The 917,545-nt window shown below is 69.0% G+C and carries 838 protein-coding genes, 7 tRNA genes, 1 other RNA gene, 11 pseudogenes and 3 riboswitches (1 of these 860 only partly in view); of the genes and pseudogenes, 511 read left to right on the top strand and 346 right to left on the bottom strand.

What is annotated here, in order from left to right; genetic code table 11:
- On the bottom strand, positions 1–593 hold the 5' portion of the coding sequence (locus tag ABLG96_RS14810; protein ID WP_353648126.1) for an aminoglycoside phosphotransferase family protein. Its footprint begins 235 nt before the window's first position; 593 of the gene's 828 nt are visible here — the first part of the coding sequence; it begins with the start codon at positions 591–593; its stop codon lies beyond the left edge, outside the window.
- Positions 594–693: 100 nt separating this feature from the next.
- Between ABLG96_RS14810 and ABLG96_RS14805 the strand changes: the two genes are divergently transcribed.
- From ABLG96_RS14805 to ABLG96_RS14790, 4 genes are all read left to right on the top strand, one after another.
- A complete protein-coding gene (locus tag ABLG96_RS14805) occupies positions 694–1,635 on the top strand; it encodes an alpha/beta hydrolase (RefSeq protein ID WP_353648125.1) in 942 nt (313 codons plus the stop codon).
- 72 nt (positions 1,636–1,707) lie between these two features.
- A tRNA-Pro gene (locus ABLG96_RS14800) sits at positions 1,708–1,781 on the top strand.
- Positions 1,782–2,053: 272 nt separating this feature from the next.
- On the top strand, positions 2,054–2,395 hold the full coding sequence (locus ABLG96_RS14795) for a DUF2200 domain-containing protein (RefSeq protein ID WP_353648124.1): 342 nt from the start codon (positions 2,054–2,056) through the stop codon (positions 2,393–2,395).
- A gap of 312 nt (positions 2,396–2,707) precedes the next feature.
- The gene (locus ABLG96_RS14790) at positions 2,708–3,082 is read left to right on the top strand and encodes a PLD nuclease N-terminal domain-containing protein (RefSeq protein ID WP_353648123.1); all 375 of its coding nucleotides are present in this window, start codon (positions 2,708–2,710) and stop codon (positions 3,080–3,082) included.
- 164 nt (positions 3,083–3,246) lie between these two features.
- Here the strand turns inward: ABLG96_RS14790 and ABLG96_RS14785 are convergent, their stop codons facing one another.
- The 3 genes from ABLG96_RS14785 to ABLG96_RS14775 form a co-directional block, all read right to left on the bottom strand.
- Positions 3,247–4,347: an alcohol dehydrogenase catalytic domain-containing protein gene (locus ABLG96_RS14785; RefSeq protein WP_353648122.1), complete on the bottom strand. Its 1,101-nt coding sequence runs from the start codon at positions 4,345–4,347 to the stop codon at positions 3,247–3,249.
- A gap of 80 nt (positions 4,348–4,427) precedes the next feature.
- A complete protein-coding gene (gene crcB / locus ABLG96_RS14780; RefSeq protein ID WP_353648121.1) occupies positions 4,428–4,805 on the bottom strand; it encodes a fluoride efflux transporter CrcB in 378 nt (125 codons plus the stop codon).
- A complete protein-coding gene (locus tag ABLG96_RS14775) occupies positions 4,802–5,320 on the bottom strand; it encodes a CrcB family protein (RefSeq protein WP_353648120.1) in 519 nt (172 codons plus the stop codon). The genes crcB and ABLG96_RS14775 overlap by 4 nt, the downstream gene beginning before the upstream one ends.
- A 203-nt stretch (positions 5,321–5,523) precedes the next feature.
- On the opposite strand from ABLG96_RS14775, the gene ABLG96_RS14770 reads away from it, so the two are divergent.
- Entirely contained in the window at positions 5,524–6,264 is a 741-nt protein-coding gene (locus ABLG96_RS14770) for a VIT family protein (protein WP_353648119.1), read from the top strand.
- A gap of 175 nt (positions 6,265–6,439) precedes the next feature.
- Here the strand turns inward: ABLG96_RS14770 and ABLG96_RS14765 are convergent, their stop codons facing one another.
- Positions 6,440–7,318: an SDR family NAD(P)-dependent oxidoreductase gene (locus tag ABLG96_RS14765; protein ID WP_353648118.1), complete on the bottom strand. Its 879-nt coding sequence runs from the start codon at positions 7,316–7,318 to the stop codon at positions 6,440–6,442.
- A 110-nt stretch (positions 7,319–7,428) separates the two neighbouring features.
- On the opposite strand from ABLG96_RS14765, the gene ABLG96_RS14760 reads away from it, so the two are divergent.
- Genes ABLG96_RS14760 through ABLG96_RS14750 form a run of 3 tightly spaced genes read left to right on the top strand, consistent with a single transcriptional unit; the run spans position 7,429 to position 10,775 of the window.
- Complete coding sequence (locus ABLG96_RS14760) at positions 7,429–7,818, top strand: metalloregulator ArsR/SmtB family transcription factor (RefSeq protein ID WP_353648117.1); 390 nt, start codon at positions 7,429–7,431, stop codon at positions 7,816–7,818.
- Positions 7,815–9,524: a SulP family inorganic anion transporter gene (locus tag ABLG96_RS14755; protein WP_353648116.1), complete on the top strand. Its 1,710-nt coding sequence runs from the start codon at positions 7,815–7,817 to the stop codon at positions 9,522–9,524. The genes ABLG96_RS14760 and ABLG96_RS14755 overlap by 4 nt, the downstream gene beginning before the upstream one ends.
- A gap of 51 nt (positions 9,525–9,575) precedes the next feature.
- Complete coding sequence (locus tag ABLG96_RS14750; protein ID WP_353648115.1) at positions 9,576–10,775, top strand: acyl-CoA dehydrogenase family protein; 1,200 nt, start codon at positions 9,576–9,578, stop codon at positions 10,773–10,775.
- Between the two features lie 38 nt (positions 10,776–10,813).
- Here ABLG96_RS14750 and ABLG96_RS14745 read toward each other — a convergent pair whose 3' ends face one another.
- The 4 genes from ABLG96_RS14745 to ald form a co-directional block, all read right to left on the bottom strand.
- Positions 10,814–11,308 carry a GNAT family N-acetyltransferase gene (locus ABLG96_RS14745; RefSeq protein WP_353648114.1) on the bottom strand — a complete coding sequence of 165 codons (495 nt, stop codon included), beginning with the start codon at positions 11,306–11,308 and terminating at the stop codon, positions 10,814–10,816.
- A gap of 30 nt (positions 11,309–11,338) precedes the next feature.
- The gene (gene ligD / locus ABLG96_RS14740) at positions 11,339–12,322 is read right to left on the bottom strand and encodes a non-homologous end-joining DNA ligase (protein ID WP_353648113.1); all 984 of its coding nucleotides are present in this window, start codon (positions 12,320–12,322) and stop codon (positions 11,339–11,341) included.
- A 97-nt stretch (positions 12,323–12,419) separates the two neighbouring features.
- Complete coding sequence (gene dinB / locus ABLG96_RS14735; RefSeq protein WP_353648112.1) at positions 12,420–13,628, bottom strand: DNA polymerase IV; 1,209 nt, start codon at positions 13,626–13,628, stop codon at positions 12,420–12,422.
- 108 nt (positions 13,629–13,736) lie between these two features.
- The gene (gene ald, locus ABLG96_RS14730; protein ID WP_353648111.1) at positions 13,737–14,876 is read right to left on the bottom strand and encodes an alanine dehydrogenase; all 1,140 of its coding nucleotides are present in this window, start codon (positions 14,874–14,876) and stop codon (positions 13,737–13,739) included.
- Between the two features lie 239 nt (positions 14,877–15,115).
- Between ald and ABLG96_RS14725 the strand changes: the two genes are divergently transcribed.
- On the top strand, positions 15,116–15,589 hold the full coding sequence (locus ABLG96_RS14725) for an Lrp/AsnC family transcriptional regulator (RefSeq protein ID WP_353651522.1): 474 nt from the start codon (positions 15,116–15,118) through the stop codon (positions 15,587–15,589).
- A gap of 283 nt (positions 15,590–15,872) precedes the next feature.
- Here ABLG96_RS14725 and ABLG96_RS14720 read toward each other — a convergent pair whose 3' ends face one another.
- Together ABLG96_RS14720 and ABLG96_RS14715 are read right to left on the bottom strand one after the other, a co-directional pair.
- The gene (locus tag ABLG96_RS14720; protein WP_353648110.1) at positions 15,873–17,264 is read right to left on the bottom strand and encodes a UTP--glucose-1-phosphate uridylyltransferase; all 1,392 of its coding nucleotides are present in this window, start codon (positions 17,262–17,264) and stop codon (positions 15,873–15,875) included.
- 127 nt (positions 17,265–17,391) lie between these two features.
- Positions 17,392–18,456, bottom strand: a complete 1,065-nt coding sequence (locus ABLG96_RS14715) for an anthranilate synthase component I family protein (RefSeq protein WP_353648109.1) — start codon at positions 18,454–18,456, stop codon at positions 17,392–17,394.
- 111 nt (positions 18,457–18,567) lie between these two features.
- Here ABLG96_RS14715 and ABLG96_RS14710 point away from each other — a divergent pair, with 111 nt between their 5' ends.
- From ABLG96_RS14710 to gcvH, 5 genes are all read left to right on the top strand, one after another.
- Positions 18,568–19,284, top strand: coding sequence for a CDP-alcohol phosphatidyltransferase family protein (locus ABLG96_RS14710; RefSeq protein ID WP_353648108.1), 717 nt, complete (start codon positions 18,568–18,570; stop codon positions 19,282–19,284).
- A complete protein-coding gene (locus ABLG96_RS14705) occupies positions 19,277–20,314 on the top strand; it encodes a DUF881 domain-containing protein (RefSeq protein WP_353648107.1) in 1,038 nt (345 codons plus the stop codon). Before ABLG96_RS14710 ends, ABLG96_RS14705 begins: the two co-directional genes overlap by 8 nt.
- On the top strand, positions 20,311–20,715 hold the full coding sequence (locus tag ABLG96_RS14700) for a small basic family protein (RefSeq protein ID WP_353648106.1): 405 nt from the start codon (positions 20,311–20,313) through the stop codon (positions 20,713–20,715). Before ABLG96_RS14705 ends, ABLG96_RS14700 begins: the two co-directional genes overlap by 4 nt.
- A gap of 92 nt (positions 20,716–20,807) precedes the next feature.
- Positions 20,808–21,473: a DUF881 domain-containing protein gene (locus tag ABLG96_RS14695; protein WP_353648105.1), complete on the top strand. Its 666-nt coding sequence runs from the start codon at positions 20,808–20,810 to the stop codon at positions 21,471–21,473.
- A 106-nt stretch (positions 21,474–21,579) separates the two neighbouring features.
- Positions 21,580–21,963: a glycine cleavage system protein GcvH gene (gcvH, locus tag ABLG96_RS14690; protein WP_353648104.1), complete on the top strand. Its 384-nt coding sequence runs from the start codon at positions 21,580–21,582 to the stop codon at positions 21,961–21,963.
- Between the two features lie 91 nt (positions 21,964–22,054).
- On the opposite strand, the gene ABLG96_RS14685 is transcribed toward gcvH, so the two are convergent.
- The gene (locus ABLG96_RS14685; protein ID WP_353651521.1) at positions 22,055–22,909 is read right to left on the bottom strand and encodes an LLM class F420-dependent oxidoreductase; all 855 of its coding nucleotides are present in this window, start codon (positions 22,907–22,909) and stop codon (positions 22,055–22,057) included.
- Between the two features lie 297 nt (positions 22,910–23,206).
- Between ABLG96_RS14685 and ABLG96_RS14680 the strand changes: the two genes are divergently transcribed.
- From ABLG96_RS14680 to ABLG96_RS14655, 6 genes are all read left to right on the top strand, one after another.
- The gene (locus ABLG96_RS14680; protein WP_353648103.1) at positions 23,207–23,692 is read left to right on the top strand and encodes an FHA domain-containing protein; all 486 of its coding nucleotides are present in this window, start codon (positions 23,207–23,209) and stop codon (positions 23,690–23,692) included.
- 10 nt (positions 23,693–23,702) lie between these two features.
- Complete coding sequence (locus ABLG96_RS14675) at positions 23,703–24,428, top strand: MerR family transcriptional regulator (protein ID WP_353648102.1); 726 nt, start codon at positions 23,703–23,705, stop codon at positions 24,426–24,428.
- 93 nt (positions 24,429–24,521) lie between these two features.
- Positions 24,522–25,055, top strand: a complete 534-nt coding sequence (locus ABLG96_RS14670; protein ID WP_353648101.1) for a bifunctional nuclease family protein — start codon at positions 24,522–24,524, stop codon at positions 25,053–25,055.
- Between the two features lie 301 nt (positions 25,056–25,356).
- Complete coding sequence (locus ABLG96_RS14665) at positions 25,357–25,908, top strand: MerR family transcriptional regulator (RefSeq protein WP_353648100.1); 552 nt, start codon at positions 25,357–25,359, stop codon at positions 25,906–25,908.
- A gap of 217 nt (positions 25,909–26,125) precedes the next feature.
- Positions 26,126–26,590, top strand: a complete 465-nt coding sequence (locus tag ABLG96_RS14660) for a MarR family transcriptional regulator (protein WP_353648099.1) — start codon at positions 26,126–26,128, stop codon at positions 26,588–26,590.
- Positions 26,587–27,957, top strand: coding sequence for an MFS transporter (locus ABLG96_RS14655; protein ID WP_353648098.1), 1,371 nt, complete (start codon positions 26,587–26,589; stop codon positions 27,955–27,957). Before ABLG96_RS14660 ends, ABLG96_RS14655 begins: the two co-directional genes overlap by 4 nt.
- A gap of 6 nt (positions 27,958–27,963) precedes the next feature.
- On the opposite strand, the gene ABLG96_RS14650 is transcribed toward ABLG96_RS14655, so the two are convergent.
- A complete protein-coding gene (locus ABLG96_RS14650; protein ID WP_353648097.1) occupies positions 27,964–28,368 on the bottom strand; it encodes a DUF2568 domain-containing protein in 405 nt (134 codons plus the stop codon).
- Between the two features lie 78 nt (positions 28,369–28,446).
- Positions 28,447–29,454 (bottom strand): adenosine deaminase, encoded by a 1,008-nt coding sequence (locus ABLG96_RS14645; protein ID WP_353651520.1) that lies wholly within the window; start codon positions 29,452–29,454, stop codon positions 28,447–28,449.
- A gap of 277 nt (positions 29,455–29,731) precedes the next feature.
- Between ABLG96_RS14645 and ABLG96_RS14640 the strand changes: the two genes are divergently transcribed.
- Both ABLG96_RS14640 and ABLG96_RS14635 read left to right on the top strand, forming a co-directional pair.
- Complete coding sequence (locus ABLG96_RS14640) at positions 29,732–30,994, top strand: aminotransferase class I/II-fold pyridoxal phosphate-dependent enzyme (RefSeq protein ID WP_353648096.1); 1,263 nt, start codon at positions 29,732–29,734, stop codon at positions 30,992–30,994.
- A 143-nt stretch (positions 30,995–31,137) separates the two neighbouring features.
- Positions 31,138–31,953, top strand: coding sequence for a DUF1206 domain-containing protein (locus ABLG96_RS14635; protein WP_353648095.1), 816 nt, complete (start codon positions 31,138–31,140; stop codon positions 31,951–31,953).
- Between the two features lie 13 nt (positions 31,954–31,966).
- Here the strand turns inward: ABLG96_RS14635 and ABLG96_RS14630 are convergent, their stop codons facing one another.
- Positions 31,967–32,374: an SRPBCC family protein gene (locus ABLG96_RS14630; RefSeq protein WP_353648094.1), complete on the bottom strand. Its 408-nt coding sequence runs from the start codon at positions 32,372–32,374 to the stop codon at positions 31,967–31,969.
- A gap of 229 nt (positions 32,375–32,603) precedes the next feature.
- Positions 32,604–32,709: riboswitch (glycine riboswitch) on the top strand.
- Between the two features lie 188 nt (positions 32,710–32,897).
- Here ABLG96_RS14630 and gcvP point away from each other — a divergent pair.
- Positions 32,898–35,846, top strand: a complete 2,949-nt coding sequence (gene gcvP, locus ABLG96_RS14625; protein WP_353648093.1) for an aminomethyl-transferring glycine dehydrogenase — start codon at positions 32,898–32,900, stop codon at positions 35,844–35,846.
- A gap of 239 nt (positions 35,847–36,085) precedes the next feature.
- On the opposite strand, the gene ABLG96_RS14620 is transcribed toward gcvP, so the two are convergent.
- Both ABLG96_RS14620 and ABLG96_RS14615 read right to left on the bottom strand, forming a co-directional pair.
- A complete protein-coding gene (locus ABLG96_RS14620) occupies positions 36,086–36,796 on the bottom strand; it encodes a hypothetical protein (RefSeq protein WP_353648092.1) in 711 nt (236 codons plus the stop codon).
- Positions 36,793–37,602 (bottom strand): hypothetical protein, encoded by an 810-nt coding sequence (locus tag ABLG96_RS14615; protein WP_353648091.1) that lies wholly within the window; start codon positions 37,600–37,602, stop codon positions 36,793–36,795. The genes ABLG96_RS14620 and ABLG96_RS14615 overlap by 4 nt, the downstream gene beginning before the upstream one ends.
- A gap of 159 nt (positions 37,603–37,761) precedes the next feature.
- Here ABLG96_RS14615 and ABLG96_RS14610 point away from each other — a divergent pair, with 159 nt between their 5' ends.
- Entirely contained in the window at positions 37,762–39,147 is a 1,386-nt protein-coding gene (locus tag ABLG96_RS14610) for a hypothetical protein (protein WP_353648090.1), read from the top strand.
- Between the two features lie 9 nt (positions 39,148–39,156).
- On the opposite strand, the gene ABLG96_RS14605 is transcribed toward ABLG96_RS14610, so the two are convergent.
- A complete protein-coding gene (locus tag ABLG96_RS14605) occupies positions 39,157–39,876 on the bottom strand; it encodes an alpha/beta hydrolase (protein ID WP_353648089.1) in 720 nt (239 codons plus the stop codon).
- A 136-nt stretch (positions 39,877–40,012) separates the two neighbouring features.
- Between ABLG96_RS14605 and ABLG96_RS14600 the strand changes: the two genes are divergently transcribed.
- The 3 genes from ABLG96_RS14600 to ABLG96_RS14590 all read left to right on the top strand — a co-directional run bounded on the left by ABLG96_RS14600 (position 40,013) and on the right by ABLG96_RS14590 (position 43,133).
- Positions 40,013–41,134: an LLM class flavin-dependent oxidoreductase gene (locus tag ABLG96_RS14600; protein WP_353648088.1), complete on the top strand. Its 1,122-nt coding sequence runs from the start codon at positions 40,013–40,015 to the stop codon at positions 41,132–41,134.
- A complete protein-coding gene (locus ABLG96_RS14595; RefSeq protein WP_353648087.1) occupies positions 41,134–41,769 on the top strand; it encodes a CE1759 family FMN reductase in 636 nt (211 codons plus the stop codon). Before ABLG96_RS14600 ends, ABLG96_RS14595 begins: the two co-directional genes overlap by 1 nt.
- Positions 41,770–41,843: 74 nt before the next feature.
- Positions 41,844–43,133 (top strand): GNAT family N-acetyltransferase, encoded by a 1,290-nt coding sequence (locus ABLG96_RS14590; protein WP_353648086.1) that lies wholly within the window; start codon positions 41,844–41,846, stop codon positions 43,131–43,133.
- 88 nt (positions 43,134–43,221) lie between these two features.
- On the opposite strand, the gene ABLG96_RS14585 is transcribed toward ABLG96_RS14590, so the two are convergent.
- A complete protein-coding gene (locus ABLG96_RS14585; protein ID WP_353648085.1) occupies positions 43,222–45,186 on the bottom strand; it encodes a VWA domain-containing protein in 1,965 nt (654 codons plus the stop codon).
- 281 nt (positions 45,187–45,467) lie between these two features.
- On the opposite strand from ABLG96_RS14585, the gene ABLG96_RS14580 reads away from it, so the two are divergent.
- The 6 genes from ABLG96_RS14580 to rny all read left to right on the top strand — a co-directional run bounded on the left by ABLG96_RS14580 (position 45,468) and on the right by rny (position 53,846).
- Positions 45,468–46,286, top strand: coding sequence for a PspA/IM30 family protein (locus tag ABLG96_RS14580; protein WP_353648084.1), 819 nt, complete (start codon positions 45,468–45,470; stop codon positions 46,284–46,286).
- A 147-nt stretch (positions 46,287–46,433) separates the two neighbouring features.
- Complete coding sequence (locus ABLG96_RS14575; protein WP_353648083.1) at positions 46,434–49,028, top strand: Hsp70 family protein; 2,595 nt, start codon at positions 46,434–46,436, stop codon at positions 49,026–49,028.
- Between the two features lie 219 nt (positions 49,029–49,247).
- A complete protein-coding gene (locus ABLG96_RS14570) occupies positions 49,248–49,454 on the top strand; it encodes a DUF3046 domain-containing protein (protein ID WP_353648082.1) in 207 nt (68 codons plus the stop codon).
- 394 nt (positions 49,455–49,848) lie between these two features.
- Positions 49,849–50,886, top strand: coding sequence for a recombinase RecA (gene recA / locus ABLG96_RS14565; RefSeq protein ID WP_353648081.1), 1,038 nt, complete (start codon positions 49,849–49,851; stop codon positions 50,884–50,886).
- A gap of 83 nt (positions 50,887–50,969) precedes the next feature.
- Positions 50,970–51,557 carry a regulatory protein RecX gene (locus tag ABLG96_RS14560; RefSeq protein ID WP_353648080.1) on the top strand — a complete coding sequence of 196 codons (588 nt, stop codon included), beginning with the start codon at positions 50,970–50,972 and terminating at the stop codon, positions 51,555–51,557.
- Between the two features lie 414 nt (positions 51,558–51,971).
- Positions 51,972–53,846 carry a ribonuclease Y gene (gene rny / locus ABLG96_RS14555; RefSeq protein ID WP_353648079.1) on the top strand — a complete coding sequence of 625 codons (1,875 nt, stop codon included), beginning with the start codon at positions 51,972–51,974 and terminating at the stop codon, positions 53,844–53,846.
- 81 nt (positions 53,847–53,927) lie between these two features.
- Here the strand turns inward: rny and ABLG96_RS14550 are convergent, their stop codons facing one another.
- From ABLG96_RS14550 to ABLG96_RS14535, 4 genes are all read right to left on the bottom strand, one after another.
- Complete coding sequence (locus ABLG96_RS14550) at positions 53,928–54,824, bottom strand: amino acid ABC transporter permease (protein ID WP_353648078.1); 897 nt, start codon at positions 54,822–54,824, stop codon at positions 53,928–53,930.
- A complete protein-coding gene (locus ABLG96_RS14545) occupies positions 54,824–55,504 on the bottom strand; it encodes an amino acid ABC transporter permease (RefSeq protein WP_353648077.1) in 681 nt (226 codons plus the stop codon). Before ABLG96_RS14545 ends, ABLG96_RS14550 begins: the two co-directional genes overlap by 1 nt.
- A 91-nt stretch (positions 55,505–55,595) precedes the next feature.
- Positions 55,596–56,447, bottom strand: coding sequence for a glutamate ABC transporter substrate-binding protein (locus ABLG96_RS14540; protein WP_353648076.1), 852 nt, complete (start codon positions 56,445–56,447; stop codon positions 55,596–55,598).
- A gap of 115 nt (positions 56,448–56,562) precedes the next feature.
- Positions 56,563–57,291, bottom strand: coding sequence for an amino acid ABC transporter ATP-binding protein (locus tag ABLG96_RS14535; protein WP_353651519.1), 729 nt, complete (start codon positions 57,289–57,291; stop codon positions 56,563–56,565).
- A 360-nt stretch (positions 57,292–57,651) separates the two neighbouring features.
- Here ABLG96_RS14535 and miaB point away from each other — a divergent pair, with 360 nt between their 5' ends.
- Together miaB and ABLG96_RS14525 are read left to right on the top strand one after the other, a co-directional pair.
- Positions 57,652–59,181, top strand: coding sequence for a tRNA (N6-isopentenyl adenosine(37)-C2)-methylthiotransferase MiaB (gene miaB, locus ABLG96_RS14530; RefSeq protein WP_353651518.1), 1,530 nt, complete (start codon positions 57,652–57,654; stop codon positions 59,179–59,181).
- Positions 59,174–59,683: a GNAT family N-acetyltransferase gene (locus ABLG96_RS14525; protein WP_353648075.1), complete on the top strand. Its 510-nt coding sequence runs from the start codon at positions 59,174–59,176 to the stop codon at positions 59,681–59,683. The genes miaB and ABLG96_RS14525 overlap by 8 nt, the downstream gene beginning before the upstream one ends.
- Positions 59,684–59,701: 18 nt before the next feature.
- On the opposite strand, the gene ABLG96_RS14520 is transcribed toward ABLG96_RS14525, so the two are convergent.
- The gene (locus tag ABLG96_RS14520) at positions 59,702–61,030 is read right to left on the bottom strand and encodes a DUF349 domain-containing protein (RefSeq protein WP_353651517.1); all 1,329 of its coding nucleotides are present in this window, start codon (positions 61,028–61,030) and stop codon (positions 59,702–59,704) included.
- 670 nt (positions 61,031–61,700) lie between these two features.
- Here ABLG96_RS14520 and ABLG96_RS14515 point away from each other — a divergent pair.
- Genes ABLG96_RS14515 through dapF form a run of 3 tightly spaced genes read left to right on the top strand, consistent with a single transcriptional unit; the run spans position 61,701 to position 64,145 of the window.
- Positions 61,701–62,420, top strand: a complete 720-nt coding sequence (locus ABLG96_RS14515) for a hypothetical protein (RefSeq protein WP_353648074.1) — start codon at positions 61,701–61,703, stop codon at positions 62,418–62,420.
- Positions 62,417–63,319 (top strand): tRNA (adenosine(37)-N6)-dimethylallyltransferase MiaA, encoded by a 903-nt coding sequence (miaA, locus tag ABLG96_RS14510; protein WP_353648073.1) that lies wholly within the window; start codon positions 62,417–62,419, stop codon positions 63,317–63,319. Before ABLG96_RS14515 ends, miaA begins: the two co-directional genes overlap by 4 nt.
- 13 nt (positions 63,320–63,332) lie before the next feature.
- Positions 63,333–64,145, top strand: a complete 813-nt coding sequence (gene dapF, locus ABLG96_RS14505; RefSeq protein WP_353648072.1) for a diaminopimelate epimerase — start codon at positions 63,333–63,335, stop codon at positions 64,143–64,145.
- Here dapF and ABLG96_RS14500 read toward each other — a convergent pair.
- Positions 64,138–65,412 (bottom strand): MFS transporter, encoded by a 1,275-nt coding sequence (locus ABLG96_RS14500; RefSeq protein WP_353648071.1) that lies wholly within the window; start codon positions 65,410–65,412, stop codon positions 64,138–64,140. The genes dapF and ABLG96_RS14500 overlap by 8 nt on opposite strands.
- Positions 65,413–65,521: 109 nt before the next feature.
- Between ABLG96_RS14500 and ABLG96_RS14495 the strand changes: the two genes are divergently transcribed.
- The 4 genes from ABLG96_RS14495 to ABLG96_RS14480 all read left to right on the top strand — a co-directional run bounded on the left by ABLG96_RS14495 (position 65,522) and on the right by ABLG96_RS14480 (position 69,189).
- On the top strand, positions 65,522–66,052 hold the full coding sequence (locus ABLG96_RS14495; protein WP_353648070.1) for a winged helix-turn-helix domain-containing protein: 531 nt from the start codon (positions 65,522–65,524) through the stop codon (positions 66,050–66,052).
- A 94-nt stretch (positions 66,053–66,146) separates the two neighbouring features.
- Positions 66,147–67,676, top strand: coding sequence for a GTPase HflX (hflX, locus tag ABLG96_RS14490; protein WP_353648069.1), 1,530 nt, complete (start codon positions 66,147–66,149; stop codon positions 67,674–67,676).
- Positions 67,677–67,900: 224 nt separating this feature from the next.
- Positions 67,901–68,320, top strand: coding sequence for a Sec-independent protein translocase subunit TatA (gene tatA, locus ABLG96_RS14485; RefSeq protein ID WP_353648068.1), 420 nt, complete (start codon positions 67,901–67,903; stop codon positions 68,318–68,320).
- A 104-nt stretch (positions 68,321–68,424) separates the two neighbouring features.
- On the top strand, positions 68,425–69,189 hold the full coding sequence (locus ABLG96_RS14480) for a deoxyribonuclease IV (RefSeq protein WP_353648067.1): 765 nt from the start codon (positions 68,425–68,427) through the stop codon (positions 69,187–69,189).
- A 130-nt stretch (positions 69,190–69,319) separates the two neighbouring features.
- Here the strand turns inward: ABLG96_RS14480 and lexA are convergent, their stop codons facing one another.
- The gene (gene lexA, locus ABLG96_RS14475) at positions 69,320–70,186 is read right to left on the bottom strand and encodes a transcriptional repressor LexA (RefSeq protein ID WP_353648066.1); all 867 of its coding nucleotides are present in this window, start codon (positions 70,184–70,186) and stop codon (positions 69,320–69,322) included.
- Between the two features lie 480 nt (positions 70,187–70,666).
- On the opposite strand from lexA, the gene ABLG96_RS14470 reads away from it, so the two are divergent.
- From ABLG96_RS14470 to ABLG96_RS14460, 3 genes are all read left to right on the top strand, one after another.
- Entirely contained in the window at positions 70,667–71,158 is a 492-nt protein-coding gene (locus ABLG96_RS14470; RefSeq protein ID WP_353648065.1) for a hypothetical protein, read from the top strand.
- A 331-nt stretch (positions 71,159–71,489) separates the two neighbouring features.
- Positions 71,490–71,999 carry a transcriptional regulator NrdR gene (gene nrdR, locus ABLG96_RS14465; RefSeq protein WP_353648064.1) on the top strand — a complete coding sequence of 170 codons (510 nt, stop codon included), beginning with the start codon at positions 71,490–71,492 and terminating at the stop codon, positions 71,997–71,999.
- Between the two features lie 76 nt (positions 72,000–72,075).
- Positions 72,076–75,027: a vitamin B12-dependent ribonucleotide reductase gene (locus ABLG96_RS14460; protein ID WP_353648063.1), complete on the top strand. Its 2,952-nt coding sequence runs from the start codon at positions 72,076–72,078 to the stop codon at positions 75,025–75,027.
- Between the two features lie 369 nt (positions 75,028–75,396).
- On the opposite strand, the gene ABLG96_RS14455 is transcribed toward ABLG96_RS14460, so the two are convergent.
- Positions 75,397–76,191 carry a class III extradiol ring-cleavage dioxygenase gene (locus ABLG96_RS14455; RefSeq protein WP_353648062.1) on the bottom strand — a complete coding sequence of 265 codons (795 nt, stop codon included), beginning with the start codon at positions 76,189–76,191 and terminating at the stop codon, positions 75,397–75,399.
- A 235-nt stretch (positions 76,192–76,426) separates the two neighbouring features.
- On the opposite strand from ABLG96_RS14455, the gene ABLG96_RS14450 reads away from it, so the two are divergent.
- From ABLG96_RS14450 to mnhG, 6 genes are read left to right on the top strand one after another with little or no spacing between them, the layout of a single operon-like run.
- Positions 76,427–79,297 (top strand): Na+/H+ antiporter subunit A, encoded by a 2,871-nt coding sequence (locus ABLG96_RS14450; protein ID WP_353648061.1) that lies wholly within the window; start codon positions 76,427–76,429, stop codon positions 79,295–79,297.
- Positions 79,294–79,656, top strand: a complete 363-nt coding sequence (locus ABLG96_RS14445) for an NADH-quinone oxidoreductase subunit K (RefSeq protein ID WP_353648060.1) — start codon at positions 79,294–79,296, stop codon at positions 79,654–79,656. Before ABLG96_RS14450 ends, ABLG96_RS14445 begins: the two co-directional genes overlap by 4 nt.
- Entirely contained in the window at positions 79,653–81,320 is a 1,668-nt protein-coding gene (locus ABLG96_RS14440) for a Na+/H+ antiporter subunit D (protein ID WP_353648059.1), read from the top strand. Before ABLG96_RS14445 ends, ABLG96_RS14440 begins: the two co-directional genes overlap by 4 nt.
- Positions 81,317–82,012 (top strand): Na+/H+ antiporter subunit E, encoded by a 696-nt coding sequence (locus ABLG96_RS14435; protein ID WP_353648058.1) that lies wholly within the window; start codon positions 81,317–81,319, stop codon positions 82,010–82,012. The genes ABLG96_RS14440 and ABLG96_RS14435 overlap by 4 nt, the downstream gene beginning before the upstream one ends.
- A complete protein-coding gene (locus ABLG96_RS14430; RefSeq protein ID WP_353648057.1) occupies positions 82,009–82,362 on the top strand; it encodes a monovalent cation/H+ antiporter complex subunit F in 354 nt (117 codons plus the stop codon). The genes ABLG96_RS14435 and ABLG96_RS14430 overlap by 4 nt, the downstream gene beginning before the upstream one ends.
- The gene (gene mnhG / locus ABLG96_RS14425) at positions 82,359–82,700 is read left to right on the top strand and encodes a monovalent cation/H(+) antiporter subunit G (protein WP_353648056.1); all 342 of its coding nucleotides are present in this window, start codon (positions 82,359–82,361) and stop codon (positions 82,698–82,700) included. The genes ABLG96_RS14430 and mnhG overlap by 4 nt, the downstream gene beginning before the upstream one ends.
- A 48-nt stretch (positions 82,701–82,748) precedes the next feature.
- Here mnhG and ABLG96_RS14420 read toward each other — a convergent pair whose 3' ends face one another.
- Complete coding sequence (locus ABLG96_RS14420) at positions 82,749–83,327, bottom strand: GNAT family N-acetyltransferase (RefSeq protein ID WP_353648055.1); 579 nt, start codon at positions 83,325–83,327, stop codon at positions 82,749–82,751.
- A gap of 9 nt (positions 83,328–83,336) precedes the next feature.
- Here ABLG96_RS14420 and ABLG96_RS14415 point away from each other — a divergent pair, with 9 nt between their 5' ends.
- The 4 genes from ABLG96_RS14415 to ABLG96_RS14400 all read left to right on the top strand — a co-directional run bounded on the left by ABLG96_RS14415 (position 83,337) and on the right by ABLG96_RS14400 (position 86,052).
- Entirely contained in the window at positions 83,337–83,525 is a 189-nt protein-coding gene (locus ABLG96_RS14415; RefSeq protein ID WP_353648054.1) for a hypothetical protein, read from the top strand.
- Positions 83,526–83,538: 13 nt separating this feature from the next.
- Entirely contained in the window at positions 83,539–84,084 is a 546-nt protein-coding gene (locus tag ABLG96_RS14410; protein ID WP_353648053.1) for an SAV_6107 family HEPN domain-containing protein, read from the top strand.
- A 136-nt stretch (positions 84,085–84,220) separates the two neighbouring features.
- Positions 84,221–85,498, top strand: a complete 1,278-nt coding sequence (gene dinB, locus ABLG96_RS14405; protein ID WP_353648052.1) for a DNA polymerase IV — start codon at positions 84,221–84,223, stop codon at positions 85,496–85,498.
- 176 nt (positions 85,499–85,674) lie between these two features.
- Positions 85,675–86,052 (top strand): DUF3040 domain-containing protein, encoded by a 378-nt coding sequence (locus ABLG96_RS14400; protein WP_353648051.1) that lies wholly within the window; start codon positions 85,675–85,677, stop codon positions 86,050–86,052.
- Between the two features lie 231 nt (positions 86,053–86,283).
- Here ABLG96_RS14400 and ABLG96_RS14395 read toward each other — a convergent pair whose 3' ends face one another.
- From ABLG96_RS14395 to ABLG96_RS14385, 3 genes are read right to left on the bottom strand one after another with little or no spacing between them, the layout of a single operon-like run.
- Positions 86,284–88,653, bottom strand: coding sequence for a DUF3488 and transglutaminase-like domain-containing protein (locus ABLG96_RS14395; RefSeq protein ID WP_353648050.1), 2,370 nt, complete (start codon positions 88,651–88,653; stop codon positions 86,284–86,286).
- Entirely contained in the window at positions 88,650–90,008 is a 1,359-nt protein-coding gene (locus ABLG96_RS14390) for a DUF58 domain-containing protein (protein WP_353648049.1), read from the bottom strand. The genes ABLG96_RS14395 and ABLG96_RS14390 overlap by 4 nt, the downstream gene beginning before the upstream one ends.
- A gap of 49 nt (positions 90,009–90,057) precedes the next feature.
- Positions 90,058–91,125 carry a MoxR family ATPase gene (locus tag ABLG96_RS14385; RefSeq protein ID WP_353648048.1) on the bottom strand — a complete coding sequence of 356 codons (1,068 nt, stop codon included), beginning with the start codon at positions 91,123–91,125 and terminating at the stop codon, positions 90,058–90,060.
- 647 nt (positions 91,126–91,772) lie between these two features.
- On the opposite strand from ABLG96_RS14385, the gene mraZ reads away from it, so the two are divergent.
- The 8 genes from mraZ to murD all read left to right on the top strand — a co-directional run bounded on the left by mraZ (position 91,773) and on the right by murD (position 102,180).
- Complete coding sequence (gene mraZ, locus ABLG96_RS14380) at positions 91,773–92,207, top strand: division/cell wall cluster transcriptional repressor MraZ (protein ID WP_353648047.1); 435 nt, start codon at positions 91,773–91,775, stop codon at positions 92,205–92,207.
- 249 nt (positions 92,208–92,456) lie between these two features.
- Positions 92,457–93,509, top strand: coding sequence for a 16S rRNA (cytosine(1402)-N(4))-methyltransferase RsmH (gene rsmH, locus ABLG96_RS14375; protein ID WP_353648046.1), 1,053 nt, complete (start codon positions 92,457–92,459; stop codon positions 93,507–93,509).
- On the top strand, positions 93,506–94,087 hold the full coding sequence (locus ABLG96_RS14370) for a hypothetical protein (RefSeq protein ID WP_353648045.1): 582 nt from the start codon (positions 93,506–93,508) through the stop codon (positions 94,085–94,087). The genes rsmH and ABLG96_RS14370 overlap by 4 nt, the downstream gene beginning before the upstream one ends.
- The gene (locus tag ABLG96_RS14365; protein ID WP_353648044.1) at positions 94,084–96,477 is read left to right on the top strand and encodes a penicillin-binding transpeptidase domain-containing protein; all 2,394 of its coding nucleotides are present in this window, start codon (positions 94,084–94,086) and stop codon (positions 96,475–96,477) included. The genes ABLG96_RS14370 and ABLG96_RS14365 overlap by 4 nt, the downstream gene beginning before the upstream one ends.
- 11 nt (positions 96,478–96,488) lie before the next feature.
- Positions 96,489–98,072 carry a UDP-N-acetylmuramoyl-L-alanyl-D-glutamate--2,6-diaminopimelate ligase gene (locus ABLG96_RS14360; RefSeq protein ID WP_353648043.1) on the top strand — a complete coding sequence of 528 codons (1,584 nt, stop codon included), beginning with the start codon at positions 96,489–96,491 and terminating at the stop codon, positions 98,070–98,072.
- Between the two features lie 5 nt (positions 98,073–98,077).
- Positions 98,078–99,532, top strand: coding sequence for a UDP-N-acetylmuramoyl-tripeptide--D-alanyl-D-alanine ligase (murF, locus tag ABLG96_RS14355; RefSeq protein ID WP_353648042.1), 1,455 nt, complete (start codon positions 98,078–98,080; stop codon positions 99,530–99,532).
- On the top strand, positions 99,529–100,623 hold the full coding sequence (gene mraY, locus ABLG96_RS14350) for a phospho-N-acetylmuramoyl-pentapeptide-transferase (protein WP_353648041.1): 1,095 nt from the start codon (positions 99,529–99,531) through the stop codon (positions 100,621–100,623). The genes murF and mraY overlap by 4 nt, the downstream gene beginning before the upstream one ends.
- 3 nt (positions 100,624–100,626) lie before the next feature.
- Positions 100,627–102,180, top strand: a complete 1,554-nt coding sequence (gene murD / locus ABLG96_RS14345; protein ID WP_353648040.1) for a UDP-N-acetylmuramoyl-L-alanine--D-glutamate ligase — start codon at positions 100,627–100,629, stop codon at positions 102,178–102,180.
- Positions 102,181–102,286: 106 nt separating this feature from the next.
- Here the strand turns inward: murD and ABLG96_RS14340 are convergent, their stop codons facing one another.
- Positions 102,287–102,418 (bottom strand): hypothetical protein, encoded by a 132-nt coding sequence (locus tag ABLG96_RS14340; RefSeq protein WP_353648039.1) that lies wholly within the window; start codon positions 102,416–102,418, stop codon positions 102,287–102,289.
- Here ABLG96_RS14340 and ftsW point away from each other — a divergent pair.
- From ftsW to ileS, 10 genes are all read left to right on the top strand, one after another.
- On the top strand, positions 102,417–103,577 hold the full coding sequence (ftsW, locus tag ABLG96_RS14335; RefSeq protein ID WP_353648038.1) for a putative lipid II flippase FtsW: 1,161 nt from the start codon (positions 102,417–102,419) through the stop codon (positions 103,575–103,577). The genes ABLG96_RS14340 and ftsW overlap by 2 nt on opposite strands.
- Positions 103,574–104,767: a UDP-N-acetylglucosamine--N-acetylmuramyl-(pentapeptide) pyrophosphoryl-undecaprenol N-acetylglucosamine transferase gene (locus tag ABLG96_RS14330; RefSeq protein ID WP_353648037.1), complete on the top strand. Its 1,194-nt coding sequence runs from the start codon at positions 103,574–103,576 to the stop codon at positions 104,765–104,767. Before ftsW ends, ABLG96_RS14330 begins: the two co-directional genes overlap by 4 nt.
- Entirely contained in the window at positions 104,767–106,242 is a 1,476-nt protein-coding gene (murC, locus tag ABLG96_RS14325; protein WP_353651516.1) for a UDP-N-acetylmuramate--L-alanine ligase, read from the top strand. Before ABLG96_RS14330 ends, murC begins: the two co-directional genes overlap by 1 nt.
- The gene (locus tag ABLG96_RS14320) at positions 106,235–106,948 is read left to right on the top strand and encodes an FtsQ-type POTRA domain-containing protein (protein WP_353648036.1); all 714 of its coding nucleotides are present in this window, start codon (positions 106,235–106,237) and stop codon (positions 106,946–106,948) included. The genes murC and ABLG96_RS14320 overlap by 8 nt, the downstream gene beginning before the upstream one ends.
- A gap of 319 nt (positions 106,949–107,267) precedes the next feature.
- Positions 107,268–108,521: a cell division protein FtsZ gene (gene ftsZ, locus ABLG96_RS14315; protein ID WP_353648035.1), complete on the top strand. Its 1,254-nt coding sequence runs from the start codon at positions 107,268–107,270 to the stop codon at positions 108,519–108,521.
- 41 nt (positions 108,522–108,562) lie between these two features.
- Positions 108,563–109,255, top strand: coding sequence for a peptidoglycan editing factor PgeF (pgeF, locus tag ABLG96_RS14310; protein ID WP_353651515.1), 693 nt, complete (start codon positions 108,563–108,565; stop codon positions 109,253–109,255).
- A 178-nt stretch (positions 109,256–109,433) separates the two neighbouring features.
- Positions 109,434–110,246: a cell division protein SepF gene (locus ABLG96_RS14305; RefSeq protein WP_353648034.1), complete on the top strand. Its 813-nt coding sequence runs from the start codon at positions 109,434–109,436 to the stop codon at positions 110,244–110,246.
- A 71-nt stretch (positions 110,247–110,317) separates the two neighbouring features.
- Positions 110,318–110,620, top strand: coding sequence for a YggT family protein (locus ABLG96_RS14300; protein WP_353648033.1), 303 nt, complete (start codon positions 110,318–110,320; stop codon positions 110,618–110,620).
- Positions 110,621–110,766: 146 nt separating this feature from the next.
- A complete protein-coding gene (locus tag ABLG96_RS14295) occupies positions 110,767–111,600 on the top strand; it encodes a DivIVA domain-containing protein (protein ID WP_353648032.1) in 834 nt (277 codons plus the stop codon).
- Positions 111,601–112,003: 403 nt separating this feature from the next.
- Positions 112,004–115,408, top strand: coding sequence for an isoleucine--tRNA ligase (ileS, locus tag ABLG96_RS14290; protein ID WP_353651514.1), 3,405 nt, complete (start codon positions 112,004–112,006; stop codon positions 115,406–115,408).
- On the opposite strand, the gene ABLG96_RS14285 is transcribed toward ileS, so the two are convergent.
- Together ABLG96_RS14285 and ABLG96_RS14280 are read right to left on the bottom strand one after the other, a co-directional pair.
- Positions 115,373–116,197: a Sir2 family NAD-dependent protein deacetylase gene (locus tag ABLG96_RS14285; protein WP_353648031.1), complete on the bottom strand. Its 825-nt coding sequence runs from the start codon at positions 116,195–116,197 to the stop codon at positions 115,373–115,375. The genes ileS and ABLG96_RS14285 overlap by 36 nt on opposite strands.
- 23 nt (positions 116,198–116,220) lie before the next feature.
- Complete coding sequence (locus ABLG96_RS14280; protein WP_353648030.1) at positions 116,221–116,913, bottom strand: iron dependent repressor, metal binding and dimerization domain protein; 693 nt, start codon at positions 116,911–116,913, stop codon at positions 116,221–116,223.
- A 196-nt stretch (positions 116,914–117,109) separates the two neighbouring features.
- Between ABLG96_RS14280 and ABLG96_RS14275 the strand changes: the two genes are divergently transcribed.
- The 3 genes from ABLG96_RS14275 to ABLG96_RS14265 are packed head-to-tail and all read left to right on the top strand — an operon-like array spanning position 117,110 to position 121,906.
- Positions 117,110–117,976, top strand: coding sequence for a sulfurtransferase (locus ABLG96_RS14275; RefSeq protein ID WP_353648029.1), 867 nt, complete (start codon positions 117,110–117,112; stop codon positions 117,974–117,976).
- Positions 117,977–118,029: 53 nt separating this feature from the next.
- The gene (locus ABLG96_RS14270) at positions 118,030–119,217 is read left to right on the top strand and encodes an acetoin utilization protein AcuC (RefSeq protein ID WP_353648028.1); all 1,188 of its coding nucleotides are present in this window, start codon (positions 118,030–118,032) and stop codon (positions 119,215–119,217) included.
- Between the two features lies 1 nt (position 119,218).
- Positions 119,219–121,906: a GNAT family N-acetyltransferase gene (locus tag ABLG96_RS14265; protein ID WP_353648027.1), complete on the top strand. Its 2,688-nt coding sequence runs from the start codon at positions 119,219–119,221 to the stop codon at positions 121,904–121,906.
- Positions 121,907–122,107: 201 nt separating this feature from the next.
- Here ABLG96_RS14265 and ABLG96_RS14260 read toward each other — a convergent pair whose 3' ends face one another.
- From ABLG96_RS14260 to ABLG96_RS14245, 4 genes are all read right to left on the bottom strand, one after another.
- Complete coding sequence (locus ABLG96_RS14260; RefSeq protein ID WP_353648026.1) at positions 122,108–123,082, bottom strand: sigma-70 family RNA polymerase sigma factor; 975 nt, start codon at positions 123,080–123,082, stop codon at positions 122,108–122,110.
- A gap of 534 nt (positions 123,083–123,616) precedes the next feature.
- Positions 123,617–124,045 carry a D-aminoacyl-tRNA deacylase gene (gene dtd / locus ABLG96_RS14255; protein ID WP_353648025.1) on the bottom strand — a complete coding sequence of 143 codons (429 nt, stop codon included), beginning with the start codon at positions 124,043–124,045 and terminating at the stop codon, positions 123,617–123,619.
- Between the two features lies 1 nt (position 124,046).
- Positions 124,047–125,588 carry a methyltransferase gene (locus ABLG96_RS14250; RefSeq protein WP_353648024.1) on the bottom strand — a complete coding sequence of 514 codons (1,542 nt, stop codon included), beginning with the start codon at positions 125,586–125,588 and terminating at the stop codon, positions 124,047–124,049.
- A 9-nt stretch (positions 125,589–125,597) separates the two neighbouring features.
- Positions 125,598–126,170 carry a dihydrofolate reductase family protein gene (locus ABLG96_RS14245; RefSeq protein ID WP_353648023.1) on the bottom strand — a complete coding sequence of 191 codons (573 nt, stop codon included), beginning with the start codon at positions 126,168–126,170 and terminating at the stop codon, positions 125,598–125,600.
- Between the two features lie 206 nt (positions 126,171–126,376).
- On the opposite strand from ABLG96_RS14245, the gene ABLG96_RS14240 reads away from it, so the two are divergent.
- Positions 126,377–126,955, top strand: coding sequence for an HhH-GPD-type base excision DNA repair protein (locus ABLG96_RS14240; RefSeq protein WP_353648022.1), 579 nt, complete (start codon positions 126,377–126,379; stop codon positions 126,953–126,955).
- 46 nt (positions 126,956–127,001) lie between these two features.
- On the opposite strand, the gene ABLG96_RS14235 is transcribed toward ABLG96_RS14240, so the two are convergent.
- From ABLG96_RS14235 to ABLG96_RS14220, 4 genes are all read right to left on the bottom strand, one after another.
- On the bottom strand, positions 127,002–127,373 hold the full coding sequence (locus tag ABLG96_RS14235; protein WP_353648021.1) for a DUF3099 domain-containing protein: 372 nt from the start codon (positions 127,371–127,373) through the stop codon (positions 127,002–127,004).
- Between the two features lie 118 nt (positions 127,374–127,491).
- Positions 127,492–127,944 carry a DnaJ family domain-containing protein gene (locus tag ABLG96_RS14230; RefSeq protein WP_353648020.1) on the bottom strand — a complete coding sequence of 151 codons (453 nt, stop codon included), beginning with the start codon at positions 127,942–127,944 and terminating at the stop codon, positions 127,492–127,494.
- 22 nt (positions 127,945–127,966) lie between these two features.
- Positions 127,967–128,821 carry a PfkB family carbohydrate kinase gene (locus ABLG96_RS14225; protein WP_353648019.1) on the bottom strand — a complete coding sequence of 285 codons (855 nt, stop codon included), beginning with the start codon at positions 128,819–128,821 and terminating at the stop codon, positions 127,967–127,969.
- Between the two features lie 32 nt (positions 128,822–128,853).
- Positions 128,854–129,819, bottom strand: coding sequence for a pseudouridine-5'-phosphate glycosidase (locus ABLG96_RS14220; RefSeq protein ID WP_353648018.1), 966 nt, complete (start codon positions 129,817–129,819; stop codon positions 128,854–128,856).
- A 132-nt stretch (positions 129,820–129,951) separates the two neighbouring features.
- Between ABLG96_RS14220 and ABLG96_RS14215 the strand changes: the two genes are divergently transcribed.
- Positions 129,952–130,182: a DUF3039 domain-containing protein gene (locus ABLG96_RS14215; RefSeq protein ID WP_353648017.1), complete on the top strand. Its 231-nt coding sequence runs from the start codon at positions 129,952–129,954 to the stop codon at positions 130,180–130,182.
- On the opposite strand, the gene ABLG96_RS14210 is transcribed toward ABLG96_RS14215, so the two are convergent.
- Positions 130,152–131,549, bottom strand: coding sequence for a YihY/virulence factor BrkB family protein (locus ABLG96_RS14210; RefSeq protein WP_353648016.1), 1,398 nt, complete (start codon positions 131,547–131,549; stop codon positions 130,152–130,154). The two genes, ABLG96_RS14215 and ABLG96_RS14210, sit on opposite strands and share 31 nt — an antisense overlap.
- Positions 131,550–131,738: 189 nt before the next feature.
- Here ABLG96_RS14210 and ABLG96_RS14205 point away from each other — a divergent pair, with 189 nt between their 5' ends.
- Positions 131,739–133,595 (top strand): DEAD/DEAH box helicase family protein, encoded by a 1,857-nt coding sequence (locus ABLG96_RS14205; RefSeq protein ID WP_353648015.1) that lies wholly within the window; start codon positions 131,739–131,741, stop codon positions 133,593–133,595.
- A 31-nt stretch (positions 133,596–133,626) separates the two neighbouring features.
- Here ABLG96_RS14205 and ABLG96_RS14200 read toward each other — a convergent pair whose 3' ends face one another.
- Both ABLG96_RS14200 and ABLG96_RS14195 read right to left on the bottom strand, forming a co-directional pair.
- Positions 133,627–134,112 (bottom strand): hypothetical protein, encoded by a 486-nt coding sequence (locus ABLG96_RS14200; RefSeq protein WP_353648014.1) that lies wholly within the window; start codon positions 134,110–134,112, stop codon positions 133,627–133,629.
- Positions 134,113–134,264: 152 nt separating this feature from the next.
- Entirely contained in the window at positions 134,265–134,456 is a 192-nt protein-coding gene (locus ABLG96_RS14195; protein WP_353648013.1) for a hypothetical protein, read from the bottom strand.
- 392 nt (positions 134,457–134,848) lie between these two features.
- Here ABLG96_RS14195 and ABLG96_RS14190 point away from each other — a divergent pair, with 392 nt between their 5' ends.
- The 5 genes from ABLG96_RS14190 to ABLG96_RS14170 all read left to right on the top strand — a co-directional run bounded on the left by ABLG96_RS14190 (position 134,849) and on the right by ABLG96_RS14170 (position 139,877).
- The gene (locus tag ABLG96_RS14190) at positions 134,849–135,196 is read left to right on the top strand and encodes a BlaI/MecI/CopY family transcriptional regulator (protein ID WP_353648012.1); all 348 of its coding nucleotides are present in this window, start codon (positions 134,849–134,851) and stop codon (positions 135,194–135,196) included.
- An 84-nt stretch (positions 135,197–135,280) separates the two neighbouring features.
- Positions 135,281–136,249, top strand: coding sequence for a M56 family metallopeptidase (locus ABLG96_RS14185; protein ID WP_353648011.1), 969 nt, complete (start codon positions 135,281–135,283; stop codon positions 136,247–136,249).
- An 18-nt stretch (positions 136,250–136,267) separates the two neighbouring features.
- A riboswitch (cobalamin riboswitch) is annotated at positions 136,268–136,476 on the top strand.
- A 103-nt stretch (positions 136,477–136,579) separates the two neighbouring features.
- Positions 136,580–137,983, top strand: coding sequence for an ABC transporter substrate-binding protein (locus ABLG96_RS14180; RefSeq protein ID WP_353648010.1), 1,404 nt, complete (start codon positions 136,580–136,582; stop codon positions 137,981–137,983).
- Between the two features lie 8 nt (positions 137,984–137,991).
- Complete coding sequence (locus tag ABLG96_RS14175; protein ID WP_353648009.1) at positions 137,992–139,089, top strand: iron ABC transporter permease; 1,098 nt, start codon at positions 137,992–137,994, stop codon at positions 139,087–139,089.
- Positions 139,086–139,877, top strand: a complete 792-nt coding sequence (locus ABLG96_RS14170) for an ABC transporter ATP-binding protein (RefSeq protein WP_353648008.1) — start codon at positions 139,086–139,088, stop codon at positions 139,875–139,877. Before ABLG96_RS14175 ends, ABLG96_RS14170 begins: the two co-directional genes overlap by 4 nt.
- Here ABLG96_RS14170 and ABLG96_RS14165 read toward each other — a convergent pair.
- The gene (locus ABLG96_RS14165) at positions 139,868–141,256 is read right to left on the bottom strand and encodes a TerD family protein (RefSeq protein ID WP_353648007.1); all 1,389 of its coding nucleotides are present in this window, start codon (positions 141,254–141,256) and stop codon (positions 139,868–139,870) included. The two genes, ABLG96_RS14170 and ABLG96_RS14165, sit on opposite strands and share 10 nt — an antisense overlap.
- Positions 141,257–141,509: 253 nt before the next feature.
- Here ABLG96_RS14165 and ABLG96_RS14160 point away from each other — a divergent pair, with 253 nt between their 5' ends.
- Positions 141,510–142,364, top strand: coding sequence for a MerR family transcriptional regulator (locus tag ABLG96_RS14160; protein WP_353651513.1), 855 nt, complete (start codon positions 141,510–141,512; stop codon positions 142,362–142,364).
- Between the two features lie 9 nt (positions 142,365–142,373).
- Positions 142,374–144,140, top strand: coding sequence for a DUF222 domain-containing protein (locus tag ABLG96_RS14155; protein WP_353648006.1), 1,767 nt, complete (start codon positions 142,374–142,376; stop codon positions 144,138–144,140).
- A 197-nt stretch (positions 144,141–144,337) separates the two neighbouring features.
- Here ABLG96_RS14155 and ABLG96_RS14150 read toward each other — a convergent pair.
- The 3 genes and pseudogenes from ABLG96_RS14150 to ABLG96_RS14140 form a co-directional block, all read right to left on the bottom strand.
- Positions 144,338–144,993, bottom strand: a pseudogene (locus ABLG96_RS14150) (response regulator transcription factor).
- Positions 144,990–145,478, bottom strand: coding sequence for a hypothetical protein (locus ABLG96_RS14145; RefSeq protein WP_353648005.1), 489 nt, complete (start codon positions 145,476–145,478; stop codon positions 144,990–144,992). Before ABLG96_RS14145 ends, ABLG96_RS14150 begins: the two are co-directional and overlap by 4 nt.
- Positions 145,366–145,605 (bottom strand): histidine kinase, encoded by a 240-nt coding sequence (locus tag ABLG96_RS14140; protein WP_353651512.1) that lies wholly within the window; start codon positions 145,603–145,605, stop codon positions 145,366–145,368. The genes ABLG96_RS14145 and ABLG96_RS14140 overlap by 113 nt, the downstream gene beginning before the upstream one ends.
- A gap of 210 nt (positions 145,606–145,815) precedes the next feature.
- Here ABLG96_RS14140 and ABLG96_RS14135 point away from each other — a divergent pair, with 210 nt between their 5' ends.
- Positions 145,816–146,103, top strand: coding sequence for a hypothetical protein (locus tag ABLG96_RS14135; protein WP_353648004.1), 288 nt, complete (start codon positions 145,816–145,818; stop codon positions 146,101–146,103).
- Here ABLG96_RS14135 and ABLG96_RS14130 read toward each other — a convergent pair.
- Together ABLG96_RS14130 and ABLG96_RS14125 are read right to left on the bottom strand one after the other, a co-directional pair.
- Positions 146,068–146,601 carry an AAA family ATPase gene (locus ABLG96_RS14130; protein ID WP_353648003.1) on the bottom strand — a complete coding sequence of 178 codons (534 nt, stop codon included), beginning with the start codon at positions 146,599–146,601 and terminating at the stop codon, positions 146,068–146,070. The genes ABLG96_RS14135 and ABLG96_RS14130 overlap by 36 nt on opposite strands.
- Before the next feature lie 34 nt (positions 146,602–146,635).
- Positions 146,636–147,619, bottom strand: coding sequence for an LLM class F420-dependent oxidoreductase (locus ABLG96_RS14125; RefSeq protein WP_353648002.1), 984 nt, complete (start codon positions 147,617–147,619; stop codon positions 146,636–146,638).
- Positions 147,620–147,719: 100 nt separating this feature from the next.
- On the opposite strand from ABLG96_RS14125, the gene ABLG96_RS14120 reads away from it, so the two are divergent.
- Complete coding sequence (locus ABLG96_RS14120; protein ID WP_353648001.1) at positions 147,720–148,715, top strand: NAD-dependent epimerase/dehydratase family protein; 996 nt, start codon at positions 147,720–147,722, stop codon at positions 148,713–148,715.
- A 61-nt stretch (positions 148,716–148,776) separates the two neighbouring features.
- Positions 148,777–150,977 (top strand): annotated as a pseudogene (locus ABLG96_RS14115) (DUF6351 family protein).
- On the opposite strand, the gene ABLG96_RS14110 reads toward ABLG96_RS14115, so the two are convergent.
- Entirely contained in the window at positions 150,967–151,533 is a 567-nt protein-coding gene (locus ABLG96_RS14110; RefSeq protein ID WP_353648000.1) for a DUF998 domain-containing protein, read from the bottom strand. The pseudogene ABLG96_RS14115 and the gene ABLG96_RS14110 overlap by 11 nt on opposite strands.
- A complete protein-coding gene (arfB, locus tag ABLG96_RS14105; protein WP_353647999.1) occupies positions 151,526–151,954 on the bottom strand; it encodes an alternative ribosome rescue aminoacyl-tRNA hydrolase ArfB in 429 nt (142 codons plus the stop codon). Before arfB ends, ABLG96_RS14110 begins: the two co-directional genes overlap by 8 nt.
- Positions 151,955–152,101: 147 nt before the next feature.
- Between arfB and ABLG96_RS14100 the strand changes: the two genes are divergently transcribed.
- On the top strand, positions 152,102–152,371 hold the full coding sequence (locus ABLG96_RS14100) for a hypothetical protein (protein WP_353647998.1): 270 nt from the start codon (positions 152,102–152,104) through the stop codon (positions 152,369–152,371).
- 29 nt (positions 152,372–152,400) lie between these two features.
- Here the strand turns inward: ABLG96_RS14100 and ABLG96_RS14095 are convergent, their stop codons facing one another.
- The 6 genes from ABLG96_RS14095 to cei all read right to left on the bottom strand — a co-directional run bounded on the left by ABLG96_RS14095 (position 152,401) and on the right by cei (position 158,360).
- Positions 152,401–153,384: a hypothetical protein gene (locus ABLG96_RS14095; RefSeq protein WP_353647997.1), complete on the bottom strand. Its 984-nt coding sequence runs from the start codon at positions 153,382–153,384 to the stop codon at positions 152,401–152,403.
- The gene (locus ABLG96_RS14090; RefSeq protein WP_353647996.1) at positions 153,381–154,766 is read right to left on the bottom strand and encodes a hypothetical protein; all 1,386 of its coding nucleotides are present in this window, start codon (positions 154,764–154,766) and stop codon (positions 153,381–153,383) included. Before ABLG96_RS14090 ends, ABLG96_RS14095 begins: the two co-directional genes overlap by 4 nt.
- A gap of 10 nt (positions 154,767–154,776) precedes the next feature.
- Positions 154,777–155,076: a DUF6403 family protein gene (locus ABLG96_RS14085; protein WP_353647995.1), complete on the bottom strand. Its 300-nt coding sequence runs from the start codon at positions 155,074–155,076 to the stop codon at positions 154,777–154,779.
- An 88-nt stretch (positions 155,077–155,164) separates the two neighbouring features.
- Positions 155,165–156,556, bottom strand: a complete 1,392-nt coding sequence (locus tag ABLG96_RS14080) for an RNA polymerase sigma factor (RefSeq protein ID WP_353647994.1) — start codon at positions 156,554–156,556, stop codon at positions 155,165–155,167.
- 201 nt (positions 156,557–156,757) lie between these two features.
- Entirely contained in the window at positions 156,758–157,522 is a 765-nt protein-coding gene (gene ppgK, locus ABLG96_RS14075) for a polyphosphate--glucose phosphotransferase (RefSeq protein ID WP_353647993.1), read from the bottom strand.
- Between the two features lie 67 nt (positions 157,523–157,589).
- Entirely contained in the window at positions 157,590–158,360 is a 771-nt protein-coding gene (cei, locus tag ABLG96_RS14070) for an envelope integrity protein Cei (RefSeq protein WP_353647992.1), read from the bottom strand.
- A gap of 228 nt (positions 158,361–158,588) precedes the next feature.
- Between cei and ABLG96_RS14065 the strand changes: the two genes are divergently transcribed.
- From ABLG96_RS14065 to ABLG96_RS14055, 3 genes are all read left to right on the top strand, one after another.
- Positions 158,589–158,888: a DUF4193 domain-containing protein gene (locus ABLG96_RS14065; RefSeq protein ID WP_353647991.1), complete on the top strand. Its 300-nt coding sequence runs from the start codon at positions 158,589–158,591 to the stop codon at positions 158,886–158,888.
- Positions 158,889–158,968: 80 nt separating this feature from the next.
- The gene (locus tag ABLG96_RS14060; protein ID WP_353647990.1) at positions 158,969–159,349 is read left to right on the top strand and encodes an OB-fold nucleic acid binding domain-containing protein; all 381 of its coding nucleotides are present in this window, start codon (positions 158,969–158,971) and stop codon (positions 159,347–159,349) included.
- Positions 159,346–160,227, top strand: a complete 882-nt coding sequence (locus ABLG96_RS14055; RefSeq protein WP_353647989.1) for a DUF3159 domain-containing protein — start codon at positions 159,346–159,348, stop codon at positions 160,225–160,227. The genes ABLG96_RS14060 and ABLG96_RS14055 overlap by 4 nt, the downstream gene beginning before the upstream one ends.
- A gap of 56 nt (positions 160,228–160,283) precedes the next feature.
- Here ABLG96_RS14055 and ABLG96_RS14050 read toward each other — a convergent pair whose 3' ends face one another.
- From ABLG96_RS14050 to ABLG96_RS14035, 4 genes are all read right to left on the bottom strand, one after another.
- The gene (locus ABLG96_RS14050) at positions 160,284–160,850 is read right to left on the bottom strand and encodes a dihydrofolate reductase family protein (protein ID WP_353647988.1); all 567 of its coding nucleotides are present in this window, start codon (positions 160,848–160,850) and stop codon (positions 160,284–160,286) included.
- Positions 160,851–160,941: 91 nt separating this feature from the next.
- Positions 160,942–161,937, bottom strand: coding sequence for a sigma-70 family RNA polymerase sigma factor (locus ABLG96_RS14045; protein ID WP_353651511.1), 996 nt, complete (start codon positions 161,935–161,937; stop codon positions 160,942–160,944).
- Complete coding sequence (locus ABLG96_RS14040) at positions 161,934–162,587, bottom strand: TrkA family potassium uptake protein (protein WP_353647987.1); 654 nt, start codon at positions 162,585–162,587, stop codon at positions 161,934–161,936. The genes ABLG96_RS14045 and ABLG96_RS14040 overlap by 4 nt, the downstream gene beginning before the upstream one ends.
- Entirely contained in the window at positions 162,587–163,252 is a 666-nt protein-coding gene (locus ABLG96_RS14035; protein WP_353647986.1) for a TrkA family potassium uptake protein, read from the bottom strand. The genes ABLG96_RS14040 and ABLG96_RS14035 overlap by 1 nt, the downstream gene beginning before the upstream one ends.
- Positions 163,253–163,380: 128 nt before the next feature.
- Here ABLG96_RS14035 and ABLG96_RS14030 point away from each other — a divergent pair, with 128 nt between their 5' ends.
- Both ABLG96_RS14030 and ABLG96_RS14025 read left to right on the top strand, forming a co-directional pair.
- Positions 163,381–165,369: an APC family permease gene (locus ABLG96_RS14030; RefSeq protein ID WP_353647985.1), complete on the top strand. Its 1,989-nt coding sequence runs from the start codon at positions 163,381–163,383 to the stop codon at positions 165,367–165,369.
- A 32-nt stretch (positions 165,370–165,401) separates the two neighbouring features.
- The gene (locus tag ABLG96_RS14025; RefSeq protein WP_353651510.1) at positions 165,402–166,670 is read left to right on the top strand and encodes a TRAM domain-containing protein; all 1,269 of its coding nucleotides are present in this window, start codon (positions 165,402–165,404) and stop codon (positions 166,668–166,670) included.
- 147 nt (positions 166,671–166,817) lie between these two features.
- Here ABLG96_RS14025 and ABLG96_RS14020 read toward each other — a convergent pair whose 3' ends face one another.
- On the bottom strand, positions 166,818–167,582 hold the full coding sequence (locus ABLG96_RS14020; protein ID WP_353647984.1) for a glycerophosphodiester phosphodiesterase family protein: 765 nt from the start codon (positions 167,580–167,582) through the stop codon (positions 166,818–166,820).
- Positions 167,583–167,668: 86 nt separating this feature from the next.
- Between ABLG96_RS14020 and dxs the strand changes: the two genes are divergently transcribed.
- The gene (gene dxs / locus ABLG96_RS14015) at positions 167,669–169,627 is read left to right on the top strand and encodes a 1-deoxy-D-xylulose-5-phosphate synthase (RefSeq protein WP_353647983.1); all 1,959 of its coding nucleotides are present in this window, start codon (positions 167,669–167,671) and stop codon (positions 169,625–169,627) included.
- A 10-nt stretch (positions 169,628–169,637) separates the two neighbouring features.
- Here the strand turns inward: dxs and ABLG96_RS14010 are convergent, their stop codons facing one another.
- From ABLG96_RS14010 to rocD, 11 genes are all read right to left on the bottom strand, one after another.
- Positions 169,638–170,045, bottom strand: a complete 408-nt coding sequence (locus tag ABLG96_RS14010) for a hypothetical protein (protein ID WP_353647982.1) — start codon at positions 170,043–170,045, stop codon at positions 169,638–169,640.
- A 51-nt stretch (positions 170,046–170,096) separates the two neighbouring features.
- The gene (locus tag ABLG96_RS14005; protein WP_353647981.1) at positions 170,097–170,681 is read right to left on the bottom strand and encodes an ester cyclase; all 585 of its coding nucleotides are present in this window, start codon (positions 170,679–170,681) and stop codon (positions 170,097–170,099) included.
- Positions 170,682–170,907: 226 nt separating this feature from the next.
- Complete coding sequence (locus ABLG96_RS14000; RefSeq protein WP_353647980.1) at positions 170,908–173,010, bottom strand: 3-hydroxyacyl-CoA dehydrogenase NAD-binding domain-containing protein; 2,103 nt, start codon at positions 173,008–173,010, stop codon at positions 170,908–170,910.
- A complete protein-coding gene (locus tag ABLG96_RS13995) occupies positions 173,007–174,269 on the bottom strand; it encodes a thiolase family protein (RefSeq protein ID WP_353647979.1) in 1,263 nt (420 codons plus the stop codon). Before ABLG96_RS13995 ends, ABLG96_RS14000 begins: the two co-directional genes overlap by 4 nt.
- A 99-nt stretch (positions 174,270–174,368) precedes the next feature.
- Positions 174,369–175,574, bottom strand: coding sequence for a ribonuclease D (locus ABLG96_RS13990; RefSeq protein WP_353651509.1), 1,206 nt, complete (start codon positions 175,572–175,574; stop codon positions 174,369–174,371).
- Between the two features lie 62 nt (positions 175,575–175,636).
- The gene (locus ABLG96_RS13985) at positions 175,637–176,317 is read right to left on the bottom strand and encodes a response regulator transcription factor (protein ID WP_353647978.1); all 681 of its coding nucleotides are present in this window, start codon (positions 176,315–176,317) and stop codon (positions 175,637–175,639) included.
- A 180-nt stretch (positions 176,318–176,497) separates the two neighbouring features.
- Entirely contained in the window at positions 176,498–177,064 is a 567-nt protein-coding gene (locus tag ABLG96_RS13980) for a DUF3000 domain-containing protein (RefSeq protein WP_353647977.1), read from the bottom strand.
- 90 nt (positions 177,065–177,154) lie between these two features.
- Positions 177,155–177,598, bottom strand: a complete 444-nt coding sequence (msrB, locus tag ABLG96_RS13975; RefSeq protein ID WP_353647976.1) for a peptide-methionine (R)-S-oxide reductase MsrB — start codon at positions 177,596–177,598, stop codon at positions 177,155–177,157.
- A gap of 88 nt (positions 177,599–177,686) precedes the next feature.
- A complete protein-coding gene (locus tag ABLG96_RS13970) occupies positions 177,687–179,264 on the bottom strand; it encodes an alpha/beta hydrolase (protein WP_353647975.1) in 1,578 nt (525 codons plus the stop codon).
- The gene (locus tag ABLG96_RS13965) at positions 179,261–180,061 is read right to left on the bottom strand and encodes a dihydrofolate reductase family protein (protein WP_353647974.1); all 801 of its coding nucleotides are present in this window, start codon (positions 180,059–180,061) and stop codon (positions 179,261–179,263) included. Before ABLG96_RS13965 ends, ABLG96_RS13970 begins: the two co-directional genes overlap by 4 nt.
- 84 nt (positions 180,062–180,145) lie before the next feature.
- Positions 180,146–181,336 (bottom strand): ornithine--oxo-acid transaminase, encoded by a 1,191-nt coding sequence (gene rocD / locus ABLG96_RS13960; RefSeq protein ID WP_353651508.1) that lies wholly within the window; start codon positions 181,334–181,336, stop codon positions 180,146–180,148.
- Between the two features lie 286 nt (positions 181,337–181,622).
- Here rocD and ABLG96_RS13955 point away from each other — a divergent pair, with 286 nt between their 5' ends.
- The 4 genes from ABLG96_RS13955 to ABLG96_RS13940 are packed head-to-tail and all read left to right on the top strand — an operon-like array spanning position 181,623 to position 184,202.
- A complete protein-coding gene (locus tag ABLG96_RS13955) occupies positions 181,623–182,645 on the top strand; it encodes a PPK2 family polyphosphate kinase (protein WP_353647973.1) in 1,023 nt (340 codons plus the stop codon).
- Entirely contained in the window at positions 182,638–183,321 is a 684-nt protein-coding gene (gene cofC, locus ABLG96_RS13950) for a 2-phospho-L-lactate guanylyltransferase (RefSeq protein WP_353647972.1), read from the top strand. Before ABLG96_RS13955 ends, cofC begins: the two co-directional genes overlap by 8 nt.
- 10 nt (positions 183,322–183,331) lie before the next feature.
- Positions 183,332–183,850 carry a hypothetical protein gene (locus tag ABLG96_RS13945; protein ID WP_353647971.1) on the top strand — a complete coding sequence of 173 codons (519 nt, stop codon included), beginning with the start codon at positions 183,332–183,334 and terminating at the stop codon, positions 183,848–183,850.
- Positions 183,851–183,854: 4 nt separating this feature from the next.
- On the top strand, positions 183,855–184,202 hold the full coding sequence (locus tag ABLG96_RS13940; RefSeq protein WP_353647970.1) for a DUF3817 domain-containing protein: 348 nt from the start codon (positions 183,855–183,857) through the stop codon (positions 184,200–184,202).
- Positions 184,203–184,732: 530 nt separating this feature from the next.
- On the opposite strand, the gene ABLG96_RS13935 is transcribed toward ABLG96_RS13940, so the two are convergent.
- The 5 genes from ABLG96_RS13935 to ABLG96_RS13915 form a co-directional block, all read right to left on the bottom strand.
- A complete protein-coding gene (locus ABLG96_RS13935) occupies positions 184,733–185,377 on the bottom strand; it encodes an ion channel (protein WP_353647969.1) in 645 nt (214 codons plus the stop codon).
- Between the two features lie 34 nt (positions 185,378–185,411).
- Positions 185,412–185,897 (bottom strand): hypothetical protein, encoded by a 486-nt coding sequence (locus ABLG96_RS13930; RefSeq protein ID WP_353647968.1) that lies wholly within the window; start codon positions 185,895–185,897, stop codon positions 185,412–185,414.
- Between the two features lie 518 nt (positions 185,898–186,415).
- Positions 186,416–186,859, bottom strand: a complete 444-nt coding sequence (locus ABLG96_RS13925; RefSeq protein ID WP_353647967.1) for a hypothetical protein — start codon at positions 186,857–186,859, stop codon at positions 186,416–186,418.
- Positions 186,844–187,230 (bottom strand): hypothetical protein, encoded by a 387-nt coding sequence (locus tag ABLG96_RS13920; protein WP_353647966.1) that lies wholly within the window; start codon positions 187,228–187,230, stop codon positions 186,844–186,846. Before ABLG96_RS13920 ends, ABLG96_RS13925 begins: the two co-directional genes overlap by 16 nt.
- A 115-nt stretch (positions 187,231–187,345) precedes the next feature.
- Positions 187,346–187,819, bottom strand: coding sequence for a hypothetical protein (locus ABLG96_RS13915; protein WP_353647965.1), 474 nt, complete (start codon positions 187,817–187,819; stop codon positions 187,346–187,348).
- 291 nt (positions 187,820–188,110) lie between these two features.
- Between ABLG96_RS13915 and ABLG96_RS13910 the strand changes: the two genes are divergently transcribed.
- From ABLG96_RS13910 to ABLG96_RS13845, 14 genes are all read left to right on the top strand, one after another.
- Complete coding sequence (locus tag ABLG96_RS13910; protein WP_353647964.1) at positions 188,111–189,253, top strand: site-specific integrase; 1,143 nt, start codon at positions 188,111–188,113, stop codon at positions 189,251–189,253.
- Between the two features lie 178 nt (positions 189,254–189,431).
- Complete coding sequence (locus ABLG96_RS13905; protein WP_353647963.1) at positions 189,432–189,632, top strand: helix-turn-helix domain-containing protein; 201 nt, start codon at positions 189,432–189,434, stop codon at positions 189,630–189,632.
- A gap of 97 nt (positions 189,633–189,729) precedes the next feature.
- The gene (locus ABLG96_RS13900) at positions 189,730–189,951 is read left to right on the top strand and encodes a hypothetical protein (RefSeq protein ID WP_353647962.1); all 222 of its coding nucleotides are present in this window, start codon (positions 189,730–189,732) and stop codon (positions 189,949–189,951) included.
- Positions 189,948–190,439, top strand: a complete 492-nt coding sequence (locus ABLG96_RS13895; protein ID WP_353647961.1) for a DnaB-like helicase N-terminal domain-containing protein — start codon at positions 189,948–189,950, stop codon at positions 190,437–190,439. Before ABLG96_RS13900 ends, ABLG96_RS13895 begins: the two co-directional genes overlap by 4 nt.
- Positions 190,432–191,892 carry a DUF3631 domain-containing protein gene (locus ABLG96_RS13890; protein WP_353647960.1) on the top strand — a complete coding sequence of 487 codons (1,461 nt, stop codon included), beginning with the start codon at positions 190,432–190,434 and terminating at the stop codon, positions 191,890–191,892. The genes ABLG96_RS13895 and ABLG96_RS13890 overlap by 8 nt, the downstream gene beginning before the upstream one ends.
- The gene (locus tag ABLG96_RS13885) at positions 191,853–192,182 is read left to right on the top strand and encodes a WhiB family transcriptional regulator (RefSeq protein WP_353647959.1); all 330 of its coding nucleotides are present in this window, start codon (positions 191,853–191,855) and stop codon (positions 192,180–192,182) included. The genes ABLG96_RS13890 and ABLG96_RS13885 overlap by 40 nt, the downstream gene beginning before the upstream one ends.
- On the top strand, positions 192,179–192,487 hold the full coding sequence (locus tag ABLG96_RS13880; RefSeq protein ID WP_353647958.1) for a hypothetical protein: 309 nt from the start codon (positions 192,179–192,181) through the stop codon (positions 192,485–192,487). Before ABLG96_RS13885 ends, ABLG96_RS13880 begins: the two co-directional genes overlap by 4 nt.
- Before the next feature lie 324 nt (positions 192,488–192,811).
- Positions 192,812–192,997: a hypothetical protein gene (locus ABLG96_RS13875; RefSeq protein ID WP_353647957.1), complete on the top strand. Its 186-nt coding sequence runs from the start codon at positions 192,812–192,814 to the stop codon at positions 192,995–192,997.
- Positions 192,994–193,767 carry a hypothetical protein gene (locus ABLG96_RS13870; protein WP_353647956.1) on the top strand — a complete coding sequence of 258 codons (774 nt, stop codon included), beginning with the start codon at positions 192,994–192,996 and terminating at the stop codon, positions 193,765–193,767. Before ABLG96_RS13875 ends, ABLG96_RS13870 begins: the two co-directional genes overlap by 4 nt.
- Before the next feature lie 147 nt (positions 193,768–193,914).
- Positions 193,915–194,265, top strand: a complete 351-nt coding sequence (locus ABLG96_RS13865; protein WP_353647955.1) for a terminase — start codon at positions 193,915–193,917, stop codon at positions 194,263–194,265.
- A complete protein-coding gene (locus tag ABLG96_RS13860) occupies positions 194,262–194,480 on the top strand; it encodes a hypothetical protein (protein ID WP_353647954.1) in 219 nt (72 codons plus the stop codon). The genes ABLG96_RS13865 and ABLG96_RS13860 overlap by 4 nt, the downstream gene beginning before the upstream one ends.
- An 89-nt stretch (positions 194,481–194,569) precedes the next feature.
- Positions 194,570–195,229 carry a DUF433 domain-containing protein gene (locus ABLG96_RS13855; RefSeq protein ID WP_353647953.1) on the top strand — a complete coding sequence of 220 codons (660 nt, stop codon included), beginning with the start codon at positions 194,570–194,572 and terminating at the stop codon, positions 195,227–195,229.
- Between the two features lie 4 nt (positions 195,230–195,233).
- Entirely contained in the window at positions 195,234–195,653 is a 420-nt protein-coding gene (locus ABLG96_RS13850) for a hypothetical protein (RefSeq protein ID WP_353647952.1), read from the top strand.
- 72 nt (positions 195,654–195,725) lie between these two features.
- Positions 195,726–196,217 carry a hypothetical protein gene (locus ABLG96_RS13845; RefSeq protein WP_353647951.1) on the top strand — a complete coding sequence of 164 codons (492 nt, stop codon included), beginning with the start codon at positions 195,726–195,728 and terminating at the stop codon, positions 196,215–196,217.
- Between the two features lie 285 nt (positions 196,218–196,502).
- Here ABLG96_RS13845 and ABLG96_RS13840 read toward each other — a convergent pair whose 3' ends face one another.
- The 3 genes from ABLG96_RS13840 to ABLG96_RS13830 form a co-directional block, all read right to left on the bottom strand.
- Positions 196,503–197,021: a DUF4352 domain-containing protein gene (locus ABLG96_RS13840; RefSeq protein ID WP_353647950.1), complete on the bottom strand. Its 519-nt coding sequence runs from the start codon at positions 197,019–197,021 to the stop codon at positions 196,503–196,505.
- 136 nt (positions 197,022–197,157) lie between these two features.
- Positions 197,158–197,637, bottom strand: coding sequence for a hypothetical protein (locus ABLG96_RS13835; RefSeq protein ID WP_353647949.1), 480 nt, complete (start codon positions 197,635–197,637; stop codon positions 197,158–197,160).
- Between the two features lie 88 nt (positions 197,638–197,725).
- Positions 197,726–197,800, bottom strand: a tRNA-Val gene (locus ABLG96_RS13830).
- 286 nt (positions 197,801–198,086) lie between these two features.
- Here ABLG96_RS13830 and ABLG96_RS13825 point away from each other — a divergent pair.
- The 8 genes from ABLG96_RS13825 (at position 198,087) to ABLG96_RS13790 (ending at position 201,885) form a co-directional block, all read left to right on the top strand.
- A complete protein-coding gene (locus tag ABLG96_RS13825) occupies positions 198,087–198,524 on the top strand; it encodes an SsgA family sporulation/cell division regulator (RefSeq protein ID WP_353647948.1) in 438 nt (145 codons plus the stop codon).
- A gap of 142 nt (positions 198,525–198,666) precedes the next feature.
- Positions 198,667–198,739, top strand: a tRNA-Gly gene (locus tag ABLG96_RS13820).
- 36 nt (positions 198,740–198,775) lie between these two features.
- Positions 198,776–198,846, top strand: a tRNA-Cys gene (locus ABLG96_RS13815).
- Between the two features lie 28 nt (positions 198,847–198,874).
- Positions 198,875–198,949: transfer RNA gene (locus ABLG96_RS13810), tRNA-Val, on the top strand.
- Positions 198,950–199,051: 102 nt separating this feature from the next.
- Positions 199,052–199,654, top strand: a complete 603-nt coding sequence (locus tag ABLG96_RS13805) for an ImmA/IrrE family metallo-endopeptidase (RefSeq protein ID WP_353647947.1) — start codon at positions 199,052–199,054, stop codon at positions 199,652–199,654.
- Positions 199,651–200,301: a DUF6782 family putative metallopeptidase gene (locus tag ABLG96_RS13800; RefSeq protein WP_353647946.1), complete on the top strand. Its 651-nt coding sequence runs from the start codon at positions 199,651–199,653 to the stop codon at positions 200,299–200,301. The genes ABLG96_RS13805 and ABLG96_RS13800 overlap by 4 nt, the downstream gene beginning before the upstream one ends.
- A gap of 112 nt (positions 200,302–200,413) precedes the next feature.
- Positions 200,414–201,283: a hypothetical protein gene (locus tag ABLG96_RS13795; RefSeq protein ID WP_353647945.1), complete on the top strand. Its 870-nt coding sequence runs from the start codon at positions 200,414–200,416 to the stop codon at positions 201,281–201,283.
- A 116-nt stretch (positions 201,284–201,399) separates the two neighbouring features.
- Positions 201,400–201,885: a hypothetical protein gene (locus ABLG96_RS13790; protein WP_353647944.1), complete on the top strand. Its 486-nt coding sequence runs from the start codon at positions 201,400–201,402 to the stop codon at positions 201,883–201,885.
- Between the two features lie 194 nt (positions 201,886–202,079).
- Here the strand turns inward: ABLG96_RS13790 and ABLG96_RS13785 are convergent, their stop codons facing one another.
- The 8 genes from ABLG96_RS13785 to ABLG96_RS13750 all read right to left on the bottom strand — a co-directional run bounded on the left by ABLG96_RS13785 (position 202,080) and on the right by ABLG96_RS13750 (position 209,859).
- Positions 202,080–202,574: a hypothetical protein gene (locus tag ABLG96_RS13785; protein WP_353647943.1), complete on the bottom strand. Its 495-nt coding sequence runs from the start codon at positions 202,572–202,574 to the stop codon at positions 202,080–202,082.
- Between the two features lie 320 nt (positions 202,575–202,894).
- Complete coding sequence (locus ABLG96_RS13780; RefSeq protein ID WP_353647942.1) at positions 202,895–204,472, bottom strand: CHAP domain-containing protein; 1,578 nt, start codon at positions 204,470–204,472, stop codon at positions 202,895–202,897.
- On the bottom strand, positions 204,472–205,362 hold the full coding sequence (locus ABLG96_RS13775) for a hypothetical protein (RefSeq protein WP_353647941.1): 891 nt from the start codon (positions 205,360–205,362) through the stop codon (positions 204,472–204,474). The genes ABLG96_RS13780 and ABLG96_RS13775 overlap by 1 nt, the downstream gene beginning before the upstream one ends.
- Before the next feature lie 232 nt (positions 205,363–205,594).
- Complete coding sequence (locus ABLG96_RS13770; RefSeq protein WP_353647940.1) at positions 205,595–207,073, bottom strand: DUF3631 domain-containing protein; 1,479 nt, start codon at positions 207,071–207,073, stop codon at positions 205,595–205,597.
- Positions 207,066–207,557 (bottom strand): DnaB-like helicase N-terminal domain-containing protein, encoded by a 492-nt coding sequence (locus ABLG96_RS13765; protein WP_353647939.1) that lies wholly within the window; start codon positions 207,555–207,557, stop codon positions 207,066–207,068. Before ABLG96_RS13765 ends, ABLG96_RS13770 begins: the two co-directional genes overlap by 8 nt.
- A 297-nt stretch (positions 207,558–207,854) precedes the next feature.
- On the bottom strand, positions 207,855–208,064 hold the full coding sequence (locus ABLG96_RS13760) for an excisionase family DNA-binding protein (RefSeq protein WP_353647938.1): 210 nt from the start codon (positions 208,062–208,064) through the stop codon (positions 207,855–207,857).
- Positions 208,065–208,159: 95 nt separating this feature from the next.
- Positions 208,160–208,672, bottom strand: coding sequence for a hypothetical protein (locus ABLG96_RS13755; RefSeq protein WP_353647937.1), 513 nt, complete (start codon positions 208,670–208,672; stop codon positions 208,160–208,162).
- Positions 208,669–209,859: a site-specific integrase gene (locus ABLG96_RS13750; RefSeq protein WP_353647936.1), complete on the bottom strand. Its 1,191-nt coding sequence runs from the start codon at positions 209,857–209,859 to the stop codon at positions 208,669–208,671. The genes ABLG96_RS13755 and ABLG96_RS13750 overlap by 4 nt, the downstream gene beginning before the upstream one ends.
- A 472-nt stretch (positions 209,860–210,331) precedes the next feature.
- Here ABLG96_RS13750 and ABLG96_RS13745 point away from each other — a divergent pair, with 472 nt between their 5' ends.
- Positions 210,332–216,544 (top strand): alpha-2-macroglobulin family protein, encoded by a 6,213-nt coding sequence (locus ABLG96_RS13745; protein WP_353647935.1) that lies wholly within the window; start codon positions 210,332–210,334, stop codon positions 216,542–216,544.
- 41 nt (positions 216,545–216,585) lie between these two features.
- Positions 216,586–217,326 (top strand): hypothetical protein, encoded by a 741-nt coding sequence (locus ABLG96_RS13740; RefSeq protein ID WP_353647934.1) that lies wholly within the window; start codon positions 216,586–216,588, stop codon positions 217,324–217,326.
- Between the two features lie 5 nt (positions 217,327–217,331).
- Here the strand turns inward: ABLG96_RS13740 and ABLG96_RS13735 are convergent, their stop codons facing one another.
- Positions 217,332–218,234, bottom strand: a complete 903-nt coding sequence (locus ABLG96_RS13735; RefSeq protein WP_353647933.1) for an acyltransferase domain-containing protein — start codon at positions 218,232–218,234, stop codon at positions 217,332–217,334.
- Between the two features lie 67 nt (positions 218,235–218,301).
- Between ABLG96_RS13735 and ABLG96_RS13730 the strand changes: the two genes are divergently transcribed.
- The 7 genes from ABLG96_RS13730 (at position 218,302) to ABLG96_RS13700 (ending at position 225,598) form a co-directional block, all read left to right on the top strand.
- Positions 218,302–219,000, top strand: a complete 699-nt coding sequence (locus ABLG96_RS13730) for a class I SAM-dependent methyltransferase (protein ID WP_353647932.1) — start codon at positions 218,302–218,304, stop codon at positions 218,998–219,000.
- Between the two features lie 104 nt (positions 219,001–219,104).
- Positions 219,105–221,159, top strand: a complete 2,055-nt coding sequence (thrS, locus tag ABLG96_RS13725) for a threonine--tRNA ligase (protein WP_353651507.1) — start codon at positions 219,105–219,107, stop codon at positions 221,157–221,159.
- Positions 221,160–221,338: 179 nt separating this feature from the next.
- Entirely contained in the window at positions 221,339–221,788 is a 450-nt protein-coding gene (locus ABLG96_RS13720; RefSeq protein ID WP_353651506.1) for an HIT domain-containing protein, read from the top strand.
- 108 nt (positions 221,789–221,896) lie between these two features.
- Complete coding sequence (gene pgsA / locus ABLG96_RS13715) at positions 221,897–222,529, top strand: phosphatidylinositol phosphate synthase (RefSeq protein ID WP_353647931.1); 633 nt, start codon at positions 221,897–221,899, stop codon at positions 222,527–222,529.
- Entirely contained in the window at positions 222,529–223,470 is a 942-nt protein-coding gene (locus ABLG96_RS13710) for a phosphatidylinositol mannoside acyltransferase (protein WP_353647930.1), read from the top strand. Before pgsA (ABLG96_RS13715) ends, ABLG96_RS13710 begins: the two co-directional genes overlap by 1 nt.
- Positions 223,467–224,597 (top strand): glycosyltransferase family 4 protein, encoded by a 1,131-nt coding sequence (locus tag ABLG96_RS13705; RefSeq protein WP_353647929.1) that lies wholly within the window; start codon positions 223,467–223,469, stop codon positions 224,595–224,597. The genes ABLG96_RS13710 and ABLG96_RS13705 overlap by 4 nt, the downstream gene beginning before the upstream one ends.
- Positions 224,597–225,598 (top strand): NUDIX domain-containing protein, encoded by a 1,002-nt coding sequence (locus ABLG96_RS13700; protein WP_353647928.1) that lies wholly within the window; start codon positions 224,597–224,599, stop codon positions 225,596–225,598. Before ABLG96_RS13705 ends, ABLG96_RS13700 begins: the two co-directional genes overlap by 1 nt.
- On the opposite strand, the gene ABLG96_RS13695 is transcribed toward ABLG96_RS13700, so the two are convergent.
- Entirely contained in the window at positions 225,591–226,082 is a 492-nt protein-coding gene (locus ABLG96_RS13695; RefSeq protein WP_353647927.1) for a pentapeptide repeat-containing protein, read from the bottom strand. The genes ABLG96_RS13700 and ABLG96_RS13695 overlap by 8 nt on opposite strands.
- Here ABLG96_RS13695 and ABLG96_RS13690 point away from each other — a divergent pair.
- Both ABLG96_RS13690 and ABLG96_RS13685 read left to right on the top strand, forming a co-directional pair.
- A complete protein-coding gene (locus ABLG96_RS13690; protein ID WP_353647926.1) occupies positions 225,999–227,081 on the top strand; it encodes a DUF3048 domain-containing protein in 1,083 nt (360 codons plus the stop codon). The genes ABLG96_RS13695 and ABLG96_RS13690 overlap by 84 nt on opposite strands.
- A gap of 90 nt (positions 227,082–227,171) precedes the next feature.
- Complete coding sequence (locus ABLG96_RS13685; RefSeq protein ID WP_353647925.1) at positions 227,172–228,290, top strand: DUF3048 domain-containing protein; 1,119 nt, start codon at positions 227,172–227,174, stop codon at positions 228,288–228,290.
- Positions 228,291–228,321: 31 nt separating this feature from the next.
- Here the strand turns inward: ABLG96_RS13685 and ABLG96_RS13680 are convergent, their stop codons facing one another.
- On the bottom strand, positions 228,322–229,827 hold the full coding sequence (locus ABLG96_RS13680) for a PLP-dependent aminotransferase family protein (RefSeq protein WP_353647924.1): 1,506 nt from the start codon (positions 229,825–229,827) through the stop codon (positions 228,322–228,324).
- A gap of 61 nt (positions 229,828–229,888) precedes the next feature.
- Here ABLG96_RS13680 and ABLG96_RS13675 point away from each other — a divergent pair, with 61 nt between their 5' ends.
- The 10 genes from ABLG96_RS13675 to ABLG96_RS13630 all read left to right on the top strand — a co-directional run bounded on the left by ABLG96_RS13675 (position 229,889) and on the right by ABLG96_RS13630 (position 241,711).
- On the top strand, positions 229,889–230,665 hold the full coding sequence (locus ABLG96_RS13675; protein WP_353647923.1) for a hypothetical protein: 777 nt from the start codon (positions 229,889–229,891) through the stop codon (positions 230,663–230,665).
- 173 nt (positions 230,666–230,838) lie between these two features.
- Complete coding sequence (locus ABLG96_RS13670) at positions 230,839–231,594, top strand: YebC/PmpR family DNA-binding transcriptional regulator (RefSeq protein WP_353647922.1); 756 nt, start codon at positions 230,839–230,841, stop codon at positions 231,592–231,594.
- Positions 231,595–232,060: 466 nt separating this feature from the next.
- Positions 232,061–232,651 carry a crossover junction endodeoxyribonuclease RuvC gene (gene ruvC / locus ABLG96_RS13665; protein ID WP_353651505.1) on the top strand — a complete coding sequence of 197 codons (591 nt, stop codon included), beginning with the start codon at positions 232,061–232,063 and terminating at the stop codon, positions 232,649–232,651.
- On the top strand, positions 232,648–233,259 hold the full coding sequence (gene ruvA / locus ABLG96_RS13660) for a Holliday junction branch migration protein RuvA (RefSeq protein ID WP_353647921.1): 612 nt from the start codon (positions 232,648–232,650) through the stop codon (positions 233,257–233,259). Before ruvC ends, ruvA begins: the two co-directional genes overlap by 4 nt.
- Positions 233,256–234,395, top strand: coding sequence for a Holliday junction branch migration DNA helicase RuvB (gene ruvB / locus ABLG96_RS13655; RefSeq protein ID WP_353647920.1), 1,140 nt, complete (start codon positions 233,256–233,258; stop codon positions 234,393–234,395). The genes ruvA and ruvB overlap by 4 nt, the downstream gene beginning before the upstream one ends.
- A 31-nt stretch (positions 234,396–234,426) precedes the next feature.
- Positions 234,427–235,320, top strand: coding sequence for a hypothetical protein (locus ABLG96_RS13650; protein WP_353647919.1), 894 nt, complete (start codon positions 234,427–234,429; stop codon positions 235,318–235,320).
- 102 nt (positions 235,321–235,422) lie between these two features.
- Positions 235,423–235,770, top strand: coding sequence for a preprotein translocase subunit YajC (yajC, locus tag ABLG96_RS13645; RefSeq protein ID WP_353647918.1), 348 nt, complete (start codon positions 235,423–235,425; stop codon positions 235,768–235,770).
- Between the two features lie 101 nt (positions 235,771–235,871).
- A complete protein-coding gene (gene secD, locus ABLG96_RS13640) occupies positions 235,872–237,893 on the top strand; it encodes a protein translocase subunit SecD (protein WP_353647917.1) in 2,022 nt (673 codons plus the stop codon).
- A 1-nt stretch (position 237,894) separates the two neighbouring features.
- On the top strand, positions 237,895–239,256 hold the full coding sequence (gene secF / locus ABLG96_RS13635; protein WP_353647916.1) for a protein translocase subunit SecF: 1,362 nt from the start codon (positions 237,895–237,897) through the stop codon (positions 239,254–239,256).
- Positions 239,257–239,437: 181 nt separating this feature from the next.
- Positions 239,438–241,711 (top strand): bifunctional (p)ppGpp synthetase/guanosine-3',5'-bis(diphosphate) 3'-pyrophosphohydrolase, encoded by a 2,274-nt coding sequence (locus ABLG96_RS13630; RefSeq protein ID WP_353651504.1) that lies wholly within the window; start codon positions 239,438–239,440, stop codon positions 241,709–241,711.
- Between the two features lie 210 nt (positions 241,712–241,921).
- On the opposite strand, the gene ABLG96_RS13625 is transcribed toward ABLG96_RS13630, so the two are convergent.
- Complete coding sequence (locus ABLG96_RS13625; protein WP_353647915.1) at positions 241,922–242,968, bottom strand: peptidylprolyl isomerase; 1,047 nt, start codon at positions 242,966–242,968, stop codon at positions 241,922–241,924.
- Positions 242,969–243,161: 193 nt separating this feature from the next.
- Between ABLG96_RS13625 and ABLG96_RS13620 the strand changes: the two genes are divergently transcribed.
- From ABLG96_RS13620 to ABLG96_RS13585, 8 genes are all read left to right on the top strand, one after another.
- Complete coding sequence (locus tag ABLG96_RS13620) at positions 243,162–243,833, top strand: MBL fold metallo-hydrolase (RefSeq protein ID WP_353647914.1); 672 nt, start codon at positions 243,162–243,164, stop codon at positions 243,831–243,833.
- Positions 243,834–243,855: 22 nt separating this feature from the next.
- Complete coding sequence (gene hisS, locus ABLG96_RS13615) at positions 243,856–245,190, top strand: histidine--tRNA ligase (RefSeq protein ID WP_353647913.1); 1,335 nt, start codon at positions 243,856–243,858, stop codon at positions 245,188–245,190.
- Positions 245,187–245,330: a hypothetical protein gene (locus ABLG96_RS13610; RefSeq protein WP_353647912.1), complete on the top strand. Its 144-nt coding sequence runs from the start codon at positions 245,187–245,189 to the stop codon at positions 245,328–245,330. Before hisS ends, ABLG96_RS13610 begins: the two co-directional genes overlap by 4 nt.
- 124 nt (positions 245,331–245,454) lie before the next feature.
- Complete coding sequence (locus tag ABLG96_RS13605) at positions 245,455–246,645, top strand: Rv2578c family radical SAM protein (protein ID WP_353647911.1); 1,191 nt, start codon at positions 245,455–245,457, stop codon at positions 246,643–246,645.
- A 109-nt stretch (positions 246,646–246,754) separates the two neighbouring features.
- The gene (locus ABLG96_RS13600; RefSeq protein ID WP_353647910.1) at positions 246,755–248,035 is read left to right on the top strand and encodes a sugar ABC transporter substrate-binding protein; all 1,281 of its coding nucleotides are present in this window, start codon (positions 246,755–246,757) and stop codon (positions 248,033–248,035) included.
- Positions 248,036–248,045: 10 nt separating this feature from the next.
- On the top strand, positions 248,046–248,954 hold the full coding sequence (locus ABLG96_RS13595) for a sugar ABC transporter permease (RefSeq protein ID WP_353647909.1): 909 nt from the start codon (positions 248,046–248,048) through the stop codon (positions 248,952–248,954).
- A 2-nt stretch (positions 248,955–248,956) separates the two neighbouring features.
- A complete protein-coding gene (locus tag ABLG96_RS13590; protein ID WP_353651503.1) occupies positions 248,957–249,865 on the top strand; it encodes a carbohydrate ABC transporter permease in 909 nt (302 codons plus the stop codon).
- Positions 249,862–251,340, top strand: a complete 1,479-nt coding sequence (locus ABLG96_RS13585; protein WP_353647908.1) for a glycoside hydrolase family 3 N-terminal domain-containing protein — start codon at positions 249,862–249,864, stop codon at positions 251,338–251,340. The genes ABLG96_RS13590 and ABLG96_RS13585 overlap by 4 nt, the downstream gene beginning before the upstream one ends.
- Before the next feature lie 142 nt (positions 251,341–251,482).
- On the opposite strand, the gene ABLG96_RS13580 is transcribed toward ABLG96_RS13585, so the two are convergent.
- Complete coding sequence (locus ABLG96_RS13580; protein WP_353647907.1) at positions 251,483–253,276, bottom strand: DEAD/DEAH box helicase; 1,794 nt, start codon at positions 253,274–253,276, stop codon at positions 251,483–251,485.
- Positions 253,277–253,558: 282 nt separating this feature from the next.
- On the opposite strand from ABLG96_RS13580, the gene ABLG96_RS13575 reads away from it, so the two are divergent.
- On the top strand, positions 253,559–254,083 hold the full coding sequence (locus ABLG96_RS13575; protein WP_353647906.1) for a carbonic anhydrase: 525 nt from the start codon (positions 253,559–253,561) through the stop codon (positions 254,081–254,083).
- 202 nt (positions 254,084–254,285) lie between these two features.
- Here ABLG96_RS13575 and ABLG96_RS13570 read toward each other — a convergent pair whose 3' ends face one another.
- Entirely contained in the window at positions 254,286–254,891 is a 606-nt protein-coding gene (locus ABLG96_RS13570; protein ID WP_353647905.1) for an N-acetyltransferase, read from the bottom strand.
- 136 nt (positions 254,892–255,027) lie between these two features.
- Here ABLG96_RS13570 and aspS point away from each other — a divergent pair, with 136 nt between their 5' ends.
- From aspS to ABLG96_RS13555, 3 genes are all read left to right on the top strand, one after another.
- Complete coding sequence (gene aspS, locus ABLG96_RS13565; protein ID WP_353647904.1) at positions 255,028–256,827, top strand: aspartate--tRNA ligase; 1,800 nt, start codon at positions 255,028–255,030, stop codon at positions 256,825–256,827.
- A gap of 108 nt (positions 256,828–256,935) precedes the next feature.
- Positions 256,936–257,385: a hypothetical protein gene (locus ABLG96_RS13560; RefSeq protein ID WP_353647903.1), complete on the top strand. Its 450-nt coding sequence runs from the start codon at positions 256,936–256,938 to the stop codon at positions 257,383–257,385.
- Between the two features lie 136 nt (positions 257,386–257,521).
- Positions 257,522–257,962 carry a hypothetical protein gene (locus tag ABLG96_RS13555; protein ID WP_353647902.1) on the top strand — a complete coding sequence of 147 codons (441 nt, stop codon included), beginning with the start codon at positions 257,522–257,524 and terminating at the stop codon, positions 257,960–257,962.
- Between the two features lie 24 nt (positions 257,963–257,986).
- Here ABLG96_RS13555 and ABLG96_RS13550 read toward each other — a convergent pair whose 3' ends face one another.
- The gene (locus tag ABLG96_RS13550) at positions 257,987–258,889 is read right to left on the bottom strand and encodes a LysR family transcriptional regulator (RefSeq protein WP_353647901.1); all 903 of its coding nucleotides are present in this window, start codon (positions 258,887–258,889) and stop codon (positions 257,987–257,989) included.
- Positions 258,890–258,909: 20 nt separating this feature from the next.
- Between ABLG96_RS13550 and mmsB the strand changes: the two genes are divergently transcribed.
- From mmsB to ABLG96_RS13535, 3 genes are all read left to right on the top strand, one after another.
- Entirely contained in the window at positions 258,910–259,950 is a 1,041-nt protein-coding gene (mmsB, locus tag ABLG96_RS13545; protein ID WP_353647900.1) for a 3-hydroxyisobutyrate dehydrogenase, read from the top strand.
- A gap of 85 nt (positions 259,951–260,035) precedes the next feature.
- The gene (locus tag ABLG96_RS13540) at positions 260,036–261,508 is read left to right on the top strand and encodes an MFS transporter (RefSeq protein ID WP_353647899.1); all 1,473 of its coding nucleotides are present in this window, start codon (positions 260,036–260,038) and stop codon (positions 261,506–261,508) included.
- A 170-nt stretch (positions 261,509–261,678) separates the two neighbouring features.
- On the top strand, positions 261,679–263,127 hold the full coding sequence (locus ABLG96_RS13535; protein WP_353651502.1) for an aldehyde dehydrogenase family protein: 1,449 nt from the start codon (positions 261,679–261,681) through the stop codon (positions 263,125–263,127).
- A gap of 88 nt (positions 263,128–263,215) precedes the next feature.
- On the opposite strand, the gene ABLG96_RS13530 is transcribed toward ABLG96_RS13535, so the two are convergent.
- Positions 263,216–263,377, bottom strand: a complete 162-nt coding sequence (locus tag ABLG96_RS13530) for a hypothetical protein (protein ID WP_353647898.1) — start codon at positions 263,375–263,377, stop codon at positions 263,216–263,218.
- A 54-nt stretch (positions 263,378–263,431) separates the two neighbouring features.
- On the opposite strand from ABLG96_RS13530, the gene ABLG96_RS13525 reads away from it, so the two are divergent.
- The 4 genes from ABLG96_RS13525 to ABLG96_RS13510 all read left to right on the top strand — a co-directional run bounded on the left by ABLG96_RS13525 (position 263,432) and on the right by ABLG96_RS13510 (position 267,857).
- Positions 263,432–264,826, top strand: coding sequence for a replication-associated recombination protein A (locus ABLG96_RS13525; protein WP_353647897.1), 1,395 nt, complete (start codon positions 263,432–263,434; stop codon positions 264,824–264,826).
- Between the two features lie 96 nt (positions 264,827–264,922).
- The gene (locus ABLG96_RS13520; RefSeq protein ID WP_353647896.1) at positions 264,923–265,921 is read left to right on the top strand and encodes a quinone oxidoreductase; all 999 of its coding nucleotides are present in this window, start codon (positions 264,923–264,925) and stop codon (positions 265,919–265,921) included.
- Positions 265,922–266,007: 86 nt separating this feature from the next.
- Entirely contained in the window at positions 266,008–266,631 is a 624-nt protein-coding gene (locus ABLG96_RS13515) for a winged helix-turn-helix domain-containing protein (RefSeq protein WP_353647895.1), read from the top strand.
- Entirely contained in the window at positions 266,631–267,857 is a 1,227-nt protein-coding gene (locus ABLG96_RS13510; RefSeq protein WP_353647894.1) for an MFS transporter, read from the top strand. The genes ABLG96_RS13515 and ABLG96_RS13510 overlap by 1 nt, the downstream gene beginning before the upstream one ends.
- A 162-nt stretch (positions 267,858–268,019) precedes the next feature.
- Here the strand turns inward: ABLG96_RS13510 and ABLG96_RS13505 are convergent, their stop codons facing one another.
- Positions 268,020–269,693, bottom strand: a complete 1,674-nt coding sequence (locus ABLG96_RS13505; protein WP_353647893.1) for a glycoside hydrolase family 13 protein — start codon at positions 269,691–269,693, stop codon at positions 268,020–268,022.
- 616 nt (positions 269,694–270,309) lie between these two features.
- On the opposite strand from ABLG96_RS13505, the gene ABLG96_RS13500 reads away from it, so the two are divergent.
- The gene (locus tag ABLG96_RS13500; RefSeq protein ID WP_353647892.1) at positions 270,310–271,569 is read left to right on the top strand and encodes a D-arabinono-1,4-lactone oxidase; all 1,260 of its coding nucleotides are present in this window, start codon (positions 270,310–270,312) and stop codon (positions 271,567–271,569) included.
- Positions 271,570–271,604: 35 nt separating this feature from the next.
- Here the strand turns inward: ABLG96_RS13500 and ABLG96_RS13495 are convergent, their stop codons facing one another.
- From ABLG96_RS13495 to ABLG96_RS13485, 3 genes are all read right to left on the bottom strand, one after another.
- Positions 271,605–274,640: an FAD-binding and (Fe-S)-binding domain-containing protein gene (locus ABLG96_RS13495; RefSeq protein WP_353647891.1), complete on the bottom strand. Its 3,036-nt coding sequence runs from the start codon at positions 274,638–274,640 to the stop codon at positions 271,605–271,607.
- The gene (locus tag ABLG96_RS13490; RefSeq protein ID WP_353647890.1) at positions 274,637–275,167 is read right to left on the bottom strand and encodes a DUF2231 domain-containing protein; all 531 of its coding nucleotides are present in this window, start codon (positions 275,165–275,167) and stop codon (positions 274,637–274,639) included. The genes ABLG96_RS13495 and ABLG96_RS13490 overlap by 4 nt, the downstream gene beginning before the upstream one ends.
- Positions 275,168–275,290: 123 nt before the next feature.
- Positions 275,291–277,066, bottom strand: a complete 1,776-nt coding sequence (locus ABLG96_RS13485; RefSeq protein ID WP_353647889.1) for a bifunctional 3'-5' exonuclease/DNA polymerase — start codon at positions 277,064–277,066, stop codon at positions 275,291–275,293.
- A gap of 122 nt (positions 277,067–277,188) precedes the next feature.
- On the opposite strand from ABLG96_RS13485, the gene ABLG96_RS13480 reads away from it, so the two are divergent.
- The 8 genes from ABLG96_RS13480 to ABLG96_RS13445 all read left to right on the top strand — a co-directional run bounded on the left by ABLG96_RS13480 (position 277,189) and on the right by ABLG96_RS13445 (position 284,827).
- Positions 277,189–277,518, top strand: a complete 330-nt coding sequence (locus ABLG96_RS13480; protein ID WP_353647888.1) for a hypothetical protein — start codon at positions 277,189–277,191, stop codon at positions 277,516–277,518.
- Between the two features lie 125 nt (positions 277,519–277,643).
- A complete protein-coding gene (locus tag ABLG96_RS13475) occupies positions 277,644–278,021 on the top strand; it encodes a hypothetical protein (RefSeq protein ID WP_353647887.1) in 378 nt (125 codons plus the stop codon).
- 109 nt (positions 278,022–278,130) lie between these two features.
- Positions 278,131–280,785 carry an alanine--tRNA ligase gene (gene alaS, locus ABLG96_RS13470; RefSeq protein WP_353647886.1) on the top strand — a complete coding sequence of 885 codons (2,655 nt, stop codon included), beginning with the start codon at positions 278,131–278,133 and terminating at the stop codon, positions 280,783–280,785.
- 8 nt (positions 280,786–280,793) lie between these two features.
- On the top strand, positions 280,794–281,228 hold the full coding sequence (gene ruvX, locus ABLG96_RS13465; protein WP_353647885.1) for a Holliday junction resolvase RuvX: 435 nt from the start codon (positions 280,794–280,796) through the stop codon (positions 281,226–281,228).
- Positions 281,225–282,694: an endolytic transglycosylase MltG gene (mltG, locus tag ABLG96_RS13460; protein WP_353647884.1), complete on the top strand. Its 1,470-nt coding sequence runs from the start codon at positions 281,225–281,227 to the stop codon at positions 282,692–282,694. Before ruvX ends, mltG begins: the two co-directional genes overlap by 4 nt.
- Before the next feature lie 19 nt (positions 282,695–282,713).
- The gene (locus ABLG96_RS13455; RefSeq protein ID WP_353651501.1) at positions 282,714–283,562 is read left to right on the top strand and encodes a shikimate dehydrogenase; all 849 of its coding nucleotides are present in this window, start codon (positions 282,714–282,716) and stop codon (positions 283,560–283,562) included.
- 30 nt (positions 283,563–283,592) lie between these two features.
- Positions 283,593–284,249, top strand: coding sequence for an A24 family peptidase (locus tag ABLG96_RS13450; RefSeq protein WP_353647883.1), 657 nt, complete (start codon positions 283,593–283,595; stop codon positions 284,247–284,249).
- A complete protein-coding gene (locus ABLG96_RS13445; RefSeq protein WP_353647882.1) occupies positions 284,246–284,827 on the top strand; it encodes a hypothetical protein in 582 nt (193 codons plus the stop codon). The genes ABLG96_RS13450 and ABLG96_RS13445 overlap by 4 nt, the downstream gene beginning before the upstream one ends.
- Positions 284,828–284,853: 26 nt before the next feature.
- Here ABLG96_RS13445 and ABLG96_RS13440 read toward each other — a convergent pair whose 3' ends face one another.
- Genes ABLG96_RS13440 through ABLG96_RS13430 form a run of 3 tightly spaced genes read right to left on the bottom strand, consistent with a single transcriptional unit; the run spans position 284,854 to position 287,545 of the window.
- The gene (locus ABLG96_RS13440; RefSeq protein ID WP_353647881.1) at positions 284,854–285,993 is read right to left on the bottom strand and encodes a glycoside hydrolase family 76 protein; all 1,140 of its coding nucleotides are present in this window, start codon (positions 285,991–285,993) and stop codon (positions 284,854–284,856) included.
- A complete protein-coding gene (locus ABLG96_RS13435; RefSeq protein ID WP_353647880.1) occupies positions 285,990–287,015 on the bottom strand; it encodes an SURF1 family cytochrome oxidase biogenesis protein in 1,026 nt (341 codons plus the stop codon). Before ABLG96_RS13435 ends, ABLG96_RS13440 begins: the two co-directional genes overlap by 4 nt.
- Positions 287,012–287,545: a low molecular weight protein-tyrosine-phosphatase gene (locus ABLG96_RS13430; RefSeq protein ID WP_353647879.1), complete on the bottom strand. Its 534-nt coding sequence runs from the start codon at positions 287,543–287,545 to the stop codon at positions 287,012–287,014. The genes ABLG96_RS13435 and ABLG96_RS13430 overlap by 4 nt, the downstream gene beginning before the upstream one ends.
- Positions 287,546–287,673: 128 nt before the next feature.
- On the opposite strand from ABLG96_RS13430, the gene ABLG96_RS13425 reads away from it, so the two are divergent.
- A complete protein-coding gene (locus ABLG96_RS13425; RefSeq protein WP_353647878.1) occupies positions 287,674–288,399 on the top strand; it encodes a C4-type zinc ribbon domain-containing protein in 726 nt (241 codons plus the stop codon).
- On the top strand, positions 288,396–289,577 hold the full coding sequence (locus ABLG96_RS13420; protein WP_353647877.1) for a bifunctional RNase H/acid phosphatase: 1,182 nt from the start codon (positions 288,396–288,398) through the stop codon (positions 289,575–289,577). Before ABLG96_RS13425 ends, ABLG96_RS13420 begins: the two co-directional genes overlap by 4 nt.
- A 206-nt stretch (positions 289,578–289,783) precedes the next feature.
- On the opposite strand, the gene rnpB is transcribed toward ABLG96_RS13420, so the two are convergent.
- An RNA gene (gene rnpB / locus ABLG96_RS13415) (RNase P RNA component class A) lies at positions 289,784–290,203 on the bottom strand.
- Positions 290,204–290,527: 324 nt separating this feature from the next.
- Here rnpB and ABLG96_RS13410 point away from each other — a divergent pair.
- The 4 genes from ABLG96_RS13410 (at position 290,528) to ABLG96_RS13395 (ending at position 294,917) form a co-directional block, all read left to right on the top strand.
- On the top strand, positions 290,528–291,988 hold the full coding sequence (locus tag ABLG96_RS13410; protein WP_353647876.1) for an RNB domain-containing ribonuclease: 1,461 nt from the start codon (positions 290,528–290,530) through the stop codon (positions 291,986–291,988).
- A 36-nt stretch (positions 291,989–292,024) separates the two neighbouring features.
- Positions 292,025–292,231, top strand: a complete 207-nt coding sequence (locus ABLG96_RS13405) for a hypothetical protein (RefSeq protein ID WP_353647875.1) — start codon at positions 292,025–292,027, stop codon at positions 292,229–292,231.
- The gene (locus ABLG96_RS13400) at positions 292,218–293,192 is read left to right on the top strand and encodes an EamA family transporter (RefSeq protein WP_353647874.1); all 975 of its coding nucleotides are present in this window, start codon (positions 292,218–292,220) and stop codon (positions 293,190–293,192) included. Before ABLG96_RS13405 ends, ABLG96_RS13400 begins: the two co-directional genes overlap by 14 nt.
- 72 nt (positions 293,193–293,264) lie before the next feature.
- Positions 293,265–294,917 carry an alpha/beta hydrolase gene (locus ABLG96_RS13395; RefSeq protein WP_353651500.1) on the top strand — a complete coding sequence of 551 codons (1,653 nt, stop codon included), beginning with the start codon at positions 293,265–293,267 and terminating at the stop codon, positions 294,915–294,917.
- 20 nt (positions 294,918–294,937) lie between these two features.
- Here ABLG96_RS13395 and ABLG96_RS13390 read toward each other — a convergent pair whose 3' ends face one another.
- From ABLG96_RS13390 to ABLG96_RS13375, 4 genes are all read right to left on the bottom strand, one after another.
- Entirely contained in the window at positions 294,938–296,200 is a 1,263-nt protein-coding gene (locus ABLG96_RS13390) for a hypothetical protein (RefSeq protein WP_353647873.1), read from the bottom strand.
- An 81-nt stretch (positions 296,201–296,281) separates the two neighbouring features.
- Complete coding sequence (locus ABLG96_RS13385; protein WP_353647872.1) at positions 296,282–296,653, bottom strand: hypothetical protein; 372 nt, start codon at positions 296,651–296,653, stop codon at positions 296,282–296,284.
- Between the two features lie 370 nt (positions 296,654–297,023).
- The gene (locus ABLG96_RS13380) at positions 297,024–298,193 is read right to left on the bottom strand and encodes a hypothetical protein (RefSeq protein ID WP_353647871.1); all 1,170 of its coding nucleotides are present in this window, start codon (positions 298,191–298,193) and stop codon (positions 297,024–297,026) included.
- A 9-nt stretch (positions 298,194–298,202) separates the two neighbouring features.
- Positions 298,203–298,805: a TetR/AcrR family transcriptional regulator gene (locus ABLG96_RS13375; RefSeq protein WP_353647870.1), complete on the bottom strand. Its 603-nt coding sequence runs from the start codon at positions 298,803–298,805 to the stop codon at positions 298,203–298,205.
- Between the two features lie 101 nt (positions 298,806–298,906).
- Here ABLG96_RS13375 and ABLG96_RS13370 point away from each other — a divergent pair, with 101 nt between their 5' ends.
- Positions 298,907–299,398: a DUF4188 domain-containing protein gene (locus tag ABLG96_RS13370; RefSeq protein ID WP_353647869.1), complete on the top strand. Its 492-nt coding sequence runs from the start codon at positions 298,907–298,909 to the stop codon at positions 299,396–299,398.
- A gap of 57 nt (positions 299,399–299,455) precedes the next feature.
- A complete protein-coding gene (gene glnA, locus ABLG96_RS13365) occupies positions 299,456–300,796 on the top strand; it encodes a type I glutamate--ammonia ligase (RefSeq protein WP_353647868.1) in 1,341 nt (446 codons plus the stop codon).
- A 73-nt stretch (positions 300,797–300,869) separates the two neighbouring features.
- Here glnA and ABLG96_RS13360 read toward each other — a convergent pair whose 3' ends face one another.
- Positions 300,870–302,084, bottom strand: a complete 1,215-nt coding sequence (locus ABLG96_RS13360) for a citrate synthase (protein WP_353647867.1) — start codon at positions 302,082–302,084, stop codon at positions 300,870–300,872.
- An 84-nt stretch (positions 302,085–302,168) separates the two neighbouring features.
- Between ABLG96_RS13360 and ABLG96_RS13355 the strand changes: the two genes are divergently transcribed.
- The 3 genes from ABLG96_RS13355 (at position 302,169) to gltX (ending at position 306,362) form a co-directional block, all read left to right on the top strand.
- On the top strand, positions 302,169–303,386 hold the full coding sequence (locus ABLG96_RS13355; RefSeq protein ID WP_353647866.1) for a citrate/2-methylcitrate synthase: 1,218 nt from the start codon (positions 302,169–302,171) through the stop codon (positions 303,384–303,386).
- A 72-nt stretch (positions 303,387–303,458) separates the two neighbouring features.
- Positions 303,459–304,559 (top strand): NADH:flavin oxidoreductase/NADH oxidase, encoded by a 1,101-nt coding sequence (locus ABLG96_RS13350; protein WP_353647865.1) that lies wholly within the window; start codon positions 303,459–303,461, stop codon positions 304,557–304,559.
- 291 nt (positions 304,560–304,850) lie between these two features.
- The gene (gene gltX / locus ABLG96_RS13345) at positions 304,851–306,362 is read left to right on the top strand and encodes a glutamate--tRNA ligase (protein ID WP_353647864.1); all 1,512 of its coding nucleotides are present in this window, start codon (positions 304,851–304,853) and stop codon (positions 306,360–306,362) included.
- A 108-nt stretch (positions 306,363–306,470) separates the two neighbouring features.
- On the opposite strand, the gene ABLG96_RS13340 is transcribed toward gltX, so the two are convergent.
- The 5 genes from ABLG96_RS13340 to ABLG96_RS13320 are packed head-to-tail and all read right to left on the bottom strand — an operon-like array spanning position 306,471 to position 310,134.
- Positions 306,471–307,076, bottom strand: coding sequence for a response regulator transcription factor (locus ABLG96_RS13340; RefSeq protein WP_353647863.1), 606 nt, complete (start codon positions 307,074–307,076; stop codon positions 306,471–306,473).
- Positions 307,073–308,197: a histidine kinase gene (locus ABLG96_RS13335; protein WP_353647862.1), complete on the bottom strand. Its 1,125-nt coding sequence runs from the start codon at positions 308,195–308,197 to the stop codon at positions 307,073–307,075. The genes ABLG96_RS13340 and ABLG96_RS13335 overlap by 4 nt, the downstream gene beginning before the upstream one ends.
- A gap of 25 nt (positions 308,198–308,222) precedes the next feature.
- Positions 308,223–308,993 (bottom strand): ABC transporter permease, encoded by a 771-nt coding sequence (locus ABLG96_RS13330; RefSeq protein WP_353647861.1) that lies wholly within the window; start codon positions 308,991–308,993, stop codon positions 308,223–308,225.
- Entirely contained in the window at positions 308,990–309,910 is a 921-nt protein-coding gene (locus tag ABLG96_RS13325) for an ABC transporter ATP-binding protein (RefSeq protein ID WP_353647860.1), read from the bottom strand. Before ABLG96_RS13325 ends, ABLG96_RS13330 begins: the two co-directional genes overlap by 4 nt.
- A complete protein-coding gene (locus ABLG96_RS13320; RefSeq protein WP_353647859.1) occupies positions 309,907–310,134 on the bottom strand; it encodes a hypothetical protein in 228 nt (75 codons plus the stop codon). The genes ABLG96_RS13325 and ABLG96_RS13320 overlap by 4 nt, the downstream gene beginning before the upstream one ends.
- Before the next feature lie 470 nt (positions 310,135–310,604).
- Here ABLG96_RS13320 and ABLG96_RS13315 point away from each other — a divergent pair, with 470 nt between their 5' ends.
- A complete protein-coding gene (locus ABLG96_RS13315; protein ID WP_353651499.1) occupies positions 310,605–312,053 on the top strand; it encodes an amidase in 1,449 nt (482 codons plus the stop codon).
- A gap of 93 nt (positions 312,054–312,146) precedes the next feature.
- Here the strand turns inward: ABLG96_RS13315 and ABLG96_RS13310 are convergent, their stop codons facing one another.
- A complete protein-coding gene (locus ABLG96_RS13310; RefSeq protein ID WP_353647858.1) occupies positions 312,147–312,788 on the bottom strand; it encodes a TetR/AcrR family transcriptional regulator in 642 nt (213 codons plus the stop codon).
- The gene (locus tag ABLG96_RS13305) at positions 312,785–313,456 is read right to left on the bottom strand and encodes a DUF3043 domain-containing protein (protein WP_353647857.1); all 672 of its coding nucleotides are present in this window, start codon (positions 313,454–313,456) and stop codon (positions 312,785–312,787) included. The genes ABLG96_RS13310 and ABLG96_RS13305 overlap by 4 nt, the downstream gene beginning before the upstream one ends.
- Positions 313,457–313,914: 458 nt before the next feature.
- On the opposite strand from ABLG96_RS13305, the gene ABLG96_RS13300 reads away from it, so the two are divergent.
- On the top strand, positions 313,915–314,295 hold the full coding sequence (locus ABLG96_RS13300; protein WP_353647856.1) for an iron-sulfur cluster assembly accessory protein: 381 nt from the start codon (positions 313,915–313,917) through the stop codon (positions 314,293–314,295).
- A 145-nt stretch (positions 314,296–314,440) separates the two neighbouring features.
- Here the strand turns inward: ABLG96_RS13300 and ABLG96_RS13295 are convergent, their stop codons facing one another.
- Positions 314,441–315,970, bottom strand: a complete 1,530-nt coding sequence (locus ABLG96_RS13295; protein WP_353647855.1) for a hypothetical protein — start codon at positions 315,968–315,970, stop codon at positions 314,441–314,443.
- A gap of 192 nt (positions 315,971–316,162) precedes the next feature.
- On the opposite strand from ABLG96_RS13295, the gene ABLG96_RS13290 reads away from it, so the two are divergent.
- Positions 316,163–317,122, top strand: coding sequence for a carbohydrate kinase family protein (locus ABLG96_RS13290; protein WP_353651498.1), 960 nt, complete (start codon positions 316,163–316,165; stop codon positions 317,120–317,122).
- A gap of 106 nt (positions 317,123–317,228) precedes the next feature.
- On the opposite strand, the gene asnB is transcribed toward ABLG96_RS13290, so the two are convergent.
- On the bottom strand, positions 317,229–319,163 hold the full coding sequence (asnB, locus tag ABLG96_RS13285) for an asparagine synthase (glutamine-hydrolyzing) (protein ID WP_353647854.1): 1,935 nt from the start codon (positions 319,161–319,163) through the stop codon (positions 317,229–317,231).
- Between the two features lie 324 nt (positions 319,164–319,487).
- Between asnB and ABLG96_RS13280 the strand changes: the two genes are divergently transcribed.
- Together ABLG96_RS13280 and ABLG96_RS13275 are read left to right on the top strand one after the other, a co-directional pair.
- The gene (locus tag ABLG96_RS13280; RefSeq protein ID WP_353647853.1) at positions 319,488–320,480 is read left to right on the top strand and encodes a cytochrome c oxidase subunit II; all 993 of its coding nucleotides are present in this window, start codon (positions 319,488–319,490) and stop codon (positions 320,478–320,480) included.
- Between the two features lie 98 nt (positions 320,481–320,578).
- Entirely contained in the window at positions 320,579–320,980 is a 402-nt protein-coding gene (locus ABLG96_RS13275) for a cytochrome c oxidase subunit 4 (protein ID WP_353651497.1), read from the top strand.
- Positions 320,981–321,090: 110 nt separating this feature from the next.
- Here the strand turns inward: ABLG96_RS13275 and ABLG96_RS13270 are convergent, their stop codons facing one another.
- The 5 genes from ABLG96_RS13270 to ABLG96_RS13250 form a co-directional block, all read right to left on the bottom strand.
- Entirely contained in the window at positions 321,091–322,272 is a 1,182-nt protein-coding gene (locus ABLG96_RS13270; RefSeq protein WP_353647852.1) for an SGNH/GDSL hydrolase family protein, read from the bottom strand.
- Between the two features lie 185 nt (positions 322,273–322,457).
- Positions 322,458–324,128: a cytochrome bc complex cytochrome b subunit gene (locus ABLG96_RS13265; RefSeq protein ID WP_353647851.1), complete on the bottom strand. Its 1,671-nt coding sequence runs from the start codon at positions 324,126–324,128 to the stop codon at positions 322,458–322,460.
- A complete protein-coding gene (locus ABLG96_RS13260; protein WP_353647850.1) occupies positions 324,125–325,240 on the bottom strand; it encodes a Rieske 2Fe-2S domain-containing protein in 1,116 nt (371 codons plus the stop codon). The genes ABLG96_RS13265 and ABLG96_RS13260 overlap by 4 nt, the downstream gene beginning before the upstream one ends.
- On the bottom strand, positions 325,237–325,992 hold the full coding sequence (locus ABLG96_RS13255; protein ID WP_353651496.1) for a cytochrome c: 756 nt from the start codon (positions 325,990–325,992) through the stop codon (positions 325,237–325,239). Before ABLG96_RS13255 ends, ABLG96_RS13260 begins: the two co-directional genes overlap by 4 nt.
- Positions 325,993–326,285: 293 nt before the next feature.
- Positions 326,286–326,861, bottom strand: a complete 576-nt coding sequence (locus ABLG96_RS13250; RefSeq protein ID WP_353651495.1) for a heme-copper oxidase subunit III — start codon at positions 326,859–326,861, stop codon at positions 326,286–326,288.
- A gap of 156 nt (positions 326,862–327,017) precedes the next feature.
- On the opposite strand from ABLG96_RS13250, the gene ABLG96_RS13245 reads away from it, so the two are divergent.
- The 3 genes from ABLG96_RS13245 (at position 327,018) to trpD (ending at position 328,852) form a co-directional block, all read left to right on the top strand.
- On the top strand, positions 327,018–327,179 hold the full coding sequence (locus tag ABLG96_RS13245) for a hypothetical protein (RefSeq protein ID WP_353647849.1): 162 nt from the start codon (positions 327,018–327,020) through the stop codon (positions 327,177–327,179).
- Positions 327,180–327,326: 147 nt separating this feature from the next.
- A complete protein-coding gene (locus tag ABLG96_RS13240) occupies positions 327,327–327,758 on the top strand; it encodes a hypothetical protein (protein WP_353647848.1) in 432 nt (143 codons plus the stop codon).
- A gap of 14 nt (positions 327,759–327,772) precedes the next feature.
- Positions 327,773–328,852, top strand: coding sequence for an anthranilate phosphoribosyltransferase (gene trpD, locus ABLG96_RS13235; protein WP_353651494.1), 1,080 nt, complete (start codon positions 327,773–327,775; stop codon positions 328,850–328,852).
- Between the two features lie 21 nt (positions 328,853–328,873).
- On the opposite strand, the gene ABLG96_RS13230 is transcribed toward trpD, so the two are convergent.
- Positions 328,874–329,155, bottom strand: coding sequence for an Lrp/AsnC ligand binding domain-containing protein (locus ABLG96_RS13230; protein ID WP_353647847.1), 282 nt, complete (start codon positions 329,153–329,155; stop codon positions 328,874–328,876).
- Between the two features lie 59 nt (positions 329,156–329,214).
- Positions 329,215–330,108 (bottom strand): SDR family oxidoreductase, encoded by an 894-nt coding sequence (locus tag ABLG96_RS13225; protein WP_353647846.1) that lies wholly within the window; start codon positions 330,106–330,108, stop codon positions 329,215–329,217.
- A gap of 132 nt (positions 330,109–330,240) precedes the next feature.
- On the opposite strand from ABLG96_RS13225, the gene ABLG96_RS13220 reads away from it, so the two are divergent.
- Positions 330,241–330,864: a TetR family transcriptional regulator gene (locus tag ABLG96_RS13220; RefSeq protein ID WP_353647845.1), complete on the top strand. Its 624-nt coding sequence runs from the start codon at positions 330,241–330,243 to the stop codon at positions 330,862–330,864.
- A gap of 29 nt (positions 330,865–330,893) precedes the next feature.
- Here ABLG96_RS13220 and ABLG96_RS13215 read toward each other — a convergent pair whose 3' ends face one another.
- Complete coding sequence (locus ABLG96_RS13215; RefSeq protein ID WP_353647844.1) at positions 330,894–332,693, bottom strand: DEDD exonuclease domain-containing protein; 1,800 nt, start codon at positions 332,691–332,693, stop codon at positions 330,894–330,896.
- Between the two features lie 132 nt (positions 332,694–332,825).
- On the opposite strand from ABLG96_RS13215, the gene ABLG96_RS13210 reads away from it, so the two are divergent.
- The 5 genes from ABLG96_RS13210 to ABLG96_RS13190 all read left to right on the top strand — a co-directional run bounded on the left by ABLG96_RS13210 (position 332,826) and on the right by ABLG96_RS13190 (position 339,110).
- On the top strand, positions 332,826–334,283 hold the full coding sequence (locus ABLG96_RS13210; RefSeq protein WP_353647843.1) for an NYN domain-containing protein: 1,458 nt from the start codon (positions 332,826–332,828) through the stop codon (positions 334,281–334,283).
- 116 nt (positions 334,284–334,399) lie between these two features.
- Positions 334,400–334,606: a hypothetical protein gene (locus tag ABLG96_RS13205; RefSeq protein ID WP_353647842.1), complete on the top strand. Its 207-nt coding sequence runs from the start codon at positions 334,400–334,402 to the stop codon at positions 334,604–334,606.
- A gap of 172 nt (positions 334,607–334,778) precedes the next feature.
- Positions 334,779–334,934: riboswitch (cyclic di-AMP (ydaO/yuaA leader) on the top strand.
- 12 nt (positions 334,935–334,946) lie between these two features.
- On the top strand, positions 334,947–336,533 hold the full coding sequence (locus ABLG96_RS13200; RefSeq protein ID WP_353647841.1) for a C40 family peptidase: 1,587 nt from the start codon (positions 334,947–334,949) through the stop codon (positions 336,531–336,533).
- Between the two features lie 32 nt (positions 336,534–336,565).
- The gene (locus ABLG96_RS13195) at positions 336,566–337,684 is read left to right on the top strand and encodes a glycosyltransferase family 4 protein (protein WP_353647840.1); all 1,119 of its coding nucleotides are present in this window, start codon (positions 336,566–336,568) and stop codon (positions 337,682–337,684) included.
- Positions 337,685–337,826: 142 nt separating this feature from the next.
- Positions 337,827–339,110: a C40 family peptidase gene (locus tag ABLG96_RS13190; RefSeq protein WP_353647839.1), complete on the top strand. Its 1,284-nt coding sequence runs from the start codon at positions 337,827–337,829 to the stop codon at positions 339,108–339,110.
- Between the two features lie 96 nt (positions 339,111–339,206).
- Here ABLG96_RS13190 and ABLG96_RS13185 read toward each other — a convergent pair whose 3' ends face one another.
- On the bottom strand, positions 339,207–339,701 hold the full coding sequence (locus tag ABLG96_RS13185; RefSeq protein WP_353647838.1) for a hypothetical protein: 495 nt from the start codon (positions 339,699–339,701) through the stop codon (positions 339,207–339,209).
- Positions 339,702–339,758: 57 nt separating this feature from the next.
- Here ABLG96_RS13185 and ABLG96_RS13180 point away from each other — a divergent pair, with 57 nt between their 5' ends.
- The 5 genes from ABLG96_RS13180 to ABLG96_RS13160 all read left to right on the top strand — a co-directional run bounded on the left by ABLG96_RS13180 (position 339,759) and on the right by ABLG96_RS13160 (position 343,596).
- On the top strand, positions 339,759–340,568 hold the full coding sequence (locus ABLG96_RS13180) for a metallophosphoesterase (protein WP_353647837.1): 810 nt from the start codon (positions 339,759–339,761) through the stop codon (positions 340,566–340,568).
- Between the two features lie 83 nt (positions 340,569–340,651).
- The gene (locus tag ABLG96_RS13175) at positions 340,652–341,107 is read left to right on the top strand and encodes an SRPBCC family protein (RefSeq protein WP_353647836.1); all 456 of its coding nucleotides are present in this window, start codon (positions 340,652–340,654) and stop codon (positions 341,105–341,107) included.
- On the top strand, positions 341,104–342,117 hold the full coding sequence (locus ABLG96_RS13170) for a hypothetical protein (protein WP_353647835.1): 1,014 nt from the start codon (positions 341,104–341,106) through the stop codon (positions 342,115–342,117). Before ABLG96_RS13175 ends, ABLG96_RS13170 begins: the two co-directional genes overlap by 4 nt.
- Positions 342,110–342,652, top strand: a complete 543-nt coding sequence (locus tag ABLG96_RS13165) for a hypothetical protein (protein WP_353647834.1) — start codon at positions 342,110–342,112, stop codon at positions 342,650–342,652. The genes ABLG96_RS13170 and ABLG96_RS13165 overlap by 8 nt, the downstream gene beginning before the upstream one ends.
- On the top strand, positions 342,649–343,596 hold the full coding sequence (locus ABLG96_RS13160; RefSeq protein WP_353647833.1) for an ROK family protein: 948 nt from the start codon (positions 342,649–342,651) through the stop codon (positions 343,594–343,596). The genes ABLG96_RS13165 and ABLG96_RS13160 overlap by 4 nt, the downstream gene beginning before the upstream one ends.
- A 41-nt stretch (positions 343,597–343,637) precedes the next feature.
- On the opposite strand, the gene ABLG96_RS13155 is transcribed toward ABLG96_RS13160, so the two are convergent.
- Positions 343,638–344,243, bottom strand: coding sequence for a hypothetical protein (locus ABLG96_RS13155; RefSeq protein ID WP_353647832.1), 606 nt, complete (start codon positions 344,241–344,243; stop codon positions 343,638–343,640).
- Positions 344,240–344,974 (bottom strand): alpha/beta fold hydrolase, encoded by a 735-nt coding sequence (locus ABLG96_RS13150; RefSeq protein WP_353651493.1) that lies wholly within the window; start codon positions 344,972–344,974, stop codon positions 344,240–344,242. The genes ABLG96_RS13155 and ABLG96_RS13150 overlap by 4 nt, the downstream gene beginning before the upstream one ends.
- 199 nt (positions 344,975–345,173) lie before the next feature.
- On the opposite strand from ABLG96_RS13150, the gene ABLG96_RS13145 reads away from it, so the two are divergent.
- From ABLG96_RS13145 to ABLG96_RS13135, 3 genes are read left to right on the top strand one after another with little or no spacing between them, the layout of a single operon-like run.
- Complete coding sequence (locus tag ABLG96_RS13145) at positions 345,174–345,926, top strand: lysophospholipid acyltransferase family protein (RefSeq protein ID WP_353647831.1); 753 nt, start codon at positions 345,174–345,176, stop codon at positions 345,924–345,926.
- Positions 345,927–345,936: 10 nt separating this feature from the next.
- Positions 345,937–346,545: a polyadenylate-specific 3'-exoribonuclease AS gene (locus ABLG96_RS13140; RefSeq protein ID WP_353647830.1), complete on the top strand. Its 609-nt coding sequence runs from the start codon at positions 345,937–345,939 to the stop codon at positions 346,543–346,545.
- A 4-nt stretch (positions 346,546–346,549) separates the two neighbouring features.
- A complete protein-coding gene (locus ABLG96_RS13135; RefSeq protein ID WP_353647829.1) occupies positions 346,550–347,938 on the top strand; it encodes a class II 3-deoxy-7-phosphoheptulonate synthase in 1,389 nt (462 codons plus the stop codon).
- Between the two features lie 50 nt (positions 347,939–347,988).
- Here the strand turns inward: ABLG96_RS13135 and pknB are convergent, their stop codons facing one another.
- Positions 347,989–350,280, bottom strand: a complete 2,292-nt coding sequence (gene pknB, locus ABLG96_RS13130) for a Stk1 family PASTA domain-containing Ser/Thr kinase (protein ID WP_353647828.1) — start codon at positions 350,278–350,280, stop codon at positions 347,989–347,991.
- 118 nt (positions 350,281–350,398) lie between these two features.
- On the opposite strand from pknB, the gene ABLG96_RS13125 reads away from it, so the two are divergent.
- On the top strand, positions 350,399–350,755 hold the full coding sequence (locus tag ABLG96_RS13125) for an Rv2175c family DNA-binding protein (protein ID WP_353647827.1): 357 nt from the start codon (positions 350,399–350,401) through the stop codon (positions 350,753–350,755).
- Positions 350,756–350,995: 240 nt separating this feature from the next.
- On the opposite strand, the gene ABLG96_RS13120 is transcribed toward ABLG96_RS13125, so the two are convergent.
- From ABLG96_RS13120 to ABLG96_RS13110, 3 genes are read right to left on the bottom strand one after another with little or no spacing between them, the layout of a single operon-like run.
- On the bottom strand, positions 350,996–352,096 hold the full coding sequence (locus ABLG96_RS13120; RefSeq protein WP_353647826.1) for a polyprenyl synthetase family protein: 1,101 nt from the start codon (positions 352,094–352,096) through the stop codon (positions 350,996–350,998).
- A complete protein-coding gene (locus tag ABLG96_RS13115) occupies positions 352,093–352,461 on the bottom strand; it encodes a VOC family protein (protein ID WP_353647825.1) in 369 nt (122 codons plus the stop codon). The genes ABLG96_RS13120 and ABLG96_RS13115 overlap by 4 nt, the downstream gene beginning before the upstream one ends.
- Positions 352,458–353,099, bottom strand: coding sequence for a DinB family protein (locus ABLG96_RS13110; RefSeq protein ID WP_353647824.1), 642 nt, complete (start codon positions 353,097–353,099; stop codon positions 352,458–352,460). The genes ABLG96_RS13115 and ABLG96_RS13110 overlap by 4 nt, the downstream gene beginning before the upstream one ends.
- Before the next feature lie 94 nt (positions 353,100–353,193).
- Between ABLG96_RS13110 and metF the strand changes: the two genes are divergently transcribed.
- The gene (gene metF / locus ABLG96_RS13105; RefSeq protein WP_353647823.1) at positions 353,194–354,075 is read left to right on the top strand and encodes a methylenetetrahydrofolate reductase [NAD(P)H]; all 882 of its coding nucleotides are present in this window, start codon (positions 353,194–353,196) and stop codon (positions 354,073–354,075) included.
- Positions 354,076–354,174: 99 nt separating this feature from the next.
- On the opposite strand, the gene ABLG96_RS13100 is transcribed toward metF, so the two are convergent.
- Positions 354,175–355,104, bottom strand: a complete 930-nt coding sequence (locus ABLG96_RS13100; protein ID WP_353647822.1) for a GntR family transcriptional regulator — start codon at positions 355,102–355,104, stop codon at positions 354,175–354,177.
- 147 nt (positions 355,105–355,251) lie between these two features.
- Here ABLG96_RS13100 and ABLG96_RS13095 point away from each other — a divergent pair, with 147 nt between their 5' ends.
- From ABLG96_RS13095 to ABLG96_RS13080, 4 genes are all read left to right on the top strand, one after another.
- A complete protein-coding gene (locus tag ABLG96_RS13095) occupies positions 355,252–356,664 on the top strand; it encodes an FAD-dependent monooxygenase (protein ID WP_353647821.1) in 1,413 nt (470 codons plus the stop codon).
- A gap of 91 nt (positions 356,665–356,755) precedes the next feature.
- The gene (locus ABLG96_RS13090; RefSeq protein ID WP_353647820.1) at positions 356,756–358,336 is read left to right on the top strand and encodes a potassium/proton antiporter; all 1,581 of its coding nucleotides are present in this window, start codon (positions 356,756–356,758) and stop codon (positions 358,334–358,336) included.
- A gap of 12 nt (positions 358,337–358,348) precedes the next feature.
- Positions 358,349–359,110, top strand: a complete 762-nt coding sequence (gene lspA / locus ABLG96_RS13085; RefSeq protein ID WP_353647819.1) for a signal peptidase II — start codon at positions 358,349–358,351, stop codon at positions 359,108–359,110.
- On the top strand, positions 359,103–360,029 hold the full coding sequence (locus ABLG96_RS13080) for an RluA family pseudouridine synthase (protein WP_353647818.1): 927 nt from the start codon (positions 359,103–359,105) through the stop codon (positions 360,027–360,029). The genes lspA and ABLG96_RS13080 overlap by 8 nt, the downstream gene beginning before the upstream one ends.
- A gap of 82 nt (positions 360,030–360,111) precedes the next feature.
- Here ABLG96_RS13080 and ABLG96_RS13075 read toward each other — a convergent pair whose 3' ends face one another.
- Positions 360,112–360,924, bottom strand: a complete 813-nt coding sequence (locus ABLG96_RS13075; protein ID WP_353647817.1) for a hypothetical protein — start codon at positions 360,922–360,924, stop codon at positions 360,112–360,114.
- Between the two features lie 258 nt (positions 360,925–361,182).
- On the opposite strand from ABLG96_RS13075, the gene dnaE reads away from it, so the two are divergent.
- Both dnaE and ABLG96_RS13065 read left to right on the top strand, forming a co-directional pair.
- Positions 361,183–364,710, top strand: coding sequence for a DNA polymerase III subunit alpha (gene dnaE, locus ABLG96_RS13070; RefSeq protein ID WP_353647816.1), 3,528 nt, complete (start codon positions 361,183–361,185; stop codon positions 364,708–364,710).
- A gap of 2 nt (positions 364,711–364,712) precedes the next feature.
- Entirely contained in the window at positions 364,713–365,606 is an 894-nt protein-coding gene (locus ABLG96_RS13065) for a DUF2567 domain-containing protein (protein WP_353651492.1), read from the top strand.
- Here the strand turns inward: ABLG96_RS13065 and ABLG96_RS13060 are convergent.
- A complete protein-coding gene (locus ABLG96_RS13060) occupies positions 365,554–366,246 on the bottom strand; it encodes an NUDIX domain-containing protein (RefSeq protein ID WP_353647815.1) in 693 nt (230 codons plus the stop codon). The genes ABLG96_RS13065 and ABLG96_RS13060 overlap by 53 nt on opposite strands.
- A gap of 108 nt (positions 366,247–366,354) precedes the next feature.
- On the opposite strand from ABLG96_RS13060, the gene nadA reads away from it, so the two are divergent.
- The 14 genes from nadA to ABLG96_RS12990 all read left to right on the top strand — a co-directional run bounded on the left by nadA (position 366,355) and on the right by ABLG96_RS12990 (position 383,180).
- Entirely contained in the window at positions 366,355–367,350 is a 996-nt protein-coding gene (gene nadA, locus ABLG96_RS13055; RefSeq protein ID WP_353647814.1) for a quinolinate synthase NadA, read from the top strand.
- Between the two features lie 5 nt (positions 367,351–367,355).
- Positions 367,356–368,942, top strand: a complete 1,587-nt coding sequence (locus ABLG96_RS13050) for an L-aspartate oxidase (protein WP_353651491.1) — start codon at positions 367,356–367,358, stop codon at positions 368,940–368,942.
- Complete coding sequence (nadC, locus tag ABLG96_RS13045; protein WP_353647813.1) at positions 368,939–369,847, top strand: carboxylating nicotinate-nucleotide diphosphorylase; 909 nt, start codon at positions 368,939–368,941, stop codon at positions 369,845–369,847. Before ABLG96_RS13050 ends, nadC begins: the two co-directional genes overlap by 4 nt.
- A gap of 129 nt (positions 369,848–369,976) precedes the next feature.
- Positions 369,977–370,591, top strand: a complete 615-nt coding sequence (locus ABLG96_RS13040) for a GNAT family protein (RefSeq protein WP_353647812.1) — start codon at positions 369,977–369,979, stop codon at positions 370,589–370,591.
- Positions 370,592–370,825: 234 nt separating this feature from the next.
- Complete coding sequence (gene hisD / locus ABLG96_RS13035) at positions 370,826–372,136, top strand: histidinol dehydrogenase (RefSeq protein ID WP_353647811.1); 1,311 nt, start codon at positions 370,826–370,828, stop codon at positions 372,134–372,136.
- Positions 372,136–373,335 (top strand): histidinol-phosphate transaminase, encoded by a 1,200-nt coding sequence (locus ABLG96_RS13030; protein WP_353647810.1) that lies wholly within the window; start codon positions 372,136–372,138, stop codon positions 373,333–373,335. Before hisD ends, ABLG96_RS13030 begins: the two co-directional genes overlap by 1 nt.
- Before the next feature lie 325 nt (positions 373,336–373,660).
- Entirely contained in the window at positions 373,661–374,260 is a 600-nt protein-coding gene (gene hisB, locus ABLG96_RS13025) for an imidazoleglycerol-phosphate dehydratase HisB (RefSeq protein ID WP_353647809.1), read from the top strand.
- On the top strand, positions 374,257–374,892 hold the full coding sequence (hisH, locus tag ABLG96_RS13020) for an imidazole glycerol phosphate synthase subunit HisH (protein WP_353647808.1): 636 nt from the start codon (positions 374,257–374,259) through the stop codon (positions 374,890–374,892). Before hisB ends, hisH begins: the two co-directional genes overlap by 4 nt.
- A 10-nt stretch (positions 374,893–374,902) precedes the next feature.
- A complete protein-coding gene (locus ABLG96_RS13015; protein ID WP_353647807.1) occupies positions 374,903–375,892 on the top strand; it encodes a hypothetical protein in 990 nt (329 codons plus the stop codon).
- A 283-nt stretch (positions 375,893–376,175) separates the two neighbouring features.
- The gene (locus ABLG96_RS13010; protein ID WP_353647806.1) at positions 376,176–378,020 is read left to right on the top strand and encodes a glycoside hydrolase family 3 N-terminal domain-containing protein; all 1,845 of its coding nucleotides are present in this window, start codon (positions 376,176–376,178) and stop codon (positions 378,018–378,020) included.
- 430 nt (positions 378,021–378,450) lie between these two features.
- Entirely contained in the window at positions 378,451–378,936 is a 486-nt protein-coding gene (locus tag ABLG96_RS13005; RefSeq protein WP_353647805.1) for a hypothetical protein, read from the top strand.
- Between the two features lie 253 nt (positions 378,937–379,189).
- The gene (locus tag ABLG96_RS13000; protein WP_353647804.1) at positions 379,190–380,617 is read left to right on the top strand and encodes a ferredoxin reductase family protein; all 1,428 of its coding nucleotides are present in this window, start codon (positions 379,190–379,192) and stop codon (positions 380,615–380,617) included.
- A gap of 69 nt (positions 380,618–380,686) precedes the next feature.
- Entirely contained in the window at positions 380,687–382,036 is a 1,350-nt protein-coding gene (locus ABLG96_RS12995) for an FAD:protein FMN transferase (RefSeq protein ID WP_353647803.1), read from the top strand.
- Between the two features lie 262 nt (positions 382,037–382,298).
- On the top strand, positions 382,299–383,180 hold the full coding sequence (locus ABLG96_RS12990) for a DUF1295 domain-containing protein (RefSeq protein ID WP_353647802.1): 882 nt from the start codon (positions 382,299–382,301) through the stop codon (positions 383,178–383,180).
- 61 nt (positions 383,181–383,241) lie between these two features.
- Here ABLG96_RS12990 and ABLG96_RS12985 read toward each other — a convergent pair whose 3' ends face one another.
- From ABLG96_RS12985 to ABLG96_RS12975, 3 genes are all read right to left on the bottom strand, one after another.
- Positions 383,242–384,234, bottom strand: coding sequence for an LLM class flavin-dependent oxidoreductase (locus ABLG96_RS12985; protein ID WP_353647801.1), 993 nt, complete (start codon positions 384,232–384,234; stop codon positions 383,242–383,244).
- 59 nt (positions 384,235–384,293) lie between these two features.
- Positions 384,294–385,823, bottom strand: coding sequence for a long-chain fatty acid--CoA ligase (locus ABLG96_RS12980; RefSeq protein ID WP_353647800.1), 1,530 nt, complete (start codon positions 385,821–385,823; stop codon positions 384,294–384,296).
- Positions 385,824–385,975: 152 nt separating this feature from the next.
- Positions 385,976–386,770, bottom strand: coding sequence for an SDR family oxidoreductase (locus ABLG96_RS12975; RefSeq protein ID WP_353647799.1), 795 nt, complete (start codon positions 386,768–386,770; stop codon positions 385,976–385,978).
- 153 nt (positions 386,771–386,923) lie between these two features.
- On the opposite strand from ABLG96_RS12975, the gene ABLG96_RS12970 reads away from it, so the two are divergent.
- From ABLG96_RS12970 to ABLG96_RS12960, 3 genes are all read left to right on the top strand, one after another.
- Complete coding sequence (locus ABLG96_RS12970) at positions 386,924–387,574, top strand: TetR/AcrR family transcriptional regulator (protein WP_353647798.1); 651 nt, start codon at positions 386,924–386,926, stop codon at positions 387,572–387,574.
- Positions 387,575–387,718: 144 nt separating this feature from the next.
- Positions 387,719–389,458 carry a DNA polymerase Y family protein gene (locus ABLG96_RS12965; protein ID WP_353647797.1) on the top strand — a complete coding sequence of 580 codons (1,740 nt, stop codon included), beginning with the start codon at positions 387,719–387,721 and terminating at the stop codon, positions 389,456–389,458.
- Complete coding sequence (locus ABLG96_RS12960; protein ID WP_353647796.1) at positions 389,458–393,042, top strand: error-prone DNA polymerase; 3,585 nt, start codon at positions 389,458–389,460, stop codon at positions 393,040–393,042. The genes ABLG96_RS12965 and ABLG96_RS12960 overlap by 1 nt, the downstream gene beginning before the upstream one ends.
- An 8-nt stretch (positions 393,043–393,050) precedes the next feature.
- On the opposite strand, the gene ABLG96_RS12955 is transcribed toward ABLG96_RS12960, so the two are convergent.
- On the bottom strand, positions 393,051–393,278 hold the full coding sequence (locus tag ABLG96_RS12955) for a hypothetical protein (protein ID WP_353647795.1): 228 nt from the start codon (positions 393,276–393,278) through the stop codon (positions 393,051–393,053).
- A 201-nt stretch (positions 393,279–393,479) separates the two neighbouring features.
- Here ABLG96_RS12955 and ABLG96_RS12950 point away from each other — a divergent pair, with 201 nt between their 5' ends.
- The 4 genes from ABLG96_RS12950 (at position 393,480) to ABLG96_RS12935 (ending at position 398,836) form a co-directional block, all read left to right on the top strand.
- Positions 393,480–394,310 (top strand): exodeoxyribonuclease III, encoded by an 831-nt coding sequence (locus ABLG96_RS12950; protein WP_353651490.1) that lies wholly within the window; start codon positions 393,480–393,482, stop codon positions 394,308–394,310.
- Positions 394,307–395,029 (top strand): type 1 glutamine amidotransferase, encoded by a 723-nt coding sequence (locus ABLG96_RS12945; RefSeq protein ID WP_353647794.1) that lies wholly within the window; start codon positions 394,307–394,309, stop codon positions 395,027–395,029. Before ABLG96_RS12950 ends, ABLG96_RS12945 begins: the two co-directional genes overlap by 4 nt.
- Positions 395,026–398,178, top strand: coding sequence for a bifunctional [glutamine synthetase] adenylyltransferase/[glutamine synthetase]-adenylyl-L-tyrosine phosphorylase (locus ABLG96_RS12940; RefSeq protein ID WP_353647793.1), 3,153 nt, complete (start codon positions 395,026–395,028; stop codon positions 398,176–398,178). The genes ABLG96_RS12945 and ABLG96_RS12940 overlap by 4 nt, the downstream gene beginning before the upstream one ends.
- A 355-nt stretch (positions 398,179–398,533) precedes the next feature.
- Positions 398,534–398,836 carry a hypothetical protein gene (locus tag ABLG96_RS12935; protein ID WP_353647792.1) on the top strand — a complete coding sequence of 101 codons (303 nt, stop codon included), beginning with the start codon at positions 398,534–398,536 and terminating at the stop codon, positions 398,834–398,836.
- A 158-nt stretch (positions 398,837–398,994) separates the two neighbouring features.
- Here the strand turns inward: ABLG96_RS12935 and ABLG96_RS12930 are convergent, their stop codons facing one another.
- Together ABLG96_RS12930 and ABLG96_RS12925 are read right to left on the bottom strand one after the other, a co-directional pair.
- Positions 398,995–400,194 (bottom strand): MFS transporter, encoded by a 1,200-nt coding sequence (locus ABLG96_RS12930; RefSeq protein WP_353647791.1) that lies wholly within the window; start codon positions 400,192–400,194, stop codon positions 398,995–398,997.
- Positions 400,195–400,491: 297 nt separating this feature from the next.
- Positions 400,492–401,090, bottom strand: a pseudogene (locus tag ABLG96_RS12925) (recombinase family protein).
- 380 nt (positions 401,091–401,470) lie between these two features.
- Between ABLG96_RS12925 and ABLG96_RS12920 the strand changes: the two are divergent.
- Positions 401,471–402,160: a phosphatase PAP2 family protein gene (locus ABLG96_RS12920; protein ID WP_353647790.1), complete on the top strand. Its 690-nt coding sequence runs from the start codon at positions 401,471–401,473 to the stop codon at positions 402,158–402,160.
- A gap of 289 nt (positions 402,161–402,449) precedes the next feature.
- Here ABLG96_RS12920 and ABLG96_RS12915 read toward each other — a convergent pair whose 3' ends face one another.
- On the bottom strand, positions 402,450–402,824 hold the full coding sequence (locus ABLG96_RS12915) for a helix-turn-helix domain-containing protein (protein ID WP_353647789.1): 375 nt from the start codon (positions 402,822–402,824) through the stop codon (positions 402,450–402,452).
- A gap of 133 nt (positions 402,825–402,957) precedes the next feature.
- Here ABLG96_RS12915 and ABLG96_RS12910 point away from each other — a divergent pair, with 133 nt between their 5' ends.
- Positions 402,958–403,251: a DUF1330 domain-containing protein gene (locus ABLG96_RS12910; RefSeq protein ID WP_353647788.1), complete on the top strand. Its 294-nt coding sequence runs from the start codon at positions 402,958–402,960 to the stop codon at positions 403,249–403,251.
- Positions 403,252–403,263: 12 nt separating this feature from the next.
- Positions 403,264–403,431, top strand: a pseudogene (locus tag ABLG96_RS12905) (integrase core domain-containing protein); the annotation flags it as partial.
- A 577-nt stretch (positions 403,432–404,008) separates the two neighbouring features.
- On the opposite strand, the gene ABLG96_RS12900 reads toward ABLG96_RS12905, so the two are convergent.
- From ABLG96_RS12900 to ABLG96_RS12885, 4 genes are all read right to left on the bottom strand, one after another.
- Positions 404,009–404,242 (bottom strand): ANTAR domain-containing protein, encoded by a 234-nt coding sequence (locus tag ABLG96_RS12900; RefSeq protein ID WP_353647787.1) that lies wholly within the window; start codon positions 404,240–404,242, stop codon positions 404,009–404,011.
- 184 nt (positions 404,243–404,426) lie between these two features.
- On the bottom strand, positions 404,427–405,299 hold the full coding sequence (locus ABLG96_RS12895) for a sulfite exporter TauE/SafE family protein (protein ID WP_353647786.1): 873 nt from the start codon (positions 405,297–405,299) through the stop codon (positions 404,427–404,429).
- A complete protein-coding gene (locus ABLG96_RS12890) occupies positions 405,296–405,643 on the bottom strand; it encodes a rhodanese-like domain-containing protein (RefSeq protein WP_353647785.1) in 348 nt (115 codons plus the stop codon). Before ABLG96_RS12890 ends, ABLG96_RS12895 begins: the two co-directional genes overlap by 4 nt.
- Positions 405,640–406,434, bottom strand: a complete 795-nt coding sequence (locus ABLG96_RS12885; protein WP_353647784.1) for a GntR family transcriptional regulator — start codon at positions 406,432–406,434, stop codon at positions 405,640–405,642. Before ABLG96_RS12885 ends, ABLG96_RS12890 begins: the two co-directional genes overlap by 4 nt.
- A gap of 142 nt (positions 406,435–406,576) precedes the next feature.
- Between ABLG96_RS12885 and ABLG96_RS12880 the strand changes: the two genes are divergently transcribed.
- A complete protein-coding gene (locus tag ABLG96_RS12880; RefSeq protein WP_353651489.1) occupies positions 406,577–408,001 on the top strand; it encodes an MBL fold metallo-hydrolase in 1,425 nt (474 codons plus the stop codon).
- Positions 408,002–408,583: 582 nt separating this feature from the next.
- Positions 408,584–408,780, top strand: a pseudogene (locus ABLG96_RS12875) (aldo/keto reductase); the annotation flags it as partial.
- A 496-nt stretch (positions 408,781–409,276) separates the two neighbouring features.
- On the opposite strand, the gene ABLG96_RS12870 reads toward ABLG96_RS12875, so the two are convergent.
- From ABLG96_RS12870 to ABLG96_RS12855, 4 genes are all read right to left on the bottom strand, one after another.
- Positions 409,277–409,459 carry a hypothetical protein gene (locus ABLG96_RS12870; protein ID WP_353647783.1) on the bottom strand — a complete coding sequence of 61 codons (183 nt, stop codon included), beginning with the start codon at positions 409,457–409,459 and terminating at the stop codon, positions 409,277–409,279.
- 34 nt (positions 409,460–409,493) lie between these two features.
- Positions 409,494–409,967: a hypothetical protein gene (locus tag ABLG96_RS12865; protein WP_353647782.1), complete on the bottom strand. Its 474-nt coding sequence runs from the start codon at positions 409,965–409,967 to the stop codon at positions 409,494–409,496.
- The gene (locus tag ABLG96_RS12860) at positions 409,967–412,486 is read right to left on the bottom strand and encodes a molybdopterin oxidoreductase family protein (RefSeq protein ID WP_353647781.1); all 2,520 of its coding nucleotides are present in this window, start codon (positions 412,484–412,486) and stop codon (positions 409,967–409,969) included. Before ABLG96_RS12860 ends, ABLG96_RS12865 begins: the two co-directional genes overlap by 1 nt.
- Before the next feature lie 61 nt (positions 412,487–412,547).
- Positions 412,548–413,609, bottom strand: a complete 1,062-nt coding sequence (locus tag ABLG96_RS12855; protein ID WP_353647780.1) for a sodium:calcium antiporter — start codon at positions 413,607–413,609, stop codon at positions 412,548–412,550.
- A gap of 166 nt (positions 413,610–413,775) precedes the next feature.
- On the opposite strand from ABLG96_RS12855, the gene ABLG96_RS12850 reads away from it, so the two are divergent.
- The 8 genes from ABLG96_RS12850 to ABLG96_RS12815 all read left to right on the top strand — a co-directional run bounded on the left by ABLG96_RS12850 (position 413,776) and on the right by ABLG96_RS12815 (position 423,983).
- The gene (locus tag ABLG96_RS12850) at positions 413,776–414,225 is read left to right on the top strand and encodes a MarR family transcriptional regulator (protein WP_353647779.1); all 450 of its coding nucleotides are present in this window, start codon (positions 413,776–413,778) and stop codon (positions 414,223–414,225) included.
- Between the two features lie 250 nt (positions 414,226–414,475).
- Positions 414,476–415,954 (top strand): signal recognition particle-docking protein FtsY, encoded by a 1,479-nt coding sequence (ftsY, locus tag ABLG96_RS12845; protein ID WP_353647778.1) that lies wholly within the window; start codon positions 414,476–414,478, stop codon positions 415,952–415,954.
- 233 nt (positions 415,955–416,187) lie between these two features.
- Positions 416,188–417,621: an ammonium transporter gene (locus ABLG96_RS12840; RefSeq protein ID WP_353647777.1), complete on the top strand. Its 1,434-nt coding sequence runs from the start codon at positions 416,188–416,190 to the stop codon at positions 417,619–417,621.
- Positions 417,618–417,956: a P-II family nitrogen regulator gene (locus ABLG96_RS12835; RefSeq protein WP_353647776.1), complete on the top strand. Its 339-nt coding sequence runs from the start codon at positions 417,618–417,620 to the stop codon at positions 417,954–417,956. The genes ABLG96_RS12840 and ABLG96_RS12835 overlap by 4 nt, the downstream gene beginning before the upstream one ends.
- A gap of 61 nt (positions 417,957–418,017) precedes the next feature.
- The gene (locus tag ABLG96_RS12830; protein ID WP_353647775.1) at positions 418,018–420,351 is read left to right on the top strand and encodes a [protein-PII] uridylyltransferase; all 2,334 of its coding nucleotides are present in this window, start codon (positions 418,018–418,020) and stop codon (positions 420,349–420,351) included.
- 10 nt (positions 420,352–420,361) lie between these two features.
- Positions 420,362–421,939 carry a signal recognition particle protein gene (ffh, locus tag ABLG96_RS12825; RefSeq protein ID WP_353647774.1) on the top strand — a complete coding sequence of 526 codons (1,578 nt, stop codon included), beginning with the start codon at positions 420,362–420,364 and terminating at the stop codon, positions 421,937–421,939.
- 428 nt (positions 421,940–422,367) lie between these two features.
- Positions 422,368–423,465 carry an amidohydrolase family protein gene (locus ABLG96_RS12820; protein ID WP_353647773.1) on the top strand — a complete coding sequence of 366 codons (1,098 nt, stop codon included), beginning with the start codon at positions 422,368–422,370 and terminating at the stop codon, positions 423,463–423,465.
- A gap of 32 nt (positions 423,466–423,497) precedes the next feature.
- Positions 423,498–423,983: a VanZ family protein gene (locus ABLG96_RS12815; protein ID WP_353647772.1), complete on the top strand. Its 486-nt coding sequence runs from the start codon at positions 423,498–423,500 to the stop codon at positions 423,981–423,983.
- Here the strand turns inward: ABLG96_RS12815 and ABLG96_RS12810 are convergent.
- Positions 423,889–424,305 carry a GNAT family N-acetyltransferase gene (locus tag ABLG96_RS12810; RefSeq protein ID WP_353647771.1) on the bottom strand — a complete coding sequence of 139 codons (417 nt, stop codon included), beginning with the start codon at positions 424,303–424,305 and terminating at the stop codon, positions 423,889–423,891. The two genes, ABLG96_RS12815 and ABLG96_RS12810, sit on opposite strands and share 95 nt — an antisense overlap.
- Before the next feature lie 218 nt (positions 424,306–424,523).
- On the opposite strand from ABLG96_RS12810, the gene rpsP reads away from it, so the two are divergent.
- The 11 genes and pseudogenes from rpsP (at position 424,524) to ABLG96_RS12755 (ending at position 432,371) form a co-directional block, all read left to right on the top strand.
- A complete protein-coding gene (gene rpsP, locus ABLG96_RS12805) occupies positions 424,524–425,096 on the top strand; it encodes a 30S ribosomal protein S16 (RefSeq protein WP_353647770.1) in 573 nt (190 codons plus the stop codon).
- Positions 425,093–425,359 (top strand): RNA-binding protein, encoded by a 267-nt coding sequence (locus tag ABLG96_RS12800; RefSeq protein WP_353647769.1) that lies wholly within the window; start codon positions 425,093–425,095, stop codon positions 425,357–425,359. Before rpsP ends, ABLG96_RS12800 begins: the two co-directional genes overlap by 4 nt.
- Positions 425,360–425,363: 4 nt before the next feature.
- Positions 425,364–425,903, top strand: a complete 540-nt coding sequence (rimM, locus tag ABLG96_RS12795; RefSeq protein ID WP_353647768.1) for a ribosome maturation factor RimM — start codon at positions 425,364–425,366, stop codon at positions 425,901–425,903.
- Between the two features lie 11 nt (positions 425,904–425,914).
- Positions 425,915–426,724, top strand: a pseudogene (gene trmD / locus ABLG96_RS12790) (tRNA (guanosine(37)-N1)-methyltransferase TrmD); the annotation flags it as partial.
- Positions 426,725–426,880: 156 nt separating this feature from the next.
- A complete protein-coding gene (locus ABLG96_RS12785; protein ID WP_353647767.1) occupies positions 426,881–427,402 on the top strand; it encodes a MarR family transcriptional regulator in 522 nt (173 codons plus the stop codon).
- Positions 427,403–427,446: 44 nt separating this feature from the next.
- On the top strand, positions 427,447–428,703 hold the full coding sequence (locus ABLG96_RS12780) for an MFS transporter (protein ID WP_353647766.1): 1,257 nt from the start codon (positions 427,447–427,449) through the stop codon (positions 428,701–428,703).
- Between the two features lie 263 nt (positions 428,704–428,966).
- Entirely contained in the window at positions 428,967–429,446 is a 480-nt protein-coding gene (locus ABLG96_RS12775; protein WP_353647765.1) for an ATP-grasp domain-containing protein, read from the top strand.
- A 185-nt stretch (positions 429,447–429,631) separates the two neighbouring features.
- On the top strand, positions 429,632–429,985 hold the full coding sequence (gene rplS, locus ABLG96_RS12770; protein WP_353647764.1) for a 50S ribosomal protein L19: 354 nt from the start codon (positions 429,632–429,634) through the stop codon (positions 429,983–429,985).
- Between the two features lie 52 nt (positions 429,986–430,037).
- Positions 430,038–431,168, top strand: coding sequence for a signal peptidase I (gene lepB / locus ABLG96_RS12765; RefSeq protein WP_353647763.1), 1,131 nt, complete (start codon positions 430,038–430,040; stop codon positions 431,166–431,168).
- Positions 431,137–432,060, top strand: coding sequence for a ribonuclease HII (locus tag ABLG96_RS12760; protein WP_353647762.1), 924 nt, complete (start codon positions 431,137–431,139; stop codon positions 432,058–432,060). Before lepB ends, ABLG96_RS12760 begins: the two co-directional genes overlap by 32 nt.
- On the top strand, positions 432,057–432,371 hold the full coding sequence (locus ABLG96_RS12755; RefSeq protein ID WP_353647761.1) for a DUF2469 domain-containing protein: 315 nt from the start codon (positions 432,057–432,059) through the stop codon (positions 432,369–432,371). Before ABLG96_RS12760 ends, ABLG96_RS12755 begins: the two co-directional genes overlap by 4 nt.
- A 22-nt stretch (positions 432,372–432,393) precedes the next feature.
- On the opposite strand, the gene ABLG96_RS12750 is transcribed toward ABLG96_RS12755, so the two are convergent.
- The 7 genes from ABLG96_RS12750 to ABLG96_RS12720 form a co-directional block, all read right to left on the bottom strand.
- On the bottom strand, positions 432,394–433,896 hold the full coding sequence (locus ABLG96_RS12750) for an aldehyde dehydrogenase family protein (RefSeq protein WP_353647760.1): 1,503 nt from the start codon (positions 433,894–433,896) through the stop codon (positions 432,394–432,396).
- Between the two features lie 58 nt (positions 433,897–433,954).
- Entirely contained in the window at positions 433,955–434,956 is a 1,002-nt protein-coding gene (locus tag ABLG96_RS12745; protein ID WP_353647759.1) for a proline racemase family protein, read from the bottom strand.
- A gap of 63 nt (positions 434,957–435,019) precedes the next feature.
- On the bottom strand, positions 435,020–435,931 hold the full coding sequence (locus ABLG96_RS12740; RefSeq protein WP_353647758.1) for a dihydrodipicolinate synthase family protein: 912 nt from the start codon (positions 435,929–435,931) through the stop codon (positions 435,020–435,022).
- Between the two features lie 50 nt (positions 435,932–435,981).
- Positions 435,982–437,505: an NAD(P)/FAD-dependent oxidoreductase gene (locus tag ABLG96_RS12735; RefSeq protein WP_353647757.1), complete on the bottom strand. Its 1,524-nt coding sequence runs from the start codon at positions 437,503–437,505 to the stop codon at positions 435,982–435,984.
- A complete protein-coding gene (locus tag ABLG96_RS12730; protein ID WP_353647756.1) occupies positions 437,502–437,843 on the bottom strand; it encodes a (2Fe-2S)-binding protein in 342 nt (113 codons plus the stop codon). The genes ABLG96_RS12735 and ABLG96_RS12730 overlap by 4 nt, the downstream gene beginning before the upstream one ends.
- Positions 437,840–439,024: an FAD-dependent oxidoreductase gene (locus ABLG96_RS12725; RefSeq protein ID WP_353647755.1), complete on the bottom strand. Its 1,185-nt coding sequence runs from the start codon at positions 439,022–439,024 to the stop codon at positions 437,840–437,842. The genes ABLG96_RS12730 and ABLG96_RS12725 overlap by 4 nt, the downstream gene beginning before the upstream one ends.
- Before the next feature lie 102 nt (positions 439,025–439,126).
- The gene (locus ABLG96_RS12720; protein ID WP_353647754.1) at positions 439,127–439,801 is read right to left on the bottom strand and encodes a GntR family transcriptional regulator; all 675 of its coding nucleotides are present in this window, start codon (positions 439,799–439,801) and stop codon (positions 439,127–439,129) included.
- 85 nt (positions 439,802–439,886) lie between these two features.
- On the opposite strand from ABLG96_RS12720, the gene ABLG96_RS12715 reads away from it, so the two are divergent.
- The 6 genes from ABLG96_RS12715 to ABLG96_RS12690 all read left to right on the top strand — a co-directional run bounded on the left by ABLG96_RS12715 (position 439,887) and on the right by ABLG96_RS12690 (position 447,337).
- Positions 439,887–441,152, top strand: a complete 1,266-nt coding sequence (locus ABLG96_RS12715) for an MFS transporter (RefSeq protein WP_353647753.1) — start codon at positions 439,887–439,889, stop codon at positions 441,150–441,152.
- Between the two features lie 342 nt (positions 441,153–441,494).
- Positions 441,495–441,941, top strand: coding sequence for a YraN family protein (locus ABLG96_RS12710; protein WP_353647752.1), 447 nt, complete (start codon positions 441,495–441,497; stop codon positions 441,939–441,941).
- Positions 441,941–443,455 (top strand): YifB family Mg chelatase-like AAA ATPase, encoded by a 1,515-nt coding sequence (locus tag ABLG96_RS12705; RefSeq protein WP_353647751.1) that lies wholly within the window; start codon positions 441,941–441,943, stop codon positions 443,453–443,455. The genes ABLG96_RS12710 and ABLG96_RS12705 overlap by 1 nt, the downstream gene beginning before the upstream one ends.
- On the top strand, positions 443,452–444,630 hold the full coding sequence (gene dprA / locus ABLG96_RS12700; protein WP_353647750.1) for a DNA-processing protein DprA: 1,179 nt from the start codon (positions 443,452–443,454) through the stop codon (positions 444,628–444,630). The genes ABLG96_RS12705 and dprA overlap by 4 nt, the downstream gene beginning before the upstream one ends.
- A 170-nt stretch (positions 444,631–444,800) precedes the next feature.
- Positions 444,801–445,835 carry a tyrosine recombinase XerC gene (locus ABLG96_RS12695; RefSeq protein WP_353647749.1) on the top strand — a complete coding sequence of 345 codons (1,035 nt, stop codon included), beginning with the start codon at positions 444,801–444,803 and terminating at the stop codon, positions 445,833–445,835.
- A 122-nt stretch (positions 445,836–445,957) separates the two neighbouring features.
- Positions 445,958–447,337 carry an Ig-like domain repeat protein gene (locus tag ABLG96_RS12690; protein WP_353647748.1) on the top strand — a complete coding sequence of 460 codons (1,380 nt, stop codon included), beginning with the start codon at positions 445,958–445,960 and terminating at the stop codon, positions 447,335–447,337.
- A 63-nt stretch (positions 447,338–447,400) separates the two neighbouring features.
- Here the strand turns inward: ABLG96_RS12690 and ABLG96_RS12685 are convergent, their stop codons facing one another.
- Positions 447,401–447,973, bottom strand: a complete 573-nt coding sequence (locus ABLG96_RS12685) for a M23 family metallopeptidase (RefSeq protein WP_353647747.1) — start codon at positions 447,971–447,973, stop codon at positions 447,401–447,403.
- Between the two features lie 402 nt (positions 447,974–448,375).
- Between ABLG96_RS12685 and rpsB the strand changes: the two genes are divergently transcribed.
- The 7 genes from rpsB (at position 448,376) to ABLG96_RS12650 (ending at position 455,317) form a co-directional block, all read left to right on the top strand.
- Entirely contained in the window at positions 448,376–449,371 is a 996-nt protein-coding gene (rpsB, locus tag ABLG96_RS12680; protein ID WP_353647746.1) for a 30S ribosomal protein S2, read from the top strand.
- Between the two features lie 118 nt (positions 449,372–449,489).
- Positions 449,490–450,314: a translation elongation factor Ts gene (gene tsf, locus ABLG96_RS12675; protein ID WP_353647745.1), complete on the top strand. Its 825-nt coding sequence runs from the start codon at positions 449,490–449,492 to the stop codon at positions 450,312–450,314.
- A 119-nt stretch (positions 450,315–450,433) separates the two neighbouring features.
- Positions 450,434–451,228: a UMP kinase gene (gene pyrH / locus ABLG96_RS12670; protein ID WP_353647744.1), complete on the top strand. Its 795-nt coding sequence runs from the start codon at positions 450,434–450,436 to the stop codon at positions 451,226–451,228.
- A gap of 63 nt (positions 451,229–451,291) precedes the next feature.
- Positions 451,292–451,858 (top strand): ribosome recycling factor, encoded by a 567-nt coding sequence (gene frr, locus ABLG96_RS12665; RefSeq protein ID WP_353647743.1) that lies wholly within the window; start codon positions 451,292–451,294, stop codon positions 451,856–451,858.
- A gap of 57 nt (positions 451,859–451,915) precedes the next feature.
- The gene (locus ABLG96_RS12660; RefSeq protein WP_353647742.1) at positions 451,916–452,794 is read left to right on the top strand and encodes a phosphatidate cytidylyltransferase; all 879 of its coding nucleotides are present in this window, start codon (positions 451,916–451,918) and stop codon (positions 452,792–452,794) included.
- Between the two features lie 109 nt (positions 452,795–452,903).
- A complete protein-coding gene (locus ABLG96_RS12655; protein WP_353647741.1) occupies positions 452,904–453,752 on the top strand; it encodes an ABC transporter ATP-binding protein in 849 nt (282 codons plus the stop codon).
- Positions 453,728–455,317: a hypothetical protein gene (locus ABLG96_RS12650; protein ID WP_353647740.1), complete on the top strand. Its 1,590-nt coding sequence runs from the start codon at positions 453,728–453,730 to the stop codon at positions 455,315–455,317. Before ABLG96_RS12655 ends, ABLG96_RS12650 begins: the two co-directional genes overlap by 25 nt.
- Before the next feature lie 14 nt (positions 455,318–455,331).
- On the opposite strand, the gene ABLG96_RS12645 is transcribed toward ABLG96_RS12650, so the two are convergent.
- Positions 455,332–456,624, bottom strand: coding sequence for a hypothetical protein (locus tag ABLG96_RS12645; protein ID WP_353647739.1), 1,293 nt, complete (start codon positions 456,622–456,624; stop codon positions 455,332–455,334).
- On the bottom strand, positions 456,617–457,165 hold the full coding sequence (gene mce / locus ABLG96_RS12640; protein ID WP_353647738.1) for a methylmalonyl-CoA epimerase: 549 nt from the start codon (positions 457,163–457,165) through the stop codon (positions 456,617–456,619). Before mce ends, ABLG96_RS12645 begins: the two co-directional genes overlap by 8 nt.
- Before the next feature lie 82 nt (positions 457,166–457,247).
- Here mce and ABLG96_RS12635 point away from each other — a divergent pair, with 82 nt between their 5' ends.
- The 4 genes and pseudogenes from ABLG96_RS12635 to ABLG96_RS12620 all read left to right on the top strand — a co-directional run.
- Positions 457,248–458,441 carry an acetyl-CoA C-acetyltransferase gene (locus ABLG96_RS12635; RefSeq protein WP_353647737.1) on the top strand — a complete coding sequence of 398 codons (1,194 nt, stop codon included), beginning with the start codon at positions 457,248–457,250 and terminating at the stop codon, positions 458,439–458,441.
- A 53-nt stretch (positions 458,442–458,494) separates the two neighbouring features.
- Positions 458,495–459,394 (top strand): ABC transporter ATP-binding protein, encoded by a 900-nt coding sequence (locus ABLG96_RS12630; RefSeq protein WP_353647736.1) that lies wholly within the window; start codon positions 458,495–458,497, stop codon positions 459,392–459,394.
- Positions 459,391–460,455: an ABC transporter permease gene (locus tag ABLG96_RS12625; protein WP_353647735.1), complete on the top strand. Its 1,065-nt coding sequence runs from the start codon at positions 459,391–459,393 to the stop codon at positions 460,453–460,455. Before ABLG96_RS12630 ends, ABLG96_RS12625 begins: the two co-directional genes overlap by 4 nt.
- 394 nt (positions 460,456–460,849) lie before the next feature.
- Positions 460,850–461,161: pseudogene (locus tag ABLG96_RS12620) on the top strand (pyridoxamine 5'-phosphate oxidase family protein); the annotation flags it as partial.
- A 61-nt stretch (positions 461,162–461,222) separates the two neighbouring features.
- Here ABLG96_RS12620 and ABLG96_RS12615 read toward each other — a convergent pair.
- Together ABLG96_RS12615 and ABLG96_RS12610 are read right to left on the bottom strand one after the other, a co-directional pair.
- Positions 461,223–462,053 carry a class I SAM-dependent methyltransferase gene (locus ABLG96_RS12615; RefSeq protein WP_353647734.1) on the bottom strand — a complete coding sequence of 277 codons (831 nt, stop codon included), beginning with the start codon at positions 462,051–462,053 and terminating at the stop codon, positions 461,223–461,225.
- 80 nt (positions 462,054–462,133) lie between these two features.
- Complete coding sequence (locus ABLG96_RS12610; RefSeq protein ID WP_353647733.1) at positions 462,134–463,240, bottom strand: DUF3533 domain-containing protein; 1,107 nt, start codon at positions 463,238–463,240, stop codon at positions 462,134–462,136.
- Between the two features lie 110 nt (positions 463,241–463,350).
- Here ABLG96_RS12610 and ABLG96_RS12605 point away from each other — a divergent pair, with 110 nt between their 5' ends.
- The gene (locus ABLG96_RS12605; RefSeq protein ID WP_353647732.1) at positions 463,351–463,953 is read left to right on the top strand and encodes a TetR/AcrR family transcriptional regulator; all 603 of its coding nucleotides are present in this window, start codon (positions 463,351–463,353) and stop codon (positions 463,951–463,953) included.
- Between the two features lie 42 nt (positions 463,954–463,995).
- Here the strand turns inward: ABLG96_RS12605 and ABLG96_RS12600 are convergent, their stop codons facing one another.
- Both ABLG96_RS12600 and ABLG96_RS12595 read right to left on the bottom strand, forming a co-directional pair.
- Positions 463,996–464,520, bottom strand: coding sequence for a MarR family transcriptional regulator (locus ABLG96_RS12600; protein ID WP_353647731.1), 525 nt, complete (start codon positions 464,518–464,520; stop codon positions 463,996–463,998).
- A gap of 99 nt (positions 464,521–464,619) precedes the next feature.
- On the bottom strand, positions 464,620–465,876 hold the full coding sequence (locus ABLG96_RS12595) for an MFS transporter (protein WP_353647730.1): 1,257 nt from the start codon (positions 465,874–465,876) through the stop codon (positions 464,620–464,622).
- A gap of 74 nt (positions 465,877–465,950) precedes the next feature.
- Here ABLG96_RS12595 and ABLG96_RS12590 point away from each other — a divergent pair, with 74 nt between their 5' ends.
- Both ABLG96_RS12590 and ABLG96_RS12585 read left to right on the top strand, forming a co-directional pair.
- Positions 465,951–466,640 carry a response regulator transcription factor gene (locus ABLG96_RS12590; RefSeq protein ID WP_353647729.1) on the top strand — a complete coding sequence of 230 codons (690 nt, stop codon included), beginning with the start codon at positions 465,951–465,953 and terminating at the stop codon, positions 466,638–466,640.
- The gene (locus tag ABLG96_RS12585) at positions 466,637–468,025 is read left to right on the top strand and encodes a HAMP domain-containing sensor histidine kinase (RefSeq protein WP_353647728.1); all 1,389 of its coding nucleotides are present in this window, start codon (positions 466,637–466,639) and stop codon (positions 468,023–468,025) included. The genes ABLG96_RS12590 and ABLG96_RS12585 overlap by 4 nt, the downstream gene beginning before the upstream one ends.
- Positions 468,026–468,029: 4 nt before the next feature.
- On the opposite strand, the gene ABLG96_RS12580 is transcribed toward ABLG96_RS12585, so the two are convergent.
- Together ABLG96_RS12580 and ABLG96_RS12575 are read right to left on the bottom strand one after the other, a co-directional pair.
- A complete protein-coding gene (locus ABLG96_RS12580) occupies positions 468,030–469,337 on the bottom strand; it encodes a DUF1501 domain-containing protein (RefSeq protein WP_353647727.1) in 1,308 nt (435 codons plus the stop codon).
- Between the two features lie 46 nt (positions 469,338–469,383).
- Positions 469,384–470,703 (bottom strand): DUF1800 family protein, encoded by a 1,320-nt coding sequence (locus tag ABLG96_RS12575; RefSeq protein WP_353647726.1) that lies wholly within the window; start codon positions 470,701–470,703, stop codon positions 469,384–469,386.
- 156 nt (positions 470,704–470,859) lie between these two features.
- Here ABLG96_RS12575 and ABLG96_RS12570 point away from each other — a divergent pair, with 156 nt between their 5' ends.
- Positions 470,860–471,840 carry a tetratricopeptide repeat protein gene (locus ABLG96_RS12570; protein ID WP_353647725.1) on the top strand — a complete coding sequence of 327 codons (981 nt, stop codon included), beginning with the start codon at positions 470,860–470,862 and terminating at the stop codon, positions 471,838–471,840.
- Positions 471,841–471,886: 46 nt separating this feature from the next.
- On the opposite strand, the gene ABLG96_RS12565 is transcribed toward ABLG96_RS12570, so the two are convergent.
- The 5 genes from ABLG96_RS12565 to ABLG96_RS12545 all read right to left on the bottom strand — a co-directional run bounded on the left by ABLG96_RS12565 (position 471,887) and on the right by ABLG96_RS12545 (position 480,951).
- Complete coding sequence (locus ABLG96_RS12565; RefSeq protein WP_353647724.1) at positions 471,887–473,122, bottom strand: neutral zinc metallopeptidase; 1,236 nt, start codon at positions 473,120–473,122, stop codon at positions 471,887–471,889.
- A gap of 246 nt (positions 473,123–473,368) precedes the next feature.
- Positions 473,369–475,528 carry a 1,4-alpha-glucan branching protein GlgB gene (gene glgB, locus ABLG96_RS12560; RefSeq protein ID WP_353651488.1) on the bottom strand — a complete coding sequence of 720 codons (2,160 nt, stop codon included), beginning with the start codon at positions 475,526–475,528 and terminating at the stop codon, positions 473,369–473,371.
- 110 nt (positions 475,529–475,638) lie between these two features.
- The gene (locus ABLG96_RS12555) at positions 475,639–477,087 is read right to left on the bottom strand and encodes a hypothetical protein (protein ID WP_353647723.1); all 1,449 of its coding nucleotides are present in this window, start codon (positions 477,085–477,087) and stop codon (positions 475,639–475,641) included.
- Positions 477,059–478,852: a maltose alpha-D-glucosyltransferase gene (gene treS / locus ABLG96_RS12550; protein ID WP_353647722.1), complete on the bottom strand. Its 1,794-nt coding sequence runs from the start codon at positions 478,850–478,852 to the stop codon at positions 477,059–477,061. Before treS ends, ABLG96_RS12555 begins: the two co-directional genes overlap by 29 nt.
- Before the next feature lie 107 nt (positions 478,853–478,959).
- Positions 478,960–480,951 (bottom strand): alpha-1,4-glucan--maltose-1-phosphate maltosyltransferase, encoded by a 1,992-nt coding sequence (locus ABLG96_RS12545; RefSeq protein WP_353647721.1) that lies wholly within the window; start codon positions 480,949–480,951, stop codon positions 478,960–478,962.
- An 84-nt stretch (positions 480,952–481,035) separates the two neighbouring features.
- Here ABLG96_RS12545 and kynU point away from each other — a divergent pair, with 84 nt between their 5' ends.
- Both kynU and glgP read left to right on the top strand, forming a co-directional pair.
- Complete coding sequence (kynU, locus tag ABLG96_RS12540; protein WP_353647720.1) at positions 481,036–482,268, top strand: kynureninase; 1,233 nt, start codon at positions 481,036–481,038, stop codon at positions 482,266–482,268.
- A 169-nt stretch (positions 482,269–482,437) separates the two neighbouring features.
- Positions 482,438–485,005, top strand: coding sequence for an alpha-glucan family phosphorylase (gene glgP / locus ABLG96_RS12535; RefSeq protein WP_353647719.1), 2,568 nt, complete (start codon positions 482,438–482,440; stop codon positions 485,003–485,005).
- 279 nt (positions 485,006–485,284) lie between these two features.
- Here glgP and ABLG96_RS12530 read toward each other — a convergent pair whose 3' ends face one another.
- Positions 485,285–486,730 (bottom strand): GuaB1 family IMP dehydrogenase-related protein, encoded by a 1,446-nt coding sequence (locus tag ABLG96_RS12530; protein WP_353651487.1) that lies wholly within the window; start codon positions 486,728–486,730, stop codon positions 485,285–485,287.
- Between the two features lie 93 nt (positions 486,731–486,823).
- The gene (gene glgX, locus ABLG96_RS12525) at positions 486,824–488,983 is read right to left on the bottom strand and encodes a glycogen debranching protein GlgX (protein ID WP_353647718.1); all 2,160 of its coding nucleotides are present in this window, start codon (positions 488,981–488,983) and stop codon (positions 486,824–486,826) included.
- 159 nt (positions 488,984–489,142) lie between these two features.
- On the opposite strand from glgX (ABLG96_RS12525), the gene ABLG96_RS12520 reads away from it, so the two are divergent.
- The 5 genes from ABLG96_RS12520 (at position 489,143) to ABLG96_RS12500 (ending at position 494,554) form a co-directional block, all read left to right on the top strand.
- The gene (locus ABLG96_RS12520) at positions 489,143–489,964 is read left to right on the top strand and encodes an ABC transporter ATP-binding protein (RefSeq protein WP_353647717.1); all 822 of its coding nucleotides are present in this window, start codon (positions 489,143–489,145) and stop codon (positions 489,962–489,964) included.
- A gap of 8 nt (positions 489,965–489,972) precedes the next feature.
- Positions 489,973–491,181: a class I SAM-dependent methyltransferase gene (locus ABLG96_RS12515; RefSeq protein WP_353647716.1), complete on the top strand. Its 1,209-nt coding sequence runs from the start codon at positions 489,973–489,975 to the stop codon at positions 491,179–491,181.
- A gap of 27 nt (positions 491,182–491,208) precedes the next feature.
- Complete coding sequence (locus tag ABLG96_RS12510) at positions 491,209–492,699, top strand: amidohydrolase family protein (protein ID WP_353647715.1); 1,491 nt, start codon at positions 491,209–491,211, stop codon at positions 492,697–492,699.
- Positions 492,700–492,771: 72 nt separating this feature from the next.
- The gene (priA, locus tag ABLG96_RS12505) at positions 492,772–493,545 is read left to right on the top strand and encodes a bifunctional 1-(5-phosphoribosyl)-5-((5-phosphoribosylamino)methylideneamino)imidazole-4-carboxamide isomerase/phosphoribosylanthranilate isomerase PriA (protein WP_353647714.1); all 774 of its coding nucleotides are present in this window, start codon (positions 492,772–492,774) and stop codon (positions 493,543–493,545) included.
- Positions 493,546–493,585: 40 nt separating this feature from the next.
- Positions 493,586–494,554 (top strand): squalene cyclase, encoded by a 969-nt coding sequence (locus tag ABLG96_RS12500; RefSeq protein WP_353647713.1) that lies wholly within the window; start codon positions 493,586–493,588, stop codon positions 494,552–494,554.
- Positions 494,555–494,562: 8 nt separating this feature from the next.
- Here ABLG96_RS12500 and purU read toward each other — a convergent pair whose 3' ends face one another.
- Both purU and ABLG96_RS12490 read right to left on the bottom strand, forming a co-directional pair.
- On the bottom strand, positions 494,563–495,456 hold the full coding sequence (gene purU, locus ABLG96_RS12495) for a formyltetrahydrofolate deformylase (RefSeq protein WP_353647712.1): 894 nt from the start codon (positions 495,454–495,456) through the stop codon (positions 494,563–494,565).
- A 130-nt stretch (positions 495,457–495,586) separates the two neighbouring features.
- Positions 495,587–496,801, bottom strand: a complete 1,215-nt coding sequence (locus ABLG96_RS12490; protein ID WP_353647711.1) for a hypothetical protein — start codon at positions 496,799–496,801, stop codon at positions 495,587–495,589.
- Positions 496,802–497,014: 213 nt separating this feature from the next.
- Between ABLG96_RS12490 and hisF the strand changes: the two genes are divergently transcribed.
- Positions 497,015–497,815, top strand: coding sequence for an imidazole glycerol phosphate synthase subunit HisF (gene hisF, locus ABLG96_RS12485; protein ID WP_353647710.1), 801 nt, complete (start codon positions 497,015–497,017; stop codon positions 497,813–497,815).
- A 29-nt stretch (positions 497,816–497,844) separates the two neighbouring features.
- A complete protein-coding gene (hisI, locus tag ABLG96_RS12480) occupies positions 497,845–498,195 on the top strand; it encodes a phosphoribosyl-AMP cyclohydrolase (RefSeq protein WP_353647709.1) in 351 nt (116 codons plus the stop codon).
- 19 nt (positions 498,196–498,214) lie between these two features.
- Here the strand turns inward: hisI and ABLG96_RS12475 are convergent, their stop codons facing one another.
- The gene (locus ABLG96_RS12475) at positions 498,215–499,111 is read right to left on the bottom strand and encodes a LysR family transcriptional regulator (RefSeq protein ID WP_353647708.1); all 897 of its coding nucleotides are present in this window, start codon (positions 499,109–499,111) and stop codon (positions 498,215–498,217) included.
- Between the two features lie 91 nt (positions 499,112–499,202).
- Here ABLG96_RS12475 and ABLG96_RS12470 point away from each other — a divergent pair, with 91 nt between their 5' ends.
- Positions 499,203–500,168, top strand: coding sequence for a DMT family transporter (locus ABLG96_RS12470; RefSeq protein WP_353647707.1), 966 nt, complete (start codon positions 499,203–499,205; stop codon positions 500,166–500,168).
- 109 nt (positions 500,169–500,277) lie between these two features.
- Here ABLG96_RS12470 and ABLG96_RS12465 read toward each other — a convergent pair whose 3' ends face one another.
- The 3 genes from ABLG96_RS12465 to ABLG96_RS12455 all read right to left on the bottom strand — a co-directional run bounded on the left by ABLG96_RS12465 (position 500,278) and on the right by ABLG96_RS12455 (position 501,552).
- Complete coding sequence (locus ABLG96_RS12465; RefSeq protein ID WP_353647706.1) at positions 500,278–500,463, bottom strand: integrase core domain-containing protein; 186 nt, start codon at positions 500,461–500,463, stop codon at positions 500,278–500,280.
- Positions 500,464–500,566: 103 nt separating this feature from the next.
- The gene (locus ABLG96_RS12460; RefSeq protein WP_353647705.1) at positions 500,567–501,238 is read right to left on the bottom strand and encodes a DDE-type integrase/transposase/recombinase; all 672 of its coding nucleotides are present in this window, start codon (positions 501,236–501,238) and stop codon (positions 500,567–500,569) included.
- A gap of 2 nt (positions 501,239–501,240) precedes the next feature.
- Complete coding sequence (locus ABLG96_RS12455) at positions 501,241–501,552, bottom strand: transposase (RefSeq protein ID WP_353647704.1); 312 nt, start codon at positions 501,550–501,552, stop codon at positions 501,241–501,243.
- Positions 501,553–501,786: 234 nt separating this feature from the next.
- Between ABLG96_RS12455 and ABLG96_RS12450 the strand changes: the two genes are divergently transcribed.
- Genes ABLG96_RS12450 through ABLG96_RS12440 form a run of 3 tightly spaced genes read left to right on the top strand, consistent with a single transcriptional unit; the run spans position 501,787 to position 505,258 of the window.
- On the top strand, positions 501,787–503,505 hold the full coding sequence (locus ABLG96_RS12450; protein ID WP_353647703.1) for a PHP domain-containing protein: 1,719 nt from the start codon (positions 501,787–501,789) through the stop codon (positions 503,503–503,505).
- On the top strand, positions 503,502–504,173 hold the full coding sequence (locus ABLG96_RS12445) for a hypothetical protein (protein ID WP_353647702.1): 672 nt from the start codon (positions 503,502–503,504) through the stop codon (positions 504,171–504,173). The genes ABLG96_RS12450 and ABLG96_RS12445 overlap by 4 nt, the downstream gene beginning before the upstream one ends.
- Positions 504,174–504,205: 32 nt before the next feature.
- Positions 504,206–505,258, top strand: coding sequence for a metallophosphoesterase (locus ABLG96_RS12440; protein ID WP_353647701.1), 1,053 nt, complete (start codon positions 504,206–504,208; stop codon positions 505,256–505,258).
- Positions 505,259–505,522: 264 nt separating this feature from the next.
- Here the strand turns inward: ABLG96_RS12440 and ABLG96_RS12435 are convergent, their stop codons facing one another.
- The 10 genes and pseudogenes from ABLG96_RS12435 to ABLG96_RS12390 all read right to left on the bottom strand — a co-directional run bounded on the left by ABLG96_RS12435 (position 505,523) and on the right by ABLG96_RS12390 (position 513,141).
- Positions 505,523–506,362, bottom strand: a complete 840-nt coding sequence (locus ABLG96_RS12435) for a zinc permease (protein WP_353647700.1) — start codon at positions 506,360–506,362, stop codon at positions 505,523–505,525.
- Between the two features lie 116 nt (positions 506,363–506,478).
- A complete protein-coding gene (locus ABLG96_RS12430) occupies positions 506,479–507,192 on the bottom strand; it encodes a hypothetical protein (RefSeq protein WP_353647699.1) in 714 nt (237 codons plus the stop codon).
- Between the two features lie 15 nt (positions 507,193–507,207).
- Positions 507,208–507,663: a DUF1232 domain-containing protein gene (locus tag ABLG96_RS12425; RefSeq protein WP_353647698.1), complete on the bottom strand. Its 456-nt coding sequence runs from the start codon at positions 507,661–507,663 to the stop codon at positions 507,208–507,210.
- Positions 507,664–507,752: 89 nt separating this feature from the next.
- A complete protein-coding gene (locus ABLG96_RS12420; RefSeq protein ID WP_353647697.1) occupies positions 507,753–508,316 on the bottom strand; it encodes a Chromate resistance protein ChrB in 564 nt (187 codons plus the stop codon).
- A gap of 1,157 nt (positions 508,317–509,473) precedes the next feature.
- Positions 509,474–510,410, bottom strand: a pseudogene (locus tag ABLG96_RS12415) (transposase).
- Between the two features lie 180 nt (positions 510,411–510,590).
- Entirely contained in the window at positions 510,591–510,998 is a 408-nt protein-coding gene (locus tag ABLG96_RS12410) for a DMT family transporter (protein WP_353651486.1), read from the bottom strand.
- Between the two features lie 120 nt (positions 510,999–511,118).
- Entirely contained in the window at positions 511,119–511,364 is a 246-nt protein-coding gene (locus tag ABLG96_RS12405; protein WP_353647696.1) for a hypothetical protein, read from the bottom strand.
- Between the two features lie 153 nt (positions 511,365–511,517).
- On the bottom strand, positions 511,518–511,856 hold the full coding sequence (locus ABLG96_RS12400) for a hypothetical protein (RefSeq protein WP_353647695.1): 339 nt from the start codon (positions 511,854–511,856) through the stop codon (positions 511,518–511,520).
- Positions 511,857–511,861: 5 nt separating this feature from the next.
- Positions 511,862–512,479: a hypothetical protein gene (locus ABLG96_RS12395; RefSeq protein ID WP_353647694.1), complete on the bottom strand. Its 618-nt coding sequence runs from the start codon at positions 512,477–512,479 to the stop codon at positions 511,862–511,864.
- A 32-nt stretch (positions 512,480–512,511) separates the two neighbouring features.
- Positions 512,512–513,141 carry a trimeric intracellular cation channel family protein gene (locus tag ABLG96_RS12390; RefSeq protein WP_353647693.1) on the bottom strand — a complete coding sequence of 210 codons (630 nt, stop codon included), beginning with the start codon at positions 513,139–513,141 and terminating at the stop codon, positions 512,512–512,514.
- A 179-nt stretch (positions 513,142–513,320) separates the two neighbouring features.
- Between ABLG96_RS12390 and ABLG96_RS12385 the strand changes: the two genes are divergently transcribed.
- Positions 513,321–514,604, top strand: coding sequence for a cytochrome P450 (locus tag ABLG96_RS12385; protein WP_353651485.1), 1,284 nt, complete (start codon positions 513,321–513,323; stop codon positions 514,602–514,604).
- 38 nt (positions 514,605–514,642) lie between these two features.
- The gene (locus ABLG96_RS12380; RefSeq protein WP_353647692.1) at positions 514,643–515,113 is read left to right on the top strand and encodes a MaoC family dehydratase; all 471 of its coding nucleotides are present in this window, start codon (positions 514,643–514,645) and stop codon (positions 515,111–515,113) included.
- A gap of 217 nt (positions 515,114–515,330) precedes the next feature.
- Here the strand turns inward: ABLG96_RS12380 and ABLG96_RS12375 are convergent.
- The 3 genes from ABLG96_RS12375 to ABLG96_RS12365 all read right to left on the bottom strand — a co-directional run bounded on the left by ABLG96_RS12375 (position 515,331) and on the right by ABLG96_RS12365 (position 517,179).
- Positions 515,331–515,403 (bottom strand) — tRNA-Arg (locus ABLG96_RS12375).
- A gap of 64 nt (positions 515,404–515,467) precedes the next feature.
- Positions 515,468–516,214 carry a DUF305 domain-containing protein gene (locus tag ABLG96_RS12370; protein WP_353647691.1) on the bottom strand — a complete coding sequence of 249 codons (747 nt, stop codon included), beginning with the start codon at positions 516,212–516,214 and terminating at the stop codon, positions 515,468–515,470.
- On the bottom strand, positions 516,211–517,179 hold the full coding sequence (locus ABLG96_RS12365) for a DUF3105 domain-containing protein (RefSeq protein WP_353647690.1): 969 nt from the start codon (positions 517,177–517,179) through the stop codon (positions 516,211–516,213). Before ABLG96_RS12365 ends, ABLG96_RS12370 begins: the two co-directional genes overlap by 4 nt.
- Before the next feature lie 383 nt (positions 517,180–517,562).
- Between ABLG96_RS12365 and lysA the strand changes: the two genes are divergently transcribed.
- The 11 genes from lysA (at position 517,563) to ABLG96_RS12310 (ending at position 530,481) form a co-directional block, all read left to right on the top strand.
- Entirely contained in the window at positions 517,563–518,972 is a 1,410-nt protein-coding gene (gene lysA, locus ABLG96_RS12360; protein ID WP_353647689.1) for a diaminopimelate decarboxylase, read from the top strand.
- On the top strand, positions 518,969–519,190 hold the full coding sequence (locus ABLG96_RS12355; RefSeq protein ID WP_353647688.1) for a hypothetical protein: 222 nt from the start codon (positions 518,969–518,971) through the stop codon (positions 519,188–519,190). The genes lysA and ABLG96_RS12355 overlap by 4 nt, the downstream gene beginning before the upstream one ends.
- A 5-nt stretch (positions 519,191–519,195) precedes the next feature.
- Positions 519,196–520,512, top strand: a complete 1,317-nt coding sequence (locus tag ABLG96_RS12350) for a homoserine dehydrogenase (protein ID WP_353647687.1) — start codon at positions 519,196–519,198, stop codon at positions 520,510–520,512.
- The gene (thrC, locus tag ABLG96_RS12345; protein ID WP_353647686.1) at positions 520,509–521,603 is read left to right on the top strand and encodes a threonine synthase; all 1,095 of its coding nucleotides are present in this window, start codon (positions 520,509–520,511) and stop codon (positions 521,601–521,603) included. The genes ABLG96_RS12350 and thrC overlap by 4 nt, the downstream gene beginning before the upstream one ends.
- On the top strand, positions 521,600–522,565 hold the full coding sequence (thrB, locus tag ABLG96_RS12340; protein ID WP_353647685.1) for a homoserine kinase: 966 nt from the start codon (positions 521,600–521,602) through the stop codon (positions 522,563–522,565). Before thrC ends, thrB begins: the two co-directional genes overlap by 4 nt.
- Positions 522,566–523,035: 470 nt before the next feature.
- The gene (gene rho / locus ABLG96_RS12335; RefSeq protein ID WP_353651484.1) at positions 523,036–525,321 is read left to right on the top strand and encodes a transcription termination factor Rho; all 2,286 of its coding nucleotides are present in this window, start codon (positions 523,036–523,038) and stop codon (positions 525,319–525,321) included.
- Positions 525,318–525,785, top strand: coding sequence for a PPOX class F420-dependent oxidoreductase (locus ABLG96_RS12330; protein ID WP_353647684.1), 468 nt, complete (start codon positions 525,318–525,320; stop codon positions 525,783–525,785). The genes rho and ABLG96_RS12330 overlap by 4 nt, the downstream gene beginning before the upstream one ends.
- Positions 525,786–525,991: 206 nt before the next feature.
- On the top strand, positions 525,992–526,204 hold the full coding sequence (gene rpmE, locus ABLG96_RS12325) for a 50S ribosomal protein L31 (protein WP_353647683.1): 213 nt from the start codon (positions 525,992–525,994) through the stop codon (positions 526,202–526,204).
- Positions 526,205–526,317: 113 nt separating this feature from the next.
- Positions 526,318–527,424, top strand: coding sequence for a peptide chain release factor 1 (gene prfA, locus ABLG96_RS12320; protein WP_353647682.1), 1,107 nt, complete (start codon positions 526,318–526,320; stop codon positions 527,422–527,424).
- Positions 527,421–528,314, top strand: coding sequence for a peptide chain release factor N(5)-glutamine methyltransferase (gene prmC, locus ABLG96_RS12315; RefSeq protein ID WP_353647681.1), 894 nt, complete (start codon positions 527,421–527,423; stop codon positions 528,312–528,314). The genes prfA and prmC overlap by 4 nt, the downstream gene beginning before the upstream one ends.
- A gap of 823 nt (positions 528,315–529,137) precedes the next feature.
- Positions 529,138–530,481 (top strand): DUF222 domain-containing protein, encoded by a 1,344-nt coding sequence (locus tag ABLG96_RS12310; RefSeq protein ID WP_353647680.1) that lies wholly within the window; start codon positions 529,138–529,140, stop codon positions 530,479–530,481.
- An 89-nt stretch (positions 530,482–530,570) separates the two neighbouring features.
- Here ABLG96_RS12310 and ABLG96_RS12305 read toward each other — a convergent pair whose 3' ends face one another.
- Both ABLG96_RS12305 and ABLG96_RS12300 read right to left on the bottom strand, forming a co-directional pair.
- The gene (locus ABLG96_RS12305) at positions 530,571–531,890 is read right to left on the bottom strand and encodes a serine hydrolase (RefSeq protein ID WP_353647679.1); all 1,320 of its coding nucleotides are present in this window, start codon (positions 531,888–531,890) and stop codon (positions 530,571–530,573) included.
- A 13-nt stretch (positions 531,891–531,903) separates the two neighbouring features.
- Positions 531,904–533,250, bottom strand: a complete 1,347-nt coding sequence (locus ABLG96_RS12300; protein WP_353647678.1) for a DUF1343 domain-containing protein — start codon at positions 533,248–533,250, stop codon at positions 531,904–531,906.
- Positions 533,251–533,438: 188 nt separating this feature from the next.
- On the opposite strand from ABLG96_RS12300, the gene ABLG96_RS12295 reads away from it, so the two are divergent.
- Positions 533,439–534,086, top strand: a complete 648-nt coding sequence (locus ABLG96_RS12295) for an L-threonylcarbamoyladenylate synthase (protein WP_353647677.1) — start codon at positions 533,439–533,441, stop codon at positions 534,084–534,086.
- Here the strand turns inward: ABLG96_RS12295 and ABLG96_RS12290 are convergent.
- A complete protein-coding gene (locus ABLG96_RS12290; RefSeq protein ID WP_353647676.1) occupies positions 533,995–534,525 on the bottom strand; it encodes a hypothetical protein in 531 nt (176 codons plus the stop codon). The genes ABLG96_RS12295 and ABLG96_RS12290 overlap by 92 nt on opposite strands.
- Positions 534,522–535,100: a hypothetical protein gene (locus ABLG96_RS12285; protein ID WP_353647675.1), complete on the bottom strand. Its 579-nt coding sequence runs from the start codon at positions 535,098–535,100 to the stop codon at positions 534,522–534,524. Before ABLG96_RS12285 ends, ABLG96_RS12290 begins: the two co-directional genes overlap by 4 nt.
- A gap of 444 nt (positions 535,101–535,544) precedes the next feature.
- On the opposite strand from ABLG96_RS12285, the gene ABLG96_RS12280 reads away from it, so the two are divergent.
- The 16 genes from ABLG96_RS12280 (at position 535,545) to ABLG96_RS12205 (ending at position 548,859) form a co-directional block, all read left to right on the top strand.
- Positions 535,545–536,714, top strand: coding sequence for an MraY family glycosyltransferase (locus ABLG96_RS12280; protein ID WP_353647674.1), 1,170 nt, complete (start codon positions 535,545–535,547; stop codon positions 536,712–536,714).
- Positions 536,711–537,238, top strand: a complete 528-nt coding sequence (locus tag ABLG96_RS12275; protein ID WP_353647673.1) for a hypothetical protein — start codon at positions 536,711–536,713, stop codon at positions 537,236–537,238. Before ABLG96_RS12280 ends, ABLG96_RS12275 begins: the two co-directional genes overlap by 4 nt.
- Positions 537,239–537,354: 116 nt before the next feature.
- Positions 537,355–537,666, top strand: coding sequence for an AtpZ/AtpI family protein (locus tag ABLG96_RS12270; protein ID WP_353647672.1), 312 nt, complete (start codon positions 537,355–537,357; stop codon positions 537,664–537,666).
- Between the two features lie 32 nt (positions 537,667–537,698).
- Positions 537,699–538,487, top strand: coding sequence for a F0F1 ATP synthase subunit A (atpB, locus tag ABLG96_RS12265; protein WP_353647671.1), 789 nt, complete (start codon positions 537,699–537,701; stop codon positions 538,485–538,487).
- Positions 538,488–538,604: 117 nt separating this feature from the next.
- On the top strand, positions 538,605–538,853 hold the full coding sequence (gene atpE, locus ABLG96_RS12260; RefSeq protein WP_353647670.1) for an ATP synthase F0 subunit C: 249 nt from the start codon (positions 538,605–538,607) through the stop codon (positions 538,851–538,853).
- Between the two features lie 46 nt (positions 538,854–538,899).
- On the top strand, positions 538,900–539,490 hold the full coding sequence (locus ABLG96_RS12255; RefSeq protein ID WP_353647669.1) for a F0F1 ATP synthase subunit B: 591 nt from the start codon (positions 538,900–538,902) through the stop codon (positions 539,488–539,490).
- Complete coding sequence (locus ABLG96_RS12250; protein ID WP_353647668.1) at positions 539,490–540,308, top strand: F0F1 ATP synthase subunit delta; 819 nt, start codon at positions 539,490–539,492, stop codon at positions 540,306–540,308. Before ABLG96_RS12255 ends, ABLG96_RS12250 begins: the two co-directional genes overlap by 1 nt.
- Before the next feature lie 112 nt (positions 540,309–540,420).
- Positions 540,421–542,073 carry a F0F1 ATP synthase subunit alpha gene (gene atpA, locus ABLG96_RS12245; protein WP_353647667.1) on the top strand — a complete coding sequence of 551 codons (1,653 nt, stop codon included), beginning with the start codon at positions 540,421–540,423 and terminating at the stop codon, positions 542,071–542,073.
- A gap of 44 nt (positions 542,074–542,117) precedes the next feature.
- A complete protein-coding gene (locus ABLG96_RS12240; RefSeq protein ID WP_353647666.1) occupies positions 542,118–543,062 on the top strand; it encodes a F0F1 ATP synthase subunit gamma in 945 nt (314 codons plus the stop codon).
- 3 nt (positions 543,063–543,065) lie between these two features.
- Positions 543,066–544,511, top strand: a complete 1,446-nt coding sequence (gene atpD / locus ABLG96_RS12235) for a F0F1 ATP synthase subunit beta (RefSeq protein WP_353647665.1) — start codon at positions 543,066–543,068, stop codon at positions 544,509–544,511.
- A 203-nt stretch (positions 544,512–544,714) separates the two neighbouring features.
- Positions 544,715–545,107, top strand: a complete 393-nt coding sequence (locus ABLG96_RS12230; protein WP_353647664.1) for a F0F1 ATP synthase subunit epsilon — start codon at positions 544,715–544,717, stop codon at positions 545,105–545,107.
- A gap of 45 nt (positions 545,108–545,152) precedes the next feature.
- Positions 545,153–545,596 carry a DUF2550 domain-containing protein gene (locus ABLG96_RS12225; RefSeq protein WP_353647663.1) on the top strand — a complete coding sequence of 148 codons (444 nt, stop codon included), beginning with the start codon at positions 545,153–545,155 and terminating at the stop codon, positions 545,594–545,596.
- A 143-nt stretch (positions 545,597–545,739) separates the two neighbouring features.
- Entirely contained in the window at positions 545,740–546,249 is a 510-nt protein-coding gene (locus ABLG96_RS12220; RefSeq protein WP_353647662.1) for a hypothetical protein, read from the top strand.
- A 20-nt stretch (positions 546,250–546,269) separates the two neighbouring features.
- Complete coding sequence (locus ABLG96_RS12215) at positions 546,270–546,968, top strand: ATP-binding cassette domain-containing protein (protein WP_353647661.1); 699 nt, start codon at positions 546,270–546,272, stop codon at positions 546,966–546,968.
- Entirely contained in the window at positions 546,965–548,194 is a 1,230-nt protein-coding gene (locus ABLG96_RS12210; RefSeq protein WP_353647660.1) for a hypothetical protein, read from the top strand. Before ABLG96_RS12215 ends, ABLG96_RS12210 begins: the two co-directional genes overlap by 4 nt.
- 17 nt (positions 548,195–548,211) lie before the next feature.
- Complete coding sequence (locus ABLG96_RS12205) at positions 548,212–548,859, top strand: hypothetical protein (RefSeq protein ID WP_353647659.1); 648 nt, start codon at positions 548,212–548,214, stop codon at positions 548,857–548,859.
- A 43-nt stretch (positions 548,860–548,902) separates the two neighbouring features.
- On the opposite strand, the gene ABLG96_RS12200 is transcribed toward ABLG96_RS12205, so the two are convergent.
- Positions 548,903–549,475 (bottom strand): cob(I)yrinic acid a,c-diamide adenosyltransferase, encoded by a 573-nt coding sequence (locus tag ABLG96_RS12200; RefSeq protein WP_353647658.1) that lies wholly within the window; start codon positions 549,473–549,475, stop codon positions 548,903–548,905.
- Between the two features lie 108 nt (positions 549,476–549,583).
- Here ABLG96_RS12200 and murA point away from each other — a divergent pair, with 108 nt between their 5' ends.
- From murA to ABLG96_RS12175, 5 genes are all read left to right on the top strand, one after another.
- Positions 549,584–550,840, top strand: a complete 1,257-nt coding sequence (murA, locus tag ABLG96_RS12195) for a UDP-N-acetylglucosamine 1-carboxyvinyltransferase (protein WP_353647657.1) — start codon at positions 549,584–549,586, stop codon at positions 550,838–550,840.
- A 236-nt stretch (positions 550,841–551,076) separates the two neighbouring features.
- Positions 551,077–551,829, top strand: a complete 753-nt coding sequence (locus ABLG96_RS12190) for an enoyl-CoA hydratase-related protein (protein WP_353651483.1) — start codon at positions 551,077–551,079, stop codon at positions 551,827–551,829.
- A gap of 61 nt (positions 551,830–551,890) precedes the next feature.
- Positions 551,891–552,550 (top strand): endonuclease NucS, encoded by a 660-nt coding sequence (nucS, locus tag ABLG96_RS12185; protein WP_353647656.1) that lies wholly within the window; start codon positions 551,891–551,893, stop codon positions 552,548–552,550.
- 214 nt (positions 552,551–552,764) lie between these two features.
- A complete protein-coding gene (locus ABLG96_RS12180) occupies positions 552,765–552,989 on the top strand; it encodes a DUF3107 domain-containing protein (RefSeq protein WP_353647655.1) in 225 nt (74 codons plus the stop codon).
- Between the two features lie 107 nt (positions 552,990–553,096).
- Positions 553,097–553,681: an antibiotic biosynthesis monooxygenase gene (locus ABLG96_RS12175; protein WP_353647654.1), complete on the top strand. Its 585-nt coding sequence runs from the start codon at positions 553,097–553,099 to the stop codon at positions 553,679–553,681.
- Positions 553,682–553,711: 30 nt separating this feature from the next.
- On the opposite strand, the gene ABLG96_RS12170 is transcribed toward ABLG96_RS12175, so the two are convergent.
- The 4 genes from ABLG96_RS12170 to ABLG96_RS12155 all read right to left on the bottom strand — a co-directional run bounded on the left by ABLG96_RS12170 (position 553,712) and on the right by ABLG96_RS12155 (position 557,048).
- Positions 553,712–554,320 carry a TetR/AcrR family transcriptional regulator gene (locus ABLG96_RS12170; RefSeq protein WP_353647653.1) on the bottom strand — a complete coding sequence of 203 codons (609 nt, stop codon included), beginning with the start codon at positions 554,318–554,320 and terminating at the stop codon, positions 553,712–553,714.
- Positions 554,321–554,399: 79 nt separating this feature from the next.
- On the bottom strand, positions 554,400–555,071 hold the full coding sequence (locus tag ABLG96_RS12165; protein ID WP_353647652.1) for a hypothetical protein: 672 nt from the start codon (positions 555,069–555,071) through the stop codon (positions 554,400–554,402).
- A gap of 61 nt (positions 555,072–555,132) precedes the next feature.
- Positions 555,133–556,743 (bottom strand): alpha/beta hydrolase, encoded by a 1,611-nt coding sequence (locus ABLG96_RS12160; RefSeq protein ID WP_353647651.1) that lies wholly within the window; start codon positions 556,741–556,743, stop codon positions 555,133–555,135.
- The gene (locus tag ABLG96_RS12155; protein ID WP_353647650.1) at positions 556,740–557,048 is read right to left on the bottom strand and encodes a hypothetical protein; all 309 of its coding nucleotides are present in this window, start codon (positions 557,046–557,048) and stop codon (positions 556,740–556,742) included. Before ABLG96_RS12155 ends, ABLG96_RS12160 begins: the two co-directional genes overlap by 4 nt.
- Before the next feature lie 133 nt (positions 557,049–557,181).
- Between ABLG96_RS12155 and ABLG96_RS12150 the strand changes: the two genes are divergently transcribed.
- From ABLG96_RS12150 to ABLG96_RS12135, 4 genes are all read left to right on the top strand, one after another.
- Positions 557,182–558,342, top strand: a complete 1,161-nt coding sequence (locus ABLG96_RS12150) for an alpha/beta hydrolase (RefSeq protein WP_353647649.1) — start codon at positions 557,182–557,184, stop codon at positions 558,340–558,342.
- On the top strand, positions 558,339–559,751 hold the full coding sequence (locus ABLG96_RS12145; RefSeq protein WP_353647648.1) for a DUF3152 domain-containing protein: 1,413 nt from the start codon (positions 558,339–558,341) through the stop codon (positions 559,749–559,751). The genes ABLG96_RS12150 and ABLG96_RS12145 overlap by 4 nt, the downstream gene beginning before the upstream one ends.
- Before the next feature lie 130 nt (positions 559,752–559,881).
- Positions 559,882–561,030, top strand: coding sequence for a ThiF family adenylyltransferase (locus ABLG96_RS12140; RefSeq protein ID WP_353647647.1), 1,149 nt, complete (start codon positions 559,882–559,884; stop codon positions 561,028–561,030).
- A gap of 159 nt (positions 561,031–561,189) precedes the next feature.
- A complete protein-coding gene (locus tag ABLG96_RS12135) occupies positions 561,190–561,999 on the top strand; it encodes a TIGR02569 family protein (RefSeq protein WP_353647646.1) in 810 nt (269 codons plus the stop codon).
- A gap of 23 nt (positions 562,000–562,022) precedes the next feature.
- Here ABLG96_RS12135 and ABLG96_RS12130 read toward each other — a convergent pair whose 3' ends face one another.
- Positions 562,023–562,997, bottom strand: a complete 975-nt coding sequence (locus ABLG96_RS12130) for a DUF4192 domain-containing protein (RefSeq protein ID WP_353647645.1) — start codon at positions 562,995–562,997, stop codon at positions 562,023–562,025.
- Between the two features lie 330 nt (positions 562,998–563,327).
- On the bottom strand, positions 563,328–563,621 hold the full coding sequence (locus ABLG96_RS12125; protein WP_353651482.1) for an MGMT family protein: 294 nt from the start codon (positions 563,619–563,621) through the stop codon (positions 563,328–563,330).
- 109 nt (positions 563,622–563,730) lie between these two features.
- Here ABLG96_RS12125 and ABLG96_RS12120 point away from each other — a divergent pair, with 109 nt between their 5' ends.
- The 5 genes from ABLG96_RS12120 to ABLG96_RS12100 are packed head-to-tail and all read left to right on the top strand — an operon-like array spanning position 563,731 to position 572,500.
- Positions 563,731–567,111 carry an ATP-dependent DNA helicase gene (locus ABLG96_RS12120; protein ID WP_353647644.1) on the top strand — a complete coding sequence of 1,127 codons (3,381 nt, stop codon included), beginning with the start codon at positions 563,731–563,733 and terminating at the stop codon, positions 567,109–567,111.
- The gene (locus ABLG96_RS12115; RefSeq protein WP_353647643.1) at positions 567,108–570,404 is read left to right on the top strand and encodes an ATP-dependent DNA helicase; all 3,297 of its coding nucleotides are present in this window, start codon (positions 567,108–567,110) and stop codon (positions 570,402–570,404) included. Before ABLG96_RS12120 ends, ABLG96_RS12115 begins: the two co-directional genes overlap by 4 nt.
- A 59-nt stretch (positions 570,405–570,463) precedes the next feature.
- Positions 570,464–571,276, top strand: a complete 813-nt coding sequence (folP, locus tag ABLG96_RS12110; RefSeq protein ID WP_353651481.1) for a dihydropteroate synthase — start codon at positions 570,464–570,466, stop codon at positions 571,274–571,276.
- Positions 571,277–571,334: 58 nt separating this feature from the next.
- The gene (locus ABLG96_RS12105) at positions 571,335–571,934 is read left to right on the top strand and encodes a DivIVA domain-containing protein (protein WP_353647642.1); all 600 of its coding nucleotides are present in this window, start codon (positions 571,335–571,337) and stop codon (positions 571,932–571,934) included.
- Positions 571,931–572,500 carry a DNA-3-methyladenine glycosylase I gene (locus tag ABLG96_RS12100; protein ID WP_353647641.1) on the top strand — a complete coding sequence of 190 codons (570 nt, stop codon included), beginning with the start codon at positions 571,931–571,933 and terminating at the stop codon, positions 572,498–572,500. Before ABLG96_RS12105 ends, ABLG96_RS12100 begins: the two co-directional genes overlap by 4 nt.
- 28 nt (positions 572,501–572,528) lie before the next feature.
- On the opposite strand, the gene ABLG96_RS12095 is transcribed toward ABLG96_RS12100, so the two are convergent.
- The 3 genes from ABLG96_RS12095 to ABLG96_RS12085 all read right to left on the bottom strand — a co-directional run bounded on the left by ABLG96_RS12095 (position 572,529) and on the right by ABLG96_RS12085 (position 573,991).
- Positions 572,529–572,780: a hypothetical protein gene (locus ABLG96_RS12095; protein ID WP_353647640.1), complete on the bottom strand. Its 252-nt coding sequence runs from the start codon at positions 572,778–572,780 to the stop codon at positions 572,529–572,531.
- The gene (locus ABLG96_RS12090) at positions 572,773–573,042 is read right to left on the bottom strand and encodes a DUF6191 domain-containing protein (protein WP_353647639.1); all 270 of its coding nucleotides are present in this window, start codon (positions 573,040–573,042) and stop codon (positions 572,773–572,775) included. Before ABLG96_RS12090 ends, ABLG96_RS12095 begins: the two co-directional genes overlap by 8 nt.
- A gap of 67 nt (positions 573,043–573,109) precedes the next feature.
- Complete coding sequence (locus ABLG96_RS12085; RefSeq protein ID WP_353647638.1) at positions 573,110–573,991, bottom strand: enoyl-CoA hydratase-related protein; 882 nt, start codon at positions 573,989–573,991, stop codon at positions 573,110–573,112.
- A 154-nt stretch (positions 573,992–574,145) separates the two neighbouring features.
- Between ABLG96_RS12085 and ABLG96_RS12080 the strand changes: the two genes are divergently transcribed.
- On the top strand, positions 574,146–574,316 hold the full coding sequence (locus tag ABLG96_RS12080) for a DUF3117 domain-containing protein (protein ID WP_353647637.1): 171 nt from the start codon (positions 574,146–574,148) through the stop codon (positions 574,314–574,316).
- Between the two features lie 134 nt (positions 574,317–574,450).
- Here ABLG96_RS12080 and glgA read toward each other — a convergent pair whose 3' ends face one another.
- Entirely contained in the window at positions 574,451–575,602 is a 1,152-nt protein-coding gene (glgA, locus tag ABLG96_RS12075) for a glycogen synthase (protein WP_353647636.1), read from the bottom strand.
- A 60-nt stretch (positions 575,603–575,662) separates the two neighbouring features.
- Here glgA and glgC point away from each other — a divergent pair, with 60 nt between their 5' ends.
- Positions 575,663–576,898, top strand: a complete 1,236-nt coding sequence (gene glgC, locus ABLG96_RS12070; protein ID WP_353647635.1) for a glucose-1-phosphate adenylyltransferase — start codon at positions 575,663–575,665, stop codon at positions 576,896–576,898.
- Between the two features lie 101 nt (positions 576,899–576,999).
- Here glgC and ABLG96_RS12065 read toward each other — a convergent pair whose 3' ends face one another.
- The 3 genes from ABLG96_RS12065 to ABLG96_RS12055 are packed head-to-tail and all read right to left on the bottom strand — an operon-like array spanning position 577,000 to position 579,187.
- The gene (locus ABLG96_RS12065; protein ID WP_353647634.1) at positions 577,000–577,665 is read right to left on the bottom strand and encodes an HAD-IA family hydrolase; all 666 of its coding nucleotides are present in this window, start codon (positions 577,663–577,665) and stop codon (positions 577,000–577,002) included.
- Positions 577,662–578,501: a D-alanyl-D-alanine carboxypeptidase family protein gene (locus tag ABLG96_RS12060; protein ID WP_353647633.1), complete on the bottom strand. Its 840-nt coding sequence runs from the start codon at positions 578,499–578,501 to the stop codon at positions 577,662–577,664. The genes ABLG96_RS12065 and ABLG96_RS12060 overlap by 4 nt, the downstream gene beginning before the upstream one ends.
- 59 nt (positions 578,502–578,560) lie before the next feature.
- Entirely contained in the window at positions 578,561–579,187 is a 627-nt protein-coding gene (locus ABLG96_RS12055) for an O-methyltransferase (RefSeq protein WP_353647632.1), read from the bottom strand.
- 71 nt (positions 579,188–579,258) lie between these two features.
- On the opposite strand from ABLG96_RS12055, the gene sigE reads away from it, so the two are divergent.
- The 4 genes from sigE to ABLG96_RS12035 all read left to right on the top strand — a co-directional run bounded on the left by sigE (position 579,259) and on the right by ABLG96_RS12035 (position 582,817).
- Positions 579,259–579,852: an RNA polymerase sigma factor SigE gene (gene sigE / locus ABLG96_RS12050; RefSeq protein WP_353647631.1), complete on the top strand. Its 594-nt coding sequence runs from the start codon at positions 579,259–579,261 to the stop codon at positions 579,850–579,852.
- Positions 579,849–580,166, top strand: coding sequence for a zf-HC2 domain-containing protein (locus tag ABLG96_RS12045; RefSeq protein WP_353647630.1), 318 nt, complete (start codon positions 579,849–579,851; stop codon positions 580,164–580,166). Before sigE ends, ABLG96_RS12045 begins: the two co-directional genes overlap by 4 nt.
- 213 nt (positions 580,167–580,379) lie before the next feature.
- Positions 580,380–581,846: a trypsin-like peptidase domain-containing protein gene (locus tag ABLG96_RS12040; RefSeq protein ID WP_353647629.1), complete on the top strand. Its 1,467-nt coding sequence runs from the start codon at positions 580,380–580,382 to the stop codon at positions 581,844–581,846.
- Between the two features lie 68 nt (positions 581,847–581,914).
- On the top strand, positions 581,915–582,817 hold the full coding sequence (locus tag ABLG96_RS12035; RefSeq protein WP_353651480.1) for a hypothetical protein: 903 nt from the start codon (positions 581,915–581,917) through the stop codon (positions 582,815–582,817).
- A gap of 50 nt (positions 582,818–582,867) precedes the next feature.
- Here the strand turns inward: ABLG96_RS12035 and ABLG96_RS12030 are convergent, their stop codons facing one another.
- On the bottom strand, positions 582,868–584,022 hold the full coding sequence (locus ABLG96_RS12030) for an Mrp/NBP35 family ATP-binding protein (protein WP_353647628.1): 1,155 nt from the start codon (positions 584,020–584,022) through the stop codon (positions 582,868–582,870).
- Between the two features lie 206 nt (positions 584,023–584,228).
- On the opposite strand from ABLG96_RS12030, the gene ABLG96_RS12025 reads away from it, so the two are divergent.
- Positions 584,229–584,786, top strand: a complete 558-nt coding sequence (locus tag ABLG96_RS12025) for a general stress protein (protein WP_353647627.1) — start codon at positions 584,229–584,231, stop codon at positions 584,784–584,786.
- Between the two features lie 24 nt (positions 584,787–584,810).
- On the opposite strand, the gene ABLG96_RS12020 is transcribed toward ABLG96_RS12025, so the two are convergent.
- Positions 584,811–585,890 (bottom strand): magnesium and cobalt transport protein CorA, encoded by a 1,080-nt coding sequence (locus ABLG96_RS12020; protein ID WP_353647626.1) that lies wholly within the window; start codon positions 585,888–585,890, stop codon positions 584,811–584,813.
- A gap of 161 nt (positions 585,891–586,051) precedes the next feature.
- Between ABLG96_RS12020 and ABLG96_RS12015 the strand changes: the two genes are divergently transcribed.
- Together ABLG96_RS12015 and ABLG96_RS12010 are read left to right on the top strand one after the other, a co-directional pair.
- Positions 586,052–586,909 (top strand): PHP domain-containing protein, encoded by an 858-nt coding sequence (locus ABLG96_RS12015; protein ID WP_353647625.1) that lies wholly within the window; start codon positions 586,052–586,054, stop codon positions 586,907–586,909.
- Positions 586,906–587,391, top strand: coding sequence for a hypothetical protein (locus ABLG96_RS12010; RefSeq protein ID WP_353647624.1), 486 nt, complete (start codon positions 586,906–586,908; stop codon positions 587,389–587,391). The genes ABLG96_RS12015 and ABLG96_RS12010 overlap by 4 nt, the downstream gene beginning before the upstream one ends.
- Positions 587,392–588,001: 610 nt before the next feature.
- Here the strand turns inward: ABLG96_RS12010 and ABLG96_RS12005 are convergent.
- The 5 genes from ABLG96_RS12005 to ABLG96_RS11985 form a co-directional block, all read right to left on the bottom strand.
- Entirely contained in the window at positions 588,002–588,691 is a 690-nt protein-coding gene (locus ABLG96_RS12005) for a trypsin-like serine protease (protein WP_353651479.1), read from the bottom strand.
- Between the two features lie 127 nt (positions 588,692–588,818).
- A complete protein-coding gene (locus tag ABLG96_RS12000; RefSeq protein ID WP_353647623.1) occupies positions 588,819–589,391 on the bottom strand; it encodes a hypothetical protein in 573 nt (190 codons plus the stop codon).
- On the bottom strand, positions 589,388–590,365 hold the full coding sequence (locus tag ABLG96_RS11995) for a hypothetical protein (RefSeq protein WP_353647622.1): 978 nt from the start codon (positions 590,363–590,365) through the stop codon (positions 589,388–589,390). The genes ABLG96_RS12000 and ABLG96_RS11995 overlap by 4 nt, the downstream gene beginning before the upstream one ends.
- A gap of 764 nt (positions 590,366–591,129) precedes the next feature.
- Positions 591,130–592,218 (bottom strand): IS630 family transposase, encoded by a 1,089-nt coding sequence (locus tag ABLG96_RS11990; RefSeq protein WP_353647450.1) that lies wholly within the window; start codon positions 592,216–592,218, stop codon positions 591,130–591,132.
- A 50-nt stretch (positions 592,219–592,268) separates the two neighbouring features.
- Positions 592,269–593,522, bottom strand: a complete 1,254-nt coding sequence (locus ABLG96_RS11985; protein WP_353651478.1) for an IS701 family transposase — start codon at positions 593,520–593,522, stop codon at positions 592,269–592,271.
- Positions 593,523–593,717: 195 nt separating this feature from the next.
- Between ABLG96_RS11985 and ABLG96_RS11980 the strand changes: the two genes are divergently transcribed.
- Positions 593,718–593,912 (top strand): hypothetical protein, encoded by a 195-nt coding sequence (locus ABLG96_RS11980; protein ID WP_353647621.1) that lies wholly within the window; start codon positions 593,718–593,720, stop codon positions 593,910–593,912.
- 156 nt (positions 593,913–594,068) lie between these two features.
- On the opposite strand, the gene ABLG96_RS11975 is transcribed toward ABLG96_RS11980, so the two are convergent.
- From ABLG96_RS11975 to ABLG96_RS11945, 7 genes are all read right to left on the bottom strand, one after another.
- Entirely contained in the window at positions 594,069–594,428 is a 360-nt protein-coding gene (locus ABLG96_RS11975) for a hypothetical protein (RefSeq protein ID WP_353647620.1), read from the bottom strand.
- Between the two features lie 112 nt (positions 594,429–594,540).
- Positions 594,541–594,672 (bottom strand): hypothetical protein, encoded by a 132-nt coding sequence (locus ABLG96_RS11970; protein ID WP_353647619.1) that lies wholly within the window; start codon positions 594,670–594,672, stop codon positions 594,541–594,543.
- A gap of 80 nt (positions 594,673–594,752) precedes the next feature.
- Complete coding sequence (locus ABLG96_RS11965) at positions 594,753–596,096, bottom strand: DUF222 domain-containing protein (protein WP_353647618.1); 1,344 nt, start codon at positions 596,094–596,096, stop codon at positions 594,753–594,755.
- A gap of 597 nt (positions 596,097–596,693) precedes the next feature.
- Positions 596,694–597,536, bottom strand: a complete 843-nt coding sequence (locus ABLG96_RS11960; protein WP_353647617.1) for an enoyl-CoA hydratase-related protein — start codon at positions 597,534–597,536, stop codon at positions 596,694–596,696.
- Positions 597,518–598,435 carry an alpha/beta fold hydrolase gene (locus tag ABLG96_RS11955; protein ID WP_353647616.1) on the bottom strand — a complete coding sequence of 306 codons (918 nt, stop codon included), beginning with the start codon at positions 598,433–598,435 and terminating at the stop codon, positions 597,518–597,520. Before ABLG96_RS11955 ends, ABLG96_RS11960 begins: the two co-directional genes overlap by 19 nt.
- Complete coding sequence (locus tag ABLG96_RS11950; RefSeq protein WP_353647615.1) at positions 598,432–599,826, bottom strand: hypothetical protein; 1,395 nt, start codon at positions 599,824–599,826, stop codon at positions 598,432–598,434. The genes ABLG96_RS11955 and ABLG96_RS11950 overlap by 4 nt, the downstream gene beginning before the upstream one ends.
- Positions 599,827–599,885: 59 nt before the next feature.
- Positions 599,886–601,649: a DEAD/DEAH box helicase gene (locus ABLG96_RS11945; protein WP_353647614.1), complete on the bottom strand. Its 1,764-nt coding sequence runs from the start codon at positions 601,647–601,649 to the stop codon at positions 599,886–599,888.
- Between the two features lie 383 nt (positions 601,650–602,032).
- Here ABLG96_RS11945 and ABLG96_RS11940 point away from each other — a divergent pair, with 383 nt between their 5' ends.
- Positions 602,033–602,761 carry a ferritin-like fold-containing protein gene (locus ABLG96_RS11940; RefSeq protein WP_353647613.1) on the top strand — a complete coding sequence of 243 codons (729 nt, stop codon included), beginning with the start codon at positions 602,033–602,035 and terminating at the stop codon, positions 602,759–602,761.
- 30 nt (positions 602,762–602,791) lie between these two features.
- Here the strand turns inward: ABLG96_RS11940 and ABLG96_RS11935 are convergent, their stop codons facing one another.
- Positions 602,792–603,937 carry a glycerate kinase gene (locus ABLG96_RS11935; protein WP_353647612.1) on the bottom strand — a complete coding sequence of 382 codons (1,146 nt, stop codon included), beginning with the start codon at positions 603,935–603,937 and terminating at the stop codon, positions 602,792–602,794.
- A complete protein-coding gene (locus ABLG96_RS11930; protein WP_353647611.1) occupies positions 603,934–604,623 on the bottom strand; it encodes an MOSC domain-containing protein in 690 nt (229 codons plus the stop codon). The genes ABLG96_RS11935 and ABLG96_RS11930 overlap by 4 nt, the downstream gene beginning before the upstream one ends.
- A 298-nt stretch (positions 604,624–604,921) precedes the next feature.
- Here ABLG96_RS11930 and ABLG96_RS11925 point away from each other — a divergent pair, with 298 nt between their 5' ends.
- Genes ABLG96_RS11925 through ABLG96_RS11915 form a run of 3 tightly spaced genes read left to right on the top strand, consistent with a single transcriptional unit; the run spans position 604,922 to position 607,698 of the window.
- A complete protein-coding gene (locus tag ABLG96_RS11925) occupies positions 604,922–605,818 on the top strand; it encodes a hypothetical protein (RefSeq protein WP_353647610.1) in 897 nt (298 codons plus the stop codon).
- The gene (locus ABLG96_RS11920) at positions 605,796–606,788 is read left to right on the top strand and encodes a hypothetical protein (protein WP_353647609.1); all 993 of its coding nucleotides are present in this window, start codon (positions 605,796–605,798) and stop codon (positions 606,786–606,788) included. Before ABLG96_RS11925 ends, ABLG96_RS11920 begins: the two co-directional genes overlap by 23 nt.
- Before the next feature lie 16 nt (positions 606,789–606,804).
- On the top strand, positions 606,805–607,698 hold the full coding sequence (locus tag ABLG96_RS11915; RefSeq protein WP_353647608.1) for a hypothetical protein: 894 nt from the start codon (positions 606,805–606,807) through the stop codon (positions 607,696–607,698).
- A 40-nt stretch (positions 607,699–607,738) separates the two neighbouring features.
- Here the strand turns inward: ABLG96_RS11915 and ABLG96_RS11910 are convergent, their stop codons facing one another.
- Positions 607,739–608,692, bottom strand: a complete 954-nt coding sequence (locus ABLG96_RS11910) for a DNA-3-methyladenine glycosylase 2 family protein (protein ID WP_353647607.1) — start codon at positions 608,690–608,692, stop codon at positions 607,739–607,741.
- A 140-nt stretch (positions 608,693–608,832) separates the two neighbouring features.
- On the opposite strand from ABLG96_RS11910, the gene ABLG96_RS11905 reads away from it, so the two are divergent.
- The 5 genes from ABLG96_RS11905 (at position 608,833) to ABLG96_RS11885 (ending at position 613,946) form a co-directional block, all read left to right on the top strand.
- Complete coding sequence (locus ABLG96_RS11905) at positions 608,833–609,042, top strand: hypothetical protein (protein WP_353647606.1); 210 nt, start codon at positions 608,833–608,835, stop codon at positions 609,040–609,042.
- Between the two features lie 76 nt (positions 609,043–609,118).
- Positions 609,119–610,228, top strand: coding sequence for a 23S rRNA (adenine(2503)-C(2))-methyltransferase RlmN (gene rlmN / locus ABLG96_RS11900; RefSeq protein ID WP_353647605.1), 1,110 nt, complete (start codon positions 609,119–609,121; stop codon positions 610,226–610,228).
- A gap of 94 nt (positions 610,229–610,322) precedes the next feature.
- The gene (locus ABLG96_RS11895; RefSeq protein WP_353647604.1) at positions 610,323–611,789 is read left to right on the top strand and encodes a TerD family protein; all 1,467 of its coding nucleotides are present in this window, start codon (positions 610,323–610,325) and stop codon (positions 611,787–611,789) included.
- Positions 611,790–611,870: 81 nt separating this feature from the next.
- The gene (locus ABLG96_RS11890) at positions 611,871–613,298 is read left to right on the top strand and encodes a hypothetical protein (protein WP_353647603.1); all 1,428 of its coding nucleotides are present in this window, start codon (positions 611,871–611,873) and stop codon (positions 613,296–613,298) included.
- 294 nt (positions 613,299–613,592) lie between these two features.
- A complete protein-coding gene (locus ABLG96_RS11885) occupies positions 613,593–613,946 on the top strand; it encodes a cupin domain-containing protein (RefSeq protein WP_353647602.1) in 354 nt (117 codons plus the stop codon).
- Here the strand turns inward: ABLG96_RS11885 and ABLG96_RS11880 are convergent, their stop codons facing one another.
- The 3 genes from ABLG96_RS11880 to ABLG96_RS11870 are packed head-to-tail and all read right to left on the bottom strand — an operon-like array spanning position 613,947 to position 616,033.
- Positions 613,947–614,837, bottom strand: a complete 891-nt coding sequence (locus ABLG96_RS11880; RefSeq protein ID WP_353647601.1) for a phosphotransferase — start codon at positions 614,835–614,837, stop codon at positions 613,947–613,949.
- A 22-nt stretch (positions 614,838–614,859) separates the two neighbouring features.
- On the bottom strand, positions 614,860–615,684 hold the full coding sequence (locus ABLG96_RS11875) for a class I SAM-dependent methyltransferase (RefSeq protein WP_353647600.1): 825 nt from the start codon (positions 615,682–615,684) through the stop codon (positions 614,860–614,862).
- A gap of 28 nt (positions 615,685–615,712) precedes the next feature.
- On the bottom strand, positions 615,713–616,033 hold the full coding sequence (locus tag ABLG96_RS11870) for a DUF2631 domain-containing protein (protein WP_353647599.1): 321 nt from the start codon (positions 616,031–616,033) through the stop codon (positions 615,713–615,715).
- A 153-nt stretch (positions 616,034–616,186) separates the two neighbouring features.
- On the opposite strand from ABLG96_RS11870, the gene dxr reads away from it, so the two are divergent.
- From dxr to ABLG96_RS11845, 5 genes are all read left to right on the top strand, one after another.
- Positions 616,187–617,296: a 1-deoxy-D-xylulose-5-phosphate reductoisomerase gene (gene dxr, locus ABLG96_RS11865; RefSeq protein ID WP_353647598.1), complete on the top strand. Its 1,110-nt coding sequence runs from the start codon at positions 616,187–616,189 to the stop codon at positions 617,294–617,296.
- On the top strand, positions 617,290–618,606 hold the full coding sequence (locus ABLG96_RS11860) for a site-2 protease family protein (RefSeq protein WP_353647597.1): 1,317 nt from the start codon (positions 617,290–617,292) through the stop codon (positions 618,604–618,606). Before dxr ends, ABLG96_RS11860 begins: the two co-directional genes overlap by 7 nt.
- A gap of 115 nt (positions 618,607–618,721) precedes the next feature.
- Complete coding sequence (ispG, locus tag ABLG96_RS11855; protein ID WP_353647596.1) at positions 618,722–619,930, top strand: flavodoxin-dependent (E)-4-hydroxy-3-methylbut-2-enyl-diphosphate synthase; 1,209 nt, start codon at positions 618,722–618,724, stop codon at positions 619,928–619,930.
- 7 nt (positions 619,931–619,937) lie between these two features.
- A complete protein-coding gene (locus ABLG96_RS11850; RefSeq protein ID WP_353647595.1) occupies positions 619,938–620,786 on the top strand; it encodes a GNAT family N-acetyltransferase in 849 nt (282 codons plus the stop codon).
- 373 nt (positions 620,787–621,159) lie between these two features.
- A complete protein-coding gene (locus tag ABLG96_RS11845) occupies positions 621,160–621,846 on the top strand; it encodes a helix-turn-helix domain-containing protein (RefSeq protein WP_353647594.1) in 687 nt (228 codons plus the stop codon).
- A 140-nt stretch (positions 621,847–621,986) separates the two neighbouring features.
- On the opposite strand, the gene ABLG96_RS11840 is transcribed toward ABLG96_RS11845, so the two are convergent.
- The 9 genes from ABLG96_RS11840 to ABLG96_RS11800 all read right to left on the bottom strand — a co-directional run bounded on the left by ABLG96_RS11840 (position 621,987) and on the right by ABLG96_RS11800 (position 633,164).
- Positions 621,987–622,823, bottom strand: a complete 837-nt coding sequence (locus ABLG96_RS11840) for a CoA ester lyase (RefSeq protein WP_353647593.1) — start codon at positions 622,821–622,823, stop codon at positions 621,987–621,989.
- Complete coding sequence (locus ABLG96_RS11835; RefSeq protein WP_353647592.1) at positions 622,820–624,088, bottom strand: CoA transferase; 1,269 nt, start codon at positions 624,086–624,088, stop codon at positions 622,820–622,822. Before ABLG96_RS11835 ends, ABLG96_RS11840 begins: the two co-directional genes overlap by 4 nt.
- A complete protein-coding gene (locus ABLG96_RS11830; RefSeq protein ID WP_353651477.1) occupies positions 624,089–626,338 on the bottom strand; it encodes an SUMF1/EgtB/PvdO family nonheme iron enzyme in 2,250 nt (749 codons plus the stop codon). It abuts the gene before it with no gap.
- Complete coding sequence (locus tag ABLG96_RS11825) at positions 626,335–627,363, bottom strand: LacI family DNA-binding transcriptional regulator (protein ID WP_353647591.1); 1,029 nt, start codon at positions 627,361–627,363, stop codon at positions 626,335–626,337. Before ABLG96_RS11825 ends, ABLG96_RS11830 begins: the two co-directional genes overlap by 4 nt.
- Positions 627,360–628,748, bottom strand: coding sequence for an ADP-ribosylglycohydrolase family protein (locus ABLG96_RS11820; RefSeq protein ID WP_353647590.1), 1,389 nt, complete (start codon positions 628,746–628,748; stop codon positions 627,360–627,362). The genes ABLG96_RS11825 and ABLG96_RS11820 overlap by 4 nt, the downstream gene beginning before the upstream one ends.
- A 17-nt stretch (positions 628,749–628,765) precedes the next feature.
- Complete coding sequence (locus tag ABLG96_RS11815; protein WP_353647589.1) at positions 628,766–629,938, bottom strand: ADP-ribosylglycohydrolase family protein; 1,173 nt, start codon at positions 629,936–629,938, stop codon at positions 628,766–628,768.
- A gap of 72 nt (positions 629,939–630,010) precedes the next feature.
- The gene (locus ABLG96_RS11810; protein WP_353647588.1) at positions 630,011–631,336 is read right to left on the bottom strand and encodes a sugar ABC transporter substrate-binding protein; all 1,326 of its coding nucleotides are present in this window, start codon (positions 631,334–631,336) and stop codon (positions 630,011–630,013) included.
- A gap of 56 nt (positions 631,337–631,392) precedes the next feature.
- Entirely contained in the window at positions 631,393–632,226 is an 834-nt protein-coding gene (locus ABLG96_RS11805; RefSeq protein ID WP_353647587.1) for a carbohydrate ABC transporter permease, read from the bottom strand.
- Positions 632,226–633,164 carry a sugar ABC transporter permease gene (locus ABLG96_RS11800; protein WP_353647586.1) on the bottom strand — a complete coding sequence of 313 codons (939 nt, stop codon included), beginning with the start codon at positions 633,162–633,164 and terminating at the stop codon, positions 632,226–632,228. The genes ABLG96_RS11805 and ABLG96_RS11800 overlap by 1 nt, the downstream gene beginning before the upstream one ends.
- Positions 633,165–633,303: 139 nt before the next feature.
- Here ABLG96_RS11800 and ABLG96_RS11795 point away from each other — a divergent pair, with 139 nt between their 5' ends.
- From ABLG96_RS11795 to ABLG96_RS11770, 6 genes are all read left to right on the top strand, one after another.
- The gene (locus ABLG96_RS11795) at positions 633,304–633,981 is read left to right on the top strand and encodes a VOC family protein (RefSeq protein ID WP_353647585.1); all 678 of its coding nucleotides are present in this window, start codon (positions 633,304–633,306) and stop codon (positions 633,979–633,981) included.
- Positions 633,982–634,091: 110 nt separating this feature from the next.
- Positions 634,092–635,975: a penicillin-binding transpeptidase domain-containing protein gene (locus ABLG96_RS11790; RefSeq protein WP_353647584.1), complete on the top strand. Its 1,884-nt coding sequence runs from the start codon at positions 634,092–634,094 to the stop codon at positions 635,973–635,975.
- A gap of 43 nt (positions 635,976–636,018) precedes the next feature.
- On the top strand, positions 636,019–636,882 hold the full coding sequence (gene map / locus ABLG96_RS11785; RefSeq protein WP_353647583.1) for a type I methionyl aminopeptidase: 864 nt from the start codon (positions 636,019–636,021) through the stop codon (positions 636,880–636,882).
- Positions 636,883–637,281: 399 nt separating this feature from the next.
- On the top strand, positions 637,282–637,419 hold the full coding sequence (locus ABLG96_RS11780; protein ID WP_353647582.1) for a hypothetical protein: 138 nt from the start codon (positions 637,282–637,284) through the stop codon (positions 637,417–637,419).
- A 105-nt stretch (positions 637,420–637,524) separates the two neighbouring features.
- Positions 637,525–639,198 (top strand): HAD family acid phosphatase, encoded by a 1,674-nt coding sequence (locus tag ABLG96_RS11775; RefSeq protein ID WP_353647581.1) that lies wholly within the window; start codon positions 637,525–637,527, stop codon positions 639,196–639,198.
- Positions 639,199–639,366: 168 nt separating this feature from the next.
- Positions 639,367–641,772, top strand: a complete 2,406-nt coding sequence (locus ABLG96_RS11770) for an FdhF/YdeP family oxidoreductase (protein WP_353647580.1) — start codon at positions 639,367–639,369, stop codon at positions 641,770–641,772.
- Between the two features lie 537 nt (positions 641,773–642,309).
- On the opposite strand, the gene ABLG96_RS11765 is transcribed toward ABLG96_RS11770, so the two are convergent.
- From ABLG96_RS11765 to ABLG96_RS11745, 5 genes are all read right to left on the bottom strand, one after another.
- A complete protein-coding gene (locus ABLG96_RS11765) occupies positions 642,310–643,701 on the bottom strand; it encodes a mycothione reductase (RefSeq protein ID WP_353647579.1) in 1,392 nt (463 codons plus the stop codon).
- A gap of 78 nt (positions 643,702–643,779) precedes the next feature.
- Complete coding sequence (locus tag ABLG96_RS11760) at positions 643,780–644,325, bottom strand: YbhB/YbcL family Raf kinase inhibitor-like protein (RefSeq protein ID WP_353647578.1); 546 nt, start codon at positions 644,323–644,325, stop codon at positions 643,780–643,782.
- A 98-nt stretch (positions 644,326–644,423) separates the two neighbouring features.
- Complete coding sequence (locus ABLG96_RS11755) at positions 644,424–645,221, bottom strand: methyltransferase domain-containing protein (RefSeq protein ID WP_353647577.1); 798 nt, start codon at positions 645,219–645,221, stop codon at positions 644,424–644,426.
- Between the two features lie 244 nt (positions 645,222–645,465).
- On the bottom strand, positions 645,466–646,557 hold the full coding sequence (locus tag ABLG96_RS11750; protein ID WP_353647576.1) for an RIO1 family regulatory kinase/ATPase: 1,092 nt from the start codon (positions 646,555–646,557) through the stop codon (positions 645,466–645,468).
- A gap of 334 nt (positions 646,558–646,891) precedes the next feature.
- Positions 646,892–647,629 (bottom strand): peroxide stress protein YaaA, encoded by a 738-nt coding sequence (locus tag ABLG96_RS11745; RefSeq protein ID WP_353647575.1) that lies wholly within the window; start codon positions 647,627–647,629, stop codon positions 646,892–646,894.
- A gap of 115 nt (positions 647,630–647,744) precedes the next feature.
- On the opposite strand from ABLG96_RS11745, the gene ABLG96_RS11740 reads away from it, so the two are divergent.
- Both ABLG96_RS11740 and ABLG96_RS11735 read left to right on the top strand, forming a co-directional pair.
- Positions 647,745–648,776, top strand: coding sequence for a GNAT family N-acetyltransferase (locus ABLG96_RS11740; protein ID WP_353647574.1), 1,032 nt, complete (start codon positions 647,745–647,747; stop codon positions 648,774–648,776).
- Between the two features lie 66 nt (positions 648,777–648,842).
- Positions 648,843–650,639 carry a proline--tRNA ligase gene (locus ABLG96_RS11735; RefSeq protein WP_353647573.1) on the top strand — a complete coding sequence of 599 codons (1,797 nt, stop codon included), beginning with the start codon at positions 648,843–648,845 and terminating at the stop codon, positions 650,637–650,639.
- Positions 650,640–650,675: 36 nt separating this feature from the next.
- Here ABLG96_RS11735 and ABLG96_RS11730 read toward each other — a convergent pair whose 3' ends face one another.
- Both ABLG96_RS11730 and ABLG96_RS11725 read right to left on the bottom strand, forming a co-directional pair.
- Positions 650,676–651,161: a DUF4439 domain-containing protein gene (locus tag ABLG96_RS11730; protein ID WP_353647572.1), complete on the bottom strand. Its 486-nt coding sequence runs from the start codon at positions 651,159–651,161 to the stop codon at positions 650,676–650,678.
- Positions 651,158–651,763 (bottom strand): hypothetical protein, encoded by a 606-nt coding sequence (locus ABLG96_RS11725; protein WP_353647571.1) that lies wholly within the window; start codon positions 651,761–651,763, stop codon positions 651,158–651,160. Before ABLG96_RS11725 ends, ABLG96_RS11730 begins: the two co-directional genes overlap by 4 nt.
- Positions 651,764–651,894: 131 nt before the next feature.
- Here ABLG96_RS11725 and rimP point away from each other — a divergent pair, with 131 nt between their 5' ends.
- The 6 genes from rimP to ABLG96_RS11695 all read left to right on the top strand — a co-directional run bounded on the left by rimP (position 651,895) and on the right by ABLG96_RS11695 (position 659,151).
- Positions 651,895–652,656 carry a ribosome maturation factor RimP gene (rimP, locus tag ABLG96_RS11720; RefSeq protein WP_353651476.1) on the top strand — a complete coding sequence of 254 codons (762 nt, stop codon included), beginning with the start codon at positions 651,895–651,897 and terminating at the stop codon, positions 652,654–652,656.
- 7 nt (positions 652,657–652,663) lie between these two features.
- The gene (gene nusA / locus ABLG96_RS11715) at positions 652,664–653,701 is read left to right on the top strand and encodes a transcription termination factor NusA (RefSeq protein WP_353647570.1); all 1,038 of its coding nucleotides are present in this window, start codon (positions 652,664–652,666) and stop codon (positions 653,699–653,701) included.
- 16 nt (positions 653,702–653,717) lie between these two features.
- Positions 653,718–654,050, top strand: coding sequence for a YlxR family protein (locus ABLG96_RS11710; protein ID WP_353647569.1), 333 nt, complete (start codon positions 653,718–653,720; stop codon positions 654,048–654,050).
- Between the two features lie 96 nt (positions 654,051–654,146).
- Positions 654,147–657,050: a translation initiation factor IF-2 gene (gene infB, locus ABLG96_RS11705; protein ID WP_353647568.1), complete on the top strand. Its 2,904-nt coding sequence runs from the start codon at positions 654,147–654,149 to the stop codon at positions 657,048–657,050.
- 162 nt (positions 657,051–657,212) lie between these two features.
- On the top strand, positions 657,213–657,833 hold the full coding sequence (gene rbfA / locus ABLG96_RS11700; RefSeq protein WP_353647567.1) for a 30S ribosome-binding factor RbfA: 621 nt from the start codon (positions 657,213–657,215) through the stop codon (positions 657,831–657,833).
- A gap of 238 nt (positions 657,834–658,071) precedes the next feature.
- Positions 658,072–659,151, top strand: a complete 1,080-nt coding sequence (locus tag ABLG96_RS11695) for a DHH family phosphoesterase (protein ID WP_353647566.1) — start codon at positions 658,072–658,074, stop codon at positions 659,149–659,151.
- Positions 659,152–659,299: 148 nt separating this feature from the next.
- Here the strand turns inward: ABLG96_RS11695 and ABLG96_RS11690 are convergent, their stop codons facing one another.
- Complete coding sequence (locus tag ABLG96_RS11690; RefSeq protein ID WP_353647565.1) at positions 659,300–660,406, bottom strand: carbohydrate kinase family protein; 1,107 nt, start codon at positions 660,404–660,406, stop codon at positions 659,300–659,302.
- Between the two features lie 114 nt (positions 660,407–660,520).
- Between ABLG96_RS11690 and ABLG96_RS11685 the strand changes: the two genes are divergently transcribed.
- The 11 genes from ABLG96_RS11685 to dapB all read left to right on the top strand — a co-directional run bounded on the left by ABLG96_RS11685 (position 660,521) and on the right by dapB (position 673,679).
- Positions 660,521–661,384, top strand: coding sequence for an aldolase (locus tag ABLG96_RS11685; RefSeq protein ID WP_353647564.1), 864 nt, complete (start codon positions 660,521–660,523; stop codon positions 661,382–661,384).
- The gene (locus ABLG96_RS11680) at positions 661,381–662,526 is read left to right on the top strand and encodes a Gfo/Idh/MocA family oxidoreductase (protein WP_353647563.1); all 1,146 of its coding nucleotides are present in this window, start codon (positions 661,381–661,383) and stop codon (positions 662,524–662,526) included. Before ABLG96_RS11685 ends, ABLG96_RS11680 begins: the two co-directional genes overlap by 4 nt.
- A 268-nt stretch (positions 662,527–662,794) precedes the next feature.
- Positions 662,795–663,793: a LacI family DNA-binding transcriptional regulator gene (locus tag ABLG96_RS11675; RefSeq protein WP_353647562.1), complete on the top strand. Its 999-nt coding sequence runs from the start codon at positions 662,795–662,797 to the stop codon at positions 663,791–663,793.
- Between the two features lie 13 nt (positions 663,794–663,806).
- Positions 663,807–665,342 (top strand): MFS transporter, encoded by a 1,536-nt coding sequence (locus tag ABLG96_RS11670; protein WP_353647561.1) that lies wholly within the window; start codon positions 663,807–663,809, stop codon positions 665,340–665,342.
- Complete coding sequence (gene truB / locus ABLG96_RS11665; protein WP_353647560.1) at positions 665,339–666,307, top strand: tRNA pseudouridine(55) synthase TruB; 969 nt, start codon at positions 665,339–665,341, stop codon at positions 666,305–666,307. The genes ABLG96_RS11670 and truB overlap by 4 nt, the downstream gene beginning before the upstream one ends.
- A gap of 53 nt (positions 666,308–666,360) precedes the next feature.
- A complete protein-coding gene (locus tag ABLG96_RS11660) occupies positions 666,361–667,323 on the top strand; it encodes a bifunctional riboflavin kinase/FAD synthetase (RefSeq protein ID WP_353647559.1) in 963 nt (320 codons plus the stop codon).
- Between the two features lie 115 nt (positions 667,324–667,438).
- Positions 667,439–668,476 (top strand): GH25 family lysozyme, encoded by a 1,038-nt coding sequence (locus ABLG96_RS11655; protein ID WP_353647558.1) that lies wholly within the window; start codon positions 667,439–667,441, stop codon positions 668,474–668,476.
- Between the two features lie 199 nt (positions 668,477–668,675).
- Positions 668,676–668,945, top strand: coding sequence for a 30S ribosomal protein S15 (rpsO, locus tag ABLG96_RS11650; protein WP_353647557.1), 270 nt, complete (start codon positions 668,676–668,678; stop codon positions 668,943–668,945).
- Between the two features lie 321 nt (positions 668,946–669,266).
- On the top strand, positions 669,267–671,486 hold the full coding sequence (locus ABLG96_RS11645; protein ID WP_353647556.1) for a polyribonucleotide nucleotidyltransferase: 2,220 nt from the start codon (positions 669,267–669,269) through the stop codon (positions 671,484–671,486).
- Between the two features lie 40 nt (positions 671,487–671,526).
- On the top strand, positions 671,527–672,915 hold the full coding sequence (locus ABLG96_RS11640) for a pitrilysin family protein (RefSeq protein WP_353647555.1): 1,389 nt from the start codon (positions 671,527–671,529) through the stop codon (positions 672,913–672,915).
- Positions 672,912–673,679: a 4-hydroxy-tetrahydrodipicolinate reductase gene (gene dapB / locus ABLG96_RS11635; protein WP_353647554.1), complete on the top strand. Its 768-nt coding sequence runs from the start codon at positions 672,912–672,914 to the stop codon at positions 673,677–673,679. Before ABLG96_RS11640 ends, dapB begins: the two co-directional genes overlap by 4 nt.
- 437 nt (positions 673,680–674,116) lie before the next feature.
- Here the strand turns inward: dapB and ABLG96_RS11630 are convergent, their stop codons facing one another.
- A complete protein-coding gene (locus tag ABLG96_RS11630) occupies positions 674,117–675,295 on the bottom strand; it encodes a glycosyltransferase (protein WP_353647553.1) in 1,179 nt (392 codons plus the stop codon).
- A gap of 163 nt (positions 675,296–675,458) precedes the next feature.
- A complete protein-coding gene (locus ABLG96_RS11625) occupies positions 675,459–676,700 on the bottom strand; it encodes a DUF480 domain-containing protein (RefSeq protein ID WP_353647552.1) in 1,242 nt (413 codons plus the stop codon).
- A gap of 85 nt (positions 676,701–676,785) precedes the next feature.
- Here ABLG96_RS11625 and ABLG96_RS11620 point away from each other — a divergent pair, with 85 nt between their 5' ends.
- Positions 676,786–677,004 carry a hypothetical protein gene (locus ABLG96_RS11620; RefSeq protein ID WP_353647551.1) on the top strand — a complete coding sequence of 73 codons (219 nt, stop codon included), beginning with the start codon at positions 676,786–676,788 and terminating at the stop codon, positions 677,002–677,004.
- The gene (locus tag ABLG96_RS11615) at positions 677,001–677,471 is read left to right on the top strand and encodes an NUDIX domain-containing protein (RefSeq protein WP_353647550.1); all 471 of its coding nucleotides are present in this window, start codon (positions 677,001–677,003) and stop codon (positions 677,469–677,471) included. Before ABLG96_RS11620 ends, ABLG96_RS11615 begins: the two co-directional genes overlap by 4 nt.
- 82 nt (positions 677,472–677,553) lie before the next feature.
- Here ABLG96_RS11615 and ABLG96_RS11610 read toward each other — a convergent pair whose 3' ends face one another.
- Positions 677,554–678,342, bottom strand: coding sequence for a DeoR/GlpR family DNA-binding transcription regulator (locus ABLG96_RS11610; RefSeq protein ID WP_353647549.1), 789 nt, complete (start codon positions 678,340–678,342; stop codon positions 677,554–677,556).
- Between the two features lie 288 nt (positions 678,343–678,630).
- On the opposite strand from ABLG96_RS11610, the gene ABLG96_RS11605 reads away from it, so the two are divergent.
- The 3 genes from ABLG96_RS11605 to ABLG96_RS11595 are packed head-to-tail and all read left to right on the top strand — an operon-like array spanning position 678,631 to position 682,516.
- Complete coding sequence (locus ABLG96_RS11605) at positions 678,631–679,803, top strand: M20 family metallopeptidase (RefSeq protein ID WP_353651475.1); 1,173 nt, start codon at positions 678,631–678,633, stop codon at positions 679,801–679,803.
- Between the two features lie 56 nt (positions 679,804–679,859).
- On the top strand, positions 679,860–681,110 hold the full coding sequence (locus tag ABLG96_RS11600) for a crosslink repair DNA glycosylase YcaQ family protein (protein WP_353647548.1): 1,251 nt from the start codon (positions 679,860–679,862) through the stop codon (positions 681,108–681,110).
- Entirely contained in the window at positions 681,107–682,516 is a 1,410-nt protein-coding gene (locus ABLG96_RS11595) for a gamma-glutamyltransferase (protein ID WP_353647547.1), read from the top strand. The genes ABLG96_RS11600 and ABLG96_RS11595 overlap by 4 nt, the downstream gene beginning before the upstream one ends.
- Positions 682,517–682,593: 77 nt before the next feature.
- Here ABLG96_RS11595 and ABLG96_RS11590 read toward each other — a convergent pair whose 3' ends face one another.
- From ABLG96_RS11590 to ABLG96_RS11580, 3 genes are all read right to left on the bottom strand, one after another.
- The gene (locus tag ABLG96_RS11590; RefSeq protein ID WP_353647546.1) at positions 682,594–683,679 is read right to left on the bottom strand and encodes a class I SAM-dependent methyltransferase; all 1,086 of its coding nucleotides are present in this window, start codon (positions 683,677–683,679) and stop codon (positions 682,594–682,596) included.
- A 25-nt stretch (positions 683,680–683,704) separates the two neighbouring features.
- Complete coding sequence (locus tag ABLG96_RS11585; RefSeq protein WP_353647545.1) at positions 683,705–684,616, bottom strand: DUF4097 family beta strand repeat-containing protein; 912 nt, start codon at positions 684,614–684,616, stop codon at positions 683,705–683,707.
- Between the two features lie 117 nt (positions 684,617–684,733).
- Entirely contained in the window at positions 684,734–685,264 is a 531-nt protein-coding gene (locus ABLG96_RS11580; RefSeq protein WP_353647544.1) for a toxin-antitoxin system HicB family antitoxin, read from the bottom strand.
- A 178-nt stretch (positions 685,265–685,442) separates the two neighbouring features.
- Here ABLG96_RS11580 and thyX point away from each other — a divergent pair, with 178 nt between their 5' ends.
- From thyX to ABLG96_RS11565, 3 genes are all read left to right on the top strand, one after another.
- On the top strand, positions 685,443–686,201 hold the full coding sequence (gene thyX, locus ABLG96_RS11575) for an FAD-dependent thymidylate synthase (protein WP_353647543.1): 759 nt from the start codon (positions 685,443–685,445) through the stop codon (positions 686,199–686,201).
- Between the two features lie 136 nt (positions 686,202–686,337).
- A complete protein-coding gene (locus ABLG96_RS11570; protein ID WP_353647542.1) occupies positions 686,338–686,697 on the top strand; it encodes a DUF485 domain-containing protein in 360 nt (119 codons plus the stop codon).
- The gene (locus ABLG96_RS11565; RefSeq protein ID WP_353647541.1) at positions 686,694–688,370 is read left to right on the top strand and encodes a cation acetate symporter; all 1,677 of its coding nucleotides are present in this window, start codon (positions 686,694–686,696) and stop codon (positions 688,368–688,370) included. The genes ABLG96_RS11570 and ABLG96_RS11565 overlap by 4 nt, the downstream gene beginning before the upstream one ends.
- A gap of 43 nt (positions 688,371–688,413) precedes the next feature.
- Here ABLG96_RS11565 and ABLG96_RS11560 read toward each other — a convergent pair whose 3' ends face one another.
- Positions 688,414–689,118 carry a type 1 glutamine amidotransferase gene (locus ABLG96_RS11560; protein ID WP_353647540.1) on the bottom strand — a complete coding sequence of 235 codons (705 nt, stop codon included), beginning with the start codon at positions 689,116–689,118 and terminating at the stop codon, positions 688,414–688,416.
- 296 nt (positions 689,119–689,414) lie between these two features.
- Between ABLG96_RS11560 and ABLG96_RS11555 the strand changes: the two genes are divergently transcribed.
- Positions 689,415–690,038: a TIGR03085 family metal-binding protein gene (locus ABLG96_RS11555; RefSeq protein WP_353647539.1), complete on the top strand. Its 624-nt coding sequence runs from the start codon at positions 689,415–689,417 to the stop codon at positions 690,036–690,038.
- 97 nt (positions 690,039–690,135) lie between these two features.
- On the opposite strand, the gene ABLG96_RS11550 is transcribed toward ABLG96_RS11555, so the two are convergent.
- Complete coding sequence (locus ABLG96_RS11550; protein WP_353647538.1) at positions 690,136–691,047, bottom strand: aminoglycoside phosphotransferase family protein; 912 nt, start codon at positions 691,045–691,047, stop codon at positions 690,136–690,138.
- Positions 691,044–692,243 (bottom strand): M20 family metallopeptidase, encoded by a 1,200-nt coding sequence (locus ABLG96_RS11545; protein WP_353647537.1) that lies wholly within the window; start codon positions 692,241–692,243, stop codon positions 691,044–691,046. Before ABLG96_RS11545 ends, ABLG96_RS11550 begins: the two co-directional genes overlap by 4 nt.
- Before the next feature lie 83 nt (positions 692,244–692,326).
- Between ABLG96_RS11545 and dapA the strand changes: the two genes are divergently transcribed.
- From dapA to ABLG96_RS11530, 3 genes are read left to right on the top strand one after another with little or no spacing between them, the layout of a single operon-like run.
- Positions 692,327–693,271 (top strand): 4-hydroxy-tetrahydrodipicolinate synthase, encoded by a 945-nt coding sequence (gene dapA / locus ABLG96_RS11540; protein ID WP_353647536.1) that lies wholly within the window; start codon positions 692,327–692,329, stop codon positions 693,269–693,271.
- Complete coding sequence (locus tag ABLG96_RS11535; protein WP_353647535.1) at positions 693,271–694,959, top strand: ribonuclease J; 1,689 nt, start codon at positions 693,271–693,273, stop codon at positions 694,957–694,959. Before dapA ends, ABLG96_RS11535 begins: the two co-directional genes overlap by 1 nt.
- The gene (locus tag ABLG96_RS11530; protein WP_353647534.1) at positions 694,952–695,302 is read left to right on the top strand and encodes a DUF952 domain-containing protein; all 351 of its coding nucleotides are present in this window, start codon (positions 694,952–694,954) and stop codon (positions 695,300–695,302) included. The genes ABLG96_RS11535 and ABLG96_RS11530 overlap by 8 nt, the downstream gene beginning before the upstream one ends.
- 15 nt (positions 695,303–695,317) lie before the next feature.
- On the opposite strand, the gene ABLG96_RS11525 is transcribed toward ABLG96_RS11530, so the two are convergent.
- Positions 695,318–695,737, bottom strand: coding sequence for a DUF2695 domain-containing protein (locus tag ABLG96_RS11525; RefSeq protein WP_353647533.1), 420 nt, complete (start codon positions 695,735–695,737; stop codon positions 695,318–695,320).
- Positions 695,738–696,051: 314 nt separating this feature from the next.
- Here ABLG96_RS11525 and ABLG96_RS11520 point away from each other — a divergent pair, with 314 nt between their 5' ends.
- On the top strand, positions 696,052–696,600 hold the full coding sequence (locus tag ABLG96_RS11520) for a pyridoxamine 5'-phosphate oxidase family protein (RefSeq protein WP_353647532.1): 549 nt from the start codon (positions 696,052–696,054) through the stop codon (positions 696,598–696,600).
- A gap of 60 nt (positions 696,601–696,660) precedes the next feature.
- Here the strand turns inward: ABLG96_RS11520 and ABLG96_RS11515 are convergent, their stop codons facing one another.
- Complete coding sequence (locus ABLG96_RS11515; protein WP_353647531.1) at positions 696,661–697,164, bottom strand: hypothetical protein; 504 nt, start codon at positions 697,162–697,164, stop codon at positions 696,661–696,663.
- 170 nt (positions 697,165–697,334) lie between these two features.
- Between ABLG96_RS11515 and ABLG96_RS11510 the strand changes: the two genes are divergently transcribed.
- From ABLG96_RS11510 to ABLG96_RS11500, 3 genes are all read left to right on the top strand, one after another.
- Positions 697,335–700,013: a DNA translocase FtsK gene (locus tag ABLG96_RS11510; RefSeq protein ID WP_353647530.1), complete on the top strand. Its 2,679-nt coding sequence runs from the start codon at positions 697,335–697,337 to the stop codon at positions 700,011–700,013.
- A 109-nt stretch (positions 700,014–700,122) separates the two neighbouring features.
- Positions 700,123–700,746 (top strand): LysE family translocator, encoded by a 624-nt coding sequence (locus tag ABLG96_RS11505; RefSeq protein ID WP_353647529.1) that lies wholly within the window; start codon positions 700,123–700,125, stop codon positions 700,744–700,746.
- A 177-nt stretch (positions 700,747–700,923) separates the two neighbouring features.
- Positions 700,924–701,655, top strand: a complete 732-nt coding sequence (locus ABLG96_RS11500; RefSeq protein ID WP_353647528.1) for a class I SAM-dependent methyltransferase — start codon at positions 700,924–700,926, stop codon at positions 701,653–701,655.
- A gap of 24 nt (positions 701,656–701,679) precedes the next feature.
- On the opposite strand, the gene ABLG96_RS11495 is transcribed toward ABLG96_RS11500, so the two are convergent.
- The gene (locus ABLG96_RS11495; protein WP_353647527.1) at positions 701,680–702,258 is read right to left on the bottom strand and encodes a TIGR03086 family metal-binding protein; all 579 of its coding nucleotides are present in this window, start codon (positions 702,256–702,258) and stop codon (positions 701,680–701,682) included.
- Positions 702,259–702,413: 155 nt separating this feature from the next.
- On the opposite strand from ABLG96_RS11495, the gene ABLG96_RS11490 reads away from it, so the two are divergent.
- Positions 702,414–703,103 carry a helix-turn-helix domain-containing protein gene (locus ABLG96_RS11490; protein WP_353647526.1) on the top strand — a complete coding sequence of 230 codons (690 nt, stop codon included), beginning with the start codon at positions 702,414–702,416 and terminating at the stop codon, positions 703,101–703,103.
- A 15-nt stretch (positions 703,104–703,118) separates the two neighbouring features.
- On the opposite strand, the gene ABLG96_RS11485 is transcribed toward ABLG96_RS11490, so the two are convergent.
- The 4 genes from ABLG96_RS11485 to ABLG96_RS11470 form a co-directional block, all read right to left on the bottom strand.
- Positions 703,119–703,712, bottom strand: a complete 594-nt coding sequence (locus ABLG96_RS11485; protein WP_353647525.1) for an N-acetyltransferase — start codon at positions 703,710–703,712, stop codon at positions 703,119–703,121.
- Between the two features lie 145 nt (positions 703,713–703,857).
- Positions 703,858–704,844 (bottom strand): malate dehydrogenase, encoded by a 987-nt coding sequence (locus ABLG96_RS11480; protein ID WP_353647524.1) that lies wholly within the window; start codon positions 704,842–704,844, stop codon positions 703,858–703,860.
- 145 nt (positions 704,845–704,989) lie between these two features.
- Complete coding sequence (locus ABLG96_RS11475) at positions 704,990–705,895, bottom strand: hypothetical protein (RefSeq protein WP_353647523.1); 906 nt, start codon at positions 705,893–705,895, stop codon at positions 704,990–704,992.
- Between the two features lie 79 nt (positions 705,896–705,974).
- Complete coding sequence (locus ABLG96_RS11470) at positions 705,975–707,372, bottom strand: ATP-binding protein (protein ID WP_353647522.1); 1,398 nt, start codon at positions 707,370–707,372, stop codon at positions 705,975–705,977.
- 143 nt (positions 707,373–707,515) lie between these two features.
- Between ABLG96_RS11470 and lysX the strand changes: the two genes are divergently transcribed.
- Genes lysX through ABLG96_RS11445 form a run of 5 tightly spaced genes read left to right on the top strand, consistent with a single transcriptional unit; the run spans position 707,516 to position 713,642 of the window.
- On the top strand, positions 707,516–710,899 hold the full coding sequence (lysX, locus tag ABLG96_RS11465) for a bifunctional lysylphosphatidylglycerol synthetase/lysine--tRNA ligase LysX (RefSeq protein ID WP_353647521.1): 3,384 nt from the start codon (positions 707,516–707,518) through the stop codon (positions 710,897–710,899).
- On the top strand, positions 710,899–711,576 hold the full coding sequence (locus ABLG96_RS11460) for a response regulator transcription factor (RefSeq protein WP_353647520.1): 678 nt from the start codon (positions 710,899–710,901) through the stop codon (positions 711,574–711,576). The genes lysX and ABLG96_RS11460 overlap by 1 nt, the downstream gene beginning before the upstream one ends.
- Before the next feature lie 16 nt (positions 711,577–711,592).
- Positions 711,593–712,708: an alpha/beta hydrolase-fold protein gene (locus ABLG96_RS11455; protein WP_353647519.1), complete on the top strand. Its 1,116-nt coding sequence runs from the start codon at positions 711,593–711,595 to the stop codon at positions 712,706–712,708.
- Positions 712,635–713,267 (top strand): SGNH/GDSL hydrolase family protein, encoded by a 633-nt coding sequence (locus ABLG96_RS11450; RefSeq protein WP_353647518.1) that lies wholly within the window; start codon positions 712,635–712,637, stop codon positions 713,265–713,267. The genes ABLG96_RS11455 and ABLG96_RS11450 overlap by 74 nt, the downstream gene beginning before the upstream one ends.
- A gap of 33 nt (positions 713,268–713,300) precedes the next feature.
- Entirely contained in the window at positions 713,301–713,642 is a 342-nt protein-coding gene (locus tag ABLG96_RS11445; protein WP_353647517.1) for an SGNH/GDSL hydrolase family protein, read from the top strand.
- A gap of 27 nt (positions 713,643–713,669) precedes the next feature.
- On the opposite strand, the gene pgl is transcribed toward ABLG96_RS11445, so the two are convergent.
- Genes pgl through tkt form a run of 6 tightly spaced genes read right to left on the bottom strand, consistent with a single transcriptional unit; the run spans position 713,670 to position 722,085 of the window.
- Complete coding sequence (gene pgl, locus ABLG96_RS11440) at positions 713,670–714,395, bottom strand: 6-phosphogluconolactonase (RefSeq protein WP_353647516.1); 726 nt, start codon at positions 714,393–714,395, stop codon at positions 713,670–713,672.
- Positions 714,392–715,525 (bottom strand): glucose-6-phosphate dehydrogenase assembly protein OpcA, encoded by a 1,134-nt coding sequence (locus ABLG96_RS11435; protein WP_353647515.1) that lies wholly within the window; start codon positions 715,523–715,525, stop codon positions 714,392–714,394. Before ABLG96_RS11435 ends, pgl begins: the two co-directional genes overlap by 4 nt.
- Positions 715,522–717,060, bottom strand: a complete 1,539-nt coding sequence (zwf, locus tag ABLG96_RS11430) for a glucose-6-phosphate dehydrogenase (protein ID WP_353647514.1) — start codon at positions 717,058–717,060, stop codon at positions 715,522–715,524. The genes ABLG96_RS11435 and zwf overlap by 4 nt, the downstream gene beginning before the upstream one ends.
- Positions 717,057–718,706 (bottom strand): glucose-6-phosphate isomerase, encoded by a 1,650-nt coding sequence (locus ABLG96_RS11425; protein WP_353651474.1) that lies wholly within the window; start codon positions 718,704–718,706, stop codon positions 717,057–717,059. Before ABLG96_RS11425 ends, zwf begins: the two co-directional genes overlap by 4 nt.
- Positions 718,707–718,738: 32 nt before the next feature.
- Positions 718,739–719,914, bottom strand: a complete 1,176-nt coding sequence (tal, locus tag ABLG96_RS11420) for a transaldolase (protein WP_353647513.1) — start codon at positions 719,912–719,914, stop codon at positions 718,739–718,741.
- Between the two features lie 5 nt (positions 719,915–719,919).
- On the bottom strand, positions 719,920–722,085 hold the full coding sequence (gene tkt / locus ABLG96_RS11415) for a transketolase (protein ID WP_353651473.1): 2,166 nt from the start codon (positions 722,083–722,085) through the stop codon (positions 719,920–719,922).
- A 747-nt stretch (positions 722,086–722,832) separates the two neighbouring features.
- On the opposite strand from tkt, the gene ABLG96_RS11410 reads away from it, so the two are divergent.
- Genes ABLG96_RS11410 through ABLG96_RS11400 form a run of 3 tightly spaced genes read left to right on the top strand, consistent with a single transcriptional unit; the run spans position 722,833 to position 724,868 of the window.
- A complete protein-coding gene (locus tag ABLG96_RS11410) occupies positions 722,833–723,759 on the top strand; it encodes a heme o synthase (protein WP_353651472.1) in 927 nt (308 codons plus the stop codon).
- Positions 723,756–724,097 carry a hypothetical protein gene (locus ABLG96_RS11405; protein WP_353647512.1) on the top strand — a complete coding sequence of 114 codons (342 nt, stop codon included), beginning with the start codon at positions 723,756–723,758 and terminating at the stop codon, positions 724,095–724,097. The genes ABLG96_RS11410 and ABLG96_RS11405 overlap by 4 nt, the downstream gene beginning before the upstream one ends.
- A gap of 3 nt (positions 724,098–724,100) precedes the next feature.
- Positions 724,101–724,868 (top strand): ABC transporter permease, encoded by a 768-nt coding sequence (locus ABLG96_RS11400; protein WP_353647511.1) that lies wholly within the window; start codon positions 724,101–724,103, stop codon positions 724,866–724,868.
- 363 nt (positions 724,869–725,231) lie between these two features.
- Here ABLG96_RS11400 and ABLG96_RS11395 read toward each other — a convergent pair whose 3' ends face one another.
- Genes ABLG96_RS11395 through mptB form a run of 4 tightly spaced genes read right to left on the bottom strand, consistent with a single transcriptional unit; the run spans position 725,232 to position 729,615 of the window.
- Positions 725,232–726,218, bottom strand: a complete 987-nt coding sequence (locus tag ABLG96_RS11395; RefSeq protein WP_353647510.1) for a COX15/CtaA family protein — start codon at positions 726,216–726,218, stop codon at positions 725,232–725,234.
- Positions 726,219–726,225: 7 nt separating this feature from the next.
- Positions 726,226–727,035 (bottom strand): ABC transporter permease, encoded by an 810-nt coding sequence (locus ABLG96_RS11390; protein ID WP_353647509.1) that lies wholly within the window; start codon positions 727,033–727,035, stop codon positions 726,226–726,228.
- Positions 727,032–727,997, bottom strand: coding sequence for an ABC transporter ATP-binding protein (locus tag ABLG96_RS11385; RefSeq protein WP_353647508.1), 966 nt, complete (start codon positions 727,995–727,997; stop codon positions 727,032–727,034). Before ABLG96_RS11385 ends, ABLG96_RS11390 begins: the two co-directional genes overlap by 4 nt.
- 28 nt (positions 727,998–728,025) lie before the next feature.
- Positions 728,026–729,615: a polyprenol phosphomannose-dependent alpha 1,6 mannosyltransferase MptB gene (mptB, locus tag ABLG96_RS11380; RefSeq protein WP_353647507.1), complete on the bottom strand. Its 1,590-nt coding sequence runs from the start codon at positions 729,613–729,615 to the stop codon at positions 728,026–728,028.
- Positions 729,616–729,717: 102 nt separating this feature from the next.
- Between mptB and ABLG96_RS11375 the strand changes: the two genes are divergently transcribed.
- The 8 genes from ABLG96_RS11375 (at position 729,718) to ABLG96_RS11340 (ending at position 737,661) form a co-directional block, all read left to right on the top strand.
- Positions 729,718–730,527, top strand: coding sequence for a metalloregulator ArsR/SmtB family transcription factor (locus ABLG96_RS11375; RefSeq protein WP_353647506.1), 810 nt, complete (start codon positions 729,718–729,720; stop codon positions 730,525–730,527).
- Complete coding sequence (gene sufB, locus ABLG96_RS11370; RefSeq protein ID WP_353647505.1) at positions 730,524–732,020, top strand: Fe-S cluster assembly protein SufB; 1,497 nt, start codon at positions 730,524–730,526, stop codon at positions 732,018–732,020. Before ABLG96_RS11375 ends, sufB begins: the two co-directional genes overlap by 4 nt.
- 441 nt (positions 732,021–732,461) lie before the next feature.
- Positions 732,462–733,643 (top strand): Fe-S cluster assembly protein SufD, encoded by a 1,182-nt coding sequence (gene sufD / locus ABLG96_RS11365; RefSeq protein ID WP_353647504.1) that lies wholly within the window; start codon positions 732,462–732,464, stop codon positions 733,641–733,643.
- Positions 733,644–733,727: 84 nt separating this feature from the next.
- Positions 733,728–734,486 carry a Fe-S cluster assembly ATPase SufC gene (gene sufC / locus ABLG96_RS11360; RefSeq protein WP_353647503.1) on the top strand — a complete coding sequence of 253 codons (759 nt, stop codon included), beginning with the start codon at positions 733,728–733,730 and terminating at the stop codon, positions 734,484–734,486.
- Positions 734,487–734,529: 43 nt separating this feature from the next.
- On the top strand, positions 734,530–735,840 hold the full coding sequence (locus ABLG96_RS11355; RefSeq protein ID WP_353647502.1) for a cysteine desulfurase: 1,311 nt from the start codon (positions 734,530–734,532) through the stop codon (positions 735,838–735,840).
- A gap of 5 nt (positions 735,841–735,845) precedes the next feature.
- Positions 735,846–736,349, top strand: coding sequence for a Fe-S cluster assembly sulfur transfer protein SufU (gene sufU / locus ABLG96_RS11350; protein ID WP_353647501.1), 504 nt, complete (start codon positions 735,846–735,848; stop codon positions 736,347–736,349).
- Complete coding sequence (locus ABLG96_RS11345) at positions 736,349–736,861, top strand: metal-sulfur cluster assembly factor (RefSeq protein WP_353647500.1); 513 nt, start codon at positions 736,349–736,351, stop codon at positions 736,859–736,861. Before sufU ends, ABLG96_RS11345 begins: the two co-directional genes overlap by 1 nt.
- A gap of 107 nt (positions 736,862–736,968) precedes the next feature.
- Positions 736,969–737,661 carry an SDR family NAD(P)-dependent oxidoreductase gene (locus ABLG96_RS11340; RefSeq protein WP_353647499.1) on the top strand — a complete coding sequence of 231 codons (693 nt, stop codon included), beginning with the start codon at positions 736,969–736,971 and terminating at the stop codon, positions 737,659–737,661.
- A 173-nt stretch (positions 737,662–737,834) separates the two neighbouring features.
- On the opposite strand, the gene ABLG96_RS11335 is transcribed toward ABLG96_RS11340, so the two are convergent.
- The gene (locus tag ABLG96_RS11335; RefSeq protein WP_353647498.1) at positions 737,835–738,902 is read right to left on the bottom strand and encodes a hypothetical protein; all 1,068 of its coding nucleotides are present in this window, start codon (positions 738,900–738,902) and stop codon (positions 737,835–737,837) included.
- A gap of 622 nt (positions 738,903–739,524) precedes the next feature.
- On the opposite strand from ABLG96_RS11335, the gene dgt reads away from it, so the two are divergent.
- The 4 genes from dgt (at position 739,525) to ABLG96_RS11315 (ending at position 746,740) form a co-directional block, all read left to right on the top strand.
- Positions 739,525–741,084 (top strand): dGTP triphosphohydrolase, encoded by a 1,560-nt coding sequence (gene dgt / locus ABLG96_RS11330; protein ID WP_353647497.1) that lies wholly within the window; start codon positions 739,525–739,527, stop codon positions 741,082–741,084.
- Positions 741,085–741,097: 13 nt separating this feature from the next.
- Complete coding sequence (locus ABLG96_RS11325; protein ID WP_353647496.1) at positions 741,098–741,757, top strand: acVLRF1 family peptidyl-tRNA hydrolase; 660 nt, start codon at positions 741,098–741,100, stop codon at positions 741,755–741,757.
- Between the two features lie 322 nt (positions 741,758–742,079).
- Positions 742,080–744,986, top strand: a complete 2,907-nt coding sequence (locus tag ABLG96_RS11320; protein ID WP_353647495.1) for an AAA family ATPase — start codon at positions 742,080–742,082, stop codon at positions 744,984–744,986.
- 116 nt (positions 744,987–745,102) lie between these two features.
- Positions 745,103–746,740, top strand: a complete 1,638-nt coding sequence (locus ABLG96_RS11315; protein WP_353647494.1) for an ABC-F family ATP-binding cassette domain-containing protein — start codon at positions 745,103–745,105, stop codon at positions 746,738–746,740.
- 12 nt (positions 746,741–746,752) lie between these two features.
- Here ABLG96_RS11315 and ABLG96_RS11310 read toward each other — a convergent pair whose 3' ends face one another.
- Entirely contained in the window at positions 746,753–748,078 is a 1,326-nt protein-coding gene (locus tag ABLG96_RS11310) for a 6-phospho-beta-glucosidase (RefSeq protein WP_353647493.1), read from the bottom strand.
- Positions 748,079–748,133: 55 nt separating this feature from the next.
- Here ABLG96_RS11310 and ABLG96_RS11305 point away from each other — a divergent pair, with 55 nt between their 5' ends.
- The 4 genes from ABLG96_RS11305 to ABLG96_RS11290 all read left to right on the top strand — a co-directional run bounded on the left by ABLG96_RS11305 (position 748,134) and on the right by ABLG96_RS11290 (position 752,808).
- A complete protein-coding gene (locus ABLG96_RS11305) occupies positions 748,134–749,237 on the top strand; it encodes a PfkB family carbohydrate kinase (RefSeq protein ID WP_353647492.1) in 1,104 nt (367 codons plus the stop codon).
- A gap of 277 nt (positions 749,238–749,514) precedes the next feature.
- Entirely contained in the window at positions 749,515–750,915 is a 1,401-nt protein-coding gene (locus tag ABLG96_RS11300; protein ID WP_353647491.1) for a sugar ABC transporter substrate-binding protein, read from the top strand.
- 22 nt (positions 750,916–750,937) lie between these two features.
- Positions 750,938–751,894 carry a sugar ABC transporter permease gene (locus ABLG96_RS11295; protein ID WP_353647490.1) on the top strand — a complete coding sequence of 319 codons (957 nt, stop codon included), beginning with the start codon at positions 750,938–750,940 and terminating at the stop codon, positions 751,892–751,894.
- Complete coding sequence (locus ABLG96_RS11290; RefSeq protein ID WP_353647489.1) at positions 751,891–752,808, top strand: carbohydrate ABC transporter permease; 918 nt, start codon at positions 751,891–751,893, stop codon at positions 752,806–752,808. Before ABLG96_RS11295 ends, ABLG96_RS11290 begins: the two co-directional genes overlap by 4 nt.
- Positions 752,809–752,842: 34 nt before the next feature.
- Here ABLG96_RS11290 and ABLG96_RS11285 read toward each other — a convergent pair whose 3' ends face one another.
- From ABLG96_RS11285 to ABLG96_RS11270, 4 genes are all read right to left on the bottom strand, one after another.
- Positions 752,843–753,424 (bottom strand): helix-turn-helix domain-containing protein, encoded by a 582-nt coding sequence (locus ABLG96_RS11285; RefSeq protein ID WP_353647488.1) that lies wholly within the window; start codon positions 753,422–753,424, stop codon positions 752,843–752,845.
- A 4-nt stretch (positions 753,425–753,428) separates the two neighbouring features.
- Entirely contained in the window at positions 753,429–756,305 is a 2,877-nt protein-coding gene (locus tag ABLG96_RS11280) for an aconitate hydratase (RefSeq protein ID WP_353647487.1), read from the bottom strand.
- 221 nt (positions 756,306–756,526) lie between these two features.
- Positions 756,527–758,053: a hypothetical protein gene (locus ABLG96_RS11275; protein ID WP_353647486.1), complete on the bottom strand. Its 1,527-nt coding sequence runs from the start codon at positions 758,051–758,053 to the stop codon at positions 756,527–756,529.
- A 151-nt stretch (positions 758,054–758,204) separates the two neighbouring features.
- A complete protein-coding gene (locus ABLG96_RS11270; RefSeq protein WP_353647485.1) occupies positions 758,205–758,729 on the bottom strand; it encodes a hypothetical protein in 525 nt (174 codons plus the stop codon).
- Between the two features lie 379 nt (positions 758,730–759,108).
- On the opposite strand from ABLG96_RS11270, the gene ABLG96_RS11265 reads away from it, so the two are divergent.
- The 6 genes from ABLG96_RS11265 (at position 759,109) to fabI (ending at position 766,760) form a co-directional block, all read left to right on the top strand.
- Positions 759,109–761,742 carry an NlpC/P60 family protein gene (locus ABLG96_RS11265; protein ID WP_353647484.1) on the top strand — a complete coding sequence of 878 codons (2,634 nt, stop codon included), beginning with the start codon at positions 759,109–759,111 and terminating at the stop codon, positions 761,740–761,742.
- Positions 761,743–761,950: 208 nt separating this feature from the next.
- Positions 761,951–763,018 carry a MoxR family ATPase gene (locus ABLG96_RS11260; RefSeq protein WP_353647483.1) on the top strand — a complete coding sequence of 356 codons (1,068 nt, stop codon included), beginning with the start codon at positions 761,951–761,953 and terminating at the stop codon, positions 763,016–763,018.
- Positions 763,018–764,007 carry a DUF58 domain-containing protein gene (locus tag ABLG96_RS11255; protein ID WP_353647482.1) on the top strand — a complete coding sequence of 330 codons (990 nt, stop codon included), beginning with the start codon at positions 763,018–763,020 and terminating at the stop codon, positions 764,005–764,007. The genes ABLG96_RS11260 and ABLG96_RS11255 overlap by 1 nt, the downstream gene beginning before the upstream one ends.
- Complete coding sequence (locus ABLG96_RS11250) at positions 764,004–764,957, top strand: VWA domain-containing protein (RefSeq protein WP_353647481.1); 954 nt, start codon at positions 764,004–764,006, stop codon at positions 764,955–764,957. The genes ABLG96_RS11255 and ABLG96_RS11250 overlap by 4 nt, the downstream gene beginning before the upstream one ends.
- A gap of 68 nt (positions 764,958–765,025) precedes the next feature.
- Positions 765,026–765,760 (top strand): beta-ketoacyl-ACP reductase, encoded by a 735-nt coding sequence (locus tag ABLG96_RS11245; protein WP_353647480.1) that lies wholly within the window; start codon positions 765,026–765,028, stop codon positions 765,758–765,760.
- A 133-nt stretch (positions 765,761–765,893) separates the two neighbouring features.
- Entirely contained in the window at positions 765,894–766,760 is an 867-nt protein-coding gene (gene fabI, locus ABLG96_RS11240) for an enoyl-ACP reductase FabI (RefSeq protein ID WP_353647479.1), read from the top strand.
- 13 nt (positions 766,761–766,773) lie between these two features.
- On the opposite strand, the gene ABLG96_RS11235 is transcribed toward fabI, so the two are convergent.
- Positions 766,774–767,580 (bottom strand): hypothetical protein, encoded by an 807-nt coding sequence (locus ABLG96_RS11235; protein WP_353647478.1) that lies wholly within the window; start codon positions 767,578–767,580, stop codon positions 766,774–766,776.
- A gap of 213 nt (positions 767,581–767,793) precedes the next feature.
- Here ABLG96_RS11235 and ABLG96_RS11230 point away from each other — a divergent pair, with 213 nt between their 5' ends.
- The 4 genes from ABLG96_RS11230 (at position 767,794) to ligD (ABLG96_RS11215) (ending at position 771,873) form a co-directional block, all read left to right on the top strand.
- A complete protein-coding gene (locus tag ABLG96_RS11230; RefSeq protein WP_353651471.1) occupies positions 767,794–768,609 on the top strand; it encodes a DUF3097 family protein in 816 nt (271 codons plus the stop codon).
- A 184-nt stretch (positions 768,610–768,793) separates the two neighbouring features.
- Positions 768,794–769,228 carry an NfeD family protein gene (locus ABLG96_RS11225; protein ID WP_353647477.1) on the top strand — a complete coding sequence of 145 codons (435 nt, stop codon included), beginning with the start codon at positions 768,794–768,796 and terminating at the stop codon, positions 769,226–769,228.
- Positions 769,229–769,384: 156 nt separating this feature from the next.
- The gene (locus ABLG96_RS11220) at positions 769,385–770,770 is read left to right on the top strand and encodes an SPFH domain-containing protein (protein ID WP_353647476.1); all 1,386 of its coding nucleotides are present in this window, start codon (positions 769,385–769,387) and stop codon (positions 770,768–770,770) included.
- 20 nt (positions 770,771–770,790) lie between these two features.
- Complete coding sequence (gene ligD, locus ABLG96_RS11215) at positions 770,791–771,873, top strand: non-homologous end-joining DNA ligase (protein WP_353647475.1); 1,083 nt, start codon at positions 770,791–770,793, stop codon at positions 771,871–771,873.
- 142 nt (positions 771,874–772,015) lie between these two features.
- Here ligD (ABLG96_RS11215) and ABLG96_RS11210 read toward each other — a convergent pair whose 3' ends face one another.
- The 4 genes from ABLG96_RS11210 to ABLG96_RS11195 all read right to left on the bottom strand — a co-directional run bounded on the left by ABLG96_RS11210 (position 772,016) and on the right by ABLG96_RS11195 (position 775,172).
- Positions 772,016–772,273, bottom strand: a complete 258-nt coding sequence (locus ABLG96_RS11210) for a hypothetical protein (RefSeq protein WP_353647474.1) — start codon at positions 772,271–772,273, stop codon at positions 772,016–772,018.
- A gap of 14 nt (positions 772,274–772,287) precedes the next feature.
- Entirely contained in the window at positions 772,288–772,518 is a 231-nt protein-coding gene (locus ABLG96_RS11205; protein WP_353647473.1) for a hypothetical protein, read from the bottom strand.
- A gap of 780 nt (positions 772,519–773,298) precedes the next feature.
- Positions 773,299–774,114, bottom strand: coding sequence for a hypothetical protein (locus tag ABLG96_RS11200; protein ID WP_353647472.1), 816 nt, complete (start codon positions 774,112–774,114; stop codon positions 773,299–773,301).
- Entirely contained in the window at positions 774,111–775,172 is a 1,062-nt protein-coding gene (locus tag ABLG96_RS11195; RefSeq protein ID WP_353647471.1) for an ATP-dependent DNA ligase, read from the bottom strand. Before ABLG96_RS11195 ends, ABLG96_RS11200 begins: the two co-directional genes overlap by 4 nt.
- Before the next feature lie 175 nt (positions 775,173–775,347).
- On the opposite strand from ABLG96_RS11195, the gene ABLG96_RS11190 reads away from it, so the two are divergent.
- From ABLG96_RS11190 to ABLG96_RS11150, 9 genes are all read left to right on the top strand, one after another.
- The gene (locus ABLG96_RS11190) at positions 775,348–776,907 is read left to right on the top strand and encodes an ABC transporter substrate-binding protein (RefSeq protein ID WP_353647470.1); all 1,560 of its coding nucleotides are present in this window, start codon (positions 775,348–775,350) and stop codon (positions 776,905–776,907) included.
- 7 nt (positions 776,908–776,914) lie between these two features.
- Positions 776,915–777,859, top strand: a complete 945-nt coding sequence (locus tag ABLG96_RS11185; protein WP_353647469.1) for an ABC transporter permease — start codon at positions 776,915–776,917, stop codon at positions 777,857–777,859.
- Positions 777,856–778,740, top strand: a complete 885-nt coding sequence (locus ABLG96_RS11180; RefSeq protein WP_353647468.1) for an ABC transporter permease — start codon at positions 777,856–777,858, stop codon at positions 778,738–778,740. Before ABLG96_RS11185 ends, ABLG96_RS11180 begins: the two co-directional genes overlap by 4 nt.
- A complete protein-coding gene (locus ABLG96_RS11175) occupies positions 778,737–779,552 on the top strand; it encodes an ABC transporter ATP-binding protein (protein ID WP_353647467.1) in 816 nt (271 codons plus the stop codon). The genes ABLG96_RS11180 and ABLG96_RS11175 overlap by 4 nt, the downstream gene beginning before the upstream one ends.
- 122 nt (positions 779,553–779,674) lie before the next feature.
- The gene (locus ABLG96_RS11170; RefSeq protein WP_353647466.1) at positions 779,675–780,475 is read left to right on the top strand and encodes an ABC transporter ATP-binding protein; all 801 of its coding nucleotides are present in this window, start codon (positions 779,675–779,677) and stop codon (positions 780,473–780,475) included.
- Entirely contained in the window at positions 780,472–781,680 is a 1,209-nt protein-coding gene (locus tag ABLG96_RS11165) for a M20 family metallopeptidase (RefSeq protein WP_353647465.1), read from the top strand. Before ABLG96_RS11170 ends, ABLG96_RS11165 begins: the two co-directional genes overlap by 4 nt.
- A complete protein-coding gene (locus ABLG96_RS11160; RefSeq protein ID WP_353647464.1) occupies positions 781,677–782,762 on the top strand; it encodes a P1 family peptidase in 1,086 nt (361 codons plus the stop codon). The genes ABLG96_RS11165 and ABLG96_RS11160 overlap by 4 nt, the downstream gene beginning before the upstream one ends.
- Positions 782,763–782,813: 51 nt before the next feature.
- On the top strand, positions 782,814–784,298 hold the full coding sequence (locus tag ABLG96_RS11155; protein ID WP_353647463.1) for an aldehyde dehydrogenase family protein: 1,485 nt from the start codon (positions 782,814–782,816) through the stop codon (positions 784,296–784,298).
- On the top strand, positions 784,295–785,104 hold the full coding sequence (locus ABLG96_RS11150; RefSeq protein ID WP_353647462.1) for an SDR family oxidoreductase: 810 nt from the start codon (positions 784,295–784,297) through the stop codon (positions 785,102–785,104). The genes ABLG96_RS11155 and ABLG96_RS11150 overlap by 4 nt, the downstream gene beginning before the upstream one ends.
- Before the next feature lie 253 nt (positions 785,105–785,357).
- On the opposite strand, the gene ABLG96_RS11145 is transcribed toward ABLG96_RS11150, so the two are convergent.
- Positions 785,358–786,752, bottom strand: coding sequence for an aspartate aminotransferase family protein (locus ABLG96_RS11145; protein ID WP_353647461.1), 1,395 nt, complete (start codon positions 786,750–786,752; stop codon positions 785,358–785,360).
- A gap of 188 nt (positions 786,753–786,940) precedes the next feature.
- Between ABLG96_RS11145 and ABLG96_RS11140 the strand changes: the two genes are divergently transcribed.
- The gene (locus tag ABLG96_RS11140; RefSeq protein ID WP_353647460.1) at positions 786,941–787,831 is read left to right on the top strand and encodes a DUF6676 family protein; all 891 of its coding nucleotides are present in this window, start codon (positions 786,941–786,943) and stop codon (positions 787,829–787,831) included.
- A gap of 61 nt (positions 787,832–787,892) precedes the next feature.
- On the opposite strand, the gene ABLG96_RS11135 is transcribed toward ABLG96_RS11140, so the two are convergent.
- Entirely contained in the window at positions 787,893–788,558 is a 666-nt protein-coding gene (locus tag ABLG96_RS11135; protein ID WP_353647459.1) for a DUF6636 domain-containing protein, read from the bottom strand.
- A gap of 98 nt (positions 788,559–788,656) precedes the next feature.
- Between ABLG96_RS11135 and ABLG96_RS11130 the strand changes: the two genes are divergently transcribed.
- From ABLG96_RS11130 to ABLG96_RS11115, 4 genes are all read left to right on the top strand, one after another.
- Positions 788,657–789,361, top strand: a complete 705-nt coding sequence (locus tag ABLG96_RS11130; RefSeq protein WP_353647458.1) for a DUF998 domain-containing protein — start codon at positions 788,657–788,659, stop codon at positions 789,359–789,361.
- Positions 789,362–789,590: 229 nt separating this feature from the next.
- Positions 789,591–790,940: an NAD(P)/FAD-dependent oxidoreductase gene (locus tag ABLG96_RS11125; protein WP_353647457.1), complete on the top strand. Its 1,350-nt coding sequence runs from the start codon at positions 789,591–789,593 to the stop codon at positions 790,938–790,940.
- 10 nt (positions 790,941–790,950) lie between these two features.
- On the top strand, positions 790,951–791,472 hold the full coding sequence (locus ABLG96_RS11120; protein ID WP_353647456.1) for a MarR family winged helix-turn-helix transcriptional regulator: 522 nt from the start codon (positions 790,951–790,953) through the stop codon (positions 791,470–791,472).
- 5 nt (positions 791,473–791,477) lie between these two features.
- Positions 791,478–792,029, top strand: a complete 552-nt coding sequence (locus ABLG96_RS11115) for a hypothetical protein (protein ID WP_353647455.1) — start codon at positions 791,478–791,480, stop codon at positions 792,027–792,029.
- A gap of 115 nt (positions 792,030–792,144) precedes the next feature.
- Here the strand turns inward: ABLG96_RS11115 and ABLG96_RS11110 are convergent, their stop codons facing one another.
- A complete protein-coding gene (locus ABLG96_RS11110; RefSeq protein ID WP_353651470.1) occupies positions 792,145–793,311 on the bottom strand; it encodes an endonuclease/exonuclease/phosphatase family protein in 1,167 nt (388 codons plus the stop codon).
- Positions 793,312–793,616: 305 nt separating this feature from the next.
- Between ABLG96_RS11110 and ABLG96_RS11105 the strand changes: the two genes are divergently transcribed.
- Together ABLG96_RS11105 and ABLG96_RS11100 are read left to right on the top strand one after the other, a co-directional pair.
- Complete coding sequence (locus ABLG96_RS11105) at positions 793,617–794,060, top strand: DUF5709 domain-containing protein (RefSeq protein WP_353647454.1); 444 nt, start codon at positions 793,617–793,619, stop codon at positions 794,058–794,060.
- 13 nt (positions 794,061–794,073) lie between these two features.
- Positions 794,074–795,006: an acetamidase/formamidase family protein gene (locus ABLG96_RS11100; RefSeq protein ID WP_353647453.1), complete on the top strand. Its 933-nt coding sequence runs from the start codon at positions 794,074–794,076 to the stop codon at positions 795,004–795,006.
- 18 nt (positions 795,007–795,024) lie between these two features.
- On the opposite strand, the gene ABLG96_RS11095 is transcribed toward ABLG96_RS11100, so the two are convergent.
- Positions 795,025–795,405 carry a Rid family hydrolase gene (locus ABLG96_RS11095; RefSeq protein WP_353647452.1) on the bottom strand — a complete coding sequence of 127 codons (381 nt, stop codon included), beginning with the start codon at positions 795,403–795,405 and terminating at the stop codon, positions 795,025–795,027.
- Between the two features lie 144 nt (positions 795,406–795,549).
- On the opposite strand from ABLG96_RS11095, the gene ABLG96_RS11090 reads away from it, so the two are divergent.
- From ABLG96_RS11090 to ABLG96_RS11065, 6 genes and pseudogenes are all read left to right on the top strand, one after another.
- Positions 795,550–796,062, top strand: a complete 513-nt coding sequence (locus tag ABLG96_RS11090) for a DinB family protein (protein WP_353651469.1) — start codon at positions 795,550–795,552, stop codon at positions 796,060–796,062.
- 106 nt (positions 796,063–796,168) lie between these two features.
- Positions 796,169–796,251, top strand: a tRNA-Leu gene (locus tag ABLG96_RS11085).
- Positions 796,252–796,568: 317 nt separating this feature from the next.
- Positions 796,569–796,955, top strand: coding sequence for a helix-turn-helix domain-containing protein (locus ABLG96_RS11080; protein WP_353647451.1), 387 nt, complete (start codon positions 796,569–796,571; stop codon positions 796,953–796,955).
- Between the two features lie 75 nt (positions 796,956–797,030).
- Positions 797,031–798,119 (top strand): IS630 family transposase, encoded by a 1,089-nt coding sequence (locus ABLG96_RS11075; RefSeq protein WP_353647450.1) that lies wholly within the window; start codon positions 797,031–797,033, stop codon positions 798,117–798,119.
- An 8-nt stretch (positions 798,120–798,127) separates the two neighbouring features.
- Positions 798,128–799,159, top strand: a complete 1,032-nt coding sequence (locus ABLG96_RS11070; protein WP_353647449.1) for a PIN domain-containing protein — start codon at positions 798,128–798,130, stop codon at positions 799,157–799,159.
- A gap of 209 nt (positions 799,160–799,368) precedes the next feature.
- Positions 799,369–799,641: pseudogene (locus ABLG96_RS11065) on the top strand (ISL3 family transposase); the annotation flags it as partial.
- Between the two features lie 142 nt (positions 799,642–799,783).
- On the opposite strand, the pseudogene ABLG96_RS11060 reads toward ABLG96_RS11065, so the two are convergent.
- Positions 799,784–800,999: pseudogene (locus ABLG96_RS11060) on the bottom strand (IS3 family transposase).
- On the opposite strand from ABLG96_RS11060, the pseudogene ABLG96_RS11055 reads away from it, so the two are divergent.
- Positions 800,962–801,714: pseudogene (locus ABLG96_RS11055) on the top strand (cation-translocating P-type ATPase); the annotation flags it as partial. The pseudogenes ABLG96_RS11060 and ABLG96_RS11055 sit on opposite strands and share 38 nt — an antisense overlap.
- A 366-nt stretch (positions 801,715–802,080) precedes the next feature.
- Here the strand turns inward: ABLG96_RS11055 and ABLG96_RS11050 are convergent.
- The 3 genes from ABLG96_RS11050 to ABLG96_RS11040 form a co-directional block, all read right to left on the bottom strand.
- Positions 802,081–802,770: an FAD:protein FMN transferase gene (locus ABLG96_RS11050; RefSeq protein ID WP_353647448.1), complete on the bottom strand. Its 690-nt coding sequence runs from the start codon at positions 802,768–802,770 to the stop codon at positions 802,081–802,083.
- Positions 802,771–802,868: 98 nt separating this feature from the next.
- Positions 802,869–803,480: an FMN-binding protein gene (locus ABLG96_RS11045; protein ID WP_353647447.1), complete on the bottom strand. Its 612-nt coding sequence runs from the start codon at positions 803,478–803,480 to the stop codon at positions 802,869–802,871.
- A gap of 19 nt (positions 803,481–803,499) precedes the next feature.
- Positions 803,500–804,984 carry a ferredoxin reductase family protein gene (locus ABLG96_RS11040; protein WP_353647446.1) on the bottom strand — a complete coding sequence of 495 codons (1,485 nt, stop codon included), beginning with the start codon at positions 804,982–804,984 and terminating at the stop codon, positions 803,500–803,502.
- Between the two features lie 139 nt (positions 804,985–805,123).
- Here ABLG96_RS11040 and ABLG96_RS11035 point away from each other — a divergent pair, with 139 nt between their 5' ends.
- Positions 805,124–805,543, top strand: coding sequence for a hypothetical protein (locus ABLG96_RS11035; RefSeq protein ID WP_353647445.1), 420 nt, complete (start codon positions 805,124–805,126; stop codon positions 805,541–805,543).
- Between the two features lie 27 nt (positions 805,544–805,570).
- Here the strand turns inward: ABLG96_RS11035 and ABLG96_RS11030 are convergent, their stop codons facing one another.
- The 4 genes from ABLG96_RS11030 to ABLG96_RS11015 all read right to left on the bottom strand — a co-directional run bounded on the left by ABLG96_RS11030 (position 805,571) and on the right by ABLG96_RS11015 (position 811,089).
- Positions 805,571–806,989 (bottom strand): HAMP domain-containing sensor histidine kinase, encoded by a 1,419-nt coding sequence (locus ABLG96_RS11030; protein WP_353647444.1) that lies wholly within the window; start codon positions 806,987–806,989, stop codon positions 805,571–805,573.
- Entirely contained in the window at positions 806,986–807,681 is a 696-nt protein-coding gene (locus ABLG96_RS11025) for a response regulator transcription factor (protein ID WP_353647443.1), read from the bottom strand. The genes ABLG96_RS11030 and ABLG96_RS11025 overlap by 4 nt, the downstream gene beginning before the upstream one ends.
- Positions 807,682–808,821: 1,140 nt before the next feature.
- Complete coding sequence (locus ABLG96_RS11020; RefSeq protein WP_353647442.1) at positions 808,822–809,877, bottom strand: YbhN family protein; 1,056 nt, start codon at positions 809,875–809,877, stop codon at positions 808,822–808,824.
- Positions 809,878–810,030: 153 nt separating this feature from the next.
- Complete coding sequence (locus ABLG96_RS11015; protein WP_353647441.1) at positions 810,031–811,089, bottom strand: ABC transporter permease; 1,059 nt, start codon at positions 811,087–811,089, stop codon at positions 810,031–810,033.
- Positions 811,090–811,124: 35 nt separating this feature from the next.
- Between ABLG96_RS11015 and ABLG96_RS11010 the strand changes: the two genes are divergently transcribed.
- Complete coding sequence (locus ABLG96_RS11010) at positions 811,125–811,622, top strand: MarR family transcriptional regulator (protein WP_353647440.1); 498 nt, start codon at positions 811,125–811,127, stop codon at positions 811,620–811,622.
- Between the two features lie 106 nt (positions 811,623–811,728).
- On the opposite strand, the gene ABLG96_RS11005 is transcribed toward ABLG96_RS11010, so the two are convergent.
- From ABLG96_RS11005 to ABLG96_RS10995, 3 genes are read right to left on the bottom strand one after another with little or no spacing between them, the layout of a single operon-like run.
- Positions 811,729–812,580: a fumarylacetoacetate hydrolase family protein gene (locus ABLG96_RS11005; RefSeq protein WP_353647439.1), complete on the bottom strand. Its 852-nt coding sequence runs from the start codon at positions 812,578–812,580 to the stop codon at positions 811,729–811,731.
- Positions 812,581–812,589: 9 nt separating this feature from the next.
- Positions 812,590–812,931, bottom strand: coding sequence for a cupin domain-containing protein (locus tag ABLG96_RS11000; RefSeq protein WP_353647438.1), 342 nt, complete (start codon positions 812,929–812,931; stop codon positions 812,590–812,592).
- Complete coding sequence (locus ABLG96_RS10995) at positions 812,928–814,688, bottom strand: bifunctional 3-(3-hydroxy-phenyl)propionate/3-hydroxycinnamic acid hydroxylase (RefSeq protein ID WP_353647437.1); 1,761 nt, start codon at positions 814,686–814,688, stop codon at positions 812,928–812,930. Before ABLG96_RS10995 ends, ABLG96_RS11000 begins: the two co-directional genes overlap by 4 nt.
- On the opposite strand from ABLG96_RS10995, the gene ABLG96_RS10990 reads away from it, so the two are divergent.
- Positions 814,641–815,834, top strand: a complete 1,194-nt coding sequence (locus ABLG96_RS10990; RefSeq protein ID WP_353647436.1) for a flavin reductase family protein — start codon at positions 814,641–814,643, stop codon at positions 815,832–815,834. The genes ABLG96_RS10995 and ABLG96_RS10990 overlap by 48 nt on opposite strands.
- Positions 815,774–816,148 carry a DUF2316 family protein gene (locus ABLG96_RS10985; RefSeq protein WP_353647435.1) on the top strand — a complete coding sequence of 125 codons (375 nt, stop codon included), beginning with the start codon at positions 815,774–815,776 and terminating at the stop codon, positions 816,146–816,148. Before ABLG96_RS10990 ends, ABLG96_RS10985 begins: the two co-directional genes overlap by 61 nt.
- Positions 816,149–816,259: 111 nt before the next feature.
- Here the strand turns inward: ABLG96_RS10985 and ABLG96_RS10980 are convergent, their stop codons facing one another.
- The 7 genes from ABLG96_RS10980 to ABLG96_RS10950 all read right to left on the bottom strand — a co-directional run bounded on the left by ABLG96_RS10980 (position 816,260) and on the right by ABLG96_RS10950 (position 825,006).
- Positions 816,260–817,192, bottom strand: a complete 933-nt coding sequence (locus ABLG96_RS10980; RefSeq protein ID WP_353647434.1) for an SDR family NAD(P)-dependent oxidoreductase — start codon at positions 817,190–817,192, stop codon at positions 816,260–816,262.
- Positions 817,193–817,240: 48 nt separating this feature from the next.
- A complete protein-coding gene (locus tag ABLG96_RS10975) occupies positions 817,241–817,807 on the bottom strand; it encodes a TetR/AcrR family transcriptional regulator (RefSeq protein WP_353647433.1) in 567 nt (188 codons plus the stop codon).
- Between the two features lie 27 nt (positions 817,808–817,834).
- A complete protein-coding gene (locus tag ABLG96_RS10970; RefSeq protein WP_353647432.1) occupies positions 817,835–819,301 on the bottom strand; it encodes an MFS transporter in 1,467 nt (488 codons plus the stop codon).
- A 289-nt stretch (positions 819,302–819,590) separates the two neighbouring features.
- The gene (locus tag ABLG96_RS10965) at positions 819,591–820,133 is read right to left on the bottom strand and encodes a nuclear transport factor 2 family protein (protein WP_353647431.1); all 543 of its coding nucleotides are present in this window, start codon (positions 820,131–820,133) and stop codon (positions 819,591–819,593) included.
- A 51-nt stretch (positions 820,134–820,184) separates the two neighbouring features.
- The gene (locus ABLG96_RS10960) at positions 820,185–821,549 is read right to left on the bottom strand and encodes an acyl-CoA dehydrogenase family protein (protein ID WP_353647430.1); all 1,365 of its coding nucleotides are present in this window, start codon (positions 821,547–821,549) and stop codon (positions 820,185–820,187) included.
- Positions 821,546–823,942, bottom strand: a complete 2,397-nt coding sequence (locus ABLG96_RS10955) for a CocE/NonD family hydrolase (protein WP_353647429.1) — start codon at positions 823,940–823,942, stop codon at positions 821,546–821,548. Before ABLG96_RS10955 ends, ABLG96_RS10960 begins: the two co-directional genes overlap by 4 nt.
- Positions 823,939–825,006: a zinc-binding dehydrogenase gene (locus ABLG96_RS10950; protein ID WP_353647428.1), complete on the bottom strand. Its 1,068-nt coding sequence runs from the start codon at positions 825,004–825,006 to the stop codon at positions 823,939–823,941. The genes ABLG96_RS10955 and ABLG96_RS10950 overlap by 4 nt, the downstream gene beginning before the upstream one ends.
- 184 nt (positions 825,007–825,190) lie before the next feature.
- On the opposite strand from ABLG96_RS10950, the gene ABLG96_RS10945 reads away from it, so the two are divergent.
- Positions 825,191–826,348, top strand: a complete 1,158-nt coding sequence (locus tag ABLG96_RS10945; protein WP_353647427.1) for a DUF3500 domain-containing protein — start codon at positions 825,191–825,193, stop codon at positions 826,346–826,348.
- 87 nt (positions 826,349–826,435) lie between these two features.
- Positions 826,436–827,131 (top strand): FCD domain-containing protein, encoded by a 696-nt coding sequence (locus ABLG96_RS10940; protein ID WP_353647426.1) that lies wholly within the window; start codon positions 826,436–826,438, stop codon positions 827,129–827,131.
- Between the two features lie 107 nt (positions 827,132–827,238).
- On the opposite strand, the gene ABLG96_RS10935 is transcribed toward ABLG96_RS10940, so the two are convergent.
- Genes ABLG96_RS10935 through ABLG96_RS10905 form a run of 7 tightly spaced genes read right to left on the bottom strand, consistent with a single transcriptional unit; the run spans position 827,239 to position 835,582 of the window.
- Positions 827,239–827,985: an SDR family NAD(P)-dependent oxidoreductase gene (locus tag ABLG96_RS10935; RefSeq protein WP_353647425.1), complete on the bottom strand. Its 747-nt coding sequence runs from the start codon at positions 827,983–827,985 to the stop codon at positions 827,239–827,241.
- Positions 827,982–828,884, bottom strand: a complete 903-nt coding sequence (locus tag ABLG96_RS10930; RefSeq protein WP_353647424.1) for an NmrA family NAD(P)-binding protein — start codon at positions 828,882–828,884, stop codon at positions 827,982–827,984. Before ABLG96_RS10930 ends, ABLG96_RS10935 begins: the two co-directional genes overlap by 4 nt.
- Positions 828,881–829,753, bottom strand: a complete 873-nt coding sequence (locus ABLG96_RS10925) for a fumarylacetoacetate hydrolase family protein (RefSeq protein WP_353647423.1) — start codon at positions 829,751–829,753, stop codon at positions 828,881–828,883. The genes ABLG96_RS10930 and ABLG96_RS10925 overlap by 4 nt, the downstream gene beginning before the upstream one ends.
- Before the next feature lie 37 nt (positions 829,754–829,790).
- The gene (locus ABLG96_RS10920; protein ID WP_353647422.1) at positions 829,791–831,416 is read right to left on the bottom strand and encodes an FAD-dependent monooxygenase; all 1,626 of its coding nucleotides are present in this window, start codon (positions 831,414–831,416) and stop codon (positions 829,791–829,793) included.
- 7 nt (positions 831,417–831,423) lie between these two features.
- A complete protein-coding gene (locus ABLG96_RS10915) occupies positions 831,424–832,518 on the bottom strand; it encodes an amidohydrolase family protein (RefSeq protein WP_353647421.1) in 1,095 nt (364 codons plus the stop codon).
- 5 nt (positions 832,519–832,523) lie between these two features.
- Complete coding sequence (locus tag ABLG96_RS10910) at positions 832,524–833,135, bottom strand: VOC family protein (protein ID WP_353647420.1); 612 nt, start codon at positions 833,133–833,135, stop codon at positions 832,524–832,526.
- Between the two features lie 20 nt (positions 833,136–833,155).
- Positions 833,156–835,582 (bottom strand): pyruvate dehydrogenase, encoded by a 2,427-nt coding sequence (locus ABLG96_RS10905; RefSeq protein ID WP_353647419.1) that lies wholly within the window; start codon positions 835,580–835,582, stop codon positions 833,156–833,158.
- A gap of 104 nt (positions 835,583–835,686) precedes the next feature.
- Between ABLG96_RS10905 and ABLG96_RS10900 the strand changes: the two genes are divergently transcribed.
- The 3 genes from ABLG96_RS10900 (at position 835,687) to ABLG96_RS10890 (ending at position 837,870) form a co-directional block, all read left to right on the top strand.
- A complete protein-coding gene (locus tag ABLG96_RS10900) occupies positions 835,687–836,370 on the top strand; it encodes a GntR family transcriptional regulator (protein WP_353647418.1) in 684 nt (227 codons plus the stop codon).
- A gap of 114 nt (positions 836,371–836,484) precedes the next feature.
- Positions 836,485–836,952, top strand: a complete 468-nt coding sequence (locus ABLG96_RS10895; protein ID WP_353647417.1) for a hypothetical protein — start codon at positions 836,485–836,487, stop codon at positions 836,950–836,952.
- Between the two features lie 12 nt (positions 836,953–836,964).
- Entirely contained in the window at positions 836,965–837,870 is a 906-nt protein-coding gene (locus ABLG96_RS10890) for an alpha/beta fold hydrolase (protein ID WP_353647416.1), read from the top strand.
- A 385-nt stretch (positions 837,871–838,255) separates the two neighbouring features.
- On the opposite strand, the gene ABLG96_RS10885 is transcribed toward ABLG96_RS10890, so the two are convergent.
- Positions 838,256–839,995 carry a CocE/NonD family hydrolase gene (locus ABLG96_RS10885; protein WP_353647415.1) on the bottom strand — a complete coding sequence of 580 codons (1,740 nt, stop codon included), beginning with the start codon at positions 839,993–839,995 and terminating at the stop codon, positions 838,256–838,258.
- 117 nt (positions 839,996–840,112) lie between these two features.
- Here ABLG96_RS10885 and ABLG96_RS10880 point away from each other — a divergent pair, with 117 nt between their 5' ends.
- Complete coding sequence (locus tag ABLG96_RS10880; RefSeq protein WP_353651339.1) at positions 840,113–840,838, top strand: TetR family transcriptional regulator; 726 nt, start codon at positions 840,113–840,115, stop codon at positions 840,836–840,838.
- Between the two features lie 89 nt (positions 840,839–840,927).
- On the opposite strand, the gene ABLG96_RS10875 is transcribed toward ABLG96_RS10880, so the two are convergent.
- Both ABLG96_RS10875 and ABLG96_RS10870 read right to left on the bottom strand, forming a co-directional pair.
- Positions 840,928–841,635, bottom strand: coding sequence for a hypothetical protein (locus tag ABLG96_RS10875; protein WP_353651338.1), 708 nt, complete (start codon positions 841,633–841,635; stop codon positions 840,928–840,930).
- Positions 841,632–842,873 carry a hypothetical protein gene (locus ABLG96_RS10870; RefSeq protein ID WP_353651337.1) on the bottom strand — a complete coding sequence of 414 codons (1,242 nt, stop codon included), beginning with the start codon at positions 842,871–842,873 and terminating at the stop codon, positions 841,632–841,634. The genes ABLG96_RS10875 and ABLG96_RS10870 overlap by 4 nt, the downstream gene beginning before the upstream one ends.
- A 252-nt stretch (positions 842,874–843,125) precedes the next feature.
- Between ABLG96_RS10870 and ABLG96_RS10865 the strand changes: the two genes are divergently transcribed.
- The 4 genes from ABLG96_RS10865 (at position 843,126) to ABLG96_RS10850 (ending at position 845,133) form a co-directional block, all read left to right on the top strand.
- A complete protein-coding gene (locus tag ABLG96_RS10865; protein ID WP_353651336.1) occupies positions 843,126–843,737 on the top strand; it encodes a hypothetical protein in 612 nt (203 codons plus the stop codon).
- 40 nt (positions 843,738–843,777) lie between these two features.
- A complete protein-coding gene (locus ABLG96_RS10860; protein ID WP_353651335.1) occupies positions 843,778–843,945 on the top strand; it encodes a hypothetical protein in 168 nt (55 codons plus the stop codon).
- Between the two features lie 148 nt (positions 843,946–844,093).
- Positions 844,094–844,459, top strand: a complete 366-nt coding sequence (locus ABLG96_RS10855; protein ID WP_353651334.1) for a hypothetical protein — start codon at positions 844,094–844,096, stop codon at positions 844,457–844,459.
- Positions 844,460–844,677: 218 nt separating this feature from the next.
- The gene (locus tag ABLG96_RS10850) at positions 844,678–845,133 is read left to right on the top strand and encodes a hypothetical protein (protein ID WP_353651333.1); all 456 of its coding nucleotides are present in this window, start codon (positions 844,678–844,680) and stop codon (positions 845,131–845,133) included.
- A 23-nt stretch (positions 845,134–845,156) separates the two neighbouring features.
- Here the strand turns inward: ABLG96_RS10850 and ABLG96_RS10845 are convergent, their stop codons facing one another.
- The gene (locus ABLG96_RS10845; protein ID WP_353651332.1) at positions 845,157–845,660 is read right to left on the bottom strand and encodes a universal stress protein; all 504 of its coding nucleotides are present in this window, start codon (positions 845,658–845,660) and stop codon (positions 845,157–845,159) included.
- A gap of 251 nt (positions 845,661–845,911) precedes the next feature.
- Between ABLG96_RS10845 and ABLG96_RS10840 the strand changes: the two genes are divergently transcribed.
- Complete coding sequence (locus ABLG96_RS10840) at positions 845,912–846,223, top strand: hypothetical protein (protein ID WP_353651331.1); 312 nt, start codon at positions 845,912–845,914, stop codon at positions 846,221–846,223.
- Between the two features lie 5 nt (positions 846,224–846,228).
- Here ABLG96_RS10840 and ABLG96_RS10835 read toward each other — a convergent pair whose 3' ends face one another.
- Positions 846,229–847,242, bottom strand: a complete 1,014-nt coding sequence (locus tag ABLG96_RS10835; RefSeq protein WP_353651330.1) for a nitroreductase — start codon at positions 847,240–847,242, stop codon at positions 846,229–846,231.
- 237 nt (positions 847,243–847,479) lie between these two features.
- Here ABLG96_RS10835 and ABLG96_RS10830 point away from each other — a divergent pair, with 237 nt between their 5' ends.
- The gene (locus ABLG96_RS10830) at positions 847,480–848,412 is read left to right on the top strand and encodes a universal stress protein (protein WP_353651329.1); all 933 of its coding nucleotides are present in this window, start codon (positions 847,480–847,482) and stop codon (positions 848,410–848,412) included.
- 188 nt (positions 848,413–848,600) lie between these two features.
- Here the strand turns inward: ABLG96_RS10830 and ABLG96_RS10825 are convergent, their stop codons facing one another.
- Positions 848,601–849,578 (bottom strand): nitroreductase, encoded by a 978-nt coding sequence (locus ABLG96_RS10825; RefSeq protein ID WP_353651328.1) that lies wholly within the window; start codon positions 849,576–849,578, stop codon positions 848,601–848,603.
- Between the two features lie 242 nt (positions 849,579–849,820).
- On the opposite strand from ABLG96_RS10825, the gene ABLG96_RS10820 reads away from it, so the two are divergent.
- Positions 849,821–851,347, top strand: a complete 1,527-nt coding sequence (locus ABLG96_RS10820) for a GAF domain-containing protein (RefSeq protein WP_353651327.1) — start codon at positions 849,821–849,823, stop codon at positions 851,345–851,347.
- A 67-nt stretch (positions 851,348–851,414) separates the two neighbouring features.
- Here ABLG96_RS10820 and ABLG96_RS10815 read toward each other — a convergent pair whose 3' ends face one another.
- Both ABLG96_RS10815 and ABLG96_RS10810 read right to left on the bottom strand, forming a co-directional pair.
- Entirely contained in the window at positions 851,415–852,056 is a 642-nt protein-coding gene (locus ABLG96_RS10815) for a response regulator transcription factor (RefSeq protein WP_353651326.1), read from the bottom strand.
- Between the two features lie 92 nt (positions 852,057–852,148).
- Positions 852,149–852,817 (bottom strand): BON domain-containing protein, encoded by a 669-nt coding sequence (locus ABLG96_RS10810; RefSeq protein WP_353651325.1) that lies wholly within the window; start codon positions 852,815–852,817, stop codon positions 852,149–852,151.
- 165 nt (positions 852,818–852,982) lie between these two features.
- Here ABLG96_RS10810 and ABLG96_RS10805 point away from each other — a divergent pair, with 165 nt between their 5' ends.
- The 4 genes from ABLG96_RS10805 to ABLG96_RS10790 are packed head-to-tail and all read left to right on the top strand — an operon-like array spanning position 852,983 to position 859,200.
- Positions 852,983–853,195: a hypothetical protein gene (locus ABLG96_RS10805; RefSeq protein ID WP_353651324.1), complete on the top strand. Its 213-nt coding sequence runs from the start codon at positions 852,983–852,985 to the stop codon at positions 853,193–853,195.
- Positions 853,196–853,211: 16 nt separating this feature from the next.
- Positions 853,212–854,120 carry a universal stress protein gene (locus tag ABLG96_RS10800; RefSeq protein WP_353651323.1) on the top strand — a complete coding sequence of 303 codons (909 nt, stop codon included), beginning with the start codon at positions 853,212–853,214 and terminating at the stop codon, positions 854,118–854,120.
- Positions 854,117–856,789: a cation-transporting P-type ATPase gene (locus ABLG96_RS10795; protein WP_353651322.1), complete on the top strand. Its 2,673-nt coding sequence runs from the start codon at positions 854,117–854,119 to the stop codon at positions 856,787–856,789. Before ABLG96_RS10800 ends, ABLG96_RS10795 begins: the two co-directional genes overlap by 4 nt.
- Positions 856,786–859,200 (top strand): phosphoketolase family protein, encoded by a 2,415-nt coding sequence (locus ABLG96_RS10790; protein WP_353651321.1) that lies wholly within the window; start codon positions 856,786–856,788, stop codon positions 859,198–859,200. Before ABLG96_RS10795 ends, ABLG96_RS10790 begins: the two co-directional genes overlap by 4 nt.
- A gap of 19 nt (positions 859,201–859,219) precedes the next feature.
- Here the strand turns inward: ABLG96_RS10790 and ABLG96_RS10785 are convergent, their stop codons facing one another.
- Positions 859,220–859,735 (bottom strand): universal stress protein, encoded by a 516-nt coding sequence (locus tag ABLG96_RS10785; protein WP_353651320.1) that lies wholly within the window; start codon positions 859,733–859,735, stop codon positions 859,220–859,222.
- A complete protein-coding gene (locus ABLG96_RS10780; protein WP_353651319.1) occupies positions 859,732–860,556 on the bottom strand; it encodes a hypothetical protein in 825 nt (274 codons plus the stop codon). Before ABLG96_RS10780 ends, ABLG96_RS10785 begins: the two co-directional genes overlap by 4 nt.
- Before the next feature lie 290 nt (positions 860,557–860,846).
- On the opposite strand from ABLG96_RS10780, the gene ABLG96_RS10775 reads away from it, so the two are divergent.
- The 4 genes from ABLG96_RS10775 to ABLG96_RS10760 all read left to right on the top strand — a co-directional run bounded on the left by ABLG96_RS10775 (position 860,847) and on the right by ABLG96_RS10760 (position 864,415).
- Positions 860,847–861,497, top strand: a complete 651-nt coding sequence (locus ABLG96_RS10775; RefSeq protein ID WP_353651318.1) for a response regulator transcription factor — start codon at positions 860,847–860,849, stop codon at positions 861,495–861,497.
- 11 nt (positions 861,498–861,508) lie between these two features.
- Positions 861,509–863,170 (top strand): GAF domain-containing protein, encoded by a 1,662-nt coding sequence (locus tag ABLG96_RS10770; RefSeq protein WP_353651317.1) that lies wholly within the window; start codon positions 861,509–861,511, stop codon positions 863,168–863,170.
- Between the two features lie 136 nt (positions 863,171–863,306).
- Entirely contained in the window at positions 863,307–863,927 is a 621-nt protein-coding gene (locus ABLG96_RS10765; protein ID WP_353651316.1) for a CBS domain-containing protein, read from the top strand.
- Between the two features lie 89 nt (positions 863,928–864,016).
- A complete protein-coding gene (locus ABLG96_RS10760) occupies positions 864,017–864,415 on the top strand; it encodes a DUF1003 domain-containing protein (protein ID WP_353651468.1) in 399 nt (132 codons plus the stop codon).
- Positions 864,416–864,518: 103 nt separating this feature from the next.
- On the opposite strand, the gene ABLG96_RS10755 is transcribed toward ABLG96_RS10760, so the two are convergent.
- Positions 864,519–864,809 (bottom strand): hypothetical protein, encoded by a 291-nt coding sequence (locus tag ABLG96_RS10755; RefSeq protein ID WP_353651315.1) that lies wholly within the window; start codon positions 864,807–864,809, stop codon positions 864,519–864,521.
- A 196-nt stretch (positions 864,810–865,005) separates the two neighbouring features.
- Between ABLG96_RS10755 and ABLG96_RS10750 the strand changes: the two genes are divergently transcribed.
- Positions 865,006–865,290 carry a muconolactone Delta-isomerase family protein gene (locus ABLG96_RS10750; protein WP_353651314.1) on the top strand — a complete coding sequence of 95 codons (285 nt, stop codon included), beginning with the start codon at positions 865,006–865,008 and terminating at the stop codon, positions 865,288–865,290.
- Between the two features lie 8 nt (positions 865,291–865,298).
- Here the strand turns inward: ABLG96_RS10750 and ABLG96_RS10745 are convergent, their stop codons facing one another.
- Entirely contained in the window at positions 865,299–866,282 is a 984-nt protein-coding gene (locus ABLG96_RS10745; RefSeq protein WP_353651313.1) for a zinc-binding dehydrogenase, read from the bottom strand.
- Positions 866,283–866,371: 89 nt separating this feature from the next.
- Here ABLG96_RS10745 and ABLG96_RS10740 point away from each other — a divergent pair, with 89 nt between their 5' ends.
- Together ABLG96_RS10740 and ABLG96_RS10735 are read left to right on the top strand one after the other, a co-directional pair.
- Positions 866,372–866,689 (top strand): helix-turn-helix domain-containing protein, encoded by a 318-nt coding sequence (locus tag ABLG96_RS10740; RefSeq protein ID WP_353651312.1) that lies wholly within the window; start codon positions 866,372–866,374, stop codon positions 866,687–866,689.
- A 65-nt stretch (positions 866,690–866,754) separates the two neighbouring features.
- Positions 866,755–867,693, top strand: coding sequence for a TIGR03621 family F420-dependent LLM class oxidoreductase (locus tag ABLG96_RS10735; protein WP_353651311.1), 939 nt, complete (start codon positions 866,755–866,757; stop codon positions 867,691–867,693).
- An 85-nt stretch (positions 867,694–867,778) separates the two neighbouring features.
- Here the strand turns inward: ABLG96_RS10735 and ABLG96_RS10730 are convergent, their stop codons facing one another.
- On the bottom strand, positions 867,779–869,023 hold the full coding sequence (locus tag ABLG96_RS10730; protein ID WP_353651310.1) for an MFS transporter: 1,245 nt from the start codon (positions 869,021–869,023) through the stop codon (positions 867,779–867,781).
- Positions 869,024–869,332: 309 nt separating this feature from the next.
- Here ABLG96_RS10730 and ABLG96_RS10725 point away from each other — a divergent pair, with 309 nt between their 5' ends.
- Entirely contained in the window at positions 869,333–869,686 is a 354-nt protein-coding gene (locus tag ABLG96_RS10725; protein WP_353651309.1) for a TraR/DksA C4-type zinc finger protein, read from the top strand.
- A gap of 61 nt (positions 869,687–869,747) precedes the next feature.
- Positions 869,748–870,005 (top strand): hypothetical protein, encoded by a 258-nt coding sequence (locus tag ABLG96_RS10720; protein WP_353651308.1) that lies wholly within the window; start codon positions 869,748–869,750, stop codon positions 870,003–870,005.
- Positions 870,006–870,281: 276 nt separating this feature from the next.
- Here ABLG96_RS10720 and ABLG96_RS10715 read toward each other — a convergent pair whose 3' ends face one another.
- Positions 870,282–870,983: a hypothetical protein gene (locus ABLG96_RS10715; RefSeq protein ID WP_353651307.1), complete on the bottom strand. Its 702-nt coding sequence runs from the start codon at positions 870,981–870,983 to the stop codon at positions 870,282–870,284.
- A 222-nt stretch (positions 870,984–871,205) separates the two neighbouring features.
- Positions 871,206–873,350, bottom strand: a complete 2,145-nt coding sequence (gene helR, locus ABLG96_RS10710) for an RNA polymerase recycling motor ATPase HelR (RefSeq protein WP_353651306.1) — start codon at positions 873,348–873,350, stop codon at positions 871,206–871,208.
- A 111-nt stretch (positions 873,351–873,461) separates the two neighbouring features.
- On the opposite strand from helR, the gene ABLG96_RS10705 reads away from it, so the two are divergent.
- The 3 genes from ABLG96_RS10705 to ABLG96_RS10695 all read left to right on the top strand — a co-directional run bounded on the left by ABLG96_RS10705 (position 873,462) and on the right by ABLG96_RS10695 (position 876,264).
- Positions 873,462–874,163 carry an ATP-dependent endonuclease gene (locus ABLG96_RS10705; RefSeq protein WP_353651305.1) on the top strand — a complete coding sequence of 234 codons (702 nt, stop codon included), beginning with the start codon at positions 873,462–873,464 and terminating at the stop codon, positions 874,161–874,163.
- A 242-nt stretch (positions 874,164–874,405) separates the two neighbouring features.
- Complete coding sequence (locus ABLG96_RS10700) at positions 874,406–874,876, top strand: OsmC family protein (RefSeq protein WP_353651304.1); 471 nt, start codon at positions 874,406–874,408, stop codon at positions 874,874–874,876.
- Positions 874,877–874,956: 80 nt separating this feature from the next.
- Positions 874,957–876,264 (top strand): M20/M25/M40 family metallo-hydrolase, encoded by a 1,308-nt coding sequence (locus tag ABLG96_RS10695; protein WP_353651303.1) that lies wholly within the window; start codon positions 874,957–874,959, stop codon positions 876,262–876,264.
- 271 nt (positions 876,265–876,535) lie between these two features.
- On the opposite strand, the gene ABLG96_RS10690 is transcribed toward ABLG96_RS10695, so the two are convergent.
- The 3 genes from ABLG96_RS10690 to ABLG96_RS10680 are packed head-to-tail and all read right to left on the bottom strand — an operon-like array spanning position 876,536 to position 879,755.
- Positions 876,536–876,763 carry a DUF5703 family protein gene (locus ABLG96_RS10690; protein ID WP_353651302.1) on the bottom strand — a complete coding sequence of 76 codons (228 nt, stop codon included), beginning with the start codon at positions 876,761–876,763 and terminating at the stop codon, positions 876,536–876,538.
- Positions 876,764–876,820: 57 nt separating this feature from the next.
- Positions 876,821–878,740: an AAA family ATPase gene (locus ABLG96_RS10685; protein WP_353651301.1), complete on the bottom strand. Its 1,920-nt coding sequence runs from the start codon at positions 878,738–878,740 to the stop codon at positions 876,821–876,823.
- 13 nt (positions 878,741–878,753) lie between these two features.
- Positions 878,754–879,755, bottom strand: a complete 1,002-nt coding sequence (locus ABLG96_RS10680; RefSeq protein WP_353651300.1) for an aldo/keto reductase — start codon at positions 879,753–879,755, stop codon at positions 878,754–878,756.
- Between the two features lie 113 nt (positions 879,756–879,868).
- Here ABLG96_RS10680 and ABLG96_RS10675 point away from each other — a divergent pair, with 113 nt between their 5' ends.
- From ABLG96_RS10675 to mshC, 5 genes are all read left to right on the top strand, one after another.
- Positions 879,869–880,732 carry an MSMEG_4193 family putative phosphomutase gene (locus ABLG96_RS10675; protein ID WP_353651299.1) on the top strand — a complete coding sequence of 288 codons (864 nt, stop codon included), beginning with the start codon at positions 879,869–879,871 and terminating at the stop codon, positions 880,730–880,732.
- A complete protein-coding gene (locus ABLG96_RS10670) occupies positions 880,729–881,292 on the top strand; it encodes a DUF3090 domain-containing protein (protein WP_353651298.1) in 564 nt (187 codons plus the stop codon). Before ABLG96_RS10675 ends, ABLG96_RS10670 begins: the two co-directional genes overlap by 4 nt.
- Positions 881,293–881,354: 62 nt before the next feature.
- The gene (locus ABLG96_RS10665) at positions 881,355–882,245 is read left to right on the top strand and encodes an SCO1664 family protein (protein WP_353651467.1); all 891 of its coding nucleotides are present in this window, start codon (positions 881,355–881,357) and stop codon (positions 882,243–882,245) included.
- Entirely contained in the window at positions 882,230–882,967 is a 738-nt protein-coding gene (locus tag ABLG96_RS10660; protein ID WP_353651297.1) for a hypothetical protein, read from the top strand. Before ABLG96_RS10665 ends, ABLG96_RS10660 begins: the two co-directional genes overlap by 16 nt.
- A 16-nt stretch (positions 882,968–882,983) precedes the next feature.
- Complete coding sequence (gene mshC / locus ABLG96_RS10655) at positions 882,984–884,222, top strand: cysteine--1-D-myo-inosityl 2-amino-2-deoxy-alpha-D-glucopyranoside ligase (protein WP_353651296.1); 1,239 nt, start codon at positions 882,984–882,986, stop codon at positions 884,220–884,222.
- Between the two features lie 355 nt (positions 884,223–884,577).
- Here the strand turns inward: mshC and ABLG96_RS10650 are convergent, their stop codons facing one another.
- Positions 884,578–885,447, bottom strand: a complete 870-nt coding sequence (locus ABLG96_RS10650) for a PAC2 family protein (protein WP_353651295.1) — start codon at positions 885,445–885,447, stop codon at positions 884,578–884,580.
- 100 nt (positions 885,448–885,547) lie between these two features.
- The gene (gene metH, locus ABLG96_RS10645; protein WP_353651294.1) at positions 885,548–889,378 is read right to left on the bottom strand and encodes a methionine synthase; all 3,831 of its coding nucleotides are present in this window, start codon (positions 889,376–889,378) and stop codon (positions 885,548–885,550) included.
- A 205-nt stretch (positions 889,379–889,583) separates the two neighbouring features.
- On the opposite strand from metH, the gene ABLG96_RS10640 reads away from it, so the two are divergent.
- Positions 889,584–890,246, top strand: coding sequence for an HAD family phosphatase (locus ABLG96_RS10640; protein WP_353651293.1), 663 nt, complete (start codon positions 889,584–889,586; stop codon positions 890,244–890,246).
- A gap of 30 nt (positions 890,247–890,276) precedes the next feature.
- Here ABLG96_RS10640 and treZ read toward each other — a convergent pair whose 3' ends face one another.
- From treZ to glgX (ABLG96_RS10625), 3 genes are read right to left on the bottom strand one after another with little or no spacing between them, the layout of a single operon-like run.
- A complete protein-coding gene (gene treZ / locus ABLG96_RS10635) occupies positions 890,277–892,109 on the bottom strand; it encodes a malto-oligosyltrehalose trehalohydrolase (RefSeq protein ID WP_353651292.1) in 1,833 nt (610 codons plus the stop codon).
- Positions 892,102–894,459 carry a malto-oligosyltrehalose synthase gene (gene treY / locus ABLG96_RS10630; protein ID WP_353651291.1) on the bottom strand — a complete coding sequence of 786 codons (2,358 nt, stop codon included), beginning with the start codon at positions 894,457–894,459 and terminating at the stop codon, positions 892,102–892,104. The genes treZ and treY overlap by 8 nt, the downstream gene beginning before the upstream one ends.
- A 54-nt stretch (positions 894,460–894,513) precedes the next feature.
- Positions 894,514–896,898: a glycogen debranching protein GlgX gene (gene glgX, locus ABLG96_RS10625; protein WP_353651290.1), complete on the bottom strand. Its 2,385-nt coding sequence runs from the start codon at positions 896,896–896,898 to the stop codon at positions 894,514–894,516.
- Between the two features lie 227 nt (positions 896,899–897,125).
- Between glgX (ABLG96_RS10625) and uvrC the strand changes: the two genes are divergently transcribed.
- The 8 genes from uvrC to secG all read left to right on the top strand — a co-directional run bounded on the left by uvrC (position 897,126) and on the right by secG (position 906,008).
- Positions 897,126–899,198: an excinuclease ABC subunit UvrC gene (uvrC, locus tag ABLG96_RS10620; RefSeq protein WP_353651289.1), complete on the top strand. Its 2,073-nt coding sequence runs from the start codon at positions 897,126–897,128 to the stop codon at positions 899,196–899,198.
- A 122-nt stretch (positions 899,199–899,320) separates the two neighbouring features.
- Positions 899,321–900,196, top strand: coding sequence for an RNase adapter RapZ (rapZ, locus tag ABLG96_RS10615; RefSeq protein ID WP_353651466.1), 876 nt, complete (start codon positions 899,321–899,323; stop codon positions 900,194–900,196).
- Positions 900,193–901,269: a uridine diphosphate-N-acetylglucosamine-binding protein YvcK gene (gene yvcK, locus ABLG96_RS10610; protein WP_353651288.1), complete on the top strand. Its 1,077-nt coding sequence runs from the start codon at positions 900,193–900,195 to the stop codon at positions 901,267–901,269. The genes rapZ and yvcK overlap by 4 nt, the downstream gene beginning before the upstream one ends.
- Complete coding sequence (whiA, locus tag ABLG96_RS10605) at positions 901,260–902,285, top strand: DNA-binding protein WhiA (protein WP_353651287.1); 1,026 nt, start codon at positions 901,260–901,262, stop codon at positions 902,283–902,285. Before yvcK ends, whiA begins: the two co-directional genes overlap by 10 nt.
- Before the next feature lie 197 nt (positions 902,286–902,482).
- Positions 902,483–903,490 carry a type I glyceraldehyde-3-phosphate dehydrogenase gene (gene gap / locus ABLG96_RS10600; RefSeq protein ID WP_353651286.1) on the top strand — a complete coding sequence of 336 codons (1,008 nt, stop codon included), beginning with the start codon at positions 902,483–902,485 and terminating at the stop codon, positions 903,488–903,490.
- Positions 903,491–903,629: 139 nt separating this feature from the next.
- The gene (locus ABLG96_RS10595) at positions 903,630–904,829 is read left to right on the top strand and encodes a phosphoglycerate kinase (protein ID WP_353651285.1); all 1,200 of its coding nucleotides are present in this window, start codon (positions 903,630–903,632) and stop codon (positions 904,827–904,829) included.
- Positions 904,826–905,644, top strand: a complete 819-nt coding sequence (tpiA, locus tag ABLG96_RS10590; protein WP_353651284.1) for a triose-phosphate isomerase — start codon at positions 904,826–904,828, stop codon at positions 905,642–905,644. The genes ABLG96_RS10595 and tpiA overlap by 4 nt, the downstream gene beginning before the upstream one ends.
- A gap of 127 nt (positions 905,645–905,771) precedes the next feature.
- On the top strand, positions 905,772–906,008 hold the full coding sequence (gene secG / locus ABLG96_RS10585; protein ID WP_353651465.1) for a preprotein translocase subunit SecG: 237 nt from the start codon (positions 905,772–905,774) through the stop codon (positions 906,006–906,008).
- Positions 906,009–906,284: 276 nt separating this feature from the next.
- Here the strand turns inward: secG and ABLG96_RS10580 are convergent, their stop codons facing one another.
- Positions 906,285–906,803: an amino-acid N-acetyltransferase gene (locus ABLG96_RS10580; protein ID WP_353651283.1), complete on the bottom strand. Its 519-nt coding sequence runs from the start codon at positions 906,801–906,803 to the stop codon at positions 906,285–906,287.
- Between the two features lie 110 nt (positions 906,804–906,913).
- On the opposite strand from ABLG96_RS10580, the gene rimO reads away from it, so the two are divergent.
- From rimO to ABLG96_RS10555, 5 genes are all read left to right on the top strand, one after another.
- Positions 906,914–908,383 carry a 30S ribosomal protein S12 methylthiotransferase RimO gene (gene rimO / locus ABLG96_RS10575; RefSeq protein WP_353651282.1) on the top strand — a complete coding sequence of 490 codons (1,470 nt, stop codon included), beginning with the start codon at positions 906,914–906,916 and terminating at the stop codon, positions 908,381–908,383.
- Positions 908,384–908,489: 106 nt separating this feature from the next.
- The gene (gene pgsA / locus ABLG96_RS10570; RefSeq protein ID WP_353651464.1) at positions 908,490–909,050 is read left to right on the top strand and encodes a CDP-diacylglycerol--glycerol-3-phosphate 3-phosphatidyltransferase; all 561 of its coding nucleotides are present in this window, start codon (positions 908,490–908,492) and stop codon (positions 909,048–909,050) included.
- A gap of 2 nt (positions 909,051–909,052) precedes the next feature.
- A complete protein-coding gene (locus ABLG96_RS10565; protein ID WP_353651281.1) occupies positions 909,053–909,580 on the top strand; it encodes a CinA family protein in 528 nt (175 codons plus the stop codon).
- Between the two features lie 177 nt (positions 909,581–909,757).
- On the top strand, positions 909,758–910,183 hold the full coding sequence (locus tag ABLG96_RS10560) for a helix-turn-helix transcriptional regulator (RefSeq protein ID WP_353651280.1): 426 nt from the start codon (positions 909,758–909,760) through the stop codon (positions 910,181–910,183).
- An 80-nt stretch (positions 910,184–910,263) separates the two neighbouring features.
- Positions 910,264–911,472 carry a M20 family metallopeptidase gene (locus tag ABLG96_RS10555; RefSeq protein ID WP_353651279.1) on the top strand — a complete coding sequence of 403 codons (1,209 nt, stop codon included), beginning with the start codon at positions 910,264–910,266 and terminating at the stop codon, positions 911,470–911,472.
- A gap of 90 nt (positions 911,473–911,562) precedes the next feature.
- Here the strand turns inward: ABLG96_RS10555 and ABLG96_RS10550 are convergent, their stop codons facing one another.
- The 4 genes from ABLG96_RS10550 to ABLG96_RS10535 form a co-directional block, all read right to left on the bottom strand.
- On the bottom strand, positions 911,563–912,357 hold the full coding sequence (locus ABLG96_RS10550) for a thymidylate synthase (RefSeq protein ID WP_353651278.1): 795 nt from the start codon (positions 912,355–912,357) through the stop codon (positions 911,563–911,565).
- A 219-nt stretch (positions 912,358–912,576) separates the two neighbouring features.
- Complete coding sequence (gene serA / locus ABLG96_RS10545; RefSeq protein WP_353651277.1) at positions 912,577–913,779, bottom strand: phosphoglycerate dehydrogenase; 1,203 nt, start codon at positions 913,777–913,779, stop codon at positions 912,577–912,579.
- Between the two features lie 72 nt (positions 913,780–913,851).
- Complete coding sequence (locus ABLG96_RS10540; RefSeq protein WP_353651276.1) at positions 913,852–914,715, bottom strand: hypothetical protein; 864 nt, start codon at positions 914,713–914,715, stop codon at positions 913,852–913,854.
- A gap of 4 nt (positions 914,716–914,719) precedes the next feature.
- Positions 914,720–916,633 (bottom strand): alpha-amylase family protein, encoded by a 1,914-nt coding sequence (locus tag ABLG96_RS10535; RefSeq protein WP_353651275.1) that lies wholly within the window; start codon positions 916,631–916,633, stop codon positions 914,720–914,722.
- Between the two features lie 184 nt (positions 916,634–916,817).
- Here ABLG96_RS10535 and ABLG96_RS10530 point away from each other — a divergent pair, with 184 nt between their 5' ends.
- Positions 916,818–917,495 carry an AAA family ATPase gene (locus tag ABLG96_RS10530; protein ID WP_353651274.1) on the top strand — a complete coding sequence of 226 codons (678 nt, stop codon included), beginning with the start codon at positions 916,818–916,820 and terminating at the stop codon, positions 917,493–917,495.
- Positions 917,496–917,545 lie beyond the last annotated feature (50 nt).

Here is a 917,545-nt window from a genome sequence, read left to right as displayed (position 1 = left end):
TCGAAGGCTCGCGGGCCGATGACGCCTTTCGGATCGATGAACAACCACCCGCGGGGTGAGGCGAGCAGGTTCTCGGCATGCACGTCACCGTGCAGCAGGACGGGTTCTTCGTTGCGCTGCAACAACTCCTGCGCGAAGCGGCGGGCCTGTGCGAATCGGTCGTCGCGATCGTCAAGCAGGCTACGCAGATGATCTCGGAGCGGCACGAACCCTCCGCTCGCCGGTGCCGGGAGGGTGTGCAGCACCCGTACCGCCGCGGTCAACGTCGCGGTACGGACGGCGTCGTCGGGCTCGGACACCCGGAGGGTTGCTCCGGCTCGCTCCATGATCGTCGCGTCAGCGTCCCGATACAGCACGCGCACCGAACCCCGTCCGTCCCAGTGGCCCAGCGCCTCGATGCCCCGCAGTTCCTCCGGCGCAGCGGTCACCTTGAGCATCGCGGGAGCTCCCCGCCAGGTCACCGGGCAGAGCAGGCAGGCGGCGGTGCGGAACGGCTCACCGTCCAGTCGGGCACCGGTCTGCTCCAGGAGAGCCGGCACTCGCCGGAGCGAGGGGGGCCGGAGGGCGGAGGATCCGGATGCGGGCGTCGGCACCCGACCAGGGTAGGAGCACCGGGTGGCACGATGGGACGAACCGGACTTGCGGTCAGTGGCGATGATGACGCCCTGACCCTCCCGAGAACAGGAGCAGACGATGACGTTGACACTCGATCCGGAGGTGGGCGCTGCGCTCCAGGCGCTGGTGGCGCAGGCAGGGGAGCCCGTACCTCTCGCGGTGGGCGACGTCGCCGGGCGCAGGGAGGCGATGGGCCAGCTGTTCTCGGTACTGGGAACTCTGGTACCGCCGGCGCCGGAGGTGACGGTCGAGTCGACGTCGTTGCAGGTCGACGGGGCCGAGCTGGAACTGCGGATGTACCGACCGGCGCAGCCGTCGGGCTCCGCTGCGCTGTACGTCCACGGCGGCGGCATGATCGGTGGTTCGGTGGAGATCTACGACCCGTTCCTGCGCTCGTACGTGCAGGCCTCCGGGGTCCCGCTGGTCGCGGTCGAGTATCGCCTGGCGCCCGAGTTCCCGCATCCGACGCCGGTCGAGGACTGCTTCGCCGCGCTGCGGTGGTTGGTCGATCACGCTGCAGACCTGGGCGCGGACCCGGAACGCATCGGGGTCATCGGCGACTCGGCCGGTGGTGGCCTGTCCGCCGGGCTCGCGCTGCTGGCCAGGGATCGCGGTGTACCGGTGGCGCGGCAGATCCTCATCCATCCGATGCTGGACGACCGCAACACCTCCCCGGATCCGGCGATCGCGCCGTTCGCGGTCTGGACCTACGACGACAACATCACCGGGTGGGGGAGCCTGCTCGGCGACGCCGCCGGTGGGGACGACGTCCCGCCTTCGGCCGCTCCTGCCAGAGCCGGATCGCTGAAGGGCCTGGCCCCGGCCTATGTCGAGGTCGGCCAGCTCGACATCTTCGCCGAGGAGGACGTCACCTATGCCCGTCGACTGATGGCTGCCGGCGTGGCCACGGAGCTGCACGTCCACCCGGGCTGTCCGCACGGGTTCGAGGTCTTCGCCCCGGACTCCGCGGTGGCGCGCCGTGCTGTCGCCGACCGGATCCGACAGCTGCAACTGCTCTGACCAACGGTCGTCGGCGGGTGCCGGAGCGGTCGCCGGGCTGCGGTAGCCTTGTCAGGCTGCCTCGTGCAGTGGCGGGCTGTGGCGCAGCTTGGTAGCGCACCTGACTGGGGGTCAGGGGGTCGCAGGTTCAAATCCTGTCAGCCCGACCGTATCGAGATGGCCAGGTCAGAGTGGTGAACACTCCGACCTGGCCTTTCTCGTGCCCTGGTGCGGGAGCCGCTGCCGCGACTTCGTCGCTGGTGACAAGGGCTGTTGCTGGCTTCGAGGACGCCCTTCCGGCCAGCAACAAGCCGGTTCACCAGCGAAAGTCCGCTTTCCGCCGCGTGGCTGCGGGCACTGGCGGAGGCGGTCCGTCGTAGCGCCTTTCGCCAGGCGTGACAACCTTCTGCTGAGATCTCGCCCGTATTAGATTCTGCGGATGAGCCGCATCTTCACCACCAGCGTTGCGTCGGTGTACCCGCACTACGTGAACAAGGCAGAGCGCAAGGGCCGCACCCGCGCCGAAGTGGACGAGATCTTCCGTTGGCTCACCGGGTTCGACGAGCCGACCTTGCAACGGCATCTCGACGAGAAGACCACGTTCGAGGAGTTCTTCGCCGCAGCGCAGCTGCACCCGAACGTCTCGCTCATCACCGGAACGGTGTGCGGCATCCGGGTGGAGAACGTGGAGGATCCGCTGATGCAGAAGATCCGCTACCTGGACAAGCTGGTGGACGAGCTGGCGAAGGGCAAGTCGATGGAGAAGATCCTGCGGACTTGAGCTCGGACGCTCGCAGGCGGTGACGGGAACGGGGTCTCGTCTCCTGCGTCGCTCGACCGCCGTGACCGGGACGCGCAGGGTGCGGTTGCGATGTCTGCGTCGCTCGACCGGCGCAACCGGCATGCGCAGGGTGGGATCTCCTGCGTCGCTCGACCCCCGCGACCGTCACGCGCATCGGGGCTCGACCCCTTCATCACGCGAGGGCCACCTCCACGGAAATCACCCGATCCGGGCACCGTCTGCTCTGGCGCCGAACCGGCGGGTCCTGCATGATCGCTGCAAGGTCTGTCCGACCGGCACGGGGGAGAACACATGCTGTACGTAGGTGGGGTCGTCGGGTTCGCGCTGCTGGCGCTGTGGGTCTTCTGCCTGGTGGACGTCATCCTCACGCCCGAGGGGGAGTGCCGCAATCTTCCGAAGCTGGCATGGTTGCTGATCGTGCTGATCCTGCCGGACATCGGCTCGATCATCTGGCTCATCGCCGGTCGGCCGCGCAGCACCCGGCCGCGCTTCAGCGGGCACTACGCAGGTGCGCGACCCAGCGGTTTCCCCGAGTACGAGCGACCCGGTCGAGCCACCGCGTCCACCCCGGAGGCCGATGCCGAGTTCCTCGCCCAGTGCCGTGCACGGGCGGAGGAGCAGCGCGCCGCCGCACGCCGACGGGACGCGGAGCCGGGCGCGGACTGAGCAGGCGGATTCGACGGCATCTCGGCTGCTGTGTCGCTCGATCGGCGTGGGTGGGATCTCGACTGCTGCGTCGCTCGATCGGCGTGGGTGGGTTCTTGGCTGCTGTGTCGCTCGATCGGCGTGGGTGGGTTCTTGGCTGCTGCGTCGCTCGATGCGCGTCGAGGTCAGAAGGTGATGAGCTGGCGCAGTTCGGTGCCGGCGGCCAGGGCGTCCATCGCCCCGTTCAGATCCTCCAGGCGGATCCGTGAGGACACCAGCCGCTCGAGGGGCAACTTCCCGTCCCGCCAGAGATCGACGTAGGTCGGGATGTCGCGCTCGGGAACGGCTGATCCGAGATAGCTTCCGATCACGGTGCGCGCCTCGGCTGTCAGAGTGAGCGGTGAGATCGTCGAGACAGCTTGCGGTGCAGGTAATCCGACCGTCACCGTGGTCCCGCCAGGTGCGGTGACCGCGAAGGCCGTCTCGAAGGCACGCGCTGAGCCCGCCGCTTCGATCACGACCGGTATTCGCAGGCCTTGCTCGACCGCGTCGATCGGTGAGATCGCCTGCGCTGCTCCCAGATCACGGGCCAGCGCGAGCTTGTCGGCCACCATGTCCACGCCGATCACCGGGTGTCCGAGTGCCTGCGCCACCAACAGCGCGGCCATCCCCACCCCACCCAGGCCCACCACCGCGACCGTCGCACCGGGAGCGGGTCTGCCGGCGTTGATGACGGCGCCGCCACCGGTGAGAACGGCGCAGCCCAGCAAGGCCGCGATCTCGGCCGGGACGTCCGTGGGGACACCGACCACGGACGTCCGACTGACCACTGCATGACTGGCGAAGCCGCTGACTCCGAGATGGTGGAAAACGTCGGAGCCGTTGCGGTGCAGTCGCATCCCGCCGCCGACCAAGGAACCCGCTCCGTTGGCAGCGGCGCCGACCTCACACGGCAGGCGGCCGTCCGTCGCGCACCCTGCACACGAACCGCAGCGCGGCAAAAACGTCATCACCACCCGGTCGCCGACCTGCAGATCGTCGATGCCGTCACCGATCTGCTCGACGATGCCGGCCGCCTCGTGACCCAGCAGCATCGGCGTCGGCCGCACCCGGTTGCCGTCCACGACGCTGAGATCGGAGTGACACACGCCCGCGGCCTCGATGCGCACCAGCAGCTCACCCTGTCCTGGCGCGTCGAGCTCCAACGTGCTGACGGTGAACGGCCGGCTCTGCGCGAAAGGCGCCTCCGCGCCGGACGTCTCGAGCACTGCACCGGTGATCTGCATCCGCCTGTGACCTCCTCGTCGGGGCGAGCGCGCGCCGCTGTCCCTGCTGTCGACGATAGCCGCGCCGCGGAGACCTGCGCTCACCACGACGAGCCGAGGGCAAACCCGCCCCAGGCGAGCAGCACCGCGAGCACCAGCATCCCGATCCCGTTCAGCGCCGCGGCGGTTCGGCGGCCCGCGTGCAGCAGCCGCACCGTCTCGAATGCTGCGGTGGAGAAGGTGGTGTAGCCACCGAGCAGGCCGGTGCCGAGAATCGCCCGCCAGTCGGCCGACACCAGCGCAGCGGTGGCGAGACCGGTGAGCAACCCCAGTAGCAGCGAACCGGACAGATTGATCATCGTTGTGCCCCAGGGCATCCGGGAGCCGAACCGCTTCCGTACCGTCGCATCCACGCAGAACCGGGCGGCTGCGCCGAGGCCTCCGGCGACGCAGATCCCGGCGAACACTGCGGCGGTCATGAAGAGCTCCCGGCGACGCGACGCCGGATGATGCGGCGTCCCAGCACGATGCCGAGAGCGGCAGCCGTCAGCCCCAGCACCAGCGTGCCGACGGTGTAGGCCCCGGCGGCGACGAAGCGCCCGGTGTCTCCCAGCAGGACGGTGTCCGTCGCCAGGGCGCTGTAAGTGGTGAACCCGCCGAGTACCCCGGTCCCGGCGAACAGTCGGAGGTCCCGTCGTCGGCCGGAGTCCTCGCCGCGTCCGGACAGGAACTCCAGCAGCAGGCCCAGCACGAAGGCGCCGACCACGTTGATCACCCCGGTGGTGACCGAGACCCCGGAGACGGGCGGAAAGGTCAGCGACAGGGCCTCCCGCAGACCAGTCCCCAGTGCGCCGCCGACCGCCACCAGCAGGAGGAAGCGCGGACGAGGATGGACGGCCCCGGAAGGCCCGCTGGTGGTGTCGGACACCTCGAGATCGCTGTCGACGCCGAGCTCGGGATCGCGATCGGCGTGTGGGTCGTGCGGTGCAGACATGCGGTGGTGCTCCCATCTCCGGGCAGTACTGAACCAGGGGACAGGGACTGTTGTCGACCGCGCGGATCGAAGTTTCTTGCCAGGAGGCGAGCCCCACCACCGTGTCGCGGCGGGCAGCACCGCGTCGGTACCAGCGTGTCACAGCTGTCCCGGAAGGGTGCTGCTCGGCGTCCCCGGTCTCCCGATGGTGGTGTACTGCAGGCATGACCGACCGACCCGACGCCCCGACCGATACGGCGGTCCATCCGGGTGAGCCCCATCGCGAGGGCATCGCGCAACGGCTCAACTGGTTGCGGGCCGGGGTGCTGGGTGCCAACGACGGGATCGTCTCGGTGGCGGCGATCGTGGTGGGCGTCGCGGGGGCTACGACGCAGACCGGCCCCATCGTCACCGCCGGGATGGCCGGGCTGGTGGGCGGCGCGATCTCGATGGCGTTGGGGGAGTACGTCTCGGTCAGCAGCCAGCGTGACAGCGAGCACGCCTTGATCGAGAAGGAGCGCCGGGAGCTCGCCGAGATGCCGGAGCAGGAGTTCGATGAGCTGGTCGGGCTGTACCGACAGAAGGGGCTGTCGGAGGGCACCGCGCACCGGGTCGCCACCGAGCTCACCGCCCACGACGCACTGGCTGCTCATCTCGAGGTCGAACTGCATCTGGACGAGAGTGACGTCGTGAGCCCGTGGGCGGCGGCCGGCGCCTCTGCGCTCGCCTTCACCGTCGGCGCGATCCTGCCGATGGTCGCGATCCTGGTGCCGCCCGCCGGTGCCCGCGTGACCGTGACCTTCGTCGCCGTGCTCTTCGCGCTCGCGATCACCGGCTACCTGTCTGCCTGGATCGGCGGCAGCTCACGCTGGCGCGCGATGGCCAGGGTCGTGCTGGGCGGCGCACTCGCGTTGGCAGCGACCTACCTGGTCGGTTCCTGGCTCGGGGCCTCAGGGATCGCCTGACCGACGTTGATCGAGCGATGGAGGAACGAACCGAACGAGATTCCGTCCGGTCCGCCATCGGTCCTGAATCCGTCGGGTCTCGACTCCTTCGTCGCTCGACCTCCGACCCCACGGTGATCGAGCAAGAGAGGAACGAACGCGTCGAGATCCCGGCAGGATCGATCACCGGAGTGCGTCAGCCGAACAGCATCTTCGCGCTGCGGTCCCACAGACCGCGGGCGAGCGTTGCATCCTTCGCCTGCTTGCTGAGCGAGCCAGGCTTGCGACGGGCGTAATAGGTGCCGGGAGTGAAGTCGACACCGGGCGTTCCCTGGGCGAGCCAGATGATCTGGTCGGCGCCCTGCTCGGTCGTCACCAGCAGCCGATCGAACGGCGGCCGGTAGAACAGCCGCGTCAGGGCCTTGCCCTCGCGGGCGAACTGGCTCGCGACGACGCCGGGATGGATGCTCACCGCGGTGAGACCCGGGCGACCGGCGGGCAACTCGCTGCCGCCCGTCCCGAGCCGACGCTGCAGCTCGACCGTCGTCAGGATGTTCGCCAACTTCGCCGAGCCGTAGGCGCGCATGGCCTTGTACCGATGGGTGGACTCCAGATCGTCCAGTTCGATCTTCCCGAAGCGGTGGGCGGCGCTCGCCGTGGCGATGACGGTCGCCGAACTCTCGGTGAGCCGGTCGGCCAGCAGCGTCGTCAGCAGGAACGGCGCCAGATGATTGACCTGGAAGGTCTTCTCGTGGCCGTCCTTCGTCTCGCTGCGGTCACCCATCACCCCGCCGGCATTGTTGGCGAGCACGTCGATCTGCGGGTACCGCTCGAGCAGCTGATCGGCGAGAGTGCGGACCTGCGCGAGGTCGGCGAAATCGGCCAGCAGGTGGTCGGCGCCGATCTCCGCGGCGACCTTCGCGGTCTTCTCCGGCGAGCGGCCGACGACCACCACGCGATGGCCGAACGCGCTCAGCGCTCTGGCCGCAGCAGCGCCGATCCCGTCGCTGGCGCCGGTGATGACGATCGTCCTGCGGGTCGGGTCGGTCGCGGCGAGCTCTGCAGGGTTTCCCATGTGTTCGACGGTACGCAGGTGCCTTGCTCCACCCGCGCCGTCACCGACCGTCCTACCAGCGTGACATGATGAATCTATCAATTCACTAAATCATCAATTCAGGAGTGGCGATGGCCGATCTGAGTGCCGACAGCGAATTCCGGCCGCTGTACGAGGTCAAGGCAGATCTGTTCAAGGGGCTGGCGCACCCGTTGCGGATCCGGATCCTCGAACTGCTGTCGGCGGCGGACGAGGTTCCGGTGAGCACCCTGTTGGCCGAGACGGGGCTGGAGGCCTCTCACCTGTCCCAGCAGCTGGCGGTCCTGCGGCGTCACCGGTTGGTGCTCTCGGAACGCCGGGCGAGCCAGGTTTTCTGTCGGCTGGCGTACCCGCAGGTGGCCGACCTGCTGCGGATCGCTCGTGAATTGCTGGGCCAGATCGTTGCCGGGAGCGGGGACCAGCTGCGCGTTGTCCGAGCCCTCCCGCCCGTCGGTGCGGCATTCCCCGAGCACGACCGATGAGGGTCGCAGGAGCGCTCCGAGGACTGTTGACGTTGGCGCCCTCGCGTGCGGACTACCGAGCGGTGCCGACATCCTGGCGGCCCGACCTGATGGCTGGTCTCACCGTGGGTGTGATCGCGCTGCCCCTGGCGCTCGCTTTCGGCATCAGCTCCGGAGCGGGTCCACAGGCGGGGCTGGTGACGGCGATCGTGGCCGGCATCGTCGCAGCGGTCTTCGGCGGCTCGGCGGTGCAGGTGTCCGGCCCGACCGGTGCCATGGTCGTCGTGCTGGCGCCCGTCGTCGCCGCCCACGGAGTCGGATCGGTCGCAGTGCTCAGCGTGATGGCGGGGATCCTGGTCGTGGTCGCGGGATTCCTCCGGCTGGGCAGGGTGATCGCCTACATCCCGTGGCCGGTGATCGAGGGCTTCACTCTCGGTATCGCCGTCGTCATTGCGCTGCAACAGATTCCGGCTGCCGTCGCGGCGCATGGCGCTGCGACCAATGCTGCGGTCGCGGCCGTCCAGGCCATCGCATCCGCAGACCCGGTATCGGCGATGTGGGCACTGGCGACTGCTGCTGCGGTGGCGCTGGTGATGGAGGTGGGTCGCCGGTTCACCCCCCGGCTCCCGTCGTCCGTCGTGGCCATCGGCGTCGTGACGCTGGTCGCGATGCTGGTGTCGGCTCCGTTGGCGACCATCGGTGGGCTCCCGGCCGGTCTCCCCGTGCCGGCGTTGCCGCATGCGTCGCTGCAGATGGTGTTCTCGCTGCTCGGTCCGGCGTGCACGGTGGCGATTCTGGCGGCCATCGAGTCGCTGCTGTCGGGACGGGTGGCGGCATCGATGGCGGACAACGGGCCCTTCGATGCCGACCGGGAGCTGGTCGGCCAGGGGCTGGCATCCGTGGCCGCCGGAATCTTCGGGGGGATGCCGGCCACCGGTGCGATCGCCCGGACGGCAGTGAACGTCCGCAGCGGCGCGCGTTCGCGGCTGGCGGCGGTGGTCCATGCACTGGTGCTCCTGGTGTTGGTGCTCTTCGCAGGGTCGCTCGTCGCGCACATCCCGCTGGCGGCACTCGCCGGAGTGCTGGTGGTCACTGCGGCCCGGATGATCACCGGGCCGACGTTGCGCGCCGTCCTGGGCGCCGGGTCGAGCACCTGGATGCCCTTCGCCGTCACCGCGATCGTCACCGTTTCCTTCGACCTGATCGATGCGGTCGCGATCGGGGTGGTGGTGGCCGTCGTCCTGGTGCTGCGCACCCTGGCCCGCACGAACGTCGCCCATCGCGAGGAGCTCCCCGACCACGTCCCGGGTGATGAGCGGATCGCATTGTTCCGCATCGACGGATCCCTGTTCTTCGGCGCCGGCGAGCGGATCTCCGCCAGCGTGGGAGCGGCTGACGACGTACAGGTGGTGATCCTGCGGCTGTCGCAGCTGCAACTGTTCGACGCGACCGGAGCCCGGCAGCTCGCCGAGCTGGTCCGGCAGCTGGAGCGGCGCGGCATCACCGTCATCCTCAAGGGCATTCGCCCGGAGCATCATCGGCTGGCGGTCAGTCTCGGAGTGGTCTCGTCGTTGCGCCACGAGGCGCACCTGACCACGGACCTCGGGGCAGCGATCGCCCATGCCCGGTCGCACGTGCGCCGGGCAGCCGCGGAGGCAGTCGGGGGTGTGGCGGCGCTGACGCGATCAACCTTACTGATCAGTAACTCGCCCACGGCAACCGGCTGATCGGCGTGCATAGTGGAGAGACCAGCACCTCCCGGACCAGGAGATCGGACGATGATGACCGGCACCCAGACAAGCTCCGCCGAACGCCTGCCGAGCGACTTCTATTGCTTCCAGGACATGCTCACCGACACCGAGCAGCAGCAGGTGCTCAAGATCCGGGAGTTCTTCGAGTCCCAGGTGGCGCCGATCGTCGACGAGTACTGGTTGGCCTCGGACTTCCCGCACCAGTTGATCCCCGGACTCGCCGAGCTGGGCGTCTTCGGATCCGCACTCCCCGAAACCCGTCGGTTCGAGACCAGCGCCGTCGCCCGCGGCTGGATCGCGCTGGAGATGGCCAGGGTCGACGCCGGCTGCGCGACCTTCGTCGGCGTCCAGAACGGGCTGTCGATGGGGTCGATCGACGTCGGCGGCTCCCGGGAGCAGAAGCAGCGTTGGCTCCCCGCGATGGCCAAGGGCGAGCTGCTGGGCGCATTCGGACTCACCGAGCCGTACTCCGGTTCGGACTCGGCCAAGGGACTGCGGACCGTCGCCCGCCGCGACTCAGGTGGCTGGGTCCTGGACGGCGCGAAACGCTGGATCGGCAACGCCACGTTCTCCGACTTCGTCATCATCTTCGCCAAGAGCACCGAGGACGGTGAGGTGAAGGGTTTCGTCGTGCCGACGGATGCGGAAGGCTTCACCGCCACCAAGATCGAGAACAAGATCGCGCTGCGGACGGTGCAGAACGCCGACATCACCCTCACCGGTGTCCGGGTCCCCGAGGAGAACCGGCTTGCCGGCATCGAGAGCTTCCGCGACGTTGCGACCGTGCTGCGGCTGACCCGCTGCGACGTCGCCTGGCAGGCCATCGGGATCTCGGTGGGTGCCTACGAGGCAGCAGTGACGTATGCCAAGGAACGTGAACAGTTCGGCAAGCCGATCGGTGCCCATCAGCTGGTGCAGGACCTGTTGGCCAGGTGCCTGGCCAACATCACGGCGAGCATCGCGCTCTGTGTCCGGGCTTCGACGCTGCTGGACGAAGGACGGCAGCGGGACGAGCACTCGGCGCTGGCGAAGTCGTTCGCCACCTCCCGGATGCGGGAGACCGTCGGGTGGGCCCGGGAAGTACTGGGCGGCAACGGCATCGTGCTGGACAAGGGCGTCGCCCGGTTCTTCGCCGATGCCGAGGCGATCTACTCCTACGAGGGCACCCGCGAGATGAACTCGCTGATCGTCGGACGCTCGATCACCGGGTTCAACGCCTTCGTCTGAGCCTGTCCCGTCGAGCGGGGCCCTGCTGAGCGGACTCGTCAGCGCAGCCGGAGCTTCATCCCGACGTGGCTGGCCTCGAAGCCGAGCCGCTCGTAGAAGCGGTGCGCGTCCGCGCGACTGCGGTCGGTGGTGAGCTGCACAAGGGCCGCGCCGTCCGTACGTGCGCGGTCGATGGCCCACTGCAGGTACCGGCCGCCCAGGCCCTGACCGCGGGTGGTCTCCGAGACGCGGACCGCCTCGATGATCACCCTGGTCGAACCCAGCCGGGACAGACCGGGAACGGTGGTCAGCTGCATCGTCCCGATCACACTGCCGTGCTGCACCAGCACGGTCAGCAGCTGACGGGGGTCGCCGGCGATGTCGTCGAACGCCGCGAGGTAGCGCGGGTCGCCCGGGTCCTGCTCTCGGCCGGCCCCCAGCTGGTCGGCCCTCAGCAGTTCGACGATGCGCGGAACGTCCTGCGCTGCAGCACGTTCGACGCGCACGCCGCTGCCGAGGTCGGCGAGCAGTTCACGGCCCGTTCCATCGATCATCGGACCAGCGAATCACACCGGGGTCAGACCTCAGGGCGCGGGGGCCTCGGCATCCAGATCGACCGGCGGTTCGGCGCCGTCCCTCTCGTCCCGGTCGGCCCACTCGATCAGCGCGCTCAGGTCGAAGACCGCCTCGTCGATGCCGGCGTGCAGGTCACCGAGTTCCGCGAAGCGTTGCGGCACAGTCCGAATGGTGAAATCGCGCGGGTCGGCATCGTCGATCTCGTCCCACCGGATGGGGGTGGACACCCGGGCATCCGGAACGCCGCGAACCGAGTAGGCGGCGGCGATCGTGTGGTCGCGGGCGTTCTGGTTGTAGTCGACGAACAGCGCCGCCGGATCCCGGTCCTTGCGCCACCAGGTGGTGGTCACGTCGTCCGGGGCTCGTCGCTCCACCTCGCGGGCGAACGCCAGTGCGGCACGGCGGACCTCCTGGTGCCCGAACTCGGGGTGGATCCGGACGTAGATGTGCATCCCGGAACCGCCGCTGGTCTTGGGGAACCCGACGGCCCCGAGTTCGTCGAGCACGTCGCGGGCGACGTGCGTCACTCGCCGCACCTGCGCGTAGCTGGACTCCGGGCCGGGATCGAGATCGATCCGCCACTCGTCCGGCTTCTCGACGTCCGCACGCCGGGAGTTCCAGGGGTGGAACTCGACCGTCGACATCTGCGCGCACCACAGCACATCGGCGACCTTGGTGACGCAGACCTCGTCCGCAGTTCGCTTGTACCGGGGGAAGAAGACCTGCACGGTTTCCAACCACGGCGGTGCTCCGTGCGGAATGCGCTTCTGGTGCACCTTGTCTCCGGCCAGGCCGGTCGGGAAGCGGTGCAGCATGCACGGGCGATCGCGCAGGGCGTTGACGATGCCGGGGCCGACGGCGAGGTAGTACTCGACCAGCTCGCGCTTGGTGGCGCCGATATCCGGGAAATAGATCCGATCCGGGTTGCTGATGCGCACAGCCAAGCCGTCGGACTCGAGCTCGATCGCCGGGGAGCTGCCGGAAGTGGCCACGGGCGCCACCGTAGCCGGTGCCGCGTCGGACGAACCAGCAATGGAGAGGATCGACGCCGCTGGGTGCGCCCGACCGGTCGCCGGTCCCCCTCGGCCATCAGTCCGGCAGGGTCGGCATCGAGTAGCCGGTGTTGCGGCCGACGAGTACTCCGCGCCGGACGGCATCGGTGCCGAACTTGCTCCGGATCGCGTCGACGGCGGAGTCGATGGCCGGGCCGGGGATGTCGTCGAAGGGCAGGGTCGGCTGGTCGTCGTCCTCGATGTTGGTGACGGCGATCCCCACCAACGTGATGCCTCGATCGACGATCAGCGGGCGCGCCGCAGAGATCAGGCCGCGGACTGCAGCCAGGATCTCGTCGGTGGAATCGGTTGCGCTGCTCAGCGTCCTGGACCGGGTGGCCCGATCGAAGTCGGCGAACCGCAGGCGCAGCACCACTGTTCGCCCCGCCCGCTCCGCCTTGCGCATCCGGCCGGTGACGCGTTCCACCAGGGCGATCAAGGTCGCGTCGATCTCGGCGACGGTGTGCACGCCGCGACCCAGGGCCCGCTGGGCGCCGATGGAGCGCCGGCGCCTGCCGACCGTCACCCGGCGCGGGTCGCGCAGATTCGCCAGGTCCAGCAGATGGCGCCCGCCGTGGGGACCGAGCAGTGACGTCAGGGTCGGAAGGTCGGTGACCGCGAGTTGGGCGACGGTGTCGATGCCGACGGCATGCAGTTTGGTGGACGTCACCTTCCCGACACCCCAGAGGCGTTCCACCGGGAGCGGGTGCAGGAAGGCGCGTTCGCCCTCGACGGGAACCACGAGCAGGCCGTCGGGTTTCGCTGCGGCCGAGGCGACCTTGGCCAGGAACTTGGTCCGTGCGATCCCGACCGTGATCGGCAGACCGACTTCGTCCGCCACCCGACGGCGCAGCCGCTCGGCGATCCACGGGGCCGAGCCCACGCTGCGACGCAGTCCGCGGACGTCCAGGAAGGCTTCGTCGATGGAGATGCCCTCGACCAGCGGGGTGGTGTCGCGGAAGATCTCGAACACCTTGCGGCTCGCCTCGGAGTACGCGGCGAACCGGCCGGGGACGACGATCAGACCGGGGCACATCGCCCGCGCCTGGGCGCCCCCCATCGGGGTGCGGATGCCGAATGCCTTGGCCTCGTAGCTGGCAGCGACGATGATGCCGCCGCCGACCGCAACGGGCCGGCCGCGCAGCTTCACATCGTCGCGCTGTTCGACGGAGGAGAAGAACGAGTCGAGGTCGGCATGCAGGATCCCGGGGGGCTCCTCGAAACCTTCGGTGGGAGATCGCGACACGAACACATGTTCGCATCCGGCGCCGACAGCGGGGAAGAGGTCGGCGTGGTGCGCAACGGCCCCGAACCTCGCAGGAGGTCCGGGGCCGCTGGGGAGGGCGGATGAGCGTCAGGCGGTCAGTGCCTCCGCCGGACTCACGGCCGCGATGCCGTGCGCCTCGCCGACGGCGAGGTTGGTCAGGGTGCCCCGGTGCGAGTGCAGCCCGGCGGCCAGCGCCGCGTCCGCGGTGCTCGCGGCCCGCCAGCCGTGGCTCGCCACGGCGGTGACGTACGGCAGGGTGGCATTGGTGAGCGCGAACGTCGACGTCCGGGCCACCGCTCCCGGCATGTTCGCAACGCAGTAGAAGACCGAGTTGTGCACGGTGAAGGTCGGCTCCGCGTGGGTGGTCGGTCGGGTGTCCTCGAAGCAGCCGCCCTGGTCGACCGCGATGTCCACCAGCACCGATCCCGGCTTCATCTGCGAGACCAGCTCGTTGGACACCAGCTTCGGAGCCTTGGCGCCGGGCACCAGGACGGCGCCGATCACCAGGTCGGCGGTGCGCAGTTCCTCGGCGATCGAGAACGCGGTCGAGGCGAGGGTCCGCACGGCTCCACCGAACTGGACGTCGAGGCGTCGCAACGTCGGGATCGAGAGGTCCAGGATGCTCACCTCGGCACGCATACCGAGTGCGATCTCCGCTGCGTGCATCCCCGAGACGCCGCCGCCGAGGACGACGACCTTGGAGTTGGTGACGCCGGGGACACCGCCGAGCAGCACACCGCGACCGCCCTCGTTGCGCATCAGGTGGTAGGCGCCGACCTGGGGGGCCAGGCGACCGGCGATCTCGCTCATCGGCGCGAGCAGCGGCAGCGAGCGATCGGGCAGCTGCACGGTCTCGTAGGCGATGGAGGTCGTTCCGGACGACAACAGCACATCGGTCAGCGGGCGGTCGGCCGCCAGGTGCAGGTAGGTGAACAGGGTCAGATCGTCGCGCAGCCGGTGGTACTCGGCGGCGATCGGCTCCTTGACCTTGATCACCAGTTCGGCGTCGGCCCAGACCTGATCGGCTGCGCGCTCTGCATCGCCCCCACCGTCAACGATCGTCGCGCCCGCGGCTGCGTATTCCTCGTCGGTGATGAGGGAACCCATCCCGGCCCCGGCCTGCACCGAGACCGCATGGCCGGCGGCGACGAGGTGGTGGGCACCCGCGGGGGTCAGCGCGACCCGGTACTCGTGGTTCTTGATCTCGCTGGGGACGCCGATGCGCATGGGACTTCCTCGGATCTCGACGGTGACTGGCAGTCGCTCGGCTGCAGTGGGCCCGCAGATCGACTGAATCGTCGGAGCGGTTCACGAGCGGCCGATGATCAAAGTATGAATATGACGCCGATCGACCGCCAGCTGAACAGCCGAAGATTCGCTAGAATCGCTCTGTGTCAGTGGAAAGTTCGAAATCACACCGCGGCGGCGCGGGTCGATCGAAGGATGTTCGGGCGGGCGCAGCGCACCTGGCCGATCGCCCGGATGTGCGCTCGGATGACGTCGACCGGGACATCCTGCGGGTGCTCGCCGCGGACGGCCGGATCGCCAACAATGCGCTCGCGGAACGTGTCGGGATAGCAGCCTCGACCTGCCTCGCACGGGTGCGCGCGCTCCGCGAGAGCGGGGCGATCCGCGGGATCCATGCCGATGTCGATCCGGCGGCGCTGGGGCTCCCGCTGCAGGCGATGATCGCGGTGCGGGTGCAGTCGGGCTCGCGCAGCCACATGATGGCCTTCGCCGACCACATCCGGCGACGGCCGGAGGTGCGCAACGTCTACTTCCTGGCCGGCGCCGACGACTTCCTGGTGCACGTGACCGCCGCCGACAGCGCTGCGCTGCGGGAGTTCGTGGTGGACGCACTCTCCGCGCGTCCCGAGGTGGCGCTCACCGAGACCAACTTGATCTTCGAGCACCTCCGCGGCGCGGGGTTGCCGGGATGAGCCTGCTGAGTTGTCCCGCGGGTCGGGAGCTGGTGGGAACAGTGACCAGGAAATGGACGCCGATCGCCATTTCCGCAGGAGCACCTGCCGAAACGCTCGTCGAAGGCCACTTCCTCGTCAGGCGTGCTGTGGACGAGGTGTGCGGGTGCCGGAAGCGGTGCCGGCTGAGGATTCTGCAGAAGCGTCTGCGGGTTTGCTCGGGCGGCCGTTCTGCGTCATTGGGCGGTCCGGCGAGTGCTGTCCGGTCATCGCGCACCGGCCCCCGTCCGTGCCGCGCCGTGAGCTAGTCGCCCAGGACTGTCCCGTCGGGCACGGTGCCGGGAGAGTCGCGCTCGGCGAGCACGGCATCGCCGCGGGCAGTGACCTCGGCGCCGAAGGTCCAGTCGCCGCGGACGGTCAGCGAGCGCGCGTGCCGGAGCGACGGCGGACCGGCGGGGAAGCGCTGCTCGAAGCCCTTGACCAGCTTGAAGAATCGGCTGTCCAGGTCGACCAGTGGATCGTCGGCGCCGGCAGGCAGGTCGGACACCAGCCGACCACGCTCGTCGAGGCGGTAGACGTCCGAACGCACGAGCAGCAGGTCGTTCGTCGTCTTCACCGGCAGGAACCGGCTGCGCGGGACCTGCAGGGCGACGGCGCCGTCGAACACCTCGACCGCGGCGCCCATCGCCGACTCGATCTGGATCACCGGCGTGGACGAGGAATCGCTGGGGTCGACCGTCTTCGCATTCCGGATCAGCGGCAGACCCAGCACGCCGTCGCGTTCGGTCAGCGTGTCGGCGAGCACCCGCAGGTCGAACCAGAGGTTGTTGGTGTGGAAGTAGCGATGCCGGGTTATGTCGTCGGCGAGGGCGACCTCCTCCTTCGGGGTCTGTGCGGTCTCGCGGAGCACCAGCCGGCCGTCCGCCTTGCGCACCACCAGGTATCCGCCCTTGACGTCGGCGGCGGTACGGGTGCAGACCTCGGCAGCGTACGGCGCCCCTGATGCGGCGAACCAGCCGGCGATCCGCGGATCCGGTGCTGCGCCGAGGTTGTCCGAGTTCGACACGGATGCGTACCGGAAACCCTTGTCCAACAACGCTTCCAGGATGCCGGAGGTGCTCAGTGCTGTGTACAGGTCGCCGTGCCCGGGCGGGCACCACTGCATCGACGGATCCGCCGGCCACTGCGCCGGCGTGAGATCGTCCGCCCGCAGCTTGGGCTCGCGGTTCTGCAGGAAGTCGGCCGGCAGACCGTCGATCGCGAGCTCCGGGTACCCGGCCAACGTCCGCAGGGTGTCGTCGCGGGTGCGGAAGGAGTTCATGAACACCAGTGGCAGGGCGACGTCGTGCGTCTGCCGCAGGTGCAGCACCTGCCGGACGATGACGTCCAGGAAGCTCAGCGCGCCCCGGACCGGGAGCAACGACTTCGCCTGCTCCATCCCCATCGACGTCCCGATGCCGCCGTTGAGCTTGATGATCGCGGTCTGTGCGAGCGCTGAGCGCTGCTCGTCGTCGCCGATCTGCACGTCCGCCAGCGCGGTGACGTCCTGCAGCGGGTCGATGTCGGCCTCGTGCACCATCCCGGTCGCACCGGACTCCAGATCCCGGTAGAACCGGGAGAACACCGCGATGGCCTGGGGCGGCAGCCCGTCGGCGGCCATCAGTTCCTGGGCCTGACGCAGTCCCTCGTCGCTCATGGCGGCAAGGGTAGGGGACGCGGTGGGTACCCGCCGACACCACCCGACCGGATCCCGGGGGACCGGTCCGGCCACGTCCCGCCCTCACACCGCGCACCCGAGCCCGCGAGGGCTCGGGGAGCAGTGCTCAGCCGCTGGCCAGTCCGATGAGCCGCGCGGCCTTGAGTTCAGTCTCGGCCCATTCGGCCTGCGGATCGGAGGCCCAGGTGATCCCGGCGCCCGTGCCGAAGGCGATCGTCCCGGCAGACCGGATGAAGGTGCGGATACCGACCGCCAGGGCTGCCGTACCGCGGTCGGCGTCGACGAAACCGAAACACCCGCAGTAGGGACCGCGCGGGGTGGGTTCCAGCCTGCTGATCACCTGGAGAGCACTGATCTTGGGTGCCCCCGACACTGATCCCGGCGGGAACGTCGCCCGCAGGAGATCGCCCCAGCCGAGCCCGGGGCGCAGGCGGGCAGCGACGGTGGACACCAGGTGGGCCAGGCCCGGATGCTCCTCCCGGGCGAGCAGGGAGGTGACCCGTACCGATCCGGCGACCGCGACCCGGGAAAGGTCGTTGCGCACCAGGTCGCAGATCATCACGTTCTCCGGGAAGTCCTTGTCGGCGAACGGTTCTCCCGGCGCCGCCGTGCCCTTGACCGGCGCCGAGACCAGCCGATCACCGTCGCGCCGCAGGAACAACTCCGGCGACGCGCTCACCACCCAGTCGGCGCCCAGGTCGAGCATCCCCGACCACGGCGCCGGGTTGCTCCGCAGCAGGCGCGCGCTCAGCCCGGCAGGGTCCGCCCCGGTGTCGTCGGCGGACAGGATCCGGCAGAGGTTGACCTGATAGACGTCGCCGGCTGCGATCGCCTCCCGGATGAGCTGCACGCCGGTGCGGTACTGCTGCGCCGAGAGGGACGAGCGCCAGGCCGTCCGGTCCGGTCCGAGCCAGCCCGGTGGAGCGGTGGTCGGGTGGTGCATCGTGCTGACCCGTTCGAACCGGTAGCCGGTGAGTCGTCCTTCGAACGTCCCGACCACGGCCCACCAACCGCTGCCGTCCAGCACCTCGGGTCGGACCTGCAGGTCGACGACCTCGACGAGACCCTCGGCTGCGAGTGGCCCGAAGACGGCTCGTGCAGGGCGGGAGCCACCGACCCGGAGCGCGGGGGAGTGAGCCACCGGAAGGGGCCTGGTACCGGTTCCGCGCATGGGAGGAATGTACGGCGCGGGCTCTAGACTCACCCCGGGTGACGAGGTCGTGCTCGTCCCGGAAGTGCGATGCGGCGCGTGAGATGCGTGGGCAGGGAGCGGGGAATCGTCATGACCGAACCGGGGGCGGTCGGCGGGGTCGGGACAGGCGCCGCAACGGGGACCTCCGAGCAGGACGCCTCGGACCGGATCTGGACGATCCCCAACGCGCTGTCGATCCTCAGGCTCCTGGGCGTGCCGTTGTTCCTGTGGCTGCTGCTCGGACCGCAGGAGGACGGCTGGGCGCTCGTCGTGCTCGTGGTCAGCGCGTTCACCGACTGGGCAGACGGCAAGCTCGCCCGGCTGCTGGGCCAGTACTCCAAGCTCGGCGAGTTGCTGGATCCGGCCGCCGACCGGCTGTACATCTTCGCGACGCTGATCGCCTTCGTCATCCGCGGGATCATCCCCTGGTGGGCCGCTGCCCTGCTGATCGCGCGTGACGTCGTCCTCGGTCTCGCGATCCCCGTGCTCCGCCGACACGGTTACCCGCCGCTGCCGGTGCACTACCTGGGCAAGGCGGCCACCTTCTGCCTGCTGTATGCCTTCCCGCTCCTGTTGCTGGCGCAGGGCGAGGCACTGATCCAGCGGATCGCTGAGCCGTTCGGGCTGGCCTTCACCGTCTGGGGCATGGGCTTGTACCTCTGGGCCGGTGCGCTGTACCTGCGGCAGGTGATCTGGGTGATCCGAAGGACGCCGGTGCGGCTGTCGTGGGGGCAGGCGCTGCGACCTGATTCCTCGATGGTCTCGACCGCGCCGGTGGGCAAGCCTGCCCGGAGCGCCGGTGGCTGACCACCGCCCGCAGGAACCCCGGGAGCCGCGGGAACCCGGGGGGCCGCGGGAGCCGCAGGAGCCGCAGGAGCTGCCGGAGCCGTTGGAGCTGCCGGAGTCCGACGCGGTCCCCCGACAGACCAGGGCGCCGAGCGGTTCCAGCACCGACACCTCACCGCGGGAGTTCGGTCTGGCCTGGCTGCAGGGCATGGCCAACGATGCGCTCGACCCCGGTTATGCGGCTGCTGCCCGACGCCGCTCGCCGACGACCCCGGGCTCGGGAGCGCGGCGACACGCACCGTCCACCGCGGTGCGGCTGGCCGTCGCGATGCTGGTGGCCGGACTGTCCGTCGGCATCGCCGTGGGGTGGCGACATTTCACGGCCCCCGCCGATGCGAAGGCCCGCTCGGCCGTCCTGCAGGACGTTCGGGTCGCGCAGTCCCGGCAGGACGTGTTGGCGGCCAGGGCCGAGGAACTCGATGCGCAGATCCGCGGGCAGCAGATGCTCGCCGGTGCGGGCGGTCCGCTCCGTTCGGTCACCGCGCTCCGTGACGACGCCGCGCTCACCGCCGTCACCGGTCCTGGGGTGCAGTTGACGGTCGACCAGGCCGACAGCACCACGCCGATCCTCGACCGTGACCTGCAGTTCCTGGTCAATGGGCTCTGGGAGGCCGGTGCCGAGGCGGTCTCGGTCGGCGGGGTGAGACTGCGTTCCACCTCGGCGATCCGGCAGGCGGGTGGCGCGATCCTGGTCGACAACCGGCCGGTCTTCTGGCCGATCACCATCGACGCGATCGGCGACCCGGAGGCCGTCCAGGTGGCGCTGGTGTCGACCGCCGGTTACGGCCGGATGCTCTCGCTCAAGTCCAACTACGGCGCCGGGTTCACCGTGGCCACCGTCGGGTCCCTGACGTTGCCGGGGGGCGGTACCGCCGAGCTGCGCTACGCGGACGTGCCCACCAGCACCTCCACCAGTACCTCCACCAGCGCGTCCACCGCCGATCGGTCCACCGACGTGCCGACCGAGAACGAACCGGAGCCCACGCGATGACCGAACCGAAAGCACCGCTGGACACCGACAGCGCGGCACACCCCGCAGCGGGACGATGGTCGGCGATCGTCTTCGCGGTCGTCGCGTTGCTGGCCGGCGCCGTCATCGGTCTGCTGGCGTCGCCGTCGGTGCCCGACTGGCTCGCCCCGTACCTGCCGATCGCCGTCGTTGCCGCGCTGGACGCGCTGTTCGGCGCGCTGCGCGCCTTCCTGCAGCGGGTGTTCGACTCCCGGGTGTTCGTGGTGTCGTTCATCGGGAACGTCCTGGTGGCAGCGCTGATCGTCTTCCTCGGTGATCAGTTGGGTGTCGGCTCGCAGCTGTCGACGGCGGTCGTCGTCGTGCTCGGCATCCGGATCTTCGCCAACGTCGCCGCGATCCGCCGTCAGGTCTTCCACGCATGAGGGGCCGGCGGGACGCAGCGCGGGACGGGCCGTCGACGGCCGGTACGGCGGCAGCCCACACGTCTCACGGCACGCCCCGCCGCAGGCGTTCCGTGACAGCGGTCGTCGCCTTCGTCCTCGTCGCGCTGCTGGGTTTCGGTTTCGTCACCCAGCTGCGCAGTACCGCCGCCGGCGACAATCTCGAAGCCCTGCGCTCCGACGATCTGGTGCAGATCCTCGATGGCCTGCAGCAGCGCGAGGACGATCTGAATGCCGAGATCCGCACCCAGGAGGTGACCCTGCAGGGACTGCTCGCCGGCGGGGCGAGCTCCGGGGAGGCACTGGCCGAAGCGCGGAAGCAGGCCTCGGAGCTGGAGATCATCAACGGCGTCGCGCCCGCCACCGGGCCTGGCATCACCCTGCGGATCGGCGATCCGGCCCGTGCGGTGAGCCCGGAGTTCCTGCTCGACACCGTCCAGGAGCTCCGCAACGCCGGCGCCGAGGCGATCCAGATCGGCTCGGTGCGGATCGGTGTCGACTCCGCGTTCGTCGGGGCTGCGGCCTCCCTGCAGATCGACGGCAAGCCCATCAACCGACCGATCAGCGTGAAGGCCATCGGCGAGCCGGCCACGCTGGCCGCGGCCATGTCGATTCCCGGCGGAGTGGTCGACTCCGTCCGCCGGGTCGGTGCGACCATCGACGTCGGCCAATCCCGGTCGATCAGCATCACCGCCTTGCGGACGCCGCGAGCCCCGATCTACGCTCGCCCGGCTGGATGACCCCGGTGATGTCCGGGCGGGCGACCCGACCGTCAGCGCCGATACCGTCGCTGCGCCGGGCCGGTCCGAGTTCGTTCCCCGATCCGTTGATGAGGAAGGCACGTCTGTGATCCCTGAGGACCTGCAGTACAGCTCCGACCACGAGTGGGTCCGCACCACGTCCGGCGACGCCGTCCGGATCGGCATCACCGACTTCGCGCAGGGAGCGCTGGGCGACATCGTGTACGTCCAGTTGCCCGACCTGGGCAGCACCTTCAGCGCAGGCGACACCATCGGCGAAGTCGAATCGACCAAGTCGGTGTCCGATCTCTTCGCGCCCGTCGGCGGCACGATCGTGACGCGCAACGAGGCACTCGATGCGGCCCCCGAGACGGTCAACTCCGATCCCTACGGTGACGGCTGGATGGTGGAGATCCAGCTCGACGATCCGGCCGAACTGGAGAGCCTGATGGACGCAGACGCGTACGGCAACCAGGTCGGCGGCGAGTAGGGCCGCACAGCCCGCGCTGCCCGCACCCGTTCACGGCGAATGCGAGTGGCACCGGGTCCCATCGCGCGGAACCCGGTGCGGCGCAGAGCATTCAGCGCTGGTTGACCGCGTCCCGCCAGGCCACCAGATCGCGGACCTTGCCGTAGTCGAGCTCCTCGTCGAGGGCCACCGTGAACAGCCGGGTGCCCACGTCGTAGAGCTCCTGGGCGTTTCCGGGGTAATCGCTGACGACCTCGGGCGCACGTCCCGGGGTGAACGCGACCCCGGCGCTGCGCTCGATCTCCCGGGGGTCGCGGCCGATCTCCGCGCAGCGCTCGTCGAGCACTGCGTGCTTGTGCGCGATCACCTCCGGCTCGCCGAAGCCGTGCCAGATGTCGGCATGGCGGGCCACGATGCGCAGCGTCTTCTGCTCGCCGCCGCCGCCGATCAGCACCGGGATGTCGCGCACCGGTGCAGGGTTCAGTGCGGCCCACCGCTGTTCGATCAGGGGCAGGTCGCGTGCCAGCGCGTCCAGCCGGCCGCCCGCGGTCCCGAACTCGTAGCCGTACTCGGTGTAGTCGCGCTCGAACCAGCCGGAGCCGATGCCCAGGATGAACCGGCCCTCCGACAGGTGATCGATGGTGCGGGCCATGTCCGCCAGCAACTGGGGATTGCGGTAGCTGTTGCACGCCACCAGCGGTCCGAGTTCGACCCGCTCCGTGGCCTCCGCCCAGGCGGCCAACAGGGTGAAGCATTCGTAGTGCAGGCCGTCCGGTTCGCCCGAGAGTGGGAAGAAGTGGTCCCAGTTGAAGATGATGTCGACGCCGACGTCCTCCAGATCGGCGCAGGCCTGCCGCATGTTGGCGATCGAACGGTGTTGCGGCTGGATCTGGACGCCGACCCGGGCCGGTCGGTCGGGGGAGGTGCCGACCGGGTGCGTGTCGGCGGAGGCGGCAGGGGTATCGATCGGGGAAGGGGTCCGGGATGTGCTCACGATGCTGAATGTAGCGCCGCCGGGTCAGCCGGTCCCGGTGAACACCGACCGTCGCCCACCCGTGACATGAGATCCACCGGGCGCGGTAACCTCGACCGCACGGTCTGCGTGGGTCCGGCTGCCTCGCCGGGGCGCGTCCCGCGCGGGTCCTGCAGTACGGTCAGTACCTCGGGGCCGGCGATCGCCGCCCGTATCTTGCGGGGTGGGTTCGCCATCCCTGGTCCGCGGCTCGTCCGGGTCGCGGTCGCCAGCGCTGAAGGGAGCGACGGTATGTCACACGTCGACAACACGCCGCCCGGGTCCTCGGGGTCCCCGCAGGGATCGGCCGGCTCCGACGCTGCCACCACCTCGATCTTCAAGGCCGTCACGGTCGGCGATCCCGAGCGTCCCGGCGAGCAGACCCTGACCGGTCTGGACGCCCTGCGGCCGGGCACCGCGCTGCTGGTCGTCAAGCGTGGTCCGAACGCCGGGTCGCGCTTCCAGCTCGACGTCCCGTTGGTGACGGCGGGTCGTCATCCCGAGAGCGAGATCTTCCTCGACGACGTGACCGTGTCGCGTCGGCACGCCGAGTTCCGACGGGTCGACGGCGGTTTCGAGGTCAGCGACACCGGCTCGTTGAACGGCACCTACGTGAACCGTGAACCGATCGAGAGCTCTCTGCTGGTCAACGGCGACGAGGTGCAGATCGGCAAGTTCCGGTTGGTCTTCCTGACTGCCGACGCGGCCGCGGCCGGCGGCGCCGCGGCCCAGCAGTGACCGCAACTCGATGACCGCAGCGGGCCTCCCCGCCGGGCAGTCGTGGAGCATCGGCGCCGTACTGGCCCGCTTGAAGCCGGACTTCCCGGAAGTGACGATCTCCAAGATCCGATTCCTCGAGACCGAAGGTCTCATCACCCCGGAGCGCACTCCGGCCGGGTATCGACAGTTCAGCCCGGCCGACATCGAACGGCTGCGGTTCGTGCTCACCGCCCAGCGCGATCACTACCTGCCGCTCAAGGTGATCAAGGATCAGCTGGATGCCCGCTCCCGTGGCCTGGAGCCGGCCACCCCGTCGCCGCGCCTTCCCCGATCGTTGGGGATCGCGATCGGTCCGGACACGACCGAAGTCGGTGTCGACACCCACCTGCGGATGACGAGGGTCGAACTCCTCGCGGCATCCGGGCTGACCACCGAGCAGCTGCGTGACGTCGAGTCGTTCGGACTGGTCTCGATCGGCGCAGGTGGTTGGTACGGGGCGGAGGCCGCGCAGATCGCCGCTGCCGCCGCCGAACTGTTCGCAGCCGGGCTCGAAGCCCGTCATCTCCGCCCGCTGCGGACGGCCGCCGACCGGGAGGCAGCGATGATCTCGCAGATGGTCTCCGCGCAGGCGCGGCAGAAGGATCCCGACGCGCGGGAGCGGGCCGAGGCCATGGCAGCCCAGTTGGCCGGCACCGTGTTGCGGCTGCATGCGACGTTGGTCCGGGCGGGGTTGCGGCGCGACCTCAGTGGCTGAATGCCACCTCCGGCCGGCCCCGATCGGCAACGGTCTCGCGTGTACCGTCATGGGAAGAATCGAACACCCGGATCGGCACCCTCGGGAGGGAACATGATCGAGATGCGGGTCGTCGGCGTCCGCGTCGAAATCCCTTCCCGGCAGCCGATCCTGGTGCTCAGCGAGAAGGATGGACCCCGGAGCCTGCCCATCGCGATCGGCAGCTCGGAGGCCACGGCCATCGCCATGCACCTGCAGGGCATGCGTCCGCCCCGGCCGCTCACCCACGATCTGCTCGGGCAGGTGATCCTCGCGCTCGGGCGGGCGCTGCAGGAGGTGCGGGTCGTCGACTTCCGGGACGGCACCTTCTACGGGGAGCTCGCATTCGACGACGGCACGGCGGTCTCCGCGCGGCCCTCGGATGCCGTGGCGCTCGCGGTGCGGTTGGACTGCCCGGTGTTGGTCTCGGAGGAACTGCTCGACGAGGCCGGCATCGTGTTGGAGGACGAGGATCCGGACGACGAGGGCACCGAGGTCATCTTCGAGGCCGACGCGGAGCCGGGCGTCGACCCGGACGAGGAAGTACAGGCCTTCCGCGAGTTCCTGGACTCCGTCTCACCCGAGGACTTCGGACCCGAGCAATCCTGAGCCGGCGTCGCCGGCGCGACGGCGACCCTAAGCCTCAAGTCAAGGTCGAGGACACGCCGGTCGGATCGTTGACCCGGGGCAGCCACCGGCCTACCGTCGAGACAAGTCACACGCGTGTGATCACCAGCGTGTCATTCATCGGCGCCGGTCGTCGGTGACAGTCGTCGACTGTCAGGCGTCTGAGTGCCAGTCCCGTCCAGTGCGAGTCCCGTTCAGTGCGAGTCCCGATCAGTGCCAGTCCATTCAGTCCCGGTACGCCAGAGGTGCCGCGGAGTCCGAAGTGCCGCAGAGAGGCAGCGCGATGCGCGAGAGTCAGCAGGGTGCGCTGTTCCCGAACGATGCAGTTCCGGACGAGTACACCGGGTACCGCGGGGCCACCGCCTGGCAAGCCGCGGGGATCACCTACCGCCAGCTGGACTACTGGGCGCGGACTTCTCTGGTGGTGCCCACCATTCGCAGCGCGTCCGGCTCCGGGTCGCAGCGGCTCTACTCCTTCAAGGACATCCTGGTTCTCAAGGTGGTCAAACGGCTGCTCGACACCGGTGTCTCGCTCCAGAACATCCGGGTGGCGGTCGAGCACCTGCGCAAGCGCGGCGTCGAAGACCTCGCAGGAGTCACCCTCTTCTCCGACGGCACCACCGTGTACGAGTGCACCTCGCCCGAAGAGATCGTCGATCTGCTGCAGGGCGGGCAGGGCGTCTTCGGGATCGCTGTCGGCGGTTCGATGCGCGAGATCACCGGCACACTTGCCGAGTTCCCGGCCGAGCGACTCGACGGCGACACCGTCGTGGCGGCCGAGCAGCGAGGCTCGGACGAGCTCGCCGCCCGCAGGCAGGCCCGTAGCGCCGGCTGATCCAACACCGCTCCTCGAACGTCCGCGCCCTGGCGCCGACGTCTCCATCGACACCACCGCTGGGCCCCGGCCCGGCGGTGGTGTCATGTCTGAGGTGTGTCGTCTCCATGGAGGCCGACGGTCGTACCCGGCGGGTCGGCAGCTTGCGCCGGACGGAGACCGGGTGGAACAGCGATTAAAAGTTCGTTAGGCGCACTAACGAGTTAGCATGAAAGCCATGAGCACATCCCGCACCGTCCCGTCGCGTGCCACCGAACTGACCAGATCGGATGACGATGTCGCCCGCATCCGGCGGGCCGTGCTGGTGCTGGCACGGCGGTTGCGTCAGCAGGCGTCCGGCGACACGCTGTCGGCCACCGAGATGAGCGTGCTGGGGCGGATCCTGCGGGGCGAGGCGAACACCCCGGGGCGATTGGCGAAGGCGGAGCACGTGCAGCCCCCGTCCATGACCAAGGTGCTGGAGCGCATCGAGCAGCTCGGCTTCATCGGCCGCCGCCCGCATCCGGACGACGGCCGTCAGCAACTGTTGAGCATCACCGCGCAGGGGACCGAGTTCATCGAACGGACCCGCGAGCAGCGCACCCGGTGGCTGTCCGAACACATCGACGCGTTGTCCGCGGCCGAGCGCACGGCGCTCGGCCGCGCAGTCGACGCCCTGGAGAAGCTGGCGGACCTGCCGTGAGCACGCCCTCTCGACCCGCTGACACCGCGCCCACCGCGGCCCTGGAGCCCGCTGTCGAGGCGGTCCCCGGCGATCATCCCGCGGCTGCGCCCACGCCCGAAGTCGCCAGGATCACGCTGTTCGCCTCCCTCCGGGTGCGCAACTACCGGCTGTACTTCCTCGGCGGATTGATCTCGAACAACGGCACCTGGATGCAGCGGATCGCCCAGGACTGGCTGGTCTTCTCGCTCACCGGTTCGTCCTTCGCGGTCGGTATCACCACGGCGCTGCAGTTCGGTCCCATGCTGTTCCTCGGCCTGTTCGGTGGGTTGCTCGCGGACCGTTTCCCACAGCGTCGGCTGCTGCTGATCTCCCAGTGCATCCTCGCGGCCCTGGCAACCACGCTGGCGGTGCTCACGCTGACCGGGTCGATCACGGTGGGCGCCATCTACCTGATCGCCCTCGGGCTGGGGCTGGCGACGGTGATCGACAATCCGGCCCGGCAGAGCTTCGTCGGCGTCATGGTCCCGGCCTCGCTGATGCGCAACGCGGTCTCGCTGAACACCGGCAACTTCCAGCTCGCGCGGCTCACCGGCCCGGCGATCGCCGGCCTGCTGATCGCCTGGATCGGGCCGGGCTGGGCGTTCGCGTTCAACGCGGTGTCGTTCCTCGCCGTCATCACCGGGTTGCTCATGATGCGCACGTCGGAGCTGCAGGCATCGCCCCGCGCCGCTCGTGGCAAGGGTCAGCTGCGGGAGGCGCTCCGCTACGTCAAGGACCGCCCGCACCTGGTCTGGACGATCGCGCTGGTCTTCTTCATCGGGACGTTCGGGTTCAATTTCGCGATCATCCTCACGGCCTACGTCGGCAACGTCTTCCACGGCGGCGCCGGTCTGTACGGCTTTCTCAACTCCGTGATGGCCCTGGGTTCGTTGGGCGGGGCGCTGCTGGCCGCCCGTCGCTCGACGGCAACCCTGCGGCTGCTGTTCGCCATCGCTGCCGTCTTCGCCGGGATGCTGGTCCTGCTGGGCCTGACCCCGTGGTTGCCGCTGTTCTGCGTGCTGCTGGCGCTCACCGGGATGGCCGGGGTCAGCTTCAACAGCCTGGGCAACTCGTCGGTGCAGCTGGCGACCGATCCGATGCTCCGCGGCCGGGTGATGAGCCTCTACTTCCTGGTGCTGATGGGATCGACCCCGATCGGATCGCTGATCGTCGGCTGGATCACCGAGCACTGGGGCGCGCCGATCGCGCTGATCATCTCCGGCTCGGTCTGTCTGCTGGCCAGCATCGGGTGTGCGGCCCTCGCCGCCCGTCAGGCCGGCCTGACGGTGAGCGTCGACCCGCGTCCTGGGCATCGCCACCTGGTGGTCGAGCCGCGCGCCGCCTGAGACTTCTCAGTCCAGCAGTGCTTGGGCAGCCACGGTGACGGCAATGCCGCCGACGCCCAGGATGAGGGCCCAGGTCGTCGAACCGGTGAGCCACGCAGCTGCCGCGGCGAGCAGGATCAGCCCGCACCCCAGGACGAGGCGCCCCGCCAGACCCAGCCGGTGGTCCGCATCCGGCGACATCCACCTGGACCACACGGCGACCAGGGCGACGACGGCGATCACCACACCGATCCAGCCCCCGACCGGGCCGACGATCCTGCTGCCGAGCCGGTGACCGACGACGCCCCAGGTGATCCCCAGTGCGATCTCGACAGCGAAGGCACCCGTGCCGGCGATCCAATCGAGCGGGGTCTCGAGTGCGCCGGAGTTCCGGCGAGCGGCGGCGGACGTGGCTGCAGCAGAGGGGGTCATGGATCAAGTGTGAGCAGTGCTCTCGGAAAATGCAAGAGCATTGCTCTCGTTCGTCTGACGGCGAGCGACGAGACCGTTTCAGATGGCCGGTCGCTCCCCGAGCGCGGCTGCTGTGTACGCATCGATCTCCGCGAGGAGCGTGCGCTTTCCGGGGACGTCCAGGAAGGACGCGTCCACGGCGTTCTTCGCCAGTGCGGCAATCCCACGCTCGTCCAGGTCGAGCAGCGCGGCAGCGATCCCGTACTCGCGACTCAACGTGGTGCCGAACATCGGCGGATCGTCGGAGTTGATGGTGACCGTGACGCCGGCGTCGACGAACGCGCGCAGCGGGTGCTCCGCGTAGGAGGCGACGGCGCGGGTGGCGATGTTGGACGTCGGACACACCTCGAGCGGGATGCCATGGGCCACCAGGTGTTCCAGCAGCGCCGGATCCTGCGCGGCGGACGTGCCGTGCCCGATGCGCTCGGCCCGGAGGTACTCCAGCGCATCCCAGATGGTCCGTGGCCCGGTTGTCTCACCGGCGTGCGGAACGGAGTGCAGACCTGCGGCGCGGGCCCGCTCGAAAGCCGGTGCAAACAGGGGGCGGGTGGTACCGATCTCCGGGCCACCCAGGCCGAACGCGACCAGCGCTGCCGGCCCCCGTTCGACGGCGATGGCGGCGGTCGCCACGGCTGCGTTCTCGCCGATCTCGCCCGGGATGTCGAAGATCCAGCGCAGCACGATGCCGAAGTCGCGTTCGGCGCTCACCCTGGCGTCCTCGATCGCCTCCAGGTAGCCCTCGATCGGTACCCCGGCCAGCACCGAGGTGTACGGCGTGCAGGTCAACTCGGCATAGCGGATCTGTTGTGCCGCCATGTCCCTGGCCACCTCGTAGGTGAGCAGTCGGACGTCCTCGGGGGTGCGGATCAGATCCACCGTCGCCAGGTAGAGATCGATGAAGTGGGCGAAATCGGTGAACGTGTAGAACTGCGCCAGCGCCGCAGGATCGGACGGAATCCGGCCGCCCGGATGTCGGGCCGCCAGATCCGCGACGATCCGGGGCGATGCCGAGCCCACGTGGTGGACGTGCAACTCGGCCTTCGGCATCCCGTCGATGAACGTCTGCAGCGCCGGGTCGGGGTGCGGCACCACCGGGCCGGGGGTGGGGTCCGTGGAGGCGGATCTGATCGGGCTGTCCATGGAGGACATTCTGCTGCACCATCGGCGACGCGCGCGGGGAGGTGGTGCCCGGTGGAGTGCCGGTGCGGCGGCTCGGCAACAATGGGATCCGGCTGCGGCACGGACTGCCGCCTGCCTGCCCGCCGCCGGGATCCGGCCGACGGAGGGCACCCGCACCTCCGCCGACCAGAACAGGTGAGCCGTCGTGGCCCTCTCCAGTCTCGCGCCCGAAGACCTGGCTGCGTTCGCGGCCGAACAGCGCGTCGCCTACGACGCCCTCGTGGCGAGGGGCCTGAAGCTGGATCTCACGCGAGGCAAGCCGTCGTCCGCGCAGCTCGATCTGTCGGACGCCCTACTCGCGCTGCCTGCGGGACACCAGGCGGCGGACGGCACCGACGTGCGGAACTACGGCGGGCTGTCCGGCCTGCCCGAACTGCGCGCGATCTTCGCCGAGCTGCTCGGGGTCCGCGTCGAGCAGCTGGTGGCCGGCGGCAACTCGAGCTTGACGATGATGGCCGATGTGCTGCAGTACTGCCTGCTGCACGGCGCCGTCGACTCGCAGACACCCTGGGCCGCAGGAGATGTCACCTTCATCTGTCCGGTACCGGGTTACGACAGGCACTTCGCCCTGTTGGCGGAGTACGGGATCACCATGGTCACCGTGCCGATGCACGATGACGGGCCGGACGTGCCGGCGATCCGTGAGCTGGTGAAGGATCCGGCCGTCAAGGGCATGTGGCTCGTGCCGACCCATGCAAACCCCAGCGGCGCTGTCTGCTCGCAGGAGGTGGCCGCCGAGCTGGTCGCGATGCAGACCGCCGCGCCCGACTTCAAGATTTTCTGGGACAACGCTTATGCATTCCACAACCTGACCGACGAGGAGACCAAGAGCGCGGACATCCTGTCGCTTGCGGAGGCTTCAGGGAACCCGCACCGGCCGGTCCTGTTCGCCTCCACCTCGAAGATCACCTATGCGGGTGCCGGGGTGGCCTTCCTCGGTGGATCCACCGCGACGATCGACTGGTACACCGGTCATCTCGGCAAGCGTGCCATCGGCCCGGACAAGGTGAACCACCTGCGACACGCGCAGTTCTTCGTCGATGCCGAAGGAGTGCGGAGCCACATGCGCAAGCACCGCCAGATCATCGCGCCGAAGTTCGCCGCGGTCGACGCTGCGTTGCGCTCGCGGCTGGGCGGGCACGATGTCGCCGTGTGGAACACCCCGAGCGGCGGCTACTTCGTCAACCTCGACGTGCTCGACGGGACCGCCGCCCGGGTAGTGCAGCTGGCGAAGGAGGCCGGCATCGCGTTGACGCCGGCCGGCTCGTCGTTCCCGCACGGCGACGACCCACGGGACCGCAACATCCGGCTCGCCCCGACGATGCCCCCGCTGAACGAGGTCGAGGTGGCCATGGACGGCGTTGCCACCTGCGTGTTGCTGGCGGCCTGTGAGAAGCTCGGCGCCTGACCTGCCCGGTCCCATCGCCCTACGGTGCCGGGTTTCGCACCCGGTGTGCGGGCGCGGGGGCACGATTTCGCGATTGGTACTGCCCAGTCCGGGGAACTGCTCCGGCGTCGGGCCCATCGGCCCGACCGGTCTCAGGAGGACGGATGACGCAAGCAGCGCGACAGGCCGGTGCGTCGGCAGACAAGGCCGCGCATTCCGATGCGGCCAGGGTGGGCGTGACGATCGGGTTGATCGCCTTCGGGCTGATCCACCTGACGGTCGGCTGGATCGCGCTGCAGGTCGCCTGGGGCGGCGCGAGCGGTCAGCAGGCCGACCAGCAGGGCGCCCTCCAGCAGCTGGCCTCCACCCCGTTGGGGACGCCCCTGCTGTGGGTGCTCGGGATCGGTCTGTTCGCGCTGGTGCTGTGGCAGGGCTTCGCGGCGATCCGCGGCCACACCGGGCTCGAGGGCCGTAAGCGCGTGGTGAAACGGATCTCCTCCGGTGCGCGCGCAGTGGTGTACGCAACACTCGGGGTGGCGGCGATCCGAACTGCCGTCGGGTCCGGCTCAAAGGGTTCCGGCTCGAAGGAGGAGGGGATCACCGCGAAATTGCTGTCGGTGCCTCTGGGCCGGGTGTTGGTGATCGTGGTGGGTGCCGTGGTGATCGGCGTCGGCGTCAACCAGATCGTCAAGGGGGTCAAGGAGAAGTTCCTGCGAGACCTCGTGGGTGATCCCGGGACCCTCGGACGCCAGCTCGGCCGGATCGGGTACATCGCCAAGGGTGTCGCGCTGGGGATCGTGGGCGGACTGTTCCTGTATGCAGCGCTCACCTACGACCCCAAGAAGGCCGGCGGGCTGGACGATGCGCTCAGCACCGTCGCCGCAGCTCCGGTCGGGCCCTACCTGCTGACGATCCTGGCCCTCGGCTTCGTCGCGTTCGGCATCTTCTGCTTCTTCTGGGCGCGACGCCCGAAGGTCTGAACGGCGGCGGGGGTCAGCCCCCGAGTAGATTCGCCAGCCGCTCGAGGTCTGCGGCAACGATCAAGCAGTCGCGTTCGAATTCCGCGTCGGTCAACTGGATCTGCCGAACGGTGAAGATGATCTCAGCGCCGTCCGGATGCTCGACCACCCGCATCGGGTTGAGGACGGACGGTCCGTTCGGCAGCGTGACGGTGTGATCCAGCACCCCCAGTGCGTTTGTTTCCACGAACTGCACGGTGACGGTGCCCATCGGCGATTCGACCCTCAGCAGGTCGCCGTCCCGGCGCACTTCGCTCTGCGCCAGACCTGCGGCCCAGCGGGGCAGGTTGTCCGGGTCTGCAGCATAGGAGTACACGTGCGCCGGTGTCGCGCGGATGACGGTGCTCACGTGCCGGCTGCGGATCACGAGGTGGTCGGCCATGCGCGGACCCTAGGTGATGGCGTCGGAGCGCGCGAGTGTCGATGCCGGCGACCGCCAGGTCCGCGATGGTGGGGTCGAAGCGACCGTCAGGTCCGCGATGGTGGGGTGGAAGCGACCGTCAGGTCCGCGATGGTGGGGTGGAAGCGACCGTCAGGTCCGCGATGGTGGGGTGGAAGCGACCGTCACGTCCGCGATGATGGGGTGGAAGCGGTAGTATCGGTCACGTCGCAGACCCCTCGCGGGAGAGCCGCCGACCTGCAGTGATGCAGCGGTGGCGCCGAAGGAGCAAGTGCCTCCCCGCCAATCTCTCAGGCCACCACGACCGCGAGGACGAGACACCTCTGGAAAGCAGCTGTGGCTTCGGCCGCCGCTCGCCGACGGGGCAAACCGGGGCTGGGAAGAGCCAGCGCGGTGAAGCTCTCAGGTACCGATGACAGAGGGGGAGGGCGAGCTCGGGCCTACTCCGCGCGCGTTGTTCAGGTTCTCGAGCTGCCGACCCACGCGCCGGCGGGAAGCGACCGTCATGCCGGAGTCCTCCGCACCGAACACTGTCTCCCGATCGTCCGACCTGATCGCCGAGGTCGGGCACTTCCCGGTCGGCGAGCACGCTCCGATCGACCCGACCTCGTTCGCCGACCGGCACATCGGGCCGGACCCGCGAGGGCTCCGGACGATCCTGGACCTGCTGGACACCGAGTCGCTGGAGACGCTGGCGACAGCGGCGATCCCGGCCGCGATCCGGATGGATGACGAGCTGGCCCTGCCGCCGGCGGCTTCCGAGGCAGCGACGCTGGCCGAGCTGCGGGCGCTGGCCGACAAGAACACGGTGCGGGTCCAGATGATCGGGATGGGGTACCACGACACCTTGACGCCGGGCGTCATCCAGCGGAACGTGCTCGAGAACCCCGCCTGGTACACCGCCTACACGCCCTACCAGCCGGAGATCAGCCAGGGCCGACTCGAGGCGCTGCTGAACTTCCAGACCGCGGTCGCCGACCTGACCGGTCTCGACATCGCCAACGCCTCGATGCTGGACGAGGCCACCGCAGCCGCCGAGGCGATGACGCTCATCAAGCGCACCGCCCGATCCAAGAGCACGAAGTTCGTCATCGATGCCGACACGCTGCCGCAGACGATCGCCGTCATCCGCACCCGTGCGGAACCGCTGGGCATCACGATCGAGGTCGCCGATCTGGGTGACGGTCTTCCGGTCGGTGACTTCTTCGGTCTGTTGCTGAGCTACCCGGGTGCCTCCGGAGCGATCCGCGACCACGCCGAGCTGATCAACACCGCGCACGAACGGGAGGCGAAGGTCGTAGTCGCCACCGATCTGCTCGCCCTGACACTGTTCCGTCCGCCGGGCGAGATCGGCGCCGACGTGGCGGTCGGTTCGTCCCAACGTTTCGGCGTGCCGCTGGGGTTCGGCGGTCCGCATGCCGGGTTCATGGCCGTCCGCTCCGACGTGCAGCGTCAGCTGCCCGGCCGGCTGGTCGGCGTCAGCCACGACGTGCATTCGAACCCCGCCTACCGGCTGGCACTGCAGACCCGTGAGCAGCACATCCGCCGCGAGAAGGCCACCAGCAACATCTGCACCGCGCAGGTGCTGCTCGCCGTGATGGCGTCGATGTACGCGGTCTACCACGGGCCCGAAGGTCTCAAGGCGATCGCGACGACGATCCACGACAAGACCGCGATGTTGTCCGGCAGGCTGGAAGCGGCCGGCGCGACGGTCGAGCACCGGTCGTACTTCGACACCCTGCGGCTGCAGGTTCCAAGCCGGGCGGCCGAGATCGTCGCTGCGGCAAGGGATCGTGGGATCAACCTCTGGCGCGACGGCGACGATGTCGTCCAGGTGTCGGTGTCGGAGGCGACCACCGACGCGGATCTCGACGCGGTGGTCGTTGCCTTCGGGGGCCAGTCGTCCGCGCCGTTCACCTCGTCCCTGACTCTCCAGCCGGACGGCATCGCGCGGACCAGCGACTTCCTGACCCACCCCGTCTTCCACGCGCACCGCAGCGAAACCGCGATGCTGCGCTACCTGCGTCGGCTCTCGGACTCCGACCTGGCGCTGGACCGATCGATGATCCCGCTGGGCAGCTGCACCATGAAGCTCAACGCGACCACCGAGATGCAGGCCGTCACCTGGCCGGAGTTCGCCGGGTTGCACCCGTTCGCGCCGATCGAGGATGCAGCCGGGATGCTCGAGTTGATCGCCCAGCTGGAGGCCTGGCTGGTCGAGATCACCGGCTACGCACGGGTTTCGCTGCAGCCGAACGCCGGTTCACAGGGCGAGCTCGCCGGACTGCTGGCGATCCGCGCGTACCACCGCAGCCGGGGGGACGAGCACCGCACGGTCTGCCTGATCCCCGCGTCCGCGCACGGCACGAACGCCGCGTCTGCGGTGATGGCCGGGATGAAGGTCGTCGTCGTCGGCACCGACACCGCGGGCAACGTCGACCTGGACGACCTGCGGGCGAAGGTCGCCGTGCACGCGGAGAACCTCGCCGCGATCATGATCACCTACCCCTCCACGCACGGCGTCTACGAGGACACCATCACCGAACTGGCAGCGGTGGTGCACGCGGCCGGCGGTCAGGTGTACGTCGACGGTGCCAACCTGAACGCGCTGGTCGGCATCGCTCGGCCGGGAGTCTTCGGCGGCGACGTCTCACACCTCAACCTGCACAAGACGTTCTGCATCCCGCACGGTGGCGGCGGCCCCGGGGTGGGTCCGGTCGCGGTCGCCGAGCACCTGGCGCCGTTCGTGCCGACGCACCCGCTGGCCGATCTCGGGGCGACCTCGCCGGAGGACGGTGGGGTCGGTCCGATCTCGGCCGCTCCGTGGGGGAGTGCGTCGATCCTGCCGATCAGCTGGGCCTACATCCGGATGATGGGGGCGCCGGGCCTGCGGCGGGCGACGCTGACGGCGGTGGCGTCCGCCAACTACATCGCCCGCCGGCTGGACGAGCACTACCCGGTGCTCTACACCGGCAAGGGTGGCTTCGTGGCCCACGAGTGCATCCTGGACCTGCGGCCGATGACCGCGGCGACCGGCGTGACGGTCGATGATGTCGCAAAGCGGTTGGCGGACTATGGATTCCATGCGCCGACGATGTCGTTCCCGGTGGCCGGCACGCTGATGGTGGAGCCGACCGAGTCGGAGGACCTGTTGGAGATCGACCGGTTCTGCGACGCGATGGTGGCCATCAAGGGCGAGGTCGACCGGGTGGCAGCGGGGGAGTGGCCGGCGGACGACAACCCGCTGCGCAACGCCCCGCACACCGCAGCCGTGCTGGCGGCGCAGGACTGGACGCATCCGTACACCCGCTCCGAGGCGGTGTTCCCGGCCGGCGTCGAAGCGGCGCACAAGTACTTCCCGCCGGTGGGCCGCATCGACGGGGCGTACGGCGACCGCAACCTGATCTGCTCCTGCCCCAGTCCGGAGGCGTACGCGGAGGCCGACAGCGAGTGAGAATCGAGCGACCGTAGCGAGGGACGAGCGCAGGTCGGGAGGATCGGAGCGAGCGCCGGAGGCCGACCCGTCAGCACCGAGGCCGACAGCGAGTGAGAATCGAGCGACCGTAGCGAGGGACGAGCGCAGGTCGGGAGGATCGGAGCGAGCGCCGGAGGCCGACCCGTCAGCACGGAGGCCGACAGCGAGTGAGAATCGAGCGACCGTAGCGAGGGACGCGGGCCGCGTGGCGTCGCAGCTCAGCGGTGGTCGATCACCGGAGGAGCGATCCGGGCCGAGGCGGATCCCGGTCGCCAGCGAACCTGCAGCGTCAGCGGATCGCCGTCACCGAGGGCGGCCGGCCGATCGTCTGCCGACACCTGCCAGCCGTCGGCAGTACGGCGACCGCACGGCTCCGTGAGCGGTGCATACGTCACGCAGCGCACCTCGTCGATGGTGCCGGAGGTGCGGCTGAGCTCCACTGCGCCGGGCCCGATCGGCTGGACGTAGGTGATGGCGGTCCGTCCGTCGAGGGTGGTGGCCGCGGTCCGCGTCCAGGTGATCTGAGCACGGTGATCGCCGGCGGGCGCGTCCTCGACCCGGTTTGCGACCGCCAGTGCATGCTCGTTCCGCTCCGGTTCGAGGTCGGTCGGAGTCCCGTCGACGACCGCGACGACGGGACCGGATCCGGGCCGCAGGATGCCGGGCAGATCGTCGGCGCTGTCGTCGGGAAGGCGCACGCCGTCCGGGACGGAGCCGCCCAGCGACAGGTCGAAGGCCCGCACCAGGACCTGGTCGAACGTCTCGGCGATCTGGTAGCCACCGCGGTCGTCGATCGTGACGACCGCGTGGTGGATGCGGTTGCCGTAGGGATTGGGCTGGGCGATGACATCGGTTGCCGGAGTGAGGCCACCGCCGACCAGGGCGGCGGCGAGCAGGGCTGCGGCAACGCCACCGGATCGACGCATCATGAGCGAGCCTCGAACTGCGGGTCGACCGGAGTGGCTGTGACTCCGGGAGGGTCCGGGAGGAAGAAGTAGCCGTTCGCGCCCGCGAAGGTCGTGCTGCCGTTGTCCAGGTCGGACATCCGGAACACCGTCCCATCCGGACTGGTCGAGCAGGACGTCTCGGCGCTGCCCCGGTCCTCGTCCCCGCAGCTGAGCGCGGCGCCGCCGGTGGCGGTGAACCGGGCGATGTCGCCGGTTCCGCGAGAGGAGTACCAGCCCCCGCCGACGACCCCCTGCGGGGCGATCAGCGTGCGGCGCCCGTTCGTCGTCGTCAGCAGTCCGTCCAGGGTGTAAGTCAACTGGATCCGGTGCCTCCCAGCAGCGAAGGCGCGGTCGGTGGCCGCGACGATCTGCCAGCTCTCGTTCGAGTCGATGATCGCGGCAGGGAGTTGCTGCAGGTCACCGGCCGCGGTGAGGTCTCGGGCGGCGACCTCACCGACCGTCGGCGCGAGGAAGTACCAGCCGTCGGGATCTTCGGAGGCCGCGATGCGCAGCTTCTTCTTCACGTACACCGCCACGGTGCCCGTCACCCCGGGCCCGGCGTCCACGATGGCATTCTGGACCACCGACAGGGTTCCGTCCGGCCGCGCGGTGAACGCCACATCCACTTCCTGGGCCTGGTACTGGAAATCGACAGCCACCGGGGCGGACTTCGTCTCTGCAGCCGCCGACCCGGTGACCGGGCGGACAGGATCACCTGCGGTGCAGGCGGCGGTGAGCAGCAGGATCGCTGTCACGGCGACGACGGAGCGCTGGGCCGACAGGATCATGGGCGTCGGACGGGAACTCGTCGTCGTCGGTTCCCCACCGGGCGCGCGAGGTGCGGGCAGGCCCGCGGGCGTCGAGCGCGCCCCTTCAGGCGGCGAAAAGGAACCGACGAGGGATGATGCGCATCGGAGCGGACAGTGCCGTCCGATCCAGGAGCTCAGATGACCGTCCAGCCCGTGTCCCATCCACCAGCACCCGGTTCGGCGTTGCCGAGCGCGTTCGGCCGTCCGGATCCCGCGACGTCTCGCTGGGCCGGGGTGACCACCGTGCTCATCGGGGCGCTGCTGTTGCAGTTCGCGCGGGTCTTCCAGATCGGCAACGCGAGCGTGCAGAGCAACTGGGACTCGAGGCTGGCGATCATCATTCCTGCCCTCGCCCTCCCCGCCGCTCTGGTGTGGTGGACACGGTCGCCGGCGGTTGCGCAACGCCTCCTGCCGGTCGTCGTTGGCATCGCGCTGGTACCCGGAGCCGCGCTGTCGTTGCTGCCCGCCCTGGTCGGTGTCACCCCGGATGTCGTCGTCACGGCGCTGGTGATGGTCAGCTCGGCCGCGATGTGGACAACGAGCGCGCTGGTGCTCATCTGCGCGGCGTCACTCGCACGGAGCGGGAGGATCCTCGCCGCGAGCCTCGCCTGTTCTGTGTTGGTGCTGGCAAACCTGTTGCTGCCCACGGTCTTCGGCTCGATCGTCGCCCGGGGCCCAGCCACCTGGATCTTCGCCGTGCTGGTGCTGGTCGCCGCGGTCGTGCTGGTCATCGGCGGGTTGTCCGTGATCCGCTCGGCCGAAGGGCCGGTGCTGGCGGCTGTGGCGTTGACGACGGTGCTCGGCGCGCTGGCCATGGTCGTTCCCAGCGTGCTGACCTATTTTCTGTCGACGTCCGGCGGCCCGCGGCCCGCGCTCGGTGGGACTGCTGCCATCGGTGCCGTGCTCGTGGTGGTGACGATCGCGGGCGCGTTGCTGCTCGGCCGCGCCGCGCTGCTGTTGGTGCTGGGCGCCGGTCTGCTGCTGGGCTGTCTGTACGGATTGACGTCCTCGGTGGGTGCCGGACTCGGCCGCGACTGGTGGTTGCCGCTGCTGGTGGTCCTCGTCCTGGCGCTCGCCGCCGGCCTCTCGATGACCCGTCCTGCCCGTGAGGTCGGGATGTCGGCGATCGCCCTCGTCGTCATCGTGCTGGCGGCCACGTTCGGAGTGGTCGAGTTCGGGCACCTCGACGAAGGTCTGGAGATCTTCCTGACGGTGGCCGGCCTGATCGGCGGCGCTGTCGCGGGCGGCGCGATCATCGGCGCCGTCGTACCGCGCCTCGTCCGCTCGGACGACCTCGTGCCGGTGCTGCTGCTCACGCTGGCGCTCGGCGCCGGGGCATCGAGGTTGTTCGCCTGGGTCTTCGTCTCGACCGAGACCGACCGGAATCATTCGCTGCTGTGGATCGGCGGGGTGCTGCTCGTCTCGTTGCTGTTCACCGCCCTCTGGCCACGGTCCGGCCGGGTCGGTGACGCCCCGCGCCCGGGACCCGACGCCGAGGTGGACCCAGGGGTCGGCGTGCGCTGACCGGCGCGGTCAGCTGGACGGATGCGCGAGCTCGTGGAGCATCGCGGCCAGCTCCACCGGCTTGGTGAACATCGGCCAGTGGCCGGAGTCGATGTCCACGAAGCGAACATCACGCGCGGCGGCCAGCTCCGGCACGTCGCCGGCAGCGATCCACTCCTTCGCCTCTGCCGGACCGAACTCGGGGCAGATCAAGGTGACGGGCACCGCCGAGCGCCGTTCGTCGGTCAGGGTGACGACCCCGCTCGCCACTCCCTCCGGCACCGGGATCGCTGAGTCAGCCATCTTCGCGCGGAGCTCGGTCGACAGATCGGCCGAATCCGGCCCGGCGAACGGCTCCCACCCCGGGAATGCCATCGCGCCATCGGTGATGGCGAAGAATTCGGCGTACTTCTCGCCGTCGGCGGACGGGAAGCCGCCGATCAACGCCACCCCACTGACGTCGTCCGGGCGACGATCCGCAGCCATCCAGGCCAGCGTGCAGGCGGCCGAATGACCGACCACGAGTGGCCGCTGGGCCGCATCGACGGCCTGAAGGACCGAGTCGAGCTGATCCTGCAGAGTGGCTCCGGTGACGCCGTCGCCCTGGCCGGGCAGGGTCACCGGGACCGGACGGTCGCCCAACCCGCGCAGCGCAGCGGCCACCTCGTCCCAAGCGGTGACGTCCAGCCACAACCCACCCAGCAGGACGATGTCGCGGCCCGCCGATGAACGCATCTGATCAGGTGTCATGTGCTGGACCGTAGACCGGCACCAGGACGATGTGCTTCCTGGAAGCCCGGTGCCGACGAGTCGACGGCGGCGGGGAATGAATCACCACTCCATCCGTTGAACCAGTTACTTGACGTATCAACTAACGGAGGCTGACATGCAGTTCGGAATCTTCACCGTCGGCGACGTCACTCCGGATCCCACCACGGGTCGTGCGCCGACCGAGAACGAGCGCATCAAGGCAATGGTGCGGATCGCGCTGAAGGCAGAGGAGGTCGGGCTCGAGGTCTTCGCCACCGGTGAGCACCACAACCCGCCCTTCGTGCCGTCGTCCCCGACCACGCTGCTCGGCCACATCGCAGCGCTGACCGAAAAGCTGATCCTGTCCACGTCCACGACCCTGATCACCACGAACGACCCGGTGAAGATCGCCGAGGACTTCGCGATGCTCCAGCACCTGGCCGACGGGCGAGTGGATCTCATGCTGGGTCGCGGCAACACCGGCCCGGTGTACCCGTGGTTCGGCCGGGACGCCCGGAACGGGATACCGCTGACGGTGGAGAACTATCAGCTGCTGCGCCGGTTGTGGACCGAGGACGTCGTGAGCTGGCAGGGAAAGTTCCGGACCCCGCTGCAGTCGTTCACCGCCACCCCTCGACCGCTGGACGGGGTCGCACCCTTCGTCTGGCACGGGTCGATCCGCAGCCCGGAGATCGCCGAGTTGGCGGCGTTCTACGGCGACGGTTTCTTCTCCAACCACATCTTCTGGCCCGCTTCGCACACCCGGCAGATGGTCCGGCTGTACCGGGAGCGCTTCGAGTTCCACGGTCACGGCGCGGCCGACCAGGCGATCGTCGGACTCGGCGGCCAGGTGTTCCTGGGCAAGAACTCGCAGGACGCGGTACGGCAGTTCCGGCCGTACTTCGACAACGCCCCGGTGTACGGGGGCGGGCCCAGCCTGGAGGACTTCACCCGGCAGACTCCGCTGACCGTCGGCAGCCCGCAGCAGGTCATCGAGCGGACGCTCGGCTTCCGCGAGTACGTCGGGGACTATCAGCGTCAGCTGTTCCTGATGGACCACGCAGGGCTGCCGCTGAAGACTGTGCTGGAGCAGCTGGACCTGCTCGGCGAGCAGGTGATCCCGGTGCTGCGCAAGGAGTTCGCGGCTCTGAAGCCCGCGCACGTCCCGGACGCTCCGACCCACGCCACCTTGGTCGCTGCTCGCGATGCGGCTGCCCGGCAGACCGGCGTCGCTGTCGCAGCGGACGGGCGATCCTGATGCGCATCGTCGTCGTCGAGGCCGGTCTCGGAACCCCGTCCTCCACCCGGTTGCTGGCCGATCGTCTGACCGCTGCGACCGCCGAGATGCTCGCCGGTCAGGACCTCGAGTTCAGCACGATCGCGCTGCGCGAACTCGCTCATCCGTTGGCAGACAACCTGCTCACCGGATTCCCGTCGGGCCCACTGGTCCCGGCGATCGAGGCGGTGGCCGCGGCTGACGCCCTGATCGTCGTCACACCGGTGTTCGCCGCTTCCTACTCCGGGCTGTTCAAGATGTTCTTCGACGTACTGGAACCCGGGGCGTTGCGGGGGACGCCGGTGCTGCTGGCCGCGACCGCCGGGACGGCCCGGCACAGCCTGGTGCTCGAACACGCGGTCCGGCCGCTGCTGTCCTACCTCGGCGCACTGACCGTGCCGACCGCGGTGTTCGCCGCGACCGAGGACTGGGGCGCCGCCGGTGTCGGGGCCCTCGACGAGCGGATCGCCCGGGCTGCAACGGATCTCAGCGGGCTGCTCCTTGCCGGCTCGACGCGCGGTGCGGGACCGGACGCCGAGGCCGCGGTGGTGAAGGAGAACTCGTTCGGAGCGCCGGCGACGTTCATCGACGAACTCCTGAGGTCCGCGCGCACCTGAACGCCGGCCGGTGGCGCACCGGGCCCAGCCCAACTCGTTTGTCCGGCGCCACACGCCTGCGGTCCAATGGGGGCATGCCCGCAGCGAAGAAGCCGACCCGTCCGTCCGCCCGTTCCGCCCCCGCAGCGCCCCACCTGCTGGAACCGAAGCTGACCCGGGTCACCGCGCGTAGCCACCGGGCGTTCCACGAGGCGATCGCCCGCGGCTTCCAGGAGCCGATCCGGCCCGAGGTCACCGAGCTGGACAAGAAGCTCGCCGAACATGATCGCTTCTTCGGTTTCACCGTCGACGGTCGCTGGATCGCCACCTGCGGGTCGTTCACCAGGACGCTGACCGTGCCCGGCGGTGCAGCAATTCCCGTCGCTGCCGTCACCAACGTCACCGTCCAGGGCCCCTTCCATCGTCGTGGCCTGCTCCGCCGGATGATGCAGCACCAGCTGGAGGACGTTGCAGCGCGCGGGGAATCGCTGTCCGTGCTGTGGGCATCAGAGGCCTCGATCTACGGCCGGTTCGGCTATGCACCCGCCGCGTCGCGCAGCAAGCTGTCCGGCACCAGCGCCCGTCTGCAGTTCCTGCCGGGGGTCAGTCCGGCCGGGTCGGTGGACGAGGTCGACCAGCAGACCTTCCTCGACGCGGCAGTACCGCTGCACGCTGCGTGGCGCTCGAACCGTCCCGGCAACCTCGATCGCCCGGGGTCGTGGTGGGACCACGCGCTCTTCGACGCCGAGTTCCACCGGGATGGTGCCGGTGAGCTGCGCCATCTGCTGCACTTCGACCAGGCCGGCGACGTCGACGGCTACGCGACCTATCGGTTCAAGGGCGACTGGTCGGCCACCGGACCGGACGGCGAGATCAGGATCGGTGAGCTGGCTGCGGGGGATACGCAGGCCTACGCCGGTCTCTGGCGCTATCTGCTCGACGTCGACCTGGCGCGCTCCTTCACGCTGAACGGCGCACCGGTCGATGCGCCACTGCGCCACCTGGTGACCGATGCGCGTGCCATCCGGACGGAGATCTCGGACAACCTGTATCTGCGCGTCGTCGACGTCGCTGCTGCGCTCGCCGCCAGGACCTACCGCACCGACTTCGACGTGGTGCTGCAGGTGTCCGATCCGTTGCTGGCCGGCAACAACGGCCGGTTCCGGGTGCGCGGGGGACCCGCCGGCGCGACCGTCACCCGCGCCCGGGGTGCCGCCGATCTGGAGCTGGGAATCCTGGAGCTCGGCGCGGTCTACCTCGGCGGGGTCAGCCTCGAGCTGCTGCACCGCAGTGGTCGGATCCGGGAGCACACACCGGGATCAGCCTCGGCGACCTCTCTGGCGTTCGGCTCGGATCTCGCCCCGTTCTGCCCCGACCACTTCTGATCCGACCACTTCTGATCCGACCACTGCAAGTGGCGGAGCTTGTCCGGCGGGCGGGCCGACCGACCGGCTGCGCCTGCCGGTGTGGGGATCAGGTACCGCTCATCACCGACAGCAGGGTCGCGGGCAGGCTGGACGTCGACACGACGTCGTAGTAGGTGCCGTTGCCCGCCGCGGCCAGCGCCACCAGTGCCGAGTCGGGTGCGTTCTCGCCGACGCCGACGACATCGAGGCTGAGCGATGGGTTGGCGGCCATCACGTCGCGGATCGCCTGCACCACCGCGGCGCGCGATGTACTCGGCGTCTGATCGGGGCCGTCGGTGATGAGCACCACCCGCTGCGGGGAGCCAGGCGTAGCGGCGGTCGAGACCTGTTGCAGGACAACTGGAACCGCAGCGTAGTACCGGCGCTCGCCGGAGGAGGAGAGTGCTCCGACGGCGGCGTCCAGGGCGGGTGACCTGGCCGCGAGCGGTGCGAGCCGGACATACCCGGACGGTTGATCCGACGACGTCGACCACAGCCCGAACCGGGACGTCCCGGTGGTGGCGACGGCTCCGGTCAGGGCCTGCTGCAGCCATGCGGTCCTGGTCAGACCGGACACCTCGGTTCCCCAGGTCGCCGAGGTGTCGGCCAGGAACGTGACTCCCGGTCCGGTCGCCGGGACCGGGGTACTGGACGGCGGGGTACTTGACGGCTGGGTACTGGACGGCTGGGTACTTGACGGCGGAGTGCTGGACGGTTGTGTGCTGGACCCCGAGGTCCTCGTGGTGGGCGAGGTGACCGGGGTGGTCGACGGCCGCGGGGTTCCGGACGGCCCGCTGCTCGACGGCCCGCTGCTCGAAGGGCTCGAGGCCGACCCGCTGGTCGTGCTCGGGACCGGCGGAATGGTCGGGCCTGCGGTGCCGGAGTTCGCGGGCGGTCTTCCGGTCGTGGAGGGGCTGGGCGAGCCGTCACCCGGCAGACCGAGCGTGCCGGCCCAGGCGTCCTCCTGGCCGGACTCGGTGCCGGGCAGCACGGTGACCGTCGTGTCCGCATCGATCCCCGGGGCGGTGGAGGTGGTGAGGCCGGGCACCCGCATCCGGGCAGCGGTGAACATCTGCCTCCCGGCGGTGTCCCTGGCGAAGGAGTGGAAGCGGGTGGCGGCGTCACGCTGGATGTCGTCCAGCCCGTCCATCGTCAGGCTGATGACGTAGACCTCGTCACCGACCACCGGTCCGGACGGGTAGACGGCGGTCAGGGGACTGGCGGCCGAGCTGTTGTAGGCGGCCAGGTCGGCCTCGGTCACCGGCACTGCCAGCCGCTCGGCCCCGTCGCCGCCGTCGGTCAGCAGCTGCAACGCATCTCCCGTGCTCGCCAGGTCGGTCGACTGCCGATCGGTCATCGACCGCACCGTGGTGGTGGCGGCACCGATCTCGGAGACCGACGGCAGCGCACCGTCCACGGCGAACATCGAGCTCAGGGCGTAGGAACTGGCGCGGTTGTCCCGCGGATCCGGGGCGAGCAGATGCTGCCGGGAGGTTCCGCCGCCGGTCGCGAACAGGGTGGCGAACTGCTGCCAGGACCGCTTGCCGGTCAGCCCGCCCGGCGCATCGGTGCGCATCGCCAGCACCACGGGTGAGGTGGCCAGCGGCTCGGTGTCCCGGCCGGCTGTGATGGCCGGATCCGAATTCTCCAACGCTGCCAGCTGGGAGGCGTCATCGGTGATCCAGACCGCCGGCGGCGGGTCGGTGCGGCCCTGCCAGCCGTCCGCCAGCATGCCGGCAGCGTCACCCGAGGCGGCGGTGACCACCTGCGACGTGACGCAGGTACTCCGCGCGGAGGGTGCGGTGGCGTTGAAGGCATCGCTGAGGGCCCGGGCCGCCGGTGACGAGCCGGAGGATGCCAGCACGGTCAGAGAGGCGGAACCCGTGCACGCCTGGGGGGTCTTGTCGTTGTCGTTCTTCAGCACGAAGACGTACATCACCGCGACCGCGACCAGCAGGACGACGACGCCGGCGGCCACCAGCGGCCAACTCGCGATCCCGCGCCGTCGACGCACATCCGCGTGCCGCCCCATCGAGATCCTCCTGATCGCACCGGTCCTCGCGCGGACCCTGGTCGGCACCCGCCACCGCGCTCGGCCCAACTCTATCCAGGGTCATCCGACAGGGTTCGCTCCGGGATTTCCCCGGACCTGCCTGCGCGGCGGCGTGGAAGAATGGGAAGCTGTCGGAAGAACCTGACACCATGGGGCCGGGACGTCATCCCGCCTGGTGCGACTGAGTCGCCCGGGCGGGCAGGATCCGTTCCCCACACCACTGACATCGCGTCGCAAGTGACGAGAGGACCGGACCTGAGATGGCCAATTCGTTCGTGAAGGCCTGGAAGTACCTGATGGCACTGTTCTCGTCCAAGGTCGATGAATATGCGGACCCGAAGGTCCAGATCCAGCAGGCCATCGAGGACGCCCAGCGTCAACACGCTGCGCTCAGTCAGCAGGCGGCCGCGGTGATCGGCAACCAGCGTCAACTGGAGATGAAGCTCACCCGCAAGATGGGCGACGTCGAGCGCATGCAGGCCTCCGCCCGCCAGGCCCTGGTGCTGGCCGACGAAGCTCGTGCCAAGGGAGATGCCCCCAAGGCCTCCGAGTACGAGCAGACCGCCACCGCCTTCGCCACCCAGCTGGTGGCCGGCGAGAGCGAGATGGAAGACCTCAAGCGCATGCACGACCAGGCCCTGCAGGCGGCCGGCCAGGCGAAGAAGGCCGTCGAGAACAACGCGATGGCCCTGCAGACCAAGCTCGCGGAACGGACGAAGCTGCTCTCGCAGCTCGACCAGGCCAAGATGCAGGAGCAGATCTCCAGCTCGATGCAGAGCATGCAGTCGATCGGCGTGCCCGGCAACACCCCGTCGCTCGACGAGGTCCGCGACAAGATCGAGCGCCGGTACGCCAACGCGTTGGGTTCGGCGGAGCTGACGCAGAACTCGGTCGAGGGTCGGATGCTCGAGGTGCAGAAGTCCACCCTCGACATGGCAGGCGCCTCGCGCCTGGAGCAGTTGCGCCAGCAGCTGCACCCTGAGCTCGCCGCCCAGCAGCCCCGGGCGATCGACCAGTCCGCCGGCGCAGCCGGGCCGGATGTCACCAAGACCCAGCAGCAGCCCAACCAGCAGAGCTGAGCGGGAAGCACCGCGCACGCGGCACGAATCCATGGCCGGATTCGTGCCGTTGTGCGTTGCTGGGGTGTGCGCGGTGCTCCGATCCCGGTCGGGGACCAGCGGAACGAACGCTACGGCGGCGGGCACGAGGGGTGGTGAGGTGATCCGATGACGGGGCCAGGTCAGGTGATGCTCGGCATCGATTTCGGCACCTCGAACACGGTCGCTGCGATCGCCCAACCGAACCGCGCACCGCGGGTGCTGTCGATCGACGGTGCCGGGTGGATGCCGTCCGCGGTCTTCCTGGACGAAGCCGGCCAGCTGGTCGTCGGGCGGGATGCCGAACGGCGGGCCCGCCTTTCTCCAGAGCGCTTCGAGCCCAATCCGAAGCGTCGGGTCGACGACGGCGAGGTGATGCTCGGCGACACCGTGATGCCCGTGGTCGCGGTGATCGCAGCCGTCCTGCGCCGGGTCGGCGAGGAAGCACGTCGACAGAACGCCGGCCGGACGGCAGACGTCGTCATTCTGACGCATCCGGCCGACTGGGGTTCGGTCCGTCGCAACATCCTGCAGTCCGCTGCCCGACAGGCCGATCTGGGGCCCGAGCTGACGCTGATCCCGGAACCCGTCGCCGCTGCCGTCCATTTCGCCGGCTGGCAGCACGCAGCACCCCGGTCTCCGCAGGGCACCGCGCTGGCGGTCTACGACCTCGGGGGTGGGACGGTCGATTGCGCCGTCGTCACGGTGCAGGACGGTATCCATCGGGTCGCTGCGGCTGAGGGGCTCGCCGACGTCGGCGGTGTGGACTTCGACCAGGCGCTCCTGGACCAGTTGGGGCGCAGCGCGTCCGCGGCCGACCCGATGCGGTGGCGTGCGCTGCTCGTCCCCAGGACCCCGGCCGACCGGCGGGCGGCCCGAGCGCTGCACGAGGACGTCAGGACCGCGAAGGAGTCGCTGTCCCGCTACCCGCAGACGGAGGTGCCGCTGCCACCGCCGCTGGCGGATGCATTGTTGTCCCGCACCGAGTTCGAAGGCCTGATCCGCCCGATGGTGGTCAGGACCGTCGAGGTGCTCGCCCGCACCATCGAACGGTCCGGCTTCCGGGCGCAGGATCTGAGCGGCATCTACCTCGTCGGCGGATCGAGCCGGATCCCGTTGGTGGGTCAACAGATCGCCGAACGGATCGGCGTCGTGCCCACCACCCTCGACCAGCCGGAGACCGCGGTCGCTGTGGGTGCTGCCGGCTGGCCGGAGGTGCACCGTCGGCACGCTCCGCCCACCGCCGCCAACGGTCCGATGTCCGGAGCCTCCGCCGGTGGTCCGATCGCGGCAGGGCAGACGCCGTTCACGCCGCCCGCCCGTCCGCCGGTTGCTCCTGGCGGCTCCCAGGGACCGTTCGGTCCCGCGTCGGGGGTGCCGCCACGATCGAGCACCGACAGCGGATGGGCGGCGCGACCCGGGCTGCCCCCTGCTCGGCGACGCTCCCGACTCCCGATGCTGCTGACCGCGGCGGCCGTGGTGCTCGCCCTGGCAGCGACCGCGCTGATCATCGTGCTGACCAACCGGTCGACCGGCGCCGCCCAGGGTGGTCCGAGCACCGGCCAGGTGGGGAGTTCGACGGGTTCCGCCGGCTCGGTGTCCAGCGGTCCGTCCTCCGGCAACCAGTCCTCCGGATCGTCCTCCGGTGTGGTGGATCCGGCCACCTGTTCAGCGGACAAGGACGACCGTGGGTTGACCGCGTGCCTGCGCAGTTTCGGTGGCGGGTTGCTGACCGACGCCGTGTGCACCACCGACCCGAAGAAGCTCGATGTCACCGAGGAGGACGTGAACAACTTCGGCGTGCTCAGCATCGCCTGGTCGGCCTGTTTCAGCTCCGACGAGAAGTACCTCAGCCTGTTGTTCCACACCACGAACGCCACCGCTCGGGACACCTTGTGGTCGGCACTCGGGCCGGCCTCGTTCACCCCGAAGACCTGCGGCACCTATCTCGGCGGCACGTCGCGGGGGTGGTACATGGCCGGCCCCTCGAAGTCCGACGAAGTCCCGACCATCCTGTGGGAGGACACCGGCCTGCCGCTGATCGGTCTGGTGCGGCCGCCGGGGGAGACGTCTGCGGTCACCCTGGATGCGCTGGTCGGCGACTTCACCGCCCGTACCGGCTTCAGCGTCGACGTGCAGGACTGCAGCAAGATCGCCCCCGAGGCGGACGGCACGGCCGGCTCGACAGCGTCGCAGTCGACCAGCCAGGCCTCGTCCGCGAGCGCCATCAGTGGCAGCGGGTGCCCGGCGACCCCGTTGGACGACAACCACATGTCCCCCTGCGTCCGCGCCGTGTCCGGTGCCGCCGTGGCGAACAAGTCGCTGTGCTTCACCTCCGGCGACCAGCTCGAGCAGTTGGAGGCGGCGGGCGCCGGGCAGACGGTCTCGTCCGCAGCGTGCTCGTTCTCCCCGGACGGTCTGGTGCTGGTCGCCGTCTACCTGCAGTTCAAGGACGTCTCGGGACGGGACGCCGTGTTCGAGTCGCTGGCGGCCGGCGACACCCGTTCCGACTGGTCGCAGGGCGGGCGCACCGGGGAGTCCGCTGCCGGGATGATCGACGACGACACCTCGCGACTGATCTGGACCCTGGGCGACACCCCCGTGCTGGTGATGAGCACCGCGGAGGTGCAGCAGGGCGGGTCCCCGGGTCAGGGATCGACCGTCGGGGCACTGCAGACGGCCCACGAGGCCTACTGGAAGTCCGTCCTGCTGCCACAGGGCTGAGCTGCGGCCCTGGCCGGGAGGCGCGGGGCCGGCCGGGAGCGGGGTGGGTTGCCGCGGGTGGTGGGACCCGGGTCAGCGGCGGCCGCGCCACTGCCGGATCAGCAGGGCGAGCGCCACCAGGAGGCCGACCAGGATGACGGCCTGCCCGAACCACGAGTCGAGCCCGAGCGCATCCATGCGGGCCAGTCTGCCCGAGGGGGCCGGGTAACATCGCTGCCGATGCGCATCACCGAGTTCCGAGCCCTGATGGTCGCCCACTTCGGCGACCTGCGCGCCCCCTCCGTGGCTCGTGACCACGTCTTCTCGGCGCTGGGTGGACGCACCGCCGACGAGGCGCTCGAGGCGGGTGTCCCGCCCCGGCAGATCTGGAACGAGATGTGCCGCGAGTTCGACGTGCCGCACCGCATCCGCTTCGGTCTGGACTGACCCGCAACTGCACGGGCAGGTCGGATCGAGCCCGTGGTCGCCGTTGTCCGCGCGACACGCCGCGCGCCGATCTGTGATCGAACACCTGTACGGCTTACAGTGGTGTCGAGCGTCGAACCGAACTCGCCCCGGTGAACGTCGGGACAGGCCGGTCAGAGGCTCGAAGTTGTCCACAGACCCGTAATCCATCCACAGCATCAGCACTCGTCAACGCCACTGTCGGTGGTCGTCCCTAGCGTCATCGACATCAAGGACCAACCGGCGGCGCACTGCTCCGCCGGGACGTCTCCGGAGGTTCTCCGGGGGGCCTCGACGAGTGGGGACGAACCCGTCCCACCCGGACACGACTGTGCCGCCGACGAGCGCGGCACACACAGAAAGGCATTGGTGGGTCATGACCGCTCCGGACCGCGAGAAGGCACTCGGTATCGCCCTCGCCCAGATCGAGAAGCAGTTCGGCAAGGGATCGGTGATGCGTCTGGGTGACGAGGGCCGCGCTCCGATCGAGGTCATCCCGACCGGATCCATCGCGCTCGACGTCGCGCTGGGGATCGGCGGACTCCCGCGCGGCCGGATCGTGGAGATCTACGGCCCTGAGTCTTCGGGCAAGACGACGCTCACCCTGCATGCGGTGGCGAGCGTCCAGGCCGCCGGCGGTATCGCCGCCTTCATCGACGCGGAGCACGCGCTCGACCCCGAGTACGCCAAGGCGCTCGGCGTCGACACCGACGCACTGCTGGTCTCCCAGCCCGACACCGGTGAGCAGGCCCTGGAGATCGCGGACATGCTGATCCGCTCCGGTGCCATCGATCTGGTGGTCATCGACTCGGTCGCAGCGCTCGTACCGCGCGCCGAGATCGAGGGCGAGATGGGCGACAGTCACGTCGGACTCCAGGCCCGCCTGATGTCACAGGCCCTGCGGAAGATCGCCGGTGCGCTGTCCAACACCAACACGACGATGATCTTCATCAACCAGCTGCGCGAGAAGATCGGCGTCATGTTCGGCTCGCCCGAGACGACGACCGGCGGCAAGGCGCTGAAGTTCTACGCCTCCGTGCGGTTGGACATCCGCCGGATCGAGGCACTGAAGGACGGCACCGACGTGGTCGGCAACCGGACCAGGGTGAAGGTCGTCAAGAACAAGGTCGCGCCGCCCTTCAAGCAGGCCGAGTTCGACATCATCTACGGATCGGGCATCTCCCGCGAGGGCTCGCTGATCGACGTGGGCGTCGATCAGGGCTTCGTCCGCAAGGCCGGCGCTTGGTACACCTACGAGGGCGAGCAGCTCGGCCAGGGCAAGGAGAACGCCAGGACCTTCCTCAAGGAGAACCCGGACATCTCCGACGAGCTCGACAAGCGCATCAAGGAGAAGCTGGGCGTCGGTGCCAGGCTGGACGACGAGAGTCCGGTGCCGGCCCCGGTCGATTTCTGATCATCACCTGATCGATCACCGCTCGTGATACGGCCCGCCTCCCTGCTCAGGGAGGCGGGCCGACCCGATGGGCAGGAGACACCATGACGAACGACGACCCCCGTGCCGAGGCCCTGATCGCGCTTGCCGCGAGCATCGCGGCGATGGGGCAGGCAGCGGAGCCGACCACCGCCACCGTCGTACCACCGGGCGCCGACGCGGCGAAGGCGCGGGACATCGTCCTGCGACAACTGGCGATGATGCCGCGGCCCCGGGCGGTGCTGGCGGGGAAGCTGAAAGCCAAGGAGATTCCGGACGACGTCGCCGAGGCTGTGCTGGATCGCTACACCGAGTTGGGTCTGATCGACGATCAGGCCTACGCCGAGCTCTACGTGACTGCCAAACATCGCGACCGCGGTCTTGGTCGCTACGGGCTCGAGGCCGAGCTCCGCAGGCAGGGTGTTGCCGAGGACGATCTCCGCGGCGCAGTGACCACCATCGACGAGGATGCCGAGCGTCGCCGTGCGACGGAGTTGATCGGCAAGCGGCTCGCCTCGGCGCTGGCTGCCGGACCGGAGGCGGCTCGTCGCAGACTGCTCGGCCAACTCTCGCGACGCGGGTACTCATCGGCCCTCGCCGTCTCTGTGGTCGACGAGGCACTGGCGGCGGCCGCGCAGCGTGGGTCCGCCTGATCCGGTCCGCTCCTGATCGGCCGTGCACCCGATGCCCGGTTGCTCGGTGCCCGGTTGCTCTGTACGACCCCGTGAGTGCGGGTGGGAGGTGGCGGCCGGTCGCCTTGACCGGCTGGGGGGCGATCCCTATCGTCGTGGTCACAGGAGTGTTACAAAACGGAACTGTGCACCGGCCTCGGGGCCGGAGCCGCGGAGTTCCGCAGTTGATATCAAGGGCCGTGTCGGCCGCATCCGTTGAGTAGTCGAGTAGTCGAGAGCCCTGTTCGTCCGTGGGTCTGCTCTGCCGTACCGATCGTGAGGTCGGGCGTCAGCGTCCCCGCCTTTCGTCCACCCGGTTGGTGTCGGGCACTCCTGTCAGTAGTCCGAGTCTCCGCACGTCGATGCGGGAACCGGACCGACGTCAGGAGCGACGACATGGATCAGGTTCTGCTGGCCGTTCTGGCCGTTGCTGTCGTCGTACTCGTGGTGGTGCTCCTGCGGCGAAAACCAGCGCCGGCGCAGCCGGGCCTTCGTCCCGACGAGCTGCAGGAAGTCGTCCGTCGCGCGCTGGCTGAGCTGCCAGCCACGCCGTCCGCCGCAGCGGCCGGTGCCCCCGTCCTGCCGGAGGAGACCGGCGGCCCGGACAACGGGGCGCGGGTCACGGAGCTCGAGCGTGCAGTGGCCCAGGCTCGCGCCGAACGGGACCAGGTGAGTAGCCGGATCGAGCAGACCACGGGTGAGCTCGCCGAGCACCGGTCCCAGGTCGAGCAGGCCCGCCGCGAGGGCGAGCGCGCTGCCACCGAACGGGACGGGCTCCGCGCGACGGTGGCGGAGTTGCGGGCCGACCGCGGTCTGGCGCACGACAGGTGGCAGCAGGAGGCCGCCGGGCCGTTGGCCGCGCGACAGGCAGAGCTGGAGGCCGGCCGGGACCGACTGACCGCTGTGCAGTCCGCGCTCGCCGACGACCAGCGCAGGGTCGCCGCCGATCGTGAGCGACTGCGGGCCGACGAGGCCGAACTCGAGCGCTCGCGGGTCGCGCTGCGGGAATCGCTCGCGTCGACGCGCCAACAGGCCGAGGAAGCCGCCGCCGAACGCGGCAGGTACTCCGAGCTCCGTCGTCAGCTGGACGGCCGGGTCGTGGAGCTGGACGAACGCGCGAGCCTTGTCGAGGCCGAACTGTCCAGGGTGGCCGCGCTGACTCCGGAGAACGCAAGAGCGGAAGTGATGGCGCGTCAGGAGGAGCTGTCGCGACGCGATGCGGCGCTGCTCGTCCGCTCGATCGAGGCCGAGGCCGAGGCCACGGCGAAACAACGTGCCAGGGCGATCGTGGCCGATGCGATCCAGCGGGTGGCCTCCGACCAGACCGCCCAGACTGTGGTGTCGGTGCTGCACCTCCCGTCCGATGAGGTGAAGGGCCGGATCATCGGCCGTGAGGGCCGCAACATCCGCGCCTTCGAGACGATCACCGGCGTGAACGTGATCATCGACGACACCCCCGAGGCAGTGCTGCTGTCATGCTTCGATCCGGTCCGGCGTGAGGTGGGTCGGGTGACCCTGGAGATGCTTGTCGAGGACGGGCGGATCCATCCGCACCGGATCGAGGAGTCCTACCTGCGGGCGGTGGACGAGGTCGAGGCGCTCTGCGCCCGAGCGGCCGACGATGCGCTGCTCGACGTCGGCATCTCGAAGCTGCACCCGGAGCTGCGAACCCTGGTGGGGCGGCTGAAGTACCGCACCAGCTACGGGCAGAACGTGTTGGGTCACCTGGTCGAGACCGCTCACATCGCCCGGGGGATGGCAGTCGAACTGGGCGTCGACCCGAAGGTCGTCACCCGCGGTGCGTTCCTGCACGACATCGGCAAGGCGCTGACCCACGAGGCCCAGGGCTCGCACGCGATCGTCGGGGCCGAGCTGGCCCGCAAGTACGGCGAGAGCGACGACGTCGCCCACTGCATCGAGGCGCACCACGACGAGGTGGCTCCGGCGACCGTCGAGGCAGTCCTCACGCAGGCGGCCGACTCCTGTTCCGGTGGGCGTCCGGGGGCGCGCCGCGAGTCGCTCGAGTCGTACGTCCAGCGGCTGGAGCGGATCGAGTCCATCGCGTCGGCCAAGAAGGGCGTCGAGAAGGTCTTCGCCATGCAGGCCGGCCGGGAGCTGCGGGTGATGGTCAAGCCCGAGATCGTCGACGACCTGGAGGCACACGTGCTGGCGCGCGAGGTGGCCAAGCAGATCGAGGAGGAGCTGACCTATCCCGGCCAGGTCCGGGTGACGGTGATCCGTGAGTCGCGGGCAACCGAGGTCGCCCGCTGAGAGCAGCGCATCCTTCGGGCAGACGCCAGGCGCGCCATGGACGACTGTCCGGTGCCCAGCTTGGACGCTGCGGACCCCGCCTCAGACGGCGCTCGCCGACTGGACAACGATGTTGGACCCGCCCAGCCCCCCGGCTGCCTGGGTGATGTCGATCTTCGGTCCTCGGCGCTTGCGGTTCATGAACTTGTCCAGGAAGCCGGCCAGCGACGTCAGGATGAAGTTGACCAGCACGAAGATCAGCGCAAGCCCGACGTAGGTGGCGACCGGGTTGCCGTACTGCGTCGTCATCTGACGGCCGGCGGCCAGCAGCTCCGGGTACAGGATGATCGAGCCGAGAGCGGTGTCCTTGACGATCACCACCAGCTGGCTGACGGTCGCCGGGAGCATCGCGGTGAAGCCCTGGGGCAGCAGGATCAGCCGCATCATCTGACCCTTGCGCAGGCCGATGGCCTTCGAAGCCTCGGTCTGGCCGTTGGGCAGCGACAGGATCCCGGCGCGGAACACCTCGGCCAGCACCGAACCGTTGTAGAGCACCAGCCCGGTGACCACCGCGAACAGCGGTCGCTGGTCGGGGGTGCCGAGATCGATGTCGACGTACAGCTGCTTGAAGAAGATCATCATGACGAGCACGGGGATCGACCGGAACAGTTCGACGACCCAGGCGGCCGGCAGGCGCACCCACACGTGGTCGGAGAGTCGTCCCAGCGCGAGTACCGCACCCAGGACCAGAGACCCGATGAGGGCGTAGAAAGCGGCTTCCAAGGTGGCGGCCAGGCCGGGCAGCAGGTAGGTCGTCCAGACTCCTGCCGTCAGGAACGGGTTCCACTTGTCGCCGTCGAGCTGGTCGGTCCCGGCCAGGATGTCGATGGCCCACCACAGGGTGCCGGCGACGAGGATCGCGAAGATGATGGTCAGGACGAGGTTGCGTGCCTTGGCGCGCGGACCGGGGGCGTCGTACAGGACGGAGGCGGCGGACATCAGCGCTTCACCGAGACTTTCTTCGCGACCCGACCGAGGATCAGTCCGACCGGCAGGGTGAGGACGATGAATCCGAGGCCGATGACGGCGGCGGTGGCGAACAGCGCAGCCTCGGTCTCGAGGATCTGAGCCATCAGGTACGAGGCCTCGGCGACCCCGATCGCGGAGGCGATCGTGGTGTTCTTGGTGAGTGCGATGAGCACGCTCGCGAGCGGCCCGATCACCGCTCGGAAAGCCTGCGGGAGCACGATGATGCGCATGTTCTGCAGGAAGGTGAGCCCGATGGCGCGGGCCGCTTCCGCTTGACCGGGCGGCACCGTGTTGATGCCGGACCGGATGGCTTCGCAGACGAAGGTCGCGGTGTAAAGGATGAAGCCGACGACCGCCAGCCGGAAGGAGTTGTCGTCGATGTAGGTGGGGGAGTCACGCGAGGACAGATTCATGCCCAACGTGTCGGCCAGCACGACCGACATCGCAAGGATGATCAGGGTGAGCGGGATGTTGCGGACGATGTTGACGTACGCGGTGCCGAAACCTCGCATCAGCGGGACGGGAGAGACCCGCATCGCTGCCAGGATCGTTCCCCACAGGAGCGCCCCGATCGCCGACCAGAAGGTGAGCTGGACCGTCATCCAGAAGGCGCCGAGTACGTCGTACTCGGACACGAAATCGAAGTTCATCCCGCTCCCCGGTGGAGGTGGTGGTGGTCGGACCGATCGCTGCCGGGCGATCCTGGGCGGATCGCCCGGCAGCGGAGTCAGCGAACTGGGGTCACTTCTCGGAGATGGCCGGCGGCTCGGGGACGGCGTAGCCGGACTTGCCGACCGCCTCTTCCAGGGCCTTCTTCCAGGAACCGTCCGTCTGCATCTTGGTGATAGCGGCGTTCACCGCGTCGCGGGTCTTGGTGTCGTCCTTCCAGAGGCCGACACCGTACTTCTCGTCGGAGAAGCCCTTGCCGACGACCTTGAACGCGCCGGCGTTCTGCTCGGCGAAGCCGGCCAGGATGATGTCATCGGTGGTCACCGCATCCACCGCGCCGGTCTTGAGCGCGTTGACGCAGTCCGAGTAGCCGCCGTACTCCTTCAGCTGCACCTGCTTCGAGTAGTCGGTCTGGATCTTCAGGGCGGACGTCGAACCCTTGACCGAACAGAGGATCTTGCCGTCCATCGCATCCGGCCCGGTGATGTCGGCGGCGTCGGACTTCACCAGGAGGTCCTGGTGGGCGACGAAGTACGGACCGGCGAAGGAGACTTCGGCCTTGCGCTTGTCCGTGATGGAGTACGTCGCGAAGATCAGGTCGACTTCCTTGTTCTTGAGCGCCGTCTCGCGGGAGGCTGACGGGGTCTCCTTGAAGGTGATGGCCGACTCCTCGACGCCGAGCTCCTTGGCAACGTACTTCGCCACCGAGACGTCGAAGCCGGAGTAGGTGTTGTCCGGGTTGCGCAGACCCAGACCAGGCTGGTCGAACTTGATGCCGATGGTGAGCTTCTTGTCCGAGGCGATCTTGTCGATCACGGACGAGGCGCCGGCAGCGGGTGCCGCAGGGTCGGAGCTGCCGCAGGCGGAGAGCGCCAGTGCGACAACCGCGGTGAGGCCGACGAGGCCTGGGATGCGGTTCTTCATGGATGATTCCTTCCGTCATTCCTGATGGGATGGCGGTACCGGGTCGGTCCCGGTCCGAGACATCTGGGCCACCCGAACGAGGCTGCTGTGCGGGCGACGGTCGTACGGGTTCCGTTCAGTGGGTGAGGATCTTGCCGAGGAAGTCCTTGGCGCGACCCGACTTCGGGGCCGTGAAGAACTCGTCGGGAACCGAGTCCTCGACGATCTCGCCGTCGGCCATGAAGAGCACCCGGTCGGCGGCGCGGCGGGCGAAGCCCATCTCGTGCGTGACGACGAGCATCGTCATCCCCTCCTTGGCCAGCGACGTCATGACGTCGAGGACCTCCTGCACCATCTCCGGATCGAGCGCGGAGGTGGGCTCGTCGAAGAGCATCACCTTGGGCTGCATGGCCAGTGCGCGTGCGATCGCAACCCGCTGTTGCTGACCGCCGGAGAGCTGGGCGGGCAGCTTGTTCGCCTGCTCGGAGATCCCGACGCGCTGCAACAGCGACATCGCCAGCTCCCTGGCCTTGCCCTTGTCCAACTTGCGGACCTTGATCGGACCGAGCATGACGTTCTCGAGGATCGTCTTGTGGGCAAAGAGGTTGAACGACTGGAACACCATGCCGACCTCGGAGCGCAGCTGCGCCAACGCCTTGCCCTCGGCCGGCAGTTCCGCGCCGTCGATCTCGATCCGTCCCGAGTCGATCGGCTCCAACCGGTTGATGGTCCGGCACAACGTCGACTTACCCGATCCGGACGGACCCAGCACCACGACGACCTGCCCGGCAGGCACCGTCAGCTCGATCGTCTTGAGCACGTGGAGATCACCGAAGTGCTTCTCGACCGCGTACATCCCGACCATCGGTGTACCGGTCGATCCCGCGGCGGTGTCCTTGCTCAGCTCGGTCAACACGGGCCCTTTCGTCCTGCGCGAATGTCCCCGCAGTTTCCGCGGTTGAGCAACACTTTCACACGGAACGCTCACTGTCCGCAGTTGAGTACCGATCGGTTACCTGATCTTTATGCGGTCCGGAGCCGGAATCCGCGCCGCCGACCTGCTTCGATTGCCTCGGGACAGCACTCTTCGGCGGGCCTGGCGAGGGCGTCCGACGTGGTGTCCGGTCGACGGCCGGATCGAGCGTGCTCGCCGCGTGCCGGTGTTCGGGCGCACCCCCGCGCCGGACGTACGCTGATCGTCGTGAGTGTGCTCGACAACCCCCTGATCGCCGCGCCCGTCGCGGGTGCGGCTGCCGCCGCGCTCCGTCCGGACGGCCTCCCACGCACCTACCAGGTGCGGACCTACGGCTGTCAGATGAACGTGCACGACTCCGAGCGGCTCGCTGGGCTGCTGGAGGCGGCGGGCTACGTCGCCGCGACCGGGGTCGGTACGGCGGACGTGGTGGTGTTCAACACCTGCGCGGTCCGCGAGAACGCCGACAACAAGCTCTACGGAAACCTCGGCCAGCTGGCGCCGGCGAAGGCCGACAACCCCGACATGCAGATCGCGGTCGGTGGTTGCCTCGCGCAGAAGGACCGCACCGAGATCGTCCGACGCGCGCCCTGGGTCGACGTCGTGTTCGGCACCCACAACGTCGGATCGTTGCCGACGCTGCTGGAGCGCGCCCGGCACAACGCGGTCGCGCAGGTCGAGATCCTCGAGCAGCTCGAGGTGTTCCCGTCCTCGCTGCCGGCCAAGCGCGATTCGACGTACGCCGGCTGGGTGTCGATCTCGGTGGGCTGCAACAACACCTGCACTTTCTGCATCGTCCCGTCGCTGCGCGGCAAGGAATCGGATCGGCGTCCTGGTGACGTGCTGGCAGAGGTGCAGATGCTGGCCGCCGAAGGTGTGCTGGAGGTGACGCTGCTCGGGCAGAACGTCAACTCCTACGGCGTCGAGTTCGGCGACCGGCAGGCGTTCGGCAAGCTGCTGCGGGCCTGCGGCGAGATCGACGGTCTGGAGCGGGTCCGGTTCACCTCGCCACATCCCAAGGACTTCACCACCGACGTGATCGAGGCGATGGCGCAGACACCCAACGTCTGCCACCAGCTGCACATGCCGTTGCAGTCCGGGTCCGACCGCATCCTGAAGCACATGCGCCGCTCCTACCGCACGGCCAAGTACGCAGGGATCCTCGCGGACGTGCGGGCGATGATGCCGGACGCGGCGATCACCACCGACATCATCGTCGGGTTCCCCGGGGAGACGGAGGACGACTTCCAGCAGACCCTCGACGTGGTCCGGGACGCCCGGTTCTCCGCCGCGTTCACCTTCCAGTACTCGCCGCGACCCGGCACGCCCGCAGCCACGCTTCCGGACCAGGTCCCGCCGGAGGTGGTCAAGGACCGGTACCAGCGGCTGACCGCCGTGGTCGAGGAGTCTGCTTGGGCCGGGAATCGCGAGATCATCGGACGCCAGGTCGAGCTGCTCGTCGCCGCCGGTGAAGGACGCAAGGACACCGCCACTGCGCGGATGTCCGGCCGAGCTCGCGACGGACGGCTGGTGCACTTCACGCCCACCGGCCCACGTATCGACCGGCAGATCCGTCCGGGGGACGTCGTCACCTCGGTGGTGACCGCTGCGGCGCCGCACCACCTGATCGCCGACGGCGACCTGCTGACCCATCGCCGCACCCGGGCCGGCGACAAGTCCGAGGCGGGGGAGCGACCCACCACCCCAGGGGTGGGACTGGGCATGCCGGGGTTGGGTCGTCCGCAGTCACCGCCCCAGCCGACCGCCCACGGCTGTGGCTGAGCTCCAGCCGGGCCCGGAATCCGTTGCGGCGGTGGACATCCGGGTCGACGACCCGCGCCGACCTGACGTGCTGGACCTACTCACCGAGCACCTGCAGGACATGTTCGCCACCTCCCCGGCGGAGAGCGTGCACGCACTGGACCCTGATGCCCTCGTCCATCCCGCGATCACGTTCCTGTCCGCGCGCAGGAACGGCGAGTTGCTCGGGATCGGAGCCCTCAAGCAACTCTCGGCGGAGCTCGCTGAGATCAAGTCGATGCGCACTCGGGCGGCCGCTCGCGGGTCAGGGGTCGCACAGGACGTCGTGCGACGGTTGCTGGCGACAGCGAGGGAGGCCGGCATCTGCCGGGTGAGCCTGGAGACCGGCACCCAGGACTACTTCGCCCCCGCCCGCAGGCTGTACGAACGACTCGGGTTCACCCCGTGCGGGCCGTTCGGGGAATACGCCGACGACCCGCACAGCGCGTTCCTGACGATCGAGCTGACGCCCGACCGGCCCTGAGCGGACCGGTCGACGCGCTCAGCTCTCCGCGGCGTTCTCGGCGGTGGCGAGCCACTGCTCCCACTGCGCGGCCTGCGCCTCGGCCTCCTTGGCCTTGCGCTCGTTGCCGGCAGCGCGGGCCTTCCCCGCCTGGCCGCGGTACTGCTCGACCCGGTCACGGAACTGGGCGACCCGAGCCAAGGTCTCCGGATCCGTCCGTCGCCAGTGCGCGTCCTCCGCGGCCTTCACCCTGTCTTCGATGGCGCGCAACTTGCCGTCGAGTTCCCGGATCCGTTCGCGCGGCACCTTGCCGGCCGCCTCCCAACGTTCCTGGATCGAGCGCAGCTTTGCTTTCGCAGCGTCCAGATCGGCCACCGGATCGATCGGGGTGGCTTCCTGCAGGAGCTGTTCCTTGATCGCCGCGTTGCCCTCGAACTCGGCGTCGCGCTCGGAGAAGACCTGGTTGCGACGCGCGAAGAATGCTTCCTGGGCGGCACGGAACCGTCCCCAGAGGGCATCCTCCACCTCACGCGGAGCACGGCCGGCGGCCTTCCAGTCGTCCATCAGGTCGCGGTAGGCCGCAGCGGTGTCACCCCACTCGGTGGAGCTGGAGAGCTCCTCGGCACGCTTGATCAGCGTCTCCTTGACGGACTTCGCCGCGCCACGCTGCTTGTCCAGCTCGGCGAAGTGTGCACCCCGGTGACGCGAGAAGGTGTCCCGCGCCTTGGCGAACCGCTTCCACAGGGTGTCGTCGGTCTTGCGGTCGATGCCGGTGATCTTCCGCCAGTCGTCGACGATCGTCTTGAACCGATCGCCTGCCGTCTTCCACTGGGTGGAGGTGGCAAGTTCCTCGGCCTCGACGCAGAGGGCCTCCTTGGCGGCGATCGAGCGGGTACGCGCTTCGGCCCTCGCCTGCGAGGCTCCGGCGACCGCCTGCTCGGCAGCCCCGATCACGACCTCGAGGCGGGCGGCGGCGGAGTCCAGATCGCCGACCGCGGCGAGCTCGCCGACCTGTTCGCGGAGCTGCAGCGCCTGCTGGCGGGTGGCCTTGGCGTCGCCGGAGCCGGAGGCGAGCCGGGCCTCGAGCACGGCGATCTCGGTGGAGAAGTCATCGAAGCGGCGGGCGTAGTGGGCCAGGCCGGCCTCGGCGTCACCCGCTTGCCAGATACCCACCTGACGCTCGGCGTCCGCAGTCCGCACGAAAACCACTCCCTGGTCGTCGATGCGGCCCCACTCGTGCGGGTCGGTCGGGGTGATGAGGGGTTCGACCACGGCAGCAGCGGAGGGCCGGCCACCGGGTGCACCCGGTCGCCCCGGACGGGACGGCTTGCCCGAGCGGGGGCGTCCTCCCGGGGACCCCGGCTTCACGGAGGGGCGGTCCGCCGGCGCCGGGGTCGGCGTCTCTGCGGGTTCGGCGGCCGCAGGCTCGGGTGCCGGCTCGGTCTCTGCGGGTTCGGGTGCCGCCTCGGGTGCCGCCTCGGGTGCCGCCTCGGTTGTTGCGGGCGCGGGAGGGGTGGCCGGCTCCGTGGCTGCGGGCTCGGGTGCGGGCTCGGTTGCTGCGGGCTCGGGTTCGGCTGCCGCAGGCTCGGGCTCGGCCGGAGTGGCGGGTTCGGCTGCCGCAGGCTCGGGCTCGGCCGGAGTTGCGGGTTCGGCTGCCGCAGGCGCGGGCTCGTCCGAGGGGGCTGCGGCTGCCGCCGGGACCGCGTCGACGGCGTCGACCGGTTCGACCTGGGCGTCCGCAGCACTCACGTGGGTGTCAGCAGATCCGGACTCGGACGAGGTGGCGTCGACCGTCGGTTCTGCGGACGGCGATCCGCTCGCCGAGTCCGGAGTGGGTTCTGCTGCGTCGGGGGTGGCGGTCGGTTCGGTCATGACGGTGATGCCCTCCTGCGTCGTGGGGGACTGGAGTCCCCGGGCACCTCGAGCGCCCCGGTCGTGTGCGGTCGACCAGGTCGACGGCAGGACCAGTCTGCCTGGTGACGTCCTGGGTGGCGAGTGCGGCCCTGTCCGGCACCGGTCCGGCGGTTAGGCTGCGCGCGTGATCACGGCCGTCCTCTTCGTCCCGGCCGCGCCGTGGCTGATCCCGTCGGTGGCCCCGTTGTTGCTGGCCGAGCAGAGCGCGCTGCGTCGATCCGTCGGCGCGCTGATCGACACCACGCACGTGTCGCGCTGGTCGGCGTTGGGGGTGAGCGCTACCGGTCGGTCGCGGTGGGACCGGGTCCTGCCCATGGACCTGGGCACCGATCCGTACCGCGGGGGGGCTTGTGTTGCCGGCTTCCCGGGCTGCCACTTCGTCGCCCGGGCCCTGCTGGGAGTGGTCCCGCTCGACGCCGGAGCGCTCGCACCGTCGGCTCCCGGCGACCTCCCGGGTGACGCGGATTCTGCCGACCGCGCATCGGTGACCGACGGACTTGCCGAGCTGGACAGGGACGATGACGGGAGCGCACTGCTCGTCGCGGCGGACGGATCCACGGCCCACGGCGAGCCAGCACCCGGCGGTCCCGACGAGCGCGCAGCTGGTTACGACGCGGCCCTGCACGCGGCGTTGACCGGTGGACCGGCCGCGACCCGGCAGTGGCTCGGATCCACAGCCGGGTCCCCCCAGCTCGCGGCCGACCTGGGGGCGACCCTGCCGACCGTGCTGCCCGCGGTACTGACCGCGCTTGCCGGATCCACAGGCGGCTGGGACGTCTCCGCCCATGACCTCGTCATGCCCTACGGCGTCGGCCACCACATCCTGCGATGGGGACGCCGATGAGCCGGCTGGTCGTCGTCGCCGGACCCACCGGAACCGGCAAGTCCGATCTCGCTGTAGAGCTGGCGCTGCGGCTGGACGGCGAGGTCGTCAACGCCGACTCGATGCAGCTCTACCGGGGAATGGACATCGGCACCGCCAAGCTCCCGCCCGACCAGCGTCGGGGGGTTCCGCACCACCTGCTGGACGTGCTGGACGTGACCGAGCGGGCGAGCGTCGCGGCCTACCAGCGGGAGGCCAGGGCGGTCATCGAGCAGCTGATCGCCGCGGGCCGTACACCCGTGCTGGTCGGCGGATCGGGGCTGTACATCCAGTCGGTGATCGACGAGATCGCCTTCCCCGGGACGGATCCGCAACTGCGCGAGCACTATCTGCAGCGACTGGAAGCCGAGGGTCCAGAGACCTTGCACGCCGAGCTCGATCGAGTGGATCCTGTTGCCGCACAGCACATCCTGTCCTCGAACGGCCGCCGCATCGTCCGTGCGCTCGAGGTCGTCGCGCTCACCGGGGCGCCGTTCAGCGCGACCATGCCGGTTTCCGGTGCCGCCCGCTACGGTGCCGTGCTGCTCACCCTCGATCTGGAGCCGGACACCCTGGACGAGCGGCTGGCGCTCCGGGTGCACCGGATGATGGACGACGGCTTCTCGGGCGAGGTGGAGCAACTGCTCGGTGCCGGCCTGCGGGAGGGTGTCACCGCGTCCAGGGCGCTGGGCTACGCACCGTTGATCGAGGCCCTGGACGGGCTCTGCTCGCTGGAGGACGCCGTGCAGCGGACGATCTCCGCCACCCGTCGGTTCGTCCGCCGGCAGCGTTCCTGGTTCCGTCGGGACGGTCGCCGGATCGACCTGGACGGCGCCCGCCCCGACCTGGCGGTGGCCGCGGTGGCCGCGGTGACCGGCTGACTAGTCTGGCGGTGTGAGCTCCCCGACCGGTCCCCCCGGACTTCCTTTCGTGAAGGGACACGGCACCGAGAACGATTTCGTGCTGATCCCGGACCGCGATGATCGCATCGCACTGACCGCTGAGCTGGCCGCGCTGCTCTGCGAACGCCGCACCGGCCCCGGTGGTGACGGCGTCATCCGCGTCGTCGGTCGCGCTGACGGGCGGTTCTTCATGGACTACCGCAACGCCGACGGATCGCTCGCAGAGATGTGCGGCAACGGCGCCCGGGTGTTCGCCCGGTTCCTGGTCGATTCCGGGTGGGCCGTCCCGGGACGGATCGACTTCGAGACCCGCGGTGGCGCGCGTTCGGCAGAGCTGGGAGCCGACGGCGATGTCAGCATCGGGATGGGGCCGGTGAGCATCGGGATGTCCTCGAGTGTGACCGTGGCCGGGGTCGAGATCGTCGGCACGGCAGTGGATGTCGGCAATCCGCACCTGGTCTGCTGGGTCGAGGATCCGGCGCTGCTGGACCTGTCGGTGCAGCCGGATTTCAACCGGCAGGCGTTCCCGGAGGGCGTGAACATCGAGTTCATCGCCAGGGTCGGTCCGGACGCGGCGTCGATGCGGGTGTACGAGCGCGGTTCCGGGGAGACCCGGTCCTGCGGAACGGGTACGGTCGCGGCCGCCGCGGTGGCGTTGGCGGCCGACGGTCGCAGTGCGGGATCTGTGGAGGTGACGGTTCCCGGCGGTCGAGTGGTCGTCGAGATCGTCGACGGGGCAGCAGTTCTCACCGGACCGGCGGTGCTGTCCTACAGCGGGACGATCAACCCGGCGATCCTCAGCTGAGCTGCTGCACCGCCACCGGGTCCTCCTCGTAGGACGGCAGGATGCGGATGTTCCACAGCGGGGAGATGAGCACCGGCAGCAGCGACAGCACACCGGCGATGGCCGACACCCACAGCGTCGGCAATGTGCCGAACTGATGCCCCAGGATGCCGCCGATCAACGACCCGATGGGCATCCCGCCCCAGACCAGGAAGCGAGCAGAAGCGTTCATCCGACCCAGCAGCGGCGGCGGGCACAGACGCTGCCGAAAGCTGACGGTGGCGATGTTGTAGGCAACAACCCCGACGCCGGCGATGAACAGGCCGACCACCAGCGTCGGGATCGGCGGCAGCACGGAGGCGAGCACCCAGGAGAACTGGGCGCCGACGAAGACGACTGCGGTGACGATGATGGTGAGCCCCTCGCCGATGGCCTTCGCGAGGCGGGTGGTGATCAGCGCCCCGCACAACCCGCCCACCGCCATCGCTGCTTCGATGAAACCGATGGTCACCGCGGACAGGTGCAGGATCTGCACCATGTAGTAGATCGTCAGGACGTTTCCGATGGAACCGGCCAGATTGCCGATCGCCGTGCAGGCGATCAACCTGCGCAGCAGGCGATGTCCGACGACGAACTTGAGTCCCTCGGCGATCTCGGTGACCAGCCGACGGCGGTGTTCCCTGGCCGGGGGAGTCTCGCGATGCCCGATCGCGCGCAGTGCCAGCGCCGAGAGCAGGTAGCCGACCGCGTTGATCGCGATCGACACGATCGGTCCGGCGACCTTGATGAGGAAGCCGCCGAACGCGGGACCAACGGCCTGCGAAACCGATTGCGAGGCTTGGAGTTTTGCGTTGCCCTCGACCACCTGGTCGCGGTGCACGAGGGTGGGCAGGTAGCTCTGGTACGACACGTCGAAGAAGACCTGCAGCATGCCGGTCGCGGTGGCGACTGCCGCCACCTGTGCGAAGGTCAGCCACCCCGCCCACCAGGCAATGGGCAGTGTCACCAGCAACAGGAACCGGCCGACGTCGGCCAGGATCATGACGGAGCGCTTGTTCCACCGATCGATGATCGCTCCGGACGGCAGCCCGACCACCAGGAACCCCAGGGTGGTCAGGGTACCGAGCAGGCCCATCTGGAACTCGGTCGCGCCGAGCGCGGTCACGGCCAGGTACGGGATCGCGAAACCGCCGAGCGCTGCGCCCAGTTGGCTCGCGGTGTCGCCGATCCACAGCCGTCTGAAATCTGCGTGGTGCCACAGGTTCCGGGTGGCCGGGGGTGTCGTCACCGGGTCAGCCTGAGCGACTGATTGGGAAAAGTCAATCACTGATGATCCGCGGTCCGCGGTGCGGCCACGGGTCGGTGGCGCCGGGAGAGGGATCTTCTACGCTGGCCCCATGTCCCTCGACGATTCCGGGAACGTTCGTCCGGTCGCGACCGAGGCCGAGCGACGGGCCCTGTCGAGTGTCGTGCGGCTCCGGATCCTGCGGATGTGCCGCTACTCCGAACTCACCAATCGGCAGATCGCCGATCGGCTCGGTCGCAATCCCGCGACCGTGCTGCATCACGTCCGGACGCTGGTCGACACCGGTTTCCTGGTGGTCGGCGACCCGCGACGGGGGGCGCGAGGGTCGCGCGAGTTGCCCTACCGCGCCACCGGTCGATCGTGGGCGCTCGACTTCGGCCCCCAGCCGGGAATCCCGCCCGAACGCCACAACGTGATGCTCAGGACCTTCATGGACGAGGTGGCCGGCGTTCCGGAATCCGCGGTCGAGTGCACGCGGTTGGGCCTGCAGCTGAGCCCGGAGCGGCTGGCTGAACTGCGGGAGAGATTGCAGCAGACGTTCGACGAGTTCGCCGCGGACCAGATGGCGACCGACCAACCGCGGATCTCGATGTTCCTGGCGGTGCACCCGGAGGTCAACTGATGCCCGCGTTCGGCCGGCGCGTACCCGGCTGTTCGTTCGCCCCGGGCAAAAGGGGCTGCCGAGTGTCGGGGTTGCGTGGCACGCTGGTGGACACATGACGAACTCACAACGCCCGAACTCGCAACGCCTGCCCCGCCCTGTTGCGACCGCTGCCGACGAGGCTGCCCTCGCCCACCTCGCGGAGTCACAGGTCGACCTCCGGCCGCAGGACGCCGAGCCCCGCTTCAGCGAGCGCGCGAGCTTCGAGGCTGACCCCACCCGCGGCGAGTCGGATCTCAGCGATCGCAGCGCCCTGCGGCGAGTGGTCGGCCTGTCCACCCAGCTCACCGACATCACCGAGGTCGAGTACCGCGACCTCCAGCTCGAGCAGGTGGTGCTGGTCGGGGTCTGGACCGAGGGGACCGCTGCGGACGCCGATGCCTCGATGGCCGAGCTGTCCCGGCTGGCGGAGACCGCGGGGTCGGTGATCCTCGACGCGATGATGCAGCGCCGCAAGAACCCCGATGCTGCGACCTACATCGGCTCCGGCAAGGTCGCCGAACTGGCGGACGTGGTGCGCGCCACCGGCGCGGACACCGTGGTCTGCGACGGTGAGCTCTCGCCCGGTCAACTCCGAAACCTGGAGGAGAAGCTCAAGGTCAAGGTCATCGACCGGACCGCCCTGATCCTGGACATCTTCGCCCAGCACGCCCGATCCAAGGAGGGCAAGGCGCAGGTCGAGCTCGCCCAGCTCAACTACTTCCTGCCCCGGCTGCGAGGCTGGGGTGAGTCGCTGTCCCGGCAGCAGGGCGGCCGGGTCGCTGCCGGTGCCGGTATGGGTTCCCGCGGCCCCGGTGAGACGAAGCTCGAACTGGACCGCCGGCGCATCCACAAGCGGATCTCACAGCTGCGCCACGACCTGACCGCGATGCGGAAGGTGCGGGACACCAAGCGCTCCCAGCGGCGGGCGAATCATGTCCCCGCCGTCTCGATCGCCGGATACACCAACGCCGGGAAGTCCTCGCTGCTCAACCGGCTGACCCAGGCCGGGGTGTTGGTCGACGACTCGCTGTTCGCCACGCTCGATCCGACGACCCGCAGGACCACCACAGAGGACGGCCGGGTCTACACCCTCACCGACACCGTCGGGTTCGTCCGGCACCTGCCCCATCAGCTCGTCGAATCGTTCAGATCGACGCTCGAGGAGATCGCCGACGCCGATCTCGTGCTGCACGTCATCGACGGTTCCGACCCCTCGCCGGAGGCCCAGTTCGCGGCCGTGCGGGAGGTGCTGGCGGAGATCGACGCCTCCGAGGTCCCCGAGTTGGTGGTCGTCAACAAGATCGACCGGGCGGATCACGACACCGTCGTCCGGCTCCGACACCTGCTCCCGGGAGCAGCGTTCGTCTCCGCGCGGACCGGCGAGGGCATCGCGGAACTGCGCGATCGGATCGCCGGGGCGCTGCCGGATCCCGCGGTGACCATCGAGGTGCTGGTGCCCTACACCGAGGGCGCTCTCGTCGCTCGGGTGCATGCGGAGGGCACCGTGCTCCAGGAAGAGCACACCGAACACGGAACCCGTCTGGTGGCCAAGGTGTCGCCGGAGCTTGCCGGACAGCTCACCCAGCACATCGCGGTCGGCTGACAGTTCAGCGCCCGGGGCGCTCCGGCGTGGGTGCGTCCCACGCACCGGCCGCCGGTGCGCAATCGAGGACAGCGGGTAGGCTGGGTCACAGCGGATGAGCACTGCGTGATCGTCCGCCGAGTTGCATCGTTGCCCGGAAGTTCCCGGTCCCGGCCAATCGGCTGGAGGGTCGGTCGCGAACCACCGGCGACATCGAAGAAGTCGTTGACGAGGAGGAAATCGATATGGGCGGTCTCAGCTGGTGGCACTGGCTGATCATCATCGCAGCGTTCATCCTGATCTTCGGGGCCCGCAAGCTGCCTGATGCCGCCCGCGGTGTCGGTCGCTCCTTGCGGATCCTGAAGTCCGAGGTGAACGCGATGCACGAGGATGACGAGAAGCGCGAGAAGAAGCCGTCGGAGACAGATGCCTCGGCGTCAGAACCGACTCCGACCGCGCAGCTCGAACCCGCTGCCCCTGTGCACCAGGTCGCGGTCCAGTCGGTTCCCGCACAGTCCGTTCCGGTGCAGGCGGTTCCGGTCCAGCCGGTGCCCGTCCAGCCGGTGCCCGTCCAGCCCATTCCGGCACAGGCGGCTCCCGCTGCCGTTCCGGTACCCCGGGCAGCCGAGCAGTTCAGCGATCCGACCCGGCCGACCGGTTCCTGAGTCTCTTCTCCGCACTCGCCCGTCCCCTCCCAGGGGCGGGCGAGTCGCGTTTCTACGGTCGGTCCGGCTGGCCCGCTGTCGGCGGTGCTCGGTAGCGTCGGGTCATGCAGCCCATCGGAGCCCATGTGGCCGACGACGACCCCATCGCCAGGACCACCGCGATCGGCGGCGACGCCGTCCAGTTCTTCCTCACCGACCCGCAGGCGTGGTTGGCTCCGCCGGTCCGCGACGACGCCGCACAGCTGGTGGCTGCCGGCGAGAGCACCCGGATCTTCATCCACGCGCCCTACCGGATCAACGTCGCGACCACCAACAACCGCATCAGGGTGCCCAGCCGCAAGCTGCTGTCCCAGCACGCAGCGGCTGCGGCGGCCATCGGTGCGAACGGTCTGATCGTGCACGGCGGGCACGTCGGTGACGGCGACGACGCCGCGAAGGGATTCGAGAACTGGCGCAAGCTGTTCGAGAGGGAGAGCTTCCCGGTGCCGATCCTGATCGAGAACACCGCCGGCGGCGAGAACGCCATGGCGCGGTCGCTCGAGGCGATCAAGCAGTTGTGGGACGCGGTCGGCGAGTTCGGGGCCGGTCTCTGTCTGGACACCTGCCATGCCCACGCCGCCGGTCTCCCGCTGGAGAACGTCGTCGACGAACTGATGGCGATCACCGGCCGAATCGATCTGGTGCACGCCAACGGATCTCGGGACGAGTTCGGTTCCGCTCGGGACCGGCACGCCAACTTCTCGGAGTCCCTGCTGGATCCTGCGCTCGTGGTGGCCGTGGTCAAGGGATCGGGGGCGCCGGCCATCGTCGAGACCCATCCCGACGGACAGGCGGACGACATCGCCGTGATCCGCGCGGGCCTGGCCTGACGGGCACGGGCAGGTCGGGCACGGTCCGGTGGGGCACGGTCCGGTGGGGCACCGACCGGCGGCGCACGACGAAGCCCTGACCTCCGATCGGAGGTCAGGGCTTCGTCGGAACCGTTGCCGGGTGTAGGGGTCAGAGCTTGCGGAGCACGGCCGCGACCCGGCCGAGGATGGTCGCCTCGTCGCCGGGAATCGGGTCGAAGGCAGGGTTGTGCGGCATCAGCCAGACGTGCCCGTCCTTGCGACGCAGCGACTTGACGGTGGCCTCACCGTCGATCATCGCTGCGACGATCTCACCGTTCTCCGCCGTTTGCTGTTGATGCACGACGACCCAGTCGCCGTCGGCGATGGCAGCGTCGATCATCGATTCCCCCACCACCCGCAGCAGGAACAGATCACCTTCGCCGACGAGCTCACGCGGGAGCGGGAAGATGTCCTCGATGGCCTGCTCGGCCAGGATCGGACCGCCCGCGGCGATCCTGCCGACCACCGGGACGTACGTCGGGGTGGGACGAGCCGACAGACCGTTCTCCGTCATCTCCGGATCGACCGGCTCCCGCTCCTCCGCCGTCCGGACATCGACCGCGCGAGGCTTGTTCGGATCGCGTCGGAGCAGGCCGCGGCGCTCCAGCGCAGTCAGCTGGTGGGCCACCGACGACGGTGACTTCAGGCCGACCAGCTCGCCGATCTCGCGCACACTCGGCGGATACCCGCGGCGGGCCACGGAGTCCCTGATCACCTTGAGGACCTTCTGCTGACGCATGGTCAGGGGGCGCAGTGGTCGCTCGACGACCTGGTCGGCGACCGTGCCCTCCGGCACGTCGTCCGTCGGGACGGGGCCGGAGCCATCGGCCGACATCTCGGGGAACTGGTGGACGGTGGCCGAGCGCTCGGTGGCGTCGTCCGCACCGTCCGAGCCGCGGCCGGTACCTGTGCCCGGCACACCGCGTGCGCTGTCGTTCCTGCCACTGCCATTGCCACCGCTGGTGCTTGTGGGCACGGGAGCCTCCCTGGTCGGTCCGTCGAGGTCTGAGCCTAGGCAAGAACGGGTCACGATTCAAACATGCGTTCGATCGACACGCCGAAAACTCTTCCGTCGTCCGGATTCGCCGTGTAGAACTTCGGTCAGGTGTTCGATGGAACACGCGTTCGACTCTGCGATTCGTGGGCCGGTGGATCGAGCCCGTCAGTCCGAGTCTGTCGCGTGAGTTCTCACAGGTCAGCTGGTCGGCCCGAGTCGCCCAGCTGCGGGAGGTCCGGTCGCTCGAGGCATCAGTGCAGGTCAGGGCCGATGTCGGTGCTGTTCGGCAAGCTCCTGATCAGGAAGTGGCCCGGGAACACGCATCCGGTCGTCACTGTTGGAAGCAGTGGAAGCGAACGTGTGTCCCACTGCGGACGTGCGACGAGAGTCCTCATGGGCAGGGCATTCGTGGGATGGCAGTCCCGGATCGGCCGGGGCCCAGCGAACAGAGGTGACGAGATGAGCACAGCAATCCTGGATCGTCCGCAGGGGCGCTCCGACGAGGGCACTCCGTCGGTGTTCACCCCCGTCCGACCGGACGCTCCGGTGCGGCGGCAGGCTGTCAGCCGTCCCGCCACCCGTCCGTCTTCGGTCACCCTGCCTGCACCGCGCCCCGCGGTCGGATGTGCCGGCACCGTGGGCGGCAGCACCTTGGAGCGCGGCTACCGGATGGGCCGATGGGCCCGACTCGCGGTCACCCTGAGCGTGCTGGCCGGCGCCCTCATCCTGATCTTCGGCGGGCAACCGAATGGCGCCGGGGGCGCTGTCGAGGTCGTGACGACCCCGGGCCAGACGGTGTGGTCGATCGCTCGTGACGCGGTCGGGCCCGACGCCTCACCAGCAGCGGTCGGCGACGTCGTGGACCGGATCCGTGCCGGCAATGCACTCGACGGCACCGGTGCGGACGCGGCTCTCCCCGGCGGCCTGGTGCTGCAGGTTCCCACCGGCTGAGTACCTCGACCACGCCTGCTTGGTCCGGGCGATCCACCCGTCGACACGCCGCTCCCGTCTTGCTTCGTCGCTGGAGTCTGCATAGGCTGTTGACCACAACATCTAGTGGTAACACGGGTGCAAGTTGTCCACAGGTGGGGTAGTCGCACTCTGATGCATCCACCGGTTGTCCACACGGTTGTCGGCCCGTCACGCGGGCGGGTATCGGTTGTCCACCTGCTGTCCACTGCCATTCGGTGGACCTGTGGACATCGATGTGGACAACGCGCCACGGCAGCGGTGGCCGATCGGACCATCGCTCGGAATCAGCACGGACGGGGAGGTGACGCGGGTGCGGTGCCCATTCTGTCGTCACTCAGATTCGCGGGTGATCGACTCCCGGGAGGTCGACGACGGTCAGGCCATCCGTCGGCGTCGATCCTGTCAGGCGTGCTCGCGCCGTTTCACGACCGTCGAGGAATCTGTGCTCGCTGTGGTCAAGCGCAGCGGCGTCACCGAGCCGTTCAGTCGGTCCAAGGTTGTCGACGGTGTGCGGCGGGCGTGTCAGGGTCGTCCTGTCGACGAGGACGCACTCGCCCTGCTGGCGCAGCAGGTCGAGGACGCGGTCCGCGCGATCGGTCTGCCGGAGGTTCCGAGTCAGGACGTGGGCCTGGCGATCCTCGGTCCGCTACGTGATCTCGACGAAGTTGCCTACCTGCGATTCGCCTCCGTCTACCGGGCCTTCACGTCGGCCGACGATTTCATCGCCGAGATCGCCCGCCTCCAGCATGACCGACCTGACGACGCGACCGGTCCGACCGCGGAACCTGCCTCGATCGCCACCGGCCCGCCGGACCGTTGACCGTCTGTCGCCACCGATCGTCCTCCATCTCCTGCCCGGCCGCCACGAGTCGTAGCACCATCGAAGGGATCCACCCATGACCGAGACCGTCCATTCCAGCAGCGGCTCCAGCAACGGCTCCAGCGCCGGCGGCGCGTCGGACGGTGAGCGGAGCGTGCTCGCGTTCGAGCGCATCTTCACCACTGCCGGGACGCACCCCTACGACGAGGTCGACTGGGAGCGGCGCGACGTGGTGATGACCAACTGGCGCGACGGCACCGTCAACTTCGAGCAGCGCGGGGTCGAGTTCCCGGATTTCTGGTCGGTGAATGCGACCAACATCGTCACCAGCAAGTACTTCCGCGGCGCCGTCGGGTCCGACACCCGCGAGCGCAGCCTGCGCGACATCATCGATCGGGTGGTCACGAAGTACACCGATGCGGGTCGCGACAACGGCTACTTCGCCTCCGACGACGACGCCGTGATCTTCGATCACGAGCTCACCTGGATGCTGCTGCACCAGGTCTTCTCGTTCAACTCGCCGGTCTGGTTCAACGTCGGAACTTCGTCGCCGCAACAGGTCTCGGCGTGTTTCATCCTCGCCGTCGACGACACCATGGACTCGATCCTGAACTGGTACCGCGAGGAAGGCCTGATCTTCAAGGGCGGGTCGGGCGCCGGTCTCAACCTGTCGCGCATCCGGTCGTCCAAGGAGCTGCTGTCCTCCGGCGGGACCGCCTCCGGTCCGGTCTCGTTCATGCGGGGCGCCGATGCCTCCGCCGGCACCATCAAGTCCGGCGGCGCGACCCGGCGTGCGGCCAAGATGGTGGTGCTGGATGTCGACCACCCGGACATCGTCGAGTTCGTCGAGACGAAGGCCAAGGAGGAGAACAAGATCCGCGCCCTGCGGGACGCCGGCTTCGACATGGATCTCGGCGGCCAGGACATCGTCTCGGTCCAGTACCAGAATGCCAACAACTCCGTCCGGGTATCCGATGAGTTCATGCGCGCGGTCGAGGCCGGCACCCCGTTCGCACTGCGCGGGCGCATGCACGGTGAGGTCGTCGACACCGTCGACGCCCGCGAGCTGTTCACCAAGATCAACGAGGCCGCCTGGTCCTGCGCGGATCCGGGCATCCAGTACGACGACATCATCAATGACTGGCACACCTGCCCGGAGTCGGGACGGATCAACGCCAGCAACCCGTGTTCGGAGTACATGCACCTGGACAACTCCTCGTGCAATCTCGCGTCGCTCAACCTGATGAAGTTCCTGGCCGACGACGGCACCTTCCGGGCCGACACGTTCGCGAAGGCCGTCGAGCTGGTCTTCACCGCGATGGACATCTCGATCTGCTTCGCCGATTTCCCGACCGAACCGATCGCCGAGACGACCCGGAACTTCCGTCAGCTGGGCATCGGATACGCGAATCTCGGTGCCCTGCTGATGGCCACCGCCCACGCCTACGACTCCGAGGGTGGTCGCACCCTCGCGGCCGCCATCACCTCCCTGATGCAGGCGACCGCCTACAAGCGGTCGGCCGAGCTGGCGGCAGTGGTGGGTCCGTACCGCGGCTACGCCCGCAACGCCGACGCCCACAAGCGGGTCATCCGCAAGCACGCTGCCGCAGGCGATCAGGTCCGTACCGTCGGCACCGACGATGCCGCGGTCCTCAAGCTCGCCGGTCGTGCGTGGGAGCAGACGGTCTCGCTCGGAGAGCAGCACGGCTACCGCAATGCGCAGGCCTCGGTGCTGGCGCCCACCGGCACGATCGGCCTGATGATGGACTGCGACACCACCGGTGTCGAGCCCGACCTGGCGCTGGTGAAGTTCAAGAAGCTCGTCGGCGGTGGCTCGATGAAGATCGTCAACCAGACCGTGCCGCGGGCCCTGCAGACGCTCGGCTACCAGCAGGAGCAGATCGAGGCGATCGTCGAGTTCATCTCGGAGAACGGCCATGTCGTCGACGCGCCGGGACTCAAGCACGAGCACTACTCGATCTTCGACTGCGCCATGGGTGAGCGCACCATCGCGCCGATGGGCCACGTCCGGATGATGGCGGCCATCCAGCCGTTCATCTCGGGGGCGATCTCCAAGACGGTCAACATGTCGGAGAACGCCACCGTCGCCGACGTCGCGGAGATCTACACCCAGGGCTGGAAGCTCGGCCTGAAGGCGCTGGCGATCTACCGCGACAACTGCAAGGTCGGCCAACCGCTGTCTGCCTCGAAGAAGAACGACGACCGGAGCACGAACAAGACGGTGGCGGCCGTCGTTGCCGAGCCGCACACTCCGGTGCGTCGTCGGCTCCCGAAGAAGCGGCCGTCGCAAACGGTCTCGTTCACCGTCGGCGGCGCGGAGGGCTATCTGACCACCGGCTCCTACCCGGACGACGGCCTCGGCGAGATCTTCGTGAAGCTCGGCAAGCAGGGATCCACGTTGGCCGGTGTGATGGACGCCTTCTCGATCGCGGTGTCGGTGGGTCTGCAGTACGGCATTCCCCTGGAGAGCTACGTCAGCAAGTTCACCAACCTCCGGTTCGAACCGGCCGGCATGACCGACGACCCGGACATCCGGCTGTCGACCTCGGTCATGGACTACCTGTTCCGCCGGATCGCGCTGGACTACCTGACCCTGGAGAAGCGTGCCGAGCTGGGTATCTTCTCGGCCTCGGAGCGGAGCGCCCAGGTGGCCGGCAAGGACATCTCGGCGCAGGACGTGTCGGTCGACGACGATCTGGTCGGTGGTGATCTTCGCGGCGCCGACCTGCAGGCCGGGGTCGATGCAACTCCTGCGGTGACGACGGCCGCGGAGAAGGCAGCCAACGCGGCGGGGACCGCCGACCCGGCCACCGACGACGTCCAGGCTGCCCGGACGGTGGCGAAGGCCGCCGCGCCGACCAGGGCGGGATCGTCAACGGAGCTGCTGGAGATGGTGACGGGTCGGCACTCCGATGCGCCGCTGTGCTTCACCTGCGGCACCAAGATGCGCCCGTCAGGCGCCTGCTACGTCTGCGAGGGCTGCGGCTCCACCAGCGGCTGCAGCTGACCGCAGCTGTTTTTTGACCGCCCGTCCCCGCGAGGGGGCGGGCGGTTCTACGTGTGCCGGCTACGGCCCCTGTTGCCGCTGGTGTCAGGTGCTGTTGCTGGCTTCAGGGGTGGAAACAGTGCCAGCGACAACACCTTTCGCCAGCGGAGTGGTCGGCGGTGCGCCGGGGCCGGGAACGGCTGCTCACGCTGCGGTCCGTTGCTCACGATCGAACATGAGCGTCCGCGCCGAACGTGAGCGGCTGTGTGCCCAACCGGCGTGGGGCACCGGGCTCTGGTTGTCGCTGGTGTTACGTGTTGTTGCTGGCTTGAAGGGTGGAAACAACGCCAGCGACAACACTTTTCGCCAGCGGTGGGGCAAGCACGGCGTTCAGCCGAGCTGCCAGGACCGCTTGGACAAGCCGTACCAGAATCCCTCGATGATGCTGCGGCTCACCGGTTTTCCGATGGCGTGCGCAGCGCCCAGCGCCACGAACAGCGGCGCGAAGTGCTCGGTGCGCGGATGCGCCAGCCGGGGCGCGGGCGCCCTCGACGCGAAGTCGAGAACGGCGTCGACGTCGTCGGCCGCCATCACCTCCTGCACCCAGGCGTCGAACTCCGTCGACCAGCCGGGCGCCGCACCGTTACGACCGGAGACCTCCTGCAGCGCCGAGAGGTTGTGGGTGGTGAAGCCCGACCCGACGATCAGCGTTCCCGACTCGCGCAGAGGCGCGAGCTTGCGCCCGAGCTCGAACAACGCCACCGGATCCAGCGTGGGCATCGACAGCTGCAGGACGGGGATGTCGGCCTCGGGGAACATCTCCACCAGCGGGACGTACGCGCCGTGGTCGAGCCCGCGGGACTCGTCCCGCTGTACCTTGCCGGCGCCCAACAGGGCGGCCACGTCGTCGGCGAGCTCGGGCGCGCCCGGGGCGTCGTAGGTGACGTCGTAGTACTTGTCCGGAAAGCCCCAGAAGTCGTACAGCAGCGGAGCGCCGGTGGTCGAGGAGACCGTCAAAGGGGCGTCCTCCCAGTGTGCCGACACCACCAACACCGACTCGGGACGTGACAACTGCGCCGACCAGGCCGCGAGCTCCGCAGACCACACCTGGTCGTCGGGGAGCGGGGGAGCGCCGTGCGAGAGGTACAGCACCGGCATGGGTCCTGGGGTGTTGACGGAGGTCATGCAGGCAGTCTCCCACAGAAAGATGAGCGTTCAATTAAACCGACGCCCGAAGATCGCGAAGCAGCACCGGAAGCAATCCCGGAGTGATGCCAGATTCGTGCCGGAGGTCGTCCTCCACCGGTAGCTGCGTCCACCCGGACCGATAAACTGGCCGTATCAACCCATTCGCCGAACTCCCGGGAGATGACGTGCACCCTGTCGCCGACTCCCTGCAGAGGCGGCGGATGGTGCGCGCGTGACGCTCGAATCGGTGACGCTCGAATCCTTCGCCGTCCCGATCGTGCTCGCGCACGTCCTCGTCGCCATGGTGGCTCCGGCCACCGCTCGGCGCTACGACCGGTCCGCGCTGATCGGCCTGGCTGTCCTGCCGGCGCTGACCACCGTCTGGGCCGCTGCCCTGCTGCCCGGCACCCTGGACGGCGCCGTTCGATCGGTGCATCTGACCTGGATCCCGCAGCTGTCGCTCGCGATCGACCTGCGCTTCGATGCGCTGTCGGTCGTCATGGTCGCCGTCATCTCGTTGCTCGGCACCCTGGTGCTGCTGTACTCCGCCCGCTACTTCCCGATCGGGGACGACGGTCGGGCGAAGTACGCGGGATCGCTGATCGCCTTCGCCGGCGCGATGATCGTGCTGGTCCTGGCCGACAACCTGCTGCTGCTGGTGATCGCGTGGGAGCTCACAGGGGTCTTGAGCTACCTGCTCATCGCGCACCGGGTCGGCAACCGTCCGGCCCGGGTGGCTGCCACCCAGGCCTTGATCACCACCACCGGCGGCGGCCTGGTGATGCTGATCGGCACCGTCATGATGGGCGAGCACGCGGGTACCTACTCGATCTCGGCCATCATCACCGCGCCACCGACCGGACCGGGCGTCACCGCAGCGCTGGTGCTGATCCTGGTGGGCGGCATCAGCAAATCGGCGATCGTGCCGTTCCAGTTCTGGCTGCCCGGCGCGATGGCGGCCCCGACACCGGCCAGCGCGTACCTGCACGCGGCCACCATGGTGAAGGCCGGCATCTACCTGTTCGCCCGGTTCGCGCCCGGCTTCGCCGACAACCCCGCGTGGAAACCGGTGCTGATCGGCCTCGGCGGCGCGACGATGATCTTCGGCGCCGTCGCGGCCCTGCGGCAGCGGGACCTCAAGCTGTTGCTGGCGTTCGGGACGGTCAGCCAACTCGGCCTGCTCACCCTGCTCATGGGTGCGGGCAATGCCGACGCGCTGCTCGCCGGCCTGGCGATGCTGGTGGCCCACGCCACCTTCAAGGGCGCGCTGTTCTTCGTGGTCGGCATCATCGACACCCAGGCCGGCACCCGGAAGCTGACCGAGCTGTCCGGCGTCGGGCGACGGATGCCGGCACTGGCGGTCGCCGCGTTCCTGGCCGCCGGATCGATGGCCGGCATCCCACCGATGATCGGCTTCGTCGCCAAGGAGGCCGGCTATGCCGGGCTGCTGGAAGGCGGTGGGTGGGGGCTGGTGGCAGCCGTCGTCATGACTGCGGGCTCGGCGCTGACCGTCGCCTACACCGGCCGGTTCCTCTGGGGAGCGTTCAGCACCAAGCCAGGGGTCGAGCCCAGCACGCCGGAGCGGCCACCCGTCCTGATGACGGCACCCACCTGGTTCCTGGTGGGGCTCGGGTTCCTGCTGGGTGCGCTGCCGATGCTCTGGGAGCCGGTCGTCGCGTCGTACGCCAGCACGTCGGGAGAAGTCCACGAGAACGCGCTTGCGCTCTGGCACGGCTTCACCCCAGCGCTCGGCCTGTCGGTGCTCGGCATCGCGATCGGCGCCGGGATCTACCTGCTGCAACGCAGCACCGACGTCCGCAGCGGTCTGGCGGAGCCGCTGTGGCAGCCCGGCATCGCCTACCGCGCCGCGATCCGCGGCGTTGAGCACGCTGCCGCGCGGACGACCGCCACCACCCAGCGCGGCTCGGTCCCGATCTCGCTCGGTTCGGTACTGGTGGTGCTGGTCATCTTCCCGGGGACCCTGCTGCTGCGCTCCGGCGCACAGATCAGCCCGATCGAGCCGTTGGCGCCCGCACAGCTGGTGTTGGCGCTCGTCGTGCTGACGTTGATCCCGGCGGTGCTGCGGGCCAAGCGGGCGGTCGTCGCGATGATGGTGGTCGGCGGCATCGGCTACGCGATGTCGGTGCTGTTCATCCTGCGCGGGGCCCCCGACCTGGCGCTCACCCAGATGCTGATGGAGTCGGTGTCGCTGGTGATCGCGCTGCTGGTGCTGACCAGGATGCCGCCCGGCTCCGCCAACGAGGAGTCCACCCGCGGGACCCGCGGCAAACGCGTCTCGCTGGTGATCGCCGTCGGTGTCGGCGTCGTGATGGCCACGCTCGCGCTGGTGATCCCCGGGATCCGCACCGCCACCCCGGTGTCGACGGGGCTTGAGGGTCCGGCCGTCAGCTTCGGCGGCGGTCAGAATCTGGTGAACGTCATCCTGGTGGACGTCCGCGGCTGGGACACCTTCGGCGAACTGTCCGTGCTGGTCGCCGCTGCGACCGGGGTCGCCAGCCTGATCTTCCAGTCCAGGCGCACCGGCTCCGCACCGAGGCGTCCGCGCCGTGGTCAGGACAGCGTCCTGCCGACCAACTGGTCGCCCGGTGCCGGGACCTCCGGCCGCTCTCTGCTGCTGGAGGTCGCCACCCGGCTGATCTTCCCGATCATCGTGATGTTCTCCGTGTACGTGCTGTTCGTCGGTCACAACCTGCCCGGCGGTGGGTTCGCGGCCGGGATGATCGTCGGCCTCGCACTCACCCTGAGATACATCGCCGGCGGGCCCTATGAACTCGGCGAGGCCGCTCCGGTGGATGCCGGGCGACTGCTGGGCGTCGGCATGGTGATCGTCTGCATCTCGGCCGTCGGCGGAATGCTGGGCGGCGGCGCGGCACTGGAGTCGCACATCTGGAAGTGGGACTGGCCGGTGCTCGGGGAGTTCAAGATCGTCACCTCGTCGTTCTTCGACATCGGGGTGTACCTGGTCGTCATCGGCCTGGTGCTGGACGTGCTGCACTCGCTGGGCGCGGAACTCGACCGGCAGGCGCTGGCCGCGCCGCCCCGCAGGCGTCGGGTCCGGGCAGATGCGAGGGGGCCGAGATGACCGCCAACGTCGTCTTCGCCGGGCTGATCGGGGTGCTGTTCGCCTCCGGCGTCTACCTGATGCTGTCGCGGAACCTGATCCGGGTGCTGCTGGGCTTCCTGCTCATCGGGCACGGCGCGAACCTGCTGCTGTTGTCCGCCGGCCGCAGTGGATCGGCGCCGATCGTGGGGGAGGACGGCGTCAGCGCCGACCCGATCCCGCAAGCCCTGGTGCTCACGTCGATCGTCATCACCTTCGCGATCAGCTGCTTCCTGCTCGCGATGATCTACCGGAACTACCAGCTCACCCGCAAGAACGAGGTCCCGGACGATCCGGACGACATCGCCGTCGACGAGATGAGTGGAGGTGGTGACGAATGACAGCCGCGACCCTGCTGCCGTTGTCGGTGATGATGCCGCTGCTCGGAGCCGCTCTCGCCCTGCTCACCAGCAGGCGACCCAAGGCCCAGCGGGCGGTCGCCGTCGGATCGCTGTCGATCCAGTTCGTCTTCGAGATCCTGATGCTGATCCAGGTCGATGCGCACGGGCCGCTGGTGATGCACATCGGCGGCTGGGACTCACCCGTCGGGATCACCCTGGTCGCCGACCGGTTGTCGGCGCTGATGCTGGTCGTCTCGACGCTCGTCACGCTCGCGGTGCTGGTCTATGCGATCGCCCAAGGACATTCGGACGGCGAATCCCGGGAAGCGCCGGTGTCGGTGTTCCACCCGGCGTTCCTGATCATGGCCGCAGGGGTCTCGAACGCCTTCGTGGCCGGTGACCTGTTCAACCTCTACGTCAGCTTCGAGATCCTGCTCACCGCAAGCTATGTGCTCCTGACGCTGGGCAGCACGCTGGAGCGGATCCGTTCCGGTGCACCGTATGTGGTGATCTCGATCGTCTCCTCGATCATCTTCCTGTCGGGCATCGGGATGATCTACGCCGCCACCGGAACGCTGAACATGGCCGACCTGGCCGGCCGGCTGCAGGCACTGCCGGCGACGCTGATGGTCGTGCTGCAGTCGTTGCTGCTCATCGCGTTCGGGGTGAAGGCGGCGATCTGGCCGATGTCCGCCTGGCTGCCGGACTCCTATCCGACGGCATCCGCTCCGGTGACTGCGGTCTTCGCGGGCCTGCTGACGAAGGTCGGTATCTACGCGATCATCCGCACCCAGACATTGTTGTTCCCCGGCGGATTCCAGACGTTGCTGATGATCATCGGACTGGCGACGATGGTGATCGGCATCCTGGGTGCGATCGCGCAGAACGAGATCAAACGCCTGCTGTCCTTCACCCTGGTCAGCCACATCGGCTATCTGGTGTTCGGCGTCGCCATCGGCACCCAGGCCGGCCTGGCGGCGACCGTGTTCTACGTCGCGCACCACATCCTCGTGCAGACCGCGCTGTTCCTGGCGACCGGGCTGGTGGAACACATCACCGGGACGACCAGGATCGACCGGCTGGGCGGCCTGGCGAAGACCGCGCCGGCGTTGGCGGTGCTGTTCTTCATCCCGGCGATGAATCTCGGTGGGGTGCCGCCGTTCTCCGGCTTCCTCGGGAAGGTCGGGCTGTTCGAGGCGGGGATCGCGACGGGCAGCGTGACCGCGATCGTGGTGGTCGCCGGCGGTGCGCTCACCAGCCTGCTGACGCTGCTGGCGATCGTGCGGGTCTGGGGTCGGGCGTTCTGGCGCCCCCGCCCGGAGGTCGAGGACGGTGACCCGCGGCCGGAGCACCGGGTCGGCGGTACGCCGCAGGGTCGTCAGGGACGCGAGGGTGGCCGCGGCCGGGCGCACCGGGACGCCCCGGCAACCGGCGCCGCGCCCGACGACGACCGGCAGCCCGCGCGGGTCCGTCAGGGCATCTCGACCGGCGCGGATCTGCGGTCGATGCCGGTCGGCATGGTCGGCGCCACGCTCGTGGTGGTTGCTGCCGGGCTGGCGTTGATGATCTTCGGTGGCGTGTTCTACGGCTACGCCGACCGGACGGCCGACGACCTGACGGGCAACGTCGCCTACATCAGCGCGGTGCTGGGGTCGGGTAGATGAGCCCGCGCAGCCAGGGCGGCGGGGGCAGGGCCGGCCGCCGCCACCAGCGGAACCGTCCCCTGCAGCACCACCAGCCCCGCAAGCCCGCGCTCGCTGACGAGCACGAGAAGATGCGCATCCCCTCCGGTCGCGGCGGCTGGCGTGCCTACCTCATCACGGTCCTCCTGCTGATGCTGCTGTGGATCATGCTGTGGGGTTCGCTGCAGCCCTCGCTGCTGCTGGTCGGACTGACCTCTGCGGTGCTGGTGTTGTGGCTGTTCCCGTTGCCGCACACGGCTTTCGAGTTCGGTCTGCACCCGGTGGCGACCGTGTGGTTGGTGCTGCGGTTCCTGTACGACGTCATGGTGTCCAGTGTCGGGGTGGCCTGGATCGCGATCCGTCCGCGGCAGCCGCAGAGCATCGTCATCAGGGTGGTGTTGGCCGGCACGACCGACCTGCTGCAGCACCTCACCGCACTGGCGGTGTCGCTGGTCCCCGGCAGTCTGATCATCGAGGCGGACACCGGCGGGAGTCGGGACGACGGCGAACGCAGCCTGCTGATCCATGTCCTGGATGCGCACGACGACTCCGAGCGGGAAGTGACCGGCCGGGTGCTGGCCCAGGAACGACGCATCACCATGGCGTTCGGCAACCGGGAGGTCCGGCAGCACTACCGGGAACTCACGGGTGCGACGTCAGGTGCGACGGGATGACGGTCATGACGGTGACGGCGATCGTGGCCGGAGCCCTGTTCGCGATCGGCGCTGTGACGGCAACGGTCCGGCTGCGGCGCGGTCCCGGGGCGCTCGACCGCGCGGCGGCGCTGGACGTCCTGCTGGCCATCACGGTGGGTGTGATCATGCTGGCCGCCGCGCTGTCGCGCAGTTCGGTGACGCTGGTGGTCGGTGTGGTCGTCGCGCTGCTCGGATTCCTCGGGACGGCCAGCCTGGCGCGGTTGCTGCCCCGCGAGGCGACCCGGGGCCGTACACCGCCGCCGGACGCAGCCGCGACGGCACCGACAGCCGACGATCCGGCAACCGACGTGGAACGGGAGGGCCGATGATGACCGTCGACCTGCTCTCCGCGATCGCGCTGATCGCCGGCGCGCTGCTGTCGGCGCTGGCCGGGATCGCCGTCCTGCGGTTCCCGGACACCGAGTCGCGGGTGCACGCGGCGACCAAGCCGCAGGTACTGGGGATCATGCTGCTGATGCTCGGGGTCGGCCTGCGACTGGGGACCTGGGCGGTGATCGGGCAACTGGTGCTGATCGTCGTGCTGCAGCTGTTCACCGCACCGGTGTCAGCGCACCTGGTGGTCCGGGAGGCCTATCGGGACACGGTCAGACACACCGGCGAACCGGATCGGACCACCGAGCCCGTCGAGGACGACCCGCGCTCCTGAGTCACCGCTCGCGTCTCGAGCGGGCAGGGTGCCGCGCGCCGACCCGGATCAGACCGGCAGGACCAGCCCGAGGATCCCGAAGGGCCGACCGTCACCGGTGAACCGGTAGCTGCGCAACACGTCCTGGAAACCCAGCCGGCGGTACAACCGCCAGGCCCGGTTGTCGCCCTCCGGCGTCGACAGCAGCACCTGGGGCTCGGTCCGCGAGGCGAGGAAGGCGCGGAGGGTCCGCTCGCCGAGCCCCTGGCCCTGGTGGTCCGGGCGGACGTGCAACTCCGTGAGCTCGGCATAGTCGGCCAACCACGCCTCGGCCGGGGTGCCGCGCACACCCCTGGCCACCTCGGTGTTCCACCACTGTCCGCGGCGACCCGAGTAGCCGTAGGCGAAGGCCACCGGATGCCCGCAGCGGTCGAAGACGGCCACACAGCTGAACCCGGCGCGCAGCGCGTGCTGTTCCCAGAGCTGACGGCGCGCGGAAGCCTGCTCGGCGGGGTATCCCATGGCCGCGGAGTAGATCCCGATGAACTCGTCCACCAGCGCCAGGAAGCCCTCGGCGTCGACCGGGCACAGCGAGAGTCCCTGGTTGGCGCTCACCGTCCGGGCATGACTGTCGGAGTGGTGGGACACCATCACTCCATGACATCACGTTTCGCCGTTCCCGACCTGCCGAGCAGGGCTGACGCGTCGCGGACGACGCAGGCCGCGGAGCCGGACGGAACCCTGGACGGGGCAGTGATGCGGGCGTACTGTATCGAACAGGTGTTCGACAACGACGCCGCCAGGTTGACGCATCGCACGACGTTCCGGGGTGCGGGTGCACGGTGAGTGGAGGAACTGCATGGTGACCAGATCGTCGTCCCGAGCCGAGAGCTCGACGCAGAACCGAGGGCCCGGTCGCGGTCGACGGACGGCGAGCAGGCCGAGTCCGTCCGGTCCCGCCGGAGGTCCGGTCGGTCAGGCTGCTGCCCGCGAACTGATTGCCGACGCAGGTCGGGGGCTCGGGTCCGCCATCCGGGCCACCGGCACCGCCGACCGCTACGCCGCGGCGCACCTGGCCGGTCTGCGTGCCGCCGCAGCTCTGCTGGCGGTACGTGCGAGCCCCTCGTCCGGTCGCACTGCCGCAAGCGCCTCGAACGCAGCACGTGTCCGGCCCAGCCGGGCAGGTGGCCGCGGCAACGTGTGGGATCTGCTCGAGCGGGTCGCGCCGGAGCTCGCCGAGTGGGCCGCGTTCTACCGGGCGGGGATCGGCAAGCGCCAGTTGGCGGAAGCCGGGATCGGCCGGGCGATCGGGGTGCGGGAGACCGACGATCTGATCCGGCAGACCGGCGAGTTCATCGATCTGGTCGAATCGTTGATCAGCGCGCGCCAGGATCGCTCGGGCTGAGCGGCACTAGGCTGGCGGTCCGGGGCGACGACGGCGCCCCGCTCCCGGTGGGAGCGGTTCGCGTGGCGCGCAGGAGTGGATGCTGCTGATGGGGACGAGCACGTCTCGCCGTCGGACGACGGAGGATCCCGAGTCGGTGGATGACTCGGCCTGCACGATTCTGCACGTCGACATGGACGCCTTCTTCGCCCTGGTCGAGCTGCGTCGTCACCCGGAACTGCGCGGTCGTCCGATGATGGTTGCCGGGACAGGTCCGCGCAGCGTCGTCCTGTCCGCCACCTACGCGGCGCGCGCCACCGGGGTGCGCTCCGGGATACCGACCGGACGAGCGCGTGCGCTCTGCCCCGGGATCGTCGTGGTGCCCCCGGAGCACGGCCTCTACAGCGAGGTCTCCGACCAGGTGATGTCGATGTTCCGCGACGTGACACCGCTGGTCGAACCGCTCTCGGTCGACGAGGCGTTCCTGGACGTGTCCGGGGCGGGTCGGGGCCAGGGACGTCCGGTGCAGATCGCGATCCGACTGCGTCAGCGGATCGCCGACGAGCTGGGGCTCGTCGCCACTGTGGGCGCCGCCGCCACCAAGTTCGTCGCCAAGCTCTCCTCCGGTCTGGCCAAACCCGACGGGCTGCTGGTGGTCCCCCCTGGCGAGGTGGAGCAGCTGCTCCGGCCGCTCCCGGTCCGGGCGCTGTGGGGAGTGGGGCCGGCCCAGGAGAAGGCGTTGCTCGCCCTCGGTCTGACCACCGTCGGCGACATCGCCGCGACCTCCCGATCGTGGCTGGTCAAGCAGATCGGCCAGGCTGCCGGTAGCAAGCTGCACGATTTGGCGAACGGGATCGACGGACGATCGGTGACCACGGACGTGGCCGAGGCATCCATCGGCGCCGAGACGACCTTCGCTGTGGACACGGCGGACCGGCGGATCCTGGACCGTGAGCTGTTGGCGCTCGCAGACCGCACCGCGCGCAGAGCCAGAGCGGGTGGCGTCCGGGGGCGGACGGTGGCCCTCAAGGTCCGCTACGACGACTTCAGCACCGTCTTCCGATCGGTCACCCTCGCCGAGCCGCTCGATCTGAGTCGCGACATCCACGCCGCCGTTGTCGGCCTGCTCGACACGCTGGGCGCCACTCGCCCCGTCCGACTGGTGGGCGTCCGGCTCGAGGGGCTGGTGCTGCCGGGCGAGGCATCGGCGCAACTCGCGTTCGACGTCGATCCGATGGCGTCCCTGATCGATGCAGACTGGCGCAGGGCGGAGACGACGGTCGACGAGGTGGCCGCCCGGTTCGGGTCCGCGGCGATCCGTCCGGCGAGCCTGTTGGCGGTGTCTGCACCCCGGCACGATCGGACCAGAGCCCCCCGAGTGATGCCGGGAGAGTCCCCTGATGGGCAGATTCGCCATAACGGGTTGGCAGAGTAGGTAGTGGACGGGCTCGGTTGCTCGTACTGTGGACAGCAGGTCCCGCTCCACCTGGCAGCCGAGTACCGGCCGGGTGGATCAGCATCCGATTTCAGCACGGAAGAACCCGCACCAATTCATCATCTTGACGGGGCCACGACCTCCCGGCCGTGACACCCGACGCCCGAGGAGGGACCATGCCGCTCTCCGAGCACGAGCAGCACATGTTCGACCAGATCGAACGCGCGCTCTACGACGACGACCCGAAGTTCGCCACGTCGGTCGACGTCACGCGGATCCGTCGTCGTCGGCCGATCGCTGCTGCTGCGGTGTTCGTCGTCGGGTTGGTCTGCCTGGTCGTCGGCGTCATCACCACCCAGAGTGTGCTCACCCTCGGCGTGATCGTCTCGGTGATCGGCTTCCTGGCCATGGTCGCCGGCGCCGGTCTGTTCGTCTTCGGAATTCCTGGCCGCGGCAAGAACGCCACCGTCACCCCGGCGAAGCCCAAGCCCGCCGGCACCGTCTCGTCGAAGCTGGAAGAGCGCCTGCGTCGTAGGTTCGACGAGCAGGAGTAGGTCCCGGGCGGGCATCTCCCAGCTCCGCCGCGTTGATGTTCTGAATGCGTCGGACCTTCCTTCTTCTTCGCCCGCTCGCGTTTCCCAGGTGGTCGAGCAAACGAAGTGCGTCGAGACCCCGTCAGGTCAACGCAGGGACCTCGCCAGATCACCGGGACTCCGGGATCTCGACGCGTTCGTTCCTCTCTTGCTCGATCACCTCAGAAGTCGCGGGACCGGCACAGAGTCGGCTCAGACCCGGGGCCGCAGGCTTCTCGGAAGCCAACGCTCGGCGGCTCGGAGCGGGATCGCCTGGGTCAGTCCGGCGCGGACGGCTTGGATCGCTGGGGCCAGATCCTCCTGCGGTGGTGCCGCGACCGCCACCGAGGAGTGCCCGTCGGCATACCACTGCTGCTCGGCAGCGATCACCAGCGAGCGGAGCTGGGTCCGGCCGGCCTGGTTCAGTCCGCCCACCTTCGCAACCCGGTTGGCGGTCGTCCGAGTGGATTCGGTCGGGATCAAGGCCACCCGGTGGTCGAGCATCAGATCCTCGATCTCCGCCCAGGCCGCAGTCGCGGCGCCCGGTCCGCCGCTGCTCGCCACCTGCACCCTGTTGCGCCGCCGTTGACCGCGGACCAGGCCGGGGACCATCGCGAGCACCACCAGCAGCGCGACCAGTCCGAGGCCCCACCACACCCAGCGCGGGACCGCGGCCAGACCGGTCGGCGTCGCGGGTTCGGCGACCTGGGCCGCGGTCGTGCTCGAGCTGTCGGTGCCGCCGTCGTCGGGATTAAGACCCGGCTGCTGGTCGCCGCGACCGGTGGTGTCCACGCTCGTCTCCGTGGACGGGCCGACCGTCTCGGACGCCGAACTCGTATCGCCGGTGCCGTCGCCGGAACCGGTGCCGCCTTCGGTGAAGCCGTTCTCGCGACCGGTCCCACCGGTCAGCGGAGTGGGATCGAACCGCACCCACCCGTGTTCGTCGAAGCGGACCTCCACCCAGGCGTGCGCGTCGTTGGTGGTGATGACCCGCGTCCCGTCGTTCTTCAGCTCACCCTGGGTGAAACCGACAGCGACCCGCGACGGAATCCCGACGGTGCGCAGCATCGCCGCCATCGCCGATGCGTACTGCTCGCAGTACCCCTGCTTGTTCTCCAGGAAGTCGGCGAGCTGGTTGCCGCTGCTGCCGGGGGGAACCTGCAACGAGTAGGTGAAACCGTTGGCGGGATTCGTGAAGTACTTCAGCAGAGCATCGGCCTTGGCGAACGGCGTCTGCTGGCCGGCCACCACGTTGGCCGCGGTGTTCCGAACCGAATCGGGGATGCCGGTGGTGTCAAGGAGCTCTGCGGTCGGCGTCACCGTGTCGGTGCGCAGGTCTGCGGCGGTCGGCATCTCGAAGGAGGTGAGCAAGCGGTAGGACTTCGGGTTCTGCTCCTGCTCGCGGTAGACCGTCGAGAGCGAGCGGTCGTACTGCCAATCGGGACCGAGGCCCTGGATCGCCTGGGTACCGGCGAACATCGGCAACCACTTGTCGGCCCAGCGCAGCGACTCGACCGTCACCTCAACGGGGGCGCCACCCGGGGTCGTCGCGCTGATCCCGCTGAGTGGGTCGCCGTCGTCGGTGAGTGCGCCGAAGCTGAATCCCGCGTCCTGACCGGAGCGCCACACCTGCAGCGCCACCACCCGCAGGTAGTCGTCGACGGGCTGGTCGCGGACCAACAGCAGCTCGACGGGTTCGCCGCGCTTCAGGTCGCCGCGCAGCGACGTGAACGGGCTCAATCCGATCTGGCCGCCGCTCACACCGTTTCGGGGCAGGTGTCCCTCGGTCCCGACAGCCGTGACCGAGTCGCCGCCGAACACCCCAGCTCCGGCACCCACACCCGCGACGAGCACGCCGGACACGACGAGTCCGACCGAGGCTCGCCCGAGTCGCCGGGTGAGCAGGGAGCCGGTACTGGCCAGCAGCGCGGCATACAGCAGGGCCGGTGCGACGAACGTCCACCACGGCAGCGACTGGGTGGAGATCGACGCCGGCACCGAGTACAGGCACAGCAGGGGGAGTGCGACCAGCGCCGGGGCCTTCGCCTCGGCCACCAGGAAGTCGACGATGAGGGCAGTCGTGCCCAGCGCGAGCGCCGCCAGGAAGGTGAGCGCGGGCGTCGTCGGTGCGGGCGGGACGGTGGCCAGGATCTGCGCCCAGGCGTCGCGCAGCAGGTCCCCCGCATCGCGGAAGGCCGCGGCGGTGGGGATCAGACCACCGATCCCCGACGAGGTGAACAGGCTCGTCAGCACGACCAGGAAGCCGGCGAACTGGACCAGCACGGTGATCGGGGCGGGGGAGCGCAGCAGGCGACAGCCGACACCGAGCAGCCACACGATGCCGACCACTTCGACGATCGGCAGGACCCAGGTCGGTTTCTCGAGCACCGAGCTCAGTGCAGCGGAGCCGGCGAGCAGCGCGAGGACGGCCAACAGACTGGGAACCAGCGAGACGCGGTCGTCGATCGGGGCTCGCACCTGACGGGGCGGTCCGGCGGCGGGCACCACCCCAGCGGGTGCGGCCGGGGGTCCGGGCGGCCCGGCGACGGCCGGCGGGACCGGTGGATCGGACAGCAGGGTCATCGGGATCTCACCTGCTCCTGGTACTGACGGGCCCGGCCGGCAGCCGGATCGACCTGACCGGCCTGCTCGACGTCCTCACTGCCGACGGTACAGACACGTCGCCAGGCGGTTGCCAGATCGTCACCCCGTCGGATGGACACGGTGCGCCAGCCGGCTGCCTGCAGCGCGCTGCGGGCAGCGGTGACGGGCATCCCCGTCGCCTCGCCGGGCTGCGCCCAGTCGGCGGTCTCGATCAGCAGCGCGACGCCCTGGATGCCCCGCGGACGGCCCGCGACGAGCGCGCTGATGGTCGCCAGGTCGAGGGCACCGAGGATGGCGATGACCATCCCTGCGGACCCGACCGGCGGGAAACCCAGCGTGCGGACGTCGTCTGCCTCGAGCTCGGCAAGTCCGCTGAGCACGCTGTCGGTGATGTCGTGACCGTGCACGATGGTGCTCTGGTGACCGGCCAGCCGGACCTCGTGATCGGTGTTCAACAGGTGCAGGCTGACCGAGGCGGCGAGCACCACCGCGAGCTCGAGGCTGGAGTCCGCGTCGGCCCCGCGGTGCACGCCGGCGCGATGGTCCAGCAGGACGACGGCGCCACCGTGGGAGACGGGTTCGTCCAGTCGGACCATCAGCTCGTCGTGTCGGGCGGAGGCTCGCCAGTGGATCGTGCGGATGTCGTCGCCGCTGCGGTAGTTGCGGACCCCGACGTCCGGATCTCCGCCGGTGGTACCGGTGGCCGCCCGACCGGAGGACGCCGAGCGGTTGCCGGCGCCGAGCGGAAGACCGGTGAGCCGGACGACCTGGGGGACGACCAGCACATCGGAGGTGCCTGGCAGGTCGGTCGCGTCCTCCCAGAGCCCGAACACGTCGTGGGTGAGCGCCAGTGCCGGTCCCACCTGGAAGCGACCTCGGCGGGCGGCCGAGACCGGGTAGGTCATCCGGTAGCCGTGTCCACTGCGCAGACCGGGGACGAGGCGCCTGACCCCGCGGGTGAGACCGGGGATCGCCGGTTCCACGAACTCGAACGCCCTGGCCCTGCTGGACCCAGCGTTGGCGACCGAGACAGCGACCTGGCCGGTGATGCCCGGGGTGAGGCGGTCGGGGTGTACCTGGTGGGTGACCTCGAGCTTCGGACGGCGGGTGGCGGTCACCGCGATCGCCAGCAACGGGATGATGATCGCGAAGATCCCGACCCGCAGCAGGTCCCGCTCGTCGAGCAGGAATGCGCACACGGCGGCAGCCACCCCGCCGGCCAACAGACACCGGCCGCGGGTGGTGAGACCGCGCACCGGGCCGCCGTCGCGCACAGCAGTCCTCCCACCAATGTTCCCGCCGGCCCGCTTGCCCTTGCTGCTTTCGGTGCCCATCACGGGCTGCCCGTGGAGCTGCCGGCTCCGGCCGCGCGGGGGTGTTCCGTCATCCCCCAGCGCCTCTCGGCACCCGGACCCGGCCCAGCAGGTCGGTGATGATCCCCTCGGCGGAGCGATGGGCTGCGTGCGCCTCGACGGTCAGCAGCAGCCGGTGCGCCAGTACGGCGGGGGCAAGACGCTGGATGTCGTCCGGAACGACGAACGGGCGACCGTCCAGCGCTGCTGCGGCCTTCGACGCCCGCGCCAGGTGCAGGATCGCCCGCGGGGAGGCGCCGAGCCGCACATCGGGCGTGCGACGGGTCGCGCCGACCAGCTCGACCAGGTAGTTGCGGAGCTCCGGGGCGATGTGGATCCGGTTGACGCCGTCGATCATCCGGCTCACGGTCTCGACATCCACCACCGGGGACAGCGATCCCAGCGGGTCGACGACGTCCCGGTCGCCGAGCATCGCCACCTCCGAGGCCGCATCGGGGTAACCGATCGAGGTCCTGGCCAGGAAGCGGTCGCGCTGCGCCTCCGGCAGCGGATAGGTGCCCTCCATCTCCACCGGGTTCTGGGTGGCCAGCACCAGGAACGGGCGGGACAGCGGATAGGTCGTGCCATCGACACTGACCTGCCGCTCCTCCATCGATTCGAGCAGGGCCGACTGGGTCTTCGGTGAGGCCCGGTTGATCTCGTCGGCGACGACGATGTTGGCGAACACCGGACCCGGCCGGAACTCGAAGGCACTGCTGGCGCGGTCGTAGATGCTCACCCCCGTGACGTCGGAGGGCATCAGGTCGGGGGTGAACTGCACGCGGCTGACGCTGCCGCCCACCGACTTGGCCAGGGCCTTGGCGAGGCTGGTCTTCCCGGTACCGGGCACGTCCTCGATGAGCAGATGGCCCTCCGTCAGCAACGAAATGGTCGCCAGGCGCAGCACCTCCGGCTTGCCGAGCAGGACCTTCGCCATCGAGGCGGCGATGCGGCGACCGAGGTCGGCGATGGTCACCGGATCCAGCGGGCCGCCTGCGGCTCCCGTTGCGGCCGAGGAGTGCGGTGCCCCGTTGATCGGTCCGCCGGCGGGATCGCCGACCGTCCGCTGTTGGGCATCGGTCGTCGAGTGCTGAGCCACAGGCGTCCTTCCGGTCGCTGGGCGCCCCGACAGCCGGTGCAGTCGGAGGTGACGCCCACGGTTCCTCGGCGACCCGAGTCGACGACGACGATGCGAGACCGGCGCGCGGACGGGTTTTCCGAGGTTGTGGTCAGTTTGCCAAAAGATCACCGGGATGGGCCGATCTTGTCCGACTGCCGCCCGAAAGGACGCACCGCGGAGGACCCGCGCCGGCTCCGGGCCAGACGACCGGATCTGCCTCCTCGGCGTTCCCACCCCGCCCACTTGCGGTCCGCACCCCGCCACGCCCGTCGTCCCAACCCCGCCCGCCCGCTTCCCCACTCCGCCCCACCGCGAGCCGCCCGAGCAGCGTGCCGGCCGCGCGATCCGTGCCGTCCCGCGCGCGGCAGCGCCCGGCTGTGGGTGAACCGGTCTGCTGACCGCCGGATTCATGCCGCCGATGGGCCGCTGTCGACTCCCACCACCCACTTCCTGCCACTGCCGTGACCTGGGTAAACAGTCGCTCCTTCACTCGAACGCTGGAATGTTCGGCGACATCTCGGCAGTTGGTGGCAGAAAGTGGGGGGCTGTGGCACAGTGAGGGTCGAAAAGGGCTGCGGGGTTGCAACACAGCCGGACATGGTGGAGGTGGAGGAGGTGAGCAGCTCATGGCGACAGCGGGCTTCTTCGGTACCTACACCCCCCGCATGGACGACAAGGGCCGCGTCACCCTGCCTGCCCGGTACCGCGACCAGTTCGCTGGGGGCGTGATGTTGGTGAAGGGTCAGGACCACTGCGTCTACGTGCTCACCCGTGACGGGTTCGAGCAGTTCGCTGCCGACGCCATCAAGGCCGACGTCACCGACGAGCGGGCTCGTGGGTTCCAGCGCTACATGCTCGCCAACACCGACGAGCAGACACCCGACGGTCAGGGGCGGGTCTCCGTCCCGGTCCGGATGCGGCAGTACGCGCAGCTGTCCAAGGACGTCGTGATCGTCGGCGCCGGGCTGCGGATGGAGATCTGGGACGCCGCGGAGTGGGAGCGGTACGAGGCCCGCCAGGAGGCGGCCTACGCCAGTCCCGAACGGGGGACCCTGCTGTGACCTGAGCATCCATGGGCAGCAGACGGAACGCACCTGCGACCCGGCCTGCACCCGTCGATCGGTTCCTGACGCGACTTCCCCCGCGCCAGGCACCGCATCCGGCGGGTGGGGACCAGGCGGCAGGTTCACCCGGATCGGCGCCCCCACCCCGCAGCACTCCTCCCGACGATCGACCGGAGCCCGCACCCGCCGGTGCCGCGCTCCACCAGACACATCAGCAACCCGGCCAGCGCAGCGAGAGGGGGATCGATGAACGACCAGTCCGGTGACCTCCCCGACCGTGCCGCAGACACAGCCGCGGACACAGCCGCGGACACCGCCGCACCACCGCGCGAACTCGACGACATCCACACCCCGATCCTCATCGACCGCATCGCGGAGCTGCTGGCGCCGGCACTGGGTGCGCCGGACGCCGTGTACGTCGATGCGACGCTCGGCATGGCAGGGCATGCACTACGGATGCTCACGGACCACCCGCAGCTGCGGTTGATCGGCGTCGACCGGGATCCCCAGGCCCTCCAGATCGCCGGCGCGCGCATCCACGCCGCCGGTTTCGCCGACCGGGCGCACCTCGTCCACGCCGTCAACGACGAGCTCTCGGCCGTCATCGCCGATCTGGCGCTGCGGTCGGACGGCACCGTGAACGCCGTGCTGTTCGATCTCGGGGTCTCCTCGCTCCAGCTGGATCGCACCGAGCGAGGGTTCGCCTACTCGGTCGACGCGCCGCTGGACATGCGGATGGATCCGACGGCTCCGCTGACCGCGGCCGAGGTCGTCAACACCTACTCGGTCTCCGAACTCGTGCGGATCCTGCGTCAGTACGGCGAGGAGAAGTTCGCGCCGCGGATCGCCTCGGCGATCGACCGCCGGCGGACGGCGGCTCCGCTGGCCAGCAGCGCCGAGCTCGTCGAGTTGATCCGCAGCAGCATTCCCGCGGCCGCCCGCCGCACCGGAGGGCATCCCGGCAAGCGCACCTTCCAGGCACTGCGGATCGAGGTGAACGACGAGCTCGGGACGGTGCGCAGGGCGGTGCCGGCGGCGATGGACGCACTGGCCGTCGACGGCCGGATCGTCGTGATGAGTTTCCACTCCCTCGAGGACCGAATCGTCAAGCAGGAGTTCGTGGCCCGGAGTACCTCCACCACACCGCTCGACCTGCCGATGGACCTGCCGGGACACGACCCGGAGTTCCGACTCGTGACCCGTGGGATGCAGGCACCGTCCGCCGCCGAGATCGTCCAGAATCCCCGCGCCAATTCGGCCAAACTACGTGCAGCACAACGCATCCGGAGCGCAGCATGACCCAGACACCGATTCGTCGCAGCCGTCGTGCTCCGGTCGCCGGGCGCGCGTCCGCGGCGCGGACGATCTCCGCAGGGGCGCGCAGCACCGCCGGCTCGCGCAGCGCCACCCGGTCTCCCGTGGCCGGCTCGCGCGTCGCCGACCGCACGGGAGCGGTCACCACCACCGCCGCCGACCGGGCGTACGAGCGTCGGCGCAGACGCACCGGGCGGATCGCGCACGACCGGGTCGATCACGGTGGGCGCACCATTCGCGGGTCGCTGTCGAAGGTTCCGTTCATCGCCCTGATCATTCTCGTCCTCGCTGTCGGAGCGGTCGGCGTGCTGGTGCTGAACACCCGGACATCGGAGACCGGCGTGCAGATCGGCCGGAGCCAGGATCTGGCCGATCGGTACCAGCTCGACATCGAAACGCTGCAGCGCGAGGTCGCCTCGCTCGACTCGACGCCGAACCTCGCTGACCGGGCCAAGGCCCTCGGTCTGGTCCCGGCGAGCAACAGTGCGATCATCGACTGCAACCGCACGCCGTGCGTCGTCATCAAGCCGTCGGGCTCGGCTGCTCCGGCCGGCAACGGATGACGCCGCCACCGAACCCGAGCCGCGGCGACCGGTCCACCGGCGGCAATCCGCCGAGCGATCCGCGTCGGCGGGCCGCCACCCCGTCCGGCCGTCCGGCCGTGCCGCGCCGCACCGAGCCGCGCCGCACCGAGCCGCGCCGCACCGAGCCGCGCCGCACCGAGCCGCGCCGCACCGAGCCGCGCCCCACCGAACCACGCGCCGACCGAGCTCGCGCCACCCAGCGGTCCACCGGAGGCACCTCGGACCGCGCCCCTCGCGCCGACGAGCGGCGCACGCCGAGACGCACCGCCGCCCCGACGACCCCCCTCGAGCGCCCACGGGCTGCCCGTGACCGCGGGGTCGGCCGTCCGCACGCGGACCGCGCCGCCACCCCCGAGCGCACCGTCCGCACCCCGCGCCCCGCCGCAGCACCGGAGTCCACCGGCCGGCGGCGTCCGACCGAGCGGGGTGCCCGTCCCGACGGCCAGCGGGTCGTCAGCCGACCGGTCAGGGCGCGGGCCAAGACCCGGTCGGTGCGCGGGCGTCGGGTCAACAAGCGCGCGGCCCGGATCAACCAGAAGGTGCGCGGCCGGGTGGCCCTGACGCTGATGCTGTCGCTGCTCGCTGCCGCGATGGTCAAGCTGGTCTTCGTCCAGGTGGTCAATGCCGACAGCTACGCGGCCATCGGCGCCGACCAGCGTCAGCGCACCATCGAGCTGCCCGCCCAGCGGGGTCGGATCACCGACGCCACCGGGACCCCGTTCGCGTTCAGTGTCGAGGGGCGCCGGTTGGCGATCCGGCCGACGGTCTTCTCCGACGACATCCAGCGCGGTCAGGTGGCCGACAAGATCATGGCCGGCCTGAAGGGCACCCAGGCGGACGGCACGATCACTCGCGAGCAGTTGCTGGCGAAGATGAAGTCCGGCAAGACGTACCTCTACGTCGCGGACAAGCTGACGCCCGCGCAGGCCGACGTGATCATGGCCTCCGTCTACGACATCCTCACCGACAAGAACAAGCGCCTGAAGCTGACGGTGAAGCAGAAGGACAAGGTGATCAACGCCGTCTCCACCGAGTCGCAGTCGATCCGCGAGTACCCCTCGCAGAGCATCGGCGACGCCATCGTCGGCACCCTGGGCTGGGACGGCCACGGGCTGTCCGGGGTCGAGAACCGCTTCGACTCGCTGCTGGCCGGCACGGCGGGTTCCCGGACGTTCGACATCCAACCCTCCGGCACCCCGATCCCCGGCACGGTGACGTCCGAGACCCCCGCGACCGACGGCTCGTCGATCCAGCTGTCGATCAACGCCTCGGGGCAGTACGTGATCCAGCAGCTGCTCTGCGACACCGTCACCCAGACCGGTGCGCAGGGCGGGGACATCGTCGTCACCGACGCGAAGACCAACAAACTGTTCGCGATGGCCAGCTGCAAGGCTCGCAAGACGCCGACCGAGTCCGGCAACGGCGCGATCACCAACCGGATCGAGCCCGGTTCGGTGAACAAGGTTGTCACCTTCGCCGCCGCGCTGGAGGCGGGCAAGATCAACGAGAAGATGGTGCTGCCGGTCGGCTACGACATCACCTTCGACGGCGGCACCACGGTGCGCGATGCCTGGGTGCACCCGCTGCTGGACATGAAGGTCCAGGGCATCCTGGCCAAGTCGAGCAACGTCGGCACCCTGATGATCGCCCAGCAGGTCGGGAAGCAGGCGTTCTACGACATGGAGCGCAAGTTCGGTATCGGCGTCAAGACCGGTGTCGAGCTCAACAACGAGGACTCGGGATTCCTGCCGCCCTACGATCCGGACCCCGCGAAGTCCGAATGGAGTGCCGGCTCGTTCGCGAACCTGCCGATCGGCCAGGGCTTGTCGATGACAATGGTGCAGCTGGCCACCATGTACCAGGCGATCGCCAACGACGGGGTGCTGGTCAAACCCTCGATCATCCAATCGACGACCTCGCCCGACGGCAAGGTCGAGCAGAGCTCCCGCGGCGCCGGGGTGCGGGTGATGAGCGCGAAGACCGCGCGCACCCTGCAGAAGTGGTTGACCGCCACCATGCAGGACGGCGAGGGCGCCGAGAACCACGGCACCGCCCCGTTCGCCGCGATCAACGGCTACCAGGTCGCCGGGAAGACCGGCACCGCCCAGCAGGTCGTCGACGGTGTCTACTCCAAGACGGAGTTCACCACCACGTTCGCCGGCTTCCTGCCGGCCGACAAACCGCAATACGTGATCACCCTCTCGTTGGATCGCCCGACCAAGGGTGACCGCGAGGGCGGCACCAACGCTGCACCGCTGTTCCACGACGTCGGCAGCTATCTGACGGACGCGATGGACGTCCCGCCGTCGACCACCAAGGCTCCCGACTACACGCCCTTCTTCACCGTTCCGGCGGGGGAGAACGGGTAGCGTTGCCGGACGTGTCCCTCTCGCCGCTGCGCCCCACGAGCGTCGTCGGCGTCCCGTTGAGCGCTCTCGCCGGGCTGCTGCCGGAGTCCGTTGAGCGGCCCCCGACGGACTTCGGATCGGCTGCAGCAGTGCAGGTCACCGGGGCCTCGTTGCGGGGCCACGAGGTCCGACCCGGCGATCTGTTCGGTGCGCTCCCGGGCGCTCGCACGCACGGCGCCCAGTTCGCGGCCGACGCAGCCGCGGCCGGAGCGGTCGCGGTGCTCACCGACCCGGTCGGTGCTTCCCTGATTGCCGACCACGGTGTCGCGCTGCCGGTGCTCGTCACCGCAGATCCCCGGAGCGCTCTCGGGCCGGTGTCCGCCGCGATCTACGGCTACCCGTCCACCCGGCTCAGGATGATCGGGGTCACCGGGACGTCGGGCAAGACGACCACCTGCTTCCTGATCGAGGCGGCGCTGGCTGCCCAGGGACTGCGGACCGGGCTGATCGGCACCGTGATGACGCGGATCGGCGGCGGGGCCGGTGATCCCGACGCGCCCGCGGACGAGGTGATCCCCAGCGCGTTCACCACCCCGGAGGCGCCGGACCTGCAGGCGCTGCTGGCGGTGATGGTCGAACGTGGGGTGCAGGCGGTGACGATGGAGGTCTCCTCCCATGCGCTGGCCCTCGGCCGGGTGGGCGGGACCCGGTTCGCGGTCGGCGCGTTCACCAACCTGAGCCAGGACCACCTCGACTTCCATCCCGACATGGACGACTACTTCGCGGCCAAGGCCAAGCTGTTCGACGGGCGAAGTGATGCTGCGGTCGTGGTCATCGACGACGAATGGGGCACCCGGCTGGCGCAGGAGAACCCGGGAGCGCTCACCGTGTCGACCCGGCCGGACGTATCCGCGAGTTGGCGGGCAGCCGTCGTCGGCAGCGATCCCACCGGGCGCCAGCACCTGCGACTCACCGGCCCTGCCGGCCAGCAGATCCGCTGCGATCTGGCCATCCCGGGGTCCTACAACGTGGCGAACGCGCTCACCGCGATCGCCTGCATCGACGCCGCCGGGCTGGATCCGGAGCTCGCCGCCAGGGCGCTGGAAGGGGTCCAGGTCCCCGGCCGGATGCAACGCATCGACGTCGGCCAGCAGTTCCTGGCCGTCATCGACTACGCCCACAAACCGGCGGCGATCGCCGCCGTGCTGGACGCCGTCCGGGGATCGGTCCCGGGCCGGGTGATCGCGGTGATCGGGGCCGGCGGCGACCGGGACAGCGGCAAACGAGCCCTGATGGGCGCGGCCGCCGTCGCGCGGGCCGACCTGGTGATCGTCACCGACGACAACCCCCGCTCCGAGGACCCCGGCACCATCCGGGCAGCGGTCCTGCGCGGTGCACGCGGCGAAGATCGCGACATCGAGGTCCGGGAGATCGGTGATCGACGGGCCGCGATCGGAACCGCTGTCGCCGCCGCGCGTCCTGGAGACGCCGTGGTGATCGCGGGCAAGGGGCACGAGACGGGGCAGGAGATCCACGGCGTGAAGCATCCGTTCTCGGACGAGGCCGAGCTCACTGCTGCGCTGCGCCGACTGCCGCTGCCCGGCGGTGCGCAGTGATCGCGATGACGCTCGACGAGATCGCCGTGGCGGTTCACGGCCGGCTGGTCCCGCCCGCTGCTGACGCCGGGGACGCCGCTGCGGCACCCGAGGTCGGCGCCGTCGTCGTGTCGTCCGCGGTCGTCACCGATTCCCGGCAGGCGACACCGGGCAGTCTCTACGTGGCCAGGATCGGCGAGCACGCCGACGGCCACGACTTCGCCGCAGCAGCCGCCGAGCGCGGAGCCGTTGCCACCCTGGGGCTCCGGCCGGTGGGGGTGCACCCGACCGTCGTCGTCACCGACGTCCAGGACGCGTTCGCTGCGCTCGGCGCCGAGGTGCTCCGTCGCTGCCAGGGACTGTCGATCATCGGCATCACCGGCTCCTCCGGCAAGACCACCACCAAGGACCTGTTGGCCCAGGTGCTGCGGACCGCGGGCGAGACGATCGCCCCTGTCGGCTCGCTCAACTCCGAGGTCGGCGTCCCGCTGACGGCCTGCCGGGTCACGGGATCGACCCGGTTCCTGGTCGCGGAGATGGGCGCCTCGGGGGTCGGGCACATCCGTTACCTGACGACGATCGCGCCGCCGAGCATCGGTGTGGTGCTCAACGTCGGCAGCGCGCACCTCGGCCCGTTCGGCTCGGTGGAGGCCATCGCGACCACCAAATCCGAACTGGTGCAGGCACTTCCGGCGAACGGCGTCGCGGTGCTCAACGCCGACGACGAGCTGGTCGCTGCGATGGCAGCAGCCACCCCGGCCCACGTCGTGTCGGTCGGGCGCGGCGAGCGGGCCGATCTGCGGGCGACGGACGTCAGCATCGACGCGCGCGGCTGTGCCGGGTTCCGGGTGCGCGGCCGGGTGCGCACCCCCGTCGGTGACGAACAGCTGGACGCGGTCATCGACCGACTCGCCGCCCCCGGAGAGCACCAGATCGGCAACGTGCTCGCTGTCATCGCGGCGGCGGCCGCCGCTGGGGTGCCGGTCCTGGCGGCAGTGGGCGCCGTCGCCTCGGCCACGGTGCTGAGCCGCTGGCGGATGGAGGTCCACGACCTGCCGGACGGGATCACCCTGGTCAACGATGCCTACAACGCCAACCCCGAGTCGATGCGCGCGGCCCTGCGCGCGCTCGCGGCGATGCGCTCGGGCCGCCGGACCGTCGCGGTACTCGGCGCGATGCGGGAACTCGGTCCGGATTCGGATCGGCTGCATGCCGCGGTCGGCGCTCAGGCAGCGGAACTCGGTCTGGACATGGTGATCGCGGTGGGCGAGGCGGCGCCGATCGCCGACGGGGTGAGCGGCCCGGGGACCCAGGTGCGGCTGGTTCCCGACCCGGACTCGGCCGAGCAACTCCTGGCGGAGATACTCACTCCGGGCGATGTGGTGCTGTTCAAGTCGAGCCGCGACTCCGGCCTGCGCCATCTGGGCGACCGGGTCGCCCGCGCGCACGGCGCCGAGATCCAGGAAGGAGCCACCGCATGAAGAACATCCTGATCGCTGCGGTGGTGGGGCTGGTCGTCGCGATCCTGCTCACGCCGTACCTGATCAAGGTCTTCTCCCGGCCGGGCTTCGGTCAGGAGATCCGCGAGGACGGGCCGCAGTCGCACCAGACCAAGCGCGGGACGCCGACCATGGGCGGCGTCGCGATCCTGGTGGCGATGTGGGTCGGCTACCTGGTGACGATCCTGCTCGACGTCATGAGCGGCGGCCGTGCCGGCCCGACGGCGTCGGCATGGCTGCTGCTGTTCCTGACCACCGGCATGGGGCTCGTCGGGTTCCTCGACGACTTCATCAAGATCCGTCGCAAGCGGAACCTCGGGCTCAACAAGCGGGCCAAGCTGGCCGGTCAGACGGTCATCGCGGTGGCGTTCGCGGTCGGCGCGCTGCTGTTCGGCGGGTCCCGCGGTACGCCCGCGTCGATCCGGTTGTCCTACACCCACGATCTGGCGTTCATCTCCTTCGGCGCCATCGGTTTCGTCGTCGTCGCGTTCCTGCTGATCTCCGCGTGGTCCAACGCCGTCAACCTGACCGACGGTCTGGACGGGCTGGCTGCCGGTTCGTCGGTGATGGTGCTCGGCAGCTACGTGTTCATCAGCTTCTTCCAGTTCCGCAACAGCTGTTTCAACGACCTGCTGTCCACAGCAGCGCGCGCAGGTTGCTACTCCGTCCGAGATCCGTTGGACATCGGCGTCGTTGCCGCAGCGGCCCTCGGCGGCTGCATCGGCTTCCTGTGGTGGAACGCGCACCCGGCCCGGATCTTCATGGGGGACACCGGTTCGCTGGCCCTCGGCGGCCTGATCGCCGGGCTGTCGATCCTCACCAAGACCGAACTGCTGTTGGTGGTGATCGCCGGGCTGTTCGTGATCGAGATGCTGTCGGTGGTGATTCAGGTGGCGGTCTTCAAGGTCCGCAAGGTGCGGGTGTTCCGGATGGCACCGTTCCACCACCACTTCGAGCTGTCCGGGTGGGCGGAAACCACGGTGCTGGTGCGGTTCTGGTTGCTGGCCGCAATTGCGGCGGCGATCGGTCTCGGACTCTTCTACGCCGACTGGCTCTCGCTGACCGGCGGCTGAGTGATGTCCGACGCCGGCGTGTCCGATGCTGCCGGACCTGGAGCGGCGGCCCCCGCCGGCCTGACCGCGCTGCCCGGACCCGGCGACCTGGTCGTCGCCGCCGGCGCCGGGATCACCGGCCTGCCGGTGATCCGGTTCCTCGCCGCCCGCCGCTGCACCGTGCTCGTCACCTCCGACCGTCCGCCGCCGGCGGCGCTCGCGGAGATCGAGGGCGACGTCAGCTTCGCCGGCGATCTGACCGCACCGCCGCACGGCACGTCGCTGGTGGTGATGAGCGCCGGCATCGCGCCGCACCGACCGCTGCCCGCGGCTGCTACCGCTGCCGGGGTTCCGGTGGTCGGCGAGGTGGAGCTCGCCTGGCTCGTCGACCAGCAGGATCCCCGGGGCGCGCGGCCATGGCTGGCCGTCACCGGGACCAACGGCAAGACCAGCACCGTCGAGATGCTCGCAGCGATCCTGCGCGCGGCGGGGTTGCAGGCCACCGCCTGCGGCAATGTGGGGTGGCCGCTGTTGGAGGCGGTGCTCGCCGACGGACCCGCCGGCTCGGACCGGCCGCGGCAGGACGTCATCGCCGTCGAACTGTCCAGCTTCCAACTGCACTACGGCCCGAGCATCCGCCCCCGGGCCGGCGTGGTGCTCAACCTCGCCGAGGACCACCTCGAGTGGCACGGCGACCTCACCTCCTATGCGGCGGCCAAGGCGGTCGCGCTGACCGGCGAGATCGCGGTGGCCGTCGTCGACGACGCCGGCGCCGCCGCGCTGCTCGCGGCAGCACCAGCGGGCCGCCGCATCCCGGTCACCGCAGGGGATCCAGGTGCGTCCGGAGTGGGGGTACGCAGCACCCTCGGCACGGCCGAGGTCGTCGACACCGCCCTCGGTGGTGGCACGTTGTTCCGGGTCGCCGACCTCGGCGCGTCCGGTCCGCACCAGCTGACCAACGCGATGGCCGCAGCCACCCTGGCCCGCGCGGTGCGGGTGCCCGCGGCGCCGATCGCGGCCGCCCTGGCGGCCTACCGACCGGGCGCCCACCGGGCCCAGTGGGTCTTCGAGCTGGACGGCGTCCGGTTCCTGGACGACTCCAAGGCCACCAACCCGCACGCCGCCGCCGCGTCGTTGTCGGCGCTCGATGCGGTGGTGTGGATCGCCGGCGGACAGCTCAAGGGAGCGTCCGTCGACGATCTGGTGCAGGCGGTCCGGGAGCGGCTCGTCGGTGTCGTCCTGCTCGGGGTGGACGCGGAGGTCATCGAGCAGGCGCTGCGCCGACACGCGCCGGATGTCCCGCGGATCGTCGTCTCCAGAACCGACGATGGAGCGATGGGTGAGGTGCTGGATGCTGCGTGGGCAATGGCCCGACCCGCCGGCGGCGCACCCGCTGCGGCCGTGACGGTCGCTCTCGCCCCGGCCGCCGCCTCGCTCGACATGTTCACCTCGTACGGGGCCAGGGGCGATGCCTTCACCGCGGCCGTCCGCGCGCTCGCCGATCGGCCGTCGCGGTCCGGAGCTGGTGAGCTCGGTCCCGTCCAGGGTGGTTCCACCCTCCCCGGGACGCAGTCGTGACAGCACTGTCCCCGCGCGACTCGAAGACCGCACCGCACTCGAGGACCGCACCACACTCGAGGACCGCACCGCATTCGGGGACCGCACCGCATCCCGGGTCTACGCCTCAGTCCGCAACCAGGGCCGGGTCCACGACAAGGCCGCTGCCGAGCAGGTCGTCGCCGAGCGCCGGGACGTCCGGCCGGGCCCGTCTGCGCGGGGCCTTCTCCCGCGGGCGGTCGTGGATGGATCGCCCCATGACGTCACTGCACCTGGTGATCGCGATCTTCCTGCTGCTACTGGCGATCGGGTTGACCATGGTGTTGTCCGCATCGTCGGCAATGGCACTCAAGCCCACGTCCACGACGACTGCGTTCGCCGACTTCCAGAAGCAGTCGATCTTTGCCGCGATCGGCCTGGTGGCCTTCTACTTCGTCGCCAAGCTGCCGGTGAAGGTGATCAGGGCGTGGTCGACGGCCATGGTGATGACGTCGCTCGTCATGCTGGTCGCAGTGCTGGTCCCGGGGATCGGGCTGAACATCAACGGCGCGCAGAGCTGGATCGGGATCAGCAAGGGGCTGAGTTTCCAGCCGTCCGAGGTCGCGAAGCTGTCGCTGCTGCTCTGGTCTGCTCACGTGTTCGCGGCCCGCCGCTCCACTCTCGGCAACTTCAAGCAGCTCTTCTTCCCGGTGATCCCGGTGACGCTCCTGATGGGCGGGCTGATCGTGCTGCAGCCCGATGTCGGCACGCTGGTGACAATGGCGATCGTGATCGCCGCGGTGCTCTGGTTCGCCGGCGCGCAGCTGCGCTGGTTCATCTCCGCCGCAGTGCTCGGCCTCGGCGGTCTCGCGTACCTGTCGTTCAGCGCCGAGTACCGACTCAACCGCATCAGAGCCCTCATCGACCCGACCGAATACCCGAAGATCTCCTACCAACTGCTGCAGGGGCTGTACGGGATGGGCCGCGGTAGCTGGTTCGGCGTCGGGCTGGGGGAGTCCCGGGCGAAATGGTCGTGGCTGCCGTACGCCAACTCCGACTTCATCTTCGCCGTCATCGGCGAGGAGCTGGGCCTGATCGGCGCCGGCCTGGTGATCGCGCTGTTCGCCCTGCTCGCCTACACCGGCATGCGGATCGTGCGGCGCAGCGTCGACCCGTTCTCCAAGATCGCTGCCGGCGCCTGCACGGTCTGGCTGGTCGGCCAGGCCAGCATCAACATCGGCTACGTCGTCGGTGCGTTGCCGACCACCGGGCTGACGCTGCCGATGATCTCCTCCGGCGGCACATCGCTGCTGGTGACGATGGCGGTGTTCGGGCTGCTGGCCAACTTCGCACGCAACGAACCCGCGGCGGCTGCGGCGCTCCGCGAGAACGGGCCGGGCCGGATGGCCCGCTGGCTCGGCTGGGGGACGCGGCAGTGACCGGCGCCGGAGCGCCTGCTGCCGAGCGTCCGCTGTCGGTGCTGATCGCCGGTGGCGGTACCGCCGGACACATCGAACCAGCCCTCGCCGTCGCCGATGCGATCCGGGCAGCCGCTCCGCGGACAGCGGTCGTGGCGTTGGGTACGGCCAGGGGACTGGAGACAACGCTCGTCCCGCAGCGCGGCTACCCGCTGGAACTCATCCGCCCCGTGCCGTTGCCGCGCAAGCCGTCCAAGGATCTGCTGACGCTGCCGGTCCGGATGCGTGCCGCCGTCCGCGAGGTCCGCGCCGTGCTTCGTCAGCACGATGTCGACGTGGTCGTCGGGTTCGGCGGATACGTTGCACTGCCCGCCTACCTGGCCGCCCGCGGGCGGGTCCCGGTGGTGATCCACGAGGCCAACGCGCGCGCCGGCTTGGCCAACAAGGTCGGCGCCCGGTGGGCCGGAGCGGTGTTCGCCGCGGTCGCCGGATCCGGGCTGGCGCACGCGGAAGTGGTCGGCATCCCCGTCCGACAGTCGGTCGCGCACCTGGACAGGGCGGGTCTGCGGGCGCAGGCCCGCGCCTTCTTCGGGCTCGATGAGGACGCGCCGACGCTGCTGGTCTCCGGTGGGTCGCAGGGCGCCGTCCGGATCAACGAGGCGGTCAGCGCTGCTGCCGCCGATCTCGCCGCCGCCGGGATCGGCGTCCTGCACGCCTACGGCCGCAAGAACGAGATCGCCGTCCACGGCGCACCCGTGCCCGGTGCGCCGGCCTATGTCGGGGTGCCCTACCTCGAGCGGATGGACCTCGCCTTCGCCGCCGCCGACCTGGTGGTCGGTCGATCCGGGGCGATGACGGTCGCCGAGACCGGTGCCGTCGGGTTGCCGGCGATCTACGTCCCGCTCCCGCACGGCAACGGTGAGCAGAGCCTCAATGCCCGCGGCCAGCTCGATGCCGGCTCCGCGCTCGTCGTCCCGGACGCCGAGTTCGACGCAGACCTGGTGCGCCGCACCGTCATCCCGTTGCTCGCCGTGTCCGGTGCGGCCGTCGACGCGGCCGGGACGCTGCGCTTCGCGGCCATGCGTGCTGCCGCCCAACAGCTCGGCGCTGCCGACGTGGGCGCGCTGCTGGCCGACCGCATCCTGCAGATCGCCGCCGACGGCCGAGCGGGCCGGGCAGACCGATCGGCACGCAGGAGAGGACCCCGATGATGCCCCCCGAACCCGCACCGACGACCGCCGCCGGCGTGGTGCTCGCCCGCATCCATCTGGTCGGGGTCGGTGGTGCGGGAATGAGTGCGATCGCCCGGATCCTCGCCGACCGGGGACTGGACGTCTCCGGATCGGACGTGAAGGACTCCGCGGTGCTCGCGGCGTTGTCGGTACGGGGGGTGCGTACCGTCGTCGGTCATCGCCCGGAGAACCTCGACCTGTTCGGCGAGCAGGGCCCCACCGCAGTGGTGGTGTCGACCGCGATCCGGCCGGACAACCCGGAGCTCGTCGCCGCCCGGGACCGCGGCATCGCGGTCGTCAGGCGCGCAGATGCGTTGGCCGCGTTGATGATCGGACGGCGCAGCATCTGCATCGCCGGGACCCACGGCAAGACGTCCACCACCTCGATGTTGACGGTGGCGCTCCAGCACGCCGGGGTCGACCCGTCGTTCGCGATCGGCGGCGAGCTCAACGAGTCGGGATCCGGCGCGCACCACGGCAGCGGCGATCTGTTCATCGCGGAGGCGGACGAATCCGATTCCTCGTTCCTGGCCTTCGCGCCGCAGGGCGCGATCATCACCAACCTGGAGCCCGACCACCTCGACCACCACGGCAGCGCGGAGGCCTATGCGGCCGTCTTCGACGCCTTCGTCCGGCGGATCGTCCCCGGCGGTTTCCTGATCGTCTGCCTCGACGACGCAGGCGTGCGGGCACTGCTGGATCGCCTGCAGCGCAACCCCTCAGGGGTGCCGGAGGGGCTGCGGGTGATTGGCTACGGAACCGCGGCCGACGCCCCGATCCGGATCACCGCCTTCGGGGCCGACGGGCCGTTCTCCCGCGCCGAACTCGTGCTGCCGGACGGCACGTCCGCCGCGATCGAGCTCGCCGTCCCCGGCGAGCACATGCTGCGCAACGCCACAGCGGCGTTCACCGCCGGAGTGTTGGCCGGGGTCTCTCCCGCGACGATGGTCGAGGGGCTGGCGAGCTACACCGGCGTCCGTCGGCGCTTCCAGTTCAAGGGCAGGGCCGCCGGCGTGACTGTCTACGACGACTATGCGCACCACCCGACCGAGGTACGGGCCCAGCTCGAGGCCGCCCGCACCGTCGTCCCGGTCGGCGGCGGTCGATTGGTCGTGGTGTTCCAACCGCACCTGTACTCCCGCACGGCGACCTTCGCCCCCGAGTTCGCCGCCGCGTTGTCGCTGGCCGACGTGGTCGTGGTGCTCGACGTCTACGGCGCCAGGGAGGATCCGCAGCCGGGGGTCACCGGCGCGCTGATCGCCGATGCCGTGTCCGCACCCGAGGTGATCTTCGAGCCCAGCCTGGCCAGGGCGGCCGACGTGGTGGCTGGGCTCGTCCGCGTCGATGACGTGGTGGTCACGATGGGCGCCGGCGACGTGACGATGCTCGGACCGGAGATCCTCGACCGGCTGGATGCCGGACCTGATCCGGACGGGGCGTTGGGTCATGCGTGAGGCCCACCCCCGCGCGCCGCGTCCCAGACCGGACCACGCTCCCCGGCGGTGGCCCCTGCTGCTGGCCGTCGGACTCGTCGTCGCGCTCGCCGGATCCGCCGTCTACGTCGTCTACTTCACCTCGGTGCTGGCGCTGCGCACGGTGTCCGTCGTCGGCGCCGAACAGTCGGTCGAACAGCAGGTCCGCGCGCAGCTCGCCCCGCAGGTCGGGGCGCCGCTGGCCGAGGTCGACACCGCGGAGCTGCAGCAGGCGCTGGCCGGTATCCCGGACATCGCGGCGACCACGGTCGACCGGAGCTGGCCCAACGGTCTGCGGGTGACCGTCCGGCAGCGGGTCGCCGTCGCGGTGACGAAGGCCAACGACGCCTGGTGGTCGCTGGATGCGAGCGGGGTCCCGTTCGCGCCGACGAAGGTGAAGCCGGCCAAGCTGATGCAGATCGAGCTGGCCACCCCCGGTGCGCAGGATCCGTCGACGACCGCGGCGCTGTCGGTGGTGGATTCCCTGCCGGCCTCGGTCTCCGCCCTGGTCTCCTCGGTCCGGGCCGCCAGCCCGTACCGGATCGAGTTGTTGCTCGCGGACAAGCGGACGGTGATCTGGGGCGACTCGTCGGCGGGGGAGCAGAAGGCCAAGGTGCTGCCGGTGATGCTGCGGCAGCCGGGATCCGTCTTCGACCTGTCCGACCCGACCATGGTGTCGGTCAAGTAGTACGACCGTGGCCCTCGGCTTCCGGCAGGCAGCAGCTCGACCGGACCCGTCCCGAACTTGGACGTCGAAGGGCGACACGCGCAGTCTCCTGCCGCATCGAGGGGTGCGCTCCGCCTACCGTTGCGGGAGCACCACTTGACATAACTATAACGCTGTGGTTGAGGTCGAGAGTTGAGACTCGCGGGAGCGGGTCGACCTTCTCGGGCGGTCGCGGGGAAGCGGTACGCCCCCTCACCCGGCGGGACCAGGCTGCACCCGCAGTACGACACCAGCACACGGCGCGACCGGCAGCGTCCGCGTTCACGAGGGAAGGCACCCCATGACACCTCCGCACAACTACCTCGCGGTGATCAAGGTCGTCGGTATCGGCGGCGGCGGCGTCAACGCCGTGAACCGGATGATCGAGGTCGGCCTGCGCGGCGTCGAGTTCATCGCGATCAACACCGATGCGCAGGCGCTGCTGATGAGCGACGCCGACGTCAAGCTCGACGTCGGCCGGGAGAACACCAGAGGCCTCGGTGCCGGTGCCAACCCCGACGTGGGCGCCAAGGCTGCCGAGGACCACCGCGCCGAGATCGAGGAGGTCCTCAAGGGCGCCGACATGGTCTTCGTGACGGCGGGCGAGGGCGGCGGCACCGGCACCGGTGGTGCTCCGGTCGTCGCCTCGATCGCCCGGAGCCTCGGCGCGCTCACCATCGGTGTCGTCACCCGCCCGTTCACCTTCGAGGGCCGCCGCCGCGGCGGTCAGGCGGAGGACGGGATCAACGCGCTCCGCGCCGAGTGCGACACCCTCATCGTCATCCCCAACGACCGGCTGCTGCAGCTCGGCGACCAGGGTGTGACGTTGATGGACGCGTTCCGCTCGGCCGACGAGGTGCTGCTGAACGGCGTCCAGGGCATCACCGATCTGATCACCACTCCTGGCCTGATCAACGTCGACTTCGCGGACGTCAAGAGCGTGATGGCCGGCGCCGGTACTGCATTGATGGGCATCGGGTCCGCCCGCGGCGAGGGCCGAGCCGTCGAGGCGGCCCAGAAGGCGATCAACTCACCGCTGCTGGAGGCCTCGATGGACGGCGCCCTCGGCGTGCTGCTGTCGATCGCCGGCGGCAGTGACCTCGGCCTGTTCGAGATCAACGAGGCTGCGACCCTGGTCCAGGAGGCAGCCCACGAGGATGCCAACATCATCTTCGGCACCGTCATCGACGACTCCCTCGGCGACGAGGTGCGGGTGACGGTGATCGCGGCCGGCTTCGACTCGACGCCGACCAACCCCGGTCTGCCGGTCGGTGGTCAGCGGTCCGCCGGTGCGCCGATCGCAGGGGCGGCCGCCGGTGCCGTTCGCCGCGACCAGCCCGCCCAGCAGGCGCCCTACCAGCAGTCCGGGCACCAGCCGGCGCCCTACCAGCAGTCCGGGCACCAGCAGGCCCCGCAGCAGCGCTCCGGTGACCAGCAGGGCCCGTCCGCGCAGCCCTACACCCCGCCGACCCCGCCCCAGGCACCCCCGCACCGCTCCGCCGTGCCGCTGGTCGACGATGACGACGTGGACGTGCCCCCCTTCATGAAGCGGTGACGAGTTCGTCCGCTCCACCGGCAGGTGCGGTCCATCGGGTGATGACCGGCCGGGCCGGAGGTGTCTCCGCCGCCCCGTACGACAGCTGCAATCTCGGCGGCGCCGTCGGCGACGATCCGGAAGCCGTGCGCCGCAACAGATCACGGATCGCGGGGCGGATCGGCGCAGATCCGTCCGACCTGCAGTGGATGGGCCAGACGCACTCCAGCACGGTGGCCAGGGTGGGTCACGTCGAACAGCTGGACGCCACCGACGGAGTGGTGACCACCACCCCCGGCCTGGTGCTGGCGGTCCTGGTGGCCGACTGTGTGCCGGTGCTGGCGGCCGATCCCGCCGCCGGTGTCATCGGTGCGGCACATGCGGGCCGGGTGGGGGCTGCGGACGGCATCGTCCCGATCCTGGTGCAGCGGATGCTCGACGCCGGTGCGCGGCTCGACGGGATCGACCTGCTGCTCGGGCCCGCGATCTGCGGGAGCTGCTACGAGGTACCGTCCGCCCTGCAGGCCGAGGTGGAGCATGTCCTGCCCGGATCGGCGTGCGAGACCTCCTGGGGGACACCGGGTCTGGACCTACGGGCGGGTCTGCGCCGCCAGGCTCTGGAAGCGGGCGTGGCCGCGGTCGCCGTCGACGAGCGGTGCACGATGACCGACGACGAGCTCTTCTCGCACCGCCGAGCCCAGCGGTCGGGTACCACCACCGGCCGCCAGGCCGGTCTGATCTGGCTCGAGAACTGAGCGGGCGAGCGCGACGTGCCGGCTGGAAGTCGCACCAGCCCCAGGGTTCTCGCGTGTCGCAACACGGTCGGGTGCGACCACCCGATTAGCGTTTGTTCCATGCGATGTGCGGACCGCCGCGCACCGCATCAGCCCGGGCGCCACCTGCCTCGGGACTCCGGCACACGAAGGGACCGACATGGGCACGTTGCGAAAGATGGGGGCGTTCCTCGGCCTGGTCCCGGACGAATCCGATCGGTACGCAGCCCGCGGTGAGCAGGCCGACCACTACGCCGTCGACGAGCAGGACGGCGACCACCACCCGCGGTACGACGGCGACGATGCCGATTATCCTGTCGACGGCGGCGACCGGGCCGGATACGCCACGGATGACTACCAGCGGGATGACTACGCGGCGGACGCCTCCATCAGCACCGGCGTCGACGCCTACGGCGACTACGCGGCCGACACCCACCACAGCGAGGCCGGGGACCACGGCCGTCGCGAACTCGAATACGCGGGCCGCTACGCCGATTCCCCTGCGGACAACACTGCCGACCACCCCGCTTCCGATCATGCAGGCTCCTCGCCGTACACCGGCGCCGACCGGAGCCGGCCGGCCGAGCCGCGGGCCCACTCCGCGCTCGGTGGACGACGGTCGAAGTCCGGTCGCGGCGCGGGTCGGCAGAGCGAGGACGTCGATTACAGCACCCAGGGCGCGCTCGCAGTGCAGCCGCTGCCCGCCGAGGTCGCCGCGGTCGATCCGGCCAGCGCCAAGCCGTCCACCGTCAGCCTGACCGGCTTCGCCGACGCCCGGGAGGTCGGTGAGCTGTACCGCACGGGTCAGGCCGTCATCCTCGACATGACCGAGCTGACTGATGCCGAGGCGCGCCGGATGGTCGACTTCGCCGCCGGCCTGGCGTTCGCCGTCCGTGGCTCGATCGACAAGGTCACCACCAAGGTCTTCATGCTGCACCAGCCGGACGGCGACACCGATCGCTCCGGCCGCTGAGACCGCCCGCCGCCAGTGACGAGAGTGACCGTCTTGGCGCGTCCGGAACCTGATCGGGTAGAAGTGGTCTGGTGAACACCCTCTGGCAGGTCCTGTACCTGGTGCTGTGGGCCGTCCGCTGGCTGATCATCGCCCGGCTGATCGTCGATTTCGTCAGGATCTTCGCCCGCCGGTGGCGGCCGGCCGGGGTCGGCGCCATGGCTGTAGAGGTCATCTACACCACGACGGATCCGCCCATCAGAGCGCTCCGACGTGTGCTGCCGACCGTGCGGATCGGGGGAGTAGGGTTCGACCTCAGCGTTATCGTTCTGCTCATCCTTCTTGTCATACTGATGAGCGTGGTCGGTCGATTCGCCTGGACCACGCTGCTCTGACAGTTGGACCCGAGCGGTACCGAGCACTTGTACTTGCACGACAGGCAGGGCCACCGCTACGGCGGGGGAGCAGTGTCCGGTGCCGAACCGCATCGGGCTGGGAGTCGACCGCGATCCTGAGTGGTTGCGATCTGTGAGGAGTGAGAATGCGGCTGACGCCCGCCGACGTGCACAACGTCGCCTTCAAGAAGCCGTCCATCGGCAAGCGTGGCTACGACGAGGACGAGGTCGATGCCTTCCTGGACCTGGTCGAGGCGGAGCTGAGCCGACTGATCGAGGAGAACAACGAACTGACCCTGCGGCTGTCGGCCACTGAGTCGGGGCAGGCGTCCGCGCCGGTCGCTCCCGAACAGCAGGTGCCCGAGCAGCCGGTCGAGCAGCAGTCGGCGGTCGTCGAGCCGGCACCGCAGCCTGTGATGGCGAAGCCGGAGCCCGTGGTTGAGCAGGTTCCGCAGCCGGAGCCGACCCCCGTTCCCGTCCAGCAGGCACCTGCCCAGAAGGCGCCGGGTACCGCGGATCATCACGTACATGCTGCTCGGCTGCTCGGCCTCGCCGAGGAGACCGCGCAGCGCCTGACCGACGAAGCTGCCGAAGAGGCGGAGCAGGTCCGGTCGTCGGCGAAGGCCGAGTCGGAGGCGCTGCTCAGCGACGCGAAGAACCGGTCCGAGCAGACGCTCAGCGATGCCAAGAACCGGTCCGAGAAGACCGTCGCCGACGCGAATGCTGCGGCCGAGGCCGCTACCCGGGACAGTCAGCTCAAGGCGGAGGCGATGGACCGTGAGGCCCAGCGCAAGTACGGCGAGGTGATGACGCAGCTCACCGAGCAGCGCACCGCCCTGGAGAAGAAGATCGACGATCTGCGGACGTACGAGCGTGAGTACCGCAGCCGCCTCAAGGGGTGGATCACCGAGCAGCTCTCCCAGCTGGACGAGGGCAACAACGCTGCCGCTGCGCCGCAGGACGAGCCGGCCCGTAAGTAACAGCGGCCGCACACGAGAGTCACCGGGAAGGACCGGGAGCTGATGCTCCCGGTCCTTCCTGCTTGCCGCGGAGCGATACGATGGTGGGCATGTAGTCCCAGGCATACCTGGCGATGACCCGGCCATCACCGGCGAGCCATCCGGAAGAACGGCAGCTCGGTGCTCACCAGACGCGCTGCTCACTAGAACCGGACGGGTCCGGCCCGACACAGCCGGACGGGGTTTCCGGGCATCGAGCCAGGACAACCCCGGAACGAGCGGTCGTCGGATCCGGTACCACCGGGTCCGGTGGCAAGCGGGGTGGTACCGCGGGACGGTGGACGTCGACCAGACGGACACCGACTCGTCCCTGCACGATCTGGCACCCGTCCAGATCAACGAGCAGACGACGAGGAGCACCGCGATGCAGCACGACCGCTACCCCCTGGCCGGCTTCGACGGTGTACCGGCGGCCGGCGTCAGCGCCCAGCCGAAGTTCCCCGCGATCGAAGAGTCCGTGCTGCGATTCTGGGCAGCCGACGGCACGTTCCAGGCTTCGATCGATGCTCGGGACGGCGGCGAGGACGGCGCCAACGAGTTTGTCTTCTACGACGGGCCACCGTTCGCCAACGGCCTGCCGCACTACGGTCACCTGCTCACCGGGTACGTCAAGGATGTAGTCCCGCGCTACCGCACGATGCGCGGGAGCAAGGTCGAGCGGCGCTTCGGCTGGGACACCCACGGGCTGCCGGCCGAGCTGGAGGCCATGCGACTGAACGGCATCAAGACCACCGACGAGATCCTCGAGCTGGGGATCGAGAAGTTCAACGAGGCCTGCCGCGAGTCGGTGATGAAGTACACCGGCGACTGGCGGGAGTACGTCACCCGCCAGGCCCGCTGGGTCGATTTCGACAACGACTACCGCACCATGAATCCCGACTACATGGAGTCGGTGATCTGGGCGTTCAAGAGCTTGCACGACAAGGGCCTGGTCTACGAGGGCTTCCGGGTGCTGCCCTACTGCTGGAACGACGAGACACCGCTGTCCAACCACGAGCTCCGGATGGACGACGAGGTCTACCGGATGCGGCAGGATCCCGCCGTCACCGTCGGTCTGGAGATCGCCGCAGATCCCGGGCTCGGAGACGACGATCCGCTGGTAGGCGTCCGCGCACTGGTCTGGACCACCACGCCGTGGACCCTGCCGTCCAACCTGGCGATCATGGTCGGTGCGGACATCGAGTATGTCGTGGTCGAGGCAGCGATCCCCGGCAGCGATGCGACTGCCAGGTACTTGCTCGCACAGACCCGGCTGGCCGCGTACGCCCGTGAGCTCGGCGAGGAGCCGGTCGTCATCTCCCGCTGGACCGGCGCCGAGCTGGTCGGACGGCACTACCTGCCGCCGTTCGCCTACTACCTCGACCACGAGAACGCCTTCCGGATCGTCGCGGCCGAGTTCGTCACCACCACCGACGGCACCGGCCTGGTGCACACCGCAGGGGCGTTCGGCGAGGACGACAAGGTGGTCACCGATCGGGAGGGCATCGAGCCGGTGATGCCGGTCGGCAAGGACGGCCGTTTCACCGCGCCGGTCGTCGAGTACGAGGGCATGCTGGTGTTCGACGCGAACCCGCAAATCATCGACGCCCTGAAGTCCAACACCCGGGGGGCTCCGCCCCCCGGGATCCCCCCGAACCAGGTCGAGGTCGCTGCGCTCCCCGGATCTGATGCTCCGAACGACCCAGCTCGCTCCGCTCGCGGGTCGTCGGTGACACCGGGAACCGTGCTGCTGCGCCAGGAGACCTACGACCACAGCTATCCGCACTGTTGGCGGTGCCGCGAACCCCTGATCTACAAGGGGGTCTCGTCCTGGTTCGTGAAGGTGACGGCGATCAAGGAGCGGATGCTCGCACTCAACGAGCAGATCAACTGGGTGCCGGCGCACATCAAGGACGGCCAGTTCGGCAAGTGGCTGGAGAACGCGCGCGACTGGTCGATCACCCGGAATCGCTTCTGGGGCAGCCCTGTTCCGGTGTGGAAGAGCGACGACCCTGCGTACCCGCGGCTCGACGTCTACGGGTCCTTCGCCGAACTGGAGCGCGATTTCGGTGCGGTGCCGCAGGATCGAGACGGCAACCCCGATCTGCACCGGCCGTTCGTCGACGACCTGACGCGCCCCAACCCGGACGACCCGACGGGTCGCTCGACGATGCGTCGGGTGGCCGATGTGCTCGACGTCTGGTTCGACTCCGGGTCGATGAGCTACGCCCAGGTGCACTACCCGTTCGAGAGCGGTGACTGGTTCGAGAACCATTTCCCGGCCGATTTCATCGTCGAGTACATCGGTCAGACCCGCGGCTGGTTCTACACCCTTCACATCCTGGCCAGCGCGCTGTTCGACCGGCCGGCCTTCTCCACCTGCATCAGCCACGGGATCGTGTTGGGCAACGACGGGCTGAAGATGTCGAAGTCCCTGAACAACTATCCGGATGTGCGGGAGGTGTTCGACCGGGACGGCGCCGATGCGATGCGGTGGTTCCTGATGAGCAGCCCCATCCTGCGCGGCGGCAACCTCGTCGTCACCGAGGAGGGTATCCGCGAGGGTGTCCGGCAGGCACAGCTGCCGCTCTGGAACGCCTGGTACTTCCTGTCGTTGTACGCCGCTGCGGCCGGGCGGGTCGGACAGTGGCGCACCGATTCGACCGACGTGCTGGACAGGTATCTGTTGGCCAAGACGGGCGACCTGTCCCGCGAGGTCGAGTCGCTGCTGGACAGCTACGACATCGCCGGGGCATGCGCGGCCATCCGGTCGTATCTCGAGGCGCTCACCAACTGGTACGTCCGGCGCTCCCGCCAACGGTTCTGGGACGGGAACGCAGATGCCGTCGACACGTTGCACACCGTGCTCGAGGTGGTGTCCCGGATCGCCGCGCCACTGCTGCCGCTGACCACGGAGGCGATCTGGCGTGGGCTCACCGGGGGCCGCAGCGTGCACCTCGCCGACTGGCCGGCCGCGGATCTGCTGCCGAGCGATCCCGCACTGGTCGCCGCGATGGACCAGGTCCGCACCGTCTGCTCGGTGGCATCGTCGGTCCGCAAGGCCGAGAAGCTACGGGTCAGGCAGCCGCTGCAGTCGCTGACCGTTGCGGTCGCGGATCCTGCTGCCCTGCGACCGTTCCGGGCCCTCATCGCGGAGGAGGTCAACGTCCGGGAGGTCGAGTTGACGGAACTGGTCGAAGGCGATTCCCGTGTACAGCGCCGGCTCGCCGTCAATGCCCGGGCCGCGGGACCACGGCTCGGCAAGGACGTGCAGCGGGCGATCAAGGGGTCTAAGTCGGGCGACTGGTCGCTCGGTGACGACGGCACCGTCACCGCCGGTGGGCTGCCGCTGCAGGAGGGCGAGTACGTCCTGGAGTTGGTGGCAGGCGACCAGCTGGCCGAGGGTGCGGCACTCGCCGTGCTGCCGGGCGGCGGTTTCGTCTCCATCGACACCAGGCTCACTGATGCATTGCGTGCCGACGGTGCGGTGGCCGATCTGCTGCGGCTGGTCCAGCAGTCCCGCAAGGATGCCGGTCTGCAGGTCTCCGACCGGATCGCGCTCACGCTGGAGATCGACGATGACTTCTGGCCGGAGGTAGAACTCCGGATCGAGACCATCAGGGCCGAAACCCTGGCGCTGCAAGTGGTTCGCGGTGCGGTACCGGGCGGTGTGACGGGCGTGATCGGTGATGAGAGCAGGGCAGTCGGAGTACACGTCGAGTTGCTGGACGCCGTGGACCTCTCCGATTCGGTCTCAGTGGTCCCCGCGCATGCAGGCGAGATCGACTAACTCACTGAGGGTCTCGGAGGCCCCGGTTGCGAGCAGCAGCGATGCGAACTCGTCACCGCGGGTCGCTCCGCGGTTGACGATCGCCACCGGGCGCCCGGCCCGGCCCGTCCGCCGGACGAAGCGCAGACCCGACTGCACGGTCAGCGACGAACCGACAACCAGCAGACCCGGTGCGGCATCGACCATCTCGTAGCAGCGGGCCACCAGGGGAGCAGCGACGTTCTCCCCGAAGAACACCACGTCGGGTTTCAGGACGCCGCCGCAGCGTGCGCAGTCCACGACGGTGAAGCCGGAGGTGTCCGCCAGGTCGACGTCGCCGTCCGGACGTTCCTGCAGCGCTTCCGGCGGCAGATCGTCGCCGAATCCAGGGTTGGCCGCGGTCAGCCTGCGCTCCAGCACAGCTCGGGCGGTGACCTGCCCGCAGTCCAGGCAGAGCACCCGGTCGAGCCGGCCGTGCAGGTCGATCACGGCGGCGCCGGCGGCGGAGTCCAGCCCGTCGACGTTCTGGGTGATGATCCCGGCGACGGCTCCGCGGTGCTGCAGGGCGGCCAGCGCCCGGTGTCCCGCATTCGGGACGGCGTCCCGCATGCGCTGCCAGCCCAGATGGCTCCGTGCCCAGTACCGTTGCCGCGCAACCGTTCCGGAGCGGAACTCGGTGATCGTCATCGGCAGCCGGACCGGCGCGTGGGGTCCTCGGTAGTCGGGTATACCCGAATCGGTGCTCAGCCCCGCACCGGTGAGCACGACCGGCGGACCACCCAGCGCATGCAGGAACGACAGCAGACGCACGGCCGCCGCCGCGGGTGTGCCCGTCAGCTCGCCACCGGACGGACGTGGACGCCGTGCGCGACGAACGGGCTCAGTTCGGTGCTCTGCCCGCCGACTGTCGCGGTCACGATGTCGCCGGTCAGGACAAGCTCGACGACAGCTCCGGGAACGATCCCGCCGGCCTGCAACCGGGTCATCGCCTCCTGCTGGTCCTGCACCACCTCGCTGATCCGGCAGACCTCGAAGGTGCCGCCACCGATCGAGGCGCGCTCGGCGTCGACGAGCGCCCGGTGGAACTCGGTGACCGCATCGGCCGGTGCCTGCAGATTGCCGGCGCGGGGGATCGGATTGCCGTACGGATCGAGCGTCGGATGGCCGAGCAGCTCCACCAACCGCTCCTCGACCTGATGGCTCATCACGTGTTCCCAGCGGCAGGCCTCGATGTGCACGTCTCGCCAGGGCAGGCCAATGACGTCCAGCAGCAGGCGTTCGGCCAGCCGGTGCTTGCGCATCACGTCCGTCGCCCGGCGGCGGCCGGACTCTGTCAGCTCCAGGTGACGGTCGTTCTCGAGCACCAGCAACCCGTCGCGCTGCATCCGGGCGACGGTCTGCGACACGGTAGGTCCGCTCTGCCCCAGCCGCTCGGCGATCCGGGCACGCAGCGGCAGCACCCCCTCCTCCTCGAGCTCGAAGACGGTCTTGAGATACATCTCGGTGGTGTCGATGAGGTCGTTCACCCTCGGTCGTGTCCCTTCGTCGTCGAAGTTCGATCCTACCGACCTGCCGCGATCCCGCTGCGGGGCCCCGCGGAGCCGAACCGCAGGCGTCCGAACGGGTGGGAATGCCGCCGGCTGCGCTCCGGCCGCCGGGTTCGCAGCGAAAACCCGCATCCCAGCTGATGCGCCGGAGCCGGTGGCGGTGAACAATGCCGGGATGACCGGTGTGACGGGGCAGGGCTCACTCATCTCAGCAGCGGGGCTCGCGGACGAGTTGGACGGCGAACGTCCCCCCGTGCTGCTCGACGTCCGTTGGACGCCGGCCGGCGCCTCGCGCAGAGACTTCCTGACCGCCCACCTGCCCGGCGCGGTGTTCCTCGATCTGGACACCGACCTGTCCGGACCGCCTTCGCGCCCGGCGGCGGCCGGTCGTCACCCGTTGCCGGAACCGGCTGCCCTGGAGAAGGTCTGGCGGGCAGCGGGGATCTCCGGAGGCACTCCGGTGGTGGTGTACGACGCCGGCAGTTCCTCGATCGCCGCCCGGGCCTGGTGGCTGCTGCGCTGGTCCGGCCACCTGGACGTGCGGGTCCTCGACGGCGGCCTGGGCGCGTGGCAGCGAGCGGGACTACCCACTCGGTCCGGGCCGGCGGAGCTGTCGGAACCCGGCTGGATGTCGGTCCGTCCCGGCGCGATGCCGGTGGCCGACATCGACACCGTCGCCAGTGCTGTCGACGGCCGGGTCACCGTGCTGGATGCCCGCACACCCGAGCGTTTCAGGGGCGAGGTGGAACCGCTCGACCCGATCGCAGGGCACATCCCCGGCGCCACGAACCTGCCGCTCACCGAGCTGCTGGACGCCGACGGTTCGTTCCTTCCCAGCGAGGAGATCCGGCGCCGGTTCGACGCGGTGTCGTCCGACAGACCCCTCATCGCCTCGTGCGGGTCCGGGGTCACCGCCTGCCATCTGGTGCTTGCGGCCGCACTGATCGAGAGCGACGTGGCGCTGTATCCGGGTTCGTTCTCCGGCTGGATCGGCGCGGGCAATCCCGTCGAGGTCGGCGATCCAGCGTCACTCCCCGGCTGAACGGCCGGCGATCGGCAGCGCTGCGCCGACCGCTGCCCCCTTAGGCTGACGGCATGAGTGCGCCGATGCTGATCTGGGACGACAGGATGCTCGGCTACGACCTCGGCGGACGACATCCGATGCATCCGCTGCGGTGGGAGCTCACCTGGTCGCTGGCCGGACAACTCGGCGTGCTCGACGGATTGCCGCTGACCGCACCGGAACCCGCCGGCGACGCGGACCTCACCACCGTGCACCTGCCGGCGTACCTCGACGCGGTGAAGGAGGCATCCGTCATCGGCGGGCCCCAGCGCGCCGTCGGCCACGGTCTCGGCAGTGACGACAACCCGGTGTTCGCTGACATGCACGCCTCGGCCGCGCTGATCGCCGGCGGGTCGATCACCGCTGCCAGGGCGATCGCCGCCGGCGAGGTCCGCCGGGCGGCGAACATCGCCGGCGGTCTGCACCACGCGATGGCCGGTCATGCCGCCGGATTCTGCGTCTACAACGATGCGGCGCTGGCGATCCGCGCGCTGCTGGACTCCGGGGTGCAGCGCGTCGCGTACGTGGACATCGACGTGCACCACGGTGACGGTGTGCAGGAGGTCTTCTACGACGACCCGCGGGTGCTCACCGTCTCCCTGCACGAATCACCGCTCGCGTTGTGGCCGGGGACCGGGTGGCCGCACGAGACCGGGCACGGCGGCGGTGTCGGCTCGGCGGTCAACATCCCGCTGCCGCCCGGCACCTCGGATGCGTTGTGGCTCAGGGCGTTCCATGCCGTCGTGCCGTCGGTGTTGCGTGCTCACCGACCGGACGTGTTGGTCACCCAGCACGGTGCGGACGGGCACGCCGACGATCCGCTGGCCGATCTGAACCTCACGGTGGACGGGCAACGGGCCGCGGCGTTGGCACTGCGTGACCTCGCCGAGGAGCTGACGGGGGGACGTTGGCTCGCTCTCGGTGGCGGCGGCTACTCGCTGGTCAAGGTCGTTCCCCGGACCTGGACCCACCTGCTGGCGATCGTCGGCGACCGCGACCTCGATCCGGCGATGCCGATCCCGCCGGCCTGGACGGAGCAGGCCAGGCTGGCGCGGCCGGACATCGCACCACCGACCTCGATGTCCGACCGGGACGGTGTGGGAGTCCGCTTCGAGCGGTGGAGCGGAATCCGGGAGGTCGGGATCGATCGCACCATCGACGACGTCCGCCGCGCGGTGTTCCCGCTGCACGGTCTCGATCCCTTCGATCCCCGAGACTGACATGACCGCCGAGCCGGATCCGGAGCGTGCGCCCTACCCCCACGAGTGGGAGGCGGACGTGGTGCTGTCCGACGGGGGAGTCGTGCACCTGCGACCGGCGCGCCCAGCGGACCGGGAAGCGTTGCGGGCCATGCATTCCAGGATGTCGCCCCGCAGCCTGTACCTGCGGTACTTCACCGCGGTCGGCGAGGTGCCCGACACGCTGCTCGACATCGTCACCGAGGTCGACCACCGGACCTCGGTGGCGCTGCTGGCCGAGCTCGGAGGTGACGTGATCGCCGCCGGCACCTACCACCTGGATCCGGTCCGCGACGCGGCCGAGGTGGCCTTCGCGGTCGAGGACGCGCACCAGGGGCGGGGACTCGGCTCGATCCTGCTGGAGCACCTGGCGGCCGCTGCCCAGGAGCGCGGGATCCCTCGGTTCACCGCCGAGGTGCTCAGCGAGAACCGTTCGATGGTGCGGGTGTTCCTGGACGCCGGCTACCAGGTGACCCGCGAGTTCTCCTCCGGCATCGTCGATCTCGAGTTCGACATCGCGCCGACCGACGCCTCCAGGGCAGTGGCGTTGTCGAGGGAGCAGCGGGCCGAGTCCCGTTCGATCGCCCGGTTGGTCGCCCCCCGCTCGATCGCGGTGATCGGTGCCTCGAACGATCCGACGAAGCTCGGTCACGCAGTGCTGAGCAACCTGCTCGCCGGATCGTTCGTCGGTCCGGTCTATCCGGTGAACCCCGATTCGCTGTCGGTGCAGAGCATCCGGGCCTACCGGACCGTCACCGACATTCCCGATCCGGTGGATGTGGCGGTCGTCGCCGTCCCGGCAGCCACGGTCGCCGAGGTGATCGAGGGCTGCAGGGCCAAGGGCGTGCACGGACTGATGATCGTCACCGCCGGGTTCGCCGATGCCGGCCTCACCCCTGATGACGCGGGGGGTGCTGCCGGGGCCGAGGCACAGCGCCGGATGGTCGCCGTCGCCAGGGCCAACGGCATGCGGGTGCTCGGACCGAACTGCCTCGGCATGGTGAACACCGCGCCGGGGGTGACGATGAACGCGACCCTGGCGCCGGTGGGCCCGCCGCCGGGTCGGGTCGGGTTCTTCTGCCAGTCGGGGGCCCTGGGGATCGCGGTGCTGGCCGATGCGGCGGCCCGCGGCCTGGGACTGTCCACGTTCGTCTCCGCCGGGAACCGCGCCGACGTCTCCGGCAATGACCTGCTGCAGTTCTGGCAGGGCGACCAGCGCACGGAGGTGGTGCTGCTCTACCTGGAGTCCTTCGGCAACCCACGCAAGTTCGCCCGGCTGGCCAGGACGCTGGCCCGCAGCAAGCCGGTGATCGCCGTCAAGTCCGGGCGGCACGCGGTGCTCTCCCCGGGGTTGCGAGCCTCCTCCACCGCGTTGTCCGACACGGCCGTCGCGACGGTGTTCGCCCAGTCGGGGGTGATCCGTACCGACACCCTGGCGCAGGCCTTCGACGTCGCGCAGTTGCTGGCGACCCAACCGCTGCCGCGATCCCAGGCGGTCGCGGTGATCGGCAACTCGACCGCACTCGGGGTGTTGGCCGTCGATGCCTGTCTGGAGGCATCGCTGACCGTCGCCGGCGACGGGCCGGTGGACCTCGGCGTCAACGTCACGCCGCAGGAACTGGCGCATGCGGTGCAGGCAGCCATCGACGACCCGACGGTCGGATCGGTGGTGGTGGTCTACGTCCCGCCGGTCGCCACCCCCGGTCTGCAGCATGCCGACGCGCTCCGCGAGGTCTCGATCCGCTCCGAGATCCCGGTGATCTCCACCTTCCTGGCGGTCGAAGGTCTGGTGGAACGGCTGACGGTGCCGACGGCTGACGGCGGTGCCGGCCGGGGCTCCGTGCCGTCGTTCCGGACCCCGGAGCGAGCGGTCACCGCGCTGGCGCTGGCGGCGCGCTACGCGGTGTGGCGGGCCCGGCCGACCGGGGTCGAGATGCGACCCACCGATGCCGACCCGGCGGCGGCACGGACGCATCTCGAGACCCTGATCGGATCGCAGCCGCGCGTCCTGGACGATGCCGAGCTCGCGACCCTGCTGTCCCACTACGGGATCCGCATCACCGATTTCGAGGTCGCCGGGACCGCGGAGAGCGCCGTGGCCGCTGCCGACCGGCTCGGATTCCCGGTGACGCTCAAGACGTTCGCCCGGGAGGATCGTGAGGATCTGCAGGGCAGCGGAGTGCGTACCTCGCTCACCACACCGGACCAGGTCGTTGCGGCTTACGGCGTGCTGCGCAGTCTGGCCGGACCGACGGTGTACGTCCAACAGCAGGCGAGGGTCGGGGCCGGAGCGGTGTCGACGGTGTTCGGGATCACCGCCGACCCGTCGTTCGGCGCGCTGGTGTCGTTCGGGATCGGTGGCCTGGCAACGGATCTGCTGGACGACCGGGGCTATCGGGCCGTCCCGCTCACCGACCAGGACGCGGCCGACCTGCTGCTGGAGCCACGGGCGGCGCCGCTGCTGGATGGCTATCGCGGACGGGTGAGCGTCGAGAAGCAACCGTTGCAGGACATTGCTCTCGCCCTGTCGGCGATCGCCGACGACGTTCCGGAGATCGTCGAGCTGCAGCTTCGGGTGCTCGCCGGTGCGGGGGGGGTTGCGGTGCTCGGCGCGAGCGGGACGATCGGTCCGCCGCCGGCCCGCCCCGATCTCCGCCGTCGGATGCGCTGAGAGCCGGGGCTGGCGACCGTCAGTACCGCGAAGGTGGGGCGGTGACGACCGTCAGTACCGCGAAGGTGGGACGGTGGCGACCGTCAGTACCGCGAAGGTGGGGCGGAGACGACCGTCAGTACCGCGAAGGTGATGGGGCGGTGACGCGGAAAGGCCGGGTCCGTCAAGAAAACGGACCCGGCCCCCCTGGTGTGAGGTGTGTCAGCTCGCGTACGAGCGCAGCACCTCGGAACGATCCCCGACCCGCAGCTTGGCCATCGACTCGCGCTCGATCTGCCGGACCCGCTCACGCGAGATCCCGAAGACCCGACCGATCTCGTCGAGGGTGTGCGGGCGTCCGTCGGCGAGGCCGTAGCGCATCCGCACCACGGTCCGCTCGCGCTCGTCGAGGGTGTCGAGCACCCGCTCGATGTCGGAGTGCATGAACCCGGCGACGACGACGGCTTCGGCCGAGGTCGACTCGGAGTCCTCGATGAAGTCACCCAGCGGGGCTTCCTCGTCGGCACCGACCGGCATGTCCAGCGAGACCGGGTCACGTGCATGGTCCATCAGGTCGTTGATCTTCTCGACCGGGATGCCGGACTCCTCGGCGAGCTCCTCGAGCGTCGCGTCCCGCCCGTACTGCTGGTGCAGCTCGCGCTTGAGCCGGGAGAGCTTGTTGACCTGCTCGACGAGGTGCACGGGCAGCCGGATCGTGCGGCCCTGATCCGCCATCCCGCGGGAGATCGCCTGTCGGATCCACCACGTGGCGTAGGTGGAGAACTTGAAACCCTTGGTGTAGTCGAACTTCTCGACCGCACGGATCAGCCCGAGGTTGCCCTCCTGGATGAGGTCGAGCAGTGGCATACCGCGACCGGTGTAGCGCTTGGCCAGCGAGACGACGAGCCGCAGATTGGCCACCAGCAGGTGCTGCCGAGCCCGTTCGCCCTGCCGCACGATGGTGCGCAGGTCGCCCTTGGACTTGGCGCCCAGCCGCGGATGGATCTTCAGCTTGTGCTGCGCGTAGAGGCCGGCCTCGATCGACTTGGCCAGCACGACTTCGTCCTCGGCGCTGAGCAGCGCGGTCTTGCCGATGCCGTTCAGGTAGACGCGGACCAGGTCCGCTGCCGGGCTCTGGGCGTCCAGGTCCTCGGAGATGTCGACGTTCTCGAGCGCTTCCGCGAACGATGTGGTCATCTCGTCCCCCTCCTTCTCTGCTGCTGCTGTGGTTGCCGACGGTGCGGCAACGGGGTCCGTATCGGATTCCGCCGGAGTGTCCGCGATGGGCTTGGTGACCACCCTCGGGGTGGCGCCCGCGGTGGAGGGTCGTGACCGCTGAGCTGTCCTGACCATCTGGGTCCTCCTGCTGTTCATCCGTGTAGTTGACAACGCTTCTCGACGGTGATTCGTTCCCGGGCCGATGGCGGATGACCTGCGGCCGCCACCCGTCCGGGTGGATCTCCACTCTCATGGACGCGACGAGTGGCGATCAGGTTGTCCTGCTGTGGTACCCGGTCCTGGTGTTTTCACTCGGTGCCTCCACCCGAGGGTGGTGGTCCTTGTTGATCATCAGAACCCGGCAGCCGGTACACCTCCTGTGCCGCCCATGAGAACGGCATGGGAATGGCGGGCCGCCAGCCGGCGATACCGGACGAAGCCGACGTTCGCGCAGGTGGGAGCGCTCGGGCGGGGAAACACGAGGCGTGCGTCACGTCGCGTGCCGGGAACGCCTCAGTCGACGTCCATGACCACGGTGAACGGCCCGTCGTTGGTGCTCGAGACGGCCATGTCCGCCCCGAAGACCCCGCAGGCGACCTCGGTTCCCGCGGCCCGCAGGTCGTCGACCACCGCGTCGATCAGCGGCCCGGCTACGTCCCCGGGAGCCGCCCTGGTCCAGCTCGGCCGCCGCCCCCGTTCGGTGCTGCCGTACAGGGTGAACTGGCTGACCACCAGGATCCCGGCGCCGGTGTCAGCGCAGGACAGCTCGCCGGCCAGGATGCGCAGCCCGCGCAGTTTCGCGGCCATCCGGGCGGAGATCGCCGGGGTGTCCGTGTGGGTGACTCCGACCAGGGCCAGCAGACCGGGTCCGGTCAGGGCGCCGACGACGACGCCGTCGACCACGACGGAGGCCTCGCGGACCCGGGAGACGACGGCGCGCACCTCAGGGTTCCACCGGCAGCAGGATGCCGCGCTCGACGGCGACCGCGATGCTCGGCAGCACCGCCGCGGTCAGCGCCTGCTCGTCGACGTCGTGGGCGGTAGCGAGGATCTCGATGACGAGCCGCAGGGGTGCGAGCCCGGTACAGCCCGCCAGCAGTGCGCGACCCCAGTCGTCCACCTGCAGCGTGGCGCCGGGACCCTGGCTGCGCACCAGCATCCGCAGTACCGGGACGAAACCCTCGTCGCCGGGCAGCGACCGCTCGTGCAGCACCACGGCGGGATCGAGCCGGAACGCGGTCGCCAGCAACTGTTCCTGCGAGGTGCGGTTCAGCCAACGGCGTCGGGTGAGGAACGCCTCCGCCTCGATGCCGGTGACCTCCTCGCCGACGCCGGTGATCTCGTCGAGCACCACGTCGACCGGGCCGTCGTCGCCCGAGTCCTTGCGGCGCAGGGTGATCGAGCCCATTCCGATTCCGACGACACGCTGCTCGGCGAACCAGTCGAGCCAGCTGTTCCCGCGCACTGCGGTGGCGTGCGCGTCCTCGCCGGCGTCCTGCAACCACAGCGAGACGTACTCGGTGGGGTCCGCGAGCTCGCGCTGCACCACCCACGCATCCAGCCCGGAACCTACGAGCCAGCCGGAAACCCTGTCCCGCCAGTCGGTTCCGTCGAGCACCATCCAGTTCGCCAGCAGCTGCATGACGCCACCGGGGCGCAGGTGTGCTGCCGCGCCGCGCACCAGTTCGGCGCAGATCGCATCGCCGACCATCCCGGAGTCGCGGTAGATGTACTGCTGCTCACCGGATCCGATGACGAACGGCGGGTTGGAGACGATCAGGTCGAACTGCTCGCCGGCAACGGGTTCGAACAGACTGCCCTGTCGGAGGTCCCACTCCATGCCGTTGATCCGCGCGGTGGCTGCGGCCAGCGCGAGGGCCCGCGGGTTGGTGTCGGTGGCGACGATCGCCGTCGAGTGGTGGTCCAGGTGCAGCGCCTGGATTCCGCAACCGGTGCCGATGTCGAGCACCCGCTCGACGGGTCGGCGGATGATCGCCCGCGCCAGGGACAGCGAAGCCTGCCCGATCCCCAGCACGTGCTCGTGACGCACCGGACCTTCTCGGGTGTCGGAGTCCGGATCCGAGATCACCAGATACCCCTGATGATCGGTCCTGGTGCTCGAGTCGTCCGAGTGCGGTCGGATGTCCAGCGCGGCCCGTACCCCCGCGCCGTCCTGCTCCAGCACACCCGCGGCCGACGCCCGCTCGATCCCGGTACGGGGGAGGGCGGATGCGGCATCCGAGATGGATTCGGTCGTCCCCAACAGGAACAGCCGCACCAGCACCGCGAGCGGCGAGTCGGCTGCGGTGGCGACGCGCAGAGCCGGCCAGAACTCGCCGCGACCCAGCGCCCGTTCCGCCGGCCCGCCCAGCAGGTCGGGGACCCCGGTCGCGTCGAACCCCGCCGCCCGCAGGTCGTCTCCGAGTGCATCCACGACGACCAGGTCGGTCAGCGGGAGAGCGGCGTGCTGGCTGGTCTCGGGCATCCGCCCAGGCTAGTTGTCTGTCGGGTGGAACTGCGGTCGGTAGCGGACGTTCACCGCTGCGGTCGGATCGTCCCCGTTGACGAGATGGAGCTGCACGGCCTGGCAGCCTTCCATGTCATACAGACGGACACCGCTACCGAGCAGGACCGGAGCGATGTGCAGGTCGATCTCGTCGATCAGATTCTTCGCGAGCAGTTGACGGCCGATGGTCGGCGAGAAGACCTCGACATTCTTACCACCGGCGGCCTCGAGCGCGATCTGGACGGCTTCCTCCACCGAACAGCTCAGCAGTGTGATGTCTTCGGCAGGGCGCGCGTCCTCAGGGTGATGGGTGAGAACGAAGATCGGCCCCTGCCAGGCGCCGCCGTACGGTCGGAGGTCACCGATCGCGCTGTCGAAGCCGTCGCGACCTGCGAGCACAGCACCAGTCGTATCGATGTACTCCTTGATCAGGCCATCCCGCACCGTGAACCCGGTAAGCCATCGCATGTCGTGCAGGGGACCGGCCACGAACCCGTCCAGCGACATCGTGAAATGCCACAGAACCTTCGCAGCTGCGGTCTGGGGATCGGTGTCCCTCATCGAACCTCCTCGTCCTGGTTGCGATCTGCAACTGGTCCGAGGCTAGCTGTACCGGTTGCACTGCGCAAGCAGTCCGGAGGGCCCTGTGCCACGCGGCTTCGGGTCCTGCGGAGGGCCGTGGGCCGGCGGTCGATCGTGGGTCGGGTGGAGCGTCGCGCCCGCGCACCGAGGCTGCTGGGGGGCCGCGGACGTGGGACGCTGTGGAGATGACTGTTGCATCGCTCCGGCTGACCGGCCATCCAGACGCCGACGAACTGCTCACCCGTGACCCCAATGCGTTGCTGCTGGGAATGGTGTTGGACCAGCAGATCCCGATGGAGAAGGCATTCTTCGGACCGTGGGCGATCGCCGAGCGGATGGGCGGCTCGCTGGACATCGCGGAGATCGCGGCGGCGCACCCGGACACCTTCTCCAAACTCTTCGCCGTTCCGCCTGCGGTGCACCGGTTCCCCGGCTCCATGGCCTGGCGGGTCCAGGCAGTGTGCAGGGTGCTCGTCGAGCAGTACGGCGGCAACGCGGCGAACATCTGGGACGGCGTCGAGGACGGCGCAGAGCTGCGCCGCCGGGTCGCGGCGATCCCCGGCTTCGGCGATCAGAAGTCGGCGATCTTCGTGGCACTGTTGGGCAAGCAGTACGACGTGACGCCGCGCGGATGGCGGGAAGCGGCCGGCAGGTACGGCGAGGACGGCAGCCGCCTCTCGGTGGCGGACGTGGTCGACGAGGAGTCGCTCGTCCTGGTGCGGGCTGCCAAGAAGGCCGCGAAGGCCGCCGCTGCCGCGAAGTGACTCCAGCGGACCGGTACCGGCTGCACCCGTACCCGACCGCGCTCGCTCAGGACCGGTGGTGCTCGCCGGCGGGGCTCTCGTCCGCAGCCTGATCGACTACCTGATCGACGACATGATCGATCACCAGCGGGGTCCGCGACGGCAGGGCACGCTCGTGGTTGATGGTGCCCCGCGGGACCATCCGCGTCTTGCGGGCGGGCCGGTCGTTGGCGATGAGGACAGCGATCCAGGGCAACGGGATCGAGGCGGCGATGAAGATCAGTGCCAGCCAGGGGATTCGGTACACCAGCACGGCGGCGATGAGGAACGGAATCCGCAGGCCCATCATGATCAGGTAGCGGCGCCGGCGGAGTCGGAACTGCTCGTCGTAGGACATCTCGGCCTGGGTGATGACGGCCGGTCGATCGTGGTTCGGCACCCTTGCGACGCTACTCCTGCGCCGGGATGCGCTTGTCGTACCTTGACTGCGATGTCCGATTCCGCGCATCGACCCCCTGTGACAGTCCTCTCGCAGGTCAGACGGTTTGACACGGCGCTCAACCGCGTCGCCACCAGCGGCGGCGAGCCGGTGGTTCCGGTGCGGGTGGCAGCTGGGCGGTCCGTTCGGCTGCCAGCCGGGCTCGATCCGCGGTCCACGCGGCGACCACCTCCTCGACATCCAGCAACCGCATCGCCAGCGGAGGCTGCCCGGTGGGGACGAAGATCTCGGCGCTGATGCGCTTGTTGAGGTCCCTGACCAACTCGCGGACCTTGTCCTCGGAGCGGACGGTGAGGACCCTCGCCGGGAGGTCGTGCGCCTCCTTGCGCAGCTGCAGCGACCGCGGCAGGAACGAACCCCCGGCATCCTCCGCCTCGGCGAACCGCCTGAGGAAGTCGTCCTCGCCCGTGCGGTTCGGCAGCGGCTTGCCCTGTCCGCCGAGATTGTCGAAGGCACCGGCTTCCGCGGCTTCCCTGATCGCGGCATCGACGGGGCGCTCGTGCTGGGCCATCGGCCCACCGTAGCCCGACTTCTCAGCGCTGCGGCCGCGCTCCCAGCCGCCCCGCGGCGGCGGTACCGGCGTGCACGCCCGCGGTCAGCGCGGCGATCGGAGCCGCGCCGGTCAGCCAGGCGCCGAGCAGTCCGGCGTTGAACGCGTCCCCGGCCCCGGTGGAGTCGGTCTCGTGCTCGCCGGGCACCGGGACCGTCAACCGTTCGTCGGCGGAGTACCAGCTCGCTCCGTGCCGCCCATGGGTGACCACGACGATGCCGACACTGCGCAGTGCTGCGTCGACCCCGCCGAGGGCGGCGATCTCGCTCTCGTTGGGCAGCAGCACGTCGACACCGTCGACCCAGTCGAGGAAGGTGTCCGCGCCCGCGGCAGAGATGTGTTGTGCTGCTTGAGGATCCACCGAGGTCGTCCAGCCCTGGGAACGGGCAGCGGCCAGGGCTGCCAGAGCGGCCGGTCGCGAGCTGTCGTCCAGGATCACGTAACCGGACAGGTGCAGGTGCCCGCGGGCCCCGGTGTCCAGGGTCGGCAACTGCACGTCATCGGGGGAGAAGGCCTTGTTGGCCCCGCGGTCGGCGAGCATGGTCCGGTCACCGTCCTGGCCCACCAGCACGACGACGCAGCAGGTGGCCAGCTGCGGGTCGATGGCGAACAGACACTGCACGCCTGCCTCGGTGAGCTCGGCGGCAGCCGAGCGACCTGCTTCGTCGTCGCCCACCCTGGCGATCAGCGATACGTCGAGGTCCTGCCCCGCAAGCCAGGCCGCGGTGTTGCCGCCGGCACCACCGGGGCTGACCCGCACCCCGGCCCTGGTGTCCTGGCCGAACACCACTGGTCCGGCCAGCTTCGCCAGCACGTCGAGGCCGACGTCCCCGACCACGCACACGTGCGGACGTGGGCCCGCCGGCGCGCTCACGGGGCGGCCGGCTCGGGAACGGCCGGATCGGGGTTGGCCGGATCCGCGCGCAGGGCCGCCAGGGCGACGGCCAACTCGCCGGCCAGGGTGGCGTTGGACAACACCAGTTCGACGTTCACCCGGAGGCTCTCGCCGTGCGTGCGGGTGTGGAAGTGTTCCAGGAGTGCTGGGGTGATGTCCTTGCCGGTGATGTGCCGCTCGGCGAGCAGTTGCAGGCCGGAGGCGAGGGTCTCGTCGTGCAGCGCCGGATCGAGCTGATCGGCGACCGACACCGGGTTGGCCAGCACCACGCCGGCCTGTTCGCCGAGCTGCCGACGCGCCTCGATGATCGCCGCCACCTCGTGCGCCGACTCCACCCGCCACGGCACGCCCAGCCCGGAGTCCGCGAGGTAGAAGCCGGGGAAGGCGTCGGTGCGGTAACCGAGCACCGGCACCGACAAGGTTTCCAGGTGCTCGAGGGTGGCGGCGACATCCAGGATCGACTTGACCCCTGCGCAGACCACCGCGACCGGTGTCCGGCCGATCACGCCCAGATCGGCGGAGATGTCGAAGCTGTCCGCGGCGCCGCGGTGCACGCCGCCGAGGCCGCCGGTGGCGAAGACCGCGATGCCGGCCCGGTGGGCCAGTGCCGCGGTGGAGGCGACGGTGGTGGCCCCGTCCACCCCGGAGGCGAGGGCGGGGCCGACGTCCCGGATCGAGAGCTTGGCGATCTGGTCGGAGCTGCAGAGCAGGTCGAGGTCCGCCGGCTCCAAGCCGATCCGCACCGACCCGCGCAGCACGGCGATCGTCGCCGGAACGGCCCCGGCGTCCCGGACGGTCCGCTCGATGGTGTCGGCGATCGTCCTGTTGTCGCCACGTGGCAAGCCGTGGGCCAGGATGGTGGATTCGAGGGCGACGACCGGCCGGCCGGCGGAGAGGGCGGCGTGTACTTCCGGGCTGATGGTCAACACGCCGTTGATCATCCGTGATGCACCGTCGACGCCGAGCGTCAGGGTCGACCGGATTCCGCGCAGTATCCTCTTCGGTAGTGAACCGCCACCCGCTCCGCTCGAGCGCGGTGCAGCCGTGAGACCGCACGTCGCCTGGAGGACTGGATGAGCACCACCGAGCTGTTGCCGCAGCCGACCGAGACCACCACCGACGACACGCCGGAGATGTTCCACTACGTCCGCAAGGCGAAGATCGCCGAGTCTGCGGTGCTGGGGAACTTCGTGGTTGCGCTGTGCGGCGAGACCTTTCCGGTGACCAAGTCGGCCAAGCCCGGATCCCCGGTGTGTCCTGACTGCGAGAAGATCTACAAGTCGCTGCGGCCCGGCAAGGGCTGATTCCGGCTGCTGGAGACCGGCCCCGGTTCGGCGCTCCAGGCGTGTTCGGCCCCGGTGCCGGGCGCGGGGGAATCCACGGCACTGTCCGCGCCGGCAGCGCCGTCGGCCCCGGCCGCCTCTCGGTGTGCGCGCTCCTTGGCCTCGAACTTCTCGGCGCCCAGCCGCCGCCACGCACGTAGCTGCCGCTTCGACCGCTTCGGCGGGTAGTACTCGAGCGTCGCGTTGTTGAACTGGGCGCCGATGATGATCGACATCGCCAGGAAGTAGTAGAAGAGCAGGAACACGATCGGGGTGGCCAGCGCGCCGTAGCTGAGGCCGTGGCCGGTCACGTAGCTGACGTAGATCCGCAGGCCGTGGCTGCCGATCAGGAAGAACACTGTGGCCAGTACGGCCCCGGGAATGCCGCGCTTCCAGGGATGACGGTGCTTCGGGGCGACTTTGTAGAGCGTCGTCAGCAGCACGATGCACAGGATGCCGACCACCGGGAAGTAGGCGATGTCGACGATCGTCGAGACGGTGTCGCGCCAGTCCGGTGGGAACAGGTTGACCAGGGTGGTGGGTCCGATCGCCGCGAGCGGCAGCAGGAAGATCCCGCAGACCAGCGCGACCAGATACAGGCCGAGCGCGAAGAACCGCTCGACGACGGGGTGCCGGACCTCGTGCTGGCCGTAGGCGATGGTGATCGCCTCGACGAACGCCGAGATGGCCGACGAGCCTGCCCAGAGGCTGATGACGAAGCCGACGGAGACCACGTCGGCCTGCCCCTGGGTCAGCAGGTTGTGCACGCTCGGCGCCAGCAGATCGGTGACGATGCCGGAGGAGAAGATCGTGTTGAGGAAGGTGATGACCTGTGCCTCGACCTGCTGGATGGTGTCCGGGCCGTACCAGCCGGCGACGAAACCGACCATGCCGAGCAGGGCCAGCAGTAACGGAGCCGTCGACAGTGCGCACCAGAACGCCGCCTGCGAACTCCAGCCGAACAGCGAGTCGTTCCAGGTCTTGGACGCCGCCCGCTTGAGGATCCTGCGCCAGCGGTGGGAGGCCTTCTCGCCGGGGACCACCGGGATCGGCCCGGTGTTCGCCCGGTGCCAGGTGAGGATCGTGCCGTGGTCGGCGGATTCCTGCGGCACCGTCGCGGAATCGGGTTCCGGCGTGGGGGTCGGCTGCGGGGACTGCTGAGCAGTGTCGGGCTTGTCGAGGGCCACCGTCCGGGGGATCGCGATCGTCGGGTTCTCTGCAGGTGAGCCGACCGATGCGCCGGCGCCGGGGACCGAGGACACCCGCACCGGGTCGCCGGCGGCAGCGGCGGCAGCGGCGGCAGCGGCGTCGGGGGCTCCGGAGCCGGGGACAGGGACGTGCGGGGTCACCCCGCAAGGATGCCAAGGATCCCGGGGATCGTGCGGCAACTTCGCCCGGCCGTGAGCGAGTTGTGAGATTCACCGTGCCCGATCCGGCGGCAATCCGGGCGGTGCCGTCGGACCGCGTGGGTAATCTTCTCGGGGCTGGCGGCTGCTGGACGGCAGATTCGTGGACTGGGTGGGAAGTGGTGGTGCGAGGTGCCGATCGGAGCTCCGATCTCCGCCCACTCGTCCCGTTCCCCCCATCCCTCCCTGGCCGCCCACCCTGCTGGTTCCGCCCACCCGCCCTCGCCCGCCCACCCGGCCCGTCCCGCGCACGAAGCCCGGCTCCGTGCCTGGCAGCGCGATGCGCTGGCCGCCTACGAGGAATCCAGCTCGACGGACTTCCTCGTGACCGCCACCCCGGGCGCCGGCAAGACGACGTTCGCGTTGGCGTTGGCGATGCGGCTGCTGGCCGCCAGGGTTGTCGACCGGATCATCGTGGTGTGTCCGACCGATCACCTGCGGACCCAGTGGGCGGACGCTGCCGCCGGGTTCGGCCTCCGGCTGGAGCCCACCCTCACCAATGCCCAGGGCCAGGTCCCGGACGGGGCGCACGGCTACGTCACGACCTACGCGCAGGTGGCCGGAAAACCTGCGGTGCACCGCGCGCGATCGCACAAGCTGCGCTCGCTGGTGATCATGGACGAGGTCCACCACGCCGGTGACGGACTGTCGTGGGGGGACGCGATCGCCGAGGCGTTCGACGACGTGAATCGTCGGCTGAGCCTGACCGGAACGCCGTTCCGCACCAGGGCCGAGGAACGGATCCCGTTCGTGCAGTACGAGGTCGACGGTGAGCTGCTGCGCTCCCGGGCCGATTACACCTACGGCTACCGCCAGGCGCTGGCCGACCGGGTGGTGCGGCCGGTCGTCTTCGCGGCGTACACCGGAGTCTCCCGGTGGCGCAACAGCGCCGGTGAGGTGATCGCCGCCTCGCTCACCGATGCCGGCACGAAATCGGTGGAGACCGCCGCCTGGCGGACCGCGCTCGACCCGCAGGGCGGGTGGGTGCCGCACGTCATCGCCGCGATGGACGAGCGCATCACCCATCTGCGGGAGGCCGGTATCCCCGACGCGGCCGGCATCGTCCTCGCCAGCGACCAGGACGACGCCAGGGCGTACGCGGACGTCGTCCGGTCGATCACCGGGAAGGCGCCGGTGCTGATCCTGTCCGACGACCCGAAGGCCTCGAGGAAGATCGAACGGTTCCGGGAGTCGACGGACCGGATCGCGGTCTGCGTGCGGATGATCTCCGAGGGTGTCGACATCCCCCGGGCGGCCTGCCTGGCGTGGATGACGAGCTACCGCACCCCGCTGTTCTTCGCCCAGGCCGTCGGGCGCGTGGTCCGGGCCAGGAATCCGCAGGAGGCCGCGACAGTCTTCCTGCCGGCAGTGCGTCCGCTGCTGGCGCTCGCTGCGGAACTCGAGGAGGACCGCAACTACGTCATGCAGCCGCCGCCGAAAGCCGACGACGGTGAGGGTGAGCTGCTGGACCCGCTCGATCTGGAGATCCAGCTCGGCGACGAAGCCGACTCCGTCCCGGACCGTGAGGCGCTCGACTCCGAGGCGAGTTTCGCGCATGTGCTGCACTCCGGTCAGGCCGTCACCGCCGAACCGCTCGAGCTCACCGACGACGACGAGGACTTCCTGGGATTGCCGGGATTGTTGTCGCCCGAACAGATGGCCTCGCTGCTGGCCCACCGGGATGCCGGCCTGCGCAAGCGGGTGGACGACGTCGCCCGGCAGCGCGACCTGTTCTCGAGCAACGAGCAGGACGAGCAGGACGAGGAGCAGGTGGCAGGGGGACTCGTCGCCTCCGCCGCGGGGTGGCGGGCCGCGGCGGGGCTCCGCAAGGAGGTGCACCAACTGGTGTCCAGGGTGTCTGCGCGCACCGGATCCCCGCATGCCGCGGTCCATGCCCAGCTGCGGCGGGCGGTACCGGGTCCGCCCTCGGCATCGGCCGATGTCGACGTGTTGAGCCGTCGCCGCGATCATCTGCTCGGCCAGATCTGATCGGCGGTGCTGCGGTGCGGCGGCGCTGCGGTCAGTCGCTGCGGGACAGCGCGCGGATCGCCCCGATGAGGATCAGCGGACCGGCGGCGGCCGCCACGAACCAGCCGGGTCCGAGCTGGTCGAACAGGGCGCCGAAGCCACCGGCCGACCGTTGGTTCTCCTGCGACCACCAGAGCACGGCTCCGATCACCGCGAGACCGAGCATCAACGAGATGGCACCCAGCGGTTGGTGGGTGATCGGCAGCAGGGTGGACAGGCCGAGCAGGATGCAGGCGCCGCCGGCCACCGCGATGCCCAGCACGCCGTAGGCGGACACCGTCTGCCCGGTGTCGCCGCCGGCACCGGAGGACAGGCCGAGGGTGACGTACGTCCAGCCGGACATCGACGAGCCGATCTCGCGCCGCGTCATCCATGGCAGCAGCACGCTGATCAGGCCGGCTCCGCCGCCGAGCACCAGCATCATCGCGGCGAGGAAGTCGGGCCGCACTGTCACCCGGCGCGCAGTGAGCAGCGTCATGGCGCGACTTCCACTCCGAGGGTCGCGGTGGGGGTGCGGTGCGCTGTCACCCCGTCATCATCGCAAATCTGCGCCCGGTACGACGAAGGGCGACCCACGACGTACGTGGATCGCCCTGCGCCGGACGGGGGATGTTCGGTCGAACCAGGACGTCAGTTCGCCCGGGAGTCGTGCATCTGGGCGTCGAGCTCGGTGAGCTTGGCCGAGTACTCCTGGGCGTGGTGGCCGCAGAAGAGCAGCTCGCCACCCGAGTTCAGGACGGCGCGGACAGCGGCGGCCGCTCCGCAGCGATCACAACGATCGGTGGCGGAGAGAGCTGTCGCGGCGGTGAGGGTTGCGGTCATGACGTCCTCCCATCATCCGTGGCCACCACACTGGTGGTCACGCACTTCGTGGTCACTACATCTCGCGGTGACTGCTTCGGTTCCGCGGCGGTCTCGGACACTTCCGTGCCGACCGTTCCGCCTCACCATTCGGTCCTGCTGATCCCACAGTGCCCGAGATCTGGTCCTGCGACGCACTGCGCGCCGGAGTGTTCCCGATCCGTGATCCAACAGCTGCAGGCTCGACTGGTCCTGGTAGAGCTTCGATACCGAGTGGTGACCCGATTGCTCCATCCTGCCAGGTGCAACCACGTCGACCCCTGGATGCGCCCCGTCTTCGCGCTGGGCGAACACGCGATCCGACTCTGTTCTACGGTTGGTAGAATCTCCAGGAGTCGGACGAAAGGTGGACCATGACGCGACGCGGTGAACTCGAGCGTGCGGTGATCGACGTGCTCTGGGACGCCCGCGGCGATGTCACCGCTCGTGCGGTTGCCGACGCACTCGCCGATCGTGGTCTGGCGCTCACGACCGTGTTGACCGTGTTGACCCGGCTCGAGGACAAGGGTCTGGTGACGAGGTCCCGCGACGGTCGCGCCCACACCTACCGCGCCACAGCCACCCGCGCCGAGCACTCGGCCCAGCTGATGCACCAGGTCCTCCAAGACGCAGGTGATCGCCAGGATGCGCTGGTGCATTTCGTCGGGACGGTCTCCGATACCGACCTGGCGGCGTTGCGCCGCGCGCTCGACGAGCGCTGAACCGGCCGGGTCGGTGGTTGCGCCGGCGGGATCCGTCGGGCTCGTCGGGCATTCATCTCCTCGACCGCAGGTGAAGATGAGCGGATGAGTTCGCTGCCCGCACCCGTTCTCGCGACCGCGCTTGCGGTTGCGGGCGTGGCGGCGGCGGCTCCGGGCAGCATCCTGCTCGCCCGGGCACGCTGGGTGAGTCGGGCGCCGACGGCGGCGCTGCTGCTGTGGCAGGCGGTGTGTCTGTGTGCTGGTCTGTCGCTCACCGGTGCCGCGCTGGTGATGGCAACCGAACCGCTGGGCCGGCAGCTGCCACCAGCGTTCGCCACCGGGGTGCGGAACCTGTTGACAGGTAACGGTTTTCGCGGTCTGGACGGCGCGCGCATCGTGTTGTTCGTGATGGCTGTGGCGTTCGCCGGCCACCTGCTGACGGTGCTGCTCGTGACGATCGTGCGCGCGCAACGCCGACGCCGACAGCATCGCGCGGTGCTGGATCTGATTTCCGGTCCGAGTGGCGCGCAGGACGCCGCGGTCAGGGTGCTGGACGAGCAGGCACCGCTGGCCTGGACCGTGCCGGGGCGGCGCAGTCGGCTGGTGCTCACTGCCGGACTGATGGATCTGCTCACGGATCGGCAGCTGCTGGCCGTGCTCGCGCACGAGCGAGCCCACCTGAGCGTGCGGCACGACCTGCTGCTGGTTCCGTTCCAGGCCTGGGCGACGGCCCTGCCGGTGCCGGGAATGCGTGCTGCCAGGGTCGCTGTGCGTGCGTTGGTGGAGATGCAGGCCGACGACCTGGCGGCCAGGACCGTCGGTCCGCAGACCGTGGCGTCGGCCATCGCCGCCGTGGTGCTGGCCGATTCCGGCGACCCGACGAAGAACGTCCAGCTCGGCGATCCGGGGTCGAGTGCCGCCTGGACGGCCGGTGCCGACTCGACCGTCGCGGCGCGGGTGCGTCGACTGCAACCCCCGCACCCACTGCCGCGATGGGGATCGCTGCTCGTCGTCGTCGCAGCACTCCTGCTGCTCGCCGTCCCCACCATCGCGCTGTTCGTCGGGTGGCGCTGACGCCGATCACCGCGGCGGTAGGGTGAGCGTGCTGGAGGTCCGCCACGTGTGGCGGGACAACAGGGAACCCGGTGCGAATCCGGGACTGCCCCGCAGCGGTGACCGGGAACGAACCCGTCTCAGAAGCACTGGGCTGCACGGCCTGGGAAGCGACGGCAGTAGGACAGCGACGGCATGTCGTCGCCCGCCCGGGAGTCCGAAGACCTGCCTTCGGTGCGGTGCCACCGGCACCGCTCGTTCGGGGTCGCGAGGGACGACCGTGGGCGTCCGGTCGTGTGCCCGCGCCTGCTGGATCCGAACCCCCGGAGCGCAGCCCCAGGAGTCCTACCCGTGACCAGCAGCCCCCTCGACCGCGCCCATCCACCGACCCCGTCCCGCCGCCGCCGGCGCCTCGTCGTGCCCGGCCTCGCGCTGGTGTCCGCGGCGCTGGTGCTCGCCGGGTGCAGCAGTTCCCCAGCCGCTCCCAGCAGCAGCGCAGCCTCGAGTGCCGTCTCGTCCGCACCGAGCAGCAGCGCGGCCTCGAGTGCCGTCTCGTCGAGCGCGGTCTCGTCCGCACCGAGCAGCAGCGCAGCTTCGAGCCCGGTTTCGTCGAGCCCGTCTTCGTCGAGCACCAGCCCATCCAGCAACGGCTCGGCAGTGCCGGGTCTCGATGCGAAGGGCTGCATCGAGCACTACGACGCAGCGACCGACTACTTCCCCACCAAGCTCAGCATCGAGTACTCCAGCGCCCTGCAGATCAGCTACCGCAAGTCGTTCCAGGTACTGACCGTCACGCCGCCCGGTGGCACGGCCGAGACGTATGTCCTGGTGCGCTGCGGGGCTCCGAAGCCCGCGCTGAGCGGCGATCTCGCCGACGCGCAGCTCGTCACCACCCCGGTGACGAAGCTCTACTCTGCCTCCACCACCCACCTGCCCAGCCTCGTCGCACTCGACAGGCTGAACACCGTCGGCGGCGTTTCGTCGGCAGCATTCGTGTCCGAACCCGCTGTGCTGCAGTACTTCTCGAAGAACAAGCCGGTGGAGTTCGCGCCCACCGGAACCATCGACGCCGAGACCGTCATCACCGGCAAGCCGCAGGTGCTGATCGGTGGCGGCTTCGCCGACGCGGCCGACGGCAAGCTGGAGGGGGCCGGCATCCCGGTCCTGCAGGACCTGGATGCGCAGGAGTTGACCCCGCTGGGCCAGGCAGAGTGGATCAAGTTCTTCGGCGCACTGACCGGCACCGAATCCGCTGCCACTGCCGAGTTCGACGCCATCGCCGCCGAGTACCAACGGCTGGTCGCGCTGACGAAGTCCGCGGACAAGGTGCTCGTCGTTCCGAACCAGCCCTACCAGGGTGAGTGGTACGTGCCGGGCGGCAAGTCCAACAAGCAGCAGCTGTTGGCCGACGCGGGCGCCCGCACCGCCAACTCCCAGGACGGGGTCACCGGCAGCGTCAAGACGTCTTTCGAGAAGGTCTTCGCGACCTCCGCGAAGGCGCCGGTGTGGATCGCCTCGACCACGTGGACCAGCGAGAGCGATGCGCTGAAGGAGGATCCCCGGTTCGCCCGGTTCGCGGCCTTCAGCACCCACCAGGTGTGGAACCCGATCAAGGGCGTGACCGCTGCCGGTGGCAATCCCTACTACGAGCTCGGCGGGCTGCGCGTCGACCTCGCGCTGGCGGACCTGATCGCGATCGTGCACCCGGATCTGCTGCCGGAGCACACCTTCACCTTCTACCAGCGGCTGAGCTGACTCCTGTCATGACGACCGTCGGCGCGGTGGACGGGGAGCCGCGCGAGCTGAGCGTGCTGGCCGTCCACCGACGCCGCCGGACGGTGATCGCATTCGCCGCGGTGACCGTCCTGCTGGTACTGGTGCTGGGGACGGCGCTGGTGGTCGGTTCTGAGACGGTACCGGTGCGGGACGTCCTGCGATGGTTGACCGGATCGCTGCCTGCTGACGACCCGGCGCGGGGCTTGATCGAGCAGTTCCACCTGCCGCGTGCCCTCACCGGGGTGCTGGCGGGGGCCGGGCTCGCGGTGGTCGGCCTCGTCATGCAGACGTTGTTCGCCAACCCGCTGGCCGACCCGTACATCTTGGGTGTCTCCTCGGGAGCCGGCCTCGGAGTGGCGGTGTCGGTGCTCGGCACCGGAAATGCCGCGGTCGCCTTCGTCTCCACATTCGGCGTGTTCGGGCGCTGGGGGACTACCGCCGCCGCGATGACCGGCGCTCTGGTGGTGATGGGTGTCGTGCTGCTCGCCGGCCGATGGATCTCCTCGGTGGTCTCGCTGCTCGTCATCGGAGTGATGATCGGCGCTGCCGTCGGCGCGGCGGTCTCATTGCTGCTGGCCTTCGCGGATCCGGTGCGGCTGCAGAAGTACGTGCTGTGGTCGCTGGGTTCGCTGGACGGCACGTATCTGGGTGACCTGGTGGTGCTCGGTCCCGTCGTGGGGATCGGGTTGGTGCTGGCGGTGCTGTTGTCCCCGTCGCTGAACGCACTGGTGCTCGGGGAGCGCTACGCCAGGACCATGGGCGTGCGGGTCCGCGGGGTTCGGGTGGTGGCGATCGTGGCGACCTCGGTGATCTGCGGCGGGGTCACGGCGTTCTGCGGTCCGATCGCCTTCCTGGGTCTCGCGGTCCCGCATCTGGCGAGAATGCTGCTGCGACAGGCGGATCACCGGATCATGGTGCCCTTCTGTGCGCTGCTCGGTGCGGTCGTCTGCGTGCTCTGCGGGGTCATCGCCGCGCTGCCGGGTACGGCGGGCACGATCCCGTTGAACGTCGTCACCGCGGTGCTCGGGGCGCCGGTGGTCATCGCTCTGCTGATCCGGAACCGCACCCTCGGGGCCGGCGGATGAGCGGCGCGGGACTGGTCCTGCAGGAGCTGGTAATCGGCTACCGGCGGGTTCCGCTGCTGCCGCCGATCACCACGACAGCGCATCCGGGCAGGGTGACGGTGCTGTTGGGGCCCAACGGTTCCGGCAAGTCGACCCTGCTGCGGACGATTGCCGCTCTGCAACCGGCACTGGGTGGATCGGCAACCCTGGACGGTGCCCCGCTGGCCGCGATGGGCCCGCGTGCCAGGGCCCGTTCGCTGGCGGTGGTGCTGACCGACAGGTTCGACCCAGGACTGCTCCGCGGCGGCGAGGTGGTGGCGCTGGGTCGTCGGCCGTACACCGGTGCGGCCGGCATCCTGCGCGCGGAGGACCGCGCGGCCGTCGAGCGCGCACTGTCGGCGCTGCACGCGGAGTCGCTCGCCGACGTTCCGCTGGCGGAGATGAGCGACGGTCAACGACAGCGCATCCTGATCGCCAGGGCGCTGGCCCAGGATCCGGCATTGCTGGTGCTCGACGAGCCCAGCGCGTTCCTGGACGCGCCTGGCCGGATCGAGCTGTTGGCCGTGCTCCGTAGGATCGCCGAGGACCGCTCGATCCCTGTCCTGGTGTCCACCCACGACGTCGAGGCAGCGCTGCGGGCCGGTCAGGACGGGTGGGTCATCGACGGCCGGGTGCTCCGGACCGGAACGGTGGATGCGTTGCGGCAGAACGTGATCGGCCCGGCCTTCGCCACCGGGGTGGTGGAGTTCGACAGCGAGGTGGGGATCTTCCGACTGCGCCGGCCACACTCGTCACAGCCTCACTTGTAGAGGTTCGTCGCTCCGGTGTCCATCTGGACGGAGAGGTCGGGGCCGATCGTCGGACGCCGCTCGGATCCGGGCGCCGAGTACAGCTCCAGCGAGTCGATCACCACGCCGCTGTCGGTGATCAGGATGATCCCGGGCACGCAGCTGTAGATCTGGTCGTTCGCGTCGGCGTTGGTGGCGTCGACCTGCACCGTCGTCCCGCGGCCGTTGTCCAGAGACATCGACACCTGATAGCGGCGGAAGGAGCCGGTACCGTTGGACTGCGCCGAGTAGGCCACCGGCACGATCGCGGCGATCTGGGCATGCGGACGGATCTCGATGCGCTCCACCGCCATCGGTGCCGGCTCGCCGGAAGCGGCGGCCTTCCCGCCGCCGAACCATGAGCTCTTCTTGCGGCCGCCGGCCGGGCCGGACCTACCTACGTCACCCAGGTGCCGGACCGATCCGTCGGCGGAAGCCAGGCTGAACTTCGGGTCGTCGCTGGTGCCGAACGCCGAGACCGCCTCGGTCCGGCCGTCGCGGTAGCGGATGAGGGCGAAGACGTCGTAGTCGGTGGCCGGTGGCCAGGTGATCGAGGCGACGATCAGCTCCGACGAGTCGATCTCGACGCGCTGACCCTTGGTCAGGTTGATCGCGCCGTTCCGCTTGCCCAGGTCGACCCGTTGCTGCCCACCTCCGGGAGCAGGGGTTACGGGGGCCGGCTGCGACGGGGGTGGGAACGACACCGGCGGCGGTGCGTCGATGGCCGGTCCGGTCGGCGGCGGCAGCTGCGCGGAGGGGGGCGGGAAGTTCACTGCGGTGCCGGGTGCGGGGGGCGGCGGCATCGGGGGAGCGACGGGCATTGGCGGGGCTGCTGGGACTGCTGCCGGTGGGGGTGCTGCGGCGGCGCTGTCGTCCAGGGTGACGCCGTGTTCGGTGACCAGGGCGGACAGGCCACCCGACCAGCCGGCGGAGACGTTGCGGACCTTCCAGCCGCCGTCCCTGCGATACAGCTCGACCAGCACCGCTGCCCGCTCGTCGCTGAGGCCGCTGGCGGCGGCGGAGACCGGTTCGGTGTCACCGACCGTCACCGCGAGGCCGGCGACCGAGGCCAGCGAACCGGGAGCGGCGTCGTCCATGGCGACCGCAACCGCGAGCACCGACACATCCTGTGGGACCGCGGTCAGGTCGATGGTGGCGCGATCGCCGGCGGTGAGCTCGACGGCCCCCTCTCGGGACCGGGTCGCCCCCCAGAACACCAGATCGTCGTCGCTGCGGACCTTGCGCGCGTCGGTCAGCTGCAGGACCAGCAGGTCGACCGTCCCGCGTTGGGCGCCGATGACCACGATGTCCGGTCGCAACGCGGTGAGTGGACGGTTGGCACCCTTGTCGAGTTGGCTCATGCGTTCATTGTTCCTGACGCACCGCCGCGGGCCCGGCGCTCGACCGGCCTGTCGCCATCCGGCGGGAAGTCGCTCGACCTGCTCAACGCCTCGTGGGAACGGATGTCCGCCAGCTTCGACACGAGCGTCTCGGTGACGGCGTCGAAGCCCGCACCGCCGAGCACCAGTCGGGTCGGCGGGTGCTGCTCGGCCAGTACCTGGAGGACGGCCTCGACCCCGGGACGGGGGTCACCCGGCTGGCTCGCAGACGTAACTGAGCATCGGGGAGCTCTCGACCGTGACGCATCTGTCGGTGAAGATGCTGCGTCGCTATCACTCCGGTGGTCTGCTGGTGCCGGCCGAGATCAATCCTTGGAACGGCTACCGGTACTACACCGCGGACCAGATCGGTCCGGCCCAGACGATCCGTCGATTGCGCGAGTTGGACATGCCGGTCCGTGAGATCGCTGATCTGATCGGTGATCTCGACGAAAGCCGGCGGCAGCCGCTGCTGACCGCCCACCTCGAGCGACTCGAGCAGCGGCTGGAACAGACCCGCGAGGCGGTGCGCGCACTCCGTCGGCTGATCGATCCGGGCGGCGATCCGTTGGACGTCGAGCTCCGCCGGGTGGATGAGCTGATGGTTGCCTCGATCACCGCGGAACTGCCCCGGGACGCGCTGCTGGACTGGTACGCCGGCGCGATGACGGATCTCGATGCTGTGCTGGCCGGCGCCGGGGTGGCGCCCGCCGGACCACCGGGGGCGTTGATCGACCACGGGATCTCAGGAGTCGAGACCGGCAGTGGCCCTCGATGGTCGAACGACGAAGGAGTCGAGACCCCGACACCACGACGGTCGAGCCAAGAGCACGGTGGTCGAGCGACGCAGCAGACGAGACCCCGGATGCGTCCGAAATCTGTTGCAGCAGAGCTCATCCGATCGAGGGCCCTACCGACAGCTGGTCCACCGGGCGTCGAAGTGGTGACCGAACGCGTTGAGCCGCAGTACATTCGGACGGATCGACAGAAGACTCCCAGTCGGTTGCTCCAGCGGAGTATCGACCCACTGGTCCGATCGTGGAACAGCTTCATCCATACAGTTCTAGCTACCGGACTCGAACGCTTGTAGCATTGGTTCATGGGATGGGGACACGCAAACGGGGACGTCGACGCGGCGCGCGCCGCCCTCGAATCCAGGCCGATCCAGATCGATCTCTGCCAACTCGGCACCCTCACCCAACGCTGCCGGAACCTCGCCAAGCGTGACGTCGACGCCGACTGGCTCCGACGCCTGTCCACTGTCACAGAACCGCTCCCCCTGCTGGACTCCGGCACCGATGCAGGCCTCGGTGACTCCCTGCTCGCCGCGGCAGCCGCGCCCCGCATCACCCGGGACGTCCCCGTCCCCGACCCCGTGACGTCACCCGCCGCCGCCCAGGGCCTCGCGGAACTGGTGGTGCAACTGGACCGGGTCACTGCCTGGGCCGAGGCGCATCGAGCAGCCGCGATGGCAGCCCTCGGCCGACCCGGCGTCGCCGCGCCGATCGGGAACCTCCTCGACGCCGTCACCAACGGCGGATCCGATGGACCCATGGGTGTCGACAGCGCTGACGCGCTGCTCGGCAGCGACTTCGAAGCTTCCCACTGGCAGGACGTGTCCGTCAGCGGCGACCCGGCATGGGATGACGCCGCTTCGAATCAGGCACAAAGGATCGCGGCGGCCGAGGTCGGAGCCCGCCTCGCCTGGACCCCTGCCACCGCGCAAGCCCGGATGCTGGAATCCACCGATGTGGTCGACGCGTTGCCGCTGGCACATCGATTGTGGGCACAGGGCCGGCTCGACCGGGCCCGGGTGATGGCACTGGCCGACCGCACCCGCGACCTGAATCCTGCTGCCCGGGCACTCGTGGAAGAACAACTCCTCGCCGACGGCGGTGTGTTGCTGCGGTCGAAAACTGTTGCCCGGGTGCGGGTACTCGTCGACCGGTGCGCTGCAGCGCTGGACCCTGACGCGATCCGCCGCCGGCAGGAACGCGCCCGCCACGACCGCGACGTGTACCTCTCCTCACGCGAGGACGGGATGAGTCGCTTCTGCGCCGACGTCCCCACACCGGTAGCTGTCCTGGCCAGATCTGTCCTCGACCACGTCGCCCAGGGCTTGCCCTCCGATCGCACCATCGGTCAACGCCGCGCCGACGTGTTCGCCGACCTGTTCACCAGTCTGGCCGCCCACGGACACGTCGACCTCCGCGGAACTACCGAACCATCTGGGCCGCCTCAACCCGCTGCTGCAGAACCACTCCCCGAGGTCCTGCCACCCGACTGGGAGAGCGTCGATTCCGGGGTCACCGTCATCATTGACGCCGCCACCCTCACCGACATCGACCTGAACAAGGTGCCCGCCATCGAAGGCGCTCTCCTCGGGTCCCACCCCGCCCTCCCGGCCGATCTTGTCCAGGCACTGGCCCTGTCAGCGAAGCGCGCCCGCATCGCCATCCGCGGCGCCCCAGACCAACACAGCAGCTGCCGCTACGGCTGCGCATCCACTTCAACGAATCTGACCGTCGGCGCCGACATCCACCGCCCCACCGCGAAACTCGTCGAACAGGTCGTGCTCCGCGACCGAGTGTGTCGATTCCCCGGCTGCCGCCACCCCGCCCGCCACAGCGACCTCGACCACCGCAGGCCTTTCGCCGAAGGTGGACCCACCACCGCCGAGAACCTCGACGCCCTGTGCCGCTTCCACCACCGACTCAAGACCTTCACCCGCTGGCGCGCCATCCGCGAAACCGGCAACCGCATGACTTGGACCACCCCCCTCGGCGCCACCATCACCGACGACCCCGAACTCACACGACTCGCGCCATCCCCGCACGCACCGGATGACGACCCGCCACCGTTCTGAGTACCCGGGAACCTGACAGGATCTCGACTCCTGCGTCGCGCGATCAGCGAAAGTTGTTGCTCGGGAGCGGGATCTCCGCTCGCTCGTACCTCACCCGTTTGGCCACCGAAGACTCATCCGCGGCCGCGGCCGGGGACCTTGCCACGTCAGGGACCTCGCTGCTCCGGCGACGCTCGATCACCTAAGATCTTGCGACTTCAAGGTGCGACGTCGAGCGAGCGAGCCGCCAACGCCGTCTGTACCCGGGAGGTCAGTCCCAGCTTCGCGAGAATGTTGGACACGTGCGTCTTGACCGTCGGCAGCGCGACCACCAGTTGCTCGGCGATCTGTGCATTCGACAGGCCGGAACCCAAGGCGCGCAGCACCTCCCGCTCCCGCTGGGTCAGGGTGTCCAGAGTCGCGGACACCGGCCGCGGGCCGTCAGCAGCGGGGCCGGGCTCGTCCGGGAGAGCGTCGAGCACCCGACGGGTGACAGCGACGTCCAGCACCGCATCGCCACCCGCGGCTGCCCGGATCCCGGTGAGGATCTGGCCGCGGATGCTGTTTTGAGCAGGAATCCAGAGGCACCGGCCCGCAGCGCTCCGAACACGGCTGCGTCGTCGTCGTGGGTGGTGAGCACCAGTAACGCGGCGAGCTCGTTGTGGACGATCGCGCGCGTGGCAGCAATGCCGTCCGTGCCCGGCATCCGAACATCCATCAGCACCACGTCCGGCCGCAGGGTCCGGCTCTGCCGGATCGCGTCGGCCCCGTCGATCGCGGAGCCGACCACCTCGACGTCCTGCGCGCTGCCGACGAGCAGCTGCAGACCTGCCCGGACGGCCTCGTGGTGGTCGGCGATCAGCACCCGGATCATGCGCTTCCCTCCAGCGGCAGCACGCAGTCGACACTCCACCGGCCGTCATCGACGCCCGCGCTGAACCGACCACCCGCTGCGGTGACCCGGCCGAGCAGGTTCGACAGGCCGTGGCCGGTGCCGACGGTGGCCGCCGCGGAACGGTCGGTGGGCGCCGAGCGGTCGAGCAGGGCGCTCCGTACCCGGATCGTCGGCTGCTCCTGGGTGGCGGTGATCCGCAGGTCCGTCGGCAGTTCGGCGCCGTGGCGGGACGCGTTGGTGAGGGCCTCCGCCACCACCCGGTACGCCACCTGGTCTATCAGCGCAGGAAGTCGGGGCAGCGGATCGGGCTGCAGCACCACCACCAACTCGGCACCGCCGGCCCGGAACCGATCAAGGAGTTGGTCCAGTTCTGCGTGCAGGGTCACCGGAAGTGGGTCGAGCATCCGACCGTCGACAGCGTCCGGAGCGCGGTCGACCGCTGTTAAGCGGTACTCGATCGGCATCCGCTCCGGTGAGCGCTGAGGTCTGCAGCGCGATCGACGACAGGTGGCCGGCGATCACGTCGTGCAGTTCGCGGGCGGTGGCGGCGCGCTCCCGGGTCAGCCGCGCGGCGTGCTCGAGCTCGACCAGGTGTTGTCGGTTGCCGACCCGTTCCCGCTCCCAGGCGGCGCAGGCTCAGCAACTGGCTGCTGCTGGCGGTGCCACTGGTCGACGTGGTGCTGCTCGCACTGGTCGCGATCGATCTGGGCCGCGGAACGGTCGCGGCGAACGTCCATAGCCTCGCCGGGATGTATCTAGGAATCAGCGTCGCGTTCGGACACCGGATGGTGCAGTGGGCGGATGTCCCGGGTCGCCCACCGGTTCGCCGGCGGCCCGGCGCCGACTCCGAAAGCACGGGCGGGCGCCGGGAGGGCGTCCTATGAGTGGCGCACATTCGGCCTGGCGCTGATCGCCGCCGCGATCGCGACCGTCACACTCCTGGGCCTTCGCTTCCTGGTGGCAGCCCCGGATGCGGGTGCGGCGCTCACCCAGCGGGTGCCGATGATCGGGGTGGTGGTGGCGATCTGGTTCGTCAGCGGTCCGCTGTGGTGGTCAGGTCGATCTGCCGCAGATCGAGTGAGGAGCTGATCGGGCGGCGACCTGCTCGGCCGACCGGTCGGTGGTGTCGATCAGCTCGGTGACGGCGCCCAGCCAGCTACGGGCCGCGTCGTAGTCGGCTCGGCGATCACGGCGCCAGCCGGCTGCGCCTGGTTCGTGGAGATCCGCATCGATCCGGCGTCGATGCTCCGGCTCCCGGACGTCCAGGGTGAAGGCACGCACAGGCACCTGAGCGGCAGCGAGTGCCTCCGCGATCTCCGTCCAGTACCGCTGCACGAGCACCGTCTGCGGGACCAACAGATCGGCCTTCAGCTCCTCGTGCAGCGCCACCAGCGCGGCAGCGGTCAGGATGCGCCAGGCGCGCCAGTCCTGGAAATCGCCGACCGGGATCCGTTGCGTCAGAACAGGTTGTAGCAGATACCCGATCTGCTCGGGGTCGAACAGGACCAGGGCGGGATCGGACGCCAGTAGGAGTCGGGCGACCGTCGTCTTACCGGCCCCGAACGGCCCGTTCAGCCAAACGATCATCCGACCGAGCGTAGGCCGCCCAGGTTCGCAACGCTCAGCGCACCAGGGGCGCCAGCGCCTCGCCCGCCTGCTCGACAGCACCGGGCAGATGACCGGTACGGACCAGGTTGATGATGATCCCGTCGACCCCGGTGTCCAGCACCCGATGCTGGAGCTTCTCGGCGACCTCTTCACCCGTTCCGTAGAAGATCCGGTCGGTGGCCGCGGCGAACGCGTCGTCGTCCATGGTGTCCGGATCGGCGCCGCTGGACCGTAGGTGGTCCCTGACCAGCGCGTCCGCCTGCTCGTGGGTGTCGGCGATCATCCCGAACGCCAGGAACGAGGTCTCCAGGGTGGCCGGATCCCGGTCGACCTCCGTGCAGCGCTGCTTGACGGCGTCCAGCTTGCGGGGCAGTTCGGAGGCGTCGCAGATGATGTTGAGATGGTCGGCGAACCGTGCGGCCAGACCGAAGGTCTTCTTCTCGCCGCTACCGCCCAGCATGATCGGCAGGCTGTCCCGCACCCGCGGGTTGTTCAGCGTGCCGTGTGCGGAGTACCACTTCCCGTCTAGCTCCGGGTGCCGGCCCCGCAGCATCGGCTCGATGATCTGCAGGCTCTCGTCGAGGCGCTCGAACCGGTCGGTGAAGGTGCCGAACTCGTAGCCCATCTGCTGGTGCTCCAGCTCGTACCAGCCGGCGCCGATGGCCAGCACCGCGCGTCCGTTGCTGATCACGTCCAGCGTGCTGGCGGTCTTGGCCAGCATGGCCGGATTCCGGTAGGTGTTGCCGGTGACCAACGTGGACAGCTGGATGCTCTTCGTGGAGGCGGCCAGCGCTCCGAGCGTCGTGTACGCCTCCATCATCGGTTCCTCGGGCGCGCCGATCCCGGGGAGTTGGTAGAAGTGGTCCATCAGCAGCACGGTGTCGAAGCCGCCCGCCTCGGCCTCGCGCGCTTGTGCGACAACGGTCGGGAAGATCGCGGCGGTATCGCCGCCGGGGTAGCTGAAGTTCGGGATCTGGTAGCCGAGTCGGATGCTCATGTCCTCGACGCTAGGGGTGTGAGTGCACTCGAAGTCAAGGCCGGATCCGCTCACGGCGGAGAGGCTTGCCCTGCCTGCTCCGCTGCGGTGGAGTGGGGCGATGAGCACAGTTCTCGTCCTGGGTGGGACCGCCTGGCTGTCGGCCGAAGTGGCCCGGCAGGCGGTGGCCGCCGGTCATGACGTCACCTGCCTCGCGCGGGGCAGCGGCTCGTTCCCGGCGGGTGTCAGCGAGCTCCGCGCTGATCGCACCGCGCCGGATGCATACGGCGGGGTCCGCGGCGGCGCCTTCGACCTGATCGTCGATGTGGCCCAGCAGCCCGGCCAGGTCCGTTCGGCGCTGGCCTCGCTCGGCAGCATCGGTGCGCACTGGGTCTTCGTGTCCACCGGCTCGGTGTACGCGGACAGCGACCATCTGAGCGGCGATGAGAGTGACCCGCTGCTGGCCGCGGCCGAGGACGACATCGTCACCGACGAGCAGTACGGCGCGGGAAAGGTGGCCTGCGAGAACGCCTTCGCCGACGTCGACGTTCCGGTGAGCATCCTGCGGGCGGGTCTCATCGGCGGACCGGGGGACGGTTCCGACCGGCTCGGATACTGGCCGGCGGCCTTCGCGCGGGCGGTGCGCCCCGGCGGCGTCGACCTGCCCGTGCTGGTCCCCGATGTCACCGAGCAGCCGGTGCAGGTCGTCGACGTCCGGGACATCGCAGCGTTCTCGTTGACCGCCGGGCTGGCGAGGGCTGCCGGCGTCTTCGACGTCACCGGCATCCCCAGCACTCTCGGCGAGATGGTCGAGCTGTCCCGGAGCGCCGCCGGTCATCGCGGAGAGGTCGTCACCGTCGGGGTCGAGAAGTTGGTCGAGGCCGGCGTCCAGTACTGGGCGCGGCCGGGGTCGCTGCCGCTCTGGCTGCCGCCGGGACATGCGCTGGCCACGATGCGGCCGTCGGCGGCAGCTGCCGCGGCCGGATTCACCCGGCGACCGCTGATCGACACCATCCGCGACACGCTGGCCGACGAGCGCGAGCGGGGGGTGGACCGGGACCGTCGTTCCGGCCTCAGCCGGGTACGGGAGGACGAGTTGCTCGCCGCATTCGGGTGATCAGGTCCTGACCAGGGTCGCTCGGCGGGCGGCTGTCGGGGTCCTGTGTTGTCATCGGGACATGGAGACACCGTTGTCGCGCCGGGCCCCCGTTCACCGCACTCGTGGCTGGCGGCTGGGAGTGCTGGGAGTACTCGGCGTGGTGCTGGCCGTACCGACCGCAGCCTCGGCCGGAGCATCGATGGCCGCCTCCCACGACCGCCCGCTCGAGCTCTCGGTGCTGTCGTCGCCCCGTGCCGATCGGGTGTCCGACGGCAACGCACTGCTCGCCCTCGACGGTGCAGGCGATCGCCGGCCGACGGTCCGCATCGGCTCCAGCGACGTCAGCGCGGGCTTCCAACGGCAGGGGTCCCGCTGGATCGGCGTCGTCGATTCCCTGGAGGTCGGCCAGAACCTCGTCACCGCAGCGGTTCCCGGCTCCCACCGACAGGCCGCGCGACTCGAGATCACCAACTTCCCGCGGACCGGACCGATGTTCTCCGGGCCCCAGGAACAACCGTTCGTGTGTCGCACCCAGAGCTTCACCACGCTCGCCGGGACCACCTTGGGGGCACCGCTGGACGCCTCCTGCACACTGCAGACCAAGGTCGAGTACGTCTACCGCTCGAATGCCGATCGCACGCTGAAACCGTTGTCCGACAGGCATTCCCGTCCCACCGACCTCGCCACCACGACCACCTCCACCGGTCGGATCGTGCCGTACGTCGTGCGGGTCGAGACCGGTGTGATCAACCGGTCGATCTACGAGTTCGCCGTGCTGGACGACGGATCGCGCTCCGTCGATGTGTTCACCGGCCCGAGCGGGTGGAACGGGCGGATGCTCTACACCTTCGGCGGCGGCTGCCCCGGCGGGTGGTACACCCAGGGCGCCTCGACCGGCGGTGTCGCCGACGACTGGATGCTGGGCCAGGGCTACGCCGTCGTCTCCAGCACGCTGAACGTCTTCGGCAACAACTGTCAGCCGGTGACGGCAGCCGAGACCATGGCGATGACCAAGGAACACGTCGTCGAGACGATCGGTGTGCCTCGGTCCACGATCGGGATCGGCTGCTCGGGCGGCTCGTACCAGGTGTTTGCCATCGCCGACAATTATCCGGGTCTGCTCGACGGCATCCTGGCCGGCTGCGTGTTCCCCGAGGTCGATTTCGCCACCCTGCACACCATCACCGACGCCGGTTGCTGCAGGTCTACTTCGCCGCTCATCCGGAATGGGCCGATGCCCAGCGGCGCGCGGTGAGCGGGTTCGGGCGGGCCGGGACGATCACGAACCTCGGTGAGGGCGGCCGTCGGATCGACCCCCGGGTGTACTGCCCGACCGAACTGCCGGTGGCGCAGCGCTACGACCCCGTCAGCAACCCGGCCGGTGCCCGGTGCGATGTGTACAGCCACCAGCGAGGCATCTTCGGCTCCGTGCCCGGCTCGAACGGGAGACTTCCGCTGCGGCCCTTGGAGAACGTCGGGATCCAGTACGGTCTCGACGCGCTGAACCGTGGGCAGATCACCGCCGCCGAGTTCGTGGCACTCAACGCAGGGATCGGTGGCTTCGACCGGGACGGAGGCGTCGTCGCACAGCGAACCGTCGCCGACCGCTCGGCGATCGACACGTCCTACCGCACCGGTCAGCTGGTCAACGGCCGGCGGCTGGGGAGCGTGCCGATCATCGAGCTGCGCGAGTACACCGACGACCTGCCGAACGGTGACATCCACCTGCGCTTCCACTCGTTCTCGTTCCGGCAGCGACTGGTGGACGCGAACGGCGACGCCGGCAACCACGTCATGTGGACCCAACCGCGAGGCGCGGGCGGGTTCGGAACGGTCAACCCGCAGTTCCGGGCCGCGATCACCGAGTTGGACTCCTGGGCCGGCCGCATCGACCGGATCGATCCGACAGGCGGCACCGCACTGCCGTCGCACCGCCTGGTGGTGGCCACGAAGGCGCGCTCCGTCGCCGATGCCTGCTGGACGGCGGACGGCCGGAAGATCGCCGAGCGTCAGGTGCCCGGCATCGACAACACCCGGTGCAACACGCTCTACCCGGTCTGGCCTTCGCCCCGGATGGTGGCCGGCGGCCCCCTGGCCAACGACGTCATCGCCTGCACGACGAAACGGCTGGATCCGCGCGACTACCGGGTGGTGCGTTTCACCGCCGGACAGTGGCGCACCCTGCAACAGACGTTCCCGCAGGGGGTCTGCGACTGGCAACGACCCGGTGTCGGTCAGACCGGCGCGGTACCGACGGCCTGGCCGGTCTTCATCGGCTGACGGTGCCGGAGTCGGGGGTGCGCGCCGCCCGGATGACCAGGACGCACACCACCGGCCAGCACGCCTCCGTCCAGGCGACTGCCCGCTCGGTCGCTCCGAGCCAGGTGCCGCCCAGCTGCAGGGCGAACCAGCCCAGCAGCGCAGCGGTCACGGCACTGACTGCAGCCGCCGTCCAACCGGTGGGCAGGCGGGACGCGACCGGCCACAGCGCCAGCGCGACGAAGGCGATGCCGGCCGCCGGGACGTGCAGCGGATGAGGCTGCGGGGAGGCGGCCACGAGCACCGTTGCGGCTCCGCCGAGGGCAAGCAGCCACCGTCCGCTCGTGCGTGCCCCGGTCAGGCCGATGGCCGTCAGCAGGTAGGAGATCCCGACCAGAGAGAGCGCCGTGGTCATGATCCAGCGGTCCGAGGCGCCCTGGGCTGCGAGGGCGCTGATCGAGTCGCGGGCCCTGCTGTAGCCGTCGGGTTGGACGGCCGCAGCCCATTCGCCGCCGCCGATCAGGGCCACCGGTGCCGTTGCCGCAGCGGCTACCCGCCAGGACCGCGGCTCAGCCATCAGAGACATCACCCCGGCCGCGCTTGACCTGCCCGCGGCGTTTCTTCGCCGCGATCCGGCGTTCCTGGGAGCCGCGAGTTGGCCGGGTCGGGCGGCGGGCCCGCGGCGGCGGAGCTGCCGCCGTCCGGAGCGCGCTCACCAGACGACGCCGGGCCGCATCACGGTTGGACAGCTGGGCCCGGTGCTCACTGGCAGCAATCGTGAGCACGCCGTCCACGAGTCGGCCGGCCATCCTGGCCAGCACCCGATCCCTGAGGTCCGCCGGCACCGAGGACGACCCGGCAAGGTCGAAGGAGAGCTCGACCCGGGAGTCCGCGGTGTTCACGCCCTGCCCGCCCGGCCCTGAACTGCGGGAAAACCGTTCGCGCAGCTCGCCGGCGGGAATCACCCACCGAGGAAGCACGATCAGATCCTGGGCCATGACGTCGAGTCTGCCCGCAGGTGGCCCCGGCCGTCGCTGGTGTTACGTGCTGTTGCTGGCTCGAAGGACGCGCTCCTCGCCAGCAGTTGCCCGTTTCGTCAGCGAGAAACTGGAACCGGCGAACGCGCTGCCACGTAGCCTCGACCGATGACGATGCCCGGGCACCTCCCCGCTGGGTTGGCGCCGGGGATGCGGGTCGTCATCCGGTACCTGGTGAGCCCCGGTGGCTCGGCGACCGATGCGCTGGGTGTGTTGCTCAGTCGCGACGAACATCGCTGCGCCGTCGAGACGCGTCGCGGCCCGGTGACGATCGACCTGAGCGCCATCGTCGCTGCGAAGCAGGTGCCGCCGCCGCCGGAGCGCAGGCGCGCACCTCGGCCGGGCACTGCAGACGGGTCGAGCACCGGCGGTGTGTGACGAGCGCGGTGCAGGTGCAGGTGCTGCGGTCAACGCACCGCAGCACTGACGTCGTCCAGCAGAGCATCGGCGTCGCGGAGGACGCGATCCAGTTGGTCCCGGTGATCGTCACCGGTCAGCCGATCGAGCTCGGCGATGCGACCGGTGATCCCCAGGTACTCCTGGAAGAGCTCGTCGCGATTCGCCGGCTCCGCGCCCGGACGGGAGTCCAACCGGAGCAGCGCGTGGGCGATGGCCGTCATGGCCGTGGAGAGCACGGCGCGATGGTCGGAGTCCACCTGATCGGTCGCCGCGGTCGCGCCGAGCGATCGACCAGCTCGGCGGGCGGCCCACCAGATCCCGAGGGCGCCGAGCACCACGGCAGCCAGGGCAGCGCCGGCCAACACGTAGCGGGGCAGCGACGGCCGAAAGGTACGGGCATCACCCGGGATCCGGTCGAAGGCGACCAGCAGGTCGTAGTTGACCACGATGGTCCTCACCGCATCGAGCGGACGGCCCGGGAATGCGCCGACCCCGGTGCTGACGCGCTCCTCGATGACCGCGGCGCGGCCGAGGTCGTCGTCCTGATCGAACAGGTACTGGCAGCCGTAGGTGGCCCAGTCGTCCGCCTCCGCTGTCAGGATGACCACCACGGTGCCCTCGGCGGCCGCGTCGAGATCGCGGCAGGCGTCGCGGGCGCCCGGGGTGGCGTTCGCCGCGCGTACGACGATGACGAGTCGACGGTCGCCGATCACCTGCCGTGCGGCGGCATCGTCCAGTCCGACCGCCGGATCCGACCAGATCGAAGCCGACCGCACGGTGTGGGCGACCGGACTGTCGAAAACCCCACCGGTGACCAGGGCCCAGCCACTGACCGCCAGCAGCGCGACGACGATCCCGATCACCCAGCGGCGCACCGACGGCTCGGGACGGGCGACGGTTGCGTACGGGTCGCCGGTTGCCGAGGCCGCCCGGCGGCGCAGTCGCAGCGCGGCCGCGGATGTGCCGCGCCGACGATCCTTGCGCGCGTTCACCGCGCCCACTCCCGGACGTACTCCGTGGGCCGGTAGTCCTTGCGGCCCAACAGTTCGGCGACCGTGTCCAGTTCGGCGGACGCCGCGTCCAACTGTGTGCGCACCTCCGCCTGCAGCCCGCGTTCCGTGATTGCGGAGCCTGCCGCACGCAACGCCGCCGCGGCCCGGGCGAGTGGTGCGTCAGCGCGGCGGTCTGCGAGGCCGGAGGTTTCGATGAGCAGGCTGGACAGACCCGCCAGGCGGGCGCGGCCGGCGGGCGGGATGAGGAACAGCGGCCGGCGGCGCAGCTGCCGGACCGAGAGCACCAGGAACCCGGCTGCGCAGCCGGCAAAGACGATCGGCAGCGCCGGCAGCGTGACCGACAACGGATCGAAGGACGGCGCCGGCAGCGCACGGCCGAAGATGCCCGACAGGCGCAATTCGGCGATGCGGGCCAGGAAGGTCCGCAGCACCCCCTGCGTCGGGAGCACCCGCTCGGCCAGCACGGTCCGGTACTGGCCGTAGTAGGACGCCGAGGCGATCTCGGCGAACTGGTCGGCGTCCGGGCCGCGGTAGTCGACCCACAGACCGGTCAACGTCACCACCGGCCGATCCGGGAACGCCGCCGACAGAGCGGTCGCCCAGTCCACGAGTGGTGCGCCAGGCGTCGATCGCGGGAAGGTGGCAATGATCGGTCGGCTGTCCGGGAACGCCGTGCCGGCCGTGGCCGGGACCTCCGTGACCCCAGCCGCCGGATCCAGATGGACACCGCTCGAGCGCACGGCGGCCAGCACCGGGGCGAGCTCCGCCGCCGTCGGTGCACGGACGGCGGCGGCCTGCGGATCGGCCGGCGTGGGAGCGTCGCGGAGCGCGGCGACCAACGCGAGCAGCGGCCCGGTGATGTCGCCCTGGGCGAACTGGCGCTGCCAGCCGGGCAGATCGTCGGCCAGTGAGGAGTAGCCGCCGCCTTTGACCGCGGTGCCCTCGATCCGGATGACCTCGTGCACCCCGGTTGCGTCCTCGTCGAACGGGTCGAGCTCGTACAGCATTCGGCTCTGGTCGGAGGTCAGCCCGATGGGCGCCACCAGGATGCGGATGTCGTCGTTGCCGATGGCCGCACGTACCTGCTTCTCGTCGAACCAGGCGGAGGCGCCGGGGAGACGCACCCTGCTGTGCCGTCGCAGCTGGTTCGTGAGTTCTTCGGGGGACGGCAGGGAGACGGTCGGGGTCTCGGTGGGGGTCAGTCGGCTGGACGCGGCGTTCAGCTCGTAGCGGGCGTCCGAGGAACGACCCTGGACGGCCACGAACACCACTGCCGCAACGACGGCCAGGACCGCCAGCAGCCAGCGGACGACCTCCGGTCGCTCCGGGCGTAGCCTCGCCGACCGAGAGCCGGAGCTCATCCGGTGACGCTCATCGCTGTGTCCCGGCGCGGTAGCGACGGTCTGCTTCGCCGGCGAGCTCCAGCACGGTCGTCGCGGCCGAAACCCCGCCGTGATGGGTGATGAGTTCCTCGGCGCGCGCCAGCAGCGCGTCGGTGTCCGGCTGTGGTCCCGCTGCATCCCGGGAGATCTGGGCGGTCTCGACCGCGGTAAGGGCCTGCGTCCAGCGCACCCGCGATCGCAGCTCCGTGCGTCGCCTGGTGAGCACCCAGCCGGTGGTCAGTCCGGCGCTGAGCAACACCACGACGCCACCCAGCCAGAACCACCACATCGGATCCCCCAGGTCGCTCCGTGCCTCGGGTCGGACGTGCCCCCGACCGGATACGGGTCGGGGGCACGGACGGTCGTCGGGGTGGTGTCTACTCGAGGTAGTCGCGCAGGACCTGCGACCGCGACGGGTGGCGCAGCTTGCTCATCGTCTTGGACTCGATCTGCCGGATCCGCTCGCGGGTCACGCCGTAGACCTGCCCGATCTCGTCGAGCGTCCGCGGCTGGCCGTCGGTGAGCCCGAAGCGCAGCCGGACGACACCCGCCTCCCGCTCGGACAGGGTCTGCAGCACCGACTGGAGCTGGTCCTGCAGGAGGGTGAAGGAGACCGCGTCGACCGCGACGACAGCCTCCGAGTCCTCGATGAAGTCGCCGAGCTGGCTGTCGCCCTCGTCGCCGATCGTCTGGTCGAGGCTGATCGGCTCCCGGGCGTACTGCTGGATCTCCAGCACCTTGTCCGGCGTGATGTCCATCTCCTTGGCGAGCTCCTCGGGCGTGGGCTCGCGGCCCAGGTCCTGCAGCAGTTCGCGCTGGATACGGCCGAGCTTGTTGATGACCTCGACCATGTGCACCGGGATCCGGATGGTGCGCGCCTGGTCGGCCATCGCGCGGGTGATTGCCTGACGGATCCACCAGGTGGCGTACGTGGAGAACTTGTAGCCCTTGGTGTAGTCGAACTTCTCGACCGCGCGGATCAGGCCGAGGTTGCCCTCCTGGATGAGGTCCAAGAACGCCATGCCGCGGCCCGTGTACCGCTTGGCCAGTGAGACGACGAGGCGCAGGTTGGCTTCCAGCAGGTGGTTCTTGGCCCGATCGCCGTCGCGGCGGACCCAGCGCAGGTCCCGCTCGAGCTGGGCGTCGATGCCCTTGCTGGAGTCCTTGGCCCGCTTCATCATCTCGACGGAGTAGAGCCCGGCCTCGATGCGTTTGGCCAGGTCGACCTCTTCCTCGGCGTTGAGGAGTGCGACCTTGCCGATCTGCTTGAGATAGGCGCGGACCGAGTCGGCGGAGGCGGTGAGCTCGGCATCCTTGCGGGCCTGCTTGAGCGCCTCGGACTCCTCCTCCTCCTCGTCCTCGTCCCAGGTGTACTCGCCCGAGGCGGGCTCGGCTTTGACCACGGGCTTCCCGGCGGCGTCGACGGTGGGGGTGCTCTCGCCGTCGATGTCCGCCTCCTCACCCTCGGCCAGGGCTGCGGCCTCGGGGCCGGCTGCGCCGTCGGCGGGCGCATCGGTCGCGGTCTTGGTGGCCGCCTTGCTCTTCGCCGTGGTCTTGCGCGGGGTCGCCGGCTTCTTCGCTGCTGTGCGCTTGGGGGCGGTCTTGGGGGGTGCGACGGCGGACTCCGCCGTGGCTGCCACGTCGGTGGCCGTCGTGCCGTCCGGGACAGCCTTCAGCGCGGGGTCGGCCGCAGCCTTGGTCGTCCGCTTACGGCCCGTGCCGGTCGTTGCTCCGGATGCGGTTGAGGAAGTACTCGCTGCGCCAGCCACTGGTGACCTTTCACATCCTGATGTTCTGGTTCGATTTCCGACCTGATCCGACGCACGCCACGGTCGGGATCCATGCGGATCCTCGAGGACTGGGAGTGGGCCGGGAGTCGGCGACTCATTCATTGTAGCCGCGGTCAGTGCGTTGTGGTAACGCTCGTCCGTCGTCGACCGCGGGGGTTGTAGCCGCGGGCAGACCTCGGGTCAGGACTTCTCGATGCCCTCGACCGCAGCGAGGGCCGCGCCGGCGATGCCGGCGTTGTTGAGCATCTGGGCGACCACCAGTTCGGTCTTCAGGTGCAGTCGCGGTACCCACTTGTCGGCCTTCTTGGAGACGCCACCGCCCACGATGAACAACTCGGGAGACAGCAGGGCCTCGAGCTTCTGCAGGTACTCGTCGGCCCGCTCGGCCCACTGCTCCCACGACAGGCCCTTGCGGTCCTTGGCGGAGGCTGCGGCGCGGTGCTCGGCGTCCTCCCCGTGCACCTCGATGTGACCCAGCTCGGCATTCGGGATCAGGACACCGTCGTGGACCAGCGCGGTACCGATGCCGGTCCCGAAGGTCACCATCACGACCAGTCCGTCGCGTCCGCGGCCGGCACCGAAGCGGGCCTCCGCCAGACCGGCGGCGTCGGCGTCGTTCAGCACGGTCACGGCGCCGGGCATCACCGGGGTGGTGAGGTCGACCAGGGACTCACCGACCCAGCCGGGGTCGACGTTGGCGGCGGTGAGCACGGTGCCGTGCTTGACGACACCCGGGAACGTGATGCCCACCGGGCCGCGGTAGTCGAAGTGTGCGGCCACCTGACCGGCGGTCTTCGTCACGGCCTTCGGGGTCGCCGGCTGCGGGGTGTCGATGCGGAAGCGATCTCCGATCAGCTCACCGGTGGCGAGGGAGACGATGCCGCCCTTGATGCCGGTGCCGCCGATGTCGATGCCGAAGGCGCGATCAGGTGCGGCAGGAGACATGGTTCCTCTGTTCTGTGGTCAGGGGTCGGCGGTCAGCAGGACTGGAGACGGTCAGCAGGACTAGAGACTAGGACGGGCACACCGCGGAGGGCAGCGGCGGGATGGACAGCGCCGACCGCGACAGCTGCACGGTGCGGCCGTCGAACACCGGTGGGGGAGCTGCCGCGTCGCCGATCGCCGCGAGCTGGGCCTTCACTGCATCCGGCGTCGAGTCGAAGGTGTAGAGATCGCCGATGGCCACATCCACCGACTCGTCGACCCGGTTGTCGACGACCAGCTGGGCGCACGGCATGAGCATCAGCGCGGTCCTGGCCGAGGCCACTCCCGCGTTGCCGTACCGGATCTCGCCCACGCAGCGCAGGTCGTTGGCCGGGTACAGCGGGTCGTTGGTCACCTCGCCGATCTGGTCGAAGCCCAACGTGCGGAGCTCGTCGGACAGCGTCTTCGCCAGGCCGTGCTGCTGCGAGGCGTTGAGGACGTTGAGGGTGAACGCGTCGGGAGCCGCCGGTCGGACCTGCGCCAGGGTGTTCTTGTCGGTGAACGCGCCCAGCGAGGTGGTGGTGGTCCTGGGCGCTGCGCTGGAGCGCGACGCGCTGCTGCGGGCGGAGGAGCCAGACCCGCCGGAGGGCGGGCGGCCGGTCGCGGCGCTCGAGCGGGCGGACTGGGAGGTGCTGACCGGCGCGGCGCCCGGTGTGTTGCATCCGGTGCCGAGGGACGGTTCGGGCTTCAGCGCCTGGAACCAGATGTACCCACCGCCGAGGAACAGCACCCCGAGCACCGTCAGGATCGGCCAGCGTCGACGGCGACGATAGCGGTCGGCTGTCGGGTCGGTCGTCACGCTGACAGGGTAGAGGTTGTCCGGCCGGGAACACGCAGAGCAACGTCGGGCAGCGTGTTGACGCCCCGGTATTCCCCCCGAGCGCTGCATCGGCTATGGTGCTGCCGCCCGAGCAGATGAGTGCGTCGCGGGTCACTCGGCGGTGCGGGCACAAAAGTGGCTGCCTGCGCGTTGGCACCGGCGACGACGACCCAGGAACGCAGACGAGATGGAAGTGGGTAAGGACCGATGGCAACCGATTACGACGCACCGCGTCGCAACGAGTCGGACGAGGTCGGTGAGGATTCGCTCGAGGAGCTGAAGGCCCGACGCAACGAGGCTCAGTCCTCTGTGGTGGACGTGGACGAAGGTGATACCGCCGAGTCGTTCGAACTGCCCGGCGCCGATCTCTCGGGTGAAGAACTCACCGTGAAAGTGATTCCGAAGCAGGCTGACGAGTTCACCTGCTCGGTGTGTTTCCTGGTGCAGCATCGCAGCCGCCTGTCGTCCGAGAAGGGCGGCCGGATGGTCTGCGTCGACTGCGCCTGAGCAGTACGTGAAGGTGGTTCGGGCGCGAGCTCGTTCCGTCCGGACCACCGGAGCGGTCGATCTGGATTACCGTGGGAGGCGTGAGCACAGTGACGACGAAGATGGGTTCCTGGTTCAAGCGCCTGACCACGGACCCCGACGAGGCCGAGGCCGAGACGTTGAGCTCGGAAGTGGCGGCGAACCCGGAAGCTTGTGCTGCCGGCTCCTGTCGTCAGGGCGAGAAGGTCGCCCTGCTGGGTCGGCTGCGGTGCGTCGACCTTCGACCGGCTGATGCCCTGCAGTCGTTGACCGCCGAGTTGTACGACGGCACCGATGCCGTCCAACTCATCTGGGTCGGCCGACGCTCGATCCGTGGCGTCGAGCCCGGCCGCACGATCAAGGTGCGTGGCCGGATCGGCTTCCGCGGCGGCGAGAAGGTCATGTACAACCCCGAGTACGAGCTCCTCCCTTCCAGTCAGTGAGCGCACCCGACGGTCCCGGCCCGGCCGAGGCCCGCACGGACAGGTTGTCCGCTGTTCCGCCGCAGGCCGATCCCCAGCACATCGCTGAACCGGCCGGTGCCACCGCAGCGGCGGCCGGCCCACCGGCGGAAGCCGACAGCGCCGCGCGCATGCCGTCCGCCTGGGAACAGATGGGCGGCATCGGCGGGATGATCGACTCCGCCGTGCCGGTGATCGCGTTCGTCATCATCAACGCGATCGCCGGACTGACCCCGGCCATCATCGGTGCCCTGGCGGCCGGTGTGCTCATCGCCGTCATCCGATTGATCCGGCACGAACCGATCAGTCAAGCCGTCGGCGGACTGTTCGGCGTCGGGATCGCCGCCTTCATCGCCGGCCGGTCCGGGGAGGCAAAGGGTTTCTTCGCCTTCGGCATCTGGATGTTCGTCGTGTACGGCGTCGTGCTGTTGATCTCGATCCTCATCCGGTGGCCGCTGATCGGCGTCATCTGGGAGAACCTGAACGGCCGCGGCAACGCATGGCGGCAGGACCGGAAGATGGTGCGGCGCTACGACTGTGCGACCGCGCTGTGGGTGCTGGTGTGCGTTGCGCGATTCGTCGTGCAGCGCTGGCTGTACGACTCCGACCAGGTCGGCTGGCTCGCGTTCACCCGGATCGCGATGGGCTACCCGCTGTTCGTCCTGGTGATCATCGGGACCGTGCTGATCGTGACCGCCGGCTCCGGCAAGACCCTCCGCCAGCAATGGGACGAGGTCAAGCACAAGCGCGCGACCCAGCCGAAGAGCGCGCCGCTCACCTTCAAGGAGCGCTATCGGATCGCCGCCGAGCAGCAGGAACGCAAGGCGGCCGCCAAGCAGGCGGAGCAGGGCACCGACTGAACCGGGTCCCAGGACCGAGCACCTGCTGGGAGCTCGATCCCGGGACGCGCTGGTGGTCAGGCGGCCGCGCGCAGACCGTAGGTGAGGACCGCGTTGCCCATCGGGGTGATCTGGTGCTCCAGCAGCTGCAGGCGGGTGGTCGGCACCGACTCGTCGAACAGCCTGCGCCCGGCTCCGGCCGCGACCGGGTGCACCGTCAGCGTGAGGGCGTCGATCACCCCGCCGACGAACAACGAACGCGTGGTGGTGATCCCGCCGACGACCGAGATCCGGCCGGTTTCGCCGTTGGACTTGAGCGCGGTGACGTACTCGATCGGATTGCCGGTGACCAGCGTGGAGTTCCAGCCCAGCCCGCCGTCGGCAGCGCGGTCGGCGAGGGTCGTGGCGATCACGTGTTTGCGGACCGGGTTGATGAACGCCCCGAAGTCGTCGTTCTGGTCTGGCCAGTAGCCCGACCACTGGCGCCAGAGTTCGGCGCCGATCACGATGTCGGTGACGTCGGCGATCCCGCTGTTCATCAGCGCGCCTTCTTCGGCACCGAAGGCATCGAACTGCCACAGGTTCGGGTCCTCGACGACGCCGTTGATGCTGGCGAACAGGTGGGCGTTGACGGTGCGGCTCATGGTGTGTCCTCTCGTGGCGGGCGATGCTGTCAAGGAGGTTGACGACGCGGATCGGCGGAACTGATCGGTGCCGGCCGGGGAGGGTCCCACTTCATTCGCGGCCGAGCTCCGGAGGCAACCCGAACTGGGCGAAGGCGGTGGTGTCCATGAAGTGGGTGATCGCGCTGATCGCACCATCACGCACGTCGAGAACATGGATGGCGAACGGCGCCCAGCGGTCGGCGGCCACCGCGTGGTACACCGCCATCGCCGGACGGCCGTTCGCCCGGGTGATGAGACAGCGTGACCCCTCGCAGATCCGGCCGGGACCGTCCCACCAGGCGCGGATCGCATCGGTGCCGTGCATCCACAGCAGGTACGGCGGCATCGAGAACTCCGCGTCCTGGGTGAGCAGTGCAATGAGCGCGTCGATGTCGTAGCGCTCGAAGGCCGCCAGGTAGGAGCTGAGCAGGCGGAGATCGGCCTCCTCTGTCGGCGTCGGCAGCGCCCGCGTCCGGTCGGCAGCAGCGCACGAGGCCCGCGACCTGGCCAGCGCCGAGTTCACCGACGCCACGCTGAGCCGGAGCAGCTCGGCGCACTCGGCGGCCGACCAGTCGAGCACGTCCCGCAGGATCAGCACTGCGCGCTGCTTCGGCGGCAGCGTCTGCAGGGCGGCGATGAAGGCGAGCCGCACCGAATCGCGCTGCTCCGCGACGGCGGCCGGGTCTGCGGGGATCGGCAGTCGGTGGTCGGCGAACGGCGAGATCCAGGTGCTCTCCGGCAGCGTTCGTAGGGTCGTCGGGTCGTCCGGCGCCTGACCGGCCGCCGTCAGATCCACCGGCAGCGCGCGGCGCTGCGGGGCCTTGACCAGATCCAGGCAGATGTTCGTGGCGATCCGGTACACCCAGGTGCGCAGGGACGATCGGCCCTGGAAGCTGTCGGCCCGCTGCCAGGCGCGCAGCATCGTCTCCTGGACGGCGTCCTCGGCCTCCGACCACGAACCGAGGAAGCGGTAGCAGAAGCCGACGAGCTCGGTGCGGAACTCCTCGGCCAGCGACTGCTGTGTCGTCTGTGTCATGTCTTCCTCCGCCGGGGCCGGGGATGTCAGCTGACGGCGCGGCGGACCAGGTCCTCGACCTCGGGGGAGGCCACGAACAGCAGCTCGTCACCCGGCTCGATCGGCTCGTCGGGGGACGGCACGATGACGCGCCCGCCGCGCAGGATCGTCACCAAGGCAGCGTCGCGGGGGAGGTTGAGGTCGCGGACCGGTCGTCCGGCCATGGTGGTGTGCGGCGGCAGCGTGACCTCGACCAGGTTGGCCTGCCCCTGGCGGAGGGTGAACAGCCGCACCAGGTCGCCGACCGTCACCGCTTCCTCGACGAGGGCGGCCAGGATGCGTGGCGTCGAGACGGCGACGTCAACCCCCCAGGCGTCGGTGAACAGCCATTCGTTGCGGGGGTCGTTGACCCTGCCGACGACGCGGTTGACGGCGAACTCGGTCTTGGCCAGCAGCGACAGCACCAGGTTGACCTTGTCGTCGCCGGTGCAGGCGATCACCACGTCGCAGGTCTGCAGGCCGGCGTCCTCCAGGGAGGACACCTCGCAGGCGTCGGCGAGCACCCATTCGGCGTTCGGGATGCGCTCCGGCTTCATCGCCTCGGGGCTGCGGTCGATCAGCATCACCTGGTGGCCGTTCTCGACCAGTTCCGCCCCGATGGATCGACCCACGGATCCGGCCCCTGCGATGGCAACACGCATCAGTGCTCCTCCTCCGGTGAAGCAGCAGCGGCAGCGGCGATCGTCTTGATTCCGCCGGCGACGGCTCCCGCGTACACCAGGTCGCCTTCCTGGACGATGGTGTCCGCGGTGGGCAGCAGACAACTCCCGTACCGGATGACGAACGCCACCCGCACGGTGCAGAGCTCCTCGAGCTCCTGCAGCGGACGGCCCGCCCAGGCCTGGTGGTAGGGCAGGTTGATGATGGTTCCGGTGCCGGACGGGTCACGCCATTCCGAGATCAGCCCGTCGGGCAGGATCGCCCGCAGCAACCGGTCCGTCGTCCAGGGAACGGTGGCGACGGTGGGGATGCCGAGTCGCTCGTAGACCTGAGCACGTTTCGGGTCGTAGATGCGGGCCACCACGTTGTCGACACCGAACTGCTCGCGGGCGACCCTGGCGGCGATGATGTTCGAGTTGTCTCCGGAGGACACTGCGGCGAAGGCGTGCGCCTCGCGGATCCTGGCGCGCATCAGGGTGTCGCGATCAAAGCCCATCCCGAGCACCTGCTGGCCGGAGAAATCGACCCCGAGCCGGCGGAACGCCGTCTCGTCCCGGTCGATGACTGCCACGGAGTGACCGGCCCGGTGGAGTGCCTTGGCAAGAGCCGAGCCGACCCGGCCGCAACCCATGATGACGATGTGCACCCGTGCACCCTAGCGTTACCGGTTGCGGGGGTGCTGGTGACCTGAGGCAGCAGCGGACCGTGTACCGGCGCCTGCGGTGTCCGATCGTCACCGGGTGTGCGTATCCTTCCGCCGGTGGGAGGTGAGCGGTGTCCAAGATGACCTATGTGGCCAAGCGGCTGCTCGTCGGTCGACCGTTCCGGAGCGACAAGCTCGGGAACACGCTGCTCCCGAAGCGGATCGCGCTGCCGGTGTTCGCCTCCGACGCGATGTCGAGCGTTGCCTACGCGCCCCAGGAAGTGTTCGCCACGCTGGCCGTCGCCGGCGTCGGCGCGTACGTGTTCGCGCCCTGGCTGGCGATCTTGGTGTGCGTTGTCATGCTCGTGGTCGTCGCGTCCTACCGGCAGAACGTGCACGCCTATCCCAGCGGTGGCGGCGACTACGAGGTCGCCACCACCAACCTCGGTCCGACGGCCGGCCTGCTGGTCGCCAGTGCACTGTCGGTCGACTACATCCTGACCGTCGCCGTCTCGACGGCGTCCGGGGTGGCCAACATCGGCTCAGCGGTGAAGGTCGTCGGCGACCACCCGGTGCTGTTCTCCATCATCATCATCGCCCTGGTGGCGACCGCGAACCTGCGTGGTGTGCGGGAATCAGGCCTGGCCTTCGCCATTCCGGTGTACCTGTTCGTGGTCTCGATGGTGGTGATGATCGGTACCGGGATCGGCCGGTACGTCTTCGGCAGCGAGATGCGGGCGGAGACCGCCGATTTCCAGATCCCGGTCACGCACTCACTGTCGGGGCTGGCGCTGATCTTCCTGCTGATGCGGTCCTTCTCCTCCGGTTCGGCAGCGCTCACCGGGGTCGAGGCGATCTCCAACGGGGTGCCGGCGTTCAAGAAGCCGAAGTCCAAGAACGCCGCCACCACGCTGGCCCTGATGGGGCTGATCGCCGTCACCATGTTCGGTGGGCTGGTGTTCCTGGCCATGGTGACCAACGTGCACATCGTCGAGCAGGGCGGCCTGCTGATCGGCGCACCCGAGGGGTACTACCAGAAGACGCTGATCGCCCAGGTCGCGCAGACCGTGTTCTCCGGCTTCCCGATCGCCTTCTACGTCGTCTCCATCGCGACCGGCCTGATCCTGATCCTGGCCTGCAACACCGCGTTCAACGGGTTCCCGGTGCTCGCCTCGATCCTCGCGCAGGACAGTTACCTGCCCCGCCAGCTGCGGACCCGCGGCGATCGGCTCGCGTTCTCCAACGGCATCGTCTTCCTGGCGGTGATCGCACTGATCCTGGTGATCGCGTTCCAGGCCAACGTGACTGCGCTGATCCAGCTCTACATCGTCGGGGTGTTCGTCTCCTTCACCCTCTCGCAGGCCGGGATGATCAAGCACTGGAACCGCGAGCTCGCCAAGACCACGGACGAGAAGCGCCGCCGCCAGATGCGCCGGAGCCAGACGATCAATGCGATCGGTCTGACGTTCACCTCCGTGGTGCTGGTGATCGTGCTGGTGACGAAGTTCCTGGCCGGGGCGTGGATCGCGATCCTGGCCATGGGCATCCTGTTCGCCACCATGAAGGCCATCCGGCGGCACTACGACCGGGTGTCGCGGGAGTTGGCTGCCGACGAGGACGACATGGTGCTGCCCAGCCGGATCCACGGCATCGTACTGGTCTCCAAGCTGCACCTGCCCACGATGCGGGCGCTGGCCTATGCCAGGGCGATCCGGGCCGACACCCTCGAAGCGGTGATGGTCAACGTCGATCCGGAGGAGACCGCGAAGGTCGCCAGGGAGTGGGAGGACCGCCAGATCCCGGTCTCGCTCAAGGTGATCGACTCGCCGTTCCGCGAGATCACCAAGCCGATCATCGACTACGTACGCCGGGTCCGGAAGGACTCTCCGCGTGACCTGATCACCGTGTTCATCCCCGAGTACGTGGTCGGGCACTGGTGGGAACAGTTGCTGCACAACCAGTCCGCCTTGCGCCTCAAGACCCGACTGCTGTTCACCCCGGGCATCATGGTGACCAGCGTGCCGTGGCAGATGAGCTCGACCGAGGCCGTGCAGCGGCGGATGCGCGACGTCCCGATGGAGGTGCCGTTGCACCAGACGGGACGCAAGGACCTCGGGTGAGCGCAGCAGGCCCGTCGTCGGAGACCGTCACGGTGCCTCCCGATCCCGAGCACCCGCGGGTCGGTGACGAGATCCTGTTGGAGATCGGCCCGGTCGCGCACGGCGGTCACTGCGTCGCCCGCTGGGCTGGACGGGTCGTCTTCGTCCGTCATGCGCTCCCCGGCGAGCAGGCGCTCGTCCGGCTGACCGACACCCGCCACGACGGCTTCCTCCGGGCGGATGCCATCCGCATCGACCGGGCCGACGAGGCGCGGATCACCCCGCGCTGTTTCCACTTCGGGCCGGGCGGCTGCGGCGGCTGCGACTTCCAGCACGCGACGCTGCAGCGACAGCGTGAGTTGAAGGCGGCCGTGGTGGCCGAACAGCTGCGGCGGCTCGCCGGGATGGACGTGCCGGTCACCGTGGAGGAACTGCCCGGCACCGGCGACGGGTTCGGCTGGCGGACCCGGGTGCGATGGGGGCTGGACGCGGCCGGACGGATCGGGCCGCGGGCGACCCGGTCGCACGATGTCGTGGCGGTGAGCAGCGCGGCACCGTGCGAGATCGCCGCACCTGGGCTCTCGGAAACTGCTGCGGCACTGGGGGTTCCACCGGAGGTGGCGCTCGAGCGCGCCCAGGGGGCCACCCGCGGTCGCGACCGCGGCGGGGTGAAGCTGCCGGAGGTGAACCTGGTCGCGACCGGCACGGCTCCACTGGTGCTGTGGAAGCACGACGACGTGCCGACGATCAGCGAACACGCTGCGGGACGTGACTTCCGGGTGCGCGGTGACGGTTTCTGGCAGGTCCACCCCGCTGCTGCCGACACCCTTGCCGGCGCCGTCGACGACGCGGTGGACGGGTTCCTGGCGCCCGGTGGGGTTGCCTGGGATCTGTACGGGGGAGTTGGCCTGTTCGGCGCCGTGCTCGCCGACCGGGTGGGGCCGAGCGGGACAGTGGTGACGGTGGAGAACGATGCGCCGGCGACGGCTCTGGCGACCGAGAACCTGGACGGGCTCGCCCGGATCGTCGGTGTCACCGACAGGGTCGAGCAGCTGCTGGAGGACGCTGACGGCCCGCTGGGTGGGACGGTGGACGTGATCGTCCTGGATCCACCGCGGTCCGGGGCCGGCCGGGTGGTCTGCGCGGCGATGACAACCCGCGCCCCCGCGGCGATCGTCTACGTAGCCTGCGACCCGGCAGCACTGGCCAGGGACACCGCGATCCTGGCCGAGCACGGGTACTCACTCGACACCCTGCGCGCCTTCGACTGCTTTCCGCAGACCCACCACGTCGAGTGCGTGGCGCGGTTCCTGCCGGCCTGATCGCGGTCGAGCGACGATCAGCGGGAATCTCAGGTGGTCCCCTTCGACTCCTTCGTCGCTCAGGACAGGGAGCAAGCGGGGACGGGCGCGACGGGACCGGTCATGGATGGAGCGGTACCTCGTCTCCCTCGGTCCTCGGTCGCTCGATCACCGTTCGCGGGTCCATTCCAGCAGCGCCATCGGCTCGTTCGACATGATCGCGTCGACCCCGATGGCGGCGAGGGCGTCCCAGTCCGAGCGCTCGTCCGCGGTCCAGACGGCGACCGTCATCCCCGCGGCGTGCAGGGCGGCGACCTCCGCGGACGGATCTGGCCGGGCCAGCAGCAGCCGGTGGTGCGGGTGATAGCTCACTGCTCCCAGCGCGCGACATGCGGCGACGGGATCCTCGTCCCACTCGGCTGTGAGCAGGCCGAGCGGTCGGCCCGGCTGGATCTGCTGGACCGCCGCCAGCGCCTCGCGCTCGAACGACTGCACGAACACCCGGTCGTCCACCCCGGCGGCGCGCACCACGTCGAGGGTGGCGACGAGCTGCTCGGGCGTGTGCGGTCCCTTGATCTCCAGGAACACCCGGTGGTCGGCCGGCATCGCCTGCAGGAACTCCTGCAGCTCGGGAATTCTGGCACCCGCGAAGTCGGCACCGAACCAGGCCCCCGCGTCCAGCGCGCGCAGATCCAGTGCCCGGAAGTCACGCACGGTGCCGGTGCCGTCGGTGGTGCGATCCACATCGTCGTCATGGATCAGCACCGGCACGTCGTCGACGCTCGGCTGGGTGTCGGTCTCGGTCCACGGCACCCCGGCGTCCCAGGCGATCCGGAAGGCCTCCATGGTGTTCTCCGGTGCTGCCCGGGACGCGCCTCGGTGGGAGGCGGCAGCGGGTCGGGAGGTGGCACGCGGCAGCGGCGATGCGGTCATGAATCCCACTCTAGGAGGGCGGTTCGGGCCACGTCGGCGCAGTACCGCGCGGGTACAGTCGAGTGCGCTGACCGACAGGAGCATCCGTGACGTTGATCGACCGCATCACCTCGCCCGCCGCACTGCGTTCGCTGCGCCCCGAGCAGGTCGAGGAGCTGGCCGGCGAGATCCGGACCTTCCTGGTGGAGAAGGTGTCCCGTAGTGGCGGACACCTGGGCCCGAACCTCGGCGTCGTGGAGCTGACGCTCGCGCTGCACCGGACCTTCGACTCGCCGGCCGACCCGATCGTCTTCGACACCGGGCACCAGAGCTACGTGCACAAGATCATCACCGGTCGCGCCGATCGTTTCGATTCGTTGCGCACCCGTGGCGGGCTGTCCGGGTACCCCAGCCGCGCCGAGTCCGCGCACGACTGGGTGGAGAACTCGCACGCCTCGACGGCGATCAGCTACGCAGACGGACTGGCCAAGGCCTTCGCGGCCAAGGGTGAGACGGGCCGCACTCCCGTCGCGGTGATCGGCGACGGGGCGATGACCGGTGGGATGGCCTGGGAGGCGCTCAACAACGTCGCTGCCGGGAAGAACCGCCCGGTGGTCATCGTGTTCAACGACAACGGTCGCTCCTATGCCCCGACGGCCGGTGGGATGGCGGAACGTCTCGCCGACCTGCGGCTCAAGCCCGGGTACGAACGGATGCTCGACCAGGTCAGGCGGACGCTGCCGAAGGCACCGGTGATCGGCGGCCCGATGTACGACGTGCTGCACGCGCTGAAGTCCGCGGTGCGCGACTGGTTCATTCCGCAGACCCTGTTCGCGGATCTCGGCATCAAGTACCTCGGGCCGGTGGACGGTCACGACACCCAGGCGCTGGAGCGCGCACTCCGTCGCGCGCGGAACTTCCGCGGCCCGGTGCTGGTGCACTGCATCACCAACAAGGGGCAGGGCTACGGACCGGCGATCGCCGACACCGCCGAGCTGATGCACGGCCCGCCGGCCTTCGATCCGATCACCGGTAAGCCGCTGTCGCCACCGTCGCTCAGCCTGGGCGGGGTCGTCGGCCGCGAGCTGGTGAAGCACGGCGCCGTCCGCGACGACGTGTGCGTCATCACCGCGGCGATGAGCGGTCCGCTGGCGCTCGATGCGTTCGCCGCCGCCCACCCGGACCGCTTCTTCGACGTCGGCATTGCTGAGCAGCATGCGATGACCTCGGCGGCCGGGCTCGCGCTGGGCGGGATGCACCCGGTGGTCGCTGTGTACTCGACCTTCCTCAACCGCGCCTTCGACCAACTGCTGATGGACTGCGCGCTGCACGAACTCCCGGTGACGGTCGTGCTCGACCGGTCCGGGGTGACCCAGGAGGACGGGCCCAGCCACCACGGCATGTGGGACCTTTCGCTCGCCGGCATCGTGCCCGGCCTGCAGGTGGCCGCGCCGCGCGACGAACCATCGCTCGTCGAGCAGCTCACCGAGGCGTTGGACGTTTCCGACGGTCCGACGCTGCTGCGGTATCCCAAGGGATCCGTCCCGGAGCCGCTGCCGGCGCTGCGCCGGATCGACGGCGGTATCGATGTGCTGGCCGAGCTGGCTCCCGCGTCCTCGGACGGTGCCGTGGGCGCCGGCGGCCGGGCGTCCGTCACCGGGGGACCGGCCGCCGACGTGCTGATCGTGGCGATCGGCGCGCTCGCGCCCGCTGCGGTCGAGGCCGCAGGACGGTTGGCGGACCACGGGATCTCGACGACGGTGATCGACCCGCGCTGGGTGCTGCCGGTGTCCTCGGAACTGGTGGAGCTCGCCGGCGGGTTCCCGTTGGTGGTGACCGTCGAGGACGGCGGTCGTTCCGGTGGCGTCGGATCCGCTGTCCGGGACGCGCTGCCGGTCGGCGCGGACGTGCTGGTGATCGCCCTGCCGCAGGAGTTCCTCGAGCCAGGTTCTCGCGGAGACCTGTTGCAGGACAGGGGATTGACCGGTCAGGCCATCGCGCGGGAGATCGCCGCGCAGGTCTCCAGAACGCAGGACATCACCTCGGAGACCTCGCTGCAGGGCTGAGCGTCACCGCTCAACCCTGCGCCCGGGTGAGGGCCTCGAGGTCGGCAATCCGGACGAGTCCGTCGCACCGCGCGGCCATCGCCGGGTCCACCGAGATCAGTGCGTCGGCCTGCAGCCGCGCGACCGCCAGGTACTCGGCGTCCTGCAGGCTGTCCCACTGCTGTTCGCGGGCGAGCTTCCAGGCAGTCCGCCTCGAGACCCGGTCGCCGAGCAGCCGCATCTTCAGCTCGGTCAGCCGCTCGTGGGCGGCGAGTGCGTCGGCCTCGGTGCGCTCGCCGCTGCGGACGGCCGTCAGCAGCAGGGCGAGAGCCTGCGAGCGGATGCCCTGCGGGGCGACGAGCCGGTGGTCGGGATGGATCGCGAGCTCGTGGTCGACCACGTGCAACAGCGTGGGTGAATCGATGACGTAACGGGTCATGGCAGCACGGTACTCAGGCGAGCACGTGCCCAGCCGACCTCGCGATCCTCGTCAGCCGCCGGTGACGCCGAGTTGGGTGACCAGGCCGAGGGTGTCGGCATTGAGCCAGTACTCGACGATCCGTCCGGCGTGGTCGACGCGGACGATGTCGGTTCCCTCGAACGAGATGTCGGTGCCGACCGCTGCGGTGGCGCCGGGGAATCCGCCTGCGTAGGTGCCGGTGGCGATCCAGCGGACGACGATCCGGTCGCCGTCGATGATCGGACCGACCTGGACCCGGAAGTGCAGATCCGGGAGCGGACCGCGGATCTGACGGATGAGTCCCACCAACCCGGACGGACCGGTGACGGCGCTGCCGTCGCCACCGTCCAGCAGTGCGGCGTGCATCCCGAAGTCCGGGGCGATGAACCGGTCGACATGCCGGTAGTCCCCGTTCCACAGCCGCACCCAGTCGAGGGTGAGCCGCTCGTGCTGACGGCGGGTGGCGGCGTCGGCAGTGGTGACAGCGGCATCGGGAACGGCGGCCGCGGCCGCGGCCACAGCGGGCGACACGTTCGTGGTACTGCCGGCAGCAGTGCCGGCGAGCGCTGATCCGCCGAGGACGACGGCGAGGATTCCGGGGATGAAGCGATTCATGACGACTCCTGTGAGTGATGGCCAGTAGCAATAGTGAAAGGCTATAACTTCACGATAGCTGCTGTCAACAAGGAGGGTATTCATGACGGGCACCCCGGAGTGGGCGTGGACGTCCTCGTCGACGTGCTCGGCTACATCCACGGCTGACCGCGTCCGGAACGCGAACCGGCCCGGTCGTGAACTCACGACCGGGCCGGTTTCGTTGTGACGCTGCGGGTTCGATGCCTCAACTCGGGAGCGTCGACACCCCGGCCGGCTGGAAGCGCTTGCCGGTGACGCGCTCGGAGATGCCCTCGCGGTCGAGGTAGGGGGTGATCCCGCCGAGCCAGAACGGCCATCCGGCGCCGGTCAGCATCGCCAGGTCGATGTCGGCGGCATCGGCCACCACACCCTCGTCCAGCATCAACCGGGCTTCGGTCGCGAGCGCTGCGAGCGCGCGTTCACGCACCTGCTCGAGGGTCGACGGGTTGTCGCCCATCGTCCAGAGTTTCGCCACCTCCGGATCCAGGCTCTGGCTGCCGTCGGCGTTCCAGGCCACCAGCGCGCGGACCTGGTGCTGCACGGTGCGGCGCAGGTTCTCCGAGACCGGAAACCGATCCGGCCAGGAGCCGTTCAGCGTCTCCTGCACGTGCAGCGCGACGGCCGGTCCGACCAGCTGCAGCAGCACGATCGGCGTCATCGGCAGGCCCAGCGGATCCAGTGCCTTGTCGGCGATCTCGGGTGGGGTGCCCTCGTCGATGGCCGCGAGGATCTCGCCCATGAAGCGCAGCAGCAACCGGTTGACGACGAAGCCGGTGGCATCGGACGTCAGGATCGGGCCCTTCTTCAGCTTCTTCGCCAGCCCGAAAGCGGTGGCCAGGGTGCGGTCGTCGGTGTGATCTGCCTTGACGATCTCCAACAGGGGCATCACCGCGACCGGGTTGAAGAAGTGGAAGCCCAGCACCCGCTCGGGGTGCTGCAGCTCGGCCGCCATCGCCGAGACCGACAAGGAGGAGGTGTTGGTGGCGATCACGCATTCCGGCGAGACGTGCTGCTCCAGCTCGGCAAAGACCTTCTTCTTGACGTCCAGTTCCTCGAACACGGCCTCGATGACGAAGTCGGCATTGGCGAAGATGGAGTAGTCCAGCGACCCGGTCACCAGCGCGGTCAGCCGGTTGGCCTCGTCGGGCGGGATCCGGCCCTTGTCGGCCAACTTCGCGATTTCGCCGTGGACCGCAGCGACACCCTTCTCGAGGCGTTCGGCGTCGATCTCGGTCAACGCGACCGGGACCTTGAGCTGCCGGGCGAACAGCAGCGCCAGCTGCCCGGCCATCAGACCGGCACCGACGATCCCGATCTTGCCGATCTTCCCGGCGAGCGCCGGATCGGGTGCGCCCACCGGCTTGCGGGCCCGCTTCTGGTTGAGGTTGAAGGAGTACAACCCGGCCCGGAACTGCTGGGAGGTGATGAGGTCGGCGAGCGCGTCGTCCTCCGCGGCGAATCCTTGCGCGAGATCAGCGGTCCGCGACAGCTCGATCAGGTCGAGGGCGCGGTAGGGAGCAGTGGTGGCGCCTTTGGTCCGCAGATCGGCGATCTGCCGGCCGCGGGCCACCGCGTCGGTGTAGTCCGATTCGCCGTACTCGTTGCGCTGCACCGAGATCGAGCCGTCCAGGACGCCCGCCATCCAGGCCAACGACTGTTCCAGGTAGTCGGCAGCATTGAGCACGACGTCGACGACACCGAGCGACGCTGCGTCCTTCGGCTTCAGCATGCGGTTCTGGTTCAGCGCGTTCTCGATGATGATCGTGACGGCGTTCTCGGGTCCGACCAGCTTCGGCAGGAGTTGGGTGCCGCCCCAGCCGGGCAGGATCCCCAGGAAGCACTCCGGCAGCGCCATCATCGCCGCGTTGGACGCGAGCGTCCGGTAGTGACAGCTCAGGGCCAGCTCCACCCCGCCGCCGAGCGCCGCACCGTTGACGAACGCGAACGTGGGGATCTGCGAGTCGTGCAGCCGCTTGTACACCCGGTGTCCGAGCTGGCCGATGGCCTTGGCGTCGTCGCGACTGGCGATCGCGCCGATCCCGGACAGGTCGGCCCCTGCCAGGAAGACGAACGGCTTGCCGGTGACCGCGATGGCCGCCGGCTCGGCGGCGAACGCCTCGTCGAGCGCGGCGTCGAGGTTGTACAGACCGGCCGGGCCGAACGTGGTCGGCCGGGTGTGGTCCTTGCCGTTGTCGAGGGTGATCAGCGCGACCTGACCGTCGATTCCCGGCACGGTGAACAGCCGGGTGGTGGCGGTGGTGACGACCTCGCCCGGGATCTCCAGACGGTGCGTGGTGGGGGCGCTCACTGCGCTGCTCCTTCGCTGGCGACGGTGCTGGCGGTGCCGCTCCGGGAGTCGGTGAAGTGCGGGTTCTCCCAGATGATGCAGCCGCCCATGCCCAGCCCGACGCACATCGTGGTGAGGCCGTAGCGGACCTCCGGGTGCTGTTCGAACTCCCGGGCCAGCTGCAGCATCAGCCGGACACCTGAGGAGGCGAGCGGGTGTCCGACGGCGATGGCGCCGCCGTAGGGGTTGACCCGCGGATCGTCGTCAGCGATGCCGAAGTGCTCGGTGAAGGTGAGCACCTGGACGGCGAACGCCTCGTTGACCTCGAACAGGCCGATGTCGTCGATGCTCAGCCCGGCCTTGGCCAGCGCCTTCTCGGTCGACGGAATGGGACCCTCTCCCATCGTCTCGGGAGCGACCCCTGCGAAGGCGAAGGAGACCATCCGCATCCGGACCGGCAGGCCCAGTTCCGTTGCGGCCGCCGAGGAGGCGAGCAGGCATCCGGTAGCGCCGTCGGTGAGCGGCGAGGCGTTGCCGGCCGTCACCCGGCCGTGCGGACGGAACGGCGTCTTGAGGTTCGCCATGCCGTCGAGGCTGGATCCGGGTCGAGGCGGTTCGTCGGTTGTCGCAAGTCCCCACGAGTCACTCGAGCGGGTGGCGACGGGGACGAGGTCGGGGGCGATGTTGCCGTCGGCCAATGCCTTCGCGTACTTCTCCTGCGAGGCGACGGCATAGGCGTCGGCCCGGTCCTTGGTGATGCTCGGGTACTTGTCGTGCAGGTTCTCGGCAGTGTTGCCCATGTTCAGGGCCTGCGGATCGACCAGCCGGTCGGCGACGAATCGCGGATTGGGATCCACGCCGGCGCCGATCGGGTGGTGGCCCATGTGCTCGACGCCGCCGGCGATCGCCACGTCGTAGGCACCGACGGCGATCCCGGAGGCCATCGTGGTGACGGCCGTCATCGCGCCCGCACACATCCGGTCGATGGCGAAGCCGGGTACCGACTGGGGGAGCCCTGCCAGGATCGCTGCGGTGCGGCCGATGGTGGGTCCCTGGTCGCCGGTCTGCGAGACCGCGGCCACCGCGACCTCGTCGACCCGGTCGGCGGGGAGCTGCGGCGTGCGCCGCATCAGCTCCCTGATCACCTTGACCATCAGATCATCGCCGCGGGTCTGCGCGTACTGACCCTTGTCCCCGGCTCGACCGAACGGGGTGCGCACCCCCTCGACGAACACGACGTCGTGCAATGAACCGGTCCGGTCCTGCGCTGATACCGCCACGCCAGCCTCCCTGCTGTTCGGTGGAGCGCCCCAGCTCACCCGATCGGGCGGCGTAGCGCGTCGAGACCGATGCTACCCGCGAGTAACTTGTTCGGGGGATCAGGCTGTGGTCGAAGTCTCCGCGTCGGCCAGAGCGGCGATCACCCTCGGCACGGTCAGCTCCACCTGCCACGGACGAGCCCCGGCGGCGGTGAGCTGCCCGGCCAGGGTGCTCTCGTCGTGCGCTGCGTCCGGGCCCCACAGCGCACCGCGGAGCAGGGCAGGGGACAGCAGGTTCTCCACCGGCGTCGAGACCTCCTCGGACAGCTCGGCCAGGGCCGAGCGTGCTGCGGAGAGCCTGCGGTGGGCCTCCGGATCCTTGGTGGCCCACCGGGAAGCGGGAGGTGGACCGTCCTGACGCAGCGAGACCGGCGGCAGCTCAGCGGCCGGCAACCGCCGGGCCCGGCTGAGAGCGTCGAACCAGATGTTCGCCTGCCGCCGTTGCATCCGGCCGCGGAACACCGGTCGGCCCACCAGGTCGTTGAGCGTTGTCGGCTGGTTGACCGCTACATCGACGATCGCGGTGTCCGGCAACACCCGGTGGGGTGCCAGATCCCGCTCGCGGGCGATCCGGTCGCGGGTCGTCCACAGCTCGCTGACGATGGCCAGCACCCGACGGTCCTTGATCTTGTGGATGCCCGACGTCCGGCGCCAGGGATCGACGCGTGGGGGAGTCGGGACGGCTGCGCCTGCGGCGAGAGCGGCGAACTCCTGCCGGGCCCATTCCCACTTGCCCTGCTCCTCGAGCAGGGTGGTGAGTACTGCTTGGAGTTCGATCAGTACCTCGACGTCGAGTGCTGCATAGATGAGCCACGCCTGGGGGAGAGGGCGCACCGACCAGTCGTCCGCTCCGTGGCCCTTGCTCAGCGACAATCCGAGCTGGCTCTCGACCAGTGGCCCGAGTCCGACCCGCGGGAGCCCGGCCAGGCGTCCGGCGAGCTCGGTGTCGAAGAGGGATCCGGGCAGCAGGTTCTCCTCTGCCAGGCACGGCAGGTCCTGGCTGGCAGCGTGCAGGACCCACTCGAACCGGGCGAGCGGGGCGGTGAGCACCGACAGATCGCCCAGCGCGATGGGATCCAGCAGAACGGTGCCGACATCCTCCCGCCGGAGCTGGATCAGCTGAGCCCGCTGGGAGTACCGGAAACCCGAGGCCCGCTCGGTGTCGAGGGCGATGCTGCCCGTTCCGGCGGACAGGGCCGCAGCCAATCCGTCGAGCGCTGCCCGATCGGTGAGCGGGCCACGGAATCCGGTGCGCGGAGCGAGCAGGGGAAGCGCACCCTCATCGACGGATGCATCGTCCCCCGACGGTACAACGGTCGAACCAGCGCTCAGGAGATGACTCCGGCGCGGAGGGCCAGCGCGACCATGTGGGCGCGATCACCGGTTCCGAGCTTCCGTCCGATCCTGGCGAGATGGCTCTTGACCGTGAGTGCGGACAGCGAGAGCTGCTCGCCGATCCACTTGTTCGAACGGCCGTCCGCCACGAGATTCAGCACCTCGACCTCGCGGGCGGACAGGTCGTTGATGGTGGAGGGAACGTGAGCGGGCGGGGGGCCGGATCGACGACCGAGCAGGATGCCGTGAGCACCCGCACCCACGGCGTCGATGACGGCGCCGATCTCGCCCTGCGGCGACAGCGCGATGACCCGGGTCCAGCCGTCCGCGCGAGCGGCCGCGATCAGCGGAGCAGTGGAGGAGCCGAAGGCCAGGCTGACGAGCAGCAGATCACCGCCGCGGCCGTCCGACACCCGGCGCGTCAGTTCGGTCTCGTCGGTCGCCTCGTCGACGGTGTCGGCGCCCGAGGCGGTGAGCGCGTTCTGCAGGGCGTGTCGGCTCTCGGGATCGGGGTCGGCGACGAGAACCCTGACGGTGGACATGGAAGGGATCGATTCCGCCGCGCCGACACGCGGCCGCGGAAGGCGTAGGCCGGTGGCCGGATCGGCCTCCGTGCGTGCGGCGCCCTCGGGCTGACCGGCGCTTCCCCAGGGCAGCATCGTGGTGGTTTCCACCGGTACTCCTTCGACGGCGAGGAGGCGCTGACGCGCTCTCCCGCGAGTTGGTAGTTCTCGGCCCAAACTGACTATCGGTGAAAAACTGACCATCGATACCACGTATACGAACCAGTTTCACTGATCTGGCGGTGCCAGGTCAAGGAGCGGCACCAATCCACGCCTTGATGGGTGACAGATTCAGTAGTCATTCGAGCGGTCGTTCACCCGTAAGGGGGAAACACCCTCCGGAGGGAGACCAGCCGCGGCCGCGAGCAGGGCCAGATAGGCGTCGAGGTGATGGGTGAGGTTCGCGTCCCGAGGGGTCCAGGAAGCCCGGATCTCGAGATCGTCGGCGTTCTCCGGCCCGGTGATGTCTCCGAATCGGGTGGATCGGGTGGCCGTGACGGTGCCACCCAGCGCGGTGTGGGGGGCATCCTGCAACGCGTCCACCAGCCAGCTCCAGGCCACCTCCGGCAGTAGCGGGTCGCCCGCCATCGCACCGTCCAGGATGCAGGTCGCGAAGACCACGATCCGCAACGTCCCGTCCCAGGCCTCGACGCCCTCCGGGTCGTGCAGGAGCACGAGCCGGCCCGAACCCCACTCGTCGTCCCCGACAGTGACGGTCGCGGACAGCGCGAAGGAGTGTGGCGCAAGTCGGGCCGGCGCCGGCAGGGATTCGAGCAGGATCTCGCGCCGGGTCGTCACCGCGCGCAGCGACTCGACTGCGGTGGTGAACTCGGAGGTGGTGGTCGCCGTGACGCTCATGGTGGGAGGGTACGACCGCGGTCCGACAGCCCTCCCCGTGGCGCGCCGTCGCTGCGGCCGTGACGTCGGTGACGACGTCGCCGCCTGGGGTCAGCCGGTCGGGGTGTCACCGGTCGGCTCGAGGGTCATCGCCACCGAGTTGATGCAGTAGCGCTGGTCGGTCGGGGTGCCATAGCCCTCGCCCTCGAAGACGTGTCCGAGGTGGGAGTCGCAGTGCGCGCACCGCACCTCGATGCGCGTCATGCCCATCGTGCGGTCCTTGATCAGCACCACGTGGTCGTCCGAGCTGGGCGCATAGAAGCTCGGCCACCCGCAGTGCGAGTGGAACTTCGTCTGCGAACGGAACAGCTCGTTCCCGCACGCCCGGCAGTGGTACACACCGACGGTCTCGGTGTCCGTGTACTCACCCGTGAACGCCCGTTCGGTGCCTGACTCCCGCAGTACCTGGTACGCGGCGGGATCGAGGAGCTCGCGCCACTCGGCATCGCTGCGGGTGCTGGCCTGGGGGTCGGGCGTTGTGGTGCTCTCCGTCATGGATTCCATGGTACGCGCGACCTGCTCGGGGGCACCGCCGTCGGACCGCACCGCCCTCCGGACGGCACCGCGCTCCCACCGCACCGGGCTACGGCGGGCAGAGCCGTCCGTCGGCGGGAGCGGTACCCGTGGTGAGGTAGGCGATCGCCAGCTTCCGGACACAGCTGCTGCCGGTCACCGCTCCGTGCTGACCCGCCTGCCACGACACCAGGATCGCCGAGCTGAGCTGATCTGCGATCGCCTGTGCCCCTGCGTAGGGGCTGACCGGGTCCGCGGTCGAACCGGTGACCAGCACGGGAGGCGCTCCGGTTCCGCTGAGTCGGCCGAGCGCCGCCGTCGCCGCCGGCCACGCCGAACACAACCCGAGCTGACCGGCGACAAACGGGCCGAACAACGGAGCAGTGCGGACTGCGGCCGCCGCGCCACTGCGCATGTCGTCCGCGGTCAGCCGGATGGAGGAGTCGTTGCACGTGTACTCCAGCCGAGCCTGGGCCAGGTCGCCGGTGTCCTCCCGGGACACCGACGCTGTGACCAGGGCCTCCACCTTCGCCAGCTCGCCCTGCTGGGCTGCGCGGAGAGCATCGATCAGCGCAGGCCACTCAGACGGTGTACCGAGCGTCGTGGTCAGCGCGAGCAGCACGCTGCCACCGGTCAGGAAGAACTCGTCGCCGGTGTCCCCGGTATCGCCGAGCTCGTCGACCACGCGTTCGACGGCGGTCCTCGGATCGTCGCCCAGGGGGCAGCCCCCCGCGGCGGCGGCGCAGTCGGCGGCGAAGGCGTCCAGTGCCGCCTCCAGCGCGTCTGCCCGGGCCCCGATCTGTTCCGCAGCGGTGGCGGTGGCATCGGACGGCGAGTCAAGGACGGCGGCCCGCACCCGGCCGGGATACCGGTCGACGTAGACGGCCCCGACGGTCGCCCCCCAGCCCTGCCCGAACAGCGTGACGGTGTCGACGCCCATGGCGTCACGGATCGCATCGAGGTCGTCCGCGACATCGGTCGTGGTGACGTCGGTGATCAGGTTCTGCGCGGTGTCGGCGCAGTCGAAGACGGCGTCCTTGGAGATGCTCGCCACCAGGTCGGACGATGTCCGGTCGGCGACGCTCTGCGGGGGAGCCAGCAAGTTCGCGATGGTGCGGTCCTCGAGGCACTGCAGCTCGTCCCACGGCCGGCCGGTGCCGCGGACGTCCAGGGTGACGATCGAGTACTGCGCCAGCAGCGCAGGGTCCAGGCCGGCGGCCACCCGCGCCACGTCGTCGCGACCGTTCTCGCCGGGTTCGCCGAGCAGCACCAGCAACGGGGGAGCGTCCTGCGGGGTCGAAGCCGTGCGTACCCGCGAGATCGCCACCGTCACGGTGTCCGAGTTGCGTACCGACCGATCGATCGGCACCTGTACCTCGGCGCACTGCAGTTCCCAGCTCTGCCCGGCGGACGGCGGTTCCACCGAGGAGGGGCAGTCCTGCCAGTCCACCGGGTCCGCCTGCTGACCGGCGCCGCCGGGACCGGAGGGGCGTGTCGAAGGGGCGGTCGTTGCGGCGGTGACCGGCGCCGCAACCGAACCGGCGACCGCCAGACCCGGCCGACGGGACGGACCCACCGAGCACGCGGAGAGGACCGTCAGAGCGGCCACCGCGAGGGCCGCCGAGGTCCTGGCTGCGCCGACCCTCATCGGCTGCGCCGGTACCGGGGGAACAGGTGCCCACCATCGGCGAACAGCGACACCAACGACCAGCGGGACTCCTCCCGGAGCGCCATCCCCCCGAGCAGCGGCACCGGATCGCCCGAGCCGAGCAGTGTCGGAGAGATGGTGAGGCTGAGCTCGTCGAGCAGCGCCCGGCTCTCGAGTCGACCGAGCAGGGTCGGCCCGCCCTCGCACAGCACCCGCCGGACGCCGCGCTCCGCCAACTGGGCCAGGCCCACCCCCAGGTCGAGGTCCGACCCGGTGCGGATCACCTCGACGCCCTCGGGGTGCTCGACGTCATCGGGAGTCAGCACCAGCGGGGGAACCTCGCTCTCGACGATGGCCTTCAGCCCTGTGGGTAGCCCGCGCGAGGCGACGATCACCCAGCGGGGCAGGCCGCTGCGTCCCCAGCGCTCGCGGCGGGCGAGCCGCCGCGGGAAGCTCTTCGTGCCCGGGTAGCCCTCTGAGATGACGGTGCCGGCACCCACCAGGATGACGTCGGCGAGATCACGTTGGATGCCGATCAGCCGCTGGTCGACGGGGGAGCCGAGGCCACCGGAGGTGCCCCGAAGCGTCGTGCCGCCGTCCAGTGAGGCCACCATGTTGGCCCGCACGGTGATCCGGTCGGAGTCCGTCGGCCAGGCCAGCGCTGCCGCGACGAGGTCCTCGGCTGCGGGATCGACCTGCCGGCTGCTCAGATCCACGGCCGTGCCGGCCACCGCCGCACGGGCGGTCCCGGACGCGGGATCGGGCGCGGATCCGGGATCGGTCAGGAGCAGCAGCACCCGGCCATTGCATCACGACCGCCGACGGGGCGACGGTGAACGGCGGTGGCTGCGCCCGACGATGACGGCGAAGGAGGGGGTCGTTCAGCCGCCGATGACGTCGGCCAGGTGCCCGACCGCGAGGTCGATCTCGTCCGCGGTGATCACCAACGGCGGCGCGAAGCGCAGCGTCGACTCGTGGGTCTCCTTGATCAGCACGCCGCGCGCCATCATGGCCTGGGACACCGAGCGTCCCGAGGGTCCGCCGGGGGCGAGTTGGACGCCTGCCCACAGCCCTCGTCCGCGGACCTCGGCCACCCCGCGACCGACCAGTTCACCCAGTCGGGCATGCAGGTGCTCGCCGAGTTCTGTTGCGCGCCTTTGCATCTCGCCGGTGGCCAGCAGCTTGACAACGGCCCGGCCGACGGCGCAGGCGAGGGGGTTGCCGCCGAAGGTCGACCCGTGGGTGCCCGGCTTCAGGACCCCGAGCACGTCGCGTCGGCCGACCACAGCGGAGACCGGCAGGATGCCGCCACCGAGAGCCTTGCCGAGGGTGTACAGGTCGGCGCGGACACCCTCGTGGTCCAGCGCCAGCAGCTTCCCGGTCCGCCCGAGCCCCGACTGGATCTCGTCGGCGATCAGCAGCACGTCGTGGGCATCACACAGTTCCCGGACCCTGGCCAGGTACCCGGCGGGCGGGACGACGACCCCGGCCTCACCCTGGATGGGTTCCAACAGGATGGCGGCGGTGTCCGGCGTGATCGCGGCTTCGAGAGCCTCCGCGTCGCCGTACTTCACCGAGTCGAAGCCCGGCGTGTACGGGCCGTAGTCCGCGGTGGCGACCGGGTCGTCGGAGAAGGAGACGATCGAGATGGTCCGACCGTGGAAGTTGCCACCGGCGGTGATGATCCTGGCGCGGTTCTCGGCGATCCCCTTGACCTGGTATGCCCACTTGCGCGCCACCTTCAGAGCCGACTCGACGGCCTCGGCGCCGGAGTTCATCGGCAGCACCATCTCGGTGCCGGTCAGGGCGGCGAGTTCCTGGCAGAACGCGCCGAGCTGGTCGTGGTGGAACGCCCGGGAGGTGAGAGTGACCCGGCCGAGCTGGGCGGTGGCAGCGGCGATCAGATCGGGATGGCTGTGGCCGAAGTTGAGCGCGGAGTAGCCGGCCAGCATGTCGAGGTAGCGACGCCCGTCGACGTCCGTCACCCAGGCGCCGGACGCCTCCGCGATGACCACCGGTAGCGGGTGGTAGTTGTGGGCACACCACGTCTCGTCGAGCTCCAGCAGTTCCAACGCGCGGGCGCTGGGAAGGTGTTCGGTCGGACGTTCGGTGGTGCTCACACGTACCTCTTTCTGTTGATCGACGCTCACGGTCCCCGGGAGGGCGGCGCCGATCGATGGTCGACGCATCGAGCCTAGTGACCGGGCGGCGCAGCAAACAGCAGGCGCCGAGGCCCTGATGGGCACAGTTCATTGCAGAACTGCCGGAGACAGCCCGCATTCGTTGTGCCGACTACGACCCCGACGATCGAACCTGTCCGTACTGGTCGGAGGGCGGATTTCGTGCCACAGTCACTGGATGGCAGGCAAGAAGCAGGACGCGAAGACATCCGGTACCCGGAACACCGGCTCGGCGAAGTCCGGTGCGGCGAAGTCGGGCCCGAAGAAGGACCGGGCTGCCAAGGCCATGGCGGTGGGCGCACAGCCGTCGGTCGAGGAGCTGCCGCCGAACGCAGTCGAGTTGGCTGCGGACGGGACCGGCAAGGAGCACTCGGTCGCCTCGGTCCTGCGGGCGCCGTCCGGAATCCGGTCGCTGGCGGAGGTGTCCACCCTGCCCGCTCCCGTCGGGCCGAAGAACAAGAAGGACGCCGCAGAGGCGATGCAGGAGCTGGCCGGCCCGCTCGCCGAGCTGCAGGAGAAGCTCTTCGCGCAGAGCACGGTCGGCGGCCGTCGATCGGTGCTGGTGCTGCTGCAGGGGATGGACACCGCAGGCAAGGACGGCGTCATCCGGCACGTCGTGGGTCAGCTCAATCCAGGTGAGATCCGGATCTCGTCGTTCAAGAAGCCGACTGCCGAGCAGCTGGCGCACGATTTCCTCTGGCGGATCGAGAGCGCCGTGCCGCAGGCCGGTCAGATCGGCGTGTTCAACCGCTCCCAGTACGAGGACGTCCTGGTGGTCCGCGTCCACGACCTGGTGCCGAAGGCGCAGTGGTCGCAGCGGTTCAGCCAGATCAACGCGTTCGAGCGGCGGCTGGCCAGGGCGGGGGTGACGCTGATCAAGTGCTTCCTCCATGTGTCCAAGGAGGTCCAGCGGGAGCGACTGCTCGCGCGGCTGGATGATGAGACCAAGTTCTGGAAGTTCAACCCGGTCGACATCGACGAGCGGGGCTACTGGGACGACTACCAGGCCGCCTATGTCGACGCGCTGCGTCGGTGCTCGACCGTCGCCGCACCGTGGTTCATCATCCCGGCGGACAAGAAGTGGTACCGGAACTGGGCGGTGGCGGCGCTGTTGCACGAAACGCTGGTCGGTCTCGACCCGACGTATCCGGACGCGAACTACGACATCGACGTCCAGCGGCAGCGGCTCGCCGATGAGTGATCGGACCCCGCGGCAGGGCGCTGCCAGTCGCTCGTGGTCGGTGGTGATCCCGATCAAGGCACCCGACCGCGGGAAGTCGCGGATCGCCGTCGATCCGGCGGCCCGGGCGGAGATCGCTGCTGCGCTGGCGTTCGACACGGTGTCCGCAGTGGCCGCTGCGCGGCGGGTGGACCGGGTAATCATCGTCACCGACGGAGCCGAGACGCTGGGCTGGATCGACGAGCTGCCGCGGGGGCGCGCGAAGGTGCGGGTGGTCCCGTCGTCGGCGACCTCGCTGAACGGCTCCATCCGCGACGGACTCGCCGAGGTCCGGGGCGCGGCTGCTGTGCTGCCGGGGGACCTTCCCGGATTGCGAGCCGAACAGTTGGACGAGGTGCTGGAACACCTGTCGGCGCCGGTGAGTGTGGTGCCGGATGCCGACGGGGTCGGCACCACCCTGCTCGCAGCCCTGCGGGCTGCCGATCTCGACCCGGAGTACGGGCCCGACTCGTTCCGCCGACACCTGGCCGGCGGAGCGCGGGAGATCGTGCTGCCGGTGGATCACTGGCTGCGCAGGGACGTGGACACCGTTGACGACCTGGCGGGAATCCACACGGGGCGGACCGCGGTCAGTGCGGCGGCCCTCAGCAGCAGGAACGCTGTGCGCTGCGGCGGTGGGACGGCCGCGCGGTGCTAGTTTCGCTGATGTGGGAACTGGCTCGATCTCCAAGGTGAAATGGCTGCCCGGCCACCTGCTCGTCGTGGTGGCCGTGCTGGTCTGCCTGCGACTGGGCTGGTGGCAGTGGGACCGCACCCGGGAGGCCGAGGGAACCCTGCAGAACTTCGCCTACGCCATCCTCTGGCCGGCGTTCGGAGCGTCCTTCATCTACATGTGGTGGCGATTCCTGTCGCTGGAGGCGAGTCGCGAGGCCGAGGACGACCGCGAGCTGGACGAGGACCTGGCGCTGATGTCGGAGCAGGAAGCAGCCGACCGCGCTGATCGTGCGGAACTCTTGGCACTGCAGGCGTCTGCTGCGCCGGACGCAGCTCCGCAGCTCACGAACGCCCACGAGTCGGACGTGACCGAACCCACCGACGACGCCGACCGGGAAGATTGGTTCGTCGGTACGGTCGAGGAAGCTGATGAGGACTCCGATCCGGAGCTGGCCGCCTACAACCGGGCACTGGCCGCCCTCGCCGAGGAGGACCGCAGACGTGCAGGCTGACCGCGTGGCCGGATCGACGGGGAACGCCGTCGCCACCCTTCCCCCGAAGACCGCAGCTGCCTTGCAGCGTTACCGGATCTCCGCGTTCGTGGTAGGCGTCGGGTTGCTGATCCTGGTCGCCACGATGATCCTGAAGTACGGCTTCGACATCGGTGGCCCCACGATGATCTGGGGCCCGATCCACGGGGTGCTGTACATCGCCTACGTGCTGCTGGCCTTCGACCTGAGCTACCGCGAACGCTGGAGCATCAAAGGTCTGCTCGGCGTGCTGGTCGCCGGCGTCATCCCCGTCCTGAGCTTCGTCGTCGAGCGCCGCGTGCACCGCAAGGTGCTGGCGCGCGAGCGGCTCTGAGCTCTCCGGATCGCCGGCCCACCCGGCGGGACGAACGACAGAACCCCCGATCCGCAGACGGATCGGGGGTTCTTCGTGTGTGAGTGCACCCTGCACTCGTCGAGCCGCGGCAACAGCGCATCGCCCTGGCCCGGATGTTTGCCGCGCTGCGAGTCCCCACCGGAGGCGACGGCCGGCTGCAGTCCCGCCCGATCCGAGGCGTGTACGCGCTGAGGTCGGCCCAGTGAGACGCCGCGATCCGCTCGCCGGTAGGGATGCCCTGCCGGCCTCGCTGAGCGCCTACGAGCCCGATCCGCGGTCACTGTCGGCAGAGGCGTAGGAGGACGGTTACAGGACCTTCCTGGCAGCCCGTCAACGGTGGGCGGATCACCGCAGGATAGACGTCGATGACCTGCCTGACTGGCGGATCGGGGACGCCCCGTTCGACGGCAGCGACATCTGAGCCGACCCCCTGGCGGGGTGTCCCATCGGAGGCGCCTGACAGTCATCGAGATAGGTCGCTCTCACACACAGAACGATGACGCCAAGGGTCACTGCTCGTTCGGTGCTGACTGGTCCTGCTGCACGTTCGCGATCAGCCACGCTGCGATCGAGGCTGTGACGACCCCGACCACTGCCAGGCCGACGAGCATCAGGCCGACCGCCACGAACCTGCCCTCGGTGGTCACCGGGTAGCGGTCGCCGTAGCCGACCGTTGTCACGGTCGTCGTAGCCCACCACAGGGCGTCCCCGAAGGATCGGATGTTCGCCTCCGGGTCGAACTGCTCGACGTCGAGTATCGCCAGCGCGCCGAGGAATACCGCACCGACCGCAGTGCCTGCGACGTAGGTCGTCACCCGTCCGATCAGGGAACGTGATGCCGAGCGGTTCAGTACGCGGGCGAACGCGAGGACTCTCAGCAATCGCAGCGGACGCAGCACGATCAGCACGATCAGCGCGACGTCGTACCAGTGGCTCAGGGCGTATCTGCCGCGTTGCTCTGCGAGGTAGAGCCTGACCAGGAAGTCGACCAGGAACACCGCCCAGACGGCCCACGAGATCAGTTCGAGGAAGTCCAGCAGACCACCGTTCAGCCGCGGATCGAGCACCTGCCAGGCGTAAGCGACCAGGAACGCTAGCGCGAGCAGCAGCAAGGGGATCTCGGATCGCTGCTCCCAGCGTTCGATCTTGGTCACCGACGGACCCTCGGAGACAGCGCAACGCCTGAGGTCATGATCCGCACGACCTGGCCTCCGGGTACCCCGGCGAGGAGGTCGTCACCGACGAGGCCGCCGGGAAGTACGACCACTCAGCGGTCACCGAGTCGACCGTCTTACCAGAGGTCGAGCCGACCCCGAACGGCTCGTTGAAGAACGTCAGCACCACGTCGTTGTCGAGCTTCACGACGGTGTACTTCCCCTCGGCTGCCGTCAGATCCCAGACGGCCACGACGTCGGCGTCCGACCTGCGGTCCGGGGACAGCCACTTCTGGGCGATCGCAGGGGCGTCCTCTGAGACAGTGCAGTTCGCCGACCGCGGGCCGGCTGGGTCGTCCTTCTTGTTCGCTGTCGTGATGGCCCCGATGATGACGAGCACGACCACGACCGCCCCTCCGACAGGGAGCCACCGTCGGCGCGCGTTAACGGGTTTGCTGGCCGGGCTCAAGGCCGGCTTCGGGCTAGCTGCAGGTTTCTGATCGGCGGGGTCGGTCGTCATGGGTTCGTCCTTCGGTGCAGGCGACCGGATCGGTTCGGGAATGTTGGTGAAGTGCCGCTGCGGGTGGAACGGATTCCGAGGTCGCTGCCACTGCGGATTCTCGTCGGTCACGCGATCAGTTCTCCCCTTGAAGTACACGGCGGACTCTGTTCCCGACGTCAAGCCCGTCCGGTGATCATCGCGCAGGGTCGCGGGCACCGCAGCACTATCACCCAGCACGCCGGAGCCGTTCGGCTGATCCGTGCTCGGACCCGACGGCGGCGGTGCGGCCCTGCTGCCATGCGACGTCGTACTGGGTCACTGGTAGACGAGATCATGCCGGACAGGACGCGCCTCGACCTTTTCAGCGCCGCCGACTGCGACGTGCTGCCGGTCGGGGGCAGATGCACTCGGCTGACCCGTCAGGGCGAGCATCGCCAGGGCGAGCTGGCCGGTCGCTCGACGACGTTCATCTGCTGTCCACAGGCCCGAGCGCCGACGTAGTGGGCGAACGTACGCCGAGCTCAATCAGCAGGAACTCAGGCGAGCGCGTAAGCGCGCTCACTGCGTACGGTGAACTCCTGCGGAACCGTGTCAGCGACACCGGCAGCAGACCATGACTCGTCGAGCTGAGCAGACTCCAGTTGCTCGAACCATGCTCGAACAGAGGTTCCGAGCGGCATGGAGTGCACGCGCCTCCCACTTGCAACAACGACGCGTTCCTCGGTTCGGACCATTGCTTGGAGGTGGAGGAGTCCTGCGTCATCACGCACGACGAAGACGACGTTCGTGCCTGCACGCTCCGATCGCCTGAACACGTCGTAGACGAGTTCGTCCATGTCAGCGGCCACCAACGCGATCGAACCCTGATCGTCTACGTGCCCTGCCTCGCGAAACTCGCGGAGGATCGCGCGAAACTCGGGATTGAGCTGCTCGCGTGCGACCAAGGCGGTGAGCTCGCGAACTTTCATCTTCGTCCCCATCGCTCAACCTCCTCGTTCACGTTGGTGTACAGAGCCTGACTCTCATAATAGGCCCACATCAGTTCCTCGTGAGAGTTGATCGGTCCACCCGAGCTGACTCGAGGTTGCGGTGACCGCTTCGTCCATCGGTGCATGTGCTTGTTGCTGTGCGCTACGCAGAAGCGCGCGACGTCGTGGAACGTCTGCTCGTACCCCGCTAGCTGGAGAAGCACGCCGAAATCGACAAGGTCTCCGTCGATGAAGAGCATGCGCTGGATCCACAGCTCGCCGTTCGGGCCGTACAGCTTGTCGGGCGGATCCTCGATCCGCTCGCCCTCTTCCGGCCACCGGTAGCTGCCACGGTCGAGTTGTAAGTGCAGATCGTCTCTCACCCAGTCCACCTCAGCGCAGCCTTGTCACGTCTCATCGTTGAACGCCCAAGAATGGCATGGTGCGGGCAATACAACCGTCACGCGCACGCGCCGAACGCCCTCCCATCGCCTGGATTTAGACCAGCGCAGCTCGCAGCAGTCGTGCTGCCTCGACGAGATCGGCACCGATCTGCGCCGCCTGGTCCGCGGTCGGGTAGTCCGCGACCTCGTGATCTGCCGGCCATGCGATAGTCGCTGGCTCGTCCGGGGTCTGCGAGATTTCGACACCCATCGAGCCGATTCGGCGGAGGTGGATCACGCCGCCCTCGTCGTCGATCTTGTCGCCACCGCACCATGAAGGGCACGCAACCGTCGGCTGCGACCAGGGCGCCAGCGGGCCGGGACAGACCAGCTCGAACCGATGACCGTCGACGACATGGATGACCAGCCGCGGAGCGTGCGTCCGGCCGATCCACACGGTGTGCGTCGATAGGTCCTCGACCCTGACCGCGTACTCGGTGCTGGTGTCGGGATGGAACACCCGGATCTCGTCGCCGATCCGCAGGTCGTCGAACTTGACCGAGAAGGGCATGGACTCTGCTGCGGACATTGGTGCGCTCCCTCTGGAAGGGGCCACGAGATGTCAGCGACTCGGTTGCACTGTGGTTGCACCTGAGTCCAGATTCAGCGTTTTCGCTGATCAAACATGGTGGGCGATACTGGGATCGAACCTGTATCGCTCACCACCGGGTGATACTGGGATCACCCCTGGTGGCAGTGCTGTGACCTGCTGTGATTCGAGACAGTAGCGCCCGAGCGTGTCGGACACAAGTGGACACCGCCGGACTGATCTAGACTCTCTAACGATGCACAGACGATGCATCGCCACCGGGAGACGACCATGCCGCCACGCTCACGCCGTGGGTTCGGACAGATCACCAAGATGCGCTCCGGCCGATATCAGGCCCGGTACATCGGCCCCGACACCGCGCTGCACACCGCCGGTAAGACGTTCGACGCGAAGATCGACGCCGAGGGCTGGTTGTCCTCAGAGCGCCGGCTGATCACGGACGACACCTGGACGCCTCCGAAGACGCGGGGGCAGTACACCAAGCTCCGCACGTTCGGTTCGTTCGCCGAGGACTGGCTGTTGGCGCGGACCCTAAAGCCCCGGACCCGCGACCATTACCGGCGACTTCTCGATCGCGTCATCTTGCCGACCTTCGCCGAGATCCCGATCAAGCACATCACCCCTGACACAGTTCGCACCTGGCACACCCGGCTCGGTGACGACACCCCGACGCTGCGGGCTCACTCCTACTCGCTTCTACGGGCCGTTCTGCATGATGCCGTAGCTGACGAGATCATCACCGTGAACCCGTGCCACATCCGCGGCGCCGGCAACGCGAAGCGGAAACACAAGATCAAGCCCGCGACACTGCCCGAGCTGACCGAACTGGTGGCCGCGATGCCCGAGCGGCACAAGGTGATGACTCTGCTCGCCGCCTGGTGCGGACTCCGGTTCGGCGAGCTGGCCGCGCTGCGCCGATCCGATCTCGACCTGGCCAACGGAGTGATCCACATCCGGCGCGGTGTCGTCCGCGCCGCGGGAGAAACGATCGAGGGACCGCCGAAGACTGATGCCGGTATCCGCGACGTCGTGATCCCACCGCACCTGATCCCCGCCATCCGAGAGCACCTGGCAGCCAACGTGAACGGGCGCCAAGGGCTGCTGTTCCCTGCCGCTGACGGGGTCGGATTCCTGCAACCGTCGAGCCTGTATGGCAAGGCACCGAGCAAGCGACACCCGGCGGGCTGGGGCTTCTACGGCGCCCGCGCCGCGGCTGGTCGTCCCGATCTGCGATGGCACGATCTCAGGCACACCGGCGCTGTCCTGGCAGCCTCTACGGGCGCCACCCTCGCCGAGCTGATGTCGCGGCTCGGACACTCCACCGCCGGGGCTGCGATGCGCTACCAGCACGCCGCCCAGGACCGGGACCGTGTCATCGCTGGGCTGCTGTCCGAGCTCGCGACCCGCCCATGAAGTGAGCGCACGTCCACTCTGGATGCGTTGTGGCGTAGTATGTCCCACTAGCTGGTGATGCTCGCAGCAATCAGCGGATCGAAGCACCGACAGGTGGGTAAAAAAGGGCGCGAGCGTGAGGGTAACCCCTTGAGCTCGATACCTCCGAGTTCGTCGAAGCGACGAGCCGGAGGTATCCGTGTCTTCACACCCTTTTCTATCCTTGCCAGATGCTGCACTGCAGCTCGGTTGCAACCCAAAGACGATCAGGCGCTACATCGCGAGCGGCCGCCTGACGGGGTATCGAGTTGGCCCTCGACTGCTTCGCGTAGATCCGCTGGAACTCCAGAAGCTGTTGCGGCCGATCCCCACCGCCGGCGGTGGTCAGGGTGCCAGCTGACATCAGAAACCGCCCGGCAGTGCAACCGGGCGGCTCCGACAACAGTGATCAGCAGGGCAGCGGATCTAGTTCGAGTGTAGGTGCCGAAGCTGTTGCCGTGGAGCGCATTAGCCGCTCGCTCGCTCTGGTCGTCTGGACGCACAACGGCTCTCGATCGCTGACCCGGACCTTCCAGACCACCCGCGCGGCCGAACGCGCCGTGGATCGCGCCCACGAACGTGGTGACGTGGTCTCGGTCGTGCTGGTCCGCCTGACCCCGCTGGTGGCTGCCGCCGATCCGTCGCAGCTCCAACTGCTCACCGATGACGGTGCAGCGTGACGGCCGCGGTGGTGGACCACGTCCTGGAGAACGAGCACATGGTGATCGGTGCTTTGTTGCAGGCCGCTCCCGGGCTCCAGTTGGCTGCGCTGGACGAGCTGACGAACGAAGACTTCACCGACCTGCGTTGTCGGTTCGCTCTGACAACCGCCCGTCGAATGCTTGCCGAGAACGTCCCGGTGGATCAGGTGACGTTGCACGCGTTCGTGGTGCGGCACGCTCTGCTGTCCGATGGTCGCCTGCGGGGCTCATTGGCCTTGTGGCTGGCCGACAGGACATCTGCAGTACCGGTGGTGAGCCACCTTCCCTGGTACGTCCTGGGCGTCACTGAGCAGTCGTCTCGCCGAGCGATCGCCGAGGCTGCCGAACGTGTACGCGAGGTGGCCGTGCTCGGTGCGGTCGCCGACGTGTCCACCGTGATCGGAGTCGAGATGACGGCCATCGCCGCGGCGCTCGGTCGGCTGCGTGGGGTGAGCGCGCATGCCTGACTACGACAAGGCTTTCACCGCGGCAGCGCCGGCCCGAGATGATCGCGGCGACGTACTACTAGAGCAGATCAGAGAGTGGCTCGCGCGGTTCATCATCACGGTGTCCGACGCGGACCACGATCTCCTCGCGCTCTGGGCAGTGCACACATGGGTGGCCGAGGAGACGTACACGACGCCGCGGCTGCAGCTCGACTCACCGATGCCCGGTTCCGGGAAGACGACGACGTTGGAGCACCTGCGCCGGCTGTGCAAGCACCCCGTGCAGATGGCCGCGATCTCGTCATCAGCTCTGCTGGCGCGGCTGCTGGAGAACGGTGTCCGCACCCTGCTGATCGACGAGGCCGACCGCACCCTGTCGAAGGACAACCCGCTCACCGGGGACGTCCTGGCCATCCTGAACTCCGGTTACAAGCGCGGCGCATCCCGGCCCGTTCTGGTGCCGGTCAAGGGTGGCGGCTGGGAAGCGCAGGAGATGCCGACCTACGCGCCGGTGGCGATCGCCGGGAACAACCCCGACCTGCCCGACGACACCCGTTCTCGGATCGTCCGGGTGCTGCTGCTGCCCGACCTCGACGGCAACGCCGAGGACTCGGACTGGGAGCTGATCGAGGACCAGGCGACCGCGCTGGCCGCGGCGATCGAGCAGTGGGCCGACGAGATCCGCACGGACCTAGCGACGTGTCGGCCCGCACTGCCCACCGGGATCACCGGGCGGTTCCGGGAGAAATGGTCACCGCTGCGCCGGGTCGCCGAGTTGGCCGGCGGCCGGTGGCCGGCAGCGGTGGATCGGATGGCTGTGCACGACCGCGACCAGTGGGACCAGGACAAGGAGGACGGCATGATCCGCGAGAAGCCCGCAGTGCTGCTACTCAAGCACCTGGCCGACGTCTGGCCCGCCGGTGAGACGTTCGCCCCGACAGCGGATCTGCTCGCCCGCCTGGAGCACACCCACCCCGCAGCGTGGGGATCGGACGGCCCGTTCGGGAAGGCGATCACCGCGCAACGGATGGGCAGGATGCTGGTGTCCTCGTACAAGGTGAACTCCAGCCGGCAGGACGCCACCGGACCCCGCGGGTACACCCTGGGATCTCTGGTGCCGGTCTGGAGCCGGATGCAGATCCGACCCCCAGAAGTAACCGGCACAACTGGCTCAAGCGGCCCAACCGGCTCAGCAACCAAGCCGGTTCAGCCGGTTGAGCCGGAACTGCCGGTTAGATCCGCCACCCCAGTCGAACCGGCAACCAGGATCGACAGCGCCATCTGCACGGTGTGCGAGCAGCCCGCCGGCTTCGCCCTGATCGGTTCTGCTCGTGGTCCCGCCTGCCGAAAGTGTCTGCCCGGCATCCGGGCTGGGACAACCTGTTTCGACTGTGGCAATCCGCGGGAAGTGCTGACGGACGGTCGGTGCAACCCATGCCACGGTCGGGCGATCCGAGGCGAGACCGTCGCATGAGCGCGATCCTCGGAATCCGCGCCGACGCGCTCCCAGCATGGCGGGCGCTGCACGACGCCATCGCCGACGCGGACAGGCCGACACCCTGCCGTTCTGAGCCGGACACCTGGTCCGACCCGGCCACCACCGAACTGGCCGATTACGCCGCGACGCTCTGCGGACGGTGCCCTGCCGTCGAGCAGTGCCGCATCTTCGCGGATCTCAACCGAGAGCCCGCCGGAGTGTGGGCAGGCGCACTCCGAGCGCCCCGACGCGGACGCCCGCCAACTACCCGAAGGGAAGCATCATGACCGATCTACAAGGCCCGACGTTCCCGACCCCGCACACGTTCGACGACGAGCGCGGTGACCGGATCGACCTCACTGGCGACGGTGTGCTCGACGCCGGACGCCGAGTGATTGAGGGGCATTGGCACGTTGTCCAGCACGACGCCACCGGCGATTGGGTCAATGTGCCCGCCCGCGCCGTGCAGGTCGACAGCGCCGGGCCGGCTGTCGAGCTCGGACCGTTCTCGCTGAGCACTGACGATGCCCGCCTGCTCGCCGAGTCGCTGCGGCTGCTCGCCGACCTGGCCGACGCCGGGATGGGCCGATGAGACGCCCGACCACCTGGCCGCGCCACCGATCCAAGGAACGCAACCGTCGATCCCTGCTCACCGCCCAGGCACGACAGCGCCGCCGCTTGGCCCGCCGCACTGCCCGCAAGGGTGGCGACCGATGACCAGAGCACCAGCCCGTCCCAACCCTGACCTGTCAGCGCACTCCATCGACTGCACAAACAACCGGTTCGTCTGGCAGGCCGCACTCCGATCCGACCTACCCCGCCGCGGCTACTGCCCGAGCTGCGGCGCAACCGCGATCACTGACCGCACCCCACCACCGCTCGGCAGCAAGCCGAGCGGCACAACGAGAGGAACACCATGACCGACCACGACGACACCACCGACGACGCCGAGGCGACCGCGATCGCACGCAGGTTGTTCGCCCGCGACGAACCGTTGTTCGCCACGCTCACCGTGCCCACGGCTGAGGCGCCGGACCCCGACGACAACCCTGCACCGACCGGCCTGTTCGCCACCACCACCACCGAGGAGACAGCATCATGACCGCACCGTTCGCACCCCGCGTCCGCACCATCCTGACCACCATCGAGGCGACGGGCGCTGAGCTGCCCGCCAGCCTGACCGCAGCCGCCGAGCTGCACACCCGCGTCACGACAGCAGCCGGCCAACTCCGAGGCCAAGGCTCGGAGATGCCGACGACCGTCCTCGCCGCACTGGACGCAGGCCGCAACCCGTTCGAAGATCCCGCGGTGCAGCACGCCGCAGTCGCCTACCAGTTCGCCCAGATCAACGGTGCCGATCAGGTCGAGGCCCTGGCGGTCGAGCGGTTCACCGAGGCGCTGCAGCAGCACGCCACCGAGGTCGTGGCCGCACTGCAGGTGGTCGTCGACACCGCTGCCGCTGCGATCACCCTCGCCGCCAAGACACTCGGAGGCACCGACCCCGCGGACCCGAACGCAGTGCTCCGACTGGGAGGCAAGGCGGCCGAGGCATGGGGACGACACCAGTCAGCAGCCACGCAGCTCGACGCGGTCAACACCGCGCGCGGTGTCATGGCACAGGCATTGCGCTGGTCCGAGCCCAGGCGCAACGTCCTGGCCCTGCGGTGGGCTGCACTCACCGCTGCCCAGATCGAGGACCACGGCACCGCTGAACCGCAGGCACTCGTCCGGGCAGGCATCACCCTGGCCCTGGCAGATGGGGCTGAGGTGCAGCGCAGGCTCCGAGCGATCGACGCCGAGCACCAGGTGCTGCGCGCCGCCGAGGAACAGCGTGGACGCAATCAGTACCGCGCGTTCCCTGTCAGCATCTGACCGATCCCGCCGGGTGCCGCTCGGCTCATCGTCGAGCGGCACCCCCACCCGGAGTACCCGGTCGGCAACCCCCAGAGCACCGGCGGAGATAGGCCCAATCTCTCTCCGAAGCCGAAGCGATCCGCCCTCAACCATCAGGAGAACCCCGTGACAGGCACCTCACCACCCCGTCCGCCGGCCGATCTGGCCCGATCCGGTAAGGATCTGTGGCGCGCGCTGACGGACGATTACGAGCTGGCCGCCCAGGAGATGGCTCTGCTGACCGAGGCTTGCCGCACCCTCGACTCTTGCGACGCCCTACAGGTGCAGCTCACCACCGACGGGCTGATGTCGGAGTCGTCCCAGGGCGTCCGAGTGCACCCTGCGCTCGTCGAGCTAAGGCAGCAGCGCATCGCCCTGGCCCGCATGTTCGCTGCGCTGCGAGTCCCGACCGGTGACGACGGCCGGCTGCAGTCCCGGCCGACGCGTGGCGTCTACTCCCTGCGGCCGGCGCAGTGAAGCGCCGCGACCACCACACCGGATCGAGCGCCCTGCCCGAGAACCTGCAGGCTTACACACCGGACCCGCTGAGCCTGTCCGCCGCAGCTTGGGAAGCGGGCTACGCCGCGTTCCTGACCGATCGGCAACGGTGGGCTGACGCGCGCGGTCTCGACGTCGACGATCTCCCGGACTACCGCGTCGGAGATGCGCCGTTCGATAGGTCTGCGCTATGAACGGGCCGCGCCGATCCCAGAGACTGACGGTGGCACCGTCTACCGTTGGAACGGTGACCCGCGACCGACCTCCCGCTAGTGCGTACGAGGTGCCGCTGTACACCTTGAGCGAGGCCGCGCGAATCGTCGACACCACTCCGTCGACCGTTCACCGATGGGCTCGGGGGTACACGTACCGGACACCAGTCGGACAGGTCGTTACTGCGGTTGAGCCGCTGATTACCACCACCGGGACTGGCAGGCTTCCCGTCGTCCCATTCACTGGTCTTGCCGAGACCTACGTGCTGAACGCGTTTCGTCGGTCGGGGGTGCCTATGCAGCGGATCCGTCCCGCACTGCAGGAGCTCTCCGTTGAAATGGGGATCGCAGCGGCGCTAGCCAGCGAGCGTCTCAAGACAGACGGCAGTGAGCTGCTCTACCACTACGGGGTTGAGAACCCTGACAGCCCGATGGGACAGCTCGTCGTCATCCGCAATCGACAAGCAGTGTTTGTCGAGGTGGTCGAGCAGTATCTGCAGACGATCACGTATGAGCAGGGCTGGGTCCGATCGATCGCGCTGCCTCAGTACCGAGGTGTCGAGGTCACGGTCACCCCAGACATCAACTGGGGTCAACCGACCGTCGCCCAAACGGGTGTCCGAGTCGCGGACATCCTCAGCCGAGTCCAAGCCGGCGAGGACGTCGGATCAGTAGCCCGTGACTTCGACCTGACAAAGCTCGCGGTTCAGAACCTCGTCAAAGCGGCCTGACACGGTGGATGGTGCACTTGGTCCGCGGTTTTTCATTGACCGCAGCATGGGTGCCCACGATATCCCGGATGGACTACGTCGCGCGGGCTGGGACTTGGTGACCATGCGCGAGAGGTACGGCGAACACGCCGGACAACGGCTAGCTGACCCTCCGTGGATCGCCGATGCCACTAGGCAAGGCGAGCTGATCATCACGAAGGACCACAGGGTTGCGAAACGGGAGGCCGAGGCCCGCACGATCTACATGCACGACGCTCGTGTGTTCGCTTTTCCTCATGGAAACTTCACCGGGCTGCAGATGTTGAACTCACTCATCGACGCCCAGGTAGCGATCTTCCGATGGGGTCACAGAGTGCCCGGACCCTTCGTAGCGACCATCAGACCTGGCGGCAAAGTCGATCGAGTCCGCCTCGTCTACCCCTGAGAGTGTGTGCGGGAACGTGATAGATTGACCCGCTGACGTGCACCAGCGGGGGTTGTGGTTGGGTCATCGACCATGGAGTTCTGGTTGTGGTTCCTCGGCATCGTTGTGGCGGCAGTCTCCTACCTGTCGAAGACTTTGCTTGCTGACCCACGGCTTGAGTTTCGAGCAGTCGTTGGTCGGATCGACGCCGACCTGATCTTCTACTCGAACCTCATCACCGCGACTCCAGCGGATGTCCGCGACAAGGACAAGTTGACCGAAGCGAGCGCCGCGCTTCGGAGACACGCATCTGATCTAACTGCAGCTCACAACCGGCTCTCCTGGGTCAAGAACAAACGACGGAAACAGGTGGCGCATGCAACGAGTTCGCTCATTGGGCTATCGAACATCACCGGAAAGGGCGACGACGTTCACTACCTCCAATTCATGGACCAAGTGGTCGTTGACCTAGAGCTATGGAGGCAGCACGGTGAGTTGATGGTCAAGGGAAAGCCCAGCGTCGAGTCAAGTGCTCTCCCGAGCACTAGCACAGCGCAAGTCGCTCCGAGGTCCGACGGAGTGTAGAGCTGATCGCTTAATGCCTCGGGCGCCGTCTGTGGGCCCCGGGTCTGGAACAGATGCAGCTGGCAGTCCCGTCGGCGATCATCCCCAGCGCCCGGTCGACGATCACCTCAGCGGAGTCCTGCGATTGCCCTCTAGATGCCCGACCGATCGCCGCCGCCCAGCAGACGCCCGTGTGATCCGCCGGCGCCAGCGTCACATAGGTACCCTCGTTGATGCCGAACTGGGGCAGGCGGTTGGCATCCATGTGCCGAACCTAGGGCGGGACACCGACGTCCTGGGCGACGATCAGGCTGGCGGGTTCGGCGCCTTCCACGACACCAGGACCGCATCGCGCACCGAGAGCAGCTCCACTTCCCATCCGAGAGTCGGATCCACATCCCACGCCACCAGTCCGCGCATCTTCCGCCCCGGCGTCACAGTTCCACTGTCAAGGCTGGGTCTGAACGAACCAAGCTCAGCGCCGAAGTCGCCAGCACTCCGCCCCTCCTCATCCCGCGCGCTGAGATACAACGGGTTCACGCTGACGGATCCGGTGAGCCCCTCCACCGTCACGTCCGCGACCAGGTAGCTACCGTTCTTCGCTGCGCTCCCCACGCCCGAGGTGTCCCCGCTGGACTTTTTCCACGCGAAGCTGTGCACCGTGATCGCAGCTGTGCCCTGGCCGGAGGAGTAGGTGGTTGCCTGTCCCACGACGCCCACAGTGGGGCCACTGGGGACGACCGCAACGGGCGTGTTGGAGGAGCTGGCGCCGCAGCCGGCGACCAGCAGCCCCGCGGCCAGGACTGCGCCGATGTACTTCCTCATCGTTCGTTCCCCATCGTCGGAGCCTAGTCACCGCTTGTCTAAGGCGCCGACCGACGCCACCGGACACAGCGCCAGGGCAAGCGAGAGCCCCCGCACGGGGGGTTGGCGGGGGCTCTCGGGTGGAACGGTACTGGGCCTAGCCGAGCGAAGCACCACCACGGAGTAGACGCGCGGCCTCGACGAGATCGGCACCGATCTGCGCCGCCTGGTCCGCGGTCGGGTAGTCCGCGACCTCGTGATCTGCCGGCCATGCGATAGTCGCTGGCTCGTCCGGGGTCTGCGAGATTTCGACACCCACCGAGCCGATCCGACGGAGGTGGATCACGCCGCCCTCGTCGTCGATCTGATCGCCTCCGCACCACGACGGGCAGGCGACGGTTGGCTGTGACCACGGCGCAGGCGGGGCGGGACGGACCAGCTCGAATCGATGACCGTCGGTCGAATGAACGACGAGCCGCCTCGAGTGTGTCCGGCCGATCCACAGGGTGTGCGTCGACTTGTCCTCGATCCGGCCTGCGTACTCGGTGCCGGTGTCGGGATGGAACCCGCGGATCTCGTCGCCGATGCGCAGATCCTCGAACGTGATGCTGACGGGGGTGAGTGGTGCGGTGGTCATGGCGCTCCCTCTGGTGGGGGTCACGCACGGCCAAGCGATGCATATGCGATGCATCTCCGGTGCTGGCCAACGTTTCCGCTGGTCAGGGTGGTGGGCGATACTGGGATCGAACCAGTGACCTCTTCGGTGTGAACGAAGCGCTCTCCCGCTGAGCTAAACGCCCGGGACGGCCTGCCGATCGACTGGATCGGCGTGCACGGCAACTTTACCTGATGGGTGGGACTGCTGAGTCCCGGTGACAGGTCACCCTCGGGGGCAAACCGGGTCACCCCTTTGGTCGTAGGCCTGACGACTCCGGCAATCACGCACCGTGCTGGAACTCGACTCGCCGAGCTGAACGGGTGATCTTGACATGCATCGCGTGACGAATCCCCACTGTTCTCGTCCCTTGCCACGAAGGCCTAGTAAGGCCGAGGTTCGGGCGGATCGGCGATTCCCTGGAGGGATGCATGTCGGGTTCACAGGTGGGTCAGACCAGCACGGCGATGGAGACGACCATGGCACTGCTGGTCGAGGGTGACCGACCGTTGGTGCGCGCTCGGTTCGAGTACCGCACAAACGAGCCGTTCGGTGTCCACATGACGCTGAGCCTCGAAGACGGGTCGGCCGTCGAGTGGGTCATCGCTCGCGAGCTGATCATGCAGGGTGTCCACATCCCCGCGGGTCTGGCCGACGTGCAGTTGTACCCGATCTCGGACGCCATCGTCATCGAGCTCGATTCGCCGGACGGCGGCGCGGTGCTGTTGGCCGACCCCGCCGCGATGTACGAGTTCGCGGTCGAGATCCAGCAGTTGGTCCCGCTGGGCTCCGAGGACGAGTTCTTCTGCCTGGACGACGCACTCGCCGAGATCTGCCAGGTCGAGCTCCCGCGTTCCTCGCAGTCGTAGGTCGGGCCGCGCAGGCCACCTCCGGGCCACCCGATGTCGGCTTCGCTGATCCACCGCGGTTGCGCTGGACGAGCCGGTTTGGAACACCGAACAAGCCTCCGCTAGAGTTGCGGAGCATCGCAGGGTCAAACCCGCGAGGCGTGCGGACGTGGCGCAGTTGGTAGCGCATCACCTTGCCAAGGTGAGGGTCGCGGGTTCGAATCCCGTCGTCCGCTCGATGATTCCCTCAGCACGAGTTGGGGTCTCAACTCGGTGGGATGGCCGAGAGGATAGGCAACGGCCTGCAAAGCCGTGTACACGGGTTCGAATCCCGTTCCCACCTCGACGGTCCGCTCGCCGGATCAGTTCCCGGGTGATTAGCTCAGCGGGAGAGCGCTTCCCTGACACGGAAGAGGTCACTGGTTCAATCCCAGTATCGCCCACCAATGTTTGCGCAGGTCAGAGTGCGTATCTGACGGGGTCACCATCCGGCCGTGTCAGATACGTGTCAGATCAGGGTCCGAATCGGCCCGAATCGAGGCGTCCCGATGACCCTCACTGTCGTCCCCACCCAGTCCGTTCCGCCGGCGGTCGACGCCTGGACTGCACCCGCCGACCACAAACCCAGCTACGGCCCGTGGACTCCCTTTCTCCGCCAGAAGTGGACGGAGCTCAGCGCGTGGTGCGATCGCAACGACGTCACGGTCACCTTGGGGGTCTGGGCCAACGGATGGTTCGGCGCCTACAACGACTTGACACCAGAGATCCGGCTCCACGAGACGCTCTCGCCACGGCAGCTGGTATCGACCTTCGCTCACGAGTGCATTCACGCAGCCCGCAGGGCCTACGGCTTCGGCTGGCAGCATCAGGAGGACCAGGCCGACGAAGGCGCAGTTGCTCTCCTGGTCGATCCGGTGAGGTTCGCTCAGGCTGAGGAACGGCATCAAGACTTGACCGATGTCGATTCGTACGGTGTTTCGATTCGTGACCGGCTGGTCGGGCGAGACCTCGAGGTGTCGGTGCTTCTGCTCCCCGCGGCCCGCAGGATGTGGGCGAGCACGGTATTCGAATGTCTCGACCACCTGTCGGCGTCGACCAACTCCGAGCTGGACCACAGCCGTTGGCTGCACGAGCGAGGGGTTGAGCGATGACGATCCTCGAGGGCTGGGCTCCACCGATCGGTCACACCCAGACGAACGGTCGCTGGACACGGTTCCTCACCGGCAAGTACGACGAGCTCGAGCAGTGGGCCTGCCGGCACCAGGTCACGACCAGGTTCGAGGAACTCGAGGACGGCCGCTTCGGCGACTACGACCCGGAGATCAGAGAGATCCGTCTTGATCCGCGACTCACCGCCCGGCAGTTGGTCAGCACCCTTGCCCACGAGTGTGCCCATGCGGCCCTGGGTGCGTTCGGTGAAGCCTGGCAGCACCAGGAGCAGCGAGCGGATGAGGAGGCCACGGTCATGCTGGTCGATCCGCTGGCGTTCGCGGCGGCGATGGACAGGCACCGCGACGCTATGGAGGAGTCGCCGTGGGGTGGTCCGAAGCGTGACTACCTGATCGCTGCAGACCTGGACGTGATGGTGTGGGTTGCCAGGTCGGCGCAACAGCTGTGGTCGTCGTCGGTGGGGGACAGGCTGGACAGGCTCACCAGGTGGACAGTGCTGGACTCAGAGCACCGCCGGTGGGTCGAAGCGTGCGGCTTGGCTGAGGACCGGGAGCAGGCCGATGCGTTGCTCGAAGCGACGTACCGCAGGGCTGTTGCGGTGCAGTCGTGGTCCGAGTTGGACGACTGATGCCCCACCGATGTTGCCGCGCCTATGGGTTGCCGGCTTCGTTGTTCCCGTCCGCCAGGTTGTCGGGGTGGGCGATGATCGGCGGATACGTTCACGAAGGGGGTTGGGTCGCATGAGGCGAGTCGTCCGGTTGCTGCCGTTAGTGCTGCTGATGGTGACGGGTTGCACGTCGGGTGGTGGTCAGTCGGCGTCGCGGTTGCAGACTGCTGCTGCCGATACCAGGAGCTATCTGGGGACCGAGGTGGTGGGTCCGAACGATGGATCGTCGGTCACGGTATTCGACTATCGGAGTCCCACGGACAACGAAGCCACCGGCCAGGTCGTGGCCGGCATCGACGTAGAGGTCTGCGTCGGTCAGTTGCCGGAGGGCACCTCGCAGGTGACTTGGGCGCCGTGGTCGCTGGTCGGCGAGGACAACGCGCGGTACAGCACCCTGGCTCCCGATGGTGGCGGCGATATGGGTCAGCAGTTCCCGCAGGTGGCCCGGGTCGCTTCCGGTGACTGTGTCCGGGGCTGGATCACCTTCGACGTGCCGCCCGATGCGACGGTCAGCACCGTCCGGTACATCCTCGGGGAGGATGCCGGGAACTTCTCAGCGTCGTTCCGTCCGCTGCCCGCTCCAGCACCGGGGCAGACGCGGCCAGAGGGCTGCGTGCTGATCTCGGATCCGAACGACGAGTCAGCCTCGTCGATCTGGTTGAGGACGCCACAGGACATACAGATCCAGGTTCGAGCGTTCCACCCGGATCCCGACGATCACGGCACCTACTACGTAGCTCGCACGACGGCTGGTGCTGTGCTGATCTGGTTCTGGTTCGACAGGGACTACTTCGAGCGGTTGAACGGCGCCACCGCGAAGAACCTTCCGCAGCCTGCTGACGCAGAGACGTTCGCGGTCGCTCAGGACTTCATGGACGAGGGTAAGGCGTACCGGCCCAGCATCAACGCGGCCTACGAAACTGCGAAACAGTGCGTCTCGTGACTACAACCACGGTTGTCGGCACCGTGGTTAACCGACCAATGATCGGCGCGGCGGGTGACTCTGTGCGAAACTGCGCGTAATTTCGGCCTTGCACCCCCAACGCCTCGGAGGCAGCTGTGAATGAGCCAAGTAGCGACGAATCGATCATCATCCTGGACGAGCATGTCGGAGACGCGGCGGGAATACACCGCGGGTCGATCTCCTTCACATTCCAGATAATTGACGAAATCGGCGTGAAGACCGCTGACGGAATGGAAGGTTTCAACGCTGCCGGTGAACCGGGCATGTACACGACGTCCGCTGGTCAAGCTGCCTACCGCCTGCTCTCGTCGCGTCTCTACGCCGAAGCGCCCGGCACCGAGGGGCTGATCAAGATGTTCACGAGCAACGGTCAGCCGATGACATACGAACCAGATACGAAGGTTTTCCGGGCGATGCCGGTGATGTCGATGCCCTCATCCGAGCTGGCCAAGGAAGTAGGCGAGTCGGCGGCATTCCAAATCGGTCGCCAACTGGACATCGAGCGGATTCTGCAGTTCTATCCCGAGCTGGTCCGCAAGCATCAGCTGGGCGAGTCGCCGATCACAGAGTCGCCCAGCTGATGCTTCTCAGGCTTCCGGCATCCTGATGGGCAAGATGCGGGGGCGATTTGATCCCCCGCGGTCAACTGCTTCGGCGAAAGCGCCGGATGAAACACCACATTGATCCCGGCTCCGTCCCCGGTGATCTCCGTCTTCGCGGGGGCGTCCAGCCTTGACGGGGGCGTGCAGGCGGGACCCGTCCATTGTAAAGCGCTCTACAACGGCGGCTTGATCGGCAGCGTCCGGGCGTCCACAGCCACTGTGAGCCGGTTCGGGTCAGGGTTGAGCGCCTGGTCGAACACCACCGTCACACCACCGTCCCAGCCCGTGACGTCCGTCTTCGTCGGGGCGTCCAAGCCGAGCAGCTTCCTGCGTGACTCCACGATCCGCAGCAGCCGGTCGATCGCCTTCAGCTGCAACTCCGGTTCGCCGGCCTCGGCAGCACCGGCCCGGATGTCGTTCGCTGCACGCAGCATCGCGTCCAGGCGGTCCAGTTCGAAGTCGCGGAGCGCCTCAGCCGGCTCGGCCAAAATCGCCTTCCGGCCGGTCTCCACCGCCCTGTACGCGGAGCCACGGTCGGCGTACCCAGCACGCTGGGCGATCTGCTCGTAGGAGTGCCCCTCGAGGCGGAGACGGACAGCGAGGGCCTGTTTCTGGGTCGCGGCGATGGTGCGGGGCGTGGCCTTCTGCTGCGGGTTCCTGCCAGCCATCACCGGCCGCCTTCCGGGTTGGCGCGCCACCAGGCCGATGCCGCGGAAGATGTCGTTGTCCCCGGTCCACGCTCGGTACTCGGAGCAGCGTCGGCGGCCCTGACGGATCCACTCGGGCGGGAGGTCACCGGGCCGGTCCGGTGGCTGCTGGCGCGAGGTGCTCGTCGATCTCTCGTTCAGTGACACCGAGGAGAACGGCGAGGTCCGCGGATGGGATGCGGTCAGCGAGATCCTGTGCCATCACAGCCTCTTCGTGTCGCGGTCATGGTCGTAGGTGCCGACAATGCAGGGAACGGCGACGGGCACGCTGATATCGAGGATCATGGTCCTTCAGCTCCTGCATCCGGCTTGGCGCTGCCCGTGCCGTTCGTGAGGTAGGCGCCGATCTGGCCTGTGGGCAGCTCCGGTGCCGGATCCACGATGCGGCCGCACGTCACCTTCACCTTGTCCGACGCGAGCGGGTTGACCTGCACGGTGTCGACGGCCCAGATCCCGGCCGCGCCAGGCAGAACCGTCGTGAACAGGACGATGTGACCCGGCCGGATGAGACCGCGGTCATCGGAGATCAGCTCGAAGTCGAGGGTGTCAGCGTTGGAGTCGTCGAGGCTCACCTCATACGACGGCATCCCTGCCAAACCGGGGGAGTACCCCGACCACGACAGCCACGACAGTTCCCACTGCATCTCTGCCTGCGCTGCCAGCCAGGTGGGCTGCCCGTAGTAGATGGTGTTCTCGTGCTCGAAGATCACCGCGCCCTGGGCTTTCGCCAACAGCTGCATGGCTTCCCACGTGGTCTGGCCCGGGTTGCGGATCCACACGACCTGCTCGGTTTCCCCGCCGATGTGCTGCACAACCGCTCGCGCGCCCACACTCCTGGCCATCTGCTCGACCCAGGCGTTCGGTCTCACGGCCCCGAAGCTCACCGCGCCAGTGTGCTTCCAACTGGTGAGTTCCCTGATCGCAGCGGAGATCGCAGTGACGGTGATCAACGGTCCGCCGGCGCCGGGCCCACGGTTCACGGTCGTCACCTGCATCGCCTGGTCCGCATAGTCCAACGCCACCGCGGTGCCGTAATCCCGGTGTTCCGGGGTGAGGTCGAAGATCCCCGCCCGGGTGATCACCGCATCTGGGGTGTCCTGGATCTGCATCTTCAGCGAGCACCGCTCCGTCGACGACAACGTCAATGTTACTTTCGTGACCCGCTCCGACACGTCCGTCGGCAGGTGGGTGCCCGAGATTCGCACCGCGGTCAGGGCGCCCTTCAAGCTCAACGCCGGGGTGTTCCGTCGCGGGATCAAGGGTTTCGCAGCGGTCGACGTGTAGGTGGGTAGCAGGGGGTTCTCCACCGGGGTGTCAGAACCCGCGTACCCGCCTACGCCAGCTGGATCTCCGTCGTACTGGATGCGGCCGTACCCGACGAACGACCCGTCTGTGGTGGGTTCCCGATGTTTGCGCACCACGTACTTCGAATCGGACGTTGGGCTAGAGCGATCCCAAGTGTTGCCCTCGATCGTCAGGTAGTAGCCGGCCCCGACCTGCAGCACCAGACCGACGTGGGTGACGGTCCGGCCAGGATCAGCGTTGGGAGACAGGAAGAACACCAGGTCGCCGGCTCGGATCCCATCCCGCGACCCTGTCCAAGCGCCCCGACCCATGAACCACGACCGCCAGGTCTCGGTGGAAGCGAAGCCTTTGGGGTTGTCCTTGTCGACGTACGGGTTCGACGCGCCCGGTGTCTTCTGCGCAGCCTGATCACCGCACCACGACAGGAACATCGCACACCAGTCACCCGCCGGGATACCGAACCAGTAGCCGTACTTCGTGGTGCCGTCGTCGGCTTCCTGCCTGCCGATCTGCGAGACCGCAACCTCAGCTACCGCCTGGAATGTGGTGGCCATCAGACCACCAACCGCACACGGGAACCGCCACCGAACGTGGTCGACACGTCAGGTGCGAGCTGAACCGGCGGCAGCACCAGACGCATGCCAGGAACGAGCGATGTAATCGCTCTACGTGGCACTGAATCCGCATCCGGATCGAACCCGCCGAACTGTGGCCCCGCCGGGCTAAGCGGGATCGGGCTGGTGGATCCGTCAGGGTTCAGAATCGTGGTCGTCGCTGTGTTGTCCAGCAATGCCGCGTTATCCACCGCGGATGCCTTGATGACTTCCTTGTTCAGGTCAGCGATCTCAGTCCACCGGTCTGGGTCGCCGAGCTCGTATTCGGCGATCGACCGGAGAGATTCACCGGAGCGGACGATGTGGATACGAGCAGTGGAGCCGCCGCGGGTCGTGGCGATCTCCTCGAGGTCGCGCATCGTGCGGATCGTGACCGGACGGCCGATCTTCACCCTGGCCTGCGCAGCCTGCTGCAACTCCCAAGTCAGCTCCACGATCTTGGGGCGCTGGTGTTCGTTCAACTCCTGCACCGTCACCGACAGGGACGTGATGTTGAACCAGCCGCGCACCATCGGGTTCATCCCGACGATCCGCACCTTCCGCCCGGACTGGGCGAGGCGTTGCAGGTTCGTCACCGCCCGCTCCACATTCACCCCAGGCGCTTCGACGATGTTGTGGGTGAACGACTCTGTGACCAACGTCAGAGAGTCCTGCACCAGCAGCGGTTTCCGGCCCGGTCGGGCAACCTGCGTGAAGACGGGTGCGAACCCGCCCGTCTTGATCGACGTGGGGGTGAACACCAGCGAGTACGCATTCCCCAGGTCGGACACGAGGTGTGCGACCTGAGAGCCGAGGCGGCGCGCGCGGAGTGCCTGCGATTCGGTGACCATCAGAGTTTGACCGTCCTTCGATCGCGGGTGTGCTCCACGAGCAGCGAGGGCTGTGCGCCGACGGTTCGGCGCCCTATCTCAATGACACCAGCGGGCCAGGCTGTCAGGTGGGACGACCAGCACCGCCCAACGGTTGGGGTCAGTGCCGATGGTGTGGTCTCGGATGTGGTCTTAGCAGCTTCGGACTGGTCGCCGGCCGCGAGAATCACCGACTCGGGAAGATGGAACTGGCTCATGCTGCATCTCCCCGCATCGCTTTGCCGTGACAGGGATTGCAGCGACCGTCCCTCACTACTTCCCGCGGGTGGCCGCAGTCCTGGCAGGTGGTGCCGGCGCGGACCCCTGGCAGGCACCTTCGGCAGGCAGGGCCGCGCACGGATCCGATCAGCGCCATCCCTGACGGCTGGTGGCAGAGCGGGCAGGTGATTGCGTCGATGTATGTCGGTGCCGGTTCGAGTACCGGTTCGAGTACCGGTTGGGTGGGGGGTACCCCTGGAACCGGCGGAAGCGGCGCAACCGGCGGAACCGGCGCGAGCTCGGTGCCGGTTGCGCCAGTTGCGCCAGATGGGCCGGTTACTTCTGGGGGGCGGATCTGCATCCGGCTCCAGACCGGCGCCAGCGATCCGAACATGTACCCGCGTGGCCCGTCCTTAGACTCACGGGAGGAGTTGACCTTGTAGGAGGACACCAGCATCCGACCCATCCGCTGAGCGGTGATCGGCTTACCGAACGGACCGTCGGCACCCCACGCTGCAGGGTGGGCGTGCTCGAGGCGGACCAGGAGATCGACTGTGGGCACGAACGTCTCACCGTTCGACCACACGTCAGCAAGGTGCTTCAGCAGTAGCACAGCGGGCTTTTCCCGGATCATCCCGTCCTCCTTGTCCTGGTCCCACTGGTCACGGTCGTGAACAGCCATCCGATCGACGGAAGCCGGCCACCGACCACCGGCCAGTTCGGCCACCCGGCGCAGCGGTGACCACTTCTCCCGGAACCGGCCGACGATCCCCGCTGGGAGGGCAGGCCGGCACGTCGCCAGATCGGCGCGGATACTGTCGGCCCACTCCTCTACCGCGATCGCAAGCTCGATCGCCTGGTCCTCGATCAACTCCCAGTCGGAGTCCTCGGCATTGCCGTCGAGGTCGGGCAGCAGCAGCACTCGAACGATCCGCGAACGGGTGTCGTCGGGCAGGTCGGGGTTGTTCCCCGCGATCGCCACCGGCGCGTAGGTCGGCATCTCCTGGGCCTCCCAGCCGCCCTTTACGGGCACCAGCACCGGCCGCGACGCACCGCGCTTGTAGCCGGAGTTGAGGATCGCCAGGACATCCCCGGTCAGGGGGTTGTCCTTCGACAGGGTGCGGTCGGCCTCGTCGATCAGCAGAGTGCGGACACCGTTCTCGAGCAGCCGTGCGAGCAGAGCGGACGACGAGATCGCAGCCATCTGCACCGGGTGCTTGCATAGCCGGCGCAGGTGCTCCAGCGTCGTCGTCTTCCCGGAGCCGGGCATCGGTGAGTCGAGCTGCAGCCGCGGCGTCGTGTATGTCTCCTCAGCAACCCAGGTGTGCACAGCCCACAGCGCGAGCAGATCGTGGTCCGCGTCAGACACCGTGACGATGAACCGGGCGAGCCAGTCACGAACTTGCTGCAGCAGAACAGCACCGGGGAGATCGGCGGGGCGTTGTTCGGTGAATGCCTCGTCGTACTCAGACATTGGTGCTCACCGCCTGCAGTCGCTCAGAGAGGGCAGCGAGCGTGCTGATCTCGTCGGCGATGATTGTGGCAACGGATGCGGTGGCCGCCTCTGTGACGGCAGACAGACGTGCACCACTCTCGCCGATCTCGCGACGGACGGAGTTCTCAGCTACCTGCAGGACGTACCAGGGAAGCGAGGCCGGTGTCGGTACCTGCGAGCAGCGATCGGCCAGCCAGACGGCCAGCGACCCTCTCAGAGCGCCGTCCGTCAGCAACCCGTGGCGTTCGACGAACGCGGGCAATGTTACGAGATCAACCGGGACGCTCTCGGCAACCATCCGCCGGATCGTCTTCACCGCGAACTGGCAGCGACGATCCTGGAAGTCGTTGTCGGACAGAGTCATCAGTGCGTTGCGTCGAAGCCCGTCGGCGGCGAGTACCAGGGCGCCCACGGTGGCGTCCTCGGCTGCGAGGCTGAGGTCAGGGGCCGTCGGCGCGGTCACTGTGCACCACCCTGATCGTCGAGCTGGTGGAGCTGGCGCCCATCGACCGGTAGCAGTTTGACCAGGACGAGATCAGCCGTGTCCCCTCGGTCCTTGGCGCGCTGAACGGTTCGGGCCGCGGCGGGCAGGTTGAAGTACAGGTGACGACGCACCGTCTTCCCTCGAACGAGCACGGCGTAGGAGTGCCGGAACGCCTCCAGTGCAGCCGGATCCGCGGATACACTGGGGATCGACTCGCTCGCCGGCTGGTCGCTTGGAGCCGTCTCACCTGTCCGGGTGGGGCGGCTTCTCTTTGCGTCAGGCTGCACTGTTGCCACCCCCGGCGGGAGCGAACAGGGCGTTGACCTGAGCAGCGTCGAGGCGGATGGACTTCCCGCCGCCGGCCATTCGGTGTGCGGTCAGCTTGCCTTGAGCAATCCACCTGCGGATCGTCATGGGGTGCACGAGATGCAGCTCGGCTGCCTGACTGATGGTGTACCACTTGGGTTGTGGCGTGGTTGTCGCCATGGGGATCCTGCTTTCGGGCACGATGAATACCGTGTCCGAGGCTGCCCGGGGTCGAGCGAACGTCGACCAGAAACGACGCTAGGGCTTACGTGCGCTTAATGATGTGCGACACGCCCGGGGCCGCTCGGGTGGAACCAGCCCCCGACCTGTCTCGGATCCATGGCGGCGTTCAGTTGCTGCAGGGTCACGGCAGATCGACGATCCGCAATCCGCAATCGGTGGTTCTGGGTGACGTACTGCAGCAGGGCGACGAGCCCGGGATCCGTTGAGCTTTGGGTGAAGTCAACGGCAACGAACGTGTACGGGCAGACGTCGCAGGTGATCCGCGTGCGAATGCGCAGGAGGTGGTTAGACGGATCCTCCTCCCATCCCGGTACTTCCTCGACTGGCGTCTCACCTTTAGGCCCAGCAAGTAGTTGCGTCTGGACCGTGCCGGGTGAGTAATCAGGAACGAAAGTTCCACCGGAGCCGGGCGCCTCGAGATCGCGCGTAAAGGTTGCGACATCGCGGGGTTCGTGCCCGTCCGGGTTCAGGATTTCTCTGTCGTTCTTCAGGATTAGCACCGGGGGAACGCACGACACGTCGATTGTCTCGAGGGTGCTGGTCATGCTGATCCGGCCACGGTCGCGGACATCCGGGCGGCGATCTCCGCATCCCGACCCGACGCGGCGTGCTGATACCGCATCGCCGCACCCGGGGTCGAGTGACCCAGGCGGGACATCACGTCAGCCAGGGTCGCGCCGGAGTGCACCGACAGGACAGCACCGGTGTGCCGCAGATCATGCCACCGCAAGGCCGGCTTGCCGATCGCAGCGCGCGCCGCGTAGAAACCCCACCCAGCCTTGACCGAGTGCTCGCCGGTGGTCGCGTCGACCGTAACGACCGGCGCCTTGCCGTAGAGCACCGACGGCCGCAGGGTCCGGCCCGACGTGCCGGGGAAGAGCAGGCCATCCCGACCGGTGACGAACGATCCGAGGTGCTCGCGGACGGCTGCCTCGAGGTGCGGGGGGATCGCGACGTCGCGGATCCCGGCATCCGACTTCGGGGAACCGACGACGGTCGCGCCCTTTACCTGGACGGCGCCGCGGCGCACCTTGATCGTCATGTTGGTGACGTCGATGTCGGAGCGGCGAAGCTCGACGAGCTCACCGAAGCGCAGACCGCACCATGCGGCGAACAGGGTCATCAGCTGCAGACGCGCGGGCATCGCGGCGGCCAGGGCGTCGACCTGCTCGGCCGTCAGCAGCTCGACCTTGTGGACACGCTTGGAGTTGCCGGCGCCGCGGATGTGGCACGGGTTGCTCGTCAGGAGTTCGTCGGCCACCGCGTCCTTCAGGATCGCGCGGAGCAGCGAGTAGGCGTGGGCCCGCTGCGTCGGTGCTTCAGCGCCGATCGCGGTGTGCCAGGCACGGACCTGCTCGGGGGTGATCGACCGGACGCGCACCGAGGTGAACGTCGGCAGAATGATGCGGGTCAGCAGGGACTGGTAGTGCTCGCGGGTGCGGGGCTTCAGCGTGCGAGCCGACAGCCACCCCTCGGCGTAGGCACCGAACAGAACGACCGTCTCGCGTGCCTGGACGCGAGCAGCGGGGGAGATCCACTCTCCACCGGAGATCATCCGGGCTTCGCCGGCCAACCAACCTTCGGCGTCCATCTTCGCGACGAACGTGTGCGGGGCGTTGTGCCAGGCCGCGTCCGGGCCGGTGTAGCGCGCACGGTACTTGCCGGACGGCAGCAGCGAGATGCTGCCGAAGCCACGCTTCGCGGGCTTCTTCACCTTCCGGCTGGTCATCATGTTCTCCCGTGTCAGTCAGTTCGTGTCAGATACGTGTCACATCAGTGCTTCCTGATGTATACCTGAGTGTACTCCTGTGACGGTCGGAGCACCAGCCAGGTTCCGGCAAAGTTGCAGGTCACAGCCACGAACGGCGAGGTCAGGATGCAGATGGTCAGGACGAGTCACCAACCAGGTCGATACAGGTTCAATCCCAGTATCGCCCACCACCACCAGAGCTCCCGCCCGTCCACCAGGACCGGCGGGAGTTCTGCGTTCCGGGCCCGCCGAACAACCACCCCGAGCGATGGCCCTGCTCTGCAGAACGGTTCCAGTGCTGCGCCACCGCCCCGGCGGGTGGCGAACCACTGGAACTGTTCTGCAGCCGCCGAGCTCAGCGCTCGCAGAACTTTCTCAGCCAGCCTGCAACCGATGCCGAAGGTGACGACGTCCAGCAGCCGACAGCCGCGCATTGCTCCCGGAGGCCAGGCACATGGACAGCAGCAGAATTTCCCGTCGGCTCCGAGTCTTCGGGACCACCGCTGGTGCTCTCACAGCGCTCACCACCCTGGTCGTGGGCATCGCCGTCACCTCGAGCTCCAGCTCGGTCAGCGACCCGGTGGCCGGCACCCAGCAGCAGCAACCGGGGTCGCACCAGGGTGCGCTTGCGACGGACGGCACGCCGCCGACGCAGCCGCGAACGGTCGAACAGATCGGACTCGCCCTGCGCGACGGGCGCGCTACGAGACCCGCTGGGCAGACGAAGGTCGCCTCGGGCACCCCGCTGGACGCGGCGCAGGTGGACGCGATCGTCGATCGACTCCCGCCGCTGGTCGGCCGCGCCGCGTTGCAGGAACAGTTCCGGTGGCCGGTGCAGAGCCTCACAACCCCGGAGCGCGGCACGACCGTCGCGCCTGAGCTCCCGCCGGGCGGCGATCCGGCGGAGCCGCCGAGCCCGAAGGGGCCGCTGCAGGTCCTCCGGATGCAACCGCAGGGTGCGGTCGCAGTCGCCCCGTTCATCAGCATCACCTTCGACCAGCCCATGGTGCCGATCGCCACCGTCACCGACCAGGCGCAGCAGAACATCCCGGCGACCATCAGCCCTCAGGTCAAGGGGACGTGGCGCTGGATCGGTACGTCGACGCTGCGCTTCGCCGCCACCGAGAGCGTCGACCGGCTGCCGATGGCGACGAAGTTCACCGTGACCGTCCCCGCCGGGACGAAGTCGATCACCGGGAACGCCCTGGCGCAGACGGCGACCGCGACCTTCACCACTCCCGCTCCGACCGTCCGGTCCTTCACCCCGCAGGGCAAGGGCCTCGACCTCTCTCCGGTGTTCGTCGCGGTGTTCGACCAGCGGGTCGACGCGGCCGCCGTGCTGGCGAAGTTCACCCTGACCGCCGACGGAGCCGCCCGCCCCGTCCGCGGCGCCGGGGCAGCCGAGATCGCCGCCGATCCCGCTGCGGCCAAGGCCGTCGCCGCCGCACCACGCGGACAGAGCGTCGCGTTCATGGCCGCCGCACCGCTGCCGACCGACGCCGCTGTCACCGCCACCTTCGGTGCGGGCACCCCGTCCGCAGAAGGTCCGATCGTCTCGAGCAAGCCGGCGACCTTCACCGGGCGCACCTACGCGGCGATGACGATGACCAAGGGCATCTGCAGCGACAGACAGTGCGAGGCGTCCTCCCCCCTGGTGCTCGAGTTCAGCAACCCGATCGACACCGCTGCCTTCGACCCGGCCACCGTGCACGTCACCCCCGAAGTACCGGGCGGCGCGAGCATCTCCGCCTCCGACAACCTGATCGTCGTCCAGGGATCGACCCTGCCCGCGGTCGAGTACACGGTGACGGTCGACGCCGGCCTGCTCGACACCCACGGCCAGCAGCTCGCGCAGGCTGCGATCACCAAGGCCAGGATGACCGCCGCCGGACGGCGGCTGGACCCGTTCCCGCAGCCGCTGCTCACCGTCGATCCACTGGCGAAATCTTCGACGATCACCGTGAACACGGTGAACCGGGAGGAGTTCCGGGAGCGGGTGTTCCGGGTCAGCACCGCTGACTTCGCGGCGTTCCGGTCGCTGTACCGATCGACGGCGGAGCGTCAGATCTGGAACGGGGTCGGAGCGATTCCGTCCTGGCCGGTGCTGCAGGACCGGGTGGTCCGTCCTACCCAGGACGCGAACAGGCTGATCAGCACCCCGCTCGACCTGACCGACGCCCTGGGCGGTGACGGTGCCACCGGCAACGTCGTGGTGCTGATCGAACCGACCGGTCAGGAAGCGTTGGGCAACGATTCGCAGTGGCAGAACCGCCCGACGATGGCCTGGGTGCAGCGGACCGGGTTGGCGCTGGACGCGATCAGCGATCGCAGCGTGCTGCGCGCGTGGGTGACGTCGTTCGAGGACGGCCGTCCGCTCGGGGACGTCACCGTCGGCCCGCTGGGCGCCGACGGAGCTCCGGTGTCGGGCGGGTCGGTGCAGACCGACGCCAACGGCATCGCGGCCATCGCGCTGACCGCCAACCCGGCGACCGCGTTGATCGCGCGCCGGGGCGATCAGACAGCGTTGCTGGCGGGCAACCTGTACGACGGGTCCTGGCGGACCGGAGAGCTGCACGACCAGCTCGTCTGGTTCGTCAATGATGACCGGCAGACCTACCGACCAGGCGAGTCGATCTCGGTGAAGGGTTGGATCCGCCACCAGGCGGACGACGTCAGCACCGCCCTGAGCCTGCCCACCGGATCGGTGAAGTACACCATCACCGACGGGCACGGGGTGTCGCTGCGGACCGGCACGGTGAAGCTGTCGAAGCTGGGCGGCTTCGACTTCGCGGTGGCGATCCCGGCCGGCGCGAACCTTGGTGATGCCTCGGTCATGCTGCACCTGAGCGGTGCATCGCAGTACGAGAACGACGCGTACCACCAGTTCCGGATCGCCGACTTCACCACCCCGACGTTCCAGGTCGACGCCCACGCGATCAGCTCTGCCCCGCACGTGCTCGGTGAGCCAGTCGACATCGACGCCGACGCCACCTACTACGCCGGCGGCGGCGTGGGGGACGCACCGGTGCAGTGGCAGGTCCGCACCGCGACAGCCAGCTATGCGCCGCCCGGATGGTCCGGCTACACCTTCGGTCGGTGGCAGCCCTGGTGGCAGACGGACGCTGCGGGTGCACTGAGCATCGGCTCCAACGGTTACGGCTCCTCCTACGGCTCCTCCTACGGTTCCGACTACGGCTCGGGTCCCTACTACCCCGGTGACTACTGCTGCGGTCCGAACCCGGCCGACGACCAGAAGGTGGAGAAGCACGCAGGCACCACCGACGCCGACGGGGCGAACCATCTCCAGGTGAGCGTGGGCGATCTGGAGAAGGAACTCGGCAAGGACTCCGTCGGGATGCCGGTCACGGTCACCGCGCAGGCACAGGTGACCGACGTCGACCGGACCGCGATCGCCGGTACCACCGACCTGCTGATCCACCCGGCGTCCTACTACGTCGGGCTGGCCGGCGACGACACCTTCGTCAAGCAGGGCCAGGATCTGGTGATCAGGACGATCACCACCGACATCGACGGCACTCCGACCGCCGGTCGGCCGGTACGGGTGACGGCGGCGCTCGTCACCACGACCTGGGCCGGCGGCAAGAGCACCGAGACGGAAGGGACCGCGCAGACCTGCACGCTCACCTCGACGACCGACGCCGCGAACTGCACCTTCCGGCCGGCGACACCCGGGACGTACCGGATCACCGCGACCGTCACGGACGACAAGGGCCGCAGCAGCCGCACCGTGCTCACCCGCTGGGTCGCCGGATCGAGCGGCGCCGAAGCCGGCACCGTTCAGGAGCAGACGCTCACCGTCGTCCCGAAGGCCGACACCTACCGACCCGGCCAGACCGCCGAGCTGTTGGTGCAGTCGCCCATCCCGGCCGGCAGCGGCCTGGCGACGGTGGTGCACAACGGGATCGTCTCCACCACCCGGTTCACGGTGGTCGACGGATCCGCTGTCGTGCAGCTCCCGGTCACCGAGGGCTGGATCCCCGGGGTCGCCGTGTCGATCGAGGTGGTGGGGACCACCACCGATGCAGCAGGTGCACGGCAGACCGCCTACGCCACAGGCGAAGTGGCGCTGAAGGTGTCCACCGTCTCACGCGAGTTGAAGGTCATCGCGACCCCCCGCTCGAAGATGGTCGCACCGGGTGGTTCGACGAAGATCGATGTCGGCATCACCGACGGTTCCGGCGGTCCTGCAGCGGGCGCCGAGTTCGAGCTCGTCGTGGTGGACGAGGCGGTGCTGGCCGTCGGCGGGGCGGTGCGCCCCGATCCGATGGACATCTTCTACGGGCTGCGCGGATCCTGGCTCGACACGCAGTACAGCCGATCAGGGGTGCTGCTGTCGGAGCGGGAAGGCCAGAAATCGCCCTCGTCCGCGGCGGCCGGATCTGCCGCCCCGGCCTCCTCCGCCGCGGAGTCGGGTTCGATGGCGTCATCGGCCACGTTGGACAGCGCTGCCGGCGCCGTGCCGGCTGGGAGGGCTCTCTCCGCCGGAAAGATGGCGCCGAACATCGGCGAGCGCACCGACTTCGCACCGCTGGCCGTGTTCGTGCCGTCCGCCACCACCGACGCCGCCGGGCACGCAACAGTGGACGTGACGCTGCCGGACAACCTCACCCGGTATCGGGTGCTGGTGTTCGCGGTGGCCGGCGCTGAGAAGTTCGGTTCCGCGGAATCGACCATCACCGCGGGTCTTCCGCTCACCGTGCGCTCCGCCGGGCCGACGTTCCTGAACTTCGGCGACCGCTTCGAGTTCCCGATGCTCGTGCAGAACCGCACCGCCGAGGCGATCGTCGCCGACGTGGTGTTGCAGGGCTCGAACCTGACGGTCGCGGGCACCGGCGGTCGACGGGTGTCGATCCCGGCGAACAGTCGCGTCGAGGTCCGGATCCCGGTGGCCGCCGAGCAGGCGGGCACAGCCAGGGTCCGGATGGCCGTGGTGGACAGCGCGAACCCGACGGCCGGTTCCGCCGATGCGGTCGCGATCGACGTCCCGGTCTATACGCCGGCGACCAGTGAGTCGGTAGCCACCTACGGCCAGCTCGACAGCGGAGGTGTGGTGCGGCAACCGGTCTCGAAGCCCACCGACGTCTTCAGCCAGTTCGGCAGCCTGCAGATCAGCACCTCGTCCACGGCGCTGGCCGAGCTCACCGATGCGGTGCTGTCGATCCTGGACTACGAGTACGAGAGCTCAGATGCGCTGGCCGGACGGATCATCGCGATCGGCTCCCTGGGTGACGTGCTGAAGGCGTTCTCGGCACCCGGGCTGCCGTCACCCGAGCAGTTGCGTGCGCGGGTCGAGGCCGACCTGGAGGACCTCGTCGCGATGCAGAACACCGACGGCGGTTTTCCCTACTGGAAGAAGGGCGAGCCGAACGATGCCTTCAACTCCATCCAGGCCACCCAGGCGATGGTGGTTGCGAAGAATCACGGCTATTCCGTGCCCGCGGCGGGATTGCGCCGTTCGCTGGAGTTCCTGAAGGCGATCGAGCGTCACTACCCGCCCCGTGCCTCCCAGGCCACGAAGGATGCTCTGCAGTCCTTCGCGCTGGCCGTGCGCGCGCTGGCCGGTGATCGGGACAGCAGCGACGCCGAAGCGCTGTTCGCCGCGCGCGGCCCGGCACTGTCGATGGATGCGGTCGCCTGGCTGCTGCCGGTCGTCAGCAGCGCAGAGGTCAAGGCAGAGCTGGCGCGCCGCATCCAGAACGCGGCGGTCGATGATGCCGGCGCGGTCACCATCACCACCCGGGTGGTCTCGGACGCCTGGACGACTCTGCAGTCGGACACCCGCACCGACGGGCTGGTGCTGGATGCTCTGCTCACGGTCGATCCGGACAGCGATCTGATCCCGAAGATCGTCAAGGGGCTGATGGGCAACCGGATCGCTGGGCGATGGTCTGGGATGCAGGAGAACTCCGTCATCCTGTTGGCGCTGCGGCACTACTACGACACCTTCGAATCGGCGACCCCCGACTTCATCGCGCGGATCTGGGTCGGCGGTCGGTTCGCCGGCGAGCACGCCTACGCCGGACGGACCACGGACCGCGTCTCGGTCGACGTGCCGACGGCCCAGGTACTCACTGCGAGCGGAGCGGACGTCACCCTGCAGAACGAGGGCACCGGTCGGCTCTACTACCGGATCGGGATCACCACGGCGCCGAAGAACCTGACTGCGACCCCGCTCGATCGCGGGTTCGTCGTCTCCCGCAGCTACCGGGCGGTGGACGATCCGGCGGACGTCCGACGCGACGCACAAGGCGTGTGGCACATCAAGGCAGGGGCCAGGGTCGAGGTCAGGCTGGAGTTGGTGTCGCGGAGCGCCCGCCCGCACGTCGCGTTGATCGACCCGCTGCCGGCCGGCCTGCAGTCCCTCAACCCGGCGCTGGCGACGACCGCGAAGGATCTGGATCCGAAGAAGGCCGCCGACGCAGCGCCGACGAGCTGGTACGGCACCTGGTACGACCACCAGAACCTGCGGGACGATCGCGCCGAGGCGTTCGCACAGTGGTTGCAGGGCGGCGTCTACTCCTACAGCTACCTCACGCTCGCCAAGGTGCCGGGGACCTTCACCGCCCCGCCGGCCAGGGCCGAGCAGGTCTACGCCCCGGAGACATTCGGTCGATCGGGCAGCGACACGGTGGTGGTCGAGGGCTGAGGGAGACGGTCTGCCTTCGTGCATTTCCCTAGGATCATCGGATGCACCGCGAGCCGCTGATCGACACGAGGTTCGATGTCCGGCGGGATTCCGGGAGCCGTGATCCCGACAGCCACAGTGCCACGCTGCGCCGGTACCATCGCCTGCTGTGGGGCAAGCCGCTGCCGGACGGCCGGACCTTCGAATTGGATGCTCGGCTCCGCCACCGCTCGGACCACGGTGATTTCTCGCTGGCCAGTGACGCCATCACACACACCTACCGGAGCTGGACCCGCCCTTCTCGGCTTGTTGATGTCGTCAATCAGATCCCCGCCCATGAGCTGACCGAGTTCTACGACCTCGGGTGCACGGTTGGGGCCTACATCGTGTTCCCATTCCCGGTCCGCATCAACGATCGGTGGCAAATGTCGATCAACCAAGCGCGAGGCATCCACCCCCAGATCAGGGACCGGTTCGACATCACACTCGAGTGCATCCGACTCTGGTATTCGAACAAGCACAGTCCGTTCGCCCACCGCCTCGACCCATATGCGTTCTTCTTCGGCCTTTTTCCGACCTTCCGTGGCTATGTGACCCACTTCCTGCTCGATGACCTCGTCACTCCCGATTACACCGGCGTGCGATTCCATGTGCCCTTCGAGGGCTTTTCCTCGGACCCACTGCCGGTGCGCAGCGTCGAGGAGTACCGGAAGTACATGCAGAGGTCGAGCGAATTCGTCCGAGCGCGCAACATCAGGATCAATCGGTACTCGTTGGCGCTCGAGCGAGCGATCCGAGGTTGAACTCGTCACCAGGGGAACCAGCCGGCCCCGATGTGCCAGTGACCACCGTCCTGCAGGACGTCCAACACAGTCCGCTCCAGGGAGGTGCTGCGTGGTTGTTCGTCCAGCGGCAGGTCGGGCCGGACGAAACCGAAGTTCAACGGAGCCCGATCATCGACCCGCGGGCTACCCATCGGGGTGAATCGGTGCTGGAACGCGGCGATGTTGGAGTGCGGGAGCCGCTCGTCGAGCTGCGGGTCCAGCAACCACGACCAGCAGACGGCTGCGGTGATCCGGTCGGCGGGGAAGTGCTGGGCGAAGAAGCCGTGCGCCCGGGCGATCGCGGCGTCGCAGGCGGCCGGGCTCATCGGGCCGAGGAAGCGCGGGATGTGGACGGACAGCACCACGTCTTCCGGGGTGACCTTCCCACCGGCAGCGCCGACCTCCGCGGCGGCGGTCCCGGCCGTCAACCGTTGGAACTGCAACCGGCCGACTTGGTGGAGCTGCCCGGTGATGTGCAGGCCGAACCACTGCTGCTCGTCGAACCCGAGCGTGCCGTGGCGACCGCGATGGACGGCCAGGTGACGGCCGAGATCGGCCACCGTCGCCGCAGTGATCAGCGGATCGACTCGCCGCAGCGCCTCCAGCCGGCGCAGCCGGGGGAGCAACCCGGCGAACAGCACCACGAAGTCCAGACCGGCGGCCGGGCCGGACGGGTACTCCGGCATCCCGGCGGTTCCGCCGGCGAGCCCGTCCAGCACGGCGGCGCAGGCTCGCAGGTGCTCCCGCCGCGGCTCGGTCAATCCTGCCGCGTGCCGCAGCACGTCGTCGATCCACCCGTGCGGGACCCCCAGCTCCACGAGTCGCTGCGCGAACACGTCCGGCACGAGTGGCGCAAGCAGATCGTCCGGGGTCGTGGTGTGGGTCATCCGATGAGTCTGGCAGGGGGTTCCGCTGAGCCCGGGGGAGACACCGGGGCATGCGACGATCAGGTCCATGACCTCCTCACCTCCTGACTGGGATCTCCGGAGTGCCGAACTCGCCGGGGCCGCTATCGGTGACGGCCGTCCCACCGCCTGGTTCGACGAGCTCTACGCGGAGGGCGCCGCCGGCGTCATCGGCGTGCCGTGGGATCGACCGGCGCCGCTCCCACCGGTCGTCGAGCACCTGCGTCGGCGGCCGCCGACCGAGGGCTCGACAGCGATCGTCGTCGGCTGCGGGTTGGGCGTGGACGCCGAGTTCATGCAGGAACTCGGCGCCGGGACCCAGTTGGAGGTGACCGGCTTCGACATCTCGGCAACGGCGATCGAACTAGCCAGGACCCGCCACCCGGACTCTCGGGTCGACTACCGGGTCGGCGATCTGCTCGACCTGCCGCCGCACTGGCTCTCGGCGTTCGATCTGGTCCTCGAGGTGATCAACGTGCAGGCGCTCCCGCTGGAGCTGCGCGCGAGCGCGGCGGCCGCCGTCGCCTCGCTGGTCGCACCGGGAGGTCGACTGGTCGTGGTGGATAACGTACGTGAAGACGGAGCTGCGCTGTCGCAGGGACCGCCGTGGGGATTCACCACCGCAGATATCGAGCTGTTCGCGGTGGGCGGACTGCGCATCGAGAGCTCGGCGCAGCACCCGATGGCCACCCACGGTCCGGCCGCCCTCCGGTCTCGCTGGCTGGTCGAGTTCTCTCGCCCGCGCTGATCAGGACACAGCGCGAACCCGGGGCGGCGCGCGGATAGGCTGGTCACGCCCTCGGGTGGCGTCCCGGCTGCCCAGTGATCGACCCCAGGAGTCCCATCGTGTCCGTGTCAGCAGCCCCTTCCGTCTCGAAGCTCGAGCGGGTGAAGGTCGCGGCCGGGACGACAGCTTCGCAGGCGGTCGGTGATGCGGGCCTCCCGCGGTCGGGTCCGGACGCGATCGTCGTCGTCCGAGACCCGGACGGCACGCTGCGGGATCTGGCGTGGAGCCCGGACGCCGACGTCGAGGTGGAGCCGGTCGCGGCCTCCACCGAGGACGGCAGGAGCGTCATCCGGCACTCCGCCGCGCACGTGCTGGCGCAGGCCGTCCAGCAGCAGTTCCCCGACGCCAAGCTCGGCATCGGCCCGCCGATCCGGGATGGTTTCTACTACGACTTCGACGTCGAGAAACCCTTCACCCCAGATGATCTCGCCGAGCTCGAGAAGCGGATGAAGAAGATCATCAAGTCCGGCCAGAAGTTCTCCCGCCGCCGGCTCGCCTCCCGCGAGGAGGCCAGGCTGGAGTTGGGAGGTGAGCCGTACAAACTCGAGCTGATCGAACTCAAGGGCGACGAGGTCGGCGCCCCCGAAGAGGTCACAGGAGCGGGCTCGGATCTTGTCCCGGAGCTCTCGGCCGACGGCGAGCTGACCGTCTACGACAACCTGCACGCGCACACCGGTGAGCGGGTCTGGGGCGATCTGTGCCGCGGTCCGCACGTCCCCAACACCAAGTACATCCCGTCGTTCGCGCTGTCCCGCAGCTCCGCCGCATACTGGCGCGGGAACCAGGACAACGCTGCGCTGCAACGGATCTACGGCACCGCCTGGGAGTCGCAGGAGGCGCAGGACGCCTATCTGGAGCGACTGGCCGAGGCCGAGCGGCGCGACCACCGCAAGCTCGGTACCGAGCTCGATCTGTTCTCCTTCCCGGACGAGATCGGCTCAGGGCTCGTCGTCTTCCATCCCCGCGGCGGCATCATCAAGCGCGAGATGGAGGACTACGTCCGGCGCCGGCACATCGAGGAGGGCTTCTCGTACGTCAGCTCACCGCACATCAGCAAGGGCGCGCTGTTCGTCGAGTCCGGCCACCTGCCGTACTACGAGGACACCATGTTCCCGGCGATGGAGCTGGAGAACTCGAAGTACTACCTCAAAGCAATGAACTGCCCGATGCACAACTTGATCTTCCGGTCGCGGCAACGCTCCTACCGGGAACTTCCGTTGCGGTTCTTCGAGTTCGGCACCGTCTACCGCTACGAGAAGTCCGGGGTGGTGCACGGGCTGACCCGCGTCCGCGGGTTGACCCAGGACGACTCGCACTCCTACGTCGTTCCCGAGCAGGCTCCTGAGGAGATCCGTCACCTGCTGAAGTTCGTGCTGTCGCTGCTGCGTGACTTCGGGCTGGACGACTACTACCTGGAGCTCTCGACCCGCGGCGACGGTCCGAAGTTCATCGGCTCCGAGCAGGAGTGGGACGAGGCCACCCAGATCCTCGAGCAGGTGGCGCGGGAGACCGGGCTCGACCTCGTTCCCGACCCGGGTGGGGCCGCCTTCTACGGTCCGAAGATCTCCGTGCAGGCTCGGGACGCGATCGGCCGCACCTGGCAGATGTCGACCATCCAGTACGACTTCAACCAGCCCGCCCGGTTCGGTCTCGAGTTCGTCGCTGCCGACGGCACCCGTCAGCAACCGGTGATGATCCACTCCGCCAAGTTCGGGTCCATCGAGCGGTTCTTCGGGGTGCTGACCGAGCACTACGCAGGCGCGTTCCCCGCCTGGCTGGCGCCGGTCCAGGTGGTCGGCATCCCGGTCGCGGAACAGTTCGGCGTGCACCTCGACGCCGTTGCAGACACCCTGCGCGGCAACGGGATCCGGGTCGAGGTCGACCACTCCGACGACCGCATGCAGAAGAAGATCCGCACCCACACCACCCAGAAAGTGCCCTTCCAGCTGCTGGCCGGCGCCGCCGACGTCGAGGCGGACGCGGTCTCCTTCCGATTCCGCGACGGCACCCAGATCAACACCGTGCCGGTGGCGGACGCGGTGCGCACCATCACCGCGTGGGTGGCCGGCCACGAGAACCGGGAGCCGACCGCTGCCCTGTTCGCGGAGCTGTCGGGGTGATCACGCCGCAGGGCGGCCAGGACGCTGCCGGACCCGGAGGCAGTGCCGGACCCGCAGCCAGTGCCGGCCCCCGCGAGAGTGCCGGACCCGCAGCCAGTGCCGGCCCCCGCGAGAGTGCCGCCCGCCAGGACGGGGTCGGCGAGCCCGACGGGTTCGCCCGGCTCTGGACGCCGCACCGGCTGGCCTACGTCAGCTCCGGTGAGAACCAGCAGCGGGGATGCCCGTTCTGCCGTATCCCCACCCTCGAGGACCGGCAGGGCCTGGTCGTCGCCCGGGGCGAGCTCAACTTCGTGGTGCTCAACCTGTATCCCTACAACCCCGGGCACCTGATGGTGGTGCCGTACCGGCACATCGCCGACTACAGCGACCTGACCGATGCGGAGTTGACGGAGTTCTCCGCGCTCACCCGGCGGGCACTGTCGGTGATCCGGTCGGTGTCCAACCCCCACGGCTTCAACATCGGCATCAACGCCGGCGCCGCCGCCGGCGCCGGGATCGCGCCACACCTGCACCAGCACGTGGTGCCCCGATGGTCCGGGGATGCCAACTTCATGCCGGTGGTCGCCCAGACCAAGGTTCTCCCGGAACTCCTGCCGACCACGCGCGACCGATTGGCCGAAGCCTGGTGAGAGGGCAGTTATCGTGAGTGGTCGCTCCCACCGCCAGACGCGGGCGATCGTCCGGCGCGAACTCCGGACGTCCACCGCACACCACGCCCGACAGCTGAACGGATCCGCATGCTGAACACCTTTGCGCGATCGGCCGTCTCGAAAGTGGTCGATCCCATCGGTCGGGCGTTCCTGCGAGCCGGACTGAGCCCCGACCTGGTGACCGTCATCGGCACCGTCGGCGTGGTCGCCGGAGCCGTGCTGCTGTTCGGTTTCGGTCAGCTGTTCATCGGCACCGTCGTGATCACCGCATTCGTACTGTTCGACCTGGTCGACGGCGCGATGGCCAGGGCTCGCGGGTACGGCACGTCGTTCGGGGTCGTGCTCGACGCGACCTGCGATCGGATCGCCGACGGTGCGATGTTCGGGGCGATCGCCTTCTACTGCTTCACCCTGATCGATGACCGCGCGACCGGCATCGCCGCGCTGATCTGTCTGGTCGCGGCGCAGGTGATCAGCTACGTCAAGGCCAGGGCCGATTCGGTCGACCTGCTGATCGGTGGGGCGCTGGCAGAGCGGGCCGAGCGCAACCTGCTGGCCCTGTTCGGCACCGGCCTGTCCGGTCTCGGGGTGCCGCACGCCCTGCCGATCCTGCTGTGGGTACTGGCGGTGGCGAGCGTGATCACGGTGCTGCAGCGGCTGCTGCAGGTACGCGCGGTGTACCGCCGGTCGCAGGCGGACTCCGCGGGTCCTGCCATCTGATGCAGCGGTCAGACCTGATCGGTCGCGGGACGGAACTCGGCTGGCACGCTGCGCAGCGACTCCCCGAGCCGGTCGCCGACGCCCTGTTCCGTGCCGCCGCGGACCGGATGCTCCACCGGGCCGGGCCGTCGATCCGACAGCTCGCCCGCAACCTCGGGCGGGTGCTCGCCTTCCGCGCACCGCTGGACCGGGACGAGTTCGACCGCCTGCTGCGGGATGCGGTGCGCTCCTACGCCCGGTACTGGAAGGAGACGGTGCGGCTCGCGGCCATGGACGTCGAGGCGGTGACCGATGCGGCGATCGCCGGCGCCGAAGGCCTGCACCACATCAGTGCGGCTCTCGACACGGGCCGCGGTGTTGTGCTGGCCCTCCCGCACACCGGGAACTGGGACGTGTCCGGCCTGATCGGCACCCGGATGTTCGGGGGTCTCACCACCGTCGCGGAGCGGGTGAAGCCGGAGTCGCTGTTCCGCCGGTTCCTCGAGCACCGCAGCAGCATCGGCATGGAGGTGCTGCCGCTGACCGGCGGCGACGTTCCCGTCACCACCGTCCTGACGCAGCGTCTCAGGGCGGGTCGCCTGGTCTGTCTGCCTGCGGATCGGGACCTCTCCGGCAGCGGCATCGAGGTCGACTTCTTCGGCGGCCGAGCCACGATGCCGCCGGGCCCCGCCATGTTGGCCGCCCGCACCGGCGCCGACCTGTGCACCGCGGAGGTCAACTTCGGTCCGCCCGGCACTCGCGGCACGTGGCGCAACGTGGTGTCACCGCCGATCCCGCTGCACGGGACCCGGCTGCGGCAGACGGTCACCGACGCGACCCAACAGATCGCGCACGCCTTCGAGCGGGACATCGCGCGGGTTCCGGCGGACTGGCACATGATGCAACCGTTGTGGCTCGACGATCCGGCGCACCGGGGAAGACGGGGGACGGGTACCGCATGAAGATCGGACTGGTCTGCCCGTACTCGCTGGACATCCCCGGCGGGGTACAGGCACATGTCTCCGACCTCGCGCGGGTGCTGATCGGGCTCGGACACGATGTCTCGGTGCTGGCCCCCGGGGACGAGGACGCCGAGCACCCCGACTACGTCGTGCCGGCCGGTCGCAGCGTGGGGATCCCCTACAACGGGTCGGTCGCCCGGCTGGCTTTCGGGCCGGTCTCCTACGCCAAGGTGCGGCGGTGGATCCGCGCGGGCAACTTCGACGTCCTGCACGTCCACGAGCCGGTCGCACCGAGCCTGTCGCTGCTGGCGACGATGGTGGCCGACGGTCCGCTGGTGGCGACGTTCCACACCTCCAACCCGCGATCCCGCATGCTGTCGGCATTCGGTCCGGTGCTGCAGCCGTTCCTGGAGAAGATCACCGGGCGGATCGCGGTCAGCGAACTGGCCAGGCAGGTCCAGGTGGAACACCTCGGCGGCGACGCCGTGATCATCCCCAATGGCGTCGACGTCGAGTTCTTCGCCTCGGCAGCGCCGCTGCAGTCGTATCCGCGGCAGGGCGGCACCCTCGGCTTCGTCGGCCGGTTCGACGAGCCCCGCAAGGGCATGACGATCCTGCTGGAGGCGATGCGCGGCCTGCTGCCCGATCATCCCGACCTGCAGCTGCTGGTGGCGGGATCGGGCGACGAGGACGATCTGATGGCCGATGCCGGGGGGGCGTTGGCGCAGCGGATCGTGCTGCTCGGCCGGGTGTCCGACGAGGACAAGGCACGGATGTTGCGTTCGGTGGACGTCTATTGCGCGCCGAACACCGGCGGCGAGAGCTTCGGGATCATCCTCACCGAGGCGATGAGCGCCGGAACTGCCGTCGTGGCCAGCGATCTGGAAGCCTTCGACGCCGTCCTGGGCCGCGGGAGCGCCGGGGTGCTGACGCCCGTGGGGGACGCCGCCGCCCTCGGCGCCGCCATCCGCGGGTTGCTGGCGGATCCCGCCCATCGGGCCGAGCTGAGCTCCAGGGGCAGCGCCGTGGTGGCCGCGTACGACTGGGCGACGGTGGCACGCACCGTCATCAAGGTGTACGAGACCGTCATCGCCGCCGATCCGCGGCACGTGGTGGAGGCGGAGTAGTGAACACCACAGTCTTCATCATCCTGGTCGTGGTGCTGCTGGTCGCCTCGCTCCGACTGTGGCTCACGGCAAACAGGTTGCACCGCTTGCACATCCGTACCGAGGCTGCCTGGATTGCGCTCGAAGGGGCGTTGGAACGCAGGGGCGTGAGTGCGCGTGCGCTGGCCCTGGCCGGCGGGATGGGCCCCGAACAGGCAGCGCTGCTGCGCGGGCTGGCCCGGCGGGTGGAGCACACCGCGCGTGGCCAGCGGGCGCACGCCGAGGACGAGTTGTCCCGAGCGCTGGAGCGGCTTCCACGGAGTCTGTCGCCCGAGCTGCTGGTCGAACTGGCCGACGCCCAGGAGCGCGTCGAGCTCGCCCGCAGCTTCTACAACGACGCGGTTCGCGACACGAAGGCGTTGCACGAGAACAGGTTCACCCGGTTCTTCCGACTGGCGGGAAGCGCCGCCCTGCCGCAGTACTTCGAGATGTCGGCGCCCCAGATCCCCACCGCAGAGATCCCGACGGGCGCCACCGCCAGACGGTCCGGCCGGGTGTTGATGGTGGACGAGAACAGGGCGATCCTGCTGATGCGAGGGCACGATCCGTACCGGCCGCAGGACGGGAGCTGGTGGTTCACGCCGGGAGGCGGAGCCGAGCCGGGGGAGTCGTTGGCCACCTGCGCGGTCCGCGAGCTGCGCGAGGAGACCGGTCTGGTGATCCATCCCGGTCAGCTCACCGGACCGATCTGGCACCGGCGCGTGCGATTCTCCTTCCTGGGCCAGGTGATGGACTCCGAGGAGCACTTCTTCGTGCTGCGGGTGGTCAACGCCGAGGTGCCACTGGTGCGGACGGGATGGACCACCGAAGAGGTCGAGCTGATCGACGAGTTCCGCTGGTGGAGCCGGGACGAGCTGCTCGCGACCGACGAGCTGGTGTACCCGGAGGAGCTGGCCGTCCGGTTCGGCGAGCTCCTCGCCGCCAACCACGGCGCCGTGCTGCGTCCGCTGCCCGTCAGCTGACCGCCCCCGCCGAGGTCGCCCGACGGGAGTGTGGTCCGCAGGAGCTCGCCGGAAGTCGCCTACGGTGTGACGGGTGAACCTCCACCGCAGAGCCCGTTCGGGCAGCGCAGTCCGTCTCGCCGTTGCTGTGTCCGCGGCGCTGATGATCAGCAGCTGCACCAGTACCCCGGCGGCAACGCCCGAGTCGTCGCCGGCGGCGGTCTCGGCCTCGGTCTCGGTCTCCCCGGCCACGGCCGACCCGCAGGCTTCCGCGCGGGCTTCCGCGCGGGCAGCCGCTGCGGCGCAGGTCCGCGAGGCGCAGGTCCGCGAGGCGCAGGTCCGCGAGGCGCAGGTCCGCGAGGCGAAGGTCCGCGAGGCGAAGGTCCGCGAGGCGAAGGTCCGCGAGGCGCAGGCGCAGCGGGTGGCGCAGGAGAAGACCAACAGGGCGCAGACGGCTGCGAGGGCCGCAGCCCAGGCCAGGGCGGTCGCCGCAGCGAAAGCGCACGCCAGGGCGGTCGCCCACGAGAAGGCCGTCGCGCACCAGAAGGCGGTGACACGGGAGAAGGCCGCCAGGGCCGCCAAGATCCGGGCGGAGAAGGCGGCCAGGGCGCGCGCAGCCGTCCGGGACCGGATCGATCCGTTGACCGGTGGGGCGCCTTCCTCATCGCCGGTGATCGCCGTCAAGCTCGACAACACCAGCAAGGGTCGCCCGCAGTGGGGCATCGACCGGGCCGACAACGTCTACGTCGAGCAGGTCGAGGGGGGCCTCACCAGGATCATCGCGATCTTCCACAGCTCGCTGCCCACCCAGGTGGGGCCGGTGCGCAGCGTGCGCACCACCGACGCCCAGCTGCTGCCGGCCTACGGACGTCCGCTGCTGGTGTTCTCCGGTGGCGCCGGCGGACCGTTGATCCGACTCGCGGCGACCCGGGTCCAGGACGCATCCTCGCTCGGCGGGACCAGCCGTACCGGTGAGCGCTCGGCGCCGTACAACCTGGTGGCGAACCTCGCCCAGATCGGGCAGGCCTGGACGGCGGCCCACGGGCCCGACTTCCCCATCCAGACGCCCGGTTGGCACTTCCAGGACAACGACCCGACGATCCGCAGCCGGGCGCAGGTCAGCCGGATCGGGGTGCAGATGGGTGTCGGGCGTACCGACTTCCAGTGGCAGGACAACGCCTGGCGGGTGATGCCGGCCGGGACGCCCGGAACGGCAGCCGACGGCACCCCGCTGCGGGCGGACAACGTGCTGGTGATGCGCGTCACCGATGTTCCTGACGGCACCATCGACTCGGTCGGATCGCCGTCGCTGCTGAGCCAGACCGTCGGTCACGGCTCCGTCGAGCTGTTCCGCAACGGACGTGTGATCAAGGGCACGTGGTCCCGCGCCGAGCCGAACCATTCGCTCGTGCTCCGCGACGAGAACCGCAAGCTCATCACGTTCTCGACGGGCAAGACCTGGATCATGTTGGTGCCGCAGGACGGGTCCGTGACCACCGGCTGAACCCAGGGAGGCGCCGGTCGTGCCCCGGGTGAGCACGGCCCGCGGTGCGCCGTCCCCACGCGCCGGGACGCGTCCTCTAGCGTGGTCGGGGTGACTGCACGCCTCCGCCGCCAGATCGTCCCTACTTGTGCCGCCGCTCTGCTGACGCTGGCCGCCTGTGGTTCCGGCGACCAGGCCGCGCCGACCGTCAGCGTCGCGCCCAGCTCTTCGTCGTCACCGGCGAGCAGCTCGGCACTGTCGACGACCCCGCCGCCCAGCACCACCACCCGGGCGTCGGTCGCCGTCACCAGGACGACGAAGCCGCCGTCTCCCACCACCACCAAGCCGCGGCCCGCCGCTACCGATGTGCTGACCGGACTGAAGGTCTCTTCCGGCCCGATGATCGCCGTGAAGATCGACAACACCAAGGCCGGTCTGCCGCACTTCGGGGTCTCGCACGCCGACATCGTCTACGTCGAGCAGGTCGAGGGTGGGTTGACCCGGTTGATTGTGCTGTTCCGCTCGAAGCTGCCCGACGAGGTCGGTCCCGTGCGCAGCGTGCGCTCGACCGACGCGGAACTGCTGTCGATGTACGGCTCGCCGGGGCTCGCGTTCTCGGGCGGGGCGGGTGGACCGCTGGAGCGGTTGGCAGCCACCAAGATCGTGGACCTGTCCCCGGATGCCGCCGGGGACGCCTACTGGCGATCCGACAAGGCAAGCGGCACCTACAACATGCACGTCAACCTGGCGAAGCTCGCTGCAGATTCGACTCAGGTCACGGCTCCGAAGACGCCCGGTTTCCAGTTCGCCGCCAGGGATCCGCGGCTCGCGGCCGCGAAGGCCGCGTCCCGGATCAACGTCACGATGATCTCGGGTGAGACCGGTTTCAGCTGGACCGACGGTCGCTACGTGGTCTCCCGCAAGGGCGAGCCGTACGCCGACTACGACGGCGCAAAGGTGTTGGCGGACAACGTGTTGGTGCAGAACGTGGTCGACGAGCCGGACGGTACCGTCGACTCCGTCGGATCGCCGTCCTATCTCTCCCACACCGTGGGCTCCGGCACCTTCACGTTGTTCCGCAGTGGCAAGCAGATCGCCGGCAGCTGGAAGCGCGCCGCGGCGGACCAGCCGACCAGCTACCTCGACAAGAGCGGCAAGGCCGTCTTCTTCGCGCCGGGCAGGACATGGGTCGTGCTGGCGCCGCAGAGCGCGTCCGTCACCACTGCGTAACCGCGGCCTCGGGCCGCCGCCGGGGGACTGCTCAGACGACCCGGTCGCCGGAGGCCGGTGACCGGTGGCCCACCGATGCCTCGTGATCGACGAGCGCCAGGCGCCGCACGGCCTCGACGAGCAGCTCCGCAGGAGCGGTGACGGGCATCCGCAGGTGGTTCTCCATCGTGCCGTCCGCCCCGAACCGGGTGCCCGGGACGATCCGCACCCCCACCTGCAGCGCTCTGCGCGCCAGCTCACCCGCGTACGGGCCGGGGAGGGTGATCCAGAGCGTGACGCCGCCCACCGGCCGGGCGACCGACCAGTGCGGCAGGTGTTCCGCCAGTGCCGCGAGCGCTGCCGCCCGGGAGCGATCGAGTCGAGCGTTCTGGACGGCCACCGCACCGGCAGGATCCGCCAGCAGATGGGTGGCGACGAGCTGCTCCAGCACCGGGCCGGCCATGTCCGTCAGCGCTCTGGCAGCGGCCAGGCGATCGACGATGCCCGGTGCCGTCCGCACCCAGCCGACCCGCAGGCCACCCCAGAAGGGTTTCGACACCGAACCGATGGCGAGCACCCGGTCGGCGGCCCCGAACCCCGCCATCGAGGACGGGAACCCGGGCCCGACGAGTGATCGGAACGACTCGTCGACCACCACCGGGCAGCCGGCGCGGCCCAGCAGGTCGACGATCTCGGACCTGTCCTGCTCCGACATCACGGCGCCCGTCGGGTTCTGCAGGTCGGGGATCAGATAGGCGAGCCGAGGAGCGGAGCTGCGCAGGATCGCCGCCAACAGCTCCAGATCCCAGGGGTGCTCGTCGCCCACCACGAGCGGCAGGGTTGCCGGGATCCGGTGGCCGGCGCGAACGGCGTCGAGTGCTGTCGGGTAGGTCGGCCCCTCGACGAGCACCCGGTCGCCCGGCAGGGTCAGCTCCTGCAGTGCCAGGCTGAGTCCGTGCTGCGCGCCCGAGGTGATGAGGATCTGATCGGGTGAGGTCGGTACCCCTTCGTCCGTGTACTGCTGGGCGATCCGTTCCCGGAGCTGGGGGAGGCCGTAGGGGTGGTACCCGTCGGCGGCGAGGTAGCCGTCCAGGTCCGCCAGGGCCGCCGCCGCGGCTCGACGGAGGTGGTCCTCGGGGGCGGGCAGGCTGGCCACACCGAGGTCGATCGGCGCGACACCGGCCGATGTCATGGTCGAGGCGATCAGCGACTGTGCGTACTCCATGCCGAAGGCAGGGGACGCTCCCACCGGAACGCCGGGGACGATCAATCGCGACGGGGCCCCCTGTCGGCTGTGCAACCACCCCTGCTCGCGCAGCAACGCATAACCGGCGGCCACGGTGGTGCGTGAGATCGTCAGGGCCGCAGCGAGTTCGCGTTCGCTCGGCAGTGCGGAGCCGGAGGCGATCCGGCCGTCGAGCGCGGCCTCCCGGATCTGGACGGCCAGCTGTCGGTAGGCCACGCCTGCTCGCTCGTCCTTCCGCGGATCCTCGACGAGGCGCCGGACCAGGGCGGCAGCCGACAGCCGGGGCGTCCGGATTGATGGGGTGGGCATCATCAGGCCAGTGTCCTGCAACTGGCCCTGGAACACCAGGCCACTGATGGGTCAGACTGCATGGGTGGACCAGACCAGTCAGCCCGCCGCCCCGAGTTCCCCGACGCAGGCGCACCCGAGTGCCGCTGATCCGGTGGCCGGCCGGGGGCGCCGGACGCCGTTGTCGCTGCTGCAGCCGATACCGGCAGATCGTCGCCCGCGACGCTTCGCCCAGCTGATCGTCGGCCTGGTGCTCTACGGCTCGACGATGGCGCTGATGGTCCGGTCGGTGCTCGGGCTCGACCCGTGGGACGTCTTCCACTTCGGCATCGCTCTGCACGTCCCGCTGTCCTTGGGCACGGTCATCGTGATCGCCTCGGTGCTGGTGCTCCTGCTGTGGATCCCGCTCAGACAGCGGCCAGGCATCGGCACGATCGCCAACGCCCTGATCATCGGCGTCACCACCGATGCCGTCCTGTCGCTGGTCCCGCCGACCTCGTCACTGTGGCTGCGGATCCCCTACCTGGTGATCGGCATCGTCGGCAACGCCCTCGCCGGTGCGCTCTACATCGGAGCCGGCCTGGGGCCCGGACCGCGGGACGGTCTGATGACGGGCATCGTCGCCCGCGGGATCGGCTCGATCCGGCTGGTGCGCACCAGTATCGAGGTCACGGTTCTGGTGATCGGCTGGGTGCTCGGCGGGACCGTCGGGCTCGGCACGGTGCTGTACGCGGTCGGTATCGGGCCGCTGCTGCACGTCCTGCTGCCGGTGTTCCGGCTGCGGGCGCCGGGTGAGGCACCGGCGGTCCCGGCGCCGCCCGCGCCCCGGCCCCGCAGGCGCCGGCGGAACCGCTCCAGCTGACCGACCGCAGATTCCGGGTGATCAGCAGGCGAAAGCTGCCGACGGCCCGCGGGACCCCGTCCGACGGTGCTCGGTCGCCGTCGCCCATTCTGCCGAGACTCGGGGCCGGCCCGGCGGCCGGTTCCTGTGGTGCTGGTCGTGCTTGCGGCGCTCGAACCGTAGGATCGGTTGCCATGAGCGGGCATTCCAAGTGGGCGACGACCAAGCACAAGAAAGCGGCGATCGACGCCAAGCGTGGCAAGTTGTTCGCCAAGCTGATCAAGAACATCGAGGTGGCCGCCCGGACCGGTGGCGGCGACGTCGTCGGTAACCCGACGCTGTTCGACGCGGTCCAGAAGGCCAAGAAGGCCTCCGTGCCCAGCGACAACATCGATCGCGCGCTCAAGCGCGGCAGCGGGGCCGAGGCGGGCGGGGTCGACTACACGTCGATCATGTACGAGGCGTACGGGCCCAGCGGAGTCGCGTTGATGATCGAGTGCCTGACCGACAACCGCAACCGGGCCGCCACCGACGTGCGGGTCGCCGTCACCCGCAACGGCGGCAACATGGCCGACCCCGGGAGCGTCGCCTACATGTTCGGCCGCAAGGGGGTCGTCATCGTGCCGAAGGCCGACGGTCTCACCGAGGACGACCTGCTGCTGGCCGTGCTCGACGCGGGCGCCGAGGAGGTCAGCGATCTCGGCGAAGCCTTCGAAGTCGTTTCCGAGCCCGGCGACATGATCGCCGTGCGTACCGCGATCGTCGACGCCGGCCACGACTACGACGCCGCCGACCAGAGCTTCATCGGGTCGGTCCCGGTTGCACTGGATGCGGAGGGCGCTCGGAAGGTGCTCAAGCTCATCGACGCGATCGAGGATCTCGACGACGTCCAGAACGTCTACTCCAACGCCGACATCTCCGACGAGGTCATGGAAGCAGTCGACGCCTGACGGCTTTCTCGGGTCCGCCATCCACAGGTCGTCTCGGGCAGAGGCAATTGCTTGCGCCGAGACTCCGTCTCACTTCGATCGCCTGGTCGCCGATCTCCGCTGGTCGGGCAAGCGAGGAACGAGCGCGTCGAGAGCTCGTCGGGTCACGGCCGGTCGGGCTGGTGACGGGATCTCGACTCACTGCGTTCGCTCGATCACCGATTGTTCCGCTGGTCGAGCAAGCGAGGAACGAGCGCGTCGAGACCTCGTCATGTCACGACCGGTCGGATGACGACGGGATCTCGACTCACTCCGTTCGCTCGATCACCGATTGTTCCGCTGGTCGAGCAAGCGAGGAACGAGCGCGTCGAGACCTCGTCATGTCACGAGCGGTCGCGTGCCCGGCGTGGCGGTCGACCGGGGCGGGACGGGCGTGGCATAGATTCAATCCGTACACGTGTTCGGATCGGCTCTGGAGGGCGTCATCATGCGGGTGCTGGGCGTCGATCCCGGTCTGACCCGCTGCGGGGTCGGGATCGTCGAGCACACACCCGGGTCGCAGCGGTTGCGGATGGTGCACGTGGGTGTGGTCCGCACGCCGTCGACCGATGATGTCGCGGTGCGTCTGCTCGCCGTCTCCGATGCGGTCGAAGCGCTGCTCGACGAGTTCCGTCCGGACAGGGTGGCCCTGGAGCGGATGTTCAACCGGCACAACGTGTCCACGATCATGGGCACCGCGCAGGCCGCCGGCGTGGTGGCTGCGGCCGGCGCGCGGCGCGGGCTGCCCGTCGCCTGGCACACCCCCACCGAGGTCAAGGCGGCGGTCTCCGGGAACGGTGCCGCCGACAAGGCCCAGGTGACGAGCATGGTCACCCGCCTGCTGCGATTGACCGAGGCGCCCAAGCCTGCCGATGCCGCGGATGCGTTGGCGCTGGCCATCTGTCACCTGTGGCGCGCGCCGATGAAGGAGGCTCTGGACCGCGCGGCTCTCGCCGCTCGGGCCGGCGCCGGTTCCACGCTCGGATCGGCCGCCCGCCGAGCGCGATCTCCGCTGACCCCCGGCACGGCCCGCCGATGATCGCCTCTCTCCGTGGTGTCGTCGAGTCGGTGGCGCTGGACCACGTCGTCCTGGACATCGGTGGCGTCGGGTACTCCGTACGCGCCACCCCGGCCACCCTAGCCACCCTGCGGCGGGGTGAGAAGGCAAGGCTCGCAACGACTCTCGTGGTCCGTGAGGACTCGATGACGGTGTTCGGCTTCGTCTCGGACGATGCTCGCGACCTGTTCGAGCTCGTCCAGTCGGTGAGCGGCGTCGGACCGAAGATCGCGCTGGCGTTGCTCGCCGTGCTGGATCCCGACGATCTGCGGCGTGCACTGTCCACCGGCGACACTGCTGCCCTGACTCGGGCCCCCGGGATCGGCAAGAAGGGCGCCGAGCGGCTCGTGCTGGAGCTGAAGGACAGGGTCGGTGCGATGCCGCGTCCCGGCGCCGGTCTTCCCGCCGGGGTCCCGGCTGGCTGGCGCGATCAGCTCGTCGATGCCCTGGGCGGCCTGGGCTTCCCGGCGAAGCAGGCGCTCGACGTCGTGGAGACCGTGGCCGCGGACGGGGATGATCCGGCGGTCGTCACCGGGGACGTCCAGGTGTTGTTGCGGCGTGCTCTGTCGCTGTTGGCGCGCAGTCGATGACCGCCCCGCCTCCCGACCGGATTCCGCGCCGGAGCCTGGACGACAGCGACGTGCACGACAGCGACTTCCACGACGGCGACGTCCACGACAGCGACCTCGACGGCGGGGAACTGGTCGATCCGGCCGTCAACGTCAGGGAGATCGACGTCGATGCGTCGCTGCGGCCACGCTCCCTGCAGGAGTTCGTCGGGCAGGTGCGGGTTCGCGAGCAACTCGAGCTGGTGCTGACCGGAGCCAAACTCCGGGGTACGGCGCCTGATCATGTGCTGCTGGCCGGGCCGCCCGGGCTTGGCAAGACGTCGCTCGCGATGATCATCGCGAGCGAGTTGGGGGCGTCCCTGCGGATCACCTCCGGTCCCGCGTTGGAACGGGCCGGCGATCTCGCCGCGATGCTGTCCAACCTGGTCGATGGCGACGTGCTGTTCATCGACGAGATCCACCGGATGGCCCGCCCTGCTGAGGAGATGCTGTACCTGGCGATGGAGGACTACCGGGTCGACATCGTCGTCGGCAAGGGCCCGGGCGCCACCTCCATCCCGCTGGACATCGCACCGTTCACCCTGGTCGGGGCCACCACCCGGTCCGGACAGCTGACGTCCCCGCTCCGCGACCGCTTCGGCTTCACCGCGCACATGGAGTTCTACTCACCGGCCGAGCTCACCACCGTGCTGCTGCGCAGCGCGCGGATCCTCGGCATCGCGCTGCCGACCGACGGAGCCACCGAGATCGCCCGTCGCTCCCGCGGCACACCCCGGATCGCCAACCGACTGCTGCGGCGGGTCCGGGACTTCGCCCAGGTGCGTGCGGACGGCATCGTCAACCGCGACATCGCCCGTGAGGCGCTGACGGTCTACGACGTGGACGATCTGGGCCTCGATCGCCTCGACCGCGCGGTGCTCGGCGCGTTGTGCCGCTCCTTCGGCGGCGGGCCGGTCGGGCTCAAGACCCTGGCTGTCGCGGTGGGGGAGGAACCGACCACCGTCGAGGAGGTCTGCGAGCCGTTCCTGGTGCGGCTGGGCATGCTGGCGCGCACCTCCAGCGGCCGGGTCGCCACGCCCGCTGCCTGGGAACATCTCGGGTTGAGCCCCGGTGCACCCGCCGCTCGTGGTGCGATGCAGTTGTTCGACGAGCACTAGCCCCGTCGGCCACGACGGGGGAGGGCAGCGGATGAAGGACGGATGCGCGCGTCGCAGGAACCCCGCCGCTCGAGCCACCAGGATGTGGGGCTGGGTGCTGGTGGGGTCGGTGCTGGCCGGCTGCAGCTCCACAGTGGCCGGACGATCGGTCGAGTCCGGGTCGAGCACTGTGCGGCCCAGCTCGGACACCCCGTCTTCGGGAGCCCCCACCGGTTCGTCCACCCAGACCGAGTACGACCTGGAGCTCACGATCGTCCCGACCGAGGGCGCTGGGGCCACCACCCGGGCGCCCGGTACGCGGACTTCGACTGTGCCGGACACCGACTTCGTCTCTGCGGTGTCGATGGTCCTGGGCGGCGTCGAGGGGTTCCCGGCATCCGCGCTCGAGGCCCAGGACGTTGCTGTCGGCACCGTCGACCGCTCGACGCGGCTCTGGCTGAAGGTGCCGGGAGCGACGGACGCACAGATCGCACTCGCACGCCGCGCTGTGGTCGGCGCCTGGGCCTTCCAGCTCCGCGTGGTGATCAGCGCTGCTGTCGCTCCCGCCGGCTGCTCCGCGCTGGAGTACACACCGAAATCGGATCGGGTGTGCGATCCGCAGAGCCAGGAGGTCCTCGTGCTCGGGACGGCGCTGCCCGTCCTGCCGAGCTCCGCGTCCTACGAGCTGCAGGGAGCGGTGCCGACAGCGACGATGACGTTCACCGGTGCGGCCGAGGAGACGATCGCCAACTACACCGCCGCGCATGTGGGTGATCGACTGGCCGTGATCGACGGCCGCGGACTGATCACCGCGCCGACGATCCAGAGCGCGATCACCGGCGGCACGATCCAGATCGCCGGCAACTACACGCCGGCGCAAGCCCGCTCCCTGGTGGGGAAACTGCACCTCGCAGCGGCCGGAGTGACGATCAGCAGCGGCTCCTGAGCGCGTTCAGGGTGAGCGGGACCACTCGATTCCGGTACGCTCGACGTTGACCTGCGCATACGCTGCCGGCCACCCAGAGGAGATCGAAAGCTCATGCAAAACATGCTTCTTCCCATTCTGATGTTCGCAGCTCTCGGCGCCATGATGTATTTCGGCATGCGCAAGCAGAAGCGTCAGGTGGCTGAGGTGCAGAAGATGCAGACCCAGCTGGTTCCCGGTACCCGGGTGATGACCACCTCGGGCCTCTACGCAGAGATCACCGCCGTCGCCGACGACACCATCGAGCTCGAGCTCGCCCCCGGTTTCCGCACCACCTGGGTGAAGGCCGCGGTCCGCGAGGTCGTCGTTCCGAGCACCACGGACGATGCCGACCTGGCCGCACTGACGCAGCCCGTCGACGAGACCTCTTCGGAGATCAGCCTCGACAAGCGTCGCGGCGACATCAGCTAACCTGCTCCACGCTTTCCGGGTGAGCTTCCTCGCCCGATCATCGGCGAGGACACCCCGGGACCACCGGTGTGTCCTGCGCCCGGAACAAGATGAGGCACGTCGTGGCGAGTACGCAGTCCGGGAAGTTCCGGCCATGGACCTTGATCTGGTCGTACGTGGGTCTGGTGGTCCTGCTGTACGGCCTGGTCTTCCTGACCCCCGGGCAGAACACCATGAAGCTCGGCATCGACCTGCAGGGCGGCACCCGGGTGACGCTGCAGGCGAAGACCGCCGACGGCACGGCGCCGACCCGTGAGTCGATGCAGCAGGCCCGCACGATCATGGAGACCCGCGTCAACGGATCCGGCGTGGTCGGTGCGCAGGTGCAGCTCGACGGCGCCAGCCAGCTCGTCGTCACGGTGCCCGGCCAGAAGGATCTCGCAGCTCTCACCCGCGCCGCGAAGCTCAACATCAGGCCCGTCGAGGGCAGTCCGGTCCCCATCGGACTGGGTACCGACCCGTCCGCCTCCGAGAGCTCGACTGCTCCGAGTTCCTCTGGCAGCAGCGGGTCTTCGTCAGCGACCTCCTCGGCGACCGAGGAACCGGCCATCGGCGACACCATCACCGAGAGCAGCCCCCCGGCACCGTCCGCTTCCGCCGGAATCGGAAACAACCCGAGTGAGCAGAGCAGCGCCGGGTCGTCCGCTCCTGCCTCCGAGAACAGCAACGGGGTGCGTGGCCGCGTCGCCGCCGTCACCACGCCGAGCGCGTCGTCCGCCGACGCGGGAACCACCGGGCGGATGACCACCCAGGGTGCTCCGTCGGAGGGCTCTGCAACAGCCTCGACCACCGCTGTTTCGACCACGGCTGCCCCTACCACAGCTCCTTCGACGACCGCAGCAGGTTCGGGCAGCAGCGCCCCCAGCACCAGCGGAGCGTCGGGCAGCGGTTCGTCCGCAGCGGGTTCGTCGGCACCCGGTTCTTCGGGTGCCGCCACCGGTCCGCAGTGGCCGGCCGGCAGTGACCCCAACATTCCGATCCAGCCGTCGGGCACCGATGCCGCAGCCTCCACCGCCTGGCTCACCGCGGCTCAGTCGGCCATCCAGACCGGGACGATCACCTGCGGTGATGTGTTGAAGTACCAGGGCCTGGACAACCCCGACAAGCCCGTGCTGGCCTGTGACCCGGAGAACATCAATCTGTACGTTCTCGACAAGACGCTGATCCCCGGCGACCAGGTCGCCAGCGCCTCAGCGGGCCTCGACTCGGGCGGCTCGGGCTGGGTCATCAACATCGGGTTCAACTCCACCGGGTTCAATACCTGGGCCGCCTACACCACGGCCAACGTCGGCAAGGTCACGTCCTTCACGCTTGACGGTCAGGTGCTGTCGGCCTCCACGATCCGAGAGCCGATCACCACCCCCACCACCCAGGTGTCCGGCGGTTTCACCCAGGACACGGCCACCTCGCTCGCCAACTCGCTCAAGTTCGGCTCGCTGCCGCTGCAGTTCATCCTGGACAAGTCCGACGAGGTCAGTGCCGAGGTCGGCTCCGAGTCGCTGCAGGCGGGCCTGATCGCCGGCGGTATCGGACTGCTGCTCGTCATCCTGTACTGCCTCCTCTACTACCGACTCCTCGGTCTGATCACCGTGCTCTCGCTCGTCCTGTCCGGTGTGCTGGTCTACGCCGTGATGGTGCTGCTCGGGCGCTGGATGGACCTCTCGCTGGACATGGCAGGCGTCGCCGGTCTGATCATCGCGATCGGCATCACCGCCGACTCCTTCGTCGTCTACTTCGAGAGACTCAAGGACGAGGTGCGGGAGGGCCGGACCTTCAGATCTGCGGTACCGCGCGGCTGGGAACGGGCCAAACGCACCATCCTGTCCGCCGACGCCGTGACGTTCCTGTCCGCGGTCATCCTGTACGTGCTGGCCGTCGGTGAGGTGAAGGGCTTCGCGTTCACCCTGGGCCTCTCGACCATCCTCGACCTCGTCGTCGTGTTCCTGGTGACGCATCCGCTGATCGCTCTTGCTGCCGGTTCCAAGGTGTTCACCTCGCCGAAGCTGTCCGGTCTGGGCGCAGTCGCCGAGGCCGGTGCGCGGCACCGCACAGCCACCTCCCGCCTGACCCCGAAGGAGGCGTGAGATGAGCAGTCCCATGTCCGGCAGCGGTTCCACGTCCAGCACCGATTTCGCGACCGGCAGCGAGGCCTCGACCAGTTCGACAGCGAACAGAGCGTCGAGAGCCACCGCGAAAGGCCACTCCGTCGGTACGGAGAACGAGAGTTTCATCAGCCGGTTGTCCACCGGCACCGGCGCGTTCGACGTGCTCAAGCGCAGCCGCGCCTACTACGGCGTCGGCATCGCGCTGGTGATCATCTCGGCGCTGCTGATCGGCATCAAGGGCTTCAACCTGGGCATCGACTTCGCCGGTGGCACGAAGCTCACCTTCTCGACCGCGCAGGCCGGCTCGATCCCGGAGTCGGACATCGCCAGGGTCGTCGAGGACGCGGTTCCGGGATCGGCCCCGGCCGTCCAGTCGGTCGGCTCCACCGGCATCCAGGTGACCACGGGCGTGTTGTCGCCCGAGCAGTCCAAGGCTGCCGGTGACGCGCTCACGAAGGCGTTCAACCTCACCACCCCCGATGGTGCCCCCAGTGCCGTCGCCAGCTCCGCGGTCTCGGGCACCTGGGGCGCCGAGGTCTCGCAGCAGGCGATCATCTCGGTGATCGTCTTCCTGATCGCCGTCGCCCTGTTCATCTGGATCCGGTACGAGAAACGCGCCGCCGTCGCGGGCGTGGTGTCCACCATCCAGGTCATGATCATCACCGCCGGCATCTATGCGTTGGTCGGCTTCGAGATGAGCCCGGCCACCGTGATCGGTCTGCTGACCATTCTCGGCTTCTCGCTGTACGACACCGTGGTGGTGTTCGACAAGGTGCAGGAGAACACGGCGGGGTTGACGTCGCTCACCCGCCGCACCTACGCCGAGGCGGCGAACCTCGCGGTCAACCAGACGCTCATGCGGTCGATCAACACCTCGCTGATCGCGCTGCTGCCCGTCGCTGGTCTGCTCTATGCGGGTGTGGTGCTGCAGGTCTCCGGGACGCTGCGGGACCTCGCCCTGGTCCAGCTGGTCGGGATGATCGTCGGCGCCTACTCGTCGCTGTTCGTCGCGGTACCGCTGGCCGTCGACCTCCGGGTGCGCACCCCCTCGCTGCGCGCCCACACCAAGCGGGTGCTCTCCAAGCGCGCATCCGAGGGTCTGCTGGTCGATCCGGTGGGGGACCCGGTCGGCTACACCACACCGACGCTCTCGAAGAGCATGAAGGCGCCCGTGAAGTCCGCCGGTGCTCTCAAGCCGCGCAGCACAGCGACCACGGCCACCCTCGTCGAGGACGCCCCCACGCCGTCGCTGACGAAGCCCCGGGCAGCGACCAGCCGACCGGCCCCCGGTAGGCGTCCGGCGGGCAAGGCCGCCAAGCCGTCGGGCAAGCGCTCCCGCTGAGCCGTCCCCGGCAGGGCTGTCCCCGCTGAGTGCCGTCCTACCCGGCGGTAGGCTTGACCTCCCGGGCCTGCTGACCCGGAAGTACCGCAGCAACGGGTGAGGAGGTGCGGCCGTGGGCACGTCCGACACCGAACCGACGGTGGTCGACACCTCCGTCGCCGAGCCGGAGGCCGACGCCGATCTGGCGCTGACGCCGGCCGCAGCCCCGTCGGCCACCCGCAGGGTGCGCGCCCGGTTGGCCCGGCGGATGAGCGGTCAGCGGCAGAACACCTCCGGTCGGACCGCCGTCCTGGAGCCGCTCATCTCGGTGCACCGGACGCTGCACCCCAAGGTCGACGTCAAGACGTTGCAGCATGCCTACGAGGTGGCCGAGCAGGCGCACCGCGGTCAGTTCCGCAAGTCCGGTGATCCCTACATCACCCACCCGCTGGCGGTGGCGACGATCCTGGCCGACCTCGGGATGGACACCACGACGCTGGTCGCCGCGCTCCTGCACGACACCGTCGAGGACACCCCGTACACGTTGGAGAATGCCGAGGCGGAGTTCGGCAGCGAGGTGGCGCACCTGGTCGACGGCGTCACCAAGCTGGACAAGGTCAGCTTCGGCGACGCCACCGAGGCCGAGACGATCCGCAAGATGATCATCGCGATGGCCAAGGACCCGCGGGTGCTGGTGATCAAGCTCGCCGACCGACTGCACAACATGCGCACGATGCGCTTCCTACCGCCGGAGAAGCAGGCCCGCAAGGCCAGAGAGACGCTGGAAGTCCTTGCGCCGCTGGCACATCGACTGGGCATGTCCACCATCAAGTGGGAGCTCGAGGATCTGGCGTTCGCGATCCTGCACTCCAAGCGGTACGACGAGATCGTCCGGCTGGTCGCCGATCGGGCCCCCTCACGCGATGAGTACCTCGCGGAGGTCAAGGAACAGATCGACGCCGAGCTGACCGCCGCCAAGATCAACGCCGAGGTGGTCGGTCGCGGCAAGCACTACTACTCGATCTACCAGAAGATGCAGGTCCGCGGACGTGAGTTCGATGAGATCCACGACCTGGTGGCCGTCCGGATCCTGGTCTCGTCGGTGCGCGAGTGCTACGCGGCGATGGGCGTCGTGCACGCCATGTGGGCGCCGATGCCGGGCCGGTTCAAGGACTACATCGCCCAACCCCGGTTCAGCGTCTACCAGTCGTTGCACACCACCGTCATCGGCCCGCAGGGAAAACCGCTCGAGGTGCAGTTCCGGACCCGTGACATGCACCAGACGGCCGAGTTCGGCATCGCTGCGCACTGGCGGTACAAGGAGACCAAGGGCACCCACGTCGGCGCGGGGACGAGCGTCGACGAGATGGCCTGGATGCGGCAGTTGCTCGACTGGCAGCGGGAAGCCGGCGACCCCGGTGAGTTCCTGGAGAACCTGCGGTTCGAGATGGCCTCCAGCGAGATCTTCGTCTTCACCCCGAAGGGTGCCGTGCACAACCTGCCGGCCGGGTCGACCCCCGTCGACTTCGCCTACTCGGTGCACACCGAGGTCGGCAACCGCTGCATCGGGGCCAAGGTGGACGGCCGGTTGGTGCCCCTCGAACGGCACTTGGCCAGCGGTCAGATCGTCGAGATCTTCACGTCCAAGGCGCAGGGCGCCGGGCCCAGTCGCGACTGGTTGGGTTTCGTCACCTCATCGCGGGCGAAGACCAAGATCCGGCAGTACTTCGCCAAGGAACGGCGCGAGGAGGCCATCGAGTCCGGCAAGGACGCGATCGCCAAAGCTGTTCGGCGAGAAGGGCTTCCGCTGCAGCGACTCATCTCGCACCAGATCATGGCGGACGCGGCGCACGATCTCGGATTCCGCGACATCGCTGCGCTGTACGCCGCGGTGGGGGAGAACCACGTCTCGGCGAAGACGGTGGTCGCCAGGGTGGTCGCCGGTCACGGCGGCGACGAGGCTGCCGGTGAGCAGATCGCCGAGAAGACCACCCCTGCGGTCGTCCGGCGTCGCTCCACCCAGGGCAGTTCCGGCGTCCTGGTACAGGGCGATGCCGATCTCCAGGTCAAGCTCGCGCGGTGTTGCACCCCGGTGCCGGGCGACGAGATCCTCGGGTTCGTCACGAAGGGCGGTGCGATCTCGGTGCACCGCACCGACTGCACCAACGCCGATGCGCTGCGCGCCGATCAGGCCCGGAACGTTCCGGTCAGCTGGGACCCGTCGACCGCGTCGGTGTTCCTGGTCACCATCCAGGTGGAGGCCCTGGACCGGCACCGGCTGCTGTCCGACATCACCAAGATGCTCGCCGACGAGAAGGTCAACATCCTGTCGGCGAACCTGTCGATGTCGAAGGACCGGATGGCGATCAGCCGGTTCTCCTTCGAGATGGCCGACCCGAAGCATCTCGGGCACCTGCTGCGCGTCGTCCGCGCGGTCGACGGCGTCTACGACGTCTACCGGGTCACCAGCGCCTGACGGGTTCCCGCCCCACCCCGGTTCGCGGACGTGACGGTCGCTTCCCGCCAGTGTTCGCGGACGTGACGGTCGCTTCCCGCCAGTGTTCGCGGACGTGACGGTCGCTTCCCGCCAGTGTTCGCGGACGTGACGGTCGCTTCCCACCCCCGGTTCGCGGACGTGACGGTCGCTTCCGCGCCGGGCGCAGACGAACGGCCGGCGCCGAGGACATCAGTTCGTGGTGGTCTGGCCCGCGCTCGACGACTCTCCGGTCGAGACCGCGCCCGAGGACTCGGCGCCGGTGGTGGATGCCGCACCCGAGGTGGCTGATCCGTCGGAGCCCGACGTCGATGCCGATCCCGAGGGGACGGCACCGGTGGAGTCGTTCGCGCCACTGTTGGGGTCCGCCGAAGACGGCGTGCTCCAGACGGTGCTGGCGGTGACAGCGGCCTCGGGAACCTTGATCGACTCGATCTTGGCCTCCGCGTTCGGCGCACCGTCCTGGCGATCGTCGTTCACGCCCTTGGTCGTGATCGCGTCCACCACCTTCATCCCAGCGGTCGACACGGTGCCGATCACGCTGTAGGACGCCGGGATCTCGGTCTTGCCGTAGACGATGAAGAACTGCGATCCCTCTTCGGCAGGTGCCCCCTGCGAGGAGGGGACGTTGGCCATCGCGAGCGTGCCGACCGGGTACGGCTTGTCAACGGTCGGGGCCGTCGGCTGGTAGGTGTAGCCGGGGCCACCGTTGCCCTTCCCGCTGGGATCGCCGCACTGCAGCACGTTGAGTGCAGCACTCTTCGTGAGGCGGGTGCAGGTGGTGTTGTCGTAGAAGCCCTGGGCGGCCAGCGAGAGGAAGGAGCTGACCGAGCAGGGCGCGAGGCTGCGGTCCAGCGAAACGTCGACGGTCTCACCGTTCAGCGAGAGGGTCGCGGCCACTTTCCCGGTCTGCTCGGGAGAGGTGTTGCCCGGCAGCTCGACCTTCTTCGCCGCGGTGCCGCCGGCGGTGTAGGTGCACGGTGCGACCGGACCCTCCGAGCTGGTGGGTGCCGACTCGTCGGAGCTGCTGCTGGCGCTGGGGTCCGCTGACGCGGCGGTGTCCGCCTCCTTGTTCGAGGTGGTGATCGCCAGCACCACGCCTGCGGCGATGAGCAGCACCGCGACGCTGCCGACGATCAGCGTGGTGCGCCGACGGCGCGCCCGCTGCTCCTCGCGTCGGACCAGCTGACGCTGCAGCTTCCGCTTGGCGGCTTCGCGTCGTTGCTGATTCGTCGGCACCGGGGATCCTCCTGGACTGCACTCGAGCACGAAATGACGGTCCGGCCTGGTGCCGGGTCCGACCGCAGAGTCTAGGGCAGCGACAGGTCCGCGCCCGTGCGCAGGCCTGGGAGGACGATAGGAAAGCGCTGAGCAGATCTCTCCGCGGGCCGGCCGGGGATGCGGACCGTGCCCGCCGCCTACGCTGGGAAGCGTGCTGATCGCCGGATTTCCCGCAGGTGCGTTCCAGGCCAACTGCTACGTGGTCGCCACCGGGCCCGGGGAGCCGTGCCTCGTGGTGGACCCCGGCCAGGATGCAGCCGCTCCGCTCACAGCGCTGCTCGCCGAGCACCGGCTGACGCCGTCCGCGGTGTTGCTCACCCACGGACACCTCGACCACATCGCGGCCGCCGCGGAAGTCTGCCGGGCTGCCGGCATCCCGGCGCTCATCGCCGAGGCCGACGAACACCTGCTGGCCGACCCGATGTCCGGCCTCAGCGACGAACTGCGACAGGCGCTCGCCGGTTTCCCGCTGGACGGGCTGCGTCCGGACCAGGTGGAGCTGCTGCAGGACCGGATCGAGCTGGCCGGGCTGTGGATCGACGTCGATCGGACCCCTGGCCACACCCCGGGTTCGGTGGTGTTCCGGCTGGCCGCCGAGCAGGACGCGGCCGAGGCCCGTCCGGAGATCCTCTTCACCGGCGACACCCTGTTCGCCGGCTCGGTCGGACGTACCGACCTGCCGGGTGGCTCGTGGGACGAGCTTCAGCAATCCTTGCGTTCCCGGTTGCTCACCCGGCCCGACGACGCCGTGGTGCTCCCGGGGCACGGTCCGCGCAGCACGATCGGCGCCGAGCGCGCGGGGAACCCGTTTCTCGCCGGGTGAGTGCGGCTGGGAGAGTAGGACGATGAGCAAGATCAGTCCGATCAGCGGATTCCCCGAGTACCTGCCGGCCGACCGGATCGTCGAGCAGCACTTCCTCGATGTCATCCGGGAGACCTTCGAACTGCACGGGTTCAGCTCGGTCGAGACCCGCTCCATCGAACCGATCGAGCGGCTGTCCGCGCAGGGCGCCGACACCGACAAGGAGATCTACGTGCTGTCCCGGCTCGCCGGCGGTGAGGGCGAGGCGGCCAGGTGGGGGCTGCACTTCGACATGACGGTGCCGTTCGCCCGGTACGTGGTGGAGAACGCGGGAAAGCTGCAGTTCCCGTTCCGCCGCTACCAGATCCAGAAGGCCTGGCGCGGTGAGAGACCGCAGGAGGGCCGCTACCGGGAGTTCACCCAGGCTGACATCGACATCGTGGATGCCGGCTCGCTGGCCCCCCACTTCGAGTCGGAGATCCCGCTCGTCATCTCCGACACCTTTGCCCGGTTGCCGATCCCGGCGTACGTCATGCAGATCAACAACCGCAAGATCCCCGAGGGCTTCTACCGCGGCATCGGTCTCACCGACGTCACCGGCACCCTGCGGCAGATCGACAAGCTGGACAAGATCGGAGCGGCTGCTGTCCGCGAGTTGTTGATCGCCGACGGGGCCACGCCTGAGCAGGCCGCTGCGTGTCTCGCGCTCGCCGAGATCCGCACCCCCGACACGTCTTTCGTCGACCAGGTCCGGGCGCTCGGGGTCAGCCACCCGATGCTGGACGAGGGTCTGGATGCGCTGGCTGCCGTGATCGCCACGGCCACCGCCGCCGCCCCGGCCGGCACGGTGGTGGCCGATCTGAAGATCGCCCGCGGGCTCGACTACTACACCGGCACGGTCTACGAGACCCAGCTGATCGGCTACGAGTCGTGGGGCTCGTTCTGTTCAGGGGGTCGGTACGACGCGCTGGCCTCGGACGGTCGCACGTCGTATCCGGGCGTCGGGATCTCCATCGGCGTCTCCCGGCTGCTCGGGCTGCTGATCGGCAAGAACCTGGTGACCGCCGACCGCGGCACTCCCGCAGCGGTGCTCGTGGCGTTGGTGCAGGACGAGGACCGGGCGCGATCCACCGAGGTGGCCCAGCAGCTGCGGCAGCGGGGGATCGCCTGTGAGGTCGCGCCGTCGGCAGCCAAGTTCGGCAAACAGATCCGCTACGCCGAACGACGCGGCATCCCGTACGTCTGGTTCCCGTCGGCCGGGGAGAGCGGCGACCAGGTCAAGGACATCCGCAGCGGCGATCAGGTCGACGCCGACGCTACGACCTGGACACCGCCGGACACCGATCTGAAGCCGGGCATCGCCAGGGTGTCTTCTTGAGCGTGTCTGCCGCGCCTGGTCCGCCGGACCCCGGCTCACCGCCGGGCAGGTTGCTCGGTGCGGTGCAGGCGGCGTTGCCGGAACTCGGTGCCCGGTTCGTCGAGCAGTACGGACAGCTGCCGGTGCAGCTGCTGGATTGACGGGTCCCGCCGGATCCACCTCCGCCGAGTCGACGGTGCTCGAGAGACGAAGGACTCGAGCCCACGATCCAGGACGCACCGGTCCTCGGTTGACTCGCACCTCGAACGTGTGTTCGATGGAGGTGTGAGATGGGACGGACAACGGGTCGACGCGGAGCGCGGCCCCGGGTGGGACGGCGCAGACGCGGATCCGTCGCTGCCTGGCATGCCCGAGCCGCCCGGCGTGGTGCGCTCAGTCCGGCCGCCGGACTTCGCCGGGATCACCTTCCACGAGGTGCGCGCCAAGAGCGCGCTCAATCGCGTTCCGGCGGCGTCGCGCATGCCGTTCTCCTGGACGGTGAACCCGTATCGCGGGTGCACCCACGCCTGCACCTACTGCTTTGCCCGCAACACCCACACCTACCTGGAACTCGATCCGGGCGACGACTTCGATCGGCAGATCGTGGTGAAGGTGAACGTCGCCGCCGTGCTGCGGCGGGAGCTCGCGCGGCCGTCCTGGCAGCGGGAGCAGGTGGCTCTGGGTACGAACACCGACCCGTACCAGCGGGCGGAAGGTCGATATCGGTTGATGCCCGGCATCATCGAGGCGCTCGCCGACACGGGCACCCCGTTCTCCATCCTCACCAAGGGCACGCTGTTGGGGCGGGATCTGCCGCTGCTCGAGCACGCAGTTACCCGGGTGCCGGTCGGGGTGGGCCTGTCGTTGGCCCTGCTGGACGAGCAGCTGCAGGCCTCGCTGGAACCGGGCACGCCGTCGCCGCGTGCCCGGCTGTGGCTGATCCGGCGGATCCGCGCGGCAGGTCTGCAGTGCGGTGTACTGGTCGCGCCGCTGCTGCCGCACCTCACGGACTCCCAGCAGCAGATCGACGAGCTGGTCGGAGAGCTCGCCGACGCCGGCGTCACCTCGGTGAGCGCCATCGGTCTGCACCTGCGACCAGGCACCAAGGACTGGTTCCTGAAGTGGCTTGCCGGCTACCGCCCGGACCTGCTGGACACCTACGTCGCGCTGTACCGACGCGGGGCGTACCTGCCCGCGGACTACCGCAGCGAGATCGACCAGCGTTTTCGCAACGCCATGGCCGGTGCGGGTCTGCGGGGATCCTCCAGCCCGGAACAGGTGACGAGCTGGGACGAGAACTCGGCGGTCGACGGCACGACGCCCCGGTTCACCGGCCTCGTGTTCTCAGGGCCGGTCCGTCATGCTGGACCCGCAGGTCGTCACCCCGATGCCACCGCACCGGTGGTGACCCGAACCGCCGCAGTGCCACGTTCATCCGGCGGCCGAACGGACGGCGAGCAGTTGCGGTTGCTCTGATCTGCAGATTTTCCGCGCCGTAGGGCTGTCGGGTGCAAAAACTACCTGATAGTTTCACTTGCAGTTAGTTTCTGACGTGACGGGCGTGAGCTCGCGGAAGGTGGATCACATGAAGTTCAGGTCATTCAGGTCAGCGGTCGTCGCGGGGGCAGCACTGCTGCTCACTGTGTCCGCCTGTGGATCGGACGATGCCGGCTCGGGCGGTACGGGGGACGCGCAGAAGCTGACGGTCTGGATCATGCAGGGCACCAATCCGGACGCCACCGCCTTCTTCGACTCGGTCAAGGCCGATTTCCAGAAGGAGAACCCCGGCACCACCCTCGACGTCCAGTTCCAGCCCTGGGGCGAGGCCCACGACAAGTTCACCACCGCCATCGCCGGCGGCACCACGCCGGACGTCGCCGAGGTCGGCACCACCTGGACGCCGGAGTTCGCCGCTGCGGGAGCGCTCGAGGATCTCACGGATCGGGTCGGCACCGGCAAGGACAACCTCGTGCAGGGGCTCGTGGATGCGGGCACCGTCGACGGCAAGCTCTACGGCATGCCGTGGTACGCCGGGGTGCGCTCCTTCGTCTACAACAAGGACATGTTCACCAAGGCCGGCGTCAAGCCGCCGACCACCTGGGCCGAGATCGAGCAGGTCGCCACCAAGATCAAGGCCAGCCAGCCGGACGTCATCCCGTTCGCCGTGGCCGGTGAGTGCACCTACTGCGCGATGCCGTTCGTCTGGGGCGCCGGCGGTGAGGTCGCCACCGACACCGGCGGCACCTGGACCGCGGCCATCGACTCCGAGAAGGCCCAGAAGGGCCTCGACTTCTACACCGGGCTCGCCACCAAGGGCTTCTCCACGCCTGCTGCCCAGACGTGGAAGGAGACGGATCTGCTGAAGAATTTCGAGTCGGGCAAGACCGCGATGGTCATCACCGGCAACTGGACGCTCACCAAGATCGCCACCGATGCGCCCGCTCTGAAGGACAAGATCGGCGCCTTCCCCATCCCGGGGGAGACCGGCGGCATCGCTCCGTCCTTCCTCGGCGGCTCGCACCTGGGCATGTTCAAGACGGCGAAGAACAAGGACCTGGCCTACAAGTTCATCCAGTTGATGACGTCGGACAAGTACGCGGCGCAGTGGGCCCAGCAGGCCAACTACTTCCCGGGCAGCAAGACCGCGCTGGATGCCGCCACCAAGACCGATGATCCGGCGGTCGCCCCGTTCGCCAAGCAGATGATCGACGGCGGCAAGAGCATGCCGGTGACCCCGGCCTGGGGCAAGGTCGAGGGCGCCAAGACGCTCACCAAGCTGATCCAGTCCGTCGTCACCGGGAAGGCGACGGTCGCCGATGCGACGAAGACCGCGGCGACGGAGATGAACGCCCTGTTCAAGGGCTGATCCGTCCTCCATGGTCGACACCCAACGCCTGTCCAGGACCACCAGGCCGTGGCTGCTGCTCGCCCCGGCACTGGTGGTGCTCGGCGCGCTGCTCATCTGGCCGCTGGTGCGGGTCGTGCAGCTCTCGCTGCAGGACTTCACGCTCTCGAACCTCGTTTCCGGCGAGGACAACTACATCGGCTTCGACAACTACACCGAGCTGCTGTCCTCCCCGTTGCTGTGGAAGACGGTGCTGCCCAACACTGTCGTCTTCGCCCTGGTGTGCGTGGTCGGAACGGTCTCGTTGGGTACCGCCGTCGCTCTGCTGCTGAACCGGCTGGGTCCGGTCTGGAAATGGATCTGTTCCACCGCGGTGATGGTGGCGTGGGCGGTGCCCGCACTCACCGGGACCTACGTGTGGGTCTGGTTGTTCGATCCGCTCGACGGACTGGTGAGTCACGTGCTCAACGCGCTCGGGTTGTTCGATCCGTCCACCACCAACTGGTTCACCGACCGGGTGAGTTTTTACGCGATCGCCGCGTTGAACGTGATCCACCACGGCTTCCCGTTCGTCGCGATCACCGTCCTCGCCGGTCTGGTCACGGTGCCCAGCGAGCTCTACGAGGCCGCCGAGATCGACGGCGCCAATGCCCGGAAGCGGTTCTGGTCGATCACCGTGCCGATCCTCAAGCCGGTGTTCGCGGTGGTGACGATCCTGTCGACCATCTGGGACTTCAAGGTCTTCACCCAGATCTATCTCATGCCGGGCGGTAGCGGTGGCAACGACCAGGTGCTGAACCTGGGCGTCTGGTCCTACCAACAGTCATTCGCCCAGGGCGAGTACGGCAAGGGATCGGCGATCGCCGTCCTGCTGACCGTGCTGCTGCTGCTCATCACCGGTGTCTACCTGCGCACCCTGTTCAAGGAGAAGGAACTGTGACCATGCAGGGAGTGGGTGTCCCCGCGGCCGTGGCGCCCCCGACGACCGCGCCGCGGCGCGGCAGGCGTGCGCAGACCCGCAGCCGCCAGCAGAGCTCGCCGGCGGGTCGGATCGGCCTCGGGATCGCCGTTGCGGCACTGCTGCTGTTCACCCTGCTGCCCGCCTACTGGATGATCAGCACCGCGTTCGACAAGAACGCCGCGTTCCGTGGCGCCGATCTGGTCCCGTCCGGCTGGACGCTGGACAACTTCGACAAGGTCTTCTCCGACGACACCTTCGGGCTGTACCTGCGCAACTCGCTGCTGGTCGCCGGGGTCACGGTGATCGCCGGGGCGATGGTCACCCTGCTGGCCGCCGTGGCGGTCGCGCGGTTCCAGTTCAAATTCCGCACGGCCGTCATCGTGATGATCCTGATAGTCCAGATGGTGCCGCTGGAGGCGCTGGTCATTCCGCTGTTCATCCAGGTACGCCAGTACGGCGCCCTGAACAGCCTGCTGGCATTGTCCGTCGTCTACATCGCGTTCTCGCTGCCGTTCGGGATCTGGATGCTGCGCGGGTTCGTGGCCGCGATACCCAAGGAGATCGAGGAGGCGGCGTACGTCGACGGCGCCGGCTGGTGGCGGATGTTCTTCTCGGTGCTGCTGCCGCTGGTCGCACCGGGTCTGGTGGCCACCAGCGTGTTCTCCTTCATCACCGCATGGAACGAGTTCATCTTCGCGCTCACGTTCATGCAGGACGACGAGAAGTACACGGTGACCGTTGGCCTGCAGAAGTTCTTCGGCCAGAACACCGCGGAGTGGGGGCCGATCATGGCGGCCTCGACGGTGATCAGCGTGCCGGTGATCGTCTTCTTCACCATCGCCCAGCGGCGGATCTCCTCGGGGCTCACCGCGGGCGGGGTGAAGGGGTGAGCGCCGCGGAGGTCGTTGCCTCGGCGACCGGTGCGGCGGAGCTGCGCAGGCTCGCCGCCGGCACGCTGGCCCCCGGGTTCAACGGCACGTCGGTCCCCGGCTGGCTGCGGCGGGCCGGGGCGGACGGACTCGGTGGAGTGGTGCTGTTCGGTCACAACGTCGACCCGGACCCTGCTCGGGTGCGTGCTCTGTGCGACGAGCTGCACGGCCTGAACGCCGGCGCTCTGCTCGTCCATTCCGACGAGGAGGGCGGCGACGTCACCCGGGTGCAGCTGCACACGGGTTCCTCTCTTCCCGGCGCTGCTGCGCTGGGAAGGATCGGGGACCCGGCGCTGACCCGTCGCGTCGCTGCAGCGCACGGCGCCCATCTCCGCTCGCTGGGCATTGACGTCGACCTCGCTCCGGTGGCCGACGTGAACTCCGATCCGGCCAATCCGGTGATCGGCATCCGGTCGTTCTCCGACGACACCGGGATCGCCGCGGAACACGTCACGGCCTACGTCCAGGGTCTGCAGGAGGCCGGTGTATTGGCCTGCGCCAAGCACTTCCCCGGACACGGCGACACCGCCGTCGACTCCCACCTCGCGCTGCCGACGCTCGCACTGTCGCTGCAGGAGATCCGCGACCGCGAGCTGGTGCCGTTCCGGGCGGCCTTCGCCGCCGGGGTGGCTGCGGTGATGCCCGGCCATCTGACGATCCCGGCGGTGGATGCCGAACCCGCGTCGCTGTCCGCACCGTGGTACCGGATCCTGCGCGACGACCTGGGTTTCGGGGGACTCACCGTCACAGATGCCCTGGACATGAAGGCCGTCGCCGACGTACACGGGGTGCCTGGAGCAGCAGTGCTCGCGCTGCAGGCCGGCGCCGATGTGCTCTGTCTGGGCAACACCCGCGCGATCGACGACGAGCAGATCTACCACGCGACGCTGGCCGCGATCCTGGATGCGGTGTCGACCGGTTCGCTCCCGGAGTCGCGCCTGGTGGAAGCCAGGGAGCGCCGGGAGGCCGCGATCCGCCGGCTGAACGAGCTGCAGGGGCGTTGCGCCGCAACCGAACTGGAGGTCGCGCTGGCCGCACTCGACGCAGTCGGCCGGGAGGCGGCGGAGCGAGCGCTGGATGCGGTGCCGCAGATCACCGGAACGCCGGCGATCCTGGATCTGCGCGCGGGCATCAACATCGCTGCCGGCCCTATCGCCAGGCACCTGCTCGACACCCTGCAACTCACCTGGCCCGATGCTGCTGTGCTGCACGCTGTTCCGGAGATCTCAGCTGCCGGCCCACTGCTGGTGCTGGCCGGCAGGCAGACCGATCGGGCGGAGCTGGTGCGGGCAGTCACCGCGCAACCGGACGCTGTCGTGATCTGGACCGGGTGGCCTGCGGCGTGGGAACCGGTCGGGCGAGCCGGGGTGGTCTTCTCCTACGGCAACGCACCCGTGACTGCCTGTGCCGTGGGGGAGCGGCTGTCCGGTCGCTGAGAGGCGACTCACCACCTCGTCGGTGGTCACCGCGTACCGATGCAAGAAATCGACGTCCGGATGACGAAAACCCGCTCCAGGAGCGGGTTTTCGCCAACCAGACGTCGATTTCTTGCAGAGGCCGGGCTACCCCGGCCCGAACTCAGGCCTGTTCGCGGCGGATGCGCAGCTTCTGTCCGCTGACGGTGGCCATGGCGATCTTGCCGACTGCCGCGGTGGACAGCGGGGATGCGATCTCGACGACGCTGTAGGTGTCGAAGATGTCGATGCGACCGAGGTCGCGGCCGTTGATGCCGCCCTCACCGGTGATGGCGCCGACGATGCCCGCCGGACGCACACCGTGGTTGCGGCCGACGGCGACGCGCCACTTCGGGCCCGCCGGTCCGTCGGTGCGTGCCCGACGCGGCTCCGGACGGGTCCGGTCGCCCCGCTCCGGACGCTCGCTGCGGCCGAATCGGCCGGCAGGCTCACGATCGAACCGCCCGCCGCGCTCGCCGCGGCTGTCGGAACGGCCGCCGCCGCGGGGGGCGTCGTGGTCCCGACGGAAGGTCTCCTGCGGGATCTCGACGATCCGGGATCCGTCGTCACCGGCGGCCGTGGCCAGCAGTGCGGCAGCCATGTCGTAGATGCTGACACCCTGCTGCTCGGAGAAGCTGGTCAGCATCGTCCGGAAGTCCTCGATCCGCTCGCCCTGGACGCGCTGGGCGGCGCCGGCCAGCACCGACGCGGTGCGGTGCTTCGCCACATCAGCAGCCGTCGGCGGGGTGATCTGGGTCAGCTTGGCGCCGGTGACCCGTTCGATCACCCGGACCTGGAAGATCTCCCGGGGGGTGAAGAACGTCAGGGCCTTGCCGGTGCGCCCGGCCCGACCGGTGCGACCGATGCGGTGGGTGTACGTCTCGGCCTCGCGCGGGGCATCGAAGTTGACGACCAGGCCGATCCGCTCCACGTCCAGCCCGCGGGCGGCGACGTCGGTGGCCACCAGCACGTCGATGGCGCCGGAGCGGAGCTTCTCGACGATCTTCTCGCGGTCCTTCTGGGCCACGTCACCGTTCAGCGAGGCAGCGGCAATGCCGCGGGCCGACAGGTCCATCGCGACCTCGTCGCACGCGGACTTGGTGCGGACGAAGATGATCGACGCGGGTGCCTTCTCGCCGGCGCCCTGCATCTGCAGAACACGGCCGAGGACGTCGACCTTCTGGCGGAACGGGACGACGGCGTAGGTCTGCTCGACGGTCGTGGTGGCGCGGGCGCCGCCCTCGACGGTGATGTCGATCGGGTTGTTCATGTGGGTCTGGGCGACCTTGCGGATCGCCGACGGCATGGTCGCGGAGAACAGCGCGGTCTGCCGGCTGCGCGGCGACTCGGACAGGATCCGGTCGACGTCCTCGGCGAAGCCCATCCGAAGCATCTCGTCAGCCTCGTCGAGCACCAGGAAGCGAACGTTCGACAGGTCCAGCGTGTGCCGCTCGAGGTGGTCGATGACGCGGCCGGGGGTGCCGACGACGACCTGCGCGCCGCGGGCCAGGGCCGACTTCTGCGGCAGGAACGGGGCGCCGCCGTAGACGGTGACGATGGAGAGGTTGCGCACGTGCTGGGCGAAGGTGCTGATCGCCTCGGAGACCTGCATCGCGAGCTCGCGGGTCGGGGTCAGGACGAGAGCCTGGACGCCGCGGGTCTCGGCGTCGACGGCGTTCAGCAGCGGCAGGCCGAAGGCGGCCGTCTTGCCGGTACCGGTCTGGGCGACGCCGGTGATGTCGCGGCCGGCGAGCAGCAGCGGGATCGCCTGGGCCTGGATGGGGGAGGGGATGGTGAAGCCGAGGCCGTCGACAGCGCGACGCAGCTCGGCGGGCAGATCGATGTCGTCGAAGCTCGCGACGGGTGCGATCACCTCGTCGAGGGCAGGGATGGACGGATCGAGTACAGCTGAGGACATGGAAAGCCAATCGTCGATATCGAGGCAGGAGAGTCGGGCACACGTCGGATGACGCGCCCATCGCTGCCGTCGAAACGATCGAAACTTCCGATGACGAAGGCAGGTGGCCCACTGAGGGGGTTGCAGCTCGATGACTTTCACAAGCACTGACTGCTACAGGGACCGTGCGATGCACTCCAGGTTCTCGTTCACCCTACGGGACGGTCCAGGGGAACGGCAGACCGCGCGGGGTGTTCTCAGGCACATGCTCCGAGCAACCGCCAGGCGCTACCGTGATCAATCGTGAACGACCAGGCTGCAGTTCCCGGATCCGCCGACACCTTTGCCGACCTGCTCGCTGCGAACCGTCAGTACGCGGAGACCTTCGACCTGTCGGGGTTCGACGGGGTCGCGCGCGCCGGTGTCGCGATGGTGACCTGCATGGACTCCCGGATCGACCCACTCGGGATGGTCGGGCTGCGGCCGGGCGATGCGAAGATCCTGCGCAATCCGGGCGGGCGCGTCACCGACCAGGTGCTGGTCGCGCTGGTGCTCGGCGCGAACCTGCTGAACGTCGAGCGCGTGCTCGTCGTGCAACACACCCGCTGCGCGATGGCTGCCTCGAGCGAGGACCAGCTCAAGGAGCGCATCGCAGCCTCCTCTGGCCAGGATGCCTCTTGGATGAGCCTGAACGTGATCACCGACCAGCGCTCCGACATCGTCGCCGAGGTCGCCAAGGCGCGCTCGCACCCGCTGCTCGCCGGCCGCGTGCGGATCGGCGGATTCCTCTACGACGTCGACACCGGCCTGCTCGAGACCATCTGCTGACCACCCCACCTTCGCGGTGCTGACGGTCGGATACCGGCGACGTTCGCGGTGCTGACGGTCGGATACCGGCGACGTTCGCGGTCCTGACGGTCGGATACCGGCGACGTTCGCGGTGCTGACGGTCGGATACCGGCGAGTTCGCGGTGCTGACGGTCGGTTACCGGCCATCTACTGCCGGATCCCGGGAGCGCCGCACCATGATTCAGGCGGTGCCGATGGTCTCGAGTCGCTCCACGAACGCACGATCCCGCAGACCGACACAGTCCAGGTCCCAGAACGGATTGGCGTAGACCAGGGTGCCGGTCATCCAGTCCTCGTGACCGGGCAGTAGGGCGACCTGGAACGCGGGCTTCGGGACCCGGTGCGACGGCCGACGGAACCCCAGCGGCTCGGCCGCAGCGAAGCCGCGCGCACCGTAGAACTTCGGCGAGCCCTCCAGGAACAGCGCGGGGGCGCCGACCTCGGTGGCCAGTTCAATCGCTGCGGCAACCAGGATGCCGCCGATCCCGCGTTGCTGGTGTTGCGGCAGCACGGCCAACGGCGACAGCGCCAGCACGTCGACCAACCGCTCCCAGGCGTCCACCCGCGACAGAGTCAGCATCACGTGACCGACCACGGCACCTCCCACCTCCGCGACCATCGACAGCGGGCCGGGATCGTGACCGAACCGACTGAACGGTCGCAGGGCCGCGACCAACTGAGGCAGCACGACCTCCTTGTGCACGAACGCAGCGCTCACCACTGCAGCAACGGCGTCGGCATCGGCAGGGGTCTCGCGGCGCAGGCTCGCTGCGGCAGGGGAGGTCACAACACCGAACTCTGGCAAGCGTCAGCGGAGTCGGCAAGCGAGTTCGGGGGCCGGTCGTAGGATTCACCGGTGTCTGTCTCCCTATCGGAGCCGGCCACCGACCATCGATGTCCCCGACCCTGAAGGATCTGACCTCGTGCTGCGTGACCGTGACGCCGGAAGCCTGACCATCGACGACGACGGGAAGACTGTCACCCTGGCCGGGTGGGTCGCCCGCAGGCGCGACCACGGAGGGGTCATCTTCATCGACTTCCGGGACGCTTCCGGGCTGGTGCAAGTGGTGTTCCGGGAGGGATCCGTCGCCGAGCGAGCACACCGGCTGCGCAGCGAGTTCTGTCTCCAGCTGACAGGCGTCGTCGAGGCGCGGCCCGCCGGCAACGAGAACTCCGACCTGAGTACCGGTGCCATCGAGCTCTCGGTCACCGAGTTCACCGTGCTCAACGAGGCCGGGCCGCTGCCGTTCCAGCTAGACGACTCGACCGAGGTCGGCGAGGAGACCAGGCTCAAGTATCGCTACCTGGATCTGCGCCGTGCCAAGCCCGCTGCTGCGCTGCGGCTGCGCTCGCAGGTCAACAAGGCCGCCCGCACCGTGCTCGACGAGCAGGACTTCGTCGAGATCGAGACCCCGACGCTCACCCGCAGCACCCCGGAAGGTGCGAGGGACTTCCTGGTGCCTGCCCGACTTCGACCCGGCAGCTGGTACGCGTTGCCGCAGTCGCCGCAGCTGTTCAAGCAGCTGTTGATGGTCGCCGGGATGGAGCGGTACTACCAGATCGCCCGCTGCTACCGGGATGAGGACTTCCGCGCCGACCGGCAGCCGGAGTTCACCCAACTCGACATCGAGATGAGCTTCGTCGACCAGGACGACGTCATCGCGCTCGCCGAGGACGTGCTGGTCGCGCTGTGGAAGTTGATCGGCCACGACATCGCGCAGCCCATCCCGCAGATGACGTTCCGCGACGCGATGGACCGCTACGGCAGCGACAAGCCGGATCTGCGGTTCGACCTGCCTCTCACCGACCTGACCGCCTACTTTGCAGACACCCCGTTCCGGGTCTTCCAGGCGCCGTACGTGGGCGCCGTCGTCCAGACCGGGGGCGCCGCCACCCCGCGGCGCGGGTTCGACGCCTGGCAGGAGTGGGCCAAGCAGCGCGGCGCGCGGGGGCTCGCCTACGTGACGATCGCGGAGGACGGGACCCTCGGCGGCCCGGTCTCCAAGAACATCTCCGAGACCGAGCGGGACGGACTCGCTGCGGCCGTCGGCGCCCAGCCGGGCGACGCGGTGTTCTTCGCCGCCGGCACCCGCCGTGCCAGCCAGGAGCTGCTGGGCGCCGCCCGCAACGAGATCGCGCGCCGCGACGGCCTGATCGACGAATCGCAGTGGTCCTTCGTCTGGGTCGTGGACGCCCCGCTGTTCGAGCGCGCCGACGAGACCGACGATGTCGCAGTGGGTTCCGGCACCTGGACGGCCGTACACCACGCGTTCACGTCGCCAAAGCCGGAGCACCTGGACACGTTCGACACCGAACCCGAGAACGCCCTGGCGTACGCCTACGACATCGTCTGCAACGGCAACGAGATCGGCGGCGGCAGCATCCGTATTCACCGCCGCGACGTCCAGGAGCGGGTGTTCGCGGTGATGGGGTTGGCGGAGGAGGAGGCCAGGGAGAAGTTCGGATTCCTGTTGGACGCCTTCGCTTTCGGCGCCCCGCCGCACGGCGGCATCGCCTTCGGCTGGGACCGCATCGTGATGCTGCTGGCCGGCGCTGCATCGCTGCGGGAGGTGATCGCGTTCCCGAAGTCCGGTGGCGGCTACGACCCGTTGACGGCGGCGCCGGCGGCCATCACGGCGCAGCAGCGCAAGGAGGCCGGCGTGGACGCGAAGCCTGCCGCCGCGCAGCTGGCCGTGGCTCCCGAGGCGACTCCGGCGCCCTGAGAGCACAGCCGATAACTGCTCCGATGGTGTGGGCGGCGACCGCAGCGGGCACCAGCCGGGCGACGGTCCCGGATCCGGGTTCGTCCACCCGAATGCAGCGGAGCCACCATGGCGAACGGACCACTGGAAGCGCGTCACGGGACCTCCCGGCGGCCGGATCGACCGTCCGAGCACCCTCGGCCTGGCGGCGTCGACGACGCCACGGTGTCGGCGCTCGGGAAGCTCTCGGCCGCGCTCGAGGTGGTCGAGGATGCCCGAGGAGCGCTGTACCACTTCCACCGGCTGTCGGGGATGGCCGATCTGAACCTGCAGGACGCGGTGCGCGAGCTGCGGGACGCCGGGCACGCCGACCTGGCCGACGACATCGACCGGACCCTGGTGGGCCGCGACATCGTCGACGGACGCTGGAGTTTCCAGCTCGTGGAGGCCTACGACGCGCAGTACTGGTCGGTCTTCCACGACGTCGAGCAGCACGCCCGCGAGACGCTGGGCCTGGAGCAGCACGTGTTCGAGGCCGAGATGAAGGTCAGCGAACAGCGGGACGACACGCAGGACTGACCGGCCCTGCCGGGGCCTGGGAAGATGGGTCGGTGACTGTCAAGGGTCGACGTCGTCATTGTGGACGGATCGCCCTGCGCTGAGACGTTGTGGACAACTCCGTCTGCCCGTCGGGGTGGCCGCGCAGGCTGTCGACATGAACCCACACATGCATTCAGAATGTTTTCTCGACCGTCCGCTGGACAGCGCACGCCTGATGAGTCGGGCGGTCGACACGTGTTGCCGTCGACCGGATCGAGCAGCGCAGTGCCTGACGTTCGTCGTCTGCGACGACGATCTGGTGATCCTTCGGCCGGTCACCATCACGGGACTCCCGGCCGAACCGGAGCCGGCCGAGGTCGCCGAGGTGCTGTCGGCTGTGGACGACAAGCTCGCGGAGATAGGTGTGGGTGGGCCCACGCTGATGGTCAGAGGCAAACCACACGAGCGCATCACCGACAATGACCGCGAACTCCATCAGCTCCTGCTGGATCGCTATGGCGGTGACCAGGACCGGCCGCTGCGCCTGCTCGGCTTCTACGTCGCCGGGCCGACGACCGTCCGGCGGATGCCGGACCCGCCGCTCGTCCCGGTCTGACGGCCGAACCCGTGCTGGTGCGGGTCAGGCCGCGGGGGCGCGACCCATCAGCTCGTGGTGGCGTGCCCGGACCTCGGCGCGCAGCTCCTGCATGACGACGGTCGTGGCCGGCCTGCGGAGCGTGCGCGGGGCCAGACCGGCGACGTACTGCTGCGGGATCTCGACCTGTTGTCGCAGTACTCGACGGAGGCCGATCTGCGCGTCCGCCAGGTAGGCCGGCAGCAGGCCGATCCCCGCGCCGGCCACGGTGGCGGTGAGCTGGGCGTGCACGCTGGTCGATCCGATCGTGACCGGACGTCCGCCGAAGACCCGGTCGAACACGTCCAGCTCGGACACCCGCAGCAGCGACTCGACGTAGTAGACGAGGGGATGGTGCGAGAGATCGTCCAGCGAGGTGGGTGCGCCGTGGTCCGCGAGGTAGTCGCTGCTGGCGTACAGGCCGAGTACGTACTCGCTCAGCAGCACCGTCTCCCAACGCGGGAGGGACGAGCCGAGGCCGATCTCGATGTCGGCGCCCCGGCCCTGCACCATCGGCCTGGTCGCCGAGGTCAGCTCCAGGGTGACGCCGGGATGCATCCGCACCAGGCGACCCATCACCGGACCGACGAACTCCACCGCGAACGCGTCCGGAGCGGCGATCCGCACCAGCCCGGTGAGCTCACTGACACCCCCCGGTTGTGCGAGAGTGCGTACCTGCCCGACCGCTCGCTCGATCGACTCCGAAGCAGCCAACAGGGTGCGGCCCAACTCGGTCAGCTCGCACCCTCGTCCACTGCGCACCGTGAGGGCAGCGCCCACCGCGGATTCCAGCGCGGTGACCCGGCGCGACACGGTCGTGTGATCCATGCCGAGCGAGGAAGCGGCTCCGATCATCGAGCCCGACCGTGCGACCTCCAGCAGAACCAGCAGATCGTCGGCCTTGAGCATGTGTGCATTTTTGCACAACGATGGTGCGGATCCGGCACTGGCGGGTCGGCGGACATCGGACCAAGATGGTCGACGACGCCGAGGCGGCATCGGATCCCGTGCGCGGGGTTGCCGGTCCGACTCGCCCTGCAGGAACTCGACGAGGAGTGCACCGGATGAACGTGGGTTGGATCGGGCTGGGCAACATGGGTGGTCCGATGACCGCCAATCTGGTGGCCGCGGGGCATCGCGTCCGAGGGTTCGACCTGAACACCGAGGCGACCGCTACCGCAGCGAGGGCCGGCGTGCTGATCGCCGATTCGATCGCCGAGGCCGTCTTCGATGCGGATGTCGTGTTCACCATGCTGCCGGCCGGCAAGCACGCCCGCGAGGTCATCCTCGGCGAGGGCGGCGTCGTGGCCTCCGCCCCGACCGGAGCGGTTGTCGTCGACTCGTCGACGATCGACATCCAGACCGCGCGTGATCTGCACGAAGCTGTTGCGGGAGCGGGCTTCTCGTTCCTCGATGCGCCGGTCTCCGGCGGTGTGTCCGGCGCGGCTGCCGGCACCCTGACGTTCATGGTCGGCGGCGACGAGGCAGTGCTGGACAAGGTCCGCAACGTCATCGACGTGATGGCCGGCAAGATCTTCGCCTGCGGCGGTCCTGGCAACGGTCAGGCCGCGAAGATCACCAACAACATGATGCTCGGTATCACCCTGCAGGCCACCTGCGAGGGCGCGGTGCTGGCCGAGCGACTCGGCCTGGATGCTTCGGTGTTCCAGCAGCTCGCCACGGTGTCTTCGGGCGACAGCTGGGCACTCCGCACCTGGTACCCGATCGCCGGCGTGACCGAGACCGCCGCCGTCAACCGCGAGTTCGCCGGCGGCTTCTCCACCGCGCTGCTGCGCAAGGATCTGGGGCTCGCGCTGCAGGCCGGCGAGGACACCGGCACCGATCTGTCGTTCGCCAAGGCCGTGGCCGATCGCCTCGACACCATCGTCGAGCGCGGCGACGGAGGAAAGGACTGCTCCATCCTGGTCCAGCTGCTGGACGGGAGCGACGGCGCGTCGTCCGCCGAATGAGGAGTCCCCGGGGCCCGGGGGACGATCCTCGACCGAGCCACCCATCACGTCTTTCACCCACCACCGCATCCCCAGGAGCTCAAAGATGAGTAACCCCCCCGATCTGGCGAAGAACATCTCCGCGCCGGAACCCACCGAACAGTCCAAACTCCGCAAGATCGTCGCGGCATCGATGGCCGGCACGGTCGTCGAGTGGTACGAGTTCTTCGTCTACGGCACCGCGGTGGCGCTGGGCGTCTTCAGCGTCGTGTTCTTCCCCGGCGAGACGGCCAAGACCGGTCTGATCTATGGCTTCTCCACCTACGCGATCGGTTTCATCGCGCGACCGCTCGGCGGCCTGGTCTTCGGCCACTTCGGCGACAAGATCGGCCGGAAGAAGCTGCTGCAGCTGTCGATCTTCATCGTCGGGATCGCCACCTTCCTCATGGGGTGCATCCCGGCCTACGGGGACGCCACCCTGGGCAGTGGCTTCAGCCTGGACCCGGCCGGTGCCGGAATCGGCATCGGGGCTCCCGTGCTGCTGATCATCCTTCGGTTCATCCAGGGCTTCGCGGTCGGCGGCGAGTGGGGCGGAGCTGTCCTGCTGATCTCCGAGCACGCACCGAAGGAGAAGCGCGCTTTCTACGGCAGCTTCCCGCAGGTCGGTGTTCCGCTGGGCAATCTCGTGGCCACCGTTGTCATGCTCGTCCTCTACTCGACGATGGACACCACCGAGTTCAACCACTGGGGCTGGCGCATCGCGTTCTGGCTGTCCGCGGTGATCGTGTTCATCGGTTGGTACATCCGGCGCAGCGTCGAGGATGCGCCGATCTTCAAGCAGGCCAGTGAACGTGAGGCGGAGATCGTCTCGAACCGACCCGCGTTCGTCGACGTGTTCCGGCACTACCCGCGCGAGATCCTGGTGTCGATGATGTGCCGGGCGGGCGAGAACGTCCTCTACTACACGGTGGTCACGTTCTCCATCACGTACCTGTCCGGGGTCGGGATCAAGCCGGTGCCGATCCTGACGTTCATGCTGATCGCCCATTTCCTGGAGATCTTCTGGATCCCCTACGTCGCGGCCTGGGCGGACAAGATCGGCAGGCGCCCCATCTACCTGGCCGGTGCGCTCGGAATGGTGGCCTATGCCTGGGTCGGGTTCCTGCTCTTCGACGGCAGCCGCAACGGCGGATCGCCGTTGTTCTTCACCCTCGGTCTGGTGCTCGGCGTGTTCATCCACGGCCTGATGTACGCCGTCCAGCCGGCGCTGATGAGCGAGATGTTCCCGACCAAGATCCGGTACACGGCAGTGTCGATCGGGTCCCAGCTCACCAGCGTGGTGTCGGGCTCCATCGCTCCCCTGATCGGTGTGGCGCTGCTCGGCAACGTCGCCGCCAAGGGCACTGCCGTCGGCGACATCACCTCTGCGAACTCGACCTGGGGGTCGGTGTCGATCTACATCGCCGCGATGGGCCTGGTCTCGGTCGTTGGCACGCTGCTCTACAAGGAGACCAAGGGCAAGGACCTCGCCGAAGTGGACGCGGCTGATCCGCGGCTGCGTGAGGCCGGAGTCCGTTGATTCCCGGGACGTCCGCGCTGCCCACCGTCGGTGGGCGGCGCGGACGTCCTTCTCCCTGATCCATCAGTTCGAGAGGAAACCTCGTCATGACCACCGCAGCACCCACCGCACTGACCATCGACAGCACCGCCCTCGCCCTGGACCCGGGCGCCTCCGCGCCGGACGTTCCGATGTTGATCGGCGGTGAATGGGTGCCTGCCGTCGCCGGTGAGTGGATCGACGTCGTCTCCGCGGGACAGCGGTCGCTGACCCTCGCCCGGGTGCCGCGGGGTCGTGACGAGGACGCAGATCGCGCCGTGAAGGCGGCGCGTGCGGCATTCCCGGCGTGGCGGTCACTGCATTTCAAGGAGCGGCAGAAGCTCCTGCTGCAGGTCGCCGACGCACTGTCCGATGCGGCCGAGGAGCTGTCGTTGATGACGGCCAGGGACACCGGCAACGCGCTGCGTACCCAGGCCCGTCCCGAATCGCAGACGCTCGTCGATCTGTTCCGCTACTTCGGTGGGATCGCCGGTGAGTTCAAGGGTGTCACCCTGCCTGCGGGCGACGGTCAGCTGCAGTACACCCGTCGTGAACCACTCGGCGTCGTCGCCGGCATCCTGCCGTGGAACTCGCCGTTGATGATCGCCGGTTTCAAGACCCCTGCAGCGTTGGCTGCCGGCAACACCGTCGTGCTCAAGGCGGCGGAGGACGCACCGCTCACGATCCTCAAGATGGCCGAGATCGCCGGTCGCTTCCTGCCACCGGGCGTGCTGAACGTCGTCACCGGCTACGGCCAGGAGATCGGCGAGGCGCTGGTCCAGCATCCCGGGGTCGACAAGGTCTCCTTCACCGGTTCGACGCCGGTCGGCCGGCACGTCGCCTCGGCGGCGGGGGAGCGGCTGGCGCATCTGTCGCTGGAACTCGGCGGAAAGAGCCCGTCCGTCGTCTTCCCGTCGGCGGCCTCCGACCCGGCCCAGGTCGATGCGTTGACCTCGAACCTGTTGCTGTCCACCAGGTTCGCCCGCCAGGGCCAGTCGTGTACCGCTGGTTCGCGGTTGTTCATCCACGCCGACGTCTACGACCAGGTGCTGGAAGCTGTGGCGGCCAAGGCAGGCGCGATGAAGGTGGGCGATCCGCTCGATGAGACCACCGACATGGGCGCGATCATCAACGAGAAGCAGTTCGACCGGATCCGTGGCTACATCAGCGACGGCAAGGCGCAGCAGGGCGTCGAGCTCGCGCTGGACTGCTCGGAGAGCATCCCGGCCGGTCTGGACGGCTACTTCCAGGGTCCGACCATCTTCTCGATGGGTTCGAACGACTGGCGGGTGGCGCGGGAGGAGATCTTCGGGCCGGTGCTGGTGGCGATCCCGTTCTCGGACGCCGACGAGGCGATCCGGATGGCCAACGATTCGCACTACGGGCTCGCGGCCTACGTGTGGTCCAACGACCTGAACGAGGCACTCGATGCCGCGCACCGGATCGAATCCGGGTGGGTCCAGGTCAACCAGGGCGGCGGTCAGGTGATCGGCCAGGCCTACGGCGGGTACAAGTCCTCCGGCATCGGCCGAGAGGTGTCGCTCGAGGGCGCGATGGAGGGTTTCACCCAGATGAAGCAGATCAACATCAAGATCGGCTGACGGTTCTGACCCTGGAACGCACGACGGGCCCGGCTCACGTTCGAGACCTCGCGGAATCGAACGGAGAGCCGGACCCGTTGTCAGTGCCTCAGGTTCGCGTCGATGCCTTGCGCTTCACCCAGCCGTAGACGGCGGTGATCACGAAGAGGACGAGCGCGACGATCGCGAGCCACAACAGGCTCTTGACGACGAACCCGACGACGGCGAGAACGATCCAGATGACGAGCAGAACTCCTACGAATGCCAACATGCCCCCAGTATGGACCTGTTCGATCCGAAACGACGGAGGCAGGGTGGCAGCGCGATGAGTGGCGATCCCGGGCTGTTCGCCCAGGGGAGTGCGGACAACTCCGCCGGTGACAACAGTGCCCCTACCCGGACGACCGGGTTGCCGCCGGACCGTACGGTGGACGCCGGCTCGCCATTGGCCGTGCGGATGCGGCCGGCGACCCTGGACGAGGTGCTCGGCCAGGACCATCTGCTGGGCCCGGGCGCGCCGCTGCGCCGGTTGGTGCAGGGCGGTGCGCCGTCCTCGATGTTGCTGTACGGGCCCCCGGGCACCGGGAAGACGACCCTGGCAACGCTGGTGGCCGGAGCGACCGGGCGCAACTTCGCCCAACTCTCCGCGCTCAGCGCCGGCGTCAAGGAGGTGCGCGCCGTCATCGCGGAGGCCCGGGACTCGTTGCGTCGCACCGGAGAACAGACGGTACTGTTCATCGACGAGGTGCATCGGTTCTCCAAGACCCAGCAGGATTCACTGCTGGGCGCGGTCGAGGAACGCACGGTCATCCTGATCGGCGCCACCACCGAGAATCCGTACTTCTCCGTCGTCTCCCCGCTGCTGTCGCGCTCGTTGGTACTGCAGCTCAAGTCGCTGACCGATGAGGACCTGGCCACGCTGCTGGACCGGGCGGTCGCCGACCCGCGCGGGCTCGATGGCACCGTCACCCTGGCTGACGACGCGAAGGCGCACCTGGTCGCACTGGGCGGCGGTGACGCCCGCCGGGTGCTCACCGCGCTGGAGGCAGCAGCAGACAGCGTGCTGGAGACCGGCGGCGAACTGGTCGACCTGGCCGCCGTCGAGCGGGCAGTCGATCGCGCGGCCGTCCGCTACGACCGTGACGGCGACCAGCACTACGACGTCATCAGCGCGTTCATCAAATCGATCCGCGGCAGCGACACCGATGCCGCCCTGCACTACCTGGCCCGGATGATCGAAGCCGGTGAGGATCCCCGGTTCATCGCCCGGCGGTTGATGGTGCACGCCTCGGAGGACGTCGGGATGGCCGATCCGACGGCCCTGCAGACGGCGGTGGCCGCCGCGCAGGTGGTGCAGCTGGTCGGCCTGCCCGAGGCCCGGATCGCCCTGGCCCAGGCCACGATCCACCTGGCCACCGCGCCGAAGTCCAATGCCGTCGTGCTGGCGATCGACTCCGCGATGGCGGACGTCCGCGGCGGGAAGGCCGGTACCGTTCCCGCCCAGCTGCGGGACGGGCACTACCCCGGCGCGAAGAAACTGGGCAACGCCACCGGCTACACCTATCCGCACGATCTTCCTGAAGGTGTTGCGCGTCAACAGTATCCACCGGACGAGTTGATCGGCACCGACTACTACCGACCGACCGGGCGCGGTGTCGAACGTGCGGTGGGGGAGCGGCTGCCCAAGCTCAGGGCGTTGATCAGGGGACTCAGGAGCTGACGGGAATGACGTCGGTTGTCCGGCGTTGACAACGACGAAGCAGCAAGCGCGACAGCAAGCACGACACCTGCATCACCGACGTCAGGAGCAGACACCATGACCGCGTTGCCCGCCACCACCCGCGCCATCCAGATCGCCGCCACCGGCGGGCCCGAAGTACTGGCACCTGCAGAGGTGCCGGTGCGCACTCCTGGGCCCGGTGAGGCGACGGTCGCCGTCGCAGCCGCCGGCGTCAACTTCATCGACATCTACCAGCGTCAGGGTGTGTACCCACTGCCGCTGCCGTTCGTTGGCGGCGCAGAGGGTGCGGGCACGGTGCTGGCCGTCGGTGACGGTGTGGATCAGGTCGCGGTCGGGGATCGGGTCGCCTGGTCGGCACTGCCCGGCTCCTATGCCGGGGTGGTGACCGGGCCCGCCGCAGTGCTGATCCCAGTCCCGGACAGCGTCGACGACCAGCAGGCAGCAGCAGTTCCGTTGCAGGGCATGACCGCGCACTATCTGGTGCGGAACTCCTACCCCGTGCAGTCGGGCGACACCGTGCTGGTGCACGCCGGGGCCGGCGGGGTCGGTCTGCTGCTGACGCAGATCGCGACCCTGCTGGGGGCGAAGGTGATCACCACGGTGTCCAGTGAGGAGAAGGCGGTGCTGTCGCGCGAGGCCGGCGCTGCCGAGGTGATCGTCAGTTCCGAGCCCGGCTACGGCAGTTTCGACGAGGTCGTGCGCGAGCTGACCGACGGCGAAGGAGTGCACGCTGTGTACGACGGCGTGGGCAAGGACACCTTCGAGGCATCCCTGAAGTCGTTGCGTCGCCGTGGTTTCCAGGTTCTGTTCGGAGGCGCCAGCGGACAGGTCCCGCCGTTCGACCTGCAGCGGCTCAATGCGCTGGGTTCGTTGAGCGTCACCCGGCCCACCCTGAAGGACTTCACCGTCACCCGGGAGGAGATCCTCGGCCGGGCCCGCGAGGTGTTCGAGTGGATCGCCTCCGGTCGACTGAACTTCCGCATCGGTGCGACCTATCCGCTCGACGACGCGGCCAGTGCGCACGAAGACCTGGCCGGCCGACGGACGACCGGCAAGCTGCTGTTGATCCCCTGATCCCCTGATCCCTGCGGCCTCAGCCAGGAATCACCTGACGTGAAGTAGTTCTTGCGAAAGAACTACTTCACGTCTAGGGTTCTCCCATGGCTGACGTCTCCGATCCCGGCGCGATCCGCGCCCTGGCGCACCCGCTGCGCCTTCGCCTCCTGCAGGCTCTCGCGGTCAGGATCACCGCTACCGCAACCGAACTCGCCGACGACGTGGGGGAGAGCCCGTCCAACTGCTCCTTCCATCTGCGCAAACTCGCCGAGTTCGGCTACATCGACCGGGCGGACGACGCGACCGGTCGCGACAAGCCGTGGCGGATCAGCGATCCGACGCAGAACCTGTTGCCCGACCCCGAGGATCCTGCGGCTCTCGAGGCGTCCAGGTCCACCGGCGCCGCGATCTTCGAGTGGGACGTCGCGACCCTGCGGGCCGGACACGCCAGACGGAATCCACCGGAGTGGCGAGGCACCACCATCCAGAGCGGCGCCACGCTGATCGTCACACCGGACGAGGCCAGAGCGATCAACGACGCCCTGGTCGCGGTGATACAGCCGTACTTCGACCGGCTCACCGACCACACACTGATCCCTCAGGGAGCCGGTGTCATCCGGTTGGTGACTGCGTCCGCGTACCTCCCGGAACATCAGGAGCTCATCGACTCCGAGGTGCCCGCCCAATCCGGTGGGCGCGAGCAGGCCGACGGTGCGGGGGATCGGTGATGCGCGATCTGTTGCGAGTACCGCACTTTCGTCGGCTGCTGAGCGTGTGGACGATCGGCAACTTCGCCGACAGCGCGCTGTTCCTCACGCTCGCGGTCTGGGCCAAGGACCTCACCGGCAGCAGCGGCGCCGCGGGTTTGGTGTTCTTCTGTCTGGGCCTGCCGGTGCTGCTCGCTCCGGTGTTCGGCCTGCTGGCCGACCGGGTCAGGCGTCGACCGTTGCTCATCGTCTCCAACCTCTGCGCCGCAGCCGCGGTGCTGGCCCTGCTCGGTGTCCGGACGGCTGACGACGTCTGGCTGCTGTACGCGGTGACCTTCCTGTACGGCGCTCTGGGCACCATCAACGGCGCCGCCCAGTCGGGCCTGCTGCGCACGATGCTGAAGGACGAGCACCTGGGTACGGCAAACGCGGCGTTCATGACGATCGACCAGGGGCTGAGGGTGTTGACGCCTGTCGTCGGGGCCGCCCTGTACGCCGGCTTCGGCGGTCCGGCTCTGGCCGGCGCGACCTCGGTGCTGCTGACGATCACCGCCCTCGGACTGCTCACGGTGCGGATCGCCGAACCCCGTCCGGAACGCGCGGACCTCGGGGAGGCGCTGGCGGACAGTGGTTTCCGGGCACTCGGTGCCGGCTTCGCCCATCTGCGTCGGACCCCGGTGCTGGTGACGATGGTGGTCGGGTTGGGCACCTCACTCGCCGTCATCGGAATGTTCGACTCACTGCTGTTCGCCGTGGTCGAACACGGGCTGAACCGCGAGGCATCATTCTTCGGCGCGCTGATGAGCGCGCAGGGCGCTGGCAGCATCCTCGGCGGGGTGACGGCGGCCTGGCTCTTGCGACGGCTCGGCCCACTGCGGGCCGTCGGGGTGGCGCTGGTGTTGATCGCAGTGGCCGGTCTGGGACTCCTGAGCAGGGACGTCGTCGTGGTGCTGATCGGCAGTGCGATGGCGGGCGTGGCCATCCCGTGGGCTTTCGTCGCACTTGCCACCACCCGTCAGCGACTGACCCCGCCCGCACTGCAGGGTCGCAGTGCCGCGGCGACCACCGTGTCGCTGCAGCTGCCGCAATTGGTCGCCACCGCCACCGGAGCGGCACTGGTCGGCGCGGTGGACTACCGCGTGCTGACGATCATCGCGTCGGCGGTGATCGCGGCTGCAGCCTGCGGGGTGGTGATCCGTGCGCGGGCGACTACGGAGGAGGTCGCAGTCAGCGCGCACTCCGGCTGACCAGCTGCGACGCACCCTTGGTCGGTCCGCAGAGCGCCCCGGACCGGTGTCGCATCCACGGACAGGCGGTGGCGATGGTGAATCCCGAGTACGTTCAACGGCTCCAGCACCTGGCTGCGCGGGCACTGCTCGGCGTGGTCCACGACGGAGGATGATGGTGCCTCACCGGCGCACCCAGACTGCCTCGTCCGATCCGAGGCTCCGCTGGTCGGCGGACGGCCCGGCCGAGTGCAGGATCACTTCACCAGCGGCCAGATCGTCCACCTCCAGCCGCTCGTCCGACAGGTTGACGATCACCGTCACGGATCCCGCAGCAGTCTCGATCTCGATCGCCAGGATCGCGGGATCCGTTTCCTGCCAGGTGATCCGACCCTTCCCCAACTGCAGCTCCCGGCGCAGGCGCAGCGCGCGGCGGTAGAACTCCAGCATCGACGACGGGTCGCCGCGCTGCTGATCGCGCGCCAGCGTCCGGTAGGCGGCGGGCTGCGGTAACCAGGTGCCCGAGGTGTTGCCGAAGCCGAGCGAGGGAGCATCGGCCTCCCACGGGATCGGCACCCGACAGCCGTCGCGGCCACGCTCTGTGTGCCCGGATCGCTCCCAGGTCGGATCCTCGCGGGCCTCGTCCGGCAGTGTCGTGTGCTCGGGCAGTCCGAGTTCCTCGCCCTGGTAGACGTAGGCGGAGCCTGGCAGGGCCAGCATCAGCGCGGTGGCGGCGCGGGCGCGTCGCAGTCCCAGGACCGCGTCCGGTTGCGGGTCGTCGGCGCCGATCCCACCCGGGCGTGCTTCGTCACCCGGCAGCGCGAGCCTGCTGGCGTGCCGGATGACGTCGTGGTTCGACATCACCCAGGTGGCTGGCGCGCCGACCGACTCGACGGCACGCAGGGACGAGTCGATCACCGCCCGGAGTGCGGGACCGTTCCACCGTGCGGTGAGGAAGTCGAAGTTGAACGACTGCTGCATCTCGTCCGGACGCACGTACCGTGCCAGTCGAGAGGGCGGGGACACCCAGGCTTCGGCAACCATCATGCGGTCGCCGGGGTACTCGCCGAGGATCTTGTTCCAGTCGCGGTAGATCTCGTGGACACCGTCCTGGTCCCACATCGGGCCACGATCGCCGGCCTCCGACTCGATCTCCTGTTCGTACGGCGCAGGATCGGCCACGGAGCTCTCGGGTGCGTCCGGGAGTCCGTCCGCCTTGATGAGCGCGTGGGCGACATCGACCCGGAAGCCGTCGACGCCCCGATCCAGCCAGAAGCGCAGCACATCGTGGAACATCTCCCGGACCTCGTGGTTGGTCCAGTCGAAGTCGGGCTGCTTCACGTCGAACAGGTGCAGGTACCACTGGCCGGGCGTGCCGTCCGGGTCGGTGCTCCGCTCCCAGGCGGCTCCGCCGAACAGCGATTGCCAGTTGTTCGGCGGCTCGTTCCCGTTGTCCCCCTTGCCATCGCGGAAGACGTAGCGCCCGCGCTCGGGGGTTCCGGCACCGGCCGCGAGAGCCTGCTGGAACCAGCCGTGCTCGTCCGAGGAATGGTTCGGCACGAGATCCACGATCACCCTGAGTCCCAACGCATGTGCCCGCTCGGCCAGCGCATCGAAGTCGGCGAGCGAGCCGAACCGGGGATCGATGTCGCGGTAGTCGGCGACGTCGTAACCGGCGTCCGCCTGCGGAGAGACATAGAAGGGTGACAGCCACACCGCGTCGATCCCGAGCTCGGCCAGCGCGTCCAACCGTGCGGTGATGCCGGGCAGATCGCCCATCCCGTCGCCGTTGCCGTCGGCGAAGGAACGCGGATAGATCTGGTAGACGACGGCGTCACGCCACCACTGGTCGGTCACTGGTCTGGCCCCTTGCGAGTCGCACGATACTGCCCGGATGTCGACCCGACTGTATCGGTCCAGTGCAGTGAGTAGCCCGCCGTGGGTGACCTCGGCGCGTCGTCCCAGCGCCACCTCTGGGGGCCGATACGGCGATAGGGTCTGCCCCCAGGTTGGTTGACCGTTGGGGTGGACCCCTCATCGGACCGGCCGACAGCTTCCACGACCGCGACCTCAGCTGGGCAGGCGTCGCACCCGTCGCCCACTGAGTCAGGGCCATGGCCAAAGTGAACGTGGGGGACTATGAATAGGGGCATCGCTGAGGGTGATACCGCGGAATCACTCCTGAAGGGTTCTACCCCGCCAGCCACTGGTAGAGGGTGGGTCGGGAGATCCCGGCCCACCCGGCGATCGCTGTCAGCGACCAAGCGTTCGTGGCCTTGACGTCGACGACGACCGGCCGCAGCTCGGTCGGCAGTGCATCGACCTGCTGCTGTAGGCGATCAAGCGAGCAGACACCGCTCGGTGCCGTCCCGGCTCAGCTCATCGTCCGGGAGAGCACCGCGCCGCCCCGGTGACGACCGTGACGGCCTGCGGTCCGTGGCGCGGGACCGGACCGGACCGGCAGGATGACAGGGTGACACTGACCAACTGGGCCCGGAACATCACCTTCTCGACGGATCGGCTGCACCTACCGACTTCGGTGGAGCAGTTGCAGGAACTGGTCGCCGGGTCGCCGCGGGTGCGCGCCCTGGGCACCGGGCATTCGTTCAACCGGATCGCCGACACCGCAGGCGATCTGGTCTCGGTGCGACATCTTCCGAAAGACATCACGGTGACCGGCAGCGGCGACGCCGCCACGGTCAGCGTCCACGGCGGGGCCAACTACGGGGAGGTCGCCGTTGCTCTGCAGGCGGAGGGCCTGGCGCTGCCCAACATGGGCTCCCTGCCGCACATCTCGGTGGCCGGAGCCTGCGCCACCGGAACCCACGGCAGTGGCGACGGGAACCAGTGCCTGGCTGCGGGTGCGGTGGCAGTCGAGTTCGTCGGTGGGGACGGAGAACTGGTCAGGACCACCGGGGCCGACCCGGAGTTCGGCGGTTCCGTCCTGGCCCTCGGTGCGCTGGGTGTCGTCACCCGGGTCGAGCTCGCCACCGTTCCCACGTTCGACGTCCGGCAGGACGTCTGGCTGGACGTGCCGATCGACCGGGTGGTCGAGAACTTCGACGAGATCATGGCCTCCGCGTACAGCATCAGCATGTTCGACGATCCGGCCACCGGGAGGCAGATCGACCGGCTGTGGATCAAGACCCGCATCGATCCGGGCGATCCGACCGGTGTGGCGAGCGCACCGGACGGCACTCGCTGGGGTGGCCGGGCGGCGACCACGCAGCAGCACTGCCTCACCGATCACGACGCGTCGGCGAGCACGGCCCAATTGGGGGTGCCGGGACCGTGGCACGAGCGACTGCCGCACTTCCGGCTCGATTTCCAGCCGAGCAGCGGGGCGGAACAGCAGTCCGAGTACCTGGTTCCCCGGGAGCACGGTGCGGCGGCGCTGCTGGCCGTGCAGTCGCTCGAGCTGCGAGAGGTGTTGCTGGGAGCGGAGATCCGGACCATCGCGGCCGACGACCTGTGGCTCAGTCCGTGCCGTGGTCGCGCATCCGTCGGCGTGCACTTCACCTGGCGTGATCTGGACGCCGAGGTAGTGCGCGCCGCGGCCGCCGTCGAGGAGGTGCTCGCCCCGTTCGATGGGCGCCCGCACTGGGGCAAGGTGTTCAGTTCCGACCCGGCGGCCCACATCGAGCGCCTCGCCGACTTCCGGGCACTGGTGGCACGACACGATCCCGAACGGAAGTTCGGCAACGACTTCCTCGCACAGCACCTGGGGATCTGACAGGAAGGAAGGTCCCCTGCCGGTCCGCCGGCAGGTCAGCGCTGCGCCGCGAGCCCCTTGCGGATCAACGACGCCACCGTCGCGGGGTGATCGCCCGGGCCGAGCTGGGTGTACTGCGTGATGCAGGAGAACCCGTCCATCACGACGGCGCGCCCGCCGGCCTGTTGCTGCAGTCGGGGCAACCAGTCGTCAGTGGCGATCTTTCGACTGAGGTCGGCCGTCTCGGCAGCGAACCCGAAGGATCCGGCGAGCCCGCAGCAGCCGGCGTCCGCGGTCGTGACGTCATATCCCAAACGTCGCAGGGCTTCCTGGTCCGACGCGACTCCCACAGTGGCGCGACCGTGACAGTGCGGGTGCACGATCACCGGGTCCGCACCCACGGTCGGTACCGGGGGTGCGGCCGGCAGCTTGTCGGCCAGGATGAGGTGTTCGGCGAGCGACCGGGCCAGTCCGGCCAGGCGGATAGCACGGGGGTCGTCCGGCAGCAGGCCGGGCAGCTCGTCGCGGAAGGCCGCCAGACAGCTCGGCTCTGGTACGACCACCGGAATGCCCTGGGACACATAGGGATCCAGGATGTCCAACACGTTGCGCAGTGACGCCCTGGCGCGGTCGAGCATCCCCGGGTCGTAGAGCGTTCGGCCGCAACAGGCCCACTCGGTCGGCACGTGCACCTGCTCACCCACGGCCTGCAGCGCAGCCAGGGTGTCCTGGCCCAGACCCGGATCGAAGACGTCGGTGAAGGTGTCCGGCCACAACACCACCGTCGGCGCACCGGTGGTGTCCGCGCCGGCCGACGACCGGCGGCGCAACAGCGTCCGCCCGGAACCCTTGCGGCGCTGGTTCTTGCGCATCTGGGCCCGGAACGACATCCGGGAGAACGCCGGCGCCGGACGGGTCGTGGTGAGCCCGGCCGTGCGCCGCACGAGCTCCGAGAGCACCGGCGCGCGGAGCACCGCATTGGCGACCAGCGGGATCCTGGCGGCCACCCTAGTGGCCCAGGGCAGCATCCCCAGGGCGTACATGTGACGCGGCCGCAAGCGCTTGGCGTAGTAGTGCGAGTGGAACTCCGCCTTGTAGGTGGCCATGTCGACCCCGGTCGGGCAGTCCACCGCGCAGCCCTTGCAGGACAAACACAGCGACAGCGCCTCGTGTACGTGCTCGTTGCGCCAGGACTCCTGCGAGACGTCCCCGGTGAACATCTCCTGCAGAGCTTTCGCGCGCCCGCGGGTGGAGTGCCGTTCGTCGCGGGTCGCCCGGTAGGAGGGACACATGGTGCCCAGGTCGTCGCGTCGGCACCGGCCGACACCGACGCAGCGCTCGGCCGCCTCGGCCAGGTTCCCGGCATCGCCGGGGAGAGCGAACACCGTCTGCCGGCCGAGCTTCGACAGATGGTGCTGCGGACCGTGCTTCAGGTTGGTGTCCAACGGATAGGGGTCGATGAGCTTTCCGGGATTGAGGATTCCGGTCGGGTCGAACAACGTCTTGAGCGCCCGGAACGCGTCGATCATCTCGCTGCCGTACATCCGCTCGAGCAGTTCACCGCGGGCCTGACCGTCGCCGTGCTCGCCGGAGATCGAGCCGCCCAGCTCGGCAACCAGGTCTGCAGCCCGCTCGATGAACGATCGGAATGCCGCCAGGCCGGCCGCATCGGAGAAGTCGAAGTTGTTGCGGGTGTGGACGCAGCCCTGGCCGAAGTGGCCGTACCAGGCGCCGGAATAGCCGTATTCGGCCCAGAGTGCGGTCATCCGCCGCAGGTACTCGCCGAGCCGGGCGGGCGGCACCGCGGCGTCCTCCCAGCCCTCGTGGTTGGGCTTCTGGCCGGGCGGGCGGGCGGTGGCGGCCAGCCCGGACTCGCGTACGCTCCAGATCAGCTTCTCCTCGACCGGATCGGTCATCCTGCGGGCGACGACCTCTGCCGGCAGGCGGTCCAGGAACTCCAGCACGCGACGTTCCGCGACCACTGGGTCGTCGTCGCCGACCTCGGCAAGCAACCAGCCGCGGCCGGCCGGCAGCAGGGCGATGCCCGCCTCGTTGAGCCCGATTGCCGCCGACTGGCGGACGAGGGTTTCGTCGAACCCTTCCAGCCCGAGCAGTCCGAACTCGACCAGCGATGGCACCGCGTCCGCCGCCAGGAAGATGTCCGGGTAGCCGAGCACGACCAGGTGCCGGACCGCGGGTGATGGGGCCAGATCGAGCTCCGCCTCCACCACCAACGCCAGCGTCGACTCGGATCCGACCAGCATCTTCGCCAGGTTGGTCTGCCGCCCCGGGACCACCTCGTCCAGGTTGTAACCGGAGACGCGGCGGGGGATGTCCGGGAACTTCTCGTTCACCAGGGCCGCGTTGCGGCGGCCGATCTCCCTGGCACCGCCGAGCAGCCGGGCCAGCTCCCCGCCGCCGGCCACCGCGGCGGCGTAGCCGGCGTCGTCGTAGCCGCCGACCCACAGGTCTTCACCGGCCGCGGTGACGATCCGCAGCCGACGCACGTTGTCGACCGTCTTGCCCGCGTACAGGGCATGGGTACCGCAGGAGTTGTTGCCGATCATCCCGCCGAGCGTGCACCAGGCATGCGTCGCAGGATCCGGACCGAAGGTGAGGCCGTGGACCTCCGCGGCTGCCCGCAGGTCGTCCAGCACCAGGCCGGGCTGGACCCGCGCCACCCGCTGCTCCGGATCGATGTCCAGGATCCGGTTCATCACCCGCGAGAAGTCCAGCACCACACCGACATTGACGGTCTGGCCGGCGAGCCCGGTGCCCGCACCCCGGCCGAGGACCGGCGCGCCCACGGCGGCGCAGGCCTTGACGGTGGCGACGACGTCGGCGACATCGTGCGGGAAGACCACGCCGAGCGGGACCTGGCGGTAGTTGGAGGAGTCGGTCGCGTAGACGGCGCGGTGGCCGTCGTCGAAGGCGACCTTGTCGGCACCGAGTGCCGCGACCAGCGTGTCGCGCAGGGCCGTCCGGCCTTGCTCGTCCAACGGGTTGCGGTCGACGAAGCTGCCGGGCCGGGGCTTCGCGTCGGCCGGCTGTGGGTGGTCGGGCTCGCGGGACGTGCGGGCTGCGTCGGTCACGATCCCAGTGTGGACGTGCAGCTCTGCCCCTGCGCGGGCGGGTCGACGCAGACATTGCCGGACCAGACGGCCTTGGAACCCGAATCACCGATCCGGACGACCTGCACGACGGCCACCACGCTGACCGCAACGGCCAGCACACCCACGACGGCCCGCAGCCACCCAGCGCCGAGGACCTCCGCCTGCACACCGCGGCGGGCCAGAGTCGGCAGCAGCCACAGGGCGAGCGCTCCGACGAACATCGCGATGGCCCACGGCAGCAACTGATCGCCGAGCTCGGTGTGTGCCCTGATCAACGGGTTGGACTCGGCCCCCGGCAGGCGACTCTGCAGCCACTCGCCGGCATCGACGGCGACGGGCACCAGGACGAGCGTCACCAGTGCCACGATGGGCAACACGACGCCGATCCGGCGATGGGCGGCCGGCCAGGCCACGGCCAGGACGACGAGCAGGGCAGTCAGCGGGATGAAGATGACCACCGCATGGACCAGCAGGATGTGCGCGGGGAGACCGTTGATGCTCGTCATGCAGCAATGATGAACGTTTGAGGACCGAGGTGCCAGGGAACGCGCCCAGCAGGGACCGAGGTCACCCAAGCTGATCGGTGATGTCCAGACTCCTGCGTCGCTCGACCACCGGGACCTGCACTGTCACTTCGCGTCGGCGTAGCACTCCAGCACCAGCGGCCGGACGGGCGTGGCGACGGGGGAGCCCGGGAACACCAGTGTGCGGGCCTCGTCCGCCGCGCGGATCGTCAGCCGCGACACCTCGTCCGCAAGCTCGGTGGGGACGTGCACGATCAACTCGTCGTGCTGGAAGAACACGAGCTCTGCGCCGGGCACCTCCCGCAGGTCCCTCCGCAGACCGGCGATCCACACCGACGCCCAGTCGGCCGCGGAGCCCTGGACGACGAAGTTGCGGGTGAAGCGCCCCCACGACCGGGCGATCTGGACGGCCCGGCTCTGCTGCGCAGCGGTCGCCTCCGGCAGCGCGCCGGCGTGGATGCCGGCGGCGGTGTCCCCGCCGGGGAGGGGACTGGCGCGACCCAGCACCGACCGGACCGAGCGGCCCGCCTCGCCGTCCGCTGCAGCACGCTCCAGGAACGCCAGGGCCTGCGGATAGCGGCGTCGCAGCGTGGGCAGCAGCCGTCCGGATTCCCCGGTGGTCGCGCCGTACATCGCACCGAGCATCGCCACCTTGGCCTGGGCCCGTTCGCCGCCGAACCCGTCGGCCGCCAGCGCCGCATACAGGTCGGCCTGCACCCCGCCGGCGCCGTCGGTTGCGGCCACCTGCTCGAGCGCCGGGTCGCGGGAGATCGCCGCCAGCACCCGGGGTTCCAGCTGGGCGGCGTCCGCGACCACCAATCGGTGTCCCGGCTCCGCCAGCACCGCCGCCCGCGCGATCCTGGGAATCTGCAGGCCGCCGCCGCCACGCGCGGCCCAACGGCCGGACACCACCCCGCCGGGCAGGTACTCGGCGTGGAACCGGTCGCCGGATACCCAGTCCCGCAACCAGTTCCAGCCGTTCGCGGTGAACAGCCTGGCGAGCTCCTTGTACTGCAGCACCGCGGGCACGGCGGGATGGTCGATGTCCTTGATCACCCACGCGCGGGTGGTGGTGACGTCGAAGCCGGCGCGCTGGAAGGCCGTCCGCAGATCGACGGCGGAGTCCGGGTTCACCGGGTACCCGAAGTGCGCTGTGATCTCGTCGGCGAGCTCGGCCAACCGGGCCGGGCGCTCACCGGCGCGGGGACGGAGTCCGAGCAGCGAGGTGAGCAGATCCTCGTGCACGCTCGCGCGCAGCGGCAGCCCGACGAAGCCGATCTCCGCTGCCGCCAGGGCCGACGCCGATTCCGCAGCGACCAGCAGCCGCAGCGCACCGGCGACCGGTTCGGCGGCGATCCGGCGCTGCTGGTCGCGCAGGGCCGCCACCAGCACGTCCAGCGACCTTGCCCCGTCGTCGGTGACGTCCTGCAACGGAGCTGCACCGGGATCGGGGAACAGACTCGGTTCACCGGCGCCCGCGACCCCCGTCGGCAGCGCCATCGGCGGGTCGTCCGGCACGGCCGTGCCGTTCAGCCGGGCGACGACGGCGGCGGCCGAGCACGGTTCACCGTGCCGCAGCGCCCGACCCAGCAGGATGCGCTCGGTGAGGCTGATGTCATGACTCGCGCGCAGCCGCAGGCCCGCAGCCAGCATCGGGGGATAGCTGGTGAGCGTGTCGTTCCACACCCAGCGGACCCCGCCGTCGTCGAGTTCGGCGAGCTCCCGCAACCCCACCGGGCGCGCGGACCCGACCACGGCCAGATCGTCGCTGACGGTGCAGACCTGCCACTGGGCCGTCGATGCTGCACCGGTTGCCGCCGCCGCGGCCGCGGGGATGCCGTCGGCGGTCGATGCAGGAAGGGCATGGACGGCACAGAACACACAGCACAGTGTGCAGGCTGACGAGCCACTCCACCGTCGACCCGTCCCAGCCCGGGATGGAGCCGACGGAGGTATCGTCCGATCGGTCTGCACCACGGACCACACCTCAGGGGGTACCTGGCATGCCACGTCCGGTGAACATGAAGTGGACGACGACGCGCTCGTTCGACTCCGTCCGTGGATGGGTGTCCACGTCCTTGGCGGACGTGCTCCGCAGATCCGGCTATCGGTCCACGAGCGACACACCAACGGAGTTGGTGCTCACGCACCCGGCGAGCTCCCGCTGGTCGGTGCTGCCCTTCAGCCTGGTGGCCTTCCTGCTGGCACCGGAGCGCGAGTACCAGGTGGTCTTCAGGTTCGGTCGCCTCCCCGACGGGCGGACCGAGATGCTGACCATCGGTGACCTCCCGAACCGTGTCATCACGGTCCTGGAAGGGCTCCCGAACACCTGAGTCCCACCGATCGGAAGCTGTTCGGCGGAGGTGCTGACATCCTCACTCCTGCGGGCGCTGTTTTCCGGCGAGGCTCGGACACGGGTCGCCGGGTACCCTGACCAGTGATCCGGAAAGGGAGAGCCGTGAAGAGCAAGCTGGTGTTCACCGCGGGCGTTGCGCTCGGCGTTGCCGCGACCCGCCGTACCCGCAGGGCCAAGGTTGCCGCCCGGGAGGCACTGAAGGCCAAGCTCACCCCGTCCGCCATCGCAGCAGACCTCGCCGACGCGATCGCCGAGGTCGGCAACGCGATCGGCTCGTTGGCCGCCGACATCAAGCAGGGCGCCGCGAACCGGCGTGCCTCCTACCGACCGGTGGTCGACTCGGCCACCGGGTCGCTGCTGATGATCGCGCCCGAGCAGATGCCGTCCGCAGTGGATGCTCGGGTCGGCTCCTCCGCAGATTCCGACGCCGATGCACGCGACGCGGCGGCTACCGAGCGGCAGGGCCGTCGCTCCGCCTGATCGAGACCTCGATCACCGAGCACCGACCCGCCGCGCCGCTGCAGCCCAGCCCGTGTCCGCACGATTCCCACGCGAGTGAGACCTCGCGACGCCTGAAAGTCGAAAACCCATGCAGACCCATGAGATCCGCCGGCGCTTCCTCGATCACTTCGAGAAGGCCGGACACACCGTCGTCCCCTCGGCCTCGCTGATCAGCGAGGACCCGACCGTCCTGTTCACCATCGCCGGCATGGCGCCGTTCAAGCCGTACTTCCTCGGTCAAGCCACTGCGCCCTTCGATCGGGCCACCAGCGTGCAGAAGTGCGTGCGCACGTTGGACATCGAGAACGTCGGCATCACCACCCGGCACAACACCTTCTTCCAGATGGCCGGCAACTTCTCCTTCGGCGACTACTTCAAGGCCGGCGCGATCGAGCACGCCTGGGAGCTGGTCACCGGCAGCGTCGAGGACGGCAACTACGGGTTCGATCCGGAGCGCATCTGGGTCACCGTCTACGAGGACGACGACGAGGCGATCGATCTGTGGAAGCAGATCGCCGGCCTGCCGGAGGAGCGCATCCAACGTCGCGACGGCGAGGACAACTATTGGGACATGGGCGTTCCCGGTCCGGGTGGGCCCTGTTCGGAGATCTACTACGACCGCGGCCCGGAGTACGGCGCCGAGGGTGGTCCGGTGGCGGACGAGAACCGGTACCTGGAGATCTGGAATCTCGTCTTCATGCAGGACGTCCGCGGCGAGCTCAGCCCGAAGTACGGCAATCCGCCGGTCGGGTCGCTGCCGAAGAAGAACATCGACACCGGGTTGGGCATCGAGCGGGTCGCCCTCCTGCTGCAGGGCGTGGACAACGTCTACGAAACGGACCTCCTCCGCCCGATCATCGCCGAGGCCGAGCGACTCTCCGGCGTCGTCTACGGCACCGATCACGCTTCCGACGTGCGGTTCCGGGTGATCGCCGACCACATCCGCTCCGGCACCCTGCTGATCGGTGACGGCGTCACCCCCGGCAACGAGGGCCGCGGCTACGTGCTGCGCCGTCTGCTGCGCCGGACGATCCGGTCGGCCCGAATGCTCGGCGTCACCGAAGACGTGATGCCGACGCTGACAGCCGTCGTCCGCGATCAGATGAGCGAGGCGTACCCGGAGATCCGCGCCGACTACTCCCGCATCGAGCGGATCGCCGCGGCAGAGGAGCAGGCCTTCCTGAAGACCATCACGTCCGGCACCAAGCTGTTCGAGAACACCGCCGCGCAGACGAGATCCGTTGCCGGGTCAGCGATCTCGGGCGATGCCGCGTTCGCGCTGCACGACACCCACGGCTTCCCGATCGACCTGACGCTGGAGATGGCGTCCGAGGCCGGGCTGAGTGTCGACCAGGCCGGCTTCACCGCCCTGATGCAGGAGCAGAAGGCGCGGGCCCGGGCGGATGCCAAGTCCCGCAAGGGCGGCTTCGGCGACCTCTCGGTCTACCGGGAGCTGCTCGACGCAGGCGCGACGGAATTCACCGGCTACACGGAGCTGAAGTCCGAGGGTGTGCTGCGCGGCATCATCTCCGACGGCAAGCGCGTTCCGACCGCGAACGTCGGCGACATCGTCGAACTGGTTCTGGATCGCACTCCGCTGTACGCCGAGTCCGGTGGCCAGGAGTCCGATGCGGGCACCATCTTCGGACCGAACGCCGCGGCCGAGGTGCTCGATGTGCAGAAGGTCAGCAAGAAGCTGTGGGTGCACCAGGTGCGGATCACCGACGGCGAGCTGGCGGAGGGGCAGAAGGTGCAGGCCCAGGTCGACCCCGAGTGGCGGGTCGGCGCGCGGCAGGCGCACTCGGGCACCCACCTGGTGCACGCGGCGCTGCGCCAGGTGCTCGGGCCGGATGCGCTGCAGTCCGGGTCCTACAACAAGCCCGGCTACCTGCGGCTCGACTTCGCCTGGACCCAGGGCCTCTCGGCCGCCACCCGATCGGAGATCGAGGAGGTCGCGAACCTCGCCGTCCGCGGCGACCTGGCGGTCGCGGTGAAGTACGCGACGCTCCCGCAGGCCAGGGAGATGGGTGCGCTCGCGCTGTTCGGCGAGACGTACGACGAGACCGTGCGCATCGTCGAGATCGGTGGACCCTGGTCGATCGAGCTCTGCGGTGGCACTCACGTCGAACACTCGAGCCAGGTCGGGCCGCTGTCGCTGATCGGCGAGTCGTCCATCGGCTCCGGCGTGCGCCGGCTCGAGGCGTACGTCGGCATGGACGCGTTCCGCCGGTTGGCGACCGAGCGTGCCCTGGTCGCTGAGCTAGCCGGCCTGCTGAAGGTGCCGACCAGCGACGTCCCCTCGCGGGTCGAGCAGCTCGTTGAACGACTCAGGGTCGCGGAGAAGGAGCTGGAGAAGTATCGCGGGGCGGCTCTGCTGGCCTCCGCCGGCGGGCTGGTGGACGTTGCGGAGCAGGTGGGCACCGTGTCGCTGGTGGCGGCGCAGACCCCGGACGGCATCAGCGGCGGTGATCTGCGGACGCTGGCGTTGGATGTCAAGGGTCGACTCGGCGGCAAGCCGGGAGTGGTGGCGCTGTTCAGCGTGACCGACGGTGCGGTGTCGTTCGTGATTGCGGCCACCCAAGCGGCGATCGACGACGGTGTGAAAGCCGGCGACGTGGTGAAGTCTGTGCTGCCGACGATCACGGGTCGCGGTGGCGGTCGTCCCGAACTCGCCCAGGGTGGCGGTACCGACCCGTCCGGTGTACCGGCGGCGCTGGCCGCCGTGCGAGGCGCACTCGGGTGAATCACCCCGTGTCCGGAGTGCGATTGGGCATCGATGTCGGTAGCGTCCGGGTCGGGGTCGCCCGGAGCGATCCCGGCGGCATCCTCGCCACTCCGGTGGCAACGGTGCGGCGGGATCCTTCGGGCGCGGATCTGGCCGAGCTGGTGTCGATGATCGAGGAGTTCGAGGTCGTGGAGGTCGTGGTGGGTCTGCCCCGCACCCTGCGCGGGACGGACGGCCCGGCCGTCGCGGCCGCTCGCGACTACGCCGCGGCCCTCACCGATCTGCTCGCGAACGCCGAGCGGCAGATCCCGATCGTCTTCATCGACGAACGTCTCACCAGTGTTTCCGCCAACCGCATGCTCGCCGACCGGGGGATCGACAGCAGGGCGCGACGGGAGATCGTCGATCAGGCGGCTGCCGTCGGTATCCTGCAGACCCGGCTCGACGGGCTCCGCAGGTGAGCCGGCGACGCCAGGGGAGGGGAGCGGGGGATCCAGCAGGCACCGGGGACACCGAACACCCGGACGACGGGGGAGCCGAGCACCCGGGCGACGGCGTCGACCACCCGGACGACGCGTTGGGGTTGTACCGGCAGCAGGCCGCGTCGGGCACCGGGCACGGCGCTGATGACGATCACCACGAGCAGGACGCCCTCGACCTCGAGGCATTGCGGGCCGCGTTGCGCCGCTCCGCGCACAAAGGATCCGCCCCGTCGACCGAACGTCGCCCCGCCACCCGGACCTCCCGTCGCGATCAGCAGCGGCAGGTGGTCGAGCATCATCGCCGACGTGCTCGCCGCAGACGCCGGTCCATCATCGTCGCCATCGCGGTGCTGGCCGTGATCGCCGGCGGGGCGACGGCCCTCGTGCTGCAGTGGCGGGCACCGAAGGTGCAGGAGATCCGCGACTTCGTGGGCACTGGCGACACCCAGGTGGTGGTACACGTCGAGCAGGGCGATGCGCTCACTGACATCGCCAACACGCTGGCGCAGGCGCAGGTGGTCGCCAGTCCCGTGGCCTTCGTCGATGTCGGGACTGGGGACGAGGACATCGCGGCGTTGCAGCCGGGCTACTTCCGACTCAGGATGCATTCGTCCGCGAGCTCGGCCGCCGATCAGCTCGCCGACGCGGCCAACCGTGTCGGTCGGCTGCGAGTGATCCCGGGCCTCCGGCTGTCCGATGTCACCTCCACCAACGGCACCGTGGTGCCCGGGTATCTGTCCCAACTCGCGCAGGCGGCCTGCGTGCCGCTGAACGGTCAGAGCAACTGTGCAACCGTCCAGCAGCTGGTCCAGCTGGCGACGTCCACGCCGGCAGCCCAGCTCGGCATCGTCGACTGGGCCCAGCCGGAGATCACCCGACAACCCGCCGGCGTGAATCGGCTCGAGGGGATGCTGCTGCCCGGCGACTACGACGTGCCGCCCGGCGCGGATGCCGCCACCCTGCTCACCTCGGTCTTCACTGCCGCCGCCGTCCGGTGGAACGCCTCCGACGTGATCGCCAATGCCGAGAGTGCGCGGATCTCGCCGTACCAGGCGGTGATCATCGCCTCGGTGGTGGAACGCGAATCGAACACGGCCGACATGCCCCAGGTCGCCAGGGTGGTGTTCAACCGGATCAAGACGAAGATGAAGTGGCAGATGGATTCCACCGTCAACTATGCCTTGGACCGCGCACAGCTCGGCGTCACGCTCAAGGACCTCGAGGTGTCCAGCCCGTACAACACCTATCGGGTGATCGGTGCGCCACCCACCCCGATCAGTTCGCCGGGCGAGGATTCGCTGGACGCCACCTTCGAGCCGATCCCGGGCGACTGGCTGTACTTCGTGAAGGTCGACCAGCAGGGCAACTCGTGCTTCAGCGTGACCATGCATCAGCACGAGGCATGCATCAAGAAGGCGAGGGCGGCCGGTGTACTCGGGGGATGAACCGGCTTCGGGGGATGGGCTGCGGCGGTGCGCCGTCCTCGGGCGTCCCGTCGAGCACTCGCTGTCCCCGGTGCTGCACACCGCAGGCTACCGGGCGTCGGGTCTGCGCGGCTGGAGCTACGAACGCATCGACTGTGGCGCAGAGGATCTGCCGGATCTCGTCGCGGCGCTGTCGTCGGAATGGCGCGGCCTGTCGGTGACGATGCCGGGCAAGGCGGCCGCGGCTGCCGTCGCGGACGTGCGTTCCCCGCGGGTCGATCGGCTGCGGGTGGCCAACACCCTGGTCCGCCTGCCGGACGGCGGTTGGAGTGCCGAGAACACCGACGTGGACGGGGTCATCGGGGCGCTGGCCGCACACCGGGTGCCGGTGGGCGGACGCACGCTGGTGCTGGGCGGCGGCGGAACCGCCCTCGCCGTGGTGGCGGCCCTGGCCGAACGGGGGGTCGGCTCCCTCGTCGTGGCGGGTCGGCGGCCCGAGTCCACAGCCGCCGCCCTGGAACTGGCCGGCGCGTTGGGACTCAGCGCTCACGGGATCGGGTTCGACGCGGCAGCCATCGCCGGCCTGGGCGGCTGCGAGCTCCTCGTCTCGACGGTGCCCGCGGGTGCCGCTGACCCACTGGCGGACCTGCTGGCCGGGATCCCCGTCGTCCTGGACGTCGTCTACCACCCGTGGCCGACGGCGTTGGTGGCTGCCGGCGCCACGGACCGGGTGGTTGTCACCGGCCAGGACATGCTGCTGCACCAAGCGGTCCGCCAGTTCGAGTTGTTCACCGGGCAGCTCGCTCCGATCGCGGCCATGCGGGATGCGCTGGCCGCCGCGGTGCCGGACGGCCCACCGCTCCCGCTGCCGGCTGACGGTGCGTCATGAACAACGGTGCGTCATGAACGACGGTGCGTCATGAACAACGGTGTCCTCCAGGCATTGCTCCCCGGTGTTACCGGGGTGCTGTTCGGTGCCGGAACCCGTTATTTGGCAGCACATCTGCGCCGTGGTGCGGTACTGCCGGTCGGCTCGGTCGAGATCCCGACCGGCCTGCTGGCGGCGGCGGCCGGGCTGCTGGTGTGGCCGCACCCCACGGTCTGGCTCTGTTGGTGGATCACGGCTTTCGGCGTGGTGTTGGCTGCGATCGACCTGCGTCATCACCGAATCCCTGACGCCATCAGCTATCCGGTGATGGTGGGGACCGCGGGCCTGTGTCTGCTGCTCGCGCCGCAGCTGACGCCGGGGGGGTCGGGAACGGTGCTGCTGCGCGCACTCATCGCTGCGGTCGTCGTGGGTCTGCTCTTCGCCCTTCCGGCGGTGTTCGCGCCCGGAGCGATGGGCTGGGGGGATGTGAAACTGGCTGTCTCGCTGGGCGCCACGCTCGGCGCGGTGTCGTGGGACGCCGTGCTCAGCGCTCTGCTGATCACCTTCGTATCGGCCGGGCTGATTGCGATCCTCGGGCTGGCGTCCCGCCGGCTCGCGGCCCGCAGCGCCGTTGCGTTCGGACCGTTCCTGGTGACGGGTGCCTTCGTCGCCGTCCTGCTCGCCGGCGCCGTCGAGGTCGCGCGATGAGCGCGGCCCGCGACCGCCGGTCGGCCGGCACAGGTGGTCGGACGTCGATCTTCGCGCTGCTCGCCGGGGTGCTCGTGGCAGCGGTTGCCTGCACCGTGACCGGGGCCTTCCTGTCGTGGTTGGTGATCCCCACTCTGACCGGTGGCGCCACTCGGGTCAGCGGCATCGGCTCGGTGAGCGGCGATTCCCAGCTCGCCGGGGAGAACCTCAACGACGTGCTCGCGGGTCTGGGTAGTTTCCGGCCGGGCTGGGTGACCCTGTCGATCGCACTTGCACTGCTGCTGCTGAGCGCGGCGACAGTGCTTGCCCGCAGCACGCGGCCGACAGCCCTGCGGCTCAGCGGTGGCCTGGTCGCGGTGCTGGCGGCGTTGGGGAGCTGGTGGTCGATCCGACGGATGCTCGACCCGGACCCGGCAGCGCTGTTGGGGGGTGGCACGGCGTCCGGGGGAGCCGGCCAGATCCTGACCCTGATCGGGATGGCGCTGGCCCTGCTCGGCGCCGCGATGCTGCTGTTCGGCCTGCTCGATCCCCGGGTCGCCGAGCGTCCGAGCCACCGGGGAATCCAGCCGTCACGCTGACGGGGGAGTTCGCGTCCCGATGCCGTTCACCACGCCGTCAGAGGGCGGGGGCAACTGCGCTGCAACGACTCCGCCGCCTCCATGAGCATCCAGCCGGCGAGCTGGACCGACAGGTCACGCTCGGGTTGACGGCTCGCGTCGACCCGAGCATTGCCCTGCACCCGGCCTGCCCCGCCCGGTCGAGGCACCTGCGCAGGCACGCTCCAGTCGGCGCCGAACACCGGCAAGCCGTCGATCTCGGCGCGGTGCGACCACGCAGCGTCCGCCGAGTGCAGCACCAGTCGAGTCGCGACGTCCCTGGTCCGCTCGTCGGCCGAGGAGGTGCCGGGCAGGTCGAGGGCCACCCTGGTCAGATGGCGGACCAGGATCCCGGTGAACAGCCCGCCGTTGCCCCCGCCCTCTCCGACCAGCACCCGGCCTGGCGCTGCTTCGGTGGTCAGATGCGTCGCGATCGCCGCCACCAGCCGGTGCAGCCTCGCGGGGTCGGCGGCGGCCCGCCGGATGAGTTCCAGCTCGGCGCCCAGCACGACCCCCTGGTTGTACGTGTAGACCTTCGCGCCGATGTCGTAGCCGCCGGGACGTCCCGGATCGGGATGCAGCCCGTCGCCCACGAGATGATCGTCTCCGCGCAGCAGCAACCGTTCGATCCAGTCGGTGATCTCGGTGGCTCGGAGCAGGAATCCGCGTCGTGCCAACAGGATCGCGGCCGGTCCGCTGGCCGGCACGTTGAGGAACGTATCGCGCTTGCGCCACGGGATCCCGCCGTGATCGGTGTTCCACGCGTCCTTGATCCGCCGGGCCAGCAGATCGACGGACGGGGTCAGATCGCGCTGCACGAGGGGGTCGGCCCGCAGCATCGCGAGCGCCCACCAGGCCATGTCGTCGTAGTACCTGTTGCCGAGCAGCCCGAGATTGCGGAGCCGGTGTCCATCGACGATCGCGGTGATCGTGTCTGCCCGCTCGGTGGTCGGCAGCCGGTGCTGCGCGTCGACGACGCAGTCCAGCAGATGCGCCTGCCACCAGTAGTGCCAACGGAGGAACAACCGCTCGCCCGCGCCCGCGGGATGACCGACCACGCCCAGTCGCGTGCCGGGTACCCCCCACACCCGACGCAGATGACGGTGCACCACCGCTCGTTCGGCGAGTGCCGCCGCGCCGACGATCACGAATCGTAGAGCTGGCTGCGATCGAACCGTGGCGTCCGGGCGGATCGGCTGCGCCGCTGGGGTTTCGCGATGGGCGGGCCGCCCGGGTTGGCGCTGTCGTCCCGGTTGGCGCTGTCGTCCCGGTCGGCGCTGTCGTCGGTCGGGGCGGCGTCAGCTGGTCCAGTACGCGGCCCCGCGGTGGCGGAGCGCTCGGGAGACATGTCGGCGTCGGGGTTCTCGGCCGGATCATCGCGGGGATCGACCACCTCGCGGTAGATGAAGAAGCTCAGCGCGAGCAGGGCCATGGTGCCGAAGGTGATCCACTGCCACGCGTACGACAGGAACGGACCCGACTCGACCTGCGGCACGCTGATCGCTCCCAGCACGCCCGGGCTGTTCTCGGTGAGCTGGACGAACCCGCCGCGGACGTCGCTCAGACCGGGCACCGAGGTCGCCACGATCCCGCGCACCTCCAGGTAGCCGTTGCGCTGGATCGCCGGGCGCTGCAACGGATCCGGTTGGTACGGCTGGATCCGGGCGGTGATCGTCACGATGCCGGCAGGCGGTGGGGGCAGCGGGATCGAGCCGTTGTAGGTGTTGGCCGAGAGGTACCCGCGATCGACCAGCAGCACCGATCCGTCGGACAGCCGCAGCGGCGTCAGGATCTCCAGCGAGGGCTGGCTCGCCTGGTTCTGCCGGAGGCCGACAGCGACCTGCTCGCCGGCCAGGAACGTGCCGGTCACCGTGACGGGTCGGAAGGCCAGCTGGTCCGTCGCCTGCGCCCCGGCCGGCAGCACCTCGGCCAGCGGGACCGGATCGGCGGTGGCTGTCGAGATGATCCGGGCGTTCTCGGCGGAGCGTTCGGCGTTCCGGTTGAACTGCCACGGCGCGAGGACGAACAAGCACAGCGCAGACCCGACGATCGCTCCGACGATCGCACTGATCCATCCGGGGGAGGCGAGGAACGCGGCCCGCGAGCGCTCCTGAGACAGCCCGTCCTCCGGCGCCGGGGTGGGCGCCGCCTGCAGGACGGGGCCGCTCACCGGTGCTCCGATGCCGTGGGTCCGGCGGTGAGCAGTTCTCGGCGGACCCATTCGATCACCCCGGGGGCCGCGGCCTCGAGCATGCTCAGTACGTCTTCGAACTCGGCGTCCGGTCGACCGTAGGGATCAGGTACGTCGTCGGAGTCCGCGGTGTCGTCGAAGCTGCGGATCAGCTTGATCTTCTCGGCGTCGAACCCGACCTCGGCAGCATGGCGGCGCAGGACCCGCAGATGCCCGCGATCGGCGACCAGCACCAGATCGAGGTCGGCCAGGTCCGCCGGGAGGATCTGCTGAGCTGCATGGTCGGTGGGGTAGCCATGCCGCCGCAGGACGGCGACGGCGCCGTGGTTCGCCCCGTCACCCACGTGCCAGTCGCCCGTACCGGCGCTGGAGATGCGTACCCGGTCCGCGAGCCCGGCCTCGGCGAACCTGGCCTGCAGCACCTTCTCGCCGATCGGGGAGCGGCAGATGTTGCCGCTGCACACGACGCTGATCCGTACGGGCGCGGTTTCGGACGGGGAGCGACTCACGTGATCAGTGTTCCACTTCTGCCGAACGGACTGAGCGGGGTGCTGCGCCGGCGACCCTGCGACCCGGTCTGAGCCCAGGTCGCTGCGGTAGCGTCTGGACACACCCACAGACACCAGGAGATGCACGCGTGCCGAAGGCAGACCCGTTCGAGCAGCACCGGCTGATCGACCTCGCCGAGACCGATCGGGCGATCAACGGAGCGAAGCATCGCCGACAGACCCTGCCGGAGCTGGCCGTGCTGGCGGCGGCGGCGCCACGCCTGATGGAGCTGCGGACCGCCCGGATCCTCGCCGACACCGATGTCTCAGACCTGCAGCGGGACAGCCGAAAACTGGACGGCGAGATCGACCAGGTCAGAGCCCGTAGCGAACGTGACAACCAGCGGCTCGCGGCCGGCACCATGCCGATGAAGGACCTCACCAACCTGCAGCACGAGCTGGAATCCCTCGCCCGTCGTCAGGGGGTACTGGAGGACCAGTCGCTCGAGTTGATGGAGCGGGCCGAATCGGCCGAACAGACCCAGGCCGCCGCCGTGGCTGCGCACGAAGCCCTGCAGCAGGAGGTTGCGGCCGCCGAGACCCGGCGGGACGACGCGTTCGCCGACCTGGACGACGAGATCAGCCGGCTGGAAGCTGTTCGCGCGGAACAGGTCTCGCACTTCTCCGCCGACCTGCTCGCGTTGTACGAGAAGATCAGGGCCACCGGCCGGATCGCCGCGGCCCGGCTGAACGGCGCGCAGTGCCAGGCCTGTCGGCTGAGCCTGGACGCGGTCGCGATCGGGCGGATCCGCGCCGCCGCCGTCGACGACGTCGTGCGCTGCGACGAGTGCGGCGCGATCCTGATCCGCTCGTGACGGGCGGTCCGCACCGGGTCGTCGTCTACGCCGACGGCGGCTCGCGGGGCAATCCGGGACCGGCCGGCTACGGCGCCGTGGTGCTGGACACCGATGACCGGGTGCTCGCCGAGCGCGCTGCCGGACTCGGCAACACCACCAACAACATCGCCGAGTACTCCGGGCTGGTCGCCGCGCTGCAGGCCGCCGCAGACCTGGGCGCTGCGGTCGTCGAGGTGCGGATGGACTCCAAGCTGGTCGTCGAGCAGATGTCCGGGCGCTGGAAGATCAAGCACCCCGACCTGCAGGTGTTGGCCAGGTCGGCGCGGAACCTGCTGTCCGAGTTCGAGGCGGTGAGCTTCGACTGGGTACCCAGGGCGAAGAACAAGCTGGCCGATGCGTTGGCCAACGCCGCGATGGATGCGCAGGCGGAGGGACGGACGTGGCAGCCGTCGGATGCCGCCGACCTGGTGGACGAGCTGACGAGTGTGGACCCTCCGGCAGCGGTGACGGCTCCCGACGGGCCCGACGAGGAGGCGACCGATCCGGCCGCCGGACCGGTGATCGATCCCGACGGCGCGACGACGTTGATCGTCGTCCGGCACGGACAGACCACCTGGGGCGCCGACAACCGATTCGCCGGTCGCGAGGACGTCCCGCTGACCGCCAGGGGTATCGCCGAGGCCCGGTCGGTGGCGGATCGCTGCGCGCCGCTCGGCGTCGGCGCCGTGCTGACCTCGCCGCTGGGTCGTTGCCGGCGGACCGCTGAGATGATCGCCGCCGGGACCTCGGTGGCTGCCGACGAGGTGCAGGTGGCGCCGGAGCTCGTGGACGGCGCGCTGGGGGACTGGACCGGCCTCACGGCCGCACAGATCGCCGAACGGTCGCCGGTGGAGTTCGCCAGCTGGCGCAGCGACCCGGCAGCGGCGCCGCCGGGTGGCGAGACGTTCGAGGACATCCGCGCGCGGGTGCGCTCCGGCATCCGCCGGATCCTGGACGAACAGCGCGGCCGGACAGTCGTGCTCGTCACCCACGCCGCGGTCGCGAAGATGATCGTGGTGACCGCACTGGGGGCGCCGGCGACCCTGGCCTACCGCACCCGGATCGACAACTGTTCGATCAGTCGGATCACCGTCGGAGCAGACGGCTCGACCGCTCTGGTGTCGCTGAACGACACCGGCCATCTGCCGAATCGCTGAGCTCCGCCTCGCCCGAGCGGGTGACGCAAACCGGCCGCCCGAACGCCATTGGCGCAGAGGCTCCTGCGGAAACTCGCCCGCGGCGCGGGTGACGAACAAATGGCCCCAGATCGATGTTTTCGCAGGCCGGCCTGCAGAGATGCTGATCGAGGGGAACCATCTCGTCACCCGTCGACGTGATCAGAGCACAGAGCCCGCACTGTGAAGGGATCAGGCGGCCTGTAAGCCGGGTCCTGTACCCGGGTCCCTCACGGGAGTCCGGGCGGCAACCATCCATCTCGACGTACCGTTGCCGGCACGTTCCAGCGGTCCACCCACAGACTCGGGCGGGCAGCCCTCATGTGCCTGTGCACGTCCGGCGAACCGGACGATCTCGACCTTGCTCCGGGTGGGGTTTACCGAGCCACCCCGGTCACCCGAGGTGCTGGTGGTCTCTTACACCACCGTTTCACCCTTACCGCCGCGACGCCCGTCCCGAGGGTCGGTCGTCCGCGGTGGCGGTCTGTTTTCTGTGGCACTGTCCCGCGGCTCGCGCCGGGTTGCCGTTGACAACCACCCTGCCCTGTGGAGCCCGGACTTTCCTCGGCGACACCTCGCGGTGCCGACGCGGTTGCCCAGCCGCCTGATCCACCTCGCATCATACCGGCGTGGGTTTCTACCGGCGTGGCTCGACACCGGGCAGTATCCGGGCCGGTCCGAGCCCACTCGGGCACCCCGCAGTGCCTGCTGGGAGATCGGTGAGGTCCGACGGCAACAATTGGGTCACTCTGCTCTGCCGATCGGACTGACCTGTGAGAAGGTGCGGGAACGGTCGATGCAGGACAGGCCGGCCGAAGGGGCACCTTGTGGGGTCGGGGGACTCTGCTCGTCGGGGTCGATTCTCGGGTCGACCTCGACGGCACCGGCAGCCCGTCCCACCCCGCTCGAGCCGGCCGCTCTACGCTGGCCGTATGCCAGCCCAGCGGATCGTCGGCGCCCACGCTGCCGCCCTCGCCGGAACCGTCGATCTCGACGCCCTCCGTGCCGAACTCGCCATCCCGCACGATTTCCCTCCCGCGGCCGTCGCCGAGGCGGATGCGATCGCCGCCCGGTCCGCACCGGAGCCCGACCCGCCCGGCGTCGTCGATGTGCTCGACATCCCGTTCGTGACCATCGATCCACCCGGCTCGATGGATCTCGACCAGGCAGTCCACCTCGAGGATCTCGGCGCCGGTCGACATCGTGTTCGGTATGCGATCGCCGACCTGGGCAGTGTCATCGGAGTCGGCGGCGCGCTCGAAGCGGAATCGCTGCGCCGCGGTCAGACCTTCTACAGCCCGGACCGCAGAGATCCGCTCTACCCGCCGAACCTGTCGGAGGGAGCGGTGAGCCTGCTCCCCGACCAGGTGCGACGCGCCGTGTTGTGGACCGTCGAACTGGATGCCCATGGCCTCCCGACGAGCTGGACTGTGGCCCGCTGTGTGATGAGATCCGTTGCGCGCCTGGACTATCCGGGCGTGCAGGCCAGTTTTGACAGCGGTCGAGGCATTCATCCGTCCATCGCTGCGCTCCGCGTCGTCGGCGAACAGCGACTCGCGGCGGCCCGGGCGCGCCACGCCATCACCCTCGACCTGCCCGACGTCGAGATCGAGCCGGGTCCGGCCGGTGGTTGGCAACTGGTGCTGCGGGCGATGTCCCCGGTCGAGCAGTGGAACGCCGAGATCAGCCTGCTGACGGGCATGGTTGCCGCACAGATCATGCTCGAGGCAGGGAGCGGACTGCTGCGGGTGCTGCCCGCGCCGGACGAACGGTCGGTGCAGCGGCTGCGCGCAGAGACGAAGGCACTGGGCATCGATTGGCCGGCCGGGGTCGAACCGGGCGACGTGATCGCCGGTCTGCATGCCGACCGACCCAGGGACGCGGCCTTCCTGGCCGATGCCGTGACGTTGCTGCGGGGCGCGGGCTACCGCGCGTTCGACGGCGGCGCCCCGCCCGCCGACGAGATCTCCCATGCGGGCGTCGGCGCGCCCTACGCGCACGTCACCGCGCCCTTGCGGCGGCTGGTGGATCGGTTCGCCACCGAGTACTGCCTCGCCCACACAGCCGGGGAGCCCGTACCCGGGTGGGTCACCGACCAGGTCGATCAGGTCATCGAGACCATGCAGCGCACCGACCGGCAGGCGCACGCCCTGGACCGTCGGGGTGTCGCGGCCATCGCAGGGGGGTTGTTGGCGAAAAGGATCGGCAGCGAGCTCGACGGTGTCGTCACCCAGATCGACGCGCAGCGGGACCGCGCCTCGATCACCCTCACCGATCCTCCGGTGCAGGCCAGAGCATCCGCTCGCGGCCTGCAGGAGGGTGCGCGGGTGCGTGTCCGGCTGCTCGGTGTCACCGGTGAGGCGATCAGTGTCGAAGTCGTCGCGGCAGCCTGACGCCGCGTCGGTCCGCCAGCGTGGCAGGCTGTGGGCATGGGAGACGAGATCGGTCGCAAGACCCAGTGGTTCTTCAACGTCCGTACCGGCCAGACCGAGCAGGAAGGGCAGAGCCGTTCCGCCGATCTGCTCGGGCCCTACCCGACACAGGAAGCAGCCGCGAACGCGCTGCAGGCGGTGCGTGAACGGGAAGAGCGGTTGAAGTCCGAAGACGAGTCCTGGGCCGGTCGTGACCAGGACTGACCTCGCCGGCGTCGGCACGCGAACCATCCGTCCGCGCCGTGATGCGACCTGGTTGGTCGCGATCGCTGCCGCCCTCTGGGGTACCGACGCGATCTTCCGGCTGCCGCTCGCCCAGAACACGGCAGCGTCGACGGTGGTCTTCGCCGAACACGTCATCCTGGTGCTCGCGCTGAGCCCGTTCCTGCTGAGGGCTTTTCGGGCGTTCGGTGCTTCGCCGGTCTCGATCAAACTGGCCGCCATCGGGATCGGGGTGGGTGCCTCGGCGATCGCCACGGTCCTGTTCACCCTGTCGTTCCGCTCCGGCGATCCGATCACCCCGGTGGTGACGCAGAAGCTGCAACCGGTGATCGCCATGGTCGGGGCTGCGCTGTTGCTGGGCGAAAGACTGCGGCCCCGGTTTGCGTTCTTCGCGATCCCGGCTCTCATCGGTGCCTGGTTGCTCGCCTTCCCCGACCCGACGCAGGTCAGCATCAACCGGATCAATGTCGCGTTGTTGGCCCTGGGTGCTGCCACCCTGTGGGCCGCTGGAACGGTGCTGGGCAGGCTCGCCTCCCGCACCATCGGTCCGCTGGAGCTCACCACCCTGCGCTTCGCGTTCGGGCTGCCGGCAAGCGCCGCGATGGTGGCGGCGACCGGATCGCCCTGGTGGGTCGCTGACCTGAAATCGACCGGTTCGGTCGCGGCGCTCGCCCTCGTCGTCGGCCTGGTGGCGATGCTGCTGTACTACCGGGGTCTGCGGAACACGGCCGCGTCCCGCGCCACGTTGGCCGAGTTGGCCTTCCCGCTGACCGCTTCGGTGATCGGCATCCTGTGGTTCGACAAGGTGCTCGACGGGTCCCAGTGGATCGGCGTGGCGCTGATCGTCGTTGCCGTCACCGCACTCTCGCTGCACGAGGCGCGCAGCCGCACGACGGCCGTGGTCGATGTCGACGAGCGACCGCTCGTCGGCACCAGCGGTTGACAGCACCCGCCGTGAGCACGCCGCCGTGAGCACACCCGTGAAGACTCCTGCTGTGAGGACACTGCTGTGAGAATGCTGCCCGGATCCCGACGGTTCACCCTGGCGGCTGTCGTCGTCCTGCTCGTCGCGGGGTGCGCCTCCGTCGACGGTGTCGCCGTGGACGGGACCACCGCGGCGACGACGGCCACCGGCACTGCAGATCCCGGCCCGACGTCCACCGGGCCGGCCGACATCGGACCGATCCCCGCGGGGCTGGATGCCTACTACACCCAGGCCCTGGCCTGGGGAGACTGCAAGAAGTATGCGGCGAGCAACATCGACAAGCAGGTCTATGCCGCGCCGGGCCTGGAATGTGCACGGATGAAGGTGCCGGTGGACTACGCGAATCCCGACGGCGAGGTCGCGCAGATCGGCGTCCTGCGCGCGAAGTCGACCGGTGGGGACGCGCAGCGGATCGGCTCGGTGATCTTCAACCCGGGCGGTCCGGGCGGGTCCGGCATGTCACTCGTCGGGCAACTCGCCGCCTACGGCGTGGCCAAGGGTCTGCAGCAGCGCTTCGATCTGGTCGGGTTCGACCCCCGCGGCACCGGCGCCTCGCTGCCGATCGTGCAGTGCAACACCGACGCAGAGCGGGACGCTGCCAGGGCGGCGAACCTGCGCACGGCCACCCAGGCCGGGATCGACGCCCTGAACGACCAGGCGAAGCAGACCGCCGAGCGGTGCGTCGAGCGCACCGGAAAGCCACAGGGCATCGACGGCAAGAGCTTCCTGGCCAATGTGGGCACTCGCGACAGCGCCCGCGACATCGACGTCCTGCGCGCCGCGGTGGGGGACCGGAAGCTGACCTTCGTCGGCTACTCCTACGGCACCCGCCTCGGCACCGAGTACGCCGAGAAGTTCACCGACAACGTGCGCGCGATGATCCTGGACGGCGCGGTGGACCCGACCGAGGACTCCCGGACGAGCCTCATCGCCCAGGCCACGTCGTTCCAGAAGACCTTCGAGGCCTTCGCCGCCTCCTGTGCGAAGACCTCGGGGTGTGCCCTGGGCGCAGCGGCCAGCGCTCCCCACGACGCCACAACGTCATTCCAGAAGCTGGTCCGCCCGTTGCTGGCCAAGCCGTTGACGCTCGCGGACGGCCGGAAGTTGACCTTCAACGACGCCGTCACCGGTGCCATCCAGGCGATGTACTCCGACGCTCTGTGGCCCCAATTGCGGACAGCGCTCAGCGATCTCGCGGCCGGCAAGGGTGACGGGCTGATGGCACTGGCCGATCAGTACGAGGACCGCGACAAGACGGGCAAGTACTCGCCGCTGCAGGACGCGTTCACCGCGATCAACTGTGTGGATCGTCCCAGCCAGGAGGCCACCGACGGGTCACTGGAGAAGGAGTACAACGCCGCGGCCCCGTTCACCGATCCCAGCGACCCGGTCGTGCACACGAAGTCGGTGTGCGACTACTGGCCGGTGCCTTCCACATATACCCCGCACACCCCGAAGGCCCCCGGCCTGGCGAAGGTGCTCGTGATCTCGACTACCGGTGATCCGGCCACCCCGTACCAGGCGGGTGTCGACCTGGCCAGGGACCTCGGCGCGTCACTGGTGACGGTGAAGCGCGACCGGCACACGGCCTACCTGAACGCGCAGATCTCCTGTGTCGACGACATCGGCGACGCCTACCTCACTGATCTGACCCTTCCCTCGACGGACGCCACCTGCAGCTGAGCGGACCGCCACGGGAGACCTCAGTCGGTCGTTCCGGCTGCGTTGTCGTCGTACCAAGCTTTGAGCAGCCCGCGGAAGTGCGCCACGAACTCGTCCTGCTCGTGCGCCGGGTAGGTGGCTCGGACGGTGCGGACCAGCAGATCGTCGAAGTTGCTGCTGCCCACCCAGGTGTGCACGATCTCCGGGAGTGAGGCGAGGCTGGTGCTGCAGAACTCCCGGTACTGGTCGGCCTGGAAGTAGTCATCGGCAAGTTCGGCATAGCGGCCGAGCTTGTCGTTCCACGACAGGTCGGGATCGTCGGCCACGTCGAACCAGGTGCGGGTGGCCGTGTCGACCTTCGGGCGCCGGTCCGAGACGGCGCAGAACACGCTCCAGGACAACAGGTTCCGGGTCGCCCACGGGAAGTAGTAGTGCAACGAGGTGATCGCGATGTCCGGGCAGGCGTTGGCATAGTCGATGGGCTGCACGCGGTTGCCGGTGACCAGCGCCTCGCAGGAGTTGAACTCCCAGCGGAAGAAGGCGTTGATGGTGCGGGACAGGGTCAGCACCTCCTGACCGGCCTCCGGTGACAGGAAATCGTGCGACACCTCGTAGCGATGGTGCATCGGCAGCTCCGGGCGGAACTTCATCACCTGGGTCTCCGGACCGATGGTGAGCGACCGGGCGAAGGCGTCGAACGGCGACACGGCGGCCTGCAGGTGCATGAGCATCTGGCCGCTGGCGTCGTAGGCGTGGTGCAGCTGGGCGGTGTCGTCGATCCGGGAGACCCCACGCCAGGCGCCGCCGTCGAAGGGCTTCATGAACAGCGGGAACCCGACCCGGGAGGCGACCTCGTCCAGATCGAACGGCAGGTTGTAGGTCCCGGCGGTGTAGGTCCACTTCTCGCTGTCGACCGGGTTCTTGTAGGGCACGAGCACGGTCGTCGGAATGTCGAACCCGAGCCGGATCATCGCGCAGTACGCCGAGTGCTTCTCCATCGCCTGGAAGGTGAAGGGGTTGTTCAGCAGATAGGTGTCGTCGACCAGCGCGGCCTTCTTCAGCCACTCCCGCGGGTGGAAGTACCACCAGGCGAGCCGGTCGATGACGACGTCCTGGCGAACCGGGGCGCGCAGGTCGAACGGTTCGATGGTGAGCCGTTCCGTCTCGATCGTGTAGTCGCGACCCGAGTGCGGAACCGGCCCCAACCGGTGCAGCAGCGTCTCGAACGCCTGTGGCCAGTCGTTCTCGGTGCCCAGGAGCAGGCCGATGAGTTTGGTGGTCGAGTCCGTGCCGCCGATTCTCATGCGACGATCCTCACACATCGGGCGGACCGGTTGGGCACCCGGGCGTTCCCGATCTGCCTGTCCGGAGCGCGCGGCGGATCGTCAGCCCAGGTCGTGGAGATAGGTGGCTGCCTGCGCCCGCCAGGATGGCCAGTCGTGCGGCCACTCACGTCCCCAGACGAACAGATCGTGCGTAATTCCCTTGTCGTGCAACATCTCTGCCAACCGATGGGTGGAGGAGTGGGCGCCGGTGGTGTCCTCCCACTGGCCCGATCCGACGACCAGGCTGATCCGGACCGCCGACCGCAGGAAGTCCAGGTGACCGTCACCGAGCCCGGGCACGAACTGGGTGGGGTTGGTGAGGTACTCCTCGGAGCTCGACTCGCCCCACCCGCGCCAGGACCGGGGGTCGTAATTGCCGGACATGGCGAGTGCGTGCGGGAACAGGTGGGCATGGCGCAACGCGAACAGCACCGCGTGGAACGCGCCCAGGTCCCGCAGGTGACGATGTCGCGGCGGCCGGAACAGTCGTCGATGATGAACGGGACCACCTGCCAGAGGATCCAGTCCTCGTACGCCAGATGCGCGCGGGCCCTGTCCTGCAACGGTTTCCAGGACGCCGACCAGGACTGTTGGTCATAGCTCGGCACGCAGAAGACCTTGATCCGGCCTTCGTCGACGGGCTCCCGGACAGCGTCCAGCAGACCGTTGTCGGCGAAGTCGTGCGGGGAGCCGGCCTCGGAGGGGAACCACAGCACCGGTCGCCCGTAGTGACCGTGGACGACGATCTGCGCCGACTCCTGCCCCATCCGTGCGGCAGGCAGCTGCAGGAAACGGCTGTGCGTCACAAGGATTCCTCGCGGCCGTTCGGGTCCCGGGCTGGTGCCGTCACCGGGCTCGCTCCGGCCAGCAGCTGGTCCAGACCGGGTGACCAGGCGTCGCGCCAGCCGATCATCGTGTGGGCATCGGGGACGATGCGCGGATCCACCGGGTACCCCTGGAAGGCCAGCGCGCCGGCCATCTTCTCATTGTTCGACCGGTTCTCCTCGATGGCGCCGACCGTCATCAGTACCGGGATCGGCCGGACCTGCACGGGCAGTGCCGCCATGATCGCGGCCACCGCGGTGCACACCCGGCGGAACAGCGGCCAGTGCTCCTCCTGGGGGTCGAGCTCGGCGGTGAAGAACGAACCGGACTGCAGCGCAAGAGCATCCACCGCGTGGGGGTGCCTGCGGTGCAGGTGCACCATGCTGAGGGCTCCCAGGCTCGCACCGAGGCCGATGACGGTGCTGACGGCCACCTGCTCACGCAGCATCGGAATCACCACCGAGGCGAGATGGTCGGCGTAGTCGTCGTTGGCCGCGTACCAGTCGTTGCGCCGTCCCAGCGCGGGATCGAGCAGGGCCAGCCGGAGCGGTTGCGGCTGCGCGGCAGCCCAGCGGGCCAGCGACCCGCGTTCGAGCATGTCGGAGCCGTCGTGCACCAGCAGCAGCGGTGCGTCGACGTCGTCCGCCAGGTCCGCCGGGGTGATCAGGCGGACCGGGACAACCTCGTCGGTGTCCCGGTCGGTGTCCCTGTCGTCGCTGGCGCTGTGGCCGGCGCTGCGGTTGTTGTTGCTGCTCCTGATCGCCGTCGCCGCCGGCAGCACGACCTCGCGATCCAGCGGCGGTGTGCCGAGCCACGCCGGGGCGGCGTAATCGCCGAAGGCGATCTCCGACTTGTCGCCGAACGGGCCGGGGACCGTACGCGGGTGGGTGGGATCGGTGCGGTACTCATCGCCCCCCGGACGCCGCACGATCACCTTGTACTCGAACCGGTGGGCGAGCGGCCGCTGGACGCGCAGCAGCCAGTCGCTGCCGCCGAGGGCGAAGGAGGTGCCCTGCCCGTCCAGGACCCAGTCGACTTCGAGATCGACCGCGGTGACATCGTCGCCGAACAGACCGGCGGGGATGCGCAGCAGGGCCGCTTCAGGGGTGATCAGGGGACCGCTCGAATCGTGTTCTGGCGCGGACATCCGATCAACCTACCCGGCGGCGCCGGAGGTCCAGGCGCTCAGCGTTGCCCTGGTGTTGGTCTCGAACAACTGCGCGACGACGTCGTCCGGAGCCAGGATCAGACCGTTCAGTTCGAGCGTCACGAAGCCGTGCACGACCACCCACAGCGACAGCACGACGGCGTTCGGATCGGCGGCGGAACCCAGCCGCGCCAGGAGTCTGTGAACCGCGTCGCTGAGCGGGGTCATCGAGTCGAAGCGGGGAGAACCGTCGAAGTCCACCGGCAGGATCGAGTCAACGGCGCCGCCGAAGAGGATGGCGAAGGAGTGCTGGTTGGTCAGTGCCCAGTGGCGGTAGTTGCGGCCCAGCTCCATCAGGTCGGCTGCCGGATCGTCGGAGAGAGCGACACTGAGTTGGGACCGACCGAGATCGGCGGACGCCCGGTCGCACAGCTCGGCCATCAGCTCGGGTTTGCCGCCGAAGAGTGTGTAGACAGCCCTGGTCGAGGTGCCGGCGGTCACTGCGAGTCCACGCATGCTCAACGCATCCGGTCCATGGCCGGCGATCTCCTGGGCCGCCACGTCCAGGAGCTGATCACGCAGTGCGTCGTCGTGGATGCGGGGTCGTGCCATGACGTCAGGCTAACCCCCTTCCCGCGCTCCGAGAGTTGTGTAACACTGTTACGTAACGGTGTTGCAGAACTTCTGCCATCGCAGACCCCAGGAGCAGCAGCATGGCGATCAATCCGGGACGATGGACGGCGACACCCGTAGCGACCGACGAACCGGTGACGGTCTTCCTGATCGGGATGCGCGTCAATCGGTGGTGGAAACCCTGGCAGTGGAGCCGCACCGGCATGGCGATGGGTCGGATGTTGACGCACCTGGCGAAGAACCCGGAGTCCGGTCTGCTGTCCTTCCACAGCTGGTTCGGCCGGACGACGATGTTGCTGAGCTATTGGCAGAGCCAGGAGCACCTGGTCCGCTTCGCCCGTGATCCCGACCTGGCGCACCTGCCGGCCTGGCGGACCTTCAACAAGGCAGTCGGGGGCGGCGGCGATGTCGGCGTCTGGCACGAGACGTACCAGATCAAGCCGAGCCCGCACGAGGTCGTCTATGTCAACATGCCGGCCTTCGGCCTGGGCAGGGCACTGGGTGTCGAGCAGCTGGGTACCGGCACATCGACCGCGACGCAGCGCTGGAAGCGGGCAGCCGCCGCCGAGTGAGGCAGCACGCGGTGGCGTGCTGTTCTCGTCGGGAACCCGGCGCTCTACTGTTGAGCCATGGATCGTCAGCAACAGTTCGTCCTGCGCACCCTGGAGGAGCGGGACATCCGGTTCGTCCGGTTGTGGTTCACCGACGTGCTGGGCTACCTGAAATCGGTGGCAGTTGCCCCGGCCGAGCTCGAGGGAGCCTTCGCCGACGGCATCGGCTTCGACGGGTCCTCCATCGAGGGCTACTCCCGGGTGCACGAGTCGGACATGGTCGCCAAACCGGATCCGTCCACCTTCCAGGTACTGCCGTGGGAGACCGCCGACGGCAAGTCCTACTCGGCGCGGATGTTCTGCGACATCGCGATGCCGGACGGAACGCCCTCGTGGGCCGATCCCCGGCACGTGCTGCGGCGGGTGATGGAGGACGCCGCCGCGATGGGGTTCACCTGTTACGTGCACCCCGAGCTCGAGTTCTTCCTGATGAAGGACCTGCCGCAGGACGGGACGGCTCCCGAGCCGGCCGACCGCGGCGGTTACTTCGACCAGGCATCGCACGACACGGCGCCGCACTTCCGCCGCCGCGCCATCGAGACCCTCGAGGCGATGGGCATCTCCGTCGAGTTCTCCCACCACGAGGGTGCGCCCGGCCAACAGGAGATCGACCTGCGCTACGCCGACGCGCTCACCATGGCCGACAACATCATGTCGTTCCGGTATGTCGTCCGCGAGGTGGCGCTGACCCAGGGCGTGCACGCCAGCTTCATGCCGAAACCGTTCCCGGACCAGCCCGGGTCCGCGATGCACACCCACTTCTCGCTGTTCGAAGGGGAGACGAACGCCTTCCACGATCCCGACGGCGAGTACCAGATGTCGGCCACCGGTCGGGCGTTCCTGGCCGGCGTGCTGAAGCACGCGCCGGAGATCACCGCCGTCAGTTGTCAGTGGGTCAACTCCTACAAGCGCTTGGTGATCGGCGAGGAAGCGCCCACTGTTGTCTCGTGGGGCCAGGCCAACCGCTCGGCGCTGGTCCGGGTGCCGAACTATTCGCCGGGACGCTCCGCCAGCCAGCGGATCGAGTTCCGACTGCCCGATGCCGGCTGCAACCCGTACCTGATGTTCGCCGTCGTGTTCGCGGCCGGTCTGCGCGGAGTCCGGGAGTCCTACGAACTGCCGGACCCGATCGAATCTGACGTCTCCTCGCTGCCGGACGTCGAGCGTCGTGCCATGGGGTTGGCCAAGCTGCCTGGTTCGTTGGAAGCAGCGCTCACGGTGATGGAGAACTCCGACCTCATCGCAGAAGCGTTGGGGGAGCACGTCTTCGACTACTTCCTGCGCAACAAGCGCTCGGAGTGGGAGGCCTACCGCCGTCAGGTGACACCGTACGAGCTGAAGCGATACCTCTCGCTCTGAGGGGTCGGCCTGCTCGCCCGGGCACGTCCGTGTTCGCCGGCACCCTGGTTGAGGTGTCGCGGGCGGCAGGTGCTCAGCGATCGCCAGGTCGTGGTCCGACGTAGACGGCGTGCAGGCGGAAGCGCATCGGTTCCTCCTGGTACTCCTCCAGCGCGTGCGCCGTCCAGCCCGCCAGTCGCGCGATGGTGAACACCGCCTCGCCGGCGCCGTCCCGCTGCTGGGTCGCCTCGGCGAACAGCGCGAGGGCGAAGTCGGTGTTGGGGAACCAGCCTCGCCTGGTCCGCCATTCGTCGACCAGGCGTGTCGACACCGACCGCAGGTGGGCATCGATCCCGGGCAGCACCCGGATCCCGGCGAGCAGGTGCTCCGCGCGCGGATCCTGCTCCCGGTAGACCAGATGCCCGAAGCCGGCCGGGCGGCGGTTCTCGGCGAGGTGGGTGCTGATCACCGCGTCGGGATCGCGCACGGCCTCCTGCAGCAGCCGGCGCGCCGTGGCCGGAGCGCCGCCGTGCAGCGGGCTGTCCATGGCTCCGAGTGCGGCCAGCATCACGCCACTGATATCGGTCCGGACGCTGGCGGCGACCCGCGCAGCGGTCGTCGATGCCGCCAGTTCGTGGTCGGCCAGCAGTACGAGTGCGGCCCGCAGCACGGCCAGCCGGTGTGGGTCGGCGCGCTGCCGGGTGAGTCGGGGCCACAGGCCGGCGGTCACCGGATCGAGCTGGTGCTTTCGTCGTCCGAGCGGTCGGCCCAGCAGTGGGAGTGCGGCGACGGCGGCGCCGATGTGCTCGCCTGCAGTCCGGACCACTCCGTCGCGACTGAGGTCTCCGCGCACGGTCTGTCGCGCGGCGTCGAGCCCGAGTGCGGCACGGATCACATCGATCGGACGCATCATCGGGTCGGCGGACGGCTGCGAGTTCTCGGCGACCACCGGGATGTGTACGGCACCGGATTCCCAGAGCAGCGCACAGACCTCGGGGAACGAACGGGTGTCGGCGAGCTCGCGTACGTCCAGCCCACGGTAGTACTGTGCGTCGTCCGTCAGCAGCGTGATCCGGGTTCTGATCCGTTCGGCCAGACCGCTGTGCACAGGGCGAGAGGCGTTGCGCTGCAATGCTTCCACCTGATCGCTGCGGAACCACGAGCCGCGTCGACCGGGGATCGTGACCCTGGGAAGCAGTCCGCGGCTGACGTAGGCGTAGACCGTCTCCCGCTTGATGCCGAGCAGTTTCGCCACCTGCGCGGTGCTCAGGTGATCTGGAAGCGGTGCAACTGCTGGAGCGGTGTCCACTCCTGCGATCCTAGGTTGATCTGATCAACATTGACACCCGATCAATGTCTGGCGCACGGTGGAGGCGACAGGAGGTCGATCCCGATGACGACGACAGACCAGGCAGTACCCCGGACGGACCCCGGCCGCGGCGTCGGCGGCGCCGCGACCGGCAGCGGGACCCTCGATGTGCCAGCGGGTCTGGCCGGCGTGGTGGTGGCGACCACGGAGATCGGTGATGTGCGCGGCACCGAGGGTTTCTACCACTACGGGCCGTACTCGGCGGTCGAGCTCGCGCAATCACGCAGCTTCGAGGACGTCTGGTTCCTGATGGTCCACGGCCGTCTTCCGGACGCTGCCGAGTCGGCGTCGTTCTGCGCGCAGGTCGCCGCGCTGCGGGAGATCCCGGACGACCTCGACCGGTTGTTGCCGACGATTGCCGCTGCGGGGCAGCACTTCCACCCGCTCCCGGCGCTGCGGACCGCACTGTCATATCTCGCCGCGCGGGACGACACCGTCCCGCTGTGGGGATCGGAGGAGGCAGACCGACCGGCCGCTGCACTGCGGGTCTGCGCAGTGACCCCGGTCCTGCTGTCCCGGCTCCACCGGCACCGCCTCGGACTGCCGGTGGTCGAGGTGGATCCGTCGTTGTCGACGGCCGAGTACTGGCTGCGTGCAGTCACGGGCGAGGAACCGACCGCGGCGCACGTGGCTGCCATCGGCGCCTACCTGACATCGACCGTCGACCACGGCTTCAACGCCTCCACCTTCACCGCCCGGACAGTCGCCTCAGCGGGCTCGGACCTTTCCTCTGCGGTGTGCGCCGCCATCGGCACCTTCCTGGGTCCGTTGCACGGCGGGGCCCCGGACCGCGCACTCGACGGCTTGGACGAGATCGGCAGCATCGACCGCGCCCGCGACTGGGTGCACGACACCGTCGGGCGTGGGGACCGGATCATGGGATTCGGTCATGCCGTCTACCGCACCGAAGACCCCCGGGCCCGGATGCTGCGGGAGATCGGCCGCGGGCTCGGGGGAGAGCTGATCGAGTTCGCCACCGAGGTCGAGCAACAGGTGCTCGCCGCGCTTGCCGAACTGAAACCAGGCAGGTCGCTCCCGGTCAACGTGGAGTTCTACGCCGGCGTGGTGATGGAGCAGTGCGGTATTCCGCGGTCGATGTTCACCCCCACCTTCACCGTGAGCCGGGTGGTCGGGTGGTGCGCGCACATCCTGGAGGAGGCCCGCGGCCGCAAGATCATCCGCCCGAGCGCCGCCTACATCGGCGAACCCCCGCCGATCCCGGTACCCGCGCTGTCCCGCTGACGCCCGCCCGGGCCCGACGAACCCGGGGGTCGGAACATCGGGTCGCGTCGTCGAGTTGCCCCTGGGGTGACTGTGACCACTGCATCGACGACCCCCGAACTGTTCCGACCCCTGACGCTGCGCGGCGTCACCGCCCGCAACCGCATCTGGCTGGCGCCGATGTGCCAGTACAGCTGCGAAGCCCGCGACGGCATCCCGACCGACTGGCACCTGGTGCACCTCGGTGCTCATGCCAGCGGCGGCTACGGCCTGGTGATGACCGAGGCGGCGGCGATCGTCCCGGAGGGTCGGATCAGCCCGCAGGACGCCGGCATCTGGAACGAGGCGCAGCAGCAGCAGTGGCAGCGGATCGCCACTTTCATCCGCGCCCAGGGCGCGGTGCCGGCGATCCAGCTCGCCCACGCCGGCCGCAAGGCCTCCACCTACCGACCGTTCGACGACCACACCGGATCGGTGCCCGCAGAGCACAACGGCTGGCTGACCGTCTCGTCCACCGACCACGCCTTCACCGGGTATGCGGCGCCCCGTCGTCTGGACACCGACGAGGTGGCGGCGCTCCCAGCACAGTTTGCCGCGGCGGCGGAGCGCGCGGTGCTGGCCGGGTTCGATGTCGTCGAACTGCATGCAGCGCACGGTTATCTGCTGCACCAGTTCCTCTCGCCGTTGGTGAATGATCGCGACGACCGCTACGGCGGCGACTTCGCGGGGCGGACCCGGCTGCTGGTCGAGACGGTCGACGCGGTGCGGGCGGTGCTCCCTGCGGAGTCGCTGCTGTTCGTCAGGTTCTCGGCGAGCGACTGGGCAGAGGGAGGTTGGGACGTCGAGCAGACCGCCCGGATCTCCCAGCAGCTCGCTCAGCGCGGTGTTGATCTGGTGGACGTGTCGTCCGGCGGCGCCGTGGCCGAGCAGCAGATCACCGTCGGTCCGGGGTACCAGGTGCCCTTCGCGCGGCAGGTGCGCGCCACGGGCGGCGTCCCGGTGGCCGCAGTCGGGATGATCACCGAGCCCGCGCAGGCCGAGCAGATCCTCGAGCGGGGTGATGCCGACGCGATCTTCGTCGCCAGGGCCGGCCTGCGGGAACCGTCCTGGCCGCTCCGGGCCGGCCACGAGCTGGGCGTCGGGCACCACGACCTGCCCTACCCGCCCCAGTACGAGCGCGGCGCCTGGCGCTGACTGGCGGTCCGACGCTGGTCGAGCAGCGAGAACGAGCGTGTCAGGACTCCGTCGTGAACTCATCGGGATCTCGACTCCCTCGTTCCTCGGTCGCTCGATCACCGGTGGTGTCGCGTTTCTTGCCGGGTCTCGACACGCTCGCCAGATCACGCCCGCCGAGGGTTACTGCTCGTCCACCGCGGGTCTCTGTTCGAGTTGTCGAAGGTGGTGGCCCGCCGGGCGGGACCCGGCACACCACCGCCCTCTGCTGTGTGGGCCAGGCGCCGCGGGGACTAATAGGATCGACGGGTCATGACTGAGAATGCTTCCGGGATCCTGCCCGGCACCGTCCGTGTCCGCGTCGCACCCTCGCCCACCGGCGATCCGCACGTCGGCACCGCCTACATGGCGCTGTTCAACCTGGCATTCGCCCGGAATGTCGGCGGCCGCTTCCTGCTGCGGATCGAGGACACCGACCGGGCACGCTTCCGGGAGGACTCCGAGCAGCAGCTGTACGACATGCTGCACTGGCTCGGGCTGCAATGGGACGAGGGTCCGGACATCGGCGGCCCGTGTGAGCCGTACCGGCAGTCGGAGCGGCTGGAGACCTACCGCCCGTTCGTCGAGCAGCTCATCGAGCAGGGCAACGCCTACCGGTGCTGGTGCACCCCCGAGCGACTGACGCAGATGCGCGAGGCGCAGCAGAAGGCCAAGCGCCCCACCGGGTATGACCGACTGTGCTACGGCAAGACCGCCGAGCAGCGCGCGACCTTGCCCGGCTTCTCGGAGATCCCGGTGGTGCGGATGCTGGTGCCGAAGGATGCGCCGATCCGCTTCACCGACCTGATCCGCGGCGAGGTCAACGCACCGATGCCGGACGACCAGGTGATCCTCAAGGCCGACGGCTTCCCGACCTATCACCTGGCAGTGGTGGTCGACGATCACCTGATGGGCATCACCCACGTCGTGCGCGGGGAGGAGTGGATCTCCTCCACCCCGAAGCACCTGCTGCTGTACCGGTGGTTGGGGCTCGACGAGCCGGTCTTCGCGCACATGCCGTTGCTGCGCAACACCGACAAGTCGAAGATCTCCAAGCGCAAGAACCCGGCGGCCAGGCTCACCTGGTTCGCCGAGCAGGGTTACCTGCCGCAGGCGTTGATCAACTTCCTGGCGCTGCTGGGCTATCCGCCGATCATCACCACCGACGACGAGGGCGTCGTCACCGAACGCGAAATGATGACGTTCGAGGAGTTCGCGGAGCGCTTCGACTGGAGCAAGGTGAGTTCGGCCGGCCCGATCTTCGACCTGAAGAAGCTGGACTGGCTCAACGGCACCTACATCCGCGAGCTGGATCGCGAGACGTTCATCGACGCGATCATCCCGTTCTGCGTCCGTGACGAAGTCTTCGCCGAGGCTCCGCAGGGCGCAGACAGGGAGAAGCTGGCGGCCATCGCCGAGTTGATCCAGACCCGCCTGGTGCTGCTCAGCGAGGCACCGGGTTACGTCCGACCGTTCTTCACTGCGGCGGCCGACCTGCAGATCGCCGATGATGCCCGCGCCCAGCTCAAGGACGGCGCCGCCGAGGTGCTGACGGCGACGATCGCTGCCCTGGAGCCGGTGGACGAGTGGACGACCGAGAACATCGAGAGTGCCATCAGGGCTGCCGTGATCGACGGTTTGGAGCTGAAGCCGAAGGTGGCCTTCACCCCGATCCGGTCGGCCGTGTCGGGGGTGCGCATCTCGCCGCCGCTGTTCGAGTCGATGGAGATCCTCGGCAGGGACGAGACGCTCACCCGGTTGGCGTTGCTGCGCGACACGCTCTGATGTTCCGGGCCGACTCGTCGGCCGGGTGTCCAGGCGGGGGAAGCCTGGGAGCATCCGGTCACGGCGCCGACGGCTGGTGCCAGAACTCCTGTGGTGCAACGGTTCCGGTCAGATCCAGCCGTGCCGACGGGCTACTGCGCTCGCCTCGTGCCTGTTGACGGCGCCGAGCTTCGTGGCTGCAGCGGACAGATAGTTCCGGGTCGTTCCAGGGGAGAGGTGCGCGCGCTGGGCTATCTCCGCTATCGAAGCGCCGTCCGCCGCGTACTCGAGAACGTCGGCCTCTCGCGGTGTGAGGGGTGAGTCGCCTGCCCCGATCGCTTCCGCGGCCAAGGCGGGATCGACGTAGCGGCCGCCGGCATGGACGGTCCGCACCACATCGGCCAAGGTGGCCGCCGACGTGGTCTTCGGTAGGAACCCGCGCACCCCGGCTGCCAGGGCCTTCTTCAGATATCCGGGCCGACCGTGGCTGGTGACGATGATGGAGGCGCACCGGGGCACCAGTCCCGTGATCCGCTGGGCCGTCTCGATGCCGTCGATCCCGCCGAGCTGCAGGTCGAGCACCGCGACATCGGGCCTCCACCCTTGTATCCCGGCCAGCGCGGTCTCGCCGGAATCCGCCTGGCCGACGATCTCCACGTCGCTCTCGAGATCGAGCATGGTGGCGAGCGCCGTCCGGATCAGGTTCTCGTCGTCGACCAGTAGAACTCTGATCATGGGAGCGCCTCCGATGACGGGAAATGGGCAGTCAGGGCGAATGTCCTCGAATCCGTGGTGACGCTCAGCCGGCCACCGACTGCGGTCAACCGCTCGCGCAGCCCACTCAGGCCCGTGCCTCCGTCAGCACTGCCCGTCGGCGCGGGTGCGTCGTTGACGATCCGGATGCCGGTGACGTCGAACTCCATGCGGCAGTAGGTGGCCCGGGAGTGACGCAGAATGTTCGTCACACCCTCACGAACCACCCAAGCCGCCGGCTCGGCCGCGTCGGGTGGAACGGTCATCACGTCGCCGACGAGCTCCGTGCGAATCCCTGCGGAGGACAACAGTTCTCGCGCACCGACGATCTCGGAGGCCACGTCGATCGTGCGATAGCCACGCACCAGTTCTCGGGCGTCCTTCATGAAATCGTGCGCCAGTGCGCGAACTTCGTCCATCTGCGCGGCAGCTCGGTCGTCGTCGCGTCTGGCGAGAGTTGCCGCCAACTCACTCTTGACCGCGATGGCAGAAAGCGCGCGCCCCACCACGTCATGCAGGTCGCGTGCGAAGCGCAATCGCTCCTCCGCCACCGACAGTGCGGCCGCTGCGTTCCGGGTGGCATCGAGTTCGGCCACGATCTGCAGCAACCACATGGAGAGTCTGACGGTCGCCGTCATGAACGCGATCGAGAGTCCGAGGAACACTGCCTGCACGGCCGTTGCTCCGAGCGCAGCGGCCAGTGCCCCCGGGCCGACCACAGCTGCGATCGACCACCGCCGGTCGAGGTGCGCAGCAATTGCAGTGGTGACCAGGACCGCCGTCCACAGGATGCTCTGCATGCTGCCGAACACCGAAAGCGTTGCGGTGGCCACCCCGAGGGCGATCAGCGGAACGCCGATGCTGCCCGCCGTCGTACCGCCCAGTCGCGGCGTGCGTCGCAGGATCACCACAGTGGCAGCGGCACACACCAGTGCCGCCGCCACGGCGACGTGGTCGCGGTCGTGCACGGCCTGGGTTGTCAGGGCGATGGTCACCCCGGCGACGATCATGAGAAAGGACTGTCGGGTGTACACCCGGACCTTCTCGACGTCACTGGCCTCACGCCAACCGTGCATCGGGTTGAGGTAGTCCCGAACTCTCATGCGTCACAGCCTTGCAGACGGGTGATCAGAACCGTGGTTCCCACCGGAAGTGGGTGCGGGCGATCAGGACGCATCCGGTGATCCACGCCAGCATGACCAGCACCGGCGCGCCGGCCCCGGAGAACGTGCCGGCGAAACCGTGGGGCGCTCCACCCGGGGTCACGGTCCCGAACCAGCCCAGGTTCAACAGGTCCGTCACGGCGGCCAGCGGGGTGAGGGAGATGACGTCACCCAGGGCGGCCGGCACCGCGTCACGCACCAGCGGAGTGCCGACCATGGCGAGCAGGACGACCGGCAGGCTGGTGATCTGCGCAGCCTCGGCATTGCGGGTGAACGCGGAGGTGATCAGCGCCAGCGCCCCGAACAGCACCGCGCCTCCCGCCAGGGCCAGCGCCACCAGCAGGACGTTGACCGGCACACCGCCACCGAACGCGACGACGACGCCACCGACCACGACACTCAGGATCACGCACAGGAGCAGCGAGGGCACGGCGGGCCCCAGGAGAATCTGAGCGTCGGTGCTCTCGCCCGTCCGGAGCCGCTTGAGAACCAACTCGTCCCGCCGCGTCGCATACACGGACAGCAGGTTGTAGAACACGACGAACACCAGCAGCAGCAGCGCGAAACTCTGCAGTGCCGCCGCGACGCCTGCGTCGGTCAGACCGCCGTTGCGAGTGCCGATGATCAGCAGCGCGACGGGAAATACCAGCGGCATGACGATGGCATTGAAGAGCAGGACACGATTGCGTCCCAGCAGTGTGAACTCCGCTCGGGACAGGGCTGTCATCGTGCTCATGCGTTGATCACCTCTGTGGTGTCGAGTTGGTCTGCGATGGAGAGGAACACTGTTTCCAGCGACGCGGCTCGCGCGTCGAGTCCGGACAGCGACACCCGGTTCTCGCGGGCCCAGACCAGCAGGTCGGTGAGGGTGTCCTGCGCCGAGGAGGTCGTGATGGTGACGTCGTCACCGCGGACCTCGATGCCCGTCCCGGACAGGTGCGGCAGCGCCACCCCTGGGACCTTCAACCGGATGTGCGCCGGGTGCCCGGCGACCACCTCGTCGACGGTTCCGCTGCGGACGACGCTGCCGCGGTGCATGATGGCCAGCCGGTCGCACAGCGACTCCGCCTCATCCAGGTAGTGCGTCGTCAGCATGATCGTCACGCCGGAGTTCTTGAGGTCCTGGATGAGGTGCCAGGTGTTGCGTCTGCTCTCGGGATCGAGGCCGGTGGTCGGCTCGTCGAGGAACAGGACTCGGGGGCGGTTGATGATCGCGCACGCCAGATCGAGTCGGCGCTGTTCGCCACCCGACAGGAACTTCACCCGGGTCGTCGCGCGACCGGTGAGGTCGACGCGGGCCAGCACCTCACCGACCGGGAGTGGGTTGCTGCATGTCCCGGCCCACATGCGCAGGCTCTCCTCTGCGGTGAGATCCTGAGGAAGACCACCCTTCTGCAGCATGATCCCGAGGACCGGGCGCACCTTGCGTCGTTCCGACACCGGGTTCATCCCCATGATCCGGACCGAACCCTCACTGGGCCTGGAAAGCCCCTGGATCACCTCCAGCGTCGAGGTCTTGCCGGCTCCGTTCGTGCCGAGGAGGCCGAACAGTTCGCCTTCCTGGATCTGCAGGTCGAGGCCCTTGACGGCCTCGAACGAGTTCTTCCCGGATCCGTAGCGGCGGGTCATTCCCGAGACGTCGATGGTGCTCACGATCGCGTCCTCCAGTGCCTGAGACCGATGACGAACCGGACACCCAGGAACACCGCGATCACGCCGGCGGCCACGACCATCGGGACAGTCGGACCGAAGACCGTGAAGATCACCGCGACCATCGCGACGGAAATGATGATGACGACAAGTTCACGGGCCATGGTGGGCGCTGGTCCGAGCTCCATGAGATCGGTGAACAGATTTCCTTCGTCGGGTTGTTTCATGCTTTCCATCGTGGGTGTATCTGCGCCGGGAGCACAGTGCGCACGTGCATGACCTGAGGTGACATCGTCATGGTTCGGCCATGTCGAATGTCATGGATCGCTTGCGCGACATGGGGTGAGCAATCCGGATGGCGCATGCCCGGGCCGGTTGTGGAGCTACTCGACCGACGCGAACTGGTGGTGTGCGGCATCGTCGAGGACGACGCGTGGTGATGTCAGCAGCGCGAACGAGAACACGCACCGCAGGGTCCAGGTGGCCCCTCAAATGCGACGATCCTCTCGTTGCATCGACCGGGATTTCGTGTCCTGCGCCGGTGCAGGGCGTGGCTGTCGAACCGCTGACCTGCACCGCAGCCATTTCGATGCCAGAACGAGGGTCCGACTTCACCGCAGAGGTTTCTCCGCCCACGATCCCCTTGTGCGGCACGGCATTTCATGGCTCCCACGGCGCACAGATAACGTCCGGAGCCATGAATACAAGCTTTCTTTCCGCCGAAGAGTCCGCAGCTGCTGTTCGTACCGGTGAGGTGACGTCCGTAGAATTGACGCAGGAAGCCATAGCCCGCATCGAGCGGGACGACGAAGTGATCAATGCAATCTGCGTGCCGGACTTCGACCGCGCCCTGGCCGCGGCGCGCTCGGCCGACGAGGCACGGGCACGTGGCGAGGACCGGCCGCTGCTCGGTGTTCCGGTGACGGTCAAGGAGTCGTACAACGTGGCCGGGCTGCCCACGAACTGGGGGATGGCGCAGCACCGCAACCATCTTCCGTCCGAGGACGCGCTCCAGGTGTCGCGGCTCAGGGCTGCGGGCGCGGTGGTGCTGGGCAAGACCAACGTGCCGGTGGGACTGCAGGACATCCAGAGCTTCAATGAGATCTACGGCACCACCAACAACCCGTGGGACCACACCCGCACGTCGGGCGGATCGTCGGGCGGCTCGGCGGCCGCCCTGGCATCCGGTTTCGGCGCCCTGTCCATCGGCTCCGACCTCGCCGGTTCGCTGCGGACTCCCGCGCATTTCTGCGGTGTCTACGCGCACAAGCCGACGCTGGGGCTGGTGGCGAGCCGCGGCATGGTCGCTCCGGACGCGCCGGCACTGCCGGTGGACCTCGACCTCGCCGTCGTCGGTCCGATGGCGCGCACTGCGCGCGATCTCGCACTCCTGCTCGACGTGATGGCCGGACCGGATCCGGTGACGCTCGGCCTGGCGCACACGCTGACGTTTCCGCCTGCCCGCCACGAGCGACTCCGTGACTTCCGGGTCCTGGTCCTCGACGAGCATCCCCTCATCCCGACCGGCTCAGCGGTGCGGGCGGGGGTGGCGCGGGTGGCCGACGCGCTCGCCGGCGGGGGAGCCAGCGTGCAGCGGCACACTCCGCTGCTGCCCGATCTGACGGAGTCCGCCCTGCTGTACACCCAGTTGCTGTTCTCGGGCTCGGTTGCTCATTTCCCCGTCGATGACTACGAGCAGCTGCGGACCCGCGCGGCCGGACTCAGCGCAGACGAGGAGAGTCTGGACGCGGTCCGGCTCCGCGCCATGGTGTTCAGCCACCGCGACTGGCTGCAGGTCACCCACCTCCGCGAGCTGCACCGCCACGCCTGGCGTCAGCTCTTCGCCGAGTTCGATGCCGTGGTGTGTCCGATCACGCCCACCCCCGCATTCCCGCACGACCACAACCCCGACCCGCTGGAACGCCGCATCGACATCGACGGCATCGAACACCCCTACTTCGACCAACTCGTCTGGGCTGGTCTGGCCAGCATGCCCGGCCTGCCCGCCACCGCCATCCCCGCCGGGCGGTCCCCGGGGGGCCTGCCGGTCGGCGTGCAGCTCATCGGCCCGATGTTCCACGACCGGACACCGCTCAAGCTGGCCGAACTGCTCGAGCAGGAGATCGGCGGCTTCGAGGCTCCGTAGTAGGGCAACGACCGTGAGGTCCGCGAAGGTGGGCGGCAAACGACCGTGGGGTCCGCGAATGTGGTGGGTAAACGACCGTGGAGTCCGCGAAGGTCAGGTCTGGGGGAGTCCGAGGGCTGCCCGGGTCAGGCGGGCCAGCTGGCGGGCGAGCTCGCCGTCCGGCAGCGGGCTGGAGAAGAGGCCGACGGAGTTGAGCAGGCCGAAGGCCGCGTGCACCGCGGTGCGCACCTGTTCGCTGTTCCAATCGGTCCGGCTCGCGCCGAGCAGGGTCCGCCAGTTCCGCACCAGCTCCCGCTGCCGTCGCCGCAGGCTGTCCTGCTGCGCGGCCGGTAGGTGGTGGACCTCACGCACGAACACCGCCATCACCGAGCGCTGGCGGGCGACGGCCGCCGCGTACCGGGCAATCGAGGCGTCCAGCTGCTGGACCGCGGGACCACCCTCGTCGGGCCGCTCCAGGACGATCACCGAATCGATCACCCGGTCGATGACAGCGGCGAGCAGAGCGGCTTTCGACTCGAAGTGGCGGTAGATGGCCGGACCGGTCACACCGCTGGCCGCGCCGATGTCGTTCATCCCGACGGCGGCGTACCCGTTGCGCGAGAACAGCTCCGCCGCGGAGGAGATGATCTGCTCCCGCCGCAGGGCACTCCTGCGAGGGGGCAGTTCCGGCGGGTAGATGGTGCTCGCCGCGTCGGCAGGGCGCACGGCCCCGAGGTCGGACGAACCCGCGGTCACCGCTTCACACGCGGCTTGGGGACCCGCCAGCGGCGCGGCATGATCGCGCGGTTGAAGGCGTAGAAGCCCAGCGCGCGACCGGTGCGGGACAGCGTGCTGCCGTCTCCGTTCGGGAACTCGGTGCGCACCTGCTTGGCAAGTCGACTGCCCAACACGGTGGTGTCGGCGACGGCGGCGAGGATCAGCACCAACAGCACCAGCGGGCCGAAGGTCTGCAGGTAGGCGTTGGGGATGAGCAGGATGATGAAGGAGATGATCGCCATCGGCATCAGCAGCCCGGCGAAGTTGCGACGCAGGTCGACCTGGTCGCGGACGAACGCACGGATGTCGCCCTTGTCCCGGGTCATCAGGAAGGCCTGGTCGCCGCGGGCCATCTTCACCCGCCGCTCGGCCGACAGCGCGCGCCGCTCATCCTTGGACAGCGACTTGGTACCGGCGCGCGAGCGCTTGATCGCCTCCCGCTGGGTCTTCGGCGGGGGAGCGACAGGGCCGCGGCGGCGACCCTCTGCCACGCTGCGCTTGGGCGTCGGTCGTCCCTTGCCCACCTGCTTGGCAGCAACTGTTGCGTCGGCCGCGGCTGCAGCGGCGGCCTGTGCCGACGCGCCCTTCGACAGCGAGACGCCCTCGTCGGCATCGTTGGTCTTCGCGGAGCGGCGCAGCAGGTTCACACTCGGGAGCTTACCGGCAGCTGGCGGCGCCGTCACCGCCGCTGAGCTGCACCTGGCCACCCCACTGTGCTGGAGCGGACGGCGTCGCTGCGCAGGCGGGAATCGTCCGGAGTCGGCAGTGGTTGTAGCGGACAGCGCCCCTCACGGAGTGGCGCGCTGCACACCGCGGGGCACCAACGTCGAATGCGGCGGCAGGCGTGGCAGTATCGAGTACAGCAGCACCGCACGCGGCAACAGAGCAACACCGCACAGAGCAACACCGCACAGAGCAACACCGCACCCAGCAACTCAGCGACGGCCGTAGTGAAGGTTCGACGCCGCAGTCGACATCACTGCAGCAGTGGCACCGACCGCGGCACTGCACGACGCCCGCGCCGGTTCGAATACGGCGGATGGCCCGACGGGCCTGCCCGCACCAGCTGTCCGTACCAAGCAAGAGGAACAGGGGTTCACATCAGATGAGCGCTCCCATCGGAACCGACACCGAGACCACCACAGCACCTCCGGAAGCCGCCCACGGCGTCACCCTCACGGCGCCCGCCGCGGAGAAGGCCAAGGCCCTGCTGGATCGGGACGGCACCCCCGGCATGGTGCTGCGGATCGCCGTCCAGCCGGGCGGTTGCTCGGGCCTGCGCTACGAGCTCTTCTTCGACGACCGCAGCCTTGACGGTGACGCCAAGGTCGTGTTCGAAGGCGTCGGCCTCGCGGTCGACCGGATGAGCCGTCCCTACCTCGACGGCGCGACCATCGACTTCGTCGACACCATCGAGAAGCAGGGTTTCACCATCGACAACCCCCAAGCGCAGAGCTCGTGCGCCTGCGGAGACAGCTTCCACTGATCGTGCCCCCGGGGAAATCCGGGTCCGGCGGCGGGTTCTCAGGTCACCTCGGTGACCGGGGACCCGCCGCCGTCGTTCTCGGGTCAGAGCAGTCTCCGGGTGAGGGCAGTCCCGGGTCCAGGACCCGAGGCAGGGCGGACCCGATTCAGGGACGGACCCACTTCTTCCAGTACTCACCGGTCGTGGGGATTCCCGCGTAGATCTCCTCCAGTCCGTGGATCCGGACGTTGGCCGAGGGATAGCGCGAAACCGCGCCGGCATCGGCCGGGCGGCCCAGCATCTGCAGGTGGGCCCGGTTCAGCCACTGCTTCTTGAACCGCGGATCCTGGGTCGCGGTGTTGATCACCGACGGCCGACCCTGCTTCGCCAGGATCGAGGAGTATCTCGCGAGATCGCTGCTGCTCGGCGTCTGTTGCCAGAGCACCCGAAGGATCCGGCCCAGGTAGGTGGTGCCGTCCCGTCGGGCGACGTCCCACGCACCCTGACCTCCGCAGATCGACTGGACTGCCGCGAGGTGTGGTTGCCGGGCGAACGTTGCCGCGTACTCGACGCCACCCGACCGGCCCAGGCACGCCAGGAAGTACCAGCGCGCGAGCTGCGTGTACCGCTCGTTCGAGCGCACGATGGCGTTCGCTGCCTGCCCCCGGGACATCAGACCCCTCGCCAGCCGATCGATGAGGGTCGCGTCCGTACCGGAGCGGCCCAACACATGCAAGTACAGACTGGCGACAAAACGGGTCGCCTCGGCCCGGACCAGCTTCGGATAGGGAGTGCGCGGCGGTGCGACCGACGACGCGGCGAGCGCGCGGGCGGTCGCGGTGACGGTCTCCCGCATCGGCTGGTAGCCGGTCGCACTGCTCGCGGTCTGCAGGATCGCGATGTAGTACTTGCTGGTGAAGCCCACCGAGTGGAGACCGTAGACGTTGCTCGACGGATAGTTGACGATCGTCGTCCAGCCCTGCTTGGAACCGGAACCGGCCAGCGCGTTGACGCCGAAGTTCTGGTCGAAGCCGTCGGACCCGACGTCGGCGGCCTGCTGCATGGCCTGCGGCAGGAACCCGTTGACCGCGGAGTCGCGTTCCATCCGGTACTGGAATCGCACCAGGTCGCGTGCCGTCACCCGCACCGTGCCCCACCAGCCGGAGGCGCTGGCGGCGCTGTTGGCCGAACCGGTCAGGCCGTACCGGGCGGCGACCCACGGGACGATCGAGGTGCTCCACAGCGAGGACTGGGTCGAGTCGCGGGACACCCGGATCATCTCGGCCAGGGAAGGGATGAGGGCGGGGTTGCGGATGCCGTAGTACACCGCCGTGTACAGCTTCACCAGGGACGCGGAGGCGATCTGCTGGTCCGGGTTGACGGAGGCCAGGACCGCTCCGGTCGATCGGTCGGCGATCACCGCTGCTGTGTTCACCCCACGGGCCGCAGCCTGCGTGACGGCAGCGTTGAGCGCTGCTTGCGGGGTGGCGGCGGCCGCCGCGCTGCCGAGCGTCGCAAGCACCGTGCGTGCGGTGACCAGCGCGAGCGGTTCGGCAAGTCGGGTCACGGCCGCCGTCATCGGCGGCGCGGCAGCACCGGCCGGAGCGGCGGCGAGGGGACCTGCGGACACCGCGAGCGGGACGAGCAGCCATCCGGCGAGCAGGCGGACGGGACGGCCACGGCGGTGAGTGCGCACGTGGTGAACCTACCCAATCCGCGGGGACGGGTAGTCTCGCCCCGTTGCCCGGTGGTCTTCTCGCCGCACCTGCCCGGCCGCAAGCCGGTCATTCCGCCCGCCCACGCACCCGACCCCCGGAGCCGTTTCGTGTCGAGTTCTCCTGCCAACCAGCCGATCATCGTCACCGGCTCGATCGCCACCGATCACCTGATGCACTTCCCCGGAAAGTTCACCGAGTCGCTGCTACCCGATCAGCTCGAGCGGGTGTCGCTCTCGTTCCTGGTGGACGATCTGGTCGTGCACCGCGGGGGAGTGGCCGGAAACATCACCTTCGGGATGGGCGTGCTGGGCCGCCGGCCGGTACTGGTGGACGCGGTGGGCGCCGACTTCGACGAGTACGAGGGTTGGCTGAGCAGGCACGGCGTCGAATGCGCCCATGTGCTGCGATGCACGGATGTGCAGACGGCCCGGTTCGTCTGCACGACCGATGACGCGATGAACCAGATCGGCTCCTTCTACGCCGGCGCCATGGCGCGATCCCGGGAGATCGCGCTCGCCCCGATCATCCAGCAGCTCGGCGGCGTCGAGCTGGTGATGATCAGCGCCGGCGATCCTGCGGGGATGGTCCGGCACGCCCAGGAGTGCCGGGAGCTCGGCATCACCTTCGCCGCCGATCCCTCACAGCAGCTCGCCCGGATCGACGGACAGCAGGCACGCAGCCTGATCGAGGGTGCTCAGTACCTGTTCAGCAACGACTACGAGCTCGGGCTGCTGACCGGCAAGACCGGGCTGTCCCAGGAGCAGATCCTGGACCACGTGCACTACCGGATCACGACGCACGGCGCTGCCGGGGTGCAGATCGCCGGCATCCACGGCGACATCACCGACGACCCTGCGGTAACCTCACTGACCGTTCCGGTCGTGCCCGAGCACGGCAAGGTCGACCCGACCGGTGTCGGTGACGCGTTCCGGGCCGGCTTCCTGGCCGGTCGCTCCACCGGTCTTTCCCTGGAGCGTTCGTCCCAGCTCGGATCGCTGATGGCGGTCCTGGTGCTGGAGACGACCGGCACCCAGGAGTACGCCTTCGACGCCGCGGTCGCACAGCAGCGTCTGGCCGACGCCTACGGCGAAGCGGCGACAGCAGAGATCACCACCGCCATCGGCTGGTGACGCGCGTCCCGCCAGGTCGCCCGCCCGTGGCTGAGCTGCTCGGGTCAGACTTGCGCGGGGGTCCGTGCTGCTCGGGCCGGAGCAGCACGGGTCAGAGCCGGACGGGTCAGAGCCGGACGGGGTAGGTCGGCATCGGCACCGTCGGGGTGATGGCGCCGGTGACGAAGATGCCGTGCCAGATCATGAACACCAGCACGGTCCAGATCCGCCGGGAGTGGTCGGCCTCGCCGGCGCGGTGCGCGTCCAGCAGGGCCAGCACGACCGTCTTGTCGAGGTACTCGTCGGTCTGCGCGTCCAGGATCACCTGCCGGGCCCACTCGTAGGAGCCCTCGGCCAGGAAGTGTCGGATGGGCACCGGGAACCCGAGCTTGCGACGGTTCAGCACGTGCGGCGGAACAATCAGTTCCATCGCCTTGCGCAGCGCGGACTTGGTGGTGCGGGGGGTGATCTTCTCGATCGAGGGGATGCTCCTGGCGACCTCGAAGACCTCCTTGTCCAGGAACGGCACCCGCAGCTCCAGCGAGTTGGCCATCGTGACCTTGTCGGCCTTGACCAGGATGTCGCCGCGCAGCCACGTGAACAGGTCGACGTGCTGCATGCGGGACACCGGATCGGTGTCGCGGGACAGCTGGTAGACCGGGTCGGTCACGTCGCGATAGGAGACCGTGGGGGAGTAGCTGCGCAGCATCCCGGACAACTGCTCCTCGCGGAAGATCCTGGCATTGCCGTAGTAGCGCTCCTCGAGGTCGAGGGAGCCCCGGCGCAACATGTCCTGCCCCCGGAAGCCTTGTGGCAGTGCTCGTCCGACCGCGGCCAGACCCTTGCGCAGCGGTGACGGGAGCGCTGTCAACCGCTTGAGACTGGCCGGCTCGCGGTAGATGTTGTAGCCGCCGAACAACTCGTCTGCACCTTCGCCGGAGAGCACCACCTTGACCCGTTTGCGGGCCTCGTTCGCCACGAAGTACAGCGGTACCAGCGCCGGGTCGGCAACCGGATCGTCCAGGTACCAGACGATCAACGGCAGCGTGCTGGTGAGCTCCTCCTCGCTGACCACCCTGACGATGTGCTCGACACCGATCGCGGCAGCCGACTCGGCAGCGACGTCGACCTCGGAGTAGCCCGCACGTTCGAAGCCGGACGTGAACGTCAACAGGTCGGGGTTGTAGCGCTTCGCCAGCGCCGCGATCGCCGTCGAGTCGATCCCGCCGGAGAGGAAGGAGCCGACGGTCACGTCGGCCCGCATGTGCTTGGCGACCGAGTCGTCCAACACGTCGGCGATCCGCTTGTAGAGATCAGCGCGATCACCGTCGGAGTTGACCGGCACGCTGGTGAACTTCGGCTTGAAGTAGCGCACGGTCGGCAGCGCGGTCGCAGTGGCATCACCGGGCCGCACGGTGAAGTGGGTACCCGACTCGACGCGCCGCAACTGGGCGTCCATCGACTCCGGCTCGGGGACGTACTGGAGCACCAGATAGTGCTGCAGCGCGACGGGATCCACGACCGCGGGCCGGTCCAGCAGTGCCCGCAGGCTCTTGGCCTCCGAGGCGAAACCGAAGCCGTCCTCGGTCCGCACCGAATACAGCGGCTTGATCCCGAACGGGTCCCTGGCACCGAACAGCACACGGTCCTGGGTGTCCCAGATCAGGAACGCGAACATCCCGCGCAGTCGCGAGACCCATCCGGCGCCGTGATGGTGGTAGCCGGCGACGATCGCCTCACCATCACCCTCGGTGGCGAACGCCGCGCCGTGATCGGCGGCGAGTTCGGCCCGCAGTTCCAGGTAGTTGTAGATCTCACCGTTGAACACCAGGGCGTACCGGTCGGGAGACTCCGGCGGGCCCCAGCGCAGCGGTTGGTGGGAGTGCTCGATGTCGATCGTCGCCAGCCGGTTGAAGCCGAACACCACGTCGGTGTCGTGCCACGTCCCGGGCTCGTCGGGACCCCGGTGACGGCACAGCGGCAGTCCGGCGGCCACGTCGGCGACGCGCCTGGCCGCGCCCTCCGGGCCGGCCGTCGAGAGGAAACCGATCAATCCACACACGTGCGCTCCACCGATCTCGTCTTTGGGGTTGCTCGGCGCGCCATCGGCCCGCCGCCTTCAGCACCCTGTCCGCGGCCGCCGAGGGACGACGACCGCCACAGCAGTATCCCCGACCACTGCGACCGTCGGGCTGATCGACCGAACGCCGGGCGGGTCGGTGCGCGCCGCCGTGATGTGTTCAACGCGCCGGGATCCCGGTATCCGTGAGGGCCTGCGGGTGAAGTAACCTCGGAAGCGTCGTGTGGCGATGCTGTGCGACTGATCAGAAACACGCGAGTCAGGACACGCGAGAACGTGCGGAACGCGTAGGGAAGGCGGGATCACGTGCCACGCTCCAAGGCGCTCCGACGGCTCGGACTCACAGGCCTGCTGGTGCTCGCCGGTGTGTTGCTGAGCGGCTGCTCGCTGTCGGACCTCCCCCGTTTCGGTTGGCCGGTCAGCGCCACCGAGCAGGGTCGCCACATGCAGTACTTCTGGTCGGCAGCGTTCATCGCTGCGCTGATCGTCGGTGTGATCGTCTGGGGCGCGATGTTCTGGGCGTTCGCGAAGCACCGCCAGCGCCCGAACTCGCCGCTGTATCCCAAGCAGACCAAGGAGAACCTGCCGTTCGAGCTGGTGTGCACCGCCATCCCGTTCGTGCTGGTCGCGGTGCTGTTCTACTTCACCGTCACCACCCAGAACAAGGTGCTGGCCAAGACCGCGAACCCGGACGTCACGATCGACGTGACCGCGTTCAAGTGGAACTGGGACTTCGGGTACCAGGGCACCAAGGTCCCAGGAGCCGTCGCGCTGCCGGCGACCGCCAGGGACGCCGATTGGTACAACAACACCGAGGTGCACACCGTCGGCACCAGTGACGAGGTCCCGCTGCTGGTCCTGCCGGTGGGCAAGACGATCCAGTTCAACCTCCGCAGCAAGGACGTAATCCACTCCTTCTGGGTGCCGGACTTCCTGTTCAAGCGCGACGTCTTTCCCTTCCCGGCCCAGAACCAGCCGGACGGAGGCAACGTGTTCCAGGTCAAGCTGGAGCGCACCGGCGCCTTCGTGGGTCGCTGCGCCGAGCTCTGCGGCACCTACCACTCGGCGATGAACTTCGAGGTCCGCAGCGTGCCCGAGGATGCGTACCAGGCGTACGTCAAGATCCGCAGCCAGGTCAACCCGGCCACCGGCGTTCCGTTCAAGGCCGCCGAAGCCCTCTCCCGGGTGCAGGCGACGGTCCCGTCGTGCGGTGAGCTGTGCGCGCCACTGGCCACGACGACGCACCCGTTGGACACCGACCGGCAAGCGCGTTCGGCCCCGCAGAACGCTGGCAACTGATGTCCGACGACAGCAAGGTGGGCCCCGCAGTGCACGAGGAGGACCAGGACTACGAACGACAGAGCGGCGACCTCTCGGCCAGTGAGTCCTCGAAGGGGTTGGGCGTCGAGGCGACCATCTTCCTGGCCCTGACCGGGTTCTTCGTCATTTCCGGGGTGGCCTACCACATCCTCGCGCCGGGCGAGAAGGTAGGTATCGTCGGGTTCTACCTGACGGCCGGTCTGACGTTCCTCATCGGCAGCTTCCTGTGGTTCACCGGCCGACGCCTTGACGGCCCGCGACCGGAGGACCACGACGCCGAGATCGCCGAGGGCGCAGGCGATCTCGGGTTCTTCTCGCCCGGCTCCTACTGGCCGTTCACCCTCGCGGCTTCCGCGGCGGTGTTCGCCGTGGCGACCGCATTCCTGCTGGTCTGGCTGATGATCATCATGGCCGGCCTGCTGCTGATGAGCGTCGTCGGATTGATCTTCGAGTACCACCGCGGGCCCGCCGTCCACTGACCCGGCCCGCACGGCCCGTCTTCGCTCGACACCCGTCACCGTTCGCCGATCGAACGAGCGAGGGACGAGCGAGACGAGATCCCGTCGCGTCGCAACCACCGAGGGGGCGATCAGGGGTGCGCGGCGAAGCAGCCCGAAGGCCCGAAGGCGGCCCTGGCGAACCGCTCACCGATCAGGGCGTGGCTGGCGGCATCCGGGTGCAGGGCGTCGGGCAACGGATGGTCCCGCTCGTCCTGGGCGCCGTAGAGCTGCAGCCCGTCGAGGAAATGCAGGTGTTCGTCCGTCGCTGAACGCTGTTCGACGATCAGGCGCAGCTGCTCGCGGATCACTTCGAGCGTCAACCGACCGGCCGGCACCTCGGCCGGATCACCCGTTGCGATGAAGCGCACCTGCCCCTGCTGCGCTGCCTGGACGTCGAAGGAGCCCGGCCCCGGCGTCTGCTCGTGGATGGCGCAGTGCAGCGCGGAGATCACCAGCAGGGGGGTCTCCGGGTGGCCATCGCGAATGGTGTCGAGGAATCCGTGGACCGCGGGGCCGAGCGCCCGCAGCCGGAACAGATCGGTGCCCACCAGGTTGATCCCCAGCTTCAGGCTGATCAGGTCTGCTGGAGTGTCGCGGATCGTCCTTGCGAGGAACGGGTCCACCAGCGCGCTACCGCCCAGCCCCAGGTTGATCAGCTCGACACCGCCCAGGTCTGCTGCGATCACCGGCCAGGTTCCTGTGGGGCTGGCTGCATTCGAGCCGTGGCTGATGGAACTGCCGTGGTGCAGCCACACGGGCCGGCCGTCGGAGGGGATCGCCTCCAGCGGGGCATCACTGCGCAGCTCGACCAGCTCGACCGCTTCGTTCCAGGGCAACCACAGCTCGAGATCCTTCGCACCTCCCGGAAGTCCGGTGAAGGCGATGATCGACGTCGGCGTCTGCTGCACCTCGCGCTCGCCGGTGGTCATGTCCACCACGACGGTGGTGCCGCCGGAAGCCGTCCGCTGCTCGACGAGTGCGCCGTCGATGCGCAGGTCGAAGACCCCAGCCGGCCGCGGCGGGAGCCCGCGCAGCACCGTCGTCGTCCGTCGGGTCTCCAGTTGGAGGACGGTGGCCCGGGTGCGGAATCGCAGCCGGACACCGGCGCAGTGGCTCTGGGCCATCAGCAACTGCGCGTCATCCAGGTTCTGTTCCCGCACCCAGCGGGGAAGTCGGTGCGGGACGACGGCCCCGTCGCGCTGCTCGAGTTCGGCAGCCCCGATGAGGATCGATGCGGTGATGGCAGTGGGGGAGAGCTCGGAGTCGGCCATGCTCCCAGTCTTCCGTACACCCGCGCGTCGCTCCCGCGCACGTTCGGGTGCGTCGCTCACGTCCGACCGTGAGCAGCTGCCCCTGGCATGAGTGGCTGCGGGGGTTGCCGGCCCCGGCGGCACTTCGCGACGAAGGCCCGACCGCTCCGGGGAGCGATCGGGCCGTCGTCAACCGTGTGGGGCGGTCAGCTCTTGGACTCGTCCGGATCGGGCTCGTCCGCAGTCTTCTCGCCACCCTTGCCCTCGATCGACACCGTGTTGTCGGCCCCGCCGATGTCGCTGGAGGAATGGTGAACGACATCGCCCGAGGTGTCCTTGACCTTGAGCACACCGACGATCGCCTTGCCGGCATAGCCGAGCTGGTTCATCCGCTTGGGCACCGCGGCGCCCTGGTAGTCCAACGGGATCGGATGGCCGTGCGAATCCACCGCACCGAGCGGCTGGTGGATCTCGATGAACTCACCGGACGGCAGACGCTTGAGGTGACCGGTCTCGATCCCGTGCTCGAGCACCGCCCGGTCCGCGTGCTGCAGACCCAGGCAGAGCCGGTAGGTGACCACGTACGCGATGACCGGGAACAACAGCGAGCCGACCCGACCGATCCACGTCATGACGTTCAACGAGATGTCCAGCTTCAGGGCGAACAGATCATTGGCGCCATTGATCAGGTTGAGGATGTAGAAGGTCAGGAACGCAACGCCCAGAGCGGTGCGGACGGGCACGTCACGCGGGCGCTGCAGGATGTTGTGGACCGCGTTGTCCTTGGTGAACTTCTTCTCGATGAACGGATAGGCGATCACCAGGATCATCAGCACAGTGGCGCCCAGGATCGCCGGGAAGAACACCGCGGGTATCTCGTAATGGCCGAAGATGTTGCGCGGTTCCCAGGCGGGGAAGACTCGGACCAGGCCGTCCAGGAAGCCCATGTAGAAGTCTGGTTGCACGCCGGCAGAGACCTGCGAAGCGTTGTAAGGCCCCAGGTTCCAGACCGGGTTGATCTGGAAGATGCCCGACATCAGCACGATGATCCCGAACACGACGGCGAAGAAACCGCCCGCCTTGGAGGCGAACGTCGGCAGCACGCGGACGCCGACGACGTTGTTCTCGGTGGCCCGGGGACCGGCGAACTGGGTGTGCTTCTGGAACCACACCAGCGCCACGTGGACGCCGATCAGGGCCAGGATGATGCCGGGGATCAACAGGATGTGCAGGGAGTAGAACCGGCCGATGATGATCTCGCCGGGATAGTCGCCGCCGAACACCGCCCAGTGCATCCAGGTGCCGATCACCGGGATCGACAGGATGAACGCGGACACCGCTCGCAGGCCGGTACCGGAGAGCAGGTCGTCCGGGAGCGAGTAGCCGAGGAAGCCCTCGGCCATTCCCAGCACCAGCAGCAGGACACCGATGATCCAGTTCGCCTCACGGGGCTTGCGGAAGCCACCGGTGAAGAAGATCCGCATCATGTGCAGCATCATCGAGGCGAGGAACAGCAGTGCTGCCCAGTGGTGGATCTGGCGGATCAACAGACCGCCGCGGACCTCGAAGGAGATGTCCAGGGTCGAGGCGAATGCGCGCGACATCGGGACGCCGCGCAGTTTTGCGAAGACTCCCTGGTAGACGGTCTCGCCCATGGATGCGTCGAAGAACAGCGTCAGGTAGACGCCGGACAACAGCAGCACCAGGAAGCTGTACATCGCGACTTCGCCCAGCATGAACGACCAGTGCGTGGGGAAGACCTTGTTCATCGCCGTGCGGAGCGGGCGGGCGCCGTGGTAGCGGACGTCGGCCCCATCGAGCGCCTTGGCGGCTGCGCTGTCGCCGGGCACGGCGGTCGCGGTGGTGAGTCTGCTCATGACGAGCTTCCCTTGGGGTTGGTGACGAACTTCGGGTGGTCGCCGTTCTCCCAGAATCCGGGACCGACCGCCTCGATGAAGTCACTCCTGGCGACGAAGTAACCGTCGTCGTCCAGCTCGATCGGAAGCTGGGGAAGTGGCCGGGTCGCCGGTCCGAAGACCGGTTTGCACGCGTTGTAGATGTCGAACTGCGACTGGTGGCACGGGCACAGGATCCGCCCGGTCTGCTGCTCGTACAGCGAGGTGGGGCAACCGACGTGGGTGCAGACCTTGGAGAAGGCGTAGTAGTCGCCGTACTCGAAGCCTTCCTGGCCCTGGCGGATGCGGACGGGGTCGTTGGCCCGCAGGCGGATCAGCATGACGGCGGAATCGGACATCTTCGAGCCGCCGGGCAGACCGGGGAAGACGGTGGTGAGCGCGCCGGCTTCCATGTCCTCGGGGCGGACCGGGGTGCCGTCGATCTGCGTCAAGCGGACCTTCTTGCCACCCACCGGACTCCAGCCCGTGACCCAGAGGTCGGACTTGGCGCCCTTGTCCCATGGACTCTTGATGAAGCCTCCGAGGACCGGTACCACGGCCAGCAGCCCGAGCACGCCGCCGCTGAGGGCCAGTGAGCCCTTGAGCATGCCGCGCCGCTTCAGACCCGTCTTGTCGACGGCGTCGAACACCTCGGCGCCCAGGGTGCGGCGGTCGACCTCGGCCGACATTCCCTGATGGCGCTGCTGGATCGCGACCTCGTGCGGGGCGAGCTTCCGGGCGAGGGCAATGATGCCGATACCGAACGCGAAGACCGCGCCGCCCATGGTGAGCCCGAGCATCGGCGTGTACAGCGCGTACCAAACCTGCGCGCTGCCGGATCCGGGCGCCTGGTACTCCGACGGCCACACGATGAACACGACCACGAACGCCAGACCCAGGATGGCCGCCAGGAAGAACCAGCGAGCCACCTTCTTCTCGGCCCGCTTGTCTGCCGGGGATCCGGGTTCGTAGCGCTCGCCGTACTCGACGAGCTCGACGCCGTCCAGCCGCGCACCGAGGCGGGCCAGCTCTTCGCGGCTCATCGCCTGCAGTTCGTCGCCACCGGGCAGGTTCTCGACCGTTCCACCGCTCATGCCCTGGCCCCCATCCACAACGTGACACCGACGATGGAGACCATGCCGACCAGGAACGCGATCAGACCCTCGGGAGCCGGACCGTAGCCGCCGAGCGGAAGACCACCCGGGTCGATTGTCGCCTTGTTGAGCTGCACGAAGGAGACGATGGACTGCTTCTCCTCGGGGGTGAGCTGGGCGTCGGAGAACTTCGGCATGTTCTCCGGACCGGAGAGCATCGCGCTGTAGACCTGGACGTCGGTGGCCTCGTCCAGCGGCGGGGCGTACTTGCCCTCCGACAGGGCGCCACCGCCACCGGTGAAGTTGTGGCAGGACGCGCAGTTCAAGCGGTACAGCTCGCCACCCTTGGCGACGTCGACATCGTTGCGTAGCAGAGTGGGTACCTGAGGCCCGCCGCCGACGGATTGGACGTAAGCGCTCAGCTGGGCGATCTCGTCCTCGTTGAAGAGGGGCTTCTTGCGGGGCATCTGAGCGGCGTTCTCGACGGCCGGCATCCGCCCCGTGCCGACCTGGAAGTAGGTGGCTGCCTGACCGACTCCGACCAGCGAGGGACCGCGGTCTTCGACGCCCTGCAGGTTCGCTCCGTGGCAGGTGATGCAGGAGTTGTTGTACAAGGCCTCGCCGGCGGCGATCTGCTGCTGGTCCACCTCGGCGGCCTGGGCGATCTGCGGTGAGGGCGCGAGTGCCGCGTAGGCGAACCCGACCGTCAGCAGCGCGACGAACAGAGCGAGGCTGCCGGAGACCCGACGCATCGCCTTGGAGCCCCTGCCGAAGCGCACCTTGCTGCGTCGAGCAGCCGGACCGCGCACGGCGCTGTCGGCGTCGGGTCGATCGCTGTCGGTACGTCCGGGCGTACGTCGAGCGTTGTCGCCGCTGCTCATGCTCTTCTCCTCGGTGCTCACTGTCCGGAAATGCTCATTGTCTTCTGGGGGTGCAGTCCGCCCCGGGGGCCGGATCACACTGCTTCCGGTACCCCGCCTGTCGGGACGGAACCCGGATTCCGAGCTGGTGCCTGATGCAGTTCTGCGGCAGATCTCCGGTGCGGCTATCTGACGATGTAGATGGTGAAGAACAGACCGATCCAGACGACGTCGACGAAGTGCCAGTAGTACGACACGACGATGGCGCTGGTGGCCTGGGCGGGGGTGAACTTGGAGAGTCGGGTGCGGGCGATCAGGATGGCGAACGCCACCAGGCCGCCGATGACGTGCAGACCGTGGAAGCCGGTGGTCAGGAAGAAGACCGTTCCGTAGGCAGAGCTCGAAAGTGTGGTCTCGTGCTCGGTGACCAGGGTGTGGTACTCGTTCGCCTGGCCGAGCACGAAGATCAGCCCCATCACGAGGGTGATCAGGTACCACCGACGCAGACCGAGCACGTCGCCGCGCTCGGCGGCGAACACCCCGAGCTGGCAGGTCGCCGAACTGGCCACCAGGATGATGGTGAACACCAACGCGTAGCCGAGGTTGAGCTCGGTCGGCGGCGCCGGCCAGCCCAGAGCCGGGTCCGACGTGGCCTTGGCGGTGAAGTAGATCGCGAACAGGCCGGCGAAGAACATCAGCTCGCTGGCAAGCCAGACGATCACACCGACACTGACCATGTTGGGTCGGTTGAGGGTGTGGATTCGGGGGGCGAAGGCGCCCTGGGTGGCGCCCGTCGACCGCTGGGGCTGCGCGGGACCGGAGGCTGAGCCGGGAGTGGTCGCTGTCGTCACACCACGATTATGTCCCTTGGTCCTGCAGGTTGTACCCGCGGGTGCCCAGCGCGTTGTGGTTGCGAGGTGGGGAAAGCCTGTGAACTGCGCCTTTGCCTCTACAAGTTGTCGAAGTTTTTCCCGGACGACGCCCACATCACGGTCGGACATCTGCGGACGGCGGGTTCCGACGGACTTTCCCGGCTGCCGGACAGCGGTTCGGCGGTGCTGCCGACGGCGCCGTGCTGACCTGCGTTTAGCATCGGGGACAGCGTTCCGGGCAGGCCCGGTGTTGCCGGGGGTCTCCCGGCCGCGGTTCCGAGCTGCAGGGCGGTCGGATCGCCGACCGGGTCGTCCCTCCCGGACCGCAGGACGAGAACGAGAGAGGCGGCAGCGATGAGTGCTCCACAGGCCCGTCGGCCGGTCGTGCTGGTCTACAGCCATCGGCCCGAGATCCGTGCAGAGATCATCGGGGCCATCGGTCGACGTCCCGCGCCTGACGTCGGTCGGATCGACTTCCTCGAATGTGCCGGGGTCGCCGAGCTGCTGATGGCGGTGGACGGACACACCGCCGATGTGTTGGTGCTGGACGGGGAGGCTCAGCCCACCGGAGGCATCGGCCTGTGCCGGCAGATCCACCAGGAGGCCGGCCAGGACGGGGTGCCCATCCCGCCCATCGCGCTGGTCGTGGCCAGGGCCGCCGACCGGTGGCTGGCCACCTGGGCGCAAGCCGACGAGGTCCTCACCCATCCCCTGGACCCGGTGACGACCGCCGACAGCATCGCTGCCCTGCTGCGGCTGCGGATGGCCGTCGCCACCACCCGCTGAGCGCAGGAGCCCCGATCCACGTGACCCGATCCTGGCCGTCGCTGTTGACCCAACTCCTGGACGGTGACGACCTCTCCGCGGACGACACCGCCTGGGTGATGGATCGGATCATGACGGGGGAGTCGACGCCTGCCCAGCTCGCGGCTTTCGCGGTCGCTCTGCGGGCCAAGGGGGAGACGGCGGACGAGGTCCAGGGACTGGCCGACTCGATGTTGGGCCACGCGGTGCGGGTGCGGCACGAAGCTCGTGCGGTCGACATCGTCGGCACCGGCGGCGATCGGTCGAACACGGTGAACATCTCGACGATGGCCGCGGTGATCATCGCGGCCGCCGGGGTGCCGGTGATCAAGCACGGCAACCGCGCTGCCTCCAGCCTGTGCGGCTCCGCGGACCTGCTCGAGGGGCTCGGGATCTCGATCAGCCTCGGGCCGGACGCGATCGAGCAGACGCTGCAGGAGGTCGGCATCGGCTTCTGCTTCGCCGCGACCTATCACCCCTCCTACCGACATGCCTCTGCGCCGCGGCGCGAGATGGGCATCCCGACGGTCTTCAACTTCCTCGGCCCGCTGACCAACCCCGCCCAGCCGGCCGCCGGCGCGATCGGCTGCGGATCGGCGGTGATGGCGCCGGTGATGGCGCAGGTGTTCGCCCGCCGGGACGCCGACGTGCTGGTGTTCCGGGGCGACGACGGGCTCGACGAACTGACGACCACCACGACCTCGACGATCTGGGTGGTGACGGGCGGCCGGGTCTGGCAGACCCAGCTCGATCCGCAGCTCCTCGGGCTGGCCGCCAGCGAACCCACCGACCTGCTCGGCGGTGACGTGGCGACGAACGTCGCCGTCGCCCGAGCGCTGTTCGACGGCCGACCTGGGCCGGTCCGCGATGCGGTGCTGCTGAATGCCGCCGCGGCGATCGCGGCCTTCGACGGGCTCGGCGACCTTACCGCGCTCGTGGAGCGGGACCGCGTCGATGGGCTGCACCGAAAGGTCGCGGCCGGGATCCAGCGGGCAGCCGCGGCGGTCGATTCCGGTGCGGCAGGGGACCTGGCGCTGGCCTGGGCGCGACTGTCAACGGAGCTGGCCGGCTCCTGACCACAGCGGGAGAGCTGCCCGTCAGGACCCCATGCCGATGGAGAACGCGTCGTCGGCGTCCCTGCTCGAGTAGGAGCGGAACGCGATGTGGGTGACGGTGCGTTGGACGCCCTGGACCTGGGAGATGTGCTCGGGGACGATGGCCGCGATGCGCTCGTGGTCGACGGAGCGGACCACCGCGATCAGGTCGACGTCGCCGGCGCAGGAGAACACCTCTGACACGTCCGGCAGGTCGGCGATGGCCTGCGCGGCCGCCGGGATGCGGTCGGCGTCGACGAAGATGTGGACGATCGCTGTCACCATGACGGTGAGCCTACGACGCGGGGACGCGACTCGGGCGGCAGGAGTCAGCAGCTCCCCGGTCAGCGCAGGTAGGCGCCCGCGTCGAGATCTTCGATGAGGGTCGGACCCGAGGGGGTCCAGCCGAGCAGATCCTGGGTGGCGGTGGACGAGGCGGGAACGTCCAGGGCGAAGAAGCTGCCGATCCACCCGAAGTGCCCCGCTGTCGCCTCGTGCGGCACCGAGGCGACAGGGAGGCCGAGGCTGCGTCCGATGGCCTCCGCGATGACCCGCGTCGGAATCCCTTCCTCGGCGACCGCGTGCACGATCGTGCCGGGGGTTGCCTGCTCGAGGGCCAGCCGGACCGCGCGCGCGGCGTCGGAACGATGCACGGCCGGCCACCGGTTCCCACCGTCACCGACGTAGCCGGCGAAGCCCTTCTCACGCGCCACTGCCGCGATCGTCGCGATGAATCCGTGGTCGCCCTGTCCGTGCACGGTCGGCGCAAATCGGAGGCTGACCGCGCCGACTCCCTGGTCCACGAAGTCGAACGCGCGATTCTCCCCACCGCCGCGTGGTGCGTCCGGGCCGGAGAACGGAGAAGCGTCGGACTCGGTCAGTGCGCGGTCCGGAACAGGAATGGCGACGCCCGACGCGAACAGGAACGGGCGGTTCGATCCGACCAGGGTTTCGCCGATCGTCTCGATGGCATCCCGCTCCGCCTTGTTCGACACGGCAGGGTGGGCGAAGTCGTGCTTGTTGGCCAGGTGGATGGTGGCATCGGCGTCCGCCGCCCCGGTGCGGATGCTGATGAGTTCATCGAGGTCTCCGCGGAGTACCGCGGCGCCGCGTGCCTCGAGCGCGGCCGCTGATGCGTCCGACCGTGCCAGGCCGAGGACCTCATGGCCTGCTGCGAGGAGCTCATCGACGCTTGCGGAGCCGATCCAGCCGGACGCTCCAGTGACGAAAACACGCATGGGTGTGGCTCCTTCTACTCCGCGGACGAGCCTCGGAGATGGTGGTGTGCAGTCCTGATGTCAGGAACTGACATCACTGTAGCGCTGATGTCAGCATCTGTCATCCATGGTGTCGTCCGTTAGCATCGACCGATGGTCAGGTGGCAACCCGCAGCGAGCGAGCGGCTGCAGAAGGCCGCGCTGGAGTTGTTCGGCTCTCGCGGGTTCGACGAGACCACCGTGGCGGACATCGCGCTCGCCGTCGGCCTGACCGAGCGAACCTTCTACCGCTATTTCGCGGACAAGCGCGAAGTTCTGTTCTCCGGTCAGGGTGAGTTCGAGCAGCTGTTCCTCGGCGCACTGGCGAAGACTCGTGGGCACACCTACCCCTTCGACACCGTCGGGAGAGCACTGAGCGATGTCTGTTCCATCTTCGGCCCGTTCACCGAGGAACGGCGCCCGTACTCGCGCCTGCGCCAGGCGGTCATCCTGGCTCATCGAGAGCTGCAGGAGCGCGAGCTCTTGAAGATGCACTCGCTCTCGCGTGCGTTGGGTGCCGCCCTGCGTGAGCGTGGCGTGGCGGAGCCCACTGCGTCGCTGGCAGCAGAGTCGGGTGTGATGCTGTTCCGACTCTCGTTCGAGCAGTGGGTCGCTCCGGGTGAGGGGCGCTCGTTGTCGGCGATCGAGCACGACATGTTCGCGGAGCTGCGTGCCATGACCGCGACGCTCCAGGAGAGCTCACAGGTCGGCAGCACGCGCATCGTCGCGGATCACTGAGTCCGGCGGTCGATCGCCCGGTCCCGGAGTCAAGGCGAGGCGCGCGAGCGGTGTCGCTCTCGGTGTCCGGTGCGCTCGTGGTTGCCGGGGCGCAGATCGGCCGTCCGCAGCTGGCCGCGCGCCACCGCTGCAGCGTCCGCGAACGAGCGCCACCTGCCGCCGCCGTTACTGGGGACCCCCCACGCACTGGAGGTGCTGACCAGTCGGGTCCCTGGACGGTCGAGCCAGGTGAGGATCGTGGAGGTCTCCTCGGCGCTGGCCGCGGGCAACGGCCCGGGTCCGGGGATCACCGTCTCGGCCGACGCCTGCAGCAGCGCGACCACCGGCATCGGATCGACCCCGCGGGGGGCACGTCCGGCAGCCGCCAACCGTCCGGACCGCACCACGCTCAGCTCCCACCCGCCCGACCCGTCGGGCCGAGCGGCGACCAACTCCTCGATGCACGTCAACGACCGCAACCGCTGCCGGAGATCGAGCGCGCCGACCAGCACCGCCAGCCGATCGCGTGCGACGGCTGCCTCCTCGAACCGACCGGCGGCGCCGAGCTCGTGCACCAGCTCCTGCAACGAACGGAGTATCTCGTCGCTGGCGCCGTCCACCAATTCGGCGATCCGCTTGCCGTGCACGGCATACGACTCGACGTCCTCGGCACCCGAGCACGGCGCACCGCACTTGCCCAGCTCGGCCAGCAGACACGGTGTGCCGCTGGCTCCGGTGCGCCGGATGCGCTGGCTGCAGCGACGGATCCGGACGACCGTCTGCAGCGCTTCGATGGCGATGGCCGCGTCCTCGCGGGAACGGAACGGACCCAGGCAGGCCGTCGTGTTCACCGCGGTCGGTGACCCCGCCGCGACCACCGACAGTCGGGGGAATGCCTCGTCCGTCAGCACCACCCAGCTGTGCTTGTCCGGTCGGCGGCTGCGCCGGTTGTAGCGCGGCTGGTGCGCCACGATCAACCGTTGCTCGCGAATGTGTGCTTCGAGCGCGTGGGCGCAGACCACGTGGTCGACCCGTTCGGCGATCTTGGCCATGTGGCGGATCTGCCGACGCTGCTCGCCCGCCCCGAAGTAGCTGCGCACGCGGTCACGCAGGTTCTTGCTGGTGCCGACGTAGAGCACCTCGTCGTCGGCGCCCCGGAACAGGTACACCCCAGGAGCTTGCGGAAGCCCTTGTGCCAGAACACGTTTGCGTCGCCGCTCGGGGGACACCCGACGGGTCGCGCCGACGAGCTCGTCCATGCTCTGGACGCCCAGCGGTCCGAGTCGCTCGAAGAGCGCATGCAGCACGTCCACGGTCGCCCTGGCGTCCGTGAGCGCCCGGTGATCCGGGCGGACCGGGGATCCGAGCAGCGGGGCGAGCAGGCCGAGCCGCACACTGGGCGCCTCGTCGCGGCTCAGCACCGCCCGGGCCAGCCGCACGGTGTCGACCACCCGAGGAGTGGGCCAGGGCAGGCCGAGTCGGCGCGCGTTCTCCCGCAGGAAGCCGATGTCGAACGGTGCGTTGTGCGCGACGAGAACACAGTGCCGGGAGAACTCGAGGAAGTCCGGTAGCACGGCGTCGATCCGGGGTGCATCGAAGACCATGACGTCGCTGATCCCGGTCAGGATGGTGATCTGCGGCGGGATCGACCTGCCGGGGTCGACCAGGGTGGCGAACTCGCCGAGCACCACCCCGCCGCGGACTTTGACCGCACCGATCTCGGTGATCGCGTCCGCCGTCGCCGAGCCACCGGTCGTCTCCAGGTCGACCACGACGAACGTGGTGTCGCGCAACGGTTCCGACAGCTCGTCGAACGATGCCTGGACGGCGATCGGCCGGTCGGTGTTCATGGGCGGGACGATAGGGGAGCGGTCCGACAGAGCACCGGAACGACGCGCGCGGGACGAGCATTGCCCGCTCGGCGCCGGGCGGGGCAGCGGGGCAGCGGAGCACACGGCAGGCGCGCCGAGGATGATGGGACCGTGGAGTTCACCGATCTGCCCGCGGTGGTGCAGAGCCGTGTCCTGAACCTGGCGGCCCGGTCGCTGACGGGCGCCGCCGCGCTGCAGATCCCGCGCGAACTCGTGGCGGTGGCCAGGTTCGCGCCGGCCCGGCGGGCACGCCGGGGGGCGGTACCGCTGGCCAGGGCGCTGGAGAGCGATCCAGCCTTCCGGGCGCTGGTCGCGCACCGGGCGGCCGGTCTCGATCCGCACGGCGTGCTGATGTCGCTGGGTGCCGGAACAGCACCTGCCGACGCCGAGGTCGGTGTTCCGGACGCCGTGACGGCGGATGCGAACGAGCTCGACAGCGATGACTCCTCCGACAACGATGCCGCTCCGACGGTTGGCCCGGACGCCGCTCGGGTCTCCGACATCGACCTGCTGGCGCTGGCCTACCTGCGGGCCGCCGCAGCGCCACCTGGCGTGTTCGAGCGGCTGCGCACGGCGGAAGAGACCGGAGAACTGCGCACCAGACTTCTTGCTGCCGAAGCCGAGCTGGTGAAACTGCGGGCGGCCGCCGAGCGGAATCCGGCCGGGCGCGGCACGCCGACCGAGGTCGCGGGGAGCCCGGACGACGACGCTGGGCCGGCCGTCCGGATCGAGCGGTTGACCACCCGGCTGCGGGAGCAGGGCAGTCGGCTGCGGGAGGCGCTCGACGCGGTCGCGCACCTGCAGCAGGAGAAGGACGCGCACGCTCGCGAGGCCGCCCGGGCGCTGGAGATCATGACCCGGGGCCGCACCGCCGCGGAACAGCGGGCCGCAGCCCTGGCGACCCAGGTGTCCGCGCTGCAGGCCGGTGAGGAGGCGGCCGCGGCGCGTCAGGAGTACCGGGAGCGGGTGCTGACCCGCCGGGTGGAGTTGTTGCTGGAGACCGCGACCGGTGCGATCGAGGGCCTGCGCTCGGAATGGACCCCTGACTCCGGCGGACGACGGCCCGGTGGTCCGTCCGGTCCTGCGGCGGCACCCGTCGATCCGGCGGACGTGGTCGCGCGGCGGCTGGTCCGACCGAGTACTCCCCGCCTGCCGGAGATCGCCGACACCGCTCGGCTCGCGGAGGCGCTCGGGTTGCCGCGGGCCCACCTGATCGTCGACGGGTACAACGTCAGCAAGAACGGCTTCGGCCACCTGACCCTCGCCGAGCAGCGCGAGCGGTTGATCAGGACCCTTGCAGCGTTCGCCGCCCGTTCGGGAGCCGAGGTCACGGTGGTGTTCGACGGCGCCGCCGTCGTGGCCCCGGCCGGTCATCAACGCGGGGTGCGGGTGCTGTTCTCGCCCCAGGGGACCATCGCCGACGACGTGATCAGGGACCTGGTGGACGCGGAGCCGACCGGGCGGCCGGTGGTCGTCGTCACCTCCGACCGCGCGGTGATGACGGATGTCGGCGCCGCAGGCGCCAGGGTCGCCCGATCGGAAGTCCTGCTCGCCGCGCTCGGTCGGTGAGGCCGGAGGACCCCTCTGTCGGACCCCGCTCCTAGCGTGGCGGTTCGAACACCTGGTCGAACGACAGGTGGCCGATCCGTGGGGCGCGATCCGTGCCCCCGAGGAAGGAATCTGTCATGCACATCGACTGCGAGACCTGCACCATTCGGGGGTTCGGCTGCTCAGGCTGCGTCATCACCATGCTCCTGGGCGCGCCGCCGGAGGGTGTGGAGTTCGACCAGACCGAGCAGGCCGCCCTGGAAGTACTCGCGGAGTCCGGTCTGATCCGCCCGTTCTTGATCAGTGGTCCGGAGATCGTCACGCGATCAGTGCGGGCAGGATGACGACGATCGGCGGGGTTGCTCGCACGACGTCCTCGCAGCGGTGAGATGGATCACGCGAAGGCGGCGTACGGGTGAAATGCAGTGCTACCCGGAGTGAGGTGGCTGGACGTGTCCGTGTCCATCTCGTAACCTGACCGAGACCTTCAGCTCATCTCGCCGACCACGGCGTTCCTGGAGATCACCGCCGAATCGGCCCGTCGGGGTGGCCGAACCGGGGACCCACAGTTACTGGGGTGAATCTGCGACAGCCGGAGTGATCCGGCTGGAGCGGTAGGGCACTTCCTGCCCGAATCCGTCAGCTAACTCGGTAGGCGGCAAGGAAGAAAGGCACACCGGAACCTTGCATTCGACCCGCGGCCGTACTTTCGCTGCGCTCCAGCACTCCCTTCGTATTCCCCGCGTTCTCGTCACCGTCGGCGTCCTGATGGCCGGCGTCGTGCTCGCACCCGCCGCCGTCGCAGCGCCGCAGGTACGTCCCGCGGTGCCGACGTCGGACGGACTGCTCGCCGATCCGGGGGATCCGACCACGGCCGACGAAGCGCAGACCGCCTGGCTCGAGGCGACCGGAGCCGCTGAGTCGATGAACGAGAAGGTGCTCGTCGCCATCGATGTCGAGCACCAGGCGCGGGCCGAGGTCGAGAGTGCCGCTCGCACGGTCACCGCCAAGGAGCAGGCGCTGCGCACCGCGAAGACCCGGAACGCCGCCGCGGGGACTGCCTCGGCGGCCGCGGCCAAGAAGCTCGCAGTTGCGTCAGCTGCGGAAGCGTCGTACCAGGACAAGGTCGACGAGTTCGCCGACGCCAGCTTCCGGGGCGCTCGCTTCGGGTCGATGTCCGCGATGTTCACGGCCAACTCACCCGAGGACTTCCTGGAGACCGCGTCGACCCTGGAACTGGTCGCCGACGACACCGCGCAGACCCTCGACCGCGCAGCTGCGGCGAAGGCGACTGCGGCCCAGGCCAGGACCGGGGCCCAGCAGGCCGCCGACAGTGCTGCCGCCGCCAAGAGCGCAGCCGACGCCGCTGTCACCGATGCCGCCGCCGCGAGGACCCACGCCGAAACTGCTCTCAAGGCCTCCCACGCCGCCACCGATCAGGTGCGCAGCCGGCAGGCGAAGCTCAAGCGCGAGGCCGACCGCCTCGAAGCCCTGCAGAATCGGCTGAGCGAGCAGGAGCGGCAGGCAGCGCTCGCCGCCCAGGCCGCCGCCGCTCGGCAGGCAGCCCAGGAGGCCCAGGCCCGCGCCGACCGCAATCGCGCCGCTGCTGCCCAGCAGCAGGCCGCAGCCGAGCAGGCCGCAGCCGAGCAGGCCGCAGCCGAGCAGGCCGCACCGAAGGTAGCCGACGCTCCTGCCGGCCAGAACCCGTCGTCCGCCGCGGCCGCGCCTGGGTCTCCCGCTGAAGCTGCCCCGACCGAGGCCGCCCCGACCGAGGTCACCGCGACCGAGGTCACCGCGACCGAGGTCACCGCGACCGAGGCCGCCCCGACCGAGGCCGCCCCGACCGAGGTCACCGCGACCGAGGCTGCCCCGAGCGCTGCTGCCCCGACCGCTGCTGCCCCGACCGCTGCTGCCCCGAGCGGCGCTGCCGAGGTCGCCGTGCAGGCGGCGCTGTCCAAGGTCGGATCGCCGTATGTGTACGGCGCCGCAGGTCCCGACAGCTTCGACTGCTCCGGCTTCACATCCTGGGCCTATGCCCAGGCAGGCATCACCATCCCCCGGACATCGGGCGGTCAGGCCGGACTGCAGTACGTCCCGCTCGACCAGCTCCGACCGGGTGACCTGATCACCTACTACTCGCCCGTGCACCATGTAGCGATGTACATCGGGAATGGTCAGATCGTGCACGCCTCGACCTCTTCGAAGCCGGTCTACGTCACCACGATGTACTACGGCGGACCCAACGGGACCGGTCACCGCGTCGTCGGCTGACCCCCACCGACCACCGCCGAAGACGAGCTCCTGTGCGTCGCACCCTGCTGCTGACCAACGACTTCCCGCCACGTTCCGGCGGTATCCAGTCGTACGTCCATGCTCTGGCGCGTCGCCTGCCGGCGGATGATCTGGTGGTCTACGCCCCGGCCTGGCAGGGTGCGGAGGACTTCGACGCCGCGCAGCCCTTTCCGGTGGTACGGCATCCGACCTCGCTGATGCTGCCGGTGCCCCAGGTCGCCAGAACTGCGGCGCGCCTGATCCGCGAGCACCGGCTGTCCGCCGTCTGGTTCGGTGCCACCGCGCCCTTGGCCCTGCTCGCGCCGGCCCTGCGTCGGGCCGGCGCGGAGCGCATCGTGTCCAGTACCCATGGCCACGAGGTCGGCTGGTCGATGCTGCCAGGGTCGAGGCAGGCGCTGCGGCGGATCGGCTCCCGCGTCGACGTGCTCACTTACATCAGCACCTACGCCAGGAATCGGATCGCCGGTGCCTTCGGACCGCAAGCAGCTCTGGAACGGGTCGCGCCGGGGGTCGACACCGAACGATTCCGTCCCGATCGGGCCGCCGGCGAGCGGATCAGGGAACGGTGGGGCCTCGCAGGACGACCGGTGCTGGTCTGCCTGTCGAGACTGGTGCCGCGGAAGGGCCAGGACGTGCTGATCGAAGCACTGCCGCGGATCCGTGCCGAGGTGCCGGACACCGCACTGCTGATCGTCGGTTCGGGGCCTGACGAGCAACGACTGCGCATCCTCGTGGAGCGTGGGGGACTCGGCGATGCCGTGGTGTTCACCGGTGCCGTCGAGGAGCACGAACTGCCCGCGCACTACCTCGCCGGCGATGCCTTCGCGATGCCCTGCCGCACGCGGGGGAACGGGCTGGACGTGGAAGGCCTGGGGATCGTGTTCCTGGAGGCCTCGGCCTCGGGCCTTCCGGTGGTGGCCGGCGACTCCGGCGGCGCACCCGAGACGGTGAAGCCGGAGCAGACCGGGCTGGTCGTCGACGGCCGGGACGTCGGCGCCGTTGCGCAGGCGTGCATTCGCGCACTGGTCGATCCGAAGACCCGCAGCTGGGGTGCGCAGGGCCGTTCCTGGGTCAGGGACGACTGGGACTGGCAGCGCTCGGCCGATCGACTTGCGGAGCTGATCGGATGAGCGACGTCAGACGTCCTCGTCCACAGGGCATCGAGTTGTCCACATCGAGGTCCGTGCGATGCCGGTACTGAGCGATCGAGCCATAGGTTGTCGGGGTTCCAGCGGGTCGGTCGGGACCACGAGGAGAGCGAGAGTGAGTTCGGTGAAGTTCACGCAGAGGTTCGGCAGGGTCGCGCTGGGTCTTGCCGTGCTGGCAGGATCCGCTCTCGCGACGCCGGGAACGGCCTCCGCGAGCGGCCCGGCGGTCGCCCGAGCCACCACGACTGCCTGGGTTTCCGCAGCTCCGGCTGCCGCGGCGCCGAGCACTCCGGACCAGGCACAGCGGGCCTGGCTGGATGCGGCCCGCGAGTACTCCTCGTTCGGCGAGCGGGTCCTGGCCACCGAATCCGCGGCGCACCAGGCCACTGCCGCATCGGTGGCCGCTCGTCAACGACAGCAGCAGGCACAGCAGCAGCTCGCGGGCGAGAACGCGCGGGTCGCCGTCGCCCAACGGCGGGTCGATGCGGCGGCCGCGGAACTCGCGCGGACCAGCGGCGTCACCGCGGGCTACCAGCAGCAGATCGACGCGTTCGCCGATGCGAGTTTCCGCGGCGCCCGGACCGGATCGATGTCGGCGTTCCTGACCGCGACGTCGCCCGACGACTTCCTGGAACGAGCCTCGTCGCTGGACATCGTCGCCGACGACAACGCCCAGCTGCTCAGCGCAGCGGAGGCTGCCCAGCGCGCGCTCACCGCTGCCCAGCAGAAAGCCACCGCCGAGCGGGACGGCATCGCAGCGGTGCGGGACGCCGCTCGGGCGCGGGAGCGGGATGCGGCCGCTGCGGCGGACGCTGCTACCGCTGCCGAACGTCGTGCGGTTGCCGCGACCCATGCGCTGGTGGCCGACAAGCAGCGGCTCGCCGGCAAGGTCGCTGTCTACCAGCGGACCTACGCCAGGCTCTCCGCCGCAGATCGGGACGCCGCCGTCCAGATGACCGACGGTGGCGTCACCGTCCGCAACGGTGAGCGCGGCAGCCGCTCGATCTCGGTGCAGGATCTCTCGGTCCGCGCGGCCCAGCAGGCCCCGAACGCGCAGGCGGCGATCGCCGTGCAGGCGGCACTCAGCAGGGTTGGGCTGCCCTATGTCTGGGCAGCGACCGGTCCGGACTCGTTCGACTGCTCCGGGCTGATGCTCTGGTCGTGGGCGAAGGCCGGGATCACGGTGCCACGCTCCAGTTCCGAGCAGGCAGCGCAGCTACCGGTGATCCCGCTGGCCGATGTGCAGGTCGGCGACCTGATCACCTTCTACCGGCCCACCAGCCACGTCGGGATGTACATCGGGGACGGGTTGTTCGTGCACGCTTCGCACACCGGGGCACCCATCATGGTCACGTCGTTGAGCAAACGGATGAACGGCTACCCGGTCGCGCACGCCGTCGGTCGCTGACCGCAGCAGGATCGACCGCTGGATCGACGGCAGCCGGAACGGCGGCCGGATGGACGGCAGCCGGATGGACGGCAATCGGATGGACGGCAGGCCCGATCATTCCTGGAAGGCCGGCATCCTGCCGTGCGCGGCGGCAATGAGCTCGTCCCGGCCGCCGGCGTCCCACGACCACAGGTGTTGCAGGTCCGGCAGATCACCGACCACCGCGGCGATCTGCGGGACGTGTGGGCTCTGCGTCAGCACGGCGCGGACCCCGCGGAGCCGCAGTCGTAGCCGCGGTCCGTGAGCATGATCGGGAACGAGCACGGCCTCGGCGCCCAGCAGTTCGATCGCGTCGACAGCCGCGCGGTCGCCGTCCGGAGTCAGGCCCATCACCGCGATCCGGGTTCCTGATCCCAACCCGAACGCGGTCAGACCGGCGGCGATCGTCCGTCCGTCCTGATCCGACTCCGGTTGGATCTCTGCCGGGATCACCGGCAGGCCGTCGGGACCGGGCGGGTCCGACGGGACTCGATCAGCACCTCCGCGTGAGCGGAGCATCCGGACGGCATGTACGGCCCAGCGCCGCACCGGTTCCGGCATCGACCACATGCCCGCGACGGTACCGGCAGCGGCAGGCGTCGAACGGCGAGCCGATAGCGTGTCGGTGTGCGCGTCAGCTTCGTCTCGGACATCCACGGCAACTCCGCTGCCCTGGCCGACGTCGCCGCGCGTGCCGAGCAGTTGATCGTGCTCGGGGACCTGCTCGACTACATCGACTACCGCGATCCCGGCGCCGGGATCGTCGGCGCTGCCTTCGGGCGGGATCCGGTGCAACAGCTGATCGACCTGCGCACCGTCGGTGATTTCGCCGGCATGCACGTGCTGTCCGTCGCGCTCTGGGAGACGCTCGCCGATCCGCGCGGCACTCTCGATGCGATCGTCGACGCCAAGTACCGGCTGGTGGTGGAGGCACTTTCCCGAGCGTCCCGGCCACCGTTGCTGATCCTCGGCAACGTCGACGAACTCGACCGGTGGACGGCCGTGGCGGACGGCACCATCGACATGGTCGACGGCCAGGTGATCGAGCTGGACGGGGTACGCCTGGGCTTCGCGGCCGGCGGTGCGAGCCGCAGGGCCGGCCCGCCCCCCGACCCTGCCACCGACGACCGTCCGTGGCGTCCCTTCATCAAGCCGGCCGCCGACTTCGCCCGCACCGTTGCCTCGCTCGGCGCGGTGGACGTGCTGTGCAGTCATGTCCCGCCCGACCTGGCGCTGATGCGCTACGACCGGGTGCCGGCCAGGGCGGAGATGTTCGGCCCCGGACTGCTCGAGTCGATTGACGAGCACCGCCCGCGGTTGGCCCTGTCCGGCCACGTCCACCAGCCGTTGGTGCAACGGACGAGACGCGGCAGGACGGAATGCGTCAACGTCGGGCACTTCGCCCGGTGGACGACCCCGTTCGAGGTCCGTTGGTGATCCGTTCACGCCGACGATGGCCGGTGGCCGGTGCCGGCACCGGGGCAGCACGACGGACGTTCCGGGACGGGTAACCTCGGCGCATGGCTGATGCGTCGACGAAGTCCGTGGAGATGGCCGCTGATCCGGCCGCCATCATGGACACCATTGCCGACGTCGCGGCATATCCCGAATGGGCCGGTGCGGTGAAGACCGTGACGGTGACCGAGGCCGGGACCTCTGCGAACCGTCCTCGCAGGGTCCGCTTCGAGTTGGATGCAGGTGCCTTCAAGGACACCTACGAGCTGCAGTACACCTGGGCAGCGGACGGTCTGTCGGTGTCCTGGACGCTGGTCCAGGGCAAACTGCAGAAGGCGCAGGTGGGTTCGTACGTCCTGCGGCCGGGTGCCACCTCGACGACGGTCACCTACTCGCTGACGGTGCAGCTCACCATCCCGCTGATCGGACCGCTGCGCCGGACGGCCGAGAAGAGGATCATGGACACCGCACTGGAGGAGCTCCGCAAGCGGGTGGAAACACCTGCGGCGGATCACGCATGACGGTGACGCTGGTGGCCGGTCCCGGTGGCTCCGGAACCACCACCATCGCGCTTGCGCTCGCCGCGACGTCGGTCGAGACAGTGCTGATCACCGCAGCGCCCACCTTGCCGGGTGCGGCCGGGGCGGCTCCGGTGACCGTGGTCCGACCCGACTCCAGAGCGTTCGTCGCGCACCATGCGCAGACCGGCGAGGACCTGGCCGTGCTGCCGCGAGAGATCGCGGCTCTGCCCGGTGTCGACCTGCTCGCCACCCTGTCGGCTGTCGCCGAGACGCTGCGGACGAGACCGTACGCCGAGCTGGTCATCGATGCCGGCGCGCACGCGATCGAGCTGGTCGGCGTCCTGGAGCGGCTGGGCCGCTTCACGGACGCGCTCGTGCCGCAGGCGCTGCGCATCCTGGGTCGGGTGACGGCCAGGACCTCCGGCGGTGGGCTCGCCGTCTGGGACGGAATCCTCGATGCGGCGCTTCCCGGGGCGATGGCCGTGTCGGGCGCAACGGCAGTCGTGGTGGTACCTGCGGAGCCCCACCGGGCGTCGCTCGCGCGTCTGCTGCCGGCCCAACTGTCGCTGTTCGGGATAGGCACCCGCTGCCTCATCGACCGAACCGACCGTCACGACGCCGTCGCCGGAACGGATGCCGGCACACTCACCATCCCGTGGCCCACCGGGTCGGCGCGGGCACCGGATCTGTCGCCACTGCTGCGGCACCACACCCAGTCGCGGGCGGTCGCCGACGACACCGTGGTTGCCGTCGATGACGGCTACGAGTGGCCGCTCCCGGTGCCGGGTGTGCACCGCGACCAGCTCGACCTCGAACGCGATGACGACGCACTGCTGATCAGCGTCGGCCCGGTGGTCCGCCGACTCGAGCTGCCGTCGGTGCTGCAGCGCTGCTCGGTCGCCTCCGCCCGGTTCGCCGACGGGGTGCTGACCGTCGGATTCGTCCCCGACCCGTCCCACTGGCCGGCCTGGGCCCGCCAGCCGGCGGCCTCAGGAGTCGGCGATGAGTGAGCTGCGCACCGAGGCCCGGTTGCTCCTGCAGACGGTCGAGGACAGGTTGCTGGAGTGGAGATCGCTCATTCCGGCCACCGACCCGGCCGCGCAGGCCACCGACCCGGCCGCGCAGGCCACCGATCCGGCCGCGCAGGCCACCGATCCGGCCGCGCAGGCCACCGACCCGGCCGCGCAGGCCACCGACCCGACCGCTCCGGCCACCGGACCGACCGCCCGAGCCACCGACGCCGCCGGTTCGGCCGCCGACCATCCGGCCGCCGATCATGCCGAGCACCAGGGCACGGCCGGCTGTCCGCTGTGCACGGTGCTGGCCGTGGTGCGCGGGGAACGACCCGAGTTGGCCGTGGCCCTGCTCGACGGCGCGGTGACGGCGCTGCAGCTGGTCCGCAGCCTGGTGTCCGAGCAGTCCGAGCAGTCCGAGCAGTCCGACCCGGAAGGCGCTGCGGCAGCCCCGCCGACCCTCCCGGCCCCGGAACCCGCGCTCCCCGCTGCTGCCCAGCGACCACCTCCTGAACGGATCCGCATCTCGTGAACGGCGAACTCCTGACCGTCGGTATCGACATCGGTGGTACGTCCGTCCGCGCCGTCGTCGTGGACGGCGACGGCACCATCCTGGCGGCCCGACGCGGCTCGACCCCGACCACCACGGCGGCAACGGAGGACCTGCTCGCCCGGCTCGTCACCGAGCTGGCCGCCGAACTACCGGTGGCTGCGGTCGGCCTCGCCGTTGCGGGGTTCATCAGCGCCGATCAACAGCGGGTGATGTTCGCTCCACACCTGGCCTGGCGCGACACCCCCGTACCGGCGCTGTTGTCGGAGCGCTTGGCGTTGCCCGTGATGATGGACCACGACGTGAATTCGGCAGCCTGGGCCGAGTACTGCTTGGGCGCCGCTGCCGGTGCGTCGGTAGCCCTGCTGATCGCGCTGGGCACCGGGATCGGTGCCGGGCTCCTGTTGGACGGCCGGATCTTCCGCGGCGCGCACGGGATCGCTCCGGAGCTCGGACATCTCACGGTCGTCCCCGACGGCCGGCCGTGCCCGTGCGGCAAACGTGGTTGCTGGGAGCGCTACTGCTCGGGCACCGCCCTTGCGGCCACCGCTGTGCACCGCTGGCACCAGGCCGGCCGCGCGGTTCCCGGTCGGATCCCGGTGGCCGATGTCACCGGCACGGTGGTCGCCGCCGCGGCTGCCGACGGCGATCCGGAGGCGATGGCCGCGATGCACGAGATGGGTCACTGGCTCGGGATCGGGCTGGCGCTGGCGGCCGATGTACTCGACCCCGAGGTGATCGTCATCGGCGGTGGCGTCTCGGGTGCCGCCGGGCTCTACCTGCCGCAGGCGCTGAAGGTGATGCGCGCCGAGATCACCGGCGGCGCCCATCGGCCTCATCCGCGGGTCGAGGTCGCTGCCTTCGGCGACCGCGCCGCGGCGATCGGTGCGGGTTTGCTGGCCAGGGAGCAGTTGCTGCCCGGCTGATCGATGGACCGCGGTCCCGCGGGCCTCCGAGCCCACAGCGGTCACAACCGTGACCCGTCGTCCCACCCGTCCGCTTCGTCGTCCCCGCGCCGGGAACGCATCCCGTCGATGAGCAGGGCTCCGCCGCCGACGAACATCGCGATCGCCAGGACGAGCACGGTGTTGGCCGAGACGTTGAGGATGTTCGGTCCGACCACCAGGGCGAGGGCCAGCAGCATCACCAGCACGGCGATCATCGTTCGCACCCGTGGCCGGGGGAACGGTGGCGGATCGGGCGGGACGAAGTGCTCCTCGTCCTGTGCGTACTCCGCCTCCTTGCGGGCGTTCTGAGCAGCGAGATCCGCGACCTCATCGGCCCGACGCTCCCGACGTTCCGCGCGACGCTGCGCCTGCCGCCGCCGCCGCAGTTCGTCGTCGCTGAGCAGTTCGTCGTTACTGAGCAGTTCGGACGGAACCGGCGGCATCGTGGTCGACCACGGGTCCGACGGGATCGGTGGCGCCGGCACGTCGTCGTCCCCGGAGGTGGCGCCGTCCCGAGGACGGGCCACGCGATCGGGCCCGGAGTCGGACAGGTCGATGCCCGAGACGATGTCCTCGAAGCGTCGGTCGATCTCGTCGGGATCCCAGCGCGCGCCGCCGGTGGTCATGCGCTCGCTATCCGGTCCAGGAACCGCACCGACTCCGCAACGATCAGCTCGGCATCATGATCGAGGGTCGCCACGTGGAAGCTGTTCTCCAACAACACTTCCCGCACGTCGGTCGAGGAGATCTCGGCCAGCACGATGGCGGAGTTCTCCGGCTCGACGACATGGTCGACGATCGAGTGCAGCAGCAGCACGGGTGCCGTCACCTCTCCCAGAGCTCGGCGGACCACCTTCCATGCTGCCTGCAACGACAGTCCCGCCGCCACCGGCAGTCGGTCGTAGCCGTACTCGTGCACGCCCGGCTTGCGGATGTCGTCGGCGATCCCCGGCAGCGACGGCAGCACCCGCAGCAGCACCGGCTGGATCAGCCGCAGCAGGGGAGCGATCTTCGCGTCGAAGCGGGTCGACATCACCGACGGGTTCACCAGGACGAGACCGGCCACCAGCTCCGGATGCACCTGCGCTGTCCGCAGCGCGAGCGTTCCGCCCATCGACAGGCCGCACAGCACCACCTTCCCGCAGCGAGCCTGCAGCTCTCGGACCGCGGCGAGGATCTCGGTCAGCCAGTCGTCGAAACCGGTGTCGTTCATGTCCTGCCAGCGCATGCCATGGCCGGGGAGCAGGGGGAGTCGGACGCTGAAACCGGCGGCAGCGAGGGCGTCCGCCCACGGCCGCATCGACACCGGCGACCCGGTGAAGCCATGGCACAGCACGACGCCGGTCCGTCCTCGCACTGCCGGCCCGCAGAGATCACCGTCCGCCGTGAACGGGCGCGCGTGCTCCCGCACAGTGCCGTCCGCGCCGTCCGAGTCGGTTGCCTCGTTGCTCACGTCTCCATCGTCCCACGCGGCAGCGTCGGGCCCGCGGGGAGAGCAGGTGTCAGGGCGCCGCGTCGGGGAGGGCGATCCGCTGCCGGCAGCGTACGGTCTATGGATGATCTGGGTTCTGATGAAGTACGTCCTGATCGGTCCGTTGCTGCGGCTCCTCTTCCCGTGCAAGGTGATCGGTGCGGAGTACATCCCCGAATCGGGCGGCGTCATCCTGGCCGGCAACCACGTGTCCGTCGCGGACTCGTTCTTCACGCCGTTGCACGTCGGGCGCCGGGTCACCTACCTCGCCAAGAGCGAGTACTTCACCGAGAAGGGCATCAAGGGTCGGCTGAAGAAGATGTTCTTCACCGGCATCGGTCAGGTGCCCATCGACCGCGGCAGTGCGAACGCGGCGCAAGCAGCGCTCGACACCGGCATCCGGCTGCTCCGCGAGGGCAAGGTGCTCGGCATCTACCCCGAGGGCACCCGCTCACCCGATGCCCGGCTCTACAAGGGCAAGACGGGTGTGGCGCGGATGGCGCTCGCGGCCGGCGTGCCGGTGGTCCCGCTGGCCATGGTCGGCACCGACAAGGTCAACCCGATCGGCAGCAAGATGTGGCGTCCGCGGCGGATCACCCTGGTGATCGGCCGCCCGCTGGACTTCTCCCGCTACGAGGGCATGGTCGGCGACCGATTCGTCGAGCGCTCGATGACCGACGAGATCATGTACCGGATCATGGAGCTCTCCGGCCAGGAGTACGTCGACATGTATGCCGCGAAGATGAAGGAAGACCTGGCCCAGCAGCAGGAGAAGGGCATCACCGAGGGTAGGGGTCCCGGGACGGTCACCCGGCTCCCGGGTACCCGGGCCAGCTGAGCGCGCCTCCTTGACCGATCCTGCCGCTACGCCCGGCAACCCCACCCGTCCAGACGGCCCACGTCCCGCAAGCCCCCGCGCGGCCGGACAGCCCACGTCGCGGGCTCCCGGCACGGCAGTCGGACGCTACTTCTACGACTGCGAGTTCATCGAGGACGGCCTGACCATCGAGCTGGTCTCGATCGGCGTCGTCGCCGACGACGGGCGTGAGTACTACGCGGTGAGCACCGACTTCGATCCCGGCCGCGCCAACTCGTTCGTCCGCACCCACGTGCTGGACAAGCTGCCCTCGCCCGCGGACCGCGCCTGGCGCAGCCGTCGACGCATCCGCGACGACCTGCAGGAGTTCTTCGCTGCCGGAGTGACGCCGATCGAGCTGTGGGCATGGGTCGCCGCCTACGACCACGTGGCCCTCGCACAACTGTGGGGAGCGATGCCGGCACTGCCGCGCTTCATCCCGCGCTTCACCCGGGAGATCCGACAGTTCTGGGAGAGTGCCGGTTCACCGGAGCTGCCGACACACACCGCCGACCGGCACGAAGCGCTGGCGGACGCGCGGCTGGCGATGGCGCGGTGGCAGGTCGCTGACAGAGCACTGCACGGCACTGCCTACGCTTGACCATGTGAACTGGACCGTCGACATCCCGGCAGACATCCTGCCGACTCTCCCTCCGCTCCCCGAGAATATGCGCGCGCAGCTCGATGCCGCGCTGGCGCTGCCCGCGCTGCAGCAGCCAGCCTGGCCCGATCCCCAACAGGTGACTGCCGTGCGGGCCGTGCTCGAGTCGGTCCCGCCGGTGACGGTGGCCTCCGAGGTCGACCGCCTGCACGACCAGCTGGCGGCGGTGGCCAACGGCGAGGCATTCCTGCTGCAGGGCGGCGACTGCGCCGAGACCTTCGTCGACAACACCGAGCCGCACATCCGGGCGAACATCCGCACCTTGCTGCAGATGGCCGTCGTGCTCACCTACGGCGCCTCGATGCCGGTGGTGAAGGTCGCCAGGATCGCCGGCCAGTACGCCAAGCCGCGTTCCTCCGACACCGATGCGCTCGGTCTGCGCTCCTACCGCGGCGACATCATCAACTCGATCGCGACCACACCTGAAGCACGCGTCCCCGACCCCTCCCGGATGATCCGGGCCTACGCCAACGCCTCGGCCGCGATGAACCTGGTGCGAGCCGTCACCAGCGCCGGGATGGGTGACCTGGCGAAGGTGCACGAGTGGAACCAGGAGTTCGTCGAGAGCTCCAGGGCCGGCCAGCGCTACGAGCGGGTGGCCGGTGAGATCGACCGCGCCATGCGCTTCATGGACGCCTGCGGGGTCGATTCGCACTCGCTGCACTCGGTGGAGATCTTCGCCTCGCACGAGGCGCTGCTGCTGGACTACGAGCGGGCGATGCTGCGGCTGGAAGTCACCGGCAACAAGCCGAAGCTGTACGACCTGTCCGGCCACTTCCTGTGGATCGGGGAGCGCACCCGTCAGCTCGACCATGCGCACATCGCGTTCGCCGAGCTGCTGTCGAACCCGATCGGCGTGAAGATCGGTCCGGGAACCACCCCGGAACTGGCCGCTGAGTACGTCGAGCGACTCGATCCCGACAACACCCCAGGGCGGCTGACCCTGATCGCCCGGATGGGCAACACCAAGGTCCGGGAAGTGCTGCCGGCGATCATCGAGCGGGTCGAGGCGACCGGTCACAAGGTGATCTGGCAGTCGGATCCGATGCACGGCAACACCCATGAGTCCTCGACCGGCTACAAGACCCGGCACTTCGACCGGATCGTCGACGAGGTGCAGGGCTTCTTCGAGGTGCACCGCGCGCTCGGCACACACCCGGGCGGTGTGCACGTCGAGCTCACCGGTGAGGACGTCACCGAGTGTCTCGGCGGCGCCCAGGAGATCTCCGACGAGGACCTCGCCGGTCGCTACGAGACGGCCTGCGACCCGCGGCTGAACACGCAGCAGTCACTGGAGCTCGCGTTCCTGATCTCGGAGATGCTGCGCGGCTGAGGTTTCGGGCGCGATCCAGTTCGAAGGCGCGCGTCGACCACCGCGCTCAGTCAGAACCCGGCGGACAGCACGATGGTCGCGCCGGGTTCCACCAGGAATCCGGCGGCCGGCTCCTGGCCGCGGACCTGCGACGAGGCGAACACCCACCACCCGCGGACCTCGACCGCGAGACCGACCGTCTGGGCGGTCCGGGCGGCGTCGGCCATGGTTCCGGTGGACAGGTCGGGGACGGTCACGGCGGACGAGGGCGTCAGGGTGATCACCTTCTGGGCGGGGTCGACCCGGCCGCCTGCTGCCGGGCTGCTCCCGACCACTGCGCCGCCGGCGACGGCGGGGTCGAAGACCGGGTCCCCGGTGGTCACGGTCCAGCCGTCCGCGGCGATGGACGCGATCGCGTCGGTGAGCGGCCGACCGCGCAGGTCGGGGACGACTGCGCTGGTGTTGATCACCAGCGCGACCCGGGAGCCGGGAGTGATGCGTTGTCCCGCACCAGGTTTCGTGCCGACCACCACCCCGTCCGGGAGGGAGGCGTCGTAGCCTGCGTCTGCGCCGTCGAGGCCGAACCCGGCGACGATCAACTTGTTGGTGGCGTCCTCCGGTGACTTGCCGGTGACGTCGGGGATCGGCGCCGGCGCCGTCCCGAGAGACAGCACAAGGGTCACCGTCATCCCGGGCGTGCTGGGACTGCCGGCGCTCGGATCCGTGCGCAGCACCGAACCCCGGGGGACGTCGCTGGAGTACTCCGATTCGCCGGCCGGTTCGGCCCGGAGCCCGGCGTCGGTGAGCAGCGCCTCGGCCACCGCCTGCGCGGTGCCCGGCAGCACTTCGGGCACCGTCGGCCGACCGGTGGACACCACCAGCGCGACCGCCGACCCGCGCAGCATCCGGGCGCCCGCGCCCGGGGTGGCGTCCGCGATGGTGCCCACCTTGGCGGAGGCGTCCGTGTGCACGGAGACCTGCGGTACCAGCCCCGCCGCCCGGATGACCCGCTCCGCCTGCTGCTGGGTCAGCCCCTCGGTCGCCGGTGCGTAGGCCCATCGACCGTCGGCGAGCCACCAACCACCGGCGCCCACAGCAGCGCCGAGCAGCAGCATCGCCAGCACGATGATCAGCCAACGGGGGACCCGCCGCCGCCGACGTGGGGAGACCTGCGGGACGGGGGTCCGGGTGGTCGGAGCGCCGCGGGGTGCATGCGCGGTGGCCCTCGGCGGGTCGGTCATCACCCGGGTGCCGTGGTGACCGGCGCCGACTGTTGGCCCGTGCAGGGAGGTGGACGTGCGGAACGTCACCCGCCCGTCGGGCGCGTGGGGTGCGGCCGGGTCCAGGTCCGCGTTGGCGATCCGGGTCGGCCGCGGACGGCCACCAGTGCGTCCGGCCAGCGGGACGTCGGCATCCGGATCGTCGGTCGCCGCTACGGGCTGTGGCCGGGTGGGGACGGGGATCGGGACCCGAGGAATGGCCAGATCCCGGCGGATCTGCCGGATCGCGGCGGCGAATTCCCCCGCGTCGCGGGGCCGGATCTCGGGATCCCGCTGGGTCGCGTCGCCGATCAGGTCCTCGAGTGCCGCCGGCACCCCGTCCACCTCGTCGCCGAGCAGTGGGACGTCCGAGTGCACGTGCTGGTAGGCCACCGACATCGCGTTCTCGCCGGTGAACGGGGGTTCGCCGACGAGCAACTCCCAGCCGACGATGCCGGCCGAGTACACATCGGAACGGGTGTCGCTGGTACCTCGCTCCACCTGCTCGGGGGAGAGGTAGGCGACGGTGCCGAGGATCACGTCTCCGGTGGCCATGGTCTGGGAGGTGACCGCCCTGACCAGGCCGAAGTCGGCGACCTTCAACTCCCCGCGGGCGGAGATCAGCACATTCTCCGGCTTGACGTCGCGGTGCACGAGGCCAGCTCGGTGCGCGGCGGCGAGCGCGTCCAGCAGCGGCTCGAGGATGGAAAGGGTCACCGCGACACCCTGCGGCCCGCGCTGGTGCAGCAGATCCCGGAGCGTTCCGCCATCGATGAGTTCCATCACCAGGAACGTGTGGTCACCGTCGCGGCCGTGGTCGTAGACCGCGACCACACCGCTGTGCGAGAGACCGGCGGCCAGCCGTGCTTCCCGGGAGAACCGGGTCAGGAACGCCGGGTCGTCGGCGTACTGGGCCGACATCACCTTGACCGCCACTGGTCGGTCGAGGCGGGTGTCCACACCGCGGTAGACGGTGGACATGCCGCCGCGCGCGATCACCGAACCGATCCGGTACCGGCCGTCGAGCAGACTGCCGGAGAGGCCGCCGCGATGGCGTGGATCGCCCGCACCGCCCTGCCCCGACTGGGTCCGCACCGTGGTCACTGGTCTCCTGGATTCGGGTGGCCGCGCCGGTGCGCGAACCTCCGGCCGGTCGGCCGAACCTGGCCAGTCTAGATTCGGCCGGTGGTGGAGTGAGGGAGAAGTGCGGCAAGCTGTACCGGTGAGTGTCTCCGAAGTCGCCGGCCCGGCCACCCCCACGTGGGTTGCTGTCCCGGACATCGCCGAAGCCCTTGGACTCGTTGTCACCCGGGTCCACCAGCTGATCCGCGACCGGGCGGTGGTCGCCGTGCGTCGGGACGGCGCCGTCCGGATCCCCGCGGAGTTCGTCGCCGAGGGCGTGGTCGTGAAGGGTCTGCCCAGCACCATCACCCTGCTCACGGACGGGGGGTACTCGGACGAGGAGATCGTCCAGTGGCTCTTCCGGGAGGACGACTCGCTGCCCGGCGCCCCCATCACGGCGCTGCGGGAGAACCGCGGCCGTGAGGTGCATCGGCGGGCCCAGGCAGCAGGTTTCTGATGTGTCGGCCACGGCGGTTCCCCGGGTCCCGCCCGGCGGCTCCGCGTGCTCGCAGGATGTAGGTGGGGCCGGCGGCATGCCGGATCCCTGACCCGGGGCACCGCCGCGTCCGGTCACGGTCGTCGATGAGGAATCAATGGTGGTCGAGCAAGCGAGGAACGAGCGCGTCGAGACCCCGTCCTGAGTCCACTCACGAGCTCGACCCACTGATCACGCTCGATCAACGATGGATGACAGCGCTCAAGCGGTGCGGTGGGCGGCGCGGTCGGCGATCTCGTCCAGGCCGGCCCGCACGGTGTCGTCGACCGGGAGGATGCGCACCTCCTCGCGGGCCCGCGCGACGAGGGCCGTGATCTCATGCTCGATGCTCTGCGGGGCATCGGTCGACCGGATGATGCCGCGCAGCGCGTCGACGTCCGCCGCTGAGGAGGCGGTACCCACACCGTTGTGCAGCTGACGGAGCGCTGCGTCGTCCCCGGCAGCCGCCAGGTGCTGCCGGGTGCGAGACAGCAACACGGTGCGCTTGCCCTCGCGGAGATCGTCCCCGGCGGGTTTGCCGGTCTGCTCGGGCTCACCGAACACACCGAGCAGATCGTCACGCAACTGGAAGGCCGTGCCGATCGCAGTGCCGTACCGCTGCAACCCGGCGAGCACGGGAACCGGGGCTCCCCCCAGCGCGGCGCCCAGCAGCAACGGTCCGGTGACGGTGTAGCCGGCGGTCTTCAACAGGATGACGGTCTCGGCGGTGTGCAGTGCGGCTGCCGGATCGACGAGGTGCGGCTCCTGCTGACTGATCTGAAGATCCAACCACTGCCCGGCCAGGACCTGCGTGCGCATCCCCCGCCAGACCGGCTGGGCACGGGTGAGTGCCCCGAGTTGCGCGGCGCCCTCGACGAACTCGTCGTCGGACCAGGCCAGCGCCAGATCGCCCAGCAGCAGCGCCATCCCGACGCCGAAGTGTTCCGCGTCTCCCGACCAGCCGGCGTCGGCGTGCCGCTTCGCCTCCGCCCGGTGTATCGCCGGGCGTCCCCGCCGGGTGTCCGACCGATCGATCAGGTCGTCGTGGATGAGCGCGCACGCCTGCAGCAGCTCCAGCGCGGCCGCCACCCGGATCACCGGGGCACAGTCCTGCAACGCGTCGCGACCACCGCCCGCTCGCCAACCCCACCAGCAGAACTGCGGACGCAGTCGTTTGCCGCCCTGCAGGAATGCTCGCAGTTGCTGCGCGCCGGCGCCGAGATCCTCGTGCAGCGCAGCGAGTTCCGCGTCCCGATCCCGCAGGAGTGCGTCCAGTCGTGCGTCGACCGCACCGATCAGAGGTACCGCGGAGGAGAGGCTCACCCGTCCAGTGTGCCGGGCGGGTGGGACAGCACGTTGACCACGGTGCCGCCCGCATCGCGGAAGAAGAACCGGCGGACACCCCAGGTCTCGTCAGTGAGCGGATGCACGATCTCCAGCCCGGCGGCGAGTGCGCGATGGTGCGCGGCATCGACGTCGTCGACCTCGACGGAGAGCTGCGGGTCGACTGCTGCCGTGGCATCCCGGGTCAGCAGGCTGACCTGGTGACGACCGTCGGGGTCGGCGAACGTCGCGATCCAACCGTGGTTCATCACCTCGACGAGGCCGAGAACGTCGCGGTAGGCCGCAGCGGATGTCGCGAGGTCGGACACCCCGACGATCGGGACGACCCTGCGGACGGCACTCATCTGCCGGCCGCTGCGTCGGCACCCGATCCCGGCCCGTCGAAGCGATCGGCGATCGCCTGCAGCTTCCGCACGTGGTCGCTCCAGGCGGAGGCGTCCCTGTCGGCGAGATTCGACACGTCGGCGCGCAGACCCGCGGAGCCGTCGATCAGCTCGCGCAGGATGTCGGCATGCCCGAGGTGCCGGTTGACCTCGGCCAGGGTGTGGACGGCGACCTGCTCCAGCGTGACGTCGCCCTGGGGTCCCCACCAGGGCACCCGGCCAGGGGTGTCCAGCTGCAGTGCGACCAGGGTCTCGTCGACGTGCGCGAAGACCCGGTGGGCGAACGCGATGATGAACTCCGGACTCTCCTCGGCCGAGGCCCACATGTCGCGGTCGTCCGACTCCTCCTGCAGCCAGCTCGGCGGGTCGGGGAACGGTCGGTCGACGACGAAACCGAAGTACTCGGATTCGACGCTCGCGACGTGCTTCACCAGCCCGAGCAGGTTGGTGCCGGTGGGCGTCAGCGGTCGCCGCTGGTCGCGCTCGGACAGCCCGACCAATTTCCACACCAGTGCTTCGTTGGCCAACCGCAATGAACGCCGCAGTCGCGCGGTGCGCGCGGTGTCCGGATCGCGGTCCGCGTCCTGATCAGCTGTCATCCACCGAGCATCGCACGGCACTGTGACACCCGCAGCGGATTCCGGTCCCGGCCGGTCGGGAAGGGATCCTGCGGCACGCACTACGCTCGCGATCATGCCCACCGTCTCCGAGACCCTGCTCGGACCCGAGCGCAAGTTCTCCGTCGAGTTCATGCCACCGCGGTCCGACGACGAGGAAGACGGTCTGTGGCTGGCCGTGCGCCGGCTCGAGGCGCTGCGTCCGGCGTTCGTCTCGGTGACCTACGGAGCCGGCGGATCCCGCCGGGACCGCACCATCCGCATCACCGAACGGATCGCGGAGGAGACCACCCTGCTGCCGGTTGCCCACCTGACGGCCGTCGGGCACTCGGTGGCGGAACTCCGGCACGTGATCGGCTCGTACGCGGCCGGCGGGGTCACCAACGTCCTGGCGCTGCGAGGCGACCCGCCCGGGGACCCGATGGGGGAGTGGACCGCCCATCCCCAGGGCTTGTCCTACGCGAGCGAGCTGGTCGGGTTGGTGCGCTCGCTGGGCGACTTCTCGGTGGGTGTTGCTGCCTTCCCGGAGAAGCACCCGCGATCGCCCGACGTCGAGACGGACACCCGCTTCTTCCTCGACAAGATCCGCGCGGGCGCCGAGTACGGCATCACCCAGATGTTGTTCTCCGCCGACGACCATCTGCGGTTGCGGGACCGGGTGGTCGCGGCCGGCGGCGACGTTCCGTTGCTGCCGGGCATCATGCCGATCATCAGCCTCCGCCGGCTCGAGCGCATCTGCGCCCTGTCCGGTCAGTCGACTCCGCGGGATCTCGCCGAGAAGCTCGGTGCCGCAGCGGATCCGGCGTCAGCACGAGCCGTGGGGATGGACCACGCCATCGACCTGTGTCGACGGCTGCAGGACGAGGGTGTTCCCGCGCTGCACTTCTACACCTTCAACCGGGCCGGAGCGGTGACCGAGGTGCTCCGCGCTCTCGACATGATCCCGGCGCGCGTCTGATCGGAGGGTCCGGGCGGGGCGCAGCATCGGTCGGGGATCCGGTCCTGCGGCCGGCGTCCGGGTGCGGTCCCTGTCGGGACCGGGGGTCGCGGTCCGGGTCTACCGCTGTCGGGTCCCGAACCCGTCGATCAGGGTGGCCAGACCTCGTTCGAAGATCCGATCGACGTCGTACGGGTACTCACCGATCGCCCGCAGTGCTGGGCCGGCATGCTGCCGGAACACCCGCGCCAGCGCGGGGTCAACACTGGTCCACGCGTCGGAGTCCATGCCGGTGTCGGCCAGCGCCTGCTCCTCGGCTGCGAGATCTGTCGCCAGCCCGCGGACGAATGCGGTGAACACGATGTGCAGGTCCATCCGCGCGACCGGGTCCGGCTCCACTTCCTGCAGGGCGGCCAGATCGAACTCGCCGAATTCGAGCAGGGCACCGACGGGTTGCGGACGGTTCAGCGACACCACGTGCGGCAACCATCGGTGACGTCGGTACAGCTGCCACTGCCGGCGACCCGAGGCCGTGAGCCGATCACGCCACGAACCGACCGCGGGCGGCAGTGGGACGGACTCCAGGGTCGCGGAGATCATCGCCCTGATCAGGTCGTCCCGGCCCCGCACGGTCGGTGTCAGCGCCAGGGTCGGCACGCCGAGCTCGGCGGCCACCCGGCGGATCGTGACCGCTGACAAACCCTCGGTGTCGGCAAGTGCGACGGCCACCGTCACCGCGGCGACACCCGGATTCTGCGGATCGGTGCGGGCCGACCTGAGCGCACCGCCGGAACGGGTGAGGCCGCCGGGCCGGAGACCGGACGCCGCCGGCGGCAGATCCGCCACCACGCTGCCGGATCGCGGCACGGTGACGATGAGACCCTGGTCGCGCAGAAGTCCCAATGCCCTGGCAGCGGTGGCCGAGGCGACGCGGTGCTCGCGCATGAGGTCGCGGGTGGACGGAGCACGGTCGCCGGCCCGCAGCTGCCCGTCCGAGATCCTGGCGCGCACCGACGCCGCGATCCGCCGGTACGCCGTCGGTTCCGTCATCGTCACCCCGCTCCTGTGCTGCTACAGCTTCCGCACCCTACGGCGTCTGTACTGCGGCAGCCGCGCCACAACCCGCACGCGTCTTGGAATCTGACCGGGTCGCTGTCGGTGACCAGCACCGGTGGCTCACACGACAGGAGAACCATCATGTCCGCTCCCACGCCTGTTCCCCTCGCCACCCGGCACCGGGTCGGGGTGCTGTCGCAGACCTCGGACGGGCCCTCCCGGGTTCGTACAGTGCTCGTCTCGGGCGCAGGTGTCGCCGGTCTGACGGTGGCACACTGGTTGCAGCGCTTCGGCTTCGACGTCACTGTCATCGAGTCCGCCCAGGCTCCGCGACAGGGCGGCCAGGCGATCGACGTGCGGGGCCCGGCACTCGAGGTCGTCGACCGGATGGGGATCGGTGACGCGGTCGGCGCCGCCCGTACCCGGATGCGCGGCATGTCGGTGATCGACCCGTCCGACGGCAGCGAGTTGATGAGCAGCACCGCGGCAACGCTGACCGGTGGTCCGCTGGACAGCCCGGACGTGGAGATCCTGCGGGACGATCTCGCCGCCGTCCTGCTCTCCTCACTCGACCTCGGTCCCAGCGCCGGCGGGTCGTCGGTACGGCTGCGTCACGGCACCAGGATCGAGCGGCTCGTCCAGCACGACGACGGGGTCGACGTCACGCTCACCGGCGGCGAGGTGGTGCATGCCGACCTGGTCGTCGGGGCGGACGGCCTGCACAGCGGAGTCCGCCGGCTCGCCTTCCCCGAGGCTGCGGTCGGCCGACTCGATCTCGGAACCCACCTGTCGGTGTTCACCATGCCCAACACCTTCGATCTGCACGAATGGCAGGTGTTCGCGGCGCGAGGCCCGATGATGTGCGGGGTCTACACCGCCCGCCAGGACACCGAGGTCAGGGTGACGATGGGATACCGGGGGACCGCCGACTACCGGTACGACGACCTGGACGCGCAGCGCGCTGCCATCGCATCCGCGTTCGCGGACTTCGGGTGGTGGGCGCCGCGGATGCTGGACGGGATGGACCGGGCCGAGGACTTCTACCTGGCGTCGATGGTGCAGATCCGGATGGACAGCTGGTCACGCGGCAGGGTGGTGCTGCTCGGCGACGCCGCCTGGTGCACCACGCCGTTGTCGGGTCAGGGCACCAGCCTGGCAATCGTCGGCGGTTACGTCCTCGCGGGCGAGTTGGCCGCAGCCGACGGCGACCTCGCGCGTGCCCTGGCGGGCTTCGAAACCCTGATGCGACCGTTCGTCGCGGCCAACCAGCACCTGGCGTTGGTCAACGAGCAGCGATCCCGGGCGATGTTCGGTCTCGGGGACCCGGATGCTCCTGATCTGCTCGCTGACGTCAACACCGACGCCGACCCCACGATCGAGGCAGGTACGGCGGACGTCGGGACGACGGCCTCCGGCCAGTACGGCGAGGGCGGGTCCATCGATCCGGAGAGCGGCATCCAGGACCACTGGGTGGACACCGCGGCCACGGCCATCCAGCTGCCCGACTACCCGGATGCGGCGCCGGTCGTCGGCGCGGGTGTCCTCGTTCCCTAGACTTGCTCCCATGCGGACGCGGCGGGACGGTGCGGGCACGACCGGTGTCGTCTCCGCGCGCCCGCACGGCGCTCCGACCGGCTGAGCGGACATGGACAGCCTCGAGAAGGTCCTGGGGTTGACCGCCGTCGTCCTGCTGGTGGCCATGATGGCGATCCGGGTGTCCAAGAAGGCCGGCCTGCCCTCCATGTTGCTGTACCTGATCATGGGGATGGCGTTGGGCAACGCCGGCCTGGGGATCGACTTCAGCAACGCACTGCTCACCGAGTACCTCGGTCTCGGCGCGTTGGTGCTCATCCTTGCCGAGGGCGGTCTCACGACCCGCTGGAACAACGTCAAACCTGCTCTGGGACTGGGGATCTCGCTTGCCACGGTGGCCGTGATCGTGTCGATCGGGGTCGCCGGCCTGGGAGTCCACCTGCTCATGGGATATGACTGGCGCACCAGCCTGCTGTGGGGCGCCGTGTTGTCCTCGACCGATGCCGCAGCGGTGTTCTCCGTGCTGCGCGGGGTGCCGGTGCTGCGCAGGGTCGCAGCAAGTCTGGAGCTGGAGTCCGGGCTGAACGACGCGCCCGTCGTCCTGGCCGTCCTGCTGCTCGCCGGTACGCAGGACATCACCTGGACGGCGCCGCTGCTGGTGGTCTTCGAGCTGTTCGCCGGCGCGGTGGTCGGGTTGGCGATCGGCTTCGGCGGCGCGTGGTGGTTGCGACGGATCGCGCTGCCTGCCGGTGGTCTGTACCCGTTGGCGACGATGGCGTTGATCGTCGGCGCCTACACCGCCGGAGGGTTGGCCCACGGCTCCGGCTTCCTGGCCGTCTACGTGTGTTCGCTGATCCTGGGCAACTCCTCGCTCCCGCACCGGGCCAACACGCTCGGCTTCGCGGAGGGTCTCGGCTGGCTCGCGCAGATCGGTCTGTTCGTCCTGCTCGGGCTGTACGCCGACCCGCACCGGCTGCCCGAGATGTTGTTGCCGGGCCTGCTGATCGGGCTGTGGTTGCTGCTCGTGGCCAGGCCGCTGTCGGTGTTCGCCGCGACGGCGCCCTTCAAGATTCCCTGGCGCGAACAGGTCTTCCTGTCGTGGTCGGGTCTGCGCGGCGCGGTACCGATCGTGCTGGCGATGATCCCGCTGGTCTACGGACGGGACACCGCGCAGGATCTGGTCGACCTGATGCTGGTCGTGGTGATCGTCTACACCCTGCTGCAGGGCACCAGCCTCGCCTGGTTGGCCCGCAAACTCGGGGTGCTGGAGGTGGTCGCGCCGCACGAGGTGCAGATCGAGGCGTCGACCCTCGACCGGATGAAGGCGCACGTCCTGCAGATCGCGGTCCCGATGGACTCGAAGCTGCACGGCGTGTACCTGTCGGAGCTGCGTCTCCCGCCGTCCACCACCATCGCCCTGGTACTGCGGGACGGGGCACCGCTGCAGGTTGCCCCCACCGTGCGGCTGCAGTACGGCGACGAGTTCCTGGTCGTCGCCCCGGAGAACGTCAGGGCGGCCACCGAACGGCGGTTGCGGGCCGTCGGCCGGGCAGGACCGCTGGCCGGTTGGTTCACCCGCCCCGTCGTGCGGGATGCGGTGGTGGGCGTGGAACCCTCGGTCCGCCGTCGGCCCCGTCCGCGTCCTCGTCGGGGATCCACCCGTGACGTGGGAGACGGTCCGCCCACGGTTTGAGAGACTGTCGGGGTGAACCTCCCCGAAGACCGGCCCGACGCGCGCACGGCCGCCGCCGATGACGCGGTGCCGGCCGACACGCCGGACCAGGCGGACGCAGGTGTCCACGCCGCCGCCGCCGTCGGCTCCGCAGCCGCCGCGCACCCAGGGACACCCGCGGACCCACCGGTCGCCGATGCCGGGGCCGGTGACGAGCTGTCGGACCCTTCGGAAACTCCAGGAACTGCTGCTACCGGAGCGTCCCGGCTCCCGCTGGTGCTGATCCTGGCGGTGGTGATCCTGGTGGTCGACCAGATCACCAAGATCATCGCGGTTGCGACGCTGACCCCTGGGGTGTCGCCGAGCATCCTGGGCGGCCTCGTCCATTTCTCCTTGCTGCGCAACGCGGGTGCCGCGTTCTCGCTCGGCACCGGGATGACCTGGATCCTGGCGCTCGTCGCCTGTGTGGTCGTCGTGGTCATCGTGCGGATCGCCTCCAGGCTCCGATCGGGTTGGTGGGCAACGTGTCTCGGGCTGATCCTCGGCGGCGCCGTCGGGAATCTGATCGATCGCTTCTTCCGCGCACCCGGCTTCCTCCGTGGCCACGTCGTCGACTTCGTTTCCGTCTTCGGCCCTGATGCGCAGTACTTCCCGGTGTTCAACGTCGCCGACTCGTCCATCACCATCGGTGCGATCCTGCTGGTGCTCACCTCCTTGCGTGGCATCGAGCTCGACGGGACCAGCTCCCGAGCGCGTAGCGGTGCCACGACCACGACGCAGGTGTCCGATGCCTGACTACCGAAGGTTGCCCGTGCCCGAGGGTCTGGCCGGGATGCGGGTGGACGCCGGTCTGGCCCGGATGCTCGGGATGAGCAGGACGGCCGTCGCCGCGGTGGTCGATGCCGGTGACGTCCAGATCGACGGCGAGGTGGTCGGCCGGTCCACCCGGTTGGTGCCGGACACCTGGCTCGAGCTCACCCTGCCGGATCCGGAGCACGGACCACAGGTGATTCCGCAGGAAGTGCCGGGGTTCTCGATCCTGCACAACGACGACGACATCGTGGTGGTCGACAAACCGGTCGGGGTTGCGGCGCATCCGTCACCCGGGTGGACGGGCCCGACGGTGCTCGGGGCGTTGGCGGGCCTCGGGATCAGCGTTGCCACCTCGGGTGCCGCCGAGCGGCAGGGAATCGTGCACCGTCTCGACGTCGGGACCACCGGTGTGATGGTGGTGGCGAAGAGCGAACGCGCCTACTCGGTGATCAAGGACTACTTCCGGGATCGCACTGTCGAGAAGGTCTACCACGCGATCATCCAGGGTCTGCCGGATCCGACATCGGGCACCATCGACGCGCCGATCGGTCGGCATCCGAAGGCGGACTACAAGTTCGCCGTCGTCACCGGGGGTCGGGATTCGGTGACGCACTACGAGACTCTCGAGGCGTTCCGGTCTGCGACGCTGGTCGAGGTGCACCTGGAAACCGGTAGGACACACCAGATCCGCGTGCACTTCGCGGCCATGCATCACCCGCTGGTCGGAGACCTCACCTATGGCGCCGATCCGGTGCTGGCCAAGGCACTCCCGTTGACGCGCCAGTGGCTGCATGCCCGGGAATTGGCTTTCGCCCATCCCGCGGACGGCCAGGAAGTGCGCTTCACCAGTCCCTATCCTGCCGACCTGGTCGATGCGCTGGAGAAGTTGCGCGCCACCTGATCCGGGGCCCAGCTGCCGGAGTGCGGGTGATCCTGCGGATCGGCGGGCGGTCGCCACAGATCGACGGCCGACTCCGTGCGGGTCAGCGGGGGGACCAGTTGAGGGTGCGGTCGATGAGATCCGGCCGGACCGACCAGCGCACCGCCTCGACGTCCGTGGTGGCACCGATCAGGAACACCGTCCACCCTTCGGCGACCCTGCCGGGTGCCACTCCCACGCGGTGCGCCGGGTAGCCGGCCACCGACACGGGTGCCTTCTGCAGCACCCCACCGTCGGCACCGACCAGCACCAGGTACAGATCCGGCAGGCAGTCGTGCGCGGCCGGGCCGTGGTTGGCGATCACGCTGTGAACCAACACCGCCCGCTCGGCCGGATCCAGGACGTAGCCGGCAGCAGTGAGCACGTCCGTCGCCGGGTCGACGATCTGCGACACCGTCACCGACAGGTGTTCGTCGGCAAGTCCGACGGTGCGCTGCGGTTGTCCAGCAGCGACCGACGGAGGAGTCGACGGACGGGGAGACGTCGGTGCGTCGTCGGCATCCTGCGCCGGCCGGGTCGCGGACGGCACCGCTGACGGGTCGCGGCGGGCCCACGCCCCAGATCCCGGCAGCCCCCAGGTGGCCGCGGCCGGCGCGGACTCCGAAGAACCCGGGGCGGGAGATGCGTTGGTCGGTGGAGTGGGCGGAGCACCGACCACCGGACCGCGCTCGATCACCTGGTGCAGCAGCCGGGCGTCACCCTCGACGACGAGCCGCAGCGGAAATCCGGACTCGGCGAGCTGGACCAGTCGGGCAGCGGCATCGGCCTGCGCGATCCCGGCATTCCAGGCCGCGTGAGGGAGCCCGACCGATCCGCCCGCACCGGTCAACGCGGCCAGCAATCGGAGATCGATCACGTCGGGAAGGGGCCGGCTCGCGGGGGAATGACCGGGCTGACCCGGCGGCGTCGACCTCACCCGGCGAACCTACCGGGTGAGCCGCCGAGCGGGGTGTCGCGCGGTGTGTCGCGGGCGCCCTGCCGCGGGTGGGCGTGTGCTGGTCGGTGGGTGTCGGCGGACGGTGATAGAACGGACTTTCGCCGCGTGCGAGACCCCCGGACGCACCATGAGTCCACGCCAGCAGTACCGCAGGAGGAAGGAGCCGGTGGCTCGACCATGTCCGTTTCGAATGACTCCTTCGTCCATCTGCACGTACACACCGAGTACTCGATGCTGGACGGGGCCGCCCGCCTGGGCAGCCTGTTCAGCCGGGCCGCCGAGATGGGGATGCCCGCCCTGGCGATGACCGACCACGGCAACGTCTTCGGCGCCTACGACTTCTACTCCAAGGCCAATGCCGCAGGCGTCAAGCCGATCATCGGCATGGAGGCGTACGTCACCCCGAACACGCACCGCTCGTCGCGTGAGCGGGTCAAGTGGGCATCCGGCGGTGAGGACGACGTCTCCGGCGGTGGAGCGTTCACCCACATGACGCTGCTGTCGGAGTCCCAGCAGGGCATGCACAACCTGTTCCGGTTGGCGTCCCGAAGCTCCATCGAGGGCTACTACTTCAAGCCGCGCGCCGACCGGGAGCTGCTGTCGGAGTATGCGCAGGGACTGATCGCCACCACCGGCTGCCCTTCGGGCGAGATCCAGACCTGGTTGCGGATCGGCAACTACGCCAAGGCGGCCGAGAGCGCAGCGGAGTTCCGCGACATCTTCGGGGAGGGCAATTACTTCGTCGAGCTGATGGACCACGGCCTGGGCATCGAGACCAGGGTCATCGAGGGTCTGCTGCGGCTGTCGAAGGATCTTTCTCTGCCGACCATCGCGACCAACGACCTGCACTACACCGACCCGGCGGACGCCGACTCGCACGAGGCGTTGCTCTGTGTGCAGTCCGGCAGCACGCTGGATGACCCGAACCGTTTCAAGTTCGACGCCCGGGACTTCTACCTCAAGTCGCCGGCCGAGATGCGGCAGCTGTGGGAGGGCAAGTACCAGTTGAAGGAGGCGTGCGACAACACGCTGCTGATCGCCGAGCGGTGCTCGACGAGCTTCGACGAGGACGCCTCGTACATGCCGAGATTCCCGGTGCCGCACGGGGAATCGGAGACCAGCTGGTTCATCAAGGAGGTCGACCTCGGGCTCGCGTTCCGGTTCCCGGACGGGGTGCCGGCCGAGGTGCGGACGCAGGCCGACTACGAGGTCGACGTCATCACCCAGATGCGCTTCCCCGGGTACTTCCTCGTTGTCGCCGACTTCATCAACTGGGCCAAGAACAACGGCATCAGGGTGGGCCCCGGTCGCGGCTCGGGCGCCGGCTCGATGGTCGCCTACGCCATGCGCATCACCGACCTGAACCCGTTGCAGCACGGGCTGATCTTCGAGCGGTTCCTGAACCCCGACCGTGTCTCGATGCCCGACTTCGACGTCGACTTCGACGAGCGCCGGCGCGGCGACGTGATCCGCTACGTCACTGAGAAGTACGGTGACGACCGGGTGGCCCAGATCGTCACCTACGGCACCATCAAGGCCAAGCAGGCCGTCAAGGATGCCTCGCGCGTGCTCGGCTACCCGTTCTCCATGGGCGACCGCATCACCAAGGTGATGCCCGCACCGGTGATGGGCAAGGACGTCCCGCTGTCGAAGATCTTCGACCCGACCCACGACCGCTACAACGAGGGCACCGAGTTCCGGAATCTGGTGCAGTCGGACGCCGAGGTCGAGCGGGTGGTGAACACCGCCAAGGGCCTGGAAGGTCTGAAGCGTCAATGGGGTGTGCACGCGGCCGGCGTCATCATGTCCAGCGATCCGCTGGTCGACCTGATCCCGATCATGATGCGACCGCAGGACGGCGCGATCATCACCCAGTTCGACTACCCGACCTGCGAGAAGCTCGGGTTGATCAAGATGGATTTCCTGGGGTTGCGCAACCTCACCATCCTCGACGACGCGCTGGAGAACATCCAGTCGAACCGCGGTGAAACCGTTGTCCTGGAGGATCTTTCACTCGACGACCCGGCGACGTTCGAGCTGCTGGCCAAGGGCGACACGCTCGGCGTCTTCCAGCTCGACGGCGGTCCGATGCGTGCGCTGCTCCGCTCGATGCGGCCGGACCACTTCGAGGACATCTCCGCGGTCGGCGCGCTGTACCGACCGGGACCGATGGGCGCCGACTCGCACAACGAGTACGCGCACCGCAAGAACGGCCGCAAGCCGGTCGTCCCGATCCATCCCGAACTGGCCGAGCCGCTGGCCGAGATCCTGGGCGAGACCTACGGTCTGATCGTCTACCAGGAGCAGGTGATGGCGATCGCGCAGAAGGTCGCCGGGTTCACCCTCGGTCAGGCCGACATCCTGCGCCGGGCGATGGGCAAGAAGAAGAAGTCGGAGCTCGACAAGCAGTACGAGGGCTTCGCGCAGGGGATGGCTTCTCGGGGTTTCTCCGCAGCGGCCGTCAAGATGCTGTGGGACATCCTGCTGCCGTTCTCCGACTACGCCTTCAACAAGGCGCACTCGGCCGCGTACGGGTTGATCTCGTACTGGACGGCGTACCTCAAGGCCAACTACCCGGCCGAGTACATGGCCGCCCTGTTGACGTCCGTCGGCGACGACAAGGACAAGATGGCGATCTACCTCGCCGAGTGTCGGTCGCGGGGGATCATCGTGCTGCCGCCGGACGTCAACGAGTCCGAGAAGAACTTCACGCCGATCGGTACCGACATCCGGTTCGGGTTTGCTGCGATCCGCAACGTCGGGACCAACGCGGTCATCGGGATCACCAGGGCGCGCAAGGAACAAGGGAAGTTCTCCGACTTCTCCGACTTCCTGGACAAGGTGGATGCGACGGTCTGCAACAAGAAGACGGTCGAGTCGCTCATCAAGGCCGGCGCGTTCGACTCGATGCGTCACCCACGCAAGGGTCTGCTGATGGTGCACGCGGAAGCGATCGACGCCGTGCTGTCGGTGAAGAAGGCCGAGGCGGCCGGTCAGTTCGACCTGTTCGGCGACCTGTCCGCCGAGGACGTCGGTGGCGGGATGACCGTGGCGATCCCGGACACCGAGTGGGACACCAAGCTGCGACTCGGTTTCGAGCGGGAGATGCTGGGGCTCTACGTCTCCGGGCATCCGTTGGCCGGGTTCGAGCAGCTGCTGAGCAGCCAGAGCGACACCTCGCTGCCCGACATCCTGGACGGGACGGTGCCCGACCGCGCGATGATCACCATCGGTGGCATTCTCACCGGTCTGCAGCGCCGGGTCACCAAGAACGGCGACCCATGGGCATCGGCGACTCTCGAGGATCTCAACGGCGGCGTCGAGATCGCCTTCTTCCCCCGGGTCTACGCCGACTACGCGATGCAGCTCGCGGAGGACGCCATCGTGCTGGTCAAGGCCAGGGTGGCGCGCAGCGACGACCGGCTGTCGTTGCACGCACAGTCGATCACCGTCCCCGACCTCGATCTCTCGACCGATCGCGGTCCGCTCCAGGTGCGGTTGTCGGCGGTTCGCTGCACTCCGCCGGTGGTGAACCGGCTCAAGGAGGTGCTCGCCCAGCACACCGGCCCGACCGCCGTACATTTGCTGTTGATGAACGGACAGAAGCAGACCACCGTGCGACTCGACGACGCCTTCCGGGTGACGCCGACCTCGGCGCTGATGGGTGACCTGAAGGCACTGCTCGGCGTGGACTGCCTCGCGTGAGGATGCAGCGCAGGCTCGCCATCGCGCACCTCGGGGTGGCAGCGGTGGCCGCGATCGCCATGCTGGGCGCCTCGGCCCTGTGGATCGTGCTGACTCCTCAGCAGCAGTGGATCGTGTACCCGCAGACCCCGGACCTCCCGCAGGGTCAGGCGCTGTCGCTGCCGTTGGAGTCGTACTTCCGGTTCACCTCGATCGCCTTCTTCACGCTCGGCGCGCTGGTCGTCGGCGCCGTGACAGCAGTCGCGGCGTGGCAGATCCGCTTCGCCCGCGGTGTCCCGATGGTGCTGGTGCTGATCGGATCGTTGGCCGCGGGGTCGGCGCTCGGATTGCTGGTCGGCCACCTGGTCCGCGGCGGTGTCGATCCGGCGGTGGTCGCGGCCAACGGCGTCACGACGCCCACCCTGGTGGAGATGCCGGCGTCGATCAGCCGCTGGGCGGTGGTGATCGCCCCCGGGGTTGCCGCGGTGGTCTACGTGCTCACGGCGGCCTGGCACAGCGATCCCGATCTCGGTCGACCGCGGCTCCACTCCACGCAGGATCTCGGATCGACTGTCCCTTCCGACCGAGCAGCACATTGCGACCCATCAGCGCCTGACGACCGAACGGTGCCCTTCGACGGATCAGTGCCCTCCGACCGCTCGGGCGACCCGATCACGGCGCCCATCCCGGTGGTCGTGGGGGCCGGCGCGTTGACCCACGGCCGGCACTCGCCCGAAGCCGGGTCTGCGCAGGGGTTCCACCCCGACCGACCCCCGACCCGCGACTTCGGTGTCGCTCCCGGGCCGTCGGTCGGTCCCGGTCCCACAATCGGTGCCGGTCCCTCGGTCGGCCCCGGTCCCTCGGTCACTCCGGGGGACGGAAGGCAGCGAACGGATCCGTCACCCGGTACTCGGTGACGGTGAAGCGGTAGAGCGCAGCAGGTCGGCCGCCTGCCGGGCCGGGCGCCGCCCTGGTACCCGTCGGTGCGAGCATCCCGCGGCGGGTGAGGATGCGTTGCAGGTTGGTTGCGTCGACCTCGTGCCCCAGTACCGCGCGGTAGATCCTGCTGAGAGCGTTGAGGGTGAACTCGCGCGGTGCGAGCGCGAACCCGATGTTGGTGTAGCTCAACTTTCCGCGCAGGCGGTGCCGCGCCCGCTGGGCGATCTCTGCGTGGTCGAAGGCCATCGGCGGCAGTCGGTCGAGCGGATGCCATCCGGTGTCCGCGGGTAGATCCGGGTCCTCGTGGGCCGGTACGAGCCCGAGGAATCCGGTGGCCACCGACCGCACACCGGGGGAGCGGTCAGGGGCGGAGAAGACCCCGATCTGTTCCAGGTGCGCGACCCGGGTCAGATCCACCTTCTGGGCCAGTTGACGGGCCATCGACTCGTCCACCGTTTCCGCGGGCAGCAGTGTCCCACCGGGCAGCGCCCAGCGTCCCGACTCCGGATCGCGGCCCCGCTGCCACAGCAGGATCTCCACCTGCCGAGTGATCGGACGCACAGCCAGTACGACGGCGAGCACCTCGACACGAACCAGGGTGGTGTTAGACTCGGTCATGTTTCCGATCATAAGTCGAAAACCCCCCGGAGAACAGGCCGGGTAGTGGGAATCTCAGTCCGCCCGCAGTGTGCCGGAGCGGATCGTCGCTGCAGCAGGAGGAATCGCATGACTCTCACCGCAGAGAGCACCCGGACCGGCACCGCGCCCTCGCTCCGCGATCTGGTCCACGAGCTCGCCGAGGCCAAGGACGCAGTGGTGCTGGCCCACAACTACCAGTCGCCCGAGATCCAGGATGCCGCCCACTTCGTGGGGGACTCCCTGCAGCTGTCGCGGATCGCGGCCGAGACGCCGCAGACGACCATCATCTTCTGCGGGGTGCACTTCATGGCCGAGACCGCGAAGATCCTCGCGCCCGACAAGACCGTGCTCATCCCGGACGCCGCTGCCGGCTGCTCGCTCGCCGATTCGTTGACCGCTGACGAGCTACGCGCCTGGAAGGCCGAGAACCCCGGGGCGGTGGTGGTCAGCTACGTCAACACCACAGCCGCGGTGAAGGCGGAGACCGACATCTGCTGCACGTCCTCCAACGCGGTCGAGGTGGTCGCGTCCATCCCGGCCGACACCCCGGTGCTGTTCGGTCCCGACCAGTTCCTCGGCGCCCACGTGCGCAGGGTGTTGAAGCGCGACAACATCCAGGTCTGGGGCGGTGAGTGCCATGTCCACGCCGGCATCAACGGCGCCGAACTGGCCGCCAAGGCGGCGGCCGATCCGGAGGCCGAGCTGTATGTGCACCCGGAGTGCGGCTGCGCGACCAGTGCGCTCTACCTGGCCGGAACCGGGGTGGTCGCCGCCGACCGGGTGAAGATCCTCTCCACCGGCGACATGGTGAAAGCGGCGCAGGGCAAGAAAACCGGCGCCGTGTTGGTCGCCACCGAGATCGGGATGATCCACCAGCTGCGCAAGGCCGCGCCCGGCGTCGACTTCCGCCCGGTCAACGAGCGGGCGTCGTGCAAGTACATGAAGATGATCACCCCCGAGAAGCTGCTGCGAAGCCTGCGCGAGGGCACCGACGAGGTGCACGTCGATCCGGCGATCGCCGCCCGGGCCCGGGCCTCCGTCGAGCGGATGATCGCGATCGGTACCCCCGGAACGGGTGAGTGAGAACCATGTGGGATGCGCACGTCGACGTCGTGGTCGTCGGGTCGGGAGTCGCCGGACTGACGGCGGCCCACGATGCAGCAGCCGCCGGACTCCGGGTAGTGATCATCACCAAGGACGCTCCCGAGGCCGGCAGTACCCGCTGGGCCCAGGGCGGGATCGCCGTGGTCGATGCGGCGACCGGTGACACCATCGACGCCCATCTGCACGACACCGTGGTGGCCGGGGCCGGCCTCACCGATCCTGTCGTGGCTGCGGCGGTGGTCACCGAGGGGATCGCTGCGGTTGCCCGGCTCCGCGCGCGGGGTGCGGTCTTCGACAGCCTCGCTCCGTCCGGGCCCGGCGATCCGGGGGCGCTGCTGCGCACCCGCGAGGGCGGGCATCATGCGGACCGGATCATCCACGCAGGCGGCGACGCGACCGGCGCCGAGGTGGAGCGGGCGCTGCTGGCGGCGACCGGTATGCCGGCCGTGCTGGCCGGCCACCTGGCGCTGGACGTCGTCACCGATGTCGCCGGCAGTGCCTGCGGCGTCACGGTTCTCGCTCCATCCGGGCGCGTCGGTCTGATCCGTGCCGGCGCGGTGGTGCTGGCGACCGGTGGCTGCGGACAGCTCTACGCGGCGACCAGCAACCCGCCGGTTGCCACCGCCGACGGGGTGGCCATCGCGCTGCGCGCCGGAGCGCAGGTCGCCGACCTCGAGTTCATCCAGTTCCACCCGACCGTGCTGTTCACCGACGGTGGGCTCGCCGGGCAGCGACCGCTCGTCAGCGAGGCGGTGCGGGGTGCGGGGGCCGTACTGGTGGACGGGGCCGGCCGTCGGGTGATGACGGGTGTCCACCCGCTGGCCGATCTCGCTCCGCGGGACGTGGTCTCACTGGCGATCACCCGGCGGATGGCCGAGAACCCCGGCGGCATCGACGATCACGTCTTTCTTGACGCCCGTGCCGTCGAAGGGTTCGCGCGCCGGTTCCCGACGATCACCGCGGCGTGCACCGCGGCGGGTGTCGACCCGCAGCGGCAGTTGATCCCGGTGGCGCCGGCGGAACACTTCCAGTGCGGAGGAGTGTGGACGGATCTGCAGGGCCGCACCACGATCAACCGGCTCTACGCCGTCGGGGAGGTGGCCAGGACGGGGCTGCACGGCGCGAACCGGTTGGCGTCCAACTCGTTGTTGGAAGGTCTGGTGATGGGGGAGCGAGCAGCGGCGGACATCGTCGAGAACCCGGTGCCGCTGGGCGAACCGATCGCCGTTCCCCAGCCGCGCACCGTCGATCCGCCCGCGGTGGGGCAGTTGCAGCGGTCGATGAGCAAGCGGGTCGGGATCGGCAGGGACGCGACGTCGCTGGCCCAGGTGCTCTTTCCTCGCCCCGATCCCGGCGCCCGCGTCAGTCGGGAATCGGTGGAAGCGGCGAACATCACGCTCGTCGCCCGGCTGGTGGTGACGGCCGCGGCCACCCGGACCGAATCGCGCGGTGCTCACGTCCGACTCGACTTCCCCGAGCGCAGACTTGCCTGGGCGCAACCGATCTCGCTGACCCTGACGGCAGACGACGAACTCGAGATCGGCGCCCTCCGGCCGGCGGTTCCGGTATGAGCGGCGGACCGACGATGCACGACGTGCTCGAGGACGCAGACGACCTGCGCAGGGTGATCGAGGTCGCGCTCGAGGAGGACCTGCGGCACGGGCCGGACGTCACCACGCTGGCCACAGTTCCCCAGGACGCTGTCGCGGTGGCCGCGCTGACGCCACGTGTCGCTGGTGTGCTGTCCGGGGTCGGCGCCGCAGTCGAGGTGTTCCGGGCGGTGGGCGGCCCGTCGATCGAAGTCCGGTCGATCCTTCCCGAAGGGGCCAGGCTGGCAGCCGGGGTGCCGGCGCTGGTCGTCAGCGGCCCCACCAGAGCGCTGTTGACGGCGGAACGGACTGCGCTCAACCTGGTCACCCACCTGTCGGGCATCGCCACCCTCACGCGCGCCTGGGTCGAGGCGGTGGCCGGTACCGGCGCGCGGATCCGCGACACCCGCAAGACACTGCCGGGACTGCGTGCGCTCCAGAAGCGGGCGGTGGTGGCTGGTGGCGGGGTGAACCACCGGATGGGTCTGGGCGATGCGGCGTTGATCAAGGACAACCACGTGGTGGCAGCGGGATCGATCGGCGCTGCGATCACCGCGGTCCGGACGCTCGACCCCGAGATCTTCCTCGAGGTCGAGGTGGACACCCTTGATCAACTGCGCGAAGCGCTCAGCCATGCGGTGCCGCTGATCCTGCTGGACAACTTCAGCCCGTCCGAGACCGCAGCAGCCGTGCGGATCACCCGGGAGCGGGACCCGAGGACCCGGTTGGAGTCCTCCGGCGGGCTGACCCTCGAGGTCGCCAGGGCCTATGCCGAGACCGGTGTCGACTTCCTGGCCGTTGGCGGTCTGACGCACTCGGCGCCGAGCCTCGACCTCGGTCTGGACCTGACGCTCGACACGACGTCGGACGCCGCAGGTTCGGCGTGATCCTGCGGCACGCCCGCGACCTCGTCGACGATCTCCGGTCGTCACGAACTCGCCGCCGGATGCTGCAGGTCGAGTGACAGGCCGCCCAAGACGTCGACAGTGGGCGCTCGCCAGGGCAGGGTGGGAGCCATGACCGCCTCGCCCTGGCTCCCGAAGCCGACCCTGCAGGGAGACAAGGTCGTGCTCCGCCCTCCGGTCAGGGAGGACGCCTGGCCGATCGCCCAGCTGCTGGCCGATGAGGAACTGCTGCGCTTCACCGGTTCCGTCACCAGTGCGGTCGAGGCGGCGGCCTTCCCCCTGCAGCCCACCGAGGAGATCGTGCAGTGGTACTCCTCCCGGGCCGGGATCGACGGTCGACTCGACCTGGTGATCGTCGACGCGGCGACCGACGAGCCGGTCGGCGAGTCGGTGCTCAACGACTGGGACCCGGTGGCGCGCAGCGCGAACTTCCGGATCCTGCTCGGCCCGTCCGGCCGTGATCGCGGCTTGGGTACCGAAGCGATCCGGTTGACCGTCGGGTACGGCTTCGAACACATCCATCTGCACCGGATCGAGTTGGGCGTGTACGCCTACAACCCGCGTGCGATCCGCGCCTACCGCAAGGTCGGTTTCGTGGTCGAGGGCACCAGGCGGGATGCGTTCCGCTACCTGGCCGCCGACGGCGAGGTGTGGACCGACGAGATCGTGATGTCGATCCTGGCGCGGGAGTGGTCGGTTCACCGGGGACACCCGGAGCTCGCCTGAGCACGACCGACCGCACCCCTGTGCACCGATCGTCCGACGTCGGTCGAGCGAACGGAGTGGGTCGAGATCCCGCGGTCCGGACAGCTGCCGCGGCGTCCAACCCCGGACGCTGATCGAGCGAACGGAGTGGGTCGAGATCCCGCGGTCCGGGCCACTGCTGCGGCGTCCTACCCTGAAAGGGTGGGCACCGGTGCTCGCGCTCCCATCCCGTCCCCTCCACAGTCGAGGACTTCCATGCTGCAGCGCATCGACCTGACCGCCGGTCTCGGTGACGTCCGCAGCGTGCTGCCCCGCGCCACCGGTGCAGCTGCGGCCGCCGACGCGGTGGTCGGCCCCATCCTGCAGGCGGTGCGCGACCGCGGCGTCGAGGCAGTGCTGGACTTCTCGGAGCAGTTCGACGGGGTGCGTCCGTCGTCCATCAGGGTGCCGGAAGTGGTGGTGACCGGTGCTCTGCACGGCCTGGACCCAGCGGTCCGGGTGGCGCTGATCGAATCGATGGACCGTGCCCGCCGCGGACACGAGGCGCAACTCCCGACCGAGACACAGACCCATCTCACCCCGGGGGCGGTGATCACCCAGCGCTGGATCCCGGTCGACCGGGTCGGTCTGTACGTGCCGGGTGGGCTGGCGTTCTACCCCTCGAGCGTGGTGATGAACGTGGTGCCGGCCCAGGTCGCCGGTGTCCGCTCGATCGCCGTCTGTTCGCCGCCGCAGCCCGACAACGACGGCTGGCCCGACGCCACCGTGCTGGCCGCGTGCGCGCTGCTGGGTGTCACCGAGGTCTACGCCGCCGGCGGCGCCCAGGGAATCGCGCTGCTGGGCTACGGCAGCAAGCCCGACGGTCTCGGCGGTGAGCCGGTGGAACCCGTCGACGTGATCACCGGCCCCGGCAACGTCTACGTCACCGCGGCGAAGCGCGCGCTCCGCGGCACCGTGGCCATCGACTCCGAGGCCGGACCCACCGAGATCGCTGTGCTGGCAGACGATTCCGCCGATCCGCGGTTCGTCTCAGCCGACCTGATCTCGCAGGCCGAACACGACCCGAACGCCGCCTCGGTGCTCATCACCACGTCCGTCGCGCTGGCGGATGCGGTCGACGCGCTGCTGCCCGAGCTCGTCGAACAGACCCGGCACTCCGAGCGGGTCAGGACGGCACTGTCGGGCCCGCAGTCCGGCACCGTGCTGGTCGCGAGCATGGACGACGGGATCGCCGTCGCCGACTCCTATGCCGCCGAGCACCTGGAGATCCAGACGAGGGACGCCCAGCAGGTGGCTGGGCGGATCCGCAACGCGGGAGCGATCTTCATCGGGCCGTTCTCGCCCGTGTCGCTGGGCGATTACTGCGCCGGCTCCAACCACGTCCTGCCCACCTCGGGAGGTGCTCGCTATTCTTCGGCGCTGAACACGACGACGTTCCTGCGTTCGGTGCAGATGATCGACTACACCGAGTCCGCGCTCGCCGTGGTCGCGCCGTCGGTGATCGTGCTGGCCGAGGCCGAGAACCTGCCGGCACACGGTGCGGCTGTCGCCGCGAGGTTCAACTGATGAGCCCGGAACAGACGGCCGCCGTCGGCGCTGCGGGGTCGGCGGTCGGCGCACAGGTGTCGCTGGCCGACCTTCCGCTGCGGCCGGATCTGGTGGGCCGGTCGCCGTACGGTGCACCCCAGCTGACCGTCCGGGTGCAGGCCAACACCAACGAGAATCCGTACGCCCCGTCGCCGGCGCTCGTCGAGGACATCACCCGTTCGGTGGCTGCAGCTGCTGTCGATCTGAATCGCTACCCCGATCGTGACGCCATCGAGCTACGGACCGCGCTGGCCGCCTACCTGGCCGCAGCCACCGGTGTCCCGCTGACGGTCGACAACCTGTGGGCCGCCAACGGGTCGAACGAGATCCTGCAGCAGATCCTGCAGGCGTTCGGCGGTCCCGGTCGCCGCGGGATGGGTTTCGAACCGTCGTACTCCATGCACCCGATCATCGCGACCGGCACCCAGACAGCGTGGTTGCCCTGTCCGCGGACGGCGGACTTCGGGATCGACGTCGAGGCCGCGGTGACCGACATCACCGACACCGCAGCCGATCTCGTCTTCCTCACCTCGCCGAACAACCCGACCGGTGGCGCGCTGCCGCTGGCCGATCTCCGGCGGCTGGTGCGCGCGGCGCGCGGGATCGTGGTGATCGACGAGGCCTATGCGGAGTTCTCCCGTCATCCCTCCGCGATCGCGCTGATCCAGGAGTTCCCCGCGCAGGTGATGGTCGTACGGACCATGTCGAAGGCGTTCGCCTTCGCTGGTGGCCGGCTCGGCTACCTCGCTGCTGCTCCGGCGGTCATCGAGGCGCTGCTGCTCGTTCGGCTGCCCTACCACCTCTCCGCCGTCACCCAGGCGGCCGCACAGGCTGCGCTGCGGCACGCCGACGAGACGCTCGGCACCGTCGCCGCGCTCGTGCAGGAGCGCGAACGGGTGGCACAGGCGTTGCAGGACAAGGGTTTCACCGTGATCGAGTCGGCGGCCAACTTCTTGCTGTTCGGTGGGATCGACGATGCGCCCGCCCTCTGGCAGGCTTTCCTTGATCAGGGCATCCTGATCAGGGACGTCGGGATCCCCGGGCATCTGCGGGTCACCATCGGCACTCCTGCCGAGAACGACGACTTCCTGGACGTCGTCGGTCGGCTGGTCGGGCGCGAGCTCGACGGGCCCACCGGCACGCCTTCGTCGGAGACAGGGGTGCGGCATGGCGTTTGATCTGCTCGGTGCGCGGACGGACGCTGATCCGGTTCGCGATCCCGAGCCCGCCCCTGCGGGCGATCAGTCCATCGCTGCGGGCCAGCTTCCCGGGCAGCGGGCCGCCGGCTCCCTGCCGTCCCCCGTAGGATCTCGACGCAGGCACGCCGCCCCGACGGACTCGGACCTCGAGTCCGGACCCACGCTCTCCGCGAGCACGTGGACACCGGACCGTCCCACAGTCCGACCCGCGACAGCGACCGCACAGACAGCGACCACACCGACAGCGACCACATCGACAGCGACCACACCGACAGCGAACCCTCCGACATCGAACAGGGACCAGATGAGCCGCATCGCGCAGATCGAGCGCAAGACCTCCGAATCGCACGTGGTGGTCGAGATCGACCTCGACGGCACCGGCCAGGTCGACATCAACACCGGCGTCCGGTTCTACGACCACATGCTGACCGCGTTCGGCGTGCACGGTGCGTTCGACATGACCGTGCAGGCGAAGGGTGACGTCGACATCGACGCCCACCACACCGTCGAGGACGTGGCGATCGTGCTCGGTCAGGCAATCCGGCAGGCGCTGGGGGACAAGGCGGGGATCCGCCGCTTCGGCGACAGTTTCATCCCGATGGACGAGACCCTCGCCCACGCCGCCGTCGACGTCTCCGGGCGTCCGTTCAGCGTGCACGTCGGCGAACCCGACGCGGCGATCAGTGCCGTCGTGGGTGGCAACTACCCGGTGGTGCTGAACAGGCACGTCTTCGACTCGCTGGCCTTCCACGCCCAGATCGCCCTGCACGTGCGGGTGATCCACGGCCGCGATCCGCACCACATCTGCGAGGCGCAGTTCAAGGCCGTCGCCCGTGCGTTGCGGCAGGCGGTGGAACCCGACCCGAGGATCAGTGGCATTCCCTCGACCAAGGGTGTGCTGTGACCCCTAGCGTGGTCGTGCTCGACTACGGTTCCGGCAACCTCGCCTCTGCCCGCCGGGCATTGCAGCGCACTGGCGCGGAGGTCGAGGTGACCGGCAACTTCGACGCGGCTCTGCAGGCTGACGGCCTGGTGGTACCGGGCGTCGGCGCCTACGCGGCGTGCATGGCCGGCCTGCTGCAGGTGCGGGGTGAGCGGATCATCGGCCGACGTCTCGCCGGATCCCGACCGGTACTGGGCATCTGTGTGGGGATGCAGATCCTGTTCGAACACGGCGTCGAGCACGGCGTGCAGACCGAGGGCGCCGGCGAGTGGCCGGGCACCGTGGAGCGACTGCAGGCGTCTGTGGTTCCGCACATGGGTTGGAACACCGTCACGCCCGGCACCGGCTCGACGCTGTTCGCCGGGATCGACCCGGATACCCGTTACTACTTCGTGCACTCCTACGCCGCGCGGCGCTGGGAGCTCGAGGTGACGCCGCCGTTCCCGGAGCCGGCCGTCAGCTGGTCGGAGCACGGCGGCGACGCCTTCGTCGCTGCGGTCGAGAACGGCCCGCTGGTGGCCACCCAGTTCCACCCGGAGAAGTCCGGTGATGCGGGCGCCGAGCTCTTGTCCAGATGGGTGCGTTCTCTCTAGTATCGAACACATGTTCGATTCACGTGCCGAGGTTCGCGCTGCGGTGACCCCGGGCCTGACGCGTGACGAGGTGATCGCCGGTCTGCGTCGTTCGCTGGAGACCGCTCATCCTGGCGTGTCCCTCGGCTGGGGTGCGGCCGGGGCCGCCGTGCATCGCGCGCGGACCGCGACGGACGACATCCTCCCGCAGCGGACCGACACCCCTGCCGGGGATGCAGGGCGTCCTGGGGGTGCCGAACTCGGGCTGGTGACTGCGGAGCTCGGGCGGGTGGGCGCCGAGCCCGGCCGGACCGTCGGACGCGCCTCCTGGGTCGGGTCGACGATCCTTCCGGTGAGTGGTCCGCTCGGCGCGCTGCTCCCCGACGGCGGTGTGCCGCGCGGTGGGGTGGTCGGGATCCGCTCCGGCGGGGTGGGTGGGGGAGGCTCCAGCCTGTTGCTGTCGTTGGTGGCAGCGATCCAGGGCGGTGACGGCGCAGTGGTCGCCGGCGGAGCTCGCTGGGCGGCCCTGGTGGGTGTCCCGGAGCTCGGCCTGCTCGCGGCCGCCGAACTGGGGGTCTCGCTGGACCGATTGGCGGTGGTGCCCGACCCGGGAGACGATGCGCTGCAGGTGATCTCGGTGCTCGCCGACGGTGTCGAGGTGATCGTCGCCGGGGCTCCCCGAGCTGCCGTCCCACCCGCGCGGGTGCGGGTCCTGCGGGGACGGCTCCGCACGAGCGGAGCGGTGTTGTTGGTGGCCGGCGATTGGCCGGGTGCCGATCTGGTGATCACCGCGCAGGCGTCCCGCTGGAGCGGGTTGGGCAACGGGCACGGACGGCTGATCGATCGGGACCTGGCCATCACGGTCGAGGGCAGACGGTTCGGCCGCGCGCGCAGTGGTGTGCTGCGGCTGTCCGGACGACGCGACGGCACGGTGGCGATGCTGCCAGGTCGACCGTTCACCGTCGGTGGCCCGGGCCAGCAGGCGGAAATCGTGGCGCAGGGGGCAGCGCTCCCGGCGTGATCGGTGCCCGGTGCGCGGTGCGCGGTGCGCGGTGATCGAGCGACGAAGGAGACGAGATCCCGTCCCCGCTCGTCCCGCTGGAACCGATCATCGACCAACCCCTGCGATGTCGAGTCCGGGCGGCGCCGGGTGCGCGGTGATCGAGCGACGAAGGAGACGAGATCCCGTCCCCGCTCTCGTCCCGCTGGAACCGATCATCGACCAACCCCTGCGATGTCGAGTCCGGGCGGCGCCGGGTGCGTGTCTATTGCCGTCCCGTCACGTTCACGTTAGTTTTTTACACATGGCGAACCCTCGACGTTCCTTTCTGCACTCCGGACCACTGGCACGTCGGGTAGGGGTGGCCCTGGCTGCGTTGATCGCCCTGCTCGGCTCGCTGCTGCTCGTCCCAGCAGTCTCTGCGGCTCCGGTGGCTGCGATGCAGACGCCCGCCACCACGAGCTCGTCCTGGAGCGATCTGCTCGGTCGGCTGTGGGCCGAACGGGTCATCCGGTCGATGAGCACCGAGGAGAAGGTGGGGCAGCTGTTCTCGACCCACGTCTACGGCAGTGATGCCGACACCTCGGATGCCAACAACACCAAGGAGTTCGGAGTCGCCACGGCTCGCGAGGTGGTGCAGAAGTACCACCTCGGCGGTGTCCTCTACTTCTCCTGGGCACACAACGTCGACAACCCCGTCCAGGCGGCCGGACTGTCCAACGGGCTGCAGCGCACGGCGCTCGGTTCCGGTGCCGGGGTACCGCTGCTGATGTCGATCGACCAGGAGGGCGGCCTGGTCACCCGGATGCTCGAACCGGCCACCCAGACCCCCGGTTCGATGGCCATCGGCGCCACCGATGACACCACGGTCGCCCGCGACCTGGCCGCCATCCAGGGCCGTGAGCTCGCCGCCGTCGGTGTCCGACAGAACTTCGCCCCCGATTCCGACGTGAACATCAACCCGGCCAACCCGATCATCGGCGTGCGATCCTTCGGCGCCGATCCGAAAGCCGTGTCCGAGATGGTCGCCGCACAGATCACCGGCTACCAGCGCGACGCCGGGATCTCCTCGGCCGTCAAACACTTCCCGGGTCACGGCGACACCAGCGTCGACTCGCACACCGGTATCCCGGTGATCACCCACACCCGTCAGGAGTGGGAGAGGATCGACAAGCCGCCGTTCGTCGCCGCCATCAAGGCCGGCGTCGACGTGATCATGACGGCGCACATCATCGTCCCAGCGCTGGATTCCTCCGGTGATCCGTCGACGCTGTCCAGGACGATCATCACCGACATCCTGCGCGGCGAGCTCGGATACCGCGGCGTCGTGGTCACCGACGCGCTGAACATGCAGGGTGTGCGCGACAAGTACGGCGACGACCGGGTTCCGGTGCTGGCGCTCAAGGCCGGCGTCGACATCCTGCTCGATCCGCCCAAGCTGGACGTCGCCTACAACGGGGTCCTCGACGCGGTGCAGTCCGGCGAGATCACCCAGCGCCGGTTGGACGAGTCGCTCCGCCGGGTGCTGCTGCTCAAGTGGCGCAACGGAACCGTCACCCACCCGTTCGTCGATGTGAAGAAGGTCGACAAGGTGGTCGGGACCCAGGCGAGCCTGAAGCGCGTGGCGCAGGCCACTGATGCCTCGATCACCGTGCTGCGCAACGATTCCGCGGTGCTGCCGTTGGCTCCGTCCGGCAAGAAGATCCTGGTCACCGGGTACAACGCAACGTCCAGGACGACGGTGGCCAATGCCTTCACCGCCCGCGGCGCCGTGCCGTCGATCGCGGCGGTGGGAACCAACCCGACCGACGCCGAGATCGCCGCGGCCGTAGCCGCTGCGGCCGGGCAGGACGCCGCAGTGGTTCTGACCTACAACGCGGCCTCCTCCGCCGGGCAGGCGAAGCTCGTCAAGGCGTTGCAGGACAGCGGGATCTCGGTGATCACCGTCGCCACCCGCAACCCGTACGACATCGCCTCATATCCCACCGCAACCACCAACCTGGCCACCTACGGCACCAAGACGGTGTCGCTGGAGTCGGTGGTCGCGGTGATCTCCGGCGCTGTGGAGCCGAAGGGGAAGCTGCCCGTAGCGATCCCCGCCGCAGACGGCTCCACCCTCTACCCGATCGGGCACGGCCTGAGCTGGTGAGCTGATCCGCAAGGTCCCCGTCGTCTCAGCTCACAGAACCCGTCTCCAGTGAACGTTTCTCCGCCTCGGAAGCTGAGAATCGCTCACTGGCGACGACTTCTGTGAGCCGACGAGCTCCACCAGTACGCCGGGCCGGTTCGCGCGGCTTCCGCGTGGTGCCGCTGTCCAGTCGTGGGCCGCGTCCCGCGGGGTGGGGTCCGTTCACCGCTCTGGCTGAGGTACTCCGGTTGCCGGGCTTGATCGCTGCCACCGTCGGCACGGTCCTGTTCGTAGGCTCCGGGTCGAGGCGATCAGCATCGTCAGGTGCGGCAGACACCTGGATGAACTCGGCGGCGAGTCGGGTCAGTTCTTCCGATGGCGCTTCGTCGACGGCCGGCTGTGGCGCAGTGCCCACCCGTTCTCCTTGTCGGCGCCACGCCGCAGTGATCGGATGCGCATCACCGTCAAGGCCCTGGGCGATGGCAGCAGCCGGGTGCAGGCCGTGAGACCGGGCACGCTGGTGTTCGCTGAGGGACCATCCGGGTCGATGACAGCTCACCGTCGGCGCCGTAGTTCGGTGGTGCTCATTGCCGGTGGCGTCGGGATCACCCCGATGCGCGCACTTTTCGAGACGATCGAGGTTCCGGGACCACTCACGCTGCTGAACAGGGTGTCTGCCCCGCAGGAGGTCGTGTTCCACGACGAGCTGGAAGCCATTGCACGGCGCCGCGGCGCCCGCATCGTGTGGCTGATCGGCCCCTCGTCCCATCCGGCCAACCAGATCACGCCGGCGGACCTGCACCGCCTCGTTCCTGAACTCGCGCAGAGCGATGTGTATCTGTGCGCATCACCGCCGTTGGCCCGTGCGGTGCGCAGCTCACTGCAGCAGCTGGGGCTGCCGGCTCGTCAGCTGCACGAGGAAGTGTTCGCATTCTGACCGTCCGCTCGGCGCGGGCGTGCCCGTGCAACCCGGCGCATCGAGCACTCAACCACCATGTCCGACGTCCGCAGACAGGAATGCCATGGTCACCAGATCCAGCGTGTGAGCGCCCGAGCCACCCGTGGTCCACGCTCACAGGGAGCACTCAGGAAAGCCACAGTGCCCGGAAGGCAACGAGGTCGACAGTGGACGAATGACAACTTCCGTCGTGACCGAGAACCGGTCGACGTCGCCCGGACCGAATTCCCAGATGCCAATCGTGGAGTGCACCGGGCGCGCCGGGTACGACGATCGGTCGCCGGTGATGCGCGGCCGTCGTCGGTGCTCCGGTCACTCCTGGTTCCGCGACCTCACCGCAGGATCGCTGTGGTTGGTTCTCGTCGCAGTGACTGCGCTCTGGCTCAGCAACGCCGCGATCACGGATCTGACCGGATCGCTCGGCTCCGCGCTGACCTCGATCGCGTGCCTCAGCGGCCTGCTCGCGTCAGCACTTCTGCTGGCCCAGGTGTTCATGATGGCCAGGGTCCCCATCGTGGAGCAGTCCTGGGGTCAGGACCGACTGGCCATGGCGCATCGACTGATCGGCATCTCCTCATTCACCTTGATGATGGTCCACATCGTCCTGGTCACCCTCGGCTACGCAGCCACCGGGCCGCTCGGGCTGTGGGGAACGATCGTCGACCTCGTCGTGAACTACCCAGGAATCCTGCTGGCCGTCGCCGGGACGATCGCCCTGTTGATGGTCGTTGCCACCTCCGCCCGGTGGGCTCGACGGAAGCTGAAGTACGAGTCGTGGCACCTGCTGCACCTGTACGCGTATGTGGGCGTAGGACTGGCGCTGCCGCACCAACTCTGGACCGGCAATGATTTCCTCGCCTCACGCGTTGCGACGGTGTTCTGGTGGTCGTTGTACGCGGTCTGCGCCGGCCCCGTCATCGTGTGGCGGATCGTTGTGCCTCTCGTCCGTTCCCTGCGTGCAGGTGTGCGTGTCGTGGACGTCCGCCCGGAGGGCCCAGGCGCGGTGTCCGTGACGGTCTCCGGGCCCGGGATCGCCGCGCTGCCGGTGCAACCGGGGCAGTTCTTCCAGTGGCGTTTCCTGACCCGGCGCGGCTGGTCCCGCGCGAACCCGTTCTCCCTCTCGGCGGCACCCGACGGGCGGTCCCTGCGGTTCACCGCTGCGATCGTGGGGGAGGGCACCGCTCGCCTGACGCACCTGCGTCCCGGCACCAGGGTCCTCATCGAGGGGCCGTACGGACGTATGCACCCGGGTGTGCGCACCCAGCGCAAGGTGCTGTTGATGGGATCCGGCATCGGCATCGCCCCGATGCTGTCCCTGCTGCAGGGCCTCGAGCAGCAACCGGGTGACGTGATGGTCGTGCACCGCGTCCGCTCCGATGCCGAGGCAGCGCTCGGGGCGGAGACGGCTGAGGTCGCCCGCCGCGCCGGAGCGGACTACCTGCGGGTCGCCGGCCGACGCATCGACGGCCGTGCCAGCTGGCTACCGCAGCCGGCTGCGCATCTCACCGACGTCCAAGCGCTGCTGCACCTGTGTCCCGATGTCGCGGAACGTGAGGTGTATCTCTGCGGGGCTCCCGCCTGGATGCAGGCCGTTCACCGGGCAGCGCGAGCGGCCGGAGTTCCGCCCGACCGTGTGCACGACGAGCAGTTCGGCTACTGATCGACGCCGCGCCAGCTCCTCCGGTCACAGCACCACCAGCCACAGTCCCACCAGCCAGAAGGACCGACGATGAAGAAGATCACCTGGTGGTTGCTCAGTACCGCGACCGTCCTGATCCTGTTGTTCAGCTACCACACCTCCACGAACACCGAGGCGGCTGCGACCCCGCCATCCATCAGCACCCCGGCCGCGGCGCGTCCGTCGACAGCCGGCTCGACCACCACCGCCGGCTCGACGACCACCGTCACCGCGACGGTCACCGCCGACGCGGACGGAACAGTCCCGGCGACGAGCACTCCATCGACCGGTTCTCCCACCGCCGAGGCGGCTGCGGCCTCCGGAACGTTCACCGGTGCTGCCGCAGACACCCGCTACGGGCCGGTCCAGGTCCAGATCACGGTGCAGGACGGCAAGATCACCGCGGCCACCGCCCTGGAGTACCCGTACAACGACCACCCGCGACCAGGAGATCAACGACTACGCGATCCCCACGCTCAACCAGGAAACGGTCGACGCGCAGAGCGCGAACATCAGCATGGTCGGCGGCGCCACCTACACCTCCGACGGGTATCTGCAGAGCTTGCAATCAGCCGTCGACCAGGCGAACCTGTGACGGCCGCGCTCGACCGAGGTCAGGTCGTCGAACGGGTGTGGGTCGAGCAGGTCATGGGCCTGCCGGTCTCGCTGCGGGTTCGGCGACTGTTCTCCGACGACGGCGCGGACGCGACCCGCAATTTGGATGCTCTGGTGCGCAACGTGTTCGGCTATCTGCGACGGGTCGACGAGGTGTTCAGTGTCTGGCGGTCGGACAGTGAGCTGATGCGGATCAGGAGTGGCGCTCTGGATCCTCGCGACGCGCATCCCTGGCTCGCCGAAGTGCGAACACTGTGCGAGATCGCGACCCGGTCGACCGGCGGCTTGTTCGTCGATCAACTCACCGGTCCGGACGGGACGTCCGGGTGGGATCCCACAGGCATCGTCAAGGGGTGGGCCGTCGAACGAGCGGTCAACCACCTCCGTCTCGCCCCGGAACTCGCGTTCGTCATCGGTGCCGGCGGCGACATCCTGTGCGACACCGGGAGGGGTGTCATGCCACGATCACCGCTGTGGTCGCCATGGACGATCGGGTTGGAGAACCCCGACCGACCCGGACGGCTGTGGGGCACGCTTCCGATGCTGCGGGGAGCCGCCGCAAGCTCGGGTACCGCCGCGCGGGGGGCGCACATCCACGATCCGCGGACCGGCGGACCCAGCCGGCAGCGCGGCAGCATCACCGTCACCGGCCCGAACCTCGCCTGGGCGGATGTCTGGGCGACCGTGTGTTTCCTGGACCCGACCGCGCTGTCGCGGTGCCCGTCCGCGCTGGCGAACGGCTACCGGATCGCCCATCAGCACATCGACGATGTGTGCTCGGCCTGAAAACGCTCAAGCACAACAGACCCGACCGAAGTGGACGCGAATACCAGCACGGTCCAACCGGTCACGACGCCGAAGGGCAGGTGGGCCGCCCAGGGATCAGCATCGTGGCGGGTATCGACCTGCAGATGTGGGCGCACGAGCCTGGACGGCCGCTGATCGAATGGAGCGAGGTGACCGACGCAGTCGCATCGACCTCCGCACGCTGAGACGGCAGGGCGTGACGGAACCGTCGGCCGGGTAAGGCCTCTGCAGTGCCGTCCTGATGGACGGCGGAGCGGACGAGGAGACGACAGTGCGGAAATCGTTGGTCGATTGGAAGAACCTGGGGCGGGTGGCAGGAGCGTCCGCGGCAGTGGTGACGGTGCTGCAGGCGGGCACGGCGACGGTCGCGCTGCGGACGGGTCGGCGTGACTACGCGGACGGGGTCTGGGGTCCGGGGCTTGCGGCCGTGGCCATCACCGTTGCACTGGTGGGTAAGGGCGATGTGGTCCGGCGGTGGTCATTGGCCGCCGGCGTCACCGGGTGGGCAGCCCGACTGGACTGGCAGATGACGAAGCGACTGCGGCGCAGCGACTCCGAGGACGCTCGGTACACCGAGTTCCTCGAGGGCGCTTCGACGTTCGGCGTCATCAACAAGGTGTTCGTGGCGCAGGGGCTCAGTCAGCTGCTCGTCGCCGCCCCGATCCAGCTCGCTGCAGCGAGCCGGTTGCCGAAGTCCGGTCGCAAGGTGCTGTTCCCGATCGGGCTTGGCGTGATGGCGGCCGGTGCGGTGATCGAAGCGTTGGCCGACCACCAGAAGACGGTGTTCAAGCAGCAGCAGGCCGAGCGCGATGAGAAGGACAAGAGCAGCGACGAGAAGAGGAGCACGGAGCGCGACATCCTCGACACCGGTCTGTGGGGCTGGTCCCGCCACCCGAACTACTTCGGCGACTCCGTCGTCTGGGACGGCGCGTTCCTCGCTGCCGCGGCATCGGCGCCAGGGCTGCTGACGGTGCCCGCGCCGGGCCTGATGAGCTACTTGCTCATCTTCGCCACCGGCGCGAAACGCACCGAACGGCGGATGGCGGATCGTCCCGGCTACCGCGGCTACCAGGACCGCGTCGCGTTCTTCATCCCCCGGCGGCCGAAGCGCACTGACCGCTGACGGAGGCGACCCGACCCGGGAGCGGTCAGCCCGGGGTGGCTGAGTCCACGCTCACCCGGGCTCAGCCCGCCTCCACCTTCGGCAGGATGTCCTCCTTGAGCCGCTTCATGTCGTCCATCGTCTTGGCGGTGGGGACGTCGGCGAAGGGCGGCCAGATGAGCACCTTGGTCAACCCGGCCTCGCGGTAGCGCTTCAGCATGTCGGTGACCTGGCCCTGCGACCCGACGAGCAGGTTGGAGGCCTTGCCGGCCGGTGTCTGGTCGACGTCCACATCGGTGATCACGGTCCAGATCATGGTGCAGATGTCCAGGTCGTCGATGGTGCGAGCGGTGTCGAGTGCCTCGAGCTCGCGCTGGATCCCGGCGCGCCACTGGGCGATCTCCTCGGGCGAGTCCTGGATCCCGATCCAGCCGGCCAGGCCGTACTTCGCCACCCGCTTCGCGGCGCGCCCGGCATCCTTGAGTCCGCTGAAGTAGATGGGCGGGTGCGGCTGCTGCACCGGCTTCGCGCCGAAACCGCTGGGTCCGAAATCGGCGAACTCGCCGTGGTACTCGAACACGTCGTTCGTCCAGATGCCCTGCATGATCTCGATCGTCTCCCGCACGTGCGCATGCCGCCGCGGGAACAGATGCGTCGCGCTGGCCGCGGCGAACTCCTCCGGCATCCAGCCGGAGCCGACGGCCACGTTCAGCCGTCCTTCGCAGAGATGGTCGATGGTCGCGAGTTCCGCAGCCAGCACCCCGGGGGAGCGGTACGGCGTGTCGATGATGCTCATGCCGATCCGCACCTTGCTGGTCTTGGACGCGAGCCACGGGATCAACGGCATCCCCTGGAGAAACTCTCCGCGCGAGGACACCGGCAGCTGCTTGGGCAACTCGTGCATCATGCCGAACGCGTACTCCATCTCGGCGCGGTCGGAGGACTCCGGCACGATGATGCGGTCGAGGGTCCAGACCGATTCGTAGTCGAGGTCCTCCGCCAGTTGCGTCAGGTCCTCCAGCTCCTTCAGCGAGATCTTGTCGCGGAAGTTCGGCAGGTACAGGGCGAGATCCATGGACGTCCTCTTTCTCTGTGGCGGAACTGGCGGGAACTGGCAGGAACGGTCGGAACGGATCACTGGGTGAGAGTGCTGCGGATGTCGGCCTTGAGGATCTTCCCGACGGTCGACCGGGGCAGATCGGCCCAGACCACGATCTCCTTGGGGGCCTTGACACTGCCGATGCGGCCCTTGACGAACGAGATCAGTTGCGCCACATCGAGTTCGGCGCCGGGTTCGAGCTGGACCACGGCACTGACCCGCTCACCCCACTTCTCGTCCGGTAGGCCGATGACGGCGCAGTCCCGGATGGCGGGGTGGGCCATCAGGGCCTGCTCCACCTCGGCGGAGTAGACGTTGAATCCGCCGGTGATGATCATGTCCTTGGCCCGGTCGACGATGAACAGGAAACCGTCGCCGTCGAGGTAGCCGATGTCGCCGGTGTGGTGCCAGCCGTGCGCCGAGACCTCCGCCGTGGCTTCGGGATTGCGGTAGTACCCGGCCATCACCAGTGAGCCGCGGACACAGATCTCGCCGCGCTGCCCGGACGGCACCGGGTGGCCGTGGTCGTCCAGGACCGCGACCGTGACGAGCGGTGAGGGACGACCTGCGGAGGACAGCCGCGCGGTCGCGACCGCGCCGTCGGGGGTGCGGTGCTCCGCGGGCGACAGGGTGGAGATCATCATCGGGGCTTCGGACTGCCCGAACAGCTGCGCCATCGGCCCGATGCGCTCGAGTGCTTCGGCCAGCCGATCGGTCGAGATGGGCGCCGCGCCGTACCAGAAGCATTGCAGCGACGACAGATCGACGCGCTCCAGGCTCTCATGGCCCAGCACCATGTAGATCAGGGTCGGCGGCAGGAACGTGTGGGTGATGCGGTGCTGCTCGATCAGCTCCAGGAAGTGCCCGACGTCGGGATGATCCATGATCACGACTTCCCCGCCGAGCGCCAGGATCGGGAAGCACAGCACTCCCGCCGCATGGGTGAGCGGAGCGAGCGCGAGGTAGCGGGGTCGACCCTCGAACGGGTAGCGCATCAGCACGATCGCGGTCATCGTCTCCAGGTTGCGGCCGGTGAGCATCACCCCCTTGGGCCGTCCCGTGGTGCCGCCGGTGCCGACCAGGGCGGCGACGTCCTCGGGTGGTGCGGCCTCCACCGGAGGGTCGTTGGCCGCGCCGGCCAGCCAGTCGTCGAATCCCACCGCGAGCTCGTCGCCGTCACCGAGGCGGACCAGGGTCGTGACCTTCGGCAGGCGCGGTGCGATCTGCGCCATCAGCGCTTCGAACGCGGGCTGGTAGACGACGGTGGTGCAGTCGAAGAGGTCCAGCAGGTCGGCGTTCTCACCGGCGGCGTTGCGCGGATTGATCGGGCACCACACCGCGCCGGCCCGGGAGATGCCGAAGACGCACGCGAAGGACCTCGGATGGTTCGCCGACAGGATGCCCACCTTCTCACCCGGTGCGACCCCGGACCGTCGCAACGCCCTGGCCACCGCATACGAGAGGTCGACGACCTCGCGGTAGGTCAGCGACGCCTCGTCCAGCGTCAGACACGGCGCTTCGGCATCCAGGGACGCGCCCTTGTCGAGGTAGAACGTCAGCGACATCGTCGTCTCCGCAGCAGGTTTCGGTCCTTCGGCAACACGGTCCTTCGGCAACACGGTCGTCAGCAACACGGGTCGTCAGCAACACGGGTCGTCAGCAACACGGGTCGTCAGCAACACGGGTCGTCAGCAACGGTCCGGATCGGGCCGCCCGATCACATGCCCATGCCGCCGTCGACCGGGAGGCCGGCGCCGTTGATGAACTTGGCCCGGTCGGAGGCCAGGAAGACGACGGCGTCGGCGATGTCCTCCTGCTCAGCGAGTCGGCCGGACGGGGTCAGACCGATCACCGCACCGACGGCCTCCTCCACCGACGGGAACAGGCCGAGACCGGTGACGTCGTTGGCCAGGCCGATGCCCATCTCGTTGCCGACAAGACCGGGGTAGACGCAGTTGACCCGAACGCCGTACCCGAGCTTGCCGCTCTCCATGGCGGCCACCCGCGTCAACCGGTCGATGGCGGACTTGCTGGCCGAGTACAGCGCGATGGACGGGAACGCGATGTTCGCGGCGACCGAGGCGATGTTGACCACGGCGCCTCCCTTGCCTGCTGCGCCGCCGGGCCGCATGGCGCGGAAGGCGTGCTTGACGCCGAGCGCCGTACCGATGACGTTGACCTCGACCATCTTCAGCGCCTTCGCCGCATCGAGATCGACGATCAGGTCGGTGATCTCCAGGCCCGCGTTGTTCACCACCACGTCCAGGCCACCGAAACGTTCCGTCACTGCTGAAACCGCTGTCTCCCAGGAGGAGTCGTCGGTGACGTCGAGGTGGAAGAAGCCGTGGTCGGCGCCGAGCGCGCTCGCGACCTGGGCACCACGCTCGTCCTGCAGATCGGCCACCGCGACGGTGGCGCCGGCGTCGGCCAGGGCATGTGCCATGGCTTCTCCCAGCCCTTGGGCAGCTCCGGTGACGAGGGCGATACGACCGGACAGATCCGTGGTCAACATGCTGAGCTCCTTTGCTTCGGCGTGGTGCAGGTCACTCTGGACCCGCTCTGGCCGAGTGTCAAGATTTCTCCGGACGGTTGTCAAGAAAAGGTCGGTTGCGCGGTGGGTGTCCGATAGGCTGCCCCGGCAGGAACGATCCGGAGGAGGTGGCTGATGGCTCTCGCGCGTGTCCGCCCCAACCCGGTCGACAAGCACGACGTACGTCGTCGCGCACTGGCGGAGTCTGCGCTGCGCACCCTGGGCGAGCTCGGGTATGCCAAGTTCTCGTTGCGGGAGATGGCGAGCCACTCGGAGTTCACCCATGGGGTCGTGCACTACTACTTCGCCGACAAGCTGGATCTGATCGTCTACTGCGTGCAGTACTACAAGGCCAGCTGTGTGACCCGGTACGACGAGGTCGTCGCCGATTCGAACACCCCTGACGAGCTGGTGCAGGGGTTCACCGACAAGCTCCGCGAGACGATCGTCGACGAGGCGCCGATACATCGGCTCTGGTACGACCTGCGTTCGCAGAGCATGTTCGAGCCGGCGCTCAAGGACGCGGTGACCCAGATCGACGGCTCCCTGGCCGACATGATCTGGCGGGTGCTCGTGCGCTACGCACAACTGGCCGACGTGTCACTGGTCATCGACCGGGACGAGGCCTACGGCATGCTCGACGGGATCTTCCTGCAGGCTCTGCTGGGCCATCAACGGGAACCCGACGGGCTGCACCTGGACCGACTGGTCGAGCAGGTGCGGCGCATGCTTCCCCTGTTGACGAGCTGCGCCACCCCGGTTGTGGCTGCCCAGCGGCGTCGCTGACCTGTCGCGGCAGCTCGCGGCGTCGGATCGAACACGCTGGGTCGAACGTGCTGGATCGAACATGCTGGATCGAACACCGGAGTGGACCGAGATCCCCTGATCAGGCGATTGTTTGTTCGAACACCTGTTCGATAGCCTCGATGCATGACACCAGCGGAGCAAGCGCGGCAGGGAGCGGATCGACGCACCCTGGTGCTGTGGTGTCCCGACTGGCCGGCGGTGGCGGCGGCCCGGCAGGCGGGGGTCCCCTCGAGCGAGCCGGTGGCGGTCTTCCGGGCCAACCGGGTGATGGTCTGCACCGCGGCCGCCCGCCACGAAGGGGTGCGGATCGGGATGCGGCGGCGAGAGGCACAGTCGCGCTGCCCCGGGCTAGTCGTGTTCGCCCTCACCGGTGATCTGGGCGGTGATCTGCCCGGCGTGGCCGGTCGGATGTTCGAACCGATCGCCACCGCCGTCGAGCAGCTCGTACCGGGGATCGAGATCCTGCGTCCGGGTCTGGTCGCGGTTGCGGCCCGCGGTCCGCGACGCTACTTCGGCGACGAGCAGCGCGCCGCCGAACGGATCGTCGACGTGGTGGAGGCGCTCGACGTCGAGGCGCGGATCGGCGTCGCCGACGAACTCGAGGTGGCAGTGCTGGCCGCCCGGCAACAGCGGATCGTGCCCGTCGGTGGTGATCGCGCGTTCTGTGCAGCGCTGCCGATCGTGGAGCTCGCCCGGGAGGAGGTGCTGGCTCCGGCTGGCCGTAGCGATCTGGTGAACCTGTTGCAGCGGTTGGGGATCCGGACGGCCGGCGACCTGGCGGCGCTCCCGGCGGAACGGGTCGCGACCCGCTTCGGACGGGACGGGGTGGCCGCTCATCGGCTGGCCTCCGGACAGGGCGATCGCGGTGTCTCCCGTCGGTTGCTGCCCACCGACCTCACCCTGGAGCAGGAGTGCGACCCGCCGCTGCACCGGGTCGACACCGCGGCCTTCCTGGCCAGGGCGCTGGCCGAGCGGTTCCACGCCGGGCTCGCCGCTGCGGGCCTGGCCTGCAGCCGGCTCACCATCACCGCGCACTTCACCCACGGACCGCCTGCCCACCGCACCTGGCGGGCCGCCCGACCGCTCACCGCAGCAGCCACCGCGGATCGGCTCCGCTGGCAGCTCGACGGCTGGCTGACCGCCCGCGCCGTGCAGGCAGCACGACCCCCGAAGCCCGGCGCAGCAGTCGTTCCCGCTGATGACGCGACGCCGTGGGACGGGGACGGCGTCAGCGGTATCACCGCCCTCGTCCTGGAACCCGTCGAGGCGATCGACGCCGGCCGGATCCAGTACGGCCTCTGGGGTTCCGACGGCGACGATGACCATCGCGCCGGCTGGGCCTTCGCCCGCATCCAGGGACTGTTGGGGCCGCAGTCGGTGCTCACCCCGGTGCTCTCGGGCGGCCGGACGGCCAGGGACCGGGTCACGATGGTCAGCTGGGGTGACGAACGGGTCCCGGCCCGCGACCCCGATGCCCCGTGGCCGGGCGCACTGCCGGCACCGTCACCGGTGGTGCTGGATGTCGTCCCGTCCGGTGCCGGCCGGCCCGGAGCGAGACTGCCGGTGACCCTCACCGATGCCGGGGACGCACCTGTGGTGCTCACCGGTCGGGGTCGGTTGACCGCCGAGCCCGCTGCGGTCGGCGAGCGGGAGATCGTGGCCTGGGCCGGACCCTGGTTGTTCGACGAGAGGTGGTGGGAGGCAGCGGTTCCGGTGCACCAACTGGTGGCCGCACCGGCCGGTTGCGCGGCCCGGATCCAGGTGCTGTGCGCCGACGGTTCGGCGCTGTTGCTCGGTTTCCTCCCCGCCGACGGCCCCACCCGGGGCGCAGCCCGCTGGGTGCTCGAGGGGGTGTACGACTGATGGGCTTCTCCAACCCGATCGTGCCCTGGGCCGACCTGGAACGCGCGCTCTCCGGCAAGCCGCCGCGGCCCGGCGTCGGAGCGATCCGCACCACCTCGTTCCGTCCCTCGGAGTGGCTGCCGGCGCAGGACCATCCGCCGGAAGGTCAGCCGCAGGAGGTGCGTCCGCATCCGGACCTGCTCGGCCCGCAGTCGTTCCACCGGCAGGACTTCGTCGATCGGACACCGGTGCGCATCGATGAGGACCTGCTGCAGACCCGGGTGCCGTACATGGAACTGCACGCCCATTCGGCGTTCAGCTTCCTGGACGGGGCGTCCACCCCGGAGCAGTTGGTGTCGGAGGCGTTGCGGCTGGGGCTGAACGGGCTGGCACTCACCGACCACGACGGCTTCTACGGTGTGGTCCGCTTCGCCGAGGCCGCCGCCGGCACCGACCTGCAGACGCTCTACGGATCCGAGCTCTCACTCGATCTGCCGGTACCCCAGCTGGGCGTCCCGGACCCGGTGGGGGAGCACCTGCTGGTGCTGGCCCGCGGCCAGGAGGGCTACCGCCGGTTGTCCCGGCAGATCAGCAGGGCGCATCTGGCCGGCGGTGAGAAGGGGCGTCCGCTCTACGACCTGCCGGCCCTGGCCGAGGCGTCCGGCCATTGGACGGTGCTCACCGGTTGCCGCAAGGGTCGGGTGCGGCGCGCGCTGGCCGCCGGTGGTCCCGAGGCGGCAGAGGCGGCGCTGCGCAGCCTGCTGGAGCTGTTCGGGCGGGACCGGGTGCTGGTCGAGTTGACCACCACGCTCGCCGCCACCGACGACGAGGACAACGACCAGCTGGCAGTGCTGGCCGCGCGGTACGGACTGCCGGTCGTGGCCACCACCGGGGCGCACTACACGGCCCCCGGCGCCGGCCGGCTGGGGACGGCAATGGCAGCCGTCCGGGCCCGGCGCAGCCTGGACGAGGCCGATTCCCACCTGCCGTCGGGTCCTGGTGCGCATCTGCGGTCGGGGGCCGAGATGGCTGCCCTGTTCGCGCGGTACCCGGCCGCCGTCCGGACGGCGTTCGAGATCGGCGAACAGCACGCCTTCGACCTCACCCTGGTCGCACCGAACCTGCCGCTGTTCGACGTCCCCCCGGGCGACGACGAGAACAGTCATCTGCGGAGCCTGACGATGGCCGGCGCCGCCGACCGGTACGGCACCCCGGCGGAGAGCCCCGATGCCTACCGGCAGATCGAGCACGAGCTGGCGGTCATCGCGCAGCTCGATTTTCCCGGCTACTTCCTGATCATCGACGACATCGTGAAGTTCTGTCGGCGCCACGGAATCATGTGCCAGGGCAGGGGAAGTGCCGCCAACTCTGCGGTCTGCTACGCCCTGGCGATCACCCACGTCGATGCCGTCCGCTATGCGCTGCTGTTCGAGAGGTTCCTGGCACCGGAACGGGACGGCCCACCCGACATCGACCTCGACATCGAATCCGATCGCCGGGAGGAGGTGATCCAGTACGTCTATTCCAAGTACGGCCGCGATCATGCAGCGCAGGTGGCCAACGTCAACACCTTCCGGCCGCGGATGGCCGTCCGCGACATGGCCAAGGCGATGGGCCACTCACCAGGTCAGCAGGACGCCTGGTCCAAGCAGCTCGACGGCTGGACACCCCTGGCGGAACAACAACTGTCGGACCCGGGGGAGCATCCGATCCCGCCGCCGGTACTGGATCTGGCCGCCCAGCTGCAGGACTTCCCGCGGCACCTGTCGATCCATTCCGGCGGCATGGTGATCTGCGATCGGCCGATCGCCGAGGTCTGCCCGGTGGAGTGGGCGCGGATGGAGAACCGGTCGGTGCTGCAGTGGGACAAGGACGACTGCGCCGCGATCGGTCTGGTGAAGTTCGACCTGCTCGGGCTCGGCATGCTCTCGGCGCTGCACTACGCGGACGAGCTGATCGGGAGCCGGGAGAAGATCGAGATCGACTTCGCACACCTGGATCTGGAGGAGCCGGCGGTCTACGAGATGTTGCAGCGGGCCGATTCGATCGGCGTGTTCCAGGTCGAGTCGCGGGCGCAGATGGCCACCCTGCCCCGGCTGAAACCGCGGCGCTTCTACGACCTGGTGGTCGAGGTGGCGCTGGTGCGTCCCGGGCCGATCCAGGGTGGTTCGGTGCACCCCTACATCCGTCGGCGCAACGACGAGGAGGAGGTGACATACGACCATCCGGCGATGCGCAACTCGCTGGAGAAGACGCTGGGCATCCCGCTGTTCCAGGAGCAACTGATGCAGCTGGCGATCGACGTGGCCGGCTTCGATGCAGGGCAGGCGGACCAGCTGCGCAGGGCGATGGGTTCCAAGCGCTCGGCGGCGAAGATGGAGAAGCTCAAAGTGCTGCTGTACCAGGGGATGGCGAAGGAACACGGCATCACCGGTGCGATCGCCGACCGGGTGTACGAGCGGTTGCTCGCCTTCGCCAACTTCGGTTTCGCCGAATCCCATGCGCTCAGCTTCGCCGCCCTGGTCTTCTACTCGTCCTGGCTGAAGTTGCACCACCCGGCGGCGTTCTGCGCCGCCCTGCTGCGGGCCCAGCCGATGGGCTTCTACTCACCCCAGAGCCTGGTCGCCGACGCCCGCAGGCACGGCGTGCAGATCCGCCGCCCGGACGTGAACGCCTCCTGCGCCACGGCCGATCTCGAACCCGTGCAGGACCCGCCACGGGTCGGGATCCCAGCGATCCCACGGACGCCCAATGTCCCGCTCGCCGACTCCCGTGGGCGTAACCTGCCGTCCTCCGGCGAGTTCGCGGTCCGGTTGGGTCTGGACGAGGTGCGGGGGATCGGTGTCGAGTTGGCGCAGCGGATCGTCGCCGCCAGGCCACCGGAGGGCTTCAGCGGGATCGCCGACCTGACCCGCCGGGTCACCCTCACGGCGGAACAGGCCGAATCGTTGGCCACCGCAGGCGCGCTGGATTCCGTGGTGGCCCGGCAGCGGTCCGGGACCGGTTCCGGACGAACGGCTGCCCGTCCGGAGGCGCCACTGTCCCCAGGTGAGGTACGGCGACATGCGCTCTGGGCCGCCGGTGCCGCAGCGGGAGAGCACCGCGGGTCACTCCCGGGAATGGTGGTCGGCTTGCAGGCGCCGACCCTGCCGGGGATGAGTGACCTGGAGCTGACGTTGGCCGACATCGCCGCCACCGGGATCTCACCCGTCACCTACCCGACCGAGTTCTCCCGGGCCCGGCTCGACGCGCTCGGGGCGTACAGCGCCGCCGGGGTCTTCGCCGTCGAACACGGAACCAGGGTGATGGTCGCCGGGATGGTCACCCATCGGCAACGTCCCGCGACCGCCTCCGGGGTGGTGTTCATCAATCTGGAGGACGAGACCGGGCTGCTCAACATCATCTGTCCGCAGGCGTTGTGGGTGCGCTACCGGCGGGTGGCCAGGACGGCGCCGTCGCTGCTGGTCCGCGGCGTGGTCGAACGCTCAGGTGGGGTGCGCCCCGCCGGTGGAGGAGCGCCGTCGGGGGGAGCGCTGTCGGTGCTGGCGGACCGGATCGCCGCGATCGACCTGCTGGTCTCGATGCCGTCGCGGGACTTCCGATGAGAGCAGGATCAGCCGGCTCCGCCGAAGAACTGTCCGCTGAGCAGCAACTGCAGGAAGCGCCAGACCGCACTCGCACCGGTCACCACGCCAGCGCGGATCTCGTCCGGCCAGACCACCAGCGCGACGATCACCCCGACGGCCAGCACGAGGCCTGTCACCAGCGCAATGCGCTGCCGCACCTTGATCTGCTGCAGCAGTGCGTGGGTCTGGGGGTCGACCTGGATGCCCGGATACATACCGGTCACGGTAACCCGCTCTGTCAGGATGGGTGGGTGAGTTCCGAGAATCCGTCGTGGCAGCTGTTCGCCGGCTCAGCGACTGGCGACCCCCCCGCACCGACAGACTCCGCACCGGCAGACTCCGCACCAGCAGACTCCGCACGGCCAGACGCCGCACGGCCAGACTCCGCACCGACACGCTCCGCGCCGACAGGTCCGATCAGGATCGCCTCGTGGAACGTCAACTCGGTCCGCGCCCGGATGCAGCGACTGGTGGAGTTCCTGCAGCGCGGGAATGTCGACGTGCTGCTGGTGCAGGAGACCAAGGTCCGCTCCGGTGTGTTCCCCGTGGGCCCGATCGAGGCGCTCGGCTACGAGATCGCCCAGCACGGCCTGGACCAGTGGAACGGCGTCGGCATCATCTCCAGGGTCGGTATGCAGGACGTGCAGTTCGGGTTCCCCGGCATGCCGTCCTTCGGTGAGCCACCGGTCCAGGAGGCCAGAGCCATCACGGCTCGCTGCGCCGGTATCGAGGTGAGCAGCATCTACGTCCCCAACGGCCGGGAGATCGATCACCCGCACTACCACTACAAGTTGGCCTGGCTGGCCGCGTTGCGCGAACACGTGGCAGCTCGACTGTTGGACGACCCGCTGGCCAGGATGCTGATCGGCGGCGACTTCAACATCGCACCACGCGACGGAGACGTCTGGTCGATGGAGTACTTCCGGGGCCGCACCCACGTCACCCCGCCCGAGCGCGAGGCGTTCGCCGCGCTGTTGGAGACCGGGCTGGTGGACGTCGTGCGCCCCTTCACCGACTCGCCGGGTGTCTACACCTACTGGGACTACACGCAACTGCGGTTCCCGAAGAACCGCGGCATGCGGCTCGACTTCCTGCTGGCCTCGCCGACCGTGGCGAACGAGGTGGCGGACGCTCACATCGACCGCGAGGAACGCAAGGGCACCGGCGCTTCCGACCATGCACCGGTGATCGCCACCATCGACGGGAGCTCCGGTGCCGGATCGAGCGCCGCGGGGGTGGGATCGTGAAGATTGTTGTGCTGCAACATGATCCGGACGACGGTCCGGAACGGCTGGGGGAGTGGCTGGTCGAGGCAGGCGCCGAGCTGCAGATCGTCCGCGCAGATCTGGGCGAGCAGGTCCCTGCCGACACCACGGCATTCGACGGGCTCATCTCACTGGGTGGATCGATGGGCGCCCATGACGACGAGGTGGCTCCGTGGCTGCCGGCGACCCGCGCTCTGCTCGCTGCCGCGGTCGCCGACGGCACCCCGACCTGGGGGATCTGTCTGGGCGCGCAGTTGCTGGCGGCTGCGACCGGCGGCGTGGTCGGACCGGGTGCGGACGGACCGGAGGTCGGCGCCTACCTCACCGCGAAACGTGATGCGGCGGAACAGGATCCACTGCTGCTTGCCACGCCGATGACGCCGGATGTGATGCACTGCCACTTCGACGTGATCAGCACCCTGCCGCCGGGCGCGGTGTTGTTGATGGCCGGTACCGGGTATCTGAACCAGGCATTCCGGATCGGCCCGAAGGCCTGGGGTTTCCAGTTCCACATCGAAGCCGGCGCGGCGACGCTCCGGGCGTGGGCTGAGGCGGAAGGTCTGTCCGGTCGGCTGGGTCCCGAGCTCGACGAGGCCGAGGAAAACATGGGCTTCGTCTGGCGCGACGCCGCCCACCGCTTCGTCGGTCTACGCCGTGGGGCGGCCGGAGCGGGGACGAGGCTTCCGCTGGTCACGCCATGAGTCGCCCCCTTGCCAGGGCGACCATCCGCTATGGGCTGCCCGACACCGCGCGCGTCCGGTCGAGTCTGCTCGCGGCAGGTCTGGCCGATGCGGACGGCGGGGTGGTGGTCGGCGCCGAACCCGCTCTGGGCGTCCTGTCCAGGGCGGGACGACCGGAGCTGGCGGTCGATGCACTCGCGCGGCTGATCGCTGCGCTGGATGAGTCGGCTCCGGGCGGCGGGCAGGACGGGCCTGAGTCGCTGCGCGCCGCGCTGCTCTCCGACCGAGGCTTTCGAGCCAGGCTGCTGGGAGTGCTCGGCGGCTCGACGGTGTTGGGCGATCATCTGGTCGCGCACCCCGACTCGTGGGTGCACCTGGAGGACGAACCGCTGACCGTGGCCCTGGTGCGTCAGGCCGACACCCGCCGGATGCTCGGCGCCGCAGTCGGTCTGGCACCCGACGCCCCTCGCTGCACCGGCACCGAGGGGGAGCGTGCCGCGATCACCGGACCAGCAGCCGTGACCGCGCTGCGACGCGCCTACCGGGACCGCTTGGTCCTGATCGCGGCCCATGACCTGGCCCCCAGCGTCGACGCGACACTCGCCCAGGTGCCGCTGCCCTCGGTGTCACGTGCGCTCACCGATCTGGCCGATGCGACGCTGCAGGCGGCCCTCGCGGTCGCCGCTGCCGAGCTGTCACCAGGCGCTGCACCCTGCCGGCTGTCGGTCATCGCGATGGGCAAGACCGGTGCCAGGGAGCTCAACTACCTCTCCGACGTCGACGTCATCTTCGCCGCCGACCATGTGCCGCCGGCCGAGGGGACGGCGGCACCCACCGAGCAGGCGATGCTCGCCACCGCCACCCAGCTCGCGTCCGGGCTGATGCGCATCTGCCAGCAGATCGCGTGGGAGGTGGATGCCAACCTCCGCCCGGAAGGAGCTGCCGGCGCGCTGGTCCGTACCCCGGACAGCCATCTGAGCTACTACCGACGGTGGGCCGCGACCTGGGAGTTCCAGGCGCTGCTCAAGGCCAGACCGGCGGCCGGCTGCCCCGAGGTCGGACGGGAGTTCCTGGAGGCGGTCCGACCGCTGGTCTGGGCGTCCTCCGGCCGGCCGTCCTTCGTCGAGGACGTCCAGGCGATGCGCCGCAAGGTGGAGAAGAACATCCCGGAGGCCAGGGCGGCTCGGGAGCTCAAGCTCGGCCGGGGTGGCCTGCGGGACGTCGAGTTCGCCGTCCAGCTGCTGCAGCTGGTGCACGGCCGGTACGACGAGCGGTTGCGCGTCACCGGCACCCTTTCCGCGCTGCGGTACCTGATCCGCGGCGGCTACGTCGGGCGGACGGACGGCGCCGAAATGGCCGCCGCCTACACGTTCCTGCGCCGGGCGGAGCACCGTCTGCAGCTGCAGCGACTGCGCCGCACCCACCTGCTGCCCGACAACGAGCAGGACATGGAGTGGCTGGCACGTACCGACGGTTATGCCGCGATCGGCGCCGACTCGGCGTCCCAGGTGTTCGCCGCCGAGCGGCTGACGCACGCCGCAACGGTGCGCCGCCTGCACGAGAAGTTGTTCTACCGGCCGCTGCTGAACGCGGTCGCCGCGGCGGGCGCCTCCGACGTCTCGGGTGCCGTCGGCGACGAGCTCCATCTGTCGCCGCGGGCCGCCGCAGACCGCTTGACAGCACTGGGATTCACCGCGAACACCGCGGTGCGCCACCTGCAGGCCCTGACGTCCGGGATGAGTCGACGGGCCGCGATCCAACGCACTCTGCTGCCCGTCCTGCTCGACACCTTCACTCGCTCGTCCGACCCTGATGCCGGCCTCCTCGGATACCGGCGGGTCTCCGAGACGTTGGCCGAAACCCACTGGTACCTCAGGGTTCTGCGCGACGAGGGTGCCGTCGCCGTCCGCCTGGCCGCGCTGCTCGGCGAGTCCAAGTACGTGGGCGAGCTGCTGCTCAAGGCGCCCGAGGTGTTGCGACTGCTGGCCGACGGCAAGGCCTTGGTGGCGACCGATCCCGCTGTGGTGGCCGGCGCGCTGCTGGCCCGCAGCGCGCGGGCGAACACCGCCCAGGAGGCGGCCGACTCTGCTCGTTCTGCCCGTCGCCACGAGTTGCTGAGGCTGGCCTGCGGCGATCTGACCCATCTGCTCGACGTGCACCAGGTGATGGCCGGGGTCACTTCGATCGCCCAGGCGACGGTGGCCGCTGCGTTCGTCGCCTCCTGGCGCCAGATCGAGAGCGAGCGCGGAGTGAATCCGGCACGGATGGCAGTCATCGGCATGGGGCGGCTCGGCGGCGCCGAACTCGGGTACGGCTCCGACGCCGACGTCGTCTACGTCGCTGAGCCCTCCGCGGGTGCCGGACCCGACGAGGTCGATGCGCAGCTGTCCGGCTGCGTCGCGGTCGCCGAGCTCACCGCTCGGCTGCTCGGCCGACCCAGCACCGACCCAGCACTGGAGCTCGATGCGGGCCTGCGGCCGGAGGGTCGCAACGGACGACTGGTGCGCACGCTGGACTCCTACCGGAGCTATTGGGAGCGCTTCGCCGCGCCGTGGGAGCGTCAGGCGCTGTTGCGGGCCAGGCCGGTGGCCGGTGATGTGGAGTTGGGTCGGCGGTTCATCGAGGCCGCCGACGAGGTTCGGTATCCCGTGGGCGGGCTGTCGATGGTCGATGTGATCGAGATCCGGCGGATCAAGGCAAGGGTTGACACCGAACGGCTACCCAGGGGCGGGGATCCGAGCACGAACACCAAACTCGGATCCGGTGGCCTGGCCGACATCGAATGGACCGTGCAGCTGCTGCAGCTGCAGCATGCCGCCGAGCTGCCGGGCCTTCGGACGCCGTCGACCCTGCCGGCGATCGAGATCGCGGTGCAGGCCGGCCTGATCAGCGCGCGGTCGGGTCGGCTGCTGCGGGACGGTTGGATCAGCGCGACCCGCACCCGCAACGCGATCATCCTGGTCAAGGGCAAACCCGACGACCAGATCCCGCGCCAGGGCCCGGCGCTGCGGGCAGTCGCGCGGGTGATGGACGGTTCCGACAGTGAGGGGTCCGTGCGACTGCCTGGAGCTGTCCCGGTCGATCCCGGCGAGTTCGTCGACGAGTACCGCCGCACCGCCCGCCACGCCCGCAAGGTCGTCGACGCGGTGTTCGACGGTGCCGGTCGCTGACCCCTGACCGGTCGAGCGACCCCGGTCAAGGGACGCACCCCCGACCGGCCCATCCGATCGGGCCGACCTTCACCTCGCTGCGCTCCTCCAGGTCACCACCGATCGGCGACCTCGTCCGGCGCCGCTCTGCGCCCTTGACAGTCCACCCACCCCCACACCTCCTCCGCGCATCAGCAGAACGAGCTGATGCAGACAGGACCGGGAACCATGACCGAGCGCATCGCCACGCAGATCATCTCGGCCACGATCAACCTCGCCGGCCGTCAGGTCGTCACCATCGACACCCACGGCATCGGCCGCGGATCGATCGTCACCGTCCGGGTCGGGAGCAGCTCTGATTCACCTGCACGACCTGATGGCAGTCAACACCTACGCCGGCGCCTGGATCACCGAGGGAGCCCCGTTCTACGCCCGGAACCTGCGGCCCGGCACCGGCGGTGTTGCCGCCGGGATCGCCGCCGAGCCGGTAATGGCGGTCCTCGCCCGTGGCATGGACACCTCGGGCGCCTCCAACCGAGACGGGAACCTGGTCGTCCGGATCGGCCGGGTGTACTGGGTCGCCCTGGACCGCGAGGCCTATGAGCAGCAGGTCACCACTTGGAGCCGGGTCCGTGCATTGGGAGACCTGGTCCTGCCGCCGACGCCCGCCCGCTGCTGACGCGGGCACGTAGGGGGCCCGTCCCACACGGGGCCGGGCCCCGAGCTGGCGGCTGTCCACAACCGTCCGTTCTCCACATCCGCCGCAACGCCGGTCGGTTCCTGCTGGGCCATTTCCAATCGGGGCAGGCTGCGATCCGCAGCGGGCAGGCGGTGCGGTCAGCTGGCCGTCGATGTCCGCTCGGGCCCGGTCGGGTCGGCTGGGCGGGTTGGTCGGCCGGCGGCCCGCAACAGGATCAGCGAACCGGCGACGAGAACGGCGCCGGTCAGGGCCATGACCGGAAGGGCGGCGGCAGCCACCTCCCGGGCGCCCAACAGCGCTCCGCCGGCGATGCCGACATTGAACATCGAGTTGACCACCGCTGGGGCGGCGTCCGGCGCCCCCGGTGCGGCCCGCAGGGCCACCGCTTGGACCAGAGTCGGCAGGGCGCCGAAGGACAGTCCCCAGAGCACAGTCCAGATCACGGTGGGGGTCACGCTCGGCAAGATGGCCAGGGCTACCAGGCTCGTCGAGTCCAAGATGATCGCGCATCGCAGCCCGATCTGGGGACGCCGGTCGACGACGCGGCTCGACAGCGCCAAGCCAATAATGCCGGCCAGTCCGTAGCCAAGCAGCACCAGGCTGACGCGGTCGCCGTTGATCCCGGCGTGCCGCAACAACGGGGTGATGTAGGTGTAGGTCGTGAAGTGCCCGAAAGTCAGCAAGGCGGTCATGGCCGCCACGAGGGCGATGGGCCGGCTCCGCACCGCCGTGAGTACAGGTGTCTGCTCGGTGTGGGCGGGCGCCAACTGGCTCGGTGGAAGCACCAGCAGGGCCAGCACGGCCAGCACGGCCATCAGCAGCGCGGCGCCCACGAAAACCCACCGCCAGCTCAGCGCGGTGCCCAGCGCCGTTCCAAGCGGGACGCCGAGCGCCAACGCGAGTACGTTCCCTGCACCGACGAACGAGATCGCTCTGCCGGCACTGCCGACGGGCGCGAGGCTCACTGCGGCGCCGAACACCGCACCGAAAAAGGCTGCGTGGGCCAGCCCGCCCAGCAGCCGCGCCGCCAGCGCGACCCAGTAGTCGTCGGCGACGGCCATCACTGCGTTGCTCAACGCGTAGATCGTCAACAGCGCGCAGAGCACAGTCCGACGCGGCCAACGGGCGAGCCACGCGGCCAACGGGATCGAACCGAGTGCTACAACGACGGCATATGCCGAGACCAGCAGTCCGACGTTGGACTCGCTTGTGGCCAGATCCCGGCTGATGACGGGTAAAAGCCCGACCGGAAGTACCTCGGTGGTGATTGCGGCGAAGACGGCGGCAGCCATCAACGTCAACGCCAGCCAAGGCAACCGTGAGGTTCGTCCGCGCACCGAGTTAACTGCTCTTCCCGTCCAATAGCAGCACGCTCTCCGCCGGCCTCTCAGCTCAGGATTGCCGTCGTCGACCCGGTACTCCCGGGTCAGGCATACCGGCAACGGCCACCTTCGCAGCGATCTCGTGACCGATCTTCTCAGCAGCACTGTCAAGGACCAAGTTGGCCTGTTTGAACAGACCAGGGCAAGCGTGGCCAAAGCCGAGGACGTGCTGGGCCTGTGGGATCAGAGAGAGCAACACGACAATCTCGATTTTTGGTGTGTGCTGCGGCACGAGCGCCCGGTCACGGATCCCTACCCGGTATCGGTTTTCGACGGTTCGGCCTGCTGGTCCAGGTAGCGGTAGATGGTGGGTCGGGTGACGCCGAACTCGGTGGCGATCTGGGCGACGGTGGAGCGGTGCCGGCCTTGGTCGTCGGTTTCGTCGTACATCTGCCGGGCTACCCGGGCCTGGCGGGTGCCGAGCTTGGGTTTCTGGCCGCCGGTGTGGCCGCGAGCTCGGGCGGCGGCGAGGCCGTCGCGGGTGCGTTCGGGCATGAGGGCGTGTTCGTACTCGGCGATGGAGCCGAGGATCTGGAAGGACATCCGGCCGACGGCGGTGGAGGTGTCGATGCCCTGATCGAGGACGACCAGGTCGACCGCGCGGGTGTGCAGGTCCTGGGACAGGTCGATGAGGTGTTCGAGCGATCGGCCGAGCCGGTCGAGCTTGGTGATGACGAGCTGGTCGCCTTGCGGCCGGCGACGGGCGTGGGCTCGCTCGAGCTGGGGTCGGCGGGTCAGTTTGCCGGAGGCGTGTCGATGAAGATCTGCTCGCAGCCGGCCGCGGTGAGCGCGTCGTGCTGCGCTTCGGGGTGCTGGTCGCGGGTGGAGACCCTGCCGTAGCCGATGCGCAAGCCCGGACCGTAACGCAAACCCCCAAGCGCGTGACTTATGTGTCTACACGGGTTGCTTTACAAACTTGACCTGCTGCGACGGGTGGCGGGCCAGGTTGTAACGCAAACGATGGCGTTCGCTGACGTCCGGCCGGCGGTGGACGAGGGACGGCAGGCTGGTTGTCCTGCGGCCGGTCAGTGTTATGGATGGTGATGTCGCCCGAAGGCGAGGGTGGTCGCGGGCGTCGGTAGACGATCCCTCTGGCCGGCCTCGGTAGCGTCGCCAGGATGGTGGCGTTGTGAACGGCGGCGAACCGTCGGATCAGCTGAGCCGACCCTTGCGCCGAGCCGGGCGCAGGTGGCGTCGACCAGCGGCTGAGCTGGCCGGTCTGGTCGTGGCAATGGTTTTGTTCTCGTGGCTGCACAACCTTGCGGGCACGGACGTCGCGGCGGCGGCGGCGAACGCACACGCCCTGCAATCGGTGGAACGCGGGCTGAACCTGGACATCGAGGCGGCAGCCAACCATTGGCTGGCTGAGCATCCGGTGCCGTTGCAGGCTGCGGTGCTGTACTACCGGCTGTACTACGTGCCGCTGGCGTGGGTGTTGCTGTGGCTGCTCTTCTTCCGGGCCGATGTGTACCGCACCCTGTGCCGCACCCTGCTGGCGATGGCGCCGCTGGCGTTGTTGGTGTTCTGGCTGGTGCCGATGTCTCCGCCCCGGTTCGCCCTGCCCGGGATCATCGACATCGTGGCCGAACACGACCACGTCGCGGGCAGCGCCTCGCGCGATCTGTCGAACGGTCGGAATCACTTCTCGGCAATGCCCAGCCTGCACGTCGGATGGTCGGCGTTGTGCGCCTACGCCGTGTGGTTGGCGCTGCGCGGCAAGTATCCGCGGCTCGCGTTCCTTGCCTGGCTGTTCCCCGTCATCATGGTCGCTGTCGTTGTCGCCACCGGCAACCACTACGTCCTGGACGTGGCCGGGAGTGTCCTGGTGCTGACGATCTCGATCGCAGCGGCAGCGGCGTGGGACCGGTGCCGTCCGGCCCGGGCCGTCGGATCCTGTGCTCGAACACCGCCGATCAGCTGAGCGACAGCACCCAGGAACCCCCGAAATCGGCGGCCGTTCGTGCCGTCGGACCCGCTCAGCAAGTGGTCAGTTCGAGGTGGTCGATGTCAGCGCCGGGCGGGAGCCTGAAGCTGCCACCGAGACTGGCAGACGATCAGCGCCAGCAAGTACCTGCTGTCACGGTGACTTTCCAGCCACCCCGCCGGAGGGTTCCGTAGTCCCTGTGGTTCGTGGTCACGCCGTCGCTGTCGGAGTAGTGCTCTGGGGCGCCGGGTTCTGTCCTGGACTCGCTTGGCACAGTCCTCCGAGCTCAATGGACCTCCTCGCTCGAGCTGCGGGCGTGCCCGTTCTCCACTGAGTGCTCACGCGCAGCCCACCGCTGTGACCACTGCCCGAGTGGACGCAACAGCTCTACGAGCTCGCGGCCGTCGACGGTGAGGCGATAGCCCCCGTCCCCCCGCTCGACGATCCCGGCGGCCGTGAGGTCGCGCAGCCGGTCGCGCAACACGCTGGAGGACACGTCGTCACAGCGGTGCGCGAGTCCGCGAAATGTGGCGTCACCGTCAAGCAGTTCCCAGACGACGCGCAGCGCCCACCGCCGTCCGACAAGATCGAACAGCGCCATGATCGGGCGTCCGGTGGTCGAGCCGCGAACCGGGTGACCGGGGGTTGGGATGCTGACCATGCGAGAAGTATTGCTTCTGAAAGCAAAGCATGCCACCCTCAACCCGCGCCTCGGATTCCGAAGCGACCGTGGATCGTCCCGCCGGCATCCCTTACGACGACGACATGCACTGTCATCCAACACTGGAGGTTCCATGCCCAAGGGCTACTGGGTCAGCGCCTACCGCAGCATTTCAGACCCTGAGAAGTTGGCTGCCTACAACAAACTGGCCGCTCCGGCCGTCAAGGCCGGGGGTGGTCGGGTCCTTGTCCGTGGCGGTCGGGTCGTGGCGCATGATGCCGGAATCGCCGAGCGCACCGTCCTGATCGAGTTCGACAGCTTCGAGCAGGCCGTCGCGGTGCGCGAGAGTGCGGCCTACCAAGAGGCGCTGAGCATCCTTTCCGACGGGGTCGAGCGCGATTTCCGCATCGTCGAAGGCATCGACTGACCGAGGGGCCTCGTCGGATCGTCACTGGGGTGCTGGGACAACGCGTAGCAGGAATCGTTCTGGTCGTCGCTCAAGACCGAGTTCTACCGGCGGCACCAGTTCGCCACCCGCGAAGAGGCAACCGCCGCTGTCGGCTCGTGGATCGAGGTCATCTACCACCGGCGTCGGCGGCATTCAGCCTCGGCCAGATCATCCCAGGAGAGGTCGAGAACCGTCACTCGCAACGGTGGTGCCGGTCGGTATCGGGCCGGGGTGGCCGATGCTGCTGCGTTCGATCGTGGTCGGCGGCCGAAGGCATCGAAGCTGTCGGCGGCTGTGATCTGCGTCGGGTGGTCGAGGTGCAGCTGGGTTGGGACTGGTCGCCGCAGCAGATCAGTCAGAACGAGGCCTACCTACAGCTGCTCAGCGAAGGGCCCTTCGTGTCGGACGCGACTGCAGGTCAGGAAAGCCGCTACGAGACAATCGTTGTGTCAGGCATGATGCGTTGACCGGCTGAGCTCAAGATCGTTTCCGTATCAGCGCCGGGCGCCGTGTTGCCATCGGGGAGGGGGTCCACCGATGGCGGTTGCCAGGGGCGCTGGTGCGCTGGTGCTGAGAGGCGGACCCACTGAGGTAAGTCGACGCTCATCTCGGGTGCGTGTGAGATGCCGAGCTGAAGGGGTACTCGGGTGCACGGTGCCGTCTGATCCCGGGTTGGGTCGCGTCGGGGCTGCGGGAGTCGAAAAGCGTGCGCCCGCAGCCGTTCACACTGCGGATCTCAGTCAGCCTGGGTGTAGCCGTCGACCAGTTGTCGCGCGATCGTTGCCAGTCGAGTGTTGCCGTTCTGCGATTGTTTACGCAGAGCGGTGAACGCCTCTACTGGCGAGATGTGTTGGGTGGCAACGATGATGCCGATGGCCCGGTCGATGATTGATCGGCTGTTCAACGCTTCCTGCAGCTGGTCGGTCAGGGTGACATCACCATAGTTGCGCAGGGTCGCGGCAATAGCCATAGCAGTGACCGTGGCCAGTTCGGTTCTCCTATGAGACGCCGCGCAGGTCACCCGCCTTGCGGAGCAGGTGCAGTCATGCGAGGGCCCGACCGCACGCCAGAAGCCCGGTCGGCGTTGGAAGTCATGTTTCTCCTCAGAGATGTTGGTGCATGGTCGGTTTCGGGTGAGCATCGGGTGATGGTGATCAGGCGAGCTGGGTGATGTTCTGAACCGCGACGAACACGCCGATCGCGATGAGCAGGACGGCGAATGTGCGGGTGAGGATCTTGTCCGGCAGTCGGCCGGCGATGAGTTTGCCGGCGAGGGAAGCCGTCATGGCGGCGATGGTGAACGGCACGATGATCGACCAGTTGAAATGTGCCGTGCTCACTCTGGCGGCGAGGGACACCACCGAGTTGACCGCGATGATCAGCAACGAGGTGGCCGCCGCCACCGGCATCGGTAGGCCGAACAGCAGCACCAGGGCGGGGACGATGACGAATCCGCCGCCCACGCCGAAGAAACCGGTGAGGAATCCGACCCCAAGTCCGGCCAGAATGATCTTCACGGCCGGTCGCGCGAACCATCGAGGAAATCCTGGCAGTGCCGGGTCGGTGCTGACGCCAGCCGCGGGTGGATCGCCAGCGGTGTCGCCGACGAGTGGGATCGGCGCGGTGCCGGCAGTCACAGGGACCGGCTCGGCGCTGACCTCGGTACGAGTCGGGGAGCGCAGCAGCATGGCGGTGGCGGCGGCGAGCGTGACGGCGGCAAAGCCAATCAACAGACAGTGCTGGTCGACCTGCCGGTCGAGGGCGGTGCCGGCGTAGGCGGTGAGGATGCCTGCAGCACCGAACACCAGCCCGAGCCTCCAGCGGACGTGTCCGCTGCGGGCGTAGCCGATCATGCCGGTGACTGCTGCGGCGCCGACGATGATGACGCTGCTGGTGGTGGCATCCTGCGCGGTCTGGTGCAACAGATACACCAGGGCGGGGACCGTCAGGATGGCGCCGCCGCCGCCGAGGGCTCCCAGAAATGCTCCGATGAGCACACCGAGGCCCAGCGCGATCCAAACAGTCACACCACACTCCCGGGTGAGCCGTCGTCGGTGCGGACGGGGAGCCCGGCGGCCGACCAGGCCCGCATGCCTCCCTCGAGGTTGCTTACCCGGTGGCCGGCGGCGGCCAGTGCGGCGGCGGCCTTCGCCGAGCGGCCCCCGGATCGGCAGACGGTGATAACGGGTAGGTCATCGGCCACTTCCGCGGGGTCGAGTTGCCCCAGTGGGAGGTGGATCGCCGAGGGACTGTGACCGGCCTGCCACTCGTCGTCCTCCCGGACGTCGAGCAGCCGTGCTTCCCCGTTGTCGATGAGGCGGGCGGCCACATCGGGGGCGATGTTGTTCAGGGACTGATCGGGAGCGCTCATCTGGGTTCTCCTTCGAGTGCTGTCGGGTCGGTGTTTCCGAACCTGTAGGTGTGCGGGGTGAATTGGGCGGTGAGGCTGAATCGGTCGCCGCGAATGAGGGTCTGGCGCCATTCGACAGCTTCGCCGTCGGCGCACCCCAACCGGTCCACGGCCAGTGCGGCGACCTCGGGAGGGCAGCCCAGCAGCAACTGTTCCGAGGCGGTGGGGACGACGGCCCGGATCCGCTCTCGCCCTCCGGTGAGCCGGATACCGCAGCTGATCCTGAGCTGCTCGTACAAGGAGGTGTGGCCGAAATCGGCATCCAGCAAGGGCCGGGTGCGGGTGGCGGGCAGCCACACCCGGTCGACGGCCAGGGGTTCGTCGTCGGCCATGCGGAGTCGTTCGAGGTAGACGAGTGGGGTGTCCTCAGCGATACCCAGATGTGCGGCGGCGTCCTTGTCGGTGCGGATGTCCAGGCGTCGGACGTGGCTGTACTGCTCGATACCGGCCGACTCCACCGAGGTGAACAGGCTGTAGAGCGCCCCCATGGGTTGCTCGATGGCGGTCTCCGCGACCCGGGAGGTACGTCCGCGGGCCGCGGTCACCAGTCCGTCACGGCGTAGCCCGCGCAACGCTTCTCGGATCGTGTGCCGACTCAGCCCGTACTCGCGGGCCAGGGCGAGCTCACCGGGAAAGGCGTCGTTGAAGTCGCCCTCGGCCAGCCGGTTCTCCAGATTGACACGCAGCTTCGACCACAGCGGACCGGCGCCCGGAAGGTCACGGGTCGAACCGGCCCCGTCGGCATCGCTCATCTCGGTCACCTCTCGTGCCGGCTGCGGACGTGCCCGCGAGCCCCTCGTTGCCATTCGCACCTTCAAAACGTAATGTACGGACATTAGCTGTTCGTACCGTACAGCACCCCGGTTTCACCGACGAGAGGAACTTCCCGTGACGATGACCGTCGATGTGGTGGACACCAGCGAGCTGGGTGATCGCAGCTACGTGGTCGCAGACGACACGACCGCCATCGTGATCGACCCGCAGCGGGACATTGATCGCATCGAGGCGATCCTGTCCGATCGGGGCGTCCGCTGCGTCATGGTGTTGGAGACGCATGTGCACAACGACTACGTCACCGGCGGGTACCTGCTGGCCCGGCAGACCGGAGCGCAGTACGTGCTCTCCGGCGCCGACACGGTGTCCTTCGACCGCACGCCCGCTCACGACGGAGACGTCATGGAGGCCGGACGGTTCAAGGTCACCGTGATCGCCACGCCGGGCCACACCGACACCCACCTCGCCTACCACATCGAAGAGATCGGTTCCGAGGATCCGGGAGCCGTCTTCACCGGTGGCTCGCTGCTCTTCGGTTCGGTGGGTCGCACCGACCTGATCGACCCGGCGCGCACCGAGGAACTCACCCACGCCCAGTACCGCTCGGCGCGGCGACTGTCCGAACTCCTGGATGCCGACGTGCAGGTGTATCCCACCCACGGTTTCGGTTCCTTCTGCTCGTCGGGTTCCGCAACCGGTGGTGATGCCAGCACCATCGGAAAGGAGCGGACCCGAAACGATGCTCTGACAACCCAGGATGAGCAAACGTTCGTGGCGGGCCTCATCGCCAACCTCACCGCCTACCCTGCCTACTACGCGCACATGGCCCCGCTGAATCGCCAGGGGCCCGGCCCGATGGACCTGTCGGCGCCGGAACAGGTCGATCCCGAGCATTTGCACCAGCGAATCGCTGCCGGCGAATGGGTCGTCGACCTCCGGGAACGCACTGCGTACTCCGCCGCGCACGTCGAAGGGACCGTGAGCATCGCTCTGGGCGGACAGTTCGCCACTTACCTGGGCTGGCTGATGCCCTGGGGTGACAACCTGACCCTCCTGGGTGAGAGCGCCGAGCAGATCACCGACGCGCAGCGACAGTTGGCCAGGATCGGCATCGACCACCCCGAGGGTGCAGCTGTCGGCGACATCGACGAGCTGGCCGCCGGTCATCTCGCGAGCTACCCGCGGGTGACGTTCGCCGAAGCCACCCACAGCCTCGGCCTGGACCACGGCCATCACCACCCGCACAGCGAGCATCACCAGCACGACTCGACCGGCCAGGTAATTCTGGACGTGCGTCGTAACGACGAACGGGCCGAGAACCACATCACCGGCTCCGCCCATCAGCCGCTGCACTCCCTGCTGCAGCACCTCGACGACCTACCCGCCGGCCGGTTGTGGGTTCACTGCGCGTCCGGATTCCGGTCCTCCATCGCCGCCAGCCTGCTCGCCCGCGCCGGCCGCGACGTCGTCCTGATCGACGACGACTTCGACAACGCCGTCGAGCAGGGGCTCACGGACGCGACCCCGGCCTCCGCACAGCACTGATCCCGACCGCACCCGGAGACCGATCCTCCCGAGCACGACGACAGCGCGGAGAACCGCCGTCGTTCCTCCCACGAACAAGGAGCCCCTGGATGTGCCGAGCAGTGCACTGCAAGAAATGCGGAAAGACCACCTGGGCCGGATGCGGACAACACGTCGACCAAGTGATGCGCAAGGTCCCCCGCGCCGACCGCTGCCCCGGACACATACCGGAACCCTGAGCCACCCGCCCCCGCACCTTCAGCGATCGCCTTCTCGGGCGGAACCGCTGACACGGTCGGGCATGTCGCCTTCGAATGAGGCGCCATTCGACGAAACCCTTCGGCACCCCCGGTAGTGACAGATGCCGTGCGGCGCGCACCAAGGGTGCCGAAGAACTTGGCCATTCGGCACGTCGGCGCCCAGGGCCGAGCGTGTTCAGCAGAGCCGCCACCGGACGGGACTGTCCCTCGAACGGAGTTTCCGGCGGTCTCCATCAGTACGTATTGGGGCGCTTCACAATCGAGGGTGTAGTGCCTGACTGCCGGGTCTGCCCGGGGGTGGCTGCGGGGTGGGTGTCGAGGTCTCCGATGATGGAGGTTCTAGGTGCGCCACTTCGGCTTGTCGGAGGCGTCGGCCGCCACGATCCGCCGTGCCCTGCCGTTCACCCGGTCACCGCGGTCCAGAGCGAGTACTCCCTGTGGACACGTGAACTAGAAACCGACGTGGTTCCCACCTGCGCCGACCTCGGCATCGGCTTTGTGCCGTTGAGCACACTCGGCAAGGGCGTCCTCACCGGAACACAGTCCATGCGGTACCGCGTCGGTGCTCAAGATTGGAGGGGGGTGACGGGCGGCCGGCGGATCTCCTGGGTACCGCACTTGGCGCCGCATCCGGCCCTGTGCAGCTCCGACAGATCGGTCGGGTGTGGGTCGTAGCCGGTTGCCGTCAACTGGGTGATGAGCCCCTACGTCATGTGCTCGACGACGACGTTCACACCGTCGGACACCGAGTTCAGTCCGAACCCGTCGGCATTGGCGCGGTCGACGATGATCGCGTCCGGGAATCGCCGCGCCAGGTCCATTCTGCTCTGCTGGTCGAAACTTCGGGCGGGTTGGCGATGTTGTTGTCGTGCAACGCGAACAGCGCCACGTCGAGGTGGTGGCAGTGCGGGTCGCAGAGCTGTAGCGAGATTACCTCGCGGCCCAGCGCCGCTGCCGCCTCCCCGATGGGCCGCCGGTTCGGTGCGGTGACCGGTGCCGGCCAGCACGACGTCGCCGACGACGGCAATATCACCGTCTACCTCGTTGCGGGCATTGGGCAGGTGGTAGTCACGATCTTGTTGGTGCGGAACCACTTTCGATACAGATCCGCCTCGGCGGCACGCTGCGGATAGATGGTGGGCCGAGTGACCCCGAACTCGGCAGCGATCTGGTCGACCATGTAGCGGTGTCGGTCTTGATCATGGATCTCGTCGTACATCTGCGGTACCGGAGGCACAGCCCGTACGGAGGGTTCAGGGCGCAACGATCAGCGCTTGGGGCGCGGCCGCCTTCATCCGGGTGTTCAGCCAGGCCAGCTGCTGCGACGTCTCGGTGTTTGCGTCGGTGGCCAGTTGCAGCAGGTCCTTGTCGCGGAGGCCCTGAGCGCCTTGAGCGAGCACGGTCCAGGTGGTCTGCACGAATGTGGCCAGCACGTACAGGTCCTGCAAGTCTCGCAACAACCCGATCTGGCCTTCCCGAGCATCTTCCAACCCGTCCACGTGCAACCGATCAGGTTCTGTGACGTCATCGCCCACTCCGTCCTGCTCGTACCGGTGAGCGATCGGATCCATTCGGGCTACGTGTTTGTCACTCATGCCTGCCAGCATCGTGCAGGTGTGGAAGACGTCGGCTTCAGCTGCGAAGGCTTGGCCCACCAGTCGGAAGGAGTCGGCCAGGGTCTGCTCGCCGCGGTGGGCGAGGCGGACATACGTTGCAACGTGAGGCATCAGAGTCTCCCGGCGATCGTCTCGGTGGGTGCAGGTCCTGCGGTGTCCTGGGACGGGTCGTTCGGATAGCGCGGTGTGTCGACGAGTCGGCTGCTGGTCGGACTGCCGCCCTGCGTCGGGGGGAGGTGCCCACGGACCGGTGCGGATGCAGCCGTGGTGGGGGCCGGGGAGGGACCGGTACCGTCTGCGATCTTGGTGACGCGGCAGGCCGCGGTCTTGAAGTAGGGCTGCTTGGACACAGGGTCCCACACGGTCATGGTGAGTTCGTTGGCCTGCCGCGACTGGCTGGCAGGGGTCACGTCCGCGAGATCCCAGGAGCCGTAGTGGAAGGGCGCGAACACGGCGCCGGGCATCACCTGTCCGACCCGCGCCTTGACCTCGATCGCCCCTCGTGGTGATTCGACCCGCACCACATCGCCCTCACTGATGCCGTGGCGCTCGGCGTCAGTCGGATTCAGTTCCACCCAGGCGTCCGGCGCCGCCTCCCGCAGGGAGCGTGACCGGGCGGTCTTGGTGCGGGTGTGGAACTGGTAGACGGTGCGACCGGTGGTGAACAGCAGTGGGTACGCCTCACTGGGCAGTTCGTGCGCCGGGGTGTAGGCGCACCCTTTCAAGAAGGCCCGCCCCGCGGGTGCCATCGCGCGGTGTTCCTGTTCGGTGACGGAGGCACCTGTCAGCAGGTCGTGACCGTAGGTTTCGCACTGCTCGGTGGAAGTGGGGAATATCGGATCGGTGTACAGCCTGTCCGTGCCCTCCGGTGCCTGTTCGTTGACCGGCCACGGGATGCCGGTCGGGCCGCGCAGCTTCTCGTACGACAGTCCGGTGTAGTCCACGGGGCGACCGCGGGTGGCTTCCCGCCACGCGTCGAACGCCGCGTCGGGGGTCCGCCACCTGATCAGGGGCGCTCCGTCCTTGTCCCGGAAGTCCATGGCGTCGGCGTACATCAGGAAGATCTCCAAGTCGGTCCTCGCCTCACCCGGCGCGTCGACAGCCTTCTCCGACAGGTGCACCGTGCGGTTGACGTTGGTGAAGCTTCCGGTCTTCTCCCCCCACCCGGCTGCCGGCAGGACGACGTCCGCGTACTGCGCTGTCTCGGTCAGGAACAGATCCTGGACGATGACGAAGCACTGGTCGCCGCCGAGGATCTTGCGGATGCGGGCGGATTCGGGCATGGACACCGCCGGGTTGGTCGCCGAGATCCACAGCAGACCGATGGTGCCGTCCTCGGCGTAGCCGAAGATCTGCATGGCGTTGGTGGGTGGCGCCCAGTGCGGGATGGTGGCGACATCGACGTTCCACAGGTCGGCCAGCTCCTGCACGTGGGCCGGGTTGTCCCAGTTCCGGAAACCGGGCAGGTCGCCGTCGGCTCCGCATTCGCGGTTGTTCTGCGCTGTGGGCTGCCCGTTCATCTGCAGAATTCCCGCCCCGGGCCGGCCGATCATGCCGCGCAGCAGGTGCAGGTTGTGCACAGCGACGGACGCAGCGGTCGCCTGGTGGGACTGGTAGAAACCCTGCAGGACGGTGGACAGCACGTTCTCGCTGGTCCCGAACAGTCGGGCCGCCCGCGCGAGCTCGTCGGCGTCGACACCGCAGATCTCGGCGACCGCGGTCAGGGTGTAGGGCTCCACCACGGCGCGCAGCTCGGCCAGCCCGATGGTGTGTTCCTGCACCCAGGTCTCGTCGTACCAGCCGTTGCTCAGCAGTTCCCTGGTGAGCCCGTTCATCAGGGCCAGGTTGGTGCCCACCCTGGGCGCCAGGTGGACGCCGCCGGTGCGTTCAGCTTCCTCAGCGACCGGGGTCCGTCGGGGGTCGACGCAGACGATGGCGGGCGGGTCCTCGCCGCGGGTGCGGTCCAGGATGCGCATCCACAGGACGGTCTGCGTCTCCGCCATGTTGTGGCCGTAGAGGAAAATCGCATCGCAGTGCTCGATGTCCGTGTAGGACCCAGGTTGGCCGTCCGCCCCGAATGATTCCTTGAACGCGGCGGCGCTGGTGGCTGTGCACAGGCGGGTGTTGCCGTCCATGTGGGGCGTTCCGAGGCCGGCTTTGCCCAAGACGCCGAGGGTGTAGTACTCCTCGATGAACATCTGCCCGGTGGTGTAGAAGCCGTGACTGAGCGGTCCCTTCTCGGCGAGCAGCTGCTGCGAGCGGGCCACGATGCGGCCCATGGCTGTCGGCCAGTCCGTCTCGACAAGCCGACCGTTCTCCCGGATCAGGGGCCTGGTCAGCCGGTCGGGGGAGGACGCCCATGGGGTGCTGCCATACAGGCCCTTGGGACCGAGCCGCCCGTGGTTGACCACGTCCGTGGCCCTGCCCCGGACACCGACCATCCGGCCGTCCTTCACCGCGATGTCGCAGCCACAACCGTTGCTGCACAGCACGCACGCACTCTGCACCCACCGGTCGACGTCGGCTCCGGTCAGGCCGGCCTCCAGATGTTCGTCCACCCGGGCCGGCCAGACCGTCCCTCGCGCGTGCGGCGTCCGCTGTCCCCAGATGTCTGCGATGCGATCGGTCATGGAAGCTCCTTCTGGTGGTTGTGGTTCGGGCTGAGTTCGACGCTCTGCCGTAATCCGGGGGTCATTGCAGCGCGATCAGACCGACGACGCCCAGGGCGTACAGAACGAGCACCGTCAGCGAGTCCACCCCCATCCGCAGGACCTGCCGGCGGGGCCGGAACAGCAGGCCGAGCAGGTAGACGAGGGTCAGCAGTGCGCCGAGGGCTGTCAGATAGATGTCGGCGGCCTGCGCTTGCGGAAGGACGGCTTTACCGCTGATCAGGGTGACAAGCAGAAAAAGCACAGGCAGGAAGGCGTTGCCGCCGAAGATGTCGCCCATGGCGAGTTTGTAGTCGCCGCTGCGTGCCGCCGCGAGGCCGGTGGACACCTCGGGCAGCGACGTCGCCGCGGCCAGAACGGTGGCCCCGAAAAGGATCCCGGACAACCCGAGGTTGCCGAAGAAGCTTTCACCACTTCGCTCGATCACGACACCCGCACCGAGAGTCAACAGTGCGGCAACGCCGAACACCGTGGCAGCTCTGGTCGTGCTGATCTTGCGGGCCGAGGCCCGCTGCTCGGTGGCAGTACGGGAATGGCCGCGGGGCTTCTGCTGACTGCCCGGGGCCTCGCCCCGGTCGGTCCAGGGCAGTCGGCTGCCCGGGCCACTGATGAGCCCCAGACCCACGACCCACAGGACGAGGATGAGCACGGGGCCCGGGGTCAGCCGGAGGGCGATCAGATCGGCCGGTAATTGGCTGCCGGCGACCACCACGCACAGGACGGCGATCACCAGGGCGGCCTCGACCAACAGGGTGAGACTGCCTGCCAAGTAGGTCAGCGGTTTCCGTTCCCGCGTGCCGAACGCGTCGATCAGCACGAGCACGACGGTCTGCAGGGCGATCCCACCGAGGATGTTGCCGACCGCCACCTCCACGTCGCCGGACATGGCGGCGCTGACCGTGATCGCGATCTCCGGCAGATTCGTCGCCACCGCGAGGAGCACCACGCCGCCGAGGGCCTGACCGAGGTGCATGCGCTCAGCCAGCACATCGGTGTACTCCGACAGCTTGATCCCAGCACCCCAAATGACAGCCGCCGACACCAGGAACATCAGCAGCAACACCAGCGATGGCCACGAGGACACCCGACCGCCTCCGTTCCCGGTGCGCTTCCACACCGGTCCTGTCCTGACGCATGTCTACGCCGCAACAGTTGCGCAACGCAAGCGTCTCGGTGACACTCGTCGGATGATCGATCGATCGGCGAGGCCTGCGGGTGACACCTCAGACGATGAGGGCGTAGCTGCTCTGATGGCCGCAAGTCGAGTGCTGGTGGCCATCAGCGCCCGGTCAATCGCCGCGGTCCAGGACGTCGCCGACCTGCTGCACATCCGGGCACTGGTCGTGATCGCCGGCCGCGGATCGGTGTCGCTGTCCGAGCTCGCGGAGTTCACAGATCTGCACCTGACCAGAGCCAGTCGGCTCTGCGTGCGACTGGAGGCCAAGGGCCTGATCGTGCGGGCCCAGGATCCCGACAACCGCCGTCAACTGGACCTGACGTTGACAACCGCCGGTCGACACCTCGTGGAGGGCGTCATGGAACGACGCCGAGAAGCGTTGGAGCAACTACTGCTGCGCCTGCGCGAGACCATGACACTGAAGCAGAGCGCCGCGCTGATTCCGGCCTTGCAAGCGTTCGCTGCGGCAGCCGGCGAACCAACAGACACCGATCTGTGGGGCATGGGATGGACCAACGCCTGACCCGGAGCCGACAGCAACCACCACCATGTCACCGGCCTGCACACCCCACCGAACGGACAGCGCTCAAGACCTCGATCCCGGACGAAGTTCGTTCACCTGGATGAAACTGGTCCGGGCGTGGTGTCGACGAGGGTGCGCTGTCCCTGGGCGGAACATCTCCGCCGATCGAACGACGAGGGAGTCGGGATGCCGCCCGTGCGGCACCCCGCGGTGCACTGACGGTTCTCCAGCCGGGCCGAGGTTTGGGATGATGACGTCCGTGCCCACTTGGATCTGGATCCTCATCGCCGTCATCGTCGTGCTCGCTGTCGTCTTCGCGGTGGGGTTGGTGCTGGCCAAGCGTCGACGCGTCTCGCTGACCCCCGGCGAGGCGTCGACCGTCGAGAAGACCATCGCGCCCGAGCGTCCCCGCGGCGGCGGATACAAGGCGGGCGGCTCGATCTCCTTCTCTGACGGCGGGGGATCCGGGACGTCGATCCTGGATCGACCGCCGGCCGGCCCGGAGCCGATCACAGTGGCGCCGAGCGAGCCCACTGAGGCTGCCGAGCCGGTGCCGGTCGTCGTCGAACCCGAACCCGAGCCCGAACCGCAGCCCGAGCCCGAACCGCAGCCGCAGCCGCAGCCCGAGCCGCAGCCGGCACCGGAGCCCGAACCCGAACTGCAGCCGGCGCCAGAGCCCGAACCCGAACTGCAGCCGGCGCCAGAGCCCGAACCGGCGCCCGAGCCCGAGCCGGCACCGGTCGAGCCCGCCCCGGTTGCCGACCTGGAGACTCCGCCGGTAACCGACACCGAGGTCGATGAGATCGCGCCGGCGGACGGCCGGCTCAACCGACTGCGCGGCCGCCTGAGCCGGTCGCAGAACGCCTTCGGTCGTTCGATGCTCGGCCTGCTCGGCGCCGGCACGATGGACGAGGACTCCTGGACGGACGTCGAGGACACCCTGCTGCTGGCCGACCTCGGCTCGCAGTCGTCCGCAGAGATCGCTGAGAAGCTCCGCGCCGAGGTCGCCGCCCACGGTGTCGCCGACGCAGCCGGCGCCCGCGCCCTGCTGCGCCGGGTGCTCGTGGAGGCCGTTGATCCGACGATGGACCGCAGCATCCGTGCGCTGCCGCACGACGGCCGCCCGTCGGTGGTGCTCGTCGTCGGTGTGAACGGCACCGGCAAGACCACCACCACCGGCAAGCTCGCCAGGGTGCTTGTCGCCGGTGGCCGGTCGGTCGTGCTGGGCGCCGCTGACACGTTCCGGGCAGCTGCCGCCGATCAACTTCAGACCTGGGGGGAGCGCGCCGGTGCCACCGTCGTCCGCGCTGCGGCCGGGACCGATCCGGCCGCGGTCGCCTTCGATGCGGTCAAGCGCGGCATCGCGGACGGCGCCGACGCGGTGCTGATCGACACCGCAGGCCGGCTGCACACCAAGACCGGGCTGATGGACGAACTCGGCAAGGTGAAGCGAGTCGTCGAGAAGCAGGCGAAGGTCGACGAGGTCCTGCTGGTGCTCGATGCGACCACCGGCCAGAACGGGCTCGTGCAGGCCCGCGTCTTCGCCGAGGTCGTCGACATCACCGGCATCGTGCTCACCAAGCTCGACGGCACGGCCAAGGGCGGCATCGTGGTCGCCGTCCAGCGGGCACTCGGTGTGCCGGTCAAGCTCGTCGGCCTGGGTGAAGGACCGGACGATCTGGCGCCGTTCGAGGCCGGCGCGTTCGTCGACGCCCTGTTGGGCGACTGATCCTGCCGGATCCGTTGGCCCACAACGGGTTCACTGCGCCAACGGCTCTGTAGTGAGGGCTGCGTCACACCGACGGGACATCCCCGTCATCTGACCGAAACACATTCCGGGTCCTAGTTCATCACCCGGAAACACGAACGCTCATCCACCGCAACACCTCCCGACCACGGTGATCAGGTCACCGGCTGACGGCTTCGCGCCGTTCCGCCACCCACACCAGGCCTGGAGGCTTGATGCCCGAAGATGCATTCAAACTCGACTCGGGGAACACCGCGTTCATGATCCTCGCGGCAGCACTCGTGCTGCTGATGACGCCGGGTCTCGCGTTGTTCTACGGAGGCATGACCCGCTCGAAGTCGGTCCTCAACATGATGATGATGTCGTTCGGCGCCATGGGCGTCGTCGCCATCATCTACGTGCTGTGGGGCTACTCGATGACCTTCGGCCCGGACAAGGGCGGCATCATCGGCAACCCGTTCGAGTTCTTCGGGCTCAACGGCCTCAGCGACGCCATCCCACTGGGAATCAAGAACGACGCAGGAGCCGACCTGTTCAGCTCCAACAGCCTGATGGCCGGGTACGGCGTGCCGTGGACGGTGGCCGTCGGCTTCCAGATGACGTTCGCGATCATCACCGTTGCCCTGGTCAGCGGCGCCATCGCCGACCGCGTCAAGTTCGGCACCTGGATGATCTTCGCCGCGATCTGGGTGACCATCGTCTACTTCCCGATCGCCCACATGGTCTGGGGCGGCGGCTGGCTGGGTGGCACCGGCCCGATCGCGACCAGCATGTCCACGCCGATCGACTTCGCCGGTGGCACCGTGGTCCACATCAACGCCGGAATGGCCGGTCTGATCCTGGCGATCATCATCGGCAAGCGTCGTGGTTTCGGCAAGGAGCCGATGAAGCCGCACAACCTCACTCTGGTGATGCTCGGCGCAGCGCTGCTGTGGTTCGGCTGGTTCGGCTTCAACGCCGGCTCTGAGTTCGCGGCGGACGGCATCGCCGGTCAGGCCTGGCTCAACACCACCGTGGCGACCGCGGCCGCCATGCTCGGCTGGCTGGTGATCGAGAAGCTGCGCGACAAGCACGCAACGTCCCTCGGCGCTGCCTCCGGGGTCGTCGCCGGTCTGGTTGCCATCACCCCGGCGGCAGCAGCGGTCGACTCCATCGGCGCCATCTTCATCGGGCTCATCGCCGGCGCACTGTGTGCGCTGGCCGTCAGCCTCAAGTACCGCTTCGGCTACGACGACTCGCTCGACGTGGTCGGCGTCCACCTGGTGGGCGGTCTGGTCGGCACGATCCTGATCGGGTTCTTCGCACACCTGCCGTCCGACGACCCGATGCTGTCCACCTTTGCTCCGCCCGGTGCCCAGAACGGCCTGTTCTACGGCGGTGGCTGGACCCAGCTGGGAACCCAGACCGTGGTGGCGCTCATTGCTGTTGCGGTCTCCGGCGTGCTCACCGCGATCATCGCGCTGGCGATCAAGTACACGATCGGTTGGCGGGTTCCCGAAGAGGACGAGGCCGACGGCATCGACATCACGGTGCACGGTGAAACTGCCTACGACATCGAGGTTTCCGGCAGCGGAGGGTCCGGTGGGATCCTCAAGGCCACCGGTACCGCAGCCGCGCCCGCGTACATCGAGAAAGGGGTCACCGCATGAAGCTCGTCACCGCCGTGATCAAGCCGTTCAAGCTCGACGAGGTGCGTGCAGCCCTGCTCGCCTTCGGGGTGCACGGCATGACCGTGTCGGAGTCCTCGGGGTACGGCCGCCAGCGCGGCCACACCGAGGTCTACCGGGGCGCCGAGTACACCGTCGAGCTCCTGCCCAAGGTGCGACTGGAGATCCTCGTCGACGACGAGGATGCCGACGACGTCACCGATGTGATCGTCAAGTCGGCCCGCACCGGCAAGATCGGTGACGGCAAGGTCTGGACGACGGACGTCGGATCTGTCACCAGGGTTCGCACCGGCGAAGTCGGCTCGGAAGCGCTCTGACCCCGGTCACCCGCAGTCGTACGAAGCACTGGAACTGAAGTCACACAGCGAGGACGCCGAGATGCCAACGCACGTCGGGGATTCCTACGCCGATCTACGCGCCGCGTTGTTGGGCCGGTCCCCGATGTCGGGACCGGCCCGCAGCAGGGCACTGTCCCGCCTCACCGACGGATGGCTGGGTGAACTGGCTGTCGATGCCGGGGTCACCGTCGGTGGGGTGGCACTGGTGGCGGTCGGGGGATACGGCAGGGGAGAGCTGTCACCGCAGTCGGATGTCGATCTGGTGCTGCTGCACTCCTCGGAAACGCCTGCGGCGTATGCCGAGATGATCGCCGAGCGGCTCTGGTACCCGATCTGGGATTCCAAGGTACGACTCGACCACGCGGTCCGTTCGGTCGGCGGAGCCCGTCAGGTGGCCAGGTCCGATCTGGCAGACCTGTTGGGAATCCTCGACATCCGGCACATCGCCGGTGACGCCGAGCTCGGTGCCACTCTGCGGCGCAAGGTACTGGCCGATTGGCGGGCGGATGCCCGTGAGCGCCTGCCGTTGCTGCTGGAGATGTGCAAGGAACGCTGGAATCGTTCCGGCGACCTCGCTTTCGCCGCGGCCGGTGATCTGAAGAACTCCCGCGGTGGTCTGCGCGACATGGTCGTGATGCGTGCTGTCGCCGCCTCCTGGGTCGCCGACTGCCCGCACCAGGGCTTGGAGGAGGCCCGCGGGGAACTGCTGGAGATCCGCGACGCGCTGCACCTGGTCACCGGGCGGGCCACCGACCGGTTGCAGGCTCAGGACCAGGACGCGATCGCAACCATGCTCGGCCTGGAGGGCCGGGACGACCTGTTGCGCCGGCTGGCCGCGATCGGGCGCACCGTCGATCTCGCGATCGACCTCACCTGGCACCGGGTCCGCCGGGCACTCACCGATTCACCCGTCGCCGAGGGCCGGCCGGACCGTCGGCCGCTCGCCGAGGGCGTGGTCGAGCAGGACGGTGAAGCGGTGCTGGCCAGGGCCGCAGACCCGGCCCACGACCCGGTCCTGCCGCTGCGGGTGGCAGCCGCGGCCGCGCAGGCCGGTATCCCGGCTGCCCCCGCCACCCTGGCCCGGCTGGCCCGGATCTGCCCGCCGCTGCCGGACGTCTGGCCGCCGGCCGCGCTGGAAGCCCTGCTGCGGCTGCTCGGCTCGGGGGCGGAGCTTGTCCAGGTCTGGGAGTCACTCGACCAGGCAGGTCTGGTCAGCGCCCTCATCCCCGGGTGGGAACGGCTCCGGTCGATGCCGCAACACGACCCGGTCCACCTCTACACCGTCGATCGTCACCTGGTGCAGACCGCCGTGGAGGCATCCCGGCTGGTACGCAGCGTCACCCGTCCTGATCTGTTGCTGCTGGCGGCCCTGTTCCATGACGTCGGCAAGGGAACCGGACGTGACCACTCGGTCGCCGGCGCCGAACTCGTGGTGCCGATCTGCCGCCGCCTGGGTCTGGGGGAGTCCGACACCCAGGTGCTCGTCACCCTGGTCCGTCATCATCTGTTGCTCGCCGAGACCGCCCCGCGCCGTGACCCGGACGATCCGGCCACCATCGCGCTCGTCGTCGACGCGATCAGTGACGCCGGCACCCTCGATCTGCTGGAGGCGCTCACCGAAGCTGATGCGTTGGCCGCCGGTCCGGCCGCCTGGTCGGAGTGGCGGGCTCGTCAGGTCGCCACCCTGGCCGCGCGGGCCCGCGCGGCGCTGCAGGGCTGGCCGGCCACCGGTGCACGATCGGTGACTGCACGGGAGCGCGCACTCTTGGACGCCGGCGTCGTGTCCGTCACCATCGGAACGGACGCGACCGACGAGCCGGAGATCACCGTCGTTGCGCCGGACCGGGTGGGGCTGGTCGCCGATGTGGCCGTCGCACTCACCGCACTGCGGCTCACGATCAGGTCGGCGGTGGTGCACACCGAGGAGCCGATGGCGCTGCTGGTGTGGTCGGTGGCCCCCGAGTTCGGCGAACTGCCCGACGCGAACACCCTGCGCTCGTCGGTGACCGGTGCGCTGAACGATGCGTCTGCGGCCAGGGCTGCCGTCCTGAGACGACAGCGTTCCCGTCGGCGCGGAACCTTCGCCGCACCCCGGATCTCGATCGTCGAGGGTGCTTCGGAAGGGGCGACCGTGCTGGAGATCCGTGCGCACGACACCCCAGGGCTGTTGGCGACGGCAGCGCGGTCGATCGCCGATGCCGGGTACAGCATCCGGCGCGCGATGGTCGAGACCCGCGGCGCCGAAGCAGTCGACGTGCTGTATCTCCAGACCGCTCCGGAGCGGGGCCCGCTGAGCGGGATCCGGGCCCGGATGCTGGTCGATCATGTGGTCGCGGCGGTGGCGGAGACCGACCCCGACGCCGCGGCGGGATAGCCTGCAAGGCGTGTTCGAGACTCTTTCCGACCGCCTCTCCGGAGTTCTCTCCGGCCTGCGCGGCAAAGGCCGGCTGTCCCCAGGTGATATCGACGCGACCTGTCGCGAGATCCGCATCGCCCTGTTGGAGGCCGACGTCGCGCTGCCGGTGGTCCGGCAGTTCATCGCCGCGATCAAGGAGCGGGCTTCCGGGGCGGAGATCTCGCAGGCGCTGAATCCCGCCCAGCAGGTCATCAAGATCGTCAACGATGAACTCGTGACGCTGCTCGGTGGCGAGACCCGGCGGCTGGAGTTCGCGCGCACGCCGCCGACGGTGATCATGCTGGCCGGTCTGCAGGGTGCCGGTAAGACCACCCTCGCCGGCAAGCTGGCGCTGTGGCTCAAGGGCCAGGGTCACACGCCGATGCTCATCGCCTGTGACCTGCAGCGACCCAACGCCGTGACCCAGCTGCAGGTGGTCGGCGAGCAGGCGGGCGTCACGGTGTTCGCCCCCGAACCTGGCAACGGGGTCGGCGACCCGGTCGCAGTCGCACGTTCCGGCATCGCCGAGGCCAGGACGAAACAGTTCGACATGGTCATCGTCGACACCGCCGGCCGGTTGGGCGTCGACACCGAGATGATGGCGCAGGCCGCACACATCCGCGATGCCGTCCAGCCGGACGAGATCCTGTTCGTGCTCGACGCGATGATCGGTCAGGACGCCGTCAACACGGCAGAGGCCTTCCGTGACGGCGTCGGCTTCACCGGTGTGGTGCTGACCAAGCTCGACGGCGACGCCCGCGGTGGCGCCGCGCTGTCGGTGCGGCAGGTCACCGGTTCGCCGATCATGTTCGCCTCCACCGGTGAGAAGCTCGCCGACTTCGACGTCTTCCACCCCGACCGGATGGCCTCCCGCATCCTCGGGATGGGCGACATGCTGTCGCTGATCGAGCAGGCGGAGCAGGTCTTCGAGCAGGATGAAGCCGAGGCGATGGCGGCCAAGCTGGCCGGCGACGACTTCACCCTCGAGGACTTCCTGCAGCAGATGCAGATGCTCAAGCGGATGGGTCCGATCGGCGGAATCCTGGGCATGCTGCCGGGTGCCGGTCAGATGAAGGACGCGCTCGCGAACGTCGACGACAAGGATGTCGACCGGACGGCTGCGATCATCCAGTCGATGACGCCGCAGGAGCGGGCCAACCCGAAGATCATCAACGCCTCCCGTCGGCAGCGGATCGCCAAGGGGTCGGGCTCGACCGTCAACGGGGTGAACTCGTTGGTGGACAGGTTCTTCGAGGCCCGCAAGATGATGTCGTCGATGGCTGGTCAGTTCGGACTTCGGCGGGCCGCCTCCGCCACCAAGCGCTCCAGCAAGGGACGCAAGGGCAAGAAGGGCAAGGTCTCCGGCCGCGGTCCGACGCCGCCGAAGATGAAGGGAATGCCCGGCGGATTCCCGGGGCTCGGCCAGCTGCCTCCCGGGATGCCCGGCATGCCGCAGCTCCCCGGCGGTGCCGGTGCTGCCGGCGGCGGCAAGATGCCCGGCGGGTTCTCACTCGACGACCTGCCAGCCGACTTCGACCCGAGCAAGCTCCAGTTCCCCAAGAAGTAGCAGCGCTTCTCGCGTTGCTCCTCGGCCCGGCGCATGCTCATCTGTCGTCAGCGGGTCGTTCCCATGCCTGCAGCCGACCATCGGGAATGCGCGGTGCGCGAGGGGCCGGTTCGGCCGCATGCCCGTCTGCTCGGCGCATGCTCATCTGTCGTCAGCGGGTCGTTCCATGCCTGCAGCCGACCATCGGGAATGCGCGGTGTGCGAGGGGCCGGTTCGGGGCATGCCCGTCTGCTCGGCGCATGCTGATCCTCCCGGCGCATGCTCAACTGTCGTCAGCGGGGTGATCTGGGCCCACAGGTGACGATCGGGAATGCGCCGGGGTGCGAGGGCAACGCCGGGGGAGGAGTGTGCGAGGTCGTCCGCTCCTGCGGGTGCGAGGGGCGACGGGTGACCGTCCGCGCCCGGCCGCGGGGAGTCAGAATGGACCGATGAGCACGCAGCAGAGCTGGCACGTCGTCGGCCACGATGCCGGGACCGGCGACCAGGTCGAGTACTGGATCGCCGGCGGCGTCTTCACCGACGAGCCGGTCGCCGGGGCGGAACAACTCGACGGCTGGACCCTGCCAGGGCTGGTGGACGCGCACTGCCACGTGGGCTATTCGCCGGCGGGTGTCGTCGATCTGCCGACCGCCGAGCAGCAGGCCCGCGACGACCTGGCGACCGGAGTGCTGGCCATCCGCGACTGCGGCTCACCGCTGGACACCCGGCCGCTGGTCGGCCGCGACGACCTACCGGTGTTGATCCGCGCCGGCCGACACCTGGCCAGGCCGAAGCGCTACATCCGCGGTCTGGGTGTCGACCTGGAGGATCCCGCCGAGCTGCCCGCCGAGGTGGCCAGACAGGTCGGGTACGGCGGCGGCTGGATCAAACTGGTCGGCGACTGGATCGACCGCGGCATCGGTGACCTCGCTCCGCTGTGGCCGGCCGAGGTGCTGCGGGAGGCGATCGACACCGCACACGCCGGCGGTGCCCGGGTGACGGCGCACGTCTTCGCCGAAGACGCGATCCCCGATCTGCTCGCCGCAGGGATCGACTGCCTCGAGCACGGCACCGGCCTCACTGACGACACCATCGACGAGGTGGTGCGGCGCGGTGTCCACGTCGTCCCGACGCTGGTCAACGTCGACAACTTCCCGATGTTCGCCGACGCGGCCGAGAAGTACCCGGCCTACGCCAAGCACATGCGCGATCTGCACGAGCGCCGGGAGGAGACGTTCGGTGCGCTGATCGAGGCGGGCGTCCAGGTGCACGCCGGCACCGATGCCGGCGGGTTTGTCGAGCACGGACGGATCGTCGACGAGTTGCAGGCGATGGCGATCGCCGGCGGGGGAGTGCTGGGCATGCGCGGCACCCTGCTGGCCGCATCCACTGCCGCGCGGGAGTGGCTGGAGCTGGCGCTCCCCACCGCCGGGGCCAGCGCGGATCTGGTGATCTACCCACGGGATCCGGCGGCGGATCCTTCCGCTCTGCACGAGCCGATGGTGATCCGCGCAGGACGCAGCATCGACGGGTCCGCACGCTCGTGATCCGGACCCGCTGGACGGATCGACGAGCAACAGTGGCGCGAGTGCTGCTGATGGTGGTGCTCGCGGCTGTGCTGCTCATCCTGTTGTGGCCGACCCGGCCTGCCGCCGCCTCGCAGAACGCTCTGCAGGCCTGGTTCGAGCGGCTGCACTCACGCGGTCTGCCGACCTGGTTGGGGTTCGGCACGGTCGAGTTCCTGGCAAACGTCGTGATGTTCCTGCCGCTCGGGTTCCTCACGGTGCTCGGCTGGCCCCGGCGCCCGTGGTGGGTCCAGGTGACCGGCTGGCTGTTGTTCTCGGCGGCGGCCGAGCTCACCCAGGCCTCCCTGGACGCACACCGCGTGGGTGACTGGCGCGACGTGATCGCCAACGGAAGCGGCGCGGCCCTCGGGGTCCTTGCGGCCCGGTGGTGGCTGCGCCGCGCGGTCAGGGGCGCAGGTACGCGTGCAGACCGGTTGAGTCCGACCGCACCAGACCGGCGGAGCGGTAGAGCGCTCGCTGCGCGTCGTCGTCATCGGTGAGCAGGACGAACTGCCGCAGATCCGCGGAGAGCTCCAGCGCCCGGTCCAGCAGCAGGCGACCGACGCCGCAGCCCTGCGCCGCGGGGTGCACGAGGATGTCCTGCAGGTAGCAGATGGTCGCGCCGTCCGAGAGGGTGCGCGCCAGCCCGACCAACCGATCGCCATCGTGCGCGATGATCACCAGGTGCGATCCACGGATCGCGGCCTGCAGCGCGGCGGCGTCCCGGGTGTAGACGGTCCAGCCGACGGCGTCGTAGAGCGCGATGACCTCGGCGACCACGGGCAATTCGTCGACTCCTGGCCGCAGGGTTCTGATCTCCATGGACCCGCACGGTACTGCCCGTCCAGCTGGGAAGAGCAGCGCCATTTCCGCACGGAGGGTCTCGTCTGGCAGAATGTCCAGCGTCACGACTCCGCGCGGCCCCTCTCTCCGCTCGAGGTCGCCATCAGCATGTCCTGGCGCCGTCATCCCCACACGGCGCCGGGCCGCGCACCCCACGGCGCACACCGCGCCATCGCAATCGAGGAGAAGTCCACCTAGTGGCTGTCAAGATCAAGCTCGCCCGCTACGGCAAGATCCGCGAGCCGTTCTACCGTGTCGTCGTCGCCGACTCCCGCACCCGCCGTTCCGGCCGGGCGATCGAGACGATCGGTCGGTACAACCCCAAGACCGAGCCCAGCGTCATCGAGATCGAGTCCGAGCGCGCGCAGTACTGGCTCGGCGTCGGCGCCCAGGCGACCGATTCGGTCGTCGCCCTGCTCAAGGTCACCGGTGACTGGCAGAAGTTCAAGGGTCTCCCGGGCACCGAGGGCACCCTGAAGGCCCAGCCGGAGAAGGTCGACAAGAAGGCTCTGTACGAGGCCGCGATCGCCGCTGCCGGCGGCCGAAACGACGATTCCTCTGGCGCGACCACCCAGAAGAAGAAGGCCGCGCCGAAGAAGGCAGCTGAGGAGACTCCGGCAGCTGCCGAGGCCCCCGCGGAGGACGCGCCCGCCGCGCCCGCCGCTGAGACCCCCGCCACTGAAACCCCCGCCGCCGAAGCGCCTGCCGCCGACGCTCCGGTTGCCGAAGAAACCCCTGCAGCCGAGAAGGCTGAAGAGCCGAAGGCATGAGCGTGCTCCCGGAAGCGCTGGAGCACCTCGTCAAGGGGATCGTCGAGCATGACGAGGACGTCCACGTCGACCTGACCACCGGTCGGCGCGGGCGCACCCTGCAGGTCCACGTGCACCCCGATGACCTGGGCAAGGTCATCGGTCGTGGCGGTCGGACGGCCACCGCCCTGCGGACGGTCATCGCGGCCGTCGGCGGCCGCGGGATCCGCGTCGACGTGGTGGACACCGATCGGGAGCCGGGCCGATTCGGCCCCGGCCGCTGAGTCGGTGCAGGTACTGGTCGGCCGGATCGGTCGACCCCACGGAGTCAAAGGCGGCGTGACGGTCGACGTCCGCACCGATGATCCGAAGAGCCGGTTCGCCGCCGGATCGGTCCTTGCGACCGATCCGGCGAGCGCCGGTCCGCTGACCGTCGCCGGATCCGGCCGGAGTGGTCAGATCCAGATCGTCTTCTTCGAGGGATTCCTCGATCGCGAAGCTGCCGAGTCGCTGCGCGGCGTACTGCTCGTGATGGAGGGTGAGGAACTCACCCCTCCCGACGATCCCGACGAGTTCTACGACCACCAGCTGATCGGCCTCGCCGCCGTGCACATCGACGGCCGCGCCCTGGGCGAGATCGCCGACGTGCTGCATCCGCCGGCCGCCCCGGTGTTGGTGATCCGCGGTGACCTGTCGCCCGAAAAGCCCGGCGACGACGTGTTGGTGCCGTTCGTCTCCGCGATCGTGCCGACCGTCGACCTCGAGGGTCGGCAGTGCGTCATCGATCCGCCGGACGGCATGTTCGCCGACGCTCCCGTGCAGCCCTGAGAGGTCCCGCGATGCGGTTCGACGTCATCACCATCTTCGGTGAGTACCTGACGCCCTTGCGAGAATCGTTGCTGGGCAAGGCGATCGGGGCCGGCACCCTGAGCGTCGGCATCCACGACCTGCGGCGCTGGACACGCGACGTGCACCGCACCGTCGACGACGCACCCTACGGCGGCGGTCCCGGCATGGTGATGAAGCCGGACGTCTGGTGGACCGCCTTGCAGGACGTACTGGCGAACCCGGACGGCGACCCCGATGCCGACCCCGATGCCGACGCTCGTCCGGATGCCGGTGCTCCTGCGGATCCCGGTCCGGCCACGCTGATCGTGCCGACCCCGGCCGGTGAGCGGTTCACCCAGGCCACGGCGGCCGAGCTGTCGACGGCGGAGCGGTTGGTCTTCGCCTGCGGCAGGTACGAAGGCATCGACCAGCGTTTCGTCCAGCGCGCAGCATCCGTGATGCCGGTCCGCGAACTGTCGATCGGCGACTACGTGCTGGCCGGCGGCGAGGTCGCGGTGCTGGTGATCATCGAGGCCATCGCCCGGTTGATCCCCGGGGTGCTCGGAAATCCCGACTCGGCGGTCGACGACTCCTTCGGTACCGGCATCCCCGGTCTCATCGAGGCGCCGTCCTACACCCGACCTCCGCTCTTCGACGGCCTGCCGGTGCCGGAGGTGCTGCGCGGCGGCAACCATGCCGCGATCGTCCGGCACCGCAGGGACGAATCGCTGCGCAGGACATTCCGCAACCGCCCTGACCTGTTCGCCGCGCTGACCGCCGAGCTGCTGGACGCCGAGGATCTGGCGGTGCTCGACGAGGTCGGGGCGCCGGTACCGGCAGGGCTGCGGGAGCGGGTCGGTGCCGAGCGGGCTGCCAGGGCTGCGAAGAAGCGCCGGCGGCGCGCTCCGACCGAGCCGGCACCCGGTGTGGGCGGCCATACCTGACAGTACTTGTACAAGTACTGTTAGATTGCCTGGGTGACTGAGCACGACAGACCCCGTGACGTGGTCGACGACAGCCTGTGGCGCCCACTGCGGCGACTGCTGGGCGCCATGGACGACGACATCGCGCGCCTGTACCAGGAGCGGGGCATCCGCATCCAGCCGTCCCAGACGATGCTGCTGCTCCGGCTGGACTCTGCGGGTCCGATGACGATCAGGGCGCTCGCGAGTTCGCTGGAGATCACCCACTCGGGAGCCGGTCAGAAGGTCAAGGCACTGCGTGCGGCGGGGTATGTCGCCGCGGTGAGCGGGCCGGACCTGCGCACGAAGCTGGTGAGCCTGACACCGGCGGGCCGCGAACTCGTCCCGTTCCTGGCAGCGGAGTGGCAGGCGACCGAGCGAGCGGCGGCCGCCCTGGAGCTGGAGCTGCCGTATGCACTGAGCGCCGTGGTACAGGACATGCGGTTCGCTTTGGGCCGCAGCAGCTTCCACGACCGGATCACGGCCGAGCTGGCCGGCCTCGACAACCGCTCAGGTCCCGATGAGGCGCAGCGGTGAGCGGACGGAAGGTGTCGTCATCCCGACACAGTCGGGTGCGCAGCATGCTCATCGATCTGGGTCCGGTGCGCACGGTTCCGGTGTTCCGGCGGTACTGGATCGGCAAGTCGCTCTCGACGCTGGGCAGCCAGATGACGGGCGTGGCCGTGCTGTTCCAGATCTGGGCGGCGACCGGGAATCCGTTGTGGGCCGGGGCGATCGGGCTCGCGCACGTCATCCCGATGGCGTTGCTGAGCGTCGTGGCCGGCTCGACAGCCGACCGGTACGACCGTCGCCGGATCCAGATCATCACCACCACCGGGCAGTGCCTACTCGCCGGAGTGCTGGCGCTGCAAGCCTTTCTGGGTGGTTGGTCGCCGTTGCTGCTGCTCGTGTTGGTCGCCCTGCAGACCTGTTTCGCAACCTTCGGCGGTCCGGCGTCGCGCAGCGTCATCCCGCGGTTGCTACCACCGGACAAGGTGGCCGCCGGGATGGCGTTGACCGGGATCAGCTTCCAGCTGACGATGCTCGCCGGGCCTGCCCTGGCGGGGCTGATGATCGGCTGGGTCGGCGTCCAGGGGTGCTACCTGATCGATGCGATCACCTTCGGCGCGTCGTTCATCGGGGTGTTCGGCCTTCCCGTCCTGCGACCGGAGGGGATCGCGCGATCCGGGTGGCAGGGCGTTCGCGAGGGATTCGACTTCGTCCTGAAGCACCGGGTGGTGCGCAGCCTGCTGCTGATCGATCTGGCTGCCACCGTGCTGGCGATGCCGATCGCGCTGTTCCCGTTGCTCAACGAGGAGCTGTTCGACGGGGATCCGGCCACCTTCGGTCTGTTCCTGTCGGCCATCGGTGCTGGTGGTCTGCTCGCCTCGATCTTCTCCGGGTCGTTCACGCGGTCCGTACGCCAACCGCTCGTGGTGGTGCTGGGTGCCCTCGTCTGGGGTCTGTCGCTGGCAGTCCTGGGCGCGGTGTCGGTCGGCTGGGTGGCACTCGCGCTCCTGGTGGTGGCCGGCGCCGCGGACACCGCCAGCGTGGTCAGCCGCGGAGCGATGGTGCAGCGGGTGACCCCGGATGCGGTGCGCGGTCGCGTCAGCGCGGTGGAGCTGCTGGTCGGCATGGGTGGGCCGGACCTGGGCAACGCCAGAGCCGGCTTCGTCGCCCGCTTCACCGGAGCGCAGGCCGCGCTGCTGATCGGCGGCCTGAGCTGTGCTGCGCTGGTGTCGTTCCTGGCCCGTCGGGTTCCGGAACTGCGACCGGGCTCGGAGCTTGCGACCAGCAACGCTGCCGGCGCCGACGAGGACTCCGTCCGAGGCTCGTGACCGTTCGCCGCGTCGAGCGCGGCGGCTCCGGACGCGGCGGATCGGCGCGACAGTTCTCGGTTCGGCGCCGAGACTGGTCTTGTGGAACGACGCCGATCGCTGATGTTGCCCCCTCGATCGACCCACTCCGCGCGGTCGATTGCCTCCGCGGCCGAACAGCGGGGGATGCAGATTGTTCAACTGCCGACGTTCTCCGCTGGCTTCGACCTGGCCGGGCACACCCCGACGCCCACCTCCACGCCGGCCCGTCGTTCGCAGACGTCGTGTGCGGGCAGTTGTCGATCGCCCTACTGGAGGCGCCGAACGACTGGCTGGCGACGCTGCCGTCCCACCTCACAGGTCGACGCATCGTCTTGGCAACGATCGCAGAAGCGTGGACGCTCCGCGGCCCGGCGTTCATGAAGTCGCCCAATGACAAGTCGATCGCGGCTCGCGTTCACCTCGACGGCACCCGCCTGCCCGGCCCCGACGAGGTGGACCCCGAAACCCCGGTGCTTGTCAGCGACGTCGTGACGTTCGCCGAGGAAGTGCGTCTGCATGTGCTCGACGGCGATATTCGCGCAGCGCGACGCTACGCCCTCAGCGGCCGCCTCGCGATCGCACCGGCATCGGCGGACGCGCTTGCGTTCGGGAAGGTGCGGGCTGCGGGTACGTCCGCGCGTAGCTGTCCGTGGGTGACGCGGCGACCCCGGTTGAAGGGCGGGCCGCAGCCGCTCGCCGACGATTTCGTCCCGGTTCACTGAACTGGCACAATGGAGAGGTTGCCGGTCGTTCCGGGCCTGTCCTCGACAGGGTTCCGTGGCGCAGTACCGGCGCAGGGCTCCTCGTGAGTCCCGGAATCCGCATCGTCATGATGCGCTCCGTGCCGCCCGTCCCAGCAGGGGATGTGCGTGACCAGACGAGTTGTACGACCGAAGGACGAACCGCGATGAACATCCTCGACGATCTCGACAGCGCCTCGCTGCGCGACGACATGCCCGACTTCCGCCCCGGCGATTCCGTCAAGGTGCACGTGAAGGTCATCGAAGGCACCCGCTCCCGGATCCAGGTCTTCGCCGGCCACGTGATCCGTCGTCAGGGTGGCGGCATCCGCGAGACCTTCACCGTCCGCAAGATCTCCGGCGGCGTCGGCGTGGAGCGCACCTTCCCGGTGCACAGCCCCAACATCGACAAGGTCGAGATCGCGACCCGTGGTGACGTCCGTCGCGCCAAGCTCTACTACCTGCGCGATCTGCGCGGCAAGGCCGCCAAGATCAAGGAGAAGCGCGACCTCGCGCGCTGACCCACCCGCGTCGGCTCACGTTCACATCGCTGGACACGTAGCCTTTCCACTGATGAACGAGCCCCAGCCCGCCCGCGTCGGACACGACGATCAACTCGCTGATACCCCGGTATCGCCGGACGATCGAACGGACACCGACGCGGGCGGTGCTGTATCCGACACCGCGACACCATCGGTGACTCCTGACGGGGACCCGGCTGCCACCGACACCACCGCTGTCGGCGCAACCACCGCGTCCGACACCACCGCGTCCGACACCACCGCGTCCGACACCACCACGTCCGACACCACCGCGTCCGAAACCGCCGCGTCCGAAACCGCCGGGTCCGACACCGCAGCGTCCGACACCACCGGTCCGGACGGCGGGACCGCGGCGTCGCCCGACGCGGACGAGCACACGGCCGCGGTGGCGAAGTGGCGGGCGCGGAACTCGAAGCGTCGCAAGCCGGCCAAGAAGCGACCGTGGTGGGTCGAGGTGCCGCTGCTGCTGGTGACGGCGTTCCTGTTGACGTTCCTCATCCAGACATTCCTGTTCAAGGTCTACTACGTGCCGTCGGGCTCGATGGAGCCGACGCTGCACGGAGTCACGGTCGGTGGTGACCGCATCCTGGCGAACAAGGTCGTCTACGACTTCCGCGACCCGAAACCCGGCGACATCGTGGTGTTCCGCGGACCGGACACGTGGGCGGCGGAGACCAACGCGATCCCAGGACCGACGAGCGTGATCGGCAAGATCGGCCAGGCGCTCGGCTCGGTGGTCGGGATCGCGCCGCCGAACGAGAAGGACTTCGTGAAGCGGGTGATCGCCGTCGGCGGGCAGACCGTCGAATGCTGCGACGCCCAGGGGCGGGTGATGGTCGACGGAGTGCCGCTCGACGAGCCCTATGTGGTGGCCGAGAACAAGCTATTGTTCGAGCCCGGCGTCGAGGACTGCACCACGAGCACCGTCTCGCAACGCTGCTTCCTGCCCTACAAAGTGCCCGAGGGCCAGATCTGGGTGATGGGCGACAATCGGGCCGGATCCGGCGACTCGTCGTTGTACTGCCAACGCAATCTGGCGACGAGCATGTGCCAGGGCCCCATCCCGGTCGGCAACGTGATCGGCAAGGCCATCTTCGTGATCATGCCGGTCTCCCGATGGCACACGCTGGGTGATCCCGGCACCGATCATCGTGCCGGCTGAGCGCTCCACCGGCGCTGCGCTCGTTGCCCGCCACTCGAGTCGATCGAGTGCGACGGCGCAGCGTCGCCCCAGCTCGATCCGCCCCGGCCTGCGCACCGAGAAATCCCTGCTGGGACCGGACTGTGTCCGGCTCGCCGCCATGGACGAGGTGGGCAGGGGGTCACTGGCCGGCCCGGTGACCATCGGCATCGTGGTGGTGACGGCAAGGATCGGCCGGGTCCCGCAGGGCCTGCGGGACTCCAAGCTGCTGACCGCCGCGGCCAGGGACGCCCTGGTGGCGCCGATCCGGCGCTGGGCCCCCGAGCATGCGGTCGGCCACGCCAGCGCCGCCGAGATCGACGCCATCGGGATCATGTCCGCGCTGCGCAGGGCCGCCGGACGTGCGTTCGCGCAGCTGTCCGCGCCGGTGGATGCGGTCCTGCTGGATGGCAAGCACAACTACCTCAAGCCCCCACCGCCGCTGGTGCTCGGGTCGACATCTGCAGCCGAGCAGGACGGGCTGTTCGCCCCGCCGATCGATCCGGTCCGGGCGGAAGCCGCGCTCTGGTCGCCGATCCCGGACGGCCTGCCGGTGCATCTCAAGATCAAGGCCGATCTGACCTGCGCCGGGGTCGCGGGAGCGAGCGTGCTGGCCAAGACGTCGCGCGATGCGTTGATGCGCAGACTCGACAGGCATTTCCCGGAGTACGGCTTCGCCGGTAACAAGGGCTACGCGGCGGTCGAGCACCGTGATGCCCTGCTGCGACTGGGACCCACGCTGATCCACCGGCGCAGCTGGTCGTTCCTGGGGAATCCAGCGACGGCGGTGTCGATGGACTCCGCGAACCCCTACGAGGGGGATGATGGAGCCGGCCCCACCGCGGGTGCCGACGGCGAGAGGGAGCAGGCGTGAGCGCGGAGGATCTCGAGCAGTACGAGACCGAGATGGAACTCTCGCTGTACCGGGAGTACCGCGACATCGTGGGCCAGTTCTCCTACGTGGTGGAGACCGAGCGGCGCTTCTACCTGTGCAACGCGGTCGACCTGCAGGTCCGCAATCCCGGTGGCGACATGTACTTCGAGGTGCGCATGTCGGACGCCTGGGTCTGGGACATGTACCGGCCGGCGCGGTTCGTCAAGAACGTCCGGGTGGTGACGTTCAAGGACGTCAACGTCGAGGAGCTCGAGAAGTCCGACCTGCAGTTGCCCGACACGATCGAATGATCGCGCCGGGCTGACCGCCGCCTCAGCCCGCCCGACCCCAGTGCGCGGACTCCCCGGCAGGGGCCTCGGTGCGCGGCACGTGCCAGGGGTTCGCATCCTGCAGCGGCGGCGGCAACAGCGCATCCGGAGTCGACTGGAACGACACCCCGCGCAGGAAGCGGCCTATCGCGGCGGTGCCGACGCTGGTGGTGTCGACGGTGGTCGCCGGGAACGGCCCACCGTGCTGCATCGCCGGCGTCACCGCGACCCCGGTCGGCCAGCCGTCGAACAGCACCCGGCCGGACGTCTGAGCGGCAGCCGTCACCAAGGCGGCGAGCGTCGGCGACACCTCGCCGCCCGCCAGGTGCAGGGTCGTGGTCAGGTTCCCGGGGAACAGCTCGTACTGCAGGGCGGCCAGATCGGAGCCGCCGGTGACAGTGACGATCACCGCCAGCGGTCCGAAGCACTCCTCGAGTGCATCGTCGCCCGCGGCCCTGAGGTCCTGCTCGGTCATCCTCAGCACGGTCGGAGTGGCCCAGGTGTGGCCGTCGTCGTCGACCCGGACCGATCCTGCTGCGACGACCTGCATTCCCGGCGTGTCCATCAGCGCAGTGCGACGCTCCCGGTAGGCGTCACCGATCTTCTCGCTCAGCAACCGGTGCTCACCCACTTCGCTCGCTGCTGCTGCGATGCGTTCGCCGAACTTCTCGTGCTCGGGTGCCACCACGAAACCGGGCTTGGTGCACAGCTGCCCGGCGGATCCGGCGACGCTGGCGACGAAGGCGTCGGCGATCGCGTCACCGCGTTCGGTCAGCGCAGCCGCCGTGAGGTACACCGGGTTGACGCTGCCCAGTTCCCCGAAGAACGGGATCGGGGTGTCGCGCGCCGCTGCCAGACCAGCCAGGAAGACGCCACCGCGGGTCGATCCGGTGAACGCCGCCGCCCGGATGCCGCTGTGCTGCAACAGCTCCACCCCCTCCTGCTCGCCGGAGACGATCTGCAGCAGATCAGCCGGCGCGCCGGCGGAGTCAAGGGCGCTGCGGACGAGCTGCGCGGTCAGCGCGCTCAGCTGCGGGTGGCCGGGGTGCACCTTGACGATCACCGAACAACCGGCGGCGAGGGCCGCGACGGAGTCGCCGCCGATCACCGAGAAGGCCAGCGGGAAGTTGCCGGCGGCGAAGTTCAGCACCGGCCCGACGGGCCACAGGGTGCGCCGTACGGCGGGGCGGGGACCGATCGCGAAATCCGGGTCGGCCGCGTCGATCCGGACGTCCAGGTACTCGCCGGCCCGGATCACGTCGGCGAACAGCCGCAGCTGCACCGCGGTACGGGTGCGCTCCCCGGTGAGTCGCGGCCTGGTCAGTCCGGTCTCCGCCAGGCCCAGGGTGATGAGCTCGTCCGCGTTTTCGTCGAGCGCGGTGGCCGCCGCGAGTAGTGCATCGGCGCGCACGCCCGGGTCCAGCACACTCCACTGTTCGTAGGCAGCGACGGCAGCGGAGACGACCGCGTCGAGATCGGTGGTGGCAGCGGCGCTGGAGGATGTCACGGGTGCTCCTGGGGGATCAGTGGTGCCGCGGGCGGCGGGCGGTCGGGGCGGTGGTGCTTCAGAACTGGAAACCGGTCGGGAACGGATCGGACGGATCCAACAGGTAGTTTGCCGTTCCCGTGACCCAGGCGCGGCCGGTGATGGTCGGGATCACGGCTGGGATACCCGCCACCTCCGTCTCGGCGATCAGCCTGCCGACGAACCGGCTGCCGATGAACGACTCGTTGACGAAGTCCGTGTCGAGTGCGAGCTCGCCGCGGCCCCACAGCTCAGCCATCCGGGCCGAAGTGCCGGTGCCGCACGGGGAACGGTCGAACCAACCCGGGTGGATGGCCATCGCGTGCCGCGAGTGCTCCGCGGTCGAGCCCGGTGCGATGAACTCGACGTGGTGACAGTGATCGACGCCGTCGATCGTCGGGTGGCTCGGCGGTGCGGTGTCGTTGATGGCGGTCATGATCGCCAGCCCGGCCTGCAGGATCTCCTGCTGGCGTGCCCGGTCGAAGGGCAGCTGCACGGCGTCCAGGTCGACCATGGCGTAGAAGTTCCCGCCGAAGGCCAGGCTGTACGGGATCGTCCCGTAGCCGGGCACCTCGACGGTGTCGTCCAGTCGGACGACGTAGCTGGGCACGTTCTCGATCGTCACGGAGTCGGCATGGCCGTCGGTGACGGCGACCCGGGCGATCACCAGTCCGGCCGGCGTGTCGAGCCTGATCGTGGTGACCGGCTCGAGCACCTCCACCATTCCGGTCTCGACGAGAACCGTTGCGACACCGATGGTTCCGTGCCCACACATGGGCAGACAGCCGGACACCTCGATGTACAGCACCCCCCAGTCGCAGTCCGGCCTGGTCGACGGCTGCAGGATGGCGCCGCTCATGGCGGCATGCCCGCGCGGCTCGTTCATCAGCAGCATCCGCAGGTCGTCGAGCTCCGCCATGAAGTGCAGCCGACGCTCGTTCATGGTGGCACCGGGGATCACCCCGACACCACCGGTCACCACTCTCGTCGGCATCCCGTCGGTGTGGGAGTCGACGGCGGAGATCACCCGACTGCTGTGCATGAAGCCCTCCTGCTGCGATGGGACGTGCGGTGCACCCAGTGTTCGATCTACGACAGTGTGCCCTCAGCGGGATGCGAGGTAGGACAGGGCCGCCTCGGTCTCCGTGCGGACCTGCGCCTCGTGCTCCGACGACAGCGGTCCGCGTGGCGGGCGGGTGCGGCCGCCGAAGCTCTGCCCGGCAATGTCGATCGACAGCTTGATCGCCTGCACGAACTCGGTGCGCGAGTCCCAGCGGAACACGGCGACCAGGTGGGTGTAGAGCTTCTTGGCGGCAGCGAAGTCGCCGGCCTGGACGAGGTCGTAGATCTCCACGGCCTCCTTCGGGAAAGCGTTGGGGTACCCCGCGAACCAGCCGGTTGCACCCATCATCAGGGACTCCAGCAGCAGGTCGTCGGCGCCGGCGATGACGTCGATGTCGCTCGTCTCCTTGATCTCCAGCACCCGGCGGATGTCGGCAGAGAACTCCTTGATCGCCACGACATTGTCCAGCGCGCCGATCTCGGCGACGATGTCCGGTGTCAGGTCGACCTTGGTGTCGAACGGGTTGTTGTAGGCCATGATCGGCAGACCGACCTCGTTGACCTTGGTGTAGTGCTCGATGACCTCGGACCGGTTGGCGCGGTAGATGGTGGGGGGCAGCAACAGCACCCCGTCCGCACCGTCCTCGGCCGCGATCTCGGCCCACTTCTTCGCCTGGTGCCAGCCGACGCCGTGCACGCCGGCGACGACGATGCCGCGCCCGGCGACTGTCTCCACGGCGACCTGGACGACCTTGCGTCGCTCCTCGTCGGTCAGCGAGGAGTACTCGCCGAGCGATCCGTTGGGCCCGACGCCGCGGCAGCCGTTGGCGATCAGGAAATCGCAGTGCTCAGCGAACTTGTCGTAGTCGACGGCGAGACCGGCCGGGGCGGACTCGTCGTCGGAGAACGCGAGGGTGGTGGCGACGACGACGCCTCCGAGATCGATGCGGGACATGTCAGGACTCCTGGGTGTGGTGGGTGGCAAGGGTGGTGGGGTGGGCGTGATCAGGGGTGGGCATGTGCGGCGGTGGGGGGGCCGGAGGTGGGAGGGGGATCAATGACGACCGGATCGCCGGTGAGGGCGGCCAGTTCGCCGAGGCGGATGGGGGTGACGATCGGGCGCCGGTCAGATCCAGCACCGTCCGACCCGGAACCGGGAGGCGGCGTGAACTTCGCTGCGGTGGTGTCCGTGGTTTCGGCCAGCAGGGTCTCGACGCTCCGGCCGCAGATGCGGGCCTGGCAGATGCCCAGACCGGCCCTGGTGCTGAGCTTCGTCGACCGCAGCGAACGGGAATCGGTGGCGGCGACGGCATTGTGCACCGCCGCCAGGGTGGTCTCCTCGCAGCGGCAGACGATCGTGTCGGGTCGCAGCCACCCGGTCCAGCCCGGCCGGATGCCGTGCGCCGCTTCGATCCGGTGCGCAAACGCCGTGGTGCGCAGACGATCCCGGTGTGCGGTGCCGAGTTCCCGATCGCGGTGACTGCCGCCCGCGGCGACATGGCCGGCGATCCGGCCCTCCACCAGTGCGGCGTCGACACCGCCGATCCCGGTGATCTCGCCGGCGGCGAAGACGGCGCGCACGCTGGTGCGCTGGTCTGCGTCGACCACGACGAAACGCTCGGCCGAGATGGCGGCACCCGCCGCGATGGCCAACTCCAGACGCGGAGTGAAGCCATGGCTGACACACACTGCGTCGCAGGCGATCTGCTCCTCGGTGCCGGGGATCGGCGCCCAGCGATGATCGACCGCGGCAGTCGTCACCGCTTCGACGCGGTCGCTGCCGTGCGCTTCGATCACGGCGCGCGCGGTGCGGTAGGGGATCCGGCCGCGCAGCTGATGGGTGAGATACCCGAACAGCTCACCGGACTTGTGCGCGGCGCCGACCAGCTGCCACGGCTTGCTGAGCCAGCCGGCGGCCAGGGAGCGCAGGGTTCCGGCCTCGATCACCGCAGCGACCCGGGCGCCGGCCTGCGACAGCGATGACGCGACCGGGAGCAGGAACGGTCCGGCTCCGGCGACGACGACCCGTTCGCCGACGGCGATGCGTTCGCCTTTCGCGAGTGCCTGAGCGGCGCCGGCGGTGAAGACGCCCGGCAGCGTCCAGCCGGGGAACGGCAGCGTCCGGTCGTGGGCGCCGGTCGCCAGCACCAGTGCGTCCGGTCCCAGGGTGAGCAGGCGGCGATCCGGGCTGTCGACCTCGCCGATGAGCACGTGCAGCACGGCGGCTGCGTTCTGCGAGCCCGTGGTGGTCCCGGCGGTCTCCAGCGACCAGACCTGGGCCTGGCGCACGATCTGCACTCCGGGGCTGGTTGCCAGCGTGGCCTGCAGCTGCCCGAAGGTCTGCCACCCGTGGTGCAGAACGGCTTCGTCCTCAGCCGCACGTTCGGCTGGGAGGTGCCGCCAGTACTGGCCTCCCAGCTGGTCTGCCGAGTCGAGGAGGGTGACGGTCGCACCGCGCTCGGCGGCAGCAGCCGCTGCGGACAGACCGGCCGGACCGGCGCCGACGACGACCACATGCCGGGCGTTCACGACGGATCCGTGTGCTGAGCCGGGGCGGCCGGCAGTCGGTCATGTTGTGCGACAACGACATCGCCGTCCCGCGCTCGGCGCAGACAGGCCCGGACGTCCCGTAGACCGTTGACCGTGACGATGCAGTCGAAGCACACTCCGATGCCGCAGAACACGCCTCGCGGCGCCGCGCCGACGGAAGTGCGACGCCACTGTTGGATGCCGGCCGCCAGGATCATCCCGGCAACGGTCTGCCCGGACCGACCGGTGACTTCCCGTCCGTCGAGGGTGATCGTGATCGGCGCGGACTCACGGGGGTGGGCGGGGTCGCGGCCCGGATCGACGGGGGTCGGCGTCATGCGACCTGCTCCGCGTGCAGCGAGGTCCGGGTGAGGGCGAAGGGTGTGGGGTCGAGCGGGGGAGTGGTGCCGGTGACGAGCGCGGTGATGAGGTCCGCTGTGGAGACACTGAGACCGATACCGGCGCCCTCGTGGCCGGTTGCGTGGAACAGGCCGGGCAACCGTGGGTCCGCGCCGATCGCCGGCAGGTGGTCGGGCATGTACGGGCGGTATCCGCCGTAGGCCCGCATCACGGATGCGTCGGCGAGGAACGGAAACAGCCGCAACGCTTTTGCGGCCAACTCGGCCAGCACGGCGATCCGGAGACGGTCGTCGAACCCGATCTGTTCCCGGCTGGAACCGATCAGCACGGTCCCGCCTGCAGTGCATTCCACGACGCTGCTGGTCTGCAGGGAGGTGTCGGCGGACTGGGTCGCCGCCACGTAGTCGCCGTCGTACACCTTGTGGAAGATCAGGTGCGGCATCCGGGTGGTCACCAGCACCATGCCGCGCCGCGGGCGCACCGGGAGTTGCACACCGAGCGACGCAGCGACCGCTCCCGCCCACGGGCCCGCGCAGTTGAGTACCACCGGTGCGCTGATCTGCTCCCGCTCGGTCAGCACACCGACAATCGATCCGTTGCTCGTCAGCGCTCCGGTGACGGCACGGTGGGTGAGTACGGTGGCGCCGCGTCGGCGGGCGGAGGCCAGCAGCGCCTCGGTGGCGTTCACCGGCTGCACCTGGGCGTCCTGGGGATAGAAGACGCCGGTGGTGATCTCGGTGGACAGCTGCGGTTCGTACTCCCGGGCGCCGGGCCCGTCCACCGGAACGATCTGGACGCCGGCCGACCGCTGGGTCTCGGCGAAGGCGAGGAGCGCGGCGCCGCCCGCGGCCGAGCTGGTCACGACCAGCCCGCCCTTGGGTTCGTACTCGACGGCGGGGAAAGCGGGCCCGAGCTCGTCGACGAGCTCGGCGGCTGTCCTCGTCCATGCCTGCGCGGCGTGCAGCGCGAGATCCAGTTCTGGGCCTGGCCCCTTGTCGGAGACCAGCAGGTTGCCCTCGCCGGCCGAGCTGGTCCCGCCGGCGGCCGGACCGCGGTCGACGACGACGACCCGCGCGCCGGTGGCAGCCAGGGAGCGGGCACAGGCGGCGCCGACGATGCCGGCTCCTACCACGATCACGTCGGCGGTCAGCCTGCTCATCAGCACTCCCCTCCTCGCTCGGTGTCTGTAATATGTCACATATTACAGGCGGGGTCGAGAGCCGGCTGGATGACAATCATCACCCGCGGCCCGACCGGACAGTCATTCCTCGGCGCGCCCCGACCACCACCCGACCGTGTGGCCGATGTGGGTGCGCATCAGCGCTTCTGCCCCCGCTGCGTCACCCGTCAGCAGGCGATCCAGGAGTTCGTGGTGTTCCTCGGCGGATCGGGCGAGTTCCTGGGAGGCCAGCATGCCGGCGAGTCCCACCAGTCGGGTCCGACCGCGGAGATCCCCGATCACGGTCACCAGCATTGCGTTGCCCAACAGCTCGGTCAGTCCCAGGTGGAAGCGCTGGTCGGCCTCCAGCCAGGTGGCCAGGTCCGCATCCGCGATGGCAGTCGTCATCGCGGCTGCCAAGGAGCGGAACTCCTCGGCCTGCTGCGCCGGCAGGTGGCCGGCGAGTCGGTACATGGCCGGGGGTTCCAGCAGCAGTCGCACCTCGGCCAGCTCTGCGAGTTCCCGCGACCCGACCTCGGTGACCCGGAAACCCTTGTTCTTGACTGCCTCCACGAAGCTGCGCTTCTCGAGCTCCAGCAGCGCCTCCCGGACCGGTGTCGCCGAGACGCCGAACTGCACGGCCAGCGTCGGTACCGTCACCAGCGTCCCGGCGGCCAGCTCTCCCGACACGACGGCGGCGGTGAGTTCGCGACTCACCCTGGCGCGCAGGGTCTCGCCGGCGGGTGCCGGTTCCGGACCGCCGGGCATGGACGTCATAGCGGACATCATCGCCGATGGACGACGGCGCAGCAGGAGTGCGGTGCACCGTGCCCGGACACCGGACGGGCGGGGCGGTGACAGGATGAGATCGATGCGCGCCGCCGGAGCCCTCTCCTACCCGGCCTTCGTGCGCTTCTGGATCGCTGACGCGGTCAGCAACCTGGGGACGTTCACCTCCACCCTGGCGATCCAACTGCTGCTCATCGAGACCCTGCACGCGGACCAGACCGAGATCGGGCTGGTCCGCGCCGCGCAATGGCTGCCGTCCCTGATGTTCGGGCTGCTGGTCGGAGTGCTGATCGACCGGATGCGGCGGCGCACGGTGCTGATCGCGGCCGATGCCGCGGCGGGGATCGTGACGGCTCTGATCGCGGTGCTGGCGCTGACCGGAGCCCTGACCGTAGGGCTGTTGGTGGCGGCGGTGTTCGCGGTCGGGATCGCCATGCTGTTCTCGACTGCTGCGCGACAGTCGTTCCTCCCCGACCTGGTTCCGGTTCCGGTACTCCCCGCGGCGAGCGCCCGGCTGGAGCAGACCTGGACGGCCGCGCAGTCGGCGGGACCGTTGGTCGGCGGCGCGTTGGTGCGGTTCCTGTCCGCACCGATCGCCGTGCTGGTCGATGCGATGTCGTGGGTGATCTCTGCGGTGGTGCTCATCAGGGTCCGGGTGTCGGAGCATCCACCGGCGCCGGTCGCGGGTCGCAGTGTGGTGCGTGAGCTGCGGGAAGGAGCCGGCTGGCTGTACCGCCATCCGACGCTGAAGTGGTACGCCGTCTCGCTGCACCTGTGGTTCTTCTTCAACTCCGCGGTCAACACGGTGCTGATCTACTTCGCGACCACCGAGCTGCGGCAGAGCGCGCTGGCGGTCGGCTTCGCGCTGGCCTGTGCGGGAATCACCGGGTTCGTCGCGGCCGGGCTGTCGCCGCGGCTCGGAGCACGGTTCGGGGTGGGGACGATGTGCGCGGTGGCCGACTGGCTGACACCGCTCGGATACCTGCTGGTGGTGTTCGCGGTGCCCGGCCCGGCCGCGATCTGGTGGCTGGTGGCCGGCCAGGCGGTGTTCGGGTTCGGACTCGGCCTCAAGGGCCCACTGGAGACCAGCTACCGCAACGCTGTCGCCCCGGAACGTCTGCGCGGCAGGATGAACGGCTGCATGCGGACCTTCAACTGGGGTGCGATCGCGGTCTCGGCTCCGTTGGCCGGCTGGGCCGCGGCGACCTGGGGAAACCGTCCCACCATCGGCGTGGCGATCGGTGGTCTGGCGCTGGCCGCCCTGCTGTTGACCCTCTCGCCGTTCCGTGCCGCGGTGCTGCCGCCCGAACAACTGCCGGGAGTCACCCCGGCGCAGTGATCAGTGCTGTCCCGTGCGGCGCTTGTTCGGGGGTGTTCGTCGGGCGGTGTTTGGTTGGGTCGTGTCGGTCGGTCGGTGTTTGGTCGGGCGGTGTTTGGTCGGCGTATTTACGCCGAACCGACGGGCGGAGCACGCATTTCGTGCCGATCGGATGAGGCCGCATCGTTGACCGACGGGTCTCCGGATCGAGCGCTGGGTCCGACAGTGCGGCGCTGATGAAGCCCGGTTGTCCACAGACCTGAAGTTGTCCACACCGCGGAGGGTGGCCGGCCGGTCCGAGCGTGATCTGGGCGATCCTGCTGCAGTGATCGACGGCGGGTCGGTCCGTGGGGGAGGTGGCCAGTGGCGCCGGACGAAGTACAGGGTGAGCGGACTGCTGATGTCGGCTCCCGGCATCAGCCGCAGGTGGAACCCGAGGTGCCGGCGGAGGATCCGCGACGGGTTCTCGGCCGCAGGGGTGAGCAACTGGCCGCCGAGTATCTCGAATCGATGGGTCTGGTGGTGCTGTCGCGGAACTGGCGGTGTCGGGAGGGCGAGCTCGACATCGTCGCCACCGACGGCATCGATCGGCTCTACTTCTGCGAGGTCAAGACGCGCAGTGGCGAGGGGTTCGGGTCCCCAGCCGAGTCGGTGACGATGGGCAAACGTCGGAAGATCCGCAGGCTGGCGACGATCTGGCTGTCCGAGCACCGTCTCGGCAGTTGGAGGGCCACCCAGTTCGACGTCATCTCGGTGCTGTGGCCGCCCCAGGACGAACCCCAGCTGCGGTATCTGCCGGATGCGTTCTGATGAGCCTCGCGCGGACGTGGTCGGTCGCCCCGGAAGGGGTGTTCGGGCATCTGATCGAGGTGGAGGCCGATCTCGCGGCCGGACTGCCGGGCACCACGGTGATCGGTCTCGGCGACGCGGCCGTCCAGCAGGCCAAGGACCGGGTCAGGGCAGCCCTGGCGAACTCCGGTCTGAAGTGGCCCGACCGGAAGGTGACCATCGCGCTGTCGCCTGCTGCGTTGCCCAAGAAGGGTGCCGGGTTCGACCTCGCGGTGGCGATCGCCGTGCTCGCCGCCGACGACCGGGTACCCCTGCGCGGGGTGGTCGAGACCGCGCTGATCGGTGAGCTGGGGCTGGACGGCGGACTCCGGCCGGTACGCGGTGTGCTGCCGCTGCTGTTGGCAGCGCGCCGGGGTGGTCTGCGAGCCGCCCTGGTGCCCGTCGGCAACCTGCGTGAGGCCCTGCACGCCGGGATCCCGGTGCGAGGAGTCCCGCGGTTGGCCGACCTGGTCGCCCACCTGCGGGGCGAATCGGACGAGCTCGTCGATCGGGTCGTCGAGGAGGACCTGCCGCCGGACGAACCGCCGGACATGCTCGACGTGCTGGGTCAGCCGGTGGCCAGACAAGCACTCGAGATTGCCGCTGCCGGCGGTCATCACGTCGCCATGATCGGTCCGCCGGGAGCGGGCAAGACGATGCTGGCGATGCGGTTGCCCTCCCTGTTGCCGCCGCTGGACGAGGATGACTCCCTCGAGGTCACGGCGGTCCATTCGGTGGCGGGCACGCTCGCCGAGCGGTCGCCACTGATCACCCGCCCACCCTTCGTGGACCCGCACCACTCGGCCAGCCTGTCGGCCGTCATCGGTGGCGGCAGCGGCACGATCCGACCCGGCAGCGTGAGTCTCGCGCACCGGGGGATCCTGTTCCTGGACGAGAGCCCGGAGTTCAAGCCGACGGTGCTCGATGCGCTCCGGCAGCCACTGGAGTCCGGGCACGTGCTGGTGTCCCGAGCCTCCGGGACCGTACGGTTCCCCGCCCGGTTCCAACTGGTGCTGGCGGCCAACCCCTGCCCCTGCGCGGCCGCGCGTGACACCGACTGCTGCTGCGCCTCCGGGGTGCGGCGGCGCTATCTGGGCCGGTTGTCGGGGCCATTGCTGGACCGGGTTGACATCCGGGTCGATCTCCCGCCGGTCGACCCGTCGTCCTTCGGCGCCGGCGGAGAGGTGGTGGAGGGTTCGGCAGCCATCGGCGCCCGGGTGCAGAAGGCCAGACTCCGCTCCGAGCAGCGGTGGCGGTCCACGCACTGGCGGACGAATGCCGAGGTGCCGGGCCCGACCGTGCGCCGCTGGTTCCGCGCGCATGCCTGCGACACCGAGATCGCCGAGCGGGCGGTTCGCGTCGGGCGGTTGACGGGGAGGGGCTTCGATCGGGTTCTGCGGCTGGCGCTGACAGCCGCGGATCTGGCGGAACGTGATCGTCCGATCCGCGCCGACCTGGCCCTGGCCCTCGCCCTGCGGTGCGGGGAGGAACTGTGATCGGCGCAGCCGCGACCGGTTCATCGTCCGAACCGGCGGCGCGGGCGACGCCCGAGACCAGGATCGCCAGGGCCGGGTTGTTGCGGATGGTCGAACCGCCCTCGGCCGCGATGGTGCAGCTGGTGGCCGAGGTCGGACCCGAGCAGGCCTGGGACCTGATCGTCAGCGGCCACGTGCCGCAGTCCTGCCGGCGGGCCGTGGCTGCTCGGACCCAGGGCGTCACGGCTTCGCAGCTGCGGGCCGCGGCCGGCCGCGATCTGGACGTGGTGGCCGAACTGGGCGGAGAGTTCATCTGCCCCGAGGACGCACAGTGGCCGGCCGCGGCGTTCGACAGTTTCCAGGCGTCCGGTTCCGGGCTGTTCCCGCCACTCGGTGTCTACCTCCGCGGCACCGGATTGCCACCGCAGCCCTCCGGCGCGGTGACGATCGTCGGCAGCCGCGCGAGCACCGCATACGGACGACGCTGTGCCTCGGAGATCGCGGCCGAGCTGGCCGCGCACGGGCTGACGGTCGTGTCGGGAGCGGCCTTCGGGATCGATGCCGCAGCACATCGGGGCGCGCTGAGCGTGCGGGGCCGCGGATCGACGGCGGCGGTCCTGGCCTGCGGTATCGACATCGTCTATCCGGTGGCGCACCGCGAGCTGGTGGCCGAGATCGCCGACCGCGGCGCGCTGCTCAGCGAATACCCGCCGGGAACCACGCCGGCCAGGCACCGGTTCCTGGCCAGGAACCGTCTCATCGCCGCGCTGGCATCGGTGACAGTGGTCGTGGAGGCTGGACGGCGCTCGGGCACGGTCAGCACTGCGAACGCGGCGGCGGCGTTGAACCGGGTCGTGATGGCCGTACCGGGCCCGGTGACGTCGGCCATGTCTGTGGGCTGCCACGACCTGCTGAGGTCCGGGCAGGTGGTGATCGCCACCAACGGGCAGGACGTGCTGGAGGCCGCCGGAGTCCGCACCGCCCTGAGCCCGCAGGGGGTTCCGCACCGTCCCACGGACGACCTGTCGCCCGTCGTCGGCCGGGTCTACGAGGCGCTGCCCGGTTCCGGAACCCGCACGGTGCGGGAGCTCGCGACGGAAGCCGGCATCCCGGCGGTCGAGGTGCTTGCGGCACTCGCGGAGCTCGACCTGGTGGGTCTGGCCCGGGCGGACAGCGGCACCTGGGGACGACGATGACATCGGCGGCTGCTGTCCGGAAGCCGCCGGCAACACACGGCCGCTCTCCGCCCCGTCATCCCGAGCGCTCCAGGACGGTGCTCCAGAGCGGTGCTCCGGGACGGTGCTCCTGGCTGCGCTCCGCAGCGCGCCGCCTTGACCGCGGGGCAGCCGCCGGGCACCTTCGGTGCATGGCTGTCGGTGGTGGTGCCCCGCGCCGCCCGGTTCGGGCGGCCCAACGTGCCGAGCTGTCCGGTGCCGTCCGCGCCGTGCTGGACGACTACGAGCGTCATCTGACCAGCGAACGGTCCGTCTCGACTGCCACGGTGCGGGCCTACCTCGGCGACGTCGTCTCGTTGATGACCCACGTGGCACGGATGGGCATCGAGCACCCCACCCAGCTGACCCTGCCCGCGCTGCGGAGCTGGCTCGCGCTGCAGCGCACCCACGGCGCCGCGACGACCTCGCAGGCCAGGCGGGTCGCGGCCGTCAGGGCGTTCACCGCCTGGTGCCTGCGTACCGCTCGGATCGACACCGATCCCGGCGCTCGGCTGGCATCGCCGCGAACAGGCCGCTCGCTGCCCGAGATCCTGCGCGAGGACCAGGCGGAAGCACTGCTGGACACCGCGGCGGCCGCGGTCGGGTCGGCGGTGCGGTGGGAATCCGACACCGCGGCAGACGCGCCGGCCCGTGACCCCGCCGCGGCGGCGCTGCAGCACGCCCTCGCCCGCCGCGATGCGGCAATGCTGGAGGTGTTGTACGCCAGCGGGATCCGGGTGTCGGAACTGGCAGGGCTCTGTCTCACCGACATCGACGCCGGACGCAGGATCCTGCGCGTGGTCGGCAAGGGCGACAAGGAACGCGCCGTGCCGTACGGCGTCCCCGCGCAGCGCGCCATCGAGGGCTGGCTGGCCGCCGGCCGACCGCACCTGTCGACGCAGGACTCGGGCGACGCGCTGTTCCTGGGTGCCCGTGGTGGTCGGATCGACCCGCGCGCCGTCCGCTCCGTCGTCCGGCGGGCAACCGCCACCGAGCTGGGCAGCGACGGGGTCAGCCCGCACGCGCTGCGGCACAGCGCTGCGACCCATCTGCTCAACGGCGGCGCCGACCTGCGGACGGTCCAGGAGATCCTCGGACATGCGGGGCTGGGAACGACTCAGATCTACACCCACGTCTCGAACGAACGACTGGCCGCCGTCTACCGACAGGCACACCCGCGTGCGTGATCAATGGTGAGCCGATCGGGTGATGTTTGCCGGTATCGTGCCCATGGACGCAACGAAGCGCGCGTCTGCGCATCTACGGGGTAGCCCATCAAGGACAAGTCGTCACAACAGCGGGAGTTCGAATGCACCGAATCAGCACAGGCGCGCGTACCGCGTTCCGGGGGATCGCGATCGGCGGGGTGGCCATTGCGCTGGTGACGATGCCCACCGTGTCCGCTGACGCCTCCATGCCTGCCGCGGCTGCGGCAACGGCACCGGTGATCCAGCAGACCGCGGCAGCGGTTGCCCAGCTCAGGCCCACCATCACGGCCACCGCCAAGGCTTCGACGATCCGCCTGGGATCGGCAGTCTCGGTCACGGGCAAGGTGTCCGGATCCAAGCGCGTCCCGACCGGCCGCGCGGTGGTCAACGTGAACGGTGTTCCGCGCTCCAACGTGAAGGTCGCCTGGAACGGCACCTTCACCGCGAACATCACCGGGCTCGGCCCAGGCACCTACACCTTTGCCGTCCGATATGCCGGCGACACCACCTATGCCGCCCGCTACTCGGCAGGCTTCCGGGTCGTGGTCCAGACGCTTTCGCGCACTGCCGTGAGCTCCTCGACCCGGATCGTCTACGGCGACACGCTGGCCGTCTCCGCCAAGGTCTCCGCATCAGGCGTCCATACCCCCTCGGGTCGGGTCGCCTTCTACGTCTCCGGCCACGGCTTCGCCGCCGGCAACCTCAGCGGCGCTGTCGCCACCGCGACGGTGCCAGTGCTCAAGCCCGGCCGGTATCGCGTCGACGGCCGGTACCAGGGCTCCTCGCCGGTGCTCGGCAGCGTCGGCTCCCGGTTGTTCGACGTGGTCCGCGCTCCGTCGTCGGTCGACGTGGTCCTGGGCAGCACGACGCTGGAACCCAACACCCGCGGCACCCTGAAGCTGGCCGTCTCCGGTACTGCCGTCGCACCGGCCGGCTCAGCCGCGATCCTCGTCGACGGTGTTGCGAAGGCCACCGTCCAGCTGGCCGCAGGCCGCGCCTCCGTCACCCTGCCGGTGATCGCCGCCGGGAGCCACTCTGTGTCGGTGCGCTACGGGGGCAACAGCTACTACATCGGCAGCACATCCGCATCCGTGACCCTCAAGGTCAAGGCGGCGTTCGTGAACGGCTGCAACGGGGCCGCCAGGGCCTGTGCCGACCTGACCCACAATCTCGCGTGGATCCAGGAGAACGGCAGGATCATCTACGGCCCGGTCCCGATGCTGTCCGGTCGGCCCGGCTACCGCACCACCACCGGGATGTTCTCCGTCTACTGGAAGGACATCGATCACGAGTCGTCCATCTTCGACTCGGCCCCGATGCCCTACTCGATCTTCTTCAACGGCGGCGAAGCCTTCCACGAGGGAAGCCTGAGCATCAGGTCGCACGGCTGCGTCCACCTCGGGAACACCGCGGCCCGGTACTTCTGGAGTGCACTGGACTACGGCGATGCGGTGCACGTCTTCGGGTACGCGCCCTACTAGACCGCGCGGCGTCGCTGCGAGCGGCAGCCGACCCAGCGTCACCCCCACGAGCCGTGGAGCCGATCAGCGGCTCCACGGCTCGAGGCGTATCCGGATCCTGCCGATGAGCAGCATCGGGTCGACGTACGTCTGCGGACCCAGTCGGGCTCCCCAGTGCAGACAGCCCCGTGGGGCACACGACGGATGACCTGGCGACAGCGTCCCGATCGGCTGACCGGCCGCGACGCGCGCGCCGGCGGAGACCGACGGATCGACGGGCTCGTAGGTGGTCCGCAGCCCGGAAGCATGCTCGATCGACACCACCCCACGGCCGGCGAGCGGACCCGCGAAGACGACGGTTCCTGCCCCGGCTGCCCGCACCCTCGATCCCGGTGTCGCAGCCAGGTCGACGCCGCGATGGCCGCGGCCGTAGCGCTCGGCAGGTGGGCGGAAGGGCGTCAACACGACCGGTGCGCCCGCGAGCGGGGCGACGAACCCGTTGCCGGAAGGCCCGTCCCGAGCGGTGCCCTGGAGGGACACCGGCAGCACGGGTGTGGGAGCCGGGCCGGTGCCCGCCGCCGGACCGGATCCCAGCACGAGGACGACCAGCAGCGGCCACTGCACGGCAGACCGGATGGAGGGGTGGACGAAGACCATCTCCCGAGGGTCCTGCAGGCCACGTAGATCGGGGCTCCGGGCGGCTGTCGATGTGGACGGAGAACTCCTCTGTTGACAACTCGCCAGACCGCTGGCCGTGCCGTCCGACCTGCCAGGACGACGTGTCGAGCGCTCGGGTCCCATCCCGTAGGATGGACTGAGCATCCCGCACCAGCGGGGTGACTTCGCGCGTCCTTTCCAGCGGCCGATGTACGAAAGCCGCACCGGCGGATGTTCCTCCAGGTCCTCGATCGCAAGATCGGGGCAGGGACACCGAGGGCGCCAGGGCTGTGCGGTCACCGACCGCGAGCATCAACCGAAACCGCGTCATGCGGCCGGAATCGGGCACCCCGGGCGACCGGGAGGGCCAGGTCGGCATGCGCACGAGCAGGAAGGACAGCCATGGCTGTCGTCACCATGCGTCAGTTGCTGGACGCAGGTGTCCACTTCGGACACCAGACCCGTCGCTGGAACCCGAAGATGAAACGGTTCATCTTCACCGAACGCAACGGCATCTACATCATCGATCTCCAGCAGACGCTGTCGTACATCGACCGTGCCTACGAGTTCGTCAGCCAGACCGTCGCCCACGGCGGGACGGTGCTGTTCGTCGGCACCAAGCGTCAGGCGCAGGAGGCCATCGCCGAGCAGGCGACGCGCGTCTCGATGCCCTACGTGAACCACCGCTGGCTGGGCGGCATGCTCACCAACTTCTCCACCGTGCACAAGCGTCTGCAGCGTCTCAAGGACCTCGAGGCGATGGAGACCTCCGGCGAGTTCGACGGCCGCACCAAGAAGGAGGTGCTGCTGATGACCCGCGAGAAGGACAAGCTGGCCAAGACCCTCGGCGGCATCCGCGACATGGCCCGCGTGCCGAGCGCCGTCTGGATCGTCGACACCAAGAAGGAGCACATCGCCGTCGGCGAGGCTCGCAAGCTGAACATCCCGGTCGTCGCGGTGCTGGACACCAACTGCGACCCGGACGAGGTCGACTTCCCGATCCCGGGCAACGACGACGCGATCCGCTCCGCCGGCCTGCTCACCAAGGTCGTCGCCGAAGCCGTTGCGGCCGGGCTCATCGCCCGTTCCGGTGGTTCCGCCGAGACCGGTGAGGAGCCGCTCGCCGAGTGGGAGCGTGAGCTGCTGCAGGAGAGCAAGGCTGCCGAGGCGCCCGCTGACGGTGCTGCTGCTTCCGCTCCGGTCGAGGCGCCTGCCGCCGAAGCCGCTCCTGCTGCCGAGGCGCCTGCCGCCGAAGCCGCTCCTGCTGCCGAGGCGCCCGCCGCCGAAGCCGCTCCTGCTGCCGAGGCGCCCGCCGCCGAAGCCGCTCCTGCTGCCGAGGCGCCCGCCGCCGAAGCCGCTCCTGCTGCTCCGGTCGCTGCCGAAAAGACCACCAGCTGATCTGCTTGAAGTCGGTGCCTCGCCCCGTCGGGGCGGGGCACCGCGGCCGGTCGGACCCGACAACGGGACCGACCGGTTCACCAGGACCACCCCACTCGAGTGAGGACGAATCTCCAGCATGGCGAACTACAGTGCCGCTGACGTCAAGCGGCTCCGCGAACTGACCGGCGCCGGATTCATGGATTGCAAGAAGGCGCTCGAGGAAGCCGAGGGCGACTTCGAGAAGGCCACCGAGATCCTGCGGATCAAGGGCAACAAGGACGCGGGCAAGCGTGCCGAGCGCACCACCGCGGAGGGCATGGTCGCCACCAGCGGCCACGCGCTCATCGAGCTCAACTCCGAGACCGACTTCGTCGCGAAGAACTCCGAGTTCTCCGAGCTGGCGCAGGCCATCGCCGGTGTCGCTGCCGGCGACGTCGATCCGACGGTCGAGGCCGTCCTGGCCGCGCCGCTCGGCAACGGCACCGTCGTGGACGCCGTCCAGGCGCTGTCGTCGAAGATCGGCGAGAAGCTGGTACTCAACCGGGTGGCCAAGTTCAACGGCTCGACGGCTGTCTACCTGCACAAGCGCAACCAGGACCTGCCGCCTTCCATCGGGGTGCTCGTCGCCTACGCGGGTGACGGGGGCGACGCAGCGGAGGCCGCTCGCGGCGCCGCCATGCAGATCTCGGCGTTGCGCGCTCGGTTCGTCACCAAGGACGACGTGCCGGCCGACGTGCTGGAGTCCGAGCGGCGGATCGCCGAGGCGACCGCCCGCGAGGAGGGCAAGCCGGAGGCTGCGCTGCCGAGGATCGTCGAGGGCCGCGTGACCGGGTTCTACAAGGAAGCCGTCCTGGTCGAGCAGAGCTCGGTGCGGGACAGCAAGAAGACCGTCGGAGCCCAGCTGGCCGAGGCCGGCGTCACCGTGACCGGCTTCGTCCGGTTCGAGGTGGGCACCGTCTGATGTGCCATCGCGGGGCCGTTCGGAGCGATCCGCACGGCCCCGTGGCAGCATCCGGACCGGGAACGATCCGATCCGGCACCAGCAGGGCCGACGGCCCAGTCAGCGGGAGGACTTGAGCGATGACCGAGACGTTCACCGACGAGACCACCACCGAGACATGGATCGGTGCAGGTGACGTCACTCCCTCTCCTCGCCGTCCGTTCCACCGGGTGCTGCTCAAGCTGGGTGGCGAGATGTTCGGCGGGGGAGAGGTCGGGGTCGATCCGGTCGTCGTCTCCACCGTCGCGCGGCAGATCGCCGAGGTGGTGGCCGGTGGGGTGCAGGTCGCCGTCGTCATCGGCGGCGGCAACTTCTTCCGCGGGGCCGAACTGCAGACCCGCGGCATGGACCGGGCGCGCTCCGACTACATGGGCATGCTCGGCACCGTCATGAATTGCCTGGCACTGCAGGATTTCCTGGAACGTGAGCACGGCCTGGACACCCGGGTGCAGACCGCCATCACCATGGGCCAGGTCGCCGAGCCGTACATCCCGCGCAAAGCAATCCGGCACCTCGAGAAGGGCCGCGTCGTCATCTTCGGGGCCGGCGTGGGCATGCCGTTCTTCTCCACCGACACCACCGCCGCCCAGCGCGCGTTGGAGATCGGCGCCGAGGTGGTGCTGATGGGCAAGGCGGTCGACGGGGTCTTCGATGCCGACCCGCGGGTCGTGCTGGATGCCACGATGTTCTCCGAAATCACCCACCGCGAGGTGCTCGAGAAGGGTCTCAAGGTCGCCGACGCCACCGCGTTCAGCCTGTGCATGGACAACGCGATGCCGATGATCGTGTTCAACCTGCTCGAGCAGGGCAACATTGCCAGGGCGGCCGCGGGCGAACCGATCGGTACCCTGGTGCACACCCCACGTCAGGCCTGATCCGTACCACCCGCGCCGGGAACCGTTGTCCGGCACCAGATCCGCACGATGGAAGGGACACCGATGAGCGAGGCTCTCGACATGGCACTGCTGGACGCCGAGGAGAAGATGGAGAAGGCGTTCAACGTCACCAAGGAAGACCTCGCGTCGATCCGTACCGGACGCGCGACGCCGAACATCTTCAACAAGCTCAGCGTCGAGTACTACGGTGCGCAGACGCCGCTGCCGCAGATGGCGTCCATCTCCATCCCGGAAGCGCGGATGGCGATCATCAAGCCCTACGACGCCACCCAGCTGCAGGCGATCGAGAAGTCGATCCGCGATTCCGACCTGGGCATCAACCCGTCCAACGACGGCAACATCATCCGGATCGTGTTCCCGCAGCTGACCGAGGAGCGCCGCCGCGACCTCGGCAAGCAGGCCCGCTCCCGCGGCGAGGACGCCAAGGTCACGGTTCGCAATGTCCGCCGCAAGGCCAAGGACGACATCGACAAGCTCGTCAAGGACGGCGACATCGGTGAGGACGAGGGCTCCCGCGCCGAGAAGGACCTACAGCACACCACCGACAAGTTCGTCAGCGGCATCGACGACCTGGTCAAGCACAAGGAAGCCGAACTGCTCGAGGTCTGAGCGCCGGGCCCGCACGCACCTACCCACGCACCGGACGACACCCACCCGATGACACCCATGAGCGATGACGGGCCGCCGGATCCGCCGGCCGGACCGGTCGACCCCGGCCTCCCGGCGGCCGCCCCACGGGCCTCCCGCGCCGGACGCGACCTGCCGATGGCCATCGGTGTCGGCGTCGGGCTGGGCATCCTGATCGTCGGCTCGCTGTTGCTGTACCGGCCCGCCTTCGTGGTGATCATCGCGGCCGCCGTGTTGGCCTCGGTGTGGGAGATGAGCGGCACCCTGCGCAGGGCGCGCAGTGTCGAGATCTCCTGGCTACCGGTAGGTCTCGGTGCGGTGGCCATCGTGGCAATGAGCTGGTTCTGGGGGCACGAGGCGCAGGCGCTCGGGCTCGCGCTGGCGGCCCTGGTCTGTCTGCTCTGGCGCTTCCCGCGGGGCGCCGAGGGCTACCTGCGGGACGTCTCAGCCAGCATCTTCCTGCTCGTCTATCTCGGTCTGTTCGCCTCCTTCGCCACCCTGCTGGTCCGCCCGGAGGACGGAGCCCAGCGGGCCATGGTGTTCCTGATCGTGGTGGTCTGCTCCGACACCGGCGGGTACGCGGCCGGAGCCCTGCTGGGCCGCCATCCGATGGCGCCGACCATCTCGCCGAAGAAGTCCTGGGAGGGCTTCGCCGGATCCGCCGTCGCCGCGATGATCGGCGGGGCGCTGTCCGTGTCGCTGATGCTGCACACCGACTGGTGGGAGGGCGTCGTCGTCGGTGCGGTGTTGACCGTGGTCGCGGTGATCGGCGATCTGGCCGAGTCACTGATCAAGCGCGATCTCGGGGTCAAGGACATGGGAACCCTGCTGCCTGGGCACGGCGGTGTGATGGACCGGCTCGACTCCCTGCTGCCCAGCGCCGTGGTGGCTTGGGCACTGTTGGCCGCGTTCGTCTGAACTCCCGGAACGTCCACCCGGGTCGTCGAAACGCGCTCCACCGAGTCGTGGGTCACGCCTCGCACCTCGCCCCGGAGCGGGTGTCGTGGGCCTGTGGCACGCTGGATGCATGACCGATCACACCGTCGGCCCAGGCGTTTCGGGGGGCCTTCCCAGTTATCCGAGCACGAGAGCATCCGATCCCAGGACTGCGGGGGCCGCGCTGGCCATCCGCGGTCTGGTGAAGCAGTTCGGTGAGAAGACAGCGGTCGACCACATCGACCTCGATGTCCCGGTCGGATCCTTCTTCGGCCTGGTCGGTCCGAACGGTGCCGGCAAGACCACGACACTGTCGATGGTCACCGGTCTGCTGCGGCCCGACGAGGGTCGGATCTTCGTCGCCGGCGGCGACGTGTGGGCGGACCCGGTCGCGGCCAAGGCCGACATGGGCGTGCTGCCCGACGGTCTGCGGCTGTTCGAACGGCTCTCCGGCCCGGAGCTGTCGAGCTATCTCGGTCGGTTGCGCGGCATCCCTGCCGACGAGGTCCAGCGCCGCATCCAAGGTCTGCTGGACGTCCTGGATCTCACTTCGGCCGGGAGCAAGCTGGTGGCCGACTACTCCACCGGCATGCGCAAGAAGATCACCCTCGCCGCTGCCCTTCTCCACTCGCCGTCGCTGTTGCTGCTCGACGAACCGCTCGAAGCCGTCGACCCGGTGTCCGCCAGGGCGATCCGCGGCGTGCTCTCGGACTACTGCGCCGGCGGCGGCACGGTCGTCTTCTCCTCCCACGTGATGGCACTGGTCGAAGAACTGTGCAGTCACGTCGCCGTGATGGCCGACGGCCGGATCGTCGCCAGCGGCGAGCTGAGTGTCGTCCGCGGCGACGCCGCTTCGCTGGACGACGCGTTCTTCCACATCATCGGCGGGCAGGATCGCGGGACGGAGGGCCTGTCGTGGTTGCGATCTTCGCGAGCCTGAAATGGCGGCTGGTCACCAGCCGGGTGCGGGCGTTGAGCCCGGGCAAGCGCATCCGGATGATCATCGGGCTGTGCCTCGCGCTGCTCGCGGTCGGCGCCATCGCCTACGCCCTGTCCATGCTGCGGTCCGTGCCGGAGGCCGGCTACCTGGCAGTCACCGGCCTGTTCGCCCTGCAACTCGTGGCCTGGACACTGACCCCGATGGTGGCTTTCGGGGTCGACGAGACCGTCGACCCGTCGAAGTTCGCGCTGCTGCCGATCCGCCCCGCCACCCTGCAGCGAGGTCTGCTGGTGTCGTCGGTGGTCGGCTACCTGCCGTTGTTCAACGCGGTGATCCTCATCGGCTGCGCCATCGGGCTGTCGTTCCTGGGCTGGATGCTGCCGATCGCGTTGCTGTGCATCGTGCTGCAACTCGTCACCTGCGTGGTGTTCTCCCGTGCGGCCGCCACCTCGATGGCGACGCTCATGTCGTCCCGCCGGGGGCGCGACCTCGGCATGGCCGTCGGGTTCGGCGTCCTGGTCGTCTACATGCTGGCGACGCTGGGCCTGAACTCGGGTTCGTCGGCGGGATTCGGCGCCGCGGCGCAGCGCACCGCGGAGATCCTCTCGTGGACTCCGCCAGGTGCCCTCGCCTCGTTGCCCGCCCAGATTGCCACCGAGCAGTGGGCCAGAGCAGTCGCGTCTGCCGTCATCGCGTTGGTCTTCCTGACGCTCGGCTGGCTCTGGTGGTCACGAGCGCTCCGCAAGAGTCTGGTCACCGTCGATTCCGACACCGCCTCGTCCGCACCGTCCCGCGGGATCGGCGGCGCAAGCGCGATCGGCGGAACCCTGATCGGCACCGCCCAGGTCGTGGCGGGCCGGGACCGCACCCTGATGTGGCGCGACCCCATGCGGCGGATGCCTTGGTTGATCAGCATCTTCATGGGGGTGGCGTGGCCGCTGATCGTGGTGCCCGGTGAGGGCGCAGTCTTCGCCTCCGCGTTCGGAGCGCTGCTGATGGGAAGCCAGGCGGCCAACCAGTTCGGTCTCGACGGATCCGGTCTCTGGCTGCATCTGGTGGCTTTCGGCGACCAGGTCAGGGCCAGGGGAGAGTTGCTGGGCCACAACCTCGCGGTGCTGGTGCCGGCGATCCCACTGGTCGTCGCCGTGACAGCGGCGGTTGCTGCGATCCGCGGCGGTTGGGACTTCTTCGTCCCGGCGGTGGCGATGAACTTGGCCGTCGTGGTGTGTACCGCGGCGATCGCCACCTGGCTGTCGGTATCGGTGCCCTACGCGGTCCCGCAGAGTCGCAAGTCGATGTTCGCCTCCAGCATTGCCGGCCAGCGCAGCGCCTCGTTCCGTTCGGCGTTCGGCAGCATGTTGCTCGGGCTGGCAGCAGCGTTGCCGGTCATCGGGTTCGGGGTGCTGGGGATCGTGATCGCCCCCGTGTGGTCCTGGGTAGCTCTCGTCGTTGCACTGGTTTATCCGCCGGTGCTGCTGATGGTGCTCCTGCGCCGAGCGGCTGATCAGTACCTGTCGCGGGGATCCGAGATCCTCGCGGTGGTGATGGCCGGCGATCGAGCCTGACCCGAGGCGGCCGCCTACTCGGCTGCGTCGGCCGATCGGTCCCCATCGGTGACCACGGGGATCTCGCTCGTCGGGCGAGGGTCCAGGTCGGCCGCGAAGCGCTGCGCGGTGACCCGCGATGACTCCTGCTCCGGTGGCAGCACCAGATCGGGGGCGCTGGCGACCAGTGAGCGAACGTGCTCAACGTGACCGTGCAGGTCGCCCAGCTGCGCGGTGATGGTGCGCCTCAGTTCGGTCAGTGACGACACCGCCGCGTCGGCTTCCTGCACCCGACGGTTGGCCTCGACGGTGGCGACGTGCACGAGCCGTCGCGACTCCTGGTCGGCCTGCGCCACCTGCTGCGCCGATCGTTCGGCTGCCTCGTCGAGGCGGGCCTGGGCCAGATCGACCGAAGCCCGCTCACGATCTGCCTGCACCTTCTGTGCCTCGCCGCGACGCGCGGCCATCGTGATCTCGAAGTCCTCCTCGACCTCGCGTCGGCGGGTGGCCGAGCGTTCGTCGAGCTGCTGGGCTTCGGACCTGGCGTTTCCGGTGACCTCCTGCGCGAGTGCCGTCGCCTCGCCGACGATGCGCTCCGATTCTGCGGTGCTGGTGCGCTGGAGCGTCTCGGCAGCCTCCCGGGCCTTCAGCAGGAGCTGCTCAGCGGCCGTCCGGGTGTCCTCGGAGACCTTGACCGCGTGGGCATCGGCATCGGTGGTGGTGGTGGCGGCCCGCTCGTCAGCCCTGGCGCGGACATCGCGGGAGTACTCGTCGGCCTGCGAGACGAGCGTGCGGACCTCCTCGGCCATGCCGATCCTGGTGCTCTCGCGCTCCTCGGCGAAGGCGCTCCGTTCGTCGGCGAGCAGATCGGCGTCCTGCTGCAGAGCCCGCCGTTGGTCCAGCTCAAGGGCCTGCAGCCGGGCTGCTTCGGTGGCCAGTTCGGTGCCGGTGGTGCGCACCAGCTCGGAGGTCTCCCGTTCGGTGCGCTCCCGTAGCTCAGCCGACTCGGTCTCGGCCACCGCCCTGATCTCTGCGGCTTCCTCCTCGGCGAGCCGGATCAGTCGCTGCATCCGATCCGACAGTGAGGCCACCGAGTACGGCTCGAGGGTGTTCCGGTCGAGCTGGTGGCGCAGCGAGTCGGACTCCGCCTGCGCCGCCGAGAGCTGGGTGGTCAGCTCGGTGACGCGCTGCAGGGTGGCGTCGCGGTTGGCGGTGGCGATCCGCAGTTCGTACTCGAGCGACTCGAGGTGGGAGACGACCTGCTCGGGGGAGAAGCCGCGTCGGACGATCTCGAAGGGGGCCTGTGCCGGGAGCCAGTCGTCAGCCATGCGTGGTTCCGTCCGTCGGTGCTGGTTCTTGATCGAGTACTGCGGGTTCAACGAGCTCGAGCAGGACGCCGCCGGTGTCCTTGGGGTGGACGAAGTTGATCGAGGACCCTGCGGTACCGCGACGGGGTTCGTCGTACAGCAGCCGCAGCCCGGCCGCCCTGAGGGTGTCGGCCGCAGCCCGGACGTCGGGTACCCGGTAGGCGAGTTGCTGCAGGCCGGGTCCGGACCGGTCGATGAACTTCGCGATCGTCGAGGTCGGTGAGGTGGGAGCAATCAACTGCAGCTGCGCCCGCTGGTCGCTCCCAGCCATATCGGCACCGAAACTGATCATCGCCTCCTCGATCTCATGGTCGGGATTGCTCTCCCGGTGCGCCAACCGGCCGCCGAGGACCCCGGTGTACAGCGCGATGGCCGTATCGAGATCCGGGACAGCGATGCCGACGTGGTCGACGGTCAGCACCTGCAGAGCGGCGAGTCGATCGGCGCTGGTGTCGGCGGACGTGTCGGCGGGCGTATCGGCGCACGTGTCGACAGGGTCCATGGTCCCCACCGTAGTGGGTGGACGCCCCCTCGTCGCGCTGCCGGATGCCGTGTCCGCACGCGCTGCTGGGTACGGTGGCAGCATGAGATCGACGGTGATCGTGGCCGGGGCACGCACCCCGATGGGACGGCTCTCTGGAGCGTTGGCCGGGAGTACAGCGATGGATCTCGGTGGTACGGCCATCAAGGGGGCGCTGCGTCGGGCGAGGGTCTCCGGGAGCGATGTCGACTACGTCGTGATGGGACAGGTGCTGTCGGCGGGCTGCGGGCAGCTGCCGATCCGTCAGGCAGCATTCCGCGGCGGTATTCCGCTGACCGTTCCGTCGGTCGGGATCAGCAAGGTGTGCCTGTCCGGGCTGGACGCCATCGCACTCGCCGACCAGCTGATCCGGGCGGGGGAGTTCCGCACCGTGGTCGCCGGCGGGATGGAGTCGATGACCCGTGCGCCGCACCTGCTGCCCGGTTCACGCGGTGGGTTCAAGTACGGCGACGTCACCCTGGTCGACCACATGGCCTTCGACGGTCTGCACGACGCGTTCACCGATGTGGCCATGGGCCTGCTCACCGAGAACACCAATGACGCCGGGCGTCCGGAGGCGCTGACCCGTCTGCAGCAGGACGCGTTCGCGGCCCGTTCCCACCAGCGCGCCGCCGCTGCTGTCGCGACCGGGAGATTCGCGGACGAGATCGAGCCCGTCCGCCACCAGACCCGCAAGGGCGAGGTGGTGGTGGACGCCGATGAGGGAATCCGTCCCGACACCACCGTGGACACGCTGGCGAAGCTACGCCCGGCGTTCCGGCCCGACGGCACCATCACCGCAGGTTCCGCTTCGCCGATCTCCGACGGTGCGTGCGCCGTCGTGGTGATGGACCGTGAGCTGGCCGAGGAACGGGGGTTGGCGTGGATCGCCGAGATCGGCGCCCACGGGGTGGTCGCCGGTCCGGACTCGAGTCTGCAGCTGCAGCCCGCGAACGCGATAGCCGTGGCGTGTCGCAAGGAGGGCATCAGCCCGGCAGAGCTCGATCTGGTGGAGATCAACGAGGCGTTCGCCGCCGTCGGGATCGCCTCGGCCCGCGAACTGGGGATCAGCGAGGAGATCGTGAACGTCAACGGCGGGGCTATCGCACTGGGCCACCCGATCGGGATGTCCGGCGCGCGCATCGCGCTCACCCTTGCCCTGGAACTGCGTCGCCGAGGCGGCGGCGTCGGCGCGGCCGCCTTGTGTGGCGGTGGCGGTCAAGGTGATGCTTTGATCCTGCGTGTTCCCGGGTCCTGAACCCGGTCCGGACACGGGGACGAACACCGACACGTCGCACACCGGGGGGCTGGATGGCAACGATCGAGGTCGAGGGTCTGGTCAAGACCTATGCAGGCGTGAACGCCGTCGACGGCGTGAGCTTCATCGTTGATGAGGGCGAGTTTTTCGGCTTGCTCGGCCCCAACGGGGCCGGCAAGACCACCACGCTGGAGATCATCGAGGGCTTGCGCGAGCCCGATGCCGGCACCGTCTCCTTGCTGGGGATGAAGCCGTGGCCACGCAACGCGGCGCTGCTGCCGAGGATCGGTGTGCAGTTGCAGGCGTCGGCGTTCTTCGAACAGCTCACCGCCTCCGAGCAACTGGAGACCTTCGTCGATCTGTACGACCAGCCCCGTACCCGGGTCACCGAGCTGCTGGAGATGGTGGGGCTCACCGACAAGGCAGGTACCCGCGCCGAGAAGCTGTCCGGGGGTCAGGCGCAGCGGCTCTCCATCGCCTGCTCGCTCGTCCACGACCCCGACGTGGTCTTCCTCGACGAACCGACCGCTGCGCTGGATCCCCAGGCCAGACGCAATCTCTGGGATGTGCTGCGGGAGATCAACGATCGCGGCAAGACCGTCGTGTTGACGACGCACTCCATGGAGGAGGCGGAGGCGCTGTGTGATCGGGTGGCCATCATCGACGGCGGCAAGATCCTGCAGACCGGGACACCGGCCGAGCTGATCCGCGCGCTGGACGCACCGGTGCGGATCGCTGTCGAGCGATCCACCCTCGATCAGGACGCCGCCAGGGCGCTTCCCGGGGCCGACACCGTCGAGGGCGACAGTTCGTCCACCATCATCACCACCCGCACTCCGGCTCCGGTGCTGACCGCGCTCGCCGAGCTGGACGCGCTGGCCGGCCTGCAGGTGCGCGGCGCCACCCTCGAGGACGTCTTCCTGCAGTTGACCGGACGGGAGTACCGGGCGTGAGAGCCTTCACCAGCCTGTCCCGGGCCATGTTCAAGGGCTTCGTCCGCGACCGCACCAGCCTGTTCTTCACGCTGTTCTTCCCGTTGTTCTTCATCATCATCTTCGGGACCATCTTCGGCAGCTCCGGCGCCTCGAAGCAGAAGGTCGAGCTGGTCGGCGACGTCTCGCTGATCAGGACATTGCCCGCCGAGGCACGCGCCCAGCTCGACCAGGTGCTGGAGATCTCACCCGCCACGGATCTGGCCGCATCGCTCGATCAGGTGCGCCAGGGGGACATCGCCGCCACCGTCGAGCAGCAGGGCGATCGGCTGGTGGTCCACTTCTCCGCAGCCGACCAGGTCACCTCCGGAACCGTCCTCGGCGTGCTCGGCTCGTTCGTCGACAGCGCGAACGTCACGGTCACCGGACAGCAGCCCAGGTACTCCCTCAGCGCCGAGACCGTCGAGGACGCCTCGCTCAAGGCCATCCAGTACGTCACACCCGGCATGATCGGCTACGGCATCGCCATCGGTGCTGCCTTCGGTGCGGCGATGACGCTGATCACCTGGCGTACCAACAAGTTGCTGCGTCGGCTGCGGCTCGCGCCGGTGTCGACCGGAGCAGTCGTCGGATCCAGGGTGGTCGTGTCGTTGGCGATCGCACTGTTCCAGCTCGCGGTGTTCATCGGGGTGGCCTCGCTGCCGTTCCTCGGACTCAAGCTGACCGGCTCCTGGTGGATGGCGATACCGCTCACCCTGACGGGAACCCTGTCGTTCCTTGCGATCGGCCTCTTCGTCGGCGCTGTCGCGAAGACCGCCGAGGGTGGCGCTGCACTGACCAACCTGATCACCCTGCCGATGGCGTTCCTGTCCGGCGCGTTCATCCCTCTCGACCAGGCACCCGGCTGGATCCAGGGGGTGTCCAAGGTGCTGCCGATGGGGTGGTTGGTGCAGGGGCTGAAGGACGTGATGGTGCGCGGCCAGGGGCCGGGTGCAGCAGTCGTGCCGATGCTGGTGCTGCTCGGCTTCACCGTCGTCGTGGGGCTGATCGCCACCCGATTCTTCCAGTGGGACAAAGCCTGACGGCCACCTGAACGCAGGTCGTTGGATGTGCGGGCGAAGAAAGTACAACCAACAGCGCGGACCCACTTCCACAGCGTCATCGCATGCACACCGAAATCAGGGGCGACCCGCTCCACGGGTGACACCCTGCTCGCGGCCACGGGCGACCCGCACCCAGCCCTCGCGGAACTCTTCGGGTACTGCTTCGGCTTGATGGCATCCGTCCAGGCCCGCCCCACAGGGCGAGCCAGCTCAGATGTGACCTACCCGTGCAGCAGATCCACGGAGCGCCCAGGTCACCCGGGGCCGTGTGTCGTCGCCGCGATCCTGCGGCGGGAGTGACTCCGAACCGAACCGCATGTGGACAAGACTGCGCCTAAAGTACGCACTCGAGCCAGCTTGTCGTTCTCGGCTGCCCCAGGTCACCCAGACCTGGGTGGACACCGACGGCGAGAACGTGCTGATCAACATCGTCGGCGGCTCGCAGAAATCCAGGAACATCGCCCGCGATCCGCGGGTCGCGGTGGCCATCGCGGACCCGGACAACGCCAGCCGCTATCTCGCCGTCCGCGGGACGGTCGCCGCCGTCACCACCGAGGGTGGCGTCGAGCACATCGAGTCGCTCGCCCAGAAGTATCTCGGAGCTCCCTATCCCTGGTACGGCGGGCGGGACCAGCTGCGCGAGCGGGTGACCATCCGGATCGACCGCCTCATCGGTCAGGGCTGAACGGGTCAGGGCTGAACGGGTCCACCGGACTGAACGGGTCCGAGGGACTGACGTCGTCCGGTCAGCGTTCGACCGTTCCCACCGTGTAACGGACCTGCTGGGTCAGCTCGATCCGACCCCCGGGCGCACGAGCCGCGGCGAGCAGCGCTGCCGCCCGTTCCAGGAAGTCGTCCTGGTCCACTGCGGGAATGCGGGCCCACATCTGACGCTGACCGGTCGTCATACTCCATCGGCGCCAGCCGTCCACGTCGTCGAAGGCCACGGTCACCGGCGTCGTCACCGTCCGTACCGCGGTGATGCCGGCGGAGCGGAACAGCTGCTCCACTCCCGCGTCGTCAGCGAACGGACCGGCCGCCCCCGAGGTCCGGGCGTCGAGCATCGCGGCCGGTAGGTACGGCGCGAACGACGCATCAACCGCCCGCCAGACGTCGTCCTGCGGACCGAAGGTGCTGATGCCGATCCGTCCACCGTCGGCGACCCTGGCCGCCCAGCGTTGCAGCGCAGCCAGCGGCTCCGGCAGGAAGAACAGCACCAGGGACGCCGTCACGACGTCGAAGGTGCCCCAGGACGGGTCCGGCTCGGAGACGTCGGCGCGTTCGGTCACGACCTGGCTGAGCCGGTGTCGTGCGACGGCTTGATCCAGCAGCTCGATCATGCCGTCGGAGATGTCGACCGCGGTGACGGAACCGGTGTGTCCGACCGCGGCGGCCAGCGGCAGCGTGACCGCCCCCGTTCCGCAGCCGAGGTCGAGCGCCCGCTCGCCCGGGACCGGAGCCAGCAGCTCGACCAGTCCTGCGGCGATCGGACCGAAGAACGGGACGTCGGCCGGGTCGTAAACCGCACTGAGCTCGTCGAACAGCGATCGGATGCGGGCCACGGCGTTGTCGGTCATGGGCTGATCGTCCACTTCGCAGGGCGGGCACGCCAGAGCCTGACGGGTGACGCGCACGAGTCCTCCCGCCGGGCCGACGCTCAGGCCTGGAGGGGATCCGTGCGACGGTGCATCACCCGCGAGGCGATCAGCGCGAGCGCCACGCCCGCCGCGGCCCAGATACCGATGACCACCAGGCGCAGGCCGACGCCCTGCCCGCCGAAGTAGACCAGCGAGCGGACGGCCGCGGTTCCGGCCCCGTTGGGGATGGCGCCGCCGATGGTCCGCCAGAAGCTCGGCAGCAGTTCAGGAGCGTAGGCGCCCCCGGCGCTGGGGTTGCCCAGGATCACGAAGACCAACACGGTGAGCCCGATACCGAGCACTCCGAGCAGGGCCTGGAAGGCCATCGTCACGGCCGCTGCGGCGAACACCACCAGCGACCCGAGCAGCCACAGCGCCACGGTGTGACCGGTGAGCGCGCCGAGCACCGGACCGACGACCAGTGCTCCGCCGAGACCCGACAGCACGGCGTAGGGAACGATCGCCAGCAGCCGGAACACCGACCGCCGCGGGGTCGCCGGGCGGGCGCCCATGGCGATGCCGAGCAGGGCGGCGGCGAGGTAGCCGCCGACGGTCCACCCGAGCACCAGATAGAAACCGGTGAGACCGCGGTTGTCCCCGGACTGGGTGGGCAGCACGTCCTGCACGCTGGCGGTGCGGTCGCGGGCGGCCTCGACGCCACGGAACTCGGCCTCGATCGCGGTGGCCTTGGAGGCGCCGCCGGCGGACGCGACCAGCAGGGTGTCCTGGGTGCCGGAGGCGTTCACCAGGTAGACGGCGCTGGTGGTCCCGTCCAGCAGCTGTTGCCGCGCAGAGGCCTCGTCGGCTGCGGCCGTGGCCGCGAACGGCTCACCCTCGATGCCGTTGAGTCCGTCCACCGTCGACGCAGAGACGGTTGCCGGCGCCACCACCGCGATCTCGATGCGGTGCGGGGTCGGCTGGTGGAAGGCACCCACGTAGGACAGCACGAATCCGAGTTGGAGCAGCAGGACTCCGAGGATCAGACCGACCGTGCGGACCGAGACGGCGCCGGCCAGTTCAGCCCAGAAACCCTGTCGCGCAGCCGCTTCCGTAGTCTCCGCGCCGTCGGGCGCGTCCGGGGCCTCGGCCTCCGGGGCTTCGTGCCTGCCGTGTGTCGTCTGGGTCATCAGGTCCGTCCTCCTGGGCGCGCCGGGTTGCGCGTCTTTAGATACATCAACGCATTCGATACATCAACGTATCCGATACATCAGCGTATCCGACAGGTAGAGTGACGGGTATGACAGCGTCACCCCCGACCACCCGTCGACGACGGGAGACCCTGGCCCGCTTGCTCGACGCCGCAGCGACCGTCTTCGCGCAGCGTGGTTTCGGCCGCACGAGCATCGAGGAGGTCTGCGAGGCCGCCGGATTCACCCGAGGCGCGTTCTACTCCAACTTCGCCTCGCTGGACGAGCTGTTCTTCGCCCTCTACGAGCAGCGCGCCGGGCGGGTGGCGACGCAGGTCGCCGAGGCGCTGGCCGGACGGGGGGAGCGAACTGTCCCGGCACTGGTCGAGCGGGTGGTCGCAGCTCTGAGTGTTGATCGCGACTGGACGATGATCAAGACCGAGTACTTCCTGCACGCTGCGCGCCATCCCGATGCCGCTGCGGCACTGCAGCGGCATCGGGACGCGGTGGTGCAGGCGCTGGTGCCCGCCCTGCGGGATGTCGTGGACCTCACGGCGCTACCGCGCTCGATGCGCACGCCGCACACCCTTGCCAGAGCCGTCGTCACCGTCCACGACGGCTCGACCCTCGACCTGCTGCTCGACCCGGACTCGGAGGCCCACCGTCAGTGGCTGCGCGCTCTGCTCACCGCTCTGCTCGAGTACCGGGACTGACAGAGCTGCCGCTGGACCAGGATGCGGTGTACGCCAACGGTTTCAGTCGAAGTCGCCCGCTGCGTGCCGCACCTTCGTCAGCAGCGTAGTGAGCGCGTCCAGCTCGTCGTCCTGCAGTCCGACGACGGCGAACCGCGCCGCGGTCACCGAGGCGGTGGCCTCCTGCATGCGCGAGCGACCCTCGTCCGTCAAGGCGACCAGGGTGGTCCGGCGATCAGTCGGATGCGGCAGCCGTTGGGCCAGGCCGTCCGACTCGAGTCGATCGACGATGTTGGTGATCGAGGTCGGGTGCAGTTGCAGGCGATCTCCCATCAGCCGCATCGGCAGGCTGCCCTGCTTGGAGAACGTCAGCAGTACCAGCGCTTCGTAGCGGGCGAACGTCAGACCGTGCGGCTTGAGGGCCTCGTCGACGCCGGCCTGCAGGATCTGTTGGACGCGCATGATGTTGGTGACGGCCGCCATCGCCGTGTTGTCGCCGATCCGCTCCGCCCAGGTCTGTGCGGCACGGTCGATCGGGTCGAAGGGCAGGGCTGCCGCGCGGGCTCCGCGGGTGCCGGGTGAGCTCATGTACTCGACGGTAGCAATCGGCCGCTGCGACGATCGGGGCGACCCGAGCGGGCGGACGTCGGGTCGATCGAACGCGAAGCGACGGCCGGCAGCACCGTCTCAGCTGGTGGGAGGGTCGTGCACCGTGGATCGGCGAGCGCGGCGCTGCACCAGCTGCGGGGAGAAGTGCGCCAGCCACCACGACCCCACCATCGACACCGCTCCGACGGCCAGTGATCCGACGGCGAGCGGGGCGAAGATCGCGATCAACGCGACCAGGCCGGGGCCGCCGACCCGCCCGACGTCGGCGAACAGCCGCCAGATGCCCAGGAACTGTGACCGACCCACGGCCGGTGCTGCATCGCTGCCCAGGGTCAGCACCAGGCCGGAGGAGAGGCCGTTCCCCATACCCATCACGCAGGCCAGTACCGCGATCCCCACCGCGGAGCTGGTCAGCGGCAGCAGCAGCAGACCGAGGCCGATCGCCGCGGTCGCCGGCACCCCGACGGCCACCCGCCCGAAGCGATCCATCGCCGCCCCGCCCGGATAGACCAGCAGCAGTTCCAGACCGGCGGCAATGCCGAAGATGATGCTGATGGTGGCCGGATCCAGCTGCTGCGCCTCGGCCCACAGTGGCAACACGCTGTCCCGCGATGCACGCGCCACACACAGCAGCAGCACCCCGACCCCCAGCGTGCGCAACACACCCCGATTGCTGCTGACGAGCGACCGGATCGTCACCTTCTGCGCCGACGCCTGCGACCGGACAGCCTGCGGCGCAGCGGATCTGCCGGCGGTGTCGTCGAGATCGCGGACACCGGCGGCGATCAGAGTGGCCCCGATACCGGTGGCCGCGGCCAACAGGTAGACGGCATGGACGTTCCAGACCGACACCGTGGCTGCGGCGGCGAACGGGCCGAGGAAGGCGCCGATGCGGGTGACGCCACCCAGACTCGACAGCGCTCTGGCACGGAAGCGCAGCGGGACGGCCACCGTCATCCAGGAGTGCCTGGCGAGGTTGAACACCGACCCGGAGAGCCCGGAGACGAACACGGCCAGTCCCAGTACGAACAACGACGTCGAGAGGTAGGCCAGCACCATCGCGGCGGCATCGACGAGCCCGGCCAGGATCAGCGCCCTGCGTTCGCCGAGCCGAGTGGCGATCGCACCGGCCGGTAGGTCGCCGCAGAGCTGGCCGACGGCTGCGAGCGCGACCACCAGAGCGGCCACCCCGATACCGGCGCCCTCGGCGGTGGCGGTCAGCGGCACGATCGGTACGAGTGCGCCCGCGCCGACGGAAGCCAACGCCGAAGGGCCGTAGGCGGGAACCAGGATCGGTCCCCAGCGGAAGTCGTCCGCGCTCCGAGTGCCCGTCATCTCCTGCCACGCTAGGCCGCTGCGCGGCGGTCAGCTCCTGTGGGGTCGGTCGTGGTGCACCCGCGCGGGGCAGAATGGGAACTGTGCAGACCCCCGGACCGGCGCGGGTGGTGCTGGTCGAGGACTCGGTCCCGATCCGCACCACGGTGTCCCGCGCCCTGGTCGCCGAAGGCTTCGGGGTGACCGCGTTGCCGGACGGCACCGAGCTGGAGCGCGAGCTGCAGGAGCGACCCGCTGATCTGGTGATCCTGGACGTGATGCTGCCCGGGCGCGACGGCTTTGCGCTGCTGGATCTTGTCCGCTCCCGGACAGGCATCCCCGTGCTCATGTTGACTGCCCGGGATGCCACGGCCGACCGGGTCCGCGGTCTGACCGACGGTGCGGACGACTACCTGGTGAAGCCGTTCGCCATGGCGGAGCTGATCGCGCGCTGCCGGGTGCTGCTGCGCAGGGCCGGGGGGTCGGCAGGCGCTGTCGTCGTCGGTGATCTCGAGCTGCGGGACGACGCGATGACGGTGTTGCGTGCCGGCCGTTTGCTCGAGCTCACCGACACCGAGCGGCGGCTGGTCGGGTATCTGGCGGCCCGCCCGGGTCGGGTCGTCACCAAGACACAGCTGCTCACTGCTGTCTGGGGATACGACGGTTTCGATCCCAACGTGGTCGAGGTCCACGTGTCCGCGCTGCGCCGGAAGCTGGAGCAGCACGGCCCGCGCATGCTGCACACGGTCAGAGGGACCGGTTACCGACTCGGGGATCCGACGTGAGCGTTCGGACCCCCGCAGTGCGCGCCCGGCTGGTGATCGGCGTCGTCGCGATCCTGGCGATCACCCTGGTCTCGGCGGGCTGGGTTGTCGGCGCCGTGTACACCCGGCAGACCGACGATGCCGCCTCCGCGCTGCTGACCAGCCGGCTGCAGCTGGCCAGGCAACTGGCTCTGCAGGGCACGGCGCCCCGGCAGCTGGTGAACCGGGTGGACGCCCAGGGTGTCAGGGCGACCCTGACGCTGCCGTCCGGCGAACAACTCGGTGCCGCTCCGGTCAGCGGGCCGCGCCGGGAGGCCGTGCTGGCGGGCACTGGCCAGGTGCGCGGAGCACGGTTGGTGCTGACGATCGACTCGGCGCTGGTGGACCAGGCCGGCAGCACGTTGGCCCGCACCCTGGTACTCACCGGTCTGGCAGCACTGCTGCTCGGAGCTCTGCTGGCAGTCCTGCTGGCGACGAGCGTGTTGTACCCGCTGCGCCGGATGGCCCAGAGCGCCCGCCGGATCGCCGGCGGCGAACGCGGCGTACGACTCGATCCGACGCCGGCCACCAGCGAGCTGGGTCAGACGGCGACCGCGTTGGACAGCATGCTGGACAGCCTCGAGGGTGCCGAACAGGAGGCGGTGCAGACCAGGATCCGCGGTGAGCAGTTCCTCGCGGACGTGGCCCACGAGCTCCGCACCCCGATGACCGGGGTCCGACTGGCAGCGGAATCACTGCTGCACCAACAACTCCGGCCGGACGAACGGGACGAGCTGCTGGCGCAGATCGTCGGTGAGGTGCAGCGCAGCAGCCAGCTGCTCGACCAGCTGCTCGCGCTGGCTCGGTCGGAGCCGGGTGCGGCGCAGCGCCGGGAACCGTTGTCGCTGTACGGCATGGCCGCCGATCAGATGCGTGTCCTGCAGCAGATCCACCCCCGGGTCCGCTTCGCGCTGCAGCCCGAGCTCGCCATCGGCTCGGCGGCGGACCCGACGATCGTGGTGGCGGAGCCGACGGCACTGCGGGGGATGGTCCGCAACCTGCTCGACAATGCGGTGCGAGCGTCGGCAGACGCGCAGCAGCCGTGGGTCGAGTGCCGGTGGAGCGCGGCGGACGGGACGGTCGCACTCGACGTCGCCGATGCCGGGGCCGGCGTACCGGAGGCCGAACGGGAGCTGATCTTCGCGCGGATGTATCGCGGTGACGGCGACCGGAGTCGTTCTGCAGCAACGGGTTCTGGCTTGGGGCTGTCGTTGGCTCGACGCTTCGCCAGGGTCCACGGCGGCGACGTGCTGCTGTGGGACACCCGACCACCGGGGCTGCCGCAGGGCGCCGGTGCGGTCTTCCGTCTGGTGCTGCCGGCAACCGCCACTTCCGAGGTGCCGCCGACACCGCCCCTGTCGGCCTGAGTGATCAGGCGCGCAGCAGTCCGTCGAGGTGCCCTGTCCAGCCGTCGAGGGTACGGGCCGGGTCGGCGCCCAGCACTCCCTGCAGCATCGTGCCGTACACGTCGCGGAAGTCGGTCGTCACGCTCAGGTCGTCCTGCTGCAGCGCGGACAAGGAGGGCTCGTCGCCGTGGAAGCCGCCGAGCACCTGGTCGCCGAGGACGAACATCGGCCCGGCCGTCCCGTGGTCGGTGCCCTCGGAACTGTTCGCGGTGACCCGGCGGCCGAACTCGGAGTAGACCATCGTCACCACTCTGTGCCCCAACGGATGTGCGCTCATCCGGTGCTGGAAGGCGGTGAGCGCACCGTCGAGTTCGCCCAGCAGCCGCTGCTGGGTGTCGCGCTCATCGGAGTGCGTGTCGAAGCCGCCGAGGGAGACCGAGTATGCCCGGGTGGGCGCGCCCATCTCGATCATCGCGGCGACCAACCCGAGTTGGACGTCGAGCGCTCCGCGTCCGCCCGTGGTCGCGCCCTGCTGCTCGGTGCTCTCGGCTGCCGGATCGCTGTCGGTCTGTCGTGCTGTGGCGACCGCGGGCTCTAGGGCGTCGCTGATCACCTCGATCTCCGAGATCGCCCTGGCAGCAGCGGCCTGCCAGCTGCTGTCCTGCGCACACGGGTTCCCGAGGGCTGCCATGCCGGTCCCGACGGCGCCGCGGGGGAGCTGCAGCCCGCCGGGCGGGAAGGACGCGGCCGATCGCTGCGCGCCGGCCATCAGCGGCGGCATCACCGGATCGATCGACACCGCCTGCAGCGCATCGGCGGATCCCGTGCTGTCCAGCCACCGCCCCAGCCACCCGGACGGAACGCTGGTGGTCGGTGAGCCGGTCTGCCAGATCGCCATCGACCGGAAGTGCGAGTGGTCCGGTGTCGGGTACCCGACACCCCGGACGACCGCCAGATTCTTGCTGTCCCACAGACGTTTCAGACCGGCCAGGCCAGGGTTGAGACCCAGCCCCTCGCCGAGGTCCAGTACTTCGTGCGGCTGGTAGGCGAGGTCACGGCGGGCTTTCTGGTAGACCGGGTCAGCAGCCGGGATCACCGTGTTGAGGCCGTCATTGCCCCCGTAGAGCGTGACGACCACCAGCACGCCGTCCTCCGTGCTGCGCGGTGCGGCAGCGGTTGCCGCCAGGACGTCGGCGACACCGACGACCGGTGAGGTGCAGCCGACGGCCAGGGTGCCGGCGGCTGCGACCCCCGAGTACTGCAGGAACCGACGACGGGTGAGACCGCTGACGCAGGTGGACAGGCTGGTGGTGCGGGTGCTGGGGACCGTCATCGCTGAACCTCTTCGGCTGGTCGGGGGATGGCCGAGCTCCGGTGGCTCATGCCGACACCACGTACTCGGGGGAGCAGAGCGCGAGGGCGAGTGCATCGACGGGGGAGTCGGCCACGGCCAGCAGCGCCGCCCGGGTGCGGTCGGTCCAGGTTCGGCCGAGCAACAGGCCGAGGGCGTCGACGCGCGCCGCCGGAGACCGACCGAGCATCGTGCGCACCGGTGCGACGGCCGCGAGACGCTGTGCCAGCCGCGCCCTGCTGACGGCGGTCGCCGCGGTCAGCCAGGCCCTTCCGCTGGGCCAGCCGCCCACGCTGGGCGGGGCGAAGGGCACCTGACCCAACGCGCTGAGACCCTTCAGGACGGCGGTGAGGGAAGCGTCCGGCAGGGTGCGCGGATCGATCGCACACACCCGCACCGCCCCGATCAGCCACTCCGCCGGTTGTTTGACGAGGGAGGATGCTGGATCCGCCCACGCTGGCTCCAGAGCGAGCGCCTGCAGCAGGGCGGCCAGATCGCCGGCGCCGTAGGCCTTCTGCAGTCGCAGGAGGGTCGGGGTGTCCGGTGGGGTGGTCGACACCAGGCGGAACCAGATGCGGTCGATCACGAACCGGGGGCTCTGCGGCTGCGCCAGTGCCTGCGCCACGAAGGCTGCGGCGTCCAGCGGTCCGGTCCTCCCGAGGAACGTCACGGATGCGTCGTCGTGGCGCTGTGCGACGTGTCGCGCCTTCCCGGTCTTCCGGTCGACGGTCCAGCCGGTGAGCCCGCGGGCGCCGGCGCGCACGTCGTCCTCGGTGTATCCGCCCGGTCCGAGGGCGAACAGTTCCAGGAACTCGCGAGACAGGTTCTCATTCGCCGCACCGACCTTGTTGGCGGTGCCGTCCAGCCACCGGAGCATGGCCGGATCGACGATCATCGTCTGCGCGAGCGCGGCGAACTCGCCGGTTCCGCCACTGCGCAGCGCCCCGTACTGCTGGTACATCAGGTCTGCGCTGCGGACCTTGGCGATGCTGGTGGCGAAGTGACCGCTCCAGAACCAGGCCATCCGTTCGGTCAGTTGGTGATCGGACCGGGTGGCCGTCGAGATCCACCAGTGCAGCAGCGTGGCGCGGTGGGCCTTGAGCTGCTCGCGACGCTGCTTCTTGGCATCGGCCGACTCGTCCTTGCTCCGCTTCGCAACAGCCGGGAACTCCGGGAGCGCGACGCCGTCCGGGAGCGCGGTGCCGGTACGGCCCAGCAGGGTCTGCATGACCTGGCCAGGGCGCTGCCCGACGACCGCCGCCCGTTCGGACTGGGTTGCGCCGAAGGTGAACCTGTCCAGCAGCCGGGCAGCCACGGCGGTGTCGTCGAGAGCGCCGGAAGTCGTCATACCCAGCATCTTGCGGCCAGGACCACGCGAGCGCTCCGCTGCGGTCCGGGTCTTCAGCTCGTCTTCAGCTCAGGGCCGTTCTGCTGTCCGCTGAGCGGCAGCGAGGGTGTGCACAGCGGGTCGCACCGCGGCGGGCGGACGTGGAACCATGGAGTCATGACTCGACCGACCCCTCCCCCCGCAGCCCAGCGACAGGCTGCTGTCAGCGCCGCGTTCGCCGGTGCCGTCGACCTGAGCTCTCTTGCCGCCCGCGCCCAGCAGCCGGCCGTGCCCGCCGGGGCAACGCCCGGTCCGGACGCTGCGGCATCGCCCGACCCGGCCGCAACCCCGGGCGCTCCCCGCTCCCCGTTCGTCATCGAGGTGACCGAGGAGAACTTCCGTCAGGTCGTCGAAGCCTCCGCGCAGGTGCTGGTGGTGATCGAGCTGGGCGACGCCAGGGACAACGCCGCGTCGGTGTTGGCCACCGTCGTCGACGCGAGCGGGGGTAGTTGGGTACTCGGGCAGGTGGACGTCACCGCTGCCCCGCGCGTTGCCCAGGCGTTCGGCGTGCAGGCCGTGCCCACCGTCGTCGCACTCGCCGCCGGTCAGCCCGTCGATTCCTACACAGGCGTCCAGACCGAACCGCAGGTGCGGCAGTGGATCACCGGGCTGCTGGACGCACTGCGCGACCGGCTGCCGGGGATCGCCGCGGCCGAGGCAGAGAACGGTGGACCCCCGCCCAAGCCGGAGGATCCCCGGCTGACCGCCGCCGAGGAGCTGATGTCGGACGGGTCGTATGCCGATGCCGAGACCGCATTCCAGAAGATCCTCGACAGCGAGCCGGCCAACGCCGACGCTGCCAGGGGGCGCACCGCCGCCATCTTCTACGGCCGGGTCGCCGCCGCTCCGGAGGGTGCGGTCGCGCTGGCCGACGCCGCACCTGATGATGTTGCCGCGCAGTGCATCGCCGCCGATGTGCAGGTTGCCGACAGCGATGTCGCCGGCGCGTTCGACCGGTTGATCGGTGCGGTGCGCCGGGGTGGGCCGGAGGAGAAGACTGCGCTGCGGGAACATCTGGTGCTGCTGTTCGGGCTCTTCGACGTCGACGACCCGCAGGTGGTGGCGGCCCGCCGCTCGCTGGCTGCCGCGCTGTACTGAGTCCGGGCTGTACTGAGTCCGGGCTGTACTGAGAACGAGGAACAGCTCAGCGGCAGGCCGCGAGCCCGCCGCCGAAGCCGGTGACGAACTCGGTGATCTGCGCCCAGCCGGTGGCACTGGCCGTGCTCCGGGCGATCACCAGGTCCATGGCCTCGTCGGCGTCTGAACGCCACGACCCCAGGGTTCCGGCCGCTGAATGGCCGTACCGGGCGCGGGAGAACGCACCCAGGTAGCAGTCGGCAGCGGCGGGAATCCGGCGTCGGCCGAACGCCAGGACGGTGGCCGAGCCCTGCGCGAACTGCCCGATCTCCGTGGCAGCAGCCAGGTCCGCGTCCGACGCCCTGGCCGCGACGCCCCGCGCGCCCGGGTCGAAGGAGTCGAGCGCTGCGTTGGCCGCACCGGCGACGGCAGCCGCGTCCGGATACCGCTCCGTCGCACTCGGAGCCGTCGTCCCCGCCCGACCCAGCGTCAGGTCGAGGTCGCCGACCCTCATCGCGGCGCAGGAACGTGCACCCTGCTGATACCCGCGGACGACGGCACGCAGGCGGTCGAGGCCGTAGCCGTGGAACAGCTCGCTGGTGGGTGCCGTGGCACTGTCGCGGAAGTCGACCAGCGTGGAGATGCTGCGCGGCAGCGTCGCGACCGGGAGATTCAGTCGCGCGGTGCCCGGCACCGGGCTGGTGCCGGCGGCCCAGGCGAGATAGGCGCCGGCGGCGCAGTCTGCCTGGGCCTCGATCAGCACCTGCGGATACCGCTCCGGATCGTCGCGCTGCTGGGCCGAGGTGGGGCCGATGCGGGCCTGGACCAGATGACCGTACTCGTGGGCGAGCGCGGCAGCGAGACCACCGATGCCGTAGGAGCTCCGCACCACCGGAACCAGGGCGCCGGCATCGATCACGATCGCGTCGTCACCCGGGCAGTAGAAAGCGTTGCTGCGCAGAGCATCCGCGTTGCCCGCGCAGCTGTAGTCGGCAGTCGGACCGGCACTCGCGCCGGGTCCCGCGGACGGGGCTGCGGGCGTACTGGTCGGGGACGCCGTTGGCCCGGAGGACGCGGTAGCACCGCTGCTGACCGCGCGGACGTCGGCCGTGTCGGTGAGTAGATAGCCGCCGCGAGGTGTGGTGAACGCGCCCTCGAGTTGCCGCGACCAGAAGGTCTCCAGGTCGGTGAGGAGGGCCGCAACGTCGCGACCGGAGGTGGTGGAGACGACGGTGGGCGTCTGCCGGAGGTGGATCAACGTGCCGCCGGTGTCCAGGCCGGCACCGCCGTCGATGTCGACCACCGTTCCACCCGTCCCGGTCGAGCGGGTGGACTGCGGGTCCGCCGGAGCGTTGGTCCCGGCTGACGCGAGGGTCGATGACGCGCCTGGACCGGCACCGGAGCTGCAGGAGATCAGCAGGAGCGCGCACAACCCGATCACGGGCGCTCGCCACGGGGCCGGACGGACCGGGTGGGATCGGCGTGTCACGTCGATCCCACCCGTCTCCGTCCGTTCGCGTCCCGGCAAGGGTGCCCGGTCGGGTCCTCGTCAGCTGCCGTCGTGGGCGAGCCAGACCGTGGCCAGCGGTGGCAACACGATCTCGGCCGTGGCGCTCTGACCGTGCCACTGACCTTCCACCGCCTCGACCGAGCCGAGATTTCCCATCCCGGAACCGCGGTAGGCGGCGGCATCGGTGTTGACGATCTCCCGCCAGGTGCCGGTACGCGGCAGCCCGATCCGGTACTGCTGGTGCGGGGTGGCGGACATGTTGACGACGCAGGCGACCGCCGAGCCGTCGGTGCCCCAGCGCAGGTAGGAGAAGGTGTTGCCCTCGCGATCGTTCGCATCGATCCACTGGAACCCGGCCGGATCGAAGTCCTGGGTCCACAGCGCAGGGTGCTCCCGGTAGGCGCTGTTGAGATCACCGATCAGTGAGCGGACTCCGGCATGCAGCGGGTCTTCGAGCAGCTCCCACGGCACCGAGGTGTTGTCGTTCCACTCCAGCGGGTTTCCGATCTCGCCGCCCATGAACAGCAGCTGCTTGCCGGGGTGCGCCCACATGTGGGCGTAGTACGCCCGGAGGGTCGCGGCCCGACGCCACCCGTCGCCCGGGATCTTGCCCCACAGGGATCCCTTGCCGTGCACCACTTCGTCGTGCGAGAGCGGCAGCACGAACTGCTCGGTGAAGGCATACATCAACGAGAAGGTCAGCTCGTTGTGGTGCCATGAACGGTGGATCGGGTCCCGCGAGACGTAGCTCAGCGAGTCGTGCATCCAGCCCATGTTCCACTTCAGGTGGAAGCCCAGACCGCCCAGATGCGTCGGCCGCGTGACGCCGGGCCACGCGGTCGACTCCTCGGCGATCATCAGTGCTCCGGGGACGCGCTTCCCGACGGTGGCATTGACTTCCTGCAGCAGCGAAACCGCTTCCAGGTTCTCGTTGCCGCCGTGGATGTTCGGCGTCCACTCGCCGGCCTCACGGCTGTAGTCCAGGTACAGCATCGAGGCGACCGCGTCGACCCGCAGCCCGTCGATGTGGAACTGCTCGAGCCAATACAGGGCGTTGGCGACCAGGAAGTTGCGGACCTCGCTGCGACCGAAGTCGAAGATCAGCGTGCCCCAGTCCTTCTGCTCGCCGCGGTGTGGATCGGCGTGCTCGTACAGCGGGGTGCCGTCGAATCGGGCCAGCGCCCAGGCGTCCTTGGGGAAGTGCGCAGGTACCCAGTCGAGGATGACGCCGTACCCGGCCTGGTGCAGGGTGTCGATCAGGTAGCGGAAGTCGTCCGGCGACCCGAACCGGGGATCCGGTGCGTAGTACGAGGTCACCTGGTACCCCCACGAGCCGCCGAACGGGTGCGCGGTGAGCGGCAGGAACTCGACGTGGGTGAAATTGGTGGCGTCCAGGTCTTCGACGAGGGCGTGCGCGAGTTCCCGGTAGTCGAGTCCCTTGCGCCAGGACCCGGCGTGCACCTCGTACACCGACATGGGCGAGCTGAGCGCGTCGCGCTCGGCGCGCTCGGCCAGCCAGTCCTCGTCGCCCCAGCGGTAGGAGCTGCGGGTGATGACCGACGCGGTGGCCGGTGGGACCTCGGCGGCGAACGCCATCGGGTCCGCCTTGGACGTCCAGACCCGGTCGGGTCCGAGGATCTGGAACTTGTAGTTGGACCCAGGTCCGACGCCCGGCAGGAAGATCTCCCAGACACCGCTGCTGCCCAGCGATCGCATCGGTTGGGCTGCACCACTCCAGTGGTCGAAATCGCCCGTCACCCGGACGCCGCGCGCGTTCGGGGCCCAGACCGCGAACGAGGTGCCGTGCACCTCGCCCATCGGGGTGTCGTAGCTGCGCGGATGTGCGCCGAGCACGTCCCACAGATTCTCGTGGCGGCCCTCACCGATCAGGTGCAGATCCACCTCGCCGAGCGTCGGGAGCCAGCGGTAGGGGTCATCGACCGTGTGGACGGCATCGTCGCCGTAGTCGACCCGCAGCCGGTAGTCACCGAGCTCACCGGGCACCGTGACCGCGAAGATGCCGCCGTGCAGGTGCTCCAGCGGGAACTCGTTCGTCTCGGTGATCAACGTGACGCTGCGCGCGTGGTGCCGCAGGGTGCGCACCACGGTGCTGCCGTCCGGCTGCGGATGCCGCCCGAGGATCCCGTGCGGATCGTGGGTGTCGCCGCCGATGACACGCTCCAGGTCGTCGATCGGGATCTGCGGGGCAGCTGGTGGAGCGGCCGGGGCCGGGGCCGCCGGAGCCGCCGGGGCCGTGGCCGCCGGGGGAGTCGGCTCCTGGGGCGCTGGTGCGGGGGTGGTGGGGTCGGTCACGAGGTGCCTTCCTGGCGTCGCGGTGGGGCGAGCAACTTCTCGACCGCCTGCAGGGGGATCCCCAGCCAGCCGGGACGGTGGTCGAACTCGTACCCCACCTCGTACACCGCTTTGTCGAGTTCGAAGACGCGCAGCATGTCGGCGTCCGCGGCGGGATCGGTACCCGAAGCCTTCGTGTAGCCGGCGAGGAACGCACCGCGGTTGCGGGCGGTCCACTCGGCGGAGCGGAAGAGGTGCTGCGAGTCCGGGCTGGTACCGGGCAGCAGATGGTGTCCGGCGTAGTCGAAGGAGCGGACCATGCCCGCGACGTCCCGCATGGGGGAGTGCAGCGCCCTGCGGTACTCGAGCGTCTTGCTGGGTTCACCCTCGAAGTCGATGATGGCCCAGCCGGTCAGGGTCCGCAGCGTCTGTCCGAGGTGCAGATCGCCGTGGATGCGTTGCAGCGTCACGCTTTCCGTGCGCTGGGACACCGCGGCAAACGTTGCGGCGATGGAAGGCGCGAGCGCCTGCAGTTCCGGCACGCGCGCCGCCGTGGCAGCCGCGGCCGCCGCCATCGCGGTGAGCATCTCGCCGACCTCGGCACCCACGATCTGCCGGGTGCCCAGCGCGGCGGCGAGGTCGCGGTGGATCTCGGCGACGGCCTTGCCCAGCCGCTCGGCCTCGGGGGCGAAATCGCCACCGACCTCGTCGGCCCGTAGGTCACCCTCGGCCATCAGGTCGCGCACGCTGGCGGTCGCGGTCATCCAGCCGTCCGCGCTGTTGGCGAAGAACTGGGTGAGCACCCCCAGCGTGGTCGGCACTCCTTCCAGCTCGCCGACGAGCTCGCCGAGCAGCGCCGCCACGTGGGAGGTTCCCGCGCCGGAGAGCGCGAGATGCACCTCGGCGTCCGGGTTGGGTCCCGGTTCCAGACGGCGGAAGAGCTTGAGGATGGTCGAGTCGCCGAACACGATCGACGTGTTCGACTGCTCGCCCGAGATCACCAGCCCGGCGGCGCTCGCGTCGATCAACTCGGGGGAGACGGCGTGTGCTGCCACGTCTCCCAGGCTGCGACCCTCGGCCAGCGCGGACAGCAGGGCCCCGGTGAGGATGTGCGAGTGCAGGGCATCGGACACCTGGACCGTCGTTCCCGCCGGATCGGTGACGATCCCGACCAGCGCGTTGGCCAGCCGCTCCGGCAGCTCCGTGGTGAGAGCCAACCACAGCTGGTAGTACCGGCTGGGCAGGCCGGAGCCGGCCGGGATCCGGACGATGACGTGCTCGAACCGGGCGACATCGGTCTCCAGCAGTCGGCTGCGGGTGGTGATCGTGATGCCGGTCAGCGCGGTGCGTCCGGCAAACCATCGCTGGGCGGGCAGCCAGTCGGCGAGCAGGGCTGCGAGCTCGTCGTCGGGTGGAATGAAGGTCGGGCGGGCGTGGTCAGCGTCGATGTGCGGATCGGTCATCATCCGATTCCACCTCCTGGTCGTCGGTGAGCTGGAACCAGTAGAAGCCGTGTCCGGCAACGGTCAGCAGGTAGGGGAGTTCGCCGATCGGCGGGAAACTCTGACCGCCGGTGAGCTCGACCGGGATCGAACCCTCCCAGCGGCGTAGGTCGAGTTCGACCGGCTGCGGGAAGCGGGAGAGGTTGTTGACGCAGAGGATCGTGTGCGCGGTCTCCCCGGTCTGCTCATCGCCCTCGAACCGCTGGATGTAGCTGAGCACCGACGGATTGCTGCCACCGAGATCGGTGAAGTCCCCCACCGAGAAGGCGGCGAACTGCTTGCGCACCTCGATCATCCTGCGCGTCCAGTGCAGCAAGGAGGACGTGGTGTTGAGCTGCGATTCCACGTTGACCGTCTGGAATCCGTAGTTCGGATCCATGATCGCCGGCAGGTACAACCGGGCCGGATCGCTGCGGGAGAACCCTGCGTTGCGGTCCGGCGACCACTGCATCGGGGTCCGGACACCGTCCCGGTCGCCGAGCCAGATGTTGTCCCCCATGCCGATCTCGTCGCCGTAGTACAGGCACGGCGAGCCGGGCAGCGACAACAGCATCGCGGTGAACAGCTGGATCTGACCGCGGTCGCCGTCCAGCAGCGGTGCCAGGCGGCGGCGGATGCCGATGTTGGCCTTCATCCGCGGATCCTTGGCGTACTCGTTCCACATGTAGTCCCGGTCCTCGTCCGAGACCATCTCGAGGGTCAGCTCGTCGTGGTTGCGCAGGAAGATGCCCCACTGGCCGGACGACGGGATCGGCGGCGTCTGGGCGAGGATCTCCGAGATCGGGAAGCGCGACTCGCGCCGGGCCGCCATGAAGATCCGCGGCATCAGCGGGAAGTGGAAGCACATGTGGCACTCGTCGCCGCCGACGGCCGGATCGCCGAAGTACTCCACGACGTCGGCCGGCCACTGGTTCGCCTCGGCCAGCAACACCGCGTTCGGGTACTCCTCGTCGATCACCGCGCGGCAGCGCTTGAGGAAGTCGTGCGTCGGCGGCAGGTTCTCGCCGTTGGTGCCTTCACGCACGTACAGGTACGGCACCGCGTCCAGCCGGAAGCCGTCGATCCCGACGTCCAGCCAGAACCGCATGGTGTCGATCATCGCCTCGGCGACGGCCGGGTTCTCGTAGTTCAGGTCGGGCTGGTGGTTGAAGAACCGGTGCCAGAAGTACTGCTTGCGGACCGGGTCGAAGGTCCAGTTGCTGGGCTCGGTGTCGACGAAGATGACCCGGGCGTCCGGGTAGCCGGTGTCGTCGTCGGCCCAGACGTAGAAGTCGCCGTACGGGCCGTCCGGATCGGTGCGGGAGGCCTGGAACCAGGCGTGCTGGTCGGAGGTGTGGTTCATCACGAGATCGGTGATGACGCGCATCCCGCGCTCGTGGGCGGCGTCGATGAGGGCGATGAAATCCTCGACCGTGCCGAACTCCGGGAGCACCTTGCGGTAGTCGGAGATGTCGTACCCACCGTCGCGCAGCGGTGAGTCGTAGAACGGCGGCAACCAGAGGCAGTCGATACCGAGCCACTGCAGGTAGTCGAGCTTCTCGATCAGCCCGCGCAGATCACCGGTGCCGTCGCCGCTGGAGTCGTAGAACGCCCGGACCAGGACCTCGTAGAAGACGGCTCGCTTGTACCAGTCGGGCTGGGCCGGCATCGGCCGGGCCGGAGTGAAACTTGCCGCGTCGACCTCGATGATCTCGGCGTGGGAGTCGGTACCGATCTGGAGTTCCGTCATGCTCGCTTTCCTGGCACTGGTGGGGTTCTAGGAACTACGACAGCTGCGGACGCCGCCGGAGCATCGGTGCGGTCAGCACCTCTGCGCGGCTCCGTCCGCACCGGGCGTCAACGCTTCCTCACCGCGAACACGTGCGCCACCTGCTGGTTCGGGTCGAGACCGACGGTGTTGAACTGCCCCCACCGGAAGACCTGTCCGCTCATCAGGTCCTCGACCTCGAACTCCTGTCCCCACTGCAGTCCGAGCGCCGGCAGGTTCAGATCCGTGGTGCCCCACTGCGCGGTGAACGAATCAAGGGTGAGGCAGACCAGGACGGTGTCTCCGGAGACCTCGTCCTGCCGCGAGTAGCACAGCAGTTGGTCGTTCGAGATCCCGTGGAACCACAGACCCTTCAACTGCTGCAGCGCAGGATGTGCGCGGCGGATCCGGTTGAGCTCGGTGAGAAGTGGTTCCAGGGAACGGTTCTCGGCCAGGCCTGCCGCGTAGTCGCGCGGTCGCAGCTGGTACTTCTCCGAGTCCAGGTACTCCTCGCTGCCGTGCCGGACGGCGACGTGCTCGAACAGCTCGAAGCCGGAGTACACGCCCCAGGTCGGCGACAGCGTCGCGGCAAGGATCGCCCGGATGGCGAACATCGGGCGACCGCCGTACTGCAGCGACGAGTGCAGGATGTCCGGGGTGTTGACGAAGAAGTTGGGACGCATGTAGTCCGAGGACTCGACGAGTTCGACGCCGTAGTCGATGATCTCGTCCTTCTCGGTGCGCCAGGTGAAGTAGGTGTAGCTCTGGGTGAATCCCACTTTCGCCAACTCATGCATCATCGCCGGCTTGGTGAACGCCTCGGCCAGGAAGATGATCTCCGGGTGCTGCTCGTGCACCTTGCCGATCAGCCACTCCCAGAAGTTGATCGGTTTGGTGTGCGGGTTGTCGACCCGGAAGATCGTGACGCCGTGGTCGATCCAGTGCTGTGTCACCCGCAGGCACTCGGCGTACAACCCCGCCGGATCGTTGTCGAAGTTGAGCGGGTAGATGTCCTGGTACTTCTTCGGCGGGTTCTCGGCGTAGGCGATTGAGCCGTCCGGCCGAGTGGTGAACCACTCCGGATTGCTGCTGACCCAGGGATGGTCGGGAGCGCACTGCAGCGCCAGGTCCAGCGCAACCTGCAGACCCAGTCGGTCCGCCTCCGCCACCAGCGCATCGAAGTCCTGCAGGGTTCCCAACTCCGGATGGATGGCGTCGTGGCCGCCGTCCTTGCTGCCGATCGCCCACGGGGAACCGACGTCCGTCGGCTCGTAGGTCACGGAGTTGTTGCGGCCCTTGCGGTTCAGCTCACCGATGGGATGGATCGGCGGGAAGTACACGACATCGAAACCCATCTCCGCGACGCGGGGGAGCATGCCGGCCGCATCGGCAAAGGTCCCGTGCCGCAACGGTGTTCCGTCCGCGGCGATCTCGGCATTCACCGATCGGGGGAAGAACTCGTACCAGGCGGAGAACTCCGCGAGCTCGCGCTCGACCCAGAGCGGTACCGGCTGGGAACGGGTGACGAGCTCGCGCACCGGGTCGGCGACCAGCGCGGCCCAGAGCTCGGGGTTGGTGGCCGGCAGGACCCGCTCGGAGACCGTCTGCGACGTGTCGCGCAGGGCGAGCACCGCGGTACGCAGCGCGACCGCGTGCGGATGGCGGGGCCGCCGCGACACCTTGTCGAGCAGTCGCGCGCCGGATTCCAGATCGTTGGCCAGCTCCGCTGCATCCTGGCCGGCAGCAATCTTGACCTCGACGGCATGTCGCCACGACTCCAGCGGATCGCTCCAGGCCTCGATGACGATCGTCCACATCCCGGGGGCGTCCGGCGTGACGGACGCGGTCCATCGATCCGTTCCCACTTCGCCGGGAGTCATCCGCACCAGCGGACCCGAAGGGCGGGGACGAGCGCCCTTGGTGGGCGCCGGGCGCAGCACCACGTTCGCTGCGACTGCGTCGTGCCCTTCCCGGAACACGGTGGCTCCGATGGAGAGCGGTCTGCCGGCCACCGCCTTGGCGGGGTACTTCCCGCAGGCGATGGAAGGTGCGATGTCGGTCAATCCGATGCGTCCGGCCACGCGACAACGCTACCGCGCCCGCCTGGGCCGGTCAGCGGGCGCCGGGTGGGTTTGCCGGTGTACTCCTGGGGTATGCAGCCCCTCATGCTCGCGCACGCCGCACAGGCCGATGACCTCGATCCACTGCGTCACCTGCGCAATCGCTTCGTGCTGCCGGACGGGGTGATCTACCTCGACGGCAACTCGCTGGGCGCACTCCCGATGGGGGTCGCCGAGGCCGTCGACGACGCGGTCCGGCGGCAGTGGGGGACGGATCTGGTCGGCTCGTGGACGTCGGCCGGCTGGTGGGAGGCCCCGCTGCGGATCGGTGACCGGATCGCGGCCCTGGTCGGTGCGCAACCGGGCTCGGTGGTGGTCACCGACTCGACATCCGTGGACCTGTTCAAGCTGGTGGTCGCCGGTGTGCGGCTCTCGCAGGCGCGTCCCGGCCCGCGGCGGACGGTGATCGTCGTCGACGACGCCACTTTCCCGACCGACCGGTACATCGTCGACGAGGCGGCGCGGCTGCTCGACATGCAGGTGCGGGCAGCTGCGCCCGGTGATGTTTCCGCCCTCGACGACGGGGTGGCGCTGGCCGTCTTCTGCCACGTCGACTTCCGGACCGGGGTGCTGTACGACCTGCCGGCCGTCACCCGAGCGCTGCACGAGGTCGGCGCGCTCGCGCTGTGGGACGTGTGTCATTCGGCGGGAGCGGTATCGATCGGCCTGGCGAGCGCGGGCGTCGATCTCGCGGTCGGCTGCAGCTACAAGTACCTGAACGGCGGACCCGGTGCTCCCGCCTGGGCGTACGTGGCGCCCGCGTTGCAGAGTCGGATCGACTCACCGTTACCCGGATGGAACTCACACCGCGAGCCGTTCGCCATGCAGCTTCTCTTCGCGCCGGTCGACGGGATCGGGAGGCTGCGCACCGGAACCCCGCCGATGTTGTCGATGGTCGCGCTCGAGGCCGCGCTGGCCGCCTTCGACGGGGTGCAGATCGAGGACGTGCGCCGGCGATCCCTGGAGTTGACGGCGCTGATGATCGGCGCGGTGGACGAGTACCTGGCCGACGTGGTCGAGGTCGTCACCCCACGCGATCCGGCACGTCGAGGCTCGCAGGTCAGCCTGCGGCACCCGGACGCGTATCCGATCGTGCAGGCGCTGATCGAGCGGGGCGTGGTGGGCGATTTCCGGGCCCCGGACATCATCCGGCTGGGGCTGGCGCCGCTGTACGTCAGCAGGCAGGAGGTGGTGCGTGCCGTGCAGATCCTGGCGGCGGTGGTCGACTCCGAGGAGTTCCGGGCGCCGCGGTTCGCTGCCCGACACACCGTCACCTGAGCGGTGGTACGGACCTCGAGCGCGGCGAGCTGGCGGATCTTCGGAGCGACTGCGGCCCCACGTTCGCTCCGTGGGCAGTCCATCACCACCTGGGGATACCGCCGCGAGCCTTGGTGACGCGCCCCGCAGCAGCTTCTGAATCGATCCCTCTGCCGGTAGCGTGCTCCGGGTGAAAGCTCTGCGCCGATTCATCGTCCGACCCCAGCTCCCCGAGCAGCTCGCTCCTCTCGGTGGTCTGATCCGCAACCTCAGGTGGTCGTGGCACAGTCCCACCCAGGACCTGTTCGCCGACATAGACCGCGCGCTGTGGGCGCGCTTCGAGGGCGATCCGCTCAAACTGCTGGGCGCGGTCTCCAAGGACCGGCTCCACCAGCTCGCCGGCGACGAGGACTTCGTGCGACGGATGCACGGACTCGACGAAGACCTGCAGAACTATCTGTCCTCACCGCGCTGGTACCAGGACCAGCAGGCCTCGCGCCCCGAGTTGCCGGCAGGTATCGCCTACTACTCCATGGAGTTCGGCATCACCGAGGTGCTGCCGAACTACTCCGGCGGCCTCGGCATCCTGGCCGGCGACCACCTCAAGTCGGCCTCCGACCTCGGGCTGCCGCTGATCGGTGTCGGGCTGCTGTACCGGCACGGCTACTTCTGGCAGTCGCTGTCGGGCGACGGCTGGCAGACCGAGCACTACCCGGCCCACGACCCGCAGGGTCTGCCGCTGGATCTGGTCCGCACCTCCGCGGGTGACGAGGTCACCGTGTCGCTGCCGATGCCGGGTGGTCACACGCTGACCGCGCGGATCTGGAAGGCCGACGTCGGCCGGGTGCCGCTGCTGCTGCTGGACACCGACATCGAGGCCAACGACGACGAGCTGCGGATGACGACCGACCGCCTCTACGGCGGCGACCAGAACCACCGCATCAAGCAGGAGTTGCTGCTCGGCGTCGGTGGTGTCCGCGCCGTCCGACTGTTCACCGAACTGACCGGCCGCCCGGCGCCCGAGGTCTTCCACATGAACGAGGGCCATGCCGGGTTCCTGGGCCTCGAGCGCATCCGGACCCTGCAGGACGCCGAGGGGCTGACCTTCTCCGAGGCCCTCACCGTGGTGCGCTCGGGCACCGTGTTCACCACCCACACCCCGGTGCCCGCCGGCATCGACCGGTTCCCGGTCGACCTGGTGCAGCACTACCTCGACGCGGACTCAACCGGCGACAGTCACCTGCTCCCCGGACTGGATGTCGACGCGGTGATCGCGCTCGGCGCCGAGGACGACCCGACCCGCTTCAACATGGCGCACATGGGTCTGCGACTGGCGCAGCGGGCCAACGGAGTCGCCAAGCTGCACGGCGTCGTGAGCCGGCAGATGTTCGCCCCGCTGTACCCGGGTTTCGCCGCGGAAGAAGTACCGATCGGCAGCGTCACCAACGGCGTCCACCTGCCGACCTGGGCGGCCCGCGAGATGTACGACGTCGCCGGCGACATGTCGGAATGGCAGGACCTCGCGTCCGCAGACGAATGGCCCGGTGGCGACCGGGTGTCCAACGACCGGCTCTGGGACCTGCGGAACACCCTGCGCGGCCGACTGGTCGAGCTCGCCCGCAAGACCGCCAAGCAGGCGTGGTTGCTGCGCGGAGCCAGCGAGGCCGAACTCGGCTGGACCGACAAGATCCTGGATCCGGGCGTGCTCACCATCGGCTTCGCGCGGCGGGTCTCGACCTACAAGCGGCTGACGCTGATGTTGCGCGATCCGGCGCGGCTCAAGAAGATCCTGCTCGATCCGCAGCGCCCGGTGCAGATGGTGATTGCCGGAAAAGCACATCCGGCCGACGAGTACGGCAAGCGTTTCATGCAGGAGATGGTCAAGTTCACCGACGACCCGGAGATCCGGCACCGCATCGTTTTCCTCGCCGACTACGACATGGGCATGGCGTCGATCCTCTGTTCCGGTTCAGATGTGTGGCTCAACAACCCGATCCGTCCGCAGGAGGCCTCCGGCACGTCCGGTATGAAGGCTGCGCTCAACGGGGCGCTCAACCTGTCGATCTCCGACGGCTGGTGGGACGAGCTCTACGACGGCCGCGACGGCTGGACCATCCCGAGTGCGAACGTCGAGGACGACACCCGCCGCGACGATCTGGAGGCGACGGCGCTGTACGAGTTGCTGGAGCAGAAGGTCGCGCCGCTGTTCTACGAACGCGGCCCCGAGGCGCGTCCGGACGGCTGGGTCGAGATGATCCGGCACACCCTGTCCTACCTCGGGCCGCGGGTCCAGGCCACCAGGATGGTCCGCGACTACGTCAACGGCTACTACGGTCCGGCGAGTGCCGCAGCGCGGGCGTTGAACTCGGATCTCCCGCAGGCCAAGGCTTTTGCGCACTGGAAGGACTCGGTCCGCGCTGCCTGGCCGCAGGTCCGGGTGGTCAACGTCGATGCGTCCGGGATCGACCAGGAGCCCTCGCTCGGCAACGTCATGACGGTGCGCGCCTACCTCGATCTCGGTGGTCTGCAGCCGGAGGACGTGCTCGTGCAGGCAGTCGTCGGGCGCGTCGACTCGCAGGAGGTGCTGTCGGAGACGGAGCTCGTCGACATGGAGTTCATCGGCAACGGGGACGGCCACCGCTTCCAGGCCGACGTCCACCTGGACCGCTCGGGTCCGGTCGGCTACACCGTCCGCATCGTCCCCCAGCACGCCGGGCTCGCCTCGGTCGCCGAGATGGGGCTCGTCACCACCGCCTGAGGTCGAGGGGGAGGCCCATGACGCGGTATCGCGGATGAGGGCGCCGCTCCGCAGGCTTCACTCGGATGTGCCGGCTCGCTGCGCTCGCCGGCCCATCCATCGCTGCAGAGGGCTGCGCGTCGCCCTCATCCGCGGCCCCGCACTACCAGGATCCAGGATCGGGATCTCAGGCCGTCGTCCCTCGCAGAGAGAGTTTCGGTGGTCGAGCGACGGAGGAGACGAGACCCTTTAGTCACAACGGCATCTCTACACGCTCGTCGAGAACCCGTCAGTTCAGCGTTACCAGCTGGTGTGCAGAGGCTTTCCCTCGTCGTAGCCAGATGACGACTGGATGCCACAGACCGCGAGTTCGGCGAACTGCGCGAGGGTGCGGGCGCCCGCGTAGGTGCAGCTGGATCGCACGCCTGAGGTGATGAAGTCGAGCAGGTCCTCGACGCCGGGGCGACGGGGGTCCAGGTACATCCGGGACGAGGAGATGCCCTCCTCGAACAGGCCGGCCATCGCGCGGTCGTAGCCGGCCGCATCGGCCGTCCGGTTGCGGACGGCCCGCGAGGAGGCCATCCCGAACGACTCCTTGTAGAGCCGCCCCTCAGAGTCGGTGAGCAGATTCCCGGTGCTCTCGTACGTCCCGGCGAACCAGGAGCCGATCATCACCGATCCGGCCCCGCCGGCGAGCGCCAGGGCGACGTCCCTGGGATGCCGCACCCCACCGTCCGCCCAGATCGACTTTCCCTGGTCCTGTGCTGCTGCAGCACATTCCACGACGGCGCTGAACTGCGGGCGGCCGACCCCGGTCTGCATGCGCGTGGTGCACATCGCTCCCGGACCGACCCCGACCTTGACGATGTCGGCGCCGGCGGCGATCAGGTCGCGAGTGCCCTGGGCGGTCACCACGTTGCCGGCGACCAGCGGCACCCGGCGACCGGAGGCAGCGATCCGGTCGCGGACGGCGGCGACCGCGGTGAGGGCCTCGATCATCTTCTGCTGGTGACCGTGCGCGGTGTCCACCACCAGCACGTCCACCTCGGCATCGAGCAGCCGCTCGGCCCGCCCGGCCACATCACCGTTGATCCCGACGGCCGCGGCGACCATCAGCCGACCGGCCGCGTCGACGGCGGGGGAGTAGATACCGGCCCGCAGTGCGCCGGTGCGGGTGATGACGCCGATCAACTGTCCGGCCGCGTCGACGGCGAGGGCCACCTCGGTGTGTGAGTCCGCCAGCCGGTCGAAGATCTCCCGCGGCTCGAGATCGGGCGCGACTGCGACGAAATCGGTGCTCATCACCTGGTGGGCCTGGGCGAACCGATCGACGTCCTCGGCATCCTGCGGCCTGATGATGCCCAGCGGAGCGCCGTCCTTCACCACCACGGCGATGCCGTGCGCACGTTTGGGGATGAGCGACAGGGTCTCGCCGACGGTGGTGTGGGCGTCGACCCGGACCGGGGTGTCGAAGCGAACGGAGGAGCTCTTGACCCGGGAGACGGAGGAGCCGATGACGTCTGCCGGGATGTCCTGCGGCAGCACGACGATGCCACCCCGCCGGGCGACGGTCTCGGCCATCCGGCGGCCGGCGATGGCCGTCATGTTGGCCACCACCAGCGGCAGCGGTGTGCCGATCCCGTCCGTGCTGGTCAGGTCGACGTCGTGCCGGGAGACGACGTCGCTCCGGCTCGGAACGAGGAAGACGTCGTTGTAGGTGAGATCGGTGGTCGGTTCGGTGAGCATGCGCACGTATTTCAGGGTATCGGGCCTCGGGGTGTCGGCCCCGCCGGTTCCCGACAGGCCGTCACCTCCGCAAAGGCGTTCACGCGGGAGCGGTCAGGGCCGTTCGGCGCGCAGCAGCAGGACCGTCCGACCGGGCACCGTGATGTCGACGCCGGCCGAGAGCGGGCGGAGGTCCTCAGGCCGGCCTGTGCCGGTAGAGGTGTCGAGGGTCGGGTGGTAGACCGTTGCGTAGCCACCGGCCGGCAACGTCAGCTCGGTCTCGTCCGCACCGGCGTGCAGCACGAGCAGCCAGGAATCGTCTGCGGTCAGCTCGCCGTGCGGGCCGTGGCCGGTGACCGCGCTGCCGTTGACCCACATGGTCAGTGTCCGGCGGTCCGGGGAGTTCCAGTCGTCCTCGGTCATCGGTCGGCCCTGCTCGGCGAACCACACCAGATCCGGATGACCGTCATGGCCCGGCTGGCTCTCGCCGACGAAGAACTCACCCTGGTGCAGCGCCGAGGCGCGCAGCCGGACGTCGAGCACCCGCCGGAAGAACGCCAGCATCTCCTGCGCTGCACCGTGTTCGGCCACATCCGGCGCACTGCCGTCGGAGCCGGACAGGTCCGCACCCGGCCAGGCCAGCCAGCTCGTCGGATTGTCCTGACAGTAGGCATTGTTGTTGCCGCCCTGGGTGCGCCACAGCTCGTCGCCCATGCTGACCATCGGCGTCCCGGTCGACAGCAGCAGGGTGGCGGCAAGGTTGCGCGCCTGCCGCCGCCGCAACTCGCTGATCACCGCATCGTCGGTCGGGCCTTCGGTGCCGTGGTTGTCCGAGCGGTTGTTGTCGGTACCGTCGCGGTTCTGTTCGCCGTTCGCCTGGTTGTGCTTCCCGCTGTAGGACACCAGGTCCCGGAGGGTGAAGCCGTCGTGCGCGGTGACGAAGTTGACCGAGGCGGACGGCCGACGCCCGTCACCGAATCTGTCCTGGGAGCCGGTCAACCGGAAGGCCAGATCCGTCACCCGACCGTGCCCGCGCCAGAAGTCGCGGACGTCGTCCCGGAACGCATCGTTCCACTCCGCCCAGTCGAGGCCGAACCGACCGGCGGCATACCCGTCGCCGGTGGCATCCCACGGCTCGGCGATGAGCTTGCACTGCGAGAGCACCGGATCGGTGGCGATGGCGGTGAGCAGGGCGCCGCGGGCGTCGAAGCCGCCGCCGTCCGGGCGTCCGAGTACCGGCGCCAGGTCGAAGCGGAAGCCGTCGACGCCCAGCTCCTGCGCCCAGTAGCGCAGCGAGTCGGTGACCATCCGCACCGACGCCAGCGAGCCGACCTGCAGCGTGTTGCCGCAGCCGGTCAGGTCGGATCCGTCGGGCAGGTAGTACGTCTGCGGAGCCAGACCCCTGAAGGACAACCAGATCGGCGCCTCCGGACCGCCCTCGCAGGTGTGGTTGTAGACCACGTCCAGGACCACCTCGATCCCCGCGTCGTGCAGCGAGTCGACCATCTGGACGAACTCGGCGAGCTCGCGGCCGGGGGCGCTGGCATATCCCGGATGGGGCGCGAAGAACGACAGCGTCGAGTACCCCCAGTAGTTGCGGCGACCGGTCGCGACCAGGCCGGGCTCGGACGCGATGGCGTGCACCGGCAACAGTTCGAGCGTCGTCACCCCCAGCCCGCGCAGGTGGGCGATCACCGCAGGGTGGGCGACGCCGGCGAAGGTGCCCCGGAGTTCGGCGGGGATCTCGGGGTGCAGTGCGGTCAGACCGCGGACGTGCGCCTCGTAGATCACCGTGTGCTCCCACGGCACCCTCGGCGGCTCGCTGTGCGACCGGATCGGCTCGGTGACGATTCCCAGCGGCGCCGCGCCCGCCGTGTCCGCGCCGCGGGTGTTCGCCGCGATCAGGTCGTACTCGGTGCTGTGGACCCGGCGGGCATAGGGGTCCAGCAGCAGCTTGGACGCGTCGTGGGCCGCCACCCGGTAGCCGTACCGCTGACCGGCCCGCACCCCTGGCACGAAGGCGTGCCACCGACCGCGGGTCACATCGCGGATGTCCCAGCGCCGCTCGCCGCCGTCCGCGTCGATGAGACACAACTGGATGCCGGAGCCCTCCGCCGAGGTGAGCCCGTCGGCCACCACCGAGAAGTTCGTACCGGTGGGGGTGACCGTTGCACCCAGTGGATCCGGCCGGCCCGGGAACAGCGAGTTCGACTGCGGCGCGTAGCCGTACGGACGCGCGGGGCGCTCGGGACCGGATCCGAGTTCTGGGCGCATCCGGCCGATTCTTCACGATCGCTGCTGCCTGTCGGCACCAGGGCGGTGCCGACGTCCCTCTCCGCTGCCCGCCGATCGAACTCCCACCGAACTTCCACCGAACTCCGCCGCCCGGCGGGGCGATCGGAGCGCCACAACGCAATGCGGAACAATGGGGGCGTGACCGAATCCCCAGCGCTGTCGATCGTGCCCGCTCCCGATTCGGTCGTCCATCTGTTCGATGTGACGGTCCGTAGGGGACCGGCCGTCCTGCTCGACGCCGTGCGGTGGGATGTGCGCGCCGACGAACGCTGGGTCGTCCTCGGCCCCAACGGAGCAGGCAAGACAACGCTCGTGCAGATCGCTGCGGCGCAACTGCACCCCACTTCCGGCCGGGCCCACGTGCTCGGTCAGCGCCTCGGCGCGGTCGCTGTCAGCGAGATCCGGCCGTTCATCGGGCTGTCGTCCGCAGCACTCGCTGCGCGGGTGCCCGCTGCGGAGAAGGTCATCGACGTGGTCGTCTCGGCCGGTTACGGCGTCCTGGGGCGCTGGCGGGAACGCTACGACGAGCTCGACTTCGGACGGGCGGGTGAACTGCTGGCGGCGATGGGTGTCACCGGCCTCGCCGACCGCTCCTACGGCACGCTCTCGGAGGGCGAACGCAAGCGGGTGCTGGCCGCGCGGGCCCTGATGACCGATCCCGAACTGCTGCTGTTGGACGAGCCGGCTGCGGGTCTCGACCTCGGTGGCCGGGAGGACCTGCTGAAGCGCCTGTCGCTGCTCGCCGACGATCCGGCATCGCCCGCCACGGTGCTGGTGACGCACCACGTCGAGGAGATTCCCGTCGGCTTCACCCATGTCCTGCTGCTGCGGGACGGAGCGGTGGTCGCAGCCGGACCGATGGCAGCGACACTCACCGAGCAGAACCTCGCCGACACCTTCGGGACGGATCTGGAGCTGCAGTCCAGGGACGGCCGGTTCTTCGCCCACGCCCGAAGCTGACACCTGTTGTGGCATACGGGTTCTCCGGCCCCGATCTGGATTTCCTGCTGTCCCGGAACGGGTCGCACTCCCTCGGGGTGGCCGAGACACTCGCGCTGGCCGACGGAACGCTGCTGGCGGATCTTCCCAGGGTGCGCGCGGTCGCCGGGACGCACGCTGCCGCCGTCGTCGAGACCATCCGATTGCGTCGACGTGCCCTGACCAAGCTGCCCGAGCGAGCCGCCGACTGGTTGTTCACGGACGAGGCGCTGCAACAGGCCAGCCCGTGGCCGGTGGCGCTGCACCGGGCGCGGCGGCTGCTCGGCGCCGGACTGGGAGTCCACGACCTGACCTGTTCGATCGGCACCGATCTGGCTGCGCTGCACCAGCTCGCGCCGGACACGACCGTCCTGGGCTCGGATCTGGACGCCGTCCGGTTGCGGATGGCCGAACACAACACCGGTCTGCAGGTGGTGCGTGCCGATGCCAGGAGCAGGGTGTCCCGCGGCTGCGTGCTGTACGCCGACCCGGCTCGCCGGGCGGCCGGGTCGTCGCGTCGCATCACCGGCCTCGACACCATCCCGTCGGTGGCCGAACTCGACGACGTCCACCACGAGGAACGCGTCGTGCTGCGGTTGCCGCCGGGGATCGACTACGACGGCCTGGCTCGTCCCGGCGAGGTGGAGATCGTCTCGCTCGACGGCGGCGCTCGGGAGTCGGTGCTCTGGCCGCAGCGGTTCGCAGTCGACGGCATCCGCCGACGTGCCACCGTGCTCGGCTCGGACGGTGCCCACTGGCAGATCACCGATGCCGACGGCGACGGCGGCGAGCACACCGTCGCGGGCGCGGTCGGTCGATACCTGATCGACCCGGATGCCGCTGTGGTGCGCGCACACCTGGTGCGGCACTGGGCATCCCGGCACGGACTGCGACTGCTGGACGGTCATCTGGCCTACGTCACCGGGGGCGTCGTCCCGGACGGTGTGCGGGCCTTCGAGGTGCTGGAGACCGGCGCGGTGAACGAGAAGACGATTGCCGGGTGGATCCGCGCCACCGGCGTCGGGACGCTGGAGATCAAGCAGCGCGGTACCGGCATCGATCCCGATCAGTTCCGCCGTCGGTTCCGCAAGGCCCTGAGCGGCAGCACGTCCGAGGTGGCCACGCTCGTGTTGGCGAGAGTCGGGAGGGGCCAGGTCGCCTACTGGTGTCGGGCGGTACGCGGGCCGCGTTCGGGCTGATCACGGCCAGGTCCTACGGTGGTGCACATGCTGATCCGAAGGGTGCGATTCGCCGGTTCACCCGAGACCCACGACGTCCGGATCGAGGGGGGCGTCATCGTGGCGATCGACCCCGGCGAGGTGGCTGGTGTGGCCGCCGGCGGCACCACTGCCGGCGGCGACATCGTGGTCGTCGAGGGCGACGGTGGCGTGCTGTTGCCGGGGTTGCAGGACGGTCACGTCCATTTCACGCAGTGGGCGATCGCCCGCCGGCGGGTGGACCTCAGTGCGACGACGTCAGCCGCTGACGTCGTGGCTGTGATGACGGCAGCACAGGCCGCTCGTTCCGCGGAAGAGCGGGCAGAGCTGCTGAGCGGCTTCGGATTCCGGGATGCGTTGTGGAGCGAGATCCCCGCCGCCGCGCACTGGGACGCGGCGCTGCCGGGGGTTCCGGTCGCGGCGATCTCGCAGGATCTGCACTCGATCTGGCTCTCGCCGTCGGCGCTGGAGCTGGTGGGGTTCGCCGGCCATCCGACCGGCCTGCTCAAGGAGGACGACTGCTTCCGGGCGGTGGCAGCCCTGCCGCAGCCCTCACAGCGGACGCTCGACGGGTGGGCACTGGAAGCCCTGCACGCGGCGGCCACACGCGGCGTCACCCGGATCCGGGACTACGAGTTCGTCGACACGCATCTCGAGTGGACGCGTCGGGCCGCGCTGGCGCCCGATGGCCTCCCGGTCCGGGTGGACGCGGCCATCTTCCGGCCGCTGCTGGAGGACGCGCTCGCCGCCGGGCAGCGCACCGGTGACCCGCTCCCGGGTACCGACGGACTGGTGACGGTCGGCCCGTGCAAGGTGCTCATCGACGGATCGCTCAACTCCCGGACGGCACTGTGTCACGACGCCTACCCGGGCACCACCGATCACGGCATGCTCACCCAGGACGTGGCCGAGCTGACGGCCACCATCCGGATCGCTGCGGCACAGGGCATCTCGTTCGCCGTGCACGCGATCGGGGACCGGGCCAACACGTTGGCCCTCGACTGTTTCCAGCAGGCGGGTGTCGGTGGACGGATCGAACACGCCCAACTCGTCGAACCCGCCGACCGGGGTCGGTTCGCTGCGCTGGGGGTCACTGCCGGCGTCCAACCGGCGCACGCCGTCGAGGATCGGGACGTCGCGGACGTGCAGTGGGCCGGTCGGACCTCGGACGCCTTCGCCTATCGCGCACTGCTGGATGCCGGTGCGGTGCTCGAGCTGGGCTCCGACGCTCCGGTGTCCGCGCTCGACCCGTGGCGGGCGATCAGTGCCGCCGTGACCCGCACTGATGCCGGCCGACCGGCCTGGCACGGTGAACAGGCGCTCACCGCGGCCCAGGCCTTGGCCGCGTCCACCGGTGGTCGACTGCGGCCCGAGGTGGGCGACGCCGGCGATGTGGTGCTGGTGACGCGGGACCCGCTGGCCATCGATCCGGCGGAACTTGCCTCGATGCGGGTGTTGCTGACCTGCGTGGGTGGGCGGATCACCCATCGGGCGTGCTGACCGCCGAGTCGCGCTGCGGTCGGCCCGAGGTGGGGCCGGCAGTGCAGCATCCGCTGGCTAGGCTTGGCGACCGTGACCAGCGAACAGCAGACCACTCCCGATCCGACCGCTGTACCGCCGACCTTCGAGCTGCTCCCGGCCGTCGATGTCGCCGACGGGCAGGCTGTCCGCCTCGTGCAGGGCAGGGCGGGGACCGAGACCACCTACGGTGCCCCGCTGGACGCCGCGCTCGCCTGGCAGCACGACGGTGCCGAATGGGTTCATCTGGTCGACCTCGACGCAGCCTTCGGCCGGGGGAACAACGCCGCGCTGCTCGCGGAGGTGGTGGGCACGCTGGACGTGATGGTGGAACTGTCCGGCGGCATCCGGGATGACGAGTCCCTCGAGGCGGCGCTGGCCACCGGCTGTCGGCGGGTGAACATCGGGACCGCGGCGCTCGAGGACCCGGAGTGGTGCGCCTCGGCGATCGCCCGGTACGGCGATCGGGTTGCGGTCGGACTGGACGTCCGCGGCAGCACCCTGGCCGCCCGCGGGTGGACGCAGGACGGGGGCGACCTCTGGGAGGTGCTGGCCCGACTCGACGCGCAGGGGTGCTCGCGGTACGTCGTCACGGACGTGACCAAGGACGGGACCCTGCGCGGCCCGAACATCGAACTGCTGCACCAGGTCTGCGCGGTGACCGATGCCCCGGTGGTCGCTTCCGGTGGCGTGTCGTCGTTGGACGACCTGCGGGCGCTCGCGGCGCTCGCCGGTATCGGTGTCGAGGGCTCCATCGTCGGCAAGGCGCTGTACGCCGGCAACTTCACCCTGCCGGAGGCGCTGGCCGCCGTGGCCGAGGTGCACTGAACCGCTGCGGATCGCCGCCGGCCGGAGTTACGGTCTCGGCATGGCCATCGATGCTGCGCTGCTCGACTGGATGATCGACACCGACCCTGCGCTGCGGTGGCAGGTCGAGCGGGACCTGATGGGTGCGCCCGCAGAGGAGTACGAGCGCACCCGGGCCCGCATTCCCACGGACGGTATGGGTGCCGCGCTGCTCGCGCACCAGGATCCGGACGGCCGCTGGGCCGGCGGGGCGTACTTCCCGGCCGGGTTCGAATTCGACGGGCCCGAAGCGCGGTCCGGTCAGCCGTGGACGGCGACGACCTGGACGCTCACCACCCTCCGGGAGTTCGGGATGGACGCCGCGCCGTTGACGGGGACGGCACAGCTGTTGGCGCGCAGCGCCCGGTGGGAGTACGACGATCTGCCCTACTGGGGCGGCGAGGTGGATGTCTGCATCAACGCCAAGACGCTGGCGAACGGTGTCTGGCTCGGTGCCGACGTGGCTGAGCTCGCCGGATGGTTCCCGGCCCACCAGTTGCCGGACGGTGGGTGGAACTGCGAGTGGTTGGAGGGCTCGACCCGGTCTTCGTTCCACTCCACCCTGAACGCCCTGAAAGGGATGCTGTGGTACGAGATCGCTGTCGGTGGGGCGCCGGAGTTGCGTGCGTCCCGGCATCGCGGTGCGGAGTACCTGTTGCACCGCAGCCTGCTGCACCGGGAGTCGACGGGGGAGCCGGTGGGCGGGTTCGTCTCCGAGTTCGGATACCCGTGGCGTCACCGCTACAGCGTGCTGAACGCTGCTGACCATTTCCGCGCTGCCGCCCTGTACGACGGGACGACTCCCGACGCGCGGATGACGAGAGCGATCGAGGTGATCCGATCGCAGCGCGACGTCGCGGGAAGGTGGCTGCAGCAGTTCCGGCTGCCTGGTCGGGTCTGGCTCGACATCGACGTCCCGGTGGGCGAGCCGTCACCGTGGCTGACGTTGTTCGGGACCCGGCTGCTGCAGTGGTGGGACGGGGCTCGCTGAGCCGCGCGTCAGCGGAAGACGACGGTGGTGGTGCCGTTGAGCAGCACCCGCTCCTCGGTGTGCCAACGGACGGCGCGCGCGAGTACATGGGCCTCGACATCCCGGCCGAGCGCGACCACCTGCGCAGGGGTGAGCGCATGGTCGATGCGGGCGATGTCCTGCTCGATGATCGGTCCTTCGTCCAGGTCGGTGGTGACGTAGTGGGCCGTCGCGCCGATGATCTTGACGCCCCGTCGGTGCGCCTGGTGATAAGGCTTGGCGCCCTTGAAACTCGGCAGGATCGAATGATGGATGTTGATCGCCCGTCCGCTCAGCGCGGCGCACAGGCCGGGCGACAGAATCTGCATGTAGCGGGCCAGGACGACCAGATCGATCCGGTGCTGCTCGACGAGGGCCAGCAGCTGCCGTTCGGCCTCGCGCTTGCCGGCCGGCATCACCGGCAGATGGTGGAAGGGCAGCCGATAGCTGTCGACCATCCGCGCCAGCGCGGTGTGGTTGGAGACCACGCCCAGGATGTCGACCGGCAGTGCGCCGCTGTCCCAGCGGAACAGCAGGTCGTTGAGACAGTGGCCCTCGGTGCCGGCCATCAGCAGGATTCGCTGGCGGCGGCTCTGGTCGGAGAGATGCCAGGTCATACCGAACTGCTCGGCGACCGAGGTGAACTGCCGGGTGACCGACTCCTGGGTCACGGTGCCCGATGGCTGCCGCGGGTCTGCGCGGAACTGCACCCGCATGAAGAACCGTCCGCTGTCCGGATCGCCGTACTGCTGGCTCTGGGTGACGGTGCAGCCCTGCGCGAGCAGGAAGCCGGTGACGGCGTGCACGATGCCGGCCCGGTCGGCGCAGGCGAACCGGAGCACCAGCTCGGCCGGCGGGGCGGTGTCGGGCGATGGCGTGCTCACGGCTCTCCTGGGGGTCGGGTACGCGCTCCGGAAGGGAAGACCTCCCGGCCACGACGTCTGCCCATTGTCGACCACGACCACGACGGGCCGGACTCAGCAACAGCCGCACCAGGCTCCGACACCCGATGGCTCACCGCTCCCGTGGCGGCGGATTCTCCTCCCACTCGCGCAGCAGGGAGGCAGCCGCGTCCTGGAAGGCGAACTCCGCCCATTCGCGTGCGGTGGTGTGATGTTCCGCATCTTGGACACTCGGGTCGGCGCCGGACTCGAGCAGCTCGACGATCCGCTCGAGGTCACCGTCCCAGGCAGCCTCGTGAAGTGCGGTGGCGCCGTCTTGCACGACGGCCCCGCGCTGGACGATGTCGGCGTCGATCCCGGCGGACCCTGGCCCGAATCCGTGCTGCGCCAACAGGTCCAGCCGATCCGTCATCCGGTGGTCCAGCGCCCAATCGACCTGGCGGTGCATCATTTCGGCGATCGACTCGGTGGCCGCACCGAGCCTGCGACGCCAGGGCCCACCGTCGCCGGTCCCGAGTCCGTGTGCGAACAGCAGCTCGAGGTGTTCGGTGCCCCGCCGGAACATCCGGTTGTACAGCGTCTGGGCATCGTTCGGTTCCGCGCCACGGCTCAGCAGCACCGCCGCCAGCTCCCGCCACTGCGGGTGCGCGGGTTGCCGCCCGGCGCCCATCTCGCCCTCACCGAAGACACCGGTCAGGACGGTGAACGGGGTCGCGAGACCGCCCCAGAGGATCCCCGCGTCGACATCAGCGCCTGCGTCGAGCAGCACGGTCGCGGTGGCCTGGGCGTTTCCGACATCGATGCGCGCGTAGGTCAGCGACATCAGCGGGGTCCAGCGCATCGAACCGCCGAGCTGGTCAACCGGGACTCCGGAGGCCAGGGCCCCTCGCACGGCGGGTACGTCCCCGGCCGCGGCAGCGGCGTGGATCGACCGCTCGGGCAGATCGGGTGTGGTGCGCAGCAGGTCCCGCGCGGCCGCCCACCGGGGCGGGGCGTCGAGCCGGTCGTAGCGCAGGCAGGCGAGCGCGCAGAACCGCGCAATGTCGTCCGTCGGACGGTCGTCGTCGGGCGCGGTGCGGCCGAGGACGACCACCTGGTCCAGGTAGCCGCGCAGCGCCGGCCAGCCGGTGAACCCGTAGCTCCGGGCGACGACCAGCTGGGCGGCGGCGAGCGGAAAGTTCTGCGCCACAGCGATATCGGGACGGGGATGCAGTCGCGCGAGGCGCTGCAGGGCGTCCGGGTCGTCTCGCCGCCAGGCACCTTGCAGTGCGCGGGAAAGCCCGCGAAGCTTCTCGAGAGAGGGGGAATCGGGGAGAGAACTGGCCATGACGGCCTCCTTTCGTCAGCCCGTGTCCGCGGGGTGGGCCGAAAGGAGGGTCGGTCCTGAAGTTCGGGGGAGTGACAGGGAGGCTGCGAGCTCCCGGGGGAGGCCTCTTCGAGCGGACGTCCGGCGTTCCTGCGCGCCGGGACCGAGGGTACGCCGTCGCCGGGAGCCGCAAGAGATCGGTGTCGGCGGGAACCGGACCGTAGGCTGGGGGCCATGAGCGTTGCGGTGCGGGTGATTCCCTGTCTGGACGTGGCGGACGGGCGGGTGGTCAAGGGGGTGCAGTTCCTGGACCTCAAGGATGCCGGCGACCCGGTGGAGATGGCTCGGGTGTACGACGCCGAGGGCGCGGACGAGCTCTGCTTCCTCGACATCACCGCGACCAGTGACAATCGCGCCAGCGCGTACGAGATGATCACCCGGACGGCCGAGCAGGTGTTCATCCCCCTGACTGTCGGCGGCGGGGTCCGCAGCACCCACGACATCAATGCGTTGTTGCGGGCCGGGGCGGACAAGGTCTCGGTGAACTCTGCGGCCGTCGCCAGGCCGGACTTCCTCCGTGAAGCCGCCGACAGGTTCGGTTCGCAGTGCGTGGTGCTCGCCGTCGACGCCCGGCGGACGAGCGAGGAGGGCTGCCCGTCCGGCTTCGAGGTGACCACCCACGGTGGCCGTCGGGGGACCGGCATCGATGCGGTGGACTGGGCTCGACGGGGAGCGCAGATGGGTGCCGGGGAGATCCTGCTCACCAGCATGGATGCTGACGGTACGAAGGCCGGGTTCGATGTGCTGATGCTGCAGGCGGTCCGCGCGGTGGTGGACGTCCCCATCGTCGCCTCCGGCGGGGCCGGCACCCTCGACCACTTCCCGGAGGCGGTCAGAGCCGGAGCGGACGCGGTGCTGGCCGCCTCCGTCTTCCACTTCGGTACCTTCCGGATCGCCGAGGTGAAAGCCGCGCTGGCGGCCGACGGGCACGTGGTGCGGGCGAGTGGTACCACCGCCGGGGCTGTGGGGAGCTGATCGTGGCACCGTCGAACGAGGAGCACGTCATGATTCCGGACCTCCTGCGCTGGAACGATTCGGGGCTCATCTGTGTGGTCGTCCAGCAGTACGACTCGCACGAGGTACTGATGGTGGCCTGGATGGATCGCACAGCGCTGGAACGGACGCTGGCCACCGGTCGGGCCACCTACTGGTCGCGCTCCCGCGGCGAGTACTGGGTGAAGGGGGAGACCTCCGGGAACACCCAACGGGTGGTGGAACTCAGGCACGACTGCGACGGCGACACGCTGCTGCTGCTGGTCGACCAGTCGGGCGCTGCGTGCCACACCGGGACCCGTACGTGTTTCGACGGCCGGGTGGTTCCGGGCGCGAGTTCCTCACGGGCGACCGCAATCTGAGGCGTCGCGCGACGCACACTCAGTCCCGGTGTGCCTGCTGGACCAGCAGTTCCCTTGCTCGCCGGACGGCGGGATGGTCCACGACCGCGGGTCGGACGGAGAGCATCACCCGACGACGTGGCGATGGATCCTGCAGCGGGATCGCCACCACGTCTGCCGGGAGCGACCGGCAGCCCAGATCGGGAAGCACCGTGATGCCGACCCCGGCAGCAACGAAGGCGATCGCCGAGGGGTAGTCGTGTGCCTCGAGTCGGAAGTCGGGGGCGAAACCTGCTGCGGCACAAGCGTTCAGCACGATCGTCCGGCAGGGTCCCCTGACCACGTCGTTGTCCACCCAGTCCTCGTGCTGCAGTTCGGTGAGCGGCACCCGGTCCCGAAGTGCGAACGGGTGCGTGCGATGGACCACCACCCGGTAGGGCTCGTCGACGAGTTCGATCGCCGGCGATGTCCGGCTCTCGGCTGCGGCAGGCAGGGCGGGATCCTCGACGAAGACCTCCAGGTCGGGTTCCGTCGGATGGTCCTGTGCGAGCTCGACCAGTCGCAGACTCAGCCGCAGATCGGGGAACTCCCGGGCAAGGGTGGCGACCACGGGAGGCACCCAGGCAGTGCCGGCGGAGGCGATGTACCGCAACGTCAACCGGCCGACCCGGCCGGCCCGCAGATCATCGGCCACCGATTGCAGACCGGTGAGTTCGCGGAGCACCCGATCGGATTCCTCGGCGAAGCGCCGACCGATCGCGGTGGTCACGATCCCGCGTCCGCTGCGTTCCACCAGCGTGAGCCCCGTCTGCTTCTGCAGGGCGGTGAGGTGCTGGCTGACCGCGGAGGGGGTGTATCCCAGTGCCGTTGCCGCCCCGCCGACGGAGCCGGCGGCGACCACGGCTCGGAAGACGCGCAGACGGTGGGTGTCGAGCATGACTGCAGCCTAGCCACTGTTCAGCAGTGCTGAACAGTCATTGAGAAAGGCTCGCTTGTGCTGAACAGACCGGCGCGGGAGCATTCCCGTCATGACCGAGATCCCGGCCTCGCACTCCAACGACGGCACGACGACCACTGCAGCCGGCATCACCGATGCCGAGCCGGCGCCCAGAGAGTGGAAGCCGGCTGCGGCCGTCGTCGCCGTGCTGCTGATGTGGGCGTCAGCGTTCGTGGCGATCCGGGGGATCGGGACGTCGTTCTCACCGGGTCCGCTGGCGCTGGGACGAATGTTGGTCGGTGGTCTGGTGCTTGCTGTTTTCGCCGTCCGCGCACGCCGGCCCCTGCCGCAGGGCAGGGCCCTCGGGATGGTGGCCGCCTACGGGCTGCTGTGGTTCGCCGGCTACAACGTGTTGCTCAACGCCGCGGAGCGGCATCTCGACGCGGGGACGGCCGCCATGCTCGTCAACGTGGCTCCGATCCTGGTCGCCGTCGGGGCCGGAGTCTTTCTGCGGGAGGGCTTTCCGCGGCAGCTCCTGGTGGGGATCGGGATCGCCTTCATCGGCGTCGTGTTGATCGCGTTCGGTGGATCCGGCGGCCACAGCGACGGTTTCGGGATTCTGCTGGGGCTCGTCACCGCGGTGCTGTATGCGGCCGGGGTGCTGACCCAGAAGGTCGCGCTGAAGACCGTCGACGCCCTCACTGCGACCTGGGTCGGCTGCGGGATCGGGGCGCTCGCCCTGCTCGGTTGGCTCCCCTCCTTGATCCGGGAATGGAGCGCCGCCGGGACGACGCCGGTCCTGTCGCTCATCTACCTGGGGGTGTTCCCGACAGCGATCGCCTTCAGCCTGTGGGCCTATGCCCTGCAGCGATCGGACGCCGGTGTGCTCACTTCCTCGACCCTGGCTGTGCCCGCGATCGTGGTGCTCGCTTCGTTGCTGGTGCTCGGCGAGGTGCCCACGATCTGGGCGATCATCGGCGGCGCCGTGGCGCTGACCGGAGTGGCGATCGGTCGGGTACGGCGGCGGCGGACGAACTCCGTCACTGCCGCAGGGTGATCGCGGGTAGTCCGAGTGCTTCCGGTGGTGTGGTGGTGTAGCGGTGTCCGGTGGGGGTGGTGATGGTGACGGATCATCGTGTTGAAGCGCCCCAGGTTCCGTGCCGCTCTCATACGGGTTGCGGCTCTCTGTTGAGGGCCGCGTAGTGGGCTTGCTCGTACTCGACAGGTGGGACGTTTCCCAGCGTGCCATGCAAGCGCCGATTGTTGTACCAGTCGACCCAGCACGCGGTGGCGTACTCGACGTCCGCGATGCTTTTGTACGGGCGGCGTGGAACACGGTGGTCCGTGCGCACTCGGCCTTGTACAGGCCGTTGATCGACTCCATCAGCGCGTTGTCGTAGGCGTCGCCCACAGATCCGATCGACGGCGATGTGCCCTCCAACGCCAGGTGATCGGTCAGCAGCACCGACGTGTACTGCGACCCGGCGTCGAAGTGGTGGACCAGGGTGCCGGGGACTGCGGGGTGGCCCTGCCGGCCGCTTTCCCACACGCCATCCGCAGCGGGATCATGACCAGCTCGGTCTCCTTCGAGGTGGCGGCGTGCCAGGCCACGATCCGTTGGGCGAAGACGTCCATGATGAACGCCACGTACACCCATCCCGCCCAGGTCCGCACGTAGGTGAAGTCGGTGACCCACACCCGGGTCGGGGCCGGCGCGGTGAAGTCCCGGTCCAGCAGGTCACAGGCATGCTTTCCATCCTTCGCCGGGATCGTCGTCCGGACACCCTTGTCCCGTCGAACCCCGTTGAGGCTCAACAATTTCATCGCCCGATCCACCGCCCCGGCACTGACATCATCATCGACTGTGCGGCGCAGCAGCGCAGTCATTTTCCGTCGCCCGTACAACCCCTCCGGGGTCAGCTGCCGTCGACCCTGGCTGTCGACGGTCCAGGCCGCGGACCGCACCGCGTCCACGCCGTACGCATCGCTGATCACCCTGGCCGCCGGCCGGCCGTCCCGCCAAGCCCGGTAGGTTCGCGCGGCGACCTGGCAGCCCTGCTCGCGCAGTACCCGGCAGATCGACCCGACCGCCTGACCCTCGCTGCGCAAGGAATCGATGAACCCCATGATCAACGGGTGCGGGGGTCGAGTTCCCCCGCGAAGAAAGTTGTCGCCGCTTTCAGGATCGCCACGTCCTCACGCAGCTGCCTGTTCTCGGCCTTGAGCTTCCGGATCTCTTCCAACTCCTGGGTCGTGACACCGTCCCGGCCACCGGCATCGACATCGGTCTGCACCACCCACCGTCGGACGGACTCCTGCCCGACGCCCAACTGCTTCGCCACAGCCGCTGACGCGGCCGTCAGCGACGCGTACTGCCCGCGGTGCTCAGTGACCAGCCGCACCGCACGAGTACGGAGCTCCGGATCGATCTTCTTCGGCATGCTGCTCATCCTTCCAACTCACAAGGATGCGGCAGGAAACCTGGGGCGCTTCAGGATGTGCCGACCGTGGGCGGTGCGGCATCCCCAGGCTGCCTGGCGCGGATGAACTCCGCGCGTCGATATGGCCCGGGCGCGGAGGCTGGATGTTCGCACATCGTCCACCCCGGGTTCACCTGCTGATGCTCTGCTGGGGCAACAACTTTCGCCACCAACGTCCACACTTGTGAGGTCGGCATGCAGCACAGTCACGGCGGTCACGTCCACGAACATTCCCACACCGACGGCCATCGACACGATGGGGGCGAGCCAGCAGTGCTCAGCCCCGCGGTCGACCTGAGCATTCAGGACAGCGACCTGGCACCCAACGATCTCGGGCGGAGGCGTTTCTTCCGAGCGGCCGGTGTGCTGGGCGCCGGCGCGGCGGCCGCGGTGATCGCCGGTCCGGGAACGGCCGCCGCGACCACCCCGGCCGGTCAACCGGTGAAGGTGCCTCGCGGCGGCTACCAGTGGCTGGCCGGGGATCACCACATCCACACCCAATTCTCCCCGGACGGGCTGTACCGGGTCATCGACCAGGTCCGCCACGCCAATGCCTACGGCCTGGACTGGATGGTGATCACCGACCACGGCACCATCCAGCACGCCAAGATCGGCGTGGAGAAGGTCAACCCGGACATCGTCGCGGCCCGCCGCGACGTGGCCGACACCCTGGTGTTCCAGGGTTTGGAGTGGAACATTCCGGCCGCCGAGCACGGCACCGTGTTCGTCCACCCGGGCCGCAATGAGGTGTCCGTCCTCAAGGCGTTCGAGAACGGCTACGACGGGGCAGTCAAGTCAGCGACCGCGAACACCGCGGCCAACGAGGCCTTGGCGGTGGCCGGCCTGCATTTCCTGTCCGACTCCGTGGCCTCGCGGCGGGTCTCGGATGCCCTGATGTTCGCCAACCACCCGGCCCGCAAGGGCATCGACTCGCCGCACGAGATCCGCGGCTGGCGCGACGCCGCCCCGAAGATCGCCGTCGGAATGGAAGGCGCACCCGGTCACCAGGCCGCCGGCATCCCGAAGCCGTACGGCCCGGGCTCGGGCCGCGGCTTCTACGACAACAGCCCCGATCCGGCGGCCAGCTTCCCCGGCTACCCCCTGGAGAGTTACCGCACCTTCGGCGGTTTCGACTGGATGACCGCCACCGTCGGCGGCTTGTGGGACAGCCTGCTCGCCGAGGGCAAACCGTGGTGGATCAGCGCGAACTCCGACAGCCACCAGGTCTGGTCCGACACCTCCCAGCGCGGACCCGGCAGCGATTTCACCACCAACGGCTACTACAACGACCCCGTACACATCACCGCACCGCAGCTGGCCAACGGCGATTTCTGGCCCGGCTACTACAGCCGCACCCACGTCGGCTCCGACGGCTTCTCCTACGCCGCCGTCATGCAGGGCCTGCGAGCCGGCCGAGTGTGGGTGGATCACGGCGGACTCGTCGACGCGCTGGACGTCCGGCTCCGCGCCGGCCACGATGAAGTACCCCTCGGCGGGGTGCTGCACGCCCGCCGCGGCACCCCGGTCACCCTGCAGATCCGGATCACCCCGGCACGGCTGCCGAACTGGTCGGAGTTCCTGCCCAGTCTGGCCCAGGTCGACGTGATCCGCGGCGCGGTCACCGGCCAGGTCGACGACCGGGACACCCTCGCCGCCCCGCACACCCGCGTCGTGAAGTCCTACGACGTCAGCGGCCAGAGCCGCACCATCGTGCTGACCTACCCGCTGGGTCGCCTCGATGACGGCTTCTACGTGCGGCTCCGCGGTTCTGATGGAAAGCGGTTGGCTCCCGGCTTGATGGGCGCCGCAGTGGATCCCGCAGGCCCGAAGATGGACGTTGTCGGCGACGCCGACCCATGGAATGACCTGTGGTTCTACACCAACCCCATGTGGGTGCTGCCCAACAACAAATGACCAGCACCGTCATGACCAATACCGCCGTGACCGGCACCATCGACACCGTCGACGCACGACGCCCGACCCCGTTCGAGCAGATCGTGGGAATTGACGGTGGACTGCCCGGTGAAGCAGCGGCCGAGCACTTCCTGGCCCGCGCGATCCATGCGCTGCGCCAGGAAGGGGTTCACGTCGGCACCGCGGCCACCCACCGGGCGCAGGTGGACGAAATTCCGCACGTCTCCCTGTCCCTCTCGATGTCGCCGACCGCTGACGCTGCCGGTGTGGTCGAACTGCTCTCATCCCTACTCAACACCGCGGGAACCACCACCGGAGCGATCTGGACCGGCGGATCCGGGATCGGACTGCCGGCCCTGCAGGGCTCCGCAGAGCAGGCCGCTGCCGCCCACCATGACCGCAGCAGCGGCCGGGTGGTGCGGTTTCCCGGCAGCGACAAACTCACCGGCACAGTCACTGTCGCTGATGTGCTGAGCACCGCGATAGACCGCATCGAAGTACTCGGTGGCGGCGACCCGGCACCCGGTTCACTGCTGGTCACCCGCGATTTTCTGCGCCCCCGCTGGAACTCCGGCCGGCTGGTCCTGCATGTCCAGCCGGCGGTCGGCGACACCTGGGTCCCCTTCGAAACACCGAAACCGACTCCGTGCTGCGCCAACCACAACTGACGCAGCACCAACCCTCTCGATTAAGGAGTGTCATGAAATCAGGCCGCATCGTGATGGTTGCGCTGGCCGCCGAGCTGTTGCTCGCAAGCCTGGGCGGAGTAGCTGCAGCCAGCCCCATCGCCCCCTCCTCCGGTGACCACACCAAGGGCGGTCATCCCGATCCAGCGTTCACATTCGCGGTCATCGGCGACATCCCCTACGGCGCCACGCAGATCAGGGAGTTCCCGGAACGGATTGCGCAGATCAACGCCGACCGGCAGGTGCAACTCGTCGACCACCTCGGCGACATCAAGAACGGCTCGTCCACCTGCGACGACGCCTACTACGGCAAGGTCAGGTCAGAGTTCGACACCTTCCGCAACCCTCTCGTCTACACCCCGGGCGACAACGAATGGACCGACTGTCACCGCACCAACAACGGCGCCTACAACCCGCTGGAACGACTCGCCGCCGTCCGACAAGACTTCTTCCCCAGGCCCGGCCGCACCCTGGGACAGCACCCGATCCGCGTCACTTCCCAAGTCGCCCACGGCTACCCAGAAAACGTCAGCTACCAGCGGGGCGACGTCGCCTTCGCCGCCGTCCACCTGGTCGGCAGCAACAACAGCCTCGCTCCCTGGACCGGCCTCGGCCTGACCGCACCCACCCCGGAACAAAGCGCCGAAGTCCTGGGCCGCACCGCCGCCGACATCCAGCTGATCCGCGACACCTTCGCCGCAGCCCGCCGCGACCACAACCGGGCAGTGGTACTTCTCACCCAAGCCGACATGTTCGACGCCACCGTTCCGGCACCCACCTACGCCGACTACTTCGCCTTCACACCCGTAGTCGCCGCCATCGCGCAGGAAAGCCGAAACTTCCGAGGACCGGTATACCTGTTCAACGGCGACAGCCACGTCTTCCGCCAGGACACCCCACTCGCGGCAGGATCCAAGTGGCTGCCGTTCTACCAACTGACCACGCCCGTCAGCAACCTGCACCGGGTCACCATCGAAGGATCCACCGACGCCGACGAATGGCTGAAAGTAACCATCGACAAACACAACCCTGCCGTACTGACCTGGCAACGAATCCTGTACTCCTGACAACCAGCGGTGCTGAACACACCTCCGAGCAGGGCCGGCCAGTGAACGACTCAGACCTGTCGACCCGTGTCCGGCAGTGGCACCCGCTACCGGTGACGGACGATCCTGTGAATCATCCCAGGAAACCTGGGACGCTGATTCAAGCATCGGAAGTGCCGGGCCGGTCGGTTGGAAGGCTCTCCTTGGCTCGTGACCCCACCGGGTGTCTTCAGCAAGATCGAATCGCCGGCGAGTGGGTGAGCGAGCCCCGCGGCGGGTAGGGCGTTATCCGCCGGCGACGTCGAGGAGGAAATCGGTGCCGAGCCCGAGAATGAAGCCGCCCAGCAATGCCGTGCTGAGCAGGATGGGTTTGGCGGCTCGGGCTGCGACGACGGCGAGTTGCAAGATCACATACAGGATCGATCCTGCGGCGGTGGCGAGGAAGGCGATGTTCAGGGTGTCGCTGACGTAGGACTGCCCGATGAGAGTTCCGAGGAAGGTGGGTCCGCCGCCGATGATGCCGAGCATCAGCAGCAGCTTCCAGCTGGGTCGGATGGGCTCGCCGGCGGTGGGTCCGACGATGCCGAACCCCTCGGTGGCGTTGTGCGCGGCGAAGCCGATGACCAGCAGCAGCGCGAGGTCGGTCGCGCCGCCGGCCGCTGATTGGCCGATGGCCAGGCCTTCGGCGAAGTTGTGGACGCCGATGCCGATCGCGATCAGGAGGGCCAGCTGCTGTCCGCTGGTGACGATCAGCCGTCCTCGACTGGTCAGTTCTGCGGTGGCTACCGCGCCGGGGCCGAGGCTGGGGCGGCGGCCGGAGATCCACTGTTCGTAACCGGCGAGCGCGATCAATCCGAGCGCGAGGCCGGCGACGAGTAGTGCGGCGTAACCGATGAAGGTGCCCCAGCCGGCGTGATCGTCGTTGGCGGCTTCCAGGGCGGCTTCGACGGGTGCGATGCCGGCGCTGAGGACGTCCCACAGAAGGAAGACCAGGATGCCGATGGCTGCGCCGTTGAGCGCCAGTCGGGTCCGCGGCGCGACCGAGCGCAACCGACCCAGGGGCAGTCCCAAGAGGATGGTGAATCCGGCGATCGCGCCGAGGACCGTTATCTGACCTGGACCCATTTGGCCACCTTCCTGCTCCGTCGCAGATAGCCTAGGCAATCCTAACTAGTCGGGCAAGTGAGCGTGACGTGCGTGCGTTGGTGGGCGGCCACACCCCGGTTGATCTGCGTCGCTTGTCACTGACCGAGGGATCCGACGGCGCGTGCGATGACCAGCAGCGATGTCACGAGGGCTGCAGTCGCCTCGATCCCCATCAGTATTTTCGCCCGGGGGGTGAGGGGCATCGTGTCGGTGGGGCTGAAGGCGCTGGAGTTGGTCAAGGACAGATACAGGTAGTCCAGAAACGTCGGTATCCAGCCGGATTTGCCGCTCGAGTTGACCGCGACCTCGATGACCGCGTCGTCGTTCTCGTCCTGGGAGAACCGCCAGTCTGCCGGCGGTAGTTCGTCGCGACGCATTTTGCGGCGGGCGACGGGGCCGCCGCGGTCCAGTTCCCAGAACAGCAATCCGAAGCCGATGACATTGGTGAGCCAGACCTGCATCGCGGCCACGAGCAGGCCACCGGGGGGTGCGCTGTGGCTGGCCAGTGTCGCGACGAGCAAGCCCAGCGAGATCAGGTTCGCGAGAATCACCAGGCACGCCAGGCACACCGACGCCGCCCGCGACCACCGGCTCCCGCGGGTCATCCGGGTCCGGCTGGTGGCCAGGAGGGCGATCAGCAGCGCTGCCTCGATGGCGGGGATGACGAAGCGCGGCGCGAACAGGACCGACCCGGGCAGCACCGCGTACACGGCGATGGCAACAACAACGCCGGCTGCAGGCGGCAGCAGCCTCTGGCCTTTGGCAGTGCGGCGATGGCTGAGTTCTTCGTCCAGCGGATCGGTACCCACGCGAGTCTCCTGGGGTTAGTGGTGGTCGGGTTCGATGGGCGGTCCGGCGGCCGGCGTAGATGGCAGTCCGGCCAGTTGTTTCACCACCCGCAGCCCATCCGGGCTACCCGGCCAGTGCCGATCCAGCGCCTGCGGACCGGCGCGGCGGGTCACCGAGCGCAGCGCGAGAGCGACAATGATCGCGTCGTCGGCGTAGCCCAGCACCGGGATGAAATCGGGAACCAGGTCGATAGGCATCAGCAGATACCCCAGCAGCAGCACCAGCCGTATCCGTACGCCGCGCGGCAGCGCAGGGTCTTTCGCCAAGCGGCGCAGGAGCCGGATCACGTCGGGGATCAGCCGCAACGCCTCCCGCATGCCCGCCTTGTTGGGTTGGTGTCGTTGCACCCGCCAGAGCAGGATCAGCAGGCCCAGCCAGAGCACCAGCAGCCCACCGGCGATGCCGATCAGGATCTGCCACCACATGGTCATCTCTCCCTCGGTTGAGGTACGCCTCCGCGACCGGGCTGCCGGGGACGGATGCGTCGGTATCGCTTCCAGGTCAGCGCAGACCGCGGCCGCTACCCGTCGGCGGTGCGGCGGGTCCGTTGGTGGGGTACGGCACGAAGGGGGCGGCCGGGTGGGGCTTCGGCGTTGAGGGCTTCCTCCTCGAAGGCGGCCAGCTGCTCGCCGACGGCGGCCACCGCCGCCCGGGCGGCCTCGCCGCCGGGGGCGGCGAAGTAGTCTCGCCGGGCGATCTTGCCCAGCCAGGTGTGAAACCGCGCCAGATCCGCTTCGGATTCTTCTACCTCGGCGTAGGTGGCCCGGCCGCGGCCGCGTTCCATCGTGATCTCCTGCGCCAATGTCGGCAGCCGCTCCAGGACCTCGGCGTACTCGCCATCGCGGGCCGAGTTGAACTCTTCCCGGATGTCCTGGGCTTCGTCCTCATCCGGCAAGTTGATCCGCAGCAGCCGCCCAGATCCGCCGTCGCCGTGAACGCGATCCAGCAGCCGACGCACCGCGCGCATCGTGTCCGGGCGGTCCGGGAGCAAGCACACCGAGGATTGCAGGTAGACCGAACCCAGCGACCGCAACTTGCGCCATACGTGCACCCGCAGCGACGCCTGCCCGGCGGTCAGGCTCACCGTCACCAGCAGCCAACATGAAGAAGCCTGATTTTCAGTGTCGGCAGGCTCCTCGTCGCCTTCCCACCCAGGTTCGGCGCCGGCGCCGAACCTAGGTGGCATCACCACCGCCGGCTGCGGCCGCGGAGCAGCTGCTCGAGGCGTTGCCGGGTAGCTGGCGTATCCAACTTCCCCAGCAGCTGCCCGCCTCGACCAGAACGCCGGGTGAACGCCCGCACCCGGTTGATGACCTGTTCTATCGTGCGGCGGCCCTGCGGGCTCTGCGCATACCGCACAGTGTTCTGCACCCATCGTGACTTCATCGACATGCCCCTTCCATGCAAGCTGTTATCAGCATAACAGCATCTTGTTAGGCGAGGCCAAGCGGAAGGTAGGTAAGTGTCCGGTGTGAATATGCGGGCCGCTGCACAGCCCGGCCCGCACCTACCCCCAACTGCACCGGCACCCATTACAGCCGGCATCTGTGTCCTGTTCGCTGCGTTACTCGTCATCGCGTTCCTGCCGGGCTTCGACCGCCTCGGCGGAAGCGATTCGGCGCCTACCTGACCGCCCTGCTCGCCGCGGCGATGGCCTCGACCCTCGTCGCCAGCAGAACCATCGGCCGACATCTGATTCCGCCAACCCGGCCTGACCCAGGCGCGGCAGAAGTACAGCGGCGCGACCGGTCGGGTGAGCTGGCCCCGAGCCAGATCCTGGCCGGCGAGGTCAGCTTCCATGGGCTCGCCTTGGCCGCGTCCGTCCGCCCATCATCGACGTCGTTCTCAACGGACCGCTCGTCGGCGTGCTCACTGGTCTGTTCGTCGCGGCCATGCTGGCCATCTGGGTGATCATCCCGCGGTGGCTGGCGCCACCGGATGATTCGTGCCCATCAAAGTCCGCCTCCCGGTCGGATTGACCGGTAAGCAGATCCCGGAACCTGTCCCGATAGTTCGTTTAATCCCTTTCAGCGCCGATGATTCGCAAAATCGAGCCGACGACGACCTGAATGCGATCGTCTCTTTCCCGGTGGAGTGCCGACATGCCGGAACGTCATTGGGTGAGTTTGGTCGGGTGAGCGCAGGTCTCGGACGCAGGCGGAGTAGGTCGGGTAGGGATGTGGCCGTCAGGCCGGCGATCAGCAGTGCGCATCCGCCTAGGTATCCCAGGGCTGGAAGGTGTCAAGCGGCGGTGGCGGTTTGGTGGTGGGCCCAGGCGATCGTCTCGTGGTAGGTGGTGTGGTGCCGGAGGCAGCCGTCGAGGATGCCGACGAGTCGGTTGGCCAGGGCACGGAGGGCTTGGTGGTGGGTGGCGCCGCGGGCTCGGTGGTGGTCATAGAACGCTCGGGCGCCGGGTGAGGCGGTGAGCGCTGCGAAGGCCTGTTGGTGCAGGGCGTCACCGAGGCGGCGGTTGCGGGCGTAGCGGGCAAGCACGACTCGTCTGCGGCCGGAGGCTTTGGTGATCGGGCTGGTTCCGGCGTAGTTCCGGCGGCCTTCGCGTCGGTGTAGCGGCCTTCCGCGTCGCCGAACTCGGCAAGCACCCGGCCTCCGAGGATGACACCGAGGCCGGGTTGGCACAGCGAGGGCGTCCCGGCCGGCCAGGTCGTCGCCGACCGCGAGCAGCGCGGCCGGATGGAACTCCCGCAGCGTCGAGCGCAGCTGGTTGCTCTGTCGTTGCCGTATCCAGATCATGCTCTGATGTGCCCGGGCCAGGGTCTTGATGACCGCGGCCTGTTCACTGTCACCGGCCACCGGCCGGTGATGGGCGCGGTCGGTGCGGACGACCTCAGCAAGGACGTGCGCATCACCCGGGTCGCTCTTCGCGCCGGAGGTGACGTGCCGTTCTCGATACCGCGCTACCTGCAACGGGTTCAGCGCGTACACCAGATACCCGGTCGCGATCAGTGCCTGCACCCATGGGCCGCGATCGCTTTCGATCCCGACCAACACCGAGCCTGGTTCGTCGTCCTCACCGAGGTGATCGGCGATCAGCGCGTGCAGCTGCGCCAACCCGGCCAACCCCCTCCGGCAGCCGGCGGCGCGCCAGCACGTTGCCCTGCTCGCTCGGCACCTCGACATCATGGTGGGCCTCAGCCCAGTCATCACCCAGAAACAGCATCCCGCTCCTCCTCGCCTCGACCGGTACCTGATCATCGTCCGGAGGAGGAACCGCAGCGCCCTCATGGTTCAGTGCTCACCGCACAGCGGGGCACGGCATCCCAGCAGCCATCACGCCTCCTCGTTCACCGGCAGGGGCACGATCTAGGCGCAGACCTCGAGGGTCAGGCTTGAGCAGTGCTCACCCGCCGGCGGACTTGGACACCACTGTGACCCTGAAACCTGCGTGGTGCAGCCCCATTGGGCTCGCTGGTGAGAGGTGCTCGTCCAGGACGACGATTCCGAGGACCGCGGCCACGAGGGGTTCGGCCAGGCTCAGCATCCCGGCGGTCGGTGCGCTGGTGCGGCGCAGGCCGTATATGAACGCCGTGTACGCGGCGGTGGTTCCTGCGATGCCCGTCCAGGCGATCAGCAGCAGCGAGTAGGAATCTGCCAGATTTTCGGTGTGCATGAACACCAGCGGTGACAGCGCGACTCCTGCGATCAGCAGGGTGAGCGCAGTGGTGGGCAGTGCGGGTGCGCTGGCAGTGAGGAATCGTTTCGCTGCCACGGTGTAGACGCCGTAACAGGTTCCAGACACCACCGCGATCAGGATGCCGGTCGACGGTGGGGGAGCGGTGCCCCATGAGTCGAGGAGAAGAACGCAGTCGAGAGCCGCGGCAACGGTCGCGCAGATCCATCCGCCGGTCAGGCGTTCTCCCGTCCACCATCAAGCGCACAGCCCGGTGGCGAACGGCGCTACTCCCAGCGCAATCGACGTGCCCAGTGCTGCGCCGAGCCGGTCAATAGCGTGCATGAAGGTGACCTGGTACGCCCCGGTTGCCAGCGCTGCCAACAGGGAGACCTTCCGGCCGGCAAGGGATCTCGGGAAGGGTCGGAACGGCCCGCGGACGATGGTACGTTCCGGGTCCTGCAGCAGCAGGGTGTTGTGCACGCTGCCGATCCCGCTCTGCACGTCGGTGATCGTGTGGCCTGGGAACGCACCCCAGGGGGAGCCCGGGTGGTGAGGAAGCCGAAGCCGGTCCACGCGTTCACGCCGATCGTCCCGTAGCGCAGCTCCTGCAGGGCTTCTTCGAACCCGGAACCGAGGCCGCGCAGAGTCTTCGGGTCACAGATGATGTTGCGCCGAGAGTGCCGGTGAGTGATGAGTTCGCGTGCCGGGCGGCCGCGTCGAGGAATTCGCGACCGCTGCCGGGCATTTCCAACTGGCGATCGGCTTGTCCAGCAACGGATCTCCGGCAGCCTTCCGGCGCACACCGTCCGCTCCGGTGCCGAACACCACGACATCGTGGGTGCGGGCGCTCCCGGTGATGTGCACGTGGCTGACCCGCGGGTGGTGGGCCAGATGGCTGCCGACGTCAGCACCGCCGATGACGATCCTCAGCACCGCCAGGTCGATCAGCGGGGCGAACGCGTGCCGGTACGGCTCCAGCATGGCGTCCATCACCGGATTCAGCTTGAGGATGACGACACGTTGGTGCTCGAACAGTTCGGTGAGCACGTCCAACGGCGGGATGGAGGTGATGTTGCCGGCGCGGAGCACCAGCCCGACGCCGCCGGGACCTCCGATGTCGCGGGCAGCCGATCCTGCCGCGTCGCGGACGGCGCTCTCGGTGGCCCCGGCCGCATCCAGACATCTGCCCGGAAACCGTTGAGCAGCAATCGATCTGACAGACCGATGGGCAGCACCCCGACCGTCACCCGGTCCCCGGCAGTGCGGCCGAACGAGGCTCGCTCCAGCGGGCTGCGTTGCTGATCGAGCGCCCGGAGCGATGCGGCGAGCTCGGTGGTCGCGGTCAACATCGCGTAGGGCCCGGACATCCACTCCTCTCCGACCAGGGGCGACCGTGCTTCCAGGCCCTTGATCGTGGTGGCGGTCTGCACCCACTGCTCGGCGGCCGCTGCGATCGTCGCGTGCACCTCGTCGAGCAGATCGGCCCGCTGGGCCAGTGAGGTGTCTGCCCAGCGGCCTTCGGCAGCCGAGAGTGCGGTGACGTCCGCGTCGAGCGCCACCGCGTCGAGCGCCGTGCTGGTGTCCGTCGACCGCGCCGCAGCCGTGCTCTCCGTCATCCGCCCATCATGCACGCGCTTCCGGGCTCCGGTCAGCTGATCCGGCGTCCCGGTGCCGGCGCACCCCACCCGCGCCAGAGTGCTGCGAGCCGGAGTGCGCAGATCCCGGCGGCCGCGACGAACTGCACCCAGAGGCCGTCCTGTCCCAGCTCGTGCGCGACCGCGACGAACACACACCCGGTCAGGGCAGCGACCGCGTACAGCTGGGTGTCCCGCCTGAGCACCGACGGGATCTCGCCGGCGAGCACGTCGCGCAGGATGCCGCCCCCGACTCCGGTGACGATCCCGATCACCACAGCGCCCAGCGGTCCGAGACCGGCCGCGATCCCCTTCGTCGTCGCCGCAGCGCAGAAGACACCCAGCCCGATGGCGTCGAACACCAGCACCGCTCGCCGCAGCCGCGCCACCACGGGATGGAAGAAGAACGTCAGCGCTGCGGCCGCGAGCGGGACGACCAGCCACCACGTGGTGCGCAGTGCCACCGGCGGCGTGTCGCCCAGCAGGACGTCCCGGATGACGCCGCCCCCGAGGGCGGTGATCGCCGCGAGGACGACCATGCCGATGACATCCATGTCCTTGCGCACCGCCATCAGCGCACCGGACAGCGCGAAGGCGATCAAGCCGATCAGGTTCAGCGCCACTTCGACGGCCTGCTGCGTCACCGGACCAGTGAAACACCCACGGTCGGTGCGGTGCGGTCTGCCCGGCTCGGTAGGTTTGAGGTGGTTCGGGGGGATCGAGGAGGAGCGCAGTGTCTTCAGCAGTGCAGCAGATCCGTGGGCTCGCGACGCGCGGCTGGGCCGGTGTCCGGAAGGTCGGCACCGCGGCCAAGTCCCGCCTGATCGGCGCGGTGGCCAAGCGGGCACTCGCCTTCCAGCAGAAGCGAGGCAGGTCGGCGCTGTCGCTGCTGCCGGCCTCGGTCACCATGCCGCTGCGCCGGGACGGTCTGGATCCGTTGCCCGAATTACGGAAGTTGATCACCGAGGCGCCGGTGAGCAAGCTGCCGGTGCCCTTCGGCGGCGTCACGATCCACCTGGTGACGGGGTACGAGGCGGCCAAGACCGTGCTCGCCGACGCGACCACCTTCTCCAACGACTTCACCAACATCAGTGCGGACCCGGCACTGCTCGCGGCGATCGGTGGCGATGTGGGGGAGAAGGACCCCGGCGGTCTCGGCATGGCCGACGCGCCGGATCACACCCGGCTGCGCAAGATCCTGACCCCCGAGTTCACCATGCGCCGGCTGAACAGGCTGATCCCGCGGCTCGAGGAGATCGTCGATGCGCAACTGGACGCGATGGAGGCCGAGGCGAAGCGCACCGGCAAACCGGTCGACCTGTGCGAGCTGTTCTCGTTGCCGATCCCGTCGCTGGCCATCTGCGAGCTGCTGGGGGTGCCGTACGCCGACCGCGAGGCGTTCCAGAGCCTGTCGGTGGCCCGGTTCGATCTGTTCGCGGGCGCGGGCGCCTCGCTGGGCGCCATCTCCGATTCGCTCGACTATCTGATGGGGGTCGTCGCCCGGGAACGCAAGAACCCCGGTGACGGCCTGCTGGGCATGATCATCCGCGAGCACGGCGATTCGATCTCCGACGAGGAGCTCGCAGGTCTGGCCGACGGGATCCTGGTGGGCGGATTCGAGACCACGGCGAGCATGATCGCGCTGGGTGGCCTGGTCCTGTTGCAGGACAAGGACACCCGGGATCTCATCCGGGACGACGACGCAGCGATCGGCCCGTTCGTCGAAGAGCTGCTGCGGTATCTGGCGGTCGTCCAGGTCGCGTTCCCGCGGTTCGCCCGAGAGGACACCGAGGTCGCCGGCGTGCCGATCAGCAAGGGCGACATGGTGATGGTCTCGCTGTCGGCGGCCGATCGCGACCAGGCGATGGCCGACGGCGACCTGGACAGTTTCGATCCGCGCAGGGAGCCGACCAAGCACCTGGCGTTCGGCTACGGCGTCCACCGGTGTGTGGGCGCGGAGCTCGGCAAGATGGAGCTCCGGATCGCCTATCCGCGGCTGGTCCGCCGGTTCCCGAACCTGACCCTGGCCAAGCGGCCGGACCAGCTGAGCTACCGCCAGACGTCGATCGTCTACGGCGTCGAGGAACTGCCGGTGTTGTTGGGCTGAGTCGCGGGCGCTCCCGGCCAGGGTGCACGATCGGTTCCATGAGCACACGCAGCTACGAAGACTTCGTCGTGGGCGAGGCGCTGGCACTGGGCAGCACCGTCGTCGATCACGACGAGATGCTGGCCTTCGCCCACCGGTTCGATCCGCAACCGTTCCACACCGACCCGGTCGCGGCGAAGAACTCGTTGCTCGGTGGACTGTGCGCCAGCGGCTGGTTCACGGCGTCGTTGTGGATGCGCGCCTGGGCGGACGAGGTGCTGGCCGGATCGACGTCCCAGGGATCACCCGGTGGGCGGGAGATCGCCTGGCCGCGCCCGGTGTTCGCCGGCGACGAGCTGCACTTCACCGCGGACGTGTTGTCCGCCAGGGTGTCTGCGAAGCGCCCGACCCTCGGGCTGATCGAGATGACCGGCCGAGCCCTGCGTGGTGGCGATCCGGCGGACGAAGTGCTCCGGCTGACGTTCACGGGCTTGTTCTCGACCCGGCGTAGCGATGCGATGGGGCACTGACGAGGAAGTGACCCTCGATCGTCATTCCGGCAGGTGCACCTGCTGGAACTCGGGTCGAGGGCCATTTCCTGGTCACTTGATGGACGGACCCATCGCCGCCGGTGTGATCACTGTGGAAGGCGTTGGGTGGCAACGGCCATCGGACCTCGGCACTGGTACCCCCACGGGTCAGGGCCGGTACCGACTGATCGGTACCGGCCCTGATGCGGAAGATCTGTGCCCCCGGCAGGATTTGAACCTGCGACCCCCGCCTCCGGAGGGCGGTGCTCTATCCCCTGAGCTACGGAGGCGGCGAGAACAAGACTACCGCATCGTCGGTGGAGAACTCGCCCCTTGATCTGCTGCGTGCGGTGCTCAGGGAGCGGGGAGCGGCTGCGCGCCGCGGGCCTGCAGCATCTGCGTCATGACGGCGACCTCTCCGTCCTGGGTGTTGGCCATCTGACCGGCGAAGTTGGAGACGATCGGATTGCTCGCGTGGGTCTCGGCGTACCGCATCATCGCCGAACCGCCCTGGTGGTGCCGGATCATCAGCTGGAGGAACAGCACGTCGGAGGCGCTGCCGCGCAGTGTGCTGAGCTGGTCCATCTGCGCGTCGGTGGCCATCCCAGGCATCAGAGCGCCGTCCGCCGACTGCCCGGTCGACGACCCGTTGGTCGTCGTGACTGATCCCATCCCGCCCATGCCGTGGCCGGCCATGTCGTTGCCCATCCAGGCCATCCGGGGGCTGTAGACCTGCTGCGGCAGCTGCCACAGCATCAGCCAGCCGCTCATGGTGCCGATCTGACCCTGCTGCGTCGTCACCAGGTCGTACGCCATGCGCTGGATCTCCGGATCCCTCGAGTGGGTCTCGGCTTCGTGCGCCATCACCACGGCCTGGTCGTGGTGGGTGATCATGTCGCGCAGGAACCCGGCCTCGATCGAATCGTTCGCCGGAACGGCCACGGCGAGGTCGTCGCCGGAGTTCAGGGCGTAGCCCACCAGAAAACCCAGGGCCAACAGCGCCACCGAGAACAGCGCCCCGATCACCACGATCCGTCGACGATCGGTCGGCGGCGCAGCAGGTGCGGCCGACTCGTCGTCGATGTCGGGCTGCTGACTCATCGACTCGACGGTGCCGCCGACGACGACGCAGCGCCGGACGACGGCGCGCTGGAGGATTCGGTACTGGAGGATTCCGCGCCGGACGACTGTGCACCGGAGGACGCTGCACCGGACGACTCTGCACCGGAGGACGCTGCACCCGACGACGCTGCACCGGAGGACTCTGCACCGGAGGACGCTGCACCCGACGACGCCGCACCAGAGGACTCTGCGCCCGAGGAGTCGGACGCGCCGACCCCGGCCTCGTCAGTCGCGGCGGCAGCGCCCTTGCCGTCCATCTGGACGTCCGCGCTGGTCCGCGGTGAAGTGTCGAGGGGGTACGGGTTCGCCGAGTCCCAGCCGGGGGAGTCGCAGCGCGCGCCGGTCTCCGGGTAGACGTACTGGTTCTGCCGGAGCGCGGTGATGAACTGGGCGATCCGCTCGTCCGAGGCGGAGGCGACCTGCAGCTGATGCGCCCAGCCCTGCAGCGAGATGTTGGCCTTGAGGCCGGTGTACGGCGTCAGGGTGATGTAGTTCTGGCCGGTGACGTAGGCCTTCAGCGTGTCCAGCTCGGCGCCGGTGACGGTCTCCGGGTTGTAGGCGATCCAGACCGCCCCGTGCTCCAGCGTGTGAACCATGTTCTCGTCGCGGACGGGCTTGTCGTAGACGACGCCCTGGCAGTCGGCCCACTGCTGGTCGTGCGGTCCACCGACGGGCGGGAACCGGTCGTAGGCGACGCGCTGGTCGGAGGTCACGTGGATCGCAGCGACGTACTTGCCGTAGGCGTAGGCCTTGCCGGCGCCCTCGTCGGTCCGCGCGCCGACGTAGATCCCGGGGATCTTGGTCGACGGGTCACGGTTGTCGGCGGTCGGCACCCAGGCCTGCAGCTTCTCCGACGCTGAACTCTTCGCACTGGACTTGTCGACGATCACCCAGGTGATGCCACCGGCCAGCAGGACGACCACGGCCACCGCGGCGATCGTCATCCACGGGAGGCTCTGGCGAGCCCCGGTGGAGGGCAACTTCGGGGAAGCCGGACGTCTGTTGCTGGAGCCACTGGCCATCATCTTGTTCTTCGAACCTCGTCGTCAGGTGCGGGGGGCGCCGCCCAGATCGTGCGGTCGCGGCTCCCGGGGGAGCCTCAGCGAGTGTACGGGCGCCGGATGGGACACACCGGACGGTAGACGGGCGCGAGAGCGCACCCGTCGGGGCGCCCGGCGCGGGGACCGCCGGTGGGTGCCTCCGGTCCGGGCTGAGACAATGGATGTCGGGAGCCGATCGCGCGGCCCCGTCTGAGTCCCGGCCGGCAGCCTGGACCCGAGTACCGGTAGAGGAAGTGGCGCAGCGTGCGGTTCGAGGGAGTCCTGGAATGAGGGCGCATCCGGCGGGGCCCCGGCACGCGGACGTTGCGACGCCGCACACCCACCTGCGGGAGCCGGCCGACCTGAACGCGATCGACCCCCGGATCTTCTCCCGCGGCGCTCGTCGGTCCGATTCGGGCGCCCTCGCGGTGGCCGGCCTGGACGTGCGCGACCTGGCGATGAGGCACGGGACACCGCTGTTCGTCACCGACGAGGCAGATTTCCGGTCCCGCTGCCAGGACTTCGCCGACGCCTACGGCCACGCGGACGACGTGCACTACGCCGGAAAGGCGTTCCTGTCCGGTCAGGTCGTCCGCTGGCTGGCGGAGGAGGGACTCTCGCTGGACGTCTGCTCCGGCGGCGAGTTGGTGCTGGCGCTGCGCGCCGGATTCCCAGCAGAACGGATCGCACTCCACGGCTCGAACAAGTCCGAGGCCGAGTTGACCGCGGCGGTCGAGGCCGGGATCGGCATCGTCGTGCTCGACTCGTTCGAGGAGATCGCTCGGCTGGCAGCGATCGCCGAGGCCCACGACACCACGGCAGCGGTGATGATCCGGGTGACGGTCGGCGTCGAGGCGCACACCCACGAGTTCATCGCGACCGCCCACGAGGACCAGAAGTTCGGCTTCTCACTGGCCAATGGTGCCGCAGCCGAAGCCGCCCGTCGCGTGGTGGCCGCCGGCGACGCGCTCGCCCTGGTCGGACTGCACAGCCACATCGGTTCGCAGATCTTCGACCCGTCGGGCTTCGAGGTCGCGGCGCACCGGGTGGTCGCCCTGATGGCCGAGGTCCTGGCGCAGCATCCGCAGCTGGCGGGCACGCTCACCACGCTTGACCTCGGCGGCGGGTTGGGCATCGCCTATGTCGCCGGGGACGACCCGCCCGCCCCGGACGAGATGGCCAAGTCGCTGATCGAGATCGTCACCAGTGAGGCGCAGCGAGCCGGGGTACCGGTGCCGCGGATCGCCGTCGAGCCGGGCCGCGCGATCGCCGGGCCCGGCACGCTCACCCTGTACGAGGTCGGCACGATCAAGGACGTCGAGCTGGACGGTGGACTGGTGCGGCGCTACGTCTCCGTCGACGGCGGGATGAGCGACAACATCCGGACGGCGCTGTACGACGCGGAGTACACGGTCGTGCTCGCCTCGCGCACGTCCGAGGCGCCGCCGGCCTTGTCGCGGGTGGTGGGCAAGCACTGCGAGAGCGGCGACATCGTCGTCCGCGACTGCTACCTTCCTGCGGACCTCGCCCCCGGCGATCTGCTGGCGGTGGCCGCCACCGGCGCCTACTGCTACGCGATGTCCAGCAACTACAACCGACTTCCGCGTCCGGCCGTGGTCACGGTGACCGACGGCACGGACCGGGTGATGCTGCGTCGGGAGACCGACGACGACCTGATGCGACTGGAGAACTGGTGACCGACCCCACCCCGGCCCGACCGGGAAAGAACCGTCAGCCCTCGCTGGTGCCCGGCACCGTGCTGCTCGCCTTGGCTGCAGTGCTGATCGTCGTGGTGCTGATCAAGCCGGCCATGCCCGACTGGCTGCGGACCACGATCGCGATCGCCGCCGTCGTCGTGGTGCTGGCACTGCTGGTGGTCTCCTTCCGGGTCTTCCGCTCCACCACCCGACGGTGACCGGGGTGACCGGCCCGGCGGCCGGTTCCGAGCGCGTCGTGCGGGTGGGTCTGCTGGGCGCCGGGGTCGTCGGATCACAGGTGATCCGGCTGCTGCAGGAGCAGAGCGCGGAGCTGGCCAGCAAGGTCGGTGGCCGTCTGGAGCTGGCGGCGATCGCCGTCCGCGACCCGGCCAAGCACCCGAACCTGCCGGCTGAGCTGATCACCACGGACGCGGCTGCGCTCGTCGGGCGACCGGATCTGGACGTGATCGTCGAGGTGATGGGCGGGATCGAGCCCGCCAGGGAACTGTTGCTCACCGCGCTCCAGCGCGGTGCGGGAGTGGTGACCGCCAACAAGGCGCTGCTGGCTCAGGAGGGTCCCGCGCTGTACGAGGCGGCGGACGCCGCCGGTACCGACCTCTACTACGAAGCAGCGGTCGCGGGGGCGATCCCGCTGATCCGGCCGTTGCGTGAATCGCTGGCCGGGGACCGGATCTCGCGGGTGATGGGGATCGTCAACGGCACCACCAACTACATCCTGTGGTCGATGACGGCCGGCGGCGACAGCTACGACCTCGCGCTGAAGGAGGCGACCCGGCTCGGATACGCCGAGGCGGATCCGACTGCCGACGTCGAGGGCTTCGACGCGGCTGCCAAGGCCGCGATCCTTGCCTCGATCTGCTTCCACACCCGGGTGGCAGTCAGCGATGTGCACCGCGAGGGCATGTCGTCCGTCACGGCCGCCGACGTGCTGGCGGCCGCCAGGATCGGGTGCGTCATCAAGTTGCTGGCGATCTGCGAACGGGTGGTCACCGACGAAGGGGAGAGCGTCTCGGCCAGGGTGCATCCGGTGATGCTGCCGAGCGGGCACCCGTTGGCGGGAGTCGACGGGGCGTACAACGCCGTGTACGTCGAGGCAGAATCGGCCGGCCGATTGATGTTCTCCGGGCCCGGGGCCGGGGGTTCGCCGACCGCCTCCGCCATCCTGGGCGACCTGGTCGCGGTGGCGCGCAACAGGATCGCCGGTGGACATGGTCCCCGCGAATCCTCCTACGCCGACCTGCCGATCCGCTCGATGGGTGACGTCCCGACGCGGTACCACGTCAATCTGGACGTCGAGGATCGCGCGGGAGTGCTCGCCGCTGTCGCCACCGAGTTCGCCGCCAGGGGCGTCTCCATCGCCACGGTCCGCCAGGAGGGCGCCGGCGACGGCGCTTTCCTGGTGATCGTCAGCCACGAGGCCAGGGACGCCGACCTGGCCGAGACCGTGCGCAGCGTATCGGAGCTCCCGGGCGTGCGCGCGGTGACCTCGGTGATGAGAGTGACGGGAGAGCTGTCGTGAGCGATGAGAACCAGCAGACCACCAGCCCGGTGCACCAGCGCTGGCCGGGACTGATCGAGGCGTACCGCAGCCGCATCCCGCTGCCCGAGGGCACCGAGATCGTGACTTTGTTCGAGGGCGGGACGCCGTTGCTGCCCGCACCGGCGCTGTCCCAGCTCGTTGGCGGCGAGGTCTGGCTCAAGGTCGAGGGTGCCAACCCGACCGGCTCGTTCAAGGACCGCGGCATGACGGTCGCGGTGACCGCGGCGAAGGCGTCCGGCGCGCGGGCGGTGCTGTGCGCGTCGACGGGCAACACCTCCGCATCGGCGGCGGCCTACGCAGCCAGGGCAGGCCTGACTGCTGCCGTGCTGATCCCGACCGGCCGGATCGCCCAGGGCAAGCTCGCCCAGGCCGTCGCATACGGCGCGCAGATCCTCCAGATCGAGGGCAACTTCGACGACTGCCTGGAGCTGGCCCGCAAGACGGTCGTCTCCACCGAGGGCATCGAACTGGTGAACTCCGTCAACCCCGCGCGGATCGAGGGCCAGAAGACGGCGTCGTTCGAGATCTGCGACGTGCTCGGCGATGCGCCGGACATCCACTGCCTGCCGGTCGGCAACGCGGGCAACATCACGGCCTACTGGAAGGGCTACACCGAATACCACGAGGACGGCACCAGCAGCGTGCTCCCGCGGATCTTCGGCTTCCAGGCCGCGGGAGCTGCGCCCCTGGTGCTCGGGCACCCCGTCAAGGACCCGGACACGATCGCCACCGCGATCCGGATCGGTGATCCCGCGTCCTGGGGTGGTGCGATCGACGCCAGGGACAGCTCCGGCGGGCTCATCGACTCGGTCACCGACGAACAGATCCTGGCCGCCTACCGGCTGCTGGCCACCTCGACCGGGGTGTTCGTCGAACCGGCGTCGGCCGCGTCCGTGGCCGGGCTGCTCAAGACCGCCGAGGACGGCCGGTTGCCCCGCGGATCGCGGATCGTCTGCACCGTCACCGGCAACGGGCTCAAGGATCCCGACACCGCCCTGATGACGATGGGGGCGCCGGAAGTCCTCCCGGTGTCGGTGGAAGCCGTCGCCGGAGCACTGGGACTGGCATGACCCTGCCGGCACCCCTGCCCGCGCCCACGCCGGGATCGATGGCCGGACCGGGGGAGGGCTGGGTCGCCGTCAGCGTGCCGGCGACCTCGGCCAACCTCGGGCCCGGGTACGACAGCCTCGGACTCGCACTGGACAAGCGCGATGTCGTGTGGGGCAGACGATCCGACTCCGGAGTCCGGATCGAGGTGCAGGGCTGCGGCGCATCGACCGTGCCGCGGTCGGCCGACAATCTGGTGCACCGCAGCGCACAGCGCGCCCTGGCAGCCCTCGACGAGCCGCTCGCCGATCTGGAACTGTTGTGCCACAACGTGATCCCGCACGGGGGCGGGCAGGGCTCGTCGGCCGCGGCGATCGTGGCCGGGCTGGCAGTCGGCCGGGCTCTGGTGCCCGACGGGTCGATGCGGATGTCGGACGGCGACCTGCTCGACATCGCGGCGGGCATCGAGGGTCATCCGGACAATGCTGCGCCGGCGGTGCTCGGCGGGTTCACGCTGTCGTGGATCGAGGAATCGGGTCGGACCAGGGTGGTGCGCCCCGTCATCCACCCGGAGGTGAGCGTGCTGCTGTTCTCGGCGGATCGCGGTGCGTCGACCGAGATGGCCAGGACCTTGTTGCCGGACACGGTTCCGCATCGCGACGCCGCCTTGAACAGTCGGACCTCTGCGCTGTTGATGTACGCCCTCGGCCAAGCTCCCGAGTTGTTGTTCGAGGCCACCCACGACTGGCTGCACCAGCGGTACCGGGCATCGGCGATGCGGCCGACGGCGGACCTGGTGCTGCGCCTGCGGGATGCCGGGTTCGCGGCGACCGTCTCGGGCGCGGGGCCGTCGGTGTTGGTCCTGCTCGACCCGCGCTCCCGGCGAGACTTCGACCGCGACGCGTGGCAGGTCGACGGTTTCGAGGCGGAGACGCTCGCTGTCGACACCCGCGGGCTCGTCGTCGGACCCGGCGCGCAGGCCTGAGGAACAGCCGGATGGTGATCTGTGGCGCGCCGTGTTTGCCGCGCGTCAGCCGCAGGGTTAGGCTGGAGGAGATCAGCGGACCTGCGGTTGCAGGTTCCGCACATCTCACTCGGACCCCACCATTACGGTCGTTCCGGGAGATGTGGGTCCAGTTCGCGGGGGACAGCGTGTCCGTGTCATGGACACCGCAAAGTTCCCGTCACCCTTCACAGTTCCGATGAGCCCCATTCGGGGTGCATGGAACGGGCCCGTCGGACGCATCCGGATCAGCATCACCTCAGTCGGACGCACCCTGCCATGGGTGTGATCCGTTCCCGCCGGCCAGACGGTCGGCGACGTCCCGCACCGGATCGCATCGCGACCGGACAGGAAGGAACTTCGTGAGCGACACCACGGAGCTGTTGGACACCACCACGCGCGGTCAGAAGGCCCCGGGGAACGCATCGCGTTCCTCCGGCGGACTTTCCGGCATGGTGCTGCCCGACCTCAAGGCCATGGCCTCCTCCATGGGCATCAAGGGAGTTTCCGGTCTGCGCAAGGGCGATCTGATCGCCGCGATCAGCGCACACCAGGGCGGCTCCCAACCCGCGGTGGCGACGCGCGCCGGATCCCGCCGCGCCGCACCCGCAGACCCCGCCACCCCGGCAGGGTCCGCAGCATCGACCACCCCCGCAACTTCGTCCGGCGGAACTGCTTCGTCCGGCAGCAGTGCGCCGTCGAACGCTTCGGCTCCGTCCAACGGCACTGCGCCGTCGAGCGTCTCGGCTTCGTCCGACGGCACTGCGCCGTCTGCACGAACGGCACCGTCTGCCGACACCGCGGCTGGGGACGATGAGCAGCCCCGCTCCCGTCGTCGCGCCGGCCGCGCGGCAGGCGCCCCGACCGCCACCGACGCCGCGTCCGCGACGCTCTTCGACACCGACCGGCTCACCGCCGGCGATGGCAACCGCTCGGCCGACGCCCGTTCGACCGACGCCCGTTCGACCGACGACCGCTCGGCCGACGACCGTTCGACGCGCACGACGCAGACCGAAGACCAGGACCCGCGGTCCAGCCGTCGCGAGCGCGCCGGAACCTCCGACGCGAACGCCGCAGGACTTGCCGACACGGAGTCGACGAACACCGATCGTCAGTCCGGCGGCGGTGATCGTGCGGACAACGCCCGTCAGTCCGATCAGCAGACCGAGCGGGGATCAGACCGTCAGGACGGCGACCAGGGCGAGCGCAGCAGTCGGCGCAACCGCCGCAACCGCCGCGATCGCGACCGGGACGGCCAGGGTGGTGGCAACCAGAACACTGCCAACCAGAACACTGCCAACCAGAACACCGCCAATCAGAACACCGCCAACCAGAACGGCCAGAGCACCGGCAGCCAGAACGGCCAGAGCGAGCAGGGCGATGGTGATCGTCAGGACCGCGGCGACCGCCAGGATCGTCAGCGCGACAACCAGAACCGGCAGAACACCCGTAACGACCAGAACTCCTCGCAGGACGAGGACGACGATCGCGGTGGCCGGCGCAGCCGGTACCGCGACCGCGATCGCAGCACCCGCAACCGTCGCGGGAATGCCCGCACGGATCGGCTCGGCGGCGATCCGGACACCGAGATCCGCGAGGACGACGTCCTGTTGCCGGTGGCCGGCATCGTCGACGTGCTCGACTCCTACGCCTTCGTGCGGACGTCCGGCTACCTGTCCGGTCCGAACGACGTGTACGTCTCGCTCAGCCAGGTCCGCAAGCACGGGCTGCGCCGCGGCGACCATCTCGTCGGTGCCGTCCGCGCTCCCCGCGAGGGCGAGTCGCAGCAGCGTCAGAAGTTCAACGCGCTGGTCCGGATCGACACGGTCAACGGCCTCGATGCGGAAGCTGCGAAGAACCGTCCCGAGTTCACCAAGCTCACCCCGCTCTACCCCAACGAGCGACTCCGCCTCGAGACCGAACCGCACCTGTTGACGACCCGGGTGATCGACCTGGTGATGCCCGTCGGCAAGGGCCAGCGCGCCCTGATCGTCGCGCCGCCCAAGGCCGGCAAGACCATGGTGATGCAGGCCATCGCCAACGCGATCGCGACCAACAACCCGGAGTGCCACCTGATGGTGGTGCTGGTGGACGAGCGTCCCGAAGAGGTCACCGACATGCAGCGCTCGGTGAAGGGTGAGGTCATAGCCTCGACCTTCGACCGGCCGCCGGCCGACCACACGATGGTCGCCGAACTGGCGATCGAGCGGGCCAAGCGACTGGTCGAGATGGGCCGCGACGTCGTCGTGCTGCTCGACTCGATCACCCGCCTGGGCCGGGCCTACAACCTGGCTGCCCCGGCGTCCGGCCGGATCCTGTCCGGTGGCGTCGACTCGACCGCACTGTTCCCGCCGAAGCGCTTCCTCGGCGCGGCACGGAACATCGAGAACGGCGGTTCGCTGACCATCTTCGCCTCCACCCTGGTGGAGACCGGTTCGGCCGGTGACACGGTGATCTTCGAGGAGTTCCAGGGCACCGGCAACGCCGCGCTCAAGCTGGACCGTCGCCTGTCGGACAAGCGGATCTTCCCGGCCATCGACCTCAACCAGTCCTCCACCCGCAAGGAAGACCTGTTGATGAGCCCGGACGAGCTCGCCGTCGTGGTGAAACTCCGCAAGGTGCTCGGCGCGCTGGACACCCAGCAGAGCCTGGAACTGGTGCTCGATCGGTTGCGCAAGACTCGCACCAACATCGAGTTCCTCATGCAGGTCGCCAAGAACACCCCCGGCCAGGAGTGATCTCCGGGAACTCGGCCACGGACCGGCCGGCACCGCTTGCGGTGTTGGCCGGTTCCCGGTTCGTCCTGCTGACCACGTTCCGCAAGTCCGGGGTTGCCGTTCCGACGGCGGTCTGGGCGGTCGAGCTGGACGGCGATCTGTGGGTCTGGACCAACCCGACCTCGGGCAAGGTCAAGCGGATCCGCAACAACGGCCGGGTGCTCGTCCAACCGTGCAGCATGCGCGGGGAACCGGTGGGTGAGCCGATCGAGGCTCACGCAGCGATCGGTGACGATGCCAGAGTCACCGACGTCCTGACAGCGCTGCGGCGCAAGTACGGCTTCCAGGCCCTCATGACGCAGATCGGGATCTGGATCGGTGCCAGGATCGGCCGGCCACGGCCACCCGGTGCGCTCGTCGTCACGATTCCGGACCCGGTGGCAGCGCGACCCCTCGCTGACCAGGCCGGGAATACCCGGCCGTGATCGGTGTTGTAGGCGGAGTCAGCGGACGGGTCCCCCCGGATCGTGGGGCGGAGCGCAGCTCTTCGTCGTCCTGTGGTCCCCGCCGTGGTCCGGCGAGACCCCTCCGATCTGGCAGAATGGTCCGGTACACCCGGCTCCGGTTCCCGACTCCCGTGCATCCCGCACCTGGATCGACCCGGCGGCCACTGAGAAGGGAACCAGCACAGATGAAGACCGGTATCCACCCGGAGTACACCGACACCACCGTGAACTGTGGTTGCGGCAACTCCTTCACCACCAAGAGCACCGAGACCCGCGGTCAGATCACCGTCGAGGTCTGCTCCCAGTGCCACCCGTTCTACACGGGCAAGCAGAAGATCCTCGACACCGGCGGCCGCGTCGCCCGCTTCGAGCAGCGGTACGGCAAGCGCACCCGCTAGTTCCTCGGCACGGCGCCCACCCGCTCATCATCTCGATGACCCGGGTGGGCGCCGTTTCGCGTTTCCGACCACCATCCCCGGTGGCCGCCCTGCAGTGAGAGACGAGCGAGTCTGTGAGCACCACCAACACCACCCCCGCCGTGACCGGCGTGCCCGAGCTGGTCGGTGAGTACCGGGAGCTGGAGCTGCGCCTGTCGGAGTCGGCGGTGCACGCCGACCAGGCGTTGGCCCGCACGCTGGGTCGGCGGTACGCGGAGCTGACGCCCATCGTGCGCGCCGCCACCGAACTGGAGACGGTCCGCGGCGATCTCGGTGCCGCGCAAGAACTCGCGTCCGAGGACGCGACGTTCGCCGCCGAGGCTGCCGAACTGACCGTCCGGATCGTGCAGCTCGAATCGGCGCTCGCCGAACTGCTCGCTCCGCGTGACCCGGACGATGCCAAGGACGTGATCCTCGAGGTCAAAGCGGGGGAGGGCGGCGACGAGTCGGCCCTGTTCGCCGGCGATCTGCTGCGGATGTACCTGCGGTACGCCGAGCGACGTGGCTGGAAGACCGAGATCCTCTCGGCGGCCGACTCCGATCTGGGCGGCTACACCTCCGTCACGGTCGCGGTGAAGGCACCGGGCAACCCGGCGCCGGCCGACGGCGTGTGGGCCAGGCTGAAGTTCGAGGGCGGCGTGCATCGGGTCCAGCGGGTGCCGGTGACGGAGTCCCAGGGCCGCGTCCACACGTCGGCGGTCGGCGTGTTCGTGGCCCCCGAGGCCGAGGACGTCGAGGTGGACGTGCTGCCCGCTGATCTGCGGATCGACGTGTTCCGCTCGTCCGGCCCGGGCGGCCAGTCGGTGAACACGACAGACTCGGCCGTCCGGATCACCCACCTGCCGACCGGCATCGTGGCGAGCTGTCAGAACGAGAAGTCCCAGCTGCAGAACAAGGAACAGGCAATGCGCATCCTGCGCTCCCGGTTGCTGGTGGCAGCTCGTGAGCAGGCGGCGTCGGCCGAGGCCGAGTCCCGCCGCTCCCAGGTGCGCACCGTCGACCGCAGTGAGCGGGTGCGGACGTACAACTTCGGCGAGAACCGGTTCGCCGACCATCGGGTGGGCTTCAAGGCCTACAACCTGGACGCGGTGCTGGACGGCGATCTGGATCCTGCGCTGGACGCGCTCGCGTCCGCAGATCGGGCCGAACGGCTCGCGCTCGCAGCAGGAGGATCTTCATGAAGCGCCAACCGCTGCGGGTGGTGATCAGGCAGGCCGCGCAGGAACTCGAGGCGGCTGGCGTGCCCACTCCGCAGGTGGACGCCGAAGAGCTGGCGGCCTGGATCCTCGGCGTGGGGCGGACCAGGCTCGGTCTGCAGCCGCTCGTGGAGCCGGAATGGGTGGAGCACTACCGGACGGTGATCGCTCGGCGTGCGCAGCGGATCCCGTTGCAGCACATCATCGGTGAGGTGCAGCTGGGTCTGGCGACGATCCAGGTCGGGCCGGGGGTCTTCATCCCGCGGCCGGAGACCGAACTGCTCGTCGACTGGGCACTCCGCGCGGTGAAGGACGTCTCCGCGCCGCTGGTGGTCGATCTGTGCTCGGGGAGCGGGGCCATTGCGCTCGCCGTCTCCGCTGCCCGCCCGGACGCGAGAGTGGTGGCGGTGGAACGGGATCCGAACGCCCTGGCCTGGGCCAGACGCAATCTGGAGCGGCACCTCGAACGCGGGGGGACGCCGATCGACCTGCGCGGTGGCGACATCGCCGATGAGCGGGTGACCTATGACCTGGCTGGACAGGCCGACCTGGTGCTCAGCAACCCGCCCTACGTTCCCAACGCCACCCCGGTCGAACCCGAGGTCTCCCAGCACGATCCGGCCGTTGCGGTGTTCGGGGGTGCAGACGGACTCGACGTCATCCGGGTGCTGGTACCGATCGCCGCGGGGCTGCTCCGTACCGGTGGCCTGCTGGGCATCGAGCACGATGACACCCAGAGGGCGAGCGTGCCGTCGATCCTGCAGCAGCGCCGGGTACTGGCCGACGTGCAGGACCATACAGACCTCGCAGGGCGGCCGAGATTCGTGACGGCGCAACGGGTGTCGCTGGGGATCGACCACTCCCGGCCGTTCTGAGCCTCGGCAGCTCCCGAGTCCGATGCCGACGAGCGACGCAGGAGTCGAGCTTTCGGGACAGGTCGGTGGATGACCCCGGCGAGGTCACGCCCCGCCGGTTCGGCGGTGATCGAGCAAGCGAGGGACGAGCGAGTCGAGATCGCGCCGGACATGCCGGACGCGTCGGTTCGCAGGCTCACTCGCACGTCCGGCGCTGCACAGGAGTGCGCGCCGCCATCATCCGCGGCCCCGGTTGACGAATCCAGACGGGCACCGCGCCAACGACGGAGGAGCGTGGCACTCGACCATGATGATGTGACGCTGGTCGAGCAAGCGAGGAACGAGCGCGTCGAGACCCCGTCGGGTCATCGACGGGTCCCGGTCGTGCTGCCGCACCATGTTCCGACTCCTTCGTCGCTCAGGACAGGGAGCGACTGGATCCCCCCATCGCTGTCAAGTCCTCGCTGGTCGAGCAAGCGAGGAACGAGCGCGTCGAGACCCCGTCGGGTCATCGACGGGTCCCGGTCATGCTGCCGCACCATGTTCCGACTCCTTCGCCGCTCAGGACAGGGAGCGACTGGACCCCCCCATCGCTGTCAAGTCCTCGCTGGTCGAGCAAGGTGGACCCTGCATCGCGCGGCGACGTGGTGGGCCCACAATGAACGAATTGAGTTGGGAAGGAACGACTCTGACGAGACCCTGTGCGATCATCTTGAGGGTAATGATTCCGATGCCTCTCGACCGGTGCCGACCCCCTGATCGTGACCTGATCGAGACCAGACCTGCTCTTCCACAGCCCCTTTCAGTACCTTGACTGTCGGACCTGTTGAGTAGCGTTGGCCCTATGAACAGCACCTGTGGAGCGAGTGTCGCGGACACCCGCGACCACATCGCCGTGCTGACTGCCCGGCTGAAAACTCTGCACACCAGTGTCTTTCAGTGCCCCACCGGTGAGTTGGGCGAGTTCCTCGGCGAGCTCGCCGAACTCCGTGCACTGGCCGGTGCTGCCAGTGTGATCGTCACTGCGGACGCCGAGACCCGCGGTGTGGTGGAAGCGTCCCAGTCCGCCTCGACCCGCGGCTGGATCGCGGAGCACGGCTGGCACTCCCGCCGCGAAGCGACCACCGTCGCCAAAGCCGCCCACATCCTGCGCCGACCGGAACTCGCCGAGATCGCCGACTCCATCCGCACCGCCGATCTCGACCTGCCCACCGCAGTGGTGGTGCAGGGCGAGTACGACAAACTCGCCCCCCAGCTGCTGCCCGACGCGCACCCCTTCGTTCTGAAGCAACTCGTCAACCACGGCGCTGAGTACGGACCCCGCGGCGTGAGAGAACTGCGGCAATGGATCCTCGCCCACCACGGCAAGCCTGACGAGTTCGCCGACTTCCAGGACCGCTGCCGCCGACACATCTCCCTCTCATCGCCGACCGAAACGTCCACCGGGCTGCACGAATACCGACTTGTCGTCGACAACGAAGGCCTCAGCATCCTCGAAGCAGCCATCCAAACCCTCGCAGCACCGCGACCGGATGCTGCCGCCGGCGAGCGGGACGTCCGACCCACCGACCGGCGGCGTGGTGAGGCCCTCATCGAAGCTTTTCGCCGCTCCGTCCTCGCCCAAGGCCAAGGCGTCACCGCAGCCGTGACCGCGACCGTCAACGTCACCATGAACCTCGACGACCTGCAGCAACGAACCGGCGCCGGCACCTGCGCCGGAACCATCGCCGACGGCACCCTCCTGGCCCCCGACACCGCCCGCAAACTCGCCTGCGACGCCGGCATCATCCCCACAGTCCTCGGCGCCGACGGCGCCGTCCTGGACTGCGGCAAGGAACAGCGCCTGTTCACCCTCACCCAGAAACGCGTCCTCTGGACACGCGATCGGCACTGCACATTCCCCGGCTGCGACATCCCCGCCCAGTGGTGCGACGCGCACCACCTCGTCCACTGGATCGACGGCGGACCCACCGACCTCGACAACGCCGCCCTGCTCTGCCCGGCCCACCACACCATCGTCCACCGCGACGAACTGAACGGCGAAGTCACTGCCGGACAGGTCATCTGGGACCGCAGACCCCGCTCCTACCGACCCGCGCGGCGGCCCAGACCCGCCGACAGGCCCGACCCGACCAGCACCCGACGACTACCCCGCCAACGCACCGCGCCCACACCCCTGCGGACGTGAACGGTCGCGCGGCGCAACGTGGGCACTGGATCTCGACTCCCTGCGTTTGCTCGATCAACCTCGGGGGGCGACGCCACAGGGCAAATGCGTCAGCGCGCGTCGGCCAGCCCGGAGGCGAACTCGGCGCGCACCGCCTGGATGCTGCCGTTGTTGCGGGACGGATGCACCCGGTTGCTGAGGAAGATCGCGAACGAACGCTGCGCCAGGTCGATGGTGATGGTCGTGCCGGTGTATCCGGTGTGGCCCACGGTGTTCGGCCCGGACAGCCGGCCCATGTAGGCCGGTTGGTCGATCTCGAAGCCGAGACCATGCGCATGAGAGGGGAACTCCTGGTTCCGATCGGTGGCCAGCAGCGCCACCCCTGCCTCGTCGAGGATCCGGGCCCGGCCGTAGCGACCACCGTTGATCAGGGTCTGCGCCAGGACCGCGAGGTCGTCCGCCGTGGAGAACACCCCTGCATGACCTGCCACCCCACCCAGGCTCCAGGCGTTCTCGTCGTGCACCTCGCCCCACACCAACCCGCGGGCAGACACGGCCTGGAACTCGGTCGCCGCGATCCGGTGCCGCAGGCGGGCCGGCGGGTTGTACATCGTGTCCCGCATGCCGAGCGGCCGGGTGATGCCCTCGTGCACCAGCACATCCAGCGTCCGGCCGGTGAGATGCTGCAGCACCAGCTGCGTGCTGATCATGTTCAGGTCGCTGTACAGATACGTGCTGCCGGCCGGGTTCGCCAACGGGGCGTCCAGCACCGCCTGGAATCGCGCAGCCACGTCGGGGTACTTCGAGTAGAGCGGTAGCCAGGAAGTGAACCCGGAGGTGTGCGTCAGCAGCATCTCCACAGTGACGTCCTGCTTGCCGTTCGCCGCGAAGGCAGGCAGGTAGCTGGCGACGGTGGCCGACAGGTCCAACCGGCCGGCTTCGATCTGCTGGACGGCGACGATCGAGGTGAACAACTTGGACAGCGACGCCAGGTCGAAGATGGTCGACCGACGCATCGGGATCCGCTCCGGTGGCGGCAGCTGCTGGGTCGCATCCAGGTAGAGCCGGGCGAAACCGCTGACGTCGGTCCCCACGATGCGGGCGTGGTGGGCATAGAGCCCGACCGCGCCCGGGAGCAGCAGGGTGCCATCCGGCCGCGGAACCTCGTACGTTCGCACCTTGGCCAGTGCCGCAGCGATGACCGCCGGATCCAGACCCACCGATCGCGGTGAACCCGGCCGTAACCGTTCGTCGCGCTCCGGACCGCCGTGGCCCGGGCCGCCGCGTCCGGTCGTGTTGTCCACTCCGCCTGCCTCCGCTGTCGCCGTCCCCAGTCCGACCATCGTCAGGCCCGCCGCCGCCGCTCCGGCGAAGCCCCACCGCAGCGCGGCGCGCCGGTCGACCGATCGGGCCGTGCTCGCCTCGTTCATCTGCCGACCCCGCTCAGCCACGCGAACCGCGGTAGATGAAGTACTGACGGCGCGTCCGGTCGAAGGCAGCGAGCTCGTTCTTCCAGGCGCCCAACACCGTCTCGACCGAGGCTCCACCGGAAATCTGCTCTCGCAGACGGGTGGACCCGGTCAGCTTGTCGGTCCAGTACGGACGAACTGGGTCGTAGCTGTCGTACCGCCACGCGAACGTGGGGTAGAGGGCCTTGGCGGCCACCAACATCTCGACCGCGACCCGGATCGGATCGAGTGCGTTCCGGTCGGTGATGTGGACCTGCACACCGCCGCAGACCTCACCGACGAACTTGTTGAACGTCGGGGTGAAGTAGGCCTCGCGGAACTGCACGCCCGGCACTGTGCGGGCGGCCAGTGCAGCAGCCCAGCGGTGATCGACGCTCGGCGCTCCGATGATCTCGAACGGGCGGGTGGTGCCGCGACCCTCCGAGTAGAGAACACCTTCGAACATGCCGGTGCCCGGATAGAGCAGCGCGGTGTCCGGCGTCGGCACGTTCGGGCTCGGCGGCACCCACTGCAGCCCGGTGTCGGCGAACTTCATGTCGGGTGAGTAGTTCTTCATCTCCACGACGGTGATCGAGGCGTGCTTCTTGCCGTTCTCGTCCGACGGCAGGATCTCGGAGTTCAGATAGCGGGCGAGTTCACCGACGGTCAGACCGTGGGCCTGGACGATGTTCTCGGCGCCGACCCCCGAGGTGAATGCCGCCGTCATCATCGGGCCACGGGCGATCCCGCCGGTCGGGTTGGGACGGTCCAGGACGACGAACCTCGCGCCGGTCCGCAGCGCAGCGCGCATCGCCGTGTACATGGTCCAGATGTAGGTGTAGAAACGCGCCCCGGCATCCTGGATGTCGAAGATGATCGTGTCGGCGCCCGACGTGGCGAACAGCGACGTCATCTTGTCGGCGTTCGCGCCGTAGGCGTCGTAGACGGTGATGCCGGTGCGCTCGTCGACGTAGGTCTCCTCGGCCTCGCCGGCCTGGGCGGTGCCGCGGAAGCCGTGCTCGGGTCCGAACACCCCGACCACGTCCACGTTGCCCGAGGCGTACATCGCGTCGACGATGCTGACGAGGGAAGCGGTGACGCCGGTGGGGTTGGTGACGATGCCGACCTTGCGCCCCTTCAGTGCACGGAACTGGTCGGCGGCCAACACATCGGCGCCCGTGATCACCCCGCGGCGTCCGCCGTGGCCGTGGTCCCGACCCGCGAGGTCGTCGCCGGCGGTGCGGCTGTCGTCCGCGAGCGCAGCGGCTGCAGGGAGCAGCGGTACTGCGGCCGCGGAGAGCCCTGCGGCGCGGAGAAAGGAACGACGGTCGACTCCGGACATCTGTCCTCGTTTCTCTCCCCGACGGTGGGGAGGTGAAGAATTCACGCGGGCGCTGTTCAAGAGGGAACTTACCTACCAGTGGCGGGTCACACAATGGCGACGGCCAGGGACCCTCGACCTCCACCGACGTCGGCGAGGGCGGGTCGGTCGCGCCACGGTCGGCCGGGTCTGGTGACAGACTGTCCAGCGTGACGACGATCTACGACTGCGCCGATCCCGCCGAGCGACGGGAGGGCCTGGACGCTGCTGCGGCCGCCGCTCGCCGCAGCGAGCTGGTGGTGGTGCCCACCGACACCGTGTACGGGCTCGGCGCCGATGCCTTCGACAGCGAAGCGGTGAACCTGCTGCTGGCGACCAAGGGGCGTGGTCCCGACATGCCGGTGCCGGTGCTGATCGGCAGCTGGTCGACCGTCGACGGTCTCGTCACGGACCTGTCGGCAGTCGGTCGACGCCTGGTGGAGGCGTTCTGGCCGGGTGGATTGTCGTTGGTCGTCGAGCACGCACCGTCGCTGCGGTGGAACCTCGGCGACACCGCAGGCACCGTGATGCTGCGGATGCCGTTGCACCCCGTCACCCTCGACCTGTTGCGGATGGTCGGCCCGATGGCTGTCAGCAGTGCCAACCGCAGCGGATCACCCGCTGCCCAGACGGCGCAGGAAGCGCACGACCAGCTGGGCAACGATGTCCCCGTCTACCTCGACGGTGGTCCCGCCGCGCAGGGTGTCGCCTCCACGATCGTCGATCTCACCGGTGCGCTGCCCCGGGTGCTGCGCGAGGGTGCGGTGCCGCTGGACGCGATCCGCGAGGTGGCGGGAGCTGTCGACGCCGACGGCTGAGCCACGCTTGTGACCGCGTTCGGAGCAACCCGGCATCGACCAGCTCGACACCGGCCAGCACCAGTGCTCCGGCCCAGACCAGCTGTCCTGCTTGACTTCCCGGGTTGCGCACCAGTGCTGCCGCGCCGGCGGTGAGTGCGATACCCAGCAGGACGGGTGACCGGCGGCGCAGGCCCCAGATGGCCGCGATCAGCATCAGTGCTGCGTAGACCCGGACGTCGATGGTGAAGCCCGGGCTGGCCGGATTGTTGTAGCCGGCGCCGATGAACCCGGTGCTGCAGTACATCGAGCCGTACCCGTCGGCGTCGTAGGTGGTGGTGCAGAACCCCGGTGAGTAGTAGCCGGGGACGAAGGAGGCGGTCGTCCAAGGCAGGCCGAGCGCCAGCAGCGCGAGCGCCCCCGCCGGCAGCAGTCGGCGCCGGAGCGTCGGGTCGATCACCAACGCCGCCCGGGGGCCAACAGCATCCCGCCGATCGCCGCTGCAGTTCCGAAGGTCAGGCAGAACCCCGCGTTGGAGCCCACGTTCGGCAGTGCGATCAGCAGCCAGTGCAGGGTGAGCGCACCGGTGGCCACTGCGCCGATCAGCCACGAGCGCCGGACGTCCCAGCCGAACGAGCCGCCGGTCGAGGAGAGCAACTGCGCGACCGCTGCCACGATCGCGAAGATCGCCCAGGTGGTGCGAGCAGCCCAGTCGCAGCTGGAGTCGAAGGGGATCGAGAGACCCAGGGCGACCAGAACGAGGGCGGCGATCCGGAGCACGAGCACCCAGTGCCCGGTCTTCGGCGCGGCCGGGTGTGCGCCGGGCGGGCCGGATGGTCCGCCCGGATACCCGGACTGCTGAGGTCCCGGCAGATACGGCCCTGGCCCGTGGATCATCGGACCGCCGGGGCCTCCCGGGTGCTGCCCGCCGGGGGGACCGCCGACCGGTCCGCTGAAGCCTCGAGGATCCCAGGGCGGTGGGGCCTGCTGCCCGAACGGGCCGAACTGGCCGCGCGGCCGGGAAGGAATCGTCATGGGGAACTCCTGCAGTGGCGGACGAGCGCGGGGACGAGGCACCGACCGATGAACGTATGCGGGCCCGGATCGCGGCATGCGATCCGGGCCCGTTCCCCGGCGTGGGGGACCCCCTGGGAGATGGTCTCGGCTGCGGATCCGGCGTGGATCCCTGATGTGCCAGGGCATCTCCTGGGTGGTTCATCGGCTGGGACGAGTTCGCTCATCCGTCGGTTCCGCTCTCGTCCGTCGCACCTGCGAGACGAGTTCGTCCTGCCGAGTGGGGTTCGTTGCCCGGGGGCCCGGGGACTGCTGAACGGGCGCGGCGCCGAACACGGCGGGATGCCAGGGACAGCACCCGGCCAGGGACAGCACCCGGCGAGGGACAGCACCCGGCGAGGGACAGCGCCCGGCGAGGGACAGCGCCCGGCGAGGGACAGCGCCCGGCGCGACTACCCTGGCCAGGTGCTGTCCCTCATCCCGGTGCGCGAGTATCTGCTCGTGGTCGCGACGTCCGCACTGGTGACGTACCTCGTCACCGGGGTGGTGCGGGTGGTTGCTCGGAGACTGGGCGCGGTGACCGCGATCCGGGACCGGGACGTGCACCAGCTCCCGACCCCACGGATGGGCGGCGTCGCGGTCTTCATCGGCGTTGCGGCAGCGTTCGCGGTGGCCTACCAGCTGCCGGAACTGCGGCAGGCGTTCGGCAACAACACCGAGATCGTGGGCGTGCTGGTCGCCGGCGCCGTGATCTGCTTCGTCGGCGTGCTGGACGACCGGTTCGACCTGGACTCGCTCACCAAACTCGCCGGCCAGATCCTGGCTGCCGGGGTGCTCGTCTTCTTCGGGGTGCAGTGGACGCAGATCTGGTTGCCGATCGGCGGATCGAGCGACGGTGGCGGGTTCGGCACCGCCGTCAGCCTCGACCAGACGCAGGGGCTGCTCGTCACGGTGCTGATCACCGTTGTGCTCACCAATGCGATGAACTTCATCGACGGGTTGGACGGCCTGCTGGCCGGTGTCGCGCTGATCTCCACGGTCGGGATGTTCGTCTTCTCCATCCACCAGTACGGCGACTCGCTCAACCCCGAGGCCACCCAGTCACCGTTGATCGCCGCGGCGCTGTTCGGGGCCTGTCTGGGATTCCTGCCGCACAACTTCTATCCGGCCAGGATCTTCATGGGGGACTCCGGCTCGATGTTCATCGGCCTGGCAATGTCCGCCGCCGTCATCAGCACCAGCGGCAAACTCGACTATTCGACGTTCGGCCCCCGTTCGACGATTGCGCTGCTCGCGCCGCTGATCGTCATGCTGGCCGTCGTCTTCATCCCGATGCTCGACTTCCTGATGGCGGTCGTCCGCAGGACCCGCAAGGGCAAGCACCCCTTCACCGCCGACAAGCAGCACCTGCACCACCGGATGCTGAACATCGGCCACACCCACCGACAAGCGGTGCTGGTGTTCTACCTGTGGGCCGCCGTGCTGGGCGGCAGTGCCGTCTCGCTGGCGTTCATGACCTGGCAATGGGCCCTGGTGCCCACCGTGATCGGCCTGCTCGTCGCCTCGACGGCCTCGGTCTGGCCGCGGATCAGGGCCCGTCGGCTCAGCGAACGCCGCGCCGGGGTGACGGCATGACCGACCGCCGACCGTTCGATCCCCCGACCTCCCGACCGAAGGGCACCGACATCCCCGCCGCTGCGTTGCCACCCCTCCCGCCGCTGAATCTGGCCGCCGTCGAGAAGGCCGCACGACGCTCGGCCAGCGGGGGAGTGTGGTCACTCGGTCATCTGCGGATCTGCTGGGCGGTACTCGCCGGGTTCGCAGTGCTCGAGGGCATCGTTGCCGGCCTGGTCAGCGGTGGCCGCGGGATCCTCGGCGTGGCCATCGGATCGGCGATCGTCGGCGGCTTCTTCACCGTCTCGACGGTGATCATCGCCCGGGTCGGTGCGAAGAACCCCAAGAACGTGATGAAGGCGGCGCTCGTCAGCTACCTCGGCAAGGTGATCGCGCTCGGCGTGGTGCTGGTGATGATCCCGCGGGACGGCGGTGTCGACACGAAGTGGATGGCGGGCTCGGTGGCCATCGGTGTGTTCGCCTGGCTGGGTGCGCACATGCGGTACGTGTGGACGACCAAGATCTTCTACGTCGATCCGAGCTGACCCCGGTACACGGCAACACGCCCGAGCAGCTGTGACATTCATCTTTGACGATTCGTAGAACTTCGCTCCGCCCCGGTTCGAGCGGGAGCGCGCGGGCTGATACATTCTCAACTGCCATGAAGAGCAGGCCACGGAGACCGGGAATCATCCCCGATCCGGCCCGCGTCAAGGACCGAAAAGGTGCTGACGAAGGGTGGGCTGTCGTCTCGACCATGCTCGGCGGATTCGCCGTGTGGGGTGGGATCGGTTGGCTCCTGGACCAGTGGTGGGGCACGAAGTGGGCCCTCCCGGTCGGAGTGATCGTCGGAATGGTCCTCGGGATCTATGCAGTGATCGCGCGAGTGATCCACAGCGAACCCGCGGTGACTCGACCGACCGACCCAACGACCGGGCCGCCTCCGGCCAGCACCCGAAGGGAGACCGAGTGATTCCGCTCCTGTCAGCTCAGGAAGCCATGATCATGGCTGCCGCTGCAGAGGGTGATGAGGGCTTCCATGCCCCCACCGTCGAACACTCATTCTTCTTCGACCGCCTGGGTGACGGCACCGTCATCGCCTCGGTGAAGGCGATGGTGCTGCTCATCCTGGGCAGCATCCTGATCATCGCCTTCTTCGTGGCCAGCGCCCGCAAGGCTGCTGTCCGGCCGACGAAGCTCCAGTACCTCGGCGAATCGATCTACGGCTTCGTCCGCAACGGCATCGCGATCGAGGTGCTCGGCGGCAAGGAAGGCCGCAAGTGGGCAGGCTTCCTGACCACGATGTTCTCCTTCATCCTGGTGATGAACCTGTGGGAACTCATTCCGGTGGCCCAGCTCCCGGTGACCTCGCACTTCGCGATCCCGGTGTTCCTCGCGCTGCTGGTGTGGGTGATCTACAACGTCGTCGGCATCAAGAAGCACGGTCTCGGTGGTTACCTCAGGTTGCAGACGATCATCCCCGGTGTACCGATCGCCATGCACGCGCTGCTCATCCCGATCGAGTTCCTGTCGAACATCATCCTGCGGCCGTTCACCCAGGCCGTCCGACTTTTCGCGAACATGTTCGCCGGCCACATGCTGGTCGCCGTGGCGGCGACCGGCCTGATCTTCCAGCTCGAGTCCGGCGGTATCAACTACGCGATCGCGATCCTGCCCGGCATCGCCAGCATCGGCCTGGTGTTCTTCGAGCTGCTGGTCTGCGCGTTGCAGGCCTACGTCTTCACCCTGCTGACCGCGATCTACCTCGAGGGTTCGCTGGCGGACTCGCACTGACCATCTGTTCGATCACGACCGCATGACGGCCGGAACCTCGGCACTGATACCGCAGCACCCGGCCCGTGCCATCACGAGCCGGTGAAACAAGCATCATCGAAAGGGAGAAGCACCTTCATGTCCGCTCTGCAGAACCTCGCCGAGGTCAACGTCAACATCTCCGGCAACCTCGGCTCCATCGGGTACGGCCTCGCCGCGATCGGCCCCGGTATCGGTGTCGGCATCGTCTGGGCCAGCTACATCCAGTCGACCGCCCGCCAGCCGGAGTCCGCCGGCCTGACCCGTACCTACGCCTTCCTCGGTTTCGCCGTGTCCGAGGCGCTCGCGCTGCTCGGCTTCGTCGTGCCGTTCATCCTCGGCAACTGACTCACCCCTTCCCATCAGCAGTGCACACATCGAAGGGTGCAGGTAGATGAGCGTCATCAGTTACGTCGCCGAAGGTTGCGCGCCGGGGACCAGCATCACGGGTCTGACGCCTGAGCAGGTCCTGGCGCAGTGCGCCGTGAAGCCGACGAACCCCATCGGTCTGCCGATCGCCGAGGTCCTCATCGCGGCGGTCGCATTCGCGGTCCTGATCCTCGTGCTGCGCAAGTTCGCCTGGCCGATGTTCGAGAAGGCCTACGCCGATCGCACCGAGGCCATCGAGGGCGGTATCGCCAAGGCGGAGTCGGCCCAGCTCGAGGCCAAGGCGGCGCTGGAGAAGTACCAGCAGCAGCTCTCCGGTGCCCGTGAGGAAGCCGCGAAGATCCGCGAGGACGCGCGCTCCCAGGCGCAGGCCATCAAGGACGACATCCTGGCCCAGGCGAAACAGGAGTCCGAGCGGATCTCCTCCGCCGGTCGCTCGCAGCTCGACAGCCAGCGCGCCCAGATCGTCGCAGAGCTCCGCGGCGACCTCGGCAGGATGTCCGTCCAGCTGGCCGGCAAGGTCGTGGGCGAATCACTCGAGGACGACGCCCTGCGCCGCCGGACCGTCGAGCGGTTCCTCGCCGATCTGGAGAGCTGATGCAGCACATCTCCAGCCGCGAAGCCCTCTCGGCACTGAATGACCGACTCGTCTCCGAGACGACGTCGGCATCGGTGGACGAGCTGGAGAAGCTCGGCGACGAGCTGCTCGGGGTGGCCGGCGTGCTCATCGCCAACCCGGTGCTCCGGCGCACGCTGACGGAGTCCAGCACCGAACTCGACGGGCGTGCCCGCATGGTGCACCGGCTCTTCGACGGCAAGGTCTCCGATCAGGTCGTCGAGCTGCTCGACGACGCCGTGCGACGTCCGTGGGCCTCCGGCGCCGACCTGCGGGAGGCGATCCAACGACTGGGCCGCACCGCGCTGTTCCTGTCCGCAGAACGCCAGGACCGTCTCGACCGGGTCGAGGACGAGCTGTTCCGCTTCGGCCGCATCGTGGAGGGATCGCCCCAGCTCTCCGTGCTCCTGGATGATCCGGCCGGCGATCCGCAGGCCAGGGTGGCTCTGGTGACCCGGCTGCTCGACGGCCGCGCCGACCGGCTGACGGTCGCACTGCTGAACTCCTCGGCCGGCGAGGTGAACGGACGGTCCTTCTCCCACCGCATCCGTGACCTCGTCGACCAGGCAGCCGAGCGTCGCAACGAGCTGGTCGCCGACGTGACTGCAGCGGCATCGCTGGACTCCTCGCAGCAGCAGCGGTTGTCCGCGGCGCTGCAGCGGCTCTACGGCCGGCCGGTCGCCGTGCACATCGAGGTGGACCCTGCCCTGTTGGGCGGCATGCGGATCAAGGTCGGCGAGGAAGTGATCGACGGCTCCGCCGCCGGCCGCCTCGCCGCGCTGGGACGCTCCCTCGGATGAGCAGCAGCACAGCAGTATCCGCCCAGGAGCCGCTGACGGCTCGCGGCCGGAGCACCGAAACGCAGACCATGGACACGCAGTGCACAGCAACACCGACAGATGAGGGAACGCGATGACCGAGTTGACGATCTCCACCGACGAGATCCGCTCCGCGATCGAGAGCTACGTCTCCGACTATTCGCCCGAGGTGACTCGCGAAGAGGTCGGGATCATCGCCACCACCGGTGACGGGATCGCCAGCGTCGAGGGCCTGCCGTCGGCGATGGCCAACGAGCTGCTGCAGTTCGAGGACGGCATCCTCGGCGTGGCACTGAACCTGGAAGCGCGCTCGATCGGCGCCGTCATCCTGGGTGACTCCGCCAGCCTGGCCGAGGGTCAGCAGGTCAAGCGAACCGGCGAGGTGTTGTCGGTACCCGTCGGCGAGGCCTTCCTCGGTCGCGTGGTGAACCCGCTCGGTCAGCCGATCGACGGCTTGGGCGACATCGCCGCCGAGGAGCAGCGTCCGCTCGAGTTGCAGGCAGCGTCCGTCGTACAGCGCAAGGAGGTCCGCGAGTCGCTGGCCACCGGCATCAAGGCCATCGACGCCATGACGCCGATCGGCCGCGGCCAGCGCCAGCTGATCATCGGTGACCGCAAGACCGGCAAGACTGCCGTCTGCGTCGACACGATCATCAACCAGAAGGCCAACTGGGCCTCCGGTGACCCGGCCAAGCAGGTGCGCTGCATCTACGTCGCGATCGGTCAGAAGGGCTCCACCATCGCGGGTGTGCGCGCCTCGCTGGAGGAGTCCGGCGCGCTGGAGTACACGACGATCGTGGCAGCTCCCGCGTCCGACTCGGCAGGCTTCAAGTGGCTGGCCCCGTACACCGGTTCGGCCATCGGGCAGCACTGGATGTACCAGGGCAAGCACGTCCTGATCGTCTTCGACGACCTGACCAAGCAGGCGGAGGCCTACCGCGCCATCTCGCTGCTGCTGCGCCGCCCGCCGGGCCGCGAGGCCTACCCGGGCGACGTCTTCTACCTGCACTCCCGGCTGCTCGAGCGGTGCGCCAAGCTCAACGACGAGCTGGGCGCTGGTTCGATGACGGGTCTGCCGATCATCGAGACCAAGGCCAACGACGTGTCGGCGTACATCCCGACGAACGTCATCTCCATCACCGACGGCCAGTGCTTCCTGGAGTCGGACTTGTTCAACTCGGGTGTGCGGCCGGCCATCAACGTCGGCATCTCGGTGTCCCGTGTCGGTGGCGCCGCGCAGACCAAGGCGATGCGGTCGGTCTCCGGCACGTTGCGCCTCGACCTGTCGGCCTACCGCGAGCTCGAGTCCTTCGCCGCCTTCGGCTCGGACCTGGACCCGGCCTCGAAGCGGGCGCTGGCCCGTGGTTCGCGACTCGTCGAGCTGCTCAAGCAGCCGCAGTTCGCCCCGTTCCCGATGGAGGAGCAGGTCGTCTCGGTGTGGACCGGTACCACCGGGCGCCTGGACGCCCTGCCGCTGGAGGACGTCCGTCGGTTCGAGAAGGAGTTCCTCGAGTATCTGCGGCACGTGGACAACTCCCCGCTGGCGACGATCCGCGAGTCCGGGCAGCTCGGCGACGACACCACTGCGACGCTGACGAAGTACTACGAGGAGTTCGGCTCCTCGTTCACCACGTCGGAGGGCACGACGCTGCTCGGCAACGAGAAGCAGGCCGACGCGATGGACGAGAGCGAAGTGGGCCAGGAGAAGCTCCAGGTCCGCAAGGCCAAGGCCGCGCCGCGCAAGTGACGCACCGGCAAGTGAGTGATCGACGAGATGGAGGGAGGTGACCCGTGGCCGCACAGGCACGCGTGCTCAAACAGCGCGTCAAGAGCGTCAGATCCACCCAGAAGATCACCAAGGCGCAGGAACTGATCGCGACCTCCCGGATCGCCAGGGCCCAGGCAGCAGTTGCGGCATCGGCCCCGTATGCAGAACAGATCACCGACGTGCTCGGTGCGCTGGCCGCGGTGTCGAGCCTCGACCACCCGTTGCTGGTGGAGCGGCCGGAACCCAAGCGTGCCGCGATCCTGCTGGTCACCTCCGACCGTGGGCTCTGCGGCGGGTACAACGCCAACGCGATCCGCACCGCCGAGGAGCTCGCCTCACTGCTGCGGGAGCAGGGCAAGCAGCCGGTGCTCTACGTCATCGGTCGTAAGGGCATGGGCTACTTCACCTTCCGGCAGCGGGCCGTCGCCGATGCCTGGAGCGGCTTTTCCGAGCGGCCGACGTATGCCGACGCCGAGCGGGCTGCGGATTCGCTGCTGCCCTCGTTCCTGGTCGGCAGTGACGGCGAGACCGAGGACGGCGAACAGGGCGTCGACGAGATCCACCTGGTGAACACCAAGTTCGTCTCGATGTTGACCCAGGAACCGCAGGCCCGTCGGCTCGCCCCGCTGGAGATCGAGTACATCGAGGCAGCGGAAGAGGCCGAGGGCGGCAAGGATCACGGTCCACTGCCCTCGTACGAGTTCGAGCCGAGCTCGGAAGCGCTGCTGGATGCGTTGCTGCCGAAGTACGTCACCACCCGCATCTATTCGGCGCTGCTGGACTCGGCGGCCAGCGAGTCCGCGGCCCGTCGTCAGGCGTGCAAGTCGGCCACCGACAACGCCAACGAGATCGTCAAGACGCTGTCCCGTCAGATGAACCAGGCGCGGCAGGCCCAGATCACCCAGGAACTCACCGAGATCATCGGCGGCGCCGACGCTCTCGCAGCTGCGAACACCGAAGAGGACTGACCCATGAGCACAGCCATTGCAGACAGCTCCACGCATGCGGACTCGACCACGGCGGGACGCGTCGTCCGGATCATCGGCCCGGTCGTCGATGTCGAGTTCCCGCGGGGCCAGGTCCCGGCGCTGTTCAACGCGCTGCACGTCGACATCGACGGCGGCGGGATCAAGCGGACGCTGACCCTCGAGGTCTCGCTGCACCTGGGCGACGACGTCGTGCGCTGCATCTCCATGCAGCCCACCGACGGCCTCGTCCGCGGCGTGCCGGTGCAGGACACCGGCCAGTCCATCACGGTCCCCGTCGGTGACCAGGTGAAGGGGCACGTCTTCAACGCGCTCGGCGTCTGCCTCGACGAGCCCGGCAAGGGCGAGGACGGGGTCCGGTGGAGCATCCACCGCAAGCCGCCGCCCTTCGACCAGTTGGAGGGCAAGACCGAGCAGCTGGTCACCGGTATCAAGGTGATCGACCTGCTGACCCCGTACGTGCAGGGCGGCAAGATCGGCCTGTTCGGTGGGGCCGGTGTCGGCAAGACCGTGCTCATCCAGGAGATGATCACCCGCGTCGCCAAGAACTTCGGTGGCACCTCGGTGTTCGCCGGCGTGGGGGAGCGCACCCGGGAGGGCAACGACCTCATCGCCGAGATGACGGACTCCGGTGTCATCAAGGACACCGCCCTCGTCTTCGGTCAGATGGACGAGCCGCCGGGCACCCGCATGCGCGTCGCGCTGTCGGCGCTGACGATGGCCGAGTACTTCCGGGACGAGCAGAACCAGGACGTGCTGCTGTTCATCGACAACATCTTCCGGTTCACCCAGGCCGGGTCCGAAGTCTCCACGTTGCTCGGCCGGATGCCCTCCGCCGTCGGCTACCAGCCGACGCTGGCCGACGAGATGGGCGAGCTGCAGGAGCGCATCACCTCCACCCGCGGCCGCTCGATCACCTCGCTGCAGGCGATCTACGTGCCCGCTGACGACTACACCGACCCGGCGCCGGCCACCACCTTCGCGCACCTCGACGCGACGACCGAGCTCGACCGGGCGATCACCGAGAAGGGCATCTACCCCGCGGTGAACCCGCTGTCGTCGTCCTCCCGGATCCTCGATCCGCAGTTCGTCGGCGACGAGCACTACCGGGTGGCGCAGGAGGTCAAGCGGATCCTGCAGAAGTACAAGGAGCTGCAGGACATCATCGCCATCCTCGGCATGGACGAGCTCTCGGAAGAGGACAAGCTCGTCGTCGGTCGCGCCCGCCGGATGGAGCGCTTCCTCGGCCAGAACTTCTTCGTCGCCAAGCAGTTCACCGGCATGGATGGTTCCTACGTCGAGCTCGACGAGACCATCCAGGCCTTCGACGACATCGCCAAGGGCAAGTACGACAACATCCCGGAGCAGGCCTTCCTCAACGTCGGTGGCATGGACGACGTGCAGGCGAAGGCCAAGCAGCTCGAAGGCTGAGCACCAGGGGTCGGCCGGTCCGGGAGTCTTCCCGGCCGGCGCCCCGCACCCGCCGTCCACCGTCGCAGTCGCGGCGGCGGACGGCGGTGCAGTCTTGTAGGTGCACTGTGCAGGATCCCGAGGTCTCCGCGACGAGGCCTACACTGAGCGTGCGGGGTAGTTGATCCCCGAACAGCCTCAATCGACGAGTGCGGAGTGAACACGTGGCGGAGATGCAGGTCGAACTGGTGGCGGTCGAGCGTCGGATCTGGTCGGGTCCCGCCCGGATGGTCGTCGCACGTACCACGGACGGTGACATCGGCGTGCTGCCTGGGCATGCTCCGCTGTTGGCCCAGCTGCAGGAGGGTTTCGCCGCCCGCATCGTCGAGGCCGACGGCACCGAGCTGAACGTCGCGGTGCACGGCGGATTCCTGTCCGTCACCAAGCAGAAGGTGTCGATCCTCGCCGAGGGCGCCGAGCTGGCTGACGAGATCGACATCGCCGCTGCACGCACCGCCTACGACGAAGCGGTCCGCGCCGGCGACGACTCCGACGAGCAGCGCGAGACGTTGCGCCGTGCGCGCGCCCGCCTGCTCGCCGCCGGCCAGAGCGTCTGACCGGAACAGGACAGCGGACGAGGGTCTGGAACGGATCGAGTCGGTATGCCTCTCCTGGAGTGGATCGGGTTGGGGCTGCTGGTTGCGATCGTAGCGTCGATCGTCTGGCTCACCGCGCGCCGGATGCTGCTCGTCCGCAGCGGCGCAATCGACATCTGCTGGCGGGATCGGACCACCGATGCTCCCGCCCACGGCTCCGGCTGGTCCTTCGGCCAGGCCAAGTACGCCGGCGACGAGCTGCTGTTCTACCGCTCCTTCTCGCTGATGCTCGGTGCTGCCCGCAGGCTCGATCGGGCCACCATCTCACTGGGGGAGAGCCGGGCCCCGATCGGAGTGGAGTGCGACCTGCTGCCGCCGGACTCCGTCGTGATCGACTGCAGCAGTGGCACATCGTCCGTCGCCCAGCTGGCGATCGACGAGATCGCCCTCACCGGACTGTCGTCCTGGATCGAGTCGGCACCCACCACCCGGCAGCGCGCCGACCCCTGACGTGCTGGCCCCGCTACCTGGGACCAACCAGCCGTTCGATGTGATGTTTGTCACAGCCTATTGCATGCATAGGCGAGACCTCGGGTGGTGGTACCGTCGCCGGCAGGCTCCCTATCGGGGGGGGGTATGCAAAGGGGACCCCAGTGAAACTGTGGAACAAAGCGGCCGCGTTGGCGGCAGTGGTCGTAGCATTCTCGGTGGTCAGCGCGCCACAAGCATTCGCCAAGGGCGAGTTCATAGAATGGAACTCCCGGGCAAACCCGCTGACGGTGTCGGGCTACGGAAGTACAGGGTATAGTTACGGCCGCTTCCGAGTGGCAGACAGCAGTGCTGGCACTCGGGCTTTTGACGACGGATGGGTCAAGCTATCGAATGCTGACAATCACCGGGTTTACATCACACAGGCCACCTTGGTCAATTCCGGTTCGTGCATTGCACCTTCCTTCCTGTCGTGCACTCAGCAGTACTACGTCCAGGACAGAGCTGAAAGCCCGCACGACAACCGTACCGGAGCCTGGCTCTCGGCCAAGTCCAGTACGGGTGTCGACGACGTGGCCGACTACGCTCGCGGTGCCATGAGGACGTGCCTGGACATTCCGCTCAGGACCGATCCCTGCTCCGGCCAAACCCTCACCGCAGGCACCCAGTACTGATGCCGCCGACGGATCCGAGGGTGGAGTTGACGGGCGTCGAAAGGCATTACCGGCGCGGTTTCACCCTCGGTCCGATCAACCTCGTCATCGAAACCGGACTCACCTTTTTGATCGGCAGGAACGGTGCCGGGAAATCCACATTGTTCCGGCTTTTGGCGGGCGACGACGCTCCGAGTGCAGGAAGCCTTAATTGGACGACTTCCGATCGTCGGGCGAGAATCGGTTACCTTCCGCAGGATCCGCTGTTGCCGGCGCTCAGCAACATCGGTGATTACCTGTACCACGCTGCGTGGTTGCACCGAGTGCCGCGAGAGGATCGCAACACCGCGATCGAGCGGGTAGCAGACCTGACCAATCTGACCGATCGGCTGCCGCAGCGGATCGGCAAGCTTTCCGGCGGAACCCAGCGGCGGGTGGCGATCGCGGCGACCATCATCCATTCGCCCGAGTTCGTCCTCCTGGACGAACCCTCCAGCGGGCTGGACCCGGCACAGCGCGTCCAGCTGCGCGCAGTGATCGCCCGAATGGCGCTGGACCGAGCGGTTGTCGTTTCGACCCATCTCATCGAAGACCTGCAACGACAGACCGACAGCACCGTTGTTGTGCTCCGTGACGGCCGCCTGATCCATCAGGGTCCGGTTTCGGCGCTGGAGGGGTCCGGAGCTTCGGATGACACTGTGGAAACCGCGATCACTCGGCTGATGGGAGAATCGGGATGACGCGCAGTATGCGCTTCGCGTTCCGCACCCTCGTCGGCCCGTGGCTCCTGTTCCCGGCGCTGGCTTTCGGCATTGCGGTCAGTCTGCTGCGCAGTTCCCCGTGGCTTGGGGAGGGCTTCTGGACCGTCGAATGGTTCGGGCTGAGCATGTTCTATCTGCTCCCCTTCGTGATGGGTGCGGCGGCGGTCGACGCTGCCCGGGCCAACCGGGCCGGTGTGGGTCATCTACAGCGAACCGCGGGTCGCGGTAGCAGGATCCTGCCGCGGATCGCGGCCTGGTCTGCGCTGCCGGTGGCCGGGGTGCACGGTGGGACGATGATCGTCGGGTTGGTGGTCGGCCACGTCACGGCCCCGAGCGCGGGATGGAGCTCGGTCGTGCTCGCCATCGTCATCCAGCTGGCGGGCCTGCTCTGGGCCGCAGGTGTTGGTTGTTTCCTCGGTACGGTGGCGCCACCTGCGCCGGCGGCCGTCGCCGCCATCGTCATCGGTTTCGTGGGTGTGCAGTTCATCGGCGAAGCAGCGGGCCGTGGCAGCTTCCACCTGTTGAGCTTCGGCGCTTCGAGCGTAAGCCGGATCGGATGGGTACTCAACCCTGCCTACGCGAGTACGCAGCTCGGCGTCTTCATCGGGGTGGGCGCTGTGTTGGTCCTGGGACCTGCGGTGCTGCGGGGCAGCTGGGCGGTGCGCCGTCTCGCGGTGGGGATCATCACCGTGCTTGCACTTCTGGCGCTGCCGTTGTTGGGGCCTGGGCAGCGATTGCTCGCCGATCCGCGACCCCCCACCGACTGCTCCGGTGGGAAACCGGTGCTATGCATCTATCCGGAGAATGCACGTCAGGCGCCCGGAATGCCGGAGATCATCAACAGGCTGATGGTGCTGGCGCAGCAGCGCGGCTACGGCGCCATCGTGCCGGAGCGGATCGAAGCCCAAAGCCGTACCTACACCACGCCGCCGCGGCGAGGAGTGCTGCCGCTGGACATCTTCGACACCAGCATCACCGGGGGTCGCTACACCGTCGAGTACCTCGTCCAGACGCTGTTCGTTCCGGTAGGCTGCGCAGCTTTGCGCGGCGATGTCGGACCGCCGGATTCGTATGGAGAGCAGTTGGATCAGCTCAGCGCCACCTGGTTGGCGTTCTGGTACGGCCAAGCACCGCCGCTCTCACCGGCTGACGCGGCAGCCCTGACGGATCGATTTGCCCGCTGCGATTTTTCGCTTCCGGCGTGAGAGTTCACCTTGGCCCCGTGGGCAGTCAGGACCGGGTGAGTTCCGGTCCCGGTAAGAGCGGGCACCACCTGGTACGGGAAGTTCGGTCGTGGACGGTGGCCCATCAGGTGTTCGTGGCAGGAGTGATCCTTGTCGTTACCGCTGCCGGGTCTGCGGCGACATCGGATCTGGTTTTCGACCGGCTGGGCGGGTTCACGTTGTCGGCCAAGGTCGCAGGCGTCCTGATCATCCCCGTCATCGGAGCCATGGCGATCGGTGCAGCATGGCGGCACGACGCGCCCATCTCCGTGCCGCTGCACCCGAGGCTGTTTTGGTGGCGAATCGTTTGGATCGCCGGGTGGATAGCCCTGGTGGCAGCGGCAAGTTGCACGGGGCAGCTCTTCGGCTCACAGGTGCTGACTGGTGCCGTGGTGCGCAACGTGCTGATTTTCGTGCTGATCACCGGGGTGTGCCAGCTGTTCGGGGTGCCGAGAATCGCCTGGATGGTGACGTTCAGCTATACGATGACACTGTTGTTCTTCGGTGCGATCGGTGACGACGGTCGCGCGCTGTGGTGGTCGGCTCCCATTGATTCGAGCGTGAGCTCCGTGCAGCTGGCGGTGTTCGGTGCGCTGTGCGCAGCAGTGGTCGTGTTGGTGTCGGTGCGGCGCCCACGGGCACGGTGACCAGTGAACGCTGACGACCGGTCGGTATCCCGCGCGACGCCGGTCAACGCTCCCCGCCCGGCACCCACTGCACGTCACCCTCGGGGTTCGCGACCCGGCCCAGGATGAACAGCAGGTCCGAGAGCCGGTTGAGGTACTGCGCTGTGAGCGGACTGGTGCGCTCGGGATCTGCGTCGAGCTGCGCCCAGGCACTGCGCTCGGCCCGTCGGGCGGTGGTGCGAGCCTGGTGCAGCAGGGCACCGGCCGCGGTCCCGCCCGGCAGGATGAACGAGGTGAGCGGCGCGAGGTCCTCGTTGAAAGCGTCGCAGTCGTGCTCGAGCCGATCGATGTAGCTCTGGTCGATGCGCAGCGGCGGGTACTGCGGGTCCTCGGCGATCGGTGTCGCCAGGTCTGCGCCGAGATCGAACAGTTCGTTCTGGATCCGGCGCAGCACGGTGGCCAGCTCGGGTGCGGGCGAGCCGAGCACGAGGACGACCCCGATGGCGGCGTTGGTCTCGTCGCAATCGGCGTAGGCGATGAGCCGCGGGTCAGTCTTGCGGACCCGGGAGAAGTCCGACAGTCCCGTCGTCCCGTCGTCGCCGGTACGGGTGTAGATACGAGTCAGATGAACGGCCATGCTCGCAGCCTAGGGGCCCACGGATCGACTTGCCGGACCGTTCCGGGGTGTTGAACGCACCGTCACGGATGGCCGAACGACCGGCGACCGCGCACTAAGCTCGGGTTCGTGAGCGAACGTTTCCTGGTGACCGGTGGCGCCCGCCTCGACGGCGAGGTCACCGTTGCGGGAGCGAAGAACAGCGTCCTGAAGTTGATGGCCGCAACCCTGCTCGCCGAGGGCACCTCGACCATCACCAACTGCCCGGACATCCTCGACGTCCCACTGATGGCCGACGTGCTCCGCGGACTCGGCTGCACCGTCACCCAGGACGGGAATCGCTGGTCGATCACCACCCCGGCCGAGCTCTCCTGGGAGGCGGATTTTGACGCGGTACGCCGATTCCGCGCTTCCGTGTGCGTGCTCGGGCCGTTGATGGGCAGGTGTCTGCGCGCCAAGGTCGCGCTGCCCGGCGGCGATGCGATCGGCTCCCGGCCGCTCGACATGCACCAGGCCGGTCTGGAGGCGCTCGGCGCCCGGATGCGGATCGAACACGGTGCGGTGGTCGGCGAGGCCGATGCGCTCATCGGGGCTCCGGTCGAGCTGGCCTTCCCGAGTGTCGGGGCGACCGAGAACATCTTGATGGCGGCCGTGCTTGCGAAGGGCACGACGACCATCGACAATGTGGCCCGCGAGCCTGAGATCGTCGACCTGGTCGAGATGCTGCAGCAGATGGGCGCCCAGATCTCCGGGGCAGGGACGTCGACGATGACCGTCGAGGGGGTCGAGAAGCTGCACCCGGTGGAGCACGTCACCGTCGGCGATCGGATGGTCGCGGGTACCTGGGCCTACGCGGCGGCCGTCACCCGGGGTGCGATCCGTGTCCACGGCACGTCGGCGAGTCATCTGGCTGCCCCGCTGGAGCGGTTGGCGGCGATGGGGGTGACAGTCCGCCCGGAGAATGACGGGTTCTCGGTGGACGCTCCCGACCGGCCGCGCGCCGTCGACTTCATCACCCTGCCGTTCCCCGGGTTCCCGACCGACCTGCAGCCGATGGCGCTCGCGGTCGCCGCGGTGGCGGACGGACACTCGATGATCACCGAGAACGTCTTCGAGGCCCGCTTCAAGTTCGTCGACGAGCTGGTGCGGATGGGTGCCGACGCCCGCATCGACGGTCACCACGCATCGGTGCGGGGCCGGGAACGACTGTCCTCGACGCCGGTCTGGGCGACCGACATCCGGGCCGGGGCCGGGCTGGTGCTCGCCGGGATGGCCGCCGACGGCGTCACCGAGGTCAACGAGGTCTGGCATATCGACCGTGGCTACCCGCGCTTCGTCGAGGACCTGGTGGCGCTCGGCGCCCAGGTGGAGCGCGTCACCGATTGAGCCGCCCGGGGAGCTGCAGCCGCGGTCCGGTGAACACCGCGTCGTCGAGTCCCTGGACCGGGGTGGTCTCCTCCGTGATAGGGCGCCGCTCTGCAACCGGGCCCGCAACCACTCACCGCGTCCGACGTCCGGCTCCCATCGCATGACGTGACCGTAGGGGCCGGATCTACGCTGGTGGCATGACTTCTCTTGCTGAGCGCGCCGTCCCGTCCGGTGAGCAGCAGCCGGCCCCCGTCATGCTTGTCATCGACGGGGCCACCGCGCGGCTGACACTCACCAATCCGCAGCGCCGGAACTCCCTGTCCGAGCCGACCCTGCGGGCGCTGCTCGCGGCGCTGGACGAGGTCGCGGTGAGCGAGGCCACCGGGCTGATACTTGGCGCCGAGGGGCCCGTGTTCTCCAGTGGTCACGACTTCGCCGACGTTGCTGCTCGCGACGTGGTGGGGGTCAGGGCGTTGTTGGAGCTCTGCCAGAGCGTGATGGAGAAGCTGCAGTCGCTACCGCAGGTGGTGATCGCCCGGGTGCATGCGCTCGCGACCGCCGCGGGCTGTCAGCTGGTGGCATCCGCTGACCTGGCGGTCGCGGCCAGCACGGCCGGCTTTGCGCTGCCCGGTGGTGCGGGTGGCTGGTTCTGCCACACGCCTGCGGTCCCGGTCGCCAGATCCATCGGCCGCAAGCGCCTGATGGAGATGGCCCTCACCGGCGACGTGATCGATGCCGCGACCTCGCTCGACTGGGGTCTGGTGAACCGGGTGGTCGAACCCGAGCAGCTCGACGCGGCGGTCGAGGAGTTGCTCGCTCGCGCCACCCGGGGGAGTGCGGCGTCCAAGGCCTGGGGCAAACGGGTGCTGTACGCGCAGCTGGACCGCCCTGCGGCTGATGCCTACGCGATCGCCGCCGAGGCGATGGCGGCTGCCTCCCAGAGCGCGGGCGGCAAGGAGGGGATGGCTGCCTTCCTCGGCAAGCGTCACCCGGAGTGGACCGACTGAACACGGTCCGGCAACCGGGGGAGATTCGCGGCACCCACACCGCGCTGGCTAGGGTGGCCGGGTGCGACTCGTGGTGGCGAAATGTTCCGTTGACTATGCGGGCCGGTTGACGGCCCATCTCCCGATGGCGACCCGGTTGCTCTTGGTGAAGGCGGACGGGTCGGTGTCGATCCATGCTGACGATCGCGCCTACAAGCCGCTGAACTGGATGTCGCCCCCGTGCAAGCTCACGGCGCAGGACGACCGCTGGGAGGTGGTGAACACCGCGGGGGAGAAGCTCGTCATCACGATCGAGGAAGTGCTCCACGACTCCTCACACGATCTCGGCGTCGACCCGGGTCTGGTGAAGGATGGCGTCGAGGCGCACCTGCAGAAGCTGCTCGCCGAACAGGTCGAGACGCTGGGCGCCGGCTGGTCGTTGGTTCGGCGCGAATATCCCACCCCGATCGGTCCGGTCGATCTGCTCTGCCGGGACGCGACCGGTGCCGTCGTCGCGGTGGAGATCAAGCGGCGCGGCGAGATCGACGGCGTCGAACAGCTGACCCGCTATCTGGAACTGCTGGGCCGGGATCCGTTGCTCGCGCCTGTACAGGGAATCTTTGCGGCGCAACAGATCAAGCCCCAGGCCCGCACCCTCGCCGAGGATCGCGGGATCCGCTGCGTGGTCCTGGACTACGACGTGATGCGCGGCATCGACAATCCGGAGGAGCGGCTCTTCTGAGTCGTGGCGTCCCCGCACCGGTCGACGCGTCGCCCGGCCGGATTGAGTCCGCTGTGGCGGGCCGATCCGCCTGCCTGTCCGCTCTGCGCGGAAACGGCCGACCCCGCCCGGGGTGTGCGCGCTGTGCGCACTAGCCTGGGGGCGAGCGAGCTGAACACGACAGGACCCGCGGGCAGGACGCAGCGGGCCGCACGAACATGGAAGAGGTGACCGCGTGGAGGTCAAGGTCGGTATTGCGGACCACGGGCGAGAGCTCCTGGTCGTGTCCACGGCGGAGCCCGAGGAGGTCCAGGCACAGGTCGACAAGGCGCTGAAGGATTCCTCCGGCAGTCTCGTCCTGGTGGACGAGAAGGGCCGCAAGGTCATCGTCCCGACCGCTCGGATCGCCTATGTCGAGATTGCCCCGTCCGACTCCCGCAGGGTGGGCTTCGGCTCCTGATCGGCTTCGGCTCCGGATCGTCCCTGGCCAGGCAGTCGGCGGTGAGTGTCGTCACCCGGACACTCCGGGGCTGGTGATGAACGCCGTTGATGTCCTTCGATGGACCGATGAGCGCTCCCGTCACCGTCGCGATCACCCGGCACCTCGAGACCGGGCACGAGGACGAGATGGTCAGCTGGTTTGCAGCGGGTATCTCGTTGGCCGAGAAGTTTCCCGGGTTCCTGGGCGGCGGTTGGGTGCGACCCGACCTTGGTTCTGACACGTGGCACATGCTCTACCGCTTCGCCGACCCTGACTCATTGGAGGTCTGGGAGAGCTCGTCGCAGCGGCAGTGGTGGAAGGCTTCGGCGGCCGGGCTAGGGGTGGTCGAGGCCCGGGTGGAGCGTCGCACCGGGATCGAGGGTTGGTTCGACGACCCGATGACGACCGAGGTGGACGACGTCCGCCCGGTGATCGCTGCGCCGCCGCGCTGGAAGCAGGCCTGCACGATCTTTCTGGTCTTCCTACCGCTGAGCCTGCTGGCCAACTGGATCGCCCGGGAGACGCTGTCCACGATGGCCCTTCCGCTGCGGGTGTTGATCGTGACGCTGGTGTTGACCCCGGTGATGACCTACGCCGGACTGCCGTGGATCACCCGCACGCTGCACTGGTGGTTGCACGGCCGGCCCGCCCCATGGCGCCGAGTTCGCTGATCCTCCTCCAGCTGCAGGGCCCGGTCGGGCTCAGCTCTGCGGGAAGCGGGAGATCCCGCGCCAGGCCAACGTGGAGAGGAGCTCGATCGCCACGTCGCGTTCGATGGGCGTCTGCTCGCTGATCCAGAACCGCGCGCTGACGTGCGACAGGCCCACCAAGCCCGCAGCCAGCAACCGGCTGTGCGACTGGTCCTCGCCGGTGTTCTTCATGATGGTCTCGGTGAGGGCCTGGACGCAGCCCTCGGTGGCCCGGTCGACGAGGGTCTGCACCTCGGTCTCGGAGTGCAGGTCCGACTCGAAGATCAGTCGATAGGCCTGCTGGTTGTCCGCGACGAAGTCGAAGTACGCGCGGATGGTGCCGCGGACGCGCTCCTTGTTGTCCTCGGTGGCCGCCAACGCCGACCTGACGCGGCCGACCATCTCGTCGGTAGAGATCTCCAGGAGTGCGACGTACAGCTGCAACTTCGACGAGAAGTGTTGGTAGAGTACCGGTTTGCTGACACCCGCAGCCTCGGCGATGTCGTCCATCGAGCTCGCGTGGTAGCCCTGGTCCGAGAACACCGACCTGGCGGCCGTCAGCAGCTGGACCCGTCGATCGCTGCGCGACAAGCGCGTCGCGGGTCGGGCGGTCTCCGTCATCTGACCTCCTCCTCGGTACTCGTCGCCCGGATCGGACACCCCCAGACCCTACGGTGCCCAGTGCTGCCGCAGGGTGCCGTCAGGCAGTGGTGCCCTCCTGCGGAGCGTCGGCAAGCAGTCCCGACGCCAGGTCTCCCTCGGCGGTGAGTCGATCCAGCACCACCTCGGGGGCCGGGTCGACGGGCATCCCTGCGGTCATCGCCGCGATCTCGTCGACCGTCACCGGCATCACCGCGGTGATGCCATCAGGGCCGTCCACCAGGCTGTAGGGCAGTGGGATCGGGGCCGCTGGGTCCAGCTCCACCAGCAGCGCGCGCCCGTCGCTGGCGGCAGGATCCACGGTGGCGATCTCGGGCGCGCGCTCGGCCAGCGCGGCTGCCGAACCCCACTGGGGGGTGGCCGGCTGCAGGTAGAGCAGCAGCCCCACCGCGTTCTCCACCGCGGGGACCACCAGGATTCCGGCGTGCTCGAGCGCCTCGATGATGGCCAGCGCAGCGGTGGCCGCGGTGGCGATGTCCGCTCCGGTACCGGCGGTCACCCGCAGGCACCCGGGCACTGTCGGCCCCTGACCCCACGAGAGCCACCGCGCCCCGCCGAGCACGGCGCGCTCCAGGGAGTCCGGCTCATCACCGAGTTCGACGTAGGCGTCCCAGCCACCGGCGACGACCGGACCCAGGGACCGATAGCGCCCGAGGGTGGCACCCATGACCGCGTAGTAGGCGGCCGGTGACGCGGCCGCGGCAGGCTTCATCGCTGCACGGTAGCCGCCCGGAGCCTGAGTCGGTTCCGGGACGATCGGTGCGACGCGGATGTCAGCGTCCCCGGGTGCGCGGTACGCGTGCGGTCCGGCCGGCCACCACGGCTCCGACGGCCACGAGCCCCGCGCCACCGAGGTAGCGCCCGAGCGAGTGCTCGGCGAAGGAGTACCGCCATCCACCGCCGGGGTTCCACAGCGGCGGAGCAGGGCCACTGATCCGTTGGGCGCCGAATGCGGTCGACGCCGGATCGGTGCCGAAGGACGGCCGGCCCGCGCTGGCTGGACCCGCCACCAGGCCGGTGGCGAGCCAGCCTCCCAGGTCTGTGAACGAGCCGGTGACCGGGTCCCGGTCCGAGCTGAGGACGAAGACGTTCTCCGGCGCCACCCCGGCCAGGTCCTGTGCCCTGGCATCCGGCCGGCCGACGCCGGGTGAGCCGAGCAGGACGACGGAATCGGCACCGATCGGCTCCTGTGCCGCCCGCGCCGTGACGACGGATCCCATCGAGTGGCCGATCAGGGTGAGCGTCGCCGAATCCAGCATCGTCGTGCGGATCGTGGCGGTGTCCGCGGCCAGCAGCGGCGCCCCTTCCGTCGCTGGGTCCGCGGAGGCTGCGGCCGTCAGGTCAGCCCATTCACGCGCCAACGACGTGTGATTCGGCGACCCGGAGACCGGGATGTCGTAGCCGAACCACAGCACGACCGCGGTGCGTTCACCAGGAGCCGCCTGCTGGGCAGCATCGCGCAGGCCGGCCGCAGTGGGTACCGACGCATCGAGATCGGCGGGGGAGTTCGCGATGCCGGGAGTCAGGATTGCCACGTGGTCGGCCCGCGAGACGTCTCCGACCGAGACGGCCACGCGCCCCTGACCGCCGAATGCGTCGGGCTGGTAGACGAGCAGCTGGGCCCGGCTGTCACCCCCGCTGGTCTCGGCCGCCCTGAGTGCGGCGAGTGTCCGGAGCGCGAAGGTGCGCCGCCACGGGGTACCGCAGTGCAGGTCCGCCGCGAGTTGATCCCGAGCCAGCCGGTCGATCCGGGTCGCGGCTCCGCTGAGCTCCGTCGGCCGGAAGTCGACGGACGGGTGAGCAGAACCGCGGATCGATGACACCGTCGGGGGTGTGATCGCGGTCAGGGACGTACCCGGGTCCGCGGACAGAGCGCCGCTGATCGACGACATCGCGGCCACGAGTTGTTGTCGGGACGAGTCGGCCGCGGCAGCGAGCGTCCGGGCGGCTGCGGTGCGGGCCTCCGCCTCCGGGGTCCCCCAGGGGACGTAACTCGGAGACCAGTCGACCGCTGCATGAGCTCGCTGGATCGCGCCGGCCAGGGATCGTTGAGCGTTCTCGATCGTGTCGAGCGCGGTGCCGACGCGCCCGACGGTCAGGACGATCTCGGCGCCCAGCCGCCCTACTGCGTCTGCCAGCGATCGCAGGTACCGGGCGGGCTGCCGGGCCGACCAGGCAACGGCGAGTGAATCCGCACATCCGCGGATCGACGGCGCGCTGGATCGGGCGAGTTCGGAGTGCAGGGTCGCCGCAGACAACACGGATCGGATCTGTTGGGTGGCGACACCGTCGACAGCGTCGAGTATCGGGCCCAGGATCCCGGCCCCGCAGTCGGCCGTCCATCGCGCCAGGTGCGGATGGACCGGCGGCAACGCCCCGCTCAACGCGGGCCGCCTGCGCGTGAACCGGCCCGGTCGAATTCGTCCAGGGTTCCGGCGGCACTCTCCACCGCGGTTGCCGCCGCTTCCAGCAGCGCGCAGCCGCGTCGCCGGGCCTCCAGGGCCCGCGCCAGGAAGACCGGCAGCGCCGAGGACAGCTCGGCGCCTCCCCGGTCGGTGCCGAACGCGCCGGGGGTGGCCGCCGGGTCGCCGGCCGATGTCAGCCAGCGCAACGCCAATTCGTGCAGTTCGGCGGACAGTCGACCCACCACGACCGGGTCGAAGGTCAGTCCGGTTTCCGGATCGTGCATCCATCCTCCTCGTCCTGTCGGTGCGCGGCCAGCCTCCCCGCCGGATGGATCAGAGCCCAGCGGCAGTGTGAGTTCTGTGGATCCTCGAGTGCTCTGTGGACAACTCGGGGTGAACAGCGGGCACGATGGGCGGATGAGCGCGACGCCCTGGCCGATGCCCGATCCACCGGACCGGGAGCGATTCGCCGAGCTCAGCGACGCTCGGCTCAGCGTGACGCCCCTGCCGCCCGCAGCACCTGTCAGGGCTGTTCCTGCGGCGGGGCAACTGATGGTCATCGACGATCGCGGCGTGTTCGTGCGCGGACCGCATCACCCGCCACGCGGGGACGATCGCTCGGCGTCGACCGGGCTGACGTCGGCGGGGCCCGAGCAGATCGCCCGCCCCGTGGAGCGGGATCGCCAGATCGACGACCGCCCGGTCGCTGTCTACGTCCACGGGCTGGCGGGGAACTCGACGAACTTCGACAGTGTCGGTTCGGTGCTCGCCACCTACGCCCGCGGACATGCGATCGATCTCCCCGGATTCGGGCGCAGCGATCCGCCTCCCGGTGAGCGGTACTCCCTGGACGACGACGCCGAGATCGTGGCCGAGGTGATCCGGCGGCTGTCTCCGCGGCGACCGGTGCACCTGGTCGGGAACTCGCTCGGCGGAATGGTGTGCATCCTGGTGGCGTCCCGTCATCCGGAGTTGATCACGTCGTTGACGCTGATCTCGCCCGCGGTCCCGGATCTGCGGCTCACCACCGACCGGGGTGCCGACCCGCGCCTGGGACTGCTGTTGGCCCCCGGCACGACCGGGTTGGCGGTGCGGCGACTCGGTGGGATCGATGCGCAGCAGCGCGCCCAGGGGATGGCAGCGCTGTGTTACGGCGATCCTTCGTCGCTGACCGCCGAGGACGTGGCGGCTGCCGCGGTGGAGCTCCGCTGGCGATTCCCGTTGCGATGGGTCCACACCTCGACGATCGAGTCGATGCGCGCCCTGATGCGCAGCTATCTGCGGGTCGGCCGGCGTTCCTTTCGCAGCATCACCGCGTCGGTGACCGTCCCCACCCTGGTGATCTGGGGGACGAAGGACCGGTTGGTGGACTGCTCCCTGGCGACGTCGACGGCGGCGGCGTTCGCGCAGAGCCGGCTGCTGGTGCTCGCCGGATGCGGTCATGTCGCCCAGATGGAGCGTCCGGACGCCACGGCTCGCGCGGTGCTCGCGCTGTGGGAGGACGTCGACACGGTCGCCGCGGACACAGGCGAGCCTCGATCGACCCGGGTGCCGAATGTGGCACCCTCGACCGCGTGACCCGCCCGAGCGACCCACGTCGCCGTCAGAGCCCTCCAGGTGTCCGTCAAGGCGACCCCGGTGCTCCATGGACCCCGCAGGCGCGGACCCGCCAGGCAGTCGCCGGGCAGGCCGGGGCGGAACGGGCACGGCCGGGACAGGCCTGGGCGCCCCCGCAGCCGCGCGACTCACCCGGTCGCTCCGGCCGTTCCGAGGTGCACGGTCGACGCACCAGGCCCGTCGGTCAGTCGACGTTGTGGTCCGATCCGAGTCTCGGCCCGCAGCCACTGCGAGCTGCCTGGACGCCGATTCCCACCCAGGATCCGGAAGCGGACAAGACCCGGCTGCGGCCTCGTCGGCCCGCTGCAGAGCCCGCCGCACCGCCGGAGCACGGAGACGGCAGCCGTCGCAAGACGGCCCGTCGGCGCAGCGCGCTCGGATGGTTCGTGCACCGCTACGGCTGGCGCGCCTACGCCCTGCCGGTGCTGGTCGCGCTCACCGTGGTGGTGATCGTGCAGGTGGCCAGGGGGCCGGTCGGTCCTGTCCTCGCGGGCGGACCCGACCCCTCGATCTCACAGCAGGTCCCGGGCACCGCAGGTGCCGTCTCGGTGCCGACCACCGTCGTGGTGACCACGACCCAGCTGCAGACCCCTTCTGGCAGTGCGTCGGCGGGCGCGCCGGGGCCCCCGCGAGCCTCCAGCGCGCCACCCTCCAGCGCACTGCCGACCGCGCCCAGCGCGAGCGGCTCGGGCCCGGCCGGCCCTGATCCGAACGGCGCATGGGCCAGGACGCTCAAGGCCGGTGATCTGCCGATCGGTGCAGCGTTCACCACGAAGGGGGCAGGGACGTACCACACGGTGCCGGGCCGGACCGGGGCGATCGGGTCCGGTCCGCAGAAGCTGACCTTCACCGTGGAGGTCGAGAACGGCGTCCAGACCACCGAGCAGGACAAGGAGTTCGCCGCTTCGGTGGTGGCGACCCTCTCGGATCCGCGCTCGTGGATCGCCGGCGGCGAGTACACGCTGCAGCGGGTGGATTCCGGAACGCCGAGCTTCCGGGTGTCGCTGTCCAGTCAGATGACGACGCGAGCTATGTGCGGGTACACCATCAAGCTCGAGGCCTCGTGCTACAACAGCTCGCGTGACAACCGGGTGGTGATCAACGACTCCCGGTGGACGCGCGGCGCCATCTCCTTCAACGGCGACATCGGCTCGTACCGGGTCTACGCGATCAACCACGAGGTCGGCCACCGGTTGGCTTTCCATCATCAGCCGTGCACCGAGCAGGGTGGTCTGGCCCCGGTGATGATGCAGCAGAGCTTCTCGACGGCGAACGACGACCTGCACCCGCTGGACGTCCAGAACATCCCTGAGGACGGGCTGGTCTGCAAGTTCAATCCGTACCCGTATCCGCGGGGCAGTGTCGGCTGACCGCCTAGGCCCCACTCCGACACGGCGGGTGCCTGGACGAAGTACGGCGCCGGGTCCACATCGGCGCGCTCGATCCCGACGTCCTGCCTGCTGATCCACAGCCCGCGCACTCGCGGGGCAGACTGATGTCATGAGCTTTCCCGCGCTGGTCGAACCCGGCCCCGCCCTCACCGGGCCCGAACTGGCCCGGTACGCACGACATCTGCTGCTCCCTGATCTCGGTGAGCTCGGACAGCGTCGGCTCCGCGCGGCGCGGGTGCTGGTGGTGGGCGCCGGAGGCCTGGGATCGCCGGTCGTGGCCTACCTGACCGCTGCGGGCGTCGGCACCATCGGGATCGTCGACGACGATCGGGTGGAGTTGTCGAATCTGCAGCGCCAGGTGATCCATCCGGCGGATGCAGTGGGGGAGCCGAAGACGGTGTCGGCAGCCCGGACCGTCAGGGCTCTGGATCCCGCCACCGTGGTCGAGCAGCACCCGGTCCGCCTGACTCCGGAGAACGTCGACGACATCGTGGCCGGTCACCACCTGGTGATCGACGGAAGCGACAACTTCGAGACCCGGTACCTCGTCGACGCCGCCTGTGCGCGGGCCGGCATCCCCGACGTCTGGGGGTCGGTGTTGCGGATGGAGGGGATGGTGAGCGTCTTCTGGACGGACCGAGGCCCCCGGTACATCGATCTGCACCCGCAGGCACCGCCGCCCGGCGCCGTGCCGAGCTGCGCCGAGGGCGGTGTGCTCGGGGCGTTGTGCGGCACCATCGGAACCCTGATGGCCACCCAGGCAGTGTTGCTCATCTGCGGGATCGGGAAGCCTCTGGTGGGTCGGTTGATCGTGCACGACGCGCTCGACGGTGAGACCCGGACCGTGCCGCTCGGCGCCAGAACCGGCAGCCGTCGAACCCCAGCCGGGGACGTGGCCGCGCTGGAATCGTCGCCGGAGCCGGCCGAGCAGCCGGTTCCGTTGGTACAGCCTGCCGCCCTGCGGGACGCGCTTCTCTCCAGCCACCCACCACTGCTCGTCGACGTGCGGGAACCTGCGGAACGACTGATCGTGTCCATCGACGGGGCCGTCGCGATGACGGCCGATGCGTTGGTCACGTCGGCGAGGGACGGCTCTGTCGGTGCCGACCGGCAGATCGTGGTCCTGTGTCGGTCCGGGGTGCGCTCGGCCGCGGCCGCCCGGCGGGTCGCGGTGGAAGCTGGTCGGTCGGCCTCGAGTCTGGACGGCGGCATCCTGCGATGGATTGCAGAGGTCGACCCGAGCCTTCCGCGCTACTGATCCGGCGGGCACCCGGTGGATCCGCACCCGAGGTGGGAGAGCCCTGAGGAGGGGGAGCTTCAGGACGGAGAGCCTGAGGACGGGGACCGGAGTCAGGCGGTGCGCGACACGGCCGGTGGAGCAGTGATCGCCGGACTGCCAGACGGTAGCGTCCGAGGCGTGCCCGTCCCGCCCCCCGATCATGTGCTCGCCGCGTTCGGCGTGCCCGCGGCGATTCCGGAGCTGCTCGAAGGCGGTCAGCAGCAGACCTGGCGGTGTGCTGACACGGTTCTGAAGCCGACTGCAGACACTGCCGAGGCGGCGTGGATCGCGCGCACGTTCGAGACGCTCAGAGTCGACCTGCTGAGGCTCGCCCGGCCGGTCCGATCCTCCGACGGTCGTTGGGTCGTCTCCGGGTGGACGGCCCAGAAGTTCGTCGTGGGACGTGCCGCCGCCCGGTACGAGGACATTCTCGCCGCCGGTGATCGCCTGCACGCCGCACTGACCGACGAGCCGCGGCCGCGGTTCCTGGCCCAACGGGACGATCTCTACTCGTGGGCCGATCGGCTCGCCTGGGGAGAGATCGAGGACGTCGACCAGCGGATCGGCACCGGTCACGCCGCGAAGCTCTACGACGAATGGGCCGGAGGTCGTCGACCGGTCACGCTCAAGTCGCAGATCGTGCACGGGGATCTGTTCGGCAATGTGTTGTTCGCCGGATCCGCCGCGCCGGCGATCGTGGACATCACCCCCTACTGGCGACCTCCTGCCTTCGCGGCCGCCATCGTCGTGGTGGATGCGGTCAGCTGGGGCGGAGCCGGCGACGAACTCGTCGAGAGCTGTATGGAGCGGCACGAGTTCGGCGAGATGCTGCGGCGCGCACTGCTGTTCCGGCTGGGCGTCAGCCTTGCCCATCCACGTTCCACCGCCGAATCGATGGTCGAGGTCATGTCGGCGGCGCAGATGCTCAGGCCCTATCTCGGAGAATGACGTGCATGCGTCCTCCTGCCGACTCAACCGGAGGCCGCGCACAGTCCGTCCAAGCTGTCCGGCGGAAGTCCTGCGAACATGATGTCCAGCATCAGCAAGGTCAGCCGGTGGCGTCGGTCGGTCTGCAGCACGCGGTCCGCTGCCACCTGGGCCAGCGCTCCATCACCCGCGCGGTAGGCGACCACCACCAGCACCGAACACAGATCCACCGAATCGTCGGCCGGGACCCGGCGCAGCGCCGAGACCAGGACCGGGATCCAGGGTTCCGAGCGGCGCTGCAGCATCTGGGCGAGCAGCGCGTCCCGATCCCCCGAGTTCCAGCAATACACCGCAAGCCGGGCGGCGACCCCCACGCTCACCGTGCCGTCGCCGGCCACCGTGCAGAGCGCATCCTGCAGGACTGCCGTCAGCAGCGGAGGATCGAGCGGACGGATCTCGCCGCTGCGCAGCGCGATCCGGTCGAGTTCCTCCACGACGACGGCGACCGCCTGACGCCCCACTGCCTCGCCGATGCTCGCCGGGGCGGCGACGGACGCCGCCAGTTCCGCTCGGTCGGCGAGTACCCGCCGACCGTTGAGGGTGTTGACCGCCTTCAGCGCGATCACCCCTTCACTGTCCGGCACCTCTATCGGTTCGCGACCGACCACGGCGCCGTCCGCCGAGACCAGAAGAATCTCGTGGGCGTCCACCACCGCGGTCGCCAGCACACTGCGCCCGTGGCCGCGCAGCAGTTCGCCGACGCGCGCTGCGAGTTCGATGCCCGACGGGTGACGGGAATAGATGACGACCAGGCAGCGGTCACGGGCGGGATCGAGCTGCGCCGAGAGGTAGGCGCTCATCTCGATCAGCTCGAGTTCCCGCTGCCACGGCTCTTCGGCGACCGGGAGATCGATCCGCATCACCCGCGTTGCGGCGTCCCCTTCCAGGCACTGGATGACGAGGCTCTCCGAGGGCGTGAAACCCACCTGGTAGGGCCCGATCCTGACCAGGTCGGTCACATCGGCGATCCTGATGCGCGGACGGCTGTCGGGATCAATTCGCCCGCGTCGTCGTGGGTCGCTCGGTGGCGGGAACGGTGTCGGTGGCGGGAACGGGGTCGCTGACGGCGGACTGGCCGGGCGGGTTTCGGAGACCGGGCGCTGCGGTGGGTTGTCGGGCATCCGTCCACTCAACCTGCGCACGAGCTTCCGTGCGTCGACGCCGCCGAAGTTGTGGACAGCTCGCGACCTGTGGACAACCTGCCCTCCACAGGTCGTCTTCCAGGGATCGATGTCGGTGACGTGTGCACACCACGCCAGCCGGGCCCCCGCACATCGGGGGAGACAGGCTCACCCGTCGAATCGATGGCGGAACCGGGTGAGCGGGACGACCCGACCGTCTTCGACCCACACTCCTTCGGCGCGCAACAGGGCAGTCTGGGTGTCTGCGAGATGCGCGGCGAAACGGCCGTCCGCCTTCACCACGCGGTGCCACGGCACCGAGTCGTCGGCCAGCGCCGACAGCACCGTTCCGGCCAGTCTTGCGGAGGGGGAACCGGCGGCCGCCGCGATGTCCCCGTAGCTGACGACCCGGCCCGCAGGCACCGACCTGACCATCTCCAACATGCGTTCAGCGAGCACCATGTCCACGCGCACAGTCTGCCCGCCCTGCACTCGGCGGTCACTCCCGCTCTGCCGGCGCCGCGCCGGGTCGTACTCGAGCACTGTCGGGCCCGGGTGGTTGCATTCCGGTATGACCTCGCCCGCCGACACCCCCGTCCGGATCGCAGCGGAGCAACGAGCGAGCCGCGCACCCGGCACTGCCGGTGTTCCCGGTGCGGACGCAGGGGCGCGCGCAGGAGCGGACTACCGGCTGACCGCGCCGTCGGCTCGCTACCGGACCGGGAAGTTCTCCCCGTCCAGCGAGCAGCGGCAGGTGATCGAGAACCAGGTCCGTCGTGTCCGAGTGCTGGCGGGACCCGGCACGGGGAAGACGGCAACGCTCGTCGAGGCGGCGGTGGAGCGGATCACGGTTCGCGGAGTCGATCCGGCATCGATCCTCGTGCTGACCTTCTCGCGGCGCGCGGCGAAGGAACTGTCCGAGCGGCTCTCCAGCCGCCTGGACCTGACCCTCGGCGAACCGATGGTGCGCACCCTGCACTCCTACGCCTACTCCTTGCTCAAGGCCGACGCCGCCCGCAGCGGACTGCCGGCGCCACGGATGTTGGGAGCGGCCGAGGCGGATCGGATGGTCGCCGATCTGCTCGACGGGCAGCTGCTCGACGGTGCGGCACAGTGGCCGGGATCGATCCGGCCGGCACTGGGGTCGGCGGCGTTCGCCTCCGAGGTTCGCGACCTGGTCCTGCGGACCGGTGAGCGGGCCTTGTCACCGGCCAGGATCGCCGCCATCGGTCGCGCGCGGCGACGCCCGGAATGGGTGGCAGCCGCCGGTCTGGCCCGGGAGTACCAGCAGGTGCTCGATCTGCGGATGGGCACGACGGGGCTGGGAACCGCGCTGGACCAGGCGGAACTCACCGTGGCGGCGCTGGAGGTGCTCGGTCGCGACGACGTGCTGGCCGCTGAGCAGACGAGGGTGCGACGTGTCTTCGTCGACGAGTACCAGGACGTCGACCCCGGCCAGGCCGCGCTGATCGAACGGGTGGCGGCCGGCGCCGACGAGCTGGTGGTGGTCGGCGATCCCGACCAGGCGATCTACTCCTTCCGCGGGTCCGAGCCGGCAGCGCTCCGGGACGTGGAGGTGGATCGCACCGTCGTGCTGAAGACCTCGCATCGCAGCGGGGCCGCGTTGTTGGCGGCCACCCGCCGGATCGCCACTGCGCTCCCTGGTCCGCCGCGGCACCGGCAGCTGACCGCGGCTGTCGATCCACCGCCGACGGTGGGCGCCGGTGAGGAGCGCGCGGCAGTGGAGATCCGCACGCTCCCCACCGCCGCGCGTCAGGCGGCCTACGTCGCCGACCGGTTGCGCCGCGCGCACCTGCAGGACGGGATCGCCTGGGCGTCGATGGCCGTGATCCTCCGGTCACCAGCGGCCTCGATGCCGCCGCTCACCCGGGCTTTCGCCGCTGCAGGGGTTCCGCTGGTGGCCCGTGGTACCGGGGTCCCGCTGGACGATCCGCTGGCGGCTGATCTCGTCACGCTGCTCGGAACGGGCCCGGATCGGACCACCATCGACGCGGAGGTCGTGGCGAGGCTGCTCGGGTCGGCGGTGCTCGGTCCTGACACGTTGGATGCGCTCGCTGTACGCCGACTGCGGGGAGTGGCTCGGCGGGTGATGAGCGAGCATCGCGGCGCCGGCTCGGCCGGCGGCACCGGTGCGGTGATCGCCGAGCTCGTCCGAGCACTGGCCGGAGTGGTGCGGGACCAGGAGGATTCCGACCCTGCTGCTGATCGGGTGGCAGCGGCCCGCGCCGTGCTGGCCGCGGTGCCCGATCCGATCGCCGCGGCGGTGCGGCGACTGGTGCGGTTGATCCGCACGGCCGACGCCGTCGCCGATGAGCGGGACGCCGAGGTGGCGCTGTGGCAGTTGTGGACGACCAGCGGGCTCGAGAAGGATCTGCTGGCGACGGTGGGGCGGGGTGGACGGGCTGCCGCCAGGGCTGACGCCTCGCTGGACGCCGTGGTCTCCCTGTTCGAGGATGCCGCTGACCTCGCTGCCCGACTGCCGGGTGCTGGGGTCACGGCGTTCGTCGAGCAGGCCAGGGCACGTCGGGTGCCGGACGAGCAGACGGCGAGCGGCGCCGCTGCGCACGAGGCAGTGTCGGTGCTGTCGGCGCACGGTGCCAAGGGGCTGGAATGGGATCTGGTCTGCGTGGTCGACGTCCAGGACGGGCGTTGGCCCGACCTGCGGACGAGCGCCGGTCTGCTCCGGGTCGACGAACTGCTCGATCTCGCGGCCGGGGTCGATCCCGCGGTGTCGCGATCGGCCGAGCGGCTGGCGGACGAACGCCGACTGTTCTACGTCGCGTGTACCCGGGCGCGGCGTCAGTTGCTCGTCACGGCGGTGGACGGCGACGACAGTGTGCCCTCGCGGTTCCTCGGCGAGCTGGCCGGACCGGAGCCGGTGGCCGCCGGCTGGCCCGGAGGGGTCAGTCCGCGTCGGGCGCTGCATCTGGTGGACCTGGTCGGAGAGCTGCGCCGGGTGGTCTGCGACGAGGGAACCGAACCCGAGACCGCTCTGGAGGCTGCCCGTCAACTTGCGAGACTGGCCGCGGCCGGCGTGCCGGGGGCACACCCCGACCAGTGGTGGGGGCTGGCGGGTCCGACCACCGAGGAGGATGCGGTTCCGCCGGGTGCGCCGGTGCGGATCTCCCCGTCGGCGGTCGAGTCGTTGCAGACCTGCGAGCTGCGCGGGGTGCTCGAGCGACGCGGGGCGCGCGGTCCGATGGGCGATGCCCAGACCTTGGGGGTCGCCGTCCATGCCGCCGTGTCCGGTCTCGCGCGCGGTGTGCCCCGGGACGTCGTGGTCGCCGAGATCGACGCCCACCTGGCCGGTCAGGAACGGCTGCCCGACTGGCAGATCCGACGGTTGCGTCGGGCGATCGTCTCGATGACGGACGCCGCCGACCGGTGGCTGCAGGTCATCGGCGCCGGCGGCTGGGCGACGATCGGGTCCGAGCTGGCGGTCGACCTGCCGCTGGCGAGCATCGACGGGCACCCGATCCATCTGACCGGACGGGTCGACCTGCTCTCCCAGACCCCGGAGGGCACCACGGTGGTGACGGATTTCAAGACCGGTTCAGCGAAGGTGACGAGGGCGCAGGCCGCCGAACATCTCCAGCTGGCTGCCTATCAACTGGCGGTGGCGGCCGGCGCGGTGGTGTCGGGGAGGACAGTGCTGCCGGACGGGGTGGTGGAGCCGGCGTCGGCGGAACGTCCACGGGTCACCGTGTCCGGTGGCGCACAGCTCGTCTACCTGCGCACCGGCGAGGCGAAGGTGCTCACCCAGGAGGCACTCGACGACGACCGCGCGCGCGACGTTGCCGAGCAGGCGGTGGTCGGCGCTGCTGCGCTGATCTCCTCGGCAGTGCGGGCGAGTGAGAACCCGGCTTGTGAACGCTGTCCGGTGCGGACCTGCTGTCCGCTGCAGACCGAGGGTCGCCAGGTGACCCGATGACCCGCAGTGCGGCGGAACTTGCCGAACTCCTCGGGCTGCCGCGACCGACGGACGAGCAGCGCGAGGTCATCGAAGCTCCGCTGGAGCCGTTGCTGGTGGTCGCCGGAGCGGGATCCGGAAAGACCGAGACGATGGCGGCCAGGGTCGTGTTCCTGGTGGCCAACGGCCTCGTCGACCCGGCCAACATCCTGGGGCTGACCTTCACCCGCAAGGCCTCTGTCCAGCTCGGCGAACGGATCCGCACCCGGCTGCGCAGCCTGGCAGCGGCCGCGCAGACCGGGCGGACGGAACTGTTGCCGACCTCCGCGACCCCGGATGATCGGCTCGGGTCGCACGCCGAGGGGGAGCCCGAGGTCTCGACCTATCACGCCTTCGCCGGGCGCCTGCTCGGCGAGTACGGCCCGCTGGTCGGGATCGAACCGACCGCTCGGGTGCTGACAGCCACCTCCATGTGGCAGCTGGCCAGACGGGTGGTGGGTCAGTGGGAGGGGGATCTGCAGACCGACAAATCACCCGAGCAGGTCACCGAGATCCTGCTCGCGCTGTCCGGTGCGCTCTCCGACCACCTTGTCGACGTCGAACAGTTGAGGTCACACCTGGCGGACCTGGAGCGTCAGCTCACCCAGGCGCCACCGAGCAGCCGACAGAAGGGTGCGTTGCACAGCAAGCTGCAGCCCATCGTCGGCTGGCTGCAGAACCGTCAGTGGGTGGTGCCGTTGGTGGCCGAGTTCGCCAGCGTGAAGCGTCGGGCCGGAGTGGTCGACTTCGCCGACCAGATGCAGCTCACCGCCCAGCTGGTGACGAGTTCGGAGTCGGTGGCCGCTGCGGTCCGCGACCAGTACCGGGTCGTGCTGCTGGATGAGTACCAGGACACCGGGCACGCCCAGCGGGTGATCCTGCGCGCTCTGTTCGGGAACGGTGCCGGCAGCGGACATCCGGTGACGGCGGTGGGTGATCCGGTCCAGTCGATCTACACCTGGCGCGGCGCATCCGCGTCCAACCTGACCCGCTTCGGTGAGGACTTCGCGCTCGCCGACGGAACCCAGGCGCGGCGGTTGACACTGCTCACGAGCTTCCGCAACCCCCCCGAGGTGTTGACCCTGGCGAACGCCATCTCGGATCCGGTCCGCCGTGCCGTCCCCGGGCTCCGGCCGGCCCCCGGTGCCGCACCTGGAACGGTGGCCACCGCCCTGCTCCCGACGCTCGCGCTGGAGAACCGGTGGCTGGCCGACCGGCTGGGCGAGATGTGGGACGCCGCCGACGCGGCCGGGCAGCCACCGCCCAGTACGGCCATCCTGATGCGGAAGCGGCGGGAGATGTCGGACCTGGCTGAGGTGCTGCGGGATCGGGGGATCCGGGTCGAGGTCGTCGGCCTCGGCGGACTGCTGGACGAGCCGGAAGTGGCCGATCTGGTCGCCATGCTGCGTCTGTTGGTCGATCCGCATGCCGGTAGTGCCGCACTGCGCATCCTCGGCGGTGCTCGGTGGCAGCTCGGGATGGCCGATCTGGCGGCCCTCGCCGCCCGGGCGGGCGTGCTGGCCCGGCGGCGGTGGGAACCGACCGCGGACGGTGTCGCCGCTGTCCGCGCAGCTCTTGCCGAGGCGTCGGGAGCCGAGGACGGTGACGACGTCCCGAGCCTGGTCGATGCGATCGGTGACGTCGGCGATCCGGGTGCCTTCAGTGCCGCGGGGTACGCGCGGCTGGTCGCGCTCGCCGACGAACTTCGGCGGTTGCGCCGGCGGCTCGGGCAGCCACTGCCCGATCTGGTGCTCGACATCGCCCGCACCACCGGGATGGACGTCGAGATCGCGGTCGCCGGGCCAGAAGGAAGGGCTCACCTGGATGCCTTCGCCGCGGTGGTCGGGGAATTCGCCGCCATCGGAGGCGGGGTGCCGGAGCTGCTCGACTATCTCGCGACAGCCGACGAACGGGAGGACGGTCTGACACCCGGGGAGATCGACGTCGTCCCCGGGCGGGTCCAGATCCTGACCGTGCACGCGGCCAAGGGCCTGGAGTGGGACGTGGTGGCGATCCCGCACCTGTCCCAGGGAGTGTTCCCGGACAGCGGCAAGCAGACCTGGCTCACGGATCCGGCGCAGTTGCCGCCCGCGCTGCGGGGCGATGCCGGCGATGTCCCGGTACCGCCCACGCCGTTTGCCCCTGACCTCGACCAGGGTCGGCTCGCCGCCGAGCTGGGGGAGCACCAGCTGGCCTATCGCGACTGGCAGCTCACCGAGGAGCGCCGCCTTGCCTACGTGGCCGTCACCCGTGCCCAGCGGGTCCTGCTGCTGTCAGGGCATCATTGGGGATCGACGCAGGTCAAGCCGCGTGGCCCCAGCGAGTTCCTCACCGAGGCGGTCGAGGTCCTCGGCTTGCTCGAGCCCCCGGTCGTTCCCCAGCTGTGGGCCGACCCGCCGGAAGCCGGCGAGGTCAACCCACAGACGGCGCTGCCGCGTTCCGGCAGCTGGCCGACCGACCCCCACCATCGCCGTCGCGCGCGGCTCGATGCCGGTGCCGGTGCTGTGCTGGCTGCGGTGGCGCGGCGGGATCCGGCGTCCGACCCGGCGCTGCCGGCCCAGGAGGACGATCCGTACGGCTGGGCAGCGGACGTCGACGTGCTGCTCGCCGAACGAGCGCGGGGCGATGACCGGCGGTGGGAGGTCAGCCTGCCCGCGAGCCTGTCGGTGACGTCGGTGGTGGACCTGGCCCGCGACCCTGCCGAGCTGGCCCGGCGGCTGCGCCGGCCGGTCCCGATGCCGCCCGCGCCGCATGCACGGCGGGGCACGGCCTTCCACGCCTGGCTCGAGCAGCTGTTCGCCGGTGATGCCCTGCTGGCTGTCGACGAGCTGCCCGGCGCCGACGACCGGGACGCTGCGGCCGACCACCGGCTCGCCGACCTGCAGGCCGCCTTCCGCGGATCCAGCTGGGCGGGTCGAACCCCGATCAGGGTGGAAGTCCCGTTCACCACCCGGATCGGCGGGCTGGCTGTCCGGGGCCGGATGGACGCGGTCTTCGCCGACTCCGACGGGGGATTCACCGTCGTCGACTGGAAGACCGGCCGTCCGCCGACCGGTGCAGCCGCACGCGCGGCCATGTTCCAGCTGGCCGCGTATCGGCTTGCCTGGGCGGATCTCGCCGGCGTGGACGTCCAGAAAGTACGCGCCGCCTTCCACCACGTCGCGGACGACGTGACCCTGCAGCCTGCCGATCTCGCCGACCGCGACGCACTCGACCGGCTCGTCCTGGGCTGGATCGAGCAGAGCACCGCCGGCTCCGTAGGCTCGCCGACGTGACCGGTCGCCCACCCGTGGTGCTGCGCGGTCGCCCGCTGCGCGCGGACCGGGCCGCCGTGATGGCGATCGTGAACCGCACGCCCGACTCCTTCTACGTCCCCGGCGCGACCTTCGGTGACGAAGCGGCGATGGCCGCCGTCGATCTCGCCGTTCGCGAGGGCGCGGATCTGGTGGACATCGGGGGAGTGAAGGCCGGGGTCGGTCCGGTCGTCGACGTGGCGCAGGAGATCCATCGGGTCGTCCCGTTCATCGCCGCGGTGCGGGCGAAGTACCCGGATCTGGTGATCAGCATCGACACCTGGCGTACCCCGGTCGCGATCGAGGCCTGCGAAGCAGGGGCCGACCTGATCAACGACACCTGGGCCGGCCACGACCGGGGTCTCGCCCAGGTGGCCGCACGGTTCGGCGCCGGCATCGTCTGCTCCCACACCGGCGGCGCGCTGCCGCGGACGAACCCGTTCCGACCCGAGTACCCCGACGTCGTCGCGGCGATCATCGAGGAGACGGTCTCAGCGGCGCGGCGGATGGAAGCTGCGGGCGTACCGCCCGCAGGCATCCTCATCGACCCGACCCACGATTTCGGCAAGAACACCTACCACGGTCTGACAGCGCTTGACCGGACGGCAGAGCTGGTCGCCACCGGGTTTCCGGTGTTGATGGCGTTGTCGCGCAAGGACTTCGTCGGTGAGACGCTGGACGTCGCGGTCGGTGAGCGATTGGCCGGGACGCTGGCCGCCACCGCACTGGCCGCCGACGCCGGCGCGGCGGTGTTCCGGGCGCACGACGTCGGTGCCACCCGCCAGGTACTCGAGATGGTGTCCTCCATCCGTGGCGGGCGGCCACCCTCGAGACCCCATCGAGGTCTGGTCTGAGGGTCGGTCTCGCCGGGTCTGGATGAGCGATCGGCGCCGACATGGCACCATCGACACCGTGATCACCGTGCTCCAGTACCTCGTCATCGCTGCCGCGATCGGCCTCGTGGTGTTCCTGGTGGCCGTGCTGGTGTTCGGCCGCGGCGAGCAGATGGCACCGTTGCCGGCCAGGACCTCGCCGGCCGAGCTGCCGGAGTCCGGTGTCCGGCCGGAGAACATCCGCGACCTGCGGTTCGCGGTCGCGGTGCGCGGCTACCGGATGAGTGATGTCGACTGGTCGCTGGAGAAGGTGGCCGAGGAGGTCGAGCAGCTCAGGGCCGAGGTCAGCAGGCTGGGCGGGGACCCCGACCGGTTGCCGCAGGTGCACCGGGACCGGGCGACGACCCCCGTCTTCGACAACGGCACCGGCGAACCGACGGATCACGCAGATCAGTCACACCAGATCGATCACGACCATCACGCCGATCACGCCGATCACGCCGATCACGCCGATCCGGTCGATCAGGTAGATCCCGTCGATCCCGTCGATCCGGTCGATCCGGTAGATCAGGTAGATCAGGTAGATCAGGTAGATCAGGTAGATCAGACCGGTCAGGCCCATCGGTACGAGCGGGCCGACGACCCGGACGGCGCTCCGACCACCGTGCTGCGGAAGTGAGCTCGCCCACCTCGGGGCTGGTGCGCTGTGCCTGGGGCGACAGCACCGACGACTACCGTCGCTACCACGACGAGGAGTGGGGCGTCGTCCTGCACGGGGACGATGCACTGTTCGAGCGGATGTCGCTGGAGGCCTTCCAGTCCGGGCTGTCCTGGATCACGATCCTGCGCAAGCGGGAGAACTTCCGTCGTGCCTTCGCCGGCTTCCGGATCGCCGACGTCGCCGCACTCGACTCCGCAGACGTCGATCGCCTGATGCAGGACGCGGGGATCGTGCGCAACGGCGCCAAGATCCGCGCCGCGATCGGCAATGCCCGGGTGATCATGCAGGCAGAGCTGTCGCTGGAGGAGCTGCTGTGGTCGTTCGCACCGGAACCCGGCGACCGCCCACGACCACGCACTGCGGCGGACGTCCCTGCCGTCACCGAGGAATCCAAGGCGATGGCGAAGGTGCTCAAGAAGCTCGGCTTCGCTTTCGTCGGACCGACGACCGCCTACGCCCTCATGCAGGCGACCGGCATGGTCGACGACCACGTTGCCGACTGCTTCCGGGCGACCGCCCGTTGAGGCAGGGGAGTCGAGCAGTCCGGAAGGGTCAGGCGGGGGGCTCGTCCGACGACGTGCTCTCGGCGATGTCTAGCGCGTCCTGGTCGACGTCGTCGTGTTCGCTCACCCCGACGTGCTCGACCCGCTCGGGCGACTGCCCGCTCTCCGCCAACGGCTGATCGCCCGCGCCGGCGTCCGAGTTCTCCTCGGCGTCCGAGCGCTGTTCGTGTTCCGGGGTCTGTTCGAGGTCCGAACCCCGCTCGCGTTCAGGCGTCTGCTCGGCCGCGGGGGAGTCACTCATCGTCGCTGTCCTGTTCGGCTGCAGTCTGTTCGGTGTTCGCGCGGGCGCTCGCTGCAGAGCGCTGCGCGCTCGGATCAGCCTCGTCACCCGGTGCGATGGGTCCGTTCTTGCCCAGTGCGATCACGGCCACGCCGGAGAAGAGATCGATGCGCAGGTCGCCCGGGTCGCTGTCGCCTTCTTCCTCGCGACGGAGCTCCTTGGACTTGCGTTCCTCGATCTCGTGTCGCATGCCGGGGTTGAACAGTGCCCCGAGTTCTCCCATAGGTCCCACGAGAATCAGGCTACGCGACCGGGTCGGCCGGGGTGACGCAGCGCACGGACGCGGCTGTTCACCGTCCGCTGAACTGCGGTGGACGCTTCTCGACAAAGGCGGTCAGCGCCTCCCGATGGTCTGCGGAGGCGAAGCAGACCCGTTGCGCCTCGTCCTCGAACGCGAGCGCAGCCTGCAGATCACCGGACCCGCCGACCTGCAGGGACCGCTTGATGAACCCGTAGGCGGCGGTCGGTCCGGCGGCCAGTCGGCGCGCCATGTCCGCCGACGCGGTGATCAGGGCGTCGTCCTCGACGAGCAGGTCGACCGCGCCCCACTCCAGCGCGGTCGCCGCGTCCAGTGGCTCGTCCAGGAGCATCAGTCTGCGTGCCCTGCCGGCCCCGACGAGCGCCGGCAGGGTGACCGACAGGCCGGAGTCGGCCGACAGGCCGACCTGCGCGAAGGACGTCCGGAACACCGCCGACCTGGCTGCGATCCGCAGGTCACAGGCATAGGCGAGCCCCGCACCCGCTCCGGCAGCGACGCCGTTGACCGCCGCGATCACGGGTTTCGGCATCGAGGTGATGAGCCGGATGAGCGGGTTGTAGAAAGCGGCGACGGTGGTGGCGGCGGCAGCAGGATCGTCCGCCATCAGGGTGAGGTGTTCTTTCAGGTCCTGCCCAGCGGAGAATGCCCTGCCCGACCCGGTGAGCACCACTGCCCGGACGGCGTCGTCGGCAGCTGTCTGCTGCACCGCGACGAGCAGGGCCCGCTTCAGCTCGGCGGAGAAGGCGTTGAACGAGCGGGGCCGCTGCAGCGTGATGGTGCGGACCCCGACATCCTCGCCGGTGCCGTCGACGACGGTCAGCGCAGCGGCCTCAGCACCTGCCGTAGGGAGCGGTTCTGCGCGGTCTTCGGACGGCGATTCCGTGGTGGCGGAGGTGTCGGGCAATTCGCTCATCAGCCCAGCATCGCACCCGCTCCTGCTCCCGGCTGTGACGTGCAGTACCGCGGCGTGGGACAATGGACGAAGTCGATGCGGGCGCGAGCGCCAGGATCGGCGCAGCCATCGCTGCGGTCACAGCAGTCCGTCCATGTGAATGAGGGAGTCGAGAATGGCGGCCATGAAGCCCCGAACCGGGGATGGTCCTCTGGAGGTCACCAAGGAGGGTCGGGGGATCGTCATGCGAGTACCCCTGGAGGGTGGCGGCCGCCTGGTCGTCGAGATCACCGCTGACGAAGCCTCGGCGTTGTCCGAGGCCCTGCGCTCCGTGGTGCCCCAGTAGCAGTGAGTGGTTGACGGGCCGAAGCCCCAGTACTCCGTGTGAACACACACGAAGGCCCGGACCCACCGGTCCGGGCCTTCGTGTGTCGGTCGCGCGTACCTGGGCCGAAGCTCCTGCTTCCTCGAGCTGGGCCCTCAGAGCAGGGAGCGGTAGAGCGCCACGGTGGTCTCGGCGACAGCACCCCAGGAGAACTCCCGCACCGCCCGCTCCCGACCTGCCACACCCCAGGCGGCGGCCCGTGCAGGATCGGCGATCACCTGGTTGACGGCATCGGCGATCGCCCGCTCGAATCTCTCCGGCTCCGCACCGTCGTAGTGCACCAACGTCCCGGACACACCGTCCGCGACCACTTCAGGGATGCCGCCGACGTCGCTCGCGACCACCGCGGTCTCGCAGGCCATCGCCTCGAGGTTCACGATGCCCAACGGTTCGTAGACGCTGGGGCAGCAGAACACCGTCGCCGCGGTGAGCACCTGCTTGACCTCCTCGAGCTGCAGCATCCCGTCCAGCCAGAACACGCCTGGCCGGGCAGCCTGCAGGGCGGTGATCGCAGCGGCGGTCTCCGCGGCGATCTGGGGCGTGTCGGGCGCTCCTGCGCACAACACCAGCTGGACGCCGGGCGCGAAGTGGTGCGCGGCGGCGATCAGGTGCCCGACGCCCTTCTGCCGGGTGATGCGGCCGACGAACGCGACGATCGGCGCTTCCAGATCGACCCCACGGGAGGTCAGCACGTCCCGCTGCGCGACCGGCGCGTAGATCTGCGTGTCGATACCGTTGCGGATCACGTGCACCTTGGCGGCGTCCAGCGACGGGTAGCAGTCCAAGATGTCGCCCCGCATGCCGTCGCTGACGGCGACCACCGCATCGGCGGCCTCGTACGCGGTCCGTTCGGCCCACGAGGAGAGCCGGTAGCCACCGGCCAGCTGCTCGGCTTTCCACGGCCGACGTGGCTCGAGTGAGTGTGCGGTGACCACGTGCGGGATGTCGTACAGCAGCTTTGCCCAGTGGCCGGCCATGTTGGCGTACCAGGTGTGGGAGTGCGCGAGCTCGACGCCGCCGAGATCGGCGGTCATCGACAGGTCGACCGCCAGTGTCGACAGAGCGGCGTTCCAGTGCTCGGCGCCGGCCGGTGGTCGGTGCCCGGTGGCACCGGTCCGGTCGGCGCCGAAGGCATGGACGTCGACGTCGATCAGCGAACGGAGCTCGCGGACCAGGTAGTCGACATGCACTCCGGCTCCGCCGTAGATGTCGGGCGGGAACTCACGGGTCAACAGCGCGGTACGCATGCCGACATCGTGACACAACCCGCGTACCGGACGTGACGGGGCGCACATTAGGCTGCGGGCATGGCTGCAGCTTCGCGGGTGCACAGCAAAGTTCTCGGGATCGTCCTCGCCGGCGGGGAGGGAAAACGGTTGTGGCCGTTGACGGCTGACCGGGCGAAACCGGCGGTGCCCTTCGGCGGGAACTTCCGGTTGATCGACTTCGTGCTGTCGAACCTGGTGAACGCGCACTACCTGCGGATCTGCGTGCTGACGCAGTACAAATCGCACTCGCTGGATCGGCACATCACCACCACCTGGCGGATGAGCCAGATGCTGGGCAACTACATCACCCCGGTCCCGGCGCAGCAGCGACTGGGTCCGCGCTGGTACACCGGCAGCGCCGATGCGATCTTCCAGAGCCTGAACCTGGTCTACGACGATGATCCCGACTATCTGGTCGTGTTCGGCGCCGACCACGTGTACCGGATGGATCCCTCGCAGATGGTGGCCGACCACATCGCCACCGGTGCGGACGTGACGGTCGCGGGCATCCGCGTCCCCCGCCACGAGGCGACCGGTTTCGGCGTCATCGAGACCGATGCGGGCGGCCAGAAGATCACCCAGTTCCTGGAGAAGCCGGCCGATCCGCCCGCTGTCGCCGACGACCCGAACGTCTCCTACGCCTCGATGGGCAACTACGTCTTCTCCACCAAACCGCTCATCGAGATGCTGAAAGCCGATGCGGCGGACGAGAACTCGATCCACGACATGGGTGGCAGCATCATCCCTGCGTTCGTCGAGAAGGGCACCGCGAGCGTCTACGACTTCGCCCGCAACGACGTGCCCGGTTCCACCGACCGCGACCGTGGCTACTGGCGCGACGTGGGCACCATGGATTCCTACCGGGACGCCCACATGGACCTGGTCTCGGTGCACCCCATCTTCAACCTCTACAACAACGACTGGCCGATCCTCACCTACGACCGTCCGCTCCCGCCGGCCAAGTTCGTCGAGGACGGCATCGCGCGCGAGTCGATGGTCGGTGCGGGGACGATCATCTCCGGCGGATCGGTGACCAGGTCGGTGCTCTCACCCGAGGTGCGGATCAGCGCCGGCAGTCGGGTGTCCGACTCGGTGATCCTGACGAATGTCAGGGTCGGCCAGAACGCGCAGGTGCTCAACGCAATCCTCGACAAGAACGTCGTCGTCGAGGACGGCGCAACCATCGGCGTCGACCTCGAACGCGACCGGGAACGCTTCACCGTCACCGAGTCCGGCATCACCGTGGTCGGCAAGGGCGTGCGCGTCACCCGCTGATCCGGAGCCGCGCAGGGCGCTGGTCGAGCGACGTCGCCCGCCGGTCGAGCGACGAACGAGTCGAGACCCGTCCTGCCGCCACCGGGTCTGGCGCGCTTTCGCTACCGCACCGGGATGCCGTTGCGGCGCAGCAGTTCCCGCAGCGCGGGCGCACCGGCGGCGGGGTCGTGCATCTCGGCCACCAGGCCGACCGCGCGGGCCGCCGCGACGTTCGGCTCCAGGTCGTCGATGAACAACAGCCGGCCGGGCGCTGCGCCCAGGGCATCGCAGACGTACCGGAAGTAGGCGGGTTCGGGTTTGCAGGTCCGCATCTCGCACGAGTAGAACGAACCGTCGACCAGGTGGTCGAACTTCACCCGCATCCCGTCACGGCGGTAGTCCTGCTGGTTGGTCGCCAGGTGGCAGGGGATCCCGAGCTCACGCACCTCCTGCAGGACGGCCAGCGCATCCGGATCCAGGACGTATTCGTCCCAGATGCTCAGTATCTCGTCGATCGGAAGGTCCAGATCGTGCGCGATCAGCACCCGCCGGACGGCGTCGGCGAGCGGTTCCTCCCCGCGCAGGGCAGGGAGTTCCTCGGCGAACAACGTCGGCAGCACCTCGATGCCGACCCGTGCGGCCAGCTCGTCGAGTGCTCCGGCGATGCCGTGCTGCAGCACTCCGTCGCAGTCCCACAACACCGCGTCGAACGGCCCATCGAGCCACCGACGAGTCGGCTCGGGCCCCGAGCTCGGCGCGGGTGCTGTCGACGCCGCAGCGGCTGTCATCGCTGCGGCTTCGGCAGCCGGGCCGGGCAGCCCTGCTCGAAGTACTTCACGTCGTACTCGAAGTGCCAGGGCTCGTTGTCGTAGATCCGGCAGAAGCCCAGATCCCCCTTCGTGGCCTGCAACCACTGGTACGCAGCCTGCGGCTGCACGTCGATGGCATTGCCGATGACGTGCGCCGACTTGGACGGTGGCAGCACGAGCTGGTCGGCGACCTCCTTGCCGTACTGCTGTTCGTACTGGTCGTACTGGGCCTGCTGCTGGGCCTTGCTGCGCTTGCCGTCGTTGAGACAGACGATCACGCCGTCAGCGTTCGCGGCCTTCTCGATCGACCGCCATCCGGTGCTGACGTCGCTGCGCAGGCCGGTGGGGTCCTCGTCGACGTACTGGGCGTCGGTGGCGCAGGGCCGGCCGCCCTCGGGTCCCGGTGTGTCCGGTGACGCGTCGGCTGCGTTGGCCGTCGGGGTGCCGGCGCCCGACGACGTGGGCTCGCGAGTGCGCGGGGTGGAGGTGGCCGCGGGGCTTCCCCCGTCGGACGTCCCGGCGGGGGGCGGCGCTGTCGGATCCATCGAACCGGGATCGCCGCCGGTGTCCTGGGACGCGGTGTTCGCAGCCCGGGTGGTCGGGGCGGGTCGGGGTGTGCCGGCGGGTTGCGAGGACCGGGGGGTTGCCTCGACCACTTTCGTGACGGTCACCGGGTCGTCCTGTGCCGCCGAGGTGCAACCACCGATGGCAAGCGCCAGGCCGAGTACGACGAAGACCAGGATGCGCGGGGAACGGCGGCGAACGGAGTGGTCGGGCTGTCGGTCGGCATGGGGCACGGCGGTCACGGATGGCACGTCAGCAGGCTACGTGCGCAGTCCGGCCCGGGCGTAGCCCCGCGCCGGGACGACAGCCGTCAGCGGGGACGCTTGACCGCGGCGAGCAGACCGTCACCCAGCGGGATGAGCACCGGCACCAGCGACTCGTCCTCACGGATCATTCGGCCGGCTTCGCGGACCGCGACGGTCTCGGCGTCCCGTTGGGTGGGGTCGGCGACCTTGTCGTGCCACAGTGCGTTGTCGACCGCGAGCACTCCTCCCGGGCGGAGCAGCCGGATCGCCTCAGTGACGTACAGGCCGTACTCGGACTTGGCTGCGTCCACATGGACGAGGTCGTAGGCGCCGTCGGTCAACCGGGGGAGCACCTCGAGCGCGCGACCGTTGATCAGCCTGGTGCGGGCGCCGGCCACCCCTGCCTCGGTGAAGGCGAGCTTCGCGGCCCGCTGGTTCTCCGCCTCGACGTCGATGGAGGTGAGGATGCCGTCCGCGGTCATGCCGGCCAGCAGTGCCAGGCCGGAAACGCCTGCGCCGGTACCGATCTCGACAACGGCCTTCGCCTGGACGGCGGCGGCCAGGAACGTCAACGCGGTCGCACCGCCGGCTCCGATCGGCGTGCAGCCGAGGTCGGCGGCACGCCGCCGGGCGGTCGAGGCCTCCTCGGACTCCGAGATGAAGAACTCCGCGTACGACCGACTGTTGGACACCAGGCGACGGTAGCGGATGGGCAGCTCAATTCTCAGCCGACTCACACGGTGATCGGGCAGGATGATCGGCAATGACTACACGCAAGGAGACCCCGATGGCAGAGCGGGGCACATGGACCCCACCGGCCTGGGACGACATCGTCCGCGAGCAGGGCGATCGGGTGTACCGGTTGGCATACCGTCTGGCGGGCAACGCCCACGACGCCGAGGACATCACCCAGGAGACCTTCATCCGGGTGTTCCGGTCGCTGGACAAGTTCACCCCCGGTTCCTTCGAGGGCTGGATCCACCGCATCGCCACCAACGTCTTCCTCGACCTGGTGCGGCGGCGCGGACGGATCCGGATGGAGGCGCTGCCGGAGAACACCGACCGGATCGCCGGGCGCGAACTGTCGCCCGAACAGACCTACCACGAGATGAACCTGGACCCCGATCTGCAGGCCGCGCTCGACGAGCTGCCCGCCGAGTTCCGCGCCGCCGTCGTGCTGTGCGACGTGGAGGGGTTGTCGTACGAGGAGATCGGCACGACGCTCGGCGTCAAGATGGGCACTGTCCGGTCGCGGATCCATCGTGGGCGTCAGGCCCTGCGGCACGGCATCGAGCGCCGCCGGGCCGAGCACGCCGCCCAGGAGGCCGAAGCGGCTCTCCGGGGGGCGCAGCTGTGAGTTCCTTCTTCTCCGAGGCGTTCGCCGACCACCTGTCCTTCGACGCGGTGGTGGCATTCGCCGACGGTGAGTTGAGCCTGGCGGCCTACCAGCGCGCGGCCGCGCACATCGCCCGATGCACCAGCTGCGCCGGTGAGGTGGCCGAACAGACCCAAGCCAGGGAGCTGCTCAGGTCGGCGTTCGCCCCGAAGATGCCAGGCAGCCTGTTCGACCAGCTGCGGTCGATCCCGGTCGCGCTGCCCGTGAGCAGTGTTGAGTCAGTCGCCGACGTGGCTCAGCGCACGGCGAACCGGTCGTGGTTCGGGCGGCACTGAGCCCGCTGATCGGGTGTGGGATCTTTCCCCTCGCCGGCGTTCGGCCGGTGACCTGATCCGTTCGGCCGGGGCCCGACCCGAGCGTGTCGTAACCTGCCAGCAGATGGGCGCTCGCAGTTCCGCCGACCCATCGACTCCTGGCGCGGCGTCGAACGACGCTGTGGGCCGTGACCCAGCAGGAGCCGCCAGCAGACCGGAAGGGGCCCGAACACCGTGCAGACCAGCGAACCGGACCAGCGCCGACGGGCCGTTGATCCCGCGCAGGCGGCGGTGTTCGGGCGTCCGGGTCAGGTGCACGGATCGTTCGCCCCGCCTGCCATGCGTCCGCCGGGGCCCGCACCGCGGTTCCAGCAACGGCCCGTCGTGCCCGAGATGCTCGCCGATGCCTTCGGCCGACCCGACGGGGCGCACCAGGGCCTGCGGCGTCCGCCGGAGAGCGAACCCGCCGCCCGTACGGTCGGCGGGCCCCCGTCACCGTGGCGTGACCCCAGCGCCGAGGTGCGGCTCGGCCGGCCCGCGGAGGAGTCGCCCGACGAGCCGGATTCGCTGGGCGGCGACCGCACCGCCGCACCGTTCACCCTGCGGCAGGCGTTGTTCGATCACCGGCTGCGTCCTTCGGCCTTGATCGGGCTGGTCGTCGTGACCCTGCTGGCCGGCATGGTCGGTGGCGCGGTGGTGCTGGGTCTCAGGTCGACCGATGTGGTCGCCGGTACCGATCCCGACTACACGCTCGCCGTCGTCGGACAGTCGATCGATCGTCCGGTCGGGTCAGTGGCGGCCATCGCTGCTCAGGTCACCCCTGCGGTGGTGTCGATCGAGGTGCGGGTCGGCAACGCGGGCGGGACCGGGTCGGGCGTGGTGTTCGACAAGGCCGGCTACATCGTCACCAACAACCATGTCATCTCCCAGGCAGCCACTGCCGAGGGCGCCGAACTCTCGGTGGTCTTCAACGACGGCAAGGGCACCAGGGTCCCCGCCACGATCGTCGGCCGCGACCCCCAGACCGACCTCGCCGTGCTGCAGGTCTCGGTCGACAACCCGCGGCTGATGCAGTTCGGCGACTCGAGCAAGCTCGCGGTCGGCGATCCGGTGATCGCCATCGGCTCGCCGCTGGGGCTCCAGGGAACCGTCACCACCGGCATCGTGTCCGCGCTCGACCGCCCGGTGCGGTTGTCGGGGTCGGGCAGCGACACCAATGCCGTCATCGATGCGATCCAGACCGATGCGGCCGTCAATCCCGGCAACTCCGGTGGTGCGCTCGTTGACGGCTCGGGCGTGCTGGTCGGGATCCCCACCGCCATCCGCACCCTCGGCCAGTCGGAGGCGTCCGGGTCGATCGGCCTGGGATTCGCCATCCCGGCCGACGAGGTCAGGCAGATCGTCCAGGAGATCGTCCGTACCGGCTCCGTCCAGCACGCCGACATCGGGGTCAACGCGCGGTCGGCGACCGATGGCACCACGCTCGGCGCCCAGGTGCAGAACGTCCGTTCCGGCGGCCCCGCGGCGAAGGCCGGCATCGAGGAGGGCGACACGATCATCGTGGTCGGTGATCGTGCAGTCGGGAACGCCGACGAGCTGGTGGTCGCCGTCCAGGAACACGCCGTCGGTGAGACCGTCCCGGTGAAGCTGGTCCGCTCCGGACGGTCCTTGACGGTGCAGGTGACCTTGACCGCCGGTTGACCGACCGCAGTACGTGCATCCGTTCGCAGCGACCCAGACAAGATCGGTAGGATTCACCCGTGTTCGGAATGTCGTGGACCCAGATCATCATGATCGTGGTGATCGGCGTCTTCCTGCTCGGTCCAGAACGGATCCCGACCGCGGTGCAGTGGGTCACGGGATCGCTCAAGAAGATGCGCGGAATGGCGCAGGGCGCCCAGCAGCAGCTGACCTCCGAGCTCGGTCCGGAGATCGCCGAGATGCGGCGGCAGATCGCCGAGCTGCAAGGGCTCAAGGAACTGCAGTCGCTCAAGGAGCTCAAGGACCTCAACCCGCGCGCGATGATCACCAAGACGATTTTCGGGACGGACGAGGCCAAGACGGCGGGCGGCGTCGCGGGGTTGCTCGGGCTCGACCCGGCTTTGCTCGCCGATCCGTCGGCCAAGCAGGTCTCCGCGGGTGGACCCGCAGAGGTGACGGCGCGCGCAGCACAGGCGGACGAGGTCTCCTTCGACAAGGGCTCGACCCCGGGTCCCACCGTCTCCGATCCGCTGCCGTTGGTCGGCGGATCCCAGGAGCAGGTTCAACCGGCGTCCCAACCTGACCCGATGCCCCTGGTCGGCGGATTCCAGGAGCAGGATCAGCCGGCGTCCCAACCTGACCCGATGCCCCTGGTCGGCGGATTCCAGGAGCAGGATCAGCCGGCGTCCGAACCTGATCCGATGCCTCAGGTCGAGCCGACAGCCGAGCAGGTACCCGAATCCGAGCAGCCGCCGTTCGTGCAGCCCGCTCCGGCCGCGCAGGAAGCACTGTCCGATCCGATCCCGTCGCCGGCTGCGCCTGCTGCACTGTCCGATCCGATCCCGTCGCCGGCTGCTGCTGCCGAGCAGCGTCCGGCGCCCAGGGAGCCGGTCCAGCAGCCGCTGGTCATCGGCGGAGATCCGTTGCCGCGCAGCAGGATACCCGATCCGTTGCCCACTGCCGGCTCCTGACAGCGGACCGACAGGGCGGGTTCAGCCGAACGGCGCCCGGACGAGCAGAGTCAGCGCTGCGGGGTGATGCCCAGCGGTACACCGGCCAGCGGCCGGGTCCGGGTGGCCAGATCGTCGGCCACCAGACGCAGCGCTGTCGCAGCCGCTGAGTGCGTGGCCTCCGGTCGAAGGATGAGCGGCAGGCCGCTGTCGCCGGCTTCGCGGAGGGCGATGTCCAGCGGGATCTGCGCGATCAACGGCACCTTGGTACCGGTGATCGTCGACAGGTGATCGGCGACCAGTTGCCCGCCGCCGCTGCCGAACAGCTCGAGCAGACTGCCGTCCGGAAGGGTCATGGCGGACATGTTCTCCACCACGCCGACGACCTTCTGCCGGGTCTGCAGGGCAATCGCGCCGGCGCGTTCGGCGACCTCGGCAGCGGCCTGCTGCGGCGTGGTGACCACCAGGATCTCGGTGGTCGGGATGAGTTGGGCGGTGGAGATCGCCACGTCGCCGGTGCCCGGTGGCAGATCCAGCAGCAGCACGTCCAGGTCGCCCCAGAAGACGTCGGACAGGAACTGCTGCAGCGCCCGGTGCAGCATCGGCCCGCGCCAGACGACAGGGGTGTTGCCGTCGACGAACATGCCGACGCTGATCACCTTCACCCCGTGCGAGATCGGCGGCAGGATCATGTCGTCGACCCTGGTGGCCTGACCGGTGACGCCCATCATCCGCGGGATCGAGAAGCCGTAGACGTCTGCGTCCAGGATGCCGACGTTCATCCCGCGAGCGGCGAGCGCGGCAGCGAGGTTGACCGTGACCGTTGACTTGCCGACGCCACCCTTGCCGGAGGCGATCGCGTAGACCCGGGTCCGAGAGCCCGGACGGGCGAACGGAATGTCCTTCGTCGCCCCACCGCGCAGTCCGTCGCGCATGGCGCCGCGCTGCTCGTCGGTCATCACGCCCAGCGTGAGATCGACGTCGGCGACCCCGGGGATCGCCCGCACCGCGCCGGTGACATCGCGCGTCAGGGTGTCCTTCATCGGGCAGCCGGCAATCGTCAGCAGCACCCGGACGCGCACCAGGGCGCCGTCGGCGGCAGGCTGCACCACCACCTCGTCGACCATCCCGAGCTCGGTGATGGGTCGACGGATCTCCGGGTCCTTCACGCCCGCGAGTGCGGTGCGGACGATGTCCTCGGTGACGGTGGTCGTATCGATCGGCATGGGTGCGGTGGTTCCTTCCGTCGCCCGCAGATCGGGCACCTCCCAGGCTAGCGCCACCAGGTGCGGGGGCATTCCCGCAGCAAGCCGGAGGCGCTGTGGGTCCCACCACCCCAACCCCGCATGTACCCGCTGGGCACAGGCCACGCACAGACGTCCCCCACCCCGGTGTGCGAAAATGGAGATTCACCAGATCAGGAGGTGTCCCCATGACGACGCCACGAGGGTTCGGTCCCGGCCAGCCCGCCGGTTTGACCGTTCCGACCCCACCCACCGGCTTCACCGTCGCTGCCTATCCGACCTATCTGCAGGCACAGAGCGCCGTCGAACATCTCGCGCGCAACGATTTCGCGATCCGTGACGTGACCATCGTCGGGTCCGATCTGCAGATGGTCGAACGGGTCACCGGCAAGCTCACCGCCGGCAAGGTGGTCGGTGCTGGAGCCGCATCCGGGGCCTGGATGGGCCTGTTCGTCGGTCTGCTGATGTCGTTCTTCTCCCAGGTCCAGGGCGGTGTGCTGATCCTGGTGCTGGTGGCTGTCGCCATCGGTGCCGTCTTCGGTGCCGTCATGGGGCTGCTGGGCTACAACGTCACGAAGGGCCGTCGCGACTTCACCTCGGCCAGCCAGGTGGTGGCCCGCCGCTACGACGTACTCTGCGAGCCGCGTTCGGCGGAGGCGGCCCGCAACCTGCTCGCCCGGATGGAGCTCGGCAACAACACCGGAGCCCCGGTTCCGCAGCAGTTCAGCCCACCCGCAGGCCGCTGATCGGGATTGCGGCCCGGAAGCTGCTCAGAGCCAACCGCGCTTGCGCAGCATCCGGAACAGCAGCACGCAGACCAACACGATCAGGCCGATCGCCATCGGATAGCCGAATGTCCAGTGCAGCTCGGGCATGTGCTGGAAGTTCATCCCGTAGATCCCGGCGATCGCCGTCGGCACCAGGGCGATCGCAGCCCACGCCGAGATCTTGCGCATGTCCTCGTTCTGCCGGGTGGTGACGTTGGCCAGTCGCGCCGAGACCAGGGTGTTGAGCAGTTCATCGAACGTCCAGACCTGCTCGACGACGCTCTTGAGATGGTCGGCGACGTCACGGAAGTACGCCCGGACGGCCATCGGGAAGAGCGGCGAGTCGTCGTCGATGAGCTGTTCCAGGGCGAACCCGAGCGGGACCACCGCGCGGCGCAGTTCCAGGATCTCGCGCTTGAGCAGGTAGATCTGTTCGATCCGGACCTGCGATCGGGTGTCGAAGACCAGGCTCTCCATCTCGTCGACGTCGTCCTCGACCTCGCCGATGACCGTCAGGTAGTGGTCGACGATCCGGTCGGCGATGGTGTGCGCGACGGCCGCCGGGCCGAGAGCGAGGTGTTCGTGGTCCTTCTCCAGGGACGCCCGGATGTCCTTGAGTTCACTGTGCCTGCCGTGCCGGACGGTGATGATGAAATCCGGACCTACGAGCAGCAGGATCTCGCCGGTGTTGACGATCTCGACGGCGGTGGTCGACGACTCGTGATCGACGTACTCGACAGTCTTGATCACCAGCACGCTGTAGCGCTTGTAGCGCTCCAACTTGGGCCGCTGGTGCGCGTTCACGGCGTCCTCGACGGCCAGCCGGTGCAGGCCGAAGACCTGTGCCACTTCTTCCATGTCGTCGGCGCTCGGCTCGTGGAGCCCGACCCAGGCGAAGCCACTCCCGTGCTCCTGGACGGCGGCGTAGGTGGCCGACAGACCGGAACAGTTGTCGACCCGATGGCCGTCGACGTAGGCAGCGCAGTCCACCAGTGAGGGGACTCGTTCCACCTGCGTCGGAGCGGGCTTCTGGGGGGGACGCCCGTGCGGGAAGATCGGTGGCAGCGAGGGAAGCCGGGGCACGATGCCACGGTAGACCGCCCGCGCCGCCGGCGGGTGTCGGCACTGCAGATATTGACGAGGTTCTGACGCCGACCGGTCCGGGAAGAGCGCGCCGCGCCCTTCCGCAGGCGTCGGTGGTGCGCGCCCGGACGGCTCCGCCGGCGCAGTAGCGTGGGAGCACCATGCGCATCGATCTGCACACCCATTCCCTGGCCTCCGACGGCACCGTCGCCCCTGCGGATCTGATGACCGCGGCGTCCGCGGCCGGCCTGGATGTCATCGGGCTCACCGACCACGACACGACGGCCGGCTGGGCTGCGGCCGCTGCCGCCCTACCGGCCGGCCTGACGCTGGTCCGCGGAGCCGAGTTCTCGACCTACGTGACGGTGCCCCGCAGCATCGTCAGCGTGCACCTGTTGGCGTACCTGTTCGATCCGCTGGATCCGGTGATCGTCCGGGAGCAGGAGCGGCTCCGGGCGGAACGGCTGCAGCGTGGTCTGCAGATGGTCGAGCTGATGATGGCCGACGGGCTGCCGATCACCCAGGAACAGGTGCTGGCGATCGCGGCCGGTGCGCCGGTGGGGCGACCGCACATCGGTCGCGCGCTGGTCGAGAGCGGGGTGGTCGGGTCGGTGGACGAGGCGTTCGACGGTTATCTGGCCGGACGCGGGTCGTACTACGTGCCGAAGCTGGACATCGAACTGCTGCCCGCGGTGCGGATGATCGTCGCTGCCGGTGGGGCGCCGGTCGTCGCGCATCCCCGGGGGCGGGGTGAGGGTCGGGCGCTGACCCCGCAGCTGATCGCCGAGCTCGCCGCCGCGGGGCTGGTCGGTCTGGAAGTGGACCATCTGGACCACGACGACGTCGACCGCGCGGAACTGCGGGGGATCGCGGCCGAACTCGGCCTGCTCGTCACCGGGAGCTCCGACTTCCACGGCACCAACAAGAAGGTCCAGCTCGGCGCGAACCTCACGGACCCGGCCGCGCTCGAGGTCCTGGTCACCCGGACGTCCGGGGTGACCCCGCTGGTGACCGCGTGACGAGCGCCGGCGACGGTGGGACACGTCCGCTGCCGAGCGTGGGCGGGCCGGGCGTGGGTGGGCCGGGCGTGGGCGGGCCGAGCGCCGCCCCGCACGACCACCGCGCACGGCGGTCGCCGCAGGACGAGCAGCCGACCACGGTCATCGGACGGGTGCCTGAGCGTCACGCCGTCAACCCACAGCCGCGTGCTCCCGAACGCGCGGGGCGGGGCCTGCGTGGCATCGAAATGATCAGTGGGCTGCTGGGCGGCGGCCTGCTGCTGGCCGGCCTGGTGCTGCTGGTGCTGCAGTTCGTCGCGCCTGCTCTGGTGACGGCCGGGCGAGGACCGGGCTGGTCTGCCGTGGCGGTGCATCTGGGCGTCGGGGCCGTGGCTGAACTGCTGCGCGCCGTGCGCGGGCGACTGGGTCCTCCGGCGCGCTGGGCGGCAGCAACGCTCGTCATCGCCGCGGCGATCGGGGTGTTGTTTCTCGTCTGGTGGTGAGTGGAGTCACCGGAGGTGAGCGTCTCAGCTGACGACCTCGCGCGGGACACAGTTCGGGTGGCGTGTCTCCGGGTCTGCGGAGCCGAGCGACGGTCAGTCGAGACCTCTATTGGTCACTGCTGTCGCTTCAAGACACGGGGCACCGGATTCCGCCCGCTGCCGAGGACGCCGCCACGGTGCAGCGCGCCCGGATCGTCGAGCTGAGCGGGGACAACATCTGCGTGAGTGTCGACGAAATCCGGTGGGCTGTCCCGAACACAGAGGGTCCGCTGCGAGGCGCAGCGTCGGTGGCCGTCATCGGTTGGGAGGGTCCGCGACTGACGGATTAGAGCGCCGATGAACGAAACCCGGTCGGGTGCTGCGCTGCATTCTCATTTACCGAGTGGCTGGCCCCATTTCAGTTGAGTGGTTCCCCGTCGGCCACGTTGCACGAATCGGCCGGGGCTCCGTGCTGCTCCTGCTGCTGAGCTGCCGGACATGCTGCGCAGTAGTGAGCGTCGGAACCGAGCAGTCCGCGCACAGCGACGGCACACGCGGCAACGGTCCGCAGGTCGCTCGAAGGGTAGCCGACACTTCATCCAACCCGTTCTTCGTTCGACGGCGCGAGTGGTTAGTTTCTCGACAACGCGATCCACGTGTCGATGTCCGGCAGGAAGGAATAATACCCGGGATCGCGCGGTCCGCATCCAACGCCCCAATCGACGACTGCGAATACTCGCGGATCCGCATCCGTTGTGTATACCGGTCCTCCGGAATCACCTACGCAGGTGTTGTCACTACCGGGGCGAGCTATCGCGCACCATTGCGGAATATCAGGAGAGATCTGCAGAGAAGCCTGAAGTGCCGTCGACCGTTCGAGCCCGTCCTCGCAATTTTTCGGTGCATCCTGTTGCAGGTCGAAACGCTTGAGGGTGCACGAGTATGCGTAACTGATAGCCGAATGTCCCCAACCCGCTGCTGTTCCTCGCTGTGGAGGATTGTCTGATGCTTCAGTGAGCGTCGAGGCAATGCTGTAAGGGCTTACTGGAACGGCCAAGCGAAGCAGGCTCAGGTCTGACGATGACGCACCCGGTGCATGTGGGAGGATCTCTGCAACACGGATACGGATACCAGGTACAGGTCCGCCGTCTGTGGTTCGGCAGATGTCATCCGCACCCAAGACCACGTCAATACTGGATGCCGACCGGTGGTCGACGCAATGAGATGCGGTGATTGCAAATTCCGGACGAACGGCGACAGCGCCGCAAAACTGGCCACTGAACAGGTCGTCCTGCGGTGCACTGTGGTTCACCAAGGCCATCAAACCTGGAGTTCGCGTCGGCAAATGAGACGGAGGTTCAATATTACGACTGGGCAACAGTCCGGTGATTCCGATGATCAAGACGACGCTCAAGACATGTCGCCATGAACGTCGCCGACCGCTTCCTTCAGCATTCTGCCGCAACGCGCAACCCGACCGCAGTGTTCTGATAGAAGCTGTCATCGTGATAGGTGTATTCAATACGCATCGCGGAAAAGGTCGCAGGCAATGCTGCGGATATCTGCAAATGAATCAACAGGTTGTAGACGTCAGCGCTTGTGTTGGCCGCTGGCACGACGCCGTCGGTGTACTTGGACAAATCCCAACCAGGAATTTCGGCAGTGCGCGACGCAGAGAGTGGCCAACCCGCGCTGACGCCGATCAGAGCGTCATGTGGGGGCAGGGGTACGACGTACGACCCCGCGACGTTCAGTCCTACCGAATCGACCAGCTCGACATGAGTGATAGACAAAGGAGAGTCACCGGTATTGTTCAGTGCATCAAACCCGAAAGCAACATCCGTTGCGTCACGCAACGCGGGTATGCATACCGTCGAGTGCCCGTCCCCAAACGCGAACAGGCTACCCAGTTCGATGGTCTGTCGGTCTGAACAGCCGTCAAGCAAGCCGATCAGCAGGAGGAGGACGCCCCCGATGGCACCGTTGCGGACGGGACCCCTCCCACTCGTCCTGTTCGTCATCCAGTTGAGATGAGCTGGGCCGGTGTTTCGCCCGGAAAGCCATTCGTTCCGCAGATATGGCCATTTCGCTTCATCTTGAAACTGACCTTGGCCTTGGAGGTATACCCAGTGGTCACCGAGAGGTCCAGGCCGAAAGCCGGACCAGTATTGACACCATTGGACCAAGTAATTGCGGTGGATGAATCGCGAATGAAAGTGGACCCGCTGTCCTGGCGAACACAGTACCGTTGTCCGGACGGTAATCCAACACTGACGCTCGAAGAGCCCCCAGCGTAAGTTGGACGCGCTTCATAGTGAGTTTCGTAATAGACGCCGCCAGGGCCGCCTCCTTCGTAGGAGCAATTGACGTAGTACTTTTGCCAGTGGAAGTATGTGCGGTCCACGGTCGAGACGTCCTTTGTAGTGAAATCGACCTCAGACGTGGCTGTCACGGTGGTAGAACCGGAAGCCTTGAACGTCCCGAACGAGCCACTCGAGGATAATCCAACAGAAGTGCCACTGGTGGCCCCCTGGACGTACTGGAAATCTGTGTTAGCAACTACCGGACCGGTGGTGTACCGTTCGCCAACTGCTGCGAGCCTCGCTCCGTAGTCCTGAACTACCTTTGAGGAGCAAGTTTTCGGTGCGGCACTGGTCGTCGCCACCGCTGCGCCAGATGCAGTGGGCTCGGAAGAAGCATGACTCGTATTATCTGTGCTGGGGACGGTCAGCGCCCGCGCCGAGGGAAGGCCGTTGATTGAATTCAATCCGACGGCCCGACCAGCGCTGTTCATTTCCAAGCCCATGGAGAACGAAAAGGGCGCTTCCTTGCCGGACTCGTCCATTGTCTCAACGTTCATGACCCCGTTTCGTCCGGCTGACGTGGTCAGGCGATCGAAGTCTGTGATTGCTAGCGAGTATGAGCCGTCGGCGTCAACGGGCACTGAAATTATCGGCTGCAACTTGAAGGTATCACCGACCTTCAGTGAGTTCATCACCGGTTCCGACGGCCACGCGTAGAGGGTGACGCTATTTTGTCGAGTGGCCCCGGCTGCGTCCTGGTATGTTGGAGTTGCAGATCCCAGTGCGACCTGCGCCAAACCTGATGGGGTGACCGCGTCGGCAGGATTTGTGACGAGTGTAGAAATGCCAAGCACGGCGGCCGATGAAAATACAATAGCCGCCCCTCTCGACCATCTACCCGATCGGCCAGCTCCGGCAAATCCCCTGTTACTCGATGATTCGATCACGCCGCACATCCCCCGTCGTTGGCGCCGCGCCCATTGCGACGGCGAGAAGGTACCACAGACAACTACCGCGATGGAAGAACGGCCACCCGATTTGGTGCGACTGTGTTAGGCAAGCATCGAGAGTGCTGCGCGGCATCGGTGACGCTTCGAATCTGGGGCAGTCGGAGGCCTATGCATCAGGTGCTGGCGTGGACTGGTGCGGTCGCGTTGCCCGGGGGCCGAGCGACCCACGGGTCTTGTCGGCACGATCATCTGATGCCCGGTACTACCCGGGGTCCTCGAGCCCTGATCGCCGGTTCGGTCGATGCCGAGATGGCTGCACGCCCTGGTCCAGCAGCAGACCGGTTTCAATCTCAGCGCTCGCGACGTTCTGTGGTCGGGGGCGTGAGGCTTGCCGCGCACGTACCGGCCATCACGATCGCGAGCCCCGCTGTTTCCATCATCAGAGCGATCCGCACGGCCACCGCGCAGCCGTTCCAGTCCTTCTATAACGGCACCTGCGCCCGCGCCTAGTGTCCCGCGCCAGTAATGCGTTGCAATAGCCGTCCGAGGGAGTTGAGGATCTCGTCGGCGCTTTTGGTCCAGATGAACGGTCTGGGTTTGGTGTTCCAATCCTTGATCCAGGTGCGGATGTCGGCTTCCAGTTGCGCAACGGTGTCGTGGTGGCTGCGTTGCAGCAGGTCCCCGGTGACGTAGGCGAAGAAGCGTTCGACCTGATTGATCCAGCTGGAATAGGTTGGGGTGTAGTGCATGTGGAACCTTGGATGCTCGGTGAGCCAAGTTTTGATCGCCGGCGACTTGTGCGTGCCGTAGTTGTCGCAGACCAGGTGCACGGCCAGATCTGCCGGCACTTCGGCGTCGATCTTGGTGAGGAACTTCTTGAACTCGATGGTTCGGTGCCGACGGTGCAGGCTGGAGATGACGGTGCCGTCTGCGGTGTTGAACGCCGCGAACAGGCTCGTAGTGCCGTTGCGAACGTAGTCATGGGTGCGTTTCTCGGGCATGTCGGGCATCATCGGGAACGCCGGTTGCGACCTGCCCAGGGCCTGGACCTGCGATTTCTCGTCCACGCACAGCACCACCGCAGCCTCCGGCGGGTTCAGATACAGACCGATGACGTCGTAGACCTTGGCGACGAATTGCGGGTCGTTGGACAGTTTGAACCCGTCGGCGCGGTGTGGTTTGAGCTCGAACGCCTTCCAGATCCGCCCGATCGTCGACTTCGACAGACCCGAACGTTCGGCCATCTTCGACCTCGACCAGTGGGTGGCATGCTTGGGGGTGGACTCCAAGGTGGCGACCACGACGTCCTCGATCTGCTCGGCGGTGATCGTGGGCGGCTTGCCGGGCCTGGGGTCGTCCACCAAACCGTCCAGCCGGGACTCGACGAACCGAGCCCGCCACTTGCCCACCGTGGGCTTGGCAACCCGCTCCTGCGCAGCCACTTCAGTGTTGTTCAGCCCAGATGCGCAGGCCAACACGATCCGCGAGCGCAACGCCAGAGCCTGCGAAGACTTCGCCCGCCGAGCCCACCGCCGCAACTGCTCAGACTCTTCCCCGGTCAACTCCAGCAGCGCCATCGGGCGACCCCTCGTCATACCCCAAATTCTACCCGCTGACAACGGATTACTGGCGCAGGACACTAGTACTACAGCCGTAGATCGATCTTGTAGTGCTCTGATCTGCGGCGATAGTGGTGGTATCGGGCGGTGGCTTGGTGTTTCCGTCGCCAGATTGACCAGTGCAGGACGTGCTCGCGGGTCGCGATCGCTCCGACTGTGAGGGTGTCGAAGAGTTTTCGCAGCTCGTTCAGGGTGAGATCGATCAGTCCGGTTGGTGCGGGTTGGCGGTCTTTCTCGGCAGCGGTGGTGACGGCAAGGAACGCCATCGCGAGCATCGCCAGGGTGCTCCAGCGGTGCCAGGAACACCACCGCCGGACCTGGTGTTCATCGAGTCCGGCTTGCCCTTTGGCGGTCTGGAACGATTCTTCGATCTTCCATCGTTGCCCTGCGACCCGGACCAGGGTGGCCAGCGGGACCGGTCGCGGTGAGTGACAGCGGTAGTAGGCCATCTCGCCGGTGGAATCGTTGCGGTGCAGCAGCAACCAGTGCAGGCCAGGCTGATCACCGGGTATCCGGATGAGCGCCCACGAGTAGAACCGCGGACCCTTGGTTCCCGCGCCGGCTGACATCTTCTGCCACGACTGCGCGGGCAGCGTCCCGGTCAACGCATCAGCGCGGACAGCTCCGCCCTGGGTCGGTACCCGGTGATCACACGCGACGGCCAGCACGTAGCCCATGGCTGTGTCGGTGAGCGCTGCACGAAGTTTGGAGTCGTTGCCGTACACCTCGTCGCCGGCGACGAACCGCGCCGGGACGCCAGCCTTTACTGCCGACAGGATCATCTGCAGGGCCAGTGCCGGTTTGGTCGCGAACCCGACACCATCCGGGACACCGGCGCTGGCCATCCGGACGGGGTCATCGGTCCAGGACCTGGGCAGATACAGCGCCCGATCGATCAACGCATGCCCGCGAGGGGCCGCGTAGGTCAGGTACACCGCGACCTGAGCGTTCTCGATCCGGCCTGCAGTTCCGGTGTACTGCCGCTGCGCGCCGACCGTGTGCACGCCCTTCTTCACATCGCCGGTTTCATCAACGATCAGGACACCGTCCGGGTCACCGAACTCCTCAACCACATAGTGGCGCAGATCATCGCGGACCGCGTCAGCATCCCACTTCGCACGGGAAAGCAAGTGCTGCAACCCATCCGGGGAAACATCACCTCGATGCTCAGCGATCGTCCAACAGTTCTTCCGGTCCAGACCGGACAACAACCCGAGCATCAACGCACCAGCATGCCGGGCCGACTCGTACCGCGCGAACCGCGGCCGGACGCGGTCCAACAGCGCGCCGAACCCGTCCCACCACCGGTCAGGCTCTATCCTGTGAGCCGCGGCCAGCGCGACGTTCTTGTTTGTCTTCACAACCAACCATGATCACGCGCTGGCCGCCCCGACCTGCGACAACACGCCCAAAACCTCGATCTACGGCTGTAGTACTAGCTGGCCGGAAAGCTGATCCTGAGGGTCCAGATGCAGATGGTGCAGCCGGAGACAGCGAAGGAACTTGGCGACCTGATCCTCGAGATCGCCGATGCAGAAAAGGACACCAGCAAGACTCACTTCGCGCAGGATGTCTCGCCGCTCGCCAAGCAGATGCGCACTGTGGCCCGCTGGATCGAGGTGTCCGCCCGACTGGCTGCCGCCGGCACCGCTCCGGCTGTCGCAGCCTGATCCTTGATCGGGTGAGCTCGGGTTCGCCCCGGCAACACCCACCCGGCCATCGACAGTGGAGCTGCCCAGCTATGCCGCTGGCACCAAGCGGTCGGCCGGCAAGCTGCTGGCTCTCGTTGTACACATCCGGATCTGAGAGCAGGCCGGCTCCTGCGTCTAGAGACGCCCTTTCGACCGGTCGATGGCCCTGGGTACGTCCTCACGCGGTGCCGTCCGGCCCGCAAGCTCCCGTGTGACTCGGAGCTCCTGCTCCAACCAGACGGTGTACGAGCTGATCCTTTGTCCGAGCTTGAACAGCTTGATCTCCACGTCCTCCGGTGTCGTGGACGAGTCACGAGCAACGTCGCCAACCAGCGAGCAGAACTGCTTGGTGAGGGACTGCCGAACGAAGGTTGCCTTTCCGAACCGCAGGTCGGCGTACAGCATGTAGCCGATGACCTTGCCGGTGTCGGCCAGCTCGGCGCGCAGCCGCGCGATCGCGGCGTCCTTCTCGGCGATCTCCGCCAGCAGATCCACCGACGGATCGGGCTGGCACCTGTTGCACCGGACACCGTGGGTGTCGATCCCGTTCTCCGCGTGGAACTCCGGGTCATCGCCAGGGCAGCACCGGCAGCAGCGGAACAGGCGGTCAGACATTGGTTCGGCCGAGCTCGAAGGAGCGGAACTCGTAGATCGCCGTACGAAGTGCCGCGGCGTCGTCCTCGGAGTCCGTCTTTTCGCACCGCAGCCCCGCGTAGACCACAGCGGAGCGCACGCGCATGTGCTCATAGTCCGCGTTGGTCGAGCAGGCCGAGGGGTGAGGCGCGACGAGACCGCGCCGGATCGGCGGGTGGTTGTCACTCAGGTGCGCAGGGGTGGTGTGGGTGCGGATCGCTGTCGGAGTAAGAGAGGGCCGGGTGGGATGGGTGTCTGGACTCGGCGGGGGCGTGGTGTCGGTCGGTACGAACCAGGTCGTTGGTCCCACACCACCTGTCCTGCAGCGACTTTTCCGTGAAGTTCGTCGCGGTGGACGAAGGTGTGGTGGGCCCGGCAGAGCAGGGCTGCGTTGTTGAGGTCGGTGGGTCCGCCGTCGATCCAGTGCACCAGGTGGTGGGCGTCTGTCCAGTGGGCTGGGATGTCGCAGCCGGGGAAGGTGCAGTGCCGGTCCCGCTGCCACAGCAAGCGTTTCTGGGGGAGGGTGAACAGCCGTTTCTCTGTGCCGCAGTCGAGGACGGCGCCGTCGGATCCGAGGACGGTGGGGATGATCCCGGCGTCGCAGGCGATCTTGCGGACGGTGTCGGGTGCCAGCAGGGTGCCGTCGGCGATCGTGCTGATGCAGGTGCCGGCTCCGGTGCGTTGCTGCAGGTCGTCGAGATTCATGGTGACGTGCACGATCGCGGTGGGTGCTGCGGTGACGCCTTGGCCTTGGGCGAGGACGGACCGGCGCAGTGCTTCGATGACTGCTTGGCCGCGGCGCCGGTCGGTGGGCCGGCTGTCCCGTTCGCCGGTGACTGCATCTGGGCGTGGCGCGGCGAGGGTTTGGATGGCGGCTTCCAGGATGCTGAGGCCTTCGTTGTCGACGACGAGCCGGTATTCGTGCAATCCGGTCGACGTCTCGGTGGGCGAGGAGAGGGAGATGTGGCGGCGGCAGCGTTCCTGGAAGTTCGCGAACTCGTCGGGCTTGCCGTGGTGCGCGAGGATCCACTGCCGCAACTCACGGACACCGCGGGGGCCGTACTCAGCGCCGTGGTTGACCAGGTGTTTCAACACGATCGGGGGCGCGTCCGGCAGCAGCTCCGGGACGAGTTTGTCGTACTCGCCCTGCACGACGACTGCGGTGGTGAGGTCGAGGTCGGCGGTGCGGATGGAGTCGGCGATCTCGGCGAGGTCGGGTCGGCGGAGGATGTGCGCGGCTTTGGCGATGGTGCTGGCTTCGCGGCGGGAGTGCCAGCCGTGTTCGGCCACCCAGCCGCGGGTCGACGCCGACTGGGAGGCCTCCACCGCGCCGCGGGTCTCGGCGTCGGCGGTGACGATCACGCTGGCGGCGCCGGCCAACGCGCGGATTTCGGCGAGCTCAGCGAGGAACACACCCAGCTCGGCGGATGGGCACTGGAAGATGCTGCTGTGCAGGGTCTTCAGCTCGGCGGCCAGCGTCGCGATGTGTGCGCGGGTGTCGGCGACGATCGCCCCGCCGGTGCTGTTCATGGGTACGACGTTACTCAGGGGGTCCGACAGTCGGCCTTCTGGAAGTGTCTGTGGGACAGGGACGTCGGTCACGATCCGGTCACGATGTCGATGGATCCGGAGGGGCGGCCAGGTCGTGATTCGCACCGGGTCTTGACGTGACGGGATCTCGACTCGGTCGTTCCTCCCTCGCTCGATCGGCGAAGGGTGCGGTGGTCCGGTAGTGGTTGGTGAGTTCCTGACCCACACCCGGTCCCGACGTGACGGGATCTCGACGCGCTCCTTCGTCGCTTGCTCGATCGCCGGAGGGTGTGGTGATTGAGCGGTGTAGGCGCCCGGAGCTCGTGCACGGCAACGGGATCCCGACGCGCTCCTTCTTCGTGTGCTTGATCAGCGAAGGGTGCGGTACCGAGCGATGAGGCGGTAGACCCTGCTGCCGCAGCCACTGCCGCGCGCCGGGACCTACGGTGCGGCAACGGTATCTCGACTCGGTCGTTCCTCCCTCGCTCGATCACCGAAGAGTGCGGTATGCGCCAACGGATCTCGACTCAGTCGTCCCTCCCTCGCTCGATCGGCGGAGGGTGCGGTGGTCAGGCGACGCAGGAGCCGAGGGCTTCGTCAGAGCGGGAGCTCGGGGGAGAACGTCGGAGGCTGCTTGCCCAAAAAAGATCGCACGGCCCCGCCGAAGTCGTTGCTGCCGTACGCATTCCGGATGATCTGCTCGTCATCGACAACACCGCCGGCATCGAGCAGGCCGAGGATTCGTTTCGTCGCGAGCTGGGTGGTGGGCGCGAGGCCGGCGACCCGTTCGGCGAGTGCGGTCACTGCGGCATCGAGGCCCTCGCGCTCCAGGACCGCCATCACCGCACCGCTGCTGTACGCCCGCCCGGCGTCCAACAGCGTTGCGGTGAGCAACATCTCACGGACCAGGGAGTCGCCGAACACCGCGATGCAGCGGCGCAGGACGGCCGCCGACAGGGTGTTCCCCAGGGTCGCGGCGATCGGGTAGCCCAACCGGGCATCCGGGGTCACCACCCGCAGGTCGCAGGCCGTTGCCAAGGCCAGACCGCCGCCGACGGCCAAGCCCTCGACCACTGCCAGCGTCACCTGCGGGACCCGCTCGATGCCGCCCAGCGCCCGGACCACGCCGGCCTCATAGGCGACGGCGTCGTCGGTACCCGTGAAGTGGAAAAAGGCGCCGATGTCGGCGCCGGCCGCCAGCGCACGCCCTCCCGCACCGCGGAACACCACCACCCGCACGGTCGGGTCCTGATGGAGCGCCTCGCTCAGCAGCTCGAGGGACGTGAACATCGCCGGGCTGAAGGCATTGAGCTTGGTCGGGCGGTTGAGCGTGACCGTCAACACGCGGTCCGTGCGGTCCAGCAGGACGGCGCCGTCGGCGACCACCTGGTGTCCCGCGGGAATCAGCCCCGCCGCCGGGGTCACGAGTCGGCCGACCAACGCTTCAACTGACGCAGCAGGACGTGCAGCAGGGCATCCGGGGCCTCGACGGCCGCGGAGTGCGCGGCGCCGGGGATCGGCACCAATGCGGTGCCCAACCGTCGGGCCATGTCTGCCTGCAGGTCCAGTCCCCACGCGTCGTCGGCTTCGCCGGACACCACCAGCACCGGCGTGTTGTGTCGCTCGAGCACAGCCGCGAGCTCGTCGGTCCGGTCTCGTTCGCCCAGCAGTGCCGATCCCATTCCGAGCAACCCGGCCGGGGACGAGGACACGAAGCGCTGCCGGAAGTAGGAGGCGAGGTCGGTGGGGGCTTCGTCACGGGCGCCGCCGTTGGCGGCCAGCATCTGCTGCTGCAGCTCCCACGTGAAGGCCGTCCCCCTGGCCCGCAGGACGGGCGCGGCGGCGGTGATCAGGGTCGAGCGCGGTCCCGGTGGCAGTGCGGCGGGGCCGGATGAGAACAGCACGAGTCCCTGGACCTGGGCGCCGGCCAGCACAGCGGCTCTGACCACCAGCCCGCCGAACGAGTGGCCCAGCAGCACCACCGGACCGGGTAGGAGCTGCACCAGCGCGTGCACGACGGCACCCAGTTCGTCGATCCCGTAACCCACTTCGTCGGCCGGGCCGGCGGACTCGAACTGTCCAGGCAGATCCACCGCGACGGCCCGGAAGCCGTTGTCCGCCAATGGATCCAGCAGCGGGGCGAAGTCCTCCTTGGCACCGGTGTAGCCGGGCACCATGATCACGGTTGTGTGCTCGCCGATATCGTCGGCGGGTCTTCCCGCACCGTGCGGAACACCGGTGTCCAGGACGACCAACGTGCTGCCGGCAGCCACCAGTTCCCGGCGAGTGGCGTGGTGGACGGTCAGTTGCCGCGAGGCGGCGCCCACAGATGGGTTCATCGGACGATGCCGTAGACGGCGACCTGGTCGCCCCGCAGTTCGACGAGGTTGCTGCCGATGACTCGCAGGTCCACGCGCTCCGGGTTGGCCGGGCGGGACACTGTCAGGTTGCGCACGGTGGTTCCTTCGATGCGGTTGGCGACGTCGATCCCGGTCGCGGTGGGGATCAGCACGTTCCCGCTGACCGCGCCGGGCAGTCCGATGACGCCGGGGTGTTGCCAGGCCAGCGCGGGGGTGTCGCGTTCTTCGTCGGTGACGGTGGGTGCGGCGCTGCTGGAGCCGGTGGGCAGCAGGTCGGCGGTGGTCGGGGTGGTGGTCACCTTGACGGTGCGGTTTGCGGTGGTGAGGGCCATCAGGGTGGTGCCGAGCAGCGCGTACTGGACGTCGTCGAGGGTGGTGCGGGGGGTGGGTCCGGTGGTGTCGAAGGCGCCGGCGGGGGCGGTCGTCGGGGTGCGGGAGACGACGGATCCGTCGGCGTCGTAGACGACCAGTGCGGTGACGGGGGCGTTGACCAGCACGGCGACCCGGTCGGCGGTGATGCCGAGGATCCTGGCAGCGGTGGCACCGGTATCGATGTCGGTGCGTGGTGCACTGCGCCACGACGACCAGCCGTCGTGGTTCTGGGCGCCGGGGTCGGCCCAGTTCATCACCAGCCGCAGCGTCGGGCTGGTCTGCGGGCAGTTCTCGACGGTGGCGAACTGTTCGTCGGTGACGGCTGCGTCCAGGAACGTGCAGCCGGTGTGCCCGGAGTTGGATTCGGGGGAGGCCGGTTGGTTGCCGTACTGGTAGGTCCGGTACAGATCGAAGCGCCACAGATCCAGCAGGTCGTGCCCCAGCCAACCGGCGTAGGGGCCGCCGCTGATCATCTCGCCGTCGAGCTCGCCGGGCATGGTGCGCTGGTAGACGCGGTCGCCGGTGCGCGGATCCAGGGTGACGACCTCCTGACAGCGGTTGCCGTGCCGATAGATCGCGATGATCCCGCGCACGCCCGGACCGGCCGAGCTCTCGGTCCCCGCAGTGACGTCGCTGGAGTACACCGCACACAGGTCGCGGTTCGAGCGGGAGTAGACCCAGCGCTGTGTTCCGGTGGCCGGATCGCGGCCGATCAGACCGTGCTCGTCGGCGGTCACCACGACACCCCGGGCCGAGGCCACCGCACCCAGCGTCCCGTCGCCGGGCTGCATCCAGAGCGGCTTCAGGGAAGTCGGTGCGCTCGCAGCGTTCTTCGGCAGCGCGGTGTGCGGTGCCTCGTTGGAGGTGACCGCCCGGATGTCGCTCGTCAGATAGATCGTGGCGGCGACCGTCCCGGCGACGACCGCGATCACCAGTGCGATGAGCAGGTCCCGGCGACGGCGTCGGCCGAACGTAGTGGCGGTGGTCTGGACGGGCACAGCGCGAGCTTACCGACGGTCCGGAGGTGGTCCGTCAGGGCTCGCGCCGTGCCCGGAGATCAGCTGGCGTCGCTGCTGCCGGCGGCGGTGTCGTTGCCGGCACCACCGGCGGGCGCTCCACCGGACGATGCGTCCACGGCTGCGCCGCTGCGGGTACGTCGCCGGCGCTTGCGCCGCGGACGGGTGGCGGCCGCGTCACCGACGGACGTGTCCGGGCCGTGGTCGGAGATGTGCTCAGCGGCGCGGTCGGGTGTCCGCTCGCCTTCTGGGGTCGCCGCGCGGTCGCCGCCCCGGGTGCGGGAGCGGGTACCGCTCTCGCGGCCGGCCGCCGAACGGCCGTTGTCGGAGCCGCCGTCGCGGCCGGCCCCTGCGGAACGGGTCCTGGAGACGCGGCCGGCCTTCTTGCCGCCGGTCTCACCGACGTCCTCCAGGGTCTCCGCATCGAGGCCTGCGCGGGTGCGCTGGGCCCGGGGGAGGCGCCCGGTGACCGAATCGGCGATGCCGAGATCGCTGCGCAGGTGCGCGGAGGAGGAGTAGGTCTCCTGCGGGTCCGGGTTGCCCAGGTTGAGGGCCTTGTCGATGAACTGCCACTTGGGGATGTCGTCCCAGTCGACGAGCGACACGGCGACGCCGGTCTTGCCCGCGCGGCCGGTGCGGCCGATCCGGTGGATGTAGGTCTTCTCGTCGTCCGGGCACTGGTAGTTGATGACGTGGGTGACGTCGTCGACGTCGATGCCGCGAGCGGCCACGTCGGTGGCGACCAGCACGTCGACCTTGCCGGCACGGAACGCGCGCAGCGCCTGTTCCCGCGCGCCCTGGCCCAGATCACCGTGCACGGCAGCGGCTGCGAAGCCGCGCTCCTCGAGCTCGTCGGACACCTTCTGTGCGGTGCGCTTGGTCCGGGTGAACACCATCGTCAGGCCGCGGCCCTCGGCCTGCAGCACGCGGCTCAGCAACTCGACCTTGTCCATCGCGTGCGCTCGGTAGACGAACTGCTTCGTGCTGGTGTGGGTGGCACCCTCGTCGGGTTCCTCGGCGCGGATGTGCAGCGGCTGGCGCATGAACGACCGGGCCAGGGTGATGATCGGGCCGGGCATCGTCGCGGAGAACAGCATTGTCTGCTTGACGTCGGGGACCATCCCGAGCACCTGCTCGATGTCGGGCAGGAAGCCGAGGTCGAGCATCTCGTCGGCCTCGTCCAGCACCAGGATCGATGCGGCACCGAGGACGAGGTGGCCGCCCTTGGCCAGGTCGAGCAGGCGGCCGGGAGTGCCGACCACGACGTCGACGCCGGCCTGCAGCGCGGCAATCTGCGGCTCGTAGGCGCGGCCGCCGTAGACGGCCGTGACGACCAGTCCGAGGTGCTTGGCCGCGTCGTGCAGGTCGCGGGTGACCTGGACGCAGAGTTCGCGGGTGGGCACCATCACCAGCGCGCGCGGGGCGCGACCGCGGGTGAGTGGTGCGTCCGGCTCGTCGCGACGCTTGTCGGCGGCGGCGAGCCGGTGCAGCAGCGGGACGCCGAAGCCCAGGGTCTTGCCCATTCCGGTGCGGGCCTGACCGATGAGGTCGGATCCGACCAGGGCAACCGGGAGGGTGAGCGCCTGGATGGCGAAGGTGCGTTCGATGCCGGCCTCGGTGAGGGCCTGCACGATGCGCGGGTCGACCTGCAGGTCGGCGAAGGTGGGCGCCTGCGGCGCGACCGGCGCATCGGCGAGGAGCGGGTGGGATTCCGCGATGTCCTCCGGAGCGATCGTCACCTCGAGGGCGGTGACGTCGGTCGGGGTCGGGTGGGTGTCGTGATCTGCGGTGTGCTGATCGGTCATGTGGTGCTGAGGCCTCCAAGCCTGGTGTGAGCATCTCTCGCACGCGAACGGCTGGGAGGGCCGACCGGGGGAACCGGCGGAGATCTCGTGGCAGGACCGGGACACTGCCCCGGTGGCGTCGCGCGCACACTGTCGTGGGAGGCGGGAGATGGTGTCCGCCGCCCGGCGATGACACCCGCAGACTTGTGAGAGGCCTGCGGCGGACTCACCGGTGAAGCACCGGCGGCCAGTCACCGCGGGCCCCAGTCTACCCGGTGGAACTACGCTGCAGGACGGAACCGCGTTCGCGGCGGGTCCGGCGCGGAGTGGGTGCCTTCGGGTCAGCCCGCAGAGTCGCAGATGATGCAGCACGCCGAGGGAACAACGGAGGGTGATCGCACACGATGATGCGCAGCCAGGGCGACCCGACGGCAGACGGCGATCGTCCGGAACAGGTCCAGGACGAGGAACTCCGCAGTGCGGTGGCCACCGCGCCGCCGGAGCCCGGCGTCATCGACCTGATCGGGGTGCTCGCCTACGGCGAGCTGTCGGCCTTCGACCGGATGGCCGCGGATGCGCGCTACGCGCCGACCCTCGCCGGACGGGTGGCGCTCGCCCAGATGGCAGCTGCCGAGATGGGACATTTCCAGGCCTTGGCCGGTTATCTGCGGGGTCACCGGATCGCCGTCGAGGACGTGATGCTGCCCTTCTCCCGGCCGTTCGACGCCTTCCACGATTCGACCGCCCCGCACTCGTGGCTGGAGTCGCTGGTCAAGGCACACGTGGGCGACGGACTGGCCGCCGACTTCTACCGGGAGATCGCCGAATGGCTCGACCCGGAGTCCCGCGCCCTGGTGTTCGGCGTGCTGGGCGACACCGGGCACTCGGCGTTCGCCGTGCGGGAAGTGCGGCGCGCCTGCCAGCAGGACCCGCGGTTGACCGGCGCCCTGGCCTTGTGGGGTCGTCGGCTGCTGGGGGAAGCGCTCACCCAGGCCCAGTACGTGATCGCCGAGCGCGAGTCGCTGGCAGATCTCATCATCGCCGGCTCCGGCGACCTGACCGGTATCGCGGCGCTCTTCCGCCGGCTGCAGATGGGGCACGGTGAGCGGATGAAGTCGCTCGGGCTGGCCTGAGCCGGGTTCACCCGGTCGCGAGCTGCGCGGTCAGCTCGATGTTCGACCGAACACGCTGTCTGCCAACGCTTCTCCGCCGATCATCGCCCAGTGCTGCGGGTCGTCGAGTGCCGCGTCGAGCGACCCGGCGAGCCCGACCAGGGTCGCGGTGGCCACGAAACCGTCCAACACCAGCTCGATCTCGGCCGAGTCCAGGATCCCGCCGGCCAGCAGCGCCACCGGGCACCGTGCGCTGTCGACCACATGCCCGACCACTTTGCCGCGCAACGACTGCTCGTCGAACCGACCCTCGCCGGTGATCACCAGATCGGCGCCGACGAGCGCGTCGGCCAACCCGACGATCTCCGCGACCGCCGGTGCGCCGGGCCGCAACCGAGCGCCCCAGAGCGTGGCGAGCCCGAACGCGCTGCCACCGGCGGCCCCGGCTCCCGCTGCGTCCGGAGCGCCACCGATCACCGCCGCCAGCTGGGTCAGCGCCGCGTCCAGCAACGCCACCCCATCGGCGTCCGCCCCCTTCTGTGGCCCGAAAACGGTTGCTGCACCGTGGGTTCCGGTGAGGGGCGAGGTGACGTCGCTGAGCACCTCGATCCCGCCGGGCGGCGGCGCGATGAGCTCCGAGGTGTCCACTGCGACGAGCTCGGTCAGCGGCCCGCCGCCGGGAGGCAGCTCGGCGCCCGAGGCGTCCAGGAATCGCGCGCCGAGCGCTCGGAGGGCGCCGGTGCCACCGTCGGTGGAGGCCGATCCGCCGACGGTCGCGACGATCCGACGGGTGTCGGGGTGGAGCGTTGCGGCCCGCAGCAGTTGTCCGAAGCCGATCGTCTGCGCCCCCGACGGATCCGCGCGCGCCAGCAGCGGCAGGCCCGAGGCGACCGCGAGTTCCACCACCGCAGTGCCGTCGGGCAGCAACACCCAGGCGGCCGTCAGATCCCGGCCGTCCGGTCCGGTCACCGCGCAGCCGATCGAGCGGCTGCCGGAGGTCGCATCGCGGATCGCGTCCGCGGTACCTTCCCCGCCGTCCGCCAACGGCACGCACCGGACGTCGTCCTGCGGTCTGGCGCTGTGCCAGCCGGCGGCGATCGCGGTGCAGGCCTGCGCGGCGGACATCGATCCCTTGAAGGAGTCCGGCGCGATGACGACCGTGCGCGGCCCGGTTGCGGTGTCGGTGTCGGCGCTCATGCGTGTGCGTCGGCGTCTGCGTCGAAGGTCAGAGGTGCACGACGCTCGACCATCGCCCTGGCCTCGGAACCCAGCGTCGGGACGCGCGCCAGCTCGGCCAGCAGCTCCGGTCGGGTGGTGAACGCCCGGAAGGCCGTCCGCACCGTGACGCCGTGATCGGGGCGCTCGAGCACGGCGACGGTGTCCCCGGCGCGCACCGGACCGGGGACCAGGACCCGCAGGTAGGTGCCCGTGGTGCCCGCCTCCGCGAACCGTCGCACCCAGCCGCGTTCGTGCAGGAAGGCAGCGAAGGTCCGACACGGCACCCGCGGCACCGTCACCTGCAACTTCAGCTGTGCGCCGACGGCCCACACCTCGCCCAGCAGGGCGTGGGTGATCTCGACGCCGATCGTCGTCAGGTTCTCGCCGAACTGACCGTTGCGCAGGTCACGCCCGAGCTGCCGCTGCCAGCCGTCGAGGTCCTCCCTCGCGTAGGCGTACACGGCCTGGTCGCTGCCACCGTGATGACCCAGGTCGCAGACGGTGTCGCCGGCCAACCCGCTGCCGCCCAGACCTTTCCGACCGGGATCCTGCACTCCGACGGACACGGAGGTGGGGATCTTGTCGATGCCGGTCACACCCTTGCGGGACGCGGCGGACACCTCGGCGCGACCCAGGTTCACGGACAGGACGTTGGACACCGGCATCCGGGCAGTCTCCCAGCACAGGCGTCGACGTGTCGATCGGCTTCGGTGTCGGGCGGCGCTGGGGCAACAGCCTGCGGAAGCACCCGGATGGGTGTCAGCGGTTCGGGTGTCGATCCCGCAGGGCAAGGGCCGACCCGACCGGCCCGGGGCACCGACTCGTCGGGTCTGGACCGGGCCGGGCGCAGCTGAGTGGGTGGAGGGGTATCGGGGTACCTTGCAGGTCGCGTCTCCGTCGCCGCCCGGAGCGCACCATTCTCTGCGGCGCTCAACAGAGAAGTGCGACGCGAGGAGGACTCGGATGGACCCCCGCGGCCCCGTCATCGTCGACCTGCCGGACGAGGTTCCTGCCCGTCCGCGGCGCAGGGTTCCGGCCTGGTTGGGGGTCGCGTTGCTGGTTTCGATCGCGCTGGGGCTCGCCGCGGTCGCCGGGTCTCGTAACAGGACGATCGGCGGGTCTCCGGCATCCGGTCCTCGGGCCCAGCTGCCGGTCGAGGGCAACTGTCTGCGCTGGGACACCGATCCTGCGAGCCAGACCGTTCCGGTGCCGGGCACCGTCCGGATCATCGGCTGCGACGACCTGCACCAGGGCCAGGTGTTGCAGGCCTGGCGGATCGGTGCCCAGCCGTCGTCCTCGAGCATCGAGGCCGGCTGCTCCCGTCGGGACCAGGGCTGGAGCGTGTCGATGATGTCGACGGACTGGGACGGCGGCTCGCTGGCCTACTCGACGACGGTCATCACGTCCGGTGTGGAGGCGGTGGACTTCCTCGCCTGTGTGGTGATCGCTCGGGGGACCGATCCGCCACGAGTGCTGCTGTCGGAGTCCTCCGAGTTCGCACTGAACCCGACCGCGGACGCAACCACCCAGCTGAGGTCCGCTCGTCAGTGTCTGGACGCCGGCGGCCTCGGTGTCGGCTGCCATCAGCTGCACCCCGTGGAGCGCGTCGGCACCTTCGCTCCCGGTGGGTACGCGGGCCTGAGTGGACCTCGGCACAGCTGTTTCGACTACGCCGTCGCGGTGGTCGGGTCCGCGGGAGCGTTCAGCGGACCGGATGCTTTGACCGTCCGCGAGGTCCGCACCGGGCAGGGGGCGCTCATCGACCTGCCGCGGGCGTTCTGCGACGTCGTGGCGCCGGTCGGCCGGGCAATGGTCGGAACTGTCGTCGGGTTGGGCGATGCACCGCTCCCGCTGGGCTGAGTCACCCCCGGGGACCGGACCGTCCCGGGCGACGGGACCGGCACGCCACATCGTCGACCTCCCGCCGGACACCGAACCCGTGCCGGGCGCCGAACCGGTGCGGGACGCCGCGCCGCGTCGTGCGGTCGGCCTCGCGCTGCTGCTCGCTGTCCTGCTGGGTCTCACCGGCGTGGCCGGGAGCAGACCGCGACACACGGCGGGACAGGGGAGCGCGGCCCCGTCGACGGCCCTGCCCGCGGTCGGCAGCTGTCTGCGCTGGAGCGTCGACCCGGCAGCGCCGTTGACTCCCGCGGCCGGAACGGTGGCTGTCGTCGGCTGCCGGCAGGTGCACCAGGGACAGGTGCTGTCCACCTGGCGGCCGGGAACGGTCGACCGCGCAGCGGAGCCCGGCCGGTGTCCGAGGGTGTCGGCGGTCTGGGAGGCGGGCCACCCGGCAGCAGACCGGGCCTTGACGGACTGGAGCGTCCCGGTGATCAGCCGCTCGAACGTCGTGGTGACCGGCGGGCCCACGCTGCTGGACTTCACGGCCTGCGCCTCGATCTTGCGCTGGGACTCCGGTCGGTACAGCCTGTTGAGCATCGACCGGGCTCTCGCGGACCGGGGCCGGCAGGGCGCGGACGTTCCCGAGGACGCCACCGTTTCCTGGTGTCTGGACGACCAGCGCCGCAGCACCGGATGTCAGCAACCGCACACCTTCGAGCGGGTGGGGATCTTCTCCACCGATGGGCCACGGGTGACGCCGACGAGCAGCTGTGAGGACCGCGCCCGCTCAGTGGTCGGCGCGGAGGAATGGGTCTCCGGCATCCCGGGGCCCGGGGTGTTGACGACCCACGTCGGCGCGACCACCGAGGAGACCCTGGGTGGGAGCGCGGACGTCACCTTCCTGCTGTGCGACGTCATCGCGCCCAGCGGTCGGCAGCTGGTCGACACCGTCGTCGGGTTGGGCGAACGTCCGCTCCCGTTGCGCTGAGGCGGACGGAGACCGGATGAGCAACACAACTGGCTGGCGGATCGAAGAGCTGCCGGAACGGACACCACCGACGACGCGGCACATCTCGCGCCGGTGGGGCCCGGTGATCCTGCTGGCGGTGGCGCTGGTGGTCGCAGTACCGGCGGGAGCACGGGAGCGGGCGTCGACCGGGATCGGATCTGCGCGCGTCGAGCTGCCCCTGCCCGCTCCGGGTGAGTGCCTGACCTGGCAGGTCGACGTCGCCGACCCGCCGGCCGTGATCGTTGCCCTGCCGCAGTTCCCGCTGCCGGTCCTTCCGGGCAGCATCGCCGGCACTTCGTGCAGCACTGCGCACCAGGGTCAGGTGGTGGATGCGTGGCGGCTGGCGGCGATCGACGACCGGCAGGTTCAGCAGAAGTGCACTGCTGCAGCCGATCCCATGGCCGAGTTCTTTCCCGAGCAATCCCCGTCGGGCTGGACCACGATCCACGGCGACCGCCGCGCCTCGATGGTGCGCACGGGCGACGGCGCGCTGGACTTCGTCGCCTGCGTCCTGATCGAGGTTCCCTACGGACTGCCGCCGGCAGTGTTCACGCTGTCGGACACGATGATCCCGGCAGCATCCGCGGCCCCGCGGTGGTGTCTCACCGGAAAGCAGGAGGCGATCGGTTGCGCACAACCGCACGGCAGCGAACGCATCGGCACCGCCGACGAGCCGCGGGGAGTTCCGAGCTGCACCGGCTTCGCGCACACCGTCGTCGGTGCGGGCGCCGGTTCCGCGGCTTTCTCCAGCTCCGGCCTGTCGATCCACTCCGGCATGCTTCCAGGTCCGTTCGGCCCGACCTGGTTCTGTGATGTGGTGGCGCCGGCGGGACAACAGTTGACATCGTCGGTGGTCGGCCTGGGATCAGGGCCGCTCCCATTGGCCTGACCGACCGAGCACCTGGACACCGATGCCCGAAGGCCGACAGTCATCGTGGTCGGTGCATCCCCGGCTGCGCCCATCGGTCGGCCGGCAGGTGGGTCGGCAGCGTCATCCGCGGTCCGCGGCGGGGCCGGGAGAGGCCGGCCAGCTCGATCAAGCGCTGCACCCGATGACGATGCGGTCGCCAGGGCTCCAGCAGCGCAGCCAGCCGATCGTCGTCGCCGTCGATCTCGCCGGTGAGGGCCCAGGTGATGTTCTTGCCGACGTGGTAGTCGCTGAAGCTCACGGCGTCGGCGTCGCCCAGGGCGCGGAATCGCACCTCGGCGGAGGTCCACACCCCGATCCCCGGCAGCGAACGCAGCCGGCGATCCAGCTCCTCGGGGCCGAGTACACCGCCGCGTTCCAGCGCGCCGGCTCGGGCGGCCACGGTCAACAGCCGTCGGGAGTGCGCAGGGTCGACGCCCATCCGCAGCCAGTCCCAGGACGGGATCATCCGGAGGTCGGTGGGGGCCGGCTGCACCCACACCCCCAGCTCGCCGCCCGGCCCCGGTGCCCGCTCGCCGAACCGGTACACCAGAGCGCGGAACCCTGCGAAGGCCTCCTTGCCGGTCACCTTCTGCTCCAGCACCGCGGGGACCAGCGCCTCCATGACCAGCCCGGTCCGCGTCACCCGCCAGTGCGGATGTCGGCGGTGGGCCTCCACGAGCACAGGGTGCCGCGGCTCGAACCCGCTCACGTCGTCCTCGGCGCCGAGCATCGCGGGCAGCGACTCGAGCACCCAGGGGGCACCGGGACCCCACGCCGTTCCCTCGACCTCGCCGCGGTCGGGATGCTCGACGATCCGCAGTGCAGCGGGACCGTCCGGTGTCCGGATGCCGCGCCAGAGCGCACCGTCCACGGTGCGGTAGGTCGGATCACCCGCCCCACGGCGCAGGATGCGCAGCGTCGGGCCGACGGCACACGGCCACCCGGGCCGCCACGTCCGCACCTGCTCCACCATGGACCCGAGAATAGGTCCGGCCTCCGACGGAGCTCCCGCCGGCGATCGAGCGAGTGAGGGACGAACGAGACGAGATCCCCTCAGCGGCGACCACGCGGGTCGGGGCCCCCGGACGAAGCGGTGACTGGCACCATCGCAGGGTGAGCACTGCGACATCGCTCGGTCGGGACCGCGGGCCCGACCGCGTCGCGCGCGGTGAGGCCGGCCTCAACAGGTTCACCCCCGTCGCCGGAACGCTGGGATTCGTGCTGATGATGGTCTGTGGCTTCGCCTTCGACGGGTGGGCGTGGTCCTGGCTGTTCCTGATGCTCCCCGCACTCACCTCGACGCTCGGGCCCCGAGGCGACTGACGCGTATCCGGCTGCGTCACCGCCCAGCTCGCGAGCAACCCGGACCGACCGCAGCTCGTGGGACAATGAAGACGTCATGACGAAATCACTCCCACTCGTGTTCACCGCTCCCCGGCGTGGCAAGCCGCCGACGCACCTCGCCGATCTGGACGAGCAGGGCCGTAGGAACGCCGTGCAGGCGGCCGGCCAGCCGCCGTTCCGGGCCGACCAGCTGACGCGGCACTACTACGGCGGCCTGACCCGCTCGGCGCAGGACATGACCGATCTGCCGGCCGCCGGCCGGCAGGAGTTCGTCGATGCCCTGCTGCCCGAGCTGTTGACCGAGGTCCGCTCCATCGCCTGCGACGACGGCGACACCCGCAAGACGCTCTGGCGCGCGCACGACGGCACGCTCATCGAGTCCGTCCTGATGCGGTACCCGGAGCGGGTGACGCTCTGCGTCTCCTCGCAGGCCGGCTGCGGAATGGCGTGCCCGTTCTGCGCCACCGGCCAGGGCGGCCTGCAACGCAACCTGTCCGTCGGCGAGATCGTCGAGCAGGTGCGGCTTGCTGCGGCGTCCACCCGGGACGGCGTGCTGGGCGGTCCCGGTCGGCTGTCGAACATCGTCTTCATGGGGATGGGGGAGCCGATGGCGAACTATCCGCGGGTGATCGAGGCCGTCCGCCAGATCAGCGCGCCCGGTCCGCACGGTATCGGCATCTCGGCCCGCTCGATCACCGTCTCGACGGTGGGCCTGGTGCCCGCGATCGACAAGCTGACAGCCGAGAAGATCCCGGTCCGGCTGGCCGTTTCGCTGCACTGCCCCGACGACGAGCTGCGCAACACGCTGGTCCCGATCAACGACCGCTGGAACATCGGCGAGGTGCTGGCCGCCGCGCGTCGCTACGTCGACGCCACCGGGCGGCGGCTGTCGATCGAGTACGCGCTGATCAGGGATATCAACGATCAGCCGTGGCGGGCCGACATGCTCGGCGCGCTGCTGCAGCGCGAGTTCGGCCCGCTGGTGCACGTCAACCTGATCCCGCTGAACCCCACCCCCGGGTCGGAGTGGGACGCCTCACCGAAGCCGGTCGAGGAGGAGTTCGTCCGCCGGGTCCGCGCCCAGGGCGTCACCTGCACCGTGCGCGACACCCGCGGTCAGGAGATTGCCGCCGCCTGCGGTCAGCTCGCCGCGGCCGAGGTCTGAGTCCGACTGCCGGACAGCCGGTCACCGACCTGGCAGGATCGAGCTCACCGGATCTTCGGCAACCGCTGGAGAATGTGTCGGACGAAGGAGTCATGTGACCACCCCCGCCGCTGTGCTCGTGAAGGGCCAGAACGCACCCCTGGCCGCCACCACTGTCCGGATCGCCGTCGCTGTCCAGGCGCCGACGGACCTGTCGGCACTGCTCGTCACCGACAGCGGCAAGGTCCGCTCCGACACCGACTTCATCTTCTTCAACCAGCCCGACGGGCCGGGTGTCCGGTGCGTCCGGGAGGGCCAGACGTGGGTCCTGGACGTCGACCTCGCAGCCGTCCCCGCCGACATCACCACGGTGCGCGCCGTGGTGAACCTGGAAACCCAGGGGCAGCGCTTCGGCAGCCTTCCGGCTCCGGTGGCCACGGTGACCTCCCGCGAAGGTGCCCCGCTCGCGGAGTACTCGGTGACCGGTCTGGACTCCGAGATGATCATGGTGGCCCTCGAGCTCTACCGGCGTGGAGCCGACTGGAAGGTGCGCGCTGTCGGGCAGGGCTACGCCGGTGGTCTGGCCGAACTGATCCGCGACCACGGGGTTTCCGTCGATGACGCTCCGGCCTCGCCGCCGCCTGCCGCGACTTCTCCTCCCGCACCTGCCGCCGCGCCTGCCCCGACTGCCCCGGTTCAGGACAGCGGAGGCGCGTTCGGCTCCATGACGCCCCCGCCCGCTCCGCCGGCCCCAACTGCGCCTGCTCACGACAGCGGTGGCGCGTTCGGCTCCATGAGCCCGCCGCCCTCAGCGCCGCCCGGCCCACCGCCTGCGGCCTTCCCGCCGCCCAGCGCGCCACCGGCGGCCTATCCGCCGCCTAACGCGCCTGCGCAGGCCTTCCCGCCGCCCAGTGCGCCTGCGGCGCAGGTCTTCCCGCCGCCACAGGGCACGCCGGCCGGTGGCGCTGCGCCGTCGGGTCAGGACCAGGGCCTCACGGCCGGTCGGCCGGTGAGCCTGCAGAAGGGGCAGAAGGTCTCGCTGAGCAAGAGCGGCGGTGGCGGTGCGCTGACCTTGGTCCGGATGGGTCTCGGCTGGGATCCGCTGCAGAAGAAGCGCGGCATGTTCGGCAGCCGTGAGGTCGACATCGACCTCGACGCGTCGGCCGTCCTGTACTCCGGTGGCAATCCGGTCGATCTGGCCTTCTACAACAGCTTGACCAGCAAGGACGGGTCGGTCCAGCACCAGGGCGACAACCGCACCGGAGCCGGTGACGGCGACGACGAGACGATCGTCATCGACCTGACGCGGGTCGGCGCGCACATCGACGCCATCGTCTTCATCGTCACCTCCTACGAGGGTCAGACCTTCGAGCAGGTGCAGAACGCCTTCTGCCGCCTGGTCGACCACACCAACGGCGGCGAACTCGCGCGGTACACCCTCACCGGTGGCATGCCGGTGACCGGGATGGTGATGGCCAAGGTGTCCCGGGCCGGGAACGGTTGGCAGATGCAGGCGATCGGCGAGGGTATCCAGGCGAAGACGCCGTCCGAGGCGTTCCCGCAGCTCGCCCGGTTCCTGTAGTTCCCTTCGGTGACCGCTCCCGTGAGAGTGCTGCAACCGGGTGAGAACGTTGCGCCGGCACGCGGTCGGTGCACTGTCACGGTGCAGGGAGCTCCGGACCGTCGCGTCGTCGCGGTCGGGGCCGACGACCGCTCGATCGGCGAACCAGGGCCCCTCGATCCGAGCGGCGTCCTCGACCCTGCTGCCGCGCCGCCGTCCGCCGTCCGGCTCGTCGTGGTGGGGATCGGCGCCACCGGGCCGATCGGGGTCGAGGTGCTCGACGCGGCGGGTCAGCGGTACGCATTCACCGCCGCGCCGCCCGCCGGATCGGCGGTGGCCCTGCTGATCGAGTTCTATCGGCGGCCGGACGGCAGCTGGAAGTTGCGTGCGTTGGGCGGAGGACTGGCCGATCTCGCTGCGCTGCAGCAGGTTTTCGACATCCCGGCCACGGTCCGGGCGCCGGCAATACCGTCCATCAGCGCATCTCTGGGCGCCACCAACCACCCCCCAGAGTCGGGTGTCCCGGCGAAAGCTCCTGCGGCGCAGCAACAACGCGACTGGTCCCGGATCGCCTCGGGGGTCTGGGAGGACGCCAGCCGGAGTGCCGCGACGCATGCCGATGCGTCCCGGCATGCCGGGCTCAACCGCGATGCGGAGTTGGAACGGCTGATGGGTGATCCGACGGCGCGGACCGCGGACGACCCGCGTCGCCGGCAGATCGGGTCGCGGCACGACGACATCCTGGAACGGGCCGATCAGCGACGGTTGGCCGAGCTCGACGAGCTCATCGCCGAGCTCGGCGAGCTGGAGGTGGCCGTACCCGCTCCGTTGGCCCGCTGGACCTCGGCCGCGTGGGAACGGCTGCCCGTCGAGGAGAACGCGATGGTCCGGACGGGGGAGTTGACCCGGCCCGACTCCACGTCGCTGCGGATCCCGATGTACCGCGCCCGGTCGGTGCCGGGTGGCTACCTGGTGATGCCCTGGACCGCTGGTGACGACGGTCCCGCCCGATCCCTGGTGCGCCGCCTGCTGGCTGCGGGTCCCGCCGGTCGCGGTCTGTGGGTGCTCAGCGACGACGCGAGCGTCCAGCAGCATTGGTCGACGAGCGCTGCCGGGAACGCCGATCGCGGGATCGACGCCTCGCTGACCGAGCTGGCACACCGGGTGGACCTGGCAGACATGGCTGCCGAAGCAGGTGCGCCGGTACCGACGAATGCCGTGTTGCCCTCGGTGGTCCTGATGGTGCTGGACGGCTCGTGGGTACCCACGGATGACGTTTCCGAGACGGTCGGACGACTGCGGCGGGTGGCGATCCTCGGTCCGCGCTATGGGATGTCGGTGTTGTTCCTGGCCCCCGACGACCTGCGGAACAGCTTCGGCGACGGCGTCCCCGGCTCGTTGCTCCCGCTGGTGCCGGCCCAGATCGTCGATCCGTGGGTGGGTCTGACCTGGGATTTCGTCCCGGACGACGGCACGCCGGACGCTTCGGTGGCGGCAGCGATCGAGCTGCGGGCACACCGCGGGAGCTGACGGCGGTCGCTGCTGCCTTGCAGGTGACGGATCGGGTCGTCCGCGCGGTCGACAGGAGCTTGCTGATCTCGGACCTGTTGCTGTGCAACCGATTTCACGTGCACTACCAGTGACGGGCATGCCGCCGCCGCAGGGTCGCCGGTGAATGTGCAGCCGAACGCAACGGGTCAGGCTGGTTGAACTCCACGATCGCTGTCACGTTGCAACCTCCGCGAACCTCAGGCTGCAGCCGGGCTGCCGGCCATCACCCGCCGGGAATGAGCGGCGCGTCGGTCTCGATCTAGCATCATCGGCATGCGACTCGTACCCGTGGTTCCGGTCCAACTCCAACGCTTCGGCTCCCACGGCGTGACGGTGCACCATCCCACCAGCTCCACCGACGAGTTGCTCACCTTCGATGGTGGTTCCTCCGTGGTGGTCGGCAGATTGGACGAGGGCGGTGTGATCGGTAGGCACCCGGCAACCGACCTGCAGTTGCTGATGGTGGTGACCGGGACGATCATCGTCGCCACCGACTCCGCAACGGCAGAGCTGATCGAGGGGCAAGCGGTGCTGTTCGAGCCGGGGGAGCAGCACGAGACCCGGGCGTCGACGGCCGCGTCGATCGTGGTCTTCGAACGTCGAATCGATCCTCGCCCGGCGGATTGATCAGCTCTCTCGGGAAACGTCGATCCCGAGCGAATGCAGTCCCGCGCGAGCGTCCGCAAGCCCTCGCAGATTGTCCGACGGAGCTGTGACACCGGTCAGATCCTCCGCGTGCAGCCGCCCGGCGAAGTACACGCCTTGAACCGCCCAGCGGAATCGCCGCAAGGTGTCGAGGTGCTCGAGTTCGACATCGCTGAGAACACCCCTGGTGCGGTACGTCTCGAGGAAAGTCGCACCTCGCTCGCGTCCACCGAGATACATGACCGCGGAGGCGATGTCGTACAACACGGGTCCGCGCTGCGCCCCGGTCCAGTCGATCAATCCGGTCACCCCCAGCATCTCGTCCCTGCGAAACGCCTCGGGCGCCGGGTCGGTGTGCGTGAGGCCGTGGGTGAGCATCAGCGGATCAACCTCTGCCCGGATGCGATCGACAGCCGCCGGTAGCCAAGCATGGTTCCGGGCCCCCGGTGCATCCGCGCGGAGCCAGGGGAAGAAACCGGCGGCAATGGTGCGCTCGTGGTCGGATCCGCCCAGACGGTGCACCCTGGCCAGCATGTCCGCCATCCATTCCTGATCCAGACCGGTCCGTCCCTCCAGTTCACGGCCGGGGACGAAGTCCAACAACGCGAGTGGCGGTACAGCCACGACGAGTTGTCCGTCGAGGGTCGGAATCGGCGGGCCGGTACGTACGCCGACATTGCTCAGCCCTGCGGCGATCTCGCAGCCGATTCGCAGTCGCTCCAGTTCCGACTGAGGAACCATCTTGGCGACGTACGCCCGTCCGCCGTGTCGAACTGACCAGGTCGTCGAATTCATGCCACCGCCCAGCAGAGCAGTTCGGGCGTCGGTGAGCCCCCAGTGGCGAATGAGTAGATCCCTCAGGTCTGAGTCCACGGATGCATCGTGCCGCACGTCTTCATCCACGCCGCTTCTGCGGGACCTCGGGTCGCCGCAGGGCGGCGGTCGTGAGCGTGACCACCAACGGGCGGGTGACGGTGCCGCCGAACTGGTCATCGATGCAGGTTGCCACCTCGTCGAGCAGCGCCGTGCGCTGCGGCTCGGCCAGCTGCTGCGTACCCGAGTACGACATCATCAGCTGTCGATACCGTGCGGCGGTGTAGGTCTGGTCCCAGTCGTAGCAGCGCACAGAGACCGCGCCGTATCGTTCGTCGCGATCCAGCGCTCGGCGCATCGGCGGATCCACCTCGTCCCTGGCGGGTGCGGGCGGCCCGCGATGACCCTGGCCGTACCGCTGGTGGATCGGCTCGATCGCAGCGAAGAAGCCGTCATCGTCGGGCGCGGCGACCTGGATCAGATCGACGATCGCCACGAGGCCGCCTGGCCGGAGCAACTCGGCGGGCCGGTCCGTCTGGGCGCTCGGGGAGATCCAGTGATAGGCGGTGGCCGAGAAGACCGCATCGCAGGTACCGGGTGTGATCTCCAGCTGCGCTGCTCCGACTTGCTCGAAATCACCGACCACCACTCGCAGTCGGTCGGGCGGAAGGTTGGACCGGAGCCTCGCGGCCATCATCGGCCCGATCTCGACGGCGTGCACGAAAGCCCCGCGCGCCAACAGGTCTCGGGTGGCTTTGCCGGTTCCCGGGCCGACCTCGAGCACCGAGGGTGCCGGGGGCAGCAGAGCGAACAGATCCTCAAACAGCGCTACCGGGTAGGTCGGACGAGCCTCGTCGTAGGCGTCGACCGCCCGATCGAAGGAAAGCCGCGGGTCCCCGTGCGTCATGGCGCGTGAAACGACCAGCGGGAGAAGATCAGGGGCGGGTACGCCGGCGATGCCGGGCGGCGGCTTCCCGCCAGACGAGCCAGACGATCATGCCCAGGCCGATGAGGACCAGCCACCAGTCCTCGACGCGGCTCACGTGGTTGCCGAATAGCATCGCGAACATCACGAGGGTGAAGACGACGAGCAGCGTCTTGGACCCCTTGGCAGCGAACACGCGCCACTCGCCGTGCCAGCCCCATTCCTCGCTGGGAGCATCGGGGTTGTAGCGCACCGGAGCGGGCGAGGAGTGCGGTACCAGCGCGGAGTCGTCTCCGTGTGGGGCCTTCTTCTCCAGATCCATTCCGGACATGGTGTCTCCTCATCCTTCGACGCTTCTACGGCTGCCTGCGGTGATGCGGAAGTGCGATGGTCGACGCCCGGCGCGCAGCCGGCTGCCGGACCGCTTCATTCTGGCACGCCGCGAACTGCCGTCCGGTCCTGCCCACCCGCACGGTGGGCCACAATGGGTGACGTGCGACGCGTCGTGGTCCTGGGCTCCACCGGGTCGGTCGGTACCCAGGCTCTCGACCTGATCGCCGACCATCCCGACGACTTCCAGCTCGTCGGGATCGCGGCCGGTGGATCCCGGCCCCAGCTGCTCCGCGAGCAAGAAGTTCGATTCCCGGGTGTGCAGGTGGCCACCGGCGCAGACGGCGCGATCGCGCTGGTCGAGACGCTCGACTGCGACGTGGTGCTCAACGCGATCGACGGCTCCGTCGGGCTCGGACCGACCCTCGCGGTGCTCGCATCCGGACGCACCCTGGCACTGGCCAACAAGGAGTCGCTGGTCGCCGGGGGCGCGCTCGTCCTCGACGCGGCGGCGCCCGGTCAGCTGGTGCCGGTCGACTCCGAACACAGCGCGCTCGCCCAGTGCCTGCGCGCAGGCAGCGCCCACGAGGTCGCCTCGCTGGTGCTCACCGCATCCGGCGGGCCGTTCCGGGGCCGCAGCGTCGCCGAACTGGCGGACGTCACCGTCCAACAGGCGCTCGCGCACCCCACCTGGGACATGGGGCCGGTGATCACCATCAACTCGGCCACCCTGGTGAACAAGGGCCTCGAGCTGATCGAGGCACACGTGCTGTTCGGCGTGCCCTACGAGCAGATCGAGACCGTGGTGCACCCGCAGTCGATCGTGCACTCGATGGTCACCTTCCGCGACGGGGCGACGATCGCCCAGGCAAGCCCACCCGACATGAAGCTGGCGATCGCGCTGGGCCTCGGCTGGCCGGACCGGCTGCCCCGCGTCAGCCGCTCGCTCGACTTCTCAACCGCGTCCACCTGGACCTTCGAACCGGTCGACCACGAGGCGTTCCCGTCGCTGTCGCTGGCACGGCTCGCGGGCACGGCCGGCGGCCTGGTGCCGGCCACGTTCAACGCCGCCAACGAGGTCGCCGTCCGTTCCTTCCGCGAGGGGAAGTTCACCTTTCCAGGCATCCCGCGGCTACTCGCAGGCATCATTGATGAGGCGATCGGGTCCGAGGGTCTGACAACGGCTCCCCGGGACGTCGCCGACGTGCTTGCGGCAGAGGCCTGGGCACGCACGAGAGCTGAGGAGCTGGTGGACGCATGCTGACTGCGATCGGCATCGTCCTGTTCGTGCTCGGGCTGCTGTTCTCGATCGCCTGGCACGAGCTCGGTCACCTGACGTTCGCGAAGGTCTTCAAGGTCCGCACCACCCAGTACATGGTCGGCTTCGGCAAGACCGTCTGGTCGAAGAAGGTCGGCGAGACCGAGTACGGCATCAAGGCGGTGCCGCTGGGCGGCTACATCCGGATGATCGGAATGGTCCCGCCGGACAAGTTCGGTCGACAGCGGATCACCACCACCGCGCTCGGACCCGCCGGCATCTTCCGTCAGCTGGTCGAGGACACCCGGCACGGCGATCGCGCGCAGGTACTGGAGACCGACGACGGCCGGCAGTTCTACCAGCTGCACCCCTTCAAGCGGATCGTCATCATGTTCGCCGGACCGTTCATGAACCTCGTGCTCGCCGTCATCCTGTTCGGCGTCGTGATGACGACGATCGGCGTCCCCACCCCCAACACCACGGTGTCCAGCGTCAGTGCCTGCGTGGTGCCGGCCACCGCCTCGGCGGCCGAGCAGCAGAAGACCGAGTGCCCACAGACCGAGTGGACCCCGGCGCGGATGATCGGCCTGCAGCCGGGGGACGTCATCACCGATTTCGCCGGTACGTCGATCACCGGCTGGACCCAGCTCACCGCACTGATCAGGGCCGCTGCCGGACAGACCGTGCCGCTCACCGTCCAGCGCGCCGGAACGCCCGTCACCCAGCAGGTGACGATCGTGCTCACCGAGCGGCCGGTGACCGGTGCTAATGACCAGGTCGTCGGCACCACCCCCGCCGGGTTCCTCGGCGTCGGACCGCAGTTCCCGTACGTCACCCAGTCCTTCGGCAGTGCCTTCGACCGGACGGGGCAGTTCATCGGCACCGCCGCGCATGCGGTGATCCAGATCCCCTCTCGGATCCCGGCGCTCTGGGACGCCATTTTCAACGGCGCCGAGCGCGACGCGAACTCGCCCGTCGGCATCGTCGGCGCCGGTCGGATCTCCGGCGAGATCCTCGCACTCGACTCCCCGGCCAAGGACAAGTGGGCGCTGTTCCTGACGCTGTTGGCCGGCTTCAACATGAGCCTGTTCCTGCTCAACCTGCTGCCCCTGTTGCCGTTGGACGGCGGCCACATCCTGGGTGCGGTGATCGAGTGGATCCGCCGCGGTATCAACCGGCTCCGTCGCAAGGCGCTGCCGCCGCCGTTCGACGTCGCCAAGCTGATGCCGGTCGCCTACGTGGTGGCCCTGTTGTTCATCGGCCTGACGGTGCTCACCTTCATCGCCGATGTGGTCAACCCCGTCAACCTGTTCTGACGCGCGGTCCCTCACCCCCGGCGAGACACGTGCACAGATCACCACCCCGGAGTGGGCATCCGGCCGCGCGGAGGCGGACACTGGAGAGGTACCCACGACGATCGAGGAACTCGAGATGACCAGCACCACCGACAGCTCCACCGCCACCGGGATCGGCCTCGGGATGCCCAGCATGCCCGCCGACCGTGAGGTGCCGATCCTCGCGCCCCGGCGCGCGACCCGTCAGCTCCAGCTGGGCAGTGGCAGCAAGGGCATCGGCGTGGGCAGCGACAGCCCGGTCTCCGTCCAGTCGATGACCACCACGTTGACCTCCGACGTCAACGCCACCTTGCAGCAGATCGCCGAGCTGACCGCCGCCGGCTGCCAGATCGTGCGGGTGGCCGTGCCCACCAACGATGACGCGGCCGCGCTCAAGCAGATCGTCGAGCACTCCCAGCTGCCGGTCATCGCCGACATCCACTTCCAGCCCAAGTACGTGTACGCGGCCATCGAGGCCGGCTGCGCCGCCGTCCGGGTCAATCCCGGCAACATCCGGCAGTTCGACGACCAGGTCAAGCAGATCGCGCAGGAGGCCAAGGCGCACGGCACCCCGATCCGGATCGGCGTCAATGCCGGGTCCCTTGACCCTCGCCTGTTCGCCAAGTACGGCAGGGCCACCCCGGAGGCGCTGGTGGAGTCGGCGCTGTGGGAGTGCTCACTGTTCGAGGAGCACGATTTCCGCGACATCAAGATCTCGGTCAAGCACAACGACCCGGTGATCATGGTCCGGGCGTACGAGTTGCTCGCGCAGCAGTGCGACTACCCGCTGCACCTCGGTGTCACCGAGGCCGGTCCCGCGTTCCAGGGCACCATCAAGTCGTCCGTCGCCTTCGGTGCGTTGCTGGCCCAGGGGATCGGCGACACCATCCGCGTCTCGCTGTCCGCCCCTCCGGTCGAGGAGGTCAAGGTCGGCCTGCAGATCCTGGAGTCGTTGAACCTGCGGGAACGCGGTCTGGAAATCGTCTCGTGCCCGTCCTGCGGGCGCGCCCAGGTCGACGTCTACACACTCGCCAACGAGGTCACCGCCGGTCTGGAGGGGATGGACGTCCCGCTCCGGGTGGCTGTGATGGGGTGCGTGGTCAACGGACCTGGCGAGGCCCGCGAGGCGGATCTGGGCGTCGCCTCGGGCAATGGCAAGGGCCAGATCTTCGTCAAGGGCGAGGTGGTCCGCACCGTTCCCGAGTCGCAGATCGTGGAGACGCTGATCGAGGAGGCGATGAAGATCGCCGACGCCATGCGCGCCGAGGGAGTCGTCAGCGGCACTCCCTCGGTCTCGACGGTCTGATCAGTCGGTGCCGCGCATCTGGCAGCGGTCCGGAGCCCGGGTCCTGGGCAGCGACCAGACTGCAGTGGTGCAGGGCGCGCTGGACGCCGATCCGGTGGCCGGCTGCATGATTGCCGAGCGGTTCGAGACCTACGGCATCGATCCCCGTGCTCTCGGCGGCAATTTCTGGGGCGTCGACGGTGGTCGAGAGGCGCTGGCCTTCGTCGGCGGGAACCTGTTGCCGCTGGCTGCGACCGGGCCGGAGGCGCTGCGCCGATTGGCTGAGGGCCTGGCGCACCGCACCCGCAGCGTCGCCTCCCTCGTCGGCCGCTCGGAGCTGGTGCTTCCGTTGTGGGAGGACCTCGGTTCGGCCTGGGGGCCGGCCAGGGAGGTTCGGACCATCCAGCCGCTGCTCACCTGTCCGCGACCGCCGCTGATCGATCCGGACCCACGCCTGCGCCGGATGACGGGCCAGCTGGGCGATCACTACTTCCCGGCAGCGGTGGCCATGTTCACCGAGGAGGTCGGGATCGATCCGTGTGCGGGAGACGGCGGCCGCAGCTATCGCGCCCGGGTGGACGACCTGATCCGGCGCGGCCTGGCCTTCGCCGTGCTCGACGGCGCCGAGGTGATCTTCAAGGCGGAGATCGGCGCCCTCTCGAGCCGGGTGGCGTTGATCCAGGGGGTCTGGGTGGCCCCGGTCCATCGGGGGAGGGGGCTGGCCGCCGCGGCCGTCGCCGCGCTCGTGCAGCACATCCAGCGCGATCTGCACCGGCTGCCCTCGCTGTACGTCAACGAGCGCAACGTCGCAGCCCGCCGGGTCTACGAGCGGGTGGGATTCCAGCAGGCGGGACAGTTCTCCAGCGTGCTGTTCTGAGATCTGCCCCCTTCGCGCTGGTTCTTTCGAATCAGTTCTTGCGACTCACTTGACAACAGTCCTTTCGAAACGGATGCTTGGCAACAAGGCCTTCGAAAGGGTTGTTGTCAACATCCGAGGAGCACGTCATGACGAATCCGGTGACCGCAGTCGACCTCGCCAGGTACGAGACCGGCGAACGCATCCGCCGAGTGGCCGCCCGGCCTTCCCGGAGGTGGCGGGAAAGCACCGGCGCGGTTCTGGAGACCTGGGGTCGTCGGCTGCGCGCCACCGACGTCGGGAGTCGGCGGCGAGTCGTAGGGATGACTGGAGCGAGCGCCGCGGCCGTACGTGTCACGCCGGTCGGAGCTCGCTGACGCGAGAGGATCGACAGATGACACCGCAGGCAACACCCTCGGACGATGCGATCGCCACCGCATCGGACAGTGCATCCGCTCCGGTCGACGACCGTCCGGTCGAGGAGCCCGCGTCCAGTCCCACCCGGGCTCGGCGACGAACGTTGACGGACGCCAAGGAGATCCGGGCGCTGGCCCATCCGGTGCGGGTGGCGATGCTGGACGCGCTGCGCCGGGAGGGCACGTTGACCGCGACCGAGGCAGCCGACCTGCTCGACGAGAGCCCCGCGAACTGTTCCTTCCACCTCCGCACTCTCGCCAAGTACGGCTACGTGGAGGAGGCGCCGGGTGGCACCGGGCGGCAGCGGCCGTGGCGGCGCGTCGACCTGGGTCTGAGCTACGGGCTGGAGCAACCGTCGCCCGAGGTCGGTGCCGCGGCCCGCGAGCTCGACCAGCACTTCCGGGTCCAGCGTCAGCGCGAGATCGAGGTGTGGGAGGCGACCTGGCAGAGCTACCCGAAGGAGTGGCGGGACGCGTCCTTCTCCTTCCAGGGGCTCACGTATCTGACCGCCGCCGAGTTGGCCGAGATCAACGAGCAGCTGATCGGGCTCATCGACCAGTTCCGCGAACGGCTCGACGATCCCTCGAAGCGCCCGCCCGACGCGCACCCGGTGTCCATCAACGCCGGTGCGCATCCCCTCCCGCGTTCCAAGCGCGGCAACTGACCCCAGCTCGCGCTGGCGTTGCGTGCTGTTGCTGGCGTGGAGGACGTCCTTTTAGCCAGCAACAGCACTTGCCACCAGCGGGAACGTTCGCCGGGTCACTCAGGCGTAGCCACCCGGCTCGCTGGTCGGGTTCTGCGCGTTCAGCCGTCCGGACCGCGATCGGCCAGCGTCAGCACCGTCCTGGCTTGTCGCACCACCGCGGCGTCGACGAACTTCCCGCTGGGCAGGGCCACCGCTCCGCGGCCGATCTGCGCCCCGGCCTCGGCGGCCGCCACCACCTGCCGCGCCACCTCGATCTCTGCGGTGCTCGGAGCGAATGCCTCCACGATCACCGGCAGCTGGGCAGGATGGATCGCGGCGCGCCCCAGGAAACCCAACGATCGACCCTCGCTGCACGACGCACGCAGGCCACCCGAGTCACGGTGGTCGGGGAACACCGACATGGTGGGCGCGGGAAGTGCAGCCGCAGCCGCGGCGGTGACGATCCGTCCGCGGGCCCAGCTGAGCGCGGCCGGGTCGGCGGCGCGCAGGTCGGCCAGCAGGTCGGCCTCGCCGAGACCGATGGTCGCCACCTGCGGGTGGGAACCTGCCAGCAGGTACGCCCGTTCGACGCCGAGCGCTGATTCGATCAACAGGTGCAGCGCGCGCGATCCGACCCGGTCGGCCACCGCGCCGATCACCTCGGCGGATTCGCACTTCGGCAGCCGGAGCTGTACCCGCTCGTCCAGGGATGCGGCCATCGACAGATCGTCGTCGTGCCAAGGGGTTCCGGCCGCATTCACCCGCACCTGCACGGAGCGCCCTGGTTCGAACTCGAGCTCGGTGACGGTCCGACGCGCCGTTTCCTTCGCCGCCGGCGTGACAGCGTCCTCCAGGTCGATGATCACCACGTCTGCCGGCGAATCCAGAGCCCGCCGGATCCGGTCGGGGCGATCGGCCGGAACGTAGAGCAGCGTGAGCGGAACGCGGTGTGTCATGCCGATCGGTTCCGTCGCCCGTCGAGGGCGCTCGGCCCGGGAAGCGCGTCGACGGTGCTGGAGTCGACAGCCCCACCGACCACCCCGGCAGCGCGCAGCGCGGCGACCTCGTCGGGGGAGTAACCCAGCTCGTGCAGCACCGATCCGGTGTCGGCGCCGGGCTCCCGGCCCGTGTGGCGGATCGGCGCGTCACCCTCGGACAGCCGGAACAGCCTGCCCTGCATGGCCATCGGGCCGAAGTCCGAATCCTGGACGTGCTGCACGGTTCCCAGCGCGGCGAACTGGGGATCGGCGACGATGTCGGCCGGGGAGTAGATCGGTGCGACCGCCGCTTCCGCGCGGTCGAAGCTCTCCAGCACCTCGTCCCGGGTGCGCTGCGCGATCCAGCCACCGACGGCCTCATCCAGCTCGTCGGCGTGCTCGGCCCTCGACCCACCGGTGGCGAACCAGCGCTCGGCGATCAGCTCGGGCCGACCGACGAGGGTCAGCACCCGCTCGGCGATGCTCTGCGAGCTGGTCGACACCGCGACCCAGTGTCCGTCGGACGTCCGATAGGTGTTGCGCGGCGCGTTGTTGCCGGACCGGTTCCCGGTGCGCGGCTGGGCCGTGCCGAGCAGGTCCCACCGAGAGATCTGCGGTCCGAGCATGGCCATGATCGGCTCGACGATGGCGAGGTCCACCACCTGTCCGCGACCGGTGGCGGCGCGCTGGTGCAGGGCGGTCATCACGGCGAAAGCCGTTGCCAAGGAAGCGATCCCGTCGGCCAGGCCGAACGGTGGCAGCGTGGGTGGTCCATCCGGTTCCCCGGTTGCGGCGGCAAAACCGCTCATCGCCTCGGCCAGCGTGCCGAATCCAGGCCGTCTGCGGTACGGGCCGACCTGTCCGAAACCGGTCACCCTGGCCAGGACCAACCCCCGGTTGGAAGCCGACAGGCTCTCGTACCCCAGACCCCACCGTTCCAGGGTGTCGGGACGGAAGTTCTCGATCACCACGTCCGCCGCCGCGGCCAGCCGACGGAACACCGCGGCGCCGTCGGCGCCGGAGAGGTCGAGCTGCAGCGTCTCCTTGTTGCGGCCCAACGTCTTCCACCAGATGTTGTGGCCGTCCTTCTCCGGCCCGTGGCCGCGGGCCGGATCAGGTCGCCGCGGGTGCTCCACCTTGATCACCCTGGCGCCGAGATCGCCCAGGTGCATGGCCGCCATCGGGCCGGCGAACAGCGTGGAGGCGTCGATGACGGTCAGACCGTCGAGCGCGGGGGAGTTCACTCAGCTCTCCTGGTCGGTGGGTCGGTCGGTCGGTCGGTACGGGCGTGCGGGAATATGGGCGTGCTGACGTGTGGGCATGCGGGCGTGCAGGCCGTCGGTTTCGGAGGCCAGTACGAAGGCGATGCGGAAGCCGATCGTCTGCGATCGGCCCAACCCCTGGCCGGGCAACAGGTACTTCGCCGAGAACTCCCGTGGCTGCGGGCCGCTGTCGAAGTACCAGGGGGAACCCGAGCTCTGGTAGGCCGAGCCGCCCTTGAGCATCATGAAGCGCGTCCGGCCGTCGGTGTGCTCGCTCTCGGTCAGGTTCCACACCAACGGATCCCGTCGCCGGAAACCGGGGTCGGCCGCCGCTAGTTGCCACTCGTCCTCGGTGGGCAGTCGCCCGCCGGCCCACGCGGCGTAGGCCCTGGCGTCGGACAGCGACACCTCGGTGACCGGATGGTGGATCGCCGCATCCTGAATGCTGCGTCCAGCCCAGGCCGGTCGGCGCCACGACGGAATCCGGGCCCCCCGGTCGGTGGCCGCGACGAACTCCGCGAAGTCACGTTCTGAGACCTCGAGGGTCGCGACGGCGACGTCGGACGCCAGGTGCACCCGACGGTCCAGGGTGCGCAGGTCGTGCAGCCGGGGCGGCAGGGGCTTCCACTCATCGACGAACGGCGCTCCGTCGTACATCCCGGTCTCCCGGAACCGGAACCGGACGGTGAGCGTGTAGTCGCCGGCCGTGATCGGCACGGTCGGCAGCCGCAGGGACGCGGCGGTTCGCGTGGTCGCGGTCGGTACCGGCACCCGCTCGCTGTGTCGATGGTGGAACGCGGTGGACGGATGCGGCCGAGGATCGTCGGGCTGCTCGGTCAACGGGAGCAGCCAGGAGGTGTCCGCCCCCGGCGGGGGCTGCCAGAGACCGCCGATGCCGCCGGCCGGAACCAGCACCTGGACGTGCCCGTCGGCGACCGGCGCCTCCCGGCCGGTCCAGATGTCGAGCACCGGTCCGAGACCGGAGGTGGTCCTGCGTGCAGACCCGTCCGGGGCCTCGGCGACCGGGAGCCGCAACACCCGATCGTGGGCTCCGCGGTTGACGAGTGCCAACAGGGACTCACGCCCCGACCGGAAGGTGGAGCCGAACACGGTCAGCTGCGCGGCGTCGGGACCCAGATCGACCAGCGGGGTGAAGATGCCGTCCCGCAACAACTTCGACAGTGCCCGCTGGGCGGTGCTCATCCGCCGGAGGGTGAGGCTGTCGCGATCGTTCCAACCGACCCAGACCCCGAACACGACCTCCCACACCATCACCCCGACGCCGTTGAACCAGGCCGATTGCAGTTCGACGGAGTGGTCGCGGTGCCACCGGCGGACGTGGTGCATCATGTGGCGGCGTTCGAAGTAGTGCGAGCGCAGCACCCCGGGTACCGGCGAGTCGGCGAACCACTGGGCCCAGGACATCGGGTGGTCGACCAGCCGGGCCATCGACACCCTGGACTCACCCTGCAGCGCCACCCCGGAACGGGCCCGGCGGACACCGGCGACGAGCTCTCCGCGACCTTCGCGCAGGGTGTCCAGGAAGACGCCGTCGAAGCCGAGGTCTGCGACCATGTCCGCCAGCAGCTCGGGGTCGTAGCCGTTGCGGCGGGTCCCGGTGTCCCACGGGTTGTAGTCGATGAACACCCGGATCCCGGCATCGTGGAACGCTCGCACGACGTCCGACAGGCCGTCCACGTCGTGGTAGTAGTCCCACTGGTTCCGGTCGTCGATACCGATCACCGGATATGCGTGCCACAGCACCACCGCATCGAAGCCGCCGAAGCGCTCCCGGGCGTCCTGGATCATCCGCTCCGGGGTGAACCGACCCGTCTGCCAGTCGAAGAGCAGCTCGTCCCACAACCAGATCTGGGAGATGACGAAACAGCGCGAGATCCAGGCCAGGTCGTCCCGGCGGTAGAGGTCGTCGTCGTAGCTGCTGCGGGCGACCGCTTCGCGCCGCCACTCGTGCAGTCGACGTCGCCACTGCGGCCACAGCGCCGGATCGTCGGGTGCGGCGAAGATCTTCGCGTCGTCCAACGCCGACAGGTCGGCGTCGGGCTCGAGCGGGACCTCCTGCGGGCGGTCCAGCGGACGCGGGACGAGCGGGTTGAGCGGAGCATCGGTGGCCACTGCGGCGGCGGCCGCATCGGCAGCGTCCGTCGGGATCGACAGGACGGGGAGCGGCCCGTCGTCACCGGGAGGACCGGAACCCGCGGAGACATTGGTCATCGTCGCCACGAGGACTCCCTGACCAGCAGTTCCGGCTCGACGCTGACCGTGACCGCCGGCCGCGCCGGATCGGACATCCGCTGCAGCAACAGCTCGGCGGCGAGCCGTCCACGTTCGCGCGCCCGCAGCGACACCGAGGTCAGGGCCGGCGAGAAGATGCGGGCGAAGGGAATGTCGTCGACCCCGACCACGGCGAGGTCGTGCGGAACACGGATCCCGGCGGCCTCGGCAGCTCGGATCGCGCCCAGGGCGAGCAGGTCGTTCGCTGCGATCAGCGCATCCGGTTCCAGCAGGCACACCTGGAGCCAGGCATGTTCGCCGGCCTCGACGGTGAAGGCATCGACCGAGACCGTCCCGGCCGAACCGCCCCACTCCGCAGCGCACCGTCGATGCGCGGAGCCGCGAGCAGCTCCCGGCGAGGTCTGCTCGGGGCCGTTGACGAAGCAGATCCGGCGACGCCCGGTGTCCAACAGATGGCGGTAGGCGAGTCGGATCCCGGCACCCGAATCGACCCGCACCCGGTCGAGGGCATCGGTGGCGCCAGGATCACCCACGATGACGACCGGTACCGGGCACTCGACCAGCGCGCGGACCAGGGCCGGCGTGCGGCGCAGCGGGCTGATCACCAGGCCGTCGGCGTAGCCCCGACCGAGGCTGCGTACCAGGGCCAGGGTGTCGGCCGGGTCCTGACCGGTGGAGGTCACCAGCAGACGGGCTCCGGTGGAGGTCAACCCCTCCTCGACCCCGCGCATCATCTCGGTGTAGACCGGGTTGGCCAGATCGTCGACGGCGAATGCGATCTGTTGTGCAGCACCGAGTTTCAGCGCACGGCCGGTGGCGTCCGGGCGATATCCGAGCTCGATCACCGCGGCCCGCACCCGGTCCATGGTGTCGGGTCGGGCGAGTTTGCCGTTCAGCACCCGGGACACGGACGCGGTGGAGACGCCGGCCCGGGCGGCCACCTCGACGACCGTCGGGCGTCGGCCGGTCCGCACCGCACCGGCAGGGTCACTCTCGGCGCTCATGACACATCGCCACCGGATCCGACGAGGGCCAGGGTGCGCGCCGCGGCAGCAGTGATCGCCCCACCGTCCTCGCCGGGCAGGGCAGAGCTCAACCGGTCGCGCAGCGGTGTGGTCCACTCCGGATCGATGCTTGATGCTCCGGTCAGCGCACCCACGATCCCGCCGACGCTGGCGCCGTTGGAGTCGGTGTCCCAGCCGCCGGCAACCACGGTGCAGATCGAGCGGTCGAAGGCGCCTTCCCCGAATGTGAGGGCGTAGGCCACCAGCGCGGTGTTGTTGAGCGCATGCACCCAGTGCAGGTCGGGATAGGCCCGCTCCAGCGCGACGTACGCGTCCTCGGGCGGGAGCCCGTCGGTCGCCAGCCGGCGACCCAGGATGATGGCCGCAGCTGCGGCACTGTCGGGAGGGACGACGGCCAGGCCGGCATCCAGCACGTCCGCGATACCGGGACGGTCCGGAGTGCGGACCACGGCGATCGAACCCATCGCGGCCAGCGCCATCGCGCAGTAGAGCCCGTTGCGGGTGTGGCTGACGGAGGCGTCCCGGTGTGCCCGACGGGCAGCACCCAGCGGATCACCGGGACCGACCCAGCCGTAGAGGTCGGTGCGGATCTGCGCCCCGATCCATTCCCGGTACGGGTTGCCCACCCGCGCAGTGTCCGGCGGCTCGAGACCGCAGAGCAGGTTGCGGTACGCGATCCGTTCCGCGGTGAAGCTGCGCCCTGCGGGCAGGTCGAGCAGCCAGGACTGTGCGACATCGGCGGAGGTGAAGTCGAGGCCGACCCGCTCCAGCAGGCGCAGGGCCATCAGGGTGAAGTTGAGATCGTCGTCCTCCGGTGCGCCGTCGATGTTCTCGATCAGGCTCGTGGGTCCGCTCACCCGGTTCCACGGCCACCGCTCCGCGACCTCGACGGGCAGACCGCGCGCGGTGAAATAGCTCCGCAGCGGCCACCGGTCACCGCTGCGCAGGATGTCCTCGATCCCACGGCGCGGGATCTTCTCGACGGGCTTGCCCAGGACACAGCCCACCGTGCGGCCCAGCCAGGCTCCGCTCAGCGCGTCGGCGTCGGTGCCGGCACCGTGCCGCACATACTGCGCCGCAGTGGATTCGACGATCGCCGCGATCCCGGTCCAGTCGTCGGGTAGCGCCGGATCGGACTGCCGGGGGATCGCGGCCACCGCTGCGAGCAGCTCCTCGGCGAGCGGGCGCAGGTGTCTGTCCCCGAGCTCCGGTGACGCACCGACGTGCGGTGGCGGCAGCGTGCCGCCGGCTCCGACCCAGCGGTCCGCGATCCGCTGCAGCGCATCCTGCTGGTCGGGTCCGAGTTCACGAGCCGACTGCCAGAGCTCGTGGCGTAGCAGGTCCTCCGGCTGCACCCAGGTCACCGGTCTGGGCTGCGGGTTCACGACAGTGCCGCCTCGCCGTTGCCCGGCCCGTCGGCGGCGGTCAGGGCCGCGAACGCGTGTTCCCGGCGGGCGAAGGCTGCCGCGTCCGCGGTGCGGATCGCCTGCGCCACCGCGGCCATCCGGAGTCCGCCGGCGCGCAGGTCGAGCCGCGACTCCCGGGCCACGGTCTCCACCCACTCGGCGGGCACGGAGGATTCGCCGCCGAGCGCGCCTGCGATGGCGCCGCCCATGGTGGCGATCGAGTCGGAGTCCCGGCCGTAGTTCGTCGCGCCGAGGATGCAGCCGCGCACGTCGCCGCCGGTGACCGCCAGGAAGCCCAGCGCCACCGGAAGCTCCTCGATCGCGCGGACCCGGCTCGGCCGCCGAGCATCCATCACCGGCGTGCGGTACTCCGGGCCGACGGTGTCGAACGGTGTGATCGCGGCCCGCAGCACCGGGATCGCCCGTTGCCAGTCGGGCACACCCGCGGCCGCTTCCAGCACCGCACGGATCGCTGCGGCGGTACCGTCCCTGGCCAGTCCCAGGACGGCCTGCAGCACCCCGTCCACATCGATTCCCGGCGTCATCGCCGCGGCGATCGCGGCGGCGAAGACGGCGGCAGCCTCCCTGCCGTAACTGGACTGGTGTGCACCGGCCAACTCGGAGGCCTCGGCGTAGGCGCCGGCCGGATCACCTGCGTTCGCGATTCCGACCGGGGCCATGTACATGGCAGCACCGCAGTTCACGACGTTGCCCACCCCACCCTCGCGAGGATCGATGTGACCGTAGTGCAGCCGGGTCACCAACCATTTCTCCGCGAGGAACACCCGCAGCAACGGGACCGTCTCCCGTTCAAGCTCCGGGATCCAGGTGAGTTGATTCATCATCCGCGGAACCAGCCCGTCGGCGATGTCGAAGGCGTCGAGGTGCCGTTGACGTTCGTCGTAGACGTCGATGAGCAGGTTGGTCATCAGGGTGTCGTCGGTGACGTGGCCGTCTCCCTTGAAGTACGGCGACATCGGCTTCGCCGTCCGCCAGTCGGGCATGAAGTACTCGGTGATGCCCTCGACGAATCCGCCGTACCGGGCGACGATCTCCTCGGCGCTGCGGCCCTCCGTCGCACCGCCGATGGCATCGCCGACCGCTGCTGCAGCGAGGGCTCCGATTGCTTTGTCCTGCAAGAGGTTCATGGTTCTTCCTGGCATGAGCCGGCTCTGCGGCACGGTGGGAGGTGCTGACGGGAGAGGGCGAGCGGGGGTGGATCAGCCGCCGGAGAGGGTCTTCCAGCCGGTGGTGAGCGCGGTGCCCAGACCGGCAGCATCGGTCTTACCCGCGAGGAACTCCTGGTAGGCGGGTGTTGCGTACTTCGACTTCCAGTCGGGGAACTTGTCGGCCTTGTTCCACGGCGCGTCGACGAGCTGGTCGGCGCTGCCCAGGATCGCGTCCCAGCCGTGCCCCGTCCCGAGCTTCTTGCCCATCGCCGCCGACGCCGAGGCAGTCACCGGGATCAGCGCGTCACCCTCGGCGATGGCAGCCAGGTTCTCCGACTTCATGAAGTAGGCGATGAACTGCATGGCCTGCGCCGGGTACTTGCTCTGCTTGGCGATGCTGAGGGTCTGCGGGTTGGAGGCCTGGTGCTGGTTGGTGCCCTTGAGCAGCGGCAGCATCGTCCAGTCGAAGTCGGCGGGCGCCTGCTCGTCGATCTGAGTGGCGATGTAGTTACCGGCCATGATCATTGCGTACTTGCCGCCGAAGTAGCCGGCCAGCACGTCACTGCCGGACAGCGAGACCGAATCCTTGGCCATCGACCCGTCGGCCAGCATCTTCGTGATCCGGTTCGGGACCTGCAGCTCGTTGTCGCCGACGGTGACCGTCGGGGCCTTGGAATCGCCGCTGAAGAAGGTGCCGTCGAAGGCCAGGCCGGTCGACATGATGCCCGCGGTCGGCGACTTCAGACCCCAGGCCAGCCCGCTGACGGTGCCGGAGGAGAGCTTCTTCGCGTTGGTCGCCAGATCGTCCCACGTCCAAGGCTTGTCGGCGGTCGGCAGTGCGACACCGGCCGCCGCAAGCAGCTTCTTGTTGACGAAGATGGTGTACACCTGCGCGATCGTCGGCGTGCCGGTGATCTTTCCATCGTAGGTCACCGAGTCCCAGACCGACTGCGGCACATCGGATTTCAGGTCGGCAGGGACCATCGGCGACAGGTCGGCGAGGTAGCCCTGGCGGGAGAAGCCCGCGATGTCGGCCGACTCGTCGTGGATGATGTCGGGCGCCTGGTTGCCGGCGAACTGGGTCACCAGCTTGTCGTGCACCGATTCGGCGGCGACCTTCTGATAGGTCACCTGGATGTTGGGGTTGGCTGCATTCCAGTCGCTGACGATCTTCTCGGTGGCAGCCACGGTCGGTGCCTGGAAGGCGTAGCTGGAGAACGTCAGCGACACCTTCTCATCCGGGGCCAGGGAGCTGCCGGCGGTGCTCACCTGACCGCCGCCGGAGTTGCTGACGCACGCCGACAGCAGCAGGGTGGAACCGAGCGCCAGGGCGGCAAGGCTGCTGCGGCGCAGGATGTGTGGACGGGTTCTCTTCATGAGAGCTCCTTCGTGGTGTTGACGGTCTGGACTGGCAGGGGGGACGTGCCGGGCGGTCATCCCTTGACCGAGCCCGCGAGCATCCCGGAGACCAACTTGCGTTGGGCGACAGCGAAGATGAGCAGGCTGGGGAGGGTGGTGATCAGGGCGGTCGCGGCCAACGGGCCGAGGTTCACCAGCCCCTCACCCCCGACGTAGCGCGCCAGCAGCAGCGGCGCCGTCTCCTTGGCGGGATCGGTGATCACCACCAGGGCGAAGAAGAACTCGTTCCAGGCACTGATGAAGGCGAACATCGCAGTCGCCACGAGACCCGGTGCGAGCAACGGGAAGATGACCCTGAGCAGTACCTGGCCGCGGGAGGCCCCGTCGGTGGCCGCTGCCTCCTCCAGATCACGGGGGATCGCCGAGACGTAGCCCTGCAGCATCCACAGCGTGAACGGCAGCGCCCACACCACGTAGACCAGTACCAGCCCGGGCAGGGTGTTGAGCAGCCCCAGGTTCCGCAGCACGATGAACACCGGGATGACGATCAGCACGAACGGGAACACCTGGCTGACCAGGATCCAGCCGACCGTCACCGTGCGCAGCTTGCTGCGGTGCCGGGCGAGCGCGTAGGCGGCCGGCAGCGCGATGACCGTTGTCAGGATCGCGGTGCTGACGGCGACGATCAGCGAGTTGAGCAGTGACGGGAACAGCTCGGTGTTGTCCAGCGCCACCCTGAAGCTGTCCAGCGACCAGGTGCGGGGGAGCAGTGTCGGGTCGAGCGAGATCACCTCGCGAGGCGATTTGAAAGCCGTGGAGAACAGCCACAGCAACGGGAATCCCAGGAAGACGATGTACGCGAGCAGGGCGACGTACTGACCCACGCGAGTGATCGGGCGGGTGCGCATCAGGTGTTCTCCTTCAGCTGACGCCACAGGTACACGCCGAGCATCGCGAGGATGAGCACGACCATGGCGTTGCCCATCGCGGCCGCGTACCCGAACTCGCCGCTGCTGAAGGCACTCTCGTAGGCGAACAACATCGGCAGCTTGGTGCGGCCGCCGGGCCCACCCTCGGTGAGCACGTAGACCAGGCCGAAGGAGTTGAAGTTCCAGACGAAGTCCAGCGACGTGATGGCGATGATCACCGGCTTGAGAGCAGGCAGGGTGACGGAGCGGAACCGCTGCCACGCACCGGCTCCGTCGAGTGACGCCGCCTCGTGGAGGTCGGTCGAGGTGTTCTGCAGCCCGGCCAGCAGGGCGATGGTGGTCTGCGGCATCCCGGCCCAGACCCCGACGACGATCACGGCCGGCAGGGCGAGGGTGAAGCTGCCGAGCCAGTTGATGTTGGTGTCGATGATCCCCAGGTTCTTGAGGAATGCGTTGAGGATGCCGGCATCCGGCTGGTAGATCAGCTTCCACAGGATGGCGACCACGACCGACGGCATCGCCCACGGCACCAGCGCCAACGGCCGCACCAGCCACTGGAACCGCAACCCCGCGTTGAGCAGCAGGGCGAGGCCGAGGCTGAGCAGGAACTGCAGGATGGTCACACTGAAAGCCCAGACCAGTCCGATCCCGAACGAGTTCCAGAACAATCCGTCGTCGAACAGACGCTCGTAGTTCTGGACGCCGTTGAACGCGAATTGCACACCCGCGCCGGCGCGGGCATCGGTGAACCCGAGCCAGATCCCGTTCAGCAGGGGGTAGACGCTGAACGCGATCACCGGCAGGAGACTGGGAACGAGCAACCACAGGCCGACCGGCGTACCGCGTCGCCGTCGGGCGGCGGGTGGTGTGGTCGGGCCCGGGTCGATGGTGGCCGGAGCCTGGGCTGCCGCCGTCATGGTCGGGGGTACTCCTTCGTCTTTGAAGGGCGGAGCGAACGGGGACTAAGCACTGCCGGGGCACCGCGTCATCGGAGCCTCGCCGACTGTAAACGTTTACAGTCGGTGCGTCAACGACCCGCCCGGTATCTTCTCCACCATGAGCCTCGCCCGTTTCAAGGACCTCTGCCTGGATGCTGTCGACCCGGATCTCCTGGGAGCCTTCTACTCCGAGCTGCTCGGTCTGGCCCCGCAGACCAGGGACGGTGTGGTGATCAGCCTCGATGGAGCAACGCCCACCCAGCGGGTCTGGATCAACCGGGTGCCCGAGCAGCGTTCGGCCAAGAACCGCATGCACCTCGACATCCGACTGCGATCGCTGGAGCAGGCCTTCGAACTGGGGGCGCGCGAGCTGGATCGACTCGAGGGCTGGACGGTGCTGGCCGATCCGGAGGGCAACGAGTTCTGCGTGTTCCTCACCGACGGCTCGCCGGGCTCAGCGGAACCCGGCCTGATGGAGCTCGGGGTCGACGCTGTCGACCAGCAGGCGCAGTCCCGATGGTGGGCGGACCTGCTGGGTGCCGGCCACGGCACGGAGGACGACGACAGCTACTCCTGGATCGATCACCTCCCCGATGCCCCGTTCGAGTCGATCGCCTTCGCCAACGTGCCGGAACCCAAGACCGTCAAGAACCGGGTCCATCTGGACCTCTTCGGCGACCCTGCTGCGCTCGAGACCGCGGGCGCCCAAGTGCTCAGGACCCCCGACGAGGGTCGGCCGTGGACCGTGATGGCCGATCCGGAGGGCAACGAGTTCTGCGTGTTCCCGGACGCCTGACCGGCGCGCCGGCAGCCCTGACGAAGGGTCGAGCGTCAACGCGGAGTGTGTCTCGGCGATCTGCGGCGCGGGTCCACCGGATCGGGGAGCGCGGCATCGATACTGGCCCGATGACGAGGCAAGGGGCTCACAGCAGCGGCGTCGCTCGCCCGGGTGCGAGGGCATTCTCGTGGTGCGTCGTCCTCGTCGGCATGCTGGTCCTGTCAGGCTGCACCTCGACCGCGGCGCCCGCCTCACCCGGGCCCCAGCAGGACCTGGCCGCGTTCGTCGCCGCACTGGAGACCAGCAGGACCGACGCAGCCTCGGCGCTCACCTCGGAGCCCGGCGTGGCCCGGCAGGCGCTCGACTCGGTGATCCTGGACAACCTCGAGCCGAAGAAGCTGCAGCTCACCGCCGGCGCCCTCGACTGGGACGGGGAGGCGACCACGGCCACCGTGCCGATGACCTACCGCTGGACCCTGCCGGACATCGGACCGTGGCAGTACACCACCGACTGGACGTTGAAGCGGCGTGGAGCGGGACCGGGCGCCCACTGGTTCATCGCCTGGGATCCGGCCGTCATCCACCCGCAGCTCGGCGCACAGCAGAGCATCGTGGTGCGCACGGTCGAGGCGTCGGCCGGTGTCGTCGTCGACCGCAACGACCGGCAGCTGGTGACCGCCCAGCGGGTGTACGCGGTCCAAGCCGCCCCGACGAAGATCAGCGATCAGGCCGGAATCGCGGCCGTGCTGGTGAAGCTGCTCCGGAAGTACGACCCGACGCTGACGGCCACCGGCATCGTGCAGGGCATCGCCGATGCCGATCCGACGATCGGCTACACCGTGACCAACCTGCGGGACACCGAGTTCGAGGCGGTCGCGGCACAGCTGACCAAGATTCCCGGGCTGACGTTCCCGGCCCAGGTCCGCAATCTGGGTCCCACCAAGGACTTCGCCAGAGCACTGCTCGCCCAGCTCGGACCGAGCACCGCCGCGCTCATCCGCGGGACGCCCGGCTGGAAGATCGTGGCGATCGACGCCACCGGCGCCGAGGCCGGAGTGCTGGCCGAGCGCGCTGCCGGGCGCGGCGGCAAGGTCATCCTGACCATCGACCGGGACGTCCAACTCGCGGCCGAGCGGGCACTGGCCGGGATCACCGAACCGGCCGTGATCGTCGCCATCCAGCCCTCCACCGGTGAGATCCTCGCGGTCGCCCAGAACGCCGCCGCGGACGCCGAGGGCGCGATCGCCCTCACCGGCAGCTTCCCGCCGGGCTCGATCTTCAAGATCGTCACCGCGACCGCGGCCATCGACACCCAGCGAGCGACCCCGCAGACCGTCGTGGAATGTCCCGGCACCTGGACGATCAACGAGCGTCCGATCCGCAACGAGTACGAATTCGATCTCGGCCGGGTCCCGCTGGAGCTGGCGTTCGCGAAGTCGTGCAACACGACGTTCGCCCAACTCGCCTCGACGATGGGCGAAGGCACCCTGACCAGCACGGCCAAGCAGTACGGGATCGGCCTGGACTTCGTGATCCCGGGGATCACCACGCTCACCGGCTCCGTGCCCGCGGCGACCGACGAGGTGCAGCGGGCCGAGGACGGGTTCGGGCAGGGACAAGTGCTGGTGACCCCGTTCTCCGCGGCTCTGATGGCGGCCACCGCCGCAACCGGCACCATGCCCGTCCCCACGCTGATCCGCGGCCAGCGGACGCAGGTGGACCAGAAGGTCCCCACCCGCTCGGCTGCGTCCCGCTCCGGGGTGGCCGACCTGATGGCAGCCGTGGTCGACGTGGGGACCGCGCAGAACCTGAAGGCGGTCGGCACCGCGGCGGCGTTCGTGCACGCCAAGACCGGGACAGCGGAGTACACCGACGCGAAAGGCACGTTGAAGGCCCATGCCTGGACCGTCGGCTACCGCGGTGACCTCGCCTTCAGCGCTCTCATCGTCGGCGGCGACTCCTCCAAGCGGACCAACGTCGTCCTGCAGAAGTTCCTGGCCGCGGTGAAGTGAGGCAGCCCGGGTCGCTCGGCGGGCGCGGCATATTCTGCGAGGCATGAAGTCCTCGGTCCGCACTCGGATCAGCCCCGGCACAGTCAGCCCCGTCCGGCCGGTGCCGGCGTCGATCCTCCGCCCCGAGTACGTCGGACGTCCCGGGCCACGTCCTGATCCCGGCCCGTGGGTCCAGACCCCCGAGACGATCGAGAAGATGCGGATCGCCGGTGGGATTGCCGCCAGGGCGATGGCCGAGGGCGGCCGGGCGGTGGCGCCGGGCGTCACCACCGATGCGATCGACGAGGTCATCCACACCTACCTGTGCGACCACGGCGCGTATCCGTCGACGCTGGGCTACCGGGGCTACCCGAAGGCCTGCTGCACGTCGCTGAACGAGGTGATCTGTCATGGCATCCCGGATTCGACCGTCATCCAGGACGGCGACCTGGTGAAGATCGACGTCACCGCGTACCTGGACGGCGTGCACGGTGACAACTGCGCGACCTATTTCGCCGGCGAGGTGAGCGAGGAGGCGCGGCTGCTCTCCGAGCGCACCCGCGAGGCGTTGGACCGGGCGATCAGGGCGGTGGCCCCCGGGCGGTTGCTCAACGTGGTGGGCCGGGTCGTGGAGTCCTACGGCAAGCGCTTCGGGTACGGCGTGGTGCGGGACTACACCGGTCACGGGGTCGGGCCGACGTTCCACTCCGGCCTGGTGGTACTGCACTACGACGATCCGTCCGTGCAGACGGTGCTGGAGCCGGGCATGACCTTCACCATCGAGCCGATGATCACCCTCGGCGGGATCGAGTGGGAACTCTGGGATGACGACTGGACGGTCGTCACCCGCGACGGTAGCTGGGTGGCCCAGTTCGAGGAGACGCTCGTGGTCACCGACACCGGAGTCGAGATCCTCACCGTCCCCTGATCGGCCCTCCGGGCCCACAGATGAGGGCCTTGCTGCGCAGGAAGCTCCTCTCGCCAGCGCGAGTGGTGGTGCGCCGGGTCCCGCCCGGCGGGCCCCGCGCGTTCGCAGGCTCACGAGCGGGGTCCCGCCCATGCCCGAGCCACCCCCTGACCCGGCACACCACCCCTCGCGGTCACCGTGGTCGAAGACGAGGGGATCACCAAGACCTTCGTTGATCGAGCAAGCGAGGGACGAGCGCGTCGAGATCCTGTCAGATCGACGACCGGGGGTCGTCTGCTTCGTCGCTCGACCACCGCTGAGTTTGTTGATCGAGCAAGCGACGAGCGCGTCGAGATCCTGTCAGATCGACGACCGGGAACTCCGCTGCAACACTTCGGCGGCCGAGCGCGTCCTGAGGGTATGGACAAGAAACCGAGCAGGATCAAGCGCATCTGGACCGTCATCATCAAGGCGGTCCGTGAGAACGGCGACCTGAACGAGCGGCGCAATGCGGCTCGGGCGAAACAGGGCTCCTACGGCACCCGACGGCCCTTCTGAGCCGACCGGACAACTCCTTCGGCGCACGCGGAATGCAATTGCCCGGAGTAACTTCGCTGCCGACCCCTGAAACCGCTGGGGCGACCCTCGAAGGAGTACTTCCGTATGACGACACGAACCGGGCGCCGCGTTCTCGGTGTCACCCTGGCCTCGCTGCTCACCGTCGGCCTCGCACTGACTCCCGCCGCGCAGGCCGCGCCGCCGCCCGCCGGGACGGTGTCGGCTCGACCGTCGGTGTCCTTCGACGGACTCGACAAGGTCCTCACGCCGCGTACCAGCTTCGTGATGGCGGCGGACGGCTCGAGCGGCCTGCGTGCCGACGGGGCGGGGATCCCGAACATCGACTCGGTGAAGGCGACCGTCCGGACCTACTACGGCGCCTCGTCCGCCGGGATTGCCGACAAGGTGTCCTCGCCGTTCATCACCGAGCTGACGAAGTTGCTGGCGCGCAAGGCGAAGGGCTTGCCTGCGCTCTACCGCGCGGCCGAGGCGAAGGGCGGCGGGAAGCCCGCGATCGTCCTGGACGCCGACGACACCACGCTGTGGACGTACGACATGGAGGACGCGGCGATGCACTTCACCTTCGATCCTGCCTTGCAGGATGTCTACGTGCAGGGACAGCGGTTCCCGGCCGTCCCCGGCATGGTCGGTTTCGTGAAGGCGGCGCAGCGCGCAGGGTTCGCGATCTTCGGTCTCACCGGTCGTAACGACGACCAGAAGGCCGCTTCCGTCGCGAACCTGTCGAAGGACGGCTACTCCGCCTTCACCACGGCCAACTTCTTCACCAAGTGGACAGGTGTCGGCGCGAGCACCCAGCCGTCCTACATCCACTGTGCTGCGGTGAAGTGCACGACGGTCGAGTACAAGTCGGGTACGCGTGCGCACATCGAGTCGCTCGGCTACCGGATCGCCCTCAACGTCGGTGACCAGTGGTCCGACCTGCAGGGCGGATCGAGCCTGTCGACGCTCAAGCTCCCGAATCCGACCTACTACCTGCCCTCGGCGGATCTTCCGGTCCTGTCCGAGCCGCGGCTGGCCCCGCGGACGCACTTCACCATGAAGCCGGACGGCTCCAGCGGCGCAACCCAGGGTAGTGAGGGGATCCCCAACATCGACTCGGTCAAGTCGACGATCCGCACCTACTACGGCGCGGACGCCACCGGGATCGCGAACAAGGTGAGCTCGCCGTACATCACCGAGCTGACCCGGCTCACCCGCTCCGTCACCCCGGCCCTCACCTCTGCCTGCCGGACGGCCGAGCGCTTCGGGATCAAGCCGGCGCTGGTGCTGGATGCCGACGACACCTCGCTGTGGACGTACGACATGGAGGACGCGGCGATGCACTTCACCTTCGATCCGGCGCTGCAGGACCTCTACGTGCAGCAGCAGCGGTTCCCGGCCACGCCCGGCATGGTCGCACTGGCGAATGCGGCCTCAAGCGCCGGCTGCACGATCATCGGGCTCACCGGTCGCAATGACAACCAGCGCACGGCGACCCTGGCCAACCTGGCCAAGGGCGGCTTCACCGGCTACTCCGAAGCGCACTACTTCACCAAGTGGACCGGTGTCGGTGCCAGCCAGCAGCCGTCGTACATCCACTGCGGAGGAGCGAAGTGCACCACCATCGAATACAAGTCGCAGACCAGGGCCTACGTCGAGACTGCCGCCGGCGGCGGCTACACCGTGCTGGCCAACATCGGTGACCAGTTCTCCGATCTGCTCGGCGGGCACGCTGTCGTCCCGATCAAGCTGCCGAACCCGACCTACTACCTGCCCTGAGCCCGCCAGGTCTCGACTCCCTCGTCGCTCGACCGCTGGAGTCCGTTGATCGAGCGAACGGAGGGGGCGAGATCCTGCCGGTCCGACGTCCCACCCGCGACAGCGTGTGGGGCCGTTGATTTTCGGGCACCGGGATAGTGTCGGCACGGTGAGCAACGGAGGCCCCAGATGAGCAAGCGCAGGTCCGGCGAGAACGTCACCGACCCGGGTGAGACCCATCTGAAGGTCGAGGAGCGCGAGACCCATGCCGCCGGCGTGAAAGCAGTGGTGATCGCCGCGAAGCATGCGCTGCCGCGGGCCGGTGTGGTGCGCACCATGCGCAGTTTCTTGAAGCTGAACCAGGCCGACGGGTTCGATTGCATGAGCTGCGCGTGGCCCGATCCGGACCCGGAGCACCGGCACACCGCAGAGTTCTGTGAGAACGGTGCCAAGGCCGTCGCGGAGGAGGCCGACCGCCGCCGCGCCGACCCGGCCTTCTTCGCCACCCACACGATTCCCGCCCTCGATCAGCAGAGTGAGTGGTGGCTCGGCCAGCAGGGCCGCATCACCGAACCCCTGGTGCGGCGTCCGGGTTCGGACCACTACGAGCCGATCAGCTGGGACGCCGCGTTCCGGCTCATCGCCGACGAGCTGAAGTCGCTGTCGTCACCGGACGAGGCCATCTTTTACACCTCGGGCAGGGCCTCCAACGAGGTCGCGTTCGCCTACCAGTTGTTCTCCCGCGCGTTCGGCACCAACAATCTGCCCGACTGCTCCAACATGTGCCACGAGTCGACCAGCGTCGCGCTCGCCGAGTCGATCGGCATCGGCAAGGCGAGCGTCTCGATGCGCGACGTCTACGACGCCGAGCTGATCGTCATCGCGGGTCAGAACCCGGGCACCAATCACCCGCGGATGCTCTCAGCACTCGAGATCGCCAAGCGGCGGGGCGCGAAGATCGTCGCGATCAACCCGCTGCGCGAGGCCGGTCTGATCAACTTCCGCAACCCGCAGGAGGTCAAGGGCATCGTCGGTACCGGTGTCGACATCGCAGACGACTACCTGCAGATCAAGTTGGGCGGCGATCTCGCGCTGTTCCAGGCGGTCGGGTCGCTGCTGGTCGAGTGGGACGCGCTCGACCACGATTTTATCGACACCCACACCACCGGCTTCGCCGACTGGGCGGCCCATGTCGCGCAGGTCGACCATGAGCTGGTGGTCGAGGCAACCGGTCTGAGCTGGGAGCAGATCACCGGCTTCGCCGAGCGGCTGCGAGCCTCGAAGGGCACGGTGTGGTGCTGGGCGATGGGCATCACCCAGCACCGCAACGGAGTGGCGACGATCAAGGAGATCGTCAACCTGGCGCTGGCGCATGGCGACATCGGCAAACGCGGCGCCGGGCTGTTTCCGGTGCGCGGCCACTCCAACGTCCAGGGTGACCGGACGATGGGGATCTGGGAGCGTCCGCCCGCCAAGTTCCTGGATGCGCTGCAGCAGGAGTTCGACTTCGACCCGCCGCGCGAGCACGGCCTGGACACCGTCGAGGCGATCCGCGCAATGCGGGACGACAAGGCACACGTCTTCATCGGGCTGGGCGGCAACTTCCTGCAGGCGGCCCCGGACACCGACATCACCTCGCAGGCGCTGCGCAACTGCCGCCTCACGGTGCACATCTCGACGAAGCTGAACCGTTCCCACCTGCACACCGGGACGACGGCGCTGATCCTGCCCACCCTGGGGCGGACCGAGAAGGACGTCCGCGGCGGTAAGGAACAGTTCGTCACCGTCGAGGACTCGGTGTGCTCCGTGCATGCCTCCCGAGGACCGCTCGCGCCGGCCTCGACGTCCCTGCTGTCGGAGACGGCGATCATCTGCGGGATCGCCGAAGCGACGCTGGGGGACAAGTACGGCATCCGCTGGTCGGCGATGGCGAACGACTACGACGTGGTGCGGGAGCACATCTCCCGGGTGGTGGCCGGCTGCGAGGACTACACCCAGCGGGTCGATCGGCCGGGCGGGTTCGTGATGCCGCACCCGCCGCGGGACTCACGGACGTTCGAGACGAAGTCGGGTCTTGCCGAGTTCGCGGTGTCGCCGATCGAGTTGCTGCAGGTGCCGAAGGGCTGCCTGCTGTTGCAGACCATGCGCAGCCATGACCAGTTCAACACCACCATCTACGGCCTGGACGATCGCTACCGCGGTATCCACAACGGACGACGGGTGGTGTTCCTGCACCGTGAGGACATCGCCGCCGCCGGGTTCAACAATGGAGATCACGTCGATCTGATCGGGCACTGGGACGGCGACGAGATCGAGCGTGTTGCCGCCGACTTCCGGATCGTCGAGTACGACACGCCCCGGGGCAGCGCCGCGGCCTACTACCCGGAGACGAACCCGTTGGTGCCGTTGGATTCCACCGCGGTCGGAAGCAACACGCCGACCTCGAAAGCGGTGGTCATCAGCCTGCGACCGGTGCAGGCGGTCGCGCCGGTGGCGCCCGGTGCCGGCCGGCCCGGCGCCGACGAGGGTGGCCAGGACGAGGTGGGCGCCGACGAGGGCCACAAGCGTTTCCCGCAGCCCGAACACCTGAGCTGACGCCGACCTTCGCGGTAGTGACGGTCGTTTGGGTGCGAAGTTCGCGGTAGTGAGGGTCGTTTGGGTGCGAAGTTCGCGGTAGTGAGGGTCGTTCGGGTGTGAAGTTCGCGGTAGTGACGGTCGTTTGCGGACGACCTTCGCGGTAGTGAGGGTCGTTTGGGTGCGATGTTCGCGGTAGCGACGGTCGCAATACGGATGGCCCGACTCCAGCTCGTATCCGGCAGTCCGCGGGTTCGCGCCCGAGACGACCGTGCGGTCCGTGAACCCCGCTGGTAGGCGACCGTCAGAGCCGCGAACCTGGCCGGCAAACGACCGGGGTACGAGAACCCAGCCTGCAAACGACTGTGGGGTCCGCGAACCTGGTCTGCAAACGACTGTCAGGTCGGCGAACCCGGCCCGCAAACGACCGTGGGGTCCGCGAACCCGGCCTGCAAACGACCGTGGGGTCCGCGAACCTGGTCTGCAAACGACCGTGGGGTCCGCGAACCTGGTCTCCGAACGACCGTCAGAGCCGCGAAACCAGAGCGGTCGGGCGCATCAGGGGGTGGGGAACTGCAGCAGGGCGTTCTCCACCAGCTCGGGCAGCGCGGGGTGGATCCAGTACTGGCCGCGCGCGAGCCGATGTGGGGGGATCTCGAACGACATGCCCTGGATCAGTGGCTGGATGATGGTCGCCGCCTCCGGGCCGATGATGTGGGCACCGACGAGCAGGCCGGTGTCCTTGTCCAGCAACAGTTTCGCGAAGTTGGTCGTGTCCTCGCGGGCCCAGCCGGCGGCGATCCCGGCGTAATCCTGGCGAACCACCGCGACGTCGATTCCCCGACCACGGGCTTCGGACTCGGTGAGACCGACGCTGGCGATCTGGGGTTCGGTGAAGACCGCGGCCGGCACGTACCGGTGGTCGGAGGCGACCAGGTCGTCCGGGTGGGCGATGTTGTGGAACGCGACCCGCGCCTCGTGGTTGGCGACGTGCTTGAGCGGAAAGTGCGTCGAGATGTCGCCCAGCGCCCAGATGCCGTCGATGCCGGTCCGCTGGTACTCGTCGACGACGACCCGGCCCGCTCCGTCCAGCTCGACCCCCGTCGCCTCGACGCCCAGCTCGTCCCCGTTGGGGGTGCGGCCGGCGGCGATCAGCAGCACGTCGACGTCGACCTCGGAGGTCCCGTCCGGACCTTCCAGGAACAATCGGACACCGTCGGCGGGAAGTGGCGCCACCCGGCCGACCTTGGTCGATGTCCGCAGGTCGTACCGCTGCTCGACTGCCGCGGTGAATGCGTCGGAAATGTCTGCGTCGTGCTGACGCAGCAGCTTCTCACCGCGGATGACCTGCACCACCTCGCTTCCCAGCGAGGAGAAGATGTGCGCGAACTCGGCCGCGATGTAGCCGCCGCCGAAGACGCCGATCCGGCGCGGCAGGGCCGCCAGGCGCATCACCGTGTCGGAGGTGTGGAAGGTGACGTCGTCGAGTCCCTCGATCTCCGGGACGGCCACCCGCGACCCGGCCGCGAGCAGGAAGCGCTCGCCGCTGATCACCTCGGTGCTGCCGTCGTGCAGCGCGACGGTCAGTTCCTTGTGACCGGTGAACCGTCCCCGCCCGGCGTAGACGGTGATGTTCGGGGTCCGGTCGCCGGTGCGGTACTCACGCCCACCGGCCTCGATGGCGTCGATCCTGCCGAAGATGCGATCCCGCATACCGACCCAGTCGACGGAGTCGACGTGCGCCTGGACGTTCAGCGCTGCGGCGTGGACGGTCCCGGAGGCCAGATCGGCCGGATGGACGAACATCTTCGTCGGGATGCAGCCGACGTTGAGGCAGGTTCCGCCGAAGGCGCCGTCCTCGACGACGGCGATGTCGGTCCCGGAGAGCTCGTCGGGGATGCTGTTTCCGGATCCGGTACCGATGATCACCAGGTCGTGATGGCGGGGCATGACTCTCCGATTCGGGGCAGGCCCGTATCGGGCCCGGGTGGTTGCGGGGAACTGCAGATGTGCGACCGGCGCCGCGGGTCAGTGCTGGTAGCTGCCAACCAGGATGGCCCTGGCCAGCGTGTGGAACGCCAGGTTGAACGACACGACGGCCGGGCTTGTTCCGCCGTCCACCTCGAGCGCCGGGATGTCGACCGCGTGCACGACGTAGAAGTAGCGGTGCACCTGATCGCCCTCGGGCGGGGCGGCCCCGTCGTAGGCCTGTCGGGAGTAGTCGTTGTGCACGTGGAACGCGCCTGGGGCCGCGGCCGACAGCGACTCGTCCGATTCTCCGGCGCCGGCGGGCAACGCAGTGACGTCGGCGGGGATGTTCACCGCGACCCAGTGCCAGAACCCGGACGGCGTCGGCGCATCGGGGTCGTAGCAGGTGACGACGTACGACTGGGTGCCCTCCGGTGCTCCCGACCAGCTCAGGGACGGGGAGATGTTCTTGCCGCCGGCGGAGTCGTGGACCTGGGCGGCCGGGAGAGCGGTGCCCTCCTCGACGTCGTCGCTGCTGACCTGGAAGAACCCGGTGGAGGGCAACTTCTCGTACGGATTCGGGCTGACGGGGCGATCCAGACTCACGGTGGTGGTACTCCTTCGTGGCGGCGCGATCCGAGCCGGACACGCTGTTGCGTCCGCTCGACGAACTCTCTGTCGAACCTACCCGCGGACGACCGGCGTCACCCGCGGACGATCAGCTCCCCGTGCGGGACGTGGAACACCGCATCCGGATCGTCTGTCCAGCGGCGCCAGCCGTCCGCGATGGCTTCCAGGTCGGGCCGCAGCACATGGCCCTCGGAGATCAGCTGGGTGGCGAGCGCCGAATCCTGGATCCGACGCTCCCACATACCGCCCCAGGCCTCTCGCTCGACGGGAGTGCCGTAACTCCACACCGAGGCGCTCGGCGCGAGATCGGTGAAGCCGGCCGCATGGGCCCAAGCGACGAGGCGGGTGCCGGCGTCGGGCTCGCCGCCGTTGCGTCGGGCAGCGTCGCGGTACAGCTGGAGCCAGCTGTCCAGCGCGGGGATCGCCGGGTACCAGCTGAACGCTGCATAGTCGGCGTCGCGGACGGCGATCACACCGCCCGGTCGCAGCACTCGGCCGAACTCACGGAGGGCGGCCACCGGATCCACCAGGTGCTGCAGCACCTGGTGGGCGTGCACCACGTCGAAGCTGTTGTCCGGGAACGGAAGTGCGGCAGCGTCTCCGACGGCGCACTGCGCCTCGATGCCCCGGCGGGCGAGCTCGGCCGCGGTGAGCGCCAGGGCATCCGCGGTGTTCTCCACCGCGGTGACGACGCCCGGCGCGATCAGCTCGGCGAGGTCGGCGGTGATGGTGCCCGGGCCGCTCCCGACGTCCAGCACGGCCATCCCGGGTTGGAGATGCGGGAGCAGGTACGCCGCGGAGTTGGCAGCGGTGCGCGCACGATGACCGCGCAACACACTCTCGTCATGGCCGTGGGTGTAGCGGGTGGACATGGTCCGAGCCTAGACTCGGTATCACCAGTTGAGAAACACATCCCATAAAATGAGATCAATAGGGAGATTCTGTTGCTCTGGCGGAGTCTCGTCCGCGCTCGTTCCTCGCTGCTCCCCGTCCTGAGCGACGAAGGGGGCGGAGGGGGACCACCGCAATTTCCGGTGATCGAGCGAACGGAGTGAGTCGAGATCCGTTGTGACAGAACCGGTCATTGCTCTGTCGGGGACTCGAATGCAGTACCGATCACTCCGAGGACGTCTCCGGAAGCGGCGGGCCCGACAGGTCCGGTCGGCGATCGCTGCCGGTCGCGTACTGCCACAGGTGATCGGTCAGCGTGCTCGCGTCGGCAGCGAGCACGCCACGACGGGAGAAGAAGTCGGCCACCCGCGTGCAGTCGCGGTGCAGGTAGTCGATGCCCTGGGGGTTGGCGATCAGATCGACGACCTGGGGCAGGTCGATCACCACGCAGCCGTCGTCGGTGGCCAGGATGTTGTAGGCAGACAGGTCGCCGTGCGTCATCCCGGCCTCGGCGAGGATCTCCAGCGTGGCGACCAGGTCGTGCCAGAGCTCGGTCCACCCGCTGGGGTCGGTGTCGTGGTCCGCGAGCCGCGGTGCCGCGGTGCCGTCGGGATCGCCGATGAACTCCATCATCAGCTCGGAGCCGATCAGCTGGACCGGGTAGGGCACCCGGCCACCCGCCGACCAGACGGTCGACAGTGCGGCGAACTCGGCGGCGGCCCAGCGACCGGAGAGCAGGTCCCGGCCGAACTGGGTCCGCTTGGCCATCGCGCGCATCTCCCGGGACCGTCGGGTGCGACGTCCCTCCAGGTAGCCGGCATCGCGGTGGAACATCCGGTGCTCGGCGCTGCGATAGGTCTTGACCGCCAGCAACGAGCCCTCACCGCCAGGCAGCGAGCGATCCAGCAGGTGGACGTCCGCTTCCTTGCCGGTCTTCACCACCCCGAGCGGGGTGTCGACGCAGTTGGCGGAGGTCAGGACCCAGTCCGGGAGCGGCTCCGGACCGTGGTCTGCAGTCACGTAGGTCGAATAGGTCAGCGGCTCCAGGTCGCCTGCCGGAAAGCGGTCTGCATCTTCAGCGGCGTCGAGAGGCTCGACGGACTCTGCTTCGACGGACACGCGGCCGGACCGGCCTTCACCGACCAGCCGCGGGCCGTCTGCGGTGGGGCGACCACGACGGCGCCGCACGGACTGGGCGCGCTCGACATCAGCGGGATCGTCGTACTCGGCGGCCCAGCTCGCATAGCGGTCGTAGGGGTCGTCCGGATCGTGCTCCGGGGTGTTCGGGCTGGGGGGATCGTTGTGGGAGGAAGACATGATGGAGAACTCCTGGGAAGGGTTCCCGGCGGACGGATGCACGGCAGATGCCGGCTCACTCAGGAGTGAGCCGACCGACCGGTTCGGGCCTCGCCGGATGGCGGGGCGACGAACGAGGGACGGTGTCGAGCGTCAGCGGGCCGGGGAGAACGGGGACGGGGCTGTTCCGCACAGGACCGACATCGGGTCCTCCCTTCTCGGCGACGCGGCCGGATCGACCCGGCATGCCGGGATCGGGGCGACACCTGATGAGCTCCACCGAGGAGATCCCCGACAGTGCGCCCAGTCTGCAAGCAGCAGGGCACGATGTCCACCGAGTTTCCTCCGGCAACGATCAGGTGATGACCTGGATGCCCTTGCGCCCCCAGGGTTCCACCCGTAGCCCTGCCGTGCGGGCCACCCGCAGGACGGCGGCGCGATCGCCCAGCTCCGCGCGGGAGGTCGACAATGCGCGCGCCAGAACGCCTTTCGCGTGTTTGCTGAAGTGCGAGACGATCGACCGTGAGCCGTCCGCCGCCTCCGTCAGGACGCGGGACGGCACGGCGTGCGGGACGCGGGCGAAGGCGGCGTACGCGCCTGATCGCAGGTCCAGGATCAGCTCGTCCGGATCGCCGAGTACCCCGTCGAGTCGGCTGCGCCAGAACGACTCCGGGGTGCCGAGCAGCGGCAGCCGGGAGCCCTGGGAGAAGCGGTACGTCGGGATCGGATCGGCCGCCCCGACCATCCCGAAGGTGGCGGACGTGATCACCAGACGCGCTTCGGCCCTGGCGCGTTGGATCTTCGTCATCGTCCCGGCGCCGAGCGCGTCGAAGAGCACCCCGGTGTAGCGGTCGAGGGCAGGCATCGTCGGATTGGAGCGCAGCAGGGTGTTCTGCGTGACCTCGTGGTCCTTGCTGGGCGGGGTGCCGATCGCTGCCCGGGCCCGGGGCAGGTCGGTGCTGAGAACGACCAGGGCGTCGATCAGCGCATCGCGTGCCGGTGTCAGATCCGGGAAGCTCAGCGCCGCGAGATCCAGCGGAGCGCCGTCCCCGCCCGGGTGTTTGGTCTCCGACGGGGGGAGCAGGATGCGCACCGGGCGAGGGTAACCCGGACCGAGGTCAACCCCACGGGTCCGTCCATGGCTCGAGCGCCCGTCGCGGGTGATATCTGTTGCCGTCCAGCGTCTCCGACCGCGTAGCGTCTGCGGGGTGAGCACCCCCGACGCCTCCGCCCTTCCCGCCGAGCTCGCCGACGCCGGCCTCACCGGACGCCCGCTGCAGATCTCCGATGCCGAGCAGATCGCGCAGATCCAGCGCGAGATGGAGCTCCGCGAACCTGCCGATCTGCACGAGAGCGTCGAGGAGATCATCGAGGAACTCACCAGCCCGATGGTCGATCTTCCCGCCGCGTCGCTGGGGCTGTTCGACGGCGACCAGCTGATCGGCTACACCGGTGTCTCGGCGATGCACGACGACACCGTCTTCAAGGCCTATCTGGTCGGCGGCGTCCGGACGGGGTGGACCCGACGCGGGATCGGTACCCAGCTCGTGACGATCGCGCAACATCAGGCCGTCGGCTGGCGCGATCGGGTGGCCCCCGGCCTGCCGGGCGAGTTCGGGCTGTGGGCCGAGAGCCAGCGCGGTTCGCTGCTCGCGCTCGCGGAGTCGCTGGGATTCGAGACCTGGCGCTACTTCTACCGGATGCAGCGCGATCTGGAGCAGGATGTGCAGCTCGAATCCCCACCCACTGACTTCGACCTGCGCCCCTACCGCCCCGAGGACTCGGAGGGTGTGCGCGCCGCACGGAACAATTCCTTCGCCGACCACTGGGGGTCGCTGCACTCCTCCCAGGAGCGTTGGACGGCGCACATGACCGGGGCGGAGGCTTTCCGGCCCGAACTGTCGTTCGTGGCCACCTTCACCGAGACGTCCGCACCGGACGACGCGCAGCCGGGCGACGTGGCCGCGTTCGTGATGAGCGAGGAGTTCGCCGGCGAGACGGCGGCGCGCGGATTCCGGACGGCCTACGTCGCGCTGGTCGGGACCGTCCGCGCCGCCCGCGGGCGCGGACTCGCCTCGGTGTTGCTGGGACGTCAGTTGCAGGCGGCCCGCCAGGCCGGGTTCCGGTATGCGGAACTCTCGGTCGACTCCGATTCCCCGACCGGGGCCGGTCGGATCTACGAGCGCTCAGGGTTCGTCGAACTCGACCGGAACCGGGCACTGGGTCTGCGGTTCACCTGACCGCCGACCGGCGCGAAACGGTCGCGATGTCCGGACCGTCCGCCTGGCTCGGTAGCGTTGCCCACCGTGATCACCCGATTCTCGCAACTGTTCGTCAAGACCCTCCGCGAAGCACCCTCCGATGCCGAGCTCCCCGGGCACCGGATGCTGGTGCGGGCGGGGTACGTCCGCCGCGCAGCCCCGGGGATCCACTCCTGGCTACCGCTGGGCTGGCGGGTCCTCAAGCGCATCGAACAGGTGGTGCGCGAGGAGATGACCGCGATCGGCGGTCAGGAGGTGCACTTCCCGGGGTTGCTGCCGCGTGAGCCGTACGAGGCAACCGGCCGGTGGACCGAATACGGCGACAACCTGTTCCGGCTCAAGGACCGCAGGGGCATCGACCACCTGCTCGGCCCGACGCACGAAGAGATGTTCACCTTGCTGGTCAAGGACCAGGTGAGCTCCTACAAGGCCCTGCCGTTGACGTTGTTCCAGATCCAGACCAAGTACCGCGACGAGGCGCGCCCGCGGGCCGGTCTGCTCCGCGGCCGCGAGTTCGTGATGAAGGACTCCTACACGTTCGACATCGACGACGCGGGTCTGGAGGCCGCCTACCAGCGGCATCGCGCGGCCTACATCGCCATCTTCGACCGGCTGGGCCTGGACTACGTCATCGTCCGGGCCACCTCGGGCGCGATGGGCGGGTCGGCCAGCGAAGAGTTTCTGGCGGTTTCCGAGCACGGCGAGGACACCTTCGTCCGGGCCGATGCCGCGGATGGCTCGATCGCCTATGCGGCGAACGTCGAGGCCGTCAGGATCCCGACTCCGGCACCCGTCGACACCGATGATCTGCCTGCAGCGCAGCGGATCCCGACGTCGAACACGCCCACCATCGCCACCCTGGTCGCCGAGCTGGACCGCTCACGGCCGCGCACCGACGGCCGCGCCTGGGCCGCGTCCGACACGCTCAAGAACGTGCTGGTGACGTTGATCGACCCGGACGGCAGCCGGCGTCCGTTGGCGATCGGCGTGCCCGGCGACCGCGAGGTGGACCTCAAGCGGCTGGCTGCCGAGGTCGAACCGGCTGTGGTGACACCCTTCGGGGACGAGGACTTTGCGGCTCATCCCGTGCTCGCCAAGGGCTACCTCGGTCCTGGTGCTCTCGGGCTCGGGTCGGTCTCGAAGATCGAGTACCGCCTGGACGCGCTGGTGGGGCTGGGCAGCTCCTGGGTCACCGGGGCTGACGCGGACGGCGAGCACGTGATGCACCTGGTCAACGGGCGCGACTTCACCGCCGACGGTGTGATCCATGTCGCCGAGGTGCGCGACGGCGACCCAGCTCCGGACGGCGCCGGCACCCTGCGCACCGCCCGCGGGATCGAGATCGGGCACATCTTCCAGCTGGGCCGCAAGTACGCGGATGCGCTCGACCTGCGGGTGCTCGACCGCAACGGCAAGCAGGTGACCGTCACGATGGGCTCCTACGGGGTCGGGGTGTCCCGACTGGTGGCCGCCATCGCCGAGGCGACCTGCGACGAACGAGGACTGCTCTGGCCACGCGCAGTCGCCCCGTTCGACGTGCAGCTGGTCGCTGCGGGCAAGACCGAGGAGATCCTGACCGTCGCGCAGCGCCTGGCCCAGGAGCTGTCGGACGCGGGTGTCGAGGTGCTCTTCGACGACCGCGCCGTCTCACCGGGGGTGAAGTTCACCGATGCCGAACTGCTCGGCGTGCCGACGATCTGTGTGGTCGGCCGCAGCCTCGCGGACGGCACCGTGGAGATCCGCGACCGCGCCAGCGGGACCGCCAGAGATGTCGCGGTCGACGACGCGCTCGGCGAGCTGATCGCCGAACTGCACGGCGCCCACCCGGACCTCATCGACTGAGGCTCGGAGAACGGACAAGACGAGCGACCGATCCGCTCAGGTATCGGGCGCGCCGGGGAAGGCGACCGTCACCGGCGAGGTCTTGGCGATCGCGCGCCAGCGGACGATCCGCACTGCCGAACCGCTCAGACCGCCGGAGGCGAAGGAGCGCAGGCCCGCGTCGTCCGTGTTGCCGACCACCGCGCGCCAGGTCTCCGCGCAGTCGGTCTCCAGGCCGATCGCGAGGGTGCGGGCAGCAGCGGCGTCGGCGGGTGCGTCCACCTGGTACGCGGCGGCAGGAGCGTTGGGCTTCCCGCCCAGTTGGGTGATCTGTTCCGCTGCCGCGTCCCGCAGCACCAGGTGGGCGGCACGGACGTCCGACACGGTGTCGGCGTTGTCCGCATCGGCCGTGCCGACGAGCGCGTAGGCCCAGATGGCGGCGTTCTCGGCCTGCAGCACGAGTTGCAGGGCGGCGATCACGGCGGCGCCGGCGCGCGGTGCAGCGCTCTGCCCGGAGGAGGGACCGGTGGACGGTGCGGTCATGACAGGGCCTCCTGGTGCCCCGCGAGCGAGGCAGCGATGGTGGCGAAGAGCGTCGCCCGGTAGCGGGACACGCTTCCGAGTGCGTCGGTGAATGCGGTCTGCGCGTCCTGCACATCGGTGGCGGCCAGGGTGACCGCCTGCGCGGCGGAGGCCGGCGGAGGGACGGTCTGACCGGGCTGCGTCGGCGGGTCCGCCTTCTGACGTGTGGTGCGCGCCTGTTCGTCGAGCAAGGCCTGCAGATGCCGGCGACGGTCGTCGCGCAACGGCGTGAGGACGGTGGCCGTGCTGCCGAGCTTGACCGAGGCGACCAGTCGCAGGTAGTGCAGGCGGGTCTTGGCGATGAGCTGGTCGATCGGATCGATCGGCGGGGGCGCGGTGACCACCTCGGTCCGGGTGACCCTGGTGCTGGAGAAGGGATTGCAGCCGGCCGTCGTCAGCAGGGCAGCAGTCCCGCCGATCATCAGGACGCTGCGGCGGGCCAGGTCCGGCATCGTCCGCGGGTCACGGACGGACGGGCGTGCGCTGCCTGCCGGGGTGGGGTCACCCACCTCGACACCCTGGGAAGGTGTTGCCGGGTAGGTACGCCTGTCGGTCCTCGCCACGCCGACCATCATGACAGGCCCCCTCCGGACGGCGAGCGGATGCGCGCCGGACGCCGCGCGACGGTCCGGCGCTCGGGTCGGTGCCGGGTAGTCTGGTGCGGATTCGTGACAACTGCAGAGGCGAGGTGAGCATGGCGGAGGAACAGCGCTGGCACGACCTGGCCGAGCAGGTCGTGAACCGGGCCGGTTTCGACCTCGAGGAGCTCGAGGTCCAGGCCGCGGGACGCCGCAAGATCGTGCAGGTGATCGTGGACGGCGACGACGGACTCCCGCTGGACGCCGCAGCCGAGATCAGCCGGGCGCTGTCCGCCGCCTTCGACGAGGCCGAGACGCAAGGCGTCGATGCCTTCGGAGGCGTCGCCTACACCCTCGAGGTCACCAGTCCCGGTATCGGTCGACCGCTCACCCTGCCGCGGCACTTCGCCAGGGCCCGTGGGCGCCTGGTCGCGGTGACCACCCACGCCGGGACACGCACCGTGCGGATCCTCGGCACCGCGCAGGACGGCAGTGTGCTGCAGGTGCTCTCCGGCAAGCACGGCACCGATCCCGAGGACATTCCCCTGAGCGCGATCAGCCGCGCCAAGGTCGAGGTCGATTTCTCCGGTCCGTCCGCCGCGGTCCGGGAGATCCTCCGCCAGGACCCGCGGACCGCCGACCGCTTCGCGGACGCAGCGGACCAGGCGACCCAGCTCGAGGAGACCGACCTCCAGGACCCGGCCGACGGCGAGCTCGACGACGAAGGCCAGGGCGACCCGGACCACGACGGAGATCTCGACGACAGCGACATCGACCACGGACAGCACGACCACGGACAGCACGACGACGGACAGCACGACGACGGACAGCACGACGACGGACGGCACGACGACAGCACGGATCAGGAAGGGAAGTGACCGCACCATGAACGTCGACATCAGCAACCTCCGCCTTCTCGCGATCGAGAAGGACATCCCGGTGGACTCCCTCATCGAGACCTTGGAGGCGGCGCTGCTGACCGCCTACCGGCACACCGACGGGCACTCGAACGACGCGCGGGTCACCGTAGATCGGCAGTCGGGTGCGATCCAGGTGCTCGCCGTCGAACGCGATGCCGACGGCATGGTCAGTCGCGAATGGGACGACACCCCGCACGACTTCGGCCGGATCGCCGCCAGCACTGCACGGCAGGTCTTCACCCAACGGTTCCGGGACGCCGACAGCGAGCGGGTGTTCGGCGAGTTCGCCGGGCAGGAGGGCGAGCTCATCACCGGCATCGTCTCGGCCGACGCCAAGGTCAACGCCCGCGGGGTGATCGTGGTCAGCCTCGGCGACGTCGAGGGCGTGATCCCGGCCGCCGAGCAGGTGCCGGGGGAGAAGTACATCCACGGCCAGCGCCTGCGGTGCTATGTGGTCAGCGTGGCGCGCGGGATGCGCGGGCCGCAGATCACCCTGTCCCGAACGCATCCGAACCTGGTCCGGAAACTGTTCGCACTGGAGGTGCCGGAGATCGCCGACGGCAGCGTGCAGATCACCGCAGTGGCCAGGGAAGCCGGTCACCGAACCAAGATCTCGGTCGAGGCAACCGTCCCCGGTGTGAACGCCAAGGGCGCCTGCATCGGGCCGATGGGCTCTCGGGTGCGGGCCGTGATGAGCGAGCTGAACAGCGAGAAGATCGACATCATCGACCACGACGACGATCCGGCGACGTTCGTCGGCAACGCACTGTCGCCGTCGCGGGTCGTCTCGGTGACGGTCGTGGACGCGGCGGCGAAGGCGGCGAGGGTGGTGGTCCCGGACTTCCAGCTCTCGCTCGCGATCGGCAAGGAAGGCCAGAACGCCCGGCTCGCTGCGCGACTGACCGGCTGGCGGATCGACATCCGGTCGGACGCGGCCGAAGACGCCGCCGACACCGGTGCGAGCACCCGACCCGGCGGCGAGCCCGGTCACGGCGCTCGCTGATCGGGCGTAGACTCGAGTGTCGGACCGTTCCCCGGATCTCCTCACCCCGTCCTTGCGGACCTGCGTGGGGTGTCGTCGGACAGAGCGGCCCGAAGTTCTGCTGCGGGTGGTGCTCGGTACCCAGGCTGATCCTGACTCAGATCGGGAGACGTACGAGGCCGTGCCCGACCCGCGCCGTCGACTTCCCGGTCGCGGTGCCTGGATCCATCGCACGGTGCGATGTGTCGGGGACGCAGAGCGCCGGCAGGGGTTCCGACGCGGCTTCCGCGTCCGGGGCCAGGTCGACACCCACCGTCTCCAGCTGTTCGTGGCGGAGACGACTGATGAAAGAGCAGGCGATCGATCGTGAGCACTCAGTGAAGTCCCAGCAATGAGCATCACCGTCTAACTCGAGGTCGTGCGCCGGAGAACCCTCCTGCCGCCCGGCCTCACCGTGAGGAGAGCAGTGGCAGGCAAGGCCCGCGTCAGCGCAATCGCAAAAGAGCTGGGACAGTCCAGCAAAGAAGTCATCGCCAAGCTCCAGGAGCTCGGCGAGTTCGTGAAGTCCGCTTCCTCGACCATCGAGGCCCCCGTCGTTCGCAAGCTCCGCGAGGCCTATCCGGCCTCCAGCGGTGCCGCGAACGGCAGTGCCCCGTCCGCAGGCAGTTCGGCTCCGGCCGCACCCGCAGCGGAATCGTCGGCGGCGGACAAGCCCTCGCCCGGTCGTCCCGGCGCCCCCAAGTCCAGCCAACCGGCGGCAGCCCCTGCCCTGCAGGTACCGGCCGCTGCAGCGCCCGCTGCAGCCGCTCCGGTGGCGGCAGCCTCGGATCGCCCGGCGTTCTCGGGGGCGTCCTCTGCGGCTCCCGGTCCCCGACCGGCGGCTCCGCGACCTGCAGAGACTCCGGCGCCTGCTCCCGCAGCGCCCGCTCCGGCCGCAGCAGCTCCGGTCGCTGCTTCCGAGGCGCCCAGCCCCGCGGCAAGGGCAGACGCCCCGGACACCCGTCCGGCCGATGCGCCGCCGCGTCCCCGCTCCACGGGTGGCGTGCCCGGTGCTCCACGGCCGCCGCGGATGGGCAACAACCCGTTCCTGCAGCAGACCGGTCGACCGGCTCCCCGCCCGGGCGGTGCCCCCGGCGCCGCACCGCGTCAGGGCGATCGTCCCGGCGCCCCCAGTGCCGGTGGTCCCCGTCCCGCAGCCGGTTCCCGTCCCGGCGCCCCCGGCGCCCCGGGTGGCGCCCCGCGTCCTGGTACGCCGGGCGGTCGTCCGCCGACAGCTGGTCGTCCGGGTGCCCCGGGCGGCACGCCCGGCGGCGGTTTCCGCGGTCCTGGCGGCCCGGGCGGTGCGCCCGGTGGTGCTCCCGGCGGTGCGCCAGGTGGCTACCGCGGTCCCGCAGGTGGCGGCGGTGGTCGTCCCGGTGGCGGCGGCCCCAACCGTGGCCAGGTCGGCGGTGCCTTCGGGCGCGGTCGTGGTGCCGGTCCGGCCCGAAAGGGGCGCAAGTCCAAGAAGCAGCGTCGTCAGGAGTTCGACACCCTGCCCGCGCCGTCGATCGGTGGCGTCACGCTGCCCCGCGGCAACGGCACGACTGTCCGTCTCGTGCGGGGCTCCTCGCTCTCCGATTTCGCCGATCGCATTGATGCGAATCCGGCAGCCATGGTCCAGGCGCTGTTCCACCTGGGTGAGATGGTCACGGCGACGCAGTCGGTCTCGGACGACATCCTGGAGCTGCTCGGCTCCGAGATGGGGTACGAGATCGAGATCGTCTCGCCCGAGGACCAGGATCGCGAGCTGCTCGAGCAGTTCGACCTGAGCTACGGCGAGAACGACGGCGGCGAGGAAGAGCTGCGGATCCGTCCGCCGGTCGTCACCGTCATGGGTCACGTCGACCACGGCAAGACCAAGCTGCTGGACGCTCTGCGTCACACGAACGTCGTGGACAAGGAAGCCGGTGGCATCACCCAGCACATCGGTGCCTACCAGGTTCCCGCCGAGCTCGAGGGCATCGATCGACTGATCACCTTCATCGACACCCCGGGTCACGAGGCGTTCACCGCCATGCGTGCCCGTGGTTCGAAGTCCACGGACATCGTGGTGCTGGTGGTCGCGGCCGACGACGGCGTGATGCCGCAGACGGTCGAGGCGATCAACCACGCGAAGGCCGCCGACGTCCCGGTCGTCGTCGCGATCAACAAGATCGACAAGGAAGGCTCCAACCCGGACAAGATCCGGCAGCAGCTGACCGAGTACGGCCTGGTCGCCGAGGAGTACGGCGGCGACACCATGTTCGTCGAGGTCTCCGCGCGCCAGCGGACCAACCTGGACGGACTGCTCGAGGCGATCCTGCTCACCGCCGACGCAGCGCTCGATCTGCGGGCGAACCCGGCGATGGAGGCCCAGGGTGTGGCCATCGAGGCACACCTGGACCGCGGCCGCGGCGCCGTGGCCACGGTGCTCGTGCAGCGCGGCACCCTCCACGAGGGCGATTCGATCGTGGCCGGCGAGGCCTACGGCCGCGTCCGCGCCATGTTCGACGACAAGGGTGTCCGTGTGTCGGAGGCCCCGCCGTCGTTCCCGGTGCAGGTGCTCGGGTTCACCTCGGTGCCCGGTGCCGGCGACTCGTTCATGGTCGTCGAGGAGGACAAGGTCGCGCGGCAGGTCGCCCAGGAGCGGCAGGCACGTGGCCGCAGGGCGCAGGTCGCCAACCGTCGCCGCATCACCCTCGAGGACCTGGGAACGGCCCTCAAGGAGAAGAAGATCGAGCAGCTCACGATGATCATCAAGGGCGACAACTCCGGCACCGTCGAGGCGCTGGAGGATTCGCTCCTGAAGATCGAGGTGGGCGACGAGGTCAATCTCCGGGTCGTGCACCGCGGCGTGGGCGGGATCACCCAGGACGACGTCAACCTGGCGTCCACCACCGATGCGATCATCATCGGCTTCAACGTCAAGCCCGTCCGTGGCGTGGCTGAGCTGGCCGATCGCGAAGGCGTGGACATCCGGTACTACACGGTGATCTACCAGGCCATCGACGAGGTCGAGGCTGCGCTCAAGGGCATGCTCAAGCCCGAGTTCGAGGAGATCCAGACCGGCTCCGCGGAGATCCGGCAGGTCTTCCGTAGCAGCAAGTTCGGCAACATCGCGGGTTCCATCGTCCGGTCCGGAGAGATCCGCCGGAACGCCAAGGCCCGGTTGCTGCGCAACGGTGTGGTGATCAACGACCACCTGGTGATCGATTCGCTCCGACGCGAGAAGGACGACGTCACCGAGGTCCGCGACGGTTTCGAGTGCGGTATCGGGCTCGGGACGTGGAACAACATCGAGGTCGAGGACACGATCGAGACCTACGAGATGCGCGAGAAGCCTCGCGCCTGATCCGACGTGCGGGTGCGGGGACCGGACACGGTCCCCGCACCCGTCGCTTTCGGACCTGCACCCCATCCGCGTCCCGGGACTCGACCGCACGACGGCCGAGGGGAGGACGTGTTCGTCGCCCGGCGTTTCTGTCCGGGCGACGTCGAGCGAAGGAGAACGACCATGGCCGATGCACCGAGGGCCCGGCGGCTGGCCAAGCGCATCATGACCATTGTGGCCACCGAGCTGGAGTACCAGGTCAAGGACCCGCGGCTGGCGATGACCACCATCACGGCCGCGACCGTCACCCCCGACCTGCGGGAAGCCACCGTCTACTACACGGTCTACGGCACCGACGAGGAGCAGCAGTCGACGGCGATGGCGCTGGCCTCGGCCAACGGTGTGCTGCGCAGCGCCGTCGGCAAGCAGACCGGGATCAAGTTCACCCCGACCCTGGCGTTCAAGGCCGACACCGTCCCGGTGACGTCCAAGGCAATGGAGGATCTGCTCGAGGCAGCCAGGGCCGCCGACGCCGAGATCGCCCACCGGGCCGCGAACGCGACCTATGCGGGCGATCCCGATCCGTACAAGGCCCCGCGAGAGGTGCTGGACGACGACCTCGACAACGACGAGGACGACGAGGACGACGCACTCGAGGACGAGGACGGCGACACCCGCAGGCCGGTGGGCGGTCGGGTCGAGGTCGACGACCTCGAGTTCGACGACGAGATCATCCGGGACGCTGCCGTGCGGACCGACCCGCCGGCTGCTCCGGTGGCGGACGAGGACGCGCACCGGCGCTGATCGCCGTCGGTCACCGTGGATGCCAGGGGATCACGCGCGTGTCGACCGCGCTCCGATCCCTGTCGCTGACCCCGGCGCCCGGTATCCCGGCGAGGTGCCTGGTTCGCCGGAACCGCTCTGACACCACTGGTAGCGTCGCGATGACCTGTCAACACCCCCGGTCTTCCCGCGGGGCACCACCATCCCGGATGCGCATTCACACCGGCGTCCCGCACGAACGCACGAGGGGAAGTGATCGATGGTCACGCCGGTGGCGGGCGCAGCGCAGGGTTCTTCGGTCGGCGACGACAGTGATCCCTCGGCCGGGCCACTGCCTCCGACTGTCCGGTCCAGCACCGCGCCGATCGAGGACCATGATCGGGCTGCCGTCATGGAGCTGTTGTGCAGTGCGGAGAGAGTGCTGATCCTGGCGCACCGCAATCCGGATGCGGACGCCCTCGGTTCGGCGCTCGCACTGGCCCGCGGTCTGCAGATGCGCGGATGCACCTGTTGGGTGAGCTTCGACCAGCCACGGGAGGTGCCCAGAAGTCTGGCCGGGCTGCCCGGTGCGGCGGGGGTGGTCCCGGCGGACGACTGGTTTGCCGACGGCAGCCACCAGCCCGACCTGGTGGTGACCGTCGACTGCGGCGCGGCCGAACGCGTCGGGCGGTTCGAAGCGCTGCTGGCCACCGCCGTCCCGGTGCTCGTGATCGACCACCATGCCTCCAATCCCGGATTCGGTGATGTCAACTTCATCGATCCCGGAGCCGACTCGACCACTGTGCTGATCGACGGGCTGCTGGCCGATCTGGGCATTCCGCTCGATGCCGAGTTCGCGACCCTGCTCTACGCAGGGCTGGCCACGGACACCGGCAGCTTCCGCCGAGCAGACGCAGAATCCCTGCGATCGGCGGCTCGGTACTTGGACGCCGGAGTCGATGGCGACGCACTGCTGCGGCGGCTCAGCGACTCGCATCCGTTCGGCTACCTGCGAGCGCTCGCACGAGCGCTCGCCCGGGTCGAGCTGCTGCCTGCCGCGGCCGGCGGGCTGGGCCTCGTGCACACCCTCATCACGGTCGAGGATCTGCGGGATGCCAGGTCCGAGGACGCCGAATCGGTGATCGACGTGATCCGCACGGCCGAGGAAGCCGCTGTCGCCGCCGTGTTCAAGGAACAGTCGGACGGATCATGGCTGGTCTCGCTGCGCTCCCGGCAGCCGGTGATGGTCACCGGGATCGCCCAGGGATTCGGTGGCGGCGGCCACGCCTTCGCAGCCGGATACTCCTGGCTGGGCGACCACGACACCGGCCTGCGGGCGCTGCTGGCGGCACTGGGTTGAGCCCGGAGGTTCACCCATCACCCGCCCGTGGCAGGGCACTGGCTCTACTCGTGGTTCGACGAAGCGCAGTCCGGAGTGCCGAAGCTGGACAGTCGCGACGACGACGGGGCGGGCGACGTCCAGCCCGGTGATGTGAAACCGGAGAAGGTCATCGGGCGTCGATCGTTGCTGCTGCGGGACGGAGTTCGTCCGGTGCCGGATGCTCGAACAGGCTGCCTCTGATACGGCGGACGGCGGTGTCGGCGGCCAGCGCGATGGCCTCGTGCGGTGTGCGCCCCGAGAGGATCCCGGCGATCAGACCGGCGGTTGCTGCATCACCCGCACCGGTGGTCGCGAGGGCTGCATCGCCGGTGGGCAGTGCGGGCGCCGTGAAGCTGCGGGTGTGCCAGGACTGCTGCAGTCCGGCCAGCATCGGGACGGACGCGAAGCGAGCAGCATCGGCGGTCGCGACGGCGAAACCGTCGGCGCCACCGGACACCACGGCGATCGCGACGCCACGATCGACCAACCACGAGGCCCAGCGCTGGAGCTCGATGCCCGGGTCGTCCCCGTCCGCGTCGTCATCGGAGGCGTCGCAGACGGGCGCGACCCGGCCGACGGCGCTGACGAGGTCGTCGCGGCTGGGAGAGCAGATGTCCACCTGCGGCAGGACCCGGTCGAGAACGCGTTGCCAGTGCGCCCGTGAAGCGTCATCGGGTCCGGACACCACTGCCAGATCGAGGGATGTGGCCAGGCCCGCATCGCGGGCACGGTCCAGCAGGGCCGCGAGCGGAGCCCCGTCCTCGCCGACCAGGGCCGGTAACAACGAGGGATACCCGACGTGCAGGAGCGCTGGTGCGTCAGGGAGTCCCCGAGCGCCGTGCCTGAGATCCACCGCGCTGCCGTCGAAGGACGTGTTGACCCCGCCGTGGTGCCAGAACGTCCGGTCGACGCCCGGCGGTTGTACGACCACGGAGTACGAAGTGGTGCCGCGCACCGTGCGGATGCCCGAGGTGTCCAGACCGAGCCGGGAGAGCAAGGGGCCGACCACGGTGCCCAGCACGTCGTCACCGACGTCGGCGGCCACCGTCACCGGGATGCCCAGCACCCGGAGCGCGCCGGCGGTGTTGGCCACCGAACCGCCGCTGCTGATCGTCAACGGACCGGTGGCGAACAGATCTCCCGGCACCATCGACGGCGCGGCAGAGAACGAGGGCTGCAGATCGACGCAGATGTGCCCGACCACCAGCACACCACGTTGTGGATCGACGGTCATCGGTGGCACATTACCCTGCTAGACAACGTTGTCTCACCTCTACTATCGTCTGGGAGCCACGGGACAACGATGACCACGGAAGGGTTTCGGGCCACCCCGGGCCCGGACGCACACATGAGCACACCAGGAAGTTCCTATCGTCTCAACCGGTTGTTCGATCCCCGCTCGGGCCGTGCGCTCGACGTTGCGGTCGACCACGGATTCTTCGGCGAACGTTCCTTCATCACCGGCATCGAGGACATGCGTGCCACCATCGACACCCTGATCGAGGCCGGGCCGAACGCGATCCAGCTGAGCCCCGGCCTGGCGCCGGTGCTGCAGGGCACGTCGGCCGCGAACAAGCCGGCGCTGGTGATGCGTACCGACATCGCCAACGTCTACGGCAATCCCCTCGACGAGCACCTGTTCTCGTTGGTGTTCCCCGATGCGATCGAACAGGCGGTGCGCCTCGACGCTGTCGCAGTGTGCGTCAACCTGCTTCACCTGCCCGGCCGGCCCGAGATCCGCGAGCACTGCATCCGCGGCATCATGGCGCTGCGCCAGGAAGCGACCCGCTACGGCATGCCGCTGATGATCGAGCCGTTGGTGATGCAGGACAACAGTTCCGGCGGCTACATGGTCGACGGGGAGACCGACAGGATCATCACGCTGGTCCGTCAGGCGCGGGAACTGGGTGCCGATCTGATCAAGGCAGATCCGACGAACGAGGTCGGCGACTACCACCGGGTGATCGAGGTCGCCGGTTCCGTTCCGGTGCTCGTCCGCGGCGGTGGCCGGGCTCCCGACGACGAACTGCTGGCCAGGACCCAGGCCGTCCTCGAGCAGGGCGCCCGCGGAATTGTCTACGGCCGCAACGTGATCCAACATCCCGATCCGGCGGGCATCACCCGGGCGTTGATGAGCATCCTGCACGAAGGGGTCAGCGCCGGGGACGCGCTGGCCACCCTGCAGTCACGATCCGCCGGTGGCGCCGCATGAGCGCGCGGAGGGTCGGTGTCGGGATCATCGGTGGCGGTCTGATGGGCCGGGAGATCGCTGCTGCGATCGCCCGCTGGCCGGCGCTCATCGATCACCCGGTGCGGCCGGAGGTGGTGTCGGTCGCCGACATCAACCCTGCCGTGCTGCCGTGGTTCGCGGAGCTGCCGACCGTGACGCAGACCGTGACCGACTACGCCGGGATGTTGGCCAACCCGGAGGTCGACGTCGTGTACGTCGCGGTCCGCCATGACCTGCACGAGCAGATCTACACCGACGTGGTGAAGGCCGGCAAGGATCTGTTGGCGGAGAAGCCCTTCGGGATCGATCGCGCCGCTGCCGAGTCGATCCTGGCCGCGATCGAGTCCTCCGGACGGTTCGTCCGGGTGTCCAGCGAGATGCCGTTCTTCCCCGGTGCGCAAGCCGCGATCGAGCGCGTCGCGTCCGGCAGGCTCGGCAGGTTGATCGAGGTCTACAGCGGCTTCCTGCACTCCAGCGACTACCACCCGGACAAGCCCGTCAACTGGAAGCGTCAGGTTGCCACCTGCGGCAAGGCCGGGGTGATGAACGATCTCGGGTTGCACGCCTGGCACGTACCGCTGCGCCTGGGCCTGCGCCCCGAGAAGGTGCTGGGGGTGCTGCAGGATCTGGTCCCGACCCGTCCCGGCGCCGACGGCACACCGGTGGTCTGCGACACCATCGAGAACGCCCGCATCCTCGCGTTCGTCCCGGGCGCCGCTGCCGGCGGAGCGTATGCACCCGTGCCGCTGACCGTCGACACCCAGCGCATCGCGCCGGGGGAGAAGAACACCTGGATCTTCCGGGCGGTGGGAATGGACGGTGCGGTGGAGTTCAGCACCGCCCAGACCAAGATGCTGCGGGTGCTCGAGCGCACCAGCGCCGATCCGAGTTGGCAGCTGATCCAGACCGGGAGCCAGTCGGTCTGGCCCACCGTCACCGGGCCGATCTTCGAGTTCGGTTTCTCCGACGCGATCCTGCAGATGTGGGCTGCGTTCCTCGCGGAACGCGCCGGCGCGCTGGGTGCGAGGTTCGGTTGCGTCACCCCCGAGGAAGCGGCCTTCACCCACCGGCTCTACGACGCGGCCTGGGCCTCGTCAAAGACGCTCACCGCGACTGCTCCCTGAGCGACGTTCGCCGGCCCCGGGCGCGGGCCGGCGCCCCATCGAATCGGCACGGATGCGTGTTGCCGGCGCCCGTTCGGCGTAAAGACGCCGAACGGGTGGACCGGGTGGACCGGGCGGCCTGGGTGGACCGGGCGGCCTGCCGGTCCGCCTCCTGCCGGGCGCCGCTCGGGGATGAACGCCGAGCGGGTGACGTAAGGTCTGACCCTGGACAACCGGGGGAAGCGAGGGCCGTGGAATGACGTCGAGTTCGCCGCAGCGACGTCCGACGATGAACGACATCGCCCGCGATGCCGGGGTCAGCCTCAAGACCGTCTCCCGGGTCGTCAACCGGGTGGCCTCGGTCGATCCCGAGATGACCGACCGCGTGCTCGCCTCGATCCGCCGCCTGGACTACCGGCGCAACGACCTGGCTGCCAACCTGCGCAGCGGGACGGAGACCCGGACCATCGGGTTCGTCACCGCTGACCTGCAGAACGCGTTCTACACACCCATCGCGACTGCACTGGGTGCGGTCGCCAGCACCCGCGGATTCCACCTCATCACTGCCTCCTCCGACGAGGATCCGGACGTCGAGCGGATCACCACCCTCGATCTGTGCCAGCGCAGGGTCAGCGCGCTGGTGGTGGTGCCGACCTCCGGGGACCACGGCTACCTCGCACCCGACGTCGCGTCCGGGGTTCCGGTGGTGTTCGTCGACCGACCCGGATCCGGTCTGCTCGCCGACGAGGTGCTGCTGGACAACAGCGGCGGGGCGGCCTCAGCGATCAGCGACCTCATCGACCGGGGACACCACCGCATCGGCCTGCTCCTGGACAAGCCGGAGATCCACACCATGCGGGAGCGGCTGGTGGGAGCCGAGAAGGCCCTGGCCGCCGGCGGACTGGCGCTCGATCCGGCCTTGGTGAGCTACTCGGTACACGTGCCGGAGGACGTGCCGGCAGCACTGTCGGCGATGCTGGCCCTGGATGATCCACCGACGGCGGTCTTCTGCGGCAACAACCGCGCGCTGATCGGCGCCGTCGAGTACGTCTGGCATGCCGGAATCCACCTGCAGATCTCGGGTTTCGACGATTTCGAGACCTCGCGGCTGCTTCCGTTGCAGGTCACCATCGTCGGGTACGACGCGGCCGAGTTGGGTCGGACCGCTGCTGGGCTGATCTTCGACCGGCTCGACGGCGACGACAGTCCTCCGCACCGAGTCCTGCTGCCGACGGAGCTGCTCGTCCGTGGGGGAGTGCCGTCGGCCGCGAGCCTGTCGCACCTGTGACCGGGATGGTGCGATGAGCCTCCCGACCGAGATCGCTCCCACCCCGCGCCGCGCCTGGCTGATCTGGAGCGTCGGCGCCGGGGTCTACGTGCTGGCCGTCTTCCACCGCTCCGCACTGGGCGTGGCCGGGCCGATGGCCGCCGAACGGCTGAACATCAGCGCCGGGCAGTTGTCGTCGTTCGTCATGCTGCAGCTGGCCATGTACGCCGCGATGCAGGTTCCGACCGGTCTGCTGGTGGACAGGTTCGGGCCCCGGCGGATGTTGCTCGCCGCGACGCTGACGATGGGGACCGCCGAGGTGCTGTTCGCATTCGTCACCTCCTACCCGCTCGCGCTGCTCGCGCGGGGACTGCTCGGCGTCGGGGATGCGATGACCTACATCTCGGTCCTGCGGCTCGCCGCCGGGTGGTTTCCCGCTCCTCGCTACCCGATCATCACCTCCTACACCGGTCTGTTGGGAACCTTCGGCAACCTGATCGCGACCATCCCGTTGACCGGCCTGCTGCACCAGCTCGGCTGGACGCCCACCTTCCTGACGGCCGGAGCCGTCAGCCTCGGCTATGCGCTGGTGCTCGTCCGCAAGGCGACGGTCGCGCCGTTCCGGGAGGTCGGCGATGCCGGTTCCCCGGTGGCGGGCGCCCGGGTGGTGACCGAGGTCAAGGCTGCTTGGTCGATGCCGGGTGGTCGGCTCGGGTTCTGGGTGCACTTCACCACGATGTCCGGGTCGGTGGTCTTCAGCGTGCTCTGGGGATTTCCCTATCTGACGCAGGTGATCGGCCTGAGCGTCGCAACGGCATCCGGCTGGTTGCTCGGCATGGTGGTGGTCGGTCTGTTCGCCAACCTCGTCGTCGGTCGGACCCTCGCGCGCCGACCGGACATCCGGACCCACATCGCGGTGATCGTGTCACTCGGCTGTCTGACCGGGTGGATCCTCCTGGTGGCGTGGCCGCACGGTCGGCCGCCGATTCCGGTGGTGGCCGCGGTGGTCGCCGTGCTCGCTGTCGGTGGGCCCGCTTCGGCGGTGGCATTCCAGTTGGCGCGCGACTACAACCCGCGTCACCGGATCTCCACGGCCACCGGCCTGGTGAACATCGGCGGCTTCTGTGCCGCGGTGATCGGCACCTTCGCGGTGGGCGCCATCCTCGACCTGGTCGACGGAGACAGCCCCGTGCACTCGGCCGAGGCCTTCCGCTGGGCGTTCGGCGCACTGGCCGTGTTGACGGCGTTCGGTCTGTGGCGACTGCTGACCTGGTGGCTGCGCACCCGGGCCGTGGTGCTGCTGGCCGAGGCCCGCGGTGAGGACGTCCCGGTACGTGTCCAGCGCCACCGCTTCGAGCTGGTCGACGACGCCATCCTGGCACAGGAAGCGCTCAGGGCCGAGCAGGCCAGGGCTGTCGCCGAGGGCGCCGACCACGGGCTCGAGGGCGCCGACCACGGGCTCGAGAACACCGACGGTGCCGACGGCGGCGACGTCACCGGGCGCGCGGACACTGCCACCGATCCGCCCCGAATCCCGAGGACTTCCCAGGACGAGGAGAGAACATCGTGACCAGGCCCCCGCCCGAGTACCCGGAAGGCGGTGGAATCCTGTTGGTGGACAAACGATCCGGGCCCACTTCGCATGACGTCGTCGGACGGTGCCGCGGTCTGCTGCGTACCCGCAAGGTCGGCCATGCCGGCACCCTCGACCCGATGGCGACCGGTCTGCTGGTGATCGCAGTGGATCGCTGCACCAAGCTGCTCGGCCACCTGGCGCTCACCGACAAGACCTACACGGCCACCATCAGGCTCGGGATCACCACCGACACCGACGATGCGCAGGGCAGCAGCATCGCGGTCGCCGACCCCGGTGTCGTTCCAGCGGTGACCGAGCAAGCGATCCTGGCGGCCATCGCCGCGTTGACCGGCACCATCCAGCAGCGGCCGAACTCGGTGTCGGCCATCAAGGTGGACGGTCGCAGGGCCTACGACCGGCACCGCGCCGGGGAGGAGTTCGAGCTGCCTGCCCGCGAGGTCACGGTGCGCCGCTTCGAGCTCACCGGGCCCGAGAGGCGTCTCCAGGCGCCGGACGGCCGCGGCGGGACGGTCCAGGTGATCGACCTCCCGGTCGAGGTCGAGTGCACCACAGGCACCTACGTCCGCGCGCTGGCCCGCGATCTGGGCGCGGCTCTGGGCACGGGCGGTCACCTGACCGCGCTGCGCCGGACCGCGGTGGGGCCGTTCTCCGTCGACGGTGCGCTCGACGTCGGGGGCAGGGGTGAGGACATCGACGAGCCGGCGGCCACCGCTGCTGCCGCCGCGGTGATCCCGGCGGCCACTGCGGCCGGGCTGGCCTTCGTCCGGCGTATCGCCTCCGGACAGGAAGCTCTCGATCTCTCCTTCGGCAGGAGCCTCACTCCGACCGGTGAGCCGGGGCCGGTCGCCGTAGTGGACGCGGCGCAAGGGATCCTGCTGGCGCTCGTGCAGGACGCCGGCGACCGGGCGAAGCCGCTGGTGGTGTTCGCCGCGCGGTGACCCGTGGTGCTCATGGGGCAGACTGACCCGAGGCGACGAGGAGGCCCGAACACGTGTTGCGCTGGCGAGGATTCGAGCAGATCCCTGAGGACTGGGGACGCTGCGTGCTGTCGATCGGGGTGTTCGACGGAGTGCACCTGGGTCATCAGGTGTTGGTCGGACGACTGGTCGAGCGGGCGAAGGAGCTGGGGTTGCCGTCGGTGGTGATGACCTTCGATCCGCATCCGTCCGAGGTGATCCGGCCGGGGAGCCACCCGGCCTCGCTGAGCACCCTGCGCCGGCGCGCCGATCTGATGGCCGAGCTCGGTGTCGACGTGTTCCTGGTGGTGCCGTTCGATCCCCGGGTGGCGGCCATCCCCGCCGGAGAGTTCGTCCACGACCATCTGGTCGACGAACTGCACGTGGCGCACGTGTTGGTGGGGGAGAACTTCCGCTTCGGCCGCCGCGGCGCCGGGGACGTGGATGTGCTGCGCTCCTTGGGTCGGCGGTTCGGCTTCACCGCTGAGGAGATCGCCCTGGTGGGTCCGGACGGTGTCGATCGGTCGGGCTCCCATGAGGGCTTCACCGTCTCGAGCACCTATGTGCGGGCGTTGGTCGACGCCGGCGACATGCGGGCTGCGGCGAAGGCCCTGGGCCGGTGGCACCGGCTCGACGGAGTGGTGGTCCACGGCGAGGGTCGGGGCGGCTCGGTGTTGGGTTATCCCACCGCGAACCTGGATGTGGCACCGCACGGAGCGGTCCCGGCAGACGGCATCTATGCCGGTTGGTTCCTGTTGGGCACCAGGCGTTCTCCGGCGGCGATCTCGGTGGGCAGCAATCCCACCTTCGACGGGACCCGACGCACCGTCGAGGCCTTCGTCCTCGACGGCGGCGCCAACTTCTACGGCCGCCGGGTGGCGCTGGAGTTCGTCGAACGGCTCCGCGGGCAGATCCGCTACGACGCGGTGGAGCCGTTGATCGAACAGATCGGCAAGGACGTCGAGCAGACCCGCGAGATCCTGGATCGCGATGGCTGAGCCCCGGTCGTCGCGGCCGGGCCACGTCCATGTCAATTCTTGGCGAGCGGCGCCGGTCGGTCGGTGCTAATTTCCCCGGGTCAGTGCATCCACGTCCCACCCGAGGAGACGAACCATGAAGCCACCATTCCGACGCGGTCGCGGCGCCCTCCTGCTGGGCGGGGCCGTACTCCTGGCTGTGACCGGTGGCGGCACGATCGCCTCCGCAGCCGCACCCGACGGCCCGTCCGTGGTCGGCGACCGTGGACACTCGGCCACCCTCGCGGCCGAGGCGCAGGCCGCGACGAACTTCCCCGCCACCGCTGATCTCGACGGCCGCTCGGGCCCGTCGCTGTCCGCGAGCATCCTCAAGGTGAACGCCTACCTCAGCGGCAGTTCGGTGCCGGTGGTGTGCCAGACCAGCGGCGGGGCGGCCTACGGCTCCACGATCTGGGACTACACGTCGGCCGGCTACTACGTCACCGATGCCTATGTGAAGACCGGGTACAGCGGATTCAACCCGAATCTGCCGCGCTGCACCCAGAGCGGGGGGAGCACGGTGAAGGGCATCGACATCGCGAGCTACCAGGGGGCGAACTTCGACTTCGCCGGTCAGTACGCCGCCGGAGTCAGGTTCGCGTACATCAAGGCCACCGAAGGATCCACCTACACCAGCTCGACGTTCTCGGCCCAGTACACCGGTGCCACGAACGCCGGGATGATCCGCGGCGCCTACCATTTCGCGAACCCGGCCGGCGCGTCCGGCGCCACCCAGGCGACGTTCTTCGTCAATCACGGGGGTGGTTGGAGTGCCGACGGGAAGACCCTGCCGGGAGCGCTGGACATCGAGTACGGCTCGCCCACCTGCTACGGCCTCTCGAGCAGTGCGATGAACTCCTGGATCAAGTCGTTCCTGGACAAGTACGAATCCTTGACCGGGCGCAAGGCACCGATCTACTCGACCACCGACTGGTGGAAGCAGTGCACCGGCAACACGGCTCAGTTCGCCGACCACCCACTGTGGATCGCCAACTACAACGGCACCTACGCCCCGCTGCCGAACGGCTGGGCCGGGACCCCGACGATCTGGCAGTACAGCTCGTCCAACAGCCTGGACAAGAACTACTACTACGGCACCCTCACCCAGCTGAAGGCCTTCGCGACGAGCGGCTGATCACCCGGCTGCCTGCGCAGACCTGCACGCCGGTCGGCTGCGACTGCGCCGGCTGGTAACGTTGCGAGACGGTGCTGCTGCAGTCCGTGGCGGCGCACCGACATCCGTCAGCCCGTCGGCCTCCCTCCGGAGACAGCCGAGACCAGATCCCCTCGGGGCCGGGCACCTTTCACACGGTACGAGCACGAGGAGCAGCACTGTGCCATTGACCTCAGATCAGAAGAAGACGATTCTCGCCGAGTACGGCCTGCACGACACCGACACAGGGTCGGCCGAAGCGCAGGTCGCGATGCTCACCAAGCGGATCTCGGATCTGACCGAGCACCTCAAGATGCACAAGCACGACCACCACAGCCGCCGCGGCCTGATGGGCCTCGTCGGCCGTCGTCGTCGGCTGCTGCGCTACTTGCAGACCATCGACATCACGCGCTACCGCGCACTGATCGAGCGGCTCGGTCTGCGCCGATGATCCACCCCTCGCCGGGAGTGTCCGTCCAGGACCTCCCGGCGAGGTGCATCCGGCCCCGGAACAGTCCGGGACCACACAACTGAACCTCTGCGGCATCACGACCGCGGAACACCTCGCCACGACCAGTCCCACGTCCGAGATCGCCGACATGGAGCGCGATCACGGTCGGTCCTCGGTAGTGGCCTCCGGAACCTCCCCGCCTGGAGCACCTCCAGCGCAGCAGGGTCCGGTGGCTTCGATCGATGGCCGGCATCCACCGGGCACGACTCGAGTGCCTTCGGGCGTGGCGACTTCTCGTGGCAGACCGTCACAAGGAGACACATGTCAGACCCCACCGCCGTGAGCGCCACCGCTGTCCTGGACAACGGCCGCTTCGGCACCCGCACCATCCGCTTCGAGGCCGGCCGGCTCGCCCAGCAGGCCGCCGGTTCCGTACTCGCGATCCTCGACGAGGACACCGTCCTGCTGTCGGCGACGAGTGCCGGCAAGCACCCCAAGGAGAACTTCGACTTCTTTCCCCTCACGGTGGACGTCGAGGAGCGCATGTATGCAGCGGGCCGCATCCCGGGCTCGTTCTTCCGTCGTGAAGGACGTCCGTCCGAGGACGCCATCCTCACCTGCCGCCTCATCGACCGCCCGCTGCGTCCGTCGTTCGCCGACGGGCTCCGTAACGAGATCCAGGTCGTCATCACGGTCCTGGCGCTGAACCCGAACGTGCTCTACGACGTCGTGGCCATCAACGCGGCCAGCGCCTCCACCCAGATCGCCGGTCTGCCGTTCTCCGGTCCGATCGCCGGTGCCCGGGTCGCCCTGATCGAGGGTCAGTGGGTCGCATTCCCGACGGTCGAGCAGCTCAAGGACGCGGTCTTCGACATGGTCATCGCCGGTCGCATCGTGGGTGATGACGTCGCGATCATGATGGTCGAGGCCGAAGCCACCGAGCGCACCATCGAGCTCGTCGCCGGTGGCGCCACCGCCCCGACCGAAGAGGTCGTCGCGCAGGGCATCGAGGCGGCCAAGCCGTTCCTCAAGATCCTCTGCGAGGCCCAGCGGGAGCTCGCTTCCCATGTGTCCAAGGAGACCCGCGAGTTCAAGACGTTCCCGTCCTACGCCCCCGAGGTCTTCGACGCCGTCTCCGAGATCGCTGCCGGCAAGCTCGCCGACGCGATGAAGATCGCCGACAAGCAGGACCGCGACCGCGCCACCACCGAGGTCACCACGGAGGTGCTTGCCACCCTCGAGGACCGGTTCGAGGGCCGCACGGGTGAGATCAGTGCCGCGCTCAAGTCCGTCACCAAGAAGGTCGTCCGTGAGCGGATCATCACCGACCAGGTGCGGATCGACGGTCGCGGACTGGCCGACATCCGGCCGCTGTCCGCGGAGGTCGACTACCTCCCGCGGGTGCACGGGAGCGCACTGTTCGAGCGCGGCGAGACCCAGATCCTGGGTGTCACCACGCTGAACATGCTGCGGATGGAGCAGCAGCTCGACACGCTGGCTCCGGAGACCCGCAAGCGTTACATGCACAACTACAACTTCCCGCCCTACTCGACCGGTGAGACCGGTCGGGTCGGCTCCCCGAAGCGTCGCGAGATCGGCCATGGTGCGCTCGCCGAGCGTGCGCTGATGCCTGTCCTGCCGTCGCGCGAGGAGTTCCCGTACGCGATCCGTCAGGTCTCGGAAGCGTTGAGCTCCAACGGGTCCACCTCGATGGGCTCGGTCTGCGCGTCCACCATGTCACTGCTGAACGCCGGTGTGCCGCTGCGCGCCCCGGTCGCCGGTATCGCCATGGGCCTGGTCTCCGCCGAGATCGACGGGCAGACCAAGTACGTCGCGCTGACCGACATCCTCGGCGCCGAGGACGCCTTCGGCGACATGGACTTCAAGGTCGCCGGCACCAAGGAGTTCGTCACCGCCCTGCAGCTGGACACCAAGCTCGACGGCATCCCCTCCGAGGTGCTGGCCGGTGCGCTGACCCAGGCCCGTGAGGCGCGTCTGACGATCCTCGAGGTGATGAACGAGGCCATCGACGCGCCCGACGAGATGAGCGAGTTCGCGCCGCGCATCACGTCGGTCAAGGTCCCGGTGGACAAGATCGGCGAGGTCATCGGGCCGAAGGGCAAGATGATCAACTCGATCACCGAGCAGACCGGTGCGGACGTCGCCATCGAGGACGACGGCACCGTCTACGTCTCCGGTTCCGACGCTGCTGCCGTGAACGCCGCGATCGACATGATCAACGCGATCGCGAACCCGCAGATGCCGAAGATCGGTGAGCGGTTCCTGGGCACGGTCGTCAAGACCGCCGCCTTCGGCGCCTTCGTCTCGCTGACGCCGGGCCGCGACGGCCTGGTGCACATCAGCAAGCTGGGCAGCGGCAAGCGGGTCGGCAAGGTCGAGGACGTCGTGAACGTCGGCGACAAGCTGCAGGTCGAGATCGTCGAGATCGATGCCCGCGGCAAGATCTCGCTGGTCCCGGTCAAGGCCGAGGAGGTCGGCGCTGCGCCGACCGCCGACGCCCCGGTCGGAGCGGACGCCTGATCCCCGAGATCAGCTGCGCGCGCTCGTCGGCGAGTCACCGATGAGCGTGCGCACCCGGAGCACCCGGGTCCTGGAGCGCGCGGGTCTTCCCGCGCGCCAGGGCCCGGGTTCTTCCGTGGACACGGTGCGGATGTCGGTCCTTTCCGGTGGACTCCGGGTGGTGACCGAGGAGGTCGCTTCCTCGCGTTCGGTGTCGGTAGGGATCTGGGTGGGGGTCGGCTCCATCGACGAGGCCTCGACGCTGGCCGGCTCCTCGCACTTCCTGGAACACCTGCTGTTCAAGGGAACACGGCACCGCACGGGGCGTGAGATTGCCGCGTCGATGGACGCAGTCGGTGGCGAGTTCAACGCCTTCACGGCGCACGAGTACACCTGCTACTACACGCACGTGCTGGCCGAGCAGGCCGAGTTCGCGATCGATGTCGTCAGCGATGTCGTGCTGGACGCGGTGATCGCGGCCGCGGACGTCGAGGTGGAGCGCAGCGTGATCCTCGAGGAGATCGCCATGCGCGACGATGATCCCGAGGACACCCTGGCCGACACGTTCGCCGAAGGCATCTTCGCCGGTCACCCGGTGGCCGGTCCGGTGATCGGGACTCCTCGCTCGATCGAGGCGATGACCCGGAGTCAGGTCGCCGGCTACTACCGCCGTCGCTACACGCCCGACCGGATGGTCGTGGCCGTCGCCGGCGATGTCGATCATGCCGACGTGGTCCGCTGGGTCAAGCGGAACTTCGCGTCGCGGCTCTCCGGTGACGCATCACCCCGGCCCGCGCGGGTGTTACGCGGCGCCGGCCGTCCGGACCAGCAGATCCGGGTCGCCACCCGCGACACCGAACAGGCACATCTGATGGTCGGCTCTGCCGGCTTCCGACGGGACGACCCGCGTCGGCATGCGATGGCCGTGCTCAGCACCGTGCTCGGCGGCGGGATGTCGTCCCGGCTGTTCCGGACCATCCGTGAGGAGAACGGCCTCGCCTACAGCTGCTACGCAACTGCGCAGTCGTTCACCGACATCGGCTCGTTCGCCGTCTATGCCGGGTGCGCTCCGTCCAACCTGGAGACCGTTGCCACCCTGATCGCCCGCGAGTGGCGATCTGCAGTGCAGGACGGGTTCACCGAGGAGGAGGTGCGGCGGGCCCGGGGTCAGCTGGCGGGTTCGATGGCGCTGAGCCTGGAGGACACCGAATCCCGGATGAGCCGGATCGGTCGGAACGTGCTGGTGCGCACCAAGTTCACCACCGTCGACGACGAGTTGGCTGCGCTGGCCGCGGTGACCGTCGATGACGTGTGGGACGTCGCCCGCACCGTCCTGGACGGGCCGATGAGCGCCGCGGTGGTCGGACCCTATGCCGGCGTGCGGGACCTGCCTGGCTCCGTCGGCGATCTGCTGACGCCGTTGCAGGCTCGTGCGAGCATGTCGGCATGACGCTCGGAATGACGGAGCGGCCGCGGGTCGCAGTGATCGGCGCCGCGGGTCGGATGGGCATCGAGGCCTGCGCCGCAGTGGACGCCGCTGATGACCTGGACCTGGTGGCACGCCTGGGATCCGGGGACTCCCTGGACCTGCTGGTGGCGTCCGGAGCTGCCGTGGCGGTGGACCTGACCCGTCCTGACGCGGTGATGCAGACGACGCGGTTCTGCATCGATGCCGGGATCCACCTGGTGATCGGGACATCGGGGATCGATGCTGATCGGCTCGCCGAGATCTCCGGGTTGCTCGGTGACGCGCCGACGGTCGGGGTGGTGGTGGTACCGAACTTCGCCATCGGCGCGGTGCTGGCGATGCGATTCGCCCGCCAGGCTGCGCCGTTCTTCGCCGGCGTCGAGGTCGTGGAGCTGCACCATGCAGGCAAAGCAGATGCGCCGTCCGGGACCGCCGCCGCGACAGCGCGGGGGATCGGCGCAGCACGTGCGGCTGCCGGTTCGGCTGCGATGCCCGACGCGACGGTCAGCGATCCGAGCGGTGCGCGCGGGGGAGTGGTCGACGGCGTGCACGTGCATTCGATCCGGCTGCCCGGACTCGTTGCGCACCAGGAGGTTCTGCTCGGCGGCGAAGGCGAACTGATGACCATCCGCCACGACTCCCTGCACCGCGCCTCATTCATGCCCGGGGTGCTGCTCGCCCTGCGGCAGGCGCCGCTGCGCCCCGGCCTCACCCACGGCCTCGAGCCGCTGCTCGGCCTCGACTGACCTGCCGCTGATCGAGCGAGCGCAGCGAGTCGAGATCCCGCGCGTCACCCCACGCTGATCGAGCGGCCCCGCCCGCGCTGATCGAGCGAGGGACGAGTCGAGATCCCGCCTCCTGACGTTCGGTGTCGGAAAGTGGCTCCCGGTTCGGCAGAGCTGCAAGGGCCATTACGGAATTGCCGGACGCGTGGCCACTCTGCGACAGTGGCGCCGAGCGTCTGACCAGAAGATGGCGCTCGATCGCCGAATCCGCACGACGTTCTGCCGAAACGCGCATCGAGGGCCGCCTCCTCGCCATCCCAGCGGGCCTCGGCTCACTGCTCCCCGGCCACGACAACCGCGACCCGACGTGCTCGTCCCTTGCCGTCGACGGTCTCCATCTCCATCACAGGTCGGGACTGCGCAGTGGCCACTGCACGTCCACCAGACCAGCTGAGACGTCACATTGTTGCTGCGAGTGCGACCAAGCACTCGGTGGCCGGCGGTAACGCCTCGACCTCGGCCGCCAGCCGTCCGCAGGCGGCACGTGCTGCCTCGTCGCGGAGCACGGTGGTCACGGCCGCGGCGAGTCTTCCGACAGCCCGCGGCCCGTGGGGGACGAGGTCGCCGGCCCGTTGTTCGCGGGCACCTCGGTCAACCAGTGCGACCCCCAGTCCCGTCGCTTCGACGCGTTCAGCATTGGCGAACTGATCGAAGGAGAACAAGGGGATCACGATCTGCGGTACGGCCGTCACCAGCGCTGCCTGCGTCGTACCGAACCCGCCGTGACTGATGAGGAGGGCCGCGTTCGCCAGTACGTCCTCCTGGGGCCACCACCGCTCGACATGCACGTTCGCCGGTACTGCTCCGAGAGCGGCAGCATCGCCGGCCTCGCCGATGGTGAGCAACACCCGCACGGGGAGCTCGTGCAGCTGATCGACCGCACCGCCGTAGAACGTCGGAAAGTAGCCGACGGAGGCCGCGACGCTGCCGAATGTCAGATAGACGATCGGGCCGTCATGACCCGGCCACCAGTCCGGGAGTGGTCGGGCGGTCCGGGTGTCAGCGGTGTCTCGGGCGTGCGTCAGGGACCCGCGGGCCAGGAGAGAGGCCTGATCGAAGGTTGGTGGCGTGACTGTCCAGCGCTGCGCGGTCAGCAGACCTGCGGTGTCGGTTCCCACCTCGGCCAAGGGCGCCTCCAGGAGCGGGAGCAGGAGATCGTCGACGCTGCTCAGACCGATGTTGGTCTGCACGTGGGGTATGTCGCGTTCTTGCGCTGCAACGTACGAGGCGAGTTCGGCCGGCTCGCGGAGCACCACATCGGGTGACCATCTGTCCAGAATCTCCCGCATCCGGGGTAGCGCCGCCTGCAGGTCCAGTCGACCGAAGACGTCCTGGACGACCAGCTCGTCTGCCTCGCGCATCGAGAGCGACGGAATGCGGCCGAAGGTCGCACCCATGGCGGCTGGGTCGGGCTCGTCCAGTACCTCGTGGACGAAGCCCGCCTGTCGCACCGCGGCCGCGAACGATCGGGGTGCGGCGACACGCACCTCATGGCCGACTTCGGCGCTCGCGCGGGCGAAGGGCAACAACCCGGCAAAGTGACCGGCGCCCGCTGTCGTCGCTGCCAGGATCCGCACTCTGCCCACCTCCACGCCGAAAGCTACGCCTCGTGACCCGGAAGTCACACCCTGATTTCGCGGGCACTCGACGCGCGTCCGAGGGCGGCCGCCGGCTCGGCACGACCGACGGCGTGGCCCCAGTCTGAATCGGGCCGGACATCCACCCCGAGCGATCCCGGCATCAGACAGGTGCACGACCCACCAGGTAGAGCCGCTCGGTCTCCACCTCCACTGCAGGATCGGGGCTGCGCAGGTACCACTGCACATCGACCAGTCCCGCTGCGGTCGCAGCCGTGAGCACCTCATGGCGGTCGTGCAGCACGAAGTGCAGATCGACCTCGGCTCCGAACAGTTCGGTGACGTGTCGGACCTCGTCGCCGATGTGCAGTGCGATCGCCACGACCCCGCCGGGCACCAGCACCCGGGCGAACTCGCGCACCGCCTCCCCAAGTTCGGAACCGGCAAGGTGCACCAGGGCGTACCAGGCGGCGACGGCCGACCACCCGGCCGCATCGCGAGGCTTGAGCAGGCCCCGCAGGTCGCCCACCTGCAAGTCGAGTTCCGGGTGCAGACTTCGTGCTTCCTCGATCATCGCCGGCGACAGATCGATGCCCGTGGCCGCTCGTCCACGACCGGCCAAGTACGCCGCCACCTGCCCGGGCCCGCAGCCGACGTCGAGCACCGGTCCCGCTGGAGCGATCTCATCGACCCTGTCGAGCACCCAGCGATCGAACGGTTTGCCGGCGAGCTCGTCGTGCAGCGCCTGCGTGTATCCACTGGCCATCGCGTCGTAGCCGGTGCGCACCTGCGCATCCCGTAGATCGGCGCCGCCTTCGAGCACGGCATCACGATCGGTCGGCTGCGCCGTCGGGATCGGCGTGGCCTCGTCCACCGGTCCGAGCGTGTGCGCCCAGCGTGGGTCCCGCTGGCCGGGTTGGTGCTGGAGCTGCACGATCCACGGCTCACTCAGCGCGGCAAGCTCCGTCAGCAACTTCTCGACGGCTTCGCGGTCCGCGAACGGGTGCAGCCGCTCGGTGCGGGTGAACAGCTGCCCCGCGGGTTGCGGTCCGCGCAACAACAACACCGTCAGCAATGCCGTCGACGGCTCGTTCAGGGCGAGGAACTCGGTGAGCCGCTGGTGGAAGCGCACTGTGCGGGAGCCGGTGCCGGTGTGCACGAAACGCACGAGCTCACGGGACCGCAGGTCAGCCAGCGTCCGGTGGATGGTCTGCTCGTCGAGGTCGGTGAGCGGCTCCCGGCTGGACGTCTGGTTGCACGCCGCCCGCAGCGCAGCCATCGACAGCGGATAGCTCGCCGGAACCGTCTGCTGCTTCTCCATCAACGCTCCCAGCACCCGCTGTTCGACGGGGGTGAGGGACCGCGCATCCGGACCTGGTTGCGGCGCAGCGGGTATGACGCTCATGGACTCGAGTCAACACCACACTCGATCGGATGAACCCTCAGGTTCGTTCTGCGATCCAGTCGTCGAGCACGGATAGATTCTGTGCATGATGCGGTCGCGGTCAGGTCGCCCACCTCCGAAGGCATGTCCGTTGCCGGTGCTCGGTACCTCCGGGGTGGTGGGGTTGGCGCTCCTCGTCTGGTTCGTGGGCTGGGACCGGGGTGTGGTCACGCTGTGGGTCGTCCTCATCGCCGTGCCGCTCGCCACCGACTGGTGGGGGCATCGGAAGAAGGCCGCCGACCTGTTCGGCGGCCTGTCGACATGAGCGGACCGGTGCCGGTTGACAGATCTTTCATCCGCGTCAAAGCCCTGCTCATCGCGCCGAATGACGACCGGAGCGCCCACGCCGTCAGCCTGAACTTGCCGACGGCAGAGCACCCGGCCGGGTATCACCGCCTGATCGGTGGCGGGGTCGAGCTCGGGGAGACCCATCGCGATGCGATCATCCGGGAGGTCGACGAGGAGCTCGGCGCGACGATCCATGACCTCGAGCTGCTCGCCACCGTGGAAAACATCTTCCGGATCGACGGCGTGCTCGGGCATGAAGTGGTGTTCGTCCACACCGGTCGACTCGATCCTCAGCCAGCGGCGTCCGGCGCAACTCTCACCGAGAGCGACGGCAGCGCGGTGCCCGTGATGTGGCGACCGTACGACGACGTAGAGGAGCCGTTGCCGTTGTTTCCGAATGCTGTGCGCTCGATCCTCAGCCGCGCGATGGTCGTCGACCGCTGAACGGGGTCGTCGGGCAGGGCATCTCGACTCCGGCGTCGCTCGGTCATCGTCGGCTCGCTCGATCACCGGCGCAGGTGACGTTTCAGGCGAGGATGACCTCGACGCCCGCCTCACGGAAGGCGTCGACGATCTTCGGGTCGGCCGCGTCGTCCGTCACCAGGGTGGTGACCTCCGAGGCCGCGCAGATCACCGCGAAGGAACGTTCGCCGAGCTTGGTCGCATCGGCGACGACGATCACCGAGGACGCCTGGGCGACCATCATCGCGTTGACTGCGGCCTCGCCCTCGTGGTGCGCGGTGGCGCCGACCGTCAGGTCGAAACCGTCCACGCCCAACACGGTGTAGTCGAGGTGCAGCTTCGACAGACCCGGTTCCGCGAGGGGCCCGATCAGCTCATAACTGCTGGGACGTGCGACGCCGCCGGTGACGACCAGCTTGATCGTCCGGCGGACGGCGAGATCGTTGGCGATGTTGAGCGCGTTGGTGACGACGGTGAACACCTGCCCACCGGCGTCCATCGAGGGCGTGGCAGGCACCGTCACCAGCGCACGCGCCACCTCGGACGTCGTGGTCCCGCCGTTGATCGCCACCACCGAACCAGGCCGGATCAGGGCAACGGTGGCGGCACCGATCCGGGCCTTCTGCTCGATGTTGCGGCCGCTCTTGTACCGCAGCGGTAGGTCGTAGGCGACGCTCGCCTGCGCGGCACCACCTCTGGTCCTGGTGAGCAGCTGCTGACCGGCGAGATGGTCGAGGTCACGGCGGATCGTGGCCGCGGAGACGTTCAGTTCGCCGGCGGCCTCACCGACGTCGAGGCGGCCATCGCGGCCAAGGATGTCCAGCAGCGCCGTCCAACGGTCGTGCGGTCCCATCGCGTCCCTCTCCAGGCTGCCGGCTCGATCGCGTCCGGAAGGTGCTCGCTGGGTGCGCGATCATGTGCGATCGTGCACGGACAGTGCGCATTCCGGGCGTTCGAACGATCATGCACTGCTGGGGTGCGCATCCTTCATCCGGCCCACCAGGTCTCGGCTCCTCCCTCGCTCGACCACCGGTGGGGGCGTCGCTCGACCACCCGATGCTTTGCTCGCTCGGGCCGCTACCGTCAGCGGGTGACTTCCGACCAGCAGCCCACCGCCAGCTCGCTCGCCCTCGCCGCGACCATGAAGGACGACCTGATCGCCCTACGGCGGGAGATCCACGCCGATCCGGAGATCGCGCTCGACCTGCCACGCACCCAACAACGCATCCTGACGGCGTTGCAGGGCCTCGACCTGGAGGTCACCCTCGGGCGTCATCTGAGCTCGGTGGTCGCGGTGCTCCGCGGCGGCGCCCGCTCCGAGAATGCGCCGGTCGTCCTGTTGCGCGGGGACATGGACGCGCTGCCGGTCGACGAGCGGACCGGGCACCCGTTCGCCTCCACCAACGGCGCCATGCACGCCTGCGGCCACGACCTGCACGTCGCCGGCCTCGTCGGCGCCGCACGCATCCTGCACGAGCGCCGCGCCGAGCTGCCGGGCGACGTGGTGTTCATGTTCCAGCCGGGCGAAGAAGGACCCGGCGGAGCCGCCCCGATGATCGACGAAGGACTGCTGGACGTGGCCGGCCGTCGGGTCGATGCTGCCTTCGCGTTGCACGTCACGTCCGCCCAGCACCCGGTCGGCGTCTGGTTCGGACGGCCCGGCCCGCTGATGGCGGCCGCGGACAAGTGCTTCATCACGGTGCGCGGCAAGGGTGGGCACGGATCCGCCCCGCACACGGCCCTCGACCCGGTCCCGGTGGCCTGCGCGATCGTGCTCGGACTGCAGAGCATGGTCACCCGGCGGTTCGACGCCTTCGACCCGGTGGTCGTCACGGCGGGCAAGATCGCGGCCGGTACCAAGGAGAACATCATTCCGGACACCGCCACCATCGACCTCACGGTCCGCTCGTTCTCCGCAGCGCACCGCGACAAGGTGCAGCAGGAGATCATCCGGGTCGCCGAGGGCACCGCGGCCGCCCACGCGATGACCGCCGCCGTCGACTACCACCGGGAGTACCCGGTGACCGTGAACGACGAGGCCGAGTACGCAGTGCTCCGAGACGCCGTCCTCGATCTGTTCGGAGCCGAGCGGTACGTCGAGATGCCGTTCCCCGAGGCCGGATCCGAGGACTTCTCCTTCGTCGCGGAACAGGTGCCCAGCGCCTACATCTTCGTCTCCGCGTGTGTGGGCGACCCGGCGGAAGCCGCGGACAACCACTCGCCGATCGCCGATTTCGACGATGTCGTGGTGCCGGACGCCGCAGCGCTGCTGGCCGAGGTCGCGGTCCGTCGGCTCGGCGCGCCGGCGGGCTGAGGACGCCCCCGGCTCGCCACCCGGGCGGTGTCGGTGGTGCCTGACAGGATCAATGGGTGAGTCCTTCGACTGCTGCCGCGCCTCCTGCCCTGACCATCACCGCTGCCCAGGCGCGGCGCACGGCGATCGCGGCCCAGGGTCTGCACCGTCGACGCACGGGGACGTCGCCGCATCGCGGGACCTTCGCCAAGCTCGTCGACCGGATCGGCGTACTGCAGATCGACTCCGTCAACGTGCTGGCCCGCGCGCACTATCTGCCGGCCTTCAGTCGACTGGGCGCCTACCGCCCCGAGCTGCTGGACGACATCGCCTGGCCGAAGCGGAACAAGGACCGTGTCCTGCTCGAGTCGTGGGCGCATGTCGCCTCGCTCGTGGAGCTGGATCTGGAACCCGCGCTGCGCTTCCGTCAGCAGGCGATGCGGGAGCGGTGGCGGCCGCGCGATCTCATCGACGCCAACCCGGGCCTGCTGGAACGCATCGTCGAGGTCATCGACGAGCAGGGACCGATCTCCGCCGGTGGCATCGAGAAGGTGCTCGACGCCCCGGGACGCGGGCGACCGGGATGGTGGGAGTGGTCAGCCACGAAGCGCATCAGTGAGTACTTGTTCCTGAGCGGCGTCACCTCGGTGGCCGGACGTCGCTCCTTCGAGCGGCTGTACGACCTGCGCGAACGCGTTGTCCCGCAGCACATCAGAGAGCTGGCGGCACCGGAGCCGGACGACGCCAGGCGGACACTGGTGCAAAGGGCGATCCGGCACCACGGTATCGGGACCGCCGGTGACATCGCCGACTACTACCGGCTGGGGGTCGCCGACACCCAGCGAGCGTTGGCCGATCTCATCGAGTCGGGCACGGTGCTGCCCGTTGCCGTCAGCGGCTGGAAGGATCGGGTCTACCTCGATGCCGAGGCAGCCATGCCGCGCAAGGTCGACGGCCGCGCTCTACTGTGTCCGTTCGATCCGCTGATCTGGCACAGACCGCGCACCGAGCGGTTGTTCGGGCTGCACTACCGGATCGAGATCTACACCCCGGAACCGCTGCGGAAGTACGGCTACTACGTCTTCCCGCTGCTGGTCGGCGACGAGTTCGTCGGGCGATTCGATCTCAAGGCGGACCGCGCCGACGGCACGCTGCTGGTGCAGGCCAGCTGGTGTGAGCCGGGCGCCGACCCGCAGGTGGCCTGCGAGGCCGCCGTCGTCGAACTGGCCGAGATGGCGCGCTGGCTCGGCCTGCCGCGGATCGTGGTCAAGGATCGCGGCGACCTGGCCCGGCGGTTGCAGGGGGTGGTCCGTACGCTCTCCGGGTGAGCAGATCAGCCTCGGCCCCCCTGCTGCCCGGCGTCGCCGCCGGGCATCCGGCCACCGCCGAGGCAGGCCGAGAGGTCCTCCGGGCAGGTGGTAGCGCGGCCGATGCCGTGGGAGCGATGATCCTGGCCGGTTCCGTTGCGGAGACCATCTTCTCCGGGCTCGGTGGGGGTGGGTTCGCGACCCTCTACGACGCGGACTCCCGCGAGGTCAGCTGCCTGGACTTCTTCGTCGCCGTGCCCGGACTGGGTGGCGCGGCGCGGCAGCCTGGGCGTGCCATCGAGGTCGCCTTCGGGGGAATCGCGGTGCCCTACGAGGTCGGGGGATCCACGGTCGCCGTGCCAGGAACTCCGTCCGGCGTGGCGGAGCTGCACCGGCGTGCCGGTCGACTCGAGTGGGCGTCCGTGGTTGCTCCTGCGGAGAAGCTCGCCGCGAACGGCACCCAGTTTCCCGCCCAGCACGCGTCGATGCTGGTCGAGGTCGCCCCGGCGATGCTGCTCGGCGACGGCATCGCGGCGTACTCGGACCTCGCGACCGGTCGGCTGCTGGGCACCGGTGAGACGCTGCTGCATCCGGGCCTCGCGGACACCCTGGCGCGGTATCGCGAGCAGGGTGTTGCGGCTCTGATGGACGGCGAGTTCGCCGAGACGCTCGTGCGCGAAGTCCAGGCTGACGGTGGCGCACTGTCGATGGAGGACCTCGCCGCCTACCGGGTGCGCGAGCTGCCGACGGCTTCGGTGCAGATGGGTACCGGCCGGGTCCGGTGCCGGACCGACGATCTCGACGGACTCGCTGCGACCATCGGACGACTCGACGCATCGCGCGTGACAGCCGGCGAACCGCACCGCAGCCTCGCACTCGTCGAGGCCCTGCGCGGGCCGGCGGTCCGCTCCGAGACCACCTCCGTCGCTGCCGTCGACGCACAGGGCAATGCCTGCGCTGCAACACATTCACTCGGGCTCGGCAGCGGGATCTGGGTGGGCGGGGTGCACGCCAACTCAATGCTCGGTGAAGGGGAACTGTTGCGGGGGGAACTCGTACCCGGACAACGTATGGGGTCGATGATGACTCCGCTCGTGGTCACGGATCCGGACGGGGCCCTGATGATGGTGCTCGGCGCCGCCGGTGGATCGCGGATCCGGCACGCCCTGGTGCAGGTCCTGAGTGGGGTGCTGCTGGAGGATCGCGAGCTGCCGTCCGCGGTGGCCGCGCCCCGGCTGTCTGCCGCCGCCGATCTCGTCCACCTGGAACCGGGTGTCGATCCGTCCGTGCTGCCGGCCCTGCAGGATGCCGGTCTGCCGGTGTTCCAGTGGCCGGAACAGCGACCCTACTTCGGTGGGGTGGCCGGCGTCGGCCCAGGTGGTCCGGCGGCGGATCGACGACGCGGGGGAGCGGCCCTGCTGGCGTGATCACCCACCGGCCGAGCGGCAGCAGGACCTGCCCGGGCAGGCGATCCTGCAGGAACGCCGGTTGGCTGCCGCGGGGTTCACTTCCCGGGGCGGGCCCGGGACGAGGTGATGGTGAACTTCGCGTTGCGGGCGACCTGCCTGGTCGATCCCACCAGTCGGTCCAGCTGCGCGCGGTTGTCCAGGTGGGAGTTCCACACCGTCCACAGCTCGCCGCCAGGGCGCAGCGCTCGTGCGGCGTCGGCGAAGAGCCGAGGCGCGATCTGTTCGTCGACGCTGGACCCCTCGTGGAACGGTGGGTTCAGCGCGACGAACGACACGCTGTCGTCCGCCAGCAACGACAACGCGTCATCGCGTCGGACGTCCATCCGGTCGAGCACATCGTTCGCTGCTGCGGTGGCCAGGGTGGACCGCGTCGCGGCCGCCGACTGGTCGCAGGCAATCACGGTTCGGTCCGGATGCTGCAGTGCCAGGACGGCGGCGACCACGCCGCTGCCGCACCCCAGGTCGACCATGCCGTCGCCCTCGATCCGCTCCGGCAGGTTCTCCAGCAGGAACCGGGTACCGATGTCGATGCCGGTACCGGCGAACACGCCGCCCATCGCGCAGACGGTGACGTCACCGATCCCTGGCAGTGGGTGGATCCTGCTGCGCGGCAATGGATCTGCACCGTCGTGCGGGCCGGTCGCGATCAGCGCCCTCGACTTCTGACGGGCATGGGTGACGTCGACCCGGCCGAAGAACTCCCGCAGTACGTCGTTCATCGCCGTCGTCATGTGCTTGATCCGACCCCCGGCGACGACCACCACGCCGGGCGCAGCGTGGGCGGCGATCAGACCGGCGACGTCGCGCAGCCGGTCCAGACTCTTCGGCAAGCGGAGCAGGACCAGCTCGACTCCGTCGACCAGCGTCGGACCCAGTGGGTGCGCGGTCACGCCGTCGATGCCGAGATGCTCGCACCGGACAGCAAGGTCACGCTCGTCCCGCAGCAGGTCCTGGTGGACCCGCACCTCCCGCTGCCCGTCCAGGCCCAGCACCAGGTCCGTCACCGGATCCCCGATCACGGCAACGGACCCGACGCTGCCGAGCAGTTCACGGGCGTGGTCGAGGATCAGCCGGTCGGCCGCATCCGGTTCGGCGACGGGATCGGGCGGCCGTGGATGCATCAACTGAACCTACAAGGGTCTGCCGTCAGCTCGTGACCCACGCGGAGCCGGTCGCGATCCGGCGCAGTCGGATGTCCCCGGAGGTGGTGCGACAGGTCAGCGAGATCCGGCGCTGCGGATCTGCGGCATCTCCGGCCGCCGGGTCGGGCTGGTCGGACTCGACCTCGAAGTCGTTGCGCACCCCGCCGGACACTGTGCGCAGATCGATCTTCGCCAGCGCGCCGGGAAGAAGGCCGATGCTGACATCGCCGGAGACGGAGGTCGCCTCGATCACGCCGTCGAGAAACGAACCGATCTCGACATCACCGGAGACGTTGCGGACGAAGACATCCGACAATGGTTCTGCCACCCGGACATCTCCCGAAGTGGCGTGCACGCTGACCGACCCTCCGGAGCGGCCGATGGTGACGTCGCCCGAGGCGGTCCGGAACTCGGCGTCCGCACCGTGCTCGCCGACCCGGATGCTGCCGGACGCGGTCTGCACGAGCGAGCCGCGTTCGATGGTGCCCACGGTGACGTCGCCGGAGGCCGAGCGGACGTCGAGTCGGTCGGCGCGACCATCGATCCGCACATCGGCGGACTGTGCCTGCACCCGGACCCCGGATCCCAGCGGAGCGGTGACGGTGACGGCGAAGCTGGTCTTCCAGCCGGATCGGGCCGGGTCGGTGTCCACGATGAGGACGCCTCCTCCGGAGTCGACCATGCGCAGATCGACGCGGACGTCGTCCACCGGGTCGTGACCGCTGCGGCCGACATCCGCGCGGCTGGAGTCACGACGGAACCCGGCGACCAGGTCACCCAGCAGGCCACCGGCCCCGGGGATCTGCTCGACGGTGACGGTGGAGGTGGTGACGGACTCGGTCAGGTCGACGGTCACGTGACCGGCGGCATTGCGGATCTCGACGATGACCGGGTCGGGGGTGAGGTAGGTGTGCATGACGCTTCTCCCAGGAGGGTTTCGACAGGGCGGGGACGGGGTGTTCCGGATCGAGCGGGCGGCCCGAGGGGGGCCGGGGAATCTCGGCGAGCGGGCGCCGACGGGTGCGACGGAGTGTCAGGTCCGGATCCAGCCGCTGCTGGAGCGGCCGTTACCCGGGCGACGGGGCTGCTTGGACTTGTCGCCACCCTTGACGGATTCGGACACCGCACGCGAGATGTAGGTGTTGAGCGAGACACCCTGGTCGGAGGCGGCAGACTCGGCCTGGTTCTTGAGATCCTGGAAAAGTCGCACCGTGGTGCGGGAGAGCTCTGACCCGGCATCCTTCATGGCCTGTCCCCAGCCGCCCTCGGTGTCCGGGGCGGACCCGGCGCGGTCGGTCTCGGATTCGCGATCCACCGGTCGACTGACGGAGACCTTCACCTCGTTGCCCTCCAGGCGGACGTCGACCGTGACGTCCCCGGACGACTGGAGTTCGCCGGTGATCTCGCCGGCCATCTGGGCCAACGCGTTCATCATGGCGAGCCGGATGCTGGGTTCCACGGCGGCTGCGAGTGCTGTCGCAGTGCGATGGGTGTTCTCATCGCCCAGTGCGGCTGCTTGCAGGAGGTCGCGACGGACGGATTCGACGTACGGGCTGAGGTCCATGACGTCATCATGGCAGCGGAAGTGGCGTCATGCAAGAGTCAGTGCGACACCAGAGTGGCGTCAGGAGTGATGAAGCATCGGACGCTTACGATCACGCTGTGCTCAGCCGCCCTCCGCTCCACCGTCCATCGCCTGTCAGCACACTGCCCGGCAGAGCTCTCGGCACCGGCTTCCCTGGATGAGTACTGCACTGCGGGTCACGTTGATCGGTTCCTCCGGATTCGTTGCACCCCAGCATGTTCGGTTCGATCATGCACACACGGACGGTCAAGCGCTGATCGAGTTCGCCGGCCGGTCGATCTATCGCTCGTTCGACCGTCCACGGTCGGAGACCGCTGACACCGGCGACTTCCTCGAGCACCTGATCTCCGTCGGGCATCTGGCTGCGCTCGAGCATGCGAGCGCGACCCTGTACGTCCAACACGTCTCGCAGGCAGCGGCCGGTGAGCTGCTGCGGCATCGGCACCTGTCGATCTCCCAGCTCTCACCGCGGACCCCGGTCCGGGACGTGGTGGAGCCGCCCGAGATCGCCGCGGATCCCGTGCTGCACCTGCGGTTCGGCGAAGCGATCGATGCGCTCGCGGTGGCCCATGACGAGCTGTTCGCTGCCCTGGGTGGCGAGGCAGATCGGGCGACCGGGCCTACCCGCGGCGCGCAGACAGCGGATCTCGCGCACAAGCAGGCCCGCCAGGCGGCCGCCGCTCTGCTGCCCCGGGCGTCGGCCACGGATCTGGTGGTCACCGCCAACCATCGCGCCTGGCGGCACGTGATCGCCGTGCGCGCCACCGATGCCGCCGACCGGGAGATCCGCGCCATCGCGGTGGCTGTCCTGGAGGTGCTCACGAAGCTTGCTCCGCACCTGTACGGAGACTTCAGGATCAGCACCCTGCCGGACGGATCGCGCACCGCGGCGTCGCCGTTCACCGGGAACGCCTGACCGGACAGCGCTCCGCGTGCCGCGCGTCGGTCTGGCGCGATCCAGAGGATGGGTCTAGGTTCGCATCACTCGGATGAGTGTCGTGCACGTCACATCGCCGCCGGGGCGATGTGCAGCCTGTCCACCGGAGGACCAGATGGCCACCCCCCTCGACAAACACCCATCGGCGGACACGGTGCCCCCCGACACGCCTGACTGGGAAGCGCTGCAGGCTTCGCCCGAGTTCGCTCGGCTGCGGAAGGCCGTGCGCGGCTTCGCCTTCCCGATGACGGCAGCCTTCCTGGCCTGGTACCTGCTGTACGTGCTGCTCGCCGACTACGCCCACGACTTCATGGGCACGAAGGTGTTCGGCAACGTCAACCTCGGATTCGTGTTGGGGCTGCTGCAGTTCATCACCACGTTCGCCATTGCCATCCTGTACTCGCGGTACGCCGGCCGGAAGATGGATCCGCTCGCTGACGAACTCCGCGCCCAGATCGAGGGAGCAGGACGATGAGCACGACCGCAGCGCCCGAGATCGCCGCAGCAGCGGCGGCCACCGGCGGCAACCACCAGGTCCTGACGATCACGTTGTTCGCCGTGTTCGTCGCGATCACCCTCGGCATCACCATCTGGGCCAGCCGGCAGAACCGCACGGCTGCCGACTTCTACGCCGGTGGCCGCCAGTTCACCGGCATGCAGAACGGTCTCGCGATCGGCGGCGACTACATGTCGGCCGCATCGTTCCTCGGTATCGCGGGTCTCATCGCGTTGAACGGCTACGACGGTTTCCTCTACTCCATCGGTTTCCTGGTGGCCTGGTTGCTCGCGTTGCTGCTCGTTGCAGAACTGATGCGTAACACCGGCAAATTCACGATGGCCGACGTGCTGAGCTTCCGGATGCGCCAGCGACCGGTGCGCTCGGCGGCAGCCCTCTCGACGGTGATCGTGTCGATCTTCTACTTGCTGGCCCAGATGGTCGGCGCCGGCGAGTTGGTCTCGTTGCTGCTCAACATCACCTCGTCGACGGCGAAGAACCTGGTCATCGTGCTGGTCGGTCTGCTGATGATCATCTACGTCGTGTTCGGCGGCATGAAGGGCACCACCTGGGTGCAGATCGTCAAGGCAGTGATGCTGATGGTCGGCGCCGCGGTGATGACGATCTGGGTGCTGGCCAAGTTCGGGTTCAACATCTCGTCGCTGCTCGGTGCCGCCGCCGACGCCTCCGGCAAGGGTGATGCGTTCATCCAACCGGGCGTCAAGTACGGAGCCACCGGGATCTCCCGACTGGACTTCGTCTCGCTCGGCGTTGCACTCGTCCTCGGCACTGCCGGCCTGCCGCACATCCTCATCCGCTTCTACACCGTGCCCGACAGCAAGACGGCGCGGAAGTCCGTGCAGTGGGCGATCGGATTGATCGGCGTCTTCTACCTGATGACCCTGGTGCTCGGCTTCGGTGCGGCCGCGCTCGTCGGCTCGGCCGCGATCAGTGCCCAGAGCGCCGGCGGCAACACCGCCGCGCCGCAACTGGCCGAGGCCCTGGGCGGCGTCGGGACGGGGCTCGGGGCGGCGATGCTGGCTATCATCGCGGCGGTCGCCTTCGCCACGATCCTGGCGGTGGTGGCCGGGTTGACCCTGGCGTCGTCGTCGTCGATCGCGCACGACTTCTACGCCAATGTCATCAAGCGAGGCAAGACCAATGATGCTGCCGAAGTGCGGGTCGGTCGGTGGGCCGCGGTGATCATCGGTGCGGTGTCGATCGCCCTGGCGATCCCGGCGCAGAAGCTGAACGTCGCCTTCCTGGTGGCGATCGCCTTCTGCTTCGCGGCCTCCGCGAACCTGCCGGCGATCCTGTTGTCGCTGTTCTGGAAGCGGTTCAACACCCGCGGAGCGACGTGGGGGATCTACGGCGGGTTGGCATCCACCTTCGTGCTGCTGATCTTCGGGCCCAACGTGTCCGGTGGCGCGATCAGCGCCAAGACCGGTCTGCGTGCGAGCCTGGTGGCATCACCGGACATCGACTTCCACTGGTTCCCGTTGGCCAACCCCGGCCTGGTGTCCATTCCGCTGGGATTCCTGTTCGCGATCGTCGGCACCCTGACGTCGCGCGAGTGGGACAAGGCGAAGTGGGCCGAGATGGAGGTCCGGTCACTGACCGGTGCCCACGCGGAGAAGGCGGCGGGGCACTGACCGGTCGCTGACAGGTTCGGCGGCCGCCCGGGCCGAACGGTGCTCAGGCGCCGCTGACCCGGGCGGCGAACCGGGAGGCGAACTGCTGCCAGATGCCGACCGCGCGCGCGTCGTCCCGTACCGCGGCGTCATGCAGTTCCGCGCGGTCGAGCCCGTGCCGGTCGAGGGACGCCTGGCTCCAGGTGTTGATCCGGGCGGGCGTGGTCTCCGGGTGGAACTGCAGCCCCCACGCCGAGTCGCCCAGCCGGAACGCCTGGTACGGGCAGGCCTCGGAGCTGGCGAGCCAGACGGCACCGGCGGGCAGCCGGGTGATGGCGTCGACGTGGTGCTCGATGGCGGTGAAGTCGTCCGGCACGCCGGCGAACAGTGCATCGCTCGCCGCTTCCGGTCGCAGGGTGAGGGCGGTGCTGCCGAACTCCGGTGTCCCGTACTGACCCTGCACCTCGCCGCCACCGACGTGGGCGAGCAGTTGGCCGCCCAGGCAGATCCCCAGGTAGGGAGTGCCGGACTCGAGCGCGGCCCCGACGAGCTCACGCACCGGGGCCAGCCAGGGTGCCCGGGCGTCGTCATCGGGCAGGTAACCGCCGCCGAGCATGATCAGTGCGTCGTGCTCGAGCGTCCCGGGCAGCTCGTCCCCGCGGTACGGATGCCGCACGTCCAACTCGATGTCGTGCTCGGTGAGCCAGGACGCGAACCTCCTCGGACCGCCGCTGCGACCGTTCTGCACCACCAGGGCTCGCGCCGTCACTCGATCTCCCTCGTCCGGGCGCCGGTGCGCCGCGACCTGTTCCGTCGGGTCCATCCAAGAGCATGGCCGACGGATCGGCAGATCCGCCCCGGCCCTGCAGCGTCCCACCCGACGCCGACCGGGCAACCCACCCGACGCCGACCGGGCAACCCACCCGACGCCGACCGGGCAACCCACCCGACGCCGACCGGGCAACCCACCCGGCGCCGACCGGGCAACCCACCCGACGGTGATCGAGCGACGCAGGAGTCGAGATCCCGTCCGCCCTGCCACCGGAAGCCCGTACCGTGACGATCATGGGACTGGCGAGCAGCGAACGAACGGCACTTGCGGATCTGTTCGCGGAGGTCGGGCCGGAGCGCCCGACATTGTGCGAAGGCTGGGACACCGGCGACCTGATGTCGCACCTGATCATCCGCGAGCGTCGCCCCGATGCCGCCCTGGGCCAGGTGATCCCGTTCCTGCGCGGACACGGGAAGTCGGTCACCGAGGCCATCGAGGCACGTCCCTGGGCCGAGCAGATCGACACCCTGCGATCGGGCCCGCCCGGCTGGAATCCGATGGGCTGGGGCAAGCTCGAGGAGTTGTCCAACGGGGCCGAGTTCTTCGTCCACCACGAGGACGTGCGCCGTGGTGCGCCGGGTTGGGAGCCCCGCGCGCTGCCGACCGCGACCGCCGAGGCGGTGGAACGGATCCTCCGCTCGAAGTTCGCCGGGATCATCACCAAGCCACTGGGCGTCGGAGTGACGGCCGTGCTGCCGAACGGTGAGCGGATCGAGCTCCGTTCGGGGAAAAGCACCCTGGAGCTGCACGGCGCCGCGCCCGAGATCGTGCTCTGGATCTTCGGCCGTGACGAGTCCAGGGTCGAGCTCGTCGCCGACCCGCAGACACTGGAACGGGTTGCGGCGAAACGGAAGTAGCACCGCCGCTGCTTCGGTGATCGACCGCTACGTGATCGAACGACGCAGCAGTCGAGATCCCGTGACGCGCCGGCGGTTTCGGCTCACTCCGTGCGCCCTACCACCCCCCAGAGGCCAGCCGCTCGGGGTGTCGCACTGCGTCCTCGATCGCCGCGCAGCGGGCGTGGAACACGATGCGCTGCGCCAGCTCCGGATCATCGTCGGTGACGGCTCCGGCGCGTCGGTAGCCGTCCAGCGCAGCGCCCAGCCCTGCCGACCCGAGGTACAGCAGCACCGATCCGAGATCCCGCGCCGGGTCGCCCACACCGGCGTTCGCCCAGTGTTGGATCCCGCAGAGCAGCGAGTCCTCGTCCAGCAGGATGCTTGCCGGACGGAGATCGAGATGGCACAGGGATGGGTGCGGGGGATGGTCCGGAGCCGGCTCCTGCAGGAACTGCGTCACTGCGGCGTGCAGGCCCGCGTCGGTGACCGCGCCGCCCACCGCCGCCCACACCCGAGCAGCCGCCGCGCGGTACGACTCGGGACCGCCGACGATGGGCAGGTCGGCGCCGGTGTCGGAGGCGTCCACCCCGTGCAGGTCGGCCAGCGCGGCACCCAGTCGCCGCGCGAGTCGAAGCGCTGCAGGCGGTTCGAGATCCGGCAGGTCCCCGAGACGGCGTCCCGGCACCGTGCGGAATCCTCGTACCGATTGTTCGTCGTCCTGGAGCACCGGGACCGGCAGGGGAACGTCCAGCAGCCCGGCCAACGAGCGGAGCAACGTTGCCTCGACGGACGGTCGTAACCGGTGCGACCCAACGGGTCCGGCGGACGTGGGCAGGCTGATCCCCAGCGTCCCGTCGACCTCGACCAGCTCTCCGCCGCTTCCGGTCCGGGGCTCGACCCCGGTCACCGTGATGGTCACCGGCTCGTACCCGGGCAGGTGCTCCAGCAGGACGGCCCGTACTCGCGCGGCCGAGGATGCGTCCGCGGCGGACCCTTCCTCAGACCCGTTCTGCCGGTCAGGATTCATCGGGTCGGAGAACCGGCACAGACACTGCGGATGAGCGCGGCGAGCAGTGCGGTCCGACCTGCGATCTCTGCCACGAGCACGTGTTCGGTGTCCGCATGGGCGCCACCGCCGACTGCGCCGAGACCGTCCAGCGTCGGGCAGCCGACGCCGGCGGTGAAGTTGCCGTCCGAGCCACCTCCCACCGAGATCTCCTGCGGCGCAGGCAGACCCAGACCCACGGCGAGCTCACCGGCCAGCTCGAACAGTGGCTGGGCCTGGGCGGGATCCATCGGCGGTCGGTTGATCCCGCCGCCGATCTCCAGGGCGGCTTCGGGATGAGCGGTGCGCAGGGCCCTCATCGCCGCGTCGACCCGGTGCTGCTCGTCGACCGTCCAGGCCCGCGAGTCGACCGACACCGTTGCGGAGGCCGGAACGGTGTTGCCGGTGGTGCCGATCGAGGCCGCGGTCGGCACCACGCTGGTGCCGGCGGCCAGGTCGGCGAACTGTTCGATCTGCAGGATCAGTCGGGCCAGCTCCACGCCGGCGTTGATGCCCTTCTCCGGCTCCAGCCCGGCGTGCGATGCCCGCCCCGTCACTGTGACCTGGTACATCGACACCCCCTTGCGACCGGTCTTGATCCGGCCGCCGTCTCCGCTGGCTTCCAGGACGAAGGTCGCGGCTGCTGTGCTGGCCTCCTGCTCGATGAGCGCTCGGGACGTCGGCGACCCGATCTCCTCGTCGCCGGTGACGAGCACGGTGACAGCCGGGACCTCGGTGCCCGAGCTCCCGCCTGCACCGAGCAACTGGAGCGCATGAAAGGCCATCACCAGACCGGTCTTCATGTCGAAGGACCCCGGCCCGGTGAGCACTCCGTCGCGGATCGCGAACGGCAGCCGCTCGAGGGTGCCGAGCGGCCAGACCGTGTCCTGGTGGCACAGGATCAGCACCCGGGGCCCCGACCCGCCCAGGCGCCACCGCAGATGGGTGCAGCCGTCGACGGTGAGCGTTTCGGGGGCGATCCCGAGCATCCCGGTACCCAGCGCCGCCACCTGCTCGGCGCCGTGCGCCACCGCCGCCAGGTCTGCGCTGGGAGTCTCGACACCGACCACCGAGCCGATTGCGCCCAGCAGGGCGGGCAGCGCGGATTCGGCGGCGGCCAGCAGGTCCGGAAAGGATGGGTCGGCCGCAGTCGCGGCAGGCGGTGTCGGGTGCGTCATCCGGTCATCGTCGCTCACCGGAGCGCGGGAGGCGAACAACGACCGGCGCACGTCGTGTCGGCGGGCGACGGTAGTTTGGGTGGATGAGTATCGACTCCGGCGCACTGGTCGCCGGCCCGTCCGGCGTGCCCGGCCGCCCGTTCGGCACGACCCTGACCGCGATGGTCACCCCGTTCACCGCCGACGGGGCGGTCGATCTGGAGCGGGTAGGTGCGCTGGCCTCGCGGTTGGTCGACGAGGGGAGTGACGGACTGGTCGTCAACGGCACCACCGGCGAATCGCCCACCACGACCGACGCCGAGAAGCAGGACGTCATCCGTGCCACCGTCGAGGCGGTCGGCGAGCGGGCCACCATCCTGTCCGGTATCGGCACCTACGACACCGCACACTCGATCACCCTCGCGCGGGCGGCGGAAGCTGCCGGCGCCCACGGCGGCCTGCTCGTCACGCCCTACTACTCCCGGCCGCAGCAGGCCGGTCTGCTCGCGCACTTCACAGCTGTCGCGGACGGCTGTGGACTACCGATCATGCTGTACGACATCCCGCCCCGCTCGGTGGTGCCGATCGCCGTCGACACGTTGCTGGCCCTGGCCGAGCACCCCCGGATCGTGGCCGTCAAGGACGCCAAGGGTGATCTGGAAGCCGGTGCCCGGGTGATCGCCGGCAGCGATCTCGTCTACTACTCGGGCGACGATCCGGTCACATTGCCGTGGATGAGCATCGGCGCGGTCGGGGTGGTCTCGATCGTTGCGCACGTCGTGGGACCCACCGTGAAGGCGATGGTCGACGCCGCGAACGCCGGCGACTTCCGCGCCGCCCGGACCTTCCACGAGAAGCTGCTGCCCGTCCATCGGGCGATGGGGCGCACCGGCGGAGGAGCCGGACTGGTGTTTGCCAAGACCGCGCTGGCGCTGCGCGGGTTCGAGGTCGGCGGTCCCCGGTTGCCGCAGATCCCGGCGACCGCCGAGCAGCGCGACCTGATCGAAGCCGATTTGGCCGAATTCTTCACCGATGGACAGGACGCCTGATGCCCGCACCGAACCGAACCGGTCTGGAGCCCGCGCGGCTCCGTCGCGACGCACTGCGCATCGTCGCGTTGGGCGGCATCGGCGAGATCGGTCGCAACATGACCGTCTACGAGCTCAACGGGCGACTGCTCATCGTCGACTGCGGGGTGCTGTTCCCGGAAGACGCCCAGCCCGGTGTCGATCTGATCCTGCCGGACCTCAGCCACATCGAGGACCGCATCGACGACATCGAAGCCGTTGTCATCACCCACGGCCACGAGGACCACATCGGGGCGCTGCCGTGGCTGTTGCGGCTGCGCAGCAACATCCCCGTGATCGGCGCTCAGTTCTCCCTCGCCCTGATCGCGGCGAAGTGCAAGGAACACCGGATCAAGCCCAACCTGCAGATGGTCGTCGAACGGGAACGCCGCAGCGTCGGCAAGTTCGACCTGGAGTTCTTCGCCGTCAACCACTCGATCCCGGACGCGCTCGCGGTCGGCATCAGGACGGCGGCCGGCAGCGTCCTGCACACCGGGGACATCAAGCTCGACCAGTTGCCGCTGGACGGGCGGCTGACCGACCTCGGCGGGTTCGCGCGGTTCGGCGACGAGGGTGTCGACCTGTTCCTCGTCGACTCGACCAATGCCGAGGTGCCCGGGTTCGTGGCTCCCGAGCGGGAGATCGGCCCGGTGATGGACAACTACATCCGCAACGCACCGCAGCGGGTCATCGTCGCGTCGTTCGCCTCGCACGTCCATCGCGTCCAACAGATGCTGGACTCCGCGCACAAGTACGGCCGCAAGGTGGCCTTCGTCGGTCGATCGATGGTGCGCAACATGCAGATCGCGCAGGAACTCGGCCTGCTCACCGTCCCGGACGGTCTCGTCCGCAATCTCGACAAGGTGCTGGATCTGCCGCCGGACCAGGTCATGTTGGTCTCGACGGGTTCGCAGGGCGAGCCGCTCTCGGCATTGTCGAGGATGTCGCGTGGTGAGCACCGCAGCGTGAACCTCCAGCAGGGTGACACGGTGATCCTGGCCAGCTCGATGATCCCCGGCAACGAGACCAGCGTGTTCACCGTGATCAACGAACTCGCCAGGATCGGGGTGACGGTCGTGCACCAGGGGGTCGCCAAGGTGCACGTCTCCGGCCATGCGTCGGCGGGGGAGCTGCTGTATCTCTACAACGCGGTCCGGCCGCGCAACGTCATGCCCGTCCACGGGGAATGGCGCCACCTGCGTGCCAACGCGAAGCTGGCGGTTTCCACCGGGGTCCCGACGGACCGGGTGGTGATCGCGCCCAACGGCACTGTCGTCGACCTCGTGAACCGTCGGGCGAAGATCGTCGGGCACGTCGACGTCGGCATGGTCTATGTCGACGGCAACGCCGTCGGCGACGTCGGCGAGAACACGCTGTCCGACCGCCTCATCCTGGGGGAGGGCGGCTTCATCTCCATCACCGTGGTGATCGACCGGCAGACCGGCCGCGCCAAGGCGTCGCCCACGTTGTCCGGCCGCGGCTTCTCCGACGATCCGAAGGCGCTGGACGCGGTGGTCCCGCTGGTGGAGGCGGAATTGTCGCGCACGGAGGCCGACGGCATCACCGATCCGCACCGGATCGCGCAGTCCGTGCGCCGGGTCGTCGGCCGCTGGGTCGCCGACAAGTACGGACGGCGGCCGATGATCGTCCCCACGGTGTTGGATGTCTGAGCCGGAGCCTGAACCGGTCTACCACTACACGACGGCCGCCGACTGGCAACGGTCGCTCGCGGCCGGCCAACACCTGGTCTCCGGGCGTGGCATGACGTTGTCCGACGAGGGATTCATCCACCTGTGCGACGCCACCCAACGGGCGGGGGTGTGGCAGCGATTCTGGTCGGGGATCGACGAACCGGTCGTGCTGCTGACCGTGGACACCGTCCGCCTGGACCCGCCGGTCGTCCGGGAGAACACCCACGGCGGAGCTGAGCTGTTCCCGCACCTGTACGGACCGCTGCCGGTCGCTGCGGTCCTGTCGGTGGACCCGGTGGACGCCGAGGGCCTCCCGGTCTGACCTGTTCCGCCTGCCTCACCACCGGGACCGCCGCTTCCACAGCGTGCATCCGCGGGTGGACCCGGTGCGAACTTCCTCGCAGCGCGGGAAGTCTTCGGGCCAGCCCGCAGGTTCCTCGAACACCACCCCGTCCTCGTCCGGTGGCAGCACACGCGCACCAACCAAGAGCGTCGACACCGGTTCCACCGAGTTCAGGAAGATCTCGCAGTCGCAGAACCCGCCCCGCGCTCCGAGTCGGCGCTCCAGCGCGGTGGCCCGCGGCGCCCGTAGGTCGCGGTAGCGCTGGGCGAAAACGAGCCCGCGGCAGCCGAACTCCAACATCCGATACACGAAGCAGTACAAGCATTCCCGCGCCCGCGGAGTTGTCCACGCCGCAGCCAGCTGCTGGAGCTCCCGCTCCAGCTCGTCCACCCCTGCCGACTGGTCGTTCCCCATGCACCAAGAGATACCGATCGGGTCCGACAGTGATGATGGATCGGGCACTCCGGAGCTGTGACCCAGGGTTCCGACTGGCGTCCTGCAGCAGACCTGACCCGTCTGCGTGCCGACTTCGCTGCCAGGAGCGGGCATCAATCCAACCGTGATGAAGCCGGCCAGGCCGCGGCACGACGGGATCTCGTCACGCTCGTTCCTCGCTGCTCGATCACCGTGTCCAGAAGGCCTCGACAGGGCCAGGAATCGGCCATCGTGCGGCACGTCGTGGCGGCCGGTCGAGCGATGCACCCGGTGAGCGCTGTCAGAATCGCAGGATGCCGCTGACGAATCCTTGGCTTGCTGGCCCAGCCCCTGACCGGGAGCTGCCGCGTCCTGAACTGGAGGAGCGGATCCTGAACCTCCTTTCGACCCACAACATCGCGGTCGTCGCCACCGTCAACGTGGACGGAAGCCCGACAGCGACACCAGTGCGGTACTACAACCTGGGTCTGGAGATCTTCTACACCAGCTGGAACGACTCGGTGAAGTCCCGAAACCTCAGACGGGACCCGCGAGTATCTGCCGGCATCGTGGCTCCGCTGGTCGGACAGGCCAGCAGCCGAGGCGCGCAGATCTTCGGCACCGCCCGGACGCTCGAGCGCGACGATCCGACCGCCGACGGGTACTGGGAGGCCTTCCGCTGGCAGTCCGATCATGTCGAGCGTGGCCGTGTGCTCCGAGAGCCACCGAGCGATCCGTTGACGATCATCAGCCCCGACCGCATCGTCTACACCGAGCACTGGCTACGCAGAAGTGGATACGCGCCGCGCCAGTTCTGGCGGGGCGGAGTCGAGCCGAACTACTCGGGGCATCCACCCACCTAATCAGGGGTCGCTCCGCGGAACCCGCAGGTGTTTGACACATTGGGGCGTCAGTGGCAACGATCAGGCGCTGGGGGTCCTCGTGGCCCAGAACAGGTGCACGGCGCTCGTCACCACGACGACCAGAACTGCTCCCCACAGCATGCCCAGGCCTGTCCCGGTGACGGCGCCGGACGGGCGGTCGGGTTCGGCCGTCAGCATCACGAGACCGAGCGTGCTCACCGCCAGCAGAGCAGTCGGCGCCCAGAATGACTGCCGCCGGTGGGCGGTGATGATCGCCAGCACCACGTACCCCAGGACCAGCAGGGTGGCCAGCAGGGCGATGACCTCCCCGTAGCTGACGATGCCCTGCCACAGCGAGTAGGAGTCGATCGAGGACGTGTTCACGATGCTCGAAAGCGGCGGATAGCCGTCACTCGCCGATCCGCCCACGAATCCCATGACCGTCTCCTGCTCACCCCACGCGTACAGCGGGACGAACAGTGCCGCGAAGGCCAACACCGCAGCGCTGACGTACAGCTGACCGAACACCGGGCTGACTGCTCGCCGGGTCGTGACGGGATGCATGGAGCCTCCGGGGGTACGGGGTGACGGCCGCGTGAGGCCGCCGGATCAGACGCTAGAGCAGGGCGCGCTGCGGCGGTGTGTGCCCGGCAGACACCACCCGAGCGGGGGACAGCAGGGGCATCGGAGTGGCTACTGGTTCGGATGGGACTTGTGGGGATAGCGTGACGATCATGCCTGGCAAGACTCCCGCCCCCCCGCGCCCACGATCGGGAAGCCGGACGACCGCGACCCCGCGCTCCGGGAGTGGCAGCAAGCGCACCACGAGCACTGCGCGGCCGCGCGCGTCGGCCCGGGCGACCGCCACCGAGGTGGTCAAGCGGAAGCCGGCCGGTGGCGGGGGCTTCGTCAGGAGCATGCGGGCTCTCGGACGCGGGATCAGCTCCCTCTGGCGGCTGCTGGCCAAGGGGTTGGGCAAGCTCGTCCGCGCGCTGGCACCCGGCAGTGAACCGTCACCGAACGCCGCACACCACCGCGACGGAGTCGCGCTCGGTCTGATCGCGCTGGCGCTGGTGTTCGCGATCGGCTCCTGGTTCGGCGCTGCCGGACCGGTGGGAGCGCTCGCCGACGACGTCGCCCGGGTCTGGGTCGGGGTCGTCGCCCTGATCGTGCCGGTGCTGCTGGTGATCCCTGCGGTCGTGCTGATGCGTTCACGGGACGACCGGCCGCGCCGTACCGCCCCTCGGCTGGTCGGCACCACCGCGATTGCGCTCGGCGTCACCGGGATCCTGCAGGTCGGTCACGAGGCCGAGCTCGCCGGAGCCGTGGACTCGGTGAATGCGCGCAAGAGTGCGGGTGGCTCGGTGGGCTGGTTGCTCGGCCACCCACTCACCGCCGGAGTGACCACCGTTCCCGCCATCCTGGTGCTGGTGCTGATCACCCTCTACGGCCTGCTGCTGCTGACCGGCATCCCGCTGGTGGAGCTGCCGGGCCGGATCCGCCAGTGGCTGGGTGCGCCCGGCGCCCGGCGGTCGGAGCGGGACGCAGCGGGCGAGATCGACGAGAGCGCGGGGCACGAGGCCTACCTGTCCGGTGCAACGCTCGACCTGGACGCCGCACTCGATCGGCCGGCCCCGAAGTTGCGCAGATCCGCGAAACGCCGGGTCGCGACCGACCCCACGGGCGAGGACGCCGGCGACTCGTATCCGGACGAGGCCCGATCCCGGGACACAGTTGCGCTGGGATCGGCCGCCGATCACCCGACCACCGTGCTCGATGCCGCGCCCACCGCCCCGACCGAACGCATCCAGCGACCCGGTCGGCGACAGAAGCAGGTCGATCGCCCGGCGGTACCGGACACCGAACCACCCGTCGATCGTCCGACCCAGCTCACGATCGGGAGCGTGCTGGACGGCGACTACCAGCTGCCGCCGCCGGCGATCCTCAAGCTCGGCGCACCCCCGAAGCAGCGGTCCGCCGCGAACGACGAGATGATCGTCAAGATCGACGAGGTGCTCGAGCAGTTCAGCGTCGACGCAGCCGTCACCGGCTTCACCAGGGGTCCGACCGTCACCCGCTACGAGGTCGAGCTCGGCCCCGGCGTCAAGGTCGAGAAGATCACCGCATTGACCCGCAACATCGCCTATGCCGTCGCCACCGACAACGTCAGGTTGTTGGCGCCGATCCCCGGCAAGTCCGCGGTCGGCATCGAAGTGCCCAACTCCGATCGCGAGATGGTCCGCCTCGGCGACGTGCTGGCCGCGCCGGATGCGCGCAAGGATGCCCACCCGCTGGTGATCGGTCTCGGCAAGGACGTCGAGGGCGGGTTCGTCACGATGAACCTGGCCAAGACCCCGCACCTGCTGGTGGCCGGCGCCACCGGGTCGGGCAAGTCCAGCTTCGTCAACTCGATGCTCGTGTCGCTGCTGCAGCGCGCATCGCCGGCCGAGGTCCGGATGGTGCTCATCGACCCCAAGATGGTCGAGCTGACGCCATACGAAGGCATCCCGCACCTGTTGACGCCCATCATCACCCAGCCGAAGAAGGCTGCCGCCGCGCTCGCCTGGCTGGTCGAGGAGATGGAGCAGCGCTACTCCGACATGCTGGCCCACGGAGTGCGGCACATCGACGACTTCAACACCAAGGTGCGCGACGGCAGGATCGTCACCCCACCCGGTTCGCTGCGCGAGTACAAGCCGTACCCCTACATCCTCGGCATCATCGACGAGCTGGCCGACCTGATGATGACCGCCCCGCGCGACGTCGAGGACGCGATCGTCCGGATCACCCAGAAGGCACGCGCCGCGGGTATCCACCTGGTGCTCGCCACCCAGCGGCCGTCCGTCGACGTCGTCACCGGTCTGATCAAGACCAACGTTCCGTCACGGCTGTCGTTCGCGACCAGCTCGCTGACCGACAGTCGCGTCATCCTCGACCAACCCGGCGCCGAGAAGTTGATCGGCATGGGGGACGGGCTGTACCTGCCGATGGGCGCCGGCCGCCCGGTACGCATCCAGGGTGCGTACGTCTCGGACGAGGAGATCAGCGAGGTCGTCGAATACACGAAGACCCAGGCGCAGCCGGAGTACCGCGACGACGTGACCGTGGCCAAGACGGAGCCCGGCAGGGACGTCGACCCCGACATCGGCGACGACCTCGACCTGCTCGTGCAGGCCGTCTCCCAGGTGATCGAGTCCCAGCTCGGATCGACCTCCATGCTGCAGCGCAAACTCCGGGTCGGGTTCGCGAAGGCCGGTCGGTTGATGGACCTGATGGAGACACGCGGCATCGTCGGACCGTCGCAGGGGTCCAAGGCGCGCGACGTGCTGGTGAACCTGGACGAACTCGACGAGGTGATCGCGTCCCTGACCGGGATCGATCCGCCGGATGCTGGTGTTCCGGACGAGATCTGAGCCCTGCCGACGTGGGAGCCGCACGTGGCCTGTGACGGTTCGGAAGTACCGATCTGGTGTGTCGAAGTCGCTGTTGGACGGCGGGTCCGGTGGATCTACGCTTGCGGACGTGAGCAACTACCTGTCGTTCGTGGCGTTCGCGCTGCTCATCGTCATCGCGCCCGGGCCGGACACCGTGCTGACGCTGCGCACCACCGTTGCTCGCGGTCGGGCAGCCGGTCTGTGGTGCACGCTCGGGATCACCGTGACCGGCACCGTCCAGGGTGTGCTGGCGGCGACCGGGCTCGGCGCAGTGATCGTGCACGCCGAACCGGTGTTCCAGGCGATCCGGTGGGTGGGTGTGGCCTACCTGACGTTCCTCGGGATCAGCGCGCTGCGCGCGGCCTTCCGTCGCACGGATCCGCTGGCGCAGGCTGACGGCGGGCCGGTGCGCCCGATTCGGCCGTGGCGCGCGGTGCGCTCCGGGTTCCTGTGCAACATCACCAATCCGAAGGTGCTCGCGTTCAATCTCGCGGTGCTCCCGCAGTTCGCCGGCGCCGACCCGAGCACGCTGTCGCTGATCGCCTATGCCTGCACCCTGGCGGTGCTGGGCGGGCTGTATCTGCTGGTGCTGGTGATGGTGGCCGTGCGAGCCTCGGCCGCGCTGCGGCGCCGCCGGGTGCAGCGAACCGTCGACGGAGCGATGGGCGTGGCCATGGTCGGCTTCGCCGGGGCACTCGCCGTCGGCGCCTGACGGGCGCCGGTCAGGCGCCGCGATCCCAAGCTCCGGTGGTCCCCTTCGACTCGTTCCTCGCTCAGGACAGGGAGCAAGCGAGGAACGAGCGCGACGAGACTCCGGAGGATCGAGAACGGGTCCTCGCCGACGGGAAAACCGCTGGCGTCACCCAGCTCTCCACGCCACGCTGCAGGGATGACCAGCAGCGATCTGTGGAGTGCCGAGACTGCCGAACGGTACGACGAGAGTTCGGCCTTCATGTTTGCGCCCGAGGTACTCGACCCCGCCGTCGAGTTCCTGGCGGATCTCGCCGGAGACGGCCCGGTGCTCGAGTTCGCGATCGGTACCGGCCGGGTGGCGATCCCGTTGGCCGCACGGGGGATCGCCGTGAGCGGCATCGAACTGTCCCAGCCGATGGTCGACCAGCTGTGCCACAAGGCTGAGCTGCCGGTCGTGGTGGGGGACATGGCGACAGCCATCGTGCCGGGCGCATTCTCGTTGGTGTACCTGGTGTTCAACACCCTCGGCAACCTGCGCACCCAGGCCGAGCAGGTCGCCTGCTTCCGCAACGCGGCGCGGCACCTCGCGCCGGGCGGACGGTTCGTGATCGAGCTGGGTGTCCCCGCCCTGCGGCGTTTGCCACCCGGTCAGCAGGCCGTGCCCTTCCACCTCGGCGCCGACCACCTCGGGTTCGACACCTACGACCCCGCGACCCAGGACGGCACGTCCCATCACTACACGCGTGCTCCCGACGGGACCATGCGGTACGGGGTGCACCGCTACCGCTACGTCTGGCCTGCCGAGTGCGACCTGATGGCGCAGATCGCCGGCATGACGCTCGAGAGCCGGCACGCAGACTGGTCAGGCGCTCCGTTCACCGGAGACAGTGAGAGTCACGTGTCGGTGTGGCGGACGCCGCCGAACTGAACGTGTCCGCAGATGGGTCAGGCGTCAGCTGGACGGTGCCCACTGCGGATCCCGGCCCGCGACGCCGAGCGTGCGGTCCAGGAGCGGTGCGTCGGACGGGACCTGGACCACCGGTCCGAACAGCCCGCCGTCGCGTTGGCCGTCAGGGGTCGCGGCGCAGAAGCCGAAGGAGTGCTCGAGCGCGACGGGACAGGGATGGAAGTCCTGATCGGTCGCCGCGGCCAGATCCCAGGCGTGGATGGTGACTTCGTTGCCGGCGATGGCACCGGTGATCTCGCCGGGTAGATCCAATCCGCCCGCCGCCGTCATCCCGGTCCACGCCGCGGGCGATCGCCAGCCGCCGCCGAGTTCGGTGAGCGCCTGCGGGATGGCGGTACGCCAGTCGGCAGGGAGCTGCGGGGTGCTGTCCGTCGGTGCGGTCCTGGTCGTGGGACCGTCGATCTTGGCTGCGGCGTCCCGGAACGCGATGGACAGACCGTGTACATGCCCGAGAAGTTCGCCGACCGTCAGCTCTGGGCACGGCGTCGGAGCGCCGAGCTGCTCGTCGCTCACCCCCCTGACCAGGCGCGCGAGCTCATCGGTGGCGGGCGTGAGATCGAACATGAGGGTGTCCTCTCGTCGGCGGGTGGCACCGGCGGCGGTGCCCCTGATCCTGTGACCACATCTCCCGGAGGGGCGGGGGGCCATGCTGTCATCAGATACTATTAATTTCGAAGTGACAACCCCGGGGTCGGGATCTGCTGGAGATCGGAGCGCGCGTGACGGGTCAGCGGAAGTACGGCCAGGCGTGCCCGGTGGCTCATGCACTCGATCTGGTCGGCGATCGGTGGGCGTTGCTCGTGGTGCGGGAGCTGCGACTCGGGCCACGCCGGTTCGGTGACCTGGCTACCGCGCTGCCCGGAATCGCGCCGTCCGTGCTCACCCAGCGCCTCGGGGAGCTGGTGGAGGTCGGCGTCCTCGAGCGGCTGACCCTGTCCAGCCGGACCGGGGCAGTCGGGTACGGGTTGACGGCGTGGGGCGCGGATCTCGAGCCGGTGTTCATGGCTCTGGCCCGCTGGGGTGTTCGTTCACCGGTCGTACCGCTCGCAGGACCGATCAGTGACGACGCCGTGATGCTCGGCGTCCGGACGTTCTTCCCCGCGGCACCGCAACACACTGCCGAAGAAACTGTTGCTGCAACCGGTCTTTCGGGAGATGTACTGGTGGAACTCACGCACGAGCGCTACCTACTGAGGTTGGCGGACGGCGCTCTGGAGTCGCTCGCGCGGCTGGCTCCCGGTGAAGACGTTCAGTACGACGCGAGGGTGCGAACCGATGGGAACACCCTGCGGGCACTGCTCGTCGGAACCCTCTCTGCCACAGCGGCTTCCGTCTCTGGCGCGGTGGCGACCTCGGGTGACCTTGCCCTGGGACACCGACTGGTGGACTCGATCGCCCGCCGCAGCTGACACCTCCGGTCCCGCTCATCCGTAGGCGAGATACATCCCCGGTTTTCCGGGCTCGATGAACCTGAACTGCAGCGTCAGAGTGGTGCTGTCGATCAGGTGCACCTGCTGGGTGAACTCCTCGTTCGTGACGTAGACGGTGTTCTCCAGCGTCCACTCGGAGGCGAACCACCTGCGCAGTGCCCCGAGCAGGTGTGCGTCCAAGCCGGTTTCCATCCGTGACGATCTGACCCAGAAGTAGACGACGGCGTCCACGGCGTCCCATTCCTCGACACCCATCGGCGTCACCGTGCACTTCGCGAGAAACGTTGCGCTGGTGGGGAAGACGTAGACGCATCCCAGACATTCCGCGGTGCCGGGGTCGAGCACGGTGTAGGTGAACGCGCGGTGCTCGGTGTGCCTGAGTTCCAGACCGGCGAGATCCTCACGGTTGGCCTCGATCGTGAAGTCGTCGGCCGGCCACGTCGACTGCTCCCACAACCGCAGGTGTTCCCGAGTCTCCATCACCGCGTCGTAGTCGTTCGGTGCGTCGTCGGCGGTGATCGGTCGCATGACGAAGTCGTCGGTTCGCAACCCGGTGGGCACCGGTTGGTTCGGATCAGTGAAAGACACCTGCGTCCTCTCGGTAGTGGATCAGGACTCGACTCACGCTGGTGCGGCTCCCCGGTGGATGTCGCGGCCGTTGCGGACCGGCCGGCGGGGGTACGGCAGCGGCCCCCGATCCGCCGATCGGGGGCTGCTGCGTGGAGCCCCGCCGTCAGATCAGGCCGAGCTCCTGCACGGCAGAGCGTTCGTCGGCGAGTTCGGCGACGGACGCGTCGATCCGGCCGCGGGAGAACTCGTCGATCTCCAGGTCCTGGACGATCGACCATGACGTGCCATCGCTGGTGACCGGGAAGGACGAGATCAGCCCCTCGGGGACGCCGTAGGAGCCGTCCGACTCCAGGCCGACCGAGGTCCAGTCGCCCTCCGGGGTGCCGTGCACCCAGGTGTGGACGTGATCGACGGCCGCGTTCGCTGCGGACGCTGCTGACGACGAACCGCGCGCTTCGATGATCGCGGCGCCGCGCTTCGCGACGGTGGGGATGAAGGTGCCTTCGAGCCACTGCTGCTCGACCTGGGAGGCCACGGAGGAGCCGTTCGCCTCGGCGTGGAACAGATCCGGGTACTGGGTCGCGGAGTGGTTGCCCCAGATGGTCATCCGGCTGATCTCCTCGACCGGGAGGCCGAGCTTCTTCGACGCCTGTGCCAGCGCACGGTTGTGGTCGAGCCGGGTCATGGCCGTGAACCGACCGGCCGGGATGTCCGGGGCGTGCGAGCGGGCGATGAGCGCGTTGGTGTTGGCCGGGTTGCCGACGATCAGCACCTTCACGTCGTCGGCGGCACCGGCGTTGATCGCCTCGCCCTGCGGCTTGAAGATGCCGCCGTTGGCCTGCAGCAGGTCGCCGCGCTCCATGCCGGGACCGCGCGGTCGGGCGCCCACCAGCAACGCGACGTTCACGCCGTCGAAGGCCCGCGTCGCGTCGTCGGTGATGTTGATACCGGACAGCAGCGGGAAGGCGCAGTCGTCGAGCTCCATGGCGGTGCCTTCGGCGGCCTTGAGTGCCGGGGTGATCTCCAGCAGGTTCAGCTCGACCTTGGTGTCGGGGCCGAGCATCGCGCCGGAGGCGATGCGGAACAGCAGGGAGTAGCCGATCTGGCCGGCTGCGCCGGTGACGGTCACCTTGACGGGGGTGCTGGACATGATCTGTTGTCATCCTCCTCGATGAACGCAGGTCCTGGGGGTCTCCCGGCGGCCTGGCGACAACTCACCGGACTTCGGTGTGGGGCGCTGCATCCACCTAATCAGGTGGCCACGCAGTGCACGAATCCGGGCGGTGGTGTCCCGGTCACCGTGACGGTGTGGAGTGGCCGGAGCGCACCGCACGCTCGAGGTCCACCAACTCCTTGTTCCGGCACAGCGCGAGACACCCTCCCGTCGTGACGACGAACCCGATCGCAGCGCAGATGCCGAATCCCCGGCGGACCGCATCCCCGAGCCAGAGCAGGCCGACCATCGTCGGCACGACCGTCTCGATGACCACGCTCACCGAAGCAACCACCGTCACCCGTCCGCGTGCCAGGGCGAGCGCGTAGCAGATCGTCCCGAGGGTGGCGTAGCCGGCCAGCACCCACGCCACCGGATCGCCGAGCAGGTGCCACCACGGGTGTGGTGTCACCAGGACACGGGCCGCGATGCCCACTGCGCCGTAGGCGAGACCTGCGACCACGGCCAGCAGCAACCAGCCGCGTCGCGGTCCGCCGCCGGCAGCGCTGCCTGTCGACGGGGCGACGGGAGTCCGGTGGCCGGCGACCACGGCAAGCCCGGCGAGGGGCACGACGAACAGCACCAGGACAAGCGACCCGACCGCTGGGATGGGGTGTGCGGGGCTGCTCACGCCGGACACGGCCAGGCAGCCGAGGCCGACCACCACCAGGAGCAGGGCGAGCACCTCCGACCTCCGCAGAACAGTGCCGAAGATCTTGCGCGCCAGTACGGCGGTCACCGCGACGCTGGTGGCGATCACCGATTGCACGAGGAACAGCGGCAGGGTCCGTAGCGCCACCAAGGAGGCCAAGAACCCGCAGAGATCCAACACCGTCCCCAGCAGGTACGGCCCGGCCCGGCGCAGCCTCGCCGTCAGCGGGAGATCAGCCGACGCTTCGGCGAAGCGGTGGACACCCAGCGCCTGGCTCACGGAGGCGGCGCCGTAGCAGAGTGCCGCGAGCACCGCGCCGACCAGTCCGGGAAGCATCCCGCGATCCTGCCAGCCTCCGCCGCGGGCCGGGGACCAGAGCGACGGTACCCACTCCGGGGCCAGGCCCGGAGGGCAGTCAGTCCGACCCCGGGCCCTGCGCCGGCGAGTCGTCCGGGGGTGCGAGGGCGAGGGACATGACGAAACGCGCACCGCCACGGGGACTCTCGCCGACAATCACCGTCCCCCCGTGCTTGCCCACGAGGGTCCGGGCGATGGCAAGACCGAGACCGCTCCCGCCGGCGTCCCGGTCCCGCGAGGGTTGCAGCCTGCTGAATCGCTCGAAGACCGCTTCGCGATCCTGGACGGGGATGCCCGGTCCGTCGTCGTCGACCGTGATCACCGCCCGCCCGTCTTCGCTGCGCAGGTCGATGGACACCTGGGAGGCTGCGTAGCGGGCGGCGTTGTCCGTGAGGTTCCGCAGCACCTGACCCAGGCGCGCAGGGTCACCGCGAACGCGCGCCGCCCGGACCGATCCGCTCACCACCAACGGGGTCGACTGACGCAGCCGACGCAGCTCCAGATCGACCAGGTCGTCCAGATCGACGTCCTCTGCGACGAGTTGCAGACCCGGGTCGGCAGCCTTGGCGAGGGTCAGCATGTTCTCCACCAGGTGCTGCATGCGCAACACCTCCTGGTACAGGACCCGCGAGCTCGGTGTTGCCTGTTCCGCAGCCGGAGCCGTTTCCAGCGTCGCCCGGATCGTGGCCAGTGGGCTTCTGAGCTCGTGGGAGGCATCCGAGATCAGCTGTCGGCCGGCGGTGTCGGCACGGGTCAACCGGTCGAGCATGTCATTCATCGTCTGCGCCAGGGCGGCGATCTCGTCACCCGACGGGGGCACGGTGACCCGCTCCGTGCTGCCCGCCGAGCTGATCCGGGACACGTCCTGATGAATCTGCATCACCGGCCGCAGGGTGCGGCGCACGATCCGGTCGACCATCACCAGCACCAGGAGTACCCAGATCGCGGCGCCGATCACCAGCAGCACCGTGGCCGAGGTGAAGGTGCGTGCTTCGACGGCGTGCGGTCGGGAGACCACCACGACGTACAGCCGGCCGTCGGGGGTGCGGGCGCTGCGGGTGACCAGCGTCGAAGAGTCGTCGCCGAGCAGCACTCCACCTCGGGCGACGACCACCTCGTGGCCCGGAGGGGGGCGGCTGTTCGACAGGACCTGATGGCGTGCAATGACGTCGGAGCCGGCAAGGACCGCCCCGGTGGCAGCGTCGATCACCTGCAGCCGAGCTCCGTCCGCAGGTACCGACTCGAGCGCAGCGGGTGGGCTCAGGCCCCCGGTGGCGACGATCGAGGCCAACTGCTCCGCCTGTGCGCGCGCCGAGGTACGAGCGCCGCCGGAGAGCAGCGAGCTGAGGGCCACCATGAACACGGCCACTCCGATCAACAACACCGTCACCAAGGCGGCTGCGAACGAGGTCGACAGCCTCCGTCGCAGGGACCAGCGCGCCCACCTTCCCGTCATGGGCACCAGTGTGCCCGGCCGCTTCCGCCCTGCGGGATGCCGAACCACCGGTCAGCTCGCTGCACTCAGGGCCGTTCAGGATTCGTTCAGGTTCTCGGATGCACGATGGTCCAGAACCCCTCCACTCCGGGAAGAAGCGCCCCATGACAACTCCGAGATCGACAGCGACAGCGTCGCCGTCGAGTTCGGTCCCGGCCCGACCTGCCTCGCCACCGGACGACGGGCGTCGGGCCGACCGGCGGTCCGACGCTGACGTGGACCGGCGTCACCAGCGGGTTGCCCGCATCGTGACCGCCTGCTACGCCCTCGCTGTCGTGGTCGCAGCCTGCCTGTGGATCCGCGGTCTGTTGCACGGCCGCCGCGAAGCCTGGTTGGAAGACGGGTTCGGACTGTTCAACGTCCCCCTGACGCCCTCGCTCATCTCGGTGGTGGTGCTCGCCCTCTGCACGTGGACCCTGTCGGGACGCAAGCGGGTCGGTCTGGTCGCGGTGATGGTGTTCCAGGTGCTGGGGTCCTACCTCGGCGCGGTGGGCTGTCTGCGGCTGATCAACGCACCGACCCTCGACACCCTGTACGCCCGATCCGACTTCGGCAGCATCGTCGATGGTCTGTCCGTCGTGGTCGGGGTCGTGGTGCTTGCAGTCCTGTGGTCCGTCCGGAGCGCCTTTCCGGGGAAGCTGCGCAGGGGGAGTTGGCGCGGCAGCCTGCTCGTTCTGCTGATCGGGTCCATCGCCACCGTCGCGACGGCGAGCATCGTCGTGTTCGCGCACCTCCCCACGGCGGGCCCACGCTGGGCGAACCTCCGTGCGACGTTGTGGGGAGCGCTGGGATTCCACGGGCCGTCCCTTCGCCTGGAGCAGGCGGGCATGCCGGGATGGATCCAGCAGGCCACCTCGCTGCTCCTCAGCCTGGTCACGGTCGTCGCAGTCGTCGTGTTCCTGCGGTCGGCCCAGCACGACCAGCAATGGACCGCCGACCGGGAGGTGCAGATCCGTCGTCTGCTGTCGACCTGGGGCGACCGTGACTCGCTCGGTTACTTCGCCACCCGACGGGACAAGGCGTCGATCTGCTCGCCGAACGCGCGCGCGGCGGTCACCTACCGGGTGATCGCGGGGGTGTCGTTGGCTTCCGGCGATCCGATCGGCGACCCGGAATCGTGGGACGCGGCCGTCGCCGCCTGGCGCGCGGAGGCGATCACCTACGGATGGATCCCGGCGGTGTTGGGTGCCGGTGCTGAGGGTGCCAGGGCCTACGCCCGACTGGGTCTGCACGTGATCGCCCTCGGCGACGAGGCGTTGCTGGATCCCGAGCAGTTCGACCTCGACAGCACCGACAGCGCCCCCGTGCGTCAGGCCGTCAATCGGGTACGGAAGGCCGGGCTCACCATCCGGGCGATCCGACAGGGCCAGTTGGCGGCAGTGGAACTGGCCGAACTGGCTGCGCGGGCTGCCGAATGGCGTGGCGACGAGCCCGAGCGGGGATTCTCCATGTCCCTGGGGCGGGAGGGTGACCCGGCAGATGCCGACGTGCTGTTCGTGACAGCCCGCGACGCCGGCGGCCGGCTCAGAGGTCTGCTGTCGTTCGTCCCCTGGGGGAAGGCGCGGATCTCGTTGGACCTGATGCGGCGACATCCGCATGCCCCCAACGGGATCAACGAGGCCATGGTCGCGCACGTCCTGACCCACGCGGACCGGATCGGTGTCCGCCAGGTCTCGCTCAACTTCTGCATGTTCCGTGGGGTGTACGAACGCAACGCCCAGCTCGGCAGCCGGCCGCTCACCCGACTGAACCATTCCGTCCTCGGTTTCCTGGACAAGTTCTGGCAGTTGGAGCGTCTGTACCGGTCGAATGAGAAGTACCACCCGCAGTGGTTGCCGAGGTTCGTCTGCTTCCCCGACTGGGTGTCGCTGTCCCAGGTCGCGCTTGCCGCGGGCATGGCGGAAGGTTTCGTCCCGGCCATCGGCGCTGCGCGCCGCGCTGCTGCCGGTGGACATCTGGACGCCCAGCACCTCCGCGAGATCGAACAGCTGCAGTCCTCGGCACCGCTCACGTCGGAACGTGGGCGTGGCGAGCGGTTCCGCCAGCGACTGCTGCATCTGTCCCAGCTGGAAGCCCTTGGTGTGCAAGGGTATCCGGCCGGTCCGGTGAGGCAGACGTGCACCATGGCGCAGTTGGCGGCGACGCTGCGGCCGGGTGTGGAGGAGCAGGACGAAAGCTACGCCGAGACCGTCATCGGACGGGTACGCGCGATCCGCGCGCACGGCGATGTCGGCTTCCTCGACCTGGGCGACGGGACCAGCACCGTCCAGGTCGTCGTCGACGCTGCTGTGGTCGGATCGGAGTCGGTGCGGCAGATCGCCCGGCTGCTGGACGTCGGTGATCTCCTGCGGGTGAGCGGGGTGCGGGGGCGTTCCCGTTCGGGCCAACCGTCCCTGATCCTGCAGGACTGGTCGGTCCAGGCCAAGGCCCTGTCTCCGGTGGCCTTCCGTGGTCTCGTCGATCCCGGCCTGCGATCCCGCCGCCGAGCGCTGGACCTGCTGGTGCACCCGGAGTCGCTCGAACTGCTGCGCCGCCGCAGCGCCGTGGTCGCGTCGCTGCGCAGCACCCTGATCGCGGCCGGGTACTGGGAGGTCGAGACACCCATCCTGCAGACCGTCCACGGGGGTGCTGCGGCGCGGCCGTTCCGGACCCACATCAACGCCTACTCCGCCGACCTGTCGCTCCGTATCGCGCCCGAGCTCTACCTCAAGAGATTGCTGGTCGCCGGCGCCGGTCCGATCTTCGAGATCGGCAGGAACTTCCGCAACGAGGGCGCCGACTTCACCCACAACCCAGAGTTCACCTCTCTCGAGGCGTACCTGCCGTACTCCGACTATCGCGGGATGCAGGTCCTTGCGGAGGAACTGATCCGCCGGGCAGGTGCGGCCATCGGTGTCTCGCTGCCGGACCATTGGCCCGTCGTCCGGGTGCTCGACGCCGTGAGCGTGGCCGTGGGGGAACCGGTCGACATCGACACCGACATCGACCTGCTGCTGGCGATCGCGGTCCGGCATGCTGTGCCGGTGGGCACGGGCAGCGGGCCGGGTGCCGTCATCGAAGCCCTCTACGCCAAGCTCGTCGAACCGACGACAATCGCGCCGACCTTCTACGTCGACTTCCCCGCGGAGACGTCCCCGTTGACACGACCACATCGTTCCGAGCCGGGACTGGTCGAACGGTGGGATCTGGTCATGAACGGGATGGAGCTCGGAACGGCGTACACGGAGTTGACCGACCCGCTGGAGCAACGGCGGCGGCTCGTCGCACAGTCGGCGAAGGCGACCGCCGGAGATCTGGAGGCGATGCAGGTGGACGAGGACTTCCTCGCAGACCTCGAGCTCGGGATGCCGCCGTCCGGAGGCCTCGGGATCGGGGTGGACAGACTCGTGATGGCGTTGACCGGAACGACGATCCGCTCGGTGCTGAGCTTCCCGTTCGTCAGAGCGACACCGACTCACGCCGGGTCGGCGCAGAGGAGGGGGAACTGATGCGCGCGCTGGTAGTCGAGGACGAGAAGATGCTGGCCGAGTCCATCCGGAGGGGGCTGATCAACGCCGGCTTCGTCGTCGACCTCGCCCACGACGGGATGTTCGGTCAGCGGCTCGCCATCGAGAACCCCTACGACGTCATCGTGCTCGACATCATGCTGCCCGGCCGCAACGGGTACGAAGTGCTGCGGACCCTGCGCGGGCTCGCCGTCTGGACGCCCACTCTGATGCTCACGGCGAAAGACGGCGAGTACGACCAGACGGATGCGTTCGAGCTCGGAGCCGACGACTACCTGACGAAACCGTTCAGCTTCCCGGTGCTCGTCGCGCGGCTGCGCGCACTGGTCCGGCGGGCGGCGCCCGAACGCCCGGTCACCCTGGTGCTCGGAGATCTGCGGCTGGACCCCAATCGCCATACGGTGACGGCGGGGGACGTGCCGTTGTCGTTGACCTCCAGGGAGTTCGCCGTCCTGCAGTATCTCTTGCGGCACAGTGAGAACGTCGTCTCCAAGACCGAGATCCTGGACAACGTCTGGGATCCGGCGTTCGACGGCAGCGACAACATCGTCGAGGTCTACATCGCCCACCTGCGGCACAAGCTCGGCGTCGTTGCTGGGCGGCCGACGATCCAGACAGTTCGCGGGATGGGCTACCGCCTGTCCGTGACACCCGCGTGACAACGGAGGCTGGGCCATGTCCTTGACCGGTTCGACATTCCCGATCCTGTTGGGAGGGCTCGGGGCACTGCTGCTGGTGACGCTCGTCCTCGGATTCCCCCGGGTGGGCAAACCGTGGCTCGCGATGCTGCTCCGCGGCATCAACGCGATCCTGCTCAACGCCGTCGTGCTGTTGCTGGCCTTCGCCCTGCTCAACGACGAATACGCGTTCTACGCCAGCTGGGACGACCTGTTCGGCACGCCGACCGTTGCCGAATCCGCGCACGGTGGTGCCGATGCCCAGGCCGCGGCCGAGGTGGCGACCACCGGAGGAGCACTGACCGGTGTGAAGGCAGCCATCTCGTTGCCGCCGCTGCAGGCCAGCCGTGTCCAGTCGTTCATCATCACCGGAGCGACCAGCGGATTCACCGGCCAGATCCTAGTGTACGTCCCGCCCCACTACGACCCTGCTGCAGCCACCCGGTATCCGGTCATCGAGGTGCTGCACGGCTTTCCGGCCAGTCCGGCCACTGCCCTCGTCAACCTGCGGGTGGGCGACTACGTCGACACGGCGGTGAGCAAACACAAACTCGCCCAGCCCATCCTGGTGATCCCACAGATCGACAACCCGAACTCCGTCGACGACGAGTGCATCAACATTCCCGGCGGACCGCAGGTGGAGACCTGGCTCGGCGTCGACGTGCCCAGGTGGACTGCCCAACACTTCCGCACCCGCACGGATCGCGGTTCCTGGGCCACCCTCGGATACTCCTACGGAGGCTGGTGCTCCGCCGTGCTCGGGATGCGTCATTCGTCCACCTTCGTGGCATCCATCATCCTGCTGGGCTACTTCCGGCCGGACTTCTCCAAGGACTACGACCCGATTCCTGCGCGCAGCCCGTACCTGCGTCAGTACGACCTGGTGCAGGTGGCCGCGCACCGGCCACCACCGGTGGCGCTGTGGATCCTCACCAGCAAGCAGGATGCCCTCTCCTATCCCTCCACCTCGGCGTTGCTCAGCAGCGCCCGACCTCCGCTCTCGGTCACCGCCGACGTCCTGCAGGTGGGCGGGCACCGACGTGAGGTCATCACGCCGGCCATCCCTCGATCACTGGCATGGCTGGGCCGCGACCTGCCGGGCTTCCGTGCCTAGGGGCCGGGGCGTGCTGGCGGCCGTCCTAGTAGGGGCGCTCCTGACAGTCGGCTGCTCCGCTGTGCGGTCCGCTGCCGATCCGTCGTCCGCCCCCGCCGTCGCACCGGGTCCGGTGTCGGCAACGGTGACGAAGCCGTCACCGCCCTCCACGGAACGTGCGACCCCGGCCCGACCCAGCCCTTCCCCGTCCCGCTCCCCGTCGGCCGCTCCCGTGTCCCCGTCGCCCTCCGACCGGTCGACGACGTCCCCCTCCTCAGCAGCACCGGCGCGGGGGTTCCATGAGCTGGTCGGACTGGGGGACTCCGTGCCCGCGGCATCCGCATGTGACTGCCCGGGGTTCGTGAGTGGGTCAGCGAAGCTGCTGTCCCAGACCGGTCGTCGCGTGACTGCAGTCAACCTGGCGGTCCCGGGCGCCACCTCGTCGGACCTGCTGCACGATCTGAGCAGTCCGCACGAGCGCTCGGTCATCGCCACCAGCGACGTTGTCGTGCTCGAGATCGGGGCGAACGACATGAACGTGCGGCAGCTGGGCGACACCGCGTGCACCGACCTCAGCTAGTGGCGTACCGAGCTGACGACTCTCGCCGGCAACATGCACGGCATCCTGTCGACGCTGCACGACCTGAGGCCGGTCCAGGGGACGGTGACCGCTGTCATCGGCTACTGGAACGTGGGCTGGTCCGGTGCGGTCGGACGTGCCCAGGGTGTTGTCTACGTGCGCAACGCGCGGTTGCTCACCGACGCGGTCAACCAGGTGCTGGAGAGAGCGAGCGCCGCAGGGGGTGCGGTGTACGTGGATGCCTACGCCGCCTTCGGCTCGGACGACAGCACCACCACCGACCTGTTGACCGACGACGGCGACCACCCGAACGACCGCGGACATGACGCCCTGGCCCGAGCGGTGGTCAGTGCCGTCCGCGCTGCCGGACGCTGATCCGCAGGCTGTCGCCGCTTCCCGGGCTCAGAGCTGCGATGCCGCAGCCGTGTCCAGCAGCCAGACGGTTCGCTCGCGGCCGACCGCGCCGGCCACCGGAACGGCGGACGCCGGTTCCCCGCCGGCGGCGCGGGCCAGGGCCTCGGCCTTGGCATCTCCCGAGACCAACGCCCAGACCTGGGTGGCGCGCTGGATGTACGGCAGCGTCAACGAGATGCGGGTGGGCGGCGGTTTGGGGCAGTCCCGCACCGCGACCACCCGCGGGCCGTCCTCGGTCACTGCGACCGCGGGGGAGTCGGGGAACACCGACAGCACGTGGCCCTCTCCGCCGACGCCGATCAGCACCAGGTCGAGATGGTCCGGCGGCTCCACCGCATAGGCATGGGTCGCTGCATCGACGTCGTCACCGAACTCGCCGTCCGACGCCGGCATCTCGTGCACCCGGGCCGGATCGACGCCGACCTTCGACAGCAGCGCCTCCCAGGCCTGCTTGGCGTTCCGCTCCGGGTCATCGGCGGGGACGAAACGTTCGTCGCCCCAGAAGATCTCGACCCGCGACCAGTCGACCAGGTCGCGCAGCGGGGACGCGGCGACCTGCTCGAGCACTGCGATTCCGGAACCGCCACCGGTCAGCGCGACAGTGGCCACGTTCACCGAGGCCTGGACGTCCTGCAGCAGCGCGATCATCCGAGCAGCAGCGGACGCGGCCAAGGTCGCGGCATCCGGGTGGACGACCACAAGTCGGTCGGTCACGAGGACTCCGCTTTCTGGGGTGCAGTCTTCTTGGCTGCAGCCTTGCGGGGGGTCCTGGCCGTAGTTGCCTTGGAGGCCGCGGTCTTGGCAGAAGCGGCCTTGACAGCAGCGGTTTTCGGAGCAGCCGCCTTCGCAGTAGCAGGCTCGGCGGTAGCAGGCTTGGCGGCATCAGGCTTCGACGCCGCCGCCCGGGTGGCCGACTTCTTCGGCGCAGCGTCCTTCAACGGCAGGCCCTTGGTCAGCACCTCGGCGTAGACGTCGTCGGCGTCGAGCCGGCGCAGTTCCTCCGACAGGCAGTCCCGGAGCGTCCGCCGAGGCAGGGAGAGCTCGCGGACCGGCTGGTCCTTCATCGTCAGGGTGGCGGTGGACCCCTCGGTGCGGGCCAGGGTGATCTCGCCCGAACGGCGCTGCAGAGTGACGGACTTGAGGCCGCTGCCGGCCCGGCCGGTCACCTCGCGGGCCACCGGGCTCTTGAGCCGCTGCCCGAGCCAGGCGGCCAGCAGGTCGGTGGACGCCGAATCGGAGGCGCCGGCCACCGTGATCGAGACGATGCGGTCGTGCGGCGGTTGGTCGAGCGCCGCGGCCAGCAACCCGCGCCAGACGGTCAGCCGGGTCCAGGCCAGATCGGTGTCGCCGGGCGCGTACACACCGCGGCGGGCCAGGATCGCGGTTCGCGGCTTCCGGTCGGAGGCGGCATCGGTGATGCGCCGCTGCGCGAGCACCCCGATCGGGTCGACCGACGGCTTCTCGGGAGATTCCCCCGGCCACCAGGCCACCACCGGGGCGTCCGCCAGCAGCAGCGGGATCACCACCGAGGCACCGTGTTCGGCCATCGGTCCGAACAGCCGCAGCACGATCACCTCGCTCGCGCCGGCATCACCGCCGACCCGGATCTGGGCATCCATCCGAGCGGTCCCGCGCTTGCTGCCCTGGGCGATCACGATCACCCGGCAGGGGTGTTCGAAGGAGGCGGCGTTGGCCGCGGCGATCGGCGCCTCCGAGTCGGACTCGTCGGTGACGATCACCAGGGTCAGCACCCGGGACAGCGAGACGGTGCCGCCCTTCTCCCGGATGTCGACCATGCTCTTGTTGATCGCTGCCGACGTGGTGGACGGAAGGTCGATGATCACGGGCGTCTCCAGGTACGGCCGTCGCGGGCCATCATCGCGTCGGCGGATGCGGGACCCCAGGTCCCGGACAGGTAGGCCTCGGGCTGGGCCTTGGTCTTCGCCCAGACCTTCTCGATCGGGTCGAGGATCTTCCAGGAGAGCTCGACCTCCTCGTCCTGCGGGAACAACGACGGCTCGCCGAGCAGGACGTCCAGGATCAGCCGCTCGTACGCCTCGGGGGAGGCTTCGGTGAACGACTGGCCGTAGGAGAAGTCCATGTTGACGTCGCGGACCTCCATCGACGGTCCCGGCACCTTCGAGCCGAACCGGATGGTGATGCCCTCGTCCGGTTGAACGCGGATCACCAGTGCGTTGGAGCCGAGCTCTTCGGTGTCGGTGTGCGAGAACGGCAGATGCGGCGCACGTTTGAACACCACCGCGATCTCGGTGACCCGCTTGCCGAGCCGCTTGCCGGTGCGCAGGTAGAACGGCACCCCTGCCCAACGACGGGTGTCGATCAGCAACTTGACCGCCGCGTAGGTCTCGGTGGTGGACGACGGCGGGATGCCGTCCTCCTCGAGGTAGCCCTGGACCTTGACGCCGCCCTGCCAGCCGGTGGAGTACTGGCCGCGTGCGGTGCCGGACAGGATGTCGTCGGGCACCTGGACCGCGGAGAGCACCTTGGCCTTCTCCCGCCGCAGCTCGCGGGGTTCGAAGGAGACCGGCTCCTCCATCGCAGTGAGCGCCATCAGCTGCAGCAGGTGGTTCTGGATGACGTCGCGTGCAGCACCGATGCCGTCGTAGTAACCGGCGCGGCCACCGACGCCGATGTCCTCCGCCTGGGTGATCTGTACGTGGTCGACGTAGTGGGAGTTCCAGATCGGCTCGAACAGCTGGTTCGCGAACCGCAGCGCGAGCAGGTTCTGGACCGTCTCCTTGCCGAGGTAGTGGTCGATCCGGAAGACGCTCGAGGACGGGAAGACGTCACCGACGAGCGCGTTCAGTGCCTGCGCGGATTCCAGGTCGTGCCCGAACGGCTTCTCGATGACGACCCGCCGCCACTCGCCGGCCTGCTGCTCGCAGAGTCCGGAGCGCTTCAGCTGCTGCAGCACTGTCGGGAAGGCGCCCGGCGGGATCGACAGGTAGAAGGCGTGGTTGCCGCCCGTCCCGCGGACATGGTCCAGGTCGCGCAGCGTCTGGGCCAGGGTGTCGAAGGCGACGTCGTCGTCGAAGGTGCCCTGGACGAACCGGATGCCTTCGGCGAGATGCCGCCACACCTCCTCGGAGAACGGCGTGCGGGCGTACTGCTTCACGGCGTCGTGGACGACGGCCATGAAGTCTTCGTCGTCCCAGTCGCGCCGGGCGAAACCGATGAGCGAGAAGCCCGCCGGCAACAGGCCACGGTTCGCCAGGTCGTAGATGGCTGGCATCAGCTTCTTGCGGGAGAGGTCTCCCGTGACGCCGAAGATCACCACCGATGACGGGCCGGCGATCCGCGGGAGACGCTTGTCCCGCGGATCGCGCAGCGGATTCACCACAGGCTGCGGACTGGTCATGACACCGATTCGGTCGTGTCGGCAGCGCCTTCGTCGGCGCTGCCCCCTTCAGCGGGCTCCAGCAGTGCCGCCAGGGTGTCGAGCCCCTTGGCGCGGTCGGACAGGTACAGGCTCAGCACCGGGCGGTCGTGCTCGCCGAGCACGGATCCGTCGCCACGGGCCTGCGCGAGCTGCAGCTCGCCGAAGCTGAACGGCTGCTCCGGGATGTCGAGATCGTCGCCGGTGGGCGCGCCCAGGATCTGCAGGAACGCCCCGTTGGGGTGACCGCCCTTGTGGTACTGACCGGTCGAGTGCAGGAATCGCGGTCCCCAACCGAAGGTGGTCTGCAGTCCGGTTCGTCTCGCCACCAGCGGACGCAGCCGGGCTGCGTCATCGGTGAGTCGGTCCAGGTAGGCCTGGACGGAGACGTACCCCAGTTCAGCGGCAGCTGCGAAGAAGTGCGACAGCACGTCGTCCACGGATGTGGCGCCCTCGGCGAACTCGGCGCCGGCGAGCACCGTGATGCCGTCGAACTCCGGACCCGAGATCTCCGTCGGCGAGTCGCCGGATCCGCTGTCCGCCAACAACTTCCGGGTGGCGTTCTTTGCCGATTCGACATCCGGCTGGTCGAACGGGTCGATCCCCAACTGTCGACCGGTGATCGCGACCGCGTACTCCCACAGCAACAGCTGGGCGCCCAACGGGCCCGCGACGGCGAAGGCGAATCCGGAAGCCGCAGTGGTGCCGGCGGAGGATCCGAGGGACGCCAGCACGGCGTCCGGTCCGGCGTCGGCGAAGCCGGGAGCATCCGGCGACTCGACGACCACCGGCAGGATCCCGGTGCCCTGCTTGCCGGTCGACTCGGCGATCAGCTGCTCGGCCCAGTCCCCGAAACCGACGATGCCGCTGCCGGTGTCGGCCAACACCAACTTCTCGGAGCCGGCGGTCTGGGCAAGGCCCAGCAATCCGGCGATCACCAACGCGGGGTTGTCGGCGTCATCCGCGGCGAGTGCGGGCGAGGCTGCGGCCGCCTCGTCCAGCAGCGCATCGAGATCGACACCGGCGAGCCCCGACGGGACCAGTCCGAAGGCGGTGAGCGCCGAGTAGCGCCCGCCGACGTCGGGGTCGGCCAGGAACACCGCCCGGTAGCCCTCCTTCTCGGCGAGCCCGGTGAAGGGCGAGCCGGGATCTGTGACGACCACGATGTGCTTCCGCGGGTCGAGCCCCGCGTCACGGAACGCCTGCGCAAAGACCCTGCGGTGCGAGTCGGTCTCGACGGTTCCGCCGGACTTGCTGGAGACGACGAGCACGGTCTCGGCCAGCCGATCCGCCAACGCTGAGCGCACCTGGCCGGGGTCGGTGGTGTCGAGCGTGACCAGCTCGACGCCGCGGGTCGCGCAGATGACCTCGGGAGCGAGCGAGGAGCCGCCCATGCCGGCCAGCACGACCTTGGTCAGGCCCTCCGCCTGCAGCTCCGCGCGCAGCGCGGTGATCCGGGGAACCAACGGCCGGGACGACTCGGCGAGGGACACCCAGGAGAGCCGGACAGCGGCTTCCTTCTCGGCGTCCGGGCCCCACAGCGTCGGGTCCTGGGCCGTGAGCTTCGAGGCGACGTGCGTCTCGACGAGCTCACCGACCGCTGCCGTCAGTGCCGCGCCGTCCGGCACGGTGACATCGACGGTCAACTGAGTCGGCGCGGTCACTGCTGTGCCGCCGGGGTCTTCTCCAGCTCACCGCGGACGGTGTCCAGCAGTTCGGTCCACGAGGCGGCGAACTTCTCGACGCCCTCGGTCTCCAGCACCTCGAACACGTCGGCCAGATCGATGCCGACCGCTTCGAGCGACGAGAACGTCGACGACGCCTGCGAGTAGGCATGGCGCACCGCATCGCCGCTGATCTCGCCGTGGTCGGCAACCGCGTCGATCGTCTTCTCCGGCGCGGTGTTGACGGTGTTGGCCGTCACCAGGTCCACCACATAGCGGGTGTCGTCGTACGCCGGGTCCTTGACGCCCGTGGAAGCCCACAGCGGTCGCTGTACCTTCGCGCCGGCGGCGGCGAGATCTGCCCACTCCTGGCTCGGCTCGTCGGTGGTGCCGAAGCGCTGCTCGAACAGCTGGAAAGCGAGGCGTGCGTTGGCGATCGCGGCCTGCCCCAGCAGGCTCTGCGCTTCCGGGGTACCGAGCGCCTTGAGGCGCTTGTCGATCTCGGCATCGACACGGGAGACGAAGAACGACGCCACCGAGACGAGCTCGGAGATGACGTTCCCGTTCTCCTTCGCCTTGCGGACCCCGGCGATGTAGGCGTCGATGACCTCGCCGTAGCGCTCCAGCGAGAAGATCAGCGTCACGTTGACACTGATGCCCTCGCCCAGCACCTCGGTGATGGCCGGCAGACCTTCCTTGGTGGCGGGAATCTTCACCAGCAGGTTCGGCCGGTCGACGATCTTCGACAGTTCCTTCGCCTGCGCGATGGTGCCATCGGTGTCCTTCGCCAGACCGGGTTCGACCTCGATGGACACCCGACCGTCGACGCCGCCGGTGGCGTCGAAGACCGGCTTGAGGATGTCGCACGCGTCGCGGACGTCATCGGTGGTCAGCGCGGTGACGACGTCGTCGAGCTTCGTGCCCTGCGCGGCCAGTTCGGCGACCTGCGCGTTGTAGGCATCCCCCTTCGCCAGAGCGCCGGCGAAGATCGTGGGGTTCGTGGTGACGCCCGAGATGTGTTTGCTGGTCAGCAGTTCGGCGAGGTTGCCGGAGCGGATCCGCTCGCGGGACAGGTCGTCGAGCCAGAGCGAGACGCCCTGTGCTGTCAGCTCGGCCAGCCGGTCGCGGCCCGAATCGGTTGCGGCGGTGGAATTCTCAGTGGAATCGGTCATGCCGGTCACTTCCCTTCGTCCTGGGTCTCAGGACGATCAGCGGTCGACGGGTTCTCGAGGGTGGTCTCGTCGGCGCGGTTCTTGAGGGCCGGAGCGGTCGCTCCGGCAGCAGCCAGGGAATCCTGGGCTGCGGCGACCACGGTCTCGGTGGTGATCCCGAACTCGCGGTACAGGGTCTGGAAATCGGCGGAGGCGCCGAAGTGCTCGAGCGACACCGGGCGACCGGCCGATCCGAGCCAGCGGTACCACGGCATCGCGATGCCGGCCTCGACCGAGACGCGGGCCGGGACGGAGCTGGGCAGCACGCTCTCGATGTACTCGGCGTCCTGGTGCTCGAACCAGTCGAGACACGGGACGGAGACGACGCGCGCACCGATTCCCTGCTCCTGCAGCACCTTGCGGGCGGCGACGGCGAGCTGGACCTCGGAGCCGGAGGCCATCAGGATCACCTGCAGCTCGCCGTCCGCCTCCTCCAGCACGTAGCCACCGCGGGCGACGCCCTCGGCCGAGGTGCCTTCCAGCGTCGGCACGTTCTGCCGGGTGAGCGCCATCCCGACGGGACCGGAGAACCAGTCGTTCTGCTTCTCCAGCGTCGCCTGCCAGCTGTAGACGGTCTCGTTGGCATCGGCCGGTCGTACGATCGACAGGCCCGGGATGGCGCGCAGCGCGGCCAGGTGTTCCACGGGCTGGTGGGTCGGGCCGTCCTCGCCCAGGCCGATCGAGTCGTGCGTCCACACGTAGATCACCGGGGCCTGCATGACGGCGGCCAGCCGGACGGCCCCGCGCATGTAGTCGGAGAACACCAGGAAGGTGCCGCCGTACGGCCGGGTCGGTCCGTGCAGGGCGATACCGGTGAGGATCGATCCCATGGCGTGTTCGCGGATGCCGAAGTGCAGGGTGCGGCCGTACGGCTCCGCCTGCCACTCCTTGGTCGCCGCGGCGATCGGACCGAAGGAGTTCGCCCCGGTCATCGTGGTGTTGTTGGACTCGGCGAGGTCGGCGGAGCCGCCCCACAACTCGGGCAGCACGTCGGCGATCGCGGTGAGCACCTCACCGGAGGCCTTGCGGGTGGCGACACCCTTGGCGTCCACCGGGTAGCTGGGCAGCTTGTCGGCCCAGCCCTCGGGCAGGGTGCGGGTCTTGAGTCGGTCGTAGAGCGTCTTGCGCTCGGCGTTGTTCCCGGCCCAGGCGTCGAAGGAGGGCTGCCACTCCTCGTGCGCGGCCGTGCCGCGCTGCAGCAGCTCCCTGGTGTGCGCCAGCACTTCCGGCGCCACCGCGAACTTCTGCTCCGGGTCGAAGCCGAGGATGCGCTTGATCTCGGCGATCTCCTCGTCACCGAGGGCGGCGCCGTGCGCCTTGCCGGTGTTCATCTTCGTCGGGGCCGGATAGCCGATGATCGTCCGGACCGCGATGAACGACGGCCGGTCGGTGACGGCTTTCGCGGCCTCGACGGCCTCGAGCAGGCCGGTGACGTTCTCCCCGCCCTCGACCCGCTGGGTGTGCCAGCCGTAGGCGTCGTAGCGCTGCACGACGTCCTCGGACAGCGCGATGTTGGTGTCGTCCTCGATGGAGATCTGGTTGTCGTCGTAGAACACGATCAGGTTGCCGAGCTGCTGCCGGCCGGCGATCGAGCTGGCCTCGCTGGTCACGCCCTCCTCCATGTCGCCGTCGGAGGCGATGACGTAGACGAAGTGGTCGAACGGGCTGGCGCCGGCCGCGGCATCGGGATCGAACAACCCGCGCTCGCGACGGGAGGCCATTGCCATGCCGACGGCGGAGGCCAGTCCCTGACCCAGCGGGCCGGTGGTGATCTCGACGCCGCGGGTGTGATGGTGCTCCGGGTGGCCGGGGGTCTGCGAGCCCCAGGTGCGCAGGGATTCCAAATCCTTCAGCTCGAGGCCGAAACCACCGAGGAACAGCTGGACGTACAGGGTCAGGCTCGAGTGCCCGCAGGACAGCACGAACCGGTCGCGGCCGACCCACTCGGTGTCGTTCGGGTCGTGCTTCATGACCTTCTGGAAGAGCGTGTAGGCCAGCGGTGCCAACGACATCGCAGTGCCGGGATGGCCGTTGCCGACCTTCTGCACGGCCTCGGCGGCCAGCAGCCGGGCGGTGTCGACGGCCCGGGTGTCCAGGTCGGTCCAGCCCTCGGGGTGGTGCGGGGTGGTCAGCTCGGTGATCCCGGGCCCGTCCTGCTGGTCCTTCAGATCCGTGCCGGCACTGTCGTGGCTCACTGTGAAGACGACCTTCCTGTTGTTTCGGGCTGCGGCTGACCGGTCAGGTGGCCGGTCGGGGCGGAGCTCCACCGCGCTGGGCGGCGTGAGGTTCGATGAGGTGGTACCCGCACAGGGCACCGATCAGCAGGGGCGTCGCCCTGGGTGCGGCGGTGAGCGGGGTTCCGGACTTCACTGTCCCTGGGGACTTCACTGTCCCTGATGTCACGATCGGGGTACCGAGGCGGCGCCGGACTCCTCCGGGCGATACGTCGGATCGGCGGGCGGTCGAGCGCAGCGGTGGCGTTCCAGATCCGGCCTGCGTCATCCTGCTTCCTCACTGCGATCCGTCTTGCTGGAGCGTCCAACGTCCGTCGTCACCGAGCATGTCGAGCGTAGTCCGTGACGGCTGGGACCCGGCTTGCGGGGCAGCCGTCGGCGGCCGATCACGACCCGGCAGCGGGCCCGTCGGCGCGGTGTGACGCGGCCGGGCGGATGAGGACGAGAGGTGCCGGGCACCTAGTATCGGACGTGGACGCGCGCGGGCGCGCTGAGATCCAGTGCCCGTGAGCGATCCGCAGCTGGACCACCACCCAGAGAGGGGAACGGCGCACCGTGACCAGGCCCGACCGGCAGCACTCCGCCACCGAGCACCCAACGGTGCTGGTGGACCCGGCGGACCTGCGGCCCGAACCCGTCGGTGCCATCGACCGGATCGCGGGAGACGGCGCCGCCACCACCCTGCGAGGCAAGCTCGGTGCCTACGTCGCGCTGACGAAGCCGCGCATCATCGAGCTGCTGCTGATCACCACCGTTCCTGCGCTGTTCGCCGCCCAGCGTCAGGTGCCCGGCCTGTGGACCGTGCTGGCCACCCTGGTCGGTGGTACCTTCGCCGCCGGCAGCGCCAATGCGCTGAACATGGTCGTCGACGCCGACATCGACGCGAAGATGCGCCGTACCCGCGTCCGACCGCTGGCCCGGCAGCTGGTGCCGACCCGTAACGCCCTGGTCTTCGGCATCGTGCTCGGCATCCTGTCGTGCACTTTCCTGTCGCTGACCACCACCTGGCAGGCGGGCGTGCTGGCCGCGGTCGCCATCCTGTTCTACGTCTTCGTCTACTCGATCTGGCTCAAGCGCCGCACCAGCCAGAACATCGTCTGGGGCGGTCTGGCCGGCTGCATGCCGGTGATCATCGGCTGGTCCGCGGTGACCGGCGACATCGGTTGGCCCGCGTGGGTGTTCTTCGGGGTCATCTTCTTCTGGACGCCGCCGCACACCTGGGCGCTGGCGATGCGCTACAAGGACGACTACGCGGCCGCCGGCGTACCGATGCTGCCCGTCGTGGCGCCGGAGCGGGTCGTCGTCCGCCAGATCGTGCTCTACAGCTGGGCGATGGTGGTCTGTTCGCTGCTTCTGGTGCCGGCCTCGTCGTTCATCTACGCGGCGGTGGCGGTGCCGGTCGGACTGGTGTTCCTGGCCTGTGCGCACCTGCTGCACGTCAAAGTGCTGCGCGGGGAACCGGCCAAGCCGATGACGCTGTTCCACCTGTCGAACCTCTACCTGACGTTCATCTCGGTGGCCTGGGCGGTCGACGCCGCTGTGGGCCTGCGCATTGTCGGCTGGCCCTGGTGACCGAGCCGAGCTCCGGGGAGCCCGCCGTCGAGGGCGTCGACAAGGCCCCCCGCACCGCGGAGAAGACCATCGACCGGGCCGCCGATCGGGTCCGCGGGTTCCTGACCGCCCACACCGACGCGCGCGCGACGATCGATCACCTGGGCCGCGGCCTGGCCAGGATCGTGCTGGTCTCCGGCTCCGGCGACTGGGGAGATGTCGTCGTCCGCAGCATGGAGCAGGCCCGGCTGGCCTGTGAGCGCGCCGGCATCGCCGTGACCGAGTGGGACCGCGAGACCGCCGCGCAGGTCGATCTGAGCCCTGCCTACCGGATCCGGATGGCCGGCACCGGCCGCTGATCCGTGGACACCACCGGCACCAGCAGCGTCCGGATCGGAATCCCGTTCGTAGCGCTGGCCGTTGCGCTGGTGCTGCTCGCGGTGGTGATCGGGCTGTGGTCCCGCATCGGGCACCGCTCCGATGTGGTCACGGCTGCTGTGCGCGCGGTCGTCCAGTTGGCCGGGGTGAGCGCCGTGATCGGCGTGGTGCTCCGTTCCTGGTGGTCGACGATCGCGTTCCTGGTGCTGATGTCGTTGGTTGCGGCCGGTACCAGTGCGCGCCGCATCACCGGGACGCTCCGGCTGCGCTCCTGGTGGACGTGGGCCAGCATCCTCGCCGGCGTGGTCCCGGTGCTCGGCCTGATCCTCGCTTCGACGGTCCTGCCGTTGCACCCGGTGGCGCTGCTGCCCAGCGCCGGGATCCTGATCGGTGGCGCGATGACAGCCACCTCGATCGCCGGTCGCCGGCTGCACGAGGAGTTGCGCGACCGGCGCGGTGAGTACGAGGCGCTGCTGTCGTTGGGCTTCCTGCCGGCCGATGCGGTGCGCTTCCTCGGTCGGCCGGTCGCGGAGTTAGCACTGGTGCCGGGACTCGACCAGACCCGCACCGTCGGTCTGGTCACGCTGCCCGGCGCATTCGTCGGCGTGCTGCTGGCCGGCGCGTCACCCTGGCAGGCCGGCGCCACCCAGTTGCTGATCCTGCTCGGCCTGCTGGTGGTGCAGGGGGCCGCGGTGGCCGTCACCGTCGAACTGATCGCCCGCGGGCACCTCACAGCCCCTTCGCGGTCGTGACGGTCGTTTCCGGTGCACGTTCGCGGTCGTGACGGTCGCGCGTGGCCCCCATCGTCCTGGCGCATTCCAACCGGTCGCTTCGTGTCCGGTTCGGGCGTTTCGGTAACCATCGAGAATGCGGCTGATGGCTGAGCCGGCAGTCATCGTCCTGGCGCATTCCAACCGGTCGCTTCGTGTCCGGTTCGGGCGTTTCGGTAACCATCGAGAATGCGGCTGATGGCTGAGCCGGCAGTCACCGGACGTGGCGCATTCCAACCGGTCGCTTCGTGTCCGGTTCGGGCGTTTCGGTAACCATCGAGAATGCGGCTGACCGAGCGGTAGAGCGGAACCCCAGCGCCCGCGGTCAGCAGCGGGTCGCCACGATCACCGCTCGGTGACAGCCACGACAGGTGTCCTGGTACGGGTACCCAGCACCATCCACACCCCGGTCACGACGACCAGCACGGCGCCCAGGACGTGCGAGACGACGAGCACCTCCGGTACCCCGGTGGCGTACTGGACCAGCCCGAGCAGGCCCTGGCTCGCGGTGATGCCGATCAACCACCAGGCGCGGGTCATCAGTGACCGCGGCGCCTTGACGGCCAGGAAGCCGATCGTCATCGCGACCAGCAGGCCCAGGTACAGGAACAGCAGGTCGGCGTGGACCTGGGCAAGGGTCCGGACCGACAGCTCCAGCCGGGGAGTGTCGACGTCGCCGGCGTGCGGGCCGGCGCCGGTCACCAGGGTGCCGGCGATGCACAGCGCCGACAGCACGACGAGCGTGACCTGGGCAAGCCGTCGCAGCGGGGTCGGCACCACCGGTGCCGAGGGCACATCCGGTTCCCTGATCCGCAGCGCTGTCGCGAGGGCGAACGACACCAACACCAGGGACACCAGCATGTGCGGCGCGACGGTCCACCACACCAGGTCCAGGCGGACGACGATGCCGCCCCAGACGGCCTGGAAGAGCACCCCGATGGGCCCGACCATCGCCAACCGGAGCACGGCCCAGCGGCGCGGCTGCCGGACGACGAGCAGCACGAACGTGCCCAGCGAGGCGATCAGCACCAGAGAAGTGAACGTGCGGTTGGTGAACTCGATGGCCTGGTGGACGGCGGCCAGACCGGTGCGGTACTCCGGAACGAGGGTCCCCGGCTGGCACTCGGGCCAGGTCTGACAACCCAACCCGGAACCGGTGACCCGCACCGTGGCTCCGGTCACCGCGATGATCCCGTTGGTGACGACGGCCGCCCAGGCGAACCAACGCAGCAACCGGTCCGACCGCAGCAGCCGGCCGAGCGCACCCCTGGAACGCGGGGGCGGGTCCGATCCCAGCGCATCGGCCGTTGTCGAGCTCTGGGTCACTGCCATGGATGAGTCACTGCCACTTGAACCACCTCTCGGCCGCCAGCTGCGCGACGACCCACCAGACCAACAGGACGAGCCACACCCGCAGGGTCGGGACCTCGCCGGCGCCGAGCACCGCATGCAGACCGTCGGACAGCGCACCGACCGGGGTCAGCCCGCCGATCACGGCGAGCGCATGCGGAGCCGAGGCCAACGGGGCAACGACGCCGCCGATCCCCACCATCACCAACCAGAGGATGTTCGCCACCGCCAGCACGGCCTCGGCGCGGAGCGTGCCGCCCAACAGCAACGCCAGATGCGTCATCGCCAGCACGGCGAGCAGGATCAACGGGACCGCGAGCAGCCAGGTGCCGGCGGGACGCCACCCCAGCAGTGCAGCGACGACAGACACCACGATCACCTGCCCAGTGGCGACCGTGAGCACCGAACCGAGCTTCCCGGCGAACACCGAGCGACGCGTCAGACCGGCCGCGGCCAACCGCAGCAGCACCCCGTAGCGACGGTCGAACGCAGTGCCGATGGCCTGTCCGGTGAAGGCGCTGGAGAGCACCGCGAGCGTCAGCACCCCGGGCGTCACCGTCTGGATCCGCGGTTCGGTCAGGCTGATGACGTGCGTCAGGGTGAGCGCGAGCAGCACGGCGATGGGGATGACCAGCGCGAGCAGCAGTTGCTCGCCGTTGCGCAGCTGGACGCCCAGCTCGGCGCGGCTGGCGGCGACGATCCGGCGCAGCCCGGGAGCCGGTCCGGCGTCCGGAGTGAACGTCCCCGGTGCGAACGGACCCGACCGGGTGGACGGCGGCGTGGTCGGCGGCGTGCTCACGGCCGCACCTGGGAGCCCGTGACCTCGAGGTAGACCTCGTCGAGCGATCGGGCGCCGGTGCGCAGGTCCGAGAGCAGGGCGCCGTGCCGCGCGCAGATCGCCGTCACGGTGGCGACCACGTCGCCGGTGATGACGCCGCTGACCGTGTACCGACCGAGCTCGATCGCGTCCGCGACGAGTTCGAGCGGGTGCACCGAGCGGGACAGTTCGTCCAGGGCTGCCAGCGGCAGCTCGGGGGAGACGGAGAAGCTCAGCCGCGGCACCCGGCCGGCCACCAGTGCGGCCGGCGTGCCCTGGGCCACGATCCGGCCGTGGTCGATGATGATGACGTCATCGCCCAGCAGTTCCGCCTCGTCGAGCAGGTGGGTGGTGAGCAGCACGCCCACCCCGTCCGCTCTGACGGCTCGTACCAGGTCCCACACCAGGTGCCGGGCCTGCGGGTCCATGCCGGCAGTCGGCTCGTCCAGGACGAGCAACTCGGGGCGCCCGACGAGAGCCATCGCAAGGTTGAGGCGCTGGATCTGACCGCCCGAGAGCCGCCGGACGGGCGTGCGGGCGATCCCGTCCAACCCGAGCACGTCCAGCAGCCAGGCCGGATCGTGCGGATGACGGGCGCAGCGCGCGATCAGGGTCAGCATGTCGCCGGCGCGCGCCGACAGGTGCGCCCCGCCGGCCTGCAGCATCACGCCGATCCGTGGACGGACCTGGGCCGCGTCGCGCTCCGGGTCGAGGCCGAAGACTCGCACCCGACCGTCGTCCGGCCGGGCGAACCCTTCGATGGCGGTGAGGGTCGTGCTCTTGCCTGCGCCGTTGGGACCCAACAGGCAGACCACCTGTCCGCGGTCGACGGTCAGGTCGATGCCGGCGACGGCGGTCGTCCCACCGAATCGTCGGACCAGGCCCTGGACGGCGACCAGCGGTTCGTGCGCTGTCGGCGTCGACCCCGGATGCGTGCCACTCACACTTCCCGAGAGTAGGGCGTGCCGCGGGTCAGTCGTGCTCGGGCGGTCGGAGCGAGCGCACATCGTGATCGACGGCACGTCGGGCCGGCGATGCCGGCCGGGAGAACGACAGGGACACCGAGGAGCGTGGCAGGCCTGCCCGCCGCAGCAACAGGAACGCGATCCCGACCACCACTGCCGCGACAGCCACCGCCTGGATGATCGCGAACGGGGGGATGGTGGCTCCGTTGGGCATGATGATCAGCGCGAACGCTGCCGACAACCACACGGCGAACAACCGGAACCGTCGGTCGGTGGTGGCCGCCGCCAGCGGCAGCACCGCCCACAGCAGGTACCAGGGCTGGATCACCGGGCCCAGCAGCACGAAACCGCCGAGCGCGAGTCCGAGCGCGGTCACCGGGGCCAGTCGCCCGCGCCACGCCCACCACATCAGCACCAGCGATCCGGCGAGACCGGCGCCGGTGCCGATCGGCTGCATGACCGAGATGGCCGCGTCCGAGAAGTCGCCGACCCCCAGCAGTTGGCCGAGGAACCCGGTGGCGACGCCCGACGACGTCGTCACCGACAGGAACGACCGCACCGTTCCCGGAGCGCCGAGACCGTTGACCCACCCGAAGCCGTGACCGGCCGCCAGCGTCAGCGCGCCGAACCCGACGACGAACACTGCGCCGCAGCTCACCGCTCGACGGACCAGCGGCCGCCAGCCCGCCCCGACCCGCAGGGCCAGCGCGATCACCAGGAACGGCAGAGCCATCGCCGCGGTGGCCTTGACCGCGATGCCGAGGGTGATCACCAGTACCCCGACCACGGGCGACCACCGCGGTCCGAACCGTCCGCCGGCACCGAGCCCGATCACCAGTCCGGCCAGCATGGCGCCGAGCATCAGCGCCTCGTTGTGACCGCCGGCGATCAGGTGGAACAGCAGCACCGGGTTGAGGGCCCCGAGCCAGAGCGTGGCGACCGGATCGACCCGGCAGTAGCGGGCGAGCCGGGGAAGGGCCCAGATGATCGCCGCGACCCCGAGCAGCTCGACCAGTCGTTGCAGCAGCACGGCGAGGATGACGTTCTGACCGCTGAGCGTGACCACGGCCCGCGCGATCAACACGAAGAACGGGCCGTACGGCGACGGGGTGTGCTGCCAGCGGGCATCGACCTGGTGGGCGAAGACGTCCGAGTCGCCCAGCGCGTCGTACGGTCCGCTGGCATAGGGGTCGAAACCGTGGTTCGCCATCGAGCCGACGGCCAGGTAGGAGTACACGTCCCGGGAGAAGATCGGCGGCACGACGAGGAACGGCACCGCCCACATCGCCAGGGTGTGCGACAGCTGCGAGCGGGACAGCCGGCGGACCCGACCCGGTACCGCCAGCCGACCGATCAGCAACCAGCACAGGACCAGCAGGCCCATCCCGGCATATGACGCCCCGAGCGCACCGGTCGAGAGCCGTGACATCAGCCCGAGGATGCGGAATCCGTCCACCGGATTGGGGATCGGGGTGGCGGCCCCGTACGAGGAGGTGGCGCCCAGCGCCATGATCAACGCCCCGGTCGTGCCCCACCGGCGGAGCCGGCTCAGCTGCCGGTGCTCAATCGCATCGAGCGGTTCCGGGGGAGGTGCCACCGGTGCAGTCTCGCACCCGATCCGGGTCGGCGTGGGCAGCGCCACAGGCGATCGGTGGGGGTGGCCTTTGTGATCCGCCGGGAAAAACGTCACACTGGTGTTGTGAAAACAACGACGCAGGTTCAGGGCAGCACCGCTGTCGTGTCCGCGTCTGCGTCCGCGCCTGCTCCCGGGCCGGCCACCGCGGTCGAGCAGCCGCACAACGAGCCCGGCTCGGAATCCGGTTCGACCCGCGACGCGGTGATCCGCTGCCTGCTGGAACGCCCCGCCTCCGCGGCGACCATCGCCGTCCGACTGGGCATCTCCGCCGCCGGGGTGCGACGTCATCTGGAGGTTCTGGCCGACGAGCATGCGGTCGTCGGCCGTGAGATCCCGGTCGCCGGGCCCCGCGGTCGCGGTCGTCCCGCCAAGGAGTACCGACTCACCGACATCGGTCGCAGTCGGCTCCCGCATGCCTACGACACGTTGGCCGCGGACGCCATCGCCTACCTCGCCGAGGTCGGCGGTGACGAGGCCGTCACGGCCTTCGCCCGTCGTCGGGCCGAGGAACTGGTGCGGACCCGTCGCGCCGAGCTCGACGCCACCCCCGACCAGGCCGGCAGGGTGGCGATCCTGCGGGATGCGCTCACCGACGCCGGATTTTCCGCCTCCGTCGCCGACGTCAACGGCGGAAGTCAACTGTGTCAACATCATTGCCCGGTGGCGCACGTCGCCGTCGAGTATCCACAGCTGTGCCAGGCCGAGCTCGAGGTCTTCGCCGAGGTCGTCGGCAGCCACGCACAGCGGCTCGCGACGATCGCCCGTGGCGACTCGTTCTGCACCACCTTCGTCCCCGGGGCCGCCGGCTCCGGGACGCTTCACACCCAGGCCGTCTCCGACAAGGCGACCGAAACGGGAAGGATCACTTCATGACCTCCACCGACACCGGGATCGACCGTGGCTCGATCGCAACCGTGACCGATATCGAGACACAGCCGGCTGAGCTCTCGGAGACCCGCATCGAGCAGGCCAAGACGATCGACTCGTTGGGCCGCTACGCATTCGGCTGGTCCGATTCCGACTCCGCCGGTGCCTCGGCGCGGCGCGGGATCAATCCCGAGGTGGTCGCCGACATCTCGGCCAAGAAGAGCGAACCCGAGTGGATGCTGCAGCGCCGGCTGAAGGCACTGCAGCTGTTCGAGCGGCAGCCGATGCCAGGCTGGGGCGCCGATCTGTCCGGCATCGACTTCGACAACATCAAGTACTTCGTGCGCTCGGGCGAGAAGCAGGCGGCCACCTGGGAGGACCTGCCCGACGACATCAAGAACACCTACGACAAGCTCGGCATCCCCGAGGCCGAGAAGCAGCGTCTCGTCTCCGGTGTCGCCGCCCAGTACGAGTCCGAGGTCGTCTACCACTCCATCCAGAAGGAGCTCGAGGACCAGGGCGTCATCTTCCTCGACACCGACACCGCGCTGAAGGAGTACCCGGATCTGTTCCAGGAGTACTTCGGATCGGTGATCCCCAGTGGCGACAACAAGTTCGCGGCGCTGAACACCGCGGCCTGGTCGGGTGGCTCGTTCGTCTACGTCCCCAAGGGCGTGCACGTCGACATCCCGCTGCAGGCCTACTTCCGGATCAACACCGAGAACATGGGCCAGTTCGAGCGCACGCTGATCATCGTCGACGAGGACGCGTACGTGCACTACGTCGAGGGTTGCACCGCGCCGATCTACAAGTCGGACTCGCTGCATTCCGCAGTCGTGGAGATCATCGTCCGCAAGGGTGGACGCTGCCGCTACACGACCATCCAGAACTGGTCGAACAACGTCTACAACCTGGTCACCAAGCGGGCCAAGGCCGAGGCCGGCGCGACGATGGAGTGGGTCGACGGCAACATCGGCTCCAAGGTCACCATGAAGTACCCGGCGGTCTGGATGACCGGTGAGTACGCCAAGGGTGAGGTCATGTCGATCGCGTTCGCCGGCGAGGGCCAGCACCAGGACACCGGCGCGAAGATGTTGCACCTCGCGCCGCACACGAGCTCGACGATCATCTCCAAGTCGGTCTCCCGTGGCGGCGGCCGCACCAGCTACCGCGGCCTGGTGCAGGTGAACCCTGGTTCGCACCACAGCAAGTCCACCGTCAAGTGCGACGCGCTGCTGGTCGACACCATCTCCCGCACCGACACCTACCCCTACGTCGACGTCCGCGAGGACGACGTCTCGATGGGCCACGAGGCCACCGTCTCCAAGGTGTCCGAGGAGCAGCTCTTCTACCTGATGAGCCGCGGCCTCACCGAGGACGAGGCAATGGCGATGATCGTCCGCGGTTTCGTCGAGCCGATCGCCAAGGAACTCCCCATGGAGTACGCCCTCGAGCTCAACCGCCTCATCGAACTCCAGATGGAAGGCGCCGTCGGCTGATCCTCCGATCCGTCGATCTCATCGCGAGGCATTTCCCTCTCGGTGAGACGACAGATCCGGGGTCACCGCAGTGCCGAGCCCGCGCGGCTGTCCTGCACGGTCAGGGCTCCACGGGAGATCGTCTGCGGACGGGGATCCACCCTTCGGCTGGCGCCCCAGGGGGCCAGTCCCAACCACCCGCCCGCCGACGTTCTCCCGTTCCGCCCTGGCCGTTCCGGACCGCCCGAGGGTGTTCGGTCGGCCGTGGATGGGTCTGGCCCCCCGGAGCGAGGAACGAGCGATGGGGTGGTTGGACGGCCGGACATCCTCGGGCGGGGAGGAACGGCCATCGAGGATCGACGCGGCCGATCACCTCGGGCGAGCGAGTGGAAAGCGTTGTAGGACGGCGGTCAGCGAGATGAAGAGCTTGATCCATGAGACGAAGAGAAGGACGAAGGAACAGTGACAGTGACTGAGGCGCCGAACGTTGTCGGCGCGGTGGAGACCAGCGATCGGGTGGCGAAGTTCTTGCACCCCGTTGGCTCCCTTGCCCTCGCCGATCATCCGGTGCCCTCCGGCAAGGAGGAGGAGTGGCGGTTCACGCCGCTGCGACGGCTACGGGGCCTGCACGCCGATGCTCCGTTCCAGCCGTCGGCGACCGAGTGCACCTGGACAACCCCCCAGGGCGCGACCGTGCGTCCGGTCAGCGACCCGGCCGAGTTGGCCGGGATCCGAGGCGCATCCGGCTACGTCCCGACCGATCGCACCTCGGCCCGCATCTTCACCGAGGTCGAGTCGGTGTTGCTGGTCGACGTGCCTGCCGACACCGAGCTGACCGAACCGGTCGTCATCGATCTCACTGGGTCGGACGCGTCCGTCGTGGAGGCCGGTCACATCGTGTTGCGCTTCGGTGCGCACTCCAAGGCCGACGTGGTGATCAACCACAACGGATCCGCGACGATCGCCCAGGTCGTCGAGACTGTTGCCGGCGACGGTGCGCAGATCACTGTCACCTCGCTGCAGGAGTGGGCCGACGACACGGTCCACCTGGCGCACCACCACGTGGCGCTGGGGCGCGATGCGAGCGTCAAGCACGCCGTGCTCACGTTCGGTGGCGACACCGTCCGGATCTCCACGTCGACCCGGTACAACGGTCCGGGTGGCAGTGCCCAGCTGCTGGGGCTCTACTTCGCCGACGCCGGTCAGCACCTCGAGCACCGTATCTTCATCGACCACGACACCCCGAACTGCAAGTCGGATGCGCTCTACAAGGGTGCGCTGCAAGGGAAGTCGGCCCGTACCGTCTGGATCGGTGACGTGCTGATCCGCAAGGCGGCCGCAGGTACCAACACCTACGAGATGAACCGCAACCTGCTTCTCACCCCGGGAGCGCGGGCCGATTCGGTCCCCAACCTGGAGATCGAGACCGGTGAGATCGCCGGTGCCGGCCACGCCAGTGCCACCGGCCGGTTCGACGACGAGCAGCTGTTCTACCTGCTCTCCCGCGGCATTCCCTCCGACATCGCCCGGCGACTCGTCGTCCGCGGTTTCTTCCAGGAGGTGCTGCTCAAGCTCGGCGTGCCGAGCGCAGTGGAGCGCGCATCCGAGACCATCGAGCGCGAGCTCGCCGTCACCGAACACTGACCGACCAGTCGGCCGCACGGCCGCACCTCTCGTCCCCAGCCCGGGTGGACACCCGGCCACCCGACACAAGGAGTACCGAACACCATGGCAACACTAGAGATCCACGACCTGCACGTCTCGGTCATCACCGACGAGGGCCCCATCGAGATCCTCAAGGGTGTCGACCTGACCCTGGAATCCGGCCAGACGCACGCCATCATGGGCCCCAACGGCTCCGGCAAGTCGACCCTCGCCTACTCGCTGGCCGGACACCCCAAGTACCGGGTGACCTCCGGCACCGTCACCCTCGACGGTGCGGACGTGCTGGCGATGACCGTCGACGAGCGCGCCAGGGCCGGGCTGTTCCTGGCGATGCAGTACCCGGTCGAGGTGCCCGGCGTCTCGATGTCGAACTTCCTGCGTACCGCCGCCACCGCCACCCGCGGGGAGGCCCCGGCGCTGCGGCACTGGGTCAAGGAGGTCAAGCAGGCGATGAAGAACCTCGAGATCACCGAGGAGTTCGCCGAGCGCAGTGTCAACGAGGGCTTCTCCGGTGGCGAGAAGAAGCGCCACGAGATCCTGCAGCTGGAGCTGTTGCGGCCGAAGTTCGCGGTGCTGGACGAGACCGACTCCGGCCTGGACGTCGACGCGCTGCGGGTCGTCTCCGAGGGTGTCAACAAGTACCAGTCCGAGACCGGCGGCGGCGTGCTGCTGATCACCCACTACACCCGGATCCTGCGCTACATCAAGCCGGATCAGGTGCACGTCTTCTCCGGTGGCCGGATCGTCGAGTCCGGCGGCGCTGAACTGGCCGACGAGCTGGAGACCAACGGCTACGTCCGTTTCGCCACGGCCGCCGTCTGACCATCCGATCGACACCGAGCACCTCGGAGGTGAGCACCCAGCGATGAGCGCCGACAGCCTGACCACTGCTGCCGCACCGGGTCTGCTGGACCCGGTGACGTCGGCTGGGCTGCGCAACGACTTCCCGATCCTGGATCGCACGATCCGGGACGGGAAGCGGCTGGTGTACCTGGATTCCGGGGCCACCTCGCAGCGCCCGAGCTCGGTGATCGACGCCGAGCAGGACTTCGTCACCCAGCACAACGGTGCGGTGTCGCGCAGTTCGCACCAGCTCGCCGAGGAGGCCACCGAGGCCTACGAGGGCTCGCGTGCCCAGGTCGCTTCGTTCGTCGGTGCTGCCCGCGCCGAGGAGATCGTCTTCACCAAGAACGCCACCGAGGCGATCAACCTGGTGGCGTACGGCATCTCGAACGCCTCCATCGGATCGGAGGGCAGCCGGTTCAGCATCGGGCCCGCCGACGAGATCCTGATCACCGAGATGGAGCACCACGCGAATCTCGTTCCCTGGCAGGAGCTCTGCCGCCGGACCGGAGCCACCCTGAGGTGGATCCCGCTCGGCGACGACTATCGTCTCGACCTGTCGACCCTGCACGAACTCATCACCCCGCGCACGAAGGTGCTGGCCTTCAGCCACCAGTCGAACGTCCTGGGCACCGTCAACCCGGTGGCTGAGCTGGTCGCCGCCGCGCGCAGGGTCGGTGCGCTCGTCGTGCTCGACGCCTGCCAGTCCGTCCCGCAAGGACCGGTCGACCTGGCTGCACTGGACGTCGACTTCGCGGTCTTCTCCGGTCACAAGATGTTGGGTCCCACCGGGATCGGGGTGCTCTACGGCCGCTACCGGTTGCTGGAGGAGCTCCCGCCGTTCCTGACCGGCGGGTCGATGATCGAGCAGGTGTTCCTGGATCACTCGACGTATGCAGCCCCTCCGCAGCGCTTCGAGGCCGGGACCCCGATGGTCTCGCAGGCCGTCGGACTCGCCGCTGCCGTCGACTACCTGACGCAGGTCGGGATGGACGCCGTGGCCGGCCACGAGCAGGCCCTCACCGGGTTGGCCATCGACGGTCTGCTGAGTGTCGACGGCGTGCGCCTGCTGGGCCCCTCGTCACTGGAGAACCGTGGCGGGGCAGTGAGTTTCATCCTCGACGGTGTGCACGCCCACGACGTCGGGCAGATCCTGGACGATGCCGGGGTCGAGGTGCGGGTCGGTCACCACTGCGCGTGGCCGCTGCACCGCCGGTACGGCGTCGCCGCGTCGGTCCGCGCGTCGTTCGCGCTGTACAACACGCCGGACGAGATCGACGCGTTGGTGGCCGCGGTGCAGGACGCTCGCCGATTCTTCCTGCGGGAGCACTGATCCGGATGCAGATGCAGCAGCTGTACCAGGAGATCATCCTCGATCACTACCGCGCGCCGCACCATCACGGTCTGCGCGAACCGTTCGACGCCGAGGTGCACCACGTCAACCCGACGTGCGGCGACGAAGTCACCGTCCGGGTGGAGCTGGCAGATGCCCGCGACGCAGGGACGACGGTCGTCGACGTCTCGCACGACAGCGTCGGCTGCTCGATCTCGCAGGCGTCCACCTCGGTGATGACCGATCTGGTGATCGGCCGCAGCGTGCCGGAGGCCTTGGCCGTCCTCGACTCCTTCACCGACATGATCACCTCCCGCGGCACCGATGCCGGTGACGAGGACGTCCTCGGTGACGGCGTCGCGTTCGCCGGGGTGTCCAAGTACCCGGCACGCGTGAAATGCGCACTGTTGGGCTGGATGGCGTTCAAGGACGCGACAGCCCAGGCCGTCACAGGACACCTCGATCACGCCAGCAACCCGGACGACACCACCACCCACAGGAGCAACTGATGACCCAGAGCACCGAGCAGACAGGCACTGCCCAGGACAGCACGCCCCAGCACGCTGCCGCATCGCCGGCCGAGGTGGCGGCGGACCAGATCGAGACCGATGCCCGCGCGGGCCGCAGCGCTGCAGACCTCGACGCGGGAGTCGATCCCGCGGCGCCGCCCGCCGTCGATGCAGGCGCGACGACCCCGGCCGCCGGAGTGGCGGACGTCGAGGACGTCCTGGAGGCGCTCCGCGACGTCGTCGACCCCGAGCTGGGGATCAACATCGTCGACCTCGGCCTGATCTACGACGTGATCGTGGACGATGCCAACGTCGCGACCCTCGACATGACGCTGACCAGCGCTGCCTGCCCGCTCACCGACATGATCGAGGACCAGGTGCGCGCCTCGCTCACCGGCGAGGGTCTCGTCGAGGACTTCCGGATCAACTGGGTCTGGATGCCGCCGTGGGATCTGACCCGGATCACCGACGACGGGCGCGATCAGTTGCGCGCCTTGGGCTTCAGCATCTGATCGGTGGTGCTGGACGGTGAGCACGAGAAGGCGTCGTCGTTTGCCGCCCGCAGGACCGGGTAGCGGATCGGTGAGAAGTTTTCTCACCGACTGAGGAGCAGACCCCCATGGACCTGTCCGGAGCCAAGATCCTGGTGTGCGGCGCGACCGGGGTACTCGGACGTGGGCTGACCGGCGCACTCCTCGCCCGCGGTGCCAGCGTGGTGCCTGCCGGCCGCGACGCAGATCGGTTGGCAGAGCTGGGGGAGACCTGTGGCACCGTTCCGCTCACGTTCGAAGCCGCGGATGCCGCCTCCTGCGCCGCGATGGTCGACGCCGCTGCCGCAGGGTTGGGTGGGCTCGACGCGATCATCATCACCGTGGGGGTGGCGGCCTTCGGTCCCGCTGCAGACGCTGACCCCGAGCTCGTCCAGGAGTTGTTCGCCGTCAACACCTTCGGGCCGATGGTTCTCGCCCGGGCCGCGCTGCCGCACCTGTCGGAGCACGGGACGGTGGTGGTGCTGTCGGCCATCCTCGCCGACCTGCCCACCGCAGGGATGGGGGAGTACTCGGCCAGCAAGGCGGCCATCAGTTCCTGGCTGTCGGTGCTGCGTCGCGAGATTCGGCCGCAGATCGTCCTGGACGTCCGTCCCCCGCACCTGGACACCGGTCTGGAGAACCGCGCGCTGGCCGGCGCTCCGCGCAAGCTCCCCGCGCCGATGCCCGCCGGTGACGTGGTCGAGCTCATCCTCGCGGCGCTCGAGGGTGGCAAGAAGGAGATCGTCTGGGATCAGCAGTCGAAATCACTCCTCGCCCGCTGATCATCTGCCCACTGCCGCATTCCTGTCTGCTCGGCGCATTCCTGTCTGCTCGGCGCATTCCTGTCTGCTCGGCGCATTCCTATCTGCTCGGCGCATGCTGAACTGCTGCGTGAGCCCGCGTTTCACCCCGCAGACGACATACGAGAATGCGCGGACGGCGGGCATCTCCACCGCTAGCCGGTTGTCTGGTCGTGCTGCGACGCAGCACGCTCCTGTGCTCTGAGCCTTTGCTGCGTTGCGAACCATGGCTTCAAGCGGTCCGGCGGATCGAAGGTCCAGTCGGTGGGGATCGGTCGGCCATGCTGACGCCGTGCCGCCCGATCCGCCAACTCGATGATGCGGCGTCGATTCTTGGCGGCGATCGGCCAGTCGTACCGCTCGACGTCGAATCCGTGATTCCGGATGGCGCTCTCCCGCAACACCTGGCGCCGCATGGCTGCGTGTGGGTCTTCCGATGTGCGTAGCTTCAGACCGCCGTCGGCTTCCAACACCGTGCCGGACTCGGGCAGCAGGTGATCGAGCCGGAATGCTCCCTCGGGTGTGTCGATCCAGACGTTCGACACCGGTGGTTCGCGGCCGGCCTCCAGGAACGCCAACCTGCCCAGGGTTTCCAGGGTGGACTCGGTGCGCAGGTCGGAATGCTCCAGCGCCCATGAGGCCTGCCGGATTCCCGGATATGTGCGCAACTGTCCCGTCAATGACCGCAGGTCATCGGGCTGCACCCCGGTGCGGAGGGCATGCTCGATCATTGTCAAGGCTTGTTCCGGCGTGCCGTGGCGTGCGATGTCGACCGCAGTGAAACCTGGATCCGTCAGGCGGTACCGCACCCGGTCCCACCGATTCGAGATCGGGACGATGCCCGTACGAATGTGCGCAAACCTGCTCCGGTTGGTTCCGCTGGCCGTCGGGTGGTGCCGGATGGCTGTCACCACCGACGGCGGTGTACCCCAGACAGGGAATCCCTGGAGTACGGCGGCGGACCAACCCGTCAGATGATCGACGGGCGCTGAGCCCAGGGCGAAACCGAGCGATCGCAGCCGGAATCTCTCCCAGGGCGTGGCCCCTTCCCACAACTGCGCGGGATAGAACGCGGAACGGCCCAGCTTGACGAGCCCTTCCGTGATGAGACCGCGTCGTACGGTGCCCAGCGGAATCCCGTTGCGGCGCAGATCATCGCAGGTGTACGGACCCGCCCATTGTCGGGCCAGCGCCGACTGACGCTCCTCATCCTCGTTCCTCATGGCTGTCAGCGTGGCCGTGGTCAGCCGTTGTGTCAGTCCCGCCGACGCCGGGTGTGGACAAGTCGGGGCGTGTGGACAAAGGTCGGCGATCCGGCCTTGACCGCGCATTCTCGTTGGTCGTCCGTGGGCTCGGTCTGCGGCGCAGACGCCAATGGAGCATGCGCCGAGCAGATCAGCATGCGCCGAGCAGATCAGCATGCGCCGAGCACGCGGACCCATCGGCGGGCGCAACGGCGCATTCTCGTTGGTCGTCCGTGGGCTCGATGTGCGGCGCAGACGCCAATCGAGCATGCGCCGAGCAGATCAGCATGCGCCGAGCAGATCAGCATGCGCCGAGCACGCGGACCCATCGGCGGGCGCAACGGCGCATTCTCGTTGGTCGTCCGTGGGCTCGATGTACGGCGCAGCAGACGCCAATCGAGCATGCGCGAAGCAGATCAGCATGCGCGAAGCAGATCAGTATGCGCCGAGCAGATCAGTATGCGCCGAGCAGATCAGCATGCGCCGAGCAGATCAGCATGCGCCGAGCAGATCAGCATGCGCGGCAGAGGGCAGCAGCTGCCGATCCACCCGCTGCGGCCACCGGGGCCGCACCCAGCACCCGCCCGGTAGGTTCACGGGCGTGGATCCTCGTCTGCAGCGCCGCCGGCCCGAGGTCGACGCACGGTCCGTCCCGGTGGATGTCGATGCAGCCCTGGTCACCGCCACCGAGGGGGCGTTCCGAGTCGATCTGGAGCGGATCAGGTTCTCGCCGTACTTCTCCAGACTGGCCGCCGTCACCCAGGTCATCACCCCTGGCGTGCTCGCCTCCTTCGTCAACAACCGGCTGACGCACACGGTGAAGGTGACGTCCGTCGCCCGCGCCATCGCTTCCGGGATCCGCACCGGCGAGCAGGCGGCACTCGCCGCCGAACTCGGTGGCTGCGATCCGGTCGTCGTGCAGGCAGCGGCCTCCGCCCACGATCTGGGTCATCCGCCGTTCGGGCATCTGGGCGAGCTGGCGCTCGATCGGCTGGCCCGGTCGCGGTTCGGACTGGCGGACGGGTTCGAGGGCAACGCCCAGACATTCCGGATCCTCGCAGCACTCGACGTCCACGGTCCGGAGGGCAACGGGCTCAACCTGACCGCAGCCGTCCGCGCCGCCGTACTCAAGTACCCGTGGGCCAGGTTCGGTTACCCGGATCCCCACCCCTCCCAGGAACTGGTGGGACCCAAGGGATCCGGTCCGGGAGAGGACGGTGCCGGCGCCGGCAAGTTCTCCGCCTACGTGCTGGACGTCCCCGAGCTGACGGAGGTGCTGGCGGCCTATCCGCGGATCGTGCCCTGGCGACAGACAGCAGAGTGCTCGGTGATGGACGTGGCGGACGACATCGCCTACTCACTGCACGATCTCGACGACTTCCATCGCGCCGGAGTGCTGCAACACGCCGCCATCGCTGCCGAGTTCCGTACGTGGCGCCGCAACCGGGCGGAGTTCGCCGCCGCCGACGACGCCGACCTGCTGCGCCACGAACGTCGCCCCGGCCGCCGGTTGGAGCTGCAGCGCCGCCGGATGTCCGCCAAGGACGCCTGGATCTTCGACGACGAGGTCTTCTCCACCGCCGTCGGCCGGATCGCCGGCGACCTGGTCGACGGGCTGCTCGCGGTGCCGTTCGACGGCTCGATGGATGCCGAACGCGCGGTGGAGGAGTTCACCGCCTCGTGGATCGCCCACCTGCAGGACTCGGTGGTGGTGCAGGCCGATCCGCACCCCAGGTCCGCCCACGTGCGACTGGATCGCCAGGCCTGGCACGAGGTGGCGGTACTGAAGTTCGTGCACCAGAGGTTCGTCCTCGACCGACCCGATCTGGCCGGCTTCCAACGCGGTCAGGCGCAGGCCATCGGCCGACTCGTCGCGGCCTACGACTCCTGGCTCGCCGACCCCGTCGACGGTCGACGGGCACCTCGCCGACTGGTCGATCTGGTGGAGCTGGCGACCGCGGGGTACCGCCGGATCGCCCGCACCGACCGCCGACTGCTCGTCTCGCCCACCGGCGAGATCACCGACGGCACGGACGATCTCATCCGACTCGGTCGAGGCCGCGGCATCATCGACTTCATCGCCTCGTTCACCGATGCGGAGGCGGCCAGGTCCGACGCCACCCTCGGCGGCAGCAGCGGTCAGATGGCCGGGCTGCTGTGACCGGCACCCGATGATGGCCACCCGTTCGCGACCCGCGCCCGGCGGCGGCCGGATGGTCGACGTGGCCCCTGATCGTCTCACCGGGTGGGTCAACCGGTTCGTCGCCGGCCACGCGGGAGCCACCGAACCGCGGGTGGTCGACGACGGCGTCCTGATCCGCGCCGGTGACGGCAGCACCGCCTCGATCGAGGTGCCCTACCCGCCGCTGCGGCTCGCCGGAATGGAGCCGCTGGAGGCGGTGCTCGCACATCTGGAAGGGATCGGCACCATCGGGCTGCTGCTGTTCCGGGCCGGTGCCCACTCGGTCGGACTGTGCAAGGACCGCACCGTGCTCGCCTCGTCGACAGATCGGCACTACGTGCAGGGCCGCACCGCGGCCGGCGGCTGGTCGCAGCAGCGCTATGCCCGGCGTCGGGGCAATCAGCTGTCCGCCGCCCAGCAGGAGGCCGCCTCCGACGCCGCTCGCGTCTGGTCGACCGTCACTCCCGACGTACTGCTGCTGGCCGGTGATCGCAAGGCCATCAACGGAGTGCTCGAAGACCCGCGGCTGACCCGGTTCCTCGACCTGCCGACCCGCGCCATCGGCGACGTCCCGGAGCCGCGGCGGAGCGTGCTGGACGACGTGGCCGCCCGCAGCCTGGACGTCACCGTCGTCATCCGCGACCCGGGCTGACGCGGCCGGATCTGAGGTAGGCGTCCGGCGGATCTAGTGCTCCTGCCTGATGTCCGGTGCTACCTCAGCGGCCCAGGCTCGATACCGGAGCCGCAGACAGCGGCTGCGGACGAGGAGTCGACATGTGGGACACCTGGAGCACCGAAGCGAAGTACCGGACCGAGCAGATCCGCCGGGCGCGCGGCCTGGATTCCGATCATCACCCGGCACCCGCGCACCGGATGCGACCGCACCGGTGGATCCGACGCACCGGGACCGCGGATCGCGGGGCCGGCCGGCAGCGAGCACCGGGGTGTCGGTGCAGCGGGTGATGATGGAGGACGTGAACCATCCCCGCCGCACCGTACCGATGGTGGGTCGCCGCGCTGAACTGGAGCGGCTGCACGACACCCTGCGGAGCGACCGTCCGACCCCGTTGCTGATCGGCGGCGACGCCGGAGTCGGCAAGACCCGGCTGGTCGCCGAGATCCGCGCGCTCGCCGAACAGGAGGGCTGTCTGGTCCTGAGCGGCCACTGCATCGATTTCGGCGATGCGGCTGTGCCCTATCTGCCGTTCGTGGAGATGTTCGGTAGGGCGCCGGAGCCCACGGTTGCCGAGGCGATCGGCCGACACCCGGCCCTGGCCCGGTTGGTCGGACGCGGCAGCGGTTCCACCGATCAGGTGTCCAGGGATGCGCTGCTCGACGACCTGCACGCCGCCCTCACCGAGCTCGGCGAGGGTGGGCCCGTGCTGGTGGTCGTCGAAGACGTCCACTGGGCCGACCGATCGACCCGCGACGTGTTGACCGTGCTGTTCACCCGTGGATTCAGCAGCCGGGTGGTCCTGCTCGTCACCTACCGATCGGACGATCTGCATCGCAGGCATCCGCTGCGACCGACGCTGGCCCACTGGTCGCGGCTCGGGTTGGAGCGGATCACTCTCGAGCCGTTGACCGATGCGGAGATCACCTCCCTCGTGCACGGCCTGCACCCGGACCCGATGCAGGACGGCGCAGTCCGACGGATCGTCGAACGCGCTGAGGGAAACGCCTTCTTCGCCGAGGAGCTGGTCGGAGCGCAGTGCCAGGGTCAGCGGATGCCGGAGAATCTGGCCGAGCTGCTGCTGGTCAGGCTCGACACCCTGGACGACGTGTCGCGGGCAGTCGTCAGGGCGGCGGCGGTGGCCGGACGCACGGTGGAGCACGACGTGCTGGACGAGGTGCTCGACCTGGAGGGCGAGGCCTTCGACCGGGCGCTGCGCAGCGCGGTCGATCTGCAACTGCTCGTGCCCACCACGACGGGGTACCAGTTCCGCCACGCGCTGGTCGCCGAGAGCATCTACGACGATCTGCTGCCGGGGGAGCGCGGGCGGCTGCACCAGCGGTACGTGGCGGTCCTGCACGCCCGACCGGACGCCGTACCCGCCGACCTGGCTCGGCATGCCAGGGCTGCGGGCGACACCGCCACCGCGGTCACCGCAGGACTGAAGGCGGCGACGCTCGCGATGAAGGTCGGGGGCCCGGAGGAGGCGGTGGCTCAGTACGAACAGGTGGCCGGCCGACTGGCGACGGACCCGCTGCTGGCACCCGCTGTCGATCGGATCGCCGTCACCGGAGCCTGGGTGGAAGCCCTGATGGCCGCCGGCCACACCGGCCGTGCCGTGACGGTCGCGCGGGCGATGATCGACGAGCTGCCCGCGGACACCACCCCCGCCGATCGAGCGGCGGGGCTGGCCGTGCTCGTGAGGGCGGCGCTGATGGAGGAATCCTCCCTCGCGCAGAACACCCTGCAGGAAGCCCTGGCCCTCCTCCCGGAACCGGTCGACGGACAGATCCAGCCCATCCCGGTGGTACGGGCTCGCGCCCGTCTGCTGGCCGCATCGGCGCGGGTGGCCCTGATGAACGGACGGTACGAACGGGCGGCCGAGGACGTCCAGCAGGCGACGTCGCTGGCCCAGCAGCACGGCTGGAGCATGATCGCCCAGGACGCTGCGACCACGGCCGCGCGATTGGCCGAGTTCACCGGCGACGGTGCCGCCGCCGCGGCCCGGTTGGACGAGGTGATCCGCCGCGCGGTCGAGGACGACGACATCGTCGCCGAGCTGCGGGCGCGACACTATCTGGGCGGACTGCACCTCAATGCCGGCCACCGCGAGCAGGCACTGCTGGCCTACCGCGAGGGAGCCGACCGCGCCAGGGCGAAGGGCCGACCGTGGGCTCCGTTCGGGATGGATGCCAGGGTGCTGGCCGGGATTGCCGCGGTCGGACTGGGGGAGTGGGAACTGGCAGCAGAGATCGTCGACGTCAGCGGGGACGACCCGCCCGAACTCTCGCGTGCTGCGCTGGCCGTCGTCTCCCTGCTGCTGGCCGCGGGGCGCGGGGATCGTCCCGGCGCTGAGCGGCTGATCCCGGTGATCGATCGGGGTGCCGCGGTCGACGGCATGATCGCGGTGAACCAGGCGTTCGCGCTGATCGATCTGCACGGCGATGCCGACGACCTGCCTGCCGCCCGGGCAGCGTTCGACAACAGCAACACGATCCTCACGACGATGTGGGCGACCGACCATTTCCAAGCCAGGATCCGGCTGACCGCGCTGCTGCTGGGGCAGATCGGGACGCATTCCGGCGCGGCATCAACAGACCGGACAGCAGCGGTCGATGAGTCCCAGCAGCTGGCGACCACCTTGGTGGACGTGTTCGGCGAGGTCCCGGCGGCGAAGTTGCATTGGGGACCGGAGTCCGACGCCTGGTGGGCACGGGTCGAGGCCGAGAGACTCAGGGTGCTCTGGCTGTTCGGCGACGGAGCAGTGAGTGCGGCCGATCTGTCGAGCGCCTGGGAGCAGGTCGTCGAGCTCTTCGACGCACTCGGCGACCGCTTCGAGGCAGCGCGCAGCCGGGCACGTTGGGCGGCCGCGTTGGTGGCTGCGGGTGATCAGCGCGCTCCCGAAGTGGCCGCGGCAGCGGCCGCAGTCGCGAACGAGCTCGGCGCCCGTCCGCTGAGTGCGGAACTCGAGCGTCTCGGCCCGCTGATCGGCCACCGCAGGCGACCTGCCGAGGTCACCGCGTTGACCGCCCGCGAGTTGCAGATCGTCCGACTGGTCGCCGATGGCCGCAGCAACGGTGAGATCGGCCGCCAACTGTTCATCAGCACCAAGACGGTGAGCGTGCACGTGTCGAACCTGCTCGCGAAACTGGGGGCTCGTGGCCGCACCGAAGCGGCCGCGACGGCCCGGGAGCGAGGCCTGCTCTGACCCACTCCGGCCGGCGCAGCTGCCCCAGCCAGTGTGACGAGAAACGTGCAGGTCCGCCCCTGGCACCCCCGTCGTAGAGTGCTGCGGCACGCCGGCCGCCGGTAGAGTGGGGCCACGTGATCACCGCAACCGGCCTCGAATTGCGGGCTGGAACGCGCATCCTGCTCGCCGACACCTCCCTGCGTCTGCAGTCCGGCGACCGGGTCGGCCTCGTCGGTCGCAACGGCGCCGGCAAGACCACCACCCTGAGGGTTCTCGCGGGTGAAGGCGTGCCGTATGCCGGATCCGTCGATCGCACCGGCGAGCTCGGCTACCTGCCGCAGGATCCCCGTGAGGGCGACCTCACCGTCTCCGCCCGGGACAGGGTGCTCTCCGCCCGCGGTCTCGACGTGCTCGCCGCGGACATGGAGAAGGTCCAGATCCAGATGGCCGAGCTGGCCGACAGCCCCGATCGGGATGCCGCCATCGCCCGCTACGGCCGGATCGAGGAGCGCTTCAGCGCGCTCGGCGGGTACGCCGCCGAATCGGAGGCTGCACGCATCTGCTCCAACTTGGGACTGCCTGATCGCGTGCTTGCCCAGCGCATGGAGACACTGTCCGGCGGCCAACGTCGACGCGTCGAGCTCGCCAGGATCCTGTTCGCCGCCGCGACCTCGGACGGCGCGAGCGGCGGTACCGCAGGCGGCACGATGCTGCTGCTCGACGAACCCACGAACCACCTGGACGCGGACTCGGTCGGCTGGCTGCGGGACTTCTTGAAGAGCTACAGCGGCGGCGTCATCATCATCAGCCACGACGTCGACCTGCTCGCAGCGGTCGTCAACAAGGTCTGGTTCCTGGACGCGGTGCGCGGCGAACTCGATTCCTACAACATGACGTGGCAGCGCTACCTGGACGCGCGGGCCACCGACGAACAACGTCGCCGGCGGGAACGGGCGAATGCCGAGAAGAAGGCCGGCGTCCTGATCCAGCAGGCCGCGAAGCTCGGCGCCAAGGCCACCAAGGCCGCCGCCGCGCACCAGATGGTCCGCCGCGCCGAACAGATGATGTCCTCCCTCGACGACATCCGGGTGGCCGACAAGGTGGCCAGGATCCGCTTCCCGACGCCCGCGCCGTGTGGTCGCACACCGCTGACGGCTGCGAACCTGTCGAAGTCCTACGGATCCCTCGAAGTGTTCGCCGGGGTGGACCTCGCCATCGACCGCGGGTCCAAGGTCGTCATCCTGGGACTCAACGGCGCCGGCAAGACCACCCTGCTGAAGCTGTTGGCGGGCAACGAAAAAGGCCAGACCGGTGAGGTGATCCCCGGCCACGGCCTGCGGCTGGGCTATTTCGCCCAGGAGCACGACACGCTCGACATGGATGCCTCCGTCTGGGAGAACATCCGGCACGCCGCCCCCGATGCGGGTGCCCAGGAACTGCGGAACCTGTTGGGCTCCTTCCTGTTCACCGGCGAACAGCTCGAACAACGGGCCGGCACCCTGTCCGGTGGCGAGCGCACCCGATTGGCGCTGGCCGGGCTGGTGTCCTCGGCAGCCAACGTGCTGCTGCTGGACGAGCCGACCAACAACCTCGACCCGGCCAGCCGCGAGCAGGTGCTCGATGCCCTGAGCCGCTTCGAGGGTGCCGTCGTCCTGGTGACCCACGACCCGGGCGCGGTCACCGCACTGCACCCCGAGCGGGTCATCCTGCTCCCGGACGGCACCGAGGACCACTGGTCCGCCGATTACCTCGATCTTGTCGAACTGGCCTGATCGGGGAGCCGCTCAGTGCAGGACGTCGGCCAACTGCGGGTGATCGGCGATCGTCCCGGCAACCAGCCGGGCGGCGATCCGGGGAGACCCGACCAGCGGATGCAGGGTGAAGGCGAGCTCCGCACGACGGCGTGATCCGGCGACCACCGCTTCGACGAGCGTGCGCTCCGCCGCGCGGACGGCACAGATCAGACCCAGCTGGTGCAGGCTGAGCGGATGCGGAACCTCCAGCACGTGGGCGCCTGAGGTGTCGACTCGTGACGGGGCTTCGACGATCATCGACGCCGGCAGCTGCGGGATGGCAGAGAAGTTGGGGGAGTTGACGATCAGGGTGCGTGGCGGGCCGCCGGTGAGGGCCTCCATCAGGTCGAGGGCCACGTGCTCGTACCCACCGCCGGTGAGATCCTCCGCGTCCCGCTCGTCCTCGCCGCGCGCTTCCGCCAGGTAGCTCTCCTCGCGCCGTTGACGGGTCTCGCGCCACCGGTTCGCCGGATCGCTGCTCGCGGTGTCGGCATAGAAATCGTCCTGGTCGGCAGCGATCACCTCGCCGCGGGTGGTACCCGAGCGGAGCTCGTCGACCAGATCCCGCTGGGCGTAGAAGAAGTACAGGTACTCGTTCGGGATCGAACCGAGCTCCTGGATCAACGGAGCACCGAACAGTCGGCCCTCCTCCATGGCGCCCAAGCGCGCCGCGTCGCCCACCACCCGCGGCAGCAGGTCGGTTCCCGCGGCGTCGCGAAGACCGCGCAGCCAGCCGAGGTGGTTGATGCCGACGTAGTCGATGTCCACCGCGCCGGTTTCGACGCCGAGCGTGCGGCAGGCGCGTCTGGCAAGTCCGATGGGGGAGTCGCAGAGCCCGATCACCTTGTGCCCCAGGACGTCCACCATGGCGTCGGTGATCATGCCAGCCGGATTGGTGAAATTCAGCAGCCAGGCATCGGGCGCCAGCACCCGGATGCGCCGCGCAATGTGCAGCATCACCGGTAGCGTGCGCAGGGCGTAGCTCAGACCACCGGCTCCGACCGTCTCCTGGCCGAGGATTCCCAGGTCCAGGGCCCGGCGCTCGTCACCCACCCGGCCTTCGGCGCCGCCCATCCGGATGGCGGCGAAGATCACGTCAGCGCCGACCAGAGCCGCGTCGAGATCCACCTCGAGCCGGATCGGTGGCATGGCGGAGCCGAGCAGATCGTGCAGCACTGCCTCGATCCGCTGCAGGCGAGGCATCGAAACATCCTGCAGCACAAGCTCTTCGAGCGGGAGGGTGGAGCGACGGTCGGCCCAGGCCTGAACGATCAGCGGGGTGCGGAAACCTCCGCCCCCCAGCAGCACCAGTCGCATTGGATCACCCTAACGCCCGCCGCCGACCGGGCCGTCGGGTGGCAGCATGACTGCCATGACCGAAACGACCGGAGTAGCTCCTGCTGTCGCGAGCCCAGATGCAGACGGGCCCGGTGGACAGCTCGACGTGATCATGCAGGGCACGGTCTTCCTGGACATCGTCTTCACCGGTCTGCCGTCCCTGCCGGTGGCCGGCACCGAGATCCACAGCGAAGGTATGGGCTCCTGCCCCGGAGGCGTCGCCAACCTTGCGGTCGCGAGCTCCCGACTGGGGATGAGCACCGGACTGTCGGCTGCCTTCGGTGACGACGGCTACGCAGATTTTCTCTGGACGACGTTGGCCGAGCAGGAGGGCATCGATCTCTCCCATTCCCAGCGGTTCGAGAACTGGCACTCCCCGGTCACCATCTCGATGGCCCACAACCGCGACCGGGCGATGCTCACCCACGAGCACCCGCCGCCCGTCCCCGCTGCGGAGTTGTTCGACGAACCACCGCTCGCGAGAACCGCGGTGGTGAATGTCGGGTCCGACTCCGGTGGGTGGGTCGAGAAGGCGGCCAGCAACGGCACGATGCTGTTCGGCGATGTGGGATGGGACCCGACCGGTGAGTGGTCGACCGACGTCCTGGCGGAGATCGGCCGATTGACCGCCTTCCTGCCCAACAGCGGCGAGGCGATGGCCTACACCCGCACGGAGGATCCGCGGGCCGCCTTGATGGAGCTCGCCGAGCAGGTCCCCGTGGTGGTCGTGACCTGCGGCGGCCAGGGCTCCATCGGCCTCGACGGCATCAGTGGTGAGGAGGAATGGGTTCCCGCGCTGCCGGTCAACGCGGTCGATGCCACCGGGGCCGGCGATGTGTTCGCGGCCGCGTTCATCGCCGGGACCCTGCGCGGGTGGTCGCTCAAGCACCGGATGGCCTTCGGCAATCTCTGCTCCGGCCTGGCGGTCCAGCAGGTCGGCGGCTCGCTGGCTGCTCCGGGATGGGGCGACATCGCAGACTGGCACGCCCGCACCGTGCAGCGGTCGGCCACCGGGTCGCGTCCGGCTCATGCGCTGCGGCACACCTACGAGTTCCTGGACGACGTCGTCGCGGAGCACGCGGGAAGCAGCGCGGTGCGCCGGGCAAGCGCCACCATCGCCCGCTCGTCCGATGCCTGAGGCACCCTCGGTTGCCGGGGCCTGAACGGGCGATCCGGGCATGCCGCCACCCTGCGTGGCGCAGATGTCGGTGGAGAGTTCTAGGGTGACCTCCATGGTCCCCGAATTCCGTCCCGTGCTGGAGCCGTTCTGGCCCGGCCGGCGCGGCGATGCCTTCGACGGTCTCTGTCCGCGCGGCTGACGCATGATCACCGGAGCGCGCCCGATGAGCTCCGCCTCGCAATACCCTGCCGCCGCCGATGCCCCGGCAGCACCCGAAACCCCTGGAGATGACCGCATGACCGACCCCACCCCGCAGCGCCCGTCCCCGCTCAACCGTCGGCAGTTCTTCGCAGTGGGCGGCAGCCTCGCCGCGGCCGGCGTGCTGGCAGCCTGCGGCTCCGACACCGGCCGCACCGCTGCGTCCTCCCCGGGCGCCGCCGCCAGCACGGGCAGCACATCCACGGCTACCGGCAGCTCGTCCGCAGCGGTCAGCGCGTCGTCCGTCTCCGGCGGGCCGTCCTCGTCCGCAGGTGGAGCCAAGCCGACGCTGCAGCAGTGGTATCACCAGTACGGCGAGGAGGGCACCAAGGCCGCGGTCGAGAAGTACGCGGCCGCGTATCCCGACGCCACCGTCAAGGTCGGTTGGTTCCCCGGCGACTACGACTCGAAGTTGGCTTCGGCGTTGCTCACCGCTGACGCCCCCGACGTGTTCGAGGCCGGCAACGGTCCGTCGATCGACGCGATCCAGGGCGGACTCGTGGAACCGCTGGACGACCTGCTCGGAGATGCCAAGAGCGACTTCAACCAGGCCCTCATCTCCCGGATGAGCTATCAAGACAAGCTCTATGCGATTCCGCAGGTGATCGACATGCAGCTGCTCGTGTATCGCAAGTCGTTGTTGGACGCCGCCGGAGTGAAGCCGCCCACCACCTTCGACGAGCTGGCTGCCGCCGCGAAGGCTCTGACCGACGGCGATCAGAAGGGTCTGTTCGTCGGCAACGACGGCGGTGTCGGCATTCTCACCGGCCCGACGCTGTGGTCCGTGGGCGCCGACTACCTTACCGACGACGACAAGGTGGGCTTCACCGATCCGTCGGTGGCGACCGCGTTCGGCAAGCTGCACGAGCTGTTCGCCTCCGACAGTCTGCTGCTCGGCGCGCCCAGCGACTGGTTCTCCGCCGATGCCATCAACACCGGACTGACCGCGATGCAGTTCACCGGTCTGTGGACCTTCCCCGACCTGATCAAGGAGCTGGGCGACGACTTCGGTGTACTGCCATGGCCGAAGTTCTCCGCCGACGGTGCCGGTGCGCCCAGCGTGCCGATCGGCGCCTTCGGGTCCGCAGTGTCGGCGAAGGGCAAGAACGTCGATGCGGCGAAGGCCTTCGTCAAGTACCTGTGGGTCGACAACGCGGCCGACCAGGTCGACTTCGCCCAGAGCTACGGCTTCCATTTCCCGGCCCGCGAGAGCCTCGCCGACCAGGCCACGAAGCTCAAGGAGGGGACTGCTGCAGAGGCGGTGAAGATCCTGCAGGAGTACAGCCACGCCCAGAGCCCGCTGCTGTGGACGCCGGCCTCGGCCACCGCGCTGAGCGACGCAGTCACCAAGATCATCAAGAACGGTGCCGATCCGGCCTCGACGTTGGCGGGTGTCGTGAGCAAGGTCAAGGCCGAACTCAAGCGGGTCGTCAAGTAATGACCGTCCGGGGGACGGTTCGATGAGCGCCCCGACAGTTGTTGCCCCCAGACCCGCCCGGCGCGGCACGCTGAAGCAGCGACTGCTCGGGCCGCAGAACCGCAACCTGTGGTTCTGGGTGTTCGTCGGACCGTTCCTCGTCGGGTTGGCGATCTTCGTCTACGTCCCGATCCTGTGGAGCCTCTACCTGTCGTTCTTCGACGCGCGCAACACGGTCACCCCGACCGATTTCGTCGGTTTCGACAACTACACGTTCATGCTCACCGACCCGGCATTCCTGTCGAGCATGGGCACCTTCCTGGTGTTCGCGATCTTCATCGTCCCGGTCACTTTCGCGTTCGGACTGGGGCTCGCGCTCGCGGTCAACCGGACCCGCTGGTTCCAGGCGTTCTTCCGGTCCGCGTTCTTCCTGCCGGCCGCATGTTCGTACGTCGTGGCCGCGCTGATCTGGAAGATGTCGATCTTCAACGGGTTCCGATCAGGGGTGGCCAACGGCCTGCTCGGGGTCTTCGACATCGACTCGGTCAAGTGGCTGTCGATCACCACCCCGCCCTGGTACTGGCTGGTGCTGGTCACCCTGCGGCTGTGGTTGCAGGTCGGCTTCTACATGATCTTGTTCCTGGCCGGGCTGCAGCGCATCCCGCCGATCCTCTACGAGGCGGCGTCGATCGACGGCGCCAAACCCGGATGGCAGACCTTCCGGTACATCACCTTCCCGCAACTCCGCGCGACGTCGGTGGCGGTGCTGGTGTTGTTGCTGATCAACGCGTTCCAGGCGTTCGACGAGTTCTACAACATCCTGTCGAACTTCGGCACCTACCCGCCCTATGCCAGGCCTCCGCTGGTCTATCTCTACTACGTCGCGCTCGGCTCCCAGCAGGACCTGGGCCGGGGCAGCGCCGGAGCGATCATCCTGGCGATCCTGATCGGTCTGATCACCGTGCTGCAGGCCAGGTTCACCCGGGAGAAGAGGTCATGAGCACCCCCGTCCACGGCGCGGAATCACAGGCCTTCACCTCGGCCGCCCCCACCGTCGCGCGCCGCACCGGCATCCAGCGGCCGCCGATCGAACGGCTCGGCGTCGCCGTGCGGACCGTGTTCCTGGTGGTCGGCGCGCTGCTGTTCCTGATGCCGTTCTACCTGCTGATCCGCAACGCGCTCGCCAACCGGCGCGAGATCGTCGGACTGAAGTTCACCTGGTGGCCGGGGGAGTTGCAGTGGACCAACTTCGCCGAGGCCTTCTCCTCCACCAACGACGTGCCGATGGGCCGGGCGATGGTCAACTCGGTCATCGTGTCGGTGACCCAGACCGTGCTCACCGTCGTCCTTGCGGCGATGGCAGGCTACGGCCTCGCGCGGATCCCGTTCCGGTACTCGAAGCTGATCTCCGGGACGGTGCTGGCCACCTTGCTCATCCCGTCGGCGGTGACATTCGTGCCGACCTTCGTGATGGTGTCGTCACTGGGTTGGGTCTCGTCCCTGCGTGGGCTGATCATCCCCGGGTTGTTCTCGGCGCTGGCGGTGTTCCTGTTCCGCCAACAGTTCTCGGACTTCCCCAAGGACCTCGAGGAGGCCGGCCGGATCGACGGTCTCGGCTGGTTCGGGGTGTTCTGGCGCGTGGTGGTGCCCAATACGGGGGCGTTCTTCGCCGCCGTCGGGGCGATCACCTTCCTCGGCAGCTGGAACTCGTTCCTCTGGCCGTTGGTGATCGGTCAGGACCCGAGTTCGTGGACGATCCAGGTGGCGCTCTCCGCCTTCACCACCTCGCAGACCGTCGACTACTCGCAGCTGTTCGCCGCCGCCGTCATCGCGGTACTGCCGGTGCTGGTGCTGTTCCTGGCGCTGCAGCGGTTCATCCGCCAGGGCTACGAGAGCACCGGTTCGACCGGCTGAGCACGATCGGCGTTGGGACTCGTACGGTCTCGACTCACTGCGTTCGCTCGACCAGCGAGTCCCGCCGGACGGACGACTCCACCAGGTCCAGCACCACGCCGAACCGGTCGGCGGGCAGGCCGGTGGCGAGGTGCGTCACGAGGCCTTCGAGCACGAGCTCCAGGTACGACGCCAACACCTCGATGTCGACGTCGTCGCGGAGCTTGCCCGCATCTCGCTGCCGCTGAAGGCGCTCACGGGTGGCGATGGACACCGCCGACGAGCGTTGGGCCCAGGTGGTGCGGAACTCGGTGTCGGTGCGCAACCGACGGGAGATCTCCAGCTGGGTGCCCAGCCAGCCCTCGTCGGGCCGGACGATCAGCTCACGCATCACCTGGACGAGACCGTGTGCCGCAACGGTGTGCGCCATCTCCTCGACGTCGGCTTCGGCCAGCGCGAGGAACAGGGCGTCCTTGTCCTCGAAGTGGTGGAAGATCGCCCCGCGGCTGAGTCCGGCGCCCTCCTCGAGCACGCGGACGGTCGCACCCTCGAACCCGTACCGCGCGAACGCGGTACGGGCCGCATCGAGGATCTGCCGCCTCCGTGCTTCGAGGTGGGACTCCGAGACTCTCGGCACGAAATCAGTGCGCCTGGGCCGACTGCGCGCCCGGCTTCAGCAGGCTGCGCAGGACGTACTGCATGATGCCGCCGTTGCGGTAGTAGTCGGCCTCGCCGGGGGTGTCGATCCGCACGACCGCATCGAAATCGATGCTGGACTCGACGCCGTCAATGGTCTTCGTGGCCGTCACCTTCACCGTGCGCGGCGTGCCGCCCTCGTTCAGGGCGGTGATGCCGGCGATGTCGAAGATCTCGGTACCGTCCAGCCCCAGGGTCTTCGCGGACTCGCCGGCCGGGAACTGGAGCGGGATGACGCCCATGCCGATCAGGTTCGAGCGGTGGATCCGCTCGAACGACTCGGTGATGACGGCCTTCACGCCGAGCAGTGCCGTGCCCTTGGCCGCCCAGTCGCGCGAGGACCCGGAGCCGTACTCCTTGCCGCCCAACACGACCAGCGGGATTTCGGCAGCCTGGTAGTGGGCCGAGGCGTCGTAGATGAACGCCTGCGGGCCGCCCTCGACGGTGAAGTCGCGGGTGTAGCCGCCCTGCACTCCACCGTCGACGACGGCGTCCAGCAGCTGGTTGCGCAGCCGGATGTTCGCGAAGGTGCCGCGGATCATCACCTCGTGGTTGCCGCGGCGCGAGCCGTAGGAGTTGAAGTCCTTGCGCTCGATGCCGTGCTCGGTGAGGTACTTCCCGGCCGGGGTGTCGGCCCTGATGGCGCCGGCGGGGGAGATGTGATCGGTGGTCACCGAGTCCCCCAGCAGCGCCAGCACCTTGGCGCCGGTGATGTCGACGACCGGCGTCGGGTCGATCTGCATGCCCTCGAAGTACGGGGGCTTGCGGACGTAGGTGGAGTCGGGCTCCCACTTGAAGGTCTTGCCCTCGGGGGTGGGCAGCGCCTTCCAGCGCTCGCCGCCGTCGAAGACGTCGGCGTAGTCCTTGGTGAACATCTCCTGGGTGATCGACGACAGCATCGTCTCCTGGATCTCCTGCGGCGACGGCCAGATGTCGGTCAGGAAGACCTCCTTGCCCTCCGGGTCGACACCCAGCGGCTGGGTGGCGAAGTCGAAGTCCATGGTCCCGGCCAGGGCATACGCGATCACCAGGGGAGGCGAGGCCAGGTAGTTCATCTTGACGTCCGGGTTGATCCGGCCCTCGAAGTTGCGGTTGCCGGACAGTACCGACACCACCGACAGGTCGGCTTCGTTGACGGCCGCCGAGATCTCCTCCGGCAGTGGGCCGGAGTTGCCGATGCAGGTGGTGCAGCCGTAACCGACCAGGTGATAACCCAACTTCTCCAGGTACGGCCACAGGCCGGCCTTCTCGTAGTAGTCGGTGACCACCTGCGAACCGGGAGCCATCGTGGTCTTGACCCAGGGCTTGACCGACAATCCGCGCTCGACGGCGTTGCGCGCCAGGATGGCTGCGCCGAGCATCACCGACGGGTTGGACGTGTTGGTGCACGAGGTGATCGCGGCGATCACCACTGCGCCGTGGTCGAGCTCGAAGTCGCCGTACTCCGCGGTCGAGACCTTCGTCGGCTTCGACGGCCGGCCGCTGCGGCCGTCAGCGGCCGACATCAGCCTCGCCGGGCGGACCTGCTCGTCGCCGGCGAACTTCGGGTCGGTCGGCGCGGGATCGGAGGCGGGGAAGGAGTCCTCGACAGTCTCGTCGAGGTCGGTGAGTTCCGGGCTGCCGTCGGCGGAGACGTAGTCGTGGATCGACGTGCGGAAGGCGGCCTTCGCGTTCGAGACCTCGATCCGGTCCTGCGGACGCTTCGGTCCGGCGATCGACGGGACCACCGTCGACAGGTCGAGCTCGAGGTACTCGGAGAAGACCGGCTCGGTGGACGGGTCGTGCCAGAGCCCCTGCTCCTTCGCGTACGCCTCGACCAGCGCCACCTGTGCGGCGGGGCGGCCGGTGAGCGTCAGATAGTCGATCGTCTCGACGTCGATCGGGAACATCGCGGCGGTGGAGCCGAACTCCGGGCTCATGTTGCCGATGGTGGCCCGGTTGGCCAGCGGGACGGCGCCGACACCCTCACCGTAGAACTCCACGAACTTGCCGACGACGCCGTGCTTGCGCAGCATCTCGGTGATCGTCAGCACGACGTCGGTGGCGGTGGTGCCGGCCGGGATCTGGCCGCTGAGCTTGAACCCGACGACCCGGGGGATCAGCATCGAGACCGGCTGGCCCAGCATGGCGGCCTCGGCTTCGATACCGCCGACGCCCCAGCCGAGGACGCCGATGCCGTTGACCATGGTGGTGTGCGAATCGGTACCGACGCAGGAGTCCGGGTAGGCCTGACCGCCCCGCGACATCACGACGCGAGCAAGGTGCTCGATGTTGACCTGGTGGACGATTCCGGTGCCCGGCGGGACGACCTTGAACTCGTCGAAGGCGGTCTGGCCCCAGCGCAGGAACTGGTAGCGCTCGCGGTTGCGCTCGTACTCCAGCGCCACGTTCCGTTCGAAGGCGTCAGCGCGGCCGAACACGTCGGCGATCACCGAGTGGTCGATGACCATCTCGGCGGGGGCGAGGGGATTGATCCGGTCCGGGTCGCCGCCGAGGTCGGCCATCGCCTCGCGCATCGTGGCCAGGTCGACCACACACGGCACGCCGGTGAAGTCCTGCATGATGACGCGCGCCGGGGTGAACTGGATCTCGGTGTCCGGTTCGGCGTTCGGGTCCCAGTTCGCCAACGCGAGAATGTGGTCGCGGGTGATGTTCGCGCCGTCCTCGGTGCGGATCAGGTTCTCCAGGAGGACCTTGAGAGAGAAAGGCAGCCGGTCCGCGTTCTCCAGGCCCTCGACCCCCTTGATCCGAAAGATCTCGTACTCGTCGTCCCCGACGGCAAGGCTCGTACGGGCGGCGAAGCTGTTCAGGCTGGGGCTCACGGTGTCTCCTTCGACGGGTGCGGCTCGTGCGCTCGGACGTGCTGGGTGAGACCTGCGGATGTCGGTCCGGTACGCGTCCTGCTTCCGCCTGAATCCTAACAGTACGGCTGTCCGGTTTGAACAGAACCTACCCCGGACAGCACAGAACCCGCCTCCCGGTGGTTGGGGGCGGGTCCTGGGCTGTCAGATCGCGGTGGGCTTCGCAGGGCGAACCCCGGCGATCACTTCTGTGGTACGAGCGACAGCAGGTAGTCGATGTCGCCGGGCTCGAGCCCCTGCAGCAGCGTGATGATGACGCCGGAGTAGGAGCGCAGCGGGCTGACGTACCACTTGCCGCCGACCTCGGTGGTGACCAGACCCAGTTCCAGCACCTTGCCGAAGACGCGCTTGATGATGTCCTTGACCTGGGCCGGCATTGCCTCGAGGCCCACCTTGCCGGACAGCTGCTTCATCAGGTCGTCGGTGCTGAACGTCTGACTCTGGCCGTCCTGGGTGACGGTGACGCTGTCAGACGCGGTGTCGATGGCCAGACCGAAGGTCTTGCCCTCCATCTCGAGTTCGATCGACTTGAGCGAGACCTTCTTGCCGCCGGTGACGTCAGCGGTGTTGAACTGCAGGTCCTTGATCGTGGGCACGTCGGTGGGCTTGGACGGCTTGCTCTGCGCGAGGAATCGCTTGCCGTAGTCGTACATCACGCCCATCTCCTCGGGCGGCAGCATGCCGATGATGCCTTCGTAGTCGCCGGCCAGTGACTTGTCGACCAGCTGCCTGACGGCATCCTCGGGTGAGGATCCACCGACAGGTGTGATCGCCGTCTGGAGATCGGCGGCCTTCAGCTCCGCGTCCGACTTCGACTGGTTCAGGTACCAGTTCTCGGCGAGCGTGTAGAAGAGGCTGGTGTACCACTTGTCGCCGCGCTTGACGGTGACGACCTGGATCGGCTCACCGGCCTTCTTGACGAGTTCGGCGATGTCGAAGGTGCGTGGTCCGGAGCTGGGCAGCTCGATCTTGGCCTTCGCCAGCGCGGCCTTCACCTTGTCGGAGAACGGCAGATCGGCCGGGTTCACGCCGTTGAGGGTGATCTTGCCGCCGGTGATGGCCACCACCTGCAGGTGATCGTTGATGGTGCGCTGACCGGCCGGGTCGAAGGTGATGCCCTCGGTCTTGATGCTGGCGCCGGAGGCGGAGGCACTCGCGTTCTCGTTGAGAACCCCGAGGCGCTTGAGCTCGGCGAGGCCGTCCGAGGAGGCATCCATGATCGGCTGCGCCTCGGCCGGGTCCAGATTCTCCAGCAGCGCGAGCGAGTCGCCGGTCTCGAACGAGGCGAAGGCGGCCTGGACCGCCTGCTGGGGGGACTCCGCGCCGCCGTCGGCCGTCGTTCCCTTCTTGCTGACGAAGAAGATGGTGACGCCCACGGCGAGGGCGATGACCACGACGACCGCGGTGATGATCATGGCCAGATTGCGCTTGCGCGGCTGTGCGCCCTGCGGCTGCCAGCCGGCGCCCTGCTGACGGGGGTCGAATTGTTGGCCACCGCCCTGCCACTGCTGCTGACCGGGGTCCGGCTGCCAGCCCTGGGGACCGGCCTGCTGCGGCTGCCATCCCGGCTGCGGCTGCGCGCCCGGTGCGGAACCCTGCTGCGGCTGCCATCCCTGTTGCGGTTGCTGCCCGGGGTGCTGGGGCCAACCCGGTCCCTGCTCGGGCGACTGGCCCGGCCCGGAACTCTGAGGTCCGTACTGATCGCTCATCGGAGCAGTCCCTTTCTCGAACCTGGTGCGCCCTGACGGCACACTCGGCTAACCGGATTGACGTCCCGATCGGTGACTCGGTTCCCGATCGGCCTGTAGTTGAAGTGATTCTCGAACGGGTGGACCTCGCCCGCACCTCGATCGCGCAGCGTCACGTGCGCGGCGCGGGGACCAGGCGGGTGGGCGAGCGGAGAAACAGTCCGACCGCGCCGAGACAGCCGAGGACGCCGCCGACGACCATCGTCGTCGGTCCGAGCTCGACCATCCGCACTCCGCCCACGCTCCGGCCGCTGCCGTATGCCAACACGAGCACGCCGACGGTGACGGACGACACGCCGACCAGCAGCCCGAGAACCGCCGCCGACCGGCGCAGCCGCAGTACCAGCAGCAGGAGCACCACCACGACGGCCGGCCCCCAGAACGGCCACACGTCCGGTGCGAGGCGGTACCACCAGGCATTGAACAACCGGTATCGATCGGCCAGGCCCATCAGCTGGAAACTGTTGCGCGTCGCAGGTCCGGATGCCAACCAGGGCAGGAACATCGACCACAGGACGCTCAGCAGACCCACTCCGGTCAGCAGCGCACCGGACAGATGGAAAACGCTGATGCCTGGCCCCGCCGAGGTACGTCCGGGCACGGATCCGCCGCGGACGGTGGCGTCGGGCGCGGGCACAAGGACAAGTGTCGCAAACATCAGTCAGGGGAGCCGGATGAATGCGGACGGCGACCCCTGGGCCCGCGCGCTCGGACGACGGGCACCGAGGCGCCCCGGGGGCGGCCGAACACGCGCTCGTTCCCGCCCGCGCACCATCCGTTGCGACGCTGCGGCAGTGCTCTTTCCGCGTTGCTCGAACGGGCGTGATGCCTGGTACCCGTGTGACACTTGGGGCAGAAAAATACCACCGTGGCCACTCTGATCGCTGTGACGTCTGGTCATCAAGGGGTCGAAAGTGGCACAGTGCTACCTGGCGTGTCGGATTGACATCTGTGAACGCCGTGATCCATGAGTCAATTCGAGATGCATCCGCGCTTCGGCGCGGGAAGGAGAATCGGTGAACAAGTCACACCTGCGGACCACACGTCAGCGACGCCTCGCCGTCGCGCGTGCAACGGTCGCACTGACGTTCATCGGGGGCCTGGTGCTCGGATCGGCGGCACCGGCCGGTGCCGCACCCACCGTCATCTCCGCTTCGCACACGGTGGCCTCGCCGATCCGGGTCGCCGCTCCGATCCCCCCGCCGCCGCCGAACCCTTCCGACGACGACATCCAGGGCAGTGAGGACGCAGCGAACGCGGCCGCCAGTGAGGTCGGTCAGCTCTCCGGACGGGTGACCGCCACCGAGAACCGCATCGCGACCCTGCAGGACGACATGCAGTCCAAGCAGGAGCTCGTGAACAAGGCCTATGTCGACCTCGATGTCGCCAAGGACGATGCCGAACAGGCCGCCCTGGCCGCCACGACGGCACGCCGGCAGGCGGCCCAGGCGGACACCGCCGTGACCGTCGCCGAGCAGAAGGCCGCGACCTTCGCTGCAGCCTCGTTCCGCAACGGGTCGGTGATCGGTTCGGAGGCCGCGCTGCTCGACGCGCGAGACCTGAACGATCTGCTCGCCAGGGATGCGCTCCTCGAGCAGGTCTCCGAGTCCCAGCTGGACTTCATCGGCAACCTGCAGACAGCGCGCAACCGGAAGGCGTCCGCGGACGCCGCGGCCCGCTCCGCGCAGGAGAAGGCGCAGGCCGCCCAGCAGGCCGCCGAGCAGGCCGCGTCGTTCGCCGAGCAGGCGAAGGACGCCGCGACCATCGCGCTGGGAAAGGGACAGACCGAACTCGATGCCCTGCAGAGCCAGCTGACCACCCAGCAGGCCGCCTACCGGTCGGCACTGGACAACACGGCGTCGCTGAAGTCCCAGCGTGAGGCCTACGACCAGTGGCTGGTCGAGAAGAAGGCCGAGGAAGAGCGTCAGCGCGTGCTGGCCGAACAGCGCCGTCAGGCCGCCATCGTCGAGGCGGCACGCAAGGCCGCTGTCGAGCGGGCAGCCGCCGAGGCCAGGGCCCAGGCCATCGCCGAGGCACAGGCACAGGCGGAGGCAGATCGTCAGGCTGCCCTGCGGGCGGCCGAGGCGGCGGCAGCGCGGGAGGCCTCGATCAAGGCAGCGGCCGACGCCCAGGAGCGCAGGATCGCGGCGACGGAGGCAGCCGCGGAACAGAGCAGGCAGCAGGCAGCTGCCGCCGAGGCGAGGCAGGCTGCGGCTGACCGGAGCGCCGCCACGAGTGCGGCAGCATCCCGCGAGGCCGCCGCGGCACAAGCTGCCTCAGACGCGCGGGCCGCTGCCGCCCGCAGGGCCGCGGCCGCACAACGTGCCGTCGACCAGCGGGCAGAAGCGAGTGCGGCAGCATCCCGCCAGGCCGCCGCAGAGCAAGCCGCCGCAGAGCAAGCCGCCGCGGCCGCCCGGGCCGCTGCCGGCACAGCTGCCGCCCGCACGGCCGCGGCCGCACAACGTGCCGCCGACCAGCGGGCAGAAGCGAGTGCGGCAGCATCCCGCCAGGCCGCCGCAGAGCAAGCTGCCGCAGAGCGAGCAGCCGCAGACGGACGGGCCGCTGCCGCCCGCAGGGCCGCGGCTGCACAACGTGCCGTTGACCAGCGGGCAGAAGCGCGTACGGCAGCATCCCGCCAGGCCGCCGCAGAGCAAGCTGCCGCAGACGGACGGGCCGCTGCCAGCGCAGCCGCCGCCCGCAGGGCCGCGGCCGCACAACGTGCCGCCGACCAGCGGGCAGAAGCGAGTGCGGCAGCATCCCGCCGGGCCGCCGCAGCGCAAGCTGCCGCACAAGGGCGGGCCGCTGCCAGTGCAGCTGCCGCCCGCAGGGCCGCGGCCGCACAACGAGCCGCCGACCGGCGGGCTGCTTCAGCGGCTGCGGACGCGAGGCGACAAGCGGCACTGCGCGCCCAGGCCACCGAGCGGGCGCGGGTCGCTGCCGCCCGCAGGGCCAAGGAGATGGCCGACAAGCTCAAGCAGATCCGCGGCAACGGCACCGGCGGGGGCTCCTACTTCCAGAACTGCGACGCTGCCCGCTCGGCCGGGTTCGCACCGATGCGCAGGGGCGAAGCCGGCTATCGCGCCGGGTTGGATCCGAACAGCAACGGGATCGCGTGCGACGCCGGCGCCGGGTCCGCCCCGTCCGCCGGGTCGGGAAGCTCCGGTGGATCGGGGAGCTCGGGTGGCGGCTCGGTCTCCGTTCCCAGCGATGGGTCCAAGGGATCCATCGTGGTCAACGCCGCGCTCAAGTGGTTGGGAACGCCCTACTCGTGGGGCGGTGGCAACTCCTCCGGACCCACTACCGGCATCAGCGCGGGATGCACCTCGACCTGTCAGCAGTACGAGCCTTGGAACACCGTCGGCTTCGACTGTTCCGGTCTGACGCTCTACGCGTGGGCCCAGGCCGGCGTCAGCCTGCCGCACTACTCGGCCTACCAGTTCCAGTCCGGGCAGCGGATCTCCCGGTCCGACGTGCAGCCGGGTGATCTGGTCTTCTTCGCCGACAACACCTCCGACTGGACGACCATCCACCACGTCGCCATCTACCTGGGCAACGGCCAGCTGATCGAGGCTCCGCAGTCCGGCGTGCCGGTACGGATCCGTGGCTGGCGCGACGACGGCTACATCGGCGCTGTACGACCCGGCACCTGAGCCGGCGCACCGAGCCACCTCCACGGCCCCGTCTGCTCGACACCGAGCGAACGGGGCCGCGGTGTGTCCGGGACTCCCCGCATGGCTGCACTGTGGCAAGTCCCGACGCGCACCACGGATTTTCGCCATGATGGACTCACGGTGAGTGCTCACCGATCGATTCGCGGTATCAGACCACGAGCAGTGCAGAACCTTTCAGGAGGAGCCGGTGACGGCTGAGATGAACGGACCCGTACCACCCAGAGGATCCGGACCAGCCGCCCAAGGCCCCATCCCCACGGCCGGTGGCGCCGCATCCGACGCCGCTCTCCTGGAGCGCACCGTGTTCGAGGTCAAGCGGGTCATCGTCGGTCAGGACCGACTCGTGGAACGCATGCTCGTCGGTCTGCTGGCCAGGGGCCATCTGTTGATCGAGGGGGTGCCCGGCGTCGCCAAGACGCTCGCGGTCGAGACCTTCTCGCGAGTCGTCGGCGGTACCTTCTCCCGCATCCAGTTCACCCCTGACCTCGTACCCTCCGACCTGCTCGGCACGCGCATCTATCGGGCCGGGCGGGAGGAGTTCGACACCGAACTCGGACCGGTGGTTGCCAACTTCGTGCTCGCTGACGAGATCAATCGGGCCCCGGCGAAGGTGCAGTCGGCGCTGCTGGAGGTGATGGCCGAGCGGCACGTGTCGATCGGCGGCACCACCTTTCCGATGCCGGATCCGTTCCTGGTGATGGCCACCCAGAACCCGATCGAGAACGAGGGCGTCTACCCGCTGCCGGAGGCCCAGCGCGACCGCTTCCTGTTCAAGCTGCTGGTGGACTACCCCAGCCCGGAGGAGGAACGCGAGATCATCTACCGGATGGGGGTGGCGCCCCCCAGCGCATCCAAGGTGCTGGAGATCTCCGAGCTGGTCCGTCTGCAACGCTCGGCTTCGAACGTGTTCGTCCACCACGCCTTGGTCGACTACGTCGTCCGCCTGGTCTACGCGACCCGGACGCCCGCCGACCACGGTCTCGATGACGTCGCGGGCTGGCTGTCGTACGGCGCCTCGCCCCGCGCCTCCCTCGGCATCGTCGCGGCCGCGCGTGCGCTCGCCCTGGTCCGCGGACGTGACTTCGTCGTGCCGCAGGACGTGGTCGACGTCGCCGCCGACGTGTTGCGGCACCGGCTCGTGCTGTCATACGACGCCCTCGCCGACGGCGTGCCGGTCGATGCGATCCTGTCCCGTCTGCTGCAGGCGATCCCGTTGCCACAGGTCAGCCCGCTACCCCAGCCGGGCGTCGCCTGATGGTCCTGGGCTTCACCCCCGCGAATCCGGCGGGCCCCAGCGGGGGTCGGGCCCGGATCCTGCCGTCGACGGCCGATCCCGCCCAGCTCGACGCCGCGCTCACCACTCTCGAGCTGACCGTGCGCCGCCGGCTCGACGGGCTGCTCCAGGGCAACCACCTCGGGCTGGTTCCGGGACCCGGCGCCGAACCGGGGGATGCGCGGCCCTACCACCCCGGAGACGACGTCCGCCGGATGGACTGGTCGGTGACGGCCCGCACCACCGAACCACACATCCGGCAGACCGTTGCCGACCGGGAGCTGGAGACCTGGATCGTGGCCGACCTGACTGCGTCCTTGGACTTCGGTACCACCGGCTGCGAGAAGCGCGACCTGGTGGTGGCCGCGGCGGCCGCGGTGGGACATCTGACCCAGGGTGGCGGCAACCGACTCGGGGCAGTGCTCGCCGGGGGCTCCGGGATCGAGCGGATCCCGGCTCGCGGGGGCCGACCGCACCTGCAGTACCTGCTCAGATCACTGGCGAGCAGTCCTCGCTCCGCCCCGGGTGCGCGCGACGGGTTGCCCGAAGCCCTGGAGCAGCTGCGACGGCCGCCGCGCCGCCGCGGTCTGGCCGTGGTGATCTCGGACTTCATCGGCCCGCTCGACTGGGAGCGATCGCTGCGCGCCCTCAACTCGCGACACGACCTGTTGGCCATCGAGGTCCTGGATCCACGCGATGTCGAGCTGCCCGATGTCGGGACGGTCACGTTGTTCGACCCGGAGTCCGGGCGCACCAAGAGCGTCCGGACCAGCTCGAGGCTGCGGGCCGATTTCGCCGGAGCCGCCGCGCAACGCCGGCGGGACGTCTCCACTGCCTTCCGCCGGGCCGGCGCCGCCCAACTGACCCTGCGAACCGATCGCGACTGGATCGCCGACATCGTGCGCTTCGCACTCAGCCGCAAGCGCGGCTGGACCGGCGCCGCCGGCCAGACGAAGGGCGATGTGTCGTGAAGTTCGCCGCACCGGTCTGGTTCCTGCTGGGGATCGTCGTCGTCCTGCTCGCCGTCGGCTATGTCGTCGTGCAGTTCAGAACCCGCCGGGACACGCTCCGGTTCGCCAACCTCGAGTTGCTGGAAACCGTTGCCCCGAAACGACTCTCGCGATGGCGTCACGTCCCGACGGTGTTCGTGCTGGTGGGCCTGTCGCTGCTGACCGTGGCGCTGGCCGGCCCGACCGCCGACGCGAAGGAACCGCGCAACCGGGCCGTCGTGATGCTGGCGATCGACGTGTCGTTGTCCATGCAGGCGACGGACGTCAGCCCGAACCGGCTGGCCGCGGCGCAGGAGGCAGCGAACCAGTTCATCGACGACCTGACCCCAGGGGTCAACCTCGGAATCGTGTCGTTCGCAGGGATACCGGCAACGCTGGTCGCGCCCACCACCGATCGCACGAAGGCGCACGCCGCTGTCAACGGACTCAAACTGGACGAGGCCACCGCCACCGGCGAGGCGCTCATCCTCTCCCTGCAGTCGATCGACCTGTTCTCCCAGACCTTCTCAGATGTGGACGGGCCGCCGCCGGCGCGGGTGGTGTTGATGACGGACGGTAAACGGACGGTAGGACGCAGCGAGGAGGACGCAGCCGGGATGGCCGCGAAAGCCAAGGTGCCCGTCTCGGTGATCGCTTTCGGTACCGCGAGTGGCACGGTCGACATCCGCGGACAGAACATCCCGGTGCCCCCGGACGTGCAGGGAATGAAGTCGATCGCGCGGATCTCCGGCGGCGATTTCCACACCGCCGCGACCCGTGAAGAACTGAAGCAGGTCTACGCGGAACTGGGCGAACAGATCGGTTACGAGACCGTCCAGAAGGACGTCTCCCGGCCGTGGGTGATCGCCGGAGTGCTGGCGCTGCTGCTCGGCAGTGCGGGCGCGCTCATGCTGAGCCGCCGGATTCCCTGACGATAGGCTCTGGCGCGGCATCCGCTGATCGACCCCGCCGAAAAGACTCAGATGAGAAGGAGTCCCGCGTGAGCGACGACCACAGCCCGACCGCCCAGACCTCCCGCTCGGTGCTGGTGACGGGCGGCAATCGCGGTATCGGTCTGGCGATCGCCCGCTCGCTGCAGGCAGCGGGGCACCGCGTGACGGTCACCCATCGCTCCGGCGACGGCGTCGAGGGTCTGGGAAACGTGCTCTGTGACGTCACCGACACCGCCTCCGTCGACGCTGCCTTCACCCAGGTCGAGGCTGATCAGGGACCGGTCGAGGTACTCGTCTCCAACGCGGGCATCACCGACGACACCCTGCTGCTGCGGATGAGCGAGGACCAGTTCTCCCGGGTAATTGATGCGAACCTGACCGGCGCCTACCGCGTCTCGAAGCGAGCGTCCTCCCAGATGCTGCGGAAGCGCTTCGGGCGGCTGATCTACATCTCATCGGTGGTCGGCATGTACGGCGGACCCGGGCAGGTCAACTACGCGGCCTCCAAGGCGGGTCTGGTCGGCCTGGCCCGCTCCATCACCCGTGAGCTGGGCTCCCGGAACATCACCGCGAACGTGGTCGCCCCCGGATTCGTCGACACCGACATGACCCGGGCGCTGAGCGAGGAGCGGCGCAAGCAGATCGAGGCGCAGGTCCCGGCCGGCCGGTATGCACAGCCGGAGGAGATCGCATCGGTCGTCACCTTCCTCGCCTCGGACGGTGCTGCCTACGTCAACGGAGCCCTGATCCCGGTCGACGGCGGTCTGGGCATGGGTCACTGATCGACAGTGCACCAGCAGCACCGTGCACCAGCAGCACCGTGCACCAGCAGCACCGTGCACCAGCAGCACCGTGCACCAGCGGCACCGTGCACTGAGTTCCGATCCGTCCGGTGGGAATGGGAGACTTTCCGTCATGACCCAGACCGACAGCACAGCCAGCGCCGACACCACCACCGACACCGCGGCGGCCCCCGCCCCGTCCGTCCTGGGCAGCGGGTTGCTCGCCGGGAAGAAGATCCTGGTGACGGGCGTCATCACCGAGGCGTCGATGGCGTTCCACACCGCTCGGCTGGCCCAGGAGCAGGGCGCCCAGGTGGTGCTGACCGGCTTCGGGCGGATGTCGCTGGTCGAGCGGATCGCCAAGCGGCTGCCGCAGGAGGCACCGGTCGTCGAGCTGGACGCGACCAGCGCCGAACAGATCGAATCCCTCGCGGACCGGGTGTCCGAGCACGTCGACTCGCTCGACGGTGTTCTGCACGCGATCGCGTACGCACCGCCGACGGCGCTGGGCGGGTCGTTCCTGGACTGCGGGTTCGACGACGTGTCGACCACCGTGCACGCCTCGGCGTACTCGCTGAAGGCCCTCGCCGTCGGTGCGCTGCCGCTGATGAGAAGTGGCGGCAGCATCGTCGGGCTCGACTTCGATGCCCGCCAGGCCTGGCCGGCCTACAACTGGATGGGAGTGGCGAAAGCCGCGCTGGAGTCGGTGAACCGTTACCTGGCAAGGGATCTGGGGCCCAAGGGGATCCGGGTCAACCTGATCTCGGCCGGCCCGGTCCGTACGATCGCTGCGAGGTCGATCCCCGGTTTCTCCGGCCTGGAGGACGGCTGGACCCGGCGCGCACCCCTGGGCTGGAACACCAGCGACCCGACCCCCGTCGCTCGCGCTGCAGTCGCCCTGCTGTCGGACTATTTCCCGGCGACCAGCGGTTCGATGGTGATGGTCGACGGCGGCTTCCACGCCCTCGGCTTCTCCGAGAACGAGGTCAGCGGAAGCTGACCCGGGCGATCTCTCAGCCGGTCCGGTCGCGGGCCGGGCGGCGCTCGTCGGCGTGCCGATGCTCGCCCACGCGGGAGAACTCCCGCACCGCGAGTTGGACGGCCACCTTCCGGGCGTCTCGGGCAACGGCGGCCAGCGGTGCGAGAGCGGCGTCCACCCTGGCCCCCTCCACGGCGGTCACTGCGGCGCTCCGGTCCCGGCCGGCGACGGCCAGGATCGCCTCCAGCGTGACCGCTCGCTCCAGCAGCGCCGCGGCCCGGCTCGGGGTGCCGGGCGGCAGCGCGAAGGTCAGTCGGTCCTGGTGGTCCAGCACGCTGCGCCGGGCGTCCAGGGCGTCGATCCCGAGCTCGTGCCGCGCGAACATCAGGGCGGCGCGATCCACCGCTTCGTCCAGCTCGTCGCGCACCGCAGGAGCGTCCAGCGGGGGCTGGGTGGCAGCGCCCGGCCAGACGCGCCACTGTTCGTCGACGGCGACGATCGTGACGCCCCGGTCCGGCAGCACCACTGCGGCGCCGGCGCTCAGCGCGGCTTCCCGCAGGAACGGCTGATCGACCGGGAGGCCGCGCAGGTCGCCCGCCCGCGGCAGGACGAGCTCAGGTCGCTGGTCGCGAAGCAGTGGCAGCAGCACCGCCGTCGATCCGGAGGCCGCTCCACTGCCGGGCAGTGCAGCGACGCTGGGATCGGCATCCGGCGCGTGCTCACCACCCATCCAGCGGACACCCGCGCGAGGTCCGTGCCACCGCCAGGCGCTGAGGATCTCGTCGGTGGGCGCCGCGGAGACACCCCACAGGCAGAGGGCGGAGGCGGCGGTGGAGGACACCCGGTCACGGTACCCATCCGGACCGTCCGCCCGGCAGTGGCGAACTCCACGTCGATACCGGGACCGCGTTCCGGCGTTGCGGCCGCTGCCGGGTCACCGCGGCTTGTAGCGTCACCCCGTCCTGTCGATGGAGGAGATGACGTGGTCGACCGCTACAGCTCGGACATCCTCGGCACCGACCGCGCAGCCCCGTCGCGGGCGCGCACCGACGAGGTGGTCAGCCGCTACTCGTCGGACGTGCTCGGGGCCGGCCGCCGGACCAGGGTGATCCCGGAGATCCCGGCCACCGGCGACGTGGTGGCCGAGGATCCGTTGACCGGGTTCTGCGGCCAGGTCGTGGCGTGCAGTGCCACGTCGGTGACGCTCGAGGACCGCAGGGGTGCCCGACGGTCCTTTGCACTGGCCGTCGGCTCGTTCCTGGTGGACGGGCAGCAGGCCACGCTGACCCGACCCCGACCCGTGGCGGCCGCCGCGCGGGTCTCCGCATCCGGGTCCGTCGCCGTCGAGGGTCTGCGAGCGCGGACCGCCAGGGCCGCCCGGATCTGGGTCGAGGGGATCCATGACGCGGCCCTGGTCGAGCGGGTCTGGGGTCACGACCTGCGGGTGGAGGGCATCGTGGTCGAGCCTCTGCACGGGCTCGATCATCTCGCCGACGCGCTGCAGGAGTTCCGGCCGGGCCTGCAGCGCCAGGTCGGCATCCTGGCCGACCATCTCGTCGCCGGGAGCAAGGAGTCCAGGATTGCGGCGTCGGTGTCGGGCCCGCACGTGCTGGTGACCGGGCATCCGTACGTCGACATCTGGGAGGCGGTTCGACCCGAGGTGCTCGGCATCCGCGCCTGGCCCGAGGTGCCGCGGGGGATCGACTGGAAGACCGGTGTGTGTGCCGCGCTCGGCGTCAGCGACCCGGCGACGATGTGGAACCGGGTGAACGGAGCGGTCCGCTCCTACAAGGATCTGCAGACACCACTGGTGACGGCGGTCGAGATGCTCATCGACTTCGTCACCATCGGTGGTGCCGAGCCGCACTGAGCGTCCGCGACCCCACCGCAACGCTCGGTTCGGACCGTCTCCGTCGGACGGGCACCGCAGATCGTGTGGGGCCCTGCGACCGGACGGCGACCGCCGACGGGGGTGGTCACGACTTGGTTGCAGTGCGTGTTCGCCCCGCCTGCAGCGCCGGAGCGGCAGCGGGAGCTCTGGCAGGATGATGCCCATGAGCGCCTGGATCTGGTTTGCCGGCGCCGTGGCGCTTTCCATCGCCGAGGCGCTCGGCGGTGAGTTCGTACTGCTGATGCTGGGCGGCGCTGCGCTGCTCACGGCCGGGGTGTCGATCTTCGTCCCGGACAACCTCTGGTGGGTGCAGCTGATCGTCTTCGCGATCTCCTCCGTCGCCCTGGTCGTCGGTGCCCGACCTGCGCTGCTGCGCAAGTTCAACTCGTCCCCTTCGATCCCCAGCAATGTCGACGCGGTGATCGGTTCGACCGCGACCGTCGTGTCCACCGTCGACTCCGACGGCGGTCAGGTGAAGATCGGCGGTGAGGTGTGGTCCGCGGTCGGGATGGACGGACATCGCCCCTTGCCACCCGGCACGCCGGTGACCGTGGTCGAGGTGCGTGGAGCAACAGCAGTGGTGATCTGGGGGCGCTGACGTCCGGCGTACTCCAGGTATCGAGCGGTGGGGGCGGTTCGCACGCGGTATCTCCGCGGGGGAGCGACCTCGACGAGTAGGTTTCGAGACAGCGCAGTTCCGGAGCAGGTCAACGGCACGTCGGGTTCCCCGGTCCGTTCCAAGGAGAGGTCGATCATGGATCCCATTGCCATCGTCGCGATCGTGATCGCCGTCCTGGCGGTCATCATCGTGTTGAGGTCCGTCAAGGTGATCCCGCAGGCGCAGGCCGCGGTGATCGAACGACTCGGACGGTTCAACAAGGTCTCCAGTGCCGGCCTGGTCTGGCTGATCCCGTTCCTGGACCGGATCCGCGCCCGGATCGACCTCCGGGAACAGGTGGTCTCCTTCCCGCCGCAGCCGGTGATCACCGAGGACAACCTGACGGTCTCGATCGACACCGTCGTCTACTTCCAGGTGAACGATCCGCGCTCGGCGGTCTACGAGATCGCGAACTACATCGTCGCCGTCGAGCAGCTGACCACGACCACCCTCCGCAATGTCGTCGGTGGGATGAACCTGGAGCAGACGCTGACCAGCCGTGACGCGATCAACGGCCAGCTGCGCGGTGTGCTGGACGAGGCGACCGGCAAGTGGGGCATCCGGGTCGCGCGGGTCGAGCTCAAGGCGATCGATCCGCCGCCCTCCATCCAGGACTCGATGGAGAAGCAGATGCGCGCCGACCGCGACAAGCGCGCCATGATCCTCACGGCCGAGGGCCAGCGGGAATCGGCGATCAAGACCGCCGAGGGCAACAAGCAGGCGTCGGTGCTGACCGCCGAGGGCGCGAAGCAGGCCTCGATCCTCGCGGCCGAAGGCGAGCGGCAGTCCCGCATCCTGCGCGCCCAGGGCGAGCGCGCTGCACGGTACCTGCAGGCGCAGGGCCAGGCGAAAGCGATCGAGAAGGTGTTCGCCGCGGTCAAGGCCGGCAAGCCGACCCCCGAGCTGCTCGCCTACCAGTACCTGCAGACCCTCCCGCAGATGGCCCAGGGCGACGCCAACAAGGTGTGGATGATCCCCAGCGACTTCTCCAAGTCGCTCGAGGGGTTCGCCCGGATGCTCGGCACCAAGGGCGATGACGGCGTGTTCCGCTACGAGCCGCCGACGGAAGAGGTCGTCTCCCGTCCCGGCCAGATGGACGACGACGTGGAGGACTGGTTCGGCGGCACGAGCGCCGAGGAGGTGGCGGCAGCGGTGAAGGAGGCCGAACGCACGGCAGCGCTCTCGGTCGCCGACCAGGATGCGCAGCGGTTGGCCGACTCCCGGAATGACGTCGAGCACGCGATGACGAAGGCGAAGGCGGCAGCCGATGCGGCCACCGGCACGTCCGCGCCGGGCCGGGAGCTCCCGGCGGAGCCGCAGCGCCCCGCGCTGCAGGGTCCTGGGCAGCAGCCGCCGCAGCAGTACCAGGCGCCGCAGCAGTCCCAGCAGCCCCAGCCAGGCCAGCAGTACCCGCCGCAGCAGTACCCCGGTCGCGAGCAGGGTCCGCCGGACCAGCCCTACGGCGGATATCCCGGCCGCTGATCGAGCGGGAGGTCGGGTAGATGGCAGCCACCGCAGAGCAGGTCGAGGTTCCGGCGCCGGACGGCAGCGTGCGGTCGGTGCGCATCTCCAGCCCGGATCGGGTGATGTGGCCGGCCTCGGCGTCCGGCACTCAGGTCACCAAGATCGAGCTGGCCAGGTACGTCGCCGCGGTCGGTGACGCATTGCTGCGCGCGGTCGGCGACCGGCCGGTGACGTTGCAGCGCTACCCGGACGGGATCGACGGCGAAGCGTTCTACTCGAAGAACCCGCCTCGCGGTGTTCCCGCCTGGGCCCGCTCCGTGCCGGTGGTCTATCCGTCGGGGCGCTCGCACCCGCAGCTGGTGATCGACGAGATCGCGACTGCCGTCTGGACGATCCAGATGAACACCGTGACGCTGCATCCGTGGCCGGTCCGTACCACCGACCTCGACAACCCGGACGAGCTGCGGATCGACCTCGACCCGCAGCCGGGACGGGCCTTCTCCGATGTGGTCGAAGCTGCCGTGGTGCTCGGAGACCTGTTGCGCGAGTGGGGTTTCACGCCGTTCGTCAAGACCTCCGGCAACCGCGGACTGCACGTCTTCGCCCGCATCGCGCCGACGCGGGAGTTCCTGGACGTCCGCCACGGGGTGATCGCAGTGGCGCGCGAGTTGGAGCGCCGGATCCCCGAGCTCGTCACCACCGCATGGTGGAAGGAACAACGCGGCGACAAGATCTTCATCGACTACAACCAGGCCTGCCGGGACCGCACTATCGCCGCCGCCTACAGCGTCCGGCCGCTGCCGGGTGCGCCGGTGTCGATGCCGGTGCGCTGGGAAGCGTTGCGGGACATCACACCTGCCGACTTCACCGTTCACTCGGTACCCATGCTGCTCGACTCCGAGGGTGACGCGTGGCAGGCGATGGCCGACGGCGGCGACGGGGTGATCGGCGACATCGAGCGAGCGATCACGGCTTGGGACGCGGATGTGTCCGAGCGTGGCCTGGCCGAGCTCAACTTCCCTCCCGACTACCCGAAGATGCCCGGTGAGCCGCCCCGGGTGCAGCCGAGCAAGAAGAACTCCGAGAACTGGGAGGACGACGGCGTCACGCCGAAGCCCTGAAGCTCCCTGCGGCGCGTGAGCCGACTCCCCGCGCCACCCGTGCCGGGCCCAGCCGCATTCCAACTGGTCGCTGAGTGTCCGGTTCGGGCGTTTCGGCGACACTTCGGAATGCGGCTGCGGTTCTACCCACGTGCGCGGTGACTCAGGATGCAATCAGGTGCGCATACCGTTGACGAGCGGCCTCGCCACTCGTGCCGAGCTGGCGGCCGATCGTCGACCACGAACTGCCGTCATCGCGCGCGTCCCGCACCGCCTGGAGGATCGACCGGTCGAGCTCGGCGCGCATGCGGACGAGCTTGCCGATCCGATCGTCGTCAGCGGTGCGTAGATCTCCGGGCCTGGGCTCGTATCCCTCGAAGCGCTCCGCATACTCGTCGGCCCGGTCGAGGATCTCCTGCAAGGACTTGGGCACCGTCAGCACCTGAGGAACTTCGGTCGGGCGATCACGGCGTGAACGATCACGACTCGACCGCTGGCGGCGCAGACCACATCGATCTCCAGCAGGATGCTGGTTCGAGCGGGGCCGATGTGCATGCTGAAGTCGTCATCCAGATCGAACACGCGAACCGCGTGGAGGTAAGCGTGGAGCTGATCGACGTCGGCGATACCGTGCCTCCGGGCACTGTTGGTGATGATCACCTCCATGACAGGTTACCTTGTTGGGGCTGTCACTCACCCTCACCGGTCAACCGGTACAAGTTCACCAGCCGTCGCAGGTCGCCGGCGCTCCAGCGCGGGACCTCGAGCGTCACCGAGGCGGCCAGACCCGGGCGGACGAGCCAGAAGATCTGATCACGGGTGATCCAGCCGGGAGCGCCGCGGACAGTCGTCCGCCGGTAGTCGAGCTCGTCAGCCGGCCGCCCCCCGTACTCGATAACCAGTCGCGCAGCGCTCGCGGTGAACTCAGTCGGTCACCGGTCATCACGGCGATATGCAGGTCAGTCGACCAGCCGGTCTGGTCGGACCCCGACTCCCACACCGCAGCCACGAAGTCGACGTCGTCATAGGAGTAGGGCGACCCGTCCCAGCGGGCACCGAGCCCAGCCGGCAGCCAGCGGAAGGTCAGGTCGCCCACTGTCGCTGAGGGTGCTCGGCACGCGATCGGGACAGCCGGCGGGGCTGCTCCGGCGGAGGTGGACGTGAGCGTGGGGACTGCTAGTGCGAACAGGAGCGGGGCGAGCAACAGCCGTTGACGTCTCGTGGACGGAGCGGCACGGCGAGCAAGAACGGACATGGATGGAGGCCCTCCGGGAGGGCACCGCGAAGTGCGGTGCGACTCACCAGACCCTGCCGCCGCGCGAATGTGAACCAGAGCGACCGATGCTCCGGTGTGGACAGGATCAGGTCGTGTGGACAACCAAGGGGCTCTGCCGCTGGAGTGTCGGAGACATCTGCCTCGTCGACCGGGTGGAAGATCGGGAGCGCTCAGCAGGCCCAGTCGAAGACGCCGGACTCGAGGTCGATCTGAGCGTTGCCGGTCCCGAAGTTCAGCCCTGCGATCTCTTCCAGCTCCAAGTAGTACGGGGTCAGGCCCTCCGGGACAGATTGCAGATGGAAGGACGTCCCACCGAGGTGCGAACGACCGAACAGAGCCGTCGCCCACGGCTGCATCTCGGTGTTCTCGTCGTACAGAGGTCGGTAATCACCCACATGGCTCTCGCTCGGGGTCTTTCCTGCGTTGGGATCCGGTCGTTCGACCAGCCATGCGGTGTCGCCGGCGTCGAACTCGGAGTCCGGGTCCCAGAAGCACCCTCCGTCGTCGTACAGATGCTCACCAGGACGGCGCACTTCTGCCGGCGGTGCCACAGGGCCGGCGGCGAACTCGGTGTCTGCCAACCAGATCAGGGCGAACTGGCCATCGATGATGTCGTTCAGCAGGACCTCCTCCGGATGGTGTTCCAGACCGGCTAGCTCCCGGAGGAAAGGATCATCCGACTCCGGATCGGGAACGAGCGGTCTGGGTGGCGGGGTCTCGGTGAAGTTGCCGGCGGTGAAAAATGAGATTGCCGACAGGTCAGATCCGCGACGTTGGTAGTCCGACGGAAGGCGCAGCGTCAGCGCATGTGACATCGGCAGGCCGGTGATGGAGCTCCGCGGCCACTGCGCCGGACGGATGGCCGGACCCCAGGGTCCCGTCCAGCCCGCCTGCACCGCGCCGTCACCGGGTAGCGGTTCCCCGTACAGGGTCTTGGTCTGCAGTGCGCGCACCTCGACCCCGAACCCCAGGTCGTAGGCCTTCACCGGGTCAACACCTCATCCAGGTCGTAGGCCACGGCCCGGTCAATCTGGGAGAACAGGCAGGAGCCGGCCTCCCGGTCGGGACGGAAGCGGACCAGGGTCGCCGGGTGACGGAAGCGCCACTGCTCCATCTGGTTGTAGCCGACCTCGATCACGAGCTCGGGGCGCAGCCGGACGTAGGTGACGTCCCTCGCTCCCGTGTAGCGGGACTTCTCGGTCGCCCCCCGGACCGCAGCGCCGTCGTCGGTGCGATCGACGTACGGCTCGAGCTCAGCGATCAATTCGACGCGCCGCTTCGCGGTGAACGATGCCACCCCGCCCACGTTGAACAGCTCACCGTCGTCGTTGTACAGGCCCACGAGCAGCGATCCGACACCCTCGCCCGACTTGTGGATCCGGTAGCCCATGATCACCACGTCAGCAGTGCGCTGGTGCTTGATCTTCAGCATCGCGCGCTTGCCGGGTTGGTAGGCGTCCGCCAGCGGCTTCGCGACGACACCGTCCAGACCCGCGCCTTCGAACGTCTCGAACCACTCCTGGGCGAGCGCGGTGTCGGTGGTGATCCGGGTCAAGTGGATCGGCGCGTCCTCAGCCAGCCCGCCGAGAGCGTCCTCCAGCCGAGACCGCCTGTCTCCGAACGGGTTCGACATCAGGTTCTCGTCACCGAGAGCCAGCAGATCGAAGGCGATCAACTCGGCGGGCGTCTCGACGGCGAGCTTGCGCACCCGGGACTCCGCCGGATGGATCCGCTGGCTCAGCGCGTCGAAATCCAGGCGCTGCGCACCTTCTTCACCGGACCGCACGACGATCTCGCAGTCGAGCACGATCCGCGCCGGCAGGTGCGCCCTCACGGCCTCGACCACGTCGGGGAAGTAGCGGGTCAAGGGCTTGGAGCCGCGGGAGGCCAACTCCACCTCGTCGCCGTCCCGGACCACCAGGCAGCGGAAGCCGTCCCACTTGGGCTCGAAGGCGTACCCACCCGGAACGGCCTCGGCATCTGGGACTCGGGTGGCGGCCTTGGCGAGCATCGGATCGATCGGCAGGCTGACGGGAAGATCCATGGGCCCAGTGTGCCCGTCGGGGCCTGCCGGCAGGAGAGGGTGACGTATTCCACCGGGGTGGTCGGCGCGTGCCGAGCGCCCGGGTGGCATGCTCCCAGGAAAAGTTCCTGTCATGATCGACGGGTCTCGCAGGTAGCACGCCGGCACGACCGCTCACCCGAGGAAAGGCTTCGCCATGAGGGTCCGACCAGTACATTCCGTTCTCGCGCTGCTCAGCGGAGCGCTCGTCGTGCTGGCCGGGTGCACCGCCGGCTCGAGCACCCAGCCGACTTCGAGTGCCGGGGGCTCGGCGACCGGCTCGACCGGCGGCGGATCCGCCTCGGGCTCCGGCGGCGCGTCATCCGGCGCCGCCCTCTCCGTCGGATTCGTGCTCGCGCCCAAGACGCTCGACATGTCCGTCGACGACGGCGCAGCCATCCCGCAGGCGCTGCTCTACAACGTCTACGAGGGCCTCGTCCGGCTGGACGACGGCGGCAAGATCGTGCCGCTGCTGGCCGAGAAGTACGAGGTCTCCAGCGACAACAAGAGCTACACCTTCACCCTGCGCAAGGACGTGAAGTTCTCCGACGGCGCGGCTTTCACCGCAGCCGACGCGGTGTTCTCGATCGAACGCGTGCAGAAGGACTGGAAGCCCGCCGTCAAGGCAGGGATGGACGTCGTGTCCAAGGCCGAGGCCGTCGACGATTCGACTCTCAAGGTGACCCTCTCGAAGCCCAGCCAGAGCTGGTTGTACGCGATGGCGACCCGGATCGGCGCCATGTACTCCAAGACCGGGGTCGGCGATCTGGCCGCCAAGCCGATCGGCACCGGGCCGTTCACGGTGAAGTCGTACCAGACCAACGTGCAGCTCGTGCTGGAGCGCAATCCGAACTACTGGGGCGCCGCCCCCGCGCTCGCGACCGTCAACCTGAAGTACTACGCCGACGCGAACGCCCTGAACAACGCGTTGCTGGGGAAGCAGATCGACGTCATCTCCACGGTCCAGGCGCCGGAGACGCTGAGCCAGTTCGCCGACACCAGCAAGTACCAGACCATCGAGGGCACCACGACGGGCGAGGTGCTGCTGAGCTTCAACAACAGCAAGGCGCCGCTCGACGACAAGAACGTGCGTCAGGCGATCACCTACGCCATTGACCGCAAGGCCATCATGGACACCGTCTGGGCGGGAAAGGGCCAGCTGATCGGCACCCACAGCGTGCCCACCGATCCGTGGTACGAGGACCTCTACTCGAAATACCCGTACGACCCGGCGAAGGCCAAGGAGCTGTTGGGTGGCAAGACGTACACCCTGCGACTGCGGGTTCCGAACGTGCCGTACGCGACGGCCACCGCACCGATCATCGTGTCCCAGCTCAAGCAGGTCGGCATCACGGTCACCGTCGACACCCTCGACTTCCCGAGCTGGTTGGAGCAGGTGTTCAAGAACGTCGACTACGACATGTCGATCGTCGCGCACGTGGAACCACGTGACATCGCCAACATCTGGGGCAATCCGAAGTACTACACGCGCTACGACAACCCGGAGGTGCAGAAGCTGTTCACCGACGGGGATGCCGGCACCGCGGAGGAGTTCGACGCCGACTACAAGAAGGCCGCCGAGATCCTGGCCGATGATGCGGCCGGCGACTGGCTGTGGGTGCTGCCCAACCTGATCGTCGCCGACACCGACGTCAAGGGCATCCTGCAGAACCAGGTGTCCGAGTCGTTCGACTTCACCAAGATCTCCGCCGGCTGATCCGGACGTGCTGCGCAGACTGGGGATCCGCACGCTCGTCCTGCTGGCGAGCGTGCTGGTGGCGAGCGTCATCGACTTCCTGGTGATGGCTGTCGTTCCCGGCAGCCCTGCGCAGGTCACGCTCGGCATCGGCGCGACCCCCGATGCGGTGGCCGCGCTGGAGCGCGAGGTCGGTCTGGACCGCGCTCTGCCGGTGCAGTACCTGAACTGGATCGGCGGCGTCGTCCGCGGCGATTTCGGTGTCTCCTACTCGAGCCGACAACCGATCAGCGCCGATCTGCTCGACCGGTTCTCCGTCACCCTGTGGCTGGTGCTGGGCGGGATGGTGCTGTCGCTGCTGATCGCGATCCCGATGGGAGTCATCGCTGCGGTCCGACATCGCAAGTTGTCGGGGATCCTGATCTCCGGGGTCAGCCAGGTGGGGGTCGCGATCCCGGCGTTCCTGGCCGGGCTGCTGCTGGTGTCGTTCTTCGCGCTCCGCTGGAACTGGTTCCCGCCCAACGGGTACGTGGTGCCTGCGGACGATCCCGTGCAGTTCTTCCGGCATCTGACGTTGCCGTGGATCGCCCTCGGCGTGGTGCAGGGAGCCGTCCTCACCCGGTACGTGCGTTCGGCGGTGCTGGACGAGATGGGCCAGGACTACCTGCGAACGGCGCGGTCCAAGGGACTACGTCCGCTGGAGGCCCTGATGCGGCACGGGCTGCGCAATGCCGCGGTCCCGGTCCTGACGGTGCTCGGCGTCCAGCTGGTCACGCTGATGGTCGGGGCAGTCGTCATCGAGCGGGTGTTCGCCATCCCCGGGATCGGGTCGATGTTGACCGACGCGGTCGCCAACCGCGACCTGATCACCGTGCAGGGCATCGTGTTCGTGCTGGTGGTGTTCGCGCTGCTCGTCAGCTTCCTGGTTGACGTGCTGTACCTGGCCATCGACCCGAGACTGAGGACCCGATGACGACCTCCCTCGAGAAGGCGCCGACCGGTCCCTCCCCGACCGGGCCTACTCCCTCCGGGGACGGGCGCCGGATCGGCCCGTTGATCTACATCGGCGGGGGCATCGTTGCACTTGTCGCGATCGTCGGGGTCATCTCGTTCTTCTGGACCCCGTACGATCCCGGCTTCACCGACACCTCGCTGGCCAAGGCCGGGCCCGGCGTCGGCGGGCACCTGCTGGGTACCGATCGGCTGGGCCGCGACATCGCCTCGCTCCTGATGGCCGGTGCCCGCACCACCCTCTACGTCGGTATCGTCGCGGTCGGCATCGCAGCGGTGGTGGGGACACCGCTGGGGATCCTGGCCGCGATGGTGCCGCGCCGGTGGTCGGAGATCCTGATGCGCGGCACCGACATCATGCTGGCGTTCCCCGCTCTGCTGCTGGCGCTGATGTTCGCGGCGATCTGGGGCGGCGGCATCACCACCTCGATGCTCGCCATCGGCATCGCCAGCATCCCGTCGTTCATCCGGGTCGTCCGCGCCGGTGCGCTGGTCGTCCTGGCGCAGGACTACATCCCGGCCGCCAGGGTCGCCGGCAGGCGGCCGTTCGCCATCGCGTGGACGCATGTGCTGCCCAACGTCCTCGGGCTGGTGATCGTGCAGGCGTCGGTGTCGTACGCGATCGCGATCCTCGCCGAGGCCGGACTGTCCTATCTCGGGTTCGGCGCCGGCCTCACCACAGCGTCCTGGGGGTTGATGTTGCAGGAATCGCAGGTGACCCTCGGGACCGACCCACTCATCACGGTGTGGCCCGCCGCAGCCATCGCGCTGGCCGTGGTCGGGTTCAACCTGCTCGGTGACGGTCTGCGCGACCGGTTCGACCCGAGGTTGGCGGGCCGATGAGCACCCCTGCCGTCACCACCGCGAAGTCGCACGCACTGCTGGACGTCCGATCGCTCGGCATCAGCGCCGGCGGCACGACGCTGGTCAGTGACGTCGCACTGCAGCTGCGGCGCGGCGAGCGGGTCGGCCTGATCGGCGCCTCCGGATCCGGGAAGTCGTTGACCTGCATGGCGATCGCCGGACTGCTACCCGAGGGTCTGCGCACGACGGGTGCGGTGACGCTGGACGGCGAGTCCGGGAATCTGTTGCAGGCCAAGGAGAAGACGCTGGCCAAGATCCGCGGTGTCCGCACCGGCATGGTCTTCCAGGAACCGATGACGGCGCTCAACCCGACGATGCGGATCGGTCCGCAGGTCGCCGAGGCGATGCGGCAGCACGGCGTCGGCAAGACCGAAGCACGCCGCCGCACCCAGGAGCTGCTCGCCGCCGTCGATCTGCCCGATCCGGCGACCATTGCCCGGGCATACCCGCACCAGCTCTCGGGCGGCCAACGACAGCGGGTGGTGCTGTCGATCGCGCTGGCCAACGGCCCGGACCTGCTGATCTGCGACGAACCGACCACGGCGCTGGACGTCACCGTGCAGGCGAAGGTGTTGGAGCTGATCGAGACCAGGCTCGAGGCCAGCGGTGCCGCGCTGCTGTTCGTGTCGCACGACCTCGCCGTGGTGGCCCAGGTGTGCGATCGGGTCGCCGTGATGTACCAGGGCCGGATCGTCGAGCAGGGAACGGTGCTCGAGGTGCTCGCCGATCCGCAGCACCAGCACACCCGGCAGCTCATCCGGGACGCGGATCTGGGGGGTGGTGGGCGATGAGCCAGCAGCCAGGCGACGATCAGGGGTCTCGTCTCCTTCGTCGCTCGACCACCGAAGAATCCGATGATCGAGCGAACGCAGTGAGTCGAGATCCCGGAACTCGCTCGACCACCGACGACGCGATGATCGAACTGCAGGGCGTCAGCCGGACATTCCACAGCCGCGGCCGGGAAGTGCAGGCGTTGCAGGACGTCTCGCTGAGCATCCCGCGAGGGTCGGCCTACGGCATCGTCGGCGAATCGGGATCCGGCAAGTCGACGATGATGCGGCTGATCGCCGGTCTGGACACCCCGTCCGCGGGTCGGGTCACCGTCAACGGGACGGACATCACCGGCCTGCCGGAGCGACGCCTCGGTCCGCTGAGGCGCAGCCTGCAGGTGGTGTTCCAGGATCCGATGGGGTCGCTCGACCCCCGCATGCGGATCGGCCGGATCGTCGCCGAACCGTTGGTGGCGCAGGGACATGCCGATCCGGCCGCCCGGGTGCGGGAGGTGCTGGGTCAGGTCGACCTGGATCCGGAGATCGTCAACCGGTACCCGCACCAGTTCTCCGGCGGACAGCGGCAACGCATCTCGATCGCCAGAGCCATCGCTCCGGACCCGGAGATCCTGGTGGCCGACGAGGCGGTGTCGGCGTTGGACGTCACCGTCCGGGCCCAGATCCTCGACCTGATCGCAGACATCGCCGCCGCGCGCTCGTTGACGCTCGTGTTCGTCTCGCACGACCTGTCGGTGGTACGCAGGGTGTGCGACCAGGTCGCCGTCCTGCAGCGCGGGCGGATCGTCGAGAGCGGCCCGGTGGCGGAGGTCTACGACCGACCGCAGCAGGACTACACCCGGCAGCTGCTCGCAGCCGTTCCCGACCTGCAGCAATCGCTGGCCCTGGCCCGCGCCCGGCAGGACAACCGTGAGAGGAACCGATGACCCAGCAGTCCCCGGCACAGCATGTCGAGCCCGACACCGCGGCGGCGGTGGCCCTCACCCAGGAGCTCGTGCGGTTGCGGACGGTCAACGCCCGCGATGCCGTCGAGATCGAAGCTCCCGCCGCCCGGGTCGTGGAATCGGTGATGCGGGGCTTCGGCTGGGACGTCTCGGTCCAGGAGGTCGCTCCCGGTCGACCCAACGTGGTCGGAGTGATCACCGGCACCTCTGCTGGCCGGACGCTGATGTTCGAGGGTCACACCGACGTGGTCACGGAAGGTGACCCGGCCGCCTGGTCGTTCGACCCGTTCAGCGGCGACATCGTCGACGGCAGGTTGCTCGGCCGCGGCTCGGCCGACATGAAGGCCGGGGTTGCCGCGATGATCCACGCGGCCCGCGCCGTCGAGCTCGGCGGATTCCGGGGTCGAATCATCGTCGGCGCCCTGTGCGACGAGGAGGAGATGATGATCGGCGCAACCGCTTTCGCCGCCTCTCCACTGGCGGCGGGTGTCGACGGCGTCATCGTCTGCGAACCCGAGGAAGGGGAGATCTGCGCCATCTCCAAGGGAGCGATGCGGGTACGGATCGGCGTCCTGGGCAAGATGGCCCACGGCGCCATGCCCCAGCACGGCCGCAACCCGATTCCGGCGGTCGGCCGGATCCTGTTGGGACTACAGGAATTGGGCGAGCAGATCGCGGCGGGACTCGGCTCCCACGAGTACCTCGGCGAGTTCTACCTGACGCCGACCGTCGTGCAGGCGGGGACGATCGAACAGATCAACGTCATCCCCGCCGTCGCCTCGATCGCCGTCGACATCCGCAGCATTCCCGGCGCCGACCACGGCGCCGTGGTGCACCTCATCCGGCGGCTCACCGAACAGATCACCGACGAGGCAGGTCTCGGATCAAAGATCGAGGTCCTCGTCGACCGACCCGTCGTCGACACCCCGCACGGCGCGCCGGTGGTGGCGGCACTCGCGGCCGCACACCTCGACATCACCGGCCAGCAGCCGGTTTTCGGGGGAGTGCCGGGTACCACCGACGGCACCATCCTGAGCCGGGATGCGGGTCTGAGCACCGTCGTCTACGGACCGGGCGGCAAGTGGATCGCCCACCAGGTCGACGAGTTCGTCGCGGTCAGTCAGATCGAGGAGGCGACTCGCGTCTACGCCCGCGCCGCCCAGCTGTTCCTGGCCGAGGAAACATGAGTACCGGCCGGCTCGGCGCCACCAACCGGTTCGTCGACGTGGCCGGGATCCAGGTCGGGCACCATACGGCGGTCGGTGACGGCTGGCTGACCGGCACGACGGTGATCCTGGCCCCGCCGGGCGGGATGACGGCCGGTGTCGATGTCCGCGGCGGTGGACCAGGGACGCGGGAGACCGACCTGCTCGACCCGGTCGCCTCGATGGAACGCATCGATGCGATCGTGCTGACCGGCGGCAGCGCCTTCGGGCTCGCCGCAGCGTCCGGCGCCGCCGAGGAGCTCGCGGATCTCGGTCGTGGCTTCCCGTTGGGCTCCGCGCCCGACGAGGTCGTGCCGATCGTCCCGGCGGCGGTGCTGTTCGACCTCGGCCGCGGCGGTCGCTTCCGGGCCACTCCCGGCGAGGAGTTCGGTCGGCTCGCGGTCCGCGACGCGCTCCGGGGCGATGCAGCAGAACTGGGTTCCATCGGAGCCGGGACCGGAGCCGTGGCTGCGCACCTGAAGGGCGGGTTGGGATCTGCATCGCAACTCGTCTGCGGCAAGTACACGGTGTCGGCACTGATCGCGGTCAACGCCGTCGGTTCGCCGGTCGATCCCATCACGGGCCAGCTGTCCGGGACGAGTCGGTTGCTGGTCGGTGACGGAACCGATCTGGGCGTGTCGCTCAGTTCCCCCGAACCCACAGAGGTGCCCGACGTGGTCGCCTGGGGGCGGCCTCGTCGGCCGGTACCGAACGCCGACCCCAATGCGCAGGCCATCCAGAACACCACCATCGGCGTGGTGGCCACCGATGCCCGGCTGTCGAAGGTGCTGTGCACCAAGATGGCGTCGATGTCGCACGACGGTCTGGCTCGCAGCCTCGACCCGATCCACACGATGTTCGACGGCGACTCGATGTTCGGCATCTCCACCGGCGCGCACGAGGTCACCGATGTGGAGGAACTGCACGAGATCCTTTGTGCAGCAGCAACTGTCACCACCCGGGCGGTGACCAGGGCGATGCTGTCCGCCCGGACCACCGAGACCACCGCCGGCCGCTGGCCGGGTTACCTCGATCTCGCTCCCAGCCTGGAGCTGAAACGGTGACGCCCACCCCGGGTGGGGCAGCATGACACGAGAGGGAGGACGCTGATGTCCATGGATGACCCATCGAACCCGAACGAAGTCCCTGCCGCGGTACGGGCACTGATCGCGCCCACCGACCGGCTGCCGGTGGGGGACAGCGGCATCACCGTCGCGGCCACCCGTGACGTGCGTTTCCCCTTCGACGACTCGGTCGTCGCCACGTCGCCGCTGGGTTCGGCGGCCGATGCCGTCGCGGCGATCGACGCCGCTTCCGGAGTCCGGGCCACGGTCGCCGGCCTGCGAACCGGTGTCCGGCGCGCTGTGCTGCAGGACGTCGCTGCGCTGGTCCGCGAACACCGCGAAGCTTTGGTGGATCTGCTCGTCCTGGAGACGGGTAAGCCGCTGGTCGACTGCCGGGTGGAGGTCGACCGCACGATCCTCACCTGGTCGCTCGCCGCCGAGGAGCCCGCCCGGCTGCACGGTGAGACCGTGCCGGTCGATCTGTTGCCCGGTTCGGAAGGTCTGATCGGCTATTTCACCCGCCGTCCTGCCGGGGTGGTCGTCGGGATCGCCGGGTTCAACTACCCCCTGATGCTGGCCTCCCACAAGATCGCGCCGGCGATCGCCGCCGGTTGTCCGGTGATCGTCAAGCCCGCACCGGCAACGCCGCTCGCGACGCTGTGGCTCGTCGACCGGATCCGCGAGGTGCTGGCCGCGCACGACGCACCGGTGGCCGCCGTCCAGCTGGTGACCGGAGAGGCCGACGTCGGGGTCGCCCTCACCACCGACCCTCGGGTGGCCGTCGTGTCCTTCACCGGGTCGGCCACTGTCGGTCATGCGATCGCCCGCGCCTGTGCCCCGCGCAAGGCGGTACTGGAGCTGGGATCCAATGCGGCGCTGGTGATCTGCGCCGATGCGGACCTCGACCGTGCCGTCGACGCGGTGCTGCGCGGCGGGTACTACGCCTCCGGTCAGGCGTGCATCTCGGTTCAGCGCCTGATCGTGGAGTCCGCGGTGGCGGACGAGGTCCGCCGCCGCATTCTGGCTCGGCTGCCGGAGGTTGTGGTCGGGGATCCGCGGCAGGAGACGACCAGGGTGTCCGCCTTGATCGACGCGCGGGCCACCGATGCCACGCTGCAGCGCATCTCCGACGCGGTGGACGCCGGGGCGCAGGTGCTCGCCGGTGGCGAACGGCGGGGGAGCGCGATCGCGCCGACCCTGCTCGCCGGGGTGCCGTCGTCCGCGGAGGCCTGGGAGCAGGAGATCTTCGCACCGGTCGTGGCCCTGCGTGAGGTCGCCGATGTCGACGAGGCGTTCGCGGTCGTCAACGATTCCCGCTACGGCCTGCATGCGGCGGTGTTCACCAGCTCGCTGGCCACCGCGCACCGCGCCATCGACATCCTCGAGGTGGGTGGTGTGGTGATCAACGATGTGCCCGGTTTCCGTTCGGACGCGATGCCCTACGGCGGCGTGAAGGATTCCGGGATCGGGCGCGAGGGTCCGCACTGGGCGGTCGAGGAGTTCACGGTGACGAGGATGGCGGTGATCAGACCATGACGGACCTGACAACCACGGTGGGATCCGACGGCGGGAGCGGGCCGGACTACCGGTCGTTGTTCGACCTGACCGGAAAGCGCGCGCTGGTGATCGGTGCGGGCGGCATCGGTGCCGAGGTGGCCGCAGCGCTGGCCGCGCACGGTGCGCTGGTGACGGCCGCCGACGTGAACCTGGAGACCGCGGAGCGCACAGCCGACCGGATCGGCGGGCAGCACCTCGCGCTGGACGTCACCGACCCGGAGGCGGTGGCGCACCTCGCGGCCCGCGGAACACCGGACATCCTGATCAGCACAGTGGGCGCGAACGTCCGCAAGCCGTTGGCGCAGTATGCCGATGCCGAGTTCGACCGGGTCATCGACCTCAACCTGCGCAGCGTCTTCCACCTGGTGCGGGCCTACGGTCCGCGGATGGCAGCGAACGGCGGCGGGTCGTTCATCGCTTTCTCGTCGATCCGAGGCACGACGGTGGAACCGGGACAGGGCGTGTACGCGGCGGCGAAAGCCGGTCTGGTGCAACTGATCCGCACCGCAGCGGCCGAGCACGGCCCGGCCGGGGTGCGGTTCAACGCCATCGCGCCGGGAGTGGTGGCCACCGAGCTCACCGCCCAGATTCGGGCCGACGAGCAGTGGAACAACGCCTACGCCACCAAGAGCGCGCTGGGTCGTTGGGCCCGGCCCGACGAGATGGCCGGTGCAGCAGTGTTTCTCGCCTCCGACGCCGCCACCTTCGTGACCGGTTCGGTGCTGGCCGTGGACGGCGGGTGGACCGCGATCGACGGCCGGTTCGACCCCTTCGCCGCTCGCTGAAGGGATCAGGGCTCGCGACGAGACCATCCGGATCGGGACGGGATCTCGACTCCTGCGTCGCTCGATCACCTTTCCTCAGGTGGTCGAGCAAGCGAGGAACGAGCGCGTCGAGACCATCCTTATCGGGACGGGATCTCGACTCCTGCGTCGCTCGATCACCTTTCCTCAGGTGGTCGAGCAAGCGAGGAACGAGCGCGTCGAGACCCCGACCACCCAAAGTTTCCTGGGCGAGATCCGTTGTCCAACCTCGAGCTCAGGTGGCAGCGGCAATCGCCTGGTCGATGATGTCCAACCCCTCGCGCACCTCGTCCGCAGTCGAGATCAGCGGCGGCGCGAGGTGCATCCGGTTGCCACCGATGATCGGCCACAGGCCGCGTTTGCGGCACTCGGCACCGATCGCGTTCATCGGCGCCATGGCCGCACCGGAAGCGTTGAACGGAACGAGCGGGGTGCGGGCCACCGGATCGCTGACGAACTCGATCGCCCAGAACGCCCCGCGGCCGCGGACTTCGCCGACGGCGGCGTGCTTCTCGGCGATCGCGGCGAGACCGGGAGCGAAGACCTCGGCGTCGAGGGTGCGGACGTGCTCCATCAGACCGTCGCGCTCGAATACCTCGTAGGTGGCCAGGCCGACGGCACAGGCCAGCGGGTGGCCGGAGTAGGTCAGCCCGCCCGGATACGGCCGGTCGCCGAAGGTCTCGACGATCCGGCGGTCCATGATCACGCCGCCCAACGGGACGTAGCCGGAGTTGATGCCCTTGGCGAAGGTGATCAGGTCCGCGCGGACGTTCTCGTGCTGGACTCCGAACCAGTCGCCGACCCGGCCGAAGCCGACCATCACCTCGTCGGAGATGTACAGGATGCCGAACTCGTCGCAGAGGGCCCGGACACCCGGGAGGTAGCCCGCCGGCGGGACCAGCACCCCGGCGCTGCCGACCACCGGCTCCAGGACGATGGCGGCAATGCTCGCCGGGTTCTCGAACTCGATCGTCTGCCGCAAGTGCGCGAGCGCGCGTTCGGTCTCCTGCTCGGGTGAATCGGCGTGGAACGCGCTGCGGTACGGGTACGGGCCGGTGAAATGGACGACGCCGCCGATCGTCGGCTCACTACCCCAGCGGCGGGGCTCGCCGGTGAGTGCGGCCGACCCGGCGGTGGCGCCGTGATAGCTGCGGTATGCGGCCAGGATCTTGTGCCGACCGGTGTGCAGCTTCGCCATCCGGATCGCGTGTTCATTCGCCTCGGTGCCGCCGTTGGTGAAGAACACGTGCGAGAAGCTCTTGCCGGCTCGCTCCACCGTCATCCGCGCCAACGCTCCGCGCACGTCGTTGGCGAACGCCGGTTGCACCGTGGCGAGCCGCTCTGCCTGGGCGTGGATCGCCGCGATCAGGTCCGGGTGCGCGTGGCCGAGGTTCAGGTTGACGAGCTGGGACCCGAAATCCAGGTAACTGTTGCCTGCGTAGTCGAAGAACCGTGCCCCGTTGCCGCCGGCGATCGGGGTGGGATCGATGGCGTTCTGGGCCGACCAGGAATGGAACACGTGTGCTCGGTCGTCGGCCCTGGTCGCGGTGTCGACCGCCGGGTCGGTCACCGGACCGCGCACCGGCTCTGCAGCCAAGAGCGTCTGCCGGGAAGTTCCGGTCACCGTCATCGCACAACCTCCTCGTCGAGGGTCGCCCGGCTCCGGGGACCGGACCCAGTATCGCGCTGCAACCGGCGGGGCGGGGCGGGAGCCCCGCGCACCGTGCGCGCGAGCAGCGCGGCGCGGGTCGTCCGCCGGGGATACTGGACCTGCCGACGCGGCTCCCGGGGTCGGCTCGACGATCCGGAGGTGTAACCGTGCCGACGAACCTGCTGCGACGTCTGCTCACACTGCTGGCGGTGCTGGTCGTCACCCTCTCGTTGGGGCTGCTGAGCTCCGGTCCGGCATCAGCGAAGGGCCTGGCCCTCGCGGACGGCGAGATCATCGGCGGGATCACGGTCGCCACGGCTGCCGACGACCTGCGGGACGACGGGGTGGCCGCCATCTCCACCTCGATCCAGGCATCCGCATTGGCGCCGATCGTGGCCGACGCCCGCAGCAGGCATCTCGAGTTCGGGGTGCTCGTGACGGGCATCGAGATGAGCCAGGCCAGTTGCAATGACCTTGCCGGCGCGCTCAGTGCGGCAACCGGTCTGACCGTGCTGGTCTTGACCCCGGAAGCCGGGAAGGCATCGAGCTCCACGTTGTCGGCGTCCGTCCTGACCGATGCCCAGGATGCCGCTGCCGTGTACGGCACCGACGACGTTGCTGCGGCGAGAGCGTTCGTGGCGAAGGCGACGGAGCGGTCCAGCGGGCCCTGGATGCTGATCGGTGGGGTGGTCGTCGTCATCGTGATCGCGCTGCTGGGATGGGCCTGGTCCAGGCGTCGCTCGCGGGACCGGGCCGGTCATCACCTGGAGGAGTTGACTGCTGCTCTGCAGCAGCGCTCTACGGCGCTGGCCGATGAGATCCTCGGGTTGTCCGAACGCGTCGAAGTGCTCGGACGTCCCGATCTGGAAGCCCGTTTCGACCAGGCCGGCGCGGACTACAGCCGGCTGCAGGAGACCCTCGGCCAGGCGGTGACCGATCGCGGCGCGGTCAACACGGCCGCGACCGCGTTGAGCGATCTCGAACGCCGACTGGACCAACTCGACCGCGAGGTCGACGCGCTGGCTCCCGGCATCCAGCCGCCCTCACCTGCGGGCTGACCGCGGGCTGAGCACCGGGTGACCGCGGGCCCACGCCGACCCAGTGTTGGTTCCCGCTGTGTCAGCGGACTTCGTAGCTCGCGCGGGAGAGGCGGAATCCGTGGCCGAGGTCGTCGGTACACCGGATCCCGTCCTGACTGCTGGTGCAGGTGATGCTCCCGACCCGGGTGCTCGAGCCGTAGGCGAGCACCGCCACGGCGGGATCCAGCACGGTGTCGGAGGCGCACTGCATCGCGGCTTTCCGCCCACGGTCCAGCGCGATCGATTGTCCCCAGTCGCCGATGTCGTTGCAGTCGTGCTTCTCCGTGATCGCACTCTCGCCGAGATCACACCGCACGCTCAGGCCCTCCTCGATGACGCAGCCGATGTTGCGGGAGGGCGACTGGAAGCGATCGAGGGTGAAGTTCCGACCCGTCGACGTGCTGGGTGCCGGGGTGCCGGACGGGGTTGCCGACGTGGTTGACGGCCCCGCTGTGGCACCGCTCGGCCTCGTGTCCGGAGTCCCGGACGATCCGGGCCCGGTCGGTTCCGACGCCGGAGCGGTGCTCGTCTCCGCGTCGGGGGTGTCGGGGATGGCGTTCGGGGCGACGACCGAGATGGTGGTCGACGGCGCAGCTCCATCTCCCACGGCTGAACCGGCGACGCTCGAGCAACCGACCGTCAGCAGCGTGCACAGGATCATCGGAGCCATCCACCCGCGGGGCACCCGGACCAGGGGAGTTCTCATGACGGAATGGACGCACACAGCGGGACTCGGTTCCGTGCCGACCGCCGAGACTCGCGGCCCGTCGACGGGTCGAACAGACAGCTGGGCACAATGATCGGGTGGGCACGCAGCAACGGTCGATCGCGGAGCGCAGGCGTTGGTACCTCGCCGGTATCGCGAGCCTGCTGCTGAGCTACCTGCTGCTGATCGCCCTGCAGATCCTGGAGCACGACTGGCTGCCGCCCCGGATCTCCATCTCCCAGTACGGGTTGGGGCCTTGGGGATGGATGTTCTCAATGTTCCTGCTGGGTTTCTCCCTGGCACCACTGCTGTCGAACCGGGCGGTGCCGAACGGGCGGGTCGTGCGCGTGCTGCTGGTCATCGGGGTGCTCGGCTGCCTGGTGATGGCGTTGGTCCCCACGGATGCAGGTGGTCTGCAGCAATCGGTCACGGCGAAGGTGCACATGGGCGGCTCGGTGCTCGGACTCAGTGGGACGCCTCTCGGCACGGCCGGAGCGCTGCTGCGGCACCGCAGGGTTCCCGCCCCGGTACCGCTGGTGCTGGCGACGATCTCGATCGTGGGGATCTTGCTGCTGCTGGTCACCGCAACCGGCGTGGACACCCTGGGTCTCGGGCAGGAGACGTCCTGGGCGATCTGGCAGACCGTTGCCGCGCTCGCTGACCTGGTCATGGTCGGGGTGCTGGTGTTCGCCCATCGCCCGGATCCGGGCGATGCGCCGGCCGAGCACGGATCCTCCGACGACATTGTGCAATCCCGACGTCCCGGACCAGCCCCTGGCACCACCGCGGCGCATCAGGGATAGTGACGGAGCCGACACGTGAGTCCGCTCATAGTCGGCGGAGGGACGTGCGTGGAGCGGCTGACCCGGTGCACGAGTACCGGACCGGACGCCCTAGCGTGGTACGTGCGCCCGCGGCTGTGACGACGGGTGCCACCACATGAGTTGTCACTGCCGAGCCCAATGCTGTGCCGGCTCAGTCCGGCTGCCGTCCCTGACGGTGACCGTCGGACCGCACTGAACGAGGGATTCCATGACCGACCAGACCGCTTCCACCCAGCCGACTGCTGCAGCCGTCCGACCTGCTTCCGCGCGTCGTCGACCGCACGTCGCCGTCGTGGGTGGCGGGTTCGCCGGGCTGGCGGCCATCAAGGAACTGTCGAAGTCCGACGTGGACGTCACCCTGATCGACCGACACACGTACAACACCTTCCAGCCGTTGCTCTACCAGGTCGCCACCGCGGGTCTGAACCCCGGTGACGTGACCTATTTCCTGCGTGCGACCCGGATGAAGCAGCGCAACGTCAGCTTCCGGCAGGGCGACGTCATCGACGTCGACTCGGTGAACAACGTCCTGCACTTCGCCGACGGCGGCGCGATGGATTTCGACTACCTGATCCTGTCCTCGGGTGCCACCACCAACTACTTCGGCACGCCCGGCGCCGAGAAGAACTCGATGGCGATCTACACCCGCGCCCAGGCCCTGCAGCTGCGCGACAGGATCTTCACCAATCTGGAGCATGCCGCTGCGGCCTCCACCGGTGAGGATCTGACCATCGTCGTCGTCGGCGCCGGTCCGACCGGCGTCGAGATGGCCGGCGCGCTCGCCGAGCTGCGCAACGACGCGATGGCGGTCGTGTACCCGGAGCTCGATCCCCGCCGGACCCACATCGTGCTGTTGGAGATGGGCGACAAGGTGTTGGCACCGTTCGCGCCGCGCCTGCGCGAGTACACCGCCCGCTCGCTGCGTGAGCGGGGCGTCGAGGTACGTCTCGGCACCGCGGTCAAGGAGGTGCGTGAGGACGGCGTCGAGCTCGGTAACGGCGAGTTCCTCAAGGCCGCTGTGATCATCTGGGCGACCGGTGTCGCGGTGCCCAAGGTCGTCGGCAGCTGGGGCCTCGAACAGGGTCGCGGCGGCCGGCTGGTGGTCGGTGACGACCTGCGGGTCAAGGGACTGGAGCACGTGTTCGCCTGCGGCGACGTGTCCATCACCCCGGAGCCCCTTCCGCAGCTCAGCCAGCCGGCGCTGCAGCAGGGCAAGCAGGCCGCGAAGAACATCGCTTCGCTGGTGATCGGCCGGACCACGGACCCCTTCGTCTACAAGGACAAGGGCACCATGGCCACCATCGGCCGCCGGGCCGCGATCGCCGACATCAAACTGCCCAAGGGCAAGTCGCTCAAGGTCACCGGCAGCCTGGCCTGGCTGATCTGGATGTTCGTGCACATCCAGAACCTGCTCGCCAACCGCAACCGGCTCGCAACCTTCATCAACCTGGCCACCAAGTATCTGGCCCCCTCCCGCCGGACGAACCCGATCGTCGGTGACGTCCCGGTGTTCGAGCAGCGCCAGCGTCCTGACTTCGAGCTCGCCGAGAAGTCCTGACCGACCCGCGGTGACGAACGGTGAGCCCGGACTCGCTCCGCCGGTGGCGGATCACGATCCGGCGTGGCTGTCCGTCCTGGAACAGCAGGCCTGGCGCGCAGCGTTGATCCTGCGCGGACCGCTGATGGCGGAGCTCGGACGGCGACTGGCGCACCACTCAGGATTGTCGATCGCGGACTACGACGTCCTCGTCGCGCTGAGCGAGGTCGAATCCGGGACCATGCCGGTCAGTGAGCTCCTGGCGGCCACCGACTGGGAGGCCAGCCGGATGTCGCACCAGCTCACCCGGATGCAGAAGCGCGGCCTCCTGCGGCGTCGCACCAGCAGACTCGACGGCCGGCGCTCCGAGGTCAGCCTCACCCCGGAAGGTGCGCGAAGCATCAGGGCGGCCGCTCCGATGCACGTGAAGGATGTGCGGGAACTGCTCATCGACCGGCTCGAGATCCGTCATCTCGAAGCGCTCGCGGCGATCACCGCTATCGTCGAAGGCCAGGGCATCCGCACCGGCGGAGGTACCGACAGCGGGGAGTGAATGCCGTGAGTGCACCAGGGTCGTCCGCAGTTCCCGAAGGATCGCGGGCCGACAATGGTGTTCCGGACCGTGCTCTTCCCACCCGTCCGTTCGAAGAACCGACGCTGCTGGAGGGTGAGGTGCTCGACGGACCCGCCGGATTCGGTGGCGCCGGTGGCAGGGCCGGCGTGTTCGGATTGTTCACCACGCTCAGTTCCCTGTCCGGTGGGCGTGACGTGCGGCAGCTGTTGACGACACCGTTGCGCTGGTTGGCGATCCTGGTGCTGATCCCGTCGTTGGTGAGCGGACTGCTCGGCTTCGCCATCGATTCCGGTGGCGGCAGGGTGCTCGCCTTCGTCATCGCCGTGATCGGGGTCGTCGTCGCCGGGATGCTGGAGTTCCGCCGCCGCGCGATCGTCGGGCCGGAGCGGGTGTCCACCACCCGCACCACGCCCTTGACGAGCATCCCGAAGGTGTCCGGTCTGCTCGGCCTGGTGTTGCTGTCGCTGATCACCATGGCGGTGGCCATGGGCTTCGACCTGCTCGCTCTGCTGCTCTTGCTCTTCGGCGCCTGGTAGCCGGCACCAGTCCGGCGTCGCTCGATCACCGGACCCCCGGTGGTCTCCTTCGACTCGTTCCTCCCTCAGGACAGGGAGCAAGAGCGAGGAACGAGCGCGACGAGACCCCGTCAGATCAACAGCCCTGCTGACGCCCGACCGCCACGTCCACCCACACCGAGCGGTGATCGCTGGTCGGGAACGGGAACGCGCCGGTGAGGCGGTACAGCGGATCCGTCGTAGTGGGCCAGAAGATCCCGGACCCCTTGATGCGCAACGACTTCGAGGGCAGCACGTAGTCGGCGCGCAGGTTGCCGGGACCGGGGACGTCCGAGAAGTCCGCGGTGTCGTAGCGTGGGTCGCTGAGGTGGGCGGCGTTGGCGCCGCCCTGCAGGGTCGCTGCCTCGGGGCCACCGGCGGACTGCGGCTCCGGGTCGGTCAGGCGCGGGTTGTCGAGCAGTTGCTGGATCGCGCCCGGGACCGAGTCGCCGTCCCGCGGATCGCTGTTCTGATCGCCCATGATCACGAATGAGGACCCGGGCCGCAGACCACCGCGACGTCCGCGATCGTCGTAGAGGTAGCCGGCCCTACGCCCGCCGGTGATGTAGTCGGCCCACAGCCGGATCTCGTCGTGGTTGCGAGTGCCGTTGCGATCTTCCGCGCCGTCGAAACTCGGCGGTGTCGGGTGCGAGACGAGCACGTGCACGGTGTTGCGGCCGATGCGGACCGGTAGGTCCCAGTGCGATTTGCTGGAGAGTCGCAGCACCGCCTGCTCCTGCGGTGAGTACCAGTCACGGGGCGCTGCGGTGGCCGGGTCGTCCGGGAGCAGCGCACCGGGCATGTCCTTCCACAGGAACTTCTGGAACGTCCGGATGTTGCGGCTGTCGATCGGATACTTGGAGTACACGACCATCCCGTACTGGCCGGGGAACAGGCCGAAACCGAACGCGTCGCCGCCGCCGCCGACGGTGCCGTTGTTGTTCAGGTCGAATCCGCTGGGCACACCGGTGTTGACTTGGGCGGTCCAGCTGTAGCGGTAGTCGATCGGCTTCGCGCCGTGGTGCGGAATCTGCAGGTAGTTCCGGCTGAAGTCACGGACTGCCGAACCGTCCGCCACGTAGTCGAACTCGTTGATCAGCAGCACGTCCGGCCGTTCCCGCTGGATCACCTCGGCCACCGCGGCCGCCTGGGCGTTGTCACGGTCGGCGAGATCTCTGGAGAGTTCGCCGGCAGCGTTGCGGTTGAGGCTCGCGTTGTAGGTCGCGAAGCGCACCGTCGGCGCGTCGTGTCCACGGTGCGCGATGCCGGCTGCCGGCGCGGCCGTGTGTCCTGGCCCCGCGGCCGCCTGGGCCGTCGGTGTGAGCGTCAGCGCGAGTCCGACGGCACAGCTGACGACGGCGGCACGGCGGGACAGAGGCGAGGCTGTACGGAGCACGTCCGAACACCTTTCGTCGGGGTGATTGCCCGGATGCGGGCCCAGACGACGCTGTCACAGGTGGCGGATGACCGCTCGTCGGCGAGGGCGAATTCCGCGTGAACGGGGCACCAGGCAGACTGGTAACGACTGCCGCACCAGGTAGATGAGAGCATGCGAGGAGATGAGTGGCGATGGCCGACGAGGGCTACGGGACGACCGACAACTTCGAGCCGGGCAGCGAGGGCGCTGCCGGCGACGGGGTGTCCGAGCAGTTGACCCAGGAGGATCAGCTGCTGGATCGCGGCGTGGAGGACCTGCTCGACGAGGGTTACTCACCGCCCGACCGCGAGCCGTCGGTCAACGTCCCCACCCAGGCAGAGGAAGAGGCGGGGGAGACCCTCGACGAACGCCTCGCCGAGGAGGAGCCGGAGATCTCCGACGCCGACGTGGACGGCATGGACGACTCCTACGGCGCGGGTGACCGCCGCGCCGGACGACTCACCGACGACGAGTCCGACGGCATCAACGACATCGAGAAGGACGCCGTCGCCGACGACGTCGGCATTGACGGGGCGGGTGCCACCGCCGAAGAAGCTGCCGTGCACGTGATCGACGAATCCTGGCCGGAGAACTGACCGGGACGCAGCGGTGAGCGTGCATCGGATCGGGCCCACGCCTGCGACCACGACCGATCACTTCTCCCGCGACACTCCGCCGGTGCTGACGGTGGATCCGGGCGACACGATCGTTGTCGGGTCGCTGGACGCGTCCGGATACCTGGAGCGCCAGCAGACGCCCGGCGAGGCCCGGCCGCGGATGTTCGATGACCAACGGGGTCATTGCCTCACGGGTCCGATCGCTGTCCGCGGCGCCGAGCCCGGGTCGATGCTGGCGCTGTCGATCCAGTCGGTGCACCCGGGCCCCTGGGGCTGGACCCTCGCTGCTGCCCGCGACAACTGGCTCAACCGTCGGCTGGGTCTGGCGGATGCCGCGCCGAGCTGGTTGTTGTGGGACCTCGACATCGGAGCTGACACGGCCACCGATCAGTACGGCCACCGGGTGGCGCTCGATCCGTTCCTGGGCGTGATGGGTACGGCGCCGGCGGAACCGGGCGAACACTTGACCGTGCCGCCCCGGGCCGCCAGCGGCGGCAACATCGACTGCCGCAGTCTGGGTGCGGGTTCGGTGCTGTACCTGCCGATCAACGTCCCCGGTGCGCTGCTGACCCTCGGCGACGGTCACGCCCGGCAGGGCGACGGCGAGGTGGGTGGGACGGCCATCGAGTGCCCCATGACCACCACCGTCATCGTCGACGTGGTGAGTGACCCGGTGATCCCCGAGATCCATGCCGAGACACCGGCCGGGCGGATCACCTTCGGATTCGATGCAGATCTGAACGAGGCGACGGCGCAGGCCCTGGAGGCAATGCTCGGGTGGATCGGCGTGCTCCATTGCCTTGATACTCCCGCCGCGCTGGCACTCGCGAGTGCCGTCGTCGATCTGCGGGTCACGCAGGTGGCGAACCAGGTCTGGGGAGTGCACGCCCTGCTGCCGGCGGGTGCAGTGCGCGGGAGCAGGTGATGTCGATCTGATCGCTGCTCAGGCCGGGTGGTACGCAGTCATCCGGATCGAGACGAGCACGCCGGGGATGACGGCCCCCAGCTTGGCCACGGAGCGGGTGGGCGGGTTCTCGGGGAACGCCGCCGTCCACTCCTCGTTGAGGCCGGCGAAGTCGTTCGGATCTGCGAGCAGTACCCCGACCTCGACGACGTCGGCGAGCGATGCTCCCGCCGCGGCCAGGATCGCAGCGCAGTTGATGATCGACTGCCGGGTCTGTTCCCGGATGGTCGGTCCCGCGATCGCCCCGGTCGCGGCGTCGATTCCGGCCATCCCCGACGTCCAGATGAACCCACCTGCCCGCGTGCCTTGGTTGTACAGCGGGGAAGCGGGGCTGTCGCCGGTGATGATGATGTCGGGCATGATGCAGATCCTGTGCCTGTTCGCGGGCAGTGTCCACTGTGCCGGCCCACACTCCCGAGGAGTCCCGTGACGCGGTCCGCCGACACCGAACCCGCCGACACCGAACCCGCCGACACCGAACCCGACGAGACCGAACGCGCCGACATCGAACCCGACGACAAGGACTGGACCTGGGTCCTGACACAGCCGTGCCCGGCGTGCGGATTCGATCCGGCTGCGCAATCCCCCGCGCAGGTGGGCGAGTTGCTGCGGAGCGCGGTCCCGCGATGGGCGGCCGTGCTGCAGCGCGAGGAGGCACGTCGACGTCCGCGTCCTGAGGTGTGGTCACCGCTCGAGTACGGCTGCCACGTGGTCGACGTGTGCGTGCTGTTCGACGAACGCCTGCGGGCCATGCTCGCGCAGGACGGCGCCGAGTTCTCGAACTGGGACCAGGACGAGACAGCGCTGGCGGCCAGGTACGGCGAGCAGGACCCGTCCGCGACGGCTGCCCGGTTCGCGGACGCGGCCGGCACCCTGGCGGACCGCTTCGACTCCGTGCAGGGTGAGCTGTGGAACCACCGCGGCGTCCGCAGCAACGGATCGGAGTTCACCGTACGGACGTTCGCGCAGTACTTCTGGCACGACATCCAGCACCACCTGGCGGACGTCGAAGGTTGACCGGCGAACGCCGGCGCATGGGCAGCGAGGGCGCTCGCCGTGTTCTGACCATCCTCACCGATCGAGTAGCATCGACAGGTCGCTCGGCAACGGGTGCGACACCTGAGTCCGGGTGGCGGAATGGCAGACGCGCTAGCTTGAGGTGCTAGTGCCCGCAAGGGCGTGGGGGTTCAAGTCCCCCTCCGGACACTACTTCGACCTGCGGTTATAGGCTATTGTGGCCCATGGGATCGGGGATTTGGCCCATGAGATCGCAGCTCTCTTGCAGTTTCGGCCTCAAGCTCCGAATAAGCTTGACGGTTGAGAGACAAGCTGTGGGCGCGAGACGGGTTCGATGAACGCCAATCGGCTCGCGCCAAGGTGCTGTGGTCGTCGATCTAGCAGGTTTCGATTCTTTCGCTTAGCGTGGTGTCATGGCTTCGCCCACTACTTCGACTGAGCAGCCGGTCTTGCCGCCGACCGTTGGCGGCTCGCGTGCGGAGATCACTCACCTCCAAGCCTTGGTGTTGAGTAACCCGACGCATCTGACCCTGACGAGCGGTGACGACCACGCGCCGCTGCCGAGCGAGGTGGTCGACGTGCTCAGTCAGGCGCTGGCGGCACTGGCCAGGGATCAGGCGGTGACGATCCTGCCGACTGCAACGCTGCTGACCACTCAGCAGGCTGCAGACATCTTGGGTGTTTCCAGGCCGACGATCGTCAAGATCCTCGAGGCGGGGGAGATCCCGTTCGTGACGCCTGGACGGCACCGTCGCATCCAGCTTGCCGACCTCGTCGCCTACCAGCAGCGCAGCAGGCAGCAGACAGCTGAGGCCCTCGACGAGTTGATGAAGGACAGCGCCCAGTACTACCTGGAGACTGCGTCAGCGGACGACGAGTCCGCTGTCCGCTGACGACATCATCGTGAAGGTGCGCGCGGTACTAGTGTCCTGCGCCAGTAATCCGTTGTCAGCGGGTAGAATTTGGGTATGACGAGGGGTCGCCCGATGGCGCTGCTGGAGTTGACCGGGGAAGAGTCTGAGCAGTTGCGGCGGTGGGCTCGGCGGGCGAAGTCTTCGCAGGCTCTGGCGTTGCGCTCGCGGATCGTGTTGGCCTGCGCATCTGGGCTGAACAACACTGAAGTGGCTGCGCAGGAGCGGGTTGCCAAGCCCACGGTGGGCAAGTGGCGGGCTCGGTTCGTCGAGTCCCGGCTGGACGGTTTGGTGGACGACCCCAGGCCCGGCAAGCCGCCCACGATCACCGCCGAGCAGATCGAGGACGTCGTGGTCGCCACCTTGGAGTCCACCCCCAAGCATGCCACCCACTGGTCGAGGTCGAAGATGGCCGAACGTTCGGGTCTGTCGAAGTCGACGATCGGGCGGATCTGGAAGGCGTTCGAGCTCAAACCACACCGCGCCGACGGGTTCAAACTGTCCAACGACCCGCAATTCGTCGCCAAGGTCTACGACGTCATCGGTCTGTATCTGAACCCGCCGGAGGCTGCGGTGGTGCTGTGCGTGGACGAGAAATCGCAGGTCCAGGCCCTGGGCAGGTCGCAACCGGCGTTCCCGATGATGCCCGACATGCCCGAGAAACGCACCCATGACTACGTTCGCAACGGCACTACGAGCCTGTTCGCGGCGTTCAACACCGCAGACGGCACCGTCATCTCCAGCCTGCACCGTCGGCACCGAACCATCGAGTTCAAGAAGTTCCTCACCAAGATCGACGCCGAAGTGCCGGCAGATCTGGCCGTGCACCTGGTCTGCGACAACTACGGCACGCACAAGTCGCCGGCGATCAAAACTTGGCTCACCGAGCATCCAAGGTTCCACATGCACTACACCCCAACCTATTCCAGCTGGATCAATCAGGTCGAACGCTTCTTCGCCTACGTCACCGGGGACCTGCTGCAACGCAGCCACCACGACACCGTTGCGCAACTGGAAGCCGACATCCGCACCTGGATCAAGGATTGGAACACCAAACCCAGACCGTTCATCTGGACCAAAAGCGCCGACGAGATCCTCAACTCCCTCGGACGGCTATTGCAACGCATTACTGGCGCGGGACACTAGATGCTTGTGTGCTGATCCCCATGCCGTTGGCCGACACGTTGCTGCACCTGGCCGAGGGTGGACACTTCGAGCCGACCTGGTCGGCCGAGTTGTTGGACGAGACCCGGCGCAATCTCGGCAAGTTGGGTGTGAGTCCCGAACGCGCGGCCCGCCGGATCGAATTGATGCAGAAGGCGTTCCCGTGGGCCGTGGCAGAACCGCCCGTCCAGCTCGTCGATGCCATGACCGTTCACGAGAAGGACAAGCACGTTGCGGCCGCCGCCGCCGTCGTGGCTGGCGCAACCCACATCGTCACCGAGAATCTGAAGGACTTCCCGGTCGACGCGTTGCTGCCCTACGGGATCACCGTCATCCATCCAGACGACTTCACGCTCGAACTGTTTGACGCGGACCCAGTCGGTGTCTTCGAAGCGGTGGACCAGCAGCGCCGACGTTTGAGAGCACCGTCTGTGACCGTAGAACAGTTTCACCTTGCGCTGGCGCGCAATGTCCCGCAATTCGCTGCGGAGCTTTCGGCATTGGCCGGCGCAGGGGAGACCCCTCCGAAACAGGTGACCGCGTTGGACATGCCCATGCCGATCGAGTTCAAGTCTCCGGAAGAGCTGAGCGAGGCGTTTTTCCCCGGCGGTACACCAGATGCTCTGACGCCGGAGGGTGTTGTCGCCCTCTGGCACGCTTCACTAGTCCTGTTCGATCATCCAGAATCTCTCGAGATTCTCAGAAAGCTGAGCTACGACCCTGCTCACTGGGGCGACTACACAGCCGTCCCCCTGATGATCGAAGGACACTCATTGGCACAGGGCCGCCATCCCGATCTCGAACGCCCGGATTTCCTCTGCTACTTCAAACTCATCGAGACCGATGTCGGCGGGCAGGTGTTCGCGGAGTACGTCATTCAGGATCCAATCCTGTGGGTGATGCTTGCTCGACACGATGTGTTCGACCCGTGGAGGGTTCTCGCCATCGGCCGTCAGCCGTGGGTCGACGTTCCTGGCGATCACGGTGGTCCGGGGTCGCTTGCAGAGGGCCGCGGTGGGTGAATCAGGCACCTGTCTCCGGTTCATGACTGAAGTTTGACAAGCGCATGGCTCAGTGCGGCTTCGTACAGCGACTGGAGAGTAAACCGGCTCTTCGCAATCGACGGTGTAGGTCCTGACTGACCGGCGACGCCCGGGGGTGGCTGCTGGTGGGTGTCGAGGTCTTCCGATGATGGAGGTTCTCACACCAGTCCAGCAGGAAGACCTCGACGATGCCCGACTCTACTTTCACGACCCCTGATGTGACCACGTTCGCCCGGCTGGATGGTCTCGGTCTGCGCGTGGTCGGCCAGTTCATAGAGCCGGGCCGGGTTGTGTTGGAGTGCTGGGTCACAGCCGATGACCGAACCTGCCGGCGGTGCGGCCGCCCAGGAGTGTTGCGGGACAGCGTGACTCGCCGGTTGGCGCACGAGCCGATGGGTTGGCGCCCGACGGTGCTGCTGGTCTGGGTGCGGCGTTACCGCTGCGAAGGGTGCGGGCATGTGGGCTCTTGGACGTTGACCGGGGCGCTCTGAGGTAGGGCTCGTGGCCCGCGCATGCTGTTGGTCTCTCACAACGTCCAGCAGCGAAGGCCACGAGCATGGATCAGAGTAGTGCTGAACCGCCCCGGCTAGTCCGGAGGCTTCCTCAAACGGGAACCTCAGCGGGCTGCTGGGTCCCAAGTGCAGCGTAGTGATGCTCCTCCATCTCGACGGGTGGAAGGTCGAAGTTGTAGGAGTGCAGCCGGCGATAGTTGAACCAATCGACCCACTCCGCAGTGGCCATCTCCACGGCGTCCGAACCGCGCCACGGCCCACGCGGTTTGATCAACTCGGTCTTGTACAAGCCGTTCATCGTCTCAGCCAGCGCGTTGTCGTAGGAGTCGCCCACCGACCCCACCGACCCAGCAATACCAGCCTCCGCCAGCCGCTCCGAACAGCGAATGGACGTGTACTGCGAGCCCCTGTCGCTATGTGCCACAACAGATCCGACGTCCCGACCTGCGTGCTGCCGGGTCCACACCGCCTGCTCCAACGCATCCAGCACCAGCTGCGTCGACATGCACGTCCCGGCCCGCCAGCCCAGGATCCGTCGGGCGAACGCATCGGTCACGAACGCCACGTACACCCACCCCGACCACGTCGACACGTAGGTGATGTCGGCAACCCACAGCCGGTCCGGCACTGCCGGGGTGAAGCGGCGCTGCACCAGATCCTCCGGCCGCTGCGCTGTGGGGTCCGGGATCGTCGTGCGCTTGACCTTCCCGCGGACCGCGCCGGCCAGGCCCGCATCGCGCATCAGCCGCTCCACCGTGCACCTGGCGACCGGGATGCCTTCCCGGTTGAGCTGCAACCACACCTTCCGGGCCCCGTACACCGCATAGTTTTCCCGATGAACCCGGCGGATCTCGTTGGACAACAACGCATCCCGCAAGATCCGGGGCGACGGCCGGCGGGCCATATATTCGTAGTACGACGACGGGGCGACCTGCATGCCGTGCTCGGTGAGCACCCTGCAGATCGGCTCGACACCCCAGCGCAGGCCATCCCCATCACGCCGGCCGGCGTGGGTACGGATGACTCAGCGATCACCGGGAAGGCCGGTCGAGCTCGGCCGCGAAGAAAGTTGACGCCGCCTTCAAGATCGCGTTCGCCCGCTTCAACTCCGCGTTCTCACGCTTGAGCCGACGCACCTCCGCCGACTCCTCCGACGTCGTACCTGGCCTGGCGCCAGCGTCGACCTCCGAGCGGCGAACCCACTTCCGCACCGTCTCCGGAGTACCGACCCCGAGCAGCTGCGCCACCCGCGCCATCGCCGCCCACTCCGACTCCGTCCGCGAAGGTCGCGGCATCTTCGACAACATTCGCAAATTCCTTCGTTACCTGTTGTCGTCCAACATGGGTGAGGTCCTCACCGTGTTCCTGGGCGTCGTCCTCGCCGGCGTCATCGGCCTGTCAGACGGCGGCACAGCGTTGGTCCTGCCTCTGTTGGCCACCCAGATCCTGTGGATCAACCTCGTCACCGACTCTGCCCCCGCGTTGGCCATGGGCATGGATCCCGAGACAGAAGACGTCATGGCCCGACGCCCCCGGCGACTCGACGAGCGCGTCATCGATGCCCGGATGTGGATCGGCGTCGTCACCCTCGGTCTGGTGATGGCCGTAGCCACCCTGACAACCATCGACCTGAACGTGCCCGGGGGACTCATCGAAGGCACCGACGACCTCGCCACGGCACGCACCGCCGGGTTCACCGAGCTGGTCCTGGCCCAGCTGTTCAACTGCCTCAACGCCAGATCCGAGACGGCCAGCGCCTTCAGCCACCTGTTCGTCAACCGCTGGCTGTGGATCGCCCTCGGCGGATCAGTGGTGCTCCAGGTCGCTGTTGTGCACATCCCGTTCCTCAACTCCGCCTTCAGCACCGCACCTCTCAGCTGGACGCAGTGGCTGAGCGCCGTCGCGATGGCCAGCACCGTGGTGTGGGCAGCTGAGCTCCGCAAGTTGGTGCTGCGTAGTGTCGACCGACGGAGCAACGATCGACTGCCGAGAGTGCAGTCCAACCACCCGCGTAGCCAATGAGCGCTCATCACTGGCAGTCGGCACTGCACTTGACGCCGATCGCCGTCATCTGCTCGGCGGTAGCCGTCAGTGCCGCAGCAGGCGGGCACCTCGCGGATCAGTCCGGTCAGCCACGGCATCGCAGGTACGTCTGTGTCGTGGCTGTGCGTTTCTGCTCCATGGTGGTCTTGCCCGGCTCGATCTCAGAATCCGGCAGCAACCGTGGGTGGGCATCCCGGCACCGGCGTGCCCGTCGATCACCCGGTGGAGCATTGTGGGCAGGGTGGGTCAGTTCGATCGCATGGTCAACCAGTCGGGCAAGTCTCGTAGGTCGAATCAGGCCAGACACACCTGTTTCCGGAGCGGATAATGTCTGTCGTAAGTCCCTCAGCTGCCGGATTCGGGCCCGACTCCCAGCTCAGCGGACGACAGCGATCCGATGTCTGGAGCGATCCACCTTTCGAAGCCGCGCGATGTGCGCACCTCGCCTGTGCTCGAGCAGAGCAGCACCTCGTAGTCCGCCGGCCAGCTGGTGACATCCAGGGTTTCCGGTCCAGCGACCGCAGCAGCAGTGGCAAGGATGTCGGCCCAGACCAGCTCCGGGCCGACAACAGTTGCTTGCCACGGATTCATCACCGGTTGACCGGTGCGGGGATCCCAGAGATGACTGCCGCGGTGAGCGGAACCAGAGGTTGCCACGGCGCCGCCGGTGACCGCCAGCACCGTCAGCAGACCGGTCGGGTCTGCAGGATGCTCGATGCCAATCCGCCAGGGACCACCGTTCACGGCCAAATCCCCACCGGCGTTCAGGTAACCAGGGAAAGCGCCGAGCCCGCTGTCGGCGAATGCAGCTCCCGTTGCCCAGCCCTTCACCACTCCGGACGGGTCGAGCTCGGCCCCCTCCCGCACGTCGAACAGGCCGCCGGTGATCCGGTGAGCGGTAGCTGCCAGTTGCAGGACGAGGGCGACGTCCGGATCGACGTCCTCGACCGGTGTCCCGGCTCGCACGCGAATCACGTCGCTGACTGGGCGGTAGGTGCTGAACACCCGGTCGACCCGCTCGAGGAGAGTGCGCATCCGACCCACCGCTGCATCCACCACCTCAGCGGGAGCATCGCGGACGTGCAGGGAGAACGGCAAACCCAGTTGGTTCCACGAGCGAACATGGAGATTCCTCACGCGTGGAACCCGGCGGCATCCAGAGCCGACTGCACCGATGCGAGGAACCCCTGTGTCGTGTAGGTCGCCCCGCTGACCCCTTGCACTTGTGCGCTCTGGGCCTTGAGAACCTGGTTCTGCAGGTCAGGAACGGCGTAGGAGTTGATCTCCTGGTCTCGGCCGCCCCCGTTCGGGTAGGCGAGCGCTGTCACGTCGGTGATCGTGTGACCGGCGATAGTGACCTGTACCTGAACTGCGCCGTACTGCGTCATCTCGGTGGACCCCTGGACGGTGACAGGCGCAGCTGTGGTGGGGGTGGTCGGTGCCGTGGAGGTCCGGGGGGCCGAACTGCTCGACGGTGCCGACCTCGGGCGTGCGGATCTGGTGGTGCTGGAAGGCGTGGTCCGGGGGGCTACGGACGTCCGGTTCACCGGGTGATTCGTCCCGCTCGGGGTGGACAGCGGGTCGGGTCCGGTGCTCGCGGTGATCATCGGTGCCTGGGCCACGATGCGGGCAGGGGAGACGACCGTGGCTGCCGTCATTCCACCGTCGCCGGAACTGGTGCGGTAGGACAGCAGCAGCACGAGCGCGGCGAGTGTGCTCATCAGTGCGAAAGTGATGCGTCTCATCGGGATCAGACCTTTCTGCTCAGGTGGAGAATTCTTCGGTGTGGATGCACCGGGCGCTCACGCCGAGTGCGAGCACGGTGGTGCGTACCTCGGCCATCCAGGCTGTCGGTCCGCACAGGTACACCTCGCGGTCGGCGACGTCCGGCACGAACATGCGGACGGCCATCGCCGGATCGACCCGGGCGGTGCCACCCCACCAACCCGACAGCTCCGGGTGCCGATGGCCCGTCGCCGCCAGTACCAGCAGGTTCCCGCGCGCCGCCAGGGCGGCGAACTCCCGACCGAAGAGCATCTGCTCCGGGCCGGCGATGCGGTGGATGATCGCCACTGAGGGCGAGTGAACCCCACCGGGACCGTCGGTGGGTCGCTCGCCGATGATCTCCTCGGCTAGGCCTCGCATCGTGGTGACCCCGACGCCGGCGGCGATCATCAGCACGTCCCGCTGGGTCCTGCGGTGCGCCGTCATGCGGCCGTGGCCGCCCTCCACGAGCACTCGGCTGCCCACCGGGACGGCTGCCTTGTCCCGGGTGCCGTCGCCGGCCAGGCGCATGGTGATCCGGACGTGGTGCGGGGTTGGCGCCGCAGACACCGTGACGGGGTGGGCGCGGGTCCAGCCGGGAGCGCCGAGGAATCGCCACTGGCAGTACTGACCAGCCCGCAACCCCCAGCGGTCCAGTCGGTGGCCGCGCATGACGATGGAGATCACGTCAGAGCTCTCACCGACCACCTGCTCGACCACCAGTCGATGACGCAAGCTGAGGAAGAACGGATGACCGACGCGCCACAACAGGATCGAGCCGATCGCCAGGCCCCACACCGACCACCAGAAGACCGTCGCGAGAGGCGAGGCGGTGAAATCGGCGCCGGTCCACAGCTGATGGGGCAGCGCCAGCGCGACTCCGACATAGGCGTACAGGTGGATCAGGTGCCAGGACTCGTAGCGCATCGACCGGCGAGCCGCGCGGATCGAGGTGACAACGACCAGCACAAGGGCCAGCGTGCCCGCGGTGGCGAGCAGCATGCCGGGAGAGTCCAGCACGAGCGTCACCAGTTCGGCCCAGAAGCCCGTCCTGCCCGTGGCGGCGTAGCCGATGGTGATCGTCACGATGTGGACGATCATCAGATGGAACGACAGGAAGCCGATCAGCCGGTGACGCCGGACCAGGGTGTCCTGTCCCCAGATGCCCTCCACCCACGGGATGCGGGCCATCATCACCACCTGCAGCAACAGCAGGTACGACGCGACCAGACCGGTGAGACGCCCTGCCCCGGTGAGGATCCCGGCGGAATCGTGCATCGCCTGGACACCACCGTCGTGCACCCACAGGGCAACCACGGCGGCCAGTCCGGCAACGGCGACGGAGCCGACCAGGTCGCCGATCCATCGGCGCCGGCGTGCACCGCTCACGTCCGGATAGCGCGCCAAGGACCGTTGTTCGGTGATCGGTCCAGCGGGGACTGCGGTCACCTGGATCACTCCGTCCTTGTTCGTTGGCCCCAGCATGACGAAGGAGTCTCAGAGCCGGCTCTGAACCAGCGGCCCCGCGCACACCAGGTTCTGAGGAAACTCTGAGACTCGGTCGCGACACTTGGCTGCGGTGCGTCGGTCACGGCGCACCATTGCCATGCACAGAGGAGATCCCATGCAGAACCGTCGTCGGGAACTGATCACTTTCGGAGCACTGACCGGGCTGGCCGGCCTGCTCGTTGTGCTGCAGGGAGTGTGGGCGGGCATCTTCCTGGCCCATGACGGTTCGCGGGACGACTACCAGGGGTGGATCGACGTGCACGCCAGGGGTGCCGACATCGCCATCGTGCTGTCGGCACTGGCGACGGTGTTGGTCCTGTGGCGGGTGCGCTCGGCGCGCAGCCTGTGGATCGGTGGCGCAGTGTTGACCCTGGTGCTGGTTCTGGAGTCGTACTTGGGTGGGCTCATCCGCGATGACAGCAAGGACACGCTCACCGTCGTGCACATCCCGCTGGCGATGGCCATCATGGCGCTGGCGGTCTGGTTGCCGATCAGGTCCGCACAGGTACGTCGATCGCTTGTCGCACAGGCCTGATTCCCGTGTGGGCCCGGCGGACCCAGGTCATCCGGCGGGCGAGCGCGCGGGCAAGGTGATCGACACCGTCAGACCGCCACCGGCACGGTTGCAGGCCCGCACGGTGCCGTGATGCTGTTCCGCGATTTCGCGGACGATGGCCAGGCCCAAGCCCGATCCGGGAAGACTGCGCGCGGTGTCGGTGCGGTGGAACCGGTCGAAGATCCGCTCCAGGTCCTCCGGCGGAACGCCCGGACCACGATCAGCGACCTCGATCGTCTGCGCCCCAGCGTGATCCAGTGAGGTCGTGAGAAGGATCGGATGCTCTCCGCGGTCGAACTTCGCGGCGTTGTCGACGAGGTTGGTGATCGCCCGTTCGAGGGCGTGCGGCGCCGCGACGACCGTGTCCGTGGTGACGTCCGTGCCCTGGCCGGCAGAAGTCGTGGTGACGGTGCGGCCGGTGCGGCGGCGGGTTCGGTCGGCGACCCGCTCGATCATCGTGGACAGTCGAACCGACTGCTGCACTTCGGGTTCCCGGGTGGCTGTAGCCAGCTCGATGAGTTCATTCACCAACCCGGTCAGCTCCCTCAGCTCAGTGTCGACATCGTCGAGCAGCTCACTCCGCTCGGCGACGGAGAGCTCGTCGAGTCTGCGCAACACGCGCGCATTCGTCCGCAGGCTGGTGATCGGGGTGCGGAGTTCGTGACCGGCGTTCTGGACGAGCTCCTGCTGGGCGTTCTGGGACGCGCGGAGCCTGGTCAGCATGGTGCGCAGCGAAGTGCCGAGGCTGCCGACCTCGTCATGCCCGACAGCTTCGATGGGAATGCTGAGATCGCCCGTGCGGGCGACCTTCTCGGCTGCCGCGGACAGCGCCGCCAATCGACGGCTGATGTGCCGCGCGATCCACGAGCCGGCAACCACGGCCAGAACGATCACGCCCAGTCCGGCGAGCAGTGTGACGACGGCGATCCTGGTGAGAACCTCGTCGGCCCGCGCCAGGTTGCGGGCCACTTGGAGCGCTCCCCGACCGGGGCCGCCGGCCACGGTGTAGACCCGGTACTCGGCGCCACCGGCGCCGACCTCGTCGTACCGTGTGTCGCCCGCGGGCCCCGCGGCAGCGAGCTGAAGGGACTCCCGGGTCACCGGGAGCTCGATCGAGCCCGCTGCCGGTGTCACGGCTCCGTCGGGGCTGAGATTCTGGGCAGCGGAGATGATCGGTCCGGTGGAGTCGGCGTCGACCGGTGCCAGCCCGGCACGGCCGTCCGGACTCGAGGTGGCGACGGTCCCGCCGTCGGCGATCGTTGTGGCTGCGGAGACAAGCGCACGGTCCAGCTCATCGTTGTAAGCGTCCACCGCTGCGAAGTAGCTGATCCCGCCCACCAGTACGACCGCCATCACGACCAGGCCGGTGAATGCGATCACCAGCCGGCGTCGCAAGCTCGTCGAGACCCACGCAGGCGCGCTCATGACGGCCTGCTCAGCCCGTAGCCGATGCCGCGCACAGTGCGGATCAGATCCGGCGCTCCGGCATCGAGCAGTTTGCGCCGCAGATAACTGATGTAGACGGCCAGGTTGTTGGAGTCGGGTCCGAAGTCATATCCCCAGATACGTTCGTAGATCACCCGGTGCGGCAGTACTTGGCCCGCGTTGCGCACCAGCAGCTCCAGCAGATCGAACTCGGTCTTGGACAAGGAGAGTTCCAAATCCGCCCACCATGCCTGGCGGCGGTCAGGTGAGATCCGCAGCAACGACCACTGCAGCTCGGCCTCCTGGTTGGCGTCCCCAGAGATGCGGCTGCGGCGTACCAGCGCCCGCAGCCTCGCCAACAGCTCGTCGAGCTCGAACGGCTTTGGCAGGTAATCGTCGGCGCCGGCATCCAATCCGGCGACCCTGTCACCGGTCTCGACGCGTGCGGTCAGCATTAGGATTGGCGTCGTCACCTGCTCGGCGCGCAACAGGCGGCATACACCGATGCCGTCGATACCAGGCATCATGACGTCCAGAATGATCGCGTCGGTAGAGCGCTCGCGCGCAGCCAGCATCCCCTGCACGCCATCGGGAGCCTCGGCGACCTCGTACCCCTCGAGCGTCAGCGCGCGGCGGAGCGACACCCTGATCGCCCGGTCGTCGTCGATGATCAGGACCTTCTGCGGCGTCATGATGTCGATCGTCCGCCATCCAGCGCGTTCCCGTGACGAATGGCCCGGTATGCCGGGCGACCCAGCGGCTCGGGACAGCGCACGCCGAGGACTCCGCGGGCTGGCCAGCCTGCCAGGTGCGGCTTTCTGGCCTCGGGCATCTGGGTCTCGGATGGCGACCACTGACAGTGCGCTGCAGGGAGCACTTCGTGCCGTAGATGTCTACGTCGTGCAGCACGGTCGACGCGCGCCCGGCCCCCCATGTGGTTCGCGATCGAGTCAACGGTGGTGCGCGGGCTCCCGGATTGCCGCCCACAAGGACTTAAGCGCGCCAGCCGCCCTGCACCGGACTCGGTCGACATCTTGAACAGGTGGCACGAAAGCGGTGGTAACTCGGGCCTGGGTTGCAGCCGAGATCGGCACCCAAGGGATAAGTGCGAGAGCGCCTCGCGCGGCGACCCGCACCGTGACCCCTACGTCGAGATCGACGAGGAGCCCTGGCCGCCAGCGGTGTCTAGGTTGGCAGACTGACTGCAGCGACACAGGCAGGAGAGAACCGAGAACTCTCAGGACAACCTGAATTCAGCCGTCGTCCGACTGTGCAGCAGCCCCCGTTCCCGTTCCGGGGTACTCGGACGCCGACCCGTGGTAGCGGCCGAACACCCAGCATCAATGAGCCCCCGCGGCGCCGTCGCGGCGGCCAGCGCAGTGCTGTGGGCAACCGCGTTCCGCAAGTTCGTGCTGAGTAGCGTCGACCGACGGAACCACGATCGACTGCAGTTGGTGCAGTCCGCCGCACCGCGTAGCCGATGAACGCCCACCACTGGTTCCGGCCGAACCCGTCAGGTCCCAACCGGACACAGTGACCACACGTGTCCGAAAGCGACGCCCGGGGTTCAAGTCCCCCTCCGGACACCACGCTCGGCCTGCAAAAACGGGTGCCAGATGCCCATGGAAATCGCTATGTGTGCCCATGGGATATGTTCTCTGGAAGCGCAGCAGCGATTCTTTTGTTTCACCCTAATCTGATGACCTCATCGACTTCCGCGATTGAGCAGCCGATCCGGCCCCGACGGTCGGCGGGACGCGTGCGGATATCGCACAGCTCCAGGCCTTGGTGCTGAGCAACCCGACGCATCTGACCCTGACCAGCAGCGACGATCACGCGCCGCTCCCGAGCGAGGTGGTTGACGCGCTCCGTCGATGGGCGCGCCGGTCGGCGATTCCGGTTGCTGCCCATACTGCCCAGCCAAGTGCCACGATGAACGCGAAACTGATCAGGCGGTACAGCAGCACTCCTGCCGTCGCTGACGCAGTGTTCACTCCACCCTGTGTGAGGGTGAAGATCATCGCGGCTTCGACGACTCCCAGTCCTCCCGCAAGCAGGGACAGGCTGGATGCGCCCATCCCGGCGAGGTAGGCCACTGTCAGCAACGACAGGGACCACGGGTCTGCGCTGACCGCGTAGCAACAGGCGACAAGGCACGCCAGGTCGGTGACCCAGTTCAACCCTGCGAACCCTGTACCGGCGAGCCAGTCCCGCCCGCGTGGCCGGATGGCGGCGAGGTCGCTCATCGTCTTTCGCAGCGCGGCCAGTCCAGTTTCCGGAGCGCGGTGCCTGATCCGGTTGACCAGATGAAGTGCCCGTGGGGTGAGGCGGGCGACCACCTCGCCCCCATGGTGGCGCCGCAGGAAGATCACCACGACTTCAGCCGTAGCCGCGACCGCGACGACCATCACTGAACCGAGCGCGACACCGCCGGCAAGGACAGCGGACACCACACCGAGCAATGCGAACGTCACTGTGCTCAGGATTCCGGAGGACAGCAGCGTGAAGCTGACGGCGGGGACGGTGGCACCCAGAACCCGCATGCGTCTGAAGGTGTAACCGGAGCCCAGGACCGTGCCGGCGGGAAGACTGACGCTCACGGCGTTGGCCGCGTAGGTGAGCGCGATCATGTGGCGCATCGACACCCGCGTTCCGCCGGCGAACAGCATGCGTCGCTGTACGCGGGCGAAGAATCCCATCGAGGCGACCTCGGCCAGCACCGCGAACGCCAGGTAGCGCATGTCCGGCGCCCCGAGAACCACCATCGCGTGTGCGATGTACGGCGCGGCGAAGATGCCCTCGAGGACCAGCAGGGCACCGAGAACGGCGGCCGCGATGACCTTGACGCGGCTCACGGCGGCGGCGGGTGCATCCGCGTTTCGAGACATCAGCCACCACCTCCCCGTGCTTGTTCCAATCCTCCGACCGCCGCCGCGAGAGCGGCACCCCGGGAAGGCTCGAGGGCCTTCAATCGGGTCGTGGGCTTTGGTGGAAGGTCAGTACTTGGCACTGATCTGTCTGGCGCCATGGTTGAGGGACTCTCATGCCACTACCGCTGCATGCCTGCCATCGAGTGCCTGCTGGCTTCGAAGCTGCCGGCGGGCGGCGACGGTGAACACCAGCCCTGCTCCCACGGTCCAAGCGGTCAGGATGAGCAGTCCGCTCACCAGCCCGTCGTTGGCGAAATATGCCGCTCCTCGCAAGGCTCGTACCGCAACGCCGACCGGCAGTACGGGTGCCAATGGCTCCAGCCACCCCGGTAGGAACTGCGCCGGGAGGATGCCGGTGCTGGTGGCGTTGCCGAGCACGAGCAGCAGAACGGAGGCGATGAACGTACCGGCGGACCCGAACACTTTCAGCAGCGCAGCTGTGGTGGCGGCGATCGCGAGAGCAAGCAGTGCGACGAGGGCGGTGGTCGTCAGGAACGGCGCCGGCAGGGCTCCGAAGATCGGTTGGATCAGCACGGCGACGACAACACCAATGCCGACAGCGAAGACTGCGGCGCTGAGCGCCCGCCACCCCGCAGCCAGTGCCGACCCGATCTGCATGCTGGTCAGGGCGAAAAGGAACGCAGCCAGGACGACGCCGAAGGCGCCGTAGAAAATGGACAAGGCGCGGGAGTCACCACTGCTGAGGGGACTGACGTCGGACGTGTTCAGGGGCTTCCCGGAGGCTTGGGCCGCGGCGCCGAATGCTCCTTGCAGCGTCTGGGTGACCGAGGGGCCGTTCGCTCCTGCGATGAGCAGTTCGGGACCTTGCGGCCCGACCACGAAGGCACCCAGGACCGTGCGGTCGAGCACGGCATTGAGCGCGGCAGTGCGGTCGGGGTAGGCGAGCACGTCCAACGCGTTGTCCGCGGCCGCGGCTTGGGACTGCACGGTTGAGACCACCGATGCGGGCGCCACGACGGCTACGGGCAACCCGTGCGGCTTGGGGTCATGGAAGGCCGAGAGGAACACGCCGACGAACAGACCGCCGATCATCAGACCCACCAGGACAGGGATGAGCACGGCCCGAATGTTGACCGGGAGCCGAGCCGTGCCGCTCGCCTCATGGGCGTTGTGGCGCTCGGCCTCCTGGTTGGGTACTGTTGTCGACATGTCATCCATGCCTGTTAATGTATCAGTTATCTGACATGATGTCACCCGAGCTCTTCGATCCTGCAGACCGGTCCAGCTATCTGTTGTGGCAGACCGCGCACTTGGCAGGGCGACAGTTGACGACCGCACTGGAACCCTTCGACCTCACCGCTGCACAGTTCGGCGCTCTGATCCACACCGGTCGCGAACCGGGGATCTCCGCAGCTGAGCTCGCACGGCGGGTGAACCTGGCGCCACAGTCCATCCAAACGGCCCTGCGTCCTCTACTGGAGCGAGAGTGGGTGCAGCGACGCCCCCACCCGGTTCACCAACGCGTGCTCGGCAACTTCCTCACCCCCGAGGGCCTGATGGTCGCTGGGCAAGCGAGCTCTGCGGTCACCAGTGCCGACGCGCGTCTCGTTGCGAGCCTCAATGACAGCGAAGTGAGCGATCTGAAGGACTTCCTACTCAGGGTTCTCCTGTCGCTCAACCCCACTGCTCTCGACCGCAGCTCCCTGCGGCAAGCCGGCGAGGCGGACCTCGGCAACGCCTAGTCCCGTCGAACGAAGCCGCCGGCCAAGCCGGGGCGGGTTCAATCGGTGGCTCGAGTTCGGAGGAGCTCTCTGCCCGCCGACATGTCCGACCGACAGGCAACAGAGGTCAGGCAAGACGGTGCGTGTTGTCGACGACATGGGTGGTCAGAGTTCCCAGGCGGTCGATCTCGACTTCGACGACATCACCTGGGTGCAGCAACCACGGGGGAGTGCGCGCATAGCCGACTCCGGACGGTGTTCCGGTTGCCAGGAGGTCCCCGGGGTTCAGCGTCAGCAGCTCCGAGATGTGGGCGAGGGTTTCGCCCACGCCGTAGATCATCTGTGCAGTGCTCCCGTGTTGGACAATCGTCCCGTTGACTCGGGTCTGCACCGTCAGCCCGTTGCGGAGATCTCCCACCTCACCGGCAGGGACCATCGGGCCCAGTGGACCTGAGTTGTCACCGTTCTTGCCGATGATCCACTGACTGGTTCGCTTCTGGGCCTTCCGTGAGGTGATGTCGTTGAACGCCGAGTAGCCGACGACGGCCGCCAGTGCCTCCTCGGGAGTCGCGTCCACGAGCGTTGCCCCGACCCAGGCGACGACCTCGCCCTCCCAGTCCAGGCCGTCCTCACCTGCGGGCACCGGAACGTGTGCACCATCGACGGTCAGCGACGCCGTCCAGCGAGCGAACAGCGTCGGGTACTCCGGCAGTTCCTGGTCCTTGAAGGTGCCCTCGGCGACATGGTCTGCGTAGTTCAGCCCGATGCACACCACACGAGCCCCGGGGAGCACCGGCGGCACGAGCCGCACCGCGTGGGCTCGCATCCGAACCGAGTCCCTCAGGTCACGGGTCAGATGGTCCGCGGGTGCCGCCCAGAACTCGGCGAGCTCCGCGATGACAACTACTTCCGTGTCGTCCGAGTTCAATGAGCCGACCATCACCTGCCCGCTGCCGTCGTCCACTCCCACGATGCGCATGTCTGCTCCTCAGTTCTTCGACCGGATGACCAGCATGGAAGCCGGCAGGTTCGTGCGGTTCTCGACGGAGCGCATCGTTCCCGGTGTGAAGTGCACCGAGTCGTGCTGCTGGAGGGTCTCCTCGATGCCGTCACTGACCATGACCAACTCGCCCGACACCAGGACGTACACCGTTTCCCCTGGCTGTGGGGCCATGTTCGCCGTGGCTCCGGGCAGGTAGTGCGACAGCGCCACGGTGAAGTCGCTGGTCGGGGTACCGCTGCCGCCCTGCAGCCGGACGGGACCCACACCGTCGTGTCCTTCTGACTGGAAACGTTCGGCATCGCCGATCCTGGTGACGCGCATGGTCATGAAGCTGCTCCTGAACGGGTGGGGACGGAAAGGCCGGTGAGTGTGGCGCGTAGGGCGTCCAGAAGATCGGCGACGTCGTTCTCATCGCCGGTTCCGTAGATGTAGAAGTCAGGGCGGGACAACACGATCCGGCAGTCATGGGTCCCGAACCATGTCCGGTAGGTGTCGTCGACATCGCGGACCGCTCCGCGGCGTCCGACGGCGGTTGAGGTGCCGCCGATCTCTGCAAACCACTCCCTCAGCTCTTCGCCCACCTGGACCATGGGATCGATGTCGAGGCCGATCAGCTGCCAACTGCCGCCGGTGATCTCGTCGAACAGCCCGGCCCGCCCGTCAACCTCGACACGACCCTGTACGGACAGCGTGCCGGCATGCTCGTCGCCGATCCGAGCGAGCGAGGGTTGGCCGAGCCGAGGGTGCGGCGGCTCGACGGTTTCGTCGGCGAGTTCGGCTTTCATCCGTGCATCGCGCTGCGCGGCACGTTTCGGGTCGAGCTCGCAGATGACCTTCCCGATATCGATTGCTGCATCGATGATCTCGCGGACATGAGCGCGGCGCTCGGTGGTGTAGCTGTCCAGCACCGACGGGGCCGCCTGTCCGTCGGCAATCATCGACAGCCGCCAGGCCAGCGCGCTGGCGTCGCGCAGTCCGGCGCACAGCCCCTGGCCGAGGAACGGCGGCATCAGATGGGCGGCGTCCCCGGCGAGCAGCACCCGACCCCGACGCCATTCGTCGGCCCAGCGACCCCGGAAGGTGTAGACAGCGTGCCGTTCCAGTCGAGCATTGGCGGGGGTGACGTTCCAGGGCTGCATCAACCGCCATGCGGTCTCGGGTCTGCCGAGCTCCTCGACCGTGATGTCCTGGCGGCGCATGAACTCGAACCGCCGGCGCCCGGGTCCGCTCTTCACTGCCGTCGCAGGTTGTGCGGGATCGCAGTACTGGGTGACGAACGCGTCCCACTCCCGGTCCACGATGGGCTGGTAATCAACGACGAGCCAGTCGGCTTCGAAGTCGGCTGATGCGCTCTCGAGTCCGACCAGGCCGCGGATCGCGCTGTTGGCTCCGTCGCAGGCAATGAGCCAGTTCCCGCGGACCCGGCTGGTCGTTCCCGATGTCGACTGGATCGTCAGGTTGACGCCGGTGTCGTCCTGGTCGACTCCGACCGCCGAGCAGCCGCGCCGGATCTCGACGGTCGGAAGTTCGCCGGCCATGGTCTCGAGCGCGGCCTCGAGGTCGGGTTGATAGAAGCCGTTGGTGTTCGCCCATCCCGACTCTGCCGGCCGGTTCCAGTTGATCTGCCGGAGCAGTTCGCCGGCGCCGTTACGGATCTGGTAGCCGCCTCGCTCGCCGCGGGACGGTTCGAAGAGATCGTTGTGGTGCTGCATCACACCGGCGGACTGCAGGATTCGGAGTGCTTCGTGATCGATCGTGCAGGCCCGGGGCAGCGGGTAGCGAACAGGCCACCGCTCCACCACCAGAACGCGATGACCTCTGCGGCCCAGCAGCATCGCGGTGGTGAGGCCGACTGGTCCCGCGCCGACCACCAGGAATTCGAACCGACCGGATCCGTCATCGACCGAGGCGCGGGCGCCCGCGGGTACGACAACAGTCATGGTCGCTCCCTCCGGGTTCAGGTTGGCTCTGGTCGCGCCCTCGCGGCTACGATAACATCGTAACCATTCGCATGGTTTAGGGCAACGGAGGCCGACATGACGACAGCATTCGACGCGGGGCTGTTCCGAGAGACGCTGGGTCACTACCCGACCGGTGTGGCTGTCGTGACGGCCATCGGCGAGGACGGCAATCCGGCCGGCATGGTCGTCGGCACCTTCTCTTCGGTGTCGATGGATCCGCCGCTGGTCGCGTTCTTCCCGACGAAGACCTCGGCCAGCTTCGCCATCCTGCGGAACGCACCGGCGTTCTGCATCAACGTCTTCGCTTCGGATCAGGAACCGCTGTGCCGCCAGTTGGCTACCGGCGGGGCGGCGAAGTTCGACGGTGTGCAGTGGCGTCCTGGTCCGCTCGGGTCTCCGGTCCTCGATGGGGCCGTGTCCTGGATCGAGTGCACCTACGCGGAGATCCGTGAAGCCGGTGATCACTTCGTCGTTCTGGGGCTGGTGCACGAGTTCGCGGTGCAGCGTTCGACTCTCCCGCTGCTGTTCTTCCAGGGCGGTTACGGACGATTCTCGCCAGGCTCGTTCGTCGCTGCACCCGGTCCGGAACTGATCCAGGCCGCACAGTTCGCCGAGTCGGTCCGTTCGCAGGTGGAGGAACTGGCCGAACTTTTCGCTGTCAACTGCAGCGTGCTGGCTCAGATCCGATGGGACGCAGTGCAAGTGCTGGCCGCCAATGCCAGCACCGTGGCCGAGTCCTTCCCGCTCGGTCACCGGCAACCTCTCATCCCGCCCTTCGGTGCTGTCTTCATGGCCCAGGCTGCGGAATCAGACATCCAGGAGTGGCTCCTTCGAGCTCCGGACGCGGACCCGGACCGTCGTGCGCTCAACGAAGCGCTGCTGGCAGCGGTGAAGACCCGCGGCTACTCCCTGCTGACCGCGACACCCGAAGCACTGCAACGGCACGAGGCGTTGCTGTCGGCGTTCGAACAGTCCGACAGACTGCCCCGACAGGAGCGTGCTGTACGGCAGGCGACGTCCGAACTCGCTGCGCACTTCACCCCGGAACTGATCCCCGGCCGGACCTACGATCTGACCACCGTCGTGGTCCTGCTGGAGACGGGCCCGGATTTGCCGCCGATGGCACTGCGAATGACCGGGATGTCACCCGGAGCATCTGCTGCTCAGGTGCAGACCTGGATCCACAGCCTGCAGCAGGTGGCGTCAGCATGCAGGAAGCAGACCGCCTCATCATCCGAGCTTCTGTCGGCGTCGAAAGGGCACCTCTGATGTCGTTGAACCGCAACCAGAGCGAGGCGACGCGTGCTGAACTCCACAGCAACACAGAGCTGTCCGGGTTGTCCGCTGACGCCATCGCGAACGCCCTCGGTATGAGCCTCGAGCGCGTGCAGTCGGCCTTGGGCGTCTCCGGGGCTGCACCACAGGACGTCTGGCTCGTCCGTGACTTCCTTGACCGGACGATCCGTCGCGCCGGGGGCACGCCGTATCCCTATACCTCGCTGACCGAATCGGCGAGAGCCGCAGCTCAGGGCTGGTTCGGTCTGAGGGACGTCGAAGCTGTCCTGGGAGAGCAAGGACACTGACGGTGACCCGACAGAGGGGCCGTGGGGTGCTGCAAGAGCCCGGATCTGCACGGGGAGCTTGTGATGACTGGCCCGGGTGGCCCCGGGCAGTCCGGCTGCTGTGCCAATCGGTCAGTTCGACTCGAGGGTGCCGAGCAGGGCGCGTGTCTCGCTGACCACTCGGTCCTGGAAAGCGGGATCGCTCACCTGGTCGGATCCGGTCATGGGCCGGCCCTTCTCGTCGAAGTAGACACCGCTCGCAGTGCTGTCTGCGACAAGGATCGAAGTGATGACCCGCGCAGCACGTTTGGGGGTGCTCCAGTACTTCACGAGCGGCGCGATGGGTGAGAGCACGCACTTCGACAGCAGGCGGATTGCGATGTTGGCGTCCCGACCGAGGTTGGAGCCGGGGCTGAAGCCGGGCTCGACAGCGTTGATGCGCAGTCGTGGGTTCTCACGGGCAAAGGCGAGGGCGGTGGCGAGATTGCCTTGCTTCGAGGTGGCATAGGCGTCTGCGCCGGGGAGCTTCGATCCGCCGGGCGAGAGCCATACGCCTCTGCTGCTGGCCTCAGTGGAGATGTACCGGGCGCCCCGGAAGCCTGCCATCCTGGCTGGTCCGCGATTGGGGTCTTCGACGGCTGACGCGATGAACAGCACCTGGGCGTGATCGGGAAGATGGGGGAGGAGTGCTTCGGTGAAGGCGAAGGGGCCCAGATGGTTGGTGGCGTAGGTGCCGTCCCAGCCCTGGGGTGACCGGAACGGGACTGTCGGTGAAGTGCCGGCGTTGTTGAGCAGGCCCGCGATCGGCAGGCCCAGCGCGACGATGTCGGCGGCGGCCCGACGGACGCTGGAGATGTCGCCCAGGTCGCACACAACGCTGATGGCGCGCCCTCCTGCGGCGAGGATCTCCTGTTGAACTTCGTTGAGTTTGTTCGTGCTGCGTCCGACCAGGACGACTGTTCCGTGCTTCGCCAGCTGCAGAGCGGTGCGGTGGCCGATGCCGGACGTCGGCCCGGTGATGATCCACGCCTTGTCATTGGGAGATCTTGCTGCAGGGGTGGTCATGATGGGTCCTTGTCGTTCTGTGGGGTTTCGGTCAGCGGGTGGAGTGCGTCAGCCCAGGACGCGCCAGAGAGCGTCGAACGCGATCCGGCTGTACTCCTCGGCGTGGTCGGGGTGCCGCTGGATGGCATCGACAGTCGCGTCGGCCATCGCGTTCATGATTTCGAGCAGGAACCCGAGCGGGGCGTCACGGACCGGCCCGCGTTGCCTGCAGCGGTCCAGGAGTTCTGCGATGCCACCGAACCCGGAACGCGCGGCCTGTCGACTCTCAGCGGTGATGTCGTCCGAGACGGCTAGTTGGGCGAGGGCACGCCGCTTGTCAGGATGTGATGTGGCCCAACGCATCCACTGGTCCCACAGGTGACGGACCTGATCGTGAGGATCACTCCCGTCGGGCAGCCCGTCGACTGCCATTGCCCCCATCTCGGTCTTGAGGGACACGTAGAGCTCGTTCAGCAGGACCGACTTGGTCTCGAAGTAGACGAACAACGAACCGTTCGAGACGCCGGCTTCGCGGGCGATCCCTGACGTGGACGCGCCGAGCCCTTCAGTGGCCACGACCCGGCTCGCCGCTCCCAGGATGGCGTTGCGGCGGTCCTCACTTCGTGGTCTGGCCATGATCCAACAGTATAAGAGAGTGATTACTCAGTCAAGCAATCCTGTTGGACTTCCGGAGGCCCGGTGCGTCTCAGGGGTGACACGAGCGTCGGGCGCTCGGGATCCCTCGATCTGACGAGCGATGGCCTCGAAATTTTCGGGAGCCGCGGGGTGCGCGGCTGGGGTTGACGTCTCCGCGAGGGGGCGGTGTGTGCCGAGCTCTGCTGCGGGCGTTGCGAACGTCTCCCGGCCGAGAGCCACTGAGATTCCAGCGATCAAGCAAATCACTGCACCGAGGCCTGCGGCGGCCGCCCAGCCATTCGCGGATCCGCCGGCGAGGGCAACCGCGATCGTCGGGGTGAAGCCCGCCAGCGGGAACGCGAACTGGGTGCCGACCGCGATGCCGGACAACCGGACCCTGGTCGGGAAGATCTCGGCGTAGGTGGCGGGCCAAGCTGCGTTGACCATGGCGAAAGTCAGACCGTTGAAGACGATGCCGGTGATGAACACCAGGGGCAGGCTTCCGGTGGTGATGGCCCAGAAGAAGACGGACAGTGACACTGCGGATCCCGCGATCCCGGTGATGAAGATCTTCTTGCGCCCTATCCGGTCGGACAGCCCGCCGAACAGCGGGATGGTGAAGATCGCCACGAAGTTCGAGACCAGTGACAGCCACAGCATGCTGGTGATGCTGATGCCGTTCCCGTAGGCGGGTCCGGTGGCGAAAGCCAGGCCGAAGACGTTGAACAGGGTTCCGACGGAGCCGATGAAGGCGGCGAAGAACACTCGCACCAGGCCTCTGCGGTGGTCGCGAAACAGCACCTTCAGGGGAACTGCGGCGACCTTTCCTTTCTCGGCCTGCACCTCGAAGGCGGGTGTCTCGGCGAGTCGGCGGCGGATCAGGAAGCCGACGAGGACGACGACTGCGCTCAGCCAGAACGGGATCCGCCAACCCCAGCTGAGCAGCTGGGCGGGGGAGAGGTTTGCCGACAGGACGAGGACCACGGCAGTTGCCAGGACCTGGCCTCCGACGGTGCCGGACAGGGTCCATGAGGTGAAGAACCCGCGGCGGTGATCGGGTGCATGTTCGAACGACATCGAGCTGGCGCCGGCCTGCTCGCCGGCAGCAGACAGGCCCTGCAACAACCGCAGGACAACGAGCAACGCCGGAGCCCAGATACCGATGGTGCCGTAGGTGGGAAGACAGCCGATCAGGAACGTGGAGATGCCCATCAGCAGCAAGGTGCCAACCAGGACCTTCTTGCGACCCACCTTGTCGCCGATGTGGCCCAGCAGCAGCGATCCGACCGGCCGGGCGAGGTAACCGGCGCCGAAGGTGGCCAACGAAGCCAGGGTGGCAGTGGTGGGATCGGACGGGTCGAAGAAGATCTTCGGGAAGACCAGAGCGGCGATGGTCCCGTAGAGGAAGAAGTCGTAGTACTCCAGCGAACTGCCGGCCCAGGCGGCGACGGCGGCCTTCCTCGGTTGCTTCGTGTGCACGACTGCTGTGGACATGAGGATCTCCGCGTCATTGTGGGGTCACGTCGAGGTGGTGGTGCTGAACGCCTGCTGCACACGCGGGCGGATGGATGCCGTCCGGGTGTGCGCAGCCGAGAGCGCTGGGGCGCTGGTGTGAGCAGCGGCATACAGGTGGTGCTGGTCCCGTTCCTGAGAGTCGGGAGGACGGCACGAACTGCAGCGAAACAGACAGCGACTTCTGCGGCGCATCCAGTCGTCCAGGGCGAAATCCGCTGTGGCGCAGCCTTGTGCCGGCGCGTGGTGAACCGAAGGTCAGTGCGGCAGGTCAGGTGGTGGCGCCGAAACCCCCCCGAGCCTTGACGGCATCGAGGAAAGCAATCCGACCATCGGCGGCGAAGTCGTGGAGCACGTTCATCTGCATGTCGGGGTTCTGGGTGCCGATGGGTTCGGGCACGCGCGGATTACCCGACCAGGACTGCAGCTTGCAGACCCGGTGTGAGATGCGCCAGCCTTGTTCGGTTCGGATGAGAACGTCGTCGTACCAGCCGGTTCCGGTCCAGGTGGGGCCACCGTCGGCAGCATGTCGGACGAGCAGCCAGTTGCCGTAGCTGAAGGCGTGGGCGGTGTCGCCGTCGACGGTGACGAGCTGCCCCAACATCGTGTGCTGGTGGCTGTCGAGGGTGTCGTGGAACTCTGCGAATCCTTGCTTGAATGCCGTCAGGTCGCGCCACCCGGTGCCGGCCGGGCCGAACTCTGCCCGCACGTCCTGGGTGAACACCAGGTCGAACAGGTCCCACTGGCGGGCATCCAGAGCGAACGCATACAGGTTGAGCGCTTCGATGATGGCGGCCTTGTCGTGCTCGATCATGCTGGGATTCCTTGCATCTCGGGGAGGGAGTGTCCAGTTGGGTGCGGTTGGTCAGCTGACCTTGGTCACCGGTGTCGGGGCGAATCGGTCGAGTGTGGTGATGCCGGCGAAGTTGTGCGGTGCGAGCCTGGCCATCAGTCGGCCGTAGTTCTCCGACAGTGCCTCCAGATTCAGCGCACCGTGCAGGGTGATGATGCGAGCATCGCGCCAGGACCGCTGGATCGGTTCGAAGTCCATGATGGCGGTCGACCCGGAGTTGCGTTGCAGCAACTCGATCGCTTCCGCACACCACTTCGCGCAGTACGCGGTCTCGACCAGGACCCGGGCGCTGAACTTCTGCAGGTACTCCGGATCGGCCGGAGTACCGGCAGCGGCCAGCTCGCCGAGTCGGTCTGTCTCGGCCGCGTTCGCCTCCGCCATGAGCGTGGCCGACTGGATCTTGGAGTGCACCTCGGAGAGCATCAGGTGCGTCAAGGGCGCTTCGAGCTGGTTCTTGTAGGTGGTGCCGCGGATCGGTCGCCCGTCGGAGCGTTCCAGGAACCGATCCAGTGCACCCTGTGCGATGCCGATCGACATGCCGGCCATCAGGCTGAACGCCCATCCGAGCGTCGGTGCCTTCCAGATCGAGCCCCGCAGACCGTTGTCCAGCTTCTGGCCCGTCACGTCGCGGAAATCCACGCCTCGGTACTCGGGGACGAACAGCTCACCCTTGGCCAGCTTGCAGGAGACGCTGCCGGTCGCGCGCATGCCGGCGACCTTCCAATCGTCCAGGAACTCCAGCTCGTCCCGCGGAACCTGCACGCCGACCAGGTACTGGCCGTCGCCTTCATCGGCGATGCAGCCCAGGTTGGTGTACGGCGCCCACAGTGAGTCGCTGCCGAAGGTCCATGGTCCGCCGGAGATCAGCCATCCTCCCTGGACTCGCTCCACCCGCCCGCGAGTGGCGGGGAAATGGCTCGAGCCGGCGACCCGCGGGCCGACCCACGGGTGGCCGTAGACCTCTTCGACAACACGTGCACCCGATCCGGCCGGGATCCAGTTCGTCGAAGCCCCGACCCACACGGTCCATCCGGCCGACCCGTCCCATTTCGCCACCTCGGTGACGACGTCCAGTTGCTGACGGACGGTCAGCTCAGTCCCGGCGTACTCCGCTGGGCTGCCGATGTCGAAGACGCCGGTCGCGTCCAGATCCGCGATGGTTTCATCGGAGTGCCTGCCGGCTTGCTCCGCCTCCGGTGCTCGCTGACGGAGCGTGGGACCGAGAGCCCGCACCTTCTCCAGGATCACCTGGACGGTTCGGTCGGTGTCGTGCTCGACGTAAGTGGCAACCATCGTGTTCATCTCCTGGTGGGCGGGTTCGATCGGGCTACGCGATGCGCCCTGGCGTGGCGTGGTGGCGGCGGCCGTGGTGCTCATCGGTTCGGCACGATCGGCAATTGCAGATAGCTCGGATACTCGGGACCGGTGTACACGGTGTTCCTGGCCCCGACGTGGTAGCTCTCGTCGTAGGCGCGGGCCGGCACCCCGGCGGCTGAGTAGGGCTGCACATCGATCCTGAGCCGGCATCCCTTGCGGATCAGGGCGCTGCTCGGGTTGAGACCGATCTCGACGGCCACGATCTCATCAGGTGTCAGCGGTCGGTGGTCTGCTTCCAGGTGGGTGTGCACCGGCCAGTAGTCGGTGGATCGCGACTCGTCGAGCTTGCGGTGCGACACCTTCAGCAACCCGTGGCCGACCGGGTGGATGCTGGACGGGTCGACAGGGGGGACCAGGGATTCGTAGCGGATCTCGCGGTCGTTCTCATCGAGCACACGCAACGACACGAACGCATCCATGTCGGCGCTGGTGGAGGACACCCACAGCCCTACCTTCAGGTAGCCGGCGAGCACCAGGTCCTGCGTCATGGGGTCGCTGATGAACGAGACACCGGTGGACCAGCGAGGTGTTCCGCCGATCGATCCGACCGGTGCCATGGACGGTCGGCCGATGTCCAGGTGGGCGTCGTAGTCCGCGCTCGCTGCGGCAGTCGGCGCCTCGGTGGTGATGCGCAGGAAGTCCTGCCGGCGGTCGTCGCCGCTCCAGTCCGACGGGGTCGCGTCGAGATACCAACGGGGATAGGTGGTCCGGGCGATCGGCCATTCGGACTCCTCGGAGACGAAGTGCCCGCCGTTGCCGGTCCTGACCTGAACCCGGACGGGGGCCGCGTCCATGATTGCGTTGTCCGCACCGCCCAGCCAGTGGTCGAAGAACTGCTGGTGCTCGGCGATCGTGGACTGCTGGTAGCTGTGGGTGAACCAGGCGTCCACGAAGTCGAACCGCTTGGCTTGAGCGCCGGTGGAACGCAGGAAGGTTTCGCTGCTGCCGAGCTGGTGGATCACCACACCCGTCTGCGGGCCGACGATCCACACGGGGGCTGTGGCCTTCTCCAGCTCGGGGCGCATGAAGATCGAGCCCTGGGCGCCGTAGGCTGCCGGGTCGTTGAACGGAGTGGCCAGCATCTGCGCCATCCAGTCGGTCTCCTGCCGTTCGCCGGTGAAGTTGGTGCCTGCCATGGCCTTTCGCCACCAGCCCCAGAATCCCTCACCGTAGAGGCCGCCACCGTAGAAGGCTTCGTTGTAGAGGTCGGCATCGGTACCGATGGCGACCATGGCCTTGAGGTGTGGTGGCTGCAGGCTGGCGACGGTGTGCTGGGTGATGGCCAGGTACGACATTCCCCACAGGCCGACGTTCCCGTTCGAGAAGTCCTGGGTGCCGGCCCACTCGATGGCGTCGTAGTAGTCCTCGGCCTGCTGCACGCTGAAGGGGGCTTGCAGGCCGGGGCTGTTGCCGACCCCGCGCGCGTCGACACGGATGCACACGTAGCCCTCGGGCACCCACACCGAGGAGTCGACACTTTCGTGGTTCTCGTACTGCAGGCCGTCCGGGTTGCCGGAGAAGTAGCGGTCCTCGAGTATCTCCTTGCGCTCGGCGTCGGCAGCATTCCCGATGCAGCCGTGGTCGAACGCTTTGCCGTAGAAGCCCTGGTTCATGACGACCGGGTGCTGGCTGCCGTCGTCCGGTCGGAAGACATCGGCACACACGTAGGAGCCGTCTCGCAGCGGGATCTGCACATCGGTCGCCTTGATGATGCCGCGGATGTTGCGGCGCAGCTCATTACGGGATGCTGCCGCGTTCTGCAGGGAGCGGGGAGAGTTGCCACTGAAGGCGCCTTCGGTTGCGTTCAGCGTGTCCAGCAGGGCGACGACGGCCGGGTCGGCGGCGAACGCAGCGGATCGATCGCCGCTGAAGGACACCATCCGGGTTGCGGTTCCGGACTCGTCAGCCGAAGGTGCCACGTCAGCAGCGTCGGTGTCTGCCTGGTTGAAGTTGAGGACCATGGGCCCCACGACTTCGTGGACAGCGGGCGCGATGGTGACCCCCGACTCCACTGTTCCGTCGTGATCCAGAGTGTGCACGAGACGGGCGAGGTTGGTGACGATGGGATCGCGGAGCCGCTCCATCTTGCCGTCCACCCGGTTGACCAGTTGGGCCAGGTTCACCCGCGGTGCGCCCACCGCATTGCCGAGGACCAGGCCGCCGACCAGGAACGTCACAGATTCGCCCTGCCGGTAGCGGAAGCTGCCGCGCTCGTCGGTCAGACCTCGCTCGGTCGGGGTCCGGAAGGCCAGACCGCGGATCGGCCCGGCGAAGACTCCGGTGAGTGACTCGACCACGGTGGAGACCTCGACGGCCGCGGTCCCGGATGCAGCCGAAGCCTGCTCCGCCGCTCCGTTTCCCGGGTGATGGATGGTGTCTGGGGTCGCGGTCATGACAGAGCTCCCGATGGGTTTCGGTGGAGGTTCGACTGGCGATCGCCCGGCAGTACAACGAGCTTGACGTGCGGGGAGGACGCCTGGGCCTCCCAGGCTTCGGGCAGATCGGCGAGGGCAACGGTGCGGACGTCGACGTACAGGTCCCCGCGTCCGAGCGCGGCCCACAGCCAGGCCAGGGCACGCTGCTTGTCCTTCAGCTCTGTGTGCAGGCCGGCGAAGCCCGACAGCTGGATCTGTTTGCCGCGCAGCAGGCCCGCGGGAATGGTCGCTGTCGACCCGGCCGAGTTTCCGATGTTGACCACCCGGGCGTGCTGTGCGCACAGTGGCAGCACAGCCTGGAGCGGAAGGCCGTACAAGCCGTCCAGGACGACGTCGACGGGCCCGGCAGTGGCTTCGGCCATCCGCGCCGACAAGGCAGCTTCGCTCTCATCGGGACGCAGATCGACGACAGCGTCCGCGCCCAGGATGAGAAGTCGTTGCAGTGCAGCCTGATCGCGACCGACGCCGATAACTCGACCAGCACCGTGTCGGCGGGCGATCTGCACCGCGAGCTGTCCGACAGCACCGGTGGCGCCGAGCACGACCACGGTCTCGCCGGTACGGAGTCCGGCGGTCTCGATCAACGGCAGCCAGGCGGCCACACCCGAGTTGCCGACAGCGGCAGCGCGCACAGCATCGACACCGGCCGGCAATGGCAGGACGTCCGCGTCGCGCACCAGAACGCGGTCCGCGAATGTGCCCGGCGTTGTTGGTGAGGCACGGCGTTCGGCGTACACCAACGATCCCGCCGGGTGGATGTCCGACTCCTGCACGACTCCGACGCATTCGCTGCCGGGAACGTAGGGGACCTCATGCCGCGCGGAATGGAAGGCGCCTGATGCGATCAACAGATCCAGCGGGTTCAGTGGGGCTGCAAGCACGGACAGCAGCGTCGTGCCCGCGGTCCGGGGAGCCATCGCGATCGAGTCGAGTCGAGGTGCAGCTCCGGGGCGGTCGACCACGGCGGCAGCTGTTTCGGCGGCTGCTTCGTCGCGCGACCGCACGGCGTCCCGGAGGCTCACGCAGACTCCCTTAATACCTAAATGGTTATGATGGTTTCTCGAGTATGCGACGGAGCTGTACCGCTGTCAAGGGCGGTCGCCAACCTCGTCGTCGGCGGTGCAGTGCGCGCTGTCGGTCGCACCCGTCTTCCCCCAAACCATGCGAACGGTTATGATGCTTTGATTATTCGACGGAAGGTCAGCCGTGACGCCCAGTTCCGATCCGCCCGAGCACCTGCATGAGGACGCGCACACCATCCAGAAGCTACTGGTCGGCGTCATCGGTCTGCTCGACACGTTCTCAGCAGATCAGCGAGCAGGTTCCCTGTTCGCCTTCGACGATCCGCGCCGGCTCGACTGGGACATCATCCCCAAGCCGGACCGCATCGGTGTCTCTTTGCATCAACTGGACCGGCACCAGAAAGTGGTGCTGCTGGACCTGATCCGGCTGACCGTGTCCGAAGAGGTCTTCACCAAGATCCTGGCCATCATGCAGCTGGAGCACGTGCTGCGGGCGCGGGAGGCGCAGTTCCTGGGTGTCGCGGCACCGCTGTGGCGCACGTCCGATTCCTACTTCTTCTCCATCTTCGGGCGGCCCGGGTTCGAGGACACCTGGTCGCTTCGCTTCCTCGGTCATCACGTGTGCCTCAATGTCACGATCGTCAACCAGCGCTGGATCTCCATGACACCCAGCGCGTTGGGGCAGCAACCCGCGCTCGATGCGGGCGTGCTCAATCCGCTGGCAGAGGACGAAGGTCTGGGCTTCCAACTGCTGGAGACCCTCGATGAGCGACAGCGCTCCACCGCGGTCATCCACGACACCGCCCCCGCGGACTTCGTGTCGAGGCAGGTTCCCAGAATCGGCGCCCTGGAGTACCCCGACCACTACGACCTGGGGATGCCGCAGTACCAGATCACCACCGCCGATCGAAAAGCGTTGGCACTGAACCGGAACCAGCCGTCCGGGATCCGCGCCGATCAGCTGGAGGAACACCAGCTGGACGTCCTGATGCAGCTGATCGACACCTACCTGCAACGCGTGTCGGACTCGGTCGCCGCCGAGTACCGGACCGGGATCGACGCCGACGGTCCCGCGACGATCCACTTCGCCTGGGCGGGCGGAACGACCCGGGGCGTGCCGCACTACTTCCGGGTGCAGACCCGAGCCCTCCTGATCGAAATGGTCAACGCAGTCGACAGCGGCAATCACATCCATTCGGTGATCAGGGACTTCGATCAGGATTTCGCCGCCGCTGCGCACGAGAAGTATCTCGCGCGCATCGCCGAGCACGGCGATCACCTCACCAGTCGTACGACGTCGAGCGAGGGCACCGAACTGATGGCCAACGACTGGTCCTGGTGAAACACATGCCGACACGGACCCGGGCCGCATTCCTACCGCAGCCGCAGAAACACGAGCAACGGTTATGACCGTTGCTAGGCTCCCGACATGACCTCCTTCGTGGCACAGACCCGCGCTCAGGTCCTCGCCGGCGAGATCGAGCAACAGATCCTCGACCGAGAGTTCAAACCCGGCGAACTCATCGGCACCATCGATGCACTCAAGACCCGCACCGGCTTCGCTCGCTCGACCGTGGCCGAAGCGATCCGCATCCTCACCGATCGCGGCCTCGCCGAAATCCGGCCTGGGCGCAGCGGGGGACTGTTCGCGACCGCCGCCGGCCCGATGGTCCGCATCCGACACACGCTGCTCGCTGTCACGGACGCTCCAGCTTCGGTGGCCGAGGCGGTCGCCGTTCGTGAAGCACTCGAAGTGCTCATCGACGTGGACGCCGCCGAGCACAGGACCTCGCGGGACATCACCGCCATGCGCAAGCTCGTGCGACGGCTGCAGGTTGCCGCCGGCCGAGGACGTACCGAGTTCCTCCTGGCCAACTGGGACCTGCACGAACGGATCGCGCAGATCTCGCCGAACCAGACCGGGTCAGCGCTGTACCTGTCGATGATGCGGTTCGTCCGCGAACATGCCGTGGCCGCCCGGCACGACGACGATCCTGTCTCTGCTGCCACCTGGCTCAAGGATCGCTTCGAGATCCATGAAGAGCTCGTCGAAGCCATCGTTTCCGGAGACGTACCCCGGACCAAGATCGCCGTCGAGCAGCATGCGGGTCTCAGCAACTTCTGAACCTCAGCGACACAGCTGACTCTGCGCCACGGCGTGGTTCTCGGTACGGCCTGGGAGGTTCGGCTCTGCTGCGAAAGCCAGCAGCCACCACGACGGGCTCCGTGCCGTCAGAGCGACATGGCGTCGTTGAACTGGCGAGTCGCTTCGATCTCGCGGGGACGCAGTGCGTCGCGGCGCTCACGGGCACGTGCGACATATGCCTCTGGGCTGTCGGTTTCGAGGACGACGATGGTCTCGGCGATGAACTCATCCAGCGGCATGGCCCTGGGGTCCGTGAGGTTGACATCCATCAGCGGGGTGCGGGTGTAGGGCGGCGCGATCTCCACGACGTCGACAAACGTCTCCTCGAGCAGATGTCTGAGGGAGAGGGTGTAGGAGTGCAGACCCGCTTTGGTGGCGCTGTACTGAGCGGACGTTGCGAGCGGTGCATATCCGAGCATGGACGTCACGTTGATGATGGTGGCGGTCGGCATCGTCTTCAGGTGATCTATCAGCGCAGAAACCATACGTATGGGACCGAGGAGATTCGTCGACACGATGTCGGCGAGTTCGGCGTCCCGCAGGGGTCCGGTGATGTCGTCACCGACCATGATGCCGGCGTTGTTGATCAGCACATCGAGGGTGCTGTGCCGGGCCAGGATTGCGGGCACGACCGTGGCGATGCTCGCGGGATCAGACACATCCAGCAGGAACGAGGTCATCCCCGGGTGTGTCGAGGTGACCGCGTCGAGGGCCACACCGCGTCGACCCGCGATGATCACCTGGTTGCCACGTTGGTGCAGCTCGTGGGCCAGCGCACGACCGATGCCGGATCCGCCGCCGGTGATCAGGATGGTGCGCCCATCGAGTTTCATGGTGATTCTCCAGGTGCGGCCGTGGGGTTGTCGGTGCGGAACTGTTCGAGCTCTCGGCGGACGTACTGCTCGAAAGTGGTCGGTGCCCGGCGCAGTAGCCAGTTCAGCACGTTGGGGTTTCCGACGAAGTCGTGGCTGCTGTATCTGGTGGAGATGGCGCGGAGCATGCGCGCCTGGTGGGGGAAGGCAGCTGGATCCGCGTCGCCGAACCACGCGGCCAAATAGGTGTCGGCGTCGATCTCACGGACCTCGATCGGTTGTCCCAGTACGGAAGAGATGATGGCACCGAGTTCGTGCGCTGTGTAACGACCCGGCCCCGCCAGCTCATACGTCGCTCCGACATGAGCAGCCGCATCGGTGAGTACCAGTCGTGCGACGTCGGCCACGTCGGCGAGGTCGACCAGGGACTGGCGCCTGCTCAGTGACCAGGAGAGCTCGAAAACCCCTCGCTCGAAGGCCGGCTTGAGTTTGAGGGGCAGCATGTAGTTCGACGGTTGCAGGATGGTGAATTCCAACCCCGACGACAGCAGGTGTTCCTCGACGTCGCGTTTGATCTCGTGTTGGACCAGATCGGTGGTGATGGCGTGCAGGACCGAACTGAACACGAAATGGCCAACGCCCGCCTCGCGTGCCGCATCCACCAGGCCCATCCCCATCCGGCGCTCCAGCGGGTGGGCGGTCGGTCCGACGTGATAGACGCTCCGGACTCCGCGTACCGCCTCGACCTGGACCCGTGGATCGCCGAGGTCGCCGATCAGGACCTCGCTCACTCCGGCCGATCGCAGGCGCCGGGCGGAGGCTTCCGATTGCACACAAGCACGGACCTGCTCGCCGGACCGGACCAGCTTCGGGATCAGCTGCCGACCCTGGTTGCCGGCCGCAGCGGTCACCAGGATCATCGGTGCCCGGCGGTGATGAATCGTTGCACCAAACGCCCTATGCCGTCGATCTCGGTGGTCAGGACATCTCCGGGCGTCAGAAACCTCGGAGGCTTCCTGGCCGCTCCGATACCCGGCGGGGTGCCGGTGAAGATCAGGTCTCCGGGCAGCAGTTCCACGATCTGGGAGAGCCTGCTGACGAGTTCTGGAATCGAGAAGATCAGCTGTTCGGTGGATCCGTCCTGAACGGTGGTGGTGGAGCCGGCGGAATCGGTGATGGTGCAGGACAGATGGAGGCGAGCCGGATCCTCGAACTCGTCAGGGGTGACCAGGAAGGGCCCCGTTGGGGCAAATCCGGCGAAGGACTTCCCGACGCTGAACTGTGCGGGTTCACCCTGCCATTGGACGGTCCGCTCTGAGATGTCCTGCCCGACGGTGTAGCCGGCGATCCGGGCTGCGGCCTCGGGTACGTCGATGTGTCGGCCGCCCTGACCGATGACCACGACCAGTTCCGCCTCCCAGTCGACCGTGTCACCGGGGAGCTCGACGTCGGTCTGCGGGCCGGTGACAGAGGAAGCGAACTTGGTGAAGACCAGCGGTTGCTGCGGGATCGGAAGACCTGCTTCCGCTGCGTGGTCGGCGTAGTTCAGTCCGATGCCGAACACCTGTCGCGCACTCGGCGATGGCGCACCCAGCCGGCTCGGATCGAAGGCCACTGCTGCTGTGGAGTGACGGACGTCCTGACGGGCGGCCCAGGTGGCGAACTCGTGCCACCGTGCGTACACGGCCGCGGGATCGGCCTCGAACGTCGAACTGCTGGTGGTCTGGACGTCGACGGCGAGTGGACCGTCGACCAGGTTCAGTCGGCCGGCGATGTTGGCGATGCGCATGTTGTTTCCTTCAGCTCGTCTGGCGGCCGCCGCGCGCTCAGGGTGTCGCGGCGGGGGTCTTCGGGGGGTTGAAGCCGCGGAGTGCCGTTCTGATGATGTCCCGCGGGTGGCACTCCGATCGGTCGTCCGTGTCGGGTGCGGACGGCTGGCCGACCCAGGCGATGTGTTGGTCCGGCCGCACGAGCACCGCCCTGGTTCCGTCCACTGCGGCGAAGTGGTTCTGCTGCGGATCCACCTGCATCAGGGGGACCCCGAGCTGTGCAGCCGCTGTGACCAGCGGCCCGGCCGCCTCCGCTGGACCGAGGACGGTGAATTCCGGGCCGAGCAGGTCGTACAAGGACTGCCCATCCATCGATCGTTGGTGCGGCAGCCTGTTTCCCGGTTGTACCTGGGGTTGGTAGATCTCGGTGCTGGAGGAGTGGGCCGCCGGATCCGGCCCGTAGGTATGGCCCAGGACCAGACCCAGGCTGTAGAACTCGGAGCGCTTCACGCTCTCGATGGCGGTGGCCGCAGCCTCGCGAGCGGCTTGGCCGGGGAGGCCGGCGGTGGTCATGGCCGGGTTCCCGAGTTCGATCGGCAGTGCCCGCATGTTGACGGCGGCCAGCTCGATGGTCCGTTCGGCCACCGGGCGGCGTTCGGCTTCGTAGCTGTCCAGGAGCTCCGGTGGTGCCCAGCCGTTGAGCACCGCTGCGATCTTCCAGGCAAGGTTCACCGCATCCCCGACCCCGGTGTTGAATCCGTGGCCACCCCACGGCGGATTCTGGTGGGCCGCGTCACCCACCAGGTAGGCGCCGTCGCGGCCGTAGGAGTCGCTCAGCAGCAAGCGCGCCTGCCAGGGGTCGGTGGCAATGATCCGGACATCGATGTCGTCGCCGACCAGTGCTCGGACCAGTGCGGCTGCCTCGTCGTCGTCGGCGATCGATGCGGTGCCGGTGGCGATGGCCCACCAGGTGCCGGCCAGGTCAAGAGCGCCCACGACGCCGGGAGCGGCGGGATTGAGCACCCAGTGATGCACGGCAGGCGTGCCGGAGAGCCGGTCTCGGAGCTGCTCGGACCGGAACGTGATGTTGACGTTGGGTCGACCGCCTGGTGCACCGACATAGTGGGCCCCCAACGCCTCCCGGACGACGCTCCGTGATCCGTCGGCGCCGATAAGGTACCGGAACTCGATGTCGTCGGACTCACCCGACCCGTCCAGCACCCGTACCTGGCGGCGGTCTCCGGCCAAGGTGATCGTGTTGGCCTGCCACCCGAACAGGGTCCGCACCAGGGGTTGCTCGGCGATCACTGCTCGGAGTGCCTCCTCCACTACGGGCTGGGTCACCTGTTGCGCGGACTCGGACGTGAGCGGGGAATCGATCAGTTCCAGACCGAGGGTGTGGCTCATCCGGGTGACCTCTGCGCCCAACACCGTCGTGCAGAAGCGGATCTCGTGCGACCACGCTGCGGGGAGCGCGGCTCGCCGCCGGATCTCTGCTGCCACCCCCGTTCGCCGGAACAGCTCCATGCTGCGCGCGGACGTCGTCTTGGCCCGGGGCCGTTGGTGGTCAACGACGACGCGGGGTTCCAGGACCACACTCGCGACGCCGTGGTGCGCCAGTTCCAGGGCCGCGGTCAGTCCGACGGGACCCCCGCCGACCACCAGCACCGGGGTACTGATCATGCTCCGCTCACCGGACTCTCTCGCCGGCGATCCAGACGCCGCGGATGTCGCGAGTCGCGGCGATGTCGACCGTCGGATCTGCGGCCACCAGCAGGAGGTCAGCCCGTAAGCCGGAGCGGATCGCACCGCGATCGCTGAGCCCGAACCGGTTCGCGGAGACCTCGGTTGCGGCTCGGAGGGCATCGACCGGGGTGAGTCCCGCCTCCACCATCAAGGCGAGTTCGTCGTGCAGGGATTCGCCGTGGGGCACCCGAGCAGGGGTGGCCGGGTCTGCATTCGCGTCGGTCCCGGCCACGATGCTCACCCCGGCACGGTGCAGGGCCCCGACCCACGCCAAAGCGTTCTCGAAGGCAACCTCGGGCGGACGCACCGGAAATGGCCAATGGTCAGCGAGCGCCTTCATCATCGACAGGGTTGGAACGGCGACCGTGTCAGCATCCACGATCTGCTGCACCAATTCGGCGTCGGGTGCGCCGGCCAGCGGCGAGTGGGTGAAGACGTCTGCGCCGGCGGTGACGGCGATCCGGACGGTGTCCACGGTCGTGGTGTGCATGACGACCCGTCGACCGCCGGCGTGGGCGGCGTCCACCACTGCCGCGGCAGTGGTGGGGGAGAGCGGCTCGGGCTGCCCGGGGATCTGAGGCTCGAGCAGCACCTTGATGTAGTCCGATCCTTCCGCTGCCCGTTGAGCGACCCAGCCGACGGCGTCATCAGCCTCGGCGATCGCGATCCAGGCGGGATAGCCGAGCCGAGCTATGTGGGTTCCGGTCACCGGCCCGGCCGGAAATCCTGCGCTGCGCAGCGAGGTCCGACCCGTCTGGTCGCGGCATTCTCTGATCAGACCGGGGTCCTTGGCCCCCATGTCCAGGGCGGTGCTCACACCCCATCGGGCCAATGTGAGGGTCTGGCCGGGGTCGTCGATGTGGACGTGCCCGTCGATCAGACCTGGCAGAAGTACGCCGCCCTCGGCATCAACAACCTCGTCGTGAGCTGCTCCGGCGCGGGACTCGTCGATGAGCCCATCGATGATCCGCACTGACCGTGGCTCGCTCAGCCGGGTTCCGTCGAAGACTCTCGCGTTGGTGATCGTCAGTGCACGCACTCAGCTCACCAGACCTCGGGCAGGAAGATGTCTTCGGGAATGGTCGCCGGCAAATACTCGCCTGCCCGCGTCCGCTCGTGGATCTCCTGGAAGGACATGCCCTCCTCGCGAGCGAGCACGATCTTCTCCGGGTCGAAGAAGATCCCGATCGGGTTGGCGGCGAACTCCCGCGCGGTCGCTATCCACTCGCTGGACGCGGCCCAGTCGCCGAATCCGTCCACCTGGATCTCGACACCGTTGCCGTCGGGATCCTGGTAGTAGACCGACATCGTGATGCCGTGGTCCAGAGTGAGGAACGGCAGGACGCCGTGGTCCCGCAGTCGGATGTAGTTGTTGAGCCACATGTCGAACGTCGCGAACTCGAATGCAGTGTGATGGATCCCCGTTTCGTGACCCTTGTCGGTGGGATGCTTCAATCCCGGGGGGGACAGCAGCGCGATCCGATGGTTTGCCGCATCGTTGGTCATCCAGGACGCCTCATCGCTCTGGAAGACGGGGCGGAGCCCACACACCAGGCCGTACCACTGGACCATCTGGTCCATGCGGAGTGTGGTGAAGGTGGTGTGGTGCAGCTTCGGTGGGTTGACCGGGTAGTTCGTGGCCTTGTTCTCGGGCATCGATTCTCTCCTTCGAGGATTCAGCGGGCGGTGTCGGCGGATGTGGACTGCGTCGGGGGGTCCAGAAGATCCAGAGCGGCACCGACGATCGCATCGGGACCGATGCCGTGCAGCCGGTAGAGCTCTTGCAGGGTCCCGGTCTGGCCGAAATCGGTGACGCCGAGGTTGATGCTCGGCACTGCGTGCACCGTGGCGAGGAACGACAGGGTGTGTGGATGTCCATCCAGGACGGTGACCATCGGCACGGCTCGATCGGCCGGAAAAGCCTGCCACAGCACCGAGGGATTTCCGTCGCCGTAGCCGCGCACTGCACGCGATGCACGGTAGAGGCGATCGGCACTGGTGACACAGATGACGTCGGCGGCCAATCCCAGCTCTTGCAGGCGCGCTGCGGCGCTCAGCACCTCGGGCATGATCGCCCCCATGCCGACCAGGGTGATGTCAGGGCGCGGTGCCCTCCGGAGCGCATAGCCGCCGCCGACGACCTGCCGGCGACGTCGTTCACGGGCGGCGGGATCGACCGGCACTGCCGCCAACGTCTGATCGAGAACGCGGGAGGAGAGGCGCAAGTAGCTGGAAGATCCGTCCCGGTGTCCCAGGCGGCTCAACGCATCGAGCATGCACCACTCGACTTCGTGTGCGAAGGCCGGTTCGAACGCCACCACCCCGGGCTGCTCCAGACCGATGGACGGGGTGATGATCGACTGGTGCGCGCCGCCCTCGGCGGCCAGCGTGACTCCGGAAGGAGTTCCGACCATGATGGACTGCCCGCCCGCGTACACGCCGAACGACCACGGCTCCAGCGCCCGGGTGACGAACGGGTCGTACAGCGTGCCGATCGGCAGCAGGGTCTGGCCCCACCGACTCCAGGTGGATCCGAGCTCACCGAGCAGACCGACCAGATTGACCTCGGCGATACCCAGTTCGATGTGCTGACCACTCGGGCGCTCATCCCAGTGGAGCAGGGTTTCGGCGTCGTCGGCGAACCAGTCGGTGCGTGCGGCCGGAGACCAGACTCCTACCTTGTTCAGCCATCCCCCGAGGTTGGTGCTGGAGGCCACGTCCGGCGCCACCGTCACCACCCGGCGGGCTACGTCGGGGGCCAGGCGGGACAGGTCGAGCAGGAACCGACCCAGTGACTGCTGGGTCGAACTCCGGCTGCCGGGGGTGCGGCCGAAATCGGTGGGGACCACCGGCGGTGACGGCGGGGGGACGGTCGGTCGCTGCAGCCGGGCACTGACGTCCTTGCACACCAGATCCGCGGCCGATCCGGGTGTGAAAGCCCGCCAGGGGTCGTCGGTGTTCTCACCGAGCGCACGGGAGAGCAAGGACAGTTGATCCGAGGTGAGCAGGTTGGAGTGATTCTGCGGGTGTCCAGCGCTCGGCAGTCCATAGCCCTTGATGGTGTAGGCGAAGATGATGGTGGGGCGGTGGTCCTCGATCTGCTCGAAGGCATCCATCAAGCCCGCAATGTCGTGGCCACCGAGGCCGGTGATGACGTCGTGGAGGGTCGCGTCGGCCACCGTTGCCAGCAATTCCTTGATCGCCTCCCGCCCTTCGTCGGCGCCGGGGAGTCGCTCGCGCAACTCGGCGGGAGAGCAGCGCAGCAGCCGCTGGAACTCCGGGTTGGACATCTCGTCGATGCGCCGCTCGAGCAGCTCGCCGCCCGGCCGACGGAACAGCTCTGTCAGCAGCCGGCCGTACTTGAGGGTGATGACCTGCCACCCGGCCGCACGGAACATCGCCTGCAGCCGGACGGCCGAGATGTCGGGCACCACGCGGTCCAGTGATTGCCGGTTGAAGTCGACGATCCACACAATTTCGCCGAGATCGGAGACCATCGGATCGAGGATCGCCTCCCACACGGCACCCTCATCCAGTTCGGCGTCGCCCACGATGCTGAACTGACGTCCGACGATCGCGCTCGTCACCGGTGGTGCCGCGCTGCTGACCGAGTGAGGAACAGTGGCCACGGAGGCCGCGTAGCGACGGGCTATCGCTCCCCAGAGAGGTGCCGTTGCGCCGATCCCGACGGAGCCGGTCGAATAGTCAACGGTATCGGGGTCCTTCGATCGGCTGGGGTAGCTCTGCAGGCCGCCCAGCGCGCGCAGCGTCTCGAGTTGCTCGGCACGCAACTCGCCCAGCAGATAGTTGATCGCATGCAGAACGGGGGAGGCGTGAGGCTTGACCGACACGCGGTCTGCTGCGGTGAGCTCGGTGAACCACAAGGCGGTCATGAGGCTGACCGCTGATGCGCAGGACGCTTGGTGGCCGCCGACCTTCAAGCCGTCCGGGTCTTTCCGGGCCATGCCGTTCGCGGCGTCGATGACAGCCGTGGAGATCCACAGGATCTTGCGCTCGATCTCCGACAGCACGTCCTGCTCGCCTGTGGACCGAGCTCGCACGGACGGATACACGGCCGCCGATTGCTCCGTGGGACTGTGCATCGCGACTCCCTCGTCGAAGATATACGCTATATCCTAGCCAGCGATCTGCGGGGTCGCAAGACTGAAGCATGCAATCCTGACGTCCTCGAAGGAGGTGGCCCCCGGTGGCAGACCAGCAGGTTCGATCCGTTCGACCGCAGAACAGTTCGGCGGTCGATCTGGTGACCGCTGAGATCCGGCGTGCGGTACTCACCGGATCGCTGGCGCCCGGTCAGCAGTTCTCGATCCGGAACCTGGCGGTCCAACTCGGTGTCAGTCACATTCCGATCCGTGAAGCGTTACGCCGATTGGAATCTCAAGGCCTGGTCATTCTGCGCCCTGCCCGGAGCGCCGAAGTGGCGTCCCTGACCGTGGCGGACTTGCAGGCCATCTACCGACTGCGATACGTGATCGAGCTGCCGCTGGCGGCCGCTTCGGCCGGCCATCACGACCCCGCACGCCGCGCAACCCTCCGGAGGCTCCTCGAGAGCAGCCGCGACGAGGATCCCGAACTCGCCTGGCAGGCGCACTACGACTTCCACGCAGCCTTGGTGCATCCGGCCGCCACTGCGTGGGACGACCGGATGTTGGAGACCCTGTGGACGGCAGCGGAGCGATACACCCACTTGGTGTTCGACCCGACCCAGATCACCGACGAGGAACGGGACCGGCGCCATCAGACGCACCAGTTGCTGTTGGATGCGGCACTGGGAGCCGACCCGGACGTCATGACCCAAGCTTTGACCGCTCATCTAGAAGCGAACGAGCGACGCATTCTCCGGCACATCCGCCAGTGGGAGCGCGCCTGACGCAAGGTATTGCTTGGATTCGGGACAGCATCTAGAGTCCGAGGATATATCGTAGCGAGGCACCGATAGAGAGGCGGAGACGACGATGCAGATGCCGGCGCTCGGTGAGATGGTATGACCGCGATGATCGGCTGTCTCCCGTGCGAGCTCGAGGACTCAGCTGCGGGTGCTGTGCTGTTCCGCGACGAACGGTGGTCGTGCGAGGTCGCTGCAGGCTATGAAGTGCCGGGGTGGTACATCCTGCGAGTGCGCCGCCACGCCGAGGGCTGGAACGAACTCACCGCCGACGAGCTTGCTGAGTTCGGTGGCCGCTGCGCCCAGCTCTCTGCCGCCATCAAGAAGGCGTTGGCCGTTGAATTCGTGTACTTCATGAGTTTCGGCGAGAACTTCTCGCATTTTCATTTTCTGGTGATTCCCCGCGGCGGGGACATTCCGCCCGAGTCGCGCGGCGCCGGCATTCTCAAGCTTCGCGACGCGCTGCGCGACATGCCGGCCGCCCTCGCGTCGCTGCAGCATGTGCGCGCCGCGCTGGATCTCCCACCTGCGGGCGCCGTCAGCCCTCCGAGCCCCGCATCATCTTGACAGGAGCCTGCCATGACTGCACCGACATCGTCGTCGACGCCACTCACCCACACGGTCACCGGAGCCGGTCCGGCCGCCGGATTCGTCATCAGCGGCCGATCCAACCGGCACCTCAGGCGGGCCGCACGCCCTGATGTACCGCTGGTCGTCGCGCTCCACGGAGGCACGTACACCTCGGAATACTTCGACATCGCCGGACACTCCCTGCTCCGTCGCGGCGCCGACCTCGACATTCCCGTCATTGCCCTGGATCGTCCGAACTACGCAGGGAGCAGCCCGTTGGAAACCGACGGGTCGATCATCGTGGCCAATGCGGACGTCCTGGGTGAGGTGCTGGGTGAGATCTGGGCCGAGTACGGAGCGGACACCAGCGGAATCGTTCTGGTCGGGCACTCCATCGGTGCCGCAGTCGTCACCGCCATCGCGGCCCGTCCGCAGAGCTGGCCCCTGCTCGGCATTGCGATCTCCGGTTGCCTGGTGTCGGTGCCTCAGCAGTCCCGCGCAGCGTGGGAGTCACTTCCCGACATTCCGATGATCGACCTGCCCACCCCGATGAAGGACCAAGTGATGTTCGGGCCCGCCGGCAGCTACGGCCCGGACATGCCTGCCGCCAGTCACCCGTCAAATGCGCTGGTGCCCAAGGCGGAACTGCTCGACATCACCGGCACCTGGATCGCCGGCCGTGCTGCGTTCTGTGCCGAGGTACCCGTTCCTGTCCATCACCGGCAGGGCGAGTTCGATCACCTGTGGATCACTGACCCAGGTCAGATCGACAGTTTCCGCACCGGGTTCACCGCCGCACCTTCCGTGGACAGCCGCATCCAGCCCGGTTCGGGCCACTGCATCGACTTCCACCGGGCCGGCGCGGCTTTCCAGGTCGGGCAACTGTCCTTCGCGTTGGAATGCTGCTTGACCTGAAGGCACCTCGGCTGAGCCTTCCCAGGGCAGCCTGTCGGGAGCCGAGCGGTCGGTGTCTGCGGCATGTCCCGAGAGTCTGCCTCCGGTCTTCGAGCAACCCACACCCCGCACAGAGGACAGCCCGCCCCCAGGCACGATTTCCTGTCACGAATGCTGTTCTCGCACATGTGGCGCGAAACCAGTCATGTGCCGCCGTCGGCCACGGACACATCGTCGACGCTCCACGCCTCCACGCCTCCACGCGTCGAGCGTCAGTCACCGCGGACCGACACTGCCGTCGAGCAGCCTGCGGGTCTCAGCAACTTCTGAACCCCGCCGACACAGTGCAACCGGGCTGGTGGTGGCCCACCCTCGAGCGGGCGCACCATCAGCGTCTGGCAGTTGATCAGTTCTCCTGTACCGGCAGTTGCAAGTAGGAGGCTCGGTCGCCTCCGGTGTGGATGACATGCGTTCCCGCGTTCGCGCCGACGTACTCGCGGATGCCTGGCATCAGGGTGCCGAGCAGGTTGCGGGAGCTGACGATGAACCGCAGCTGATCGCCGGCGCGGAAGAGCAGACCCAGTGGCAGCAGGTCGATCTCGATGTCGACGACCTGGCCGTCCGTGAGCTTCTCGACCCGGTCGAAGGTGTGGGCCGGGACGTCCGCCGTCGCCAGGGTCTCGTCGAGGTGTCGGGCCGATACGCGGAGACGGCCGTCGGATCCCTTGTAGCGCAGGATGGTCGCGCCGTGGTCGGTCAGGTCGTGAGCCATCGGGCTCCGGTTCGACACGGTGAAGGCCTGCAGCGGGGTGCCGTGGGCGTCGAGCTTCTGGATGAGTACGAACAGGTCCATGTCGTCTGCACCTCGGGCCTCGACCCACAGGTGTGCCTTCGGGTATCCCGCAAGCATGGTCTCCTGGTCGAAGCGGGTGATGAAGGAGGCAGCGGCAGGGTTCCCGTCCGCCTGGTATGCCACCGGGACCTCGGCGGTCGGAGCAGTGGTCGTCAGTGCCCGGGTGCGACCGTCGAGGTAGTACTTGGTCGACGTGACATCGGCGGGTGGGAACGCCTCGGCCGGCAGTGCCACCCGGTCGCCTCCGCCGAGGTCGAGCAGCGAGTAGCGAACGACAGGCGTTGTCTCCCAATCGTTGTCGACACCCTTGAGGTAGTGGTCGAAGAAGCGGCGGAGGTCCTCCACGTTCGCCTCGTCGTAGTAGTCGGGCCACTCCTGCGTGTTGTGGATCCGCAGCCACTTCTGTTCGGAGGCCATCCGGCGCCAGGCCCGGAACGTGCCGGCGGTGTGCAGGGTGTTGGAGTAACTGGCGACCACGTAGGCAGGCACGGTGATCTTCTCGAACGCGGGGATCTTGTTCTCCCACAGATCGGTCATCAGCGGGTACCGCTCGACTTCGGCGAGGATGTCCTCCTTCGAGTTCTTTCCGAAGAAGCTGCCGTCCTGCAGCTGCTGGGCGAAACCGGTGTCCGGCATCCCGCCGCGGAGGACGAGGTCGCGGTAGACGTCGCTGACACCCTCCCACGGGTTGATCGCGACCAGGTGCGGCGGCTGCTCGGCAGCGGCGAACCATTGGGCGACAGCCAGATAGGAGGTGCCGCTCATGCCGACCTTGCCGGTGCACCAGTCCTGGACGGCCAACCATTCGATGAGGTCGTAGCAGTCCAGTCCTTCCTGCCGGTCCCACAGCACGCTGTCACCCTCGGAGTCGACCACGCCGCGGATGTCCGGGTTGCAGACGGCGTAGCCCTGGGCGCACCAGTACGCCGGATCTGGAGCTTCGAACTTCTCCAGCCCCGAGACGATCTCGTTGCCGAGACCGACCAGTCCGAACACGCCCATCACACTGACCGAGCTGCCCTGACCCTTCCCGTACGGGCTCCACGCCACCAGCACCGGCACCGGCTCGGTGCCGGCCGGGCGGAACACATCGACGTGGATGGTGACGCCGTCCCGCAGCTGCACCGCGACGTCCTTGTCCAGGACGATGTCGACCGGGAGCGGCTTGAACTGGGGGGCCAGCTGGAACCCGGCCTCCAGGGTGCGGGTGCCCGGCTCGAAGGGGGTCAGCTGCCCGGTCCTGGGCGCCGGCAGCGGATGCGAAGCGGTGTACAGCTTCTGGTCGTCAACCATGACGTGCTCCTGGGTGTCGAGAGTCCTCAGCGGGCTCTGCTACATCCGAGAGTAGGACCGAACACGCAATAACTCAACAGATGTTGAGAAAACTGTGACTGGCAGTACCGTGAGGGGATGAAGTCATCCGGTGCGCCGCGGCCGTCCCGCGTCGGGCGACGTCCCGGAACTGCCAGCACCCGGGAAGCCGTGCTGGCAGCCGCCCGGGCGAGATTCGCTGCCGACGGGTTCGCCGGGACGACCATCCGCGGTGTTGCTGGTGACGCCGGAGTGGATGCATCCCAGGTCATGCAGTTCTTCGGCTCCAAGAACGGCCTGTTCGCTGCGGTGATGGAAGTGCCCGCCTCAGCGCTGCAGCGATTCGACACGGCTTTCGAGGGCCCCGACGAGCACCTGGGGGAGCGGGTTGTGCGCGCCTACCTGCAGGCTTGGGACGGACCTGCTGCAGAATCAGAACCATTGATGGCGATGCTTCGAAGTGCAGTCGTCACTGTTACCGCACGGGATCAGCTGCGCGAGTTCATCCAGTCCCGGTTGGTACACGGTATGGCTGGGCGCGGGGACGAGGCAATCCTGCGTGCTGGCTTGGCGGCGTCGCTGCTGATCGGCGTCGTGGTGGGTCGACGGGTGGTGGGCGTGCCTGCTCTGGTCGATGCCGAGATGGAAGTGCTGGTCCGAACTCTCGGACCCTCGTTCCAACGGCTGCTTGTGCCCGAGCCCGCACTGTCCTCGCCCGACCATGAGGCGAGTCAGTCGCGGCGCCGGGACCACCCGTGCGCTGATCAGATCAATGGCACGGGATCCACCGGGACCCGAGAGGACCCGCAGGGTTCACTGATGTGAAGAACGTGCTTCTCTCCGACCTGGGTTCAAGTCCCCCTGTCCGCAGGGAGCTACCGACAGCCGGCGGGTCATCAGGTGTCGCGTCTGATTCAGACGGCGGCGGGAGCGCGCGGCCGCGATCGGGTCAACGCTGCAGGTGATGTCGAGGCAGCCGCCGCAACAACCAACGCCAGCACTGCCAGTGCCGGAGTCAGCAGGGTCCACCAGGTCAGAACGGCGAACGGGAGAGTTCCGGCCGCGACCAAGAGCATCCGGACCGGACGCCGGACGGGCAGCCAGGCACCGGTCATCACCACCAGCCCGCCGATCACGCCGACGATGGTGGTGACCGGCGCCGCTGTCAACGCCATCATGAGCACGAACGCACCCAGCAGCGTCAGCAGAGCACTGAGCCAGTCGGAGGCGATGGCTGCCCGCAGGGCGTGCCGATCGCCGGCAAGGACGATGAGGACCGTTGCGGTGAGCAGCACGATTCCGGGCAGGTACCACAGCGATCCGACCGTGGTGAAGCACAGCAGCGCAGGGATTCCCAGACCGGCCGACACACCAGCTCGCCGCTCCGGTGACGGCAGGGTGGGGGATCGACGTCGACCGCCGACCAGGACCAGTGCACTGGCGACCGCGACCGCCCCGAGCATCATGGTCAGCAGGCCCAGACCGACCGGATCGGTCTTCTGCCCACCCCAGGTGCCGATCCGGCTGCCGAACGAGAGCTGGACGAGGCCGGCGAGGATGCCGAGAACACCGCCGGCGACGCCCAGCACGGCGGCCGACCGGTAGGTCCGCGTGGGGGTCATCGGATCACCGCGGCGAGTGTCCGTCGTGGGCTCGGCCGGCCGAGCCCAACGGGATGTCCGGCACGGAATGCGCACAGGCCGGCCAGCCCGGGCTCGCCGATGAGGGCATCGAACCGCGGCGCGAACGTAGCTGCGACCCCGATGGATCGTTCGCGACCGATGCGTTCGGTGATCTGGTTCATGTGTTGCAGGCCAAGCCCTTCGGCGGTTGCAGAAAGGTGTGTCCGCTGTAGCAGTCGACCACCTGCCAGTCGGGTCCGGACGTCCGAGGGGTCCGCGGCGAGCAGCACGCCGTAGGCCGCGGCGGTGGCGGTGTGTACGGAGCGAGTCTGCTCGAGCCAGAACTGGTCTCCGGCGACGCGCGAGGACGCGGGAAGTATCTTGCCGAGCGCGAGCGTGGTGTCGGTCATTCCCTGGCCGTCCAGCGTGAGCCCGTCGCGGAACCGATCGATGTCGTCACGGTCGTTCCGGAACCAGCCGAAGCCCTCGGCAGAGGACCTTTCATCGTCGACGACAGCCTGCGCAGCGTCGAGCATCAAGGCTCCCAGTGCTGCCTTCTCGCTGTCCGTGGTGAGCCAGCGAACCGTGAGCCCGGACAGATCGGCGGCCAGGTCGGAGAAGCCGGCCAACGTGGCCTCCGCCAGCGGCGTGCTCGTGTAGGGGCCGCGATTGCTGTGGCGGCTGCCGATGGCCTCGTGCAGGGAGGAGGATGCTGCCGGGCGGGTGGTCGTCGTGACGTGGGCCAGATGCAGCGGGTCGCCCGCGGTCGGCAGGAGTGTCACCGCGGGCTCCAAGCCGCGGGCTCGAGCGGCCAACACCAGGTTCTCCAGCGCGCAGCCGATGCCGACGTGGTGCTCCCGTCCGAAAGGATCCGTCTCCGGCATTCGGCGCGACTGGTCGGTGAACACATCCACGGTGGTGTCGGTGATCTCGAAGATCCACGGCTGTGTGTTGTGCGGGTTGGCCGCCAGGATCGCGGCGCCGACCGCACCCGTCAGGGTGGCATCTGAGCGCCAGTGCGTCCAGGCCTCGTACGGATCACCCGAACCCGAGTCCAGCACACCGTTGTCGAACACCCGATAGCTGAGACCTCCGGCACCCGCCACGACGATCGTCGCGCCGGCCAGACCCAAGCCCCTGAGCATTGCCCTCCTACCGATCTGCCGCTGCAAGGCGTCGTCGGAGGCCGGGTCGCCCGCAGCGGACGGCGGTGGAACCACGGGAGTCTGGACGGACACGGATACCTACCCTTCTCACCTGATCGGGAGGTGGAGCCACGGGGCCGTCTCTCGGATTCGACCAGCGTCGCACCGGCCGGCTGTCGCGCTGCAGAGCCAAAGGTCCCGTCCTCCAACAGGTTGCAGACGCCGCAGGACGGGACCTCTGACCCTGTCGAGCCCATCACGCGTGGCGTTCGCTGGGTGCATCCGGCCCACCCCCGGGGGAGACCCCCGATCGGGTGCCGCGAGATCCAGTCGAAAGGGATCGTCATGACCATCCATCCCGCTCAGCCCGCACCCGTGCTCACTGCCCCGGTGCGAGATGTCCCCGCAGGCAACAGGTCGACCGTCGCTGCTCCCGCCCGAGGTCCGGCCGGAACGGCCCTGGCGCTGCTACGCATCGGGCTCGGGTTCATCTTCCTCTGGCCGTTCCTCGACAAGCTGATCGGCTTGGGCTACAGCACATCCGGCGCGAAATCCTGGATCAGCGGTGGGTCGCCGACCAGCGGATTCCTCGGCCACAGCGACGTCGGCCCGTTCAGCGCCATGTTCCGCTCGTGGTCGGGCGCCGTGCTGCTCGACTGGGTGTTCATGCTCGGGCTGCTGGGCGTCGGTGTCGCCGTCCTGCTCGGCATCGGCCTTCGAGTCTCCGCCGTGGCCGGAACCGTGTTGATGGCCTCGATGTGGATCGCCGAATGGCCGCTGGCCCGCTTCACCGATGCCGGCGAGCCGTCCGGCTCGACGAACCCGTTGATCGACTACCACGTGATCTATGCGCTGGGGCTGATCGTGGTGGCTCTCTGTGGCGCCGGGGAACACCTCGGGCTGGGACGTCGATGGGCCGATTCGGACCTCGTCCGTCGCCTTCCGTGGCTGCGTTGATCAGATAGCCGGCGATCGCCGGTCGACCCACGGCCCCCTGGTGTTGCTCGACGAGCCGACAGCGGGTCTGGACGATGCGGCCGAGGCCCAGGTCATCACCGGCCTGCGGACCCTGCTGTCGGGTCGGACCGCCGTGATCACCACCCACCGCCCCGCAGTGCCGGCCCTCGCGGACGAGATCGTCGGATTGGGCCTGGTGACCGTGTGATCGCCGTGCTGAAGTTGTTGCGGCCGTGGTGATCTCGACTGGGTCGCCGCAATGGCCGGGATCGGGGGAGCGGCGTTCTCGGTGGTGCTCACCGGCACCGCCGGCTGGTTGATCGTGACGACGGCGGGCGGGGTGGGTGCTGACCCTGATGGTGGCCATCGTGATCGTGCGCGCCTGCGGGCTCGGGGACCGCGACCGGACGGTGGCCGAGATGCTCGGCGGGATGGACGATCTCGTGGCCACCGGCAGGGTGCCGCGAGCAGTGCAGGACGTCGCGATCCACGATGCCCAGCTGACGAGGATCAGCCGTGCGCGGGCGCTGTCGGCCGGGATCCGGGCGTCGCTCGCCCTCGCGCTGACCGGCGCCGGATCGGTGGCCGTTGTCCTGATCGGGTTTCCGGCCGTCCGGGCGGGACGTCTGGACCCGGCGCTGTTCGCCGTCATCGTGCTGCTGCCGCTGGCGCTCGGCGATGCCGTGCGTTCCGTCTGCTCGTCGCCTCGCTGGGGGCGCTGATCGCAGGGGCGGCTCTGGTGACGGCGGACCTGCGGCCGCCTCGACGGTGGTGTGGACCACCGGAACGCTGGTCGGACCGGTCGCTGCGATCGGATGGACGGTGCTCGGGTGGTTCCACCGTGGTCCGGGCGTGGACGTGCTGGCCGCGATGGCTCTGGCGGGCACGTTGCTGATCGGACAACCGTAGGCGGGCAACATCATCGCGGTGGTGGCCACCGGTGACCGCACGGATCTCGCCCAGCCCCCCGGGGAGCTCATCGGGGTCGACCTGGTGGCAGCGGATCTGGATCCTGCAGGGAAAATGGCAGCGGGAATCGGCGGATGCGCTGACCATCATGGTCGGCGACGGCATCAACGATGCGCCTGCGCCGGCCGCCGCGGGCGTGGGTGTCGCGCTGGCGGCCCGGGGCGCAATTGCGTCATCGGAGACCGCCGTCGTGCTCGCGGTCGATCGGATCGACGTCCTCACCGAGGCCATTGTGCTGGCCCGCCGGACCAGGACCATCGCCCGGCAGGCCGTCGGAGCAGGAATGGGACTCTCAGTGGCGGCCATGCAGTGGCGGCCGCCGGACTGCTCGCTCCCGTGGCGGGTGCCACCGTGCAGGAGGATCGACCTGCTCGCCATCCTGACGGCCCTGCGCAATCCGTGGCCCGGACGATCGCGACGCTCTTGACGGCGATCGTCCGGGATCGCTGATCACCAGACTGGCATCACGGCATCTGCACCGACGGCGGCCACCGGGGCCGGCGTCACGGTGACCTTGCCGTCCCCAACCACGACCACGGAACAGCGCGCGCGTCGCACGCACCCGTCGGACACGTAGCCGAGCAGACGCTCCTTGAGACCGGTGTACCCGCGGTCGCCCACGACGAGCAGGCGCGCGTCGCTCGAACGCGCGACCAGGGTCGACACCGGACGCCCGTGGACGCTCAGCGTGCGCACCTCAGGTGCCCCGTCGAACTCATTGCGCGCCTTCGCGACCTCGTTCTGCAACATGCACTCCGACCCGGTCCGCATCTCCGCGCCGTTGCCGAACACTGCATCCACCATCGATCGCGGATACCAGCAGTGCACGACCTCGACGACCTCCGATCGGCGCGCGCCCTCAGCCAACGCCCATCGCAGCGCCAGCAGGCTCTCGTCGGATCCGTCCACGCCGACGACGATGCCCGCCTGGGCCGCACTCGTGTTCACGCTCATGTCAACTCCTGTCATCCGGATCGGGGTCACGACGACCTCGTCACCGATGAGTCTCCGCACCCGGTCGCGCACCGACTAGGGCCGAAAGACGCATGCCGGCGCGGGTTTCGGGAAGAGTGAGAGCTTCGCGTCGACGTCCCGGACGCAGCCTCGCGAGAGCAGGGTCTTCGGACTCTTCACCGGCGCCTCGGTCGCTGCGAGTCTGAGGCAGGCAGGCAGGCAGTCCATCCCGAAGCCCCGAGGAGCACCGCATGAGGATCCGTGAGCTGGTCGAACCGTCCGCCACCTGTGACACCCGGAGCCATGGTGCCCTGATGACCGCCGACCGCACTGCCATGGCGCAGTCCACCTCCATCGATGCCGACCTGCAGAGCGCCGCCGCGGAGATGATCAGGCTGGGTACCTGCTCGCTGGTGGTGAAGGAGGGCGACGATGTCGTCGCTGTCATCTCTGCCCACGACCTGCTGCGTGCCGCGTTGGCCGATGACGATCGACAGCTGTGCATCGATCTGGGCGATCACCTGGTCCGGATGCGGGAGCAGCACGTCGCCGCCGAGCGCTGAGCCCGTCACCCCGCAGCGGGTCCGCCGAAATCGACGACGTCCGCGACGGGGCGGCGGGCGGTGGCCGGTGTCTGCCCTCCGTAGCCGAGACGAAGGACGACCTGCGGCCGCAGGGCACCCCCGATCAGGCGACGCAGCTCGCGGCATGTCGAGGGCACCTCGATGAGCTGGGACAGGAACGACGCGGTGACACCGTCGGCCGCGGCGCGCAGCAACACCCGCTGCAGGGCGGCGCCGGCCTGGACCTGCGCATGCGGGCCTTCCACGAAGGTCGCAACACAGAGCAGGTACGGGTCGGACTCGAAGTCCCGGCCCGGTGCCCGGACCACCCCGTTCCCACCGCTGAAGTCGCGGAGCACCCAGACGTCCTGTTGCTCCGGCAGGGGGCCTGCGGCCGTTGCCGGCACGCCGTCCGGCGAGCCGGCCGGGCGACCGGTCCACGACCGCCACTCCTGGACGAAAGCAGGATCGGCGTGCTGCAGTCGATGCGCTTCACCGACCAGAGTCCGCAGCTGCGACAACTGCTCCTCGGGGAACCCGACCAACCACGCGTGCTCCTCACGAGCAGCGTCGCGGAGAGCTGCGCGGAGCAGATCGGGAACCCGACTGTCGAGCATGGGTCGCCGATAGGTGTGGCGCAGTGCGATGGCCGCGACCAACCGTCGGGTCATCGGGTCGACGTGGGCCGGCTGTCGGCACGATACGGAGGCCACGTGCGACGGGTCCGCTGCGTCGGGGAAGAGCCGAACGTCGGGATGGACACCCAGGTTGCTCACCATGAGCCGCAGGTTGAGCAGTGCCGCCCCGCACGCCAGGTACACCGCCCGGTCGTCGGGATCGCAGATGCGCGGGCCGCGTTCGGGATCGGCGAACACCTCGAAGGATGACGCGGTGGTGCCGAATCTCCACGGCTGACTGTTGTGCAGGGACGGCGCCGCGACGGCGGCCCGCAGTACCTGCACCACCTGGTCTCGATCGAGGCGGCCGACCGCCCCCGACGGAAGCGGGTCTGCATTCATCGATGAGCCTCCCACGCGACGGTCCTGGCTGGACGGGTCCGGACGTCGAGCCTCCGGCGCCGGCCTCGCCGACGCCAGGGTCGGAAGACCCCCCCACGGCCAGGATTACGGGCGCTGCCGGCCGCTGTGGCGCGACGGATCCGGTCGTGACCTTCGCCTCTGTCGAGCGTGGCGGGGACGGCGGACGCTGAGGTCAGGGTGTGCGCCAGCACATTCCAGGAACAAGGAGATCCAGCGATGAGTGAGTTCGTCGACAGTGTGTCACCGGAGAACGTGATCGTGGTCGGGGTGGACGGCTCCCCGCAGTCGACCGCCGCCGTCGATTGGGCCGCCACCGAGGCAGATCGGCGCCGTGCCGACATCCGTCTGGTGTACGCATGGTCCCCCGTGGTCGGAGCATTCTCGGGCGCGGAGGCCATGCAGCCGGCCTACGTCGAGACGCTGGAGGAGTACGGCCGGACGATCCTCGATCAGGGAGCCGCCCAGGTGACCGCCGCCTTCCCGGCGCTGACCGTGACCACGGAGCTCTGCCGCTCGCAGCCGGCCGTCGAACTGCTCGAGCAGTCGGAGCGGGCGCTGATGACGGTCGTCGGGGCGCACGGCAGCAACCGGATCCTGGGAATGTTGGTCGGCTCGGTCGCTCTCCGGCTCGCCACCCACGGAACGGGACCGGTGGTCATCGTGCGGGACGAGCCACCGACCGGACCCGGTCGGGAACACCCGGTGATGGTCGGACTCGACGGATCGGACTCCTCCGAGGAGGCACTTTCGTTCGCCTTCGAGGAAGCTTCCTTCCGGCACACCCGGCTGATCGCCGTCCGGACCTCGCCCGGCGCCCCCGGCGACAGCTACCTGGTTCCGTACCTGACCGAGACCGACCTCCAGGACATCGAGGCGGAGCAGCACCGGTTGTTGGCAGAGCAGCTCGCCGGTTGGTCCGAGAAGTACCCGGATGTGCCCGTCCACCCGCTGGTGCTGCGTGGCCCGGCTGCGGCAGGACTGTTGGGGCTCGACAACGAGAACGGTGCGCTGCCCGCCACCCCGGCGCTGCTGGTCGTCGGCAGTCGGGGCCGTGGCGGATTCACCGGCCTGCTGCTGGGATCCGTCGGCCAGGCGCTCGTCGCCCACGCCGTCGGGCCGGTCTGCATCGTCCATCCCCGGGCGCGGTGATCATCCCGGCGCGGAGGGACCGACCTCGGCGAGCTCGCGTCGCAGACGCGCGGCGAGCCGCTCCAGATGGCCGTCGGTGAGAATGCGGGTACGCATCGCGATTTCGAACAGATCCGTTCCTGGGCAACCGACATCGCCGGCACACTCGCCAGGACGGTCCCGCAACGACGGTGACCTGGAAACGGCCCTCACCGATCGGCTGCGGTCAGCGGGCCGGTGATCAGGCAGTCCTCGACCGGCCGACGCCCGCTGGGCCGGACCGGACCGTCGAAGCCCAGCCGCACCAGGGCCTGCGGGAAGTCCCCCGTGCCGAGCATGCAGCGGATCCGATCACGCGCCGGGGCGAACTCGACGAGCTCCGGGAGGGTCGACATCGACAGGCCCAGTGCAGTGGCGGACAGCAACGTCCGCTCCAGCGCGAGCCCCGCGGCGACCTGTCCACCGGGTGTGTCGGTGACGGTGGTCAGGACCGCGATCAGCGGCTGCTCGTTCGCACCGTCGGGGGGGTCATCACCATCCACCGACCGCGGCACCTCGTCGGTGGTCGGTGTCCAGCGGTGACCGTCAGCGCGGAGGTCGGCCGCTGTCGGTTTAGGTGACCTGCCTGCTTCCGCCCATCGGACGCGTTCGGACACCCGCTCCGGATCCGCACGATCACGACGCCGGGCGTCGACAGTCCACGTACGCAGACTGACCAGCGAGTGGGGCTCGGTGACGAGGTGCAGGGTCGCACCCTCGCCCGCGGCCGCCTGCAGCAGCACCTGTTGGAATGCGATCGGCACCGGTACGGCAAGGAAGGGCCGAGGGTTGGACCGGCGGTGCGGGATCGCTCGCGCAAGCTCCAGCAGCCGGTGACGCGGCCGGGCCGGAGCGCCACCGCTGACCCGTGCGAGCGGTCCGTCCGGGCCGTCCGGCCAGATCCGCTCGTCCACCCGCACCCCGAGGTCGACGAGCGCCAGGCGCAGGTTGAACAGGGCGGCCCCGCACGCGATCAGTGCCTGGCGTCGTTCCGGATCCGCAGACCGCAGCAGCCGCCGGGTGTCCAGGTGCAGCTCGATGTGATCCGCCCCGAGCATGAACGCCCAGGGCTGGGAGTTGAGCAGCGACGGAGCGCGGCAGGCGGAGGAAAGCGCTCCTCGTACCTGCTCGGGATGCAGGTCCAGCACCGATAACACCACGCTGCGCCCCTGACAGTCGGAGAGATGGTCGAGGTGAGCCTGCTGCGCAAACCTGCCGGACCGCCACGGCCGAAGGTCCTCGAACGGTCGGCGGCGATCGCCGGGAGCGTCGCCGGCCACCTGGCGGGCATGGAGGATGCGGAGTCCACGCCCGCTGGCGGTTCGGCGCCGGGACTGGGACCCTCGGTACGTCGGCCACCCCGCCCGGCCACGCATCGGGAAGGTGTCACTTGGCACACGATCGTGCTCGAACGCCCCGCGGGCCGGCGAATGCAGGTGACCAGGGGGCCGGCACCGGTCTCGGCCCGTTCGTGTCGGCGGCCGACCTGCTGGCGGTCCACGGTGACGTGCTCGCGCAGACGTCCGTGGAATCGGCGCTGGCGTGTGTGGTCCGTAGCGCCTGCGAGCTGACCGGCGCGGCCGACGGTTCGGCCACCGTGTTCGGGGCGGACGGGTTGATCGAGCTCCTGGTACCGGGTGAGTTCGTCGGCGACCAGGTCGCGTCGGCGGACATCATGCTCCGGGACGAGGTCCTGGGTGTCCTCCAGATCTCCGCGACCGCAGCGGGCGACCGCGACCGATCCGGCGCGATCCTGCAGTTCCTGGCCGCGACGGCAGCGCTGGTCATCGAGAACTTCCGGCTGGCCGCAGATACCGAGCGCAGCGACACCTGGGTCCGGGCCTCCACCGAGATCACCAGAACGCTGCTCAGACGGGGCAACGACCACACGCTGCGCGACATCGCGCGACGCCTCAGGGAACTGGTCGACGCCGACGTCGTCAAGGTCGTACTGCAGGTCGAGGGACAGGAACGGATGCGCGTCGAAGTTGCGCTGGTGCCGGACGACGAAGACGGCGGTGGCGAGGAGTATCCGAGCCTCGGGACGCTCTCCCGGGCGATCATCGAGACCGGGGAACCGGTGCGGTTGGCCGACGCCGATCAGGTGGCCGGCCTGGAGGTGCACGTCGATGACACCGTCCGGGTGGGCCAGGTCCTGGGGTTGCCGTTGATCGTCGCGGGTCGGCCGCGAGGTGCGCTCCTCGTCGGACGCCTGATCGGCCGACGGGTGTTCACGCTGGCGGAGCTCGACATGGGGTCTGCTTTTGCGGGCCAGGCGGCGCTGGCCCTCGAGCTGGTGGACACCCGTGAGGCCCAGGACCGGATCGCCCAGTGGGAGGATCGCAGTCGCATCGCCCGCGATCTGCACGATGTGGTGATCCAACAGTTGTTCGCGGCCGGCCTGACGATCAGAGGTGTGATCACCCCGGCCGTCGACCCTGCACTGTTGCCGGTGCTGGAGCATGTCGTCGGCGAGCTGGACGACGCCATCGCCCAGATCCGGACGTCGATCTTCGCGTTGCAGCACCAGGGAGCCGGCACCCGCAGCGTGGTGCTCGACACCGCGGCCTCGCTCGCCGACACGCTCGGCAGAGCCCCTTCGGTGCGGTTCTTCGGACCTGTCGACACCCTGACCCCGCTGTCCCTGCGCCAGGACATCCGGGCCGTCCTCGGTGAGGCGCTGACCAACGTCGCCAGGCATGCCCTGGCACACCGGGTGGACGTCCGGGTGGGGGTGCGCGACGGCTGGTTCCGGATCGAGGTCGTGGACGACGGCGTCGGTACGGGTGGTGCCACCCGCGACAGCGGTCTGGCCAACCTGCGATCCCGGGCCGGCGCGTTGGGCGGCCGGATGGAGCTGGACTCCTCGGCCACCGCGGGGACCTCCCTGCTGTGGACCGTTCCTCTCGACACCTGACCCCCAGGACATCGAACGAGGCTTGATTGTCTGCGCCGGAGCAGCGCACCGGTGTCCCCGGCCCCGGTCACCCGGGAGGACGGTTGTCGGCTCCGTACACGGCCGCCTGGGTCCGCCGCACCATCCCGAGCTTGGACAGCAGGGACGACACGTGGTTCTTGATGGTCTTCTCGGCCAGGAACAACCGGTCGCCGATCTGACGGTTCGTCAGCCCCTCGGTGATGAGCGCCAGCACGGCCTTCTCCCGCGCGGTGAGGGTTTCGAATCTGGGATCCCGTACGTCGGAGTCGCGAAGTCGGTCCAACAGGGGCCCGGTGATCCGTGGATCCAGCAACGAACGCCCTGCGGCCAACTCGCGGATGGCCCGGACCAGACCGTCCCCGCGGATCTCCTTCAACAGGTAGCCGTCGGCCCCCGCCAGCACGGCAGCCACCAGCGCGTCGTCATCGTCGTACGAGGTCAGGATGAGACACCGGATCTCGGGATGCTCGGATCGGAGCTCCCGGCAGACGTCGATGCCCGACCCGTCCGGGAGCCGAGCGTCCAACACGGCGACGTCGACTGTCGTCCGGGACAACCGCACCCGCGCTTCTTCCGCGCCGGCCGCTTCGGCCACCACCACGATGTCGGTCTCGGCGTTGAGCAGGGCAACGATGCCACGGCGCACGATCTCGTGGTCGTCCAGCAGGAACACCCGGATGGTCTGCACGAGGGCTCCTCTCGACGGGACCCGGCCGCCGGATACCGATCCTCGGTACGGCAGCCGACCTGCTCCCGAACACTAGTCCGGCTGCGCCGTCGTCAGGAACGGATGATGAGCAGGTTCTGCACCGTCGAGGCCCCGGGGCAGGACCACGCGGCGTCCTCAGCCTGTCGCCGCTCGACCGCGGACCGCACCGTCCCGCTGAGGGTCACCTCGTTCCCGGCGACGCCGACCCTGATGGTGCCCGCATCAAGTGACGCGGTGCGGTCAAGGGCGGCGGTGATGGCCACTTCGGCCGCCGCCGGCGACGCAAGGCCGCGGTGGGTGATCGTCATGGTGCTCCACACGCCCACCACACCGGCCAACGAGGCGACCGCATGACGTGCGGCAGTACGCTCAAAATCCCAGGAAACGCTGCCGGACAGCGTGATCGCGTGATCGTGGACCATTGCCTGGACCGTGTCCGGAACGGAAACCGCACTCCGCAGTGCCTCCGATGCGGCCACCGCGATACGACTGTCGGACGGAAGATCCGAGCTGCGCACCACGACCAACTCGTCGGCGACCGCAGTGACACCCCGGACGCCGAGCGCGGCAGCGAGGGCAGCCCGCTTCTCGGGGTAGGTCCGGACCTCACCCGAGAGGGTCACTGTTCCGCTCAGCACGCCGACGCCGACAGCGGCCTCCTCGACCGCAGGCGTCCGACAGAGCTGGTCGGTGACGGCTTCCTGCAGCGCCTGGTCGAGCGTCCGTTCGGTCTGTGTCATCGCCCCAGTCTGCTGACCGTTCCGGTCAGGGACCAGAGGCGTTCGTCCTCGAACTCTCGGCCGCCCCCCGGCACGGGAGAGCTGCAACGGGACCTTGGGCCCTGTGTCGGCAGGACGCGATCGGGTGGACTGGTGTTCTGCTGTCCGTGGTGTGAGGAGATCGTGATGAACGTGCTGGGTGTTTCCCCCGTCGTGCCGGTGGTGGTGCCGGTGCTGCTCGGCCTGTCGGTGCGGGTCGTCAAGCAGTACGAGGGCGAGTCGCCGGCCGCCGGTGCTCCCGGCGAAGCTGCGGACATCACCACCACGCTCCGGCGCCGGTCGTCGACGCACGGCCGGAGCCGACCGATCCCGGAGCACACCCTCCGGAACGCCCACTGACACGAGAGGTTCCGTCATGCCAACCGCCCCGGTACTCCCCCCGAGCATCACCTCCGCTCTGCCGACCGCCAGGACGACGAAGACACCCGACCGGGGACCGCTGCCGACAGGTGGCGTGGTGGTCGGCGTCGACGACTCGGCCAGCGCCGTCCACACTGCCGTCTGGGGCGCGAGACATGCTGTGCAGCAGGGGGTTCCACTGACCATCGTGCACTGTGCCGGCATCGCCTCGAACCACCCGCTGGGTGAACTGATGGGGATAGCCGGACGGGTCACCGCGCTGCTGCCGGACGTCCACGCACGGTTCGAGGTGCGCACCGGCGACCCGGTGGAGGTCCTCACCGAGATGTCCCGGCGAGCAGCGATGATCGTCGTCGGGACGGCCGGCGGAGACGCCTTCGAGCCCGACGGCTCCGTGCCGGTCCGGCTGGTGGCCAGATCGCAGGCGCCGGTCGCGGTGGTCGCGGGCGGCGGCCGGGTGCACGGACCGGTGCTCGTCGGGGTGGATGGATCGCCCCGATCGCTGGCCGCGCTGGAGTTCGCGGCCCACGAAGCCCGCCGTTCCGAGGTCGGCCTGATCGTGCTGATGGCCTGGGTGGAGGTGGTGCTGGACGAGAGCTCCGGAGGTCTGCAGATGGTGCAGAACTGGACGGTCGAATCGTCCCGCTGGGAACGCGAGCTGACCCGGCTGCTGACCGGACTGCGGGCCCGCTTCCCCGATCTCGAGGTCACCGGGGAGCTGGTGCACCATCGCGCGGCCGGTGCCCTGGTGGATCGGGCCGCTGATTGCAGCGAAGTGGTGATCGGTCGTCGCGGATCCGGCCGGATCCATTCCCTGGCAGCGGGTTCCACGAGCCGGGCGCTGCTCGCCGCCGCTGCGGGGGTCGTCGTCGTCCTGCCCGACACGGCGCACCTGACCGGATGAGCGACGCTGCCCCGCCGATTGCCGCGCAGCCGACATCCGCGGGGCTGTCGTCCGCTGCCGCGTCCCGTCTGTTGCTGTCGGACGGACCGAACTCGCTGCCGCCACCGCGGCGCCGGCACCCTGTGCTGCAGTTGGCCCAGCAGATGGTGCATGCCTTCGCGGTGATGCTCTGGGTCGCCGCGGCGCTGTCGCTGGTGGCTGGGATGCCGACGTTGGCCATCGCCATCGTCGCGGTGATCGTGATCAACGGGGTCTTCGCCTTCGTGCAGGAGTACCGCGCTGATCGGGCAGCGGAACGCCTCGGCGGGATGATGCCCTCACAGGCGCTCGTCCGACGTGACGGTGTCGGCGTGCTGGTGGACGCCACCGAGCTCGTCGTCGGTGATGTCGTCGTGCTGGAGGCCGGTGACCGGGTGCCGGCAGACCTGGCGATCCTCGGCGAGGCGACGCTGGGCATCGATGCCTCGCTGCTGACGGGGGAGAGCCGTGCGGTCCGTCCAGGGACGGGGGAGTCGTTGTACGCCGGCACCTTCGTCGTGCTGGGACACGGGTGGGCCACCGTCACGGCGACCGGTCCACGGACCCGGCTGGCCGGCGTCGACCGGGCAACCCGGGACGCAGCACCACCGCCCAGCCCGCTGGCCGTCCAACTGCGCCGGGTGGTCCGGACGATCGGCCTGGTCGCCGTCGGCGTCGGTGTCGCCTTCTTCGGAGTCTCGGTGCTGCTCGGCAGGCCGTTGACGGACGGTCTGCTGTTGGCCATCGGTGTCTGCGTGGCCCTCGTGCCGGAGGGCCTGCTGCCCACGGTGACGCTTTCGTTGGCCAGGGCTGCCCAGCAGATGGCCCGGCAGCACGCGCTCGTCCGCCGACTCGAATCGGTCGAGACCCTCGGGGCCACCACCTTCATCTGTACCGACAAGACCGGAACCCTGACCCAGAACGCGATGGCCGTTGTCAGGGTCTGGACGCCGTCCGGGTGGGTCGACATCGACGGTTCCGGCTATGCACCGACGGCCGCAGTCCTCGGGGATCCGGTGGCCAGGGCTGCCGCCGCAACGGCCCTCGACTCGGCCTCGCGGTGTTCGCCCGACAGCCGGGCAGCGCGGCACGAGGACCGGTGGACCGCGGTCGGCGATCCCATGGAGGTGGCAGTGCACGTCGCCCGCGACCGACTGGGCGCCGACCCCGCCGCTGACCCTGAGACGTTGCGCCACAGCCCGTTCGATCCCGCACTGCGCCGGGCGAGCGCGACCGATGTCGACGGTACCCACCTGGTGGGAGCGCCCGACGTCATCCTCCCGCTGTGTGGCCGGGGAGCGACCCCGGAGGCCGCCGCAGCGGTGGAGCTTCTCACCGGACAGGGCCTGCGGGTGCTCGCTGTCGCCCGCGGCGCAGCGGATCCGGCCGACCGCGCATTCCCCACCTCGCCGGCGCTCGGCGTGGGCCCGGAGTTGCTCGCCGTTCTGGCCCTGCAGGACCCACCCCGACCCGACGTGGCCGAGGCGATCGCCCGCTGCCGGGTCGCGGGTATCAAGATCGCCATGGTCACCGGGGACCATCCGGCCACGGCCAGGGCTGTCGCCGCGGAGGTCGGGCTGCTGGGGCAGGCCGGGATCGTGTTGCGCGCCAGTGAGCTTCCCGCGGACGACACCGCGCTTGCCGCGATCCTGGAGCGGGACGGTGTGGTGGTGGCGCGGGTCGAGCCGGAGGACAAACTGCGGATCGCCCGGGTGTTGCAGGAGGCCGGCCACGTGGTGGCCATGACCGGCGACGGCGTCAACGACGGTCCGGCGCTCCGCCGGGCCGACATCGGGGTCGCCATGGGCGCCTCCGGCACCGACGTCGCTCGTCAGGCTGCCGACATCGTGCTGCTCGACGACCATTTCGGGACCATCGTCAGCGCGGTCGAGCTCGGCCGGGCCACCTTCGCCAACGTCCGGCGATTCCTCACGTACCACCTCACCGACAACGTCGCCGAGCTCGCCCCGTTCGTTGCCTGGGCGCTGTCCGGCGGACAGATCCCGCTCGGGCTGACGGTGTTGCAGATCCTCGCCCTCGACATCGGCACCGATCTGCTGCCGGCGCTGGCCCTCGGTGGTGAACCCGCCGATCGGCGCACCATGTCCGGGCCGGTGAGGTCCCGATCGCTCATCGATCGTCGGCTCGTGTTCCGGGCATTCGGTGTGCTCGGACCGGCCGAGGCAATTGCCTCACTGGGGGCGTATCTCGCCGTGCTGGCGCTCGGCGGATGGTCCTTCGGCGAGACGGCGAGCCCAGCGCTGCTCGCGCTGGCCTCCGGCAGCCTGTTCGCGGCGATCGTGCTGGCACAGTTGGCCAATGCCTTTGCGTGTCGCAGCGAGACCCGCTGGATCGGTGCCGTCGGTTTCGCCGGCAACCGTCTCCTGCAGATCTCCGTGATCGTCGAGGTGGCGTTGCTGTTCGTCTTCCTCGCAGTTCCACCGCTGCCGTCCTTGCTCGGCGCGGCCATGCCTGATCTCCTCGGTTGGGCACTCGCCCTGCTGGCGGTGCCGATGCTCTGGGGAGCCGACGCCGCGCAGAAGTACCACCGGTCGCGGCGCTCGCCCGCCGCCGGAGCCGTACCTCCTCGTTCCCCCTCCCGCGACACCAGTCACGGGACTCCCGCCCGATCCTCCGGAGCTCGCCGATGACCGCCATCATCACCCCACCCGCGCACCACGTGGTGCCGACAACCCCGCCAGGGCCGGATGCCGCAGTGCCCGAGGACTTCTCACTGCTGCACCGGTACTGGGAGGCGGCCAACTACCTGGCGGTGGGCCAGATCTACCTGTTGGACAACCCGCTGCTGACCGAGCCCCTGCTGCCCGAGCACGTCAAACCTCGCCTGCTCGGACACTGGGGGACCACGCCAGGGTTGAACCTGTTGTACGCCCACCTGAACCGGGTGATCCGGAACCGTGATCTGAACGTGCTGTTCGTGACCGGTCCGGGACACGGCGGGCCGGCATTGGTTGCCAACGCCTATCTCGAGGGCACCTACAGCGAGACCTACCCCGACATCGACCCGTCGACGGACGGCATCCGCCGGCTGTTCCGACAGTTCTCCTTCCCCGGTGGCATCCCGAGCCACGTGGCGCCCGAGACACCCGGCTCGATCCACGAGGGCGGCGAGCTCGGCTACTCGCTGTCCCACTCGTTCGGTGCAGTGCTGGACAACCCGGATCTGCTGGTGGCCTGCGTGATCGGCGACGGTGAGGCCGAGACCGGTCCGCTGGCCGGCAGCTGGCAGTCGAGCACCTTCATCGATCCCGTCACCGACGGTGCTGTGCTGCCGATCCTGCACCTCAACGGATGGAAGATCGCGAACCCGACGGTCTCGGCGCGGATGCCGGAGCACCGGCTCCTGGAACTCATGCGGGGCCACGGCTACAGCCCGCGGATCGTCTCCGGCGACGAGCCGATGGCGGTGCACCGACAGCTGTCCGCCGTCCTCGACCAGGCCGTCGACGACATCGCGGCGATCCAGCAGCACGCTCGATCCGGCGCTCCGGCCGACCCCGACCACCCGCCGGCCTGGCCGATGATCATCCTGCGCACCCCGAAGGGCTGGACCGGCCCGAAGATCGTGGACGGCAAGCCGGTGGAGGGGACGTTCCGCTCGCACCAGGTCCCGCTGGCCGAGGTCAGGACCAACGACGAGCACCGACGGCAGCTCGAGACGTGGATGCACAGCTACCGGCCCGAGCGACTGTTCGACTCCGACGGTCGGCTCCGGTCGGAGCTCCGCGCGTTGCCCCCGCAGGGACCCCGTCGGATGAGCGCCAACCCGCACAGCAACGGCGGGGTGCTGCGTCGGGACCTGGTGATGCCGGACTTCCGCGCATACGGCGTGCCCGTCGACCGGCCGGCCACCACGTTCTCCGGAGCGACGGCTGTCCTGGGCGCCCTGCTGCGGGACGTGATCAGAGCAAACCCGGAGACGTTCCGCATCATGGGCCCGGACGAGACGGCGTCGAACAGACTGCAGGCGGTGTTCGAGGCAACCGACCGGGTGTGGGCGGCCGAGATCCGCCCCGGCGACGATCATCTCGCCCCCCGGGGCCGGGTGATGGAGGTGTTGTCCGAGCATCTGTGCCAGGGCTGGTTGGAGGGCTACCTGCTCACCGGACGGCACGGCCTGTTCAACTGCTACGAGGCGTTCGTGCACATCGTCGACTCGATGCTGAACCAACATGCCAAGTGGTTGAGCACCACCCGCGCCATCTCCTGGCGGCCCCCCATCAGCTCGCTCAACTACCTGCTCACCTCACACGTCTGGCGCCAGGACCACAACGGACTCTCGCACCAGGACCCGGGATTCATCGACCACGTGCTGAACAAGAAGCCCGAGGTCGTGCGGGTGTACCTGCCGCCGGACGCGAACACCCTGCTGTCGGTGGCCGATCACTGCCTGCGCAGCCGGCACTACGTGAACGTGATCGTCGCGGGCAAGCAACCGGAGCTCAACTACCTGTCGATCGACGACGCGGCTGACCACTGCACCCGCGGGTTGGGCATCTGGCCGTGGGCCGGATCTGAGGTCGACGGCCGCCCGGACGTCGTGCTCGCCTGCGCCGGTGACGTGCCCACCCTCGAGACCCTGGCAGCAGCGGAACTGTTGCGCCGGCATCTGCCCCAGCTGTCGGTCCGGGTGATCAACGTCGTCGATCTGATGCGGCTGCAAGCCCCCTCGCAGCACCCGCACGGCATGGCGGACAACGACTTCGATGCGATCTTCACGCCGGACATGCCGGTCATCTTCGCCTTCCACGGCTATCCGACACTGATCCACCGATTGACCTACCGGCGGACCAACCACGCCAACTTCCACGTGCACGGCTACCACGAGGAGGGCACCACCACCACGCCGTTCGACATGGTCATGCTCAACGAACTGGACAGGTTCAGCCTGGTGATCGACGTGATCGATCGGGTGCGCTCGCTCGGTGCCAGGGCAGCGGTGCTGCGCCAGAGCATGATGGACGCCCGGTCGGCGGCACGTCGGTACACCCGGGTGCACGGCGAGGACGATCCGGCCATTGCCGGCTGGCGGCTGAGCTGAGCGCCGGAGGGCGGGGTGGTCAGCCGGTCGACGCCGGAGCCGGCGGATCGCTTTCCCGGTAACCGGAGCGATCCACCACGACCACCGGGCAGTGTGCGTGCCGTACGCACCCGTCGGCCACCTCGAACCCGGACCCGCTGCGTGCACGGGCGCCCACGACGAGTAGCTGAGCACGTTCCGACGCCGCCACCAGGGTCGGGACCGGGCGTCCGTGGGCGCTGGTCAGCGTGAGCGCCGGGAGTGCCGGGAACCTCCGGGACACCGCGGCGATCTCGCCACGGAGCATGCCCTCGGAATCGCTGCGCAGGTCCCGCAAGGAGATGACGGCGACCGGGGTCCCCTCGGTGGTCCGGGAGTACCAGCAGTGCACCACCTCGAGCCGGCAGCGCCGCCGGAGCGCTTCCCGCAGCGCCCAGCGCAGGGCTCGCCGTCCGGCGGCCGACCCGTCCACCCCGACCACCATGCCGACCGCACCTGGTGGCAGCTGATCGTTCCCGGTGGGCACGCTGCCGTGCCAGGGGGAAGGCTTTCTCACCGGATGTCCGAGACGGCGGCAGGCTGCGGTTCGTGCGATCCGTCGGCCGCCGGTGTCCGCCGAGAGGGATACCGGACGCTCAGGACCGACTGCGGCCAGAGGCCGCCGCCGAGTCGTCGACGCAGGGCCAGCCGAGCGTCGTCGCCGGCGATGAGCTGCGGGACGGAAGAGACGCTCACCGAGGCGGCCAGGGCGCTCAGCGCGACGCGCTGCGTCGCCTGGCCGGCGGTGATGTGGTCGAGGGGCTGGTCGGTGAGCGATCCGATGGACACGAGCAGGGGACCGGTCGAGCGGTCACCGCCGGGCACGGATCGCAGCAGGTGCTCGACGCCGGAGCGGTCGTCCTCCGTGATCTCCGACAGCCAGGCCAGCTCGACCCTGGCCGCGGCGCGCAGCTCGCCCAGCAGCGCGGCCGGCAACGGGGTGCCCGGGGAGCGATCCGTCAGCGTGCCGTGATGGATGACCTCGACCAGCCGGCGCTCGCTCGCGGCCATCGGGCCGGCCAGGATCGTGCACCCGACCGAGGCGACGAAGTCTGCCCGTCGCGGGTCGGGCAGCAGCCTGACGTCTGCGACGACGCCGGCAGCGCGGATGGCCAGCCTGAGGTTCAGCAGGGCAGCGCCGCACTGCAGACGGATCGCCCGGTCCCCCGGATCTGCTGTCCGGGCGTGTCCGCCGAGTTCGGAGTACAGCTCGATGGATCGCTCGGTGCACCGGAAGCGCCAGGGCCGGTCCCCGGCAACCGGAGACGCGGCAGTGGCTGCCTCCAGGGCGAAGCGGACATGCACCTCGTCGAGATTCCCGACCGGTCCGATCGACATCCACCTCAGCGCCTTTCCGGACTGGTGACCGCCGGACCTGTCCAGCGGTGTTCGCTGGATGCTCCTGGTCGGCTGCGTCCGATCGACAGCTCGTGATCGTCCGCTCCTGTTCGACGATGGACCCACCCGTCTCGGGGACACAGGGCCGAAGGTCACCACCCACGGAGCGCCCAGTGACCGCGACCGATCGGGGACCTTGGTCCCTGGTCGCGTCGACCGTCCCGAGGCAGGCTGGGGCCGACATTGATCGGCAGGTCCGGACGGGCCGGTCGCCGACAGCGGAGGCATGGATGAGGGTGTTCCTGGTCGACGACCACGAAGTGGTGCGTCGTGGGGTCGCCGAACTCCTGGAAGAAGCCGAGGAGCTGACCGTCGTCGGCCAGGCCGCCACCGCACGGGAGGCGTTGGCGCGCATCCCCGCAGCGATGCCCGATGTGGCCGTCCTCGATGTGCGCCTCCCGGACGGCAACGGAATCGAGCTGTGTCGGGAACTGCGCTCGTCGATGCCGGAGTTGCACTGCCTCATGCTGACCTCCTATCCCGAGCAGCAGGCGATGGCCGACGCGGTGATGGCCGGGGCGGCCGGCTATGTGGTGAAGGACATCATCGGCATCGACCTGGTGAGTGCCGTGATCCGAGTCGGACACGGCGAGTCGCTGATGGACGCGCGCGCGAAAGCTGCGCTGCTGTGGCACCTGCGGGACCAATCACCCACCGTCGACGACCCGACCGCCGGCTTGTCGGACCAGGAGAAGATCGTCCTGGAGCTGATCGGTGACGGCCTGACGAATCGACAGATCGCCGAACGCATGTTCCTGGCGGAGAAGACCGTGAAGAACTATGTCTCCCGGCTGTTGGCGAAGCTCGGCATGGAACGCCGGACCCAGGCAGCGGTGTTGTCCGCCAACCTCCGACACCAGGCCGGGAGGGCGCCGCGATGAGGTCCAGGCCGGTGAGCGAGCTGATAGCCGACACTCCGCCCGAGGAGCGGGCCTCACCGGCCGGCCTGAGTCCGATGCAGCGGCTGCTGTCCGCGGTGGCGGCGGTGTCCTCGAACCTCGAGTTGGAAGTCACCCTCCGGCAGATCGTGCACACCGCGATGCAACTGGTCGGCGCCCGGTACGGAGCTCTGGGTGTGATGGACGAGGAGGGCCACCTGCGGCGCTTCATCCACGCCGGCATCGACGACGACGTCGCGACCAGGATCGGCCCGCTGCCCACGGGCCACGGCGTGCTCGGAGTGGTGATCGAGGAGTCCACCCCGCTGCGTCTGGACCGGTTGGCCGATCATCCGAGCTCGGTGGGCTTCCCGGAGCACCACCCGACGATGGACACGTTCCTGGGAGTACCGATCAGGGTCCGTGGGGCGACCTACGGTCGGATCTACCTCACCGAGAAGCCCGGCGGGTTCACCGATGACGACGAGATCGTCATGCAGGCACTTGCCGGCGCGGCCGGCATCGCGGTGGAGAACGCGCGGCTGTACGACGATGCCAGGCGACAGCAGAGCTGGCTGGAGGCGGCCACCACGATCACCACCGAGCTGCTCACCAGTCAGGATCCGTCGGGAGCGTTGATCCTGATCGCTCAACGTGCTCGCGAGCTGTCCGATGCCGACTACGCGGTGATCGCGCTGCCGGACCCGCTCGCCGCGGACCCGCATGACGTAGATGCGCTGATCGTGACGGTGTGTGTCGGTCTGGATCCGGACACCCTCACCGGATCGGCAGTCCCGCTGGCCGACTCCACCGCGGGCGCGGTGTTCCGTGACCAGGTCCCGCGCAACGTCGACCGTCTCGCCTTCGACCTGACCGCCCGCTTCGGGCCGGCGGTGGCGGCTCCGCTGGGAGCAGCCGAAGGGATCCTGGGAGTGCTGATGGCGGTGCGCACCGCCGGCGCACCGCGGTTCACCGACGAGGAACTGCAGATGGTCAGCTCGTTCGCGGACCAGGGAGCGTTGGCCCTGCGACGGGCCGACGAGCTCGCCACCCGTCAGGAGCTGGAGGTGATCGCCGACCGCGACCGGATCGCCCGCGATCTGCACGACCAGGTGATCCAACGGTTGTTCGCCGTCGGACTGGCCATGCAGGGCACCCATCGTCGGTCGAAGGCAGCGGACGTCTCGGGCCGCCTTTCCGACCACATCGACCAGTTGCAGCGGGTGATCCAGGACATCCGCTCGGCGATCTTCGACCTGCAGGCGCCGGTCGGCGCGCCGCGGCCGCTGGCGGAGATCCTGCGCGCCGTGCTGGCCGAGGTGACGGACGATGTCGACATCCGCACGTCCCTGGTGACCGCCGGCGTGCTGTCGACCGTCCCACCGGACCTGCGCCGCGCAGCTGAGGCAGTGATCCGGGAAGCGGTGAGCAACGTGGTCAGACACTCCGGCGCCACCGCGGTGGCGGTGAGTGTCGCCGTGGGCGTCGAGCTGATTCTCGAGATCGCCGACGACGGAACAGGTATCCCCGAGGGCGCGCACCGCAGCGGGCTGTCCAATCTGGTGACCAGAGCGCACGACGCCGCCGGGCGGTGCGACATCTGGTCGGGTCCCGCCGGTACGACCGTCCATTGGTCCGCCCCGTTGGACCCTGTCCGGTCACGCAGTGCGTCCTGATCGGGCATCGGAGCCGGCAACCGGCCTCCGGGACCTTCTGCCCTGTCAGCTCTGCGCCGGGCGGACGAGGATCGGAAGTGGCGCAGACCGCCCCCGACGTCCCCGGTCGTCGGTGCAGAGCTGACAGGAGACCACGATGAAGATTCGAGACATCATGACGAGCCCCGCAGTCACCGTGAACAGCTCGACGCCGGTGACCGAAGTGGCAGAGCTCCTGGCCCGCAGGGGATTCACTTCCGCACCGGTGGTCGACGACGACGACGCCTTGATCGGCATCGTCACCGAGGCCGACCTGATCTCCGGACGCATCCGGCCGGATCCACGCGTGCACGGACGGGTCGCGCCGCCATTGGTTGCACCGGCGGTGGAGGTCTTCCACGTCATGACCACCCCGGTCGAATCGGTGACAGCCGGCGCGGACGTCTCCGACGTGGCGGCGATGATGCTCGACGAGCGCATCCGATGCTTCCCGGTCGTGGACGGCCTGACGATCGTCGGGGTCGTGACCCGCCGCGACGTGTTGGCTGCGGTCGCGCGCCCGGACGGCGCCATCCGAGCCGAGATCGACGCCCTGCTGCTCTCCGCGCCCGACCTGGCGCCGGCTCACCGCTGGCAGGTGACGGTGCAGGGAGGAGTCGCCGACATCGCAGACTTCCAGGACCGCGCCGACGATCGGCTGCAGGCCGGGGCTCTGGCCGAGCACGTCCGTGGAGTCGTCTCGGTCCAGGTCCGACACCAGACGAGTGATCCCTCCTGACACCGCATCGTCCCGCCGGGAAGCCCGGGAGACGCAGAGCAGAAGCGCCGACGCTCGTTGCGAAGCAGGAACATCCGGTGGTGACGAAGATGCGTGCGCACCGCGCCGCGGACGCGCAGCTGCGGGTGGCCGACCTGATCACCCGATGGGCCGGGTCCATGCCCTTCGTCTACCTGCACGTCGTGCTCTTCGGCGTCTGGATGATCTTCGTCGAACGCAGCCCGTGGCCGAGCCTGACGCTGATCGTCTCGCTCGAGGCGATCTTCCTGTCGACGTTCGTGATGATCGGCCAGAACCGGTCCGCAGTCTTCCAGCAGGCCAAGGCCGACCACGACTTCCTGGAGCAGGAGACCGAACTCAAGACCAACACCCAGATCACCCGTGAGATCCACGCTCTGACCGTCGAGCTGACCAGGCGGACGGACCTGCTGGGCGACCCGTCGGACCGCGGTCCGACGGGGCCGACAGTCGCGACAACGCCAGCGTGACAGCCATCCGCTGAAGGTCCTGGGCGTGTATCGATGCCCGCAGTTCGTCCAGGGCGAGGTCCAGCTGCCGCTGAGTGTGCAGGTCGTGCAGGATCACCACGGATCAGATCCCTGAGAGATGCTCGGCGATCATCTGGTGGTCGCCCAGCTGACGGATCTGCCAGATCCGCACATCGCGACCTTCGTGGTCCGAGTCCTTCTGGTAGAAGTGCACGCCCGAACCTGACGGGTCGAGCTGACCCGCTCCATGGATCTGCAGGTGCTGATCGGCATGGTGGATCAGAAGTGTTGCAGGGCCGACGAAGTCGTCGACGGCATCGGGGAGCCGTCCGTCAACACGGGTGACCCGGTACTGGCTGCCGGAGGAGATGCCGTCGAGCATGGAGGAGGTCATGACGCCAGCGTGCCCAGCGGGATCGCCGCCGCCCAGAGCACTTGGTCCCCAGTCATCTCCAGGGGCGCGCACCGTGCTGCCTCGGGTGCGTCGTGAACTCTCGGACGGATGAGACACCGGCAGTCCCACGAGCAGCTCCTCGGTCTGCTGGCGCATCTCGACCCGCCGGACGTCGACCGGGCAGTGGGGATCTGACATGGAGTTCCTCGTGATGAGCGTGCGCCGCTCCGACGCGTTCACCCCGGACGAGTTCGCGGCCGCGGGTCCCGCCGGAGGCGCCAGGGTCCGTGAACTCCACGGTCAGGGCGTGATCCGCCGGATCTGGCATCGCGCGGACTCCATCGGCGCTTGCTTCCTGCTCGAATCCAGCGACGCCGAAGCTGCAGCCGCTGCTGTGGCGAGCCTGCCGATGGCCAGGGACGGCATGTCCGACTTCACCGTCGTCGCTCTCGTGCTCTATCGCGGCTTCTCCGCTGGGTGAGCGCCGCATCAGAGTTTGACGACCTGCTTGGTGATGGCGCTGCCGTCCGCGAGGGCCTGCTGCGCTGCGGCCGCGTTCTCCAGTCCGGCCAGCACGGTGACCTGCAGGTTGATGCAGCCCGTCTCGAGGTGGGTCAGCACCGACGCCATGGCCTCCGCAACCACCCGTGGATGGTGATGCGCCAACCCGGCGAGGCTGAATCCGCCGATCGCGCAGTTGCGGGCGAACAGCTGCCCCAACGGCGGGAGCTCGGTGAAGCTGTCCCCACCCGCGTTGCCGAACACGAACACCTTGCCGCCAGGAGCCAGGGACTCGAGGTCCTGCTCGAGCCAGGCGGTCCCTTGCGGGTCGAAGACGACATCCACTCCGCGCCCACCCGTGTGGGCCAGGACAACGGTGGCCAGCCCGGCGCCCCGGGTGATCGCTGCCTCGTATCCTGCTTGCAGGGCAACGGATCTGCGTGAGTCGGCACCGACCACGCCGATCAACCGGACGCCTGGTGTGAGCGTGGCGAGCTGGGCAATGGCACGGCCGACAGAGCCGCCGGCACTGTGGGCGAGGACGACGTCACCCGATCGGATGCGGGCGAAGTGGTGCAGCAGCAACTCGGCGGTGGTGAGCGCCCCCGGAACTGCGGCGGCCACAGCGTGCTCCACACCGGCCGGAACGCCAACTGTCAGTGCGGCTTTCGCCGTCGCCACCTGCGCGAGGCCGCCGGCGTTGGTCAGCGCGAGCACGGGCTGCCCCACCTCGACATCCGTCACCCCAGGGCCGACCTCCCGAACGCGGCCGGCCACCTCGATGCCGGGGACGAACGGCCAGTCGGCCACGTACCCGGGATCGCCGCGCCGGGACATCACGTCCTTGAAGTTGATCCCGGCGTACTCCACCTCGATCGTCACCTCCCCGGCTGCGGGGCGCGGGGTCCCGATCCGGGCGACCTCCGTCGCCGAGGTGTCCGCTGCGGGGTGCCGGAAGACGAGTGCCTGCATGAACCGTTCGGTCTTCGGAATCTCTTTCGAAATGTCTAGTAGGTGGATCGCACGGTACATTACCTACGACGAACTACGAAGGAGCGCTCATGCCTGCAGATCCGCGGCCATCGCTGCACCACCCACCGGCCGACGAGTTCACCTTGGTGTCCGTCCTGCACGCCCTGGCGGACCCGACGCGGTTGACGATCGTGCGAACGCTCCACCGCGACGCGGAACGGGCCTGCGGGACGTTCCCGGTGACGGTCGCCCCGTCGACGCTCACCCACCACTTCCGGGTGCTCAGGGAGTCCGGCGTGATCCGTCAACGGGAAGAGGGCAACCGCCGCTGGACGACGCTGCGCAGCAGCGAACTCGACGCGCGCTTCCCGGGCCTGATCGACGCGGTGATGGGCGGAGCCGACTGAACTCCCGCCTCCGGATGGAGCGGGTGTCCTGCCCGGTGTCGCTGGAGTCGGTGCACACTGACGTGATGCGTCCGTTCCGCTTCCTGGCCGATGTCCGCAGTCCCACCGACAATGCCGGGTTCATCGATCGCATCGCGCACGCGGAATCCGCGGGCTACCACGGGGTGGCCGTTCCGGATCACCTGATGGACCAGCTCTCACCGGTTGCGACGATGGCGGCCGTGGCGATGGTCTCGTCCACACTGCGGATCAGCGCATTCGTCCTCAACAACGACCTGCGGCACCCGGCCGTGCTCGCGCAGGATCTGGCCACCATCGACGTGCTGTCATCGGGGCGGCTGGACGTGGCGATCGGCGCCGGATGGAACCAGGTCGAATACGACGCGATCGGACTGCCCTTCTCGCCCGCTCCGGTGCGTCAGGCGCGTCTCACCGAGGCGATCGCCGTGCTGAAGGGCTGTTTCAGAGGCGAGGAGTTCGCCTTCGCCGGCGACCACTACTCGATCTCGGGGTACACGGCCGGACCCGCCAGCCACCAACGTCCGCACCCGCCGTTCTTCATCGGTGGCGGCGGAAAACGCACCCTCACGCTCGCCGCAGCAGAGGCGGACACCGTCGGACTGGCGCCGCGGATCCGCGGCGGAAAGCTCGAGGCGTCATCGTTGACCTGGGACGCGACCGTCGAGAAGATCGGCTGGGTCCGCGCCGCCGCCGGCGATCGGTTCGACCACCTCGAATTCAACGCCTACCCCTCGGCGAGCTCACCACTGATCACCGACTCACTGCATCGGGAGCTCGCGGCGACCGCCGATCGGATTGCCGCCCAGACGGGCGTGCGGTTGACCGAACGGGAGCTGGAGGATTCACCGCACGTGTTCGTCGGATCGGTGGACCGACTCGTCGAGAAGTTCGAGCGCCTGCGCGCCGAACTGGGGATCTCGTCGTTCCTGGTCGGTGAACCCGGTCCGCTGGACGCGGTGGTGCAGCGCCTGTCCGGTCATTGAATCCCTGCCGGTCTTGTCAGGCCCGGCCCCGCGTCGTTCCACCGTCAACCTTCCCGCGGGGCGCCGGGTGCCCGCCCTGCCGGTGTCATGTCGGCAGCCGTGCATGCTCGACGGCCGACTCCAGCGAGCGCAGCGCCGGGAGATTGAACAGCAGTGTGAGGAGAAATCCCAGGCCCGCGACGATCCACACGGCCGAGTAGCCGATCAAGGCGGCCAGCACGCCCCCGGCTGCGAGGCTGAGCGGCACGACCGCACTGCTGACGATCCGGTTGACCGCCCCGATCCTGCCGAGAAGTGCTGCAGGAACGAGGGTTTGCTGGAGTGATCGGATCGTGGCAGCACAGGCGATCAGCGGCAGTCCCTGGAGGAAGAAGATGCCGGCGACGATCCAGCCGTTGTTCGTCAGCCCGACCGGGATCAGCAGCAGACCATAGGTCGCGTAGGTGCCCACGAGGAGCCGGAACAACCCGACCCGGCGGGCGAGACGACCTGCAGCGAGGCCACCGAGCACCGCTCCCAGAGTGGTGACGCCGAGCAGCAGGCCGAAGGCTGTGGGGCTCAGCCGGAGTTGCTCGCGCGCGAACAACACGAGGGTGGCCTCGGGCATCCAGCCGAACAACCCGGACGAGGCGGACAGGATCAGCAGCGTCCGAGCGGGCCGATCACCGCCCAGGTGCCTGATGCCCGCTGTGAGCTCTCCGCGTCGGGTGGCTCGCCTCGCTGGACGGTCATCGACGGGTACCCGGGTGTCGGAATGACGGACGAAGGAGCCGATCGTGGTCGACGAGATGAGATAGGTGGCACTGTTGACGGCGAACGGCAGGAACGGTCCGGCTGCGTAGGCGAGGCCGCCGAGCGCCGGTCCGACGACACCGCTCCCGGTCTGGCCGGCGACCGACAGGTAGCTGTTGGCGCGCATCAACTCTGCCTGCGGAACCAGAGCGGGCAGCAGGGCGAAGGTGCTGGTTCCGAAGACCAACTCGGCGATGCCGACGGCTGCTGCTCCGACGAACAACATCCAGAGTCTGATGTCGCCCAGCGCAACGAATGTCGTCAGGGTGATCAGTACCAGGGCACAGAACAGGTCGCTGCCGACCATCAGTCGGCCGCGATGTGTCCGGTCGACCCAGACACCGATCGGCAGCGCCAGGATCAGTCCGGGAATGCTCGCCGTCAACGCGAGCGCTGCGACGATGCGGGGATCGGAGGTGAGGGTGCTGACGAGCAGTGGGAACGCGGCCAGGTGCAGACCGACGCCGAGCTGGGACGTGGCGTGGGCTGCCAGGACGCGGTGGAAACGGGTACCGAGGTTGGATTGGTTCGAGGTCATCTGGATGTCTCCGGGACGGGGGAAGCCGCCGGGGGACCGTCAGGTCACTCACCGGCTGCACGACCGAAGGCAGGATGTTCGAAGTGGCCTGACTGTAGCGGAATCCGCCGCCGGCGCCATGCGCACAGCGGGTGGGAACTCGAACATCTCCTGGTGCAACCCCATGCTCGCGACGGTAGCGACAATGCCCGGGTGGTGCGCTCGTACTACCCCCGCCAGGTCAGCTGCGCGACTCGCGACGAGCGGCCCCGTTCGAACCGCGCGAACGACCAGCCGATTCCGGGTCCGGCCATGGGGCATCATCGTGGGATGGACCAGGGCGACGGGAGCAGGGACGCTCTGCTCCATCATCGGGTGGTACTCCTCGGTGAGCTCACCGCCACCGATGCCGCTCTGGACCGGGTGCGCGCCATCCGCTCCGGCGGTCAGGACGACGACGAGCACGACCCCGACGGTGCGCCGCTGTCGGGTGAGTGGTCCCGGCTGGAAGGAAACCGTCGAGCGACCATCACGCGCCTGGCCGAGATCGAATGTGCACTGTCCGATCTCGCGCACGGTTCGTACGGGATCTGCATCGACTGCGGCGCAAGCATCCCGGAGGGACGACTCGAAGTTCTCCCCGCCACCCGGCAGTGCGTCGACTGCAGCAGCCGGGCCGGCTGAGCTGTCGGCCATAGACGACAGCGAGTTCGTGCATTCCGTCGCCGACGTGTGCGGATGGTCGGTGCGCGGAGTCCGGTTCATCGACAATGCCGGCTCCGTCAACCAGGTGGCGCGGGTCAGCATCTCCAGCGGCAAGGTGATGGTGCGGTTCCATCGAGATCCGCCGCGGGCGAGTGGGTTCGCGGTGGAGAGCTGGTGCTCCCGGGCCGCGGCGGCGGTCGGCGTACCCACTCCAGCGGCCCTGGCAGCCAGGACGATCCGATGGTCAACGGCGTGCCGGCTCGGGTGTCAGAAGCGGGCAGCGGTGGCAGTCAGCTGACTTCGGATCGGGGTGCTCCGAAGGTGTTGCACGCACTGGGTTTGCGGTGCTCGTACCCACGATCCGACCAGAGCTTCTGATTACCGATGCTCCCGTGGTTGGGGAGCCGGGTGATGAAGCGCCAGTACTGTTCGTCGGCGAAGGCCCCCGAGGAGATCGGGTAGGCGGAACTCTGCGAAGCCAGGAATGCGTTCCCGAAGCAGGTCGCCTGCAGTTCGAGTTCACGCTCCGACTCGGTACCCGGCCAGTCGGAGCCGAGCGCGCCGAAGATGCCCGTCAGGTGCTGGATGTGGTGGCCGTACTCGTGGGCGATCGTGTGCAGCGCAGCCAGCTGGGTGTTCCGGCGCCCCTCGTCTGTGGGAACTGCTGCCAGGGGGTGATCATCTCCGGGGCGTACATGTAGATGGTCTGCTCGCTCGGGCAGTAGAACGAATACGCCAACGCACCACAGCTGGAGATCGGCTCGCCGCTGTGGACGATCAGGCGGGGAGCCCGGAACGGCAGCTTCGAGGAACGCACCTGTGACCAGGCCGCGTCAAGACACGGCATCACGGAACTGTAGAAGGCGCGCACGCCTGCGACGCTGTCGAAGGACGCCTGCGCACCCGCCGCGCACCCGGCATCAGCGAGTGCCGGGATCTTGTACAGACTGTTGCGTTGCAACAGGTCAGCCGGATTCTCCCGAGGAGTAGGCTTCACCGTCCGGGCGGTCGTCCGGGGGGTCGTCGCCCGGGGACGGGTGGTGGAAGGCTTCGGGGTCGCTGCTCGGGGACGGGTGGTCTTGGACGCGGTGGTCGGCTTGACCTGTGCGGCAGGCGAGCTGGTCCCTGACTTGACGACATACACCGTCACCCCGACCGCGAGCACGACGACCAAGCCGATCACGATTGCCAGCACCGTCCCGGATCGACGCCGCGGCGGGGTCGGGAGCGGACCCTGCGCAGACCAGTACTCCTGCGGACGACCCGGTCCAGTCATTGCATCCCCCTGCTCGTTGCTGCGGGCACCGAGTGCCGCACTTCCGTGGTGTGACGCCAGCGCGGACGGACGTCGTGGATCGGCGATTCGCGAACGGCCCGCGGGTCATGGGGCACTGAGCCCACGCGCTGAACCGTGCACTGGACGCCGGCGTGCCGGGTGAACTCCGATTCCCACTGCTCGGCCTCGATCGGGCGAACCTCCCGCAGGAAAGACACCCCGTCAGCCGATCAGGACCACCAACCGCTGCGTCGCCCGCGTCATGGCCACGTAGCGGTTGACACCGCCGGCGACGCCGTCGCCGAAACGCTCAGGGTTGATCAGCACGACCAGATCGAACTCGAGTCCCTTGGCGGTTTCTGGGGTCAGCGACTGCACCCGCCGAGTCCGCGGATGCGAGGGATCGCCGATCACGCAGGCGATCCCGTCCCGATCGGTGGCTTCCCAGTGGGCCAGGACCTCCAACAACTCCGAGCGGTGACCGTGGTGCACCGGGACACCGGTGCTGCGGATCGATGTCGGGACGTTGGCGTCCGGGAGCACCGCGCGGATCACCGGTTCCGCCTCGTCCATCACCTCCTGCGGCGTGCGGTAGTTGATCGACAACGCGGCGAGTCGGACGCGGTCGAACCCCACGCGCTGCAGTCGCTCCGACCACGACTCCGGGAACCCGGCGGCGGACTGGGCGCGATCGCCGACGATCGTCACACTTCGGGACGGACACCGGGAGAGGACCATCTGCCACTGGGCGTCGGTGAGCTCCTGGGCCTCGTCTACGACGATGTGCGCGAAGGTGCCGGCCAACCGGTCCGGATCCGGCAGCGCGTCGTCCACGCCACCTGCGGCCAGCAGGTCCTGCAGATCGCTCTGCCGCAGCGAGGACATGAGCTTCAGCTCGGAATCGTCGTTCGCGATCAGGTCGTCGACGACGGCGACCATCTCCCGTCGTCGGCCCTCGACGGCCGCACGCTCCCGCGCCGCAGCCCGCTCCGCACCGGGATCACCCAACCGCTGACGGGCGGCGTCCAGCAGCGGCAGATCTGCCTCGGTCCATGCCCGCGGTTCCGCGCGCTGCAGCAGGTGCACCTCCTGGGGTGTCAGCCAGGGTGCGGCGAGGCGGAGGTAGGCCGGCACCGACCACAGGTCACCGACGACGTCGTCGGCACCGATCACGGGCCAGGCCCTGTTGAGCACGCCGTTCAGGTCCTTGTTGCGCCGCAACGCATCGGCAAGCTGCTCCGCACCGTCGGCGACATCTGCACGATCGGTCAGGGTCTGCACCAGAGCGTCGAGGATCACCATCCGAGCCTCGTTGTGCGGAGTGCCGGCGTCCGGGGTGGCGAACGCCTCGGCCCAGTCGCGAACCCGTACCGTCACGTCCGCCCACGGGGTCGAGACAGTCAGCCGACCGGTCGGCGGATCCTCGTGGAAACGCACCGCTGCATCGATCGCGCCGACGAGCTCCGTCGATGCCTTCAGTGCGGCCACGGCAGCATCCGGCTCCTGCACCGCGTCCAGACCCTCCGGCACCAGATCCCGTAGCAGACAGGTGACCACGCCCTCCTCGCCCAGACTGGGCAGCACGTCGGAGACATAGGCGAGGTAGGGGCGATGCGGCCCGATGAACAGCACGCCACCGCGACGATGACCCAGCCGGGGATCGGAGTACAGCAGCTGTGCGGTCCGGTGCAGCGCAACCACCGTCTTGCCGGTGCCGGGGCCACCGTCGACGACCAGTGCTCCCTCGGAGCTCGCGCGGATGATCGCGTCCTGATCTGCCTGGATGGTGCCAACCACATCCCGCATACGACCCGACCGAGCTCCACCCAGACCTGCGATGAAGGCCGACTGGTCGTCCAACGCCATCCCTTCCAGGAGACCTTCCTGGGTGAAGACCTCGTCCCAGAAATCGACAACCTGCCCGTTCGACCAGCGATAGCGCCGGCGGGCCGACAGGCCCCGCGGATCTGCATGGGTGGCCGCGAAGAACGGCTCTGCCTCGGGGGACCGCCAGTCGATGAGCAGCGGATCTCCGGACGGTCCCCACAGCCCGAGCCGACCGAGGTAAACCGGTTCCGGATCGTTGGTGCGAACCATCCGACCCAGGCACAGGTCGATGCCATAGCGATGCAACGACCTGAGCCGGGTGGTCAGACGATGGATCTGGGAATCACGCTCGACGGCCTCCGCGCCACTGCGGCCGAACATCCTGCGCTGCAGCGCGAGCTGGTCCGTCGTCCCGGTGATCGACGTCGCGATCGTGGTGCGCACCAGCGCGAACTGCTGCTCGTCCCGGTCGGTCAGAAGTTCTGTCTGCTTGTGCTGCAGGTGCTCGGGCAGCGCAAAAGCGCTGGTGGAACGGGTCATCGGGGTGTCTCCTGGGTGCTGGTCCGGCTCTCGGCGGACGATTCTGCAGGAGGTACGAGGTCTTGCCGCAAGACCCTGGGTGCGCTGTAGATTGAAGTGGGAAGGGAAGTGGTGACGCGCACTCGTGCCGGTATCGCCGTCCCGTCCGTCGACGCCGGCCTGGTCGTCCTGGTCGAGGGCGAGAGCGATCGAGCAGCTGTTGAAGCGGCCGCATCGCTCTGCCGGGTCGACCTTCGTACGCTCGACGCCGTTGTCCTGTCGATGGACGGCGTGACCTACATCCGTCACCACCTCCGCAGGCATGGCCCGGCGGGTGATCGGCGACAAATCCTCGGTCTGTGCGACAGTGCCGAATCCTCGGTCGTCGGCCGCGCCCTGGCCGAGAATTGCGACGGATCTGCAGAGAATACCCACCGACTGCGTGCTGGTGATCCGATCCTGTTGGCGCACCACGGTTTCCAGATGTGTCGCCGAGATCTCGAGGACGAGCTGATCCGCGCGATCGGCACGCGAGGCGTCATCGACGTCATCGAAGCGACCGGCGAGCGGCGCGCCTGGCACTCGATGCAGCAGCAGCCGGCCCAGCGCGACCGGCCGGTCGCCGACCAGCTCCGGCGGTGGCTGGGCAGCGGTGCTACCCGCAAGATCCGGTACGCACCGCTGTTGATCGCGGCGCTACCGCCGGAACGTCTGCCGGAGCCGCTGAGCGCCCTGCTGACCGCGATTGCCACAGCAGGCCTCGGGGGACAGGGATCGGCCATCTCGGACGCGAGTGCCCATCGGATGCGTGCTTCTGGTTGTATGGAGCCATGAGCGCGATGATCCCTCTGGTGCGGCGACTGCACGTCGACCTGCAGCGGGTCGGCACAGCGGCCTGTCCCAGCTCCCGCTGACGCACCGCAGCACACCGACCGCAGTCAGCGCTGGCCCTGCGGTCCCCGATCCGCCACCTCCGGCCGCTTCGTCCGAACTTCCTGTCCGCCCATCACGGCTCCAGCCGGTACCGGCTGATCCCACTTCGCATCAGCCGTGCCCACCGAACCAGAGGAAAACCAATGCCACTCGTCCCCTTCGCCGTCTCCGGTCAGGGCACCGGCGTCGCCCAGACCGTCTCCGTGTCCGGTGCCTCCTACGTCATCCAGACCGACGCCTACCCGGCGTTCGGCGGCGAGGACAAGCACCCGAGCCCGCTCGCCTACACGCTGGCGTCACTGTCCTCGTGCAACCAGGTGACCTCCACGATCGTCGCCCGCGAGCTGGGCATCACGGTGGAGAGCGTGAAGTTCGACGTCACGGCCGACTTCAACCCGACGACCATGACCACCGGAACGTATCGGGAGAGCGAGACGACTTTCCAGAACCTCAAAGTGGTCGCCACCATCTCGACCGACGCCGACGCCGCGCAGTTCGCGACGCTGCAGTCCGAGACGGAACGTCGCTGCCCCGTCACCGAGCTGTTCCGGTTGGCCGGCGTGACCTCGACATCGGAGTGGCGCCGCACTCCGATCGGCGCCCCGGTCTCCTGAGTCCGCGCTCCCGCGTGGGCTCGTCCTCGCCGCCACCCCGGGGTGACGGCGAGGACGGACCCGCGTGATAGACCGGAGTCATGACCTCCATCCCGGAACAAGAAGTCGTCGAGTTCTGCAGCGAACTCATCCGCATCCCGTCGGTGAACACCGGCGACCCGGCCACGATCGGGGACGGTGAGGCGATTGCCGCGAAGTACCTGCAGGGCAAGCTCGAAGAGGTCGGGTACGAGACCGACTACATCGAAGCCGTTGCAGGACGGGGCAATGTGGTCGCCCGGCTGGCCGGTGCCGACCCGGACCGGGGTGCGTTGCTGATCCACGGTCACGTCGATGTCGTTCCGGCGAACGCGACCGAGTGGACCGTCGACCCGTTCTCCGGAGCCGTACAGGACGGGTACGTCTGGGGCCGCGGCGCCGTCGACATGAAGGACATGGTCGCGATGACCCTGGCGGTGGCCCGCGACTTCAAGCGGCGCAACGTGATTCCGCCGCGGGATCTCATCTTCTGCTTCGTCTCCGACGAGGAGGCCGGCGGAGTGTTCGGGGCGGAATGGCTGGTGGACAACAAGCCGGAATGGTTCACCGGTGCCACCGAGGCGATCAGCGAGGTCGGCGGGTTCTCGATCAACATCGACGACACCCGGCGCGCCTACCTGGTCGCGGCTGCCGAGAAAGGCGTCGCCTGGGCGACGTTGACGGCGACCGGCCGGGCCGGGCACGGATCGATGATCGCCGAGGACAACGCGGTCACCAGCATCGCCGAGGCCGTTGCCACCCTGGGCCGTCACGAGTTCCCGATCGTGCGAACCGCCACCGTCGACGCGTTCCTGAGCGCCATCACCGAGCTGACGGGGCTCGAATTCCCCGAGGACGACCTCGAAGGCGCCATCTCCAAGCTCGGGCCGGTGTCGCGGATCGTGAACGCGACCCTGCGCAACACCGCCAACCCGACGATGCTGACCGCCGGCTACAAGGCGAACGTGATCCCGTCGTCCGCTCAGGCTACGGTGGATTGCCGGATCCTGCCCGGGCAGGTGGAGAGCTTCACCGCCGAGGTGGAGCGGCTGGTCGGCGACGGGGTGAAGGTCGACTGGTTCCTCTCACCGCCGCTGGAGTACCCGTTCGAGGGACCATTGGTCGACGCCATGAAGGATGCTGTGCGCGCCGAGGACGAGCACGGGCATCCGATTCCGTACATGCTCTCCGGCGGTACGGACAACAAGGCGTTCTCCCGACTGGGGATCGCCGGGTTCGGTTTCTCGCCGCTGCAGCTGCCTGCTGATCTCGACTTCTCGTCCTTGTTCCACGGCGTGGACGAGCGGGTTCCGGTGGACGCGCTGCAGTTCGGAGTCCGGGTGCTGCAACGGTTCCTCACCACCTGCTGAGCCGGGTGGGGTCTCGACTCGTTCCTCGCTCGACCACCGGAGTTGACGCTCGTCGCTCGACCACCGGAGTTGACGCTCGTCGACTCGTTCCTCGCTCGACCACCGAACTGACGCTCGACTCGATCCTCGCTCGACCACCGAACTGACGCTCGTCGACTCGATCCTCGCTCGACCACCGAACTGACGCTGATCGAGCGAACGGAGTGAGTCGAGATCCCGTCAGGTCAGGACGCGGGTCTCGGTCCGCGCGCCGCCCTGGCGACGGTCGCGCTCAGGCGGTCAGACCGGGAACCAACCCTCGAGGTCGCCTGCGGCGCAACCACACCCGACGGCTGCCGTCGGAGAATCGGAGCACCCGTGCGAGCTCCCAGCCCGAATACTCCGCCTGGATCGTGAGCATGGTGGTGGCCGCCGATCGGGACATGGCGGGGTCCAGCCGCAGCGGGGCGTACTCGTAGTCGTCCTGGGGAAGATCGGTACCGTTCCGAGTCCCGCTCACCCAGCTACCACCCTTCGCTCCTGGTTCCGCATCCACCACTGCCCGACCAGTGTGCCCTCAGTCCGGCCGCGGCGGCGCCAGCACGCCGGCCAGCAGTACCCCGAGCTGGGTCCGTCGGGGTCGTTCGCCGACCTGCTTGACTCCGCGAGCCACTGCGGCGCCGGCCGCATGGACAACCGACAGATGCCGACGGGCTCGGGTGAGGGCGGTGTAGACGAGCGGTCGGGAGAGCATGATCCCGGCCTCCGGTGGCAGCACGGCAACAACGGCATCCCACTCCGAACCCTGCGCCCGGTGCACGGTGATGGCCCAGCCGTGCAACAGGTCTCCGAGAGACTTGCCGCTGATGTCTGCTTCACCCGTGCTGAAGGCCACCCGCAGACTCTTCTCTCCGGTCGAGACCACGGTGCCGACCTCACCGTTGGCGTAACCGGTGGGAGAGGCGTCGAGGTGGTTGGCAGTGGCGACCACCCGGTCGCCGACATCGAACCCACGCACGGTTCCCGATCCGGGATTGAGTTTCTTCTTCAGTTCGCGGTTCAGTGCCTGGGTACCCGCCGGGCCGCCGTGCACCGGCGTCACCACCTGGAGCTCTGCCCCCTGGACGCCGAAGACCCGGGGGATCGAGTCGGTGACCAACTGCACGACCCGGTGCGCAGCCTCGGCCGACGCTGCCGCCGGGATCACCACCACCTCGTGCTCCGGGTCGTCGACGGCGGGAAGTTCACCGGCCCGGACGGCAGCGGCCAACCGGGCGATCGCCCCACCCTCGGCCTGCCGGTACAGCTTGACCAACGACGTCACCGGGATGCTGCCCGCGTCGATCAGATCGCCCAGCACCCGTCCGGGGCCGATCGAGGGCAGCTGCGCCGGGTCGCCGACGATCACCAGGTGGCAGTGTTCCGGGAGGGCTGCGAACAGCGCGGCCGCGAGCTCGACGTCCAGCATGGAGGCTTCGTCGATCACCACCAGATCGACTTCCAGCCGGTTGTCGGCGCCGAAGGTGAAATCCGCGATCCCGGGTCGAGCACCGAGCAGCCGGTGGATGGTGGTCGCCGGATGGCCGGCCAGCTCCTCGAGTCGCTTCGCGGCTCGCCCGGTGGGCGCCGCCAACGCGAGTTCCTTCTCTGCTCGAGCGCAGAGCGCGACGATCGCCGCGACGGTGCGACTCTTGCCGGTACCGGGACCACCGGTGAGCACGCTGATCGCGTTGGCGGCCGCGAATCCGACCGCACCGGCCTGCACGTCGTCCAGTTCTCCGGTGACGGCCTTCACGGCGCGCGCGCCGGCCAACGTCCGCACTCCGAGCAGCATCCGCTGGACACCCTCGGCGATGGCGTACTCGGCTTCCCACAACGACTTCCGGGCGATCCATCGCTCGTCGTCCCCGGCCGGCGCGGCAACGGCGGCCACCGCTCCGGAGCTGATCGCGGAGTCGACACCGGCGGCCAGGTCGAGTCCGTAGGCGCGCAGCGCGTCCTCGACGACCAACAGCGGGGCGCAGGTGTGCCCGTCCCGGGCGAAGCGCGCCAGCGCCCAGTCGATCAGTGCAGCGCTGCGCCGCGGATCGTCGCGGCGCACGGTTGGATCCAACTGTCGGGCGAGCCGATCCGCTTGCGGCACAGTGGCTTCCGGGATCACCAGCAGCCGCCACGGATTGAGCTGCAGCGCGGCCAGCGCTCCGTCGCCCAACTGGTCGACCAGGCGGCCCGCCCAGCGGGCCGGCAGATCCAGCGGGATCAGGATCTGGGCCAGCTCCCACAGGTGCCCGACCCCGACCCAGGAGGTGTACACCCGATCTGCCCGTTTGGCGGTGAACTTGGGCAGCCCGGCGAGCCCGGCGACGCTCACCTTCCCGGCGGAGGTGATGCCGGCCTGCCGCAGCGTCGTCAGCACCGCAGGTCCGACTCCCGGCCACAGACCGGCAGCACAGAACTCGGAGAAGGCGTCGGGCACACCGGGATCACCGGAAGTCATCGGATCACCACGCTCAGGAGACGGGTGGGCCGGACGGGCCGTCGAGATCGGGGGAGTCGTCGAGCGGCGCGCTCACGTCGACGAAGTCGTCGTCGGCACGTGGATCGGAGACATCCTCGAGGGCAACCCGGATCTCGTCGGGGAGTTCCAGCTCTTCGGCGCCCAACACGCCGAGCAACTGCGCCGGATCCTTGGCGCCCACAACGGCGGACGTGATCCCGGGCGCATCGCGTGCCCAGGCGAGCGCGACTGCCAGTGGCGAGGTGCCGAGTCCGTCGGCGGCGGTCGCGACGGCCTCGACGATCCGGCCGGCGAGGTCGGTGCGGTGCCGTCCGACATAGCGGGCATAGTGCGGCGAAGCGCCCCGCGAATCGGCGGGCGTGCCGTGGCGGTACTTACCGGTGAGCACACCGCGCCCGAGCGGCGCCCAGCCGAGCACCCCGAGTCCGTGACGACGCGCGGCCGGAACCAGCTCACTCTCCGCCGAGCGTTCCACCAGTGAGAACTCGTGCTGCGCAGAAGCGAGAGCCCGTCCCCTGGCGGCGAGGGTGGCGGCCGTCCCAGCCACCTGCCAGGCGGACTGGCCCGACAGACCCACGTACGCAGCCCGACCGGAGTCCAGCGCCCACTCCAACGCCCCGACGGTCTCCTGCACCGGGACGCTGTCGTCGAATCCGTGGATCTGCCACAGATCCACGCGATCGGTGGCCAGCCGCCGCAACGACGCATCCAGGGATCGTTGCAGCGCACCGCGGCCCGATCCGACTCCTACGGTGGTCGTGGACAGCACCACCTGGTCGCGCCCGATCACGTCGGGGATGAGGGTGCCGATGATGGATTCGGCGTCACCGTCGCCGTAGATGTTGCTGGTGTCGATCAGGGTGCCGCCGGCGCCCACGAACGCCTCGAGCTGCCCGGCCGCCGCGTCCGCATCGGTGTCGCGGCCCCAGCTCATCGTGCCGAGCGCGAGACGCGAGACGTCCAATCCGGTGCTGCCGAGCCTGCGGGTGCGCATGGGCTCCAACCTACGACGCGAGCACCGGCGCTCGGCCCAGCCCGACACCCTGCTGGGTACCGTGTCGTGAGATCGGCGCGCGCTCGCGCGACGCCGCGTGAGTGAGGACATCGATGAACACAACCGTCGTGCTGGTACGGCACGGACGATCGACGGCGAACGTGGCCGGCGTGCTCGCCGGAAGATCGGAAGGCGTCGGACTCGACGACGCCGGGGCTTCGCAGGCAGCAGCCCTCGTCGACCGCTTCGACGGGGTGCGGATCGCGGCGGTCGTCAGCTCGCCGATGCAGCGGTGCCGCGAGACGATCACCCCGCTGGCACAGGCGCACGACCTTCCGGTGGTGCTCGACGACGGTCTGATCGAGGTCGACTACGGCACGTGGACCGGACGTCCACTGGCAGAGCTGGGCGGCGAACCGTTGTGGAAGACCGTCCAGCAGCACCCTTCCGCAGCCGTGTTCCCGGACGGTGAGGCACTCGCGGCGATGGCCGCACGAGCCGTTGCCAGTGTCCGCGCACAGCTGGCGACCCACCGCAAGGGTCCGGACCGGGACACCGAGGGCGACGCCGCAGACACCGTCGCCGACGATGATCCCGACGGCGTGATCGTGCTGTGCAGCCATGGTGACGTGATCAAGGCGATCCTGGCCGATGCGTTGGGCAGCCACCTCGATCTGTTCCAGCGGATCTCGGTGGCCCCGGCCTCGATCTCTGTCGTCCGCTACACCGATCACCGCACGTTCGTCGATCGTCTGGGCGACACCGGGACACTCCGCGGCCTCGGTGCGGTCCCGCCGGCCGCTGCGCAGCGGCCGAACAGCTCCGCTGCGGCGGACAGCACCTCGGACGCCGTACCCGGCGGCGACCCGGGCACCGATGCCCCGACCACGGCGGTACGTCCTGCATCCGTGCGGACCGGGGCGGACCGGCCGCTTCGGTCGCCGCCACCGGCCGCGACTAGTCTGGAGGTGCCATGACACGTCAGATCCACATCTTCCGTTCGCCCGAGAAGTTCGTTGCGGGGACCATCGGCGCACCCGGCGAACGCGAGTTCTACCTCCAGGCCGTCGAAGGTCGTCGCGTGGTCTCCGTCGCCTGCGAGAAGCAGCAGGTCGCAGTGCTGGCCGATCGTCTCGGCACGTTGATCGTCGAGGTCGCCAAGCGGTTCGGTGCCGAAGCCGATCCTTCCGCCACCGGCGGGCCCGACCGCATGCTGTCCACCCCCGTCGACAGCGAGTTCCGGGTCGGCACGATGGGGCTGGCCTGGGACGGCGAGGGCGCCCAGGTGATCGTCGAACTGCTTGCGGTCACCGAGGAGGAGGTCGGCGAGGACGTCGTGCTGGAGGACTCCGAAGAGGGTCCGGACGCGCTGCGGGTGTTCCTGACGCTCGCCGAGGCCCGATCGTTCGCGGATCATGCCGGGGTACTGGTCGCTGCCGGCCGCCCGCCGTGCCCGCTGTGCAACAACCCGCTCGATCCGGAGGGTCACATCTGTCCGCGCCTGAACGGCTACCACCGCGGGTCCCTCGGCTCGTGACTCGCTCGTCGGAGCCCGCCGTGGGCGCCACCGGTATCGCACCGGCGGACCATCCGGAGATCATGCGGCTGCTGCAGAACGGTGAACTGGACGTGGTCGGCCGGGTGCAGGACGCCTCCAACCTGACGCTGTTCGGCTCGGTCAGTGGCGACGGAGTCAGCCTGCCGTGTGTCTACAAGCCGGTGCGGGGCGAGCAGCCGCTCTGGGACTTCCCCGACGGCACGCTCGCCGAACGCGAGGTGCTGGCGCACGACATCGCCGTCGCGGCCGGATGGTTCTGCGTGCCCCCGACCGTCCTGCGCCCCGGTTCGCTCGGTGTCGGCATGGTCCAGCTGTGGGTCGGACCGTCGCCCGATGACGATGACGATGACGATGACGAGGTCGATGACGAGGTCGAGCACGGGGACGATTCCGACGACCTGCTCCGGGAGCCGGTGGACGGGTCGGGCGAGCGCAGCTCCGACCTGTCAGTCCCTGACGAGCTGGTGGCCATCCTGCCGGTCGCCGAGATCACCGAGGGATGGCTGCCGGTGTTCCGGGCGAGGGAACCGGGCGGTGGCGTGCTGGCGGTGTGCCACCGCGACGATCCGCGACTGGCGCTGCTGGCCGGCTTCGACGCGGTGGTCAACAACGCCGATCGCAAGGCGCCGCACCTGGTCGCCGCGGGGAGCCGGATCTACGGCATCGACCACGGACTGACGTTCCACACCGAGGACAAACTGCGCACCATCCTGTGGGGCTGGGCCGGTCGGTACATGCCCGACGACGTGGTGAGCGGCCTCGAGCGGCTGTCCACCTGGCTGCGCGAGCCACCCGCGGAGGGCGGCCCCGACGACCGGCTGACCAGGGCGGAGGTCGCTGCCCTGCGACGTCGGGTCGAGGCGCTGCGCAGGGACGCGCGCTTCCCGGAACCTCCGACCGATCGGACACCGATCCCGTGGCCGCCACTGTGAACCTGACCCGGCTCGCGGGCGGCGCCGTGCGCAACCTCGCCGCCACGTCGAGAGCCGCCGTGACCGATCTGGTGGCAGCGAGCGGGGCGCTGGGGGAGTCGGTCGGGGACGTGGTCCTGGGCCGGGAGCGGGCGGAGTCCGTCCTGCGGGTGGGAGTGCTCCTGCTGTCCGACGGGAACGGACCGCTGTGCAGCGCGGACGACGTGGCATCGGCCCTGCGTGCAGCCGACGAGATCTTCCGCACCGGCGCAGGGATCAGGGTCCGCGTCACCGATATCGAGGTGGTGACCGAACTGGCCCCCGATCGTGCGCTGGACCCGGGCGCGAACCAGCGCCTGCTGCTCGATGACATGCTCGGTCACACCGCGTTCTTCCGGGACCGGTTGCCCACGCCGGGAGCAGTCGGCGCGCCGGTGACCGTGGTCGTGGTCCGCGACATCGCCGGGCGCACAACAGGTTGCTCGCTGGGGATGACCGCCGACTGGGTCGTGTGCCAGCGGTCCCTGTTCGACCCCACCGACGACCGCGCCTACGACGAGACGGTGCTCGCGCACGAGATCGGGCACGCGCTGAACCTGCCGCACCACGGGGACCGGTCGAACCTGATGTTCCCGAGCTCCTCACCCCCGGACGGGGTGCGCGGAACGGCGTTGCGGCCGTGGCAGCGCACGGTGCTGCGAGCGAACCGTCACACCCTTCCCGGTCAGGCACAACCACGCTGACGGCTAGGCTGAAGACGTGCATTCCTGGCCAACAGTCGAGGTCCCAGCGCTTTCCGCGGTGACCCAGCCCCTTCCGCAACTCCGGCTCCACGATTCCGCGTCGGACACGGTCACACCGGTGAGCCCACCCGGACCGGAAGAGCCGGCGTCGATGTACGTCTGCGGGATCACCCCCTATGACGCCACCCACATCGGGCACGCCGCCACCTACGTCACCTTCGACCTGGTGAACCGGTACTGGCGGGCGAGCGGACGCACCGTGACCTACGTGCAGAACGTCACCGACGTCGACGATCCGCTGCTGGAACGCGCCGAGCGCGACGGGGTCGACTGGCGTGACCTCGCCCGGGAGCAGACCGACCTGTTCCGCAGCGACATGACGCACCTGCGGGTGATCCCGCCCGAGCGCTACGTCGGTGTCGTCGAGGAGATGGATGCCGTCTCCGCAGGCGTCGCCCGGCTGCTGGAATCCGGTGCGGCGTACCGGGTCCCGGACGACGAGTACCCCGACGTCTACTTCGACATCTCGACCACGGGCCGGTTCGGATACGAGTCGCGCTACGACCGCGGGACGATGCTCACCTATTCGGCCGAGCGGGGTGGGGATCCGGACCGACCGGGCAAACGAGACCCGTTGGACCCGTTGCTGTGGCGGTGCGCGCGGCCCGGAGAGCCGAGTTGGGAATCTCCACTCGGAGCGGGCCGGGCGGGCTGGCACATCGAGTGCGCGGTGATCGCCGGGAAACTGCTCGGGGAGCGCATCGACCTGCAGGGCGGTGGCAGTGATCTGATTTTCCCGCACCACGAATGCTCAGCGGCGCATGCCGAAGCGCTGACCGGAGCTGCCCGGTTCGCCGGCCATTACACGCACACCGGCATGCTGGCCTACCAGGGCACGAAGATGTCGAAATCGTTGGGCAACTTGGTGTTCGTGTCCCGGTTGATCGCCTCAGGGGTCGATCCGGCAGCGATCCGCATCGCGCTGCTGAGTTTCCACTACCGCACCGACCGCGAGTGGACCGACGTGATGCCAGCGGCCGCCACCGAGCGGTTGCACCGATGGCGGGAGGCGGCGCGCACTACGGGTCAGGGCACGGCCGGCCCCACTGTGGACGCACTCGTCGCCGCCCTCGCCGACGATCTGGACACCCCGACCGCGTTCCGAGTTCTCGACGACTGGGCTGCGTCCCCGGGCGATGACAGCGACGCAGTGGTCACCGCCGTCGACGCCCTGCTCGGCATCCCGCTGCGCTGACGCGTCGTGACCTGACGGGGTCTCGACACGCTCGTACCTCGCTTGCTCGACCGGCGGAGTTCTTCGACGATCGAGCGAACGGAGTGAGTCGAGATCCCGCCGATCATCGACCGGTCCTGACACGACGGGGTCTCGACGCGCTCCTCCGTCGCTTGCTCGACCATCTGAAAGTGCGGTGATCGAGCGAACGAAGTGAGTCCAGATTTCCCCTCCGAATGACCAGCGTAAGTGGACGCGGCGGCGCCCCGGGTCAGGGATTGGCTCGGGCATGGGTGGGCATCCGCCGGGTGAGCCTGCGAACCCGCGGATCCCACCGGGCGAGACCCGGGGCGCCGCGGCGGCCGCCACCGGGAGGTCAGCCCTCCTGGGGGCCGCGGCGGCGCAGGTAGCGCTCGAACTCGGCGGCGAGCACGTCGCCGCTGGCCGGCCGGAGCGGGACCTCCTCCTCGGTGGTCTCCTCGAGGGTCTGGATGTAGGCGCTGATGTCCTCGTCCTGGGCGGCGATGTCGGTCACCTCGACCTCCCAGTCCTCGGCCTGGTCCGGCAGGGTGCCGAGCGGCACCTCGATGTCAAGGATCTCCTCGACCCGGTTGAGCAGTGCCACGGCTGCTTTGGGATGCGGTCCCTGGGCGACGTAGTGCGGCACCGCGGCCCAGAACGAGAATGCCGGGATCCCGCGCTGGACGCAGAAGTCGGCGAAGACGCCGGTGATCCCGGTGGGTCCTTCGTAGGACGATGTGGTCAGGCCGAACCGGGCCGCGGTCGTCGGATCGGGCGCCGAGCCGGTCACCTGCACCGGACGGGTGTGCGGGACGTCGGCCAGCAACGCACCCAGACAGATCACCGTCGACACCTGGTACTTCTCGGCCAGACCCACCAGCTCGGTGCAGTACGCCCGCCACCGGAAGTTCGGTTCGATACCTCGCACCAGCAGGACGTCGTGCTCGCTGGACTCCGCGGGCAGCCGGACCTGCGAGACCCGGGTGGTCGGCCATTCCAACTGCCGGGTGACGCCGTCCACCAGCTTGCTGTAGGGCCGGGACACCTGGAAGTCGTAGTACTCCTCAGGATCGATCTCGGCCAGCGGTGCGGAGTCCCAGGCGAGTGCCAGCTGCTCCACAGCGGTGGTGGCCGCGTCGCCTGCGTCGTTCCAACCCTCGAACGCGGCGATCATCACCGGCGAGCGCAAAGGGCGGCCCGGCTGTGCTGCGAGGTCGTCGATCATCCGTCCAGCCTACGACCGAGCGGCAGCAGGGGTGGGCAGGAAGGCGGCACGGTGCAGTCCGCTCTGCGCGAACCGGACACCTGTCGGGGAGTGGACCAACTCAGTCCTCGGGCTCGTAGCCGAGGTTGGGGGACAGCCAGCGTTCGGCCTCGGCCAGCGTCCAACCCTTGCGTTCGGCGTAGTCGACGACCTGGTCACGCGCGATCCGGCCGACCACGAAGTACTGCGCCTGCGGATGGGCGTAGTACCAACCGCTGACGGCCGCTCCCGGCCACATCGCCATCGACTCGGTCAGCTCGATACCGGTCTTCTCCTGCACGTCGAGGAGGTCCCAGATCGTCTGCTTCTCGGTGTGTTCGGGGCACGCCGGGTAGCCGGGGGCCGGCCTGATTCCGGCGTACTTCTCGGCGATCAGGTCGTCGTGACCCAGGTGCTCGTCGGAGGCGTGGCCCCAGAACTCCGTGCGGACCCGCTGGTGGAGCCGCTCGGCGAAGGCCTCGGCCAGCCGGTCGGCGAGGGATTCCAGCAGGATGGCGCTGTAGTCGTCGAGGGCGTCCTTGAACTCCTTGACCTTGTCGGCCGATCCCAGTCCCGCCGTCACCGCGAAGGCGCCGACGTAGTCGCGCAGGCCGGTCTCCTGCGGCGCAACGAAGTCGCCCAACGACTTGTTGGGCACCCCTTCGCGGTGCTGTCCCTGCTGGCGCAGATTGAACAGAGTGTGTGCGACCTCGCTGCGCGTCTCGTCCGTGTAGACGACGACGTCGTCGCCTACGGCGTTGGCCGGGAACAGTCCGAACACCCCGCTGGCCCTGATCCACTTCTCGGCGATCATCGAGTCGAGCATCTCCTGGGCATCCTCGTACAGCCGGCGGGCAGCCTCCCCGGTGGCCGGGTTGTTCAGGATGTCCGGGAAGCGACCCTTCATCTCCCAGGCATTGAAGAACGGCATCCAGTCGATGTACTCGCGCAGCTCCTCGAGCGGGTAATCGGTGAAGACTTTCGTGTACTGGGAAACGTGACCCATCGGGTGGTCGCAGGTCGGCCCCTCACAGACATCCTTGGCCTGCTGCAACAACATCCGCGGACGGACCGGTCGGAACGAGCTCCAGTCGATCGGGGTGCGGTTGTCCCTGGCCGCCTCGATGCTCGCAAGTGGACGATCGTTGCGCTTGGCGGCGTGCCGCTGACGGATGGACTCGTAGTCGGCCTCCACCGCGGCGAGCAGAGCCGGCCGGCGCTCGTCGGACAGCAGCGCGGACGCGGTGGGCACCGAGCGCGATGCGTCCTTCACCCACACGACTGGGCCGTGGTACTTCGGCGTGACCTTCACCGCGGTGTGGGCCCGGGAGGTGGTGGCACCGCCGAGCAGCAGCGGGATGTCGAAGCCCTGCCGCTCCATCTCGGAAGCGAAGTGCACCATCTCGTCCAGCGACGGGGTGATCAGGCCGGACAGGCCGATGATGTCGGCCTTCTCCTCCCGCGCCGCATCCAGGATCTTCTGGGCAGGCACCATGACGCCGAGGTCGACCACGTCGTAGTTGTTGCATTGCAACACGACTCCGACGATGTTCTTGCCGATGTCGTGCACATCGCCCTTGACCGTGGCCATCACGATCTTGCCCTTGGCCTTCTTCGCACCGCCGGCGGCCTCGTGCAGCTTCTGCTCCTCCTCGATGTACGGGATCAGGTGCGCGACAGCCTTCTTCATGACGCGGGCCGACTTCACCACCTGCGGCAGGAACATCTTCCCGGCACCGAACAGGTCGCCGACCACTCCCATGCCGTCCATCAGCGGACCCTCGATGACGTCGAGCGGGCGGCCGCCGGAGTTGAGCAGCTCGAGCCGGAGCTCCTCGGTGTCGTCGGTGACGAACTCGTCGATGCCCTTGACCAGTGCGTGCGTGATGCGATCCCGCACCGGGAACGACCGCCACTCGGCGGTCACCTCCTCGACCGGGGCCCCGGCCACGTTGAACTTCTGCGCGATCTCCAGCAGTCGTTCGGTGGAGTCGGCCCGCCGGTTGAGGATCACGTCCTCGATGCGGGTCCGCAGGTCGGGGTCGACGTCGTCGAGCACGACGAGGGCGCCGGCGTTGACGATGCCCATCGTCATCCCGGCGCGGATCGCGTGGTAGAGGAACACGGCGTGGATGGCCTCGCGGACCGGGTTGTTGCCGCGGAAGGAGAACGAGACGTTGGAGACGCCACCGGAGATCTGCGCATGGGGCAGGTTCTGCCGGATCCAGCGGGCACCCTCGATGAAGTCGACCCCGTAGTTGGCGTGCTCCTCGATACCCGTTGCCACGGCGAAGATGTTGGGGTCGAAGATGATGTCCTCCGCCGGGAATCCGACCTCGTCGACGAGGATCCGGTAGGCCCGCTCGCAGATCACCTTGCGCCGCTCCAGGGTGTCGGCCTGGCCGTCCTCGTCGAAGGCCATCACGACGATCGCTGCGCCGTACTTGCGACACAGCCTGGCCTGCGCGACGAACTTGTCGATGCCCTCCTTCATCGAGATGGAGTTGACGATCGACTTGCCCTGCACGCACTTCAGGCCGGCCTCGATCACCTCCCACTTCGAGGAGTCGATCATCATCGGGACCCGGCTGATGTCGGGTTCGGAGGCGATCAGCTTGCAGAACCGGTCCATCGCCTCGAGGCCGTCGATCATCCCTTCGTCCATGTTGACGTCGATGATCTGGGCGCCCGCCTCGACCTGCTGCCGGGCGACGGCCAGCGCGGTGGTGTAGTCGCCCGCCTTGATCAGGTTGCGGAACCGGGCCGAGCCGGTGATGTTGGTCCGCTCGCCGACGTTGACGAACAACGAGTCCGGGGTGACGGTCAGCGGCTCGAGGCCCGACAGCCGTAGAGCCGGCTCGATCTCGGGAACGGTCCTGGGGGAGTGCACGGCGGAGGCGGTGGCGATCGCCTCGATGTGCTCGGGGGTGGTGCCGCAGCAACCACCGAGCAGGTTGACCAGGCCGGCGCCGGCGAACTCGGACACCACCGCGGCCATCTGTTCGGGGGTCTCGTCGTACTCGCCGAACGCATTCGGCAGGCCGGCGTTGGGATAGCAGGAGACGAAGGTGTCCGCGATCCTGGACAGCTCGGCGACGTACGGCCGCATGTCGGCGGCACCGAGCGCACAGTTCAGGCCGATCGCGAGCGGCCGCGCATGGCGCACGGAGGCCCAGAACGCCTCGGTGACCTGGCCGGACAGCGTGCGGCCGGAGGCGTCGGTAATGGTGCCGGAAATGATCACCGGCCACCGGCGACCGCGTTCCTCGAACAGCGTCTCGAGCGCGAAGATCGCCGCCTTCGCGTTCAACGTGTCGAAGATGGTCTCGATCATCAGCAGGTCGGATCCACCGTCCACCAATGCGTTGGCCTGCTGCAGGTAGGCGGCGACAAGTTCGTCGTAGCTGGTGTTGCGAGTGCCGGGGTCGTTGACGTCCGGCGAGATGGAGGCGGTCCGGTTCGTCGGACCGATGGCGCCGGCCACGAACCGGGGGCGATCGGGGTTCTGCGCCGTCACCTCGTCGCAGGCCTTGCGGGCGAGGCGGGCCGAAGCGAAGTTGAGCTCGTAGGCGAGCTCCTGCATGCCGTAGTCGGCCATCGAGATCACCTGGGCGTTGAAGGTGTTCGTCTCGACGATGTCGGCGCCGGCGACCAGGTACTCGCGGTGGATGCCCTCGATGATCTCCGGGGCGGTGATGCTCAACAGGTCGTTGTTGCCCTTGACGTCGGACGGCCAGTCGGCGAAGCGGCTACCTCGGTAGTCGGCCTCACCCAGCCGATGCCGTTGGATCATGGTGCCCATGGCACCGTCGAGGAACAGGATGCGCTCGGCGAACAGGGCGCGGAGCTGGTCGGTGGCATCGGGACGGACTGCTGCGCGGGCAGCATCGGTCTCGGGGGAGGGGTGGTTCACGGTGGGATCCCTGTGCGTCGGCTAACGGCTTGGAGGGCTGCGCGGAGGGGACCTGGCGGTCACCGACTCCCGGACGTCCGCGAGGGCAGGCCTGCCGGAACCGGACGTCCCACCATGCTACTCGGCGCCGAGCACGAGCATCGCCGCCATTAGGCTCGTCCCGGTCGATGGTCATCGCCGTCGTCACCCGATCGCGAGGAGTGGTGTGTCCGAGCTGCGAGCCGTTCTGTTCGACATGGACGGCACCCTGACCGACTCCGAGAAGCTGTGGACCATCGCCCTCGACCGCACCGCTGCGGAGTTGGGCGGCAGCCTGGGCGAGGAAGCACGGCACGAGATGGTCGGTCACGACATGTGGTCGTCGGTCGACATACTGCAGACCGATGTCGGTTCGTCCCGGCCACCGCAGGAGGTCGCCCGACTGCTCACCGACTACACCGCCGAGCTGTTCGCCGAGCCGCTGCCGTGGCGTCCCGGCGCGCAGCAGCTGCTGGCCGCCGTGAAGGAAGCAGGACTCGCGATGGCATTGGTCACCGCGACGCACCGATCGCTGGTCGAGCTGGCGTTGGACACTCTGGGGCACTCCACCTTCGGAGCGATCGTCTGCGGCGACGAGGTCGCCCACGTGAAGCCACATCCCGAGCCGTACCGGCGGGCGATGGAGCTGCTCGGGGTACGGCCGGAGCAGTCGCTGGTGATCGAGGACTCGCCGAACGGGTCTGCGTCGGGGTTGGCCGCCGGATTGCCGGTGCTCGTCGTCCCGTGCGACACCGACGTCCCGCCGCGGGACGGGATGACCTTCCGGGACAGCCTCGAGGGGCTCACGGCAGCGGACCTGCGTGCCATCCATGCCGGCTCCGCGGGCTGAGCCGGTCGCACAGTCCGACCCGACCCGGACTCAGGGGGCGACGCCGGGGGCCAGCACCAGAGCGCTGAACGGCGCGAGCTGCGCCGAGGACGCGCCGACCTTGGCAGCGGCGGCCGTGTCGAGCAGCACCTCTCCGTGGGCCACCAGCGGCACCGACCGCGGTTGGTCGGAGAAGTTCACCGCGATCTGCAACCCGCTCCGGTCCAGCACCAGCCACCGTTCGTCGTCGTCGAAGCTGACGTCGGTCCGATCGAAGCGCGGATCGGTGAGCTGCGGCCACTCCCGGCGCAGCACCGCCAGCCGGCGGTAGAGCGAGAGCACCTCGGCATGACGACCGGTGTCGCGCTCGGACCAGTCGAGCTTCGAGCGCCGGAACGTCTCAGGATCCTGCGGGTCGGGGACCGACGCCGGATCCCAGCCCATCTTCGCGAATTCCGCGATGCGCCCCTGCGCCGTGGCCTTCCCGAGGTCGGGCTCGGGGTGCGAGGTGAAGAACTGCCACGGCGTCGACGCCCCCCACTCCTCGCCCATGAAGAGCATCGGGGTGAACGGACCCAGCAGGACGAGCACCGCCGCGATCGCCAGGTCCTCGGGCCCGAGGCTGGCCGTCAGCCGGTCACCGGTTGCCCGGTTCCCGATCTGGTCGTGGTCCTGGCTGTACCCGACGAGGGCCCAGCTCGGCACTGTGCGGGTGTCCAGCTGGCGCCCGTGGGTGCGACCTCGGAACGAGGACCACGAGCCGTCGTGGAAGAAGCCGCCCGTCAGCACCTTGGCGATGGCGCCCATCGAGCCGAAATCGCCGTAGTAGCCGACGGTCTCGCCGGTGAGCGCGACGTGCAGGACGTGGTGGTAGTCGTCGTTCCACTGCGCGTCGAGGCCGTAGCCGCCGGCCTGTCGGGAGGTGATCAGTCGCGGGTCGTTGAGGTCGGACTCCGCGATCAGCGTGAGCGGACGCCGCACGTGCGCCGAGAGCGCGGCCACCTCGACGGCCATCTCATCCAGCAGGTGCACCGCCCGGTGGTCGACGAGTGCGTGCACCGCGTCCAGGCGCAGACCATCGACGTGGTTGTCCAGCAACCACATCCGGACGTTGTCGAGCACATAGGCCCGCACCTCGTCGGAGCCGTCCTCGTCCAGGTTCAGCGAACTGCCCCAGGTGTTCGCGTGCCCGCCGTGCAGGTACGGCGCGTAGAGGGGCAGATAGTTGCCGCTCGGGCCGAGGTGGTTGTAGACGACGTCCTGGATCACGCCGATCCCCTTGCCGTGGCAGGCATCGACGAATCGGCGATAGGCGTCGGGGCCGCCGTAGCTCTCCTGCACGGCGTACCAGAGGACGCCGTCGTAGCCCCAGTTGTGATCACCGTTGAAGGCATTGACCGGGAGCACCTCGACGAAGTCGACCCCGAGCTCGACCAGATGGTCGAGCCGCTCGATCGCCGAGTCCAGGGTGCCCTCGGGCGTGAAGGTGCCCACGTGCATCTCGTAGATGACTCCGCCGGCGAGCTGTCGCCCGGTCCACGACTGGTCGGTCCATGGGAACGCGGCTGGCGGATCCAGTTGGGACAGACCGTGCACACCGTCGGGCTGCCGGCGCGAACGGGGATCCGGTCGCGGGTCGGCATCAGCACCGTCGTCGGAATCAGCACCGTCGTCGGAATCAGCACGGCCGAGCAGGAAGCCGTAGCGGATCGGCGCCTCCGGATCGATCCCGGTGTCGACGACGGCACCTGGCTCCGGCGCCCACCAGCCGTGCTCGTCCCGGATCAGCGGCAGGTCCAGTGAGAGGTCCCCCTGCGCAAGCCGGAGTTCCACCCGGTCGGGGATGGGTGCCCAGACCCGGAAGCCGCGGTGGGTCTCAGACATCGGTGTTCTCCTCAGTGCGGGGGGCATGGTTGCCGATCACGGCCGCGGCGCGGTCGGCGGGAACGAGCAGCGCGACCGGGAAGTTGCCGAGCACTGCCTGCACGGCGACCGAGCCGGCCACGACGGTGACAGGACGGCCCCTGATCAGGTCGATCCAGTCGCCGTCCGGGACCGAGAGGGTGGTGTCCTGCCACCCACCGGCCGCAGCGAGGCCGATCGGCAGTCTGGTGACGACGGTGATCGCCCCGCCGCGGTCGAAGGCCATCACATGGCGGGCGGCCGGGCCGTCGACAGCCACCGGCGTGTACCTGGTGAACAGATCGGCGAGGTCCCGGCGGGCGCGCAGCGCCCGCGAGGTGACCAACAGTTTGGCGGCTCCCGAGGAGTCGATGTTCGGGCGCCAGCCGTTGTCGATGCGCTGCAACAAATCCTCGATGGCTGCGTGGTCGACGCGTCGCCGGTTGTCCGGGTCGACGAGCGAGTTGTCCCAGATCTCCGTGCCTTGGTAGACGTCCGGGACCCCGGTACCGGCCAGCTGGATCAGCTTGGCCGCCAACGAGTTCGACCGCCCCGGCCCGGTCAGGCGGGTGGCGAGCGCCTCGACGGCGGACGCCAGTCGAGGATGGTCGTAGCAGGCGTCGACGAACGCATGCATCTCCCGCTCGAAGTGTTCGTCGACCGCCAACCAGTCGGTGGCGGTCTGCGCTTCCCGGGCGGCCTTCTCGGCGTAGGCGTGCAGCCGCTCGCGTTCGATCGGCCAGGCACCCACCGCGGCCTGCAGCAACAGGTTCGCGATCGGTCCGTCCGCGAGCGGAACCCACTGCAGCGCACGGGTGACGAAGTCCGCCCAGTCGTCGGCAATCTCCGACAGCAGCGTGATCCGGGCCCTGACGTCCTCGGCCCGCTTGGTGTCGTGCGTCGAGAGGGTTGTCATGGCCCCGGGGAAGGTGTCCTGACGCCGGGCGAACCGATCGTGCGCGGTGGCGACGTCGACGGCGAACTCGTTCGGTTCGGCGCCGACCTCGGTGAGCGAGGTGAGCCTGGTCCACCGGTAGAAGCTGCAGTCCTCGACGCCTTTGGCCATCACCATCCCGGAGGTCTGCTGGAACCTGACGGAGACTTCGCTGCCCACCTGCTCCAACCGGCTCGCGACCAGTTCGATCACCTCGGCGAGGTCAGGCCGTCCTGCGACGGCGGCATCGACCGCCTGCCGCAGGTCGTCTGCTCCCTCGGGGAGATAGCTGCGATACACCGGGAAGCACGCCAGCAGTTCGGCGATCGCATCGTCTGCGCGGTCGATCTCCGGCACCAGCCGGGCGAGCCGCAGGACCTCCGACCGCAAGATCCCGTCGGCCACGGCGCGTTTGGCATCGTGCACCAGAGCGTGCCAGTCCGCGGGCGCACCACGGAGCTGGGTGTCCAGCTCGTCGAGGACTTGCTCGCCGGCCGGGTCGACGAGCACCCGGTCGGTGATGGCGAGGGTGTCGTAGCCGGTCGTGCCGGCGGTCTTCCAGGACGGCAGCAGATCCTCGCCGTTCTCCAGGATCTTCTCCACCAGCACGTACCGGCCACCGGTCAGCTCGGCCAGGTCGTCCAGGTAGCCGCCCGGATCGGCCAGACCGTCCGGATGATCGACGCGCAGACCGTCCACCCAACCCTGCTCGATCCACCGCCGGATCTCGACGTGCGAATCCGCGAAGACCTGTGGGATCTCCACCCGCACCGCGGCCAGCGTGCTGACGGCGAAGAAGCGCCGGTAGTTGAGGTCGTAACCCTCGCGTCGCCAGTTCACCAACTCGTAGTGCTGCCGGTCGTGGACCGCACGGGCGTCGTCGCCCGATGTCCAACTGCCCGCGGCCAACGGGTAGGTGTTCTCGTAGTAGCCGAGACGGTGCTCCCCGTCGACGTGCACGATCTCCAGGGCGCTCAGGTCGTCGTCGCCGAGCACGGGAATCCGGATCCGACCGTTGCCGAATGCCCAGTCGACGTCGAAGGCCTCGGCGTGCACCGAGTCCCGGCCCTGACCGAGCAGGTCCCACCACCACACCGACTCGGTCGGCGCCGAGACGCCGACATGGTTGGGAACGATGTCGACGAGCACCCCGAGACCGCGCGCATGCGCGGCCTCCGCGACGGCCCGCAGCCCTGACTCCCCGCCTCGCTCGCGATCGACCGCGGCGTGGTCGACGACGTCGTAGCCGTGACCGGATCCGGACGTAGCCTGCAGCAGCGGGCTGAGGTAGACCCAGTCCGCCCCGAGTCGGTGCAGGTAGCCGATCCTGCCGGTGGCCTCCTGCAAGGTGTCATCGGCCGTGATCTGCAACCGGTAGGTGGAGCGGGGGATACGCACGCAACTTCTCCTCGAACTCGAACACACCTGCAGGACAACGGGTTCTGGTCACCTTCAGCTGGTGTCCGACGCACCCCTTGGGTCGGCCGACGTCCCGGCGGCCGGCGCGGACGGCGCGGGATGTTCCCCGTCGGGATCGTCCTGGTCGATGACCAGTGCGGCGTCCTGGTTCTTCGGCTCGGGGGCACCATCCGCAGCGTGGCCGGTTCGCACCCCCGGTCCTCCCGGGTCGAGCGGGACGACAGCGCCCTGTCGGGCCGGCCCGGTGACCGGAGCCGGTGCGATCGACGGCACGGTCGCTGCAACATCGCCGGGCGTCGCCCGTTCCGCGGTGGTGCGCACCGCTTCCAGGACGATCAACGAGCGCGCGGACGAATTCACCGTCTCGCCGGCCCCGATGGTGGGCGAGACCTCGGTCATCCCGTTGGTGTCCACCACGATGCTCCAGGCCATCGCGTACTCCTCGGGCGGCAGCTTGAACTCCAGGTCACCGTCGTGGGCATTGAAGATCAACAGGAACGAATCGTCGACGATCCGCTCGCCCCGCATGCCGCGTCCGCGGATCCCGTCCCCGTTGAGGAACACGGCGATGGACTTGCCGAAACCGGAGCCCCAGTCCTCGTCGGTCATCGAGTCGCCGGCCGGGGTCAGCCAGACGATGTCCGGCAGCGGCTCGCCCTCCCCGCGGGTCAACGGCCGACCGGAGAAGAACCGGCGGCGGCGGAACGTCGGGTGCTGGCTGCGCAGGCGGGTGATCGACGCGGTGAACTCCATCAGCGCCTCGTCGGCGGTCGACCAGTCGATCCAGCTGAGTTCGGAATCCTGGCAGTAGACGTTGTTGTTGCCCTGCTGGGTCCGCCCCATCTCGTCGCCATGGGCGATCATCGGCACTCCCTGCGAGAGCAGCAGCGTGGCGAGGAAGTTGCGCTTCTGCTTGGTGCGCAACAGGTTCACCGCAGCGTCGTCGGTGGGCCCTTCGACCCCACAGTTCCAGGAGCGGTTGTGCGACTCCCCGTCCCTGTTGTTCTCGCCGTTGGCGTCGTTGCGCTTCTCGTTGTACGTGACGAGGTCGTTGAGGGTGAAGCCGTCGTGTGCGGTGACGAAGTTGATCGACGCCACCGGCCGCCTGGCCGAGTGCTCGTACAGATCGGCCGAACCGGTCAACCGCGAGGCGAACTCGCCGAGGGTGGCCGGCTCACCGCGCCAGAAGTCACGCACGGTGTCGCGGTACTTGCCGTTCCACTCGGTCCACTGCGGGGGGAAGTTGCCGACCTGGTACCCGCCGGGGCCGATGTCCCACGGCTCGGCGATGAGCTTGACCTGGGAGACGATCGGATCCTGCTGGACGAGTTCGAAGAAGCTGGACAACCGGTCGACGTCGTAGAACTCCCGCGCGAGGGTCGCAGCGAGGTCGAACCGGAACCCGTCGACGTGCATCTCGGTCACCCAGTACCGCAACGAGTCCATCAGCAGCTGCAGCGAGTGCGGCTGACGGACGTTGAGTGAGTTGCCGGTGCCGGTGTAGTCCATGTAGTGCCGCTCGTCACCCTCGACGAGGCGGTAGTAGGCAGGGTTGTCGATGCCACGGAACGACAGTGTCGGTCCGAGGTGGTTGCCCTCGGCCGTGTGGTTGTAGACCACGTCAAGGATGACCTCGATACCGGCCGCGTGCATGGCCTTGACCATGCCCTTGAACTCCTGGACCTGTTGGCCGCGGTCGCCGTAGGCGGAGTACTCGTTGTGCGGGGCGAAGAAGCCGAGCGAGTTGTAGCCCCAGTAGTTGCGCAACCCGTTGTCCAGCAACGTGTTGTCCTGGACGAACTGGTGCACGGGCATGAGTTCGAGCGTGGTGACGCCCAGTCGGCTCAGGTGGTCGATCACCGCGGGATGGGTCAGACCCGCATAGGTACCGCGGTGGTTGTCGGCGACCTCGGGATGCAGCTGCGTCAGGCCCTTGACGTGCGCCTCGTAGATGACAGTGTCTGCATAGGGGATCCGGGGATGCCGGTCGCCTGCCCAGTCGAAGAACGGGTTGATCACCACGCCCCAGAACATGTGCGGCGCAGAGTCGTCGTCGTTCGGGGTCTTCTCGTCGCCCAGCTGGTAGGCGTACAGCGAGGGATCCCAGTCGATCTGGCCGCAGACGGCCTTGGCATACGGATCCAGCAGCAGCTTGTTGGGGTTGCAGCGCAGGCCCTTGTCGGGATCGTTCGGGCCGTACACCCGGTATCCGTAGCGCTGGCCGGGCTGCACCGTCGGCAGATAGCAGTGCCAGACGTAGGCATCGACCTCCTTGATCTCCACCCGGCGCTCGACGCCGTCGTCGTCGAGCAGACAGAGCTCGACCTTCTCGGCGATCTCGCTGAAGAGCGCGAAGTTCGTTCCGCTGCCGTCGAAGGTCGCCCCCAGGGGGTAGGCGGATCCGGGCCAGACATCCATCGAGTGGGTCCTCACTGTTTCTGTGTCACTGTGTTCTCGCGCGACGCTGCGACGAAGGACGGGTGGAGCGTGGTGGGGCGGGCCCGACCGTTCGACGGTGGGTCCCGGCGACGGCCAACAGTATCGGTCTGCTCGCCCGGCCGGTTCTCCGTCGAGTTCGGCAGTGCCCGAGGTGCCGGCCCCCGGAGGTCCTCTTCCCGTCGGACCCCGCGTCTACTCTCGGGTCCGTGCCTGATCCATCCAGCTACCGACCCGCGACCGGGACGATCCCCGACTCGCCGGGGGTGTACCGGTTCATCGATCCCGCAGGTCGAGTCATCTACGTCGGCAAGGCCAAGAGCCTGCGTCAGCGACTGAACTCCTACTTCGCGGATCCATCGGGCCTGCACCCCCGCACGCTGCGGATGGTGACCACCGCCGGCAGCGTCCAGTGGACGGTCGTCTCGACGGAGGTCGAGGCGCTGCAGCTGGAGTTCAGCTGGATCAAGGAGTTCGATCCCCGCTTCAACGTCCGCTACCGCGACGACAAGAGCTTTCCCGAGTTGGCCGTCACCCTCGGCGAGGAGTTCCCCAGGCTGCAGGTGATGCGCGGGCCGCACCGCAAGGGTGTCCGCTACTTCGGGCCCTACGCCCACGCCTGGGCCATCCGCGAGACTCTGGACCTGCTGCTCAGGGTGTTCCCGGCCCGCACCTGCTCCGCGGGAGTGTTCAAGCGGTCGGCGCAGATCGGGCGGCCCTGCCTGCTCGGCTACATCGGCAAGTGTTCGGCACCGTGCGTCGGCCGGGTGAACGCGGACGAGCACCGCGCCATCGTCGACGACTTCTGCGACTTCATGGCAGGCAAGGCAGATCCGCTGACCCGCCGCCTCGAACGCGACATGCAGATCGCCTCCGACGATCTCGACTTCGAACGCGCGGCGCGGCTGCGTGACGATCTGGGTGCAGTCCGCCGGGCTGTGGAGAAGCAGGCCGTCGTGTTCGGCGACGGCACCGATGCAGACGTGATCGGCGTCCGTTCCGACGACCTGCTCGCCTCCGTCCAGGTGTTCCACGTCCGGGGCGGCCGGGTCCGCGGGCAGCGCGGCTGGATCGTCGACGTCGACTCCGAGGTGGCCCTCACCGAGAACGAGTCGCAGCGCACCGGCGCGCTGGTGGAGAACTTCCTGCTCACCTTCTACGGCGACCTCGCGGAGGATCCGGCCGAACCGGGCGGCACCGTCGTGCCGCGGGAGATCCTGGTCCCGCAGCTGCCACCGGACACCGAGGAGTACGCGTCCTGGCTGTCCGGGCTCCGCGGGTCGCGGGTCTCGCTGCGCATCCCGCAACGGGGCGACAAGCGCGACCTGGCCGACACCGTCGGGCGCAACGCCGCCGAAGCCCTCACCCAGCACCGGCTCAAGCGCGCGAGCGACCTGACCGCACGGTCGGCGGCGCTCACGGAGTTGGGCGCAACGCTGGCGATGGAACGCGCGCCGCTGCGGATCGAGTGCATCGACATCTCGCACAACCAGGGCACCGATGTGGTCGCTTCGCTGGTCGTGTTCGAGGACGGGCTGCCGAAGAAGAGCGACTATCGCAGGTTCATCATCCGCGATCGGCCCGGCGACGATGTGGCCTCGATCGCCGAGGTGGTGCGTCGACGGTTCTCCCGGGGTGCCGGCGACCCGGCCGACCACGACCCGGACGTCGCGGACATCACCACCGGCCAGATCGACGCTCGGATCAACACTGCTGGGATCAACACCGACGACGGCGACCGGCCACCCGGGATCAATCCCGAGACCGGCCGTCCGCGGCGGTTCGCGTACCCACCCCAGCTGCTGGTCGTCGACGGCGGCGCTCCCCAGGTGAACGCCGCCGCCGCGGTGCTGGCCGAGTTGGGGATCACCGACGTGACGGTCTGCGGGCTGGCCAAGCGGCTCGAGGAGGTGTGGATCCCGGACGACGACGAGCCGGTGATCTTCGCCAGGACCAGCGAAGCCCTCTACCTGTTGCAGCGTCTTCGGGACGAGGCGCACCGGTTCGCGATCACCTTCCACCGCGCCACCCGATCGAAGTCGATGACGGTGTCCGCGCTGGACGGGGTGGCCGGGCTGGGGGAGACCCGGCGCAAGGCGCTGCTGCGCCACTTCGGGTCCGTGAAGAAGCTGCGGACGGCGACGGCGGAGGAGATCGCCGTCGTCCCCGGCATCGGACCGGCCACTGCGGCCGCGGTGGTCGAGGCGCTGGCCGTGACCCACGGATCGCCGGAACGGGGAGCCGCCGCTGCGGGCCGGACTATCCTGACCGGACCCGGCTGATGCCGGAACCCCGCTCCGCCCGAATGCCTGAGTACCTGCCGGGAGATCCGATGACCGAGAGCCCGAGCGACACCTCCGCGGTGGACGCCCACTCGGAACGGGACAGCAGCGACCGCGGCGGTATCGAGGTGGCGATCGTCTCGGGTCTGTCCGGCGCCGGCCGGTCCACAGCGGCGAAGTGCCTGGAGGATCTGGGCTGGTTCGTCGTCGACAACCTGCCGGCCGAGTTGATCCAGACGATGGTCGACCTGGGAGCGCGCTCCCGGGGCGCCGTGACACGGATCGCGGTCGTCGTCGACGTCAGATCGAGGGCGTTCACCGAGGACCTGGCGATGGTGATCCGCGATCTCGATTCGGCCGGATATCGGCCAAGGGTGCTGTTCCTGGAGGCCGACGACGCCTCGCTCATCCGCCGGTACGAGGCGAACCGCAGGCAGCATCCGCTGCAGGGCGCCGGCCGCATCTCCGACGGACTCGCCGCCGAACGCGCGCTGCTGGGTCCGCTCCGGGACGAGGCGGACGTCGTCATCGACACCACCTCCACCTCGGTCCACGACCTGCGCCGCCGGATCGAGACCGACTTCACCGCAGCCCCGCGCAGCTCGACGCTGACCGTGGTGTCCTTCGGCTTCAAGTACGGGCTGCCGCTGGACGCCGACCTGGTGATCGACATGAGGTTCCTGCCGAACCCGTTCTGGATCCCGGAACTGCGTGAGCTCACCGGCCTCGATCCCGCGGTGTCCGACTACGTACTGACCCAGGAAGGAGCGACCGAGTTCCTCGATCGTTGGCTCGAGTTGTTCCAGCTCACCGGCGGCGGGTACCAGCGCGAGGGAAAGCGGTATCTGACGGTCGCCGTCGGCTGCACCGGTGGGAAACATCGGAGCGTCGCCACCGCCGAGGAGATCGGACGTCGACTCCGGGCCGGGCAGCAGTCCGCCGCTGTCGGCGAGGCGAGCGACATCAGGGTCAGCCACCGAGATCTGGGCCGCGAATGACGAGCGACCACAGCAGGTTCCGGGTGGTGGCACTCGGCGGCGGGCACGGGCTGTACGCGATGCTCACGGCACTGGTGGAACTTGACGTCGACATCACCGCGGTGGTGACGGTGGCCGATGACGGCGGGTCGTCCGGCCGATTGCGCCGTGAGATCGACGGGAGCCTGCCGCCCGGCGACCTGCGGATGGCACTTGCCGCATTGGCCGACCCCGGCCCGGACGGTGCTCTGTGGCAGCGCGCGTTCCAGCACCGGTTCTCCGGCGACGGGGCGCTGGCCGGGCATCCGGTCGGCAACCTGGTGCTCACCGGGCTGGCCGAACTGCTCGACGACCCGGTGGCCGCACTGGATGCCGCGGGTCGCCTGTTGGGTGCCAGGGGCAGGGTGCTGCCGATGTCGGGCCGCCCGCTGGAGATCGTCGGCCGGGTCGCCGGCCTGGAGGACGACGTGCACACCGTGCGCCGGATTCGCGGACAGGTCGCGGTCGCCTCGACTCCCGGCCAAGTGCTCGGCGTGAGCGTCGAGCCGGCCGATGCGATCGGCTGCCCCGAGGCCATCGCTGCCGTGCGCGACGCCGATCTGGTGATCCTCGGTCCGGGATCGTGGTTCACCAGCGTGCTGCCGCACCTGCTGCTCCCGGATCTCGGCGAGGCCGTGATCACCACGCCGGCGCATCGCCTGGTGGTGTTGAACCTGGCACCGCAACCGGGGGAGACGGAAGGCTTCTCCCCTGGTCGGCACCTCGACGTCCTGCGGGAACACGTCCCGGCTCTGACGGTCGACACCGTGCTGGTCGACGTGGAACCTGCCGACAGCCCTGATGCCCCGCCGTCCGGCTCGCTGACGGCGGCCGCGGAGCGGCTCGGTGGCCGGGTGCTCGAGGCGGCGATCTCCGAAGGACCCGGGATCCCGCGGCACGATCCACACCGGCTGGCTGCGGCTCTGCGCACGGTGATCGCCGGCTGCGTCTGCGCGCGCGCGACGCCCGGCACGGCGACCGCCCCCGATGGACGCAGGACCCCCGCACCGAGACCGACCAGCGACGAACGGGAGAACGAGAACGCATGGCGATGACATCGTCGGTCAAGGACGAGTTGTGTCGTCTGACGACACAACTGGATCCGACCGCGCCGGACCCGGACAAGCCGAGGCCCCTGAAGGTCTCCGAACGCAAGGCCGAGGTGGCCTCGCTGCTCCGGTTCGCCGGCGGACTGCACATCGTCGGCGGACGGGCCATCGTCGAGGCCGATCTCGACACCGGCGCGGTGGCGCGCCGGTTGCGGGCCGAGATCGCCGACCTCTACAACCAGAACGCCGACGTGCAGGTGTTGGCTCCCACCGGATCTCGCAAGAGCACCCGGTTCGTGGTGCGGGTGATCCACGGCGGCGACACCCTGGCCCGGCAGACCGGTCTGATCGACCAGCGCGGGAGACCCGTCCGCGGGCTTCCCCCGCAGGTGGTCGCCGGCAGCGTCACCGACGCGATCGGTGCCTGGCGGGGAGCATTCCTGGCACAGGGCTCGTTGACCGACCCCGGCCGTTCGGCGTCGCTGGAGGTCATCTGTCCCGGCCCCGAGGCAGCGTTGGCCCTGGTCGGCGCGGCCCGTCGGATGGGCGTCGCGGCGAAGGCTCGCGAGGTGCGCGGCGCCGACCGGGTGGTGGTCAGGGACGGCGACGCGATCGCGCTGATGCTCCGGCTGCTGGGTGCTGCCCGCACCCTCGCCGGCTGGGAGGAGCGGCGGCAGCGGCGCGAGAGCGTGCAGACCTCCACGAACCGGCTGGCCAACTTCGATGACGCGAACCTCCGGCGCTCGGCTCGGGCTGCGGTCGCCGCGTCCGCCCGGGTCTCCCGGGCGCTCGAGATCCTCGGGCCGACGGCGCCGGGGCATCTCATCCAGGCGGGTGACCTGCGGATCGCGCACGGTCACGCATCGCTGGAGGAGCTCGGACAGCTGGCCGATCCACCGATGACGAAGGACGCGATCGCCGGCCGGATCAGGCGTCTGCTGACGATGGCCGACAAGCGGGCGCAGGAGCTCGACATCCCGGACACCGAGTCCGTCGTGACCCCGGAGATGCTCGAGGGCTGACCGGCCCGGCGCGGCCCCGACCACTGTGACCTGCAGTGCAAGGGGCGGGTCCGGTGCTTCCGGGGGTCCGGTCTAGAGTGGGAGCCATCGTCCCCGGTGATGTGGGCGGTATCACTGGATCGATCCGGTAGACCTGACAGCGCGGACCTCATGGCCGCAACCTGTCCTCGGATCACAATCATGGAGGCCTGGCAAACGTGACTGTGCGTGTCGGCATTAATGGATTCGGCCGGATCGGCCGCAACTTCTGGCGAGCGGTGGATTCCCTCGACCACGACATCGAGATCGTTGCGGTCAATGACCTCACCGACATCAAGACCCTGGCCCATCTGCTGAAGTACGACAGCATCCTGGGCACGCTCAAGCACGAAGTCACCGCGACCGATTCCGAGATCGTCGTCGACGGCAAGGGCTTCAAGGTTCTCTCCGAGCGCAACCCGGCCGCTCTGCCGTGGGGCGATCTGGGCGTGGACATCGTGGTGGAGTCCACCGGCATCTTCACCTCCGCCGAGAAGGCCGGTCAGCACCTGACCGCCGGCGCCAAGAAGGTCGTCATCTCCGCTCCCGCGACCGACGAGGACCTCACCGTCGTCATGGGCGTGAACGAGGACACCTACGACGGGTCGCAGAACATCCTGTCGAACGCGTCCTGCACCACCAACTGCGTCGCTCCGATGGCCAAGGTGCTGCACGAGAACTTCGGCATCGTCAAGGGTCTGATGACGACGATCCACGCGTACACCAACGACCAGGTCATCCTGGACTTCCCGCACAAGGATCTGCGCCGCGCGCGGGCCGCTGCCCTGAACATCATCCCGACCTCGACCGGCGCCGCCAAGGCCACCGCCCTGGTGCTGCCGGAGCTCAAGGGCAAGCTGCACGGCTACGCGCTGCGCGTGCCGGTGCCGGACGGCTCCGTCACCGACCTCACCGTCGAGCTCAGCAGAACCGTCACGGTCGACGAGGTCAACGCCGCCTTCAAGGCCGCCAGCGAGGAAGGCCCGCTCAAGGGTCTGCTCGTCTACTCGACGGATCCGATCGTGTCCTCGGACATCGTCGGTTCTCCGGCGTCCTGCACCTTCGACTCGCCGCTGACGCTCGTCCTCGACGGCAACATGGTCAAGGTCGTCGGCTGGTACGACAACGAGTGGGGCTACTCCAACCGCCTGGTGGACTTCACCGCGCTGGTCGGCTCCAAGATCTGATCCGCGAGCGGGCCGGACGACGCACTCCGCGTCGACCGGCCCGCTTTCGGTTGTCCTGCGTTCTTTCGTGCCAGGTTCCCGCACGGTGTGCGGAGGACCGCCCCGCTCACATCCCCGACGCACCAAGGAGTTCCCTGCGGTGAAGACCCTCGACGATCTGCTCACGGAAGACCTCGCAGGTCGCACCGTGCTGGTCCGTGCCGACCTCAACGTCCCTCTCGACTCCTCGACCATCACCGACGACGGTCGCATCCGCGCCAGCGTCCCGACGCTGCGGGCGCTCACCGGCGCCGGCGCGAAGGTCGTCGTCACCGCGCACCTCGGGCGGCCGAAGGGTGCGCCGGAGGCGAAGTACTCGTTGGCACCGGTAGCCGTCCGGCTCGGTGAGCTGCTCGGCGCCGACGTCGCGCTGGCCGACGATCTGGTGGGGGAGAGCGCACACGCGACCGTCACGGCGCTGCAGCCCGGTCGGGTGGCGATGCTGGAGAACGTCCGCTTCGACGCCCGCGAGACCTCCAAGGAGCAGAGCGAGCGGTCCGAGCTGGCCGCAGCGCTCGTCGAACTGGTCGGCAGCGATGCCGCGTTCGTGTCCGACGGGTTCGGAGTCGTGCACCGCAAGCAGACGTCGGTCTACGACGTCGCGCAGCTGTTGCCGCACTACGCGGGCTACCTGGTCTCCGAGGAGACCGCGGTGCTGAAGAAGCTGACCACCGATCCGGCCAGGCCGTACCTGGTGATCCTCGGTGGCGCCAAGGTCTCCGACAAGCTCGGCGTGATCACCGCGCTGCTGCAGAGCGTCGACCGGGTGCTGATCGGTGGCGGCATGGCCTACACGTTCCTGGCGTCCCAGGGTCACGGCGTCGGCGGTTCGCTGTTGCAGCAGGACATGGTCGACACCTGTGGCGCTCTGCTGCGTGAGCACGGCGACAAGATCGTGCTGCCGACCGACATCGTCATCGCCGATGCGTTCGCCGAGGACGCGAACACCCGGGTGGTCGCGATCGACGCGATCCCGGACGACTGGCAGGGGCTCGACATCGGCCCGGCGACCAGAGAGGCGTTCGCCGCCCTCGTCGCCGAGGCCGGCACGGTGTTCTGGAACGGCCCGATGGGCGTGTTCGAGATGGCGGCCTTCGCCGAGGGCACGAAGGCCGTCGCAACCGCCATCGCCGACTCGTCCGCGTTCTCCGTGGTCGGCGGCGGCGACTCCGCAGCGGCTGTCCGGCAGCTCGGGATCGACGAAGCCGGTTTCACCCACATCTCCACCGGTGGCGGCGCGTCACTGGAATACCTCGAGGGCAAGGAACTGCCCGGCCTGACCGTCCTGGAGTCCTCATGAGCACCGCACAGTCCCAGTTCCCCGGCAACCGCTCGCTGCTGATCGCCGGCAACTGGAAGATGAACCTCAACCACCTCGAGGCGATCTCCGTCGTCCAGAAGCTGGCGTTCACCCTGCCGGAGAAGTACCTGGACCGGGTCGAGGTCGTCGTCCTGCCGCCGTTCACCGACATCCGCAGCGTGCAGACGCTGATCGACGGCGACAAGCTCAAGCTCAAGCACGGCGCCCAGGACCTCTCGCCGCAGGACTCCGGTGCGTACACCGGCGACATCTCAGGCGTGATGCTCGCCAAGCTCGGCTGCTCCTACGTGACCGTCGGTCACTCCGAGCGGCGCGAGATCCACTCCGAGAGCGATGCGGTGATCGGCACCAAGGTGGTCGCCGCGCTGCGCAACGGCCTGGTGCCGATCCTCTGCGTCGGCGAGGGTCTCCAGGTCCGCGAGGCGGGCAACCAGGTACAGCATTCGGTGGCCCAACTGCTCACCGCGCTGGAGAACGTCACCCTGGAGAACACCGAGCAGGCGCAGAACCTGGTGCTGGCCTACGAGCCGGTCTGGGCCATCGGCACCGGACGGGTCGCGACCCCGGCCGATGCACAGGAGGTCTGCGGTGCGCTGCGCGCCGCGCTGGCGACCCAGTACTCCCCGGCCGTCGCCGGCGCTGTGCGGGTGCTCTACGGCGGGTCGGTCAAGTCCGGCAACGTGGCGGAGATCGTGGCCCAGCCGGACATCGACGGTGCCCTGGTCGGCGGCGCGAGCCTGGATCCGACCGAGTTCGCCACCCTGGCAGCCAACTCGGTCGGCGTGCTCGCCTGACGACCTGCACCCGAGCCGCTAGACTGCTGGACGGCCCGACCCTGATGACCTCGTGGCGAAGCATGCGGGTACCGCTCCCCGTCCGTTCGCGGTCATCGACGAGATCCCGACGAACAACAAGGCGATCATGATCCTCACGCTCCAGATCCTGTTGGTGCTCACCAGCCTCGCGCTGATGGCGCTGATCCTGCTGCACCGCGGCAAGGGCGGCGGTCTGTCGACGATGTTCGGCGGCAGCATGCAGTCCTCGCTCTCCGGCTCGTCCGTGGTGGAGAAGAACCTGGATCGCCTGACGTTGTTCGTCGCCGCGATCTGGGTGATCTCGATCATCGGCGTCGGCCTGCTGCTGAAGGTCGGCGCCTGAGCAGCGTCAACACGGACTTCGACGAGCCCGGTTCCCCGCGAGGGGAGCCGGGCTCGTTGCTGTCCCCGGTCTGATACGACCTGGTGATTGATCTGACGGGGTCTCGACGCGCTCCTTCGTCGTTTGCTCGACCAGCGGAAATCACGGCGGTAGAGCGAACGTGAGCCGGAACGCCGTCCGACCTGCTTCGCCGGCTGCTCGACCAGCGGAAGTCACGGCGGTAGAGCGAACGGAGTGAGTCGAAACGCCGTCCGATCCACAGCGGGCCCCCAGCGCTCAGAGGACCTTGAGCATCCTGGTGTTGCCGAGTGTGTTGGGCTTCACGTAGGGCAGTTCCAGGAACTCGGCGACGCCGCGGTCGTAGCTGGAGCGCAGCTCGGCCATCGCTTCGGCACCGAGGTCGAGCTCTCCGATCGTGCGGAAACCGAGTGCAGAGAAGAACGTGACCTCGAAGGTCAGCACGAACAACCGGGTCACCCCCAGCCGGGCGGCCTCCTCGGCGAGACCGCGGGACAGCGTCCCGCCGATGCCCCGCCCGCGGTAGGCCGGGTCGGTGGCCAGCGTGCGCAGCTCCGCCAGATCCGCCCACAGCACGTGTACGGCCCCGCATCCCACGACGAGACCCTCGGTCTCGGCGACCCAGAACTCGGTCAACCCCTCGTAGATGTTGACCAGGGTCTTCTCCAGCAGGATCTCCGGTGCGTAGATGTCGATCAGCGCCTTGATGCGCGGGGCGTCGGTGACCCGTGCGCGGCGCACGACCACCTCGGGGACCGAATCCGGCAACGTGCTCATCCGTGGGAGCCTACGACCGCCGGTCAGGGCCAGGACGACGGCGTCCCGGTCCGTGACGGCTCCCGCCGCAGCGGCGTCCCACGGCCGTTCCGGGCGATAGGCTGAGGGACGTGCCGAGCTCACCCACCGTTTCGTTGATCAGCCTCGGGTGCGCGCGCAATGACGTCGACTCCTCCGAGATCGCCGGCCGGCTCGCCGCCGGTGGCTATCGACTGCTCGAGGATGCCGCCACGGACGAACCGGCCGAGAAGGCCGACATCGTCGTCGTCAACACCTGCGCCTTCGTCGCCAGCGCGAAGAAGGATTCGATCGACACCATCCTGGCCGCTGCCGACACCGGTTCCAAGGTGGTGGCCGTCGGGTGTCTGGCCGAGCGGTACGGCGCCGAACTGGCGGCCGAGCTCCCCGAGGCCGACGCGGTCCTGGGTTTCGACTCCTATCCCGAGCTGGCCTCGCTGTTGGGCGACGTCCTCGACGGCCACAAGCCTGCCTCGCACACACCGGTGGATCGGCGGACGCTGCTGCCGATCACTCCGGTCGCGCGTCAAGCGGCTGCCGCGAGCATCTCGGTGCCCGGCCATGCCGCTCCGAGCGGCACCGCTGCCGGTCCGGTGCTCACCCGGCGGTTGCTGCATTCCGGTCCGGTCGCGCCGCTCAAGATCGCCTCCGGCTGCGACCGCCGCTGCACGTTCTGCGCGATCCCCAGCTTCCGCGGGTCGTTCGTCTCCCGCAGCCACGACGAGATCGTCGCCGAGGCCGGCTGGCTGGCCGGCCAGGGCGTCGGCGAGCTGGTGCTGGTCAGTGAGAACTCCACGTCGTACGGCAAGGATCTGCCCGGGGACCGACTGCTGGAGAACCTGCTCGTCGAGCTCGCCGCCGTGCCGGGCGTGCGCAGGGTGCGGGCCAGTTACCTGCAGCCGGCTGAGACCAAACCCTCACTCCTGCAGACGATCGCACGCACCGCCGGGGTAGCCGACTACTTCGACATGTCGTTCCAGCATGCTTCCGAGCCGGTCCTGCGTCGGATGCGCAGGTTCGGCTCCGTCGCCTCGTTCCTGGCCCTGGTCGACTCCATGCGTGCGCTGGCACCGGAAGCCGGCATCCGCTCCAACGTGATCGTCGGCTTCCCGGGCGAGACCAACGACGACCTGGAGGCCCTGCGGGCATTCCTGGTGGGCGCGCGGATGGATGCCGTCGGCGTGTTCGGCTACTCCGACGAGGACGGCACCGCCGCTCTGGAGCTCGACGGCAAGATCGACGAGGACGAGATCGCGGCCAGGGTCGAGTCGATCACCTCGTTGGCGGAGGCGATTGCCGCCCAGCGGGCCGAGGACCGCGTCGGCACGGAGATCGTCGTGCTGGTGGACGACCCCGAGGGGGGCGTCGACGACTACGGAACCGACAGTGTGGTGGGACGAGCGGAACACCAGGGGCCCGAGGTCGACGGCAGCACCACGATCGTCGGCGCCGATGGCATCGCGCTCGGTGAGCTGGTGCGCTGTCGGGTGGTCGACTCATGGGGGATCGATCTGGTGGCCGAGCCGCTGGAAGTGCTCCCCGGCGGATCCACCGGACGGTGATGGCGGCATGAGCGACCCGTGGGGACCGACGCGAGGGCACGACCCTGCTGGTGTGCCGCCCGGCGGGAACGAGCCCGCGGCAGTACCGCCCATCCCGGTGTCGCTGATGAACCTGCCCAACCTGCTGACGGTGCTGCGCCTCATCCTGGTGCCGGTCTTCCTGCTCGCCCTGTTCAACCTGGGTGGCCACGACGCGACCTGGCGGTGGATCGCGTTCGTCGTCTTCGCGGTCGCCGCGATCACCGACCGGTACGACGGGCGGATCGCCCGCAGCCGCGGTCAGGTGACCGACTTCGGCAAGATCGCCGACCCGATCGCCGACAAGGCGCTCACCGGATCGGCACTGGTCGGACTGTCGATGCTGGGGGAGCTGCCCTGGTGGGTCACCGTGCTCATCCTGGTCCGTGAGATCGGTATCACCCTGTTGCGGCTGGTCGTCATCCGATACGGCGTGATCGCCGCCAGCCCCGGCGGGAAGGCCAAGACGCTGGTCCAGGTACTCGCCATCGGGCTCGCTGTGATGCCGCTGCCGTCCTCGTTCGACTGGCTGATGGTGGGCACCATGGGACTGGCTGTGCTGTTGACCGTCGTGACCGGGATCGACTACCTGATCAGGGCTGCCCGGTTGGTCGCCGGCGGGCGTTCCGGGACCGGGAAGGGACGCTGACGGTGCAGTCCGGGCAGCAGCGAGCCGCCGCCGTGATCGAGGCGCTGCGCGCTGCAGGCCAGACCGTGGCCGCTGCCGAATCGCTCACCGGTGGCCTGTTGACGGCGACCCTGACCGCAATCCCCGGTTCCAGCGACGTGGTGCGCGGCGCCCTGGTGGTCTACGCCACCGAACTGAAGCACACCCTGGCCCGCGTCCCGCAGGATCTGCTCGATTCCCGCGGCCCTGTCGATCCCGAGGTGGCCGCCGCATTGGCGGTGGGGGCCCGGGACGTCTGCGGCGCCTCGCTCGGCCTCGGACTGACCGGCGTTGCCGGACCCGCCGCGCAACATGGTCACCGTCCCGGCACCTGGTTCGTCGCCCTGGCAGACAGGGCCGGGCACGTCCTGGTGCGCAGCGCCGTCGCGCCGGCGCCCGGCAGCGCGGAAGCGGACGCGTTGACCCGGGACGACGTGCGGTGGGAGACCGTCGACGCGGCCCTCGAGCTGCTGGCGGAGATCGCGACCGGAACGGGCCCCGAAATCGGCTGAACGTCGCGACCGAGGTGCACGCCGGAAACGTCCGGACACGTCCGGGAACATCGCACCCGCCCGCGGCGTTGGACGGGTAGCTTGGCGAACACACCGCACGAGCGGCGGTCCCGGGTTCGGGACCGTTTCATGGGACACGAGGACATCCGGCGGATGTGTTCGGGAGGGACGGACCCGATGCTCTTGAGAGACGCACTGGGCGACACCCTGCGCGATGCCAGGACCAGCCAGAACCGGACTCTCCGCGACGTCTCGACGGCTGCGAACGTGTCGCTGGGATACCTCTCCGAGGTCGAGCGCGGTCGCAAGGAGGCCTCCAGCGAGTTGCTCGCCTCGATCTGCGAAGCCCTCGAGCTCAATCTGTCCGACGTGCTCGTCACGGTCAGCGACACCATCCGAAGCGGACGGGCACCTGCCGTCCGCTCGCGCGCATCGTCGGCCGAGAAGATGGCGGCCAACTCGGATCGTCGCCCGTCGGCACCGGTGGGCCTGGACAAGAACCGCGTTCCGAGGCCCGTCGCCACGGGGCGGACCGAGCTCCGACCCCGTCAGCAGCTGCGCATCGTGGTGCCGTACGAACACCCCGAGACGCCTGTCCGCTGATCCGGCGGACCCGACCCTGCTCGTCGCTGTTCCCGGCCATGCACCACACTGGGTGGACCGCCGAGATGTGAGGACGCCCCGTGGATCTGTTGACCGAATCACGTTCGTATGCCGATGAGCTGTCGGCGCTGCGCCGCGAACTGCATGCCGTTCCCGAGGTGGGGCTCACCCTCCCGGTGACGCAGCAGCGCCTGCTGGAAGCTCTGGCGGGTCTCGATCTGGAGATCAGCACGGGCGACGCCGTCACGTCGATCACGGCGGTGCTGCGAGGCGGTGCCCATGACGGCACCGGCCCGGTCGTGCTGCTGCGCGCAGACATGGACGCGCTACCGGTGATCGAACGCACCGGCGAGCCGTTCGCCCCTGCCGCGGATTCTCCGCACCACGACGCCATGCACGCCTGTGGCCACGATCTGCACATGGCAGGCCTGATCGGCGCGGTCAAGCTGTTGGCCGCCCACCGGGCAGAGCTGCCCGGCGACGTCGTCTTCATGCTCCAGCCCGGCGAAGAGGGGCTGGACGGTGCGCGGTACATGATCGAGGAAGGCGTGCTGGACGCCGCCGGCCGCCCGGTCGCCGCCGCCTACGGTCTGCACGTCTTTTCCGGCTACTTCCCGACGGGCGTTGTCGCCGCCAAGGCCGGTCCGTTGATGGCAGCGTCGGCCGGTCTGCGTGTCCGCGTTGTCGGCCGCGGCGGTCACGGCTCGTCGCCGCACAAGTCGGCTGATCCGATCCCGGCCGCCGCCGAGATGGTGATCGCCCTGCAGACCCTCGTCACCCGCGCCTTCGACGTATTCGACCCGGTGGTGATCACCGTCGGCAGTTTCCACGCCGGCACCAAGCGGAACGTCATCCCGGACGACGCCGTGTTCGACACGACGATCCGGTCGTTCTCGGCCGAGGCCGCCGAGAAGGTGGCGACCCTGGCCGTGCAGCTGGTCGAGGGTATCGGCGCCGCCCATGGCCTGACGGTCGAGGCCGAGTTCCAGGGCGAATACCCGGTGACCGTCAACGACGATGCCGAGTACGCCTTCGCCGCAGAGGTCGCCACCGACCTGTTCGGCGCCGATCGGTTCCACGAGATGGCGTCCCCGCTCACCGGTTCCGAGGACTTCTCCCGAGTGCTCGATCTGGTGCCGGGTGCCTACCTCTTCGTGGGGGCGTCGCGGGATGATCCGGCGACCGCCGCGTCCAACCACTCGCCGCTGGCCGCCTACGACGACTCGGTGCTGCCCGATTGCGCGACCTTGTTGGCCGAACTGGCCGTCCGCCGCCTGGCCCGCGGCTGACAAGTCACCTGCCGGGATCTCGTCACGCTCGTTCCTCACTTGCTCGATCGCCGGAACCGGTGGTCTTGCGACGCAGGAGAGGAGACCCGGTCAGACTGCGATCGGCGCCTTGATGGCCGGATGCGGGTCGTAGCCCAGCACCGTGATGTCGTCGTACTCGACGGTGTCCAGATCGGTGACGCCGTCGGCGATCTGCAGCGTCGGCAGCGGGCGGGGATCCCTGGTCAGCTGCAACCTGGCCTGCTCCAGATGGTTGGAGTACAGGTGCGCGTCGCCCAGGGTGTGGATGAAGTCGCCGGGCTGCAGACCCACCACCTTGGCGACCAGGTGCACGAGCAGCGCGTAGGAAGCGATGTTGAACGGCACCCCGAGGAACACATCGGCTGATCGTTGGTAGAGCTGGCAGGAGAGCTTCCCGTCGGCGACATAGAACTGGAACAGCGAGTGACACGGCGGCAGCGCCATGTCCCGCACCTCGCTCACGTTCCAGGCGGAGACGATGTGACGTCTGGAGTCCGGGTTCGCGCGCAGCGACGCGAGCACCGCGGCGATCTGGTCGATGTGGCCGCCATCGGGCGTCGGCCAACTGCGCCACTGGTGGCCGTAGACCGGACCCAGCTCACCGTCCTCGTCGGCCCATTCGTCCCAGATCGACACGCCTCGGTCCTGCAGCCACTTCACATTGGTCTCGCCCCGCAGGAACCACAACAGCTCGACGATCACCGACCGCAGGTGGACCTTCTTCGTGGTGACCAGCGGGAATCCCAGCGAGAGATCGAAGCGCATCTGGTGACCGAAGACGCTGCGGGTGCCGGTGCCGGTCCGATCGGACTTGTCGGTGCCCTCGGTGAGGATGCGCTGCACGAGATCCAAGTATTGCTGCATGAGGATCAGCGTAGTTGGAGGGGGCCACGGACATGGGCGATGCTCCGCAGGCTTCGCTCGGGCGCGCCGGTTCGCAGGCTCACCGGCGCGCCCATCACTGCAGAGGGCTGCGCATCGCCCACATCCGCGACCCGTCAACGTGTTCCTCGATGACGGTGATCGACGGGACGATCAACGAGTGCGACGAGATCTCACGCTGATGGCTCCATCGCCGGAGAATCAGACGATGCGGAGCCGGATCGTCTCAGGCATCGCGGCCAACTTGTCGACGACCTCGGCCGGGAGTCCGTCCGGACCGGCGGCGACATCCGTCACCGCATAGCCGTTCTGCCCCAGGGTGTTGAGCGCCTGACCCTCGATGTTGACGCCGGCTTCGGCGAGGATCCGGTTGACGCTCGCCAGCACACCGGGGGTGTTGGCGTGGAAGTGGATGATCCGCTGGTTGCCCGCACGCTGGGGGAGTCCGATGGCCGGCAGGTTGACGCTCAGCGTGGTCGTTCCGACCTGCACGTAGTCGCGGAGTTTGGTCGCGACGAACCGGCCGATGTCCTCCTGCGCCTCCTCGGTGGACCCGCCGACGTGCGGGGTCAGGATGACGTTGGGGATCCCCTGCAGGGGTGAGCTGAACGCGTCGCCGCGGTTCTTCGGCTCGGAGGGGAACACGTCGACCGCCGCACCGGCGATGTGGCCGGAACGGAGCTGCTCGGCCAGCACGTCGTAGTCGACGACGAACCCGCGCGAGAGATTGAGGAACAGCGACCGGGGCTGCATCCGGGCGAACTGTTCTGCGCCGAAGAAACCGGCGTTGCCGGCCCGTCCGTCCACGTGCAGCGTCACCACTTCGACGGCGTCCAGCAGCTCCTCGAGCGAGGAGCAGCGCCTGGCGTTGCCGAGTGCGAGCTTGTCGTCGGTGTCGTAGAAGTAGACCTGCAGGCCCAGGGCCTCGGCGACCACCGACAGCTGGGATCCGATGTTGCCGTAGCCGACGATCCCGAGCCGACGACCGCGGATCTCGTGGCTGCCCTTGGCCTGCTTGTCCCACACGCCGGCGTGCAGGGCAGTGTCCTTCTCGGTGAGGCGGCGGGCCATCACGATGATCTCGGCGAGCGCGAGCTCCACCACGGAGCGGGTGTTCGAGAACGGTGCATTGAAGGCGACCATGCCGCGCGAGGCGGCCGAGACCAGGTCGATCTGGTTCGTGCCGATGCAGAAGGCGCCGATCGCCTGCAGCGCAGGCGCTGCCGCCATGATCCGGTCGGTGACGTGGGTCGTCGACCTGATGCCCAGCAGATCGATGCCCTCGAGTGCTTCGATCAGCTCGTCCTCGTCCAGTGCGCCCGCGCGAGCATCGACCTCGATCCCGGCGGCGACGAGGATGTCGACCGCGAGGGGATGGATGTTCTCCAGCAACAGGGCTCTCATGCGGACCATGGTCCCATCCGGCCATCGCCGACCTGCGCGGGGGAGTCTCGCGCGCCCCACGCTCCACACTGCTCAGCTGGGGTCCTGGACGAGCTCCGGATCCGGCTTCGGGGCCTCTGCGTTCGAGGAGAAGTGTGCGACGGTGACGGCGCCCCCGACGGCCAGCACAAAGCCGATCGCGGCGGCCGCCACGAAGCCCTCCCGGATCCGGTCGTCGAGCACCAGGAACCCGATCGTGGCCGGTACGACGGTGTTGGTGGTGAACAGCACAGCACTGACAGCAGTCGCGCTGCCCAGCTGCAGGGCGCGCGCGAAGGCGATCATGGCAACGAAACCGTTGACGACGATCGCCCAGGCCGCGGGTTCACCCAGGACGTCGGACAGTTCGTGGACAGGGGGCAGTGTGCGGGCGGAGATCGCGACCGCCGCGAAGCCGAGCCCGGCGCCGAACGCCGTCGCCACGGTCCGGAGGGACGGGACCCGGATCCGCGGTGTGAACAGCACGATGACCGCGACCAGCAGTGCGACGAACAGCAAGCCCACCCGCCAGACGGCGGGCAACGGCTCTGCCGGGCCCGGTTGTGCGGACAACCCGAGGGTCACCAGCCCCACGGCGGAGAATCCCAGTGCCCACCATCCCGGCCTGGGCATCGAGATGCCCATGGCGCGAGAGATCAGCGCGGTGATCCCGACACTGAACGCCAGTACCGACTGCACCAGGAACAGCGGCAGCCGGTGCAGGGCCACGGCCGCGCTGAAGAAGCCGGCGATGTCCACCAGGATGCCGGTCCAGTAGATCGGTTGTCGGGCCACCTTGCCCAGATCAGTTCGGTTGCCGCCGTAGGCACCTGCCTTGCGCACGCCGAGCGATTCGAGCACCGAACCCGCCCCGGATCCGATCGCACCCAGCACGGCGAGGACGTAGCCGATCAGCATCTGCTCACCGGTCCACGATCCACCACGCGGTCAGCGGGGGGATCCACAGCAGCCCTTGCGGATCGGCGCGCAGCGCGGCATCGGTCAGTACCTCGCGGGATGCGTCGGTGAGCACCTTCGCAGCGGGGTAGGGGCGCCATTCACCGGACACGTTGTACAGCCCGACCATGCTGCCCACCGGATGGGTGCGTTTGATCGGCAGCACTCCGGGGCCGTGCAGGGGCAGGATCTCGGTCTCTACCGCGGCATGCAGGTGCGGCAGCGTCGACCGGATCCGGGCCGCCCGCGCCAGGCCGCCGAAGAGCTGCCCGGCGACAGTCCGCGGGTTGGTGCGTTCCGCCTGGGTGTGCGGGTCCAGTCGGGGACGGTGCGCCCAGCGGTTGTCGCCGGCGTGGTCGGGGTCGGAGTCCCAGTGCGGGTCGTTGGGTTCACCCAGTTCGTCACCGGACCACAGCACCGGGATCCCGCCCCAGCCCATCACCAGATGGTGGGCCAACAGGATCCGGGAGATCGCCGTCTGGGTGGCGACCGGGTGGTCGCCGGCGGAGGTGAGACCGGCGAGGGCGGCCGAGGTACCGCTGATCCGTCGGTCGCCGGTGGCCTTGTTGTGCTGGAAGACGAGCCCGCGCGCGGGTGAACCGGGGAACTGTCCGGAGAACCAGTCGGCGAGGAAGGTGCGATGGCCGGGTCCGGACAAGCCGACGGCTGCGGCGTCGGCATCGCTGATGGCCCAACCGATGTCGTCGTGGCTGCGCACGTAGGTGACCCAGGCAGCGGTGTGCGGTTTCGTGGGCAGCGTTCCCAGCGCCTTGGCTGCCAGGGTGACGTCGCCGGTCGCCAGCATGGACCAGATCTGCACCATCAGGCTGTTGTGGTACGCGATGTCACTGACCTTGCCGTAGTGCTCGCCCTGGCCCAGGTACTGCACCAGCTGTTCCGGCGCGACGATCGCCTCGGCCTTGAAAACGACTGCGGGACAGACGATCTTGGTGACCGCCCGAAGAGCCTGGGTGATCGCGTGCACCTCAGGCTGGTTCTGCGAGTCGGTACCGGACCGCTTCACGAGGAACGCGATGGCGTCCAGCCGCAGCACCTCCACGCCGGCGTTCGCCAGGAACAGCACGATCTCCGCGTACTCGGCGAAGACGTCAGGGTTCGACCAGTTGACGTCCCACTGGAAGGAGTTGAAGGTCGTCCAGATCCACCCGGACATCTCGTCGTCCCAGGTGAAGCTGCCCGGAGCGAACTCGGGGAAGATCTCCGGCAGGGTCCGCTCGTACGCGTCGGGTTCAGTGCGATCGGGGTAGACGTAGAAGTAGTCGCGGTAGCGCTGCTCGCCGGCCCTGGCCCTGGCTGCCCACTCGTGCTCGCGGGCGACATGGTTGAGCACCAGGTCGACGACGAGGCTGATGCCCTTGGTCCGCATCCGCCCGGCCAGCGAGCGCAGATCGTCCATCGTGCCCAGATCGCTGCGGATGCTGCGGTAGTCCGCCACCGCGTAGCCGCCGTCGTTGGCGCCCGGTCGCGGCCGCAACAACGGCATCAGGTGCAGATAGGTGACCCCGAGCTCCTCGAGATAGTCGAGTTGGTCGGCGACTCCGGCCAGGTCGCCGGCGAAGCGCTCCGTGTAGGCGGCGTAGCCGAGCATGTCCGGGCGCTGGAACCAGTCCTGGGTGAGCAGGCGCCGTTCGTCGAGTTCCCGGAGATCGTCCGGCCGCTCGATCGACGCCTGTGCCGCGATCCGGACCAACCGGGAGGCCATCTCGTCGACGTCGTCCGGGTAGGCGACCCGCAGACCGTCGACCAGATCGTTCCACCACCTGTCCAGACGCAGCGCGAAGCTGCGCCTGTGGGGAGCAGGCTGCGTTGCCAGGAGCTCTTCGGCGAGGGTGTGCATCTCCGGTGGGGCCGCCGGCATGGGAACTCCCTGATGCTCTGCCGCCTCGGCGGCTGGGTGCCTGGTCCTACCGGGTGAGGCTACCGGCCGGGATCGGCCCCGCTGCACCGCCCGGGCTACCCGCCGGTAGCCCGGCCGCGGCGGCCGGACCGACGAACCCCACGGCTGTGGAAGGCTGATGCGATCCTGAGAGGGGACCGCTCCGATGGAACTGATGGTGTTCGCCGGTCTTCCCGGCACCGGGAAGACCAGTCTCGCGCGGCGGCTGGCCGAACTGATGCCGGCCACGTTCCTGCGCGTCGACACGATCGAGGCGGCCATCTCGACGGTGCTGCAGCCGTTCAGCCACAATCCGGTCGGATACGTCGCGGCCGAGTGGGTGGGCGAGGAGCAGCTCAGGAGCGGCCGGGACGTGGTGATCGACGCAGTCAACGACGTGCACATCGCCCGACAGGGCTGGATCGAGTTGGCTGCGCGCACCGGTGCCAGGTTGACCTTCGTCGAGGTCGTCTGCAGCGACCTGGGCGAGCATCGGCGCAGGCTCGAGTCACGGACGCCGGACTGGCCGGGCCAGGGGGATCCGACCTGGTACGACGTGGTCTCGCGGGCCTGGGAACCCTTCGGCGTGCCGCGGTTGCTGGTGGACAACCTCGGCGATCCCGAACAGCACGCGCAGCAGCTGCACGGCCTGTTGACCGCGCACCCCGACCAGGTTCTCGGAGTCCTCGACCCGAACATCGACGTCGGTCCGACTCCGGCCGACGGCCCGCAGCTGATGGCGCCGGCGACCTCCGGCCCACCCGTCGGCCCGGTGCCGACCACCGGACGGGTCCCGCGTGCCGAACCGGTCACCGGCCCGGTCGGCGTCCGCCGAGGGCCCTGACGCGACCAGCTGCTCTCCCGGCCTGCTGCGCCGGGTAATCATGTTCGGCC

This window comes from Nakamurella sp. A5-74, from assembly GCF_040438885.1.
GTDB lineage: Bacteria > Actinomycetota > Actinomycetes > Mycobacteriales > Nakamurellaceae > Nakamurella.
The sequence above is the reverse complement of the archived record's forward strand: the minus strand, read 5'-3'. Positions and strand labels throughout refer to the sequence as shown.

Excerpts from the sequence above, each read along its gene's own strand:
- ABLG96_RS14805 (WP_353648125.1), top strand. The coding sequence starts at position 694 with ATGACGTTGACACTCGATCCGGAGGTGGGCGCTGCGCTCCAGGCGCTG.
- ABLG96_RS14795 (WP_353648124.1), top strand. The coding sequence starts at position 2,054 with ATGAGCCGCATCTTCACCACCAGCGTTGCGTCGGTGTACCCGCACTAC.
- ABLG96_RS14790 (WP_353648123.1), top strand. The coding sequence starts at position 2,708 with ATGCTGTACGTAGGTGGGGTCGTCGGGTTCGCGCTGCTGGCGCTGTGG.
- ABLG96_RS14785 (WP_353648122.1), bottom strand. The coding sequence starts at position 4,347 with ATGCAGATCACCGGTGCAGTGCTCGAGACGTCCGGCGCGGAGGCGCCT.
- crcB (WP_353648121.1), bottom strand. The coding sequence starts at position 4,805 with ATGACCGCCGCAGTGTTCGCCGGGATCTGCGTCGCCGGAGGCCTCGGC.
- ABLG96_RS14775 (WP_353648120.1), bottom strand. The coding sequence starts at position 5,320 with ATGTCTGCACCGCACGACCCACACGCCGATCGCGATCCCGAGCTCGGC.
- ABLG96_RS14770 (WP_353648119.1), top strand. The coding sequence starts at position 5,524 with ATGACCGACCGACCCGACGCCCCGACCGATACGGCGGTCCATCCGGGT.
- ABLG96_RS14765 (WP_353648118.1), bottom strand. The coding sequence starts at position 7,318 with ATGGGAAACCCTGCAGAGCTCGCCGCGACCGACCCGACCCGCAGGACG.
- ABLG96_RS14760 (WP_353648117.1), top strand. The coding sequence starts at position 7,429 with ATGGCCGATCTGAGTGCCGACAGCGAATTCCGGCCGCTGTACGAGGTC.
- ABLG96_RS14755 (WP_353648116.1), top strand. The coding sequence starts at position 7,815 with ATGAGGGTCGCAGGAGCGCTCCGAGGACTGTTGACGTTGGCGCCCTCG.
- ABLG96_RS14750 (WP_353648115.1), top strand. The coding sequence starts at position 9,576 with ATGATGACCGGCACCCAGACAAGCTCCGCCGAACGCCTGCCGAGCGAC.
- ABLG96_RS14745 (WP_353648114.1), bottom strand. The coding sequence starts at position 11,308 with ATGATCGATGGAACGGGCCGTGAACTGCTCGCCGACCTCGGCAGCGGC.
- ald (WP_353648111.1), bottom strand. The coding sequence starts at position 14,876 with ATGCGCATCGGCGTCCCCAGCGAGATCAAGAACCACGAGTACCGGGTC.
- ABLG96_RS14720 (WP_353648110.1), bottom strand. The coding sequence starts at position 17,264 with ATGAGCGACGAGGGACTGCGTCAGGCCCAGGAACTGATGGCCGCCGAC.
- ABLG96_RS14715 (WP_353648109.1), bottom strand. The coding sequence starts at position 18,456 with ATGCGCGGAACCGGTACCAGGCCCCTTCCGGTGGCTCACTCCCCCGCG.
- ABLG96_RS14710 (WP_353648108.1), top strand. The coding sequence starts at position 18,568 with ATGACCGAACCGGGGGCGGTCGGCGGGGTCGGGACAGGCGCCGCAACG.
- ABLG96_RS14700 (WP_353648106.1), top strand. The coding sequence starts at position 20,311 with ATGACCGAACCGAAAGCACCGCTGGACACCGACAGCGCGGCACACCCC.
- ABLG96_RS14680 (WP_353648103.1), top strand. The coding sequence starts at position 23,207 with ATGTCACACGTCGACAACACGCCGCCCGGGTCCTCGGGGTCCCCGCAG.
- ABLG96_RS14675 (WP_353648102.1), top strand. The coding sequence starts at position 23,703 with ATGACCGCAGCGGGCCTCCCCGCCGGGCAGTCGTGGAGCATCGGCGCC.
- ABLG96_RS14670 (WP_353648101.1), top strand. The coding sequence starts at position 24,522 with ATGATCGAGATGCGGGTCGTCGGCGTCCGCGTCGAAATCCCTTCCCGG.
- ABLG96_RS14665 (WP_353648100.1), top strand. The coding sequence starts at position 25,357 with ATGCGCGAGAGTCAGCAGGGTGCGCTGTTCCCGAACGATGCAGTTCCG.
- ABLG96_RS14660 (WP_353648099.1), top strand. The coding sequence starts at position 26,126 with ATGAGCACATCCCGCACCGTCCCGTCGCGTGCCACCGAACTGACCAGA.
- ABLG96_RS14650 (WP_353648097.1), bottom strand. The coding sequence starts at position 28,368 with ATGACCCCCTCTGCTGCAGCCACGTCCGCCGCCGCTCGCCGGAACTCC.
- ABLG96_RS14645 (WP_353651520.1), bottom strand. The coding sequence starts at position 29,454 with ATGCCGAAGGCCGAGTTGCACGTCCACCACGTGGGCTCGGCATCGCCC.
- ABLG96_RS14635 (WP_353648095.1), top strand. The coding sequence starts at position 31,138 with ATGACGCAAGCAGCGCGACAGGCCGGTGCGTCGGCAGACAAGGCCGCG.
- ABLG96_RS14630 (WP_353648094.1), bottom strand. The coding sequence starts at position 32,374 with ATGGCCGACCACCTCGTGATCCGCAGCCGGCACGTGAGCACCGTCATC.
- gcvP (WP_353648093.1), top strand. The coding sequence starts at position 32,898 with ATGCCGGAGTCCTCCGCACCGAACACTGTCTCCCGATCGTCCGACCTG.
- ABLG96_RS14620 (WP_353648092.1), bottom strand. The coding sequence starts at position 36,796 with ATGATGCGTCGATCCGGTGGCGTTGCCGCAGCCCTGCTCGCCGCCGCC.
- ABLG96_RS14615 (WP_353648091.1), bottom strand. The coding sequence starts at position 37,602 with ATGATCCTGTCGGCCCAGCGCTCCGTCGTCGCCGTGACAGCGATCCTG.
- ABLG96_RS14610 (WP_353648090.1), top strand. The coding sequence starts at position 37,762 with ATGACCGTCCAGCCCGTGTCCCATCCACCAGCACCCGGTTCGGCGTTG.
- ABLG96_RS14605 (WP_353648089.1), bottom strand. The coding sequence starts at position 39,876 with ATGACACCTGATCAGATGCGTTCATCGGCGGGCCGCGACATCGTCCTG.
- ABLG96_RS14600 (WP_353648088.1), top strand. The coding sequence starts at position 40,013 with ATGCAGTTCGGAATCTTCACCGTCGGCGACGTCACTCCGGATCCCACC.
- ABLG96_RS14595 (WP_353648087.1), top strand. The coding sequence starts at position 41,134 with ATGCGCATCGTCGTCGTCGAGGCCGGTCTCGGAACCCCGTCCTCCACC.
- ABLG96_RS14590 (WP_353648086.1), top strand. The coding sequence starts at position 41,844 with ATGCCCGCAGCGAAGAAGCCGACCCGTCCGTCCGCCCGTTCCGCCCCC.
- ABLG96_RS14585 (WP_353648085.1), bottom strand. The coding sequence starts at position 45,186 with ATGGGGCGGCACGCGGATGTGCGTCGACGGCGCGGGATCGCGAGTTGG.
- ABLG96_RS14580 (WP_353648084.1), top strand. The coding sequence starts at position 45,468 with ATGGCCAATTCGTTCGTGAAGGCCTGGAAGTACCTGATGGCACTGTTC.
- ABLG96_RS14575 (WP_353648083.1), top strand. The coding sequence starts at position 46,434 with ATGACGGGGCCAGGTCAGGTGATGCTCGGCATCGATTTCGGCACCTCG.
- ABLG96_RS14570 (WP_353648082.1), top strand. The coding sequence starts at position 49,248 with ATGCGCATCACCGAGTTCCGAGCCCTGATGGTCGCCCACTTCGGCGAC.
- recA (WP_353648081.1), top strand. The coding sequence starts at position 49,849 with ATGACCGCTCCGGACCGCGAGAAGGCACTCGGTATCGCCCTCGCCCAG.
- ABLG96_RS14560 (WP_353648080.1), top strand. The coding sequence starts at position 50,970 with ATGACGAACGACGACCCCCGTGCCGAGGCCCTGATCGCGCTTGCCGCG.
- rny (WP_353648079.1), top strand. The coding sequence starts at position 51,972 with ATGGATCAGGTTCTGCTGGCCGTTCTGGCCGTTGCTGTCGTCGTACTC.
- ABLG96_RS14550 (WP_353648078.1), bottom strand. The coding sequence starts at position 54,824 with ATGTCCGCCGCCTCCGTCCTGTACGACGCCCCCGGTCCGCGCGCCAAG.
- ABLG96_RS14545 (WP_353648077.1), bottom strand. The coding sequence starts at position 55,504 with ATGAACTTCGATTTCGTGTCCGAGTACGACGTACTCGGCGCCTTCTGG.
- ABLG96_RS14540 (WP_353648076.1), bottom strand. The coding sequence starts at position 56,447 with ATGAAGAACCGCATCCCAGGCCTCGTCGGCCTCACCGCGGTTGTCGCA.
- ABLG96_RS14535 (WP_353651519.1), bottom strand. The coding sequence starts at position 57,291 with ATGGTCGGGATGTACGCGGTCGAGAAGCACTTCGGTGATCTCCACGTG.
- miaA (WP_353648073.1), top strand. The coding sequence starts at position 62,417 with ATGAGCCGGCTGGTCGTCGTCGCCGGACCCACCGGAACCGGCAAGTCC.
- ABLG96_RS14495 (WP_353648070.1), top strand. The coding sequence starts at position 65,522 with ATGTCCCTCGACGATTCCGGGAACGTTCGTCCGGTCGCGACCGAGGCC.
- hflX (WP_353648069.1), top strand. The coding sequence starts at position 66,147 with ATGACGAACTCACAACGCCCGAACTCGCAACGCCTGCCCCGCCCTGTT.
- tatA (WP_353648068.1), top strand. The coding sequence starts at position 67,901 with ATGGGCGGTCTCAGCTGGTGGCACTGGCTGATCATCATCGCAGCGTTC.
- ABLG96_RS14480 (WP_353648067.1), top strand. The coding sequence starts at position 68,425 with ATGCAGCCCATCGGAGCCCATGTGGCCGACGACGACCCCATCGCCAGG.
- ABLG96_RS14470 (WP_353648065.1), top strand. The coding sequence starts at position 70,667 with ATGAGCACAGCAATCCTGGATCGTCCGCAGGGGCGCTCCGACGAGGGC.
- ABLG96_RS14460 (WP_353648063.1), top strand. The coding sequence starts at position 72,076 with ATGACCGAGACCGTCCATTCCAGCAGCGGCTCCAGCAACGGCTCCAGC.
- ABLG96_RS14455 (WP_353648062.1), bottom strand. The coding sequence starts at position 76,191 with ATGACCTCCGTCAACACCCCAGGACCCATGCCGGTGCTGTACCTCTCG.
- ABLG96_RS14445 (WP_353648060.1), top strand. The coding sequence starts at position 79,294 with ATGACCGCCAACGTCGTCTTCGCCGGGCTGATCGGGGTGCTGTTCGCC.
- ABLG96_RS14440 (WP_353648059.1), top strand. The coding sequence starts at position 79,653 with ATGACAGCCGCGACCCTGCTGCCGTTGTCGGTGATGATGCCGCTGCTC.
- ABLG96_RS14435 (WP_353648058.1), top strand. The coding sequence starts at position 81,317 with ATGAGCCCGCGCAGCCAGGGCGGCGGGGGCAGGGCCGGCCGCCGCCAC.
- ABLG96_RS14430 (WP_353648057.1), top strand. The coding sequence starts at position 82,009 with ATGACGGTCATGACGGTGACGGCGATCGTGGCCGGAGCCCTGTTCGCG.
- mnhG (WP_353648056.1), top strand. The coding sequence starts at position 82,359 with ATGATGACCGTCGACCTGCTCTCCGCGATCGCGCTGATCGCCGGCGCG.
- ABLG96_RS14415 (WP_353648054.1), top strand. The coding sequence starts at position 83,337 with ATGACATCACGTTTCGCCGTTCCCGACCTGCCGAGCAGGGCTGACGCG.
- ABLG96_RS14410 (WP_353648053.1), top strand. The coding sequence starts at position 83,539 with ATGGTGACCAGATCGTCGTCCCGAGCCGAGAGCTCGACGCAGAACCGA.
- ABLG96_RS14400 (WP_353648051.1), top strand. The coding sequence starts at position 85,675 with ATGCCGCTCTCCGAGCACGAGCAGCACATGTTCGACCAGATCGAACGC.
- ABLG96_RS14395 (WP_353648050.1), bottom strand. The coding sequence starts at position 88,653 with ATGACCCTGCTGTCCGATCCACCGGTCCCGCCGGCCGTCGCCGGGCCG.
- ABLG96_RS14390 (WP_353648049.1), bottom strand. The coding sequence starts at position 90,008 with ATGGGCACCGAAAGCAGCAAGGGCAAGCGGGCCGGCGGGAACATTGGT.
- mraZ (WP_353648047.1), top strand. The coding sequence starts at position 91,773 with ATGGCGACAGCGGGCTTCTTCGGTACCTACACCCCCCGCATGGACGAC.
- rsmH (WP_353648046.1), top strand. The coding sequence starts at position 92,457 with ATGAACGACCAGTCCGGTGACCTCCCCGACCGTGCCGCAGACACAGCC.
- ABLG96_RS14370 (WP_353648045.1), top strand. The coding sequence starts at position 93,506 with ATGACCCAGACACCGATTCGTCGCAGCCGTCGTGCTCCGGTCGCCGGG.
- ABLG96_RS14365 (WP_353648044.1), top strand. The coding sequence starts at position 94,084 with ATGACGCCGCCACCGAACCCGAGCCGCGGCGACCGGTCCACCGGCGGC.
- murF (WP_353648042.1), top strand. The coding sequence starts at position 98,078 with ATGACGCTCGACGAGATCGCCGTGGCGGTTCACGGCCGGCTGGTCCCG.
- mraY (WP_353648041.1), top strand. The coding sequence starts at position 99,529 with ATGAAGAACATCCTGATCGCTGCGGTGGTGGGGCTGGTCGTCGCGATC.
- murD (WP_353648040.1), top strand. The coding sequence starts at position 100,627 with ATGTCCGACGCCGGCGTGTCCGATGCTGCCGGACCTGGAGCGGCGGCC.
- ftsW (WP_353648038.1), top strand. The coding sequence starts at position 102,417 with ATGACGTCACTGCACCTGGTGATCGCGATCTTCCTGCTGCTACTGGCG.
- ABLG96_RS14340 (WP_353648039.1), bottom strand. The coding sequence starts at position 102,418 with ATGGGGCGATCCATCCACGACCGCCCGCGGGAGAAGGCCCCGCGCAGA.
- murC (WP_353651516.1), top strand. The coding sequence starts at position 104,767 with ATGCCCCCCGAACCCGCACCGACGACCGCCGCCGGCGTGGTGCTCGCC.
- ABLG96_RS14320 (WP_353648036.1), top strand. The coding sequence starts at position 106,235 with ATGCGTGAGGCCCACCCCCGCGCGCCGCGTCCCAGACCGGACCACGCT.
- ftsZ (WP_353648035.1), top strand. The coding sequence starts at position 107,268 with ATGACACCTCCGCACAACTACCTCGCGGTGATCAAGGTCGTCGGTATC.
- pgeF (WP_353651515.1), top strand. The coding sequence starts at position 108,563 with ATGACCGGCCGGGCCGGAGGTGTCTCCGCCGCCCCGTACGACAGCTGC.
- ABLG96_RS14305 (WP_353648034.1), top strand. The coding sequence starts at position 109,434 with ATGGGCACGTTGCGAAAGATGGGGGCGTTCCTCGGCCTGGTCCCGGAC.
- ABLG96_RS14295 (WP_353648032.1), top strand. The coding sequence starts at position 110,767 with ATGCGGCTGACGCCCGCCGACGTGCACAACGTCGCCTTCAAGAAGCCG.
- ileS (WP_353651514.1), top strand. The coding sequence starts at position 112,004 with ATGCAGCACGACCGCTACCCCCTGGCCGGCTTCGACGGTGTACCGGCG.
- ABLG96_RS14275 (WP_353648029.1), top strand. The coding sequence starts at position 117,110 with ATGACCGGTGTGACGGGGCAGGGCTCACTCATCTCAGCAGCGGGGCTC.
- ABLG96_RS14270 (WP_353648028.1), top strand. The coding sequence starts at position 118,030 with ATGAGTGCGCCGATGCTGATCTGGGACGACAGGATGCTCGGCTACGAC.
- ABLG96_RS14265 (WP_353648027.1), top strand. The coding sequence starts at position 119,219 with ATGACCGCCGAGCCGGATCCGGAGCGTGCGCCCTACCCCCACGAGTGG.
- ABLG96_RS14260 (WP_353648026.1), bottom strand. The coding sequence starts at position 123,082 with ATGACCACATCGTTCGCGGAAGCGCTCGAGAACGTCGACATCTCCGAG.
- ABLG96_RS14250 (WP_353648024.1), bottom strand. The coding sequence starts at position 125,588 with ATGCCCGAGACCAGCCAGCACGCCGCTCTCCCGCTGACCGACCTGGTC.
- ABLG96_RS14245 (WP_353648023.1), bottom strand. The coding sequence starts at position 126,170 with ATGAGGGACACCGATCCCCAGACCGCAGCTGCGAAGGTTCTGTGGCAT.
- ABLG96_RS14240 (WP_353648022.1), top strand. The coding sequence starts at position 126,377 with ATGACTGTTGCATCGCTCCGGCTGACCGGCCATCCAGACGCCGACGAA.
- ABLG96_RS14230 (WP_353648020.1), bottom strand. The coding sequence starts at position 127,944 with ATGGCCCAGCACGAGCGCCCCGTCGATGCCGCGATCAGGGAAGCCGCG.
- ABLG96_RS14220 (WP_353648018.1), bottom strand. The coding sequence starts at position 129,819 with ATGATCAACGGCGTGTTGACCATCAGCCCGGAAGTACACGCCGCCCTC.
- ABLG96_RS14215 (WP_353648017.1), top strand. The coding sequence starts at position 129,952 with ATGAGCACCACCGAGCTGTTGCCGCAGCCGACCGAGACCACCACCGAC.
- ABLG96_RS14200 (WP_353648014.1), bottom strand. The coding sequence starts at position 134,112 with ATGACGCTGCTCACTGCGCGCCGGGTGACAGTGCGGCCCGACTTCCTC.
- ABLG96_RS14195 (WP_353648013.1), bottom strand. The coding sequence starts at position 134,456 with ATGACCGCAACCCTCACCGCCGCGACAGCTCTCTCCGCCACCGATCGT.
- ABLG96_RS14190 (WP_353648012.1), top strand. The coding sequence starts at position 134,849 with ATGACGCGACGCGGTGAACTCGAGCGTGCGGTGATCGACGTGCTCTGG.
- ABLG96_RS14185 (WP_353648011.1), top strand. The coding sequence starts at position 135,281 with ATGAGTTCGCTGCCCGCACCCGTTCTCGCGACCGCGCTTGCGGTTGCG.
- ABLG96_RS14175 (WP_353648009.1), top strand. The coding sequence starts at position 137,992 with ATGACGACCGTCGGCGCGGTGGACGGGGAGCCGCGCGAGCTGAGCGTG.
- ABLG96_RS14170 (WP_353648008.1), top strand. The coding sequence starts at position 139,086 with ATGAGCGGCGCGGGACTGGTCCTGCAGGAGCTGGTAATCGGCTACCGG.
- ABLG96_RS14165 (WP_353648007.1), bottom strand. The coding sequence starts at position 141,256 with ATGAGCCAACTCGACAAGGGTGCCAACCGTCCACTCACCGCGTTGCGA.
- ABLG96_RS14155 (WP_353648006.1), top strand. The coding sequence starts at position 142,374 with ATGGGATGGGGACACGCAAACGGGGACGTCGACGCGGCGCGCGCCGCC.
- ABLG96_RS14145 (WP_353648005.1), bottom strand. The coding sequence starts at position 145,478 with ATGCCGATCGAGTACCGCTTAACAGCGGTCGACCGCGCTCCGGACGCT.
- ABLG96_RS14135 (WP_353648004.1), top strand. The coding sequence starts at position 145,816 with ATGTCCCGGGTCGCCCACCGGTTCGCCGGCGGCCCGGCGCCGACTCCG.
- ABLG96_RS14130 (WP_353648003.1), bottom strand. The coding sequence starts at position 146,601 with ATGATCGTTTGGCTGAACGGGCCGTTCGGGGCCGGTAAGACGACGGTC.
- ABLG96_RS14125 (WP_353648002.1), bottom strand. The coding sequence starts at position 147,619 with ATGAGCATCCGACTCGGCTACCAGATCCCGAACTTCAGCTACCCCGGC.
- ABLG96_RS14120 (WP_353648001.1), top strand. The coding sequence starts at position 147,720 with ATGAGCACAGTTCTCGTCCTGGGTGGGACCGCCTGGCTGTCGGCCGAA.
- ABLG96_RS14110 (WP_353648000.1), bottom strand. The coding sequence starts at position 151,533 with ATGGCTGAGCCGCGGTCCTGGCGGGTAGCCGCTGCGGCAACGGCACCG.
- arfB (WP_353647999.1), bottom strand. The coding sequence starts at position 151,954 with ATGGCCCAGGATCTGATCGTGCTTCCTCGGTGGGTGATTCCCGCCGGC.
- ABLG96_RS14100 (WP_353647998.1), top strand. The coding sequence starts at position 152,102 with ATGACGATGCCCGGGCACCTCCCCGCTGGGTTGGCGCCGGGGATGCGG.
- ABLG96_RS14090 (WP_353647996.1), bottom strand. The coding sequence starts at position 154,766 with ATGAGCTCCGGCTCTCGGTCGGCGAGGCTACGCCCGGAGCGACCGGAG.
- ABLG96_RS14085 (WP_353647995.1), bottom strand. The coding sequence starts at position 155,076 with ATGTGGTGGTTCTGGCTGGGTGGCGTCGTGGTGTTGCTCAGCGCCGGA.
- ppgK (WP_353647993.1), bottom strand. The coding sequence starts at position 157,522 with ATGTCTCCTGCCGCACCTGATCGCGCCTTCGGCATCGACATCGGCGGC.
- ABLG96_RS14065 (WP_353647991.1), top strand. The coding sequence starts at position 158,589 with ATGGCAACCGATTACGACGCACCGCGTCGCAACGAGTCGGACGAGGTC.
- ABLG96_RS14050 (WP_353647988.1), bottom strand. The coding sequence starts at position 160,850 with ATGAGCCGCACCGTCAACGCCCACCTGTTCGCCAGCATCAACGGCGTC.
- ABLG96_RS14040 (WP_353647987.1), bottom strand. The coding sequence starts at position 162,587 with ATGCGTGTTGCCATCGCAGGGGCCGGATCCGTGGGTCGATCCATCGGG.
- ABLG96_RS14020 (WP_353647984.1), bottom strand. The coding sequence starts at position 167,582 with ATGACCGCATCGCCGCTGCCGCGTGCCACCTCCCGACCCGCTGCCGCC.
- ABLG96_RS14010 (WP_353647982.1), bottom strand. The coding sequence starts at position 170,045 with ATGACCCGTTACGTCATCGATTCACCCACGCTGTTGCACGTGGTCGAC.
- ABLG96_RS14005 (WP_353647981.1), bottom strand. The coding sequence starts at position 170,681 with ATGAATCGCTTCATCCCCGGAATCCTCGCCGTCGTCCTCGGCGGATCA.
- ABLG96_RS13980 (WP_353647977.1), bottom strand. The coding sequence starts at position 177,064 with ATGAGCGTCACGGCGACCACCACCTCCGAGTTCACCACCGCAGTCGAG.
- msrB (WP_353647976.1), bottom strand. The coding sequence starts at position 177,598 with ATGACGGAGAGCACCACAACGCCCGACCCCCAGGCCAGCACCCGCAGC.
- ABLG96_RS13970 (WP_353647975.1), bottom strand. The coding sequence starts at position 179,264 with ATGAGGGTCGGCGCAGCCAGGACCTCGGCGGCCCTCGCGGTGGCCGCT.
- ABLG96_RS13955 (WP_353647973.1), top strand. The coding sequence starts at position 181,623 with ATGGCAGGCAAGAAGCAGGACGCGAAGACATCCGGTACCCGGAACACC.
- cofC (WP_353647972.1), top strand. The coding sequence starts at position 182,638 with ATGAGTGATCGGACCCCGCGGCAGGGCGCTGCCAGTCGCTCGTGGTCG.
- ABLG96_RS13930 (WP_353647968.1), bottom strand. The coding sequence starts at position 185,897 with ATGACGACCGACCCCGCCGATCAGAAACCTGCAGCTAGCCCGAAGCCG.
- ABLG96_RS13925 (WP_353647967.1), bottom strand. The coding sequence starts at position 186,859 with ATGGGGACGAAGATGAAAGTTCGCGAGCTCACCGCCTTGGTCGCACGC.
- ABLG96_RS13915 (WP_353647965.1), bottom strand. The coding sequence starts at position 187,819 with ATGTCCGCAGCAGAGTCCATGCCCTTCTCGGTCAAGTTCGACGACCTG.
- ABLG96_RS13910 (WP_353647964.1), top strand. The coding sequence starts at position 188,111 with ATGCCGCCACGCTCACGCCGTGGGTTCGGACAGATCACCAAGATGCGC.
- ABLG96_RS13890 (WP_353647960.1), top strand. The coding sequence starts at position 190,432 with ATGCCTGACTACGACAAGGCTTTCACCGCGGCAGCGCCGGCCCGAGAT.
- ABLG96_RS13885 (WP_353647959.1), top strand. The coding sequence starts at position 191,853 with ATGCCACGGTCGGGCGATCCGAGGCGAGACCGTCGCATGAGCGCGATC.
- ABLG96_RS13880 (WP_353647958.1), top strand. The coding sequence starts at position 192,179 with ATGACCGATCTACAAGGCCCGACGTTCCCGACCCCGCACACGTTCGAC.
- ABLG96_RS13875 (WP_353647957.1), top strand. The coding sequence starts at position 192,812 with ATGACCGACCACGACGACACCACCGACGACGCCGAGGCGACCGCGATC.
- ABLG96_RS13870 (WP_353647956.1), top strand. The coding sequence starts at position 192,994 with ATGACCGCACCGTTCGCACCCCGCGTCCGCACCATCCTGACCACCATC.
- ABLG96_RS13845 (WP_353647951.1), top strand. The coding sequence starts at position 195,726 with ATGGAGTTCTGGTTGTGGTTCCTCGGCATCGTTGTGGCGGCAGTCTCC.
- ABLG96_RS13840 (WP_353647950.1), bottom strand. The coding sequence starts at position 197,021 with ATGAGGAAGTACATCGGCGCAGTCCTGGCCGCGGGGCTGCTGGTCGCC.
- ABLG96_RS13835 (WP_353647949.1), bottom strand. The coding sequence starts at position 197,637 with ATGACCACCGCACCACTCACCCCCGTCAGCATCACGTTCGAGGATCTG.
- ABLG96_RS13825 (WP_353647948.1), top strand. The coding sequence starts at position 198,087 with ATGTCGGGTTCACAGGTGGGTCAGACCAGCACGGCGATGGAGACGACC.
- ABLG96_RS13805 (WP_353647947.1), top strand. The coding sequence starts at position 199,052 with ATGACCCTCACTGTCGTCCCCACCCAGTCCGTTCCGCCGGCGGTCGAC.
- ABLG96_RS13800 (WP_353647946.1), top strand. The coding sequence starts at position 199,651 with ATGACGATCCTCGAGGGCTGGGCTCCACCGATCGGTCACACCCAGACG.
- ABLG96_RS13795 (WP_353647945.1), top strand. The coding sequence starts at position 200,414 with ATGAGGCGAGTCGTCCGGTTGCTGCCGTTAGTGCTGCTGATGGTGACG.
- ABLG96_RS13785 (WP_353647943.1), bottom strand. The coding sequence starts at position 202,574 with ATGGCTGGCAGGAACCCGCAGCAGAAGGCCACGCCCCGCACCATCGCC.
- ABLG96_RS13780 (WP_353647942.1), bottom strand. The coding sequence starts at position 204,472 with ATGGCCACCACATTCCAGGCGGTAGCTGAGGTTGCGGTCTCGCAGATC.
- ABLG96_RS13775 (WP_353647941.1), bottom strand. The coding sequence starts at position 205,362 with ATGGTCACCGAATCGCAGGCACTCCGCGCGCGCCGCCTCGGCTCTCAG.
- ABLG96_RS13770 (WP_353647940.1), bottom strand. The coding sequence starts at position 207,073 with ATGTCTGAGTACGACGAGGCATTCACCGAACAACGCCCCGCCGATCTC.
- ABLG96_RS13760 (WP_353647938.1), bottom strand. The coding sequence starts at position 208,064 with ATGGCGACAACCACGCCACAACCCAAGTGGTACACCATCAGTCAGGCA.
- ABLG96_RS13755 (WP_353647937.1), bottom strand. The coding sequence starts at position 208,672 with ATGACCAGCACCCTCGAGACAATCGACGTGTCGTGCGTTCCCCCGGTG.
- ABLG96_RS13750 (WP_353647936.1), bottom strand. The coding sequence starts at position 209,859 with ATGATGACCAGCCGGAAGGTGAAGAAGCCCGCGAAGCGTGGCTTCGGC.
- ABLG96_RS13745 (WP_353647935.1), top strand. The coding sequence starts at position 210,332 with ATGGACAGCAGCAGAATTTCCCGTCGGCTCCGAGTCTTCGGGACCACC.
- ABLG96_RS13740 (WP_353647934.1), top strand. The coding sequence starts at position 216,586 with ATGCACCGCGAGCCGCTGATCGACACGAGGTTCGATGTCCGGCGGGAT.
- ABLG96_RS13735 (WP_353647933.1), bottom strand. The coding sequence starts at position 218,234 with ATGACCCACACCACGACCCCGGACGATCTGCTTGCGCCACTCGTGCCG.
- ABLG96_RS13730 (WP_353647932.1), top strand. The coding sequence starts at position 218,302 with ATGACCTCCTCACCTCCTGACTGGGATCTCCGGAGTGCCGAACTCGCC.
- pgsA (WP_353647931.1), top strand. The coding sequence starts at position 221,897 with ATGCTGAACACCTTTGCGCGATCGGCCGTCTCGAAAGTGGTCGATCCC.
- ABLG96_RS13710 (WP_353647930.1), top strand. The coding sequence starts at position 222,529 with ATGCAGCGGTCAGACCTGATCGGTCGCGGGACGGAACTCGGCTGGCAC.
- ABLG96_RS13705 (WP_353647929.1), top strand. The coding sequence starts at position 223,467 with ATGAAGATCGGACTGGTCTGCCCGTACTCGCTGGACATCCCCGGCGGG.
- ABLG96_RS13680 (WP_353647924.1), bottom strand. The coding sequence starts at position 229,827 with ATGATGCCCACCCCATCAATCCGGACGCCCCGGCTGTCGGCTGCCGCC.
- ABLG96_RS13670 (WP_353647922.1), top strand. The coding sequence starts at position 230,839 with ATGAGCGGGCATTCCAAGTGGGCGACGACCAAGCACAAGAAAGCGGCG.
- ruvC (WP_353651505.1), top strand. The coding sequence starts at position 232,061 with ATGCGGGTGCTGGGCGTCGATCCCGGTCTGACCCGCTGCGGGGTCGGG.
- ruvA (WP_353647921.1), top strand. The coding sequence starts at position 232,648 with ATGATCGCCTCTCTCCGTGGTGTCGTCGAGTCGGTGGCGCTGGACCAC.
- ruvB (WP_353647920.1), top strand. The coding sequence starts at position 233,256 with ATGACCGCCCCGCCTCCCGACCGGATTCCGCGCCGGAGCCTGGACGAC.
- ABLG96_RS13650 (WP_353647919.1), top strand. The coding sequence starts at position 234,427 with ATGAAGGACGGATGCGCGCGTCGCAGGAACCCCGCCGCTCGAGCCACC.
- yajC (WP_353647918.1), top strand. The coding sequence starts at position 235,423 with ATGCTTCTTCCCATTCTGATGTTCGCAGCTCTCGGCGCCATGATGTAT.
- secF (WP_353647916.1), top strand. The coding sequence starts at position 237,895 with ATGAGCAGTCCCATGTCCGGCAGCGGTTCCACGTCCAGCACCGATTTC.
- hisS (WP_353647913.1), top strand. The coding sequence starts at position 243,856 with ATGAGCAAGATCAGTCCGATCAGCGGATTCCCCGAGTACCTGCCGGCC.
- ABLG96_RS13600 (WP_353647910.1), top strand. The coding sequence starts at position 246,755 with ATGAAGTTCAGGTCATTCAGGTCAGCGGTCGTCGCGGGGGCAGCACTG.
- ABLG96_RS13595 (WP_353647909.1), top strand. The coding sequence starts at position 248,046 with ATGGTCGACACCCAACGCCTGTCCAGGACCACCAGGCCGTGGCTGCTG.
- ABLG96_RS13590 (WP_353651503.1), top strand. The coding sequence starts at position 248,957 with ATGCAGGGAGTGGGTGTCCCCGCGGCCGTGGCGCCCCCGACGACCGCG.
- ABLG96_RS13580 (WP_353647907.1), bottom strand. The coding sequence starts at position 253,276 with ATGTCCTCAGCTGTACTCGATCCGTCCATCCCTGCCCTCGACGAGGTG.
- ABLG96_RS13560 (WP_353647903.1), top strand. The coding sequence starts at position 256,936 with ATGGCGAACGGACCACTGGAAGCGCGTCACGGGACCTCCCGGCGGCCG.
- ABLG96_RS13555 (WP_353647902.1), top strand. The coding sequence starts at position 257,522 with ATGAACCCACACATGCATTCAGAATGTTTTCTCGACCGTCCGCTGGAC.
- ABLG96_RS13550 (WP_353647901.1), bottom strand. The coding sequence starts at position 258,889 with ATGCTCAAGGCCGACGATCTGCTGGTTCTGCTGGAGGTCGCACGGTCG.
- mmsB (WP_353647900.1), top strand. The coding sequence starts at position 258,910 with ATGGTGCGGATCCGGCACTGGCGGGTCGGCGGACATCGGACCAAGATG.
- ABLG96_RS13540 (WP_353647899.1), top strand. The coding sequence starts at position 260,036 with ATGAGTAACCCCCCCGATCTGGCGAAGAACATCTCCGCGCCGGAACCC.
- ABLG96_RS13535 (WP_353651502.1), top strand. The coding sequence starts at position 261,679 with ATGTTGATCGGCGGTGAATGGGTGCCTGCCGTCGCCGGTGAGTGGATC.
- ABLG96_RS13530 (WP_353647898.1), bottom strand. The coding sequence starts at position 263,377 with ATGTTGGCATTCGTAGGAGTTCTGCTCGTCATCTGGATCGTTCTCGCC.
- ABLG96_RS13525 (WP_353647897.1), top strand. The coding sequence starts at position 263,432 with ATGAGTGGCGATCCCGGGCTGTTCGCCCAGGGGAGTGCGGACAACTCC.
- ABLG96_RS13520 (WP_353647896.1), top strand. The coding sequence starts at position 264,923 with ATGACCGCGTTGCCCGCCACCACCCGCGCCATCCAGATCGCCGCCACC.
- ABLG96_RS13515 (WP_353647895.1), top strand. The coding sequence starts at position 266,008 with ATGGCTGACGTCTCCGATCCCGGCGCGATCCGCGCCCTGGCGCACCCG.
- ABLG96_RS13510 (WP_353647894.1), top strand. The coding sequence starts at position 266,631 with ATGCGCGATCTGTTGCGAGTACCGCACTTTCGTCGGCTGCTGAGCGTG.
- ABLG96_RS13490 (WP_353647890.1), bottom strand. The coding sequence starts at position 275,167 with ATGACGAGCATCAACGGTCTCCCCGCGCACATCCTGCTGGTCCATGCG.
- ABLG96_RS13480 (WP_353647888.1), top strand. The coding sequence starts at position 277,189 with ATGCCACGTCCGGTGAACATGAAGTGGACGACGACGCGCTCGTTCGAC.
- alaS (WP_353647886.1), top strand. The coding sequence starts at position 278,131 with ATGCAGACCCATGAGATCCGCCGGCGCTTCCTCGATCACTTCGAGAAG.
- ABLG96_RS13450 (WP_353647883.1), top strand. The coding sequence starts at position 283,593 with ATGAACAACGGTGTCCTCCAGGCATTGCTCCCCGGTGTTACCGGGGTG.
- ABLG96_RS13445 (WP_353647882.1), top strand. The coding sequence starts at position 284,246 with ATGAGCGCGGCCCGCGACCGCCGGTCGGCCGGCACAGGTGGTCGGACG.
- ABLG96_RS13410 (WP_353647876.1), top strand. The coding sequence starts at position 290,528 with ATGCCAGCCCAGCGGATCGTCGGCGCCCACGCTGCCGCCCTCGCCGGA.
- ABLG96_RS13405 (WP_353647875.1), top strand. The coding sequence starts at position 292,025 with ATGGGAGACGAGATCGGTCGCAAGACCCAGTGGTTCTTCAACGTCCGT.
- ABLG96_RS13395 (WP_353651500.1), top strand. The coding sequence starts at position 293,265 with ATGCTGCCCGGATCCCGACGGTTCACCCTGGCGGCTGTCGTCGTCCTG.
- ABLG96_RS13390 (WP_353647873.1), bottom strand. The coding sequence starts at position 296,200 with ATGAGAATCGGCGGCACGGACTCGACCACCAAACTCATCGGCCTGCTC.
- ABLG96_RS13380 (WP_353647871.1), bottom strand. The coding sequence starts at position 298,193 with ATGTCCGCGCCAGAACACGATTCGAGCGGTCCCCTGATCACCCCTGAA.
- ABLG96_RS13375 (WP_353647870.1), bottom strand. The coding sequence starts at position 298,805 with ATGGCACGACCCCGCATCCACGACGACGCACTGCGTGATCAGCTCCTG.
- ABLG96_RS13370 (WP_353647869.1), top strand. The coding sequence starts at position 298,907 with ATGGCGATCAATCCGGGACGATGGACGGCGACACCCGTAGCGACCGAC.
- glnA (WP_353647868.1), top strand. The coding sequence starts at position 299,456 with ATGGATCGTCAGCAACAGTTCGTCCTGCGCACCCTGGAGGAGCGGGAC.
- ABLG96_RS13355 (WP_353647866.1), top strand. The coding sequence starts at position 302,169 with ATGACGACGACAGACCAGGCAGTACCCCGGACGGACCCCGGCCGCGGC.
- gltX (WP_353647864.1), top strand. The coding sequence starts at position 304,851 with ATGACTGAGAATGCTTCCGGGATCCTGCCCGGCACCGTCCGTGTCCGC.
- ABLG96_RS13340 (WP_353647863.1), bottom strand. The coding sequence starts at position 307,076 with ATGATCAGAGTTCTACTGGTCGACGACGAGAACCTGATCCGGACGGCG.
- ABLG96_RS13335 (WP_353647862.1), bottom strand. The coding sequence starts at position 308,197 with ATGAGAGTTCGGGACTACCTCAACCCGATGCACGGTTGGCGTGAGGCC.
- ABLG96_RS13330 (WP_353647861.1), bottom strand. The coding sequence starts at position 308,993 with ATGAGCACGATGACAGCCCTGTCCCGAGCGGAGTTCACACTGCTGGGA.
- ABLG96_RS13320 (WP_353647859.1), bottom strand. The coding sequence starts at position 310,134 with ATGAAACAACCCGACGAAGGAAATCTGTTCACCGATCTCATGGAGCTC.
- ABLG96_RS13315 (WP_353651499.1), top strand. The coding sequence starts at position 310,605 with ATGAATACAAGCTTTCTTTCCGCCGAAGAGTCCGCAGCTGCTGTTCGT.
- ABLG96_RS13300 (WP_353647856.1), top strand. The coding sequence starts at position 313,915 with ATGAGCGCTCCCATCGGAACCGACACCGAGACCACCACAGCACCTCCG.
- ABLG96_RS13290 (WP_353651498.1), top strand. The coding sequence starts at position 316,163 with ATGCACTTCCCCGGAAAGTTCACCGAGTCGCTGCTACCCGATCAGCTC.
- ABLG96_RS13270 (WP_353647852.1), bottom strand. The coding sequence starts at position 322,272 with ATGGCCGACTCCGAGCTCTCCCCCACTGCCATCACCGCATCGATCCTC.
- ABLG96_RS13265 (WP_353647851.1), bottom strand. The coding sequence starts at position 324,128 with ATGAGCAGACTCACCACCGCGACCGCCGTGCCCGGCGACAGCGCAGCC.
- ABLG96_RS13260 (WP_353647850.1), bottom strand. The coding sequence starts at position 325,240 with ATGAGCGGTGGAACGGTCGAGAACCTGCCCGGTGGCGACGAACTGCAG.
- ABLG96_RS13255 (WP_353651496.1), bottom strand. The coding sequence starts at position 325,992 with ATGCGTCGGGTCTCCGGCAGCCTCGCTCTGTTCGTCGCGCTGCTGACG.
- ABLG96_RS13240 (WP_353647848.1), top strand. The coding sequence starts at position 327,327 with ATGAGTGCTCCACAGGCCCGTCGGCCGGTCGTGCTGGTCTACAGCCAT.
- ABLG96_RS13230 (WP_353647847.1), bottom strand. The coding sequence starts at position 329,155 with ATGGTGACAGCGATCGTCCACATCTTCGTCGACGCCGACCGCATCCCG.
- ABLG96_RS13225 (WP_353647846.1), bottom strand. The coding sequence starts at position 330,108 with ATGCGTGTTTTCGTCACTGGAGCGTCCGGCTGGATCGGCTCCGCAAGC.
- ABLG96_RS13220 (WP_353647845.1), top strand. The coding sequence starts at position 330,241 with ATGGTCAGGTGGCAACCCGCAGCGAGCGAGCGGCTGCAGAAGGCCGCG.
- ABLG96_RS13215 (WP_353647844.1), bottom strand. The coding sequence starts at position 332,693 with ATGAACACCGACCGGCCGATCGCCGTCCAGGCATCGTTCGACGAGCTG.
- ABLG96_RS13205 (WP_353647842.1), top strand. The coding sequence starts at position 334,400 with ATGCACATCGACTGCGAGACCTGCACCATTCGGGGGTTCGGCTGCTCA.
- ABLG96_RS13185 (WP_353647838.1), bottom strand. The coding sequence starts at position 339,701 with ATGTGGTCGATGCCGGAACCGGTGCGGCGCTGGGCCGTACATGCCGTC.
- ABLG96_RS13175 (WP_353647836.1), top strand. The coding sequence starts at position 340,652 with ATGGCTGATGCGTCGACGAAGTCCGTGGAGATGGCCGCTGATCCGGCC.
- ABLG96_RS13170 (WP_353647835.1), top strand. The coding sequence starts at position 341,104 with ATGACGGTGACGCTGGTGGCCGGTCCCGGTGGCTCCGGAACCACCACC.
- ABLG96_RS13165 (WP_353647834.1), top strand. The coding sequence starts at position 342,110 with ATGAGTGAGCTGCGCACCGAGGCCCGGTTGCTCCTGCAGACGGTCGAG.
- ABLG96_RS13155 (WP_353647832.1), bottom strand. The coding sequence starts at position 344,243 with ATGACCACCGGCGGCGCGCGCTGGGATCCCGACGAGATCGACCGACGC.
- ABLG96_RS13145 (WP_353647831.1), top strand. The coding sequence starts at position 345,174 with ATGATCTGGGTTCTGATGAAGTACGTCCTGATCGGTCCGTTGCTGCGG.
- ABLG96_RS13115 (WP_353647825.1), bottom strand. The coding sequence starts at position 352,461 with ATGAGTGCCGTCCGCAGGGTCGTCCCGATCGTCGGGGTGTCCGACCTC.
- ABLG96_RS13110 (WP_353647824.1), bottom strand. The coding sequence starts at position 353,099 with ATGACAGCTGATCAGGACGCGGACCGCGATCCGGACACCGCGCGCACC.
- metF (WP_353647823.1), top strand. The coding sequence starts at position 353,194 with ATGCCCACCGTCTCCGAGACCCTGCTCGGACCCGAGCGCAAGTTCTCC.
- ABLG96_RS13100 (WP_353647822.1), bottom strand. The coding sequence starts at position 355,104 with ATGACGGAACCGACGGCGTACCGGCGGATCGCGGCGTCGGTGCGCGCC.
- ABLG96_RS13095 (WP_353647821.1), top strand. The coding sequence starts at position 355,252 with ATGTCCGCTCCCACGCCTGTTCCCCTCGCCACCCGGCACCGGGTCGGG.
- ABLG96_RS13090 (WP_353647820.1), top strand. The coding sequence starts at position 356,756 with ATGGACAGCCTCGAGAAGGTCCTGGGGTTGACCGCCGTCGTCCTGCTG.
- ABLG96_RS13080 (WP_353647818.1), top strand. The coding sequence starts at position 359,103 with ATGCCTGACTACCGAAGGTTGCCCGTGCCCGAGGGTCTGGCCGGGATG.
- dnaE (WP_353647816.1), top strand. The coding sequence starts at position 361,183 with ATGTCCGTTTCGAATGACTCCTTCGTCCATCTGCACGTACACACCGAG.
- ABLG96_RS13065 (WP_353651492.1), top strand. The coding sequence starts at position 364,713 with ATGCAGCGCAGGCTCGCCATCGCGCACCTCGGGGTGGCAGCGGTGGCC.
- ABLG96_RS13060 (WP_353647815.1), bottom strand. The coding sequence starts at position 366,246 with ATGACCGAGTCTAACACCACCCTGGTTCGTGTCGAGGTGCTCGCCGTC.
- nadA (WP_353647814.1), top strand. The coding sequence starts at position 366,355 with ATGACTCTCACCGCAGAGAGCACCCGGACCGGCACCGCGCCCTCGCTC.
- ABLG96_RS13050 (WP_353651491.1), top strand. The coding sequence starts at position 367,356 with ATGTGGGATGCGCACGTCGACGTCGTGGTCGTCGGGTCGGGAGTCGCC.
- nadC (WP_353647813.1), top strand. The coding sequence starts at position 368,939 with ATGAGCGGCGGACCGACGATGCACGACGTGCTCGAGGACGCAGACGAC.
- ABLG96_RS13040 (WP_353647812.1), top strand. The coding sequence starts at position 369,977 with ATGACCGCCTCGCCCTGGCTCCCGAAGCCGACCCTGCAGGGAGACAAG.
- hisD (WP_353647811.1), top strand. The coding sequence starts at position 370,826 with ATGCTGCAGCGCATCGACCTGACCGCCGGTCTCGGTGACGTCCGCAGC.
- ABLG96_RS13030 (WP_353647810.1), top strand. The coding sequence starts at position 372,136 with ATGAGCCCGGAACAGACGGCCGCCGTCGGCGCTGCGGGGTCGGCGGTC.
- hisB (WP_353647809.1), top strand. The coding sequence starts at position 373,661 with ATGAGCCGCATCGCGCAGATCGAGCGCAAGACCTCCGAATCGCACGTG.
- ABLG96_RS13015 (WP_353647807.1), top strand. The coding sequence starts at position 374,903 with ATGTTCGATTCACGTGCCGAGGTTCGCGCTGCGGTGACCCCGGGCCTG.
- ABLG96_RS13010 (WP_353647806.1), top strand. The coding sequence starts at position 376,176 with ATGGCGAACCCTCGACGTTCCTTTCTGCACTCCGGACCACTGGCACGT.
- ABLG96_RS13005 (WP_353647805.1), top strand. The coding sequence starts at position 378,451 with ATGCGCATCACCGTCAAGGCCCTGGGCGATGGCAGCAGCCGGGTGCAG.
- ABLG96_RS13000 (WP_353647804.1), top strand. The coding sequence starts at position 379,190 with ATGCCAATCGTGGAGTGCACCGGGCGCGCCGGGTACGACGATCGGTCG.
- ABLG96_RS12995 (WP_353647803.1), top strand. The coding sequence starts at position 380,687 with ATGAAGAAGATCACCTGGTGGTTGCTCAGTACCGCGACCGTCCTGATC.
- ABLG96_RS12990 (WP_353647802.1), top strand. The coding sequence starts at position 382,299 with ATGGACGGCGGAGCGGACGAGGAGACGACAGTGCGGAAATCGTTGGTC.
- ABLG96_RS12985 (WP_353647801.1), bottom strand. The coding sequence starts at position 384,234 with ATGGATCTCGCCCTGTACCTGCCGAACTTCCGCGACAAGATCTCGCTG.
- ABLG96_RS12980 (WP_353647800.1), bottom strand. The coding sequence starts at position 385,823 with ATGTCGCTGACGTTCTACCTCGACAAGGGCGCGTCCCTGGATGCCGAA.
- ABLG96_RS12975 (WP_353647799.1), bottom strand. The coding sequence starts at position 386,770 with ATGTTGACCACGGATCTGTCCGGTCGTATCGCCCTCGTCACCGGAGCT.
- ABLG96_RS12970 (WP_353647798.1), top strand. The coding sequence starts at position 386,924 with ATGGCTCTCGCGCGTGTCCGCCCCAACCCGGTCGACAAGCACGACGTA.
- ABLG96_RS12965 (WP_353647797.1), top strand. The coding sequence starts at position 387,719 with ATGACACCAGCGGAGCAAGCGCGGCAGGGAGCGGATCGACGCACCCTG.
- ABLG96_RS12960 (WP_353647796.1), top strand. The coding sequence starts at position 389,458 with ATGGGCTTCTCCAACCCGATCGTGCCCTGGGCCGACCTGGAACGCGCG.
- ABLG96_RS12955 (WP_353647795.1), bottom strand. The coding sequence starts at position 393,278 with ATGTATCCGGGCATCCAGGTCGACCCCCAGACCCACGCACTGCTGCAG.
- ABLG96_RS12940 (WP_353647793.1), top strand. The coding sequence starts at position 395,026 with ATGAGTCGCCCCCTTGCCAGGGCGACCATCCGCTATGGGCTGCCCGAC.
- ABLG96_RS12935 (WP_353647792.1), top strand. The coding sequence starts at position 398,534 with ATGGCAGTCAACACCTACGCCGGCGCCTGGATCACCGAGGGAGCCCCG.
- ABLG96_RS12920 (WP_353647790.1), top strand. The coding sequence starts at position 401,471 with ATGGTTTTGTTCTCGTGGCTGCACAACCTTGCGGGCACGGACGTCGCG.
- ABLG96_RS12915 (WP_353647789.1), bottom strand. The coding sequence starts at position 402,824 with ATGGTCAGCATCCCAACCCCCGGTCACCCGGTTCGCGGCTCGACCACC.
- ABLG96_RS12910 (WP_353647788.1), top strand. The coding sequence starts at position 402,958 with ATGCCCAAGGGCTACTGGGTCAGCGCCTACCGCAGCATTTCAGACCCT.
- ABLG96_RS12900 (WP_353647787.1), bottom strand. The coding sequence starts at position 404,242 with ATGGCTATTGCCGCGACCCTGCGCAACTATGGTGATGTCACCCTGACC.
- ABLG96_RS12890 (WP_353647785.1), bottom strand. The coding sequence starts at position 405,643 with ATGAGCGCTCCCGATCAGTCCCTGAACAACATCGCCCCCGATGTGGCC.
- ABLG96_RS12885 (WP_353647784.1), bottom strand. The coding sequence starts at position 406,434 with ATGAGCGATGCCGACGGGGCCGGTTCGACCCGTGACCTTCCGGGCGCC.
- ABLG96_RS12880 (WP_353651489.1), top strand. The coding sequence starts at position 406,577 with ATGACCGTCGATGTGGTGGACACCAGCGAGCTGGGTGATCGCAGCTAC.
- ABLG96_RS12870 (WP_353647783.1), bottom strand. The coding sequence starts at position 409,459 with ATGTACGACGAGATCCATGATCAAGACCGACACCGCTACATGGTCGAC.
- ABLG96_RS12865 (WP_353647782.1), bottom strand. The coding sequence starts at position 409,967 with ATGCCTCACGTTGCAACGTATGTCCGCCTCGCCCACCGCGGCGAGCAG.
- ABLG96_RS12860 (WP_353647781.1), bottom strand. The coding sequence starts at position 412,486 with ATGACCGATCGCATCGCAGACATCTGGGGACAGCGGACGCCGCACGCG.
- ABLG96_RS12850 (WP_353647779.1), top strand. The coding sequence starts at position 413,776 with ATGGCCGCAAGTCGAGTGCTGGTGGCCATCAGCGCCCGGTCAATCGCC.
- ftsY (WP_353647778.1), top strand. The coding sequence starts at position 414,476 with ATGACGTCCGTGCCCACTTGGATCTGGATCCTCATCGCCGTCATCGTC.
- ABLG96_RS12840 (WP_353647777.1), top strand. The coding sequence starts at position 416,188 with ATGCCCGAAGATGCATTCAAACTCGACTCGGGGAACACCGCGTTCATG.
- ABLG96_RS12835 (WP_353647776.1), top strand. The coding sequence starts at position 417,618 with ATGAAGCTCGTCACCGCCGTGATCAAGCCGTTCAAGCTCGACGAGGTG.
- ABLG96_RS12830 (WP_353647775.1), top strand. The coding sequence starts at position 418,018 with ATGCCAACGCACGTCGGGGATTCCTACGCCGATCTACGCGCCGCGTTG.
- ABLG96_RS12820 (WP_353647773.1), top strand. The coding sequence starts at position 422,368 with ATGAGCACGCAGCAGAGCTGGCACGTCGTCGGCCACGATGCCGGGACC.
- ABLG96_RS12810 (WP_353647771.1), bottom strand. The coding sequence starts at position 424,305 with ATGGAGATCAGAACCCTGCGGCCAGGAGTCGACGAATTGCCCGTGGTC.
- ABLG96_RS12800 (WP_353647769.1), top strand. The coding sequence starts at position 425,093 with ATGAGCGTGCTCCCGGAAGCGCTGGAGCACCTCGTCAAGGGGATCGTC.
- ABLG96_RS12780 (WP_353647766.1), top strand. The coding sequence starts at position 427,447 with ATGCTCATCGATCTGGGTCCGGTGCGCACGGTTCCGGTGTTCCGGCGG.
- rplS (WP_353647764.1), top strand. The coding sequence starts at position 429,632 with ATGAACATCCTCGACGATCTCGACAGCGCCTCGCTGCGCGACGACATG.
- lepB (WP_353647763.1), top strand. The coding sequence starts at position 430,038 with ATGAACGAGCCCCAGCCCGCCCGCGTCGGACACGACGATCAACTCGCT.
- ABLG96_RS12745 (WP_353647759.1), bottom strand. The coding sequence starts at position 434,956 with ATGCACAGCAGTCGGGTGATCTCCGCCGTCGACTCCCACACCGACGGG.
- ABLG96_RS12740 (WP_353647758.1), bottom strand. The coding sequence starts at position 435,931 with ATGTCCCGCATCGATCTCGGAGGCGTCGTCGTCGCCACCACCCTCGCG.
- ABLG96_RS12730 (WP_353647756.1), bottom strand. The coding sequence starts at position 437,843 with ATGACGCCGACCCCCGTCGATCCGGGCCGCGACCCCGCCCACCCCCGT.
- ABLG96_RS12725 (WP_353647755.1), bottom strand. The coding sequence starts at position 439,024 with ATGAGCAGGCTGACCGCCGACGTGATCGTGGTAGGAGCCGGCATCGTC.
- ABLG96_RS12720 (WP_353647754.1), bottom strand. The coding sequence starts at position 439,801 with ATGACGTCCATGCCCGGCGGTCCGGAACCGGCACCCGCCGGCGAGACC.
- ABLG96_RS12715 (WP_353647753.1), top strand. The coding sequence starts at position 439,887 with ATGAGATCGATGCGCGCCGCCGGAGCCCTCTCCTACCCGGCCTTCGTG.
- ABLG96_RS12705 (WP_353647751.1), top strand. The coding sequence starts at position 441,941 with ATGAGCCTCGCGCGGACGTGGTCGGTCGCCCCGGAAGGGGTGTTCGGG.
- ABLG96_RS12695 (WP_353647749.1), top strand. The coding sequence starts at position 444,801 with ATGGCTGTCGGTGGTGGTGCCCCGCGCCGCCCGGTTCGGGCGGCCCAA.
- ABLG96_RS12690 (WP_353647748.1), top strand. The coding sequence starts at position 445,958 with ATGCACCGAATCAGCACAGGCGCGCGTACCGCGTTCCGGGGGATCGCG.
- ABLG96_RS12685 (WP_353647747.1), bottom strand. The coding sequence starts at position 447,973 with ATGGTCTTCGTCCACCCCTCCATCCGGTCTGCCGTGCAGTGGCCGCTG.
- rpsB (WP_353647746.1), top strand. The coding sequence starts at position 448,376 with ATGGCTGTCGTCACCATGCGTCAGTTGCTGGACGCAGGTGTCCACTTC.
- tsf (WP_353647745.1), top strand. The coding sequence starts at position 449,490 with ATGGCGAACTACAGTGCCGCTGACGTCAAGCGGCTCCGCGAACTGACC.
- pyrH (WP_353647744.1), top strand. The coding sequence starts at position 450,434 with ATGACCGAGACGTTCACCGACGAGACCACCACCGAGACATGGATCGGT.
- frr (WP_353647743.1), top strand. The coding sequence starts at position 451,292 with ATGAGCGAGGCTCTCGACATGGCACTGCTGGACGCCGAGGAGAAGATG.
- ABLG96_RS12660 (WP_353647742.1), top strand. The coding sequence starts at position 451,916 with ATGAGCGATGACGGGCCGCCGGATCCGCCGGCCGGACCGGTCGACCCC.
- ABLG96_RS12655 (WP_353647741.1), top strand. The coding sequence starts at position 452,904 with ATGACCGATCACACCGTCGGCCCAGGCGTTTCGGGGGGCCTTCCCAGT.
- ABLG96_RS12645 (WP_353647739.1), bottom strand. The coding sequence starts at position 456,624 with ATGGCTGACGACTGGCTCCCGGCACAGGCCCCCTTCGAGATCGTCCGA.
- mce (WP_353647738.1), bottom strand. The coding sequence starts at position 457,165 with ATGGACCCTGTCGACACGTGCGCCGATACGCCCGCCGACACGTCCGCC.
- ABLG96_RS12635 (WP_353647737.1), top strand. The coding sequence starts at position 457,248 with ATGAGATCGACGGTGATCGTGGCCGGGGCACGCACCCCGATGGGACGG.
- ABLG96_RS12630 (WP_353647736.1), top strand. The coding sequence starts at position 458,495 with ATGGCAACGATCGAGGTCGAGGGTCTGGTCAAGACCTATGCAGGCGTG.
- ABLG96_RS12615 (WP_353647734.1), bottom strand. The coding sequence starts at position 462,053 with ATGACCGACAACGCCGTGGCCCGCATCCGATCGCTGTTCGACGAGCTC.
- ABLG96_RS12610 (WP_353647733.1), bottom strand. The coding sequence starts at position 463,240 with ATGACCCAGACGACACACGGCAGGCACGAAGCCCCGGAGGCCGAGGCC.
- ABLG96_RS12605 (WP_353647732.1), top strand. The coding sequence starts at position 463,351 with ATGACAGCGTCACCCCCGACCACCCGTCGACGACGGGAGACCCTGGCC.
- ABLG96_RS12600 (WP_353647731.1), bottom strand. The coding sequence starts at position 464,520 with ATGAGCTCACCCGGCACCCGCGGAGCCCGCGCGGCAGCCCTGCCCTTC.
- ABLG96_RS12595 (WP_353647730.1), bottom strand. The coding sequence starts at position 465,876 with ATGACGGGCACTCGGAGCGCGGACGACTTCCGCTGGGGACCGATCCTG.
- ABLG96_RS12590 (WP_353647729.1), top strand. The coding sequence starts at position 465,951 with ATGGGAACTGTGCAGACCCCCGGACCGGCGCGGGTGGTGCTGGTCGAG.
- ABLG96_RS12580 (WP_353647727.1), bottom strand. The coding sequence starts at position 469,337 with ATGACGGTCCCCAGCACCCGCACCACCAGCCTGTCCACCTGCGTCAGC.
- ABLG96_RS12575 (WP_353647726.1), bottom strand. The coding sequence starts at position 470,703 with ATGACGACTTCCGGCGCTCTCGACGACACCGCCGTGGCTGCCCGGCTG.
- ABLG96_RS12570 (WP_353647725.1), top strand. The coding sequence starts at position 470,860 with ATGACTCGACCGACCCCTCCCCCCGCAGCCCAGCGACAGGCTGCTGTC.
- ABLG96_RS12555 (WP_353647723.1), bottom strand. The coding sequence starts at position 477,087 with ATGATGACCGATCCGCACATCGACGCTGACCACGCCCGCCCGACCTTC.
- treS (WP_353647722.1), bottom strand. The coding sequence starts at position 478,852 with ATGACGGAACTCCAGATCGGTACCGACTCCCACGCCGAGATCATCGAG.
- kynU (WP_353647720.1), top strand. The coding sequence starts at position 481,036 with ATGCTCGCGCACGCCGCACAGGCCGATGACCTCGATCCACTGCGTCAC.
- ABLG96_RS12530 (WP_353651487.1), bottom strand. The coding sequence starts at position 486,730 with ATGCTCACCGAACCGACCACCGATCTCACCTACAACGACGTCTTCCTC.
- glgX (WP_353647718.1), bottom strand. The coding sequence starts at position 488,983 with ATGCGCCCAGAACTCGGATCCGGTCCCGAGCGCCCCGCGCGTCCGTAC.
- ABLG96_RS12510 (WP_353647715.1), top strand. The coding sequence starts at position 491,209 with ATGCTGATCCGAAGGGTGCGATTCGCCGGTTCACCCGAGACCCACGAC.
- ABLG96_RS12500 (WP_353647713.1), top strand. The coding sequence starts at position 493,586 with ATGGCCATCGATGCTGCGCTGCTCGACTGGATGATCGACACCGACCCT.
- ABLG96_RS12490 (WP_353647711.1), bottom strand. The coding sequence starts at position 496,801 with ATGGCCAGTTCTCTCCCCGATTCCCCCTCTCTCGAGAAGCTTCGCGGG.
- hisF (WP_353647710.1), top strand. The coding sequence starts at position 497,015 with ATGAGCGTTGCGGTGCGGGTGATTCCCTGTCTGGACGTGGCGGACGGG.
- hisI (WP_353647709.1), top strand. The coding sequence starts at position 497,845 with ATGATTCCGGACCTCCTGCGCTGGAACGATTCGGGGCTCATCTGTGTG.
- ABLG96_RS12475 (WP_353647708.1), bottom strand. The coding sequence starts at position 499,111 with ATGCTCGACACCCACCGTCTGCGCGTCTTCCGAGCCGTGGTCGCCGCC.
- ABLG96_RS12470 (WP_353647707.1), top strand. The coding sequence starts at position 499,203 with ATGACCGAGATCCCGGCCTCGCACTCCAACGACGGCACGACGACCACT.
- ABLG96_RS12460 (WP_353647705.1), bottom strand. The coding sequence starts at position 501,238 with ATGGGGTTCATCGATTCCTTGCGCAGCGAGGGTCAGGCGGTCGGGTCG.
- ABLG96_RS12455 (WP_353647704.1), bottom strand. The coding sequence starts at position 501,552 with ATGCCGAAGAAGATCGATCCGGAGCTCCGTACTCGTGCGGTGCGGCTG.
- ABLG96_RS12450 (WP_353647703.1), top strand. The coding sequence starts at position 501,787 with ATGCAGCACAGTCACGGCGGTCACGTCCACGAACATTCCCACACCGAC.
- ABLG96_RS12445 (WP_353647702.1), top strand. The coding sequence starts at position 503,502 with ATGACCAGCACCGTCATGACCAATACCGCCGTGACCGGCACCATCGAC.
- ABLG96_RS12440 (WP_353647701.1), top strand. The coding sequence starts at position 504,206 with ATGAAATCAGGCCGCATCGTGATGGTTGCGCTGGCCGCCGAGCTGTTG.
- ABLG96_RS12435 (WP_353647700.1), bottom strand. The coding sequence starts at position 506,362 with ATGGGTCCAGGTCAGATAACGGTCCTCGGCGCGATCGCCGGATTCACC.
- ABLG96_RS12425 (WP_353647698.1), bottom strand. The coding sequence starts at position 507,663 with ATGACCATGTGGTGGCAGATCCTGATCGGCATCGCCGGTGGGCTGCTG.
- ABLG96_RS12395 (WP_353647694.1), bottom strand. The coding sequence starts at position 512,479 with ATGACGGAGAGCACGGCTGCGGCGCGGTCGACGGACACCAGCACGGCG.
- ABLG96_RS12380 (WP_353647692.1), top strand. The coding sequence starts at position 514,643 with ATGAGCACACGCAGCTACGAAGACTTCGTCGTGGGCGAGGCGCTGGCA.
- ABLG96_RS12370 (WP_353647691.1), bottom strand. The coding sequence starts at position 516,214 with ATGAGTCAGCAGCCCGACATCGACGACGAGTCGGCCGCACCTGCTGCG.
- ABLG96_RS12365 (WP_353647690.1), bottom strand. The coding sequence starts at position 517,179 with ATGACGATCGCCGCGGTGGCCGTGGTCGTCCTGCTGGCCGGTGGCATC.
- lysA (WP_353647689.1), top strand. The coding sequence starts at position 517,563 with ATGAGGGCGCATCCGGCGGGGCCCCGGCACGCGGACGTTGCGACGCCG.
- thrB (WP_353647685.1), top strand. The coding sequence starts at position 521,600 with ATGACCCTGCCGGCACCCCTGCCCGCGCCCACGCCGGGATCGATGGCC.
- rho (WP_353651484.1), top strand. The coding sequence starts at position 523,036 with ATGGTGCTGCCCGACCTCAAGGCCATGGCCTCCTCCATGGGCATCAAG.
- rpmE (WP_353647683.1), top strand. The coding sequence starts at position 525,992 with ATGAAGACCGGTATCCACCCGGAGTACACCGACACCACCGTGAACTGT.
- prmC (WP_353647681.1), top strand. The coding sequence starts at position 527,421 with ATGAAGCGCCAACCGCTGCGGGTGGTGATCAGGCAGGCCGCGCAGGAA.
- ABLG96_RS12310 (WP_353647680.1), top strand. The coding sequence starts at position 529,138 with ATGAACAGCACCTGTGGAGCGAGTGTCGCGGACACCCGCGACCACATC.
- ABLG96_RS12305 (WP_353647679.1), bottom strand. The coding sequence starts at position 531,890 with ATGAACGAGGCGAGCACGGCCCGATCGGTCGACCGGCGCGCCGCGCTG.
- ABLG96_RS12300 (WP_353647678.1), bottom strand. The coding sequence starts at position 533,250 with ATGTCCGGAGTCGACCGTCGTTCCTTTCTCCGCGCCGCAGGGCTCTCC.
- ABLG96_RS12285 (WP_353647675.1), bottom strand. The coding sequence starts at position 535,100 with ATGACGATTCCTTCCCGGCCGCGCGGCCAGTTCGGCCCGTTCGGGCAG.
- ABLG96_RS12275 (WP_353647673.1), top strand. The coding sequence starts at position 536,711 with ATGACCGACCGCCGACCGTTCGATCCCCCGACCTCCCGACCGAAGGGC.
- ABLG96_RS12270 (WP_353647672.1), top strand. The coding sequence starts at position 537,355 with ATGAAGAGCAGGCCACGGAGACCGGGAATCATCCCCGATCCGGCCCGC.
- atpB (WP_353647671.1), top strand. The coding sequence starts at position 537,699 with ATGGCTGCCGCTGCAGAGGGTGATGAGGGCTTCCATGCCCCCACCGTC.
- atpE (WP_353647670.1), top strand. The coding sequence starts at position 538,605 with ATGTCCGCTCTGCAGAACCTCGCCGAGGTCAACGTCAACATCTCCGGC.
- ABLG96_RS12255 (WP_353647669.1), top strand. The coding sequence starts at position 538,900 with ATGAGCGTCATCAGTTACGTCGCCGAAGGTTGCGCGCCGGGGACCAGC.
- ABLG96_RS12250 (WP_353647668.1), top strand. The coding sequence starts at position 539,490 with ATGCAGCACATCTCCAGCCGCGAAGCCCTCTCGGCACTGAATGACCGA.
- atpA (WP_353647667.1), top strand. The coding sequence starts at position 540,421 with ATGACCGAGTTGACGATCTCCACCGACGAGATCCGCTCCGCGATCGAG.
- atpD (WP_353647665.1), top strand. The coding sequence starts at position 543,066 with ATGAGCACAGCCATTGCAGACAGCTCCACGCATGCGGACTCGACCACG.
- ABLG96_RS12225 (WP_353647663.1), top strand. The coding sequence starts at position 545,153 with ATGCCTCTCCTGGAGTGGATCGGGTTGGGGCTGCTGGTTGCGATCGTA.
- ABLG96_RS12210 (WP_353647660.1), top strand. The coding sequence starts at position 546,965 with ATGACGCGCAGTATGCGCTTCGCGTTCCGCACCCTCGTCGGCCCGTGG.
- ABLG96_RS12200 (WP_353647658.1), bottom strand. The coding sequence starts at position 549,475 with ATGGCCGTTCATCTGACTCGTATCTACACCCGTACCGGCGACGACGGG.
- ABLG96_RS12190 (WP_353651483.1), top strand. The coding sequence starts at position 551,077 with ATGCTTGTCATCGACGGGGCCACCGCGCGGCTGACACTCACCAATCCG.
- ABLG96_RS12175 (WP_353647654.1), top strand. The coding sequence starts at position 553,097 with ATGAGCGCTCCCGTCACCGTCGCGATCACCCGGCACCTCGAGACCGGG.
- ABLG96_RS12170 (WP_353647653.1), bottom strand. The coding sequence starts at position 554,320 with ATGACGGAGACCGCCCGACCCGCGACGCGCTTGTCGCGCAGCGATCGA.
- ABLG96_RS12165 (WP_353647652.1), bottom strand. The coding sequence starts at position 555,071 with ATGAAGCCTGCCGCGGCCGCGTCACCGGCCGCCTACTACGCGGTCATG.
- ABLG96_RS12155 (WP_353647650.1), bottom strand. The coding sequence starts at position 557,048 with ATGCACGATCCGGAAACCGGACTGACCTTCGACCCGGTCGTGGTGGGT.
- ABLG96_RS12150 (WP_353647649.1), top strand. The coding sequence starts at position 557,182 with ATGAGCGCGACGCCCTGGCCGATGCCCGATCCACCGGACCGGGAGCGA.
- ABLG96_RS12140 (WP_353647647.1), top strand. The coding sequence starts at position 559,882 with ATGAGCTTTCCCGCGCTGGTCGAACCCGGCCCCGCCCTCACCGGGCCC.
- ABLG96_RS12125 (WP_353651482.1), bottom strand. The coding sequence starts at position 563,621 with ATGGTGCTCGCTGAACGCATGTTGGAGATGGTCAGGTCGGTGCCTGCG.
- ABLG96_RS12120 (WP_353647644.1), top strand. The coding sequence starts at position 563,731 with ATGACCTCGCCCGCCGACACCCCCGTCCGGATCGCAGCGGAGCAACGA.
- ABLG96_RS12115 (WP_353647643.1), top strand. The coding sequence starts at position 567,108 with ATGACCCGCAGTGCGGCGGAACTTGCCGAACTCCTCGGGCTGCCGCGA.
- folP (WP_353651481.1), top strand. The coding sequence starts at position 570,464 with ATGGCGATCGTGAACCGCACGCCCGACTCCTTCTACGTCCCCGGCGCG.
- ABLG96_RS12095 (WP_353647640.1), bottom strand. The coding sequence starts at position 572,780 with ATGAGTGACTCCCCCGCGGCCGAGCAGACGCCTGAACGCGAGCGGGGT.
- ABLG96_RS12090 (WP_353647639.1), bottom strand. The coding sequence starts at position 573,042 with ATGGGAGAACTCGGGGCACTGTTCAACCCCGGCATGCGACACGAGATC.
- ABLG96_RS12085 (WP_353647638.1), bottom strand. The coding sequence starts at position 573,991 with ATGAGCGAATTGCCCGACACCTCCGCCACCACGGAATCGCCGTCCGAA.
- ABLG96_RS12080 (WP_353647637.1), top strand. The coding sequence starts at position 574,146 with ATGGCGGCCATGAAGCCCCGAACCGGGGATGGTCCTCTGGAGGTCACC.
- glgA (WP_353647636.1), bottom strand. The coding sequence starts at position 575,602 with ATGCGTACCGCGCTGTTGACCCGTGAGTTCCCGCCCGACATCTACGGC.
- glgC (WP_353647635.1), top strand. The coding sequence starts at position 575,663 with ATGGCTGCAGCTTCGCGGGTGCACAGCAAAGTTCTCGGGATCGTCCTC.
- ABLG96_RS12065 (WP_353647634.1), bottom strand. The coding sequence starts at position 577,665 with ATGACAGCCGCTGCGGCGTCGACAGCACCCGCGCCGAGCTCGGGGCCC.
- sigE (WP_353647631.1), top strand. The coding sequence starts at position 579,259 with ATGACTACACGCAAGGAGACCCCGATGGCAGAGCGGGGCACATGGACC.
- ABLG96_RS12035 (WP_353651480.1), top strand. The coding sequence starts at position 581,915 with ATGTCGTGGACCCAGATCATCATGATCGTGGTGATCGGCGTCTTCCTG.
- ABLG96_RS12030 (WP_353647628.1), bottom strand. The coding sequence starts at position 584,022 with ATGCCGATCGATACGACCACCGTCACCGAGGACATCGTCCGCACCGCA.
- ABLG96_RS12025 (WP_353647627.1), top strand. The coding sequence starts at position 584,229 with ATGACGACGCCACGAGGGTTCGGTCCCGGCCAGCCCGCCGGTTTGACC.
- ABLG96_RS12015 (WP_353647625.1), top strand. The coding sequence starts at position 586,052 with ATGCGCATCGATCTGCACACCCATTCCCTGGCCTCCGACGGCACCGTC.
- ABLG96_RS12005 (WP_353651479.1), bottom strand. The coding sequence starts at position 588,691 with ATGGCCTTGGTGAACCACAGTGCACCGCAGGACGACCTGTTCAGTGGC.
- ABLG96_RS12000 (WP_353647623.1), bottom strand. The coding sequence starts at position 589,391 with ATGACGAACAGGACGAGTGGGAGGGGTCCCGTCCGCAACGGTGCCATC.
- ABLG96_RS11995 (WP_353647622.1), bottom strand. The coding sequence starts at position 590,365 with ATGAACTCACTGAAGGTCGGTGATACCTTCAAGTTGCAGCCGATAATT.
- ABLG96_RS11990 (WP_353647450.1), bottom strand. The coding sequence starts at position 592,218 with ATGACGAGGGGTCGCCCGATGGCGCTGCTGGAGTTGACCGGGGAAGAG.
- ABLG96_RS11980 (WP_353647621.1), top strand. The coding sequence starts at position 593,718 with ATGGTGCAGCCGGAGACAGCGAAGGAACTTGGCGACCTGATCCTCGAG.
- ABLG96_RS11970 (WP_353647619.1), bottom strand. The coding sequence starts at position 594,672 with ATGCGCGTGCGCTCCGCTGTGGTCTACGCGGGGCTGCGGTGCGAAAAG.
- ABLG96_RS11965 (WP_353647618.1), bottom strand. The coding sequence starts at position 596,096 with ATGAACAGCACCGGCGGGGCGATCGTCGCCGACACCCGCGCACACATC.
- ABLG96_RS11955 (WP_353647616.1), bottom strand. The coding sequence starts at position 598,435 with ATGAACCCATCTGTGGGCGCCGCCTCGCGGCAACTGACCGTCCACCAC.
- ABLG96_RS11945 (WP_353647614.1), bottom strand. The coding sequence starts at position 601,649 with ATGACCGATCAGCACACCGCAGATCACGACACCCACCCGACCCCGACC.
- ABLG96_RS11940 (WP_353647613.1), top strand. The coding sequence starts at position 602,033 with ATGATGCGCAGCCAGGGCGACCCGACGGCAGACGGCGATCGTCCGGAA.
- ABLG96_RS11935 (WP_353647612.1), bottom strand. The coding sequence starts at position 603,937 with ATGAGCGCCGACACCGACACCGCAACCGGGCCGCGCACGGTCGTCATC.
- ABLG96_RS11930 (WP_353647611.1), bottom strand. The coding sequence starts at position 604,623 with ATGCCGGTGTCCAACGTCCTGTCCGTGAACCTGGGTCGCGCCGAGGTG.
- ABLG96_RS11925 (WP_353647610.1), top strand. The coding sequence starts at position 604,922 with ATGGACCCCCGCGGCCCCGTCATCGTCGACCTGCCGGACGAGGTTCCT.
- ABLG96_RS11920 (WP_353647609.1), top strand. The coding sequence starts at position 605,796 with ATGCACCGCTCCCGCTGGGCTGAGTCACCCCCGGGGACCGGACCGTCC.
- ABLG96_RS11915 (WP_353647608.1), top strand. The coding sequence starts at position 606,805 with ATGAGCAACACAACTGGCTGGCGGATCGAAGAGCTGCCGGAACGGACA.
- ABLG96_RS11910 (WP_353647607.1), bottom strand. The coding sequence starts at position 608,692 with ATGGTGGAGCAGGTGCGGACGTGGCGGCCCGGGTGGCCGTGTGCCGTC.
- rlmN (WP_353647605.1), top strand. The coding sequence starts at position 609,119 with ATGACGAAATCACTCCCACTCGTGTTCACCGCTCCCCGGCGTGGCAAG.
- ABLG96_RS11885 (WP_353647602.1), top strand. The coding sequence starts at position 613,593 with ATGCGACTCGTACCCGTGGTTCCGGTCCAACTCCAACGCTTCGGCTCC.
- ABLG96_RS11875 (WP_353647600.1), bottom strand. The coding sequence starts at position 615,684 with ATGACGCACGGGGACCCGCGGCTTTCCTTCGATCGGGCGGTCGACGCC.
- ABLG96_RS11870 (WP_353647599.1), bottom strand. The coding sequence starts at position 616,033 with ATGTCCGGAATGGATCTGGAGAAGAAGGCCCCACACGGAGACGACTCC.
- dxr (WP_353647598.1), top strand. The coding sequence starts at position 616,187 with ATGGGTGACGTGCGACGCGTCGTGGTCCTGGGCTCCACCGGGTCGGTC.
- ABLG96_RS11860 (WP_353647597.1), top strand. The coding sequence starts at position 617,290 with ATGCTGACTGCGATCGGCATCGTCCTGTTCGTGCTCGGGCTGCTGTTC.
- ispG (WP_353647596.1), top strand. The coding sequence starts at position 618,722 with ATGACCAGCACCACCGACAGCTCCACCGCCACCGGGATCGGCCTCGGG.
- ABLG96_RS11845 (WP_353647594.1), top strand. The coding sequence starts at position 621,160 with ATGACACCGCAGGCAACACCCTCGGACGATGCGATCGCCACCGCATCG.
- ABLG96_RS11840 (WP_353647593.1), bottom strand. The coding sequence starts at position 622,823 with ATGACACACCGCGTTCCGCTCACGCTGCTCTACGTTCCGGCCGATCGC.
- ABLG96_RS11830 (WP_353651477.1), bottom strand. The coding sequence starts at position 626,338 with ATGACCAATGTCTCCGCGGGTTCCGGTCCTCCCGGTGACGACGGGCCG.
- ABLG96_RS11825 (WP_353647591.1), bottom strand. The coding sequence starts at position 627,363 with ATGAGCGCCGAGAGTGACCCTGCCGGTGCGGTGCGGACCGGCCGACGC.
- ABLG96_RS11815 (WP_353647589.1), bottom strand. The coding sequence starts at position 629,938 with ATGAACCTCTTGCAGGACAAAGCAATCGGAGCCCTCGCTGCAGCAGCG.
- ABLG96_RS11810 (WP_353647588.1), bottom strand. The coding sequence starts at position 631,336 with ATGAAGAGAACCCGTCCACACATCCTGCGCCGCAGCAGCCTTGCCGCC.
- ABLG96_RS11805 (WP_353647587.1), bottom strand. The coding sequence starts at position 632,226 with ATGCGCACCCGCCCGATCACTCGCGTGGGTCAGTACGTCGCCCTGCTC.
- ABLG96_RS11800 (WP_353647586.1), bottom strand. The coding sequence starts at position 633,164 with ATGACGGCGGCAGCCCAGGCTCCGGCCACCATCGACCCGGGCCCGACC.
- ABLG96_RS11795 (WP_353647585.1), top strand. The coding sequence starts at position 633,304 with ATGAGCCTCGCCCGTTTCAAGGACCTCTGCCTGGATGCTGTCGACCCG.
- ABLG96_RS11790 (WP_353647584.1), top strand. The coding sequence starts at position 634,092 with ATGACGAGGCAAGGGGCTCACAGCAGCGGCGTCGCTCGCCCGGGTGCG.
- map (WP_353647583.1), top strand. The coding sequence starts at position 636,019 with ATGAAGTCCTCGGTCCGCACTCGGATCAGCCCCGGCACAGTCAGCCCC.
- ABLG96_RS11780 (WP_353647582.1), top strand. The coding sequence starts at position 637,282 with ATGGACAAGAAACCGAGCAGGATCAAGCGCATCTGGACCGTCATCATC.
- ABLG96_RS11775 (WP_353647581.1), top strand. The coding sequence starts at position 637,525 with ATGACGACACGAACCGGGCGCCGCGTTCTCGGTGTCACCCTGGCCTCG.
- ABLG96_RS11770 (WP_353647580.1), top strand. The coding sequence starts at position 639,367 with ATGAGCAAGCGCAGGTCCGGCGAGAACGTCACCGACCCGGGTGAGACC.
- ABLG96_RS11765 (WP_353647579.1), bottom strand. The coding sequence starts at position 643,701 with ATGCCCCGCCATCACGACCTGGTGATCATCGGTACCGGATCCGGAAAC.
- ABLG96_RS11755 (WP_353647577.1), bottom strand. The coding sequence starts at position 645,221 with ATGTCCACCCGCTACACCCACGGCCATGACGAGAGTGTGTTGCGCGGT.
- ABLG96_RS11750 (WP_353647576.1), bottom strand. The coding sequence starts at position 646,557 with ATGTCTTCCTCCCACAACGATCCCCCCAGCCCGAACACCCCGGAGCAC.
- ABLG96_RS11730 (WP_353647572.1), bottom strand. The coding sequence starts at position 651,161 with ATGACCGCACCGTCCACCGGTCCCTCCTCCGGGCAGAGCGCTGCACCG.
- rimP (WP_353651476.1), top strand. The coding sequence starts at position 651,895 with ATGGCGGAGGAACAGCGCTGGCACGACCTGGCCGAGCAGGTCGTGAAC.
- nusA (WP_353647570.1), top strand. The coding sequence starts at position 652,664 with ATGAACGTCGACATCAGCAACCTCCGCCTTCTCGCGATCGAGAAGGAC.
- rbfA (WP_353647567.1), top strand. The coding sequence starts at position 657,213 with ATGGCCGATGCACCGAGGGCCCGGCGGCTGGCCAAGCGCATCATGACC.
- ABLG96_RS11695 (WP_353647566.1), top strand. The coding sequence starts at position 658,072 with ATGGTCACGCCGGTGGCGGGCGCAGCGCAGGGTTCTTCGGTCGGCGAC.
- ABLG96_RS11690 (WP_353647565.1), bottom strand. The coding sequence starts at position 660,406 with ATGACCGTCGATCCACAACGTGGTGTGCTGGTGGTCGGGCACATCTGC.
- ABLG96_RS11685 (WP_353647564.1), top strand. The coding sequence starts at position 660,521 with ATGAGCACACCAGGAAGTTCCTATCGTCTCAACCGGTTGTTCGATCCC.
- ABLG96_RS11680 (WP_353647563.1), top strand. The coding sequence starts at position 661,381 with ATGAGCGCGCGGAGGGTCGGTGTCGGGATCATCGGTGGCGGTCTGATG.
- ABLG96_RS11675 (WP_353647562.1), top strand. The coding sequence starts at position 662,795 with ATGAACGACATCGCCCGCGATGCCGGGGTCAGCCTCAAGACCGTCTCC.
- ABLG96_RS11670 (WP_353647561.1), top strand. The coding sequence starts at position 663,807 with ATGAGCCTCCCGACCGAGATCGCTCCCACCCCGCGCCGCGCCTGGCTG.
- ABLG96_RS11655 (WP_353647558.1), top strand. The coding sequence starts at position 667,439 with ATGAAGCCACCATTCCGACGCGGTCGCGGCGCCCTCCTGCTGGGCGGG.
- ABLG96_RS11645 (WP_353647556.1), top strand. The coding sequence starts at position 669,267 with ATGTCAGACCCCACCGCCGTGAGCGCCACCGCTGTCCTGGACAACGGC.
- ABLG96_RS11640 (WP_353647555.1), top strand. The coding sequence starts at position 671,527 with ATGAGCGTGCGCACCCGGAGCACCCGGGTCCTGGAGCGCGCGGGTCTT.
- dapB (WP_353647554.1), top strand. The coding sequence starts at position 672,912 with ATGACGCTCGGAATGACGGAGCGGCCGCGGGTCGCAGTGATCGGCGCC.
- ABLG96_RS11625 (WP_353647552.1), bottom strand. The coding sequence starts at position 676,700 with ATGAGCGTCATACCCGCTGCGCCGCAACCAGGTCCGGATGCGCGGTCC.
- ABLG96_RS11620 (WP_353647551.1), top strand. The coding sequence starts at position 676,786 with ATGATGCGGTCGCGGTCAGGTCGCCCACCTCCGAAGGCATGTCCGTTG.
- ABLG96_RS11615 (WP_353647550.1), top strand. The coding sequence starts at position 677,001 with ATGAGCGGACCGGTGCCGGTTGACAGATCTTTCATCCGCGTCAAAGCC.
- ABLG96_RS11610 (WP_353647549.1), bottom strand. The coding sequence starts at position 678,342 with ATGGGACCGCACGACCGTTGGACGGCGCTGCTGGACATCCTTGGCCGC.
- ABLG96_RS11605 (WP_353651475.1), top strand. The coding sequence starts at position 678,631 with ATGAAGGACGACCTGATCGCCCTACGGCGGGAGATCCACGCCGATCCG.
- ABLG96_RS11590 (WP_353647546.1), bottom strand. The coding sequence starts at position 683,679 with ATGCATCCACGGCCGCCCGATCCCGTCGCCGAACCGGATGCGGCCGAC.
- ABLG96_RS11585 (WP_353647545.1), bottom strand. The coding sequence starts at position 684,616 with ATGCACACCTACCTCACCCCCGACCCGGTCATCGTCGAGATCCGCAAT.
- ABLG96_RS11580 (WP_353647544.1), bottom strand. The coding sequence starts at position 685,264 with ATGGACCTCAGCCCGTACGTCGAATCCGTCCGTCGCGACCTCCTGCAA.
- thyX (WP_353647543.1), top strand. The coding sequence starts at position 685,443 with ATGAGTACTGCACTGCGGGTCACGTTGATCGGTTCCTCCGGATTCGTT.
- ABLG96_RS11570 (WP_353647542.1), top strand. The coding sequence starts at position 686,338 with ATGGCCACCCCCCTCGACAAACACCCATCGGCGGACACGGTGCCCCCC.
- ABLG96_RS11565 (WP_353647541.1), top strand. The coding sequence starts at position 686,694 with ATGAGCACGACCGCAGCGCCCGAGATCGCCGCAGCAGCGGCGGCCACC.
- ABLG96_RS11555 (WP_353647539.1), top strand. The coding sequence starts at position 689,415 with ATGGGACTGGCGAGCAGCGAACGAACGGCACTTGCGGATCTGTTCGCG.
- ABLG96_RS11550 (WP_353647538.1), bottom strand. The coding sequence starts at position 691,047 with ATGAATCCTGACCGGCAGAACGGGTCTGAGGAAGGGTCCGCCGCGGAC.
- ABLG96_RS11545 (WP_353647537.1), bottom strand. The coding sequence starts at position 692,243 with ATGACGCACCCGACACCGCCTGCCGCGACTGCGGCCGACCCATCCTTT.
- dapA (WP_353647536.1), top strand. The coding sequence starts at position 692,327 with ATGAGTATCGACTCCGGCGCACTGGTCGCCGGCCCGTCCGGCGTGCCC.
- ABLG96_RS11535 (WP_353647535.1), top strand. The coding sequence starts at position 693,271 with ATGCCCGCACCGAACCGAACCGGTCTGGAGCCCGCGCGGCTCCGTCGC.
- ABLG96_RS11530 (WP_353647534.1), top strand. The coding sequence starts at position 694,952 with ATGTCTGAGCCGGAGCCTGAACCGGTCTACCACTACACGACGGCCGCC.
- ABLG96_RS11525 (WP_353647533.1), bottom strand. The coding sequence starts at position 695,737 with ATGGGGAACGACCAGTCGGCAGGGGTGGACGAGCTGGAGCGGGAGCTC.
- ABLG96_RS11520 (WP_353647532.1), top strand. The coding sequence starts at position 696,052 with ATGCCGCTGACGAATCCTTGGCTTGCTGGCCCAGCCCCTGACCGGGAG.
- ABLG96_RS11515 (WP_353647531.1), bottom strand. The coding sequence starts at position 697,164 with ATGCATCCCGTCACGACCCGGCGAGCAGTCAGCCCGGTGTTCGGTCAG.
- ABLG96_RS11510 (WP_353647530.1), top strand. The coding sequence starts at position 697,335 with ATGCCTGGCAAGACTCCCGCCCCCCCGCGCCCACGATCGGGAAGCCGG.
- ABLG96_RS11500 (WP_353647528.1), top strand. The coding sequence starts at position 700,924 with ATGACCAGCAGCGATCTGTGGAGTGCCGAGACTGCCGAACGGTACGAC.
- ABLG96_RS11495 (WP_353647527.1), bottom strand. The coding sequence starts at position 702,258 with ATGTTCGATCTCACGCCCGCCACCGATGAGCTCGCGCGCCTGGTCAGG.
- ABLG96_RS11480 (WP_353647524.1), bottom strand. The coding sequence starts at position 704,844 with ATGTCCAGCACCCCCGTCAAGGTGACCGTCACCGGCGCAGCCGGCCAG.
- ABLG96_RS11475 (WP_353647523.1), bottom strand. The coding sequence starts at position 705,895 with ATGCTTCCCGGACTGGTCGGCGCGGTGCTCGCGGCACTCTGCTACGGC.
- ABLG96_RS11470 (WP_353647522.1), bottom strand. The coding sequence starts at position 707,372 with ATGACGGGAAGGTGGGCGCGCTGGTCCCTGCGACGGAGGCTGTCGACC.
- lysX (WP_353647521.1), top strand. The coding sequence starts at position 707,516 with ATGACAACTCCGAGATCGACAGCGACAGCGTCGCCGTCGAGTTCGGTC.
- ABLG96_RS11460 (WP_353647520.1), top strand. The coding sequence starts at position 710,899 with ATGCGCGCGCTGGTAGTCGAGGACGAGAAGATGCTGGCCGAGTCCATC.
- ABLG96_RS11455 (WP_353647519.1), top strand. The coding sequence starts at position 711,593 with ATGTCCTTGACCGGTTCGACATTCCCGATCCTGTTGGGAGGGCTCGGG.
- ABLG96_RS11445 (WP_353647517.1), top strand. The coding sequence starts at position 713,301 with ATGCACGGCATCCTGTCGACGCTGCACGACCTGAGGCCGGTCCAGGGG.
- zwf (WP_353647514.1), bottom strand. The coding sequence starts at position 717,060 with ATGACCAGTCCGCAGCCTGTGGTGAATCCGCTGCGCGATCCGCGGGAC.
- tal (WP_353647513.1), bottom strand. The coding sequence starts at position 719,914 with ATGACCGATTCCACTGAGAATTCCACCGCCGCAACCGATTCGGGCCGC.
- ABLG96_RS11395 (WP_353647510.1), bottom strand. The coding sequence starts at position 726,218 with ATGGCAGTGACCCAGAGCTCGACAACGGCCGATGCGCTGGGATCGGAC.
- sufB (WP_353647505.1), top strand. The coding sequence starts at position 730,524 with ATGACCTCCACCGACACCGGGATCGACCGTGGCTCGATCGCAACCGTG.
- sufC (WP_353647503.1), top strand. The coding sequence starts at position 733,728 with ATGGCAACACTAGAGATCCACGACCTGCACGTCTCGGTCATCACCGAC.
- ABLG96_RS11355 (WP_353647502.1), top strand. The coding sequence starts at position 734,530 with ATGAGCGCCGACAGCCTGACCACTGCTGCCGCACCGGGTCTGCTGGAC.
- sufU (WP_353647501.1), top strand. The coding sequence starts at position 735,846 with ATGCAGATGCAGCAGCTGTACCAGGAGATCATCCTCGATCACTACCGC.
- ABLG96_RS11345 (WP_353647500.1), top strand. The coding sequence starts at position 736,349 with ATGACCCAGAGCACCGAGCAGACAGGCACTGCCCAGGACAGCACGCCC.
- ABLG96_RS11340 (WP_353647499.1), top strand. The coding sequence starts at position 736,969 with ATGGACCTGTCCGGAGCCAAGATCCTGGTGTGCGGCGCGACCGGGGTA.
- ABLG96_RS11335 (WP_353647498.1), bottom strand. The coding sequence starts at position 738,902 with ATGAGGAACGAGGATGAGGAGCGTCAGTCGGCGCTGGCCCGACAATGG.
- ABLG96_RS11325 (WP_353647496.1), top strand. The coding sequence starts at position 741,098 with ATGGCCACCCGTTCGCGACCCGCGCCCGGCGGCGGCCGGATGGTCGAC.
- ABLG96_RS11310 (WP_353647493.1), bottom strand. The coding sequence starts at position 748,078 with ATGCGACTGGTGCTGCTGGGGGGCGGAGGTTTCCGCACCCCGCTGATC.
- ABLG96_RS11305 (WP_353647492.1), top strand. The coding sequence starts at position 748,134 with ATGACCGAAACGACCGGAGTAGCTCCTGCTGTCGCGAGCCCAGATGCA.
- ABLG96_RS11300 (WP_353647491.1), top strand. The coding sequence starts at position 749,515 with ATGACCGACCCCACCCCGCAGCGCCCGTCCCCGCTCAACCGTCGGCAG.
- ABLG96_RS11295 (WP_353647490.1), top strand. The coding sequence starts at position 750,938 with ATGAGCGCCCCGACAGTTGTTGCCCCCAGACCCGCCCGGCGCGGCACG.
- ABLG96_RS11290 (WP_353647489.1), top strand. The coding sequence starts at position 751,891 with ATGAGCACCCCCGTCCACGGCGCGGAATCACAGGCCTTCACCTCGGCC.
- ABLG96_RS11275 (WP_353647486.1), bottom strand. The coding sequence starts at position 758,053 with ATGAGCGATCAGTACGGACCTCAGAGTTCCGGGCCGGGCCAGTCGCCC.
- ABLG96_RS11255 (WP_353647482.1), top strand. The coding sequence starts at position 763,018 with ATGGTCCTGGGCTTCACCCCCGCGAATCCGGCGGGCCCCAGCGGGGGT.
- fabI (WP_353647479.1), top strand. The coding sequence starts at position 765,894 with ATGACCCAGACCGACAGCACAGCCAGCGCCGACACCACCACCGACACC.
- ABLG96_RS11225 (WP_353647477.1), top strand. The coding sequence starts at position 768,794 with ATGAGCGCCTGGATCTGGTTTGCCGGCGCCGTGGCGCTTTCCATCGCC.
- ABLG96_RS11220 (WP_353647476.1), top strand. The coding sequence starts at position 769,385 with ATGGATCCCATTGCCATCGTCGCGATCGTGATCGCCGTCCTGGCGGTC.
- ligD (WP_353647475.1), top strand. The coding sequence starts at position 770,791 with ATGGCAGCCACCGCAGAGCAGGTCGAGGTTCCGGCGCCGGACGGCAGC.
- ABLG96_RS11205 (WP_353647473.1), bottom strand. The coding sequence starts at position 772,518 with ATGGAGGTGATCATCACCAACAGTGCCCGGAGGCACGGTATCGCCGAC.
- ABLG96_RS11195 (WP_353647471.1), bottom strand. The coding sequence starts at position 775,172 with ATGGATCTTCCCGTCAGCCTGCCGATCGATCCGATGCTCGCCAAGGCC.
- ABLG96_RS11190 (WP_353647470.1), top strand. The coding sequence starts at position 775,348 with ATGAGGGTCCGACCAGTACATTCCGTTCTCGCGCTGCTCAGCGGAGCG.
- ABLG96_RS11180 (WP_353647468.1), top strand. The coding sequence starts at position 777,856 with ATGACGACCTCCCTCGAGAAGGCGCCGACCGGTCCCTCCCCGACCGGG.
- ABLG96_RS11175 (WP_353647467.1), top strand. The coding sequence starts at position 778,737 with ATGAGCACCCCTGCCGTCACCACCGCGAAGTCGCACGCACTGCTGGAC.
- ABLG96_RS11170 (WP_353647466.1), top strand. The coding sequence starts at position 779,675 with ATGATCGAACTGCAGGGCGTCAGCCGGACATTCCACAGCCGCGGCCGG.
- ABLG96_RS11165 (WP_353647465.1), top strand. The coding sequence starts at position 780,472 with ATGACCCAGCAGTCCCCGGCACAGCATGTCGAGCCCGACACCGCGGCG.
- ABLG96_RS11160 (WP_353647464.1), top strand. The coding sequence starts at position 781,677 with ATGAGTACCGGCCGGCTCGGCGCCACCAACCGGTTCGTCGACGTGGCC.
- ABLG96_RS11155 (WP_353647463.1), top strand. The coding sequence starts at position 782,814 with ATGGATGACCCATCGAACCCGAACGAAGTCCCTGCCGCGGTACGGGCA.
- ABLG96_RS11150 (WP_353647462.1), top strand. The coding sequence starts at position 784,295 with ATGACGGACCTGACAACCACGGTGGGATCCGACGGCGGGAGCGGGCCG.
- ABLG96_RS11145 (WP_353647461.1), bottom strand. The coding sequence starts at position 786,752 with ATGACGGTGACCGGAACTTCCCGGCAGACGCTCTTGGCTGCAGAGCCG.
- ABLG96_RS11135 (WP_353647459.1), bottom strand. The coding sequence starts at position 788,558 with ATGAGAACTCCCCTGGTCCGGGTGCCCCGCGGGTGGATGGCTCCGATG.
- ABLG96_RS11125 (WP_353647457.1), top strand. The coding sequence starts at position 789,591 with ATGACCGACCAGACCGCTTCCACCCAGCCGACTGCTGCAGCCGTCCGA.
- ABLG96_RS11105 (WP_353647454.1), top strand. The coding sequence starts at position 793,617 with ATGGCCGACGAGGGCTACGGGACGACCGACAACTTCGAGCCGGGCAGC.
- ABLG96_RS11095 (WP_353647452.1), bottom strand. The coding sequence starts at position 795,405 with ATGCCCGACATCATCATCACCGGCGACAGCCCCGCTTCCCCGCTGTAC.
- ABLG96_RS11075 (WP_353647450.1), top strand. The coding sequence starts at position 797,031 with ATGACGAGGGGTCGCCCGATGGCGCTGCTGGAGTTGACCGGGGAAGAG.
- ABLG96_RS11050 (WP_353647448.1), bottom strand. The coding sequence starts at position 802,770 with ATGCGCACTCTCCTCGAGCGGGTCGACCGGGTGTTCAGCACCTACCGC.
- ABLG96_RS11045 (WP_353647447.1), bottom strand. The coding sequence starts at position 803,480 with ATGAGACGCATCACTTTCGCACTGATGAGCACACTCGCCGCGCTCGTG.
- ABLG96_RS11040 (WP_353647446.1), bottom strand. The coding sequence starts at position 804,984 with ATGCTGGGGCCAACGAACAAGGACGGAGTGATCCAGGTGACCGCAGTC.
- ABLG96_RS11035 (WP_353647445.1), top strand. The coding sequence starts at position 805,124 with ATGCAGAACCGTCGTCGGGAACTGATCACTTTCGGAGCACTGACCGGG.
- ABLG96_RS11030 (WP_353647444.1), bottom strand. The coding sequence starts at position 806,989 with ATGAGCGCGCCTGCGTGGGTCTCGACGAGCTTGCGACGCCGGCTGGTG.
- ABLG96_RS11025 (WP_353647443.1), bottom strand. The coding sequence starts at position 807,681 with ATGACGCCGCAGAAGGTCCTGATCATCGACGACGACCGGGCGATCAGG.
- ABLG96_RS11020 (WP_353647442.1), bottom strand. The coding sequence starts at position 809,877 with ATGTCTCGAAACGCGGATGCACCCGCCGCCGCCGTGAGCCGCGTCAAG.
- ABLG96_RS11015 (WP_353647441.1), bottom strand. The coding sequence starts at position 811,089 with ATGTCGACAACAGTACCCAACCAGGAGGCCGAGCGCCACAACGCCCAT.
- ABLG96_RS11010 (WP_353647440.1), top strand. The coding sequence starts at position 811,125 with ATGATGTCACCCGAGCTCTTCGATCCTGCAGACCGGTCCAGCTATCTG.
- ABLG96_RS11005 (WP_353647439.1), bottom strand. The coding sequence starts at position 812,580 with ATGCGCATCGTGGGAGTGGACGACGGCAGCGGGCAGGTGATGGTCGGC.
- ABLG96_RS11000 (WP_353647438.1), bottom strand. The coding sequence starts at position 812,931 with ATGACCATGCGCGTCACCAGGATCGGCGATGCCGAACGTTTCCAGTCA.
- ABLG96_RS10990 (WP_353647436.1), top strand. The coding sequence starts at position 814,641 with ATGACGACAGCATTCGACGCGGGGCTGTTCCGAGAGACGCTGGGTCAC.
- ABLG96_RS10985 (WP_353647435.1), top strand. The coding sequence starts at position 815,774 with ATGCAGGAAGCAGACCGCCTCATCATCCGAGCTTCTGTCGGCGTCGAA.
- ABLG96_RS10980 (WP_353647434.1), bottom strand. The coding sequence starts at position 817,192 with ATGACCACCCCTGCAGCAAGATCTCCCAATGACAAGGCGTGGATCATC.
- ABLG96_RS10975 (WP_353647433.1), bottom strand. The coding sequence starts at position 817,807 with ATGGCCAGACCACGAAGTGAGGACCGCCGCAACGCCATCCTGGGAGCG.
- ABLG96_RS10970 (WP_353647432.1), bottom strand. The coding sequence starts at position 819,301 with ATGTCCACAGCAGTCGTGCACACGAAGCAACCGAGGAAGGCCGCCGTC.
- ABLG96_RS10965 (WP_353647431.1), bottom strand. The coding sequence starts at position 820,133 with ATGATCGAGCACGACAAGGCCGCCATCATCGAAGCGCTCAACCTGTAT.
- ABLG96_RS10960 (WP_353647430.1), bottom strand. The coding sequence starts at position 821,549 with ATGAGCACCACGGCCGCCGCCACCACGCCACGCCAGGGCGCATCGCGT.
- ABLG96_RS10955 (WP_353647429.1), bottom strand. The coding sequence starts at position 823,942 with ATGACCGCGACCCCAGACACCATCCATCACCCGGGAAACGGAGCGGCG.
- ABLG96_RS10940 (WP_353647426.1), top strand. The coding sequence starts at position 826,436 with ATGACCTCCTTCGTGGCACAGACCCGCGCTCAGGTCCTCGCCGGCGAG.
- ABLG96_RS10935 (WP_353647425.1), bottom strand. The coding sequence starts at position 827,985 with ATGAAACTCGATGGGCGCACCATCCTGATCACCGGCGGCGGATCCGGC.
- ABLG96_RS10930 (WP_353647424.1), bottom strand. The coding sequence starts at position 828,884 with ATGATCCTGGTGACCGCTGCGGCCGGCAACCAGGGTCGGCAGCTGATC.
- ABLG96_RS10925 (WP_353647423.1), bottom strand. The coding sequence starts at position 829,753 with ATGCGCATCGCCAACATCGCCGGCCGACTGAACCTGGTCGACGGTCCA.
- ABLG96_RS10920 (WP_353647422.1), bottom strand. The coding sequence starts at position 831,416 with ATGATCAGTACCCCGGTGCTGGTGGTCGGCGGGGGTCCCGTCGGACTG.
- ABLG96_RS10910 (WP_353647420.1), bottom strand. The coding sequence starts at position 833,135 with ATGCCCGAGAACAAGGCCACGAACTACCCGGTCAACCCACCGAAGCTG.
- ABLG96_RS10905 (WP_353647419.1), bottom strand. The coding sequence starts at position 835,582 with ATGCACAGTCCCACGGAGCAATCGGCGGCCGTGTATCCGTCCGTGCGA.
- ABLG96_RS10895 (WP_353647417.1), top strand. The coding sequence starts at position 836,485 with ATGACCGCGATGATCGGCTGTCTCCCGTGCGAGCTCGAGGACTCAGCT.
- ABLG96_RS10890 (WP_353647416.1), top strand. The coding sequence starts at position 836,965 with ATGACTGCACCGACATCGTCGTCGACGCCACTCACCCACACGGTCACC.
- ABLG96_RS10885 (WP_353647415.1), bottom strand. The coding sequence starts at position 839,995 with ATGGTTGACGACCAGAAGCTGTACACCGCTTCGCATCCGCTGCCGGCG.
- ABLG96_RS10880 (WP_353651339.1), top strand. The coding sequence starts at position 840,113 with ATGAAGTCATCCGGTGCGCCGCGGCCGTCCCGCGTCGGGCGACGTCCC.
- ABLG96_RS10875 (WP_353651338.1), bottom strand. The coding sequence starts at position 841,635 with ATGACCCCCACGCGGACCTACCGGTCGGCCGCCGTGCTGGGCGTCGCC.
- ABLG96_RS10865 (WP_353651336.1), top strand. The coding sequence starts at position 843,126 with ATGACCATCCATCCCGCTCAGCCCGCACCCGTGCTCACTGCCCCGGTG.
- ABLG96_RS10855 (WP_353651334.1), top strand. The coding sequence starts at position 844,094 with ATGGTGGCCATCGTGATCGTGCGCGCCTGCGGGCTCGGGGACCGCGAC.
- ABLG96_RS10845 (WP_353651332.1), bottom strand. The coding sequence starts at position 845,660 with ATGAGCGTGAACACGAGTGCGGCCCAGGCGGGCATCGTCGTCGGCGTG.
- ABLG96_RS10840 (WP_353651331.1), top strand. The coding sequence starts at position 845,912 with ATGAGGATCCGTGAGCTGGTCGAACCGTCCGCCACCTGTGACACCCGG.
- ABLG96_RS10835 (WP_353651330.1), bottom strand. The coding sequence starts at position 847,242 with ATGAATGCAGACCCGCTTCCGTCGGGGGCGGTCGGCCGCCTCGATCGA.
- ABLG96_RS10830 (WP_353651329.1), top strand. The coding sequence starts at position 847,480 with ATGAGTGAGTTCGTCGACAGTGTGTCACCGGAGAACGTGATCGTGGTC.
- ABLG96_RS10810 (WP_353651325.1), bottom strand. The coding sequence starts at position 852,817 with ATGACACAGACCGAACGGACGCTCGACCAGGCGCTGCAGGAAGCCGTC.
- ABLG96_RS10805 (WP_353651324.1), top strand. The coding sequence starts at position 852,983 with ATGAACGTGCTGGGTGTTTCCCCCGTCGTGCCGGTGGTGGTGCCGGTG.
- ABLG96_RS10800 (WP_353651323.1), top strand. The coding sequence starts at position 853,212 with ATGCCAACCGCCCCGGTACTCCCCCCGAGCATCACCTCCGCTCTGCCG.
- ABLG96_RS10795 (WP_353651322.1), top strand. The coding sequence starts at position 854,117 with ATGAGCGACGCTGCCCCGCCGATTGCCGCGCAGCCGACATCCGCGGGG.
- ABLG96_RS10790 (WP_353651321.1), top strand. The coding sequence starts at position 856,786 with ATGACCGCCATCATCACCCCACCCGCGCACCACGTGGTGCCGACAACC.
- ABLG96_RS10780 (WP_353651319.1), bottom strand. The coding sequence starts at position 860,556 with ATGTCGATCGGACCGGTCGGGAATCTCGACGAGGTGCATGTCCGCTTC.
- ABLG96_RS10775 (WP_353651318.1), top strand. The coding sequence starts at position 860,847 with ATGAGGGTGTTCCTGGTCGACGACCACGAAGTGGTGCGTCGTGGGGTC.
- ABLG96_RS10765 (WP_353651316.1), top strand. The coding sequence starts at position 863,307 with ATGAAGATTCGAGACATCATGACGAGCCCCGCAGTCACCGTGAACAGC.
- ABLG96_RS10760 (WP_353651468.1), top strand. The coding sequence starts at position 864,017 with ATGCGTGCGCACCGCGCCGCGGACGCGCAGCTGCGGGTGGCCGACCTG.
- ABLG96_RS10755 (WP_353651315.1), bottom strand. The coding sequence starts at position 864,809 with ATGACCTCCTCCATGCTCGACGGCATCTCCTCCGGCAGCCAGTACCGG.
- ABLG96_RS10750 (WP_353651314.1), top strand. The coding sequence starts at position 865,006 with ATGGAGTTCCTCGTGATGAGCGTGCGCCGCTCCGACGCGTTCACCCCG.
- ABLG96_RS10745 (WP_353651313.1), bottom strand. The coding sequence starts at position 866,282 with ATGCAGGCACTCGTCTTCCGGCACCCCGCAGCGGACACCTCGGCGACG.
- ABLG96_RS10740 (WP_353651312.1), top strand. The coding sequence starts at position 866,372 with ATGCCTGCAGATCCGCGGCCATCGCTGCACCACCCACCGGCCGACGAG.
- ABLG96_RS10735 (WP_353651311.1), top strand. The coding sequence starts at position 866,755 with ATGCGTCCGTTCCGCTTCCTGGCCGATGTCCGCAGTCCCACCGACAAT.
- ABLG96_RS10730 (WP_353651310.1), bottom strand. The coding sequence starts at position 869,023 with ATGACCTCGAACCAATCCAACCTCGGTACCCGTTTCCACCGCGTCCTG.
- ABLG96_RS10725 (WP_353651309.1), top strand. The coding sequence starts at position 869,333 with ATGGACCAGGGCGACGGGAGCAGGGACGCTCTGCTCCATCATCGGGTG.
- ABLG96_RS10715 (WP_353651307.1), bottom strand. The coding sequence starts at position 870,983 with ATGACTGGACCGGGTCGTCCGCAGGAGTACTGGTCTGCGCAGGGTCCG.
- helR (WP_353651306.1), bottom strand. The coding sequence starts at position 873,350 with ATGACCCGTTCCACCAGCGCTTTTGCGCTGCCCGAGCACCTGCAGCAC.
- ABLG96_RS10700 (WP_353651304.1), top strand. The coding sequence starts at position 874,406 with ATGCCACTCGTCCCCTTCGCCGTCTCCGGTCAGGGCACCGGCGTCGCC.
- ABLG96_RS10695 (WP_353651303.1), top strand. The coding sequence starts at position 874,957 with ATGACCTCCATCCCGGAACAAGAAGTCGTCGAGTTCTGCAGCGAACTC.
- ABLG96_RS10685 (WP_353651301.1), bottom strand. The coding sequence starts at position 878,740 with ATGACTTCCGGTGATCCCGGTGTGCCCGACGCCTTCTCCGAGTTCTGT.
- ABLG96_RS10680 (WP_353651300.1), bottom strand. The coding sequence starts at position 879,755 with ATGCGCACCCGCAGGCTCGGCAGCACCGGATTGGACGTCTCGCGTCTC.
- ABLG96_RS10675 (WP_353651299.1), top strand. The coding sequence starts at position 879,869 with ATGAACACAACCGTCGTGCTGGTACGGCACGGACGATCGACGGCGAAC.
- ABLG96_RS10670 (WP_353651298.1), top strand. The coding sequence starts at position 880,729 with ATGACACGTCAGATCCACATCTTCCGTTCGCCCGAGAAGTTCGTTGCG.
- ABLG96_RS10665 (WP_353651467.1), top strand. The coding sequence starts at position 881,355 with ATGCGGCTGCTGCAGAACGGTGAACTGGACGTGGTCGGCCGGGTGCAG.
- ABLG96_RS10650 (WP_353651295.1), bottom strand. The coding sequence starts at position 885,447 with ATGATCGACGACCTCGCAGCACAGCCGGGCCGCCCTTTGCGCTCGCCG.
- treZ (WP_353651292.1), bottom strand. The coding sequence starts at position 892,109 with ATGTCTGAGACCCACCGCGGCTTCCGGGTCTGGGCACCCATCCCCGAC.
- glgX (WP_353651290.1), bottom strand. The coding sequence starts at position 896,898 with ATGGATGTCTGGCCCGGATCCGCCTACCCCCTGGGGGCGACCTTCGAC.
- yvcK (WP_353651288.1), top strand. The coding sequence starts at position 900,193 with ATGACGAGCGACCACAGCAGGTTCCGGGTGGTGGCACTCGGCGGCGGG.
- whiA (WP_353651287.1), top strand. The coding sequence starts at position 901,260 with ATGGCGATGACATCGTCGGTCAAGGACGAGTTGTGTCGTCTGACGACA.
- tpiA (WP_353651284.1), top strand. The coding sequence starts at position 904,826 with ATGAGCACCGCACAGTCCCAGTTCCCCGGCAACCGCTCGCTGCTGATC.
- secG (WP_353651465.1), top strand. The coding sequence starts at position 905,772 with ATGATCCTCACGCTCCAGATCCTGTTGGTGCTCACCAGCCTCGCGCTG.
- ABLG96_RS10580 (WP_353651283.1), bottom strand. The coding sequence starts at position 906,803 with ATGAGCACGTTGCCGGATTCGGTCCCCGAGGTGGTCGTGCGCCGCGCA.
- pgsA (WP_353651464.1), top strand. The coding sequence starts at position 908,490 with ATGAACCTGCCCAACCTGCTGACGGTGCTGCGCCTCATCCTGGTGCCG.
- ABLG96_RS10560 (WP_353651280.1), top strand. The coding sequence starts at position 909,758 with ATGCTCTTGAGAGACGCACTGGGCGACACCCTGCGCGATGCCAGGACC.
- ABLG96_RS10550 (WP_353651278.1), bottom strand. The coding sequence starts at position 912,357 with ATGCAGCAATACTTGGATCTCGTGCAGCGCATCCTCACCGAGGGCACC.
- serA (WP_353651277.1), bottom strand. The coding sequence starts at position 913,779 with ATGAGAGCCCTGTTGCTGGAGAACATCCATCCCCTCGCGGTCGACATC.
- ABLG96_RS10540 (WP_353651276.1), bottom strand. The coding sequence starts at position 914,715 with ATGCTGATCGGCTACGTCCTCGCCGTGCTGGGTGCGATCGGATCCGGG.
- ABLG96_RS10535 (WP_353651275.1), bottom strand. The coding sequence starts at position 916,633 with ATGCCGGCGGCCCCACCGGAGATGCACACCCTCGCCGAAGAGCTCCTG.
- ABLG96_RS10530 (WP_353651274.1), top strand. The coding sequence starts at position 916,818 with ATGGAACTGATGGTGTTCGCCGGTCTTCCCGGCACCGGGAAGACCAGT.